This window comes from Mycobacterium sp. NGS19 (assembly GCF_059813155.1).
Genome location: NZ_JCALEB010000001.1, coordinates 222,802 through 1,042,182, shown reverse-complemented (window position 1 = coordinate 1,042,182; position 819,381 = coordinate 222,802). Strand labels below are relative to the sequence as shown.

Here is an 819,381-nt window from a genome sequence, read left to right as displayed (position 1 = left end):
GATGTGACCGGGCATGTAGGTGCACGATCGGGGCGATCACGTGGTCGCAGGTAGCAAGCGTGTTCAAGATGCTTGCGTCAGTGAGTAGGTCACGGAGCGCGATCGTTCGTGACCGTGAATTCGATGTGGGCCCGCACAGGCCATGCCATTTCGGACCTTACGAGGTCGATGACGATCGGTGCGGGCGGTGGGTCGTCCCAACGCTGACGGGGTGCTGCAATTACGGTGCCGAACTTCTGCCAGGGGTCATCGTTGTCCTCCTTCAGGGCGGCCCACCACGTGACCTTGATGGACCGGTCGGCCTGAATCTCGAAGACGCATTCGAGCACGGCCTGGCCCCAGTCGTCGACCGGACGTGACACGTTGACGACCTGCTTGAGCGACGCGTCGCGTTGAGCCTTGAACTGCGGGGTGTCGGGCCAGTAGTCCAAGCCGAGATAAGTTGGGCCGTTGGCGAATCTCGGATGGCCCCACCAGTCCTTGCCGACGGCATAACGATTGACCAAGTCCATGTGTCCCTGCAGTAGCACTTCGCGCCGCCCATCGGAAGGCGCAATGAGTTCGATCGTGAGGTCGGGGAGGCTGCCGCCGTCGGGGATTTCAACCGGCTCGCCGGCGGATTCCATCACCAGGCCGAGAACGGTGTCGGTGTACTTGGCGACGCACCAGTACCGCCCCGACGGGACCGGCACTTCCGGGATAGATCCGTTCGGGCCGGCGACGATTCGGGTGCATCCGATCCGTACCTGCGCGCCCGGCACGCCCACCACGGCGCCTGCGCCGTCGCGGACGACGACCCGCCCATAGACGATGCCGTGACCTTGCGAGATCTGCCAGGTGCTCTTGGGTGGAGGGTTGGAGACGTATTCGGGCGGGCGCATCCTGACGCGGTCGTTCCATCCGTACAACCCATGGATGACTTCGACGTTCTCGCTACTCGGCGGTGCCCAGGAGTTGATGATGTTGTCCGGACTGACGGTCCATCCACGGTCTGGGACCTTCCAGGCGTCGCTGTCCTTGGCGTCCTCAGTGCAGTCGTCACTGGCAAATGCGTTGCACAGTTGGTTGGCAACGTCGTCCGGCATGTCGGATGTGAGGACGATCAGATCGGCCATCACCGCCGGGGTTACCCCGAGCACTGTGGCGACCACCGTGATTGGTAGCGCTGCCATCATCGACAACAGCGCTGAAACACCAAGGCCACCAACAACTCCCAGGTCTCTCCAGACGTTCGGCAGACTATCGTCGACAGTGGCGAGAATCTTGGGGACCATGTAGTCGTCATGCAGCCAGGTTGCGGCAGCCAGCCGCTCGCCTTCGCCGTAGAAGTACAACCCATCGGGCGTAACGGCGTCGATCTTGTCGACGAGCGTCTTGCGTTGCAACCACGCCGATTTGTCGCATTCGGCGCTCGGTTTATGGGGAAGTCCCGGCCGGCCATCGAGGATAATTCTCGGTTGTGGCGGGACTGCCGCCAGCCCGGTTTCATTGGCGAGTTGTACGGCCGCCCAGATGAAGGTCGAGCACACGACCGGAATGGTCTGGCCGATTGGCTGCGGTTCTCCAATGCCGGTACATCCGACCTTGGGTACGGTGGTCTCGAATGTCGGTGGGCCTGCAAACGCAGGATCGTTGCAGATCGCGGCGCGGGTATATCCGAAGAGTCGGTAGTGTCCTCGGATCTGGCTGGCTGCGCGGGCGATTCGTCGCCGAGCCTGTATGACGCCGGTGGTTGTCTGTCCGCTGCATGACGTGACCACCAAGGGCCAGATGAGTTGAGGGCCGTTTTCGGTGTCGATCGGGGCGGGACTGAAGCTCAAGGCATCGATCAGGTAAGAGGATCCCGTCTGCTCGTCTTTGAAGCCGAATCCCGCTGCTGGAATCGCCACCCCGTTCGCGTCTTGCTTGCGGGTCTTATTGTCGTCCTCGAGTTCGTAGGGGTGGTCGCGCCAGGACAGGAATGCTAGTTCAACCGATTGCGAGATCGTGCCGGGCCATTGGTGACGCAAGGCGCCTTCTTCGATTCCGTTGGTCGGCGCGTCCTCGATCCCGAGGATCGAGCCGTCGTAGAACTGTTCTATACGGTCGGAGCTGGAGGTCGCCTGGCGGAGCTCGATCTCGTCGGCGGTCATGATCGCCATATGGCTGTAGTGCTGCGCCGGATCGAGTTTCGATAGCAGTCCGCCGATCATGCCCGACGGTCCTCCTGGCGACATAATTAGGTCGCCCGCGTGTGCGTTGACAATCCGCCATGGGCGAACCAAGTCGCGGTCGTCGGGCGGAGTATTGGTCAGTTGTGCGGTGACTCGCGAATCGGCTTGACAGACAGGCTGTTCCGTGAAGCAAGCGCCTTCAGGTGCCGGGTGATCCAGTATCGCCTGAACCTCAGGTGATAAATCTGTGGGTTTGATGCCGGCCATGAATCTCCTCGTTGTGTTAGGTGTGTTTGCCCTGACGGAGCGGCACAAGCTGAGGACCGACGCCGATTGAATTTGGGGCGGTCGGCGCTAAGTCGACCAGTGCGCGACCGAGGAGATCCGATCGCCCCAGCCCAACGAGTGCAGATTCGGCAGCGCGTTCTGTGGTTGATGGCCCGGCACCGTCAACGTGCTTCCTTGGAAATGGATGTGCTCGAAGTAGGTTACGGGTCCAGCGGTACAGGTGACCGAGCTGATGACATCGTTCCAATTGCCATGAAAGAACAGGAATTTGTTCCGCCATACCCGAGTTAGATCCTTCCACGCCCAACCTTCATCGAGCCAAAACCAGTCCCCGCCCCAATTGACGTCGGAGAACATCTTGAGGCTGCCGTAATTGACCTGCCAGGGCGGAGTGGCAGTTCGCGAGCCGCCCGTGGAACCGCCGACCTGATAGAAGGGCTTGCCGTCGGAGCCGACCGTGAGGTCCATAGGATGCACGATTTGACTGAAGTCCTTGTCGGCGATAGCGGCCTTAATGAGCAGCGGCTCGGTGAACGCGGTAAGCGACTGTCCGTTGGCGACGAAATGTAGGGGCTGCCCGTCGAACCTGACAATGTCAGTCGGATCGTAGGCAATGCCATTGATGGTCAGTTCTACTAACGGTGGCACGTGCGAGATCGGCGAGTCATCCGCGACTGGGAAAGACGCTCGGAGTGCATCGGAGGCGCGGCAATCGCCGCAATTCCTTTGGTCCGGGTCGCCAGGCGCTTCGTAAACATGCTTGTCGCTCATGTCGCTCATCCTCCAAGCCGTCGCTTGACCGGCGAATAGACCATTGGTCAACAGGTCAATCGATCACTATTCAGCGAGGCTAGGCCGCAGGTGCAGAAATGGCGTAAGTAGTGGACTACTTATGTTTTCACGAGATGCTTGCCTGATTCGGATCTATCGCGCGCGGTACACCATTCTGCTGTGACGGAGCCGCGACCGTTACTGCGCGCCGTCCTTCTCTTAGCGACGCTCAGGCGGCTGGGTCCATCCAGAAGATCTGCCAGGAGTGCCCGTCGAGGTCGTCATAGCTGCGGCCGTACATGAAGCCGTGGTCCTCGGTATCGCCGGCCGTGCCGCCGGCCGTGATGGCACGGTCCACTAGCGCGTCCACCGCGTCACGACTGTCGACGCTCAGGCAGACAACGCACTCCTTGGCCTTGGACGCGTCGGTGGTCTCGACTGGGTGCAAGCTGTCGAACAAGTCGATCTGTGTCAGCATGGCGAACTGGTTGTCGCCGAGCACCAGTGCAAGAGCCCTGCTGTCACAGAACCTTTCGTTGAACGTGTATCCCAACTCGCTGAAGAACTTTCGCGAACGTTCGACGTCGGTGATCGGCAGATTCACGAAGATCGTGGTGTGCATCTGTTGCTCCTCTGATCCGCGGCACCCGGTCCTCGACTGCCGTCACCCGGTGTAGACCGGCCGGTGTGCGCCAACTCATCGGCGCGACGCGAATTCCGTAGTTCTACGGATCCGAACAAACGGTGCGCCGTCGCAGGCTGTCTGCATGACAGTTCCCAACACCATGTCCAAGAGCACCTCCGCCTTCTTCGTCCAGGCCGCCGTCGCTTTCGGGGTGAGTCTGCTCACTGCGCTCGGCGGCATTTTCTTCCTTCCACTCGATCCGTGGCAACGGCTGTTTCTCGGGATCACCTTCCTTTTCGTCGTGTCGAGTGCCTTCACGCTCGCCAAGGTGGTCCGCGATCAGCACGAGGCAGCCACTATCCGGGTGCGGCTCGACGAGGCGCGCATGGAAAGGCTGCTGGCCGAACACAATCCGTTCACCACCGCCTGAAAGGACGGACCTCCGACAGCCCCCAACTTCGTTGCAAGGAAAGGCATTTTACTCTATGGCACTTGCTCTCGATTTCCCGAGCGCTGTAGACCTGTCCGCGCGCACCCCGGCCGACCGCGATCGCGTTCTCGATCTCCTCCGGATCAGCGCGCTGATCACCGTGGTCGTCGGTCACACCGTGATGGCGATCAGCACCATCCGTGGCGATGTGCTGATCTGGGACAACCTGCTAACCACCTCGGCGGCATTTCAAGCGTTGACCTGGATCTTCCAAGTGATGCCGCTGTTCTTCTTCGCCGGTGCCGCGGCCTGTGTGTCGTCCTGGTCGCCCGGCACCAATTGGGGCCACTGGCTGATGAAGCGTTGCACCAGACTTTTTCGGCCGGTCTTCTATTACCTCGGATTCTGGGCGGTCACCCTGACTGTGCTTCATCGACTGCTGCCTCGACACGTATACGAGCCGATCGCCGGTGTCAGCATTCAGCTGCTGTGGTTTCTCGGGGCGTATGTGCTTGTGCTCGCGGCAATCCCGCTGTTGTCGCGTATCACCACTACAGCCCACCTCGCGACGGGCGTCGCCGGGGTCTACGGCGCCATCGCAATGATCGACGTGGTTCGACTGCACTGGACCGCCGCGGCGCCACTGGGCTACCTGAACCTGGCGGTCTGGCTGATCCCTGCGATGTTCGGTGTCGGCTACCGCCGTCGGCTGCTCAGCGGCGGTGCCGCGGTCCTCGTGGCGGCAGCCTTGCTCGTCGTCGACGTCGCCTTGGTGCGATGGGGACCCTATGAGATCAGCATGGTCGGCACCGGAGATCATCGGCTGTCCAACACCAGCCCGCCGTCACTGCTGCTGGCGGGTCACGCCATCATCCTGTGTGCGTTGGCGATCGCCGCTGCCCCGGCTATCGCCCGGTGGGTGGCGCGACCGCGGGTGTGGTGGTGGACAGCGGTCGGCAACTCCGGAGCGATGACGCTCTACCTGTGGCACATGCCCGCATTACTGGGTGTCCACTTGCTCTTCGACTACATGGGTTACCCGCGCTATCCGGGCCAGCACGGCTTCCTGGCTGTCAGTGCCGTGCAGCTACTCATTGTGGTTGTCGCGGTGGCGCTGCTGTTTGTGCTGTTGCGGCCGCTTGAGAACGATCCGCTTCCCGGCTGGGACGGCCCTGTCGTAAGCATGTCGGTACGCCGCGGTGCGGCGGTGGGTGTGCTGTTGTGCGTGGCCGGGGTGGCGACGTTGGCGGCGATCAAGTGGGGCCTCAAAGGCGACGGGCTGGTCTGCGTGACGGCGATGCTCGCAGCCCTCGTGAGCGCTCGCGCGCTGAGCGGCAACGCTGCACGATGAATCAGGTTGCAACAGTGGGCGTTTCAGCTATCAATGCCATGCTCGATGGCGTACCGGGCGGCCTCGACCCGGTTCGTGACCTGAAGCTTGCGGAAGGTGGCCTGCACGTGGCTTTCCACGGTGCGGTGACTCAGCGACAGCCGGGCGGCAATCTGTTTGGCGGTCAAACCCTTGGCGATGTGGCGCAAGATCTCGGTCTCGCGCTCAGTCAGACGCGGCTTGTCCGCCCCGGTATCCGGGCTCTGCTCGATGCGCCGGTATTCGCCCAGCACCAGCCCCGCCAGACCAGCGGTGAATACGGCCCGGCCATCGGCGGTGTCGCGGACGGCGGCGACAAGTTGCTCCCGCGAAGCGCTCTTGACCAAATAGCCCTGGGCGCCGGCCTTGACCGCCTGCAGGACGTCGTCGTGCTCTTCGGAGGCCGACAGCACCAGGATCCGCGACACCGGCGACACCGCCAGCACCGCCGCGGTCGCTTGTGCGCCGTCACCGTCGGCAAGGCGCATATCCATCACCACGACATGGGGTTTCACCAGGGCAGCGCGTTTGGCCGCGGCGGCGACGCCGTCGGCGGTGGCGACCACGGTGAATCCGCTCTCGGCGAGGTCGCGGGCAAGAGCGTCACGCCAGATCGGATGGTCGTCGACCACCATCACAGTGGTCGGCTCGCGCTCAGTCACGGTGTGCCGCCTTCTTCGGCACGGTCAGCTCCCACTCCGTGCCGCAACCCGGGGCGGTGGTCAATTCGGCCCGACCGCCCAGCGAATCGAGCCGTCCGACAATCGATTTGGTGACTCCGACGTGGCCCTGCCGTGCCGCTTGTTCGAGCCGTCCCGCTGCAATACCCACGCCGTCGTCGCGGATGCTGACGGCGACGCGGTCGCCGAGGTCCTCGAGCAGCACGTACGCGTGAGCGCCGGGGCCGGCGTGGGCCGTGACGTTGGCGAGCACGTTGGTGACCGCGGCGTCGAGCTCGTCGGCGACCGTGGCGTCCAGCAACACCGGGGTGGCGGGCAGGCTCAGCGACACCGCGTCGGATTCGTGGCGCCGCAGCAGCCCGCTGACGTCCGTCGGCCCGTCGGCCGATGCGGCCGGCCCGGCGGAGGTAGCGCTGATCAGGCGGCGCAGCGCGCGCTCCTGCTCGCTGGCCAGCTGTGCTAATTCTGTTGCGGCACCGCCGATTTCACGACCACGTTTGGATACCATCGCGAGCACTTGGATGACACCGTCGTGTACCTGTCGCGACAGCCGCTCACGTTCCTCGACGGCTGCCGACATTCGCGCCGCACGCTGCAACTGCGTATGGGCGCGCTCTGCAGTACGCGCGGCCATGCCGACGGCCAGTCCGACCGCCACCTCGATGACGATGGTCGCGTTGTGGCCCAGATTGAGGCTGAAGTAGCCCTTCAAAAGTGCGTAGGCGGCCATCACCACCACGGCGGTCAGCATGCCGATCGCCGGACCGCGCAGAATCGCCGCGGAGATGGTCGCGTTGGTCGCCCACAACGTGGTGGGCCAGGACTGATTCTCGGCGACCCACTGCTCAGTTGCGACGAAGTGCGTCGACAGCATCAGCAGCACCACGACGAGGATCTCGGCGACGACCCAGCTGGTGCGACGGCCGAAGCCACGCAGGTAAGCGACACCGCACGCCAGGCTCCAAGTCGCCAACACCGCGAACAACAGCCAGCCGACCGCCGGGTGTTTCAGATCCGAGTTGATCGCGATCTGAAAGCCCAGCGCGTACAGGCAACTGAGCAACCGAAAGACTTGGGCGGCCCGCCACAACGGTGCGGTCGGGTCAGCAGCGCTCACGCCCCGAATCTAAGGCAGTCCGACGTCGCGTGGACGGCGCCACGAAATCGTCTACCCGTGATTCTCCGGCGTTGGCGGTGCTTCGTTAGATCCGGTTGAGCGTAGGTGGCGGACGGTGAACTCCGCCGCTTGGTCCGCCATCCCGTTGAACGGATAGAGTCCGTGCGCGCCGTTATCGCTGCCCTGCGGTGCGCACACCGGATCCTCGGGAACACACAGCTCGATGGTCTTGGCCGTGTAAAGGCGGCCGATGGTAATCGGCGGCGCATCGCGATCGATGGTGTTCAAGAAACCGTTGGACGGCTTCCCGAACAACGCCACCGTCGCGACATGGTCAGCCACCGCTGGAGCCATGGGCCCCTTGATCCCGTCGGGCAAGTCGTAGCCCGTAGGCACCGCATCCGCCGTGATGTAACCGGCCACCGCCGCGCCTTGAGAGTAGCCACCCAGCACCATCTGGGTGTTCGGGCAGCTTGTCGCCGTGTCGCGGACCTTGTTGCTGGCGTCTATCACACCGTCGGCCGCAGTCGCGAAATCCAGCGAGGCCGGATAGTTCACCGCATACACGTCAAGGGATCTGTCGCCGAGCCGTGAGCGCAGCGCATCGACGAACGCCTGACCCGTCACCCCGACACCCGGCGGCTCGAACGTTCCCCGCGCGAAGACGACTTCGACATCCGGGCATGGCGCCGCTGATGCGGAAGGAATCGCGGCCGGCGCGCTCAGCAGCACCGAAAAGGCCACCAGAGCCAGCACACCCAGCAGACGCGCGACCACGTGCGTGTTCATCAAATGAAAAGACCGCTGCGCCTGAACCGATCCCCCAAGAGTCATTGCCCGCCCTCCAAGTCGCTCAACTCAACTGCAGTGCACGGCGCTACATGCCGCGTTCGGCGCCTACTTCGTTGTGGTCTTCGACCGGCCCCTCGGCTTGCATTGCCCCGATCGAAAGATGTCCGTCTCGCCGATACTAAACCTGTCTAACGAATGCGTCGCGGTATGGATGGCCGCGCATCGAGCAGCACCGGCATGGCGCTGTGCGGAGGGTTTGCAGCGATCCCCTGGCCAGGGGCTCAGGTACGGTATTTCTTCAGCACGAAGGCATGTGCCCCAGGCGGGATGTCGTGTTCCAGGTGAGGAGGGTTCTGTGGCGGAAAGCGTTCGCGTCGTCCCAGAAGACCTCGATGCGTCGGCCGCCAAGGTCGATGCCCACACCGAAGAACTGCACGCGCGGCGCACCGCCGCAGCCGCACGGTTCGAGGCGGCTCAGCCGGGTGTGCCTGACCGTGCTGCGTCGGCATTGTCCGCTGCGGTGGCTAAATGGCGGGCCGACACCGAACGCCATGTCGCTGCCTTGACCGACCACGGGAAGAGCTTGGGCCTTTCCGCCGCCGCCTACCGCGCGACCGAGGACACCAACACGCAAAGCGTTGCGTCCGTCGGTCGCGAGGCGTGAGTGGGCACCAGGGCCGACGATGACGGTATCGGTTGCCGATATCGACCGGTGGCAGCCCGGCGATGTGCGCGAGGTGTTCCACGCCGCACGTAGTCAAGCGGAGGCTGACTTCGACGCGTCGAACGGGATTGCGACGTTGCCGGCGTTTCGTGAGTGGGGCGGCGACGCCGCGAGGGCGGCTGCGGATGCCAACGAACGGTTGCGCAAGGACCTCGACGCTAGCGGCAACGAAGCGCTGGCAGTGGCGCGTGCGGCCGATATCGCCGCCGATGACATGGCACGCGTCAAGGCCGATCTCGCGGCGCTGGAAGGGGATGCGGCACGGGCCCACTTCCGAATAGACCGGGCGACGAACCGTGTGATCCCCGGGCCCGGACTGACGGACCCGATGCTGGTCGCTGTTGCCGAGATGGCGAAGTTGCAGGACCGGCTGGACACGATTCTGGCGCACGCGGCCGCCGTGGACGACGAGCTGGCCGAGGCGATCAGGATGGCCACCGGCGAGGAGCCGATACCGCAGCCCCCTAAGTCCAGTGCTGAGCTGGAAGCCATCCTCGCCAGACCGCTTCCGACGGACCCCGACGAGTTCAACCAGCTGTGGCAGCAGCTCAGCCGCGAACAGCGGGATCGACTGTTTGCGCAGAACCCGTGGATCGGCAACACCGACGGGATGCCGGCGGATGACCGCGACTACTACAACCGTCTGCACTTGACGGATCTGCTGGCTCACGACCAGGCCCACCAGGCGGATCTGGCCGCTGTGCATCAGGCCGTCATGCTCGATCCCGACCGCAAGCTGCTCTTGCTCGACACCCGCACGCCTCAGGTCCACGCCGCGGTCGCGATCGGAAATCCCGACGAGGCCGACAACGTTTCGGTGACCACCCCGGGGCTGAACACCACCGTGCGAAGCAGCCTCACAACCATGACCGAGGAGGCTCGGCAGCTGCGGCAAGAGGCCATTCGGCAGCTCCGCAACACGCCCGGTCACACCAACGACACCGTGTCGACGATCGCCTGGATCGGATACGACACGCCGCAAATCCCTGGCCGCAACGACATCGCCGCCTCCATCCAGGGCGGCTGGGACGTCAGCCACGACGACCTCGCGAGGGCAGGAGCGCAGAACCTCGCGAACTTCTACGACGGCCTGCAAGCCGCGCACGACGGCGGCCCTGCGCACTTGACCGCGGTCGGACACTCGTACGGGTCCCTCACCACGGGGCTGGCGTTACAGGAACCCGGCCGCCACGGCGTCGACGACGCTGTCTTCTACGGCTCGCCCGGCATCGAAGCGACCACCCCAAGTCAGTTGCAGTTGCCGGCGGGACACGTCTTCACTATGGAGACGCCCGACGACCAGATACAAGGGGTGTACGACGCCAAACCGTGGGAGCCTGCCCTTGTCGCGGGAAGCCCAGCATTGGGCGGTGTGCTGGTGGGCAGCGGCACCGGCGACTTCGGACCCAACCCGGCAACCAACCCGAACTTCACCCACATGGCGACCGGCCCCACCGTTGTGTCCGACGGTCATGGCGGCACCATGAACCTCGAGGGCGCGCACGGGCACAGCGACTATCCCCGTTGGGGCACAAACAACCTGCCTCGCACCACCGGGTACAACATCGCCGCCGTTATTGCCGGACTGCCGAACAACGTGATCCCACAGAACTGAGAAAGACGAGCCGAATGCACGCCAGCGGGGCGCATTACCTAAGACGACTGCTGTGGGTGGCGGTCGTGGCGGCTGGGCTCGCAGCGACAGGATGTCACATGGAAAGCCATGACCAGCCGACGCCGACGAGTCAGACAGCCCGCGCGCTCGACGAACTTCGAGCGCTGCCGTCCTTCGAAGACACCACGGCACAGCTGCAGGCCGCAATGGACCAGATCACCCACGCCGCCAGCGCTGCGATACCGACGGCCGTGTGGCAAACCGACACCAACGCCGACACCGGCAACTGCAGTCCGCCCTACGATCAGACGTACGGACGAAGCAGCTATCTGGCGAACCGGATCGCACCGAACATCGAAGTGTCAGAACAGAATTGGGCCGACATTCTGAAGGTCGCCAAGGGGTCCGCCGCCAGGGTCGGCGCGACGGATGTCCAGGTGATGCACGACGAACCGCACAACCACGACGTCTGGTTCACCGGCCCGACCGGCCTGTTCATCAAGGTCAGCTATCAGGGCAATATGGTGGTCGCCGGCTACACCGGGTGTCGGCTGCCGGGCCTGGGCCGGTAGCTCGTCAGCTCAGCCGGCGTTACGCAGCCAGTCTTGGATGTCGGGTGTCGCAGGGTCAATGACGTCGCTGTATTCAGCATGCTTGTCGACGTACGCGGCGACGAGCTCGCACACCGGCACGATGCGAAGGCCCGCGTCTTTGGTGGCCTGTAACGCTTCGCCGACGACGATCGTGCCGAGTCCACGGCCTTCGAACTCGTCGTCGACTTCGGTGTGAATGAAGATCCGCTGACGATCGCGGTCCTTGAATTCGGTGAAGCCGACCGGCCGACCCTCGACGCTGATGGTGAACCGGTCGGGTTCTTGGGCCACTGTGGTCTCAGCGCCCGTCTTGTCGGTGGTCATCGATGTCCTTTCTGGCCGGCGCAGGTCGTGGTCGAAGTCGCGTCGTGGGCAGGGGAGGAGCCGGCAATCGAGCGGGCGTGCCGGCGAAGCCCTCCACCACACCGAAGCGTTCGTCCCCGGATTCCCATAATCGGCGGTAAGAAACGACATCCTCGTGGCTGCGGCCGACGAAGTTCCACCACATCACCAGCTCTTCGGTGAACGGCGTACCACCGAGAAGCAGCACGCGTGCGGGTGTGCCTCCGGTGTTCCGGATGCTCAGCATGGTGTGCCCGACGCCTTGGCACGCGAGGTCACCGGTGCCTAGCGGCACGCCGGCCACCGCCACGTCGCCTTGGTCCAGCAGCACGCCGTGCTCGAACGCGGGGTCGACGTCAAGATCGACCGCGGCGCCCGGGCGCAGGTCGAGTTGCGCGCCGAGCAGCGGGCTGAATACCTCAACTGGCGACGCGATGCCGTGCACGGAGCCGACGAACACTCGCGCGGTGAATCCGTCGAACGAAACCGGTTGGGGGACATAGTGGGCGAAGCCCCGAGCGGTGTGTCGGTGCGCCTCGGGCAGCGCGACCCACAGTTGCACGCCATGCAAAACCGTCGTGGCTGCCGTCGACACCTCCGAGTGACAGATCCCCGCCCCTGCGGTCATCAAGTTCAGCTCACCCGGCCGGACGAAAGCGTGCACTCCGCCGCTGTCGCGGTGCTCGATCTCGCCGCTGAAAAGCCAACTGACAGTTTGCAATTCCGTGTGCGGATGAGGTGGAACCACCATGCCGGGCGCATGTCGCACGTCATGAGGGCCGTAGTGGTCGGCGAAGCACCACGCCCCGACGAGCGAACGTTGGCGCTGCGGCAGCGTCCTGCGCACCCGCAATGCCCGAGGGCCGCCCAGCGGAACGTCGCGAGCGTGCAGCACCTCGACTCCGGCCTGCGCAGACGCCGCGCAGGTGGCTTCGACGGGCGCGGCGTCCAGGTTGCTCACGTCCGCGACGGTACGCCCGATTCAGCCCGTCATGGCCGTCCTGATGACCTCGAGATCGTGGTCGTCGATCTTGAAGACGCCGAAGCGAAATTTGTATCCCCACCGCTTCTTGTCCTCGATGAAGTGCAGCTTGTCGATCAGCGGGCGGATCGGTGCCGCGTGGGCGGGAAGGAAGTCGACGTTCCTGCGCCAGGGCCCGTCTGGTGCGGGTTGGTACGGCTCGTCGTCGATGATCTGGCCGATCGCGGTGAACGCTTGCAGCGGCTCGCCGCCGTCGAGGAACGTCTTCGGTGAATAGAAGACAAGGAAGTCGCCCTTGGCCATCCGCCGCAGCATGTGTGGCTTGCCGTGATTGGCTTGCGTGAAGCGCCCGCGCACGCCTAGCTGGACATGATCGCGGCTAACGGTGCTGATCCAGTTCGTCATGCCGCCGACGGTAGGACCGGGGGGCGACACAACGGGCAACCGCGCGTGGAGCCGCGCAACGGCTGTGGATGAAGTCGGCGTTGGGGATAGCCGACGTCGCGCGGCCTACTGTGTCGCCAGCGCGGCCGCGATGGCGCGGCGCATGTCGTCGTCGTTGACGATCAAATCGTCGTTGGAGGCCTGGGCCAGCAGGTGCGGCGGTGTGGTGGACAGCCGACGGGCGCGTTCGTGTTTGCAGTGGATCACGACCTTGCGCGCGAAGCGGCCGTTGCCCGCCGTGTCCAGCGCCGTGCCGTGGTCGATCGGGGTGTTACGCAGCCGCGTCGCCTCGGCCTCGAGCAATGGCCATGCGGTGTCGGCGATCGAGATCTTCTCCTTACGGGCGATGTGCTGCCCGATCTGAACGATCTCCTCGGCGGTGTAGCTATCGAAGCTCAACGTCAAGTGGAAGCGTGATGCCAGGCCGGGATTGGCCTTCATGAACCGGCGCATCTCCTTGGGATATCCGGCGACGATCACCACCAGACGGTCCCGGTAATCCTCCATGTACTTCAACAGCGTGTTGATGGCGTCCTTGCCGAAGGAGTGGCCCTCGTGTTCCGGGGCGAGCCGGTAGGCCTCGTCGATGAAAAGCACTCCGCCCAAAGCAGATTCGCATACTTCCTTCATCCGCGCGGCGGTCTGCGAGATGTACCCGACGACCAGGTCCTCCTCGGTGACCTCGACGACGGTGGGCCGCTCGATCTTGCCGAGGCCGAACAAAAACTCGGCCGCAATCCGCGCGAACGACGTCTTCGCGGTCCCGGGCGGACCCTCCAGCACCATGTGATTTTCGTGCGTGGTCGACGTCTCCTCACCGCGGGCGGCCAGGATCTGGTCGATCTGAATCTCGGTGCGCCACACCGTGATCTGCTCCTTGGGGCCGGCCAGCCCGATGAGCTCGTCGAGCTTGGCCTGTGCGGCGGCCAGCGCGTTCTCCTTCTGGTCGGCCAGCGCGGCAGCCGCACGTTCCTCGCGGCTGGTCTCCGTGTCGGGATCCCAGGGATCGGTACGCGTGGCAATGGTTTCGGCATCAGTGACCACCAGCCGGTAGCCGGGATTCGCCAGCGCCTGCCGAGCCGCGTCCAAGAGCACACCGTTGGCGGTCGCCTGCTCGAAGCTGACTCGCGCGTCGTCTTCCTGCCCCAGCTCCCGCAGGCACCAGCCCTTGGTCAGGGCTGCGTCGGCGGCGATGTACTGATTGCCAGTGCATACTGCGGCGGCGCGGTCGAGCGCGGTCTGGAACTGACCGAGGCTGGCGGCGGCGGAGGCGGCCAGGGTGTCGACCGCGGCCGTCAGATCGGCGATGACGTGCGTGGCGTGCGCCGGCGGCGACTTGGCCGTCGCGACAAGGACATCCGGCCACCGCTTCGCGAGGTGATATGCGGCCGCGGTGACGAACTGACACCACTGGGCCGCCATCGCGTCACCGGTGACCACCGGATCCTGCAGCACCTCCATCGCGGTTGCGAAATCGCGCTCGGCGATCAGCGCGGTCGCATATGCCAGCGCGATCGTCGCGCGCGACCACACCGGCATCGTCACGTATAGCGGCGCGTCGATCCGAGCGTGCAGGTCCCCGTCGACGAGCCCGATTCGGCGCGTCTCGCGGTACAGCGACCGGGAATTCTCGTGCGCGCCCTGCAGCACCGCGATATCGCGGTCGCCGCATGCCAGTCGGCCCAACCAGGCATCCGACATCGCGGGCTGCGCCGCGGTGATCGACCGGAATGCGGTGAGCGCGGCAGCGGTATTGCCTGCCTTGTAACTTTCGATCGCGGCGTCGAACGCGCGGCGCTGATCGTTAGGCGACGTCATAGCGGTCCTCGCAGTGCCATCTCGTCGACGGGCTGGCCCAGGAACGGTTGTTCGGCCTTGAAGGTTGCGATGTGCACGTCGGCGCTGAACGCCGCGGTGGTGATCTGTACCATCGACGGCGACGTCTGGATGAACGAAATATCCGCGGCCGCATCGGTTTCCGAATCGTCCAAACTGATCACGGTTGACGCCAGCCCCGCGGGCGGCGGGCCGGCGGCGCGATCGCTGACGATGATCGACGGCACGAACTCGGGCGGATGGCTGCGGTCGACGACGGCGATCAGCGGCTGCTCGAGCGTGGCCCAGCGAGCGGGGTTGTCGGTGTAGATGGCGACCCGTTCGCCGACTGCGGCAGCGCGCACCAGCAACTGACGGGTGTATGCCGTCGACGTCCGCATGGTGATGCGGGTGGATTGGTCAGGATCCGTCAGCGCCATCAGCAGCAAGTCACCGCGCAACGTGGTGCCCACCAACACGCCCGACGACCCGATCGGAATGTCCAGGCCTTCTTTCTCCAAGGGCCGCGCGGGTAGCCGGTCGAACCCGCGCGCGGCGGGCACGCACCGCACCGCTGCCGGTGCTTGCTCACCCGGCAACGTATTGAGGTAGAGCGTGGGCGGATTCGCCGGCGGCTGTGGGTCGGACAGCCGCACCATCGCCGACACCCAGGCGCGCCCGTCGGTGCGGCTTCGCTTCTTGGTCAATGACACGGTTTGCACCACCGCGTCGGAATGCAGCGCCCACATCTGGTTCAACGCGTTGGTGGTGATGTCCTCGCCCGAGAAGTAGTACGAACTCGAGAACCCCGGATGCTCCCGGATCGTCTTCCAGGCCTCCGTGGGTGTGGCACGCCGCATGCCCGAAATCGCTTCGGTCTGAACAATTTCCGGCATCCGAGCGGGCGTGACCAAGCCAGCGCCGAGTTCGGTCAGCACAGCATCGAGGTCCTTGGCCGTCAGTGCGCTGGCGCGAACCTCGCGCTGCAGCAGCGCGTTGACGATCCGTTCGGTAGCCGCCGCCGCGGCCGCTCCGACCGACGCCCGATACCGCAGCCCATTGCTCGACCGTGCCACGTCCAATCGGACCACTAGCCAGGTGGTGCGCTGTCCGGCAGCGGGGCGGTCCGCCAGAAGCGTGCTGTACAGCGGCGGGTAGCCGATGCCGCGCCGCACCCGCACCCCGCTGGCCACGATGTCGATAGCTGCCAACCGGATGCCGCCGGGCTGGTCGAGCAGCGCGGTGAGCGCATCCAGCGGCAGCAGGTTGGGGGTCAGCGCGGTCGCCGAGCCGGTGAGGATGGTCGGCGAATACGGCTGGCCGGAGACCGCGACCATGGTGATCGCCTCGCCGCCGTCGATCCGCACCCCATACAGCTGCGAGCCGTGCGGGATGTCCACCGCCGCGGGCACCGCCACTGGGCCGCGCCGCCGTCGTCGCCAAAAGCGCAGCAGCGCGACCACCCAGCCCACCGCACTGTGCCGACGCACCGTCACCAGCAGAGCCGCGATGGCGATGACGGCGATCACCGCTGCGGGCCACCACGGACCGCGGGTGGGTGGGAACAGCGCGAGTCCGGCCAATACGACGACCTCAGCGCCGATCACCGCGGGGATGGTGGGGGCCACCCCGATGGTCCGCTCTCTCACGACTTCCTCCTGCGCAGCGCGGCCGCCCCGGCCACCGCGGCCACGATTGCGACGACCACCGCGGCACCGATCAGCGCGGTGTGGCGCGGCCGCAGGTCCGGTGCCGGCGCGGGCGGCGGAACCCGCAGGAACGTGGTGAGCCGTTCAGGCGGCTTCGGGTCGCCGAGGGGGACGTCGAAGGTGAGCGCCGCGACGGGGTCGATCACGCCGTAGCCGACGGTGTTGTCGACGCCGCGGGGCGGGTTGTGCGCGGTCGCGGTGATGCGGCGAATGATCTGGTGCGCTGTGAGTTGCGGATACTTGGCGCGTACCAGTGCGGCCACCCCGCTGGTGTAGGCAGCCGCAAAACTGGTGCCCCAGAACGGATTCGCCTTACCCGGCTCACGGGCGGGCAGCGCGTTGACGGGTGCGCCGTCCACGCTCGAGAGCCCCATGATCTGCAGCCCTGGCGCCGCCACCCCCACCCACGGCCCGGCGATGCTCTTGGGCAGCGGCTGACCGTCGGGCGCCACCGCGCCGACAGCCAGCACGTAGTCGGAAAACCAGGCGGGCGTGACGATCGTCGTCACCTCGTGCCAGTCGCGCGGATCGTCGGGACGCAGCGGATCGAACACCGGGTTCTGCCCGCAGGAGTTTTCTTCTCCCACATTGCCGGCTGCCGCGACGATCACCACGTCCTTCTCGACCGCGGCATATCGCACCGCCGCACCGAGCGCGGCCTGGTCGATCGGCGCGGCCGCGTTGATGCATGCCGTCACCGAGATGTTCATGACGTCCACGCCCAAGTTCGCCAGGTGCACGATCGCGCGCGCCAATGTCGCGATGTCGCCGGCCTTTTCGCGCCGCTCGCCTTCGTCGCCGGCAGACGGCTTGGCGGGACCGAACGCCGCCGACGATTGGCGCACGGAGATCAGCGTCGCATCTGGAGCGACGCCGACGACACCGTCCGGACTGCCTGGCGGTGGCGGGGGCACCGGCTGGTCGCCGCCCTCGTCGCCCGGCCCTGCAGCGGGGGCGTCGGGCGGTGGTGCCTCCTCGCCCGGTGGTGGTGGCGGTGGCGGAGGAGGCGGCGCAGTGACGGTCACCGTCGACGGTTTGGGTGGCGGCGGTGGGGGAATGGTGGGAAACGGTGACGCCGGCGGCGGCGCTGGCGGTGGCGGCGGTGCCACGCCGGCCGGCATCGGCGGTGGTTTGGCCGCGGGATCCGACGGGTGGGCGGCGATGATCGACGCGACGATGGTGCCGTGCGAATCACAGTCCGTCAGACCGCCGTTCGCGAGCCCCATCACGTAGTCACCGCCCGCGGCCAGTGCGGGCAGTCGCGGGTTGGGTGTCACGCCGGTGTCGATGAGGCCGACGGTCACGCCGGCGCCGGTGGAGAACTTCCAGGCTTGCGGAATCGCGAGCATGACGTTGCCGGGCGCGGGCTGGGTGACATCGGGGACGGCGACCGTGAGTGGTGCCGCACAGGTGTTGTCCTGCTTCATCTCCTGGTCGGGGCCCGGGACACCGTCGGGAGGCAGCGCCCCGGGATCGATCATCGGCGGATCGATTGCCACTGCCGCTGCCGGCATCAGCAGGTTGGCGGCCAGCAGCGCGACCGCGGTAGTGGCAGCTGCTGCTGCCCGAACCGATGCGCCGCACATCAGTGGTAGCGGATGTAGTGCAACAGGCCGACGGCCCACGCGGCGAACGGCACGATGAGCGCCAAGAACACGTACTCGGTGTATTCGACGACCTTGCGCACCGGCGGTGAGAACACCCGCGGCGGCACCACGGTGGCAGCCAGCAGACCCGCGAGCGCAATGCCGATCGCCACGCCTCCGGCAACCAGTGCGGCGGTGGAATCGCTTGCGGCGGAATGAAATCCGTAGCGTGCGGCAGCACCGATCATTGCGGCGGTGGCGGCCAGCACCAGGATGATGGCATGCCGGCGGTCGCGAAAAGCCCTGGCGCGCAGGATGAGAATCATGCCGACCGTACCGACGACCACCAGCTGCGCCCACTGCTGGTCGGCGCCCGGTGTCACCGCGACGAGCGCCGACGGCACCGTGAGCGCGGCGATCCCCAGCAGCACGCCGGTGAGCACGGTGTTCGACCGCCGGGCGGCAGCCGCCACCTGTTCACCGGTCAGAGTGACGTCGGCGGGCGGGCCCGATTCGACAGGCGAGACGGTGTCTTCGGGCTGCCCGGCGGCGCGGGCGAAGATGTCTCGTCCGGTGATCGAGCCGAAGGTCTGGCGCGGCACCTTGGCCAGCCACAGTGCGACTGCCGGCGCCGCGGCCGTCGCGACGAGCACCGCGACCAGCATGCCGACCGCCAGCCGCGGTGCAGGGACGGCCCAATACATCCGGATGGCCGAGGCGGCGATCACTCCTGTTCCGCCGGTGATCACCGCGGCGACCGCGGCGAAGTAGCGCCCGGTGAGCCGCGCGAGGAGCCAGGTGGCGGCGACTGCGGTGACCGCGCCCAGGAACGCGTGTGGAGCGCCGGGGTTTCCGCCCGGTGGCACCGTGGCAGCGGCCAGCGTGGCCAATGCGATCGCCGCCCACGCCGCACCGTCGTTGACCACTCGCAGTGCGCCGAGCCGGATGCCCAGCACCGCGACTCCCACCAGCACGAGCGCCGCCCCGGCCAGCAGCGCAGGGACCAGGACGGAGCTTTCGGATGCCCAGCGCAGCCGCCACAACAGCGTGCCGGCGACGGCGAGCGCGCCGCCCATGATCGCGACAGCCACCGCCATCGCGGTCTCGGCGCTGACCCGCACGAAATGCTCGGAGGCGTACTGTGCCAGCGCGGTGGAGACGTTCTCGACCACCGGGCCGAAGCGTTCGGCGGTGCCGGCGGGGGTGAGCACCAGGACGTCGCCGTCGACGATGTTGTGACCAGCCAGCGACACGTCCGACGCCAGGGCCGCCATCCCAGCCACCCGTGCGAATTCGTATGTGGCACTGGGCAACTCGGGGGCGCCGCGGCCGCGCAGCACCTTGTTGATGGCGGCGACGGTGGGATCGATGAGGGTGGACAGCGGAGCCGCCGACGGCAGCACGAGGTCGATCTGATGCGAGTCGCCGGCCAGGATGGACACCCGGCACGACGGCGGAACAGCCGGCGGAGCAGCCGTCGGCGCCACGGCGGTCGCGGGCGACTGGTACGTCGTCACCGCGGTCCCCTCGAAGCGGTCATCGCCTCTCCCGCGGCGCGTCCGTCGTCGCCGGGAAATGTTCTGCGATCGCGGCGGCGATCTCGACCATCTTGCGGCGGGTCTTCGGCGACATCTCCGTCGACACGTCGATGACTCCGCCGGGCCGCAGATGGGAGTCGTACGGCACCTCGATCACCACTTGGCCCCGGCTGGCGAACTGCTGCACCAGGATGTTGCGCGTGCGCTTGTCGGCGTGGCCGTCGGAGTCGTTGAGCACCACCACGGTGCGGTGCAGCAGCCCGGTCAACCCGCGGTTGGCCAGCCACTCCATGGTCTGCCCGGCTGCGGCGGCGCCGTCCACCCACGGCGACGAGACCACGATCAGCGCGTCGAGGTCGCGCAGCACCTCCTGGGTGACGGGACTGTCCATCGTCGAGCCGCAGTCGACGATCGAGATCGTGAAGTGCCGGTCCAGCCGCTGTGCGGCCTCTCGATAGACGGCCGGGTCGAGCACGCGGCGCCGCGCGGTGGACGCCTCGCCGGCGAGCACGAACAATCCGGCGGAGTTGTTGCCGACGCGGCTGCGGACGTCGGCGAACGTGTCGAGGTGGTCGTCGGCGGCGAGTTCCCAGTACGAGCCCGCGGCGTGCGGGTCGACGCGGCTGCCCAGCTTGCCGAATGCGGTGTCGGCGTCGATGGCGACCACCCGGTCATCCTGGCGCAGCTCGGCCAGGATCGAGCCGACGCTGGCGGCGATCGTGGTCTTGCCGACGCCGCCCTTGCCCAGCACGCCGATCTTGTAGTGCCCACGCAGCACCGAGCGAATCTTGGCTTCCAGCTCGGCCTGGCGCAGCTCGTCCGGCGACCGGCCGAGGTTCACCAGCCCGAACGTCGCCTTGTACACCGCCCGGCGCCAGCCCCGACCGGGCGGCGGCTTACGGGTCGGCACGAGTTCGCTGGTGCGAATGCTGTCGACGTAGGACCAGTTGGTCGGCGGGGTCGGCGGTTCCTGCCAGCGGGGCGCGGGCTGCTGCTGCCAGCCAGGGCCTGGCCGCTGACCCGGCGCCGCGGGCTCACGTGCCGGCGGCCATCCCGACGGGCGTTCGGGCCGGCCCGGATTGAACATCCGGCCGGTTTCCGCGGAGGTAGGGCCACCGGCTGCGGCCGGTTGCTGCGGTTGCCGGCTCGGCGGGGGATAGCTTGCCGGTCCGGTGCGGTAGTGCGCGCCTTGCGCCGCAGCGCCGGGCTCCGGGGGCGTCGGCCACTGGTGCGGCGGCGGCGCGCCCTCATACGGACGAACACCCGGCTCCGGGGAGCGGGGCACGACCGGCTCCGGGCGGGTGCTCGGCTGCTCCGCGGTGTCGGGCGGGTCTTGCGCGGCGTGCGCGGGAGCGGGCTCGTCATCCGGCGGCGGCCCGAGATGCTCTTGGAGGAAGTCGTCGCGTTCGGTCACGGCTGGATCGGTCTCCTTGTTCACAATCGTTATCGGGGCTGGCCGAGCGGGGCTGCCTCCGCCGGCGCGGACACGGTGTCGTGCTGCGTCAGCGCGTCCGCTCGGGTAAGCGCCGGGCCAGCGGCGAATACGCGGATCAGCGGCCACGGCGCCTGCCGGGCCATGCCCGGGGTGATGCCCAGAGCTCGCAGCGACGCGTCGTCGAGCGAGATGCCGTACCGCACCCCCTGGTCGCTGATCCACCACAGCGACTCCCGGCTGGTGGCTTCCGGCGCAGCGCTGGTGGTCATCACCAGGTTGGTGGCGCCCGGCGCCATGTATACCTGATCGGCCTCGATGGACGCTGGGCCGCGGGCGTCTTTGACCAGCTGCAGCAGCCGCGAGTCGGCGCCCACCGGGATGGGCAAACCCGTGCCGGACAGCACGGTGGTGACCGCGGAACGGTCCGTCGAGCCCTTCGACCACGCAACACATGTCACCGGATTGGCCGCGGTGTCGACGAACGTCAGCCGGGTGGTGGGGTAGTAGCTCACCGGCAGTGAGTTGACGACGGGCACGTGGGTCAGCTTGTCCGGCGCCACCACCAGCGGCAGCGGGTTGCCGAACGAGTTGGCCGAGCGCAGCAGCGACGCGACGAACGGCGAGATGCGCTGCACTCCGTCGGTCAGCAGCACATAGAAGGTGTCTTCGCCGGTTTGCAGGTCGCGCACCGACAGCACTGACCCGACGACAGCGCCCGGTGCCAGGTTCCACCCGCCCGGTGCGCCGGCGTTGGGAACCGCGGGCGTCGTGATCGGCTCCGTGGCCGGCAGCGCGTCGAACAATGCGTTGGAAATCGAAACTGGCTGTGGCGCAGCGGAATCCGCACCGAGTGCGAGAGCAAGAGCCTTGTTGGCTAGGTCGACTTGGGAACGGTGGCCGCCCCAGATGACATAGGTCGTGTCGTTGTGCGTGACGAGTACCGCCTTGGGGGCGGTCAGCTGCTGCGCCCGCTGTCCGACGGTCAGCGGGCCGCCGATCGCGGTCACGGTGGGCGGCGCAGAGGCCTTACCGGAGGCCGCGGTGTCACAGATCGCCCACTGCGAGGCGTCGGAAGTGCGCAACGGCATCGCCATCGGCGCTCCGGCAATGCCTACCGTCGGACCCTGCGGGTAATTGGAGAGCTCGGTGGCTTTGACGAAGGTCGGATTGGCGGCCTGCCCGGCGATCAACCGCGCGCTGGCCAGATTCAGCGCCGGATGAAGCCGCCCGTCGACAAGCACGAACACCGCTCCGGTGTCGCGGTCGGCCAGGATCGTCGACTTACCCACCTGCCCCGCCGGCTTGAACCACGACAGCAGAAACATCAGCGCCACCCCGAGCAGCGCGAAGACGAAGCCCAGCAGCAGTGACGCGCGCTGGCGCTGCACCGGATCGAACTCCATGCGCACGCCGTGGTGCGACAGCGCGGCAGCGTTGCGGCGCTGCCAGAAGAAGTGCGCCGACACCTGCAGGCCGCTCGCCAGGTTCAACGCCATGTGTCAGTACCTTATCGTCGCTTGCGTCGTGGAAAACCGGAGGTCAAACCGGGTATGCGGCGGGCCGGGGCACTGAAAGCAGCCGAGTCAGGTCCTGCCGTAGCGACCCCGGTGTGGCCGGCCAGATGCTGGTCCAGCTCGACCCGTCCGGCGCGCTGGTGGTGCTCAGGCTGAACCGCCCGCTGGCGGTGTCGTAGACGCCGAGCACATCCGGGTGGATTGTGCGGGCAACGCCATGGTCGATGACCGAGACCACCGCCATCGCGGATTCGTCCAACCGCAAACCGGCCACCAGTGCGGCCACCTGATCGGGTGCCAGACCCAGTCGCGCCAGCGCGTTGGCGACCGCCCAGCGGTCACCTCCGCGGGCCGCTTCCATCGCCGCTTTGAGCGCAGTGGTGGGCAGGTTGACCCCGTCGATTGCGGCCGGCGGGGCGTCGCCGAACGCATGCAGCACCGTGTCGGAGATCAACCCGAGCTGCTCGTCGGGTGACGCGGTCTCGCCGACCGGGGCGAGCACGACCTCGTCGCCGCTGCGGGCGATCATCGCCAGCCAGCGTCCGCGCCGGCACACCGACAGTGTCCGTTCCTGGATCGCTCCGTCGGAGTCCTCGGCTGGGCGGCGGATGGCGACGACGACTTCGCGTTCGGGCCGGCCGACCACCGCCATCCAGTCGCGCACCGCGTCGTCGACACGGCCGTCGGCGCCGATGACGCCGGCTGCCACCAGGCTCGCGTACTCGGCGGTCTGTGTCAGCGGGCGCTCGCCGGCCACGGTCGCGACCGTCGGCCCGGAGTCGACCGACGGAATGTACGGACGCAACCGCAGCGTCACCGGCATGGTCTCGACGCCGAGCAGCGCCTGCAGCACCCAGATGCCGGCGGTGGTGGTGGTCAGATCAGCCATCGGTTCTCTCACATCAGACAGGGGAGGCCCTGCGGTGTCTCCGCGGCAGAGCCTCCCCTGGTCTAGGTTTGCTGAGGTCAGAATCCGAACGACTGCGCCGCCGAGACGTCGGTCGCGACCATGTCCTCATGGGCGTTGCCGACGACCTGCGAGTGCCGCATGATGACCTCTTTGCCGGCGTCGATGCCGGAGTTGATCATCATCTGGGCCTGCTCGAAGGCGCCGCCACCGCGGGAGTCGAACACCGAGCGCACATGCGCCAGCACATTCTGTGCCTGGCTGCGGACGTCCTCGAGTTGAGCGCTGGCCGTGGAGATGGACTGCACATAGTCCGGCAGCATCGCCGGGTTGTAGACGAACATTCCGTCCATGGATGAAACCCCTTCTGGTTAAAGCGAATTCGCGACGCCGGCGATGGTGGACTGAGAGCTCTGTTCCTGATGCTCGTAGTTGTCGGCAGCTTGCCGCAGCGTGTTGATCAGCTCGCCCCATTGCGTGGTGAGCTTCATCTGAGCGTTGTGAATCTCTTCGGTGGTGGTGATGTTCGTGCTTGCCGCCATGCCGTACCAGCCTTGCGATGAATGCACGTCATGGGCGGCGTTGAGGTAGTTCTGCAGGGTGGCGTTGGCCTGGTCGCGCAGCTGCTCGAGCTGCTGGGCAGCGCTGCGCATCTGATCGGGAGTGACGAGTAACTGCGAATCCGCCATCTATGTCTTCTTTCGGTTTGTTTGCTGTCCGTCTGAGTCTAAGCCGCACGAAGCGGTGGTTCGTGCACCAATTTCTTCGGTTATTCCCCCCTCCCCGCAGCGGGCGCGGTCATCAGCTGCACCGTGCGCACCGGTTTGGCGTTGTCTTGGCTGCGGTCATCGCGCATCATGCCCGGCGCACCGTAGAGGCCGCCGGTTCCGCCGGCCATCGCCGGCTGCGCCGAGGAGGCAACCTCCGGGACGGCGGGTGTGGCCGCGGACCATCCGGTCGGCAGCTTCGGCGGCCCCGGAGCGTTGAAGCTGCTGGTGGGCCGCGTGAAGCTGGACATCACCGCGCTACTGCCCGACAGTCCGCTGCTGCCGGTGCGCGCGGCGGCGTCGGTGCCGGCTGCCACGGGAGCCACATCCGCGCCGGCCTTCTCCAGGGCGGCCATGTCTGCGGCGGAGCTAGCGTTCATGCCGCTGGTCAGAGGACCCAGCATGCCCATCGCCATCTGCGGGAACTGGCTGAGCATCTGGGGAAACTGGCCAAGCATCTGCGGCGCCTGGCTCGCCATCTGCGGCAGCTGGCTGAGCTGGCCGAGCATCTGCGGGGCGCTGGACAGCATCGATTGCGCCGCCTCGGCGGGCGCGGCGCCGGCTTGGGTGCCGCTCGCTGCCTCGTTGACGCCTTGCAGGCTGCTGTGCATGCTCGCGTTCACCGCGCCGTTGGCGGCGGCCTCCCCGACGGCGGCGGCCTGGGCGGCGGGTCCGGCCGGGTTTGCGGTCAACGGCGCAGGCGGCGGCGGAGTGGCCAGCGGCGCGAGGATTCCCGTGACGACGCCCTCGTAGGAGCCGGCGAGGCTGGCGTTCTGCACCCAGTACTCCTGATACTGACCCTCGAGGGCGACGGCCTCGGGCCAGCCGAAAATGCCGGCCGCCACGGCGGCGGCGAACTGCGCTCGGTTGGTCTCACAGGCCGGCACTGGGATCAGCGACGCGCGCGTGGTGTGGTACGCGTCCAGGATCGCCGCCGCGGCGGTGCCCGCCTGCTCGATCCAGGCGGTCAGCGCCTCCAGCGCAGCGACGTAGGGCATGGCGGTGGCCACCATCGCGGTGCCGCCCAGGCCTTCCCATCCGCTGGCTGCGGTACCTGCCGCAGTCGCGCCCATGGTGGCGCCTTCGGTGGTGAGCGTTGCCACCAGTTCCTGGTACGCCGCGATGGCTGCTGTCAGGCTGGCGCCGCCGTCCCCGCTGGTCACTTGCGCGGCGATGACCTCAGGCGGCATCGCGCCCCATTCAACCCCAGGCATCTAGCCGGTTAGCCGCCCAACGCAGCGGTGGCTGCGTTGATGCCCTCCACCGTCGAGTAGGTGGCGCCACTGCTGCCGATCGCCCCCGCAAACAGGCCACGCATCGCGATGTAGTCCGCGAGGATCGCCGTGGTCTCCGCGCCGCGGGCGTTGAGCACTGCGGCGGCCCGCACCGACACCGAGTCAGAACCCGGGGGCAGCACGGCCGAGATGGCGGGCGCGGCGGCGGCGCTGGCTGACGCCATGGTGGCGGTTCCGGCGGTTTCCGTCGACGCGGCGGCGCCCAACAGCGCTGGATCGACAAGCATGGATGTGTTTCCTCCCGACCGTCGTAACGTGACGAAATGATCCTAACCGGCCGTGAGACGTGCCACAGCGCCAATATCGGCCCTGTGGAATTCTTCCGCTCCGGTTTGCTGGGTCAAGACGTCGGTTCCGTGGGCAGTGCCGGCGGGTTGGTCCACGCGATCAGCGCGCCGGTGGTGGCTGATCGGGTGAAGTAGATCGCCTTGCCGGGACGCTGCGGCTCGGCGACCAGGTCGCCGACGATCTTGCCGGCGTCGCGGCGGCCGTCGAGGATCAGGGTGGGGGTGAGCGAAGCGCGCATCTTGCCCAGAAGCGAACTTCCGATCGCCACCTGGTTCCAGTTGGCCACCGCCGTGCCGGCCAGGATGTGCAGCCCGGTGTCGCGGGCTTGCTCGACGTGCATGGCCAGCGCAGCCAGCGGATTGTCCATCACCGGCCACAGCCCGGCGTCATCGATCACGACGAAGATCTCCGGACCGGACCAGAATTTCTTCGTCATCATTTCTTCTTGAGTGGTGCCCGGCGGCGGCTGGCGGCTGTCCAACTCGGTGACCACCTTGCGGACCGCCTCGCGGATCGCGGTCTGCGTGTAGGCGTACTCGCCCAGGTGAGCGCCCTGCACGACCCCGAGCAGTGTGCGTCGCGGATCGAGAATCACCAGCCGGGCCTCGTCGGGGGTGTACTGCGAGGTGATGGCGCGGCACACGGTACGCAGGAAATTGGTGCGTCCCGACCGCGGTGCCCCGACCGCAACGGCGTGCGGGTGGTCGTCGAGGTCGAGGTATGCCGGACCGAGGTCGGTCTCTGACAGCCCGAACGCCAGCAGGCCGCGACGGGCGGGGCGGCCCGCCCGTCGTGCGACCTCTTCGTAGGGCACCGACTCCGGCAGCCGGCTCACGGTCGCGGCCTTGCGCACGCCGGAATGCGCGGCGACGACGGCGCCGACGGAGCGTGCGTCGACGCGGCCTTGCGGTTGCTCGGCCAGCTCCGGCACACCGATCAGCAGATGCATCCCGGCTTTGGTCAGGCCGCGGCCGGGGATGTTCTTGGGCACCTTGCGTGCCAGCACCCGGTCCATCTCGGAGTCGCCGGGATCGGTGAGCCGCAGTTCGATGCGCGCGGTGGCCAGCGGCTTGAGCGCCTGCTTGAAGCCCTGCAGGTAGCTGGTGTGCGACACCACGATGTGCACGCCGTAGCTGAGCGCACGGCCCAGGGCCACGATGTGGTCGACATATTGGGGGTATTCGGTGGCGAAGGTCGCCCAGCCGTCGATCACGAGTACGACGTCACCACCGGCTACCGGAACCGGCTGCGGTTGAGGCCCGAACTTGCGCCGCCGCACCTCTTCCATGTCCAAGCCGGTCTTGGCGAAGATGGCTTCGCGCTCGGCGACGATGCCCTGCACGGTCGCCAGGATGCGGCCGACGCCTTCGCGGTCCAGCGCCGGGGCCAAGCCCGCCACGTGCGGCAGGCCGGCGACCGCGGCCAGGCTCGGGCCGCCGGCCGCGACGCAGTAGAACTGCACCCGCTCCGGGCGGTACATCAGCGCGGCCGTCGTCATCATCGTCATCAGCGTGGTGGTGACGCCCGACTGCGGCGCACCGATCACCAGCCCGTTGGCGGTCAGCAGATCCAGGGTGTGCACGTCCTGGCGGTGCTGGCGCGGGCGGTCCTCGATGCCCACCGGGAAGGCGAGGCCGGCGTTGTCGCCGTAGTCGACGTCCCACGGCTTGCCTCGGTACAGCCGTACCAGTTCGTCGGCGGCGGCGGGCTTGTTCAAGGGCGGCAGCCACAGTTGTCGCGGCGGCCGTGCACCGGTGGCACGCAGTGACTCGACGATGGTGTCGACGAGCGTGGGCGGCAGCTCACCCGGGGCGGCGGGGAGCGGGGCCGGCTGGGGCTGTTCGACCTCCTGTCCGTTGAGCGCCGGGGTGGCCAGCAGGCCGTCCTCGTCCTCGGCGACCGTGGCGGTGAACGGCCGCGGCGAGAACCATGTGCCGGCGGCGGCCTGCGGCGCGGGGCACGTCTCAGGAGGCGGCACGAACGGCGGCGAGCTGTAGAACGCGCGGAACTCACGCGGCGGGCGCTGCCCCTCACGCAGGTAACCCGTTCCCTCCCTGCCCTTTTCGGGAAGATGGGCCGCGATCGCCGAGCCGATGGCCTCTCGCGAGTCTTCCTCGGTGCCGGTCCGCAGCGCCATGAAGAAACCGATCAAGCTGCGAATCTTCTGCAGCCGGTGTACGTCGACGGTCTGGCCGGCCAGTTGCAGGAACACGTGCAGCGACCGGCCCTGACGCACGATCCGCCAACAGAGGTCGATGAACTTGCTGCCCAGTTCGCTGCCGAAGAGCTCCTGGTATTCGTCGATGATCACCACGAGCGCCGGCACCGGCTCCAGCGACGGGTCGATGAGTCGCTTCTCGTTGTAGACGTTGAGGTCTTTGCAGTTGGTGGCCGCGCACAACGCGCCGCGGCGGTCCAGCTCGCCCTCGAGTGCCTCGAGCATGCGCTCGACCAGGTGCATCTCGTCGCCGAGGTTGCTGACGCTTGCCACGACGTGCGGAAACCGTTCGAGCACGATGCCCGCCGACTTCATCTTCCAGTCCAGAAACGCGACGTTGACCGTCTCGGGGGAATGAGTCAGCGCAAGCGACGTGACCTCGGTGATGATCGTCTCCGACTTGCCCGAGCCGGAGAACCCGATCAGCACCGAATGCATGCCCATGCCGTATTGCGAGGTCTCCTTGAGATCCAGCTCGACCACCTCGCCGGAGGGGTCCAAGCCGATCGGGAACCGCATCCACAGCCGGTTCTGCGTGCGTCGCGCCGACCACAGCCGGTCCACGTCGAGCTTGCGGGCATCGCGAATTCCCAGCACTTCCAACAAGTCTCGCGCAGGGCCGTCAGACGTGACGACGGACGCCGAGCCCACCGGGCGCCACGCCGACAGCGCGCGGGCGAACCGCTCCGCCTCGGCGATCGTCATCGTGTCGGCGACCGCGTAGAACGCGTCTTCGAGTTCATGAGGTGCGCTCACCGCAGCATCGCCCCTGCCCGCTTGCGCAGCACGCCGTCCGACAGCCGGTAGGTGCTGTCCGGGTCGAAGCCGACGCCCGTCGTCGGCTCCGGAGCCAGCCGCACGAAGCAGACCCGGCCCACGCCGCGCTTGCCGGTGATGGCCGCCCAGTCGTCGGCCGCGCCGCAGTGGTCGTCGACGATCACCCACAGCGGCGGCGCCGACGGATCCGGTCCGCCGTGCAGGCCGGACGGCGGCGGCGTCCATTCCTTGCGGTCGAGCAGCTCGTCGCCGGCGAAGCCCTCGAGTTCGGCAGGCGAAAAGAACAGCAGCCGTCGCTCGCCGCAGCCGTCCCGCGTGGCAGTGTGCTGGCAGTGCGGCAGCCATTTGATCCAGTCCCATCGCGACGGCGCCGACGAGACGACCATGATCTGCAGGTCGGTGGGGCTGTGGAACGCGGCGAGCTGGCAGATCATGGACCGAGCGACGCCGCGCACCGCTTCCATGTCGCCGACCAGTGAGACCCCGGGCTGGCGTTCCAGCCAGACGACGCGGGCCATGTTGCGCACGTGGCGCTGCTCGATCAAGAACTTGCGCAGGGCATGCCCCGTCGCCGGCTCGATCTTGGATGCGGCCGGGATCTGCGGGGTATCGATGGTCATTGCCAGCGCCACGTTGCCGGTGCCGAGGCGGACCACGCCGAACTCCGGGTCGCCGGGGCGGCGTTCCCACATCCGCGGCGAGCCGGCCACGCTGACCAGCTTCGACGGCGGCCAATGGCTGTGCGCCCGGTGCGCCCACTGCTTGCGGGCCGCCTCGGTGACCTCGTCGCGGACCTCGTCGAGCCGGGCGAAGTATTCGCGGCGGTACTGCTCGAGCTGGCTCCAGGGCATGCGCTGGGCAGCACCGCGGCCGCGGAACAGCATGCCGCCCATGCTCATCAGCATGATCAGCGGGAAGATCGCGAACCCGTTGGCCAGCGAGCGCTGACCGGAGACGTACATCGCGACGATGAAGCCCACCACGCCGACGACCAGGCCGATCGGCAACACGATGCCCCAGATGCTGCGCGGCGGCGGCACGGGCGCGGCGATCGGCGCGTCGACGGCGATCTTGCCGCCGCCGGTCTCCGGTGCTGGCTCGCGGGGCGGAGGCACGAAGGGGCGCGTCGTCACCCGGGCCACCCTAATGAGGACATCAGTAACTCTCCCGCCTGGATTTCTCGGCGACCCTGTTGGCCTCGGCCAGCAGATTGTTGATCTTCTCCTCGAGCGCGAGGTGGGTCAGCCGGCTCGGAACCGAATGGTCGATGAAAAGAGTAAGCAACCTGCCGTCGGGGCCGAGGGTGAGCCGGACGTCGCCGTCGGGGTCCGCGGCGTTGGTCCGCAACGCAGCCAGCCGATCCAGCACGGCGCTCAGTTGGGCGAACGTGGCCGCAAGTTCGGCCTGGCTGTACCGGACCTTCGCGGCGTCGTCGAGATCGTCGAAGTCCGTCATCGCGCCTCGTCGTCGATCCTGCGTGCGGCCGCGAGGCGAGCGGCCGTGCCGCGGCCGGTGACGGATTCGGTGTGCGGCGCCGCGGTCACCACGACCTTCTTGTCGGCGGGCACCTGACGCCGTTCCGTGTCGGTGGCCGCTTGCGGCGGCACCATACCCATCGGCATGCCCATCGGAGCCGCGGACGCCCCGGCCGCCGGGGTGGCAGGTGGCGTCGCACCTGGTGGCAGCGTGGGGCGCGACGCCGCCGACGACGACGTGGACGGCGCGACGGGGGTCGTGTCGATGCCGCCTGCGGGTCTGGTCGCCCCGCTGAGGGCAGGACCGCCGGCTTTCGCGGTCGCGGCCGGGGTGGAGCCCGGATGCGTTAGGGGCGTTGTCTTGCCGGTGAGCGGAGAGGCGGCCAGCCCGGACAGGCTTTGCACGGCGGTCTGGGCAAGCTGCTGGGCGGTCTGCATCAGAGTCTGTGGGAGGGCACCGGCTGACGACATCGCCCCACCGAGCAGTCCGCCGATGGCCCCCAGCAGCCCAGGAATCATCTGCGGCAGCTGTGATGCCAACTGCCCGGCCTGTTCGGGCGTCACGCTGTCGTCGGGTCGGGCGGCGGTGTGGGCTTCGGTCTCGCTGTGGTACTGAGCCTGGCTGTTGAGCGCCTTCTGATTCAGCGCCCCCTGCTGGGCGATCAGCGACGACACCAGCGGCGTGTACCGACCGGGGAATCTGGCGTTGGCGTCCAGCGTCGCCTGCAGCTCCTCGCGGTTCGCCTGGAACTCCTGCGGATGCGGAACATTCGCGGCAGCGTTGCGGTAGCTGTCCGCGTGACGTTGCGCCTGCTCGGCTAGTGCTGCGGCCCGGTCCGCGACGGTGGCCAGTCCCTCGGCGTGGGCGGCCAGGCGAGCGGTCGCCGCCGCAGTGCCCGCAGGACTGGTCCACAGCTCCGGCAGTGTGCCGAGGACGTCGCGCACAACGCCTCGCGCGCCATCGGCCGCTGTGGCCCGAGAACGCCAACTCTGCGCGAAAGCCGTTCCCGCAGAAGCGTTTCCGCCGTGAAGCTTACGTGCCACCGCTTCTCCGTCGGCGTCGGTCGGCGGCGGCAGCGCTGTCCGGGTGTCGGCGGGCACGGTCGGCACCGCGGCGAGGAGAGACGGGGTCCCGACCGGCTCAGCGCGTGACGTCACACCGCTCAACGCGGCTGCGTTAACGGTCTCTTGCTCGGTGAAGCCGGCGGCGACGGCCGCCAGGTGGTCGGCGGTGGCGAGCAGGCCGGCGGCTTGGGCGCTGATCGCCGACGCGAGCGCCGCTCCGGCCGCGTTGAGCCTCGCCGCAGCGGCGACCGACGTGTGATCGCCGGCCAGCGGCGGGTGTACGGCGACATCCGGCGCGCTCAGCGACGTCGCGGCATTGCGCAGCCGCTCAGCCGCAGCGACGAGCCCGGTTGGATCCACTTTCATCGTCGGTCTACAGCTCCCTCAGCCGACGTTCGGCCGCGGCTAGATCTTGCTCGGTCGGCATGTCGTCGACCGGGATGGCGGCCCGCTGCAACTCGTCGCGGAGCACCAGCTGACCCTTCAGATATGCGACGTCGTTGCAGGCCATGATCCGCTCGGCGATGCTGTGGGCCGAAAGGCGCATCGCCTCGGGTTCGATCTGGACGCCGAGCGTGTGGCCGGCGACGGCGACCCGGACGAACACGGTGTTGTCGGCCGTCGACGCGGTAAACGATTCGTCGCTCAAAATTGCAGCCTCGCTGCGTTGATTTGTTCTTGTTCAGTGAAGCGGTCGGCGGCTTCGCGAAGTTTGGCCGCGGCCGCTCGGTGGTCTGCCTCGTGCGCCGCGAAGGCTGCGTCGCGGCGGGCCACGACGTCGGCGACGGCGGCTTTGAACGTGTGCATGATCGGCCCGTGGGTCGCGACGGACGCCAGGATGTCCGTGCCGGCCGCACGCGCCGAGGCGATCTCGTCGGCGATGCCCTCATGCTGAGATGCGATCTGCCGCAACGCATCCGGCGTGACGCGGATGCCCTGTTCTGCCATCGTCGTTCTCTCCTAGCTGGCGGCCGGCCGGGTCTGCGCCGGTGCGGGTTCCCCGGGCGGTGCGGCGTCGGGAGCCGGCGGTGTGTCCTGGTCGTCGGTTTCCCGCTCGTCATCGTCTTCCCGCGTTGGCGTGTCGTCGTCCTCGGCCTCTCGCTCCCCGTCTTTCGGGTGCGGCGATTTCTCTTGCTCGTCGGCGGGCTGGTCGTCGGCCCGCCTCGGGGCTGATTCGTCGCGGCCGAGCTCCGACTCGTCGCGGCCGAGCTCCGCGAGCAGTGGCGCCAGCCCGGAAAGCGGCGACGTGGCCGCGCCCAGGCCGGGTGCCGTCGGCGCGGCCGGCGGCGTTGCCTGCGGTAAACCGCCGAGCGAAGCCGGCGCCATGCCGGCTGCGGGCGTGGTCTGCGGCATCGGGGACGGGCGAGCCGCAGATACGGGCCGGGACTCACCGGCCGCCGGCTCAGCCCCCGACGTGTCGTCGCCGAGGTAGCCGTTTCCCAGCGCCCGCGCAAGCTCTGCCTGGTCCTGCGCGGTCAGCGCGCCGTCGTCGACCACGCGCTGGATTTCAGCCACTTTGGCGCGCAAGAACATCAGGAATTGACGTTCGCCGGCCGGGGTGTCCAGCGCGTTGACCGGGTTGGCGATCGCCTCGACCAGCTGAGCTTGGATGTTCTGCAGCCGGGCGCGGCCGGCTTCGCTGGTCGCCTGGGCGGTCAACACCGCCTCGGCCAGTTGCGCCTCGGCGGCGTTGAGTCCGGAGAAGCGGCGGCGCAGCTCGTCGTGCAGGTCAGCAACGGCGTCCGCGGCCCGGCCGCTGAGTTGCTCGTCGGTGCCGAATGCCGGCTGCGTCATGCCGGCCTCACATCCATGGCCGGCCCAGGTCAGCCTCCAGATCTTCGCGCGGCGCGAACGGCCGCGGCGGCTGAGGCGCGCTAGGGCCACCGAAGAGCTGTTGGGCGTGCTGCAGCGCGGTCAGCACCGCGCTCGCTTGCTGCTGCAACCAGACTTCCATCGCGACCCCCTTCGTCGCGCCTCAGCGTAACCCGCTGTTGAGGGCTGTTTCAGCGCGAATTCTGCGCACCTCGCCAGCCGCCGCGCCGCCGGAAATGATCAGTCGTACGACACCAGCCGCAGCTGGTCGGCCAGCTCGGCGGCCCGCTGGTGATGCTCGCTCACCAAAGCCTGTTGGCGGCAGATGTGAGCGTGCAGGGCCGCGAGCAGTGACAGCTGACCGCCCGGCGTGGCCGCGAGTTGTTCGTGACGATCGACGTGTGCTCGCGCGGCGGCGAGTGTCGACCGGGATGCGGCCGCAGCGGTGTTCTCGGCTCGCGCCGCATCGTCGAGCACGCGGTGCAATGCCTTGTCGGCATCGGCGAGCCGCGTCAATTTGGCGGCGCGCTCGTGGGCGAACGCGGTGTAGCCGGCGATCGCGAACCCCACCATGTCCGGCGTCGCGGTGCGCCGCACGAGATCGGCGAGCTCGGACAGCTGCGGTGCCGGCGCCGGCGGTTCGGCGGCCGCCGAACCGAACAGGGAATCGGCGCGGGCGAGCACGTCGCGCGCGTGGTGAACCGAGTCCTCGAGAGGCATGCCATCAGTATCGGCCATGCCGCTGGTGGTTCGGTGCGCAAAGTCGGCACCCCTGCTCGCGTGAGTGCAGCGGCTAAGCCGGTTGCTGAAACTGGGCCAGGAACCGCCGGATCGCCGCGGTGTCGTGCTCGCTGACCGGCTGGCCTGCCTCGAGCGCCTCGACCAGCTGCGCCGACACACCGATCGCATTGCCGACCTCGGCCGCGGACAGGTTGGCCCGCCGCCGTGCCGCGAACAGCCGCTGGCCCAGCGTGGCGTCCGGCGCGGCCGCAGCCCGAAACATCAAGTCCTCGTAGCGTTTTCGCACCGCGCTCAGAGCCATCACGACCGCGGGCATACCGCGGCTCTGGCGCGCGGCCCGGGCGACGACCGCCTCCAACTGCCGCAGATCCGAAAGGATCACCGCGGCCCGCTCCGCGAAGTCCCCGGCGGACTCGTCGGGTAGCGCGTCGATGGCGGCGGCGAACGTCTTCATCGCGACGTCCACCGCGCCGACGATCAGCGGCGCCTGGTCAGCGTCGGCCTCCGGCTCTGACCGCTGGCCCGGCACGGCGCCGCCGTTGCGGATGTTCGCAATGGTGCCGGGCGGCCACTGCAGAATTTCCTCGAGCTTGGCGCGGGTGCGTTCACGTGGCCAGCTGCGGCCCTTCTCGAACGCGATTAGCGCGCCGGCGTTCATGATCCGGTATTTGGCCAGTGTGCGCTGGGTGATGTTCAGCTCTCGCCGACGCGCCGCCACCGCGGCCCCGGCACGGGCGATTCCGCTGTCGACGGGCTCGTCGTCGCCGACTGCAGCGGCGGGGTCGGTGGCGAACCGGAATGTGACGGGCGTGCCGTCGGGATCGCCGAGGTGGATCGTGAGGCCGTCGTGGATGTCGACGACCGTTCGGCGCACGCCGCCGACGAACATGCCGGTGCGGGTGCCAGCGTCGACGGCCCGCCAGCCACCGCGACCGCTTTCGAGGCGGACATGTACCAGCGAGATGCGCGGGTCGGTCGTCGGCACGTCGGCATCGGTCGACCGTCCGATCGTGGCGGGTGAACGCTCGGGACTGAGCCGGTAGACCGCGCCGGAACACTCGACCGTCAGCGTCGGCGGCGCGGCGGTGTCCATCGACGATCACTCTATCCGGCCACGCTGACGGGGCCGAGCAGGCGGACCGTATCTTCGCTACGGTTTCGTGGCCGTATCACGCACGGTTGCGGAGGTGCACTCGTGGGGCCGCGCGAGGAAAGCGTTGCACCGCTACGGAACGACTGCTACGGTTTTGCTGCGTAACCGGCGCACGGAAGGAGTTTCGACATGACCGTGGTGGTGGAACGGCCCGCGACCGAGTTCGAGATCGCCGCCTGCACCCGCGACCCCGACCGCTGGCTCACCGCCACCGACGAGGCCACCAAAGCGGTGTGCCGGGCGTGCCCGCGGCGCTGGCTTTGCGCCAAGGAGGCCTGCGAAATGCCCGCAGCGCAGGGCATGTGGGCCGGCGTGGTCATTCCGGAAGGGGGCCGGGGGCGCGCGTTCGCGCTCAAGCAGCTGCGGTCGTTGGCGGCACACGGCGGCTACGCCGTCCAGTGAGCCGGCCAGTGACCGGCCGGGCTGGGCCCGTCGGGGGAGGTCCGGCCCGGCTGCCGGCCGTGGCAGACGAGGGGTGACCACGGCCGGCAGGGTCCGGCGCCGGCTATCCCAGCAGCTGGCGGATCCGTTCCACGCAGAAGCCGGCCAGGTCGAAGTCTTCGGTGATCAATCCGTCGGCAAGCAGCTTGGCCTGCAGGCGAAGCACCGGTGCCGACAGCGCAACCGCGGCCAGCACCTCGTTGTAGCGCAGGTTGCGTACCGGCCACCCGGTGAGCTGCTCGTAGCGGGCGATCGTCTCCTCGCGGCCAGGCGTGCCGGCCAGCCGGGGAATCTGCTGCTGATCGCTGTACGACCAGTCCAGAAACAACATCCACGCGAGATCGGCTTCGTGGTCACCGATGTAGGCGACCTCCCAGTCGAGCACTGCCGCGACCTCGTAGCTAGGCCCGAACAGCACGTTCGACAGGCGGCTGTCGCCCCAGCACAAACACAGATGCTCCGGCTCGTAGATGTTGTCGGCGAGCCAGTCGACAGCCGCCAGCAGCTCGGGGCGCGGCCGCTCACCCATCGCCCAGCGCAGCGTCGACCGGTAGTAGTCGACCACCTGCCGCAGCGGATGAGCACTGGAGGCCGGGCACAACAGCGAGTCCAGCCGCAATGCGCGCCAGTCCAATTTGTGGATGTCGGCGATCGCCTGCAGACATCCCCACCACATCGTCGAGCGCTGGTCTTCGGTCGCGTCGAAGTACAGGCCCTCGCTGTGATACGACGGGAAGTCGCCGGGGCCGCCGATGTTGGGCACCTGTTCCATCACCAGGTACGGGCTGCCGACGTCGCGGCCGGACCGGTCCAGCCACAGCACCCGCGGCACCGGAATTGCGGTGTGCGCTAACCGATTCATCACCAACGCTTGGCGCAGGATGTCGTAGTCCGGATACAGCGCCACGGCCGGGGGGCGACGAAACACCAATCGCCGCAGCACCGCGCCGTCGGCATCGGCGACGTCGAACAGATATGTCTCGGTGGACAGTCCGCGCTCGGCCGCGCGCCAGTTCACCACCCGCGCCGCCCGCGAAACACGTTGCCTCACAACGTTTTCCACCAGCACAGGTAGCTCGTCGGCGGTGGGCCGCGCCGAGGCGCCCATCAGTAACCCGCGTAGCCGTAGCGGTCGTTGCGGCCCATGAACACCATTTCCACCAGGCCGTGGCCGGTCGCGTCGCCGCACCGCAGCGTGCACAGCGTCTCGCTGAGCATGCTGACTTTGGCGACCTCGCTGAGATCGGTGGTGTCGACGACGAAGTGGTCGAGGTAGCTGGGCCCGCGCCAGTAGCCCGACGCGTAGCCGCGGTATTCGTCGTAACCGGCGAAGCCCGGCCAGAAGTCGGTGATAGGGGTGATCGAAATGGTCTGGCTCGAGCCATCTTCCGCATGAACGGTCACCTCGCCGCCGGCGATCACCCGCGGTTGTTGAGGGCGGAACACGAAATTGTGATCCACATTGGTGATCTTCTGGCCGGGCTTGCCGGTGGAGATCGGGTAGAGCAGTTCACCCTCGTAGTGCCAGATCCGGCCGTCGGCGTCTTCGCGTTGCGCGCAATGCATCAGGCGGTCGTCGAATTGGAAGATGCCCATGAAATACAGGACGCCGTCGGGGATTTCATGCGGCTGCAGGATCTGCGACTCAGGCAGGTTGCCGCCTCCGCCGCCGCGCCGCACGCCCCAGCTGTGATCCCGGCCGAACACCCACGTGTCTGGCCGGATCTCGATTCGGTGGTCGGCGGCAACGATCGACCCGGTGGCGTGGCCGTTCTGGTAGAAGCGGCGGGCGTCCTCGTCGACGCGGCCGCGGTGCCGGAAGAACGCCGGCGCCTGCTCGTAGCACGGGAAGACCCCGGAAAACGTCAGGTCCATGCTCATGGCGTCGGTGTCGAGCGTGGCTTGGACCTGCCGCAGCGGCTCGACGATGCGGTAACCGTACGGGCCGATTTGCCACGACGCGATGCCGTCGACCCCCGCCGAGATTTCGCGCGACGCCCGCACCACATGCGCCTGCCCGTCGATCGTGGCCATCGCATACGCGTCGGTGACATTGCGGTTGGGGTAGCGGGCCATACCGGTCATCAGACTCGTGCCGGTGGCGGGGTCGAACCCGTAGATCACCACCCGTTCGGTCCAGCGCAGGTCGGACTGCTCGACGTGGTCGAACGTCGTCGGCAACTGGTGACACATCAGCTCGTCATGCGCGACCAACATGCGCGAACGGTATATTACGTTACGGCACGTAATCAATAGGGAGGACGTAGTGGCTGCGCCCGACCAGTCCGGCCGCGTGAGACCCGGCCGGCCGCGCGACCCGGCGATCGCTGCGGCCATCATCGCCGCCGCCCGCGACGTCGTCGCCGAACGCGGCTACGAAGACACCACGCTCGCCGAGATCGCCCGGCGGGCCAACGTGAGCATCCCGTCCATCTACCGGCGCTGGACCAGTAAGGCCGAGTTGCTGGAGGAGGCGGTGCTGCACCTCGACACGTTCGACCTGCCCGCACCCACTGGAGATCTGCGCGCCGACCTGTACACCTGGGTGCGGCTGTTCCTCGACGTCGCCAGCGAGCCGGCGGCGCGGGCGGCGGTGCCGGGACTGCTCGCTGGATACAGCCGCGACCCTGACAGCTACCACCGCCTGCTCGCTCGCGGTGAGCTTCCGGTGCGGGCCGCCCTGGACGCGTTGATCGCCCGGGCGATCGCTGAGGGCAAAGCGGCGCCGGGCTGCGACGCCGATGTGGTGTTCGACATCATCCGCGGCGCGACGTTCCTGCGGGCCATGACCCACGCCGACGAGGGGGCAGAAGAGTTCTGCGCCCGGATTGCGGCCGCCGTGCATCGCGTGGTGAGCGTCACAGCAAATGATGAGAATTGACTTAACCAGCGATTTCTTGGCTTAGGGCGATGAGTTGAGAATCACAGCAAATCCGATGTCGCTCGGCGCGTGAGCGTCTGCCGCACGGGCGTAGCATGAATCGACAAGCGGCACAGCCGATTCGGGTCAGGCCCGGACCGCTTGGGGCACTCCCGCCGACGGCGGGGCACGCAGCGGCGAGGGTGGACAAAGTTGGCATGTCAGGGCCTGCTTGTCATATCGTTTTCAGCACTTGTCGCAACCGGGACAAGTGCGCCGTTCAGCGTCGTACGGCTGCATTCCCTCCGCGGGATTCGGCCCCTCTTTTCGGCCGGAGTGAACCGGCCCAGAATTGACAAGTCCGAGGGTGCGACCCACCGCCCAGGGAGCACACCGTCGGCAACCGAGAGAGACTTTCGCGAAAGCGTGCGGAAAAGGTAGGTGGGAATGGCGCCCAGCAGTGTCGGGCTCTACAACCCCGCGTTCGAACACGACGCCTGCGGCGTCGCCATGGTCGTGGACATGTACGGCCGGCGCAGCTGCGACATTGTCGACAAGGCGATCACCGCCCTGTTGAACCTCGAGCACCGCGGCGCCGCCGGGGCCGAGCAGCACACCGGTGACGGCGCGGGCATCCTGATCCAGGTTCCCGACCAGTTCCTGCGGGCGGTCGTCGATTTCGACCTGCCCGAGGCCGGAAGCTATGCGACCGGGATGGCGTTTTTGCCGCAGTCGTCCAAGGAGGCCGCGGAGGCCTGCGCTGCGGTGGAGAAGATCGTCGAAGCCGAGGGACTCGAGGTGCTCGGCTGGCGCAACGTGCCGACCGACGAGTCGTCACTGGGCGCGCTCGCCCGCGACGCGATGCCGACCTTCCGCCAGATCTTCATCGGCGGTGCGTCGGGCATGGACCTCGAGCGCCGGGTCTACGTCATCCGCAAGCGCGCCGAGCACGAGCTGGGCACCAAGGGTCCGGGCCAGGACGGTCCGGGCCGCGAAACCGTATATTTCCCAAGCCTTTCCGGCCAGACCCTGGTCTACAAGGGCATGCTCACCACCCCGCAGCTCAAGGCGTTCTACCTCGACCTGCAAGACGATCGGCTGACCAGCGCGCTGGGCATTGTGCACTCGCGCTTTTCGACCAACACGTTCCCGTCGTGGCCGCTGGCCCACCCGTTCCGGCGGATCGCCCACAACGGCGAGATCAACACCGTCACGGGCAACGAGAACTGGATGCGCGCCCGCGAGGCGCTGATCCGCACCGACGTGTTCGGCACGGACGTCGAGAAGCTGTTCCCCATCTGCACACCGGGCGCGTCGGACACTGCCCGCTTCGACGAAGTGCTGGAGCTGCTGCACCTCGGCGGCCGCAGCCTCGCCCACGCGGTGCTGATGATGATCCCCGAGGCGTGGGAGCGCCACGAGTCGATGGACCCCGCGCGCCGGGCGTTCTACCAGTACCACTCATCGCTGATGGAGCCGTGGGACGGCCCGGCGTCGATGACGTTCACCGACGGCACGGTGGTGGGCGCGGTGCTGGACCGCAACGGGCTCCGGCCGTCGCGGATCTGGGTCACCAGCGACGGACTAGTGGTGATGGCGTCAGAGGCCGGCGTGCTCAACCTCGACCCGTCCACGGTGGTCAAGAGGATGCGTCTGCAGCCCGGCCGGATGTTCTTGGTGGACACGGCTCAGGGCCGCATCGTCTCCGACGAGGAGATCAAAGCAGAGCTGGCCGCCGAGCACCCGTATCAGGAGTGGCTGGACAACGGGCTGATCGCACTGGAGGAATTGCCGCAGGGTCCGTACGTGCGGATGCCGCACCACCGAATCGTGTTGCGGCAGTTGGTGTTCGGTTACACCTACGAAGAGTTGAATTTGCTCGTCGCGCCGATGGCACGCACCGGCGCCGAGCCCATCGGCTCCATGGGCACAGACACCCCCGTCGCAGTCCTGTCGCAGCGGCCGCGGATGCTCTACGACTACTTCCAGCAGTTGTTCGCCCAAGTGACCAACCCGCCGCTGGACGCGATCCGCGAGGAAGTGGTGACCAGCCTGCAGGGCGTGATCGGCCCTGAGGGCGACCTGCTGTCGCCCGACGAGAACTCGTGCCGCCAGATCGTGCTGCAGCAGCCGATCCTGCGTAACCATGAGCTGGCCAAGCTGGTCAACCTCGACCCCGACGCGGAGGTCAACGGTCGCCGACATGGCATGCGCACCACGGTGATTCGCTGCCTCTACCCGGTGGCGAAGGGCGGCGCCGGGTTGCGCGCCGCGCTCGACGACATCCGCAGGCAGGCGTCGGCGGCGATCGCCGATGGCGCCCGCATCATCGTGCTGTCCGACCGCGAGTCCGACGAGAAGATGGCGCCCATCCCGTCGCTGCTGTCGGTCGCCGCGGTGCACCACCATCTGGTGCGGGAGCGCTCGCGCACACTGGTCGGCCTGGTGGTCGAGTCCGGTGACGCCCGCGAGGTGCACCACATGGCCGCGCTGATCGGGTTCGGCGCCGCGGCGATCAACCCGTACATGGCGTTCGAGTCGATCGAAGACATGCTCGACCGCAAGGTGATCACCGGGCTCGATCGCGAGAAGGCGCTGAGCAACTACGTCAAGGCCGCCGGCAAGGGCGTGCTGAAAGTCATGTCCAAGATGGGCATTTCGACGCTGGCGTCCTACACCGGTGCCCAGCTGTTCCAGGCCGTCGGCATCAGTCAGGCCGTGCTCGACGAGTACTTCACCGGGCTGACCTGTCCGACCGGGGGCATCGACCTCGACGACATCGCCGACGACGTCGCGCGTCGGCATGCGTTGGCGTTCCTGCCCCGGCCCGAGGAGCGCGCACACCGCGAACTCGAGGTGGGCGGCGAATACCAGTGGCGCCGCGAGGGTGAGTACCACCTGTTCAACCCCGACACGGTGTTCAAGCTGCAGCACTCCACCCGCACCGGCCAGTACAAGATTTTCAAGGAGTACACGAAGCTGGTCGACGACCAGTCCGAGCGGATCGCCTCGCTGCGCGGGCTGCTGCGGTTCAAGGAGGGTGTGCGGCCGCCGGTGCCGATCGAGGAGGTCGAGCCGGCCAGCGAGATCGTCAAGCGGTTCTCCACGGGCGCGATGAGCTACGGCTCGATTTCCGCCGAGGCTCACGAGACGCTGGCGATCGCGATGAATCGCCTTGGCGGCCGGTCGAACTGCGGTGAGGGCGGCGAGGACGTCCGCCGCTTCGAGAAGGACCCCAACGGCGACTGGCGGCGCAGTGCGATCAAGCAGGTGGCATCCGGCCGGTTCGGTGTCACGTCGCACTACCTGACCAACTGCACCGACATCCAGATCAAGATGGCCCAGGGCGCGAAACCCGGTGAGGGAGGCCAACTTCCGGGTCACAAGGTGTATCCGTGGGTTGCCGAGGTGCGGCACTCCACGCCGGGTGTGGGACTGATCTCGCCGCCGCCGCACCACGACATCTACTCGATCGAAGATTTGGCGCAGCTGATCTACGACCTGAAGAACTCGAACCCGGCCGCGCGTGTGCACGTGAAGCTGGTGTCGGAGAACGGAGTCGGCACGGTAGCTGCAGGCGTGTCCAAGGCGCACGCCGACGTGGTGCTGATCTCCGGGCACGACGGCGGCACCGGCGCGACGCCGCTGACGTCGATGAAGCACGCCGGCGCTCCGTGGGAATTGGGCCTGGCCGAGACGCAGCAGACGTTGCTGCTCAACGGATTGCGTGACCGGATCGTCGTCCAGGTGGACGGCCAGCTCAAGACCGGGCGCGACGTGATGATCGCGACGCTGCTGGGCGCCGAGGAGTACGGCTTCGCCACTGCGCCGCTGGTGGTGTCGGGCTGCGTCATGATGCGGGTCTGTCACCTCGACACCTGTCCGGTGGGGGTGGCCACTCAGAACCCCGAGCTGCGCAAGCGCTACACCGGCAAGCCGGAGTTCGTCGAGAACTTCTTCATGTTCATCGCCGAGGAAGTGCGGGAGTACCTGGCACAGTTGGGTTTCCGCAGCATCAACGAGGCGGTGGGGCAGGTCGGTGCCTTGGACACCACGGTGGCCGCCGAGCACTGGAAGGCCCGCAAGCTGGATCTGGCGCCGGTGCTGTACGAGCCCGAGTCGGCGTTCATGAACCAGGATCTGTACTGCAGTTCGCGTCAGGACCACGGTCTGGACAAGGCGCTGGATCAGCAGCTGATCGTGATGAGCCGCGAGGCGCTCGATTCCCAGACACCGGTGAAGTTCTCCACCACGATCTCCAACGTGAACCGCACCGTCGGCACCATGCTGGGCCATGAACTCACGAAAGCATATGGGGGACAAGGGCTGCCCGACGACACCATCGACATCACGTTCGACGGGTCGGCCGGCAACAGCTTCGGTGCGTTCGTGCCGCGCGGCATCACGCTGCGGGTGTATGGCGACGCCAACGACTATGTGGGCAAAGGGCTCTCGGGTGGTCGTGTCGTCGTGCGGCCGTCGCGCAACGCCCCGGAGGGTTACGTCGCCGAGGACAACATCATTGCCGGCAACGTGGTGCTGTTCGGCGCCACCAGCGGCGAGTGCTTCCTGCGCGGGCAGGTGGGCGAGCGGTTCGCGGTGCGCAACTCCGGCGCGCACGCAGTGGTGGAGGGCGTCGGCGATCACGGCTGCGAGTACATGACCGGCGGCAAAGTGGTCATCCTCGGGCCGACCGGACGCAACTTCGCCGCCGGCATGTCCGGCGGAGTGGCCTACGTGTACGACCCGAATTCGGTGCTGTCCGAACATCTGAACCCGGAGATGGTGGAGTTGGAAGAGCTCGACGACGACGACTTCGAGTGGTTGCACCGGATGTTGACCAAGCATGTCGACGCCACCGACTCGGTCCCGGGCAAGCGCGTCCTGGCGCACTGGGGTGCCGAGCGGCAGCGGTTCGTCAAGGTGATGCCTCGCGACTACAAGCGGGTGCTGGAGGCGATCGCCGAGGCCGAACAGAACGGCACCGACGTCGACGAAGCGATCATGGCGGCGGCCCATGGCTGATCCCGCCGGCTTCCTCAAATACCGTCAGCGCGAACTGCCCAAGCGGCGGCCCATCCCGCTGCGCATCCGCGACTGGAAAGAGGTCTACGAAGACTTCCCGCACGACAAGTTGCGGATTCAGGCGACCCGCTGTATGGATTGCGGAATTCCGTTCTGCCACAACGGTTGTCCGTTGGGCAACTTGATTCCCGAGTGGAACGACCTGGTGCGCACCGACCGCTGGCGCGACGCGATCGACCGGCTGCATGCCACCAACAACTTCCCGGAATTCACCGGCCGGCTCTGCCCGGCGCCGTGCGAGGCGTCATGCGTGTTGGGCATCAACCAGGATCCGGTGACCATCAAGCAGGTCGAGGTCGAGATCATCGACAACGCCTTCGAACAGGGCTGGGTGACCCCGATCCGGCCGTCGGTGCTCACGGGCAAGACCGTCGCGGTGGTGGGATCCGGGCCGGCCGGGCTGGCGGCTGCGCAGCAGCTGACCCGCGCCGGCCACATGGTGACGGTGTTCGAGCGTGACGACCGCATCGGCGGGCTGCTGCGCTACGGGATTCCGGAATTCAAGATGGAAAAGCGCCACATCGACCGTCGGCTCGCGCAAATGGAAGCCGAAGGCACGGTCTTCAAAGCCAGCGTGAACGTCGGCGTCGACATCACTGCTGAGCAGCTGCGGGCCGACTTCGACGCGGTGGTGCTCGCCGGCGGCGCGACGGCATGGCGCGACCTGCCGATCCCCGGACGCGATCTCGACGGCATTCATCAGGCGATGGAGTTCCTGCCGTGGGCCAACCGGGTGCAGCTCGGCGACGACGTCTTGGGGCCGGACGGCGAGCCGCCGATCACCGCGAAAGGCAAGAAGGTGGTGATCATCGGTGGCGGCGACACCGGCGCCGACTGCCTGGGCACGGTGCTGCGACAGGGCGCCACTGAGGTGCACCAGTTCGAGATCATGCCGCGGCCGCCGGACACCCGGGCGGAGTCGACGCCGTGGCCCACCTATCCGCTGATGTTCCGGGTGTCGTCGGCGCACGAAGAAGGCGGCGAGCGGGTGTTCTCGGTCAACACCGAGGAGTTCATCGGCACCGACGGCCACGTGACGGGGCTGCGGGCGCATGAGGTGCGGATGCAAGACGGCAAGTTCGTCAAGGTCGAGGGCACGGACTTCGAGCTGGAGGCCGATCTGGTGCTGTTGGCGATGGGCTTCGTCGGCCCAGAGCGGGAAGGTCTGCTGACCGATCTCGGGGTGGAGTTCACCGAGCGCGGCAACGTCGCCCGCGACGACGACTTCGCCACCAGCGTGCCGGGCGTGTTCGTGGCCGGCGACATGGGACGCGGGCAGTCGCTGATCGTGTGGGCGATCGCCGAGGGCCGGGCGGCCGCGGCGGCGGTGGACGACTACCTGATGGGCGTCACCGCGCTGCCCGCGCCGATCAAACCGACGGCCGCGCCTCAGCGCTAACGCAGATAAGTCTCGACACGCGGTCGAGAGTTTTTGGCGCGCCTCCCAAAGTTTGCCGTAAATCAGGTGTTCAATGATTGGACGTTGGTGGTGCGGTGTACCCTTACCACTGCGCAAATATTTGAAGCTGGTTCACCGCAGGAGTGTTCATCGTGCACCTGAACCCGATACCCCGGTCTCGGGTGGGTCGAATTGCCTGGTCATGGTTTCGACACCCCGTGAAGAGCCGCGAGTTTCCAGCTAAGCACGAGCGCCTGGTCACTGCGGACGAGTTACTGCGTTACGGCGTCTGACCTGCCGAACGCCACGGTCAGCGCATCAAGTGGCGAGGTTGCTGGCCTTTGCTGACCGTTATCTATCCGTTACCTTCTGAAGCAGTCCCGAATCGCTGATCGCTGTCGCCAGCGGCTCGAGCACGTCGGGGGTGTGCGGCACGGGTAGGTAGACGATTGCCAGGTCCAGCCCTTCTTCGCCAAGCGCCGCCGCGTCTGCCACCACCTTGGCGTAGTCGCGGTCGTCGTCGAGGCGCACATGCGCCGACAGCATGATCTCTTTCGGATCCCGTCCGATGTCGGCGCAGTGGGCCGCCAGCACGTCGCGCTTGCGGGCGAACTCCTCAGGTGGCCCACCGACGAAATTCCAGTGCTGGGCGTAGCGCGCGGTGATGCGCAGTGTGCGCTTCTCGCCGCTGCCCCCGATGCAGATCGGCGGATGCGGGCGCTGCGGCCCCTTCGGCTCGTTGCGCGCCGCCTTGAGGTGGTAGTACGTGCCGTCGAAATCCGTGGTGTCCTGCGACAGCAGCCCGACGAGAACCTGGCAGGCCTCTTCGAAGCGGTCGAAGCGCTCTTTGATGGAGCCAAGCTCGATCCCGTACGCGCCGGATTCTTCTTCGTTCCAGCCCGCGCCGATGCCGAGTTCCAGCCGGCCGTTCGAGATGATGTCCAGCGCCGCCGCCATGTTGGCCAGCACCGCCGGATGCCGGTAGTGGACACCGGTGACCAGCGTGCCCAGCCGCAGTCGGCGGGTGGCTTGGGCCAGCGCAGTCAGCGTGGTCCAGCCCTCCAGGCACGGTCCGGCCGGGTCGGAGAAGATCGGGTAGAAGTGGTCGAACGTCCAGCCGGATTCGTAGACGTCGATGTCGTCAGCTGCCCGCCAGACGGCCAGCATGTCCGACCAGGTGGTGTTCTGCGGTGAGGTTTTGAACGCGAATCGCACCGGGCCGAGGGTAGTCGCTGCCGCGGGGCCGTCATGGCTGGGCGCAACGGGCGGCCTTCAGTGGGTGCCGAGATGCGACCCAAAATCGGTTCTCCGTCACGGCGGAGTCTTGAAACCGGTGGTGAGCGCCGCAACAACATTCCGTGCTGCGCTTGCGCCGGTACTCATGGCGCCTTCGATCGCGCCGGCTTCAATTCCTGCGATGTCGCTACCGGCGAAGTGGATTCGCCCGTGCGGCCTCCGCAACAACGGAGCCCCACGGGTGAAGTGACCCGGCCGGTGCATCATCCACCCGCCCTTGGAGAATTCGTCGGCGGCCCAGTCGTGGCTGGCTGTGTCGAGCACTTCGATGTCAGGAACGAACGTTCGCAACGCCGCCTGCACGGAATCCCGGCCGGCGGCGTCGACGGCTGAGGCGTCGGAGCAGAGGCACATGACGAATGTGTCGCCGTCGCCGTGGTATTCGACCCTCGCGGCGTTGATCGGATTCTTGCCAACCGGTGCCAGCGCCTGGAAGGGTTCGAGCTCGCCCTTGGCCCTCACCCAGATCTTCGAGGCCATGATCGGATTCTTTTGGTCGATCATGGCGCGCGCCGACGGCGGGACGTCGGGGGTAATGGTGATGTCGCCTAAGGTGTTGAGGGGCAACGCAATTACCGCCGCCAGTGTTCGGATCTGCTCGCCGCTACGAGTCGTCACCGTGACACCGGAGCCGTCGTCATCGACTGAAGCGACCGGCGTGGACAGGCGCAGCTGCGCGTTCGACCCTGCGATGATGGCGTCGACAAGCCGTTTGGTGCCACCCTCGATCGGCCAAACGCCGGCGGTTTCGAAGAATGCGGCATAGCTTCCGAAATACGTTGCAGCACAGCAGAGGAGCTGCGCAACGCCGTGCTCCTTGGGCGCGGTGACAAGGCTGGCCATCGCGCCGTCCAGCAGGTCACGCTCGTACGCCGACAGGCCCAGCGAGGCCATCCGGTCGGACAGCGTCTCGTTCTCAATGGCACTGGTGTCAACCGCATTGACGTCAAATGCCAGCGGAAAATGAGCCCGGGCGTCGGCGAAGAACTGACCCATCAGGGGATCCAGTGCGGTCGCGTAGACCTCCGGACCGCCGGAATGCACGGCGCCGTCGGCCAGCCAGTACACTGTCTGGGCTTCCAGCGGCACCGCCAGGGGAATGTTGTGACGCTCGAGTTCACACCACATGTTCGGCTGGGTCCAGTGCACGTACGCGCCACCGAATTCCAGCTGGCGACCAAAGGCTTCGCCTGTGTACGTCCGGCCACCGACCCGGTCGCGCGCCTCGAGGAGGAGCACCGAACAGCCGTTTGCGCTGACATCTCGCGCCGCGATGAGTCCGGCGAGACCGGCACCGACCACCACGACGTCATAACCATCGGCCACGTTCTCTCCGTTCCCCGGCCATACTTAGACGCATCCAGATATCGACTCGGATTCGAGTCTATCGGATAATCTGTACGCGGCGACCAAGTCGGGAACCTGATACGATCCCGAATCATGTTCGAAACTCGGCGCCCGGTTCAGATTCCCGCGCGTCCAGCGCCCGTGCAGCGACGGGGTATCGAGCGGGTGCAGGCGATCTTGGACGCTGCTGAGTCACTACTCGAGGAGCAGGGTTACGAGTCGGCGACGCTCAAGGCGATCAGTGAGCGGGCCGGCATTCCGATCGCGTCGGTGTACCACTATTTCGCGGACCGCCATCAGGTCGACGCCGAGCTGGTGCAGCGCCACCTCAGCGAGCTCGACGCTCGCCTTATCGCTGCGCTGAGCAACCGTAAGCTCCGAACTCTGCGCAAGGCCGTGGATGCGGGTATCGACGCGTACCTTGACTACTTCCGCGAGCACCCGGGCTTCGTCCAGCTGTGGTTCGCGGGCCGAAGCGCGATACTCACCGAACTGGCACGCGCGTTCGACGAGACCCAGGCGAAGCGATTCTGGGAGTTCCTCACCGACCGAGACCTCATTCGTGCCGACACCCCGGAACTCGCTGTGCAACTGGCATTCGAGGCAGGCAACCGACTGTTCGACGTCGCTTTCAGGATTGCCCCAACCGGCGACGACGCGACGATCAATGAAGCGCGACGCCTTATCACCGCCTATCTCGAGACGTACGCAAAGCAGCGTCGGCGGAAAACCTCACCGGCGTAATCGATCTCGTCGACACCGTGTCAGGTGACCGACCGTGGAGATCCACGTTTGGTGTGGCTCGTGGCTGCGGACTTGTCGGTGGTGGGTGCGATGGTGTCGTTATGTCCTCGATCGCGTCGTCGGCCGTTGTTGCGGTGAGTCCTGCGCAGCGTCTTGAGGTGTTGTTCGACGAGTTGGCGGAGTTGGCGGGTCAGCGCAACGCGATTGACGGCCGGATCGTGCAGATCGTCGCCGAGATCGATGGTGAGGGGTTGTGGGGTGCGACGGGGGCGCGGTCGGTGCCGGCGTTGGTGGCCTGGAAGCTGGGTGTGTCGTCGGCGACGGCGCACACGATCGCCACGGTGGCGGGCCGGCGTGAGCAGTTTCCGCGCTGTGTGCAGGGGTTGATAGAGGGCCGGTTGTCGCTGGATCAGGTCGGGGTGATCGCCGTGCACGCGGGTGAGGGGTCTGATGAGCATTATGTGCAGCTGGCCGGCGTCGCGACGGTCAACCAGTTGCGCACCGCGGTCAAGCTCGAACCGCGACCCCAACCCGACCCCGAGCCACGGCGCGAGCCGGAGCGCTCGATCACCAAAACCACCAACGACGCGTTCAGCTGTTATCGGATCAGGCTTCCCCATGATGAGGCGGCGACGTTCGATGCGGCGTTGGCGTCGCATCTGGATGGGTTGATCGCCGAGTACAAACGCGACCACGGCGACGACGAGCGCTCGTCGGAGACGGCCCCGCCGCTGCCCAATACCGCGGAGGCGTTCATGCGGCTGGTCGAGGCGGGCTGGGATGTCGAGGTGGCGCGCCGCCCGCACGGCCAGCACACCACCGTGGTCATGCATCTGGATGTCAAAGACCGTGTCGCGGCGCTGCATCTGGGGCCGGTGTTGTCGGATTCCGAGCGCCGCTATTTGTCGTGTGATGCCACCTGTGAGGTGTGGTTCGAACGCGACGGGCAACCCCTCGGGGCCGGGCGTACCACCCGGGTGGTCAACCGGCGGCTGCGCCGCGCGCTCGAGCATCGTGACCGCAGCTGTGTGGTGCCCGGCTGCGGGGCCACCCGCGGGTTGCACGCCCACCACCTCCGGCATTGGGAAGACGGCGGCCCCACCGAGTTGGCCAATCTGGTGTTGGTGTGCCCGCATCATCACCGGCTGCACCATCGCGGCCAGATCACCATCACCGGGCCCGCCGACGCGCTCCTCGTCACCGACCACGCCGGGCGACCATTGAGCGCCGGATCGCTCGCGCGTCCGCCAACCCAACCCCCGCCCGCGGTGCCACCATGCCCCGGGCCCACCGGTGAGCGCGCCCAGTGGGGGTGGTACCAACCCTTCCAACCCCAACCACCACCCACCAACAACTGAGGTGCCCTTGACCCGGTCGCCTGCCGGCACCGCAGAGACGCTCAAACAGGTTGCGACACCAACTAATTCGCTCCGGCCAGCCGCTGCGACCGCTAAGTCAGGACGAAAAGCCTTGCACCGCAATGCATCCCGTCGCAGCCGTGTCAGCTGAAGCCCCTATAGGAGTGTCAACGTCGACCGGCTGATCACCGCGGGGAGTCTGCTGCCGTATGGGCCCGCAAGTGAATGTCGGGTCCGCGCGACGGATCGAGGACGTACGACAGAAACTCGAGCTGGTCAGCCAGCGCCCGCTGCTGCCATGGATCGCCGAAGACGTCCAAGTGGTCGATGGAGTATTCGCGCAACTCGGCCCAATACCCGGCCTTCTCGGCGGCGCGGCGCGCTGCACTGGCCGGTGCGACAGCATCGTCGGTGCCCATCTGCATGAGGATCGGGCAGGCGAGGCGGCTGGCGAAGGTGGTAGGACGATTCGTCCCCACTTCGAGCGCGGTGCGGGCGCAGACCTCGTTGCGCACGGTCGGGCCGGCCATCGCGTTGTCGCCTCCTCGGCCCTAGGGCCGGTGATCATGGCCGTCGATCCGGGTTGACCCACCACCGGCACACGATTCGGCGACCGCTTGGTGAGGGCACGAGTCACGTCACGCAACGCGTGCGCGGTCAGACGCAGCAGCAGACCGCCTTCACCTCGACGCACCATGTGCGCCAGCGTCGCGAGACCATCCACCGCGGCGTTCACCGAAATGATCGCTGCAACAAGACGAGTCGTCGTCATGGGTACGTCCCGGATGTGACCAGCACATTATCCGCTCCCGATTCGGATTCAGAAACTACGCGTTAGAGGCGTGGTGTGTTAACGCTCCGTGACTGCCGCGCTCGCCTGTTCGGCATTGACAGCGCGCCGCGCGCGCGCCTATAGTCAAACACGAATGGAGTTTGAATAAAGCTCGCCCGTGGCCCCGGCTGTGGTGACGCCGACAGATCGGAGAGGGTTATGTCCAGCAGCAACGGCGTTGTGCCGCGCGTGGTGTTCATTGGCGCGGCCGGGGAGATGTGCCGGCTGGCCATCGAGCGCTTCGCGGTCGCCGACGGCGATTGGGAGCTCGCGCTCTACGACATCAGGCCCGAGCTGCTCGAGTCGTTGGTCCGGCGGCTACCGGCAGGCCGTGCAACGGCCCAACGGCTGGACCTGTATGACCGCGAGGCCCTGCGCGAGGCGATCGGCGGCGCTGCGCTCGTCGTCCTGGGCGCCGGACCCTACGTCCGCACGTCCCGGCCCGTCGTCGAGGCGTGCCTCGGGGCCAAGGTGCCGTACCTCGATTTCGACGACGACATCGAAAGCACTCTGCACGCATTGTCCCTCCACGAGCGGGCACAGGAGGCGGGCATACCCCTGTACGTCGGCTGTGGCGCCTCGCCGGGCATGACCAACGTCATGGTGGTCGACGCCGCCAGCGAGCTGGACACGGTGGAGAACATCGAAGTGTTCTGGGTCGTCGGCGACGAGCGACCGGGCATTGGCCGCGCGGTGCTGGAGCACATGCTGCACGTCGCCGCGGGCCCCTGCCTGACGTGGGAGAACGGCGGACCGGTCATGCACGAGTCCTGGGTCGAAACACGCTCGGCCCCAATGGGCGGCGGCCTGGGTCACACCCTCATGCACGAGACCGCTCACCCCGAGCCTGCCACCCTGCCCCGCCGCTACCCCAACGCCAAGAGCATCCGCTGCTTCGGCGGGCTCGACCCGGTCGGCTTCAACGGTGTCGCCCGCGGGGTAGGGCTGGCCGTGCAGCAGGGCAAGATGACCGTCAACGAAGCCGTGGACTTCATGGAGGATCTGCTCAACTTCCGGATGGGCAGCCCCAAGGGCTGGCGCTACGCCGTCGCCGGTTTGATCGACCTGGTCCGTACCGGTGAGGGCGATATCGGCGAGCTGATCACGTTCGTAGCGAGGTCGGCCGCACGCCGCCGGGAAACCTACCGTGGCGGGCTGCTGGTGCGTGTCACGGGTCTGCGAGATGGCCTGCCGGCGGCCGTCATCAAGCGCACCCCGACCGCCGGACGCGACAAATACTTGATGGCCGACATGGCCGCTATCACCGGCACCGCGTGCGCCGCGTTCATGGTGCTGGCGCTCGAGCAGGACGGCGCCCGCACCGGCGCGTTCGCCCCGGAAAGCTGGGCCGAGCCGCAGGCCTTCTACAAGGCACTGGAGCGCGTCGGCGTGCCGCCCGACGAGCTCGTCGAGTCGGTGTAGTCGACCACTCGTAGACCGAGCCCCAGGTCGCGAGCTCGGATGCGACCAACGTGGAAATGTCGATGGTCCGCGACGTTGACGACGACATCCTCAACGGCCGAAAGTGGTTCGCCCTTAACGCGATGCACCGCAATTGCAAGGTCTTGATCGTGATGGGGAGAACGGACCCGGCCGCCCCGGCACACCGTCAGCAATCGATGATGGTCGTGCCGAGAGACGCTCCCGGCTCGAAACCTTGGGCATCGAATTCGCGGCGCCACTTCAATTCCGGCGAATAGGGCTCGGGCAATCGAACTTGACGTACCGCGTCACCGACGCCGCTGGTCGTGCCTGGGTGATCTGCTGGCCTCCGCCCACGACGTGGTTCGCGATGCGAAACTCGTTGCGGCGCTTCGCAATTCCGAGGCGCCTGTCCCGGGAGTCCTCGGCATCACGGTCGATTCTGAGTTCTCCGACGTGCCGTTGGTGTTGATGGAGTTCGTCGACGGTGTGGTCGTCGACACGATGGAGGTCGCACAGGCGTTGACACCGCAACAGCGTCGCCAGGTCGCAGTATCATGCCGCGCACCCTGGCGCGGATCCACGCCGTCGGCTCGCTGCCGCCATGCCCGAGCAACGCGAAATCACGCTGGTGCATGGCGGCTTCCATCTGCGCAACTCATCACCTCCCGGCAGGCGGGCGAGGTGATGGCAACGCTGGACTGGGAGCTGTCCACGCTGGGCGATCATCGCCGAAGGAGTCATGCGCCGAGCGGTGGACGAGCCACACAACATGGCGCCCGCGGGACTTCCACCGTCGCACGGATCGACGCGCTGGTGGACAGGGCCCGGGAACTATCCGACGTCGCGGGAATCTGAAGTCACGGGCCGAAGCGGCACACTGGAGTCATGGATCCGGTAGCCGCGCTGCGAGAGATCGCCTACTACAAAGACCGCGCGCGTGAAGAGCCCCGGCGGGTGATGGCCTACCGGCGTGCCGCTGACGTCATCGAGGCGCTGGACGAGGCCGAGCGCGACCGGCTGGGGCAGACGAACGGCTGGCAGAGCCTGTCCGGGGTGGGCCCGAAGACCGCGAAGGTGATCGCCGAGGCGTGGTCGGGTCAGGTGCCACAGCTTCTCCTCGAATTACGGTCTGGCGCAAGCGATTTAGGTGGCGGCGAGATCCGCGCGGCACTCAAGGGCGATCTGCATCTGCACTCGAACTGGTCCGACGGGTCGGCGCCGATCGAGGAAATGATGCAGGCGGCCAAGGCGCTGGGGCACGAGTACTGCGCGCTGACCGATCACTCCCCGCGGTTGAAGATCGCCAACGGGCTGTCCCCGGAGCGGCTGCGCGCACAGCTCGATGTGATCGACGAGCTGCGCGACGAGCTGGCGCCCATGCGGATTCTCACCGGCATCGAGGTGGACATCCTCGAGGACGGCTCCCTGGACCAGGAGCTCGAATTACTCGACCGGCTCGACGTCGTGGTGGCCAGCGTCCATTCCAAGTTGTCCATGGACGCCCCGTCGATGACGCGTCGGATGCTGCGAGCGGTGTCGAATCCGCTGGTCGACGTGCTGGGACACTGCACCGGCCGGCTTGTCGACGGCAACCGGGGCCTGCGGCCGGAGTCGAAGTTCGACGCCGAAAAGGTATTCACCGCCTGCGCGGAGCACGGCACGGCCGTCGAGATCAATTCACGCCCGGAACGCCGGGATCCGCCGCGGCGCTTGCTGGATCTGGCGTTGCAGGTCGGGTGCGTGTTCTCCATCGACACCGACGCACACGCGCCTGGGCAGCTCGAGTTCTTGGCCTACGGCGCGCAGCGCGCGCTGGACGCGGGCGTGCCGGCCGAACGGATCGTCAACACCTGGCCGGTCGATCAGTTGCTGGCCTGGAGCCGCGGCTGAGCGTCCTGCGGGTATAGCGCGGCGTCGAATTGCTCCGCCAATTCCCGGTCGGACTGCGCTACTGCCTGGGCCAGCACTCGGGCGCCGACGAAGCAGCTCAAACTGGACACGGCGCGCTCGTGGCTGCCGTACCGCTCGGTGAGCATGTCGAGGAACTCACGGATTCCCTTCGCGAAAACGGCGCTGAGGCCGGCCTTGCCCTTCGCGGACTCGCTGAGCATCGCAGCTGACACGCAGGCGCCGAACTCGTCGTCACGCAACCGGTCGAGCGTGCAATCTCCTTCGCGCATGGCGTTCATCGAGCGAGCGAACGACGCGCGGCAGGCCTCGTTGACAAGATCGTCTTTCGACGAGAAGTGGTTGTAGAAGCCTCCGTGAGTGAAACCGGCATCAGCCATCACCTCGGCGACGCCGACCCCGTCGACTCCACGTTCGGAAAACAACCGAATGGCGCTGTCGATGATGCGCTGCCTGTTGAGTTCCGCCTGTTTCCTGGTGACGCGCATGAACCAGTTCCTCCCGTGTTGTTGCTCTGCGGTTACCCGGCCCGTATCGGACTCATGCCTGTTTTGCTGTGGTCAATCCGGCAGGTGCGGCATCTCCAGGCCGGCGTCGCGGCCCAGCAGCGCAGCGCGGGTGACCGCACCGGTGCCGTAGCGCCGGCGCACGAGGTCCAGTGCCCCGTCCAGCGCGACGCCGTCGGGCGCCGAGTCGAAGGGCAACTCGAGTTGGGCAACGCCGTCGCGGTCGATGTTGGCGACGCTGAAGCCGATCAAGGTCAGACCACGCTGGGCGATCAAAGGAGTTGCGGCACAGACTAATTCGCGCGCCGCCGCCAAGAGCGGCGCGGTGGCGGCGGTGGCTTGGGGCAGCGTGTGCGAGCGGGTGGCGCGGCCGAAGTCCTCGAACCGCAGTCGCAGTACCACGGTGCGGCCGGTGCGTCCGGCGGCGCGCATCCTGCGGGCAATGCGTTCGACGAGCGTGACGACCGTCACGTCGATGTCGGCGGCGCTGTGCCGGCCGCGGCCGAGCGCCCGCTGGGCGCCCACTGAACGCCGCCGCACACCCGTCTGTACCCGGCGCGAATCGACGTTGCGTGACAGCGCGAACAGCCGCCGGCCCATCGCCGGCCCCAACAGCGACGCCAGCATCGGCTCGCCCAGCTCGGCGACGTCGGCCACAGTCTCGAGCCCGTGCGCGTGCAGCTTCTCGGCGGTCACCGCGCCGACGCCCCACAGCCGGCGCACCGGCAGCGGCTGCAGGAAGGCAAGCTCCCGGTCCGGAGCAACCAACAGCAAGCCGTCGGGCTTGGCCACTTGGCTGGCCACCTTGGCAAGGAATTTCGTCCGCGCGATACCGACCGTGATCGGCAGGCCCACGCGCTCACGGACGTCGGCCCGCAGCTTTTCGGCGATGTCGACGGGCGCCCCGGCAATGCGGCGCAGTCCGCCGACGTCCAGGAACGCCTCGTCCACCGACAGCGGCTCGACCATGGGTGTGGTGTCGCGGAACACGTCGAACACCGCGTCGGAGGCCGCGCTGTAGGCCGACATCCGGGGCGGCACGACCACCGCATGAGGGCACAGCCGCCGGGCCTGGCCGCCGCTCATCGCGGTGCGCACGCCGTAGGCCTTGGCCTCGTAACTGGCGGCCAGCACCACCCCGCCGCCGACGATCACCGGCCGCCCGCGCAGCGCGGGATCGTCACGCTGCTCGACCGACGCGTAGAACGAGTCGAGGTCGGCGTGCAGGATGCTGGCGTCACGACCCACGACCCCATCGTCGCGCCGGGGTCTGACACCTATGGCGTGCGGCCGTAAATGCTGGTCAGCCAGATGTGGGTGAGAGTGTCGACGAGCCGGTCCTCGGGAATCGACGGCCGTTCGTCGTTGAACGCTGCCGTCATCGCCCGTTCGTTCATCAGGTTCAGCGCCGTCGCGAGGTCCTCGGCAGGGATGGTGTCAGGTGCCGCGCCGCGTTCGCGTTCGGCGCGGATCAGGGCCGCGGTGTTGTCGACGCACTTCTGCATCAGCGTCGACCAGAGTTCCCGGATGGCGCTGTCGAGCACGAGCGCTGGTGCGCCCGCGCGGGCGACGGCCTTGTGCGCGCTGAACGCCTCGAAGAACGCGCTGATCCCGATGCGCCAGCCTTTAGCCGGGTCGTCGGGCAGTCGTTCGGCCAGCCCGTCGAGCGCGGCGTTGGCTTCCTCGACCACCCGATCGAGCAGCGTCAGCATGACCGCGGTCTTGGACGGAAAGTAGAAGTAGAAGGTCGGGCGCGAGATGCCGGCACCACGGGCCAGATCGTCGACGGAGATTTCGGTCATCGCGCGCTCTTCGAGCAGCCGCTCGGCCGTGCGCAGGATCGCCGCCTCCCGGTCGTCGCCCGACGGCCGCGACGAGCGGCGGCCACGGGAAGGTGCGGAAGCGGTCACGGCAGGCACTCTACGCCATGTCGACGTTGTCGACACTGCGTTGACCGATTCGACACAGCGTTGATACCGTGGGCCGCATGTCCGAACATCTCGACGTTGTGATCGTCGGCGCCGGCATCTCCGGCATCAGCGCCGCGTGGCATCTGCAGGAGCGCTGCCCCACCAAGAGCTATGCCATCCTCGAGGCCCGCGACAGCCTCGGTGGCACGTGGGATCTGTTCAAATACCCGGGCATCCGGTCGGACTCCGACATGTACACCCTGGGCTTCCGGTTCAAGCCGTGGACGTCGGAGCGCGCGATCGCTGACGGGCCGTCGATCATGGCCTACCTGAAGGAAACCGCCGAAGAGTTCGGCATCGACAAGCACATCCGCTACCGCCACAAGGTGGTGGCCGCTGACTGGTCCGACGACGACAACGCCTGGCACCTGAAGGTCGACCGAGACGGCGAGACCGTCGAGATCAGCTGCTCGTTCCTGATGGCATGCAGCGGGTACTACGACTACGACCAGGGCTATTCGCCCGAATTCCCGGGCGCCGAGAACTTCCGGGGTGTGATCGTGCATCCCCAGCATTGGCCGGAAGACCTCGACTACCAGGGCAAGCGGATCGTCGTCATCGGAAGTGGCGCCACGGCGGTGACTTTGATTCCGGCCCTTGCCAATTCAGGCGCCGGGCATGTGACGATGCTGCAGCGCTCACCCACCTACATCGGTTCCCTGCCCGCCGTGGATCCGTTCGCGGTGCAGGTGCAGAAGCGGCTGCCGCCCAAGCTCGCGTATCTGGCGATCCGGTGGAAGAGCATCCTCTACCAGGCCGCCGTCTACCAGCTCAGCCGCAAGTTCCCCAACTACATGCGCAAGCAGCTGATGACCATGGCCAAGCGGCGCCTGCCGCAGGGCTACGACGTCGACAAGCATTTCGGGCCGCGGTACAACCCGTGGGACGAGCGGCTGTGCCTGGCGCCCGACGGCGACCTGTTCCGCACGATCCGGCACGGTAAGGCCGACGTGGTCACCGACACCATCGACACGTTCACCGAGACCGGCATCCGGCTCAGCTCAGGCCAGGAGCTGCAGGCCGACATCATCATCACCGCAACGGGTCTGAACCTGCGGCTGTTCGGCGGTGCCGCGATCTTGCGCAACGGCGTCCCCGTGGACCTCCACAATTTGATGGCCTACAAGGGCATGATGCTCACCGAGCTGCCGAACATGGTCTTCACGATCGGCTACACGAACGCGTCGTGGACGCTCAAGGCCGACCTGGTCTCCGAATTCGCTTGTCGCGTCATCAATTACATGGACGCCAACGGTTACGACACCGTGGTTCCGCGGCATCCGGGTGACTCGGTCGAAGAGCGCCCGCTGATGGACTTCACGCCCGGCTATGTGCTGCGGGCGCTGGATCGGCTGCCGAAGGCCGGCCACAAGGTGCCGTGGCGGCTCAAGCAGAACTACCTGTTCGACGTGGGCCTGATTCGGCTCGGCAAGGTCGACGACTCGGCGCTGGAGTTCTCGAAGCGCCCGGCGGCGATCAGCGCGGCATCGGCGTAACCACTATTCCGTCGTCGTCGCTGTAGACGAATTCGCCTGGCGCGAAGGTGACTCCGCCGAACTCGACCTCTACGTCGCGTTCGCCGGAGCCTGCCTTACCGCTCTTGCGGGCATTGGTGCCCAGCGCCTTGATGCCGATGTCGACGGTGCGCAGCGCCGCCGAGTCGCGCACCGCCCCGTTGACGATGATCCCGGACCACCCGTTGTCCTGCCCGAGCCCGGCGATCACGTCGCCAACCAGTGCGCTGTGCAGCGACGCTCCGCCGTCGACCACCAGCACACCGCCGTCGCCTGGCTCCGACAGCACGGATTTGAGCAGAGCGTTGTCTTCGAAGCAGCGCACGGTATGGATTCGTCCGGCGAACATCGGCCGACCGCCGAACTGACGGAACTGAGTGTCACAGCTGCGCACTGCCGGGCCGATCTCGTCGACCAGGTCTGCGGTGGCGCGGGGTTCTACGCGGTTCGTCACGCCCCAGAATCTACGTTGCTGTACGCGGCGACGATCACGTCGTGCACGAACTGCGCCAGCCCGGGTTCGGCGTCGTCGTAATAGCGGGTGAACCGCTCGTCGGTCACGTACATCTCGGCCAGGCAGGTGTGCATCTGCTCGCTGCAGTTGTAGAACCGCTCGATGCTGTCGCGATGTCGCGACGCCAGCTCGTTCGCGCGTTCCGAACCGGGCACCACCCCGTCGCGCTTGGCTGCGGCGAAATCGGACAGCAGCTGCTCGCCTTCGGCCTTGATCTGCAGCCAGTCGGCCTTGGTGTAGCCGGCTGTGCGCCGCTGCGACTGCCGCCACTGCTCGGTGTCACCCCAGCGCTGCTGGGCCTCGGCGGCGTACTCCTCGGAAAACTTTGTGCTGCCGAAGATCTCGACTTGCTCTTCGGCGGTCAAACGAATACCGGAGCGGTGGGCGTCCATGAGTTTCTCCAATGCGGTGATCGTGCTGTCCAGGCGGTCTCTCTGGTCGAGCAGCAGCTGGTGCTGGCGGCGCAGGTGCGCCAGGGTGTCGACCTCCGGGTCGTCGAGCAGCTTGGCGATCTCGTCGAGGGGTAGGCCGGCGGCCCGGTAGACCAGGACCAGATGCAGTCGCTCGATGTCGGCGTCGGTGTAGCCGCGGTATCCGGCCGCGGTGCGGATGCTGGGCACCACCAGACCGATGTGGTGGTAGTGGTGCAGCGTCCGTACCGACACGCCGGTGAGGGCGGCGACGGCGCCGACGGTCTTGCTGTGCATGGCACCACTATCGGCCCTCACGTCGCGTCAGGGTCAAGCCGTCATCAATCGCCGGAGGCGCCCGGCGCCGACATCAGTCGCCAGCGAGCAGCCGCCGGACCACCACGATCGCCAGCAGGGCCAACGCCAGCGCCACCGCGATCTGCACACGCGCCTGCGAGATCTGCATTCGGCTGACGCTGGTAGCCAGGGTGTCACCGGCGGTGTCCACCGCTTGGCGCGCGCGGGCGGCGACGTCGTCGGCAGCGCCGTAGCGGCTCTCGCCGTTGGTGTCGGCGAGCGTGGCGCTGATCGGTTCGGGTGCGGGCTGCGTTGGCTGGGGCGCCTGCTCGGCGGGAGGGGGCGGCGTCGGCGGAGCAGGTGGCGGGGGTGGCGCGGCTTTCTTGGCGGTCTTCTTCGGCGCGGCCTTGTCGGCCTTGCTGGCCTTGGCGCCTTTGGCGGGCGCCTTCTTCGCCGCCTTGGCAGGCGCCTTCTTGGCGGCCTTCGCGGGAGCGCGCTTCGCGGGAGGCTTCTGACCCGGTGCGGGCGGATCGGCAGGCGGCGACGCGGGGTCGCGCGGCTCGTCCGGTCGGTCCGGCTGGTCTGCCATATGGCTGCTCCTTCGCAATTTCTCGCGGGGTACCCCATCATGCCAGCGGCTAGCGCAGGCCTCTATCCCGTCACGGCCAGCGCCGCGGCCATCAGCGCCACCTCGGCGACCGCGCGGCCCTGCGAAGCCGTGACGGCGGCCCGATGGGAGCGCGCCGCCGGCAGCCAGACGGTGCGGTTGTGCCACGCCAACACCACCAGTGCGGCGGCTAGCGCCACCTTGGCCAACAGCACGCGCCCGTACCCGCTGGCGTACCAGTAGACGGGCGATCCAGCTGCCTCAGCCGCTGCCAGCACACCGCTGCCCAACAGCGCAGCCACGCACACCAGAGCCGTGCGCGCGAATCGCGGCAGCACCCTGGCCCACTGACCGCGGTGCCTGACCGTGATCACCAATGCGGCCAGCGCGCCGCACCATACCGCGGCCGCCAGCGCGTGCACCGCGACAGCGACTGCGCCCCAGGCGCTTTCGGACAGATGTCCGCTGACCACCCGCGCTGCGATACCCAGTGCGGACGTGCCCACGGCTGCCGCCGACAGTGCGGCCGACTCCCGGCCCGCCGCTGCAATCACACCGACCGTGACTGCCGCGAGGATGCTGACCAGACCGGCACGGCCCGCGGCAGTATGCATGGTGAACTCGAGCGCAGCCCGCGCCGACAGCACGGTCACCGCGACGTCGGCGGTCTGTGCCGCGGCCAGCAGCTGGCGCAGCAGTTCGCCGGCCAGCCACGCAGCGCTTACCGTGATCAGCGGCGGGGCCGCCAGCCGCGCGAGTTCGGCGCGCCGGCGGCCGTCGTCGAGCGCCGGCAGCACGGTCAGCCCGAGCGTGGTGACCGCCGCGCAGTCGGCCAGCGTCCGCACCGCCGCAGCCGCGGGAGCCGCGTGGGGGAACGCGAGCGCGACTGCGCCGGCCGACGCGACGACGACGGCCGCGAGCACACCGGCCACTGCCGACGCCGCCTTCATGGCCGGCTCAGCTGCGCCCGCGCCGTCGCAGCGCTAATCCCGCACCGATTCCGACGACCGCCACCGCGAACACCACGAACGGCCACACCGGCACGCCCCTGCTTTCCGGCGGCGACACCGCGGGTCCGGGCGTGCCCGTGCCGGGCGCTGTGAGCTCGAACCACCACGAACCCGTCACCGGGTGCCCGTCGGCCGACGTGACCCGATAGTTGACGGTGTATCGGCCGGCGGGCCCCAGCGGTCGCAGACCGACGGTGATCACGGCGCCCTCGACGCGAGGCTCGCCCTGGGTCCATATGGTGCCGTCAGGGCCCACCACCGTCATCGCGGCGAAAGCGGTTTGCAGCGGCTCGTTGAAGGTTGCGCTGACCTGCGCCGGTCCGCTGGACAGCCGGGCCCCGTCGGCGGGATCGTTCGCGATCCGGGCGGCATGGGCGGAAGCCACCGGCGCCGTCGCCAAGCTCAGAGCCGTCAGCAGCCCGGCCAGCAGGACAGCGATCCTCATGACCGGCGCCGCCGCACCAAGGCAAGCGTCGCCGCGGCCGCACTCACCACCAGCGACGCAACGGCTAGCCAGCGCGCGAGGTCGTCGCTGTGCGAGGGTGCGTCCTCGGCATGCATCGTCAGCGTGGGCGCCGGATGCTCGGGTTCACCGCCGCCCGGAAGCGCGCCCTGATCCCAGCGGACCACCGAACCGTCCGAATAGGTCTGTGTCGCAGGGAAACTCGCGCTGTCGGACTGCGGCAGCTTCAACGACACCCGGAACAATGCGAACTGGTCGGGCGGGATGCCGCCGCCCGGTGCGGCGGTCCAGGTGACCGACCGGACGGTTCCAGCGGCCACGTCGCGATCGAGCTTGACGGTCCAGCTCGGCACCAACTCAGCCGAGGCAACGCTGCCGGCCGGCAGCGTCACCGTCAATGCCGTTGTCAGCGAACCGTTTTCGGACTCGTTCGGCACCTCGAAGCTCAGCAGCGCCCACTCGCCGGGCACGGCATCGGCGGCGTCCACGTGGACGTGAGCCGACGCCGGCGCGGTGCCGGCGAGAAGCCCGAGGGTCAGTGCCGTGGCGGTCACCACGGCGAGGATCAGGGCGCGGTGAAGCGCCCGGGAAATTCGTGTCATTCGGTTGTCTGCTTTCTTGTCGTCGGGGTCGGGTCAGCGGAGCGGGCCGACCGGCGGACCACGATGCGACATCGACGCGAAGAGCAGAACCATCCACTGCGGCGGCTGATCCGAAACCGACGCGGGCACAGCAGAGGAGTGATGGGCCGACGCCTGCGGCGACGTGACGGCCCGCACGACCGTCGACAATGCCTGCCACAGCCGCTCGCCGGCGGCGATCAGCGCCGCCCCCACGACGACAGCAGCGGCATGCGCAGCCACCATCGTCGGAGCGGGCACCGGCGCGTGGAGGTGCCCCGCGCTCGCCGCGAGCACGTGACCCAGAATCTGGCCGCCGGCCAAAAGCGCCATCAAGCCGGCCCGACGGGCGGCCCATAGGCTGCCCGCCGCTACCGCGCCGAGCGTCGCGGCCAGCACGACGAGAAGCACGAGCGTTGCGCCGCTCGGGAAGCCGCCACCGGCGACGCCGTGGGCGCCCACCGACAGCGCCACACTCAGCAGCGCCGCCGACGCGCCGCGCCAGCGCGCTGCGGCGTCGAGTCGGCGCATCCGGGTCAGTGCAAGCCCAGCCGGGCCAGCAGATCAGCGTCGATGCCGTCCAACTCAGTGGAGATGGCGGCATGGGCGGCACGACGTCGCGCGGGCGGCATGTTCTCGGCCGCGGTGACGGCCGCGGACAGGTCCTTGAGCCGGCCGGTGATGGCGGCGACGAACTGCTTGGTCTCGGCGTCCTTCGGGTTCTTGTCGGCAACCAGCCGCAGCGAATGCTCGGCCCCGGCGATGCGGGCCGACAGCCGTGCGCCGTGGCCGGAGAACTGGCCGAGCTCGGTCAACGGCACGCCGAGACGGTCGGCGCGTCGTTCGTCGAGCCATCCGCGGGCGCCAACCGCTACCCGGTAGGCGACCGGCACCACGATCGGCGCCAGCAACCGCGTGACCGTCAGCGTCCGGCGAATCCGGGTCGGTGAGAACACCTTGCCTTCGCGTGCCGCCTTCAGGTTGGTTTCGGCCACCTTCAACGCCGCCTTGTCGCTTTCCCGCTGGGCCTTGAGCTGGGCGCGCAGCGCCTTCTGTGCGGCGCGTTGTTCGGCTTTGATGCGGCGCTTCTCGTTACGCGCGGCGTATTTGGCATCGAGCTTGGCTCGCCGTTTCAGCGCCCGGGCCTCGGCGCGGCGGGTCGCTCTGCTCGTGCGCTTGGTGAACAGGCCCATGCGGGCTGGCCTCCCGGTCGTCTGGTCGAGCTTTCCGATGCATTGCGCGCATTGCGAACATGTATGCCCGCGCCGCGGTTGGTGGACCAACACTATCGCCCGCTGTCGGAGGGCACTTTCTCCGTGCCGGTCCGAGGCCGTCAAGGGGTTTCGGAATTTTCCCGTTGGGATATTTCCGGTGGTACGAGTGTGAGACAATGCACTTACTCCGATGCGCCTGATGGCGCTGTCGTCTGGGGGTTGGAGTGAGGACATGGTGGAGCGGTCGCTGATCCGGTACACCGCCGCCGCCTGCGTCGTCGCGGGCGGCATGTTGATGAGTGGTTCCGGCGCACTGGCTTTTGCCGACGAGCCTGGAAGTGACGGGACAGGCGGCGCAAACCCCACCGATCCGGGCACATCCCAGCCCGCCGATACCGGGACCAAGACGGACCCGGCGAAGTCGCCCCGTTTTCCGGGACTGCGGTGGCTGGCACAGCAGATGGCCGACAGCGCCGCCCGGACGGGCCCCATCCCACCGCCGATGATGATGCTGCCCACCCGCATCGGGCCGACTACCGCGCCCGAAACCGCCACCGGAACCGACGCCACCCAGGCCGGCCCGGTGTCGGCTTTCACCATTCCCGGATGGGGCACCGTGCAGCTGCCGTCGGCGAACACCCCGGCACAGCAGCCGAGCGGACGCCAACCTGCCGCTCCTTCGAGCGAGCCGGAAGCCGCGCAGAACGGCACCTCCGACACGTCGACGGCGGCGCGAACACAAGCCGCCAACGCCCCGTCCACAGGCAATCCCTACGGGACCATTTCGCTGGTGCCCAGTGGGGTGCCGGCCGGCCAGCAGACCACGGTCAAGAATCCGCTGGGCCGGATGCTGCCTGAACTGGACCTCAACGCGCCGATCGTGAAGCAGCTGCTGCCCACGCCGCTGGTGGCGCTTCTGACCGTGATCGCGCAGAAGGTGCCGCTGGCCGGACTCCTGATCACGCCGACGATGAACTTCGTGCTGCCGTCGTTCGTCGCCGACGGGGTGACCGCGCTGCTGTCGGACATCGTGGTGCCGACGACGCCGCTGGGTGCACAGAACCCGGCGCCGCCCACGTCGAGGGCTACTTTGGCCGAACCCGCCGCGCAGTCGTTGCTCGGTGCAGGTGCGCCGCCGGCCGAGCTGGCCCCGATGGGCATGGACATGCCGCGGTCGCCGGTGACACAGCCGGTATCCGGGCCGCTTTCCGTCGACAAACCACAGCCCAGCCCGCCGCCGAACCCGGCAGCGAACGAACTCGATCAGAACGTCGCCTATCGGGCCGGCTACAGCGATTACCTGCGCAACGCGGGACTGGCGCAGATCACCGCGATCGCGGTGCCTGGCGCCGCCGCGATACTGCTGTTCACCGTGGGCGGCGGCTTCATCGGATACCGGCAGGCCAGGGCCGGGCACGTGATTCGAGCGGAGGGCATATCCCGTTTCCTGCGCTGATCTGGCAAGCGTCTACGGCAGGGCACCGATGAGCGAAAGGGGGCGGCATGTCTGCCAGCCGACGGGTCGCCCGCGCGGTCTCCAGTGTGCTGAATCTGGCCCCGCGGCAAGGCGAAGTGTCGATGACGCGGCTGGTTCAAGCGGTTGCGGAAAGCCGCAAGAGGCCGATCGAAATCCAGATGGAGGAGCTGCCACCCGGCGTGTGCGGCCAGTGGCGCCAATACGCTGACCACGATGTCTTCCTGATCCAGCAGGGCCTTCCGGCGTGGGACCGAACGCTGGCCCACGAGCTGGGTCACCTGGTTCTCGGGCACGAAGGAATCTCCGTGGTGGACGCGGCTCGTGAAGGCACGGCGCTGGTCAGCGATGACCTGATCCGCTACATGCTCAACCAGCGGACCGGCTGCATGGGGCCTGCCGGAGAAGACGCCGAACAGGAGGCGGAAGACTTCGCCGCGCTACTCGGCTATCGGCTCGGCCGGTTGCGTTCGGATCGTGCCTCGATCGTGCAGGTCCGCCTCGGCGAGGCCTTCGGGTGATCCTCTGGGTCATCGCCGGACTGCTCGGCGTGGCCACGGGACTGCGGGTCGGCTGGGCCCTGGTGAACAAACAGTCGGTGGTGAGCGCCGCCATGATGCTCGCGCTCGGCAGCCTGGGCTTCGTCGCCGCACTCAACTGGCAGCCGCTCACGCTGCTCGTCGACACCGTGCTGCGCTGGCCGAACATCTCGGTAGCGCTGTCGCAGATCGCCTTGACGCTGTGCGCTGCGGCCAGCTGCGTGATGATCACGTCGGCGGCGTCCGCGATGAACCCCGTGGTCACCCGCCGACTGGCGTGGGCCAACTACGGGATCGCGACGGTGATCGCGTCCGTGTCGGTGGTGTTCTTCTTCGCCGACGGGCGTCAACCCGAGATGGCGCCGCAGGAGTATCTGCGGCGCAACCTCAACCAGCACACCTCACTGCCCTGGCTCTTGCCGCTGCTCTACATCATGCTGGCGCTGACCGTGGTGCTGTGGGCGGGCATGCGTTACTCCAACACCACCCGTCGCGGCCGCGCGCTGTTCGTGTTCAGCGTCGGAATCGGTCTTTTGGTGTTGACCACCGGGTTCTTCCTGATGCGTGCGGTGGATTCCACGGAATTCGTCAGCGTCGGGTCGGCGATCACCCTGCTGGCGTGCGCGATGTTGATCGTCGCCACCGGCTCTCTTTTGCCCAGCGTCGAGGACTGGTTCGGCGCCCGTCGGGAGATGCGGATCATCGCGCCGCTGTTGCAGGAGTTGTGCGAACGGCAGCCCGACGTCGGCGTGGGTGTGCGGCCGCGCGGGCCGTTGGCATTCCAGGTCGCCGAACAGATGTCGCTGATCTCCGACGGGCTGTTCTTGGAGGCTACGGAGGCGCATCAGGCGGCTCGCGCGGGCCGGCTGTCGGCGGCCGATCGCAACCCGCCGGCTGTCAGCCCGCAGGAGCAGGCCAGCGCCATCGCCAGGTGGGTCTTCGCCAGCCTGGACGGCGACAAGGCGTCGAACTTTCCCGGCCTGGCTTGGCTGCGTCAACCAGAGGGCTACTCGGACCGGGAATGGATCTTGGAGATCGCGCGCCAATACCGCGATCTCGTCGTCAGCGGTCGCCGCGCCCCTTCGGAGGAGGACACATCGAAATCGGTGGGGCTCCGGACCGACGCCCGATCCGCCTAGCTCTCGAGCTGCTCCTTGCGCCGCAACTCCTCGGCGTGGGCGACGAGGTCTTCCTTGGCTTCCGTCGACAGTCCGACGGTGCGGGCCGCGATCCGCCGCACCCCCTCGTCGCGCATCTCGGCCAGCCAGGTGAGTTCCTGATCGAGCTTCTCGAAGTACTCGTCGTCGGTGAAGTACTCAGGCTTGATCCGGAAGAAGTTGGCGAGCGCTGCCATGGTGGCCGCCGACGGATTGGTGCGATTGCCGGAACGCAGCTGAGACAGATAAGGCGCCGACATGGTGATGCCTTCAGCCTTGAGCGCCGCGATCACCTCTGCCGAGGTGTGGGGGCCCCGGCCCGGCGGATAGACCGTCTCGAACAGACGATTCAGTCGCGCCGCGAACGTCTTGCTCATGGATTTTCCTCCGAAGGTGGCAGTGTGTGGTGACCGCGTTTATTTTGCTGCTCATCGTACCCACAGATGTGCTCAGAGAACAGTGCAAACTAAATTAATATTTGCGCCGGTGTAGAAAACAGCAGGTGGGAGCCGCCTACAGCTACTCTGCGGCGCGCGCGCGGGACCCAGACCGACCGCTCTGACGAGCGACATTCCCCGGCGAACCCGCCGTTGCGGCATACTATAACGCACGTCATCAAAGGCGGTAAGACGCTTGTGAACGCAAGCAGCTGGCAAGCTTCGACTCGCCGGCGCACAGTCATTTGCTGCAGCGGGGTAGAACAACAGCCACATCGGTCACAGAAGTGGCGGGCTGGCGAACCGTCACTCCGCCGCTCGCCGGGTCGCCTTGGCGCGCAACGAGAAAGCGACAGCGCCGGCCACCGCCAACACCGCGACGACGGACGTGACGACGAGGGCGACCCACCGCCAGCCCAGCGCCGCGTCAAACAGCAGCCACAGGCCGAACAGCAGGAACAGCACACTGGCCGCGCCGTGCAGCAGACGCTCCGGCAGCCGCCGGTGCAACAGCGCGCCGACGCCGATGGCCAGCCCGTCGGCCAGGACCATCGCCAGCGTGGCGCCAAGCCACACGCCGGCCCAGTTGTGTTCGCTGGCAAGCGCGACAGTGGCCAGCATCGTCTTGTCGCCGAGTTCGGCCAGCACGTACGACGACACCACCGCAGCCAGCACAAACCGGTGCTCCGGCGCGGGTGGCGGGGAATCGTCGTCGCTGCGTTGACGCCAAGTCCACGCCGCAAAACAGATGAACGCCAGAGCCGCGGCGAATGCGATCGGCCGTTCAGGAAGGGTCAGGCCGAGGAAGTGTCCGATCGTGACCGACAGACCGTGCACAAGAAACGCGGCCACCGCCACGCCTGACAGCACCACCCACCAGCGGTGCCGCAGCGCATAGGTCATCGCGATCAACTGCGACTTGTCGCCGAGCTCGGCCACGAACACCACACCCAAGCTGATCAGTGTCGCGGTGAGCATCTGTAGACCTTTCGACGCGCTGCCCGGGCCGCGCATACGCGGGTCTCGGGCATCCGGTCGAAGGTCTCGCCCACCGCGCAGTGGTCGCTCGGTTCGCCGGCCGGACGCGGTTGCGCCAGTGTGTCGACACGACGATTTGGGGCTACTCCCCTTCGCTTACGTTCTCCGACGATAGCCAGTGGGATCCGAATTCGCCACGCCCGAGCGGATTTTCGGCTGGCCGTATCGAGTGCTTCGAATGCCCTTATGCGGCAAGCAGCATGGCGAGAATCGCAGTGTCGGGATGGCTGATCGGGTCGACGCCCACGCGGCTCACCATGGACGTGACCGTGCCGTCGGCCTCCGCCTCTACCCACGCGGCGCGGTGCTCCAGGCCCAGGTGCGGCAGTCCGGGCAGCAACACACATCCCGACGCGGCTCCGCTGCATTCCGGCAGCGACGGAACGGTTTCCGACGGCGGATGCAGCATGATCAGCGCCGGCGGCGTGTGCTCGGCGAAATGACCTGGCTCCAAGGCGAATTCACCAACTACCGGCCCCTCGGCCAGCACCAGCCCGACGGTGCCGGGCTCCGGTTCGTCGGGCAGCTCCTCGCGGACACCGAAAATCGTTGTGGTGGAGAGCAATCCGGGAAGCGACGCCACCCGCACGGCCACGATGAGCAATTGAGCCCACTCCTTGGTGGAATTCGGCCACCGGCCGGACACCACAAAGCCTTTGAGTGTGCCACGCGAATGGAAGGGGGCCACTTCGATGGCCCGGCCGGATCCCGTACTCATATCCCGCCTCCGCCTCCGGACATCTCGAACCAGATATGACACGCCACTGGGTCGGTGAGGTCAGGATGACGAAATTGCTGTTGGCACGCAATACGACACGAGTGCCAACGCAAAACCGGCGTGACGCCAGAGCCTCGAGGACTCTGGCGTCACGCCGGAAAGGTGGCGGGTCTAGCCGAAGATCAGGCCCTTGGTCTTGCTCGTCGCGGCGGCGAACCGGTCCTGCACGTCGGCCCAGTTCACCACGTTCCAGAACGCCTTGACGTAGTCGGCTTTGACGTTCTTGTACTGCAAGTAGTAGGCGTGCTCCCACATGTCGACCTGCAGCAGCGGAATGATGCCGAGCGGCACGTTGGCCTGCTGGTCGTAGAGCTGGAAGGTGAGCAGCTTGTCGCCGAGGCTGTCGTAGCCCAGCACCGCCCAGCCAGAGCCCTGCAGACCGTTGGCCGCCGCGGTGAACTGCGCCTGGAACTTGTCGAACGAGCCGAACGCGTCGTCGAGCGCGGACGCCAAGTCGCCGGTGGGCTTGTCGCCACCGTCCGGAGACAGGTTCTTCCACCAGATCGAGTGGTTCACGTGGCCACCGAGATGGAACGCAAGGTTCTTCTCGTGCAGAAAGATCGAGGCGTGGTCACCCTTTTCCCGCGCTTCGGCCAGCTGCTCGAGCGCGGTGTTCGCACCCTTCACATACGTTGCGTGGTGTTTGCTGTGGTGCAGCTCGTTGATCTGGCCCGAGATGTGCGGCTCGAGGGCTCCGTAGTCGTAGGGCAGGTCGGGCAAGGTGTACTCAGCCACGAGATTCCTTTCTTGTCTTCAGTTGTGTGCTTCGACCACAACCCTGCTCCATTGCCGCGCGCACCGCAAGGACACCTGCGTCGCAGGCATCGGCCGCACAGCGGCGCCTGTCAGGACCAGTCAGAACAAGACGATGATGGCGAGCACGGCCAGCAACACCAGCGCGATCAGCGCCGCACGCAGGGCCGACGTCATCTGTGCGCGCGTATATGGAGCCGACGAGGAGTTCCACTCCGACGGTGGCACCGCCGAGTTGGGTCCAATGGGATGCGCTGCCATTACAAACCCCCTACCGCCACGCTCGCACCCTCACCCCCAGTGAGATGTGTCACATCGACTCGCTGTGAGCGCGATCTTATCCGCTTCCGGGCCGCAAGAAAAATCTCGCTGATCGGATTGAACTGTGCCGCAGGCGGGTAGGTCCTCCAACAACCCCTGCACGGCAGCTGTTAGACGAAATAGCTAGCTCAGCAAGGCATTTCGCTGAGACCCGCACGCGACTGTTGATCACTTGCGTCCGCGGCTCCCAGGTTATCCACAGCCGCCATCGATCTGAGTGCAGAATGCACGCTCAAGGCCGCACGACGGGCGCCTCCGGATGTGGATAAAGCTGTGGAAATTGTGGATAACCTCGTTCTGCCGAGCGGTAGCTGACAGCGCCGACGCCTCAGTGAGGCCCTGATCCTGGCTTACGCTGGTCGGCGTGATCCAGGTGTGTTCGCGCTGCGGCACGCGGTGGAACGTGCGCGACCGCCAGCGGCAGTGGTGCCCGCGCTGCAACGGCGCGCTGCTGCCCCCGGACGCCTCGCACGATCCGACACACTCATCCGCTGCCGGCGCGGGCTCGTCGCAGCTGGGCGCTTCACCCACAAGTGGTCGCTCGCCGCACCTACCGCCTGGCTATCGCTGGATCGCGCTGCGGCCTGGCTCCGGGCCTCCGCCGCGCCGCCGGCGCCGCCCTCTCGGGCCGACTCCCCGCTACGCCTATATCCCCCAGTGGGGCTTGGTCGATCCGGCCACCCAGCTGCCACCCGCTCCAGCCACGCCACCGCGCCGCGGCCCCTCGGAACGGGCGCTACGGGCGATGCTCTACACGACGATCGGCGTGTACGGCGTGGCCGCGCTGCTGCACATCGTGCGCTACGTCCTGCTGGTTCTGAATCGCGACATGCTGCTCAACGTCGTCGTCGCCGGGATCGGGACGTGGGCGGCAGTAGTGGCCAGTGTGGCGGCGTTGTTCGCGATGGTCGGCACCGCTTTGGTGTTGACGGCGTGGCTGGTGGGCCGGCGGGCGGTGGCCTTCGCGCACCATCACCTGCCCGACCCGCGACCGGTGCGTGCGCTGTGGGTGGGATGCCTTGTGCCCCTGGTGAATTTGGCGTGGGGGCTGACGTACGTGATGGAACTCGCGGTGGCCGAAGACCGCTATCGACGCGTGGGCAAGCTGATCTGGTCGTGGTGGGCGCTGTTCGTGCTCAGCACCCTGGTGTCGATCTTCGCCACGGCGACCAGCTTCCCCGACGACACTCAGGGCATCGCCGACAACACGGTGAGCTTCATCGTCGCCTACCTACTCGCGATGGCCGCCACGATAGCGGCGGCGCGGCTGGTGTTCGCGTTCGAGCGCACACCCGTCGAACGGCCCTCACATCGCTGGCTGGTGGTCGCCGACGGCAAGAAATCCGAACCCGAATCGGGTGGCGAAGTTGAGGCCGATGGTGAAGAACCGGCAGCATAGACGTCTATGACGTCTGGGGGGCACCCGTTCGTGGTTGCGCATCGCGGAGCCTCCGCCGATCGCGCCGAGAACACACTGGCGGCCTACGACGTCGCACTGGCTCAAGGGGCCGACGGGGTCGAATGCGACGTGCGCCTGACCCGCGACGGACAACTGATCTGCCTGCACGACCGCCGCGTCGACCGGACGTCAGACGGCACGGGGCGAATCAGCGAGATGACCTTTGATGAGGTTGGTCAGCTCGACTTCTGCTCATGGCATCCCAACGGCGAGTTGCATGAGGACACCGGCGTTCTTCTGATCGACGACCTCATCGCGCTCGTCTTGGACTGGCGCCGTCCGGTGAAGATCTTCATCGAAACCAAGCACCCTGTCCGCTACGGGGCGCTGGTGGAGAAGACGCTCCTCGAGGTGCTGCGGCGCTTCGGTATTGCGTCACCCGCGTCAGCGGATCTCTCGCGGGCGGTAGTGATGTCGTTCTCGCCCGCCGCGGTGTGGCGAATTCGCCGGGCCGCACCGCTGCTGCCCACGGTGCTACTGGGTGAAGCGTCGCGCATGCTGCGGGGCATTTCCGCCACGACTGTGGGTGCCACGGCAGTCGGCCCGCACATCAGTACCTTGCGGAAGGACCCCGAGCTGGTCGACCGCGCGGCGGCGCGGGGCCGGGCCACCTACTGCTGGACGGTTGACCGCTTCGAAGACGTCGAGCATTGCCGCAGATTGGGCGTCGACTGGATTGCGACGAACCATCCTGCGCAAACCAAGCGCTGGCTCGAGCGGGGGCGTCTCGACGGGAGCACCAACAAAGGGTGATTACATGCCGTGTGGTGGGCGCGATCCGTCATCTTGGCTCGCCGCCGGCCCCGAAGTAGGTGGCTCGACTTCGGCCTGACACTCGCGCGTCATGGCACGGTGGAACCACGAGTCGAAGACCTCCCGAATTGCCTGCGCTGACTGTGAATCGTCCTCACGCGGGACGAATTCGTACGTGAAATTGTCTAACTGCAAGCCATCGTCGCCGTCCTGCCACTGAAGGATCGAATAGAACAGATCTCCATTTCCCAGGCGGAATCCGTGAAGCGCCGGCATAAAATCATATGCGAAAGCTTGCACATCAATTCGGTGAAGTCGTGCAGACGCCGACTTGGCAAATGCACAAACGCTGTTCAAATAATGGCGCGCTTGCTCAATGGCATCTCTTGGCATATACGGTGAATGGTTGTCTTCGCAGCCGAATGCCGTGAATCGCATGGTCCAGCCGTCAACACGGGATTGGTTAATCCAGAATCTGACATTCGGCCAGGCAGTAAACAAAGTAAGACCCAGGACATCGAGCCGCTTCTCCTCGTTGCGAGTAATGGACCGGGCCCGCTCCAGCAAAAACGGGTACATGTCGGTGGGGTCAGAAAAGTGCCGCTGGACCGGGGACTTCTTGCCGCTGAGGGCGCGAACATCGAAGAATATCGAGACGAGGACGACGGTGATGACAAGGTGACTAAAGCTACCTGATGGTCCTAGACCTACCTTTGTCAGCGGATCCTCGAGCCACGGTATGCTCAGTAGCAAAATGGCGAAAAGACCTCCGACGGCGATGGTCACCTGTATATAGGAGATGGCTCGTTCAGAAAATCTCTTGAGCCGGGCTTGGCTGCGGTTCTGCCGCAACGCTGCAAGCCCATGCTCGTGCCGTCGTTCGTCGGAGCTCTTTCTCTCGGGCGCCACTATCGTTGTTCCCAGCCATTTCTCAGACCGCTACGGCCTGAACCGGCAAAGACATTACTATGAGAACGCGTTCCGGGCAATGGAAGAGCACCAGCATGGTGATACCGTATTGTTGAACATCGCAATCATTCCTGATGATTTCGGTGATAGCCGCGGCCATGCAGCTGAGCCAAACGGCGGCGCGGCTCGGCGGTGCTTTTCGTGTCGACAATGCCTGCCGGATTCGTTCATATCACGCTTTTCATGGTGCACTTCGATTACGCGCAACTGGGTGCGGTAAAGGATGCGTTCATCGCCTGGCGTATCAATACGACGGCGAAGCGCTGCAATACATACCGGCTATCTCCGCACACCGGACAATTACTATGAAATTTCCTATGCCAGGACCGATGCGGTTCAGACCAGGTCAACCCGTGCGTGAGCGCTATTTCGGCGCCTATTCACCTGAACAGGTCGACAATGCGAGAAGGTGGGGATACGACTTGGTCGGAGATCTGTACCGACCTCATGTGACCTTGACGCGACTCCGCGCGGAGGCGCCGGCAGCTCGACTTCCGAGGGCACTATCGGATCTGTCGTTCGAGGCAAAAAGAATCGGACTGTTCATTGCGGACGATTTTGGCTGCGCTCGAGAACTCATCGCCGCGATGGACTGCAGGAAATCGCGATCGGAGATGCGGCGGGTTCAGCCCGTCGGCTGCGACCGCACCACGTCCTCAGGCACCGCCGCGTCGTCGGACAAGGCCGAAAACAGCCGCGACGCGGCGTCGCTGTCCCACTCGACGACGTCGCCGAGGTCGGTGTCTTCCGAGCCTGCGATCGGCACGGTGGTGGTCACCGGGGAGCCGTGCAGCGCCCAAGCCAGCCGCGCGAGGTCCCATACGTGCGCGCCGGAATCGACGGTCAGCGCGTTGGTGACCGAGCTCTTCACCGGCAGCCACCGCAAGGGATTCAGCCACACCGCCGGGCTGGCCACGCGGTGCAGCAGCGCCGACAAGAATTCACGCTGGTTGACCATTCGGTCGAGATCGGCGCGTGGGGTGGCCCGCGTGCGCACGTAACCAAGCGCGTTGCGCCCGTCGAGTTTTTGACAGCCGGACGGCAGATCGATGCCCGCCAACGGATCGGAGACGGGCTCGGTCGGGCACATCGTGACGCCGCCGACCGCGTCGACCACATCCGCGAATCCTGCGAAACCGATCTGTGCGTAGTGGTCGATCCGAAGCCCGGTGGCCTGCTCGACGGTGCGCACCAGCAGCTGCGGGCCGCCCAGGGTGAACGCGGCATTGATCTTGCCGTCGCCGTTGCCCGGAATCGTCACCAGCGAGTCGCGGGGGACCGAGACCAGCGTCGGCACCACGCTGGACAACAGCGAAGGGATGTGGACCAGCATGATCGTGTCTGTCCGCCCGTTGCCGATGTCGCCACCGGTGGCCAGCGCGCTCTGCTGCTCGGGGGATAGGTCGCTGCGGCTGTCGGAGCCCACGAGCAGCCACGTGGTGCCGTGGCCGGATGCGGGCCGGCCGGGATAGTCGGCGAAGACTGCGGCGCGGTGCAGCGAAGTGTCCACCCAGACTGCGATCCCGATGAGCGCAACCAGCAGGGCGACGACGAGCAGCACCAGCCAGCGACCCCAGTGCCGTTTGCGACGAGGCTTGGCCGGTTTCGGCGGCTGGACCGGGCGCTGCTGCTGCGGAGGCGCAGGCGGTGGTCGCTGCGGCGGGCGCGGTGGCGGTGGTGGCTGTGGGCGCGGCGGGGGAGCCGGGCGGTATGCCGGGTCGCGACGGATCACTTGCGACGGCTCGCGGCGCGGCGGGGGCATGGGGCGCCGAATCGGCCCGCCGCCGTGCCCTCTTGGCGGCCCGCCGCCGTGCCCTCTTGGCGGCCCGCCGCTGTGCCCCGGCCGGTCGTGCGTCACCGGATCAATCTACGGCGTCACGGCAACCAGCCCAGATGATCGACAAGCAGCGCGTATCCGACGAACGCGACCGTATCGATCAGCCCGTGCGCGACCACCAGCGGCCACAGTCGGCCGGTGCGCCGCCACACCGCCCCGAACACCACGCCCATCGCCAGGTTGCCCAAGCCGGCGCCGAAGCCTTGGTAGAGGTGATACGCGCCGCGCAGCAGGCTGGAGTACAGCAGTGTCCGGGTGCTGCCGACGCCGAGCTGGCGCAACCGCGTCATCAGATAACCGACGACGATCACTTCTTCGGCCCAGCCGTTGGCGAAGGCGGCCAGCACCAGCACCGGGATCCGCCACCAGCTGTCGGTGAGCGTCGTCGGCACCACCGATGCGCTCAGCCCGACGATCCGCGACAACACGTACAAACCCAGCCCCGGAATGCCGATCAGCGCGGCCAGCGCCACCCCGCCGAGTGCGTCGGCACGCCATGTGGGTCGGCCCAAGCCGACGTCACGCGGGCCGGTTCCAGTGCGCCACAACAGGTAAAGCCCCAACGCCCCCCATGCCAGCAGTTGGGCGATCGAGGTCAGGTTCAGCCCCAGGTCGATGAGGTCGAAGTAGGAGCGACGGGGCAGCAGCGGGATCTTCTGCGTGCTGAGGATGCGCAGCACCGAGTCGACGAGTTGCAGCACCGCGGTGACGGCGGACAACCCGAACGTCACGGCCAACACGATGGCGACCTCGAGCCGCAAGGTGCGCGGCGGCAGCGCCGTGTCGGACGCTCGCTCGGACAAGCCCGCGGGCTCGGTCATGCTGACACGGTAGAGCGTGCGGCGCGAGGCCTGACCGGGTGAGCTGCTAGGCGCGACGCGCGCGCAACCCGTTGAGGAACGGGCAACCCATGAGCACGCGGATCGCTCGGCCCAGGCCGGTGAGGTCGTCGACCGGCGCCGCGAACGGCAACCGCACGTCGTGGTCGCTGTCGTCTTTCTCGACCCTCAGCCGCATCCCGTAGCGGTCCAGGCCCAGCGGGCGGACGCGGCCGCTGCGCAGCGCGCCCGGCAACCGGGACGCCAACAGGTCGACGACGTCGCGGTGGTCGGAGTCGATGTGCTGCAGCCAGCGCGACTCCATCGCGCAGAACGGGTCGGGCTGCGCCGCCAGCAGGTTTTCGAGCGGTACCGATTCCGCGCCGGTCGTATCCGCGATCACCACCGACTCCGTCCGCAGCCACATCAGCGCGGTCGGGCGATGGCCCGCATTCACTTGGAGAAGAGCGGGATTGGGATCGTCGGCGGCGATCGCATCGAGCAGTGCGGAGGTCAGCGGCGCGGGCACTCGCCGCAGCCGGCCGCGCATCCACACCAGCGAACGCACTGGCCTGCGCAGCGGCAGAGGCGCGTGGTCGGTGAGCTCCAGCATCGCCTCGACACCCTCGGACTCGCTGATCGCCGCCGCCATCTCGGTGTCGGCCGCCACGGTGACCGCGAGTGCGCCGTCGTCGAGCAGGTGGTGGACGGGAGTTTGCACCGGAGCGAAGCCGTCGACTGCCAGCATCGCCTCAGGCGCACGCACACAGATGCTGCGGACGCTTTCGGCGGTGGACGGAGTCGGCTGAGGCATGAACATCTCCTCCAGTCAAAGTAAGGTGAGCCTAACTTAATTAAGCGGCTGCGGTCGCGCAAGGCCTTCGTCGTCGGTCCGACCGATAGGGTTTGAGAGGTGACCAGAATCGCGTACCTCGGCCCGGAAGGGACCTTCACCGAGGCGGCGCTGGTGAAGATGGCAGATCGAGGCATGGTTCCCCACCCGGGACCGATCTCGCCCGTGGCCGCTGACGGGGCTGTCGCGGCACTGCAGCAGGTACGCGACGGGGCCGCCGACTACGCGTGCGTGCCGATCGAGAATTCGATCGACGGATCGATCGTGCCGATTCTCGACAGCCTGGCCAACGGCACGCCGCTGCAGTTGTTCGCCGAACTGACGCTCGACGTGGCATTCAGCATCGCGGTGCGCCAGCCGAGCACCGCCTCGGACATCCGCACCGTCGCCGCCTTCCCGGTCGCTGCGGCGCAGGTGCGCGACTGGCTGACCCAGAACCTGCCCGACGCGGAGGTGGTGCCCGCCAACTCGAACGCGTCGGCGGCCATCGATGTCGCCGACGGTAAGGCCGACGCCGCCGTGACCACGCCGCTGGCCACGCGACGCTACGGGCTCACCGAGCTGGCCGCCGGCGTCGTCGACGAACCGAATGCCGCCACGCGGTTCGTGCTGGCCGGCCGCCCCGCGCCGCCGCCTGCGCGCACCGGCGCCGACCGCACCTCGGTAGTGCTGCGGCTGGAGAACAAACCCGGCGCGCTGGTCGCTGCGCTGACCGAGTTCGGCATCCGCGATATCGACCTCACACGGGTCGAATCTCGGCCTACCAGAACGCAACTCGGCACGTACGTGTTCTTCCTCGAATGCGTCGGCCACATCGACGACGTCGCCGTCGCAGAGGCACTCAAGGCGCTGCACCGACGTTGTGCAGATGTGCGATACCTGGGTTCGTGGCCTACGGGCTCCGTCACGGAAGCGGTGCCGCCGGAGTTGGACGAGGCCGATCTCTGGCTCGAGGCGCTACGCAGCGGACGAGTGGGCCGATGAGCGGTCGGTTGGTGTTGTTGCGGCACGGGCAGTCCCGGAGCAATGTCAAACGATGCCTGGACACCCGCCCGCCGGGTGCCGAGTTGACGCCCGCCGGCATCGCGCAGGCCCGCGACTTCGCGCGTGGCTTCGATCGCCGCGCCGGCCTGCTGGTGCACTCGGTGGCGCTACGGGCGGCGCAAACCGCGGCGGTGCTCGGCGACGTGTGGTCGACGCGTCCGCGGCAGGTGGAGGGCATCCACGAGGTGCAGGTGGGCGAGCTGGAGATGCGCAACGACGACGAGGCGGTCGAGACGTTCAACCGAATCTACGAGCGCTGGCACCTCGGTGACCTGGACGCCGCACTGCCCGGCGGCGAGACCGGCGCGCAGGTGCTTGACCGCTTCCTTCCCGTCCTGACCGACCTGCGCCTGCGCTACCTCGACAACGACGACTGGACCGACGACATCGTCGTGGTCAGCCACGGCGCGGCGATCCGGCTGGCCGCCGCGACGTTGGCCGGAGTGGACGGCTCATTCGTGGTCGAGCACCACATCGGCAATGCGGAGTCGGTGGTGCTGGCCCCGATCACCGACGGGCGGTGGAGCTGCGTGCACTGGGGTCAGCACAGCCCACCGTTTCTGCCCGATCCACGCGGCATGCCGAGCCCGGAGGACTTGGAGTCCGCCGACCCGATGGGCTGACCGGGTCAGACCGCGACGGCGACGGACTGCGCACAGCTGCAGCCCACTGCGTCGCAGTCGATCCGCAGCGAGTGAGTGATGCTCTCCGGGCTGGTGCAGCCGTCGTCGGTACATTCGGCGCGACGTTGCACGTGGATGATGACCGTGCCGTGGCAGTGCTCCCATCCGTCACGGCAGTAGCGGCACTGCGGGGGACCGCTTGCGCGAAGATCAGAGCGCGGAGTCATGTCCCGTTCCTATCACCGGCCGCCGACAACAACCGGTTGCCGCGCGGACGTCGTCAGGCCCAACCCAATTCGTGCAGCCGCTCGTCGTCGATCCCGAAGTGGTGAGCGATTTCGTGGATGACGGTGATCGCGACCTCGTCGAGAACGTCGTCCTCGGTGTCGCAGATGTCCAGCAGCGCGTCGCGGTAGATCGTGATCGTGTCGGGCAGCGCGCCGGCGTAGGTGGTGTCGCGCTCGGTGAGCGCAATGCCCTCGTAGAGGCCGAGCAATTCTGGCTCGTCGGGATGGCGGCCTTCCACCAGGACGACGACGTTGTCGAACGCCGCCGCGAGATCGGGAGGAATCAGGTCGAGCGCGTCTGACACCAGCTCGTCGAACCGTTGCGGGCTCATCCGCACGGCCATACCGCTACGCCCCGGGCGGTGGCGGCGGTTCGGCGGGCGCCGGCTCGGGCGCCGGAGGTGGGGCGGGCTCGGCGGGGGCGTTGGGTGCCGGAGCTTCAGGCGGCCCGGCCGGACCCTGCTGCGCGCCGCCGGGTGGGGCGGCCGGCGCGGCGGGTGCGGGGTTGGTGTCGTTGATCGGCGTCTGCGGACCCGGCGCATTGGGCAGGTGCTGGTTGCCGATCGTCGGGGCGGTGTTGTTGGCCGGCGCCTGCTGCTGCGACCGCTGCGTCTGCGAGCCGGAAGTGTCGATGGTGGTGGTGGGCATCGGCACCTGGATCGGCGGCAGGTTCAGCCGCTCCGCGGGGATGTCCGGCGGCGGCACGGGCGGCTGGCCGTTGATGAGCAGCGGCCCCTTCGCACTGCCCACGAGCGTCGCCCAGCCGCCGTTGCCCAGCGTGGCCCCGATGCTGCACGACACCTGGTGACTGCCTGCGGCCCAACTGGGCAGCGAGATCGTGCTGTAGACCAGCGTCAGTGTGGTGGCACGCAGCTCCACCGGCGCCAGGTACGCGTCGGTCATTCGCGTGCACGCGTCTTTGATGTAGCCGTCCTGGTCAGGCTCAGACGGCAGGGCACCCGGGAACTTCTCGGCCACGTTCACCGAGCCGGTCACTTCCATCGCGTGCGGGCCGGCGCAGTCGACCGGGACGTCGGTGGGCTGGTTGGTCGCGGTGTCGATGCCCAGGCAGGTGCCGGCTCGCCACACCTTCGACTGGTCCTGGTCGGCGACCCGGCCCTTGAACACCTGCTGCTCTTCGCTGCTGCCGCCCGGCAACTGCAGGCCGCACAGCATCTGGCGGTCACCGGCCTGCGTCCACGCCTTCTCGCCGGACCACAGCATGCCGATGGTGAACTTGCTGTTCGGGTCGTATTTGGTGCCGAGGTACCGCTTGACGGCGGCCTGGCACTGCTCCTGGCTGATCTGCTGGATCCGGGCTACCGACGGCGCCGCGGCGTTCGGGCCGTATTCGCTGCCCGGGAACGTACGCAAGTCCACCGACGAGGCCACCTCGAAGCGGTGGTCGTCTTTGCAGTCGACGATCGTGGCCTGGTCCGGGGCACGGTTCGGCCAATTCAGGCAGTCGCCCGGACGGGCCTTGTCGAACGTCTGGCTGGCGCGGTTGCCGGCGCTGGGGGCTGCGTTGGACAGGCCGACGAGCTTGCTGGGTCCGTCGGCTCCGGCTGGCAGGGCGGTGGTGACACCGCCGATCAGCAAGCCGCCCAGCGCGGTCAGCAGCAGCGCGCGCCGCGTCGCAGTCGCCTGCAGGCTGCGCCACCATGCCGCGCGCCCGCCGGCGCCCGCAGCGTCGGCCGTGGGCTCTGCGTCGGGCGGTTGCTGCTGCTCGGGAACGACGGACATCTCACCCATTGTGACAGGCGCGCCGCGCGGCGTGACAAGTGATGCAGTTGTAACGTTATGGGGTTGTGCTCGGCGTCCGGCGCGGAAAAGTAGGGTTGCGGCCGTGATCGACCTCAGACAACTGCGCGACGATCCCGATGCGGTGCGGCGCTCGCAGCGTGCCCGCGGCGAAGACCCGGGGCTGGTCGACGTGTTGCTCGACGCGGATGCGGCGCGGCGCGCGGCCATCTCGGCCGCCGACAATCTGCGTGCCGAGCAGAAGGTCCTCAGCAAGCAAGTGGGTAAGGCCTCGCCCGACGAGCGGCCCGCGCTGTTGGATCGCGCCAAGCAGCTGGCAGCCGACGTCAAAGCAGCCGAGGCGCAGCAAGCCGCCGCCGAAGAGGCATTCACCGCTGCGCACATGGCGATTTCGAACGTGGTGCTAGACGGTGTGCCCGCCGGCGGAGAAGACGACTACGTGGTGCTCGACACCGTCGGCACTCCGCCCCGTATCGACGAGCCCAAAGACCACCTCGAACTCGGCGAGTCGCTGGGCCTGTTCGACATGGAGCGCGGCGCGAAGGTGTCGGGCTCGCGGTTCTACTTCCTGACCGGTCGTGGCGCTCTGCTGCAACTCGGGCTGCTGCAGCTGGCGGTGCGGCTGGCCGTCGACAACGGGTTCACGCTGATGATCCCGCCGGTGCTGGTGCGGCCCGAAATCATGGGCGGCACAGGGTTTTTGGGCGCACACGCTGACGAGGTGTACCGCGTCGACGCCGACGACCTGTATCTGGTCGGCACCTCGGAGGTGCCGCTGGCCGGGTATCACGCAGGGGAGATCCTCGACCTGTCGGACGGCCCGCTGCGCTACGCCGGGTGGTCGTCGTGCTTTCGGCGGGAGGCCGGAAGTTACGGCAAGGACACCCGCGGCATCATCCGCGTGCACCAGTTCGACAAGGTCGAGGGCTTCATCTACTGCGAGCCCGGCGCCGCCGAAGCCGAACATGAGCGTCTGCTCGGTTGGCAGCGCGAAATGCTCGCGCTGATCGAGGTGCCGTACCGCGTGATCGACGTCGCGGCAGGCGATCTCGGCGCGTCGGCGGCGCGCAAGTTCGACTGCGAGGCGTGGATCCCGTCGCAGCAGGAGTACCGCGAGCTGACCTCGACGTCGAATTGCACGACGTTTCAGGCTCGTCGCCTGCAGATCCGCTACCGCGACGAGAACGGCAAGCCGCAGACCGCCGCGACGCTCAACGGGACCCTGGCCACCACCCGCTGGCTGGTCGCGATCCTGGAGAACCACCAGCAGCCCGACGGCAGCGTCCGCGTGCCGGCCGCACTGGCGCCCTATGTCGGCGCGGAGGTGCTCACGCCGCAGTGACGGGCACCGCGATCTCGTTGCGGCGCCGGAACGGAAGCGTCCACGGCGGGTCGTAGAACCATGCGACCGCCGGCCCGTCGACGTGGTAGCCGGATGCCTCCAAGGCCGCGAGCAACGATCGGGTGCGTCGGTTGATCTCGGCGGGGCTGCGGTCTCCGCTGAACCGCGTTACGGCGACGGTCTCGCCGGGCACCTCGACGAGGCGGACGTTTGCGTCGTCGGGTTCAGGCAGCGTGTCGAGCGTCCACTTGGCCGGCATGAAGAAGCGGATCACCGACTCCTGCGGTTCGGCTGGAGCCTGCGCCACCGGAGCCGTCATTGCGATCTTTGTGCGGCGGTGATTGCCGCCGAAGATGAAGCCGGCCAGCCGGCGAAAGCCAATGTTGCGGGCGGCGTCCTCGTCTGCGCGCACGGTGGTCTCTGCGGCGATCCGCGGGCCGTAGCGGCGAATCTCGACGTCGCCCATGCGGTCCAGCACCACATGGTGTGGCTCTTCGGTTCCCCAGCGCACACCGAAGATCGAGCCGACGGACTCGACGGTTGTGGATGCCAGCGTCGTCAACCGGTTCAGCACCAGAGCACTCCTTCGTCGCATCGTCTGCCGGTTATTCGACGCCGCGCGGGTGTCGGATGGGCGCTCGCGTTTCGGCGCCCCGGGGGCCGGGTATGTGCGCCCACCATGCTGTCGGTCGAGCGAGTGGTCGCTGCACCCGCGCCGGTTGTCTGGGATGTGCTGGTCGACGTGACGAAGTGGCCGGTCTGGGGGCCGACGATCTCCGGCGCCGCACTCGACAGCCCAGGCACCAGGATCTCTCTGGGCGCCACCGGGCGGGTCGTCGCCCCCGGCGGTGTCGCGGTGCCGTTCGTCGTCACGGAGTTCGACGACGGTAGGCACTGGGCGTGGAAGGTGGCCGGCATATCTGCCACGCGGCACCGGGTGGATCCGCTCGACGAGGGCAGCCGGGTCATCTTCGAGGTGCCCTGGTGGGCGGCGGCGTATGCGACCGTATGTGCGCTCGCGCTGCGACGTATCGAGAAGATGGTCGCCGCTTGATCAGGGCGGCAGGTCGCCGAGCCGGCGTTGCTCCGCCACCACCTCATCGAGGTCTGTCAGCCGGTCCATTCCGGCGAGCGGGCGGGCCAGCCGTCGATTCCCCGACAGGCGGTCGCGGTTGCGATGCAGAAACCACCAATAGCCACCGGTGAAGGGGCAGGCGTCGCCGCCGACGCGCCGATTGGGCCGGTATACGCACTGCGGGCAGTAGTCGCTCATCCGGTTGATGTACGCCCCGCCCGCGGCGTACGGCTTCGTCGCCATCAGCCCGCCGTCGGCGTGCTGTGACATGCCGATGACGTTGGCCACCATCACCCACTCGTAGCCGTCGACGAAGCAGCGGTGGAACCAGTCGGCCACCGCGGCAGGATTTCAGCCGCGCTGCAGTGCATAGTTGGACAGCACCATCAGCCGGGGGATGTGATGAACCCATCCGCGCTCACGTACGTCGGCCAGCACGCCGCGTAGGCAGCGCGCCTGCACCGCGTCGGCGTCGAGTTCCGAAAACCACTGCGGCAGCGGCTTTTTCGCATCCAACGCGTTGCGGGTGCGGTACTCCTCGCCGAAATACCAGTAGACGTTGTAGATGTAATCGCGCCAGCCGATCAGCTGCCTGATGTAGCCCTCGACGCTGGCCAGTGGTGCCGCCCCGCTGCGATAGGCATCTTCGGCCGCGTACGCACACTCGAGTGGGTCAAGCAGGCCCAGGTTCATCGTGGCCGAAAGCATGCTGTGTGACATCCATGGGTCGTCGGCCAGCATCGCGTCCTCGTAGGGGCCGAAGTGCGCCAGACGACCTCGCAGGAAGACCTGGAACGCCTGCTGCGCCTCTGCGGCGGTGACGGCGAACTGCCGCGGTCCGTCGTTCCCGACGAACGTCACCGAGCCGTCGCGTTCCCAACGGTCGAGATCCGCGCGCACCTGTTCGTCGATGTCGTCTTCCTCGGGAAACCACGGCTCCGGCACTCCCAAAGTGGCTGTCTTGGGCGGCGGTTCACGGTTTTCGGCGTCGAAGTTCCACCGTCCGCCGACGGGATCGCCACCGTCGACCAAGAGGCCGAAGCGGCGGCGCGCATCGCGATAGAAGTTCTCCAAGATCAGCGCTCGCTGGTTGTCCGCCCACCGCTGAAAGGCCCGCTGATCCGTGGCGAAGCCGCGTGCAGCAAGCACCTCGACCGACGGCTGGGCGCGAACGAACCGATCGGCAGCCCAGGAGGTCGGCTGGCACACCGTGATGCGGCCCGAAACCTGCTTCAGCGCTTGCCTATACGTCGGTGTCTGGATGAAGAGCGCTTGATCACCGAGTTCGGCGGCGCGATGCCGCAGCGCCGACAGCACCAGATGTGCCTTGCGCCGGTGGAATCGGCGCCGTTCGAACACTGCTCGCGATTCGATCAGCAGCACGGGTTGATCCGGCGCGTCGAGGAAGTGCGGGCCGAGTTGATCGGCGAAGCACCACCGCCAGTGTTGCGCCACGGCGCTAGCGGTTGAGCAGCTCGTCGAGCACGCGGATGAAGCGGTCCGGATCGCTCGGTGTGAATGCGGGCTTGGGCCGGATGCCCGGCACGTCGAGCGTCACCAGCGTGGACTTCAGCGGCCGGCTGACGTCCAGCGGCAGCCAGTGCATCATATCGGGACTGCCCCACAGCCAGAACCGCCGATTGGTCAGCAGCCCGAGGGAATTGGCACGGTAGCCACGGATCGACTGCAGCGGAATGATTTTCGACGTGCCGGACGGGAAGTGATAGCGGCGCAGGGTCAGCGCTTCGCTGTCCAGCTGGACCAGCCCGTCGTCGTACGTCAGTGGATTCGTCATGCCCGTGCGCAGCGCAGCTCGTGGCCGCGTGCGGTCAAGCAGCGACCGGTCGCCAAATCCCATTGCCACCCGTGTAGGTTGCAGGTAAGTGTGTTGCCTTCCACCACACCGAACTTCGACAGATCGGCCTTCAGGTGTGGGCACCGGCGCTGCATCTCCCAGCCGTCCAGCACAATCGATGCGGTGTCGTCATGCGCCTCGGCGAACCAGCCGTCGGCGTAGGCGATGCGCTCGTCGCTGAGACATTTGAAGAACGTGTACAGGTACTCGTTGTAGCCGCCGACCCGCCAGGCCCGAAAGCGCGTCGACAAGAAAATGGTGTTCACCCAGTCGGGTTCACCGTCTCGCAGCACCGTGCGCACCAGTTCCGGCGCGATCTCGAACCCGTAGCGGAACTTTTCGTCCGGAACAGGCTCGCGCACGGCCCTTTTCGGGAAGTCCAGCACCACGGTTTCGGGTCCGAGGCGCAGCTCCACCGGATACCCGATTCCGTCGCAGATCTGGTCGCTCTGGCTCATGATCGGCTCGAACAGAGCGCGCAGCGGCTCCAGGAGCGGTTCTCCCTCTGCCGGTGCCCAGCCGGCCTTCTCAGCGGCCAGCACCGGCGCCATCCGCTGCGCGTAGTCCTCGATGTAGGCAGCCTTACCGGTGGTGAAGATGGCCTCCACCTGGTCGTCGGGTAACGGGTGGCGAAGCGAATTGAGTTGCGGCCCAGTGAAACTCGCTTCCGAGCCGGGTATCATCAGCAGCCCGCGGTCGTGGCCGTGCGCGTGCATCTGCTTCAGGAACACCATCTGGTCGGGGAAGATGTTCGCGGGGTCGCCGTGGTCGTCGTTCAGATGGCGAAGTTGGGGGTCCAGGAAGCAGGGCGGACCCGCCGACGGGATCACCCACGTCGCCCCCACCTGTTCGATGTACTGGCGGCAGCGGTCCATCTGGCGCTGGCGCTTCTGCACGCCGAACGCCGTCTTGGCCCGTGCGGGCATGTCGTAGACCATCGGGTACCAGATCGCGCCGGAGTACTGCAGCATGTGTACGTCGACGTGGCCGAAGTCGGCGTGCAGGGCATCGAGGTCGACGGGCCGGGCGTCGTTCATGTTGAAACAGACCGTCTCGCCGTCGTCGACCACCAGACCCGAGTCGCCGATCGGCCCGTCGGCGGGCGCCCGCAACGCGATGATCATCACGTCGAGGTCACCCTTGGGTCCGCTGACGGTGTGCTTGACCGAGTTCGTCGTCTCGAAGAAGCGGTGGAAGCCGAGCTTCTCCAGTTCACGGCGCAAATCGTCGACCGGATAGTCCGGCAGCAGCACGACGGCGTCCTTGTTGACGTGGTCGCGCAGGTTCTTGGGGTCGAAGTGGTCGCGGTGCAGGTGCGACACGTAGAGGTAGTCGCAGTCGCCGAGAGCGTCCCAGTCCAGGGCGCTGTTGTCGGGGAACGGGAACCAGGCGCCGAAGTAGGCCGGGTTCAGCCACGGGTCGCACAGGATGCTGCCTGCGCGGGTGTCCAGCCGGAAACCGGCGTGCCCGATGCTGGTGACCTGCACACAACCCCCTTACGAGCCCCTTACCAGCCAACGATGTGCCGGTTCGAGCTTACTGGCAGCTGGCATCGCGGCCGGTGCGGCGCACGAGGGCACTAGGGTTGGCGGGGTGGAACCGGTTTACGCCACTGTCATTCAGGCGGCGCGCCTGATCTGGAAGATCCAGGGGCTGAAGTTCAAGGTCACCGGCGTCGAGAACCTGCCTGCGACGGGCGGCGCGGTGATCGCGATCAACCACACCAGCTACTTCGACTTCACGTTCGCGGGCCTGCCGGCGTACCGCCAGGGACTGGGCCGCAAGGTGCGGTTCATGGCCAAGCAGGAAGTGTTCGACCACAAGGTCAGCGGGCCGATCATGCGCGCGCTCCGCCATATTCCCGTCGACCGGGAGAGCGGCGCGGAGTCGTTCGCCAAGGCTTGCGAGGCGCTGAAGGCCGGCGAGCTCGTCGGCGTCTACCCCGAAGCCACCATCAGCCGCAGCTTCGAGATCAAAGAACTCAAGTCGGGGGCGGCCCGGATGGCCCTCGAGGCCAACGTGCCGATCATTCCGCACATCGTCTGGGGCGCTCAGCGGATCTGGACCAAAGACCATCCGCGCAAGATGTGGCGGCCGAAGGTGCCCATCAGCGTTGCGGTGGGCGAGCCGATTGCGCCGACGCTGCCGGCTGCGGAGCTGACCAAGCTGCTGCACTCGCGGATGCAACACCTACTGCATCAGGTTCAAGACGACTACGGCCCGCACCCGCCTGGCGAATTCTGGGTTCCGCACCGGCTGGGCGGCGGCGCGCCGTCGCTGGCAGAGGCGGCCCGGCTGGATGCGCAGGAAGCCGCCCAGCGGGCAGCCAACCGCGCTGCAAGAGGACACCGCGCCGCGGAGCGCGAATCCGACCACCGCCCTCAGGAGCAGCCCGGGCCGGCCGGACAGGTGGAGTAACCGCATGGCCGAGCCCGTCTTTCGGCTGCTGGAGCTCATCACCCCGACCACGGTCGCGGCCATCGGTCCCCGCGTCACCTATCACGGCCTGGAGAACATTCCGCAGACCGGCGGTGCGGTGATCGCGATCAACCACACCAGCTACATCGACTGGATGCCCGCGGCGATCGCCGCGTACCGGCGCGGTCGCAGGTTGCGGTTCATGATCAAGAGCGAGATGAACGACGTGAGGCTCGTCGCGTTCTTGATCCGGCACACTCACATGATTCCGGTCGACCGTCATGCCGGTGCCAGCGCCTATGCGCAGGCGGTGCAGATGCTGCGCGACGGCGAACTGGTGGCCGTCTACCCGGAGGCGACGATCAGCCGCAGTTTCGAGCTGAAGGAGTTCAAGACCGGCGCCGCGCGGATGGCGCGCGAGGCGGGAGTGCCGATCATCCCGATGATCGTGTGGGGTGCGCAGCGGGTGTGGACGAAAGACCATCCGCGAAAGGTGCTGCGAAACCGGGTGCCGATCACGGCGATGGTCGGCGGGCCGCTGCGTGCCACCGACAGCGTCGAGCAGACCAACGCCGCGCTGCGTGAGGCGATGACGGAGTTGCTGCAGCGGGCGCAGATCGGCTATCCGGCCCCCGCCGGGGCGTACTGGGTACCCCGGCGGCTCGGCGGCAGCGCGCCGACGCCCGAGGAAGCGAAGTTGCTCGACGAGGCGGAGCTGGTGGAGCGGGCGCGCACGCGGGCCGAACGGGCGCAGAAGCGGGAGAAGCGCGCGCAGAGGCGCGCGCTGAAGCGGGCGGCGAAACGGGAGAATCCGGCGGGTCAGGGCCGATGAACCCGCCCGCGTTGATCGCCAGCGACGTGGACGGCACGCTTTTGGACCAGGACGAGATGGTGTCGCCGCGCACTCGCGACGTCGTGCGGGCCGCGGTGTCGGACGGCGCGACGTTCGTGCTGGCGACGGGCCGGCCGCCGCGCTGGATCGCCCCCGTGGTGGACGCATTGGGGTTCGCTCCGATAGCGGTGTGTGCCAACGGCGCGGTGCTGTACGACCCGAGCCGGGACCGGATCGTCTCGGCGCGGACGTTGTCGACGGATGTGCTGGCGGCGCTGGCGGAGATCGCCACCCGGATTATCCCGGGCGCGGGACTGGCGGTCGAGCGGGTGGGCCGCAGTGCGCACGACGCGGCCACGCCGCAGTTCGTCAGCTCGCCGGGCTACGAGCACGCGTGGCTGAACCCCGACAACACCGAGGTGTCGCTGGACGATCTGCTGAGCGCGCCCGCGGTGAAGCTGTTGATACGCAAGGCCGGCGCGCGAAGTTCGGATATGGCGGCCGTGCTGGCGCAGCACATCGGCGTCGAGGGGGACATCACCTACTCCACTGACAACGGGCTCGTCGAGATCGTGCCGCTGGGCATCAGCAAGGCGTCCGGCATCGAGGAGCTGGCGCATCCGCTGGGCATCACGGCCGAGGACGTGGTCGCGTTCGGCGACATGCCTAATGACGTGCCGATGCTGGCCTGGGCGGGCCACGGCGTCGCGATGGGCAACGCGCATCCCGACGTGCTTGCGGCAGCCAACGAGGTAACGGCCACCAACGCCGACGACGGCGTCGCGCGGGTGCTCGAACGGTGGTGGCCGTAGCTGCTCCGCCTCGAAAAGCGTTGAGTGGCAAGGGCTTTCCCCGACCGGCCTTATCACACACACCTTTGGTGTGGCTCGTGGCCGCGGACTTGTCGGTGGTGGGTGCGATGCTGTCGTTATGTCCTCGATCGCGTCGTCGGCCGTTGTTGCGGTGAGTCCTGCGCAGCGTCTTGAGGTGTTGTTCGACGAGTTGGCGGAGTTGGCGGGTCAGCGTAATGCGATCGATGGCCGCATCGTGCAGATCGTCGCCGAGATCGATCGGGACGGGCTGTGGGGTGCGACCGGCGCGCGGTCGGTACCGGCCTTGGTGGCCTGGAAGCTGGGCACGTCATCGAGAAACGCGCACACCATCGCTGCTGTCGCGCAACGCATTGAAAAGTTTCCGCGCTGCGTGCAGGGATTGCGGGAGGGCCGGCTGTCGCTGGATCAGGTCGGGGTGATCGCCGAGCGCGCCGCCGAGGGGTCTGATGAGCATTATGCGCAGCTGGCCGGCGTCGCGACGGTCAATCAGTTGCGCACCGCGGTCAAGCTCGAACCGCGACCCCAACCGCAGCCCGCGCGACCGCGACCGCAGCGCTCGTTCGTAAAGACCTGCGACGAGCAGGGCAGCCTTTATCGGATCAGGCTTCCGCACGATGAGGCGGCGAAATTCGACGCCGCGTTGGCGTCACATCTGGATGCGCTGATCGCCGACTGGAAATCCGACCACGGCGACGAGGAGCGCTCGTCGGAGACGGCCCCGCCCATGCCGAGCAGCGTCGATGCGTTCATGCGGCTGGTCGAGGCGGGCTGGGATGTCGAGGTGGCGCGCCGCCCGCACGGCCAGCACACCACCGTGGTGATGCATCTGGATGTCGAGGCGCGTGTCGCGGCGCTGCATCTGGGGCCGGTGTTGTCGGATTCCGAGCGCCGCTTTTTGTCGTGTGATGCCACCTGTGAGGTGTGGTTCGAACGCGACGGGCAACCCCTCGGGGCCGGGCGTAGCACCCGGGTGGTCAACCGGCGGCTGCGCCGCGCGCTCGAGCATCGCGACCGCAGCTGTGTGGTGCCCGGCTGCGGGGCCACCCGCGGGTTGCACGCCCACCACCTCCGCCATTGGGAGGACGGCGGCCCCACCGAGTTGGCCAACCTGGTGTTGGTGTGCCCGCATCATCACCGGCTACACCATCGCGGCCTGATCACCATCACCGGGCCCGCCGACGCGCTCCTCGTCACCGACCACGCCGGGCGACCATTGAGCGCCGGATCGCTCGCGCGTCCGCCAACCCAACCCCCGCCCGCGGTGCCACCCTGCCCCGGACCCACCGGTGAGCGCGCCCAGTGGTGGTGGTACCAACCCTTCCAACCCCAACCACCACCCACCAACAACTGAGGTGCCCCCTACCCGGGACCGGTCGCCTGCCGGCACCGCAGAGACGCTCAAACAGGTTGCAGCACCAACCAATTCGCTCCGGCCAGCCGCTGCGACCGCGCCACTGGAAATGCAACGTGCACAACCGCCACTGGCCCGCGCCCCCGGAGCATCCTCATCGCAATCCGCCCTGACGGTGCGCACCATTGTGCGCTGAGCCGAGGACTTACTCATCCGGCGCGGTGAGGTAAGGAATGAGCAAAGGCGTTGCGGCGCTGAGAAAGTCGCCGTCCGGCACCGTCGGCCCTAAGTTGCGGTGAGAACCGTCGGAAGTGAAGACGCCGAGGAACGCCATGTCGTGCGCCGACGGCATGCCCTCGATGCACGCGAGCGCGGCGATGCTGCCGTCGGGCCGGTACCCCGCCGCGATGGCGGAATAGGTAATCACACCGTCGGCCACGATCCCGGTCCACAGCTCAATCCGTGCGCCATCGACCCCGGGCACGTCGGATACTTCTGCGACGCGCCAACTACGGACCCGAATCGGACAACCTGTGCGGGTTTTGAATTCCACCAACGCTAGGTGCTCGTCGGCGCGGACCCGGTCGTACTGGAAGGCGGGATCCCGGCTCGCGTTGCGTCGCATCAACATCCGCACCGCCGTCTCAACCGCCACCTCCAGCCACTCCTCGCGCGTCGACCATCCGGGCCTCGGGCCCACTTGCACCGCGTCGTCTTCGGTCAACACCACGCCGTACCCAACCGTCCCGTTACTGCCGGCCAGCAATAGCGACGTGACGCGCCCGCGAGAGGCGATCAGCAGGCCTTCAGTGAAGCGCGCCGACGGTTCGCGGACATTGGCTAAGACGTGCACTTCTTCCCCAGGGTCGGTCAATCCGTCCATCGAGAAGGTGTGCAACACATCGAAACCGAACTCCTCCGGGACCGGCAATCCGCTGGTCTTCAATGCAGCCAGCAAATCACGGGCTTGTTCTGCCGGACCATCATCACCGCAGTTGAAGCACCTTGAATGACTATCTACCACGTGCCAATTCTACTCACCAGCAAACAGGCAAGCGAGCGGGATGGGCACGAGCCACGCCGAAACGCCCTACCGGTTGATGGAGCTGAACCGCTCCAGCTGCGGCGGTGGCCCGGTCGCCGGAGGCGGCGACACCTCGTAGGCCAGACCGTCGATCACCTGAAGGACCCGCCGCCTCTCCCGGTCGAAGTTCAGCGTGCCGTGCTGGAAGTTCTGCACCACCCATTGCGGCTCGCTGATCTCACCGCTAGTGGGCAAGCCCAGCGGGCTGCGTTCGTACCCGAGTTCGGCCCACGCGTCGTAGATCGCCCCGCCGACCGGATTGGCGCCTGTGCGCGGCGACCAGTACACCGCGCCGTGCGCGAACCGCACATAGCGGGCGCCCCCGTCGGCCGGTGACTCAGGTGAGGTGGGCGGACCCAGCCAGCTGTTCATCCCACCAAGCCCCTGCCAGCGCGCATAGATCGCGCCGCCCTGAAGCGAATCGGCCAGATCCTGCGGCCCAGGGGGGTCGTTGAACCGGGCCGCCATGTCGCGGATGTGGTTCAACTCCGCGTAGGCGGCGTTGCCCGGGCAGTCGGTGGCGCCGACGTCGCGGTGCGAGAAGATCGTCGGCAAGGTCGCAGGTGCACCTGCGGGGAACTTGGTGAATTCGCCGCCCGCCGACGTCAGCGTCACCGTGCCGCGCGGGTCGACCCCGTCGAGCGACATTCGCCAGCCGATCAGCCGCGCGAGTGTGCGCAGCTGAATTGCAGACGGCGGCACCACGTCGAAGGTGCCGAGCATCGCCACGCCAAAGGTGTCGACGTTGAAGCCGCCGGTGTGGGTGCCCTGGACCGCTTTGGTGATGCCGCCGGCGCGGCCCTCGAACACCTGGCCGTACTTGTCCACCAGTGCGTTGTAGGCGATGTCGCACCAGCCCAGCGTCCGGGTGTGGTACGCGTAGATCGCCCGGATGATCTCAGCCGAGTCCTGCGGTGAATAGTCGTTGCTGCCCGCGGTGTGATGCACCACAGCCGCGCGAATTCCCTTGTCGTACACCGTCTGACCACACCGCATCGACTCGTCGGCGCCCCACTGCGCGCGACCGATGATCGCCGGAGGTTGCCCCGGCGGCGTGACGGCGGTCGGGATGGCGAACTGGTCGGACGGTGCCTGCGGCGGCGTGATCAGCACCGCGTTGACGGTCTGGCCGAAAGGCTGCTCGACGTTGGCGGGGATGTAGCCGAGATCGTGCGGCGGTGCCTTCGGCGCGGGCGCCGGGGCGGCCATGCGTTTGATCGCGATTTGCACGGCCGTGGTGCGCCCGACGAACACCGGCTCGGTGCCGCGGGGCGCGGCCGCCCCGTCCGGACCGGCGTACTCGTCTGTGTCGGCGTCGTACCACGGGCCCCAGCTGCCGTCGGGGCGCTTTGCGCGGACCCTCGCCGTGGTGTGTGCGTCTGTGCCCGTCAGCGCCACCAACGAAAACGGCGTCGCCTGGCTGACGTCGTGAATCGTCTCGCCGGCGCCGATGTCGGTCAGCGGCTGCTGGGCTAGCGCGGTGTCGTCGGCTCGCGGTGTCTTGGCCGGCTGCTCGCCCGGCACGCCGCTGATCGCCCACGGCAGCAGCAGGGCCGTCGCCACAACTGCGGTGAACAGCAGCGACGGCGCAGGGCGGCATCCCACGAGCTGATGTTACGTATGTGCCAATTGTTACCAGTGTTACGACACACCGTTACGCGCACGGTAACGGCACCGCAGAGCTCGCCTTCTCTGCGGTGCCGTTTGGCCGGGCGGTCTTAAGGGGTCGGCGCGGGAGCCGGCGCCGGGACAGCGGGAGGCGCTGCCGACTTGATCGCCTGCATGATCGAGGGCACCACCACGCCCTTGAGCAGGTCGATCGCCTGGCTGGCGCCGAGCTGCGACGCGGCGTTGGACAGATCCGACAGCAGCCCTCCGCTGGCCGGCGCTGCGGCCGGCGTCGCGGCGCCCAGCAACGGGTCGCCCAGGATGGGATAGGTGCCGCTCAGCGGGTCCGGGCCCAGCGGTGCGCTGATCGGAACCTCTCCCGGCGGCGCCGTGAGGCCCGGCGTGGTGCCGAGCGGGCTGGTCAGCGCCGGGGCCAAGCCGGTCGACGGAGTGGTCAGACCGGGCGTTGTCACCGTCGCGGTGCCCGCCGGTGTCGCGGCCGTGGCCGCGCCGGGAGTCAGCGTCGGGTTCGCCAGCGCGGCGTCACCGAGCACCGACTGGGGCGACGTGATCGGTGCCGTCGGAGTGGTGAGTCCCGGAGTAGGAGCGGTGAGGCCGGGTGCGGGCGCCGTGAGCCCCGGCGTCGGCGTCGTCAGACCGGGGGTCGGCGCGGTCAGGCCCGGCGTCGTCGCCGTGAGCCCCGGCGCGGTCAAGCTGCCTGGCGTGGCGGTGAGCGCGCCCGGCGACGTCAGAGGCGACGCCGACGGCGTGCTGCTCGAGCCCAGGATGCCGGACATGTTGGGCACCACGATCCCGAACTGCGACAGACTGGACTGCAGCGCGGACATGATCTCCCCGGGCAGATCGGTCACCATCGCCGCCTGCACGAAGTCGTGCTGCTGGGGGGCGGGCGCACTCTGCGCGGTCAATTCAGACACAGCGGTCACTGCGAATGGACTTGCCACGGCCAGGGCGGCGACCGCGCTCATGGCTGTGGAGAGCCTGCGTCGGCGTCTGTTCGGCACGGAAGTCTCCTCAATCTGGACAACAAATCGTCGGCGTAGTAGGTGCAACTACGGGTCAGCACCCGCGGACGACGACTTGCGCCGACCCGCCAATACCAACGTTCCCGATGGTACGGATGTGAATCCTGTGAATAGAGTGACGAGACGGAATCGTAAGGCAATCGCGACCTGCCCGCGTCGACCGCTGCAGCCTGGCGAAATGGTTTGGGAGTGAAGGTCCGATACCCTAGCTGCCGATGACCTCACGTGATGTCGGCCGCGTGGCCTCCGGGCCCTTCGACCTCTTTGTCGTCGGCTCCGGATTCTTCGGCCTGACGATCGCCGAACGGGTGGCTACTCAACTGGGCAAGCGGGTGCTGGTCGTCGAACGGCGGCCGCACATCGGCGGCAACGCCTACTCGGAGCCTGAACCACAGACCGGCATCGAGGTGCACAAGTACGGTGCCCACCTCTTCCATACCTCCAACAAGAGAGTGTGGGATTACGTCAACCAATTCACCGAGTTCACCGGCTATCAGCACCGCGTGTTCGCGATGCACAACGGTCAGGCCTACCAGTTCCCCATGGGCCTGGGTCTGGTGTCGCAGTTCTTCGGCCGCTACTACTCACCCGAGGAAGCCCGCAGGCTGATCGCCGAGCAGGCCTCCGAGATCGACACCGCCGACGCGCAGAACCTCGAAGAGAAGGCGATCTCACTGATCGGCCGCCCGCTCTACGAGGCATTCATCAAGGGCTACACCGCCAAGCAGTGGCAGACCGACCCGAAGGAGCTGCCCGCCGGCAACATCACCCGGCTGCCGGTGCGCTACACCTTCGACAACCGCTACTTCAACGACACCTACGAAGGGCTGCCCGTCAACGGCTACACCGCGTGGCTGCAGAACATGGCCGCCGACGAGCGCATCGAGGTGCGTCTGGACACCGACTGGTTCGACGTGCGCGACGAACTGCGGGCGGCCAGTCCCGACGCGCCGGTGGTCTATACCGGGCCGCTGGACCGCTACTTCGACTACGCCGAGGGCCGATTGGGCTGGCGCACTTTGGATTTCGAGACCGAGGTGCTCGAAATCGGTGATTTCCAGGGGACTCCGGTGATGAACTACAACGACATCGACGTGCCGTTCACCCGGATCCTCGAGTTCCGCCACTTCCATCCGGAGCGCGACTATCCAGCCGACAAGACCGTGATCGTGCGCGAGTATTCGCGGTTCGCCGCGGACGACGACGAGCCCTACTATCCGATCAACGCCGATGGCGACCGTTCGCTGCTGGCCGCTTACCGCGCCCGTGCGAAAGCCGAAACCGCCACGGCCAAGGTGCTTTTCGGCGGTCGGCTGGGCACCTACCAATACCTCGACATGCACATGGCGATCGCCAGCGCGCTGTCCATGTTCGACAACGTACTAGCCCCGCACCTGCGCGATGGCACGCCACTTGCCGAAAGCGCCGGGGAATGACCAAGGCCGTCAGCCTGCTGGCCCGCGTCATCCTGCCCCGCCCCGGCGAGCCTCTGGATGTGCGCAAGCTCTACATCGAAGAGTCGGCCACCAACGCCCGCCGCGCACACGCCGCCAGCCGCACCGCGTTGCAGATCGGCAGCGAGTCGGAAGTGTCGTTCTCCACGTATTTCAACGCTTTTCCGGCCAGCTACTGGCGACGCTGGTCCACGCTGACGTCGGTGGTGCTGCGCGCCGAGCTGAGCGGCACGGGCCGGGTCGACGTGTATCGGAGCAAGGCCACCGGCGCACGGATCTACGTCGAAGGCCGTGAATTCTCCGGCGATCAACGGACCGTCGAATTCGAGATCGATTTGGGCCCGTTCGAGGACGGCGGCTGGATCTGGTTCGACATCACCACCGACAGCGCGGTCACTCTGCACAGCGCGGGCTGGTTCGCGCCCGTGCCCGCGCCCGGCGTCGCGAACATCGCGGTCGGCATTCCCACCTTCAACCGGCCGGCCGATTGCGTGCAGTCGCTGCGGGCACTGACGTCAGACCCGTTGGTGGACAACGTGATAGGTGCAGTGATCGTGCCGGATCAGGGCACCGCAAAGGTGCGTGACCACCCGGGCTTCGCCGAAGCCGCGGCTGCGTTGGGCCAGCGCCTGTCGATCCACGACCAGCCCAACCTGGGTGGCTCCGGCGGCTACAGCCGAGTGATGTATGAGGCGCTGAAAAACACCGACTGCCAACAGATCTTGTTCATGGACGACGACGTGCGCATCGAGCCCGACTCGGTACTGCGTGCGCTGGCGATGAACCGGTTCGCGAAAACGCCGACGCTCGTCGGTGGGCAGATGCTCAATCTTCAAGACCCGTCGCACCTGCACGTGATGGGCGAGGTGGTCGACCGCGGCACGTTCATGTGGACGCACGCACCGCACGCCAAGTATGACCACGACTTCGCCCGGAAACCATTGCGCGGCAATCACCCTGACAGCAAGCTGCTGCACCGTCGCATCGACGTCGACTACAACGGCTGGTGGATGTGCATGATCCCGCGACAGGTGGCCGACGAGTTGGGCCAGCCGCTGCCGCTGTTCATCAAGTGGGACGACGCCGACTACGGACTGCGCGCCGCCGAGCACGGCTACCCCACGGTGACCATGCCGGGCACCGCGATCTGGCACATGGCCTGGAGCGACAAGGACGACGCCATCGACTGGCAGGCGTACTTCCATCTGCGCAACCGCCTGGTGGTCGCGGCTCTGCACTGGGACGGCGACGTGCGCGGGCTGTTACGCAGCATGCTCAAAGCCACGCTGAAACACCTTCTTTGCCTTGAGTATTCGACGGTCGCGATCCAGAACAAGGCGATCGACGACTTCCTCGCGGGCCCTGAGCACATCTTCTCGATCCTGGAATCGGCGTTGCCTGCCGTGCATCAGATCCGCCGCCAGTATCCCGACGCGGTGGTGCTGCCCTCGGCAACCGCGCTGCCGCCGCCGTCGGGCATGGTGGGCCGAGTCGCCGAACCGAAAACCGCCCCCGCGAAAGCAATTCGGCTGGCCCACGGCATCCTGCACCAGCTGACAAAGGCCGACCCCGCACATCACCAGCGGCCCCAGCTGAACGTGCCCACCCAGGACTCGCGATGGTTTCTGCTGTGCAACGTCGACGGCGTGACCGTCACCACCGCCGACAGCCGCGGGGTGGTCTACCGGCAGCGGGACCGGCGAAAGATGTTCTCACTGCTGCGCCAGTCGGTGCGCCGGCAGCGCACGCTGGCCCGTCGGTTCGACGAGATGCGCCGGGTGTACCGGGACGCGCTGCCGATGCTGACCAGCACCCAGAATTGGGAATCGGTCCTTCTGTCCGCGGTGAGCAGCGATGGTTGACCAACCCCGGGGCGAAGTAGCCGCGCTGGTGGCCGTGCAGTCCGCGCTCGCGCGCCCGGGCGTGGTGGCGGTGGCCCGCGCGATGTCGCACTTCGGCGAGCACAGCGTCGGCTGGCTGGTGCTGTCATCTGCCGGCGCTGTCGCGCAACCGCAGCGTCGCCGTGAGTGGCTGCTGGCCGGTGCCGGTGCGTTCGTCGCGCACGCCGCCGCGGTTCTGATCAAGCGGGTGGTGCGTCGGCGTCGTCCCGCGCATCCCGCGGTCGCGGTGAACGTCGGCACTCCCAGCGTGCTGAGCTTTCCGTCGGCGCACGCCACCTCCACCACCGCGGCCGCAGTGTTGATGGCACCGCTGACGGGTCTGCCGCTGCCGGTGCTGCTGGTTCCGCCGATGGCGTTGTCGCGCATGGTGCTCGGGGTGCACTACCCCAGCGACGTGCTGACCGGGGTGGCGGTCGGCGCAGTGGTCGGACAGGTTTTCAAGAAGATCGGGAACAGCGCATGAGCGAGCAAGCGCCAGAGGTGACACGGCCGCCCGACAACCTGATCGCCGGCCTGATCCGCGCGATCCGGCCTCGCCAGTGGGTGAAGAACGTCTTGGTGTTCGCCGCACCGCTGGCGGCGCTGGGCGGCGACGTCAAGTACGACTACCGCGGCGTGCTGGTCGACGTGGCGATCGCATTCGTCGTGTTCTGCATGGCGGCCTCGTCGGTGTACCTGGTCAACGACGTCCGTGACGTCGACGCCGACCGTCAGCACCCCACCAAGCGGTTCCGGCCGATCGCGGCCGGCGTGGTGCCGGAGTGGCTGGCCTACACCCTGGCGGTGGTGCTCGGTGCCGCGTCGCTGGTGATTTCGCTGGTGTTCGTCAACACGGACCTCGCGATCGTGATGGCCGTCTACATCGGGATCCAGCTGGCGTACTGCTTCGGCTTGAAACATCAAGCGGTGCTTGACATCTGCATCGTCTCGTCGGCGTATCTGATCCGCGCGATCGCCGGTGGCGCCGCCGCGAAGATCCCGTTGTCGCAATGGTTCTTGCTCGTGATGGCGTTCGGCTCGCTGTTCATGGTGGCCGGCAAGCGTTATGCCGAGCTGCAGCTGGCCGAACACACCGGCGCCAAGATCCGCAAGTCGCTGGAGAGCTACACCGGAACCTATCTGCGGTTCGTGTGGACGCTTTCGGCGACCGCGGTGGTGTTGTGCTACGGGCTGTTCGCATTCCAGCGCGACGGCGGCTCCGGCTCGTGGTGGGTGATCTCGATGATCCCGTTCACCATCGCGATCCTGCGCTACGCAGTGGATGTCGACGGCGGCATGGCCGGCGAACCGGAAGAGATCGCGTTGCGCGACCGGGTCTTGCAGTTCCTGGCTTTGCTGTGGATCGGGACAGTTGGTGCGGCCGTCTTCGTCCGTTAGCGCGCGTCGGCTGGAGCTGACCGCGCAGGCGAGCCTGTGGGTCAGCGTGGTGGTGGTCGCCGTGTTGTTCGGCTGGGGCGCGTGGCAGCGGCGCTGGATCGCCGACGACGGACTCATCGTGCTGCGCACAGTGCGAAACCTGTTGGCGGGCAACGGCCCTGTGTTCAACGTCGGGGAACGGGTAGAGGCCAACACGTCTACGGTGTGGACGTATCTGGTGTATCTGGGTGCGCTCGTCGGCGGCCCGGTGCGGTTGGAGTACGTCGCGCTGGTGCTGGCGTTGACGCTGTCCGTGCTGGGCATGGTCTTCGTGATGGTCGGTACCGCACGGCTTTACGCGCCGGGACTGCTCGGGCGTCGGGCCTTGCTGCTGCCGGCCGGTGCGCTGGTGTACATCGCGGTGCCGCCGGCGCGCGACTTCGCCACCTCCGGTCTGGAAAACGGTTTGGTGCTGGCGTATCTCGGGCTGCTGTGGTGGATGTTGGTGTGCTGGGGTCAGCAGAAGCAGACCGGCCGCGGGTTCACTGCCGCGCTGGCGTTCGTCGCGGGGCTCTCGGTGCTGGTCCGTCCGGAGCTCGCATTGATCGGCGGTCTGGCGCTGGTGATGATGCTGATCGCCGCGCGCGACTGGGGCGTGCGGGTGCTGATTGTCGGGGCGGGCGGCCTGCTGCCGGTGGCTTACCAGATCTTCCGGATGGGCTACTACGCGCTGCTAGTGCCCGGCACGGCGCTGGCCAAGGACGCCTCAGGAAAGAAGTGGTCGCAGGGCTTCGTCTATCTGGCCAACTTCAACGGGCCGTACGCGCTGTGGATCCCGGCGGTCCTGACGGTCGGGCTGGCGGTGTTGGTGCTCGCGGGCCGCAGCCGCGCCTGGTGGGTGAACGACGGCGACACCGAGCCCCGGAGCCGCGCCGCCCGGTTGGTGCAGAGCCCGGCCGCCGTCGTCGTCCTCATCGTCGTCAGCGGGCTGCTGCAAGCGCTCTATTGGATTCGGCAGGGCGGCGACTTCATGCACGGGCGGGTGTTGCTGACGCCGATGTTCTGTCTGCTGGCCCCTGTCGCGGTGATCCCGCTGGTGCTGCCCGACCGGTTGCGCCTGTCCCGCGAGACCGGCACGGTGCTGGCCGGGGCCACGGCCGCGGTGTGGCTGGCGATTGTGGGCTGGTCGCTGTGGGCAGCCAATTCGCCGGGCATGGGTGCCGACGCCACCCGGGTCACCTACACCGGGATCGTCGACGAGCGGCGGTTCTACGCACAGGCCACCGGCCACGCCCATCCGCTGACGGCCGCCGACTACCTCGACTATCCGCGCATGCGGGCGGTGCTGGAGGCAATCGAGAACACCCCGGACGGCGCGCTGCTGCTGCCGTCCGGCAACTACACGCAGTGGGACGTCGTCCCCGCCGATCCGGTGGCGTTGGGCCCGAATCCGCCCAAGCCCGGCCCGCACACGGTGTTCTTCACCAATCTCGGCATGCTGGGCATGAACGTCGGCCTGGACGTGCGCGTGATCGACCAGATCGGATTGGCGAACCCGCTCGCAGCCCACACCGCGCGGCTGGAGCACGCCCGGATCGGCCACGACAAGAACCTGTTCCCCGACTGGGCGGTGGCCGAGGGGCCGTGGCTCGAGGAGCACCCGTATCTGCCGACGTACCTCGACGAGGACTGGGTCCGGCAAGCCAAAGCGGCCCTGAAATGCCCGAGCACAGACGCGGTGTTGACGTCGATCAGAGGACCGCTGACGCTACGCCGCTTCTTGTCCAACGTCGTGCACGCGTATCAGTTCACGAGCTACCGCATCGACCGCGTGCCGCGCTATGAGCTGTCGCGCTGCGGGTTGAGTGAACCGCCGTTGCGTGGCACCCCTTACACTGGCTTACCGGCGACGGGCCCGTAGCGTCTGAGCTGCGGGTTTCGTTTGGGTCGGGGAAACCGCAACGGCGCGGTGAGCATCGCAATGGATGTCGAGGGAAGGCGTGAACCGGCCTCTGCCTGACATGGGAGACGATTCCCACTTCTGGGTCAGCCCGAGGCTCACGGTTACAGGTCTGCACCGACGGTGTGGTTGACTACCCGGGACACGACGGCGTCCGACGCCGTCGTTGCGCGTTCTAAAGGATGGGATGGACATATTCATGAAGTTCGTTGAGAAGATGCGCGGCCGCTGGGCGCGCCGGCTGACGGTCGCCGCTGTGGCGGCCGCGCTGCTGCCCGGCCTCGTCGGCGTCGTCGGAGGCGCGGCGACTGCGGGTGCGTTCTCCCGGCCCGGTCTGCCGGTCGAGTACCTGGACGTGCCGTCGCCCGCGATGGGCCGCGACATCCGCGTTCAGTTCCAAAGCGGTGGCGCCAACTCGCCGGCGGTCTACCTACTCGACGGCCTGCGGGCGCGAGACGACTACAACGGCTGGGACATCGAGACCAACGCGTTCGAGATGTACTACCAGTCCGGCCTGTCCGTGGTGATGCCGGTCGGCGGCCAGTCCAGCTTCTACAGCGACTGGTACAAGCCGGCATGCGGCAAGAACGGCTGCCTGACCTACAAGTGGGAGACGTTCCTCACCCAGGAGCTGCCGGCGTGGCTGGCGGCCAACCGCCAGGTGAAGCCAACCGGCAGCGCGGCGGTCGGTCTGTCCATGGCCGGTTCGGCGGCGCTGACGCTGGCGATCTACTACCCGCAGCAGTTCCCGTACGCGGCCTCCCTGTCAGGCTTCTTGAACCTGTCCGAGGGCTGGTGGCCGATGCTGGTGGGCCTGTCGATGGGTGACGCGGGCGGCTACAAGTCCGAGGACATGTGGGGCCCGTCCAGCGACCCGGCGTGGAAGCGCAACGACCCGATGGTCAACGTCCAAAAGCTCGTCGACAACAACACCCGCATCTGGGTGTACTGCGGCAACGGCAAGCCCAACGAGCTGGGTGGCGGCGACTTCAACGCCAAGTTCCTCGAAGGGTTCACCCTGCGGACGAACAAGTCGTTCAAGGACGCCTACATCGCCGCCGGCGGCAAGAACGGGGTGTTCAACTTCCCCGAGGCCGGTACGCACAGCTGGGCCTACTGGGGCCAGCAGCTGGCTGCGATGAAGCCCGACATCCAGCGGGTGCTGGGCGCTACGCCCACCGCGTAGAAGCACGCTATCGAGTAGCGGCGGCGACCATCCGGTCGTCGCCGTTACTCGTTTCTGCGCCAGGAGTTATGTGTCGCGGGGTCGGCGTGATGTGGTTCACTACGTTGCGGATTCGGCGACGGCAGGGAGGGTGGCTATGAAGCTTGCAGGGGTGCTGTTCCGCGTGTTGGCCGCAGCCATCCTCGGAATCGGCCTGTTCGCCGCCCCGGTCTCACCGACCGCCGGAGCCGACGCCGTCGAGTATCTGATGGTGCCCTCGGCGGCGATGGGCCGCGACATCCCGGTCGCCTTCCTCGCCGGCGGCCCGCACGCGGTCGTCCTGCTCGACGCGTTCAACGCCGGGGACGCCGTCAGCAACTGGGTCACGGTCGGCAATGCCATGACCACGCTGGCCGGCAAGGGCGTCTCGGTGGCCGCCCCCGCCAGCGGCGCGTTCAGCATGTACACCAACTGGGAGCAGGACGGCAGCCGCCAGTGGGAGACCTTCCTGGCCGACGAGCTGCCCAACTGGCTGGCCGCCAACAAGGGATTGGCGCCCAACGGTCACGCGATCGTCGGCGCCGCGCAGGGCGGCTACGGCGCGGTGGCGATGGCCACCTTCCACCCCGACCGGTACAGCTACGCCGGCTCGATGTCGGGCTTCCTCACGCCGTCTCGGACCACCGAAAACGGCGCGATCACCGACGGGCTGATGCGATTCGGTGGCGTCGACACCCGCAACATGTGGGGCCTGCCCCAGCTCGGCCGCTGGAAGTGGCATGACCCCGACGTGCACATCTCGTTGCTGGTGCAGAACAACACCCGGCTGTGGGTGTTCAGCCCCCAGACGCTGACGTGCAGCGACGAGCCCGCGATGATCGGCTACTGCGACCAGGCCCAAGGCATGAACCGCTTCTTCTACCAGCACTACCGCCAGGTCGGCGGCCACAACGGGCACTTCGACTTCCCGGCCGGCGGCAACCACGACTGGTCTAGCTGGGGGCCGCAGCTCGCCGCGATGACCGGGGATCTGGTGGCCGCGATCAGGTAGCTGACGACGCGGCGGCGAACTGCGAGGTTGCTCACCCGAGCCGCCGCCGCTCAGCCGGTACCGTGGAAACGTGCAACCGACCTCCAGGCGCGTGGCCGGGTCTTCGACAATGGCGACGCTGACGCTTGCGGCCGCCGTGCTGTCGGGTTGCTCGGCCTCCAACAGCCTGATGTCCAGCGTCGCGCTGCCGGCCGACGAGACCACCACGCTGGCGTCGGGAATTCAGCCCGCCGCGCCTGCGCAGCCGTCGGCCGGCGCCAGCGGCAGCGAGCGCAAACTGGCGGTCACCGATCAGCAGCGCGCCTACCTGGACGCGCTGGATGCCGGTGGCGTGCATCCGTCCAGTGAACTGCTGGCGCTGTCCATCGGCTCCTACGTCTGCCAGGCCCGCGCTGCGAGGCAGAGCCCGCAGGCGGTGTGGGATTACGTGCATCCGCTGGTGTCCAGCGACGTGCACGACGCCCACCTCACCTCCATGCCGCCCACCGGGGCGGACGTCGACACCGCGACCGCAACATACATTCGCATCGCGACCGAACGCCTCTGCTAGCAGGAGACCATGGCCAACACCAATCGGCGGAAACGCCACCGCATCCTCGCGCTCGCTGCCGCCGGGGCGGTGGCAGTGGTGGTGGCGCTGGGGCTCGTCCTGATGGTGGTCATGCAGCGGGCCACCAAACCCTCGGCGCCCCAACCGTCCACACCGCCCAACGCGCAACCGCCCACTACCTCGGCCGGGCCGAAGAAGCCGCGCCCGGAGTTCCAGGACGCCAGCTGCCCCGACGTGATGCTGCTGTCGATTCCCGGCACGTGGGAGTCGTCGCCGCAGCAGGATCCGCTGAATCCAGCGCAGTTCCCAAATGCATTGCTGCTCAACGTAACTCGGCCACTCGCCGATCAGTTCGGCGGCGCGCGGGTCCAGACGTACACGGTGCCCTACACCGCGCAGTTCCACAATCCGTTCTCCCGGGACAACCAGATCAGCTACAACGACAGCCGCAAAGAGGGCATGGACAACGCGGTGCGGGCGCTGACCGACATGACCAACCGATGCCCACTGACCAGCTACGTGATCGTCGGCTTCTCGCAGGGCGCGGTGATCGCGGGTGACATTGCCAGTGACATCGGCAACGGCCGCGGACCCGTCGACGAGGACCTCGTGCTCGGGGTGACGCTGATCGCCGACGGGCGCCGCCAGACCGGCGTCGGCCAAGACGTGCCGCCGACGCCGCCGGGGCAGGGCGCCGAGATCACGTTGCACGAGGTGCCGTTGCTGTCGGAGTTCGGGCTCACCATGACCGGCCCGCGACCGGGCGGCTTCGGGGCGCTCAACGACCGTGTCAACGAAATCTGCGCACCGGGGGATTTGATCTGCGCGGCACCCGAAGAAGCGTTCAACATCACGAACCTGCCCTCCACGCTCGACGTGCTGGCCGGCGGCGCGGGCCAGCCGGTGCACGCGCTGTACAACACCACGCAGTTCTGGAGCTCCGACGGCCAGCCGGCCACGGTGTGGACGCGTAACTGGGCGGTGGCCAAGATCGACGCGGCCCCGCATCCCAAGCACGGCTGACGATGGCGGGTACGAATCGGCGGCGCCGCCGCCTGGTGATCGCGCTCGTCGGCGTGCTTGTGCTGGCTGCCGTGGTGGCGGTGGTCGTGTTCGTGCTGCTGCGGCCACGGCCTTCGGTGCAGGGCGCCGGCTGTCCCGACGTGCAGCTGGTGTCCATTCCCGGCACCTGGGAGTCGTCGCCGCAGCAAGACCCCGTCAACCCCACGCAGTTTCCAAATGCGTTGCTGCTGAACGTGACTCGTCCACTGAGCGCGCAGTTCGGCTCCGACCGGCTGCAGGTGTACACGGTTGCCTACATCGCTCAGTTCCACCGGCCGCTGTCCGGTGACAATGAGGTCAGCTACGACGACAGCCGCAAGCAGGGCACCGATGTCACCCGCAAGGCGATCGCCGACATAGCCGACCGGTGTCCGCGGACCAACTTCGTGATCGTCGGCTTCTCGCAAGGAGCGGTGATCGGCGGCGACATCGCCAGCGACATCGGCAACGGCCGCGGTCCGATCGACGCGAGCCGGGTGCTGGGCGTGACGCTGGTTGCCGACGGGCGCCGCCAGCCCGGCGTCGGCCGCGACGTCGGGCCCAACCCGCCGGGCGAGGGCGCGGAGATCACGCTGAAGGGCATGCCGTTCATCCCGTCGGGCATCACGATGACCGGCCCACGCGACGGCGGTTTCGGCGAGCTCAACGACCGCGTCAACGAGATCTGCGCCGAGGGCGATCTGATCTGCGCCGCGCCGGCCGGGGCGTTCAACGTGCTGAACCTGCCCGGCACGCTGCAAACACTGCTCGGCGCGGCGGGAGAGCCGGTCCACGCGAAGTACGCCACGACGGAGTACTGGAACCTCGATGGACATTCGGCGACGGACTGGACGCGCGACTGGGCAGCCGATGTGATCAACAGCGCGCCGAAAACGCGATGAGGCTGAAGGCTTGCGCGAAGACTGCGGATGGGGATGAGCCGCTTGCGCGAAGACTGCGGATGGGGATGAGCCGCTTGCGCGAAGACTGCGGACATAGCACAGATTCGCAACATTCACGACGTGAACGGGCAGGCGATTTGGTCCGCCGACCAGCCGTCCCCTAACATTAAGAAATAACTAAGAGCGGCAACGGCGGTGAACGGCGGGTCACGCGACGGCGGCGGACGCTCCGACCTCTGTACGATCTTTAAGGTTTGGGGTTTCGCGGCGGAGCGCCAGCCGATCCATGGCCGGCCCGCTTGAAGCGACAACAGACCCCGCGTGTGCTTCGACAGGAGAGTGGAACGTGCCGATTTGGGTGAACCCGTTCATCGACAAGAAGACGGGACGACTCAGCTTCCCGCACGGCGCCAGCATCCCCCGGCATGTGGAGCGGTGGGCCGGCATCCGCGCCGACCACCTGGCCTACCGGTTCCTGGACTTTTCCACCGAGCGCGACGGCGTCGAACGCGACATCACGTGGGGCCAGTTCTCCGCGCGCAGCCGTGCGATCGCCGCACGCCTTCAGCAGGTCACCGAACCGAACGACCGCGTGGCGATCCTCTGCCCGCAGAACCTCGACTACCTGACGTCGTTCTACGGCACCATCTACTCGGGCCGCATTGCCGTTCCGCTGTTCGACCCGGCCGAGCCCGGTCACGTCGGGCGCTTGCACGCAGTGCTCGACGACTGCACCCCCTCGACGATTCTGACCACCACCGGCGCCGCGGAAGGCGTCCGCAAGTTCTTCCACAAGCGCCCGGCCAAGGAGCGTCCGCGCATCATCGCCGTGGACGCGGTGCCCGACGAGGTCGCCGAAACCTGGGTGATGCCGGACACTCCCACCGAGGAAACCATCGCCTATCTGCAGTACACGTCGGGCTCGACCCGCAGCCCGGCCGGTGTGCAGATCACCCACCTTGCGGTGGCCACCAACATCGCGCAGGTGATGACCGCGCTGGAGTTCGAAGAGGGCGACCGCGGAGTGTCGTGGCTGCCGTTCTTCCACGACATGGGCTTGATCACGATCATGTTGCCGTCGATTCTGGGTCGGCACATGACGTTCATGACCCCGGCCGCGTTCGTCCGTCGGCCCATCCGCTGGATGCGTGAGCTCGGCGTCAAGGGCGACGACCGCGGCCGCGTGGTGTCGGCCGCGCCCAACTTCGCGTTCGAGCACGCTGCGCGCCGCGGACTGCCCAAGGACGGCGAGGAACTCGACCTGAGCAACGTGCAGACCATTCTCAACGGCAGCGAGCCAGTGTCGCAGGCGTCGATGCGCAAATTCACCGAGGCGTTCGCGCCGTACGGGCTGGAGCCGTCGGCCATCAAGCCGTCGTACGGGATGGCCGAGGCCACGCTGTTCGTGTCGACGACGATTCCGCACCAGGCGCCGAAGATCATCAACGTCGACCGCAACGAGCTGGTCAAAGACCGACTGGTCGAGGTGCCGGAGGGTTCGCCCAACGCGGTGCCACAGGTGTCGTGCGGCAAGATCGGTTTCGACGAGTGGGCGGTGATCGTCGATCCGGACACCGCCAGCGAATTGCCTGACGGCCAGATCGGCGAGATCTGGGTGCACGGCAACAACGTCGGCTCCGGCTACTGGAACCGGGAAGAGGAAACCCGCGAGACGTTCAAGAACATCCTCAAGTCGCGCACCAACCCGTCGCACGCCGAAGGCGCGCCCGACGACGCGATGTGGATGCGCACGGGGGACCTCGGCGCGTTCCTCGACGGCGAGTTCTATGTCACCGGCCGGATCAAGGAGCTGGTGATCATCGACGGCCGCAACCACTATCCGCAGGATCTGGAGTACACCGCGCAGGAGGCCACCCGGGCGATCCGGCCGGGCTTCGCGGCGGCGTTCTCGGTGCCGGCCAACCAGCTGCCGCAGCAGGTGTTCGACAATCCGCACGCTGGGCTGAAGTACGACCCGGAGGACACCTCCGAACAACTGGTGATCGTCGCCGAACGGGCGCCCGGCTCGCACAAGATCGAGGTCGAGCCCGTCGCCGACGACATCCGCGCGGCGATCGCGGTGCGCCACGGCGTGACCGTGCGTGACGTGCTGCTGATGCCGGCGGGCACAATCCCGCGAACCTCCAGCGGCAAGATCGGCCGCCGCGCCTGCCGGGCCGCCTACATCGACGGCAGCCTTCGCGGCGGCACCGCCTCGCCCAACTCGTTCCCCGACGACGCCCCGATTGTCGCGTCCCGCGACGCGGACTAACCCCTCGAATCGCCATGACAGACAACGAGATTCCCGACACGCCCCACGGCGATTCCTCCGCAAGCGGCCGGCCTGAGACCGTCGCAGAGATGCGCACCTGGCTGCGCAACTGGGTGGCCAACGCCACCGGCCAATCCCCGGACGCCATCGACGAAACCACCCCGATGGTGGAACTGGGGCTCTCGTCGCGCGACGCGGTCGCGATGGCCGCCGACATCGAGGACCTCACCGGGGTGACGCTGTCGGCAACGGTCGCGTTCCAGCACCCGACCATCGAGTCGCTGGCGGCGCGGATCATCGAAGGAGAGCCGGAAGCCGAGGACGTCGACGACGACGAGGACTGGTCACGCGAGCGCGACGTGCCCGACATCGCGATCGTCGGGCTGTCCACCCGCTTCCCGGGAGACATGAACACCCCCGAGGAAACGTGGCAGGCGCTCCTGGAGGGGCGCTCCGGGATCAGCGACCTGCCCGAGGGCCGCTGGTCGGAATTCCTCGAAGAGCCGCGCATCGCCGAGCGGGTGGCCAAGGCCCGCACCCGCGGCGGCTACCTCAAAGACATCAAGGGCTTCGACTCGGAGTTCTTCGCGCTGTCGAAGATGGAGGCCGACAACCTCGACCCGCAACAGCGCATGGCGCTCGAATTGACCTGGGAGGCACTGGAACACGCGCGCATCCCGGCTTCGAGCCTGCGCGGTCAGAGCGTCGGCGTCTACATCGGCTCGTCCAACAACGACTACAGCTTCCTGGCGGTGTCCGACCCCACCGTCGCGCACCCGTACGCGATCACCGGCACAGCGAGCAGCATCATCGCCAACCGGGTGTCGTACTTCTACGACTTCCGCGGCCCGTCAGTGGCCGTCGACACCGCGTGCTCGAGTTCGCTTGTGGCAGCGCACCAGGCGGTGCAGGCGCTGCGGGCGGGCGAGTGCGACGTGGCCCTGGCCGGTGGCGTCAACGCGCTGATCACCCCGATGGTGACCATCGGTTTCGACGAGGTCGGCGGCGTGCTGGCGGCCGACGGCAGGATCAAGTCGTTCTCCTCTGACGCCGACGGCTATTCGCGCGCCGAGGGCGGCGGCATGCTCGTGCTCAAGCGCGTCGACGACGCCCGCCGCGACGGCGACCAGATCCTCGCGGTGATCGCCGGCAGCGCGGTCAACCACGACGGCCGGTCAAACGGTCTGCTGGCACCGAACCCCGACGCGCAGGCCGACGTGCTGCGCAAGGCCTACAAGGACGCGGGCATCAACCCACGCACCGTCGACTACATCGAGGCGCACGGCACCGGCACCATCCTCGGCGACCCGATCGAGGCCGAGGCGCTGGGCCGCGTCGTCGGCAAGGGGCGACCGGCCGACAAGCCCGCGCTGCTGGGCGCAGTGAAATCCAATGTGGGGCACCTCGAATCGGCCGCGGGTGCGGCCAGCCTGGCCAAGATCGCGCTGGCGCTGTCGCACGACAAGCTGCCGCCGTCGATCAACTACGCCGGTCCCAACCCGTACATCGACTTCGACGCGGTGCGGCTGAAGGTCGCCGACACCGTCACCGACTGGCCGCGGTATTCCGGCTACGCGATCGCCGGCGTGTCCGGCTTCGGATTCGGCGGCGCCAACGCGCACCTGGTGCTGCGCGAAGTGCTGCCCCGCGACGTGATCGAGAAGGAGCCTGACCCCGAGCCGGTGGTCGAGGAGAAGCCCGCCGAGAAGACGGGTGTCTACGTCGGCGGCGTGCTCATCGAAGACGACGAGGACGAACCGGATTTCTACGGGGTGTCCGCGAGCACGGCCGACGAAGAACGCGAACTGCCCGGGCTCACGGAAGAAGCGTTGCGGCTCAAGGAGATTGCGCTGCAGCAGCTGGAGGAGTCACCGCCGCCGGCTCCCGCGATCCCGCTGGCGGTGTCGGCGTTCCTGACGTCGCGCAAGCGCGCCGCGGCTGCCGAGCTGGCCGACTGGATGGAGTCGGAGGAGGGCCGGGCGTCGTCGCTGGAGTCGATCGGCCGGGCGTTGTCGCGCCGCAACCACGGTCGCGCGCGTGCGGTGGTGCTGGCCCACGATCACGACGAGGCCATCGCCGGCTTGCGCGCGATCGCCGACGGCAAGCAGCGGCCCAACGTGTTCACCGCCGACGGTCCGGTGACCAACGGGCCGGTGTGGGTGCTCGCCGGTTTCGGTGCGCAGCATCGCAAGATGGCCAAGAGCCTGTACCTGCGCAACGAGGTGTTCGCCGAGTGGATCAACAAGGTCGACGCGCTGGTCCAAGAAGAGCGCGGACACTCGATCCTTGAGCTCATCCTCGACGACGCGGTCGATTACAGCGACGAGACCACCGAGCTGCCGATCGAGAAAGTGCAGCTGGTCATCTTCGCCATCCAGGTGGCCCTCGGTGAGCTACTCCGCCACCACGGGGCCAAGCCGGCCGCGGTGGTCGGGCAGTCGCTCGGCGAGGCGGCCGCCGCCTACTTCTCCGGCGGCCTGTCACTGGAGGACGCCACGCGCACCATCTGCTCGCGCGCGCATCTGATGGGCGAGGGCGAGGCGATGCTGTTCGGCGAGTACATCCGGTTGATGGCGCTCGTCGAGTACTCCGCCGACGAGATCAAGACCGTGTTCTCCGACTTCCCGGACCTCGAGGTGTGCGTTTACGCGGCACCGGGCCAGACGGTGATCGGCGGCCCGCCGGATCAGGTGGACGCGATCATCGAGCGCTGCGAGAAGGAAGGCAAGTTCGCGCGCAAGTTCCAGACCAAGGGTGCCAGCCACACCTCGCAGATGGATCCCCTGCTGGGCGAGCTCGCGGCTGAGCTGGTGGGCATTCAGCCCCGGCCGATCACCACCGGCTACTACTCGACCGTGCACGAGGGCAACTTCATCCGCCCCGGCCAGACGATCCACGACGTCGACTACTGGAAGAAGGGCTTGCGGCACTCCGTGTACTTCACGCACGGCATCCGCAACGCCGTCGACAACGGGCACACCACGTTCCTGGAGCTCGCGCCGAACCCGGTGGCGCTCATGCAGGTCGGCCTGACCACCGCTGCGGCGGGCCTGCACGACGCGCAGCTGATTCCGACGCTGGCCCGCAAACAAGACGAAGTCGAGTCGATGATCGCGGCGATGGCGCAGCTGTTCGTCTACGGCCACGACCTCGACATCCGCACACTGTTCACGCGCGCTGCCGGACCGGCCGACTACGCGAACATCCCGCCGACCCGGTTCAAGCGCAAAGAGCACTGGCTCGACGCCCACTTCACGGGCGACAGCTCGGTGATGATGCCCGGCAACCACGTCGCGATGCCCGACGGCCGCCACGTGTGGGAATACCGTCCGCGCGGCGAAACCGATCTGGCTGCGTTGGTGAAAGCTGCTGCAGCGCAAGTGCTTCCGGATGCCCAGTTGACGGTCTCCGAGCAGCGGGCGGTGCCCGGCGACGGCGCGCGGCTGGTGACCACGCTGACCCGGCACCCGGGCGGCGCTTCGGTGCAGGTGCATGCCCGCATCGACGAGTCGTTCACGCTGGTCTATGACGCGATCGTGTCGCGGTCCGGCCAGGTGGCGGCGTTACCGTCGGCCGTCGCCGTGGGAACTGTTGCAGCTCAGCCTGTTACGCAGGAAGCCGCTTCGGAGTCCGAGGACCAACCCGACGCGGAAATCCTGCATGACAACCTGACCCAGGGCGCCAACCTCGGTGCCGGGTTCGCCAAGTGGTCGCCCGACTCCGGTGAGACCGTGCATGATCGGCTGGCCGCAATCGTCGGTGGCGCAATGGGATACGAGCCCGAGGACCTGCCGTGGGAGGTTCCGCTGATCGAGCTCGGCCTCGACTCGCTGATGGCGGTGCGGATCAAGAACCGCGTCGAGTACGACTTCGACCTGCCGCCGATCCAGCTGCAGGCTGTGCGCGACGCGAACCTGTACGCGGTCGAGAAGCTGATCGAGTACGCGATCGAACACCGCGACGAAGTGCAGCAGCTGCACGAGTACCAGAAGACCAAGACCGCCGACGAGATCGCCGAAGAGCAGGCGCGGCTGCTGTCGGGGGCGTCGGTGCAGACCGTCACCGCTCCGGCGCCTGATCCGCAAGCCGAACCACAAACCCAAGCGGAAGCCCCTGAGCCACAAAACATTCCGCCGCCACCGCCGTCGGACAACCCCGCCGGGCCGCCGCGCGAAGGCAAACCCGACCCGGCCGGTGCCGCTGCTTCGTCTGATCTTGCGGCTGCCGCCGCGGTGCTGAATCGGCAGGCGATCACCGAAGCGCTTGGCGCTGACGTGCCGCCGCGCGACGCGTCGGAGCGGGTCACGTTCGCGACGTGGGCGATCGTCACCGGCAAGTCGCCGGGCGGCATCTTCAACGAGCTGCCCGAGGTCGACGACGCGACCGCTGAGAAGATGGCGCAACGGCTTTCGGAGCGCGCGGACGGGCCGATTACTGTCGAGGACGTCAAGACGTCGAGGACCATCGAAGAGCTGGCGGACAAAGTGCGCCAGCACCTCGAAGCGGGTCAGCTCGACGGGTTCGTCCGCGTCATCCGTCCCCGCGAAGAGGGCTCGAACAAGGTGCCGGTGTTCGTCTTCCACGCGGCCGGTGGGTCGACCGTGGTGTACGAGCCGCTGCTGAAGCGGCTTCCGCCCGATACCCCGATGTACGGATTCGAGCGCGTCGAGGGCACCATCGAAGAGCGTGCGGCGCAATACATTCCGAAGCTGCGCGAACTGGGCGGCGACGGGCCGTTCATCCTGGCCGGCTGGTCGCTGGGCGGCGCGCTGGCGTATGCCTGTGCGATCGGGCTCAAGGAGCAGGGCTGCGACGTGCCGTTCGTCGGGCTCATCGATGCCGTGCGGCCAGGCGAGGAGATCCCGCAGACCAAAGAGGAGACCCGCAAGCGCTGGGAGCGTTACGCCCGGTTCGCCGAGCGCACGTTCAACGTGCAGATCCCGGAAATCCCTTACGATGAGCTCGAAAAGCTCGACGACGCAGGGCAAGTGCAGTTCGTGCTGAACGCGGTCAAGGAAAGCGGTGTGCAGATTCCCGGAGGGATCATCGAGCACCAGCGCACGTCGTACCTGGATCAGCGTGCCATCGACACCGCGCAGATCCGCCCCTACGACGGGCACGTCACGCTCTACATGGCCGACCGCTACCACGACGACGCGATCATGTTCGAGCCGCGCTACGCCACCCGCAAGCCCGACGGCGGCTGGGGTGAGTACGTGTCCGATCTCGAGGTGGTGCCGATCGGTGGCGAGCACATCCAGGCCATCGACGAGCCGTACATCGCCAAGGTCGGCGCTCACATGAGTCAGGTGCTCGCCAAAGTTGAAGCGCAGCAGAAGGTTTAATCCCGTCGGTCAAAATGTGCGTCGCGCACGTCGACGTCGAGGCCTTAGCGTCGTTTCCATGTGGAGACGCTGAGTGTTGCGTCAGGAACCTAAAGTAGTGTTGCGGCGACATCGTGGGGGGAGTGACGCAGTGTCGGACCTTCTTCGCGTCGCGCCGGAGGACTTGCACATGTCGGCCGTGAAGGTCGAGCAGCACACCGAAGAGCTGCACGCACGCCATATTGCTGCCAATGGCCGTATTGCCGCTGCCCAAGGTGGCGTCCCGACCTACGCTGCGGTAGCGCTTGCGATCGCGGCCGCCAAATGGGAGGCCGACACGGCGCGTATCCATGAGCGCTTGAGTGGCCACGGGCAGGCTCTCCGTGGGGCCGCGACGGGGTATCGCATTACCGAAGCGCACAACGCCGAGAGGGTGCGATCGGTCGGCTCCGCGGCACCGGACAGCTCGGCAGCGGACCGTGTGAAGTAATGCAATGACGGTCTCGGTCGCCGATATTGATCGGTGGGTGTCCGCCGATGTGCGCGAGGTGTTTCATGCCGCCCGCAGCAGGGCCGAAGCCGCGTTCGAAACCGCCGACGGTATCTCGACCCTGCCTGCGTTCCAAACGTGGGGCGGCGATGCCGCTGTGGCCGCCCGCGGCGCAAATGAGCAGATCCGCAAGGATCTGGACGGCCAGGGAAATGAGGCATTGGTGGTCGCCCGGGCTGCGGAGGCGGCGGCGGAGCAGATGGAAACGGTCATTGCAGACCTGCGGACCCTCGAAAGTGACATCGCCAGCGCTCACTTGGCAATCGATCGCATCGGCAACCGAGTGATCCCCGGTTCGGTCTCAACAGATCCCATGCTCGTCGTCCTGGCCCAGATGCAGCAATTCCAGGAACGACTGGACGCGGTTGTGGCGCGAGCGGTTGCGGTCGACGAGGAACTGGCGCGTGCGATCAAGATGGCGACCGGTGCGGAGCCGATTCCTGACACTGGACACGACAATCGGCCGGAATCCCAAGGGGCCAAGCTGAATCGTCGCCCAACGACCCGAGGCGCGAGCCGCCGGCCGTAGCGGGTAGCGAACCTGGCCGGGATGGCGTCATGTTGGCTCCGAAAGGGCCGGATGTGGCAATTGGAGCCGCCGGTGCGGTGGCCGGTGCCACGGCAGACGGTGTGCGCCAGACAGCGCTCAACATGATCGAATCATCTCCCGGCACGGGCCCTGGTCGGGCTGACCCCGGCCTGCTGAAGTGGTTTGAGGACCCGAAGGTTCCGGGATTTTTTCGTGTCGGCGGTGTGGTTGCTGTGGCCACCGCAGTCCCTGCCGTCATGGCCGACGTGGCCGACGGCAACTCGATTCCCGAGGCTGTCACACGGGAGGGCGTGGGTGTGGCCGCCGGATTAGTGGCTGGCGCGGAAGCTGGTGCGCTGGTCGGTTCGGTGGTTCCTGGGGCCGGGACGGTGGTCGGCTTGGTAGTGGGCGCTGCTGCAGGGGCGGCCGCCAGCTATTTGGCGTCGAAGGGTGTCGAAGCCATCTGGGAACCCGCTGCCGATGCGGTCGGTGACGCCGTGCATGGCCTGGAATCTGTCTTCGGTTTCGGGTAGGGCGCTTGATGCGATTCGACGACTACATGCGGCAGTCGGCGTCGCCGTGTACCCGGTCAACCGGTTCGTCGGGTTCGAGGTGCAGGTAGGCGTGCCGGCGGATTGGGAACCTTACTGCGCAGCTCCCGGCATGAGGGTGTGGATCTCTCGGAGGGATCTGCGTCCAAATGAGTTCTGCGCTAACGCCGTGCTCGAGACGCATCGCGTTGAGGCATTCCTGGATGCCAGCGCGGTATTCGCCATGCTGACCGACCAGCAAGTGGAGTCGGTGCCGGGCAGTCACGAACTGCACCGCTACATCGCGGCTGCTACCGAGGGCGCGGGCATCGTGGGTGAGTTGGCGATGCAGATCGAGCATGAAGTCGGTGCTCTCGACAGTGTGTGCCGAACCCGGATCATTACGTCCGGGAAGGCGACGCTGATCGCCCAACTGACGACGACTGCACTGCACGATTCACCGGTGGAGCCAGCGGATGTGTGGCTGAAAGTCCGCGAGGCGGCCGCGTCCCGATCAACGTCGGGGGGTACCTCGGTGCCGTTCCGGCAGCCGGAATGCCAGAAGGTCAATGATGGCCGTTGACGGGTCGAAAATCTCTTCCAGGCGCTTATGCCGCTATGCCATCGCCTCGGTTCTTTTCCTGCTTGCAAGTCTCAACCTGCTATTCGGATCGGCTTGGTATCTGACTCTCGGTGCCGCTGCAGGCGGAGGGATCATCTTGCTTGGACAGCGCAAGCTTTTCGCTGCCGGGGTCAGCCGGTCGGGCGACGAAATTGTCTGCCGCTACATTCCCTGGTTCGAGGGCAACGCATACGGCGCCATAGTGCTGATACCGCTGTTGGGAATCGCCGCTATTGGCGCCGGTTCTGCTCGTAACGGCCACCCGCCCGCATGGCTTTGGTCGGTCGGCATCATCCTCCTTGGAGTAGGCCCACTGGCGTTGTACAGCGTCGCTCGTATGTGGCGCCGATCCTTCTTGCGGATATCCCCGTCGGCGTTGACCGTGTGTTTGTCCAAGGGAGGCACGACCGAATTCCGCCGTGAGCAAGTCGAGTCCATCGCTTCAAAGGTTGTCCCGATCGGGCTGGGCGGGAGGTCGCAGCAAGTAGAAATTTGCTACCGGATAAATCGTTCGAGCAAGAGCGACGATGCGATGGAGACCGTCTTGCTCGGGTCGCAGCTAAGCGTCGAGCCGGCGAACCTCCTGCACGCTCTGGTCGTGTGGAAGGACGCCGCCCGTGAAGGCGCGGGCGATCTGCTCGCTCGCATCGAGCAGATCCTTCAGGGCCGGGTGAGCAACCTGTCTTGATTCGGGGCGGGACAGGGGCCTGCTTTAGGATTCAGTGTTGTGACTGAGACTCTGTCAACCAGCCGCGCGCACACCACGGCCGAGAAGTTGGCCGAACTCCGCGCAAAGCTGGAGCTGGCGAAGGAGCCGGGCGGGGCGAAGGCGGCCGCCAAGCGCGACAAGAAGGGCATCCCCAGCGCACGCGCCCGCATCCACGCGCTGCTGGATCCCGGTAGCTTCTTGGAGATCGGCGCGCTGTGCCGCACACCGGGCGATCCGAACGCGCTCTACGGCGACGGCGTGGTGACGGGCCACGGCCGCATCAACGGACGGCCGGTCGGGGTGTTCAGCCACGACCAGACTGTGTTCGGCGGGACGGTCGGCGAGATGTTCGGCCGCAAGGTCGCCAAGTTGATGGAGTGGGTGGCCATGGTCGGCTGCCCGATGATCGGCATCAACGATTCGGGCGGCGCGCGCATTCAGGACGCGGTGACGTCGCTGGCGTGGTACGCCGAACTGGGCCGCCGGCACGAGCTGTTGCGCGGCATGGTGCCGGAAATCTCGATCATCCTCGGCAAATGCGCTGGGGGAGCGGTCTATTCGCCGATCCAGACCGACCTCGTCGTCGCGGTGCGCGATCAGGGCTACATGTTCGTCACCGGACCCGACGTGATCAAGGACGTCACCGGCGAAGACGTCACGCTCGACGAACTCGGTGGCGCTGATGCCCAGGCGCGTTACGGCAACATCCACCAGGTCGTCGAATCGGAGGCAGTGGCATTCCAATATGTGCGCGACTACCTGTCGTTCTTGCCGGCCAACACCTTTGACGACCCGCCGATCGTCAACCCGGGTCTGGAGCCGGAGATCACGCCGCACGACCTCGAGCTGGATTCAATCGTGCCCGACTCCGACAATGCGGCCTACGACATGCACGAGATCCTGCTGCGGATCTTCGACGACGGCGACGTTTTCGACGTCGGTGCGCAGCGCGGCCAGGCGATCATTACCGCGTTCGCGCGTGTCGACGGCCGGCCCGTCGGCGTGATCGCGAATCAGCCCATGGTCCTGGCCGGGGCGATCGACAACGAGGCCTCCGACAAGGCGGCCGGATTCGTCCGGTTCTGCGACTCCTTCAATCTGCCTCTGGTGTTCGTCGTCGACACACCGGGGTTCCTGCCGGGTGTCGAGCAGGAGAAGAACGGCATCATCAAGCGCGGCGGCCGCTTCCTCAATGCGGTTGTCGAAGCCGATGTGCCGAAGGTGACGATCACGATCCGCAAGTCCTACGGCGGCGCGTACGCGGTAATGGGGTCCAAGCAGCTCTCCGCCGACTTGAACTTCGCGTGGCCCACCGCGCGGATCGCGGTGATCGGCGCAGAAGGTGCCGCGCAGCTGCTGATGAAGCGCTTCCCAGACCCGAATGCGCCTGAGGCACAAGAGGTCAAGCGTCAGTTCATCGAGGGCTACAACCTCAACATGGCGATCCCGTGGATCGCCGCGGAGCGCGGGTTCATCGACGCGGTGATCCAGCCGCACGAGACCCGGCTGCTGCTGCGCAAATCGCTGCACCTGCTGCGCGACAAGCAGAAATGGGACCGCGTGCAGCGCAAGCACGGCCTGCTCCCGATCTAATTCCCGCGAGGGTGCGTGTCTGGACAGCGGCACGCCGCACAACCTGTGACGCAGCGCACGTTCGCGGCCTCGAACGAGTGCGATGATCTTTCGTGCCCAAGGCGGTCTATCCGGGCATGAGAAAAATCAAAGCGGGACTCTTCATCGCCCTCGACGGCGTCGTAGAGGCACCTAACGAGTGGCATTTCCCCTACTTCAACGAAGAAATGGGTGCCGCCGTCGACGCCACGCTCGGCACGGCTGACACCATCCTGCTCGGCCGCAAGACCTACGACAGCTTTGCAGGCGCGTGGCCAGACCGGGAGAACGGCGATGGCGACGAAGCAGAGTTCGCCAAGAAGCTGGGCGACGCCCGCAAGATCGTCGTCTCCCGCCAAAAGCTCGAGTTCACCTGGCGCAATTCAGAACAACTCAGCGGAGATCTGCTCGAGGCCGTCGCCGCACTGAAGGACGAACCCGGCGGCGACATCGCAATGAGCGGCTCGGTGTCGGTGGTGCGCCAGCTGCTCGACGCGGGGCTGCTCGACGAGCTGCACCTACTCCTGCATCCGATTGCCGTGCGCAAAGGCACGCGGCTGTTTGGGGACGGCGACGCGATACCGCTGAAACTGTTGTCCTCACAGACGTTTCAGACGGGCGTGCTAAACCTCGTATACGCGCCGCAATGAGTTCGCCCGGTGGCACGAGCGTGCGCCGTTGTACGGAGTGCGTGGGCGTGTCGGTGTACCGACACGCACGCTCGCGGACTAGGGCTTGATCCTGATGTGGCCGGGCTTCCACAAGCCACTGCGGGTGGCGGTGCCGACGTCCAATGTGGCCGGCGTGGCGTCGACGATCGTGTCGAACTTGCGCAGCGACCCCCAGTCCCTGCCCCAGTCGTGCGACAGATAGGTCGCCATCACATGGGCGCGCAGCAGCAGATCCGTGATTCCCAAGAGGCCGCCGTTGAGGCCGTCCTCCCAGGTGTCGGTGTCCTGCTTCTTGGCGGTGTAGTCGGGTGTGATGCGGAAGGCGGGGATCTCGGTGACACCGAGGTTGTGGTACATCGGCCGCTGGCATGGGAACGCAAGTCCCACAGCCCAATCCATCAGCACCGGCTTCGTCGAGCCGACGTACTCCTGCACTGAGCGCAGTTCCGGCACCCGCGGCGGTGTCACCGCCACCCAGTCGCCCGGCGTCAGCGACAGGTCCTCAGCCACCACCCGCACCGCCACCGCGTCACGGGGGATGTCGGAGCGCGCGAATCGCAGATTGCGCCACGAGGGCGTCGGCCCGAGGTCGTAGGGCACCAGCCGCCCAGCCGGCACCAATCCGCCATCAGGTCCACGCCGCGCGACCTCCAATTCGACGGCCTGGCCCTTGCTGTACCCGTTGAGCACGCTGTAGCCGCTGATCGTCCCGGCCGCTGTCACCACCACCAACGGATGCCCGTCGTCGGCGGGTGGCAGCTCGTACCAGGCTGACGTCAGCCTGCTCTGCTGCTGCGGCCCTTCCACCCAGCTGCCCGCCACCGGCGTGCGAGCCGGATCCAGCCCGTACGGCAGCGGCACCGTCGACCCGTTCACCCCGGGCTGCGACAGCTTGGTCGCAGCGTCCCAGTCGTAGTCGGTGCCGGGCTGCGGCAGGTTCACGTGGATCGACTCGGCCACAATCTGATCAGGCACGCCGTTTGGCGTGAAGCCCACTGGTTTCGCGCCGCCCAGCGGGCCCAGCGGGCCGTAGTCACCGGGCAATGGGCGCAGGAAGCCGTTGTTCGTGTCGGGTTCGACGAGCACGTCGTCAGCCAAACCGCAGCCCCCGACGAACGCGCGCAGGTTCGCCGCGGCGTTGGAGTACGTCGGGTATTGGCGCACCACACCGGCCAGCATCGAGCCGACGAACACCACCACCATCAGACCCGCCGCCAACGGGATCGGTGCGGCGGTCAGCAGTCGCGCCAGCCGCCCGCTGCCATGCTCCCGTGCCACGAAGTGAAGCCACACCGCATACAGGGCGGTCACCGCGAACAAGACGAAAAACACTGTGCTGACGGTGATTCCGGCGATCTTCGGCATCGTATTGTTGAATGGGATGCCGTAACTGGAGACGTACCACCAGCCGTTGGTGGTGGCGAAGCACAGCGCCAGCGTGAAGAACACCGCCGCCAAGAACGCCATCCGGTTGCGCGACCATCGGAGCACCGACGGTGACACCAGGACCGTGGCCACCGCCGCCATCGCCGCACCGACAGCGGCGAACAAGCCGAAGTGGTGCACCCACTTCGTCGGGGTGAACATCAGGAAGAACATGGTCCCGAATATCACGCCCATCAGCCGCCACACCGGCCCGCGCGCCACTCCGGGAATCCTCTTGCGGCGCAACATGATGAACATCGATGCGAACAACGACAGCGCGGTGAACAGGAATCCGAAGCGCCGCGACAGAGAACCGTCAACCGTCGGCAGGATCAGGTAGTAGTACCGCAGATTCTCGGTGTACCACTCTTGGCTGGGTCCGATCGCGGTGCGAATCCTGGTGGCTTCCAACACCGTTGCGAGTGTCTGGTCGGCGAATACCACCGTCAGGACGACGAAACCAGCGGCCAGCAGCGGTGCCACCAGGGGCCAGGTGCCGATCACCCGGTGGCGGCGCACCAGGATGCGCAGCAGCGGACGGCCTCCGGCCAGCAGCGCGGCGACCGCGATCAGCCCTGTCGGTTGGATGCCGAGCGTGAATGCGGCGGTGATGATCGCCAACGCCGCAGGCGTCAGCCGCCCGGAGATGATCGCGCGTTCGATCAGCACGTAGGTGATCAGCGCGCCGGTGGCGATCTGGCCCTCGGGCCGCAGCCCGTTGTTGAACGGCATCCATGCCGCCAGCAGCACCAGCCCCGCCGCCCACATCGCGGCCCGACTCGACGCGACCGCGGGTCCCAATCGTGGCAGCACCTCCCGCGACAGCAGCAGCCAGCACACCAGCCCGCAGATCAAATCCGGCAGGCGCATCCAAATGCTGGCATCGCTCACGTGGGTCATCAGCGCGAGCACGTTGTAGTACCAGCCGAAGGGATCCTCGGGGCTGCCGAACCAGCGGAAGTAGTTCGACATGTACCCGGCATGCCCTGCGGTGCGGGCCATTTGCAGGATGTAGCCGTCGTCGGAGGAGTTGGCGCCGATGATGTGCCACACCAGGAATCCGCCGACGACCACCACGTCGGCGCCCGTGAAGAACCGCCAGCGGGCCGGGATGAGCCGATGCATCCGGCGGCCGTCGATGCGGTCCAGGCGCCACAACGCCAGCAGTGCGATAACGGTCGCCGCGACCGCGAGGATCATTGCGGCGAGCTTCAAAGTCGTTGGCTTGGTGGAGAATCGGGTGTCGACGACCGCGGAGAAGCTCAGTCCGGGCGGTGCGGGCCCGACCAGGTCGGTGAACACCCCGACGATCGCGGGCCGCAGGTTCGGGTCGGCGAACCCGCTGCGCAGTGGTTTACCTGTGGGGTCGGTCAGCCCGACGAAGGTCGCGAAGGTCCCCGCCTCCGACGACGTGACCTCGAGGCGCTGGCAACCCGGTGAAATCGCTTGCGCGCGAGGCACACTCGCTACCACCACGTTGCGGTCGACGACGTCGACACGCGAGCTGGTGACGTTGACCAGCAGCCCGAAGAGCGCGGCCTGCTTGCCGTTCTTCGGGGCGGTGCCCAGCACCAGGCCACCTTGCGGGGGCATGCTGCGGATCAGGTCGCACGGCACCGTCACGTTCATCGACACCGGCGCCTGCGAGATCAACGGCGCCGTGACGTTGGCCAGCGCCCCATTTTGCGGCCAGTTCAGTGTCGCGGTGCTCTGCACCACCGGCAGCAGAGGGGTCGCGACCGACAACACGAACCCGATCAGCCCGGCGATCGTCGCAACCCAGCGGGCTACGGAGACGTCGCGGCGTACTTCGTCGACGCGGCCGGGCTGGCGGTCGGCGTTGGCGAAGACGTCCGACGGGCCGCTCGCGGTGAGAGCGTCAGAACCCGTCACGGCAGCGCCCTGATCGGTCCGACGCGAGTCCACCCGTGCACGATCTCACTTCCCTGCTCGATCACCGCGTCGGGTGCCTGCTCGGCCGGCACCACCCGCTCGTAGCGCTCGATCGCGCCCCAGTCGCGATACCAGTCGTCGCGCAGATAGCTCGGAATCGTCGACGGGCGCAGCAGCGCCTGGGTGAACAGGAACGGGCCGCCGTCCTCGGCGGACTGCCACTGATTCGACGACACGACCATCTGCTTGTGGCTGGGAATGATCCGGTACTGCGGCAACTCGGCGACGCCGAGATGCTCGGAGAACGGCCGCTGGCACGGGAAGTTCGCGGCGGTGGCGATGTCCATCAGCACCGGCGTCTGTGAGCCGAGCAGCTGCTGGGCGGTTTCCAGGATCGGCACTCGCGGCGGGGTGAACGCGAACCACTGATCCGAGCTGAGGTTCGGGTCGTCGGCGACGATGCGGGCCACATTGGCTTCCGGCGGCGCCCAGGCCAGGGGGAATCGCAGGTTACGCCAAGCCTTTTGTGGCGCCGTCTCGGCTGCGGTGACGTCGATCGGTTGGACGATCGACAGCGGCTGGAAGCTGCCGTCGGGCCGGCGCACGCCCCACTGCAGCCGCAGTGACTGGCCGTAGTTGAATGCGCCGTCCTCGTCGTAGGACCAGATCGCGCCGGCCGCGGCGACGGTCACCAGCGGGCGGTCCGGCGTCCGGGGCGGCAGCTGATACCAGACCGAGGTGGCCTTGGCCGCGACGGTGTTCTCCTTGTAGCTGCCCATCACCGGCGTGCGCGCCGGATCGAGGCCGAACGGCAGAAACACCCGCGACCCATTGACCCCGACGGGGCCGTAGCCGCCCTCCGTGCCGGCCAGGTAGCCGACAGCGACGTTGGGCTTGTTCGGCGAGCCGTCGGAGTTCACGGTGCCCGGGTTGGCCGACACCGGCTCCACTGGCTCGAGCTTGTCGCCGACGCCGTTGGGCGTGAACCCGACGGGGTTCGCGCCGCCCAGCGGCCCGTACTGGCCGAACGGCTGGCCCGGAACGGGTTGCAGCAGACCGGCATTCGTGTCAGGTTCGACGAGCACGTCGTCGGCCATCGCGCAGCTGGTCTTCGACAGCCTGGACGCGAGCGCGTCGATGTTGGCCTTGGCGGTGGTGTAGACGGGATAGCGCTGCGCGGCGGCCTTGGCCATGGACCCCACCTCGAGCACCACCATGATGACCGCCACCACCAGCAGCGGCGTCGACGCGAGGATGCGGTTGCGGCGGTTGTCGGCCACCCGGGTGTGCCCGGCGTAGTCCATCCGGAAGTGCAGCCAGCCCGCCAGCAGCCCGGTGGCGATCGCCAGCGCCAAGAACATCGACGTCACCGGATGCCGCGCGATCACCGGCTGCTTGTCGAACCACGGCACCCCGTAGTTGCCCACGTAGAACCAGCCGTTGATGCCAGATGTCGCCCACGCCAGCACGAACAGCAGCGCCGTGACATAAAGGGCGAGGTTACGGCGGCTGTGCAGGCCCAGCCGTGCCACCGCGAACGCGGTCACCGCTCCCAGCGCGCCCGCCAGGCCGGCGAACGCCCCGAACTGCACCGCCCACTTGGTCGGGGTGAACGTCAGCAGCAGCAGTCCGACCGCGGTCGCGCCGATCAGCCGCCACACCGGCCCGCCGGCCAGCCCCGGTACGCCGCCACGGCGCAGCAACACCGCGAGCATCCCGAACAAGCACAGCAGCAGCACCAGCACCGCGAAGCGGCGGGTGAGCGACGAGTCGACGCTGTCTTCGACCGTCAGGAAGTAGTAGCGCAGGAACTCCTGATACCAGGCGATCGTCGGGCCGACCACGTATTTGATGCGGGCCGACTCCGCGACCGTCGCAAGTGTCTGGTCGCGGAACACGATGACCACGATCAGCGCCAGCGATGCGCCCAGCGCAGCGATCGGCGCCAGAAGGCCGTCGGTGACCCGGCGTCGCGCGACGGTCCGCGCGATCTGGCGCGCACCCACCAGCAGCGGTGCGAGTGCGATCAGACCTTGCGGTGCGACCGTCGCCGCCAGCGTCGCGACCACCACGGCCACCGCCGCCGGCCACAGTCGGCGAGTCGCAATCGAGTTCTCCACCAGCATCCAGGTGAGCAGCGTGCCGAACGCGATGATCGGCTCGGGCCGCAGCCCGTTGTTGAACGGCAGCCACGCGGCCAGGAACACCGCGCCTGCCGTCCACACCGCCACGCGGTTGTCGGCCAGCTTGCGCCCGAGCCGCGGCAGCATGCCGCGCGACACGATCAGCCAGCACCCGATGGCCGCCAGGGTCGCAGGCAGCCGCATCCACACGCTGGCGGTGCTGACCGAGGCGAGCTGGCCGAGCACCGACTGGTACCAGTCGAACGGGGCTTCGGTGGTGCCGAAGAACCGGTAGTAGTTGGCGACGTATCCGGCGCTGTGCGACACCCGCGCCATCGTGAGGTTGTAGCCGTCGTCGGACGACGTCGCGCCGATCAGATGCCAGAGGACAAGCGTGCCGACGACGCCGACGTCGGCCAGCCAGATCGCGACGTTGGCCCGCAGCCATCGTCGGAGGTCACCGCGCGGCCGCCGGCCCGAGTAGCGGTCCAGCACGGCCAGCGCGACGATCGCCGCGACCACGCAGAGCACGCCGAGCACCATCACGGCCTGTTTGAGCAGCGTCGGCGACGTGATGAACCGGGTGTCGATGTCCACGCGTGCGCTCAAGCCGGGCTGTGGCGGCACCTTGAGGTCGGTGAAGATGCCGGCGACTTGCGGCTTCATCTCCACCGCAAGCGTTCCCGTCGCTGCGGGGATGCCGACAAAGTCGGCGCCCACCCCGCCGACGTCGGCCCACACGTGCAGCGCGCTGCAGGCGCCGGAGGCCACCGCGGCGCGAGGCGCGACCGCAGCAACGGAGTCGCGGAAGGCCACGACGACGGCGTCGGCGTTGGCCCGCACGAACAACCCGTACTTGGTGGCGTCGGTGCCGCCCGGTGGGATGGTCGAGAACACCAGCCCGCCCGACGGCGGCAGCGTCGCGATCGCCGGGCAGGGGATCGACACGTCCAGTGCCCTTGGCGCCCCGGACACCAGCGCCGCGGTCACGTCGGAGACGTTGCCGCTGGGGTTCTGCGGCCACAGGATTGTCGCGGTGGTCTGCTTGACCGGCAGCAGCGGGACCACTGCGCACAGCAGGATTCCGGCGATGCCCGCGACCACGGCGACCAGCCGCGCGATGCGATGAGCCATCCCGGGACCCTCGCCGCTCCTGTCAGGCACGAGGCCCGATGGTATGCGACGTTCCTAATGCCGCATCGGCGCCGGGCTCCACAGTCCGCTGCGTGTTGCGGAACCGAGATCAAGCCGGGCCGGCGTGGCGTCGGGGTAGTACAGCGTGAGCCGCTGCAGCGACCCCCAGTCGCGCGACCAGTCGTTGTTCAGATAGGTCGCCACGGTGGTCGCCCGCAGCAGCAGCTCGGTGATGCCCAGCGGGCCGCCGCCGAGGTTGTCCATCACCGGCGAGTTCGCCTCCGCGCCGAACCGGTCCGGCAGAATCCGCCACTTCGGGACTTCGGTGACGCCGACGTTGTGGCCGAACGGCCGCTGGCACGGGAACGCCAGCCCCACCAGCCAGTCGAGCAGCACCGGATCCTGCGAGCCGACCACCTGCTGCAGCGTGCGCAGGTGCGCGATCCGGGGCGGAGTCAGCGCGATCCAGTGCTGGGGTGCCAGGTCGTCGTCGGTGGCGGTGAGCCGAATCTGGGTGGCGCTACGCGGGATTGCCGACATCGGCAGCCGCAGGTTGCGCCATGCCGGCGGCGAGCCGACGTCGGCGAAGCCGGCGCTGCCGGCCACCTTGCCGTCGTCACCCGCCCACTGCACCTGCACCTCGCGGGAGTCGAAGCGGCCCGCCGCCGACACCACCAGAAGTGGCCCCGCCTGGTCGCGCGGTGGCAGCCGGTACCAGGCCGATCGCAGCGTCGCGGGCGACTGGATGCCGGACTGGTAGCTGCCCAGCACCGGGGTGCGGGCGGGGTCGAGGTAAAACGGCAGCTGCGCGCGCGAGCCGTTGATTCCGGTGACGGCGGTGGTGCCGCCCTCGGTGCCGGCCTGGCCGTTGGCAGTGCCGGTGGTCGTGTCGACGAACGCGCCCGCGCCGGGCTGCTGCATGACCGGGTCGGCGGACACGTTCGACGGGACGCCGTTGGGCGTGAAGCCTCTGGAGTTCTCGGCGCCGAGCCCGTCGGCGACGGGCACGCCGGTGGGCGTCAGCATGCCCGCGTTCGGATCCTGTTCCACCATCACGTCGTTGGCGAGCCCGCAGGTCTTGCCGAACAGGGCTTCGATGTTGGACCGCCCGACCGTCCACGCCGGGTACTGGCCGATCATTGCCGCGGTCAGCGAGAACACCTCGAACGCCACCAGCAGCCAGGTCGCAATTGCCAACGGAGACTGGATGATTCGGCTCAGCCGCGGCCAGCGGCCGTCGGGCTGCGCGATGTCGTGACTCGAGAAGTGAAACCATGCAGCCACCAGCAGCACCACGACGGTGACCGCCAGCAGCAGTGTGGTGAAACCGAACCCGGCCTCGGGGAACGCATTCGACCACGGCACACCGAAATTGGAGACGTACCAGTAGCCGTTGACGCTCGCGAACGACAGCGCGGTCACGAACAGCACCAGCGCGGCGAAGACCGCCCGGTTGCGCCGCGACTTCATCACCGCAGCTGTCACCGCGACGGCGGCCAGCGCGCCCAGCGAGCCGGCCAGCCCGGCGAACACCCCGAAGTGGTGCGTCCACTTGGTGGGCGTGAACATCATCGCGATGAACGAGATCACCGTGATGCCGATGATCCGCATGCTCGGTCCGGCGGCGGTGCCCGGGATGCGGCCCTTGCGCAATGCCATCGCGATGGCCACGGCGAGCGCGACCAACAGCGCGAGCACAGCGAATCGGCGCGCGATCGACCCGTCGGGTGTGGCCATGAACAGCCGCTCGTAGCGGATGTGCTCGTCGAACCAGGACAGGCTCGGCCCGACCGCAGACTTCAGCGCGTTGGCCTGCACTTCGCCCATGAATGTCTGGTCGCGGAAGATGAGGATCACCGTCACGGTGCAGGCCGCGACGATCGGCGCCAGCAGCGCGGTGTAGCCGAAGCGGGCCGAACGGCGGTGCAGGATCGTGCGCAGCGGCCCGATGGCCACCAGCAGCGCGCCGATCGACGCGATGCCCGTGGGTCCGGAGAACAGCGTCAGCGCGCCGATGACGCAGGCCACCGCCAGTGGAAGCAGCCGGTTGGTGGCCACCGCCCGCTCCACCGAGCACCAGGTCAGCAGGATGCCCAGCGCGATGATCGGCTCGGGCCGCAGCCCGTTGTTCAGCGGCAGCCAGAACGCCAGGAACATGCCGGCCGCGGTCCACGCCGCCGCCCGGTAGATCTTGACCGCGTGGCCCAGGCGGGGGATCACTTCGCGGCTGATCAGCCACCAGCACGTCAGCGCCATCAGCAGCGTGGGCAGCCGCACCCAGACGCTGGCCGTCGAGACGTTCGACCACAGCGCCAGCAGGTCGTAGTACCAGCCGAACGGCGCCTCCGGCGTGCCGAACCAGCGGTAGTAGTTCGCCATGTAGCCGGCGTTCTCCGACACCCGCGCCATCGTCAGGATGTAGCCGTCGTCGGCGGTGTTGGCGCCGACGAAGTGCCACCACACCAGCACCGCGGCCACCACGCCGTCCAACGGGGTCAGCGACCACCACCGCGACGGCAGGAAGCGGCGGTGCCGCATGCCGTCCGAGGTGTCCAACACGTGCAGCGCGATCAGCGACGCCGCGGTCAACAGGACACCGAGGATCATCGCCAGCAGCTTGACCAGGGTCGGGGCGCTGCTGTAGCGGGTGTCGATCGTCGCGGAAAAACTGAGCCCCGGCGGCGCCGGTCCGGACAGGTCGGTGAACACGCCGACGATCTGCGGGCGGAAGTCGTAGCCGGTGCGCTCGCCTCGCAGGGGGGCGCCGGGGTCGTCGCTGTCGGGGCCGTTGACCAGGCCGACGAACTCGCCGGTGACCTTGTCGGCGTGGGCGGTGAACGTCAACTTCTGGCAGGCCGGGCTGAGCACCTGGCTCAGCGGCGCGGTGACGACGGGCGTGTTGCGGACGATCAGCAGCAGGTTGTCGCCGACCCGCTGGATCAGCAGTCCGCGGTCGACGGCCTTCGGCGCTTGCTTGGGCACCGTGGACAGCAGCACGGTTTTCGTCGGGTCCGTGAGCCCGGCGGCCGCCCGGCAGGGCACCGTGATCTCGAGGTCGGTCGCAACGTAGGAGATCAGCGGCGCGGTCACCGACGAGAAGACGCCGTTCTGCGGCCAGTTCAGCTGCGCGGTGGTTTGCTTGACCGGCAGCAGCGGAGTGGCCAGCGCCAGCAGGGCGCCCAGCAGGCCGGCGACAATGGCAACGGTGCGGGCGGTTCGGTAGTCACCCGCGCCGCCTGCCACGGGGGTAGATGCTAATCCGCGATTTCGGCGCGCAACACGACGGTCACCGCACGTAAGCGCGCCGAAATCACCATCTGCGGATCGCCAGCACGAAGGGGCCGATCGTCGTCACCTCGAAACGAGGGTCTTTGAACAGCGCGGCGTCCAGCGCCACCTGGTAGCGCTTGACATTGGGTTGGTTCGGGTAGACGTCGGCGGCCAGCCGCAGCGTGTACGTCTCGTCGGCGCCGTGGCGCATCAAGAACACGGTGGGCGGCTTCCACGGCAGCGCGTCCAGGGCGGCGACGAACTGCTCAGCGGTCTTGAGGTCGGCCCAGCTTTCGATCGCGGCGGCCCGTTTGTCGAACTGCGCCAACGGGTTTGCGTAGTGCGACGTCAATCCCTGGAATCCCCAGTACGGGTAGAACGACAGGAAGCTGTAGTCGGCGGTCAGCACGACCACCTCGTCGCGCGGCTTGCCGGTCACCTCCCGGATCTTCGCGTCGATCTGTGGGTAGTAGGTCGCGGCACCGGGCGGCCGGCGGTCGGCGCGGTGACCGTCGCCGTCGGTGTCGGTGTAGGCGACGACGAGGTCAGGCTCGAGCACGTTGGGGATGTCCTGGCTGAAACCCAGCGCCCCGACGGCGCCCAGCACACCGGCGGCCGCCACCACCCGGCGGCCGGTGGGCGGTTGGGACCGGCGGGCCAGCGCGAGCGCGCCCTCGACAAACCCGAACGCGCCGGCCGCGGCCAGCAGCACGGCCAGCGTCGGCTGCAGACGGAAGGACAGCAGCGTAGTGCGCAGCAGTGTCGTCAGCATCGACAGCAGCGACCACGCGTACACGGCGAGCACGCCGATCCCCAGCGCCGCCGCCCGCGTCGACGACCCCGCGCGCACCGCCAGCCAGATCGTGCCGATCAGGCACAGCCCGCCCAGCAGCGTGAACTGCAGCATCGGGAACGACAGCTGCGCGCCGTCGGCGGGCAGATAGTGCTGCGCGGTTCCAGAGCCCGCCGGTGAGCCGCCGATCGCCGCCAGCAGGTAGGGCAGCCAGCCGATCAGCGCGATCGCCCCGGCGATCACCGCGATCACCCCCACCCTCAGCAACGGATCCCAGCGCCGGCGGGTGGCGGCCACCGCGGCCATGATCGCGATGGTGAACGCGGTGTAGGCCACCAGCAGCGTGTAGAACAGCGCCGCGACACCGAGGAACGCGCCGACGCCCACCACCGCCGCCCAACCGCCGTTGCGCTCGCCGCCCCGCAGCCCCGACCATGCCAGCACCAGGACCGGCGGCAGCAGCACGGTGATGATCGCGGCGTACGGCTCGGCGGGCGAGTACGCCAGCGTCACCGCCGCGGTAGCCGCCGATACGACCAGCGCCACCTCGAAGCGAATCAACGCAGACCACAACACGAATGCGACGACGATCGCGATCGTGATCGACGTGACGGCCCACGGCTTGAACATCTCCCAGGCCGGCGTCCCGGTGAACGCGGCGGCCCGGCCGCCGAGCCAGAACCACCCCGGCGGGTAGTAGGGCGGCAGCCCGAAGTACGTCATGTCGCGCAGCGCCGCGGTGTCGGTGAGCCGCGTCAGGTATTCGGTGCGGAACTGCTGGTCGACGGAGATGCCGAACAGATACAGCTTGGTGGCGCCGAGCGGCATCCCCAGCGTCACCACGCTGAACGCGGCCAAAGACACCAGCGCCGCGCCGTGGGCGATCAGCCGCCGACCCCGCCGCCACAACCAACCGGCCACCAAAACGCCTGTCAGGCAAGCGAATTGACCGACTGTGGTCAGCGCGTGCAGCTGGTTCGACGAGTTGTAGGCCGGCCACTCGACCTGGGCGATCGCCGTCAGCGCGACCGCGGCCACCACGACAGCGACCGCGGCCGCGATCAGCATCCGGCCGAGAGTGCCGAGCGCTGTGCGCATCTAGATGGGCAGTTTCCGGAAGATCGGCCGGGGAATGTGGCGCAGCACCATCATCACGTAGCGGAACGCCGGCGGCGCCCACACTAGTTCCTTGCCCTTGGCTGCGGCCCGCACCGCCAGCTCGGCGACCTCTTCCTTGTCGACGGTCAGCGGCGCTTCCTTGATGTGCGCGCTCATCCGCGTGCGCACTTGACCCGGACGGATCACCAGGACGCGAACTCCGTACTCGCGCAACGCCTCCCCGAGGCCGAGGTAGAAGCCGTCCAGGCCGGCTTTCGTCGAGCCGTACACGAAGTTGGACCGGCGGACCCGCTCGGCGGCGACCGTGCTCATCGCGATGATCTGCCCGAAGCCCTGCGCGCGCATCTTCTCGCCCAGCAGCACACCCACCGACACCGCCGCCGTGTAGTTGACTTCGGCGATCTGCACGGCCTTGCGCTGGTTCTGCCACAACTCCTCGGCGTCGCCGAGCAATCCGAAGGCGACGATCGCCACGTCGACGTCACCCTTGGCCCACGCCTGCTCGATCACCTTCGGGTGGCTGGCGGTGTCCATCGCGTCGAAGTCGATGACCTCGACCTCGCGGGCGCCCGCGGCCTTCATCTGCGCGACGGCGCCGTCGCGGCCCGGGTCGTCGGGCAGGCAAGCCAGGATTATTCGCGCGGCGGCCGTGCGCAGGTAGCGCTCACAGATCGCCAGCCCGATCTCCGACGTGCCGCCCAACAGCAAGATGGTCTGCGGATTACCCACGGCGTCAAGCATTTACAGCAGCTCCAAGCGTCGAGCCATGTCGGATGCGAACACTCCGTGCGGATCGGCCTTGCGGCGCAGCGCAATCCACTCGTCGATCCGCGGATACATGGCGTGGAAGGTCTCGGCGGTGGTGCGCGAATCCTTGGCCGTGTAGACGCGTCCGCCGAATTCGAGCACACGCTGGTCGAGCTCGTCGAGCAGCTCACCGACCCCGGGCTTGATCGGAAAGTCGACGCACACGTTCCAACCGGCCATCGGAAAGCTCAGCGGCGCTTGGTTTCCCGGGCCGAACAGCTTGAACACGTTGAGAAACGAATAGTGTCCGGACGACTGGATCCGATACAGGATGCTCTTGAACTCTTCCACCGCCTGCGTCGGCACCACGAACTGGTACTGAGCGAAGCCGGCTTTCCCGTAGGCGCGGTTCCATTCCCCGAACATGTCCAGTGGGTGGTAGAACTGCGTCAAGTTCTGGATCTTGCCGCGGTAGGTGCCGGATTTGCGGTACCACAGCTCGCCGATGGGCACGAACGTGTACTTGTTCGCCAAGCCGTTCGGGAAGATGTCGGGAAACGTCAGTAGTTGCGGCGCATCGAATTTCAGCGGGTCGCGTTGCAGCTTGGCAGGCAGCTGCTCCAGCCGGGCCAGCGAGCCCCGCGACACCGCGGCCCGGCCCAGCTTCGGGGGTGGGCTGATCGCGTCGAACCAGGCGCTGGAGTACGTGTAGTTGGCTTCGCTGCCGTCGCTGTGCAGGGCGATGGTCTCGTCCAGGCCGGCGGTCACGTCGCCGTCGGCGATGAAATACGCCGTCTCCGTCGGTGTCATCTCGATCGTGGCGCGCAAGATGATGCCGGTCAGCCCGTTGCCGCCCACGGTCGCCCAGAAAAGTTCCGACTCCGGGGTGAGCCGTTGAACGTCGCCGTCGGCGGTCAGCAGGTCCAGTGAGCGGACGTGGTTGCCGAAGCTGCCGGCGCTGTGGTGGTTCTTGCCGTGGATGTCGCAGGCGATCGCGCCGCCGACCGTGACTTGGCGCGTGCCCGGCAGCACCGGCACCCACAGCCCGAACGGCAGCGCGGCCCGCATCAGCTGGTCGAGGTTCACGCCTGCGTCCACGTCGACCAGCCGGGTGTCGGCGCTGATCGAATGGATCCGGTTCAGCGCGGTCATGTCGATCACCAGGCCGCCGCCGTTCTGTGCGTTGTCGCCGTAGCTGCGGCCCAGCCCGCGGGCGATCACACCGCGCGGGCCGGCCTGCGCCACCGCCTTGGCGATCTCCTCAGGATCCGGCGTGGACAGCACCTGCGCGACCGTCGGCGCGGTGCGGCCCCACCCGGTCAGCCGCTTCGTGGTCAACATCGCCGGTCAGCCTACCGCCGGGCGCTCCCGCCGAGCGCTCAGCGCATCCGGAAGATCACCGCGCGCTGCACGATGAAGTTGATGACCGTTGCGGTGCCCTGCGCGATCACGTAGCCGACGGGCACCGCCCAGGTGCGGTAGTCGAACAGCTCGAGGCACAGGTGGTTGAGCCCCACCTGGACGACGAAGGTGAGCCCGTACAGCACCATCACCGCCACGAAGCGGGCCGTGCTCGGTGGCGCCTGGAACGTCCAGCGCCGGTTGATGAGATAGGCGGTGATGGTGCCCGCGATGAAACCGATCGCCTTCGACAGATCGGGCTGCATCCCGAACCCCTTGTACAGCAGCACGTAAAGACCGAAGTCGACGATCCCGGAGAACCCGCCGGTGATGACGAAACGCAGCACCTGCGTCTTCAGCGGAAGCGTCGACGGCATCAAGGGCTCGGCCACTCGGGCAGCTTAGACGGCTGTCCGACGTATCGTGCACGTGTGCATGCTGGCGATATCGCCGAAGACTTCCCGGTGGTGGGCATCGATTCGCCGGCTCTGGACGCCGCCCAGATGCTGGCACAGCATCGGCTGCCCGGGGTCGTCGTCACCGACCCCTCCGGGCGCCCGTACGCGGTGCTGCCGGCATCGCAAGTGGTGCGATTCGTCGTGCCGAAGTACGTCCAGGACGACCCGTCGCTGGCCGGGGTTCTCGACGAGTCGATGTCCGACCGATGCGCTGAGCGGCTGGCCGGCAAGAAGGTTCGCGACGTGCTGCCCGAACATCTGCTCGATGTGCCGTCGGCCGACGCCGGAGACACCCTGATCGAAGTCGCCGCAGTGATGGCGCGGCACCGCAGCCCGTTACTGGCCGTCGTGAAGGACGGCGAATTGCACGGCGTGATCACCGCATCGCGTCTGCTCGCTGCTGCGCTGGGCTGCTGAACACCCGATTGATAGGGTTTGCCCTGGTGTGCCGGGAAGCCTGGTCGGCGTCTGTCACTCATGGCCAGGAGCAACCCGATGACTGTCGTCGCGATCACGGTGTTCGTGATCGCTTACGCGCTGATCGCCAGCGATCGCGTCAACAAGGCGGTCGTGGCGTTGACGGGCGCGGCGATCGTGGCCGCGTTGGGCGTGGTGCGATCCGACGACGTGTTCTTCTCCCGCCAGACCGGCGTCGACTGGGACGTCATCTTCTTGCTGGTGGGCATGATGGTGATCGTCTCGGTGCTGCGCCAGACCGGCGTGTTCGAATACATCGCGATCTGGGCGACCAAGCGCGCCAAGGGATCTCCGCTGCGCGTCATGATCCTGCTGGTGCTCGCCACCGCATTCGCCTCGGCGCTGTTGGACAACGTGACGACTGTGCTGCTGGTTGCGCCGGTCACGCTGCTCGTGTGCGACCGGCTCGACGTGCCCGCGGGGCCGTTCTTGATGGCCGAGGTGTTCGCGTCCAACATCGGCGGTGCAGCCACCCTCGTCGGCGACCCGCCGAACATCATCATCGCCAGCCGGGCTGGCTTGTCGTTCAACGACTTTCTCGTTCACATGGCGCCCGTGGTGCTGGTCGTGCTGCTCGTGTTCGTCGCCATGTTGCCGTGGCTGTTTCGGGGTTCGTTCGACATCGACCCGGCGCGGGTGGCCGACGTGATGTCACTGCAACAACGCGAAGCGATCCGCGATCCCGCACTGCTGGTCAAGTGCGTGGTGGTGCTGGCGGCGGTGTTCGCGGCGTTCATAGCGCATTCCGCGCTGCACATCGCCCCGTCGATCGTCGCGCTGCTGGGCGCCGGCGTTCTGGTCCTGATCACCCGGTTGGACAAATCCGACTACACCTCGGCCCTCGAGTGGGAGACTCTGCTGTTCTTCGCAGGCCTGTTCATCATGGTCGGCGCGCTGGTGAAGACCGGCGTCGTGGACCAGTTGGCGCGCTGGGCCACGCACGCAACCGGTGGCAACGCTTTGGTGACCGCGATGCTGATTCTCGTTGTGTCGGCGCCGGTTTCGGGAGTCGTCGACAACATTCCTTATGTCGCGACGATGACGCCGATCGTGGCTGAGCTGGCATCTGCCATGGCCGGAGACACGCACCAGAACGCGCTGTGGTGGTCGCTGGCGCTGGGTGCCGACTTCGGCGGCAACCTCACCGCCATCGGAGCGAGCGCCAACGTCGTCATGCTGGGCATCGCCCGGCGCTCCGACAGCCCGATCTCGTTCTGGGAGTTCACCCGCAAGGGCATCGCCGTCACTGCGATGTCGATTTCGATTGCCGCGCTGTATCTTTGGCTGCGTTACTTCGTGCTGACATGACGGCCGCCGACATCCTCTTCGACGGCGACGTGGTCACGAAACTGCACCGGCCCGGCACGGATCCGCACGCGTTGGCGCTACGGCTGCAGATCGCCGCTCGCCTGGACTGCCTGCTGTCACCGCTCACCATCGAGCCCGAGCGGGCGGGCGCCCGCTGGCGCACCCGATGGCCGCGTGTCACCACCGTCGCGGCCGATCCGGCGCAAGCGCCCTGGGCCGACGCTGCACGGCTGCTGGCTCGGCTGCACTCAGCGAGGCTGCGCGGGCCGGAACGTCGGCTGCGGCACGGCGGGACACTCCGGTTGCGTCGGGCACTGGACGCACTGCCCGACACGGCGGCTGCCGCCGCGATCCACCGCGCCGCCGCAGGCCTGCCGGACAGCATCTGGCATCCAGCGGTCAAGACACTCGTGCACGGCGATTGGCACCTTGGCCAGCTAGGACGGCGTAACGCCACGTGGTTGCTGATCGACGTCGACGACCTGGGCGTCGGTGACCCAGCCTGGGACGTGGCCCGGCCCGCCGGGTTCTGGGCCGCCGGGCTGCTGCCCGACGCAGCTTGGCCCGGGTTCCTCGACGCTTACCGGCAGGCCGGGGGTCCGGCGCTGCCCTCGGCACTCGCTGACCCGTGGCCGGTGCTGGATCCGTTCGCCCGAGCAGTAGTGATCATGGCTGCCGCCCAGCTCACAGACGACGAGGCCGGCGCGCTGCTGCTCGAAGCGTGCGCCCGGATGATTCGCTGACGGCCGGCGCCGTGTCCTAGCTGGAGAAGAACAACCGGCCGAAACCGCCCTTGCGGTAGCGATGACCGCCGCGGTAGCCCCAATCAGGCCCGTAGCCATAGGACTGCTGTACGGGAGGCGGGGGAGGCGGTGCCGCCGCGAAGCGGTTCTCCAGCTGCGTCAGCGCCTCGAGCTCACCGAAATCCAGGAAGATGCCGCGGCAGGTGTCGCACTGCTCCAGGTGAATCCCTTTGCGCTCATAAGTCCGCATGGTGCCTTGGCACTTCGGGCAGCGCATGTCGTCGGGCTGGGCGGACGGCGGTTGATACGGCGGAACACTCATGTCTGCTCAACGCTCGGGGACGCGGGGAAGATCCCGGCCTCACACCCAGTACGGCACCCGGCTGCGGTACTGCTTCATCGCCAGCACCGCCAGCACCCAACCGATCGCGGTCAGCGCCAACACCACCAGCCAGTGCCGCACCTGCTGGTCGCCGCCGAGCAGCGGCGTCCGCACGATGTCGAGATAGTGGTACAGCGGATTCAGCTCGACCACCCACCGCCACTGGCCGGCGCCCTGCGCTTGCAGGGTCTGGTCGGTCCAGATGATCGGCGTGAGGAAGAACAGCAGCTGCACGATGCTGTTCAGCAGCGGCCCGATGTCGCGGAACCGCGTGCCCAGGATGCCGAACACCAGACACACCCAAATGCAATTCAGCGCAATGATTCCCAGTGCCGGGATCACCGACAGGTCTGTCCACTTCCACGGCTTCGGATAGATCACCGCGATGATCACGTAGATCACGATGTTGTGGGCGAACAGCAGCGCCTGGCGCCACACCAGCCGGTAGACGTGCACGCTCAGCGACGTCGGCAACTGCTTGATCAACCCCTCGTTGGCGATGAAGACCTCGGCGCCTTCGAGGATCGACGCGCTGATCAGGCCCCAGACGATCAGCCCCAGCGTCACGTACGGCAGATGCTCGGCCAGTTCCAAACCGAACAACTTCGAATACAGCACGCCCATCGCCACGGCGCTGGTGCCGGTGGCGATCGTGATCCAGATCGGGCCCAACACCGAGCGGCGGTAGCGCTGCTTGATGTCCTGCCACCCCAGGTGCAGCCACAACTGCCGATGAGCGAAGCCGTCGGCCAGGTCGGCGAACGCGCGCCGGAACGTCTTGGAGTCGGCAGCGTCGTCGGTGATCGTCACGGCGCCTCCTGCGGTCGGCCGAACTTCTCGGAACGCCCCAACCGGCGCAGCCGCAACCACTCGGCCAGCCCGCGCGGGTCGCGCCGGGACACCAGGAAAAACCAGGCGAACCGCAGCCACTCCTGCGGCAGTAGCCGGCGCAGCCCGGGCTGCCACAGCAGATAGCCGCGGTTGCGGTACGTGAAGAACCGCTTGCGCGGATCGTCGGGGTACTGGGTGTGCATGCGGCCACCGAGGATCGGCTTGAACTCCTCGGCGCCGTTGGGGTGCAGATACACCGCGTCCAGGCAGGTGCCGAACGGCAGACCGCTGCGCACCAGCCGCCGGTGGATCTCCACCTCGTCGCCGCGCATGAAAAAGCGCAGGTCCGGGACACCCACCACCTCCAACGTGGATGCGCGGAACAGCGCGCCGTTGAACAGCGACACGATGCCGGGTAAGAGGTCGTTGCTGCCGTCGCGCAGCTCGCTCACGTGCCGGCGCCACACCAGCCCACGCCGCAGGGGGAACGCCATCCGCGACGGGTCGTCGATGTCGCACACCATCGGCGACACCTCGGCCAGCTGGTGCTTCTGCGCGCAGGCCATCAGCGTGGCCAGCACGTCGGGGCTCTGTGGCCGGCCGTCGTCGTCGGCGCACCAGATCCACTCCGCGCCGAGCGCCAACGCGTGCAGCATGCCCAGCGCGAACCCCCCTGCGCCACCGAGGTTTCGGCGTGATCGCAGATATGTCGACGGGATGGGCTGGCCGGCGACGAGGTCCCGCACGCGCTGGTCGCTGCCATCGGAGAAGTCATTGTCGACGACCACGAGATGGTCCGGACGACGGCTCTGCTGCGCCAGTGCGTCCAGCGACTTCGCCAACTCGTCGGGACGCCGGTGGGTGACGACGACGGCGCAGACGTCGGTCATTCGGTCTCGGCCAGAATCTCGCGCACGTGCCGCGCGGCATCTTCGCCCTCGTACGCGCGTACCACTTCTTCGATGCCGCCCATCATCTTGATCGAGCCATGGTCGATCCAGATCGCGGTCTTGCACAGCCGGGCCAAGAATTCGGTCGAGTGGCTGGCGAACACCAGGATTCCGGAGCGCTCGACGAGGCTCTGCAGCCGCACTTGCGCCTTCTTCAAGAACTCGGCGTCCACGGCGCCGATGCCCTCGTCCAGCAGCAGAATCTCCGGGTCGATGCTGGTCACCACGCCCATTGCCAGGCGCACTCGCATGCCGGTCGAGTAAGTGCGCAGCGGCATCGACAGGTATTCGCCCAACTCGGTGAACTCGGCGATCTCGTCGACTTTCGACTGCATCTTCTTGCGGGTCTCCCCGAGAAACAGCCCGCGGATGATGATGTTCTCGTAGCCGGAGATCTCGGGGTCCATCCCGACTCCGAGGTCGAAAACCGGTGCGACACGGCCCTTTACGACGGCCTTGCCGCGGGTGGGTTCGTAGATGCCGGACAGCAGCCGCAGCAGCGTCGACTTGCCCGCGCCGTTGTGGCCCACCAGGCCGACGCGGTCACCGGTGTTCAGCGACAGGGTGATGTCGCGCAGCGCCTCGACCACCACCACATTGGACGTATTGCGCCCGATCGTGCCGCCGGCCTTACCCAGGAACGTCTTCTTCAGCGACCGCGACTTGGCGTCGAAGATCGGAAATTCGACCCAGGCCCCATCGGTGCGGATGCTGACGTCGTGCGCGGGAGGCGCGGTTGAATCGGTCAGCGACACGCTCTTCCCCACGGCCTCGGCTACAGGTACTGCCCCGTGCCGGAGTGGCCGTGGCCACCGGGCTGCTGATGCCCCGGCACACTGATGCCCGGCGGCAGCGCACCCTGGCGCATGTGCTCCAGCTGCGCGCGGGCGGCCATCTGCTGGGCGAACAGGGCGGTCTGAATGCCGTGGAACAGCCCTTCCAGCCAGCCGACCAGCTGCGCCTGGGCGATCCGCAGTTCGGCGTCTGACGGGGTGGAGTCCTCGCTGAACGGAAGCGACAACCGCTCCAGCTCCTCGCGCAGCTCAGGCGCAAGCCCGTCCTCGAGTTCGCGGATGCTGGTCGCGTGGATCTCGCGCAGCCGGTTGCGGCTGGCGTCGTCCAGCGGCGCGGCGCGGACCTCCTCGAGCAGCTGCTTGATCATCGTGCCGATCCGCATCACCTTCGCGGGCTGCTCCACCAGATCGGTCACCGACCGCCCGTTGGAGTCATCTCGCGAGCCGTTGTCGTCGTCGCGGCGGCCGTTGATGATCTCGATGTTGTCGTCGTCGGTGCTCGTGCTCACCGTCGTCACCTCTTCTCGTCAGCTTGCGGCCGGAGTCACCCGGTTGGGCCCGCACCGCTCGATGGATCCGGCGCGCTCAGCATCTCCCGACAGTAGTCTCCTGGCTCGCGCGCACTCACCAGTGCGTACCCGGCGACCCGTACCCTAACCTTGGCCGCCACGCCACTCGTAGATGCGGGCGCCGCCGTTGTCGTAGATCTTGGCCCACGAGCGCGACTTGTCCAGTGACGCAAGGCCATCGGGGACGACGAACTCGCGGACCACCGGAGTGCTGGTCAGGACGTAGCGGATGTTGAGGGCGCGCACCGCTTCGGCGACCCGCGGATCGGTGTCCGCGTCGTCGGCGAAGGCCCATACGACGAAGCGGTGGTAGCCGGGGCCCTGCTGCACCGGGTAGTCGTAGTGGGTCCACAGGGGATGCAGCCCGGCCACCGCATACATCCACGCCGTGCCGTCGGTGTTGCCGTCGGCGATCAGCGTGTCGCGGGCGCCGGGCAGCGTCGCCAGGTACGCCATCGCCTCGAGGTCCTTGTGGTCGATCATCACCGAGTCGTACTTCTGGCCGAACAGGTACTCGTGGCGGGGCAAGTAGGCACATCCGTACCCCACGCTGACCGCAAGCACCACCGCCGCGGTGACGCCGTACCAGCCGGCGTCGGTCAGCCGGAGCCGGTGCCCGCCCAGCCGCCGAAGCTGCGCGATCGCCGCCACCGCGACGGTCACCAGCGCGATCCCGGCCCACGGCGCGAGCAGCAGGGTGATCACCGCGAACAGCCGCCGCGGGTCGCTGTAGAACAGGTCGCTGAACTTGCCGAGTACTACGCCCAGCGGTGTGCCGAACGGCGCCGACGAGTACACGATTGCGGCCACCAGCAGCAGCCACACCGCCAGCGGCCACCAGATCTTGCGCATCAGCAGCACTGCTGCGCCCACCGCGACCAGCGCCATCAGCGCCCACTGGATCGGGAAGTCGTTGAGATGGCGGGTGTGGCCCACGACTGCGTCGAACAGCGCCCGCTTCTTGCCTAGATGGGTGACGAACGCGTGCCCGACGATGATGTCGGCCTGCTTGAGGATCCCGCTGAACTGCGGCAGCAGCAGCAGCGCCGCGGGCACCGCGACGGCCAGCAGTGTTACCAGGTCGGGCACGCGCCCGCGCACCGGACGCCACAGGCCGTCGACCGCCCACCACGCCGCGACGAACAGCGCCGCCACCACGCCTCCGGTGGTGTGCACTGAGAACACGCCAAGCAGCGCCAGCACCGCGACCGGGATCCGGTCGCGGTGCCGCAGCGTGGACACCACCAACACCATCGTCGGCGCGGCCAGGCCGTAGGCGGTGAGGTTGGGCATCGCCGCGGTGTCGAACTCGATGTAGGGCAGCGCGGTGAAGGAGGCCGACATCACGGCCGCCGCGGCGGCACATCCGGCCGTGCGCCACAGCGCGGTGCGGGAGCGCAGAAGCTGCCAGGTCAACACCGCGGCGCTGACCGGGAACAGCCATACCGCCGCCGCCACGGAGCTGACGGTGTAGGCGGTGGTCGGCGCGGCGCCGGTCAGCTGACTCAGCACCGCGGCCAGCGCATGAAACGCCGAGGGGTAGTACAGCTGGGCGTGGGTCTCGACGTTGCGCAGCTCGCCCATGTGCGTCGGCGACGCCTGGCCGGTGTCGAGGATGTAGCGGATCTCGTTGGCGTGCCACACCGCATCCCAGGTGCTCGGCACCGACTGCCAATGGGGCAACCCCACCGCGGCCGCATAGCAGATCAGAGCCACGCCCACGAGCACGCCGCCCGCCACCAGCAGCACGGGCCGGCCGGATGGGGCCAGCGCCTCCGCGTCGCGGTCGCGATAACGGCCCAGCGCCAGCCGCAAGCCCGCGACGATTGCGGTCACCGCCGCCATAGCAAACAAGGCCGTCCAGGCGTTCCACGGCCACCCGATGGCGCCGAACGGAACGATCGCCAGCCCCACGACACCGTAGGTCAGCGCCGGAGCAGTTGCGACCGCGATCGGTACGGGTAGCCGGGCGGCCAAACCGACCACTGTCCCGGGCACTATCAGCAACAACAGCGCTGGTAGCACTCCGAGGGCCAAGCTCACTGGACTAGTATGGCTGGCCAGGTGACCCGGTCCGTCAGCCCTGGATGTGCCCGGGCGCCGCCGGCGACGGGTCGGCTAGTCGAGATCTTCAGACGCTCTGAGGTGGCTCATATGGTGTACGACGTTGCCCGGGTGCGCGGTTTGCATCCGACCTTGGGCGACGGTTGGGTGCACTTCGACGCGCAGCTCGGCATGTTGGTCCCGGACGCCGTCGCCACCACGGTGTCCACCGCCTTCCGCGGCTCTCGACCGGACCCCCGCGGTCCGCACCCGGCGGCGCGCCGCAGCGCGGCCGTGCTGGAAGCCGCCCGCCAGGCCGTCGGCGATTTGGTGAACGCCGATCCGCGCGGGGTGGTGCTCGGCGCGGACCGCGCCGTCTTGCTGCGGGCGCTCGCCGACGCGTCGGCCTCGCGGGCCGGTCTCGGCTACGAAGTGGTGGTAAGCCGGCTCGACGACGAGGCGAACATCGCCCCATGGCTGCGGGCAGCAAATCGCTACGGCGCCAGGGTCAAGTGGGCCGAGGTCGACATCGAGACCGGCGACCTGCCGTCGTGGCAGTGGGAAAGCCTGATCAACAAGGCAACTCGGCTGGTGGCGATCACGTCGGCGTCGTCGACGCTGGGCACGGTCACCGATCTGCGCGTGGTCACCAAGCTCGCGCACGACGTCGGTGCGCTGGTAGTGGTCGACCACTCCGCGGCCGCGCCGTACCGGTTGATGGACATCAACGACGTCGACGCCGACGTGGTGGCGGTCAACGCGGTCGGCTGGGGCGGTCCACCGATCGGTGCGCTGGCATTCCGCGAGCCGTCGATCATGGAGACGTTCGCCTCGATGTCGCTGACACCCAATGCCACCGGGCCGGCCCGATTCGAAACTGGAGTGCACCAGTTCGGGCTGCTGGCCGGAGTGGTCGCCAGCATCGAATACCTTGCGGCCCTTGACGAGTCGGCCAGCGGCACCCGCAGGCAGCGGCTCGCGATGTCGATGCAGTCGGCGGGCTTGTACATGGACCGGGTGTTCGATTACCTGCTGGTCTCCCTGCGGTCGCTGCCCCGGGTGATGGTGCTCGGGCGTCCGGAGGTGCGCATCCCGGTGCTGAGTTTCGCGGTGATGGACGTGCCGGCGGACCGGGTGGTGCAACGGCTGGCCGACAACGGAATCTGCGCGATCGCCAACGCGCCGTCGCGGGTGCTGGATCTGATCGGCGTCAACGACGTCGGGGGCGCTGTGTCGATCGGGCTGGCGCACTACTCGACGACGGCGGAGGTGGATCAGCTGGTCCGCACGCTGGCGTCGCTCGGCTGATCAGCTCGCGGGGCTAATCGCCTACACGCAGAACGACTTTGCCGATCACCTCGCCCTCGGACAGCATCCGGTGAGCCTGCGCGGCCTTCTCGATCGGCAGCACGGCACCGATCACCGGCCGCACGCGCCCGTCGGCGATCATCGGCCAGACGTTGCGGACGACCTCTTCGACGATCGTCCCCTTGCCGGCGGGCCCGTCGACCGGGCGGCTGCGCAAGGCGGTGGCGATCACGCCGGCGCGTTTGGCCAGCAGCTTGCCCAGGTTCAACTCTGCCGTGGTACCGCCCTGCATGCCGATCACCACCAGACGGCCGTCGTTGGCCAGCGCGTCGATGTTGCGGTCGAGGTACTTGGCTCCGATGATGTCGAGGATCACGTCTGCACCGGCGCCATCGGTGGCCTCACGAATCCGCTCGACGAAGTCCTCGTCGCGGTAGTTGATCGTGATGTCGGCGCCGAGTTCGCGCGCGGCGTCGAGTTTCTCCGGCGACCCGGCCGTCACCGCGACGCGAGCGCCCAGCGCCTTGGCCACCTGGATGCCGTGCGTGCCGATGCCGCTGCCACCGCCGTGCAGCAGCACGGTCTGACCGGAGTGCAGTCCCGCCGTCATCACCAAGTTCGACCACACCGTGCCGGCCACCTCGGGCAGACCCGCGGCGGCAATCAGATCGACACCGTCGGGAACCGGCATCAGTTGACGAGCCGGCACCGCCACGTATTCCGCATAGCCGCCACCTGCCAGCAAAGCGCAAACTTCCTGTCCGGGTTCCCATCCGGACACGCCGTCGCCAATTTCGGTTATTACCCCAGAGGCTTCCATCCCCAAAATGTCGCTCGCGCCCGGCGGAGGTGGGTAATGTCCAGCCGCTTGTAGCAAATCAGCACGATTAACTCCCGCGGCCCGCACCCGCAGGACGACCTCACCTTTCCCAGGGTGCACATCAGGTACTTCTTCCCAGGACATGCGGTCGGACGACCGTGCTACAACGGCGCGCATGAGGCAACGGTACTCCCGCACCATTTCGGTGCGCTGGCAACGTCCTCTGCTTTAGGATGAACGCCCATGGAGGTGTTGATCGGGGGGCGCTCGGCCAGCGAGATGCCGGGTTTGGACATTGCCGAGATGAAATCTTGGCAAAACTTCCTGGAGGCGTCGCTGCGATTGTCGGTGATCCTCAATAGGGGGCTTGTCGACGCGCACAAACTGACGCTCAACGACGTGCGGTTGCTGGACTTGCTGAACAACACGCCGTCGGGGTCGGCGCGAATGGGGGATCTGGCCGAGCAGCTGATGTCGCTGCCGAGCCGGGTCACCCGGCAAATCCGACGGCTCGAGGGCCAGGGCCTGGTGCGGCGGGAAGCCAGTCCCGACGACCGCCGGGGGGTGTTGGCCACGATCACCGACGAGGGCCGCGATTCCGTCAACGAGGCGATGGTCACCTACGCCCAGTGCGTGCGAACGCACTTCCTGGGCCAGCTGTCACGACCGCAGGTGGCCGCGCTGGGGGAAAACTGCCGGCGAATCATCGCCGGCGTGAAGCTGAGCGAGCAGCCGCGGCGGGCCGGCCGCGCCTAGGGCGGCGCGCCTGGGGTGGCTACGCTTGTCCGCGGTGGCGTGGCAGAGCGGCCTAATGCACTCGCCTTGAAAGCGAGAGACGGCTAACACCGTCCGGGGGTTCAAATCCCTCCGCCACCGCCGATTTCGCTATTCGCCCGTGAAGTTCGGCGGCCGCTTGGCGAACGTCGCCGAGATGGCTTCGGTCAGGTCCTTCGAGGGCAGAAACGCCGCGTTCCACGCCGCGACGTAGCGCAGGCTTTCCGACACTCGCGAGGTCCGCTGCTGATCCAGCACGTCCTTGATGCCGCGCACCGTCAGCGGCGGGTTCGCCGCAATTTCGGCTGCGGTCGCGTGCGCAGCCGCCAGGCACGCCTGCGCGTCGTCGTAGACGTCGTTGACCAAGCCGATCTTCTCCGCGCGGACAGCGTCAATGTCCTTGCCTGTCAACGCCAATTCACGCAGATGCCCGTCGTTCAGGATCAACGGCAGCCGGGCCAGGCTGCCCACGTCCGCGACGATCGCGAGCTTCACCTCGCGCACCGAGAACTTGGCGTCGGCGCTCGCGTAGCGGATGTCCACCGCCGAGATCAGGTCGACGCCTCCGCCCACACACCACCCGTGCACCGAGGCGATGGTCGGCGTGCGGCAGTCGGCGACGGCGTTGATCGCCTTCTGCATCCGCAGCACCTCGGCGTGGAACTCGGCCCGCGGCCGCGCCGACGCGCCGTCCGCGATGACCGCGGTCAGGCTTCCACCCATCGCGGGCAGGTCCAGGCCGTAGCTGAAATTGCGGCCCGAGCCGGTGATCACGATCGCGCGCACGTCGCGGTCGGCGTCCAGCTTTTCGAACAGCTCCGGCATCTCGGACCAGAACGCCGGACCCATCGCGTTGCCCTTGCCGGGTCCGATCAGCGTCACCCGCGCCACGTGGTCGTCGACGTCGACGGTCACGGATTCGTATGCGTCTGCCATGCCTGCAGGCTATCGGCGGCCGTCGAGACCCCATGTCGGCAGGGGGATACCGCTCTGGCGATGACGGCTACGGTTGGGACTATGCCCTCGGATTACCCCGCCGGCGCAGAGACGCCGCCGATCGACGAATTGAGCAGTGCCGAAGCCGCATTGACGGAGCTGCAGCGAGTGGTGCACGTCATCTCGGCGGACGACCTGGGCAAGCAAACTCCATGCCGCGAGTACGACGTCGCCGCCCTCACCGATCACCTGATGAGCTCGATCACGACGATCGGGGAAGCGGCCGGGGCGCAGCTGCCGCCCCGAGACAGCACCGATTCCGTCGAGCGGCAGATCATCCTTGCGGCGCGGCCGACGTTGGATGCGTGGCGCAGACGCGGCGTCGACGGCACCGTGAAGCTGGGTTCCAACGAGGCGCCGGCCAAGGTGATGGTCGGGGTGCTGTCGATCGAATTCCTTGTCCACGCTTGGGATTACGCGCAAGCCACGGGTCAGACGGTGCAGCCCACGCCCGAACTGGCGGAGTACGTGTACGGCTTGGCGCGCAACATCATCACCCCGCAGGGGCGCGCCACCGTCGGCTTCGACGAGCCGGTCGAGGTAGGTGAGGACGCGTCGGCGTTCGACCGGCTGATCGCGTTCACGGGTCGGCGCCCGAGCTAGACCCGCTCGGATTGCGCGCCGAGCGTGAGCGCACGGCGAAAACCGGCCGATTTTTTCGCAACCGGCTCACGTTCGGCGACGGGCCGTAACGTCTAGACCCGCTCGAGGTAGAAGTACAGGTGGCGGCCGTCGATCACGGCGCCTTTGCCGTTCATGATGCCCATGACGGCGTTGTCGTCGATCTTCTTGAAGTGATCGTGCACGGGCCGGCCGTCGTAAACCATGCTGGCCGTCACCTCGCCGCGGAACTCCTCCATCCACAGGCTGGCCTCGCCGTTCATCGCCTCGGTGTTGGAGAACTTGTTGCCGTCGGCGTCCAGGCACACCAGCGGCTTGGCGTCGGTGGCGGAGTGAAAGGTCTTGCCGAACCAGTTCAGCCGTTTCATGAAGCCGTTGGCGGGGTGGCCGGTGTCGAACTCCCCGCCCTTCCATTCGCCCAGCATGAACTCGACCGTGGCCGGCTCCAGCGTCGCCCAGAACTCGTCGAGTTCGGCATCAGGGATCTGCCCCGTGCGCTCCTTGAGTTCCGTGAACGTCTTGCGGGCCACGTCATCGGTCACGGTTGTCTCCTATCCAGTGCCGGGCGAAGTCGAGGAAGGCGTCGTTCTCGTGCGGCGCTCCGATGGTGACCCGCACGCCGTCCTGGCCGTAGGGCCGCACGATGAGCCGCGAGTCGGCGGCGGCGGTCACGAACTCGGAGGTGCGCTCGGCCAGCGGCAGCCACACGAAGTTCGCCTGTGACGGCGGCAGCGGGTAGCCCGCCGCAACCAGTGCCGACGCGACCCGCTCCCGTTCGGCCACCACGTCGTCGGTGCGTGCCAGCAACTCGTCGGCGGCGTCCAGCGAGGCGATCGCCGCGGCCTGCGCAATGCTGCTCACGCTGAACGGCACGTACGCCTTGCCCAGCGCAACCACGATGTCCGGGTCTGCGATCGCATAACCCACACGCAGCCCGGCCAGCCCGTAAGCCTTCGAAAAAGTCCGCAGCGCAACGACATTCGGATGGCGGCGCACCAAGTTCAAGGTGTCCGGCTGCATCCCGTCGCGGATGTACTCGACGTAGGCCTCGTCGATCGCGACAAGCACATCGGGCGGCACAGCCTCGACGAACTCGGTCAGCGCAGCAGGCTCGACCACGGTCGAGGTGGGGTTGTTGGGATTGCAGACGAACACCAGCCGCGTCCGGTCGGTAATCGCGTCGGCCATCGCCGTCAAGTCGAAGGTGTCATCGGTCAGCGGCACCTGCACGGGTGTGGCCCCTGCCAGGCGGACTTGCAGCGGGTACACCTCGAAGCTGCGCCAGCCGAACACCACCTCGTCGCCGGCGGCGGCGGTCAGCTGGATCAGCTGCTGGCACAGGCTCACCGAGCCGCAGCCCACCGAGATGTGCTCGGGGGTGAAGCCGACGTGCTCGGCGAGGCGCTCACGCAGTTCGGAATAGCCGTTGTCGGGGTAGCGGTTGATGCTGTCGGTGGCCTTCTCGATCGCCGCGCGGACCGTAGGCAGCGGACCGTGGACTGTCTCGTTACTGGCGATCTTGATGGCGCCCGGCACCGTCTTACCCGGGGTGTAGGCCGGCAGGTCGGCCAGCTCAGGGCGCAGACGGGCGGTCACCCGCCCAGCATAGGTTGCATGGGTTCGGGCGTTGCGGCGCTTTGCCTTGCGTGCTGAGCGCTGTGTACGCTGTGCCTTCGGCGGATGCCGTTTCAAGGAGGCGTGCCAGAGCGGCCGAATGGGGCTCACTGCTAATGAGTTGTCCGCCTTAAAGCGGACCGGAGGTTCAAATCCTCTCGCCTCCGCCACAACTGAATAACGAGCGCCCGTAGCTCAACGGATAGAGCATCTGACTACGGATCAGAAGGTTAGGGGTTCGAATCCCTTCGGGCGCGCCCATTGCTTTCGGGCCGCCGCTAATCGCCGGTTTGGCCTCAGTTCACATTCGAACTTTGGGTGACGCGCCCATGATCACGACTTCGTCGGACCATCCTGCGAGTCGATGGCTCCGATGCGGTATGGGTCTTCGGCGGGAGCGTGCGGCGTCCATTTACCCCGGAAATGTCTGGAAAGACCTTTCATCGGCTCAATCATGGAATTTCGCGGATAAAATACACTTTTCCACTCACGTGCTGATTGTTGTGCCCGTGGTTTGTGACCGCGACAAACATCTCGGTGCCGAACACGGGCACCGAAACGGCCACTCCGCCGAGTAGTGATCCGAACGTGCCTTCTCGACATAGTGCGAAAGCGTTGTTGGTCGTCCGGCCGAAGCGGACCTCCCACGAGACTCCGGCATCCGGACTGATGATGCTCAGCTGGATATGCACTTCCCGGGCTCCGGAGACGTTGAAGACGGCACTTTCCACCCGACCGCCCGGCGGTAGCGGCGTTGCATTGTTGATCAGGGTGTCGAAAACGACCTGCGGCATGTCCGGAGTGTCGCATACCGCATTGCGCAGCGGACCTTATTTCGCGCTATTTGCACGAATCCTTTAGGGAATGTAGACGGTGCGCGAGCGCAGCTGAATGAAAGGCACCCTGCATGTGAGCGAGCCCCAGATTCTGAAGTTCGACAAATTCGGCGGCTCAGGTATGCGACCGCCCGAGGTTGTGGTCAGGGTTGACCAGATGTTGACCCGGGCGACGACACCGAAGAGGTAGCCGCGTCCCTTCTGGACGACGAAGTCGGTTGAAAGCTGAGCACCGGTGAAAGAGTGCTTATCCGTGCGGACGGCGCTGATGCCCATGCCTGATTGAGTGAACCCGTCCGCCACCAGAATGGCTCGATAGTTCATCAAATCCCAGCCGCCTGGAACCTCCTGCCACATGGCGAGAACTAGCTCGGTAGTCGTGTGCGTGTCGCCCGCGATCTGTTCCAACATCTGCCACCAACGGAACTGACTTGTGCAGTCGACGTCGGGGCGCAAACTCACGACTCCATAGGAAAAGGTCGGTCTGTAGAAGAAACCGATCCCGGACTCAGCCTTCGTGAAACGGTCGTTAGGCGACAACAATTGTCTGAACGAGCCCACGTCACCAGTCGCGCTTGATGCAGTGTTGTATGTTTCCGTCTTCCACTGGTAGGCGTACCGATTCTGGCTTGGCGGTTCATCAAATGGCCAGTAGTCCTGATAGTGCGCCGCCGCCGGAATGTACCAGCTGCTCGGCCAACCGAAGTCGATCAGGCGCCAGCGGAACGGAAGCTTCCACAAGTTGTCCCGGACTACACCCGTGTAATCGCGCACCACGGGATCAAGGTGAGCTCGATCCAGTCGACCAGAAGCCAGTATTTCGTCGAACTCGACCGCTTTGTCGTACGCGCGCTGATCGAACGGAGACGGCAATGCAAAGTTCTCGATCGTCGTCCCCGTGATTTTCTCGTCCGCTTCGCTCATGTGGGCCTCTTTCATCTACTCCGGCCGGTGATCAGCCGCCGAAGTGAGTGTGCGCGCTGATATCTGTTGTGGCGCAGGTAGTCGGCTACTCAACTTCTTGATTGCACGTGCCACAACGGCTGCTGCGCGAAGACGGCTGAAACCGTAGGCGCGGTGCCGCCGCGACCCGGCCGTACCATTACCGCGGTGACGACATCGACCTCCTGGCAAGACGCCTTCGAGATCATCAAACGCGGCCACGAGTACCGCGACGTGCCGTTCAAGCTCGCCAGCGGCCAGACCAGCCATCACTACATCGACGGCAAGCACGCCGTCGACACCGGCGCCAGGCTGGCCGTCGTCAGCCGCGCCATCGTCGACCTGGCCCAGCAGCGCGGAATCGAATTCGATGCAGTGGGTGGCCTCACCATGGGTGCCGACGCGCTTGCCGTCGGCGTCGCGATGGTCACCGGCAAGGCGTGGTTCTCGGTCCGCAAGGAACCCAAGTCTCGTGGCCTCGAACAGTTCATCGAGGGCTTCCGGCTGCGCGACCACCCCGGCACGCGGGTGCTGTTGGTGGAAGACGTCGTCAGCACCGGCGGATCGGTTCGCAAGGCCCACGACAAAGTCATCGAGGCCGGCGCCGCGGTCACCGGTGTGATCCCGATGGTCGACCGCGGCGAGGTCGCTGCCCGCCTCTTCGCCGAGCTGAATGTGCCGTACGTTGCCCTTGTCACGTACAAAGACCTCGGAATCGAGCCCATCACATGACGCCGCCGGTGATTCAGCGCTGGATCGACATGATCGACAACCAGCGCACCGACCAGCTGCACGACCTGCTTGCCGACGATGCGGTGTTCTATTCGCCGGCGGTCTTCACGCCGCAACAAGGCCGCGCCAAGACACTCGCATACCTGCATGCCGCCGCAAAGTTGTTCGGCGCCAATGACTTCCGTTACGTCAACCACTGGTATGGCGACCGCTCGGCCGTGTTGGAGTTTGTCGCCGACATCGACGGCATCCACGTCAACGGCATCGACATGATCCACTGGAACGACGAGGGCAAGGTCACCGAAGTCAAGGTGATGCTGCGGCCGCTCAAGGCGCTGCAAGCGGTGATGCCCAAGATGGCCGAGCTGCTGCAGACGTCGTGAGACTGCTGCTGATCTCTGACACTCATGTGCCCAAGCGGGCCCGCGACCTGCCGCGCCCGGTGTGGGACGAAGTCGACGCCGCCGACGTGGTCATCCATGCCGGCGACTGGGTGGACGTAGCACTGCTCGACACGCTCGAGCATCGCGCCACGAACCTGATCGCCTGCTGGGGCAACAACGACGGACCCGAGCTGCGGGCCCGCCTACCCGATGAAGCCATTGCCACGCTGGACGGCGTGCGCTTCACCGTGGTGCATGAAACCGGTGGCGCCAAAGGCCGCGACGTGCGGATGGCACGCCGCTATCCCGGCGTCGACGTGCTGGTGTTCGGTCACAGCCACATCCCCTGGGACAGCACCGCGCCGACGGGACTGCGGCTGCTCAACCCTGGGTCGCCCACCGACCGGCGCCGCCAGCCGTACTGCACCTACATGACTGCGACCGTGCAGGACGGTCTGCTCAGTCAGGTTGTCCTGCACCGGATTTGACTGCCGGTCGGCGCTGCCACGGCCACGCACCCGTCATCTCCAACTGCAGCGAGAAGCTCAGGAACGTCCGAATAAGCACGATGCCGCCGAGCACCGCGACGCTCTGCGGTGTCGGTGTGATGGCCACCGTGCGGATGATGTCGGCAGCCACCAGGAATTCGAGGCCGAGCAGAATCGAGCGCCCGAGTTGGCGGCGAAACGATTCGTAGCGGCTGCCGTCGCCAATACGCCGCGTCAACGTCAGCGCCGCCGCGGCCAGCGCACCACCGACGATCACCGCAACGCCGGTCGCGTCGATCACCTTGCCGACGGTCTCGATGACCTCCACGAACGTCACCGCTGCATGGTAACGCGCTGATAATCAGCCGAATTCGATGTGCAGGGCGAGTCGTGGTGGCACTGTCGGGGCCATGACCACCAAGCCGCCCACCCCGACGATCGAACGCGCGCACAAGGATCACCTCGGCTCACTGCCATTGGACGACACCACCGATTTCGACGACGCAGATCGCGGGCTCATCGCGACGCTGCAACCGTGTGTGATCACGGCGGCCGACGGGAGGGTGGTGTGGGACAACGACGCCTACGCCTTCCTCACCGGCGACGCCCCCACGTCGGTACATCCCAGCTTGTGGCGCCAGTCGAAGCTGACCGCCAAGCAAGGCCTGTACGAAGTGGTCGACGGCATCTATCAAGTGCGCGGCTTCGACATCTCGAACATCACGTTCGTCGAAACCGACAACGGCGTCATTGTCATCGACCCGCTGATTTCGACCGAGGTCGCCGCGGCGGCGACGAGCCTGTACCGCGAACACCGCGGCGGCGACCGGCCGGTCGTGGCGGTCATCTACACCCACAGCCACGGCGACCATTTCGGCGGCGTGCTGGGCGTCACCAACCAACAAGACGTCGACGCCGGGAAAGTCAGTGTCCTTGCGCCCGAAGGGTTTACCGAGCACGCGGTGCAAGAGAACATCTACGCCGGCACCGCCATGACCCGGCGCGCCACCTACATGTACGGCACACTGCTGGCGCGGGGTCCGCAGGGTCAGGTGGGAACGGGTCTTGGGCAGAACACTTCCACCGGTGAGGTCGCGTTGATCGTGCCGACCGTTGTCATCACCGAAACGGGTGAGAAGCACACCATCGACGGTGTCGAAATCGAATTCCAGATGGCGCCGGGCACCGAGGCGCCTGCCGAAATGCACTTCTACTTCCCTCGCTACCGCGCCTTGTGTATCGCCGAGAACGCCACGCACAACTTGCACAATCTGTTGACGCTGCGGGGCGCACTGGTGCGCGACCCGCACGTGTGGTCGGGGTATCTGACCGAAGCGATCGACCGCTACGCCGATGACGCCGAGGTCGTGTTCGCCTCCCATCACTGGCCCACCTGGGGCCGTGGCCGCGTCGTCCAGTTCTTGTCGACGCAGCGCGACATGTACGCCTACCTGCACGACCAGACGCTGCGGCTGCTGAATCAGGGATACACCGGCGCTGAGATCGCCGAACAGTTTCAGTTGCCGCCGGCGCTTGACACCGCGTGGCACGTCCGCGGCTACTACGGCTCGGTGAGCCATAACGTCAAGGCGATCTATCAGCGGTACATGGGCTGGTTCGACGGAAATCCGGCCCGGTTGTGGCCGCACCCACCCGAAGAACTGGCAAGAAGGTACGTCGCGGCCCTCGGCGGCGTCGACCAGGTCGTGGAGATTGCACGAAAGGCGTTCGACGACGGTGACTTCCGCTGGGCCGCAACGTTACTCGACCATGCCGTCTTCACCGAGCCGGACCACCAGAACGCACGCCAGCTCTACGCGGACACCCTCGAGCAACTCGCTTACGGCGCCGAGAACGCGACCTGGCGCAACTTCTTCCTCTCCGGTGCGACAGAACTGCGTCAGGGCAACTTCGGCACGGCAACCCAGCTCGCGTCGCCGACAATGCTTGCCCAACTCACGCCGGAGCAGATGTTCGACATCTTGGCGATCAGCGTCAACGGCCCGCGCGCATGGACGCTCGACCTGACCTTCGACGTGACGTTCGCCGATCTGGATGTCAACTACCGCGTCACGCTGCACAACGGTGTCCTGGTGTACCGCAAGCGACCGGGGGACCGGTCCACCGCCGACGCGACCGTGCGGTTGGATGACAAGATGCGGCTGTTGACCTACGCGGCAGGCGACCGGACGTCGCCCGGCATCGACGTCAGCGGGGACAGTGACGCGCTGGCCTCCCTGGCCGGTGTCCTGGACAAGCCGAATCCCAACTTCGACATCGTCACGCCGTAACGATGCGCCAGACCAAGGAGAGCTTCCGTCATGGATCAGCAGAACGACCCGCCTGCCACGCCGAAGGACGCCCGGAAAGCGACGGAGAGCCAACGGGAGTGGCAGGCGCAGCACGATCAGCAGGGCACAGACCCGGACGCACCGGGACTGCACGAAAGCCGCGATCAGATCGCTGACGAAAACTAGCGACCGGATGCGCCGTCTCGCAACGGCCGCTCATGCTGTGCTTGCCATCGCACTTGTCGTGCTGTTGGTCGCGTGCAGCGAAAGCCCGCAGCCGCCGCGGCAGCCCGGGCGCGGGCCTTGTGCGGTGAGCAAGCAGACCGACGTGCCGGCACGCATGCGCGACGGCACGATCCTGCGCGCCGACGTCTACCGGCCCAGGACCGCAGACTCTGTGCCGGTGATCCTGATGCGCACCCAGTACGGCAAGTCCGGCGCGCAGACCAGCCCGTCACGCTACGAGCCGCCGGACTGGTTCGCGTCGCACTGCTATCTCGTTGCGGTGCAGGACGTTCGCGGGCAAGGCTCCTCAGAGGGCACGTTCAGTGAGTTCGGGCCCGACATGGCCGACGGCTACGACTCTGTGGAATGGGCAGCCGCGCTGCCCGGCGCCGACGGCAAGGTCGCGATGTACGGGTCGTCGTATGTCGGTGCGACGCAGTGGCTCGCAGCCGTCACCGCCCCGCCGCATCTGGTGACGATCGTGCCGGCCAACACCGCAGCGGATTACTACGACGGCTGGATGTACGAAGGTGGCGAATTCCGGCTCGGGTTCGTGCTGCCGTGGGCGATGACGTCGATCGCGACCACCGCGGCGGACAATCGCCATGACTCGGCCACGGCCGCCGAGTTGAGGGCGGCAGCGGGGGAGGTGACGCGGTGGCTGAGCTTCCGGCCGTACAAGGACTTACCCGTGTTGCACCCGGGCGACCCCGCCGTTGCACCGTGGTACTTCGACTGGATCCGGCACTCGACCCGCGACGACTACTGGACGCGCTGGAGCATCCGGGATCGCTATGCGGCAGTCAAGGTTCCCGTGCTCGATGTCGAGGGCTGGTACGACGCATTTCTGTCCGGAGGATTGGACAACTTCACCGGCATGGTCGCCCACGGCGCCACACCTCACGCGCGCAGCAACCAGCGGTTGGTGATCGGCCCGTGGGATCATCTGGATTGGGGGCGCACCGATTCACCGGCGCCGGCGTTGCTGAAAGACATTGGCGCCGTGGGCGACAGCCCTATCAACGAACTGATGTTGGCGTGGTTCGACCACTTCCTCAAGGGCGTCGACAACGGCGTGGCAGTCAGCCCGAGAGTGGACTACTTCCTGATGGGAGCCAACCGCTGGAAGTCGGCGCCAGGATGGCCGCTTCCGCAGACGCGCTGGACACGTTACTACCTGTCCGGCCACGGCGAATTCGCCGAGCGCACAGGCAAATTGGGCACCGAAGTGCCCGCAGCCGCGGAGCAGGCCGACGTTTACACCTACGATCCAGCGGTCCCGGCGCCCAGCCTCGGCGGGCATTCGTGCTGCGATGCCCGCAAGTCTCAGCAAGGTCCGTACGATCAGACTCCGGTCGAGCAGCGGTCCGACGTCCTCGTGTACGACAGCGCACCGTTGACCGCCGACACCGAAGTCACCGGCCCGATCGACGTGCACCTGTGGGCGGTGTCGACGGCAACCGACACCGACTTCACCGCGAAAGTGACCGTCGTCAAGCCCGACGGGCAAGTGATCAACCTCAACAACGGCATCCTGCGCGCCGCATTCCGTGACTCGCTGGCCGCTGCACAGCCGATCACACCCGGCCAGCCGTATGAGTACACGATCGCGGTGTGGCCCACGAGTTATCTGTTCCGTGCCGGCGATCGGATCGGTCTCGAGGTCTCCAGCAGCGATTACCCGCAGTTCGCGCCAAACCCCAACACCGGCAAGCCTTTCGGGCAGGACACCGACATGCGGACGGCAAGGCAGACGATCCTGCATGACGCTGCGCATCCGTCCTATGTGGTCCTGCCCGTCATCCCAGGTAGCGAGCAAGGCGCAGGTTCGTTCCCGATGCCCGCCCCACACTGAACGCAGCGTCGCGGTGTTACGGGATGCCGCCGTCCACCCGCACGATCGAGCCGGTGGTGAAGCTCGACGCGTCGGACATCAAATACAAAGCAGCACCGATGATTTCGTGCGGCTGCCCGGCGCGCTGCAGCGACAGGTGCCCGAACGGGTTCCCGGTCGCCTCATCCAGGTTCCACGCCTTGCTGATGTCGGTCAGAAACGGCCCGGGCATCAACGTGTTCACCCGTACTACGGGCGCAAACGCTTTGGCCAGCGCCTCGGTCACGGCGTTCAGCCCGGCCTTCGACGCCGCATAGGGGACGATGTCTGGGCCCGGCCGCAGCGATCCCACCGTGCTGACGTTGACGATCGAACCACGCCCGGCGGCGACCATGCGTTCGCCGATGAGCGCCGACAAGCGAAATGGCCCTTTGAGATTCAGGTTCATCACCGCGTCGAACAGCTTTTCCGTCACCGATGTCAGCGACTCGTACAGCGGGGACATACCGGCGTTGTTCACCAACACGTCGACCCTGCCGAACCGCTTGTACACCGCGTCGACCAGCCCGTCGAGTTGACCCCACCGCCCCACGTGCACGGCGTAGGGCATCGCTGCCCGGCCGGTCTCCTGGGTGATTTCGGCGGCGGTGGCTTGGCAGCTGTCGAAGTTGCGGCTGGCGACCACTACGTCGGCGCCGCAGCGCGCCGCCGCGAACGCCATCTCGCGGCCCAACCCCCGGCTGCCACCGGTGACCAGCACCACACGGTCGGTGAGGTCGAACAGGTCGTCGGCATACCCGGGCACGCCCTCTATGGTGGCACGCGTGCAATTGCTGTTGATCCGGCATGCGCTGCCCCTTCGCAGCGAGCCGGGTGAGGGCGCGGATCCCGAACTCTCCGATGTCGGTGTGGAACAGGCGCGCCGGCTGCCGAAAGCGCTGAGCCGCCACCCGATCACGCGGGTGCTCAGCAGCCCCCAACGGCGGGCGGTGCAGACCGCCGCGCCCGTCGCCGACGCGCTCGGCCTGGACGTCGAGATCGACGACCGCCTCGCCGAATATGACCGCGACATGGCACATTACGTCCCGATCGAGCAGATCCGCGAAGAGTTCCCCGAGGAGTGGCAGCGGCTGGCCAGCGGGCATCTGCCCAGCGGCGTCGACGAAGAAGCGTTCGTCAAGCGAGTGGTCGCCGCGATAGACCACGTCGTCGCCCACGCCGACCACGACGACACCGTGGCGTTGTTCAGCCATGGCGGGGTGATCAACGTGATCCTGCACCACATCCTCGGCACGCAACCCCTCCTGCTCTTTCCCATCGACTACGCCTCCGTCACGCGGCTGCGCTACTCCCGTCGAGGTGACTTCACCGTCGCCGAAGTCAACTGCACCGAGCACGTGTGGGACCTGCTGCCACGCAACTCTCGCTGACCCGATATACACAGTCGGTGACCACCGACAGCCTCGCTGGACTCGACCTCGCTGCGCTCGACCGCTATCTGCACGGCGTCGGCGTTCCCCGCCACGGAGAGCTGCGTGCGTCGTTGATCTCCGGCGGGCGGTCCAACCTGACGTTCGACGTGCGTGACGATGCATCTGAGTGGGTGCTGCGCCGACCGCCGCTGCATGGTCTGACACCGTCCGCGCATGACATGGCCCGCGAGTACCGGGTGGTGGCGGCGCTGGCCGGCACGGGTGTGCCGGTGGCCAAGGCGGTCGCGTTGTGCGAGGACGAGTCCGTGCTCGGCGCTCCATTTGCGATGGTCGAGTACGTCGACGGTCGCATCGTGCGCACGCGCGACGAGCTGCAAGCCCTCGGTGGCCGTGATGTCATCGACGGCTGCGTGACTGGTCTGGTGCAGGTGCTCGCGAATCTGCATGCCGTCGACCCGGGCGAAGTGGGGCTGGGCGACTTCGGCCGTCCCGAAGGCTATTTGGCTCGTCAGGTCAAGCGCTGGGGCGGTCAGTGGCAGTACGTGCGCGAGCAGGACGACCCGCGGGATGCCGACGTGCAGCGGCTGCATTCTCTGCTGGCGCAAGCGGTTCCGGCGGAGAGCGGGGCGTCGATCGTGCACGGTGACTACCGCATCGACAATACGATTCTCGACAAACAGGACGCGTCGGTGGTACGCGCGGTGGTGGACTGGGAAATGTCCACGCTCGGCGATCCGCTCAGCGACGTCGCGTTGATGTGTATCTACCGCGATCCCGCGATGGATGCGATCGTGAAGATGAACGCGGCGTGGACGTCAGAGTTGTTGCCGTCGGCTGACGCGCTGGCGCAACGCTATTCAATGATCTCCGGCCGCGAGCTCACGCATTGGTCGTTTTATCTGGCGCTGGCGTACTTCAAGTTGGCGATCATCGCCGCGGGAGTGGATTTCCGCGACCGGTTGGCCGCCGGCGGCGGCCCGCCCGACTGGGACAACGACGTCGTCGCGCCGCTGATCACCGCCGGCCTGCGCGAGATCAAGAATTGACTCTGCGCTGAGAGCTTGAGCCGCTTGGCTTTTCACGCTCTCAGCGCAGAGTCGATAGCAGTCACGCAGCCGGCGGCATCAACACCGTGTCGATCATGTAGACGGTTGCGTTCGCCGTCTTCACGCCACCGCAGACCAGGCTGGCATCGTTGACCTTGATGTTGTCGCCGGAGCCGGTGACAGTCACCGTCGCTCCCTGCAGCGTCTTGTGGGTTCCCACGACCTTGTCGGGCGCCGCCTGGCCGGCCACCACGTGGTACGTGAGGATCTTGGTCAGCGTGTCTGAGTCGGTCTTCAGCGAATCGATGGTCGACTGCGGCAGCTTCTTGAACGCGTCATCGGTGGGCGCGAACACGGTGTACTGACCGTTGTTCAGGGTCTCCACCAGGTTCACGTTCGGGTTGAGCTTGCCCGACAGCGCAGCAGTCAGCGTGGTGAGCATGGGATTGTTCGACGCCGCGACCGCCACGGGGTCTTGGGCCATACCCTCGACGGAGCCCGGGCCGGTCGGAACCTGTTGCGCATAACCGGCGCATCCCGGCCCGACCAAGCTGGAGGCCGCCGGCGCAGTGGCCATGCTGGTGCTCGTCGGCGCCGCCGATGTGCTGCTGTCGTTCGAACAGGCCGACAGGCCAACCACCGCGACAACGGAAAATCCTGCCAGCGCAAGGGTTCTGTATTGAGGGTGCCGCATCATCACTCCTTCGTGTGTGACGGCGGGTGCCGTCGGTGACCGTGGTCGCAAAGCCATTCGGAGCGACCGCTCACGCGGATGGGTTCCGTTTCCTTACCGCCGCCACCGTGCGCGTCTGCACGTCGACACGCCGGTCCATGCCAAACGGCAGCGCACGCTCGTGCAGCGGAGGAGTGGTCAACAGCGGTTCAGTGACGCATGCAAACGTCACCCGGGGCGGTCGACGGATCATCCGTCGGTCAACTCGACGTGCAGGTAAGTCAAGCGCTGCAGATGTTTTCGGTCACCTACGCATACCTGGCGGGTGCGGGCAACGGCGCCTTCGGTCAGTCAGCGGCGGCCACCGCGCAGGTTCCGTTTCGCAGCGCGCCGTAGCTGAAACATGCGCGCGGCACCCGTCAGCACGGTGATGCCGGCGCCGCAGACCGCGGACACCAGGATCGCCAGCGCCACCGGTGTGTTCCAACTCCAGCCGAAGAAGTGAATCGTCGTCGAGTCGGTGTTCTGGCCGATGAAGATCAGCAGCAGAACGAGGATGAGCAGCCCCACGATAAGGGACCACCACGCCGCGGCTGTCCTGGTGAACTTCACCGCTGATTGCGGTGGCGTGGCCGAGGGTGAAAGAGCGTCGCTGCTGCCGGCCGTGGTGTGAGCGGGCACGACGGGCGGCGGCTCGGGCGGTTCGGGGGGCACCCGAGGATCGCTGGTCATACTTCATCTTCACCCGTTCCGAGGGAGAATCAAACCTCTGGCGCGTTATGGTTCGGTCCATCAGACGGCGCCTGCCGAGAGGAATGCCATGGTCCGAGCTCGACGGCGTTTGTCGGCACTCGTCGCCGGGGCGGTGTTGATGGCCGGCTGCGGAAGCGCCAACCCGCTCGGGGGCGGTCCGGTGTCGGGCGACCTCAAGTCGATCGCCGTGGGGTCGGCCGATTTCCCCGAGTCCAAGATCGTGGCCGAGATTTACGCGCAGGCCTTACAGGCCAACGATTTCAACGTTCGCCGTCAGTTCGGCATCGGCAGCCGCGAGACGTACATCCCTGCGGTCAAGGACCATTCGATCGACCTGATCCCGGAATACACCGGCAACCTACTGCAGTATTTCGATCCCAAGACGACAGCCACGAGTGCCGACGCCGTGGTCCTCGCGCTGCTGAAGGTGCTGCCCGGCGACCTGTCTGTCCTCACGCCGTCACCGGCGAATGACACCGACACCGTGACCGTCACCCGCGGCACCGGGACCAAGTGGAACCTCAAGACCATCGGCGACCTCGCCGCCCACTCGGCGGAGGTGAAATTCGGGGCGCCGTCGGAATTCCTCAATCGCACCGAAGGATTGCCGGGCCTCAAGGCGAAGTACGGACTGGACATCAGCCCCGGCAACTTCGTGGCGATCAGCGACGGAGGCGGCCCGGCGACCGTCAAGGCGTTGGTCAACGGCACTGTCACCGCCGCCGATCTTTTCAGTACGTCGCCGGCCATCCCCCAAAACGACCTTGTGGTGCTCGAGGATCCGAAGAACAACTTCCTGGCCGCCAACGTCGTTCCGCTGGTGAACTCGCAGAAGATGTCCGATCGGCTCAAGACGGTGCTCGACGCGGTCTCGGCCAAGCTCACCACTGAGGATCTGATCAATCTCAACACCGCCGTATCGGGCAACGCGGGCGTCGACCCGGACGATGCGGCCCGAAAGTGGTTGCAAGACAACGGCTTCGACAAACCGAGATGATCACCTTCGACGCTGTCAGCAAGACCTACCCCGACGGCACCGTCGCGGTGGACAACCTGACCCTCGACGTGCCCGCCGGCACCTTGGCGGTCTTCGTCGGCCCGTCCGGCTGCGGCAAGACGACCTCGATGCGGATGATCAACCGGATGATCGAGCCCACCTCGGGCAGGCTCACCGTCGACGGCGCCGACGTCACCAGCGTGGACCCGGTCAAGCTCCGGCTCGGGATCGGCTATGTGATCCAAAGCGCCGGGCTGATGCCGCATCAGCGGGTGATCGACAACGTGGCGACCGTTCCGGTGCTGCGCGGACAGTCGCGCCGCAGCGCACGCAAGGCCGCGCTGGAGGTGATGGCGCGCGTGGGTCTCGACCCGAAACTGGCCGACCGCTATCCCGCGCAATTGTCCGGTGGTCAGCAGCAGCGCGTGGGGGTGGCGCGTGCGCTGGCCGCCGACCCGCCGATCCTGTTGATGGACGAGCCGTTCTCCGCCGTCGACCCGGTGGTCCGCGAAGAGCTGCAAGCCGAAATGCTGCGGCTGCAAAGCGAATTGCGCAAGACGGTGGTCTTCGTCACCCATGACATCGACGAGGCCGTGAAGATCGGCGACAAGGTCGCGGTGTTCGGCCCGGGCGGCGTGCTTGCGCAGTACGCCGAGCCCGCGCAGCTGCTGGCCAACCCGGCCGACGAGTTCGTCGCGAGTTTCGTCGGCGCCGACCGCGGCTACCGCAGGTTGCAGTTCTTCCACGCCTCCGGTCTGCGGTTGCATGAAATCCGGCGCGTCGGCGATTGGGAGCTGGTGACCGACTCCGACGGGGCGCCGGTCGGATGGCGCAACGCCGACGGGCTGGTCGCAGCCGGCTCGCTGTTTCGTCCCAACGGCACGCTGCGTCAGGCGCTCGACGCGGCGCTGTCATCGCCGGCGGGGGTCGGTGTCGCGGTCGACGACGCCGGCAAGGTGATCGGCGGCGTGCGCGCCGACGACGTGCTCGCCGCGCTCGACGAACAGCGGAACCGCTGATGCGCTACCTACTGAACCACCTCGACGACGGCTGGGCGCTCACACTGGTCCATCTGCGTCTGTCGCTGATCCCCGTGCTGCTGGGGCTTGTGATCGCGGTGCCGCTGGGGGCGTTCGTGCAACGGACACGTCTGCTGCGGCGGCTCACCACGATGAGTGCGAGCATCGTGTTCACGATCCCGTCGCTGGCGCTGTTCGTGGTGCTGCCGCTGATCATCCCGACACGAATTCTCGACGAGGCCAACGTGATCGTCGCGCTGACGCTGTACACGATCGCGCTTCTGGTACGCGCGGTGCCCGAGGCGCTCGACGCGGTGCCCGCTCACGTTGTCGACGCCGCTACGGCCGTCGGCTACCGCCCGCTTCTGCGGATGGTCAAAGTCGAACTGCCGCTGGCCATTCCGGTGCTCGTCGCGAGCCTTCGAGTGGTCGCCGTGACCAACATCTCGATGGTGTCCGTGGGCTCGGTGATCGGCATCGGCGGGCTGGGCACCTGGTTCACCGAGGGATATCAGGCCGACAAGAGCGACCAGATCATCGCCGGCATCATCGCGATTTTCGTGCTCGCGATCGTCGTCGACACAGCGATCCTGGTGGCCGGACGGCTGGCGACGCCGTGGGTGCGCGCGCAACGGATGGGTGCCCGATGAACTTCCTGCAGCAAGCGCTGTCCTACATCTTCACCGCCGCCAATTGGGGCGGCAGCGCCGGGCTGCTGGCCCGCACCGGCGAGCATCTGCAGTACACAGCGGTAGCGGTCGCCGTGTCGGTGGTGATCGCGGTGCCGATCGGCATGGCGGTGGGCCATACCGGCCGCGGCACGTTGGTGGTGGTCACCGCGGTGAACGCGCTGCGTGCGCTGCCGACGCTGGGTGTACTGCTGCTGGGTGTGCTGCTGTGGGGGCTCGGGCTGGTGCCACCGACGGTGGCGTTGATGCTGCTGGGCATTCCGCCGCTACTGGCCGGCACTTACGCCGGGATCGGGAACGTCGACCCGGCGGTGGTCGATGCCGCGCGGGCGATGGGCATGACGGAGTTGCGGGTGCTGCTGCGGGTGGAGCTTCCGAACGCACTGCCGCTGATCCTCGGCGGCCTGCGCACCGCGGTGCTTCAAGTGGTGGCGACGGCCACGGTCGCGGCGTACGCCAGCCTGGGCGGACTGGGCCGCTACTTGATCGACGGCATCAAGGTGCGCCAGTTCTACATCGCGTTGGTGGGGGCGCTCATGGTGACTGCGCTGGCGCTGATTCTCGACGCGCTGCTGGCATTCGCGGTGTGGGTTTCCGTGCCGGGCACGGGTCGGCTCCGACGAATGCCGGCTCGGCTCGTCGACGATGTAGCGTCCGTCACAACGCCGCAAACCACATCAGGGACCGCGGGCGCAGTGAGCACTCCGTCGCTTACCGTAGAGAGGTGAGCGCGAGCCCGTCCGACCCGACATCGAGTCCCTGGCCGACGATCATGACATGGCGCGCCTATGACGTCGCGCGCATGGAGTCGGCGCGAGTTCACCTGTCCGGCAACAGAATCAAGGCATACGGCCGTATCGTGGCCGGCCCCACCGACGCGCATCCCCCGTTCAGCGCGTCCTACGATCTGGTCACCGACGAAGGCGGTGCTACCAAGCGGCTGTCGATGAGTCTGACCCTGCCTGAACGCGACCGCCATCTCTCCATTGCGCGTGACGACGAGAACATGTGGTCGATCACCAACAACCAAGGCCTGTCGCGAGGCGCATTCGACGGCGCTCTCGACGTCGACGTGGTGTTCAGCCCGTTCTTCAACACGCTGCCCATTCGCCGAACTGGGGTGTACAAGCGTCGAGAGTCGGTGACAGTTCCTGTGGTGTACGTGATGCTGCCCGACTTCGAGGTGAAGCCGGCCTCGATTTCCTACAGCAGCGAAGCCGATGGGATCAAGCTGCATTCACCGGTGGCTCAGACCAAGGTCACCGTCGACGACCACGGCTTCATTCTGGACTATCCCGGACTGGCGGCACGGATCTGATCACGCCGCCGGCCCTGCCGAGGGCGGCCAGTTCCTCACGCCAGCGTTCCTCGCCCACGACGATTCCGGCGATCTCGTAGCGGGAGAAGCCGTCGTAGCGCATGCGGGCGGCGTGGCCGTCGTCGACCAGCTCGGCGACCGAACCGTGTTGGGCCAGTACCGTGCGGGCGCGCGTCATCAGCTCGATCGTCCGGTCGAGCACCGGCAGCAGCTGCTCGGCGTTGGTCTCGCACATCGCGCGGACGAGTTCCGGCGTGGTGGCCGCCACCCTGGTCACGTCCCGAAACGACCCGGCCGCCAGCGCGAACGCCAGGGGTACTTCGCCGGCGGTGATCGCAACGGCCTCGGCGACGATGTGGGGAAGATGCGAAATCGCGGCCGCGGCTGCGTCGTGCTCGTCGGACCTGGCAGGCACCACCACCGAGCCGCAATCCAGGGCGAGCTCGGTGACCGTCGTCCAGCAGTGTGGGTCGACGTGGTCGTCGACGGCCACCACCCATGGCGCGCCGACGAACAGGCGGGCGTTTCCCGCCGACCAGCCGGAGTGGGTGGTGCCAGCCATCGGGTGTCCGCCGACGAACCGCGTCTGCAACCCGAATCTCTGAATTTCTTGCAGCACAGCCACTTTGACGCTGGTGACGTCGGTGAGTGGATTGTCGGGGGCCATGTCCCTGACGTATGGGAGCAGGATGGACAGCGCAGGGGCGGGAACGGCCAACACGATTAGGGCGTTGGCATCGGCGGCGCGGTGCAGTGCTTCGTCGAGGTGGTGCGTGGCGTCGAAGCCGTCGAACCGGGCGGCGGTGACAGCCTCGACGGAGCGGTTGTAGCCGAAGACCTCGCGGCCGGCCTTTGCCGCTGCCCGCATGATCGACCCGCCGATCAGGCCCATGCCCAGCACGCAGACGGGTGTCGTGGTCACGTGTTCAAGGTTGGCACATCCGGTTGAGGGCGTCTGCTGCCAATAGTGGTCAAGGCGCGTGGTCGGGGACTACCGTATGCGGCCATGGGACCACAGCGTCGACCGGCGAAGGAGCAGACCCGGGAAATCCCCGAAGGCTTCGCGCTGGCGGTGGTCCGAGAGAACGGCCAGTGGCGGTGCGCGCCGATGCGGTCCAGGGCATTGACCAGCCTCGCCGCCGCTGAGACTGAGTTGCGCGAATTACGCAGTGCCGGTGCGGTTTTCGGTTTGCTCAATATCGACGACGAGTTTTTCGTCATCGTGCGGCCCGCGCCGTCGGGCACGCGGCTGTTCCTGTCCGACGCGACCGCCGCGCTGGACTACGACATTGCCGCGGAGGCGCTGGAGAAGCTCGACGCCGACATCGACTACGACGAACTGGACCCGAACGAGCCGTTCGAGGAGGGCGACCTCGGCGTGCTGTCGGACGTGGGCCTGCCCGAGGCGGTCCTCGGGGTGATCCTGTCCGACACCGACCTGTACGCCGACGAGCAGCTGGGGATGATTGCCGCCCGCATGGGCTTCACCGACGAGTTCTCGGCAGCGCTCGATCGATTGAATCGGTGATTTCGCACCCGAACTGATGGTGCCCAGTGACGAGGACTTGATAGGCGTCGCCCTGCAAGCTGCAGCGAGCGCGGGGCCCCGCGACGTTCCGGTGGGGGCGGCGGTGTTCAGCGCCGACGGCATCGAGCTGGCACGGGCCGCCAATGCGCGCGAGGCTTTGGGCGACCCCACTGCCCACGCGGAGATCTTGGCGCTGCGGGCGGCGGCGCGAGTGCTGGGTGACGGGTGGCGACTCGAAGGCGCGACGCTGGCGGTGACGGTCGAGCCGTGCACCATGTGCGCAGGGGCGCTGGTGATGGCGCGGGTGGCGCGGCTGGTGTTCGGGGCATGGGAGCCCAAGACGGGGGCGGTCGGATCGCTGTGGGACGTGGTGCGGGATCGGCGGCTCACGCACCGCCCGCAGGTCCGCGGCGGGGTGCTGGCGGAGGAGTGTGCGGCGGTGCTGGAGGAGTTCTTCGCTCGGCAGCGGTGACGCGCCCGGCGGCGTGCCGACCGCCTGGCGGCGGCATCCGTTGGCCGATGACGTAACCGATGGCGTACATCACCGGCGGCACGCCATAAAGCGGTATCGAGGCGAGGGAGGCGATCCCCGCCTGCACGTACTGCTGGCGGACGACAGGAAGCCGTCGCCGCGCGTCGTCGGCACCGCATCCCAGAGCGGCGAGCGCCATCAGAAGCGCCAAAAGCCCTGCGGCCGTAGCGAATCCGAGGTTTGCTACGGTGACGCCGAGGAAAACCATCAGTATCGCCACAATCCACCAGAATTTCGCTGCCGAGATGTCGCTGTACGCGTCCGGCGGCGGCGGGCTCGGCGGCGGAGGCTGTTGGTAGCTGGATCGCAGGGAAAACACTCGCTTCCCGAACTTCAGGTAGGGAGTCGACACGTAGGCACGGCCAACCGCGACGGACACCACGAGAGCCAGCACTCCGGCCGCGGCCGCCCAGCCGCGGAAGAACACCGAACCGGCAGCCAGCACACCGCCGCCGAGCCACCCGATCCAGTAGATCCGACGCTGCACGTCGACGCTGTGCACGACGATGTCTGCGACGAACGCGAGTGCCCAGACGGCGAACGCCGCGATCAACAATGTCTTCGACCACGTGGGTTGATGAACGTGGGCCCACGCCGCGGCATCAACCACTGGTCGCCCACTGGTAGACGGCATTCGTGCCTTTCTCGCCGGCGATGCCGCCGACGATCGAGCCGATGATTCCCCCGATGAGTGCCCCTTCGGGTCCTATCCATGTGCCGGCGGCCGCACCCAGTCCGAAGCCGCCTAACAAGCCGCCGCCAATGCTTCCTGCCGTCGTGGCCAACGTTTCGCCGGCTGGCGCGCCGTTGTAGATATCGTCGAGCGCCAACCCGATCGAGATGAGGTCGCCCGCTGTCCCCAGCCGCTTACCCAGCCTTTTCATGACCTCGATATCGGCAGGATAGGAAATTTGGAGATTGTGCCGTCCGAAGCTCTCCGCGGCAGCGGCCCGTTCCAAGCCCTCACCTGCCGGGCCGGCGAGCGTGCCGGCACCGTTCGCCAGTTGCTGCCATGTGATCCCCCGAGATAGTTGACCCACCGCTGATACCGCACCCCTCGGCGACATGCCTTGTCGCTCCAGTTCTTGGAGCACTTTCCGGGTGGCCATGATCTTGGCCTGTTGTTCGGAACTGTCGAGTAACCACGTCGCCTCGTCTGGTGTCTTACCGCGAACATTCATCTCTGGAAAGCCGCGTTCCAGGTTTCGTTGCCAGTCCAGGCGCATCTTCGCCCGAGTGAAGGCGTCTTGACCGAGGATGGGATCCACCGCTGTGGGTTGGCCGCGCCGAACGACGTTGAAGTCCTCGAGACGTTCTCCGGCAAGCAATCGTGACGTCCCATTGGCGTTGGGATCGTTGACGGTCGCATAGTCACGCAGCCGAGCCCCGGCGTGGCGCACGTCCTGGGTATCTGGACCTCCTCTGCTGACCAAAGCCTGATCCGCTGCTCGCTGCGTCTGGTCGTACGTTTGCGCGGCGGCTTGAGCGTCTTCCCAAGGGGTGCGGTTGCCGTCGGCGTCGAGTCCGTCGAGGATCCCGGGATCGTAGCCATCAAGACCGCGCAACTGGTTCATGCCATCGCACAGGGCAGTTGAATAGGTGTCGCGGATGGCCCCAACCTTACGTAATGCGTCGGTCGTCACCCGGATGGCATCGTCACGCTGGATCTCGATGTCACTCGATGACGCGGCGCTGGCCAGAATTGCGGCGATCTGAGCGTCGATTCCTAACAGCAGTCCATTGAGGTTTCCGATAACCGGTTTGGCGGATTGCTGCGCCTCCGCCAATGCCGCAGCGATTCCTTCCAGGTCGACGCCGATGTCCGTCAATTGCTGCAGATGCAGGTCCAACTGCTGAGTGGCGCGCTGAACCTCGGCTGAATCATGGATCTGATACCGACCGGGATCGCGATCCCATGCCGCGTCGAACCGGCGTTTCGCTGCGGCGAAGTCGTTCGATGTCTCTTCGGTGCTCCAGCCGGCCTTGTAGAACGCTTCCGCGAGCGCCGCGATCTGCCCCGGTTCGCCCTTTTGCAGAGATTCGTTTACCCGCCACGGGTCACCACCCGAGCCACTGACCAGTTCATCGACAGATAAGTACCTCAGCGCGGGCGCTCCCTCCGCATGGCCCACGGTCAGCTGATGCCGTGGCGCAGGGCTGCGACGGCTCCGGTATTGCCTCCTTCAGCTCTGGCGAAATCGTGTCCGGCTGCCTGTGCCTTCGCGCCGATGTCCGTCAACAATTGGTTGTGCCGACGCATCAGCGAGACGTGCTTGGAGTGGTGCGCCTGAATTTTGCTGTGGTATGCCAGCGCCGCGTCGAAGTCACCGAACATGCCCCGGGGAACGGACACTGTCGCGAGTTCATCGGCGCCCAAGGCGATCCGATTCGCGGCGGAATGGGTCGCATTGGCGCCGGCGTGCAGGAGCTCAGGCTCAACCTTCATCGTCGCCCCCTTCATGAGCAGTTGTTTTCATGAACGAGCCTAAGGGCCGATGAGGAGTGCCTCGCGCACCAAAAAACACGGTCGCTTGCGCCAAGCGATTGGAACGAGCCCGCGGTCGGCCGGTAAGCTGACCCGCGGTGGCGTGTCCGAGCGGCCTAAGGAGCACGCCTCGAAAGCGTGTGACGGGTAACCCCCGTCCGAGGGTTCAAATCCCTCCGCCACCGCCAAAAAAATTTGCGACATCCGGCGACCCGAAGACCACCGTGTCAGTGCGACGACGGCTTCTTCGTCTGGTGCCTGTTGTTGTGCGGCGCTGTAACGGCTTGGCCCGTGGCCTGATCGTGTTTGCGGACTGAGCCGACGGGCTTGGTGCGATCGGTCGCCGTCCAGTCGGCGTGCTTACCGGCGCTGGCGCTGGAGCGCATCACTGGTCGTGCCGCGACAAGAGACGGTGCCTGTGCAGCGTCGTCGCCCCGGACCACCCTGCTCGGCTGCAGCGTCGTGGCCGAAGTATGGGTGCGAGTCATGCCGGTGAACGGCGTCTGGTTGCTTGCCACCCTGTTGGCGGTCCCACTGCGTGCCGAGACTGTCGCCGGTGTGATCGGGATGGGTTCGGTGAACGCATGCTGGACGAACCCGATCGAGTCACTGACCGTCCTCGACACAGAGGCGCCCACCGCCGACAGCGTCACCCCGATGTCGCCGGTGTCGCCCAGGGTGCTGAAGAACGCGTCTGCTGCTTGAGTGGCCCCGAGTATCAACCGCTCGGGTGCTTGGAACGTCAATGCCGACGCGATCTCGATCACTCGGACCGCTGCGGCTTCCAACGAGTTGTGCACCGGTGGAGGCGGCATCGTCCCTGGCGGCTGGCGCAGTGCATTGAACAGCCCGGTTCGGGCCGCGTTGAGTGCCGGCAGAAGATTCCCCGGGTTCGTGACAGCGGTGGTTCCGATGTCGATGAGGCCGACGACCGCGACCTCGAGCGCGTTCTGTGCGCGAGGCAGCACCTTCTCGAGATCATTCGTGATGATGCCGGTGACCGCGTCATTGAGCGGCCCGCTCACGGTCGCGTCGCTGAGCGCGGCAGTCTGCAGGAACGGCTCACCGGCCGCGAGCAGCCTCGCCAGGGTCAGGGGAAGGACCGCGAAGTTGGCGGGCACTTGCACGAGGCCTTGGACAATGAACGGGCAGATCAGTGAGCAGTTTTCGACCTGGTTGACCAAGAATTGATTGATCAGCGCGCCCGGCGGCAGGACCGGTTGCGCCGTGACGGCAGCGGACAGTTTGACGTCCGACCGCGCCATCGGCGAAGCATGAGTTTCCGCCGGTATCGCCGCGGCGGTCAGGGCGAAAGCGGTTGCGGTTCCGGTGCTGATCCGAACGAGCGCACGGATTGATCTGCGCATGGCCGGCCCCCTAGCTCGACTTGGCCTCCTCTCGTTGCACGACGGCGGCAAGTGATCGGTTCACTTTGGGGCAAAGATCGTCGCCGACGGGGGAGACAGCCGACGCCCAGGCGGCCTACTGCGGTGGCGGCTCGGCAGGCGGCGGGGCGGGCGGCTCGAGCACGGGAAGATTGATCGGCGGCAGGCCCGGGATCTCGACGACCGCCTGATCCGGCGATGGAGGCGGCGGCCCTTCCGGCGCCTCCACCGGTGGGCGTTCAGGCGCCCGCTCCACAGGCGGCGGAGCCGGCGCGACCCCGTTGCTGATGTTGATCGTGACGACGGACCCCGGGATCGTCTGACCGCTCGGTGTGGTGCCGACGACCGCGCCGTACGCGGCGTAGCTGTTCACCTGCGTCGGCTGGTCGGCCACCTGGAAACCCGCATCCTTCAGCCGCTGGCGTGCCGCATCCAGATTCAATCCCGACACCGGCGGCACTCGGCCGCCCGGCGCGCCGTCGACGTAGCGGGGGTCGGTCGGCGGCAGCTTCACCTCGCCGAAATCGTTGGCGATCGGCTTCATCGCCTCGAACCATGTCCGCGCCGGCTCGCTGCCCCCGTACAGGTCGCCGCCATAGCACTTGCGCAGCGGAAAGGAACAGATGCCCGACGGCACGTTGGAGTCGTCGAAGATGTACACGGCCGCCGCGTAGTGGTTGGTGAAGCCGACGAATCCCGACGACCGGTGCGACTCGGTGGTGCCGGTCTTGCCCGACATCGGCAGCGTCCAGCCGACGGACCCGGCCGACCCCGCCGCGGTGCCGCCGGGCTGGTCGTCGCGGCTCAGCGCATTGGCGAGCGTGTTGGCCAATCCCTCGGGCACCACCTGCTCGCACGGCTGAGCGGTCAACGGCACCTCTTTGCCGTGGCGGTCGACGATCTTGTCGATCGGGCTGGGCGGACACCACACCCCACCCGACGCCAGCGTCGCCGCCACATTGGACAGCTCCAGCGCGTTGAGCTGGAACGGACCCAGTGTGAACGAGCCCATGTTGCGTTCCTTGATGAAGTCGGCCAAGCTCTGGTTGCTCTGCGGGTCATAGGCCCGCGCTGTTCCCGGAGTGGCGTAGGACCGCATCCCGAGCCGGACCGCCATGTCGACGGCCCGCGGCACTCCCACCTGCTGGATCAACTTGGCGAACGCGGTGTTCGGTGAGGTGGCCAACGCCTCGGTCACGTTCATCGAACCGCGGTAGCGCCCGGCGTTGCGCACACACCAGGTCTCCCGCGGACATCCCGGCGTATCGCTGCTGCCGAGCCCCTTGGCCTGGAAGAAGCTCGGCACGTCCAGCTGGGTGTTGATCCCCATGCCCATTTCCATCGCGGCCGCAGTGGTGAAGATCTTGTAGATCGACCCAGCGCCGTCGCCGACGAGCGAGAACGGCTGCGGCTGCATGGTCTCGTCCGCGTCGACGTTCAGCCCGTACGTCCGGTTGCTGGCCATCGCCATGACCTGATGCGAATTCTTGCCGGGCCGGATCACGCTCATCACGTTCGCCACCCCGTCGAGCGTCGGGCGTGCGACGTTGTCGACCGCCTGTTTCACCGACGCCTGCACTTTGGGATCCAGCGAGGTGCGGATCAGATAACCGCCGCGCGCCACCTGCTCGCGGCTGATACCGGCCCTGGCCAGGTACTCCAAGACATAGTCACAGAAGAACGCGCGGTCGCCGGCCGCGATGCAGCCACCCGGCAGCTGCTTCGGCCGTGGCAGCACACCCAGTGGCTGCGCCTTCGCCGCGCGCAACGCGTCCGCCTGAGCCGGGAAGTTCTGAATCATGGTGTCCAGCACCAGGTTTCGACGTTGCAGCGCCCCGTCGGGGTTGAGGTAGGGATCAAGCGTGCTCGTCGACTTCACCATGCCGGCCAGCAGCGCGGCTTGCTGCCAGTTCAGCTGCGAAGCGTTGACCCCGAAGTACGTCTGCGCCGCGTCCTGCACGCCGTACGCGCCGTTGCCGAACGACACCAAATTTAGGTAGCGGGTGAGGATCTCAGGCTTGGACAGCGTCTTGTCGAGCGTCAGCGCCATCCTGATCTCGCGCAGCTTCCGGGCCGGGGTGATCTCCACTGCCGCTCGGCGCTCGGCGTCGGTCTGGGCAGTCACCAGCAGCTGATAGTTCTTCACCAACTGCTGCTCGATTGTCGATCCGCCGCGGGCGTCGATGTCGCCCGACAGGTACCCGTGCAGACCGGTCAGCGTGCCCTGCCAGTCCACGCCGCTGTGCTCGGGGAACCGCTTGTCTTCGATCGAGACGATGGCCAGCTTCATCGTGTCGGCGATCTGCTCGGTCGGCACCTCGAAGCGGCGCTGGCTGTAGATCCACGCGATCGTGTTGCCGGCCGTGTCGACCATCGTCGACACCTGCGGAATCTCGCCCTCGATCAGCTGCGCCGACCCGCCGGCCACCACGTCGGACGCCCGGTTGGACAGCAGCCCGATACTGCCGGCCAACGGAAACATCACGCCTGCTGCCAGCACGCCGGCCAGCAGACAGCACCACATCAACTTGACGACCGTCGCGGAGATCGTCGGGCGCTCCCCCATACCCAGACATTATCCGCGCCGTAGGACAGGATTCGATGCACGCCGCGTTTGGCGTGGCCACGAGCCAGCGGCTAGCCCGACGACGGCAGCTGCCGGGCCAGCTCCCAACCCTTCTGCGCGAGCGCGCGGTAGCGATCACGAAACTCCGACGTGCCGGCGCGCGCGTCGGCGGCGTTGCCGTCCAAACCGCGCCGCCACACGCCCGCCACGATCGACGCGAGCCGGAACAGCGAGAACACGATGAACACGTCGAGCGAGGCCGGCACCTCGCGGCCGGCATACCGGCAGTAGCTTTCGACAAACTCCTGCTGAGTCGGAATGCCGGTGCCGGACAGATCCTCACCGGCCACGCCGTTGCGGCCGCCCTGTTCGGCGGGCAGGTGATAGGTCAGGCATGTGTAACCGAGGTCCGCCAGCGGATGGCCGATCGTGGCGAGCTCCCAGTCCAGCACCGCGACCACCCGCGGCTGCGTCGGATCAAGCAGCACGTTGCCCAGCCGGTAGTCGCCGTGGGCAATGCACGCGGGTCCGTCGTCGGAAGGCAGATGCTGCGACAGCCATCGCGCCAAGTTGTCCATCGCCGGCATCTCTTCGACCCGGGCGGCCTCCCACTGTCTGGTCCACAGCGCCACTTGGCGTTGCATGTAGCCCTGCGGCTTGCCAAAACCGTCCAATCCGACGGCGCGCCAGTCGACCCGGTGCAGTGCCGCGAGCACCCGCGCCAGATCGTCGTACACCGCCGCGCGATGTTCGGGTGTGCCTTCACGCAACACCCGATCGGGGAAGATCCGCCCTGCGACGTAGTCCATCACGAAAAACGTTGTGCCAATGACGCTTTCGTCCTCGCACAGCAACCGCATGCGCGGCACCGGCACCTCGGTGTCGGCCAGCGCCGACATGACGCGGTATTCGCGCTCCACCTCATGGGCCCGTGGCAGCAGCTTGCCCGGCGGCTTCTTGCGCAGCACGAAATCGCCCGCAGAGGTGTGCAGGTGATACGTGGGGTTGCTCTGGCCGCCCTGGAACTGCCGAACTTGCACCTCACCGTCGAAACCCGGCAACCGGGAACGCAGGTAGCGTGACAGCGCGGCCTCGTCGAAACGGTGAGCCGGCAGCACAGGAACGAGTTCGGCGGCACCTTCCATTGACAGAAGACCGTAGTCGCACCGTTAAGGTCAAAGGCATGGGCATGCTCGACCGGCTCAAGACCGCGGCTCGGGAGAAGCTGCAACGAGCGGTGGCCGAGGTCGTCAGCGAGAAGCTCGGCGACGAACGTGCGCACACGCAGCAGTCTGCACAAGATCTGACTGCCGACGTCCTCGCCGCGATCGAGCGCGTCGACCGTCATCTCGACGACGTCGATGCCCGCCTCGGTGCCGTCGCGGACCGCATCGACGAGGTGATCCGCCGCCAGAACGAACTGGAATTCCGTGCCCGGCGCGACATCTGGTACGCCGAGGATCTACGGGTGACCGACGAGACCGCCGCGTTCGTGTTCGAGCACATGCCCAAGGCCGCGGTGTTCTGGCATCCCCACGACACACTGCGGTTCGCGCTCAACGAGATCAAGGGCCCCGGCTTGGCGCTCGAGTTCGGCGTGGCTACCGGCACCACGCTCACCATCATCGCCGACACGGTGAGCCGCGACCGTGCGGTGTTCGGCTTCGACAGCTTCGAAGGGCTGCCCGAGACGTGGCGAACCGGTTTCACCGCAGGCGAATTCGCGCAAGAGCCGCCTAAACAGATCCGGGGCGCCACGCTGGTGACCGGGCTGTTCGAAGAGTCGCTGCCGCCGTTTCTCGCCGAGCACGACGAACCCGTCGCATTCCTGCATCTGGACGCCGACCTGTACTCGTCGACCAAGACCGTGCTCGACCTCGTTGGTGACCGGCTTGCCCCCGACGCAGTGCTGCTGTTCGACGAGTACTTCAACTACCCGGGCTGGCAACACCACGAATACCGGGCATTCGACGAGTTCATCGCCCGCACCGGGCGCACATTCGAATACCTCGCCTACACCGGCAACAACGAGCAGGTGGTCGTCCGCCTGCATTAGCGAGCGGTCAGCTGCTGAACAGACGCGACCAGTTCTCGCGACTGATCAACTCCGGCAGCGCTGCCCGGTACTGCTCCTGCACCGTCGGTGCTTGTGTGCGGAATCGCCGCAGCGCCTTGGCTGCCCGCCGGGTGAGCTTCACCAGTTTTCGCTTGTCGCGCCGACGAATTCGCACCCCGGCCTGGGAGGCGTCGGTGACCACGACGTGGTCGAACAGCGATGTGTGCCACCACGTGTTGTCGTCGGACGTGACAGCGACGGGCCCGGGGATGGTGCGCCCCAGCCACTGGTACACCGCACGCTTGGCCAGCACCAGGTTCAGCCTGTCCTTGCGTGGCAGGTAGCCGCGCGGGCGCACCCGAGGCACAGCGCCGGTGAGTTCGGTGATCTTGGCCGCCGGATGCATCACGGTCTCGGGGTACTCCGAACGCTCCTGACGGATTCGCGCCAACGCGGCCGCCCCGCCGTCGCGCAGGATCTCCGGTCCGGCAAGGAAGTCTTCGATCCCTCGAATCACCGTGTGCGCCAACCCATATTGCATGGACACCAGATGTTCGGTGATCTCCCGCGCCAGCCATCGCGCGGTGGTCGGCGCGTCGATGTTGCTGTGCAGCGCATAAGTGATCAACGCGTTGCGCACCTGGAAGTAGCGGGTGAAGTCGTCGCGGTCCTTCCAGTGGAAGTCCGCGTGCCACACGCCGGCGTTGGGCAGTGTCACGGTGGGGAAGCCGTTAGCCAGAGCGCGCAAGCCGTATTCGATGTCGTCCCATTGGAAGAAGAACGGGATCGGAAGGCCGATCGCCGTGATCACCTCCGACGGGATCAGACACGACCACCAGGCGTTGTACTCGGCGTCCACCCGCTTTTCCTGCTGATGTTTGACCATGTCGGAAAAGTGCAGCGAGTTCGGCACCCAGCGGCCCGAGCGGATCTTCACCAGGTCCGTCTCTTCGGCACTGGTGAGCAGCTTTCGCGGATCCTTCAGCAACAGCATCTGCGCACCCACGCAGGTGGGCGTCGGGGTCAGGTTCGCAAAAGCGTTGAGCCGCAACACCGATTCGGGTTCGCACAGGATGTCGTCGTCCATCAAGATGACGTTGGCGTGGTCGGCGATGCTGGACACCTCGTAGAGGCCGCGGGTAAACCCGCCTGCCCCACCAAGATTCGGCTGACGCAGATACACCAGCTTGTCGCCGAGCTGCGCGGCGGCGTCGTTGAACAGCGGCCGGCTCGCGACGGCGTCGGTGCCCTGGTCGGTCACATACACCGCGTCGATCCCGGCCAGCAGCGTCTTGTCCCCGGCGATCGCCGCGACCGTGGCCGCGCATTCGTCGGCCCGGTTGAACGTGCAGATCGCGATCGCGGTCGGTCGGATCGACGGCGGAGCGGGCACGGTCCACTCCAGGTCGGTGATCGTCAGCGGCCCACCGACGGCCGTGCATTCCATCCACAGCGCACCGCCGTCGAGGTACTCGTTGAGGCGAGCAGACAGCACCGCAGTGCCGGTGCCGGCCACCTCGGTGCTCGCGACCGTCCGAGGGTTGCCGTGCGCATCCGAGGCACGCAGCAGCAGCCGCGCCGGGCTGGACGTGTCGAACAGCAGCTTCAGCTGGACCTCGGTGACGGTGGTCCAGCGCTGGAAGTAGGCGGCGGGCAGCCGCCCGAAGTAGGTGTTGGTGTCGACGGTCGCGCCGTGCTCGAGGTGCAGCGCGTGACGTTCGCGACGGGCCTTACCCTTCACCACCTGCGCGTACAGTTCGTCGGGCACCTTTGGGCTCGGGCCGGCGAACAGGCCGCGGGCCACCACCAGCCGCTCGGGTGCGGCGTGTTCGGTCAGCGCCTGTTTGAGCGCGTCGGTGCCGCCATGACCCGGCGCGCCCCGTTCGCGCTCGCTCATGCTGCTCCTACGTCGTGACGAGGGCCTGTTCTCACGCGGAAGATCCACATGGACCCGCAAGGAGACTAACAAGTCGGCGGTGTCGTCACCCTTCGCGAAACGGCCCGGTGGGGGCCTGAACCGTCGCGACCCTGAACCAAACCGTTCTCCGCTTCGTGGCACCGGTAGGGAGTCGGGGTCGGGAGGGGACGGTCATGAACACCGCGTCGAGTGATCCAGAGAACCGCTGCCGAGACGCCGGCACGTACTTAGTCGACCGGGTCGGCCGCCAGAAGTGGCTGGACCGGCCGAGCTACCGGCTCGAGCATGTGCTGACTTTTGCGTTTGCGGCGTTGGGCAGATACCGCGAGCGGGTCAGCAATGCGTTGCACGGAACCTGGCTCGGGCATCCGCTGCATCCGGCCCTGACGTCGCTGCCCACGGGTGCGATCGTTACCACGGTCGCAATGGACGCGGCCGGTGTGTTGCCCGCCCGCAGGGCCGCTTTGCGTGACGCGTCGAAGTTTGCGTTGGGCGTCGGAATTCTCGGCAGCGTCGGCGCGGCGGCAACCGGGCTGACCGACTGGCAGCACACCCACGAGCAGTCCCGCCGCGTCGGCCTGGCGCACGGCGCCGTGAACGTTGTAGCCACCGGCCTGTACGTGCAGTCGTGGCGCGACCGCCGACGCGGCCGGCATGTCAGGGGCATCCTCGGCACGGGGGTGGGCTACGGGCTCACGATTGCCAGCACTTACCTCGGCGCCGCGCTGGTGTACGGCGAGGGTATGGGAGTGGACCGCTCCGGCGCCCGATTGACCGTGGACGAATGGCGGCCCGCGTTGCCGTTGGCGGCGCTCGATGGGCAGCCGCGCCGCGTACTGGTGGACGGGATCGGGGTGGTGCTGTACCGCGACGACGACCGGGTCCTGGCCGTCGGCGAAAGCTGTCCGCACCTCGGGGCGCCGATGGCCGACGGCTGGATCGACCGCGGCGAGATCGTGTGCCCCTGGCACGGCTCGCGATTCGCATGCCAGTCCGGGGAGGTGTTGCGAGGACCGGCGACGGCGGCGCTGCCCCGTTACCCGACCCGCGTCCGTGACGGCCTGGTGGAAGTGCGCGGCAGGGGTCGCCAGGAGACACCGTGAACGCCTACGACGTGCTCTTCGAACACCACGACGTGTTGCGCGCACTGTGCAAGACGATCTCCGCGGCGTCGCCGGGCTCCGCTGACCGGGAGGCCGCCCTGGATGAACTGCTCATGGAACTCGACATCCACATGCGCATCGAAGACGACCTGTTCTATCCGGCAGTGTCGGCGGCCAGCAAGCTCGTCGCGATCGCGCACGCCGAGCATCGCCAAGTCTGGGACCAGCTCGTGGTGCTGTTGCGTACCGCGCCCTCGGCGCCGGAATACGAAGACGAATGGCAGGCATTCGTCACGGTGCTCGACGCCCACGCCAACGAAGAGGAGCGTGACCTCTGCCCGCCGCCCGTGGAGCTGGAACAGGCTTTCTTGGACCGGCTCGGTGACCAGATGGCCGCGCGCATCGGCCAATTGCGCGAGTCGCGCATCGAGAAGTTGCGCGTGAAAGGGCGCTCGGCGCTGTTGCGCGCGTTGTGACCTACCTGGCCCGCAGTTCCACGCAGCACTCCCCGGCACTGGGCGCCAGCACGGCCTCGACGGTGTCCGCCAGCAGCCCGTCGAGCAAGCCGCCGACGAACGCGTGGTTGAGCCCACACACCAAGTCGGGCGCGTCCGCAGCCAGCGGATGGAACGGGCAGTTGCGCAACCGGACACGGCGCGCGTCGTCTCGTCCGGGCTCGAATCCGTAAGCCGCCAAAGCTTTTTCGGCGATGCTCAGTGCCCGCTCGACCCCGAGCCGGCCGGGCCGCAGCTGCTCACGTATCGCGGCGCCGGCCTCCTTGCCGCGCGTGTGCGCGGCGAGGTAAGCGGCGTCCCGCGCTGATCCGTGCGATCCCTCGGTCAGCACCGCCTGGACCAAGATGTCGGCCAGCACCTCGTGGCGTCGGGCGGGAAGGCTGACTTGCAAGGCTTCGCCGGTGGGCTCATACGCTTTCGGCCGCCGTCCGACCCGGGAGCCGTCGGCTAGGAACCGGGAGGTGAGCAGCCCTGCGTGCACCAACTTGTCCAAGTGGAATGCGGCGAGCTTGCGGGAAATCCCGACGGCCGCGGCCGCCTCTTCCCGCGTGACCGGCCTACGGGCGGCGCGGATGAACTCGTAGAGGCGCCGGCGTTGACCGTCGTCCAACGCGGCGACGGCCCGGATCGCCGCCTGGTCCGGGGTGCCCGACGTGCCGGTCACCCGGCCAACAATATCGCTAAGAATCATTAGTCAAACGCCTTCCCAACCCAGTGCAAGCTCGATATCTTGGGAAAAGATTCGATGACCACTGTCTGGACCAGACGTGGAGGCGGCCATGGGCAGTCACGTGGAAGACGCCAAACGGCCCGTCAGCGCGGCTCTGGCCGGACCGTACGGACATCCCTTCCACCCCATCCTTGTCACCGTCCCGATCGGCGCATGGCTGTGCAGCCTGGTGTTCGACGTCGCGTCGCGGATCGTCGACGAGCCGGGGTTTTTGGCGCAGGGCTCCGAATGGCTGATCGGGATCGGCGTGATCGGTGCCCTTGCCGCGGCGGCCGTCGGCTTCCTCGATCTGTTCGCGATCCCGTCCGGCACGCGCGCGTTTCGCACCGCACTGCTGCACATGACGCTGAACCTGCTGGTCGTCGCGGCCTACGTCGTGAACTTCGCGTGGCGCTACGGCCATGAGGCCGGCGGCGGGCGGGTTGCGGTCGGGTTGGTGGCGTTGTCGGCGGTCAGCTTCGCGGTCCTGGGTGTTTCCGGCTTCCTCGGCGGCAAGCTCGCCTACCACTACGGCGTCCGAGTGGTGCGCGAGGCCGACCAAGCCGAGGGGTTCGCGTCGTGAACTCGCCACAGGAGGAGTCACAGGAAGGACAACCACGATGGGCATCGCTGCACTGATTGCCTGGATCCTGACCGCCGGGGGCGGCTTCTTCATGCTGGCCAAATGGATCGGCGGCGGGGGCCATCGTCAGCAAGGCAATTCTCGATTTCCGCCCGCGCTGATCTTCGGGCATTTCCTGCTGGCCGCAGCGGGCCTAGTGCTCTGGATCATCTATCTCGCGGTGGACAACGATCGGATCGGCTGGGCGGCGGTGGTGGTCGTCGCGGTGGCCGCGCTGCTCGGGTTCGTGATGCTCGCGCGGTGGGTGCCGGTTTTCCGCGGCCAGCGCACAGCCGTGGGCGCCGGCGACCGTTCGGTCGACGCGGGGCCGGCCGAGCGGTCGTTCCCGGTTCCCGTCGTCGTGGGCCACGGCGTCCTTGCCGTGGTGACGGTGATCTTGGCGCTGCTGGCCCTGTCCAACAGCTGATTTCGGCGCGCAAACCTTCGCTTGAGCGAACGTTGCGCGCCGAAATCGCAGGGCAGCGGCTGGTCAGCTCTCTTCGAGGTACTCGGGGCAGTATGCCTGCGCCGAGTAGACCATGAACGTCTTGATCTGCTTGGCCGTGAGGTCGCTGTTGGCCGCCAGGGACTTGGCGATCTGCTCCGGTGAGCTGCCCTCGTCGAGCGCGGCGCAGACGTTGTGCGCAACCTTGATGACCTGCGCCGGATTGTCGACGGCGATACCGGCCTGATCGACGGCGTTGACGAACTGGGTGTCCACCGATCCGGCGTTGGCGGTGCCGGCGGCGACGAGCGCGGTCATGCCCAGGGCGGCGGCGCCCATGGTGGCGGCAGTGACGGACTTGGTGATCAGGCGAGAAAACATTGCAGGGACTCCTTTGTGCTGATGTGGGTTGCTCTTGCGGGCAACTTCAGAATCGGCACCGGCCCTTGGCGGATCCTCAACGAATTCTTGACGCCGCACCAAGTACCCTGCGCACTGGCACATTGGAGGAGGAACACACACCCATGAGCGCGACGAACGACCGTCAGGCGCTGGCGGAGATCGCCGAGCAGTCGGGATGGCAGCGCAGGACCGTGGAACGCACCGACTTCTACCGGCGCGGCGTCCGCGAGGTGGAGATCTTGTTCACCGAAGACAACCTCAACGGCGCCTCACTGTACGAAGACCTGCACATGCTGACGCACACCCGCGACCGCGCCACCGTCGAAGGCTGGCTGACACGCGCCCATTAGGGCTCAGACCGCGGCGGCCAGCGCAGCGAGTGTCTCCGCGGAGGTGTACGTCGGCTGCCAACCGAGGTCTTTCTTCGCTTTCGTGGTGTCCATCACCACCGATGTGCGGGCGACGTGCAGCCACTCGAGCGCCGACGGAATGAACGGCAACCGCGAGATCGCGGCCGACGCAGCTGAGGCCGCGGCTGCGGGCACGCGAACTGGCCTGCCGCCCAAGGCTTTTGCGACATCTGACACGGTGATCAGCCCGTCCCCGGCGATGTTGTAGGCCCCCGGTGGCGCGGGAACTGTGGCGGCCAGCGCAATAGCGGCGGCCACGTCGTCGTGGTGGACGAGTTGCAGCGGATATCCGGGGTCGGGGATCACCGGCTTGAGCACCGGCACCGCTTTCGCCAGCGCACGCAACGGTCCGGGCAGGCGCCGCAACGGCATCGCGTCGGCCAGCGCGGGCGCCTTCGGGCCGGCGACGATGCACGGCCGCAGGATGAACACCTCCAGCGACGAGCCGGCGGTGATCTCGGCCAGCGCCGCTTCACACGCGGCCTTCTGTTGCGAGTAGTAGTGCTCCGGGGATCCGCGCGGCGGCACATCCTCGGTGAGCGGCACGGGATTGTCGGCGTGATAGCCGTAGGCCGCAACCGACGACGTGTAGACCAGCCGCCGCGGCCTCTGCGCGGCCACGGTGGCCTCGAAGACGTTGCGGGTGCCCGTCAGATTAATGCGGGCACTCTCTTCGCGCGAACCCATGATGATGAACGCCAGATGGATCACCACGTCGGCGTCGGCCACCAACCGATCGACGGCGTCGCGATCCAGAATGTCGCCCTGCTGGTAGGCGGTCTTGGTCCAGCCCTGAGCGCCGGGGTCGAACGGCCGCCGCGCCATGCCGACGATCTTTTCGACCGCAGGTTCGCGTTCCAGCGCGGTGACAGCGGAGATGCCGATCTCGCCGGTAGGGCCGGTGACGGCCACGGTCAGTCCCACCCGACAAAGCTGCCCGCGAGTCAGCGCGCCGAAACATTGACGAGTCAAACGTCACATCGCCAGGCTTGACCCGGCTACAAAGGGTGGAGAGACCGACGCGTGGAGAGTGTGATGCAGCTGATTTCACCAACCGACAACATCTTCCTGCTGGGCGAGTCGCGCGAGCATCCCATGCATGTGGGCGGTTTGCAGCTGTTCGAGCCGCCGCCCGACGCCGGGCCGGACTTCGTGCGCAAGGCCTACGAGGCGATGCTGACGTGCACCGACGTGCAGCCGACCTTCCGTAAGCATCCGGCCTTTCTGGGCGGCATCACCAACGTCGCGTGGTCCTTCGACGACGACGTCGAGCTGGACTACCACCTGCGCCGCTCGGCGCTGCCCCCGCCCGGTCGCGTCCGTGATCTTCTGGAGCTGACGTCGCGGCTGCATGGCACCTTGCTGGACCGGCACCGGCCGCTGTGGGAGGCGCACCTTGTCGAGGGCCTCAACGACGGCCGCTACGCGCTCTACGTCAAAGTCCATCACTCGCTCATCGACGGGGTGTCCGCGCAGCGGCTGATGCAGCGCACGATGACTCCGGACCCCAACGACGACGAGCTGCGGGTGTCGTGGGAGCTCAAGCCGCGTCGCCGCAAGGGCTCCGGCGGTCCTGCGAACCCGTTGCAGACGCTCGCCAAGACTGTGGGATCTGTTGCGGCCCTTGCTCCTTCGACGTTGAAGCTGGCTCGTGCAGCGTTGCTGGAGCAGCAGCTCACGCTGCCGTTCCAAGCGCCCAAGACCATGTTCAACGTGCGGATCGGCGGTGCGCGCCGCGTCGCCGCGCAGTCGTGGTCACTGGATCGCTTCAAGCGCGTCAAGGCTGCCGCCGGCGGGGTGACCGTCAACGACGTGGTGCTGGCCATGTGCGCAGGGGCGCTGCGTGCCTACCTCCTCGACCAGAACGCGCTGCCGGAGACGCCGCTTGTCGCGATGGTTCCGGTCAGCCTGCGCAGCGAGAACGACGACAGCGGCGGCGGCAACATGGTCGGCACGATCTTGTGCAACCTCGCCACGCACCTCGACGATCCGGCGAAGCGCTTGGAAGCCATCCACTCGTCGATGGCCGAGAACAAGAAGGTGTTCACCCAGCTGCCCAAGCTCGAGCAGCTGGCGCTGTCGGCGTTCATGAGCGGTGGTGTGGCCCTGGCGATTCTGCCGGGCTTCGTCAGCACGGCACCGCCGCCGTTCAACATCGTGATCTCCAACGTGCCGGGCCCGCGAGAGCCGTTGTACTGGAGGGGCGCGCGGCTGGACGGCAACTACCCGCTGTCGATCGCGTTGGACGGGCAGGCGCTCAACATCACGCTCACCAACAACGCCGACAACTTGGACTTCGGTCTGGTGGGCTGCCGCCGCAGCGTGCCGCACCTGCAGCGTCTACTCGGCCATCTGGAGGCCGCGTTGAAGGACCTCGAAGTCGCCGCCGGCGTCTAGGCCCCGGCATCAGATGCCCAAGACCAGTGCCGGATTGCTGCCGTACCGGATCCGCGACGGCGTCGTCGAGGTACTGATCGGCCATCCCGGCGGGCCGTTCTGGGCCAATAAGGACGACGGGGCGTGGTCGATCCTCAAGGGTGAGTACGTCGACGGGGAAGACCCGTGGGAAGTGGCGCAGCGCGAGTTCACCGAGGAGACCGGTCTGGCACCCCCGCCGGGCCCGCGCATCGACTTCGAGCTGATCCGTCAACCCAGCGGAAAAGTGTTGACCGCGTTCGCGATTCAGGGTGACGTCGATGTCACCGACGCGCGCAGCAACACCTTCGAAATCGAATGGCCGAAGGGGTCCGGCCGGATGCGTCAATTCCCGGAGATCGATCGGGTGCAATGGTTTTCGGTAGCCCAGGCGCGAGCCAAGCTGCTGAAGGGCCACCGCCCGATCCTCGATCGGTTGATGGCGCAGCCGGACCTCGCCGGTTGTCGAGAGGCGTGAGGCGACGGGCCGTCGAAGACGTCGACGCAAACGCCGACGAAAAACGGCGGCGCCCCTGACCGGAGCGCCGCCGCTGCAATGTTGGTCCGCTACGGGCAGGTCACTTCCATGGAGAAGTCGTGGTTGGACGGGCCGGCCATCGGATTGGACATGTCAGGCATGCCGACGAGCTTGCCGGAGATCTTGTAGGTCTTGCCGTCCTTGGACGCGCTGGCTTCGCCGCCACCCGGCGTGCCCTTGTTGTATGCGAGTGGCTGACCGTTGAGGACGAGCCCGACCTGCTGCACGTCGGGCTTGTCACCCTTGGAGACGATTGCGCTGGAGCCGCCTTGAGCCGTGTTGCCGACGCTGATCGAATAGTTGTTGCTGCCGGGGACGTCGGCGCACACGATCGAGCCTTCGACGTTCTGGTCCTTGCCGTCGATGGTGATCTTCGCCTTACCCGTGCCGGACGATGCCGTCTGGGTCGCGTTGCTCGACTTGTTGTCCGAACAGCCTGCCAGCCCTGCCACCACGACGGCCGCACCGCCGACTGCGACCACGAACCCACGCTTCACGCTCGTTCTCCTTTTGTCGTCGTGGCCCGTCAAGGGCGGCGGACCATCAGTCAAGCAGTATGGTGTTCGACCTTCCGCCGGTCATGAGATTGGGAAAATAAGCCGCACGCCGTCATCAAAACGACGTGCGCCTGACCGCGCGTTCAGCAGTTGGCTTTGAAGTCGAAGGCGGCGGTGGCGCGTTTGTTCGGGTCGGCGACGGTGGCGCCCTGAGCGGTGCCGTTGACCCGGAACGTGGTGCCGATCACCGAGGCCTGCGCCTTGCCGATGTTGTTCTCCCACACGCTGCCGTTGAAGTCGCCGACGTTGTTGATCGTGACGGACCGTGCGCTGACGTCGTCACCGGTGTCGATCACCACGCGCACGCCGGATTTGTCGTCGCCCGTCTGGATGGTGTGCGTCCAGCCGTCCTGCGTGCACTTCACCGCATGGGTGGTGCCGGCGGATTTGCCGTTGATGGTGATCTGGGCGGTCGACGGCGGCAGCGAACCGGGCGGCTGAGGGGAGTTGGCCGGGGCCGACGAACAGCCAGCGACGCCGGCGACAGCGCAGAACGCGGCTCCGGCTGCGACGACGATTCGGTTCTTCACCGCTCACCTCAATTCCGGTTGACCCACGAACGTCGGACTCGGGCAAATGTATCCGGCGGCCATGCCCGGCAGCGGGCAAAACCCCGGGATTGATTCAATACCAGCGTGACCGAGCAGGGAAGTGGCCTTTTCACGGTCACCGCGTCGCTGCCCGGCCGTCGGGGCCGCTGCGGGGTGATCCACACCCCGCACGGCGACATCCACACCCCGGCGTTCATCGCGGTCGGCACGCAGGCGACGGTCAAGGGTGTGCTGCCGGAAACGATGAAAGAGCTTGGCGCACAAGCCATTCTGGCGAATGCCTATCACCTGTACCTGCAGCCCGGCGCGGACGTGGTCGAAGAGGCCGGCGGCCTGGGCGCATTCATGAACTGGCCGGGGCCCACGTTCACCGATAGCGGTGGATTCCAGGTGCTTTCGTTGGGAGCGGGTTTTCGCAAGGTGTTGGCGATGGACGCCGAGCGCGTGCAGGCCGACGACGTGATCGCCGAGGGCAAGGAGCGGCTCGCGGTCGTCGACGACGACGGCGTGACGTTCCGCTCGCACCTCGACGGGTCGACGCACCGGTTCACCCCCGAGCTGTCGATGCGGATCCAGCACCAGCTCGGCGCCGACATCATCTTCGCGTTCGACGAGCTCACCACGCTGGTCAACACCCGCGGCTACCAGGAGCGGTCGGTGCGTCGCACCCACGATTGGGCGGTGCGGTGCCTGGCCGAGCATCGGCGGCTCGGTGGCCGCCAGGCGTTGTTCGGGGTGGTGCAGGGCGCGCAGTACGAAGATCTGCGACGAGCCGCCGCACGCGGGCTCAGCGAAATCGGTTTCGACGGCTACGGGATCGGCGGGGCGCTGGAGAAGCAGAACTTGGCGACGATCATCGGGTGGGTGATCGACGAACTGCCCGAGCACAAGCCGCGGCATCTGCTGGGCATCAGCGAGCCCGACGACTTGTTCGCGGCCGTGGCCGCCGGCGCGGACACCTTCGACTGTGTGTCGCCGTCCCGGGTGGCCCGCAACGCGGCGGTGTACTCGGTTACCGGGCGATTCAACATCACCAACGCGCGCTACCGCCGGGATTTCACACCGATCGACCCCGAATGCGATTGCTACACCTGCGCGCACTACACGCGGGCATATCTGCACCATCTGCACAAGAGCAAGGAGATCCTCGCCGCGACGCTGAGCACCATCCACAACGAGCGGTTCGTGATCCGGCTCGTCGACCAGATGCGCAATGCGATCTATGACGGCCGGTTCGACGACCTGCGCGAGCACGTCCTCGGCCGCTACTACTCGTCCAGATCTGATTCCGGCGGGTAGATCCACGGCTCGCGAGGCAGTTGCGCCGGATTGAACTGCGCCAGAAGCTGTTCCAGGGTTTTCGACGGCCAGCCGAGCGATGCGGACATCTGGGCGATCGCGCGATCGACGCCGATTTCGGCGAGCGTGACAGCACCGTCACGCTTGGCCAGCCGCTTGCCCTCATGGTTGAGCACCAGCGGTACATGCGCATAGGCGGGTTTCGGGTAGCCCAGCACCGACGCGAGGTAGGCCTGCCGCGGCGACGACGGGAGCAGGTCGTCGCCGCGCACCACCTGGTCGACCTCTTGTGCAGCGTCGTCCACGACCACCGCGAGGTTGTAAGCCGGCACCCCGTCGCCGCGCCGCACCACGAAATCGTCGACCATACCGCGATATTCGCCGTGCAGCAGGTCCACCACGGTGTACTGGCCGACCCCGGCACGCAACCGCAACGCCGGTGGCCGGCCGGTGGCGTCGCGCCTTAAGGCGCGTTGGGCCTCGGTCAACTCACGGCATGTTCCCGGGTAGGCGCCCTGCGGTGCATGCGGTGCGCGGGGAGCTTGCTGGATGTCCCTTCTGCTGCAATAGCATTCGTAGAGCAAGCCACGCTGGGCCAGCCAGGCGATCGCATCGTCGTAGCGCTGCGGGTGCTGGGTCTGCCACTGCGGCGGCTCGTCCCACGTCAGCCCGATCGCGGCGAGGTCGGCAACTTGGCGCCGGCCGATGTCGGCGCGGGTGCGGTCGTCGAGGTCGTCGATTCGGATCAGAAACCGCCGGCCCGTCGACCGGGCGAACAGCCACGCCAGCACGGCGGTGCGCAGATTGCCGATGTGCAGGTCGGCCGACGGGCTGGGCGCGAACCGACCTGCACCGCTCACATGTGCGAATCTAGCGACTACTCAGGGTGCTTCCCACGTGAACCCGTCGGGGTCGGTGAACGGGCCCGCGCCGCTGGCGATGGCGAGGCGGTGCGATCCCGTGCCGTTGGCCGGCACACCGGCGGTCTTGGCCAGATTGCGGCGGCTGTAGAGCGCCAGCGTGATGGGTCCGGTCGCGAACTGGACGTACTTGCGGCCGAAGCTCTTCGCTACGTCGAGCCCGTGCTCGACGTAGAACCGCTTGCTCGCGGCGACGTCGTCGACGCCCAACTGCAGGACGAAATCGTCGATCTGCCCGGTTTCGGCACCGCGGTCCTTCTTCGACGACGACGCCACGGTCCAGATCGTGCCGTCCGGTCCGCACACCACGCCGCCGTAGCCCCACAGACTTCTCTTGGGCGGCTTCACCTCGGACGCGCCGGCTTTGACGGCGGCATCGATCAGCGCGTCGACGGTCGATGGTTGAGGCACGACGAGCGACAGGGTGAACCCACGGAAACCGCTTGTGGGCGCCTGCGATTCGCGGGCACGCACCGGCAGTTCTGGTCCGAATGCGGCCTTCACGAAGGTCTCGGCGGCGGCGGGGTCGGGCGTCTCGAGAGTGACGAATTCGATGCCGGTCATCGCGGGCTCCTCTCCGTAACGTCGTATTCGCTGTCCACGTTGTTGATATTGAGAGTATAACTCTCAATTCGAGAGCGGTAGTCTCAAGTTGTGGCACGCTCGGAGCGACAACAACCATCGCGTGGTCAGCGCGGACAGGCGAGGACCAGGTTGGCGCGAGCCGCCGTGATCGAGGCTGCGCGAACCTTGTTCGTGGAACGTGGCTACGGTGCAACGACGGTCGAGGCCATCAGCGCTCTCTCGGATGTGCCGCAGGCCACCGTGTACCGGCTGTTCTCCTCCAAGCTCGGAATACTCAAGGAGCTTCTCGACGTGTCGATCGCCGGCGACGACGAGCCGGTGTCATTGCCCGAACGCCCCTCGGTGCGAGCACTGCTTTCCGATCCGGATCCGAAGAGCCGGCTAGCGGGCTTGGTTCAGGTCACTTCCGACATCAACTCGAGGATCGCGCCGATCTACCGCATCCTCGTGGGCGCCGCGAGCGCGGATCCGGAAGCCGCGGCCCTGCTCGAGCAGCTCAATCGGCAGCGGCGCGCCGGCCAAGGGCGCATCGCCCGGTCGCTCGCTCAAACCGGCGCGTTGCGGCCAGGCATGCGGGAGCGTGACGCCGTCGACATCGTCTATGCCCTCGTGTCTCCCGAGGTGTACCGGCTGATCGTCGTCGACCGGGGGTGGTCCCGGGAGCGGTACGAGCGGTGGCTCACACAGACTCTGGTCGACGGTTTACTCGTACCGGGCTGAGCCCGAGGCCCGCATGCGCTGAGCAGGTCCGCCGGATTAGTCCGACGCTCTGTGGAGCCCGGGAACGATGTCACCGAGTCTGTATGTGACCGGCCGCTCCAGCTGTGCATAGGTGCACGAGGGGGGGTCCCGGTCGGGCCGCCACCGGCTGAATTGTGCCGTGTGCCTGAATCTCTCACCTTCCATGTAGTCATAGCGCACCTCGACGACGCGTTCGGGGCGCAGCGGCACGAAGGACAAGTCTTTGCCGGCATTCCAGCGGGAGCCCTCGTTGCGGCGCGGGGTTCGGTCCCCGGCCATATGCGCGGCCCAGTTCCACGGGTGATCGTCGAAATCCGTGACCAGTGACTGCAATTCGGCGAACAGCCGTCGACGTTCGGCCATCGGGAACGCGCCGATCACACCGACGGACGCCAATGTGCCGTCGTCTTTGTACAGCCCCAGCAGCAGTGAACCGATAGCGTCGGCACTGGACTTGTGCGGCCGGTACCCGGCGACCACACAGTCCGCGGTCCGCTGGTGCTTCACCTTGAACATCACCCGCTTGTCGGGTTGGTAGGTGATCGTCAGCGGCTTGGCGATGATGCCGTCGAGGCCGGCGCCCTCGAACTCGGCGAACCATCGCTGGGCGGTGGGTAGGTCGGTGGTTGCCGGGGTGACGTGAAACGACGAGCCGGCTGTCGCAAGTGCGGCGACCAGTGCCGCTCGGCGCTCGCTGAACGGTCGCTCGGTGTAGTCCTGATCGCCGAGGGCCAGCAGGTCGAACGCGATAAAGGCAGCCGGAGTGCGCTCGGCGAGCACGCGGACCCGCGACGCGGCGGGATGCAACCGCAGCTGCAGCGCCTCGAAATCCAGCCCGTGGGCTGCCGCGATCACGATCTCGCCGTCGATCACGCAGCGCTGCGGCAGCTCGGTCCGAGCCGCTGCGACCAGCTCTGGGAAGTACCGCGTCATCGGCCGCTCGTTGCGGCTGCCCAATTCCACCTCGTCGCCGTCGCGGAAACAGATCGACCGGAAACCGTCCCATTTCGGCTCATACGAAGCACCTGCGGGGATCGACGGCACCGGTTTGGCCAGCATCGGCGAGATCGGCGGCATGACGGGCAGCTGCACCGCCCTATTGTCGGCGACGCGGTGACCGCGCTACCGCGCCGTGCCCAGAAACGGAACCGGGGCCGACGGTGCGGCGTTCGCGCCGGCGTCGAACAGTCCGCGCTGGCGCAGAATCGGAACCACCCCTTCACCGAACCAGAACAGTTCCTCCAGATGCGGATAACCGGAGAAGATGAACTCGTCGATACCGATCTCGGCGTACTCGGCGATCCGATCGGCGACGTCGGCGTGGCTGCCCACGAGCGCGGTGCCGGCCCCGCCGCGCACCAGTCCCACCCCCGCCCAAAGATTCGGCGCGACCTCCAGCGTCCGGGCGTCGTGCCAGCTGCCGTTGGCCCGGCTTGCTTCGTGCAGTGCCAGCATCCGTCGCTGCCCCTCGGATTCGCTGCGCGCCAGGCCTTCCTGGGCTGCGCGCACGGTGCCTTCGTCCAGCGCCGCCAGCAGCTTGTCGGCCTGCGACCAGGCCTCCTGCGCGGTGTCGCGCGAAATCGTATGCAGCCGAATGCCGAATCGCACCCGGCGTCCCTGCTGGCCCGCAAGCCGGCGGATCCAATTGATCTTGTCCCGTACTGCGGCGGGCGGTTCGCCCCATGTCAGATACACGTCGGCGTGCCGTGCGGCGACCGTGCCGGCAGCCGGCGAACTTCCCCCAAAGTACAAGCGCGGCACGGGATCCGGCAGTGCCGGCAACGTGGCATCCTCGACACGGATGTAGTCGCCGTCGAAGGAGACCGTGTCGCCGGTCCACAACCGGCGGACTACCTCGAGGAATTCGTCGGCGCGCCGGTAGCGGCCATCCTTGTCGAGATGGTCGCCGAAGGCGCGCTGTTCGTGCGCTTCACCGCCCACCACCACGTTGAGCAGGATCCGCCCCGGCGCGTGGCGCGCGAACGTCGCGGCCATCTGCGCTGACAGGGTCGGGCTGACCAGCCCTGGCCGGAACGCCACCAGAAACGCCAGCGACGTGGTCTCGCGTGCCAGAAGGGCGGCAGTGACGAATGCGTCCTCGCACCATGCGCCGGTGGGTATCAGCGCCCCGGTGAATCCGAAGGTCTCGGCGGCGCGGACGATCGACGCCAGATAGTCGATCGACGCGTCGCGGTCACCGTGCGCAAAACCCACCGGTGACCCGTGGCCCCCGCCGATGATCAACCGGCTGTCGCCGTATGTGGGCAGAAACCAGTGCAGCGTCAACGACATTCGCATCGCCTCAACGAAATTCCGGGCACCAAAGTCACCCCAGAATGGTGCCCGCGGCAGTTCCGCCGGTCAGGTGTTGCATTCAGCCGGATCGAAATGCGAGCCAATCCGCGCGGCGTCGATGTGCAATCAGCGGGGCGGCACACTGTCCGCCGCTGTGAAGCATGGGAGTGAATCTCTGATGACCGTCACCGCTGCCGCGGTGCCCGACCGGCACGGCGCCGTCTCACCGGCCGCGCTGCGTACGGTGCTGGTGTCCAGCCTGGTGGGCACCACCATCGAGTGGTACGACTTCTTCCTGTACGCCACCGCGGCCAGCCTGGTGTTCAACCACGCGTTCTTCCCCGACCAGAGCTCGCTCATCGGAACGCTGCTGTCGTTCGCGACGTTCGCGGTCGGGTTCGTCGTGCGCCCGATCGGCGGCGTGGTGTTCGGTCATATCGGTGACCGCATCGGACGCAAGAAGACATTGGCGCTGACGATGTTCTTGATGGGTGCCGCCACGGCGTTGATGGGGCTGCTGCCGACTGCGGCGCAGATCGGCGCGGCTGCTCCGATATTGCTGCTGTTGCTGCGGGTGGTACAGGGTTTCGCACTCGGTGGAGAGTGGGCCGGGGCCATCCTGCTGGCCGTCGAACACAGTCCGGTACGGCGGCGCGGCCTGTTCGGAAGTGTGCCGCAAGTGGGCTTGGCGCTTGGACTAGCGCTCGGCACAGGGGCTTTCGCGCTTCTGCAGGTCGCCCTTCCTGACGATGCCTTCATCTCCTACGGCTGGCGCATCGCGTTCTTGTTCAGCGTGGTGCTGGTTGCCTTCGGCATTGTGGTGCGGCTCAAAGCTGCTGAGACACCGGCTTTCGAGAAGATCCGCGACGAGGAATCCCGCGCCGCCGTTCCAGTCCGCGAAGTCTTCAGGCCTCCGGCGCTCCGCGCGACTGTGCTGGGCATGCTTTCACGCTGGGGCGAGGGTGCGGCGTTCAACACCTGGGGAGTGTTCGCGATCTCCTATGCCACCGCAACCCTGCACTTGCCGAAGGTCTCTGTACTGACCGCGGTGACCGTGGCCGCGTTGGTGATGGCTGCGCTGCTGCCGATCTCGGGTGTGCTCACCGACCGATTCGGCCCCAAGGCGGTGTATTCGACCGGCATCGCCGCGTACGGGCTTGCGGTGTTTCCAGTCTTCGCGCTGTTCTCAGCCAAGAGCCTGACCGCTTTCACGCTGGGCATGGTCGTGGTGTTCGGCGTCATCCACGCATGGTTCTACGGCGCGCAGGGCACGCTGTACGCCTCGCTCTTTCCCACCCGCATCCGCTACACCGGACTGTCGACGGTGTACCAACTCTCGGGTGTCTACTCCTCGGGGCTGACCCCGCTGATCCTGACCGCACTGATCGCGGCGGCCGGCAACACCCCGTGGCTGGCGTGCGGCTACCTGGTGCTCACCGCGGTCATCAGCGTCGCCGCCACCGCCGCGCTGCGACCGCGGTTCTTCACCACCCACGGCTGAGCGGTTCGCGCGGCGGCTGATCTCCGCTCCTCGGTGGCCAGCAACGGCGTGGGACGCACGACCCAGTTGAGTGTGCACTAGCGGCACGGCCTACTCGCACTTTGTCGCCATAGTCGCACAATCAATCGAGGTACCAGCCGGGCACGACCCTCCGGCGGCGCGGCGGTCTAGATCAACGTCAACCCGATGGATGAGGATGGACGCTGTGGACTTACCTGTGCAGCCGCCGCTGGAGCCGATGCTGGCCAAGGCGCAGGCAAGGGTTCCCGACGACCGCGGTGTCTGGTCCTACGAGCCGAAGTGGGACGGGTTCCGGGCGCTGGTGTTCCGCGACGGCGACGAGGTGGTGCTGCAGTCGCGTAACGGTAAGGAGTTGGGCCGGTACTTTCCCGAACTGGTCGACGCACTGCGTGACGAAACCGCGCCGAAATGCGTACTCGACGGCGAAGTCGTCGTGCCGCGGGACATCGGTGGGCGGATCCGGCTGGATTGGGAGTCGCTGAGCCAGCGCATTCACCCCGCGCAGAGTCGCATCACGATGCTCGCCGAGCAGACACCCGCGCACTTCATCGGTTTCGACGCCTTGGCCACGGCTGATCGGTCGCTGATGGGCGAACCGTTTCGCGTCCGTCGTCAAGCGTTGACCGACCTGATCACCGAAAAGCAGTGGTGTCACGTCACCCGCACGACAGAAGACCCCGAACAAGGCGCGCAGTGGCTCGACACCTTCGAGGGCGCCGGGCTGGACGGTGTGATCGCCAAACGACTCGACGGCCCGTATGTGCCGGGCAAGCGGGAGATGGTGAAGGTCAAGCACGCCCGCGATGCGGACTGCGTGGCGATCGGCTACCGCATTCACAAAAGCGGAGAAGGAATCGGCTCCATCCTGCTCGGACTCTACCGTGCCGACGGTGAGCTTCAAATGGTCGGCGGTGCAGCATCTTTCACGACCAAGGACCGGCGCAAGCTGCTGGCCGAACTCGAGCCGCTGCGAATAGGGGACGAGGTCCGTGAAGGTGATCCCAGCCGCTGGAACTCCGCTGCCGACAAACGGTGGATTCCGGTGCGGCCCGAGAAGGTCGCCGAGGTGGCCTACGACCAAATGGAAGGCGAAAGATTCCGCCACGCAGTGCGTTTCGTGCGATGGCGCCCTGACCGTGACCCGCGAAGCTGCACGTTCGAGCAGCTCGAGGTGCCGCTGAACTACGACCTCTACGACGTCTTGGAACCGTGATGGCAACCCGCGCAGAAGAACTCGATGTCGACGGCATCAAGGTGCGGCTGACCAATCCGGACAAGGTGTACTTCCCCAAGCTGGGATCGAACGGAACCAAGCGCACGCTGGTCGAGTACTACCTCGCGGTGTCGAAGGGCCCGATGCTCACGGCGCTACGGGACCGGCCCACGCATCTGCAGCGGTTTCCCGACGGCATCGACGGCGAGGAGATCTATCAGAAGCGAGTGCCGCAGCACCATCCCGACTACCTGCAGACCTGCCGAGTGACGTTCCCGTCCGGAAGAACGGCCGACGCGCTGAAGGTCACGCACCCGTCGTCGATCGTGTGGGCCGCGCAGATGGGCACCATCACGCTGCATCCGTGGCAGGTGCGCTGCCCCGACACCGAGCACCCCGACGAACTGCGCGTGGACCTGGACCCTCAGCCGGGGACCGGGTTCACCGAAGCCCGCACCATCGCGGTGGACGTGTTGAAGCCGTTGCTCGACGAACTGGGCCTGGTCGGCTATCCGAAGACCTCCGGCGGTCGCGGGGTGCATGTGTTCCTGCGGATCAAGACCGACTGGGACTTCATCGAGGTACGCCGGGCCGGCATTGCGCTGGCGCGTGAAATCGAAAGGCGCGCACCTGATTTGGTGACGACGTCGTGGTGGAAGGAAGAGCGGGGCAAGCGGGTCTTCGTGGACTTCAACCAGAACGCTCGCGACCGCACCTTCGCGTCCGCCTACTCTGTGCGGCGTACTCAGATCGCCACCGTGTCGACGCCGTTGACGTGGGACGAGTTGGCCGATGCCGACCCCGACGACTACACCATGGCCACCGTCGCCGATTTTGTTGCGGCACGGGATGACCCGTGGGCCGACATCGACGCGAACAGCCAGTCGCTGGAACCTCTACTGGAGATGGTCAAGGCCGACGAGGAACGCGGTCTTGGCGACCTGCCGTACCCGCCTAATTACCCGAAGATGCCGGGCGAGCCGAAACGCGTTCAGCCGAGCCGCGATACTGACCGAAAAAGGACCGAGACATGAGCCTCCGGCGTGCTGACGGCTCCGAGAACCACGCCTTCCTCGGCGCTGTGCTACAGGCCGGTCTGCGTGCGCTGTTGATCGTCTTCCTCACGGCGACTTTGCTTTTGGAGCCGCCACACAACCATCAGGTGTCGTGCGTCGTCATTTGGGCTGCTTACGTCGTGACCGTCGCAGGCTGGGCGGTCTGGACGCTGCGGCCGCACGCTCGCACCAGGCCCGACGTCGAAAAGCTTGTGACGCTGCTTGTTCTGGGCGCCGACATCCTTGCCATCTCTGCACTGGCGGTACTCACTGGTTTCACGTCCGCGGAGGACTGGACGTCCGACGTTTTGCGCAACGGGCTGTTCCTCGTCCCGTTGATTGCGGCGGCACAGCTGAACCCGGACATCAGCGCCGCGATCGCCGTTCCGACGGTGCTCGGTTTGTTCGCCACCTCGTGGATTACTCAGGAAGCCAACGAGGAGCCGTGGTCGTCGATCCTGTTGAGCACCACGGTGATGTCGGCGTTAGCCGCCGGTTCTGTTGCACTGTCCCGTATTCAGCAGTCCAAAGTGTCGACCATCCGTCAATTGGCGGAGCAGCGCACCCGGTTGCTCGACGAGTTGGTCGGTCTGGAGAAGCGCGAGCGTGAGACGCTCGCAGAGCGAGTGCACGACGGGGCTCTGCAGTACGTTCTCGTGGCCCGGCAAGACCTCGAAGAGGTCCGGACGGGTTCCGGAATTGCTGTCGACCGGGTGGAGACCGCGCTCCTCGAGGCCTCCCAGCTCCTTCGACATGTGGCCAGGGATTTGCATCCGCAGGTGCTCGCGCGGCGGGGGCTGAAGGCGGCGATCTCCGATCTGGCCGCGAGTGTGGGCAGCCGTGCCGATCTCACGGTGAAACTCGACACGACGGCCTGGCCGGACGACCAACCGACCACCGACACGGATTACGTCATCTACAACGCAGCCCGTGAAATCCTGACCAACGCCGTCAAGCACGCTCATGCGGACACGATCAACATCAGCCTGCGCCGTGACGGCGACCATGCTGTGTTGCAGATCGCCGACGACGGTGTCGGCATTTCCGACGCCGCGCTCGCACAGAGCCTTCGTGACGGGCACATCGGTCTCGCGTCCATCCGTACCAAGGTTCTCGCCTCAGGCGGTCAGTTCGAAATCCGCCCAGGTTCGCCGGGGACCGCGATCAACATCTCTGTCCCACTGCGGCAAAACGTCGTGTTGGCGGCCAGCTGAGCTCAGGTCGAGCATTGCGAGATGGCAATGTGACCACCGCCGTTGCGCGCCAACGCTTCCCGCTCGGCATCGGCAATTGTCGGGCCGTACCAGCCGTAGTAGTTGTCGCCATTCACGGCGAGTGCGGCACAGCCATTCTTCGCCCAGGCGATGAACACGCAGTGGTTGCCGCCGTGGTTCTGGCATTCACTCAGTGATCGGATCCGCGCCGAGTCGAGGTTGTTGTAGTTGTTGCCCCACCCGTAGACGTGGCTCTCCGGGGAATACGAGATCGCGACGTACGTGTCGTCGGCCAGCGCGGGCGGCGCACCCGCCAGGCTCACGGCGGCCGCTGCTGCCGCACCACCGGCGAGCAGAGTTGCGAATCGAAAAGGCTTGCGGCGGGAAATGATCATGGCGTTCTCCTGAGACGACGGTGCCCGTGTCGCCTCGTCAGGAGCGCCCCCCCGCCTCAACGACCGCCACTCGGGACACCAACTATCGACTTAACGGATCAAGTGTGAACCCCATGCTCGGACTCTGTACCGGCTTTTCGTCAGCTGGTCAGTCCGAACGCGCCCACGATGAACGGCCGCACAGAATCCGCTAGCCGTCAGGCCCGGGCGCCAGCGTCACCTTGGCGGCACGTTGCTGGCCCGTGCGGTCCTGCCACACCAGGTCCACCACGTCACCGGGATAGTGCCGGTCCAAAACGCCGGTCAACGAGGTCGCGTTGTTCAGCGGTGCGCCGTCCAGCGAGACGAGCACGTCGCCGCGCTGCAACCCGGCCTGCTCTGCCGGGGTGCCGGGGAGCACGTCGCGCACGGCGACGCCGCCCGATCCGCGTTGCTGAGTAGTACCGACTCCGATGCCCAGCATGGCCGGCGGCCCGATGTGAACGGTGCCAGCCGGCGTGCGCGATTGAATCTGTCCTGCGATCGCCATCGCCCGGTTGATCGGAATGGCGAACCCTTTGCCGCCCGGGCTGCCCAGCCGGTAGTTCACCGACGCCGCCACGTTGACGCCGATCACCTGCCCGGAGGCGTTGACCAGCGGACCGCCCGAGTCACCGGGCCGCACCGGCGCCGCGATGCCGATGAGATCGTTCAGCTCTTCGGAGCTGCCGGTCAAATCGTCCTCGGCCTCGATGTCCGCACCGACGGTGATGACGCGGCCTTCCTCGCGGCTGATCGGCTTGCCGCTGCCGTTGGCGTTGCCGAGGCTGACGATCGGCTCGCCGATCCTGACCTGGTTCGAGTCGCCGATCGGCGCCGTCGGCAGACCGTTGGCGCCGAGCAGTTGGATCAGCGCGATGTCCTGGGTGCGGTCGTAGCCCAGCAGGTTGGCCCTGAAGTTCTGGCCGGTGCCGACGCTGAGCACGTTGATGCTGTCGGCTCCGGCGACGACGTGGTTGTTGGTCAAGACGACGCCGTCGGGGCTGATCACGATGCCGGCACCGAAGCCCACGACGCCCTGGTAGTTCACGATCGTGTTGATCTGCACCATGCTTTGCTCCGCGATGGCCGGCGCGGCCTGCACCGGATCGGCGGGCACCGCCGCTGCCGTCGGCAGCGAGGACAAGTGCGCCGGAGTCACCAGCGCGAGAATCGTCGCCAAAGCGGCGACGATCGAAAGCCACCACACCCTGGCGGGTGGATGAGAAGGTCGTTCGGCCATCTGTTGCCTTTCGCGCGGGCGGAACACAGCGTTGACTCCATTTTGCCCGCACACACTGACACGGGCGGAAAACCGCAGGTAAGGGCTCAGTCCTCGACGGCTACCCCGCTGGACTTGCGCCGCAGGCGCGGCCTGCGCAGCTTGCCCGACGGACGCTGGTTGCGGATGCCGCCCCGTGCGGCTTCGACGGCCACCGTGTCCTCGGCCGACGGCGGCTCGTCGTCCCCGACGCCCCCGTCCTTGGCCTCCCCAGCCTCGGCGTCCGCCTCGGGAAGCTCAGCGGTCTCGGACTCCGTCGTCGGCTCCTGGGACAGAGAGACCTTCTGGCCCTCTTTGTCCGCTTTGTCCGCGTCGTCTGCTTCGTCGGCGGTTTTGCCGGCGTCGCCTTCGGCGGCGTCTTCCGTCGGCGCCTCAGTTTCGGTTCCTGCCTCGTCGGCCTGCTCACCCTTGCGGCGCCGCCAGCGGCTCTTGCGTTGCTTCGGCGGTTTCTTCTTGACCGGTCTTGGCGGAGGGGGCGGAAGCTCGGCGATGAACGACAGGTAGAAGGAGAAAATACCCAGCAAGCTGATCGCGGCGGCGGCACCGTAGATGCCGAACAGCCAGCGCCCGACGTCGTCGAGGCTCAGCCAGATCTCGCTGATCGCCGCGCCGATGATCAAGGCCCCACCCAGGACGTGCAACACGATGGACAGCACCCGTAACCGCAGGGCGAGGTAGGGGGTCGCGTACTCAGGGCGCCGGGTGCGCAGCCATGTGAACACCACCGGCAGGGCAGCCAGCGCGATCAACGCACCGGCGACGATGCGCAGCACCGTCCCGAGTGTGTGCGACGTGTCGCCCGACAACTCCCACCAGCGAGGAAGGACGAACAAGAAGTACAGGACCCCGGCAGCGATCGAAAACAACGCGTGCCAGACCACCGCGACAATGCGGCTCATGCCCCTCCTCAAACGCCACGTCTGCTGGCGTCGATCGATGCTTGTCTGGGGCGGGGCGACCGGATCCCGATGCGCCCCGCATCCCGACGGCGGAGGATGCGGGATTTGAACCCGCGAGGGCTATTAACCCAACCCGCGTTCCAGGCGAGCGCCATAGGCCACTAGGCGAATCCTCCGTCGGACATGGTAACCGACCTGTCTGGACGGGCCGGCCGTCACCGCCGACGCAGGTACTAGACTCTGCGTGGACCCCGCGCGGCGTCCATCCTGTGAACTCCCCCAGGGCCGGAAGGCAGCAAGGGTCAACGGGCTCTGGCGGGTGCGCGGGGTCCCCCACTCAGTTTTGCTCAATTCCCACGGCCATGTCTGGAGGTGCCAACGCGCGTGGCCTCGTTCGCTTCCCTCGGCCGTGACGAGTTGATGGCCCAGCACGAGCTACAGCAGGAGAACTACGCCGCGCTGCGGGCCAAGAAGCTGACGCTGGATCTGACTCGCGGCAAGCCGTCGCCGGACCAGCTGAGCCTGTCCAACGCGTTGCTGAGCCTCCCGGGCGACGATTTCCGCGACGGCGAAGGCACCGACACTCGCAACTACGGCGGCCTGCACGGCATCCCGGAACTTCGAGCGATTTTCGGTGAGCTGCTCGGCATCCCGGTGCCTAACCTGATCGCCGGCAACAACTCCAGCCTCGAAATGATGCACGACATCGCGACGTTCTCGATGCTGCACGGCGGCGTCGACTCACCGCGGCCGTGGATTCGGGAACCGAAAGTGAAGTTCCTGTGCCCGTCGCCCGGCTACGACCGCCATTTCGCGATCACCGAAACGCTGGGCGTGGAGATGATTACGATCCCCATCCGCGAGGACGGACCCGACGTCGACCTCATCGAGGAACTCGTCGCCGCCGATCCCGCCATCAAGGGCATGTGGGCGGTGCCGGTGTACTCCAACCCCACCGGCGTGACGTACTCGTGGGAGGTGGTGCGCCGGCTGGTGCAGATGCGCACCGCGGCGCCGGACTTCCGGTTGTTCTGGGACAACGCCTACTGCGTGCACACGCTCACCCACGACTTCGTCCGTCAGGTCGACGTTCTGGGGCTGGCTGCGGCCGCGGGAAACCCGAACCGGCCCTATGTGTTCGCGTCGACTTCAAAGATCACGTTCGCCGGTGCCGGCGTCAGCTTCTTCGGTGGGTCTCTGGCCAACATCGCGTGGTATCTGCAGTACGCGGGCAAGAAAACCATCGGCCCTGACAAGGTGAATCAGCTGCGGCATCTGCGGTTCCTCGGCGATGCCGACGGAGTCCGGCTGCACATGCAGCGCCACCAGCAGCTGTTGGCGCCCAAATTCGCGCTGGCGCTGCACATCCTCGAAGACCGGCTCGGTGCGTCGAAGATCGCGTCGTGGACCGAGCCCAAGGGCGGCTATTTCATCAGCCTCGACGTGCTGCCCGGCACGGCGCGGCGCACCATCGGGCTGGCCAAGGATGCCGGGATCGCGGTCACTGAGGCCGGCGCTGCATTCCCGTACCGAAAAGACCCGGAGGACAAGAACATTCGGCTCGCGCCGACCTTCCCGTCGATGCAGGACCTGTCGCAGGCCGTCGACGGGCTGGCCACCTGCGCATTGCTGGCCGCCACCGAGTCGCTGCTCTTGCGTGGCTAGCGATTTCGGTGCGTTTCCGTGCGCTGAGCGCCGGTTAACGCACCGAAATCGCACGCGTCGGACCGCCTCGGTAGCCTGCTGACCGTGGCTCTGTACCGCAAATACCGTCCGGCGAGCTTCGCCGAAGTGGTGGGGCAAGAGCACGTCACCGAGCCGCTGTCGACCGCGCTGACAGCCGGCCGGATCAACCACGCCTATTTGTTTTCCGGGCCGCGCGGCTGCGGCAAGACGTCGTCGGCGCGTATCCTCGCCCGCTCGCTCAACTGCGCCGAAGGACCGACGGCCACCCCGTGCGGGGTCTGCGAATCGTGTGTGGCGCTGGCGCCCAACGGTCCCGGCAGCATCGACGTCGTCGAGCTCGACGCCGCCAGCCACGGCGGCGTGGACGACACCCGCGAACTGCGCGACCGCGCGTTCTACGCGCCGGCGCAGTCGCGCTACCGGATTTTCATCGTCGACGAAGCGCACATGGTCACCACCGCGGGCTTCAATGCCCTGCTCAAGATCGTCGAGGAACCGCCCGAGCATTTGATCTTCGTGTTCGCCACCACCGAACCGGACAAGGTGCTGCCCACCATCCGCTCGCGGACGCACCACTACCCGTTCCGGCTGTTGGCGCCGAAGACCATGCGCGCGCTGATCGAGCGGATCATCGCCCAGGAGGGCGTCCAGGTCGACGACACCGTCTATCCATTGGTGATCCGCGCGGGAGGCGGCTCACCGCGCGACACACTTTCGGTGCTGGACCAGCTGCTGGCGGGTGCCGAAGAGAACCGAATCGCCTACCCGCGAGCGCTGGCGCTGCTGGGTGCCACCGACGTCGCACTGATCGACGACGCGGTCGACGCACTCGCGGCAGGCGACGCGGCGGCGCTGTTCGGCGCGGTCGAGTCCGTCGTCGACGCGGGCCACGATCCGCGGCGGTTCGCCACCGACCTACTCGAGCGGTTCCGCGACTTGATCGTGCTGCAGGCCGTGCCGGATGCTGCCGCCCGGGGCGTCGTCGATGCGCCCGGCGATGTGTTGGATCGCATGCGTGTGCAGGCGGCGCGCATCGGCACTGCGACGCTCACTCGCTACGCGGAGGTGGTGCACGCCGGGTTGGGGGAGATGCGCGGGGCCACAGCGCCGCGGCTGCTGCTGGAAGTGGTGTGCGCGCGGCTGCTGCTGCCCTCGGCCGGCGACACGGAATCGGCACTGCTGCAACGGGTCGAGCGCATCGAGAAGCGGCTGGACATGTCGGTGCCGGAAGCTGTCTCGCAGCCCGCCTCAGCGGCCGCGCCCAAGCCGGCGCCCGCAGCGGCGCCTGCGCGCATTGCCGCACCGAAGCCCCCGCCGAAGCCGCCCTCGCCGAAGCCGGCTCCGTCGAAGCCGCCCGCGCCCAAGCCGGCCGAGCCGGATCCGACACCCGAACCAGCGCCTGAGGCGGGCCCCCCGCCCCCGGTCGGCGCGCTCGACGCCGCCGCCGTCAGACGGCAGTGGTCCACTGTGATGGACAAGGTCCGCAGCCGCAGCCGAACGCTGGGTGCGATGCTGGCCGACGCCGTGGTATCTGCAGTCGACGGCGACACACTGGTGCTGTCACACCAGTCGGGCAACCTGGCGAAACGCCTTGGCGAGCAACGCAATGCCGACGTCATCCGGGAGGCGTTGAAAGACGCGCTCGGCGTCGACTGGAAGGTCCGGTGCGAAGTCGCCACGGCCGCGCCGACTCCTCCGCCCGCCGAGGACCTGCGCCGCGCGGAGGAGGACATGCTCGCCGAGGCGGGGCAAGACACCGCCGCAGATGTCCCGCGCCGTGACCCGGAGGAAGTGGCGCTGGAACTTCTGCAGAACGAGCTGGGTGCCCGTCCGATCGACGGACCTTAGGGCGTCCACCACGGCCGCAACGGCAGTCCGCCGTCGCCGCCGTGTTCGTCGAGCTTCACCGCCAGTACCTGGTGCAGCTGAATAGCGTTGTGCTCGAAGCCAACTCGTGAACCAGCCATGTACAGGCCCCACACTTTCGCGGTACCCAAGCCGACTTCGTCGACGGCCTCGTCCCAATGCTCGACGAGGTTGCGGCACCAGTCGCGCAGCGTCAGCGCGTAGTGGTGGCGCAGGTTCTCCTCGTGCAAGACCTCCAGTCCGATGTCCTGGATCTCGGTGATGATCCGACCCGATCCGGTGAGCTCGCCGTCAGGGAACACGTAGCGGTCTATGAAGCCGCCAGCCGTTGCCGGGTGCCGGTTGTCGTGGCGGGTGATGCAGTGGTTGAGCAGTAGACCACCGGTGCGCAACTTCGACTGCAGGAAGCGGAAATACGACGGATAGTTCGCCACCCCGATGTGTTCGGTGAGCCCGATCGACGACACCGCGTCGAACTGTGTCTCGGCGATGTCGCGGTAGTCGCCGTGGCGCACCTCGGCGAGCTCCGTCAACCCCTCGTCCGCGATTGCCTTCTGCGCCCACTCGGCCTGCTTCGCCGACAGGGTCACACCAATCGCCTTGACCCCGTTGCGCGCGGCATATCGCACCATGCCGCCCCATCCACAGCCCACATCGAGCAGCCGGTCGCCGGGTTGCAGGCGAAGCTTGTCGAACACCAGCCGGTACTTGTTCTCTTGCGCCTCTTCCAGACTCGCGTCGGGGTGCGGGTAGCACGCGCAGGTGTATGTCATCGACGGGCCAAGCACCCACTCGTAGAAGGCGTTCGACACGTCGTAGTGGTGGTGGATCGCTTCTGCATCACGAGTTTTGCTGTGCCGCAAGCCTTCTGCGATTCGACGCCACCGCGGAAGCGCCTCCTGCGGCGGCGGCGCGATCGGCTTGAGATGTTCCACCCCGATGGAGCGGACGATGTTCGCGAGCAGTCGGGCCGGCGGCCGTTTGAATTCAAGCTTCACAGCCAAGGCCTTCAGCAGCTCGTACGGGTCGCCGGGATGGACGCCGCGCGGTTCGAGATCTCCGGAGACGTACGCCCGTGCCATGCCGAGCTCGCCGGGCGCGGTCGCCAGATAGGTGGTGCCGCGCGGCGTGCGCAGATGAAGTCCCAGCGGGGCGTCCTCGGGGCCGGCGCTGCTGCCGTCGTAAGCGGTGAACCGAAGCGGCAGTTGGCCTTCGGCGAGCACTTCGAGGATCTGCGCCAGTGTCATCTTGCCGGTGGTGGAAGTGTTCGTCGTGCGTTCACGAAACGTCGTCATCGTCTTTGCACCGCCTTCGCATAGAGGTCGAGGAAACGCGAGTCCGGGTCGTAGGTCTTCTTCAGCGTCTTGTATGTCTCGCCACCGTAGAGTTCGTCGAACTCCTCGGGGGAGTAATAGGCGTCCGAGTACAGCGACTTGTGTCCCTCGAGCTCGCTGACCTTCGCCTCGATACGCCGATTGGTCTCTCCTTCCGTCGCCCCGGCCGGCACCGAGGACCAGAACCCGATGTTGACGTAGGTGTGCCCGGGCCGGATCGGGTACAGCGGCCATCCGGCCGGATCGCGAAGGCGCAAGGGGCACAGCCAGATCGGCTCGATGGGCACGTTGGCCAAGAACCAGTCGAGGAATTCTACGCAGCGCTCGATCGGTACCTCGACGTCCTGCACCACGCGCTCGCGCGGCGGCCGGCCGTGCCGCTTCTCGATCCGGTCGGCGATGTTGAAGCGCCGGTCGTAGGAGATGAGTTTCCAGTAGAAGCTGCTGCGCCGCAGTCGCCGCGGCCAGAACCGCCGGATGCGTGGGTTCTGCGCTCCGAATGCCCGCGAGCACCAGAACCAGTCGGTGTCCCAGCGCCACAGGTAGTCGTGGATGGTGAGCCGGTCGTGCTTCTCGCCGTCATCGTGCTGAATGGAGCGGTAGTAGATCTGCTGGCCGGTGTAGTCGCTGACCGGTCCCGGCGTGCCGGTCTGGGTGCCGATGCATAGGTAAGACTCGTCGCCGCTGAAGACGACGCCGTCCAGGTAGTCGACGCGCTCGCCGTCGTAGCCTCCGGTGTCGACTATCCGGTCCATCTCGGCGACCAAATCGGCCAGCGAGTGAAAGCGCAAGTGCCGCAACGCAACGAACGGTTTTACGGGCTCCAGTTCGATTCTCAGGCGCACCGAATAACCAAGCGTGCCATAGGAATTCGGGAATCCGCGGTACAAGTCGGAGTGCTCGTCGGGCGACGCGGTGATCACCTCACCGGTGCCGGTGAAGATGTCCATCTCCAGCACCGACTCGTGCGGCAGCCCGTTGCGGAACGACGCGGACTCGATCCCGAGCCCGGTGACAGCCCCACCCAGCGTGATGGTCTTGAGCTGCGGCACCACCAGCGGCGACAGGCCGTAGGGCAGGGTGGCGGCCACGAGGTCCTCGTACGTGCACATCCCGGCGACGTCGGCGGTGCGGGCCTGCGGGTCGACCGCCAGAACGCCAGTGAGTCCAGAGGTATCCAGGCCGGGAGCGTCACTCTTGGCGCGCGCGCGAAATAAGTTCGACGTGGGTTTGGCGAGCCGGACGGTGGCTGTCGGCGGGATCGCGCGATAGCTTGCGATCAACCGGCGCACGCCCTCGTCATGAGTTGACACACGTATACGCTAATCCGCGGCTACCGCCGATGCGACCGAACCACCGACCACTAGAGGAGTTTCGCCTGATGGGACAGGTCAGTGCAGTCAGCAGCGTTTCGATCAACGCAGCGCCGGATAAGGTGCTCGCCGCGGTTGCCGACTACCAGACCGTCCGCCCGAAGATCCTGTCACCGCAATACAGCGACTACCAGGTGCTGCAGGGCGGCCACGGCCAGGGCACCGTCGTCAAATGGAAGCTGCAAGCGACCAAGTCGCGGGTGCGTGACGTGCAGGCCACCGTCGACGTCGCCGGTCACACGGTCATCGAGAAGGACGCGAACTCATCGATGGTGACCAACTGGACCGTCGCCCCCGCCGGTGCCGGATCAACCGTCACCGTGAAGACCTCGTGGCAGGGAGCGGGCGGCGTCAAGGGGTTTTTCGAGAAGACGTTCGCGCCGCGGGGTCTGCGCAGGATCCAGGACGAGGTGCTGGGCAAGCTCAAGAAGGAGCTCGAGGCGTCCGCCGGGTCCGCCTCCAGCTAGGCGGTCGGGCGGCTCTGCGCCAGGAAGCCGGCGATGCCGTTGACCACCGCGGCCGCGTATTTCTGCCGGCCTTCGACGGTGTTGATCAGCGCCTCGTCGGCCGGGTTCTTCATGTTGCCCAGCTCGACGAGCACGGCCGGATACTGCGCGAGGTTCAGTCCCGCGAGGTCGGCGCGGCCGTAGAGGCCGTCCTGGCCGATGTAGTTGGCCGGCGGTATCCCGGACGCCTGCAGCTGGTCACGCATGATCCTGGCCAACTGCACTGACGGTCCGGCCTGGGCCTGGTTCAGCGGCGGCGACGAGTAGTTGACGTGGAAGCCGCGCCCGGACGGCGGCCCGCCGTCGGCGTGGATCGACACGATCGCGTTCGGGTGTACTGCATTGGCCATTGCGGCGCGCTCGTCGACGCACGGCCCCAGCGCGTTGTCGTTGCCCCGCGACATCGCCGACCGCACGCCCAGCTGGTTGAGCATCGAGCGGATCCGCAGCACCACCTCCCACGTGAACGAATGCTCGGGGTAACCGTTGTCGGCGTTGGTGCCCGACGTCTGGCATTCCTTGGTGCCGCCGCGCCCGTTGCTCACCTGGCGGTTGATCGACCCGTCGTTGGCGCCGTTGTGCCCCGGGTCCAGGAACACGATCATCCCGGCGATACTCGTCGGCTGAGCGCTCGCCGGCGGGGCCGCGACCAGCGAAACAGCGAGCGCCGCGGCCGCCGTGACGGCACCGACACGCAGGCAGAGCAGGTCTGGCACTGCGTCAAAGTAGCCCGCCCGCGGCTACCCTTGGGAGGGTCGATCCCGAGCCGAAACGAACTCGAGACCAATAGGCAAGAGGACTGTGATGCAACCCGGAGGCACGCCGGACATGTCTGCGCTGCTGGCGCAGGCGCAGCAGGTGCAACAGCAACTGATGGAAGCCCAAGAACAGCTCGCGGCCAGCGAGGTGCGCGGAGAGGCCGGCGGCGGGCTGGTGCAGATCACCATGAAGGGCAGCGGCGAGGTCGTCGGGGTGTCGATCGACCCCAAGGTGGTCGATCCGTCCGACGTGGAGACGCTTCAGGATCTGATCGTCGGCGCGTTCGCGGACGCCTCGCAGCAGGTGGCGGAGATGGCGCAGAGCAGGCTCGGCCCGCTGGCCGGCGGGTTGGGGCTCTGATTTGTTCGAGGGCCCGGTCCAGGACCTGATCGACGAGCTGGGCAAGCTGCCGGGAATCGGGCCCAAGAGCGCTCAGCGGATCGCGTTCTACCTGTTGTCCGTCGAGCCGCCTGACATCGACCGGCTGACCGCGGTGTTGGCGAGGGTGCGCGACGGCGTGCGGCACTGCGCGGTGTGCGGCAACGTGTCGGAGGGCGAGCGCTGCCGAATTTGCAGCGATCCACGCCGCGACGCCTCGGTGGTGTGCGTCGTCGAGGAGCCCAAGGACATCCAGGCCGTCGAGCGCACGCGGGAGTTCCGCGGGCTGTACCACGTGCTCGGCGGTGCCCTGGACCCGCTGTCGGGCATCGGGCCGGACCAATTGCGAATCCGCGAGCTGCTGCATCGACTCGGCGAGTCGGACATCGCCGAGGTGATCATCGCGACCGACCCGAACACCGAGGGCGAGGCCACCGCGACGTACCTAGTGCGGATGCTGCGCGACATCCCGGGTCTGACGGTCACGCGTATCGCGTCGGGCTTGCCGATGGGTGGTGACCTCGAGTTCGCTGACGAGCTCACGCTGGGCCGGGCGCTGTCGGGCCGCCGCGCAATGGCCTAGGCGGATGCGCGGCGCCGCGCCTCGGCGCCGCTGCGTCCCTAGCGCCCGCGTCCCCCGTGCCGCGCCCCCGCGCCGAATTCAACGCTATGGCGCCGGCTACTCGAACTTTCGCTGCTTCGCGTTGAATTCGGTGAGCTGTCGGATGCCGGTGCCACAATGCGCGCATGGGGGAGGTACTGATCGGCAGTGAATCGGTATGGCGCGACGAGCTTTCCAGACACGACCTACGGCGCTGGCATCGGCCGGTGTTCCGCGATGTATATATGCCGAAGGGGCATGTACCCACCCTGCGGGACCGAACCGTGGGAGCGTGGCTGTGGTCGCGCCGGCGCGGGGTCATCGCTGGAGTTGCAGCATCCGCTCTCCATGGCGCGAATTGGGTCGACGACGCGACGCCAATCGAGTTGATCTGGCGGCGTTCTCGTCCCCAACCCGGGCTTGTAGTCAGGCAAGAAGCCATTGCCGACGACGAGATCACCCGCGTTGCGCGGATACCTGTGACCACGCCGGCGCGGACCGCCTTCGACCTCGGTCGTCATCTGCGTCGAGGTGAGGCGCTCGAGCGACTCGACGCCTTGATGCGAGCCACCCCGTTTTCCATCGAGGACGTCCAACTGCTGAGCAAGCGCTATCAAGGCGCACGCGGCACGCGTCAACTCCGCACGCTGCTGCCGCTTGTCGACGGCGGAGCGGCGTCGCCAAGGGAGACGTGGCTGCGGCTGCTGTTCATCGACGCCGGCTTCCCGAAGCCCACCACGCAAATTCCTGTCGTCGACGAGAGGGGGCGGCTCGTGCGCTGGCTCGACATGGGCTGGAAGGAGTTCATGGTTGCCGCTGAATACGACGGGCAACAGCACCTCACGAGTCGCGCCCAATACGTCAAGGACATGAAGGTCTTCCCGACATTGCACCGCTTGGGCTGGATCGTGAACCGCGTCATCAAGGAGCATTGCGAGGCGGAGATCATCACCCGGTCGTATGAAGCGATGGTCTCGCGCGGTTGGAAGCCGGACTTCGCGTGCGCTGAGGCCATAGCCTGGCTGCAGGCAGCCCGGTTACCGGGCCGATAACCGCTCGCGGCGCAGCAGCGCCACCTCGTCGAGCTCCAGCGGCGGCAACGAACCGACAACGCGCGCCAGCAGTAGGTCCGCCAGCTCGGGGTTGCGCGCCAGACAGGGACCGTGCATGTAGGTGGCGACGACGCTGCCCTGCACCACGCCGTCGAAGCCGTCACCGGCGCGATTGCCCGCACCGCGGGTCACCGCCGCCAGCGGTTGAGCGGACGAACCCAAAGTTGTTCCGCCCCTATGGTTTTCGAAACCGGTCAACGGCTGGCTGAGCCCGTCGAGCAGAGGGCGGCTCACCACCTCGCCGATCGTGCGCACCGGCTGTGGGGCGGTCACGAGATCGAGCAGACCCACACCGTCGACGCGCTCACCCGCTGAGGTTTCATACCAGTGGCCGAGGACCTGGATCGCCGCGCAGATCGCCAGCACCGGCGCACCGCGCGAAACCGCTTGCTGTAGGCCGGGATACCGCTGCAGATGCTTGGTGGCCAAGCGCTGTGCGTAATCCTCGGCCCCGCCAAGGGTGTAGAGATCCAGCGACGACGGCACCGGGTCGGCCAGGGTGATCTCGACGATCTCGGCGGGTATCCCGCGCAGAAGCAGTCGCTGCCGCAGCACCACCGCGTTGCCGCTGTCGCCATAGGTACCCATCACGTCGGGCAGCACCAGCCCGATCCGAACCGCCTCAGGCACGGCGCCTGCCCAGCGCGCGTTGCAGCTGCAGGAATGCGGTGTAGTTGGCGATCACTTCGACGTGCCCGGGCGGGCACGACTCGATCGCCGCGATCGTGTCGTGCACCAGCGTGTGATCCACACCCGCGTACGTCAGCCGCACCGCCAGATCGGTACCACGCTCACCGGCGGCCACCACGGACGTCCCTTCGAAATGCTCGAACCGGACGTCCCACAGCCACGACAAATCCTCGCCGTCGGGCACTTGACCGTTCACCGCAATGACGACGCCCGCGCCCTGCTTGTCGATCATCGACAGCGCCTCCTGCCAGCCCGCAGGGTTCTTGGCCAGCAGAATGCGGGCAGTGTGACGGCCGAGCGTCACCGTCCGGTACCGGCCGGCGACTTCGGACACCCTCGAGACCGCCGCCACTGCGGAAACCGGGTCCACACCCAGCGACACTGCCGCCGCGACCGCCTGCGCGGCATTACCCCGGTTCACCGCACCGGGCAGCGACAGGGTCATCGGCAGCGCCAACCCGTCTGGTCCGTAGAGAGTTTCGTCGTCGAACCACCACTGCGGAGTAGGGCGTTTGAAGTCGGTGCCCGTGCTGTACCAGTGAGAGTGGTCGCGGACGATCACCTCGCCGGACCGCGGGCAACTCACCGAGTCGTTGGCCCACGCCCCGCCGGCGGACACCCACACCACGTGCGGACAGTCGTAGGCTGCCGACGTCATCAGCACGTCGTCACAATTGGCCACCACTACCGCGTCGGGATGACGCGCCAGCCCGGCCCGTAATGTGCGTTCGATCGTGTTGATCTCGCCGACCCGGTCCAGCTGGTCACGCGACAAATTGAGCAGCACGATCACCCGCGGATCCACGGCGTCGGCGACGTGCGGCAGATGCATCTCGTCTACCTCCAGCGCGGCCAGCGGCGCGTCGCGGGCGACGGCCAGCGCCGCGATCAGCCCGGCGTCCATGTTCGCGCCCTCGGAATTCGTCGCCACCGGTCCCAGCGACTCCAGGGCCGCCGCCGCCATCCGCGTCGTCGTGGACTTGCCGTTGGTGCCGGTCACCAGCACCGTGCGGCGTCCCTCGCCGAGCTGCCGCAGCAGCGAACGATCCAGCGTCATCGCGACGAGGCCGCCGATCATCGCGCCCGCGCCGCGGCCGGTCGCTCGCGACGCCCATCGTGCCGCTGCTCCGGCGGCGAGCGCGAGACGTCCGCGGGTGGTGATCACCGGGGCAGTTTATGACGACGGGCCCACTGACCTGCGACACGAGCGCTGCGATCAGCGGTTTTGTCGGTGCGGCGTGCCATTCTGGGGGCGTGACAGCGCCAACGACGTGCACGACGCCGTGGGGTCGGCCGGTGGCCGAGCACGAGGCCGGCTGGGTGGTCGTGGACGTCGAGACGTCGGGCTTCCGCCCGGGGCAGGCACGCATCATCAGCATCGCCGCGTTGGCGCTGGACGCCGACGGCAGCGTCGAGCGCTCGGTGGTCAGCCTGCTGAACCCCGGCGTCGATCCTGGTCCGACGCACGTGCACGGCCTCACGGCCCAGATGCTGGCGGATCAGGCGTCGTTCGCGCAGATCGCCGCCGAGCTGACCGATCTACTGCAGGACCGCACCTTGGTCGCCCACAACGCCGCGTTCGACTACATGTTCTTGGCCGCCGAAGCGGAGTTGGCCGGGGTCGAACTGCCGGTAGACACCGTGATGTGCACGGTGGAACTGACCCGGCGGCTGGCGCTGGGCACCGAGAACCTGCGGCTGGAGACGCTGGCGGCGCACTGGGGCGTCCCACAGCTTCGCCCGCACGACGCCCTTGACGACGCGCTCGTGTTGTCACGGGTGTTGACGCCTGCGGTGCACCGCGCCCGCGAGCGCGACGTGTGGCTGCCGCTGCGGCCGACTACGCGACGGCGCTGGCCGAACGGCCGTGTCACGCACGACGAGCTGCGGCCGCTCAAGGCCGTGGCGGCCCGAGTTCCGTGCCCATGGCTGAACCCGGGGCGTCACGTCGCCGGCCGGCCATTGGTGCAAGGCATGCGGATGGCGTTGTCGGCGGATGTGCAGCGCACCCATGAGGAACTGATCGAGCGGATCCTGCACGTCGGACTTGCCTACTCCGACGTCGTCGATGCCGAAACGTCACTGGTCATCTGCAACGACCCACATGCCCAGCAGGGCAAGGGATTTCATGCCCGCGAACTGGGTGTGGCCACGATGTCTGACGCGGAGTTCATGGCCGCGCTCGACTCGGTGGTCGGGGGTACGTCGATCGACGAGTTCACCGATCCGACGGTCGCCGGCGACCAGTTCGCGCTGTTCTGATCCGCGGCAAGGTCAAAGCTGGCGCACAGCCTCGACCCACGCGGCACCTAGCCGGTCTGTGAAGACTGCCGTCATGGCCCTTTCGAGAGATTGCATGCATCCAATTGCACTGAGACAGAGCGGTTTTGGGCCGGACCGCAGAACGGAGTTCATGAGATGAAGATCACCAAGTTGATTGCCGGCGCCACTATTGCCGGCGGGTTGGGCGCGGCGGCGCTGGGCGTCGGCGCCGGTCTGGCCAGCGCTGAGCCACCGCCGGGACCGGGCCAGCCGGGACCCGCTCAGCCGTGGCCGGGTGATGCCGGACCCGGCCCGCAGGGCCCCGACCGCGGACAGCAGGGGCCCGACCGCGGGCCGCACGTCGGGGAACCGCCCGCCTGGGCGCCGCCGCGTCCTGCCCCTCCGGGCTACGCGCCGAACGCGCCGGTGGTCTGGGACATCGATCACCAGGGCTGGGGCATCTGGCTCGGCTCCATCTGGATCCCGCTGTAAAGGTGATCTCGGCGCGCAAAACGTCGCGCAGCGTCGTTTTGCGCGCCGAAATCACGCAGCTAGCGCGAGGCCCGGTTCACCGCCGACACCACCGCGCGCAGCGACGCGGTGGTGATCGACGTCGCGATGCCCACGCCCCACACGGTCCGACCGTTCACCGACGCCTCCACATAGGCAGCGGCCTGGGCCTGTTCACCCGACGACATCGCATGCTCGGCGTAGTCGAGCACCTGCACGTCGATGCCGACCGTCGACAGCGCATGGACGAAAGCCGCCAGCGGGCCGTTGCCTTCGCCGCGGATCTCGGTCTCCACTCCGTTGACCAGGACGGTCGCCTCGATCGCATCGGTGCCGCCGTCCGTCTCCGCGGCGATCACCCGCTGGCGTACCCGCTCCAGCGGACGCACGGGCCGCAGGTACTCGTCGGCGAAGACGTCCCACATCTCCTTCGACGACACCTCGCCGCCCTCGCCGTCGGTGATCTTCTGGATCACCTGCGAGAACTCGATCTGCAAGCGGCGCGGCAGCACCAGGCCGTGGTCGGCCTTCATGATGTAGGCGACGCCGCCCTTGCCGGACTGCGAGTTGACGCGGATCACTGCCTCGTAGGTGCGCCCCACGTCCTTCGGGTCGATCGGCAGGTACGGCACCTGCCACAAGATGTCGTCGACGTCGGCGCCGGCTTCGTCCGCGGCGTACTTCATCGCGTCCAGACCCTTGTTGATCGCGTCCTGGTGGCTGCCCGAAAACGCGGTATACACCAAATCGCCGCCGTAGGGATGACGTTCGTTGACCGGCAACTGATTGCAGTACTCCACGGTGCGACGAATCTCGTCGATGTTGGAGAAGTCGATCTGCGGGTCGATGCCGCGGCTGAACAGGTTCAGGCCCAGCGTCACCAGGCAGACGTTGCCGGTGCGCTCGCCGTTGCCGAAAAGGCACCCCTCGATGCGGTCAGCGCCGGCCTGGAAGCCCAATTCTGCTGCGGCAACAGCGGTTCCGCGGTCGTTGTGCGGATGCAGACTCAGGATCACGCTGTCGCGACGGGCCAGGTTGCGGTGCATCCATTCGATCGAGTCGGCGTATACGTTCGGGGTGGCCATCTCGACGGTCGCCGGCAGATTGAAGATGATCGGGTGCTCCGGCGTGGGCTCGATCACGTCGCCGACGGCATTGCACACGTCGAGGGCGTACTCCAACTCGGTCCCGGTGTACGACTCGGGTGAGTACTCGAAACGCCATTGTGTGCCAGGGTATTTCGCGGCTTCCTCGACGCACTTGCGCGCGCCGTCGGTGGCGATCTGCTTCACCGCCTCGCGGTCGGCACGGAACACCACCCGGCGCTGGAGAATCGACGTCGAGTTGTAGAAGTGCACGATCGCTCGCGGCGCACCCGCGCACGCTTCGAAGGTCCGCTCGATCAACTCCGGGCGGCACTGCGTCAGCACCTGGATGGTGACATCGTCGGGAATCACGCCCTGCTCGATGATTTCGCGCACGAAGTCGAAGTCGGTCTGGCTGGCAGACGGGAACCCGACCTCGATTTCCTTGTAGCCCATGCGAATCAACAGGTCGAACATCCGCCGCTTGCGGGCCGGGCTCATCGGGTCGATCAGCGCCTGATTGCCGTCACGCAGGTCCACCGCACACCACATCGGCGCGTGGGTGATGACGCGGTCGGGCCAGGTGCGGTCGGGCAGCGCAATGGGCTCGACCTCGTCGGCGAACGAGCGATACCGATGCACCGGCATCGAGGAACCGCGCTGCGTGTTCCACACCGGTTGGCCGGGGCGTGGCGGTCCGGACGGTGTCTTGATGGTGCGGGCTGACACGAACGCGTCGGCGTTGTCGATTACTTCAACGCGAGGATCGGTGGGGGTCATTTTGCTTTGCTTTCCGGGAGTTGCGAACTACGACCGGCGCATCGCGAACACCCGCGACGGGAAGCCGGTCTGGATCAGACCCCGTCGCGGCTGCCGAGAAGGAGCACCCGCACAGAAAACACAGTACGGCTACTGTACTCCACCGGCCGCCGCGCCATCCAGCCGGGCGTTACGGGCGAAACGGCTGGCCCCAGCGGCCCGCGAACGCGATCTTGTCCAGCGGCAGACGCCGCCGTCCCCGTGCGTCGCGTTCGACGACCGTGGGGTCGACGGACGTGTAGTCGCCCAGCGTGCCGACGGCCACGACCGCCAGCGCGCGCACGTCGTCGGGCAACGCGAACACTTCGTGTGCGCTGACAGCGTCGAAGCCGGCCATCGGGTGTGCGACCAGTCCCCGTGACACAGCTTCGACCGTCAGCTGTGCGATCGCCGCGCCGGCGTCGACCCCGGCATAGCGCGCGGTCTTCTCGTCCGGACCCTCGTCGACGCACACCATGATCAGCGCGCTGGCCAGCTTTGCGTAGCTGTTGCCGCGTTTGAGCAGCTCGCCGATCTTCGTGAACGTCTCGTCGCCGCGCAGGCCGACGATGAACCGCACCGGCTGCCGATCGCCCCACGTTGCCGCCCACCGCGCGGCCTCGAGCAGGGCCGTTATCTGCTCGGCGGTCAGTACCGCCGTCGCGTCGAACGCCCGAGGGCTCCAGCGCGCGGCCAGCACCGGATGGATCGGAACGCTCGTGTCGGCGCTCCGGTCAGTCACCTCGGTCACGCTACGCCAGCCAAAATGACATGCGCCAAACCCTTATTCTTGGTGAAACCGCTTTCCTGAAAGGTCTCAACCGTGGCGCTCGTGGTGCAGAAATACGGCGGATCGTCGGTCGCCGACGCCGACCGTATCCGCCGCGTCGCCGAGCGCATCGTCGAGACGAAGAAACAAGGCAACGAGGTCGTCGTCGTGGTCTCGGCGATGGGCGACACCACCGACGAACTGCTCGACCTGGCCAGGCAGGTCTGCCCGGCGCCGCCACCCCGCGAGATGGACATGCTGCTCACCGCGGGTGAGCGGATCAGCAACGCGCTGGTCGCCATGGCGATCGACTCGCTCGGCGCGAAGGCCCGCTCGTTCACCGGCTCGCAGGCCGGTGTGATCACCACGAGCACCCACGGCAACGCGAAGATCATCGACGTCACGCCGGGCCGACTGCGCGACGCTCTGGACGAAGGGCTGATCGTGCTCGTTGCCGGTTTTCAGGGCGTCAGCCAGGACAGCAAGGACGTCACCACGCTGGGCCGTGGCGGCTCCGACACCACCGCCGTCGCGCTCGCTGCGGCGCTGAACGCCGACGTGTGCGAGATCTACACCGACGTCGACGGAGTTTTCACCGCCGACCCGCGCATCGTGTCCAACGCGCGACGGCTCGACAAGGTCAGCTTCGAGGAGATGCTGGAGATGGCTGCGTCGGGTGCCAAGGTGCTGATGCTGCGCTGTGTGGAGTACGCCCGCCGCTACAACGTTCCGATACACGTCCGGTCGTCATACTCGGACAAGCCCGGCACCTGGGTGGCCGGATCGATGGAGGACATCCCCATGGAAGACGCCATTCTCACCGGAGTCGCGCACGACCGCAGCGAGGCGCGGGTCACCGTGGTAGGGATTCCCGACGTTCCGGGCTACGCCGCCAAGGTTTTTCGCGTCCTCGCCGATGCGGACATCAACATCGACATGGTGCTGCAGAACGCGTCGAAGGTGGAAGACGGCAAGACCGACATCACGTTCACCTGTTCGCGCGAGAGCGGCCCGCGTGCCGTCGAGCAGCTGAAGGCGCAGCAGGTCGAAATCGGTTTCACCCGAGTGCTTTACGACGACCACGTCGGCAAGGTCTCACTCGTCGGCGCCGGCATGCGCAGCCATCCCGGTGTCACGGCGACCTTCTGCGAGACTCTGGCCGAGGTGGGCGTCAACATCGACCTGATATCCACCTCGGAGATCCGAATCTCGGTGCTGGTCAAGGACACTGAGCTCGACAAGGCGGTGGCCGCGCTGCACGAGGCATTCGGACTCGGCGGCGACGAGGTCGCGACGGTGTACGCAGGGACGGGCCGCTAGATGGTCGCGATCGGAGTCGTCGGCGCCACCGGCCAAGTCGGCGAGGTGATGCGCAAGCTGCTCGACGAACGCGACTTTCCCGCCACCTCGGTGCGGTTCTTCGCGTCGGCGCGCTCGGCCGGACGCAAGCTGGCGTTCCGGGGACAGGAGATCGAGGTCGAAGACGCCGCGACCGCCGATCCGAAAGGTTTGGACATCGCGCTGTTCTCAGCGGGCGCGTCGACGTCGCGGGTGCAGGCGCCGCGATTCGCCGACGCCGGCGTCACGGTGATCGACAACTCGTCGGCATGGCGAAAAGACCCTGACGTGCCGCTGGTGGTGTCCGAGGTGAATTTCGCGGCGGCCGCGCACCGGCCGAAGGGGATCATCGCCAACCCGAACTGCACCACGATGGTGGCGATGCCGGTGCTCAAGGTGCTGCACGACGAGGCCGAGCTGGTGCGGATCGTGGCGTCGACGTACCAGGCGGTGTCGGGTAGCGGCGTCGCCGGGGTGTCCGAGCTGGCTGCGCAAGCCCGCGCCGTGATCGACGACGCCGAGCAGCTGGTGCAGGACGGCAGCGCACTGGCTTTCCCGAAGCCCGAAAAGTACGTGGCGCCAATAGCATTCAACGTGGTGGCGCTGGCCGGCTCACTGGTGGACGACGGCTCCGGCGAGACCGACGAAGACCAGAAGCTGCGTCATGAGAGCCGCAAGATCCTCGGCATCCCCGACCTGGCGGTCAGCGGGACATGTGTAAGGGTGCCGGTCTTCACCGGCCACTCGCTGTCGATCAACGCGGAGTTCGCCCGCCCGCTGTCGGTCGAGCGCGCGACAGAGCTGCTGTCAGATGCGCCGGGCGTGAAATTGGTCGACGTGCCGACACCGCTGGCCGCTGCCGGAATCGACGAGTCGCTGGTGGGGCGCATTCGCCAGGATCCCGGTGTTCCCGACGGCCGCGGGCTCGCGCTGTTCGTCTCCGGCGACAACCTGCGCAAGGGGGCCGCGCTGAACACCATCCAGATCGCCGAGCTGCTGACGGCTCAGCTCTAGCCGCCGAAACGGTATTCCACGCGGAAAAGTGCTAGTGAAGGCCACGCGGAATACCGTTTCGGCGCTGGCCGCGGTCGCCGTCCTCACCGCGGCACCCGCGCTCGCGGATCCGCCGGCGCCGCAGCCGCAACCTGTCCTCGGGCCGCTGGCCGAGGGTCAGGTGGTGCGCATCGGTCCGGTGGCCGGTACTGGAACGCCGACCCGCGACTACGGCATCGGTGCGACCGACCTGTGCGAGTTCATGGAATTTCCGAGCGGAATCCTGCAGGTGTGCGGCGACAGCTTCGCCGGCCAGGGCGTCGGCTTCGGTGGCTGGTACGCGCCGATCGCACTGCACGTCGACACCGACTCGATCGACGACCCGGCCGGCGTGCGCTACGACCGCGTCATGGGCATCGACACACCGCTGCTGGCCGATCCCACGCCCGCGGGCGATTCGCAGTTGCCGGCCGGTGTGGTGCAGATCAACCGCGACAATTACCTCCTGGTCACCACGGTGCGAAACTTGGTGCCGCAGAGTTCGCGGCTGGTGAAAGCCCAAGCGGCGCAACCAGGTTGGCGGACAGTGCCGGGTTCGGCACGTGACGCGAGCTTCCAGGGTGGCCGGCAGTCCCAGATCAGCGGGTACTACGACCCCGTGCCCACCGGCGAGTCGCCGACCGGGTGGGTGTACATCGTCGCCAACAACTTCGACCGCACCCAGCCCGTCACGTTGTATCGGGCCAAACCGGAGGCGTTCACCGACCGGTCGAGCTGGCAGGGCTGGTCGGGGTCACCTGGCCCCGACGGGGGGTGGAACAAGGCGCCGACACCGCTGTGGGGTGACAAGGTCGGCGAAATGAGCATCAAGCAGATCGACGGCAAGGTGGTGCTCTCATATCTGAACCTGACGACCGGCGACATCGAGGTCCGGGTGGCCGAGCACCCGACCGGTCTGGGCACCGCGCCGGTCACCACGGTGGTTAGGGCGGCGCCCTGGCCCGACCCGCCGGAGACGCTGCCGCCGCCAGACGACAATCGGCTGTCGCAAGCCTACGGCGGCTACATTTCGCCGGGGTCGACGCTCGACGAGTTGCGGATCTTCGTCAGCCAGTGGCACAACGTCGATCCGCGCTCGCGTGCGCCGTATCGGGTCATCCAATTCGCGGTGAACCCGTTCAAGCCTTAGTCAGACGGCATTTTTGATCTCGCCGCAATGCCGAGCCTGAGCGGTGTCACCGATGTTGATCGAGCCGTCCGGAAGCACGTGGGCGTCGAGGCCGGGCACGGTGATCATCCACCACGTGCCGCCACGGGACGGCGAGTCGACGCCGGGCCTGGCGGCGGTCCTTGGGATGCGACTTCTGATCGATCGCCCGAGCCCGACGGCGCGCCAAGTGCGAAAATGTCGCCGCAAAATGCTTCAATGCGGTCGTGACCGTCCCGTTGCGGCCAGTAGTTCACGCACCAGATGATTCGATGGAGCTCATGACCGTTGCAGTTTGGGTCAAGGTATACGACGGCATCGCGCTCGCAACGGACTCCGCCGGCACAATCTTGCTGTCCAACGGATCGCACCAGGTCTACAACAACGCCGACAAAATCTTCCACCTGCATCGGCAGCTCCCCATCGGAGCGATGACTTGGGGGCTGGGTCAGATTGGGCCAGCGAGCATTTCGACCGTGTCTAAGAGCCTGCGTCTCAGGCTAATGGGTCGCGACCAAGCGCATCAGGACTGGGCGTTGGACGACACCTACACCGTCGAAGAAGTCGCCAATCGGGTCGCCGAGATGTTCTGCGATTCTCTACAGCAAACTGGCCTGACGGCCTGGCCTGGCCAACTCGGTTATGTAGTAGCCGGCTACTCGTCCGGATCGGATCAACCGGAGGTCTGGAAGCTCGAGTTCCATGGAAACTGCACAGAGCCCCCTACGCCCACGCTCGAACAATCAACTGACCAGTACGGCTACCGCGCGTACGCCCAGCCAGACGCCGTCGAAAGGCTCTTTGACGGGTACGACAAGAAACTGAAAGGGGACCTCCTCCAGGCGATTGATCCAGCTAACCACCCCGACCTCATAGCGATGCTTGAGCGTCACCACAAAGCGCCTGTTCATGTTGCGATGCCGTTTCCCGACGCGATCGCTTTGGCAAAGTTCATGGTGGAGACTACATCTGGCTATAGCCACTTCCTCCTGGGGCCAGATACAGTGGGGGGACCGGTCGAAGTAGCCGGAATCAGCCTCCACGAAGGATTCAAGTGGATAGCTCGGAAACACTACTTCTCGACCGACCTGAATAGGGGAGAGATCCAATGAGCAGCAGCCACCAACCATTCACATTCAATGCACGCTCTGGTGGCGCGCAGCAACCGCAGCAGGGCAGAGATACCAACGGAGACGCGTTCCGCTCCGGCGGTCAAACCTACGAAACGCCGCGCCGTCCAACGGTGTCCGTTCCTCGACCCAACCCGTCTGGCCAGCCAAGGGGCGGTTCTCAAAGATCCTCACATTGATGCGCCATGTGGTCTGTAGACCGCAGAAATCCGGCGAATGCTATTGGGGCACTGTGATATCTAGCCGTTCGAATCTTCGCGTTAGTAGCTGTAGCTCGGGAAGCCCGACATACGTCGGGCGGAGGTGTGCGGGACAGTGATCGGGGAGGGTCACTCAAACCGACCGTGTCACCGTGAAACTGCCCGGCGCGCTGCCACTACGGATCAATGCCAGCTCAACGCTGCTTGAACCACCGCGATCCGAAATGCCCAGCGCCGCACACACATCCTCATGGCGAATCTCGCTGTTGCGCAACAGCTTCTACGGCGCCATGACGACCGCGGCCCAACACGACTCAAGCAACGATTCCACACGAGTCCTCAGCGCCGTCTCACCGCTCAGATACTCCCGGTAGTCACGGCAACCTGAGGTGTACAGCACGGCGCACATCTCCCGCTGAGTCGGCCGGTGGCCCGCACGCCACCGCGCCTGTGCCCACGGGCCCCCATACGCGACCTCGACCGCACGCCCACCAGCCCGCATCGTGCCCATTGGCTTCGGGCCTTGCACACCGGTCACCCGGTCGGAAGTCATTATCGCCGAATGGATCACACCACCGAACACCGCCGCTACCTGGTGACCAGCCTCGTGAAAACACAGTTTGATCTGCTCACGCTCACGTGCGCTCAGATTAGAGGCCCTTTCACCGGCTTGGGACGGGCAGCCAGTACAGGCGCCGGCGCAGCCGAGGTAACGACCGGCGCGACTCATCACCGACAGAAGCCAATCCTTGTGAACCAGGCTGCGCATCCACCTTGTTTCGCCTTCTCCGACCTGGCCACCCGCCGAGCCTCCCAGCCCCCAAATATCGGCCCAGACACGCACGACAACGCCAGCCATGCTCAGAACCCTTGAACGTCAAGCACGGCCCGCCACACTCCCAACAAACCCCGGCAGGATTGTCCGCACTTGTACGCACTGGGCTGCGGCCGTCATGGCGTGATCTCCACCGCACCGATCACTGCCTCATAGGCGACCACCACCGACCGCTCGCCGACAACCACGAACTGATTCCACTCAGCCTTGATCGTCTCGCGCACCGCAACCTCATCACGCCAACCAGACGTCGGCGACGTCGCCACCAGCGTGTTACCAAGCGCCTCTACATAGCCGCCGCCGAACACCCACGTATGACCCAACGGAGTCTTCAACACCGGACCTGACCTGACAGCCAGCTGAGCCGCTACAGCAGGCCCAGCCATACCTGCACCAGCATGGATGGACCCGACCGTATTCGTTTGCGCCAGAATCGATTCCAGCGCACCAACCGCCTCCACGATGTCATCAAGACGGTAGGCGCACCAGCATCTAGCAACAGACGCGCACCAACCTCACGCTCCACCGCGATCTGCTCAAGCAACCGTAGATTCTGCTGAGTCCGAACCCTCACCTCCCTGCGCAGGCGCCGTCAAATCGCACTCGTCGTGCGCCCACACCGTGACCGGCTCAAACGGGTCCAAATATCCAGGCCGCTCACCCGCCTTAACGTCCTCAGGCCTCAGATCTTGAGGGCTCGCGCATCACGAAAGCGCCCCACACCCCGAACGCGTCCTCACCGCCATAGTTGTGTGGCCGGACCCGCATCCCCTCACCCAAAAACCTGCTCGGTCCCGTGCTTTCGGTCCAGTTCGTCACCGCATACAGCCCGCCGGGCGCCGGGTTGACAAGAGGTGCCTCAAACTCAACAGCTGGAAGCGCGGCCGGTGCGCTCACGACAACCCCAGCCTCGCCAGCGCACGCGAACGGCGCTCGCGCTCCAAATCCGCCTTGCGTCGCGTCTCACGCGCTGGCAACTCAGCCAGCAGACGCTGCCGCTCAGCGTCTTTCGGAATGCGCACGTCAACTCGAGCGCAGCCCGATCAAACGGACGCAGCGCCTCCGACACCGCAGACACCAGCCGCCGACACCGCAGAACGCCTCAGAAGCGCCGCCAAATCGGCCGCCAGCGGCTCAACATGCGCCGCCGCCACATCCATCCAGGCGCCCGAGCGCAACTGTTCACCGGCCAACAACTCGACCACCTTGGCGCGCAGCCCGTGCACCGCATCGGCGACACCCTCCACCTCCGGCCGCAGAGCCAGCGGCTTGTCCGGATGCGAGGTGTCGCGCAGCGTCGACCGGGAATGCACCCGCGGCGACTTTAACAGCTAACGGCCCCACAACGTCCCGAACCTCGCTGACCAGATCGAAGTCACCGCCGTACTGAAGGTGCAGCCGCCTACGACGCCGCTCCCGCGCGTGGCCCTGGGAGAACTCAACTCGGGATCTCGAACCGCCTCGGCCTCGGGCCGAGACGCTCGGGTGAGTCGCTGGCACTGACGCCTGCGCGTGGCGGGCGGTGGCAACGGCGAGACAGGTTCACCGCGCCACCGCCCGCAGTTCCTCAACGAGCCGCTCCGCGCCGTGGCGCGAAAGCTGGCCCGCCTCAGCATCAATAGCCCGATGCAGCCGTGATACGCCAGCGCCTGGCCGCACTCGACCACCCGCGGATCTTCGTCCGGCACCCCCCGAGACTTCAGCGCTCCCAACCGCCCTGCGCGATCACCGGCGTCATCTGCATCGGATCGAACATAAGTGTTCTTGTCATGACGCGACACGTTTGACTAGTGGGGTGCACAGCTGCCCGCCAGGTGAGCAAATCACCAATTTAGCTGCGCAAACACCAAGGTTCGGTGCATACGTGATCGTCGTTCTCATGGTCAGAAACCTGTGCCGATTTGCACCCCCCGAACGCGACACGCCAAAGATGCGCAGATGTTCGCCGGCTGCAAAAGGGTTGGACCACCCTTGTCCTCGCGCTAGCGTCGACCTAGTGGACGGTGAAAGCAGGGCACCCGGTGATCTGCCGTCCCACGTGGCGAAACTCGTCGAGGATATCCGCGCCAGCAACATCGAGTTCATGGACGACGAAGACGACGACGAGCTGATAAACGAGGACGAGGACTGCGCGTTCTGCATGGGCCGTGAAGCCGCACACAACGGTCAAACCGAGCAAGCCAATCCATTCGAACCGACGGATGCCCGGCCCGGCTCAGTGGAGTGGCACTTGTCCGATCACGGCCTATGGCTTGACGGATACAGCATCGGCTTCAACGAACGCTGAGTCATCGCTGGCCTTTGACCACTCGAAGAGCACAGGTCAGCTGGGCGATGTCCCTTGCTCGTCGGCGACAAACCCAGCAGATGCGCCCGAGCGATCGTCGATACCGGTAGTTCACGCCGCGCCGCGATCGCCTCCAACGCCTCCAGCTCCTCAGGATTCAACCGCACTTCAAGCACTCACCTACGCGCCAGATTCGGCCGGCATCTGCACATGCGGCGGCAACGGCCGCCCGTCGTCTTGAGTGCCGGACAAATGCAGTCATTTACAGCGCCGAGCTCGGGGAGGTCGATGGCGTGGCAAATGCCCTCGGCGTCATGCCCGTTGACGGGACAACCGCACGCGGCGCAGTAGTAACTCTCCCCGGCTTCGCCTTTGCGCTCAGTCATCGCGCACCTTCCAACAACCTGTAGATCGTCGGCCGCGACACCCTGTGCACACGCGCCAGCGCCGCCACCGTTTCCCCGTTTGCGTGGGCACGCCGCACCGCGTCGGCCTGCTCCGGGTCGAACTTCGGGTTCGCCCTACCGAGCGACGCGCCGCGCTGACGAAAAATGGCTAGGCAAGCGTGACCGCTGACAGCACACTTCCGTTCGCCAGCATCCCTCCGCGCGTCCGTTGTACGCTCCACCTCATGAACCGCTGGGGGTTTGCTGTGATAGCACTGGCATTGGTGACCGCTGGATGCGGAGGCGGCGACCACGCCGCCGCGCCCAGCACAGTTACCCACACCCAGACCGTGGTCCAGACATCGGTACCGCCGCACGGCGCAATAACCGACCAAGACCGCGTCTTCCTAGCGCAAATCACCAAGGACCACTACTTCGACAACACCCCGCGCGAAACCCTCTTCGCCTCCGCCCACAGCTTCTGCGACCGCGCCCATGCAGGTGAGAAAGCAGCAGCACTCGAGGAGATACTCAACGGTCCCATGGGTCTCACCCACGGCGCCAACCTCGCGCACGCAGCAGCGTTGGCGTACTGCCCAGACCAGCTGACAGGAGTTCAGTGATCCGCACCGCCTCCGCATGGATTGCCGCCATCGTCGCCTGCGGAGCTGCCGCGCTCGATTTCGCCGCCCCCGCATCGGCGGGCTGCGAGGCTCAGGCGTTCGCGCAGTACTGCGACGGCCCCATTCGCCCCGACGGCAGCTGGGACCGCTGCTTCCAAACCACGCCCCAAGCCAGCTATGGCCAGTTCGGGCAAATCAGCGGCTACGTCCCCCCAGTGGGCCGCTGCTACCCGTACGACCCGGCCGCACCGCCGCCCACGCCTCTCGGGCAGCCGCCGTACCACATCTATCCGTAGTCCGACTGTGTGGCAGCCTGCGGCGTCCGCAGCGCGTCCGGAGGCGTTCCTGAACTGCTCTAATGCCGCCAGCAACGTCAACGCTTTTGAGCTGCGTCCATGGACTGCCTCTAGTCAGGTCCTATTAGCCAAACGTGCAGGAATGGGTTCGCGGTCAACCCGTTCAAGCCCTGACCAAGCAGCGCGCGCTCCGGACGCACCTGGCACATTCATAGCCAATTCATAACGACGATCGCGCCCACGGATGGTTTTGGCTCGCATCATCGAAGCATGACCGAAACAGCTGAACAACCAACTACTCCCGTCCGGACCGAGGAGCCGGCCCGCCCGAGGCCGAGCCGGCTCAACCAAGTGCTGGCCTGGGTCGGCATCGTGGCCGGCGTGGTGTTCATCGTCGCCGTGGTGTTCTTCTCCGGGTTCATCATCGGCAAGCATTCCGGCTCCGGATTAGGCCATTTCCGGGGCCACAGCGGCGTGCACATGTTCCACCGCGGCGGACCGCCCCCGATGGGCCCGGGACCCTGGCAGGGCCCGGGTCAGATGGGCCCGGGTCAGATGGGCCCGGGTGCGCCGGGCGCGCCGGGTGGTCCCGGTAATCCGCCGTCGCCGACGAGCGTTCCCGCGCCACCGCGTCCGTAGCCGACGTGCGCCGAACGTGCGTCGCCGGCGAACTTTTCGCCACTGGCGCACGTTCGGCGCCGTCTGGTCGGTCTATTGGGGTACGTGTAGTGGGTACCTGTAGGGGTGCGACAGCCAGCACCGAGAGAGATGAGACGAAATGGCGGAGAAGTACGCGACAACTGACGGCGGAGCACCGGTACCCAGCTTCGAGCACTCGCTGACGGTCGGTCCGGACGGCCCGATCCTGCTCCATGATCACTACCTCATCGAGCAGATGGCGAACTTCAACCGGGAGCGCATCCCGGAGCGCCAGCCGCACGCCAAGGGGGGCGGGGCGTTCGGCCACTTCGAAGTCACCCAGGACGTCAGCAAGTACACCAAGGCCGCGGTGTTTCAGCCGGGCACCAAGACCGACACGCTGGTCCGCTTCTCCACGGTCGCCGGCGAGCGCGGCAGCCCAGACACATGGCGCGACCCGCGCGGCTTCGCGGTGAAGTTCTACACCAGCGAAGGCAACTTCGACATGGTCGGCAACAACACCCCGGTGTTCTTCGTGCGCGACCCGATGAAATTCCAGAACTTCATCCGCAGCCAGAAGCGCCTGCAGGCAAGCAATCTGCGCGACCACCACATGCAGTGGGACTTTTGGACCCTGTCGCCGGAATCGGCGCATCAGGTGACCTGGCTGATGGGTGACCGCGGCATCCCCAAGACCTGGCGGCACATGAACGGCTACTCCAGCCACACGTACAGCTGGATCAACGCCGACGGCGAATTGTTCTGGGTCAAGTACCACTTCAAGACCGACCAGGGCATCGAATTCCTCACCCAGGAGGAAGGTGACCGGCTGGCCGGCGAGGACGGCGACTACCACCAGCGCGACCTCTACGAGGCGATCGAGGACGGCAACTATCCGAGCTGGACGCTCAACGTGCAGATCATGCCGTTCGAGGAAGCCAAGACGTATCGATTCAACCCGTTCGACCTGACGAAGGTGTGGCCGCACGGTGACTACCCGCTGCACGAAGTCGGTCGGCTCACGCTGAACCGCAACGTCACCGACTACCACGCCGAAATGGAGCAGGCGGCCTTCGAGCCGAACAACATGGTGCCGGGCACCGGGCTGTCACCGGACAAGATGCTGCTGGCGCGCGGCTTCTCATACGCTGACGCCCACCGTGCCCGACTTGGCGTGAACTACAAGCAGATTCCGGTGAACACTCCCAAAGTCGAGGTGCACAGCTACAACAAGGACGGGGCGATGCGCATCCGCAACGTCACCGATCCGGTGTACACACCGAACTCGATGGGCGGCCCCGAGGCCGATCCCCGGCGCGCAGCTGAAGTGCACTGGGCTTCGGACGGCGACATGGTGCGTGCGGCGTACACGTTGCGGCCGGACGACGACGACTGGGGGCAGGCCGGCACGTTGGTGCGTGAAGTGCTCGACGATGCGGCCCGAGAACGCCTGGCGCACAACATCATCGGGCACGTGTCCGATGGCGTGAAGGAGCCGGTGCTGTCACGGGTGTTCGAGTATTGGCGCAACGTCGACGCCGACCTGGGCAAGAAGGTCGAGGAAGGCGTGCGGGCGAAGCTGAACGGCAACGGCGGGTAGTTCGGCGAATCGCGACGGGCGTCTTGCCGTCTCGACCGAGGCTGGCATGATCGAGCCCATGAGCATCGAAGTCGTTTACACCGCAGAGTCCACGGCATCCGGCGGAGGCCGCGACGGCCATGTGAAGTCGACCGACGGCAAGATCGACCTCGACACCCGCCCACCGAAGGAGATGGGTGGCAGCGGAGAGGGCGTCAACCCCGAACTGCTGTTCTCGGCCGGCTATGCGGCGTGCTTCCTGGGTGCGCTGCGGCTCGTCGCTCGCAACGAGAAGATCGACCTGGACGACGCCACGGCAATCACCGCGCGCATCGGCTTCGGCAAGGACTCGGAGGGCGGCTTCGGCCTGACGGGGCAGCTCATCGGTTACCTGCCCGGGCTCGAGCAGACGCAGGCCGATGAGCTGATGGAAAAGGCGCACCAGGTGTGCCCGTACTCCAAAGCCACCCGCGGCAACGTCGACGTTGAGCTCTCGGCGAAGGTTTAGCGCAGCTCGCTGGGCCGCTGCAGCGCTCGGTGTCGGCGTTGCAGCCGGCCTCGCGGCGCCGGCGCACGCCAGGCCCTCCGAGCCCGGCGTCGTGAACTACGCGGTGATGGGCAAGGGGTCGGTCGGCAACATCGTCGGTGCGACGATGCGGTGGGAGAACTTCTTCACCGAGCCGTTCCAGGGCTACTGGGTGGACGTGCCGGCGTGCAACAACTGGGCCGACATCGGGCTGCCCGAGGTGTACCTCGATCCCGACCTCGCCTCGTTCAACGGTGCCGAAACCAAGGAATCGCCGACGGACGAGACGCATTTCGTGAAACAGGCGGTCGGTGTCTTCGCCACCAACGACGCCGCCGATCGCGCTTTTCATCGGGTGGTTGACCGCACCGTCGGTTGCGCCGGCCAGACCACAGCCATGCATTTTGCCGACGGGACCAACCAGGTGTGGTCGTTTTCGAGCGGACTGCAAAACGCCACCGACCAGGAGTGGGTGAAGCAGGAGGCCGGCACCGATCGGCGTTGCTTCACGCAAACCCGTCGCCGCGAGAACGTGCTGCTGCAAGCCAAAGTGTGCCAGTCGGGCAACGGCGGCCCGGCAGTGAACGCGTTGGCCGGCGCGATGCAGAACTCGCTGGGCCAGTAGCGCGACGCTCACCTGTCACCGAGCCGTCACGCCAATCGGCGAGAACTTGTCGGTCCTCTGCAACAAGATGGAGGAATGGCCCAGGCCGACATCGCGGTTGCGTCAGAGGTGCAGGATCAGACCCTCCACTCGGTCAGCGCCGCGGCCGATCACATCGCCGCCACCTGCCTCACCGAGACACCGGTGGGTCTGGTCGGCTTGGAGTTGGAGGCACACTGCTTCGACATCGCCGCGCCCCAGCGTCGACCGGGCTGGATCCAACTGTGCGACGTCATCGCCGCCTTACCCGAACTTCCCGGGGGCAGTCGCGTCACCGTCGAGCCGGGCGGCGCTGTGGAGTTGTCCACCCCGCCGATGTGGGGTGCCGTCGCCGCCATCGACGCGCTGACGGCCGACAGAGCGGTGCTGCGGACGGCATTCGCTCAAGCCGGTCTCGGGCTGGTGCTGCTCGGCACGGATCCGCTGCGGCCGCCGCAGCGAGTGAATCCCGGTGCCCGCTATCAGGCCATGGAGAAGCACTTCGCCGCCGCGAACACCGGCGAGGCGGGCGCAGCGATGATGACGTCGACGGCATCGGTGCAAGTCAACGTGGATGCCGGCCCGGCGCACGGCTGGGCCGACAGAGTTCGCCTGACGCACGCCCTCGGCCCGACGATGATCGCGATCTCGGCCAATTCCCCGCTGCTGGCCGGGTCGTTCACTGGCTGGCGCAGCACCCGGCAGCGTGTGTGGGGCCAACTCGACGTCGCGCGTTGCGGTCCGGTGCTCGGCGCCACCGGCGACGACCCAGCCAGCGATTGGGCCCGCTACGCCCTGCGCGCGCCGGTGATGCTCGTGCACGGCCCAGACGCGGTACCGGTCACCCGCTATGTCGCCTTCGCGGACTGGGTCGACGGACGGGCGAGTCTGGCCGGACGCCGCCCTACCACAGCCGACCTGGACTACCACCTGACCACGTTGTTCCCGCCGGTGCGGCCGCGGCGCTGGCTGGAGGTGCGCTACCTCGACAGCGTGCCCGACGCCCTCTGGCCGGCTGTGGTTTTCACCCTGGTCACGCTGCTGGACGACCCTGCCGCGGCCGACCTGGCGGCAGAGGCCACCGAGCCGGTTGCCACGGCGTGGGATGTCGCCGCCCGGGTTGGGCTGGCCGACCGGCGGCTGCACGCCAGCGCCACCCGCTGCATCGCCGCGGCCGCGGATCGTGCTCCGCCGTCGCTGCACTCTTCGATGCAGCGGCTGGTCCGCATCGTCGAGCAGGCAGGCTGTCCGGGTGAGGAATTCGCCGAGCGGGCGATCTGTTGCGGGGTGGCAGCAGCGGTGACGGAACTGGCGAGGAGCGAAGGGTGATCTCGACACGCGACCGGCTGGCACGTGATCTGATCGCCGCGCGAGAACGGACCTTGGCGCTGGTCGACGTCGACGACGACGAGCTGCGCCGCCAATTCGACCCGCTGATGAGTCCGCTGGTGTGGGATCTGGCCCACATCGGCCAGCAAGAGGAACTGTGGCTGCTGCGCGGCGGCAACCCCGACCGCCCGAGCATGCTCGGCCCGAAGGAATCGCTGTACGACGCGTTCGTCCACTCGCGCGCCAGCCGGGTGGATCTGCCGCTGCTGTCTCCCAGCGAAGCGCGTGCGTTCTGCCGCACGGTGCGCGACAAGGCGCTCGATGCGCTCGACGGGGTGCCAGACGACCAGCCACTGTTTCCCTTCGCACTCGTCCTGAGCCACGAGCATCAGCACGACGAAACGATGCTGCAGGCGCTGAACTTGCGCGTCGGTGAACCGCTTCTGCAGCCGGGTGCGGCACTGCCGCAAGGGCGGCCCGGTGTGGCCGGCACGTCGGTGCTGGTGCCCGGCGGGCCGTTCGTGCTCGGCGTCGACGCGAACACTGAACCGGACTCGCTCGACAACGAACGCCCGGCCCACGTCGTCGACGTGCCGTCGTTTCGCATCGGTCGCGTGCCGGTCACCAATGCCGAGTGGCAGGCATTCGTCGACGACGGCGGCTACCGCACGCCGCAGTGGTGGTCGACGCGGGGCTGGCAGCATCGTCTCCAGGCTGGTTTGGTGATGCCGCAGTTCTGGAACGGCGACGGCACCCGCACCCGGTTCGGCCACGTCGAAGACCTCCCGCCCGACGAGCCCGTGCAGCACGTGACGTACTTCGAAGCGCAGGCGTACGCCGCGTGGGCCGGCGCCCGCCTGCCTACCGAGATCGAGTGGGAGAAGGCGTGCGCGTGGGATCCGCAGATGCAGGGCCGCCGTCGCTTCCCGTGGGGAAATGCCGAGCCGACAACGGAATTGGCAAATCTGGGCGGTGCGGCGCTGCGGCCTGCACCCGTAGGTGCCTACCCGGCGGGTGCGTCCGCATACGGCGCCGAGCAGATGCTGGGCGACGTGTGGGAGTGGACGTCGTCGCCGCTGCGGCCGTGGCCGGGTTTCACACCGATGATCTACCAGCGCTACTCGCAGCCGTTCTTCGACGGCGACTACCGCGTGTTGCGCGGCGGGTCGTGGGCGGTTGGCCGGGAGATCCTGCGGCCCAGCTTCCGCAACTGGGACCACCCGATCCGCCGGCAGATCTTTTCGGGCGTCCGATTGGCGTGGGACGTCTGATGTGCCGGCACCTGGGCTGGCTGGGTGAGCCGCGCTCGTTGGCGTCATTGATGCTCGATCCGCCGTACGGGCTTGTGGTGCAATCGTATTCGCCGCGCCGTCAAAAGCACGGACTGCTGAACGCCGACGGCTGGGGTGTCGGGTTCTTCGACGGCGCCGGGGTGCCCAGGCGCTGGCGCAGTGCGTCGCCGCTGTGGAGCGACGCCTCGTTCGCGTCTATCGCACCGGTGCTGCGAAGCAGCTGTGCGGTCGCGGCGGTCCGCTCGGCGACGGTCGGGATGCCGGTGGAAGCCTCGGCATCGGCCCCGTTCAGCGACGGTCAGTGGTTGCTGTCCCACAACGGCGTGGTGAACCGTGCGGCGTTGCCACCCGCCCCACATGCCGAATCAACGGTCGACAGTGCGCTTTTGGCGGCCCTGATCTTCGATCGCGGCCTCGATGCACTCGAAGACACCATCACCGACATCGCAGCGGCCGATCCCGACGCGCGCCTGAACATTCTTGCCGCCGACGGCAACCAGCTGTTAGCCACGACGTGGGGCGACACTCTGTCGGTCCTAGCAGGCGACGACGGCGTCGTGGTGGCCAGCGAGCCGTTCGACGACAACCCCGCCTGGGACGACGTGCCCGACCGTCACCTCGTGGTTGTCGACGGCCGCGCCGTCACGCTGACTCCGCTGAGAGGGGTGCAATGAGCGTCATGCTGGCCAACCACCTCGAGGCAGACTCCGCCAACCGGGCGTTGCGCCGCGACGTCCTGCAGGGGTTGACGCAGACGCCGAAGACGTTGCCGCCGAAGTGGTTCTACGACCACACCGGAAGCCAGTTGTTCGACCAGATCACCCGGCTGCCGGAGTACTACCCGACCCGCACGGAGGCGACGATCCTGCGGGCGCGGGCGGCAGCGATCGCAGAACTCAGCGGTGCCGACACACTCGTCGAACTCGGCAGCGGGACGTCGGAGAAGACCCGCATGTTGCTCGACGCCCTGCATCGGCAGGGCACGCTGCGGCGGTTCATCCCGTTCGACGTCGACGCGGGCGTGTTGCAGACGGCAGGCACCGCGATCCTGGCCGAATATCCGGGCATCGAGGTGGCAGCGGTATGCGGCGACTTCGAACAGCACCTTACCGAAATACCCTGTGGCGGAACGCGACTGATCGCATTCCTCGGGTCCACCATCGGCAACCTGACGCCGGGTCCGCGCGCGCACTTTCTGGCGACGTTGGCCGGGGTGATGCACCCAGGTGACAGCCTGCTGCTTGGCACCGACCTCGTGAAAGACCCTGACCGGCTGGTGCGGGCTTACGACGACAGTGCGGGAGTCACCGCGGCGTTCAACCGCAACGTGCTGGCGGTGGTGAACCGGGAGCTCGACGCGGACTTCGACCTGGATGCGTTCGAACACGTCGCCCGCTGGAACTCCGCGCAGGAGCGGATCGAAATGTGGCTGAGATCGACGGTGACGCAGACCATTAGGGTCGGGGCGCTGGATCTCACCGTTCGCTTCGCGGCGGCAGAGGAGATGCTGACCGAGGTGTCGTGCAAGTTCAGGCGGGATGGGGTGAGCGCCGAACTTGCTTGCGCTGGACTTCAATTGGCCCATTGGTGGACCGATCCGGCGGGTGACTTCGGCTTGTCGCTCGCGGTGAAATGAGCCTGGCAGAGCGCTGGCGCGAGGCCCGGCCGGCGGTCAGCGGTGTGCATGTGGACAGTGCGGCCTGCTCGCGGCAGAGCTTCGCGGCGATCGACGCGGCGGCGGCGCATGCGCGTCGCGAGGCCGAGGTCGGCGGGTACGTCGCCGCGCAGCAAGCCGAAGACACGTTGACGGCCGGGCGCGCGGCCGTCGGCGCCTTGACGGGCTTTACCGCCGCCGACGTGGTGTTCACCACCGGCGCGGCCCATGCGCTGGACCTTGTGCTCAGCGCCTGGCCCGACGAGCGCCGGGTGATCACCTGCGTCCCAGGCGAATTCGGGCCCAACCTCGCGGTGATGGCCGCGAACGGCTTCGAGGTGACGCTGGCGCCGGTCGACTCGCTGGGCATCGTCGCGGTCGACGAGCTGGCCCGCAGACTGGCGGCCGATGCGCCGTCGCTGATGCATTTGACCGTGGTGCCCAGCCACCGCGGCATCGTGCAGCCGGCACACAAAATCGCCGAGGCGTGCCGGGAATTCGGCGTGCCGCTGGTGATCGACGCAGCGCAAGGGCTCGGCCACGTCGACTGCGCGGTGGATGCCGACGTCATCTACGCGACGTCACGCAAGTGGTTGGCCGGTCCGCGCGGAGTCGGCGTCGTGGCTGTGCACCCTGACCGGGCGGCGACGCTGCGCCCCCGAATACCGCCGCCGCAGTGGGCAACCGACATCTCACCGCTGCGCCGCCTCGAGATGGGCGAGGCCAATATTGCTGCACGCGTGGGCTTTTCGGTCGCCGTGTCCGAACACGTCCAGTACGGTCCTGCCCAGGTACGTGAAGGACTGGCGGCGGCGGGGCATCTGACCCGCACCGTGCTCGGCGACCTAGCGGGCTGGCAGGTGGTCGAACCGGTCGACGCGCCGACGGCGATCACGACCCTGGCGCCGACCGACGGAGTCGACGTGGGGCAGGTGCGTGCCGAGTTGATCGCGCGCCACGGGATCGTGACGACTGTCGCCGGACCGCAGCGGGCACCGCTGGAATTGGCCACTCCGGTTTTGCGGCTGTCGCCGCACGTCGACGTCACAGAACGGGAGTTGACGACCTTCGCGGAGGCGGTCAGTTCGCTTTGTGAGCGGTGAGCAGAAACGCCGGCATCTTCTGCCGGCCCTTCTCGTCGAGGTCGAACTGCGGCGGCGCCGCATCGGGAAGCTGCGGCATATTGGCATGAATGAACGCCGGGCGGATCTCGTCGATCTGCCAGTACCTTGAAATTGCTTCGCGCAGTTCGTCTTCGGTGACCACATTCGGCAACGGCAAATCGGTGCCCTGGGGAAATGCACCGGTGGCGAACACCAAAACGAAGTACGTCGCACCGGGCGCAGCCGCGCGGTGGACGGCGCGCAGGTAATCGTCGCGGCTTTCCACTGGCAGTGAGTGGAACAGCGTGCTGTCGAGGATGGTGTTGAATCGGCCGTCGTAGCCGGTGAACGACGTGATGTCGTCCTGGACGAACGTCGCGGTTCTCAGCCCGCGCTCCTGCGCTGCCTTGGTGGCCGCGGCCACTGCGGTGGGTGTCAAGTCGATGCCGACGACGGTGTGGCCTTGCTCCGCCAGCGCGAGTGACGCTTCGGCCAGACCGCAGCCGGCGTCGAGGACCGGGCTGCGGAACCTGCCCTCGCGGATGAGTGTGGCGATCTCTGGCTGTGGCTCACCGATGTTCCAGGGCGGCGGTCCTTCGAAGAAGCCCTGCTCCCGATAGATCTCGTCCCAATTCATCAGCTGATCCGGCATGAGGTTCAACCTACAGCTCCCACGTGTGTACCGGCTCGTTGCTGTGCATGCGCTCGGTGTAGCGCCGCAGCATCTCGCAGAGCGCTCGCGGACGGGTCAGCCCGTGTTCTTCCTGCAACGCGTTGACCGTCTGCACCTGCCACGCGGCGCCGTTGACGCCGGCTTTGGCGCGGCCCTCGATGACGCCAAGATAGCGATCGCGGACCGTCGCCGCCACGCCCCACCGGCGCAGGCCCTCGTCGGCCAACGGCAGCAGCCGCCGCAGCACGAGTTCGTCGGCGCTGACGGTGCCCATGCCGGGCCAGTACAGTCGCGTGGCCATACCGAACCGGGCCGCGTTGCCGAAATTCTCTTGTGCGGCAGCGAAACTCATCTGCGTCCACAACGGCCGGTCGTCCTCCGACAAAGCTCGCAGCGCGCCGTAGTAGAACGCCGCGTTGGCCATCATGTCGATGACCGTTGGACCCGCCGGCAGCACACGGTTCTCCACCCGCAGATGCGGGCGCCCGTCGACGACGGCGTACACCGGCCGATTCCAGCGGTAGATCGTGCCGTTGTGCAGTGTCAGCTCGTGCAGCTGCGGTGCTCGCCCGGCCGCCAGCTCGGCGACCGGGTCCTCGTCGGAGATTTCAGGCAGCAGCGACGGGAAGTAGCGAACGTTCTCCTCGAACAAGTCGAAGATCGACGTTATCCACCGCTCTCCGAACCAGACTCGCGGCCGGACGCCCTGCGCCTTGAGTTCGTCGGGCCGGGTGTCGATGGCTTGCAGGAACAACTCGACGCGGGTCTCGGCCCAAAGTTGATGGCCCAGGAAGTACGGGGAGTTGGCTCCGAGCGCCAGCTGCGGCGCCGCCAGCACCTGCGCGGCATTCCAGTTGTTGGCGAAGTCGGCGGGTGACACCTGCAAATGCAGTTGCATGCTGGTACACGCGGATTCCGGTGCGATGGAAGTCATTTGGAGGCTCAGCCGTTCGGGACCGGAGATGTCGATGACGATGTCTTCACCGCGGGCCATGAACACCGATTCCTGCAGCGCCCGATACCGCCTCGACTCGCTCATCCACTGTCCGGTCAGATGCTCGGGCATCAGCGTCGGCAGGATGCCGACCATCACGATGTGCGCACCGTGCTGATTGGCCTTGGTCTCGGCGGCATTGAGGCTGGCGCGCACGTCGGACTCGAGCTCCAGCGCCGACGTGCCGGGCAGCGGCCGCGGCGGAACGTTGAATTCGATGTTGTAGGCGCCTAATTCGGTCTGGAACGCCGGATCGGCGATGGCTTCCAACACCTCGCGGTTCGCCATCGCGGGGCGGTACTGCTCGTCGACGAGATTGCACTCGATTTCCATGCCGGTCAGTGGCCGTTCGCATTCGAAGCTCGACTGCGCGAGCATGGTCTCGAACACGTCGAGCGACAGCTGGACCTTGCGCCGGTAGTCCCGGCGTTGGGCACCGCTGAACGTGGTGGCCTTGACTTCCTCGCCCACATCGCCGATGCAACGCGACGCTGCGAGCCGTGTCAACGACCGATCGCCCACCGGACCGCAGGGTTGATCGGCGGCGGCGCGGGTAGCCCGCATGTCATGGACGTCCGCGTCACCTTCGTCGGCAACGCCACCACGCTGATCACGTTCGGTGGTATCACGTTGTTGACCGACCCCAACTTCCTGCACCGCGGCCAGCACGCTTACCTGGGTTACGGGCTGGTGTCCAAACGCCTTCACGACCCGGCGCGCAAGGTCGACGAACTGCCGCCACTCGACGCCGTGGTGCTGTCCCACATGCACGGCGACCACTGGGACCGTGTCGCCGAACGAAGTCTGGATAAACAGCTGCCGGTCGTGACCACCCACCACGCCGCAAAACGGCTGCAGCACCGGGGGTTTCGCGCGGCGACGGGGCTGTCCACCTGGAACACGCACACGCTTACCAAAGGAGATGCGAGCGTCACCGTCACCGCGCTGCCAGGCCGGCACGCGCCGGTGCCGCTGAACCGGATGCTGCCGCCGGTCATGGGGTCGATGCTGGAGTTCGTCGACAACGACGGCGCGACGCGGCGGCTGTACATCTCGGGTGACACGCTGCTGATCGACGAGCTCAGCGAGATTCCGCTGCGGTTCTCGGCGATCGACGCCGGTGTCCTGCATCTGGGCGGCACCCGTCTGCCCGCCGGGCGCAAGCTGCCGTTCGGGCTCACCGTGACGATGGATGGCCGCCAGGGTGCCGGTGCGGTCGAGGCCGTCGGGCTGCCCAAGGTGATCCCGGTGCATTTCGACGACTACGGCGTCTTCGCGTCCGGACTCGACGACTTCAAGGAAGCGATGAGGCAGCGGGGCATGGCCGAGCGGATCGTCGAACTCGAGCGCGGTGCGTCGATCACTATTTGACGGTTCGGATGCGCGGCTAGGGTGAAGCCGCGATGCCGCCGACGATCGAAGTCGACCAAGGCGGCCTGGAGCAGGTTTCGACCGTCGACCGGGTCGCCTCGCTGACCGGTGTGCGCGCGGTTGCCGCATTGCTGGTCATGGGCACGCACGCGGCCTATGCCACCGGCAAGTACAGCCACGGCTACGTGGGGCTGGTAGCCGCGCGCCTGGAGATCGGCGTCGCGATCTTCTTCGTGCTGTCTGGTTATCTGCTGTTCGGGCCGTGGGTGCAAGCCGCTAGGACAGGAGGGGCCGGCCCGGCGCTGCACCGCTATGCCCGCAACCGGGTGCGGCGGATCATGCCGCCCTACCTGGTGACGGTCGTCGTCGCGTACGTCGTCTACCACTTCCGCGCGCCGGGCCCGAATCCCGGGCACACCTGGACGGGCCTATTGCGGCACCTGACGCTCACACAGATCTACAGCGACGACTACCTGACCCGCTATCTGCACCAGGGGCTGACGCAGATGTGGAGCCTGGCCGTGGAGGTCGCGTTCTATATCGCGCTACCGATGCTGGCCTTTGTGGTGTTCACGGTGCTGTGCGGGCGGCGCTGGCGGCCCGGCGTGCTTCTTGCCGCGCTGGCGGTTCTGGCGGCGCTGAGCCCGGCCTGGCTGGTGGTGATGGGCACCACCGACGTGTTGCCGAAGTCGGCCGGGCTGTGGTTGCCGCATTACCTCGTCTGGTTCGTCGGCGGCATGGTGCTAACAGAGTTGAGTGCCATGGGAATTCGCAGCTACGCAGCCGTCGCGCTGCCACTGGCGGCAATCAGCTATCTGATCGTGTCCACGCCCATTGCGGGGGCCGCGACGGCTGAGCCGGACATGTCGGAATCCGTGGCCAAGACGGTGTTGTACGGAATCGTCGCCACGCTTGTGGTGGCGCCGTTGGCGCTCGGGGAACGGGGCTGGTACGCGCGTGTGCTCGGCAGCAGGCCGATGGTGTGGCTCGGCGAAGTCTCCTACGAGATCTTCCTGCTCCATGTGATCGTGATGGAGATCGCGATGGTGTCGGTACTGCGCTGGCACATCTACACCGGCTCGGTGTGGGGGCTGTTCGCGGTCACGCTGGCGTTGACGATTCCGCCGGCCTGGCTGCTGCACCGCCTCACCCGGCCGAAGGTCGACGTGCGTCACTTCCGCACTGCGGCGAACGCGGTGCCTTAGGCTTGAACTTCTCAGATCTCCGCAAGGAAGTGGATATGTGGTCTCCGCGAATGGTCGCCGATTGGCCGGACCGGCATCCGCGCGCTGCGGCGGCGTTCGCGCTGCCCGCGAAGGTCATCGACTGGAGTGATCGACATCCGTGGGCCGCGGTCGCCATCGCGGTGCCGCTGACGATCGGCGGTATCAGCGCCGTGGTCGCCTACCCGTTGCTGTTCCTGCTGGTGCTGGTGCTCGCGGCGGTGGCCGTCATCGTGATGGAGTTGTACACGGACCAGAAGAAACGGGCCGAGGAGCAACCGGCTGAGGCGGGGCGGCACCGCCAGGTGGCAGCGTTCACCGACGGCCTCACGAGCAAGTTCGAAATCAGCAGGGACGACGCGGGCAGGTTCCGGTTTCAGCTCAAGGCGCCCGACGGCGAGGTCATCGTCGACAGCCGCGGGTATGAAACCAAGGCAGGGGTCGGTCGGGCTATTCAGGCGGTGAAGACGACTGCGCGCTACGCGACCGTCGAAGACCTGACCCAAGCCAATTAGGCGCTGAGGTCAGGCGCGGCTGGCGACCAGCACTTGCGGGCCGAACGGCTGCTTGCGCAATTCCACGGTGATCCCCGGGTCGGCGTACTGTGCCAGCGTCCGCAAGGCCGACGGGCTGTAGGCGCGCATCGAGCTGATGAATCCGTCGTGGGCGAATGGGATCGCGAGGAACGGCACCATCGTCGCCAGCTTCCCGATGTGCAGAAGCGACGGTGGGCGTGGCAGGTCGATGATCAACAGCTTGCCGGCGACCCGCGTGCCTTCGGCGATCACCCGAGCGGCCAGCGCAGGCGGCAGGTGATGGAACGTCAACGCCATCACCGCAAGGTCGAAATACCCGTCGGGGGCGTCGATTTCGGTGGCGTCCTCCACCCGGACGACCGCGCGGGGATGGCTGCCGAGTTCGCCCGATGCGATGTCGAGAACCGACGTCGCGTCGAGGTCGGTGACGGTCACCCGGGCGGTGGGATGCTGCTCGAGCAGCTTGCGTGACAACCCGCCGTGCCCTGCGCCGAGTTCCAGGATCTTCGGGTCAGCCACATCGGCGACTTCCTCGAGCGCAAGGTAGGCGAATCGTTCGTGGTTCTTGAACACGTCGCCCACCCACTCCAACGACCGAACGATGCTGCGCTTGATGCGCTCGTCGACGTCGTCGCGGTCGAGGTACTCGGCGCATCCGGTCTCCAACCGGCGATCCAGCCACGACGCGTCGGGTCCACCGCGAGGCATCGCTTCGATGTCGGCTTCGGTGATCTCAACGCTTCCCATAGTTGCCATCATTGACCATTGGACGCGTTCGCTTCGACCCGACAGGAGCATCCGAATTGGCCGACTTCGTCGCCTCGATCGACCAGGGCACCACCAGCACGCGCTGCATGATCTTCGACCAGTCCGGCTCGGAGGTGGGCCGACACCAGCTCGAGCACGAGCAGATTCTGCCGAAGGCCGGCTGGGTGGAGCACAACCCTGTCGAGATCTGGGAGCGCACGCAGTCGGTGCTGATGTCGGCGCTGAACAAGACGAACCTGTCCGACGCGGACCTCGCGGCGCTGGGGGTGACCAACCAGCGTGAGACGACCGTGGTGTGGAATCGCAGGACCGGGCGGCCGTACTACAACGCGATCGTCTGGCAGGACACCCGAACCGACAAGATCGCCTCGGCGCTGGATCGCGACGGCCGCGGTGACGTCATCCGCCGCAAGGCGGGCTTGCCGCCGGCGACGTACTTCTCCGGCGGCAAGCTGCAGTGGATCCTGGAGAACGTCGATGGAGTGCGCGAAGCGGCCGAGAACGGCGACGCGGCATTCGGCACTACCGACAGCTGGGTGGTGTGGAACCTGACCGGCGGTCCGCGCGGCGGCGTGCACGTCACCGACGTCACCAACGCCAGCCGCACGATGCTGATGAACCTGGAGACGCTGGACTGGGACGACGAACTGCTGGCGATCTTCGGAATTCCCCGGGAGATGCTGCCCGAGATCCGCCCGTCGTCGTCGCCCGACCCCTATGGCATGACGAATCCGTCCGGGCCGCTGGACAACGAGGTGCCGATCAGCGGCATCCTGGGCGATCAGCAGGCCGCGATGGTCGGACAGGTCTGCCTGGAGCAGGGTGAAGCGAAAAACACCTACGGCACTGGCAATTTCCTTCTGCTCAACACCGGTGAGTCGATCGTGCGCTCGAACAACGGGTTGCTGACTACGGTGTGCTATCAGTTCGGTGACGCGAAACCCGTTTACGCTCTTGAGGGTTCGATCGCCGTCACCGGTTCAGCCGTGCAGTGGCTGCGCGACCAGCTCGGCATCATCAGCGGAGCCGCGCAGAGCGAGTCGTTGGCGCGACAGGTCGAGGACAACGGCGGCGTGTACTTCGTGCCCGCGTTCTCCGGGTTGTTCGCGCCGTACTGGCGTTCGGACGCGCGCGGCGCGATAGTCGGGCTGTCGCGGTACAACTCGAACGCACATCTGGCTCGCGCCACGCTGGAAGCGATCTGCTATCAGAGCCGCGATGTCGCGGACGCCATGGAGGCCGACTCCGGCGTGCATCTCGAAGAACTGAAGGTGGACGGCGGCATCACGGCCAACGAACTGTGCATGCAGATCCAAGCCGACGTGCTGGGCGTCGACGTGGTGCGGCCGGTGGTCGCCGAGACCACCGCGTTGGGCGCCGCGTATGCCGCGGGGCTGGCCGTTGGCTTCTGGTCGAATCCTGGTGAGCTGAAAGCGAATTGGCGCGAGGACAAGCGATGGACGCCGCAGTGGAGCGAGGACCAGAGGGAAGCAGCCTACGCGGGGTGGCGCAAGGCCGTCGAGCGCACTCTCGACTGGGTCGAGGTCTAGCGATTTCGGTGCGTTTACGTGCGCCCAGCGCCGGTAAGCGCACCGAAATCGCTGGGGTCGAGGTCGATTTCGGCTACCGCCATGTTCTCCTCGAGGTGCTGGATCGACGAAGTGCCTGGAATCAGAAGCACATTCGGCGACACCGCCAGCGTCCAGGCCAGCGCAACCTGTGCCGAGGTGCGACCCAGTTCACCGGCGATGCGCTGAACGACGGGATGACCCAGCACCGGGTTGTTCGCGGCGAAGCTCGAGCCGAGCGGGAAGAACGGCACGAATGCGATTCCTCGCTCGGCACATTCGTCGAGCACCGGTTGTGACGTGCGGTCGACGAGGTTGTAGGCGTTCTGCACGCAGACGATCTCGGTGCGGTCCAATGCGATGCGCAGGTGGTCGACGGTGACGCTGCTGAGCCCGATTCCGCCGATCAGCCCCTCGTCGCGCGCCTGGATCATCGTGGTCAGCTGTCGGTCGAACAGCTCGCGGTCGAGCCGGCCGGGCTGATTGGGATCCGAATCCTCGTCATGGACACGCAGATTCACCGCGGCCAGGCGCTCGACACCGAGGGTGCGCAGGTTTTCTTCGATGCCGGCCCGAAGCTCGTCCGGTTGCTGGGCAGGTAGCCAGTTGCCGTGCTCGTCGCGCCGGCCGCCGACCTTGCTGACCAGCGCCAGGTTGTCCGGGTACGGGTAGAGGGCTTCGCGGATCAATTCATTGGCCACATTCGGGCCGTAGAACTGCGCGGTGTCGATGTGGTCGACGCCCAGCTCGACGGCCCGGCGCAACACTGCGAGCGCCTGCTCGCGGTCGCGGGGCGGTCCGAATACGCCGGGGCCGGGTAGTTGCATCGCGCCGAAGCCGATGCGGCTGACATTGTAGGAACCGAGTGGGAAGCGCTGCACGGCTCCACACTAGAGCCGTGCAGCGCTGTCGCGTTGGCCGCTAGTCGGTTTCGCCCAGCACGCCGTAGATGTCGCGGCGAGCAGCGTTGACGATTTCGATGATGCGCTTCTGCTGCTCGGCCGTGGCGGCGTGGGCGCCTTGGAACACCGCGGCGCCCAGTTGACCGAACGCGGCCCGCAGGTCCATCACGTTCGGGTCGGCGCCTTCGGCGATCTCCTCCCACGGCGGCGTCTGGGTGGCGGTCGCTGCTTCTCGGCCCTCGTCGGTCAGCTCGAAAAGCCGCTTGCTGCCGCCTGATTCGGCCGCGACGATCAGGCCTTCGTCGACGAGCAGTTGCAGCGTGGGGTAGACGGATCCGGGGCTGGGGCGCCACAGCCCGTTGCTGCGCGCGCCGATCTCCTGGATCATCTCGTAGCCGTGCATCGGCCGCTCGGCCAGCAGCGCCAAGATCGCGGCACGGACGTCGCCACGACGTCCGCGCCCACGGCCGCGCTGCCTGCCCCGCGGACCGCCCGTGGCGAATCCGGGGCCGAAGCCAAACGCACCGGGTCCGAATGCGCCGGGCCCGAATCCTCCCTGTCCGAAGCCGGCCGGGCCGCCGTGGCCGAAGCCGGCCGGGCCGCCGTGGCCGAAGCCGAAGCCGCCGGCGCGCGCGAACGCCTGATTTTTCAGAAAGCCCTTGAGTTCGCGGCGGGCGTCGCGCCGGGCCTGGTGCATGGCGCGGCGGTCGTACCGGTCGAAGTGGCCGAAGCCGAATCCTTCGGTGTGGGGGCCGTCATGGCCCTCGAATGGCTGAGTCATTTTGCTCTCGTTTCTCGTGGGGGACGCGCCGAATGCCCATCCGATGCCTCGACGATATATCGAAAACTATCGGGATGCAACGTCTCAGCGTTTGTCGAGTTCCTCGAGCACCCAGCTGGCCCACTCCGATTCCATGCGGGTGGAGCGCAAGCCGTTCTCCAGCGCTGCCCGGGCAAAGAAGGCCTGGTCACTACCCGACCAGTCGTAGGTGTCGCGGATGTGCTCATAGCGCTGGTGCTCACGGTCGGCGTGTTCACGCACCGCCGTCAGATATTTGCGTGCCTGCTCTCGCGGCAGTTCGTCGAGCAGGAAGATCCGAAGAAGTTGCGCGCTGCGGAAGACCGGGTCGTCCTGGGGGGACGCCAGCCAGCGCTGCAATTCGGCGCGTCCGGCGTCGGTGATCGCGTACACCTTGCGTCCGCGCGGCCCGACCGCGGTGACTTCGAGCAGTCCAGCGTCGGCGAGCTTGTTCAGCTCCCCGTAGAGCTGGCTCTGGGTGGCCGGCCACACGTTGGCCATCGACGCTTCGAAGACTTTGAGCAGGTCGTATCCGCTGGCGGGGCCCCGGGCCAGTAGCCCGAGTGCAGCATGTCGCAGACTCACAAGAGCATCCTACCTTCCACTATTGACATGTCAGTAGTGGAATGTCATAGTCGGAAACCATGACGCAAGCAGATGACCTTTCGCTCCTCTCGTCCGCCGCAGAAACCGTCGTCCCGTTCTTCCGCCGCGGTAACTACGCCCCGGTGGCCGACGAACTGACCGCTTTCGACCTGCCCGTCGAGGGTGCGATCCCCGAGGCGCTCAACGGCTGGTATCTGCGCAACGGCCCTAACCCGCGCCAAGCCACGCAGCACTGGTTCACCGGCGACGGCATGATCCACGGCGTGCGATTGGAGAACGGCCGCGCCGCCTGGTACCGCAACCGTTGGGTGCGCACCGAAAGCTTCGACAACCCGTTCCCGGTCTACAACGCCGACGGCACCCGCAACTTGCATTCCAGCGTTGCCAACACCCACGTCGTCAGGCACGCCGGGAGGACGCTCGCGCTCGTCGAGTCGTCGCTGCCGTATGAGATCACCAATGACCTCGAGACGTTGGGCGCCTACGACTTCGGCGGCAAGCTCGCCGACTCGATGACCGCCCACCCCAAGATCTGCCCGACCACAGGTGAGTTGCACTTCTTCGGCTACGGCAACATCTTCGCGCCACACGTCACGTATCACCGCGCCGACGCAAACGGCGAATTGACTGTCAACCGGCCCGTGGAGGTACCCGCGCTGACGATGATGCACGACTTCGCGCTGACGGCCGAGCACGTGATCTTCATGGATCTGCCGATCGTGTTCAACCTCGACATCGCACTCAAGGGCGAGGCCGACATGCCTTACCGCTGGGACGACGACTACGGAGCCCGGCTCGGTGTGCTGCGCCGCGACGACCCGTTCGGCCCGATCCGATGGTTCGAGATCGCGCCGTGCTACGTCTTCCACGTCGCCAATTCCTACGACGACGGCAATTGCGTTGTGCTGCAAGCGGTCCGGTATCCCGAGCTGTGGCGCCACAACGGTGGCTTCGAGGTCGACGGTGTGATGTGGCAGTGGAGGATCGATCTGGACGCGGGCACCGTCGAGGAACGTCAGCTCGACGATCGCGGTGTGGAATTCCCCCGCATCGACGACCGGCTGGCCGGTCTGCCCGCGCGCTACGCGGTCACGGTCGGCGACCGCAACCTGGTTCGCTACGACCTGAGAACCGGTGCGGCCGAAGAGCATCGGTTCGCCGGCGAGCCGGGGGAAGCGGTGTACGTGCCGTCAGGCGCCGGCGAATTGGACGGTTGGTACCTGTCCTACGTATACGACCCCGCTCGGGGCGGCAGCGACCTGGTGATCGTCGACGCGTCGGATTTCGCCGGTGAACCCGTTGCGCGCGTGCGGCTTCCGCAGCGGGTCCCACACGGCTTCCACGGCAACTGGCTGAGCGACTGAAATCACCTCGGGGGCGCGAAGCCTCCGGGTTCGGATGGGAGGTTTGCTGCCGAGGGAGGGGACGTCACCGGCGGCGATGCAGGCGCTGCGGGCGGCTGCGGGGAAGCGGCGGGTGGCGGTTGCCGCAGTCGCATCAACTCCCGGCGATGCCGTTCGGCCAGCACGGCGGCGAGCATGTACTGCGGCGGCACGCCCGGTGGTGGCGGCGGTGACACCTGCGCAGCCACGTCGGCGGCGATCCGGTAGGCCATCTGGTCGCGCATCTGCGGGTCCAATTGCGGTGCGCGAGAAAGGAATTGGCGAGCCAGCTGTGCCGTCTGCGGCCGGAGCCCCGACAACTGCAACGACGCCGCCCACCACGCCAGCGCGGGCGGCATCGCCGGCGGCGGCTCGAGCTTGGGTCCGCGCTCGCTGATCACCACGGTGCCCGCGAACACGTCGCCGATGCGCTTGCCCTTCGACGACAGCAGGCTGCAGATCACCGCAGGACCGCCACCCAGCATCCAGATCTCCACCACTGCCGCGAGTGCGCGAAACAGCGCCTGCCGGAAGCGTTCCGGGCCGCCGTCGTCGGACACCACACGCAGCCCCATCGCCATCTTGCCCAGTGACCGGCCCCGGCTGGCCGTCTCGAAGATCACCGGGTAGCCGACCATCGCCAGCACCATGAAGAAAATCAGCAGCGCGGCCACCAGCGCGTCGTCGAACTGGCTGATCGACATCGCAGCCAGCGTCAATCCGATGGTGTAGAGCACGACGATCACGCTCAGGTCGATCAGCGCGCTGACCGCGCGCACCGGCAGTTGCGCGATCTGTACCTCGACCACCACCGCGTCCCCGGTCACCACATGCGCCATACCGCGGAAGGCTACCGGCCTCCCGAGGGCCCATAGACTCGCCGGCGTGGACGTCGACGCGTTTGTTCTGGCACACCGGCCGACCTGGGACCGGCTGGACCACCTGGTCAAGCGCCGCCGCCAGCTTTCCGGCGCCGAGATCGACGAGCTCGTCGACCTCTACCAACGGGTGTCGACGCACTTGTCGATGGTGCGCTCGGCGTCCGTGGATTCGGTTCTGGTGGGCCGGTTGTCGAGCTTGGTGGCGCGGGCGCGTTCTGCGGTGACGGGCGCCCATGCGCCGGTGTGGAGTGAGTTCGTCCGGTTCTGGACGGTCTCTTTCCCGGTCGTGGCGTACCGCGCATGGCGGTGGTGGTTGGCGACGGCCGTTGCGTTCTTCGTCGTCGCGGTGGTGATGGGCGCCTGGGTGGCCGGCAGTCCGGAGGTCCAGGCGGCCGTCGGCACGCCCGAAGAGATCGACCAGCTGGTCAACCACGACTTCTCCTCGTACTACAGCGAACATCCCGCGGCATCGTTCGCGCTTCAGGTGTGGCTGAACAACTCGTGGGTCGCCGCACAGTGCATCGCCTACTCGATCGTGCTGGGCCTGCCGATCCCGTACGTGCTGTTCCAGAACGCCGCCAACGTCGGCGTGATCGGCGGCTTGATGTTCCACGCCGGCAAGGGCGACATCCTGCTCGGGCTGCTGACGCCCCATGGCTTGCTGGAGCTGACCGCGGTGTTTTTGGCCGGCGCCGTCGGCATGCGGCTGGGCTGGTCGGTGATCGCGCCGGGAAACCGGCCGCGCACCCAGGTACTCGCCGAGCAGGGCCGGGCCGTGGTGGCCGTCGCGGTGGGGTTGGCCGCGGTGCTGCTGGTTTCGGGTCTGATCGAAGCGATGGTGACGCCGTCGCCGCTGCCGACGTTCGTGCGGATCGCGATCGGCGCGCTCGCCGAGGTCGCATTCCTGGCCTATGTCGTGCACTTCGGCCGTAAGGCGGTCGCCGCAGAGGAGTCAGGGGACCTGGCCGACGCGCCCGACGTCGACCTCGTGCGCTAGGCGTGACACCACCTCACACTCGGCGTCAGGTCAGAGCTTGCCGGCGGCCTTCATCGCCAGATAGCGATCCGCCAACGCCGGCGCCAGCTCCTCCGGCGGTGCGTCCACCACGTCGACGCCGCTGCGGCGCAGCCGCGACGCGATCGCGCGTCGGTCGTTGCGCGACCGTTCCGCCGCGGCCGCGTCGTACACCGCGGCAGCGTCCGAACGGCCCGCGGCCAGCAGGTCGACGCGCGGGTCGGCGACCGCGGCGACGATCACCTGATGCTTGGCCGACAACTGGGGCAGCACCGGCATCAGGCCCTCGTCCAGTGCGGAGGGGTTGAGGTCGGTGAGCAGCACCACCAGCGCACGACGCCGAACCCGCCGCTGCACCGCCGCCACCATCGCGGTCGCATCGGATTCGACGAGCGCGGGCTGCAGCGGAGCCATCGCGTTGACCAGCTGCGCCAGCACCTCGGTGCGTGACGCGTTCTGCACGCTGGCCCGCAACACCCGGTCGTGGGCAATGAAGTCGACGTGGTCGCCGGCGCGCGACGCCAGCGCGGCCAGCAGCAACGCGGCGTCCATCGACCAGTCGAGGCGGGGCCAGCCGCGGGGGTCACCGGCGCTGGGGTCGACGCCCACTCGGCCGGCCGACGTGCGCCCGGTGTCGAGCACCAGCACGACGCGGCGGTCGCGTTCGGGCCGCCAGGTCCGCACCACCACATCGGCGCGGCGTGCGGTGGCCCGCCAGTCGATGGACCGGACGTCGTCGCCGATCACATATTCGCGCAGCGAATCGAATTCGGTGCCTTGTCCGCGGATCAGCACCGGCAGCAGCCCGTCGATCTCGCGCAGCTTGGCCAGCCGCGACGGCAGGTGCTTGCGCGACAGAAACGGCGGCAGGATCCGCACCTGCCACGGCACCGCCGCCGAGCCCTGCCGCCCCGCCAACCCGAGCGGCCCGATCGACCGCGCGGTCACCGCCGCGGCGTGCTGGTCGCCGCGGCGTGTGGGCCGCAGCCGGGTGACGAACGACTCCTGTTGTCCCGCAGGGATGTCGACCGTATGTGTGCGCGGCTCAGCTCTGGCACTGGGCGCCCACGCGTCGCGCAGGTGGCCCTTGAAGCGGCGGCGGCCGCCGTTGACCACAACCAGCACCACGTCGGCGGACTGACCCAGGCGCGCGGTGACGTCGCCGTCGCGGCTGAACCGCAACGCCCCAGTGCTGGCCGCCAATAACACGTCGACACCAACAAGCCCGAGCACCACCAGCAGCGCGAGCCAGAAAAGCGTTGCGGGCCAAGGAGATAACGCCACCGGCAGAACGAACAGCAGCGCCAGCAGCGCGGTACGGCCGGTGACGACCACTAGCGCGGCACCGGCACCGACGACAGAATGCCGTCGAGCACCCCGTCCGCGTTGGCGCCCTCGAGCTCGGCTTCGGGCCGCAGCCCGATGCGGTGCCGCAGCACCGGCCGCGCCATCGCCTTGACGTCGTCGGGAGTGACATAGTTGCGGCCGGACAGCCATGCCCACGCCCGGGCGGTCGCCAGCAGCGCCGTCGCTCCGCGCGGTGACACCCCCAGTTGCAGCGCCGGCGACTGGCGGGTGGCCCGCACGACGTCGACGATGTAGCCGAGCACCTCGTCGGCCACCAGCACCCGGCGCACGGCGTCGCGGCCGGCCTTGAGGTCAGCGGCGGTCGCGACCGGCCGCACGGCCGACAGGTCGCGCGGATCGAAACCGCGCGCGTGCCGGTCGAGGATCTGGATCTCCTGCTCGCGCGGCGGCAACGCCACGTTCAACTTGAGCAAGAACCGGTCGAGCTGGGCCTCCGGCAGCTGGTAGGTGCCCTCGTACTCGATCGGGTTCTGGGTGGCGGCGACGATGAACGGGTCGGGCAGCGGCCGGGCCTGCCCTTCGACGCTGACCTGACGCTCCTCCATGGCCTCCAGCAGTGCCGCCTGCGTCTTGGGCGGCGTGCGGTTGATTTCGTCGGCCAGCAACAGGTTGGTGAAGACGGGGCCGGGACGGAACTCGAACACCGCGGTGCGTGCGTCGTACACCAGCGATCCGGTGACGTCGCCGGGCATCAGGTCGGGCGTGAACTGCACCCGCTTGAACTCCAGGTCCAGTGCCGCCGCCGTGGCGCGTACCAGCAGTGTCTTGGCCACGCCGGGCACGCCCTCCAGCAACACGTGGCCGCGGCACAGCAGCGCGATTACCAGCCCGGAGACCACGGAGTCCTGGCCGACGACCGCCTTGGCGATCTCGCCGCGCAGCGCGATCAGTTTGGCGCGCGCCTCCTGCGACGTGTCGTCGGGAGCCTGAGCTTGCTGAGTCACGAGTGCGCGACCTGCCTTTCGATGTCGTCGAGCTGGTGAGCGAGCTGCACCAACTCGTCGTCGGACGCCGGTGGACGTCCGAACAATATGTGATGCAGCGCCTCTGGCGGCTTGTCACATCGCGCAGCCACCGCCGCGACGACGGCAGGTGCGGAAGCATTGACGGCCAGCCCGAGCCTGGGCAGCGTGCGCTGCAGCGTGGCGGTGCGCAGTGCCTCGGCGGCGCGGTCGCGGGCACGCCGCGAGCGGTACAGCCGCCCGCGGCCTTCGACGGTTTCCGACGCGCGTACCACCACCGGAAGTTTCTCCGGCACAAGGGGACCCAGGCGCCGGCCCCGCCACAGTGCCGCCAGCGCCACGACGACCGCCAGCTGCCAGACGAGCCACCTGACGTTGTCGGGAATCAGGTCGACGATGTCTGAGCCGCCGCTGCTGCGGTCACCCTGAAGGCGTTGCGGCGCATACCAAATCAGCCGTGACCGGGTACCAGCCAGGTTCATTGCGAGCGCGGCGTTGCCTTGCTTCAGCAGACCGGCATTGGTCATGAAGTCGGCGCTGCCGACGACCGTGACAGTTCTGCCCCCGTCGCGGTAGCGCGCCACGGCGCCGTCGTAGCACCTGGTCACATCGGCGCCGCCGACGGCCGCATAGGTGTCGCTGACGCCGAATTGGACATCTCCGGCCCGAATAGCTTCTGGCAGAGCGCAATTCGGAGGGCCGCCCATGGTGGACCCCCGCGCGGTGCGGATCTTCGGCGCCAGCGCCTTGCGTATGCTCGACACCGGCTCCACCAGCAGCCGGTCCCCGGGTGTTTTCGCCAGCCGCGCGGTGAGATCGTCGTCGACCAGGAAGTAGGTTTCGGCGACCAGCAGCAGCGAGTCGGGTCGCGCGGCCCGTTCGACGTCGGTCACATCGTTGGCCACGACGACGTCCACTCCCTGCGCACGCAGCAGCGCCACCAGCGCGTGGGCGCCGTCGGGGCTGGTGGACTCGGCATCCATCCGGCCGCCGGGCCGAGGCGCGGTGAGATAGGTGCTGACAGCCGCGACGGCGACGATCACCAGGAGCGCCACCAGCACCCACGCGAATGTGCGCATGTCGCGTGAGCGGACGGGCCGCAACGACGGCGGAGAGGCGCTCACTGCACTGGCGTCCATGACTGAGCGGGTCGAGGCGAAGTGCTGCCCTGAGATGCCGTGAACCTGCGGGAGAGAAGGTGCTCGTCCAGTGTGGCGATCTGGCGGTAGGCGGTTTCGGTTCCGGAGCGCTCGCCGTATGTGACGTCGTTGAAAGACGCTGCCGCCTCGGCTAATTCGGATTGCAGCTCTGGAAACATCCGGGCCGCATCACGAGCCAGCTCGTTGGCGGTGCGCCCAGGCACGGCGTCGAGGACTCCCGTCTCTTCGAGGTGACGGGCGATCGCGCGCAGGCGATGACGAATGGCCGGCGCCCAAAGACCCTCTGCGGCATGGCGTTCCGCGGTCGCGCGATGCTCCGCGGCACTGCGCTCGGCAGCGTTGAACAACGCGAAGTCGCGGCTGCGGTTGGTGTGCATGGTGCGGCGCGCAATACGCACGGCGACGACGATGCCAACCACCAGAGCGGTGAGCACCACCGCGATGGTGAACCAGCCGCCCGGAACCTCGGCCCCTTTGGACATGACGCGGTACATGACGTCGTTGATCCACTCGTTGAGCCGCTCGGTGAAGTTCTCTTTCGGGTAGATCGGCTTGGACAGCTCACGCTGCGCCGCATCATGGGCAGCGTCGCGGTCGATCAGAACAGCGGCCATGGTCAGGTGTGCCGGATCAGCCACAGGTTGTCGGTGGCGTCGGGAGAAGCGGCGACGTCGCCGGCCGCGCCGGTCTGCAACACCAGGTCGAATGCCTCTGCGCGAATTCGCCGATCGGTGTAGAGCAGCACCACGATCCCCGCCGTGAACGGCGCGGTGATGATCTGGCCTACCGCGCTGCCGACCGCGGAGAGCACCGCCGCGATCAGCGCCACGCCCACCGAGTCGGCAGTGAACGCGAGTATTTCTCCGCCGATCGTGAACGGGACCGCCACCGCGGTGGAGACCAGCCCGGCCACCACCACACCCAGCACGCGGATCCCCAGCACTCGCCAAAACGACCTGCGCACCAACGAGAAGGACCTGCTGATCGCCGCGAACACCGACAGCCGCTCGAGCACGATCAGCACCGGTGCGAAAGTCAACATGGTCCAGAGGTAAGCGATCAGCGCGATCCCCGCGACCACGACGACGACCCCGAAGAGGACTCCTATGACGGGGTTGATCGCGGCCGCCGCCACGACGAGCAGCACGGCCGCGACCACCAGCACTCCAGCGCCCAGCCCCTCGAGCGCGGCCAGAGCGAGCAGCGCCAGCAGCCGGCCGCGCACCCGCTGCCAGGTTTCTGCGACGGTGATGTGCGCACCGAACACGGCCCGGCCCACGACCACGGTGAGCATGCCGCTCAACACGATGCTCGACAGTGCGCTGGCGCCGCCGGCGGCGATCACGGCGAGCAGCATGCCGACGATTCCCGACGGCGACTCGCCCTCCAGGCGCGACGTGTCGGTCTGGCCGTAGAAGACCAGGGGAACCAGCACCGTGAGGATCAACACGATGATCTGCGTGACCACCACCACCACCGTCGTCAATCCGAGTGTGGCTTTCGGGTTGACCCGGATGTAGGCGAAGGCGGCGTTGAAGATGTCGCTGAGTCCGAGTGGCCGCAGCGGGATGACGCCTGGTTTCAACGCCGGTGGGGGATATCCGGCATACGGCGCGAACGTCGGCCCATATGCCGGATAGCCAGGCGGGGCATACCCCGGGCCGTACCCGGGCGGCGGTCCGTACCCGGGCGGCGGGTAGGTCGGATAACCCGGATATCCCCGGTATCCCGGCGGCGGTGGCGTCGTGCTCGCACGAAAACCTCCGTCGTCGTTGGTCATGCGGACCATCCTGACCAGAGCGATGACAATCCGCAACGAACGCCCCGGCCCGCTGGCGTAGCGTCTGCGCCTATGGCGGAATTGAAATCCCGGCTTCAGGCCGACCTCACGGCGTCGATGAAGGCGCAGGATCGCCTGCGCACAGCGACGTTGCGGATGCTGCTTTCCGCGATCCGCAACGAGGAGGTGTCCGGGAAGCAATCGCGCGAGCTGACCGACGACGAGGTGCTCAAGATCTTGGCCAGGGAGTCGCGCAAACGCGGAGAGGCCGCGGAGATCTACACCCAGAACGGCCGCGGTGAGCTTGCCGCCAACGAGCACGCCGAAGCCCGAGTGATCGACGAGTACCTCCCGACGCCGCTGACCGAAGCGGAGCTGGCCGACGTCGCCGACACCGCTATCGCGCAAGTGGCCGAAGAGATCGGCGAGCGACCGACGCGCAAGCAGATGGGACAGGTGATGAAAGCGGCGACCGCGATCGCGGCGGGAAAGGCCGACGGCGCCCGGCTGGCTGCCGCCGTCAAGGAGCGGCTGTAGCCGTTTCGCCCGATCGCAGCGGGGTATCCGTCGTCGTATGACGCGCTTCGGCTACACGCTTATGACTGAACAAAGCGGCCCGAAAGACCTTGTGCGCTATGGGATTTCGGCTGAAAGGGTCGGCTTCGACTTCGAGGTGGCCAGCGACCACTATTTCCCGTGGCTGAGTTCTCAGGGCCACGCCCCCTACGCATGGGCAGTCCTCGGTGCGGTGGCACACGCCACCGAGCGAGTCGAATTGGCGACGTACGTGACATGCCCGACGATGCGCTACCACCCGGCCGTCGTCGCACAGAAAGCCGCGACGTTGCAGATCCTCGCCGACGGCCGGTTCACCTTGGGCCTGGGCAGCGGCGAAAACCTCAACGAGCACGTCGTCGGCCGCGGCTGGCCGGAGGTGGAGCGTCGCCAGGAAATGCTCAAGGAAGCGGTCCAGATCATCCGAGAATTGTTCGGCGGTGAACTGGTGAGCTGGAAAGGCGAGTACTACACCGTCGATTCCGCGCGCTTGTGGGACCTGCCGGAGACACCGGTGTCCATCGGGATCGCGGTGTCCGGCGACAAGTCGGTACACACGTTCGCGCCCCTGGGCGACCACCTGATCGCCGTCGAGCCCGGCAAGGAGCTGGTTCAGGTGTGGCACGATGTGCGGCGCGCGACAGGGCTGCCGGGTGGCGGGCGGGTGATCGGTCAGATCCCGGTGAGCTGGGACCCCGACCGCGACACCGCCATCAAGCGCGCGCATGACCAATTCCGTTGGTTCGCCGGCGGTTGGCACGTCAATGCGGATCTGCCGACGACAGCGGGCTTTGCCGCTGCCACGCAATTCGTCAGGCCGGACGACGTCGCGGAGAACATCCCGTGCGGACCCGATCTCGACGCGATCGTCGAGGCGGTGCGCGAGTACTGGGAGGCCGGCTTCACCGACATCGCGCTGGTTCAGATCGGCGGCGAGACGCAGGACCGGTTCCTTTCCGAAGCGGCCGAGCCTTTGCTGGCGAGGTTACGAGAAGCCGCGCCGCAATAGCCAGAAGTAATGCGGCACTTGATCATCTAAAAATATTGTCCGACAATCTGTTTGGCTGATCGGCACCTCGGGAATGCGGCCCTTTACAGCCCCAGCGAATTTCTGAGGAGACCGATTCATGTTCGTTCACAACAAAGACCTTCAATTCGAGGTACGCGTCGACAAGCCGGATCCACGCTTCGCGACGATGCTGCTGGAGCAGTTCGGTGGCGCCAACGGCGAACTGAAGGCCGCCATGCAGTACTTCACGCAGGCGTTCGTGCTGCGCCGGAAAAATCCGAAAATGTACGACCTCTTCATGGACATCGCGACCGAGGAATTCAGCCACCTGGAAATGGTGGGGTCGATGATCACGATGCTTCTGGACGGCCTCAACGACGACCTGAAAATCGCCAACGAGCGCTGCGATTGGATGCCGGCCGTGGCCAGCCGCGACGGGCGTGACGACATCATCCACTCCGTAGCGGTGACGCCGCTGTTCTTCGCGCTCACGGGCGGCGGTCCGGACGTCAAAGACTCCGCCGGCACGCCGTGGCAGGGCACCTTCGTCAACGCCAACGGAGACCCGACCGTCGACTTGCGCAGCAACATCGCCGCCGAGTCCCGGGCCAAGATCGTCTACGAGTACCTCAAGCAGTTCACCGACGACCCGGGTGTGCAAGACACGCTGACGTTCCTGATGACCCGCGAGGTCACCCACTATCAGCAGTTCACCGCGGCGCTCAACGAGTTGCCGGTGAATTTCCCCCCGGGGCAGTTGCCCGGTGACGACCGCTTCCAGAACGTCGCGTTCAACATGTCAAACGGTGACGGCGACGTTCGCGGCCCGTGGAACGAAGGGCAGGGGCCATGGCCGCAGGGCATGGAATGGCGCTACGTGAAGAACCCGGAGTCGGAGTGGTTGGGCACTTCTGAGCGGGAAAACAAAGGGCCGCAACAGAATCCGGAGGGCACACCCGCGGTGCAGGGGCAAAAGCCGTTCACGCACGAGCAGCACACTCCGGCGAGCTGACCGCCATGGATGCACTGACACTGTTGCGCCAGCAGCATGAAAGCGTGCTGGGGATGCTGGAGACGCTCGCCGACGCGCCGCGTGGTGTGGGTGCGTGGGAGAGCGGGCTACAGGAGATGGTCGAGAACCTGATCGTCGCCGAGTCGCGGCACGAGGCGATCGAAGAGCAGTTCTTCTGGCCCGCTGTCCGAAAGGCACTCGACGACGGCGACGAGCTCGCCGACAAGGCGATCGGCCAGGAGGAGGACGGCAAGAAGCTGTTGCAACGCCTGGTCGACGGCAAGCCCGGTGAAGCTGACTACCACGACGCGCTGGACGCGTTCGTCGCCGCGGCGCGCGAGCACATCGACTACGAGCAGACCGCGGTGTGGCCGCGGTTCGAGAGCACGATGAGCGAACAGGAACGGCAGTCGCTGGGCGACAAGTTGGAGCAGGCCTACAAGATTGCGCCAACCCGCCCGCATCCCAACACGCCGTCGGATTCGATGGTGCAGAAGACGATGGGTACCGCGGCTGCGGTTGTCGACCGCGTCGTCGACGCGGCTACGGGTCGCACCGAGAAGTATCCGCCGGAGCCGCCGAAGCCGTGAGGACCGCGCGACGGCCGCCGCCCAGTGTGGGGCGGCGGCCGAAGCGTGCAAGTATGCGACGGGAGGGATCATGGGCGAAGAGCGAAGCGGCGAGAAGAAGGACACCACCCCGCCGGGGCCGGCCGATCATGGCCGCGAGGGCGGCATGGCGACGCGGGAGAACGCGCCCGAACTCACTGAGGACGGCTCGTCTGACAAATGACGGTCAGCCAGCGTCGGGCCGGCCTTCGCGGCTGCGCTCGTAGGCGCGCTGGCGGATGTCGGTCAGCCATTCCGGTGCCAGCTTGACCCCGGGTGCGCTGTGGATGGTCGGGTCGAAGGCGATCTCGTTCGACGGGCCGGCCGAAATCACTTCGTGGAACCGCACCCGCGCCAGCGGCTCGAAGTCGCCGGTGCCGGCGGCCTGGTCGAGTTCGTACTCGATGCCGCCGCCGCGGTCGATGTGGTCGGCGACGTCGTCAAGCGACACCCCGCTGGCGTCGAACTGCGAGGTCATCTTCGCCCGAATCCACCAGTAACGGCCCTCGAAGCGCAACGGCATCAGGCTCGACATCGACGCCGTCCACGACGCCGCCGGACGCAACGCGAACCGGGTGAGACGACCTGAACCCGCGGATGCCAGCAGGATGTCCCACGGCGTGGCGGCGAACGGCTGCGGGGGAATGCGGATCGCAAGGCCGATGACATCGGGCAGCGCGCCAGGCAGCCCGATGCCCTTGGAAATCCGGCCCACCACGTCGCCGGCGTCCACAGGCAATCCTTGCCCCGGTGGCGAAAGCCGCTCCAACGAGCCGTTCGCCATCACTCCGACCGGATGGAACACCCGACGACGCCGGATGGCAGAACCGAGCTGCAATGGCAACGCAACGATGTCTGAAGCCTTCACGCCTCGCGGGATGCCCGAAGCCCGGGACAGGCAAACCCGGGTTTGAGTATGGATTGTCCAGGGCATTAGTAACTCGATCGTTCGCGTATCGCGACAGCTCCGTCGAAAGGCCAGCATGACCGTGTATTTCCGAGCGTGGGATGAGGGCATCCGGTGACGATCACATTTCCCGACCCGTGCGAGACGATCGTCACAGACGTCGGTGTGTACGCGCCCCAACACGATTCGCGGTTGCTCGTCGATGCGCTGCAGCGCGCCTCCCTGGCGCCGGGCCGGCGGGTGCTGGACTTCTGCACGGGCAGCGGTGTGCTGGCGGTCGCGGCGGCACGGCTGGGTGCCGCTGAGGTCACCGCGTTCGACATCTGCCCGCGCGCAGTGCAGTGTTCGCGCGCGAACGCGGTAGCCGCCGGCGTCGCGGTCGACGTAAAGCAGGGCTCGTTGTCGGATGCGTTGCGGCACGGCCCTTTTGACGTCGTCGTGTCGAATCCCCCGTATGTTCCGGTGACACCGGACAGCGACGACGAGATGATCTCGCCGGTAGTCGGACCGGCCTGGGCCTGGGACGCCGGCGATGACGGCCGGCTGGTGCTCGATCCGTTGTGCGCGGCAGCGCCCGAGCTGCTGGCCGACGGTGGCTCGATGCTGCTGGTGCAGTCGGAGTTCGCGGGTGTCGAAGAATCATTGTCGGCGCTGCGGTCCAGCGGCTTGGACGCGGAAGTGGTTCTGTGGCAATGGATTCCGTTCGGTCCGGTGTTGTCGGCACGGGCGGAGTGGCTGGAGAACACCGGGCGGTTGCGCGCGGGACGTCGCGAGGAACTGCTGGCGGTCATCCGGGCGGACAAGACATGAGCTGCCCGCAGCGGCGGCTTGTCCGGATAGTGCCCGCAGGACCGATGCTGGTGGAAGGCCCGGTGCACATCGAGATGCCCGACGGCAGCGTCGTGGATTCCGATCGGTTCATGGTCGCGATATGTATGTGCCGGCGCAGCAAGACGTATCCGCTGTGCGACACCAGCCATCGCAAGCGCCGGCGCGCAGCGGCGTCAGCTCAGCGGCCGGCTTAGCGAACTGCGGCCCGCCGTCCAGCTGGCCATCACGTGATCGGCCAGCCGGTTCTCCACCGCGTCCAGTGCCCGCATGCCGAAGATCACGTCGCGCTCCAGCCGCGGATCGTCGGCGATGAGTTTCCCCACCACATCGGTGCGCACCACTTGCTCGTGCACCGCGTCGGCTTCCACGTGTTCGCGGTAGAACGCGGCGCACGGCTCCGGCGCACCCACCCGCTCCAGTGCTTCGACCAGGCGGCGAGACCCCGGCGACGACGTGATCTCGGTGGCCGCGAAGTGGCCGATGGCCGCGCCCCGCATGGACCGGTGCAGGCCGAAATACGACATCAGGTTCACCACGGCCAGCGCCTGAGCGGGCACGTGCTCGAGGTAGGCGAGGTAGCGGTTGTCCAGCCCTGCGGCCGCCATGAGATCGGCGAACAGCTGCTGGTGGAGCCGCTGCCCGTGGCCGGCGCCGTACTCGTCGAACTCCACCGCCACGAAAGAGGCCTTGGCCTGACCGGTCAGCCGGGGTATGGCGAACGCGTGCGGGTCCGCCTCCTTGAGGTGATACAGCGAACGGTGCACGAAGTATTCGCGCATCTGTTCCCAGGTGCCGTGGTCGCGTAGGTAGTACGACGGGCCGTTGCCGTCCGTCGGCTCCTCCGTCAACGCGTCCATCTCGCTGGCCGCGGTGTCGCCGGGCGCGATCTCGCCCACCTCGTCGCGCACCGCAGCGATGAAGCTCTGTTCGAGCGCAGCCCGCAGCCGCAACAGGTCTGGGTTCCACTCCCATTCCGGATCGACGTCCGCGAACCCGCGGTAGTGCAGCTCGTAGCAGAGGTACAGCGCCAGCTGCAGGTCGATGCCGTAGGGATCGGCGTCGGCAACCGGGAGGGTCGAGGCAGGTGTGCCGCCGGTCAGCATGTCGATGATCGCCGCCGACAACGGCCCTGCCGCAGTGGGCAGCGCAGGCTCGACCGAGGTCGATGCGAGGGTCATGAGGCTTTTCTACCCGTACCGGCGAGTCGTTCAAACTATGCGGCGGCGGCAGCGATCAAGGCCCAGAGGATCTGTCACGCTCAAGCCCAAGCTGCGCAACGTCACCGGCACACCCAACACGTAGATCACGACCTTGCGTTTTACAACGAGGCCGCAATGGCCTGCATCTGCTCGATCTCCTTCTGCTGGGTGTCGACGATCGCCCGCGCCATCGCGACCGCAGGTGCATACTGTCCTGTCTTGATCTCGTTCTGCGCCATAACAATTGCGCCTTGGTGATGCGCGATCATGTGCGTGAGATAGAGCTTGCTGGCTTCGACGCCTCGAGCGCTTTTCAGTGCGGCCATGTCTTGTTCGGAGACCATGCCGCTCATTTCATGACCGGGCATGGGCATCGGCATCGTCGATGGTTGGCCCCAACCGCTCAGCCACGACTGCATCTGCTGGATTTCGGGTCCTTGCGCGGCCTTGATCTGCTTGGCCAACGCCACCACCCGCGGGTCGATGTCTTGCTTGGCCAGCAGCACATCGCTCATCTCGACGGCCTGCTGGTGGTGCGGAATCATGTGCTGCGCAAACATCACGTCGGCTTCGTTGTGTGACTGCGGCGCTGCGGTTGTGGTGGTCGACACTGGGCTACTGGTGCCGCTGGCGTCCGTCCCGGTCTTGCCACATGCAGTCAAGGTGGTCACTGCGGCCAGCACCGCCGCGGTGACAGCCAGCAACTCTCGCTTCATCACCTGATCCTCTCGTCTCGTCCGCCTTACGTCATGTATACCCCATGGGGGTATTGCTAGACGACCGCGGGGTGTCGGCAGGTGTCAAGCACAGTGGAGAAGGTCCGCGAATGTCATTGCAATTCACGTCAATTCGCGGTAGCCGCCGTTACGGCCTGCAATACAGGTAGTCCACTACGCATGCCCTCCGGACGTCGACGACCTACCTTTCATGCGTCGTAGCTGTCACACAGCACCGAGATGAGGGACCTATGACCGCGCCGCAGAAACACAATCAGCCAGTCTCCTTCGACGAGGCGCAAGAAATTCTCGGGTCGAAGCCCGGCCGGCAGCTATCCCCCGAGCCGGCGGAGGAAGTGGCACGGGAAAACCTCGGCAGGCGTGAGACAGCGATAGACCCGACCGAACTCGAAACGGTGCCCGAAGGCGGCCTCGAGGGGTACCGCCCTGCGGGCACTCCGATGGTGGCCTATCCGGCCTACGCCGACTACGAGTCACCGGCCACCGCCGAACACACGTTGGCCGGGCGGCGCTGGAAAGTCACCGACCTCTACTCGTTTCCGCCGGAGGAGCGCCAGCTGTTGACCGACACCAGTTTCCCCTGGCGGTGTGCCGGGCGAGTGACCAACAGCGACGGCAAAGCAGGCTCCGGCACACTCGTCGGTGACCGGGTGCTGCTGACCGCCCGGCACATGCGGCCCGATCGCAGCATCGCCCAGGGCTCGTGGTGGATGAAGTTCGTACCTCACGGATTCGACGACACCGAACCATTCGGGTCGTCGTTCGTCAGCGATCTGCATCGCCCCTCGCCGGACGGGCCGCACTTCGATCAGATGGTGTGCCGCCTCTACGAACCGCTGGGGCAGCGCATCGGCTACTTCGGCGTACAGGAATGGGACGACGACTGGGATGGCGTCGCGCACTTCGCCACCATCGGCTACCCAGGTTCCTTCGGAGGTGTCCGGCCATTCTTCCAAACCTCCTGCGCCGGTGAGGAATTCGATAGCGAAAAGGATGCAGTGCTGGTGACCACGCACGCTGACCTGACGCAGGGAAACTCCGGCGGACCGTTTTGGACGTTCATCCGGGTGGGGTCGGGGCTGGATCCGCGGGTCGTGGGCGTCGTCGCCAAGGAAGCCACCGCGAACGGCGACCGGGTCAACCTGGTCACCAGTGGCGACTTGTTGGAACGCCTGACCAACTGGGCACGCGCCCATTGGCCGGCATGACAGCCGATGAGTCGGGGTGGCGGGATTTGAACCCACGGCCTCTTCGTCCCGAACGAAGCGCGCTACCAAGCTGCGCCACACCCCGCAGAAGCCAGGCCAGAGTATCGCACCGGTGTGCCGGCTGGCCAAACGCGTCTCGGCGCCGGCCGTGTGCCCTCGACGACGAGATCTGCATCACCCCTGGGCGTGGGATGGAGCGGATTGTCGGAGGTGTTGTGCACACTGACCAACAGCGACGAAGGAGTGGTCGACCATGACGAGCTTGGGCGCGGCTGTCTACGGCGGTTTCTTCGGGTTGGCGGCGCTGTGGCTGTTTCTGACGGCCGACCGTGCGGAGTCGCCGCCGGAAAGCGATCAGCCGAACGTGCCGGTCCGTTCGAACTCCCGCAACGCCGACGCCGCATTGGTGGGGTCGAGCCCGTGCTGCGCCAGCCAGTCGTCGCAGAAGTAGGTTTCCGCGTAGCGATCGCCGTTGTCGGCCAGCAGCGTCACCACCGATCCGCTGCGCCCGTCTGCCACCATCTCTGACAGCAGGCAGAACGCGCCCCACAGATTGGTGCCGGTGGACGGACCCACCCGCCTGCCGAGCACATCGCTCGCGTGCCGGGCGGCGGCGATCGACGCATTGTCGGCGACGGCGATCATCCGATCCACGACGTCGGGCAAGAACGACGGCTCCACTCGCGGCCTGCCGATCCCCTCGATGCGCGACGACGTACCGGTGGTGACGTGGCTGTCACCCGTCTCATAGGCGGCAAAAAACGCCGAGTTCTCCGGGTCGACCACGCACAGCCGGGTCGCGTAGCGGCGGTAGCGGATGTACCGGCCGATCGTCGCGCTGGTGCCGCCGGTCCCGGCGCCGACGACCACCCACTCCGGAACCGGATGCTGCTCCAGCGACAGCTGCGTGAAGATCGACTCGGCGATGTTGTTGTTGCCGCGCCAGTCGGTGGCGCGTTCGGCGTTGGTGAACTGGTCGAGATAGTGGCCGCCGGTCTCGCGGGCCAGCCGCTCGGCCTCGGCGTACACCTGGCTTGATTCCTCGACGAAATGGCAACGGCCGCCCTGCGCTTCGATCAGCGCGATCTTCGCCGCGCTCGTCGACGTCGGCATCACCGCGATGAACGGCAGACCGAGCAGCTGCGCGAAATACGCCTCCGACACCGCGGTCGATCCGGACGAGGCCTCCACGACCGTGGTCTGCTCGGTGATCCAGCCGTTGCATAGCGCGTACAGGAACAGCGATCGCGCCAGCCGATGCTTGAGGCTGCCGGTGATGTGGGTGCTCTCGTCTTTGAGGTACAGCGCGACGTCGACGCGCGACGACCACGCCGACGGCAGCGGATACCGCAGCAGGTGCGTGTCCGCGCTGCGCCGAGCGTCGGCTTCGATCAGCCGGACCGCGTTGTCGACCCACTCCCGCGGCCGGGCCCGCGCGGCCGACCTCGTCACCGCAGGGCGGCGGTCGGATCCGAGCGCTGGGACACCGCTGTGGTCTGCGGGCCGCCGGTGGGTGCGGCCACCAAGGTCAGCAAGGTGGCCTCCGGGCGGCAGCAGAACCGCACCGGATGGAACGGCGAAGTGCCGATACCCGCCGACACGTGCAGCTGCATGTTCGCGCCCCATCGCGACGTGCCCTTGGCCCGCGACCGGTCCAAGCCGCAGTTGGTCACCAGCGCTCCATAGAACGGCAGGCACAACTGGCCGCCGTGCGTGTGTCCGGCCAGCACCAGTTGATAGCCGTCGGCCGCGAAGCGGTCCAGCACCCGCGGTTCGGGCGAATGCGTCAGCCCCAGCTTCAGGTTGGCCACAGGGTTGGCCGGCCCAGCGATGGTGTCGTAGCGGTCGCGGTCGATGTGCGGGTCGTCGACGCCGGCGGCGGCGATTTTGAGGCCTGCGACCTCGAGTTCGCGACGGGTGTGCGTCATGTCGAGCCAGCCTCGTTCGGTGAACGCGGCGCGCAGGTCCTGCCACGGCAGCGGCTTGCCGTGGGTGCGGTGGCCGGGCTCGATCACGTAGTTGATCGGGTTCTTCAGCCGCGGCCCGAAGTAGTCGTTGCTGCCGAAGACGAACAACCCAGGCACGCTGAGGAGCTCACCGAGCGTCTGCACCACCGCCGGGACCGCTTTGGGATGGGCCAGGTTGTCGCCCGTATTGACTACCAGATCCGGCTCCCAGCGCGCCAACTCGCGCAGCCATGCCTGCTTGTAGCGCTGACCGGGACGCATGTGGATGTCGCTGATGTGCAGGACCCGAAGCGGGGTCGACCCCGGCGTCAGCACCGGCATGGTCACCTCGCGGACCACGAAAGCGTTGCGCTCGATCACCGAGGCGTAACCCAGCCACGCGAGCGCCGAGCCGCCCGTCACGGCGGCAGCTGTCTTCTGCAAGGGCGAAAAGGCCATACCAGCAGCGTACTGCCCGCTGCAGTGCCCGCACGTCCTGCGCTTCTATGAAACGCCTGCGTCGGGCTCGCACAGCGTTACGGCGGTGGCTCACCCGCCGGAGGAGGTGGCGGCCCCAGCACCGGCACCGTGATCGGCGGAAGGCCCGGAATCTGCACGACGGTCGAGCCGACCACCGGAATCGGCGGCGGTGCGCCGGGCGGCGGCGGAGGCGGGGCCGGTGGAATGCCGTTGCTGATGTTGATCGTGACGATCGCACCCGGAACGGTCTGTCCGCTCGGTGTGGTGCCGACGACCGTGCCGTAGGAGGCCGTGCTGTTGACCGGGGCGGGCTGGTCCGCGACGCCGAAGCCGGCGTCGCGCAGCCGCTGTTTGGCGGTCTCCACCGTCAGGCCGGACACGCTCGGTACCCGAGAGCCCGGGCCGCCGTCGACGTAGCGGGGATCGGTGGGCGGCAGCTTCACCTCGCCGAAGTCGTTGGCGATCGGCTTCATCGCCTGGAACCAGGTGCGCGCAGGTTCGTTGCCGCCGTAGAGGTTTCCCGATCCGCAGCGGCGCAGCGGCGACGAACAGAGGTCGGTGGGCTCTGCCGAGTCGTCGAAGATGTACACCGCACCGGCGTAGTTGTTGGTGAACCCGAGGAACCCTGACGAGCGGTGCGCCTCGGTGGTCCCGGTCTTGCCGGACATCGGCAAGGTCCACCCGGCGGCGGCCGCCGACCCGGCCGCGGTGCCGTTGCCCTGCGAGTCGTGACTCATCGCGTTGGCGAGCGTGTTCGCCAGCCCCTCAGGGACCACCTGTTCGCACGCCTCGGTGGTCAGCGGAACCGGCTTGCCGTGCCGATCGATGATCTCGGCGACCGGGCTGGGCGGGCACCACATGCCGCCCGACGCCAGCGTCGCCGCCACGTTCGACAACTCCAGAGGATTCAGCTCCAGCGGTCCCAGCGTGAACGAGCCGAGGTTCTGGCGCTTGACGAAGTCGGCCAGGCTCTCGTTGCTCTGCGGGTCGTATGCCCGCGCGGTGCCGGGCTGGGCATAGGAGCGCAAGCCGAGCTTGACGGCCATGTCGACCGCACGCGGCACGCCGATCAGCTGGATCAGCCGGGCGAACGCGGTGTTGGGTGACGTGGCGAGCGCCTCGGTGACGTTCATCGACCCCTTGTATGCACCGTCGTTCTGCACGCACCAGGTGTCCTTGGGGCAGCCGCGCGCGCCGCCGGAGCCCATGCCCTTGGCCTCGAACCGGCCGGGCACCTCGAGTTGAGCGTTGATGCCCATGCCCATGTCGAGTGCGGCGGCCGTGGTGAAGATCTTGAAGATCGATCCGGCGCCGTCGCCGACGAGGGAAAACGGTTGCGGCTGCACGGTTTCGCCCGCGTCGGTGTTCAGCCCGTACGTCCGGTTGCTGGCCATCGCCATCACCTGGTGCGAGTCTTTGCCCGGCTTGATCACGCTCATCACGTCGGCTACACCGTCGAGCGTCGGGCTCGCGATGCCGTCGATGGCCTGCTTGACCGAGTCCTGCACCTTCGGGTCCAACGTGGTGCGGATCAGATAACCGCCGCGAGCCACCTGGTCCTTGCTGATACCGGCACGCGCCAGATAGTCGAGCACGTAGTCGCAGAAGAACGCCCTGTTGCCCGCGGCGATGCAGCCGCGGGGCAGGGCCTGAGGCTGCGGCAAGATACCCAGCGGCTCGGCTTTGGCGGCGCGCAGCGCGTCGGCCTGGGCGGGATAGTTTTCGATCATGGTGTCCAGCACCACGTTTCGCCGCTGCAGTGCGCCGTCGGGGTTGGTGTAGGGATCCAGCGAGGTGGTGGACTGCACCAAACCGGCCAGCAGCGCAGCCTGCTGCCAGTTCAACTCCGAGGCGTTGATGCCGAAGTACGTCTGCGCCGCGTCCTGCACGCCGAAAGCGCCGTTGCCGAACGACACCAGGTTCAGGTAGCGGGTCAGGATCTCCGGCTTGGAGAACGTCTTGTCGAGCGTCAGCGCCATCCGGATCTCGCGCAGCTTGCGCGCTGGCGTCGTCGCCACCGCCGCGCGTCGCTCAGCGTCGCTCTGCGCGGTCACCAGCAGCTGGTAATTCTTGACGTACTGCTGCTCGATGGTCGAGCCGCCGCGGGTATCCGAGTCACCGCCGACATAGCCCGCCAGCCCGGTCAGCGTGCCCTGCCAGTCGACGCCGTTGTGCTCGGCGAACCGCTTGTCCTCGATTGAGACGATGGCCAGCTTCATGGTGTCGGCGATCTGGTCGCTGGGCACCTCGAAGCGGCGCTGGCTGTACAGCCAAGCGATCGGGTTGCCCGCGGCGTCGACCATCGTCGACACCTGAGGGACGTCGCCCTCTACCAGCTGTGCGGAACCGTTGGCCACCACGTCGGATGCCCGGTTCGACATCAAGCCGAGGCCACCGGCGAACGGAAACATCAGCGCGGCGCACAAAACGCCGGCGAGAAGGCAGCACCAAGCCAACTTGACGACCGTCTGACCGGTCGAAGGGCGCTGCGGCATGGGTACAGATTACTGTTCGAATTCGGGGGTGCCGCCCGACGGCTGACACCCGTCCATTCTTGGCCCTGCGGTATTTGCGCAGCATAATTGGCATCCGCGTCAAGTTTTTGCTGGCGCGAGGGGGACGCGCAGTAACGGATCTGTCGCGCGGGTGGGGGTTGTCGGCACGGTCGTCCCAAAAAAACCGGTACCAAACTGTTGCGCAAACGACACCTGACCACCTACTTTGTACTCCTAGTGCGATCTAGGTAACAACAAACCACGCAGTGTGGCGTAGATCGCATGACGAGATCACCGCCGTGGCGCCGCCGAGACGACGGCCAGGACGAAGGGGACGCTGGTGTCAGGTAATCGGCCCGTCGCGCGGAGGACCACAGGGGGAAACTCGATGCACAGTTCGTCAGCCGCGGCTGCGGCCGAGGCCCGCATTGCCTGGGTGTCCAAGGCTCGGTGTCGTAATACCGACCCCGACGAACTCTTCGTTCGCGGGGCGGCGCAGCGCAAGGCCGCGGTGATTTGCCGGCATTGCCCCGTCATTGCCGAGTGCGGCGCCGACGCGCTGGACAACCGCGTCGAGTTCGGTGTCTGGGGAGGGATGACCGAACGTCAGCGCCGGGCGCTGCTCAAGCAGCACCCCGAGGTGGTGTCCTGGGCCGACTTCTTCGCCGCCCAGCGCAAGCACCGCACCGCCGGCTGACGTCAGCTGGCGGCCTTCGACGCGGTCAGCTGATCCGCGATCGCGCGCAGTGCGTCGAGGTCGGACACGTCGAACGGCAGTGACGGCACCCCAACGATCGGCACGTGCGGGTTCGCGCCGGTGAACCGTGACAGCAGCCGCACCTCGCGCTTGGCGGTCTGCGCCCGGTCGGCATGGATGCGCAGCACCGCAGCGGCCAGCGACTCGGGATCGTCGGCTTCCAGTTCCTCGGCGGCGTCGACCGCCCGCTCGATGTGCAGGCTGGACAACGTCGGATGGGTGCGGTTGAGGATCAGCCCCGCAAGCGGCATCGCTTCGGCTGAGAGCCGGTCGACGAAGAAGGACGCCTCGCGCAGTGCGTCGGGTTCGGCCGCCGACACCACGACGAACTGCGTGCCGCGGCGCTTCAGCAGCGCATAGGTCCGCTCGGCCTTCTGCCGGAAACCGCCGAACGTGGAATCCAGCGACTGCACGAACGCCGCCGCGTCGGACAGCATCTGCGAACCCAGGATCGTCGATATGGCGCGCATGGCCAGTCCGACTGCGCCGGTGACCAGCCGGCCGATGCCGCGTCCGGGCGCCAGCAGCATCCGCCACAGCCGGCTGTCCATGAAGCTGCCCAACCGTTTTGGCGCGTCGAGGAAATCCAGCGCGTTACGCGATGGCGGGGTGTCCACCACCACCAGGTCCCACTTGTCTTGTGACACAAGCTGTCCCAGCTTCTCCATCGCCATGTATTCCTGCGTGCCGGCCAGCGACGTGGCAACGGTCTGATAGAACTGGTTGTCCAGAATCGCTTGCGCGCGTTCGGATCCGGAGTACTCGACCACCATCTCGTCGAATGTGCGGCGCATGTCGAGCATCATGGCGTGCAGCTCGCCTTGCACCTCCGGGCCCAGCGGCACTCGCTGCGGCGAGTTGCCCAAATCCGCGATGCCCAGTGCCTGTGCGAGCCGGCGGGCCGGGTCGATGGTCAGCACCACGACGGTGCGGCCGTATTCGGCCGCTCGCAACGCCATCGCCGCGGCCGTGGTGGTCTTGCCGACACCGCCGGCCCCGCAGCAGACCACCACACGGTTGGCTCTGTCGGCCAGGATCGAGGCCATGTCCAAAGTGGGTGCGTTACTCAACGGTCGCTCCGCACGCGTCGCTTCGTACTCATCGAACCCCCTGTCGCCCAAGCTCTTCGGCCAATTCGTAGAGGCTGCCCAAATCGATGCCGTCGGCGAGCTGAGGCAACTCCAGACGCGGCATGTGGATCTGGTCGAGTTGCTCGGCGGCTTCGGCACGGGCCTTGAGCCGGGTGGCGTGTTCGATGGTCTCGGTGAGCAGGCCCGCGAAATCCGCGTCGGGCAGGTTCACCCCCACCTTGGCGAGGTCGGCCCGCACCGTGTCGGCGTCGATGTCGCCTTCGGCCGCCTTGGCCAGATCGTCCGGCTGAAGGTAGACCGGCAGTGTCCGGTTCACGATCACGCTGCCCACCGGCAGGTCCATCTTCTGCAGGTCGTCGATCGCCTCGACGGTCTCCTGCATGGGCAACGCCTCCAGCAGCGTGACGATGTGAATCGCGGTCTGCGGTGAATGCAGCAGTTGCACAACACCTTCCGCTTGCGAGTGCACGGGACCGCCCTTGGCCAGATCCGAGACTGCCTTGGTGACGTCGAGGAACCGGGTGATCCGGCCGGTCGGCGGCGAGTCGACGACGACCGCGTCGTAAGCGGGCTGCCGCGCTTTGTCGGACCGCACCACGGTCTCTTTGATCTTGCCGGTGAGCAGCACGTCGCGAAGTCCCGGCGCGATCGTCGTCGCGAATTCGACCGCACCGATCCGGCGCATGGCCCGGCCGGCGAGGCCGAGGTTGTAGAACATGTCGAGGTATTCGAGGAACGCCGCCTCGATGTCGATGGCCAGCGCGTTGACCTGCCCGCCACGTTCCGCGGTGGCGATCTTGACTTCTTGGTAGGGCAGCGGCGGTACGTCGAACAGCTGCGCAATCCCTTGGCGCCCTTCGACTTCCACGAGGAGCACCTTGCGGCCACCGGCTGCCATCGCGAGGGCCAGCGACGCTGCGATGGTCGACTTGCCGGTGCCGCCTTTGCCGGTCACGAAGTGCAGGCGCGCGTCGCGCAGCCGCGCGGGCCAACCGACCTCCGGTCCCGCCTCGCCTATGATTGCCACCTTTGCAGCCTATCCAACGGCCTGGTCGCGACCGCTAGGGTTGGCTTTCATGAGCGAACCGACCCAATGGGAGTACGTCACGGTCCCGCTGCTGATTCATGCGACCAAGCAGATTCTCGACAACTGGGGCGAGCAGGGTTGGGAGTTGGTCACGGTGCTGCCGGGCCCCACCGGGGAGCAGCACGTGGCCTACCTCAAGAAGCCGAAGTGACGGCGTCGGCGCGGCTGGCGGAACTGGGCATCGAGCTGCCGACGGTCGCCCAGCCGCTGGCCGCCTACGTTCCGGCCGTGCGCACCGGAAATCTGGTCTACACCGCGGGTCAGCTGCCGTTGGCCGGCGGCAACCTGGTGCGCAGTGGGAAGGTGGGCGGGGAGGTATCCGCCGAGGACGGTAGGGCGCTGGCGCGCCAGTGCGCGCTCAATGCGCTGGCAGCGGTCGACGCGCTGGTGGGCATCGACGCGGTGACTCGCGTGGTCAAGGTCGTCGGGTACGTCGCATCCACACCGGGGTTCACCGGCCAGCCCGGAGTGATCAACGGCGCATCAGAGCTGTTCGCCGAGGTGTTCGGTGAGGCCGGGGTGCATGCGCGGTCGGCGGTCGGCGTTGCGGAGTTGCCGTTGAACGCGCCGGTGGAAGTGGAAGTGATTGTGGAGGTCGCGTGAGCGACGATCGGGCGTGGGTCGCGTGAGCGACGATCGGGCGTAGGTCGCGTGAGCGACGATCCGGCGTAGGTCGCGTGAGCGACGCGCATCCGGCGTATGGCGTGCTGCGGCCGGTCACCGACACCGCGTCGGTGCTGCTGTGCGACAACCCGGGTGTCATGACGCTCGAGGGCACCAACACCTGGGTGCTGCGCGGCCCGGGTAGCGACGAGGTGGTGGTCGTCGACCCCGGTCCTGACGACGTCGAGCACCTGCACCGGGTGGCCGACCTGGCCAAGGTGGCGCTGGTGTTGATCAGCCACCGCCACGAGGACCACACCGGCGGCATCGACACCATCGTCGAGCTGACCGGTGCCGTGGTGCGTTCGGTTGGCAGCGGGTTTCTGCGCGGTCTCGGCGGACCGCTCAGCGATGGTGAGGTGATCGACGCAGCGGGCGTGCGCATCACGGTGATGGCCACGCCGGGACACACGGCGGATTCGCTGTCGTTTCTTCTCGACGATGCGGTGCTGACCGCCGACACCGTGCTGGGCCGCGGCACCACCGTGATCGACGGCGAAGACGGCAGCCTCGGCGACTACCTGGAGTCGCTGCGCCGGCTGCGCGGTCTTGGCCGGCGGGTCGTGCTACCCGGGCACGGACCGGAGTTGAGCGACCTCGCCGCCGTCGCCGACATGTATTTGGCACACCGCGACGAGCGGCTGAACCAGGTGCGCGACGCGCTGGACGAGCTCGGCGGCGATGCCACCGCGCGCCAGATCGTCGAGCACGTCTACACGGACGTCGACGAAAAGCTCTGGGACGCGGCCGAATCCAGCGTCCAAGCTCAACTCGACTACCTCCGCGGGTGAATTCGGTGCGCAAACATGCGGTCAGCGCACGAAAACGCCCCGAAATCGCTACCTAGCGCGACGGGCGAGTCGTTCGGAGTCCGAGATCAGGACGCTTTTGCCCTCCAGCCGGATCCAGCCGCGGTGGGCGAAGTCGGCCAGCGCCTTGTTGACCGTCTCGCGCGACGCGCCGACCAGCTGCGCGATCTCCTCTTGCGTCAGGTCGTGGGTCACCCGCAGCGCTCCGCCTTCTTGCGTGCCGAACCGCTGAGCCAGCTGCAGCAGCTGTTTGGCCACGCGCCCGGGCACGTCGGTGAAGATCAGGTCGGCGAGGTTGTTGTTGGTGCGGCGTAGTCGGCGGGCCAGCACTCGCAGCAGCTGCTCGGCGATCTCGGGCCGGTCGGCGATCCAGGCGCGCAGCGCGTCGCGGTCCATCGACACCGCTCGCACCTCGGTGATCGTCGTCGCACTGGAGGTACGCGGCCCCGGGTCGAAGATCGACAGCTCCCCGAACATGTCCGACGGACCCATGATCGTCAGCAAGTTCTCACGGCCGTCGGGAGAGCGACGGCCGATCTTCACTTTGCCGGAGATGATGATGTACAGGCGGTCGCCCGGCTCGCCTTCCGCGAACACAGTGTGCCCGCGCGGGAAGTCGACCGGCTGGAGTTGTTTGGTGAGCGCGGCGACGGCGCTGGGCTCGACGCCCTGGAAGATTCCGGCCCTGGCCAGGATCTCGTCCACGTTGCCCCTCTTAAGCTGTCAGGTGTTAAGTCAACAAGCGCCGACCCGTCGGATCGGCACGGTTTCGACACTTCGACGCTACACAGAATCCGCACGTCGAGTCGGTCGAAATTGCGGATTTGCCATCGCATGCACAGGCCGGGCGTGAGCACTCGAATAATGTTCGACGCCGTGGGTGCGCCGGGCCTGGAAGGAATCCAGTGCCTCCGGCATGCCGTCGCGAGCTAGCGTCCGCATGTCCCCGGCCCGGGCTTGCGCTAGGAACTCGGCGACGTCGGCGGCTCCCACACTTCCGCAATCCAGGTGGCTTTCCAGCCGCTGCAGCCCAAAGGTCGCCAACATCAGCAACCCAGGGATGAGAGCAACGAAGAGCCAAGACACAGGCACAAAGTAAACACGTCCAAGGTCTCAGCACGATCACGAAATCTCACCGGTCAGTACGCTTGCCTGGTGACTGCGAGCAGGCGAGCCGCGCCATCGGAGCGGCGGTGGGCCAACGAGACGCGGCTCGGCCTGGTTCGTCGGGCTCGGCGGATGAATCGCAAACTGGCGCAAGCGTTTCCCCACGTCTACTGCGAACTTGACTTCACCAACCCGCTCGAGCTCACCGTCGCGACGATCTTGTCGGCGCAGAGCACCGACAAGCGTGTGAACCTCACCACGCCCGCGCTGTTCGCCCGCTACCGCACCGCCCGCGACTACGCCCAGGCCAACCGCGCCGAACTCGAAGAGCTGATCCGGCCCACGGGCTTCTACCGCAACAAGGCCAGCGCGTTGATCAAGCTCGGCCAAGCGCTCGAGGAACGTTTCGACGGCCAGGTGCCGTCGACCATGGAGGAGCTCGTCACGCTTCCCGGGGTGGGCCGCAAGACGGCCAACGTGATCCTCGGCAACGCGTTCGGCATCCCCGGCATCACTGTGGACACGCACTTCCAGCGGCTGGTGCGGCGGTGGCGGTGGACCGAGGAGACCGACCCGGTGAAGATCGAGAAGGCAGTCGGTGAGCTGATCGAGCGCAGCGAGTGGACGCTGCTGAGCCACCGGGTGATCTTCCACGGCCGGCGGGTGTGTCACGCCCGGCGGCCGGCCTGCGGTGTGTGCGTGCTGGCCAACGATTGCCCGTCGTTCGGGCTGGGCCCCACCGAGCCGCCGATCGCCGCCGCGTTGGTGAAGGGGCCCGAAACCGAGCACCTTCTTGCGCTGGCTGGGTTGTAGCTTGCCGCGATGAGCAGGTCCACCCGCTGGACGATTGCGGTGCTGATTGTGGTGGCGGCAATTGTCACCGCGTTGGCATTGCAGCTGCGCGAGACCGCCGCGCCCCGCACGGCGCCAGGCAGCCCGACGGTCGCGTCGCCCAACTCCGCCGACCTCGCCGCGTTGCGCCGGCGCGCCGCGCTGCCGCCGTGCCCGCCCGACGGCATGGGGGCGGGTCCGCAGGCGCTGCGCGGGGTGACCGTGCAGTGCCTGGCGGACGGCACCGCGGTGGACACGGGACGCGTCGTCGCGGGGCGGGCGGTGTTGCTGAATCTGTGGGCGTATTGGTGCGGACCGTGCGCGCAGGAGATGCCCGCGATGGCCGAGTACCAGCGCCGCGTCGGTGACCGGCTGACCGTGATCACCGTGCACCAGGACGACGACGCCGCGGCGGCCCTGTCTCGGTTGGCCGACTGGGGAGTACGGCTGCCGACGTGGCAGGACGGCCGCCGGCAGGTGGCCGCCGCACTCGGCGTGCCGAATGTGATGCCTACCTCTGTGGTGGTGCGTGCGGACGGTAGCGTTGCCCGCATCCTGCCGCGGGCGTTCGCCAGCGCCGACGAAATCGCCGACGCGGTCGATCAGACGATGGGAGCGCCGCGGTGAGTCTGGAGCCGCAGGGCCGGCGACATGGATCTTCAGCGGGCCAGACGCAGGTGCTGACCCCGGATGCTGCACCACCGTGGCTGCAGCCGCTCGTTGAGAACGTCGGTTGCCTGCCGGCTGCCTACCGGCGCCGCCTGCCGGCCGAGGTGCTCGCGATGGTCACCGCGGCCAACGCGACCGCCAAACTCGCGGGCAAGCCGCGCGACGCTGCGGTGCTCGCGCTGTTCTCCGGACCCGACGACGCGCCGCCGGGCAGCTTCCCGCACGACGCCGACCTGCTGCTGACTGTGCGCGCCTCGTCGCTGCGCCACCACGCCGGCCAAGCCGCGTTCCCTGGCGGAGCCGCCGATCCCGGCGACACCGGGCCGGTTCACACTGCGCTGCGCGAAGCGCAGGAGGAGACGGGCATCGACCCGTCGCGGCTGACACCGCTGGCCACGCTGGAGAAGACGTTCATCCCGCCCTCGGGTTTCCACGTGGTGCCCGTGCTGGCCTACTCCCGCGATCCCGGCCCCGTCGCGGTGATGGACACTGCGGAGACCGCGATCGTCGCGCGAGTTCCCTTGCGCGCGTTCGTGAACCCGGAGAATCGACTGATGGTGTACCGCAAGACGCTGACCCGGCGGTTCGCGGGTCCGGCGTTTCTGCTCAACGAGATGCTGGTCTGGGGGTTCACCGGGCAGGTGATCGCGGCGTTGTTGGACTGCGCAGGGTGGTCGGTGCCGTGGAACACCGACGACGTGCGCGAACTCGACGAGGCGATGGCCTTGGTGGGCGGTAGGGGCGACACCGGGGAGGACTACCTGGAGGCGCGGCGGTGACGGCATCGCAGTGGTTCGACCTCGCGGTGATCGCGGTCGCGTTCATCGCGGCGATCTCGGGCTGGCGGTCGGGCGCGCTCGGGTCGCTGATGTCGTTCGTCGGCGTGGTGCTGGGCGCGGTCGCGGGCGTGTTGCTGGCGCCGCACATCGTCGAGCACATCGCCGGACCGCGCACCAAACTTTTCGTCGCGCTGTTTTTGATCCTCGGGCTCGTGGTGATCGGCGAGGTCGCCGGTGTGGTGCTGGGCCGAGCGGTGCGCGCCGCGATCCGCAGCCGCTCGCTGCGCACGGTCGACTCGATCGTCGGCGTGGCGCTGCAGGTGGTCGCGGTACTGGTGGCGGCGTGGCTGTTGGCCTCGCCGCTGCGGTCGTCGGATCAGCAGATGCTGGCCCAGGCGTTCGACGGGTCGATGATTCGCAAGGAGGTCGACCGGGTCGCGCCGAGTTGGCTGCAGACGGTACCCAACCGGTTGTCGGCGTTGCTGAACACCTCGGGCATCTCCGACGTGTGGCAGCCGTTCGGCCGCACCCCGATCGTGCCGGTGGACGCACCGGATGCCGGCTTGGTCAACAGCGCGGTGGTGACGGCCACCCGGCCGAGCGTCGTCAAGATCCGGGGCCTGGCCAACGGCTGCCAGAAGGTACTGGAGGGCACCGGCTTCGTGGTCAAAGAGGGTCGCGTGATGTCCAATGCACACGTGGTCGCAGGCGCGGACAGCGTCACCGTGGAGTCCGACGGCACCACCTACGACGCCAAAGTGGTCTCCTACGACCCCAACGCCGACATCTCGATCCTCGAGGTGCCCCATCTCCCGGCGCAGCCGCTGTCGTTCGCCGACGGGCAGGCCAAGTCCGGCACCGACGCGGTGGTACTGGGCTACCCAGGCGGCGGCACGTTCGTCGCCACGCCGGCGCGTATCCGCGAGATCATCGAACTCAACGGCCCGGACATCTACCGCACCACGACGGTGGCCCGTGAGGTGTACACCATCAGAGGCACTGTGCGCCAGGGTGATTCGGGGGGACCGCTGATCGATCTGGACGGTCGGGTGCTCGGCGTCGTGTTCGGCGCCGCGGTCGACGACCCCGAGACCGGCTTCGTGTTGACCGCCAAAGAGGTGGCCCGGCAGATGGCCAAAGTGGACAACGCCGACCCGGTGCCCACCGGTGCGTGTATTACGTGAGCCGTCGGCCGTAGACGTGTGCGAGGAACCGCGTCAGCTGTTCGTTGACCACGCCCGGTGCCTCTTCGTGGCTGAAATGCCCTGCGCCCGAGACTGATACGAAGCGACCGTGTGGCGCATAGCGTTCGGTGCGGTGTACCGGGTCGGCGAGCACGTAGGGGTCCGCGTCGCCGCGCAGGTGCAGCAGCGGCACTGCCAGCTGACGATTCATCGACCGCATGAAGCGGTGGCCTTCGGTGCGCAGTTGACTGCGTACCGCCCAGCGTTGGTACTCGAGCGCACAGTGTGCGGCGCCGGGAATCTGGATGGCCTGGCGCAAATGGCGCATGGAAACCGAAAAGTCTTCTGTATCAAGCCATTTCGCGCCACTACGGGAACGTACCAGCGTTTCCAGCGCTGCGCCGTCGCGGCGGGTGAGCCAGCGTTCGGGCCACATCGGGACCTGGTACTTCAGCAGCGACGGCAGCAGCGCACGGCCCTGGTCGCGACGGGTCAGCGCCGACGCGCGCAGCGCCGCGGGGTGAGGTGAGCTGACCACCGCGATGGCGCGCACCAGCCGCGGGTGCAGCGTCGAGGTTGCCCAGCAGACCAGCCCGCCGTCGGCGTGACCGACGAGCGTGGCCGACGAATGACCCAACGCCCGGATCAGCCCGGCGGTGTCGCCGGCCAGTGTCCACCCGTCGTAGCCGCGCGGCGGCTTGTCGCTGGCTCCGTAGCCCCTCAGGTCGACGGCCACCACGCGGGCTCCGCGCAACCCCGTGAGCTGATGGCGCCACGACCACCAGAACGATCCAAACCCGTGCAGCAGCACCACCAGCGGCCGGGCGGACACCGGGGTGTCCGACGGGCCCGGGTCGGCCTCCACGACGTGGAACCGAATCCCGTTGGCGTGCACCTCCATATGCCGCCATGGCCCGTCGATCCTGACGACCGACGGCGCAGGCGCCGGCACTAAGCGCCCGAGGAGTCAGACCGCGAAGGCGAGGCCGGCGGCCTTCCGTTGGCCTGGGCCACGCCGCGGTGGTCGTGCGACGTGAACACCTCACGCGTCTCTTTGACCGACTCGATCGTGTCGCGGGGTCCCCGGATACGTCGCACCTTCAAGTAGCCCAGCAGCGCCAGCACGGCCGTCGTGACCAGCATGACGCCGAACACGATCAAATACGACGCCCAGCGGGTCAGCCATTCGTCGAGCAGGGTCGCGACGAAAAAGAAGAAGAAGAACGTCGAGTAGAAGAGCACCACCAGCGCGGCGATGAAGAACACGCTGCCCGTCAGGCCGCGTTTGACGTCGCGGGTGATCTCCGCACGGGCCAGCTCCACTTCGGCGCGCACCAGGGTGGACACCTGGGCGCTGGCCTCTTTGACCAACTCGCCGAGCGACGGGTTGGGCGGCAGGACATGCGGATCCGTCAACGGGATCGACGTGATGGTGCTCGGGACTGCGTTTCTGCGATCGCCGTTGCTCACGGACTGTCCTCCCGCTGGTTGCTTCTGCCGGACCTGGCCGACACCGTAGCCTCGGTATCCGAAGCGCTCGCTTGTCGATGGGTTATGTTGCCACGCGGGCCGCAAGGCCACGAGGTCGAGGAGCAATTGTTGAAGATCGGGCACCGCTGCGGGCTGGTGCTGGCGGTCGTCTTGCTCTGGATGTCGGCGGCAGGGATCGCGGCGGCCGACGGCAAGGTTCCGCTCGGCGGCGGCGCGGGCATCGTCGTCGACGGCAACACGCTGTGCACACTCACCGCGATCGGCACCGACAACAAAGGCGACTTGGTCGGATTCACGTCCGCGCATTGCGGCGGGCCGGGCGCCCAGGTAGCCGCCGAGGGCCTCGAGGGCGCCGGCACGCTGGGTGTGATGGTCGCCGGCAACGACGCGCTGGACTACGCGGTGATCAAGTTCGACCCCGCCAAGGTGGCGCCGGTGAGCAACTACAAGGGCTTCGTGATCAGCGGTATCGGGCCCGACCCGACGTTCGGGCAGGTCGCGTGCAAGCTGGGCCGCACCACCGGCTACTCATGCGGAGTCACGTGGGGACCGGGCGAGCAGCCCGGCACCATCCTCAGCCAGGTGTGCGGCCGCCCGGGCGATTCCGGAGCGCCGGTGACCGTCGGCAATCAGTTGGTCGGGATGATCCACGGTGCGTTCAGCGAAGAACTGCCCACCTGCGTCGTCAAGTACATCCCGCTGCACACCCCGGCGGTCGCGGAGTCCATCAACGCGGTGCTGGCCGATCTCGCCGCGAAGAACCGTCCCGGCGCGGGGTTCGTCCCGGTCCGCTAGTTCTCCGCCCTACTGTTGCGAATCGCTTCGAACACCCCGGGATCCACCAGCGTCGAGGTGTCGCCGAGTTCGCGGCCTTCGGCGACGTCGCGCAGCAACCGGCGCATGATCTTGCCGCTGCGAGTCTTGGGCAGCTCGGGCACCACGTGGATCTCCTTCGGCCGGGCGATCGGCGAGATCTCCTTGGCCACCTCGGCGCGCAATTCCTCGCACATGTTGTCGCGGGGTTTGTCGGCGGCGCTGGCTTCCAGGATCACGAACGCGATGATCGCCTGGCCGGTCTGCTCGTCGCTGGCGCCGACCACCGCGGCTTCGGCCACGTGTGAATGACCCACCAGCGCCGACTCCACCTCCGCGGTGGAGATGCGGTGCCCCGACACGTTCATCACATCGTCGATACGGCCCAGCACCCAGATGTTGCCGTCCGGGTCGTAGCGGGCGCCGTCGCCGGCGAAATACCAGCCCTGCTTCTCGAAGCGTGACCAGTAGGTCTCCTTGAACCGCTCGGGGTCACCCCAGATGCCGCGCAGCATCGCGGGCCACGGCTGATCGAGCACCAGATATCCGGTCGAGTGCTCGCCCCAGTCCGGACTGGGTTCGATGCGGTTGCCGTCGTCGTCGACGATTTGCGCGCAGATTCCCGGCAGCGGCGCCATGGCGGAGCCCGGCTTGCAGGCGGTCACGCCGGGCAGCGGCGAGATCATGGCCGCCCCCGTTTCGGTCTGCCACCAGGTGTCGACGACCGGGGTTCGGTCGCCGCCGAACACTTTGCGGTACCAGCGCCATGCCTCCGGATTGATCGGTTCGCCGACCGAGCCCAACAGCCGCAGGCTGGACAGGTCGTGTGCGTCCGGGTATTCGCGGCCCCACTTCATGAACATGCGGATCAGCGTCGGCGCGGTGTAATAGATTGTTACGCCGTACTTTTCGATGACCTGGAAGTGCCGGTGCTCGTCGGGCGAGGCGGGCGTGCCCTCGTAGACCACCTGGCTGACGCCGTTGGCCAGCGGACCGTAGGTGATGTAGGTGTGGCCGGTCACCCAGCCGATGTCGGCGGTGCACCAGTACACGTCTTCGTCGGGCTTGACGTCGAACACGTAGTAGTGGGTGTACGCGGCTTGGGTGAGGTAGCCGCCGCTGGTGTGCATGATGCCTTTGGGCTTGCCGGTGGTACCGGACGTGTAGAGCAAGAACAACGGGTGCTCGGAGTCGAACGCCTCCGGTGTGTGTTCGGGTGCAGCGGAGTCGACGGTCTCGTGCCACCACAGGTCGCGGCCCGCCGTCCACGGCACGTCAATCCCGGTGCGCCGCACCACAAGAACGTGCTCGATACTGTCCTGTCCGTCGACGGCCTCGTCCGCCGATTCCTTCAGCGACACCGCCTTACCGCGACGGTATTGGCCGTCGGTGGTGATCAAGAGTTTGGCCTGGGCGTCTTCGATGCGTGCCCGCAGCGCAGACGCGGAGAAGCCCGCGAACACGACACTGTGCATGGCACCGAGGCGGGCGCAGGCCAGCATCGCGACGATCGCCTCAGGCACCATCGGCATGTAAATCGCCACGCGGTCACCGGCTTTGACGCCCAGATCAGTCAGCGCGTTGGCGGCCTTGCACACCTCGTCTTTGAGTTGGGCGTACGTCAGTGTGCGGCTGTCGCCGACGGGCTCGCCCTCCCAGTAGATCGCGACCCGGTCCCCGTTTCCGGCCTCCACGTGGCGGTCGACGCAGTTGTAGGCGACGTTGAGCTTGCCGCCGACGAACCACTTCGCGAACGGCGCATCGGACCAGTCCAGCACGTCGGTGAACGGCGTCTCCCACGCGAGCCGGTTCGCTTGCTCGGCCCAGAACGCCAATCGGTCCGATTCAGCAGCCTTGTACAGCTCGGCAGTGGCGTTGGCGCGCTGGGCGAATTCCTCTGACGGCGGGTAGGTGGCGGGGGCTTCGGCTTGCGTCTCGGTCATAGCTGTGAGCCTAGTCACTCGACGTTGCCTGGTGCAGCGCTGCGGATTGGGTGCGCGCCGCACCGGTTTACCCGAAACGCCCCCGCGCGGTTAGCGTCACGGGCGTGACCGATCCACTGGCTCCGCTCGCCGAGCTGCCCGGTGTTGCCGACGCGAGCGAACACGTTCGCGAGGCCCTCGGCAAGGCGCACCGGCACCGCGTCAATCTGCGCGGCTGGCCGGCGAGTGCGGCGGAGGCCGCCGTGCGGGCGGCTCGGGCGTCGTCGATGCTCGACGGCGGCGCGCCCCGGTTCCCGGCCGACGGGCTGGGCGGCGGTCCGATCCTGGCCGGCGCACTGCGGGTGGCTGAGGCGTTGCAGGGCGGCCAGACCGCGTTGGTGAGCGTTTGGCAGCGCGCACCGCTGCAGGCGCTGGCACGGCTACACGCACTGGCCGCGGCGGATTTGGTGGAGGCCGACGCATTGGGTCGCCCCCGCGAGGGCGCGGCGGGACGGCTGGAACTGCTGGCCAAGCTTATGACCGGCGGCAGCGCAGCGCCGGCCCCGGTGCTCGCGGCGGTCGCGCACGGCGAGATGCTGACGCTGGCCCCGTTCGGCAGCGCCGACGGAGTGGTGGCTCGCGGAGTCTCGCGGCTGGTGACCCAGGCCAGCGGGCTGGATCCGCACGGCCTCGGCGTGCCGGAGGTCTATTGGATGCGCCATGTTGCCGAATACCGGTCGGCTGCCGAACAATTCGCCACCGGCACACCCGAGGGGCTGCGGCAGTGGATTCTGTTGTGCTGCCGGGCATTCGAGAAAGGCGCCAGCGAAGCACTGGCGATCGCCCAGGCGGTCTCGAGACAGACGTGAAGCGGGCGGCGATCCGAATCGCTTCGGCGCGCCGCCCGCTAGCGCGGACCTCCGGTTACCAAGCGTGCAACGTGGGTTGCGTGGGTGGCCTCGGCGTCTTGCGATGCGCTTCAACTGCTGCCCCACCCAAGGGGCTGTCGTGTTGTCCGCTTTCCGCAATCACGCAGGCCCGCAACACTTCTGCCTTTATGCGGCGTGCTCCGCGTGGGTACCGGGATCCGCGCTGGGTAGTCCGGCTCGGGAGATCGGGATCTTCTCTTCCGATCCGATCTTGGCCTCGCCGGGCTGCCGTGGTTCCTTTGTACTACGTGACCATCGTCACATCAAGGGCGTGCGCGTCGTCGTAACGCCGTCGACGCAAAACCACCGGTCTGCGGCAACCAACGCCGCTGCGAGACTCCAGGTCAGAGAACGAAGCGCCGCAGCAGCGAGTACGTCAACGCACCGGCCGCCAGCGCGCTGACGCCCACGGCGGCAGTGGTGGCCACCGCGGCGGTCGACGGTGCCGGAATGCGGTCGCGCAGTGACACCGGCTTGGAGAACGTCAGCACCGGCCAGCCCCGCGCCGCCGCCTCCTTGCGCAGCGCGCGGTCTGGGTTGACGGCCGTCGGATGACCGACCGCCTCCAGCATCGGTAGGTCGGTGATCGAGTCGGAATATGCGTAGCAGTGTTCCAGCAGGTAACCCTCGCGGGCGGCCAGCTCGCGGACGGCCTGTGCCTTGCCCTCGCCGTAGCAGTAGAACGCGACCTCGCCGGTGTATTTGCCGTCCTTGACCACCATCCGCGTCGCCATCGCGTGAGTGGCGCCCAGCGCGCGCGCGATCGGCGCGACGATCTCCTCACCGGACGCCGACACCACCACCACGTCGCGCCCGCACAGCTTGTGGTCGGCGATCAGATCGGCGGCTTCGGCGAACACCAGCGGATCGACGATGTCGTGCAACGTCTCTGCCACAATCGATTTCACCTGCTCGACGTCCCAGCCGGTGCACATGTTCATCAGGTAGGACCGCATCCGGTCCATCTGGTCGTGGTCGGCGCCTGACATCAAGAACAGGAACTGCGCATAGCTGGACTTCAGAACAGCGCGTCGATTGATCAACCCTTGGTCGAAGAACGGTTTGCTGAACGCCAGCGTGCTGGACTTGGCGATGACGGTCTTGTCGAGGTCGAAGAACGCCGCTGTCTTGGTGCGCCCGTTGGGGATAGCGTCGGCCGAAGGGGTGAACTGCGTCGTGGTCAGCGGTGTGGAGGCCTGATCTGAGACGGTCACGGCTTCAGCATAGGGCGGTCGATCGCAGCGCATTTGTTCCTGTCAAATGTCAGTTCGAGTCACGTGGCGGGGGCTGCAATCCCGTGTTGGCTCAGGGTTATCGATGTTTTCGGCTCTTGCGCCATTGTCACGCCACGTGTGTATAGTGAGCATTACTCGGCTTATGCCGGGTGTGCATCAGCCCGACCCCCCGGGGCTGATACACGACGACCCTCGCCTCCTCCCCCCCTGGCGGGGGTCGTCCCTTTTGGCGGGGAAGTCACACGATCCATCTTCTCCGCGGCCCATCTTCTCGGCGTCACCGTCGAAATTCGCTGTAGTGCCCGGGATCACAGCCGTTGTCCACACCTTCGCATTCATCCACAGATTCGGCCAAGGCACTGGAAGCGCGCGTGCTGTGCGGCGCAGGCTGAGCCGATGACATCGACAGCGGGCGTTCTGGGAATCGTCGACGACCCCATGTTGCGCGACGACGTCGACCGCGTGGGCGCAGCAGTCGGCGTTCGGATTGTTTACTACACCGATGCCATCAGCCGCCGCGAGTGGTCTGCGGCGGGTGCGGTCATTGTCGACCAGGCCGCCGTGGTGCGTCGCGCCGTCAGCGGGCTCCCGCGACGGCCGCGGGTGATCTTGGTCGTCAGCGACGAGCCGCAACCGGCAACGTGGCAGACAGCGTTATCGCTTGGGGCACAACATGTTCTGCGATTGCCGCAAGAAGAAGCAGAGCTTGTCGACGTGCTGGCCGACGCGGGCGAAAGCGACCACTCGGCGCGTGGAAACGTGTTCGCTGTCGTCAGCGGCCGAGGCGGTGGGGGAGCCTCGATTTTCAGTGCAGCGTTGGCGATTGCGGCGAACGAGAGTTTGCTAGTCGATGTCGACCCGTGGAGCGGTGGGGCGGACTTGTTGCTCGGCTTGGAAGGCCGGCCGGGGCTGCGGTGGCCCGACATCGCGGTCGAGAACGGGCGGCTCAGTCTCGGCGCGGTGCGTGACGCGTTGCCGTCACGGGATGGCGTCGGTGTGCTGTCGGGTGCGCGCCGCGGAAGCGAGATCACCGCCGCAGCTTTGCTGGCGATCGTCGACGCGGGCCGTCGCGGTGGTGCCACGGTGGTGTGCGACGTCCCCAGACGTCTCACGCAGGCCGCGGAGGCCGCCTTGGACACGGCCGACTTGGTCGCACTCGTGACGGCATGTGATGTGCGGTCGTGCGCGGCGGTGTCGGTGATGGCGTCGGCGCTGCTCGGTATCAATCCGAACGTCGGGCTCGTCGTGCGTGGGCCGGCTCCGGGCGGATTGCGCGCCGCGGACATCGCCCGAGCGGCCGATCTGCCATTGCTGGCGACCATGCGTCCAGAGCCCAACTTGTCCGAGCGCCTGGAACGGGGTGGCTTGCGGGTGCGCCGCCGCTCACCGCTGTTGATGGCCGCGCGCCGTGTGCTGGCGGTGGTGGAGCGTCGTCGGGTAGCGGCGGCGGCATGACCACGTCACTGATCGACCGGGTGCGTGAGCGGCTGGCCGCGGAAGCCGCGCCGCTGCGGCCGAGCGTTGTCGCCGCCGCGATCCGGGCCGAGTCCGGCGGCGTGCTGGGCGACACCGAGGTGCTCACCAACTTGCGCGCGCTGCAGACCGAACTGACCGGCGCCGGAATTCTCGAGCCGCTGCTGTGTGCCGACGGCACCACCGACGTACTGGTCACCGGTCCCGATACGGTGTGGGTTGACGACGGAAAAGGGTTGCGCCGCAGCGATGTTCGGTTTTCGGACGAGGCTGCCGTGCGTCGGCTCGCTCAACGGCTGGCGCTTGCCGCAGGTCGCCGCCTCGACGACGCTCAGCCGTGGATCGACGGCCACCTCACCGGGATCGGCAATCGGGAGTTCGCGGTCCGGCTGCATGCGGTCCTGCCGCCGCTGGCCGCGGGTGGCACCTGCTTGTCGCTGCGTGTGCTGCGCCCCGCCACGCAGGATCTGCCGGCGCTGGTGCGGGCCGGCACCATCACGCACGACGCCGTGGACCTGGTGGAGCGGATCATCGCCGCGCGGCTCGCGTTTTTGGTGACCGGCGGCACCGGCGCCGGCAAGACCACCCTGCTGGCCGCGACGCTCGGCGCGGTGTCGGCCGACGAACGGATTGTGTGCGTGGAGGACGCCGACGAACTGGCGCCTCGTCACCCGCACTTCGTGAAGTTGGTGGCCCGTGCGGCCAACGTGGAGGGCGTCGGCGAGGTGACTGTGCGCGATCTCGTCAAGCAGGCGTTGCGGATGCGGCCGGACCGCATCGTGGTCGGCGAGGTCCGTGGTGCTGAGGTGGTGGATCTGCTTGCCGCCTTGAACACCGGCCACGACGGTGGCGCCGGCACTGTCCACGCCAATCGGCCCGCGGAGGTGCCGGCCCGGCTGGAGGCGCTTGCCGCACTCGGCGGCCTGGATCGCGCTGCCCTCCACAGCCAGCTCGCCGCCGCGGTGCAGGCAGTGCTGCATGTGCGCCGCGACCGCGACGGTGCCCGGCGGCTCGACGAGATCGGGGTGCTGGCACGCAGCGGTAACGACCCGGTCGAGGTGGTGACCGCTTGGCACGCGGACACCGGACCCGGCCCCGGCGCGGGCATGTTGAGTCAGATGCTGGCGGCTAGGTGCGCTCGGTGACCGGCGTCGCTGCAGCGGCGCTGTCCTTAGCCGCTGCACTGATCGCACTGCCCGTCTCGTCACGGCACCGCATCGTCGCGGCAGGTCTGGTGGCACCCCGACGCGCCAACACCGCGCATCTTCGGCCGGTCGGCGTCTGTGCGGCTGGTGTGACGGCCGCGGTGGTGCTGCCGGCGGCCGTGGTGCTGGCGGCAGCGATGCTCGGCGGCACGCTGTTTTTGCGCCGCCGAAGACGAGCGCGGCGGCGGCGCGTCGACGAGGAGTCGCACGCGCTGGAAGCGGCACTCGACGTCCTGGTCGGCGAACTACGCGCCGGCGCCCATCCCGTGGCCGCGGTCCAGGTCGCCGCAGCGGAGTCACACGGCACTGTTGCGACGTCCTTCCGCGCGGTCGGCGCACGGGCGCTGCTGGGCGCCGACGTGTCCGCCGGGCTGCACAGCGTGGCTCAGCATGCCGCAACGCCCGGCTACTGGGAACGGCTCGCGGTGTGCTGGCAGCTCGCCCACGCACACGGCCTCACCATGGCGTCGCTGGTGCGTGCGGCGCAGCGTGACGTCGTCGAACGTTCCCGGTTCAACGCACAGGTGATCGCCGGAATGGCCGGTGCACGGGCCACCGCGACGGTGCTGGCGGCGCTGCCGCTCGCCGGCGTCGCACTCGGTGAATTGCTGCACGCCCATCCGGTGCGGTTTCTGTTGTCCGGCGGGGCCGGCGGCTGGCTGCTGGCGATCGGCGTGGCGCTGGTCTGTTGCGGGCTGCTGTGGTCGGACCGGATCACCGGGCGGGCGCTGTCGTGACATCTGCCGCGCTACTGCTGGCCGCTGCCGTGATCCTGGCGCCGGGTCCGGCGGCCGTGCGCCGCCGCGCCGGGCTGATACCGCCCGCGCCGGCCCGCCGCAGAAGCCAGACCAAGACAGATCCGCTCGCGGTCGCGGCCAGCCTCGACATTTTCGCGGTGTGCCTGACCGCCGGAATGGCCGTACCGGCGGCTGCCGCGGCGGCCGCACCGACGGCGCCGCCGGCATTGGCCGCGACGTTGCGCCGCGCCGCCGACATGCTGGCGTTGGGCGCCGATCCGTCGGCGGCGTGGTCGGCGCCGGCCGGCAAACTCGACCGTCACTGCGAGGCACTGCTGCGGTTGGCCCGCCGCTCGGCCTCGTCAGGTGCCGCACTCGCCGACGGGGTCGCCGAGCTGGCGACAGCTGTGCGCCATCAGGCCGCCGAGGCCGCCAGGGCCGCCGCGGAGCGCGCCGCGGTGCTGATCGCCGGCCCGCTGGGTTTGTGTTTCCTGCCCGCGTTCGTGTGCCTCGGAATCGTGCCGGTGGTCGCCGGCTTGGCCGGTGAGGTGTTGGGGTCAGGGTTGCTGTGACGAAATGCGTTGGAGCAGAACAGTTTTCGATTGGAAGGGGACGAGGGTGACGCGATGGCAGCATCTGAAAGCAAGGATGACGCTGCTCTTGGTAGCCGACGACGGGATGTCGACGGTCGAGTACGCGATCGGCACGATCGCTGCAGCGGCGTTCGGCGCAATCCTGTACACCGTGGTGACGGGCGACTCGATCGTCGGCGCGCTGACCAAGATCATCAGCCGGGCGTTGACCACCAACGTCTGACAGCGGGCGATCGTGGGTCCGTCACGGTGGAGGCCGCTTTCGGTATCGCGGCGCTGGTGGCCGTGCTCGTGCTCTGCGTCGCCGGCGTCACCGCCGTCTCGATGCAGATCCGCTGCATCGACGCGGCCCGCGAAGCGGCGCGGCTGGCGGCCCGCGGCGACGATGCCAACGCGCAGGACGTCGCACGGCGCATCGCTCCATCTGATGCAGCGGTGCAACTGCGTCGCGACGGCGAATTCGCCGTTGCACGCGTCACCGCCTATTCGATCCTGCTGCCGGGGATCACGATCGCGGCTGAAGCGGTGTCGATGGCCGAACCGACGGGCACGTGAGAACGGGTCGGCCAGCATCGTCGCCGCGACCATGATCGCGGTGCTGCTCGCCGTCAGCGTCGGCGCGCTGCAGATCGGTTCGGCAGTGATCGCACGCCATCGCGCGCAGGCCGCAGCTGACATGGCGGCATTGGCGGCTGCCACAGCTATGCCCGCCGGCGCCTCGGCCGCATGCGAGAAGGCTTCTGCGGTCGCGCGGTTCATGGGTACGTCGGTGAGCATGTGCAGCGCCGAGGGGCTCGACGTCCTCGTTGCGGTCGAGGCACGCTCGGCGTTGACCGCGTGGGGCGTCGGCTCGGCACGTGCCATCGCGCGCGCCGGACCTGTCGGCGCGTTACAACTCCTGCGGAATTCGTCGCGCAAACGCTGATTCGCATCAGCAAACGAATCTTCGCTGCGCAACGGAACTTGCGCATATCCTTCGGAGGCGGTACTTTTCGCGTTCATCCGAGCAATCGGATCGTGAAACGGAATGCGCAGTCATTGCGTTCACCGCGTCTGTCGTACGGCATGACGGCTGTCTTCAGCAGCGAGGAGAGCGTCTCACCGGCTGACATGAAGTCAACCCGTGGAGACGACTGTCGAGGGGTCGGTCGTCATCGGCGGGTGGGTCGGGGGGCCCGCGCGGTCAATTCGGTCAGCACCAGCCGAAGCACCCGTACCGCGGCCTTCTTGTCGAGCGGGTCATTTCCGTTGCCGCACTTAGGTGATTGCACGCACGACGGGCAACCTTCCGGGCATTCGCATGCGTCGATGGCGTCGGCCGTGGCCGACAGCCATGTGGCCGCCTGACGGAACCCCCGTTCTGCGAACCCGGCGCCGCCCGGATGTCCGTCGTACACGAACACCGTGGGCAATCCTGTGTCAGGGCCGACGGCGATCGACAACCCGCCGATGTCGCCGCGATCGCAACTGGCAACCAGCGGCAGCAGCCCTATCGCGGCGTGTTCGGCGGCGTGCAGCGCGCCTGGAACCTGCATCCACTCGATGCCATTGCGCTCCAACGCTTCTGGCGTGACGGTGTACATCATGGCCACCGTTTCCAAGGTGCGCGCAGGCATGTCGAGCTCGACGAAGTCGATCACCTCGCCGGCGGCCGTGCGGCGCAGATAACCGATCACCTGGTTGGTGACGGTGACCGGCACGAGCCCGAGCGTGACGTCCCCAAAAGTTGACCGTTCGCCCTCGCCGGTGACGTTGATGTCGGTTACCTCGCGCGCGTACGTCGCGTAGCCGGGGTCTTCGGCGTGGACGAGTGCGATGCCCTCGGTGAAGTCCAGCGTGTCGACGACGTAGGTCTCGCCCTGATGCAGATACACCGCGCCGGGATGCACCGACAACGCCGCGCGGCCCGCCTCGACACCGCCGAGCAGCCGGCCCGTATCGGCCTCCAGGATCGCGATCTGCTCACCGCTGGCACCGCGGATGTTCACTGCCGGGTGCGGGTCGACACCCGGCGCAGCGAAATAGCCGCTGCCGCGCCGACGCAACAGACCCTCGTCGACCAACGTTTCGGCGACGCTCGCCGCGCCCCATGTCCGCACCTCCGCTTCGGTCAGCGGCAATTCGGTTGCAGCGCAGAGTAATTGAGGCCCGACAACATACGGGTTGGATGGGTCGATCACCACCATCTCGATTGGCTTCTCGAGCAATGCCTCCGGGTGGTGTACCAGGTAGGTGTCCAGCGGATCGTCACGCGCGATCAGCACCACCAATGCGCTCTGCCCCCGTCGCCCCGACCGTCCTGCCTGCTGCCAGAACGACGTGACGCTGCCCGGAAAGCCGGCCAGCACCACCGCGTCCAGTCCGGCGATGTCCACACCGAGTTCCAGCGCGTTGGTGGTGGCCAGTCCGACGAGATCCCCTGTCGCGAGCGCACGTTCGAGTGCACGACGGTCTTCGGCCAGATAGCCGGCGCGGTACGACGCGACCCGGTGCACGAGCTGCGGCGCGGTCTCGGCCAGTCGAGCGCGGGCGGCGAGCGCGGTGAGTTCCGTGCCGCGGCGTGACCGCACGAAGGTCAGCGTGCGCGCGCCTTCCGCCACCAGGTCGGCCATCACACGGGCGGCCTCCGCCCCGGCTGAGCGGCGCACCGGCGCTCCATGCTCGCCGGTGACATCGGTGCGAAGCGCCGGCTCCCACAATGCGACTGTCCTTGCGCCGTGCGGAGATTCGTCGTCGGTGACCTCGTCGACGGGCGCACCGATGAGCTGTGCCGCCGTCGCGCCCGGCGACGCGGTGGTGGCGCTGGCGAACACGACGGTCGGTGTCGCGGTGTACCGGCCGCACAGCCGCAGCAGCCGGCGCAGCACCAACGCCACGTTGGACCCGAAAACGCCGCGGTAGTAATGGCATTCGTCGATGACGACGAACTTGAGGTTTCGCAGGAAAACCGCCCAGCGGGCGTGGTTGCGCAGCATCGCCAGATGGATCATGTCCGGATTGGAGAACACCCACCGGGACTGCTCTCGCGCGAACCGGCGCACTTCGGCAGGACTGTCGCCGTCGAACGAGGCCGGCGCGACGTCGGCGAGCCGGCCGACGGCCTCGGTGAGTGACGTCGCGGTTCGCAACTGGTCATGACCCAACGCCTTGGTGGGCGACAGATACAGCGCCCGGGCCCGGCGGTCGTCAGCCAGCGCGCACATGATCGGCAGTTGGTAGGCCAACGATTTGCCCGACGCGGTTCCGGTGCTGATCACCACATGCCGGCCCTGGTGTGCCAGCGTCGCGGCGCGCGCCTGATGCGCCCACGGCGCCGTCACGCCGCGAGCGGCGAACGCGCCGACCACGTCGTCGGCGGCCCAATCCGGCCAAGCCACAGGCGCACCAGCATTGGCGGGCAATTCGGCGACGTGCCGCAGCGGTTGCTCATGTGGGTCGGTGCCGGCGAGCGCACTGCTGAGTAGCTCACGGCCGAAACTGGCCATCGCTTCCTCCGATTCGCTCGTTTGACGCTGCCGTCGAAATGAATTCTTCACGAGTCTCGGCGGCCAAGACTGTCGCATTCGCGGCGAACGTGATTGACTAACCACGGTCGCAGCTTCTGTGTTCGTGTGTTTGCACTCGCAGGATCGACGTTGCGATCGCAGTTCCTGCGAGGATGAGAGGCCGGTTTCACCCCGGTGGCACCACGAAGGATGGCGGTCGTGACAGGCCCGGTGTATCGAAAGACGGTGCACCGCAACCCTGTAACAGAGAAGGAAGTAAGCAGGAAATGCCACAGGGAACTGTGAAGTGGTTCAACGCAGAAAAGGGCTTCGGCTTCATCGCGCCGGAGGACGGCTCTGCTGACGTGTTCGTCCACTACACGGAGATTCAAGGCAGCGGGTTTCGCACCCTGGAAGAGAACCAACGAGTCGAGTTCGAGGTCGGGCAGAGCCCCAAGGGGCCGCAGGCCACAGGTGTGCGTTCCATCTGAGTAACCGAACTTACGGAACCCCCGCAGTCGTTCGCGACGGCGGGGGTTTTCGTTTCTCTCCCCGCGAACGTGCGTGTCTGCGCACCGACACGCCGACGGAACCGCACAAGAGTGCACTCTCGCGCCGTTCCGGGCGGGCTTACTGTCGTGTCGTGAGCCAGCTGTCGTTCTTCTCGGCCGAGTCGGTGCCGCCCGCGGTCACCGACTTGACCGGCGTGCTGGCTGCCCCCGGCCAGGTCGTCGTGGTCGGCACAGGTGCGCGGCTGTCCGTGGTCGTCGATCGGCCGTGGCGGGCGCAGGCACTGGCCGAGATGATCGACGAGGCCGGATTGGACGCCGAAATCACCCGCACCGACGAAGACACGCCTCTGGTGCGCACAGCGGTGGACCCGCGTCTGCGAATCATCGCCGACGAGTGGACCCGCGGGGCGGTCAAGACCGTACCGCGCAACTGGCTGCCAGGCCCCCGTGAACTGCGGGCCTGGGTGCTCGCGGCAGGCAGTCGGGAAGCCGACCGCTACCTGCTCGGCTTGGACCCCCACGCGCCGGATACCCATTCACCGCTGGCGTCGGCCCTGATGAGAGTCGGAATCGCGCCGACTCTGATCGGGACCCGCGGAGCCCGCCCGGCGCTACGGATAAGCGGCCGTCGTCGGCTATCGCGGCTGGTAGAGAACGTGGGGGAACCACCCGCCGACGTGGAGGCGTTGTCGCAATGGCCCCACGTCTGAGGGGAGTCGACGGGGAAGTCGGTTTGCGCAGGTGCGGTCCGGGGTGTCATCTTGTCAATTGCTGACAGGGCCGCAGGGCGCCGATCGGCAGGAAGAAGTGGAGCAAAAGCGCAGTTGGCTGACGACGGTCGCACCGGCGGCAACGGAAACAAAAAAGTGCGGCGGCTCGTCATCGTCGAGTCGCCGACCAAAGCGCGCAAACTAGCGGGCTACCTCGGGTCGAACTACATCGTCGAGTCGTCCCGCGGTCACATCCGCGACCTGCCGAGAAACGCCGCCGACGTGCCGGCCAAGTACAAATCCGAGCCGTGGGCGCGGCTGGGCGTCAACGTCGAACATAATTTCGAGCCGCTGTACATCATCAGCCCGGACAAGAAGAGCACGGTCAGCGAGCTCAAGAGCAAGCTCAAAGACGTCGACGAGCTGTACCTGGCCACTGACGGCGACCGCGAGGGTGAGGCCATCGCCTGGCACCTGCTCGAGACCCTCAAGCCGCGCATCCCCGTGAAGCGGATGGTCTTCCACGAGATCACCGAACCGGCCATCCGCGCGGCCGCCGAGCATCCGCGGGATCTGGACAACGACCTGGTCGACGCCCAGGAGACCCGCCGCATCCTGGACCGGCTGTACGGCTACGAAGTCAGCCCGGTGCTGTGGAAGAAGGTCGCGCCCAAGCTTTCGGCGGGCCGCGTGCAGTCGGTGGCCACCCGGATCATCGTCCAGCGGGAACGCGACCGGATGGCGTTCCGCAGCGCCAGCTACTGGGACGTCGTCGCCGAGCTGGATGCCGGCGCCGAGGCCACCCCGCGCACATTCAGCGCCCGGCTGGTCAACGTCGACGACCGCCGCGTCGCCACCGGCCGTGACTTCGACTCGCTGGGTCAGCTGCGCAACGACGACGTGCTGGTGCTCGATGCCGAGCAGGCACAGTCGCTGGCGCGGGGATTGCGTGGCGCGGAGCTGACGGTCTCGTCGGTCGAGCAGAAGCCCTATACGCGCAGGCCCTACGCGCCGTTCATGACGTCGACGCTGCAGCAGGAGGCCGCCCGCAAGCTGCGATTCAGCTCGGAGCGCACGATGAGCGTCGCCCAGCGGCTGTACGAGAACGGCTACATCACCTATATGCGTACCGACTCGACCACGCTGTCGCAGTCGGCCATCGACGCGGCGCGCCGCCAGGCCCGCGAACTGTACGGCGACGAGTACGTCCACCCCAGCCCGCGCCAATACAACCGCAAGGTCAAGAACGCGCAGGAGGCCCACGAGGCGATCCGGCCCGCCGGTGACTCGTTCGCCACCCCCGGTCAGCTGCACGGTGTGCTCGACAACGACGAGTTCCGGCTCTACGAGCTGATCTGGCAGCGCACGGTGGCCTCGCAGATGGCAGACGCGCGCGGCACCACGCTGAGCCTGCGCATCACCGGCGCGGCTGACGACGGCCGGCGCGTCGTCTTCACGGCCAGCGGCCGCACGATCACCTTCCCGGGCTTCCTGGCCGCCTACGTCGAGAGCATCGACGAACTGGCCGGCGGAGAGGCCGACGACGCGGAGAGCCGCCTGCCGCAGCTTGTGCAGGGCCAGCACGTCACCGCCAACGAGCTCACCGCCGACGGGCACACCACCAACCCGCCGCCGCGCTACACCGAGGCGTCGCTGATCAAGGCGCTCGAAGACCTCGGCATCGGCCGGCCGTCGACGTACTCGTCGATCATCAAGACCATCCAGGACCGCGGCTACGTCCAGAAGAAGGGCAGCGCGTTGGTGCCGTCGTGGGTGGCGTTCGCGGTGACGGGGCTTTTGGAGCAGCACTTCGGCCGGCTCGTCGACTACGACTTTACGGCCGCGATGGAAGACGAGCTCGACGAGATCGCCAACGGCCAAGAGCAGCGCACCACCTGGCTGAGCAACTTCTACTTCGGCGGCGAGCACGGAGTGCCGGAGTCGATTGCCCGCGCCGGCGGTCTGAAGAAGCTGGTCGGTGTCAATCTCGAGGGCATCGACGCACGAGAAGTCAACTCCATCAAGCTTTTTGACGACGAGCAGGGCCGCCCGATCTATGTGCGGGTGGGTAAGAATGGGCCCTATTTGGAGCGCATGGTCGAAGGCCCCGACGGGGAGCCGACACCGCAGCGAGCCAACCTGTCTGATGCGATCACACCCGACGAGCTGACGTTGGAGTTGGCCGAAAAGCTCTTCGCGACACCGCAAGAGGGCCGCTCGCTGGGTGTGGACCCGCAGACCGGGCACGAGATCGTCGCCAAGGACGGCCGATACGGGCCATACGTCACCGAGGTGCTGCCATCCTCCGACGACGAAGACGACGATGGCGACGGCACCAATGCGAAGTCCCGCAAGAAGCCGACCGGCCCCAAGCCGCGTACCGCGTCGCTGCTGCGGTCGATGGATCTGGAGACGGTCACCCTGGAGGATGCGCTGAAGCTGCTGTCGCTGCCGCGGGTGGTGGGCGTCGACCCGTCGACCGGCGAGGAGATCACCGCGCAGAACGGCCGCTATGGGCCATACCTCAAGCGCGGCAACGACTCTCGCTCGCTGGCCTCTGAAGAGCAGCTGTTCACGATCACGCTCGACGAGGCGCTGAAGATCTATGCGGAGCCGAAACGCCGTGGGCGACAAGCAGCTTCGCTGCCGCCACTGCGTGAGCTCGGTAACGATCCCGCGACGGGCAAGCCGATGGTGATCAAGGACGGGCGGTTCGGCCCCTACGTGACCGACGGTGAGACGAACGCCAGCCTGCGCAAGGGCGACGACGTGTTGACGATCACCGACGAGCGCGCCGCCGAGCTGCTTGCCGAACGCCGCGCCCGCGGGCCGGTGAAGCGCAAGGCCACACGCAAGAGCGCCGCCAAGAAGGGCGCCCGCAAGTCGGCTGCCAAGAAGGCCTAGTCGCCTCCGCGCCAGACGCCGAAACGGTACTCCGCGCGGGCCTTTCTCGCACTTTGCCGCGGTAGTTACCGTCTCGGCGGTGAAGACCTACACCTTGGACGGCACGTTGAGCTTGACCGGGCGGGCCAGCTGCGTCGGCGCCGTGCGCCCGCGGAGTTCGACGATCTCACCGACGTCCCAGCACAACGCCTCGGAGTCCAAGGCTCCGCTCACCGCGATCGCAGACGCGAGCACGTGGCCCTCCTCGAGCTTGGCGAGCTCGGTGAGCCGAGCGGCTTCGTTGACCGGGTCGCCGATGACCGTGTACTCGAAGCGGGCCTGCGCGCCGATGTGCCCGGCGATCGCGCGGCCGGCGGACACCCCGATGCCGAATTCGTTGGCGCCCAACACTTTTATCAGTTCGTCGTGCAATGACCGCGCGGCGGCCAGCGCGGCTCCGTAGGCGTCCGGGTGCTCCAGCGGCGCGCCGAAGATCGCCAGCGCCGCGTCGCCCTGGAACTTGTTGACGAAGCCGCCGTGGCGGTTGACCGTTTCGACGACGATGCGGAAGAACTCGTTGAGCAGGCCGACGACCTCGGCGGGCGGACGGGTCGCCGCCAACTGCGTGGAGCCGACCAGATCGACGAACAACACTGCGACGTCACGCTCTTCGCCGCCGAGCTCGGGGCGGCTCTCCAAGGCGCGACGGGCGACGTCCTCGCCGACGTAGCGGCCGAACAGATCGCGCAGTCGCTGCCGCTCCGACAGGTCGCGGACCATGTCGTTGAACCCGGCCTGCAACAGGCCGAGTTCGCTGGCGTCATAGATCTGGACGTGAGCGTTGTAGTTGCCGCGCTGCACCTCTCCGAGCGCCCAGCGCAACTGGCGCAGCGGGTCGGCGATGGACATCGCCGTGAGTACGGTGCCCGCCAGCCCGATCACCAGCGCGGCGACCGCGAGCAGGAGGATCGGCATGAACAGTTCGTCGGCGGACGCGTGCAGGATCGACAGCTTGGTCGCCACAATCGCGGCGATGATCGCGATAATCGGCACCGCGGTGGACAGCACCCACGTCAGCAGCGTCCGCAGGATCACGCCCGGAGCGTGAATCTGCTCCGGCACGCCCTGCCGCAGCGCCGCTACGGCGACCGGCCGCAGTACCCGCTCGGCTTGCAGGTAGCCGATGATCGACGTTGCCGTGGCGCCCAGCGCGGTGGCGACGGCCACCACCGGCGCGGAGTGGCTGGCGACCGGCCAGATCGCGATCATGAAGATCGTGCCGCCCAGGCACCAGTTGATCGCGCTGATGACCGACCGATAGAACGGCATTTTCAGCGCACGGGTACGTGCCTGCTCGGTGGCGACGGGATCGGCTTCGGACAACCGGCCGTCGCGGTCGCGACGTTGCCAGCGGAATACCGGCATGAGCAGCCGGAGGCTGATAAGTGATCCAAATGTGAAGGCCAGGAACAGAACTGCCGCGAACAACGCCAGATTCGCTTGCGGCAGATCTTGAATCACCACGCGGTCTTCGGGAGGCAGCCCGAATCGCAGGAATCCCAAGACAAACAGCGCGCCGATGATGTCGGCTTGAAGCATTCCCAAGGTGAACACCGGCCAGGGGGTACGGATCACCCACCGAGCGAATGCCCTGATCCGCCCGATTGTTCTGGCCGTTTTTCCCACGGAACTACCGTATCGGTCCCAGCAGGCAGGGAGTAGCGCTAGCTCGCCGGTCGTGTCGGCCCGTGTCACTAGGGTTGGCGGGTGATGAGCGGCGTTTTTTCGCGGTTGGTGGGTCAGGGGCCCGTCGAGGCCGAGCTGATCGCCGCCGCGCGCGTGGCACGCGGTGATTCGGCTCACAGCGCGTCGAGCACCGGGACGATGACACACGCGTGGCTGATCACCGGGCCACCGGGTTCGGGCCGGTCAATCGCGGCGCTGTGCTTTGCTGCCGCGCTGCAGTGCACCGCGGACGGTGAACCCGGGTGCGGCCAGTGCAAGGCCTGTGTCACCACCATGGCCGGCACGCACGCCGACGTCCGCCGGATCGTGCCGGAAGGGCTTTCCATCGGCGTCGACGAGATGCGCTCGATCGTGCAGATCGCCTCGCGGCGGCCGAGCACCGGGCGCTGGCAGGTGGTCGTGATCGAAGACGCCGACCGGCTCACCGAAGGAGCGGCCAACGCGCTGCTGAAGGTGGTCGAGGAGCCGCCGCCGTCGACCGTCTTTCTGCTTTGCGCGCCGTCGGTCGATCCGGAGGACATCGCGATCACGCTGCGGTCGCGCTGCCGGCATGTGGCGCTGCTGACCCCGAGCGTCGACGCGATCGCACAGGTGCTCGTCGACACCGACGGGCTGCCCGTCGAAGAGGCGCGGTGGGCGGCTTCGGTGAGCGGCGGTCACGTGGGCCGCGCGCGGCGGTTAGCGACGGATCCGGCGGCACGTGAGCGGCGGGAACGGGCATTGGGGCTGGTGCGCGATGCGGTGAAGCCGTCGCGGGCCTTTGCGGCGGCTGAGGAGCTGGTTGCGACGGCCGAGGCCGAGGCGCGCGCACTGACCGCCGAGCGTGACGAGACCGAGGCCGAAGAGCTTCGAACAGCGCTCGGCGCAGGGGGCACCGGCAAGGGAACGGCCGCGACGCTGCGGGGCGCCACCGGCGCCATCAGAGATTTGGAGCGGCGGCAGAAGTCTCGGCAGACCCGCGCCTCCCGTGACGCCCTGGACCGCGCATTGATCGACCTCGCGAACTACTTCCGCGATGCGCTGTTGGTGGCAAGCGGCGCTGCGCAGGTGCGGGCGAATCACCCCGACATGGCCGGGCGGGTGCGAGCGTTGGCCGACCATGCGGCTCCGGAGCGGCTGCTGGAGTGCATCGAAGCAGTGCTGGCGTGCCGGGAGGCGTTGGCCACCAACGTCAAGCCGAAGTTCGCGGCTGACGGGATGGTCGCTGCGCTGGGGCAGGCGCTGCGCGACTGACTTGGGCCGGTCGCGGCCGCTGCCGTAGACTCGGGCCGCCCGTAAGGCACGCCACCTTAGCTCAGTCGGCAGAGCGGCTCACTCGTAATGAGCAGGTCAGGAGTTCGATTCTCCTAGGTGGCTCCACTTGTTGGGGCTCCACTTGTTGGGGCGAGCGTGCGTGTCTGTGCGGCGACACGCCGGTAACTCCGTACGTCAGCGCCCGCTCAGCCCCTCACGAAGGTGCGACGAATCCCACCGGCCCTGAGGAAATGCACATCGACGTCGCGGCGGTGTTGATACGCACATTGATCGCGTCTCCGGCGCCGGGAAGGCGGACGAACACTCGGTTGAGCCCTGGATGAATCGGCACCTTGATTTGCGGTCCTTCGGACAGCGACATCGTCATCGAGCCTTCAGTGTTGGCGAGGTAGTTGATCTCGACTGTCCAGTTTTCCGGCAGCAGTGGACCGTCGAGAGCCATCCGAACCGGCGCGTCGGTCTGCGCGAAATATCCGCACTGCGGGACTGGGCCGGGGGTGATGATCCGCACCCAGGTCACTCGGGCGCCGACGAGGCGTCCGGTCCGGTCGAGCATCCTCAATTGACTTGTGCTCGAGGAGAATTCAGGGCGCTGCTTCAGGAGTGCGAACATGTGGCTGGCCAGGTTTTCTGGCCATGCCACGCGCTGAAGGATGAACGGGTCGACTTCCTGGTCGAGCAGCGGCGCGTCAGATGCTTGTGCCAGAGTGCTTTTCACGTTCTCGATATAGGGCTGTACGGGGTTGTCGCGCCAGCTGGTCATGAAGGTGGCGGTGGAGTAGAGGCTGGAGCCGACGAACGCAGCACCGATGCCCGCGACTGCTGTTGTGCGCGTGCGGGATACGTCGAGCCAGGTCGACGTCGCGCGGTTGGGCGCACAGAAAGCGACGGCTGCGCAGAGCGCGATCACGACGACGAGATCGGGCAAATACCGTAGTGTTTGGGCGAGTTCGAGAGCGGTGAAACGGGATGACCGCATGAGGTAGATCGGGACTTGGCAGGCAACGGCGTACCCGGCGACGACGATCCAGACGGCGACTATGCGTTGCTTGCGGATCAGCGAGATTGCGAGGACCGCGGCAAGCGCTAGCCAGCCGATCGCCATGACGATTGTCGACGGTGTGGCCCATGGCGAGGCCGGTGCCCACCGTGCCCATGACCAGGGGCCGCCGACCAGGCCCGGCACGATTCCGTGAGTGATGGAGCGGCGCAACAGATCCCACGTCATACGTAGGTCGGAGCTCCAGCGCTGTTGGTCCACGACGACGAGGTAGAGCACTACCCAGACAGCGGTCAGCGCGAGACTGCCTATCCATAAGCGTTTGCCGCTTTGCCACACGGTGCGGACGGGCGTTCGGCCGCCGGTGACGTGCACCAGGAGGGCAGTGACCGTGAAGGCGACGAACGGGATGACAGCCGACTTTTCGAAGAACAGCAAGCCGCCGAGGTAAGCGAGGAGGGCGGTGACGGCGTAGCGCTGATTGCCGGTCCGGACGAGGAGGATGGCGTCTGCGCACGCCCATGCCATGGCCGCAAGCATCGGGAGGGAGTTGAGCGCGGCGGCCCACCACGCGAAGCCCGGGACGGCGAGAGGGCAGAACAGCGCGAACGTGAGCGGAACGAGGAGCACGGGGCGCCACCCGAGGGTGACGTAAAGGGCGCGTAGCAGGGCAAGGGAAGCGAGCAGTTGCAGCACGAAGAGGCTGATCGCCGGGCCGGTCCAGTTAAGTGGGGCCAGGCGAGTGATGACGCCGGCGAGAAGGAACGCCGCGGGCATGACGTGGCCGTCGTGGTCGTCGAACAGGTAGGACGGCGAGAGGATGTTCTGCGTGCCCGCGCGCCCGATGAGGATGAGGTCGTCCCAGTAGAAGTAGCCGCGGAAAGCGAGAACGGCCCGGACGATGAGCTGGCCCGTGATCAGGAGCCCGGCGACAACGGCGACCCAGGGAATGCGGGCCGTGGGGGCTGCCATAAGTCCTTTCATCGCCGGGGCATGCGGACTTCCTCGACTGTACGAGCCTGGTGCCACGGGTCTCGTTTGGTGATACGGGAGGGCAAGGGGGCCGCTTAGGCTGACGAAATGCAGGAGAATCCGCCGGGAGCAGGCTACGGGCCGTATCAGATACCTCCGCAAGCTGGAGGTCACACCGCGCCATCTATTTCGCCACCAGGTCCATACCCGCCGCCTCCGAAACGCACTTCTCGTCTCAGCCTCGTCTTAGCGGTCATCGCCGTACTCCTATCGGGCACAGCGCTAGTGATCTCCCTGGTTCGTAAACCGGAGGCGTCGTCGTCGCCGTCCCCTGCGCCGGCGCCGCCAGCGGTGCCTGCGCAGCAAGTTTTCGTTGACGACGCTGATCATGCGCTGTGTCAGGCGATCGGCCCACTGATGAGAGAAGCTGCCGACCACACTCGCCCGTTTTTTGAGATACCGACCGGATCGCCGGAGCAAATGGCAGCCGTCGAGCCTCTACAAGTCTTTATCATCAGTTGGGCTCCGCGTGCGCAGGATACGCTTAATGGTCATTCTGAACCTCCGAGATACTTGACCCGCACTCTGCAGAGGTTTATTGACGACGCAGTTCTGTTCGTCCAGAATCTTCGACCGACACGACCGCTGAATTCAGAAGACCAAACCACTTGGAACCTTGCACTCGCAGACCTGCGCGGCCCGTTAGAAACGTGTAGAAAGGTGGGTCTAGCTTGGAGTTGAAGCCGGCGAAAGGCGGCGACGAGCGCGGTGATGAGTTAATCGCGAATCACGCCGGGCCGACAATGCCGACCGAGGAGGGTTTGGTTATGTCGGTAGCTGAGGGACGGCGGAAACCACCTGGCGTGGGTGCTGATTGCCGTAGAGGGGCAGCGTGTCACCAGAGATCACAGGCGACCCATACGCCTAGTTTGGCGGTACGGACGCGCAGGATGAGGTTCTAAGCTAGCCAGATGCACGGACATGTACCCGGGCCTGGGTATGAGCAGCAGCGGACGTCACAAGCGCATCCAGGGTATGGAGTGCCTCCGCCCCTCAAGGGGGTAGCGCATCCATACCTAGCACCGCACCTAGCGCCGCGGCGGCGATTAGCGGTGGTGGGCGTGGTACTAGGTGCGGTTGCGCTTCTGTTGGCTGGATCAGCCTTAGTCATCTCATTGGTTCGCACGCGACCAGTCTCAACACCACCGATGACTCCCCCGCCGTCGACGCCGGCAACGCCGCCCACTCAACAACTTTTTGTTGACGACGCGGATCGTGCGCTTTGTCAGGCAATTGCGCCATTGATGCGTGAGATAGGCGATCAGAACAGGGCTTTCGCAAAGCTGGCTCCTGGTTCCCCAGAGCAAGGTTCTGCCATCCCTGGCTACCGATCGTTCATCGAAGACTGGACAAAGCGGACGCAAGCAATTCTTAACGCGCATGCAGATCCGCCGCGTTATCTTACTAGAACACTGCAATCATACATAGATGACAAATTGCTCTACGTGGAATTGGTGCAGCCACAATATGTGGATCCATACGACAGAGAAACGTGGAATCGAGCCGCCATCGACGCCGGAGGGCCATTAGCCACTTGTGGTAAGCTAGGTATCACTTGGTCATGAAAGCGGCGGATGGTGGTGCGCCGACAGGTCCCTACTTCACCGAAGTATTGGGCGGGCTATGGCCGGGAACCGACCCCAATGCATGGTGGGAAAAGGCAGACGCGCAGCATCAGTTCGCGGCCGCGTCAAGCATGGCTGCCGACGATGTAACATCAGCGGTCAACCGTCTACATGGTGTCGATAGTGGCGCGTGGACCGATGCGATGGAGCTTGTATACCGCGGTACCGCATCCCTTCTTGGTGATCAAAGCGAAGACTTCGAGTCAGCTGGCATAGCAACTGAGCACTGCGCTCAAGCGGTGTTCGCGGCGAAGACACGTATGAAAGGGATATTGTTGGATGCGCGATCCGAAATTAAAGCACTACAAGATTTCGTCGCAGCGTTGAAAGTTGCGGCCTCCGCCCGTCCGGACGCCAGTCAGATAATCAAGGATCTTGACGAGGCCATGAAACTTAGGATTAAAGATATTATTAAGGCGCACCGCCGGCGTGCTGAAGGTGCAAGTGCTGACGCGGCAGGCGAGATTTTCTCGTACCAACCATCAGCTGCTGCTTCCGAACATGGGCTGCCCACAAGTCATTTTCAGCGAGTCAGCCTTCCTGAACCGCCTGAGAGACACGGGCCTTCGGTATCTGGCGCCAGTTACTTCACGAGTAACGGAGTTCCCCTAACTCCTGCGGATAGCGGACCGGAAATCGTGAAGTACGAGCGATTTCCAGATAATGCTATGCAAGCTCCAGACGTCACCACCCAATCAGAAGTAAGGAATCCCGAGGCCGGGCCTTTTAGGCGGTCTGAGAACGAACCCATCGTCGTTCCCGACAACACCAATGCTAACGAACCACAGATCCATGCGTCACAAATTCGGCAGAGTAGTGACCCAACCATGCAGGATGATCCGCCGTTAATCGGGACATTCGGACGGCCTTCGTTGAGCTCGACTTCTCCGATTAACCCGCCTTCCAATTCGAACTCGGCACGGGTTGGCAGCTCTTCTGCTGGCATATCGATAGGAAGCCCAGCACCAATTTCTTCACCTCCAGTTCCCCAGACAGCGAGTTCATCCTCGCCCGTTCCCTCAGCGCACCAACCAACCGCCCCCAACACCGACCTTTCCCGTGGCCTAAGCCAGGCCCTTAACAGCAGTGCCACACCGCCAGTCCCACCGGCGCAGCCGATGCTTCACCAACCCACCCCACCGCCCGTCGTTACCGATGCCGCCGCGGCAACCGCACCGCCGTCGAGCTCGGCCGCCCCGGCCGCCGCACCAGCCGCACCTGTGCAACCAGTCGCGCCAGCACCCCCGCAAGCCTCTGCCGCCCAAGCAGCACCTTTCATCGCCCCGCCTCCGATTCCGCCCGCCAGCCTCACCCCCTACGGCTCCGACGTCCCGCGCTCACCCACGCCGCCGCCACCACCGCCTCCGCCACCCCCTGCACCGACGATCACGACTTCCGGCCCCGGCACCCCCTTGCCGCCCGGCACGGCGACCGCGGCCACCTCGAGTTCGTCGAGCGCCGGACCGGTATCGCCCGGTGTGCTCGCCACTTCCGGCGTCGCCGCTACCGGCAGCGGCGCGGCGATCGTCAGCTCCCAGACCAAGGACCCGTTGCTCGACCAAGCCGTCCGCCAGGCCTACGAACTGCTTCACGCTTCACGCCTGTACCCCGGCGTGCACTGGTGCGTCGCCGTCTTCAAGACCGGGTCCGGAACTGAAACATTTGTCACCAGCAACGACGGCGCCGGCTACATCCCGCCTGGCGTGTACCTGCCTCGCAAACTCACGAACATATTCGCAGATCCATTGCTGGACAAAGAGTTTCAAGCCAAGTGGTTCGGCTGGGTCAACCCGTCCGCCACGATGGTCGCCTACGCCGCGCACCGCTTCGCGCAAGACCCTAACTATGACCTCTACGCACTCGCCGCCACCACCGATCCCGGCGGCTCGACCGTTCTACCTGCCCGACGCGCCGGCGTCCCGCACTACCAGGATTGCGACTCCACGCAATCGCCCTTCTCGCCTGACGAGCCGGTTCCGCCACTCGACCAATCCCGTATCCACCGCCTCGCCGTCATCGACCCGAACGCCTACCAGCAACTCGCCAACCACACCAATGAGGCGCGTCGCCAAGCCTGGGACGCCACCGCCGAAGCCGTCGGCGTAGCGATGGCCGGCGCCGAACCGCTGTTCATCCAGGTCGCCCCAGTGATCCGCGAAATCTTCGGCGCCCTCGCCGGCGGCACCGACGTGACCGACGCGCAATGGACCGCCCTGAATCACGTTCAGCGCGACCGCAAGTCGCTGTGGATGCGGCCCGGCTACCTCGATACGGAACCTTCCGCCACATCGGGCGCGACGGAGCTCTACCGCGCCCACCACAACATCGACCGCGCTGTCGAGGCCCTGTCGTTGTGGCGCCAAGAACCGCCTGACTACGCCGACATCGTCTATGCCGCAAGGCAAGTCACCAAGGAGGCTCAGCTGTGGACAACCGCAACATCAAGGTAGATCCCGAAGAAACCCTCAAAGAGATCCGGCACATCGCTGACACAGTGAAGAGTGTCGCGAAACCCGGCCCCGTCCCGGTGGCCTCCGGAGACACGCCGATCGACCTCGCTCTCGCCAAGGTCGCCGAAGCCCAGAAGCGCCAAGCCGACGCTTGGTCCGCGGCGCTCTCGGCCACCGTCCCCGAGCAGCGCGCCAAGTCCGAGACCGCTGTGAACATGCTGAAGGCCACTGAGCAGGAGAATGCCTACTCGATCGCCCGCGTCTACCCCGAGTCCGGTGGCACAGACGTCCGAGATGCCTAACCGGCCATCGGTATGGTGAACCGGTGCGCGCACTGGTCACCGGGGCTGCCGGTTTCATCGGATCGACGCTCGTCGATCGGCTACTTGCCGACGGACACGACGTCGTCGGGTTAGACAATCTGAGCTCGGGTCGCGTCAGCAACCTGGAGTCGGCCAAACAGAACCCCAACTTCACGTTCGTCGAGGACGACATCGTCACCGCTGACCTCGACAGCTTGCTGTCCAGCCACCAACCCGAGGTCGTGTTCCACCTGGCCGCCCAGATCGACGTCCGTCGCTCCGTGGCGGACCCTCAGCACGACGCCGAGGTAAATGTCATCGGCACCATCCGCCTCGCCGAAGCCGCTCGTAAAGCGAAGGCGCGCAAGGTCGTCCACACATCGTCGGGTGGTTCCATCTATGGCACACCCAGCAAGTACCCCACCAACGAGTCGGTCCACACCGACCCGGCCTCTCCGTACGCCGCCGGCAAAGTCGCCGGCGAAATCTACCTCAACACGTTCCGCCACCTGTACGGCCTTGACTGCTCGCACATCGCGCCCGCAAACGTCTACGGGCCGCGTCAAGACCCGCACGGCGAAGCCGGAGTGGTCGCGATTTTCGCCCAGGCCCTGCTCTCCGGTAAGCCGACGAGGGTGTTCGGCGACGGCTCCAACACTCGCGACTACGTGTACGTCGACGACGTCGTGGAAGCGTTCGTCAAGGCGTCCGGCTCCAAGGGCGGTGGCCAGCGCTTCAACATCGGCACCGGCGTGGAAACCTCTGACCGCCAATTGCATTCATTGGTGGCGGCGGCGGTCGGTGCGCCCGACGAACCCGAATTCGCCCCGCCACGGCTCGGCGACCTCAAGCGGTCCTGCCTAGACGTGCGGCTCGCCGAGATGGTGTTGGGCTGGCGTCCCACCGTCAAGATCGACGAGGGTGTCCGCCGTACGGTCGAGTACTTCCGCCACCAGCCGACCGCTTGAACGCGAGCTACGACGCGTCCGGCGGCCGCTGTGCGCTCGACAACGCGATGGCCCGCGCCAGCCGCGTGTAGCGCAGCTCGACGTCACGAAAGTGCAGATAGGTGGTCAACGACGTGAACGCGAAGGCAACGACGAGCGCGTACAGCATCAAGTCGGTGCCGCGGCCGACGCCAAGCCAGTGCGCCAGCACGGTCGTGTCGTTGGGCCGCAGCACCGCATAGATGCCCGCGACGACGAACGCCACGTAGCCCACCTTCACCCACGCCCGCGCTTGCACCGACCCGCGTGCGCGCAGTAAGAACACCAGCAGCGAGATCACCGCCGCGATCACCAGTACCTGAATCCAGTTCATCGGCGCCTCTTTCCGCCAAGAAGTCCGTCGAAGACGATGTTGACGCCGTTCAACAGGGGCTGACCCTTCGACTTCGAATAATCGGTGTACAGAATTTCGACCGGCTCTTCGGTTACGCGCCAATGGTTTTCGTCGATCAGCGCGATGATCTCGCTGGCGTGCCCCATGCCGCTCATGGTGATGTCCAAACCTTCGGCCACCTTCCGGTTGAAGACTCGTAGCCCGTTGTGGGTGTCGGTGAGCTTGAGCCGTCGGCCGCGCGGACTCAGCCGCACCACGGTGCGTAATACGACGCGCTTGAGAAACGGCACGTCACTGCGCACTCCGTGATCAGCGAAGCGGGTGCCGATGACGATGTCGACGTTCTCGGCGGCCAGCTTGTCGATCATCCGCAGCACATCCTTGACGCGGTGCTGGCCGTCGGCGTCGAACGTGACGAACACCTCGGCCCCGGGCTGCCGACGCGCGTACTCGACGCCGGTCTGGATCGCCGCGCCCTGGCCGAGATTCACCGGGTGCCGAACAAGATGGGCCCCGGCCCGCAGCGCCAGCTGGCCGGTGTCGTCGCTGCTGCCGTCGTCCACGCAGACGACATGGTCGAAGACCGCGCGCACATCGGCGATCACTTCGCCGATGACGGCGGCTTCGTTGTACGCGGGGACGATGATCCAAACGTCCGGGTAGCCACTGTCGATGCCCACAAAATACACGTCAGAGCGTTGGCGGCAGCGGTGCCGGGCCGGTGGAGGGCACCATGCGCAGCGCCGCCAGATGCACCACCATCCCGACCACCGGCCCGCACAGCAACGCGACCACCGTGCGCGTCTGCAGCTCCAGCGGCAGCAACAGCAGCAGCGTCGACGCCACCGTCGCGCCGATCCAGCCCAGCGAGTACGCCCGGTGAAGCGCCGCCGCCACCGCCGCCGCGCCCGTCAGCGTCAGCAAGGCAATCGACACCGCACCCGCCGTCAGCCAGGCCAGCAGAGCGCCGTCGGCGTCGTATTCCGCGCCGAACCCCACGCGCAGCAGCCACGGCCCGGCCAGCCCGGCCGCCGCCACACCGACCGATCCGATCGCAAGCACCACCACCGCTGGGCCGGCCAGTGCGCGCAACCGGTCGGTGTGCCTATCGACGAAATGAGCGATGAGATTGCCCTGCATCGCCGTCAGCGGCACCAACAACGGCGCCCGCGTCAGCGTCACCGCAAGGATCACCACGCCGCCGGTCGCGCCCAACTCTCCCGATGTCGCCTTCAGCAGCACGGGAAAACCCATGACCAGGATGGCGCTGGCGCCGGCTGCGGCAATAGCGTGTGCGGCCCCGCGCAGAAAAGTCGCGGTGTCGCCGTAGGCGGCCAGCGCGCCAGCAGCACGAGTCGACGGCGACGCCAACAGCATCACCAGCCACGCCACCGCCCCGCATACTGTCGCCCACAGGTAGCCCACCAGTCCCCAGCTGAGAATAAATGTCAACGCCGCCAGCACAACTCGCATCGATGCGTCGGTCACCATCAGCGCGCCGTACTGGGTCCAGTGACCAGCGCCGGCCAGCATGCCCAGCAGCGTCGCGTGCAGGCAGAACCCCGCCAGACCGACGCTCAACAGCACCACACTGAGCAGCCGCTCCGAGGCGAACACATGGGCGGCCCACAGCGGCGCGGTCATCGCGATCACCAGCCCGGCCACCACACCGAGCACCGCCGCGACGCGCAGCGGATGCGTCTGCGGACCCGGCGACATCACCGTGTAGCGGGCCGACCTGACCTCGCGTGTCGCTTCCTGCAGCAAGCCGTTGGCCGCGCCGGTGACAAGCCCGAAGGCGCCCCAGAACACCCCGAACACTGAAAAGCCGGATGGGTCAAGGTCTCTCGCGGCCAGGTACAGCACCAGATATCCGCACAGCGCCGTCACCGCCGTGGCCACGCCCACCCGCGCGACGCTGCCCCGGGTGATCGGCCCGGTCGGTGTGCCCGCGTCGGTCACGCCGCGGCCCGTCGTCGTCGGACACGCAATGCGACGTAGCCGACGACGGCCACCACGACCGCGCCGATCACGTACCACTTGTAGCGTTCGAAGCCGGCATAGATTTCGCTGATGTTCTCGCCGGCGAAGAAGCCGAGCAGCGCCCACATGCACACCCACAGCACTGCCCCAATGGCGTTGAATCCCAAGAACTTCAACCAGTGCATCCCGGCGGTGCCGGCCAAGATGCCGTTCACCTGGCGCAGCCCTTCGACGAACCGGGCGACGACGACGATCTTTCCGCCGTGCCGGTCGAAGTAGGCTTCGGCGCGGTCCAGCCGCTCAGGGGTAAGGAACACGAAGCGGCCGAACCGCTCGACAAGTGGCCGGCCTCCGAAGTGGCCGAGCGCGAAGCCGATGTTGTCACCGACAATCGCACCGAGCACCGCGACCAAGATCACCAGCGCGATGTTCATGTGGCCGCTGCCGGCGAAGATGGCCGCCGCGATCAGAATGGCCTCGCCCGGCACCGGCACACCGAAGTCCTCGAGCAACACGAACCCGCCGACCGCCAGGTAGCCGTAGTGCTCCAGCAGCGGCTGCACATCACCGAACACCCCCGGCAGCTGGCCCTGGCTCATCTGCGCTCCATCCGCTGGTCAGTCCCTCTCCTCAGCCACAGTGACCATACGGCCCGCGGCCGAGCCTTCTGGGCATGAGAGACTGGATTCGGAGGGGAGTATTCCTTCGCCGCGGTGTCGTCATCACGTCGACCAATGATTGGACGACCGGCCCCGCGGGCCGCGGCAGCGGCGGAAGAGACCTCCGGTGAATTCGCGACGACCGCGACGACCGGAGGATTCCATGAACGTCAGTCAGCTCGAGTGGGCCATCACCTTGGCAGTGACGGTGGCCGTGTTGTTGTTCGACGTCGTCTACGTTGCGCGCCGACCGCACGAGCCCAGCACGCTCGAGTGCAGCATCTATCTGGCCATCTACATCGGGCTGGCTGTCGCGTTCGGCGGCTTCGTCTGGGCGGTGCACGGCGGCCAGTTCGGGGTCGAGTTCTTCGCGGGGTGGCTCACCGAGTACAGCCTGTCCGTCGACAACCTGTTCTTGTTCTTGCTCATCATGGCCAGCTTCAACGTGCCCAAGAAGAACCAGCAGGAAGCGCTGCTGGTCGGCATCGTGCTTGCGCTGGTGTTCCGTGGCGTGTTCATCGCGCTCGGCGCGGTCGCCATCGAAAAGTTCTCGTGGATCTTCTACCTGTTCGGCGCCTTCCTCATCTACACCGGCTTCCACCTTGCCCAGAACAAGGACCGCGACGACGACGCCGACAACTTCGTCGTCCGGTTCGCCAAGACGCACTTCAGCATCACCGACCGCTGGGAAGGCCTGAAGCTCTACGTCAAAGAGGGCGACAAACGCCTGATGACCCCGATGTTCTTGGTCATCGTGGCGCTCGGCACCACCGACATCATGTTCGCGCTGGACTCGATTCCGGCGATCTACGGCCTGACCCGGGAGCCGTATCTGGTGTTCACCGCGAACGTGTTCGCGTTGATGGGCCTGCGACAGCTGTACTTCTTGCTCGGAGACATGCTGAACCGGCTGGTGTACCTGTCGGCGGGGCTTGCGGTGATCCTGACGTTCATCGGCGTGAAGCTGCTGCTGCATGCGTTGCACGAGAACGCCGTTCCGTTCCTCAACAACGGCGAACCCTTCGACGTGCCGGAGATTCCGACGTTGTTCAGCCTCGGGTTCATCGTCGTGACCCTGACGGTCACGACTGTCGCGAGCTTGATGAAAACCCGCCGGGTGAACGCCGAGCAGGGCGACGACGAGGCGGCCGACGAAGTCGCCTAGCCGGGGTCACCAGTTCTGGTAGCCGCCCTCAGGGCCGAGCATGCGCTCCAACCGGGTCCGGTTGATCTTGGCCAACTCGTTGCGCACCACTTTGCGCTCGGTCTCTATCTCGTGGTGCAGCCGCTCGTTGATCACGGCCAGGACGCCCTCTGCGTCGGTGCCGTCGACGAACATCACGAAGCCAAACCCGAACCGGTCCGCGTAACGGTGTGCCGCATCGTCGAGCGCGGCCATCACCTCGGGCCGCGGATCCCAGACCGAACACTGCTCGGCATGCGACTTCGCGCTCCGCGGCCGTCGGCCGATGTGTGGATAGGCCTGCAGAATCATGTCCACCGACTGCTCGGAGAGCGCGAAGAGCAAAGCGTCGGCGCGGCGGAACAATTCGTCGCGGCTGCGGTAGGGGCGACCGTCGGCGAGGTCGCGCGCCAACACCACGCTGCCGCAGCACTCGTACAGCGCGTGCACGGCTTTCTGCGTGGGCAGTTCGTTGAACGCCTCGAGGCCGATTCCCTGATGCAACAACATCTTTGAATCCCTTCACCGGCGGCTGTCACCGCCAATGATCGGCTCCGTCGAAGGCCGCTCGCCACGAGAAACCGCGAGAATTGACTTGCGTGTAACACGCTTTAACGCGGCGGTTGCAGCAGCGCCGGCGAACGGGAAGATCAGTGCCCGTCGGTGCGGAACCGCTCCAGCGACCGCTGCACTTCGGCTTCGGCTTCCTCGCGCCCCACCCAGTCGGCCGCCTTGACGTACTTGCCCGGCTCCAGATCCTTGTAGTGGACGAAGAAGTGCTTGATCGCCTCGAGTTCGTAGGACGGCACGTCGCCGATGTCCTTGATGTGGTCCCAGCGGCCGTCACCGGCCGGCACGCACAACACCTTGTCGTCGCCGCCGGCCTCGTCGGTCATCCGGAACATCCCCACGGGCCTCGCCTCGACGATCACGCCGGGAAACACCGACTGCGGCAGCAACACCAGCGCGTCCAGCGGATCGCCGTCCTCGCCCAGCGTGTCCTCGATGAAGCCGTAGTCCGTCGGATAAGCCATCGACGTGTAGAGGTAGCGGTCGAGGCGCACCCGCCCCGTCTCGTGGTCCACCTCGTATTTGTTGCGCTGACCCTTCGGGATCTCGATGGTCACATCGAATTCCACGCGCGGGGCTCCCTTCGTTTCGGACGTCGGGGGATAACCATAGTCAAGGGCTACTCTGCACTACATGCGTCCGGCGCGGTGGTCCCGTAGTAGAAGGGGCCTCCATCTGCTGATTGCCGCGGCCGTGCTGGTGACGGTGGTGGTGGTGGTCGCCGTGGCTGCGGTCCTGGGCACCGGCGGATCCAGCCGCAGCGCGACGGCGGTGGCGGCCACCCCACCCGCCGTGACCGCCAACCCGGCGGTGCAGCCGGTGTCAGACGTCGCGCCCATGCCCACGCCGGCCGGCTTGGCTGCCGCGTTGAAGCAGCCGCTGGCCAACCCCGACCTCGGTACGTTCACCGGTCGCGTCACCGACGCGCAGACCGGCACCGAGCTGTGGCAGCAGGGTGCGACCACACCGATGATCCCGGCCTCCACGAACAAGGTGCTGACCGCCGGAGCCGCGTTGCTGGCCCTCGACCGCGAGGCGCGCCAAACCACGGCCGTGGTTGCACCCGACCAGACCCGCGAGCCCGGCCTCGTGGTGCTCGTCGGCGGCGGCGACCCGACGCTGTCGTCGGCACCGCCCGGCCAGGAAACCTTGTACCGCAACGCTGCTCGCATCTCCGACTTGGCCGCGCAGGTGCGGGCCAGCGGGATCAAGGTGAGCGCGATCCAGGTAGACACCAGCGCGTTCAGCGGGCCCTCGCTTGCTCCCGGCTGGGACCCCGCCGACATCCTGGGCGGCGACGTCGCTCCCATCGAGGCCGTGATGGTCGACGGCGGGCGCACCCAGCCGCTGACCCCGGAATCCGTGCGGTCCTTCACCCCGGCGCTCGATGCCGGCCGGGCGCTGGCGCTTGCGCTGAACGTCGACCCGCAGGCCGTCACGTTGGCCACGGTTCCGGCGCGCGACGCCCGGCAGATCGCCGCCGTACAGTCGGCTCCTCTGATGGACCGGCTCAACGAGATGATGAACCACTCCGACAACGTGATGGCCGAATGCATCGCCCGGGAGGTCGCGGTCGCGACGGGTCGGCCGGCCAGCTTCGCCGGCGCTGTGGAGGCCGTCACCAGCCGGCTCGCATCGGCCGGTGTCGACCTGACCGGAGCCAGGCTCATGGACGGCAGCGGGCTCTCGGCCGACGACCGTCTCACCGCCAAAACCCTCGACGACGTGATCGGCACTGCCGCCGGCCCCCTGCAGCCCGGCATGCGCCCGCTGCTGGACGTGCTGCCTATCGCCGGCGGCAGCGGCACACTGTCCAACCGCTACATCGACGACCAGACCGCCGACGCAGCCGGCTGGCTGCGCGCCAAGACCGGTTCGCTGACCGGAACCAACACGCTTGCCGGCATCGTCACCGATCTCAGCGGCCGGGTACTGACATTTGCGTTGATGTCCAACAACGCCGGCCCGACCGGGCGCATTGCCATCGATGCGGTGGCGGCGACGCTACGCAGCTGCGGATGCGGATCGTGACGTCCACCCGGCCGGACAACAAGTTGACCGTCGGCCGCGTCGTCGACTGGGACTTCGCGGCCACCACCGGGGCATGGCTGGCTCGGCCTGGCCCGCCCGCGAGCGGCTACACGCAGCGTCAGATCGTCGACGAGCTGGCCGAGTCGTCGCGGCGTGCCGAGGTGCCGGTGCGCGATGTCACCGGCTTGGCACCCGACGGCGACGTGCCCGACGCGCTGATCGTCGACCGGCCGCACTGGGTCCGGCTGGCGGCGGGGTCGATGCGGGTGATGACGGGCGGCACCGACAAGCCCAGCGGGCTGTTGCGTGGGCGGATCACCGGCGCGCAGACCGGCGCGGTGCTGGCGTTCGTCGCCTCAGGGATTCTCGGCCAATACGACCCCTTTGCGGACGGACCTGTTGGAGGAAGCGAAACTGGCGGCGCCCAGAGCGGCAAGCTGCTGCTGATCTACCCGAACATCATCGCCGTCGAGCGCCAATTGCGGGTAGTGCCAAGCGATTTCAGGCTATGGGTGTGCCTGCACGAGGTGACGCATCGGGTGCAGTTCACCGCAAACCCGTGGCTGGCCGACTACATGTCCTCAGCGCTGTCGCTGATCACCGAGGAGGCCGGCGACGACTTGAGCGCCCTACTGGGGCGGCTCGCCGATTACGTGCGTGGCCGTCGCGCCGGCACACCGGCCGAGCCGAACTCCGACGGCATCATCGGGGTGCTACGAGCGTTGCAGTCGGAGCCCCAGCGCCGCGCACTGGACCAACTGCTGGTGCTCGGCACGCTTCTCGAAGGCCACGCCGACCATGTAATGGACGCGGTCGGTCCGGCGGTGGTTCCGTCGGTGGCGACGATCCGGTCCCGCTTCGACGAACGCCGCCGGCGCCGCCAGCCGCCGCTGCAGCGGCTGATCCGGGCGCTTCTGGGCTTCGACGCGAAGATCAGTCAGTACACCCGCGGTAAGGCGTTCGTCGACGCGGTGGTGTCTCGGGTCGGCATGGAACGGTTCAACGCGATCTGGTCGGGACCGGACACCTTGCCGCTGCCCGACGAGATCGACGAGCCACAGCGATGGATCGATCGGGTGCTGTAGCCGCGCTGCGCAACGCGGTAGTGGGTTTCGTGAAACGTTATCCGCTCGATGAAACCCGTTGGTGCGTAGGTCTTTCCGGCGGACCTGACTCGCTGGCGCTGACAGCCGTGGCGGCGAGGCTGCGCCCCACGACGGCCCTGATCGTCGACCACGGTTTGCAGGAGGACTCTGCCGCGGTGGCCGACACGGCCAAGATTCAGGCGCTGGAGTTGGGCTGCGCGCACGCGCAGGTGCTGACGGTTGTGGTGGGACGGCGCGGCGGACCGGAAGGCGCGGCCCGCGCGGCGCGCTACGCGGCTCTGCAGGAAGCCAGCCAGGGGGCGCCGGTATTGCTCGGCCACACATTGGACGACCAGGCCGAGACGGTGTTGTTGGGACTCGGCCGCGGCTCGGGGCCGCGATCGCTGGCCGGCATGCGGCCGTATCAACCGCCGTGGGGCCGGCCGCTGCTGGGCCTGCGTCGGTCTGTCACCCATACCGCGTGCGACGAACTCGGGCTGCGTCCGTGGCACGATCCGCACAACACTGACCGGTCCTACACCCGCACGCGGCTGCGTCTCGACGTATTGCCGCTGCTTGAGCAGGTGCTCGGCGGCGGGGTCGCTGAGGCGCTGGCTCGCACTGCGGCGGCGCTGCGCGAAGACTGCGACCTGCTCGACGACCTGGCCGACGCCGAAGTCGAGGCGCTTTCGACTGAGCAGGGGCTGGTTGTCAGGCGGCTGATCTGTCTTCCGGATGCATTGCGGCGCAGGGTGATTCGCGGATGGCTGTTGGCCGGAGGGGCCACCGACCTCACAGACAGTCAGATCCGGCGGGTCGACGAACTCGTGGTGAATTGGCGGGGGCAGGGTGGCGTGGCCGTCGGTTCAGCACTGCGCGGTCAGCGACTGGTGGCGGCGCGCCGCGACGGCCGGCTGCGGCTACACCGCGAACCCGTGTGACGGACTGCGGTGGTCGCCGCGAGGCGGGCATGGCACCCTGATGGCGTGGCAGCGCAAGCGGCAGCCGACATGTATCCGGGCGACATCAAGTCGGTGTTGCTCACCGAAACTCAGATTCATACCCGCACGGCCGAGTTGGGTGCTGCCATCGCGGAGCGCTATCGGGGCCTGATCGGCGAGGGCGGCGACGATCTGCTGCTGGTGACCGTGCTCAAAGGCGCGGTCATGTTCGTCACCGACCTCGCGCGGGCAATCCCGCTGCCCACGCAGCTGGAATTCATGGCCGTCAGTTCGTACGGCTCGGCGACGTCGTCGTCGGGGGTGGTCCGCATTCTCAAGGACCTCGACCGCGACATCCAGGACCGCGACGTGCTGATCGTCGAGGACATCGTGGACTCCGGGCTGACGCTGTCGTGGCTGCTGCGCAACCTCGCTGCCCGGCATCCGCGCTCCCTGAGTGTGTGCACCCTGCTGCGCAAGCCAGATGCGGTGCGCTCGGACGTGCAGATCGACTTCGTCGGCTTCGACATCCCCAACGAGTTCGTCGTCGGCTACGGGCTGGACTACGCCGAGCGCTACCGCGACCTGCCGTACATCGGGACGCTGGACCCCCGCGTCTACGAGCTCTAGCCGCGCTGGGTCAGATCAGCTGCCAGATCACCGTCACCGAGAAGCTGACGGTCTGCTGGCCCGGTTCTAATGCCACGGGTTCGGCCATGGCGCGCGGCATCGGCGTGGGTGTCGGCGGCGTGGCCCCGCTGGTCTCCGAGATCGAGATCACGTTGCCCAGCTTCACTCCCGACAGCTGCGCGTACTGCTCGGCGCGTGCCTTCGCGTCGTTGAACGCCCGCGCCCGGGCGTCCTTCACCAGCTGGGAGTCGTCGTCGATCGAATAGTTGACCCCGTTGATCCGGGTCGCGTCCCCTCCGGTGCTGACGATCAGCGCCAGCGTTTGCGACGCCGTCGCGGTGTCGCGGATCTTCACCTGGATCGAGTTGCCGGCCCGGTATCCCGTGATCACCGACGGATCAGGCCCGTATTGCGGTTGCAGGTCGACCGACGTGGTGGCGATGTCCTTGCGGTCCACCTTCGCGTTGTTCACCAGCGCGTCGACGACGGCGCGGGTGCGGTCGCTGGTCTGGTTCAAGGCCGCGGTGACGTCGGGTGCGGTGGCCTCGATCGACGCGTTCACGGTCAGCGTGTCCGGCGTCCCTTGCACCTTTCCGGCGCCGACGACGGTGACCTGCCTGCTGTTCGGGCTGGCGCCGGGCGGCGAATCGCCGGCATCGCTGTCGCACGCCGAGATCCCGGCCATCGCGAGCGCGGCGGCCAGCGCCACTATCCCGTTGCGCAGCAGTATCTTTGCGGTCATCGGCATAGCTGGCACCTTACGGTCCGACCCGTTACGGAGTGACCAGAATCTTGCAATGCTCGTTCGGGGATGCCAGCTCGTCGAACGCCGAAGCCACGTCGTCGAGACCCACGAAGCCTGTGATCAGCGGCGCGACGTCGATGTCGCCTTCGGCGATCGCGCGGAGCGTGTCGCCGAATTCGTCGGGCGTCTGTCCGAACACGAACTGCACGCTGAGTTCCTTCATCGACGCGAAGGCCGGCCGGATAGGGTCGGGCTGCATGCACATGCCAATCGACACCACGCGGCTGTTCATCGGCGCCATGCGCAGCACCTCGTCGAGGATGCCCGGCATGCCGACGGCTTCGAAGATCACCGCGGGTGTCACCACGTCGTACGGCGATTCCTGCGCGGGGTCGACGAAGTGCGCGCCCATGGTTTCGGCGAATTCCCGGCGTCTGGGCGAGAAGTCCGCTGCCGTGATGTGCCCAACGCCGCGGTGTTTCAGCGCGGCGATGACGGCCACGCCTACGGGTCCGCAGCCCACCACAAGAGCAGCTTCACCGGGCTGCACGCCGGACTTGTTCACCGCATGCAAACCGACGGACAGTGGCTCGGTGAGCGCGGCGTGGCGGGGATCGAGGCCATTGGGCACCGGCAACAGGAGCGGCGCCGACAGCAGCATGCGTTCGGCGTATCCGCCGATGACGGAGTTGCTGAACACTATCGGCTCGATTCCGATGGGCGACAGCAGAACAGGCAGCGACGTGACGACCGTGCCAACGGGCGGCGCCTGCGTCTGCGGTCCGGCCTCGAGCACTTCGGCCGAGAATTCGTGGCCCATGTAGACGTCGCGGGACAGGTCGACGTTGCCCTCCACCGGCAGGCCACGCACTTGGCCGGCGAGGCCCAGCAGCTCGCGGCCGTGCTTGGCGAAGTGCAAGTCAGACCCGCATATTCCGCACGCCACAACGTCGACCAGCACTTGGCCCGGATCCTGAACCGGATCGGCGACGTCGTCGCGGCACACCATCGTGCCGTCGTGCAGTACAGCGGCGCGCATCAGGTCTTCTGGTTTTCCATTTCGCCGGCGTGTTCGCCGATCGCCTTGGCGATCGCCTCGCCTGCGCGGCCGAACAGCTTGTCGCGCATGCCTTTGGCCCACTCGTGCGATGCGCGCGGCGCTTCGAGCTGACCTTTGAAGTGCGGAATGACCTTGCGTGCGAACAGCTCATAGCAGTGGTGAGTCGCCTGCGGTGACGCCCAGTCGTGGCCGAGCATCAAGAACGTGCCGAATCCCCCCGAGCGGTCCAGCAGATCCTCGATGTAGGCGATCGCGTCGTCGGGTGTGCCGATGCAGCCGCTGCCCTTGGCCGCGTACTCCTCGACGAACTCGCGCGAGCTGCGCGCGCCCTCGACGCTTTCGGCCAGCGGCACGAATCCGGCGGCACCGAAGTAGTTGACGAAGTCTTCGAGTCCGTATGTGCAGTCGTCCAGAGCCTGCTCGCGGGTGTCGGCCAGATGCATGATGCCCAGTACCCGCCAGCCGCGCCGGTCGGGCTCGGCACGGCCGGCCTTCTCGACTTGATCGGCCACCAAGGCCCAGGCGTCCTCGATGGCCGCGTAGCCGCCCGGCACCGACATCGACAGTGACAGCAGTGATGTGCCGAGCTGACCCGCCAGCCGCGGCCCTGAGGGGGAAATCATTGCGGCGGTGGAGATCTCGGGATACGGCCAGGTGTACGGCCGGATGTGCAGCTGGGCGTCGCGCAGGGTGAACCAGTCGGAGTGCCTGTCGACCCGCTCGCCGGGTGCAGCCCGGAACAGGGCGAGGATGGCCTCGAGCGACTCTTGCATCATCCGACGCTGTTCCACCGGGTCGATGCCCATCATGTAGGCATCCGACGGCAGCGCGCCCGGCCCGGTGCCGAAAATCGTTCTGCCGCGGGTCAAATGGTCTAGCAGGACCCACCGGTCGGCCACCATCAGCGGGTGGTGGTAGGGCAGCGAGACCACGCCGGTTCCGAGTTTGATGTGCTTGGTGCGTTCGGCGGCGGCGGCGATGAAAACCTCCGGGCAGGAGATGAGTTCGTATCCGCCCGAATGGTGCTCGCCGAACCAGACCTCGTCGAAGCCCAGCCGATCCAGCGCCACCACCCGTTCCATGTCGTATTCCAGTGCGACGGTTGGTGATTGGCCGATAGGATGGAACGGCGTGATGAACACACCGAAGTTGAGCGGGCCCTGCATCACAACTCCAATCCGGACAAGAACTTCAGCAGCGCGTCGTTGATTTCGGCCGGCCGCTCCTGCTGTATCCAGTGACCCGCGCCGTCGAGCACGATCTCTTGGTAGTCGCCGGTCACGACCTCACGCGCGCGGTCGGACCGGGTGAAGAAGCGGACAGGATCCTTTGCGCCGGTGATGAACAGCGACGGCACGGTGATGGTGCTCGCAGGGGGATCGGCGGTCAAGTGCCAGTTGCGGTCGAAGTTGCGGTACCAGTTGAGTCCGCCGGTGAATCCGGTACGGCGGAATTCCTCGACATAGTGGTCGAATTCATCCTGAGTCATCCAGTCGGCCAGTGCGGTCGGTTTGGGCAGCCGCTCCACCCAGCCTTCAGGACCTGGCGCCAGCATGCGTGCGGCTGCGTCGGTGTCATCGGGGGATCGCGGCCCGCCGAACACCCGCAGCATGGTCTCTTTGACGTCGCGGCTCAGGTTCGCATCAGCGACGCCCGGCTCTTGGAAGTAGAGGATGTAGAAGAAGTTCTCGCCGAACATTTCTCGCCAGGTCTCGACGGGCGGCTTCTTCGAGCGCGGCACCGGCGGCACGCTCAGCCCGACCACGCCGGCCACTCGGTCCGGGTGCAGCAGCGGAAACGTCCACGCCACCATCGCGCCCCAGTCGTGGCCCACGATCACGGCGCGTTCGGCGCCGGCCTCGTCGAGCAGGCCCGCGATGTCTCCGCACAGCGCGACGATGTTGTAGTCCTCGATTGCCTCGGGCCGCGACGAGCCGCCGTAACCCCGTTGATCCGGTGCGAGCACGCGATAGCCGGCGTTGACGAGTGCCGGAATCTGGTGCCGCCAGGAATAGGCGAGTTCGGGAAAGCCGTGAGCCAACACCACCAGCGGGGCATCGGCTTCTCCTGCCTCCACCACCCGCAGCGCTACCCCGTTCGTCTCAACTAACCGCTGGGTTGAGGTGACCACGGGTTCACCCAAGCACAGGAAGCCCGCGCGGTGAAGGGTCCAAGGGTCCGTGGTGCACGCCAGCCGCAGAACCCGTCGGGAACATTCATTCGTTGGTCTAGCGGTAGCCTGAACTAACTCTCGAGACGCTTCGGAAGGACCTGGCCCACGCACCCAATCGCCGGCCGATACAGACGATGAACCGCAAAAACGTGATCCGCACGCTCACGGTGATCGCCGTGGTGCTGCTGCTGGGCTGGTCGTTCTTCTACTTCAGCGACGACACCCGCGGTTACAAGCCCGTCGACACCTCGGTGGCGGTCGCCCAGATCCACTCCGACAACGTCAAGAACGCCCAGATCGACGACCGCGAACAGCAGCTGCGCCTCACGCTGAAGAACGGCAATCAAGCCACCGGCGGCGCCGACAAGATCATCACCAAGTTCCCCACCGGCTACGCCGCGACGCTGTTCGACCAGCTCAACAGCAAGAACGCCAAGGTCAACACCGTGGTGAACCAGGGCAGCATGCTCGGCTCGCTGCTGATCTACCTGCTGCCCTTGCTTCTTCTCGTCGGCCTGTTCGTGATGTTCTCCCGCATGCAGGGCGGCAGCCGGATGGGCTTCGGGTTCGGCAAGTCCAGGGCCAAGCTGCTCACCAAGGACATGCCCAAGACCACGTTTGCCGACGTGGCCGGCGTCGACGAGGCCGTCGAGGAGCTCTACGAGATCAAGGACTTCCTGCAGAACCCCAGCAGGTATCAGGCGCTGGGCGCCAAGATCCCCAAGGGCGTGCTGCTGTACGGGCCGCCCGGCACCGGCAAGACCTTGCTGGCCCGCGCCGTCGCAGGCGAGGCCGGTGTGCCGTTCTTCACGATTTCCGGCTCCGACTTCGTCGAGATGTTCGTCGGCGTCGGCGCCTCCCGGGTTCGCGACCTGTTCGAGCAGGCCAAGCAGAACAGCCCATGCATCATCTTCGTCGACGAAATCGACGCTGTCGGCCGCCAGCGCGGCGCCGGCCTGGGCGGCGGTCACGACGAACGCGAGCAGACGCTCAACCAGCTGCTGGTCGAGATGGACGGGTTCGGGGACCGGACCGGCGTCATCCTGATCGCTGCCACCAACCGGCCGGACATCCTCGATCCGGCGCTGCTGCGGCCCGGCCGCTTCGACCGCCAGATCCCCGTCACCAACCCGGACCTCAACGGTCGCAAGGCGATTCTGCGTGTGCACGCGGCCGGAAAGCCCATGGCACCCGACGCCGACCTGGACGGGCTCGCCAAACGCACCGTCGGCATGTCCGGTGCGGATCTGGCCAACGTGATCAACGAGGCTGCGTTGCTGACCGCCCGCGAGAACGGCACGGTGATCACCGCCGCCGCGCTCGAGGAGGCGGTGGACCGGGTGATCGGCGGGCCGCGTCGCAAGAGCCGGGTGATCAGCGAGCTGGAGAAGAAGATCACGGCCTACCACGAGGGCGGTCACACGCTGGCGGCGTGGGCGATGCCAGACATCGACCCGATTTACAAGGTGACGATCCTGGCCCGCGGCCGCACCGGCGGGCATGCGCTCGCCGTGCCCGAGGACGACAAGGGCTTGATGACGCGCTCGGAGATGATTTCGCGGCTGGTGTTCGCGATGGGCGGACGCGCCGCCGAGGAGCTGGTGTTCCGCGAGCCGACGACGGGCGCGGTGTCCGACATCGAGCAGGCCACCAAGATCGCGCGCGCGATGGTCACCGAATACGGGATGAGCGCCAAGCTGGGCGCAGTGCGATACGGCACCGAGCACGGCGACCCGTTCCTCGGCCGCACCATGGGCACTCAGCCGGACTACTCCCATGAGGTCGCCCGTGACATCGACGACGAGATCCGCAAACTCATCGAGGCCGCACACACCGAGGCGTGGGAGATCCTCACCGAGTACCGCGACGTCCTCGACATCCTGGCCGGCGAGCTGTTGGAGAAAGAGACCCTGCACCGGGCCGACTTGGAGGCCATCTTCGCCGACGTGAAGAAGCGGCCGCGGCTGACCATGTTCGACGACTTCGGCGGCCGCATTCCGTCGGACAAGCCGCCCATCAAGACGCCGGGCGAGCTGGCGATGGAGCGCGGCGAGCCGTGGCCCAAACCCGTTCCTGAGCCGGCTTTCAAGAAGGCCATCGCGCAGGCCAGCCAGCAGGCCGAGGCGGCACGTGACGCGTCGGGGAATGGCAACGGCGGCAACGGATATCCGGCCCAGCCCCAGCCGTCCCCGGCGAGCGCGGGCTACCCGCACTCGGCGGCCACCCAACCCGACTACGGTGCACCCGCCGGCTGGCGTGCGCCAGGCTGGCCGCCGCCGCAGCAGAACTATTGGTATCCGCCGCCGCAGAACTACGGACCCTATTCGCAGCAACAGAATCCGCAGCGCGGCCAGCCACAATCAGAGGGCGGTACACCTGACGGGCAGCATGGCGACGACCCCGGTCGCGCCGGCCCGTCCAGCAACGGCTGACAAGGACGGAGGCGTTGATGGCCCAGCCGAATGCGCGTGTTTCGAGCAGCAACACGCCGGTGTTCGACCGGGAGCGAGCCGAAGCCGCGATCCGCGAGCTGCTTCTCGCGATCGGTGAAGACCCTGACCGCCACGGTCTTCGCGACACTCCGGCCCGGGTGGCACGGGCGTACCACGAAATGTTCGCCGGCCTCTACACCGATCCGGACAGCGTGCTGGAAACAACCTTTGACGAGCAACACGACGAACTGGTTCTGGTCAAAGAGATCCCGATGTACTCCACCTGCGAGCACCACCTGGTGTCGTTTCACGGCGTCGCCCACGTCGGCTACATCCCAGGAGAGGACGGCCGGATCACGGGGCTGTCGAAGATCGCCCGGGTGGTGGACCTGTACGCCAAACGCCCGCAGGTTCAAGAGCGGCTCACCGGGCAGATCGCCGACGCGCTGATGCGCAAGCTCAACCCGCGCGGTGTGATCGTGGTCGTGGAAGCCGAGCACCTTTGCATGGCGATGCGCGGCGTGCGTAAACCCGGTGCGGTGACCACCACTTCCGCGGTGCGCGGACAGTTCAAGTGCAGCGCCGCGTCACGGGCCGAGGCGCTGGACTTGATTCTGCGGAAGTGACCGCGACTCGCGTGCAGGTGATGGGGGTCGTCAACGTCACCGACGACTCGTTCTCCGACGGGGGAGTGTTCCTCGACCGCGATCGCGCCGTCGAGCACGGGCTGACGCTGGCCGCCGAAGGGGCCGCGATCATCGACGTCGGAGGTGAGTCCACCCGGCCCGGCGCGGTGCGGGTGCAACCGCGGGTCGAAACCGAACGTGTCGTCCCCGTCATCGAATCCCTTGCTGCCCACGGCATTACGGTGAGCATCGACACCATGCGGGCAGAGGTGGCCGCGGCGGCACTGCAGCACGGAGCGCGCATCGTCAACGACGTCTCCGGTGGCCGGGCCGACCCGGACATGGGCCCCTTGGTGGCCGAGGCCGGCGTCTTCTGGATCTTGATGCACTGGCGCTCTGTGAGCGCCGAACACCCGCACCGCGTGCCGGACTACGACGACGTCGTCGCCGACGTCAAGGCCGAGCTGCTTGCCAGCGTCGACGCCGCGACGGCCGCGGGCGTCGACCCGGCACGGTTGATCATCGACCCCGGACTCGGTTTCGCCAAGACCGCACAGCACAATTGGGCGCTCCTGCACGCGCTGCCCGAGCTCGTCGCGACCGGCATCCCGGTGCTCGTGGGTGCGTCGCGCAAGCGTTTCCTTGGTTCGCTGCTTGCCGACGACGCCGGCCAGCGGCCGCCGGCCGGGCGTGAGACAGCGACTGCGGTGATCTCCGCATTGGCTGCGCTGCAAGGCGTTTGGGGCGTTCGCGTACACGATGTGCGAGCCACCGTCGACGCGCTCAAGGTGGTCGAAGCATGGGCGGGCGGCGGTGTCTGATCGAATCGAGTTGCGGGGCTTGACCGTTCGCGGGCGGCACGGCGTCTTCGAGCACGAGCGGCGCGACGGGCAGGATTTCGTCGTCGACATCACCGTGTGGCTGGATCTGTCGCAAGCCGGCGCCAGCGACGATCTCAGCGATACCTACGACTATGGCGAGCTGGCCGAGCAGGCGGCGGCGATCGTCGGCGGCCCCGCCAAGAATCTGATCGAAGCCGTCGCCGCGGAGATCGCCGACGGCGTCATCGCCGACGAGCGAGTGCGCGCGGTCGAGGTGACGCTGCACAAACCGCACGCGCCCATTCCGTTGAATTTCAAGGATGTCGCGGTCGTCGTCCATCGCTTCCGGCAGCGCGAGGAGAAGCTGTGACACGGGCGGTGCTGTCCATCGGCTCCAATCTCGGCGACCGGGTGGGCCGGTTGCAGTCGGTGGTCGACGCGCTGGGTGACTCGCTGGTGGCGGTGTCGCCGGTATACGAGACCGTGCCGTGGGGCGGTGTCGAACAGGGGCCGTTCCTCAACGCCGTCGTCATCGCGGACAATCCTGACCTGGACGGGCGCGGATGGCTGCGGCTGGGCCAGCAGCTCGAGCGGTCCGCCGACCGGGTTCGTGGCCGGCGGTGGGGACCGCGCACCTTGGACGTCGACGTGATCAGCTGCCGATCGGACGGCACCGAACTCGTGGTCCGCGAACCCGACCTCACGCTGCCGCATCCGCTGGCGCATCTTCGCGCCTTCGTTCTGGTCCCGTGGCTCGACGTCGAGCCGGATGCGACGCTGACGGTCGCCGAGGTGCCGACACCGGTTTCGCGGCTGCTCGAGGACATCGAGCCCGTCGACAAGGCCGGCGTCATGCCGACGGATCTGACGCTGCGGTCGACGGTGTGACATGGGACCTACCCGCAGGCGTGACCTGACGGTTGCGGTGGCACTCGTCGCCGTTCTCGGCTACCTCGTCACCACGGCCGTCTACCCACGAGGCTTTCCGCCGATCACCGTCTGGACGGGGCTGTCGCTGCTCGGCGTTGCCGGCGTGGAGGCCGCGTGGGGCCGCTACGTGAGAGCCAAGATCAACGACGCCGAGATCGGCGCCGGCCCCGGCAGACTGCATCCGCTGGCCGTCGCGCGCACCGTCTGGATCGCCAAGGCGTCGGCATGGGTGGGCGCCCTCGTGTTCGGTTGGTGGCTGGGCATGCTCGGGTACTTGCTGCCCAACCGCGGCTGGCTTCGTGTGGCCTCGCAAGACACCCCGGGCGCGGTAGTGGCGGCCGCGTGCGCGCTGGCGCTGATCGTCGCGGCGCTGTGGCTGCAGCATTGCTGCGAGAAGCCCGAAGAGCCGCCCGACAACGCCGGCGCAACCGGCGATTAGAATCGCCGGGCTTCCTCGACACGCGACGTGACCTCGGCGGGTACAGTTCCGCCCATGACCGATCTGAGCCGCGGCGCCCGGTCCCGGCGCAGCGGCCGCAGGCCGGGTTGGCTGCTTCTGACGGCGTTGCTTGTCCTGGCCATTGCGGCCAGTTCCGCGCTGGTGTTCACCGACCGCGTCGAACTGCTGAAGCTGGCCGTGATCCTTTCGCTGTGGGCGGCCGCGATCGCGGCGTTCGTGTCGGTGATCTACCGCAGGCAAAGCGATCTGGACCGGGCCAAGGCTCGCGACCTCAAGCTGGTCTACGACCTTCAGCTGGACCGCGAGATCTCCGCCAGGCGTGAGTACGAGCTGGAAGTCGAGTCACAGTTGCGCCGCGAACTCGCCTCCGAACTACGCGCACAGGCCGCCGACGAAGTCGCCGCGCTGCGGGCCGAGCTTGCCGCCCTGCGCGCCAACCTGGAGCTGCTGTTCGACGCGGACCTGTCGCATCGGCCGGCTTTGGAGGAGCCGGAACGCACCACCGTGAAGGCTTACAGCGACTGGCAGCGCGACACAGAGGTCACCGATCCTGGGAAGAACATCCCGAGATTCGTCGCATCGCCGCACCAAGACCCTGAGGACGGTAGCGAGAACGCGATCATCGACGTCCCGGAGGAACCGGCAGAGCCCGAGGAGCAGCAAGTCGCTGCCGAGCCCGGCGCGCCTGCATGGGTGCCGCCCGAACCCGTGGCGCCCACGACGGCGGGCAGGCACGGCACGCGCGCGGACGCCTGGCGACCGGTGGGTGCCGAAGGGCAGTGGCTGCCGCCCGGCACGCCGGGCAGTCGCTGGACGGCCGGCAACGGCGTCTCAGCAGCTCCGGTGCCGCCCTCGACTCCGGCGGAGCCTGCCGTTGGCCGGCACCTTGGGAGCACAGACGGCGGCACGCCGTCGGCGCGGCACGCCACAACGGCGTCGCAGCCAGAACCGCAGCAGCCGTCGGCTCGGCACGGCGGGTCCGACGATGCTCCGCGCAGCGGCGGCCACCACGGCGAGGGCCAGGGCCAGTCCGTCGCAGAACTGCTGGCGCGGCTGCAGGCCGGAGCCAGCCCCACCGGGGGCGGCCGTCGCAGGCGCCGCGACGACTGAGATACCCTGTGGGGGACCGTCCGGTACCCGCCTGGCAGGACCGGAACGACTTTCGGAAACTTTGCGAGGTTCCCTGCGATGGAGCAGCCCCCCGCTGACGGCTGGCCCCACGACCCATTGCGTCCGGCTCGACTTTCGGTAGGCGTCATCTCCGCCGGCCGGGTCGGCAGCGCGCTGGGCGCGGCGCTGGAGCGGGCCGGTCACGTGGTCGTCGCCTGCAGCGCGGTGTCGCACGCGTCGCGGGAGCGGGCCGCCCGTCGGCTGCCCGACAGCGCCGTGCTGCCCGTGCACGAAGTGGCCGGGCGTGGCGAATTGCTGCTGTTGGCGGTGCCCGACGCCGAACTCACCAGTGTGGTGTCCGGGCTGGCGGCCACGCGCGCCGTGCGGCCAGGCACCATCGTCGTGCACACCTCGGGCGCCAACGGAATCGGCGTGCTGGCGCCTCTCACCGAGCAAGGTTGCCTGCCGTTGGCTGTTCATCCCGCTATGACGTTCACCGGGTCCGACGAAGACCTCGCCCGGCTGCCGGACACCTGCTTCGGCATCACCGCGGCCGACGACACCGGCTATGCGATCGGTCAATCGCTGGTCCTCGAGATCGGCGGCGAACCGTTCCGGGTGCGTGAGGACGCCCGCACGCTGTACCACGCCGCGCTGGCGCATGCGAGCAATCACGTCGTCACGGTGGTCGCCGATGCGTTGGAAGCGTTGCGTGCTGCGCTGTGGGGCCAGGAACTGTTGGGTCAGCAACTCGTCGACGACGCACCCGGGGGCATAGCCGAACGCGTGATCGGTCCGCTGACCCGTGCGGCAGTGGAGAACACGCTGCAGCGGGGCCAGGCTGCGCTCACCGGCCCGGTGGCGCGCGGCGACGCCGCCGCCGTCGCCGCGCATCTGCGTGCCCTGGCCGAGGTCGACCCTCTGCTCGCCGAGGCGTACCGCAGCAACTCGCTGCGCACCGCGCAACGCGCGCATGCCCCTGAGGAAGTCTTTGCGGCACTGAGCAATTCAGGCGATCGGGCAGGGTGCGGTGACAACTAACCTGGCGAAGAAGTTCCACCCCGGTCAGCTCAACGTCTACGAGACGCCCAAGGCCGTGGGTGAGGTAACCCGTGCGTTGCGGCAGACCGGACGGCGGGTGATGCTGGTACCCACTATGGGTGCGCTGCACGACGGCCATCTCGCGTTGGTGCGGGCCGCCAAGCGGGTGCCGGGCTCGGTGGTGGTGGTGTCGATCTTCGTCAACCCGTTGCAATTCGGCGTCGGCGAAGACCTCGACCGGTACCCGCGCACTCTGGACGCGGATTTGGAGCTGTTGCGCGGCGAGGGCGTCGAGGTGGTGTTCGCGCCCAGCGTCGAGGCCATGTATCCCGACGGCGCGCGTACGTCGGTGCAGCCCGGCCCGCTGGGTGCTGAGCTCGAGGGTGCTTCGCGGCCAACGCATTTCGCCGGTGTGCTCACCGCGGTGCTCAAGCTGCTGCAGGCGGTCGCGCCAGACCGGGCGTTCTTCGGCGAGAAGGACTACCAGCAGCTGGTGCTGATCCGGCAGATGGTCGCCGACCTTAACATCGACGTGCGGATCGTGGGTGTGCCGATCGTACGCGAGGCCGACGGGCTGGCGCTGTCGTCGCGCAACCGCTATCTGTCCGCGGCGGATCGCGAACTGGCCGGTGCTCTTTCGTCGGCGCTGCTGGCCGGGATGTATGCGGCATCCGGTGGAGTGGAGGCGGCGCTGGACGCGGCCCGCGCGGTGCTGGCCGAGGTGCCTGCCCTCGAGGTCGACTACCTCGAAGTGCGCGGGCCCGCACTGGAACCCGCTCCGTCCCGCGGCCCGGGCCGGCTGCTGGTAGCCGCGCGGCTCGGCGACACCAGACTCATCGACAACATCGCAATCGACATCGGTGGCACCGACGGGCATTCCCCGGATGGTCCGGACGACCACCACGAATTGCCCTGGAGGAACTGATGTTACGGACCATGCTGAAGTCGAAGATCCATCGGGCCACCGTGACCCAGGCCGACCTGCACTACGTCGGATCGGTCACTATCGACGCCGACCTGATGGACGCCGCCGATCTGCTCGAAGGCGAGCAGGTGACGATCGTCGACGTGACCAACGGCGCGCGGCTGGTCACCTATGCGATCACCGGTGAGCGCGGCAGCGGTGTGATCGGGATCAACGGCGCGGCAGCCCATCTGGTGCATCCCGGTGACATCGTGATCCTGATCGCCTACGCGACCATGACCGACGCCGAGGCCCGCGAATACCGGCCGCGGATCGTGTTCGTCGACTCCGCCAACAAGCAGGTGGACCTCGGCAGTGATCCGGCTTTCGTGCCCGAGGACTTCGACTTGGTGTCGCCGCGGTAGCCATGCTCCTCGCCATCGACGTCCGCAACACCCACACCGTGGTCGGCCTGATCACCGGTTCGGGTGGGCACGCAAAGGTGGCGCAGCACTGGCGAATTCGCACCGAATCGGAGGCCACTTCCGACGAGATGGCGTTGACGCTCGACGGGCTGATCGGTGACGATTCGGAACGGCTGACCGGTGCGGTGGGGTTGTCGACGGTGCCGTCGGTGTTGCACGAGCTGCGCGAGATGCTCGACCAATATTGGCCGCAGGTGCCGCACGTGCTGATCGAACCCGGTGTGCGCACGGGCATTCCGCTGCTCGTCGACAACCCCAAGGAAGTCGGCGCCGACCGGATCGTCAACTGCCTTGCCGCCTATCAGAAGTACGGCACCGCCGCGATCGTCGTCGACTTCGGCTCGTCGATCTGCGTCGACGTGGTGTCGGCGAAGGGCGAATTCCTAGGTGGAGCAATCGCTCCCGGCGTGGAGGTGTCGTCGGACGCAGCGGCGTCGCGCTCGGCGGCGTTGCGTCGCGTGGAGCTGACCCGTCCGCGCAGCGTCGTCGGCAAGAACACGGTGGAGTGCATGCAGGCCGGAGCGGTGTTCGGGTTCGCGGGGCTGGTCGACGGGCTCGTGCAGCGGATCCGCGAGGACGTCGACGGCTTCGCGGGCGACGGCGTCGCCGTGGTGGCGACCGGTCACATCGCGCCGCTCCTGCTGCCCGCGATGCACACGGTGCAGCACTACGACCGCCATCTCACGCTCGAGGGGCTGCGGTTGGTCTTCGAGCGCAACCGCGACAGTCAGCGCGGCAAGCTGCGCCAAGCCCGCTGACCCTCACCCCGGTTTTCGCGAGCGTGCGTGTCTGTGCATCGACGCGCCGGTGCTGGGCGTACCACAGTGCACACTCGCGGCACCGAGGTGAGCGTCAGAAGAACGTCCGGATCAACTCGACCACCCGGCCGTCGGCGTCGACCACAGGGATCAGCTGCCACTTGTCGAAAACCGTGCAGGGATGCGATATTCCGAACTCCAGCCAGTCGCCCACCTGCACACGACCGCCGCCCCCGAGCCGCAGATACGCGTGCTGGTCGTTGAGCCGGGTGACGTGGCTGTCGGCAAGCGCGAGCGGCACCGGCAGCTCTTGGTCGAACGACACGTCGCGGCGGCCCATGGCCAGCACTGCCAAGTCGGGCTCCGGCGTCGAAATTACCTGCGCCCAAACGCTTATCGCGGGCACAAAGCCGCACTGACCGCCGCGAGTCAGCGGCGAGGTGCGCCGGTACAGCCCGTGATCGTGCGTCAGGTACGCGCCGCTTCTGATCACCGTGCGTACCGTGAGTCCGCTCGGCCAGTCCGTCAGCGCCTCGGCGACCAAGTCGAAATAGGTGCTGCCGCCGGCGGTTACCAGCACCTCGTCGGTTTCGAAGGTCAGCCGCAGCACCGCGGCGCGCATCTCGGCGAGGAAGTCGCCTACCCGCGCCAGCGCCTGCGGACTGACGTCATGGCCAACCGCCGCTTCGTATCCCGAGACGCCGACCAGCCGCAGCTGCGGGCATGTGATCACCGCGTGGGCGACCTCGTCTACTTCGCCGGCGCTGCGGCATCCGGTGCGTCCGCCCGGCATTCCGATCTCCACGCAGACCTCCACAGGCCGCGTCACGCACGTCGCCAATACGGCCGCCATGGCCCGCACCCCGGGCACCGAATCCACCCAACACACGAAGCCGAATTCCGCGTCACGTGCCAATTCGTCTGCCAGCCAACGTAATCCACCGACATCGACCAATTGGTTCGCCAGGATCACATTGCGGACACCGAACGCACGGCACACCCGCACCTGGCTGATCGTCGCCACTGTGATCGCGCACGCGCCGGCACCGAGCTGACGGGCGAACAGCTGCGGCGCCATATGCGTCTTGCCGTGCGGGGCGATCGCCACCGCCGCGCGGCGGCACCACTCCGCCATCGCCGCAACATTGTGAGCCAACCCGTCCGCGCTGAGCACGCACACCGGCCCCACCGGGCCGTCGTGAAACAGCACCGGGCGGTCGGCGCAGACCTGCCCCACGGTGCGGCCGGCCCACGACGGCGGCAATCCCTTGAACCGCCAATCCACGGACTCACCGGATAGCGCCGACACCGCGGCCGCGTCGATGTCCATGTCGCTTACCGAGACGTCAGGTGGTCGCCCGGCACAGTCGCAGGCTGATGGCTCATGACCACGATTCGACCATGGCCCTGCCTCCTGTGTGACGCTCTCGGACCGACGCCAGCCCGCCCATTCCGTAACGGGTCGATGACCTAAGCTCGCTGGTCGTGAGTCCAGAGCCCCGCGAAGCCGACCTACCGGAGCAGTTCCGGATCCGGCAGGCCAAGCGCGAGCGGCTGCTCGAGGAGGGCCACGATCCGTATCCGGTCAACGTGCCGGTCACGCACACCCTGCGCCAGATCCGCGACAAGTATCCCGATCTGCCCGCAGATGCGACCACCGGCGAGATCGTCGGCGTCGCGGGCCGTGTGGTGTTTGCCCGCAACTCGGGCAAGCTGTGCTTCGCCACGCTGCAGCAAGGCGACGGAACGCAGCTGCAGGCCATGGTCAGCCTGGCCAGCGTCGGGCAAGAAGCTCTGGACCGGTGGAAGTCGGAAGTCGACCTCGGTGACATCGTGTTCGTCCACGGCGAAGTGATCAGTTCACGCCGGGGCGAGCTGTCGGTGCTGGCCGACTCCTGGCAGATGGCGGCCAAGGCGCTGCGGCCCCTGCCGGTGGCGCACAAGGAGATGAGTGAAGAGTCACGTGTGCGGCAGCGCTACGTCGACCTCATCATGCGGCCCGAAGCGCGGGCCGTGGCGCGTCAGCGTGTCGCCGTAGTCCGTGCCCTGCGCAACGCGCTGCACCGGCGCGACTTCCTCGAAGTCGAGACGCCGATGCTGCAGACGCTGGCCGGCGGAGCCGCCGCCCGACCGTTCGTCACCCACTCGAACGCGATGGACGCCGAGTTGTACCTGCGTATTGCCCCGGAGTTGTTTCTCAAGCGCTGCGTGGTCGGCGGCTTCGAGCGGGTCTTCGAGCTGTCCCGGGTCTTTCGAAACGAGGGCGCAGATTCCACACATTCGCCGGAATTCTCGATGCTGGAGACTTACCAGGCTTATGGCACGTACGACGATTCGGCCGTGATGATCCGCGAAGTTATTCAGGAAGTTGCCGACGAAGTGTTCGGCACGCGGCAGTTGACGCTCGCCGACGGCACTCTGTATGACATCGACGGACAATGGGCGTCCGTCGAAATGTACCCGTCGTTGTCTGAAGCGCTGGGTGAGGTCATTACCCCCGAGACGCCCGTACCGGATCTTGTCGGCATCGCGACAAGACTGGGCATCGAGATCCCGACTGATCGGCCGTTTGGGCACGGCAAGCTCGTCGAAGAATTGTGGGAGCATTCCGTCGGAAACAACTTGTATGCGCCGACGTTCGTGCGTGACTACCCGGTGGAAACCACCCCGCTCACCCGGCAGCACCGCAGTGTGGCGGGGGTCACCGAGAAGTGGGATTTGTACGTTCGTGGCGTCGAGTTGGCAACTGGCTATTCGGAATTGGTAGATCCGGTGGTGCAACGTCAGCGGTTCGAGGCGCAGGCTCGCGACGCGGCCGCGGGTGACGACGAGGCGATGGTGCTCGACGAGGATTTCCTGGCGGCGATGGAGTATGCCATGCCTCCGACCACCGGCACCGGAATGGGCATCGACCGGCTCATGATGGCATTGACCGGGCTCGGAATTCGGGAGACGGTATTGTTCCCGATTGTTCGCCGGCATCAGAACTGAACCTCTGCGGTAACGAAGTCGGCGTTGGCTGACGACACCGATTCATGGCAGATTAGTATGCCGGAGTAGACTTCCGCAGCACCGCGAGGCCGCAATGTTCAGTAAGGAGCAATGTAGATAATGGCCAAGAAAGTAACCGTTACGTTGGTTGATGATTTCGACGGCGAAGCACCTGCTGACGAAACCGTAGAATTCGGCCTCGATGGCGTGACCTACGAGATAGATCTGTCATCGAAGAATGCCAAGAAGCTGCGCGACGATCTGAAGGTTTGGGTGGAAAAGGGCCGCCGAGTGGGCGGACGTCGTCGGGGCCGGTCCGGCTCCGGTCGTGGCCGCGCGTCGATCGACCGCGAGCAGAGCGCAGCGATCCGGGAATGGGCCCGCCGCAACGGCCACAACGTGTCGACCCGCGGCCGCATCCCGGCCGACATCATCGACGCGTTCCACGCGGCCACGTAATTTCGGCCGTCACCTGACCCTCTCTTCCGCCGACACCGCGTCGGCTCTTTCGCTAGGGGCGAATAGGGTGGGACGCGGGGAGGAAACGAATCAGCGCGCCGCAGCGTTCTACCTCCTGTAACGAGAGACGCACCGCAATCGGCTGGCTCCCATGGGTGGGGCGGCCCGGGCCACAGGCCATTAGAGTGGACAGCGGGTATTCGGGATCACTCAATCGATCCGCGTACTCACTGGTGAGGGAGAGCAGGTAACCACCGATGTTCGAAAGATTTACGGATCGCGCACGCCGCGTTGTCGTCCTGGCTCAAGAAGAGGCCAGGATGCTCAACCACAACTACATCGGGACCGAGCACATCCTTCTCGGGCTGATCCACGAGGGTGAGGGCGTCGCCGCGAAGTCGCTGGAGTCGCTCGGCATCTCGCTGGAGGGCGTCCGCAGCCAGGTCGAGGAAATCATCGGCCAGGGTCAGCAAGCGCCGTCGGGCCACATCCCGTTCACGCCGCGCGCCAAGAAGGTGCTGGAGCTGTCGCTGCGTGAGGCGCTGCAACTCGGCCACAACTACATCGGCACCGAGCACATCCTGCTCGGGTTGATCCGCGAAGGCGAGGGCGTCGCCGCCCAGGTGCTGGTGAAGCTCGGCGCTGAGCTCACACGGGTGCGTCAGCAGGTCATCCAGCTGCTGAGCGGCTACCAGGGCAAGGAGACCGCGGAAGCCGGCACCGGAGGCCGCGGCGGCGAGTCCGGCAACCCGTCGACATCCCTGGTCCTCGACCAGTTCGGCCGCAATCTGACCGCGGCCGCCATGGAGGGCAAGCTCGACCCGGTCATCGGCCGCGAGAAAGAAATCGAGCGGGTGATGCAGGTGCTTTCCCGGCGCACCAAGAACAACCCGGTGCTGATCGGCGAGCCCGGCGTCGGCAAGACTGCCGTCGTCGAGGGTCTTGCGCAGGCGATCGTGCACGGCGAGGTCCCCGAGACGCTGAAGGACAAGCAGCTCTACACGTTGGATCTGGGCTCTCTGGTGGCCGGCTCGCGCTACCGCGGTGATTTCGAGGAGCGCCTGAAGAAGGTGCTCAAGGAGATCAACACGCGCGGCGACATCATCCTGTTCATCGACGAGCTGCACACGCTCGTCGGGGCCGGTGCCGCCGAGGGTGCAATCGATGCCGCCAGCATTCTGAAGCCGAAGCTGGCCCGCGGTGAGCTGCAGACCATCGGCGCGACCACGCTCGACGAGTACCGCAAGTACATCGAGAAGGACGCCGCCCTGGAGCGCCGCTTCCAGCCGGTGCAGGTGGGCGAGCCGACGGTGGAGCACACCATCGAGATCCTGAAAGGTCTGCGTGACCGCTACGAGGCGCACCACCGCGTCTCGATCACCGACAGCGCGATGGTGGCCGCCGCCACGCTGGCCGACCGCTACATCAACGACCGGTTCCTGCCGGACAAGGCCATCGACTTGATCGACGAGGCCGGTGCCCGGATGCGGATCCGGCGGATGACCGCGCCGCCAGACCTGCGCGAATTCGACGAGAAGATCGCCGAGGCGCGCCGCGAGAAGGAGTCCGCGATCGACGCGCAGGACTTCGAGAAGGCGGCCGCACTGCGCGACCGCGAGAAGCAACTCGTGGCACAGCGCGCTGAGCGTGAAAAGCAGTGGCGCTCAGGCGATTTGGATGTCGTCGCGGAGGTCGACGACGAGCAGATCGCCGAGGTGCTGGGCAATTGGACCGGTATCCCCGTGTACAAGCTGACCGAGGAGGAGACCACTCGGCTGCTGCGCATGGAGGAGGAGCTGCACAAGCGGATCATCGGGCAGGAGGATGCCGTCCGTGCTGTTTCCAAAGCGATCCGCCGCACTCGCGCCGGCTTGAAGGACCCCAAGCGTCCGTCGGGCTCGTTCATCTTCGCCGGCCCGTCCGGTGTCGGTAAGACCGAGCTGTCGAAGGCGCTGGCCGAATTCCTGTTCGGCGACGACGACGCGCTGATCCAGATCGACATGGGCGAGTTCCACGACCGGTTCACCGCGTCGCGGTTGTTCGGCGCCCCTCCGGGCTACGTCGGCTACGAAGAGGGCGGCCAGCTCACCGAGAAGGTGCGGCGCAAGCCGTTCTCGGTGGTGCTCTTCGACGAGATCGAGAAGGCGCACCAGGAGATCTACAACAGCCTGTTGCAGGTCCTCGAAGACGGCCGGCTCACCGACGGCCAGGGTCGCACGGTCGACTTCAAGAACACCGTGCTGATCTTCACGTCGAACCTGGGCACCGCCGACATCAGCAAGGCGGTCAGCCTGGGCTTCAGCCAGGGTGGCGGCGAGAACAACTACGAGCGGATGAAGCAGCGCGTCAACGACGAGCTCAAGAAGCACTTCCGCCCGGAGTTCCTCAACCGCATCGACGACGTCATCGTCTTCCACCAGCTGACTCAAGACGAGATCATCCGGATGGTCGACCTGATGATCGGCCGTGTCGAGAAGCAGCTGAAGAGCAAGGACATGGCGCTGGAGCTCACGCCGAAGGCGAAGGCGCTGCTGGCCAAGCGCGGCTTCGACCCGGTGCTGGGCGCGCGGCCGCTGCGTCGCACGATCCAGCGGGAGATCGAGGACCAGCTGTCGGAGAAGATCCTCTTCGAGGAGGTCGGACCCGGCCAGCTCGTCACGGTCGACGTGGACAACTGGGATGGCGAAGGCTCCGGCGAAGACGCGGTGTTCACCTTCACCGGCACTCGCAAGCCGGCAAAGGACGCCGAGCCGGACCTGGCGCAGGCCGGAGCGGAGTAGCGAATTCGGCGCGCAAACCTACGCTCAGCTACGGTTTGCGCGCCGAAATCGCGTGTCGCGCGATACGCTCCGCGCGTGCTGATTGTCACCACCAACGACCTTCCCGGCTGGGAGATCCAGCGGGTGTGCGGCGAGGTGTTCGGGCTCACCGTCAGGTCGCGTAATGCGTTCTCTCAGATCGGCGCAGGCTTCAAGTCCATGTTCGGCGGCGAGCTGCAAGGCATGACGAAGAACCTGGCGGACAGCCGCAACGAGGCGATGAACCGGCTGATGGCCGAGGCCCGCACTCGCGGCGGCAACGCGATCATCGGCATGCGGTTCGACACCACCGAGCTTGGCGACACCTGGACCGAGATCTGCGCGTACGGCACCGCCGTCCAAGCCGTGCCTGTCACCGACTCTGCGAAGTACACGGCGAGCCAGCTGGGTTACGGCGGCCCACAGTCGCAGCAAGCGCACACTCCGGGACCGCCGGCCGGGCAGCAGCCGCAGCCCTACGGCCCGCGGTAGGCGTCGTTGACCCCTGGCACCCTCGCCCCTAAGCTGCCCTTTGTACTTGATGGGCTGAGGAATCTGGTGAGACTCCAGAACGGTCGCGCCACTGTTTACAGTCAGACCCGACGTCCGTCACCTCGTCCGCTCACGGGACGCTCGATCCCGAAAGGAATGTGACATGGCATCAACCGACGCTCGCCCGGCACCCACCAAGGTGCGGGCCATTGACCTGTCCGCTGCCAGAGCCGCTCTGTGGCTGGCAGGCACGGTGTTTCTGGCTCTGCTGGTGGTCTATTTCGTCGGCTTCGACCAGGGCGCGGTTTCGATCTTCGGCAGCGACAGCCACGTGCACGAATTTTTGCACGACGCACGCCATCTGCTCGGCTTCCCCTGCCATTAAGGCGTGGAAAAGCAGCTCATAGCCCGCGGCCTCGTCGCGGGCGCTATCGCGGGTGTGATGGCTTACCTGTTCGCCCGCGCGTTCGTCGAGCCTTCCATCGGGCGGGCTATTGCCTTCGAAGACGCGCACATGGTCGGCCACGACCAGGGCGGGGAGTTGTTCACCCGTGCGGTGCAACAGAACATCGGAATGGGTTTCGGGGTCGTCGCATTCGCAGTGGCGATGGGCGCGCTGTTTGCCGTCGCGTTCGTGGTGACGTATGGCCGTGTCGGTGACCTGGGCCCGCGCGCGTTGTCAATGACGTTGGCGGCGTGCGCTTTTGGTGTGGCCGGGTTGGTGCCTTGGTTGAAGTATCCGCCGAATCCGCCGGCCACCAGTCTGGAGGAGACCATCCGCGAGCGCTCCGGCTTGTACCTGCTGATGGTGGTGCTGTCGGCGCTGTGCGCGATCGGCGCGGTGTGGCTGGGGCGGCGCCTGCTGCCGCGGTACGGCCAGTGGAGCGCGACGCTGATCGCCGTCTGCGCGTATCTGGCCGTGATGGCCGGCGTGATGACGGTGATGCCCGACATCGCCGAAACGCCAAGCGATTTCCCGGCTGACGCGTTGTACGACTTCCGGCTTCACTCCATGGGCACCCAGCTGGTCATGTGGCTCACCATCGGTGTGGTGTTCGCGTCGCTGAGCGCCCGAATGCTGACCGAACAGCCGAAGATGGAACGGACGCCGAGCCCCGCACGGTGAGCCAAGTCGTTCGGCTGACCTTGGTGTCGCACGCGATGACCGATGCGACGGCAGCCGGGCGATTTCCGGTCGACGAGCCGGTCAACGAGCTCGGCCGCCGGCAGACAGAGCCGTTAGCTCCATGTCTCGCAACGCAATTCGATGTCTGGTCGGGGCCGGAGCGGCGGTGTCGGCAGACCGCGCAATTGCTCGGCTTGGACCCCAGCCTCGATCCGCGGCTCGCCGACCTGGATTACGGCCGCTGGCGCGGCAAGACGCTCACCGACGTGCCGGCCGACCAGCTGGCGCTATGGCAGGCCGATCCGGCCAGTGCGCCGCACGGCGGCGAGTCGGTGACCGATCTGCTGTCGCGGGTAGCCGGTTGGCTGGGCTCGCTGACTCCGTCGCGGGTTGTCGCGGTAACTCATCCCGCCGTGATACGGGCGGCAATCCTGTTGGCTCTCGATGCGCCGCCGAAGTCGTTCTGGCGCATCAATATCGGGCCGGTCAGCCGCACGGAGATCAACTTCCGGGGCCAAGGCTGGACGCTGCGCCTGCTCTAGCGGAAGTCCACCGATTTCACGGCTGTCGCGGCAGCATCGCGAACACCTGCTTGGCGATCGATATCAGCCACGCTCCGGCGCTGGGACCGTGGAACCGTGGCCAGTTCAACTGGAAACTGACCACCCACGCCCGGGCGTGGTCGTCTTCGGCGTACCAGCTGAAAGTCAAGTCTCCAGGCAGATTTCCGGCCTTCGCCGCGATGTAGGGCCACTGCCGCCGATCCAGGTCGATTCCGGGGATCGCCGAGAGGATGTCACGCACCGGTGCGGCGGCCCCGACGGCGTGCGTCTGTAGCGCTGCATGCACCCGGCAGATGTCTTCGGCACTGCCGTACCACTCCGCGCCGTAAGCCGAGGCGGGCGAATGTGTGCGCTCCGGGTCCGGCTGATACGGGCGGGCATTCGTCTGCGCCAGCAGCTGCGCTCGGGCCTGCGGCTGGCCGGTGTCGACAGCGCTGCGCCACTGCTCACGCAGATCGGGCTCACCCCAGCCGACCGAGAACAACTCGTGCATGGTGGGAAACGGGGTCATGCTGCCCGGGTCGTGATGACCCGCCGCGACCAGCGCCCGTTCCACCGCGGCGGTACCCACCTTGTCGATCAGCAGATCGGTTGCCATGTTGTCGCTGTTGGCGATCATCTTCTCCGCCGCGGTGCGCACCGAAACCTGCGCGCCCGGTGCCAGCTTTTCCAGACCCGACGAGCCAACGGCCTTGGCGCGCAACGTAATCGTCAGCGTGTCGTCCCATGACAGCTTGCCGGCGCTCACAGCGTCTGCGACTGCGTGCAGCACATAGAGCTTGAAAATCGATGCCAGCGGCAAAGATTGGCCAGTGTTCGTGCCGGCAACCTTCTCGCAGCGACCATCGACGACCTTGGACACCTGGTAGGAGTAGCGCGCCCGGGACTTGGCCAACTCGGCGTCGACGTCGGCCCAGTCGTTGATCTTGGGCTGCTGCAGTTCGGCGTGGAACTGGTCGACCATTCCGTGCTCGTCGGTGTGGATGTCGATGTCCTGGCCGGCGCCGAACGAGTTGACCAGATGAAGCTTGACGCGCCCGGCTTTGTAGTCCACCCCCGACACGGTGAACGGCCTTTCCCACCAGAGGTTCTCCATGGTGTCGCGCACGCTGTTGACCATGTCCGGGGCGGCCAGCGTTGCCACTCCGACCGGTCCGATCGGCCAGTTGGAGTTGAGCATGTCGACGGTCTGCTTGGCGCGGAACCCCGGCGGGGTGTTCATGTTGATCGGCACGCCGGCAGTACTGCTGGTGACGCCGGACGACGCGGACGGCGTCGAACAGCTGCATACCAGGGCGACGGCCACCGCGGCCAGCGACGCTGCCGCCCGGCTCGCGCTACGACTTGGTGCCAGACCCCGCAACGTCCAACACAACCTCGAACTCCAGCAGAGACGCGCCCGTCGCCACCGGGTTGGCCCGTTCACCGGCGTGGGCATGAACCGCAGGCCCGGTGGCCCAGGCCTGAAACGCCTCTTCAGACTCCCACTGCGTCACCACGAAATAGCGGTTCTCGCCTTTCACCGGCCGCAGCAGCTGAAAGCCGAGAAACCCGGGCTGATTGTCGACGGCGTGCGCCCGATTGGCGAATCGCTTCTCGAGTTCGGGGCCGGCGTCCGGCGGCACCTCGATTGCATTGATCTTCACCACGGCCATGGGCTCAGGCTACCGTGCGGCCATGCTGACCTTCCGCGGCGGCCACGGGCGGCCACTGGTGTTGCTGCACGGCCTGATGGGCCGGGGCAACACGTGGCGGCGCCAGGTCCCGTGGCTCACCGAACTGGGCCGCGTCTACACCTACGACGCGCCGTGGCATCGCGGCCGCGACGTCGTCGACCCGCATCCGATCAGCACCGAGCGGTTCGTCGCCGAGCTCGGAGATGCGGTGGCGTCCGTGGGCGAATCGGTCACGCTGGTGGGCCACTCGATGGGTGGGCTGCACGGCTGGTGCCTGGCCGCCGAGCGCCCCGAGCTGGTGGCTGCGCTGGTGATCGAGGACATGGCTCCGGACTTCCGCGGCCGTACCACCGGGCCGTGGGAGCCGTGGCTGCACGCACTGCCGGTCGAGTTCGGCTCCGCACAAGACGTGCTGGACGAGTTCGGGCCGGTGGCCGGCCAGTACTTCCTCGACGCGTTCGACCGCACATCGACCGGGTGGCGGCTGCACGGCCACGTCGAGCGCTGGATCGAGATCGCCGCGGAGTGGGGAACGCGCGACTACTGGCAGTCGTGGCGGGCCGTACAGGCGCCGGTGCTGCTGATCGAGGCCGGCGACTCCGTGACGCCGCCGGGACAGATGCTGCGGATGCGTGAGATGGCCGAGCGCGCAGACTATCTCCGCGTTCCCCACGCGGGCCACCTGGTGCACGACGAGGCGCCACGGGAGTTCCGCGACGCCGTCACCGCGTTTCTAACGACGCTCGCCGAGCGCCCCTGACGCCGGCCATGACGGCTGCCGTTCGAAGCGAGTGCGGATGGCATCGAGCTCGTGCTGCATGCGGTAAGCGTCGGAGCTGTCGCCCGACAACCGGCCGCGCATCGGCGCCGACACCCGGAACTGCTCCATGCCGACGCGCAACTCGCTCGAGCGGTGCGCCGCCCAGCCCAGTACCACCGCAACGACGAACGGCGCCATCAGGATCGAGAACGTGAGCACAGCGGTCATGGCAGTAACTTTGCGCTACTCAACATTCCGCCAACAGTGGCAGCACTGACGTATTGCGCTAAAATACTGCCATGGCATTGAGATCGGTCGCGGTGTTGATTCTCGAGAAGCTGTCAATCTTCGAGTTCGGGGTCATCTGCGAGGTATTCGGTGTCGACCGCGAATCCGACGGAGTGCCCAACTTCGATTTCCGGGTGTGCGGGCCGCAGCCCGGGCAGCCACTGGAAACGTCAGTCGGCGCGAAAGTCATTCCCGATCACGGCTTGGACGGGCTCATCGGCGTCGACCTCGTTGCGGTGCCCGCGGTGCACCCCGCGGAAGGACCAGAGCCATACCCGCGCGAGGCGCTGGCCGCGTTGCGCGCCGCCGCCAAATCGGGTTCGACGATTCTGACCGTCTGTTCGGGCGCGTTCGTCGCCGGTGCGGCCGGGCTGCTGGACGGGCGCCGATGTACGACGCATTGGATGCACGCCGACGAGCTGGCGCGCACCTATCCGACCGCGCATGTCGACCGCGACGTGCTGTTCGTCGACGACGGCAACTTGATCACCAGTGCCGGCACGGCCGCGGGTATCGACGCGTGTCTGCACCTGGTCCGTCGGGAACTCGGCAGCAAGATCACCAACATCATCGCGCGCCGGATGGTGGTGCCCCCGCAGCGCGACGGCGGTCAGCGCCAGTTCATCTCGCAGCCGGTGCCGACCAGCTGCTCGCCGGGGTTCGCGCCGCAGCTGGACTGGATCCTCGCAAATCTCGACAAGCCGCACTCCGTGGCTTCGATGGCACGCCGCGCCAACATGTCGGCGCGCACGTTCGCGCGAAAGTTCGTGGAGGAGACCGGCACAACGCCGATGCACTGGGTGACCGAACAGCGGGTGCTCTACGCCAGGCAGCTGCTGGAGGAGACCGATCTTGACATCGACCGCATTGCCGAGCGGTGCGGCTTCGGCACCGCGACCCTGCTGCGCCACCATTTCCGCCGGCTGGTCGGGCTCACCCCGTCGGATTACCGGCGCAGGTTCGCCTGTCCGGATGCCTCGTGCGAGAAATCCGCTTGATCAGCAAGGCTTTTGGTGCCCTCGCCGGCAAGCGCGTAACGACCGTCGGCCGTCTGCTCCACCAGCCCGTCGGCCAACAAAGACTCCAGAGCACGATCGCGCTGCGCCGGATCCGTCGGCCACGCGAGGTCCAGCTGTCCGCGTGACACCGGAAAGTCGTTGGCGCGCAAGACATCCAGCAACCTGCCACGCACCTGCCGGTCGGTGCCGGCGTAGGCCTGGGGACGACGCACCGGCGCCTCGGCAGGCGGTCGGCCCGCCGCTCGCCACGCGCAGCCGCTAAGCGGGCACACGCCGCAGCGCGGTGCGCGGGCGGTGCAGATCGTTGCACCAAGCTCCATCAACGCCACGGAAAAGGTCGGCGCACTGGCATTCTCAGGCAGTATCGCGGCAACGTCGGCGAGATCGCGACTGCTCGCGGCAGCGTCGGCGATGCCGTGGACCACACGGGCGAACACCCGGCGGACATTGGTGTCGACCACCGGAACTCGGTGTCCGTAGGCGAAACACGCGACGGCACGGGCGGTGTATTCGCCGATTCCCGGCAGCGTGCGCAGGGTTTCGACGTCGTCGGGCACCACGTCGTCGTGGTCGCGGGCAATCACCGTCGCGCACTCGTGCAGCCGCTTCGCACGGCGCGGATAGCCCAGCTTGCCCCACGCCCGCAGCACATCGGCTGCACTGGCCGCCGCCGTCGCAGACGGCGTCGGCCACCGTCGCACCCACGCTTCCCAGACCGGCTGCACCCGCGCCACCGGGGTCTGCTGCAGCATGACCTCGCTGACCAGAATCTGCCAGGGGCTCACGCCCGGCCGTCGCCACGGCAGATCGCGCTGAGCCACCTCATACCAGCCGATCAACTCGACACTGTCGACGGTCATCTGCCGTTCCGGACGGTCGCAGGGCACAATGTCACGCATGCCGACCACGAATCCCGCGTCCGCCTGGAAGTCACTCAAGGAGGGTAACGAGCGCTTTGTCGCCGGCAAGCCCGCGCACCCCAGCCAAAGCGTCGAGCATCGCGCCAGCCTGGCTGAAGGCCAGCGACCGACTGCGGTGGTGTTCGGCTGCTCCGACAGCCGGGTGGCCGCCGAGATCATCTTCGACCAGGGACTCGGTGACATGTTCGTGGTCCGGACCGCGGGCCACGTCCTGGACTCAGCTGTGTTGGGCTCGATCGAATACGCCGTGTCGGTCCTCGAGGTGCCGCTGATCGTCGTGCTCGGTCACGACAGCTGCGGCGCAGTGAAGGCGACTCTCAATGCCCTCGACGAAGGCGTGATTCCGCGCGGATACGTCCGCGACCTCGTCGAACGGGTCACGCCGTCGGTGCTGACCGGGCGCCGGGAAGGTCTGCAGCAGGTAGACGAGTTCGAGGCACACCACGTGCGCGAGACCGCCGCGCAGCTGCTGAGCCGGTCGACCACGATCCTGGAGCGGATCCCGACCGGCGACCTGGCGATCGTCGGGGTGACGTATCACCTCGCCGATGGTCGGGTGGTGCTGCGCCACAGCGTCGGCGAGATCGGCGAGTACCCCGCGGGAAGTTAGCCGGGCGACACGCCGAGTCACGTCGGACGGCTCGCGGTGACCTGGCCTTACCGTGAGAACGTGCTGGATCTCGAACCGCAGGGCCCGCTGCCGGCGCAGATTTACTGGCGACGCCGCGCTCTCGCTGGCGGCATCGCGGTCGTCGTGATCGGCATCCTCGTCGCCGTCGTGTTCACTGTGCTGAGCAACGGCTCCGGCCCGGACACCAAACCGGCGGCCAAGCCCTCAGACGTGCCCGCCTCCCAAGCGCCCAATCCGCAGCCGGAGGTGAAGTCGCCGATCACGCCGCTGCCTCCGCCGCCGGTCCAAAATCCGACGCCCACAGCGGCTGTCATGCCGCCGCCGGTGCTGAAGGACGGTGACGACTGCCCGGATTCGACGCTGGCCGTCAAGGGCATCACCAGCCAGCCGCAGTACGTCTTCGGCGAGCAGCCGAAGTTCACGATGGTGGTCACCAACATCGGGTTGGTGGCATGCCAGCGTGACGTCGGCGCCGCTGTGCTGGCCGCCTACGTCTACTCGTTGGACAACCAGCGGCTGTGGTCCAACCTGGACTGCGCGCCGTCGAACGAGACTTTGGTCAAGAAATTCAGCCCGGGCGAGCAGGTGACCACCGAAGTGACGTGGACCGGCATGGGTTCGGCGCCGCAGTGCCCGCTGCCGCGTCAGCCGATCGGGCCAGGCACCTACAACCTCGTCGTGCAGCTGGGCAATCTGCGCTCGGCTCCGGTGCCGTTCATCATCGCGCCCGCACCCGCGCAGAACGAACCTCCCGCCCAGGGCCAACCCGTTCCCGGGCAGCCCGGGCCGGTCCAGGCGCCGCCAGCCGGCTGAGCGGGGTTCAGCCGAGCCTGTCGGCGATCGTCGACTCGGCCAGCTGCGAAAGGCCTTCCCGGATGTGCCGCGCCCACATCGCGCCGATGCCCTCGACTTTCTGAAGGTCGCCGGCGCTGGCGGCGAGCAGCCCTTGCAGCGACCCGAACGCGCGCACCAGCAGGTCGATGTGTGCGAACTGCAGCCGCGGGATTCCGGCCATTGCCCGGTATCCGCGTGGGCTCATCGGTGAGTCCTGCGCCTCCGCCGTGGATGGATAGCCGAAAACCTTCGACAGAGCGGTCAAGTCCAGCAGCTCGGTATCAGAAAGCTGGTCGAGCTCGTCGAGCGTGGAGGCCACCTGTTCGGCCGTCGGTGGCTCGGGGTTGGCGTGGTAGTCGCGCACGATCAGCTCGCGGGCCAAGTCGTTGCCGCCGACGAGTTCCTCGAGCTGCAGTTTGAGTTGGCGGCCGTCGGTGCCGAGCTCGACGACGTGCTCGTCGATCTCGAGGCTGATGCGCCGGACCATTTCCAGCCTCTGGACGACGGTCATCACGTCGCGCAGCGTGACGAAATCCTCGATCTCGGCGGTGGACAGTTGGCGGCTCACCTCGTCGAGGCGCGACTTGTAGCGCTCCAGGGTGGCCACCGCTTGGTTGGCCCTCGACAGGATGGTCGCCGAATCGGCCATCACATGCCGCTCACCTGCGACGTACACCGTCACGATGCTCATCGAATGGCTAACGGAGACAACGGGATAGCCTGTCTGAATCGCGGTGCGCTCCGCAGAGCGGTGCCGGGTTCCCGATTCGTCGGTGGGGATCGACGGGTCGGGAACCAGCTGCACATTGGCCCGAACGATGCGGCTGCCGTCGGAGGACAGCACCAACGCGCCGTCCATCTTCGACAGCTCCCGCAGCCGGGTGGGCGCGAAACGCACGTCCAGTGAAAAGCCACCGTCACAGATCGACTCGACCCGCTCGTCGTAGCCCAGCACGATAAGTGCACCGGTGCGGCCCCGCAGGATTCGTTCGAGCCCGTCGCGCAGCGGCGTGCCGGGCGCTAGCCGGCGCAGCGTCTCGCGAAGCGCCGGGTGCACCAACGGCGCCTTGGTGTTGTTGCTGCGGTCCGGCGTGGTCATAGCCAATGCGGCCTGTCGTCCTTCGGTGTCTGTGCTGGTTCCTTGACCGTAATCTCACCCAGCAACGCAAGCGCGCCGTTGATGGTTTTGGCCGGCAGCGCGCACATTCCCTCGGGCGCCGCTGTGACACCGTGCGGCACCAGCGCCGTGGTGAAACCCAGCCGAGCGGCCTCGGCGAGGCGGCGTTCCATTCCGGTGACTCGCCGCAGGTCACCAGCGAGACCGACCTCGCCGATCACCACCACCGAGGACGGCAGCGGGGTGTTGCGGCACGCCGAAGCCATGGCCAGAGCAACGGCCAGGTCGGACGACGGGTCCGTGAGGCGCATGCCGCCGACGGTGGACAGGTAGATGTCGGCGAGCAGCAGCGTCGGCATCTTGCACCGCTTAGCCAGCACGGCGCTGATCATTGCGGCACGCGACGGGTCGATGCCGCTGACCGCCCGCCGGGGCGTGGTGCCGCACGATTGCACGAGCAGCGCCTGCACCTCGCCGATCAGCGGGCGTTTGCCGTCGAGCGTGACTGTGACCGCGGTGCCCGGCACCGGTTCCGGACGCTGGTCGAGGAACAAGCCGGACGGGTCGGCGACGCACTCGATGCCGCCTTCGTGCAACTGGAAGCAGCCCACCTCGTCGGCCCCGCCGAACCGGTTCTTCACACCGCGCACCATCCGCAGCATCGACTGCCGGTCGCCTTCGAAATGCAGCACGACGTCGACCAGGTGCTCCAGCGTTCGAGGACCCGCGATCGCGCCATCTTTCGTGACGTGGCCGACGAGGACGACCGCCACGCCGCTGCGCTTGGCCACCGCCATCAGCGCGGTGGTGACAGCCCGCACCTGGGTCACGCCGCCGGTGACGCCGTCGGCGTCGGTAGTGGACATTGTCTGCACCGAGTCGACCACCACGAGGCTCGGGCGCACAGCGTCGATGTGCGCAAGCACGTTGTCGACGTCCGACTCCGCGGCCAGATACACCTGGTCGTGGCTGCAGCCGGTGCGCTCGGCGCGCATTCTGACCTGCCCGGCCGATTCCTCGCCGGAGACGTACAGCGCTCGCTGGCCGCCGCTGGCCCATTGGTGGACGACTCTCAGCAGCAGTGTCGACTTGCCGACCCCCGGTTCACCGGCGAGCAGCGTCACCGATCCCGGCACCACGCCCCCGCCCAGGACCCGGTCGAGCTCGTCGACCCCGGTGGGACGGTGGCGGGTGATGTCCGCGGCGATCGACGTGATCGGCACCGCGGGTGAGCCGGGGCTCGTCGAGCGCTGCGCGCGCCCACCGGCCAGCGTGGCCACCTCGTCGACCGTGCCCCACGTGCCGCACTCAGGACACCGGCCCACCCACTTGGCGAAGTCGTGCCGGCACTCTGAACAGCGGTATTGGGTGCGCGTCTTGGCCACGCCGAGAAGGTATCGGGCGGGTCCGACAGATCGCTAGTGACCTTCTCCGGCCGGGCCTTGCTGGCGCGGCGTCCTCTCGCCAGCGGTCACTGGCACCGCCACCTTCGCCTCGCCGCTGCGCTGGAACTTGAACACGAATTCGTAAGTGAGGCCATTGCTGACCGGCTTGTCGAGCGTCACGGTCGCGGTCGCGGTGATCGCCTTGGTCGCAGCCTGCAGCTCCTCGGCCTCCGGACCCTCCGGCTTGCCGACGATCAGCGAGCGGCTGGCCGGTACCTCTGGGTCGGACGGGCTGAGCTTCACCGACCCGACATCGGAGGTGATGCTGACCAGTCGGTCGCTCTCGGTAGCCGACTGGTTTCCGGCGACGAACAGCAGATCGACGGTCTCTCCGGGCGGCACCGCAGCACTGTTCTGGTCGGCGCGGATGCGCACGTCGCGCAATGCGATGTCCCCGACGCTCGCGCTGGCGCCGTTGACCGCAGGTTCCTGGGTGGCAGTCTGGGACTGCTGGCCCGCACCGCAGCCGGTCAGCGTCGTGGCGATCAGCGTCGCAGCGGCGAAGCCGAACACGGATCCGCGGGTGGTGGAGAGGTTCACTAATGCCTCCTGGTCGGCATGAACTGGCACGGATTTCGGCCGGGCACCTGGCCGCCACTGTTCGACTATGCACAGTAGTAGGTCGGTTTTCGACTGCGAAGCGGGCGGGCCACAATCGGCGCCGGCGGGTGGTCGGCGCCACTCGAGACGGCTACCTGCGGTGCAGGTCACTGGCTGTCGCGGCAGCCGTCGGCAAGCATGTATTCGCAGGTCTGTCAACCCCCAATGTTCAGCCGAGGTGGCCCTGACCTGCACCGTTGTTCAACCCGTGTCACAGGCCCGTGTTAGCATGGAGTGGCGAAAGGGGCTCGAAACAGATGATTTTCAAGGTCGGAGACACCGTTGTCTATCCACACCACGGTGCTGCGTTGATCGAAGCGATCGAAACCCGGACCATCAAAGGCGAGCAGAAAGAATATCTCGTCTTGAAGGTTGCCCAGGGTGACCTGACAGTTCGAGTACCCGCGGATAATGCCGAGTATGTGGGTGTGCGCGACGTGGTCGGCCAGGAAGGTCTGGACAAGGTCTTCCAGGTGCTGCGGGCACCGCACACCGAAGAGCCGACCAACTGGTCGCGTCGCTACAAGGCCAACCTGGAGAAGCTCGCTTCCGGCGACGTGAACAAGGTCGCCGAGGTCGTACGCGACCTGTGGCGCCGCGACCAGGAGCGCGGCCTGTCGGCGGGTGAGAAGCGGATGCTGGCCAAGGCCCGCCAGATTCTCGTCGGCGAGCTTGCGCTGGCGGAGAACACCGACGACGCGAAGGCCGAAACCATCCTCGACGAGGTTCTGGCCGCCGCCTCCTGACGGCATGTCGCCCACTAGGCGGCGCCGATGACCACGGTTGCGGTCGTCCCGGCCGCAGGCTCTGGCGAGCGGCTTGGAGCGGGCAGACCCAAGGCATTCGTTCACCTCGCGGGGAGGACGCTGCTCGAACGGACCCTCGACGGCCTGCGAAACTCGCAAGTGGTCGACGCGGTCGTCGTCGCAGTGCCCGCCGATCGCACCGACGAGGCGAAGCTGATCCTCGGCGCCGACGCGACGGTGGTCGCCGGTGGGCCGGACCGCACAGAATCGGTGCGACGTGCGCTGGCTGCGGTCGGCGAGCCGGAATTTGTGCTGGTTCACGACGCTGCCCGCGCGCTGACCCCGCCTGCGTTGATCGCACGAGTCGTCGACGCCCTGCGGGACGGCTGTCAGGCAGTGGTTCCCGGCCTTCCCGTGGCCGACACCATCAAGGCCGTCGACGCCAACGGAGACGTGATCGCGACGCCGGCTCGGGCCGGGCTGCGGGCAGTGCAGACGCCGCAGGGCTTTCACACCGCACTGCTGCTGCGCGCGTACGAACGCGCCGAGACGGCCGATTTCACCGACGACGCGTCGATGGCCGAAAACATCGGGACGCGGGTTCACGTCGTCGACGGCGATCCGCTGGCTTTCAAGATCACCACCGCATTGGATCTGCTGTTGGCGGAAGCAGTGGTGGGGAGACAGGCGTGACCGGCTTGCGGGTGGGTCTGGGCACCGATGTGCATCCCGTGCAAGCGGGCCGGCCGTGCTGGCTGCTGGGATTGCTGTTCGACGACGCCGACGGGTGCAGCGGCCATTCCGACGGTGACGTCGCCGTGCATGCGTTGTGCGACGCGCTGCTGTCGGCCGCGGGCCTGGGTGACATCGGCGCTGTCTTCGGTGTCGACGATCCGCGCTGGGCCGAAGTGACAGGCGCCCAGATGCTGGGGCATGTGCGAGGTGAGCTGGCCAGCGCGGGTTTTCGGCCTGTCAACGCCGCGGTGCAGGTGATCGGGAATCGGCCGAAGGTCGGTCCACACCGGCAGCGCGCGCAGGAGCTGCTGTCGGATCTCTTGGGCGCGCCGGTGTCGGTGTCGGCGACGACCACCGACGGGCTCGGCTTGACCGGTCGCGGTGAAGGTTTGGCCGCGATCGCGACAGCGTTGGTCATCGCCGACGAATAGGCCGGTAAGCTGGCACGTCGTGACCGATCGCGCTCAGGCTGTCGGGTCGGCCGCCCCATCGGCTCGACCTCCCGCCATGCGGCTGTACGACACCTACGCCGGTGCCGTCCGCGATTTCGTGCCGCTGCGCGACGGGCACGTGTCGATCTACTTGTGCGGCGCCACGGTGCAAGGCCTTCCCCACATCGGGCACGTCCGCAGCGCCGTGGCGTTCGACGTGCTACGCCGGTGGCTGATGGCACACGGCTATGACGTCGCATTCATCCGCAACGTCACCGACATCGACGACAAGATCCTGATCAAGGCCGCCGATGCCGGCCGGCCCTGGTGGGAGTGGGCGGCCACGCATGAGCGGGCCTTCACCGCCGCCTACGACGCGCTGGGCGTGCTGCCCCCGTCGGCGGAGCCTCGGGCCACCGGCCACATCACGCAGATCGTCGAGTTGATCGAGCGGCTGATCGAACGCGGCCACGCCTACCGCTCAGAACGGGACGCCGACGTGTACTTCGACGTGCTGAGCTTCCCCGACTACGGCAAGCTTTCCGGCCACCGGATCGACGACGTTCACCAGGGCGAGGGCGTCGGCGCCGGTAAACGCGATCAGCGCGACTTCACGCTTTGGAAGGCGGCCAAGCCGGGTGAGCCGTCCTGGCCGACACCGTGGGGCCGTGGGCGTCCCGGATGGCACTCCGAATGCGTCGCCATGGCACACGAATACCTTGGCTCGGATTTCGACATCCACTGCGGCGGAATGGATCTGGTGTTCCCGCACCACGAGAACGAGATCGCGCAGGCGTGCGCGGCCGGCGACGGCTTCGCCCGGTACTGGCTGCACAACGGCTGGGTCACCATGGGCGGCGAGAAGATGAGTAAGTCGCTTGGCAATGTGTTGTCCATTCCGGCTGTGCTGCAACGTGTTCGGCCCGTCGAGTTGCGGTATTACCTGGGCAGCGCGCACTACCGGTCGATGCTCGAGTTCTCCGAGACGGCGCTGCAGGACGCCGTCAAGGCCTACACGGGCATCGAGGATTTCCTGCACCGGGTCCGCACCCGCGTCGGTGCGGTCGTGCCGGGCAAGTGGACAGCGGGTTTCGGGGCGGCACTCGACGACGATTTGTCGGTGCCGATCGCACTGGCCGAGATTCACAATGCTCGTGCCGAAGGCAACCGGGCCCTCGAGTCGGGCGATCACGAGACCGCGCTGGCCCGGGCCGGCGAAATACGCGCGATGATGGCGGTTCTGGGCTGCGACCCGCTCGACGAGCGATGGGAAACCCGCGACGAGACGTCGGCCGCGCTGGCAGCCGTCGACGTCTTGGTGCAGGCCGAACTCGAGCGCCGTGAGGCGGCACGGGCCCAGCGGAACTGGGCACTGGCCGACGAGATCCGTGACCGGCTGAAGCAGGCCGGCATCGAGGTCACCGACACTGCCGACGGGCCGCAGTGGACCCTGACCGACGGTGACAAGAAGTAGATGCCCGGAAACTCCCGGCGCCGCGGCGCGGTACGAAAAGCCGGCACCAAGAAGGGGCCCACCGTCGGCTCCGGCGGTGTGCGCCGCCGCGGTCTCGAGGGGCGGGGCGCCACTCCGCCGGCTCACCTGCGACCGAACCACCCGGCGGCCAAACGTGCTGCCGCCAAAGAAAAGTCGCGTCGCACCGGAAAGAAGACCGACGACACCGAGATTGTCCTCGGCCGCAACCCGGTGCTGGAATGCTTGCGGGCCGGAGTACCGGCGACCGCGTTGTATGTGGCGCTGGGCACCGACGCCGACGAGCGGTTGACCGAATCGGTGCGGCGCGCAGCGGATTCCGGCATTCCGATTCTGGAAGTGCCGCGCACCGATCTGGACCGCCTCAGCGCCAACGGGCTGCATCAGGGCATCGCGTTGCAGGTGCCGCCGTACCAGTACGCTCATCCCGACGACCTACTGACTGCGGTTCGCGACGCGTCATCGCCCGCACTTCTCGTGGCGCTCGACAACATCTCCGATCCCCGCAACCTCGGGGCGATCGTCCGGTCAGTCGCAGCCTTCGGCGGCCACGGTGTGGTGATCCCGCAGCGGCGCAGCGCGGCCGTCACCGCGGTGGCGTGGCGCACCAGCGCCGGCGCGGCGGCGCGCGTGCCGATCGCTCGGGCGTCGAATCTCAATCGGACACTTCGTGATTGGGCTGCCACCGGGCTATTCGTCGTGGGGTTGGATGCTGACGGTGACACGACGATCGACGATTTGGATGCCGCTGGCGACATAGTGATCGTCGTCGGCTCGGAGGGTAAGGGGTTGTCGCGGTTGGTCCGCGAACACTGCGACGCGGTGGTGTCGATTCCGATGGCCGGCCCCACCGAATCGCTGAACGCCGCAGTCGCCGCCGGTGTGGTGCTGGCCGAGGTCGCACGCCAGCGCCGCCGCCGATAGCCTCCCAAGGGTGCAACCGTCACGTCCCGAGGATGTGTAACCCTGCCCACAGCGCCAGCACCGCCAACACCAAAGTGATCGGCACCGTGCACAAACCGAGGCGGACGAAGCGCCCGATGCCGTCTTCGGCGGCGTTGTCGCGCAGTACATTTCTCCACAGCAGGTTGGACAGCGAGCCGATGTAGGTCAGGTTGGAGCCGACATTCGTGCCGATCAGCACCGCGAGCACCGACGCCGCGCCGCCGCCGCCGACAAGAGGCAGCAGCAGCAGGACTGCCGGCAGGTTGTTCACGAGATTGGACAACACCGCGGCGATCGCCGCCAACGCGAGCAGCGCAGGCAGCCCATTGCCGTTGGGCAGCAGATCTCGTGTCGCAGTGTCGAGCCCGTTGACCATCGCGGCCCGCACCACGACCCCGAGCGCCAGCACGAAAGCCAGGAACGGCACATTGGCTGCACGCACCACCTCCGGCAGCGTGCCCGTCCGCCGGATCAGCCCCCGCACTGCCAGCACGGCCGCGCCCCCACACGCCACCCATGCCGGCGACACTCCCACCAGTGACGCCGCCGCGAACCCCGTCAGCGTCACACCCAGCACCGCCAGCGCGAACACCGGCGGTTGCGGGCGGTCGGGAAGCTCGTGGGCGGCCGACGGCGCGGACAGGTCGCCCGCGAAAAACCGCCGAAAGACGAGGTATTCCGCGGCAATCGCTACCAGCCACGGCGCCGTCATCAAAGCGGTGAACCGGGTGAACGACACCCCGGCCGCCGTAAACGCCAACAGGTTGGTCAAGTTCGACACCGGCAACAGCAGCGACGCGGTGTTGGCCAGATGAGCGCTGGCGTAGCTGTGCGGTCGGGCCGGCAGCCGCAGCATGCGGGCAGTGGCCAGCACTACCGGCGTCAGCAGCACGATCGTCGCGTCCAAACTCAGCACGGCGGTGGTCAGCGACGCGATCACGAACACCTGCCGCAGCAGCCGCCGGGGCTGTCCCGCACTGCCGCGTGCCATCACCATGCCGGCCGCCCGGAACACACCCTCGTCGTCGCACAGCCGCGCCAGCACCAGCACCGCGGCAAGGAATCCGACAACGGGAAGAAGCCGGGCCACCTCGTCGACCGCATCGCGCAGCGAAAGTGCCCCGACCGCAATCAACAGCAAAGCCGCGGGCACCGCCACGACGTCCTCGGTCCAGCCCTTCGGGCGCAGCAACGCGAACGTCAGCACCACGGCCAGCAGCGCCAGCGAAAGTAGCAATCGCCAATCCGCCTCAGGCCCAAGGGTCTTCAGGCTGCCACAACACCGGCAGGTGCAATGCCACGTCGTCTGCCGCAGCGAGCCGCGACAGCACCCGGATGGTGGCATCCAGATCGTCGGCCGCATACGGCAGCGCGCGGATCGGCTCGGTGAGCGGGCGGAAGAAGTCGTCCCAGTGGATCATCACCACCCGACGGGCGCCGACGGCACGCACCACTTCGTTCCAGTAGTCGACCAGGTACTGCTCGGGCAGTACCCCGAGCTGTCCCACGCCCAGATAGACCACATCGGCGCGCTGTCCGGCCAGCGCGCCCTCGACGAACCCGGCGCTGCCCTGAACCAGCAGCCGCCGATCCGTTGGCCGGTGACGAATCAGCACGGACCATGCCTCACCACATTTGTAGGCCGACGCCTTGACTGGGGGCACCACAGGCTCGGTGATCACACCCGGAAACCGGTCGGGCGGTGAGTGTTTCGACTCGATCAGCGTCACTTCGTAGGCACCCAGGGTGATCGGCTCACCTGAGATCGCGACGACGATGCGGTCGTCGGGTAAGCCGTAGCCGCGGCCGATGTTGGCTGCCGACTCACCGCCGACGAGCTCGGCGTCGGTGCGTGCGGCCACCACCGCGGAGTCCAGCGCATGGTCGTAGTGGGTGTGCACCGGAATCACCGCATCCAGTTTGCGGACACGGGTCCGTTCCAGGCAGCCGATGATCCGCTCCAGCGACGGTTCCACCCGCCGCAACACCACGGTCGACAGGCTCGGCCGCGAGAAGAACCCGTCGGTCATCAGCGCCGAAGTGCCGTCGCTGACGAGAAGTGTCGCCACGCCCAACCACGTCACCGAAAGAGGAGCGTCGGCCTCGGCGGGCGGCACGTCGAACCGCTTGGTGAAGTCCTCGACGAACGGGCGGCCGAGCTTGAGGCGCATGGCTCAACCCTACGGCGAATCCCGCGACGCTGTTGCGGGCGGCGGATCAGCCGGCCGGGGTGAGCATGTCCTTCCAGGCGTCGTCGGCGACGTTGGCGGAATCCTTCACGCTGTAGCGCGAGCCGTCGGGTGCGACGACCTCGCCGCTCTGCGGGTTGTAGATCGCCGTGGGAAGCTGCCCCGGCGTATAGGTGCACGGGTTCGGCTGCTGACCGCTGCACGCCACACTGCCCTGCCCGGGCCGCGACAACGGATCACTGACCGGCATCGGCGGACGAATCATGTTGGCGGGCAACGGGTTCAAGCCGTTGTTGACGCTGGGCGCCGGGATCACCCGACCGGGCTCCACCGGCTGGTCACAGCGCGCCGCCGGTGCCGGGCAGGTCAGGATCTGGTTCGGATCGCCGTACCACGGGTTGGTGCCCATCGGCACATACGGCTCGTTGCTGCGGCACTCCTGCGGCGATGCGGCCCGTTTACCCGGCACGTCGGCGCACGGATAATTACGCGCGCCGCGAACCGCGAGACCCTGGTAGTCCTTCGGGATCTTGCAGTAGATCCCGGTCGGCAGCGGCGCTGGCGAGGTGTCGGCAGGCGCGCGCCACTGCGACGGCGGCAAAAAGCCAGTCAGGCACGGCGGCGGACTGTTGAGGGCAGCACCGAAACCCGGCGGAACAGCCTGCAGGGTCAACGCAGAGGCACCGATGCCCACGAACAACGGGCCGAGCGCGAAGTTGATGATGCCGTAGCCGGGGAAGACCGTTCCTGCCTCGAGCTGACTCGCGCTCTGTGGGAAGTAGACGAACGCCTGTTCCACGCCCTTGTGGTAGCGCTTGAGCAAGTCGATGACGATCTCGAGGTTGGCCAGTGTCTGCGGCAGCGAGTCACGCACATCGGAGAACACCGCGTTGAGCTGATCGGCGGTGGGGGCGGCCTGCTGCAAACCGCTGCGCAGTGCCGCGTCCTGCTCAGCGGCCTGGGTGCCGATCGAATTCAGGTTGGCCGCCCAGGTTTCGATGTTGTCGCGCGAATTCACCTGCGAATCCAGGATCGGCGACGAGTTGGCGATGATGTCGTTGACCGGAGTCAAGTTGTCACGGAAGTCGCTGGCAATCGCGGTGGTCGAATCCACCAGCCGCTGCAGCGCCGGCCCCAGCCCACCGACCGCTTGTGACGTCTCGTCGAGCAACGTGGCGATCTTGTCCTTGGGCAGGGCCGCGAGCCCGCGATTGGCGGCGTCAAGGGCCGGGCCGACGTCGGACGGAATCGTGGTCTTGGTGATCGTCTGACCGTCCCGGAAGTGTTTACTGGAGTCGCCGCTGGCGGAGACGATGTCGACGTACTGCTCGCCGACAGCCGTCACGGAATGCACGTTCGCGGAGGCGTCCAGCGGCAGCTTGTACCGGTTGTCGATGCTCAGCGTTGCGCGCGCCCCCCGCTCGGTGGGCTGGACGTCGGTCACCCGCCCGATCATCGCGCCCCGGTATGTGACGTTGGCGGTCTCGTAGAGCCCACCGGATCTCGGCAGATCGACGTACAGCGTGTACTGGCCGATGCCTACGCGCTGTGGCAAGTGAAGGTAGTGGAAGCTCAAAGCGCCGAGCGCCAGCAACGTCAGCGCCAGAAAGATCGCGAGCTGAAGGCGAATGAACGGCGTCAGGATCGGGTCGCCTTGGCCCGTCCACCGCATCGGTTCCTCCTCGCCTCACGCCGAGCGACGGGGCGCTTCCCGTGTGCGGGGGACACCGGTGTCTGACCTCGCGATGAGTCGGAACTGTACCCGATGACGGTAACGCGCACGCCGCAACAGACAAACTATCGTGATCGTGGATTCGACGTTCCTTCGGGTTCAGACGAACGGTTGCAGCGTGACGCCGTCACTGATCAGTCGTTCGCGCACCGCGACGGCCAACTGCACTGCATCGGGCGAATCACCATGCACGCAGATGGATTCCACGTTTACCGGGATCACCGAACCGTCGATCGCGGTCACCTCTGCGCGCATCACCATCGTCGACACGCGCTGCGCCACCGTGTCCGGGTCGTGGATCACCGCACCCGGATACCGACGGGATACGAGTTGGCCGTCGGGCCGGTAGGCGCGATCCGCGAACGCCTCAGCGACACAGCGCAATCCGAGCGCAGACGCCGCCTCGAACAGTGCGGACCGCGCCAAGCCCAGCACCGGTAGCGAATCGTCGACCGCATGCACCGCCTCGGCGATCGCCCGGGCCTGGGTCCGGTCGGTGACGGCGGTGTTGTACAGCGCCCCATGGGGTTTGACGTAGGACACTTTTGATCCCACCGCATGAGCGATCGCCTGCAGCGCACCGATCTGGTAGATCACGTCGGCGGTCAAATCCGGTGCGGCGACGTCGATGTAGCGGCGGCCGAAGCCCGCCAGGTCGCGATAGCTGACCTGCGCGCCGATCCGTACACCCTGTTCGGCAGCTGCGCGGCAAGTCCGGACGAGCCCGGCCGGATCGCCGGCATGAAATCCGCAAGCCACGTTCGCGCTTGTGACCACTCGCAGCATCTGCTCGTCATCCCCGAGCCGCCACACTCCGAACCCTTCGCCGAGGTCGGCGTTCAGATCGACCGTTCGCTGGGGGGCCGGCACAAGTGCAAGCCTAGGTGTGCGCCGGTGACTGATGTCGACGTTCGACGAGCCAACACACCACGAAAATCGCGAACGAGATCGTCGTGACGAAGACCGAGATCGGCACACCCGGGGCCAGCGACAGCACGATGCCGCCCACCGCAGCAAGCTCGGCGAACAGCACCGACACCGCAATGGTGGGCATCGGTGCCGAACATACTCGCGCCGCTGCTGCGGCAGGAGTGATCAGTAGGGACATGACCAGCAGGGCGCCGACGATCTGTACGCCCTGCGCAGCGACGACGCCCACCAGCGCCGCGAACACAATGCCCAGCACGCGCACCGGGACACCGCGCGCCGCGGCCACCTCCGGGTCGACGGTCGCGAACAACAGCGGCCGGTATGCGACCACGAGCACGATCGCGAGAACCACGGCGACGACGACCAATTGGGCCAGACCGGAATAGCCGACCCCGACGATCTGGCCCGTCAGCAGTGCGAAACTGGTCCCTGCCCGACCCGGGTAGAGGTGGATGAACAACACCGCAAGGCCCAAGCCGAAGGCCATCACCACGCCGATGGCTGAATCGCGTTCTCGCGCACGCTGTCCCAACACGCCGAACAGCACCGCGGCGATCAAGCTTCCCAGCAGCGCGCCGACTCCGACGTTGAAGCCTGTCAACAGTGCGAACGCCGCTCCCGTCAAAGACAATTCGGATGAACCGTGCACCGCGAACGACATCTGCCGCATGACGATGAACGGCCCGATCAGTCCGGCCGTCAATGCCAGCAGCGCGCCGGCCACGATTGCCTGCTGCACGAAGTCGCGGCTCAGCAGGTCCGCCGTGACGTGGAGGTCGAACAGCTTGTCAAGCACGCGAGCGATGTTGTCACTCATGGCAATAGCTCCGGTTGCCCACCACCACGTATTGCCCGCGTATTCGCAGCACGTCGACATCGGCGCGGTACAGCTTCGACAGGTTCTCGGTAGTCATCACCTCGTCCACGGTGCCGACTCGGAACCTGCCGTCGACCAGATACAGCACCCGGTCGACGAAGGGCAGCACGGGGTTGATGTCGTGGGTGACGAACACCACCGCAGTCGCCGCGTCGCGCCGCCGCTTGTCGATCAATGCCGAGACCTGTTGTGCGCTGGCCGGATCAAGGTTCAGCAGGGGCTCGTCACACAGCAACAGAAGGGGATCTCCGGCCAGCGCCTGAGCGATCCGCAGCCGCTGCAGTTCGCCGCCGGACATCACGGAAAGCGGCGCCTTGGCCAGATGCTCGGCGCCCACCGCGGCAAGCGCGCTGTCGACGGCCGAGTCGTGCTGCCGCCGAATCGTTCGGCGAATGGTCCATCCCCAGCGGTGTCCGTCGACCCCCAGGCGCACTAGATCAGCGCCGCGCATCGTCAGTCCGCGCTCCGCGCCCCGATGTTGCGGAATGTAGCCGACGGTGCTGCGCCCCGACGAAACAGGCTGCCCCGCAATAGAAACCGCGCCGGTCGTCAACGCTAGCTGGCCCGTGAGCACCTTCAGTAGTGATGTCTTTCCCGAGCCGTTGGGCCCCAGCACGGCGACGAATTCGCCGCGGTCGACGGTCAGATTCAGGCTGTCCCAGAGTACGCGGTCGCCGAACGCGAGGCCGGCGTCGCTGAGCTGGACGAGGGGCGTGCTCACTGGCGGTGTGCGTCGATCCGCTGCAGCGCCGCGCTCAACTGCTCGACGGTGTGCCGTTGCCACGACACGTAATCCGTTCCGGCGGGCAGTGTCTCGCGCACCTCCACGACCGGCACGCCTGCCGCGTTCGCAGCATCTACCACCCGGCGCGTCACCGACGTGTCGGTTTGCGGGTTGGACAACACCACCTGCACGCCGTGGGTATTCACCAGATCCAGTACTGCCGCGATGTCGGCGGGCGCAGGATCGGCGTCGGCGGTCACCGCTTTGTAGTAGCCCTCCGGCGTCTTGTCCACCAGCCCCGCCGCCACCTGGAGATAGTGGGCGACGTCCTCGGTCGCAATCACGCCCGCACCGCGGTGTGCGGCGGCGATATCGCGCTCGGTGGCGGAGATGGCGCGCAGCTGGTCGGTGAACGTTTCGGCGTTGGCGCGGAAGTCGGCGGCGTGAGCGGGATCGGCGGCGCCCAGTTGGTCGGCGATCGCGTCAGCCACTCGGTTGACGGTGTCGAGGTCGTAGAAGACATGCGGATTACTTCCCGGCTGATACCCGCCGACCGTGAACGCCTCGATGCGCTTCACCGCGCCGTTCTGCTTCAGCACCGGCGCGACGAACGCGTCGTAGCCGCCTCCGTTGTAGACCACCAGGGCGGCGTCGGCGATCGCGGCGGCGTCGGCGGGGCTGGCGTCATAGGAGTGCGGGTCTTCGGCGGGGTTGTCGATGATCGCCCTGACTTGCACATGCTCGCCGCCCACTGCTGCAGCGACGGACCCCCACACCGTGGTCGACGCGACGACGCTGAGCTTGTGCGACTGCTCGGACGACGGCGTGCACGCGGCGACGGCAAGCACGACCGCAGCCCACACGACCGCGGCCAGCCCCATCACCCGACGCATGCCTCGCCTCACTTAAATGAAAACCGTTTCCATTAATGTAGCGCATCTCAATGCATGGATGCGCTAACGTCGGAGAGCATGGCCAGGACGGGCGGGCACCGGCGGCGGGCCACGCTGGATTCTCTGGCCGCCGAGCTCAACGTCTCGCGCACCACGGTCTCCAACGCGTACAACCGACCGGATCAATTGTCGGCCGGTCTGCGTGAGCGGGTGCTGCAAACCGCGAAGCGACTCGGCTATCCGGGTCCCGATCCGGTGGCGCGCTCGCTGCGGACCCGGAAGGCCGGCGCGGTCGGCCTGGTGCTCACCGAGCCGCTGAACTATGCATTCAGCGATCCCGCGGCGGTGAGTTTCGTCGGCGGGCTGGCGGAGTCCTGTGAACAGGTGGGCCAGGGACTGCTGCTGGTGGCGGTCGGGCCCGCACGCAGCATCGCCGAAGGGTCGCACGCCGTGCTCAGCGCAGGTGTGGACGGCTTCGTCGTCTACTCGGTGGCCGACGACGACCCCTATCTGCAGGTGGCGCTCGAACGCAACCTGCCTGTCGTCATCGTCGACCAGCCCAAGGACGTCGCGGGTGCGTCGGGTGTGTGCATCGACGACCGGGCGGCGATGCGGGAACTCGCGGATTACGTTGTGCGCCTTGGGCATCGGGACATCGGCCTGCTGACCATGCGGCTGGGCCGTGAGCGCAGGACGGCGGCCGCGTCGGTGGCGACGCCAGAGCGGTTGCGGTCAGCGCATTTTCACGTGCAGCGGGAACGCATTCACGGCGTGCGCGACGCGATGGCGGCCGCCGGCCTCGATCCCGACTCGTTGACCGTGGTGGAGAGTTACGAGCACCTGCCGACGTCGGGTGGCGCGGCCGCAGAGGTGGCGCTGGAAGCCAACCCACGCATCACCGCACTGATGTGCACCGCGGACGTGCTGGCGCTGTCGGCGATGGACTACCTGCGAGCGCGCGGCGTCTACGTGCCGGGGCAGATGACGGTCACCGGTTTCGACGGCGTGCCCGACGCATTGCGTCGGGGGTTGTCCACCGTCGCCCAGCCGAACCTCGAAAAAGGCCGTCTGGCAGGCAAACTCCTTCACACACCGCCCCGCAGCGGGCTCCCGGTCAACGAGGTGCTGCCCACGGAACTGGTCCGCGGCCGCACTGCCGGACCTCCGGCCTGACCGCTCGACCGGTCAGATCTTGGGGTGGTCTTCGTCGCCGATCAGTAGACGCACGGCCAGATCCAGCCGCTTGCTCACGTCGGTGGCCGAGGCCCGCCGGGTCAGCCATGCGAGCAGATTGGACAGCCACACGTCCGAGATGACCCGGGCGATGTGGTACTGGTCCTCGGTCGGCTCGCCGTCGCTCATCGCCCGCGCGAACATGCTGTCCATCAGCTTGCCGACGTGGTCCACCTCGCCGGCCGCGGACGCGTCGGCGAATACGAATGCCCGCGTCATCGCCTCGGTCAACAGCGGGTTGCGCTGCATCGCCCGGTTCAGCCGGCTGATCATCTGGTGCAGTCGCTGATACGGCGTGCCGCCGCCCAGCGACATCCGGTCCGTTTTGGCGTCGATCCGCTCGAACTCCCGCCCCAGCGCAGATACCAGCAGATGCACCTTCGACGGGAAGTACCGATACAACGTTCCGACCGCCACGTCGGCTCGTTCGGCCACGGCGCGCATCTGCACCGCCTCGTAACCGCCCTTAGAGGCGATAGCCAACGTGGCATCCAAGATGCGCTTGCGACGCTCCCGCTGAGCCTCCGAGCCGAGTTCGGATTCGGCCAGGGCGGCCACCGTCAGGACCTGGGGCTGACGCGGTTCGCTCGACGAGCCGGAACTGGCGTGTGCTGGCGTCGACATGCGGTAAGCGGCTCCTTGTCTTCGTCTACGAGAAGAAACGATACGCATTCCGGCCGTGGATTTCTCGCCGGGAATCGGCCCGCCTACGCTCGTGTCCTGCTCGGATGCGTGCCGGTTCGCCAACCGGCACCCGTACTATTAGAACACGTTCTAGTAGGCTGCACGTGTCTTTACCTCACGGCTTAGGAGGCTGACCGTGGCAGCAGCGTCTCCAACTCGGGCAAGCAGCTCGCCGGACGACCAGGCCGCCGCCAGAGAGCTGGTGCGTTCATGGGCACCCGGATCCGGGGCTGTCGCAGCCGCGCGGGCCGTCGAGCAAGGCGATCCCGATGCCTGGCAGAAGCCGTTCCGCGGGCTGGCCGAACTCGGCTTCTTCGGGGTCGCGGTGCCCGAGTCACTGTCGGGCGCCGGTGCCGGCGTCGCGGACTTGTGCGCGATGCTCGAGGAGGCCGCCTACGCGCTGGTGCCCGGGCCGGTGGCCACCACCGCGCTGGCCACGCTGCTGCTTGACGACGAACACGTGCTCGCCGAAATGATGTCCGGACAGCGCAGCGCCGGCGTCGCCCTCGACGGCGACCTGAGCGTCGGCGACGGTCGTGTCAGCGGCACCCTGCCGGTTGTGCTGGGCGGCAGGGCCGGCGACTACGTCGTGGCCGCGGCAGGCGAGCAGTGGCTGCTGGTCGACACCAGCGCCGACGGCGCGACGGTCGAGGTGCTGACGGCCACGGACTTCTCGCGCCCGCTGGCGCGCGTCGTGCTGGACTCTGCACCGGCGGTGACGCTGACCGTCCCGGGTCGGCGTGCGCACGACCTCGCCGCCACGGTGCTCGCCGCCGAGGCCGCCGGGGTGGCCCGCTGGGCGCTGGACACCGCCACCGAATACGCGAAGGTCCGCGAACAGTTCGGCAAGCCGATCGGCAGCTTTCAGGCGATCAAGCACATCTGCGCGGAGATGCTGTTGCGGGCCGAGCAGGCGTCGGTGGCAGCGGCCGACGCGGCCCGGGCCGCCGACTCTGACGACCGGCAGCTCTCGGTGGCCGCGGCCGTTGCAGCTGCGGTGGGGATCGACGCCGCCAAGGCCAACGCGAAGGATTGCATACAGGTGCTCGGCGGCATCGGGATCACCTGGGAGCACGACGCGCACTTGTATCTGCGCCGCGCACACGGTATTTCGCAAGTGCTCGGCGGCCGGTCGCGCTGGTTGCGCCGGGTCGCCGCCCTCACCCGCGACGGAGTCCGCCGCGAATTGCACATCGACCTCGCGGCCGTCGAGGACCTTCGGCCGCAGATCAGAGCCGCGGTCGCGGAGGTGGCCGCGCTGCCCAAGGAGAAGCGTCAGGCCGCGCTGGCCGACGCGGGTCTGCTGGCGCCGCACTGGCCCAAGCCGTACGGCAGAGACGCCTCGCCGGCCGAACAGTTGCTGATCGACCAGGAGATGGCCGCGGCCGGGGTCGACCGCCCTGATCTGGTGATCGGCTGGTGGGCCGCTCCGACGATCCTCGAACACGGCAGCCCGGAACAGATCGAGCGCTTCGTGCCCGCGACCCTGCGCGGCGAGCTGACCTGGTGCCAGCTGTTCAGTGAACCCGGCGCCGGCTCGGACCTTGCCGCGCTGCGCACGAAAGCCGTTCGCGCAGAAGGGGGGTGGCGGCTCACCGGGCAAAAGGTGTGGACGTCGGCCGCGCACAAGGCGCACTGGGGGGTGTGCCTCGCGCGCACCGATCCGGACGCCCCGAAACACAAGGGCATCACCTATTTCCTCGTGGACATGAAATCCGAGGGCATCACGATCCGGCCGCTGCGCGAGATCACCGGCGACGAGCTGTTCAACGAGGTGTTCTTCGACGACGTGTTCGTGCCCGACGAGATGGTGGTCGGTGAGGTCAACGACGGCTGGCGGCTGGCACGCACCACGCTGGCCAACGAACGTGTCGCAATGGCACACGGCACCGCGCTCGGCAATCCGATGGAGCAGCTGCTGGCGACGGTGTCGCAGGCCGACCTCGACCCCGCCGAACAGGATCGGCTCGGCGCGTTGATCGTGGCGGCGCAAGTGGGCTCGCTGTTGGATCAGCGGATCGCCCAACTGGCCGTCGGCGGCAAGGATCCCGGCCCGCAAGCCAGCGCCCGCAAGCTCATCGGTGTGCGCTACCGCCAGGAGCTGGCGGAATTCCGGATGGACCTGTCCGAAGGCGCGGGCATCGTGGAGAACCGCGAAGTCCACGACTTCCTCAACACCCGTTGCTTGACCATCGCCGGCGGCACCGAGCAGATCCTGCTGACCATGGCCGCCGAGCGGCTGCTGGGGCTGCCGCGCTGAGCGCGGCGTGAGGTCAGCTGAAGGTGGTCTGCGCGCAGGTGGTCGGCGAGGTGATGTTGACGCCGGAGTACACCACCTGGATCTCCGCGCACACGATGTAGTCGGAATTGAGCAACGGCTGGCCGGTCTGCCAGTCGGTCGGCTGGCTCTGGCCGGAGATCTGGTACTTCTCCGGCGGGCCGCCGCCGAAGTAGATCGTCGTGATCTCGCGCCGGCCCATCTCCTTGTACTGCCGCGTATTTGCCGCTACCACTTGGGTTTCCAAGTTGTTCAGCCGGTTCGACGAGCGCAGCGTGGTGGTCTGGCGCGCCCACAGGTCATCCGGAAATCCTTCGATACCGTCGGCTGACCGGCGGTTGGCCGCAACAGTGAAGTAGCACTGTTTGTCGGCCAGCGGGCAATTCGCGGTGACGTGCACTTCCAACTGCATGCCGTCCGGCAGCGGAAACGACGTGTCCTTGGTGTCGGACGCCGCAGAGGCCAGCCCGGGAACGCCGAGCCCAACACCGAGCAGTCCGCCTGCGATGGCTACCGCAAATCGCTTCATGGTGCTCCTCCCCAGCATGCGAAATGGTAGCCGCGGGCTATTCGTCGTAGGTGACTTCGACGGAATCCGACCGCGGGCGGGCCTGACACCCCAGGATCAGCCCTTCGTCGAGGTCCGATGGCTCGAGCACGTCGTTGACCTCCATCTCGACCTCGCCGCTGCGCTTGAGCACCGCACACGCTCCGCAATGTCCCTCGCGGCAGGAGAACGGCGCGTCGAGGCCCTTGTCCAGCAGCACGTCGAGCAGCTTGGCGTTACGCGGCCAGGAAATCTCATGTCGCTGGCCGTCGAGGTGCACGATCGCGGTGGCAGGCGGCTCGTCGCTGTCGTCCTCGATCACGACGGCTGCGAACGGATCGGTGTCCAAAGAACGGAAAATTTCGATGTGCAGCCGCTCCTTGGGCACGCCGATGCTTCTCAGTGCGGCTTCGGCGGCGGCCATGAACGGGCCGGGTCCGCAGATGAAGGCGTCGTGGGCGGCGTACGGCGCCATGAGCGCAGCCAAGGCGGCTTGGGTGGGCAGCCCCTGCACGGATTCCAGCCAGTGCATCACGGTGAGCCGGTCGGGGTATTTCGCGGCGAGTTCTCGCAGCGTACCGGCGAAGATCACCGAGTTCTCGTCGCGGTTGGCATAGACGAGGACGACCTTGCCGCTGCCCTCGGCCAGCGCCGACTTGCAGATCGCCATCATCGGGGTGATGCCGCTGCCGGCAGCGACGAGCAGGAAGTCCGTGTCGAGCGTGCGCGGGACGAAGGTTCCCGACGGGGCGAGTACGTGCAGCCGCATCCCGGGGTGCGCGTGATCGCACAGCCAGTTGGACGCGTAGCCGTCGGCGGTGCGTTTGACGGTGACGGCCATCGCGTCGTCGGTGAACGGCGAGGTGCACAGCGAATAGCAGCGCGCGACCGAGCCGGTGCGGTCGCTGGGAATCCGCAGAGTCAGGAATTGGCCCGGGGCGTACTGCAGCTTCTGTGGGGAGATGACGGGGTCGTTTGGACCGTCGGGCACCTTGAACACCAGAGAGCGCGCGTCGTCGGTCTCCGCGACGACGTCGGCCACCTGCAGTTCCAACACGTGGCTGCCCAGCGGCTCGTCGGTCACGACTCTCCTTCCGGCAGGAACTAGAACATGTTACAGAAATGTGGTTGTCCGGGTCTACCTGCTGCAGGAATGCGGTGCTCGACTAAAATCGTAACGTGTTCTAATCTTGCGACTGAACCGCGACCTTGGAGGCAGCAGTGACGTCCATTCAACAGCGCCCGGTGACCGAAGGGGCCCAGGCGGTGCTCGACGCCGTCGACGAACTACTGCCCAAGCTGCGGCAGCGCGCCCAGGAAACCGAGGAACTGCGCCGCCTTCCGGACGCTACCGTCAGTGAACTCCAGGAGATCGGATTCTTCAGGTTGCTGCAGCCGCAGCAGTGGGGCGGCCTGCAATGCGACCCCGCGCTGTTCTACGAGGCGGTTCGCCGGCTTGCCAGTGCGTGCGGCTCGACCGGCTGGTGTGCGTCGATCATCGGCGTGCACAACTGGCATCTGGCGCTGTTCGACCAGCAGGCCCAAGAAGAGGTGTGGGGCGACGACAGCAACGTCCGCATCTCGTCGTCGTACGCGCCGATGGGTGCGGGGCAGGTGGTCGACGGCGGCTATCTGGTCAACGGCGCTTGGAACTGGTCGTCAGGTTGCGACCACGCCACATGGACGTTCGTCGGCGGGCCGGTGATCAAGGACGGTAAGCCGGTGGACTTCGGCAGCTTCCTGATTCCGCGCAGCGAGTACCAGATCGACGACGTGTGGCACGTCGTCGGCCTGAAGGGCACCGGCTCCAACACGCTGGTGGTCAAAGACGTGTTCGTGCCGCGCCATCGGTTCCTGTCCTATAAGGCGATGAACGACAAGACCGCCGGCGGCCTGCAGACCAACACTGCCCCCGTCTACAAAATGCCTTGGGGCACAGTGCATCCCACGACAATTTCGGCTCCTATCGTGGGCATGGCCTACGGCGCGTACGAGGCGCATGTGGAGCATCAGGGCAAGCGGGTGCGAGCCGCGTTCGCGGGTGAGAAGGCCAAGGACGACCCGTTTGCGAAGGTGCGCATCGCGGAGGCAGCCAGCGACATCGACGCCGCCTGGCGCCAGTTGATCGGCAACGTCAGCGAGGAGTACGCACTGTTGCAGGCGGACAAAGAGATTCCGTTCGAGCTGCGCGCCCGCGCCCGCCGCGACCAGGTGCGCGCCACCGGCCGCGCGATCGCGTCCATCGACCGGCTGTTCGAGGCGTCCGGCGCCACGGCCCTGGCCAATAGCGCTCCTATCCAACGCTTTTGGCGTGACGCCCACGCCGGCCGGGTGCATGCCGCCAACGATCCAGAACGCGCGTACCTGATCTTCGGCAACCACGAGTTCGGCCTGCCGCCGCAGGACACGATGGTCTGATGACGTCTTTCGCCGCCGAAGCCGCTCAGCAGCAAGAGGTCACGTTCGAGTCCACCTCGCGCTACGCGCAGGTGCGCTCGGGTTCTTTGGATATGCGCCTGCATTACCACGAGGCGGGCGTAGGCCACGAGCAGACCGTCGTGCTGTTGCACGGCGGCGGCCCGGGCGCGTCGAGCTGGTCGAACTTCTCGCGCAACATCGCGGTGCTGGCCAAGCACTTCCACGTGCTGGCGGTCGATCAGCCCGGCTACGGCCTGTCGGACAAGCACACCGAACACGAGCAGTACAACCGTTACAGCGCTAGAGCTTTGATGGGGCTGTTCGACCATCTCGGCTTACAGCGTGCCGCTCTCGTCGGCAACTCGTTGGGCGGGGGCACCGCAGTGCGGTTCGCACTCGACTACCCCGACAGAGCCGGGCGGCTGGTGCTGATGGGCCCCGGTGGGTTGAGCGTCAACCTGTTCTCGCCTGACCCTACCGAAGGCGTCAAGCTGCTCGGGAAGTTCTCTGTCGAGCCCACCCGCGAGAACTTGGAGAAGTTCTTGCGAATCATGGTGTTCGACCAGAAACTGATCACCCCTGAGCTCGTCGACGAACGCTTCGCGCTGGCCAGCACACCCGAATCGCTGGCGGCTACCAAAGCGATGGGGAAGTCGTTCTCGGGCGCGGATTTCGAGCTCGGCATGATGTGGCGCGAGGCCTACAAGTTGCGCCAGCGCGTGTTGCTGATCTGGGGCCGCGAGGACCGCGTCAACCCACTCGACGGTGCGCTGGTGGCGCTGAAGACCATCCCCCGCGCGCAACTGCACGTATTCGGCCAGTGCGGACACTGGGCGCAGTTGGAGAAATTCGACGAATTCAACAAGCTCACCATCGATTTCCTGGGGGAGTGAGGTACGGATGAGCATCCGGTCACTGGCGTATCTGCGCATCGAGGCGACGGACGTCGCGGCCTGGCGGGATTACGGCCTGAAGGTGCTCGGCATGGTCGAGGGCAAGGGCCACACCGACGGCGCGCTGTATCTGCGGATGGACGACTTCCCGGCGCGGCTGGTGATCATCCCGGGGAAGCGCGACCGGCTGCTGGAGTCAGGCTGGGAAACCGCGAACGCCCTTGAGCTGCAAGAGGTTCGCAACCGCCTCGACGTGGAAGGCGTGCCGTACAAGGAGGCGACGGCCGCCGAACTCGCCGACCGCCGGGTCGACGAGATGATCCGATTCCAGGATCCGTCGGGCAACTGCCTCGAGGTGTTCCACGGTGCCGCACTGGAGCATCGGCGTGTCGTCAGCCCGTACGGCCACAAGTTCGTCACCGGAGAGCAGGGCCTGGGCCACGTGGTGCTGACCACCCGTGACGACGCAGAGTCATTGCACTTCTACCGCGACGTGCTCGGGTTCTACCTTCGCGACTCGATGCGGCTGCCCCCGCAACTCGTCGGCAGGCCCGCTGACGGTCCTCCGGCATGGCTGCGCTTCTTCGGCTGCAACCCGCGGCACCACAGCCTGGCGTTCATGCCGGGCGAGACGCCCAGCGGCATCGTGCATTTGATGGTCGAGGTAGAGAACTCCGACGACGTCGGGCTGTGCCTCGACCGCGCGCTTCGCCGCAAAGTGCCGATGTCGGCGACCCTCGGCCGCCACGTCAACGACCTCATGCTGTCGTTCTACATGAAGACCCCCGGCGGCTTCGACATCGAATTCGGTTGCGAGGGACGCCAAGTCGACGACCGCGACTGGATTGCTCGGGAAAGCACGGCCGTCAGCTTGTGGGGCCACGACTTCAGCGTCGGCTTCAAGGCCTGAGCTTGTCCGCGCCGATCGACCCGCGCACATTCCGCAGTGTGCTCGGGCAGTTCTGCACCGGCATCACGGTGATCACCACGGTGTACGAGGACCGTCCGGTCGGGTTCGCGTGCCAGTCGTTCGCTGCGCTGTCGCTGGAGCCGCCACTGGTGTTGTTCTGCCCCACCAAGGTCTCGCGGTCGTGGAAGGCGATCGAGGCCACCGGGCGGTTCTGCGTCAACGTCCTGCACGAGAAGCAGAAGAACGTGTCGGCCCGATTCGGCTCCAAGGAACCCGACAAGTTCGCCGGAATCGACTGGCATCCTTCGCCTTTGGGCTCTCCGATCATCGACGGTTCGCTGGCGCACATCGACTGCACTGTCGCCTCCGTGCACGAGGGTGGCGATCACTTCGTGGTGTTCGGTGCGGTGCAATCACTGTCGGAAGTGCCCAAGAAGAAGCCCAGGCCGCTGCTGTTCTACCGCGGCGAGTACACCGGCATCGAGCCCGACAAGAACACCCCTGCGCAGTGGCGCGACGACCTCGAGGCGTTTTTGACCGCCACCACCCGCGACACCTGGCTGTAGCCGGCTTCGCGCGTCGCGAGCGTGAAGCCACTGCGGCGACACGCCGAGAGGCCTCGCAATGAGTTCACGTTTGCGAGCCGGGCGCTGAGTGTCACAAACCGGTGTCGTCCGGCGTCTAGATAGCGGAAGAAAACATCGGATCAAGGACGACAACATGGCTCGCTGGTATGTGTACACAGTGACCGCGCTGGTAGGAGTGGTCACTTTCGGAATCGGGGTCTGGTGCCTGGTCGACCCCGGCTCGTTCGCCCACTTCGTCGACTTCGAGGAACACGAGCATTTCCTGCACGACGCCGGTGCATTCCAGATCGGCCTTGGCGTCACGCTGCTTCTGGCGCTGATCTGGGGAGACGCGCTTGCCACGGCTGTTGCCGGCTTCTTCGTCGCCAACACCATCCACACCGTCAACCACGTGATGGACCTCGATCTCGGCGGCTCCGTCGCTCAGGTGTGGCTGCTCGCGGCGGTGTCCGTGGCCCTGGCGGTCGCGTTCGTCCTGCGGCTGCGCCAACTCGGCTACGTAGTGGGCGTCGTCAGTTACGCCACCGACCGCACTCTGGCGCCGTTCGTCCGTCAGAAGACGATCAGCCTCACCACTTTCCGCAAGGACGGCACACCCGGCAGCAGCCCGGTCAGCATCGCCGTCGACGGTGACCGCGCATACTTCCGCAGTTTCGATCGCGCGATCAAGGTGCGCCGGATGCGACGCGACCCGAAGGTGGAGTTCGGTCCGTCCACCGGCTCGGGCAAGGCGACCGGCCCTACGCAACCCGCGCGGGTAAGGCTGCTCGATGGCGAAGAATACCGGACAGCGGCACGGCTGCTGCGGCGCAAATATCCGCTCCTGCACGGTGCGATCGTGCCGTTGATGCATCGCCTGATGCGCAAGAAGTTCGGCCGCACAGTGCATGTCGAGCTCATTCCGGTGACCGCGGAGGAAAGCTAGCCCGCCGGGTCCGTGGACGGAGACGCAATGGATCACACGCTGGACACACAAGCCCGAACACGCGCGTTCGCCCGAGTGCTCGGGCCGTTCTTCACGATCGTGCCCGCGATCGTCGCGGCACGCGTGACTCACATGCGGACACTTCTGGCTGCCTACCAGGCAAATCCGATGTGGCCGTGGGTCCTCGGTGCGTTCCTTCTCATGGGCGGCCTGGTGATCATCGCCTTTCATCAATACTGGCGCGGCACCGCCGCCATCCTCGTCTCCGCCCTGGGCTGGTTCCTCGCGATCCGAGGCATGCTCCTGCTGGCGGTTCCCGAACCGGTCAACCAAGCCGCTGATGCGCTCACCAGCCCGACGGCGTACGCAGTGGCGCGGGTGTTCTTCGGCTGCTTGGCACTTGCCGGGCTGTATCTGACATACGTCGGGTGGAGCGCGCCGCGAAAGCACACGTAGTCAATTCGCGGCCGGAATGGTATGTAACGGAATCGGTTGGCAATGCGGCATGGCGGAGGGAGCCCACGCGTGAGTCGAGGGATCAGGGGCGCGGCAGCTGTTTGCGTGGCACTGTTTGCGGCCGGCTGCGCAGGATCCGACGACAGCGCACCGCATGCTGCGTCGAGGCGATCGACGCCCAGCGCAGCGTCGGCGACCAGCGCCGAATCACCGAGCCCAGGTGTGATGACGTTCAGATATGAGGATGCGTCGTCGCCAGAAGCGATCCACGGCCGACAGCTCATGACGGATGCGAAGCTGCTCGAGGACGTCACCCAGAACACCAACGACATCTTGAAGCTGCCTTTCGACGTTCCAGTGGTAGGCAAGCAGTGCGACGACGAGAACGCGTTCTGGAGCTCCGACGACAAGACGATCACCCTGTGCTACGAAGATCTCGAACACAGTTACCGGATCTTCGTCGGCGACGGCGACCAAGATCCGGTGACATCGGCGGTCAACTCCGAAGTGGCCACCTACTATCACGAGCTCGGGCATGCAGTCCTCGACGTATACGACCTGCCCTTCACCGGACGCGAAGAGGATGTGGCTGACCAGCTGTCGGCGTTCATGCTGCTGGCGCCGGGAAGTGACGGAAAGCCAGACCCCAACGGTGTTCGCATCGCGACCGATTTCGCGCGAATGTTCAAGGGCTACAACGACGAATCCGGCGGTGACGCCAACGATTTCCCGTTCTACGACACCCATTCGTTCGACATGACGCGCATGTACAACTTCGAGTGCTGGATCTACGGATCCGACCCGGCGGACAACAAGAACATCGTCACCGACGGTCTGCTCCCGCAGGACCGGGCCGACGGCTGCGAAGACGAGTTCGACAAGATGTCGGCAGCCTGGGACCAGATGCTCGGCCCACATATGAAGTAGGGCAACAAGGTTCGCCCGGCGTCAGCGCTGCGCCGCGAGCCACGGCGCAATCCGGCGCAGCGCTTCGTCGATGTCTTCGGTTGGACCGGCGAAGGACAAGCGCACGAACGAGTTACCGCGCACGGTGTCGAAGTCGATGCCCGGCGCGATCGCAATGCCCGTGTCCGCCAACAGCTGCGAGCAGAACGACAACGAGTCCGTCGTCACGTCCGAGACGTCGGCATACACGTAGAACGCGCCGTCCGTGGGCGCCAGTTTGTCCAGGCCGATCGCCCGCAATCCGTTCAGCAGCCGATCCCGGTTCACGGCGTAGTGGTCCACGCGGGCGTCCGCCTCGGCCACGGATTCCGGCGTGAACGCAGCCGCCGCGCCGAACTGTGACAGCACCGGCGGGCAGATCGTGAAGTTGCCGGTCAGGCAGTCCACCGCCCGCCGCAGCGCCGCAGGCACCAGCAGCCAGCCGATGCGCCAGCCCGTCATCGCGAAGTACTTCGAGAAGCTGTTCACCACAACAGCGTTGCGCGACGTCTGCCATGCGCAGCTGGTTTCGGGCGCGCCCGGATAGACCAAGCCGTGGTACACCTCGTCGCTGATCAACTGCACCCCGGTCTCGTCGCACCACGTTGCAATCGCGGCGAGCTCGCCGGGCGGAATCACTGTGCCGGTCGGATTGGCGGGGCTGGCGACCACCACTCCGCGCACCGGCGGATCCAGCTCGGCGAGCATCTGCGCGGTGGGCTGAAACCGGGTCTCCGGGCCACATGGCACGTCGACGACCTCACAGCCCAACGCGGACAAGATATTCCGGTAACACGGATAGCCTGGGCTGGTGACCACGACGCGGTCACCCACGTCGAAGCAAGCCAGGAACGCCAGCAGAAAGCCTCCCGACGACCCAGTGGTCACCACGACGTCGCCGGCGTCGACGGAGATGCCGTGCCGGGTCTGGTACGCGCCGGCAATCGCGGCGCGCAGCTCGGGGATACCCAATGCGACGGAATAGCCGAGTTGATTGCGTTCCAGTGCATGCGCGGCGGCCGCGCGCACTGGGCCGGGTGCACCGGCGCTGGGCTGGCCGGCGGCCAGGTTCACCAGGTCGCCGTGGGTGCGCTGGCGCTCGTCGGCGGCCAGCCAGACGTCCATCACGTAGAACGGCGGCACACCGGCGCGCAGCGCGACCTGAGTACTCACGCTTGGCTATTCAACACCTCGGACTCCAGCCGCCGCAGGTAGTCCCGCGGCTGCCCGAGCAACTGCCTGCTGCCGTGGGCCCGTTTGAAGTACAGCTGGATGTCATGCTCCCAGGTGATCGCGATACCGCCGTGCATCTGAATAGCTTCTGCCGCAACAGCATCGAATGCCTCGGTGGCGGCCACACGAGCCAGTGCGGTGGCGGTCGGCGTCGGGTCCGCGACCGCGTCGTCCACGACGGCTCGCGCGGCCGACAGGGCGACGTACAGGTCGGCCATCCGGTGCTTGAGAGCCTGAAAACTGCCGATCGGCCGACCGAACTGGATCCGCTGCTTGGTGTAGTCGACCGTCAATTCCAGGCACCGCTCGGCGGCGCCGATCTGCTCGGCCGCCACCAGGATCGCTGCCGTATCCGCGAGACCCGGATCGGTGCCCAACACTGCGGTGTCCTGAGCGGTCAGCCGGGCCAGCCGCCGCGTGGGATCCATCGTGTCGAGCGGGTCCGCGGTGAACGTCGTCCACCGCACCAGCCGCTCGCCGTCCGCGGCCACCACAACGTCGGCGATGTCGCCGTTGATCACGTAGTCCGCGTCGAACACCACCGCGCCGATCGCAGCGCCCTCGGCCAGACGGCCCAAGGTGTCGGCGTCGACCTCGTCAGCGGCCAACAACGCGAGTTCGGCAAGGGTGGTACCGAGCAGCGGCGTCGGCACCAGTCCGCGGGCCAACTCGGACAAAACCGTTGCAGCATCGGCGAGTTCCCCACCAGCGCCGCCGATGTCGTCGGGAATCACCAGAGCCGCGGCGCCCACCTGCTCGCATAACAGCTTCCACAGTGACTCGTCGTATCCGCGTTCGGACGCCATCGCCTCACGCACCGCTTCGGGCGAGGCGTGCTTGCTGACGAGCCCACGCACCGTTTCTCGCAACAGGTCCCGTTCTTCGCTCACAGTCCTATCCGTTCTGCGCGCAAGCGGCTCGTCACAGTGCCTCCAGAACGCGCCGCCGATGGAATGCCGAGTCGCCCCATGCCGACCGCAGCGCCTGCACCCTCAACAACCACAGCGACAGGTCGTGCTCCGCGGTGAAGCCGATCGCGCCGTGGGTCTGCAGCGCGTGGCGCGCCGCCAGCGTTGCCGCATCTGTGGCCGCGACCTTCGCGGCGCTGACGTCGCGGCCGGCTTCGGCTGAGCCGTCGGCCACCGACAGTGCGGCGCCGTACACCAGCGGCCGAGCCATCTCGAGCGCGATGTGCACGTCGGCGAGCTTGTGTTTGATCGCCTGATACGAGCCGATCACCCGGCCGAACTGGCTGCGCTGCTTGGCGTAGTCCACCGCCATCGACAGCATGGCCTGCCCGGCGCCGACCAGCTGGGCGGCGGTGGCCAGCGCACCGAACTCGAACCCCCGGGTGACGTCGGCCGGCCGACGCTGACCGGTTGCCGTCACGTCGTAGAGCCGGCGGCTCGGGTCGACGGAATCGTGCGATTGCTGCGGTGACGCATCGCTGACCTCGCCGTTCGCGGCCAGCAATGTCAGACCGGCCGCCCCGGCGTCGACGGCACGCGGTACCAGCGGCGGCAAGGCGACCGTCGCGATCAGGTCACCGGCAGCCAGCTGTTCGGCGCGGTGGTCGTCGGCCAGCAGAACCGGCGCCACCGCAACGGATTCCGTGACCGGCCCTGGCACGCACCAACGGCCCAGCCTTTCGAGCGCGACGACGAGGTTCACCGGATGTGCCTCGATACCGCCGAACCGCTCCGGCACGGCCAGCGCGGTGACCCCGAGATCGGCGAGCCGGACCCACACCTTCCGGCCGGGCGCGGTGTCGCCGACCGCCCACGCCCGCACCGCCGACGGCATGTCCGCGCTGCCCAAGGCAGCGTCGATGCTTGTGGCGAAGTCCCGCTGTTGTTCGTCGAGAGCGAATCTCACTTGGTCTTCTCCCGCGGCAGGCCGAGCAATCGCTCGGCGATGATGTTGCGCTGAATCTCGTTGGTGCCCGCGTAGATCGGGCCGCCGAGCGCAAACAACAGACCTTCGTTCCACGGATCGGCGAGCTCGCCGTCGGCGCCTCGGATGTCGAGCGCGGTCTGGTGGATCGCGACGTCGAGATCGCTCCAGAACACCTTGGTCACCGAGGATTCGGCACCTAGCTCGCCGCCGTCGGCCAGCCGTGTCACGGTGCCGAACGTGTGCAGTCGGTACGCCTGCGCCTTGATCCACGCGTCGGCAACACGCTCGCCGAACTCGTTGGCGCCACGGGCTTTCCACAGCTGAGCCAGCCGTTCGGTGGCAGCGACGAAGCGGGCCGGGCTTCGCAGTGACATGCCGCGCTCGTTGCTCGACGTGCTCATCGCCGCGCGCCAGCCGTCGTGCGGTGTGCCGATCACATCCTCGTCTGGCACGAACACGTCGTCGAGGAATATCTCGCCGAACCCGGTGTCGCCGTTGAGTTGTGCGATCGGCCGCACGGTCACGCCTTCGGTCCGCAACGAGAACATGAAATAGGTCAATCCTCGATGCCGTTCGGCCTGTGGGTCCGAACGAAACAGCCCGAAGGCCTTGTCGCCGAACACCGCTCGTGAGCTCCAGATCTTCTGGCCGTTCAACAGCCAGCCGCCGTCGGTCTTGGTGGCTGTCGACCGCAGCGACGCGAGGTCGCTGCCCGACTCCGGTTCGGACCACGCCTGAGCCCAGATCTCCTCGCCGCTGGCCATTTTCGGCAGCACACGGTCGAGCTGCTCATCGGTGCCATGCGCGAACAACGTGGGCGCGAGCATGGACGTGCCGTTCGCGCTGGCGCGTCCCGGCGCACCCGCGCGGAAGTACTCCTCCTCGAACACCAACCACTGCAGCAGGCTGGCGTCGCGGCCGCCGTACTTTCGGGGCCATGTGACCACCGACAGCCCGGCATCGAACAGCACCTTGTCCCAATGCCGGTGCTGCTCGAACCCCTCGGCTGTGTCGTACGACTTCGTCGGGAATGACGCCTTGTTGGCCGCCAGGAAGTCGCGGACTTCAGCGCGGAAGTCTTCGGTGGCTTCGTCGAAATCCAGATCCATCACGCCATCTCTCGCAGTTGTGTCTTGAGCACTTTGCCGCCCAGGTTGCGCGGCAGTGAGTCACAGAACACCACCGACCGCGGAGTCTTGAAATTCGCCAACTGCTTTCGGCTGAACGCGATCACGTCCTGTTCGACAAGGTCGGCACCGGGCCGGCGCACCACGAACGCTTTGCCCACCTCGCCGAGGCGTTCGTCGGGCACGCCGATCACCGCCACGTCGGCGACCCCGTCCAGGCGCATCAACGTCTGCTCGACTTCAGCCGGGTACACATTGAACCCGCCGCAGATGTACATGTCCTTGAGCCGGTCGCTGATCCGCAGATTCCCTGCCGCATCCAGGGTTCCGACGTCCCCGGTGTGCAGCCAGCCCTCGGCGTCGATCGCCGCCGCAGTGGCCTCGGGGTCGTCGAGATAGCCGAGCATCACGTTCGGCCCGCGCAGCAGCACCTCACCCGGCGTCGTCTCGTCGGGGGCGTCGATGCGCAGCTCGAAGTCGGCGATCGGGCGACCACACGTCGTCGCGACCGTGACGGCGTCGTCCTCCGGACGGCACATGGTGCCGAATCCGCTTGCCTCCGTGAGCCCGTACGCCGTCAGCACGACGTCGATGTCGAGTTCGGACTGCATGCGCTCGATCAAGACCACCGGCACCGTGGCCGCGCCCGTCACCGCGAACCTCAGAGAGCTCAGGTCGAAGTCCGCGCGGCCCGGATGGTCCAGCAGTGTCTGATAGATCGTCGGCGGCCCGGGCAGCACCGTGACCCGCTGGTCCTGCACCGCCCGCATCGCCTGCACCGGATCGAACGTCAGCTGCGGAATCAGCGTGGCCCCTGTCTGCAGACACGCCAGAATGCCGGCCTTGTAACCGAAGTTGTGGAAGAACGGGTTGATGCACAAATAGCGGTCGTCGCTGGTGACCTTGCCGCACGCCGCCCACGCAGCCGACGCCGACAGCGACTGCCGGTGCGCGCACAGCACGCCCTTGCTCCGGCCGGTGGTGCCGGACGTGAACAAGATGTCGCTGACGTCGTCGCCGCGCACTTTCGCCGCCCGGGCGTCGACGGCGTCGAGGTCGGTGCCGAGCGCGACGAACTCGTCCCACGGAAGGTGATCTGAGACTGGGCCTTCGACCGGAACGCGCACGATGTGGCGCAACGACGGCAGCGCGTCCGTCGGCAATCCGGCGACCCGGTCGGCGCCCAGAAATGGGCCCATTGCCACGAGCAGCGGCGCGCTGGTGCGGGCCAGGATATCGGCCGCCTCGTTCGCGGTGTAGCGGGTGTTCAGCGGCACCATCACCGCACCCGCGTGGTGGACGGCCAGGCACGCGACCACCCAATGCCAGGTGTTGGGCGACCAGATGGCGATCCGGTCACCGGGCTGCACGCCGAGCGCGATCATCGCCGCCGCGGCTCGTCGCACCTCGTCGCGCAGCTGTCGAAACGTGAAGCGGCGGTCGGGTGAGGCCAGCGCCTCGTGATCGGGCAACTGTCGTGCCATCCGCTCCAGCACCGCCGGAACGGTGAGCGGATCGTCCCCTGCCTTCCGGGCGTAGGCCCACGTCATGGACGCTCCTAACAAAGCAAGTGCTTGGTAGGTTAGCCTACAGGGGTGAACGAGGTCCAGGAGTTCAGGGCCGAGGTGCGCGCGTGGCTGGCCGACAACCTCGTCGGGGACTTCGCCCAGCTCAAGGGGCTCGGCGGTCCAGGCCGAGAGCATGAGGCGTTCGAGGAACGACTCGAGTGGAACCGCCGACTGGCTGCCGCCGGGCTCACCTGCCTGGGGTGGCCGAAGGAGCACGGTGGCCGCGGCCTGTCGGTGGCGCATCGGGTCGCGTTCTACGAGGAGTACGCGCTGGCCAACGCGCCCGCCAAGGTCAACCACTTCGGCGAGGAACTGCTGGGGCCGACGCTGATCGAGTTCGGAACCTCCGAACAGCAGCAGCGGTTTCTGCCCAGAATCCTCGATGTCACCGAGTTGTGGTGTCAGGGTTACTCCGAGCCCGGCGCCGGCAGCGACCTGGCCAACGTGTCGACCACCGCGGTGCTCGACGGCGACCAGTGGGTGATCAACGGGCAGAAGATCTGGACGTCGCTGGCGCAGTGGGCGCAGTGGTGCTTCGTGGTCGCGCGTACCGAAAAGGGCTCCAAGCGCCACGCCGGCCTGTCCTATCTACTGGTGCCGCTCGACCAGCCCGGCGTCGACATCCGGCCGATCAACCAGCTCACCGGCGACTCCGAGTTCAACGAGGTCTTCTTCGACGACGCGCGCACCGACGCGAACCTGGTGGTCGGCGAACCTGGCGACGGCTGGCGCATCGCGATGGGCACGCTGACGTTCGAGCGCGGGGTCTCGACATTGGGCCAGCAGATCGTCTACGCCCGAGAGCTGTCCGGGATCGCCGAGCTGGCGCAGCGCAACGGCGCTGCCGACGACCCGCTGATTCGCGAGCGGCTGGCCCGTGCGTGGGCCGGGTTGCGCGCGATGCGGTCCTACGCGTTGGCGACCATGGACGTCGAGAAAGCCGGGAGCCGGATGGCCGGCGACATCTACAAGGGCCAAGACAATGTGTCGAAGTTGTTGTGGGCCAACTGGCATCGCGATCTCGGTGAGCTCGCCATGGACATCGAAGGCAAGGCAGGCATGGTCAAGCCGGACGGCGACTTCGACGAATGGCAGCGGTTGTTCCTGTTCTCGCGCGCAGACACCATCTACGGCGGGTCGAACGAGATCCAGCGCAACATCATCGCCGAGCGGGTGCTCGGGCTGCCCCGGGAGGTGAAGGGCTGAATGACGTTGACGCATGCCCCGAAAGAGATTGACGGACACGGGCTTCTGGCCGGCAAGGTCGTCGTCGTGACGGCCGCCGCGGGCACCGGAATCGGCTCCGCTACCGCCCGTCGGGCCCTGCTGGAAGGCGCCGACGTGGTGGTGTCGGACTACCACGAGCGCCGGCTGGAACAGACCCGGGACGAGTTGATCGCGCTCGGTCTGGGGCGAGTGGAAAGTGTGCTGTGCGATGTGACGTCCAGCGTCCAGGTCGACGCGCTGATCGCGTCGACGACGGCGCGGCTGGGTCGGCTCGACGTGCTGGTGAACAACGCCGGGCTGGGCGGTGAGACACCCGTGGTCGACATGACCGACGAGCAGTGGGACCGCGTGCTCGACGTGACGCTGAACTCGGTGTTCCGTGCCACCCGTGCGGCGCTGGCCTACTTCCGCGAGGCCAAGCACGGCGGTGTGATCGTCAACAATGCCAGCGTGCTCGGCTGGCGTGCACAGCACGGTCAGGCCCACTACGCGGCCGCGAAGGCCGGGGTGATGGCGCTGACCCGCTGCTCGGCGATCGAGGCGGTGGAGTTCGGGGTGCGGATCAACGCGGTGGCGCCCAGCATCGCCCGGCACAAGTTCCTGGACAAGGTCACCTCGCCCGAGTTGCTGGACAGGCTCTCCGCCGGTGAGGCGTACGGCCGCGCCGCAGAGCCGTGGGAGGTGGCGGCCACGATCGCCTTCCTGGCCAGCGACTACTCGAATTACCTTACCGGCGAAGTGATTTCGGTATCGAGCCAGCATCCATGAGTGAGCAGCAGGTCAGCAGACGCGACGAGCTCCTGGAGCTCGCGGCGAGCATGTTCGCCGAGCGGGGGTTGCGCGCCACCACGGTGCGCGACATCGCGGACCGCGCCGGCATCCTCTCGGGCAGCCTGTATCACCACTTCGCGTCGAAAGAGGAAATGGTCGACGAGGTGCTGCGCGACTTCCTCGACTGGCTGTTCGCGCGGTACCAGCACATCATCGACACCGAGCCTAATCCGCTGGAACGGCTCAAGGGCCTGTTCATGGCGTCGTTCGACGCGATCGAGAATCGCCACGCCCAGGTGGTGATCTACCAGGACGAGGCCAAGCGACTGCTGGGGCAGCCGCGGTTTTCCTACCTGGAGGAGTTGAACCGACAGCAGCGGCAGATGTGGGTCGACGTGCTCCAGCAGGGCATCAAGGAGGGCTACTTCCGGCCCGACCTCGACGTCGATTTGGTGTACCGGTTCATCCGGGACACCACGTGGGTCTCGGTGCGCTGGTATCAGCCCGGCGGACCTCTGACGGCCGAACAGGTTGGCCGCCAGTATCTTTCGATCGTCCTCGGCGGAATCGAAGCCGAGCAGTCAGGGTGAGGAGTCTCAACATGCCCGAGGCATACATCGTCGATGCCGTGCGCACCGCCGTCGGCAAGCGCAACGGCGCGCTGGCCAAAGTGCATCCCATCGACTTGGGCGTGCACGCATTTCGCGGAATCTTCGATCGGGTCGACATCGACCCGGCGGCTGTCGACGACGTGATCGTCGGCTGCGTGGACGCGATCGGCGGGCAGGCCGGCAACATCGGCCGCAACGCGTGGCTGGCCGCCGGGTACCCCGAAGAGGTGCCCGGTGTCACCGTCGACCGGCAGTGCGGTTCCAGCCAGCAAGCGATTTCATTTGGCGCGCAAGCGATCATGTCCGGCACAGCAGACGTCATCCTTGCCGGCGGCATGCAGAACATGAGCCAGATCCCGATCGCCTCGGCGATGGTGGTCGGTAAAGAGTTCGGGTTCACCTCGCCGACGGGGGAGTCGGAGAATTGGCGGCATCGCTACGGCGACGAGGAGATCTCGCAGTTCCGCGGTGCAGAGCTGATCGCCGAGAAGTGGAACCTGTCCCGCGAGGAAATGGAGCAGTATGCGCTGACCAGCCACCAGCGTGCGCTGGCCGCGATCCGCGCGGGGCGTTTCGACAACGAGATCATCCCGGTCAACGGGTTCAGCGTCGACGAGGGGCCGCGCGAGACCTCGCTAGAGAAAATGGCCGCGCTGCCAACGCTTTCCGAGGGCGGCCGGTTGACGGCGGCAGTGGCCAGCCAGATCTCCGACGGGGCTAGTGCGGTGCTGCTGGCATCCGAGCAGGCGGTCGCCGATCACAAGCTCAAGCCCCGTGCCCGCATTCATCACATCAGCGCGCGCGGCGCCGACCCGGTGTTCATGCTCACCGGCCCTATCCCGGCCACCCGGTACGCCCTAGAGAAGACGGGGCTGTCGATCGACGACATCGACGTGGTCGAGATCAACGAGGCGTTTGCGCCGGTGGTGATGGCCTGGTTGAAAGAGATCAAGGCCGATCCGGAGCGGGTGAACCCCAACGGCGGCGCGATCGCCCTGGGCCATCCGCTGGGTGCCACTGGCGCGAAGCTGTTCGCGACGATGCTCAACGAGCTCGAACGTGTCGGCGGACGCTACGGTTTGCAGACCATGTGCGAGGGCGGCGGCACCGCCAACGTCACGATCATCGAGCGGCTGTAGCGCCCCCGCAGCACCGCGAGCGTGCGTGTCTGAACGCCGACACGCCGGCCGAATCCGTACATTGGCGCACCCTCGCGGCGAAGGCTACGCACGCTGATGTCATTCCGGTCCGATCACACGGCACGTCATCGAGCACAACAACAACGTCCCGGACGGCGGCGGCGAGTTGGCGGGACGAGCCGGTGGTGCGCTGGGCGCTGGCGTCGAGGCGGTGAGGTGGCCAGCCGCGAAAGTCGCTGCCTGGTCGACCATCCCGGCTTCCTCGTAGTGCATGTGCGCATTGAAGTTGCTGCCGGCAGAGCAGATCGGGTCGTCATCGACACACAGGTCAATGGTCTTGTCCGCATACAGCGGCCCGATCGTGATCGGCGGCTGGTTGATCGCCCGCATGAACCGGTTGTTCGGCTTGCCGAACAGGGCCACTGCGGCGATGTGGTCGGCAACGTCGGCCGGCATCGGGTTGGGCACTCCCTCGGGTGCGCCGTCCGGGATGACGGCGGCGGTGACGAAACCCATCACAGCCGCTCCTTGGGAGAAACCGCCCAGCACCAGTTTCGTCGCGGGGCAGTTCGCCGCCATCGACGTGATATGGGTTCGTGCATCGGTGATTCCGTCCACCGCGGTGGGAAAGTCGGTGGTGGCCGGGTAGTCGACCGGATACACCCTGATGGATTTCGGGCCGACGCGGGCTTGCAGTGCGTCGACGAAGGCCTGACCGGTGTAGCCGACACCAGGTTGCTCGGTGGTGCCCCGCGCGAATACGACCTCGACATCCGGGCACGGTTGAGGGGACGCCGCCGGTCCGATCGGGCTCAGTGCCGCTGCGATCGCGGTGGCACCCCCGAAGAAGATGAGATGGCCTGTGCCCACGGCGGACATGCTGACACACGGTGTTGACGGCCGCGACCGCAAAGGTCAACGGCAAATAAACGCTGGGTGAACTGCGGTCGCCGCTCGAGGGCCGGGCGCATGAGAAGTGGCGAAAGTCATTGCGCCAGAACCAGACACACGCCGCCAAGCGCGACGCTCCAGCTGGCGAAGCTGCCGACCAGAAAGTACTCGGTGACGTCGTCGATGCCGATCGTGCCGTTCTCGCGGGCCTTCTGCGCATTGATCTCCGGGAACCGGATGATGCTCTTGGCGGCCACCACCGCCGAGGCCGCCGCCAGCTGACCGCTCACGCCCAGCCCCAGGATCAGCAGCCGCTCCATCGGCCCGAGGAGCCGCCCACCTTTGAGTCGATCTGACGGCTGCGGGACACCGGCCGGTCGCACGGCGCCAACAGAACCCAGGACCAGCCGCACCAACTGGTTGCCGGTGACAAGCTGCAACAGGACCACACCGACGGTCATCAGCAGCTGGGTCGGCGAAATGTCACCGAGGGGAAGATCAGTCCAGTGCGCCCAGCGCGCCACCACCCCGCGCACCGGAGACGCCCAGCCCGACAACGCGATCAGAAGCAAGCCCGACCCGAAAAATGCCAGCAGCGGCGCGAGCACGTGCGTGCCGCTGCGCTCAGCCCGCCGACACAGCACCTGCCACACCACCGCCGCCACCGCCGCAATGAGCAGCAGCACGACATCGCCGACGTGCCACAGCGCCGATAGCGCCGCGACCGCCACCACCACCAACGGCCCGGCCACAACCGCCACCCGCTGAAAGCCCCTCAGCGCATCCGCGATCCCGATCGCGATGAGCATCACCGCCAACGCGCTCACGGGATGCTCCGCAGATGCTGTGACGCTGCCACGATCAGGTCGAGCCCGTCGCGCCCGGCGCGCTGTGACACCGCGGACGGGCTGATGCCCTCCGCGGCGGCGATGTCCTTCTTCGCTTGGTTGTCCATCAGCGCCCTGAGAATTCGCAGCGATCGGTCGTCGAGTGATCCAAGCAGATGGTCCCGACACATCAGTGCAGCGTTGACCGCATCCACGTCATCGCGGTCAGGGGCGCGAAACGTCGTGCGCACCAGCGCGAGGCCGGGTTGCCGCTGGGCTGCAGCCGTCTGCTCGATCGCGTCGCGTGCCGCCCACCAGCCCGGGCCGTCCTGAATCCGCGCCCGCTCGTCGAGCACCCGCACATCGCCCCATCCGATCCCGAATCGCACATCGATCGAGGGTGCGACGGCCAGCCGCACGCGCAGTGCGGCGTCGATCGCTGCGCCGACGGACGGATAGCTTCCCTGAAATTCGTCGCCGACCGTGAAGGCCGGCGCATCGATCGCGCCCGCGGCAACGGCGCGCAGCGCGGCGGATAGCCGGAGGTGCAGCTCGGCGCGGTCCGTAGCCTGTCGCGATCCGACCACGTCGCCGAGCAGCGCAGCACACGGCTGCGCTGAAGCTGTAGCCTTCATCCGTGCCATATGAAGACTATACCTTCATTCCACGTGACTTCAGCTATTTGCTTAACCGCACGATCACGTGGTCAGCACCACGACCCGCGTGGTGTGTGGTCGTTCGGCCAAGCTACTCCTCGATCAGCGCGGCAGCGGCTTGCAGATGTTTCACCGCATCCGCGACGATCGACTCGATCAGCTCGGCACATGACGGCAGGTCGTCGAGGATTCCGGCCACCTGGCCCGATGCCAGTACTCCCGCCTCGGTGTTGCCCTCGACCAGCCCGGCCCGCAAGAGCATCGGCGTATTGGCGGCCATCAACACTTGAGACCACGTCAGGTCTTTGCCGTGCCGCATCGCCAGCCCGTCACGCACCATCGTGCGCCACGTCATGCCCGACATCTTCTTGAATTTGGCGGCATTTCGCACTGCCGCAGCGAAACCCCTTACGCGCGAACCGGTTTCAAGCCGATCCACCAACGGCGTGCGCAGCACCCGGTGCGGCATCCCGTCGACGCGCGTGGACACCACCGTGCCGTCCAAGCCGGCCTGCAGGTAGCGCTGCTTGACGGCATCGGGCACCGTCGAATCCGACGTCAGCAGGAATCGGGTGCCCATTGCCACGCCCGCGGCGCCGTACGACAGTGCCGCCGCCAAACCGCGTCCGTCGAAGAAACCGCCCGCCGCGACAACGGGAATGTCGACAGCGTCAAGCACCGACGGCAGCAGAAGCGTAGTGGCCACCGGCCCGGTGTGCCCGCCGCCCTCGCCGCCTTGCACGATCACCGCGTCGGCACCCCAGGAGGCCACCTTGCGGGCATGCTTGGCCGCGCCGACCGACGGAATCACCACTGCACCTGTCTCTTTCAGCCGCGCAATGAGCTCCTGGCGGGGCGCCAGCGCGAAGGAGGCCACTTTCACGCCTTCGCGGATCATCAACTCCACACGGTCATCGGCGTCGGACGCATCGGCCCGGATGTTGACACCGAACGGGCGGTCTGTCGCCGACTTCACTTTTCTGATCGCCGAGGCCAATTCGTCCAGCGTCATCGTTGCCGAAGCCAGAATGCCCAGTCCGCCGGCTTTCGCGGTCGCAGACACCAGTCGTGCGCCCGCCACCCATCCCATGCCGGTCTGCACCACGGGATGCGCGATGCCGACCAGCTCAGTGAGCGGGGTACGGATTCTCATACCCGTACTTCCTTGTCCCGCAGAGACTTCGGGTCGATGACGTTTTGGATCAGGTCCAGCTCTTCAGTGGTGGGAAGCCGCGTCACGTCAACCGAGTCCAAGCCGTGTACGTCGAACGAGGTTGCCTGCCGCACGTCGTCCGGCTCGACACCCGGGTGCAGCGACACCGCGCGCATCGTGTGATCGGGGCCGCCGAAGTCGAAGACCCCCAGGTTGGTCACCACCCGACGCACGTCCATGAACCGGAACGCCGGATTGTCGCGGTCCACCTTGTCGTAGCCGATTCCGCAGACGACGTCGACGGCGTCGCAGAAGACGCGCGGGGAGTGGTTTCCCACCCAGTAGCTCGTCGCGTGGTTGATCGTGTTGCCCGGCGCGCCTCGCACGCCGAACATCTGCCGGGTCGGATGCTGCAACGGCCCGAACGCCGACAGGTTCTGATTGCCGTACCGGTCAATCTGGTTGGCGCCCATCACCACATAGCGTCGGCCCCATGCCAGCGTCTCGAAGACCCGGCCGAACGGCATCCACCCCTCGACAGCGCCCGACGCGCCCAGTGCCGGAGTGTCGTCGAGCAGTAGCGCCTCGCCGTCGGTCAGCAGGATGTCGGGAGAGAATGTCAGGCGAGCAAGACGAGCCCCGACGGAAACCACGGTGGTCATCGGGCTCACCATGATCTCCCCGACGCCGCGAAACAAATCCGCGCAGGCCGTCACGCATACTTCGGCACGGCTCACGTGAATCATGATGCCTCCGTTGCGAATCGCCGCACCGCGGCCTGGTAGTCGTCCTCGCCGCCCGACAAATAGGTCCGCACGAAGGCGTCCCACGATTCGGGCGACTTCGCGGCCTCGGCGTAGTGCCGCTGGAACTTCTCGTCGCGACCGTAATCGGCTGCGCCGGTGGTGAAGTGGGCGCCACCGGGCGCCTCCACCACCGCGTCGACCATCATCCGATTGACGATCAGCGCCTGCCGCGGAACGGCCTTCACCAGTTCCTCGGTGGACACCACCCTTTCCACAGACAGGTAGCGCCGATCGGCGGCCATCAGGAACAGGTCGTCGAAGTAGGGGTCGACGCCGGTGTATGCGGCGTTTCCGCGCGCGTCGCCGAGGTTCAGGTGGACGAACGCCGCATCCAACCGCAACGCCGGCATCGCGATCAACGTCTCGAACGACCCGTCCGCCAACGGGTACGGGGACGTGACGGTCTTGAGCTCGTCTTCCCAGAAGTCGGGCACCGAACTGCCCAGGCCCGCGCGAATCGGCAGAAACGGCAATCGCTGTGCGGCCGCCTGTAATCCGCAGCGCAGCATGCCTTCGTCCATTTCCCGTGCTTCGATCGCTCCGCTGGTGCGCGCCGCCGCGAACCACGGGTCGTAGAACGGCGGCGAGTCCAACGACACGAAGCCGTAGTACACCCGCCGTACCTTCCCGGCCGAGCACAGCAGTCCGATGTCCGGCCCGCCGTAGGTGACGACGGTCAAATCCTCGACGTCCGTCCGCAACAGAGCGCGGACGAAGGCCATTGGCTTGCGTCGCGAGCCCCAGCCGCCGATCCCGATCGTCATGCCGCTGCGCACCTGCGCAACGGCGTCGTCGAGGGTGGTGAGCTTGTCCGTCACGCCTTCTTGCCCTTCGCCGTCCCCGCGAACGCGTCGCGGTGCTCGTCGGAGACGCCGGCGAGGTTCAGTTCGAATGTGAAGCCCTGCTCCATCCGGTAGCTGGAGTTGACCCGTTGCACGTCAATGAAATTCAGTGCTTCCTTGGCCGCCCGGATCACGCGGGTGTCTTTGGCGGCGATGTCGCGTGCCACCTTCAGTGCCGCCTCGTCGAGCTGCTCGCGGGGCACCACCTCGTGCACGGATCCGAAGTGGTGCAGTGTCGCGGCGTCGACCGTGGCGGCGGTGTAAAACAACCGTCGCATCATGTGCTGCGGCACCAGCCGCGACAGGTGTGTCGCTGCGCCGAGCGCGCCACGTTCCACCTCAGGCAGCCCGAACGTCGCGTCATCGGAGGCGACGATCACGTCGGCGTTGCCGACGAGGCCGATTCCGCCGCCGACGCAGAATCCGTTGACCGCCGCGATCACCGGTACCGCGCATTCGTACACCGCCCGAAACGCCGCAAAGCAGCCGCGGTTGGCGTCGATCAAGGCCGTGAAGCCCTCGGTGTTCTGCATCTCTTTGATGTCGACACCGGCGTTGAAGCCGCGGCCTTCGGCGCGCAGGATCACGACGTGGGTCTCGAAGTTTTCCCCCGCCCCGGTGAGCGCATCGGCCAGGTCGAACCAGCCGCGGGAAGGGATCGCGTTGACGGGCGGATAGTCGACGGTGACGGCGACGATGCCCGGCTCGACGGTGGCGGACGTGATGGTCATGAGGACTCTTCCTGGGGTCGCTACCTAAGCAAGCACTTGCTTGGTAAGCTAGCACAGTGACTGATCCCGGCCCAGCGGTTCCCCTCGATTTCGGGCTCGCCGGTCGGATCGTCCTCGTGACAGGTGGTGTCCGCGGTGTGGGCGCCGGCATCAGCGCCGTCTTCGCCGATCAGGGCGCAACTGTCGTGACCTGTGCGCGCCGCCCCGTCGAAGGGTCGCCGTATGAATTCCTCGAGTGCGACGTGCGTGACCCCGATTCTGTCGGCCGGCTCGTCGACACGATCGTCGACCGGCACGGGCGCCTCGACATCGTGGTGAACAACGCCGGCGGATCGCCCTACGCGCTGGCCGCCGACGCGTCACCGAAATTCCACGAGAAGATCATTGCGCTGAATCTGCTTGGCATGCTTCACGTTTCGCAACGTGCCAACGCCGTGATGCAGGACCAGGAGACTGGCGGCGCAATCGTGTCGGTGTCGAGCGTGAGCGGGCGTCGGCCATCGCCGGGCACTGCGGCCTACGGCGCGGCCAAGGCGGGTGTGGAAAGCCTGACCGCCACTTTGGCCGTGGAGTGGGCCCCGAAGGTGCGCGTCAACGCGCTTGCGGTGGGCATGGTGGAAACCGAGCAGGTCGAGCTGTTCTACGGCGACGCGGAATCGCAGGCCGCGGTGTCGACCACGGTGCCGCTCGGCCGGCTGGCCAAGCCCACCGAGATTGGCTGGGCAGCAGCGTTTTTGGCGTCGGATGCAGCGTCTTACATCAGTGGTACGACGATGGCGGTGCACGGCGGTGGTGAACCACCGCCGTATCTGGCCGCCACCAGTGCGATCAAGTAAGGGAGTGAGTGAATGGGATTGGTCGACGGGCGCGTAGTCGTGGTGACGGGCGCCGGACGAGGAATCGGGCGGGCCCATGCGCTGGCGTTCGCCGCGGAGGGCGCCCGGGTGGTAGTCAACGACATCGGCGTAGCGCTCGACGGCTCTGCGGGAACCAGTCCCGCCCAGGAAGTGGTCGACGAGATCACCGCCGCGGGCGGAGAAGCCATCGCGAACAGTGACGACGTCGCCGACTGGTCCGGCGCCCAGAATCTGATCCGCACCGCGATCTCGGAGTTCGGCGGCCTCGACGTGCTGGTGAACAACGCGGGATTCATTCGGGACCGCATGCTGGCCAATACCAGTGAAGAAGAGTGGGACGCGGTGATCCGCGTGCACCTCAAGGGCCACTTCGCGCCGCTGCGCCATGCCGCCGAGTACTGGCGCGCGAAGTCAAAAGCCGGAGAGACCGTGGACGCGCGGGTGATCAACACCAGCTCGGGTGCCGGCTTGCAGGGCAGCGTCGGGCAAGGCAATTACTCGGCCGCCAAGGCCGGCATCGCCGCACTCACACTGGTCGCCGCAGCCGAGATGGGCCGCTACGGTGTCACCGTCAACGCGATCGCCCCCGCCGCGCGCACGCGCATGACCGAGAAGGTGTTCGCCGAAACCATGGCCAGGCCCGACGACGGCTTCGACGCGATGGCACCGGAAAACGTTTCGCCGCTTGTGGTATGGCTCGGCAGTGCCGAATCACGCGACGTGACAGGCAAAGTCTTCGAGGTCGAGGGTGGATTGATCCGGGTGGCCGAAGGCTGGGCACACGGGCCACAGGTGGACAAGGGCGCTCGCTGGGAACCGTCGGAACTCGGACCCGTCGTCGCCGACCTGCTGGCCAAGGCCAGGCCACCCGTGCCGGTGTACGGGGCCTGACACAGCCTCAGCGCGCGGGTTCACACACGACGATCGGAATGCGCCGATCGGTCCAGGACTGGTAATCCTCGAAGTCCGGATACATCTCGACGAGCTTGGGCCACAACGTCTCTCGCTCTTCGTCGGTGGCGTCGCGGGCCGTCATGTGCAGCACCTCGTCTTTGATCTGAACCGTCACCTTCGGATTTGCCTTGAGGTTCAGGTACCAGAGTGGATGGCGGTCGGAGCCGCCGCGCGACGCGACGACGATGACGCGGTCGCCGTCGCGCAGGTACAGCAGCGGGCTGACCCTCGGTTGTCCGGACTTGCGGCCGATGGTGGTGAGCAACGCAACCGGGGCCTTCTTGAACGTGCCGCCGAGCTTGCCTCTGCTGAGCTTGTAGACAGCCGCGTTTCCACGGGACATCCACTTGATGACGAAGTCGGTGACCGGGTGGTTCAGGTTGCGTGGCGCTGATTTCGGCATAGGCGTCATCCTATGCTGAGGCGATGGTCGCCGTTTCCGACACCGATCGCATCGCCGCCGCGCAGACGTACCTCGACGCGCTGGTGAGCCACGACGCCACGGCCGTCCCGTTCGCCGACAACTGCACCCGCGTCGAGAACGGTCTCAAGACGGGGTTTTCGGGAAAACACCTGCGCCGCAGCCTGACTCGCGGACTGCAGTACCGCGTCATCGCAGCCGCCACCGATCGTGACTTCACCGTGCGCGGCGACGAGGTGCACGCGACGTTCACGATCGTCACCAAAGCGGCTGTCGCCGGCCGCCGGGTAGTCGCCCACGTCGACGAGACGTTTGTGATCCCGTCTTCCGACGGCAAGATCCACCACATCCGCGCGAGAGTGATGCCGGCTCTCGAAGCTAGGCGTTAGATCCGCTCGATGATCGTGCCGGTGGACAGCGCACCACCGGCGCACATCGTGATCAGCGCGGTCGACTTGTCCGAGCGCTCGAGCTCGTGCAGCGCGGTGGTGATCAAGCGGCTGCCCGTCGATCCCACCGGATGGCCCAACGCGATTGCGCCGCCGTTGACGTTCACCCGGGTCATGTCCGGGTTGTGCACCCGCGCCCACGACAGCACCACCGATGCGAACGCCTCGTTGATCTCGACGATGTCGATGTCGCCGATTTTCATGCCGGCCTTCTCCAGCACCTTGGCCGTCGACTGCACCGGACCGTCGAGGTGGTAGTAGGGCTCTGCGCCGACCAGAGCCTGCGAAACGATGCGGGCACGCGGCGTGAAACCGAGCGCCCGGGCCTTGTCTTCGTCCATCCACAGCACTGCGGCCGCGCCGTCGGAGATCTGCGACGACGTGCCGGCCGTGTGAATACCGCCCTCTAACACGGGATTCAACGACGCAAGGCCCTCCAGGGTGGTGTCGCGCAGACCCTGGTCACGGCTCACCAGGTGCCGCTCGGTCGTCGGCTGCTTGTTCTCGTCGAGCACCGGCGCCTCGATCGGGCTGATCTCCCGGTCGAACCGGCCCTCGGACCACGCCTGCTTGGCTTTGCGCTGCGACTCGAATCCGAACTCGTCGACGTCTTCGCGAGTAATGCCGCGCCGCTTGGCAATCCGCTCCGCCGCCTCGAACTGGTTGGGCATGTCGATGTCCCACGACGCCGCGCGGATCAGCGAACGGTCGGGGCCGGCATTGGCGCCAAGCCCGACGCGGCTCATCGCCTCGATGCCGCACGCGATGCCGACGTCGATGGCGCCGGCGGCGATCAGCCCGGCAATCAGGTGGTTGGCCTGCTGGCCGCTGCCGCACTGACAGTCGACGGTGGTGGCGCCCACCTCCTCGGGCAGGCCGGCGGTCAGCCAGCCCACGCGAGTGATGTTGTTCGACTGCTCGGCGAACTGCGTGACGCAGCCGCCGATGACCTGCTCCACCTCGCCCGCGTCGATGCCGGCCTTCTCGACGAGCGCCTTTTGCACAGCGCCCAGCAGCTCGGTGGCATGGAGTCCAGACAGCCACCCATTTCGCTTTCCGATCGGGCTGCGGGTGGCTTCGACGATGACAGGGTTACCCATTCCGCCAGGCTAGAACACGTTTCATTAGAATGCCAAGCTGCCTTGCAACGGTGCCTTTGATCTGCGTATGAGGCGTGTTTCAATGGCACTAGAACACGTTGCAGTAAGGAGTGCGGATGTCCTGCCCCAACCTGCCCCCCAACTTCGACTTCCTCGACCCGGATGTCAACGTCAAGGGGCTTCCCATCGCTGAGCTGGCCGAACTTCGCAAGGCGGAGCCTGTCCACTGGGTCGAGGTGCCGGGCGGCACCGGCGGCTTCCGGGACGCCGGCTATTGGGCAGTCACCAAGCACAAAGACGTCAAGGAGGTGTCGCTGCGCAGCGACGTCTTCTCGAGCTGGCAGAACGGGGCGATCCCCGTCTGGCCTCAGGAGATGACCCGCGAGGCGATCGACCTGCAGCGCAACGTGCTGCTCAACATGGACGCCCCGCACCACACCCGGCTGCGCAAGATCATCTCTCGCGGCTTCACACCGCGGGCGATCGGCCGGCTGCGCGACGAGCTCGATCGCCGTGCGCAGAACATCGCGAGGGCCGCGGCCGCGCAGGGGTCCGGCGACTTCGTCGAGCAGGTCTCGTGTGAACTGCCGCTGCAGGCGATCGCCGAATTGCTGGGCGTACCGCAGGACGACCGGGACAAGATCTTCCGCTGGTCCAACGAGATGACCGGCAACGAGGATCCCGAGTACGCCCACATCGATCCCGCGCAGTCGTCGGCCGAACTGATCATGTACGCGATGAAGATGGCCGAGGAGCGCAGCAAGAACCCGGGCGACGACATCGTCACCAAGCTGATCGAGGCCGACATCGACGGAGAGAAGCTCTCCGACGACGAGTTCGGCTTCTTCGTCGTGATGCTTGCGGTGGCCGGCAACGAGACCACCCGCAACTCCATCACCCACGGCATGATCGCGTTCTCGCAGAACCCGGACCAATGGGAGCTGTACAAACGCGAGCGCCCCGAAACCGCTGCCGACGAGATCGTGCGCTGGGCAACCCCGGTGACCGCGTTCCAGCGCACCGCGCTCGAGGACACCGAGCTGTCCGGGGTGCAGATCAAGAAGGGGCAGCGGGTGGTGATGTTCTATCGCTCAGCCAATTTCGACGAAGAAGTGTTCGAGAACCCGCACCGATTCGACATCCTGCGCCAGCCCAACCCGCACGTCGGCTTCGGTGGCACCGGCGCGCACTACTGCATCGGCGCGAACCTGGCCAAGATGACGATCAACCTGATCTTCAACGCGGTCGCCGACCACATGCCCGATCTGAAGCCGCTGTCCGCGCCGGACCGGCTGCGGTCCGGCTGGCTCAACGGGATCAAGCACTGGCAGGTCGACTACACGGGTAAGTGCCCGGTGGATCACGCGCCCGCCGGCGCGTCGCCGACGCACACAGGCGCCGTCTGATGGACTTCACGCTCGAACCTGCCCAGCAGGCGGTGGTCGACGTCGTCAGCGCTGTCCTGGACCGCGAAAACAGTTGGGACGCATTGATTTCCGGCGGCGTGACCGCGCTGCCGGTGCCCGAGCGTCTGGGCGGCGACGGGGTGGGCCTGGCTGAGGTGGCGACGGCCCTCACCGAGATCGGGCGCCACGGCACCATCAGTCCCGCACTGGCGACGCTCGGCCTGGCGGTGGTGCCGCTGCTCGACCTCGCCTCCGACGCGCAGCAGGACCGGTACCTGGCCGGTGTTGCGGACGGGGCCGTGCTCACCGCGGCGCTCAACGAGCCGGGCGCAGCACTGCCGGACCGGCCGGCGACCACGTTCGCCAACAACACGTTGAGCGGCACCAAAATCGGTGTGCCGTACGCAGAACAGGCCGACTGGATGATCGTGACGGCCGACAGCAGGGTGGTCGTGGTGTCACCGAAGGCCGAGGGCGTCGAGTTGGTCGAGACGCGGACGTCGAACGGCAGCGACGAGTATGTTGTCACGTTCTGCGACGTCGCGGTGGCATCCGAAGACGTTCTGGAGGGCGCGGCTGTGCAGCGCGTGAACCAATTGGCGCTGGCGATGATCGGCGCGTATGCGGCCGGTCTGGTCGCCGGCGCGTTGCGGCTCACCGCCGACTACGTCGGAACCCGTCAGCAATTCGGCAAGCCGCTGTCGACCTTCCAGACAGTCGCCGCGCAGTTGGCAGAGGTGTACATCGCTTCGCGCACCATCGATTTGGCGTCGACGTCCGTGGCCTGGCGCCTGTCCGAGGGGCGTGACGCCGACGACGACCTCGCTGTGCTCGGTTACTGGCTGACGTCGCAGGCGCCGCGGGTCATGCAGATCTGTCACCACCTGCACGGCGGGATGGGTATGGACATCACCTACCCGATGCCGCGGTACTACTCGACGATCAAGGACCTGACCCGCTTGCTGGGCGGCCCGTCGCATCGTCTCGGTGTCCTTTCGGGTCTGGAAAGCGTGGGAGCGTAATGTTCGTCGACCTGACTCCCGAACAGCGGCAGCTCCAAGCCGACCTGCGGCAATACTTCTCGAATCTCATTTCGCCGGAGGAGCGCGAGGAGATGGAGAACGATCGGCACGGTAAGGCCTACCGCGCCGTGATCCGTCGGATGGGCCAGGACGGCAAGCTCGGCGTGGGGTGGCCGAAAGAGTTCGGCGGCTTGGGTTTTGGGCCCATCGAACAGCAGATTTTCGTCAACGAGGCCCAGCGTGCCGATGTGCCGCTGCCGGCCGTGACGTTGCAGACGGTGGGACCAACCCTGCAGGTATATGGCAGCGAGGCGCAGAAGAAGAAGTTTCTGCCCGCCATCCTCGCCGGCGAGGTTCATTTCGCGATCGGCTACACCGAGCCGGAGGCCGGCACCGACTTGGCGTCGCTGCGCACCACCGCTGTTCGCCACGGCGACGAGTACATCGTCAATGGTCAGAAGATCTTCACCACCGGCGCCCACGATGCCGACTACATCTGGCTGGCGTGCCGAACCGACCCCGATGCGGTGAAACACAAGGGCATCTCGATCCTGATCGTCGACACCAAGGATCCCGGTTACTCCTGGACGCCGATCATCCTGTCCGACGGCGCCCACCACACCAACGCGACCTATTACAACGACGTGCGCGTGCCGGTCGACATGTTGGTGGGCGAGGAGAACGGTGGCTGGCGGCTCATCACCACCCAGCTCAACAACGAGCGGGTGATGCTGGGACCGGCCGGCAAGTTCGCCGGCATCTACGACCGTGTGCATGCCTGGGCGGCTAAGCCCGGCGGTGACGGGGTCACGCCGATCGACCACGACGACGTACGGCGCGCACTCGCCGAGATTCGCGCGACCTGGCGCATCAACGAATTGCTGAACTGGCAGGTGGCTGCGGCGGGTGAGACAATCGACGTGGCCGACGCGGCGGCAACGAAAGTGTTTGCCACAGAACGGATTCAATACATCGGGCGGCTCGCCGAGGAGATCGTCGGTAAGTACGGCAACCCCGCCGAGCCCGACACCGCGGACCTGCTGTATTGGCTGGACCAGCAGACCAAGCGCAACTTGGTGATCACGTTCGGCGGAGGCGTGAACGAAGTGATGAGAGAAATGATCGCGGCGTCGGGCTTGAAAGTGCCGAGGGTGCCGAGGTGAGCGGGCACGAGGACATCGCGGCGGCTGTCGAACAGGTCAAGGCCTCGGGGCGCAGCAAGCCGCGCGTCGCCCGCGATCCGGTGAACCAGCCGATGATCAACAACTGGGTCGAGGCGATCGGCGACCGCAATCCCGTCTACGTCGACGAGCAGGCAGCTCGGGCGGCCGGTCACCCCGGGATCGTGGCTCCGCCGGCCATGATTCAGGTCTGGACGATGTTCGGTCTGGGCGGGCAGCGTCCCGACGACGACCCGCTGGGCCGCATCATCAACGTGTTCGACGAGGCCGGTTACGTCGGTGTGGTGGCCACAAATTGCGAGCAGACCTACCACCGCTACCTGCAGCCCGGCGAACGGGTCAGTGTCACCGCCGAGCTGACCGACGTGATCGGGCCGAAGCAGACCGCGCTGGGCGAGGGCTATTTCATCAACCAGCGCATCACCTGGCAGGTCGGTGACGAGGACGTCGCCGAAATGAATTGGCGCATCCTGAAATTCCGGCCCAAGGACCGCGACCAAGTAAGCGACGTGCCTGATGACCTGGACCCCGATGCGTTGATGCGCCCGGCGGTGTCACGCGACACTCAGTTCTTCTGGGACGGCGTCAAGGAGCACGAGCTGCGCATCCAGCGCAGGCCCGACGGCACTTTGCAGCACCCGCCTCTGCCTGCGGTGTGGCAGGACAAAGAGGCGCCCACCGACTACGTCGTCGCGAGCGGCAAGGGCACCGTGTTCAGCTTCGTGGTGCACCATGCCCCGAAGGTCCCGGGCCGGACGCTTCCGTTCGTCATCGCGCTTGTCGAACTCGAGGAAGGGGTGCGGATGCTCGGCGAGCTGCGCAACGTCGACCCGTCGGCGGTGGAAGTCGGAATGCCGGTCCGCGCAACGTTTCTCGACTTTCCGGCCAGCACTGCCGGACCGGCGTGGACGCTGTACGCATGGGAGCCGGCCGCATGAGTACGCCAACTGTGCAAGTCGGCACCAGGCTGCCGGAGCTCAAGCTCTACGGCGACCCCACCTTCATCATCTCGACCGCACTGGCGACGCGGGATTTCCAGGACGTCCACCACGACCGCGACAAGGCGCAGGCAAAGGGCTCGAAGGACATCTTCGTCAACATCCTCACTGACACGGGACTCGTGGAGCGGTTCGTGACGGACTGGGCCGGACCGTCGGCGTTGGTCAAGTCGATCAGTCTGCGGCTGGGTGTGCCGTGGTACGCCTACGACACAGTGACGTTCTCTGGTGAGGTGACAGCGGTGGAAGACGGGTTGGTCACGGTCAAGGTATTGGGCCGCAACAGCTTAGGCGACCACGTGATCGCGACCGTCAAGTTGGCTCTAGGAGGAGCGTGATGTCCCGCACCGCGGCGATCGTCGGCATCGGTGCCACCGACTTCTCCAAGAACTCGGGACGCAGTGAACTTCGATTGGCGGCAGAGGCGGTGCTCGACGCGCTCGACGACGCGGGGCTCACGCCTGCAGACGTCGACGGGCTGACGACGTTCACCATGGACTCCAACACCGAAGTTGCGGTCGCGCGCGCGACGGGAATGGGTGAGCTGACGTTCTTTTCGAAGATCCACTACGGCGGCGGCGCCGCATGCGCGACCGTGCAGCAGGCGGCGATGGCCGTCGCAACCGGAGTCGCCGACGTCGTCGTGGCTTACCGGGCTTTCAACGAGCGCTCGGGAATGCGATTCGGACAGGTGCAGACCCGGCTGACGGAAAACGCCGACTCCACCGGCGTCGACAATTCCTTTTCGTACCCGCATGGACTGTCGACGCCGGCTGCCCAGGTGGCCATGATCGCCAAGCGCTACATGCACTTGTCGGGGGCCACCAGCCGCGACTTCGGTGCGATCTCGGTGGCCGACCGCAAGCATGCGGCCAAGAACCCCAAGGCCTACTTCTACGAAAAGCCGATCACCATCGAGGATCACCAGAACTCGCGGTGGATCGCCGAACCGCTGCGGTTGCTGGATTGTTGTCAGGAGACCGACGGTGCGGTGGCTATCGTGGTGACTTCTGCGGATCGGGCGAAGGACCTCAAGCATCGGTCCGCAGTCATCGAGGCGGCCGCTCAAGGCTCCAGCCCCGACCAGTACACGATGGTCAGTTACTACCGCGACGAACTCGACGGCTTGCCGGAGATGGGCTTGGTAGGCCGGCAGCTGTGGCAGCAGTCCGGGCTCAAGCCCACCGACATCCAAACGGCGATCCTCTACGACCACTTCACGCCGTTCACGCTGATTCAGCTGGAGGAGTTGGGGTTCTGCGGCTGGGGTGAAGCCAAGGACTTCATCGCCGACGGCGCGATCGAAATCGGCGGCCGACTGCCGATCAACACCCACGGCGGCCAGCTCGGTGAGGCCTACATCCACGGGATGAACGGCATCGCGGAAGGCGTGCGCCAATTGCGCGGCACATCGGTCAACCAGGTACCAGATGTCGAGCACGTCCTCGTCACCGCGGGCACGGGCGTACCCACCTCCGGCCTGATCCTGGGTTAATTCCAGCAACATTTCGCACGGCTTGCGGGCGTGATTCGTGTCCGTTGCCGCGAGCACATCCTCAATTGCTGGGATCCGTAGCGAGCGGACTCCGATGGCGGCGTGCCCGCATTGCGCTCACAGGCAATTTCAAGATCAATCCCCATGTGGGGTTCCTACCTGCGGCTTCACCGGTGTTTGCCAGTGTGCAACGGAATCCGTGCCGCGATGCTGACGACAGTGTCAATAGGTTTGCTAGTGATCATGTCGTGATTCGCTGAACTCGATCGTTTGTGATGCTTGACACAAGACTCAGCAAAGCCATATCGTTTGCTCAGCAGTTACCGGGGGGCTCTCACCGGAGGGCCACAGACCAAGGGTTAGGGGCCGTCGAAATGCTCACAGGCAGGGCCGATACGAGGCGCCGACGGTCACTACCCGGTCGGGCGCCGCCGATGCGTCACTGATTTGCTCGGCGCGCATCACAGAGCAACGCAAATCGATCTGGCATCCGCCATCTGTTTCTCGTCCGTTATCGAAGCCGGCCGAATCCCGGCTCAATCAAGGCTGCTCACAACAAGGCAAAAGGAGCTACCACAATGAGCAAGCACCGCATCGCACGCAAGCACATCACCCTGACCCGCGCCCTCGGCGGCGGCCTGGTCGTCGGTGGTCTGACCCTCGGCGGCGTCGCGCTGTCGACCGCGGCCGCCCCGATCGAAGCCAACGCCGCCTGCGGCAACGGGATCTCGGCGTTCAGCAACACCGGTTCGAACAGCCCGAACACGTTCAACATCGGCTCGGGCAACAACTTCAATTTCCAGGGCAGCGGCCTCGGGGCTAACCTCAACGGCGGTCAGCGTTCACGCACTGGAAACAACAGCAGCACCACCACCGGCAGCGGGACGACCTGCGTCGTCGCCAACCCGAACCCGTTCTCGTTCCCGAGTTTCGGATTCGCCAACAACACGGGGCCGAACAGCCCGAACACGGTGAACTTCCTGTCCGGCAATAACATCAACACTCAGTTCAGTGTGTTCGGTGCGAACGGGAACGTGGGCGGCCAGCGGTCCAACACCGGCAACAACACCAGCACCACAACTGACAGCCCGACCACTGTCGGTTCGGTCGATGCCGGAGCCGTCCGCTGATCGGCTGAAACTCGCTTCCTGACGAGGGGGCAGGAGCGACCCACACTGGGCCGTCGGCACCATGCCGGCGGCCCAGTGCGTTGTGCGACGGCGGCGGCGCAGCGCCGGCACGCCTTAATCCGGGCCGCCGGTGAAAGTGCTTATGCCGGAAGCAGTTCCACACCAGAGAGGACCGGCTCGTCGTCGCGCGTGGGCGCGGTGACGACGGCGACCAGTCGGTCATCGTCCTCCCAGATGCGCGCGCGCAACATCTCGCCGGGAAACACCACGCCGGCGAAGCGGGCGCCGTAGGACCGCACCCGGCTGACGTCGCTGTCCAGGCACGCGTCGACAATCGCCTTGCACGCGATGCCGTAGGTGCACAACCCGTGCAGGATGGGCCGCGGAAAACCCGCTGCCGCAGCAAATTCGGGATCGGAATGCAGTGGATTGCGGTCGCCGCACAGCCGATACAGCAGCGCCTGCTGCGGCAGCGTCGGCAGCGGGATCTCGTGATCAGCTGGCCGGTCCGGCGGCGCGGACGACAGCGACGGACCGCGTTCGCCGCCGAAACCGCCCTCGCCGCGAGCGAAGATTGACCGTGTGGTGCTCCACAGCGGCGTGCCGTCGAGGGTGGTGACCGTCGACTCTGTCAGGATCACCGCGGCTTTGCCCTTGTCCCAGATGTCGACGACGCGGCTGGTGCTGCGGGCGGTGCCGGATGGCGGCAGCGGGCCGGCGACGGTCACCGATTCGGCGCCGTGCAAAATCTTGGCGAGCTCGATGTCGATGCCCGGGAACGGCACGGTCGGCGGCTCGGTGAGATGGAAGCTCTGGGCCACGTTGCCGAACGTCGGCAGCACCTGGGGGGTGTTGTCCACCAGATAACTCAACTCACGTGGGTTCATCGGGTCCGCACCGGCGCCCAGCGCAAGGTGGTACAGCTGCACATCGCTACTTGTCCAGCTGAATTCGGCCGGTGGCAGCTCCGCGCCGATGGCAACAGACGGATCGATCGGCATCTCAGTCCTTTCCGGCGATGTGCCGGGCGGCCAGGTAGCCGAACGTCATCGCCGGACCGATCGTGCCACCCGGTCCCGGATAGGTGTGACCCATCACCGGCGCGCTGACGTTTCCGGCGGCATACAGGCCCGGGATGACGCTGCCGTCGTCGCGCAATGCACGGCCGTGCACGTCGGTGCGGATGCCGCCCTTGGTGCCGAGGTCGCCCGGGACCATCTTGGCCGCGTAGTACGGCGGGTGGCTGATCTCGCCGAGGTTGGGATTGGGCTTGTTGGTCGGGTCGCCGTAGTAGCGGTCGTAGGCGCTTTCCCCCCGGTGATAGTCCTCGTCGACTCCGGACCGCGCGAACCCGTTGAACCGTTCGACCGTCGCCTTCAAGGCGTCGGCCGGCAACCCCGCCTTCTGTGCCAACTCGTCGAGGGTATCGGCAGTCACAATGACACCCGACTCGAGCCACTTCTTCGGGATGCGTTGTCCGGGTTGCAGTCCGGCGAAAATGTAGCGGTCGCGGTAGCGCTGGTCGAACACCAGCCAAGCGGGCACGTTCTCACCGGGGCCGGGCCCTTGCCCGTACTCGCCGCCGTACATGTGGTGGCATGCCTCGACATACGGCATCGACTCGTTCATGAACCGCTTACCGGCCATGTTGACGATGATCGAGCCCGGTGAATTGCGTTCGGACAACGCGAACCACGGCGCACCGACGAGCGGCACCGTCGGCCCCCACCAGGCGTCTTCCATCAATTCCAGTGCCGCACCGAGCTTTTCGGCCGCCAGGATGCCGTCGCCAGTGTTCGCCTTCGCACCCACGGTCCACTCGGTGGAAATCGGTGCGCGCTGGTATTTGACACGCATCTGTTCGTTGTGCTCGAAGCCGCCGCAGCCGAGGATCACCCCGCGGCGCGCCCGAATGAGTTGCGGATCTGCGCTTTCGGGGGCGGTAGTGTCGCGGACATACACGCCGCGCACCACACCGTCCTCGACGTACAACTCGGTCAGCGCCGTGTTGAGCAGTACGGGCACACCGGCGTCGCGCAGCCCGATCCGCAGGGGCGCAATGAGCGCGCGGCCCATTCCCACCAGGTTCTTGCCCGTCGCTTTCGCCCACATGGTCCGGGCGCCGACCTTCAAACTGCGCAGCACACCGCCCGGGTGGCGCTTCAACAGATTGAGCCGCACGTAATCCTGTTGCATCACAACAACATTCATCGGCACTTTGCCGTATGGTGGCTCTAGATAAGGCTCGTCAGGACCCAGCTTGCGCGCGTCGAACGGCTTCGGCTCGATCGAGCGCCCGCCGGGGCGCCCACCGGGAGCCTCCGGGTAGTAGTCCGAATAGCCAGGGACCCAGCACATCTTCAACGGCGTGTGCTTCAGCACGAACGACAACATCTCCGGCGCTCGGTCCAGGTATGCGTCGATGCGTTCGGGCTCGACGACGTCGCCGATGATCGTGTGCAGATAGGTGCGCGCGGCCTCCGGTGTGTCGGTGACACCGTCTCGTTTGAGCACCTCGTTGTTGGGGATCCACACGCCCCCGCCGGATCGAGCGGTCGAGCCGCCGAAGTGTGGCGCCTTCTCGATCACCACGGCCGACAAGCCCTCGTGGGCGGCGGTGAGCGCGGCTACCATGCCGGCAGCACCGCTTCCCACGACGACGACGTCGTACTCCTGAACAGTCATACTAGAACACGTTATAGAATTGGCCCGGCCGGGCGCCACCGACCCCGCCGATCGACCAGAGGGGCGACCAGAAGATGCTCAGCGTTCAACGGCGCGACGAACTGGCTGCCGACCTGGCCGAAGCCGAGCGCAGCCGGGTGCCGATCGCCCCGCTGACAGACCGAAACCCCACGATAGACGTGGTAGACGCGTATGAGATCCAGCTGATCAACATCCGCCAGCGCGTCGCTGAAGGGGCGCGAGTGGTCGGCCACAAGGTGGGCCTGTCGAGCAAAGCGATGCAACAGATGATGGGGGTCGACGAACCCGACTACGGGCATTTGCTTGACGAGATGGAGGTCTTCGAGGACAAGCCGGTCGAGACCAGCCGGTACCTGCACCCGCGGGTCGAGGTGGAAGTCGGATTCATCCTCGGCGCAGACCTGCCCGGCGCGGGCTGCACCGAAGACGACGTACTGGCCGCCACCGAAGCGTTCGCGCCGGCGATCGAGTTGATCGACACCCGCATCACCGACTGGAAGATCAAGCTGTGCGACACGATCGCCGACAACGCGTCATCGGCGGGGTTCGTGCTCGGCAAGGAGCGCGTGAAGCCGAGCGACGTCGACATCAAGAGCATCGACGCGGTGCTCACCCGCAACGGCGAAGTGGTGGCCAAGGGCCGCAGCGACGCCGTGCTGGGCAATCCGGTGACCGCGGTCGCGTGGCTGGCCCGCAAGGTGGAGAGTTTCGGTGTGCGACTGCGCAAGGGCGACATCGTCCTGCCGGGCTCGTGCACCCGCGCGATCGACGCCCGGCCCGGCGACCATTTCGTCGCCGAGTTCGACGGACTCGGGTCCGTGCGGTTGAGTTTCGAATAGAGGAGCATTGCACTATGCCGTCCAAAGCAAGCGTCGCGATCGTCGGCTCCGGCAACATCAGCACCGATCTGATGTACAAGCTGCTGCGCTCCGAATGGCTCGAACCACGCTGGATGGTGGGCATCGACCCGGACAGCGAAGGCCTCAAGCGCGCGCGTGACCTGGGTTTGCAGACCACCCATGAGGGGGTGGACTGGCTGTTGGCCCAAGACGAGAAACCAGATCTGCTGTTCGAGGCAACCTCGGCCTACGTGCACAAGGCGGCCGCCCCCAAGTACGCCGAAGCGGGTATCCGCGCGATCGACTTGACGCCGGCTGCGGTCGGCCCGGCGGTGATCCCGCCGGCGAACCTTCGCGAGCATCTCGATGCGCCCAACGTCAACATGATCACCTGCGGGGGACAGGCGACGATTCCGATCGTCTACGCGGTGTCTCGTGCGGTTACCGAACAAGGTGGAGCTGTGCCGTACGCCGAGATCGTCGCGTCGGTCGCGTCGAAGTCCGCCGGGCCGGGGACGCGCGCGAACATCGACGAGTTCACCAAGACCACCAAGCGTGGTGTCGAGGTGATCGGCGGCGCGCAGCGCGGCAAGGCGATCATCATCCTCAACCCGGCCGAGCCGCCAATGATCATGCGCGACACAATCTTCTGCGCGATTCCCGACGATGCGGACACCGACGCGATCGCCCAGTCGATTCACGACGTGGTCGCCGAGGTGCAGACCTATGTACCCGGTTACCGGCTGCTCAACGAGCCGCAGTTCGACCCGCCGTCGCTGAACTCCGGCGGTCAAGCGCTGGTCACCACCTTCATCGAAGTGGAAGGCGCGGGGGATTACTTGCCGCCGTACGCCGGAAACCTCGACATCATGACCGCGGCGGCCACGAAGGTGGGCGAGGAGATCGCCAAGGAACTACTGTCCGCTCCAGCAGGAGGTCAGGCATGACCACCGACATCTTCTTCAACGAGATCTGGGACGTCCGAATCACGGACACGTCGCTGCGCGACGGCAGCCACCACAAGCGCCACCAGTTCACCAAGGACGAGGTGCACGCGATCGTCGCGGCGCTGGACGCCGCCGGCGTGCCCGTCATCGAAGTCACCCACGGTGACGGACTCGGCGGCTCGTCGTTCAACTACGGGTTTTCCAAGACGCCCGAACAGGAATTGATCAAGCTGGCCGCCGAGACGGCCAAGGACGCCAAGATCGCGTTTCTGATGCTTCCGGGCGTGGGCACCAAGGAAGACATCATCGAGGCGCAGGACAACGGCGGGTCGATCTGCCGCATCGCCACGCATTGCACCGAGGCCGACGTGTCGATCCAGCACTTCGGGCTGGCCCGCGAGCGAGGCCTGGAGACGGTCGGCTTTTTGATGATGGCGCATACGATCCCGCCGGAGGCGCTGGCCAAGCAGGCCCGCATCATGGCCGACGCGGGCTGCCAATGTGTGTACGTCGTCGACTCCGCGGGCGCGCTGGTCCTCGAGGGAGTGCGCGACCGGGTTGCCGCGCTGGTCGCCGAACTGGGCGACGACGCACAGGTGGGCTTTCATGGCCACGAGAACCTCGGCTTGGGCGTGGCGAATTCGGTGGAGGCGGTGCGGGCCGGTGCCAAGCAGATCGACGGCAGCTGCCGCCGATTCGGCGCCGGGGCCGGCAACGCGCCCGTCGAGGCGCTGATCGGGGTGTTCGACAAGATCGGCGTCAAGACCGGTATCGACTTCTTCGAGATCGCCGACGCCGCCGAAGACGTCGTGCGTCCGGCCATGCCCGCCGAATGCCTGCTCGACCGCAACGCCTTGATCATGGGCTACTCGGGGGTGTACTCGAGCTTCCTCAAGCATGCGATCCGCCAGGCCGAGCGCTACGGGGTGCCCGCGCACCAGCTGCTGCACCGGGCCGGGCAGCGCAAACTCATTGGTGGACAAGAAGATCAGTTGATCGACATCGCCCTGGAAATCAAGCGCGAGCAGGCTGTCTAGTCCCTCCGCGAGCGCGCGTGTCTGTACGCCGACACACCGAGACCGGCCGTACCGCAGCGCACCTTCGCGCCTAGTGACCGTGCGGTCCGTCAGCGGCGCGCGGACCCGGTCAAGGGGCGCGGGTTCGCGGGTTCGAGCAAACAGATCACCGTGCTCGGCGCGGGCCCTGCCGTCGGCGCGAACGTCGTGCGGTCCTGATTGGAGTCCACCAGGTAGGTGATCGCAAACCCGCCGACATCGGTTGACTGCCCGGTGTAGGCTCTGAACTCGTTGCGGCACTTAGGGTTTGCCACTTCGGGCACGGCCGCGTCGACCGTCAGCGGTCCGCGAAAGTACACCTCTGCCTGATGTGGTGTGGCACAGTCGACCACTGTCACAGTGACGACGCTCGGGTCGTTCGGCGGCGGATCGGCAAGACAGTCGCCGACGTCGAGGTCAATCCACTTCTTGGACTGCGCCTTTGGCGGAGTGACCACCGTCGACGTGGGCGACGTGGGCGACGTGGGCGACGTGGGCGACGTGGGCGACGTGGGCGACCTGGTCGGGCTGGGCGGCGTCGTGGCGGGTGTCTCGGCGGAGTGTGCGCACGCGGTCAGCACGACGCCCACCGTGATCAGAGTGATCAGGCTGGGTGAACGTCGAAAGGCAGACATCGTGGACACGGACGCAGGGTAACGCCGGGCGATCGCCCGTCGGTATAGCAGCCCGATCGGCGCTCAGAAGGGTTTGACTCCGCCGAGTTGAGCCGTCAGCGCGTCGGCGGCATCGACCAGTCCGCGCGCCCGCTCGGTGATCTCTGTGTCGGTGAGTGCCCGGCCGATGTGCAGGGAGGCAACCATGGCTTGGCGCCGGTGGTGGTCGAACACTGGGGCGGAGATCACGCTGATCTCGTGGCGCTGCCGTCGGCCAGAGTTCTCACTGCGCAAGTAAACCCGCTCACCGATATCGGACACGATCTCGCCGAGCAGCGCGCGCAGTTCGTCGGGCAGGCTGTTCGACACCCCGGCCATCAGCGCATACAGCCGCTGACCGCTGGGCGTCAGGCGCTCGACCAGGTAGCCGTCCGAGCGGCATTCGGCGATCACCCGCTGCAGCCGTTCGGTGTCGGTGCGCAGCGGAATGGTCGGTTCCTTGGCCAGCCAGTCGTGGACGGCTTCGTCGTCCCAGAGCACGAACATCAACCCCACGGGCGGCGCGAACGGATAGCTCTGCCCCACTTCGACGCCCACCCCCGCGCCCGGCGGGCTCACCAGCTCCAGCAGCGTGATCCGGTCGTCGACCACCGCCGACAATGCTGCCGTCGTCCCGAATCGTCTTGACAGGCGGCGCAATTCGTCACGGGCGGCAGGGCTGACCCGCATCGCCTCTTGTGCGCGGTGGCCGAGAGTGATCAGCGCCGGGCCCAGCCGGTATGTCTTGTCGCGTTCGTCTCTGATCAAGTAGCCGGCCTCTGTCAACGTCGCGACCATGCCGAGGCACGTGGGCTTGCTCAGCTGTACCCGCCGGGCTAGTTCCGAGACGCCGAATCGGTCCTGCGGATGGCGCGACAAGAAGTCGAGCATGCGCACCACCCGTTCGGTCGGCGGTGACGCCCGCCGTGTCGCTCCGGGATCATGGTCCATATATGGACCGTACTGGACCAATATGTTGACGCGAAGTTGGAACACGTTCTAGTCTCAGGCCGGTGTACACCGACCCGTTGACCGAAGCGATCGCCGAGGCGGAGAAGCTCGTCGCGGCCGCGCCTCACATCGAGACAGAAGCCGACCTCCTCGAAGGTCTGCAATATCTCGCGCAAGGAATCGCCGCGTGCACGCACGTGTCGTTCCACTACGACCGTGATCACCCGTTCTTCCTCAGCGGCACAGGGCCGTTCACGAAGATGGGCCTGGACAACCCGGACACGCTGTATTTCGGGACGCGTGTGCAGGCCGGTCACCAGTACGTCGTGTCCGGGGTGCGCGGCACGACCACTGATCTGAGTTTCCAGCTGCTCGGCGGTGAATACACCGACGAAGGGGTGCCGGTCAGCGAGGCGGCGTTCGACGACCGCGAGCTCGACATCGCCCCCGACGGCAGCTTCGAGTGGCGGTTCACCCCGAAGGCGCCCGCTCAGCTCGTGGTGCGCGAGGTGTACGGCGACTGGTCGCAGCGGCGCGGCACGATCGCGATCAAGCGTGTCGACACCGCGGGCACCGCGCCGCCGCCGCTGACCCGCGAGACGATCGAAAAGCGCTATGCCACAGCAGGCAAGCAGCTGGTGAACCGAATCAAGACGTGGCTGCAGTTCCCGCAATGGTTTTACCTCAAACTGCCCGTCAACACCCTGACACCACCGCGGCTTACGCCCGGTGGTTTGGCCACCCAGTATTCGTCTGTGGGCCACTTCGACTTGACGCCGGACCAGGCCCTGCTGATCACGATCCCGGTGTCCGACGCGCCCTACCTCGGATTCCAGCTGGGCAGCATGTGGTACATCTCGCTGGACTACATCAACCACCAGACGTCACTGAATGCTACTCAGGCGCAAAAGGATCCGGACGGAAAGATCCGGATCGTCGTCGCCGACCGCAATCCCGGTGTCACCAATTGGGTGGAGACCCTCGGGCACCGCAGAGGCTTTCTGCAGTTCCGATGGCAGCGGGTGTCGCGGGAGCTCACCGAGGCCGACGGGCCCTCTGCCGAAGTGGTGAACGTCGACGACGTGCCGGCGGCATTGCCGTACTACGAACACAACAAGATTTCCGACGAAGACTGGCGCGCGCGCATTGCCGAGCGGCAACACGCAATCGCCACGAGAATGCTGGGGTGAGGCATGCCTGAAGGCTTGCTAGCGGGAAAGGTTGTATGCATCAGCGGCGTCGGTCCGGCGCTGGGCACGACGCTGGCCCGGCGATGCGCGGAGAACGGCGCAGACCTGGTCTTGGCGGCGCGCACCGCGCAGCGGCTCGACAATGTCGCCAAACAAATCAGCGACACCGGCCGCCGCGCCGTGGCCGTCGCCACCGACATCACCGACGACGACCAGGTCAAGAACCTCGTCGACGCGTCACTGGCGGCGTACGGGCGGGTCGACGTGCTGATCAACAACGCGTTTCGGGTGCCCTCGATGAAGCCCTTGGCCGACACCACGTTTCAGCACATCCGCGATGCGATCGAGCTGACTGTGCTGGGCGCACTGCGATTGATCCAGGGCTTCACGCCCACTCTTGCGGAAGCCAACGGCTCGGTGGTGAATGTCAACTCGATGGTGATCCGCCACTCCCAGGCGAAGTACGGCGCCTACAAGATGGCCAAGTCGGCGCTGCTGGCGATGTCGCAGTCGCTGGCGACCGAGCTCGGCGAAAACGGCATCCGAGTGAATTCTGTTGTGCCAGGCTATATTTGGGGTGAGACGTTGAAAGCGTACTTCACCCACCAGGCCGGAAAGTACGGCACCACGGTGGACCAGATCTACGCCGCGACGGCAGCGAACTCGGATCTCAAACGCCTGCCCACCGAGGACGAAGTCACTTCGGCCATCATCTTTTTCGCCAGCGACCTGTCGAGTGGTATCACCGGGCAGACGCTCGATGTGAATTGCGGGGAGTACAAGGCGTGAGCGACCGCACGGACGTCGGCACGGTCGACGATCTGCTGGAATCTGCGTCGCGGCTGGTCGGTCTGGACGACTTCGGTCCCGACGACGACAACTACCTGGAAGGCCTCGCCGTCATCCTCGACTCGTATCGGCGCGAGGCCGGCCTGACACCGTTCGGCAGCAAGATCTGCCGCGTGTATCTGCGTGGCGCGCTTGCCGCGAGGCTGCTGGCCCAGGCAGGTTGGAAACAGTACCCGCACTACGTCGACGTGCCCGTCGAGCGGCCGATCTTCGTCACCGGACTGCCACGCACCGGCACCACCGCACTGCATCGGCTGTTGAGTGCCGACCCCTCGCACCAAGGCATTCAGATGTGGCTGGCTGAATATCCGCAGCCCCGGCCGCCGCGCGAAACGTGGGACAGCAATCCGGTGTTCCAGCGGCTCAACGCGCAGTTCGAACAGCACCACGTCGAGAATCCGGAGTTCATGGGCCTGCACTTCATGAGCGCCGACGAGGTCGAGGAATGCTGGCAGCTGCTGCGGCAGTCGCTGCACGCGGTCGCCTACGAGACGCTCGCGCACTTGCCGACGTATGCGCAGTGGCTGGCGAAGGAGGACTGGACACCGGCGTACCGGCGCTACCGCAAGAATCTGCAATTGATCGGGCTCAACGACGTCGGCAAGCGCTGGGTGCTGAAGAACCCCAGCCATTTACATGCGCTCGACGCGCTGATGGCCACATTCCCGGATGCGCTTGTGGTGCAATGCCATCGACCGGCGGAGACGCTGATGGCATCGATGTGCTCGCTGGCCGAGCACGCCACCGAGGGCTGGTCGACGACGTTCGTCGGCGCCACCATCGGCGCCGACTCCCTGGACACCTGGGCGCGTGGTCTCGAGCGGTTCAACGCGGTGCGGGCCCAACATGATCCGGCACAGTTCTACGACGTCGACTACAAGGACTTCGTCACCGACCCGATCGGCACCGTCGAGGCCATCTACCAATACTTCGGAATCGAGCTCAGCGACGCAGCGCTGGCGGCGATGCAGCACATGCACGCCGAGAGTCAGAAGGGGCCGCGCGCACCGAAACACACGTATTCCCTCGAGGATTACGGGCTGACCGCCGAGCAGGTCAAGGCCCGGTTCGAGGGCCTGACCTAGCCGTCGCCCGGCGGCGGGGCGGTGGGGACCCGCGGCAGCACCCCTTCGGCGATCGCGTGCTCGATGCTGTCCGCCAGCCTCGGGCAGGTCCGGGCGCGCTGCGGCATCCCGCCTGACTCGCGCACTTCGGTGAAGTAAGCGCATCGCTGTGTGGCAGCCGAATCCCATTGCACCGCGGTGTGTCCGGGGCCCAGCTTCTTGACCTGCACGGAGACGTGGCAGAACCGGCAATCCACCGGCTGCAGGCCCCACGTCAGATAACGTTCGCGGTCGCGCTGCGTCGCCTCTCGTAACTGCGCGGCCCGGTGCGGGTCGACGACCGGCTGCGGGCGGGGCCCGCCACCGCCGCCGGACGGGTGCGGATGGTCGTCGTCGTGCGCGCCGTGCACCAGCAGCATCGAGCGAGCGAGCTCGTCGACGTCCGGGGGACGTTGCGCGTCGTCACTCACGTCGAACTCTGCTCCGCCTTCTGCGTCTCCCGGCGCCGCAGGTTTTCCTCGACTTCCTTCTGCCAGTACTCGTTTGCCTTGGTGGTGTCCACCTCGATCTCGAAGCGGTCCGTCATCTCCGGGGTGACGTCGGCGACGTCGACGTAGAACTGCTGATACCAGCGGCGCAGCTGATAGACCGCACCGTCCTCTTCGACCAGCAGTGGGTTGTCGATGCGCGTCTTGTTCTTCCAGATCTCGACGTCCTGCAGGAAGCCCTTGCTGACCCCGACCGTCATTGCCTCGGCGAGTTTTTCGGTCACGTCCTCGCCCATGCCCTTGGGTTTCTGGACGATCACGCCCCACTGGAGCATGAACGATTCCTGGGTCACCGGATAGTGGCAGTTGATCAGAATCGACTCCGCCTTGTAGCCGCCGTAGTTGTTGTGCAGCCAGTTGATCATGAACGACGGGCCGAAATACGAAGCCTCCGAATCCAGATGGGATTCCGTATAGGCGGAACCGCCGAGGTCTACGTCAGGGCGGCCGACGTTGTGCAGATACTGCGACGCGATGTGGCCTTCGAACACATTCTTGAAGTACGTCGGCAGCCCGAAATGGATGTAGAAAAAGTGCGCCATGTCGGTGACGTTGTCGATGATGTCGCGGCAGTTCGACGGAATCAGTTCGCGGTTCCACCGCCAATCCGTCCACTCGTCGCTGGCCCACTCTGGAATCTCGGGGATCCGCACTTCGGGCTGCGGTGGGTTGCCCTCGTGGTCGTGCCAGACGAACAGCAGGCCGCTGCGAATGTCGGTATGCCACGACCGGGTGCGGGCCAGCCGCGGGGTGCGCTTGGCGTATGGCACCAGCTTGCACTTGCCGTCTCCGCCCCAGCGCCAGTCGTGGAACGGGCACGCGATCTCGTCGCCCTTGATGGTGCCCTGGGTCAGGTCACCGCCCATGTGTCGACAGTACCCGTCGAGCACATGCAAGTCCCCGTGCGAGTCTGCGAAAACCACCAGCTTGGTGCCAAACGCCTCGATCGCGTGCGGCTGCCCGTCGGTGAATTCCTTGACCGGGCCAAGGCAGTGCCAGCCCCGCGCATACCTGTCCGGCAGGGTGCCCGAGTCGATTTCGCGGTAACCCGCGGCTTCGGTAGTCACGTCGGCGCCTCCAGTCGTGTTCTCTAACTAGAACACGTTACAGTTTTGCCGGATGCAGATGCAATAAGCGCAGGCCGGCGATGCTCCATATATGACCGAGGGTCCTCTTCGGGTTCGACGGCGCGCCGACCGGCAAGCGCCCGAGCGTTACGGGGCCCGCTACCGCAGCGAACTCACGTTACCGAGTAGCAATCAGGGCGTGCAGCTGGCGGGGCCTCCGCCGGTGCTCACGCAGCAGCGGCCGTTGATGCAGCAGGTGGTGGCGCTGTCATTCGTGCTGGTGTTGTTGCCCACACTGGAGACCTGACTCGGAGTCACATTGTTGGGTCCGGTCTGGATCGAGATGTTGTTGCCGCTGTTGACGTTCACGCCCGGGCCGGTGTAGCCGGGGCCGAACAGGCTGGTCAAGTCAGGCATCCACGGAATGCCGCTCAGGGCGGTGCCGAGCGCACTGGTGCAGGCATCCTCGACGGCCGGCTGCGCGGCGGCGAATCCAGCCGACACGCCACTTCCCACAGTCACCGCGGTGACCATCCCTGCAAACAGAAGCCAACGTCCATGCCGTCCAGATGCCATGATTTCGTCCCCCTGCGGTCGTCGTGCTAGCAAACAGCATGCGCCGCACTAGGGCGCGCTGGCAAGACCCGTCAGCAAAATGATTACGGAACAAATGATGCGTCGCTGAACGCGATGGCAAATCAAGCGCCACAGGTGACGGGGCGATGCGGCAAACCGGCGCGCTAGACCTTGCGGGCGGTCTTGGCGGCCCGGTCCATCTCCCAGTACGCGCGCAGTGCGACGAGCTTGCCGTCGTCGTCGGCCTTGTATGTGAAGACGCCGTCGGCGGTGATCTGGTGACCACCCATCGTGATCACGATGAATCCGACGTTGGCCTCCTCGTTGCCGCACTGGAACGTGTCGACGAAATTGAACTCGATGCGATCCGTGGGAGCGATTGCTTTGTCCCAGAACGCCGCGATGGCTTCCTTGCCCCGGTGTCCCTTGCCTTCAGGGTCGAACGCGGACGGACCGATGGGATCTTCGACGATCGCGTCGTCGGCGAATACGTCCAGCCACGCCTGCTTGTCTCGGGCCGCCACCGCATCTCGTGAGCGCTGGCCGGCGATGTGGGCCTGGTTCACGCGTTCTGCCACCCCGAGTGGATGTAGGTGTCGGCGAACCGTTTCATCGAATCCTGCTTGGCCGACAGCGGCGCGTCGAAGCCCAGCCCCTCGAAAACCCATGGAATGACGATGTTGTCTGTGACGCCGATTTCGGCGAGTTCGCGGTGTCCGTCGACACCGAATTTGTCGATGCAGACAACCTGGATCTCGAATGGCGTGTCGGCGCGGCCGTACTCCTGGCGGTATGCGTGGAGTTTGCCGACGGTTTCGGCGATCTGCTCGGCAGTCATCATCGCGCTGGTCCAGCCGTCACCGACGCGGGCCGCCCGCCTCAGCGCGACGTCGGTGTGGCCGCCGATGTAGAACGGCACCGGCTGCGTGGGCGCGGGGCTCATCTGCAGTCGGCCGAAGTCGAAGAACTCGCCGTGGAATTCCACCATCCCGCCGCCGAGCACCAGCTTGATCACGTCGATCATCTCGTCGACGCGTGCGCCCCGCCTGCGGTACGGAACCCCGCACCACTCGAATTCTTCGGGGGCCCAGCCGATCCCGACACCGAATCCGAAGCGGTTGTTGGTCAGGTTGGCCACCGAGCCGACCTGGCGGGCCAGCAGCAGCGGCTGGCGCGAGCCCAGCTTCATCACGTTGGTGTAGAACCGCAGCGTCGACGTCACCGCACCCATCGCGGCCGCCGCGATCAGCGGGTCCACCCACGGGGTGTTCTCGTCCCACATCCGCGAGCCGTCAGCCGTGTACGGGTAGTCCGCCGACTGCTTTTCCATGTAGAACAGCGAGTCGGGCAGCGCGATGGAGTCGAAGCCGACTTCCTCGGCGGTTCTCGCGATGTCGAGCAACTCGTCGATGGGACCCATCGCGATGCTGCAGGTGTACTTCATCCGGCTCATGCCGCGGCCGTCTCGGCGGCCGGCTTGTCGCTGCCCACCACCCACATCGAGTAGTACTGAGAACCACCGCCATATGCGTGGCCGAGCGCCTTACGGGCGCCGGGCACTTGATGCGCCTCGCCCTTGCCCATCACCTGTATTGCGGCCTCCGCGAACCGGATCAGACCAGAAGCGCCGATCGGGTTCGACGACAGCACGCCGCCGGACGGGTTGACCGGCAGCCGACCGCCGATCGCGGTTTCGCCTGCCTCGGTCAGCTTCCAGCCTTCTCCTTCAGGGGCGAAGCCCAGGTTCTCCAGCCACATCGGCTCGAACCACGAGAACGGCACATAGATCTCGGCCACGTCGATCTCGTCGATCGGGCTCTTGATGCCGGCGGCTTTCCACAGCGCTGCGGCCGCGTCACGGCCCGCCTGCGGGTTGACCTGGTCGCGCCCGGAGTAGGCCAGCGGTTCGGTACGCAGGGCTGTCGCGTGAATCCAGGCGACCGGATGACCCTCGGCCACCCGCGCATCTGAAATCTCCTCGTTGCCGATCACCAACGCGCACGCGCCGTCCGACGACGGGCAGGTCTCGTCGAATCGGATGGGATCCCAGAGCATCTGGGAGCTGAGCACCTTCTCGATCGTGATGTCGGACTGCTGCAGGTGTGCCAGCGGATTCTTGGCGCCGTTCAGCCTGTCCTTGACCGCCACCATCGCGCCGATGTGCGTGGGTGCCCCGGATCGCCGGATGTAGGCGCGCACGTGCGGCGCGAAGTAGCCGCCCGCGCCGGCACCGACCGGCTTGGTGAACGGCACCGGAATGCTCAACGCCCACATCGCATTCGACTCAGACTGCTTCTCCCAGGCCATCGCCAGCACGCGGCGGTACTTCCCCGACTGCACCAGGCTGGCCGCCACCACACCGGTGGACCCGCCGACCGAGCCTGCAGTGTGTACGCGGATCAACGGCTTGTTCGTGGCGCCGACCGCGTCGGCCATGAACAGTTCGGGCATCATGACGCCCTCGAAGAAGTCCGGCGCCTTGCCCACGACCACGGCGTCGATGTCGTCGAACGTCGAACCCGAGTCGGCGAGCGCCCTGTCGATCGCCTCGCGCACCATGCCGTTCATCGACACGTCCTGACGCTTGGCGACGTACTTGGTCTGCCCGGTGCCCAGCACCGCGGCCAGTTGTCCGGCCACTAGTTCTTTCCCTCCAGTACCGCGACCAGATTCTGTTGCAGCGCAGGGCCGCTCGTGGCATGCGCCAGCACCCGCTGCGCCGAGCGATTCCAAATGTGTTGCGCGGCAAAGCCGATACGCTCCAGACCTGCGGAGAACATCGGGTTGGCCGCCAGCGTCCCGCCCGACGGGTTGATTGTCGTCGACGACGGCAGCCCGATCGCCTCCACCAGGATCAGGTGCTGATGGGTGAACGGCGCGTAGATCTCGGCCACGTCGATGGCGCCGGCGTCGCCGCCGGTCGCCGCCTGAGCCGCGGCCGCCGTCGACGGAGACGTGGTCAGGTCGCGAGCACCGAGCACCGGGGTCTCGATGCGGTGCTCGAATCCGGTTATCCACGCGGGGTTTTCGCGGAGCTCGCGGGCGCGGTCCCCGGCGGCCAGCACGATCGCCGATGCCCCGTCGGTGATCGGGGCGATGTCGTGGCGACGCAGCGGGTCAGCGAAGAACGGCCGCGCGAGCAACTCGTCGATCGACTTGGCCGGCTTCTCCGAATCCGTGCGCTGGGCCACCGCGAACGACTCGAGCGCCACCTGCGCCATCGCTTCTTGGGTCCACTTGCCGGCGTCGAGGCCCAGCCGCGCCTGCAGTCCCGCGATCGACACCGAGTCGGGCCACAGCGGAGCGACGGTGTAGGGATCGGTCTGCAGCGCCAGCACTCGGCGCAAGGTGCCGGCCGACGACTTGCCGAACCCGTACACCAGCGCGGTGTCGACCTCGCCGGTGAGCAGCTTGATGTAGGCCTCGTAGAGGGCCCATGCCGCGTCCATCTCCACGTGCGACTCGTTGATCGGCGGCACCGCGCCGATCGAGTCGATTGCCGAGATGAACGAAAAAGCCCGTCCAGCAAGGTAATCCGAAGAGCCGGAGCACCAAAATCCGATGTCGCCCTTGGTGATGCCCAGGTCGTCGTAGAGCTGGTGGAAACACGGCATCAGCATTTCGACGCCGTTGGTGGTGCCGTCGGTGCGGCGCACGTGCGGGGCGTGCGCGAATCCGACGACCGCAATGTCGCGTTCAGTCACGGGCGGTCCTTCTAGAGGTGGTGCTTGTAGGTGTCGTAGTCGGCGTCGGGCTCGCCGGTGGGCCGGAAGTGGTCGATGTTGTCGATGCCGAAATCCCACTCCTCGCGGGGTTTCCACACGGCCTCGACACGCATGCCCATCCGGACCTCCGACGCGTCGATCTCGGTGACCAGGTGCAAAAACGGAATGTCGGCGCCGTCGAGCAGCACGTACGCCGCGACGTACGGCGGCTTGATCCGCTGTCCGGCGAACGGGATGTTGATGACGGCGAATGTGGTCACCGTGCCCTTGTCCGGCAGTTCGACGAACTCGTCGAGCGGCTCCCCGGTGGCCGGATCGGCTTCGCGCGCGGGGAAATACACCTTGCCGTTCTTGCCGGACCGCGCGCCGAGCAGCTTGCCCTCTCGCAGCGCACGCAGATACGCGCTTTCCGGATGCGACGCGCTGTGCTGGACCTCGATGCTGGACGGGATCACGACGGTCTTCACCGGGTCCCGGTCGTCGGTGGTCTGCCCGCCGGGTTCGGCTTCTTCGCCCAGTGCGAAGTACGCGATGTCGGTGATCGCGCCCACCGGCTCGTCGACCCAGTGCGCATGCACTCGAGTGCCGGTGCTGATCGCGTCTGGTGTCTGCGCGTCGACCGCATGCACCAGCGGGACGTCGGCGCCGTCGAGCTTGATCAGCGCCCACGCGAAGGGTCGTTGCAGCGGTTGTCCCTCCAGCGGCTGCGGCTGCCACGTCCACGACACCACGGTGCCGACGCTTTGCACCGGTACGATCTCGCGCAGCGGCTCGTACGTGATGGGGTCGTACTCGGCCGGCGGCACGTACACGCGCCCGTCGGATCCGCGGACCCCCACGATGCGCCGCTCGCGCAGTGCGGTGAAGAACTGGCCAAGGACCGGCCCGACCGAACGGGTGTAGTCAAAGGCCAGTTTCAAAGGCGCCGAAAGGGGCGGTTGGGATGTGTCAATCGAGGCCGGACTACTTTGGCTGACAGTCACGCCAACGAGTAGAACAGGTTCTAAGAACTGTCGCAAGAAGCGGTGGCGGCCAAGAGAGGTGAGTCATGAAGCTCGGCTTGCAATTGGGGTACTGGGGTGCTCAGCCGCCGACGAACGCCCCCGAACTGATCGCGGCGGCGGAGGAGGCTGGGTTCGACGCCATCTTCACCGCCGAAGCGTGGGGTTCCGACGCCTACACGCCACTGGCCTGGTGGGGGTCGTCGACGCAGCGGCTTCGGCTGGGTACCTCGGTGGTGCAGCTGTCCGCGCGCACGCCAACGGCCTGCGCGATGGCCGCACTGACGCTGGACCACCTGTCCGGCGGCCGGCACATCCTCGGGCTCGGCGTGTCCGGGCCGCAGGTGGTCGAGGGCTGGTACGGGCAGAAGTTCCCCAAGCCGCTGGCCCGCACCCGCGAGTACATCGACATCGTGCGCCAAGTCTGGGCTCGCGAAGCTCCCGTGACCAGCGACGGCCCCCACTACCCGCTGCCGCTGCGGGGAGAGGGCACCACCGGACTCGGCAAGGCGCTCAAGCCGATCACCCATCCGCTGCGCGCCGACATCCCGATATTTTTGGGAGCCGAAGGACCGAAGAACATTGCGCTTGCCGCGGAAGTCTGCGACGGCTGGCTGCCGATCTTCTACACCCCGCGGCTAGCGGACATGTACAACGAGTGGCTCGACGAAGGGTTCGCCCGACCGGGCGCGCGTCGCACCCGCGACACCTTCGAGGTGTGCGCCACCGCGAACATCGTGATCACCGACGACCGCGCGGCAACGTTCGAGGCGATGAAGCCCTTCCTCGCCCTGTACATGGGTGGCATGGGTGCAGAGGACACCAACTTCCACGCCGACGTCTACCGCCGCATGGGCTATGGCGAGGTGGTGGACGAGGTCACCAAGCTGTTCCGCGCCAACCGCAAGGACGAAGCCGCCAAGATCATCCCCGACGAGGTGGTCGACGACGCCGCGATCGTCGGCGACGTTGACTACGTGCGTAAGCAGGTTGCCGTCTGGGAAGCCGCGGGGGTCACGATGATGGTGGTGACCGCGCGCAGTGCCGACGAGATCAAGCGCCTCGCCGAGTTGATCTAGCTATTGCTTGTCGGTGATTTAGAACACGTTCTACAGTGAGCGCCATGTCCGATGCTCTTCGCCCGAGTGGCTCATCGCGGGCAGCCTCCCGGCACACGATCGCCGGCCAAGTGCTCACCATGCCAGTCGAGATCCGCAAAGCGCAGCAGCACATGGCGATGTTCTTCGTGGACGCCGACGCCGCGCAACGGCTCATCGACTACAGCGGCCTTAAGGTCTGCCGGGTGCTGCCCGGCCGCGCTGTGGTGATCCTGATGCTGATGCATTACATCGACGGCGACCTGGGCCAGTACTACGAGTTCGGCACCAACGTGATGGTCAACCCACCCGGCTCGACGGCGAGCGGTCCCCGTGCCCTGCAGTCCGCCGGTGCCTTCATCCATCACCTTCCCGTCGACCAGGAGTTCACGCTCGAGGCGGGCACCACCATCTGGGGCTATCCAAAAGTGATGGGCGAGTTCACGATTCGCGAAGGCCGCCAATTCGGTTTCGACCTGAACATCGACGGGCAGTTCGTCGTCGGCATGGAGTTCCGGCGAGGCCTGCCGATTGCGCTGACTCCACGGAGCCAAGCGCAGCGCACGTACTCGTGTCGCGACGGCGTCACGCGCGAAACGGAATTCGAGATGTCGAGTACGGGTGTGCGCAATCGCGTGGGCGGCGTTCGAATGTGGCTGGGGGACCATCCCTATGCCAAGGAACTAGCATCACTGGGCTTACCGAAGCGGGCGATGCTGTCCAGTTCCGTTGAGAACGTCGAGATGTCGTTCGGTGACGCCCGGGAGGTTGTGCGGTGACGGAAGCTGTTTCTTCGGCTCCGCCGAAGGCGACCAGGCCTGACGTAGATCTCACCGACGGTGCCTTCTACGCCGGCGACTCCCGGTCGGTGTACAAGTGGATGCGGGAGCACGAGCCGGTGTTTCGCGATCGCAACGGGCTGGCCGGCGTCGCGTCCTACCAGGCGGTGATCGACGCCGAGCGTCAGCCGGAGCTGTTCTCCAATGCCGGCGGCATCAGGCCGGACCAAGAAGCGCCGCCGATGATGATCGCGATGGACGATCCCGCACATCTATTGCGCCGCAAGCTCGTCAACGCCGGCTTCACGCGAAAACGGGTACGGGACAGGGAGCCGGCCATCGCCGCGCTGTGCGACCGGCTGATCGACGCGGTCTGCGAGCGCGGCGAATGCGACTTCGTCTGGGACATCGCGGCGCCGTTGCCGATGGCGGTGATCGGCGACATGCTCGGGGTGCTGCCGGAGGAACGCGAGATGTTCCTCAAGTGGTCCGACGACATGGTGAGCTTCTTGAGCAGCACGACCGCAGAAGAAGACTTCCAGGTCTCGATGGACGCATTCGCGGCCTACACCGAATACATGACCGGCATGATCGAGGCCCGGAAAAAAGAGCCCACCGACGACCTGGTGAGTGTGCTGGTGCACGCCGAAGTGGACGGCGAGAAGCTGGCTGACCACGAGATCGTCACTGAGGTGCTGCTGCTGCTGATCGGCGGCGACGAGACCACCCGGCACACGTTGTCCGGCGGCACCGCGCAGCTGCTCCGCCACCCTGATCAGCATCAGCGGTTGGTGAACGATTTATCGCTGCTGCCCAATGCAATTGAAGAGATGCTGCGCTGGACCTCACCGGTGAAGAACATGGCGCGCACTATCACTGCAGACGTCGAGTTCCACGGCACGCAGTTGAAGCAGGGGGAAAAGGTCATCCTGCTGTTCGAGTCGGCGAACTTCGACGAGAAGGTGTTCGGTGATCCTGAGAACTTCCGAATCGACCGCTATCCCAACAACCACATGGCGTTCGGCTTCGGGACCCACTTCTGTTTGGGCAATCAGCTTGCGCGCCTTGAGCTTTCGGTGATGCAGACCAAGCTCCTGCAGCGGCTGCCGGACATGGAGCTGGCCTCTGATGATCCGCTGCCGCTGCGGCCGGCGAACTTCGTGAGCGGGCTGGAGAAGATGCCGGTGCGGTTCACGCCCACCAAGCCCGTCGGCGCCTAGCCTTTTCACCGAGCGTGAGCGCACTGCGAAATCTCGGCTGATTTCTCGCAACCAGCTCACGCTCGGCGGGCGCGAGCGTCCCTGACCCGGCGGATGATGTCCGGTGCGCAGTCCTCAACGGTGACGCGCACGTCGATCCAGCCCTGCTGGGCCAAGCCCTCGGCGCGACGGATGTCCTTGTTGGCCCGCCGCCGGTCCAGGTGATAATCGCCTTCGTAGTCCGCGCCGACCTTGATGTCCTCCCACCCCATATCCACGACGGCAATCAGCACCCCGTATTCGTCGTAAACCGGGATCTGGGTCTGGGGGCGCGGAAAGCCTGCCCGAATCAGCAAGAGCCGCAGCCATGTTTCGCGAGGGGATTCGGCGCCCGGGTCGACGAGCTCGAGCACCCTGCGCGCATTCCGAATGCCCCTTCGGCCCGCATACCGTTCAGCCAGCAACTCGACGTCGGCCATCTTCAGCTGGGTAGCACGGGCCAGCGCGTCGACGGCCGCGACTGCGTTGTCGAGCGGATACCGGCACGCAATGTCGAGTGCCGTGCGGGCCGGCGTCGTCAAGCGGATGCCGCTTTTCCACTCCACCTCGTCGTCGGCCCAGCGATCAGACCAGGTGCGTATTCCCTTCGGCGGTCTTCGGTTGTCCGACAACACCTCTGCGGGCAGATGCGCATCGACCCATTTCGCGCCGTGCAGCGCGGCAGCGGACCGGCCGGCGATCACGTCTTCCCGTCTCGACCACAGCCACGCCGCCTTGGCTCGCGAGACAGCGGTCATCTTTGTGTCGCGCGGGAGGTAGATGTCCTTGTGGACCGCGACGAACCTGCTGCGCAATTGATACGGCGTGAGGCGTCCGGATGCGACGGCCTCGCTCCCGATAAATGGCTCGTCCATGGCCGAAGTCTGCTGACAGCGACCGACACGTCGCCGAACGTGAGCCGGCTGCGAAAAATCGGCCGAGATGTCGCAGTGCGCTCACGCTCGGCGAAAGGGTGAGAGCGAAAGAGTGAGAGGGAAAGCGTGAGAGGGAAAGCGTGAGAGGAAAGGAGCTAGCGGCCCTTGAACTCCGGCTTGCGCTTCTCTTTGAAGGCGCGCGGGCCCTCTTTCGCGTCCTCGGACAAGAAGACCTGGATACCCAGCTGCGTGTCGATCTTGAACGCCTCGTTCTCGGGCATACCCTCGGTCTCGCGGATGGAGCGCAGGATCGCCTGCACTGCCAGCGGGCCGTTGTTGTTGATCGTCTCGGCGATCTCCAACGCCTTGTTCAGCGCCTGACCGTCCGGCACCACGTACCCGATCAGTCCGATCTCCTTCGCCTCGGCAGCCGTGAGGTGCCGCCCGGTCAGCAGGATGTCGGCGGCCAGCGTGTACGGGATTTGCCGCGGCAGCCGCACGGCTGAGCCACCCATCGGGTACAAGCTCCACTTCGCTTCGGACACACCGAATTTCGCGCTCTCACCGGCCACCCGGATGTCGGTGGCTTGCAGGATCTCAGTCCCACCCGCGATCGCCGGGCCTTCGACCGCCGCGATCAACGGCTTGGTCAGCCGCCGGCCCTTCAACAACGCGTCGATGCGCGACGGGTCGTAACTGCCGTCTTTGAACGACTCGCCCGGCGGGCGGGCCGTCGCCGCCTTGAGGTCCATGCCCGCGCAGAAGTAGCCACCGGCGCCGGTGAGGATGCAGGAGCGAATGTCCGGATCATTGTCGACGCGGTCCCACGCCTCGACCATTATCGAGAGCATCTCGGTGGACAGCGCGTTGCGCGCCTCCGGCCGGTTCAGCGTCACGATCAGGGTGTGTCCGCGCTGCTCAATGAGGGCGTCGGCGTCTTTGTCGGACTCGCTCACAGTCGCTCACCTTCCTGCAGACTTGTCATGAAATGTAACACGTTCTAATTTGGGCTCCGTGGCCTTGAACATCGCAGACCTTGCCGAGCACGCCATCGACGCCGTGCCTGATCGTGTCGCGCTGATCTGCGGCGACGAGCAGATCACGTACGCAGAGCTGGAGGAGAAGGCCAACCGCCTCGCGCACTACCTTCTGGATCACGGGGTCAAGAAAGACGACAAGGTCGGGCTGTACTGCCGCAACCGCATCGAGATCGTGATTGCGATGCTGGGCATCGTCAAAGCCGGCGCGATCCTGGTGAACGTCAACTTCCGCTACGTCGAAAGCGAGCTTCGCTACCTCTTCGACAACTCCGACATGGTGGCGCTGGTCCACGAACGCCAATACTCCGACCGGGTGGCCAACGTCTTGCCGGAGACTCCGAACATCAAGACCATCCTGGTGGTCGAGGACGGCAGCGACAACGACTACCAGCGCTACGGCGGCGTGGAGTTCTACGACGCGCTCTCGCAAGGCTCACCCGAGCGCGACTTCGGTGAGCGCAGCCCCGACGACATCTACCTGCTCTACACCGGTGGCACCACCGGCTTCCCCAAAGGCGTGATGTGGCGTCACGAAGACATCTACCGCGTGCTGCTGGGCGGAACCGACTTCGCGACCGGCGAGTACGTCAAGGACGAATACGACCTGTCCAAGCAAGCCGCCGCCGGGCCGCCGATGGTCCGCTTCCCGATCCCACCGATGATCCACGGTGCCACCCAGTCGGCCACCTGGATGGCGCTGTTCTCCGGCGGAACCGTCGTTCTCGCACCGGAATTCGACGCCGAAGAGGTCTGGCGGACCGTACACAAGCACAAGGTGAACCTGCTGTTCTTCACCGGCGACGCAATGGCCCGGCCGCTGCTCGACGCGCTGACCAAGGACAACGATTACGACCTGTCGTCGCTGTTCCTGCTCGCCAGCACCGCGGCGTTGTTCTCGCCGAGCATCAAAGAAAAGCTTCTGGAACTGCTGCCCAACCGGGTGATCACCGACTCCATCGGCTCCTCGGAAACCGGCTTCGGCGGCACCAGCCTGGTCGCCAAGGGCCAAGCGCACACCGGCGGACCGCGAGTCACCATCGACAAGTGGACCGTCGTGCTCGACGAGGACGGCAACGAGGTCAAGCCCGGCTCTGGAGTGCGCGGCGTACTGGCCAAGAAAGGCCACGTGCCCGTCGGCTACTACAAGGACGAGAAGAAGTCCGCTGAGACATTCCGGGTGATCAACGGTGTGCGTTACGCGATTCCCGGCGACTACGCGCAGGTCGAGGCCGACGGCACGGTGACCATGCTGGGGCGCGGATCGGTGTCGATCAACAGCGGCGGCGAGAAGATCTACCCCGAAGAGGTCGAGGCCGCGCTCAAAGGCCACCCGGACGTGTTCGACGCGCTCGTGGTCGGCGTTCCCGACGACCGGTACGGGCAGTGCGTGGCGGCCGTGGTGCAGCCGCGAGAAGGAACGCGGCCCACACTGGCCGAGCTCGACGCGTTCGTACGGTCCGAGATCGCGGGATACAAAGTGCCGCGGGCGCTTTGGTACACCGACGAGGTGAAACGCTCACCGGCCGGCAAGCCCGACTACCGCTGGGCCAAAGAGCAGACCGAGGCCCGGCCGGCCGACGAGGTGAGCACCCGACATGTCGGGGCGAAAACCTGATGCGCACCGAACTGTGCGACCGCTTCGGCATCGAATACCCGATCTTCGTCTTCACCCCGTCGGAGCGGGTAGCAGCTGCGGTGAGCAAGGCCGGTGGGCTCGGCGTGCTCGGCTGCGTGCGGTTCAACGACCCCGAGGATCTCGAAGCCGTCCTGCGGTGGATGGACGACAACACCGACGGCAAGCCCTACGGCGTGGACGTGGTGATGCCGGCGAAGGTGCCGACGGAGGGCACCGCCGTCGACATCAACAAGCTGATCCCGCAGGGCCACCGCGACTTCGTCGACAAGACGCTGGCGGACCTTGGTGTGCCACCGCTACCCGATGACGAGAAGCGCTCGGAAGGTGTTCTGGGCTGGCTGCATTCGGTGGCCCGCAGCCACGTCGAGGTGGCATTGAAGCACCCCATCTCGTTGATCGCGAACGCGCTCGGTTCCCCGCCGGTGGACGTGATCGACCAGGCGCATCGGGCCGGTGTGCCGGTTGCGGCGCTGGCCGGCAGCGCAAAGCACGCGCAACGGCACGTCGACAACGGCGTCGACATCGTCGTCGCCCAGGGCCATGAGGCCGGCGGGCACACCGGCGAGATCGGTTCGATGGTGCTGTGGCCGGAAATCGTCGACGCGCTGCAAGGCCGGGCACCGGTGCTTGCGGCCGGCGGCATCGGCACCGGCCGGCAGGTGGCGGCGGCGCTGGCACTCGGCGCTTCCGGGGTGTGGATGGGTTCGGCGTTTCTGACGTCGGCCGAGTACCACTTGGGCGCGCGCGACGAATCCGGGGTGTCGACGATCCAGCGGGCGCTCCTCAACGCCACGTCCAGTGACACGGTGCGGCGCCGCATCTACACCGGCAAGCCGGCCCGGCTGCTGAAGAGCCGCTGGACCGATGCCTGGGACGCGCCTGATGCGCCCGAGCCGCTGCCGATGCCGCTGCAGAACATCTTGGTGTCCGAGGCGCATCAGCGGATGAACGAGTCGAACGACCCCACGGTCGTCGCAATGCCGGTCGGCCAGATCGTCGGCCGGATGAACGAGATCCGCCCGGTCGCCGAGATCATCGCCGAGCTGGTCGACGGCTTCGAGGCGGCCACCCGGCGCCTCGACGAGATCGCCGGCCGGTAGCGGCTGACGACCGTCCCCCGATCAGGGGACGCCGGATTACTCCGGCGCAGGGGCCGGTCGCCTGACAGACACCTCTCTTCTGCTGCGGCACAGTAGGTACATCACCGGAACACACCGGGAGACGGACCGAAATGCCAACGCAGACAGGAGAATTCAATGACCACTCAGACCACCGCCACGTGGATGCGCCGAGTTGCTGCCTGTGCGGTGCTGGCCGCCGCCCCCGCGCTGATCGCGCTCGGCACCGCCACCGCCAGCCACGCCGAAACGCCCTCGACATCTCCGTCGTATGCACCGGCGCCAAGCCACACGACGCAATACCAGCAGGGCGAATTGCAGTCATGGCACCAGCGCCATGCCGCCGACATCCAGTCCTGGTACCGATGAGCTGACAGACCCCAAGCCCGGATGCGAAAGGCATCCGGGTTTGTCTCTCGTGTCGAGCGAACGCCGGAGCTCGCCTAGCGAGGCGACGCGGCGATCTCCGCCTGCGTGTCGCGGATGACGCAACGTGTGCCGGTGTAGACGGTGGGCATGCACTTCTGGCAGTGGATACACAAGCCCTCGGTGGTCTGACCGTCACGAAACTTGTTGACCGTATTGGGATCTCGCAGGAGTGCGCGTGCCATCGCGACGAACTCGAACCCTTCGCCGAGCGCCCTTTCGACGGTGTCGAGCCGGTTGATGCCGCCGAGCAGGATCAGCGGCATGCGCAACACCGCGCGGAACTGACGGGCTTGCGGGAAGAAGAATGCTTCCTCGAACGGATACGTCTGGAACAGACGCTGACCGATCATCCGCAATCCCGCACCGACGGCCGCGGGCTGCACAGCGATGAACTCCTCCATCGGCACGTCGCCACGAAAGTAATACATCGGGTTGAGAAGCGAGCTGCCACCGGTCAGTTGCAAGGCGTCCAAATGGCCGTCGGATTCCAGCATCACGGCGGTGGGCAGGCTGTCGGCCAGCCAGAAGCCCTTTCGCACACCGTCGTCCATGTTGAACTTCGCGGTGACGGCGACTGATCCACCGACCACCGAGCGCACGCGTTCGGCGACCCGGCGTGCCAGCTCCGCGCGCCGTCGGACGTCTCCGCCGAATTCGTCGGTCCGCTTGTTCAGATTCGGGCTGAAGAACGAGCTGAGCAGGTAGCCGTGTCCCATGTGGATTTCGATGGCGTCGAACCCAGCCTCGACCGCAGTGCGAGCCGCACTTCCGAAGTCGTCGACCACGGCTTCGAGCTGTTCGCGCGAGGCGCCTCTGACCCGCGCCATCGCTGGTGCGCTGAAACGCGTGGTGGGTGCCAGGGTTGGCGTGCGATTGGACAAGGTGTTGGCCACCAGGCCGGCGTGTCCGATTTGCGCGCACACCAGCGCGTCTTCGTGGTGAACGGCGTCCGTCAGCCGACGTAGTGCGGGCACGCATTCACGGTTCATGACGATTGTGTCGCGGTGCACCCGGCCACCCGGCGAGATCGCGCAGTAGGCCACTGTGGTCATCGCGGCGCCACCTCGGGCGACGGCGGTGTGGAAGCCGATCAGCTCGTCGGTGACCTGGCCGCGCGGCATCACCCCTTCGAAGGTGGCCGCCTTGATGAACCTGTTCTTCAAGGTCAATGGACCCAGCGTCATCGGGGTGAAGGCCGCGGATCCCGCGTTCGGGCTGCTTTTCGATACCATTGGCACCGTAATATACACGCTGCAGGCAGGGGTGACATGCAGATCGCAGTGACAGGTGGCACCGGCTATCTCGGCGCCCACACCGTCCGTGCGCTAGTCGAGGACGGTCACGCCGTTCGACTGCTCGTCGCACCCGGTGAAGAATGCGGGGGGCTGGTGAACCGCCTGCGAGAGCTGGGTGACGTCACGCCGCTGGACGGTGATGTCCGCGACGCGCAATCCATTGACCGGCTTCTCGACGGCTCCGACGCCGTGCTGCACGCCGCCGGCGTCGTCGGCACAGACAACCGGCGCGCCAAATTGATGTGGGAGATCAATGCCTATGCGACCGAGACGATCCTGACGCGGGCGGTCGAGCGGGGGCTGGACCCGATTGTTTCGGTGAGTAGCTACAGTGCGCTGTTTCCGCCGCCTGACAAGGTGATTGGACCTGACAGCCCTCCTGTGACAGGTCGGACGGCCTATGGGAAGACCAAGGCGTACGCCGACCGGGTTGCCCGGCGCCTGCAGCATGCCGGGGCGCCGGTGGTCATCACCTACCCATCGAGCGTGGTGGGGCCTGCGTTCTGCAGCGGACCCGGCGTGACCGAAAGCGGATGGGCGCCGATCGTAAGAGCCGGGATTGCACCGCGATTGCGCGGCGGAATGGCGATGGTCGACGTTCGCGACGTCGCGGAGGTCCATCGCAGAGTGATGCAGCCGGGTCGAGGGCCTCGGCGCTACCTGTGCGGCGGAAGATGGTCGCGTTCGACGACATGATCACCGCACTGGAAAAGGGGACCGGTCGGCGTGTGAAGCGGATTCCCTTGCGCACGAGTGTGTTTCGCGGCATTGGACGGTGCTGCGACATCGCCAGCCGGTTCGTGCCGGTGGGTGCCGGGTTGAGCTACGAAGCGGCTCTGCTGCTGACCGCGGCCATCCCTACCGACGACTCGGCGACGCTCACCGACCTCGGCATCGAATGGCGTTCGCCCGAGGAGTCAATTGTCGAGTCGCTGCGCAGCGGACGCAGTGATGGCCGTCCTCAATAGTTCAGCGATCCGCTCGTACAGCGCATCGGTGTCGTCGTCGGTGGCTACCGACGTAAGGAACAGCGCCGCGCCCGCAGCCATCGCAAGCACTGCCCGTGCGTCGAGATGCGCCTCGCGGCGCTGGTCGTGCCCCACGGCATCGACGTCGGCGACGAACAGCTCCACCGCAGGCCCGCTGAACGACAACCACAGCGACCGTCGCAACTCCTCGTTGTCTTGCAGCGCCAGAAGCAATCCCGGCACGGCGGCCTTCACGTCCGGGCGGCTGAACAGCTCATGACTGCCGCGGACCACCCAGTCGATCCAGCCCGCCACGTCGGTTCCGTCGAACGGCGTGAGATCCGGTGACTCACCGAGAATTGCATGCAGGACCAGGGCGGCCTTCGACGGCCACCGCCGGTTCAGGCTTGCCCGGCCGACACCCGCCCGCGCCGCGATCAGCCGCACGCTGAGCCGATGCCATCCGACCTCGACCAGCAACTCGCGCGTCGCTGCCAGGACCCGATCGTCGATAGAGGAATCGCGTGGCCTGCCTCTGGTACCGGTGTCCCGTTCCACCAAGCCATTGAACAGCAGAAGCGCGCAGGTTCTACCGCACGATCTCCCACACCGGGTCGTCGCATTGGACGCCTTGCGCCGAAAGCTGCCGTTTGAGCACTTTGAACGTGTGCGTGCGGGGGAGATCTGTGCTGATCCGCACGAACGACGGCCACTGCTTGGGTCCCAGATCGGGCTGGTCCGCGAGGAACTCGCGGAACGCTTGCGGGTCGAATGCCGCGCCGTCGCGCAACACCAGCGCTGCCATCACCTGGTCGCCGACGTCGCGGGCCGGTATCGGATACACCGCGGCCTCGACGACATCCGGGTGGCGCAGCAGCACGCGTTCTATCGGTGCGGCGCCCAGATTTTCGCCGTCCACCCGCATCCAGTCGCCTAGCCGGCCCGCGAAGTACACATAGCCGGCTTCGTCGCGGTACGCCAAATCGCCACTGTGGTACACGCCGCCGGCCATCCGCTCGGCATCGGCATTCGGGTCGTTGTAGTAGCCCTCGAATCGGCCTGCGCCTGAGATGTTGACCAGCTCACCGGTTACCCCGGGCGGGCACGGCTCGCCGGTGTCGACGTCGACGATCTCGACGCCGTCGGGCAGCGGCCCCAACGACCCAGCTGGTGTGTCAGGAGTCCGCGCGATCGCCACCCCGCCTTCGGTCGAGCCGAATCCGTCGACCACCAGCGTGCCGAAGCGGCGGGCGAACCGCTCGATGTCACGAGGTGCACCCTCGTTGCCGTACACCACGCGCAACGGGTTGTCGGCGTCGTCGGGACGTTCGGGGGTGGCGAGCACATACGACAACGGCTTGCCGACGTAGTTTGCGTACGTCGCACCGTATCGGCGGACGTCAGCCAAGAACTGCGACGCAGAAAACTTGCGGCGCAACGCCATTGACCCGCGGCACGCCAACGCGACCGACCATCCGACGAGAACTGCGTTGGAGTGGAACAACGGCATCGACACGTAACACACGTCAGCGGGGCCCAGGCCGAAGCGCTCGGTCATCGTGACACCGGCGATCGCCACCTTTCCGTGACTGCAGATCACCGCCTTCGGGTCACCGCTGGTGCCCGACGTGTAGATCAACATGAACGGATCCGACGGTTTCGCGGTCTGCGCGACCACCGGTGCATCCGCGAACTTCTCGAGTTCGATTGCCCACTCGGCGGAGTCGACGTCGACGTAGTCCGTGTCGCCCAGACCCTCGGCCAATGCGGAATCGGCAAGTACCAGTTGACAGTCCGCATGACGGACATCGCGGTCCAGAGCGGCGCCGCGGCGCACCGGGTTCAGCCCCACCGGAACGATCCCGGTGAGCGCCGCTGCGAGGAGCACCGACGAGAAGAACGGCGTGTTCTGAAGAAGCACACCGACATGCGGCGCGCGGGTCGGATCGAGACGCGCATGCAGTGCCGCGGCTACCGCGGCGCCCTGCTGAATGTGGTTGCGCCAGCTGATGAACTCGTCTTCGAAGAACACTCCACGGTCGTCGACCTCGACGAGCGGAGTCACCAGCTCGGTGACGGTCGGAAGCTCGTCGGTCACGCGGTCACACCGGCGTGTCGGCCAGCTCGCGGCCAATCCGGCGCAGTTGGCCTGTGGCGGAACCGATCCCGAACTCGATCTGCTTGGCCACCAGGAAGTAGCGGTGCACGGGATGGTCGATGTCGATTCCGACGCCGCCGTGCACATGCACGGTGGTGTGCGCGATGCGATGGCCGGCGTCGGCCGCCCAGAACGCGGCCGTCGCCACCTCGACGTCCGCGGGCAGGCCTTCGGACAACCGCCACGCCGCCTGAGTGAGCGTCAGGCGCAGTCCTTTTACGTCGATGTAGCCGTCGGCGAGACGTTGCGCCACCGCCTGGAAACTCCCGATCGGCCGGTTGAATTGCTCGCGCGTGCGCGCGTATTCGGCGGTCAGCTCCAGCGACCGCTCCAAGACCCCCAGCTGATACGCGGCGCGGCCCAGCGTGGCCAGCGTGGTGAGCCAGTCGACGGCGTCCGTGCCGCCGGCTGCCCGGCCCGCGTCGACTTCGACGCCGTGCAGGTCGAGATGTCCGACACTGCCCTGCCCGGTGGTCTGCAGTGCGGTCACCGACACGCCGGGGTCAGACGATGCGACGAGGAAAACCCCTGTGCCGGAATCGGTTTCGGCGGGCACCAGGAATGCGTCGGCCACGGGAGCGTAGTTCACCTGGGTGCGGGTGCCGGTGAGCCGGTAGCCCGCTCCGCTCGGCGTCGCCTGCACTGGCCCCTCACCCATCTCGGCGTCGAGTGCCACGGTGATGATCTTCTCGCCGGAGATGGCAGGCACCGCCCACGCCTGCTGTAGGTCGCTGGTGCCGAATTGCGCCAGGGCACCGGCCCCCAGCACCACCGACTCCAGGTACGGCACGGCCGCCAGCTGCCGGCCCAGCGCTGTCAGCACCGCAGCCTGCTCCAGCACCCCGAAGCCACCGCCGCCCAATGGTTCCGGCGCGGCAGCGCTGAGGACGTCAGCGTCGATCAGTTTCGACCACAGTTCGCGGTCGAGCCGTTGCTCCAAGCCGTCGAGGTCACGCTGATGCTCGGGTGTGCACACCGCCTCGGTGATGGTGCGTACCAGCCCGGCGAGATCGTCGGCGGCTTCGGTTTGCGAGAAATCCATGACGTCCTCTCAGCGATCCACTCGAGGCAGGCCCAGCGCCACCATGCCGATGATGTCGCGCTGTATCTCGTTGGTGCCGCCGCCGAAGGTCAGGATCAGGCAGGCGCGGTGCATCCGCTCGACGCGTCCGCGCAGCAGCGCGCCGGGGGAGTCCTGGCGCAGCGTCGCGGCCGTGCCGAGCACTTCCATCAGCAGCCGGTAGGCCTCGGTGGCCAGTTCGGTGCCGAGCACTTTCGCCGCCGACGCGTCTGCCGGTGACGGCGCAGCCTCCCCCGCGGAGGCCAGTTCCCAGTTGATCAGCTTGAGCACCTCGGCCTTCGCGTGCACTCGGGCGAGGTTCAGCTGCACCCACTCAGAGTCGATCAGCCGCGACCCGTGCACGTCCTTGGTGTTCTGCGCCCATTCGCGAACGGCGTTGAGCGCCAAGAAGATCGGCTGCGCCGATACCAGTGCGACCCGCTCGTGGTTGAGCTGATTGGTCACGAGCTTCCAGCCGCCGTTCTCCTCGCCGACCAAATTGGTCGCAGGCACCCGAACGTCTTGGTAATACGTGGCACTGGTGTCCGGCCCGGCCATCGTGTGCACCGGCGTCCACGAGAAGCCGGGTGCATCGGTCGGCACGATCAGCACCGAGATCCCTCGGTGCTTCTTGGCTTCCCGGTTGGTGCGCACGGCCAGCCACACGTAGTCGGCGTACTGGATCAGGCTGGTCCACATCTTCTGGCCGTTGATCACGTAGTCGTCGCCGTCGCGGACGGCGGTGGTGCGCAGCGCGGCCAAGTCGGTACCGGCACCCGGCTCCGAATAGCCGATCGAGAAGTGGATCTCGCCCGCCGCGATCTTGGGCAGATAAAAACGCTTCTGCTCGTCGGTGCCGTACGCCATGATCGTCGGCGCGACACTGTTGATGGTCAGAAACGGCACCGGTGCGCCGGCGATCGCGGCCTCGTCGGTGAAGATCAGCTGATCCATCGCCGAGCGGGCCTGCCCGCCGTACTCCTTGGGCCAGCCCAGCGCCAGCCAGCCGTCGCGCCCCATCTGCGCGACCGTCTCCCGGTAGACATTGCCGGACCCGTATTCGCCCGACGTCATGGACAGCGCTTCGGTGCGCTCCGGTGTCATGAGCTTGGCGAAGTACGACCGCAGCTCGCGGCGCAACTCCTCCTGCTCAGGGGTGTAGCTGATCCGCATCGCGTCGTCGTCCTTCGTCGTTGACAACCGCCGGGCCGCTACCCCGGCGTATTCCTGGTTGTAACACGTTCTAGTCTTGCGGTCCAGGCATGGTTTCCGCCAGCTGCGCGCCAGCCTGGTCCGTATTGTGGGTGCTGCGCTAAAACGGCAGTGCCCAGGTGATTGCGAGGAGGTTGTCGTGCGGGTTGAAGTGGACCGCGATCGCTGTGAAGGTAACGCGGTGTGCGTGGGAATCGCGCCAGACCTATTCGATCTCGACGACGAGGACTACGCGGTGGTGAAGAAGGATCCGGTGCCGGCCGACGAGGAGAACCTGGCCGAGCAGGCGATCGCCGAATGCCCCCGCGCCGCGTTGTTGCGGAAGGACTAGAGGTATTCATAACTTGAGCGCATCTGAGGGGCATGAGGCTGGCCGTCAGGCCGATCAGTTGACCGATCTGTCCGGTCGCGTCGCGGTGATCACCGGTGCCGCGGCCGGCCTGGGTCGGGCCGAAGCGATCGGGCTGGCCCACGCAGGCGCAACCGTGATCGTCAACGACCTGGCCGCGGCGCTGGACGCATCTGATGTGTTCGACGAAATCAAGGCTGCGGGCAGCAAGGGTGTCGCGGTGGCCGGCGATGTCGCCGAACGGTCGACCGCCGACGAGATGGTGTCCGCCGCTGAGCGTGAAGGCGGCCTCGACATCGTCGTCAACAATGCCGGGATCACTCGCGACCGGATGCTGTTCAACATGACCGACGAGGACTGGGACCTCGTCATCAGGATTCATCTGCGTGGGCATTTCCTGCTGACCCGCAACGCCGCCGCGTATTGGCGGGCGCGCGCCAAAGAGGCGGGCGGGCAGACCTGGGGCCGGCTCATCAACACCTCGTCGGAAGCCGGCCTGTCCGGCCCGGCCGGACAGGCCAATTACGGAGCCGCCAAGGCCGGCATCACCGCGCTGACGCTGTCCGCGGCCAGGGCGCTGCGCCGCTACGGTGTGTGTGCCAACGCGATCTGCCCGCGGGCCCGCACCGCCATGACTGCCGACGTGTTCGGCGAGGCACCCGCGGACGCCGACATCGACCCGCTGTCGCCTGACCATGTGGTCACGCTGGTGCGTTTCTTGGCCTCACCGGCTGCCGAAGCGGTCAACGGGCAACTGTTCATTGTCTACGGGCCGTCGATCACGCTGGTCGCTGCGCCCACCGCCGAGCAGCGGTTCACCGCCGATGGCCCAGCCTGGGCAGCGGACGAACTCAGCGCCACCTTGCAGAAATACTTTGCTGACCGGGATCCTGAGCTGACGTTCGCGGCGACCCAGCTGATGGGAGGCCGATAATGACGCCACCGTCAACCGACGGCACCTTGACACCTAGAACACGTTCTAGAGATCTAGCTCACAGCAAGCTTCGAACAGGAAGAGTATGGAGCTACGGTTACTTTCTCCCATCTTTGACTCCCCGAACTTGTTCTAGTTAGTATGATCCGGCTCACACAGCCTCGCGTCCTGTCGGGGGGTGGGAAAAGCGCCGCGCCAGCCAATTCACCGGCTTCGCCCGTGAGCAGTGATCTTGCCCGCACGCCCGGGAAAGGGGGCCGAGTGAAGGATCAGCTCGCGGTTCCGGCTCGGGCCGTGGGCGGCTTCTTCGAAATGTCTGGCGCCACGCTGCGGGCGGCTTTCCGCCGGCCGTTTCAGTTCCGCGAGTTCCTCGAGCAGATGTGGATGATTGCCCGCGTGTCACTGGTGCCGACGCTGCTGGTGGCGATCCCATTCACGGTGCTGGTCGCCTTTACACTCAACATCCTGCTGCGTGAGATCGGTGCCGCTGACCTGTCCGGGGCCGGCACTGCGTTCGGAACGATCACCCAGCTGGGGCCTGTGGTCACCGTACTGGTGGTCGCCGGGGCCGGCGCCACCGCGATCTGCGCAGACCTGGGCGCCCGCACCATCCGCGAAGAGATCGACGCGATGCGCGTACTCGGCATCGACCCGATCCAGCGGCTAGTGGTGCCACGCGTGCTGGCGTCGACGTTGGTCGCGCTGCTGCTCAACGGGCTGGTGTGCGCAATCGGCCTGTCCGGCGGCTACGTGTTCTCGGTGCTGCTGCAAGGCGTCAATCCCGGCGCCTTCATCGACGGACTCACAGTCTTGACCGGCCTAGGCGAGCTGGTGCTCGCCGAGGTCAAGGCGCTACTGTTCGGCGTCTGCGCGGGCCTGGTGGGCTGTTACCGGGGGCTGACCGTGAAGGGCGGCCCGAAGGGCGTGGGTAATGCGGTCAACGAAACCGTGGTCTACGCGTTCATCTGTCTGTTCGTGATCAACGTCCTGATGACCGCGATCGGCGTCCGAGTGCTGGCCCGGTAACCATGAGCTACGACGTAACCCTGCGGCTGCGGCGCGTATTGACCGGCGTCCCCAATGCCGTGGACACCTTTGGCGAGCAGGCGCTGTTCTACGCAGAGTCGCTTCGGTGGATTCCCAACGCTGTCACGCGCTACCGCAAGGAAACGGTCCGGCTGATCGCCGAGATGACGCTGGGCAGCGGTGCTTTGCTGGTGATCGGAGGCACCGTGGGCGTGGCGACGTTTTTGACCTTGGCCTCTGGCGGGGTCATCGCGGTGCAGGGCTTCTCGTCGCTCGGCAACATCGGCATCGAAGCGCTCACGGGGTTCTTGTCGGCGTTCCTCAATGTCCGCATCGTCGCGCCGGTGATCGCGGGGATTGCGCTGGCCGCCACCATCGGCGCGGGCACCACGGCGCAATTAGGTGCCCAGCGGGTCTCGGAAGAGATCGACGCGTTCGAGGCCATGGCGATTCACTCCGTGTCGTACCTGGTGTCCACCCGGATCGTCGCAGGGTTGATCGCGATCGTTCCGCTCTACTCGCTGTCGGTGCTGGCGGCGTTCTTCGCGGCTCGCTTCACCACTGTCTATATCAATGGGCAGTCAGGCGGCTTGTACGACCACTACTTCAACACGTTTCTGATTCCCACGGATTTGCTGTGGTCGTTCTCGCAGGCGATCGCCATGTCGATCGCGGTGATGCTGGTGCACACCTACTACGGCTACAACGCGTCCGGGGGGCCGGTGGGAGTCGGCATCGCGGTGGGGCAGGCGGTGCGTACGTCGCTCATTGTGGTTGTAGTGATTACTTTGTGCATTTCTCTCGCCGTGTACGGCCCGTCCGGTAATTTCAACCTTTCCGGATAGAGGGGGAAGATGGCGAATTCCGGGTCACGTACGCGCTCCGTCAGGATCGCGGCCGCAGTGTTGGCGACCGTGATCGTGGCTTTCGCCGTGCTGACCTACCTCGCTACCACAGCCGCTTTCACCTCCACCGATACCGTGACCATCACGTCGCCGCGCGCCGGCCTGGTGATGGAGAAGGACGCAAAGGTCAAGTACCGCGGAATCCAGATCGGCAAGGTCAAAGACATCGCGTACTCGGGCGACCAGGCCAAATTGACGGCCGCAATCGACAGCGGTCAGATGCGCTACATCCCGTGGAATGCCGACGTGCGCATTGCCAGCAACACGATCTTCGGCGCCAAGTCGGTGGAATTCATTCCGCCGCCGAAGCCTTCGGGCAAATCGCTGCAGCCCGGCGCCACCGTGCACGTCTCCTCGGTGCAGCTCGAGGTCAACACGTTGTTCCAGACGTTGGTCGAGCTGCTGCACAAGATCAACCCGATCGACTTGAATGCGACTTTGTCGGCGGTCGCGGAGGGGTTACGTGGCCGGGGTGATGACGCCGGCGCCACGCTGTCGGGCCTGAACCAGTTCCTGGCCAAGATCAATCCGAAGATGCCGACGCTGCAGTCGGACTTCCAGCAGGCCGCTGCGGTGGGCAACATCTACGGCGACGCCGCACCCGACCTCGCCACGGTGATCGACAACGTGCCCACCATCAGCAACACCATCGTCGAAGAGCGGGACAACCTCAACGCAACGTTGCTCGCGGCAACGGGATTGGCGGACAACGGAACTGCCACGCTCGAGCCTGCGCAGGAGGACCTGATCGCTGCGCTGCAGCGGTTCCGCGTGCCGCTCAAGGTACTCTCGGACTACTCGCCGGAGTTCGGCTGCATCGTCCAGGGCATCAAGCAGGCGATCGACCAGTTCAACCCGGCCATCGGTGGCACCCGCCCCGGGCTGTTCACGTCGTCGAACTTCCTCCTCGGCGTACCGGCGTACACCTACCCCGAGAGCCTGCCCATCGTGAACGCGACGGGCGGTCCGAACTGCCGAGGCCTGCCGAAGATACCCACCAAGCAGTTCGGTGGGTCCTGGTTCAAGGCACCTTTTTTGGTCACCGACAACGCCTACGTCCCCTATGAGCCGTTCACCGAGGTGCAGGTGGACGCACCTTCGACGCTGCAGTTCTTGTTCAACGGCGCATTCGCAGAGCGGGACGATTTCTAGTGTCGGGGCAACGCGAAGTTCTCCTGAAGGTCAGCATCTTCGCTGTCGTGATGCTGCTGGTGACCGCTGGCCTGGTGGTGGTATTCGGGCAATTCCGGTTTTCGTCGACCAACACCTACCACGCCGTCTTCGAGAACGCGTCTAGGCTCAAGGGCGGCAATGACGTTCGCATCGCCGGCATTCCGGTCGGCAGCGTCAAGGACCTCAAGCTCAATCCGGACAACAAGGTCGAGGTCACCTTCGCCGTCGACAAGCGTTATCAGATGTACACGTCCACCAAGGCCGTGATCCGCTACCAAAACCTCGTCGGTGACCGATACCTCGAAATCACCTCCGGTCCGGGAGAGTTGCGAAAAGTGCCGCCGGGCGGCACAATTCAGCACACCGAGCCGGCGCTCGATCTCGACGCACTGCTCGGCGGGTTGCGCCCGGTGCTGAAAGGGCTCAGCGGCGACAAGGTCAATCAGATCAGCAATGCGATCATCGAGCTGCTGCAGGGCCAGGGCGGCGCGCTGGCAGACCTGCTGTCCAGCACCGGTTCGTTCAGCCGGACCCTGGCGGACCGCTACCAGGTCGTTTCTGATGTGATCCACAATCTCAACACCGTGCTCACCACAGTTGACCAGAAAAGCGCCCAATTCAACGAAAGCATCGACCAGTTGCAGAAATTGGTGACCGGACTGGCCGAAGGCCGTGATCCGATCGCCGGTGCGCTTAACCCGCTGGCCTCGGCTGCGTCAGATCTGACTGACACACTTCGGAATTCGCGCCGCCCGATCCAGGGTGTGCTGGAGAATCTGCGGCCGCTCGCGACGGAAATGGACAACCGCAAGGACGAGATCAACCGAGTGGTCGATCCGCTCGCCGAGAACTACCTGCGGCTGAGCGGCCTTGGCGCCTACGGCGCGTTCTTCAACATCTTCTATTGTTCGACACGTATCAAGATCAACGGGCCGTCGATAGGGCCGCCGGGAACGCCCGGCGCGACGCCTTCGGACAGCGACATGCTGATACCTGTGGGTGCTGCCCCAGACCCGTCGAAGGGCAGGTGCTCGGATAATGGGTGAGGGCCGCAATCCACTTCGCACCGGAGTCATCGGCATCGTGCTGGTGGTCAGCGTCGTGCTGGTCTCCTTCGGCTACAACAAGCTGCCGTTCTGGCCGCAAGGCAAGACGTACGAGGCGTATTTCACCGACGCCGGCGGGATCTCGCCCGGCAACAGTGTCAACATCTCGGGACTTGCGGTGGGGCAGGTGAAAAGCATTGCGCTGGCCGAGGATGTCGCGAAGGTGACTTTCACCGTCGATCGTAAGATCAAAGTGGGCGACCAGTCGTTGGTGTCGATCAAGACCGACACCATCCTCGGCGAGAAGTCGCTGGCGATAACGCCTGCCGGCCGGGGGTCGTCCACCACGATCCCGCTGAACCGCACTACCACGCCGTACACCCTGAACAACGCGCTTCAGGATCTCGGACAAACGGCCAACGATCTGGACAAGCAAAGGTTCACCCACGCCCTCGGGTTACTGACGGAATCGCTGCGCGACGCGACGCCGCAGCTGCGCCAAGCGCTCGACGGCGTTGCGGCGCTGTCGCGCAGCATCAACGCCAACGACGAGGCGCTCGCGCAGATGCTCGAGCGTGCGCGCTCTGTCACCAAGGTGCTGGCCGACCGGGCGGGTCAGGTGAACCAGCTGGTGGTCGACGGCAACCAGCTGTTCGCCGCGCTCGATGAACGCCGCGCCGCCATCAGCACATTGATCTCCAGCATTCAGCCGGTGTCTGAGCAGATTTCGGGATTCGTCGCCGACAATCGCCGCGAGTTCGGTCCGGCGTTGCGCAAGCTCAACGCGGTGCTCGACAACCTGCTGCAGCGGCGTGACCACATCAGTGAGGCGCTGCGGCGACTTCCGCCGTACGCCACCACACTGGGCGAGGTGGTGGCGTCGGGGCCGGGCTTCCACGTCAACCTGTACGGCCTGCCACCGCCTCAGCTCACAGAAGTCTTGCTGGACTCCTACTTCCAGCCCGGCAAGCTGCCCGACAGCCTCGCGGACTACTTGCGCGGCTTCATCTCGGAGCGACTGATCATTAGGCCGAAGTCGCCATGACGGCACAGATTGCATCCCGTCGGCCGAGGTGGGTCCGCTACGTCCTGGTCGCCGTGTTGGTGGTCGTACTGGTCGCGGGCATCTATTTTGTGTGGCCCGGCCGGAAGGGCCACAAGGTCATCGGCTACTTCACGTCGGCCGTCGGACTCTACCCCGGTGACGACGTCCGCATCGTCGGCGTGCCGGTCGGCAGTGTGGAGTCCATTGAGCCGCAACCGCAGTCGGTCAAAGTTACGATGTCGGTGAAGGATGGCGTGAAGGTTCCGGTGGACGCCCACGCCGTGGTCATGGCGCCTAACATCGTGTCTGCTCGCTTCATTCAGCTCGCTCCTGCCTACAAGAGCGGGCCGATGATGGCCGATGGCGCGACGATCGGGCTGGATCGCACTGCGGTGCCGGTGGAATGGGACGAGGTGAAGTCGGAGCTGACCAAGCTCAGCGCTTCCCTTGGGCCACAAGCGGGGTCGATGCGGGGCCCCCTCAGTGAGTTCCTCAACCAGGCCGCCGACACGTTCGACGGCAACGGCGAATCGTTCCGTCAGGCGCTGCGTGAGCTGTCACAGACCGCCGGCCGGCTCGGCGATTCCCGCACGGATCTCTTCGGCACCGTCAAGAACCTAAAGATTTTGATCAATGCGCTGTCGCAGAGCAACCAGCAGATCATGCAATTCAGTGGGCATCTGGCGTCGGTGTCGCAGGTGCTCGCTGACAGTTCGACCAGCCTCGACAACACGCTCGGCACTTTGAACCAGGCACTGGAGGATGTGCGCGGATTCCTGAGCGAGCACAACTCTGTGCTGATCAGCCAGATCGACAAGCTGTCTCAGCTCACCAAGCTGTTCTCGGACCAGTCCGAGGACATCGAGCAGATTCTGCACGTCGCGCCGAACGGTTTGGCCAACTTCTACAACATCTACGATCCCGCGCAGGGCGCCGCAACAGGGCTGCTATCACTGCCGAACTTCGCCAACCCGGTGCAGTTCATCTGTGGTGGTGTGTTCGAGGGCAACTTCTACGTGGACAACATCAAGCGGACCGAGATCTGCCGCGAGAGAATGGCGCCCGTGCTGCGCCGGCTTGCAATGAACTACCCGCCGCTGCTGTTCCATCCAATCAACACGATGACTGCGTACAAGGGTCAGATCCTCTACGACACCCCGGCGACCGAAGCCAAGGCCAAGACGTATCTGCCGTATTTGCAGTGGGTTCCGGCCGAGGGCCGGACTCCGCCGCGCATCGGCGACACCGGTCCGGGCACGCTGATGTTGCCGCCGAATGTTGCGCCGGGGCCGCCGCCGCCGGCACAGCCGCAGTTTCTGCAACCCGGAGGGCCGCCGCCGGGGCCCCAAACGTCACCTCCGCTGCCCGGCCCGTCATCGCCGGATTCCGGTGCGCCCTATCCGGCCGAAGGTGTCGCGCCGATGCAGCCAGTGGCGCCCCCACAGCCGGGGGCCGGCGGATGACGCGAAAAGTTCTGCCGCTCAGCATGTCCCGCACGGTGCTGCCAGGGCTGTCCCGCAAGCTGCGCCGCGGTGGCGTGCGCACTGTCGCCCTCGGTTCGGGGATGGTGCTGCTGGGCGGATGCCAGTTCGGCGGCCTGAATTCGCTGAGCATGCCGGGTACGGCCGGCCACGGTCCCGGGGCCTACAGCATCACCGTCGAAGTTCCCGACGTGGCGACGATGCCGCAGAACTCGCCGGTGATGGTCAACGACGTGACGGTGGGCAGCGTGTCCGGCGTGACGGCCGTACAGAGGCCGGACGGCAGTTTCTATGCGGCAGTCAAGCTTTCGCTGGACCAGAACATCAAGCTGCCGGCCAACGCGGTGGCGCGGGTGGCGCAGACGTCTCTGCTGGGTTCCCAGCACGTCGAGCTGGCTGCGCCGATCGGGCAACGACCGGTTGGTCAGCTCAAGGACGGATCGAAGATCACGTTGGCCAACGGCAGCCGCTACCCGACGACCGAAGAAGTGCTGTCGGCGCTCGGGGTCGTGGTGAACAAAGGCAATCTCGGCGCGCTCGGCGACATCGCCGACGAGGCATACGCGGCCGTCGCCGGTCGCCAGGGGCAGTTCATTGATCTGATCCCGCGGCTCGCCGAGTTCACCGCTGCGCTGAATGCGCAAACTAACGACATCATCGCGACCGCGGATGGGCTCAACAGACTGGCAAGCACGTTGGCCGCCCACAAGGACAGCCTCAGCCGAGCGCTCGACACCCTGCCTGCCGCATTGAAGGTGCTCAACGACAACCGCAAGAACATCGTCGACACGTTCGCGGCATTGCAGAGCTTCGCGACGGTGGCGGCACACGTACTGTCCGAGACAAAGGACGACATCGCGGCGGACTTTAAGGACCTGTACGCGGTGATCAAACCGATCAACGACAACAGGGCCGACGTCATCTCGGATTTGGACCTCTTGCCAACCTTCCCGTTCACCACCCGCTATCTGCGCCGAGCCGTCCGTGGCGACTACCTCAACGTGTTCGTCACCTTCGACCTCACCATCCGCCGGCTCGGCGAGTCCATCTTCACGACGTCGTTCTTCGACCCGAACATGCAGCACATCAACGAGGTGGTCAATCCGCCGGACTGGCTGATCGGGTCGTTTGCGAACCTCAACGGCCAAGCGGCTGATCCGTTCAAGATTCCGCCCGGTACCGCCTCCGGGCAAGAGGTGCCACCGAGTTGATACTTGATCGATTGGCGCGTATCCAGTTGACGATCTTCGCGATCGTCACCGTCATCTGCGTCGGCGCGATCGCCGTGTTCTACCTCCACGTGCCGGCCCGGTTGGGCATTGGTGCCTACAACATCACGGCGGACTTCAAATCCGGTGGCGGGCTTTACAAGAATGCCAACGTGACCTACCGCGGTGTCACGGTCGGACGCGTGGAAGCGGTGTCGCTGACCGATGACAGCGTCGAGGCCCACATGCGGCTCAACACCAAATACAAGATCCCGGACAACGTCACCGCCACCGTCAAGAGTGTGTCGGCGGTCGGTGAACAGTACGTGGATTTGGTGCCGCCGAAGAACCCGTCCAAGAGCGGCCTGCACGACGGATCGCGCATCGAGCAGGACCGCACCTTCATCGGCCAGGACGTCGAAGGACTGCTGAAGGAAGCAGACCGGTTGGTGAGCAGCATCAGCAACACCCGGCTGCAAGACCTGTTACGCGAAACGTTCAAGGCGTTCAACGGCACCGGCCCCGAGCTGGCCCGGCTCATCCAGTCGGCGCGCCTGCTGGTCGACGAGGCCAACGCGAATTGGCCGGATACCGAGCAGCTCATCGACCAGGTCGGACCATTCCTGCAGGCGCAAATCCGCAGCGGCGACGACATCCGGTCGCTGTCTGACGGGCTGGCCCGATTCACCACTGAACTGCGCCAAGCCGATCCGCAGTTTCGTGCAGTGCTCACCACCGCGCCGGGCGCGGCCGGCGAGGCCAGCAACACGTTCGCCGGCATCCGGCCGTCGTTCCCTGTGCTGGCCGCCAGCCTGGCCAACCTCGGTCGCGTCGGCGTCATCTACAACAAGTCGATCGAGCAAGCCTTGGTCATCTTCCCGGCGCTGATAGCGGGGCTGGTGACCAGCGGCGGTGGTGTCCCGTACGACGAAGGCGCCAAGCTGGACTTCAAGATCGACCTCGGCGACCCGCCGCCGTGCTCCGTGGGCTTCCTGCCGCCGCAGTTCATCCGGCCACCGGCGGATCAGACCGTCCGTGACCTTCCGAAGGACATGTACTGCAAAGTGCCGCAAAACGATCCGAGCGCGGTGCGCGGAGCGCGGAACTATCCCTGCCAGGAATTCCCCGGCAAGCGAGCCCCGACGATCCAGCTGTGCCGCGATCCTCGCGGGTACGTTCCCCTCGGGAACAATGCGTGGCGTGGCCCGCCGGTGCCCACCGGGACACCAGTGACCGATCCGCGAAACGTCTTGCCGCCTAATAAGTATCCGTACATCCCGCCCGAAGCCGATCCGGATCCGGGCTACCCCGTGCCGCCGGGTGCGCTGCCGCCCGGCGCGCAGCCCGGGCCTGGCCCGGCGCCACATCAGCCGTGGCCGGTGCCACCGCCGCCAAACGACAACGGGCCGCCACCTCCGCTGACGGCATGGGTGCCGCCTGCGCCGTATCCGGATGCCTGGCCGCCGCCAGCCAACCCGCAGCCACCGCCGCTGTCGCCGGGGCCCTATCCGCCGGTGGTGCCGCAGCCTGGGCCGGCACCGGCGCCGCCGCCGCCGCCGAATCCCGAGGTGCTTCCTCCGGGACAGGTGGCACAGCCCGGGGCCAGCGGTGTTTCATACAGCACCTACGACCAGCACAGCGGCAAGTTCGTCGACGCGCATGGGAACACCGCGATATATGCGCCCGGCGCCGACCGACTGCGCCCCCAAGAGAAGTGGGTAGATCTCATGCTCGATCCGAGGCAGACCTAGTGACGACCCGCGAAACCTCCACCGCGACGCCGGTGCGCCGTCGTGCGGTCCGGCCGGCCGGACCTGCCGCCAGTACGCCGGCGGCGACGACCACCGTCCGGGTTGACAAGCAGGTCGATGAAGCACCCAAGCCGCGCAAGCCGAAACGTACGCCGCGCCGGCCCGCGCATCGGCGGCTTGTGGCGGCGGTGGCGTCCGCGGTCGTCATCGTCGGCATCCTGGCTTTGGGCAGCCTGGTGGGTCTCATGTTGCGGCAACAACACCAGGCGGAACTGGTGCAGGCCCGCTACCAGCGATTCGTCGACACCGCCACCCAGACGCTGGTGAATATGTACACGTTCAAACCGGACAGCGTCGAACAAAGCGTCGACCAGTTCTACGGCCAGATCAGCGGTGGACTGCGCGACGAATGGGCACGCAATGATCACATCGCGAACCTGAAAGCCTTCTTGCGTGGCACTGGCCACAGCTCCGAGGCGGTGGTCAACGGGGCAGCGCTGGAGAGCTTCGACTCCGTGAGCAACGATGCCACCGTGCTGGTTTCGATGAGGATCACCCAAAGCGACAGGGACGGCAACAACATGCCGTCGAAGCCGATGCGCTGGCGGGTTGTGGTCCACCAGGACTTCGATACGGGGAAGATGACCACCACCGACATGAAGTATCCCGACGGGGGCAGTTGATGCGCTGGCTCGTCACCGGATTGGTGAGTATGCTCGCCGCTGCGTTCGTCGCGCTCGCCGGTGCGGGAGGCTGGCTGTACTGGAACCGGGTGGAGCTGCGCGCCGAACAGCAAGCGCGCGAGGAACTTCCGCCGCTGGCGAAGGTCCAGGTACCCAAGATTTTCGGCTACGACTTTCAGACAGTCGAGCGCGCCCTCGACAACGCCTACCTGATGTTCACACCCGAATTCCGGCGGCAGTTCCGAGACGAGGCCAACAAGGACATCATCCCCCAGGCGCGGGACCGTCAGATGGTGAGCCAGGTCAACGTCGTCGGTGTGGGAGTAATGGAGGCGCATCGCAATTCCGGCGCGGTGATGGTGTACCTGAACCAGACCTGGACCGACAAATCACGGCAGCCGCTATACAACGGCAGCCGAATCCGGGTGGATTACCAGCGCGTCGACGGTAAGTGGCTGATCAACTCGATCAAAGTCCTCTAAGACTCCAGCCGCCCGGCCAGGGCGTCCAAAAATGAGCGCGCCCAGCGGTCGACGTCATGGGTCAGCACCTGGCGGCGAAGCGCGCGCATCCGTCGGCGGCCGTCCTCCGGGGACTGGTTCAGCGCCGCCTCGATGGAATCCTTGACTCCCTCCAAGTCGTGCGGGTTGACCAGGTAGGCTTGGCGCAATTCGTTTGCGGCGCCGGTGAATTCGCTGAGCACCAGCGCACCGCCGAGGTCGCTGCGGCAGGCCACGTACTCCTTCGCCACCAGGTTCATGCCGTCTCGCAGCGGCGTCACCAGCATGACGTCGGCGGCCACATAGAACGCGATGAGCTCGTTCCGCGGCACGGGGCGGTGCAGGTAGTGCACCACCGGGTGGCCGACTTCGCCGTATTCACCGTTGATGTGGCCGACTTGCCGTTCGATGTCTTCGCGCAGCACCTTGTAGCTTTCGACGCGTTCGCGGCTGGGCGTGGCCAGCTGAACGAACACGGTGTCGTCGCGCTTGGCGCGGTCCTCAGCGAGAAGTTCCGAAAATGCTTTCAGGCGAACGTCGATGCCCTTGGTGTAATCCAGCCTGTCGACACCGAGCAGCACTTTGCGCGGGTTGCCCAGTTCTGCCCTGATCTGCTTGGCGCGTTGGCGGATGCTGCGTTCGCGGCCCTTGCGGTCGAGTTCAGCGGAGTCGATCGAGATGGGGAATGCGCCCACGCGCACTGTGCGGGAGCCGCATTCGACTTCACCGAATCTCGAACGCACACCGACGGATCCGCGGGAGGTGTTGGCGCCCAGCAGCCGCCGGGCCAGGATCAGGAAGTTCTGTGCGCCCCCGGGCAGATGAAAGCCGACCAGATCGGCGCCCAGCAGCCCGTCGACAATCGCTGTGCGCCAAGGCATTTGCATGAACAACTCGACCGGCGGGAACGGGATGTGCAGGAAGAACCCGATCGTCAGGTCCGGGCGCAGTTCGCGCAGCATCTTGGGCACCAGTTGGAGTTGGTAGTCCTGCACCCACACCGTGGCGTTCCGCGCCGCGGCACGCGACGTGGCCTCGGCGAAGCGCCGGTTCACGTCGACGTAGCGGTCCCACCACTCCCGGTGGTACATCGGTTTGACGATCACGTCGTGATACAGCGGCCACAGTGTCGCGTTCGAGAAGCCTTCGTAGTATTCGGCGACGTCGTTCTCGCTCAGAGAAACCGGATACAGGTGCACGCCGTCTTGATAGATGGGTTCCTCGTCAGTGCTGGGAACGCCGGGCCAGCCGATCCAGGCGCCGCTTCGCCGGCGCAGCAGCGGTTCCAGCGCGGTGACCAGCCCACCGGGGCTGCGTTTCCAAGCGGTGGTGCCGTCGGGCAGGCGCTCCATGTCGACGGGCAGCCGGTTGGCCACCACGACGAACTCTGAGCCCGTTCCGCGTCCGCTGGTCGTGCCGGCATCGTCCGCCGACGGACTCATCTATGACTCGTTCTTCGCGGGTCCAATGCCGAGCATCGAAAGGAAGATCCGGCACTCGTCGGCGTCGGTCGCGTACGCCGCGACCACCCGACGCGCCTGGCGAGCGGTGCTGTCAGCCAACGGTTCCACGTCGCCGATTTCAGCTGGGTCAGATTTTGCGGGCATACGACAACTCTATGCGAAGGCGGCCCTCGGCTAGGCGGCTCCGGGCTGGGCTGCACGATCGCGTCGGGCGTCGGCGCCGGTGTGGTTGGCCGGGACATCCGTGACGTACGCTCCCGATGATGTCTGACTTCGCAAAGCAATTCTCTTTGTCCGACCGGACGTACCTTGTCACCGGCGGCGGCAGCGGAATCGGCAAAGGCGTGGCCGCGGCACTGGTGAGCGCCGGTGCTCGCGTGATGATCGTCGGCCGCAATGCGGACCGGCTCGCCGACGCGGTGGCCGAAATCCAGGCGGGTGCTGACGGCGAAGGCGAGGTCCGCTATGAGCCGACCGATGTCACCAGCGAGGACGAGACGGGCCGAGCGGTCGAGGCGGCGGCTGCGTGGAGCGGGCGGCTGCACGGTGTGGTGCACTGCGCCGGTGGTTCGCAGACCATCGGCCCGATCACCCAGATCGATTCGGAGGCCTGGCAGCGCACCGTCGACCTGAACGTCAACGGGACGATGTACGTGCTGAAGCACTCGGCACGCGAGATGGTGCGCGGTGGCGGCGGCTCGTTCGTCGCGATCTCGTCGATCGCTGCGAGCAACACCCACCGGTGGTTCGGCGCGTACGGACCCACCAAGTCGGCGGTCGACCACCTGATGAAGGTGGCCGCCGACGAACTCGGACCATCGTGGGTGCGCGTCAACGGAATCCGGCCCGGACTGATCCGCACCGATCTGGTCGAGCCGATCATGCAAACCCCTGGTGTCCTGCAGGACTACCGCATCAACACCCCGCTGCCCCGGGTCGGCGAGGTCGAAGACGTCGCCATGCTGTCGCTGTTCTTGCTCAGCGATGCGGCGAGCTGGATCACCGGCCAGATCATCAACGTCGATGGCGGGCAGTCGCTGCGCCGCGGTCCGGACTTCACCGCGATGCTCGAACCGGTGTTCGGCGAAGAAGGGCTGCGCGGCGTCGTCACCTAGACCCGACGCGGCGCTCCACGAATTCCACTGTGACGGAGCAGCTTTCGCGCGCCGAGGCGGTTCGGTCGATCCGCTGCGGTCTGTCAGGTAGGTGCACATGAGCTCAACCCTTTAAGGGTGCGGCGAAGAAGTCGTCGATGCGGCGCCAGCTGTCCACCACCGCCTGCACGCGGTACGCCGGCCGGTCGACGGAGAAGAACGAGCGGATGGCATCTGGGCTGATCGACGTCATTGCGACCCTCCTGGTGTCGTGGTGCACGCCCCCCATATGGACAAGGCCTGTCGATAGGGTTGCCGAATGACCCAGTACGAGGCCATCGCTTTCGAACGCTCAGGTCCCATTTGCCGCATCACGTTGAACCGGCCCGACGCCGCGAACGCGATGAACGACACGATGACCCGTGAGCTCGCCGACGTGGCGCGGCGTTGCGACGACGACCGCACCAAGGTGGTGGTGCTCACTGGCGCAGGCCGGTTTTTCAGCGCCGGCGGAGACCTTCGCGGGATGGCCTCGTCCTCGACCACGCGCGGCCACTACGTCAAGACCATCGCCGACGACCTGCACCGGGCGATCTCGACGCTGGCCCGCACGGATGCGGTCGTCATCAGCGCGGTCAACGGGGCGGCCGCGGGGGCGGGTTTCAGCCTGGCGGTCACCGCTGACCTGGTCCTGGCAGCCGACACCGCATCGTTCACGATGGCCTACACCGCGGCAGGGCTCAGTCCCGACGGCAGTTCTTCGTTCTTTCTGCCGCGGCTGATCGGCATGCGCAAGACCCAGGAGCTTATGTTGACCAACCGCAAGCTGTCTGCTGCGGAGGCGTTGCAGTGGGGCTTGGTCACCGAAGTGGTGGCGGCCACTGAGCTCGCGGCACGCGTGGACGCACTGGCTGACCAAATAGCAAGCGGCGCAAAAGGATCCGCCTCGGCCGTGAAGAAGCTGCTGCTGACGTCGTTCAGGGCCGGGCTCGAGGAGCAAATGGAATTGGAGGGCCGGCTCATCGCGGCGTGCGCGGACTCCGCTGACGGGAACGAGGGCATCACCGCGTTTCTGGAGAAGCGCCGACCCCAGTTCGCGTGAGGCGGTTCGACACACCCCCTATATCGGGACCCAACTCCAGGCGTTGAACCGCGGATCCCAGATCGGCTTCAGCTGCTGTGGCAGCGGCTGCGGGCCGTCGGGCGTCATCTGAAAGGCGAACGGCACGGGGACCGGAGGAGGTGGTGGTGGCGGCGGCGCCCAGGGTGGCGCCCACGGCTGCGCCCACGAGGGCGCGGCTTGATACCAGTCCGGCGCCGGTGGCAATGGATAACACAGCTTGGCGACCGGATCCCACGTGCGGCCGCCGCAGTCGGCCCAGCCGACCGCCGGCGAGGCGATCGCCGCTGCCATCGGCGCTGCCGACATCACGAAGATCGCGGCCATCCGTCGCACTCGCTTGCTCATCGCCACAGCTCCTCGCAAGAAACGCCCAATGACGGCTTCAGCTTATGCGCACCGGCAACGTCATTGCGCGGTTCGGGTGCGCTTCGCGGGTTTAGCTCATCGCACAGGCGGGAAGCATTCTGCTTGAGCGGCGAGCTGTTCGAGAGGGTTGCGCGTAGATGGGCTCGTCGTGGAGGCGATCCGCAGGTGCGGCCCCGACGTTGAGCCACCAGCGTCGACCTGACGATCGCCGACAATTCTGCTCGAGGCCATTCGGCCTTCTCGTGAGCGTCCGGTAACCCCACCGCAACACGAAACATCCCCGAAACACTCTTGCCGCGCGGACGAAACGCGCCGACGACATCCTCGTCGGGACCGTCAGAAGAAGCTCGTCAAAGGAGCCGGCGTGCATTCGATCGATCCCGCGGCGACCGCTTGGCTGTTGGCCAGCACCGCTCTGGTGTTGCTGATGACGCCCGGCTTGGCGATCTTCTACGGCGGAATGGTGCGGACAACGGGTGTCCTCAACATGATCATGATGAGCTTCATCGCGATCCCGCTGGTGACCGTGGCCTGGTTGCTCGTCGGCTACACACTGGCCTTTTCCGGCAACGGCGCAGGCGGGCTGCTCGGCGACCTTTCGCACGTCGCGATGGCGGGCATCGCACCGGACACCGCCCACGGCGCGGTGCCGGAACTGCTGTTCGCCACCTTCCAGCTTGCGTTCGCGATCGTCACCGCCGCTCTGGTGAGCGGCGCTATTGCCGACCGCGCGAAGTTCTCGGCCTGGATGGTGTTCGTTCCCCTCTGGGCCGTCGCGGTCTACGCCGTGGTGGCGCACTGGGTGTGGGCGCCCGGCGGCTGGCTGTTCAAGCTCGGTGTCCTCGACTACGCCGGCGGTCTGGTGGTCGAGATCGTCTCCGGCGCGTCCGCGCTGGCGCTGGCGCTGGTGCTGGGTCCGCGTATCGGGTTCAAGAAGGACGCGATGCGCCCGCACAACCTGCCGTTCGTGTTGCTCGGTGTCGGCCTGCTGTGGTTCGGGTGGTTCGGGTTCAACGCTGGTTCGGCGTTAGCGGCCAACGGAACCGCGGCAGCGATCTTCCTCAACACCCTCGTGGCCGGGTGTCTCGGCATGCTCGGTTGGCTGGCGGTGGAACGGATTCGCGACGGCAAGCCCACGACGTTCGGTGCGGCATCGGGTGTCGTCGCTGGCTTGGTCGCAATCACTCCGTCGTGCGGAACGGTCAACACCCTCGGCGCAGCAGTTGTGGGCGTGGCGGCGGGCATCGTGTGCTCGTTCGCGATCGGGTTGAAGTTTCGATTCGGCTATGACGATTCGCTCGACGTGGTGGGCGTGCACTTCGTGGGTGGCCTCGTGGGCGTGCTGTTGATCGGTCTGCTGGCCACCCAGGTGATGACGGGCGGTCCGCAAGGGCTGTTCTATCACGGCGGATTCGCGCAGCTGGGCAGACAGGCGCTTGCCGCGGCGGTGGTCGGGTTGTACGCGTTCGCGATGTCGTTCGGGCTGGCGAAGGCCATCGACAAGCTGATGGGTTTTCGGGTGAGCGCCGAGGACGAGAAGACTGGCGTCGATTTCACCCAGCACGCCGAGTCTGCATACGCCGAAGGCGTGCATGGGTACCAGCCGTCGCGGCGGCCCGCTATCTTCGGCGACCTCGGTTCACACACTTCGCCGGCTGAGGCGGCAGACGAAAGCTGACCGCAGCGGGCATAGCCTCGGCCGCAGACATGTTGTAGGGGCGGTCAGCGCCTTGACCGGGCACGCGCTGCGATGCCGAAATGGGCCATGTGAATACGAGGAGCAGATGATGACCACTCCGGTTCCGACTGTCAAACTCGGCGACGGACTGACGGTGAGCGCGATCGGCTTCGGTGCGATGGCGTTGACCCCGGTCTACGGCTCGGTCGACGACACCGAATCGCTTGCGACACTTCATCATTGCCTCGACATCGGCGTCACCTTCATCGACACTGCGAACGTATACGGTGGGGGTGACAACGAACGGCTCATCGCCAAGGTCTTACAGGACCGCCGCGACGAGGTAACCCTCGCAACGAAATTCGGCATCCAGGGTAACCCGGCGGACCGGGCGGCGGGCCGCCCGTCGGTTCGCGGAGATGCCGCTTACGTCCGGCAATGCATCGACGAGAGTTTGCGCCGGCTGGGCACCGACGTGGTCGATCTCTACTACATGCATCGCCGCGACCCGAAGGTGCCGATCGAGGAGACGGTGGGCGCGATGGCCGAGCTGGTAGCCGCCGGTAAGGTGCGGCACCTGAGGTTGTCAGAGGTGACGGCCGACGAGCTTCGAGCTGCCGTCGCCGTACACCCGATCGCCGCCGTGCAGAGCGAGTGGTCGATCTGGAGCCGCGACGTGGAGCGCCGGGTCGTGCCGACCGCCGCCGAACTTGGCGTCGGTTTTGTGCCGTACTCACCGCTGGGCCGGGGTTTCCTCACTGGCACCATCCGTTCGGCCGACGATTTGGCGTCGGGCAGTGACTTTCGCCGCAACATGCCGCGATTCCGCGACGGCGCCCTCGATGCCAACTTCGCGGTGGTCGACGTGATCAAGTCGGTCGCCGAGGAATTGGCAGCCACCCCCGCACAGGTGGCGTTGGCGTGGCTGATTCAGCGTGGCGAGACGTTCGGCGTGACAACGGTGCCCATTCCGGGAACCCGACGGTCCGCGAGGGTGGACGAAAACGTGGGTGCGTTGGCGGTGGCGCTTGGTGCGGAGCAGTTGGCCGCGCTGGATGGCGTGGCGTCGAAGGTGGCCGGGGACCGCTTCGAAGACCTCACCTGGGTTTCGGCCGGCCGCGAGTAGCGGTCAGCGCCATCGGCCTCGGTGTCCCGGTTGCGGCCGGGCGGGCGGTGGCGGGCCGCCAATGTCTTTGCGCGGCGGGCGAATTCGTACCGGCCGGGTTGGCTCGTTGCCGGGCACTCGAGGCGCCTGGCTCTGCATCGGGCGGGTGGGTGCGTTGGGAGAAGGCGGTGAGATCCGCATGCGGAACGGGCGTGTGCTGTCGTCGGACCAGTCGCGCTGAACGAGGACGTTTTGGGAGATCCGCTGCAAAGCGGTGTGCACGCGCTGGCGATCGGGTCGTCCCTCGAACTCCGACGAGCGGGCGAGCTGGTCGGTCAGCCAGCCGACGAGGCTCTCGCGGACATACTCGATCTGGTGAGCGCCCGTTGGCGTCAACCAGAAGCGGTCACCGGTGCGCTGTGCGTAACCTCCGGCGACGAGCTGATGGAACGGCGGCTCCACCACCTCGCGAGGTATCCGGTAGTGCTCGGCGATGTCGCCGAGACGTGCTTCACCGGCGGCTTGGGCGAAGCGGTAGATCTGGAGCAGCGCCCACAGTTGAGCCACATCGAGTTGGCTTCCGGGGCGGCTGGCCAGCGTACGCAGCTGGACGCCGGAGGCTTGGCGCAGGAGCCGACCGACCGCATTCTCGAGTACTTGCTGCGAGGTTTCGTTGGTGGGCATCGCGAAGCCCTCGCCTATGTCGGCGCTGTGCCCGGCGGCGGTGTTGCGCAGCGGGACCTGCTTGAGGAAGAGCGCCAACACAAATCCGACGACGGCAACCGGTGCAGCGCAGAGGAATACGAGATCGAGCGCGTCGGCGTAGGCGCCGATGATCGGGGCGGCCGTCCGGTGGGGCAGCTGATGTAGTGCTTCGGGTGATTGGGCCGCGACCGGGGGCGCGCCGCTGACGCTGAGCGCGCCGCCGATCCGATCGGACAGGAAGTTGGCGAACAGCGAGCCGAAGATCGCCGCGCCGAACGAGCTGCCGATGGTCCGGAAGAACGTCACCCCGGAGGTGGCCACGCCGAGGTCGGCGAAGTCGACAGTGTTCTGCACGATCAGGATCAGCACCTGCATGCACATGCCGATGCCGGCACCCAGCACCAGCAGGCTCAATGACTGCTCGAGCGCCGAGGTGTCGGCATCCATTCGGGACAGCAGCAGAAAACCCACGGCCATCACCGCGGTGCCGGCCACGGGAAATACCTTGTAGCGGCCGGTGCGCCCGACGATGACACCACTGGTCATCGAGGTGACTAAGAGGCCGGCGACCATCGGAAGCGTCCGCAGTCCCGACACAGTCGCCGACACCCCGTCGACGAATTGCATGTAGGTCGGCAAGAACGTCAAGGCGCCCAACATCGCGAAGCCGACCACGAACGAGAGCACGCAGCACACCGTGAATACCGGATCAGCGAACAGCCGAATAGGCAGAATCGGTTCGGCCGCTCGCAATTCGACGAACACGAAAACCGCGAGCGCCAGGGCAGAGCCGACGAACAGGCCGATGATCATGGGCGAGGACCACGCGTAGGTGCTGCCACCCCAACTGGTGGCCAGGGTCAAACCGGTCGCGGCCAGCCCGACGAACACGATGCCCGCGTAGTCGATCACCGGTCGCGCCGTTCGGCCCAGCGCCGGGATCGCGGCGACGGCGACGGCGATCACCACTGCGCCCACCGGAACGTTGATCCAAAACGCCCATCGCCAACTCAGGTGGTCGGTGAAGAACCCACCCAGCAGCGGCCCGATGACGGTGGTGACACCGAACACGGCGCCCAGTGCGCCTTGATAGCGGCCGCGTTCACGCAACGGAATTACCTCGCCGATCACGGCGGTGGCGGTCACCATGATCGCGCCGCCGCCGACGCCCTGCAGTGCGCGTGAAACCACCAGCATGGCCATCGACCCCGCGACGCCGCAGAGCACCGACCCCACGAGAAAGAAGAGCACGCCGGTGATGAAGACGGTCTTGCGGCCGAAGAGATCTCCGAGCTTGCCGACGATGGCGGTGACGATCGTCGACGCGAGCAGATAGCTCGTCACCACCCATGACTGGTGGCCGGCGCCGCCCAAGTCGGCCACCACGGTGGGCAGTGCGGTGGCCACGATGGTCTGGTCGAGGGCGGCCAGCAGCATGCCGAGCAAGATCGCGACGAAGATGACGTTGCGCCGCTGAGCAGTCACCTGACCGCCGCGCGGCTGCGGCGCAGGGCGCTCACGCGTGGTCTCAGCGGTCATGGCGGGTTTCTCCTGGTGCTGCGCGGCATGCTCGGCGGCGGCATCGCCGGCGGCGCCGATCCTGCAGCCAAGGTACCCGCCGCATGCATCGCAAAGATTGCCCGGTGCCGTGACCGGTGACCTCGGACACCGACACTTCGCCTTCGGCCCCAGCAATGGCCGCGCAGCACCAGTCGATCATCTGCGTCGTAGAATCGCGCAAGACTCAGCGAGTCGACCCCTGCCGCGTTAGCTCAGTTGGTAGAGCGTCGCCCTTGTAAGGCGAATGGCGAGAGTTCGAGTCTCTCACGCGGCTCCAGTTGTCAGCGCTCGTCGTCGTTTTCGATGATGCGTTCCGACGGCACGATCGGTCGTGCAGGACGCCGGGGCCGTGCCCGCAGGGCGAACCGGTCGGCGATGTTGGTGAGCGGACTCGTCATCGTGCTCAACGATTCGACCGCATCCCTGAGCATGTCCACCGTCGGCGACAACGCCTCCAAGTTCGGCGCCAACCGGTTCATCGTCTCAGCGACAAAGGCGATCTGTTCCAGCGGACCGTTGCGGGCCGTCAGCATGTCCACCAGACCGCCCTTTGCCATCAATCTCTCGAGCAGGCCATCCTCGGACAGCAACCGCTCGACCAGTCCCTCTTCGGCAAGCAACTGATCGACCAACCCGCCGGGCGCCACCGCACGTTCCAGGACGCCGCCTTCCGCCATGAGCCGGTCGATCGGACCACCGGGCCGCATCAGCTGCTCGACGGGGCCACCCGGCGCCAACGCGCGGCCCAGCGGTGCGTTGTCGTCGAGCATGCGGGCGAGGCGGTTGGCTTTGTCGATCGTCGAGTCGATGTTGCGCAGGCCGATCGAGCCCTGCGTCTCACCCGCGTCACCCAGCGCCTTGCGCGCCAGACCCACTCCGAGGCTCGCGGCGGACAAGCTCGCATCAGCGGCGGCCAAGCCGATTTTCGCCGGGGCGATGAAGACCGTCGCCATCCGTTTGCTCAGGTCCATGTTCGTAGTCTAGGCACTTCACACGCGGTTTCCGCGCACGCGCGATCTCGAACTCACAGCAAGCTCCCAGGTATGCTGCAGCTTTCCCTCAACCGGGGGGTGGACATTGTCCGGCATGAGTGCGGCACCGCTAGCAGACCCGCAACCCGAAGCCAAAGTGTTGGTGGTCGACGACGAGACCAACATCGTCGAGTTGCTCTCCGTCAGCCTGAAGTTCCAGGGTTTCGAGGTCCATACCGCATCGAACGGTCCGGCCGCTCTCGATCGTGCCCGCGAGGTGCGGCCCGACGCGGTGATCCTCGACGTGATGATGCCCGGCATGGACGGGTTCGGTGTGCTGCGCCGACTGCGCGCTGACGGCATCGACGCCCCGGCGCTGTTCCTGACGGCTCGAGATACGTTGCAGGACAAGATAACTGGTCTGACCCTCGGCGGCGACGACTACGTCACCAAACCGTTCAGCCTCGAAGAAGTGGTTGCACGGCTGCGGGTGATCCTGCGCCGCGCCGGTAAGGGAAGCGAACAACCTCGCAGCGCGCGGCTGACGTTCGCCGACATCGAACTCGACGAAGAGACCCATGAAGTGTGGAAGGCCGGCGAACCGGTGTCGCTGTCGCCCACCGAGTTCACCCTCTTGCGGTATTTCATGATCAACGCTGGCACCGTGCTGAGCAAGCCGAAGATCCTCGACCACGTCTGGCGCTACGACTTCGGCGGTGACGTCAACGTCGTCGAGTCCTATGTGTCCTATCTGCGCCGCAAGATCGACACCGGCGAGAAGCGCCTGCTGCACACCCTGCGCGGCGTCGGATACGTGCTTCGTGAACCGCGCTAGGAGCGGACAATAAGGGCCATGCCCTTCCAGCGCCCCCAAGGTGTGCCCCTTCGGGTGAGCCTCGTGGCCGCGATGCTGGTACTCGTCGGTTTTGGTTTGCTGGCGTCGGGCATCGCCGTGACCTCGATCCTGCGCCACAGCCTGATCAACCGCGTCGACCAAACCTTGATGGACGCCTCCCGCGGCTGGGCGCAGGCGCCCCGCCGGTTACCCCAGCCGCCCATCGAGGGTCCCAACCCGGCACGGCCGCCGTCGAACTTCTACGTGCGCGGCATCGGTCCCGATGGCCGGACCTGGATGGCCATCAACGACCGCGACGCTGAACCGGCCCTGCCCGACGACAACGACGTGGGCGACCAGCCCGTCACCGTCGGCTCGATCGACGATTCCAACACTCAGTGGCGGGCCGTCACCGTGCACGGCGGCCGCGGTGAACTGATCACCGTGGCCATGGACCTGTCCGACGTCCAGTCGACGGTCCGCGCGCTGACCTGGTCGCAGGTCGGCATCGGGCTCGCAGTGCTGCTGGTGCTCGGCATTGCGGGCTACATCGTGGTGCACCGCAGCCTACGGCCGCTGGCCGAAGTGGAACAGACGGCGGCCGCGATCGCCGCCGGACAGCTCGACCGCCGCATCCCGCAGCGCGACCCGCATACCGAGGTCGGCCGACTTTCCTTGGCGCTCAACGGAATGCTCGCGCAGATCCAGCGCGCGGTGGCCGCTTCCGACCTGTCGGCCGCCCAGGCGCGCACCTCCGAGGAACGGATGCGGCGCTTCATCACTGACGCCAGCCACGAACTGCGAACCCCGTTGACGACGATCCGCGGGTTCGCCGAACTGTACCGGCAAGGCGCTGCCCGTGACGTCGAGATGCTGATGTCGCGCATCGAAAGCGAGTCGCGCAGAATGGGTTTGCTTGTCGAGGACCTGCTTCTGCTGGCGCGCCTCGACGCCCAACGTCCACTCGAACAGCACCGCGTCGACCTTCTCGCGCTTGCCACCGACGCCGTGCACGACGCTCAGTCGATCGCACCGAACCGCCGCATCACCATGGAAGTGTTCGACGGCCCCGGCACACCGGAGGTGATCGGTGACGAGGCCCGTCTGCGCCAGGTGCTGAGCAACTTGGTGTCGAATGCACTGCAGCACACGCCCGACACCGCAGCCATCACAGTGCGCGTCGGGACCGCCGGCGACGACGCGGTGCTCGAGGTCATCGACGAGGGTCCCGGCATGAGCGAGGACGACGCGCAGCGGGTGTTCGAGCGCTTCTACCGCGCGGATTCGTCGCGCGCCCGCGCCAGCGGCGGCACAGGTCTGGGTTTGTCGATCGTCGACTCGCTGGTGTACGCGCACGGCGGCACCGTCAGCGTCGTCACCGCGCCCGGCCAGGGCTGCCGGTTTCAGGTGCATCTGCCCCGGATCGCCGACGTGGCCGCGCCGGATATGCAGGAGCCAGCTCAGGTCAGTTGAGCCAGCGCCTCTTTGATTTTCGCCTGCGCCTCGTCCAGTGATTCCTCCGATGGATTGCGGTCGACGTTCGCGAAGCCGAAATCGGTGAGGTTGTAGGCGGGGAACACATGGACGTGGAGGTGAGGAACCTCCAGCCCGGCGATGATCAGCCCGGCGCGCTCCGCGCCGAACGCCTTGCACACCGCCTTTCCGATCAACTGCGCCACGCCCATCACCTTGTTGAACGCCTGCGGGTCGACGTCTTGCCATTGGTCGATCTCCGCGCGCGGAACCACCAGCGTGTGGCCTTGCGTCATCGGCTGGATCGTCAGGAATGCGACGACCTCGTCGTCCTCGTACACGAAACGTCCCGGCAGTTCGCCGTTGATGATTTTGGTGAACACAGTCGCCATGGGCACGAGCATGCACCGGTGGCCGACGTCAGATCAAGCCGGTCGCGTCGAACAGCCACGAGGTGTCGGCGCCTGCCAGCTGCTCCAGCCAGTCCGGCGGCGCCTGCGCGGTCAGCGTGCCCATGTCCCAATAGTCTTTCCACAGCGCGATTTTCCCGTCGACCACGCGGTGCACGGTGACGAACGGCAGCACTGCTGTCTCACCGCTCGGCCATGTCCATGTCTCCGAGTGCTCGTACATCGCGTCGGTGCCGTTGGTGAGCAGCAGCCCGTCGTGGTTGACGTAGTGGGCCAGCGGCTCCAGACCGATCTTCAGCCGCTTGACAATGTCGACGGGTCCCCGAGCGGCAGCGGTCGGACCGACCGGCATATCGACGTAGATGCAGTCGTCGGCGAGGAGCCGTTGCACCGCATCCCAGTCGCGGCGCGAAAGCGCTTGCCAGAGAGCGAGAATGGCGTCCGCTACGTTCATACTGCGGCCGCCGTCGGCTCGCCGCTGTAGGCCGGCGCGCTGGACGTGGCGCCCGCGCGCAGAAAGCGGCCGGTGCGCTGCTTGCCGACGATCTCGGTGGGCTGCCCGTCGCGGACGACAACGCGTCCGGCCACCAGCACCGCACTCACCGTCGCGTCGTTGCGATTCACCATCCGTGACAGCCCGGCATACTGCTGCACCTTCTCCTCTGCATACGCGTCGAGCGATGCGTCGAGATGGTCGGGATCGACTACCACCACGTCGGCGCGATCGCCAATGCGTAGATGCCCCGCGTCGAGCTGGTACCAGTCGGCGAGTTCGCCGGTGAGCCGATGCACCGCCTGCTCGACCGACATGAACGGTGTCCCAGCGGTTTCGGCGTCGCGCACATGCCTCAGCAGCCGCAGCCCGAAGTTGTAGAACGCCATGTTGCGCAGGTGCGCTCCGGCGTCGGAGAAGCCCATCTGGATAGCCGGGTCTCGCGCCAGCTTTCTCAGCACGGCGGGCCGGTGATTGGAAATCGTCGTGCGCCAACGCAAGGCGGTACCGTACTCGAGGACCAGGTCGAGGAACGCGTCGACTGGGTGCAGCCCTCGCTCCTTGCCCACGTCGCCGAACGACTTGCCGACCAACGAATAATCCGGGCAATTGACGATCTGCGCGTCGAAGAAGTCGCGGTGCCACACCCGCGGCCCGTACTTGCTGTCGTAGTCCTTGCGGAACTGCCTGCGATAATTCTCGTCGCGCAGCAGCTGATTGCGGGCAACCTCCTCTTTGAGGTGCAAAGCCGCTGCGCCCGAACCGAACTCCTCGAAGATCACCAAGTCGATGCCGTCGGCGTACACCTCGAACGGCACCGGAAGGTGCTGCCAACGGAAGTCGGCACCGAGCGCGTTGACCGCCCGCGCCAGCGGGCCCGTCGCGTGGACGACGAACGGGTTGGCCTTGATGTCGGCCGCCGACAACAGGCTGGTCTTCAACGGCTTGCGGATGATGCCCAGCGACTGGGCGATCTGCGAGCCGACGTCGAGCGGGTTCTGGATATCCGGGCCGGACTGCAGGATTCGGCCGCGCCGCCGCAGCAGCGACTTCAGCCGGCGCAATTCGCGGGGTCTGGCGTACGTCGACGGCAGCGTGCGTGACCGGCAGGTGTCGCCGTCGAGCCTGTCGAAAAGCAGCTGCTGGCTTGACATTCCGACGAAGCCCGCGTCCAGCGCGTCGGTGAGCATCCGTTCCATGCATGCCTGCTCGGCGTCGGTGGGCCGCACGTCCTTGCGAGTGGCCCGGTCCAGGCCCATGGTTGCCGCCCGCATGTCGGAATGGCCGATGAACGCGGCCACATTCGGCCCGAGTGGACGCGCTTGTAGCGCGTCGACGTATTCGCGGGAGTTGGCCCAGGTCTTGTTCTTCTCGACAGCTCTGATGACGTGCTCCCGGGGGATCGCCTCGACGCGCCCGAACAGGTCACCGGCGTCCACCGCGTCCACGTGGACGGTCGACAGCGAACAGGACCCGAGCAGCACCGTCGTCACGCCGTGACGCAGCGACTCCGACAGCGACGGCCCTTCGAGCACCTCGATGTCGTAATGGGTGTGAACGTCGACCATGCCCGGAAGCACCCACTTGCCCGAGGCGTCGATCACCTGCGGGGAGCCGGTCTCGTCGAGCGGGTGCGGGCTGATCGCGGCGACTCGTCCATCGCGGATGCCGATGCTGCGGATTGCCGACGGACCGCCTGAGCCGTCGAACCAGCGGCCGTTACGGATGATCGTGTCGAAGCCCATCCCGACATACAAGCGGCTCGATCGACATGCGTCAAGAACCTTTGACGCGCGTCAAAATGCCCGCTAGCGTGACGTCAGTCCGGCGTGGAAAGGGGAACGCGTGCGCACGCCCACCGACCGGCGCCAGCCGCCACGCAGCGATCAGCGGCGCGTCGCGATTCTGGAGTCGCTGCATCACCATCTGCAGGAGTCGAGCTTCGAGTCGATCAACATCGCCGACATCTCTCGCCGCGCGGGCGTCACCCGGTCCGCCTTCTACTTCTACTTCGAAAACAAGGCGGCCGCGGTCGCCGCGCTCATGGAGCAGATGTACGACGACGCGTTCGTCGCCACCGATCTGCTGACCCAGGCGGATACGACGCCGGAGCGCCGGATCCGGGCGATGACGGACGCGCTGTTCGACACCTGGCAACGCCATCAGTACCTGTTCCAAGCAATGCTCGAAGCCCGCGCCAGCAGCGCCGCGGTCCGGGAGATGTGGGACAGCGACCGGCAGTCGTTCGTACCGGCCGTCGCGTCGATGATCGAGACGGAACGCCGGGCCGGTCGCGCCCCCGGCGGACCGGATGCAACAGTGCTTGCCAGCATGCTTTTGGAGTTCAACGACCGGCTGCTCGAGCGGCTGACCGTCGGCGGCCCGCTCTCACATGAACAGCTCAAGGACGGCGCCGTGGCGATCTGGTTGCGCACGATCTACGGGGCAGGCCATGACTGACACTGTGCAGCAACTGCTTCGGGCCCGCATGGACGATGGCGCAGTTGCGGTGAAGCACGAGGACCGGCAGTGGACGTGGCGCGAGCATCTGGGTGAGGCGGCCCGGGCGGCGGCAGCGCTGCTCGCCCTCGCCGACCCCGATCGCCCCATGCATGTCGGTACGCTGCTGGGCAACAGTCCCGACATGCTCACCCAGATGGCGGCCGCCGGGTTGGGCGGATATGTGTTGTGCGGCATCAATACCACGCGCCGGGGTGCGGCTCTGGTTGCTGACATGAGGCGCGCCGACTGCCAGATACTGGTCACCGATGCCGCGCACCGGCCATTGCTCGACGGTCTCGACCTGACCGGGATCCGTCTGCTGGACACGTCGACCGAAGAGTGGCGACGGCTGGTGAAGGACGCCGGCGAACTGCGCCCGCATCGCGAAGTCGGCGCGATGGACACCTACATGATGATCTTCACCTCCGGCACCAGCGGTGACCCCAAGGCGGTACAGGTGTCGCACTTCATGGTGCTGATGTCGGGACAGGCTCTGGCGGAACGTTTTTCGATCACCCGGAACGATACGTGCTATGTGTCGATGCCGCTGTTTCACTCCAACGCCGTGGTCGCAGGCTGGGCTGTGGCGCTGGTGAGCGGCGCGGCGATCGCACCGGCGAAGTTCTCGGCATCGAACTTCCTGCACGACATCCGCCGTTACGGCGCCACCTACATGAACTACGTCGGCAAACCACTGGCCTATGTGCTCGCCACCCCGGAACACTCCGACGACGCAGACAACCCGCTGCGCGTCGCGTTCGGCAACGAGGCCAGCGACCGCGACATCGAGGAGTTCGGGCGGCGCTTCGGCGTCCAAGTATGGGACGGCTTCGGGTCCACCGAGAACGCGGTGATCGTGACCCGCGAGCCGGACACCCCGAAAGGCTCTATCGGAAAAGGCTTTCCAGGTGTCGCGATCTACGACAGCGAGACGCTGCAGGAGTGCCCGGTCGCGCGCTTCGACAAGGACGGCGCACTGGTCAACGCCGACGAAGCCATCGGTGAACTGGTGAACACCCAAGGCACCGGGTTCTTCACGGGCTACTACAACGACGACGCCGCCAATGCCGAACGCACGCGACACGGGATGTACTGGTCGGGCGACTTGGCCTACCGGGACGCTGACGGCTGGATCTACCTCGCCGGCCGGACCGCGGACTGGATGCGGGTGGACGGTGAAAACCTCGCAGCGGCACCCATCGAGCGAATCCTGTTGCGGCTACGGCAGTGTAACCGCGTCGCAGTGTATGCGGTCCCCGACGAGAACGTCGGGGACCAGGTGATGGCCGCCATCGTGCTGCAGGACGGCGCCACATTGACACCGTCGGCGTTCGAGGAGTTCCTCTCTGCGCAGTCCGATCTGTCGCCGAAGGCGTGGCCCCGGTACGTGCGAATCGCCTCGGATCTGCCCAGCACCGCCACGCACAAGGTCCTCAAGCGAGCGCTGATCGCGCAGGGTGCGACCGCCGGCGACGGCGAACTGTGGGTGCGCGACCCACGCGGCACAACCTATCGCCGACGCGACTAGCTCTTGTCCTGGCCGCGCGACGCGAACTCCTGCAGCGCGGCGGCATTGGCTGCGGCCCCCACCAGCTCCACGAAACAGGCCTTCTCTCGTTCGATGGCGGCGTCGATCTGCGGGCGCAGCGGTGCGGCCATGGTGGTCTTGACCGCCATCAGACTCGGAATCGGTTTGGCCGCAAGCACGTCCGCGTGCCGATACGTCTCTGCGAGTAGCTCGTCCGGCTCGCAGACCTTCCACACCAGTCCCATTTCGTATGCTTGCTGAGCGTTGATCCACTCGGACGACAGCAGGATCCAGGCGGCATTCTGCCGACCCACCTGGCGCGGCAACAGGTATGACGACGCAGCCTCGGGTGCGACGCCCAGACTGGTGAACGGGCACTTCAGTCGCGCATTGCTGGACATGAACGCCAGATCGGCGAAGCCGAGGATCGTCGCGCCGATGCCGACGCCGACACCGTTGACCGCGCAGATCAACGGCTTGGGAAACCCGGCGAGCTCGTCGAGCATCGTGAAAAACCCGTGCTGGCCGCCGTCGCCGCGCGGATTGGTGATGTTCTGCTGCATCTCGACGAGGTCGGCGCCCGCGCTGAACGCCCGCCCGGCGCCGGTGATCACGACCACGGCGACGTCTGGTTCGTCGGCGGCATCTGAAAGCGCCTGAGCCGTTTGGATGTACAGCGCCTCGTTGAATGCGTTGAGCGCCTCGGGGCGGTTCAGCGTCAGCGTGCGCACACGGTTGTCGTCGGAGATGAGCAGCATCAGTGCGACCTCTCTGGGTTGACCATGGTGTGAAGTTCGGCGAGTGACCACGGCGGCGAGTCGGCGTGGTCGCGGTAGCCGAGGACGGTGGGTGTGGGCCGGTCGAATTTGCCGACGAAACCGCCTGAGGCGACGAAGATCTGGCCGGTGACGCCAGCGGCCATGTCACTGGCCAGATAGGCGTAGATGGGCGCCGCGTACTCCGGCGGGGGTGCGTCCAAGGCGATTTCGGCCGCCGTGTCGTCGAGCAGACCGCGCCGCTGCAGCCGGACGATCTGGTCTTCGTAGTCGCGGCCGCTGGACAGCCGCGTCTTGGCGCCCGGGCAGACGACGTTGGCGCGCACGCCGTGTTCTTTCAGCTCGGCGGCAATCGCGAGGGTCAGCCCGTTGACGGCGCCTTTGCCGGCCGGATAGCCGGTGCCGCCATAGTCGCCGAGGAACGCGAACGAGCTTGTGTTCACGATCGCGCCGCTGCGTTGGGCGGCCATCTTCGGCGCGGCCGCGCGACACGTGTGGAAGACCGTCCACAGATGTGCGTCGAGAAGCTCGGCGAACTCCGCGGTGGTGACGTTCAGGATCGACGACCCGGGCGGTTCCGGGATGCCGGCGCAGTTGACGAGGACGTCGATCCGGCCGAACTCGCGCTCGCAGGCGGCGACCAACTCGTTTGCCGTCGCTTCGTCCGAAGGCGAGCCGGCGTGGGCGACGGCGCGGCTGCCGCTTTGAACGATCGATGCGGCGGTACTTTCGGCCGCGTCGGGGTCGCGGCCATTGACGACGACGCTCGCGCCGCACCGGCCGAGGAGTGCGCAGACGGCCTTGCCTATCCCACGGCTACCGCCCACCACCACTGCGGCGCGGCCCGCTAGCAGGCGTTCGTCCATGTCTGCCGCTCCCGTCGCGCGTTGCGCCCATGTGGGTGTCGAACTATAGTCCGGACACATGTCCAGCTACCGTCCGAGTTTCGCATGAGCGCGCCGGCCTCGCGCACAGGGCCCGCGCTGGGCGGTGCGGACGCGGCGGCCGGCGACCGTCTGCTCTGATGGTGTCGGCTTGCGACCTGCTGAGATGCCACTGCGCCACCCGCGCCCGGATCGCCGCACGTCATATGGCAGATTCGAGTCTCGAAGATGCGAGAGCGCTGCCGACAGCGCACCGTAGTCGGGCGAGCGAACGGAAAGAGTGAGTATGCGGATTGCCTTGTTGTCGTATCGCAGTAAGACGCACTGCGGTGGGCAGGGAGTCTACGTCCGGCATCTCAGCCATGGGTTGGTGGAGCTCGGCCATGAGGTGGAGGTGTTCTCCGGTCAGCCCTATCCCGAACTGCTCGACCCGCGGGTGCGCTTCACCGAAGTGCCCAGCCTCGACCTCTACCGCGAACCGGACCCGTTCCGAGTGCCCTGGCCCAACGAGATTCGCGATCGGATCGACCTTCTGGAGTTGGTGACGATGTGGTCGGCCGGTTTCCCCGAGCCCCGCACGTTCAGTCTGCGCGCCGCGCGGCTGCTCGCCAAGCGGGCCGGCGACTTCGACGTCGTGCACGACAACCAGAGCCTCGGCACCGGGTTGCTCAAAATCGCCGCCACGGGGCTGCCGGTGGTGGCCACCGTCCATCATCCGATCACCCGCGACCGGATCCTGGATCTGGCCGCGGCATCGTGGTGGCGAAAACCGTTGGTGCACAGATGGTATGGCTTTTTGAAAATGCAGCAGCACGTTGCCCGTCAGATTCCAGAGCTGCTGACGGTGTCGTCGTCGTCGGCCACCGACATCGCCACCGACTTCGGGGTGTCACCAGATCAGCTACACGTCGTCCCCCTGGGCGTCAACACCACGATGTTCAAACCCTCGGCGACACCGCGCCGGCCGGGCCGGATCATCGCGATCGCCAGCGCTGACACCCCGCTCAAAGGTGTGGCGACGCTGCTGCAGGCGGTGGCGAGACTGCGCGTCGAACGTGACCTAGAGCTCCAACTGGTCGCCAAAGTCGAGCCGAACGGCCCCACACACAAGCTCATTGCAGAACTCGGGATCTCCGACATCGTCCACGTCACCAGTGGACTGCCGGACGAGGAACTTGCCGCGTTGTTCGCCTCCGCGGAGGTGGCGTGCATACCCTCGCTCTACGAAGGGTTTTCGCTGCCCGCGGTGGAAGCCATGGCCAGCGGCACGCCGGTCGTGGCCAGCCGGGTGGGCGCACTGCCCGAAGTGCTGGGCACCGACGGCACCTGCGCCGAATTGGTGCCGCCTGCCGACGTCGGCGAATTGACCCGTGCGCTAGGGGCACTGCTGGACTCCCCACACAAGCGGCGCAAGCTCGGTGAAGCCGGCCGCCGCCGTGCGCTCGAAGTGTTCAGCTGGGAATCGGTGGCCGCGCAGACTGTGCGTGTGTACGAACAGGCGATCGCCAGAGTGTCCGGTAGAAGGAATGATGAATGCTGACAGTGGATTTCGACCGGCTTGGCATCGGGCCGTCGACCAAAGTGATCGACGTGGGCTGCGGTGCGGGACGGCACGCCTTCGAGGCGTACCGGCGCGGCGCAGACGTCGTGGCGTTCGACCAGAACGCTGAGGAAGTTCGCGGCGTCCAGGAGATTCTGACCGCGATGGCGCAGGGCGGTGAGGCGCCGCCGAGCGCCAAGGCCGAGGCGGTGGTGGGTGACGCCGCGGCCCTGCCGTATGCCGACGAGACGTTCGACTGCGTGATCGCCTCGGAGATACTCGAGCACATTCCCGACGACGACGCAGTGATCGCCGAGCTGATCCGTGTCTTGAAAGTCGGTGGGACGCTTGCTGTTACAGTCCCACGCTGGTTTCCCGAGCAGGTGTGCTGGTGGCTTTCCGACGAGTATCACAGCAACGAGGGCGGCCACGTGCGCATCTACCGGGCCAGCGCCCTGCGCGACAAGTTCGCGGCGGCCGGTCTGACCCGCACGCGTACGCATCACGCGCACGGTTTGCACTCACCGTTCTGGTGGCTCAAATGTGCAGTAGGGGTGTCGCGTCCGCAGCATCCCGCGGTGGCCGCTTATCACAAGATGCTGGTGTGGGATCTGACCCGCCGACCCGTGCTCACCCGGGCGGCAGAAGCGGTGCTCAATCCGCTGGTGGGAAAGAGTGTGGCCATGTATTTCGTCAAGCCGCTGCAAGCGCGGGTTCTCGCCGGTCGGGCAGACAACCGGGGCACCGCATGAGGCGCAGTCACGAATTGCCTTCTGTGCCGGGCGTTCTCACCGAAGAGCAGTGCAGGCAGACGGCACTGTCGATCGCTGCCGCGCAGGAGTCGTCAGGTGCGATTCCGTGGTTCCCCGGCGGGCACACCGACCCGTGGGATCACGTGGAATGTGCGATGGCGCTGACCGCCGCGGGTCTTTTCGGGCCGGCGCGGGCGGCGTTCGAGTGGTGCCGCCAGATGCAGCGCGCGGATGGCTCGTGGCCCATCCAGCTACGGGGCGGGGCTGTCGAGGACGCGAACAGCGACAGCAACTTCTGCGCGTACATCGCGGCGGGGGTGTGGCACCACGTGCTGGTCACCGGTGACCGGGGTTTCGCCACCGCGATGTGGCCCGTGGTCAGCGCCGCGATGGACTTCGTGCTGGATCTGCAGATCGGGTATGGCGAGATTTGTTGGGCTCGAAGCGAAATCGGCCCAGTACCAGAAGCGTTGCTGACCGGCTGTGCGAGCGTTTTCCACAGCATGAGGTGCGCGTTGGCGCTCGCCGAGTTCCTCGGTGAGCCGCAGCCGGAATGGGAAGTGGCCGTCGGCCGGTTGGGCCACGCGATCGTCGCGCACCCGGATGCGTTCCAGGAGAAGGACCGTCACTCGATGGATTGGTACTACCCGATCCTCGGCGGCGCACTGCGCGGCCCGGCAGCCACCGCCCGAATCGAGCGGCGGTGGAGAGATTTCGTCGTCACCGGTTTGGGAGTGCGGTGCGTCGCCGACCGGCCGTGGGTGACCGGCGCCGAAACCTGCGAGCTGGTGATGGCTCTGGACGCCATCGGCTATCGCGGCGCGGCTATCGAGCAGTTCACGGCGATGCAGCATCTGCGTGAGGAAGACGGATCGTATTGGACCGGGCTGGTGTTCGCCGACGGCAAGCGGTGGCCGGAAGAGCGGACCACGTGGACGGGCGCCGCGATGATCCTTGCCGCCGACGCGTTGTCGGGCGCCACTCCCGCCAGCGGCTTGTTCCGCGGCACCGAGCTGCCGCTGGGCCTGCAAGCCGACTTCGACTGCGTCTGCGTGACTACGTGACGTCGTCGCCGGCCTGGCCGCCCGTCCGCTCCAGGACCCGCAGCGAGCCGGTCGCCGACACTTGCTGGAACTGACCGGAATCGATTGCGCGACAATAGATGTGATATGGCGCCTGACCACCCTCGGTGGGATTGGGAAAGACGTCGTGGATGATCAGCGCGCCGCCGCGGGTGACCCACTTCGCCCAGCCGTCGAAGTCCGCCCTGGCGGCCGCTTCGCTGTGGCCGCCGTCGATGAACACCATCTGCAGCGGGGTGGCCCAGCCCTTGGCGACGGTGGTCGACTTGCCGACGACGGCGACCACATGGTCGTCGAGGTCTGCCGCGTCAAGCGTGCGTCGAAGCGTCGGCAGCGTGTCGAACCGACCGGTGACCGGATCGACCATCGACGCGTCGTGATATTCCCAACCCGGCTGGTGTTCCTCGGAGCCGTGGTGGTGGTCGACGGTGTACAACACGCTGTTTCGCTGTTGTGCGGCGGCACCGAGCAAGAGCGTGGATTTGCCGCAGTAAGTACCGATTTCCACGCCGACACCGTCGCGCAGGTACTGCAGCGCCGCCTCGTAGAGCGCACGGCCCTCGTCAGCCGGCATGAATCCGGTGACTTGCTCCGCGAGGGCGAAAAGCTGCTGGGTGTCGGTCATGTTCTCAACTTAACGCCTGGATTCTGTCGGTCGGGTGGCAGGGCGATTGCTCGCATGGATGTGATCCAGTAGTGTCTGGACACGTGTCCGACTCGGTGTCCAGGGAGTCGACCCGACGCCGGCTCACGGCCAGGCAGGCCGACACGATCCAGCGCTTGAGCAACGCCGCGCTGGCCGTTCTCGCGCGAGAAGGCTTCAGCGGCTTGACCATTCGCCTGGTGGCCGCGGAGGCGGGAGTGGGGGCGGCGACCGCCTACACGTACTTCTCGTCGAAGGAGCACCTTGTCGCGGAGGTGTTCTGGCGCCGGCTGGCGTCGTCGGCGCCTGAGCCGGATGACGGCCAGCTGCCGGTGGAGCGGGTGGTCGCGGTGCTGCGGGACATTGCACTGCTGGTGGCCGACGAGCCGGAGTTCGCCGGCGCGGTGACCAACGCTCTGCTGGGCCGAGATCCCGACGTCGAGCATCTGCGTGACCGCATTGCGCGGGAGATCCGCGGGCGCTTGGTCGACGCCGTGGGCCCCGACGCAGAGCCTGGCTTGGTCGAGGCACTCGAATTGCTCTACACGGGCGCGCTTGTCCACGCCGGGATGGGTTACGTGACGTATTCCGCGATCGCCGACCGGCTGGAGCGATCCGCCCGCAGGCTGTTCCCGGCATCGGGTGGTTAGCGCGTCACGGGTGGGCGCGAGCGTGCGCGGGTGTACGAGACACGCCGGTGCGGAAGTGTGCAGACCCGCACGCTCGCGGGGTTGAGTTCAGTCCTTCGAGACCTGCATCATGTCCATGTTCCAGTAGCCGCGCAGGTTCGTCAGCAGACCGGCGTCGTTGACGCGGTAGGTGAAGACCCCGCGCACGGTGGTGCTGAACCCGTCGAACTTGTTGTGCAGCAATAGGACATGGGCGATCTCGTGGGGCGAGCTGGACGGGAAGGTCTCCTCGCACGTGATGGTGGCCTTGCTGCGGCCGATCGTGTTGTCGAAGAACTCGCTGACGGCAGCTTTACCCCGGACACCTTTTCCGTCCGGATTGGTGACGGCCTCGCCGATCGGGTCTTCGATGAGGACGTCGTCGGCCATCAGCGCCAGCCAGCCTTCGCGGTCACCTGCTTGTACGCAGCGCCACGACGCTTGCGACGCCGTCAGCGCCGGAGAGGCTGCAATCACATTGTCGGACATTGGATCACCTTTCTTTCGACAGTTCAGATGGCACAGGCTGCCCGTGCGCCGTCTTCGGTGGCCTTACGAATCAGGCCGAGTCCCGTGCAGTCGCCGGCAGCGCTGACCGTCAGGTGCGGCAGCGCAGCCGTCAGCGAGTCGTGAAGCGACGTGTCGGGCGTCAGCGATCCGGCCAGCACGACATTGTCCGCCTCGAGCTCGCGCGGCGAGCCGGCCGCGGGCTGAAACACCAACCCGCTGCGGGTAATTCGGGTGACCGGTGAACGCACGTGCACGGTGACGCCGAGTCGATCAAGCCGGTCCATGTGCTCGGTCTTGCGTTTGTTGCCGATCTCCGGCGCGATCGCCGTTCCCCCCTCCAGCACCGTCACCAGCCGTCCGCGGGCCGCAAGGAACTCGGCCAGTTCCAGCGCCACCAGGTCGGCGCCGACGATCGCGACCCGGCGTCCCAGCGGCATCCACGCACGGGTCGCTGCCCGCACGAGATCAGGCCGGACAAGATGTCGCCCCCATCCGGACAGCACCTTCGCACCGAGCTGCTGCCACCGCGGCTGCGCCGGATTGGATTGTCCGGCAAGCAGTTCTCGCAGCATCGGCCCAGTGGTGACATGAGGTAGATCCGCACCGGGGATCGACGGCGTGACCACCTTGCCGCCGGTCGCGACGATCACCGCGTCCGGCGCTGCCCCGACGACGTCAGCAGTTCCCACGGCGTGGCCTAGCTGCACGTCGACTGCGGCGTCGGCGATCTCGCGACGCAGATACCGCAGGAACGGCTCGTTTTCGGGATGCAATATCGACGCCCACAGCAGCGCGCCGCCGAGCTGCCGGTTGCGTTCGAACAGCGTGACGCGGTGGCCGCGTTCGCTGGCGACACGTGCGGCCTCCAGGCCGGCCGGACCGCCGCCGACCACCACGACGCGCTTGCTGCGTGGTGCGCGATCGATGCTGAGCTCCCGCTCCTTGCCGGTGCGTGGATTGACCGCGCAGTCCACCGAAAAGCGTTGCTCCATTGCGTCGATGCAGTTCTCGCATGAGATGCAATACCGGATGCGGTCCGCGCGGCCGGTCTGCAGCTTGGCCGGTAGTTGCTCGTCGGCCAGAAGCGGTCGGCCCATCGCGATGAAGTCGGCGTGACCCTCGGCGAGAATCCGCTCGGCACGGCGCGGATCGTGAATGCGGCCCACGGCGATCACCGGCACGTCCACCACCTGTCGCACGGCTGCAGCGGCGCCGACGTTCAGCGCGTCGCCGTCGTCGGCGCTGTTGACCATTCCGGTGACCAGCCGGTCGATCACGCCGCCGCTGACGTGGAATGCGTCCACGCCGGCCGTCGCCAATTGCGGTGCGATCAACGCGGTGTCGTAGATCGGTCGGCCGCCGGCCACCCGCTCGTAACCGGAAATGCGCAAGGTGATCGGGAAGTCGTTGCCGACCTCGGCGCGGATCGCTGCGAGCGTTTCGAGCACGACCCGAATCCGGCCTCTCACCGAATCACCGCGATACTCGTCGGTGCGCCGATTGCGCTGTGGCGCAAGAAAAGAGCCGAGGAACATGTAACCGTGTGCGGCGTGGAGTTCGATGCCGTCGTAGCCCGCCTCCACGGCGCGCCGCACAGCGGCCTTGAAGAGGTCGATGATTTCGACGATCTGCTTCGGGGTGGCTTCCGCCGAGGGGCGCCCAGTCAAATATGACGGGATCACCGACGGCCCCAGTGACGTCACCCCGTGCATCTCTGGGCCGAGTCCGTCGGGACCGGCGTGCACAATTTGCGGCTGGATCTTTGCACCGTGTTCGTGCACGGCGTCCACCAACGCGCGGTGCGCGGCCACCGCAGCGTCGGTACCCAGATGCAAACCGCCGGGAGTCTCCGGGTGCAGTGGATCAATCCCTGTGGCGCCCACCGTGATCAGGCCGACGCCGCCGCGGGCACGAGCCGCGAAGTAGTCACGCGTGCGTGTCGAGGGCAGCCCGTCGGGAGTCCCGTACATCGTCTCCATCGGCGACATCACCAACCGGTTGCGCACGGTCATCGTGCCGATCCGGCCGGGCGCCAGCAGATGCGGGAACTGGTTCGCCGAGCGTGCGCTCAACGCGAAATCTCGGCCGAATTTTCGCGCTGGAGTCACGTTCGCGGTGCCACCGAGGTCATCTCGCGGCGAATCGGCCGGCGAAGGCGCGCAACGGAAGGTCGGCACTGGTGACGATGCCGGCAGGTGCGTCGACGACGGCGCGGATCGCGTTGAGCGCAGGCATCCCGGTGACGGTCATACCGATGGATGCGAACGCCTCCGGCGAGCTGAAGTCGGTTCCCGGCTTCGGCAGGATCATGTGCTTGCTGTAGATCACGGGGTCGCCGTCGATCTTGGTGATGTAGCAGCCCTGGATGTCCCAGTGCGGTTCGGTGTGCGGAGTCATCTGCCACTCCAGGCGCAGCTCGACGCGCGGCACGCCGGCTGCCTTGCCGACGTACGAAAAGGAGCTGCTGCCAACGGATCCCGTGGGCAGCTGGTACCAGCCAAGATCGACGTCTTTGGTGCAGGCGCCCAGTTCGAATTCGAAGACCACCTCGTCGAGTTCGATGTCGAGGCAGTCCGCCATCATCCGCACGCCGTCCTCGAACACCCGGGTGCCGAGCTCGAGCATGCGAGGCACTTCCGGATCGTCGACCGGGCGGCCGTAGCCGCAGTTCGCCCAGGTCGGCGCCGAGTGGTGGCATGAGACGTCCACCGACTCGATGCACGTCACCTTCTCGATGTCGGCCACGTCGGCCGAGTGCACGATCGTCAGAATCTGGGCCAGACCGGGATTCATGCCGGTGCCGTAGAACGTCGCATCGCCCCGCTCACACGCGGTCTGCAAAACCTGCGCTTCGGTGCGCCCGTCGGCCATCCGGTGATTGGTGTTGCGGTGGTGTCCGGTCACCCAGTCGGCGGTGGTCACCACGTTGATGCCCGCCTCGAGCGCTCTTTCGTACAGCCTGACATCGGGCCAAACCCCGTGAAACGTCACACAATCCGGCTTGGCCGCCACGATGTCGTCGACGGAGCCGGTGGCTGTCACCCCGATCGGCCCGATGCCGGCGATCTCTCCGGCATCGCGGCCGACCTTATCGGCGGAGTAGCAATGCAGCCCCACCAGTTCCAGGTCCGGGTGCTTGGTGATCCGCTTGATCATCTCGGTGCCGACGTTGCCCGACGCCACCTGAAACACACGGACCGGAGCCGGCATGGGTGGCCTACCGGTCGGCCTCGGTGTAGCGGATCACGCCGCGAATGTTGCGGCCGTCCAGCATGTCCTGGTAGCCCTCGTTGATCTGCTCCAGCTTGTACTGCCGGGTGATCATGTCGTCGAGATTGAGCTTGCCGGCCTTGTACATCGACAGCAGCAGGGGAATGTCGTGGTGCGGGTTGCCGCCACCGAAGATGGTGCCCTGCACCCGCTTCTGCATCAGGGTCAGCATTGCCAGGTTCAGCGTGACGTTGGTGTCGAGCAGGCTGCCGATGGCCGTCAGCACACAGGTGCCGCCCTTGGCCGTGATGTTGACGTAGTTGTCGATGTCCTGACCGTGCAGCTCACCGACCGTCACGATCACCTTCTGAGCCATCAGCCCCCAGGTCACCTCGGCGATGCCGCCCAATGCGGATTCGATGTCCGGATACACATGCGTCGCACCGAATTTCAGCGCCTGGTCGCGCTTCCACTCCACCGGGTCGATCACGAAGATGCGGCGTGCACCGGCGTTGACCGCACCCTGCAGCGCGGCCATGCCGACCCCGCCTACACCGACGATCGCGACGTCGTCGCCGGGGCGCACGTCGGCCGAGCGCGTCGCCGACCCGTAACCCGTGGTGACACCGCAGCCGACCAGGCAGGCGACCTCGAATGGAATAGACGGATCGATCTTCACCACCGAGCTCTTGTGCACCACCATGTACGGCGAGAAGGTGCCCAGCAGCGTCATCGGGAAGACGTTCTGGCCGCGGGCCTGGATGCGGAAGGTGCCGTCGGAGACCGCTGCGCCGTTCAGCAGACCGGCGCCCAGGTCGCAGAGATTGCGCATCCCCGCCTGACAGGACGGACACCGGCCGCACGACGGGATGAACGACAGCACGACGTGGTCGCCGGGCGCGATGTCTTCGACGCCGGGGCCGACCTCGGTGACGACGCCGGCACCCTCGTGTCCGCCGAGCACCGGGAAGCCGCCCATCGGGATGCCGCCGGTGACCAGGTGGTGGTCGGAGTGGCACATGCCCGACGCTTCCATCTGGATCTTGACTTCGTCCTTGACCGGGTCGCCGATCTCGATTTCCTCAATCGACCACGGTTGGTTGAACTCCCAGAGGAGAGCGCCTTTGGTCTTCATCCGAGTCCTGCTTTCAGTCAAACGCGGTGTACGTACTTTCCAGCGACAGCGTAGTTAGGTGGCTCACATAGGGGCCAACCGGGTGGTTGGCTCACCAGATGGGTACCGGTGCCTTTCCGAGCGGGAAGTATCCCGGCACTCTCTCACCGGACAGGCCGCGTTCGATGCGCTTCTGCATGCCCGCACTGAGCTTGCCCGCTTTGATCAAATCCATGTACAGGGCCGAGACATGACCGAAGTCGAAGAAGTCGCGCTGCCATTCGATCTTGACGGTTTCGTCGGCGTCGGTGAGCCGGAACCAGCTGCCGCCGATGCCGTAGACCTCCTGGTCGGTTCCGTCCGCACTCGTCGCGACCTGCTTCCAGAAGCCGACGATCTCGCCGATCTTGTCGTCGATGATCACCCGCTGATACGGGTACCTCCAGCCCTCCAGGCCTTCCATTTCCTGGCCGAGCGCGATGTCGCGGATCTCGTCGATCCCGACGCACATCACGTCTTCTTTGGGGCCGATGTTCCAGCCGTACGTGGCGTCTTCAGTGTAGAAGTCGGCGAGGCCGCGCCAGTCACCTTTGCGTTCGGCTTCGCGGTTGGCCTCGAGCCACTTCTCGACGAACTCCTCCAACTGCTCACGGGGCAATGACGGCATCAGTCTTCCTCTTCTCGGATGGACAACGCTTGGGTGGGGCAGGCCCAGACGGCTTGTTCGATTTCGCCTCGATCTTCTTCGGGCGGACGGTCGTTGAGGATTTGCACCTGTCCGCGCTTGGGCACCTTGAAGTAGTTGGGCGCCTCGACTTCACACATCGCATGGCCCTGGCACAGGTCCAGGTCAACCTCGATCCGGTAGCCCATCGAGACCTCTTCACCCTCGCTTGCGGTAGCGGACCTTGGCGGGCTGGGCCAGCTGCACCACCATCTTCGAATGGTCGTTGCGGTAGCTCTCTGACGGCTGTGCCATCTCGAACTCGTACTCGCGCAACAGCACCGAAAAGATTGCTTTGATCTGCATGGTGGCGAATGCTGCGCCCACGCAGCGGTGCCGGCCGGCGCCGAACGGAATCCATGTCCAGCGGTTGATCAGGTCCTCTTGGCGCGGCTTCTCGTAGCGGTCGGGGTCGAACACGTCGGGTTCGGGGAAGTCCTCGGGAATCCGGTTGGAGATCGCTGGCGACGCGGCCACCAGATCGCCCTCGTGAATCGGGAAACCCTGAACTTCGAACTCGCCCTTGGCCACCCGCATCAGAATGATCAGCGGCGGATGCAGCCGCAGCGTTTCCTTGAGCACGTTCTCGAGCTTGGGAATCTGGCGCAGCGCATGAAAGTTCACCGCTTGACCGTCGGCGTAGAGATCGTCGAGCTCCTCGATCACCTGCGCGTACACGTCGGGGTGACGCAGCAATTCGATCAGCGTCCACGACGCGGTGCCCGAACTGGTGTGGTGGCCGGCGAACATCAGGGAGATGAACATGCCTGTGATCTCGTCGGCCGAGAACCGGGCGCTCCCGTCCTCGTTCTTGATCGACACCAGCACGTCGAGCATGTCGCGCTCACTCTTGTCGGCCGGCGGGTTCGCGATGCGGTCGTTCATGATCTGCTGCACCAGATCCACCAAGCCCTTACGGGCCTCGTCGCGGATGCGGAAGCTTTCGATCGGCAGGTACGGATCGACGTAGCACAGCGGATCGGTGCCGCGCTCGAGTTGGTGGTAGTAACGCGCGAACCGAGAGTCGAGCTGATTGCGGAACTTCGGGCCGATCAGGCATGCGGTCGACGTGTAGATGGTGAGCTCGGCGAAGAAGTCGAGCAGGTCGATTTCACCTGTGTCGCCCCAGTTTTCGATCATGCGGCGCACTTCGCGCTCGATCGTGGTGGCGTGGCTCTTCATGTGTTCGCCGCGTAGCGCAGAGTTGTGCAGCATCTCCTTGCGGCGTTCGGGGCTGGCGTCGAAGACCACGCCCTTGCCGAAGATCGGCGTCATGAACGGATAGGCCTCGGCCTGGTCGAGTTCCTCGTCGGACGAGCGGAAGAAGAACTCGTTGGCCTCCGCGCCGGACAGCAGGATCACGTGCTTGCCCGCCAGCTGGAACCAGCCCACGTCGCCGCACTCGTCGCGGACCCGCTGCATCAGCCCGATCGGGTCGGTGCGGAACTCCTCGAGGTGGCCGTGTTCTTCCTCACCACCTGAAACGCGTGGGACTTCTTTCAGCTCTTGGCTTGTCATCACGACTCCGAATCCGGGTATTTGAGCTGCTGGTGTTCTTTCGCATTCGCCAGCGGCGCCTCGGGCTGCACCTCCATGGACACGATGTAGCCGCCGCGCGGCGTTTCGGCGACGAACGCGATCGCCCGCGCCAGATCTGACGCACGCAGGAAATAGTCATGGCGGGCTTGTCCCCACTTGGCCCAGTCCTCGAGCATCGGACCGATTGATTCGGGCGGAAGACTCCATCCCATACCGGTTTTCGTCGGTCCGGGATGCACGATTGATGCCCGCACCCCAGTGCCCTCCAGTTCCATCTGGAAGTTCGTGACCATAGCGATCAATGCCGCCTTGGCCGCGCCGTACGCCCCCATGTGCGGCCGTTGACGCAACGCGACATCGGAGCCGACGAAGATCACGTCGCCGCGCTGGCGTTCGACCATCCCGGGCAACACGGCCGTGGCCAACCGATTGGCGCCGATCAGGTGGATCTGGATTTGGGATTCGAAAGTGTCGGTGCTGATTTCGTGTAGCCGACCGAAGAAGGTGTCACCTGCGCCGGCGACCAGAACTTCGATGTCGCCCAGCTCGTCGGTGGCCCGGTGCACGAACCCCTTGACCGACTCCGGGTCGGTGACGTCGAGCGGAAGAGCGATCGCCTCGCCGCCGTCGGCGCGGATCTGCCGGGCGATCTCGTCGCATTTGTCGACGCGCCGGGCACCGAGCGCCACCGGAAATCCGCGCCGGCCGAGTTCGACGGCGGTCGCGGCACCGATGCCCGACGAGGCACCGGCGACGATGGTGGGGCGCCGTTCGGGATGCGGCTCGAATCTGGGCATCAGTTGGTCTCCACCCTGATCGGCAGGTGCGCGAACCCGCGGACATTACTGGAATGCACTCGCACAGCCCCGTTTTCGTCGACCTCGTAGTGGCTGATGCGCTTGAACAATTCGGTGAGGGCTACCCGGGCCTCCATGCGGGCGAGGTGTGCGCCGAGGCAGAAGTGCGCGCCGCTGCCGAAACTGACCAGCTTGGAACCGATCTCGCGACCGATCCGGTACTCGTCGGGGGCGTCGAACACTCTGTCGTCGCGATTGGCGGAGCCGGGCAACAAAAGCAGCGTGTCGCCGGCCGGAATGGTGGTGTCGTACAGCGTCAGGTCTTCGGCCACGTGGCGGGCGAGAATCTGGCTCGACGTGTCATAGCGGAGGGTTTCCTCGACCCACAGCGGAATACGCGAATGATCCTGGTATACCGGCGCGAGTTGGTCGGGGTTCTTGTGTCCCCAGTAAACGGCGTTGGCCAGCAATTTGGTGGTGGTTTCATTGCCGGCGACCACCATGAGCATCAGAAACGCCATGATCTCTTCGTCGGTGAGCCGGTCCCCGTCGATCTCCGCCTCCAGCAGCGCGGACGTCAGGTCGTCGGTCGGTTTGGCCCGGCGCTGCTTGACCATGTCGGCGTAGTAGGTCATCAGCGTGACGGACGACTCGATCGCCGAGGGCGGCACGTCGGCGATGCCTTCTTCGCGGTGCAGCACACCGTCGGCGAGCGCGCGGATGTCGGCGCGGTCGGATTCCGGCACGCCCATCAGCTCCGAAATCACATCCATTGGCAGCTTGCCGGCGAATTCCGTCACGTAGTCGAAGCTTTCGGCCTGCAGAGCCGAATCGAGATGCTGCACCGCCAGTTCGGTGACCCGTGGCTCGAGTTCGCGGATGCGCCTGGGAGTGAAGCCTTTTGACACCAGTGTGCGCAGCCGCAAGTGTGCCGGGTCGTCGAGTGCGAGAAAGGACATCACCCGGTGGGCGTGCGGCGTGCGGGAGATGGGGTCCAGCGACACGCCGTACACGTTGGAGAGCTCGTTGGTATTGCGGAAGCCCTGCAGTACGTCCTTGTGCCGCGACAGCGCCCAGAAGTCGAGTTCGTCGTTGCGGTACAGCGGCGCCTCGTCGCGCAACCGTCGGTAGGTGGGATACGGGTCCTCGTGGAAGTCGTAGTCGTAGGGATTGAAAACGACTGCGTCTGAGGCGGTTTGCGTCACTCGGCCCCTCCCATGATCAGCCCGATCACACTGTCGAGCCGGTCGGCCATCTGGTAGTAGGTCAGCGACTTGGTGCCGGCCTGCACCAGCGCGCCGTAGAAAATCATCTCCAGCGTGGTCAGCACCTCCGGCCACGCACCCGGACCCAGTGCAGACGCGATGCGCCGGCGCACCTCCGCACCGATCTTGTCGCGCACCACTTTGACTTCGGGTTCGTCGCCCATTAGCGCGGTGGTGGCCGCGGCCGCCAGCTCGGGTTCGTCGGCAACCAACAGCGCGAGCTCGCGCAGCTGGGCGGTCACTCGTTCCTGGGTGGTCTGGTTCACGTCGGTGAACATCGGCACCTCGCGGACCAGGCGCAGATACACCTCGGCGATCAACGCGTTCTTCGACGAGAAGTAGGTGTATGCGGTGGCGGGCGCCACGCCCGCCCGAGCCGCGACGGCGCGCATGGTGAGTTCCGAGTACGACGTCTCGCGCAACATCTGGACCGCGGCGTCGAGCACCTTGCGGATGGTTTCTTCTTGGCGGCGATTGCGTCGGCGAGCGCCCAGATCTGTGACGGCGGTGAGCGCTTGACTGGACATGTGTCCAAGATATAGCACGATCGCTTGCATACACAAGCACGGCCTCTATCGGGCTGTTCAGCTGGATTTTTGTGGTCGCAGCCGCTCCTTCGTAGCTCCCGCCCTTGCCTTTGCCGGGTCAGGCAACTACTGTCCGAACCAGCGTTAGCAGACACCTGTCCAGGGGGAATTCTGACAATGACCACATCGGCGACGAAGGTGACCGAGCTGTTGATCGACGGCGAACTCGTCGGCGCCGGCGGGGGCACCTTCACCACTGTCAACCCGGCCACCGAGGAGCCGCTGGGTGAGGCTGCCGATGCCGATGCGGCTGACATGGACCGTGCAATCGGGGCCGCCCGGGCCGCGTTCGACGAGTCCGACTGGTCGCGCGACGTCGAGTTGCGCGTGCACTGCCTGCGCCAATTGCGTGACGCGCTCAATGACGAAATCGAGTTGCTGCGCGAAATCACGGTCGCGGAGGTCGGCGCTCCGGTGGCCCTCACCCACAGTGCTCAGCTGCAGGGTCCGGTCGACGATCTCGCGTTCGCCATCGAGACGGCTGAAACTTATTCGTGGACACAAGATCTCGGGTTGGCATCGCCGCTGGGAATCAAGACCAAGCGCACCATCGTGCGGGAGCCGTTCGGCGTCGTCGGCGCCATCACGCCATGGAACTTCCCGCACCAGATCAACTTCGCCAAACTGGGACCCGCCCTTGCCGCCGGCAATACCGTGGTGCTCAAGCCGGCGCCGGACACCCCATGGTGTGCGGCTGAGGTCGGTCGAATCATCAAGGAGAAGACCGACATTCCGCCCGGTGTCGTCAACATCGTGACGTCCAGCGATCACCGGCTGGGTGCGCAACTGTCCGAGGATCCCCGCGTAGACCTGGTGTCATTCACCGGCTCCACCGCCACAGGCCGGGCCGTAATGGCCGCCGCCGCGCAGACCATCAAGAAGGTCTTCCTCGAACTCGGCGGCAAGTCGGCGTTCTTGGTGCTCGACGACGCCGACCTCAACAGCGCATGTGCAGTGGCCGCGTTCACGGTTGCCACCCACGCCGGGCAGGGCTGCGCAATCACCACCCGGCTGGTGGTGCCGCGTGATCGCTACGACGAGGCCGTGGCGGTGGCGGCAGGAACGATGGCGGGGCTGGCGCCCGGTGACCCGACGGATCCGTCGACCATCTGCGGGCCGCTGATCTCGGCGAAGCAGCGCGACCGGGTCCAGGGATACCTGGATCTCGCACGCGACGAAGGGGGTTCGTTCGCCTGCGGTGGCGGTCGGCCCGCTGACAAGTCGGCGGGGTTCTTCATCGAGCCCACAGTGATCACTGGCCTGACCAACGACGCCCGGGTGGCCCGCGAAGAGATCTTCGGGCCGGTACTCGTGGTGCTGCCACACGACGGCGACGCCGACGCGGTCCGCATCGCCAACGATTCTCCGTACGGCTTGTCCGGCACGGTGTTCGGCGCCGATCCCGAACGCGTGAATTGGGTGGTGTCGCGATTCCGGACCGGCACCATCAACGTCAACGGCGGAGTGTGGTACTCCGGCGACGCACCGTTCGGCGGCTACAAGCAGTCCGGGATCGGCCGCGAGATGGGACTGGCCGGCTTCGAGGAATACCTGGAGACCAAGCTCGTCGCGGAGGCCGTCTAGCGCCGAGTGTCTTGTTGATCCACGCAACCTCGCAATCGGCGCGGATCAAGTCCACACTCGGCAGGAGAGGAAGTAGATGAGGTTCGACAACAAGGTCGCGATCGTCACCGGATCGGGCGGCGGCATCGGCCAGGCTTACGCCGAGGCGTTGGCGCGTGAAGGCGCCGCCGTGGTGGTGGCCGACATCAACACCGAAGCCGGCGAGCGGGTGGCCAAGCAGATCGTCGCCGACGGCGGCACGTCCATCCACGTGCCCGTCGACGTATCGGACACCGAGTCGGCCAAGGCGATGGCCGACCGCACGCTGGCCGAGTTCGGGGGCATCGACTACCTGGTGAACAACGCCGCCATCTACGGCGGCATGAAGCTCGACTTCCTGATCACCGTCGACTGGGACTACTACAAGAAGTTCATGAGCGTGAACCTGGACGGCGCGTTGGTGTGCACCCGCGCGGTGTACAAGAAGATGGCCAAGCGGGGCGGCGGTGCGATCGTCAACCAGTCGTCGACCGCGGCGTGGCTGTACTCGAACTACTACGGGCTGGCCAAGGTCGGCATCAACGGTCTGACTCAACAGCTTTCGCGTGAGCTGGGCGGCATGAACATCCGGATCAACGCGATTGCACCGGGCCCTATCGACACGGAGGCCACCAGGACCACCACGCCACAAGAGATGGTGGCCGACATCGTCAAGGGAATCCCGTTGAGCCGCATGGGCACTCCTGAGGATCTGGTGGGCATGTGTCTGTTTCTGCTCTCCGATCAAGCGTCGTGGATCACCGGGCAGATCTTCAATGTCGACGGCGGCCAGATCATTCGGTCGTGAGGAGCTCGCAAATGAGTGGCGAGGAGCAGAACAGCACACCGAAACTGGGTTACATCGGTCTGGGCAACATGGGCGCGCCGATGGCTCGGCGACTGGTCGACTGGCCGGGCGGACTGATCGTGTACGACGTTCGCGCCGAGGCGATGACCCCGTTCGTCGAGGCGGGAGCTCAGGCGGCTGACAGCCTTGCCGACGTGGCGGCCGCCGACGTCATCAGCGTGACGGTGCTGAACGACGAACAGGTGCGCGACGTGGTGGGTGAATTGTCCCGGAACGCCAAGCGCGGCAGTGTGATCGCCATCCATTCGACCATCAGCGACGTGACCGCGGTGGAGCTCGCCAGAGAGCTCGAGCCGCAAGGCATCCACATCGTCGACGCCCCGGTGAGCGGTGGCGGGGGAGCGGCCGAGAAGGGTGAGTTGGCCACCATGGTCGGTGCCCAGCGCGATGTCTATGAGCGGATCAAGCCGGTGTTCAAGCAATGGGCATCGCTGGTGATCCACGCCGGCGAGCCGGGTGCCGGAACTCGAATGAAGTTGGCGCGCAACATGTTGACGTTCACCTCCTATGCGGCAGCCTGCGAAGCGATGAAGCTTGCCGAAGCGTCGGGTCTGAGCTTGCAGGCGCTGGGCCGGGTGGTCCGTCACACCGACGCGCTCACCGGTGGACCGGGGGCGATCATGGTGCGCGAGGACATGAAGCCGTTGCCACCGGACCACTGGCTCTACGACGCGTTCACTCACACCCGCGGACTGGGTGAGAAGGATCTCAGTCTGGCGCTGGCGCTGGGTGACGCGGTCGACGTCGATCTGCCGCTGGCGGAAGTTGCTTTGCAACGACTCGCCGAAGGACTTGGTGTGCCGCACACCGCCGAGTCTGGATCGAAGGAGTGACCATGGACGAGTTGCGCCGCAAGGGCCTCGAGAAGATGAACGAGGTCTACGGCTGGGAGATGCCCGACGTGCAGGGCGACGAGTTCTTCGACCTCACCGTCGAGCACCTCTTCGGCAGCATCTGGACGAGGCCGGGGCTGTCGATGCGCGACAAGCGAATAATGACTCTGTCGGTGGTGACCGCGCTCGGCGAACAGAGCCTGGCCGAAATCCAGGTCAATGCGGCGCTGCAGAACGGTGAGCTCACCGAGCACGAGCTGCTGGAAATGTCGATCTTCCTCACGCACTACCTCGGATTCCCGCGCGGCTCGGGGTTCAACGGCGTGGTCAAACGCGTGATCGCCAAGCACAAGAAGGCCGCTGAGAAGGGCGAAGGCGTCGACAAGAAGGCCAACGTGAACGCGGCGGTCAAGATGCACACCGGCAAGACATTCGATGACCAGTAGGTACGCCAGCCTCAGCCGCAACGAGCTCGCCCGCTTGGTACCGGAGCTGTTGCTGATCGGGCAACTGATCGACAGATCCGGAATGGCCTGGTGCATCCAGGCTTTCGGCCGTCCGGAGATGTTGCAGATCGCAATCGAGGAGTGGATGGGGTCCAGCCCGATCTACACCAAGCGAATGCAGAAGGCGCTGCGCTACGAAGGCGACGACGTCATCACGATCTTCAAGGGCCTTCAGCTCGACATCGGTGCCCCTCCGCAGTTCATGGATTTCCGATACACGGTTCACGACCGTTGGCACGGTGAATTCCACCTCGACCACTGCGGGGCGCTGCTGGACGTCGAGCCGATGGGCGAGGAATACGTGCGCGGCATGTGCCACGACATCGAAGACCCCACGTTCGACGCGACCGCGGTGGCGACCAACCGCAAGGCCCAGATCCGCCCGGTGCACCGGCCGCCGCGCGTGCCGGCTGACCGGCACCCGCACTGCCGGTGGACCGTCGTCATCGACGATTCGTATCCACCGGTGCCCGACCATCCGGCTCTGGCGACGATCAGCCAAAAAAGCGCAGCCACAATAGATCTCGACCAGATCGATCCCGACGACGACGGACAGGCCGACTACTCGGGGCCGCTGGTGTCGGATCTCGACTTCGGCGCCTTCTCCCATTCGGCGTTGGTGCGCATCGCCGACGAGGTGTGTCTGCAAATGCATCTGCTGAACCTGTCGTTCGTGCTTGCGGTAGGCAAACGTGCGCGCGACGAACAGCAGGCTCGGGAGATCTGCACCAAGCAGCTGATCGGCATCGCGGGCGTGGCCGCCGAACGCATCCACCGGGCGCTGGACGTGCCGGTGCTGCGTGTCCTCGAACTGCATCCGCTGTTCAACCCCGCCGCTTACGTCGGTGCGGAGTTCAGTGCCGACACCGTGCGGGTTCGTCGGTCACCGGCCCACGACGACGGGGCGTGGATCGCGTTGTGCACGCCGGCGGAAGCTCGACCGCTGCAAGCGATTGTCCGGGCGGTCGACCCGTACCTCGACGTCGAGGTCAACGGGTCCGACACCGAGTGGTCAGCGCGCGTCGTCCGGCGCGACGAGCCGGCACCGGAGTTCGGTGAGGTGTCGGTGGCCAAGGTCAGCCGCGGCGCCACGTTCGAGTTCGAGCCGCGCCGCTCGCTGCCGTTGACCGTCGTGTGACGGCGGCGCACGTTCGGGCGCCGCGAGCGTGCGGTCTTGCACACCACGACACGGCGTGTCGGTGGGCAGACACGCACGCTCGCGGAACGCGACTACAGCGCGTTGGCCAGTGGGGTGAGCTGCTCGGAAAGCCCTGCACCGCGGCGTAATTCGCGGAAGTCGTCGACCATCGCTTCGGTCACCTCATGCGGATCGTCGACAGTGGCGCCATCGGTGAGCACCGAGATGCTGAGCTGATCCGCATAGCTCCACACCGTGATGTTCAGCCCGCTGCCGGCGATGAGTGGACCGACGGAATAGAATTCACGCACCACCGCACCCGCCACCGTGCCACGTTCACGCGGACCGGGAACGTTGGACACCGCGAAATTGAGCAGTTTCGTCGGCTTTTCGCTGCGCGCCAGCCGTTGCGACATCAGCTCGACAGGAGCCGGCGGGAAGTAGGCCGCCCACCGCCCGAACAGTTCAGGCCCCATGAGGTGGTGGGCCTCCTTGGCAGACTGCGCAGCGGCGTGCACCTCGTGGACGCGTTGCACGGGATCGCTGATGTGCGTGGGCGCCGCGACCGACAGCGTGGTGAACTTGTTGCCCCAGATGCGGTTTGGGTCCGGGTCGATGCTCACCGGCACCGACACCAGCAGCGGCCCGGGCGCGTGGCCGTCGTACTTCAGCAGCAGTTTGCGCACTGCTCCGGTCGCGATCGTCAGCACCACGTCGTTGATCGTGACGCCCAGCTCCTTGCGGGTTTCCTTGACGTCGTCGAGCGCAAGCGCGGCGGTGGCGAACCGGCGCTCGGGAGTGAGGGCGTGGTTCAGAAATGTCGGTGGCGGAGTGAACGGCCGGGTGAGCGTGGAGACCTTGCGCGAGCTGCGACGCACCCGGCCGATGCCCTCAGCGGTGTACCTGACGGTGCCCGGGATGCGCCCGATCTGGCGGAGATGATCGCGGAACGCAGCGTTGATGAGCTCGGATCGGCTTGGGGCAGGATCGGTTTCGTACGTGCCGTCGTCGTCGGGGCCGTTCCACATGTCCATCGCGCGGGCAATCAAGTTGCCCGAGGCTACGCCGTCGGCCAGAGCGTGGTGAACCTTGTTGACGACCGCGACGTTGCCGTCGGCGAGTCCGTCGACGAAATACATCACCCACAGTGGCTTGCTGCGGTCCAGCGGCGTGCTGGCGATCTCGCCGACGGCCTCGTCGAACTCGCGACGACCGCCCGGGCTGGGCAGCCGCAGCGGCCGAACGTGGTAGTCGAGGTCGACGTCGACGTGCTCGCGCCACATTGGGTGGTGGAACTTGAACGGGATGTCGACGAGCTGGAATCGCAGCGGGTCGAGCTTGTGCAGGCGGTGACGCAGGATCTCGCGGAACGTGTCGATGTCGGGCGTGCCGTCGAATCCGGACACGTCGATGATGCCGGCCTTGATCGTGTGCATGTGCACGTTGGGCGTCTCGCTGTACAGCAGCATCGCGTCCCAACCGCTGAGTCGCTTCATTGTCGCCCCCGTCCTCGACTGGCCAGTCACCATATAACCGCCATTCCGCGCGCGATGGGGGCAGTTGGCCAACGTTGCTGTCAGGCGTTCAGGGCGTCCTTCGCGGAGAGCGCCGGCGCCACCCAGCGGCGCAGATAGCGGCGCAGCTTCGCGCCCGTGCGCGGCGGCCGTCCGGGGTCGATCACGAACGACTGGATGATGCGCAGCAGATGCTCGGCCAGCTCGTCGAGCTCGGCATCGGTGAATCCGGCGGCGGCCCAATCCACGTCGAACCGGCCGAGCATGGTGCGGGCGAACTCCAAAGCGACGTCGGAGGTGACGTCAGCGCTGAATGCGCTCGCCCGGTCGGGGCCCAGCAGAAGACCGATGTGTTTGTCGTGCGGAAGCCATTCCAGTGTGGTGGCAATACCTTCGACCGCGGCTTCGGCGGGATCGTTGATGCCCGCGATGTGATTGGCCAGCCTGTCGAGATAGCCCATCGCGGCGTTGGTGGCGGCCGCGGCCAGCAGCGCGTCGGTGCTGGGGAAGTAGCGATACACCGTTTGCCTGGTCACGCCGAGCGTGCGGGCCACGTCGGCGATGCTGATGTCGGCGCCGTGAGTGTCGATCGCGTTGCTGGCCGCGGCGAGGATGCGCGCGACGGCCTCCTCGTCGCTGGCGGGCGCGGACCCGGACCAGCCGTGCGTGCGCATCAGGCGCGAGCTTCGCCACGACCGACCATACGTCGAGCATAATGACGTATGGTCGCAAGTCGGCATCGATGGCTCTATGGCGCGACGTCTGACGCTACATTGGGTGCGGGTAGTTCACGTGCCGCAGTAGGCGGCATGCCGTCGGGGACTGGAGGACGCATGAGCGTGGCCGAACGGTACGTCGAAGCCGTCAACAACGCCGATACGTCCGCATTGCTAGCGCTTTTCGCCGAAGACGCCACACTGACGCACCCGGTGGGCGCCGACCACGGGCACACGGAGATCGCCGACTTTCACGCCGACGTGATCTTCGCCGGGCAGGTGCGGATGACGCTGGCGCGCAGTATCGAGCAGGGCAATGTCGAAGTGGCGCAATTGGAAGGGACCAGCCCTCTCAACGACGACACCACCGTGCATACCGTCGACATCTTCACGCTCAACGACAACGGCTTGGTGCAGACGCTCGACATCTACTACCGCTGACGGTCCAACCCCTGGTCTCGGCGGAACCGCTTCATGCCGTCGACCTTCTCGGCGAGCGTGGCGTCAGCCCCGGTGTAGAACATCCACGGCATCGTCAAGATGTGCGTCACCCCGCCCTGCTCAGCGCGAGCGTAGTCGTCGGGTGAGAACGCGTCGACCAGAGGGGCCAGAATCGCGAAATCGTCTACGGGGAGCCCGATTTCGGCACGGTACTGCCGCAGCTGCTGTGCTATCGCGACGGCGCGTTCGGTGGTGACCAGATCGCCCACCCAGCCGTCGTAGCGGGCGGCGCGGCGCAGCGCGATGTCGCTCAGTCCGCCGACCCAGACCGGGATGTGCGGTGGCGCGGGCGACATCTCCAGCCGCGGTAGGTGGTAGAACTCGCCGTCGAACTCGGTCCAGCCCGGCGACCACAACGCCCGCATCAGCGCGAGCATCTCCTCGGTGCGCTTGCCCCGATCGGCGAACGCCGCACCGAGAAGCTCGAATTCCTCGGCGCACCAACCGACTCCGACGCCGAGCTCGACGCGGCCGCCCGACAACAGCGCCGCCGTGCCGATCGCCTTGGCGGCGACGAACGGATCGCGCAGTGCGGGCACGTACACGGTGGTGACGAAGTGCAGGTGCGTCGTGACCTGGGCGAGCGCACCGATCAGCACCCACGGGTCGGGCCAGTCGGTGAACGGCTCCCACCGTCGTCGCCCGTCCTTCGTGTACGGGTACGGCGTGGCCAGAGTTTCCAGATTGACGACGTGCTCGGGGATTCCGAGTCCGTCGTAACCGAGGTCGTCAGCGACCTTGGCGATCTCGACGATCTCGGTGGTGTCGAGATAGCCGGTGCTGATGTAGTACTTCACGCGTGGTTCGTCACGGCCGGTAGGCGACCGCCAATTCCTTGACGCCGTTGATCCACCCGGACCGCAGCCGCTGAGGTTCGCCGATTTTCGCAATGTCGGGCATGATATCGGCGATCTCGTTGAAGATCAGCTTGATCTCCATGCGGGCAAGGTTCGCGCCGATGCAATAGTGGGCGCCGTTGCCGCCAAACGACAAGTGCGGGTTGGGATTTCGCATAATGTCGAACCGGAACGGCGACTCGAACACCGACTCGTCGAAGTTGGCCGAGCTGTAGAACAGCCCGGCGCGCTGGCCCTTGCGAATCGTGACGCCGCCGACTTCGGTGTCTACCAGGGCGGTTCGCTGGAAGCAGTGCACCGGGGTGGCCCAGCGGATGATCTCGTCGACGGCTGTGTCGGGCCGCTCCCGCTTGAACAGTTCCCACTGGTCGGGGTTGTCGAAGAACGCGTTCATGCCGTGCGTCATCGCGTTGCGCGTGGTCTCGTTGCCGGCGACCGCGAGCAGGATCACGAAGAAGGCGAATTCGGTGTCGTCGAGCACGTCGCCGTCGATGTCGGCCTGGATCAGCCGGGTGACGATGTCGTCGGCAGGGCAGCGCCGCCGCTCCTCAGCCATCGTGTAGGCGTAGGCCATCAGCTCCGCGTTGGCTGCCGTCGGGTCGTCGTCGAAATCCGGGTCGTCGGTGTTCATGATCGAGTTGGTCCATTCGAACAACCGCTCGCGGTCGGTCTCCGGCACGCCGATGAGGTCCGCGATCGCCTGCAGCGGAAGTTTCATCGCGATGTCGTCGACGAAGTTGCCGGTCTCTTTCTCTGCGGCGGACCGGACGATCTCGTGAGCCGCCTTCGCGAGCTTGTCCTCGAGCGTCGCGACTGCTCTGGGCGTGAAGAGCCGCGAGACCAGCTTGCGCAGCCGCGTGTGCGCCGGCGCGTCGTGGTTGATCAGCAGCGCCTTGGTGAGCTCGAGCTGTTCGGGCGTCATGCCTTCGGGGAAGCGCATCACCGCGCCTTTGGCATGCGTCGACCATGCGTCGTTGTTCCTGCTGATCGCCTTGATGTCGTCATGACGGCTGATCACCCAGTATCCGCCGTCGTCGAAGACAGTGGAGCCGGGCGGCTGCTCGTTCCACCAGACCGGGGCGGTCTTGCGCAGCTCGGCGAACTGCGCGACGGGCATGCCCTGCAGGAGCACATCCGGGTCGGTGAAGTCGAAACCGGGGCCGAACGGACAGCGGCTCATCGCAGACCTCCTTGTAAGCGGCGTCACGACGACCATACACCATGCCGCTAGGTGTATGGTCCGCGCGCAAGGGGAGAGCGATTAGGGTGGGCTGCTGTGCGCGTTCTTGTGATCGGCTCCGGTGCCCGCGAACATGCACTCGTCATGGCGCTGCGCCGCGATCCCGGCGTCGACGCGCTGATCGCTGCCCCTGGCAACGCGGGTATTGCCGCGGTCGCCGAGCAACACGCCGTCGACGTCAGCTCCGGCGAGGCCGTCGCCAAGCTTGCCGACGCGACGAACGCCGACCTGGTGGTGATCGGCCCCGAGGTGCCGCTGGTGCTCGGCGTCGCCGATGCCGTGCGAGCCGCCGGCATTGCGTGCTTCGGCCCGAGCGCCGCCGCCGCTCAGATCGAAGGGTCCAAGGCCTTCGCCAAAGACGTGATGGCCGCAGCCGGTGTGCGCACTGCGCGCAGCGAAATCGTCGACAACCCCGCGCATCTAGACGCCGCGCTGGACCGGTTCGGCCCCGAGCACACAAAAGACAAAGCCTGGGTGGTCAAGGACGACGGTCTAGCGGCGGGTAAAGGCGTGGTGGTGACCGCCGACCGCGCTGCCGCTCGCGCGCATGCCGCGGGGTTGCTCGACGACGGCCATCCGGTGCTGCTGGAATCCTTCCTCGACGGGCCCGAGGTGTCGATGCTGTGCGTCGTCGACGGCGAGACCGTCGTGCCTTTGTTGCCCGCGCAGGACTTCAAACGGGTGGGCGACAACGATATTGGGCCGAACACCGGCGGCATGGGCGCCTACTCGCCGCTGCCGTGGCTGCCCGACGACCTGACGCGGCAGATCGTCTCCGAGATCGTCACGCCGGTGGCCGCCGAGCTGGTACGACGCGGCTGCCCGTTCAGCGGAGTGCTTTATGCCGGGCTGGCGATCACCTCCGCCGGCCCCGCAGTGGTCGAATTCAATTGCCGCTTCGGGGATCCGGAGACGCAGGCGGTGCTGGCCCTGCTCGAGAGCCCGCTGGGTCAGCTGTTGCATGGGGCCGCAACCGGCCGGCTGGCCGAGCAGCCCGCCCCGCAGTGGCGTCCCGGCGCCGCGGTGACGGTGGTACTGGCCGCGGAGAACTATCCCGGCCGGCCGCGGCTGGGTGACGTGATCGTCGGCGCCGAGCAGGACGGCGTGCTGCACGCCGGGACCGGCCGTCGCGACGACGGCGCGTTGATCTCCACCGGCGGGCGGGTGTTGTCGGTGGTCGGCACCGGCCCGGACTTGGCCGCCGCCCGGGAAGCGGCCTACCGAAAGATCGCGTCAATTCGCTTGCCTGGCGGGCATTTTCGGAGTGATATCGCATTGGCGGCCGCTGAGGGCCGGATCAAGCTCTAGGCCTGCGCTCAAGCGGTGAGCAGGGGAGCCATCCACTGCAGTTCGCCAGGAAGCTGCTGACTCCAAAAGCCCGCGTCGTGCCCGCCGGGCGAGAAGCCACCCGCCGGCGGATTGGGCAGCTGGGCGACGAACTGCTTGGTGGCCGAATAGAACGGATCGCTGGTGCCGCAGTCCACGCGAATGGGAATCGACGCGAGCGCGGGCAGGCCGAACACCGTGTTCGCCGACCAGTCCTCGGCGCTGTCGAACGCACCTGGTGCCGCGGCACCAGGCGTCGTCCATAGCGCCGGGCTGACCGCGCAGATCGCGGCGGTGCGGGCCGCGCCGAGCCGCGCTCCCAGCAGCAATGCGCCGTAACCGCCCATCGACCAGCCCAGAAAACCGACCCGCGAAGTGTCCAGTCCCTGCGTCTGTAGCAATGGCAGCAGCTCGGTGAGCACCATCGCGCCGGAGTCCTCACCTGAAACCCGCTTGTGCCAGTAGCTGCCGCCGCCGTCGACACTGACCACCGCGAACGGCGGCAGACCAGAAGCGACCGCCTGTGCCAGCCCCTGCTCGACGCCGCCTGCCATCACGCTGGCCGCGTCACCGCCTTTGCCGTGCAACGCGACCACGGGCCGCAGCGCTGCGGTTTGCCCGGGCGGGCGGGCTATCGCCCAATTGGTCGAGACGCCGCCGCGGGCCGAAGAGACGAACGACCCGGTGACCATCGTGGGCGCGGCTGTCGGCTGCGGCTCCGACGGCGGCGGGGCAAGCGGCGCGCCGACGCCGGTCATGGCCACGTCCGGCACGGCCGTCGACGGTCTGGACTCGAGCGCGGTGCCGAACGCGACGGCACCCGCCGCGCCCACCGCGGCGCTGGCGCTGAGTCGCAGAACCGCGCGGCGACTCAGGCTAGGCATGGCGCACATCTTGCCATCGCGAGTTCGCGGGTTTTGCTGCCCCCATTACGTATTTCCGAAACCACAGATAAGCGGCTATGCGGCTGGCAGCATCAGGGGCGTGACAGCTGCGGTCACCCCCAAGGGCGAGCGCCGGCGGCACGCGTTGGTGAGCGCAGCCGCCGAGTTGCTGTGCGAGGGCGGCTTCGACGCAGTCCGTCATCGCGCAGTGGCCCGCCGGGCTGGCCTGCCGCTGGCGTCGACGACCTACTATTTCTCGTCTCTCGACGATCTGCTGACTCAGGCCGTCGAGTACGTCGGTGCCCAGGAGATCGCCAAACTACGTGCCCGGGTCACCGACCTGCCGCGGCGCCGGCGCGGTGTGGAAGCCACCGCTGACGTGCTCGTCGACCTGCTTCTCGACGACAACGCGCCTGCCCACATGAGCGAAGAGCTGATTTCGCGCTACGAGCGGTACGTCGCCTGTGCACGGCATCCGTGGCTGCGTGACGTCCAGCGCCGGATCCGCGAGCAGCGCACCACCGGCGTCGTCGAAGCCTTGGAACGCTGCGGACGTACGGTGCGCGGGGACCGGGTGAACGCGCTGATGTACGCCGTCGACGGGGCCGTGGTGGCGGCGCTGGTGGACGACGGCGGCAATCTGCGCACCACCGCCAAGGCCGCCCTGGTCGACGTGATCGACGTGCTTGCTCCGCTGGCTTAAGTGCTTGCGTCCCTTGCGAATTCACCGGCCCGCAGCGCGGGCGTGACGATGTAGCCGGTGTGGACGTCGCCGTACACGGTGACGTCGTCGGGTCGGTGGTGCGCATATCGGGCGACGTAGGCGCACAGCACCGCGTCGACGGGGTGCTCCGCCTTGTCCAGCTGTGACGGCCTGGTGGCCGCGGTGACCGCGTCGCGCAGCGCCTGCCAGGCCGGCTCGTCGGCGACATGCAGTGTGGGTGTGGCGCCGAGGAGTCCTTCGGTGAGCGCCATCAGACGCAACAGCGCTGTTCTGCGGTCGGCCACTGTTCGGCCGCGGCGCCGCTTGTACTTGAGCGTTTTGGCCAGCCCGAACAGCACGATCGTCGCCGGGTGCGGATAGACCTCGAGCGCGCGCCGCGGTGCGCTCGAGTGCGGGTCGATGTCCAGGTCGAGGGCCCCGGCGAGGCGGCCGCCGCGGATACCTGCAGCGAACACCGGCAATGTGGTGTTCGCCGGATGCGCGCCCGCCTCGAACCGCCGGAAGTCGGCGTTCAGCGCGCGCTCCGCCGGCCGCTGCCCGGCGGAGTTGGCCACGACCAGCGGTGCGTCGATGCCGAGCACGCAGTCACCGCGAGCGAACGGGTCAATGGCACTGAGGATCTCAGCGTCATGGACCTTTGTGTCGAGGTGTCTGAGTCGGCCGTTCACGTCGAGAACCGCGATGCCGGATCGGTTGGCTGCCGACCACGCGAGGTCGAGGCCGACGAAGTACATGCCATCACCCTGCCGCACGACCGTAAGCTGTGTCGTTGTGACGATTCCGAACGTGCTGGCCGCACGCTACGCCAGCGACGAGATGGTGGCCATCTGGTCGCCAGAGGCCAAGATCGTCGCCGAGCGGCGGCTGTGGCTCGCGGTGCTGAGCGCCCAGATCGAATTGGGCGCTCAGATCGGCGACGTTGCGCCGTCGTGCTTGTCGGACTACGAAGACGTGGTCGATGCCGTGGATTTGGCGTCGATACGCGAGCGGGAGCGGGTGCTGCGCCACGACGTCAAGGCCCGCATCGAGGAGTTCAATGCGCTGGCCGGCCACGAGCACGTCCACAAGGGGATGACGAGCCGCGACCTCACCGAGAACGTCGAACAACTCCAGGTACGGCGGTCCCTCGAACTCGTCCACGCCCACGGCGTCGCGGTGGCCGCCCGCCTGGCCGAGCGCGCCGTCCAGTACCGCGACCTGGTGATGGCAGGCCGCAGCCACAACGTCGCGGCGCAGGCGACCACGCTGGGCAAGCGTTTCGCGTCGGCTGCCGAAGAAACGCTGATCGCGCTGAGCCGGGTGCGGGAGTTGATCGACCGTTACCCGCTGCGAGGCATCAAAGGCCCGATGGGAACCGGCCAGGACATGCTCGACTTGTTCGGCGGCGACGGCGGCAAGGTTGCCGAGCTGGAGCACCGGGTGGCCCGTTTCCTAGGATTCACAAAGGTTTTCAGCAGTGTCGGCCAGGTGTATCCGCGCTCGTTGGACCACGACGCCGTCTCGGCGCTCGTCCAGCTCGGCGCCGGACCGTCGTCGCTGGCGCACACCATCCGGCTGATGGCCGGCCATGAACTTGTCACGGAGGGATTTGCGCCCGGCCAGGTGGGCTCCTCGGCGATGCCGCACAAGATGAACACCCGCAGCTGCGAACGCGTCAACGGGCTTCAGGTGGTGCTGCGGGGGTATGCGTCGATGGCCGCTGAACTGGCCGGCGCGCAGTGGAACGAGGGCGACGTGTTCTGTTCGGTGGTCCGCCGAGTCGCATTGCCGGATGCGTTTTTCGCGATCGACGGGCAGATCGAGACGTTCCTGACGGTGCTCGAGGAGTTCGGCGCCTACCCCGCGGTGGTCGAACGCGAGCTCAACCGTTATCTGCCGTTCCTGGCGACCACCCGGATATTGATGGCGGCTGTGCGTGCCGGGATGGGCAGGGAAGCCGCACACGAGGTGATCAAGGAGCACGCGGTCGCGGTCGCGCTGGCGATGCGCGAGCGCGGCGCCGAGCCGGATCTGCTGGACCGGTTGGCGGCCGATCCGAGGCTGCCACTGGATCGTGCGGCGCTCGACGCCGCGCTGGCCGACCGGACCGCGTTCGTGGGTTCCGCCGCAGACCAGGTCGACGCCGTGGTGGCCGCCGTCGACGACCTGGTGAGTCACTACCCGGAAGCGGCGAAATACAGTCCCGGCGCAATCCTGTAGCGCCTCATGGGCTTTCGCGTCGCCGACGTCGGATTGTCGCCTGACGTCTTCGCCGCCGTGATGGCCACCGGCATCGTGTCGGTTTCGGCCCACGACCACCGTTACGAGGTGATCAGCGACGTCCTGGCCGGTGTCGCCGTGCTCGCGCTGGTGATCATGGTGTTGCTGATAGCCGCTAAAGACGTTGCCGCCCAGCGCTTTCCGTTCATGCTGTCCGATCCTGACGTGACGGTCCGGCTGTTCACGTTCGTCGCGGCGTGCGCGGTGGTGGGCGCCCGGTTCGAGGATCGTCGCGCGGTGATCTGGACATTGGGTGTGCTCGCGTGGGTGGCATGGATTGTGCTGGCGCCGTTGCTGGTTCGCTCCATGTGGCCGTACCGATGGAGGGGCCTGCGCGACCGCGCCCGCGGCGCATGGGAGTTGTCCAGCGTTGCGACCGCGGGGCTCTCCATCGTGACTGCACACATCGCGGTACTGACCCGCTCACGCATGGCGTTCGAAGTCGCGTTGGCGGCATGGGTGTTGGCCATCGCCATCTACGGGCTGATGACTTGGCTGATTCTGTGGCGCGCCGCAACGGCACCCACTGACGACATCTGGCGGCCGGACAGCTGGATTCTGATGGGCGGTTTGGCGATCGTGACGCTTGCCGGCGATCGATTGAACCGGGCGGCGCTGGTGATCGGCACCGGCGACGCGTTGCTCGGCACGATCCGTTCGGTGACCGTCGTGACGTGGGTTCTGGCCTCGCTCTGGCTGGCGCCGCTGGTTTACCTGACCGTCCGCCATTTTCGCTTCCCAGTCACCGGTGCGTGGTGGGCCACGGTGTTCCCGCTGGGGATGTACTCGGGTGCCACATTCGCGATGTGCGTCGAAACCGGCTGGCGGCCGTTCCTCATGATCTCGTGGGTCGTCTTCTGGATGGCGTTGGCTGCCTGGACGCTGGTGACGTGCGCAGTGGCAGCGGCTGCGGCGCGTGCTTGGCGGCACTGATCATCGGATGGGGTGTCAGTGACCCTTCGTCGCGGGTACCCGACGCCTATGGCTGACCAAGAGGTGCAATCGAACGTCGCAACTGCCGACCCTGTGACCGCCCGCGAGCACCGCAGCGGCCGGGCGAAAGTACTGGTCAACTGGGTGCTCGCGCTGGCGACCGTGCCGGTGGCGATCGTCGCGGTGATCGTCGGCATCGCCGGAGTGATCAGCACGGCTGGTTGCACGGCGCAGACCTGCGAGGGCCCCGGTTCTGCGGTATTCGGCGTGCTGTTCTACGGCGCGCCCGTGGTCGCGGCGGCGACGATCATTGCGTCGTTCTTCACGGCCAAGCGCGCTTGGGGCGTCGTGGTGCCGGTGTTGGCGTTGGTACTGCTCGCGGTCGACGTCGTCGTGCTCGCGGTGTCGTACTGACCGCTTGACCTTGCCGAAAGCGACGTTGTGCGGGTGTCTACTCGAACTTCGTCTGCCACACGTCGCTCCGGATGGTGCCGACGCCGGCCGCTCGTAGCTCCAGCGCAGCCAGGCCGCGGATTGCCCGTGGGTCTTCGCGGCGCCACGCGCCTACCGGGTCCGCGCTGACCGCAGCCAACCGTCGCAGCGGCCGATTGGCCAGCGCGCGCAACGCGAGCAGCTGCTCGCCGGCGGGGGTGGCGGCAAGCTCGATCAGCCGGCGCTTGCGAAGGAAGAACCGCAGACGCAGCAGCAGCCAGGGCGTCACGACCGCCAGGAATGGCGGTGCAGCCACCGCCACGGCCAGCAGCACCGCCAGCCAGCTGGCCGTGGTGTCCAAACTGTGGCCCGCGCCGGCGATGTCATGGGCCGCATCACCCGCGGCGCTGAGCGGCTTGCTGAGCGCTTGGCCGATCCACGGCACCCTGCCTGCACTGTGGCCAGCGGACTCCAGATTGCTGGCCACTCCGGTGGCGCCGGTTTCCACGCGCTGGCCGGCCTCGGCGATCGTCGATATCGCGGCGTGCACGGCCATCGCGATCCACACCCACAGCGCCGTCCATCCCACCGCGACGATGTCGCTGACGATTTGACCGGCCGTGCGAGCGGGTCTGCTGGCGTAAGGCAGATGACGGCTACTCATGGCCACGATCCCAACACAGCGCGTCGGCGTCTAGGCTGACGCGGTGGTGCGTCCCGAACTGAGCGACTACCGTCATCTGGCCAGCGGCAAGGTACGCGAGCTGTACGAGGTCGACGACCAGCACCTGCTGTTCGTCGCCACCGACCGGATCTCCGCCTTCGACTATGTGCTGCAGTCGGCGATCCCGGACAAAGGCCGCATCCTCACTGCGATGAGCGTGTTCTTCTTCAGCTTGGTCGACGCGCCCAACCACCTCGCCGGGCCGCCCGATGATCCCCGCATCCCGGGCGACGTGCTCGGCCGCGCGCTGGTGGTGCGCCGCTTGACCATGCTGCCGGTCGAATGCGTGGCGCGCGGTTACCTGACCGGATCGGGACTGCTGGACTACCAGAACACCGGCGCCTTGTGCGGCATCGAGCTTCCGGCAGGTCTGGTGGAAGCCAGCCGCTTCGACGAGCCGCTGTTCACACCGGCGACGAAAGCTGAACTGGGGCTGCACGACGAGAACATCACGTACGACGACGTCGTCACGCTGGTGGGCGCCGACCGCGCGGCTGCGCTTCGCGACCTGACGTTACGGATCTACCGGCAAGCCGCCGAGCATGCGCTGCAGCGGGGAATCATCATCGCGGACACCAAATTCGAATTCGGCGTCGACGAGCACGACGCGCTGGTGCTCGCCGACGAGGTGTTCACGCCCGACTCGTCGCGGTACTGGCCGGCCGACGAGTACCGGCCCGGCGTACGGCAGCACAGCTTCGACAAGCAGTTCGTCCGCAACTGGCTGACGGGTCCAGAGTCCGGCTGGGACCGTGACAGCGGCGAGCCACCTCCGCCTTTGCCCCCTGAGATCGTCGACGCCACCCGAGACCGTTACATCGAAGCCTACGAACGCATTTCGGGTCTGCGGTTCGACGACTGGATCGGCCCGGCATGACGCATCCGGTGCCCCCGCAGGCCAAGCGCGTCGACCATGTACGCGAGCACCACGGCGATGTGTTCGTCGACCCGTACGAGTGGCTGCGCGACAAGTCCAGCCCTGAGGTCATCGATCATCTGACCGCCGAGAACGACTACACGGAGAAGCTGACCGAGCACCTTGCGCCGCTGCGACAGCACATTTTCGACGAGATCAAGTCGCGCACCAAGGAGACGGATCTGTCGGTACCGACGCGGCGCGGGGCGTGGTGGTACTACGGCCGCAGCTTCGAAGGAAAGCAGTACGCGGTGCAATGCCGCTGTCCCGTCGCCGATTCCGCAGACTGGTCACCGCCGAAATTCGACGAGCACACCGAGGTCCCCGGCGAGCAGGTGCTGCTCGACGAGAACGAGGAAGCCGAGGGACACACGTTCTTTGCGCTCGGTGCGTGCAGCGTCAGCAAAGACGGACACATCCTCGCTTACTCCGTTGACGTGGTCGGTGACGAGCGATACACCCTGCGGTTCAAGGATTTACGTACCACGCAGCGCTACCCGGACGAGATCGCCGGGATAGGCGCGGGGGTCACCTGGGCCGCTGACAGCCGCACCGTGTACTACGTCACCGTCGACGAGGCGTGGCGCCCCGACACCGTGTGGCGCTACGGGCTGGGCTCGGGACAGCCCGCCGAGCAGGTGTACCACGAGCCCGACGAGCGGTTCTGGCTGGCGGTCGGACGCACCCGCAGCGACGCCTACATCTTGATCGCCGCTGGATCTGCCATCACGTCGGAAATCCGCTACGCCGATGCGACGGATCCGCAGGCTGCGTTCACCGTCGTGCTGCCGCGTCGGGAAGGGGTGGAGTACTCGTTGGACCATGCCGTCATCGGCGGCCAGGACAAGTTTCTGATCGTGCACAACGACGGCGCGGTGAACTTCACGTTGGTGGAGGCGCCGGTGTCCGACCCGTCGGCGCAGCGCACGTTGATCGCTCACCGAGACGACGTACGGATCGACGGCGTCGACGCCTTCGCCCGGCACTTCGTGGTCAGCTACCGGCGTGAGGCGCTGCCCCGCATCCAAGTATGGCCGGTGAGCGAGGACGGCAATTACGGCGAACCGGAGGAGATTTCGTTCGATTCCGCGTTGACGTCGGCCGGCCTGGGCGCGAACCCCACCTGGGATTCGCCGATGATGCGCATCGGCGCGACGTCGTTCATCACCCCGGTGCGGGTGTACGACCTCGAGTTGGCCACTGGTGAATTGACACTCCTGCGCGAACAGCCGGTGCTGGGCGACTACCGTCGTGACGACTACGTCGAACGCCGCGACTGGGCCGTGGCCTCCGACGGCGCGCGGGTGCCCCTGTCGATCATCCACCGTCGTGACGTGACGTTGCCGGCGGCTGCACTGATCTACGGTTACGGCGCCTACGAGTTGTGTGAGGACCCCAGGTTCTCGATCGCCCGGCTGTCACTGCTGGACCGCGGCATGGTGTTCGTCGTCGCCCACGTGCGCGGGGGCGGTGAGATGGGCCGGCTGTGGTACGAAAACGGAAAGCTGCTCAAGAAGAAGAACACATTCACCGACTTCGTCAGCTCCGCAACGCACCTCGCCGACACCGGAGTGACCGAGGCGCGGAACCTGGTGGCGATGGGCGGCAGCGCCGGAGGACTCTTGATGGGCGCGGTGGCGAACATGGCCCCCGGGCTGTTCGCGGGAATCCTCGCGCAGGTGCCGTTCGTCGACCCGCTCACCACGATCTTGAACCCGTTGCTGCCGCTGACCGTGACGGAATGGGACGAATGGGGAAACCCGTTGCGGGACAAGGACGTCTACTTCTACATGAAGTCGTATTCGCCGTACGAGAACGTGGCGCCCGTGGACTACCCGCACATCCTCGCGATGACGTCGCTGCACGACACGCGGGTGTATTACGTCGAGCCTGCGAAATGGGTTGCGGCCCTGCGGTATACCAAGACCGACGACCGGCCGGTGCTGCTGAAGACCGAGATGAGCGCCGGGCACGGCGGTATCAGCGGGCGCTATGAGCGGTGGAAAGAAGTCGCATTCCAGTACGCGTGGGTGTTGGCCACGGCAGGAGCCTGGTCACCCGACCGCGACCAGCACCGCGCCGGCAAGGAATAGCCCCTGCATCAGCGTGCGCGGAACCAGCGGGGTGTTGGGAGCGTGCTCTGACCGCTTGGCCCCGGCGGCGTACACGTTGGCCGGGAACATTGCCACCAGCAGCACCGCGAGGCAGACGGCGGCCGCGACCCGGGTCTGTGGAATGAGCAGCCCCACCGCGCCGAGCAGCTCCAGAACACCGGTGACCGTGACGAGCAGGCTTGGCGCCGGAAGCCGCGGCGGCACGATCGCGATCAGCCCGTAACGCAGTGGGTTGACGAAGTGCGCGACCCCGGTCACGGCGAACATCGCCGCCAGGCCGACGGCCGTGGCGGCCGGCCAGCCGTCCGCGTAGCCCCATCCGAGCCAGCCTGCGCAGCGGGCAGTCAGCGTGACGACGAGAAGCGTCAGCAGGGGAGCCATCGAGCGGCCTCCGATCTAGACAGTGACAAGATGCACCTCCGACCGTAAGCGCTTTATCTAGCCAGTGTCAAGTTGGCCGGCTACGATGCACTGATGAGCGCCGCTACCCGCCCGCAGTACCACCACGGCGATCTGCGGGCAGTGATCCTGGCCGAGGCCGCCCGCCTGGTGGCCCAGCAGGGTGCCGACGGTGTCTCGCTACGGCAGCTGGCACGCAAGGCGGGCGTTTCGCACGCCGCGCCGGCCCACCACTTCGCGGATCGTCGCGGTCTGTTCACAGCGCTTGCGGCGGAAGGCTTTTGGCTGTTGTGCGAGGCGCTGAAGGCGGCCCGCGGCGAGTTCGTCAACGCGGCGCTGGCCTATGTGCGCTTCGCGATAGACCATCCAGGGCACTACGCCGTGATGTTCGACCGCTCACTGGTGAACCCCGCCGACGCGGAGCTGTCAGCGGCCCAGGCGGCAGCCGGAGCGGAGCTCTCGCGTGGGGTGGCGACCCTGGTCGACGCCCACGCCAAGGCAGACCCCACCGGCGCCGAGCTCGCCGCGTGGTCGCTGGTGCACGGGTTCGCGATGCTGTGGCTCAACCGCGCGGTGCCCGACGAGGTCGCTGCGACCGATCCGCTGACCACCGCGGAGCGGATCGCGCGAATCCTGTTCGCGGGTTAGCCACTTGTGATCGGCGTGTACGACACCGTGCGGACACCTCGAGACGCCACGCTCACGGCGTGCCTGGAGAGCTCATCGTGTCGATCTCCGGTGTCCGCGACCGCAACGTCGAGGACGTCGGGAAATTCTGCGACCTGCTGGACGTACGCAAGGTGCCGGTGTCGTTCCTGGTCGCGCCGCGGCTGGCCGGCTACCGGCTCTGCGACGACGGCGCGACCGTCGAGTGGCTGAGGTCGCGTCGCGGCCTGGGCGACGCAGTGGTGCTGCACGGCTATGACGCCACCGCAACCAAGCGGCGGCTGCCGGAGTTCGCGGCATTGGCGGCACATGAAGCGAATCTGCGGCTGATTGCCGCCGTTCGGGTCATGGAGCAAATAGGCCTGCGCACAAGGTTATTCGCCCCGCCCGGCTGGTTTGCATCGAAGGGCACCGAACAAGTGCTGCCGCGCAACGGCTTTCGCGTCCTAGCCAGCATGAGTGGTGTCAGCGACCTGGTGCGGCACACGACCGAACGCGCACGCGTCGTCGGGATCGGAGCCGGCTTCCTCACCGAGCCGTGGTGGTGCCGTACGGTCGTGACCGCGGCCGAGCGGACGGCGCGGCGTGGCGGTATCGTCCGGATTACGGTGTCGGCGAAGCAATTGCGTCGTCCGGGACCACGGCAAGCCATGATCGACGCGGTCGACCTGGCGTTGATGCACGGCGCCACGCCAGGCGTCTACCACTGGCGGCCGAACCGTCCGGACCGGCCCTCGCTCGTCGACGCCGCCTAGCGCGTCACCTAGAATTCAGTTGCGTTTTCCGGCTCCAGCACCCGGAAATCTGCGCTGCCCATCTCCGCGAAGCGTTGGTAGTAGATGCCGTAGGCCGCAGGGTTGACGATGCCCTGGTGAATTGGTATGGCGCTGTTGGGATTTACGGCACGCAAGTACTCCACAGCTTCGGAAATCTTCATCCACGGAGCGGCGGCGGGCAGCGCGAGCACGTCGACCGGCTCACGCGGGATGTAGAGCGCGTCACCCGGATGCATGAGCCGCGCCGGATGGTCGGCATCGCCGACGAGAAACGAAATGTTGTCCACCAGTGGGATTTCCGGGTGGATGACCGCGTGCACTCCGCCGACGCCGCGCACCCGCAAGCCGCGCACGGTCAGCTCGTCGCCAGCGTGCACCGGCTGCCAGGGTTCGCCGAGCTGTGCGGCGGTTTGCGGATCGGCGTACAGCGCCGCGTCGGGGTTGGCGTCGATCAGCGCGGGAAGCCGAGACGTGTCGACATGATCCGGATGCTGGTGCGTGATGAGGATCGCCGACAGGCCGGTGATGCCCTCGAACCCGTGCGAGAACACACCGGGGTCGAACAGCAGTGTCGTGTCGGCGCCGTCGCCGGGAAACGTGGCAAGCAGGCAGGAGTGACCGAAATGCGTCAGTTGCATGTTCCCGATTGTGCGCCGTCGCGCCGCCCGCTGGGTATCCTGGCCGGTTAGGGGGTGGTCGGTGACCCGGGTGCTGGCAGCCGTGAGCGTGGCCGCGATGACGGCAGCTTTCAGCTTGTTCGGCCAGCCGTTCGCTCGCGCCGAACCCACCACCTGCCCACCGAACTGCGACCGCATTCCGGCGACGGCCTGGGTGGACCCGGCCGCGATTCCGCTGTTCAACCGTTACTCCTGGCCCCATCCGGCGGGTATTGCGGTGCCGCAACAGCGTCCGCGGTTCTACTTCGAGGAGGTGTGCGCCAGCCCGCCGGTGTTCAACGACCCCAGGGGTTTCGCGGTCGCGGCCAAGGCGACCGTCGCGAATCCGCCTGGGCAGTGGCAACTTCAGGTGCAGGTGCTGCACTGGCGCGGCGAGTCTTGGTACGGCGGCCAGCTTGCCGACGACGTGGTGCGCGCCGCCACCGCGTCGCTGCATGCGTGCCAGGTCACTGCGCCATATGCGTCGCCGTCGATCACGCTCGAGGAGCCGGGCAAGCTGGCCGCGGTGTTCAGCGTCGCGGGCACCGCACCGATGGTGCTGCACCAGTATCTGGTGTCGCACCCGCAGAGCAGTTCGGTGGTCGAGTTGGCGATGTGGGCGTCGTCACCACCGGCGGTCAGCTGGCCGATGGTCCCTGACCAGCAGGTACTGGACGCGCTGGTGGCCCCGCTCTGCGGCGCGTACATCGCCTCATGCCGGTGACCTGGCGCGCTCGTCGGTAGAGTTGTCGCCGAAGGTCGAAACGACAAGCGAGGAGCAGCGCGTGGCGCGGGTGGTGGTCAACGTCATGCCCAAAGCCGAGATCCTCGACCCGCAAGGGCAGGCGATCGTCGGCGCGTTGAACCGGCTGGGTCATGCAGGCATCTCAGATGTGCGGCAAGGCAAGCGGTTTGAATTGGAGGTCGACGACACCGTCGACGATTCCACGGTCGCCGAGATCGCCGAGTCCCTGCTGGCGAACACCGTGATCGAGGACTGGACCGTCACCAGGGAGCCGTCATGACCGCACGCGTGGGGATCATTACGTTCCCCGGCACTCTCGACGACGTCGACGCCGCCCGCGCGGCCCGGCTCGCCGGGGCGCAGGCCGTCAGCCTGTGGCATGCCGACGCCGACCTCAAGGGCGTCGACGCTGTCGTGGTGCCGGGCGGCTTCTCCTACGGCGACTATCTACGCGCCGGCGCGATCGCGCGGTTCGCGCCGGTGATGGGGGCGGTGATCGAAGCCGCCGGCCGCGGCATGCCAGTGTTGGGTATTTGCAACGGTTTTCAGGTGCTGTGCGAAGCCGGTCTGCTGCCGGGGGCGCTGACCCGCAACGCCGGACTGCATTTCGTCTGCCGCGATCTGCGGCTCGAGGTGGTGTCGACGGCGACGACGTGGACGTCGCGCTACGAGCCGGGTGCGGAACTGCTGGTGCCGCTGAAGTCCGGCGAGGGCCGCTACGTGGCCAGCGAGGCGGTGCTCGACAAGCTCGAGGCCGAGGACCGGGTGGTGTTCCGCTACCGCGACAATCCAAACGGTTCGCTGCGTGACATCGCCGGCATCTGCTCGGCCAACCGCCGCGTCGTCGGGCTCATGCCGCATCCCGAGCACGCCACCGAGCCGCTCACCGGCCCGTCCGATCACGGTCTGGGGCTGTTCCACTCGGCGCTGGACGCGGTTCTGGCGGCTTAGCTCCCGGGCGTGAGCGTGCGCTGGTGCACGGCTAGCACCGGCGTGTCGGCGTGCAGACACGCCCGCTCGCGGGGCAGGAGGAGCACGGGGGCTACTGGGGTGTCAGCGCGACCGACGCCTCGGCGGTGTAGACCAAGAACGTCAACGTCTCCTCGAGGTACAACTGCACGGTGTCGGCGTCGTGGCTGGTGTAACCGATCGACACGTCGGTGCCCAGCTGCAGGTCGAAATCGCCGCCGCGGGTGGTCAGCACGAACGCACCGTCGATGGCCGGCGCCCAGATGATGTCGCCGCGCACGATTCTGTTGAGGTGCTCGAGGATCGGATAACCGTGCTCGGTGGTCTCGCTGACCGCGGTGTAGGTGTCGGCCGACAACAGCAGCGCGTACGGGCCGTCGACGCCGGCGAGCCGCAATTCCGACAGCGCTTGGCTGATCACGTCGGGAATCTGGCGGGCGTCCTCAGGCAGCGTCAGCACCTGGTTGGACGTCGTCTGGCGGATCCCGGCGATGCCGGCGGCCTGATAACCCTCGAAGATCGCCCGGTCCTCGACGAACGCCAGCTTCTTCGCGGCGTCTTTGACCGGATCCCAGTCCGAGTCTTGGGAGCCGCGCTCCACGTCGTCGATGTCGGAGCGGCGCAGCGTGAATGGAACCCGCAGGCGCACAAGGGGTTTGCTCTCCCGCAGATGTGCCACCACGCCTTCGCTGGGCGGCGCGACGTCGAGCAGATGGCCGGTGCTGATGGCCGCCCGCACCGGCCCGCCCGGCTCGCTGACGTCGATCACGCGCCGGCCGGCGATGTGCCGCTTGAACGTCCTGCTGGCCTCCAATTCGATTTGCGCCCAAGCGAGTCCGGTGATCGGAGCCAGTTCCCGATACAGGTTGTTCATCCGCTGATTCCTTTCAGGCTGCCGATTACCAGTGACCCGTCACAGCTGGAGGCGGTGGCTGCGGGCAGCGGCGGCGGGTTGTTGAGGAAGTCGAGTACCGGGCTGAAGAACAGGCCGCCGGTGACTGCGGTGGAGAAGTCGAGGATCCGGTCGGTGTTGCCGGGCGGATCGCCGAAGAACATGTTGCGCAGCATCTGCTCGGTGACATCCGGTGTGGCTGCATAGCCGATGAAATACGTTCCGAATTCCGGCTTTCCGATTTCCCCGAACGGCATGTTGTGCCGGACGATCTTACGCTCGCGACCGTCGTCGTCGGTGATCACGTTCAGTGCGACGTGCGAGTCGGCGGGCTTCTCGTCGTCGTCGAGCTCGATGTCGTCGAGCTTGGTCCGACCGATCACGCGCTCTTGCTCGTCGACGGTCAGGGCGTTCCACGCCGCCATGTCGTGCAGGTAGCGCTGCACGATCACGTAGCTGCCGCCGGCGAACTCGGGGTCCTCGTCGCCGACGAACACCGCGGCCTCGGCCAGCGGGCCGTCGGGGTTCTCGGTGCCGTCGACGAAGCCGAGCAGATCACGGTTGTCGAAGAAGCGGAAACCGTGCACCTCGTCGACGACGGTGATCGCCTCACCCATCGCGTCGACGATCTTGGCGGCCAGTTCGAAGCAGAAATCCATGCTCTCCGCGCGAATGTGGAACAGCAGGTCCCCAGGCGTCGCCGGGGCGACGTGGCGTGGCCCGCGCAGTTCGGCGAACGGATGCAGCTCCGCCGGACGCGGACCAGAGAACAACCGGTCCCACGCGTCCGATCCGATCGACGCCACCACCGACAGGTTCTTGGTGGGGTCGCGGAAACCCACCGCGCGTACCAGTCCGGAAATCTCTGGCAGCGCGTCGTGCACGGTGGCCTCGCCGCCTTCGTTGACGGTTGCGACCAGAAAGATCGCCGACGGGGTCAGCGGCGCCAGGACGGGTTGCGGCAGAGCCGGGGGCACGAAACGACCCTAGTCCGATCCCCGCGCACGACGGCAGCGAAGATGGACAACATGTCGCGAGCCAGTGCGATCGGACTGTGCGAGTTCATCGACGCGTCGCCGTCGCCGTACCACGTCTGCGCCACCGTCGCTGAGCGGTTGAGCGCCGTCGGCTACACCGAACTCGCGGAGACCGATCGGTGGCCCGGCGACGGACGCTACTTCACGGTGCGCGCCGGCTCGTTGGTCGCTTGGAATGCGGCCGACGGTGCGGGACTTGGGTTCCGGATCCTCGGCGGCCACACCGACAGCCCCAACCTGCGGGTGAAGCAACACCCCGACCGGTTCGTCAGCGGCTGGCAGGTGGTCGCGCTGCAACCGTACGGGGGTGCGTGGCTGAACTCGTGGCTGGACCGGGACCTGGGGATCAGCGGCCGGTTGGTGGTGCGCGACGGCGGTTCGGTGCGCGAGCTGCTGGTGTGCGTCGACGAGCCGCTACTTCGGGTGCCGCAGTTGGCGATCCACCTCGCAGAGGACCGCAACGGCGTGAAGCTGGACCCGCAGCGGCACGTGAACGCGGTGTGGGGTGTGGGCAGTGGCGGCCGCTCTTTTCTGGCGTATGTGGCCGAGCGGGCCGGCGTGGACGTTGACGACGTGCTCGGCGCCGACCTGATGACCCACGACGTGCAGCCGTCGCAATTGATCGGGGCCGAACGCGATCTGGTCAGCGCGCCGCGGCTGGACAACCAGGCCACCTGCTACGCGGGCGTGGAGGCGTTTGTGGCGGCCGAGCCCGACGGGTACCTGCCGGTGCTGGCGCTGTTCGACCACGAGGAGGTGGGCTCGACCTCCGACCACGGCGCCCAGTCCAACCTGCTGACCACCGTTCTTGAGCGAATCGTGTTGGCGCAGGGCGGGACTCGCGAAGACTACCTGCGGCGCCTGCGGGGTTCGGTGGTGGCCTCGGGGGACATGGCCCACGCCACGCACCCGAACTATCCCGACCGCCACGAGCCCGCGCACCTGATCGAGGTGAACGCGGGCCCGGTGCTCAAGGTGCAACCCAATCTGCGCTATGCCACCGACGGACGATCGGCATCGGTGTTCGCGTTGGCCTGCGAGCAGGCGGGGGTGCCGTTGCAGCGCTACGAGCACCGCGCCGATCTGCCTTGCGGGTCCACGATCGGTCCGATGACCTCGGCGCGCACCGGGATCCCGACCGTCGACGTCGGCGCCCCGCAGCTGGCCATGCACTCCGCCCGGGAGCTGATGGGTGCCGACGACGTGGCGGCGTATTCGGCCGCCCTGCAGGCCTTTCTGTCACCTCAATGAGTCGATAAATTGAGGGGATGGCACTCAACGTCGAGATGGTCACCTTCGACTGCACCGATCCTGCGACGCTCGCGGCGTGGTGGGCCGAGCAGTTCGACGGCAAGACCCAAGAGCTGATTCCCGGCGAGTTCACCGTCGTCATCCGCTCGGAAGGCCCACGGCTCGGCTTCCAGAAGGTCCCCGACCCCACTCCCGGAAAGAACCGCGTGCACCTGGACTTTTCCGCCGCCGACGTCGACGCCGAAGTGCAACGCCTCACAGCGGCGGGTGCCTCCGAGACGGGGCGGCACTCCATCGGGGACAACTTCCGCTGGGTGGTGCTGGCGGACCCGGAGGGCAACGCTTTCTGCGTGGCCGGCAGCAGCTAGCCCGGCGCCCGGCGCGTGGCCGGCAGGTCCCCGTCGGCCCGAGAACTTAAGCTGTCGGGGTGACGGCTGGACATGCTCTTCGCGCAAGCGGGTCATCGCAGACGACGGCCACGCTGGACACTGTGAAGCACGCGGCGGCCACGCCGGACCTGCCCCAGCCGTACCGTGAGCTGGGCCTCAAGGACGACGAGTACGCCCGCATCCGCGACATCCTCGGCCGCCGGCCCACCGACGCCGAGCTGGCAATGTACTCGGTGATGTGGAGCGAGCACTGCTCCTACAAGTCGTCGAAGGTCCACCTGCGCTACTTCGGCGAGACCACCACCGACGAGATGCGCAAGGCGATGCTGGCGGGCATCGGCGAGAACGCCGGCGTGGTCGACATCGGTGACGGTTGGGCGGTGACATTCAAGGTCGAGTCGCACAACCACCCGAGCTACGTGGAGCCGTACCAGGGCGCGGCGACCGGCGTGGGCGGCATCGTGCGCGACATCATGGCGATGGGCGCGCGGCCGGTGGCGGTGATGGACCAGCTGCGCTTCGGCGCCGCCGACGCGCCGGACACCCGCCGCGTGGTCGACGGGGTGGTCCGCGGCATCGGCGGCTACGGAAATTCGCTGGGCCTGCCGAACATCGGCGGCGAGACGGTGTTCGACGCGTCGTATGCCGGCAACCCTCTGGTGAACGCGTTGTGCGTGGGCGCCCTGCGCAAAGAGGACCTGCACCTGGCGTTCGCGTCCGGCACTGGCAACAAGATCATCCTGTTCGGCGCCCGCACGGGACTGGACGGCATCGGCGGGGTGAGCGTGCTGGCGTCCGACACGTTCTCCGGTGACGAGAGCGGGTCGGGCCGCAAGAAGCTGCCCAGCGTGCAGGTGGGCGACCCGTTCATGGAGAAGGTGCTCATCGAGTGCTGCCTGGAGCTGTACGCCGCCGATTTGGTGGTGGGCATCCAAGACCTCGGGGGCGCCGGATTATCCTGCGCCACATCGGAATTGGCGTCTGCCGGCGGACAAGGCATGGCGATCGAGCTGGACAAGGTGCCTCTGCGGACCGCGAACATGACACCCGCCGAGGTGCTGGCCAGCGAATCGCAGGAGCGGATGTGTGCGGTGGTCAAGCCGGACAACGTCGACGCATTTCTGGCGGTGTGCCGCAAGTGGGAGGTGCCCGCCACGGTGATCGGCGAAGTCACCGACGGCGACCGGCTGCACATCACCTGGCACGGCGAGACCGTGGTCGACGTTCCGCCCCGCACGGTCGCTCACGAAGGTCCGGTGTATCAGCGTCCCGTCGCGCGGCCCGACAGCCAGGACGCGCTGAACGCCGACACGTCGGCCCGGCTGCCGCGGCCAGCGACAGCCGAGGAACTGCGCGCGACTTTGCTCGCACTGCTTGGCAGTCCGCATTTGTGCAGCCGCGCGTTCATCACCGAACAGTACGACCGCTACGTGCGCGGCAACACCGTGCTGGCGGTGCGTGCCGACGCCGGTGTGCTGCGCATCGACGAACGGACCGGCCGCGGCATCGCGGTGTCCACCGATGCCAATGGCCGCTACACCCAACTCGACCCGTACGCCGGCGCCCAACTCGCACTCGCGGAGGCTTACCGCAACGTCGCCGTCACGGGGGCCACCCCGGTGGCCGTCACCAACTGTCTGAATTTCGGCTCCCCCGAAGACCCCGGTGTGATGTGGCAGTTCGCGCAGGCGGTTCGCGGCCTGGCCGACGGCTGTGCCGAGCTGGGCATCCCGGTGACCGGCGGCAACGTGAGCTTCTACAACCAGACCGGCGCCACCCCGATCCTTCCGACTCCAGTGGTCGGTGTGCTCGGCGTGCTCGACGACGTATCACGGCGCATTCCTACCGCTTTCGGCACCCGAGCCGATGAGATTCTGTTCCTGCTCGGCGAGACCCGCGACGAGTTCGACGGATCAGTGTGGGCCCAAGTGACGGCCGACCATCTGGGCGGGCGGCCGCCCGTCGTCGACCTGCAGCGTGAGCGCGCGCTGGCCGACGTGCTGTCCGCCGCCTCGCGCGACGGGCTGGTGTCCGCGGCGCACGACCTGTCCGAAGGTGGGCTGATCCAGGCGGTGGTCGAGTCGGCGCTGGGCGGTGAAATCGGTTGCCGCATAGAGCTTTCCGATGAGGCCGATCCCTTCGTCGCGCTGTTCTCCGAATCGGCCGGCCGTGTGCTGGTCGCGGTCCCGCAGACACAGGTGGACCAGGTGCAGGCGCTGTGCCAGGCGCACTGCCTGCCGGCCACCCGCATCGGCGTCGTGGATCGGCACAGCGCTGCGGTGGAGGTGCGGGGTCTGTTCGCGGTGTCGCTCGAGGAACTGCGTACCACCTCCGAGCGGGTGCTGCCAGAGTTGTTCGGGTAGGCGGACTTTCGGTGAAGACCGCCGCCCAGATCGCCGACGCAGAGTCCGGCACCGCAGCACCAGGCACCGACGTCGAGCAGACCCGCCGACGCCATCCGGTGCTGGTGTGGGCGTGGGGGTTGGTCCGGCTCGACTTCGTCGGTGTCGCGGTGGGCGCGCTGTTCTTCTGCCTGTCACTGACGCCGTCGCTGCTGCCGCGGGACTGGTTGTTCCAAGGTTTGATCGGCGGCATCAACGCCGGCATCGGCTACGGCCTCGGCGTGGTGCTGGCAAAACTGTTGCGGCCCTTCATAAGACAGCGGGACTGGTGGCCGCCGAGCCCGCGGGTGCTGTACGGGCTGAAGGCAGCCACGGTGGCGTTGTCCGCGTCGGCCAGCGTGCTGATGATCATTCCCGCGGCGGCCTGGCAACGGCAGGTGTCCGAGCTGATGGGCATCGAGGGCCCGTCCACCGTGGGCTATCTGCGCACGCTGCTGATCGCGCTGGTGGTCGGCGGCGTGCTCGTCGGGGTGTCGCGGGTGCTGCTCGACACCGTCAAAACCCTGGCCCGCTACTTCATTCGGCGGTGGCGCGTCAACGACGAGGTCGCGCTGTTCATCGGCACCGCAATCGTCGTCGCGGTCGTCGTCACCCTGGTCAACGGTGTCCTGTTTCGCGGGTTCATCGCCGGGGCGAGCGCGATCTTTCAGCCCCAGAACCTCAGCACCAAAGAAGGGGTCGTCCAGCCGAACCAACCCGAAAGGTCAGGCAGCGCAAGTTCTTTCGCCGACTGGGATACGCTGGGCTACCAGGGCCGGAACTTCGTGGCCACCGGTCCGCACGCCGACGAGCTGACCGAACTCAACGGCCGCCCTGCCAAAGAACCCATCCGGGTCTACGCCGGACTCGCCACCGCCGACACCGAAGACCAGCGGGTGAACGTGATCCTGTCCGAACTGCGCCGCACCGGTGCGTTCGACCGCAAGCTGCTGGTGATCGTCCCCACCACCGGCACCGGCTGGGTCGATCCGATCGCCGCTCGCGCGATCGAGTCCATGTACAACGGCGATACGGCGATCGTCGCGCTGCAGTATTCGTATCTACCGAGCTGGATCTCGTTTCTGGCCGACCGGCAGACGTCGATGAACTCCGGCAAGCACCTGATCGACGCGGTGCACGGGCTTTGGGCCCAGCATCCGCCAGACCGGCGGCCCAAGTTGGCGCTCTACGGCGAGAGTCTCGGCTCGATGGCGGGTCAAGCCGCGTTCGGGTTCCTGCCCGACATCGAGCAGATGGGGTTCTCGTCGGTGCTGTGGGTCGGCCCGCCCAACGCGAGCCCGCTGTGGCATGCGCTGACCGTGCGTCGCGACCCCGGCACTCCGGAGGTCCAGCCGCGCTACGACAACGGACGCACGGTGAGGTTCTCGCAGGGCTACGACGTGGCCCAGGTCACCGCACCGCCGTGGCGGGGCACGCGGGTGTTGTTCCTGCAGCACGCTTCCGACCCGATCGTGTGGTGGTCGCCCGATCTGCTGTTCGACCGGCCCGACTGGCTGCGTGAACCACCTGGCTACCACCGCACCGCGACGATGCGGTGGTACCCGATCATCACGTTCTGGCAAGTCGGGTTCGACATGACCAATGCGGCCGGCATGCCGGCGGGCCACGGCCACAACTACGGCAACAGCGTGCTGGACGGCTGGGCCGCGGTCGCCCCGCCGGAGGGCTGGACCGCCGCCGACACCGAACGCATCCGGCGCGCACTGGAGAAAGCCGAAGCGGCGGGCGGTCCCGAATTCTGATGCGGCACAACACGTTTCGCGGGATTAAAACCCTCGCACTGGCAGCGGCTCTGCTTGCCTGGCGCGCGGTGCCGCGACGCGATCCGCTGCTGCAGGCCGCACTGGCCGCTGGCCTGGTGGTGGCCGTCAAACCGCCGCTGGGTCTGCGGCCGCCCGCGCTGTGGACGGGGTTGCGCCTCGGTACGGCTGCGGCGGTCGGTATAGCGGGGGCTGTCGCGGCGAGCACCGCGATCCCGCAGGTGCGCAATCACATGGCCGAGCGCGGCACGCCGACCAGGCCGGCTCGTTGGCTTTGTCTGCAGATCCCGGTCGGCACCGTGTGGTCCGAGGAGTCCGCCTACCGGGGAGTGCTGGCGACGCTGGCCGCCGACGCGTTCGGGCGCCGGACCGGGCGGCTGGTGCAGGCGGTCGTGTTCGGGTTGTCGCACATTCCCGACGCGCGTGCGGCAGGTGAACCCGTGATCGGCACCGTCGCCGTCACCGGCGCGGCCGGCTGGGCCTTCGGCTGGCTGGTCGAGCGGTCCGGCAGCCTGGCGGCGCCGATGCTCGCCCATCTCGCGATCAACGAGGCCGGCGCGGTCGCCGTGCTGACGACGCGGCAGCCTGCCCGCCGAACGCCGTAGGATCCCGCGGCGTGCCCTCCCGTCGACCCGTCGATCCCGCGCAGACGCGCGCCGCGGTGCTCGCCGTCGCCGACTGGCTGCGCGACGGCTCGCTTCCGCAACCGGGGCGTGAGCAGCTGGCGGCGGCGGTCCGGCTGACCGCTCGCACCCTGGCCGCGTCGGCTCCCGGCGCCACCGTCGAACTCAGGATTCCGCCCTTCGTCGCCGTGCAGTGCATCACCGGGCCGCAGCATCGCCGCGGCACCCCGCCCAATGTCGTCGAAACCGACGCCAGAACGTGGTTGTTGTTGGTCACCGGCCTGGTGTCGGCGGTCGAGGTTGCCGAGTCGGGTGCGCTGCAGCTGTCCGGCTCGCGCGCCGGTGACATCGCGGCACATCTGCCACTCGTCGCGCTCCCGTGAAATGGATGCGCCGGAAATTGTGTTGAATCGCTCGCGACACCACGCCGCGCTTTTCGTGACTTGACCGTGATGACCGTAGACTCGGCCATGTCACCGACCCCTCTGGGAGCAGCCATACCGTGACCGGCCAGCACACCGACGGCCCTGACAATCCACCCCGCGAGGAATGCGGCGTCTTCGGCGTCTGGGCGCCCGGCGAGGAAGTCGCCAAACTCACGTATTACGGCCTCTACGCCCTGCAGCACCGCGGGCAGGAGGCGGCCGGCATCGCCGTCGCCGACGGCTCCCAGGTGCTGGTGTTCAAGGACCTCGGCCTGGTCAGCCAGGTGTTCGAGGAGCAGACGCTCGCGGCGATGCAGGGTCACGTCGCGATCGGGCACTGCCGTTACTCCACGACCGGGTCTACCACGTGGGAAAACGCCCAGCCGGTGTTCCGCAACACCGCCGCGGGCACGGGCGTGGCGCTCGGGCACAACGGCAATCTGGTGAACACCAGCGAGCTGGTGAAGAAGGCACGCGACCTGGGGCTGGTCGAAACGCGCCGGCACGGGACCGCGACCACCGACTCCGACATCATGGGCGCGCTTTTAGCTCACGGCGCGGCCGACTCCACGTTGGAGCAGGCTGCCCTGGAGCTCCTGCCGACGGTCCGCGGCGCGTTCTGCCTGACCTTCATGGACGAAAACACTCTGTACGCCGCGCGTGACCCGTACGGCGTGCGGCCGCTGTCGCTGGGCCGGCTGGACCGTGGCTGGGTGGTGGCCTCCGAGACCGCCGCGCTGGACATCGTCGGTGCGTCGTTCGTCCGCGACATCGAGCCGGGGGAGCTGCTGGCCATCGACGCCGACGGGGTGCGGTCGTCGCGGTTCGCCAACCCCACCCCCAAGGGCTGCATCTTCGAATACGTCTACCTGGCCCGCCCGGACAGCACGATCGCCGGCCGCTCGGTACACAAGACCCGGGTCGACATCGGCCGACGGCTGGCCCGCGAGCATCCGGTAGACGCCGACCTGGTGATCGGCGTGCCGGAATCCGGCACGCCGGCCGCGGTCGGTTATGCGCAGGAGTCCGGCATCCCGTACGGCCAGGGCCTGACCAAGAACGCGTACGTGGGCCGCACGTTCATCCAGCCCTCGCAGACGATCCGTCAGCTGGGCATCCGGCTGAAGCTCAACCCGCTGCGCGAAGTGATCCGCGGCAAGCGGCTGATTGTGGTCGACGATTCGATCGTGCGGGGCAACACGCAACGCGCGCTGGTGCGGATGCTGCGCGAAGCCGGTGCTGTCGAAGTGCACGTGCGCATCGCCTCCCCACCGGTGAAGTGGCCGTGTTTCTACGGCATCGACTTCGCCACCCCCGCCGAGCTGATCGCCAACGCGCCGAGGAATCAGGCCGACGAAGCCGAGATGGTGGCGGCGGTGCGGCACGCGATCGGCGCCGACACCCTGGGCTACGTGTCGCTGCAGGGCATGATCGCCGCCAGCGAGCAGCCCGCTTCGCGACTGTGCTGTGCTTGCTTCGACGGTGTGTATCCGATCGAGCTGCCCAGTGAAACAGCGTTGGGCAAGAACGTGATCGAGCAGATGCTGGAGAACGCAGCCCGCAGCGGCGCAGCGGTGGTAGCCGAGAACGACAACGCGTCAGCGTTGCGCCGCCCCTAGCGGCCGCGAAGCGGTAGCGCGGTCCAACACCTCGCGGAAGGTCTGCCGGAACTTCCTGCGGTGCCGCCGAAGCCCGCCGTACCAGTATGCGGACCCGGGAGTCCCCCTGGGGTAGAACAGCATTCGTTGGTGATACGTGCTTCCCCTGCCGGCTACCGTCCCGACCCGCAGCTGCAGCCATGCGACACCGACGCGGAGATCTTTGCGCAGTAGCAGCAGCCGGCCCGGTTCCTCCGACGCGACCCGCCAATCAGCTTGAGTCGCAACGCTTTCGATCGCTGCCCAGAGCTGGTCTTCGCCGGCCGATGTCCACCCCGACCGCTTCAAAGTGTGAACCACCGCTCCTGCCCAGTCCGGGTCGCTGGGCAGCGGTTCGAAGGGTGCGTTGGACCATGACGCCGCGACGCGGCCGTCTTCTATCTCCTTGAGCGCCAATGTGACTGACTCGCGGTAGCCGATCAGCCCACTCGACGGGGGCGGGATCACGGCGTCGATGTCGTGGTTGTCCATCACCGCGTCGCAGTGCAGGGATTCCACCAGCGGCCGGGCCAGGCCCGACGGGATCGGCGTCACCAGTCCCACCCACCAGCTGGCGATTGCCGGGGTGAGGAACGGCACCACGACGATTCCGCGCCGATGCAGACCCGCGACGTCGGCGTAGATCTGCATCATCTCGCCGTACTCGAGGACGTCGGGACCGCCGATGTCCCACGCCCGCGATTCTGCAACGGCGGCAGTGGCCGCCTCGACGAGGTAGTGCAGCACGTCGCTGATCGCGATCGGCTGGATTTTGTTGTGCACCCACTTCGGCGTCGTCATCACCGGCAGCCGGTCGGTCAGGTGGCGGATCATCTCGAACGACGCCGAGCCGGACCCGATGATCACGCCGGCCTGCAGCACCACGGTTTCGATGCCCGAGGCCAGCAGCACCTCGCCGACCCTGGTACGCGACGCCAAATGCGGGGAGAGCTGGGCGCCGCGCGGGTGCAACCCGCCCAAGTACACCAGCCGACGGACACCGGTACGGCGCGCTGCCGCGACGACGTTATGGGCCGCACGCTCTTCGGCCCGCGCGAAATCGCGCGACGTGCCCATCGAGTGCACGAGGTAGTAGACGACGTCGGCGCCGTCGAACGCGGCCACCAACGAGTCCGCGTCGGCAAGATCGGCCCTGACCACCTCGGCGTCGTCACGCCACGGCACGTTCGCGAGCTTGCTGGGCGTGCGGGCCAGTGCGCGCACGTCGTAACCCCGCTCGAGCAGGCGCGGGATCAGCCGGCCACCGACGTACCCCGTCGCGCCCGTCACCACGCAGCGCATCCCGGCTCCCCTCGCGTCGACGCTTCCCGCATGCTATTCGGAGCTGCGGCACGGCAGGATTGAACGCATGACCGCCACGATGCCGCCAGCCCTGAGCCGAGCCCTGGAACTGCTCGCCGACCCTCCGACCGACCCCGATATCAGCAAGGGCTACCTTGACCTGCTGGGCAGCTCCGCCGACGTCCCCACGAACACCGGCGCAATCCAGAAGGTCTGGGCGTCGACGCTCGGGTCGCTGTTCTACGACAACGCGCAGGCATTGGCGCGCAAGCTGTTCAGCGCGTGGCAGCACCCCGTCGACTGGCTGGACATTCCGCGCGGGGGAGTCGCGCTGGACGTCGGCAGCGGCCCGGGAAACGTCACCGCCTCGCTGGCAGAGGCCGCGGGCCCCGACGGGCTGGCGCTGGGCATCGACATCTCCGAGCCGATGCTGGCCCGGGCGGTTCGCGCCAACCGGAAGCCGAATGTCGCATTCTTGCGGGCCGACGCCCAGCGGCTGCCGCTGCGCGACAACACCGTCGATGCCGTGGTGTCGATCGCGGTGCTGCAGCTGGTTCCCGAGCCCGCGGCTGCCATCGCACAGATCGCACGCGTGTTGCGGCCCGGCGGGCGGCTGGCCGTCATGGTCCCCACGGTCGGCCAGCCGGGAAGGCTGTGGCAGATGCTCCCGAACGCGGGTGCCCGCTTCTTCGGTGACGACGAACTCGGCGACATCCTCGAAGAACACGGGTTCGTGGGCGTGCGCACGAAGAATGTCGGCTCGCTGCAGTGGGTGCGCGGGAAGCGGCCGAGCTGAGCACCGGATCGCCCGCCGTTCAGACATCGCGGCGGCACATACCGGTAGCCTTGCACGCGATGATCGAAGTGGCCGGGCGGATCGACGCCACGTGAGCGAACGGGCTCGGGATCCCGGCATCTCGTACGCGTCCTCGGGGGTGGATATCGAGGCCGGCGAACGAGCCGTGGAGTTGCTCAAACCGCTGGCGCAGAAGGCCAGCCGGCCCGAGGTGGTCGACGGTCTCGGCGGGTTCGCCGGGCTGTTCGCACTGAAGGGCAACTACCGCGAACCGCTGCTGGCCGCATCGACCGACGGCGTCGGCACCAAGGTCGCGATCGCCCAGGCGATGGACAAGCACGACACCATCGGTCTGGACCTGGTCGCAATGGTCGTCGACGACCTCGTGGTGTGCGGCGCCGAGCCACTGTTGCTGCAGGACTACATCGCCGTCGGCCGCGTCGTCCCCGAGCGGATCGCGGCCCTGGCAGCGGGCATCGCGGAAGGTTGCGTGCAGGCCGGCTGTGCGCTGCTGGGCGGTGAAACCGCCGAACACCCGGGCCTGATGGCGCCAGACGCGTACGACGTGTCGGCCACCGGGATCGGGATCGTGGAGGCCGACGACGTGCTGGGGCCCGACCGCGTGCGTCCCGGTGACGTGGTGATCGCGATGGCGTCGACGGGATTGCACTCCAACGGCTATTCGCTGGCTCGCCACGTGCTGCTGGAAATCGACCGGATGAACCTCGAGGGCCATGTCGAGGAATTCGGGCGCACACTCGGTGAAGAACTGCTCGAGCCCACCCGCATCTACGCCAAAGACTGCCTAGCGCTGGCCGCCGAGACGCAGGTGCGGACGTTCTGCCACGTCACCGGCGGAGGATTGGCGGGCAACCTGGCGCGGGTGATCCCGCACGGCCTGCGGGCCGAACTCGACCGCGGAACCTGGACGCCGGCGCCGGTTTTCCAGATGATCGCCCAGCGCGGCCGCATCGACCGCACCGAGATGGAGAAGACCTTCAACATGGGCGTCGGCATGGTCGCCGTAGTCAGCCCCGACGACACGGACCGTGCGCTGGCCGTCCTGACGGCCCGTCATTTGAACTGCTGGGTGCTGGGCACGGTGAACAAAGCTGGAAAAAGCAGTACCCGGGTGGAACTTGTGGGACGGCATCCGCGCTTCTGAGCCGGATTCAGCGGGAGGGTCAGCGCCGCCAGTCGCCGCCGTCGTCGTCCCAGCGATCGCCGCTGTCGACGTCGACGTCGTCGGCACCGCCCGACAGCTCGCGTTGGAGCCGCTCGAAATCAGTCTGCGGGGAGCTGTATTTCAGCTCCCGGGCAACCTTCGTCTGTTTCGCCTTCGCCCGGCCGCGGCCCATGGGGGAACCCCCTCGCGCAATAACGGAGCGGCCCGATCTGAAGGCGGCTCCGATCTGAGTGTGTGTTTGTTAGTCCTGCCAACACTTTACCGTGCCCGCGCCCCATGCGCTGTCAGGGCTTGCCCGTCTGACGCACTCACCTGCTGACGCCCCGCAGTCGGTCGACCGCGGCGCGGCCGGCGCCCAAGCCGTCGTCAGCGGGGACGGTGTCGGGGTCGATCGCCACCGCCAGCTCGCCGTCCTCGGTGCCGACCGTCAGCGGTGTGTCGGCCGTCACGCCCCGCTTCACCAGTGCGAGCGCCACGGGGCCGAGATCGACGTGGTCGACGACGGTGCCGACCCGCCCGACGGTCCGGCCGCCCGCGGTGAGCGGCGCTCCGGTGACGGGACGCTTCTCGGTACTCTCCAAGTGCGTCAGCACCAGCATGCGAGGCGGCCGGCCGAGATTGTGCACCCGCGCGACGGTCTCCTGTCCGCGGTAGCAGCCCTTGTCGAGGTGGACGGCGGCACCGATCCAGCCCACCTCGTGCGGAATCGTCCGCTCATCGGTGTCCACGCCCAGCCGCGGCCGCAGCGCCGCCACCCGATGTGCTTCGTACGCCCAGATGCCCGCGGGCCTGACTCCATTCGCCTGCAGCCGCTGCTGTACCGCGGCCACCTGCGCGCGTGGGATCACCACGTCCAGCGCCACGGCCGGACCGTCGGCGCTGGTGGGCATGCGGCGCACGAACCCGCCTTCCGGCAGCGGTGTCACCGCGTCTTGCTCCAGGTCGTCGACACCGAGGGCATTGGCCACCTTGGGGTCGGTGAGCGCGGGACCCAGCAGCGACAGCACCCCGTAGTCGGCGGCTTCGGGGGCCACGTCGGCCCAGAACACCATCCGCTGGAGGTAGGCCAGCAGCGGCTGCGCCCGCCACGGCTCAGTGTCGAGGTAGCTGACACCGCCCAGTTCGGTTTGGAGCCAATGGTCCTCGACGCGGCCCTGGCCGTCGAGGCTGAGGTTTTCGACGGTCGCGCGGTCGGGAAGGTCCGCGACGTGCTGAGAGCAGAGTTTGTGCAGCCACGACAGGCGCTCACCACCGGTCAGCGTGATGACCCCGCGGTGTGAGCGGTCGACGACGACCGCGTCCGTGAGCGCGGCACGCTGTTCACCGAACGGGTCGCCGAAGTGCCAGGTGACCCCGCTGTCGGGGGCTGGCGCTGGAACGGCTGTCACGCATTCAACTGTACGGTCAGCCGTTACGGTGTTGCCCATGTCAGTTCTCGTCACCTTGGACGGGCAGTTCCACGATCCGCAGGCGCCGCTGCTGTTCGCCGACGACCTGGCCGCCGTGCGGGGCGACGGCATCTTCGAAACGCTGCTGGTGCGCGACGGAATGCCATGTCTGCTCGACGCGCATCTGCAGCGGCTGAAGCAGTCGGCCTCGTTGATGGGCTTGCCCGCGCCGGATGCCGACGCCTGGCGCCAGACCGCGGCGGCGGCCTCGGCGCGGTGGGCGGCGCACAGTGCAGACGAAGGCGTCATGCGCTGGGTGTACAGCCGCGGCCGCGAAAGCGGCGGGCCGCCGACCGCGTACGTCACCGTCGGCCGGCTGCCGGACCGCGTGGCGTCGGCGCGCCGTGACGGGCTGGCCGCGCTGACATTGGCGCGCGGCATGCCGACGACGGCGGCGGGCGCGCCGTGGTTGTTGGCAGGCGCGAAGACGCTGTCGTACGCGGTGAACATGGCGGCGCTGCGGTACGCGGCCGAGCGCGGCGCGGGCGACGTGATCTTCGTCAGCACCGACGGCTACGTCCTCGAAGGGCCGCGCTCGACGGTGGTGATCGCGACGCCCGACGGATTGCAGACACCGCCGCCGACGATGCCGATTCTGCATGGCACCACGCAGCAGGCGCTGTTCACCGTGGCCGCCGAGAAGGGCTACCGCTGTGAGTACCGGCCCCTTCGGCTTGCCGATCTGCTTGGCGCGCAAGGGGTTTGGCTCGTATCGAGTATCACTCTGGCCGCGCGGGTGCACACCCTCGACGGCCGGGAGCTACCGGAAGCGCCGCAGGCGGCGGAGCTACGCGAGCTCGTCGACCTCGCGATCGTCAGCGACCGCTGAGCGAAACCTCGAGGCGGTAGGCGACGCGGTCCTTCTTTGCGACCAGCACAGGCCGCGTAGTTGGAACCGTCGCAAGGCGGCCGGCGCGGCCCGGAAGAAAATCGCTACCGGCTCTTTCGGCGTCAGTGGTACCTTCGCGCGTACACGGGAAAGGAGGTGGTCCGAGAATTGATTGGCTTATGGACACGTGAGGTGACTGCCGGCTAGCAGCCGCCAGCGGAGAATCCCCCGCCGGCAGGCGCTGGTAATTCCCCGCAGTCACCCGGCCCCCGAGCCCCCGGTCTGTCCAACTGGGAACCACGGCTCGGGGGCCGCCCCATTTCCGGGTCTTTATGTGTCAGCCCGCGTAGCGCGACAGCCGCGCCGACAGGTGCGGCACCAGGCCGCCGTCAGCGTCGACCCGCTCTTCGACGTAGGCCAGATCGCCGCCCTCGACAATCCCGTAGAGCCGCTTGGCGCCGCCGACGAGCACTCCAGATCGACTGCGCGCCAAAGCATCTGTGACCAATTCCCACGACGACCGGTTCAGCGGGCGGCCGTAGAACAGCTCCACGTAACCGGCCGAATGCGCGAGCAGCAGCTCGATCGCCTGAGTTTCGGCCGGGTCGGCGGGATCGTTGACGAACCGCCAGAAGCCCGTCTCGCGTAGAGCGGGCTCGTCGTACTCGCCGGTGTCGGTGAGCCGCCACGACCGCGCCTCCCAGTTCAGGTAGTCGCGCCCGTCGTGGGAGACGATGATCTGCTGGCCGAAGCGGTAGTCGCCGTGCGGTCCGCGGCCCTCGCCCTCGCCGCGCCAGACGCCGACCAGCGGCAGCAGCGCCAGCAACGCGTCGTGCAGATTGGCGCCCTCGCGCAGGTTCGCGGTGTCGGCGGGCAGCGGCAGGTCTTCGAAGACGGGGATGTTGCGCGACGCCGTCGTCTTGGCACGCTCGGCCGCCGCGGCCACCGCCCGGTCACCGGATCCAGGCTCTGGATGAGATGAGCTCACGAGTCGTCGGAAATCAGTCGGTACACCACATACAGCGCGAACCACGCGATCACCACAGTGCACGCCACCAGCAGGATCTCGTAGAAGAGCACCACGGGCACGAGTCTAGTGCCGGCCGGTCTCGACGCACGGCCGCGCCATGACGAGCGTGCGCTGCGGTACACCGAGCACCGGCGTGTCGGTGTACCGACACGCACCCTCGCGGTGAAGGGGTGGTGCGGTCAGGCGACCTTGACGTCGACCTCGTGGATGCCCGCGCCGTTCGGGGCGACGACCGCGTCGCCGCTGCCCACCGACGACAGCGCCCGCACGGTCCACTGGCCGGGCGCTGCGAAGAACCGGAAGTCACCGGTTGCCGACGCGACGACCTCGGCGGTGAACTCGTCGGAGCTGTCCAGCAGGCGCACGAACGCGCCGCCCACCGGCTGTCCGGAGCCGTCGACCACCCGGCCGGTGATCACCGTCTCCTTTTCGACGTCGACACTGGCCGGCAGCGTCTGTCCTTGCTTTGGTGCAGAGCACATATTCAGCTTCCCAACTCGATCGGGGCCCCCACCAGAGAGCCGTATTCCGTCCAACTTCCGTCGTAGTTCTTGACGTTTCGATGCCCGAGCAGCTCGTGCAGCACGAACCAGGTGTGCGACGACCGCTCCCCGATGCGGCAGTACGCGATCGTCTCCTTGGAGTCGTCCAGACCGGCTTCCGCGTACAGCTTCTTCAGATCCTCGTCGGACTTGAAGGTGCCGTCCTCGTTGGCGGCCTTACTCCAGGGGACGTTGATGGCGCTCGGAATATGGCCGGCGCGCTGGCTCTGCTCCTGCGGCAAGTGCGCGGGCGCGAGGATCTTGCCCGAGAACTCGTCGGGGGAGCGCACATCGACGAGGTTCTTCTCACCGATGGCGGCGAGCACCTCGTCGCGGAAAGCGCGGATGCTGTTGTCGGGCTGCTTGGCGGTGTAACTGGTGGGCTCACGCTGCACGGTGTCGGTGGACAGGGGACGCCCGTCGAGCTCCCACTTCTTGCGGCCACCGTCGAGCAGCTTCACCTTCTCGTGCCCGTACAGCTTGAAGTACCAGTAGGCGTACGCCGCGAACCAGTTGTTGTTGCCGCCGTACAGGATCACGGTGTCGTCGTTGGAGATTCCGCGCTCGGACAGCAGCTTCGAGAACTGCTCTGCGTCGACGAAATCGCGCTTCACCGGGTCCTGCAGGTCTTTGCGCCAGTCCAGCTTGATCGCGCCGGGGATGTGGCCGTTGTCGTAGGCGCTGGTGTCCTCGTCGACTTCGACGAAGACGGTGTTGGGAGCGTCGAGATTGCTCTCCGCCCAGTCAGCTGTGACTAGGACGTCGGAGCGAGCCATGAATTTCCTTTCCTTACCTGACGGTGTCGAATGCGGGCGACCAGCGGATACAGCTGGCAGCCCAGGCAGATGCCGAACGCCGCGTTGAGGAACGCGGCCACCAATGCGAACGCTGTGGCGATCTCGCCGAGCAGCACCCACCCCGCAGCGAATCCTGCTACGCCGAGGACCGCGAACACAAAGCCGACGAGCTGGGCGAACTTGAGCGGCGCGACGGGCTCGCGTTCGGTGACCGGCCCGAGCCAGGGAGCGACGAGCTTGGCGAAGATCAGCCCGTACGGGCTGCGCCGCGGCCCACGCAGTGCGCTGACGGCGAACACCGCGGCCTGCAGCGCGAGGATGACCGCGGCAGCCGACGGACTGACGGCTGACACCAGCAGCGTGACCACCAGGACGCCGCTGGTCAGCCACGCGGCGAACCGGGGACCGCGAACATCTACTTCACTGGTGGTGGTCGACATACAGATACTCCTGTGCTGGACGAGCTGGCTGGAATCGCACGGCTCCGTGCCGCGACGAGCGAGACGCGCTCAGCGGCAACAGCGACAGAAACAACCCGCGGTGCGGCACAGATCGACTGCGCGGCGCTTGGTGAGCATCTGCTCGAGGCGGGCGGACACGTCGGCAAGCTTACCTAATCGCGGTGCGATCGAGCCAACAGCGGTACCAGCTTCGACCGCAGGTCAGCGGGCTTGGGGACGCCGGCCGTGCGGTAGCGCTGCCGACCGTCCGCGTCGAAGATGACCGTGGTCGGCAGCGACAACACCGAAAGACGTTGCGCTGCAACAGGATTCGCGTCCATATCGATCTCCACGTGCGCCACGTCGGGCAGGTCGCGGCACACCTGGTTGACCACCCGGCGCACCGCCGCGCACGGCCCGCACCACACCGCGCTGAAGTGCACGATCGTCGGTCCCGTCCGGGACAGCCCCAGATCTGCGGTGTCCGGCACGGCATCGACTTCAGTGCTGTCCCGCAGCGCCCCGGAACGCCGGTTGATCAGCACCCCGACCACGACGGCCACAGCGAGGGCCGCAGCGATCACCCACAGCACGGCGACCAGAGAAGGCGTCATGACACTGTGAACTCGTCCAGCCGCACGGTTAGTCCCTGCGCAATGCCTTCGATGATCACATCCGAGCCCCGAGCACCCTCCCGGTTCGGGGCGATACCGAACGGCAGCTTCTGGCCTGGCAGGTGCTTGCTGAAGGCGGCGAGCACGGCAGGCAGCTTGTCGTCGGGCACCGTCTGGTCAGCGGTACCCGGGCCGGTGACGATGCCCGTCGCCGTGAACACCAGCGTGGTGTGGTCCGGCCCGGTCATCGACAGGTCCACCGACACGCTCACCCGCTTGCCGAGCCCCGCTGACTTCGGGGTGCCGGTGAAGACCAGGCCGATGCTGCTGGAGATGCCCGACTCCGTGGTACCGCCGGTCGCGTCGTTGGTGTCTTTGGGCGGGGCCTCGACGAGCAGGTCGTTGATACCCATGAACCGGCCCAGATGTGTCGAGTCGATGATGATGCGGCTTTCGGTCTTGCCGACCGGTAGCGCTGCGTGCGGCCGGACAAGCCACGATGCCGAAGTCAGGTCGACGCCGTGCAGGGTGGCCTCGAGGCCGGCCCGGCCGATCACGGGCCGGTCGACCCCGGTGGCCTTGATCTCGACCTCGTCGTAGTGGTGGCGCAGAGCCTGCGGGATGAACGGAAATCCGAGAATGCCGACCCACGGGTCAAAGCCCAGCCCCGCCTCGGCGCGCAGCGTGCGCGCGAACCGGTACTCGGCGTAGATCGCGGTGCCGAAGTCCACTCCGACGCCGCCGGCCACTGCGACCAGCATCACCGTCAGCCCGATCAGCAGTGCGCGCACCCGCACATTCTGGCGGTTCGGCCCGACGAGCAGGCATCCCGGAGGGCTAATTCGCAGGTCGCGCGTTATCGTTAGATTGCTTGAGCGGATGCGGCGAACAGTGATGGCGGCGCAGAAGCGGCAAGCGAACAAGGGTGTCAGCCCGCGGTCGTGCTGATATCGCAGGTACGTCGAAGCGTCGTACACCCGCGCGCTGGAGGGTGTGTTGGATCTACTGCTACTCACTGCCGACCCGCATCCGGAGTCAGTGCTGCCGTCGTTGTCGCTGCTGCCGCACCACGTGCGCAGGGCGCCCAGCGAGGTGTCGTCGCTGCTGGAGGCGGGCAGTGCCGATGTGGCGATCGTCGACGCGCGCACCGACCTGGCTGCGGCGCGGGGACTGTGCCGGCTGCTGGGCACCACGGGAAGCTCGGTGCCGGTGGTCGCCGTAGTCAACGAAGGGGGTCTGGTCGCGGTCAATGTCGACTGGGGTCTCGACGACATCCTGCTGCCGGGCACCGGACCCGCCGAGATCGACGCGCGGCTGCGTCTGCTCGTCGGTCGCCGCGGCGGCGCAGCCAACCAGGAAAACGCCGGCAAGATCACGCTGGGCGAGTTGGTCATCGACGAAGGCACCTATACGGCACGGCTGCGCGGTCGGCCGCTCGACCTCACCTACAAGGAATTCGAGCTGCTGAAATACCTCGCGCAGCATGCCGGGCGCGTGTTCACCAGGGCTCAGCTGCTGCAAGAGGTGTGGGGCTACGACTTCTTCGGCGGCACACGCACGGTCGACGTCCACGTGCGGCGGCTACGGGCCAAGCTGGGCAGCGAACACGAGTCGCTGATCGGCACCGTACGCAACGTGGGCTACAAGGCGGTGCGTCCCGCCCGCGGCCGGCCGTCCGCTGAAGCTGACCTCGACGACGACGAGGAGGCCGAGTACGCTCCTGCGCCTGACGAGCTGGCCCGCCCGGTGTCCGACGCGCTGCGCACTCCGTGACCGAGCTCGGCTGGCGGACGAGCCTGTCGCCGGGCGACCAAGACCAGATACGCGACGTGGTTGCGGCGGCCACGCGCGAAGACGGCATCGCGCCGGTGGGCGAGCAGGTGCTGCGTGAATTGCCGCTGAGCCGGACCAAGCACCTGCTGGCCGCCGACGGCGACCGCGTCGTCGGCTACCTCAACCTCGCCCCGCGCACCGACACCGCCGAGCCGGTCGCCGAGTTGGTGGTGGCCCCCGATGCCCGGCGTCGCGGCGTCGGCGCGGCGCTGGTCAAAGCCGCGGTCGACGAGGCCGGTGCCACCACTCGGTTCTGGGCGCACGGCAACCTCGAGCCGGCCCGCGCAGCCGCTGCCGCGCTCGGCTTCACGCCCGTTCGCGAGCTATGGCAGATGAGCCGCCCACTGCGCGACCTGCCGCCGGCCACGGTTCCCGCGGGCGTGCAGGTGCGCACCTATCGCGGTGCCGACGATGACGGCGAGCTGCTGCGGGTCAACAACGCGGCCTTCGCGTGGCATCCCGAGCAGGGCGGCTGGACACCCGACCACCTCGCCGAGCGGCGGTCCGCATCCTGGTTCGACGCGCAGGGGCTGTTCCTGGCGTTCGACGAGCACACTCACAACTTGCTTGGTTTTCACTGGACCAAGGTGCATTCCGACCACCTGGGCGAGGTGTACGTGCTCGGGGTCGACCCCGACGCCCACAATCGCGGGCTGGGCACAGCGCTGACACTGATCGGGCTGCACCACCTCGCGGAGCGGCTGTCCGGTGCGCCTGAGCCGACGGTGATGCTCTACACGGAAGCCGACAACGCGGCCGCCGTGCGCACCTACCGGCGGCTCGGGTTCGAGGTCTCCGGCGTGGACACCGCCTACGCCCAAAGCCGGTAGTCGGCCCTATCCGCGGTGTTCACGGGCCTGTTCACCCTCCGTTCACGTGCCATGAGCCGTTCGTCTACCCCGGCCGCATACGTTGCCGGAGGTATCGGCGGCCGGTTCCGGCTTCGGCTCAGAAAGGGTCAACACACGGTGAAGCTCAACGGGTTCGGGAAGGCGTGTGCTGCGACGGCGTCAGCGGCCGTGATCGCCGCGCTGTCGCTGTCGGCATGCGGCAGCGACAACAACGCGGGCACGGCGTCGCCCGGCAACGGCGCGAAGCCCAATTGCGCCGGCAAGAATTCGCTGACAGCGGAGGGCTCCACCGCGCAGCAGAACGCGATCGGGGTCTTCAACCAGACGTGGGGCCAGGCCTGCCCCGGCAAGAACCTGTCCTACAACCCGACGGGCTCCGGGGCCGGCGTTGCGCAGTTCATCGCCAAGCAAGTCGACTTCGCCGGCTCCGATTCGCCGCTGGCCAAAGACCAGGTGGATTCGGCCGCCAAGCGCTGCGGCGGCAACCCCGCCTGGAACCTTCCGCTGGTCTTCGGCCCGGTCGCGCTGGCCTACAACCTGCCGGGCGTCGACAAGCTCGCTCTCAACGCCGACGTGATCGCGAAGATCTTCTCCGGTGTGGTGACCACGTGGAACGACCCGGCGATCGCCGCGCTCAACAGCGGGGTGTCGCTGCCCGACACCAAAATCACCGCGATCTACCGCTCGGATTCGTCGGGCACCACCGACAATTTCCAGAAGTACTTGACGACGGCCGCGCCCGAATCGTGGACCAAAGGCGCCGGCAAGGAGTTCCAGGGCGGTGCGGGCGAAGGCGCGCAGAAGTCCGCGGGAGTGGTCCAGGCGGTGCAGGCCACACCGGGCGGCATCGGCTACGTCGAGAAAGGCTTCGCCACGCAGGCGAATCTGCCGTACGCGCAGATCGACAGCGGTGGCGGCGCGGTGGCGCTGACCGACGAATCGGCCGGCAAGGCGATCGCCGGGGCCAAGTTTGCCTCCGACGGCAAAGACCTCGTCCTAGACCTGAACTCGCTGTACGGCTCGAAGGAGCCGGGCGCGTACCCGCTGGTGCTGGCCACCTACGAGATCGTCTGCTCCAAGGGCTACGACCCCGACACCGCCGCCGCGGTGAAGTCCTTCCTGACGGTCGCGGCCAACCAGGGTCAGTCAGCGCTGTCGTCGGCCGGCTACATTCCGCTGCCCGACGTGTTCAAGCAGCGATTGCAGCAATCGGTCGACGCGATCCAATAGCCGGTGTGGGCAAGCGGTGGGTCTGCTGTGAGAATGGAAGCCGAGGTCAACAGCGATAGTGTCGGCGTGTCAGAAATCAATCCACTGAATTCGGGTTCGGCTGAGGCCCTGGCCCAGCCGTTCGGTTCCCCGCCGCCGCCGTCGCTGGACCCGTCTCGGCACGCAAAAGTCCGGCTCGGCGATCGCGTGTTCCAGTGGCTGGCGCAGGGCTCCGGAATTCTCATCGTGGTGCTGATCGCCGCGATCGGGTTCTTCCTGCTGTGGCGCGCAATCCCCGCGTTGGCGCGCAACACCGAGAACTTCCTGCTCTACGGCGGTAACTGGGTGACCACCGACACGTCGGCGATGAAGTTCGGCGTGGCCGAACTGCTTCAGGTCACGGTGTTGGTCTCGTTGTTCGCACTGCTGTTGGCGATGCCGGTGGCTTTGGGCATCGCGATCTTCCTCACCCAGTACGCCCCGCGCCGCGTCGCCGGGCCGCTGGCCTACATGGTGGATCTGCTCGCGGCGGTGCCGTCGATCATCTACGGCGTGTGGGGCCTGTACGTGCTGGCGCCGCAGCTGCGGCCGCTGGCAGCGTGGCTGAACGAAAACCTCTCGTGGATAACGCTTTTCGCGACGGGTAATGCCTCGGTGGTCGGCGGCGGGACAATCTTCACCGCCGGCATCGTGCTTGCGGTGATGATTCTGCCGATCATCACCGCGGTTACTCGGGAGGTGTTCGTGCAGACCCCCACCGGGCAGATCGAAGCGGCGTTGGCGCTCGGCGCCACCCGGTGGGAGGTGGTGAAGACGACGGTGCTGCCGTTCGGCCGGTCCGGGTATGTCAGCGGCGCGATGCTCGGCCTCGGCCGGGCGCTCGGCGAGACGATCGCGTTGCTGATCATCCTGCGTGGCACCCAGGCCGCATTCCACTGGTCGCTCTTCGACGGCGGGTACACGTTCGCCAGCAAGATCGCCGCTGCCGCATCGGAATTCAACGACCAATACAAAGCCGGCGCCTACATCGCCGCGGGCCTGGTGCTGTTCGTCCTGACGTTCGTCGTCAATTCCCTTGCGCGAGCGGCTGTTACCGGAAAGAAGTCGACGTGACGACGCTCGACCGGCCGGTGAAGGTGCCGACGTTCCAAAGCGTCAGCCTGCGTCGTAAGGCCGCCAATTACCTTGCCGCCACGTTGGTCGCGCTCTCGATGGTCGTGGCACTGATACCGCTGATCTGGGTGCTCGTCGCTGTGGTGGTCAAGGGATTCGAGACCGTCGCATCCGCCGGCTGGTGGTGGCATTCGCAGGCGGGCATGACGGCGTTCACTCCCGGCGGGGGTGTCTACCACGCGGTCGTCGGCACCCTGCTGCAAGGTTTGGTGTGCGCGGCGATCTCGATCCCGGTCGGAATCTTCGTCGCCATCTATCTCGTCGAGTACGGCGGCGCAACGCGATTGGGCAAGCTGACCACGTTCATGGTCGACATCCTCACCGGCGTGCCGTCGATTGTCGCGGCATTGTTCGTCTACGCGTTGTGGGTGGCCACGCTGGGCTTTCAACGGTCCGGGTTTGCGGTGTCACTTGCATTGGTGCTCTTGATGATTCCGGTGATCGTGCGGGCCACCGAGGAGATGCTGCGGGTGGTGCCGATGGACCTGCGCGAGGCCAGCTACGCATTGGGCGTGCCGAAGTGGAAAACGATTGCCAGGATCGTGGTTCCGACCGCGCTGTCAGGCATCGTCACCGGCGTCATGCTGGCGTTGGCGCGGGTCATGGGCGAGACCGCGCCGCTGCTGATCCTGGTCGGTTACTCGCAGGCGATGAACTTCGACATGTTCCACGGGTTCATGGGCTCGCTGCCCGGGATGATGTACGACCAGACGTCCGCGGGTGCGGGCGCCAATCCGGTGCCCACCGACCGGCTCTGGGGCGCGGCGCTGACACTGATCCTGTTGATTGCCATACTGAATATCGGGGCGCGACTCGTCGCGAAGCTGTTTGCCCCGAAGAAGACCTAGGAGGACGGCACCGGCCATGGCCAAGCGTCTGGACCTCAAGGACGTCAACATCTACTACGGCTCGTTCCACGCCGTCGCTGACGTCTCGCTGTCGGTGCCGCCGCGCAGCGTCACCGCGTTCATCGGTCCGTCGGGCTGCGGCAAGTCGACGGTGTTGCGCACGCTCAACCGCATGCACGAGGTCATCCCCGGCGCCCGCGTCGAGGGCTCGGTGCTTCTCGACGGCGAGGACATCTACGGCCCCGGCGTCGACCCGGTCGGTGTGCGCAAGACCATTGGCATGGTCTTTCAACGCCCAAATCCGTTCCCTACCATGTCGATTCGTGACAACGTGGTGGCCGGGCTGAAGCTCCAGGGCGTGCGCAACCGCAAGACGCTGGACGAGGTCGCCGAACGTTCGCTCAAGGGGGCGAACCTGTGGAACGAGGTGAAGGACCGCCTCGACAAGCCCGGCGGTTCGTTGTCGGGCGGTCAGCAGCAGCGCCTGTGCATTGCGCGGGCGATCGCGGTGCAGCCCGACGTGCTGCTGATGGACGAGCCGTGCTCGGCGCTGGACCCCATCTCCACGCTGGCCATCGAGGACCTGATCGCCGAGTTGAAGCTGGATTTCACGATCGTGATCGTGACGCACAACATGCAGCAGGCGGCACGGGTGAGCGATCAGACGGCGTTTTTCAACCTCGAGGCCGCCGGAAAGCCGGGCCGGCTCATCGAGCTCGACGACACCGAGAAGATCTTCTCCAATCCGAGCCAGAAGGCGACGGAGGACTACATCTCCGGCCGCTTCGGCTGACCGCACGCGTTGAGTGTGCGTTCAGGGCGCTGAAGTGCGAGAGGTCCGCGTCCTCAACGCACACTCAATGTTGGGTCCCGGTGGGCAAGCCGTCCTCTTCCGGCAGCTTGCCGGTGGCCTGGAAGATCACACGCCGGCCGATTTCGACTGCGTGGTCGGCGAACCGCTCGTAGAACCGGCCCAGCAGCGTCACGTCTACCGCGGCGGCCACGCCGTGCTTCCACTCGCGGTCCATCAGCACGCTGAACAGATGACGGTGCAGGTCGTCCATCGCGTCGTCTTCTTCGCGTAGCCGGGCGGCCTTCTCCGGATCGCGCGACGCCACCACCTCTTGTGCGGCGTTACCCAATTCGACTGCGACACGGCCCATTTCGGCGAAGTAGCCGTTGACTTCCTCCGGCAGTGCATGCTGCGGATGGCGACGGCGAGCGATCTTGGCGACGTGCAGCGCGAGCGCGCCCATGCGGTCGACGTCAGCAACCATCTGAATGGAGCTGACGATCGCCCGCAAATCGCCGGCGACCGGGGCCTGCAGCGCTAACAGCACGAAAGCGGCCTCCTCGGCCCGCACGCTCAAGGCGCTGATCTGGTCGTGGTCGTCGATGACTTGTTCGGCCAGCACTAGATCGGCCTGCAGCAGCGCCTGGGTCGCACGTTCCATCGCGACACCGGCCATCCCGCACATCTCACCGAGTTGCGCGGTCAGTGCGTCGAGCTGCTCGTGGTAGGCCGTGCGCATGTTCCCACCCTACGTTCTGACATCTGTCGCGGTCACGAGCCGCGCATGAACACGCGGTGAACGGCCGTTACCGCTCGCAGCGGATATCGGCGGCGTTGGTGACGCTCAGGTCCTCGGGCAGCGGGGTGGGCGTGGTGTGGGCGTTGTGCGTCAGGTGCACCTGTACCGAGGACCCACTGGGCGGCGGCGCATTGACAGCGTTGAAGTCGTTGCCCAGCACCACCTGCACGACGTTGCCCATTCCCGTCTTCCGTTCCATCTGCGGGTGGGGGAACGCCGCGGCGACGGTGGCAGCCGCCTCTTCGTTGCCCGGCGAGAAGAACACCGTGGTGGACTCTAGCGAGCTGGGATAGTCGTCGGGGCTGAGGACTCGAAAACCGTGCTGCTCCAATTCATTTGCCGCGGTCGCGGCGAGCCCGTCTTGACCGGTGGAGTTGGAGACGTGCACGGTGACGCGTTGCGGCTCGGTGGTCACTGCGTCGACGAGCTCGCCGGTGTCGCGTGGGGCGGCTGCGGCCGGTGGGCTGCTGCTGGCGAGAACGGAGCTCGACCCACCGGTGGGGCCGGAGGTGGGGGTGGTGGTCTCGTTCTGGTTGTTCTCGCCCGGCAGCGGGTCGTCGTTGATGATCGCGTCGAACAGCGCGCGGTTGTCCTCGGTGCGCAGCGGTTCGTTGCCCTCGGAGTCGGTCTGGCCCGTCGGCACCGTGAGGAACGTGATCCGGCCGGCGGAGATGCCCTGGATCGACTGGCCGAGGTCGACGAGGTCCTTGGTCTGGACGTTGTCGACGTAGCTGTCGTTGATGAACGTGTTGACGACGTCGTTGAGCTTGTTGAGGTTGAAGAACACGTCGTTGGAGATCAGCGACCGCAGCAGCGACGACAGGAACAGCTGCTGGCGCTTGATGCGGCCGTAGTCGCCGTTGCTCTCGGTGGTGACCTGCCGCGCGCGGACGTAGTTCAGTGCGGTGCGGCCGTCAACGGTCTGCCACCCGGCCTTGGGCAGTACCGTGCCCAGCTCGTAGTCCTCCAGCGGGGTGGTGCTGCACACCTTCACGCCGCCGAGCGCGTCGACCATCTTCGCGAAGCCCGCGAAGTCGATCGCCATGAACCGGTTGATCGACAACCCCGAGAGCTTCTGGATCACCTTCACCAGGCACTTCGGCCCGCCGAACGAGTACGCCGAGTTCAGTTTGGTCTCGGTGTAGACCTGTCGCGGCCCGTATGTGCCGGACTGTTCGTCGTAGACGGGCCCGTACTTGCCGGTCTGCGGATCCCAGGCATCGCACAGCGTCGGCTTGATCGCGAGGTCACGCGGAAACGACACGGCCACAACGCGTTTGCGGCTGGCCGGGATGTTGACCAGCATCACCGTGTCCGAGCGGGCGCCGCCTGCCTCTTCGGTGTCGCCGGCGCCCATGTTGGCGTTCTCGCCGAACCGGCTGTCGACGCCGACGATGAGGAAGTTCTCGTCGCCGTACTGGGCGTTGGGGTCGACGACGTCATGCGAGTTGGGGTCCAGCGCCGAGATCAGGTTGAGCCGGTTGTCCTTGGAGGTGCTCCAGTGCCAGGCCGCTCCCGTCATCGCCAGCGCGGCGACGGACAGGATGGCGGCAGCAGCGCGGCCGGCCGTGGCCGCGGGTCGGCGGCGCCTTTTTCTGCGGTTCGGCTGCTCGGCGACAGCGTCGTCGTCTACTCGCGGCAGGACCACCGTGGCACGGGGTGGCCGCGCGACGGCGAGATCAGGGATCTCGGACGGCGGGACGGCCGGGATGGTCGCGGTGACCGCATCCTGCTCGTCGGGTGGTTGGGATCGGGGCTCGTCGCCGGCGCGGCGCCGCGACGTCCGCCGGCCGTTCGTCGTCGCGCCCACCTTGGCGAGAAGCTCGGCGACGGGCACGCCGTCGGCGTGGTTGCCGCTCGGAGCCTCGGATTTCAGAATTCCCGCGCGTTCCCACGGCGCGGCTAACGTCGCGGGCCGCGGAGTTCGGGTAAGCCAGTGACTGTCGTCGGAGCCGCCGGAACCGGGAGTGGCATCAGGAAAGATCCTGTCGCCATCACTCATGTGTTACCGGCCTCCGACCTACGAAATGGGTACAGCTCGGGCGCTACCGCGTGCTCACGGTGCGCGACGTATCTACACGCAGCACTATGTCTTGTAGCAGGCAAAGCCTTGCATCCGCCACCTGAGCGGGACGCAGCCCGGGCCTTATCGTACTGAGGCATGCTGAGCGCTGCGATTTCGGAACCGTCTCGGTTCAGCCTCCAGAGTGCATAAGCTCCGCGCCGGCCGGCACCGCGCAGTCGTCGGGATCCGACAGCCAGTTGTGCGGCAGCGCCACGGACGCCGGTGAGCCCTGCCGGCCGCGGGGTCCGGTCGCAGCGGCCGGGAACGGGACGTCGGGGTCCAGCTGCGCGAGCAGGCTGTCGAGCTCGGCGAGCGTCTTCACCAGGGCCAGCGCCCGCCTGAGCTCGGCGCCGGCCGGGAATCCGTGCAGGTACCAGGCGATGTGCTTGCGGATGTCGCGCATGCCCTTGTCTTCGCCGAAGTGAGCGGCCAGCAGCTCGCCGTGCCTCCGGATGATCTGCGCGACCTCGCCCAGCGTGGGCGGCGTCGGCGCCGTAGCGCCGGTCAGCGCGGCCGAGAGCTCCGCGAACAGCCATGGCCGGCCCAGGCAGCCGCGGCCGATCACCACGCCGTCGCAGCCCGTGGTGGCCATCATCGCGACGGCGTCGTCGGCGTCGAAGATGTCGCCGTTGCCCAGCACCGGGACCGAGCGGACGTGCTCCTTGAGCGCGGCGATCTGGCTCCAGTCGGCGGTGCCCGAGTACCGCTGGGCGGCCGTGCGGGCGTGCAGTGCCACGGCGGCGGCGCCTTCCTGCTCGGCGATCCGGCCGGCATCGAGATGCGTGGGGTGTGCGTCGTCGATCCCGATCCGGAACTTGACCGTCACGGGGATTCCGGCGTGTTCGGTGGCCCGCACCGCGGCGCCGACGATCCGCCCGAACAGCCGGCGCTTGAACGGCAGCGCGGCGCCGCCGCCGCGTCGGGTGACCTTGGGCACCGGGCAGCCGAAGTTCATGTCGATGTGGTCGGCCAGGCCCTCGTCGGCGATCATTCGCGCCGCCGCGAACGTGGTATCCGGGTCCACGCTGTACAGCTGCAGTGACCGCGGCTGTTCGTCGGGGGCGAACGTGATCATGTGCATGGTCGCCGGATGGCGTTCGACGAGCGCGCGGGCCGTCACCATCTCGCAGACGTAGAGCCCGCTGACGGTGCCCGCGCGGGCGATCTCCTGCTCGCGGCACAGCGTTCGGAAGGCGACATTGGTGACCCCGGCCATCGGCGCCAGCACCACCGGGCTGCGCAACGCGATGGGCCCGATCCGCAACGCCGCCGTGGGCGCTGGATGCTTTACGCCCTGCACTGGGCCATGCACTAGCCCCGAGCCGACGCCAGGACCCGCTTGGCGGTCAGCTTCTCGGCCCGGCGAGCCTCGCGCTCGAGCCGCCGGCGCTTGGACTCCTCGAACTTCTCGCAGGCCTCTTCCAGCTCCTCGACCAGCACACCGAGGTCGTCGCGCAGCTTGGCCGCCTCGCCGGTGAAGTCCTCGCGCTCGAAGATCCGCCACTTCTTGAGCACCGGCATCACGACGTCGTCGAGGTGCACGCGCGGGTCGTACACGCCGCCGACCGCGATGATCACGGCCTTGCGGCGGAACTCCGGCACGGTGTAGCCGGGCATCTTGAAGTTGCGCAGCACCCGGTGCAGCGACTTCATCGCCTGGTTCGGCGCGATCTCCAGACCGGCCTCGGACACGTCGCGGTAGAAGATCATGTGCAGGTTCTCGTCGGCCGAAACCCGTTGCAGCAGTTGGTCGGCGACGGTCTCGTTGCAGGCCTTGCCGGTGTTGCGGTGCGAGATGCGGGTGGCCAGCTCCTGGAACGTCACGTAGATGACGGAGTCGAAGAGGCTCTCGGCGAACAGGTCACCCTGCTGGTTCTGGCCCGGGCTGAACCCGCGGGTCATCTGCTCGACGCGAAGCTTCTCCAGCTCTACCGGGTCGACCGCGCGGGTGACGACGAGGTAGTCGCGCAGCGCGATGCCGTGCCGGTTCTCCTCGGCTGTCCAGCGGTTCACCCAGGTGCCCCAGGCGCCGTCCATGCCGAAGTTCATCGCGATCTCGCGGTGATACGACGGCAGGTTGTCCTCGGTCAGCAGGTTCTGGACCATCGCCACCTGGGCGACGTCTGACAGCTTGGCTTCCTCGGGATCCCAGTCGTGCCCGCCGAGCGCGTAGTAGTTCTTGCCGTCCGACCACGGGATGTAGTCGTGCGGGTTCCACTCTTTCGACATCGCCAGGTGACGGTTGAGAAGCTTCTCGACCACCGGCTCCAGCTCGTGCAGAAGGTGCAAGTCGGTGAGGTCTTGCGGCATGGGCGCTTTGTCCTCCTCGCGTCCGGGAGACCCTCCCAGTTATCTGTACCTATTGGTTGCACGCAATATATCTGTGTACGCCGGTGACATTCAAGCCACCGCGCCGTTCGGGGTAATGCGCGGCAGGGCGGCGGGCGATAATATCCGCGTGGGGCGTCTGCCCTGATGAGGCTGAATAAATCCCGCCGCAAGACGAATACCGGAGGTCGCCAGACGTGAGGAACCTCATTGTTGTCGGTGTAGGCGCCGTGGGGGTCGCCGGTGTGGCGATGGCCTTGCTGGGCCAGGGCCTGGCGAGCGCGGACACACTCAGCGACGTCACGGGTAAGTACTACGGGCAGGCCAAGGAAGTGCTGTCGCAGGCTGGGCTGACGCCGATCGTCGCGACGAGGGTGGGGGACAAAGCCGACGAAGACAAGTGCGTGATCGACCGAATCCAGCACGCCAACTTCGTCAACGGCACCGGCACCGCCGCGGAGAACACGGTGTACGTCTACCTCAACTGCTACGCGAATGTGGCGTCGCCGCAGCAGCCGGGCTACTCGCGGCAGTCGCAGCTCGGCCGGGCCGCGTATGAGGCCCAGCAACAGCAGCAGGCGCAGTCCGAGCAGAACGTCACCGCCGAGAACCAGCGCTAGACGCTCAGGTTGCCGACGAACGCTCCAGATAACTGGCCCGGCTCAGCAGCATCGCGACGCAGTAGTCGATGAACTGTTCGCGCGTGGCGGTCAGCCGGCCGTCCAAGTAAGCGGTGAAAAGAGCGGTCAGCGCGCCGATCAGCCCCGTCGCGACCATGTTCTGCAGCGCCGGATCGCTGATCGTGGTGAGCTTGCGCTGCAGCAGCTCGATGAAGCTGGGCATCCATTCCGCGCCGGAGCGCACGAGAACCGGCTCGACCTCGGGGGCCAGCAGCAGTACCCGGCCGCGGACCGGGTCGTCGACCATCAGCGCGACGAACCGCTCGACCGCTTCACGCGGGGTGGTGGCTGACATCAACGTCGCCATCGCACGCGCGCACACGTCGTCGTAGACGGCCCGCACGAATTGGTCTCTGTCCGAGAAGCTTTCGTAGAAATAGCGTTCGGTGAGCCCGGCTTCGCGGCACACCGCCCGCACGGTGAGTGCGGGTCCGTCGGCGCGGCCGAGCAACGTGACGCCCGCCGCCACGAGCTCGCCGCGGCGCAATGCCTGGCGGTCCTCGATCGGCACACCCGACCAGCGGCCGCGCCTGTCGCTCTTCGCGGGAACACGGGTCCCTCGTTGACCGGTCGGCACGGCTCTCCTAGACTCCACGATTGACAACGCACGTAGTCAGTTTTGGCTCCGGCCCTGATGGGGACTCGTCACCAGTGACTCAACATACGTCTGATGCTCGCGCGCTGACCAGCGAACCGGTTGCCGCCGGCTGTCCGGTGACCTCTGGTGGTTACGACGCGCCACCCGAACCGTTGGGTCCCGACTCGCTGACGTGGAAGTACTTCGGCGACTGGCGCGGCATGCTGCAGGGGCCGTGGGCCGGCTCGATGCAGAACATGCACCCGCAACTCGGCGCGGCCGTCGAGCAGCATTCGACCTTCCCGCGGGAGCCGTGGCCCCGAGTGCTGCGGTCGCTGTACCCGATCGGCGGCGTGGTGTTCGACGGCGACCGCGCGCCGCTCACCGGCGCCCAGGTACGCGACTACCACACCGAGATCAAGGGCGTCGACGCGAAAGGCCGCCGCTATCACGCGCTGAACCCTGACGTCTTCTACTGGGCGCACGCCACGTTCTTCATGGGCACCATCCATGTGGCCGAGCGGTTCTGTGGCGGCATCACCGAAGACGAGAAGCGCCAGCTGTTCGACGAGCACGTCACCTGGTACCGGATGTATGGCATGAGCATGCGTCCGGTGCCGAAGACCTGGGAGGAGTTCCAGGAGTATTGGGACTACATGTGCCGCGAGGTGCTGGAGGACAACAAGGCGACGCGGGACGTGCTCGACCTGGCGCACTATCCCAAACCTTGGTTCGCGAAATGGATTCCGGACTTCTTGTTCACTCCGCTACAGCGCCACATCGTCGCGCCGTTCATGGTGTGGCTGTGCGTGGGGCTGTACGACCAGCCGGTGCGTGACTTGCTGGGCTTCAGCTGGTCAGCCCGCGACGAATGGCTGCACCGGCGGTTCGGCGAACTTGTGCGGGTGGTGTTCTCGTTGCTGCCGCCGCGTCTGCGCAAGCACCCGCGGGCCCGGGCGGGCCTGGACCGCGCGGCGGGGCGGATACCGGCGGACGCACCATTGCCAGAAACGCCGGCGCGCAACCTGCCGCCGCTCGACGAGCGGCACAAGCCCACTCACTACTGCCCAGTCGCCGGGGTTTAGCCGGGCACCGTCCGGTTAACGTAGCCAGGGTGAAGGCCCCCGAGTTGCTCGGTGGCCGCTACGAGCTTCGTGGCGTGCTGGGTCGTGGCGGTATGGCGGAGGTCCGCGACGGCTGGGACACACGATTGGCCCGGCCGGTGGCGATCAAGCTGCTGCACCCCGCGATCGACGCGCAGGCGGACAATCGCCGCCGGTTCGAAGCCGAGGCGCGTGCGGCCGCTGCACTGGATTGCGCACACATCGTCGCGGTGCACGATACGGGCGAGCACAATGGCGTCCCGTTCATCGTCATGGAGCGGCTGACCGGGGAATCGTTGCACGACAAGATCGTGCGCGGCCCGCTGCCGCAGCCGCTGGTGTGCGCTGTGCTCGACGACGTGCTCGCTGCGCTGTCCGCCGCGCACGATGCGGGCATTCTGCATCGCGACATCAAGCCCGCCAACATCTTGTTCACTTCCTCGGGCGAGGCGAAGGTCAGCGACTTCGGGATCGCGAAGACGGCGGGAAGCACCAACTTCACGGCAGCCGGCCAAGTGTTCGGCACGATGGCGTACCTCAGCCCCGACCGGGTGCTCGGCAGGCCGGCCACCGCCGCTGACGACGTCTATGCCGTGGGCGTGGTGGGATACGAGGCGCTGACGGGCCGCCGGCCGTTCATGCAGGAGAACATCGCAGCGCTGGCGCAAGCGATTCTGCATGAGCAGCCGCCACCGCTGTTGATGCTGCGTCCGGACGTGAGCCCGGCGCTAGCCGCGGTGATCGAGCGGGCGATGGCGCGCGATCCGGCTCTGCGCTTCCCGAATGCGCGGGCGATGCGTGCTGCGCTCAACGGCCAGCCGCCGCCCATGCCGGCTGGCCGCCCGGGCACTCGGGTGATGACCACGCCGGTGCCCGTGGCGATACCGCCGCCGATGCCGACAGTCGGACCTCCGAGCCGACGGGGGCTGCTGCTGGTGCTCGGTTTGGTGTTCGCCACTCTGGTACTCGGTGTGATTTTGCTCGCAGTGGACTCGGGCGGAACGCCGCAGCCCCAGCCCGTCACCACCAGCACGACGGTGCCGGCGCCACCGCCACCGAGCACTCCTGCGATGACGTCGCCGCCGTCGTCGATCGTGCTTCCGCCAGTGCCGCCGAAGGTGCCGCCAGGGCACAACAAGCCGGGCAAGAAGGGCAATAGCGAGAGCGACTAGACGGCTGCGCGGACACTAATCGTGAGCTTCAAAAGCGTTGTCGGAGAACCTGATTCGTCGGCTCAGGATCGATGGCGACAACCCGATGCGTTTTACTTCGTGGACGAGGAGGTTCCCGCGGTCGAATTCGCAGACGACCCGGTGCCGGTTGACGGTGTCTTGGCGCCGGTCACGCTGCTCGACGTTGCGGTCTGCGAGCTCGGGGCGATGTCGATTCCGGTGTATTGCTTGATGGTTTGGGCGAACGCGTTCTGATATCCCTGGACCGTGTCGGCCGGGAAATTCGCCCAGTTGTTGATGGTCTTCGGCACGAACTTCGCGTAGTTATTGGGCGTGTCCAGCCAGAAGGGCCCGTCTCCTGTGAAGCACGGCTCGTGGCTGCTGTCGTCGCATGTGGCGGACGCGGGTGCAGCAAGTGCGAAGCCTAGGCTGGCGAACCCGGCCACAGCGGCAGCGGTCAAGGTGACGCGAATCTTCATCGTGTTCCTTCGGGAACTTTCGGCGCCCTCGAGCGACGGCGCCGAGTGTTACGGCCTTGGTGGCTGCCCGCGACCTCATCGTGACGGACATCGAGGAGTTTATCGCGTCTCGGCGGATCCGCCACCGCTTTCAGGAGTTTCCCAGCAAATCGCATTAGCCAGGGACCGTCCGTCGAACCAAGGCCTTCGCAGCGTGCGGCAAACGCCTGGACTCTTCAGTGCCCCCACTAGGACTCGAACCTAGGACCTGCGGATTAAAAGTCCGTAGCTCTACCAACTGAGCTATAGGGGCGCGACCAAAAAGGATACTGCGTCGCGACGGGGAAGCGCGTTTGAGGATTGGCCTTGGCGTGCCCTAAGCTAGCGAGGCTCCAACACGAGCGTTGCGAGTCCCCCGGAGCGATTCGGCAGGCCCCCTTCGTCTAGCGGCCTAGGACGCCGCCCTTTCAAGGCGGTAGCGCGGGTTCGAATCCCGTAGGGGGTACGCGTGGCGACCGTAGGATGGAGTCACACAAGCAAGGCCCTGTGGCGCAGTTGGTTAGCGCGCCGCCCTGTCACGGCGGAGGTCGCGGGTTCAAGTCCCGTCAGGGTCGCCATCACCGCGAGGCACGAGCTCGGTGCCTTCCGGCCAGGTAGCTCAGTCGGTATGAGCGTCCGCCTGAAAAGCGGAAGGTCGCCGGTTCGATCCCGGCCCTGGCCACATCGAACGGGCTACCATCACGCTTTCTTCCGCTCGCTTCCGTTCTCGTCGTCTGCGCCGATCATTACGTGAACTCGAGCGACTTCGATATCTCCTCCCTCCGACTCATGCCAGCACTCGGATCAGCGGGACTCCGCGAAGCAAGTGCGCGCAATTTGTCGGTGGGCATCTGCATCATCGGCTCCCCAGGCACCCACATTGCTGTCGAGCTTTCGTGATTCATGCTGAAGGCCAAGCTGGACCGCACGCCGATCATCCGGTGGGATTACGACCGCGATGTCAGGAGTAAACCAAGGTCACACGTCCAGATCACCGCGCACCGCGCGCGCTCTCACATCTGTTGTCAAGGCTTGAGCACAAGTCGCCGCACAGCATCGAGTCGCTGCACTTCCCGATGGGCGGCGAGCGATTTCGTCCGTGTCTGGAAGACACCATCGAGTTTCTGATCAGAGACTGCGGCTTCCAAGGCACCGACGGCTGGGAAGAGGTCATTCACGCGGGCCGCCCGAGATGGCGGCGCATTCAGACGCGGGCAGTGGTGCGTGATGCACCAGCTGAGGCGATCGCGGAGCTTACCGCCCTCGGCTATTCGGTATCCCTTCCGGCCGACGGCGAAAGGCCTGAAAGAACCGGCCGTTTGATCGCCTGGTGACGCGAACCCAGCAGGACACCTAGGACGAAGGAACCCGATGCGCTGGCGGATTGGCGGATTCATCCTCCTGCAAAGAGCTACACCACGCCGAGGTAACCGATTCCGCCGGCCGCGGCTACCACGATCAGCGGGTTCGTCTTGGTGAACACGAAGATCGCCGTGCACACGCCCGTCAACAGATAAGCGCGCCAGTCGTGGTCGGCGGCGCGGCTCATCACCAACGACGTGGCCAGGATCAGCCCGACCGTGAGCGGCGGGAAACCCTTCTCGACCGCGTATCGCAACCGCGATTTCTCCGCCTTCTGCCAGAACTGGGTGATCACGTAGACGAGGATCGCCGCGGGCAACACCATCGCCACGGTGGCGACCAGCCCGCCAATCACTCCGCCGAGCACCCCAGCCGTGGACAGCCCGGCGGAATAGCCCACAAGCGCGACGATCAGGATGCTGGGGCCCGGCGCCGCCTGCGAGATCGAAAAGATGTCGGCGAACTGAGAGTTAGTGAGCCAATGGTTGCCGTTCACCGCACGGATGTGCATCTCGGGCAAAACCGCGTTGCCGCCGCCGATCGACATCAGCGACAACGAACCAAAGAGCATGACCAGATCAAGGTAGGTCTTCACGCGGCCTGCTTCCTCGGCCACGCCCACAGCAGACTCAGCGGCGCCACGATTGCCAGCGTCTCCAGCAGCGGCCAGCGTAGCACGCCGTTGAGCGCAAAAGCCGTGGCGCACAATAGAATTGGCGCCACGCCGGTCAAGCACTTCTTGCCGGTCTTGATCACCATGGCTACGGTCAGCGCCACCGCTGCCGCCGATGCCCCGTGCAGAACACCCTTGACCGCCGGAATTTCCTTGAATCGGAAGTACACGAACGCCATCACCAAGATGAGCGCTACAGGCATCAGGCACAGGCCCAGCAACGCCGCAATGGCGCCGGACACACCGCCCATCTTGGTGCCGACGAACACCGCCATGTTGACTTGGTTGGCGCCGGGCAGGATGCGGCACATCGTCATGGCACTGAGAAATTCCTCTTCGGCCAGCCAGTGCCTTTCGACCACCAGGACTTCGCGCGACCACGCGGAGAGTCCGCCGCCGAACGAGGCAAGCGCAATGTGGTTGAACGTCAACGCAATTTCGGTCAGTGAAACCTTCTCGCGAGCCGGCTCGACCTCACTCATGAATCAGGTCCTGGTCGTGCGGAAAGTCGTCCTCGGTATGCGGCATTGCGTCGAGGGGATCTGGCGGTTCGTAGTGGTGGGACAGCTCCCAATCCGCATCGAACACATTTTTCAACCGCGCGACGACGGTCGGGTCGCCGATTTCGATGCCCAGTTCGCGCCGCAGGTCGAAGGCGCTGCGGTCGATGTTCATCGAGCCCACCAACGCACGCTCGCCGTCGGCGATCAGTAGCTTGGCGTGCACGCGCAGGTTCTTTTGTTTGTGCACCTTGACCCCGAAGCGCCGCAACGTACGAAGTGACGCGAACGTGTCGAGGATGTCCCACTCGCTGATGCCGTGTTTGCCGCCGCACAGCACATGGACCTTCACGCCACGGTGCGCCGCGGCGGCGAGGTGGTCGAGGATCACCGCGTCGACGTACTTCGGATGCTGCACGTCCAGCCGGTGTCGAGCGGTGTCGATGAATCGGGCCATGTGGTAACGAGAATTCGCGTTACTCCACAGCAGCCCTTCGTAATTCGTCGGCATCCAGTCGCGGTGTTCCCAGTCGGCGTCGAAAACTTCCACGATCTGCGCGACGTGCGCAGGATCGTTGGTGATGATGCCGTAGTCCCGGGTGAGCGTGAAGTACTTGGTCATCAGATTGAACGTGGCGACCAGCGCGGCCGCGTTGTCGACGACGATCGACTTCTCATGTGTCACATAGAATTTCGGATTCGACCACTGGACGGCGACCCCGGTCTCTTGTAACTGTTGGTAGGTCTCGTCGTTGGCGCGGTCGCCACTCGAACGCTTCGGGTTGAGCATGACGCGCACGTCCACGCCGGCGTTGCTACGGTCGATGACTGCCTGTAGCAGGCTCTGCTCGGTGAACGTGAATTGTTTCACCAGAAGCGATGTCGTGGCCGTGGCGATGAACTCGCGGACCGGGTCGATGCCATCGTCGGGCTCCACGATCAAGCGTGGCGGAGACGGCGGCATAAGGTTCGAAGGCTACCACCACATTCGCGCGCAGACGGGTATGAAACGTGGCGCCGCGGGCGCGGCGGCCGGCAGTGCGAGCGCTGGCCGGTGACAGGCGTCGAGAGGTGGCGCCGGGGCTGCCGGGAGCGTGCCGCAAGACCGCGGAAATTAATTTGCTGGACAGCTGAGGATTTGTTAGCTGAGTGTTAGGCTCGGCCCAGTTCGGCGTCCCCGCTGCGACTTGTCAGCGCTTCGCGACGTCACTCGTCTACACAGTCAAGGAGCGGCTCAGATGGCCGGTAAGCATCATCGCAAGTCCCGTCGGATTCGCTGCGCCGCTCGGCGGCGCCTTGCTCCGGGACTTGCGGCCGCCGCGCTCAGCGCCACCAGTCTGACGACCGCGCTGACTACGGGCACGACGGTGACCGTGGCGCCGCAGATCGAACTCACCGCGTTGATCACGCCGGCCAACTCGACAGCGCAGATCTTCGCCAGCGCTGACTACTACAACCGCGACTGGTCGAGCTACGGCACTCAGCAAGTGGTCCCGTTCTTCCTGGGGCCGAACGGCATCGCCACCGCGATCCACGACAACGACAATGATCCCCGCAGGATCGTCGTGCTCTCCTCGGGCTGGGGCGCCGGCCAGACCGGCACGGCGCTGGGCATCCTCAAGCAGCGCAACGATTCCGCCCTCGACGACATCGACCTGGTGGTGCTGGACAACAACACCAACCGCGCCGGCGGTGGATTCTGGACCACGTACTCGGCGTTCGCGCCGCTCCTGCTGACCTCCGGCGCACCAACACCGTCGAACACGGGCATCCCCGTGCTCGACGTGGCCTACGAGTACAACATCAACTCGGACGCACCAACCAACCCGCTGAACCCCTTCGCCGACGCCAACAGCTTGGTCGCCTACGTCTGGGGCTACGGCGGCCAAGCCACCGCGCCGGTGCCGGACGCAATCATCGCCGAGGCGCAGAACCCGACGGGGCCGCACTACCACTACATCCTGAACGAAGACGGTTCGCTGGCACAGGATCCCATTGCGTTGCCGGGAAGCTCGACGACGTTCGTGACGTTCAAGTCCGACCATCTGCCATTGGTCAAGCCGCTGCTGCTCATTCCGGGCGGCAACGTGCTCGCCGCCGCGGTCGAGCCGACGCTGACCGAGCTCGTCAACGCCGGATACAAAGACAACCAACCGATTCCCACCGACCCCACCCAGACCCGGCCGATGAACGTGTTGTCGTTCTCCGAAACCGCTACCGCGGCGCGCAATCTTCCCGGAGCGGTCGTCCAAGGCGTGCAAGGCAGTGTGCAGGCGGCGAAGGATGACATCGACGACTCGAGCAACCTGGTCACGATCCCGCTGGATAATCTGCCGGGACCGGTCGCCTCGGCCGTCGACGGATCGCGGAGCAACTCGCAGACCTCGACGCTCGCCGCGTCCAATCCCAATGCGAACTCGGCCTCGACGGCTCCGTTCTCCATCGACAAGAAGCTCTCGCTGAGCTCCGGCGGCACCAAGCCCGCCGACGGAACGTCGAAGGATGCGAAGAACCCCGTCCGGCAGGTGATCGGCAACGTGAAGTCGGCGCTTGGCGGTCTCGGTGACAGCCTGACCCGCGGCGCCAAGAAGCCCACCAATTCCGGGACCTCTGGGTCGTCGACGGCCACCGGATCCCCCGCGGGCTCGCACTGAGTGGCTGACGGTTAGCCGAAATCACGGCTCGATGTCGGTTGTCTTTCGCTTGTGCGGGCAAACGCCGCGGCGGGCTTCACCACCGGCTCTCGAGGCGCACACTCCCTGTTGGCTGCAACTGCACAGACCACCGGGAGCGACCACATGCACACCGACGCACAACACGCCGGCCGTGAAGAGCGCCGCGCACAGCTCGAACAGCGACGCGCTCAAGTCGCACACCACATGCGCCGTCTCGCAATCGAATTGGCAGACCTAGACCGGCAGATCGACGAGCTCGAACAGTCGCCGCCCTGATCTTGTCACGCTGTGACGGGCTGCGCCTGCGCCGCCGTCAGCGTGATCCGGTGCCGTCCCGGCGGCACCATCACCGTCGTCGGCCCTGCGGGCACGCCGTCAAGCTCCACGCCCGTCGCGGCCGGCAGTGCGGCGAGGGTGAGCTGTGCGCCGGTGTCGGTCACTACCGCAATCGTGGATCTCGGCAGTGTGGCCAGCCCTGCCCGGCCGATGTCGACAGTGAACGCCGCGACGCCGGCCAGCGTCAGGGTCAGGTAGGGCAGCGCGGCAGCCGGTGGCCCTTCGTACCACGTCAATTCGGTGTAAAGGCCGGGCGTGGGGTCGAAATGAGGTAGGAAGCCTCGTCGGCGCCGCGTGGTCCGGGTGCGGTCGGGCCGAGCGTAGGAGCGGGCGTCCACCTCCGCGATCGCACCGGGCGTTGCCGCGACCTCAGGCGCGGCGGTCAAGTCCGAGATCCACCAAACACGGTGGGGCCCAATGCCGAGATCGCGCCGGACCAATTGCGGATACCACGCGAACGTGATGTGTCCTGGATCGGCTTGGCGCAGGCCGGTTGTCATGTGCGCGACAGGGTCGTCGAACTTGTCCTTGAACAAGAACGCGATGTGGTCTTCGAACGGGTAGACGGTGAATCGGTAGCGGTAGCCGAGCCGGTCCAGCTCGAGCACTTGCTCGGCCGCTGAGGGAAACGGCACCAGCTCGTCGACCAGCCCGTGGCAGACGACGAACGGCAGCCAGCGGGCATTGACGAGCAGCCGCCAGGTGTCGCCTTCGCGCGCACAGTGCGAGTGCGGGTCGAAGTCGGCCGGGATATCGGTGCCGGGCCACAGCCGCACACCGCAGGTCGGCGGACCGGCCAGCACCACCGCCTGCGAGAACACCTCCGGATATGACAGCGCGAACTTGTAGGTGCCGTAGCCGCCCATCGAGTAGCCGGCGACGACGGTGCGGTTGGGGTCGGCGCCGAGTTGTTCGGCCACGCGGGCCCACACTTCCCAGACGTCGAGTTCGCCTTCGTCGAAGTACCAGCACGACGGACCGCGTGCCAGCGGCGTCACTACCACCGAACCGCGCCCGTCGCACAGCTCGTGCAGAAGGCGCGGGTCAATCGCGGCGAATTGGCTCTGGCCGAGCGCCAGCGAGTGCAGCAGCAGAGTCAGCGGCAGGACCTGGCCGGGGGCGTAGGTGGCCGGCAGGCACACCGAGTACGGCTGGACGCGGCCCAAGAACAGCGGCTTGGTGCTCAGCGTCAGCAGGTTGGTGTCGGCGACACCCTGCCCGAGCTCAACCGAGGACACGTACCAGCGGGTGGTGGTGCCGGTGATCACCGGTTCCGGCGTGCTGGTGCGGGCCGCCAGCCGATCCCATGGGACGGCCAGCGCAAACTGCGACACGTCGCCGTCGGTGAGCGCGGCCGCCTGCGCTTCGTCGGACCAGAAATTGAGGTGTGTCTTCTCCTGCTCGTGGGTGCGGAATGCGACGTTGTACACGTTGGGCTGGCCCGGCAGCGCGCCATGATCGGCCGTGACGTCGGCGAACTGGTCACCGGCGGCATTGGCCAGTCCGGCCGCCAGCCGCACTGTCCAGGTGCCGCTCGGCATCAGCAGCGAGCGCGGCACCCGAGCCAGAAACGATCGCGACTGCATGTCGACCATGTGCGCGACCGGAGTCGACTCGTGCGTCACCAGGTCGATCAGCAGCGCGCCGGTCCCGGAGATCAGCAGCGCCCGGTCGATGCCGGCCGAGCGGATTCCGGCGCCGGCCGGCCAGGCGTCGTCGGCTACTCGTGTCCGGTCGGTGTCCATGGTGAACAGGGCAATCGGCACGGACGCGTCGACCACCGTGTTCCAGTCCACCCGCCACCACGTGTCGGTGTCCGTGAGCCCGATCGCGGCCCGAAAGATGTCGGCGCCGTTGCGGGCCGCCGGTCCCTCCGGATAGATGTACGTGCCCCGCGGCGGCACGATCAGTCCGCTGGACGGGATGTTCAGCGGCAAGCCGGTGGCGCCATGGTCGTCGTAGATGAAATCGGTCCACAGCAGTGCGCCGCCGGCCAGCCGGCCGGTGCCGCAGGTGCGAGGGAAGTCCTCGCCGAACGGCCATTCTGCGGGAGCGGGAAGCTTCGGCTCGGGCCTCAGCGCCGCCGGCGGCACCCCCTCTGGCATGCCACCGACCACCACGAGGTCGTCGGCCGACGGCGCTGCGGCCGCGACCGCGCCCGCCACCGCGCCGACCACCCGGCGTGCGACCCGCCACGGCAGAAACGCCATGCCCAGCAATCCCATGACCCGACCTTCCCCCGCGCAGGCCCACCGCCGCCGCGTTGGACCAATGGTAGGGAGACCCCCTGACAGTCAGCCGACAATGGAACCTTGGCCAGGCTGGTCGGGCGATTTGCGAGTGTCAGGCTCGGCTGCGGTCGCGCCGTCGGGGCCGTCGGATCTCGATGTCGCTCGACCGGGCTGGCCGCTGGTCAGCATCGGCCGTGACGCACACCCGCACCGGTCGGCCGGTGTCTGCGTCGACGAAGTCAAGCGGCCCCTGGCCGTTCTGCAGGTAGGTGTCCCCCCACTGCACCAGCGACAGGAAGACGGGCAGCAGGTCCTCGCCCGCCTGCGTCAATTTGTATTCGTCGTGGGCGCGCCGCCCCGGTTCGCGGTAGGGGACGCGAGTGATGATGCGTGCGGACTCCAACTGCCGCAACGCACGCGAGACGGCAGGTGCCGACGTGCCGATGCGCTCGACGAAGTCCTCGAAGCGCGTGGTGCCGTAGAAGCATTCGCGAATGACCAAGAAGATCGTCTTCGTGCTGAGAAGGTCTAACGCTTTCGCGGCTGAGCACGCATCGGCCGCCCATCGGGTGCGGTCGCGCAACCGCTCTTCGAACTCCATTGCCACGTGACGATGATAACTAACGGTTGCATTACTCAGGTGCAGGTGCTTCCATCTGACCAATGTTGTCGTTAGTTAGATGGAGGTGGTTGTCGTGGTCGCAGTGGCCGACAAGGTGGTGCTAGTGACCGGAGGCCGGCGTGGACTGGGTTCGGCCCTGGTCGACGAGGTGCTGCGGCGCGGCGCACGGAAGGTGTATTCGACTGCGCGGCAGAATTATTCAGACATCCGCAGCAGGGTCGTGTCGCATGAGTTGGAAGTCCGGTCGGACCGCTCCGTCGCAGCGCTGGCCGACGCCGCCCCAGATGTCGAGGTCTTAGTCAACAACGCCGGAATCCTGCTGCCCGGACCGTTGCTCACCGCACGTATGGACGAAATCACCGCCACGTTCGACGTCAACACGTTCGGCCCGCTGCGCGTCGTGCGCGCATTCGCGCCGATCTTGGCGAGCAACGGCGGTGGAGCGGTGGTGAATGTCCACTCGGTGCTGTCCTGGCTGGGCGGGAGCGGCGCCTACGGTGCGTCGAAGGCCGCGATGTGGTCGATCACGAATTCGCTTCGGGGAGAGTTGAAGTCGCAGAACACCCATGTCCTGGGGGTGCACGCTGGATTCATCGACACGGCCATGGTGTCGGCTATCGATCTGCCCAAGACAACGCCTGACGTGATCGCCCAGCGGATCATCGCCGCGCTCGAGGAGGGCGCGGCTGAGGTGCTCGCCGACGACGTCACGGTATCGGTGAAGGCGGCGCTGTCCGGACCAGTCGAGAACCTGACCTTCCCGCTTGCGCGCTGAGCACGCCGAACATCGAGGAGTGACACCGCCATGCCGTTATGGACGATCTATCACACGCCCGGCGTCTTCACCGACGAAGACAAACAACAGCTGTCCGCTCGGATCACCGACCACTACGCACAGGTTGGGCTGCCACGCTTCTACGTCGTCACGGTCTTCGCCGAACTGCGGCCCGAAGATCTCTACGTGGGCGGTGAAAAACCGGCTGCCGCACTGCGAGTGGTCATCGACCACATCGCCCGGCACAATCCCGATCAGGCCAGCCGGCAACGCACCGCGCGATGGATCGCCGCCATCTTGCAGCCCTACGTCACGTCAGGATTGCACTGGGAATTCCACGTCGACGACACCAGCGAGGACCTTTGGATGATCAACGGCCTGGTTCCGCCGCCTGCGCACTCCGAAGCCGAACGGGCATGGGCGGCAGCGAACGCGACGAGCCCGCACTGATCTGCGTTGCAGCTCAATGCATTTCGACGCGAGTCTGGCCGTCCGAGTAGGTGATGCTGCCGTGTTCGAAGTCGGTTCGCAAGCCTCCCGCGACGGCTTGCTCGTCGGTGGTGGGATATCCGAGCGGGCCCGCGGCGCCGCCGGTGTTCTCCCACTCCTGCCGGATCGCGCCCCGCACGATGTGTGCGCCACTGGCCGGGGTCCAGTAGATCACTCCGCTCTGGAATTTCGCGTATCGGCCGCCGGCCGGCCCCTGCTGCTCGTTGGAGATGGGCAGGCCAAGCTGGCCGCTGGTGCCGCCGGCCTCGATGAACTTCTCCAGGATCGCGCCCTGAAGCACAAGCTGTCCGTTGGGAGTGGCGATTGTGCTCGATGACAGAGAGGGCACCGACACGGGAGCATCGGTTGGCGACGAGCTCGAACAACCTGACACCGGTGCGCATGCCGCGGCTGTCGCGATGACGCCGGCCAACACTCGACGAAGAGCGGTCTCCTGAAGTCGTCGAGGCCAACTGATCACGCGTTGTCCTTCCTCATCGGTCGACGACAAGTCCCGGTGTGGACGTAACCTGCTGTGCGCCAAGGATTTTGACGGGAGACGACCGGCTGGCCGCGCGACATCGCCGCAACGTCACCGTCGGGGCGGCCGGCCGCCGGGCAGCGAGATCGACGTCCATGCGGTTCAACCATAGGCGCCGCGGGTAAGTAGACGGCACGGGTGACACCGTAGACACTTGACACGACCCAACGCCTAGCGATGAGAGCGAGATGACGGAATCCGCGCAACCCAATAGGGACCAAGAGCTGGAGCAGATCGTCGACAAGCTGGACGAGAACGTCATCGGACAGCGCGAGGAGCAGGATGTGGCGGGCAAGCCGAGCGAGCGGGCCAAGGAGCCGCGCGAAGGCTCGCCGGAAGAGCCGACCGCCTAAGTTCTGGAGTCGTCGCTGGGCACAGACGGCCGTTCCGACGTCGCGATGAAGTCCTCGATGAGGTCCACCACCTCCATCGGCGCTTCGACTTGCGGGAAGTGTCCGATGCCCGGCATCACCTCGAGCCTGCTGTCCTGGCGTGCCTGCGCAGCGGCGTAGGCGTGGTCGACCGGGATGATGTTGTCGTGGTCGCCCCAGATCGCCATCACCGGCAGGTCCGCCCGCATCTGCAGGCGGTTCAGTGCACTGACCGCCTGCCCGCGGTAGTCGACCACCGAGCGCAGCGTGCGCAGGAATGACTGGCGAGTCTGCCGGTCGGCCAGCGAGCTGTACGCGCTCCACATCTCGGCGCCGCGAGGCGAATGGATTCCGGCTGAGCGCAACCAGTTGCGCACCTTGTTGCCGACGGTGCGCACCGGACGCGGCGCGATGACGGGCAGCACCAATTCGGCGCCGGGCGCCGACAGCAACCGCAAAAGCAGCCCGACATCCGGGCCCAGCCCGCCGCTGGCGATCAGCACCAGCCGCCGGCAGTAGTCGGGATGCTGGTAGACGAACTGCATCGCCACCCCGCCGCCCAGCGAGTGGCCGACCACCGTGGCCTGTGCGATGCCCAGTTCGTCGAGGAAATCGCGCAGCCACACCGCGAAGGCTCCCAGCGAGTAGTCACCGCGCGGTTTGTCCGACTGTCCATGGCCCAGCAGATCGGGCGCCACCACGCGATGATTCTTCGCCAGTCGCGGCAGCACCGCCCGCCACGTGTCGGAACTGCCGGCCATTCCGTGGATCAGCAGCAGCGCATCGCCGGTGCCTTCGTCGCGGTACGCAATCCGGTCTCCGTGCAGGTCCAGGAATTTCAGCTCTGTCATTTCGACGGGTCCCCCTTTTGGTCACATCCGGAGTCATGGTCGCAGAGATCGGAGCCCGTGCGGCGATGGAGGCCTACATTACGTGCATACAGGAACGCAACCGAGGAGCGAGCCGTGGCGAGCAAGGTGTACGTGATCGGCGTGGGGATGACGAAGTTCGAGAAACCCGGCCGCAGAGAAGGCTGGGACTATCCGGACATGGCCAGGGAGGCCGGCACCAAGGCGCTGGCCGACGCCGGCATCGACTACCGCGAGGTTCAGCAGGGATATGTCGGCTACGTCTACGGCGAATCCACGTCGGGGCAGCGGGCCCTCTACGAACTGGGGATGACGGGCATCCCGATCGTCAACGTGAACAACAACTGTTCGACGGGCTCGACGGCGCTGTATCTGGCTGCCCAAGCGATCCGCGGCGGCCTGGCCGACTGCACGATCGCGCTGGGCTTCGAAAAGATGAAGCCCGGTTCGCTCGGTTAGACCTATGACGACCGCGCACAGCCGATGGAAAAGCACATCAGGGCGATGGCCGGGATTTTCGACCTGGCGTTTCCGCCGGCGCCGTGGATGTTCGGGGCCGCCGGCCGCGAACACATGAAGCAATACGGTTCCACCGCAGAGCATTTCGCGAAGATCGGCTACAAGAACCACAAGCACTCGGTGAACAACCCGTACGCCCAGTTCCAGGAGGCCTACACGCTCGACGACATTCTGGCATCGCGGATGATCTACGACCCCCTGACCAAGCTGCAGTGTTCGCCGACGTCCGACGGCTCCGGTGCCGCAATCCTGGCGTCCGAGGAGTTCGTCGACAAGCACGGGCTGAGCGGCCAGGCCGTCGAGATCGTCGGGCAGGCCATGGTCACCGACTTCACCGACAGCTTCGACGGCACGGCCAAGGGCCTGATCGGGTATCACATGAATGTGGCTGCGGCGCAACAGGTTTACGACCAGTCGGGGCTAAGCCCGCAGGATTTCCAGGTCATCGAGTTGCACGACTGTTTCTCGGCCAACGAGCTACTGCTGTATGAGGCCCTGGGCCTGTGTGGCGAAGGGGAAGCACCCAAGCTCACCGACCACAACGACACCACCTACGGCGGACGGTGGGTGGTCAACCCGTCGGGCGGGCTGATCTCCAAGGGCCACCCGTTGGGCGCGACCGGGCTGGCGCAGTGTGCGGAACTGACATGGCAGCTGCGCGGTCAGGCCGACGCGCGGCAGGTCGAGAACGTCAGCGCCGCACTGCAACACAACATCGGGCTGGGCGGCGCTGTGGTGGTGAGCGCTTATCAGCGCGCCGAGCGGAGCGGTTGACGCAACTCCGCGCGGATTTACTACGGCGTCAAAGCGGTGTCGCACGTTTGATGACGGCGCGTTACGGGCAGCCACTGCTGCATGAATCTCGGCGATCTGGCCAGCCTGGTGGAAAAGCCGTTTTCGGCGGTGTCGAATCTGCTCAACACCCCCAACTCGGCGGGGCGCTACCGGCCGTTCTATCTGCAGAACCTCGTCGACGCGCTCACCGGCCACACTCTCGAGGACGCGGTCCGCGACAAGATCATCCTGATCACCGGCGGTTCGTCGGGCATCGGTGAGGCCACCGCGAAGAAGGTGGCGAAGGCCGGCGGCGAGCTGGTGCTGGTGGCCCGCACCCGCGAGAAACTCGAAGCGGTAGCCGAGGACATCACCGACGCCGGCGGCACCGCGCACGTCTACCCGTGCGACCTGACCGACACGGACGCGATTGCGGACATGGCCGACAAAGTGCTTGCCGACCTGGGCCGCGTCGACATCCTGGTCAACAACGCCGGACGCTCCATCCGGCGCTCGCTGGAGTTGTCCTACGACCGTATCCACGACTACCAGCGCACCATGCAGCTGAACTACCTGGGCGCAGTGCAGCTGATCCTGAAGTTCATCCCCGGCATGCGCGAACGCGGATTCGGCCACATCATCAACCTGTCGTCGGCGGGAGTGCAGACCAGGGCTCCGCGCTTCGGCGCCTACATCGCCAGCAAGGCCGCGCTCGACACGCTCTGCGACTCGCTGCAGGCCGAAACCGTAAGCGACGGCGTGAGATTCACGACCGTCTACATGGCGCTGGTGAAGACGCCGATGATCAGCCCCACCAAGGTCTACGACAAGTTCCCCACGCTCACCCCTGAGCAGGCGGCCGGCGTGATCGCCGATGCGATCGTGCACCGGCCGCGCCGGGTGAGCCCACCGTTCGGCCAATTCGCGTCGTTCGCCGACGCGGTGAACCCGATGCTGATGGACTTCGTGCGCAATCGCGCCTTCGCGATGTTCGACGACTCGGCGGCCGCGCAGGGCGACGAAGCCGCCCAGGAGAAACCGAAGTTCGACAAGCGCAGCGAGGCCTTCGTCAAGGCCACGCGCGGGATCCACTGGTAGGCCGCGGACGTGAGGAGCACAAAGAGCGATGAGTCTTCCGAAGCCAAGCGCTGACACCAACGTCGTCATCACCGGCGCGTCGTCCGGGATCGGCACCGAACTCGCCCGCGGGCTGGCCGGCCGCGGCTATCCGCTGGTGCTGGTGGCGCGCCGGCAGGACCGGCTCGTCGAGCTGGCCGACGAATTGCGCGACGCACACGGGGTGCGCGTCGACGTGCTGCCGCTCGATCTGGCCGACGACGCGGCCCGCGCCCAGCTGGTCGAGCGGGTCCAACGTGACCCAGTTGCCGGGCTGTGCAACAGCGCCGGGTTCGGCACCAGCGGACCGTTCTACACGCTGCCGATCGAACGCGAACGCGAAGAAGTGGTGCTCAATGCGTTGGCGCTGATGGAGCTCACCCACGCCGCGCTGCCCGGCATGGTGGAGCGCGGCGCCGGCGCGGTGCTCAACATCGCGTCGGTCGCGGGCTTCCAGCCGCTGCCTGGCATGGCCGTGTACTCCGGCACCAAGGCGTTCGTGCAGACCTTCTCCGAGGCAGTGCATGAGGAATTGCACGGCACCGGAGTCTCGTGCACGGTGCTGTGTCCGGGACCAGTCCCCACGGAATGGGCCGACATCGCCGACGCCCAGCAGTGGAGCGTCGGGATCGCACAGGTGTCCCCGCATGACGTGGCCGAGGCTGCGATCGCCGGCATGCTCGAAGGCAAACGCAGCGTGGTGCCTGGGTTGGTGCCCAAGATCGTCGGCATCGGCGGCCGGTTCGCGCCGCGCAGTTTCCTGCTGCCGGCGCTGCGGCTGGGCCAGGGTTTGCGGCGCTGACGCTGCGTCCAGATCGCGAATACACGCGAATCGACGATCTGACCGCAGTCTCGACGCTACGGTCCGGGGCATGGCGATCACCGAAACCAAGGAAGTAGTCATCGAGGCGAGCAAGCAAGAGGTGCTCGACGTGATCACGGACGTCGAGTCCGCCCCGGAGTGGTCGTCGGCCCAACAGAAGGTCGAGATCGTCGACACCACCGACGACGGCCGTCCGCACCGAGTCAAGATGAAGGTCAAGTCGGCGGGCATCACCGACGACTGCGAAGTCGAATACACATGGACCGACGACGTCGTCAGCTGGTCGCTGGTCAGCTCGAAACAGCAGAAACGTCAGGACGCCAGCTATACCCTCACCGACGAGGGTGACAAGACGCGCGTGAAATTCGAGCTGACCGTCGAACCCGCGATTCCGATCCCCGGCTTCGTCATGAAGCGGGCCATCAAGGGTGCGATGAACGACGCCACCGACGGACTGCGCAAGCGGGTCCTGTCTCTGAAGAAGGGCGGCCGATAGTCTGCTGGCGTGACGAACAGCGGACCCCTGGCCGGGGTGAGAGTAATCGAGTTGGGCGGTATCGGACCGGGACCCCATGCGGCGATGGTGCTCGCGGACCTGGGTGCCGACGTGGTGCGGGTGCGCCGACCCGGCAGCACCGGGATGCCGCGCGAGGACCGTGATCTGATGCACCGCGGCAAGCGGATCGTGGACCTCGACGTGAAAAGCGAGCCGCAGAAGCTGCTGGATCTCGTCGCGAAGGCCGACGTGCTGCTCGACCCGTTCCGTCCGGGCACCTGCGAGCGCCTGGGCATCGGTCCCGATGACTGCGCCGCGGTCAATCCGCGGCTGATCTTCGCGCGGATGACGGGTTGGGGACAGGACGGTCCGCTGGCGCTGACCGCCGGGCATGACATCAACTATCTGTCGCAGACCGGCGCACTGGGATCGATGGGCTACCGCGATCGCCCGCCTCTGCCGCCGATGAACCTGGTCGCCGACTTCGGCGGCGGCTCGATGCTGGTGCTGCTGGGCATCGTCGCGGCGCTCTACGAGCGGGAGAAGTCGGGCAAGGGCCAGGTGATCGACGCCGCGATGGTCGACGGGGTCAGCATCCTGGCGCAGATGCAGTGGACGATGAAGGCCGTTGGCTCGCTCTCCGACGAGCGCGAGTCCAGCCTGCTCGACGGCGGCGCGCCGTTCTACCGCACCTATGAGACGTCGGACGGCAAGTACATGGCCGTCGGCGCGATCGAGCCGCAGTTCTACGCCCAGTTGCTCGACGGTCTCGGCTTGGCGGGGGAGGACCTGCCGCATCAACTCGACCCTGCGGGCTTCGAGCAGATGCGCAAGGTGTTCACCGAGCGGTTCGCCGGCAAGACGCGCGACGAGTGGACGGAGATCTTCGCCGGCACCGACGCGTGTGTCACGCCGGTGCTGACATGGAGCGAGGCGGCGCAAAACGAACACCTGCGCGCGCGTTCGACGATCGTGCACCGCAACGGTTTCGACCAGGCAGCACCTGCACCGCGCTTCTCGCGAACACCGGCAGCCGACTTCGGACCGCCGCCCGCCCACACCACACCGCTCGACGAGATCGGCTGGTAGCGGGTTAGCTGGATTCCGGCTTGCCAACCGCGGGGAGGTTATTACCCTCGAACTCGTGGCTGTGCGCGCGTCGCGGGAAATCGTGATCGATGCTCCTCCGGAGGCGGTCCTCGATGCGCTCGCCGATGTGGAATCGGTGCCGTCGTGGTCGCCGCTGCACAAGCACGTCGAGGTGCTCGACACCTACGAGGACGGCCGGCCCCACCACGTCAAGGTCCACTACAAATTGATGGGCATCACCGACAAGGAAGTGCTCGAATACCACTGGGGCCGGGACTGGATGGTCTGGGACGCCGAGGAGACGTTCAATCAGCACGCCCAGCACGTGGAGTACACCTTGCGTCCGGAGGGCGGCGGGACGAGGGTGCGGTTCGACATCACGATGGAGCTGCGCGCGCCCATTCCGGAGTTCTTGATGAGGCGGGCCAAAAAGCAGGTGCTCGACGTGGCGACCGAAGGTCTGCGCCGGCGGGTGCTCGGCGGCCGGGGGGCGGTGCCCGCCAATCCCGAAGCGCCGTAAGCGATTACGCCTGCAACGCCGATTCGCGGACGGTGTTGGCGCGACGCTGCCGTTCGACCGTCGCGAGGTAGAACGCCCACGGGAAGGCCGAACTCAGCGTCCACACCAGCAGGAAATACAACCAGGGATGTCGGATGCCGCGGCGTCGGCCGTCGACGATGGTGAACAACGGCAGCAGCACCACGCTCATGATCGTGTAGTCCTGGCTTGCGTTGCTGGCGGCCGGGTTGACGTATCCGAGCCGGATGAAGTCGGCCAAGCTGCCCGGCCCCCAGAACGGATTGTGTACCGAACCCTGCGCGTATTCGTCGGTGAACCGGACGATGAAGTAGTAGCCCAGCACTGTCGCGGTGATGCCGGCGAGGTAGTAGATCGCCTCGAGCGCCGATACCTTCGGGGTGACCGACTGCTTGAAAATCTGCGGATTCACGCCGACGATCAGCGCGACGATGACGACGCCGACGACCGCATGCACCACAACCGGAACCATGGTGCCGCAGTCTGCGCCGGCCCATAGCCCATGTCAATGATGACAAAACTCTCGGGTACGGTGGCCGCCGACCCCGCTGCGGCGCCGGGGGATTCCGCCGACTGTGCGAATTCGCATACCCCCCTCGGCGTTTCGCCCACGAAATCGCACGCTCGAGGGGCTCCGCTAGCTTCGGAGCACCGCCAGCCGGCGAAGCGCCTCGTCGAGGGTGTCGTCACGCTTGCAAAACGTGAAGCGCACCAGATGATTCCACGCCGCGGCGTGTTGCCCGTCGGGGTCGCAGAACGCCGACAGCGGAATCGCCGCCACGCCCGCCCGATGCGGCAGTTCGGCGCAGAATGAGCTGCTGTCGCAGTAGCCGAGCGGACGCGGGTCGGCGCACAAAAAGTACGTGCCGTTGCTGTGGTGCACCTCGAAGCCCAGCTCGGTCAGTCCCGCGGCGAGCCGATCTCGCCTGCCCTGCAACGTTTTTCGCAGTTCAGCCACCCAATCCTGCTGCGTGTCGAGTGCCAGTGCTACCGCGGGCTGAAACGGGGCCCCGCCGACATACGAGAGAAACTGCTTGGCGGCGCGCACCCCGGCGATCAGGTCGGCATGGCCGCACGCCCAGCCGATCTTCCAGCCGGTGCAGTTGAACATCTTCGCGGCGCTGGAAATCGTCACGGTGCGGTCGGCCATCCCGGGAAACGTGGCCAGCGGAACATGACGCGCGTCGTCGAACACCAGATGTTCGTAGACTTCGTCGGTGATCACCATCAGGTCGGCGTCCACCGCGACCGAGGCGATCGCGGCCAGCTCCGCGTCGGTGAGCACGGTCCCGGTCGGGTTGTGCGGAGAGTTGACGATGATCGCCGACGTGCGCGGCGTCACCGCCTTCCGCAGCGCGTCGACGTCGAGCGCGAAACCGCGGCCGTCGGCAACCAGCGGAACAGTCACCCGGTGTGCCTGTGCCATCGCCAGCACTGGTGCGTACGAGTCGTAGTACGGCTCGATCAAGATCACCTCGGAGCCCGGCTCGACGAGGCCTAGCACCGCGGCGGCGATGGCCTCGGTGGCGCCGACGGTGACCAGCACCTCACTGTCGGGGTCGTAGCTGGCGCCGAACTTGCGCTGCCGGTCGGCGCAGATCGCTTCGCGCAGCGGGGCGATCCCCAGGCCGGGCGGGTACTGGTTGACGCCGTCGGTGATCGCCTGCCGGGCGGCCTCCAGCATCGCCGGCGGCCCGTCCTCGTCAGGAAAACCCTGGCCCAGGTTCACCGCGCCGATGCGCGCGGCCAGCGCCGACATCTCCGCGAAAACCGTGGTGGCGAACGGTGCCAACCGCGAGACGGTCATAGCGGTCTATCTTGCGCGCCTACAATGGCGACGGTCTCGCCGGGCGGCCTGCGCCCGGCCACATTTGCCGCCTCATCCACGGGGCACGGTTCAGCCAACGAGCCTGCCCAGCAACGCCGCGCCGCAGCGCGAGCCGACGATGACGACGAAACGGGAATCAATGACCGCCGCACGCCCGCAGCACAACAACGTTGGCATGGCAGACGCAAACCGCGTTGTCAGCGCCTTGACCCGCGCGTTCGACGCGAAGATCGTCGGCCAGCACAATCTGCGGGAGTCGCTGCTGATCGGGCTCCTCGCCGGCGGACACATCTTGCTCGAAAGCGTGCCCGGCCTGGCCAAAACCACCGCCGCGCGAGTGCTCGCCGAGTCGGTGCACGGCGGGTTTCAGCGGGTGCAGTGCACCCCGGACTTGTTGCCCAGCGACATCGTCGGCACCCAGATCTACGAGGCTGAAACCCACACGTTCGCCACCCAGCTCGGGCCCGTGCACACCAACATCCTGCTTCTCGACGAGATCAACCGCTCCAGCGCCAAAACCCAGAGCGCGATGCTCGAAGCGATGGAGGAGCGGCAGACCACGATCGCCGGCACTGTCTATCCCATCCCCGAGCCGTTTCTGGTGATCGCCACCCAGAACCCCGTCGACCAGGAGGGCACGTATCCGCTGTCGGAGGCCCAGACCGACCGCTTCATGCTCAAGGAGGTGCTGCGCTACCCCTCTCCGCAGGAAGAGGTCGAGGTGATGACCCGCATCGACGCCGGCGTGTATGACAAGTCGCGCCGGGCGCAGCCTGTGGTCGAGCTCGACGACGTGCGCCGTTTGCAAGCCGTCGTGCGCAACGTGCACATGGATCCGGTGCTGATGACCTATGCCAGCGAGCTCGTCGCCGTCACCCGGGAGCCGCACGGGGTGTTGCCCGCACAACTGGCGCGACTCATCGAGTACGGAGCCAGCCCTCGGGCGACGATCGCGTTCTGCATGGCCGCGCGCGCACTGGCCGTGCTGTCCGGCCGCAGCCATGTGCTGCCGGAGGACATCCAGCGACTGGCACACCGGGTGCTGCGTCACCGGCTGATCCTCGGCTTCGAGGCGGTCACCGCGAAGGTGACGGCCGACGACGTCGTCGACGCGGTGCTGCGCGCGGTACGAGTGCCGTAGGGGACCGTGGGCAAGTACCTCAACTACGCCCGGCTGCACTTCGGCACCGACACCCGTGGGCTGCTCGAAGGCGGCCGCTATGCGTTGCTGCACACCCGCACTCTCGAATTCGACGAGTTGCGGCCCTACGTGCCCGGTGACGACGTCCGCGACATCGATTGGAAGGCGTCAGCGAGGTCCGGCACGGTATTGACAAAGCGATTCGTCTCGGAAAAACACCACAAGGTGCTGCTGGTGGCCGACGCGGGCCGCAACATGTCCGCACTGGCCCCCAGCGCAGAACCGAAGCGCGACATCGCCCTTGCCGTCATGGGGGCGGTCGGTCAGATCACGCTGGGCCGCCTCGACGAGATCAGCATGGTGTTCGGCGACGCCCGCGGCTACACCACCACCGGAAACGGGCGCGGCGAGACGCACATCGAAAGCCTGCTCGACCGGTTCTACCGGCACGCGTGCGGGCGGCCCGGCCGCAGTGACATCGTCACGCAACTGGCATACGTGGCCGCCGCGCACCGCCGCCGGTTGATGATCGTCGTCGTCTCCGACGAACCCGACGTCGACGATCGGCTATCGGACGTGCTTGCGCGGCTCGTGGGGCGCCACGACCTGATGTGGGTGATGGTGTCGGATATGCCTCCGCTGGCAGAGGCGGTCGACGGCTACGACGTGGCTGACGGCCAATACCTGGTCGGCGCCGCTGCCGCCGATCGTCGGCTGGTTTCGGCGTATCGGCGCACCGAGCAACAGCGCGCGCAGCGCCTCCACGAGCTGATGACCTCATATGCGATCCCGTACACCAAGATTCGCGGCACCGAGCAAATCCGCGCCAAAGTCGTCGACATGACCAGGAGGCTCGGCAATGTCCGGTGATCTGCTGCGCTATCTCGGCGGGCCGGGACCCTACTCGTGGTGGTGGCTGCTGGTGGGGGTGCTGCTGGTGGTTGCCGTCGTCGCCTGGTGCACAGCCGTTGTGATCTGGACGCTGCCTTCGTCGACGCTGCAGCGCATGCCGCTCATCCGCGACGTGCACTCCTACGTCATCCGGCGCCGGTTCAGCCGGACCATCAGCGGCGTGATCGACGCGCACGCGGCCGGAACCGTCGCGACACCAGAGGCCGCCGCCACGATGAGACGCACCCTGCGCAGCTTCCTGGCCCTGCGCACCGGCGACCATGTGCGCTATCTGCATGCGGGGCAGTTGGCGGCCAGTGATCTGGCCCCGGCCGCACCGCTGGTCTCGGCACTCGACGATGCGCAGTTCAACACCGCGAGCACGGTCGACATCCGAGACGTCGGGCGCCGCGCCGAGGAGTTGATCCAGTCGTGGAGCTGAAGTGGTGGGCGATCGCGGTCGTCGGGCTCGTCGGGCTGGGCGCGGTTGTCGCGGTCGCGGTGATGCAGCGGCCGGCCTTGCAGCGCAACGGGTTACGGGCCCTCGCGCATCTCGAGCGGGTCACCCGGCTGCCGGAGTATGCCCGCGTGGTGCGCCGCCAGCTGTGGTCGGTGCTGACCGCGGTGCTCTTGCTGACCGGCGTGTTCGCTGCGGCTGTGCTGGCCGGTTCGCGCCCGCTCGCACCCGAGGAATCCGCGGCGAGCGACGTCATGGTCTGTGTCGGTGCGCCCGTGACGGATCCGGCAACCGCCGGGCTGCTCAACTACTTCGCGCACCGCACATCGCGATTCGATGACGATCGGCTCGGTCTCACCTCGTCGAGCCTGCGGGTCGTACCGCTGACCCGCGACTACCGGTACGCCGCAGACACCTTCTCGCGCTACGCCAGGCTCGCCGCGTTGCAGCGGCAGGGTCAGCTCTCGCCGGCGCAGACTCTCGAAGTACGTTCCCGCGCAGTTGAATTCAGCGCTCCCATGCAGTACGTCGACTACGCGCGCAGCGTCGAGGACGTGCTCGCGTTGTGTCTGGCTGGTTTCCCGGCGTCGGGAGCATCACCACAGCGCTCGCTGATCTTCCTCGGTGACAACGCTATTCGCGACGTCGATGAGCAACGGCCAGCACTCTTTCGCCCCGACCAGATCACACAGATGGCGCGTCAGGCCGGGGTTCGGGTCAGCGTGCTGGCGCCAACCGCTGACGTCGACAATCTGCGATCGTTGGCCGCCGCCACCGGCGGAACGTTCGACACGTACAGCCCAGCCGGCGCCGAGGCCGATCTGGCCGGGGGTACCAATCCGGAGTTGACCCGGGTGCTCGACCGCATCACCGAGCGTCCGGGGATCGTCGCAACGCATATGACTGACAGACCAGACGCGGCCTTGATCGCCGCCGTGGTGTTGGCCGCGCTGCTGTGCGTCTCGCTGGCGGTGTCGCAGAGATGAGATTCGAGCCGGTGCTACCCGCCGTGGTGTTGGTGTTGTGCGCAATCCTGATCGTGGCGGTCCGCCCCATCTCCCTGCGGCATGCGCTACGGCGAAGTGGCCGTGACCATCTCGGCGTTGTGCTGCTGCGCTGGGGCGGGCTGACCGTGGCCATGCTGCTGCTGGTTCTCGCCGCTGCGCGCCCTGTCATTGGAGATAGCGCACCTCACAACTCGTCGGCCGACACTGCACCCAACGTGTTCTTCGTGGTCGACCGATCTGCTGCGTCGAGGGTCGAGGACTACGGTGACGGCGCCGCGCGGATGGCGGGCATCCGCCGGGACATGGGCGAACTCGTCGAGCGGTATCCAGGCGCACGGTTCGCGATTATTTCGTTCGCCACCGACTCAGATCTGGATTGGCCGCTGTCGCAAGATGTTTGGAGCCTCAAGCCTAAGATCGCCGCTTTGTCGTCGTACCCGTCGACTTCACCGGAGGCGCTACAGGACACGAATGCGGCTGCGGCCAGTGGAATTCTGCGCTACGAGCTCGAGCAGTCCGCCCGGCAGTTCCCGGGCGCACCGAACGTCGTGTTCTACTTCGGTTCAGGCGCCGCCGGTTCGCGTGCACCGCAGGGCCGCTTCGACATCGGATCGGCTCCCGTCGCCGGCGGCGCAGTGCTGGGTTACGGCACACCGGACGGCGGGCCGGTGCCCAGTGAAATAGTCGATGGCACAGTGACGTACCTGAGTGAGTCGCCGGGCGGCGCTCCGCTGCGGTCCGGCATCGACGAGACCCGCCTCACGTCGATCGCCCAGCAACTCGGCGTGCCCTACATTCACCGCGACAGCGGTCAGAGCCTCGCGACAGCGCTGTCGTCGGTCCCGCGGGTGAATGTGAGCGCGGCATCCGCCGAGCGCGTCGAGTTGTATTGGGTTCTTTCGCTGATGGCGGCGACTCTGGTTCTGTGCGAAATCTACGTGACAATCCGCCACTACCGCCGCAGTCGCGTCGTGCGCCTGGAGGTCGACCAGTGACCGCAGTGAACGGGCCGTCGCGGTTACGACTGCGCCGTCGGCTGCTGACCTACTCGGCGCCGGTGCTCCTCGTCGCGCTATGCGTTGCGGCCAAGCTGATTTCGGTGGTGCTTGCCGGCCACGCTGCGTCCGCAGACCTGGCCCGCAGTGACGCCGATGGACTACGCCACCACCTCGAGATTGCCCAATTCGTGAACATCGTGGAGCCGGGCCGCGCGGCGTTCTGGGCGGCTGACTCCGCCGCGCTGGACGGCAACGTGCAGGAGGCCGACACGCAATTGAGTGCAATCTTGGCCACCACCCCCGCCGGCCGGTCTTGCCCGGTGCGCGTCGACCTGGAGTTGGTACGCGAAACGCACGGCGACAACGCGGCCCGCGACGGCAACGCTGCGCTGGCCGAGCACCGCTACCGCGACGCGCTCGCGGTGGTGGATGCCGCCCCCGCCGGCTGCTTCGCGGGAAATTCCGACCATGACCCCGCACGCCGCGCGATCCGCGACGCCGCCGCCGCCCGGCTCCTCGGCAAGATCAACGCGCTGCACGCTGCACCGTCGCCGACACCGCCGTCCCCGGTCGACGCGCCACCTGTACCTCCGCCGCCTCCTCCGCCACCCGCGGCTGCGTCAGGCGCTTCGGGCGGCATCGATCCCGACTGGCTTCCGGGGCGTGGTCAGCCACCGGTCTTGCGGCTGGAGCCGGGCCGCGGCGATCCGCTCGATCGCCTGCAGGACGCCTTGCGCGACTCCGACGCCGGCGCGCCAGGCTAGCCGCGCCGGATCGGTTTCGGGCCGCTGAGCGGCCCAACCAACAGGTTGGTTTGCGTCGCTGCTAGGCTCCGGTGTCAGAGGTCTACGCTCTTGGGAGCCGGCCTGCTCGATGTGCCGCCCTCACGACATCTGAAGAGGAATCAGTCATGCCCGAAGAAGCCTTCATCTACGAGGCCATCCGCACCCCGCGCGGCAAGCAGAAGAACGGATCGCTGCACGAGGTCAAGCCGATCAACCTGGTCACCGGCCTGATCGACGAGCTGCGCCGGCGTTATCCCGACCTGGACGAGACGCTGATCAGCGACGTCATCCTCGGCGTCGTCTCCCCGGTGGGCGACCAGGGCGGCGACATCGCCCGCACCGCGGTGCTGGCCGCGGGACTGCCCGACACCACCGGCGGCGTGCAGCTCAACCGGTTCTGCGCCTCGGGTTTGGAAGCAGTCAACACCGCCGCGCAGAAGGTGCGCTCCGGCTGGGACGACCTGGTCCTGGCCGGCGGCGTCGAGTCGATGAGCCGCGTACCCATGGGCTCCGACGGCGGCGCGTGGGCCACCGACCCGGAGACCAACTACCGCATCGGCTTCGTCCCGCAAGGCATCGGCGCCGACCTCATCGCGACAATCGAGGGCTTTTCGCGCGAGGACGTCGACGCGTACGCGCTGCGCTCGCAGCAGAAGGCGGCTGCGGCCTGGTCCGGCGGCTACTTCGAGAAGTCCGTGGTGCCGGTGCGTGACCAGAACGGCCTGGTGATCCTCGATCACGACGAGCACATGCGCCCGGACACCACGATGGAAGGGCTGGCCAAGCTGAAGACCGCATTCGACGGGATCGGCTCGATGGGCGGGTTCGACGACGTGGCGCTGCAGAAGTACCACTGGGTGGAGAAGATCAACCACGTGCACACCGGCGGCAACAGCTCCGGGATCGTCGACGGCGCGGCGCTGGTGCTCGTCGGCAGCGAAAAGGCAGGCACCTCACAGGGATTGACGCCGCGGGCACGTATCGTGGCCACCGCCACCAGCGGCTCAGACCCGGTCATCATGCTCACCGGTCCCACTCCGGCCACCCGCAAGGTGCTCGACCGCGCCGGGCTGACCGTCGACGACATCGACCTGTTCGAGCTCAACGAGGCGTTCGCGTCGGTGGTGCTGAAGTTCCAGAAGGATCTCAACATTCCCGACGAGAAGCTCAACGTCAACGGCGGCGCGATCGCGATGGGGCACCCGCTGGGTGCCACCGGCGCGATGATCACCGGCACCATGGTCGACGAACTGGAGCGCCGCGGTGCACGCCGCGCGCTGATCACACTGTGCGTCGGCGGCGGCATGGGCGTGGCCACCATCATCGAGAGGGTTTGATTCGCATGGCTGAGAACACAATTGCTTGGGACAAGGACGACGACGGGATCGTCACCCTGACCCTCGATGACCCCACCGGCTCGGCCAACGTGATGAACGAGCACTACAAGGAGTCGATGCACAAGGCCGTGGAACGGCTTGTCGCAGAAAAGGATTCGATCACCGGCGTGGTGATCACCAGCGGCAAGAAGACTTTCTTCGCCGGTGGTGACCTCAAGGGCATGATCAACGCCGGTCCGGAGAACGCGGGCGACGTCTTCACCGAGGTCGAAGAGATCAAGCGCGACCTGCGCACGCTGGAGACGCTGGGCAAGCCGGTCGTCGCGGCCATCAACGGAGCTGCGCTCGGTGGCGGTCTGGAGATCGCGCTGGCTTGTCATCACCGCATCGCCGCCGACGTCAAGGGATTGGTGGTCGGCTTCCCGGAGGTGACGCTGGGCTTGTTGCCAGGAGGCGGTGGGGTCACCCGATCGGTGCGGATGTTCGGCATTCAGAAGGCGTTCATGGAGGTGCTGTCGCAGGGCAACCGGTTCAAGCCGGACAAGGCCAAAGAGATCGGGTTGATCGACGAGATCGTCGGCTCCGTCGACGAATTGGTGCCTGCCGCCAAGGCGTGGATCAAGGCCAATCCCGATGCGCACACGCAGCCATGGGACCAGAAGGGCTACAAGATGCCCGGCGGCACACCGTCGTCGCCGGCGCTGGCGTCGATCCTGCCGTCGTTCCCCGCGCTGTTGAAGAAGCAACTCAAGGGCGCGCCGATGCCGGCGCCGCGGGCGATCCTCGATGCTGCAGTCGAGGGCGCCCAGGTGGATTTCGACACCGCCAGCCGCATCGAGAGCCGCTACTTCACGTCTCTGGTGACCGGGCAGATCGCCAAGAACATGATCCAGGCGTTCTTCTTCGATTTGCAGACCATCAACTCGGGCGGCTCGCGGCCCGAGGGCATCCCGCAGAGCAAGCCCAAGAAGATCGGCGTGCTGGGTGCCGGGATGATGGGCGCCGGAATCGCTTATGTGTCAGCCAAAGCCGGCTTCGACGTGGTGCTCAAGGACGTCAGTCTGGAAGCCGCGCAGAAGGGCAAGGCTTACTCCGAGAAGCTGGAAGCCAAGGCGCTGCAACGGGGTAAGACCACCGAGGAGAAGAGCAAGGCGCTGCTGGAGCGGATCACGCCGACCGGCGACGTCGCCGACCTCGCCGGCGTCGACTTCGTGATCGAGGCGGTGTTCGAGAACCAGGAGCTCAAGCACAAGGTGTTCCAGGAAATCGAGGACGTCGTCGAGCCGAACGCGCTGCTGGGGTCCAACACCTCGACGCTGCCGATCACCGGCCTGGCAACCGGTGTCAAGCGCCAAGAGGACTTCATCGGCATCCACTTCTTCTCACCCGTCGACAAAATGCCGCTGGTCGAAATCATCAGGGGCGAGAAGACATCTGACGAGGCACTGGCCCGCGTGTTCGACTACACGCTGGCTATCGGCAAGACCCCGATCGTGGTCAACGACAGCCGCGGTTTCTACACCAGCCGCGTGATCGGCACATTCGTCAACGAGGCGCTGGCGATGCTGGGGGAGGGCGTGGAACCGGCTTCGATCGAGCATGCCGGTTCACAGGCCGGTTATCCGGCGCCGCCACTGCAGCTGTCCGACGAACTGAACCTCGAGCTGATGCAGAAGATCGCGACTGAGACCCGCAAGGGCGTGGAGGCGGCCGGCGGCACCTACGAGCCGCACCCCGCCGAAGCCGTCGTCAACAAGATGATCGAAATCGGCCGGCCGAGTCGGTTGAAGGGCGCCGGGTTCTACGAGTACGCCGACGGCAAGCGGGTCGGGCTGTGGCCGGGCTTGCGCGAGACGTTCAACTCCGGGTCGTCGAAACCGCCGCTGCAGGACATGATCGACCGGATGCTGTTCGCCGAGGCGCTGGAGACGCAGAAGTGCCTCGATGAAGGTGTGATCACCTCGACAGCGGATGCGAACATCGGCTCGATCATGGGCATCGGCTTCCCGCCGTGGACCGGCGGCACCGCGCAGTTCATCGTCGGATACGAAGGCCCGGCCGGCCGGGGCAAGGAGGCGTTTGTCGCACGGGCACGCGAGCTCGCGGCCAAGTACGGCGACCGCTTCAACCCGCCAGCCTCCCTGGGCTGAGCGATTTCGGTGCGATTCGCGGCGCTCAGCGCCTGGAATCGCACCGAAATCGGACGCCGTAGCCGTGGAGGAACGTGCGCACACCGGCGCGCACCGCGCGGTGGCGTGCCCGGGTGGACATCGGGGGTCCGGGGCGGTCGACCACTCCTGCGGTGAGCGCGACAAGCTGGTGTGCGGCAAGGAGTTCCGCATGCTTGCCGGATGGGATGTCGAGCATTCCCGCCCGGGCGATGCGGCGCAGATGCACACCGATCTCGGCGCGCACACGTTCCGGACCGGCACGCTGCCATGCCTTGATGGTGTCGTCGGGAATGTGGGCGATGTCCGCGAGGACTTGCCGCACCAACGCGAAATGTGTTGCGGTCGCGGGGTCGGGCGCTGACCACACCATGCCGAACTCGACGAGGTCCTCCTCGAGATCGACGATGCGTGCGAGATGGCGGCGGACGATCTCGATCTGATGGTCGGCGGTGCGTTCGGCGCTGTCGATGATCACCGCGCGGAACAGGGCGGCCTTGTCGTCGAAGTGGTTGTAGATGGTTCTGGTCGAGACCCGGGCCTCGTCCGCAATAGCCTCGATGCTCGCGCGGCTGTAGCCGTCACGCGCGAACACCCGCAGCGCGCCGTCCAACAGATCGCGCTGTTTGTCGGGTCGTGGCGACGGCATCGGCGCTCAGCGGTCCGGCGTCACCGTGCGCACCGCCTTGAAGGCGGTCACGCGCTCCAGCGACGCACCACCTTGCGCGAGCACGCGAGCCGCTGGTTCGTCGGAACTGCGGCGCTGCAACCAGTTCGGGTCTTCGCCGCGATTCGCCGGCGGTGACTGTTGGTCGGGACTCTGGGTGGCCACGCGCCACTGTTGCTCTGAGGCCCAGCGCGCGACGTTCACCAAGCGCTTGCCGTCGGTGCTGACCAGAAGCGTCGCCGAAATGTATCCGTCACGCTCCGTGAAGGTTTCGGCAATGGTGTCGGCCAGGTCGTCGGCCAGTTTTTCGGCGTTTCGCGGGTCGGCGAGGTCGAACTCCACCAACACGGTCACCTCGCCGTCGGTAGTCGGTGTCGACATGCGTGTCCTCCTCGAAACTCGAACTACAATAGTCATTGTAATTGCTACAACAGATGTTGTAAGGAGGGCGATCCTGATGTCCGCCGAAACAGCCGCTCCGCTGCGCCTGGCGATCGTGGTCGGCAGCACGCGTCCGCGTCGGCGTGCCGCAATGGTCGCGGACTGGGTGGTGCAGTGTGCGCGTCGGCATTTCGAAGGACAGCCGGTCGAGGTCGAGCTGGTCGACATCGCCGACGCCGGGCTGCCGCTGCTCGACGAACCGGTGCCGGCCGCGATCGGCAGCTACAGCGGCGAGCACACACGCCGCTGGGCCGACACCATCGGATCCTTCGACGGGTTCGTGTTCGTGGTCCCCGAATACAACCACTCGATGCCCGCGGCGGTGAAGAACGCCGTCGACTACCTGTTCGCCGAGTGGAACGACAAAGCAGCCGGCTTCGTGAGCTACGGAATCGACGGTGGCACAAGGGCTGTCGAGCACCTGCGGCTCACACTGGCCGAAGTCAAGGTGGCATGTGTGCGCAGCCAGGTGTCGCTGGGGCTCTTCACCGACTTTCAGCTGGACGACGTCACGCAGCCAGGGCGGTTCACCCCTGCAGAGCATCGGGAGTCGGTGTTGCACCGCATGTTCGACGAAGTGGCGGCTTGGGCTCAGGCGTTGCGTGGACTGCGGAAGAACTCAGCGGCGCTGCAGTAGGTAGAAGCGCAGGTTCTTCGCCCATGATTCGTCGCCGCTCCGCACGAGCGTCCAGTCGTCGGCGAAGCGTCGTTCGATTTCGTCCTGTGCGATGCCTGGGACGGCGAAGGAGCCGCCCGGAGTGAACTCGATGAGTAGCAGGCGTGCCTGCGCAGCGGCCACTGTGGTGATTTCACGGACGTAGCTGTCGCGGTCGGCGTCGCTCATGCCGTGCAAGCAGCCGTTGTCGACGATCAAGTCGAACCTGGTGCCCAGGTTTTCGTCCGACAAGCGGGTTGCGTCGGCGTGGCGGAAATCGACGGTCACGTTGCGCTGACGGGCTTTTGCGCGGGCAGTCTCGACGGCCTTCGGAACGAAATCGATTGCGGTGACTTGCCATCCGTGCTCGGCAAGATAAATTGCGGTGTCGCCGGTACCGCAGCCGACATCGAGCGCAGAGCCGGGTGTAAGTTCAGCGACCAGCTGCTGCAGGCTGCTTGCAATCGGGTGGCCGTCCCACGGCGTGAATCCGAGCCGATAGAAGATCCGGAAGAGAGTGTGCCGCGAGCTCACGTCACGCCTCACCCAGATCCGCGGAGAGCCAGTGCTGCGGTTTGAGATAGATCGCCACACTGTCACCGTGCTCGCGGCGGGCGAACTCGAGATAGGGCTCGACCTTCTCGGGGGCCAGATAGCGCTTGGTCATCTCGACGAGCTGCTCGTCGGTGCCGGGCTCGATCCGGCTGACCGGACCGTCGACCGCCACGTACCGGACGGTGGGCTCCAGCCGCTCGACCATCAGCGAGAAGCACCCAGCCGCCTCGATCAGCCGGTGCTTGCGCGACCCCGCGCCCGTCAGCACCCACGGTTCGCCGCCCGGCGTGTACTGGTACCAGATCGGCACCGTGAGCGGTCCGCGATCAGCGCCCGCGCTCACCGACAAGGCCGCGATGTGCGGCTGGGCCAGGAATTCTTCACGTTCTTGCTTCGACAGCGCCATGCACAACAGGCTAGTCGCGGCCACGCGACGGACTCACTCATCAGGTGGCTTGCTGCGCGGCGGCCTGTTCAACCAATCTCGCAGGCGGAAAAGCTCTTCGATTACCAACCCCACCGCGAGCAGGGCCACGATTACGACGATCACGATGGTCAGCATGGGTTTCGCCTTCGACATCTAGGTATACCCGCCTGTGGGCACTTAGAGTCTGCAGGTATGCGTTTTGGGCTGTTCATCCCGCAGGGCTGGCGTCTGGATCTCGTCGGCATTCCGCCGGAGCAACATTGGGAAGTGATGGCAGGCCTCGCGCGCTATGCCGACGAGGGAGCGTGGGACTCGTTGTGGGTGTACGACCACTTCCACACCGTGCCGGTGCCGACGGCCGAGGCCACCCACGAGGCGTGGAGCCTGATGGCCGCGTACGCGGCGTCGACGTCGCGGATCAAGCTCGGCCAGATGTGCACGGCGATGAGTTACCGCAACCCGGTCTACCTGGCGAAGGTGGCCGCAACCGTCGACGTCATCTCCGGCGGCCGCGTGCAGATGGGCATCGGCGCCGGATGGTACGAACACGAGTGGCGCGCTTACGGCTACGGGTTTCCCTCAGCCGGTGTGCGACTGGCCCGGCTCGACGAGGGTGTGCAGATCATGCGCGACGCATGGCGTGACGGCATGGTGACGTTCTCCGGCAAGCACTACCAGGCCGACGGAGCGATAGTGCAGCCGCAACCGTTGCAGCCCAACGGTATTCCGCTGTGGATTGCCGGCGGTGGTGAGCAGAAGACCCTGCGGATCGCGGCCAGGTATGCGCAGTACACCAACTACACGCCCGAGCCGGAGGCGTTCAAGCGCAAGTCGGAGATCCTGGCCCAGCACTGCCGTGATGTCGGCACGGACTTCGACGCGATCGTGCGGTCGGCGAATTTCACTGGCGTACTCGGCGATTCGGAGGCAGACGTCAAAGATCGCATGAATCGGATCCGCGATCGCTTGGTTGCGCACGTCGGTGAGCAAGCGACCGACGCCATGCTTGCCGCGACCGGCACCGATGCCGCGACCGGAACACCCGAGCAGGTCATCGAAAAGCTGCGGTCCATCCGTGATCTCGGATGCGAATATGCGATCGTGTACTTCCCCGAAGCCGCTTACGACCGCTCAGGCATCGAATTGTTCGAGCGCGAGGTGATCCCGGCGCTGAGTTAGGCCGTCGCAGGCTCGCCGACCTTGACCAGCGTCTTGCCGATGTTGGCCCCGGTGAACAGTCCGTTGAGCGCGTCGACGCAGGACTCGATGCCGTCGAAGATGGTCTGGCGGTGGACAAGTCGGCCCTCGTGCTCCCATTGGCGAAGCGCGGCGAACGCTTCGTCGAAGCGACCCCATTCGTCGAGCGCGTTGAACCCTTGCATCAGCGCGGTCTTGGCGAGCAGGTTGACGTAGTTGGCCGGGCCTGGGTGTTCGCCGGTGAGGTAGCTGGAGATGACACCGCAGAGGACCACCCTCGCTTTGTGCGCGAGCCGGCCGAGCACCGCGTCGAGGATCGGGCCGCCCACGTTGTCGAAGTACACGTTCACCCCGCGCGGGCAGTGTTGCTTGAGCGCGGCGGGCACGTCGTCGTGCTTGTAGTCGATGCAGGCGTCGAAGCCGAAGTCGTCAACCACGGCCTGGCACTTGTGCGGTCCGCCGGCGATCCCGACCACCCGGGCGCCGGCGATCTTGGCGATCTGGCCTGCGATCGACCCGGTGGCGCCTGCGGCTGCCGAAACCACGACGGTTTCACCGGATTGCGGCCGGCCGATGTCGGTCATGCCGAAGTAGGCGGTGGCGCCGGTGGGGCCGTACACCGACATGATCGCGAGCTGGTCGGTTTCGCCGGGGATCGGGGTGGTGAAGATGTCGTCGCGGATGAGCACGTACTCCTGGAAGCCGGTGAGCGTGGTGACGATGTCGCCGACCTGGTATGCCGGGCACCGGGACGCGACGACCTCACCGATGCCGGCTGCTCGGATGACCTCGCCCAGCTGCACGGGAGGCAGATAGCCCGGTTGGTCGTTGAGCCACGTTCGGACGGCAGCGTCGATGCCGACGTAGGTGGTGCGGACCAGCGCCTCGCCGTCGGCGGGCTCGGGCGCCGGGACCGTGACGAGTTCGGTGTCGTCGGGCTGCACCAGTCCCGTCGGGCGGCGGCGCAGCACGATCTGGCGGTTCATCAGGTCAGCCACGAGGGTGAACCTACACGGGCTGCGCTAGCACAAAGGCCTGACAAACCGCGGTCATTGAAACTGCTTTATTCACAGACCTTTTCAGCGGTGGATGACCGCGTGATGTGTCGGTCGTCGCGGCTATCATTCGACCATGCGTTCGAAAACCGGGCGAGATGCGGTGTTCGCAGCCGTGGAACGGTACCGCGCCGCGGTGGCCGAGCTGGCGGAGGTGGCGCTGGACGGGCTGGCGCTGCCGACCTGTGTGCGGTGCTCGATGCCGTGGAGTCGGGACGCTGTCGGCTACCGATCATCGAGCATCAGGCCATCAACCGGATCGCGGCGACGGCCGGCGCCGACCAGATCGGCCGGTCGTTGAAGAGGTATCTGGCCGAGCGGCTGCGCATCCGGCCCGCCGAAGCGGCCCGGCGCATCGCCGACGCCGAGATGCTCGGCGAACGGTCGACGCTGACCGGCGAGCGATTGGCGCCGGCGTGGGCGGGCACCGCTGCCGGGCAGCGCGGCGGGGTGCTCAACGCTGACCATGTGAGGGAGATACGCCGCTTCTTCCATCAACTTCCGGATTGGATCGACGAGTCGACCCGGATGCGTGCCGAAGCGGAGCTGGCCGGAGTGGCGGCGAAGTTTCGCCCCGACGAGCTCGCGGTGCTGGCCGACAAGCTCGCCGATTGCCTCAATCCCGACGGCATCTTCACCGACGCCGACCGGGCGCAGCGGCGCGGGCTGATTATCGGGCGCCAAAACACTGACGGAATGAGCAAGATCAGCGGGTGGCTCACGCCTGAAGCCCGCGCCGGCTTGGATGCCGTGCTGGGCAAGTGGGCGGCGCCGGCTATGTGCAATCCGGCGGACGAGTCCCCGACCGTGGACGGCAGCCCATCGGAAGAAGCGATCAAGCAGGATCACCGCAGCACCGCCCAGCGCAACCATGATGCGCTCGTGGCAATGTGTCGCAGCGTGCTGGCCTCTGGTCAGTTGGGGTCACATCATGGGCTGCCGGTCAGCATCGTGGTGTCGACCACCTTGCAGGAACTTGAATCCGCCGCCGGCCTTGCCCACACCGGGGGTGGATCGTGGCTTCCGATGGCCGATGTGATCCGCATGGCCAGCCACGCTCGTCACTACCTACGCATATACGACGAGCACACCAGCCGCGAACTGTATCTCGGCGAGACTAAACGCATCGCGTCCCCGGCACAGCGAATCGTGTTGCACGCCAAGGACCGTGGCTGTAGTCGCCCGGGCTGTACCGCACCCGGCTACCTGTGCGAGGTGCATCATGTCACCGAGTGGGCCAAGAGCCATCGCACCGACATCGACGATTTGACCTTTGCGTGCGGGCCCGACCACAAGCTGCTCGACGAACAGGGCTGGACCACCCACAAGAACGCCGACGGCGTCACCGAATGGCTGCCGCCGCCGCATCTCGACTTCGGCAAACCGCGCACCAACGGGTACTGGCACCCCGAGCGGTACTTTCGACTCGGAGACGACGATGACCCTTAGCGTGCTGCAGTCGCGCGGACCCTCAGATCGCCGGGCCCAGCAGGTCGTCGGCGTCCTTGATCACATATCCGTAGCCTTGCTCGGCCAGGAACCGCTGCCGGTGTGCGGCGTACTCGGCGTCGAGGCTGTCGCGGGCCACCACCGAGTAGAAGTAGGCGCCGCCACCGCCGGCCTTCGGCCGCAGCAGCCGGCCCAGTCGCTGCGCCTCTTCCTGGCGTGACCCGAACGTGCCCGAAACCTGAACGGCTACAGAGGCTTCCGGTAAATCGATGGAGAAGTTCGCCACCTTCGACACCACCAGCGTCGACACCTCGCCGTTGCGGAACGCGTCGAACAGGGCCTCGCGTTCGGCGGTCTTGGTGGAACCCTGGATCACCGGTGCGTCGAGTTCGGCGCCCAGCTCCTCGAGCTGGTCGAGGTATGCCCCGATCACCAGCCGCTGGTCGTCGGGGTGCTTGTCGAGGATCGACTTGACCACCGCGATCTTCGAATGTGCCGTGGAGCACAGCCGGTAGCGTTCCTCGGGTTCTGCGGTGGCGTACAGCATCCGCTCATTGTCGGTGAGCGTCACACGCACCTCGATGCACTCCGCCGGAGCGATCCAGCCTTGCGCCTCAATGTCTTTCCACGGCGCGTCGTAGCGCTTCGGCCCGATGAGAGAGAACACGTCGCCCTCGCGGCCGTCCTCGCGGATCAACGTCGCAGTCAAGCCCAGGCGGCGCCGTGACTGAAGATCCGCCGTCATCCGGAACACCGGCGCGGGCAGCAGATGCACCTCGTCGTAGATGATCAAGCCCCAGTCTCGGCTGTCGAACAGCTCCAGGTGCCGGTAGGCGCCCTTCGACCGGCGCGTCATCACCTGATAGGTCGCGATCGTGACGGGCCGAATCTCTTTGCGCTCGCCCGAATACTCGCCGATCTCCTCTTCGGTCAACGACGTGCGGGCGATCAGCTCGCGCTTCCACTGCCGGCCCGCCACCGTGTTGGTCACCAGGATCAGCGTGGTGGCACCGGCCTTGGCCATCGCGGCCGCGCCGACCAGCGTCTTGCCGGCGCCGCACGGCAGCACGACCACGCCGGAGCCGCCGGCCCAAAATGACTCGGCGGCCACCTCCTGGTAGTCGCGTAAATGCCAGCCCTCCTGGCGCAGGCTGATCGGGTGGGCCTCGCCGTCGACGTAGCCCGCGAGGTCCTCGGCGGGCCAGCCGATCTTGAGCAGCATCTGCTTGATGTGGCCACGTTCGCTGGGGTGGACGATCACCGTGTCGTCGTCGATACGCGCGCCCAGCATTGGCTGAATCTTCTTGTGGCGCAACACCTCTGCCATCACCGCGCGATCCAGGCTGACCAGCGTCAGCCCGTGCGCGGGATGCTTGACCAGCTGCAGCCGCCCGTAGCGCGACATGGTGTCGACGACGTCGACCAACAACGCCTGCGGCACCGCATACCGCGAATAGCTGACCAGCGCGTCGACCACTTGTTCGGCGTCGTGGCCTGCGGCACGGGCATTCCACAGCGCCAGCGGCGTGATTCGGTAGGTGTGCACATGCTCGGGTGCGCGTTCGAGCTCGGCGAACGGGGCGATCGCCGCGCGCGCCTCGTTGGCGAGTTCGTGGTCGACTTCGAGCAGCACCGTCTTGTCGGACTGCACGATCAGGGGTCCGTCGGTCATTTCACCCATTATCCGTCGTCTACCGACTTATCCGTCGTCCACCGACACCACAGAGGTGACGCGGTGCACGGCGAAGTCGCGCACCCGGCCCGACGCCAGGTCGAACGCCACCAGCTGGCCGCCGCGCACGCTGATCGGCGACACCACCCGCTGGGTGGCCACCCCCGCCGGGTCGACGTAGCCCATCACCACCGAGGCCTGGTCACGCACGGCCTGCTGCAACAGCAGCACCGCGGTGCCGGCGTCGACGCGCACCGCGGGCGCAGTGGCCGCGACTTTGCGCAGCATCGCGACGATCGCTTCCAGGGTCTGCGGGGCAAGCGGCGGCGGGCTGCGGTACGGCCGACGCTGCGGGACGTCAGTCACTCTGGCTCCGCGCGGCCGCAGGTCGACGACCGCCCCCGTGGCGTCCTCGGCCGCCGGCGCGAACCCGGCGTCGCGCAACGCTTTGAGCACGTCGGCGATCGGCGCCTGCGCCACGGCGACCGTCGGGGCGAGAAGCCGCAATTGCACCGCCTCGGCCAACGGTGCAGCGGCCACTTGGGCCAGCAGCGCGGTGTCATCGCACCGCACAAACGACGCAGCCACACCCACTCGCAGCTGACCGTGGCGGCGCGCCACGTCGTCGATCAGATAGGTAAGTCCTTGCGGCACAGGGGTTTTGGAGTGCTCGCGAAAGAAGGCATGCAGCCCCGCGGCTGTGCGGCCGACGTCGAGTGCCCGCCGGATCGATGCTTCGGAAATCCGGTAGACCATCGCGGCGCCGGCCGACTCGACGGTCGCGACTTCCGCCAACTGGTCGGACAGCTCGCGGCGCAGCGGACCCGGCACCACCACGGTCAAGTCTGCCTGCACCAGGAAGTGGTCGATCGGCGCGGGCAGGATGCGCTTCATCGCGGCGACGGTCTCGTCCTCGGACGCGCCGGAAATCAGCGCCCGCGCCGGCGACGTCAACGCCCCCCGGCCCACCAGCCCGAGCGCAGTGGCCTCCTCCAGCAGATCGGCGACCGGTCCAGGTTGCAAACGCAGCGCCCACCGCGGCCGCCGCCACAGCAGCAATCGCGACGCCTCCGCGGCATCGAGGCCCGCTCCCTCGGGCAAGTCGGCCAACAGCGACAGCAGCAGCCGACGGTCCAGCGGGGCCGCGGTGGAAAACAGTGCCTGCGACAGCGCGGCGATCGGCTTGTTGTCCGGCCCGCGGCGGCCCGCCAGGCTCGGACGCGACGCCAGCTCCAGCCACGTCGTCGCCAACAGGTGCCAGCGCTGCGCGGGCGGCGACTCGACGAAGCGGTCGGCCTGCACGGTGGGTGCCCAGTACGGTCCGTCGCCGTCGAGCGGTTCTGGGTGCGGCATGCCGGACACGATCAGCCCTGCAGACGCCGCAAGCTCGAGAAGCAGCCCGAGCCGCTGCTCGGAGATGCCGGTCACCTTGGCGAGCCGCTTCACCTCACGCACTCCGAGTCCGCCGCTGCGCAGCTCGGGAACCGGTGCGGCGCCGAGGGTTTCGACCAGCAGCTCGATCTCGCGCAACACATCCAGCACCGCGCCGGCAGCGGCCGCGTCGACGTCGGCCATCGAGGTCGAACGCACCGCGGGCGTCGGCTCCATAAGGCTCACCGGCCCCGGCTCTTCACCGCGCAGTACCTGTCCGACCACTCGCGGCAGGATCACGGTCTCGTCGTCGACCTGCCGCAGCAACCCGGCCGCCAGCAGCCGCTGCACCGGCCGGTCCGGTGGAGTGCCCGGCGCCGCGTCGCGGGTGCGACCCACCGGCGAGCCGGACACCAGCCGGTCCAGCAACTGGCGCTGCGCATCGTCGAGCCCGTCGACCGCGCTGATGATGTCCTGGGCGTCGCGTATGTCCTGCTCCAGCGTCACCTGACCGGGATGCCAGGGCAGCGCCGCGGGCGCCTCGGCAACCACTCGAAGGTTTCCCTCGCCCCACACCAGCGCGCGGTCGGTCAGCTCCTGCAGAGCCTCGGAGAGCGCGTTCAATGGCACGCGGTCACTGAGCAGCGCTGCCACCTTGGCCGCGGACACAGGCGCCGCGTCGGCCTGCAGCACCAGGAGCGCATCGAGCACGGCCAGCGTCAGGAAGTCCAGGTCGTCGCCGGCGGCCCTCACCGACTGGCGCGCCTGGGCCCGCGCTGCCAACGCGGCGATACTGCCCGGAGGCGGTTGGGTGAGGTCGGGGCGCAGTTGCAGCAGTCGGACCAGCCGGTCATCGGGCAGGTCGGCCAGCCAGGCACCCAGCGGCAGGCGCGGGGTGTTGTTGCTCATTGCTGACCAGCCTAAAGCAGCCGGTCAGTGTCGCGACGCGCCGTAACGCCTGTCAGAATGGGGCCGTGGCAGACAACAAATCCGCGAAGAGTCGATACGTCGATCCCGGCTGGCCGACCCTCGACGGCGACAACGACCACGCCGTCAGCGAGCTCGCTGCCGACCGCACCGGCGCGTTGTCGCCGTTCGGGGACGTCACGTTTCCCCTGCCCGCCGACGAGCTCCCGTACACCCATCCGGTGACGGTGGTCAACAAGTAGCTGGGCCCATGAGCGCTTCCGGCGCCGGCCGACTCTCGCACCTCGACGAACGAGGAGCGGCGCACATGGTGGACGTGACCGCCAAGGCCGTCACCAAGCGCACTGCGGTCGCGGCCGGAGTGTTGGTGACGACGCCGGAGGTGGTCGGGTTGATCTCCACCGGCGGCCTGCCGAAGGGTGACGCGCTGGCGACCGCACGGGTAGCCGGCATCCAGGCGGCCAAGCGCACCAGCGAGTTGATCCCGCTGTGCCATCAGCTCGCGCTCACCGGCGTGGACGTCGACTTCGAGATCGGCCCGTCGAGTGTCGAGATCACCGCGACTGTGCACAGCACCGATCGCACGGGCGTCGAGATGGAAGCGCTGACCGCCGTCAGCGTCGCGGCCCTCACCCTCTACGACATGATCAAGGCCGTCGACAGGGCCGCGCGCATCGACAACGTGCGGGTGCTGCACAAAGCAGGCGGACGCAGCGGCAGCTGGACCAGATGACGCGGTCGGCTCGAGTGGTGATTGCGTCCACGCGTGCTGCGGCGGGAAGATACGAAGACCGTAGCGGCCCAATCATTTTCGACTGGCTCACGCAGCGCGGCTTCACCGTGCCGCCGCCGGCGGTGATGCCAGACGGCGACGCCGTGGGTGCGGCTTTGCGCGCCGCGGTCGCCGATACCGTCGACGTGGTCATCACCTCGGGAGGCACCGGGATCTCACCTACCGATGCGACACCCGAGCAGACGGCTGCAGTGCTCGACTACCAGATCCCCGGGCTGGCCGACGCGATCCGGCGCTCGGGGCTGCCGAAGGTGCCGACGTCCGTGCTGTCGCGCGGGTTGTGCGGGGTGGCCGGCCGCACGCTGGTGGTCAATCTGCCGGGCTCACCCGGCGGCGTCCGCGACGGCCTCGCGGTGCTCGCCGACGTGCTGGATCACGCGCTGGACCAGCTGCGCGGAAAGGACCACGGATGACAGAGGTTCTGCGCGCCGAGATCACCGAGCAGCCCGTCGACCTCGCCGAGCACGAAGCGCTGGTGGCGCATGCCGCGGCCGGCGCGGTGGTGGGTTTCGCCGGCGTGATCCGCGACCACGACGCCGGCCGCTCGGTGACACGGCTGGAGTACTCGGCGCATCCGTCCGCTCCGGACGTGCTGGCCGAGGTGCTCGCTGACATCGCCCGCGACAGCCCCGGCGTGCGCGCGCTGGCCGCCAGCCACCGCGTCGGCACGCTGACCATCGGTGACGCGGCGCTGGTAGCTGCGGTTGCCGCCGACCATCGCACCGCCGCATTTCAGACGTGCGCCAAGCTGGTCGACGCCATCAAGGCGCGGCTACCGGTGTGGAAGCACCAGTTCTTCGCCGACGGCAGCGACGAGTGGGTCGGTTCGGCCTGACCTGTCTTAGCCGGCAGCCGGGGTCGGCGCGTCCGCGGGCGCGGCCTGCTGGGCGAGCCCCAGCAGTGCGTCGTTGAGCGCGATGTCCTGGTTGCTGATCGCGCCCCACAGGTCCTTGAGGTAGCCAGAGCCGGCGCCCTGCTGCAGGATGCCTTGCGGCAGCGTGGGCAGCTTGCCGTCCGTCATGAACTGGTTGGCGGCGTCGTAGGCCGGAGCCGGGATATCCGCCGGCAGCGGTGCGGGCGGCGCCGGGTCGGCCGGAGCGAGCGGCACCTCGAGCGAGGTCTGCTCGATGACGGCCGAGTCGGGCGCAGCGACGCCCAGGGCCTCGCCGGCGGGCGGCGTGTCGACCGCAGCCGCGGCGTCGACGATCACGCCGTCGGTAGGCGCGGGCACCTGGTCCACGGCCGGCAGCACGACATCTGCCGGTTCGACGGGTGCGTCGACCGTCTCGATGACCGGCTCGGGAGCCGGGGGCGCTTCGGGGGCCGGCGGAGCTTCGGGCGCGCGCGGCGCCTCAGGAGCCGGCGGTGCCTCGTTGACCGGAGCAGGGGCTTCGGGCGCGGGCCCGGCGTCAGCGGCCGGTGCCTCGGGAGCCGGGGCCTCCGGGGCGGGCAACTGACCCTCCGGCGGCGTGGCTGCGTCCAGCGTTTGCACCTGGTTGGCCGTCCGCGGCGTGACACTGCGCTGGCTGGCGCCGGACAGGCCGGTGCCGCACACGGGCCAGGCGCCGCGGCCCTGACGGGCCAGCACACGCTCCGCGACCGCGATCTGCTGCTCGCGGGTGGCCATGTGCGCCGACGGGGCGAACTCGCTGCCTCCTGCGGAACTCCAGGTGCTCGGCGAGAACTGCAGACCGCCCTGGTAGCCGTTGCCGGTGTTGATCGACCAGTTGCCGCCGGACTCGCAGCGGGCGACCTGGTCCCATTCGCCGTCGGTGGCCGCGGCCGCGTGGGCGCTCAGCGCCAGGCCGCTTCCTCCGATGACTGCGCCCGTGAAGGCGACTTTCGCGACGTTGATGTTGGATTGCGTGGGCTTGCGATGCCGTCCACTCATGCGCGAGTTTCGTCCTCTCTACATGCGCCTGCGGAGTCAGCTGTCGGGTTAGGGCAAGAGAGGTCGCCCGGCCGGAAGAACCGGCTTCACCCCAAGGAGCCGCGTGGGCTCCGGGTCCGTGTCGGTGGACCGATTGGGTCCCCCGCCTCCATCCACGGTGTCGTCGTGTCCTTCCCTCACGGATGGAGCTCGGCGCGAAAGGGAAGGAGGGCCAACCGCATTGGGGTGGGCCGGCCTGCGCAAGACCGTAACGGTTTACGGGAAATTCGTCACCTTCAGGCGCCTACGGCGTTTCGGTCCCCGGCAAACGGGAAAGCCCCAAGACGGGACGGCGTACCTGCAGGTCGCTTGCGGCCGACACCGCCCCGAAGCCAATCCGTGACCATTCCGTGATGTGACGGAAATCACGTCAGCCGCCGGCAAACGGCGGCAGCACATCCACGGTCTGCCCGGCGCGAAGCTGCAGCGACGGGTCGCGCACCGCCACCCCGTCGCACAGATACGAACACCGTGCGAGCACGGCGGCCAGTTGGGGATCGCGCGCTGCGAGGGTGTTCGTCAGACTGGCGACAGTCACCCCGGGATCCACGGCGAGCACTTCGGCTTCCATGCCAGCGGCGGCCTGCGCGGCCCCGAAGTAGCGGACCGTCACCTGGATCGTCGTCGTGACGTCGGTCATCTCAGCCGCCGATCGCGCTCATCGGTCGTGCCGGTTGCACAAAGCTGGGGTCGTTGATCCCGTGGCCGGCCGCCTTCGCCCACATCGCCGCACGCCACGCGGCCTCGATCTCCGCGTCGTCGGCACCGCCGCGCAACAGTCCGCGCAGGTCGGTCTCGTTGCGCGCGAACAGGCAGTTGCGCACCTGTCCGTCGGCGGTCAACCGGGTGCGGTCGCAGGCGGCGCAGAACGCGTGCGACACCGACGCGATCACCCCGACCGTCGCAGGGCCGCCATCGACCAGCCACAACTCCGCCGGCGCCGAGCCGCGCGGCCCAGGGTTGGCTGCAAGCGTGAAATGGCGCCGCAGTGCGGTCAGGATGTCGTCGGCCGTCAGCATCTCGCCGCGGCTCCAGCGGTGATCGGCATCCAGCGGCATCTGCTCGATGATCCGCAGCTGATAGCCGTGCTCCAGGCAGAACCGCAGCAGCGCGACGGCGTCGTCGCGGCCGGTTACCGGATCGAGCACCGCGTTGACCTTCACCGGATCCAGTCCCGCGGCGCGCGCGGCCGCGAGTCCGTCGAGCACGTCAGGTAGCCGGTTGCGCCGGGTGATCGCCGCGAACCGGGCGGCGTCGACGGTGTCCAGCGACACGTTGATTCGGTCCAGCCCCGCGGCGGCCAGCCGCTCGGCGCGCGTCGCGAGGCCGATCCCGTTGGTGGTCAGCGTGATCTCCGGCCGGGGCCGCAGCTCGGCCGTCGCCGCGATGATCTCTTCCAGGTTCTTGGACAGCAGCGGCTCACCGCCGGTGAATCGCACACTGGTGATGCCGAGACGCGTGACCGCGATCTGCAAGAGGCGCAGCAGTTCGTCGGGCCGCAGCAGCCGTTCGGCCGGCATCCAGTCCAGGCCCTCGGCAGGCATGCAATAGGTACACCGCAGATTGCAGCGGTCGGTCAGCGAGACCCGCAGGTCGGTGTGGACGCGGCCGAAGCGGTCGACGAGCGGTCCGTCGGCGGGGGCGTCGCCAGCGGCCGCTCGGTGCGGGTGCACCGACGGCAGACCGAGGGCGGTGACCGTCATATCCACGACCTCGCGTCGTCGGCCGGCACGATCTCTTTGCCCAACGGCACCAGCGAGATAGGGATCAGCTTCAGGTTGGCCAGCGCCAGGGGGATGCCGATGATCGTGATCGCCTGCGCGATCGCGGTCGCGACGTGACCGATCGCCAGCCACACGCCGCACAGCACCAGCCAGATGATGTTGCCCACCAGCGCGCCGGTGCCGGTGCCGGGCTTGTCGACGATCGTGCGGCCGAACGGCCACAAGGCGAACAGCGCAATCCGCAGGGCGGCGAAACCGAACGGGATCGTGATGATCAGGACGAAGCAGATGACGGCCGCGAGCAGATATCCCAGCGCCAGCCACAGGCCGCCGAAGAGCAACCAGATGACGTTCAGTATCAAGCGCATAGTATCGGCTCTTCGCCCAAGCGGCTCATCAGTTCCTCCAGGGGGTTTCCCCAGCCTACCGACCAAACGGGGCTGCTTCGCGCTGGGTGAGCCGAGTAGGATTTGCTCATCGCGTCCTGCGACTGTGCGGGGCGCGATCTTTGCGAGTGACCGTCGAGACAAGCAGGTGAGACAAGTGCCGACCGGCAGGGTGAAGTGGTATGACCCGGAAAAGGGCTTCGGCTTTTTGTCCCAAGAGGACGGCGAGGACGTCTACATCCGCTCGTCTGCGCTGCCCGCCGGCGTCGAGGCGCTCAAGTCCGGCCAACGGGTGGAGTTCGGCGTGGCGACGGGGCGGCGAGGCCCGCAAGCGTTGAGCCTGAAGCTGATCGACCCGCCTCCGTCGCCGCTGCGCACGCGCCGGGAAGCGGCACAGCACGAGCACAAGCACACGCCCGACGAATTGCACGCCTTGGTCGAGGACATGATCAAGCTGCTGGAGGGCAAGGTGCAGCCGGAACTTCGCAGAGGCCGCTATCCGGACCGCAAGACTGGCCACACGGTCGCGGAGGCGCTCAAGCGGGTAGCACGCGAACTGGACGCCTGACCGCGCGCCGAGTGGTGACTCGAGGCACGGCCGCGACGGGGAGGCGTGGATTAAGCCGGCACTCGCCGGGCATCCTGAAGCCATGGCAGCCTATGTCGCCAGTAGCGGCGAGTTCGAACGCGACACCGACTACATCACTACCCGCATCACGGCCGACGGTCGTGACGGCTATCCGGTGGAGCCCGGCCGCTACCGGCTGATCGTCGCGCGGGCGTGCCCGTGGGCCAACCGGGCCATCATCGTGCGCCGGCTGCTTGGTCTGGAACCCGTGCTGTCCATTGGCTTTTGCGGTCCTACGCACGACGAGCGCAGCTGGACCTTCGACCTGGATCCTGGTGGCGTCGACCCGGTGCTGAAGATCCCGCGATTGCAAGACGCCTACTTCAAGCGGTTTCCGGACTACCCGAAAGGCATCACAGTTCCGGCAATCGTCGACGTGCGCACCGGTGAAGTGGTGACCAACGACTTCGCCCAGATCACGCTTGATCTGTCCACCGAATGGCGCCAGTACCACCGCGACGGCGCTCCCGACCTGTACCCCGAGCCGTTGCGCGACGAGATCGACGAGGTTACCCAGCGCATCTACACCGAAATCAACAACGGCGTGTACCGCTGCGGGTTCGCCGGGTCACAAGAAGCCTACGAGCGGGCCTACGAGCGGCTCTTCACCGCGCTGGACTGGGTGTCCGAAAGACTCAGCCGCCAAAGGTTTTTGGTGGGCGACACCATCACAGAGGCCGACGTGCGGCTGTTCACCACGCTGGCCCGGTTCGACCCCGTCTACCATGGCCACTTCAAGTGCAACCGCCAGAAGCTCTCGGAGATGCCGGTGCTGTGGGCCTACGCCCGCGACCTGTTCCAGACCCCCGGCTTCGGTGACACCATCGACTTCGTCCAGATCAAGCAGCACTACTACATCGTCCACAAGGACATCAACCCGACGGGCATCGTGCCCAAGGGGCCGGACCTCGCCAACTGGCTGACGCCGCATGGTCGAGAAGAGCTGGGCGGCAGGCCTTTTGGTGACGGGACACCGCCTGGTCCGCCGGCGGAAGGGGAGCAGGTGCCGCCGGGTCACACACCGCTGAGCTAAGCCCAGGCCGTCCGCACCGACCATTCGGCGTGCGGCATCGGGAACAAATCACCCTTCTCGTCGGACACCAACGTCAGAATCTGCACCACCACCCGATTCAGCCGCCCCCCGGCGGCGCCGACGGTCGGGATCGTCACCGCCAGGCGGGAATTCGGTCGGAAGACCTGCAGCGAGGTGTCGCGCGGATCGTCGTAGAAGGCCCGCAGCAGCCACGGCGTGCGCCCGATCGAGGGCGGCACCGACAGCTGCACCACATTGCGGTCGTCCACGGCCAATTCGCCTTGGGCTCCGGCATTTTCGCAGTCGTTGAGGTCGATCGGACTGCAGTACCGATACGGTCCCACCCGAGCCAGCTGGCCGCGCGAGTAGGCGCTGATCTCCGGTCGCGCCGGCGGATGGCCGCGCACCACAAGCCAAATGCCAACGGCGACAACGCCGCACACCACGATGACGGCGCCTATCGCCGTCAGGGCGCGGGTCACTGCGGTGTTGCCATCGCGCCGGCAGGCGTGCTGCCTTCCTGCTCCGCGACCACCGGCCGGTTGCCGCCGAAGCCCGGGATCAGCGAGTCGCCGCGATAGCTCACGATGGTCTGCGCCAGGCCGAGAATCAGAAACGACGAGATCGCGGTGAACCCGACACGCAGATCGGTGTACACCAACACGCCCGTCGCGCCGCCGGCCACCCAGGCCAGCTGTAGCAGCGACTCCGAACGCCCGAAAGCCGACGCCCGCGACTGCTCCGGCAGATCGTCCTGCAGCGACGCGTCCAGCGACGCCTTGCCCACTGCGCTGCAGCCCGACGTCAACAGCGCCGCGATCGCGGTGAACAGCAGGTTGCCGAAGAACGCCGCCGCCAGTGCGGCGACAGTGACGATGATTGTGCAGCGCACCACCAGAATCGACGGCCGGCCTAACTTCAGCCGCGCGCTCAGCCCGTTGCCCGCGAAGTTGCCGACGGTGGCCGCTGCCCCGATCAGCCCCAGCATGGCCACCTGCTCCAGCCCGGTCGCGTCGTGCGACTTGGCCCAGAACGCCGGATACAAGAACAAGAACCCGACCATCATCTTGATCGTGACGTTGCCCCACAGCGACGTGATGATGTTGCGGCCCAACGGCTGTCGCGGCTTGGCCCGCTTGGCAGGCCGGGGTTCGCGGTCTCGGCGCAACGGCGCGCTGTGGCTGTGGTAGGTCAGCGTGGTCGGCACCTCACCCGCGGTGACCTCCACCCAGCGGGGAATCTGCATCGACAGGTAGGCGCCGATGACCGTGACGACGACGACCACGAACAGCGCCCCGGGCAGCCCGAACAGCTTGGTGAAGACGTACTCGACACCCGCGGCGATGCCGCCGCCGACGATCGTGCCGCCGATCAACCCGAACACCGTGAGCCGGGAGTTCACCCGCACCAGGTCGATGGTCGGCGGCATCACCCTCGGTGTGACCGCGCTGCGCAGCACACTGAACGACTTGGACATCACCATCATCAGCAGCGCGCACGGGTACAGCACCCACGGCGGGAAGCTGCCGCTGGCGCCGTCGTAGTTCGCGATGAGGATCACCGCCAGCGCGGTCCGGAAGGCGAACGACATGGCCAGCGCGACACGGCGCCCGTGCTGCAGCCGGTCCAGCGCCGGACCGATGAGCGGAGTGATCACCGCGAACGGCGCGATCGTGATGAGAAGGTACAGCGCCACCCGGCTTTTGCTTTCGGCCGACGCGGCCGCGAAGAACAATGTGTTGGCCAGTGCGACGGCCATCGCGGCGTCGACTGCGAAGTTGGCCATCACCGGGTAGGTCAACGCGGTCAGGCCGGACTTGTCGGCGCCGTCAGCGGTGGCCGCCCGATGGAACAGCCCGTACATTCGCACACCCATTTCCCGGCTGCGCATCGCAGCTGCCCGGGTCACGGTGACCTTCTGCCCGTCGGATACTCCGGAGCGAGGCGGAGGCGAATACCCCTGGCCTGCCGGCTCGTCCAGCGGCGGCAGATACCGGTTGCCGCTGGGCATCGATGACTGCGAAGCCCGGCGGTACGGCACGCCGTCGGTGGGGTAGTTGGCCATGCCGGGATGTTCGTCGGCGTCGGGAGCCGGCCGGGGTGGGTAATACCGGTGATCACCGCCGCGATCACCGCCGAGGGCGTCTGGCCGCGGTCCGCTCACAGCGTCGATTGTCCACTATCGGGTGGACGCGGTGGCGCAGCTAGCCGGTGTGGCTGCGGGCGGGTGCGTCGGGCACTATTGGGGATGCAATGGACGACGTGACCGTGGCCGACGCGCAGGCCACCGAAGCGCCGGCCGCGGACGTGCTGGCCGGCGCGGTCGAGCAGGCTCGCGCGGCGATCGTCGAGTTCAGCGGTGAGACCGTCGGCGAGTACATCGGCGTGACGTTCGACGACGCCACCGCGGCCACCCATCGCTTCCTGGCGAACCTGCCCGGCTATTGCGGCTGGCAGTGGGCGGTGGTGGTGGCCGCGCATCCGGGCGCCGACCACGCGACCATCAGCGAGGTGGTGTTGGTGCCCGGGCCGACGGCGCTGTTGGCCCCGCAGTGGGTGCCGTGGCAGGACCGGATCCGGCCGGGCGACCTCGGCCCCGGCGACCTGCTCGCCCCGCCGCGCGACGATCCCAGACTCGAACCCGGCTACGTTCTCACTGGCGACCCGGCCGTCGACGACGTCGCGGTGGAAATCGGTCTGGGGCGGCGGCAGGTGCTCAGCGCGTTCGGGCGCGCCGCGGCCGCGCAGCGTTGGCACGACGGCGACTACGGCCCGCAGTCGCCGATGGCGCGGTCCGTTCGGAGGGTCTGCCGTGATTGCGCGTTCTACCTTCCACTCGCGGGCTCGCTCGGCAGGATGTTCGGCGTGTGCGCCAACGAGATGTCCGCCGACGGCCACGTCGTCGACTCCGAATACGGATGCGGCGCGCACTCGGACACTCCGGCACCCCCCGGCAATGGTTCGCCGCGCTATGACCCGTTCGACGACGGCGTGCTGGATCTAGTCGAACCTCAACAGGGCTAAGCCTTTTCGGCCGCCGCTTTGATCTTGGCAAGCGATGCGTTCATCCCGTCGAGCAGCTCCTGCTCGAAACTGGGCACTCCGCCGAACAACATGTTGACCAACATGTTCGACGCCGCCTTCACACCGTTTTCGGCGTGCCGCGACTCCACCACGCGGGTACCGGTGGCGGTCGGTTCGAGCTCGTAGCTCCAGACTGTGTTGTTGGTGTTGACCCGGAACGCGAATTTGCGTTGCGGCACAACCTCGATGACCGTGCTCGTGGTCGGCCAGAACAGCCGGTTGCGGCGGTTGAGATTGACGGTCCGGGTGCCCGGGCGCAACGGTCCGAGCGGCTTCATCATGCGGCACTGCGGACTCCACTCCGGCATCCGGCGGAAGTCGGTGATCAACTGCCAGACCTTCTCGACGGGAGCGTCGATGTCGATCTGGGCTTGCAACAGCGGTGCGGCCATTGGTGCCTCCTGTTCTTCAGTACAGGCCGGTTTGAGCGCCGCGCGACCCGCTGCGGGCCGCGCGACGCTGCCACAAATACAGCAACGTGCCGAATGCCGCGACGCCGAGGCCGGCGACGGTGACCGGCCGCCAAGTCTGCAGCTCAGGCACAGTGAAAGCCGCGATCGCCGCGGCGATCCAGGCCAGCGTGCACACGGCGATCACCGGGCGGGGGTCGAGCAGAGCATCGGGCAGCGGAGGCGGCTTCACGTCGTGGTCCGGGTTCCCGTCGGTGCTCATCGGCACCAAACCTAGCCCACTGTCGTAGTGTTCGGCCGTGGCTGCACAGGTCATCGACGTCGCCGATCCCGCCGACACGCGTCTCGACGACTTCCGCGACCTCAACAGCATCGACCGCCGCCCCGATCTGCCCAGCGGCAAGGGCCTGGTCATCGGTGAGGGCGCGCTCGTGGTGCAGCGGATGCTGGCCTCGCGCTTTCGCCCGTTCGCCTTGCTCGGAACCGACCGGCGCCTCGGCGAGCTTCGCGACGACCTCGCCGGCGTGGACGTCCCGTACTACCGGGTGCACGCCGATGTCATGGCCAAGGTGGTGGGCTTCCACCTCAATCGCGGGGTTCTGGCGGCGGCACGCCGACCGCCGATGCCCCCGCTGCTCGAACTGATCGCCGACGCCCGCACGATCGCGGTGCTCGAGGGTGTCAACGACCATGAAAACCTCGGGTCGATCTTCCGGAACGCGGCCGGACTGGGCGTCGACGCGGTGGTATTCGGTCCTGGTTGTGCCGATCCGCTGTACCGACGCGCGGTGCGAGTCTCGATGGGTCATGTCCTGCTGGTGCCGTTCTCTCGTGCGCAGGCTTGGCCGGGTGATGTGAACACCCTGCGCGACAAGGGCTTTCACGTGCTGGCGATGACACCCGACTCGAGCGCCGTGGCCCTGCCCGACGCGATGGCCGGTCTGCGACAGGGGAAAGTGGCAATCCTGGTCGGCGCCGAAGGCCCCGGCCTCAGCCGAAAAGCCATGTGCGCCAGCGACATTCGGGTGCGGATTCCGATGTCGCGAGGCACCGACTCGCTGAATGTCGCGACAGCGGCGGCGCTGGCGTTCTACGAGCGGGCTAGGCTCGGCCGATGACCGACGACGACCTTGCGCGCACGCCGTGGGGGACAGGGCTGACGGTCGCCGGATTCGTCGCGGCCGTCACTGCGGCTACCGTCGTGGTGCTGAGCCTTGGCGTGTCGCGGGTGCATCCGCTGTTGACTGTTGCGCTGAACCTGATCGCCGTCGGTGGCCTCGCGCCGACGTTGTGGGGGTGGCGGACCGTCCCGGTGCTGAGGTGGTTTGTGCTGGGCGGCGGCGCCGGGGTGCTGATCGCGTGGCTGGCGCTGCTCGCCATCGCCGTCTAGTGGTTGCCGGAGCGAACGTCGAGCAGCACGTCCTCCCACGCCGGCACGGCGGGCCTGCGGCGCCGTGACCGAGGCGGCGCGGGCTGAGCGGGCGGCTCGGGCGTCGGCGCCGGCTCATCGGCGGGTGCCTCCTCGAAGTCCAGCTGGGCCACCGCTGCCACCGGGCGAAGCGGCCGCTCGAAGTTCGGGTCGATCAACTCGGTGGCGGTGTCGTCGAGCGGAGTCGACGTGCCGCCGTGCGCGCCGGGGGTGAACCGGAAGTGCGCGACGTTTCGCGAGCGGCCCGCCTGCCAGGTCAGCTGCACGGTCCAGTGGCCGTCGGCGTTCTTCCAAGCGTCCCACGACGTGGCGTCATGGTCCAGGCCGCGCGCGACGAGGGCGCTGGCCACGGTCTCGAGCAGGGTCTGCACCGCGGGCCCGTCGGCGAGCACTGGGTGCGATGCGGTTGCCAGCTCAGCCGCGCGGGAGCGCTCCAACAGCACCGGGTGCGCAAACCGCTCCACCCGGGACACGTCCACCCCGGCCGACTCGGCGACCTGCTCGACGGACGCACCCGCCCTGATCTTGGCCTGAATCTCCCTGGGACTGAGCACGTTTGTGACCTCGATGTCGACTTCTGGCTGGCGGTTGCGAGCGACCTCGCCCCGCACAGCGGCTTGCAGCCGGTCGTCGGCGCGCAGCCGGAACTTCTCGCCCGAGTGCTTGCTCTCGCAGATGATGTGTTTGCCGTCGACGTCTAGGCCGACCACCGTGAGTTCTCGCATGCCGACCTCCTCCGGGCTGTCACGACATGCCCGTCAGCTGCGCACTTTAGACGAGGACGGGGCGCAAGCGGCGCTGACACGCGCTAAAGCCGCTCGACCACCCAGTCCACGCACGCGGTCAGCGCGCTGACGTCGTCGGGGTCGACGGCGGGGAACATCGCCACCCGCAGCTGGTTGCGGCCGAGCTTGCGGTACGGCTCGGTGTCGACGATGCCGTTGGCCCGCAGCGTCTTCGCCACTGCGTTGGCGTCGACCTCGTCGGCGAAGTCGATGGTGCCCACGACCTGCGAGCGGAGCTCGGGGTCGGCGACGAAGGGCGTGGTGTACGAGGTCGCCTCCGCCCACGAGTACAGCCGCTGCGACGAGTCGGCGGTCCGTTTCACCGCCCACTCGAGTCCACCGTTGTCCAACAGCCAGTCGATCTGCTCGGCCAGCAGCACCAGCGTGCCGATTGCCGGAGTGTTGTAGGTCTGGTCCTTGCGGCTGTTTTCGACCGCGATCGGCAGCGACAAGAAGTCCGGCACCCAGCGGCCGGCCGCGGCGATCGACTCGACGCGTTCCAGCGCCGCCGGGCTGAGCAAGGCCAGCCACAGGCCACCGTCGCTGGCGAAGTTCTTCTGCGGCGCGAAGTAGTAAGCGTCGGCCTGTGACACGTCGACGGGCAGACCGCCGGCGCCAGAAGTGGCGTCGATCAGCACCAGCGCGCCTCCGGAATCCGCGGGCCGACGCACCGGGACGGCGACGCCGGTCGACGTTTCGTTGTGCGCCCAGGCGATGGCGTCCACCGACGGGTCCGACTGTGGCTGCGGCGCGCTGCCCGCCTCGGCCTTGACGATGATCGGCTCGCCCACGAACGGGTTCTTGTCCACCGCGCTTGCGAACTTGGAGCTGAACTCGCCGTACGCCAGGTGCAGCGAACGCTTGTCGATCAGCCCGAAGGCGGCGGCATCCCAGAACGCGGTGGCGCCGCCGTTGCCCAGCACCACCTCGTAACCGTCGGGCAGCGAGAACAGCTCGGCCAGTCCCTTGCGCACGCGTCCCACCAGGTTTTTCACCGGAGCCTGCCGGTGCGAGGTGCCGAACAGCGGCGCCGCGGTGGTGGCCAGCGCCTGCAGTTGCTCCGGTCGCACCTTCGACGGTCCCGATCCGAACCTGCCGTCTTTCGGCTTGATCGAGTCGGGGATCGTGAGTGCTTGCGCCATGGGGTCCAGGTTAGGCAAGCGTTTGTGGCCGTCGGCTATCGGGCACAGCCTCCGTATGAGCACTGTGGCACTGATCGACCTCAACGACGGCAACCGCATTCCACAGCTGGGCTTCGGCACGTACCAGATTGAGCCGCAGCACACCGCCGAGGCGGTGCGCACCGCGCTGGAAATCGGTTACCGCCACATCGACACCGCGCAGATGTACGGCAACGAGGAAGGCGTGGGGCAGGGCATCCGCGACGCCGGCCTGGACCGCGAGGACGTGTTCGTCACCAGCAAGCTCAACAACGGGTTCCATCGGCCCGACGACGCTCGCCGCGCGTTCGACGACACGCTGCGCAAATTGGGCTCGGACTACGTCGACCTGTTCCTGATCCACTGGCCGCTTCCGACGCTCTACGACGGCGACTTCGTCTCGACCTGGAAGACCCTCGAAGAGTTCGCGAAGGACAAGCGCGCCCGCAGCATCGGGGTGTCGAACTTCCAGCCGCATCACGTGCTGCGGCTGCTCAACGAAACCGACACCGTGCCCGCGGTGAACCAGGTGGAGATCCACCCGTATTTCACCAACGACGAGGTCCGCGACTACAACCGCGAGCACGGCATCGCGACCGAGGCGTACTCGCCGATCGCGCAGGGCAAGGTGCTCGACGACCCGGTGATCATGCGGATCGCCGCGTCGGTGGACAAGTCGCCCGCCCAGGTGGTGCTGCGCTGGCATCTTCAGCGCGGCGACATCGTCATTCCGAAGTCGGTGACGCCCGAGCGCATCAGGTCCAATTTCGAGGTGTTCGACTTCGAGCTCAGCGACAACGAGGTGGAGGCGATCTCCGGACTCGACCGCGGTGAAAACGGCAGGACCGGAGCCCACCCGGATACCTTCGACTACATCCCCGACTAGCCATGGCAGTGACCTAGATCACGTGACATGCGTCAAGTGCCCGTCGCCCACACGACGGCGCAAGGTCTAGACAGTTACCCAGTACCCGCGGTACCGTCTCTGGACATAAAGCGCATCGATGTAAACCTCATAGGGGAGGGTACGAATGGCTCGGACGCGCGTGATCAAGCGGTGGAAGCGCAACATGGAGGTCGACCCTGGCAACCCGGCCGACCGCGAATACGTCGACACCCTGGCCGTCCTCTCCGAGGGCTCGGTGCGCCGGAACTTCAACCCGTACACCGACATCGACTGGGATGACCCCGCGTTCGCCGTCACCGAGAACGACCCCCGGTGGGTGCTGCCGGCCACCGACCCGCTCGGGCGGCACCCGTGGTACAAGGCCCAACCGCTGGAGAAGCAGATCGCGATCGGCATGTGGCGTCAGGCCAACGTCGCGAAGGTGGGCCTGCACTTCGAGAGCATCCTGGTCCGCGGCTTGATGCAGTACACGTTCTGGGTGCCGAACGGGTCGCCGGAGTACCGGTACTGCCTGCACGAGTCGGTCGAGGAGTGCAACCACACGATGATGTTCCAGGAAATGGTCAACCGCATCGGCGTCGACGTGCCGGGCATGCCGAGGCTTTTGCGGTGGATCTCGCCGCTGATTCCGCTTGCAGCGGGGCCACTTCCGATCGTGTTCTTCTTCGGCGTGCTGGCGGGGGAGGAGCCGATCGACCACGCGCAGAAGAACATCCTTCGCGAAGGCAAATCACTGCACCCGATCATGGAGAAGGTGATGGCGATCCACGTCGCCGAGGAGGCTCGCCACATCTCGTTCGCGCACGAATACCTGCGCAAGCGCGTCCCGCACATGCGCCGGCGGCCGAAGTTCTGGCTGTCGCTTCACGTGCCGATCATCATGAGGGTGCTGTGCCAAGCGATCACGGTGCCGCCGCGGCAGTTCTTCAAAGAGTTCGACATCCCGCGCTCCGTGCGCAAGGAGCTCTTCTTCGATTCACCCGACTCGCGGCAGTGGCTGCGCGACATGTTCGGTGACGTCCGCATGCTGTGCCACGAGGTCGGCCTGATGAACCGGCCGGCGCGGCTGATGTGGCGGCTCTGCAAGATCGACGGCCGGCCGTCGCGCTACCGCTCAGAGCCGCAGCGCCAGCACCTTCCGGCGGCGTAATCGGATGCCGCACGTCATCACCCAGTCGTGCTGCAGCGACGGGTCCTGCGTCTACGCGTGCCCGGTGAACTGCATTCACCCGACGCCCGACGAACCCGGCTTCGCCACCGCGGAGATGCTGCACATCGATCCGGACGCGTGCGTGGACTGCGGCGCCTGTGTATCGGCCTGCCCGGTCGGTGCGATCGCCCCGGACACTCGGCTCACGGCTGAGCAGTTGCCGTTCGTCGAGCTCAACGCGTCGTTCTATCCGCCTCGGCCGCCAGGCGAAAAGCTGCCTCCCACATCGAAACTCGCGCCCGTCATCGAGGCGCCGGCGATCCGGCGGCGCGGCCCGCTGCGGGTGGCCATCGTGGGATCGGGTCCCGCGGCGATGTACACCGCCGACGAGTTGCTGACCCAACCCGACGTGCGGGTCAACGTGTTCGAGAAGCTGCCCACGCCGTACGGCCTGGTCCGCGCGGGCGTGGCGCCCGACCACCAGACCACCAAGCGTGTGACGCGGCTGTTCGACCGGATCACCAGCCAGCCCGGGTTCGGCTTCTATCTCAATGTCGAAGTGGGAAAGCATCTTTCGCACGAAGAGCTTCTGCGCCACCACCACGCGGTGGTCTATGCAGTCGGCGCATCGGCAGACCGGCGCCTGGACATCGAGGGCTTCGGCATGCCCGGCACCGCCACCGCCACCGAACTGGTCGGCTGGATCAACGCCCACCCCGACTACCGTGACCTCGACGTGCCGCTGGACCACGAGCGCGTGGTTATCGTCGGCAACGGCAACGTCGCGCTCGACGTCGCACGATTGCTCACCGCAGACCCCAAAAAGCTTGCCGCCACTGATATTTCGCGTGCTGCACTGACGGCACTGGCGGGCAGCAAGGTGCGCGAGGTGCTGGTCGCAGCCCGCCGGGGCCCGGCCGCGTCGGCGTTCACCCTGCCGGAAATGATCGGGCTGACGAATGCCGCGCGGGTGGCGTTGAGCGCCGACGACCACGAGCTGGTCCGAGCGGATCTCGCCCACTGCTCCGATCGCCTCACCCGGCACAAGCTCGAACTACTGGCCTCCCTTGACGTTCACGACGATCACGGCGACGCGCCGGTGGTCCGGCTGGCCTACCGCATGACGCCGTCGCGGGTGCGCGGGCGTCAGCGCGCCGAAGGCATCGAGTTCATGGTCACCGGCACCGACACGGTCCGCGACGTCGCCGCTGGGCTTGTGCTGAGCTCGATCGGGTACCGCGGCCGGCCGGTACCGGGTCTGCCGTTCGACGACGACGCGGGCGTGGTGCCAAACCGGGGCGGCCGCGTGCTCGACCCGCAGACCGGTTCTGCGGTGCCGGGTAGCTATGTCACCGGTTGGGTCAAAAGGGGGCCAACAGGTTTCATCGGCACCAACAAGTCGTGCGCCCAAGAGACCGTCAACGCGCTCGTCGACGACTACAACGCCGGCAGGCTCGCCGATCCGGTGGCAGGCCCTCGGGCGTTGGACCGGCTGCTGCGCGCGCGCCAGCCTGAGGTCATCGACCGGACGGGCTGGCAGGCCATCGATCGCGCCGAGATCGAACGCGGTCGCGCGGACGGCCGGCCGCGCGACAAGTTCGCCACCGTCGAGGAGATGCTGCAGGTGGCCGCTAGCGCCCGGCCACGCCGCGGCCTGCTGGCCGGTGTGCTGCAGTAGCGTCGGCCCGGGAAGCGGCTGCGGGAAGAGGCCAGAGCCGTACCAGCGCCGCGGCCGCTGAAGACAGCCGACGGTCCGCCCGCCACGCGACAGCGACTCCTCCGCGCAGCACCGGCCGCACGATGCGCACCAGCCGCACGTCGTCGCGGGTGCGCGCATACGACTCTGGCAGCACTGCCACCCCGAGTCCCTGCGCCGCCAGGTCCGCGACCACCTCCGGATTGCTCACCTCGAGGGTGACCCGGGCGGTGAGCCGGGTGTGCGCGCACCCCTCGTCCAGGCTGGCCCGAATGCCGGCCCCCCGTGGCAGACAGATGAGGTCGTAGTAGACCAGACGGCGCAACGACACAGTGCCGTGCCTGGCCAGCGGGTGAGCCGGGTCGACCGCCGCCACCAGGACGTCGTCGTTGATCACCTCGACGTGCAGGCCGCCCGGCGGAGAGGAGAACCCGATGACGGCCAGATCCAGCGACCCGTCGCGCAGACCGGCGACCAGCTCGGCGGTCGGCGCTTCGATCAGGGTGACCCGTACGTCGGGGTGGCGGTGATGAAACCGCGCCAGTGTTGCGGTGACGACGCCGGGCGGGCACGACGTCATCATTCCCACCGCGACGTGGCCGCGTAGCACTCCACTGAATTCGTTTGCAATGCTACGGATTTCGGCGACGGCCGCCAATGCGGTCCGGGCCAGCGGCAGCATCGCGATGCCAGCGTCGCTGACCCGCACAGAACGGCCGGAGCGGTCGAACAAGGTCTGTCCGAGCTCCTGCTCCAGCCGGCGGATCTGTGTGCTCACCCCGGGCTGCGCGACATGCAGCCTGGCCGCTGCCTTGGTGAAGCTGTTCTCCTCCGCGACCGCGACGAAGTATTCCAACTGGTGAAGTTCCATAACCAATCATTATGGATCGCATAAGGATCATATCTTGGACTTATGGACGGGAACCGACGCACCATGAGGGCATGGAACCTATGACGATTGCCCAGACCTACTTCGACAGCTGGAACGACAAGGACTTCGACCGGTTGCGGTCGATTCTCGCCGATGATGTGACATTCTCCGGGCCGCTGGGGTCGGCGAGCGGAGCCGACGACTACGTCGCGTCGCTCGCCCGGTTCGCGCAAGCCCTCGATGGCGTCTCGGTGGAGAAGATGATCGCCGACGACAGCGACGTGCTGACCTGGTTTCACCTCCACCCCAAAGGAGGCGACCCGGTGCCCGTCGTCAATTGGTGCCACCTGGAAAACGGCCGTGTGCAGCGGGTCCGGGTGACCTTCGATCCGCGGCCGCTGCTGTAACGGACCCCCTCAGCGGTGCAGCAGCCCCGACTGAACCAGGGCCGCCTCGATGAAGTCCTGCACCGGCCGAGAGCGGAAGAATCCGGTATGGCCGCCGCGATACCAGACGATCTCGGGGCGGCCCCAGTGCTCCCAGAGCCGCACCACCTGCTCGCGCGGGTGGACCAGGCGATCGGCGACACCGCCGTAGATGAAGCGGCCACGCATCGGCACTTTCGGTGTCAGCGACAACGGTGACACCATCCGACCGATCGGTCTGGCCATCCGGATCGTCTCGCGGCGCGGGTCGTCACTGCTCAGCCCCGAGTGACGGGCCAGGACGTCGACAAGATCGGCCACCGGGACACCGAGGATCGCGCACGTCAGGCCGTCTTCGAGGCTTGCCACCAGCGCCGCGATGTAACCACCCAGAGAGATGCCGTCCAGCCCGATCGGCGATTCGGGCTCCTGCAACCGGATCCACGACAGCACCCGGCGGATGTCCCACACAGCCTGCGCCGCCGCGTGCACGTCATCCTGCACGTCTTCGCCGGGCAGGACGGCGCCCTTGGGCACCCCGCGCTTGCGTGGGCCGTGCAGCGGCAGCACCGGCAGCACGACGTTGAGGCCCAGGTCCTCGTGCAGGTGCCAGGCGCGGAACAGCCTCAGGTCGATTCCGCCGCGGCCCATCTCTGTGCCGTGCACGCACACCAGCCACGGGCGCGGCTCGTCATGCCGCAGCATCAAGCCGTATTCGCGATTGTTGGCCGTGTAGGACAGCCAGCGTTCGCGGCCGGGCTCGCCGTCGTAGGGTTCGTAGCCGCTATCGAATGCGAACCGGTGGTAGGACCGGTTGCGCCGCTTGACCTCGCGCAGTCCGATGTCGGTGAGTTCCGGCGGCGCGGCGAAGAAGCCCTCGGGCGCGTCCAGCCAGCCCTTGTCGCCATAGAACTGCAACGCGGCGGTCACCTCTCGGGTGATCCGCTCGAAGGCCACCGGTTCGCTCACCGGCCGGCTCATCCGCAGCCCGCTGAGCACGATCTCGTCGCGCAACGCCTGCGCGGCCAGCGACACGGTAGGCCGGGCGATCGGCAGCTCGCTGGGCTTACCGTCGAGGTAGTCGCGCCAGGACTGGGCGTAGTAGCGACCCGTGCGAGCGAACGGGCGAATGACCGCCGACCGCACCGCCTGCACCCGGGAAGGCTTGTCGGCAGACGTTTGTGCGGGCTTGTCCTGCGGCTCGTCGCGATGGGGTGCTGCCATGTAAGGCGATGTTATGCCTAGTGCCAACGGCACCGGACAGTCGCCCACCCCTGCCCGGACTCACCGGCAGGCCGGCCGCCTCGGACGAGGCTCAGCGCGTCGATTCGGCGACGGCAGCAAAGTTACTTCGGATCGCACTGTTTTCGATGAGCATCTTGGCGGCTTGGTGCGGCGCAGCGTGGCGGATGAAGGTACGCCGATCCCACCAGATCAGCTTGGTCTGGTAGCGCTCGTCGGGGTACGGCGCCGCCGGAATGGGGGCGATGACGCCGCCGGACGACCGCCATCGGTTGAGCACATAGGCGGCGGCAGTGGCCATGTGGAACTGCACGCCCAGCAGCGTGGCGATGTGATATCCGCTGCGGGCAATGGCCTCGGTCAGTTGCTGGCTGTGCGCAACTTTCTCGCCGACCCAGGCGGATTTCATCTCCAGGACGCCGTAGGGAATCCGGTCCTCGATCATCTTGCGTACGGCTTCTTGCCCGGGTTGGCCTTGCCATTCGACGACGGCATGCGAGTCGTCAGCGCAGCTCAGCGGACCGATCGCGCGCACCCCGGCAACCACGGTGTCGTCGGCGTCGAGGGCTGCGAAGAACATGATCGTGTCGTCTCCGCTCTCCAGAGCGGCTTGGTCGAGGGCGCATTCGACGCCGTGGCGCCGGTAACTGTGCACGGCACCTTCGCCGTACTGCTCCCACAACTGCGGATCCACGCCGGGCTGAGACACCATGAGGCGGTAGCCCGTTTCGTCGTCATGCCAGCACAGTCGCTCGCTGAGTTGGAAATTCGTGATTTGCTGTTGCGAGAATGCGATCGGCATTACTCATCTCCTTCGCGGGTTGGCTGGGGTGGACGACTTTTGCTCCCTGCATCAACTCGCACCCCGAGGGTCATATGTTTTCATAATGACCAGGAATAAATCCCGGGCTAATTCTAATAGTTCGGTTAATGCAAATCTAGATGCGAAGGGTATGTAATTAGTGCTAGTTTCATACTTTTAGTTTTCCACAGCCCGGTGCCCTTGGCGCGGCTACCACCACAACGTATTGCGGTTATGCTGCGACGGAATTCCGGCAATCGCCATTATTGACGGGTGCTTTTCCGAACGCGGCGGGCGACCATTACGACACCCTTTAGCCGTCGCCATGGCGCAAATTCGACCGGCGACTCGAGGTACTGACGAGCGCGGGCCGCCTCGACACGGCGACGTGCGCATGCCACCCTACATCTGCTGTGACACAGGCGCCTGACCCAGATGAGCACCGCGCGCGCGTCCTCGACGCCGGCGATGCTGACGACCATGCGCTCTTGACGCGGTTGCGCGCCGACGAGCGCATCGACGTGGTCGACACAGTCGCGCAACAGAAGCGCACCCTCGCCGGCATCGTGCCCTCGCCGCCACCCGAGGTGACCACCGAGCCGACGCGCTGGGCGTACTTCCCGTGGCGCCGAACGCTCGCGGCGATTCTGGGTCCGCGTGGGTATCGGCTGGTGCGACTGGACCGCAACCGCAACCTCATCACCGCCGCAGAGCACGAGCGGCTCGCCGCGCTGCGCGTGGGAATCGTGGGGCTCAGCGTCGGTCACGCCATCGCGCACACCGTTGCGCTGCAAGGAGTGTGCGGATCGCTGCGGCTGGCGGACTTCGACGATCTCGAGTTGACCAATCTCAACCGGGTGCCGGCCACCGTCCTCGACCTCGGCCTGAGCAAGGCGGTAGTCGCAGCCCGTCGCATCGCGGAGGTCGACCCGTATCTTTCGGTGGACGTGATGCCCTGCGGCATCACGCCGGAGTCTCTCGACGAATTCGTCGACGGTGTCGACATCGTTGTGGAGGAATGTGATTCGTTCCAGATGAAGGCCGCTGTGCGGTTGGCGGCGCGGGCCCGCCGTCGACCGGTGCTGATGGCGACCAGCGACCGTGGATTGGTCGACGTGGAACGCTTTGACCTCCAACCCGATCGCCCGATTTTTCACGGCCTGATAGGGGATATCGACGGCGAAGGAATCGGCTCGCTTGGAGGCGCGGACAGGGTTGCACAGTTGCTGCGCCTGATCGACGGTGCCGCGCTCTCCTCACGCGGCGCAGCATCGCTGCTCGAAATCGGCCACACGCTGTCCACCTGGCCTCAACTGGCCGGCGACGTCGCGGTCGGCGCCGGGACGATCGCGGAGGCCATCCGCCGGATAGGACTCGGCGAACCCCTTCCGTCGGGACGAATCCGCGTCGACGTCGCAGCCGCGCTGTGCAACCTCGACGATCCGCTGTCACGGCCCACCCCGGCGCCACCTCCGTCGACCTCTCCGCCTGAGACGGCAGAGCCGGAGCGCGTTGCGGAATCCGTTGCTGCGGCAGCCATCCGGGCACCATCGGGCGGGAACGCACAGCCGTGGAAAATCGAATTCAGCGACCACTCGGTCAGTGTGTCGCTCGTGCCGGAGCACACGTCGACCATGGATGTCGGCCTTCGCGCCAGCGCAGTCGCCCTGGGCGCGGCCGTGTTCAATGCGCGTGTCGCCGCGGCCGCGCAAGGCGTTCTCGGTCCGGTGTCGATATCGGAAGGCGGCAACGGCTCACCGCTACATGCGGTGCTGACCCTCGGTGACGAGCAGCCGGATCGGTTGTCCGCGCTGGCCGATGCCATGCGCAACAGGGCGACCAACCGGCACGCGGGAACAACGAAACCGTTGCCCCCCGCCGCAGTTGCGGATTTGACGTCCGCCGCCGCCAGCGAAGGCGGCCGGCTGCGGCTCCTGACCGACGCCGCCGAAATCAACTCTTGCGCAGCAATTCTCGGCGAATCCGACCGAATCCGTTATCTGACACCGAAGCTGCACGCGGAGATGATCTCGGAACTGCGGTGGCCAGGCGACGACGCGGCCGAGTCGGGTATCGACGTTGCGAGCCTGGAACTCGATGCAAACCAGTGGGCGGTGCTCGACATTCTCCGCCGATCCGATGTGATGGCTGAACTCGCCGCGTGGGATGGCGGCGCCGCCTTGGCCGCCGACACCCGTGACCGTGTCGCGGGATCATCCGCCGTTGCGGTTGTCTGTGTGCATGGCCGTACGCTGCTGGACTATGCACGCGGCGGATCATCGCTGGAAGCGGTTTGGGTGGTGGCAGAGCAGCATGGCATTGCGGTGCAGCCCATCTCGCCGGTGTTCCTGTACGCCCACACCGCTGACGAGCTCAGCAGTCTGTCGCCCTCCCATGTCGCCGAATTGACAACGCTGCGAGACGAGTTCGCTGATCTTGTCGGTCTGGAAACGGGGGAGTCGCCGGTGCTGGTGCTGCGGATGTTCTACGCAGCGCGTCCGTCGGTGAAGAGCCGTCGGCGTCCGTTGACTGCCGGTCGGTCCGACGCGCACCTTCGATCTGCGGAGCTGCGGTGACCGTAACCCTCGATGTCCTGGTCACCTCCGTTGCGACGAAGCTGATGTCGGCGACGGCGGCGAATGCCGCTCAGGTGAGTCAGGACGTTCTGGCCACCATGGTCGAGTACTTCGACGTCGACGTGAGCTTTCTGCGGCACAACGACCACAAGATCCGGGCCTCGCGGCTGATCGCAGAATGGCCACCGCGCGAGGACATCCCGGATCCGGACCCACTCGCGGTGGTCTACTTCGAAAATGCCGATCCGGTGTTCGCGGTATCGGAGCACGCCAAAGCGCCGCTGGTGATTCGTCCAGATCCCACGACCGACGACTACCAGCGTCGCATCGAAGAGGGCCGCCACATCGTGGAGACGTCCATGGCCGCGGCGCCGCTCGTCTCGGGTGAGACCACCACCGGGGCACTCGGTTTCGTGAAATACGGCGACCGTGAATGGACCACCGAAGAGCTGAATGCGGTGGAAGCGATCGCGTCGCTGTTCGCCCAGCTTCAAGCGCGGATCAACGCCGAAGAGCAGCTGCGCTACCTCGCCGACCACGACGACCTCACCGGCATGCACAACCGCCGGTCCCTGCTGAGCTATCTCGACGGGCGGTTGCAACCGAGCCAGCCTCCTGCGGTGGCGCTGCTGTTCCTGGACCTCGACCGTCTCAAAGCCATCAACGACTTCCTCGGGCACACCGCGGGAGACCAGTTCATCCGGGCCGTCGCGCAGCGGCTCTCCGACAAAGTCGGTACTACCGCGCTGATCGCCAGACTCGGCGGTGACGAATTCGTGGTGGTGCCGCGTTCGGCTGTCGATATCCACGACGCGGAAGCGCTGGCGCAGGAATTGCACGCCGCATTGTGCGACCGCGTCAATATAGAAGGCGAATTGGTAACGCGGACCGTCAGCATTGGGGTAGCGACCGGTATTCCCGGAGAAGACAGCACAACGGATCTGCTGCGGCGTGCGGATCAGGCGGTGCTGGCCGCGAAGAATGCCGGCGGGAATCAGATCGCGGTGTTCACCCACGAAATGGCGAAGCGCAGTGAATTCCGCAACGACATCGAATTGCACCTGCAAGACGTGATCGACAGTGGGGCGCTGACGCTGCACTACCTTCCCGAGGTGGACATGCGCACCGGCGAGATCCTGGCGCTCGAGGCGTTGGTCCGATGGCAGCATCCGGTGTGGGGCCTGCTGTCGCCGGACGCGTTCATCGGTGTCGCGGAATCGGTCAACCTCGCAGGCGAATTGGGCCGCTGGGTGATCAGGGCAGCATGTTCGCAATTCGCAGCCTGGCGCGAACGTGGTCTGGGACACAATGCGCTTCTGCGGCTCAACGTATCTCCCGTGCAGCTCGTCGCGGCCGGTTTCGTATCGACAGTCGCCAACATCATGGACGAGTATTCGCTCGACGGCAGTTCGTTATGCCTCGAAATCACGGAAAGCGTTGTGGTGCAAGACATTGAGACCACACGCACGACTCTCGCGGGGCTGAGCGCGCTGGGTTTGCAAGTTGCCATCGACGACTTCGGCACCGGCTACAGCGTGCTGTCTTACCTCAAGGACCTGCCTGTCGACACACTCAAGATCGACAGGAGCTTCGTGCGTGAACTCGGCAGTAACGCCGGGGATCTGGCGATCGTGCGTGCCATCATCGGACTTGCCGAGGCGTTCGATCTCACTTTGGTCGCCGAAGGAGTGGAGACCGAACTGGCCGCTCAGACACTGGTGGCCCACGGCTGCTACCGCGCTCAGGGCTTTCTGCTGTCGCGGCCGCTGCCTCACGATGCGACCGAGAGGCTTTTGGCTGCCGGTCGAGTTCCGATGCGATTTCCCGTCACCGAGGTGGCCGGTGGATCCGACGCCGACGGCGGTGAACACGGTCACCATTCGTCTACCGACCGGGTCCATTGACCGAAGTGCAGACCGAAGTGGCACAATACCTCAAAGAAAGTCCGTATTCCGTAAAGGTATTCCGAGCGTCACGTGACCGAACCGAGCGATAAGCGAGCCGACCTCACACGTCGGCAGATTCTTCATGCCGCGGCTCATCAGTTCGCGCATCGGCCTTACAGTCAGGTCAGCCTCGACGACATTCTCGCCAATGCCGCGGTCACCAAGGGCGCGATGTATTTCCATTTCCGGTCCAAGTACGCATTGGCACTGGCGATCATCGAGGAACAACTGGACAGAGGCCGGGTCGCCGCGAAGGCTGCCTTCTCGCGTCGGCTCTCTGGTCTTGAGACGTTGATCGACATGTCGTATCTCGTTGCCACACTTGACCTCAGCGACGAGGTGTGCCGCGCCGCAATGAACCTGGTCGAGAGCGTCGGTCGTGCCGACGGTGTGCAGGCGAAACTGCTCGGCGAATGGATCGACGCATTCGCGATCATCTTCGAGCGCGCGATTTCCGAAGGTGACGTCAAAGCAGACGTGGCGCCCGACGCGGCGGGACGGCTGCTCGTCGCGTTGTACATGGGGCTGCGCCAAGCCAGCGACCTGTCGAATTCCCACACCTTCTTCGCGAACTTCGAGCAGTTGTGGCTGCTGGTCTTGTCCGCCGTGGCGCCGCCCGACCGGGCCGGGTACATGACCCAGTTCATCAAGCGGCGCACCGCGATGGCCGTGAACACGGTGCCCCTGCGCGCCGACACGCCCTGACCGCGCGGCGCTGTTACGCTCACCGGGGCGCCGCGGCGACGGCGGACTTCGGAGGAGTGCAGGCATGGCGCGGCAGGCCCGGTCTGAGTTGACCCGGCAGAAAATCATCGACGCCGCGGTTGGCCTGTTCACCGACGTCGGCTATGAAGCCACCAGCCTGGGCGACATCATCGACCGGGTCGGGGTGACCAAAGGCGCGCTTTACTACCACTTCGACTCCAAAGAGACGCTGGCGCGCGCGATCGTCGAGGATGGGATGGCCGCGATGACGGCCTGTTTCGCCGACATCACATCGGCGCCGGCGCCGGCCTTCGAGAACGTCATCCACGCTGTGTTCGTCGTCGCCGATATGGTGCGGCACGACAAGTTGGCTCGCACGGCCGTGCGGCTGGCTCGTGCACAGGCCGACTTCAGCGAGTGGGCAGCTGAGGTCTACACCGGATGGATTCAAGTGATCACATCACAGATGACGTCGGCGCGGGAGCAAGGCGACCTCAACGAGGCCACGGACCCGGTGACGGCCAGTGAGCTGCTGCTAGCCGCGGTCCTCGGCGTGGAATTGTTGTCCAGCGCCAGTTCCGGATACGACGATCTCGTCGCTCGCCTCACCCGCGCCTGGGATGTGCTGCTTCCGGCGATCGCCAACAACGAGGCGCTGCCGTACTTTCGCGAGTTCGTCTCCCGGGAATCGATACGTCATGCGGGGTCAGCGCTGACGATCGGAACTCAAAGGCCTTGAACCCACAGCTGCTCGGTGAGGTCCTGAAAAGTCACCAGCGCCACGGGATCGTCGTCGCGTCGTAGCACCGACTTGCTCATTCGCGCGTTCACCGGCGACCCGTCGTGATGTTTGAGCTCGACGACGACATCGGCAAAGGCGCGCATGGCGGCCACTGCTGAGGTGTCCGCGGGCAATGCGGTGAACAATTCCCGAAACTGCAACGCGGTGAGTTCCGCATCGGTGTAGCCGAGCATTTCAGCGCAGGCCCTGTTCGCGAATATGATTTCGCCGTCTTCGGCCACGGCCAGCGCGGCGACCGGGAGCCGGTCGAGCAGCACCAGCGCAGGTAGCTGACGCAGGACTTCCAGGGGTGACTGGCCGGCTTGGTGGTTACGTCGACGCTCCATGGTCCCGAAAATCCTTGATACGGACAACTTCTGAATGTGGGTCACGGAAATTCGTACCACATTTCCCAGGCCTTTTTCGGTCTTCGGCAGCCTGAAAAGTGTGATCAGCAGCATGGGGCCTGCGCTGGTCGCTGACACGATTCCGGCGGTAGGAATGGAAAAATGCAATACTGCTGATCATCATTATTGAACTGGCAGGCAAATATTACGAAATGCGGACTGATTTTACGCCGCCGCAAAGCGATCGAGCGTTCCCGCCGGTCGCATGGTTTTCAGCCGTCCCAGGTCACCGTGTCTGCGCGCCGAGACGCCGCGTGACGGTGCCCAGCCCGCTCGGGCATACCCGTGGTTGCTCGGAACGCGCATAATCATCCCGAACGTATGTAAAGATGTCATCGTTCTAGTCGTCGGTTTGATGTTGCGCGTTACGGCGAGGCGGGCTCTTCGAACCCACCTGCCAGCACGTGAGGGAAAGAGGAGTTGAATGAGTGACACATTCGCAGCCCGTTTGAACCGGTTGTTCCAAACGGTCTTCCCGCCAAGCCGCGGACCGCACAGCTCGGCGGAACTGGTGGCGGCGCTCAACGCTCAGGGCGTGCGCACGTCGGCCCCCTACATCGCGCAGCTACGCGCCGGGGTGCGCACAAATCCGTCGAAAGAGCTGGTGGAAGGCATTGCCGCGTTCTTTCGGGTGAGCCCCGCGTACTTCACCGACGAGCAGTACTTCGACAGCATGTCCGAGGGCCCTCTCGACGCGGTGACGCGTGTGCACTCGCTGCCGTGGCGGGAGCAACGGCGAATGGTGAAAAAGACGTTCACCCAGCGGCTCAACCGCCTGTTCGACACGGTGTATCCCCCTGGCCGCGGCCCCCACACCTCGGCGGAGCTGATCAATGCCCTCAACGCTCAGGGCATGCGGATTTCGGCGCCCTACCTGTCCCAGCTGCGTAAAGGCACGCGCGGGAACCCGTCGAAAGAGATGGTGGAGGGCATCGCCGCGTTCTTCCGCGTCAGCCCGGCCTACTTCACCGACGACTGGTATTTCCGGGTCATGGACAAGGAGCTGACGATCCTCGCGGCGATGCGTGACCAAGGGGTGCGACGGGTTGCCAATCGGGTGGTGGGGCTGTCCGCTCACGCCGTCGAGGAGCTCGCTGCAAAGGTTGAAGAGCTGCGTCGGGCTGAACACCTCGACTGACGCCCTCAGCGGTCCATCCGCGGACGCTGGTTAACAGCGCTTTGCCGGCCGGTGTCGACGTCGCGGCCGACAGGCATTGGTCAAACCGGTTCGATGCCCACTCTTTCTGCGTGGGACGACAGCTCTACGTTTGCGATTCGCCTCGGACGACGGCAGCGCTGAGCACGCTGTCGAGCGCGGATCTCAGTGGTGCCAGGTTTTGCTAGATGTTGTGAGGTCAACAACGCCGTGGCTAGACTCGGCGGTGGTTCGGCGAATAGCCGAGCCGACGGCGTACGCCATGGGTTGAGCCGAGGCGCCATCGGTGGTTTCGGCCGGCGGGGTACCCGTGGATGCGCCGACGAGCGCGTTGGCCGCCTCGCCGAACACCCGGACGGGTGCGGCCAACGCGCTCGTGAGTGATCATGTGGGGCAAACTGCGGGCTATCTGCAATGTCGAATCTCGGGGTCGCACTGGCGATTTCGCGCGCGGCCCCAGCGCTGTACCTTTTAAGCGCCCTGGCTCGGCGTTTATTTGCAAACGAAAATACGAAAGTCCGGAAACCGAAGACTTTTTTGATTATCAGTCGGTATTGTCCGGTACATGCCGACTCAAAGCTCTATCAGGCCGGCGCCTCCTGCCAAGATGGACGGTCTTCACGCAGCAGGTAGCGAACCGCGGCGTGGCGCTGACGCGAAGCGAACCCGCTCGCATCCGCACATCGACCTGCTCAAGGGATTGACGAAGCAGGCCGCCGCCGACCTTGCCAACCGATTCGGCTGGACACAGCTCCCCACCGACGAAGTTCCCTACTACCAGAAGTCCGAGGCCACGCACGGTCGGCTCACCCGTTGGGTGCGCATTCTCGACCCCGGTCGCAGTGGCGTGGTCGAGTACATCAGCTTGTACTGGGACGACGACGGGCATTGGACCGGCCTCGCGGGTAGCGAGCGGTACCGGCGCGGCGTCAGTGTCGGCACCGAGTGGGTGCGCACCGTCGCGGCTCTGGAGGAACGCTTCCGTGGCGGCGCCACCGACGAGCAGGGCGAATCCGACCCGGCGATGCTGCGGCTGGTCGGCGAGGCCGACGCTTGATGCCGCGGATGTCGCAGCGCTGAGGCGCTAGGGCTACTGCTGGCTGAAGGCCCGCTGTATTTCTTCAGGGCTCACTTCACGTACCGGCTGGCCCAGCGACCACTGATGACCGAAGGGATCGCGCAACATGCCGTACCGGTCGCCCCAGAACTGGTCCTCGACCGGCATGACTACCGTCGCACCGGCGTCGACCGCCTGCTGAAATTTCGCGTCGACATCGGTGACGACGAGGTGGATGGTCACCGGCGTGCCGCCGAGCGCGGTCGGTGCACTGCGCTTGCCGTCGTTCATCTCGGGGAAGTCGTCGGCGAGCATCACCGTCGAACCGTTGAGCCGCAGCGCCGCGTGGATCAGCTTCTTGCCGTCCGGGCCCGGAACGCGGCCGAGTTCCACCGCTCCGAACGCCTTCACGTAGAAGTCGATGGCGGCGGCCGCGTCGTCGACGGTCAGGTGCGGCAGCACAGCAGGCTCTACCTCGATGGCCATGGTGATCTCCTTCTTCCGGGGGTTGGCTCACTAGATAGACCTGCCAACGGCGCCGAAGTCATCGTGACCATCGCCTGCCCGCGAGGAAGGATCGTGACGCGAGCGACGGCAGTCAGACGCCGACGCGGGCGATCTCCGACCACCCGTCGACCGAATCCAGCGGCCGCGGGCCGGGTCCCACATACACCGCGGACGGCCGCACCAATTTGCCCAGCCGCTTCTGTTCGAGGATGTGCGCGCACCACCCGGCGGTGCGCCCGCACGTGAACATCGCCGGCATCATCCTTGCGGGCACGCCGGCGAAATCGAGGATCACCGCAGCCCAGAACTCGACGTTGGTTTCGATCGCCCGGTCTGGGCGGCGTTCGCGAAGCTCGGTCAGCGCCGCCTGCTCCAGCGCCGCGGCCACCTCGTAGCGTGGCGCGGCGAGTCGCTTGGCCGTTGACCGCAGCACCCGGGCCCGCGGGTCCTCCGCGCGGTACACGCGGTGGCCGAAGCCCATCAGCTTCTCCTTGCGGTCGAGGATGCCCTTCACCACGGCGGTCGCGTCGCCGGTCTTCTCGACCTCTTCGATCATCGGCAGCACGCGTGCCGGTGCGCCGCCGTGCAGCGGTCCGCTCATCGCGCCGATGGCCCCGGACAGCGCGGCGGCCACGTCCGCGCCCGTCGACGCGATCACCCGCGCGGTGAACGTCGACGCGTTCATCCCGTGCTCGGCCGCAGACACCCAGTAGGCGTCGATGGCTTCCACGTGCTTGGGGTCGGGCTCGCCCTTCCAGCGGGTCATGAATCGCTCTGTCACCGTTGAACATTGGTCGATCTCGCGCTGCGGTACCGCCGGGCGCTCGATCCCGCGGGCGGACTGCGCGACGTACGACAGCGCCATCACCGACGCCCGCGCCAGCTGCTCGCGGGCCGTGTCGTCGTCGATGTCCAGAATCGGCTTGTATCCCCAGATCGGCGCCAGCATCGCCAAACCCGCTTGCACGTCGACACGCACATCACCGGTATGGATGGGCAGCGGGAACGGCTCGGCCGGGCGAAGGCTCCGCCCGAATCTGCCGTCCACCAACAGCGACCACACGTCGGCGAACGTCACCCGCTGCTCGACCAGATCCTCGATGTCGACCCCGCGGTAGCGCAGCGCACCGCCGTCCTTGTCCGGCTCGGCAATCTCGGTAGTAAAGGCCACCACGCCTTCAAGTCCGCTGACGAAATTCTCCGGTACCGCAGTCATGGCGCTGATTCTCGCACTCGGCTTGCCGGCGCTGTCTACCGGTCGGTAACCACCGCTGCGCTGCTGCGGCGTAGCGTTGCCGCGTGGCGCGACCGGACAACGAGCACCTGGCACGGATGCGAGCCGAATACGGTTCGGTGGAGAAGGACGGCAGTCCGGACCTGGACGTCGACTGGCTTGCCGACGGATGGGTTGCGTTGCTGTGCAAGTGGATTGACGATGCGGAACGCGCAGGCGTGGCGGAGCCGAACGCGATGGTGCTGGCCACGGTCGACCTTCAGGGAAGGCCGGCGAGCCGGTCGGTGTTGTGCAAAAGCGTGCACCAGACCGGCATCACGTTCTTCACCAATTACGACTCCGCGAAAGGTGTCGAGCTGGCCGCGACACCGTATGCGTCGGCGACGTTCCCGTGGTACGCGCTCGGCCGTCAGGTGCACGTACGCGGGCCTGTGAGCAAGGTCACCGCGCAGGCCACGGCGGAGTACTGGTCGAAACGGCCGCGGGGCTCGCAGCTCGGCGCGTGGGCATCCGCGCAGTCGCAGCCCATCGGTTCGCGCGCCGAGTTGCTGGACCGACTCAAAGAGGTCACGGAGCGCTTCGCCGGCGTCAACGAGATTCCGGTACCGCCCAATTGGGGCGGCTACCTCATCGGCCCGGACGTCGTCGAATTCTGGCAGGGCCGGGAAGACCGGTTGCACAACCGAATTCGGGTACACGACGGCCGTGTCGAACGTCTCCAGCCGTAGCTCGCGCCTGCTGGCGGACACCGCGCCGCTGCGTACGCCCGACTTTCGCCGGCTTTGGCTGGCCGGTGTCGTCACCGTCATCGGCGCCAACCTGACGATCTTCGCGGTGCCGGTGCAGATCTATGCGCTCACCCAGAATTCGGCGTACGTCGGGCTGTCGGGCCTGTTCGCGCTGGTGCCGCTCGTCGTGTTCGGGCTGTGGGGCGGCGCCTGGGCCGATGCGATGGACCGGCGCCTGCTGCTGATCATCGCGTCGTGCGGGCTGGCGCTGGCGTCGGTGCTGCTGTGGGCGCAGGCGGCGCTGTCGCTGAACAACGTCTGGGTGGTGCTGTGCCTGCTGTCGGTGCAGCAGGCGTTTTATGCGATCAATTCGCCCACCCGCGCTGCGGCGATCCCTCGGATGTTGCCGGGCGAGCAGCTGCCCGCCGCGAACTCGTTGAACATGACCGTGACGCAGTTCGGCGCGATCGTCGGGCCGCTGCTGGCCGGGGTGCTGCTGAAGTGGGTGGACATCTCGGCGCTGTATCTGATCGACGCGATCACCTGCTGCGCGCCGATCTGGGCCACGTTCCGGTTGGCCAAGATGCCGCCCACCGGCGAGCGCTCCGTGGGATGGGGGTTCGCCGCCGTCTGGGACGGCTTCCGCTACCTGGCCGGGCACACCGTCGTGCTGATGTCCTTCGTCGTCGACATCATCGCGATGGTGTTCGGCATGCCGCGTGCGCTGTTCCCGCAGATCGCGCACGAGAGTTTCGGCGGCCCGGTCGAGGGCGGCACCACGATGGCGCTGCTGGCGGCGGCGATTTCGGCGGGAGCGGTGGCCGGTGGCGTGTTCTCCGGTTGGCTGCCGCGGATCCGGCGGCAAGGGCTGGTGGTGGTCGCGGCGATCGTGGTCTGGGGGCTGGCCATGGTGGGCTTCGGGCTGTCGTCGGGCGCGGCGAACGGAACCGGCGGCCTCATGCTCGGGACGGCCGTCGTGTTCCTGGCGATCGGCGGTGCGGCGGACATGGTGTCCGCGGCGTTCCGGTCGACGATCCTTCAGCAGGCCGCCTCCGACGAGGTGCGGGGCCGGTTGCAGGGCGTGTTCATCGTCGTCGTCGCGGGCGGACCGCGGCTCGCCGACGCCGTGCACGGTGCCGCTGCCGCTGCCGTCGGCACCACGGTCGCCGCGGCGGGCGGCGGGGCGCTGGTGGTCGTCGGGGTGCTCGTCGCGGCGCTCGCGGTGCCCGCGTTCGTCCGGTACCGCGTGGCCGTCGCCGGTGACGAGCCCACTGAACGCGGCGACTAGCCGGGTTTTGCGCGTTACGATCCTGTTCGTGGTGGAGGTGGACGGGGCGGGGGTGCCTGGCCTGCGCGAACGCAAGAAGCAGCGCACCCGCTCGATGCTGATCGATGCCGCGGTGCAGCTGTGCGACGAGCAGGGCTACGACCGCACGACCGTCGACCAGATCGCCGCCGTCGCCGACGTCTCGCCGCGGACGTTCAGCCGCTACTTCGCCACCAAGGACGCCGTCATCCTTGCGCTGATCGACGACATGACCGCTGAGATCGCCGTGCATCTCGGGCGCCAGCCGCCCGACCTGCGCCCCGTCGACGCGTTGTTCGCCGCCCACATCGCGATGATCCGGGCCACGGCGACGGCGTCGGCCGGCGACTTCACCACCGAACGGCTGAAAACCATTGCGCGCATTGTCAACTCGTCGCCTGCGCTGCGGCTGGCGGCCAGTGATTTCCGCGACCACGCGGTCACGGCGGCGCTCGCCGCACGGATGGGTGTCGGTGTCGACGACAAGAAACTGCAGCTCGCGGTCGCGGTGTTCGCGACGATCCTGTTGCACGCGGTCGCCGAGTTCGGCCCGGACACCGACTGGCCCCGGGTGGACGCAGACGCGCTGGCCGCGGTGTTGACCGAGACCTACGAACAGTTCACGGACGTCTGCACCGGCTCGCGGGCGCGTGTGTGACCTGCTGTCCTAACCCCGCGCGGGCGCGCCGCCGAGAATACGGCTACCGTTTTGTAGGCTCACCCTCACCAGCGAAGAAGGGACTTCCGTGGCCGATAACTCATCCAATGCCGAAGAGTTCGCCACCCTTCAATACCCCGGGGGTGAGCTCCAGTTACAGATAGCGCGCGCCACTGAGGGCGCCGACGGGATCGCGCTGGGCAGCTTGCTGGCGAAATCCGGTTACACCACGTTCGATCCCGGCTTCGTCAACACCGCGTCGACGAAGAGCGCGATCACCTACATCGACGGTGACGCCGGCATTCTGCGCTACCGCGGCTACCCGATCGAGCAGCTCGCCGAGAAGTCGACGTTCATCGAAGTGAGTTATCTGCTGATCTACGGCGAGCTGCCCACCAAGGAGCAGCTGGCGAAGTTCACCACCCAGATTCAGCGGCATACCCTGCTGCACGAGGACCTGAAGCGGTTCTTCGACGGCTTCCCGCGCAACGCGCATCCGATGCCGGTGCTGTCGTCGGCGGTCAACGCGCTTTCGGCCTACTACCAGGACTCGCTGGACCCGTTCGACGACGAGCAGGTGGAGTTGTCGACGATCCGCCTGCTGGCCAAGCTGCCGACGATCGCTGCGTATGCATACAAGAAGTCGGCCGGCCAGCCTTTCCTGTATCCGGACAACAAGCTGACGCTGGTGGAGAACTTCCTCCGGATGACGTTCGGTTTCCCGGCCGAGCCTTACGAGGTGGACCCGGAGGTGGTGCGGGCCCTGGACATGCTGTTCATCCTGCACGCCGACCACGAGCAGAATTGCTCGACGTCGACGGTGCGGCTGGTCGGGTCGTCGCAGGCCAACCTGTTCACGTCGATCTCCGGCGGCATCAATGCACTGTGGGGGCCGCTGCACGGCGGCGCGAACCAGGCGGTGCTGGAGATGTTGGAGAAGATCCGCGCCGCCAAGGGCGACGTCCACGACTTCGTCAAGCGGGTCAAGAACCGCGAAGACAACGTCAAGCTGATGGGCTTCGGCCACCGCGTGTACAAGAACTACGACCCGCGCGCCCGCATCGTCAAAGAGCAGGCCGACAAGATTCTCGGCAAGCTCGGCGGCGACGACGAACTGCTGGACATCGCGAAGGCGCTCGAGGAGGTCGCGCTGACCGACGACTTCTTCATCGAACGCAAGCTGTACCCGAACGTCGACTTCTACACCGGCGTGATCTACCGCGCGATGGGCTTTCCGACGCCGATGTTCACGGTGCTGTTCGCGTTGGGGCGGCTCCCCGGCTGGATTGCGCACTGGCGCGAGATGCACGACGAGCCGGGCGGCAAGATCGGCCGGCCGCGCCAGATCTACACCGGCTACGGCGAGCGCGACTACAAGGCGCTCGACAGCCGCTAGCCCCGCCTCCTTCGCGAGCGTGCGTGTCTGCGCAGCGACACGCCGCGAATGGCGTACCGCCGCGCGCGCTCGCGGGTGTCGAGAGCGACGTTGCTCACCTCGCGCGCCCGACAGTTGTAGTTTTACAATCGTTGGATGAGCACGCTCAGCCCACGCCGCAAGGCGATCATCCTGACGTCCTGTTGCCTGAGCCTGCTGATCGTGTCGATGGATGCGACGATCGTCAACGTCGCCATCCCCGCGATACGCACCGATCTGCACGCATCCGCCTCGCAACTGCAGTGGGTCATCGACATCTACACATTGGCGCTCGCGTCGCTGCTGTTGCTGTCCGGCGCGGCCGCCGACCGGTTCGGACGCAGACGCACGTTCCAACTCGGGCTGAGCGTCTTCGCGCTGGGCTCGCTGCTGTGCAGCCTCGCACCGACCATGGGCGCGCTGATCGGAGCGCGGCTGGTGCAAGCGATCGGCGGGTCGATGATGAATCCCGTTGCGATGTCGATCATTACGCAGGTGTTCACTGGGCGCGTCGAACGAGCTCGCGCGATCGGCATCTGGGGTGGGGTCGTCGGCATCTCGATGGCCTTAGGACCCATCGTCGGTGGCGGGCTCATCCAGTGGATCGACTGGCGCGCGGTGTTCTGGATCAATCTGCCGATCTGTGCGGCAGCGATCCTGTTGACCGCCATCTTCGTCCCTGAATCGAAGTCCGCATCCATGCGTGACGTCGACCCCGTCGGCCAGGCGCTCGGCATGGGCTTTCTCTTCGGGGTCGTGTTCGTGCTCATCGAGGGCCCGTCGATGGGGTGGGGGAACGTGCGCACTATCGCGGTGGCCGCCATCGCTGTCACCGCTTTCGCCGGCTTCCTTCGCTACGAGTCCCGCCGGCCCGATCCGTTCATCGACCTTCGCTTTTTCCGCAGCGTGCCGTTCTCCTCGGCGACGATGATCGCGGTCTGCGCGTTCGCGGCGTATGGCGCGTTCTTGTTCATGATGTCGCTGTACCTGCAAGGCGAGCGGCACTTCTCGGCGCTGCACACCGGCTTGATCTACCTGCCGATCGCGGTTGGCGCACTTGTCTTTTCACCGCTGTCCGGTCGGCTGGTCGGCCGCTTCGGCAGCCGTCCGTCATTATTGGCCGCCGGCACGCTGATCACTACGGCGACGCTGATGTTGACGCAGCTCACCGAGACGGCGCCGGTGTGGCTGATCTTGGTGATATTCGGCATCTTCGGGATCGGCTTCGCGATGGTCAATGCGCCGGTGACCACGGCCGCGGTGAGCGGAATGCCGACGGACCGCGCCGGAGCCGCCTCGGCGGTGGCGTCGACGAGCCGGCAGATCGGCGTCAGCGTCGGTGTGGCACTGTGTGGCTCGCTCGCGGGCGGGGCGCTGGCGGCCCATGCTGATTTCGCCACTGCGGCGCGGCCGCTGTGGTTCGTCTGCGCGGCACTCGGTTTGGCCGTCGTGGTGCTCGGGGTGGTGTCGACGTCGCCGCGGGCGCTCCGCTCGGCGGAGCGGCTGGCCCCGTTGATCGCCGGACCGGATCACCGGGAGCCAGCGCGTGCCGCGTAACCGGTTGGCCGACGAGGTCTGGCGGCAGATGTCGGCTTTGGTCCTCGACAACAAGGACCGCTGGCGGCGCGATGTCGTCGACCGAACCGGTTTGCCGTTCAGCAGGATTCGCATCCTGCGGCGGCTGCGCCGAGGCCCGATGACGGTGAGGCAGATCGCCGATGCTGCGACCATCGATGCACCTGCGGCCACCGTGGCCGTCAACGATCTCGAGGCGCGTGGACTGGTGGCACGCCGCCCCGACCCGGCCAACAGGCGCTGCAAGCTCGTGTCGTTGACGCACGCGGGCCGTGACCTGGTCGCATTGATCGATGCCGTCGACGATCCGGCGCCCGAAGCACTTTCATCGTTGGGCAACGACGATCTTCAGGTGCTGCACGACCTGCTCGGTCGCGCTCTTGCGAACGCGAGGCACGGCTAAGACTCGAGGACCGCCATCGCGGCATTGTGCCCGCCGATTCCAGACACACCGCCGCCACGACGAGCTCCGGCCCCGCACAACAGGATTCGATCATGCGAGGTGGCCACTCCCCAGCGACGGGCAGGGCTGTCCAGAGGTTCGTCGTCCTCGGCGAACGGCCACGCGAGCCCTCCGTGGAAGATGTTGCCGGCCGTCATGCCCAACGTCTGCTCCAGATCGGCGGTGGTCTTCGTTTCGATGCAGTCAGGCATCAGCACCGCCTGAATCGGTTCTGCGAGAACCGAATTGAGCGAATCGAGCACCGCCGAGGTGAGCTGCTCGCGAGAGCCCAGACCGTGCGGGGTGTGCAGGCCGAACACCGTCAGCGTCTGCGCCCCCGACGCGCGCAACGCCGGCGACAGAATGCTGGGATCGGCCAGGGAATGGCAATAAATCTCGCAGGGCACCGGTGTAGGAACCGCATTGGCCGCAGCGGCAGCGTACGCCGATTCCAGTTGACCGAACGTCTCGTTGACGTGGAAGGTGCCGCCGAAAGCTTGCTCGACGGTGACGCTGCGGTCTCGTAGCCGCGGCAGCCGTCGCAGCATCATGTTGACCTTCACCTGGCTGCCGGGAGCCGCCGGCGGCGCGGGTTCACCGAGAAGCGACGCGAGAACCGTCGGCGTCACTCCCGCCAGCACCGATGCGCCGTGCACCGCACGTTCGTCGTCATGCACGCGGTAACGCACGTCGCCACCCGGATCGATCGCGAAAACGTCTGCGCCGGTGACAATTTCGGCACCATACCGGGTGGCCGCGGACGCGAGCGCGTCGGTGAGCGCGCCCATGCCGCCGATCGGCACGTCCCAGTCACCGCCGATCAGGTGGTACAGAAAGCACACGTTCTGCCGCAGCGACTCGTCGTCGAGGCTCGCGAAGGTGCCGATCAGCGCGTCCGTGGCGATCACACCGCGGGTCAGGTCGTCAGGTGCTGCCGTGCGGATCGCCTGACCGATCGGCTGCTCGATCATCGACGTCCACGCCGCGTCGTCACCCACCCGTCGTCGCGCTGCGCTGCGCGACAACAGCGGCGACGTCATGGTCGGCCACAGGGCATCCGTGACCTTGCGGCAGCGGCGGTAGAAGTCGTCGGCGATGCCGCGGTAGGCCCCGACCAGCAATCCGCGCCGTCCGCCCGACGCGGGATCCGGCGTGTACGACGAATACCGTCGCCGGGCCAGCCGCACCGGCAGTTGCAGCTCGTCGACGACCAGTGAGGGCAGCAGACTGACCAGATAGGCATACCGCGAGATGCGCGCGTCGACGCCGGCGAACGGGCGCTGCGACACCGCCGCACCGCCGACATGGTGCAGCCGCTCGAGCACCAGAACGCGCTTGCCGGCGCGCGCCAGGTAGGCGGCGGCGACCAGACCGTTGTGACCACCGCCGACGACGACGGCGTCGTAAGCCGCTGTCAGTTCGACCCTGTCAGTTCAAGTAGCCCTCGACCTGATCGGCGGGGCGTTCCTGCGCATCCTTGGGATCACCGCCGGTCTCGCGCAGCGCGCGACGCTGCCGCAACAGGTCCCAGCACTGGTCCAGCTGTGCTTCCAGCGCGTTGAGCCGCGCCTGCTCTTCGTCGCCGCTGATCTCTCCGCGCTGAAGTTTGGCGCGCAGCTCCTTCTCCTCGGCGACCAGCGCGTTGATCCGGGTCAAGGTGTCGTTGTCCTCTGCCACCACCCCAGTGTGCCCGCTGCCGTCCGCGGGGTGACAGGCAAACCCGAGATCGACTTCCCGATCCGCCCGGCAGCCCTCGGTCGGCCCGAGCGTGCGTCGAGTATCGGCGTCCGCGGCGTGTCGGTGCGCAGACACGCACGCTCGGCGGAAATCAGAACGGCGACTCGGACGGCTTCGGCCCCGGCAACCGCAGCAGCAGCCGGGCGCCACCCAGCGGGCTGGACTCCAAAGACGCTGTGCCACCGTGCAGTTCGGCCTGCTGGGCGACCAGCGCCAAGCCCAGACCGGACCCGGAGTGCGAGGCCGTCGAGCCGCGGGCGAACCGTTCGAACACCACCGCGCGTTCCTCTTCCGGCACCCCGGTGCCGTTGTCGTCGATGGCGATCTCCACGCCGTCGCGAGAACTGACTGCCGACAACTGAATTCGCGTCGCTCCGCCGTGCTTGACCGCGTTGGCGATCGCGTTGTCCACAGCCAGCCGCAGACCGGCCGGCAAGCCCACGATGATCACCGACGGCGACGGCATCAGCGACACGTCCAGGTCGGGATAGATGCGGATCGCGTCATGCGCGGCCCGGTCGAGCAGCTCGGTGATGTCGACGGGCACATGGTCGTCGGAGGTCGACAGCTCGCCTTGAGCCAGCCGTTCCAAAGCCGACAGCGTCGCCTCGATCCGCGACTGCGTGCGGATCACGTCGTTGAGCACTTCCTTGCGCTGCTCGTCGGGAAGGTCAAGCGTGGCCAGCACTTCCAAGTTCGTGCGCATGGCGGTCAGCGGCGTGCGCAGCTCGTGGGCAGACACCGACGCGAAGTCGCGGGCCGAAGCCAGCGCGGCCTTGGTGCGGTCCTGCTCGTTGAAGATGCGCTGCAGCATGCCTTCCACGGCGTCGGCGATCTCCACCGCCTCGGTGGCGCCGCGGATCTCCAGGTCGGGCGCCTCGTCGCCGGCGTCGATCGAGCGGGCTTGCTGCGCAAGGCGTTTCAGCGGGCGCACGGCGAACGCGGCCAGCAGCCATCCGAAGACGCCCGCGGCCACGATCGCGAACATGCAGATGAAGATCACGCGGCGGTGCAGGTTGTTGGTGTCGGCGATGGTGTCGTCGTAGGTGGCGCCCACGGCCAGCGACATCGGCGGCTCCGACCCGCGGATGTCGACCGTGCGGACGCGGTAGCGCACCCCGTCGACGTTGGTGTCGGCGTAGTCGGCGGTCAGCGGCGGCAACACCACGTCGGAGTTGGAGCGGACCTGGTCGCCTTTGCGCACGGTGATGACGACGTCCTGGTCGTTGGGCGACGGCGGGATCTGCTCCAGTCCGCGCGGCACGAACGGCACCGCGAACCCGGCGGCCTCGTCTAGCCGGCGGTCCAGCCGCTCCAGGCGGTCGTTGGTGATGCCGACCCATACCACGGTGCCCACGATCAGCACCGGGATGGCCGCGCCGATGGCCGTCGCGAAGGCGACCCTCGTCCGAAGTGACGGGGTGCGCCGGAAAATGCGTGACAGCCGGTTCATCGGTGACTACTGCGTTCGCAGGACGAAGCCCACTCCACGAACAGTGTGCAGCAGCCGCGGCGCGCCGCCCGCCTCGAGCTTGCGGCGCAGGTAGCCGATGAACACGTCGACCACGTTGGTGTCGGCCGCGAAGTCGTAACCCCAGACCAGCTCCAGCAGCTGGGCCCGCGACAACACCGCGGTCTTGTGTTCGGCGAGCACCGCGAGCAGGTCGAACTCCCGCTTGGTCAGGTCGACGTCCACGCCGTTGACCCGAGCGCGCCGGCCCGGAATGTCCACCTCGAGCGGACCCACCTGAATGGTCTCCGACGACATCGTCGCCGTCGCCCCGCGGCGGCGCAGCAGTGCGCGCACCCGCGCCACCAGCTCCTGCAGCTGGAACGGCTTGACCAGGTAATCGTCGGCGCCGGCCTCCAACCCCATGACCCGGTCGTCGACTGAGCTGCGCGCCGACAGCACGCACACCGGCACGTCGTTGTCCATCGCCCGCAGCGCGGTGACCACGCTGACGCCGTCGAGCACCGGCATGTTGATGTCAAGGACGATGGCGTCGGGCCTGGTCTCGGTCGCGCTGCGCAGGGCCTCGGCGCCGTCGGTGGCTGTCGCCACGTCGAATCCGGACAGCCGCAGTCCGCGCTCCAGCGACGCGAGCACGTCGGCGTCGTCATCCACTACCAGCACACGCGGAGAGGCAGCACTGTCCATGTGCACAATCTTGCCTGATTGGCGACCCGAAGCGGGGGACGTGCAGGGCCCTCCCGGCGGGGAATGTTTGACCTTCACCTTTGTTGAGGTTCTAGCGTGGGCGCGATGAGCATGGAATCGGTGGCCCGGACCACCCTGTACCGGCAGATGAGCGCGCGCGGCGGCGACCTGCGCTCGCTGGCTGACCGCGCACTGATGCGGCGGATCTGGCGGTTCGCCGGTCGGCATCATCGCAGGCTCGCGGTGTTCGTCGCGGTGAGCGTCGGCACCGCGCTGCTGGCGGTGGCCACCCCGATGTTGGCCGGCAAGGTGATCGACGCGATCGTGCGCGGCGGGCCGTCGTCGACGGTGATGGTGCTGGCACTGGTGATCGCCGCCGTGGCGCTGGCCGAGGCCGGTACCGCGCTGGTGACACGCTGGCTGTCGTCGACGATCGGCGAAGGGCTGATCCTGGACCTGCGTACGGCCGTCTTCGACCACGTCCAGCGGATGCCCGTCGCATTCTTCACCCGCACCCGCACCGGCGCGCTGGTGAGCCGCCTCGGCAATGACGTCATCGGTGCGCAGCGGGCGTTCTCCGACACGCTGTCCGGTGTGGTGTCCAACGCGGTGACGCTGACGCTGACGCTGGCGGTGATGATCGGGATCTCGTGGCAGGTGACGCTGCTCGCGCTGCTCCTGGTGCCGTTGTTCGTGGGGCCGGCGCGGCGGATCGGCTCGACGATGGCGCGGCTGAGCCGGGAAGGCGCGATCCACAACGCCGCAATGAATACTCAGATGACAGAACGCTTTTCGGCCCCGGGCGCGACGCTGGTCAAGTTGTTCGGCAGTCCGGAGCGCGAGTCAGCGGAGTTCGCGGTGCGCGCCGGGCGGGTACGCGACATCGGTGTGCGTTCGGCGATGCTGCAGTCGACGTTCATGAACTCGCTGACGCTGATGTCCGCGTTGGCGCTGGCGCTGGTGTACGGGCTGGGCGGGGTGCTGGCCATCGGCGGCCATCTGCAGGCGGGCGCGATCGTCTCACTTGCGCTGCTGCTGACCCGGCTGTACGCGCCGTTGACCGCGCTGGCCAATGCACGCGTCGAAATCGCCAGTGCGCTGGTGAGTTTCGAGCGGGTGTTCGAGGTGCTAGACCTGGTGCCGCTGATCCGGGAGTCAGCGGACGCCGTCGCGGTTCCCGACGGGCCCGTGCGTGTCGAGTTCGACGACGTGCGGTTCAGCTATCCGTCGGCGGACAAGGTGTCGCTGGCCTCGTTGGAGGAGGTAGCCGAGCTGGATGATCGGGGCGGAGTCGAAGTGCTGCACGGCATTTCGTTCACCGCCGAGCCCGGTCAGATGGTGGCCCTGGTCGGATCGTCGGGCGCGGGAAAGTCGACCATCGCGTCGTTGCTGGCCCGGCTCTACGACGTCGACTCCGGCGCGATCAGGCTGAACGGCGTCGACGTGCGTGACGTCACGTTCGCGTCGCTGCGTAACACCGTCGGGATGGTCACCCAAGACGGGCACCTGTTCCACGAGTCGATCCGCTCGAATCTGCAACTGGCTGCGCCTCAGGCCACCGACGACGAACTCTGGGAAGCGCTGCGCCGGGCCCGGCTCGCGGACGTGGTCGCCGACATGCCCGACGGCCTGGACACGGTGGTGGGGGAGCGGGGATACCGGTTGTCGGGCGGGCAGCGGCAGCGCCTGACGATCGCGCGGTTGCTGCTGGGGCAGTCCCGCGTCGTGGTACTCGACGAAGCCACCGCGTCACTGGACTCCGCTTCCGAAGCCGCTGTGCAGCAAGCACTTTCGGAGGCGCTGGCGGGCCGCACGTCGATCGTGATCGCACACCGGCTGTCCACGGTGCGCGCCGCGGACGTCATTCTGGTGATCGAGGACGGCCGCATCGTCGAGCGCGGCACTCACGAGCAGCTGCTGGCCCGCGGCGGCCGCTACGCCGAGTTGTACGTCACCCAGTTCGGCGACGACGCGGCCGCCGCCTGAAATCGCTTGGCGGAGCTAGCGGTACACCAGACCACTGAGCTGCCAGGTCAGCTTGGTGCGAACAGCGGGCATGCGAGAAGCCAACGGCATCAACGTGTTCCGGATCGGCCGCAATGCCGGTGGCAGTGTAGCCAGCCGAGTCAGTCGGTCGGTCAACTGCAGTACCTGCTGGGCCATCGGCCGCCGTAGCGCGCTGTAGCGGTCGAGCAGGACCTCCGGCGCACCGCCGATGACGCGGTCCAGCACCTCGGCCAGCGCGATGGCGTCCTGGATGCCCAGGTTCATGCCCTGTCCACCGGCCGGGCTGTGCACATGCGCGGCGTCGCCGGCCAGCACGAGCCGGTCTGAGCGATAGGTGTCGGCCACGCGGTGGTGGATGCGAAAGTGCGAGCCCCACAGCACGTCTGCGACGGTGAGCCGGCCCGCACCGAAGCCGCGCTCGTCGAGGATCTGCTGCACGAACCCTTGTGACGGCTCTCGCGGCGCATCGGGCACAGGCGCGACGATGCGGAATACGTCGCCCGGCAGCGGTGCGACTACCAGCAGCCCCGCCCGTGCGTAGAACAGCAGGATCTCGCCGACCGGCACATCACCGCGCAACCGCGCGTCGGCCAGCGCGAACTCCTCCGCGTAGGCGTGCCCGCGGAAGCCGATGCCGGCGGCCGCGCGTACCGCGCTGTGCATTCCATCGGCGCCCACCACGTAGCGTGCCGCGATCTGATCGCCGTCGTCGAACGTCGCCACCGCCCCGTGGGCCCGGTGTTGCACACCCACCAGCTTCTTCGGGCGCACGACTTGCCCGCCGAGCTCTTCGAGGCGATCGAGCAGCATACGCTCGGTCTCGGCCTGGGAGATCATCAGCGTGTACGGGTATGGCGTGGGCAAGCCGCTGAAATCCAGCGGCATCAGCACCCGGTCGCGGTCGCGGATGCTGAAGGTGCGCGCCTGGATGCCATGCTTGACCAGCTGATCGGCGACGTCGATCTGCTCCAGCACCTCCAGCGTGCGGGCGGCCACTGCGGCGGCGCGCGACGTGTTGGCGCCTGCGGGCAACGCGTCGACCAACTTGGTGCGCACGCCCCGTCCGACAAGCGCCGCGGTCAGAGTGAGTCCCGTCGGGCCGGCGCCCACGACCAGTACATCCGTCGAATCCATCGTGACCTCCTTTGTCAACGCTTGTTGACTTTCAGCATGCGCTCGAACTGGCCTCGATGTCAACGCTTGTTGGCCTACACTTGTTGACGTGGTAGCGAAGCGCTCCGAACAGACCAAGGCGGCGATCCTGGCCGCGGCCCGGGAACGCTTCGCTGCGGTGGGGTACGAGGCCGCGACCATCCGCGCCATCGCCGCCGACGCCGGGATCGACCCGGCGATGGTGATGCGCTATTTCGGCAGCAAGGACCGCCTGTTCGCGGCCGCGGCGCAATTCGACCTGCGTTTTCCTGACTTGACGACCTCGCCGCGCGACCGACTCGGCGAGGCCTTGGTGCGCCATTTCCTCGACCGCTGGGAGGGCGACGAGGCGCTGGTTCTACTGCTCAAGTCCAGCGCCACCAATGCCGAGGCGGCCGACAGGATGCGACAGATCTTCGTGGGTCAGCTCGAGCCGATGGTCGCGACCCTGGCCGCCGATGCGGCAGCACAGCGGGCCGGGCTGATCGCCACCCAGATTCTGGGCCTGGCGATGTGCCGCTACGTGCTGAAACTCCCGCCGGTAACGGCGATGACGCGCGACGACGTGGTCGGCTGGCTGGGGCCGACGGTGCAGCGTTACCTCGACGCGCCGGCCACCCGCGCAGCCAGGCGATAGGGTCGATGCGCGATCGCCGCGGCGACGATCCGCTGGACCGCGCTGAACCGCGCTGGACAAGGAGCAGGTGATGACGTATTCGACGGGCCCGGGCGGCTACGGCGGCCCGCCGCAAGAACCGCAGGCGCAGGGCTACGGCGCCCCGCCCAGGGAGGAGCGAGGCCTGCCGTTCTATCTGAACATCGGCGTCGTCGCCCTCGGCATCATCAGTTTCTTCCTCGGCTTCGCGCCGTACGCCCAAGGCGGCGCGGTGTCGAGCAGCGGCGGCCCATCCGACGACGACAACACGATGAGCTTCTTCGACAACTTCGGGGTCGGTGTGGGCGTCATCGGGCTGAGCCTGTTGTTGGCCGCCGGGCTGATCGCCGGATTCGCGTTGCTGCCCAAGCAGCGTGCCAACGAGGCAGCCGTCGCCGGCCTGTCGATCGCCGGCTTCCTGTCGCTGCTGTTCTTGCTCATCGGACTGGTGGACAGTCTGGGCGGCCAGGAATTCGGCGCCGGGGTGGGGCTGATCCTGGCTCTGGTGACCGGGTTCCTGCAGTCGGCGCTCGCGGTGGCCGCGCTGCTGATATCGGCCGGCGTGATCAAGCCGCCCGCGCCCAGGCAGCCGCAGTACGGCTACTACGGCAGCGCCGGCTACGGCGCGCAGGGATATCCGCAGGGCCAGCCGCAGCAGCCCTACTACGGTGCGGGCCAGCCCGGTTATCAACAGCCGCCGTCTCAGCCGCAGCAGCAGCAGCCGCCGCAGCAGCAGAACCCGTGGTGAGTCAGCCCAGCATCCGGTAGCGCGCCAACCGGTCGGCGTTGCGCTGCTCGTCGGGCAGGCTGCGCAGCGCGCCCAACTCGGCCGCAACCGCACGCGACAGCCGCTTGGCGAACTCGATCGGCTCGTCGGCGGCGTCCGGATGCTCGGGCACGATCGCGTCGACGATCCCGGCCGCCAGCAAGTCGGCCGACCGGATGCCTTGCGCCGCAGCCAGTTCTGCTGCGTGTGCAGTGTCGCGATACACGATTGCGCTGGCACCCTCCGGCGGCAGCGGCGCCAGCCAGCCGTGCAACGCGGCCAGCACCCGGTCGGCGGGCACCATTGCCAGCGCCGGCCCGCCGCTGCCCTGCCCGAGCAGTACCGAGACCGTCGCCGTAGGCAACGTGACCAGTTCTGCCAGACACTGTGCGATCTCGCCCGCGAGGCCGCCCTGCTCGGCTTCGGCCGACAGCGCCGGCCCGGACGTGTCGATCACCAGCACCAGCGGCAGCCGCAGTCCAGCGGCCAGCGCCATTCCTCGGCGCGCCTCGCGTAGCGCCGCCGGGCCCACGCTGTCGCTGGTGCGCTTCTGCCCCAGCAGCACGGCCGGCTGGCCGCCGAACCTGGCCAGGGCCAGCAACGTCGCGTGTCCTTGCCCGGTGCCGGAGAGCACCACCTTCTCGGTCGCGCCATGCCGCAGCAGAAAGCCGACACCGGGACGGTCGGGACGACGTGACGCCAGCACCGAGTCCCATGCCGGCACGTCGGGCGTGGGCTCCGCCTCGGGCGGCTTCGGCGCCGGCGCCGGCGGGTCGACGATCACTTTCAGCGCCCGTTGCAGCGTGCGCCGCAGCCACTTCAACGGCACCACGCCGTCGATCACGCCGTGCCGCTGCAGGTTCTCCGCGGTCTGGATGCCCGCTGGAAACGGCTCGCCGTACAGCTGCTCGTAGACCCGCGGTCCCAGAAAGCCGATCAGCGCGCCGGGTTCGGCGATGGTCACGTGGCCCAGCGAGCCCCACGACGCGAACACGCCGCCTGTCGTCGGGTGCCGCAGATACACCAGATACGGCAGATGGGCCCTCTTGTGCTGCTCCACCGCCGCGGCGATCTTGACCATCTGCAGAAATGCGACGGTGCCTTCCCCCATCCGGGTTCCGCCGGAGCTCGGAGACGCCAACAGCGGCAGACGCTCACGGGTCGCGCGTTCGACGGCTGCAGTGATCCGCTCCGCCGCCGCGACGCCGATGGATCCCGCCTGATAGTCGAACTCGCTCGCCACCACCGCGACGCGGCGGCCATGCACTCGGCCCTCGCCGCTGCGCACCGACTCCTCGCCACCGGTGTCCCAACTGACTAACGATCCGGCATCGAGCACGGCGTCGCGCAACTGCGCGGGAGAGATCCGGCTCACCGCACCACGGTATCGGCCGCCGAGTTCGACTGGCGCAGAAGGATTCTCGTCGCCATAATTAGCAGTCGTCGACCGAGAGTGCTAACGCAAGGCGGACAGAAGGGAGGAGTTCTTGATGCGTGGCACCGAGTTCGTCCGGGATGCCGAGGTGGTCCAGCCGATGCGGATCGTGCTCGTCGCCCCGCCCTACTTCGACGTGCCGCCGAAGGGCTACGGGGGCACCGAAGCTGTGGTTGCCGACTTGGCCGACGCGCTGGTGGACCGCGGCCACGACGTGACACTCCTGGGTGCCGGCGAACCGGGCACCAAGGCGCGGTTCGTGCCGCTGTGGGACCACACCGTCGGCGACCGGCTGGGTCAGCCGTACCCCGAAGTGATGCACGCGGTCAAGGTGCGCAACGCCATCGCCCGCCTTGCTGTCAACGAAGGGGTCGACCTCGTGCACGACCACACCTTCGCCGGGCCGCTCAACGCGCCGTTCTACAAAGCGCTCGGCATACCGACCGTGGTCACGGTGCACGGGCCGATCGACGACGACCTCTATCCCTACTACCGCGAGCTCGGCGGTGACGTCGCGCTGGTCGCGATCAGCGATCGGCAGCGGGAACTCGCCCCGGACCTCAACTGGGTGGGCCGCGTGCACAACGCGTTGCGGGTCGACGACTTCCCGTTCCAGGCCGAAAAGGGCGACTACGCATTGTTCTTGGGCCGGTTCGCCAGCTACAAGGGTGCGCATCTGGCCTTGGAGGCCGCCCACGCCGCCGGTGTGCCGCTGGTGCTGGCCGGCAAGTGCGACGAACCGCACGAGCAGGTCTACTTCGACGAACAGGTGCGGCCGCTGCTCACCGACACCGACCACGTCTTCGGCCCGGCCGACGCGCACAGCAAGCGCAAGTTGCTGGCGGGAGCGCGCTGTGTGCTGTTCCCGGTGCAGTGGGAGGAGCCGTTCGGGATGGTGATGATCGAGGCGATGGCGTGCGGCACGCCGGTGGTCGCGCTGCGAGCCGGCGCGGTACCTGAAGTCGTCGCCGACGGTGTGACCGGCTTCATCTGCGACGATCCCGCGCAGCTGCCAGCCGCGATGGACAAGCTCGACGCGATCGACCCGGCCGCTTGCCGCCGGCACGTCGCGACCCGGTTCAGCGTCGCTGCGTTCGGCTCGGGCTACGAACGCATCTACCGCCGCATGGTCGGCCAGCGCACCGACAGCCCGCGCCGGATGCCGTGGCGCAGATCCCGGCGCCGCGCGGCCGAGGTGCCGGCCATCAGTGAGAAGGTCAGCGCATGACCGGTCAGCCGACCCCGCTCAACGGCAGCGAACCCGCCGCGATCGGTTCCGGCGGCGACACGGTGACGCTGGTCGAAGGCGCCACGTTCTGCCTGTCTGACCGGCACGGCGACGTGCGGGCGGGCAAATCGCATGGACTTTTTTTCCGCGACGCCCGCGTGCTGTCCCGGTGGGAATTGCGCGTCGACGGCAAGACCGCTGAGGCGCTGGATGTGCAGGCTCCGGAAGCCTTTGCGGCGCAATTCGTTTCGCGGCGCCCGCCGCGGTCGGGCACCGCTGACAGCACGCTGCTGATCGTGCGCGACCGGTTGGTCGCCGACGGCATGCGCGAGACGATCTCGGTGTACAACCTCGACCGCGAGAGCACCGTGGTGTCGCTGGAGTTGCACGCCGACGCCGACTTCACAGACCTGTTCGCGGTGAAGGAGGGCCGCGCGGCCACCGCGAGCGCCGACAAGGCGGTGCTGAACCGCGAGCTGATGCTCTACGACCCGATGGACCGCGTACGCGGGCTGAGCATCAGCGCGTCGGCGGATCCTGTCGTGCTGCCCGGCTCGCTGTCGTGGCGAGTGGTCGTGCCACCCGGTGGATGCTGGCAGACCGAGGTGCTTGCGCAGCCGACGTGGGTCGACCAGAAGGTGGCCAGCCGCTTCGGCCGGACAGACGAGCCGCAGTCCAGCGGGCCGGCCCGCAAGATCGAGGCCTGGCGCGACACGACCACGGCTGTGGCGGCCGACGATCCGGTGCTGTCGCTGGTGCTGCAACGCACCGAGAGCGACCTGGGCGCGTTGCTGGTGACCGACGAGGTGCACGGCCGCCCGTTCGTGGCCGCCGGCGCACCCTGGTTCATGACGCTGTTCGGCCGCGACAGCCTGTTGACCGCATGGATGGCGTTGCCGCTCGACGTGGAATTGGCCGTCGGGACTCTGCAACTGCTGAGCAAGGTGCAGGGCCGGCGGGTGGATCCGATCACCGAGGAAGAACCGGGCCGGATCATGCACGAGGTGCGCCGCGGCCCGGCCAGCGACGCGGTGCTCGGCGGCACGGTGTACTACGGGTCGATCGACGCGACACCGCTGTTCGTGATGCTGCTCGGCGAATGTTGGCGGTGGGGCGCCGACCCGGCGGAGGTGCGGTCGCTGCTGCCCGCGGCCGACGCCGCGCTGGACTGGATGGCGCGCTACGGCGACCGTGACGGCGACGGCTTCATCGAATACCAGCGCGCCACCGATCGCGGCCTGATCAACCAGGGCTGGAAGGACAGCTTCGACGGCATCAACGACGCCGAGGGGCGCCGCGCGGAACCGCCGATCGCGCTGTGCGAAGTGCAGGGGTATGCGTACGCGGCGTTGCTGGCCCGCGCAGAGCTGGCCGAGGAGTTCGGCGAGTCCGGCGACGCCGAGCGCCTGCGGCAGCGCGCCGCCGAGCTGCGCGAGCGGTTCTGCGAGGCGTTCTGGCTGCCGGACCGCGGGTGGTATGCCACTGGCCTGGACCGGTGGAAACGCCCGATCGACGCGCTGACCAGCAACGTGGGCCACTGCCTGTGGACCGGCATCGCCCCCGACGAGCACGCGGCCAAGATCATCGAGCGGCTGTCCGGCGCCGAGATGGACAGCGGGTTCGGGCTGCGAACCCTGGCCACCACCATGGGCTGCTACAACCCGATGAGCTACCACAACGGATCGGTCTGGCCGCACGACACCGCGATCGCGATCGCCGGGCTGCTGCGGTACGCGCATCTGCCGGGTGCGGCGGAGCTGGCCGAGCGGCTGGCCAAGGGGCTGCTGGACGCGGCCGGCGCGTTCGGCGGCCGGCTGCCGGAGCTCTTCTGCGGCTTCCCCCGCGAGCAGTTCGCTTCCCCGGTGCCGTATCCGACGTCGTGTTCTCCGCAGGCGTGGGCCAGTGCGGCGCCGTTGCTGCTGGTGCGCTCGTTTTTGGGCCTGCACCCGCATGTGCCGCACCGACGGCTGGAGGTATCGCCGCGGTTGCCGTCGGCCTGGGGACGGCTCGAGCTGGCCGACCTGCGGCTGGGGCCGGTGACCGTGCACGTCGAAGCCGAGGGTCAGGCGGTCAAAACGTCGGGGCTACCCGAAGACTGGCAGCTGGTGACGCCCGATTCGGCGTCCTCGATATGGTGACGTCATGATCGGTGTCACCCGGGTCGACAAGGTCACCACCATCGAGATGCAGCGGCCGGACCGTCGCAACGCGCTGAATTCCGAGCTCGTCGAGGAGCTGCGCAAGGCGATCGAGCAGGCCGGGGCCGACGACATCCGCGCGATCGTGCTGACCGGGCAGGGCAGTGTGTTCTGCGCCGGGGCCGATCTGTCCGGCGACGCGTTCGCCGCGGACTATCCCGACCGGCTGATCGCCCTGCACAAGTCCATCGACGAGGCGCCGATGCCGGTGATCGGCGCCATCAACGGGCCCGCGATCGGCGCGGGCCTGCAGTTGGCCATGATCTGCGACCTGCGGGTGGTGTCGCCCGACGCGTTCTTCCAATTCCCGACCTCGAAATATGGTCTGGCGCTTGACAATTGGAGCATCCGACGGTTGTCGTCGCTGGCCGGGTACGGTCGTGCGCGGGCGATGTTGCTGACCGCGGAGAAGCTGACCGCCGACGTCGCGCTGCAGACGGGGCTGGCCAACCGGATCGGCTCGCTGGCCGACGCGCAGAAGTGGGCCGAGGAGATCGCCGGGCTCGCGCCGCTGGCGCTGCGCCACGCCAAACGCGTGCTCAACGACGACGGCGCCTACGAAGAACAGCGACCCGTGCACAAGGAACTGTTCGACAAGGCATGGAACAGCTCAGACGTGGTCGAGGCGCAGGTGGCGCGCTTGGAGAAGCGGCCGCCGAACTTCAAGGGCGCCTGAGCGGCCATGTTGTCGGGCGCGCTGCGGGTCGGCGTCGGCACGGCCACGCTGCTGGGCGGCGGGTGGTTGCTGCGCGCGCTGCGGGGCGCACCGGCCGCGCTGGGTGCCAGCCCGCTGGCCATCCGGGAAGTCGCCGCCGGATCGCCGAACTACCGCAACGGCGCGTTCGCGAACCTCGAGCCGACGTCGATGTTCGAGGTCAGCCGCGAAGAGCAGCGGATCATGCTGCGCGAGATGCTCGGCGGTCGCGCCGGCCGCCCACCCAGCGAGATTCCGGTGGAACGGCCGGCGGGCCTGGGCGCACCGACGCCGCTGGCGGTCACCTGGTTCGGCCACGCCAGCGCACTGGTGGAGGTTGACGGCTACCGCGTGCTCACCGACCCGGTGTGGAGTGAGCGCTGCTCGCCGTCGCACGCCGTGGGCCCGCAGCGGCTGCATCCGCCGCCGATCCCGCTGGAGTCGCTGCCGGCCGTCGACGTCGTGGTGATCAGCCACGACCACTACGACCACCTCGACCTCGACACTGTGCTGGCGCTCGCCCGCAGCCAGCGGGCGCCGTTCGTCGTCCCGTTGGGCGTCGGCGCGCACCTGCGCAGCTGGGGCATCCCGAAGCATCGCATCGTCGAATTGGATTGGGGCCAAAGCACTCCCATCGACGATCTGACACTGGTGTGCACACCGGCGCGGCACTTCTCTGGCCGGTTCGTCAGCCGCAACACCACGCTGTGGGCGTCGTGGGTGATCGCCGGCCCGCGCCACCGCGCCTACTTCGGCGGCGACACCGGCTACACCCGCAGCTTCGCCGAGATCGGTGCGCAGCACGGCCCGTTCGACCTCACGCTGCTGCCGGTGGGCGCCTACAACAAGCTGTGGCCGGACATCCACATGAACCCCGAGGAAGCGGTCCGCGCGCACGTCGACCTCAACGGTGCCGCCAAAGGCGTTCTGCTGCCGATTCATTGGGGCACGTTCCGGCTCGCACCGCACCCGTGGGCCGAGCCCGTCGATCGGCTCGTCCCCGCGGCCGCGGATGCCGGCGTCGACGTCGCGGTGCCCAAGCCCGGTCACCGGCTCGAGCTGCCGGACTCGTCCGCGCGGGACGAATGGTGGCACCTGTGAGCCTCGACGGTCGGCCTCGCTTGTAAAGACGACGGGCGCTCGACGACAATGACGGCATGAGTTTCCTCGACAAGGCCAAAGACCTGCTGGGCAAGAACGCCGACAAGGTGGAAACCGCGATCGACAAGGCGGCCGACATCGTCGACTCAAAGACTCAAGGCAAGTACAAAGACACTGTCGACAAGGTTCAGGAAGCGGCCAAAAAGGCCGTCGACAAGGGCAACCCGAAGACCTGACATATGGCGAAACTCTCTGTCTCCGTCGACGTCCCGTTGCCGCCGGAGAAGGCATGGGACTGCGCCTCTGACCTGTCGCGCTACAAGGAGTGGCTGACCATCCACCGGGTGTGGCGCAGCAAGCTGCCCGAGACCCTGGACAAGGGCACCGAGGTCGAGTCCATCGTCGAGGTCAAGGGCATGCCCAACCGGATCAAGTGGACGATCGTGCACTACAAGCCGCCGCAGGCGATGACGCTCAACGGCGACGGCAAGGGCGGCGTCAAGGTCAAGCTGATCGGCAAGGTGAAGCCCAACGACAACGATCCGTCGAGTTCGCAGGTCACGTTCGACGTACACCTGGGTGGGCCCGCGCTGTTCGGCCCGATCGGGATGCTTGTCGCCGGAGCGCTCAAGAGCGACATCCGGGAATCGCTGGACAACTTCAAGGCGGTCTTCGCGGCGTAGCTCCCGTCGAGACTGCGGTGAGATCGCGATTTCTGCGAAAACTGCGATCTGTGCGCAGAATCAGGAGGGCAGATGTACGAGTACGGCATCGATTTCGCCGGCGTTCAGGCGATCGACATCCACACCCACGTGGAGGTCGACAGCCACGGGCACAAGGCCACCGACGACCAGCTCGCCGCGGCCACCCAGCAATACTTCAAGCTCGGCCCCGAGAGCAGCTTCACCGTGGACCAACTGGCCGAGCACTACCGCCAGCGCAACATCGCCGCGGTGGTGTTCACCATCGACGCCGAGTCCGCGTCGGGACATCCGCCGAACTCCATCGACGACATGGTGGACGGCGCCGCGCGCAACAACGACATCCTGATCCCGTTCGGCAGCGTCGACCCGTGGAAAGGTCAGCGGGCGGTGCGCCGCGTGCGTAACTTGGTTCACGACCATGGCGTCAAGGGGTTCAAGTTCCATCCGAGCGCGCAGGCGTTCGACCCGAACGACAGGCGGTTCTACCAGATCTACGAGGCGATCGCCGAGGCCGGCGTCCCGGCGCTGTTTCACACCGGGCAGACGGGGCTGGGCGCCGGCATGCCGGGCGGCTACGGCATCAAGTTGCGCCACTCCGACCCGATGCTGCTCGACGACGTGGCCGCCGACTTCCCGGAGCTGACGATCGTGATGGCCCACCCCGCGGTGCCGTGGGTGGACTCGCAGATCGCGATCGCCACGCACAAGGCGAACGTCTACATCGACTTGTCGGGCTGGTCGCCGAAGTATTTCCCGCCGCAGCTGGTGCATGCGGCCAACCGTCAGCTCAAGCACAAAGTGCTGTTCGGTACCGACTTTCCGTTCATCCAGACCGACCGCTGGCTTCGCGATTTCGACACCCTGGGCATGGATCCCGAGGTGCGGCGGCTGATCTTCAAGGAGAACGCCCTGCGCGTACTGGGCCTCGCCTAGCGTGAACCTCGCCTCGCTTGCGCGACCGTGCGCGTCTGCCCGGCGACACGCCGAGAACCACGCACAACAGCGCACGCTCGCGGGGCGCGAGCGATGAGTTTCTGCGCGAGCGGCAGTCAACACCGGCGAGCTGAAAGGAGACTCACATGACCCTCGCACCGCTTGGCGCACCGATCTGGATCGACCTGTCGTCGTCGAATGTCGACCGCGCCCAGGAATTCTACGGCGCTGTCTTCGGCTGGACGTTCGAGTCGCCCGGTCCCGACTACGGCGGCTACATCAACGCAGCCAAAGACGGCAAGCCCGTCGCAGGGCTGATGCAGAACCAGCCCGAATGGAACGCTCCCGACGCGTGGAACATCTACTTCCACACCGCCGACATCCACAAGACCGCCGAAACCGTAAGCAGCGCAGGCGGATCGGTGTGCGTGGCGCCGATGGAAGTCCCGGAGAAGGGCTGGATGGCGATGGGCATCGACCCGTCCGGCGCGCCCTTCGGCCTATGGCAGCCCACCGGCCATCGCGGCTTCGAGGTGATCGGCGAGGCCGGCGCGCCGGTCTGGCATCAGCTGACCACCCGCGAGTTCACCAAGGCGGTCGACTTCTACCGCACCGTGTTGGGCTGGCAGACCCGCGTCGAGCATGACACCGACGAATTCCGTTATCACGCAGCGGTTTTCGACGGTCAGGACGGACTCGGCCTGATGGACGGGTCTACGATTCTGCCCGACGACGTCCCGTCGCACTGGGTCACGTTCTTCGGTGCCGACGACGTCGACAAGACCCTGCAGCTGATCACCGACCTGGGCGGCAGTGTGCTGCGCCCGGCCGAGGACACCCCGTACGGGCGGCTGGCGTCCGCTGCGGACCCGACCGGCGCGGTGTTCAACCTGTCTTCGCTGCGCTGATCCCGAACTGGCCCTTGCGCAGGGTGTCGAGCAGTTCGCGGTACGGCCCCACCAGATAGGCCGTGTCGCCGGCGGTGAGCCGGGTTTCGCGGCGCGGATGCACCGTGAACGTGCCGTCCTCTCGGCAGATGGCGATGACGCGGGTGTGGGTGGACATCTCGATCATGCGTATTCCGTCGAGCTCGCTACGAGGTTCCACCCGCACCCCGCCCACCATGAACGACCGCTGGCCGACCGAGAACGTGCCGATGACCTGAAGCCCCAGCGCCGCGCCGATGAACCACGGCGTAGCCAGCTCGACCGTGGAGCGCACGTTCGCGAAGCCGAACCGGTGCGCCACCGCGGCACCGAGCGCGCGGTCGTAGACCCGCAGCACCACCGGCACGCCCGGCCGGTTGCCGCGCCGGCGCCACCGCGAGCCGAGAATCTCCTTGAGCACGATGCCGATCTCGATGTTCACCATGTCGTCCTGGGTGAGCACCGCAACCGCACGCGCTTCGGAAACCCGCGCGGCCTCCAGCGTCTGGCGCAGCGTCGCGTCGCCGAAGATCACCGGGACGTCCAGTGCCGCGGCCGCCGACAGATAGCGGTTCTCGTCGTTGTTCTCGATGACGGCGACTTCGTAGCCGGCCGCCCGCAGGTCGCTGACGACGCGGATGCCGAAGGACCCCAGGCCGACGACGATCACGTGGCGGCGCAGGTGCCGCACCCGCCGCCGGCCCGCCGACTGCGCGAACCGCCGCGACAGCAGCAGGTCGGCGATGAACGCCACCAGGATCGCGACGGTGGTGACGCCGGCGAACATCATCACGATGCCCCACAGCCGCAGCCAGGTCGGCTGTTCGATGAAGTTGAAATCGCCGTAGCCGACGGTCGCGATGGTCTCCGTGGAGAAATACAGTGCGTCCACCCACGTCATGCCGGGGTACTGGTAGGCGAACCGCAGCATCATCGTGGAGCCCACCAGCAACGCCAGCGTGACTGCCAGCAGGCGGTAGAACAGCGGGTTGATGTCCTCGCGCAGCATCCGCAGCCCGTCGACCATCCGCACCCACCACCGGCGCCGATAGCGGTGATTGGCTGTCGGCGGCTCCGCCCGGATACCGCGCGCGGCCAGCTCGTCGGCGGTGCCCAACATGGCCGTCCAGTCGCCGGCTTGCACCTCGAGGTCGCGGCCCGGGCAGGCCACCACCTCGCCGGCGTGCGGGGCGGTCTCGCCTTTGATCACTGCGACGGGCGCGAGGTCGCCGAACAGTTCACGTAGCGTGGCGTCGCGCGGCGCCTCGGTGCCGGAGACGACGAACTCGACGCCGGCGATCGTGATCGCGTGCGTGGTGCGCGACAGACACGCTTCGACCACCGACGACGCGGCCAGGTCGGCGACATCGAGGATCGCCCCCGGGCCGTTGCCGCCTGCGACCGCTTCTCGCAGTACGGCATTGACCAAGCGGGCCACCACGCGCACATTCGGGTTGGCTTCGCGTGCCAGCAGTGCGATCTCGAGATTGATCGCGTCGTTGTGTGCCACGCAGATGATGGCGTTCGCGTGGTCGATGCCGGCCTCGGCGAGCTCGGCGGGCGAGGTGAGCATGACCACCGATGTACCGGCGCTGTTGAGCTCCTCGACGATTCGCATCGCCAAGGCGTCGTCGCCGCAGACGATGGTGTGGCCCCGCATTCTGGGTAACGCTACTCCGCGGCCAACGCGAAATCCGCGTAGTCGAAGCCCGGCACCACCACGCAACTGACGAGGCTGGGCTGGTCGTCGCGGGGCCGTGCCCGCTGCCAATATCCCGGCGGCACCAGCACTTGCGGCTCTTCGCCCGCGTCCAGGTCAGAACCGAGCAGATGCGTTGTGGCCGTTGCTTGTTCACGGCCCACATCCAGCAGCAGCGGGCTGCCGCGATGGAACATCCACAACTCCGCGCTGCGTACGGTGTGCCAGGCCGACTGCTGGCCGGGCAGCAGCATAAACAGGATCGCGGTGCCGGCACTGCGCGGGCCGGCGTAATCGGGCGGGAGCGCTGATTCGGCGATCGTCAACTCGCTGCGCCACGTTTCGACGAACCAGCCGCCCTCGGGGTGCGGCGACATGTTGAGCCGTCGAGCCCAATCCGGAATCTCCGCCATGGACGTTCACAGTAGTGCCGCGTCGACGCGCTAGGGTGCCAACCATGATCCGGCTGCGTCCCGGTTGGCTGGTGGTGCTGTTCGCGGCGGTGATCGCGGTCAGCGGATGGCTGCCGTGGCGGACCACGAACGTCAGCGGGGGTGGGCATTCCAGCGCGATCGGCGGCACCGTGGGTGCGTTGTCGCCGCCGACGAAGTTCGACGCCGGGCAGTTGATCATGCTGCTGGCCTCCGTGCTCGTCGTCGCCGGCGCGATGACCGCGCGCGAACTGTCGGCGCGCATGTCCGCCGTTGCCGCCCTTGTGCTTTCGCTGTCGATCGGCGCGATGACGGCGGTGTACTACCACCAGAAGATCCATCCGCCGGTGACCGTCGGCTACGGGTTTTACATCGCAGCGGCGGCGACGGGCGCGGCGGCGCTGTGTTCGCTATGGGCGTTGTTCTCGGCGCTTTCGTCACGCCGGTGAGCCCTGAAACCGCTTGCTAGGCGGCCACTTCCACCGGATAGAGCAGATGCGTGCCTCGGAAGCCCTTGAGTTCCACCTCGCGCGGTTCGCCGACCTCCACCTCGTCGCTGACCGCGTCGAACACCGGCTCGCTGATCAGCACTTCGCCGCCGTCGGCCTGGGCCGCGACCCGCGCCGCCATCGCGACGTTGCGGCCGAACAGGTCGTCGCCGCGTCGCACCGACTTGCCCATGTGGATGCCGATGCGCACACGAATAGCCTTGCCGGACAACCGCTTCGCCTGCTTGCGCAGCGCCTGCTGAATCGCCAGCGCGCAGTGCACCGCCTCGTCGGGGCGCGCGAACGCGACCATGAAACCGTCGCCTTGGCTTTTGACCACGTGCCCGGAGTGCTTGTCCACACACTGCCGCACCAGCTTGTCGTGGCGGGCGAGCAACCGCACCCACGCCCGGTCACCCATGCTTTCGTTGAGCGCCGTCGACTCCTCGATGTCGGAGAACAAGATCACGACGTTGCCGCCGTGCGTCAGCCGCGCAAGGTCAGGCCGCTCGACCTCGGCCCAGTCGGCGAGCTCCTCGATCGAACTGCGCACCGCCGCGCCCAGCCCGCGCTCGCGGATCAGGTTCGCCGTCTGCCACACCGTCTTGACCGCCTCGCGGCCACCGGTGATCAGCTGCTGGCGGGTGTCGACGCGCGACCTCAGTTCGTCGGCCTCACGGCGGGTCCGCAGCAGCAGCACTGCCAGTACCGCAAGCCCGACCGCCTCCGCGACAGCGAGGGCGGCGAGTACCCATAGCAGCGCGTCGGCCATCGCTATCCGCCGAACAACAGGTACAGGCCGGTGAACGTGTAGCCGACCATCACCAGCATCATCGCCAACTGCCCGGTCAGCTGGTGTCCCTGCGGCAGGACGCGCAGCGCTTTGTCGTGGGCGGCGATCACCGCGGCGATGTGCCCGGCCACCACGAATGCGACCTTGATCGTCGCCAACGCCGCCGGATGCGACGACAAGACGTACGACACCTCAGCATTGCTGAGCCACAACACATTCCAGCCGCGTCCCAGCGGATCGCCGAGCCGCACGAACGTCTCCTGTCCGCGCTCCACCAGGTAGCTGAGGTAGTGGGCGAAGATGTAGCCGACGACGATCGGGATCAGCGAGTGGGCCATCTGGCCGGGCAACGCCAGCCGTTGGCGGCGGTCCACGCCGCCGGTAGCGCAGGCCGCCGCCGAGAACGTCAGCGCCACAACCGCTGCGAACACCAGCAGTCCGCATGTCTTGACCAACGTTGCCGTCAGCACCGACCCACCGGACAGGTCGTCGACGAAGTTGCGCCAGCCCGGCGTGGCGGAGAAGCTGTCGAACGCCGTCGACCCGAGCAGCACCGAGAGCACAACGACCACACCGGGACGCACCGGCAGCGACGGCAGGTGGTCGAACGGGTTGCCCACCACGATGCGCCCCGTGTCGCGATTGCGGCGAAACGGCGAAAGTCTCGATGCCACAACGCTGTACACCTCGAACGGATCGGCCCGGGCGAACCAGCGCTCACCCCAGATCTCCGCACCGATGATCATCGCGACGGCGTACACCAGCAGCCACAGCTTGATTCCGTGCAGCGAGCCGGGATCGGGGCTGGCCAGCTCCAGCCAGACGAACGCGAACAAGCCGAACGCGGCCGGGAAGTAGCCGAGCCGATCCGGATAGCGGGCATGGCGGAATCCGAAGAGCTGCACGGTGCGATACACCGTGCGCATCGGCGAGATCACCCGCCACACCGGGCCAAACACCAGCGACACCGCGACGACTCCCACCCACAGCAGCACGTAGAACACTCCGGGTAGAGCGTTGCGGTTGTTCTGCGGGCCGTAGATGCCGCCGATCACTACCCACACCGTGAACACGAATACGACGCCCGCCGCCACCCAACGCGTCAACCGGGCATCAACTACGCGGGTCACCCAATCCGGAAGCGCGCGACCGGGTTTGGCCGGGTCGAACCGCGGCTTGCGCCACGCGAACGCCACGACTGCGAACGTGAACGTCAACGCCCAGGCGGCACCCACCAAGGCGAAGCCGAGCGGTACGGGCAGGTCGGTAGAGCCGCCGAGCCCATGTGCGAGCACGGCCTGATGGTCGGGCGTCACTGCTGAACTTGGATGGTGGCGATGGTGCGGTCCAGCTTGTGCAGCTCCACCTCGACCTGACCCGGGACGTCGACGCTGAACTGGAACGTCTGATTCGGCTTGGCGTCGACGTGGAACGTGTGGTCGGGCACGGAGTGCACGTGCAGCTCGTCAGCCGCATCACTGTTCACCTGCACCCGAATCGGCTGTCCCACTTTGGCTTTGAGCTGGGCGTTGGTGGGCGTGACGGTGCCCTTGTTGATCGTGACGTCGACGACCAGGCTGGGTGCGGCCTGCTGCGGTGACGGCGGTGGCAACGCCGACGAACTCGGCTCACTGCTCTTCGATCCCCCGCACGCGGTGACGAGTGCGAGGGTGGTCATCAGGGCGGCGACGACTCGTGGCGTCATTCCGACTTCTCGTTCCTTTCCGAGGTGTTCTCAGGAGTTCGCCTGTCGCGCACGGCAACCCAGACGATCACCGCGACGACGGCGATCGCCGGCACGAATGCGGGCACAGCGAGGATCAGCGCATGGTGAGCGAGAACCTGCTGCACCGTCACGCCTGCGCTTTGGGTCGGTCCTCGACGTCCTCGGTTGTCTCGAATTCGCTGTTGTTGATCCGGCCGGTACCCCAGGTGAGCGCGGCGATCAGCGTCAGCGTGCAGGCCAGCACCACCAGGCAGCCGGCGAACCACAACCACGTCGGGGTGTCGGGTGTGCGTTCACGCTGCAAAATGGTGATCTCCGGCTGGAACTTCGCCACACCGACGATCGTCGGCGAGTTCAGCTGGTTGGCCGAAATGCCTTCCACCGGTTTGCCGATTCCTGGGTCTGCCGCCAGATAGATCGGCACGCCCGCCATCTTCTTACCGTCCTGGATGCGCAACAGCGTCTTCCATGACCCGTACACCGGAACGGGCTGGTTCGAGCGATAATGGCCCGGCCCCAGGCGTTGCAGGCGATCGATGACGATGCCGCGGTCGTTCTCCATCTTGCCCTGCCACGACAGCAGCGAGACCCACTCGGGGTCGGCGCCGACGAGGTCGGGTGGGCTGATCCGCACGTCCGCGTCCATCATCTTGTGACCGTCGACGTTGCTGGCCTCGGTGAGCTTGATCGTGGCGAGCACGTTCGGGTCGGGGACGTGGTACTGCAGCCCGTTGGCGGTCGCTCCGCCGATGACGACGACGGCGGCGGCGACGAGCCCGATCCCGATGGGCCGCGACGGCAGCCGCTGGCCGGTGAACACCATGCCCAGCATCGCGCCGCAGACACCGACCAAGATGGCCACGGGGACCGCCATCGCGAGCGCCTCCGGCCACATGCTCGTCGGCCAGGGATACGGGTACACCGAGCCGATCCACAGCGACTCCAGCCAGAGGCCGACGGTGGCGATACCCAGACCGCTCACGGCGCCGAACAGCAGCGGGCGCTTGAGCAACGGTGTCAGTGCCAGCAGTTCGACGACGATCGCGGGCCCGAGGTAGAGCGGGAACCAGTTGATCGGCGCGCCGAGGATGGGACCGACCACCAAGGAGACGGCACCGCGCAAACCGATGGCGAACAACGCGGCCAGGATCGCGGCGCCGCGGCCCATCATCATTCGGGCGGCGACCAGACCCAGCGATGCGGCGGCGGCGATGAGCATCGGCTGGAAGACCAACCGGAACTGCGGCACGCCGAAGTCGAACTCGATCTGGTACACCGACATGCCGATGACGATGCCGCCGAAGCCCAGGTACTGAACGGCCTTGAGCCCCAGCCCCTCCTCGGGGGGATTGTCGCGGGTGGCCATCCGGCCCTCGTACTCGAGCAGCAACGCGGCGATGGTGGAGAACCCGGCACCGCCGATCATCATGAGATGGGTTGGGCCCCATAGGGTTACGTCTTGGCCGAAGATGCGGTGCCAGATGTCGTCGAGCGGGAAGCCGAGCAGCGCGTACATGCCGCAGCCGGCCATCAACACGCCGCCGACGGGGGCGTACCAATTGCGCGTGATCCTCACAGCAGCCGGACCGGGTTTGTCGTAGGGCAGCACTACCGCCAGCATCCCGGCCACGAACAGCAAGAAGAGGCCGAAGAGGATGAAGTAGTGCGCTGGGTTGGCCAGCGGCCCGGCGTCGCGGCCGTTGCCGATATGCCAGCTGACGTCCCAGATGAAGCCGAACAGTGCGCAGATGATGGTCGTGATGAACAACGCGATCGGCAACGCGACCCATGGCGGGCGCTTGAACCGACGGCCGAAAGCGTCGGCTAGCCGAGTAAGCCAGGTGATTTTGCGCGTACGGTGCATGTAGCCGATCCACAGCAGAACTGCGAACACGACGGCCGCGCCGACGCTCAAACCGATGACCTGGTCGAGGGCAGCACCGCCGCCCTCGGAGGTTGCAGCAAGTATCGACATGTCCATTGACTCCCCGTTCATTGCCACACCGACGAGTATGGCTTACCAAGTACCGCCGGTAACAGGTCTTGAAACCACTTCACAGCGGACGGATCGTGTGCGAGTGCTGATTAGCGGGCGCGTAAATTAAGTGGAAACGAGGCACGAAGGACAGCAATGATCGAGCAAGATGGGCGGACGTTGGCCACGAAAATGGCCGAGCTGGCCCGCCGGGTCGCGGTGCCCAGCAGCGTCGAAGACGTTCTGTCCGGCGTGACGGCCACGGCGATCGAAACCATTCCGGGAGTCGACGCCGCCGGCGTCCTGATCGTCACCAAGGGCGGCAAGGTGGAATCCCACGCCGGCACCTCGCAGCTGCCGGAGGAACTCGACCGGCTGCAGGGCGAACTCGGCGAAGGGCCATGCCTGGAGGCTGCGATCAACGAGCTGATCGTGCGAACCGACGACTTCAAGGAAGAACACCGGTGGCCGCGGTACTCACAGGCGGTTCTCGAGATGGGCATCCGTAGCAGCCTGTCGTTCAAGCTCTACACGAGCACCGACACCGCGGGCGCGCTGAACCTGTTCGCGTTCGAGCCGAACATGTTCGACGCTGAGGCCGAAGCGATCGGCTCGGTGCTGGCCGCACACGCCGCCGCGGCGATCCTGGCGAGCCGGCGCGGCGAGCAGCTGGAATCAGCGCTGACCAATCGCGATCTGATCGGCCAGGCCAAGGGCATCATCATGGAGCGCTACAAGGTCGACGCGGTGCGCGCCTTCGACATGCTGAGGGAGCTGTCGCAGACCAGCAACACCAAGCTGGTGGACATCGCGCAGCGGGTGGTGGACACGGCGCTGGACTGATAGCCGGGCGCGGCATGTCATCAGCACCGTTGGTTCCCGCCGCGAACGAACTCGTTGAGTCGTTTTCCAGTTATGGGTTCGTCATCACGTGACCGATCGCGTCGGCCAGGCGCACCTCGAGCAAGCGGTCATCAAAACCTTTTCTGGCTCGGCATGGTGGACAAGCTCTTGGATTAAGGCTCCTCCGCGCGCGGCGTGCCGCTCACTGTTCCGGCGACAGGGTTCGACTGGTGTGGAGCGGGCGTCGATTTGCAGTGCGTGCGTGGATGGCAATAAGTCGCCCTATGGGGACTTATATGGGCTGGTATTGGCTTAGGGTTGCTTATCTCATATATTGGGTGGTGCCTGTTGCGGTGAGCTTCAGGAAGTGAACCCGGCAGCCTTCCGGACGGTGGGCGGGCCGGGTTTCGCGCATTTGGCCACGGTTAGACCTGTTTTACGGCGGCGATCACAGGCTCGATTCGCCGTTTCCAGTGGCCGCCGCGCGCCCAGCACCACGCGATCGCATCGGGCACCGCCAGCAGCACCTCGGACCTGGCTCGGTGGTGTTCATAGCGCAAGGTGTCGCGGCGCCCTTCGGCACGTGTCAGCTCGATCAGTCGCTGCCTATCCCAATGGATGATGGAATCGTCTTGCTCAAGCACTAGTAGCGTTTGCTCGCCCGTGATGTCCCTAATCAGGGCTTGCAGGCAGGCATCCCGTGCGCCGAGCGGGTCCTTATAGCGCTGGTCGGCGTCATAGATGGTGGCGGTCACGGCCGCAGCACAAATGGCGTCGCATATTGCGCGTCGGCGCGGATCGCTTTCCTTGGCGATGTGGATTCGGGTCTGTCCGCGCAAGATGAAGCGCCGCATGGTTTTCCGCAGGTCCCCAAGTTCCGTAGCGATGTGGACGCTAGCAACCAGTACGTAGCCACGCTGTTTGGTTTCGTCGACGTAGATGTGGCGAACGGTCACGACATGCTCCGAGCACCCAGGAGCGTCGCCGCCGCGCGGTTTGACTGGCTTATGGTGGTGGGCCGGTCATGGAAATGGTGCGCTTCTACCTTCACATACCTTCACACCGATTCTCGACGTGGAATCGCCCTGTTCACAGGTTCCGGGGAATGACCCGTGTTCGCGCGAGCGATGGGATGTGTCGATGCGCATGCTCGGAGACGTTAACGAGCGGGCATGCAGACACCCCGTGATCAGCGCGCGTTGTTGGGTCAGCTGTAGAGCACCTACATCCGCGGCGCGGGCGCCATTCGACTGGCTACTGATCTATCAGACGCTAGTTGTTGCGGCCGACCGCCGCGGGAAGCTCGGCGACGACATCGCCGAGCTGGGAGACGCCGTGCACCAAGCATTCCTCGCCGATTTGGCTACCGCCGACGATGTTTACAGGTAGCCGACGATGTTTACAGGTATACGACGCGCGCTCCAGAGGACATACCAAGTGGGTAGGCCACCGAAGATTGATCCGTTCAAGCCGATCCATAAAGGCTCTCACTCTGCCAGAGGGCTCGAAGTCGGACTGCCTTCGAGCCGTTCGGGTACGTCTCGTCGGCGTCGATGCCAACGCTGGTCAGGATAAAGTCCCGGAAGGTAGCGTTGGAAAAGTCGAGCACATAACCGCTTCTCATACCAAACAGATGTTCAAGTTTTTGCTTTGTCGAGTTATTCAGGCTGGCCATTGTGACTAAGAGTCCTCTTAACTATTCTCTTCCTGTCTTTCAGCACTCGCGATAGCTGAGCGCCAAGCACCCTTTTCATTCGGTACATCGAACAGGGATAACTATGTTGTCAATAGAGCAACCAAAGTGTGTACCGATCGCCAGGGACCCTACCGAGATTAAACTCGTTTACAGCGGTCAGTACGTGGAAAGTAAGTCTATGCCGTGCCGCAGACATGTACCGATAGACATGCGAGAGGCCGGCACTTCCTGTGCCGACCTCTGTATTTGCAGCTCTGTATCGAACGTGCGTTCGAATCATGGTGCCCCCGGCAAGATTCGAACTTGCGACACCGGCTTTAGGAGAGCCGTGCTCTATCCCCTGAGCTACGAGGGCCGATCGGCTCGCAGCTTACCGGCCCGGCGTCAGCGCAACTCCGCGATCACCTTCGAGAACGCCTCCGCGTGGTGCTCCTGCACGGTGAAGTACGTCAGCGAGTAGGTGTCGCGGTACCGCCGCAGCGTGTCGGCGATGTCGCGCGGCGTCCCCGCCAGCACACCGGGCAGCTTCCGCAGCTCATCGTCGGACAGCTCCGGCGAATACCTGCGGGCCAGCCGCAGGTCCGGTGCCCCGCTCGAGTCGCGCGGTACCGCGATGATCGCCAGATTGCACTCGATGTCGTCGAACCGGTCGCCGGCCACCCCGCGCACGAACTCGACGCGCTCGCCGAGCGGATCCGCCGCCATCCCGCCCGGCCGGCCACCGGCGATGCCGATGACGTGGGCGTGGTGCGCCGCAATCGTCAGCACCCGGTCTCCCGCGCCGGCAATCAGCAACGGCACATCGGGCAGGTGCTCACGCATGTAGGCCGTCATGTGCGCCAGGTAGTCGACCCGCTGCCCGGCAGTCGGAAACGGCAACTCGGCGGCCTCGAACTCTTCGCGGACGTATCCGGTGCCCAGCCCGAGTTCGAATCGGCCGTCGCTGAGCATGTCTACGGCGGCGGCGTCGCGGGCGAGCAGCGCGGGTTTGTAGAACCCGGCGTTCAGCACGAACGTGCCGAGCCGGATCGTCGTCACCTCGGCCGCCGAGACCAGCGCGGGAAACGGAGCCGGCGCACCCAGATGATCTGGCACCTGAAGGATGTCGTAGCCGAGGTCTTCGGCGCGGCGGGCGGTCTCCTGCCACGCCGACCGCGAGCCCTTCGGCAACAACCCGATGCCGAACCGGAAGTCTTTGGCCATCGACAGCGATGCTATGCGAGCACCGGCTGTCAGCCGCGCGGCGACTCCGAAGGCGGCTTGCAGCACAACGCCAGCAGCGCGATGTGGGCGCCCGGGGCGTCCTGCGGATAACCGGACCGCATCCACTGCGCCGCCTTGCCGACCGGCGCCAACGGTCTGGCAATCATCCGTGCGGGTGCCGCCAGATACTCCGCTGTCTTGCTCATCGGTCTGTTCATCCTGCTTGCCCAGCTGCGTCGGTGGTCTCCAGAAGCTGTCCCCATTGTCGGCGCGCGACCGCCATTGCGCCAGGGTGTGACGGCTCGCAGCCTTCGGCGAGCTCGACCAGCGCCTGCGCGACCCGCAGCGCCGGCACCACGTACTGCCGCGACGTCGCGACGATCTCGTCGAAGGCCTCTTCGACCGGGCACCGCCGCAGCGCCAGAAGCACGCCTTCGGCCCGATGCAACATCGGAGCGTCGGCCGCTCGGTCAATGGGTCGTCGATGCGACGTGCTGATCATGACGGTGTATTCCCGCGCGTTGGAGCCGGTAAAACCGATGGGCTCAAGCGTTTTTGGCGCGGCTGGCGGTGAACGCGACCGTCACCTCGTCGGCCACCTTCAGCGTGCTCATGAACAGCGAGTACGGCTTGACGCCGAAGTCGGTTTGGCGCAGCTGCACTTGGGCCGACATCTGCCATGCGTCGCCGAGATCCGCCACGCCGACGTCGACGGTCTGCGGGCGCGCGGTCCCGTGGATCTCCACGGTCCCGGTGAGTCGGTAGCCGTCAGATGTCGTGGCGACGTCCTCGGACCGAAATGTGATCGTCGGGAACCGGTCGCGCTCGAGTGACTTGAACGCGTTCGAGCGGACGACGGCCTTCTCCGGTCCGGACAGCGGCGTCACCCCGCCTTCGCCGCGCAGCACCTCGAGCGAGTCGACGTGGACGTCCAGCTGGACGGCGGTGGGCTGGTCGCCCGTCCACGTGACGGTGCCCCGCCAACTGGTCATCGCGATGGTCAGCCGGTGACCCATTCGCGACGCCCGTCCGGTGACGCCGGTCTTGATCAAAAGCTGGCCGTCGGACGCGTCCAGCTGCCACACGTCAGCGGTCACGGCGCCGCGATGCCCAGCTTCACCTTCGTCGTCTTGGTGGCTCCCGACGGGTCGGTGTAGGTGAGCGTGACGGTGTCGCCGGGCGCCTTCGAACGCACGGCCGCCACCAACGCGTCGGCGCCGTCGATGACCCGGTCGTCGAGCTTGGTGACCACCGCGCCGACGGGAAGGCCCGCCGAGGCTGCGGAGCCGCCGCTGACCACCTCGACGATCCGCGCCCCATGGGTGTCGGCGTTGCTGGTGACCCGCACACCCAGCGACGCGCGCGACGCCTTACCGGTGGTGATGAGCTGGTCGGCGATGCGCTTGGCCTGGTCCACCGGGATTGCGAAGCCCAGCCCGATCGACCCGGCCTTCGCGTCGGCGCTCGACGTGTCGCCGATGGTCGCGATCGCCGAGTTCACGCCGATGAGGTCGCCGTTCATGTTCACCAGCGCCCCGCCCGAATTGCCGGGGTTGATCGCCGCGTCGGTCTGGATCGCGTCGAGCACGGTGTTCTGGTTGTCCGCGTCACCCACCGTCGACACCGGCCGGTTCAGCGCGCTGATGATGCCCGCCGTCACGGTGCTGTTGAGCCCGAGCGGCGACCCGACTGCCACCACGCTCTGGCCCACCCGAAGGTCCGCCGACGAGCCCAGGGTGATCGGGGTCAGTCCGGTCATGTTCTTTGCGCGCACGACCGCGATGTCACTGGTCGGGTCTGCGCCGACGATCGTGAACGGCGCAGTACGGCCGTCGTTGAAGGTGGCGGTGGTGTCGGCGCCGGCGCGTCCGCTCGGTGCTGCACCCGGGACCGACACGACGTGGTTGTTGGTCAGGATCAGGCCGTTGGGGTCGAGGATGATTCCGGACCCCTCGGCGAACGCATTGCCGAGCTTGGTCTCGAGCTTCACCACGCTGGGCACCACCTTGGCCGCCACCTGCTCCACCGACCCGGCCTGCAAGCGGGCCGGCGGCTGGCCGCTGTTGGTGGCGGTGGTCATCGTGCTCAGCCGCGAATGCGGCGACGAGACCGTCAATGCCACACCGCCTCCGATCGCGGCCGAAATGACCGACAGCACAACCGCTCCCGCGAAGATCAGGCCTGCGCGGGACCGCTTCGGAGGGGCCGGCTGGGCCGGTGGCAACACCGCGGTGTACGGATAGGCCGCGCGCTGCGGCGGATACGTCGGATGGCCGTACGGCTGCTGATAACGCGTGCGCGGATCCGGGTATGGCGGGCGCTGCGGGTACCGCGGGTCGTAGGTCATCTCGTGCGTCCTCTTCGTCTGCCTGGCCGCGCGCCGCCGGTCACTTCACACACGGCGCTTGGTCGTTGGTCATGCGGGTGAGGTCGGTGGGTGCGGGAGTTCGGGTCCCGGCCGCCGTGGCCGACACCGTGGCGACGGTACTGGTCGGCGATGTCGTGCTGGTGGCGGTTGTGGTGCTTTCAGTGCTTGCGGTGCTTCCTGATTCACTGTTTATCAGGTAATCGGCGCTGGGGAAGTCCGTGCCCACGGTCAGCTGCACCGTGTCGCGGGCCAGGCTGCTCGACGGGGTTGCGGTCAGGTTGAGCTGACGGGCCAGCGCCTCGGCCGCCGGCCCGGCACCCGGCCCGTAGGTGATGGTGCTCTCGTCGCTGACGCTGTCGGCCGTCGTGACTTCACCCGCGGTGAATCCGCGGTCGCTGAACGTGTTGACCAGTTTCGTGGCCAGCCCCTTGTAGTCCGAGGCGTTGACCACGTTGAGCACCACGCCGCGGGCTGCGGACAGCGCCTCATTGGCGGTCGACAGCGGCGCCGTGGTGGCGCTGCCCGTCGGCGCGGTGTTTGCGGTCGGGGCGCCGACGAGGTCGCGCACGATCGCACGGATCATCGGCACGTCGACGGTGTTGACGTCCTCGCCGGCGGAATCCTGGGTGAAGCTGCTGATCGGCAGCGTGTACAGCGAAACCCCACGGTCGGTGAACGCCGACGCGTGCTGGATGAAGCTGGAGATGTCCAGGCTCGAGTCGACGGCGATGTTTTGCCGTGCCACGTCCAGCAACCGGTGCAGGTCGCTGGGACTCGACAGCGATCCGCCGTGACGCAGTGCGTTGAGCAAGGACACGATGAACGCCTGCTGTCTACGGGTGCGGTCCAGGTCGGTGAACATCTCGTCGTTGACGTCACGGCGCTGCCGCACGAACGCCATCGCCTGCGCGGCGTCGATCTGCTGCACCCCCTTGTGGAAGTCGGCTCCGGAGAAGTTGTCGTAGGTGTCTTCGTTCAGGCACACCGTGATCGGCTGCACCACCTGCGCGATCTGGAAGAACGCGGCCAGCGTGACCTCGATGAAGTGGTCGATCGGGATGCCGAGCAGGTTGCGCACCGTGTTGATCTGCGCCTTACGGCCGGCCTCGCGGGCCTTCTGCTCGTTTGCGGTGGGATCACCGGACGCGTCCAGCTTGTCCATCACCCGCTGATATGCGAACCCGTAGGCCTGCTTGACCTTGCCTTTGCACTGGCAACCGGCGAGGTCGACGTAGTCGTCGCGGGGGATCGAGATCGCGGTGATGGGCGCGGTGCCGGCCGGGATGTGCACCACGATCAGCACGTTGGCGTTGTAGCCACCCGCCGTCTCGTCGCCGGCGTGCAGCGCGTCGTACATCTCCTGCGGCAACGGCCGGCCGTGCTGGTCGAGGCGGCTGTCGAGGCCCATGATCAGGATGTTCTGGTCACCGCCGGTGGAGGCGGGCGCGCCCTCGAGCGCCTGCGAGATCGTGATCCCGCCGAACAGGTTGCGGTTGCCCGCCCAGGCCATCCCGGTGATCACCACGATCACCACCGCCGCCAGCGCGGTGACCAGCTGGGCCACGACCAGCACCGGGCGCCGCGCCGACCGGCCGGGCAACCGGTGGCGTGGCGCCGACGAGCGAGGTCGGGCTTCCCGACCCCGGAAGCGGTGCGCCGGGCTGCTCATGATCACCAGGCATTATCCCTGACCGGGACCAACCCCGCCTGCGCCGCGTGATTCAGCGCACTTCCGTCGTCCGCGCCGCCCGGCACGACGATTCGTCAGCGGTGAGGGTTGAAGCGAAAAGGGTTGTGGCTCAAGACAAGTCGCCGGTGAGGTAATGCTGCAACGCGGGTGCCACCGCGTCGACCAGGGTATTGACGTCCATCGAGTGGATGGGTTCTGAGCGGACCGCGTAGCGCATGATCCCCAGTCCCACCACCTGCGACGCACACAGCGACGCGCGCAATTTGATCCTGTCGACGCCCAGCCGCTTCAGCAGCGGGCTGAAGACCGGTACCGTCAGGCTCTTCTCGACGATGTCCACGGTCTTGGCCAATCCCGTCGTCGCCACAGCACTGGCGGCGAACGGGCCGCCGCCCGCCAGATCCCAGGTGGTGAACAACATGAAAAGCGTTTGCCGCCCCGACTGATTCACGCTTCCGGTGACGACCCGCTCGATGAACTCCTTGGTGGACAGAGGCAGCCGTAGCAACCGTGCCACCGGATCGCCGGGTTTACGTGACGGCTGTTCGGCTCCCATCAGGCCAGAATCGCTTGTCGGAGCGGGCTCGTCAACGACCGGGTCAACGGCGCGCCTGCATGTCGAGTACGACGTTGTCGCCGTTGATGCTCTTGACGGTGACGTCCACCCGGTACGCCTGCCTTTTGACCGTCATTTCGCAGACCACTGTCGCACCGACGCTGGGGCGCAGATTGTCCGGGCACGACACGGATTCCGGCTTGCTGCCCGCCCACTCCTTGTCGCGGATCTGGTTGGCGACGTCCTCTTTGGTGACGGTCTTGGGCTCAGAAGAACAGCCGCCGACCGCGAGCAGCAAACCGGCGAGCACGCAAGAAACAATCGCTGGCGCAACCGATTTCGCCATCCCGCGCCTCCGTCTCCGATCGCCGAGTGCGCCCACTATGACACGAGCGTCCCAGAATTGTGCGCGGAACACCGCGAAAAACCGTTGGCGTCAGGTGCTTCTGCGCATCGGTGAGAGAATGCGGACACCATGGGCGAACATCCTACGATCGGCGTCGAAGAGGAATTCCTGCTCGTCGATCCCGGCACCGGCGAACCTGTGCCGCTCAACCGGGCGGTGGCCGACTACGCCGATGCGCGCGGAGTGAGGCTTCAGCTCGAACTCACCAGCTGCCAGGTCGAGACGACCTCGGGTGTTCTCGCCGGCAGCGACGAACTGCGCACCGAATTGCGCCGATTGCGCCGCACCGCCGCCGAGGCCGCGTCGGCTGCCGGCGCGCAGCTGTTGGCCGTCGCGCTGCCGCCCTCGGTGCCCCACCACTTCCCGGTGACCGACACTCCGCGCTACCGCACCATCGGCGAGCACTTCGGAATGATTGCCCACGAACAAGGCATCTGCGGCTGTCACGTCCACGTCGCGGTGCCCGATCGCGTTGCGGCCGTCGCGGTGAGCAACTGGTTGCGGCCGTGGCTGCCGCTGCTGTTGGCGCTGACCGCCAACTCCGCGATCTACCGCAACGCCCACACCGGTTACGCCAGCTGGCGCAGCGTGCTGTGGGCACGCTGGCCCAGTGCCGGGCCGCCACCGTTCTTCGAGTCGGTGGCCCACTACGAGTCGACGGTCGAGATGCTGTTGGACACCGGCGCGGTGATCGACGACGGAATGATCTATTGGGACGTGCGGCCGTCGTCGAAGTTCCCGACCATCGAGGTGCGGGTGGCCGACGTGCCGTCGACAGTCGCCGAGACGGTGCTGCTGGCGACGCTTATCCGGGCCGCGGTGATGACCGCGCTCGACGAGATCGAGCGGGGCCGCGCAGCACCGCGGGTGCCGGCCGAGACGTTGCGTGCCGCGTACTGGAAGGCTGCCCGGGACGGGCTCGACGGTTGGGCGGTGGACCTCATCGACCGCCCGCGACCCGTGCGCACACGCGAGCTGTTGGCCAGGTTCGTCGACCATCTGCGCCCGGCACTGGAAGAGCTCGGCGAGTATCGGCAGGTGACCGGCGAACTGCAGCGGCTGGCCGCAGACGGCAACGGCGCGACCCGCCAGCTGCGCGCCTGGCAGCGCCGCCACGACGCGGCCGACGTGATCGCCGAGGCCGCGGCCGCGACGCTCAGCTGAGCGGCAGCTTGGCGATCACCGGGCTGGTCGGCTTGTCGGAGCCGCTGCCCGGCTCGACGGTGAAGGCGAGGGCATTCGAATGGCGCAGGTCCGGCAGCACGGCCCGGGTCGAGGGCGCGACGGCCTTTTCGTCCATCGTGCCCGCCGACGTCGGGCCCTGGTCGCCGATCAACCACATCTGATACACCGTGCCCGGCTTGGGCGGTGGCACGTTGTTCATCACCAGCACGCCGGCGTTCTTCTCCCGCGAGAACACGACCGTCGCCGTGCCGCCGCCGGGGATCGCCCCCGAGACCGTGTGCACGTCGGGTGCGGCGAACACCTGCTCGGCTGTGGACGGCTGCGGCGCCGGGCGCAGCGCGAGCCCGGCGGCCAACGCGCCAAGGCCCACCACCAGCGCCGCGGCGGCAGCGAGAAGCGTTGTGCGCCAACGAGTTTGCCTGGGACGCGAAGCGACTGCGGCCAGCACTCGGTCGCGCAGATGCGCGGGCGGCTCAACCGCCGTCGCCGCCGACAGCACGGCCAGCGTCTCCCGCACCCCGCGCACCTCGTCGTGGAATGCATCAGCGACCACGGCCGGCGCCCGGGCGACTCGATGCTCGATCCCGGCGCGTTCGTCGTCGCCGACGGCGTCGAGCGCATACGGCGTCGCCAGCTCGACGAGTTCGAAGTCGGACGGCTCGGTCATGTCACACCCAGGCAATTGCGCAGGCCGCGCAACGCGTCGCGCATCCGTGACTTGACGGTCGCAAGGTTAGTCGAAAGACGCTCGGACACTTGCGAATACGTCAATCCGCCGTAGTACGCCAGTTCGATTGCTTCGCGTTGCGGCTCGGTGAGCGCGGCCAGGCAGTCGACCACCTGACGGCGCTCGTCGCTGGAAATCGCCGCGTCGGCCACGACGTCGGCCGCCGGTTCGGCGGTGGTCGTGCCGTAGCGGACCTCGCGCTGGCTGGCGGCCTGCTCCGCCCGGACCCGGTCGACGGCCCGCCGGTGCGCGATGGTCAGCAGCCATGCCAGTGCCGAACCTGTTGCCGGGTCGAAACTGCCGGCGCTTCGCCACACCTGCAGATACACGTCATGTGTGGTTTCTTCGCTGTAGCCGGGATCCCGCAGCACCCGGCTCACCATCCCGAACACGCGAGCGCGGGTGCGGTCGTAGAACGCGGCGAACGCGTCGGCATCCTGGCGGGCCACCCGGCCCAGCAACGCGTCCAGCTCGCTGTTGCGCTGCGACGATCCGACCATCGAGCGGTAGCCTAGCGGGACCGCGAGCGTCGTCATGACGCAACGCTTTGCTCCGGCGGGTCGGTCACGTCGATGTGCACGGCGCAGGACACCGACGGTCCACTGGCGGCCATCGGCTGCCACGGCACCCGGCGCATCCCGCGCAGCCACAGCATGACGCCCTGCAGCCGCCTGGCGAACCCGGCCAGCAGCGGCGCCGCAGGTGCGACGAACTGCAGCCGCAGCACCTGTGCCACGGTCGCGGGACGGCGGGTTCCGCGCACGGTCGCGACGAACGCCGGCGCGTCGTTGCGGTACAGCGACACCTCGACGTCAAGGCGGTGGCCAGGGCGCGGCGCCCGCAGCACGTAGTGGCCGTCGACCGGGTGGAACGGGGAGCCGTACATCCGTTTGACGGCCAGCACCGGCGCGTCGGCCGACGGCAACAGATACGCGTGCCGTTCGCCGCGGGTGTTCTGCACCTCGGCGATCACGTGTCGCAGCAGCCCGGCGCGGTCGTGACACCAGTAGAGGGTCAGCGGGTTGAACACGTGGCCGAGCACCCGCGGCTGCAGCAGCGCGGTGATCTGCCCGCCGGGCAGCGTCACGCCGTGGCGGGCGAGGACGGCGTCGAGACGCTGGCGCAGTGAATCGGCGTCGGAACCGGTGAAGTGGTCACGGGGGTCGAAGCGGGCGAAGGCGCGCAGCCAGCGGGGCAGGTCCGGCAGGTCGTCGACGTCGACGTACCAGCTGTAGCTGCGGTGTTCGAAGTAGTGGTTCACCGGCGCCTGCCGCAGGTGCGTGATCCTGGTCCGGTAGATGGCGGGCGTCGCTTGGCCAGTGCGCTTCACACCCGGTATTCGGACCAGGCGCCGGGCCGGATGGGCCGGTCAGGCCCAGCTGCGGGCGGCCGCGGCCAGACCGTGCACCAGTGCGGAGGTGACCGGCGCGAGCCCGTCGTCCTCGGGTGGGCGGCTTCGCGGGCTGATGCCTCGCACTCGCGGTGACAGCTCCAGCTGGACACCACCGCCGCGGGTGCGGTTGACGGGGTTGTCCGGATGCATGCCGCGCAGTTCCGGCGGTATCGCGGCGAGGTCGGTCACCAGCTGGTAGCCGGGCAGGTGCAGGTGGCGGGTCAGGTGTGCGGCCAGCACTCGGTTGCGGCCGCCGGCCAGCAGCTGGGTGCTGCGTCCGATGCGCCCGTAGCCGTGCAGCGACACCACCGTGTCGACGTGCCCGAGGAACTCCGCGAGCCGCACCGACTCCTCGGCGCGAAATCGCGCCGACGGCAGATGGTGCGGATAGCGATCCGGGTGGCGCAGCAGGTACACCGACGCACCGGCCGCATCTGCGGCCCGCTCGGCGATCACGTCGGTCATCTGCTCCAAGCCGCCGCCGTGGATGGCCAGAAACCCGAACCGTGACCGCAACCGGCTCTCTTCGTGCACGCCAGGCTGTTGCAGGAGCTTCGAAAGTGTTTGCGGCCCAGTGCTTTTCGACGCGAGCGGACGAGGCCAGTGGGTGGGATCCCAGCGGCGCAGGAACTCGATCCAGCGGTGTGGCAGGCGATGATGGATCGCTCCGTCGATGATCCGTTCCAGATATCCCGGCCGCGGCGCACCGGTTTGCACCCGGTGGTCGATGTACACCCACGCTTCGGCGGGTCCGTCGGCGGTGTGCACGGTCAGCCGGTCACGGCGATAGCGCACGGGCACGCCCTCGGCGCTGTCCAGCGTCGCCAGGTCGCGATCGGACACCTGCCAGACGACCCCGTGCACGTGGATGCCCCGAAACGGCTCGACGGTGGCGACGCCGCGCTGGTTGATCAGCCAGTCGTGGTCGGCCAGCGTCGCGGGAACGGGATCGGCGGCGTCAGGGCAGCGCCGCGCCATCTGCGCGACGCACAGGTTGGAGCCGTAGGCGAAGTACCTGTGCATCAGCTTCGACGGTCAGCCCGCGACAGTCAGATACAGCAGTCCCACATTCAGCACACTAATCAACGCGGCGATTACCCAGCCGAACGCGCTGGTGACCCGATGGTTGGCGTCGGTGCCCATCACCGACGTATCACTGGTCAGCCGGACGAGCGGGATCAGCGCGAACGGTATCCCGAACGACAGCACCACCTGCGACAACACCAGCGCGCGGGTGGGATCCAGCCCGGCCCCCAGAATCACCAGCGCCGGCATCAGCGTGATCAACCGCCGCGCCAGCAGGGGGATTTTGCGGCGCAGCAGCCCGGCCATGATCATCGCGCCCGCATATGCGCCCACCGACGTCGACGCCAAGCCCGAAGCCAGCAGCCCGATCGCGAAGAACAACGCGACCGTCGGCCCCAGGGTGTCGCGTACCGCGGCGTGCGCACCCTCGATCGTGTCGGTGTCGTGGCGGCCCTGCAGGTTGTTGGCCGCCACCAGCAGCATGGCCATGTTGACCGCACCGGCCACCACCATCGCCAGCGCCACGTCCCAGCGGGTGACCCGCATCAGCACCGCCCGGCGGTGGCCCGTGGGGTGGCCGTGACGGTCGCGCGTCAGCCCCGAATGCAGGTACACCGCATGCGGCATCACGGTCGCGCCGAGCATCGCGCTGGCCAGCAGCACGCTCTCGGTGCCCTGAAAGCGTGGCAGCAGGCCCGCGACCACGTCACTGGCCGGCGGTGAGTTGACGAACAGGCTGGTGAGAAAACCGATGGCGATGACCAACAGCAGCCCGGTGATCACCCGCTCGAACATGCGCTGGCCGCGACGGTCCTGGACCATCAGCAGCAGCAACGACACCAGCCCGGTGATCAAACCGCCGACCACGAACGGCAACCCGAACAGCAACCGCAGTGCCAGCGCCCCACCCACCACTTCAGCGAGGTCGGTGGCCATGGCCACCATTTCGGCTTGCGCCCAGTAGGCCAGCCGGGTGGGGCGACGCATCCGGCTGCCGACGGCCTCGGGCAGTGATTGGCCGGTGACCAGGCCCAGCTTGGCCGATAAGTACTGCACCAGCCCCGCCATCGCGTTGGCCAGCAGGATCACCCACACCAGCAGAAAGCCGAACTGTGCTCCGGCGCTGACGTTGGCAGCGACGTTGCCGGGGTCGACGTAGGCGATCGCGGCGACGAACGCGGGGCCGAGCAGATACCAGCTGGGCCGCAGCCGCGCCTCGGTGATCGGCGGCACTACCAAGGTGGGCTCCCGGTTTCCGGTCTAGCGAATCGGAAAGTTAGGTTACCCGAATGCTGCGGCGGTCAATCAGGGCACGGACCAGCCGCCGATGCCGAAGACCGGGCCGCCACGGTACAGCCACGGCTGCTCGAGGTACGGCCCGGGCGCGACGACGACGTTCGGTGAGCTGTTGATCGACGTGTGGGTGCCGCGCTCGCACTGCATGGTCCACGGCGCGACGGTGGCGCAGGTCGGCAGCGCGGTTGCCTCGGGGGCGGTGCCGACCGCGAACCCGGCCGCCGCGAGCACCGCCGCTGCCGACCACCGCATCGTCAGCACGAGCTCGGCCTAGCGGCGCCCTTCGCCGCTGCTCTCGTCGTACGGCACCGGGTACGGGCCGGCGTAGGCCTCGTCCCAGTACGGCAACGTGAATTCGCTGACCGACGGCGAGTCGTTGATCTGCACGTTGCCCGGCGAGCTGCACACGGTGTCGTTGGTGCCCGTGGTGGTGCAGGTCTGGTCGTCAGCGGCGGCGGCCGGCGCGCCGAACAGAGCAGCGACCGCACCGGCGGCCAAGACGTAGCGGATTCGGATGCTCATGGAGGTCCTTTCCAAAACCCTGTAGCTAGGGAGCGTACCGCCCTTTGCCGGTCACGAGCGGCAAGTCGAGCGTGGTGCGGATACCCGGCTCGGCGGCCACGACGGCCGGAATCGCGTTGACGACGCGCATGGCGGTCGCCACCAATCCGGCGTGGTTGTGGTCACCGTTGGGGCTGGACAGGCACAGGTCCAGTGCGTACGACGGCTCGCCGGTGACCTCGACGCGGTAGGAGCCGCCGGGCTGGGCAGGCTGCGGCCAGTCCGGGCAAAGGTCGTCGCGCAGCCTCGTCACGTGCTCCAGCACCACCGCGGGCCGTTCGTCCACCAGCCCCCGCACCTCGAACCGCAGCGCCGCGGCGGTGCCTTTCGCGATGGGCCCGGCTGCGATCCGGAAATCTTCGGGCGCGGGTTCGCGGTAGTACACCTCGACCACCTCGTCGAGCGTGATGCCCAGCCCGGCCGCGATCTGGCGCACCACTGAGCCCCAGGCCATGCTGAGCACCCGCGGCTGCAGCAGGATCGGGATCTCGTCGAGGGGCTTGCCGAAGCCCATGACGTCGAACATCACCGCCGCGCTGTCGTATGTCGCGTAGTCGACGATCTCCATGCAACGAACCTGCTGAATGCTCTGACACGTCCCCGCGAGCGCCAGCGGCAGCAGGTCGTTGGCGAAACCCGGGTCGATGCCGTTGACGAATACGCTCGAATTCCCTTGCTGTGCCGCCTGTTCCAGCGGGCTGATCAGCTCGTCGGGAATCACGTTCCACGGGTATTGCAGAAACACCGGCCCGCTGCCCACCACGTTGATGCCGGCCGCGAGCAGCCGTCGATAGTCCTCTAGTGCGTCCGGCAGCCGGTTGTCGGCCAGTGCCGTGTAGACCGCGCAATCAGGCTGTGTCGCAATCACTTCCGCGAGGTCATTGGTGGCGGTTACCCCGGTCCGCCGGTCCATTCCGGCCAGTTCGGCGGCGTCGCGTCCGGCTTTGTCGGGCGACGACACCCACACGGCGGTGAGCTCGAACGCGGGATCGGTGAGGACGCCGGCGAGTGCATGCTTGCCGACGTTGCCGGTTCCGATCTGGGCGACTCGCAATGTCATCGGCGTCTCCTTACAGGTCAGGGAAGGGCAGTTCGAGGTTCGGCATGTTCAGTCCGCCGTCCACCTCGAGGATCTTGCCGGTCAGGTATGCCCCGGCCGGAGACGCCAAATAGACTGCGGCAGCGGCGATGTCGGCGGGATCGCCCAGCCGGCGCATCGGGGTGGCCTTCTCCAGCTGGGTGCGCATCTCGTCGTTGCTGGCGACCACGTCCAGCGCGGAGGTGAGGATCGATCCGGGGGCGATCGCGTTGACCCGGATGCGGGGGCACAAATCCAGCGCAGCCAGCCGGGTGTAGTGCGCGAGCGCAGCCTTGGCGGTGCCGTACGCCGCGAAGCCGCGGCCGGGCACCCGGCCCATGGTCGACGTGATGTTGATGATGCTGCCGCCGCCGGAGTGCTCGAGCATCAGCGGCGCCGCCGCGACCACCAACGCGTGGGCGGTCGCAACGTTGAACGTGAACGCGCTCTTCAGATCCTTCGTGGTGGTGTTCAACAACAGGTTCGGCATGGTGCCGCCCACGTTGTTCACCACGATGTCGAGCCGGCCGAACTCGTCGACCGCGGCCTGCGCCAGTGCCGCGGTGGCGTCGGTGTCGGAGAGGTCGGCCACCACCACGTGCGCGCGCCGGCCGAGTGCTCTGATCTTGTCGGCGACGTCGTCGAGTTCGCTTCGGGTGCGCGACGAGACGAGGACGTCGGCGCCCACTTCGGCGAAGGCGATGGCCATCGCCGCGCCGAGGCCGCGCCCGCCGCCGGTCACCACTGCTACTTGATCGTCAAGCCGGAATCTGTCGAGGATCACCCCGGCAGACTAACGCGCTGTGGCCGCGCTACCTCTTGCCGGCGGCTTTCTTCGCCGGTGCCTTCTTGGCAGCCGACTTCTTCGCGCTGCCCGATGCCGCGGGCTTTGCGGCTGACGATTTCTTGGCGGCTTTCTTCGCTGGTGCCTTCTTCGCGGCGCTCTTGCTCGCCGAGCCGCCGGACTCCGAGCGGCGCCGTCGCACGCTGGCCTCGAGCTTGGCCAGCAGATCCGACACGTCGTCGGTGACGTCGAGGTCGGCTGGCTTCTCTTCGGTCGGAAACGCTTCGCCGCCTTCGAGTTTCGCCTCGATCAGGTCATGCAGGTGTTCCTGGTAGGTGTCGCGGAACTGGTCGGGGTTGAAGTCGTCGGCCATCGACTCCACCACCTGCTCGGCCATCTTCAATTCGGCCGGCTTGATCTCGACTTCCTTGTCCAGCACCGGGAAATCGGGATCGCGAATCTCGTCGGGCCACAGCAGTGTGTGGATCACCATTACGTCGCGTTTGCTGAAGTCCTTGACCCGCAACGCCGCAAGCCGGGTCTTGTTGCGCAACGCGAAGTGCACGATCGCCACGCGGTCGGTGTTGGCCAGCGTCTTGGCCAGCAGCACATAGGACTTCGTCGATTTCGAGTCGGGCTCGAGGTAATAGCTGCGGTCGTACAACAGCGGATCGATGTCGCTGGCGGGGACGAATTCCAGCACCTCGATCTCGCGGCTGCGCTCTTCTGGAAGGGTGGCCAGGTCCTCGTCGGTGATGATCACGGTCTGTCCGGTGTCGGATTCGTAGGCCCGGGCGATGTCGCGGTAGTCCACTTCTTCGCCGTCTTTCTCACAGACCCGCTTGTAGCGGATCCTGCCGTGGTCTTTGGCGTGGACCTGGTGGAACTTCACGTCGTGGTCCTGGGTCGCGCTGTAGACCTTCACCGGGACATTCACCAGCCCGAAGGAAAGTGAGCCCTTCCAGATTGACCGCATACCTCAGTATGACGGACACGCCGGCGTATACCTTGGTCCGACGTTGGAAGGTGCCGCCGAAAGGGAACACAGGCTCCATGGCTGGGATTCCGCATGTGTGGCCGCCGGAACGCGTGGCTGGTCCGCACGTGCGGCTGACCAACGCGGACAAGGTGTTGTACCCGGCGACGGGCACGACCAAAGAAGAGGTGTTCGGCTACTACATCGGCATCGCCGAATGCATCCTGCCGCACATCGCCGGCCGCCCGGCCACCCGCAAGCGGTGGCCCAACGGCGTGGCGGAGGGGTCGTTCTTCGAAAAGCAGCTCGCCGACTCGGCCCCGGACTGGCTGACCCGCGGCACGGTCGTGCACAAGTCGGGCGTTACCACCTATCCGATCATCGACAGCCCGGCGGGACTCGCGTGGATCGCGCAGCAGGCGGCGCTGGAAGTGCATGTGCCGCAATGGCGGTTCTTGAACGGAAAGCCAGGCCCCGCAACGCGTTTGGTGTTCGACCTGGATCCCGGGCCCGGCGTGCCGATGGCCCAGATCGTCGAAGTGGCCCATGAGATTCGCGACCTGCTGGCCGACATCGGCCTGACGACGTACCCCGTGACCAGCGGCAGCAAGGGCGTGCATCTGTACGCGCCACTGGACAAGCCGATCAGTTCGCAGGGCGCGATCACGCTCGCGAAAAAGGTGGCCCAGCAGCTCGAGCAGGCCGACCCCCAGCGGGTCACATCGACCATGACCAAAAGCCTGCGCACCGGCAAGGTGTTCGTCGACTGGAGCCAGAACAACGCGGCCAAGACCACCATTGCGCCGTATTCGTTGCGGGGGCGCGAAGAGCCGACGGTCGCGGCGCCGCGCACCTGGGAGGAACTCGACGATCCCGAGCTGCGGCAGCTGCGTTTCGACGAGGTGCTGCGCAGAGTCGCCGAACACGGCGATCTGCTGGCGCCGCTAGACGCCGACATGGCCACCAGCGACCGGCTGGCCAAATACCGCAGCATGCGTGATGCGTCGAAAACGCCTGAGCCCGTTGATGTTTCAGCGCCCACGCCGGGCGCGAACAACCGGTTCGTCATCCAGGAACATCATGCCCGCCGGCTGCACTACGACCTGCGGCTGGAACGAGACGGAGTACTGGTCAGCTGGGCGGTGCCGAAGAATCTGCCCGACACTCCATCGGTGAACCATCTCGCGGTGCACACCGAAGACCATCCGCTGGAATACCTGACGTTTCAGGGCACCATCCCCAAAGGGGAATACGGCGCAGGCAAGATGATCGTCTGGGACACCGGCACCTACGAAGCCGAGAAGTTCCGCGACGACGAAGTGATCGTGACGCTGCACGGAAAGCGAATCTCGGGGCGCTATGCGCTGATTCAGACCAAGGGCGACCAATGGCTGGCGCACCGGATGAAAGAGCAGGACTCGCCGACCGTGCGTGACATGGCGCCGATGCTGGCGACCCTGGGCTCCGTCGAGAACCTCACACACGACGAGTGGGCGTTCGAGGGCAAGTTCGACGGCTACCGGCTGCTGATGGAGGCCGACCACGGGCGGATGTGCCTGCAGTCACGCAGCGGTCGCGACGTTACCGGCGAATACCCGGGACTGCAGGCGGTGGTCGACGCGCTGGCTGAGCACCACGCGATCCTCGACGGCGAAGTGGTGGCGCTGGACAGAAACGGCGTGCCCAGCTTCTCCGAGATGCAGAACCGCGCCCGCGCGACGCGGATCGAGTTCTGGGCGTTCGACGTGCTGCAGCTGGACGGGCGCTCGCTGCTGCGGGCGCGCTACCGCGACCGCAGACGGGTGCTGGAGGCGCTGGCCGCTGACCGCGACGAGCTGATCGTGCCTGAGCTGCTCAGCGGTGACGGGCCCGACGCGCTGGCGTATTCCCGTAAGCGCGGCTGGGAAGGCGTGGTGGCCAAACGCTGGGATTCCACCTATCAGCCGGGCCGGCGGTCGAAGGCGTGGATCAAGGACAAGAACTGGAACACCCAGGAGATCGTGATCGGCGGCTGGCGGGAAGGCACCGGCGGCCGCACGAGCCAGATCGGCGCGCTGGTGATGGGCATTCCCGACGGCAACGGTCTGCGGTTCGTGGGCCGCGTCGGCACCGGGTTCACCGAGAAGGAGCTCGACCGGCTCAAGAAGATCCTGACTCCGCTGCAGACCGACGAGTCGCCGTTCACCGAGCCGCTGCCGCGGGCCGACCGCAAAGGGGTGACGTTCGTGCGGCCGGAGCTCGTCGGCGAGGTGCGCTACAGCGAGTGGACCGGCGACGGCCGGCTGCGCCACCCCAGCTGGCGCGGGCTGCGCCCGGACAAGACGCCCGACGAGGTGTCAGTCGAGCTACCCACGTGACCCTCGTTTGGCGCGAGCGTGCGTGTCTGTGCACCGACACGCCGGCACGGGCGTACAGCGGCGCACGCTCGGCCACAGCGACCGCGGCACACTTGACCGGTGAGCAACAACGTCGTCACCTGCCCGCACTGCGGTACGCGCAATCGCGTGCCCGCGTCGACCACCGGCAAGCCGCGCTGCGCTAACTGTCGGCAGTGGCTGCCGTGGATCATCGATGCCGACGACCGCAATTTCGCCGAGGTCGTCGAAAAGTCTTCTGTGCCAGTGCTTGTCGATCTTTGGGCAACCTGGTGCGGGCCCTGCCGCATGGTCAGTCCCGCACTCGAGCAACTCGCGCAGGAGCGGGCCGGCAGCCTGAAGCTGGTCAAGGTCGACGTCGACGCCGCGCCTGCGACCGCGCAGCGCTTCACCGTGCAGGCGGTTCCGACACTTCTGGTGATCGACCACGGCAACGTGCTGGCCCGGCAGTCCGGCGCAGCACCCGTCGCGGCGTTGCGAAGCTGGCTCGACCAGGCGCTGACCCAGTAGCGGTCAGCTGCGCCGGCGGCGCCAGAGCACCAGCCCGACGACGGCGACGACGGCCACGACGGCCGCGATCGGCACCGCCGGCATGGCCTTGGCGCGCACGTCGGCCGCCTTCTGCTGAGCCTGCTTCTTGACGTCGAGCTTCTCGCTCAACGTCCCCACGGTCGCCCCCAGCTGTTGGCGCGTCCGCTCGATGTCGGCCTCGATGTCGCCGACGCTCGCGTCGGGTCCCGGCTCCGGTGGCAGTCCGTCAGGTGTGGTCATGGCGGACAGCGCCTTTCAACTCGTCGATGTCAGTCTTCACGCTCTCGGCGGTCTGCCGCGGTGGCGACACCTCGTCGATCTGCCGCTTGCTCACCAGCGCCGCGATGCCGGCCGCAGCGAACAGCACCGCGGCGACGATCACCGCTGCCGCCCAGACCGGCAGCACCAGCGCCAGCGCGGCGACCCCGGCCGCCACCACAGTCCCGAAACCGAAGAACGCCAGCAGCCCGGCCGCGCTGAACAGTCCGGCCCCGATGCCGGCGTGCTTCGCCGCGTCTTGGAACTCTTTTTGCGCCAGCCGCATCTCGTCGCGCACGAGCCGCGACGTCTGCGTCGACAACTGGCTCATCAATTCGCCGATCGACGGTTCCGCCGCCGGCCTGGATTCGATGCTCATGCGGGTCGATTTCCCGTTGTCAAGAAGCCGAAACATACTGGCTGGCGTGGACACGGACGTGATCGTGGTCGGGGCGGGGCTGACGGGGCTGGTGGCCGCCGCTGAGATTGCCGACGCCGGCAAGCGCGTGATGCTGTTGGACCAGGAAGGCGAGCAGTCCCTGGGCGGGCAGGCGTTCTGGTCGCTGGGCGGGCTGTTTTTGGTCGACACGCCGGAGCAGCGGCGCATGGGTGTCAAAGACTCCTACGAGCTGGCGCGGCAGGACTGGTTCGGCAGTGCGCAGTTCGACCGCGCCGAGGACTACTGGCCGCGCCGCTGGGCGGAGGCGTACCTGGATTTCGCGGCAGGGGAGAAGCGAGAGTGGTTGCGCGCGATGGGCCATCGCATCTTTCCCGTGGTCGGCTGGGCCGAACGCGGTGACGGACGCGCCGACGGGCACGGCAACTCGGTGCCGCGGTTCCACATCACCTGGGGAACCGGTCCAGGAGTGGTCGAGCCGTTCGAACGCCGGGTGCGCGCGCACGCCGATGCCGGCCGGATCGTGTTGCGGTTCCGGCACTGCGTCGACGGACTCGTGACGGACGCAGGCGCGGTGACCGGGGTGACGGGTCGCATCCTCGAGCCGACGACACAGCCGCGCGGCAAGGCGACCTCCCGCGGCTCGGTCGGCGACTTCGAGTACACCGCCCAGGCCGTCGTCGTCACATCGGGCGGCATCGGCGGCGACCACGAGCTGGTGCGCAAGGCATGGCCGCCGCGGCTTGGCACGCCGCCGAAGTCCATGGTCGCGGGCGTGCCCGCGCACGTCGACGGCCGGATGCTCAACATCGCCCGGGCCGCCGGTGCCCGGCTGATCAACCCGGATCGCATGTGGCACTACGTCGAAGGGCTGCGCAATTGGGACCCGATCTGGGAGAACCACGGCATCCGGATCCTGCCGGGCCCGTCGTCACTGTGGCTGGACGCCACCGGTCAGCGGCTGCCCGCGCCGTGCTACCCCGGCTTCGACACGCTGGCCACGCTGCGGCACCTGCGCACCACCGGCTACGACTACTCCTGGTTCGTGCTGACCCAGAAGATCATCGAGAAGGAGTTCGCGCTGTCGGGTTCCGAGCAGAACCCGGATCTCACGGGCAAAGATCTGCGGCTGCTGGCCTCGCGGGTGCGCAGCGGCGCGCCCGCTCCCATCGAAGCGTTCAAACGGCACGGCCCCGATTTCGTCGTCGCCGACACGCTCACCGAGCTGGTCGACGGAATGAACCGCGTCGGCGACGAAGCGCTGATCGACGAATCCTCTTTGCGCGCAGCGCTGCAAGCGCGCGATCGGGAGATCGACAACCCGTACTCCAAGGACACGCAGATCACCTTCATCCGCCAGCATCGCCGCTACCGCGGCGACAAGATCAGCCGCATCGCCACGCCGCACAAGATGCTGGACCCGGCCAACGGTCCGCTGATCGCGGTGCGGCTGAACATCCTCACCCGAAAAACGTTGGGCGGCTTGGAAACCGACCTTGACGGCTGCTGCCTGGGGTCCGACGGGCTGCCGGTGGCAGGGCTGTACGCGGCGGGGGAGGTCAGCGGGTTCGGCGGCGGCGGGATGATGGGCTACAACGCGCTGGAAGGCACCTTTCTGGGCGGCTGCCTGTTCTCCGGCCGCACCGCGGGACGGGCCGCGGCAGCCGCGGTGGGCTGAGTTCTGCCGCGGTGGGTGAGTTCTGCCGCTGCGGGTGAGTTCTGCCGCGAGCAGACGCTAGATCGCATGTTTCGGGCGTTGGGCATGCGATTCAGTGTCTGCTCGCCGGGGAGCTCAGCGCCCGCATCAGGTGGGTATCGATGCGCTGCGCCAGCCGCTGCGGATACCTGCGGACGTCCTCTGCCAGTATCGGGATGACTGTCCATCCGAGTTCTTGCAAACCTGCGAAACGCGACTTGTCTCGACGCATCGCTGCAGGACTCGAATGCCACAGAATGCTCTCGTATTCGGCGGCGACCCGTTCCGCGGGCCATGCGAAGTCAACGCGCCACGCCTCGCCATCCGGGCTGCAGATGGTGTATTGCAATTCAGGAAGTGGCAACCCGTAGTCGATCATGACAAGCCGTGCTTCGCTTTCCATGCCGGATTCCGCTCGCCCGTCGGCGTATTGGAGGAGTTCGCGGACCGCGACGATGCCACGCCTTCCTCGTTGCTCCGCGACGGCGGCTTCGAGCGCAGCCCGGCTGCATCGCATCGAGTGCAACGCCGCGTCCAAGGTTGCGAGTGCACGCGGACGCCGCAGTGTTCGCGCCACCTCGATGGCTGTCCAGGCCGGTGCGGTCGCCAGTCGGCCCGAGATTCGGGCGAGCGGCGCGTCAGTTCGTTGGTGAACAATGAGGCCGATCTTCGAGCGCAGGCGTATTCCAGGGTCGAGTACATGAATGGCCGTGGTGTTCTGGAGATCGAAGCCGTACAGTGCCGCGGCCGTTCCCATGCACGCCACTGCCGGCCTTCCGATGAACAAGTCGAGTGCTTGAAGGCGCCCGAGAAGGCTAGGTTCGGTGGCGGCGTAGACGCCTGTCCAGACGCGAACGAGACGACCCCTTTTCACGTGGACGTCGAGCTGTTGACGAGTCATCACCGTCAGCAATTGCGAAGTGGTGGCGAATTCACCTAGTCCCGGCGGGAAAACAGGCATCTAGTGACAATGCGGGGACAGCCGCAGGCACGACCTGTCCAAATGCCCGATCTGGGGACAGATCGCACACTGTTGATAACCAGTCCACCCGCGAGCAGACAGTAAATCGCACGTCCTGGGCGTCAGGCATGCGATTCAGTGTCTGCTCGCGGGGGAACTCAGCGCACCCGAGCGATCACCTTTTCGGCGTACTTCTCCAAGTGGCGCAGCTTCTTGTCCAGTGGCTCGGTGTCCGGCCCGACGATGTAGGGAATGCGGAAGCCGACGATCACGTCGGTGACGCCCTTGTCCTCGAGCCGCTTGATCCCGTCCACGCTGTAGGCATCGGGCGACATCACGTGCACTTCGAAGGGTCCGCTGTTGCCCGAAGCAGCGCGAAACTCGTTGAGCCGCAGCAACAATCGATCCAACTCTTCCGGGGAGCCGCCGCCGTGCATCCACCCGTCGCAGCGCGCCGCGCGGCGCAGCGCCGCATCCGCGTGCCCTCCGATGAGGATCGGGATCGGCTTGCTGGGCGCCGGCGTCATCTTGGTCTTGGGGATGTCGTAGAACTCGCCGTGGAACTCGAAGTACTCGCCGGACGTCAGACCGCGGATGATCTCGATGCACTCGTCCATCCGCTTGCCGCGCTTGGCGAACGGCACACCCATCAGCTCGTAGTCCTCGGGCCACGGGCTGGTGCCGACGCCCAGGCCCAGCCGGTTGCCGAACAGTGCAGCCAGGGAGCCGGCCTGCTTGGCCACCAGCGCCGGCGGCCTGATCGGCAGCTTGAGCACGAAGAAGTTGAACCGCAAAGACGTCGTGACCGCCGACAGCGCACCGGCCAGTACGAAGGCCTCGACGAACGCCTTGTCCTCCAGGAACTCACGGCTGCCGTCGGCGGTGTACGGGTAGACGGAGTCCGACTCGTAGGGATAGCCGATGCTGTCGGCGATCGTCATCGCGTCGTAGGCCGCCGCCTCGGCGGCCTGTGCCAGCGGCAAATAGAAGGCGGGATCTGTCATCGCCTCGGCGTAGGTGAACCGCACGAGCGCAGATTACTTCACGTATTGTTGCTTTTACCTGCAAGCCTGAGGCCGACGATGTCTATTAGCCGACGAAATGCGCTCCTGATGGAGGTCGCTGACCTTCTCGCCGATGTGCAATACCGCGCCGACGACGACGCCGTGCTGACTGAGCTCACCGCCAGTGCCGCCAAGTTCGTTCCCGGCGCGCAGTTCGCCGGCATCACGGTGGTCGACGCCAAGCGGGGCATCGAAACCGTGGGGGCCACACACGGGTATGTGACTGCCCTCGACGACCTGCAGCGAACCTACAAGGAAGGCCCGTGCCTGGCCGCCGGGTGGGCCAACCACGTCATCCGCATCGACGACCTCGAAGCCGACGAAAGGTGGCCGCGCTTTTGCCCCGACGCGGTCGCACTGACGCCGGTGCGCTCGATCTTGGCCTTCCGTTTGTTCAGCGACGCGAAAACCACCGGAGCGTTGAACTTCTACGCCGAATCAACACAGGCCTTCGACGACGAGTCCGTGGAGCTCGGTCTCGTGATGGCCACCCACATCGCACTGGTGTGGAACATGGTCCGTCGCGGCGAGCAGTACCGCAGCGCACTGGCCTCCCGCGACATCATCGGCCAGGCCAAGGGCATGCTTATGGAGCGCTTCAACATCGACGCGGTGCAGGCATTCGAATTGCTGAAGCGGCTCTCCCAGAACTCGAACACCCCCGTGGCCTCGATTGCGGAACGGCTGGTGTACGCGGATCATCCACCGCGATGACCACGTCGACGCGACCGAGAGATCCCAATCCCTCCGCCAGCGCCCGTGCCGAACTTGCGGGCCGGCGAGCCGACGAGCTGAGGCGCCGTCGCGAAGAGCTGGCCCGCGGTGTGCCGCCGTCATTGCAGTCCGTCGAACAGGCCCATCGTCGCGCCCAAGAGTCGCGCAAGCGCGCAATCGACGCGCACATCGCCGCGGCGGCCCGTCATCGCGAGGCCGGCGCGGTGCACGCCGCCGCCGCGGCCAGCCATGAACAAGCCGCGATGCAGGCCGGGGACGGCGACAGCGAGTGGCACCTCGATGCTGCTGAGCGCCATCGGCGAGAGGCGAGATACCACGAGGCGGCGGCACGACATTGCGAGCAGCTCGGTAGGCTCGATGGACTCGAATGACCTTGTCAGTCCAGGACTTCCATCAATAGCAGCGCGCCGTTGACGGTCCTTTCCGAATTGCGGAAACCCGTGCAGGTGACGCGCACCTTGATCTCTCGGCCCCGTCGGTTGACCGCTTCGACAACCGCCTCGGCGGTACCGTCAGGCTCCAGAAACGCGTGGCCGATAAGGGGTTTGATCGGATCCATCGGCAACCCGATGTCCAATGACGGCAGCGCAACTCCTTCGGCCTCATCCGCACGCATGCCCCATAAGTCCTCGCAGGCGCGGTTCCACAGGCTCACCCGCATCTCGCGGTCCACCACCGCCATGCCCAAATGTATTGAGTTGACCAGTGAATCGATAAAGGCCTTCGATTCGTCCAATTCGATGCTGCGCTCGCGAAGGGTGTCGTTGATGGTGTGCAACTCGTCGTTGGTCGACTGCAGTTCCTCGTTGATGGTTTCGAGTTCTTCGTTGGTGGACTGCAGTTCCTCGTTGGTGGTCTCCAGCTCTTCGACCGTCGACTGCAGCTCTTCGTTGGTGGTCTCCAGTTCTTCGTTGGTGGACTGCAGTTCTTCATACGCCGTCTCGAGTTGTCGATTGGTCTGCACCACTTTGTCCAGCAGAGCCCGGGTGGCACTGACGTCGAAGAACACAATCGACACACCGAGCAGACCGTTCTTGGCGTCGATGAGCGGGTTGACATGTATCTCGTACCACGCAGTTTCGGCGCCGGGACGTTGCCAGCGCACGTCCTGGATCCGTGCGGACCGCCGCTCGACCTTTGCCTGCTCGACGTAGGCGCGCAGTTCGACAGGGCGATATGAGATCTCCAGATCCCGCAGCAAGCGCCCGATGTCGCGGACCGACAATCCGAACGCCGTTTCTGCCTGCTGGTTGATCATTGCGACGGTGTCGTCGGCGGTGACCACGATGTGGGCTACGGGACTGGTCCGAAAAGCGAACTCCCGCAAGGGATCCAAGCCGGGAATCTCGCCGATCCGCTCCATCACAATCGTCGCCGGGTCGACGCGATCGACATGAGCGTGCGACCCACCGAGCTTGCGGAACACGCGATGCTTGAGGTTCAGCGGCGCGAACCGGTCACCGTGGCTGAGCAGCATCTCGGCGTGTCCGAGGAACAGGATGCCCCGCGGTGCAAGCGCAAAATGCAGCCGTCCCACCACGATCCGCTGCGTTTCGGCGTTCAGGTACATCAGCGTGTTGCGGCACACCAGCAGGTCGACCCGCGAGATCGGCGCGTCCTTCACCAGGTCATTACGTCCGAAAATCACCACGCGGCGCAGGTCGGAACGAAAGACGTAGCGGCCGTTCACTTTCTCGAAGTAGCGGCTGAGCAGGTCCTTGGGGATCGCCTCCACATCCTTGCTGTCGTATGTCGCCGCGCGAGCCTGTGCCAGAGCATGCTCGTCGACGTCGGTGGCGTAGATCTTGACGCGCTGGCGAAACTCTTCGGGTCCGAGCGCTTCGGCCAACAGCATCGCCAGCGTGTAAGCCTCCTGGCCCGACGCACATCCGGCGCTCCACACGCGAATGGGGTCGCTGGGTCCGCGTTCGGCGAGCATGGTGGTGATGACTTCGTCGCGAATGAACTCCCACGCCTCCTGATCGCGGAAGAAGTCGGTGACGTTGATCAAGATCGTGTTGAACAGTGCGACGAACTCGTCGGCGCTGGCCTGCAGCACGTCGAGGTACTCCTCGAAGGTCGCGATGCCGGCCTGGTCCATCCGGTGCCGTACGCGTCGCATCAACGACGTGCGCTTGTATCCGGTGAAGTCAAAGCCTCGCGAATCGCGCAGGTACCGCAGTAAGGCCTCGAAGGCCTCGTCTTTCTGCCCTTCCATCTGACCCCGTCCGTCGACTCCGAGCGAACCGAATCTACTCGGTCAAAGCCGATTTTCCGGACCGATCACCGCCCACACGGTCTTTCCCGACGGCGTGGGGGAGTTTCCCCAGGCGCGGCACAGCGCCGCGACGATGGCTAACCCTGAGACGTCGTCGCCACCCCCGCTGGCACGTTCGCGTCGCATCGCCGGCGCGGTGTTGCCGTCGGAAACGGCGATGGTGACGAGCTCACCCCTGGCTTCGACGCGCAGCGCGGGCGAGCTTGCGGTATGGGTGAGCACGTTCTCCACCAGCACTGTCACGACGAGTTTGCCCACCGACACCAGATCGGAGCGCGACCATGAAGTGAGCCAGTCTTCCACCAAGTGACGAGCTCGGCTGAGGCTGGCCACCGTCGACGGCAGCTCGGCCCGTGCCCGCCGCCGCACGGACATGCTGCTCAGATCCGGCAGCGCCTGCTGTGCCTCTTCAACGGTCGAAAAGGTGGGCACGTAGCGATTGATGCCGTTACGCCGCATGGCTTTGCGACCCTGCTGATGCTGACACACCACGATCAGCGGCACGTCCGGCCACTGTCCGATGTGCCAACGCGCGCTGGTGATCACCGCCCACGCCGAATCCGTCGGCACCGCAAGGCATGTGACGTCGACGATCACGGCGGCGGGATCGTCGAGTGAGGCCTTGATGATCGCGTCCCGCAGCGCCAGGTAAGTGGTGCTGTCGAGCACCCCCTCCGGAGTCAGGATGTGAGCGTCCTCGGTCCGCCGTTCGCAGACGACGAGCTGGTGTGCGTTGTCAGCCGGCATCGTGCGCGCCTGCACCGCTGTAGGTCTGCGACAGCCGCTCGCCCAGGACCGCCATCGCGTGTTCGGCTTCGTTGGCCAGCGCGTCATATCTTTCGAACAGCGGGCCGGACCCTTCTTTGTCGGCCATCTTCCGGGCCAGCTTTGCCTTCTCCTGCAGGCTGCGCAACGCCACCCAGAGCGCGCCCTCCACCTCTTCGTCGCGGGCTTGCAACAGCGCTTCACTGGTCCACGCATGGCCGACCCGGCAGCGGAAATTGCCTTCGCTGATGGCCTGCAGCGACCCTTTGCAGTCCGGGCAGACGTAGCCCGACGGCGGGCCCAGCTGCTCGGTATCGAATGACGTGGCGAAGCGTGTTCCCATCGCGATGCGGTTCTCCAGTTCGATATTGGCATCGTCGGTCATGTCGAATCCCTTGATTTCGCGGTGCGCCAGCTTTGCCAGCAGCCGGCCCATCTCCGCGGCGGTCGCCTCCTGCTCGACCACCCCGGCACGCAAGGCGTTGGTGGGCATTGTGGCGTACAGCGCGTCGCGCGGCTCCTGTACCAGCGTCGCTCCGCCGCGCCTACGGATCGCGCCCAAGCCGAGCACCCCGTCGTCGAGCACCCCGGACAGCAGCACCCCGATGGCACGCGGGCCGTACGCGACGGCAGCAGAGCGGAACAGCGCATTGATGGCCGGTCGGTAGCCGTTCTCCGTCGGCCCGTTGGAGAGCACGACATGGTGGTCGTGGACGAGCAGGTGGCGATCGGGCGCGCAGACGTAGACGCGTCCGGCTTCCAGCGGCGCCCCGTCTTGGGCACGAACCGCCGACAGCGGGCCGGCGCGATCAAGGATGCGGGCGAGCACGCTGGGCGCGCCAGGGGGCATGTGCAGGACGACGGCGACGGCCATCGGCAGATCCGCGGGCAGTCCGGCGGCGAACTGGGTCAGCGCTTCGACGCCGCCGGCGGAAGCGCCGACCGCGACCACACCGCGCAATTCGCCGTTGTTGCTCGTTGGAGGCCCCATCCCGAGTCGGATACCCAGCGAGCTGCCCAGAGCAACCTTCGGGTACCGCACACGATACGCCGATTCCGCAGCGCGGGCCCCGCCCGTTTACGCAGGGCGCATACTCGCGAACGTGACGGAGTTTGCACGCTACATCGCCGAAGAGATCGCCACCGACCACGTCGACGGATTGTTGTCACGGCGCGAAGCGTTGCGCCGGCTCGGTCTGCTGGGTCTGGGTGCCGGTGCCGCGAGCGCGTTGATCGCCGCGTGCGGGGCGGGCGGCAAGAAGTCACCGACAGCGGCGACGACGGGCACGCAGGCGGTCACGTCGGCACCACCGGGGATGGATCACGCGCTGCCCACGCAACCGGTGACGTGGGCGGGGCCGTCCGGGTCGCTGCAGGGCGCGTGGGCCGCGGCGACGACACCTCGGGGCGGCGTGCTGGTGATCCACGAGAACAAGGGGCTCAACGATTGGGTGCGGTCGGTGGCGGGGCGGTTCGCGGGCGCCGGGTACTCCGCGCTGGCGATCGACCTGCTGTCCGAGGAAGGCGGCACAGGACGGTTCAGCGACCCGGCGCAGGCGACGGCCACGCTGGGCAACGTGCCGCCGGCGCGGTTCGTGGCTGACCTGAAGTCCGGGGTGGCCGAGCTGCAGCGGCGGGTCGGCGGTTTGAAGGTGGCCACGGTCGGCTTCTGCTTCGGCGGCGGGATGGTGTGGCAGCTGCTGGCGTCAGGCGAGCCCGCGCTGTCGGCCGCGGTGCCGTTCTACGGGCCACTGCCCGACAATCCGGACTTCTCGCGCTCCAAGGCTGCGGTGCTGGCGATCTATGGCGCGCAGGACAACCGGGTGACGGCGTCGAAAGACGCTGCGGTGGCGGCGCTCAATCGCGCCGGGCTGGTCAACGAGGTTGTCGTCGAGCCGGACGCGGACCATGCGTTCTTCAACGACACCGGTCCGCGTTACAACCCGGCGGCCGCCGCCAACGCATGGAGCCGCGTGCTGGACTGGTTCGGGCGTTACGTCAGCTCGTAGGGCGGTGCCCCGACCCCGACGATCGAATAGCCGCCCCACGGCGTCTTCTCGGTGATCCGGGCGTCGGCTTGTCGTGTCGCGGTGGCGATCGTCAGGGGCCGGTGGGGCAGTTCGGCGGTGCCGAAAATCATTCCCTGCCAATGGAATCTGCCGTCGATCGGGTCCAGGCGACCGGCCAGCCTGACGCGCACCCGGTGGGTCTGGTCGTCGACGGTCACGGTGGCGGGGCCGTCGTAGACCTCACGGCTTTCGTGGTTGACGTCGAAAGCTCTGTGCGGCAGCGTTTTTCGCGCACGTTGTGCGTACTGCTGTTGGGCGCTGCGACGTACCTCGATCCGGGTACCGTCGTGGTTCTGCAGGAGCTTCACGCATGCGTCGATGCAGTCCCGCTGCTGCGCGGTGTCCGCAGCGTCGGGTCCGTCGAGCAGGAAGTAGTTGGGGAAGCCGTGTACAGCGACGCCGAGGTACGCGGTGGCGGCGTCATGCCACGCCTGCTGGATGGTCAGCCCGCTGGCGCCCACCAGCGCGTCGTCGGGCACATTCGTCGCGAGGTGACATGCAGTGGCGAAGACGACGGCGTCGACGCTGTGGTGGACGCCGTCGGTGGTGCGGATTCCGGCCGGCGTGACGGCTTCGAGGGGTTGGCTGACGTGGCGCGGCTGCGTGACGTCACGGCGACGGAACAACCGCCGCTTGACGTTTCGCGTCTGCCAGGTGGGTGGGCAGTCGAACAGTGTGACGTCGGCGCCCTGGAGGCGGGGGACGATGTGCGCGGCGCGTGCGCCGATCACCGCGATGCGCCGTCCGATCGGGTCGAAGTCGGCAGGCCACTGCGTCCAATGGAACGACAGCCCACGAAAGCCATTGTCCGGCAGAGTCGTCTGGTGCAGCTTTCGGCGGACGTCGACGACCACGTGCGCTCGTCGCTCGTCGCCGCTGCTGGTGCGCACCAGCCAGCTGTCGGTGGCGTCGTCGAACCGCGCCGCGACAACGTCGTCGGCTTCGAGCACCCCGATCACAGGAACTTCGTGCGCTTCCACAACCGCCGCGCGATCGGACCCATCAGGCCGACCTCGTCGAGAAACGCTGCCAGCGGGGCGAATCCGGCCCGCTGCGCCTCGTGGTAGTGCGGGTTGGCGCGCGCCGTCTTGCGGGCCGCGCGACCGTCGAGTCCGGCGCGGTTGTAGGGGACCGGGTTGGTGAACAGGTAGCGGAAGACCACCCCGCCGAGGCCGTTGATGTTGGCTACCCACAACCTGCGCAGCCTGGGCATCTCCGCGACCCGCTTGCGCACACCGTCGCGCGCGAACTGGATGTGGCGCGCTTCCTCGGTGACGTGAATCCGCATGAGCCGCTGCACCATTGGCTGCAATTCGGGGTCGTCCATCATCTGGCGCTGCAGCGAGTCGAAGATCTCCTCGCCGATCAGCGCGGCAACCCACATGAACGCGCCGCGGAACGCCAGCGGCAGCGAGTTGATGATCCAGCGCTGATAGCGTCGCGGCTGCACCGGGCGGGCGCCCACACGTTCGATCGCCTTGCCGAACATCACCATGTGGCGGGTCTCGTCGCCGAGCTCGGTCAGCGCGTAGTGAGTGGAGTTGGCGGTAGGGTCGCGGTGCAGCACGTGGCGCAGCAGAGACTGGTTGAGCATGTTCTCGAACCAGATGCCCGCCGACAATGTGTTGACGAACTCCTGGCGGGACAGTTCGATCTGCTGCGGGCGGGTCATCGCGTCCCACATCGGGGTGCCGTAGAGCGAGACGACCTTGGGCGGCAGGTAGAACTTGTCAGGGTCCAGGGGCGCGTCCCAGTCGATGTCGACCACCGGCTCGTAGCTTTTCTTCACTGAGCCTTTGAGGAGTCGTTCTGAGAACTCTTCGCGGGTTGTCGACTTGGTCGGGGTAGTCACCGTTGACGTCCCTTCGGTCAGGGTCTGCTCGTTCGACGCTAGGTCGGCGTCCGCGCTTAAGTCAATACCCCGGGTACCGGATACTTGGGGTACTACGTCGGGTCGTAGCAGTTACCCTTGCGGCATGACCCGCCGCATCCACGTCATCGGCATCGGTGCTGGCGATCCGGAATACGTTACGGTGCAAGCGATTTCGGCGCTCAATGACACCGACGTGTTCTTCGTGATGGACAAGGGGGACGCGAAGAGCGACCTGGTGGCGTGGCGGCGCGCGATCTGCGAGCGGTTCATCCACCCGTCGCGGTCCTACCGGTTCGTCGAGCTGCCCGATCCACCCCGCGCCCGCGACGGCGACTACGCGGCCGCGGTGAGCGACTGGCACGCGGCCCGAGCACAGCTGTGGGCCGACGCGATAACCGGTGCGCTGACGCCGTGCGAGGTCGGGGCCTTCTTGGCGTGGGGTGACCCAGCTCTGTACGACAGCACGCTGCGGATCCTCGACGCCGTCGCGGCACGGGTCGACATCAAATACGACGTGATACCTGGTATCACCGCGATCCAGGCCCTCACCGCCCGACACCGCTTGCCGCTCAACGACATTGGCGAACCGGTGCTGCTGACCACCGGCCGCAAGCTCGACCCGGGGTTCTCGGGCACCGCCGTCGTCATGCTCGACGGCGACTGCGCATTCCGGAAATGCCCGGCTGCCACCCGCATTTGGTGGGGTGCGTACCTGGGCACCGAGCACGAGCTGCTGGCATCGGGCACGGTCGGTGACGTCGGCGACCAGATCGTCGCAATGCGCGCCGACGCCAGGGCACGCCGCGGCTGGATCATGGACACGTACCTGTTGCGCTCGGCAACGTGAGACGTTCGTGACAGGATCGGCCGCATGGCAGCATTTTTCCTGCGTGCCGCGCTGACCGGCTTGGCACTGTGGGTGGTCACGCTCATGCTGCGACCAGCACTGGACTTCGTCGGCGGCGACACGACGCTGCAGAAGGCGGGCATCGTCTTCGTCGTCGCGGTGATCTTCGGGGCGGTCAACGCGGTGATCAAGCCCGTCGTGCAGATCCTGTCGATACCGCTCTACATCGTGACGCTGGGGCTGATCCACGTCGTGATCAACGCGCTGATGTTGTGGATCACCGCATGGATCACCAAGAACACCACCGGCTGGGGACTGTTCATCGATCACTTCTGGTGGACCGCGATCTGGGCGGCGATTCTGCTGTCGATCGTCAGCTGGGTGCTGGGACTGGCGACACGCAACGTCGGACGCGCCCGCGACTGACCGGCACACTGGACACATGCCCGAATTGCCCGAGGTGGAAGCACTCGCCGACCACCTGCGTCGCCACGCCGTCGGACTGACCGTCGGGCGCATCGATGTGTCGGCGTTCTCGGTGCTCAAGACCTTCGACCCCCCGCTCACCGCGCTGCACGGCCAGACCGTGACAGGCGCGAACCGGTGGGGCAAATACCTCGGCCTGCAAGCCGGCGGGCTCCACCTGATCACCCATCTGTCGCGTGCCGGGTGGCTGCGGTGGTCCGACAAACTGGCGACCGCGCCGCTGAAACCCGGCAAGGGGCCGATCGCGCTGCGGGTACATCTCGGCCCGCCGGGCTCGCCGGGCTCGGGCTTCGACCTCACCGAGGCCGGCACCCAGAAACGCCTGGCGGTGTGGCTGGTCGCCGACCCCGCCAAGGTGCCCGGCATCGCCACGCTGGGCCCGGATGCGCTGGAGCTCTCGCCCGAGCAGCTAGCTGCTGTGCTGGCCGGCAACAGCGGCCGGCTCAAAACCGTGCTGACCGACCAGAAGGTGATCGCCGGGATCGGTAACGCCTACAGCGACGAAATCCTGCACACGGCCAAGCTCTCGCCGTTCGCGACGGCCGCCAAGCTGACACCCGAGCAGGTGTCGGAACTGCACGACGCGATGATGTCGGTGCTGACCGACGCGGTGCAGCGCTCCGTCGGCCAGCAGGCAGCGACGCTGAAGGGCGAAAAGCGTTCAGGCTTGAGGGTTCATGCCCGCACCGGCTTGCCATGTCCGGTGTGCGGTGACACTGTGCGGGAAGTGTCGTTCGCCGACAAGTCGTTTCAGTACTGCCCCACCTGCCAGACCGGCGGCAAGGTGCTGGCCGACCGGAGACTGTCGCGCCTGCTGAAATAGGCTGTCCGGGTGACCCGCCAGAAGATCCTCATCACCGGAGCCAGCTCGGGGCTGGGCGCCGGCATGGCGCGCGAGTTCGCCGCCAAGGGCCGCGACCTCGCGCTGTGCGCCCGTCGCACCGACCGTCTCGACGAGCTGAAAGCCGAGCTGACCGACCGCCACCCGAACGTCAAGGTGGCCGTCGCCGAGCTCGACGTCAACGACCACGAGCAGGTGCCCAAGGTGTTCGCGGCGCTGTCCGACGAGCTCGGCGGCGTCGACCGGGTGATCGTCAACGCCGGGATCGGCAAGGGCTGGCCGCTGGGTGAAGGCAAGCTCTGGGCCAACAAGGCGACGATCGAGACCAACCTCGTGTCGGCGCTCGTGCAGATCGAAACTGCGCTGGAGATGTTCAAGAACTCCGGCTCCGGTCATCTGGTGCTGATCTCGTCGGTGCTCGCCAACAAGGGCGTGCCCGGCGTCAAAGCGGCGTATGCGGCGAGCAAGGCGGGGCTGTCGTCACTGGGGGAGTCGCTGCGGGCCCAATACGTCGACGGGCCGATCGCGGTGACCGTGATCGAGCCGGGCTACATCGAATCCGAGATGACTGCCAAGTCGGCCTCCACGATGCTGATGGTGGACAACAAGACCGGTGTGCGGGCGATCGTCGACGCGATCGAACGCGAACGTGGCCGGGCTATCGTGCCCAGCTGGCCGTGGCTGCCACTGGTGCAGTTGCTCAAGGTGCTGCCACCGCGGTTCGCGAGGCGATTCGCATGAGCCGCCGCGCCGCCGTCGCATGCGCCGGCGCGCTCACCGCGCTGGGGGTGGCGGCCTGTGGCGCCGGCGACCGGCACGTGGACACCAGCGCCGCACCGGGCGCGGCACCCACGACTGCGGGTACCTCTGCGGCCGCCGCCCCGGCGCCGGCCGGGCCGGCAGCCGGATTCGCCGATGTGGTCGAGCAGGTCAGCCCCAGCGTCGTGACGGTGCAGACCGACGGCGGCGAGGGCAGCGGAGTGGTGTTGCGGCCAGACGTCGTGGTGACCAACGCCCACGTCGTCGGCAACGCCCGCGATGTCACGCTCAGCTTCGCCGACGGCGCGCAGGCCCGCGGCGCCGTGCTGGCCCTCGACGTCGTGACCGACCTGGCGGTGATCCGATCCGAGCGCTCGGGTCTGCCGGTACCGCAGTTTCGGGCGGAGCTGCCGCGGCCTGGCGAATGGGCAGTGGTGATCGGCAGTCCGCTGGGATTCCAGAATTCGGTGACCGCGGGCGTCATCTCGGGCCTGCACCGCGACATTCCGGGCTCCGCGGCGCAGACGTCGTCGCTGGTCGACCTGATCCAGACCGACGCACCGATCTCTCCGGGCAACTCAGGTGGCGCGCTGCTGGATGCCAACGGGCGCGTCGTCGGCATCAACGAGGCTTACATCCCGCCGGCCGTCGGCGCGGTGTCGCTGGGTTTTGCCATCCCGACGTCGACCGCGATGGACATCGCAAATCAGTTGCTGGACAAGGGAAGAGCCAGCCACCCGTTCCTGGGCGTCAGCATCGGCCAGCTGACGCCCGCGATCCAACAGCGCCTGGGTGTGCAGGTGGACCACGGCGCGTTGGTCACCGCGGTCGACCGTGGATCACCGGCCGCTGCCGCCGGCTTGCGGCCCGGCGACGTGATCGTCGAGTTCGACGGCAAGCCGGTCGACACTGTCGAGGATCTGCTGGCCGGACTGCGGCGCACGCAACCTGGTGCCCAAGCCGAGGTCGAGTTCATGCGAGGCAATGACCGCCAGCAGGCGACCGTGACCGTCGGCTCCCGCTAGGACTACGGGACGCGGCCGCGTTCGCCGCGGTAGCGCCGCACCAGCGCGTCGGTGGAGCTGTCGGACTGCCGAGGCGGCGACGCGTCCCCGGTGATCACCGGCAGCAAGGCCTTGGCCTGCGTCTTGCCCAGCTCCACGCCCCACTGGTCGAACGAGTCGATGCCCCAGATGACGCCCTCCGTGAACACGATGTGCTCGTACAGTGCGATCAGCTGCCCCACCACCGACGGGGTCAGCGCAGTCGCCAGGATCGTCGTCGACGGTCGGTTGCCCGGCATCACCTTGTGCGGCACCACATCTGGTGGCGTGCCTTCGGCAGCGATCTCCGATGCGGTCTTGCCGAACGCCAGCACCTGCGTCTGCGCGAAGAAGTTGCTCATCAACAGGTCGTGCATGCTGCCGCGGCCGTCGGCTGTGGCCAAATCGTCTGTGGGCCTGCTGAATCCGATGAAGTCGGCGGGAATCAGCCGCGTACCCTGATGCAGCAGTTGGTAGAACGCGTGCTGGCCGTTGGTTCCCGGCTCGCCCCAGAAGATCTCGCCCGTCGAACATGTCACCGGTGAACCGTCGATGCGCACCGACTTGCCGTTGGACTCCATGGTCAGCTGCTGCAGGTAGGCGGGAAAGCGTGCCAGATCGTTGGAGTAGGGCAGCACCGCACGGGTCTCGGCGCCGAAGAAGTTGTTGTACCAGATGCCCAGAAGACCAAGCAGCACAGGCGCATTCGCGTCCAGCGGTGCCGTCTTGAAATGTGTGTCCACCGCGTGGAACCCGGCGAGGAACTCCGCGAACCGCGACCGCCCGATGACGGCCATCAACGACAGCCCGATCGCCGAGTCCACCGAATACCGGCCGCCGACCCAGTCCCAGAACCCGAACATGTTGTCGGTGTTGATCCCGAAGTCGTCGACGAGCTTGCGGTTCGTCGACACCGCGACGAAGTGCTTGGCGACGGCTGCATCCCCCAGCGCGTCCGTCAGCCACCGCCGCGCTGCTGTCGCGTTGGTCAACGTCTCCAACGTCGAAAACGTCTTGGACGCAACGATGAACAACGTCTTGGCCGGGTCCAGATCGGCCAACACCGCCACCAGATCGGCCGGGTCGACATTGGAGACGAACCGCGCCGAGATCCCCGCGTCGGCGTAATGCCGCAGCGCCTGGGACACCATCACCGGCCCCAGGTCCGACCCGCCGATGCCGATGTTGACGACAGTCGTGATCCGCTCACCCGTCGCACCGGTCCACTCGCCGCTGCGCAGCCGATCGGTGAAATCGCCCATCCGGTCAAGCACCTCGTGCACGTCGGCGACGACGTCGCGTCCGTCGACGGTCAGCGACGCGCCCCGGGGCAGCCGCAGCGCGGTGTGCAGCACCGCGCGGTCCTCGGAGGTGTTGATGTGCACGCCGGCGAACATGTCGTCGCGGCGCCGCTCCAGACCCGCTGCCCGGGCCAGATCGACGAGCAGTGACAGCGTCTGGCGAGTGACCCGGTGCTTGCTGTAGTCGACGTACAGGTCGCCGACGCTGACGGTCAGCTCGCGCCCGCGGTCGGGATCCTCGGCGAAGAATTCCCGAAGGTGCTTGGTGGCGATCTGATCGTGGTGGCGCTGCAGCGCGCTCCACGCGGATGACGCAGTGATGTCGGCAATTTCGGCGGCCATGGATCAGACCCTAGTAGCTTGCGGTAGTGCGCTTCCGACCTCCGACGAGACCGTCGCGAACCCCGCCGCCCGGCGGATCGCCGCAAATTCGGCCCTCATCGCGTCGGTGGCTTCGTGCGTGTCGGTGAACGTCTGGTCGTCGGCGAGCACCGAGATGTTCAGTTGCTCGACGTAGCTCCACACCGTGATGTTCACCGCCGCGCCCGCGGCGATCGGGCCGACGGAGTAGATCTCGGTGACCACCGCGCCCGCAATGCTGCCCCGCTGCCGCGGCCCTCGCACGTTCGAAACCACCAGGTTCAGCAGCGAATTCGGCGCCTCCCGCTTCGAGAGCCAGCGGAACGTCTCGATCACCGCGGCGGGCGGCACGTACTCCAGCCAACGACCCACAGTGCTGGGACCGAGCAGCTGATGGTTCTCTTTGGCGACACCGGCGGCCGCCGCGGTCAGCCGCACCCGTTGCAGCGGATCGTCGACGTGCACCGGCAGCGACACCAGCATCGTGCTCAACGCATTGCCCGTGATGCGGTCCGGCGACGTGTCGATCGCCGCCGGAACCGAAGCCACCAGCGGCGCGTCGGCGTGGCCGTCGTAGCGCAGCAACAATTCGCGCAGTGCGCCCGCGGCCGTCGCCAGCACCAGGTCGTTGAGCGTGATGCCCAGACTCTTGCTCGTCTCCTTGGCCTCCGACAGCGAAAGTGTCGCGCTCGCAAAGGTTCTCACCGGCGAGACCTTGTGATTCATGAATGTCGGCGGTGGGCGTCGAGCCAGCTCGGGATTGCGCCGGCGCTGGCGGGTGCGCCGCCGAAGCCGGTATACGCCCGCCACCCCGTCGCGAGCCACCGACGGCAACTGCCGCAGTTGGCCGACGTGGTCGCGCATCGCCGCGCGAATCAGCTCCGCCGCCGACGGAACCGCGGCCGGGCCGGGCGGCGGCGCGTCGTCCCCGGCGGAATCCGGCCACTCCATTCCCCGCGCCATCAGATTCGCCGACGCCACGCCGTCGGCCAGCGCGTGGTGCACCTTGCCGATCACCGCCACGCGCCGGCCCGCCAACCCGTCGGCGTAGTACATCTCCCACAGCGGGCGGCGACGGTCCAGGGCAGTGCTGGCGATCTCGCCGATCACTTCGTCGAGCTCCCGACGGCCACCCGGCGCCGGCACCCGCACGTGGCGCAGGTGGTAGTCGAGGTCGACAGCAGCGTCCTGTAGCCACATCGGGCGGTGCAGGTGAAACGGGATGTCGACGAGTTGATAGCGCAGCGGTTCCAACGCGCTCAGCCGCTGCCGGAAGACCTCACGGAACGCCTCGAACGTCGGCTCGCCCTCGAAGGAAGCGGTGTCGACCACGGCAACCTTGAGCGTGTGCTGGTGCACGTTGGGTGTCTCGCTGTAGAGCATCAACGCGTCCCAGCCGCTGAGTCGCTTCACGCGCTGAGAGCTGTGGCCCGTCGGTGCACGGATTCGATCGCCGCCCGCAGTCCCGGCCCGAACTTGTGTGGCGCAAGCGTGCAGCGCGCGTGGCCGGCGTCGACGGGCACCATGTGGGCGCCGGGGATCTGCTCGGCCAGCGCCTGCTGGCGCCGCGGCGAGAACACCCGGTCGCGCATCGTGACCACCACCGCGGTGGGCACGTCGATGTCGGCGACCCAGGGCCGCGAGTCGAACCTGACGAGCTCGGCGACCGACCGGGCGATTGCGGCCGGGCTGGTGCTGCGGAACTGGTCCAAGATCCACTGGTGGTCGCCGCGCACCGGCTCGTCAGCGCACACCGCCGAGGTGCACCGCTGCGGCAGCGGGGTGAACGCGTCGATCAGCGCCGCGAAGATCCCCGTCGCCAGCCGCTCATAGCTTGCCCGCGACACCGACGCCGTGGCCGCGCACAGCACCAGCCCGTCCACCCGCTCGCGGTGCCGCTTCCACACCAGCTGCGCGACCATCGAGCCCATCGAGTAGCCGACCGGCACGAAGCTGCGCACGCCCAACGCGTCGGCGATCGCGGCGACGTCGTCGGCGCAGTCCTCGAGCAGAAATCGCGGCGACGAGATGCCTTGGCCGTGGCCGCGCTGGTCGAAGACCACGACCCGGCCGAACGGGCGGATGACGTCGAGCACCGGGCACCACGTCATCAGCCCGGTGCACGCCAGCGAATGCAGCAGCACATAGGTCGGCCCGTCGGATGGGCCCGAGTCCACCACGTAGGTGCTGCCGCGCCCGGGCAGGTCGACCAATCGGCCCGACGGGACCTCGTCGACCGTTGCCAACCCGGGAATGTTGGGTAGCCGGGGCATGTCGCGATTACAGCACGCGCCAGTGCGCCTGGCCGGTCAAAGGAGTAAATGTCTGACTATGGATACCGACAAGCTGCTGTCGTCCGTGCCCACCGGCGTGTGGATCGGCGGTGAGGAACGCAAGGCAGCCAACACCTTCGATGTGAAAGACCCCTCCGACGACCACGTGCTGGTCTCCGTCGCCGACGCCACCGCCGACGACGCCAAAGCCGCCCTCGATGCCGCCGCGGGCGTGCAAGCCGACTGGGCCGCCACGCCGCCGCGCGAGCGCGGCGAGATTCTGCGTGCGGTGTTCGAGGCGATCACCGCCCGCGCCGACGACTTCGCCACGCTGATGACCCTCGAGATGGGCAAGACCCTGCCGGAGAGCAAGAACGAGGTCACCTACGGCGCCGAGTTCTTCCGCTGGTTCGCCGAAGAGGCCGTCCGCTATCACGGCCGCTACGCGCCCAGCCCGGCCGGCACCGGCCGCATCCTGGTGACCAAACAGCCCGTCGGCCCGTGTTACGCGATCACCCCGTGGAACTTCCCGCTCGCGATGGGCACCCGCAAGATCGGGCCGGCAATGGCCGCCGGGTGCACGATGATCGTCAAGCCCGCGCAGGAGACCCCGCTGACCATGCTGCTGCTGGCCAAGCTAATGGACGAGGCGGGACTGCCCAAGGGTGTGCTGTCGGTGCTGCCGACCACCGACGCGAAGTCGGTGACAGGTGCGCTGATCGACGACGGCCGGCTGCGCAAGCTGACGTTCACCGGCTCGACGGGCGTGGGCAAGGCGCTGGTGAAGCAGGGCGCTGACAAGCTGCTGCGGATGTCGATGGAACTCGGCGGCAACGCGCCGTTCGTGGTGTTCGACGACGCCGACGTCGACGCGGCCGTGGAGGGCGCGCTGCTGGCGAAGATGCGCAACGGCGGGGAGGCCTGCACCGCGGCCAACCGGTTCCATGTCGCCAACGCGGTCCGCGAGGAGTTCACCGAGAAGCTCGTCAAACGGATGAGCGAGTTCACGCTGGGCAACGGCCTGGACTCGTCGGCGTCGCTGGGCCCGTTGATCAACGCCGACCAGCGGCAGAAGGTCGAAGAGCTGGTCGACGATGCCGTGAAGCGCGGTGCGACGGTCGCAGTCGGCGGCAAGGCCCCGGACGGGCCCGGCCACTTCTACCCGGCGACGGTGCTCACCGACGTGCCCCCCGACGCGCGCATTCTGCATGAAGAGGTGTTCGGCCCCGTCGCGCCGATCACCGGGTTCGACACCGAGGAAGAGGGCATCGCCGCGGCCAACAACACCGAATACGGCCTCACCGCGTACATCTACACCAAGTCGCTGGACCGGGCGCTGCGCGTGTCGGAGGCCATCGAATCCGGCATGGTGGGGGTGAACCGCGGCGTGATCTCTGATGCGGCCGCGCCGTTCGGCGGCGTCAAGGAATCGGGCTTCGGCCGTGAAGGCGGATTCGAAGGCATCGAGGAGTACCTGGAAACCAAGTACATCGCGCTGACGAAGTAGCCCCGCCGCCGGCCGGCGGCAAGAGGCGGCGTTGCGCAACCGGGCGCGGGGGCCTTGCGGACCTAAGCTCTTCTCGGTGAAACAGCCCCGTCGACGCGCCGGTATCCCCGCGCTGGACGGCGTCCGTGCGATCGCCGTCGCGCTGGTTTTGCTCAGCCACGGTGGCATTCCCGGCGTGGCCGGCGGATTCGTCGGCGTCGACGTGTTCTTCGTGCTGTCCGGCTTTCTGATCACGTCGCTGCTGCTCGACGAACTCGACTTCACCGGCCGCATCGACCTGCCCGCCTTCTGGCGCCGCCGCGCCAAACGCCTGCTGCCTGCGCTGGTGCTGATGGTGCTCGCGGTGGCGGCGGTCGGCGCGATGTTCCCGGCCGACGCCGTCGCGCGGTTGCGTGACGACGCCGTCGCCGCGTTCGTGTGGGTGGCCAACTGGAGCTTCATCGCCCGCCGCACCGACTACTTCACCGAAGGCGGCACACCGTCGCCGCTGCAGCACACGTGGTCGCTGGGCGTCGAGGAGCAGTACTACATCGTCTGGCCGCTGTTGCTGCTGGGCGTGGCGGCCCTGGTGGCCGCGCTGGCCCGCAAACGCCGGCGGCTGGTCATGCAGAACACCGTCCACCTAACGGTGTTCGTGCTCGCCGTCGCGGGTGCGATCGCGTCGGCCGCCGCGTCGGTCGTCATGGCCTCCGACGAGGCGCTCAACCGCGTCTACTTCGGCACCGACACCCGAGCCCAGGCCCTGCTCATCGGCGCCGCCGCGTCGGCGCTGCTGGTGCGAAACTGGCCGGCACTGACGGGCGGTCATTTCGCCATCCGGTCGCGGTCGGCGCGCTGGGTTGCCCGGGTGCTGCCGGTGCTGGGGCTGGCCGGGCTGGCGGTGGCCGTGCACACGGCCACCGGAACCGTCGGCGACTTCCGGCACGGCATGCTGCTGCTGGTCGCCGTCGCGGCTGTGGCCGTGATCGCGCCGGTCGCGCTGGACCAGCAGGGGGCGGTCGCACGGCTGCTTTCGGTCAAGCCCCTGGTGTGGCTCGGCGCGATCTCCTACGGCGTGTACCTGTGGCACTGGCCGGTGTTTCTGCTGCTCAACGGCGAGCGCACTGGCTGGTCGGGCGCAGGGCTGTTCGCGTTGCGGTGCGCGGTCACAGTGGCGTTGGCGTACGTGTCGTGGCGGTTGGTGGAGCAGCCGGTCCGGCGCTGGCGTCCGGTGCGGGTGCCGCTGCTGGCGCTGGCCGGTGCGACGGTCGCGTCGGCGATCGCGCTGACGGTCGTGGTGGTGCCGGCGTCGGTGCTGCCCTCGCAGAACGACGTGTCGACCGCCGCGGCTGTGCAGTCACCGCTGGAGCGGCCGGTGGTGGTGGCGCGTCAGCAGGCCGCTGACCGCGGGCGGGTGGTGTCGGTGTTCGGCGACTCGGTCGGCTGGACGCTGATGCGCTATCTGCCGCCGACTCCGGGGTTCACGTTCGTCAACCACACGCTCGTCGGCTGCGGCATCGTGCGGGGCGGACCGTTCCGTTACTCGGCCGAGTCCGGCAACCCGAAGCCGGAATGCGAATCCTGGCCGAGCAGATGGGGCGGCCAGGTCGCCGTGGACAAGCCCGACGTGGTGCTGCTGGTGGTGGGGCGCTGGGAGACGATCGACCGGATGCACGACGGGCGCTGGACCCACGTCGGCGACCCGGCTTTCGACGCGTACCTGACGGGGGAGTTGCGTCAGGCGTTGACGGTGCTCGGGTCGACGGGCGCGCGGGTGGTGGTCACCACCGAGCCGTACAACCGGCGAGCCGAGAAAGCGGACGGCAGCCTGTATCCCGAGGATCAGCCCAACCGGATCGACAGCTGGAATGCCTTGGTGCGCAACGTAGTTGGGCAGTTCCCGAATGCGCGGGTGCTGGATCTGAACAAGAAGCTGAGTCCGGGCGGCTACTACACCACGAAGGTCGACGGCATCAGGATGCGTAGCGACGGGGTGCACCCGACCGCGGAGGCGGTGAAGTGGCTGACGCCGTGGCTGCTCGACGCTCTGGCGCCGAGGTAGCTCGGTGCTAGCGCCCCAGCCGTCCCCGGCCCAGCCGCAGCAACAGCATCGCCAGCTCACGGCCTTCGGGGCCGAGCTCGCTGTAGCGGGCGATCACCTTCATCTCGCGGCTGTGCACCAGGCGGGTGCCGCCGTGGGCCATCCGGGCTCGGCCGATCTCGCGCGAAACCTCGGTGCGACGTTTCACCGCGGCCAGGATTTCGGCGTCGAGCTGGTCGATTTCATGACGCAGCTCGTCGATCTCCGGCGTCATTTCGATGTCGATCGTCATAGTTACTCCCCTCCCCCTTATTGCTGCCAGTTTGCTCTTGTTTGCGGATCACTTCCTTCTCCGGCCCCCCGCAAGAGCCGAGCCCCGGGACCCGCAAGTGCGACTTCGGGGCTCTGAAGTGCGGTTATGTTCTTGGCACCCCTGAGGTATACCCATAGCAAAACCGCCGCCTGTAGAGCATGTGTCGAGTGTGCCACGAACTCGCCATGCCGCGCACATGAATGTCGGAACTCAGCGGTAAATTGAGGCTGACATGACTGCGCAACTCAGCTCGCAGACCGACGAACTGCTCGACGGCCTGAACCCTCAACAGCGCCAGGCGGTGCTGCACGAGGGCTCGCCACTACTCATTGTTGCAGGCGCCGGCTCGGGCAAAACCGCGGTGCTCACCCGGCGCATCGCGTATCTGCTCGCGGCACGCGACGTCGGCCCCGGCCAGATCCTCGCGATCACGTTCACCAACAAGGCCGCCGCGGAAATGCGCGAGCGGGTGACCGCGCTCGTCGGCCCCCGGGCCCGCGCCATGTGGGTGTCGACGTTCCACTCGATGTGCGTGCGGATCTTGCGCAACCAGGCATCGCTGCTCAAGGGTCTCAACTCCAACTTCTCGATCTACGACGCCGACGACTCGCGGCGGCTTCTGATGATGATCGCCAAGGACATGGGGCTGGACACCAAGCGGTACTCGCCCCGGCTGCTAGCCAACTGCATCTCCAACTTGAAAAACGAGCTCGTCGATCCCGAGCAGGCGGCCGCCGACATCTCGGAAAGCGGTGACGACCTCAACCGCATCGTGGCCGAGGTGTACGCCGAGTATCAGCGCAGGCTGAGGGCCGCCAACGCGCTGGACTTCGACGACCTGATCGGTGAGACGGTGGCTGTGCTGCAACGCTTTCCGCAGATCGCCCAGTACTACCGGCGGCGGTTCCGCCACATCCTCGTCGACGAGTACCAGGACACCAACCACGCACAATACGTGTTGGTGCGCGAGTTGGCCGGCACGGAAAGCGACGACGACGTGCCGCCCGCCGAGCTGTGCGTGGTCGGCGACGCCGACCAGTCGATCTATGCGTTCCGCGGTGCGACGATCCGCAACATCGAGGAGTTCGAGCGCGACTACCCGAACGCGAAAACCATTCTGCTGGAACAGAATTACCGGTCGACGCAGAACATCCTGACCGCCGCCAACTCCGTCATCAAGCACAACAGCGGCCGCCGTGAGAAGCGGCTCTGGACCGACGCCGGTGAGGGAGAGCTGATCGTCGGCTATGTCGCGGACAACGAGCACGACGAAGCTGCGTTCGTCGCAAGCGAGATCGACCGCCTCGCCGATCGTGGTGACATCACCTACAACGACGTGGCGGTGTTCTATCGCACCAACAACTCGTCGCGCTCGCTGGAAGAGGTGTTCATCCGCGCCGGCATTCCGTACAAGGTCGTCGGCGGTGTCAGGTTCTACGAGCGCAAGGAGATTCGCGACGTCGTGGCCTACCTGCGGGTGCTCGACAATCCCGGCGACTCGGTGAGCATGCGCCGGATCCTCAACACGCCGCGCCGCGGCATCGGTGACCGCGCCGAAGCGTGCGTCGCGGTGTACGCGGAGAACACCGGCTGCAGCTTCAACGAGGCGCTGCAGGCCGCGGCCGAGGGTCGGGTGCCGATGCTGAACACCCGGTCGGAGAAGGCGATCGCCGCGTTCGTCGAAATGATGGACGACTTGCGCTCTCGGCTCGACGACGAGCTCGGTGAGTTGGTGGAGGCGGTGCTCAGCCGCACCGGCTACCGCGCCGAGCTGGAGGCGTCCAACGATCCGCAGGACCTGGCCCGGCTGGACAACCTCAATGAATTGGTAAGTGTCGCACACGAATTCAGCATCGATATGGCCAACGCCGCGGCACTTCGCGACGACGACGACGAAGACGTGCCCGACACCGGGGCGCTGGCCGCGTTCCTGGAGCGGGTATCGCTGGTGGCCGACGCCGACGACATCCCCGAACACGGCGCCGGCGTGGTGACGCTGATGACGTTGCACACCGCCAAGGGTTTGGAGTTCCCCGTCGTGTTCGTCACCGGCTGGGAGGACGGCATGTTCCCCCACATGCGTGCGCTCGGCGATCCGGCGGAGCTGTCGGAGGAAAGGCGGCTGGCGTACGTCGGGATCACCCGGGCCCGTCAGCGGCTGTATGTCACGCGTGCGAAGGTGCGGTCGTCGTGGGGACAACCGATGATGAACCCGGAATCGCGGTTCCTGCGCGAGATCCCGCAGCACCTGATCGACTGGCGCAGAACAGATCCGGTGCCGTCGCGCAGCGCACCGGTCACTGGAGGCGCCTGGGCGGGAACGACTGCCTCTGGCGGGGGCCGGTTCGGTGGTGCCGACATGCGCAGGCCCTCGCCGTCACGTGCGGCTGCGGGTAAGCGGCCGCTGCTCGTGCTCGAGCCGGGCGATCGGGTCAGTCACGACAAATACGGCCTCGGCCGCGTCGAGGAAGTCTCAGGGGTGGGCGAATCGGCGATGTCGCTGATCGACTTCGGCAGCGCCGGCCGCGTCAAGCTGATGCACAACCACGCTCCGCTGCACAAGCTGTAGCGGTGTGGGCGCGCGAACGGACGCTGCGCGTCCTTTGCAGCCGAACTCCCGGCGGCGGGGGGCCGCGAGGTGCCGCCGGGAAGTTGGTTCGGTGGGTTTCGCGCCGACGACATCGGGTACGACATGGGCATCTTCGGCTGAGGGGAGCGCACATTGATGACCAAAGATGCGATGACACGGGCGTTGATTGCCGCAGCGGCGACGACGGCAGTTTTCGCGGCCCCGGTGGCGGGGCTGATGTGGACCGAGTCGGCGCCTGCCAGTGCGGCCGGTTATCTGGCCGGCGGCCCATCTGGCTGCATTGACAGCACGGGCACCGCATGCGCGGGGCCGAGCGGCGCGAACGCGAGTGTGCCGGGGGCGAGCGCCAACGCCGGACCCGCGGGCGTGAACGCCAGCGTGCCAGGAGCGAGCGCCAACGCCGGACCTGCAGGCGCGAACGCCAGCGTGCCAGGGGCGAATGCCAATGCCGGACCGGCAGGCGCCAGTGCTGCTGTGCCAGGGGCCGATGCGAGCGCCGGACCCGGCGGTGCGAGCGCGAATGCGCCTGGGGCCAGCGCGAACGCCGGCCCTGCGGGCGCTAACGCCGATGTCCCGGGCGCGAACGTGAACGCCGGTCCTGCGGGCGCGAATGTCGGTGTGCCGGGCGCGAATGCGAACGCCGGCCCGGGTGGGGCCAGCGCATGCGCGAACGGTGTGGGCTGCGTCGGCGCCGGATAGCCAGCTTCAGCGATTTCGGCGCGCAAACGTACGCGGAGCGTCGTCTTGCGCGCCGAAATACGCTGTCCAGCGTCGGGTCGCGGGCGCCACAGCCAACGCGATCGTCGCCACCGGCAGCACCGGTAAGGCTCTGACGATCCCCGCCATGTGCGCTCCCGCGACGAAGATGCCGGCGAAGATCAGTAGCGCCAGCGCCGCAGCCACCACAGACAGGTAGACCCCGACGCGCCGGCGCAGCAGCAACCCGACCACTCCCGTGATGGTCGCGGCGCCGAACACGGCGGTCAAAAACCCGACGCCTACGCAGAACAACCGGTCCGTCCGCCACCAGCCGGTGATCAACGCGGTCGCGACCACCGAGGTTGCCCAGCCGCTCAGAATGCTGACCGTCGAGGCGGCGACGGCGGTGGCGCTGCTCGGCAGATGCGCCCTGCCGGGGATGCGCACGGGTGCTTGCCGCACCACGCCGGTCGCCGGTTCGTCAGATTCCACCGCCGGCAGTGGCTGTCGGCGGATGATGCTGGTGCGGGTGTCGTCGCTCAGCGGCTCGTCGCTGACCCGTCCCACGTCCGGCTGGGGGATAGGCCCGGTCGGATGCCGGCGGATGATCCCGGTGCGCCCCTCGTCGAACGGTTCACTGCGTTCGCGAAAGCTCGACGGTTCCTGTCCCGACGGCTCGTCGGAGGATGTCAACTGATCAGGGGGTCAGCGCGCCGAGGCTGATGCCGCGCGCAGCCAGCCACGGCACCGGGTCGGTGCGCTGGGTGCCGTTGAGCAACACCTCGAAGTGCAGGTGCGGGCCGGTGGAATCGCCGCGGTTGCCGATCGTCGCGATCTGGTCGCCGGCCATCACCCGCTCGCCGATGGTGCAGTTGACCGTGTTCACGTGGCCGTACAGGGTCACGGTGCCGTCTGCGTGGCGCAGCTTCACCCACATCCCGAAGCCGGCGGCTGGACCTGCGTCGATCACGACGCCATCCGAGGCCGCGAAGATCGGCGTGCCGATCGAGTTCGCGATGTCGATGCCGCCGTGCAGCACGCCCCAGCGGTAGCCGAACCCGGACGTGAAGATGCCGTGGGTCGGCATTACGAACAGCGGCCGCGACAGCCGTGCCTCGCGGTCGGCGCGTTCCTGCGCGTAGGCGGCACCGCGCGCCAGTTCCTCGTTGTGGACGAACGAGCTGGCCGCCGGGGTCACCGTCACCAATTGCACGCCGCTGCGGGCGGTTTCGACCGTCGCGCCGGACATCGACGTGCTGTCGGCGGCCAGCACCGTGTCGGTGGACTTGGTGTCGGAGCTCTGCACGGCGGCGTGGGCAGCGGCAGCGGCGGCGCCAGTGGCCATCGCCGCGATCAGCAGCCGTCCCTTGACCACGCTGCCCGGCGCCGGATTCTTGCGATGCTGACCCCGAACCGGTGGGGCAGTCACCCGGGTCGCGGCGGGGTCGGCGCGGAACTCGCTGGGCACCGCGAGACGCAGCGGCGTCAGGTTGTCCGTGTCGTGGAGGTCGTCCAGCTCAGGGGCGCGCAGCACCTGCCAGTCGGCGTCGAAAGCGGAATTCTCGTGAAATTCGACGTCGTCGAGGCTACCGAACTCGTTGAACGGGATGATGTCGGTGACTTCGGTGTCTTGAGGGTCGATCCAGCGGCTGCGAGCGTTCGTCGTGGTACTCAATGACGATCGGGACAAACGGTGCTGGGCCAATCTGGGAAACCTTTACGCCGTGACCGAAACGTTATCTGGCTCCGGCAGACGTTAGCCAACCGCTGACGGTTTGAGCAAACCGGGACCACCAGAACACCGGCTTTTGTGACTTGAATCACGCACTGCGGCGGTGACGTCCACCACATGGATGGCATGCGGTGAGGGGGCCGTCAGCGCATGTCGATAAAGTTCCCACCGAGCGAGACCCGCACAGCTGAGCCCAAACCCGTCCGCCGACAGACAGTGAGCCGATGGATCTTTTCGAGTACCAGGCGAAAGAGCTGTTCGCCAAGCACAACGTCCCGACGACGCCCGGCCGCGTGACCACGACGGCCGAAGAGGCCAAAGCCATCGCTGAGGAAATCGGCAAGCCGGTGATGGTGAAAGCCCAGGTGAAGACCGGTGGCCGGGGCAAGGCAGGCGGTGTCAAGTACGCGGCGACACCTGACGACGCCTACACCCACGCGCAGAACATCCTGGGCCTGGACATCAAGGGTCACGTCGTCAAGAAGCTGCTGGTCTCCGAGGCCAGCGATATCGCCGAGGAGTACTACATCTCCTTCTTGTTGGACCGGGCGAACCGCACCTACCTGGCGATGTGCTCGGTCGAGGGCGGCATGGAGATCGAGGAAGTAGCCGCCACCAAGCCGGAGCGGCTGGCCAAGGTGCCGGTGGACGCCACCAAGGGCGTCGACGAGGCGTTCGCCCGCTCGATCGCCGAGCAAGGTCACCTGCCCGCCGAGGTGCTCGACGCCGCCGCGGTGACGATCTTGAGGTTGTGGGAGATGTTCGTCGCTGAGGATGCCACGCTCGTCGAGGTCAACCCGCTGGTGCGCACGCCCGACGATCAGATCCTGGCTCTCGACGGCAAGGTCACGCTGGACGCCAACGCCAGCTTCCGTCACCCCGACCATGCCGAGTTCGAGGACCGCGACGCCACCGACCCGTTGGAGCTGAAGGCCAAGGAGCACGACCTCAACTACGTCAAGCTCGACGGGCAGGTCGGCATCATCGGCAACGGGGCGGGCCTGGTGATGTCGACGCTCGACGTGGTCGCCTACGCGGGCGAGAAGCACGGCGGCGTCAAGCCGGCCAACTTCCTGGACATCGGCGGCGGCGCGTCGGCCGAGATCATGGCGGCCGGGCTGGATGTGGTGCTGGGTGACGAGCAGGTCAAGAGCGTGTTCGTCAACGTGTTCGGCGGCATCACCGCCTGCGACGAGGTGGCCAACGGGATCGTCAACGCACTGAAGATCCTGGGCGACGCTGCGACCAAGCCGCTGATCGTGCGGCTCGACGGCAACAACGTCGAGGAGGGCCGGCGCATCCTCGCCGAGGCCAATCATCCACTGGTGATCGAAGTCGACACGATGGACGGCGCCGCCGACAAGGCTGCCGAAATGGCCGCGAGCGCCTGAAAGGACTTGGGATGTCGATCTTTTTGAACAAGGACAGCAAGGTCATCGTCCAGGGCATCACCGGCGCTGAGGGGACCCGGCACACCGCGCGGATGCTCAAGGCCGGCACACAGCTGGTCGGCGGCGTGAATGCGCGCAAGGCCGGCACGACGGTCAGCCATAAGGACAAGGACGACAACGACGTCGAGCTCCCGGTGTTCGGCACGGTCGCCGAAGCGATGAAAGAGACGGGCGCCGACGTGTCCGTCGTCTTCGTGCCGCCGAAGTTCGCCAAGGACGCGATCATCGAGGCCATCGACGCCGAGATCCCCCTCCTCGTGGTGATCACCGAGGGAATCCCGGTGCAGGACACCGCTTTTGCGTGGCAGTACAACCTCAACCGCGGCGCGAAGACCCGCATCATCGGGCCGAACTGTCCAGGCATCATCACGCCCGGGGAGGCGCTGGCCGGGATCACCCCGGCCAACATCACCGGGCCCGGCCCGATCGGGCTGGTGTCGAAGTCCGGCACGCTGACCTACCAGATGATGTTCGAGCTCAACGACTTCGGGTTCTCCACGTGCATCGGCATCGGTGGTGACCCGGTGATCGGCACCACGCACATCGACGCGATCGAGGCGTTCGAAAAAGACCCGGACACCAAGCTGATCGTGATGATCGGCGAGATCGGCGGCGACGCCGAGGAACGCGCCGCCGACTACATCAAGGCCAACGTGTCCAAGCCGGTCGTCGGCTACGTCGCGGGGTTCACTGCGCCCGAAGGCAAGACGATGGGCCACGCCGGCGCGATCGTGTCCGGCTCCTCGGGCACCGCGGCAGCCAAGAAGGAAGCGCTGGAGGCTGCGGGCGTCAAGGTAGGCAAGACCCCGTCGGCCACGGCGGAGTTGGCGCGGGAGATCCTGAAGAGCCTCTAGACGGCGGCGGCAAGCTTCCCGGCCAGCCGCTCGACGTACACGGCGATCTCGTCCTCGCTGCGGTCGGGCAGCCCGAACAGCACCTCGGTGACGCCGAGTTCGGCCCAGCGGGCCAGTTTTTCGGGCACTGGCTTGAAGTCGAGTGCGACGATCTGCGGCGCGCCGTCGCGGCCGGCGTCGGCCCACACCTGCTGTAGCAGCCGCACCGGCTCGTCGATCTCGACGTCACGCGGCGTGGTGATCCAGCCGTCGGCGCTGCGGGCGATCCACTTGAAGTTCTTCTCCGTGCCGGCGGCGCCGACCAGCACCGGCACGTGCGACTGCACGGGTTTGGGCCACGCCCAGCTCGGCCCGAACTTCACGAACTCGCCGTCGTAGGAGGCCTCCTCCTGCGTCCACAGTGCCCGCATGGCCTCCAGGTATTCGCGCAGTGCGGTGCGGCGCCGGTTGCCCGGTATGCCGTGGTCCGCGAGTTCGTCTGTGTTCCAGCCGAATCCGACGCCCAGGCTGACGCGGCCGCCAGAGAGGTGGTCGAGCGTCGCGATGGATTTCGCCAGCGTGATCGGATCATGCTCGACGGGCAGCGCCACCGCCGTCGACAAGCGGATCCGTGATGTCACTGCACAGGCCGTGCCCAGGCTCACCCAGGGGTCCAGCGTGCGCATGTAACGGTCGTCGGGCAACGACGCATCGCCGGTGGTCGGGTGCGCGGCCTCTCGCTTGACGGGGATGTGGGTGTGCTCGGGCACGTAGAACGTGTGGAAGCCGTGGTCTTCGGCCAGCTTCGCGGCGGCTGCCGGGGTGATGCCGCGATCACTGGTGAACAGGACGAGACCGTAATCCATGCCGAGAATTAGAACGTGTTCCAGTCAGCGCGCGCAAGGCAGGGTCCTCTTCCGCCCGCGAGCAGACACCAAATCGCATAAACCGCCGCTCGGTAGTGCGACTCTGCGTCTGCTCGGCGATAATCGCGGATCCGCGGCTCGGCACTAACCGGCGTCTCAGGTCGGTGCGCTAGCGTGGGGGCCGGCCGTCGAACGGCCGTCGAACGACCACGGAATGACCACCGAACGGACGCCGCCAACAGCACAGGAGAGGCTATGACCTACTCATCTGGAGCGCCCGGTTACCCGGGTACGCAGCAGCAATCCGGCGGGTACGCCGCGACATCGCAATTCGCCAAGCCCGAGTCAGCCGACTCGGCGGCAAGCAAACTGCCCCTGTATCTCCTGGCCGCGGTTGCGGTCCTGGGGCTCGCCGAATATCTCCTCAGCTTCGGGCCGGTCTGGAAGTCCAGCGACTCGCCGTCCGGTGTGGTGAGCCTCGGCGTGATCGCGGCGCTGTTCGCCGCCCTGTTCGCCGCGATCGCCCTGCTGCCCAAGCAGCGCAACTACACCGCGGTTGTCACCGCGGTCGCCGTCGTCGGCTTCCTGCTGACCATCTGGGAACTCATCAAGAACGCCGACGCGGCCGACTGGGCGCTGATCGTCATCGTGGTGCTCGCGGCGCTGCAGACCCTCGCCGCGATCGGGGCGCTGCTGTTGGACGCCGGCGTGGTGACGCCGCCGGCACCGCGGCCCAAGTACGACCCCTACCAGCAGTACGGCGGCTACTACGGCCAGCCGCAGCTGTCCGGCCCGCCAACCGGACCGCAGGGGGCGCCGCCGAGCTACCCGCAGCAGCACGGCTACCAGCAGCAGTACGGCGGTTACCAGGGCGGCCCGTCGACCGGCGGGTTCGGTGCCCACAGCCAGGGGCAGGGCGGCCAAGGTCCGGGCCAGCACGAGGGTCCGCCCACCCCGCCCACCGGATTTCCCACCTACGCCCAGCCGCCGAGCACGTCCGGGCTCGGTGAGCAGCAGCCGCAGCACGAGGCGCCCACTCAGCAGGTTCAGCAGGTGCGCCCGCAGGACCAGTCGCCGTCCGGTCCGCCGCCGGCATAGAAGGGCCCCGATACCCGGTTGGCCGCTAAGCCGTTAGTGGACCGCAACGGGGCGGCGGATCAGCGCCAGGCGCGCGACCTGCTGACGGTCGCGTTCGGTCCGTCGCTGGTGGCGCTGCTGGTGATCGCCGCCGTCGTGCTGATCCAGCTCGTCGCCGCCAACAGCGACATGACCGGCGCGCTCGGCGCGATCGCGAGCATGTGGCTGGGCGTGCACCAAGTGCCGGTGACCATCGGCGGCCGCGAACTGGCGGTCATGCCGCTGCTCCCGGTTCTTGCGATGGTGTGGGGTGTCGCGCGCACGACAGGGCGCGCGACACCGGCGGCGGGCTCGTGGTTCGTGATCCGCTGGATCGTCGCCTCGGCGCTGGGCGGGCCGCTGCTGATGACCGCGATCGCGCTGGCGGTGATCCACGACGCCGCGTCGGTGATGACTCAGCTGCAGACGCCGAACGCACTGCGCGCGTTCGGCGGCGTCCTGGCGGTGCATGCGATCGGTGCGCTGCTGGGGGTGGGCTCGCGGATCGGCGTGCGGCTGCTGGCCGCGTGGTCGCTGCCGCTGTGGCTGGCCGACTCGGTGCGGGCGGCGCTCACCGGTGTGCTGGCGCTGCTGGGATTGTCCGGCGCCATCACCGCGGCGTCGCTGATCGTGCACTGGGGCGCGATGCACGAGCTGTACTCGATCACCGACTCGCTGTTCGGTCAGCTGAGTCTGACGCTGCTGTCCGTGCTCTACATCCCGAACGTGGTCGTCGGCACGTCGGCGGTCGTCGTCGGGTCGAGCGCACACGTCGGCGTCGCCACCTTCAGTGCGTTCACGGTCTATGGCGGCGACCTACCCGCACTGCCGGTGCTCGCAGCAGCGCCGACGCCTCCGCTGGGCCCGATCTGGGTGATCTGGCTGATCGCGGCCGCCGCGGCCGGGGTGGCAGTGGGCCAGCAGTGTGCACGACGGCCGCTTCCGGCGCTGGCCGCATCGCTGAAGCTGCTGACGGCAGCGGCGCTCGGCGCGGTCGCGATGGCGGTGCTCGGCTACGCCGCGGGCGGGCGGCTGGGCAACTTCGGCGACGTCGGCGTGGACCAGGGCACGTTCGGGCCCGCGGTGTTCTTGTGGTTCGCCGGCATCGGGGGGCTCACCGTCGCGATGGCCGGCGGCATCGCCCGGCCCAGACCGAAGCCGAAACCGAAGACCGACGAGGACGCCGAACCGGAGCCAGACCCGGACGCGGACACCGAGGTATTGGACGCCACACCGCCAGATCCACCCACGCTTTCCGGCGACGATTAGGCTGCCAGCGTGCAACAGCCGCTCCACGTGCCGCCCACCGCGCCGGCCCGGCTCGTGGTGCTGGCGTCGGGCACCGGATCGCTGCTGGATTCCCTGCTGACCGCCGCACGCGGCGAGTATCCGGGCCGGGTCGTGGCCGTCGGCGTCGACCGCGACTGCGCCGCCGTCGACATCGCCAAAGCGGCCGACGTGCCCGTGTTCCGGGTGCGGCTCTCGGACTATCCCGACCGCGCCGCATGGGACGCCGCGATCACCGAAGCCACCGCGGAACACCGCCCGGACCTGATCGTCTCGGCAGGGTTCATGAAAATACTTGGGCCACAGTTTCTTTCACAGTTCTTGGGTCGGATCATCAATACCCACCCCGCGCTTCTGCCGGCATTTCCCGGCGCGCATGCGGTGCCCGAATCGCTCGAATACGGCGTCAAGGTCACCGGCTGCACTGTGCATCTGGTCGACGCCGGAACCGACACCGGACCGATCCTGGCTCAAGAAGTCGTCGAGGTGCGTGACGACGACGACGAGGCAAGCCTGCACGAACGAATCAAGGTCGTCGAAAGACGGCTGCTGGCAGAGGTCATCGCCGACGTGGCCACGCGCGGCGTGACCTGGAGCGGACGAAAGGCAACCATAGGATGACCGCACAGTACGGGCGCAGGCCGATCCGTCGGGCGCTGATCAGCGTCTACGACAAGACCGGTCTGCTACCGCTGGCCCGCGGACTGCACGAGGCCGGGGTGGACATCGTCTCCACCGGCTCGACCGCGAAAACGATTGCCACCACCGGTATTCCGGTGACACCGGTGGAGTTCGTCACCGGGTTCCCCGAGATTCTCGACGGCCGCGTCAAGACCCTGCATCCGATGGTGCATGCCGGACTGCTCGCCGACACCCGCAAGCCCGAGCACCTCACGGCGTTGCGCCGCTTGAACATCGAGCCGTTCGACCTCGTCGTGGTCAACCTCTACCCCTTCACCGAAACCGTCGCCTCGGGCGCCGACGTCGACGAGTGCGTCGAGCAGATCGACATCGGCGGCCCTGCGATGGTGCGGGCCGCGGCCAAGAACCATCCCAGCGTCGCGGTGGTCACCGACCCGCTCGGCTACGACGGGGTGCTGGCCGCCGTTCGCACCGGCGGCTTCACGCTGCAAGAGCGAAAGAAGTTGGCGGCGTTGGCTTTTCGGCACACCGCAGAGTACGACGTCGCGGTGGCGTCGTGGATGGAGTCGACGCTCGCGCCCGGCGCCGAGCCGCTGCCGCCCTGGTTCGCCGGGACGTGGCGGCGCTCGGCGGTGTTGCGCTACGGCGAGAACCCGCACCAGCAGGCGGCCCTGTACGTCGACCCGTCGGCGTGGCCCGGCCTCGCGCAAGCCGAGCAGCTGCACGGAAAAGAGATGTCCTACAACAACTTCACCGACGCCGACGCCGCCTGGCGGGCGGCATTCGACCATGAACAGACCTGCGTCGCGATCGTCAAGCACGCCAACCCGTGCGGCATCGCTATCTCGTCGGTGTCGGTGGCCGACGCCCATCGCAAGGCCCACGAGTGCGACCCGGTCAGCGCGTTCGGCGGGGTGATCGCGGCCAACACCACCGTGTCGGTCGAAATGGCCGAGACCGTCGCCGACATCTTCACCGAGGTGATCGTCGCACCGGCGTACGAAGACGGCGCAGTGGACATTCTGGCCCGCAAGAAGAACATTCGTGTGCTGGTCGCCTCCCAGCCCCAGCGGGGCGGCGTCGAGTTCCGGCAAGTCAGCGGCGGGCTTTTGGTGCAGGAGCGCGACGCATTCGGAGCCGTGGGCGACGACCCGGTCAACTGGCAGCTGGTGGCGGGATCACCGGCGGACCCCGCCACGCTCGCCGACTTGAAATTCGCGTGGCGCAGTTGCCGGGCGGTCAAGTCCAACGCGATCGTGATCGCGAAGGACGGCGCGACCGTCGGCGTCGGGATGGGTCAGGTGAACCGGGTCGACGCGGCGCGGCTGGCCGTCGAGCGCGGCGGCGACCGGGTGGCTGGGGCGGTCGCGGCGTCGGACGCGTTCTTCCCTTTTCCCGACGGGCTCGAGACGCTCGCGACGGCGGGGGTGACGGCGATCGTGCATCCGGGTGGCTCGATCCGCGACGAGTTGGTCACCGAGGCGGCGGCCAAGGCCGGCGTGACGCTGTACGTCACCGGCGCGCGCCACTTCGCCCACTGAATCGACCGCCGAGTCGAGTTCATCCAGCTCGGTTGGTATAGGCACCATGCCGAGGTGGGTATGGGTCTGGGGTGAAAGTGCGCTCGATGGTTGCCGCGGTAGGTGGAAGTCTGGCTGGGGTGGCAGGTTGGGACCTGCTACAGCGTCGGCACACGATCCTCCGGAACTTCCCGGTGGTGGGTCATCTGAGGTTCATCCTCGAAGGCATCGGCCCGGAGCTGCGTCAGTACATCGTCACCGACAACAACGGGGAGAAGCCGTTCAGCCGCGATCAGCGGCGCTGGGTGTATGCGTCCTCGAAGCTGTCCAACCGCTACTTCGGCTTCGGCAGCGACAACGACGTGGAGAACACGCGCAACTACCTGATCCTCAAGCACGCGGCGTTTCCGGTGCTGGCGCCCGACGACGAACCGGTTCATCCCGACCCGGCGATGCCGCTGCCGCCGGCCAAGGTGCTCGGCGGCGCGCGCAAGCGCGCCAAGGCGTTCCGTCCCCAATCGATGGTCAACATCTCGGCGATGAGCTTCGGGTCGCTGAGCGCCGCGGCGATCACCGCGTTGAACAAGGGCGCGGCGATGGCAGGCGCGCTGCACACCACCGGCGAGGGTGGGGTGTCGTCGTACCACCTCAACGGCGGTGACCTGATCTGGCAGATCGGCACCGGCTACTTCGGCTGCCGCAACGAAGACGGGTCGTTCAGCTTGCCGCGGCTGCTGGACCGGGTGGCCGAGACGCCGTCGATCCGGGCGATCGAGATCAAGCTCAGCCAGGGCGCCAAGCCGGGACTGGGCGGCATGCTGCCCGGTGCGAAGGTCAGCCAGGAGATCGCCGACATCCGCGGCATTCCGGTCGGCCGGGACTGCAAGAGCCCGGCCGCCCACACCGCTTTTCGTGACGTCGACGGGCTGCTGGAGCTGGTGGAGAACATCGCCGCCGAGACGGGGCTGCCGGTCGGGATCAAATCAGCGGTCGGGGAGGGCCAGTTCTGGCAGGAGCTGGCGGAGCGGATGGCGCGCACCGGCCGCGGCGTGGACTTCGTCACCGTCGACGGCGGCGAGGGCGGTACCGGCGCGGCGCCGCTGGTGTACAGCGACCACGTCGCGCTGCCGTTCAAGTGGGCCTTCCCCCGCGTGTACCGCGCATTCGCGGAGCACGACCTGCACCACGACGTCGTGTTCATCGGCTCGGCCAAGCTCGGCATCATCGAGAACGCGATGCTGGCGTTGGCCATGGGCTGCGACATGCTCAACGTCGCGCGCACAGCGATGTTCGCGATCGGCTGCATCCAGGCTCAGCGCTGTCACACCGGCCGCTGCCCCACCGGAGTGGCCACTCAATCGCGCTGGCTACAACACGGGCTCGATCCAGAGCTGAAGTCGGTGCGCTGTGCGAACTACCTCGCTACCGTCCGTTTCGAGCTGCTGACCTTGGCCCGCACCTGCGGTTATGTGCACCCTGCGCTGGTGCCGCTGGATGCCGTCGAATTGCTCGACACCGACCTGCAAACCGTCCCGGTGTGCAAGGTGTTCAACTACAAACCCGGCTGGGGCTTGCCGGGCCAACCCGACATCGATGCGATCACCCGCCTCATGGCGGACCGGCAGCCTTGCAAGCCCCGACTGCCTTGAAGCCCTCGAGGCCCTCGCGACCTACGCCTGGACGATCACCGGGTCGCCGATGTGGACGGTGTTGTAGTACCACTTCGCGTTGTCCGGGCTGAGGTTGATGCAGCCGTGGCTGACATTCGCGTAGCCCTGCGAATCCACTGACCACGGCGCCGAGTGGACGTAGACGCCGCCGTTGTTGATCCGCTCGGCGTAGTAGGCGGTGATCTTGTAGCCGTCCGGATCGCTCAGCGGAATACCGATGGTGCGTGAGTCCATGACCACGCTTGCTTCCCTGGACAGCACGCTGAAGTTGCCGATCGGCGTCGGCCGGCTGGGTTTGCCCATCGAAGCCGGCATCGTGCGGGCCAACTGTCCGTCGATGCTCACGGTGAACGTGTGCGCCGAGATGTCGGCGACGCCCTGGACGACCGAGCCGGTGGTGATGTCCGTCTTGAACCCGCCCACCGACAGCGGGATCACGCTGTGCGCCGGCCAGTACGTGTCGGGCTTGAACTCCAGCGTCCTGTCGTCAGGCCAAGAGAACTGACCCGACGGCGCATTGGGCACCCCGACGGAAAACGACCGCTGCGCCGCCGTTCGGTTCGCGACCGGCTGCGCGAAGGTCACAGTCACCGTGGCGGCCACGCCGACGGTTTCCCCGGCTTTCGGCGACACATTGGCCACTGTCAGCGTCGTCGACGTCACCGCGGCCGCGCCGGGCACGGCCGTTGCGACGAGTGCCGTCGTCGCGATCGTCAGCGCCACAAGAGCGCTCTTCACCTTCAGCAAACGCATGCCTCGATTTACCCGAGCGCACGGCAGGCCGAAACATCTGCCACCTGCATGGCTCATCAGCACACCCACCTGTCCCCCCGCACCGAATTGATGACGGACATTAAAAACGATACCGACGCACGGCTCACCGCGAGAGCCGATGAGCAAAGAAGCCACCCGACGCGAGCCGGGAAGCAGCCGCCGTGACGCAGTAGCGTGGAGTGGTGACTCTACCTAACGATCTTCCGCGCACCGTTGCCGAGCTGCGGGCATCAGGTCATCGCGAGCGCAGCGTCAAGCAGGAGATCCGGGAAAACCTGCTCGCCGCACTGGCTGACGGCCGCGATGTGTGGACCGGCATTTTCGGGTTCGACGACACGGTGATTCCGCAGCTCGAGCGCGCGCTGATCGCCGGCCATGACTTCGTGCTGCTCGGCGAGCGGGGACAGGGCAAGACGAGGCTGCTGCGGTCGCTGGAGGGGCTGCTCGACGAGTGGACGCCCGTGATCGCGGGCGCGGAACTGGGCGAGCACCCCTATTCCCCGATCACCCCGGAGTCCATCCGCCGGGCCGCCGAATCGGGCGACGACCTTCCCGTCGCCTGGCGGCACCGCAGCGAGCGCTACACCGAGAAGCTCGCCACGCCCGACACCAGCGTCGCCGACCTCGTCGGCGACATCGACCCGATCAAGGTGGCCGAGGGCCGCAGCCTCGGCGACCCCGAGACCATCGCGTACGGGCTGATTCCGCGCGCGCACCGCGGCATCGTCGCTGTCAACGAACTGCCCGACCTCGCCGAGCGCATCCAGGTGGCGATGCTCAACGTGATGGAGGAGCGCGACATCCAGGTCCGCGGCTACACGCTGCGCCTTCCGCTCGACGTGCTCGTCGTCGCCAGCGCCAACCCGGAGGACTACACCAACCGCGGCCGCATCATCACCCCGCTCAAGGACCGCTTCGGTGCGGAGATCCGCACCCACTACCCGCTGGAGCTCGACGCGGAGGTCGGCGTGATCCGCCAGGAGGCGCACCTGTCGGCTGAGGTTCCCGAATACCTGCTGCAGATCCTGGCCCGCTTCGCGCGCTACCTGCGCGAGTCGCGCTCGATCGACCAGCGCTCCGGGGTGTCGGCGCGGTTCGCGATCGCTGCGGCCGAGACAGTCGCCGCGTCGGCGCGGCACCGCGCCGCCGTTCTGGGCGAGCGCGACGCGGTGGCCCGGGTGATCGATCTGACCACCGTCATCGACGTGTTGCGCGGCAAGCTCGAGTTCGAGTCCGGCGAAGAGGGCCGCGAGCAGGCGGTGCTGGAGCATCTGTTGCGCCGTGCCACCGCCGACACCGCGCAGAAGTTGTTGGGCGGAATCGACGTGGGGCCCATCGTCGCTGCGGTGGAACGCGGTTCGCCCGTGACGACGGGAGAGCGGGTGTCGGCGCGTGAGGTGCTGGCGGCGCTGCCCGAAGTTCCCGCGGTCGCCGCGATCCAGCGCCGGCTGGGTGCGTCGTCAGAGGGTGAGCGCGCCGCCGCGATCGAATTGGCTTTGGAGGCACTGTATTTGGCGAAGCGGATCGACAAGGTCAGCGGCGAAGGGGAGACCGTGTATGGCTAGACGCGGACGCGGCAGGGCGTCTCGCTACTCCGCCTACACCGGCGGTCCAGATCCGCTGGCGCCGCCGGTGGATCTGCGCGACGCGCTGGAGCAGATCGGCCGCGACGTGATGGACGGCACCTCGCCGCGTCGGGCGCTTTCGGAGCTGTTGCGCCGTGGCACCAAAGACTTTCGCGGTACCGACCGGCTGGCCGCCGAGGCCAACCGCCGCCGTCGAGAGTTGTTGCAGCGCAACAACCTTGACGGCACGCTGCAAGAGGTCAAGCGACTGCTCGACGAGGCAGTGCTGGCCGAGCGCAAGGAGCTCGCCCGGGCACTCGACGACGATGCGCGGTTCTCGGAGATGCAGCTGCAGAATCTGCCGCCGTCGCCGGCCAAGGCCGTCCAGGAGCTGGCCGACTACCAGTGGCGCAGCGGCGAGGCGCGGGAAAAGTACGAGCAGATCCGCGACCTGCTGGGCCGGGAGATGTTGGACCAGCGTTTCGCGGGAATGAAGCAGGCCCTTCAGAACGCCACCGACGAAGACCGCCAGCGCGTCAACGAGATGCTCGACGATCTCAACGACCTGTTGGACAAGCACGCCCGCGGCGAGGACACCCAGCAGGACTTCGAGAATTTCATGGCCAAGCACGGCGAGTTCTTCCCGGAGAATCCGCGCAATGTGGACGAGCTGCTCGATTCGCTGGCCAAGCGCGCGGCCGCCGCCCAGCGGTTCCGCAACAGCCTCAGCCCCGAGCAGCGAGCTGAGCTGGATGCGTTGGCGCAGCAGGCGTTTGGTTCGCCGTCGCTGATGCAGGCGCTGAATCGGCTCGACGCGCACCTGCAGGCCGCACGACCCGGCGAGGATTGGACGGGCTCGTCGCGGTTCTCCGGCGACGATCCACTGGGCATGGGCGAGGGCACCCAGGCGTTGCAAGACATCGCCGAGCTCGAGCAGTTGGCCGAGGCGCTGTCGCAGAGCTATGCCGGTGCGACGATGGACGACGTCGACCTCGACATGCTGGCGCGGCAGCTGGGTGACGAGGCGGCGGTCGACGCGCAGACGCTCGCCGAGTTGGAACGGGCGCTGCTGAATCAGGGCTTCCTCGACCGGGGTTCCGACGGTCAGTGGCGGCTGTCGCCGAAAGCGATGCGGCAGTTGGGCCAGACGGCGTTGCGTGACGTCGCTGCGCAGTTGTCAGGCCGGCACGGCGAGCGCGAGACGCAGCGCGCCGGCGCGGCGGGGGAGCTGACCGGTGCAACGCGGCCATGGCAGTTCGGCGACACCGAGCCGTGGAACGTCACCCGCACGCTCACGAATTCCGTTCTGCGCCAAGCAGGTACGGGCGAGGCCGGGCCGCTGCGGATCACGGTTGACGACGTCGAGGTGTCCGAGACCGAGACCCGCACGCAAGCCGCGGTGGCACTGCTCGTCGACACGTCGTTCTCGATGGTGATGGAAAACCGCTGGCTGCCGATGAAGCGCACCGCGCTGGCGCTGAATCACCTTGTCAGCACCAGGTTTCGCTCCGACGCGTTACAGATCATCGCGTTCGGCCGGTATGCGCGCACAATGAGCGCAGCCGAGCTGACCGGCCTCGAAGGCGTCTACGAGCAGGGCACCAACCTGCACCACGCGCTCGCACTGGCGGGGCGTCACCTGCGCCGTCACCCGAGCGCCCAGCCGGTGGTTCTGGTGGTCACCGACGGTGAGCCCACCGCACACCTGGAAGGCGGCTTCGGCAGCAGCGACGAGCCCGCGCAGGTGTTTTTCGACTACCCGCCGCATCCCCGCACGATCGCGCACACCGTGAAGGGCTTCGACGAGGTGGCCAAGCTCGGCGCGCAGGTGACGATCTTCCGGCTCGGCAACGACCCGGGACTGGCCCGGTTCATCGACCAGGTGGCGCGCCGCGTGCAGGGCCGCGTCGTGGTGCCCGACCTCGACGGGTTGGGCGCCGCCGTCGTCGGCGACTATCTGCGCTCCCGCCGCCGCCTCTGATCACCGCGAGCGGGCGTGTCTGCACGTCGACACGCCGCGTCGGCCCGTGCAACAGCGCACCCTCGCGGAGGAGCGAGAGCCGCGGCCTTCAGTGTCTGCGCGGCTTGCGCCTGACGGCGACGCTGCCCCAGAACGAGAAGCCGCGCACCACCACGTGCGGCGCGCCCGGCACGCCGTTCCCCGCCGCGCTGTGGTCGAACGAACCCATCACACCCACGCCTTCGATCTCGACGTTGACCTCCGGCGGCACCAAAATCGTCTGCCCGCCCATGATCGAGTACGCCTTGATCTCGACTTGCGGTGACGTGAAGTCGGCGTAGCGCAGGTCGACGACCCCGCCACCCCACAGCGCGAACGTGGTCAGCCGGCCGGGGACGTTCCAGCGGCCGCGACGCTCGAAGCCGCTCATGATGGCCAGCAGCACGGTCGCCGGCGCCGGGTGGCACGGTCTGCCCGGCTGCCGTGGCCGCAACGCCGCGCCGGGGAGGTCGGCGCTGAGCCGGTCCAGCTCCTCATACGTGCGCGCAGAGTAGACCTTGGCCAACCGGTCCTCGTACTCGTCGATGCCGAGCCTGCCCTGGGCGGCGGCGTCGGTCAGCAACTGCGCGACCTCGATGCGATCGGTGTCGGCGGCCCGCAGCTCGGTGTCTCGCTGAGGCATATTGCTGGTCATCATCGCCGAGCCTACGACGTTGTCCGTGCCGCGCTCTAGAAACCCTCGAGATGGTCTCAGATGGTTCCCGACTGTGACTGCGTCGATGCGATTCTGTGCCGCAGCGGGCGCGCCGCGTCAGTCCAAGTGGGCCGTCAGCAACCACCCGGGCAAGGACTTGCGGCCATTCGGTTCGTCCCTCAGCTCGACGTCGGCCATAGGGGTGAAGCCGTCCGGCACGACGGCGTGGATGCGTGCCGGCCGGATCTCGTCGATCGTCCAGTACTTCGACACCGCGTCGCGAAGCTCGTCGGCAGTGACGGGATTGCCGGGTCCGTTGGGCATCCCCGCGCGGTCGAAGACGAGCACGAAGTACGACGCGCCCGGTGCAGCGGCGCGCACGATCGAACGCTGATAGCCCTCGCGCGCTTCGACCGGTATCGAATGGAACAGTGTGCTGTCGACGATCGTGCCGAACCTGCCGTCGTAGCCCCCGAAGTCGCTGATGTCGGCGACCTCGAACGTCGCGTTGGTCAGGCCGCGCTTGGCCGCTTCGGCGCGAGCCAAGTCGATGGCGGTGGGTGAGAGGTCCAGCCCCACGGTCGTGTGGCCCAGCTCCGCCAGCCGCAACGCAATCGCCGCCTCGCCGCAGCCGACGTCGAGCACGTCGCCGTGGAACATGCCCTTCTCGATCAGAGCGGCCAGCTCGGGTTGGGGCTCCCCGATGCTCCACGGGGGCTTGGCGCCGGAACCGAGCTCTTGAATCTCTCCGCGGTAGAAGGCGTCGAATTCGAAGTCTTGCGGTGCAGTCGTCATGACTCCATGCATATCAATGCGGTTGATATACGTCAATATGGTTGATATGGCAGACGCCGACCAACCGCTGGGCTATCTCATGCATCGGCTCATGGGCGTGCTCCGCCCGGCGGTCGCCGCCGAGCTCAAGCCGCTGGACCTCGGTCTCGCGGAATTCGTCTGCCTGCGCATCTTGGCCATGTCCCCCGGCCGGTCCAACGCGGAGCTGGCCCGCGACACCAACGTCTCGCCACAGGCGATGAACAACGTCTTGCGTTCGCTCGAGGACCGGGGAGCGGTCGCGCGCCCGGCGTCGGTGGCATCGGGGCGTGCCCTGCCCGCCGAGCTGACGGCGCATGGGCGCGCGCTGTTGAAGCGGGCCGAGGCCGCGGTTCAGCGCGCCGACGAGCAGGTGCTGGCCAACCTCAGCCGCGCCGAGCAACGGGAATTGCGAAGGCTCCTGGCGGCCGCCGCGCCGCGGCCTAGCCGCTGACCCAACGCGGCGGGCGCTTCTCGAGAAACGCGAGCATGCCTTCGCGGGCCTCCTCAGAAGCGAACAGTCGCGCCGATTGCGCGCTCAGCTTCTCGGCCCGCTCGTCGAAGCCGTCGAGGATCGCCGCCGTCGCAAGGGCTTTCGACTCGCGCAGCCCCTGCGGCGACCCCTTCGCCAGCTCGGCGGTGATCGCGGCGACGGTAGCGTCCACGTCGTCGGCGGCGAGCGTCACCAGTCCGATGCGTTCGGCCTCCTCGGCGCCGAACTTCTCGCCGGTGAGAAAGTAGCGCCCGACGGACCGCGGCGTCATCTTCGGCAACAGCGTCAGCGAGATGATCGCGGGCGCGACGCCGATGCGTGCCTCGGTGAGCGCGAACGTGCTGTTTCGTCCGGCGACGACGATGTCGCAGGCGCCGACGAGGCCGAACCCGCCGGCGCGCACGTGGCCGTCGATGGCGCCGACGACCGGTAGCGGCAATTCCACGATGGCCCTGAGCAATTCGGCGAGTTGGCGGGTGCGGGTATCCGGTCCGCCTTGGGACGCCTCCGACAAATCGGCACCCGCACAGAACGTGCCGCCGGTGTGGCCGAGCACCACGGCCCGCACGTCCGGATGGGCCGCCGCGTCACGCAGCCCCTGGTGCAACTCCTGAACGAGCCGCGAGGACAGCGCGTTGCGGTTGTGCGGCGAGTTCAAGGTGACCCGCGCCGTCGAGCTTTCGACCGCGTAGTCGACGTACCTGTTGCCCTTCGCGCTATCGCTCATCGGTGACCAGTCAGTACGAACGCGGCAGGCCGAGGGACGTCTGCGCCACGAAGTTCAGCACCATCTCGCGGCTCACCGGTGCGATGCGCGACAGCCGCGACGCGGTGATCGCCGCCCCGATGCCGTATTCCTTGGTCAACCCGTTGCCGCCCAGGGACTGCACCGCCTGGTCGACCGCGCGCGCCGACGCCTCACCGGCGGCGTACTTCGCGATGTTGGCTGCCTCGGCCGCGCCGGCGTCGTCACCGCTGTCGTACAGCGTGGCGGCCTTCTGCATCATCAGCCGGGCCAACTCGATCTCGATGTAGTTCTGCGCCAACGGATGCGACAAACCCTGGTGCGCACCGATCGGCACGTTCCACACCTGGCGGGTCTTGACGTAGTCGACCGCCTTGCGAATCGCGAAGCGGCCCATGCCAACTGCACTTGCCGCCCCCATGATGCGCTCAGGGTTCAGGCCGGCGAACAACTGGGCGATCGCGGCGTCCTCCGATCCCACCAGCGCGTCGGCGGGCAGGCGCACGTTGTCGATGAACACCTGGAATTGCCGCTCGGGGCTGATCAGCTCCATCTCGATCGGCGTATAGGTGAACCCGGGCGTGTCGGTGGGCACGATGAACAGCGCCGGCCGCAACTTGCCGGTTTTGGCTTCCTCGGTGCGGCCCACCACCAGCACCGCCTGCGCTTGGTCGACGCCGGAGATGTACACCTTCTGGCCGTTGAGAATCCAGTCGCCGCCGTCGCGGCGGGCCGTGGTGGTGATGCGGTGTGAGTTCGAGCCGGCGTCCGGTTCGGTGATCGCGAAGGCCATGGTGATCGACCCGTCGGCGATGCCGGGCAGCCACCGCTTCTTCTGCTCCTCGGTGCCGAACTTGCTGATGATCGTGCCGTTGATCGCCGGCGACACCACCATCATCAGCAGCGCGCAGCCTTGGGCGGCCATCTCCTCCATCACGATCGCCAGCTCGTACATGCCGGCGCCGCCGCCGCCGTATTCTTCAGGCAGGTTGACGCCGAGGAACCCGAGTTTGCCTGTCTCGTGCCACAATTCGTCGGTGTGCTGACCGGCACGGGCCTTCTCCAGGTAATAGTCCTGGCCGTAGTTCGCGGCCATCGCCGACACCGCCTCGCGCAGTGCCCGGCGTTCTTCGTTCTCGATGAAGCCGCTGTCGGTCATGATTGCTCCTTGTCTTCGACGTCTTCGACTCGGGCGAGCACCGCGCCGAGCTCGACCTGCTGGCCGACTTCCACTGAAACCTCGGCTACCACACCGTCTTTCGGGGATGCGACGGCATGCTCCATCTTCATCGCCTCCATCCAGACGATCGGCTGTCCGGCGGTGACGATGTCGCCCACCGCGGCGCCGAGCCGGCTCACCGCGCCCGGCATCGGCGCTACGAGGGATCCTGGCTGCAGTGCGGAGCCGGGCTCCGGAAAGCGCGGGACGACGGTGAATTCCACCGCGGCGGCGGGGGCGTCGACGTACACACGGTCGCCGTGGCGCGCCACGCGATGAGGCCGGTCGACACCGCGGACCCGCAGCACCACTTCGTCCGGAGTCGCCGAGACGAGCTGCACATCGTCGTCGGGAACATGGAGAAGCCCGCGGTCGAACCGATACCGCACGACGTGCTCGTCATCGTCGGATGCATAGCGCTTGACCTGGAAGCCGGACGGCAGGTTGCGCCAGCCCGACGGGACGGACGCCATTGCCGGTGCGGTGGCGCGGTTGTGCGCGGCGTCGGCGAGCGCAGCGGCCAGCGCGCAGTGCCGCACGGTGTCGGAGTCGGCCAGGGCGGTGCTCAACGTCGCGAGGCCGTGGGTGTCGAAGAATGCGGTGTCGGTGTCGCCGGCGAGGAACGCCGGGTGCCGCAACACGTTCACCAGCAGGTCGCGGTTGGTGCGCACGCCGTGTACGCGGGCTCGTGCGAGCGCGTCGGCGAGCAGTGCGGCGGCCTGCGTGCGGGTGGAGCCGTAGGAGATGACCTTCGCGAGCATCGGGTCGTAGTGCACCGACACCTCAGAGCCGCTGACGACGCCCGCGTCCACGCGGACACCGGGCCGGGTCAGCGGAGCGAAACTCACTTGCGAGGTCGCGATCTCGAAGGTGTGCAGCGTGCCGGCCTGCGGCTGCCAGCCGCGGGCGGGATCTTCGGCGTAGAGACGCGCCTCGATCGAATACCCCTGTCCCGCAGGCGGTTCGGGGCTCAGGCGGATACCGTCGGCGACCTGCAGCTGCAGCTCGACGAGATCGCACCCGGTGACATTTTCGGTGACCGGGTGCTCGACCTGAAGCCGGGTGTTCATCTCGAGGAAGTAGAACGCCCCGTCATCGTCGGCCAAGAACTCCACCGTTCCCGCCCCGCTGTAGCCGATCGCCGAGGCCGCCTGTCGCGCCGCGTCGAAGAGCTTGTCGCGCATGCCGGGAATGCGCTCGACGAGCGGCGACGGCGCCTCCTCGATCACCTTCTGGTGGCGCCGCTGAATGGAGCACTCCCGCTCGCCGACCGCCCACACGGTGCCATGCTGGTCAGCCAGCACCTGCACCTCGATATGTCGGCCGCGCGGCAGATAACGCTCGCAGAACACGGTGTCGTCGCCGAAGGCAGACGCGGCTTCCCGGCGTGCAGCCGCGACTTCGGTTGGCAACGAAGACAATTCGGTGACGACGCGCATGCCCCGACCGCCACCGCCCGCGGACGCCTTGACCAGCACGGGCAGTTGCGACTCGGTGACGCTGTCGGGGTCGAGTTCCTCGAGCACGGGCACGCCGGCGGCGGCCATCATCTTCTTGGCTTCGATTTTGCTGCCCATTGCTGCCACCGCGGCGACCGGTGGCCCGATCCACGTCAGACCAGCGTCGAGCACGGCGGCCGCGAAATCGGCGTTCTCCGAGAGGAATCCGTAGCCTGGGTGGATGGCGTCGGCACCCGCGGCCTTCGCCGCGGCGATCAATGCGTCTGCCCGAAGATATCCGTCGGTGCCGGGAAGCACGACGCGGGCGTCGGCCTCGGCGACGTGCGGAGAGTGCGCGTCCGGCTCGGTATACACGGCGACCGTGCGCACGCCGAGGCGGCGGCACGTGGCGAACACGCGCCGCGCAATTTCTGAGCGATTGGCAACAAGAACTGTATGCATGTTCACATCCGGAAGACGCCGAAGTTGCTGGTGCCCTCGACCGGTGCATTGGCGATGGCCGACAGGCACATTCCGAGCACTGTGCGGGTGTCGCGGGGATCGATGATGCCGTCGTCGTACAACATCCCGGACAGCACCATCGGAAGCGACTCGGCCTCGATTTGCGCTTCGACAGCGGCCTTCAGGGCCGCGTCGGCCTGCTCGTCGACCTGCTGCCCACGGGCCTCGGCGGCGGCTCGGCTGACGATCGACAGCACACCGGCCAGCTGCGCCCCGCCCATCACCGCGGACTTGGCGCTGGGCCACGCGAACAAGAAGCGCGGGTCATAGGCGCGCCCGCACATCCCGTAGTGGCCGGCGCCGTAGGAGGCGCCGATCAACAGCGAGATGTGCGGAACCGTCGAGTTGGAGACGGCGTTGATCATCATCGAGCCGTGCTTGATCATGCCGCCCTCCTCGTACTGCTTGCCCACCATGTAACCGGTGGTGTTGTGCAAGAACAGAAGCGGCGTGTTCGCCCGGTTGGCCAATTCGATGAACTGGGTGGCCTTCTGCGCCTCCTCGCTGAACAGCACACCGCGCGCATTGGCCAAGATGCCGATGGGATAGCCGTGCACGCGCGCCCAACCCGTCACCAGCGACGAGCCGTAGAGCGCCTTGAACTCGTCGAAATCGGAGCCGTCGACGACCCGGGCGATCACCTCCCGCGGGTCGAACGGGGTGCGAAGGTCGGGCGGCACGATCCCCAGCAGTTCGTCGGTGTCGAACAGCGGCTCGCTCACCGGACCCGGTGCCGGTCCGCGCTTGTGCCAGTTCAGCCGCGCGACGATCCGCCGCCCGATCCGGATCGCGTCGAGTTCGTCGACTGCGAAGTAGTCCGCCAAACCTGATGTGCGCGCGTGCATTTCGGCCCCGCCCAGCGATTCGTCGTCGGACTCCTCGCCGGTGGCCATCTTCACCAGCGGCGGCCCGGCAAGAAACACCTTCGAGCGTTCCTTGATCATCACCACGTGGTCGGACATTCCGGGAATGTAGGCGCCGCCCGCGGTCGAGTTGCCGAACACCAGCGCGATGGTCGGAATGCCCGCGGCCGAGAGCCGGGTCAAGTCGCGGAACATCTGGCCGCCGGGGATGAAGATCTCCTTCTGGGTCGGCAGGTCAGCGCCGCCGGATTCCACCAATGAGATCACCGGTAGCCGGTTCTCGAACGCGATCTTGTTCGCCCGCAGGATTTTCCGGAGCGTCCACGGGTTGCTGGTACCGCCCTTGACGGTCGGGTCGTTGGCAACCAGCAGACACTCGACCCCGCTCACCACACCGATCCCGACAACGGCCGACGCGCCAACGGTGAAGTCGGTGCCGTATGCCGCCAGCGGGCTCAATTCCAGGAACGGCGAATCAGGGTCGATCAGCAGCTCGATACGCTCGCGCGCGGTCATCTTGCCGCGGGCATGATGGCGCTCGACGTACTTGGGTCCGCCTCCGGCGAGCGCCTTTTCGAGTTCAACGCCGATTTCGGCGAGCTTGGCCGTCATGGCAGCGACGGACTCGTCGTAGGCCGGCGCGCGGGTGTCCAGGGTCGAGCGGAGCACCGTCATGACTGATATCCCAGCGTCTTGGCTGCCAGCGCAGTGAGGATCTCCGTTGTGCCGCCGCCGATTCCGAGGATCCGCATGTCGCGGTACTGCCGTTCGACTTCGCTTTCTGCCATGTACCCCAGGCCCCCGAACAGCTGCACGGCTTGGTTCGCCACCCACTCGCCGGCCTCGACGGCGGTGTTCTTCGCGAAGCACACCTGCGGAATGAGATTCGCCTCGCCGGCGTTTGATGTCGCCGCCATCGCGGCTCCGGCAAGCTGCCTCTCCACCACGTTGCGTGTGTACACCCGTGCCACGTCGACCCGGCGCGCCATCTCGGCCAGCGTGTTCTGCACCGACTGGCGCGAAATCAGGGGACGGCCAAAGGTTTCCCGGTTGCGGCACCACTCGGCGGTGATGTCCAGGCAGCGTTGCGCGCTGGAATACGCCTGCGCCGCCAGCCCGACACGTTCTGAGACGAACGCCGCCGCGATCTGCAAGAAGCCGGTGTTCTCCGCGCCGATCAGATTGGCCACCGGTACCCGGACGTCGGTGTAGGACAGCTCCGCGGTGTCCGACGATCGCCAGCCCATCTTGTCGAGCTTGCGGGTGACCTCGAATCCCGGTGTGCCCTTGTCGACCACCAGCAGCGACACTCCGCCCGCCCCCGGCCCGCCGGTGCGTACGGCGGTCACCACGTAGTCCGCGCGCACGCCGGAGGTGATGTAGGTCTTGGCGCCGTTGACGATGTAATCGTCGCCGTCGCGCCGCGCGCTGGTGCGCAAGTGCCCGACGTCGGAGCCCCCTCCGGGTTCGGTGATCGCCAGCGCGCCGATCAGCTCACCGCGCAGCGTGGGCCGGACGTACGTCTCGATCAAGCGTTCGTCGCCCGAGGCGATCATGTGCGGCACCGCGATCCCAGACGTGAACAGCGACGCGAACACCCCACCGGGTGAGCCCGAGTAGTGCATCTCCTCGCAGATGACCAACGAGTCGGCGCCGTCGCCGCCACCGCCGCCGGCCGACTCGGGGAACCCGGCGCCCAGAAGTCCGGCGTCGCCGGCTTTGCGGTGCAGCTCCCGGGGCAGCTCACCGATGCGTTCCCACTCGTCGATGTGCGGCAGTACCTCATGTTCGGCGAAGGCTCGCACGGTTTTTCGCAATTGCTCGCGCTCGGGGGTATGCCAAATGTTCATGTCAACAGTTCTTCCGGGATGTCGATGTAGCGGCTCCGCAGCCATTCGCCGAGGCCCTTGGCTTGCGGGTCGAAGCGGGCTTGGTACGCCACGCCCTCGCCGAGGATGCCGTCGATCACGAAGTTGACCGCACGCAGATTGGGCAGCACGTGACGGGTTACGGGCAGATCGGCCACCTCGGGCAGCAGCTGACGCAGCTTCTCGACCGTCAGCGTGTTGGCCAGCCACCGCCACTGGTCCTCGGTGCGCACCCAAACCCCGACATTTGCGCTGCCGCCCTTGTCGCCGCTGCGGGCGCCGGCGATCACACCGAGCGGCATCCGCCGTGTCTCGCCGAACGGCAGCGGCACGGGCAGTGCGAACGGCGGAACGGCGGCTAACTCCAAAGTCTCGGTGGCCGTGGGTATTTCGACGCGACGCCCGTCGGCGTGCACCGCGACATGGGGAACTTGTTCGGCCGGGACATGTCCGGCGGTGAACACGCCGTACACCTGGCCGTCGGCGGGCGGTGCGGTGGTGGTGAACCCGGGATAGCTGGCCAGCGCGAGTTCGACGGCAGCAGAGGAGAATCGGCGTCCGACATTCGCCGGGTCGCGGTCACGGACCACACAGCGCAGCAGCGCGCTGGCGGTCTCCTCGGTGTCGGCGTCGGGATGGTCGGTGCGGGCCAGCGTCCATTCGAGCTCCGCAGGCTTGACAGTCAGCGCCGCCTCGAGCTGCCGGCGAACCAGCGCGGCCTTCGCGTCGATATCCAGACCGGTCAGCACGAAAGTCATCGAATTGCGGAATCCGCCAACGGTGTTCAGGGACACCTTCAACGTCGGTGGTGGCGGCTCACCGCGCACGCCGCTGATCAGCACTCGGTCGGCGCCGTCCTGGGACAGCTCGATGGCGTCCACCCGCAGTGTCACGTCGGGATTGGCGTAGCGTGCCCCGCTGATCTCGTACAGCAGCTGCGCGGTCACGGTCCCCACGGTCACTGCACCGCCCGTACCGGGGTGCTTGGTGATCACCGACGAACCGTCGGACCGAACCTCGGCCAAGGGAAAACCGGGATGGGTGAGGTCGTCGATCTCACCGAAGAATGCGTAGTTGCCGCCGGTGGCCTGAGCGCCGCATTCGATGACGTGGCCCGCGGCGACGGCACCGGCGAGCTGGTCGTAGTCGGTGCGCGACCAGCCGAAGTGCGCGGCGGCCGGCCCGACGACCACCGACGCGTCGGTGACCCGGCCGGTGACGACGACGTCCGCGCCGCTGTGGAGACACTCGACGATGCCCCAGGCGCCGAGATAGGCGTTTGCGGCCAGCGGTGTGCCGAAGCCGAGTTCGGCGGCGCGCGGCAGCAGGTCGTCGCCTTCGACGTGGGCGACGGTCACCGGTACGCCCAGCCGTTCAGACAGGGCGCGCACGGCGTCTGCGAGCCCGGCGGGGTTCAAACCGCCGGCGTTCGCGACGATCCGCACCCCACGGTCGCGGGCCACGCCGAGGCATTCCTCGAGCTGGGTGAGAAAGGTCTTCGCGTAGCCGCGTTCGGGGGATTTGGCCCGGTCGCGGGCCAGGATCAACATGGTGAGTTCGGCAAGGTAATCGCCGGTCAGGAAGTCGAGCTCACCACCGGTCAGCATCTCACGCATCGCCGAGAGACGGTCGCCGTAGAAGCCCGAGCAGTTGCCGATGCGCACGGCGCCGGGTGTGTCGGCCAACGCGTCCTCCTCCCGGGCGGGTTCTCGACCAACCGGTAGGTTAGTCGATGGTTGCGCCAATGAGCAGCCAGGGCTGCGCACCGTAGGGGGGCAGGCGACGCGCGCTTTTGTTTGCGAGCCCGCTCACCAGCTATTCTGAACGGCAATCCCCCCGATCAGATGGAGAAGCTCGATCATGGCTGTGCCGAAGCGCAGGATGTCGCGTGCGAACACCCGGAGCCGTCGCGCGCAGTGGAAGGCCAAGAGCCCTGAGCTCGTCAACGTGACGGTCGCCGGCCAGCCTCACAAGGTGCCGCGGCGCTACCTCAAGGCCGCGCGGCTGGGTCTGATCGACTTCGACAAGCGCTGACACCCTCTATCCGCCCGTCATTCGGCGCGTCTCTCAGGTGCCTCTCAGGCGGTCCGTAGAGACTGGGGGCCGTGCGGATTCTTGTCGTTGACGACGATCGCGCCGTGCGCGAGTCGCTGCGCCGGTCCCTTTCCTTCAACGGCTACACGGTGTCGCTTGCGCAGGACGGCGTGGAGGCACTCGACGCGATAGCCAACGAACGCCCCGACGCGGTGGTGCTCGACGTGATGATGCCGCGGCTCGACGGCCTGGAAGTGTGCCGGCAGCTGCGCAGCACCGGCGACGACCTACCGATCCTGGTGCTCACCGCCCGTGACTCGGTGTCCGAGCGCGTGGCCGGACTGGACGCCGGTGCCGACGACTACCTGCCCAAGCCGTTCGCGCTGGAAGAGCTGCTGGCGCGGATGCGAGCGCTGTTGCGGCGCACTGTCCCCGACAACGCCGCCGAGTCCGTCGCCATGACGTTCTCCGACCTCAGCCTGGACCCGGTGACTCGCGAGGTGACCCGCGGCGAACGCCGGATCAGCCTCACCCGCACCGAGTTCGCACTGCTCGAGATGCTCATCGCCAATCCGCGCCGTGTGCTCACCCGCAGCCGCATCCTCGAAGAGGTCTGGGGCTTCGACTTTCCGACCTCCGGCAACGCCCTCGAGGTCTACGTCGGCTACTTGCGGCGCAAGACCGAGGCCGAAGGAGAGCCGCGGCTGATCCACACGGTGCGGGGCGTGGGGTATGTGCTGCGAGAAACGCCGCCCTGATGTCACCCCGCATACCGGTGTTGCGGCCGTCACGACGCGCGGCGCTTCCGGCCCGCAGCTCGTTGTCGTTGCGCTGGCGCGTGATGTTGCTCGCGATGTCGATGGTCGCGATGGTGGTGGTGCTGATCGCCGTGGCGGCCTACATCATGGTGTCGGCGGCGCTGTACCGCAACGTCGACAACCAGCTGCAGACGCGCGCGCAGTTGCTGATCGACAGCGGCGCGCTGGATGCCGATCCGGCCAAGGCGATCGAAGGTACCGCGTATTCGGACGTCAACGCGATGCTGGTGATCCCGGGCCGGGCCATCTACACCGCCAACCAGGAAGGGCAGCGGCTGCCGTTCGGGCAGCCGGAGAAGGACGTGGTCGACGGCAATCTGTTGTTGTCGTTGCGTGCCACCGGCGATCAGCGCGTGCTGGCCACGCATCTGCCCAATGGCACCACGCTGCTGATCTCCAAGAGCCTCAAGCCGACGAATTTGGTTCTGCGCCAATTGGGTTGGGTGCTGCTGGTGGTCGGCGGCGTGGGTCTGGTGATCGCCGCGGTGGCCGGCGGCATGGTGGCCCAGGCCGGGCTGCGGCCGGTGCGCAGACTCACCGAGGCGGCCGAGCGGGTGGCGCGCACCGACGACCTTCGGCCCATCCCCGTCGCCGGCAGTGATGAACTAGCAAGGCTCACAGAGAATTTCAACATGATGCTGCGCGCGCTCGCCGAATCGCGGGAGCGCCAAGCGCGATTGGTGACCGATGCCGGCCACGAGCTGCGCACGCCGCTCACGTCGCTGAGGACGAACGTCGAGTTGCTGATCGCGTCGATGGAACCCGGTGCGCCACGGCTACCGGAAAGCGAGATGGCGGGGCTGCGGGCGGATGTGCTGGCCCAGATCGAGGAGTTGTCCACGCTCGTCGGCGATCTCGTGGACCTCACCCGGGACGACGCCGGCGAGGTGGTACACGAGCCCGTCGACATGACCGAGGTGGTGGACCGCAGCCTTGAGCGAGTTCGTCGTCGCCGCAGCGACATTCAGTTCGAGGCGGACGTCGCGCCGTGGCAGGTCTATGGTGACGCCGCGGGTCTGTCGCGCGCGGTGCTCAATCTGCTCGACAACGCAGCGAAGTGGAGCCCACCCGGCGGTGCCGTCAAAGTGAGCCTGCGACAAGTTGATCCGTCACATGCCGAGCTGGTGGTCGCAGACCATGGGCCCGGCATACCGCCGAGCGAGCGGCAGCTGGTGTTCGAACGCTTCTATCGGTCAGCGTCGGCACGCGCGATGCCGGGTTCCGGCTTGGGCTTGGCGATCGTCAAACATGTGGTCATGAAACACGGTGGGCTGCTTAGGATCGAAGACACTGTGCCCGGCGGTCAGCCGCCGGGCACGTCGATCTATGTGGTGTTGCCTGGCAGGCCGATGCCCCCCACGGACGAGCCGGTCGGCCGAAAATCTGTGGATGATTCGAGGCAGCTCTCAGTGGATTCTCAGTCGAGTGTTGCACGGTAGAAGGCAACGATTGCCGCACTGAACCACTCGAGAAAGAGCGACTCAGCGAGATGACGAACCACCCGAGGTACACGCCGTCCCAGCACTCGGGGCGTTATAACGTTACGCCGCAGCAGTTCTCGTCATACGACTGGCGGTACGCAACGCAGCAGCAGTACGGTCGGCAGTCACCCGTGCCGCAGGCTCCCCAAAGCCGTTCCCGCGCAGGATTGTTCACTGCAGGCGCCGTCGCTATTGCGGTGATCTCGGCGGGAATCGGCGGCGGTGTGGCGATGGCGGTCAGGTCAGAGCATCCGAACACCACGGTCGCCACGGCGCCGGCGGCGGCACCGGGCCAGCCAGCGGCGAGCGTCCCCGCGGGATCCGTCGAACAAGTCGCGGCCAAAGTGGTGCCCAGCGTGGTGAAGCTCGAAGTGTCGATGGGTCAGCAATCCGAGGAGGGCTCGGGCGTGATCTTGACCGCGGACGGCTTGATTCTCACCAACAATCACGTCGTCGCGGCGGCTGGCCAAGCCGGGCCGATGGGTGGTTCGCCCAAGACCACCGTGACGTTCAGCGACGGCCGTACCGCGCCGTTCAGCGTGGTCGGCGCGGACCCGTCGACTGACATCGCGGTGGTGCGTGCCCAAGGTGTGTCCGGTCTGACGCCGATCACGATCGGTTCGTCGAGCAATCTGCAAGTGGGTCAGGACGTGGTCGCGGTCGGTTCTCCGCTGGGCCTGCAGGGCACCGTGACCACCGGCATCATCAGCGCCTTGAACCGGCCGGTGGCCACCGGTGGTGACGCCGGTGACCAGAACACCGTGCTGGACGCAATCCAGACCGACGCGGCGATCAACCCCGGCAATTCCGGCGGGGCGCTGGTGAACATGAACGGCGAATTGGTGGGCATCAACTCGGCGATCGCAACGTTGGGAGAGCAGTCGAGTGGGCCGCAGAGCGGAAACATCGGCTTGGGCTTCGCGATTCCCGTCGATCAGGCCAAGCGCATCGCCGACCAGTTGATCCAGACCGGCACCGCAACGCACGCGTCGCTGGGTGTTCAGGTGAGCAACGATGCGACGGAAAGCGGCGCCAAGATCATGGAAGTGATGCCTGGGGGACCGGCGGCTAACGCCGGTCTGCCGAGCGGTGTGGTGGTGACCAAGCTCGACGACCGGGTGATCGACGGCGCCGACGCGTTGGTGGCCGCGGTCCGGTCGAAGGCACCGGGCGACAAGGTGACGCTGACGTACGCCGCGCCGGGTGGGACGAAGACGGTGGATGTGACCCTGGGCGTGGCGCAGCGATGAGCCGCTTGCGCGAAGAGCAGAAAGCAGCGATGAGCCGCGTGCGCGAAGAGCAGAAAGCAGCGATGAGCCGCGTGCGCGTAGAGCAGATAGAAGCGATAAGCCGTTTGGTGATGCGCAATCGAGTGGTGAGGATGGTGACGCCGGTGTCGGCGCGCGGATATACGGTGGCATCCATGGAAAAGCCGGTGGAGTTGGTGGGCCGCGCACTTGTGGTCGTCGTCGACGATCGCACCGCGCACGGCGACGAGGAAGACCACAGTGGGCCGCTGGTCACGGAGCTTCTCACCGAGGCCGGTTTCGTCGTCGACGGTGTCGTGCTGGTGTCCGCCGACGAGGTCGAGATTCGCAACGCGCTGAACACCGCGGTGATCGGCGGGGTGGACCTTGTGGTGTCCGTCGGTGGCACGGGCGTGACGCCGCGCGACGTGACGCCGGAGGCTACGCGCGACATTCTCGACCGCGAGTTGTTGGGTATCGCGGAGGCGTTGCGCGCGTCGGGATTGTCGGCGGGTATCACCGACGCCGGGCTGTCGCGCGGGCTGGCCGGCATCTCCGGCAGCACGCTGGTGGTCAACCTGGCCGGCTCCAGGTACGCGGTGCGCGATGGCATGGCCACACTGAACCCGCTGGCGACCCAGATCATCGGCGAGTTGTCGAGCCTCGAAATCTAGACGCGGCGGCCCGCTTCACAACCGCGGAACAGCGCGTTAACAGCGGCTTTGCAAATCGTTGTGACCTTAATCACACTCGATGCCGCCATCCGTTGTGACGTTGAAGTAAGCCGCGTTCCGCAGCGAACCCCGCTCGACGGCATTTTGAACCCGGGGAAATGGCAGCGACTGCCGCTTGAGATCACCGCCCTTGCGGCCCATAAACCCTGGCAGGGAGGTTCTGGGCGCCGTTGCGCAACGACGGCCGGGCATGCCGCAGACACCCGCCGACTGATAGTCGCGGAGGCCTCCAAACCGGGCGAGCAAAGCGCCGTGAACCCAGTTGGCCGGCAATTGGTCGTGTCCCACGCGTTGCTCAAGCGGTGGAGCCGCCGTTATGTTCCTCCTGTCAACGATGAGCGATAGTTAAGGACAGCCTGAGAGCAAATCTCATTTGAGTCTCATTTGGATGTCCAACGTCGTGGTGTCAGCGGTCTGATACACCACCAAACGACACTCGGTGATCTACTTGGATCACCGGCGACATGGCTAGGGAGAACATGAAAGTTATCGGTCGAGTACTGGTGGCTCTGATCGCTGCCGTGGCGGCGCTGTTCGTGGGCACGGGCACGTCGCATGCGGGGCTGGACAATGAGCTGAGCGTGGTCGACGGCAAAGGCCGCACGCTGGTGATTCAACAGTGGGACACCTTCCTCAACGGCGTCTATCCGTTGGACCGCAACCGGCTGACCCGTGAGTGGTTCCATTCGGGGCGGGCGATCTATCACGTGACCGGCCCGGGCGCGGATGCGTTCAACGGCACCTTGGAGCTCGGTTATCAGATCGGCTTCCCCTGGTCGCTGGGCGTCGGCGTCAACTTCAGCTATACGACGCCGAACCTCAACCTGGACCAGACGGAGATCGCGCCCGTGCCGGCTCTGGTGGTCACCAGCCCGCCGCTGTTCCCCGGTGCGTCGATCAGCGCCGACCTGGGCAACGGCCCCGGCATCCAGGAGGTCGCGACGTTCTCGGTGGATGTCTCCGGTCCGAACGGAGGCGTGGCCGTGAGCAATGCGCACGGCACGGTGACCGGTGCGGCCGGCGGGGTGCTGCTGCGCCCGTTCGCGCGGCTCATCTCCAAGGACGGTGACAGCGTCACCACCTACGGCGAACCGTGGAACATGAACTGACGCCCTAGTCGCAGAGCAAGCAGAGCAATCAGCCCCCGACCGATCGGCCGGGGGCTGATTGCACCCTGGGGTGCTACGACTTGTCGGCGCTGGTCGTCTTCGCGGTGTCCGGGCTCGGGCCGGTACCGGGCCCTGACACCGACTCGTGGCGGCCGGTGCCCTGGCCGTTCGTCGCCAGCAGGTCGCGGATCTCGGTCAGGATCGACAACTCCGTATCCTGGGCCTGCTCCACCTCACCGCGCTTGCGGAAGGTGTTGTACGGCAGGACCACCAGGAAGTACACCACCGCCGCGACGAGCACGAAGTTGATGGCCTGGGTGACCACGGCGCTGAAGTCGACGACCTGTCCGCCGCCGATGTCGATCTGGAGGAACCCATATTGCCGGTTTCCGCCGGCACCCACGCGGTTGATCAGCGGCTGCAGGACCTTGGTGGTGAAGGCGGTGACCAGCGCCGTGAACGCGGTGCCGATGACCACCGCCACCGACAGGTCGACGATGTTGCCCCTGGCGAGAAACTCTTTGAAGCCCTTGAGCATGCGGTTCTCCTGTCGTTCGGTGGGCGGGCGTGCACCGAACAGTAGCCTCAGTGGAACGTCAGCGTGATCGTCTCGGTGAGGGCCACACCGGCGACCTGATGGGCGGTCGCGGCGGGCAGCGCGACCAGCACTACGCGGTCGTTGCCGGGTCCACGCTGTGAAGGTTTCGGCGAGACCAGCACCACCACGGCGTCGGTCGCCACCATGTGCGGCGCAGAAGCGGTGTCCGGTCCGGAGTTCGACGGTCCGGCCGCGAGTACGTCGACGATGTCGCCGGCTCGCAGCACGTCGAGCACTGCCGAGTCGGATAGATGCAGCGGCACGATGCGGGCATCGGGACCCGCGGCAGACGTCGCCAGCCGTGGTCCCAGCAGCCGCACGTCGGTGAGAACCTCGCCACGGCGGGCCGGCCCGGCAAGCGTCGCCCCGACGACGTCGTCGACGCCGGATCGGGCACCGTCGGGAACCGTTGGGGTCAAACGCTTTTCGACGCGCACGTCGTCAGCTGTGAGCGCGAGCCCAGGCGCGAGGTCGCGAACCGCCACCACTGCGTCGACCCGGTCACCGTCGGGGTCGGAGCGAAACGCCGCGACCGCGGCAAGCACCACCAGTGCCGCGGCGGCGACCCGGCGCCCCGCGACGGTGCGCGACCAGTCCGGCCGCAGCATCCGTGAAAGTCGATTCAGCGCAGACGGATTGAGCGATTCCCGCACGCTCTCACGCTAGGCGCGCAGCGGCGACTCCGGGAAAGTAGGTAAGCGTCCTGTGGATAACGGGTCAGCTCGCGACAGCAGCGGGCGCAGGAGAGGATTTGGCCTCGCCGTTTGACTTCGACGATGACGTCTCGCTCGATGTCGAGGACTCCGAGCTGGACTTGCCGTTGGACGAGCCGTTTGACGCCGCCCGGCTGTCGGTGCGGTAGAAGCCGCTGCCTTTGAACACCACGCCGACCTTCCCGAACAACTTGCGCAGCCGGCCTGAGCACTTCGGGCACTCGGTCAGGGCAGGGTCGGTGAACGCCTGCACCGCGTCGAACCTGTTGTCACACTCGGTGCACGCATACGAGTAGGTCGGCACAGGAACCTCCGTTAGATCAGCTTGCTAGCACTCTACCTGTTCAAGTGCCAGCGGGCCACCTGCATTCCCCGAAAACCGATCAGGCCAGCGGAATCAAGCCGAAGCCCGGCGTCAGCGCATGAGTCATCGGGATGTCGTGCGGCTCCACCGGCAGCTGCTCGACCAGCTCCTCGTCACGCACCACGGCGATGAGCCGAGCCGCCGGATCGCGGAACCTCAGCGAGCGGTCGTAGAAGCCGGCGCCGCGACCCAGCCGGGCGCCGTGCCGGTCGACGGCCAGCGCGGGCACCAGCACAGTTCGCGCACTGGCCAGCGCGGCCGGCGGCAGCCAAGGCGGGGGTGGCTCGACCAGGCCATAGGGCGCCGCGACCAGCGGGCCGGCCCGGTACCTGCACCACTGCAGCGGCAGCGGAATGCCATCGTCGGATGCCCGCGCGATCGGCAACAGAACCGAACCGCAGATCGCGACCACGGCGTCGGCCAAATCGGGATAGCCGGGCTCGGTCGACAGTGGGGCGTAGGCGGCAACCACTTCGTCGGCGGCGAGAATGGTCTGTAAGTGCCGAACCAGAGCCGCAGTTTCGGCGGTGCGCACCTGTTCGTCGACCGTTTGCCGCGCGGCAACCCGGTCGGCCCGGATACGGTCCTTTAGCGTGATCGCCACTGCGCAACGATGACAGGGGGTTCCGTCTATATGCCAGAGGAGTCACAGGGCGCGGCGTTAGGGTGTGTGCGATGACGCGACCAGAAGTTTCGATACCGCGCACGGCGGTCGTGCCTGCGGCGGGTCTGGGCACGCGGTTCTTACCCGCGACCAAGACCGTGCCCAAGGAGCTGCTGCCGGTCGTCGACACGCCCGGCATCGAACTGGTCGCGGCAGAGGCGGCGGAGGCCGGCGCCGAGCGGCTCGTCATCGTCACGTCTGAGGGCAAGGACAGCGTCGTCGCCCATTTCGTCCATGACTTGGTGCTGGAAGGCACCCTCGAAGCCCGCGGCAAGACCTCCATGCTGGCGAAGGTGCGGCGGGCGCCGGCCCTGATCAAGGTGGAGTCCGTGGTCCAGCACGAGCCGTTGGGCCTGGGACATGCAGTCAGCTGCGTCGAGCCGGTGCTGTCCGACGACGAGGACGCGATCTCGGTGCTTCTGCCTGACGACCTGGTGCTGCCCACCGGGGTGCTGGAAACCATGTCGAAGGTGCGCGCCGAACACGGCGGCTCGGTGCTGTGCGCAATCGAAGTGCCGGAATCGGAGATCAGCGCCTATGGGGTGTTCGAGGTCGAAAAGCTCTCCGACGAGGACAACCCGAACGTGTTGCGCGTCAAGGGCATGGTCGAAAAGCCCGATCCCGAAGACGCGCCGTCGCCGTACGCGGCTGCCGGCCGGTACCTGTTGGACCGGGCGATCTTCGACGCGCTGCGCCGGGTGCCGCGCGGCGCCGGCGGTGAGATCCAGTTGACCGACGCGATCGCGCTGTTGATCGACGAGGGCCATCCGGTGCACGTCGTGGTGCACCGCGGGTCCCGACACGACCTCGGAAATCCCGGCGGCTACCTCAAGGCTGCGGTTGACTTTGCATTGGATCGTGACGACTATGGCCCGGATTTGCGGCGCTGGTTGGTAGCGCGGTTGGGTTTGGAGCAGTAACTGCCTGCCGGCCGCTCATCGGTCTACAGGAAGGCATGCTGTGCGTTCGGTTGAGGAGCAGCAGGCGCGGGTGATGGCCGCGGCGGTCGCGCCGCGGCCGGTTCGCGTGGCTATCGCCGAAGCGCAGGGCCTGATGTGCGCCGAAGAAGTGGTGACCGAGCGGCCGCTGCCCGGATTCGACCAAGCCGCCATCGATGGGTACGCGGTGCGCAGCGTCGACGTGGCCGAGGCCGACGACTCCGGCGGCATCGAAGTGCGGTTGCCGGTGGTGGGCGAGATCGGCGCGGGTGCCCGCACGCCCAGCCGGTTGCAGCCCCGCCAGGCCGCGCGCGTGCAGACCGGTGCGCCGATGCCTACTCTCGCCGACGCGGTGTTGCCGTTGCGCTGGACCGACGGCGGCGAATCCAAGGTTCGGGTGTTGCGCGGGGTCCGCTCGGGTGCGTATGTGCGGCGCGCAGGTGACGATGTGCAGCCGGGCGATGTCGCCGTGCGCGCAGGCGCGATCATCGGTTCGGCGCAGGTCGGGTTGCTCGCAGCGGTGGGACGCGAGCGGGTGCTGGTGCATCCCCGGCCGCGGCTGTCGGTGATGAGCGTGGGCAGCGAGCTCGTCGACATCGCCCGCACGCCCGGCAACGGCCAGGTGTACGACGTGAATTCGTATGCGTTGGCGGCCGCCGGGCGTGACGCGGGAGCGGAGGTGACTCGCGTCGGGATCATCAGCAGCGACCCGAAAGAACTCCGCGAAGTCGTCGAGGGTCAGCTGAACCGGGCCGAGGTGGTGGTGATCGCCGGAGCCGTCGGCGGATCCGCTGCGGAAGCCGTGCGCTCGGCGCTGGCGCCGCTCGGCGAGATGGACATCACCCGTGTGGCAATGCATCCCGGCTCGGTGCAAGGGTTCGGACAGCTGGGCCCCGAGGGGGTGCCGACGTTTCTGCTGCCGGCCAACCCGGTCAGCGCGCTGGTGGTGTTCGAAGTCATGGTGCGGCCGCTGATCAGGATGTCGCTAGGCAAGCGGCAGCCGATGCGGCGGATCGTGGAAGCCCGTACGCTGTCGCCGATTTCGTCGGTGCGCGGTCGTCGCGGATATCTGCGGGGACAGCTGATGCGCGACCAGGACACCGACGAATACCTCGTGCAGGTGCTCGGCGGTCCGGGCGCGTCGTCGCACTTGCTGGCGACGCTGGCGGAGGCCAACTGCCTGGTGATCGTCCCCGCAGAGACCGAACAAATCCCGACCGGCGAGATGGTCAGCGTTGCGTTCTTGGCGCAGCGCGGCTGAATCCTGTTGGCAGTGAGCATTTTTCGCAGTAGTGGCGTCCATCCCGGGTGGCCGGCAACCGTTGGCCCGATCCGCGTTCCCGGGGGGATGGTGCGGCTGCGTCCGGTCCGGATGCGTGACGCCGCCCAGTGGAGCCGGATCCGGCTGGCCGACCGTGCGCACCTCGAGCCGTGGGAGCCGACGACGGACACGGATTGGGTTCGGCGGCAAACAGTTTCGTCGTGGCCGTCGGTGTGTTCGGGACTGCGGGGCGAAGCGCGCAAAGGCCGCATGCTGCCGTTCGCGATCGAACTCGACGGCGAGTTCTGCGGACAGCTGACGGTGGGCAACGTGACGCATGGTGCATTGCGCTCGGCGTGGATCGGCTATTGGGTGGCCAGCTCCGTCACCGGGCGTGGAGTGGCAACCGGGGCGCTGGCGTTGGGTCTGGACCACTGTTTTTCAGCCGTGCGGCTGCACCGGGTCGAGGCGACGGTGCGGCCGGAGAACGCGGCGAGCCGGCGGGTGCTCGCGAAGGTCGGCTTTCGGGAAGAGGGGCTGCTGCGGCGCTATCTCGACGTCGACGGAGCATGGCGCGACCACCTGCTGGTGGCGATCACGGTCGAAGAAGTACAGGGCTCAGTGGCGTCGACGCTGGTGCGGGCCGGCCAGGCGCGCTGGTCCTAGCCCGCGCTCTGTTACAGATGTGACAAATGTGCCTGTCGGTGCTTGCCTGTGTCGAATTACAGGTGTGTAATTGCGCAGGTCACGTGGCGCGAAAGGAGCAGGCACCATGCCAAGCGTCCCGCAATCACTCCTGTGGATTTCTCTGGTGGTGCTCTGGCTCTTCGTCTTGGTGCCGATGCTGATCAGCAAGCGCGAGGCGGTGCGGCGCACCAGTGACGTGGCGCTGGCCACCCGGGTACTCAACAGCGGCGCGAGCGCCAGGCTCAAGAAGCGAGGCCCGGCCGACGGGCACCGCAGCGACCCGGATTGGCAGCCGGTCGACGAGGACGATGACCTCGACGACGACGAAACCGCGGACAAGGCCGTCGTACTGAAAGCGGCAGACGCGACCGCGGAGCCCGACATCATCGACGTCGACATCGTCGAAGAGGACTCGGGGGCCTTGCCGGCCGGCGCGAGTCAAGCCGAAGCCGAAGACCCTGCGCCGGAGCGCGTGGCGGCCGACGCGGCCGAGGAGTCAGCGGAGGAGGCGGCCGATGACGGCACCTCCGACGAGTACGAATACGTCGAGGACACCTCCGGGCTGGAGTCAGAGGAGGACCCGCCGACCGCAGCGACGTCGGTACCGCCTCGTCGGCGGTTGTACGAGTCGAAGACCGCGGCGGCGGTCAGCGCGCGCAAGTACCGGTTCCGCAAGCGCGTGCTGTCGGCGATGTCGCTGATTTTGGTGGCGACGACGATCGCGGCGGTCACGGTGTGGCCCTCCGGGTGGTGGGCCTGTGGCGCCGCGGGTGTGATCACGATCCTGTACCTGGCGTATCTGCGTCGGCAGACCCGCATCGAGGAGCAAGTGCGTCGGCGCCGGCTGCAGCGGATGGCACGGTCGCGGATCGGAGTGCCGAACACCGCCGACCGTGAGCACGACGTTCCGGCGCGCGTGCGCCAGCCCGGCGCCGCCGTGCTCGAAATCGACGACGAGGACCCGATTTTCGAGCACCTGGACTACGCGCCGGGCCCGATGGAGTACCACCTGCCGAAGGCCGCTGGCCAGTAGGTTTTCTGGCCTGGGCGCCTCGGCTGGTAACCTGCTAGCGACCAGGGGCTATGGCGCAGTTGGTAGCGCGACTCGTTCGCATCGAGTAGGTCAGGGGTTCGAATCCCCTTAGCTCCACTTACTTCTTGTAGGGACGTCAAGCAGGCGATGTACTGCTCGCACAAACTTGTGACCAATGGGCCGCAACTGAGGCTGCCCACCGCTCTACGACACGGAAATCTGGGGCCTCGGCACTCGTCTTCAGTATCCGTCCCGTCCAGCTACCGGAAGCGAAAACTCCCTCGGATACGCCTGATTCAGGTGCCGCCAGGACTGGCAGCTGAGCTGCTACAGCCATCCCTGTCTCGGTATGCAGCCAAGGAGAAGTCAAGGTGCCAGCCACGTTCGCCTCTTCCTTCGTGCCAAGTCGCCAGCCACCCGAGTGGATCGTCAATTGCCGGAATCCCAATACGAGCACGCCGTCACACGAACCGAAGAGTCGCAGTAAGTCTGGCCAGGGATCGTCGCGGTACGACTCTCGACGAAGTTGTTCGACCGAGAAGTCGAGAGTCGACAGATAGTCATGCCACCAGTCGCTGATCTTCTGCTGAAGTGAAGTAAGCCCCGAAGGCTGGCAAAGGAAAATGACAGGACTCATCGGAGCTGCCCTAAGGCACCATTGCTCCCGGTATCCCTACCAGATCGTTGTCCAGCAGGTTCGCCACTTCTTCAGGGATCCCTTGCGCGCCCGCAAAATTGGCTCCCTCGATCTTCGCGCCGCTGAACTTTGAGCCGGTCAACTGTGCCTCACGAAAGTCAGCGTTCTGACAATTTGCTCCCTTGAGTACCGTACCTTCAAGAATGGCCCTATAGAACACGGTGTTTATGGCGGTCACATCTCTGAAAGATGCGCCGGAGCAATTGGATTCGAACAAGTCGGCACCGGAGAGATCGACGGCCCGCTTTTCGTCAGGCTTCCTCCCGATGTAGGCGTTTTCGAGGTGGCAGTTCTGCAGATCCGCTCCCACCAAGTCATTCGCGTAATGCAGGCCGTCCGCTAGCACTTTCCTGATGCGAGGCGATTTCTCGGCTCGCAGCATGCCGGCGATCACCTCTATCGCCTCTTTGATGTATGGCGTTCCCGCCGCTCCTTGTTCGGTATGTTCGTCGAAGAACCGTCGCAGCAAAACCGCTCCGGTCATTCGCACTGTTTCGTTGTCGGATGCGATTCTGTCTACCGTGAGGGCAAATGATGCCCCTACTGCAGCCCGAACGTCTCTCCTGCTTCGGTAATTGAAGTACTTCAGGATTCCGAGGAAAGCGGCAAGGGTAGCTCCGATGACAGCGATTGCTCCCTGAGCGGCTTGCCACATCGAAGCCCCTTTCTGTGGAAGCGCACCACAAGGTGAAAAATAGCGGCTGAATATTGATTTGCGGTGGTGGCGCGCCGTCACAGAAGGCCATGCGACGCCGTAAGCGCTCTGCGTACCTGCAACCGCCAACCGGACAACGGCAAAATGAATGGCTTCGGAGCGCGGTGTTTCCGTAGACCTGCACGCGGGCGGTCTTGCCGTCGCGGATCGCTGACATGCGTCTCGCGGAGCACCACTATGTCGCCCTAGATACTCGCCGAGTTCTGGCTGATCAGCGTTCACATGTCGCCGGCACCGAAGCCTTTGACCAGCTGATCGGCCCGAAGAGCACGGACGTGCGGCCGGCAAACCCCTACGGTGACCACGCCGATCTCACTCGGCCAGGCTCGACTGCAGGGCGACCATCGGTGGCAAACAGCTGTCGGCGCCCACGATCGCGAGTGACCTTGGTCCCTAGGACCTTGAGTACTTGTGCAGTTACGAGCCGGTGGGAGCGAATTTTAGGTTTGGTGTCGGGTAGGCAAACCGCCAAAGCGGTGATCCGTCTACCGCAGCTAACTAAATTTCTGACGCGAGCGTTAATACGCCCCGTCTTGCATTGACAGAGAGCTTCGCATGACGCACTTCATCAGCCCGGCCCCCGCACCGCCCGGCGAGTGGGTGTCGAGGGCACGATGCCGATCGACCGATCCGGACGAACTCTTCGTCCGCGGAGCCGCACAGCGCAAAGCCGCCCAGACGATCTGCCGGCACTGTCCAGTCATCGTCGAATGCGCCGCGGAAGCGCTCGACAACGAGATGGAGTTCGGCGTCTGGGGCGGCATGACCGAGCGCCAGCGCAGGGCGCTGCTCAAGCAGCATCCCGAGGTGGAGTCATGGGCCGATTTCTTTGCCGCGCAGCGCAGGCGCAGCACCGGAAAATTGGCGTAGGCCGGTCGTCAGGTGACCGGAACGTCGAGGATCGGCCGCTCGACGTACGCGCCCGGCCCATCGAAGTGCCACCACTCGCCCGAGTACACCGCCAAGCCTCCGGCCTCCATCGCCGCCCGAAGTCGCGCCCGATTCGCCTGCTGTGCGGTTGTAACGCCTTCCGTCGCCAAAGCCCTTGCACGCGAGGAGAAGTCGTCGAAGTCGGTACCCATGTCGACGCCGTCGATGGTCACATCCACCGATCGCCCGGCTTCGTGGCTGCGAGCATAGCGCCCCGGTCGCGCCACCCACGCCGGATTCGGGACGGCCGCCCACATCCGCACTTGCACGTCATGCGGCCGATAACAGTCCCAGAACCGCAATACTTCTGGACGCAATCGCTCCGCGGCGGCTGCCAAGCCCCGCGCCATCGATTCGTGCACCAGGCAGCGCGCATCGGCGGGATACATTGGCACGCCGACGAAGTTATCGGGCGTGGCATAGCGCAGATCGACGATGGCGTCCGGCACGACGGTGCGCACGTCGACCAATCCCGCCGCGCGGGCCGCGTCGCTGACCGGCGCCACCCCTGCGATGGGCGACGTGGTCGTCGTGGCGACGGGGACGACGTCCGCTACATCCTGCGGCGGCGTCGTGCGGGGTGTGCTGCAGCCAGCGCCGACCGCAACGACGACAACAGCCACGCCCAGGCGCACCGACCGCATAGCTGCATTGTGCCGCCGCGATCCCTCACTCAGCCTCCGCTCGGGCCCTCAACAGATTCTCACCAGATTCTTGGGAGAATGCCGTCTTGCCTCCAAGGCTTTGACAAGGCCCCGCACGCAGGATGACTCTGCCCTGCTCTCTCGCCAACCTCTTGGAGCGCTCATGAGCACCGAACCATGCGGCACCGAGCTGATCGAACGCTATCTGCGGACCCGCAAGCTGCGGTACTTCCGTGGTCGCCACGACGCCGAATACTTCTCCGTCTTGACGGTCCGCCACGAGCGCTTCCATGTCCACTTCGAGATGCCGCCGGGGCGCCCTGAGGTCGTCGAGATTCGAATCGCACCGGCCTACTACTTTCCCGCTGCCGACCGTGACCGGCTGGAGGAGTTCGCGCGCCGTTGGAATGCCGAACAGCGGCGCCCCCAAGCAGTGGTCCACGAATCATCGGACCCCAACCGGCTCGGCGTCGTCGCAGAGGACTCCTGTTCCGCTTCACTTGATGCCGAAGAATTCTTGAGCTTCGCCGACCGCAGCATCCGCTCCGCCATCACGCTGTTCACGGAGTCCGCATCGCCAGTGTTGGTCGACGCCAGTTGATGCTGTTGGCATGGAACGACATTCGCTTGAAGAACGACGCTTCCGTCCAAACATCGCTAAAATAGCGAGACACGCGTCCGCGGGACGGGTGGGCGAGTGAGGGAGCGAATGCGCATCATCGACGCCGACGGACACGTCGCCGAGGGCGCTTCGCTTGCGGTCGAAGTCCTGCAGCGCTGGCCCGACATCGTCAAGCCGCGTCCCGACGGCCGCGGGCTGGTGATCGAAGGCCGCAACTACCCCGAGGACAGCGGGCCAGGAGCAGGTTGTCCGACCGAGCATGGGCTCAGCGCGGCTCCCGGTATCAACTGCAGGTCCGCCGAGGGTGTACTCGGTGACGCGGACCGCGACCAGATCGACACGATGGTGTTGTATCCGAGCCTGGGTCTGTGCACACCTACCCTCGAAAACCCGCAATTCGCAGCAGGATTCGCCCGCCTGTACAACCAGTGGATCGCCGACTACTGCGCATCGTCAGGTGGCCGGCTGCGCGGCGTGGCTGTCACGCCGATCGAACACAGCCACGTCGCCATCGACGTCATGCGAGAGGCCAAAGACCTTGGCCTGGTGGCCACCCATATTCCGCCCGCACTCAAGACACGCAATCTCGACCATCCCGACCTCGACCCGTTCTACGCGGCCGCCGTCGACCTCGGCATGCCGTTGGGCATCCACGGTGCACCCGGCATCCATCTGCCGAAGATCGGCGTGGACCGCTTCACCAATTACATTCAGGTGCACTGCATCAGCTTCCCGTTCGACCAAATGACCGCGATGACGGCACTGGTGTCCGGCGGAGTGTTCGACCGGCATCCGGCGCTGCGCGTGGCGTTTCTGGAAGCCGGCGTCGGCTGGGTGCCGTTCTTCGTCGACCGGCTGCACGAGCACTTCGAGAAGCGCGGCGATTGGATCGAGGGTGGGTGGCAACGCGACCCGCACGACTATCTGGCCGCCGGAAACATCTGGACGACCTGTGAGCCCGAGGAACCGATCCTGCCTGGAGTGGTCGACGTACTCGGCGACGATTTCATCATGTTCGCCAGCGACTATCCGCATTGGGACGGTGAGTGGCCGGAAAGCACCAAGCCGCTGCGAACCCGTGCAGACATCAGCGAGGAGACTCGGGCGAAGATCGCCGCCGGTAACGCGCAGCGGTTCTACGGCTTAAGTAAGCCGACGAAAACGGAGACATGACAAGCTGATTCGCTTCAGGACACTGGGCGAAACGTCACGGGAAGCTTCGTCGGCGAGCGGAACGGCATGCCGGTGATCTTCGTGTCCTCGTCGGGCACCAGTTGGAGGTCGGTGACGCGATCGAAGAGGCTGTTGAGCATCGCGCTAGTTTCCACCCGCGCCAGATGCATGCCCAGGCACATGTGAATGCCACCAGCGAATGCGATGTGCGGCAACCGTTTTCGGTGAATGTCGAAGACGTCCGCGTGTTCCCATCTGGTCTCGTCGCGGTTCGCCGAGCCCGTGCACAGATTGACTGCGGCGCCGGCCGGGATCGTCACACCATGCATCTCGACATCACGGGTAGTGGTGCGCGGCACGCTGATCAGCGGGGTCTCGTATCGCAAACCCTCCTCGATCGCGGCGGGAACCAGCGACCGGTCGGTTTGCACCGCGTGCAACTGCTCGGGGTGCGTCAGCAGGAGATAGAGGAGATTGCCCGACGAGCGGTAGGTGGTTTCCAGCCCGGCCGGTAAAAGAAGCCGCAGGAACGAAATGATCGCCTCGTCGGTGAGCTTTTCTCCGTCGATCTCGGCGGCCACCAAGTCTCCGATGACGTCGTCGGTCATCGTCTTTCGCCGCTGCTCCACCTGTTCGAGGAAGTAGTCGTGCAGCTTGACCGACGCTATGAGGCCCGCTTCGATGTCCTGCGCGATGGAGATCAAGTCGAACGACAGCCGGCGGAACATGTCCAGATCCTCGCGCGGCAAGCCCAGCAGCGCCGCGGTGACGCGCGTCGGGAACTCGAACGTCACGGACGCGACCAGGTCCGCGGTGCCGCGGTTCTTGATCTCGTCGACGAGTTCGTGGCAAATCGGGTCGATGACGGCGGGTTCCCACCGCTCGAGCGCACTGGCCCGGAACGCCTTGGCGACCAGACTGCGATGGTCGTGATGCTGCTTTCCGTGCATGGCCAAGATCGTCGGCCCGATCACCAGCCCGATGGTCTGGTCGTAGCCATGTGAGCTGAAGACCTCGTCGTCACGGAATGCGCGAAAGACGCTGTCGTAGTCGAACAGCGTCCACTCTTCGTCGGGAATCAGTTCGGGGGGCGCCTTGGAATGATCCATCACGGTTCCGCGCCAAACCGGTTCGGTCTTGCGCTTGTGCTCGAAGAACGGATACGGATCGCCCGAGGGGTCCAGCGTGATCGCATCGGTGCTGACCGTCACCGCACCTCCCTGCAGAGCCCGCCGTCGCCCTATCTTTACTATTTTAAGGAAACTAGGTCAAGGAGCTGTGCCGTATGCGCCCAGACGGTATGCGGGAGCGCCCAGACGGTAATAGCTGTCGCGGGACGCAAGACCCGGGGGCAGTCTGTCAGCTGCGGCGGGCGCGGCGCTCCACCTCTAGCGGCACCACCGGCTCGCGAGCCGACGGCCCGCGCGTGACGGCGTGCAGCCTGATCTCCGGCACGTCGACCGACGGGTCCACGGTGTCCAGCCACGCCACCGCCTCGGCCACATCGGCCGCCCGAATCGCATACATCTCGAACGGCACGTCCTGCAGCATGTCGGTCTCCACCGGGCCCGGGGTGACGACGTGGACGTTGATGCCGTCGCGGTCGACCTCCAGCGCGAGCGCGCGTGCGAACGCGTTCACCCCGGCCTTCGACGCGGAGTACGCCGTTCGCGCCCGCATGGGCTCGTGCGCGGCCGACGACGAGACGAACACGAACCTGGACCCGGCCGTCATGTTCTGCAAGGCCGCGGAGGTGACCACGAAGCACGAGTCGAGATTGGCCGCCATCGTCGCACGCCACTGCTCGAAAGTCTGCTTGCGCGCGTACGTTCCGCCGAGTACCCCTGCTGCGTGCACGAGCAGGTCGATGCGCCCGGTCGCCGATACCGCCGGCTCGAAGAGCTCCGGACGTGACGCATCGGCGACCACATACCGCGCGCCCATTTCGTCGGCGGCGGCGCGCAGCGGTTCTTCTCGGCGAGCCGTCAACACCACCTCGTAGCCGAGCATGGCGAGCTTGCGCCCGCACGCCTTGCCGATGCCGCCACTGCCGCCCGTGATCAATGCTGTTCGCACGCCGCGCCTTTCAGCGCCGACGCGGCGTCATGGCCTGCGGCGACAGCGCGACGATCCGCTGGTTGGGATCGGCCGCCAAGAAGTAGGTCCGAGTGTCGGCCAGGTGTCGGGCGGCCAGCCGGCGGGCACGCTCGTCGTCGCCGGCCTCGATCGCGTCGGTCATCTTGTGGTGCACCCGCAACGCGACGCGCCGCTTGCTCATCGACGGGTACTCGCCCCGGGCCGCGGTCTCGTCGGCCCACTGCTGAAGGTGGCTGCTCCACAACGTCTCGAGGCTGCCCACCACCGCGATCATCGTGTGGTTTCCGCAGCCGCGCACCACCTCGTCGTGGAATTGGTTGCCGAACTCGGTGAACCGTGCGCCTTCGCCGATGTGTTGCGCCATCGCGTCGTTGATCTCCCGCAGCCGCGGCACCAGCTTGTCGCCGCGGTCGGGCCGTCGGGCCGCCAACGCCGCGCAGATCGGTTCGAGTTCCTGCAGCGCGGTGCCGAGATCACCCAGCGGCACGTAATCGCTTTGCAGCAGCAGGCCCAGCATGTATGCGGCGCTTGCCTTGGCCGGTGCATGCACCACGGCACCTCCGCGATTGCCCCGGCGCACCGACACCAAACCTTCGGTTTCCAGGATTCGCAAAGCTTCCCGCAGCGACACCAGGCTGACGTTGAACTGCTCGACGAGTACTTCCTGGCGGGGCAGGAGGTCACCGTCGACGAGTTCGCCGTCGATGATCTGTCTGCGCAATTCGTCGGCGACGATCTCGGCGGTCCGCCGCGCCGACAGCCGACGGCGGGCTTCCAGGCCAATTCCGCGCGTAGTCATTGCCTTTCATGCTAACAGCCGGCCATTGCGCAAAAGTAGCTAAGATAGCTCTTCGTGGCTCGCACCCCGCTGACGGATGTGCGCGTGGTCGAGGTCAGCGACCGGATCGCCGGTGACTACTGCGGCAAGATCCTCGTCGACGCCGGCGCCGACGTGGTCAAGGTCGAACCACCGCAGGGCAGTCGATTGCGTCGTTACACGGTCACCGGCGCCACGCCGGCCCCGGACGGAGACGCCCCGCTGTTCTGCTATCTCAACGCCGGAAAGCGAAGCACCGCAACGGCTTGCGACGACCTTGTCACGTGGGCCGACGTCGTCGTCGTCACGGGGACCCGCGCAGCGGCGGCCCGAGCCGGTATCGATCCGCAGCGGCTGCTCGAGTCCACACCGGGATGCATCGTCGTCACGATCTCCGACTTCGGCTGGACCGGTCCGTGGGCGCAACGCACTGCGACCGAGTTCACGCTGCAGGCGTGGTCGGGCTGCACCGGATTCCGCGGCGATCCCGCGGGGCCGCCGATTTCCGTCGGCGGGGAACTGGGGGAGTACATGGCGGGCGCGTTCGCCGCATTCGGTGCGCTCGCGGTGCGTCGGCGCGTGTGCCGCGGCGGGCCGGGCGAGCATCTGGACCTTTCGGTGCTGGAAGCCATGACGCTGATGCAGAGCTGCGAGTGGCTGCACGCGCAGCTCATGGGTGTGCCGCCGATCCGCCGCTCCATCGAGGTGCCGTCGATCGAGCAGGCGAAGGACGGTTACGTCGGCTTCGCCATGGTCACCGGCCAGCAGTGGCTCGACTTCGCGGCGATGGTCGATTGTCCCGAACTCGCCGAAAAACCTGAGCTGCGTTTTCAATTGGGCCGCTGGGCACATCGCGACTGGATCCGCGAGCGCATCGGCGGGTGGCTGCGTGAGCGCACCGTCGCGGAAATTGTCGAACTCGGGCAGCTCTTCCGGTTGCCCGTGGCGCCGCTGGGCAACGGCGCCACGATTCCCGACATGGAGTACATGCGCGCACGGGGAGTGTTCGTTCCCCATCCGGCCGGGTTTCACCAGCCACGCGCCCCATGGTTGATGTCCGGCCTGACACCGGCGCCCGTGCGTGCGGCTCCTGCTCCGGGCGGTGACGAAATCGCCTGGCCGCCAAGGCCGCAACGCACCCGGGAAGCCACAGGCTTGCCGCTCGACGGCGTTCGGATCGTCGACCTGACCGCGTTCTGGGCCGGCCCCTCGGCGACCCATGCGCTCGCCGCGTTCGGAGCCGACGTCATCAAGGTGGAATCGATCCAGCGCCCCGATGGGATCCGGTACTCCGGCGGAATGCGCACCGACGTCGACGACTGGTGGGAATACGGCTGGCTGTTCCAGGGCGTGAACACCAACAAACGGTCGGTGACGCTGAATCTTCAATCGCCGGAAGGTCTTCGGCTGTTCAAGATGCTGGTAGCACAGGCTGATGCGGTGATCGAGAACTTCTCGCCGCGAGTGCTGGATCAGTTCGGCCTGGGCGGCGACACCCTGCTGGAACTGAACCCCCGGCTGGTGCTGGTCCGGATGCCTGCGTTCGGATTGAACGGCCCGTGGCGGGACCGGGTGGGCTTCGCGCCGACCATGGAACAGATCGCGGGTCTGGCGTGGGTCACCGGCATGCCCGACGGGCCGCCCGTCGCGCCCCGCGGTGCTTGCGATCCGCTGGCGGGCGTGCATGCCGCGGTCGCTCTGCTTGCGGCGCTGGAGTACGCCGACGACACGGGCCGCGGCCAGCTTGTCGAGCTGCCGATGATCGAAGCCGTGCTCAACGTCACCGCCGCCCAACCGATCGAGTACGAGGTCTACGGAATTGTGTTGCAGCGCAACGGCAATCGCGGCCATCCCAGTGTGATGCAGAACCTCTACCGCTGCGCAGGCGACGACGACTGGATTGCGGTGACCATCCGCGACGACGCCGAGGAACAGGCGCTGCTGCGAGTGATGGGGCAGGGCACGCCTCCCGACGACGAGGCGCTGGCCGAGTGGTTCTCCACGCAGCATCTCGACGACGTCGTCGAACGCCTGGCGCAAGCGGGGGTGCCCGCGGCGGCCGTGGTGTCGCCGTCGGCGGTCACCGAAAACCCGCAACTTCGCCACCGGGGGTTCTTCGAAGAGCTCGAGCACCCCCGCACCGGACCCGGCTGGTATCCGTGCCCGCCGTTCGCGCGGCTGGCGGGAATGCAGCGGTGGCTGACCCGCCCGGCGCCCACCTTGGGCCAGCACAACCGAGAAGTCCTGACGCACATGTGCGGATTGACCGATGCGGACCTCGACGAGCTGTCCACGAACGCCGTGATTGGCACCCGCCCCAAAGGCCTCTGACCCCGCGAGCAGTCGCAAACTCGCATTACCGGCCCGCCATTTATGCGATTTCGCGTCTGCTCACCGGCGAGGACGTGGGTAACCTGGTCACGCCGATGTCTCGAGCGAACGGGAGGTGTGGCTGTGGCGAGCCGACGGGCCGACCCGCGACCGGCACTGTCGCGCGCGCGCCTGCTCGACGCCGCGACGTCGCTACTGAGCGCCGGCGGCCCCAGCGCCGTGACCGTCGACGCCGTCACTCGCGCCGCCAACGTCGCCCGCGCCACCCTGTACCGCCACTTCCCCAGTGGCAACGACCTGCTCGCCGCAGCGTTTCACTCGTTGATCCCGCCCGCTCCCACGCCCCCAGCGGAGGGATCGCTGTCCGAGCGGCTGACCACACTGGTGCAGGCGTGGGCGGAGTCGATGGCCGAGGCCCCCGCGGCGCTGTCGGCGATCTCCTGGTTGTCCTTGGGCGGCGGCATCGACCAGCTGCCCAGCGAACGCGCCCGCGTCGCCCGCGACAGCGTCGAGATCCGCACATTGCGTGAGCGGATCGCCCAGCAGTACTCGGCGCCGTTCGACGCGATCTTCGACAGCCCGCAAGCCAAGGCGGAGCTGGGCGAAGTGAACCGCGAGCAGGCGATCGCCCTGCTGCTCGGGCCGATTCTGCTGGGCAAGCTCAGCAAGCTCGCCGACTTCGACTACCGAGAATGCGCACGGGCGGCGGTCGCAGGGTTTCTGGCCACCCACGCCAAGACAGCGGGTGGCTCAGCGGCGAGTGAGCGAGATCGGCATCTCGTCGAAGACGTACATGTTGGTGACGAGGCTCGGGTAGGCGACCTTCGCTGACCCCAGCGCGATGTGGTCGGCGCCAAGCAGCAATTCGTCGAACACCGCGCGGATTTCGGCGCGAGCCAGCATCGCACCCAAGCAATGGTGCGGGCCGCCGCCGCCGAACGCGACATGCGGGTTGGGATCGCGACCGATGTCGAACACGAATGGGTCGACGAACACGTCCTCGTCGCGGTTCGCCGACCGCAGCATCGACACCACGCGATCGCCCTTCGGGATGGTGTGCCCGTCCATCTCCACGTCGACCTTGGCGGTGCGCGTCCAGTACGTCACCGGTGTGGCCCACCGCAGCACCTCTTCGACTGCGGAGGCCCGCGCCGCCTCGTCGTCGCGGTACCGCTCGATCTGCTCCGGGTTGGCGACGAATGCTTGCAGCCCCGCCGCCAACGCGTTCTTCGTGGTGTCGCTGCCGGCGAACGCCAGCACGAAAAAGAAGATCTCCAACTCGTCGGCGGGCAAGGACAGCTGCTCGCCGTCCTCACCGGTGATCACCGCTGACGCGAGCGTGCTCCAGATGTCGTCGGCGGGATTGCGCCGCTTTTCGGCCGTCAGCTCCAGCGCATACTCGAAGATCGTCGCGTAAAGACCCGCCTCTTCTTCTTCAGATAGCCGCGCCTGCGGCGAGCGCGCTTTGAGGATCCGGTCGAAGCACTCGAAGATGCGGGGGCGGTCGGCCTCCGGCATGCCGATGATGTCGCCGATCACCGTCATAGGGAGCAGGTCGGCGACGTCGCCTATCCAGTCGCCGCCGCCGTTGGCCAGCAGTGTGCCGACCATCGCCGCGGCCCGCTGCCGGATGCCGCCCTCCAGCTTGGCGATCGCGCGGGGGGTGAACGCGCTGGCAATCACGCGACGCCGCTTCGTCACCTCGGGCGGATCCATGTTGATCAGGGTCGGGTACGACGAGAACGTGTCCATGGCTTGGATCAGCGGCCCGTCGACCGCGGTGAACGAGTCGGCGTCGCGGTGGATGCGCACGGCGTGGTGGTGCCTGGTGGTCATCCAGAAGTCGCGGCCCACCACCTTCGCGACGCCAGGGGTGAGCTCGTGGTGAAAGATCGGCCTGTCCCGGCGCAGCTCAGCGAACACGTCGTCCGGAAAACCGTTGCGCCACATGGCGAAATCCGACAAGTCGGGATTTCGGTGCGATTCCAGGCGCCCAGCGACGGTTTGCGCACCGAAATCGCGAGCTTGACCCATATCCTTAAAATACTAAAGATAGGGCCGTGCCGGAACGGAGGACGCAGTGACCACGATGGATCCGTCGGAACTCGAGTTCGGCCCCAGCGGTATCGGGCTGTCTCCGTATCGGTTTCCGACGGGGTGGTTCGTGGTGGCGTTCGCGTCCGACGTGGCCGCCGGCCAGGTGAAGCGCGCCCACTACTTCGGCGAAGAGCTGGTGATTTTCCGGACCGCCTCGGGGCAGGTCAACGTCCTCGACGCGTACTGCCAGCACCTCGGCGCGAACATGGGCGTCGGCGGCACCGTGGAGGGCGAGCACATCGTCTGCCCGTGGCACGGCTGGCACTGGACCGGCGACGGGGCCAACGCGCTCATCCCGTACAGCAAGATCGGCTGCAAGAACAACGTCCGCATCCGCAGCTACCCGAGCATGGAGTGGTACGGCTTCATCCTGGTCTGGCACGAGCGCCATGGCCGCGCACCATATTGGCAGCCGCCGGTGCTGCCCGAGCTCGAAACCGGCGAGTATTACCCGCTGCATCCGCACAGCCGCATGGTCAACCGGGTCAAAGTGCATCCGCAGATGATCATCGAGAACGCCGCCGATCCCTACCACGTCCAATACGTACACAAGGCGGCCAATCCCGCGAACACTGCCTCCTTCGAGGTGAGCGGCTATCACCTGCACGCGACCGTGAACGCGAATTTCGGGGGGGGACGGGCGAAGACGTGGCTGACGCCCAACGGGCCGGTCGACGCGAAGATCATCTACGACAACTACTCGCTGGGCCTGGGCATCGTCCGGTTCCCGTCGGACCTCGTTGCGACGGTCCAGGTGACCGGCCAGACGCCGGTGGACGAGGACTACACCGACTACTTCTACACCCAGGCCTCGGTGCGAGAGCCCGGCGACGACGGCGACGCGCCCACCGGACGGGCCGCGAAGTTCCTGCAACTGCAGCAGGAAGTGATCAAGCAGGACTTCTTCACGTGGGAGAACATGAAGTACCTGGAGAAGCCGAACCTGGCGCCGGAAGAGGCCCGCGACTATGCCGCGCTGCGCCGATGGGCGCATCGCTTCTATCCCGGACCGCAGCCGTCGCCAGAAGATTTCGGCTACACCGCTGACGGCACCCCCGACCCGGCGGCGGCCGGCGGGTAATGCCAGAGCCCCGTCCTTCGGTGACGTCGCTGCTCGACGCCCGAGCCGACGAGTGCGGCGATCGAGTGATGATGTCGATCGCCGGCACGGCGGTGACGTATGCACAGATGCGCGAAATGTCCTGCGCTGCAGCTAATCTGCTCACTGAGCATGGTGTGCGGCGCGGCGGCACGGTGGCATTGTTCACCGGCACGTGCCCGGAGTGGGTGTACTTCTGGCTGGGTGCCGCACGGATCGGTGCGGTGATCGCGGCCGTCAATGCCGCCAACAAGGGGGATTTCCTGTCACACGCGCTGCGGCTGTCGAAAGCCAACGTGGTACTCACCGACGCCGAGCGGCTCGAGCGGCTGGACGGTATCGACTGCCGAACTCCGGTGCTCCTGCAGGGTGATTCGCTTACCGCGCTCCTGCGCGCCCGGGCGAGCGCCCCTAAGGGCTCGCCCGCCGCACTCGACGACCTGGGTGCTCTGTTCTTCACTTCAGGCACCACCGGCCCGTCGAAGGCGGTGGCCACAACCTGGCAGTATCTGCTGAATGTCGCCGCCACTGTCGCGTCAGCGTGGGAGTTGCGCGAGGGTGAAGTGCTGTGGACGGCGATGCCGCTGTTTCACCTCAGTGCAGCACCGACCGTGCTGGCGCCGCTACTCGTCGGTGGCACAAGTGTAGTCGCGGCCGCCTTCCATCCCGCTCAGGTGTGGGACGACGTACAGGCCTGCGGCGCAGTAGGTTTCGCAGGGGCCGGCGCGATGGTGTCGATGCTGTGGAACCAGCCGCCCGACCCCCGCGACGCCCAGCTCGGCTTGCGGTTTATCTCAGCTGCACCGATAGCGGCCGACCTGTACCGCGCGATCGAAAACCGCTACAACTGCCGCGTGGTGACGATGTACGGTCTCACCGAGGCGTTTCCGCTGGCGGTCAAGGCGGTGTCCGACGAGGGTGTACCCGGGACATCGGGCACGGTGAACCCGGCATTCGATGTGCGCATCGTCGACGACCACGGGACGCCGGTGCCCACTGGCAGCACTGGGGAGATCGTCTGCCGCCCAAAGCATCCGCACGTGATGAGCCAGGGATACGTGTCTTCTGGCCAGACTTTCCGGGTACGCCCGCATCCGGAGTGGTTTCACACCGGCGACCTGGGCCGGCTGGACGACGCCGGCAACTTGACCTATGTCGACCGCGTGAAGGACTGCCTGCGCCGCCGCGGTGAGAACGTGTCGTCGGTGGAGATCGAGACGACGGTCATGCGCCACCCCGCTGTGTCGGAGGCGGCGGTGGTAGGCGTTGCGAGCGAGTTGGGCGAAGACGACATCCTCGTCGTCGTCACGCAGGCGCACGGCGCAAAGCTGAGTCCGGTTGAGCTCCTTGACTTCTGCGCCCAACGAATGCCGTACTTCTGCGTGCCGCGATACGTCGACGTGGTCGACGAGATACCGAAGACCGTGATCGGCCGTGTCCGCAAGGACGTGCTACGCGAGAGAGGTGTGCGAGCCGCGACGTGGGACCGCGAGGCGCACGGCTACACACTCAGTCACCGATAGTGGGAGAAAGATGACGCTGACGTATCAACAGCAGTACGTGCTCGACGGCCTGGCTGCTCGGGCGGCGATCCTCAATCTGAACGCCCGGCACAACCGGCTGTACTCGGCGGGAGACCTCGCCGGCTGGGTGGCGACGTTTCGCCATTCGGGCGCCACGTATGTCCGCTCGGGGCAGACGTTCAGCGATCTGGCGGGAGCATTCGACGGCGGCGATGGGCAACGGTTGACGACCGTCGACCACGACATCGCCGTCGACGGCGTGGACGCGACGCAGCGCTGTGTCGCGTTACTGTTCCGGGGCGCTGCGCTGCGCGCTACCGGAACCTTTTGCGATCGGCTGGTTTACGAGCGCGGAGGATGGTACTTCACGTCCCGTGACCTCGAATGGGACACGGCCTCCACGTGACCACCGAGGTCAGCTACGAGTTCGCGTTCGGTAGCTACGAGGATGCGCTGAGGATGGTGGGCGCTCGCAGCGGCCCGCGATTCGCCGGCATGGCTGTCAGCGCCGACCGGATCCAGCACTTCGCCGCGATGGTCCGCGACGGCAACCCGTCGTTCTGGGACAAGGACTTTGCGGAACCAATGTGGGGTGGGCTGGTGGCACCGCCGGCACTTCTCATGGGTCTGCTGATACCACCGCCGTGGCTGCCGACGGGTGCGCCGCGCGCGGCGTCGATCGCACTTCGCGTGCCGCTACCCGGACCGGCGTTCATCAACGCCGCCAACGATGCCGAGTTCTTGCAGCCCATCCTGGCCGGCGACCGGCTCAGCGTCGTCGAAGAAGTGGTGGCGGTGTCGCCCGAGAAGACCACGCAACTGGGCGCCGGCCACTTCGTCGAGACGTGTGAGGCTTACCACCGCGACGACGGCACGCTGGTGGCCGTCAACCGCAACACTTTGTTCCGGTACTGCCCGGTGGATTCGGCATGACTTACGACGAGATCACGGTGCCCACAGAGCTTCCCGAGGTTGTCGACGAGATCAGCTATCAGCGGGTGGTGATGAACACCGGCGCCACCGGGGACTACCACCCCGGCCACTACGATCCGGTCTATGCCCGAACACACGGGCATCCGACGATTTTCGTGAACACCATGCACATCGCCGGCTTCATCGATCGCATCACCACGAGCTGGGCCGGCCCGTACAGCCGCGTGGTGCGGCGCAGGATGCGGATCACCGGGTCGATCTACGCCGGGGATTCGATGGTGGGCCGTGGCCGCGTGCTGGGGAAGCGTTGTGAAGCAGCGCAAGGCAATACGCGGTACCTCGTGGACCTCGAGGTGACGGTGTGCAACCAGCGCGGTGAGCTGTGCTGCCCCGCCGAAGTGACACTCGAGCTGTACGGGGACGCTACAGGGCAGGCAGCTTGCCGGCGCTGACCGTCGACTGAAGCTCGACGTATTCGGCCATCCCCTCCGCCCCGAACTCGCGTCCGATGCCGGACTGCTTGAACCCGCCGAACGGACAGCTGGTGTCGAGTGTGTACATGTTGATGCCGTAGGTGCCGGTGCGGATCTGCTCGGCGATTTCCAGGCCGTGTGCGGTGTCGTCGGTCCACACCGAACCCGCGAGGCCGTAGTCGCTGTCGTTGGCGATCCGCACTGCCTCGCGCTCGTCGGAGTACGTCAGCACCGTCACCACCGGGCCGAAAATCTCTTCGCGGGCGATCCGCATCTGGTTGGTCGCATCGGTGAACAACGTCGGCCGCACGTACCAGCCGCGGTCGTAGGGTGCGTCAGGGCCGCCGACGACGATTCGCGCCCCTTCGTCGAGGCCCGCCTTGATGTATCCCTGCACTCGTTGCTGCTGGCGTTGCGCCACAAGGGGACCCACGTCAGTCGCCTCGTCGGTGGGGTCACCGACCCGCAGGGCCGACATCATCTCCGCGAGCGCGTCTACCACCTCGTCGTGGCGCCGCCGGCTGACCAGAACGCGGGTCTGCGCCACGCAGGCCTGGCCGTTGTTCATCAGGCTGGCGGTCTTGAGTCCCCGGACGGTGTGGTCCAGGTCGGCGTCGTCGAGGATGATCGCCGCCGACTTGCCGCCGAGCTCCAGACTCACCCGCTTGAGTTGTTCACCGCACAACGCCGCGATCCGCCGGCCTGTGGCCGACGAACCGGTGAACGAGATCTTGTCCACACCGGGATGGCGCACCAGGCTTTCACCCGTTTCGCGCCCGCCGGGCAGGATCGACACCACGCCCTCCGGCAGATCGATCTGCTCGAGCATCTCGGCCAGCCACAGCGCATCCAACGGCGTCTCCGGTGCGGGCTTCACCACGACGGTGCAACCGGCGAGCAGCGCCGGGATGAGCTTCGGCATGATCAGAAACTGCGGCACGTTCCACGGCACGATCGCACCGACGACGCCCACGGGCGCCCGGCGCAGGTGGACCTCACCGAATAGCCCCTGTCTGCGTTCCGCCCACGGGAACTCGCGGGCGGTGGCCATGGCCAGGTGCATCTGTGCCAGCGCACCCGAGGCCTGCCCGAGTCGGCTGAAGCTGCGCGGGGTGCCCATTTCCGCGGTGATGAGGTCGGCCATCTCGTCGACACATCCGGCGTAGACGGCCGTCAGCTTCTCGACGCGCTCCATCCGCTCGGCGACTGACATCCGCGGCCACGGGCCGTTGTCGAACGCGTCGCGGGCCGAGGTGACGGCCCGGTCGACGTCTGCGGCCGACGCCTCCGGACTCTGCCCGATGGGTTGTTCCGTGTGCGGTGAAATCACCGAGATCTTGCGGTCACTGGCCGGCCGCTGCCATCGACCGCCGATGAAAAGCTGTTCGTAGTCAAGGCTTTTCATGTCGGCCACCGCCTTGTCGCCCGTGATGTGCAGTCGCTATTGCTGCTAACATAGCAAAGATGGGTGCTGATCTGGATCGGTGGCGCCGTTATCCCTTCCAGCTTGTCGCCGACGATCCGCAGTTCTGCTTTCCCGCCGCCGAGGCGGAGCATCCCGATTTCGAGTCTGATACCTGGTTTCTGGCCGGTGAACTCACCGGGCAGGGCAGCGGCCGCAAGTTCGCGTTCTTGACGATCGTGAACAAGAACCGGCCCGGCCACGCCGTCACCGCCGACTTCTACACCTTTGCGCTGTTCGATCTCGACAACGGCACCTATGGCACCTACACCGACTACGACATGCCGCCGGCCAACCTGCGACCTGACGCCCGTCCCAAGCTGTCCACCGCGCATAGCCACCTCGACATCCGCTACCGCAGCGACGCAGGTGCAGCGGTGTGGCGCACCTGCCGTGACGAATACGACCAGCTGCTCCCGTACACCTACGACATCGCGCTTGTCGGTACCGACCGGGCCGGCGTCCCGATGGCCCTGCAACTGCACGTGACGCCGACCCGGCCGCCGGTACCACTCGGTGCGTCTACTTACGACGGCAAGATCGCGTGCTTCGGCCAGGACAACACCTACTCGTACTTCCAGACCGGCATGCAGATGACCGGCACGCTGAGGTGGGGATCGGTCGACGAGAAAGTCGACGGCACAAGCGGCCACGTCGACCGGCAGTGGTTCCCGAGGTATGCCGGCGGCGGTGGGACGGGCGGCGATCCGCGGGCCCGCGCCCACGAGTGGCGCACGATCTCCCTTGACAACGGCGTTGACCTGAGCATCTGGCGCCAGTTCGATCGGACAAATCGTAATGCGCTGCAAGCCTTTTCGGGCGCAACCACCAGCCCGGCCCGGGGCTGCCCTCGCTGCGTCGAGGACGTCGAGGTCAGCGTCCAAAGCTATGTGCGCTGGCCCGCGGACGTGCGGCCACTGGTACCGCCGTTGGCCGAAGCCCGCTATCTGCCGGACCGCCATCGCATCTGGTCGCGTCAGCTCGACCTGGATCTGGTCGGCGAGCCGCTGGTACCCGCCCCCGCCCATGCGCTGCCCATCGAATACATGGAGGGTCCCTACCGGTATCGCGGCACAATGGCCGGGAAACCGGTGAGCGGCTTCGCGTTTTACGAACGCTCGATTGCGCTGTACCGGGATTGGGAGCTGGTCGACGTGCTGGGCACCGTGGTCGACGTGGCTGAGTTGCGGTCGCTAATCCGAGACGGGCGCAAATCCGAAGCGCTCGCCTGGTTGGCCGACGTGAACGTGCACCCTCTGGTGGACGATCTCATCGCGGCGCTGGGTCGCACCGATTGCCCTCCGCGCGTTGACAATTCGTGACCAACGACGGGTGGAGCCGCATTGCCGCTCGGTTGTTACAGGTGTGGTTCAGCGATCGCTTCCAGCCATGTCGCATGCCGGTGCTGCAGGCCCGGCTCGTTGCGGCCGAACACCAGATGGGGGCGAACCCCGGACTCGAGATTGGCCTGCAGCGCTTCGACAAGTCGATAGTCCTCGTCGCGCACGGTGGCGTGGGCATAGTCGAACACCGCATGTGCGCCCGCTGCGGCCGATTCGGTCGAGATGTCGAGCGGGGTTGCGTTCTGGTGCACGGTGGTCGACCGGCCAGGCACGTCACCGGGATACACGCGAAACAGCTCACCGTTGGCGACTGTGGCCGACAGCACGATATTCGGGAACAGCGCGTAAATGACGACCATGTGCTGCAGCGGCTCCCACTGCTGCTCATCGACACCGTCGAGTTCGCAGATGCCATTGAGCGGAAAGACGAGCCGGTGATGTGGACCGATCGCGTCGAACACGGTGCAGTTGCTTCTGGCGATGGTCGCGAACGTGGTCTTGTGCACAGTGGCGAAGTGGTAGTTCTCGGCGAACGTGTCGATCGCGAGCTTCCAGTTGATCGGTGAATCCAGCACCTTCTCGCCCAGCGGCGACCACCGGCCGATGCCCCAGGATTCGAGCTCGTCGGCCAGCGGCCCGAGATGTGCAAGGACGTCGAGTGGAACATGCGGGTCAAGTGAGATCCACAGGAAACCCGCGCACTCGGCGGCTGGCAGCTCCGTCAAACGCCTTGGCAGCGAGGCGGATTGGGGGAATCCCTCTCTACCGGGAACACCCATCAGGTTGCCGTCGAGGTCGTAGGTCCACGCGTGGTACGGGCACGACAGCCGACGCGCTGTGCCGCAGCCGGATGCGATCCGCGACTGGCGGTGCAGACACACGTTGTCGAACGCCTTCACCGAACCGTCCGGGCCGCGGGTCAACAGGATCGAGCGTCCCATCACCGTCTTGGTGCAGTACGTGCCAGGCGCGGGCAGCTCAGATGCGTAGCCGACCAACTGCGGGCTGCGCAGCAGCATCTCCGTGTCGCGGGCATGGCGCTCGGCGCACGTGTAGTCAGAGGCCGCGACCGTGTACTCCGAAGGGGCGAGGTCCGTGGTCTTGTCGCGCGCCAACTTCAGCGCTCGGCGGGTGAGGTCGATCAGGTGGTCGCGATCCATCCTGGATTCCTCCCAGCACAACGGTGATCCGCTATTTTTGCAATGATAGCGTTCGCCGCGGTGCCGGCGATCGGTCGTTCGCGAAGCCGCGCACGACGTGTGCGCGCACGAATTCCGCAACGACGTCGTCGTCGTTCATATCCAGTACTGCTGACGGTGTGCTGAACAGTGAGAACAGCATGCGCCCGAACCACTCGCCGGCAGCCGGGACGTCGAGGTCTTTGCGCACCTCGCCGGTCAACTTCGCCGCGCTGAGATAGGGGGCGAAGAATTCACTGCACTCCTGCAGCAGGACTGCCGCGTCCTTGGTCAGCAGCAGGCCGACCGCGTCTGCATCGAAGTACTTTTCCGGCTCGATCGTGCGCCGCGCTCTGGTGACGAACACTGCCGCACGCGTCAGCTTGTCCTCCAGCGACGTGCCTGGCTCCATCGCCCTGGTCATCTCGAGATAGAACTGCTGCGACGTGTGCTCTGCGGTCGCTTCGACCAGCGCCGCCTTGTCGCGGAAGTATTCGTAGACGGTGCTGCGTGATACCTGGGCGGTGCGCGCCACGTCGACGATCGTGGTCTTACGCAGCCCGTGCCTGCGGAAGCATGCGAGCGCCGAGGCAATGATGAGGTCGCGGGTGTCGGATGCGGGCAACGGTGCTGTCACGGCACCAGCGCGCCTCTCGGCACCGTTGCGGCGTCTGCCGATTCAAACGCTGCGTTGATGTCGGCAAGGTGGTAGGGCTTTGGCATCAGGCGGTCGAACGGGTACCGGCTGGATTGCAGGAACCTCAAGCCGATTTCCAGCGTCGCCGGCTCATAGAGCATCACCCCGCGCATTGTCTTGTTGCCGTACACCAGCACGCTGGGATCAAGCTGAAATGTGCGGCCGATGCCCACGTTTCCGACCTCGAGCAGCGTGCCACCGTTGTTGAGGAAGCCGACACCGTCGGGGATCACGCCGGGCGCGCCGACGACTTCGAGCACCCAATCGGCGCCGATGCCGTCGGTTTGCGCCTTGACCTGCTCGGTCACCTCGTGGGCTGTGAGACTGCTGGCGTCGATGCAGCGTGTGGCACCGAAATCGGCTGCGAGGTCGAGCCGCTCGGTGATCATGTCGACGACGACCACCCGAGCTGCACCAGCACTGCGCGCCACCGCCGCGGCGTTGATGCCGAGCCCGCCCGCGCCCTGTATCACGACGGTGTCGCCCAAGCGCACCTCGCGAAGTGCGAACAACACTTGGGCGAGAGCACAATTCAGCGGTGCCACCTGTTCGTCGCTGAGGTCTTCGGGCACCTTGTACAACGGCTGGCGTCGATGGGTGTAGTAGTACTCGGCGTGCGCACCGACGAAATGCGGTGGTTCGTGGTGCATCCGGTATTCGCCGGCCATCAGGTTCTGACATGCGTGTGTTCGTCCGCGCGAACAGGCGTGGCACTGCCCGCAGGTCCAGAAGTACGGGGTGACCACCCGGTCACCGACTGCCAGTGGCGCTCCGGTCGCGTCGGCGCTCACCCCATCGCCGAGTTCCACCACCTCGCCGACCATTTCGTGGCCCATCGGGTACGGGTAGAACAGCGGCAGGTCGCCGCGAAAGATGTGCAGGTCTGATCCGCAGATCCCGGCCATCCGCAGCTTCAGCGCTGCGGTGCCCGGAGCCGGTGCGGTCAGCGGGTATTCGGCCAGTTCGATCGGTCCTCCGACCGCCGTCAGCAGTGCGAGCTTGGGCACGATCCTCCTCAGTCGTCCGGCGCGAGGACGAGCGCGCTGGTGGGAACGCCGGTGCCCGATGTCACCAGGACGTGTTCGACGTCGTCGACTTGGTTGTACGACGTGCCGCGGATCTGGCGGACGCCTTCGGTGACGCCGTTCATGCCATGAATGTATGCCTCACCCAACAACCCGCCGTTCGTGTTGATCGGCAGGGCGCCGCCGATCGAAAGGTTCTCCACCGTCGCGAAATCCTTCGCCTCGCCCCGCCCGCAGAAGCCCAGCTCCTCTAGCTGTGTGAACACGAACGGTGTGAAGTGGTCGTAGAGAAACGCGGTCTGGATGTCGGTGGGCTTGAGTCCCGCGTCGCGCCAGAGCTTTTCAGCCACCACACCCATCTCGGGCAGGCCGGTGATGTCGTCGCGGTAGTAGCTCGTCATGACCTCGCCGTCATGCGCCGCGCCCTGCACCGCGGCGGTGATCACCGCGGGCGGCCGGGCGAGGTCTCGCGCGCGTTCGACGCTGGTGATCACCAGCGCGACTCCGCCGTCGCTCTCCTGACAGCAGTCGAGAAGCCGCAGCACGGGCTCGATCACCCACCGCGAGTTCTGGTGGTCCTCCAGGGTGATCGGCCGCTGGTAGAACCACGCGTCGGGATTGCGGGCCGCGTGAGCGCGGTCGACCACCGAGATGCGCCCGAAATCCTCATTGCTCACCCCGTAGGTCGACATGTAGCGCTGCGCGTGCAACGCCACCCATGATGCGGGCGTCATCAGCCCGAACGGGGCGTAGTTCGCCATGAACAGCGGCGTCTGCCCGGTCGGCCGCGCCGACGAGCCGCCGAATCGGAAACCGGAGCGCTCGTTGAACGCGCGGTAGCAGACGACGGCCGTCGCGGCACCGGTCACCACCGCCATCGCCGCCTGCATGACCGTGCCCGCCGCCGCCCCGCCGCCGTGCGGCACGCGCGTGAAAAACGTCAGGTCGCCGATCCCGACGCTGCGGGCGACGTCGATCTCTTCGTTCTCGTCGGCGGTGAATGTCACCATGCCGTCGATGTCCTTCGGCGACAGTCCGCATTCGTCGATCGCCGCCTTCACTGCTTCGCACGCCAGCTGCAGCGGGCTGCGCCCCGACTCCTTCGAGAACTCGGTTTGCCCGATGCCGGCGATCGCCGTCTTGTCGCCCAGCGTGCTCACGTGCCGGTCCCGTCCAACAGACTCAGCGTCGCGGTGCCCGACACATGCTCGCCGAGGCTGTTGGCGCCCTTGAAGCTCACCTCGACGAACCCTTCGCCGTCGGCCTCTCGGGACTTGCCTGTGACGGCTCCGGTGAACCGCAGCGGGTCGTTGGGAAACGCCGGCACACCCAACCGGATCGCCAGCCTCGTCACCATCGCCTCAGGACCCGCCCAGTCGGTCAGGAAGCGGGTGCAGAGCCCGTTGGTGGTCAGGATGTTCATGAACATGTTCGGCGACCCCTGCTTTCTCGCGAACTCGGGATCGTGGTGGACCGGCATGAAATCACGCGACGCGATCGCACCGGCCACGATCACCGTTGCGGTGACCGGGATCTCGAGTGGCGTGACCTCGTCGCCGACGTTGATGTCGCGCCAGGCCAGCGTGGTCGTGCGGAACGTCGCGGTCATTTGTCTTCTCCTACGTACACAGTGGCCAGCCGGGCCAACTGCGCAGACGCGCAACCGAGCGCCAACTCGTTGTGTTTGGCCCACAGGAAGTAGCGGAACAGGGGATAGCTGATGTCGATGCCGATGCCGCCGTGGACCTGCTGGGCGGTGGCGGCGACGCGAGCGCCGGCTTCCGCGGCCCAGAACTTCGCGATGAGGGCCTCCCGGGCGGCGCTCCTACCCTCGCCGATCAGCCACGCCGCCCGCCAGGTGGTCCACCGGATCGCCTCGACGTCGATGAACGCGTCGGCCATCCGCTGCTGCACGGCCTGAAAACTCCCGATCGGCCTGCCGAACTGCTCGCGTTCGGTGGTGTACTTGGCGGCCATTCGCAACGCACGCTCGGCGACGCCCACTTGGACAGCACACAGTCCGACGAGCGCGCGATCGTAGACGTCACTCATGGGTGCGAGCACCTGATCCTCCTGCGACGCTGCCGCCCCGTCGAGGAACACATCGGCGTGCGGCTCGCGATTGGTCGTCTCGACAGGGCGCACGTCGACGTCGCCGTCATCCGCGTCGACGACGAAGACCCCGACGTCACCCTCCTCGGTGGCCGCCGGGATGAGCATCTTGTGGGCGAGTTGAGCAGCCGGAACCAATTCCTTGACACCGGTGACGCGCCAGCCGGAACCGTCGCGGCGCGCGGTCGTCGACGGTGTTGTCGGGTCGGACCTGCCCGGCTCGTTCAGACCCGTTGTGAGCAGCAGATTTCCGGCCGTGACGTCAGGAAGATACCGCTGGTGTTGAGAATCGCTGCCGTGCCGAGCGATGGTGTCGGCGCCGAGCAGAGTGGCGTAGGCCGGTACCGGGGCGACGCTCCATCCCACTTCGGACAGAAGCAAGGCCAGCTCGAGGAAGCTCTGTCCACTGCCACCGACCTTGTCCGGCAACGCAATTCCGAGCAGGTCGGCCTCCGCCATCTCACGCCACAACCCGGCGTCGAAGCGCACGTCGCCGGCTTCGAGTTCGGTGAGATGCTCTGGTGTGGCGCGGTGTTCGAACAACTGGCGAGCGACCTTGGCGATCGTCTCTTGTTCTTCGGTGAGCGTGAAGTCCATGTCAGCGGGCCGGCCGGAATTGGTGCAACACCAAATCCTGGTTGTCGAGGGTGTCGAACGTCTCGTAGAAGACCTCGACGGGCATGCTGACTTCCACGTCGCCGGGCGCGATCTCGCAGAGGTTGGACACCAACCGAACTCCCTCCTCCAGTTCGATCAACGCGACGATGTATGGATACTCCATCAGGGGCATCCGGGGGTGCTGCGGCATCACGTAGCTGTACACCGCCCCGCGGCCGGTCGATTCGACAGTGTCCCAGCCCAGAGAGTTGCACACCGGACACATCGGCCGCGGCGGACGACGCAGTTGCCGACAGCCCGTGCACCGCTGGATCAGGAGCTTGTGGTCGCGCAGGCCCTTCCAGAAGAACTCAGTGTCCAGGCTGACGGTCGGTGCCAGTCTGGTCGCCACTACTGTGCCGCCTTGAATCGGAACACCCGAAATCGTTGGCGCCCAAGCACTTCACCGTTCTGGTCGGTGTAGGTGGACAGCCACGTGATGAAATGTCCGGTGCCTAACGAAGTTTTCTTCTCGTCGGAGATGTCCTCGAACACCTGGGTCACCGAGATCAGGTCACCGAGACGCGGATAGCGTTCGATCTCGAACTCCGAGTTGGTCGCCACGATGCCGGTGAACCCGGCTTCTTCGATGAATGCCGCCGGGTTCTTGCCCATCTCGATCGGGACGCCCCCGCGTTCGGCGATCCCTTCGATCTTCGGGGCCGGCATGGTCCATGCCTGCAGCATCACCGGAGGGGACACGATTCCGCCGAATCGCGACTTCGCGGCGAAATCGGGGTCGAGGTAGACCGGGTTCATGTCGTTCATTGCGTGGCACCAATGCCGAATCATCGGCTGGTTCACCGGATCCGGAGCGACAGTCGGCTTGGGGGAGCCGCCGGTGGGTTGGCCGATGAGGGCATCGAGCTTCTTGCGGAATTCGGATTTGTCACCGCTCACGTCTGGTCCCCGTTCGTGGTTGCCGCGGTTCGGAGGTCGCGCGGCGCGCGAGGCATGAGAAGCCCCGCCATCGCGATGATGTCGCGCTGAAGTTCGTTGGCGCCACCGCCGAAAGTGTTGATCACCGCGAGCCGGTACGCCGATTCGAGAGCGCCGCGCAACGGTGCGTCGTCGCCCTTGCGTACGCCCGCGCGGTCGAGAACCTCGAGCAGTTCACGCGCGACTTGTTGCGTCAGCTCGGTACCGAAGACCTTCACCGCCGACGCCTCGGCCATACCCAGCGCGCCTTTGCTCATCCCGGCGTTGGCCCGCAAGTTCATGATCTTGTACGCCGCCACCTGCGCCTCGACACGCGCCAGCGCCTGCTGCACCCAGGGCTGGTCGATGACGCGGCCGCCGTCCAGCTCGGTGGTCTGCGCCCAGCGCAACGTCTTGTCGAACAACGGTTCCAATGCGCCCAGGTTGCCCAACGCGGCGCGCTCGAAGTTCAACTGCGTGGTGATCAGCTTCCAGCCGTCGTTCTCGCCGCCAACAAGCGAACTGGCCGGCACCCGCACGTCGTCGTAGAACGTGTAGAAGGTCGACACGCCGGGCATGGTGTGCAGCGGCTTCCAGGAGAATCCCGGAAAGTTCGTCGGCACGATGAAAATCGAAATGCCTTTGTGCTTCTTGGCTTTCGGGTCGGTACGGGCGGCCAACCAGATGTAGTCGGCATATGCCGCACCGCTGGTGAACATCTTCTGTCCGTTGATGACGTAGTCGTCGCCGTCGCGCACGGCCGTGGTGCGCAGCGAGGCGAGGTCGCTTCCCGCGCCCGGCTCGGAATACCCGATGGCGAAATCGACTGTGCCGGAGAGGATCGCGGGCAGGAACTTGCGCTTCTGCTCCTCGGTGCCGTACTCGACCAGCGTGGGCCCGACGGTGTTGAGCGTGACGAGCGGGATCGGTGCGTTGACTCGCCGGGCTTCTTCGAGGAAAATGTACTGCTCCAACGCCGAGAAGCCGCGTCCGCCATACTCTTTGGGCCATCCGACGCCGAGCAAGTGAGCTTCGCCGAGAGCGCGCAGGCATTCCCTCACTGCCGGGCCGCCCTCCATCTGGTCGGCGACGGAGGCGATCCGTTCGGGCGTCATCACCGCTTCAAGTGAGGCGCGGATCTCGGCGCGCAGCTCTTCCTGGTCCTCGGTGAAATCCAGATACATCGCTCACACACCCGTTCCGAGCCGTACCGGCATGCGTTTGACGCCGGGCACCATCGTCGCGCGCATCCGGTCCACATCGCCGGTGAGCTCGAGCGTGGAGTAACGGCCCAACAGCACCTCGAACAACACGCATGCCTCGAGCCGGGCCAATTGGGAACCGACGCACGAATGCTCTCCGCAACCGAATGCGATGTGTGGGTTGGGATGGCGGGTCACCTTGAATTCCTCTGCGTCGCTGCCGAACACGTCTTCGTCTCGGTTGGCCGATCCGTAGAGCATGACGACGGTTTCGCCCGCTGTGATGCGCTGGCCGCGCAGCTGGACGTCGGCGGTCGCGGTGCGGGCCATGTGCGTCACCGGAGTGGTCCACCGCAGCATCTCCTCGACCGCTCCGGGGATCAGCGACGGGTCGTCGACAAGCTTGGCGCATTCGGCTGGGTGGGCGATCAGCGCCAACGTGCCCAGTGCGATGAGATTGCGGGTGGTTTCATTGCCCGCCACCAGCAACAGGAACGCAAAGTTGAGCAGATCCTCATCGGTGAGCTTCGCGCCGTCGATTTCGGCGCAGGACAGTACCGACAGAATGTCGTCTTCAGCGTGCTTGCGTCTGGCCGCGATCAGTTGCGTGAAGTACTCGTAGAGCTCGCCGATAGCCGCGACCGAATCGAGCTCGATCTCGGGATCGGCCACTCCGGTACACGCGTCGGACCATCGCCGGAACTGTTCCCAGTCTTCCGGCGGCGCGCCCAGCAGCTCGGCGATCATCCGGGTAGGCAGCGGTGCGGCGATTCCTTCGGCGAACTCGAGAGCGCCGCCGGGTCTTACCTCGTCCAGCAGCCCGTAGACGATCGCGCGGATCTTGGGCTCCAGCACCTGCACCCGTCGGCGGGTGAACCCGGTGTTGATGAGCTTGCGCAGCTGCCGATGCCGGGGCGGATCGGTGAAGATCAGGTTTCCCTCCTGCACCGGGTTCTCCGGCAGCCCCGGGTCGGGGATCGTGATGCCCTTGGTCGACGTGAACAGCGCCGGATTGCTCGATACCTGGCGAATGTCCTCGTACTTCAGCAGCGCCCAGAACTTGGTGACGTCGTTCCACACGACCGGTGAACTGGCGCGCAACTCTTTGTAGGCCGGATACGGATCACCGATGAAGAAGTCCGGCGAGTGGAGAGGCACGCTCGTCTGCACTGCCTGACCCCTCTCGCGCGGCGGCGACTGTCGGACAGATACAGCACGTCTGTCGGATACGGTTGTGTCTAGTGCAATGGGCTCACCTTGTCAACACACGGGATTGACGAAGTCGATCGGACAGGTGTACACCGAATGTTGACTGCTAGCTCGATGGGGATGCAACGATGGCCAACCTGTGTGCACTCGTCGACAGCTACGGTCTCTACATCGACGGACGATGGGTCGACCCGCGGGAAGGTCGCTACGACGACATCTCACCCGCCACGGAGGCCACGATCGCTTCGGCCCCCGACGCCGGGCTCGCTGATGTCGACGCCGCGATTGCCGCGGCTCGCCGGGCCTTCGACTCGGGATGGTGGCCCACGGCCGCGCCCGAGGAACGCGGTAGGTGCCTCAACCAACTGGGCACGGCGCTGCTCGACCATGCAGACGACTTCTACGCACTGTCACAAATCGAATGGGGCTGTGTAGCCAACGAGCGCTTGATCCAGATCGACGGACCGGCCTTCATGGCCTTGCACGCCGGTGAGCTCGCTGCGCAACTGACCGATCAGCCGATCGATGCCTTTGGCGCCACCGGTTCGACGGTGCTCTGTCACGAGCCGCTGGGCGTTGTATCGATTCTCACGCCGTGGAACTTTCCGCACAGCCTCAACGCGATGAAGGTCAGCAACGCGCTCGCCGCAGGCAACACAGTGGTGCTCAAGCCCTCCCCGCTGACACCGTTGGCGGGCCTCGCGCTTGCCCGAATCATCCACGAACACACCGATATTCCGCCGGGCGTCGTCAATGTGGTGACACCCAGCAGCGTCGAGGCCAGCAAGCTGTTGACCGCCGACCCCCGCATCGACATGGTCAGCTTCACGGGGAGCTCGGCGGTGGGCCGCGAAGTGATGGCCGCGGCGGCCGGAACCATGAAGCGGATCCTGCTCGAATGCGGAGGCAAGTCAGCGGCCATCGTCCTCGACGACCTCGAGCTGAGTGACGAACTGCTGCAACGTTTTCTGTTCGACGGATGCTCACTGCACGCCGGGCAGGCCTGCATTCTGCAGAGCCGGTTGCTGCTGCCGGAATCACGTCACGACGACGTGGTCGACCGGCTGATCGACATGGCGGGGGCGGTGAAGGTTGGCGACCCAACGGATCCCGAGGTGCAGATGGGTCCGCTCATCAGCCGTGCACAGCTGCACCGCGTGGAAGCGCATGTAGCGGCAGCGCTGGCCGACGGTGCGACATTGGCTTTCGGCGGCCACCGCCCCGCGCAGCCGGATAAAGGCTTCTACTTCGAGCCGACGATCCTGACCGATGTCGCTGCTGACTCAGCGATCGCTCAGGAGGAAGTGTTCGGACCGGTCCTGGCGGTCCTTCGCTACCGCGACGACGACGACGCGGTCGCGATCGCCAACAACTCTCAATACGGGCTCTCCGGCGCGGTCTGGGGCGACGACGTCGGCCGCGCGGTCGCGGTGGCACGACGCGTGCGCACCGGGCAGATCGCGGTAAACGGTTGCATCCCAGGCGATGCGCCGTTCGGCGGTTTCAAGCAGAGCGGCTTGGGGCGCGAAGGCGGGGGCCTGCCGGGACTGCATCAGTACACGGAGCCGAAGGCCATGGGAATCCCGGCTTGATGGCATCCCTCGAAGGACTGCGCGTCGTCGAGATCGCGAGTGACATCGCGGGCCCGTACTGCGCCAAACTGCTTGTCGACCTCGGTGCCGAGGTCACCAAAATCGAGCCACCGTCCGGAGATCCGCTGCGGCGCTGGGGACCGTTTCCCGGTGACGTCGCGCACCCCGACCGCTCCGGTCTGTTCGAGTATCTCAACGCTGGAAAGCTTACGGGCACAGTCGATTTGGAAACGGACGCCATGGCCGTGCATCACCTCATCGCTCGGTCGCATGTGCTCGTCGACGGCCTGCGACCCGGATCGCTCGATCGCTTCGGATTCGACGTGGCGACACTCGAGGGCCTGCGACCCGGCCTCGTCGTCGTTCGCATCTCGGACTTCGGTCAGAGTGGACCCCTGAGCGGCCGCGACGCGACACCGCTGACCGTGCAGGCGGCCTCAGGGTGGGTCAACAACCGGGATCCCGACCGTCCACCGGTTCAAGCCGGCGCGAGAATCGCCGAATACGTTGCGGGAGGATACGCCGCGCTCGGCGCCTTGACCGCACTGAGAACCCTGCGCGCCAAGGCAACTCGTGTGGTGGAGGTCGACGTGTCGGGACTCGAGTCGCTGCTGTCGACACTTCCGTATCCGATGCTGATGGCTGAAAAGATGCGTCGCCTCGGGTTGCCGCCCAACACCCGGGCCGCCCCGATGATGGGCATCGTCCGCGCTTTCGACGGCTGGGTCGGAATCAACTGTCTGACCGGGCAGCACTGGCTGGATGTGTGCGCCATGCTCGGTTTGCCGGAATACGGGGAACTACAGGTCGCGATCATGCTGGGCGGCCCCGAGCGAGCGGAGTTCTTCGAAAAGGCCCAGCCATGGCTTTCCGAGCGAACCGTGGCCGAAATCGTCGACTTGGGCCAAGCGATGCGAATTCCGGTCGCGCCCGTCAACGACGGCGCAACCGTCATGGAATGTCCGCAATACCGCGAGCGCGAGTTCTTCGTCGACGGTGGCGGCGAAGGCTGGGCATTCCGCCGGCCCGGTGCTCCGTTTCGACTGTCCCGAACGCCCGCATTGCCCGTCCGGCCAGCCCCTCGACTCGGTGAGCCGCCGAAAGCGTCTGCAAGCGAGGCGAAACCGGCGTTCATCGCGAGTGACGACGCCGATCCGGCGGCACCGTTCAAAGACCTGAAGGTGCTCGACCTTACGACCTTCTGGGCCGGTGCCTATCTGACGTGCTATCTCGGTGCCTTCGGCGCTGACGTCGTAAAGGTGGAGTCGATCCAGCGTCCCGACGGTCACCGCTATTCGGGCGCATGGGCTGACGAGGGAGAGCGTTGGTACGAGCGCAGCGCAATGTGGCAGGGCACGAACCTCAACAAGCGAGACATCACACTGGATCTCACGTCCGCCCCGGGGCGCGATCTCGCCCGCCGACTGGTGCGCGATGCCGATGTGGTGGTCGAGAACTTCTCGCCGCGAGTGATCGAGCAGTTCGGGCTGGACTACGAGTCGCTCACCCGACTGAGACCCGACGTGATACTCGTGCGCATGCCCGGCTTCGGCCTGCAGGGGCCGTGGCGCGACTACGTCGGCTGGGCACTGAACTTCGAGCAGACATCGGGCATGGCGGCCGTCACCGGCTACGCCGAGGGGCCGCCCTGCAACCTGCAAGGACCGGCTGACCCCATCGTCGGAGTCCACGCCGGGATCGCTTTGCTCGCGGCGCTCCAACACCGGCGCCGCACCGGCGAAGGACAACTCGTCGAGATCGCGCAAATCGAGGTGGCGGCGGCTGTTGCCGCCGTACCGGTGATCGAGTACTCGATGAACGGCGTGGTCGCGCCGCGTGACGGCAACCGCCAACGCGGCTATCTGCAAGGCGTCTATCCCACAGCGGTGGCCGGCTCATGGGTGGCGATCTCCGCTCGCGACAACGAGGACTGGCGCCGACTGGCGCGTGCGATGGGCCGCGCAGACCTTCCAGAAGAGATTTCCCACGATACGTTCGACGAGGTGGTCGCCGCTTGGACGCAGACCCAGTCGCCGACAGACATCGTCGATGTCCTTGGCGCGCAGCGGGTTCCGGCCGAGCACGTCCTCACGCCCGATCGGATGTACGACATCCCGCACCTCCACGCACGAGGGTTCTACCAGGAGTTGCGGCACCCCATCACCGGCCCGCACCGGTACCCGGGTTGGCCGTTTCGCATCACCCCGGGACCCGAGCAGCACCACCGCTTCCCGCCGCCGACGCTGGGCCAGCACAACGACGAGATACTCGGCGGCCTAGGGCTCGACAGCGAGGAACTCGCGGCCCTGCGCCACCGAAGGATCATCGGCGACGCTCTGTAGCGCGCTCCACGTCCGCAATGCGTTCATTGTGCGTCGAGGGCGTGGGCTACTCGAACTTTCGCGCCATGGAGGCACAGTCAACGAAGCTCAGGTGGCCGAGGCCGCCGCGATCTCGGCGATCGCCTTGTCCAGCACCGCGTCGAACTCCTCGTCACTTTGCTGCGCGGTCAGGCCCTCGGTCAGCGCGCGGGAGAAGCTTGCGATCACGCCGTTGTTGCGGGCGAGCCGGGCGCAGGCCTCTTCGCGGGAGTAACCGCCCGACAGGGCGAGCACGCGCAACACTTTGGGATGCTCGACGAGCTCGCGGTACAGGTTGTCCTCGTCGGGCAATGTCAGCTTCAGCATGACGGTCTGGTCGTCGGCGAGGCTGTCGACCCCGGCGAGCAGCCCGGCCTGGAGCTGCTGTTCCGCCTCGGCCTTCTTCGGGCTCTTGATGTCGACCTCCGGCTCGATGATCGGGATGAGGCCGGTGGCCAGAATCTGGCGGGCCACCTCGAACTGCTGCTCCACCACCGCGTCGAGGCCTTTGCCCGGAAGCGAGATGAACGAGCGCATCTTGGTGCCGAAGATGCCCTTGTCGACCGCGCGCGCCAGCAGGTCGTCCAAGCCCGGCATCGGCTTCATCACCTTGGCGCCGTCCTGTTCGTCGGCCAGGCCCTTGTCGACCTTGAGGATCGGCACGATGTTCTTGACATCCCACAGGTAGTCGGCGGTGGGGCGGCCCTCGATGTCGCGATCCATGGTGTCCTCGAACAGGATCGCCGCCAGGATGCGGTTCCCGTCGAAGCTGCGGCTGGTGATGATCCGGGTACGCATCTGGTGCACCAGCTCGAACATCTGCTCGTCGGTGGAGTACTGGTCTTCGCCGATGCCGTAGAGCTTCAGCGCCTTGGGCGTGCTGCCGCCGCTCTGATCCAGCGCCGCGACGAAGCCGTCGCCCTTCGCCATCTTCTCGTACTGTTCTGCGTTCATCACTGTCCTCCGCACCTGTGAACCGCCTGCGCTGCTCATGTGCATGTTGGCACAGCGCCTGTGCCTGCAAGACGGCGGATGCGGCGCTAGGGCATCGGCAGCACGCCGGGCGCCGGTTTGCCCACGCGGGTGGCCGTCATCGGCTGCGACAGGGGGCCCGGCTCGTCACCGGCACATGCGTGGCCCACCGTGGCCACTGTGCGGGTGCCCGTCAGCGCGTCGCCTTGAGGCACCAGCGACCAGCTCAGCAGCTGGTTGCGGCTGTCGCCTTCTTCGCACGGAGAGTCGTAGGGCAGCGACAGCTGCCATGTGCCGTCGACGAACTGCAGGGTCAGGTCTGGGTTGTGGGCTGACACGGCCTCGGTGTCGTTGGTGTTCAGCAGCACGGCGCGGGCGATGCAGCCGTCGGCGCCGCACGACGACGTGAACGAGTACGTCGCCGACGTGTCCGCGGTGGGCCTGGGCACGCCGTTGATAGCCCGCTGTGCGCCGTTGAAGTCGACACGGTAGGTGCCATTCAGCGTTGGATCGGCGGCGAAGGCGGGTGCGGTGGAGGCAAGCACGCCCAGGGTGGCGACGACAACGCAACGAAGCAGCATCCGTCGAAGGTACGTCATTCGGCGGCCAGCCGGCGCTTGATCACCTTGCCGGTCGGATTGCGCGGCAGCTCGTCGACCACGACGACATCGCGCGGCACCTTGAACCTGGCGAGCCGGCTCCTGACGTAGTCCTTGACGTCCTGCTCTGCCAACGACGCCCCCGGCCGCACCACGACAAAGCTGCGCAGCCGCTGCCCGTACTCGTCGTCGGGCACGCCTATCACGGCGGCGTCGAGCACGTCGGGGTGGGTGGCCAGCACGTCTTCGACCTCCACGGGGAACACGTTCTCGCCGCCCGAGACGATCATCTCGTCGTCGCGGCCGTCGATGAAAAGCCTTCCCGCAGAGTCGAAGTGGCCGACATCACCGCTGCTCATCAGCCCGTGCATGGTGTCCTTGGTACCTCCGCCGGTGTATCCCTCGAACTGCATGCTGTTGCCGACGAAGATCCGCCCTGTCACACCGGGGGGCACCTGCCGGCCGTCGTCGTCGAAGATCTTGACGACGGCTCCGCGCACCACTCGCCCGACGCAGCCCGGTTCTTCGACGAGGTCTTCCGGCGTGGCGACGCTGCCGTACGCGACTTCGGTTGAGCCGTAGAGGTTGTAGACCACCGGCCCGAACGTCTCCATCGCGCGCGTACACAACTCCGCGCCCAGCTGCGATCCTGCGACGAAGATGATCCGCAGTGACGACACGTCGTACCGCGAAAGGGTCTGCGGGCCGAGATCGAGAATGCGCCGCAGCATGATCGGCACCACGATCAGCGCCGAAGCGCGGTGTCGCGCAATGCTTTCCAGCGTCTGCTGTGGATCGAACCGGCGACGCACCACCAGGGTCGAGTTCATGATCAGTGCGATCAACAGGTGGCCGAAGCCCAGTGAGTGAAAGATCGGCGCGCAGCACTCGGTCACCTCGCCGACGCGAAACGGCGCCTTGTCGAGCAGCCCGGCGAGCGGCAGCAGCGATCGTGGCGCGGGCCGGGTGGCGCCTTTCGGTGTGCCCGTCGTGCCACTGGTCAAGATCACGACCGTGGGCCGCGCGCCCGGTGCCGACGGCGGAAACGGATCGCCGCGGCGGATCAGCTCGTCGAGCGTGTCGTCACCCGGGTCGTCGGCCCAGGCGCGGAATCGGCCATGCGCCACCTCGATGCCCGCCACCGTGTCCGCGTACTCCTGGTCGTACACCAGCAGCTCGGCGCCTTCACGGCGAATCACCTCTCTGATCTGGTCGCCACCGAAGTCGGTGTTGAGCAACACGACTCGTGCGCCCACCTTCATGCCCGCGAACAATGCGTCGAGCAGGCCGCGGTGGTTGCGGGCCAATATCGCGACACCGGATCCCGGCTTCAGACCGCTCCGCCGCCATTCGTTGGCCAGTGCGTTCGACCTCGCTTCCAGCTCGCCGAACGTCAGCTGCCCGCGCTCGTCGACAAGCCCGATTGCATCGGGTCTGCGCACGGCGGCCAGCGTGAGCACCGCGCCCAGCTCACCGTAGTCGCGGACCGCACGCACGATCCTCGCCAGCTGTGCCGGCGATAGCGGACGCAGCAGTCCAGCCCGGCCCAGTTGCACCAGCGACCACGCTTCGTCGCCGGCCCGGGTGAGGAGGCGCCGCAGCATAGTGAGCAGTGTCGTGGATGGCCGCACAAAAATGAACCCGCAGCCGGGTTGCTCAGCTGCGGGTCCGCCTTGTCCGCCGATTACGACGACTCGACCGTGTGAGCCTCGATCGACTTGGCCTTCCCGGCGCTGGTTACTTCGATGCGGCGCGGCTTGGCGGCCTCTGCCATCGGAATGGTGATCGACAGGACGCCGTTCTCGTAGGTCGCCGAAATCCTGCTCGGGTCGATGCCTTCGCCGAGTGAGAGCTGGCGCCGATACGTTCCGTAGAACCGTTCGTTCGCAAGCCACTGGACAGAGTCTTCGGCGGGCTGGGCCGTGCGATGTGCGGTGACCGTCAGCGTGCCGTTGTCGACGTTGACGTCAACCGAACCGGGGTCGACGCCGGGCAGATCGGCGGTGAGCACGTAGTGGTCGTCGACTTTGTAGAGGTCCATCGGCATGAACCGAGGACTGCGGGCCGTTCCAGACTGGCCGGTGAGCCAGCTGCGGGTAAGGGCGTCGATGTCGCTGAACGGATCAAACCGAAGCACAGCAGTCACCTCCTGGTCACCCTCAGAGCCCGCCACCCTGGCGGGCAGCCGATTCAACTGTGCACTGACAAGATTAGCGCTCAAGTGCCGCGACTGCTAATACTCGACAAGAAAATTTTCGGCCAATATCGTCGGCAGCATCCGGATGGCTGCCCGTACCGGACCATCTGACCAGCTGCCGCAAGGGGCCTGCCCGATGACCGTCGTCGCCACGGACCTCGGCTCACTTCCCGTGTTCGCCGGAATTCCGACAGACGAGTTGGCGCCATTGGCCGCAGAGCTCACCCCGGTACATGCGGCCGTCGGTCACGTGCTGATGCGCCAAGGCGACAAGGCGGTGTCGTTTTTCCTCATCGCGTCGGGTGAGGTCGAAATCCGCCACACCGACGACGACGGGCACACTTTGGTGGCGTTCCTTTCCGGGGGGCTGATCGGCGAGATCGCGCTTCTGCGCAATGCCCCGCGCACTGCGACCGTGGTGGCCACCGACGAGGTGCACGGCTACGTCGGCGATGTGACGGCGTTCCATCGACTTCTGGAAATTCCCGGCATCGCGCCGCAACTGATCCGCACGGCCCGGCAACGGCTGGCGGCGTTCATCACGCCGATCCCGTTCGAGGCGCGCGACGGCACCGAGCTGATGCTGCGTCCGGTACTGCCCGGCGATACCCAGCGGGTGGTGCACGGGCATGTGATGTTCTCGCCGGAGACGCTGTACCGGCGCTTCCTGTCCGTGCGGACGCCCACCGCGACCGTGCTGACGTATCTGTTCGAAGTCGATTACGTCGACCATTTCGTCTGGGTGGTCACCGACGGGGACGACGGGCCGGTGATCGCCGATGCCCGGTTCGTGCGCGATCCGCACGACCCGACGCTGGCCGAGATCGCATTCACCGTGGCCGACGAATACCAGGGCCGCGGCATCGGCACGCTGCTGTTCGCGGCGCTGGCGGTCGCCGCGCGTGTCGACGGCGTCACCCGGTTCTATGCCCGCGTGCTGGCCGACAACATGCCCGCACGGGCGCTGCTGGACCGCCTGGACGCGCCCTGGATCAGAGACGAGCCCGGCATCGTGACCGCGACGGTGGAGGTGCCGGATCCGGCCAAGCTGCCCGTAAAGGTCAAGCAGCTCAAGGCAATTCAGGACGTCGCCCGTCAGGTCATCCGCGCGTTCGAGTGACGCGTCAGTTGGCGCAATACAGCGAGATCTGCACGGTGCGACTGACGATCACCGGAACCAGAAACGTCGGCCCGTCCCTGCGGCCGCCCACCCGGACCGGGCGGGTGATGGTGTTCGGGTTGCGGACGCTGGTGACGACGCAGTCCTGCAGCGGCCCGCTGCCCACCCGATCGATGTTGACGGTGTAGCCCTGCTGTTCCCAGTAGTTGATGGTGTCCTGTGCCGACTGGTCGGCTGCCGCCGTCCCGGCCGGTGCCGCCACGACGACGCCTGTCGCCACCACCGCTGCGGCGAGGGACAATGCCGTGCGCACAGCCCCGCCTCCTGTTCCTGAGTACTCATTGAAGTACATCGCGTTTGGGGCGCCGAACGTTCCCGAATGGCGCAGGCAATCTGTGGTATCAACGGGCGTGCGCCTGCGCCGGTTCACCCTACTGGCGGCGTTGGCGCTCGCCGCCTGCTCGGTGCCGGCACACGGCCCGTCGGCGCCGTCGACCACGGCGCCCTCCGCCGGTCAGCCGATTGCCATCGACCCGGCCAACATCCGGCGTCTGCGCGGATCGTTTCCGCCGGGCTACGAGATCTCCGAGGTGCACGGGGCTGTGTCGCCGGCTGCCTACTGGGGCCTGCAACCCGGGTGGTCCGCGGAACCGCCGGCATGTGCAGCGCTCGCGGACCCCGCTGACGGCGGCGCCTCGCCAGGCGATGGCCTGTCCGGATCCGGAAGCGGCGGAATCATCTACGCGGTGGTGGCCGGCGCACCGCCGGCGCGAGGGCCAGACCCCGACATCGTCGGTACCTGCCAGCACTGGTCCATGACTTCCGGGCGCACGACCGCCGCAATTCAATTGTCCGGGGGCCCGGCGATCGCCGGTGTCGCGACAATCGGCATGACCGCGGCGATCCGCACCGTCGTCGAAGGCGGCACCAAGACCGACCTGCACGCCACCACCGCCACCGCCTACCTCGGCGATCACGTCGCATTTGTCACCGTCCTCACCGATCCCGGCTCCGCCGCGTCGTCACTGCCGCCCGATTTCGCGTCGACATTTCTGGCGCGCACCGTGGCGACGCTGCGCGGCTGAGTGTCGGCGTTCGGTACATTGCCCGGGTGCGGCTGAGGCTGGCGAGTGTCGTCGGAGTGGTGCTGATCGCGGCCTGCTCGGCCAACGGGCCCAGCGGAACGGCGACGACGACGTCGGCTGCGCCGGTCGTCGACATCGGCAAGGTGCTGTCGGTCAAGCCGAGCTTCGGCCCGGATTTCCAGGTGGTCACCACAGGCCCAGCTGGAATCGACCCGAAATTGCTTGCGCCGCAGAAGATTCCGGATGGCGTCACATTCGATCCGGCCGCGTGCGCGCAGTACGCCACCAAGCAGACGCTGCCGGCGGGTCTGCAGGGCAACATGGCTGCGGTGATCGCGACGGGCCAAGGCAACCGGTTCATCGCGATTGCGTTGGAGACCTCGCAGCCGGTGCCGTTCCAGCCGCCAACCGACAACTGCCGCCACATCGCGTTTTCCGGGCCGAACATGCGCGGCGCCGTCGACGTGGTCGACGCGCCTCACATCGACGGTACGCAAACCCTGGGTAGCAGGCGCGTGCTGGAAGCCACCGTGGGTAGCACGACGGGTGCCGGGCAGCTGTACACGTTCGCGGCATACCTCGGCAGGTACATGGTGTTGGTGACCGCCGACCCGCTGATCGTGCCGAACCAACCGGTGACTGCGGTGAATGTTCCTCGCGCGCAACGACTTTTCACTGACGCGGTGGCTGCAGTGCGCAGCTGATCACCGCACGCCGCGCGGCCTGAACTGGATGCTGATCCGCGGTCCGCACGGCTTGCTTGTCTTGGGCACGCAGTGCTCCCAGGTGCGCTGGCACGAGCCGCCCATCACAAGCAGATCGCCGTGGGCCTGCGGCAGTCGCAGTGATGCGCCGCCGCCCTTCGGCCGCAATGCCAGCACGCGCGTGGCGCCGAGGCTGACGATGGCCACCATGGTGTCTTCGGTGCGGCTGCGGCCGATCCGGTCGCCGTGCCACGCGACGCTGTCGTGGCCGTCGCGGTACAAGCACAGCCCGGCAGTGGTGAACGGTTCGCCCAGCTCCGCTGCGTAGGAGTGGTTGAGGCGATCGAGCAGCTGCGCGATCCGCGGATGCGGCGGCGCTTCGGTGGTGAGGTCGTGAAAGCTGAGCAGTCGGGGGACGTCGACCACCCGGTCGTACATCGGGCGGCGCTCCGCGCGCCACGGCGTGACGGCCAGCAATTCGTCGAACAAGGCGCCGCCGTCGTGCAGCCATCCGGAGCAGACGTCGATCCACGCGCCGTCGCCCAGCACCCGGCGGTCGGCATGCTCGAACAGCGCGGCTTGCACGGCGATCGCCATTCCGTCACTGTATCGCACGAGTGTTCGACTTCAGAGCCGGACGGCGCCCGGTCCCTGCTGGGCGAGCACGTCACCGGGGTTGGAAAGGGCACAGCTCTTCAGGCTGAGGCAGCCGCAGCCGATGCAGTCGGCCAGGTTGTCGCGCAGCCGCTGCAGATGCAAGATGCGGTCGTCGAGATCCTGCCGCCATCCCGCGGAGAGTCTTGCCCAGTCCTTACTCGTCGGCACTCGATCGACCGGCAGCGTGGCCAGCGCCTGGCGGACCTTGGCCAACGGGATACCCAGGCGCTGCGACATGCGGATGAACGCCACCCGACGCAGCGTCTCGCGCGGGTACCGGCGCTGGTTCCCCGCGGTGCGGCGGCTACTGATCAGCCCCTGGCGCTCGTAGAAGTGCAGAGCAGAGATCGCGACGCCGCTTCGGCGGGCGAGCTCGCCGGGTGTGAGCTCATGGTCGTCCATACCACCTCAACCATAGTTGAGGGGCTACGGTGCTATCTCGTGGCTGGCGTCGCGTTGGGCGTGGATTCAGAGGTGGGCAGGCTGCGCGCGGTGATCCTGCACCGGCCCGGGCCGGAGCTGCAGCGGTTGACGCCGCGCAACAACGATGCACTGCTGTTCGACGGGCTGCCGTGGGTGAGCCGTGCGCAGGAGGAGCACGACGCGTTCGCCGAGCTGTTGCGCTCGCGGGGCGTCGAGGTGATGCTGCTGGCCGACCTGTTGACAGAGGCGCTGTCGAGCGGGGCCGCGCGGATGCACGGAATCGGCGCCGCCGTCGACGCTCGGCGGCTGGGACACCCTCTGGCACAGGAGCTTTCGTCTTATCTACGGAGTCTGTCACCCGAAGCGCTGGCCCGGGTGCTGATGGCCGGGATGACGTTCACGGAGCTGCCGTTCACCGCGTCGGCCGAGGTATCGCTGGTACGCCGGATGCACCACGGCGGCGACTTCGTCATCGACCCGCTGCCCAACCTGATGTTCACCCGCGACTCATCGTTCTGGATCGGGCCGCGGGTGGCGATCACGTCGTTGGCGCTGCCGGCGCGAGTGCGTGAGACATCGTTGACCGACATCATCTACGCCCACCATCCCCGGTTCACCGGTGTGCGGCGGGCCTACGAGTCGCACACCGCGCCCGTGGAAGGTGGCGACGTGCTGCTGTTGGCGCCGGGTGTGGTGGCGGTGGGCGTCGGGGAGCGGACCACGCCCGCCGGCGCAGAAGCGTTGGCGCGCAGCCTGTTCGACGACGGGCTCGCACACACGGTGCTGGCCGTCCCGATTGCGCAGGAGCGCGCGCAGATGCACTTGGACACGGTGTGCACGATGGTGGACGTCGACGCCGTGGTGATGTATCCCAACGTCGTGCACACCCTGTCGGCCTTCACGATCACGCGCACGGAATCCGGCGTGAGGATCGCCGATGCGGAGCCGTTCATGGCGGCCGCGGCCCGTGCGATGGGCATCGATCGGCTGCGGGTGATCGACACCGGCCTGGACCCGGTCACCGCCGAACGCGAACAGTGGGACGACGGCAACAACACGCTGGCGCTGGCACCCGGTGTGGTCGTGGCCTATGAGCGCAACACCGAAACCAATGCCCGCCTTGAGGATTCGGGCATCGAGGTACTACCGATCTCAGCGTCGGAACTGGGTACAGGCCGCGGTGGACCCCGATGCATGTCCTGCCCGGCGGCCCGCGATCCGTTGTAGCCAGAGCGCAAACTTCTGGCGTAGTTTGAAATCGGGTCCGGCTGTGGAGGTGCCCGGTGAACGACAACCCAACTGAACAAGCCAAACGTCGGGCCGAGCAGGTGGCCGCTCGCATGAAGATCACCCGCCAAGATGCCGACGAAGCTCACCGGCGGGCACAACATGCGCACGCCCGCGCCCGGCAGGCGCATGAATCCGCGGCCAAACTCCACGAGCAAGCGGCAAGGCTGCATCGAAGAGCTGCCGAAGCCCACGAAGTACACGCGGCCCACGAACCGCATCGTGCAGACAAGCACCTGCGCACAGCAGCACAAGAGCGCAATGCAGCGCAACGGGAAAGTGACGCCGCGGTCAGCCAACTGCGCAAGGCCGACGAGGAACAACGCGGTTAGCCGTGCTTTGCGCTTCATCGCGGCAACCACTGTGGTGACACATGCCCGGCAAACTCTGTGATCCGTAGCCGACGGCGGCTGTACATCTGTCAACCCTTTTGCGCAAGGGCAATTCGGCATTGTGGTGACATCGATACGTCGGTGGCAAGTGCGTTCAGTGAAACGCATCGGCAGATCGTTGCCATTACCGAGGTGACCCGATCGCTTTGCTAAGCTGCCGCGCAAGCACCAACTTCTCAATGTCGCGGGGTTCAATGTGGCCAGCGGGACGCAGTGGCGCGGTGTCCGCACACCGGCGCACGTCCTCACTCTCCTTGCCGGCATGGCAGCTATCGCCTGGGCGATCTGGCGAGTTGCCGGCTGGGGCGACGCGAGCACCCGCGTAACGCTCACGTTTGCAGGTTTGATCACAGCCGGGACATTGGCCGCGGTGTGCGCGGTGCTGGCCGCTTGGCGCAGACACGGCCGCCAGAGGTTTGCGTGGCTGCTGTGGGCGGTCGCGTTCGCCGGCTGGACTGCCAGCATGGGGTCGTGGGCACACGAGCACGTACCGGAGGCCGCCTCCACGCCGTTGTTCCCGTCGCCCTTGCTGGGCATTGCGATCCTGCCGATCCTCAGCTGCGCCGCGCTGATGGTCTTTCCGTTCGGGCATGCGGGCCGATCACGCTGGCGGATTTTTCTGGACGGAGTACTCGTCGAAAGCTCGCTGTTTCTGGTCAGCTGGGTGTTCGTCCTCAACGATCTGTACACGTCCGGTCGTGTCGATCCGCTTGCGCTCAATGCCGGGTTGTTCGCTTCCATGGCCGGCATCGTGACCGTCACAGTCGCCGTCTTGCTCTTGGTGCGCGCCCGCAGCGGGCAGCGCCTGAGCCTCGGGCTGCTCGTCGCTGCAAGCGTGGCAACGGCCGCGTCGGACAACTGGTTTCTGGGACTGATCGCTGGCGGCAGAGAGGATTTGAACGGGCCCGTAGCTTTGGGCTGGTTCATAGGCATGCTGCTGTTCGCTGGTGCGGCGGTTGTGCGGCCGGCTGTACGGCCTGTGGTCTCGGCGCCGGGACCGGCGCTGCCGCCGGCGCTTTCGTCGTGGCTGCCGTATTTTCCGGCGGTGACGGCCGGGACGGTTGCCACGGTGGCTTACCGCACCGCGGTTGTTCCCAATGCCGCGCTGGTTGCGACAATCGTGATGACGATCAGCCTTTTCGCCAGGCAGTTCATGACCGTTTCGGAGAACCGTCGTCTGCTGCAGCGGGTCGCCGACCAGGCGCTGCACGATCCGCTCACCCGGCTGGCCAACCGAGCGTTGTTCCGCGATCGGCTGGCGCATGCCGTCGCACGGCACAACGTCGAGCGCAATGCGATTTCGGTGATGCTGATCGATCTCGACGACTTCAAGATGGTCAACGACCACATGGGGCATTCGGCCGGTGACGTGGTGCTGGGGCAGACCGCGCATCGGCTCGAGAGCTTTCTTCTTCCCACCGACACCGTGGCCCGTGTCGGCGGCGACGAATTCGCTGTGCTGATCGAAGGTGAGGTTGACCGCGCGCATCTGGTGGCCTATCGAATTGTCGAGGCGTTCGACCGGCCGTTCGTCGTCACCGGTGAAGAGGTGACAGTCAAACCCAGCGTCGGGCTTGCGGTGGCACCTCGCGGGAAGCTCGTCGACTCCCCAGAGGTACTGCTCAACCAGGCCGACATCGCGATGCGTGCCGCCAAGCGTTCGCGACTCGGTAACCTGCAGATCTTCACCAACGAGCTGACCTGCGACACGGACCAAAGCCATGCCCGGAACGGGAGAAACGGCGGCGGTTCCGCGGCGGTGCGCTTGCTGGGTGAACTGCGCAACGCGATCGAAAATCGCACGCTGACAATGGTCTACCAGCCCAAGGTGAACCTGCGGACCGATCAGATCGTCGGCGTGGAAGCGCTCATCCGGTGGCCACACCTCAAGCGGGGCCTGATCGAGCCGGAGAACTTCTTGGCGCTGGTCCGTCAGCACGGGCTGATGCGAGACCTGTCCGATCTCGTCATCGCCACAGCGCTCGACGATGCCGCGCAGTGGCATGGCCTCGGGCAGCACATCCCGGTCGCCGTCAACCTGTTTCCGCCGTTGTTCGCCGACACCCGGCTGCCTCGGCGCATCGCCGACGAACTCAGCAGCCGCAATCTCGGCGCGGACTCACTTGTCCTGGAGATCACCGAAGACCTGCTTATCGACGAAATGACCACGACCGCAAGTATTCTGGCGGACCTGCGCCACGGCGGGGTGCGTATCGTGCTCGACGACTTCGGCAGCGGTTACTCGGCGCTGCGTTACCTTCGCGAACTTCCGATCGACGAGATCAAACTCGAAAAGCGTTTCACCGCAGCCATTTTGGGTGACGAGCGGACAGCGGCGATCGTGCGCGCCGTCATCAACCTCGCGCACACCCTCAACTTGTCGACTGTGGCGGAGGGCGTCGAAGACGCCGAAACGGCCGACCGGCTGAGAGAATTCGGTTGCGAGATGGCCCAGGGTTTCTTCTTCAGTCCGCCGCTCGCCGCCCCGGCGCTCCACGAGCTATTTGTGTCCACCACCTCGCCGGCGGCTTTTTGACAACCGGGCGATCGACCGACCCACGACGTCACGCGTGCTGAGATCGATTGCCGCCGTTTCGTTTTGCGACGTACATCGCGGCATCGGCCGCGGCGATGAGCTGCTCGATGAGCTCCGCATGCGCCAGCCTGGCGGATTTCGGTAACACCACAGAGCTGAGCCCGATGCTGGCGGTGATGCCGAACGACAGCTCCGAGATGGAGTCGCGCAAGCGGTTGGCAAGATCCAGCGCGTTCTGTGACTCGCCGTATAGCGCGATGAGAAACTCTTCGCCACCGGCGCGGCACAGCGCCGCGCCGGGCGGGCTGTGTTCTCGCAGCAGCTCGGCGACCGCGCGCAGGGCGCGGTCGCCGACGGGGTGACCGTGGTTGTCGTTGACGCTCTTGAAGTCGTCGATGTCGATCAGGAGCACCGCCAGGCCGGTGTCGTCCGGTCGCGCGTCGGCCAGCCGGCTGCTGATGGTGTCGACGAAAGCCCGCCGGTTCAACAGCCCGGTGAGCGGATCTTCGTCGGACCGTGCGGCGTAGCGGCTCATCGCACCCGCCAAGCCGCGGATCGCCAAGGGGACAGAAACGTTGAGGAACCAGATCACCCAGAACGCCGCCGAGGCGGTCGCGACGTCGACATCGCGCGCCAGCCGGAACGCCGCGACCGTGGCAGTCAGCACCGCGACCGAGAAGTTGAACAGCAAGACTCTGGGGCTGTGGAAAAAGGCGATGTATCCCCCGGTGATCGCCGTTGCAGTGGCAGCCAGGGCCGCGACGGCGGCGCTGGGCTGCGTGAGACTCCATCCTGCGATGCACACTGTGCCGGCTACCGCGGCGAATTGCGATTGCCGGCGGGTCGGCCACCTCGTGAGCCAGAAAGCGGTCATGCCGACGGTGAAGAGGACGGTGACGATACTCAGGACTGTTGCCGGAGTGCAGGCGTTGCGGTCGGTGGCCAAGGCCGTGACGGGCACCAACGACGACGTGGCCACGACCACCGCCATGATCGACTGTGCAGAGCCCTGCAGCTTGCGCTGACGCAGAAACGCCGTCATGCGTGCGAACTGGTCGGGCCGACTCAACCAGCCTCTCACTCGTGACATTCGACGCCGTCTCCGCTCGGTCACCAGACCGTACAGCTAACTCAACGTCCAATAAGATACGCGATCTGTGGGTTTGCTAATTCACTAATTTGGGACGCTGACACGCGCATTGCCCAAAATCGGGAGAGCAATCCCAGTTCCAGGAAGACCAGTGGTCTCGATAAAGACGGCGATTTCCAGAGCGCATCCTCGACACCAAAGGAGCGCAATTTCTAAGCGATTTGCTGAGAGCCACCTCGCAAGCAGCTGTAGCGAACCGGCGCGAGTGCGTGGTCAGCGCCAGCTGGGCAGCCAGATCTCCATGTTCCACGTCGCCTGCGAGATCGGAATGCCGGTGAGGATGGGGAACAGCCAGGCGAAGTTCGCGATCACCGCAGCGACGTAGAAGCTGGCCACCAGCAGGCCGAGCGTTCGCCGCTCGCGCGACTGACCTGGGGCATACAGCACGTCGCCGAGAACAAGAGCGATCATGATCACCAGAAACGGCGCCATCGGCGCGGCGTAGAAGAAATACATCTGGCGCCCGATGTCGGCAAACCACGGCAGCCAGCCCGCGCAATAGCCGACCAGCGCTGCGCCATACCGCCAATCATGTTTCACCGCAGCTCGCCACAGCGCCCAGAGCAGCACCGGCAGCGCGATCCACCAGATGGCCGGCGTGCCGACCATCATCACCGCCTTGACGCATGACTGGGCACCGCAGCCGGCGATGTTCTGCTGGTCGATCGCGTACAGCACCGGCCGCAGCGACATCGGCCAGGCCCATGGTTTCGACTCCCAGGGGTGATAATTGCCTGCCGCGTTGGTCAAGCCCGCGTGGAAGTTGTAGACGCCGTAGGTGTAGTGCCACAGCGAGCGGATGGCGTCAGGCAAGAGGCCGCCCGGCCCGATCGAGCGGCCCACTTCGTAGCGGTTGATCGCCGTTTCGGACGCGAACCAGGGCGCATACGACGCCATGTACACAGCGAATGGAATGAGCCACATCGCGTACACCGTCGGCGCCGTGTCGCGACGCAACACACCGAGCCACGGCCGCGGCACCTGATACTGCCGGCGCGCGGCCACGTCGAACGCCAGCGACAGCGCCGCGAAGAACACCATGAAATACAGCCCCGACCACTTGGTGGCGAAGGCCAACCCCAGCAGCACGCCTGCCGCGAAGCGCCACCACCTCACGCCAAGCCTTGGCCCCCAAGGTGTTTCGGCGATGCGTCCCTCGGTGAACGCGACGTGCATGCGGGCGCGCATCTGGTCACGGTCGACCATCAGCGCTGCGAACGCCGCGACCACGAACGTCGCCAAGAAACCGTCCAGAAGCGCGGTGCGCGCCGAGACGAAACTGACGCCGTCGGCGATGATCAGCAGTCCTGCGATACCGCCGACCAAGGTCGAGCGGCTCAGCCGACGGGCGATCCGCGCTACCAGCACGACCAGCACCACCCCGGCCAGTGCGCCGCTGAACCGCCAGCCCCAGCCGTTGTAGCCGAAGATCGCCTCCCCGACCGCGATGAGCATCTTGCCCATCGGCGGGTGCACCACGAGCCCGTAGCCGGGGTTGTCCTCGACGCCGCCGTTGTGCAGCATCTGCCAGGCCTGCGGGGCGTAGTGCTTCTCGTCGAAGATCGGCGTCCCGGCGTCGGTGGGATAGCCGAGGCTGACGAACCGCGTGATCGCCGCGAGCGCGGCGACGACGGCCGTCATCGCCCAGCCTTGCAGCCGGTCGGTCGGGCCGAAGTCGGCGACCGGCGCGACCGGACCGGGGCTGATCATGGGTGCCTTGCGCTCGTCGGTGCGCGGTTGGACGTCAGCCACGGTCACATCGGCGATCGTAGGCTGTCGGCATGGGCGGCGGCCGACTGTTGCTGGGCGCGACACCGCTGGGGCAGCCGGCCGACGCGTCTGGCCGCCTGGTGTCCGCGCTCGGTTCCGCCGATGTCGTGGCCGCTGAGGACACCCGCCGCGTGCGCACGCTGGCCACCGCGCTCGGGGTTCGGATCCCGGGGAGGGTGGTCAGCTTGTTCGACCAGAACGAGGCGGCCCGGGTGCCTGCGCTGGTCGCCGACATGAAGGCAGGCGCCACCGTACTGGCCGTCACCGACGCCGGCATGCCGCTGGTGAGCGACCCCGGTTACCGGCTGGTGACGGCGTGCATTGCCGCGGACATTCCGGTCACCTGCTTGCCCGGTCCGTCGGCGGTGACCACCGCGCTGGCGGTATCCGGGCTGCCGTCGGAGCGGTTCTGCTTCGAGGGTTTCGCGCCGCGCAAACCCGCTGCCCGCCGGGCATGGCTGGCGGGGCTGGCGGCCGAGCCACGCACATGTGTCTTCTTCGAATCACCGCGGCGGCTGGCGGCTTGCCTGGCCGACGCGGCCGAAGAGCTCGGCCCGTCGCGGCAGGCGGTCGTCTGCCGCGAGCTGACCAAGGTGCACGAGGAAGTGGTGCGCGGGTCACTCGCGGAGCTTGCCGAGTGGGCGACTCACGGAGTGCTGGGGGAGATCACGGTCGTGCTGGCGGGTTCGCGCCCGCAAGCCGACATCGTCGCGTTGATCGGCGAAGTGGCTGCGCTGGTGGACGCCGGCGCCCGGGTGAAGGATGCGTGTGCCGAGGTGATCGCGGGGAATCCGGGCGCGCCGTCGCGTCGCGAGCTCTACGATGCGTTCCTGCGGGCGAGGGGTTGACCGAGCCCAAGGATCGGAGCGGCCTTGTGCAGGCACTCCTGCCATTCGGCGTCGGGATCAGAGTCGGCGGTGATCCCGCCGCCTACCCCGAGCACGGCGCCGCCGTCGGCGGCGAACTCCACGGTGCGGATCGCGACGTTGAGTTCAGTGCCGGCCAGTGGTGACGCCAAACCGATTGTGCCGCAAAAGATCCCGCGCCGTTGCGGCTCCCATTGCGCCAACAGCTGGCGCGCCCTGGTTTTCGGCGTGCCGGTGACCGACGCCGGCGGGAACGTCGCGTCCAGTACGGCCGCCATCGGGACGTCGGGGTCGACGTCAGCCGTGACCGTCGACACCAAATGCCACACGCCCGGGGCCGGCTGCACCACCAGAAGCTCTGGGACGGTGACTGTTCCGTTGACAGCGACTCGGCTCAGGTCGTTGCGGACGAGATCGACGATCATTATGTTCTCGGCGACATCCTTGACCGACGTGCGCAGCGCCGACGGGTCCGCGTGCCGCGGCAGGGTGCCCTTGATCGGACTCGACGCCAACGCGGTACCGCGCCGCCGCAGAAACAATTCCGGCGACAGCGACGCCACCGCGCCCCACTCGCCAGACACGTAAGCTGCACGGGCCGGACGGGTGCGGGCGGCCGCGTCGACGAAGAAGTCGACGGGCGTGCCGACAAGTCTGCCGGCGAATTGCGTGCACACGCATGCTTGGTAGATCTCACCCGCGGCAATGGCCTCCAGGCATGCGTGCACCCCATGCTGGTGCGCGTCGCGGTCCGCCGCTTGCCATTCGACATGGCCGGGCCCGGGCGCACCAGGCGACCGCAATGCCTCGGTGATCCAGGTGGGAAGTGTTGCGCCCGAAATGCTTTCGTACCACCAGACCTCGTCACGGTCCTGGCGCAGCACACAGTCCGTCCAGTTGCCGGCCGCCTCGGGAATGCGCGGGCCGAGACCGTCCGCACCGGCATCGGGATAGGAGAGGTAGCCGAGCCAGCCGCCGCCGACGGCGTCACCCTGCGACCCCGGCGCCACGGTGAAGACGTCGCGGCGACCGACGGGCACAGCCTGCAGTTGCGGTGCGATGACCGCCCGCGAGCCGAACCAGTCGCCGATCAGTGCGGCCGGACGTCCGCGACGCGCGAGGGCTCGTAGCACCGCCGGCGCGTCGCCCAGTTCGCCGAGCCGCTCGATCCGCATGCCCGCAAGCCTGACGTGCCGGCAGAGCAGACGCAAAGTCAGCGGCTGATCGCGCGCGGCACGTCGATACCGGCCAGCTTGTCGGGATTGCGCATCACGTAGAAGTGCGTGATGCGCCCGTCGACGATCTCGACGGTGACCAGCCCTTCGAAGTTGTCGCCGAGATACAGCTTCAGCGCCGGGGCGTTGTTGTACATCGCCGGCTCCAGTCGCCCGTTCTCGCCGCCCAGGCGCATCAGGCCCATGACCAGTCGGGCGACGCGTTGGGCCCCACTGACCGGCCGCCGTGCAGCGCTGACCTTGCCTGCGCTGTCGGCGGTCCACACCACGTCCGGTGCCAGCAACTCGAGCAAGCCGTCGACGTCGCCGGTGGCTGCGGCGGTGAAGAACCGGGTCGTGATCTCCATCGACAGCTGCGGGTCGACGGGCTCGAACCGCTTGCGCCGCGACTGCACGTGCTCGCGGGCACGATGCGCAATCTGGCGCACCGTCGACGCGGATTTGCCGACGGCGGAACCGATTTCGTCGTAACCGAAGCCGAACACCTCCCGCAAGACGAACACCGCGCGTTCGTCGGGACCCAGGGTCTCCAGCACCACCAGCATCGCCATCGACACCGACTCGGCCAGCACCACATCAGAGGACGGGTCGCTGGTTTCCAGCAGCAGCGGCTCGGGCAGCCACGGGCCGACATAGTCCTCGCGCCTGCGGGACTGGGCCCGCAGCGCGTTGAGGGCTTGCCGGGTGACGAGCTGGGCGAGGTAGGCCTTGGTGTCGTGCACCGTGGACAGGTCTACCTCGGCCCAGCGCAGGTAACTTTCCTGCAGCACGTCGTCGGCTTCCGTTGCGGTGCCGAGGATCTCGTAGGCGATCGTGAACAGCAGCGGCCGCAACAGGGTAAACCGCTCAGCGTGCTCGTCGATCGCGTGCTGGGCACGCGAATCATCGGTGGTCATGGCAGCGAAATCGGTTCTGCCGCAGGCCGTTTGCCGCCGCGCAGCCAGAACGCCGAGCCGGGTTTGCGGGCTTCTCGCGCGATCCCCCGCACGGTGCCCTTGCAGATCATCTCCTTGACAGTCGCAGCTAGCCGGCCTCCGAGATACAAGCGCCGCGGAGTGTCGTCGGCGTGGGTGAGCTGGAACGTCCCCAGCGACCGGCCCAAGCTGAGGCACTGCCCGATGAACGCCTGGTCGATCACCGCGGGCGTCTTGCCGGCGATCCGGCTGAGCACCGTGTTGGCCGCCTGTGCGCCCAGCGGCCCCGCGGCCTGGCAGCTCATTCGCAGCGGCTGACCCGACGGCGCGGCCGCATCACCTGCAGCGACGATCCGCTCGTCGTCGATGCTCGTCAGCGTCTCGTCGGTCAGCAGTCGGCCCACCGCGTCGGTGCTCAGTCCGCTGCGCGCCGCCAGATCCGGCACATCGAAACCGGCGGTCCAGATCGTCACGGCGCTGGGCAACTCGACGCCGTCCTCCAGCAGCACCCGGTGCTCGTCCACCTCGACCACCGCGGTGCCTTGCAGAACCCGAACGCCGAGACGGTCGAGCTGGCGGGCCACCGACCGGCGCGCGGCGTCGCCCAGCGACGGCCCCAGCGTCGGACCACAGATCAGCGTCACGGCGGCCCCGGGGCGCTGATCGGCGAGCTCGGCAGCCATCTCGATGCCGGTGAGGCCACCACCGACCACGCACACCGGCGCGTGGGGATGCAGGTCCTCGAGCCGCTCGCGCAGGCGCTGCGCATGGTCGAAATCGCTTACTTGCCAAGCGAACTCAGCAGCTCCGGCCACACTCGGGTGGGCGCCGGTGCTGCCGACGGCGTAGATCAGGTAGTCGTAGCGCAGTGCACTGCCCGACGCCAGCCTCACCGCTTGGGCGTCGCGGTCGATGTCGGTGGCGGTGTCGACGACGAGATGCACCTTCGGGTTCAGCAGCTCGCCGTAGTCGACGGTCGCCGAGCCCGAGTTGGCCACGAACTGGTGCAACCGGATGCGTTCGACGAAGTGCGGGCGCGGGTTCACCAGGCTGACGGTGACGTCGTCGCGCATGTACAGATGATTCGCCGCAATCGTTCCGGCGTAACCGCCGCCGATCACGACAACTGAGATGGGAGTGTTCGAGTTGGTCATGCCCTCCAGACACCGGCTCGCGCCCGGACGTGACACCTTGTGACCCAGATCTCACTCGGCCTGATAGCGGGGAAACACGCCCGTCGGCGCCGGCAGCGCGGTCCCCGGCGCCAACCGCGTGCCGATCGCGGCGAACGAACGGCCATCGGCAGCCTGGCCGAGCAGGTCCAAGAGCTTGGCGGCCGAGTCCGGCATCACCGGCTGCACCAGCAGTGCAGCGATCCGCACCACCTCCAGCGTCGTGTACAGCACGGTGCCGAACCGCTCGTGGTCTGCCTGCGCCTCTGACTTGCGCAGAACCCACGGCTGCTGCGCCGAGAAATACTTGTTTGCCGCACCCAGCACCAGCCAGATCGCTTCCAGCGCAAGATGCATGGCCGGAACCTCGAAGTGCGCGCGGACCCGCTCGAGCAGCCCGTCGGCCGCCGCCAGCAATTCGCGGTCGTCGTCGGTGAACGCCACCGGCTCCGGCACCACGCCGTCGAGATTTTTGGCCACCATCGACAGCGAGCGTTGCGCGAGGTTGCCCAACTCGTTGGCCAAATCGGCGTTGACGCGGGTGATGATCGCGTCGTCGCTGTAACTGCCGTCCTGACCGAACGGCACCTCGCGCAAGAGGAAATACCGCACCTGGTCCACTCCGAACTCGTCGATCAGCGTGACCGGGTCGACGACGTTGCCCACCGACTTGCTCATCTTCGTGCCACGGTTGAGCAGGTGGCCGTGCGCGAAAACCCTTCGGGGCAGCTCGATTCCGGCCGACATGAGAAACGCCGGCCAGTACACCGCATGGAACCGGATGATGTCCTTGCCGATCATGTGCAGATCGGCCGGCCAGAACGTCTGGAACAACTCGGATGATGTATTTGGAAACCCAACGCCCGTAAGGTAATTCGTCAATGCGTCCACCCACACGTACATGACGTGTTCGGGGTGGTCGGGCACCTGCACGCCCCAATCGAACGAGGTGCGGGAGATCGACAGGTCGCGCAGTCCGCCCGAGACGAAGCTGATCACCTCGTTGCGGCGCACCTCAGGACCGATGAACTCCGGATGCGCTTCGTAATGGGCCAGGAGTTTGTCCGCGTATGCCGACAGCCGGAAGAAATACGTCTGTTCCTCGGTCCAGACCACCGGCGCGCCGCTTTCGACCGCTACGCGGGTGCCGTCCGGCTCCAGCCTCGTCTCGCTCTCGCTGAGGTAGTTCTCGTCGCGCACGGAGTACCAGCCCGCATACGAGCCGAGATAGATGTCGCCGGCGTCCACCATCCGCTGCCAGATCGCCTTCGACGCTTCCAAGTGATCGGGGTCCGTGGTCCGGATGAACCGGTCATACGACAGGTTGAGCTTGTCGTAAAGCCGTTGGAACACATCGGAATTGCGCCGGGCCAGCTGCGCGGTGGGCAGTCCCTCGGCCGCGGCGGCCTCGGCCATCTTCAGCCCGTGCTCGTCGGTGCCGGTGAGGAACCGGACGTGGTAACCGTCGAGCCGTTTGAACCGCGCGATGGCGTCGGTGGCGATCTTCTCGTAGGCATGCCCGATGTGCGGCGCCCCGTTCGGGTAGTCGATCGCGGTGGTCACATAGAAAGGCCTCATTATCTGATCACAATATGGTGTGCCAGTCAGTCGTTCCCGTCCCGCGCCGCCGCCCCCTGAGCCGCTGAGCCCGCTGGTCGACGCCCATACGCACTTGGACGCGTGCGGGGCCAGTGATCCCGACGACGTGCGCCAGATCGTCGACCGTGCCGAGACGGTGGGCGTCGCGGCCGTCGTCACGATCGCCGACGACCTCGCGTCGGCCCGGTGGGTGGTGGACGCCGCCCACGCCGATTCCCGCGTGTACGCCGCGGTCGCGCTGCACCCCACTCGCGCTGATGCGCTCACCGAGGCGGCCCGCGCGCAGATCGAGTCGCTGGCCCGCGACGAGCGGGTGGTGGCGGTCGGGGAGACCGGCCTTGACCTGTATTGGCCAGGCCGGCTGGACGGATGTGCCGAACCGGCTGTGCAGCGGGAGGCCTTCGCTTGGCACATCGACGTGGCCAAGCGACTGGGCAAACCGCTGATGATCCACAACCGCGACGCCGACCGGCAGGTGCTCGACGTGCTGCGGGCCGAGGGCGCCCCGGATACCGTGATCTTCCACTGCTTCTCCTCCGATGCGGCGATGGCGCGCGAATGCGTGGATGCCGGCTGGGTGCTGAGCCTGTCCGGAACCGTGAGTTTCAAGAACGCCGCCGCGCTGCACGAGGCGGCGCAGCTGATCCCCGCCGAGCAGCTGCTCGTCGAAACCGACGCGCCGTTTCTGACTCCGCATCCCTACCGGGGCGCGCCCAACGAGCCGTACTGCCTGCCGTACACCGTCCGGGCGCTCGCCGAGCTGACGGGCCGCCCCGCCGAAGAAATTGCGGCGGCGACGACAGCAAACGCGCGGCGGGTGTACGGGCTGCCCGAAGAAGGTTAGCCAGGCTATTGCCGCGGGCCGCCCTCAACTGCACAAACGCCGGTATTGATGCCAGCAAACACCTAGCGGCGCGCGTCGGTTATCCGCGGCTAGCCCAATCCGCCCGCAACACAACGCATCTGAACTCTCGATGTGACTCATGCCTCAACCGGCGCTTCAGATTTGCCTCTGGTAGGGCTCTTCGTTACCGTCTTGTGATCATGATTCGGCCCGAGCGGCCTAGCAAATGACGCCGACAGTCGGGATAGACGACTCTTGAACGTTCTGACCAAGCTGTACCAAAACAATTCACCTGTGTTGCGCGCCCTCGTCGGCGCGCTTTTGCTGACACTGGCCTTCGGCGGAAGCTACGCCGTGGCCGCCCACAAGACCGTCACGTTGGACGTCGACGGCTCCCCGGTGACTGTGTCGACGATGAAGTCGCGGGTGATCGACGTCGTCCGCGAGAACGGCTTCACCGTGGGTGAGCGCGACGATCTGTATCCAGCAGCGGACCAGCCGGTCAATGACGCCGACCGCATCGTGCTGCACCGCAGCCGCCCGCTGCAGGTGTCGCTCGACGGTGGTGAGAGCCACCAGCTGTGGACCACCGCGGCGACGGTCGACGAGGCGCTGCAGCAGCTGTCGCTGTCCGACGCGGCGCCCGCGGCGGCGTCGCGCTCCAGCCGCCTGCCGCTGGCAGGCATGGCGCTGCCGGTGGTCAGCCCCAAGAACGTGCACCTCGACGACGGCGGGGTGATGACCGATCGTCGGCTGGCCGCGCCGACCGTCGGTGAGCTGCTGACCGCGGCCGGCGCACCGCTGGAGCAGGCCGACAAGGTGGTGCCCCCGCCATCGACCCCGGTCACCGAGGGGATGACCGTGGTCGTCACGCGGATACGGATGCAGAAGGTCACCGAACGGGTGCCGCTGCCGCCGCCGGCGCAGAAGATCCCGGATCCCGAGATGAACATGAGCCGGCAGGTGGTCGACGACCCCGGCCAGCCTGGGGAGCAGGACGTCACGTTCGCGGTCTCACTGGTCAACGGTGTGGAAACCGGGCGGCTTCCGGTGGCCAACGAGGTGATCACGCCGGCGCGGCCGTCGGTGCTGCGGATAGGCGCGAAACCCGGCACCGAGGTACCGCCGGTGACCAACGGCGCCGCCTGGGATGCGCTGGCGTCCTGTGAGGCGGGCGGCAACTGGGCCATCAACACCGGCAACGGCTTCTACGGCGGCGTCCAGTTCGACCAGAACACCTGGGAACGCAACGGCGGCCTGCGCTACGCGCCCCGCGCCGACCTGGCGACCCGCGAGGAGCAGATCGCGATCGCGTCGGTGACCCAGCAGCGTCAGGGCTGGGGCGCTTGGCCAGTGTGTAGCGGACGCATCGGGGCCCGCTGACCATCCGGCTGCTCGGCCGCACCGAAATCCGCAGGCTGGCCAAAGAGCTCGACTTTCGTCCGCGAAAGTCGTTGGGCCAGAACTTCGTTCACGACGCCAACACGGTCCGCCGGATCGTGACCACGGCAGGCGTGGGACAGGGCGACCATGTTGTGGAGGTGGGCCCGGGCATGGGCTCGCTGACGCTGGGCCTGCTTGACAAGGGCGCCACGGTGACGGCGGTGGAGATCGACCCGCTGCTCGCCGGGCGACTGCCGCTGACCGTGGCCGAGCACGGCCCCGCCGAAGCCGAGCGGCTGAGCGTGCGCAACCAAGACATCCTGACGCTGCGCCGTGCCGAGCTCGAGAGCGAACCGTTCGGCCTGCCCAGCGCACTGGTGGCGAACCTTCCCTACAACATCGCGGTGCCGGCGCTGCTGCACCTTCTCGCCGAGTTCCCGTCGATCCGCGTGGTGATGGTCATGGTGCAAGCCGAAGTGGCCGAGCGGTTGGGCGCCGAGCCGGGCAGCAAGGAATACGGAACCCCCAGCGTCAAGGCCCGATTCTTCGGGCGAGTCCGCCGCTGCGGAACGGTGTCGCCCACGGTGTTCTGGCCGATCCCACGCGTCTACTCCGGGTTGGTGCGCATCGACCGCTACGACACCGCACCGTGGCCCACCGACGACGTCTTCCGCCGCGAGGTGTTCAGGTTGGTCGACATCGCGTTCGCGCAGCGCCGCAAGACCGTGCGCAACGCGTTCGCGGAATGGGCCGGCTCGGGCAACGAGTCGGCGCGCCGCCTGCTGGCGGCCAGCATCGACCCCGCCCGTCGCGGTGAGACACTGGGCATCGCCGATTTCGTGCGGCTTCTGCAGCGCTCCGGCCTGCCCGAATCTACGAACGGCTGAGGATCCGCACGACGGCGGCGACGAACTCGGCGCATGTCCGGTAGCGCAGCTCTGGATCCTTGGCCATCGCCTTGCCGATCACACCGTCGAACGCTCGTGGCAGCCACGGGTATGTGCGAGACGGATAGGGCGGCGGTGTGGTCAAGTGGGCCTTCGCAAGCTCTGCCGGCGTCGCAGCCGCGAAAGGCGGTGCGCCGGTCACCAATTCGACGGCCGTGCAGGCCAACGCGTATTCGTCGGTGGCCGCCGACGGCGACCTGCCGCGCAGCATTTCCGGCGCCAGGTAGGGCAGCGACGCCAGCAGTGGCTGCGGCCGTTTGCGGTTGTCCTCGGCGACGGCGTACGCGACACCGAAGTCGATGAGCACTGTGCCGCCATCCGAAAACGGCTGATGCACAAGCAGATTGGACGGCTTGACGTCGCAGTGCACGATCCCGCACCGATGCACGTAGTCCAGCGCGTCGGCGACTTGCGCCATCGCGGTGAGCCGGTCGGCGAGCCGTTGCAGCGCCATCGCGGTGCCGCCGTCCACCAGTTGCATTGCCAGCCAATAGTCCCCGCGCCGATACACCGACACCACGTGCGGATGGCTGAGCCGGCGGGCGAAGTCGAACTCGCGTTGCAGCCGCGTGGTCTCTGCCGGGCCGCGGCGATCGTCGGCAAGCACCTTCAGCGCCACCGTCCGGCCCGCGTCGTCGTGCGCCCGGTACACCGCGGCGGAACCGCCACGGCCCAGGAGGCCCTCGACGCGATAGCCCTCGAACGCCTGCCCAGGGCACAGCACCGCCTCAGCGTAGGCTCGTTTGCCCCCGCCGAGTTGCGGGTAACGACCAGAGTAAGGAGTGGTGCAGACGGTCGAGGGGTACGTCTGGCCACTCTTTTCCATGTGCTCGGCCGTAACGGCATCTTCGGGGAGTCGTGGCGAATCGTCATCGCGCGTTAGTCTCTTGCCGTGTCCGACGGCAGCACCGCGCCCGAATGGGTGGCGACCGGTTCTGTCACAGTGCGAGTGCCGGGCAAGGTCAACCTCTTCCTGTCCGTCGGGGATCGGCGCGACGACGGCTACCACGAACTGACCACTGTGTTCCACGCGGTGTCCCTGCTCGACGAGGTGACGGTGCGCAACGCCGACACACTGACGTTGGAGATCACCGGCGAAGGCGCCGACTCGCTGCCGGCCGACGAGCGCAACCTGGCCTGGCAGGCCGCCGAGCTGATGGCCGAGCACGTCGGCCGCTCACCAGACGTCGAGATCTCGATCGAGAAGTCGATCCCCGTGGCGGGAGGCATGGCCGGCGGCAGCGCCGACGCCGCCGCGGTGCTGGTGGCGATGAACAACCTCTGGGAGGTCGGCGTGCCGCGGCGCGACCTGCACGCGCTGGCCGCCAAGCTGGGCAGTGACGTGCCGTTCGCGCTGCACGGAGGCACCGCGCTGGGCACCGGCCGCGGCGAAGAGCTCGCGACGGTGCTCGCTCGCACCACTTTTCATTGGGTGCTGGCGTTCTCGGCCAACGGGTTGTCGACGGCGAAGGTGTTCTCCGAGATGGACCGGCTGCGCAGCGCCGGCGATCCGCCGCGACTGGGCGAACCGGAGCCGCTGCTGGCGGCCCTGGCCGCCGGCGACCCGAGACGGCTGGCGCCGCTGTTGGGTAACGACCTGCAGGCCGCGGCGATCAGCCTTCAGCCGGGTCTGCGCCGCACCCTGCGGGCCGGCGTCGAGGCGGGTGCGCTGGCGGGAATCGTGTCCGGGTCCGGGCCGACGTGTGCGTTCCTGTGCCCGACGGCCGCGTCCGCGGTGGACGTCGGGACGCAACTGGCCGGGGCGGGAGTCTGCCGGACGGTGCGGGTGGCCAGCGGCCCTGTGCAGGGGGCGCGGGTGGTGCCGGCACCGACGCATGGGGTGTGACGCAGTTCTCAAAACTGCGTCGAGTTTGCCGCTTAGTCTAAGAGGAGTTTAAGATCATCGGCGGTGTACGTCAGCGGTCCGGCTTGCCTCATGTGGTCGCCCATCCAACGCGGGGGTGGGCGATCGTCATACCTTGGGTCCGCAGCCCGGAAAAGATCACGGACTCGCAATCGAACCGCTGCGCAATCGTATGCGCGCGCCTGCTGCCAAGGGCCATCTAGCAGGCGCAACATTGATGCCCGGGCGTTTGCGCCTGAGCCGGCGGGTGCCGAACCCAGGAGGTCGTCGTGAGCAGATTCACCGAGAAGATGTACCGCAACGCCCTGAGCACCACCCGGGGCATGGTGACGGGTGAACCGCATGCTCCGGTCCGCCACACCTGGGGCGAGGTACACGAGAAGGCCCGCCGGATCGCGGGCGGTTTGGCCGCGGCCGGCGTCGGGCACGGTGACGCGGTCGGCGTGCTGGCCGGTGCCCCGGTGGAGATCGCGCCGACTGCACAGGCGCTGTGGATGCGCGGCGCCAGCCTGACCATGCTGCACCAGCCCACCCCGCGCACCGACCTGGCGATGTGGGCGCTGGACACCACCACCGTCATCGACATGATCGAGGCCAAGGCCGTCGTGGTCTCCGAGCCGTTCCTGGCAGCCATCCCGGTGCTGGAGGACCGCGGCGTCAAGGTGCTTACCGTTGACAAGCTGCTGGAAGCCGCACCCATCGATCCGGTCGACACCAGCGAGGACGACGTCGCGCTGATGCAGCTGACCTCGGGGTCCACCGGGTCGCCCAAGGCCGTGGTGATCACCCACCGCAACATCTATTCCAACGCCGAGGCCATGTTCATCGGCGCGAAGTACGACGTCGACAACGACGTGATGGTCAGTTGGCTGCCGTGCTTCCACGACATGGGCATGATCGGATTCCTGACGGTGCCAATGTATTTCGGCGCCGAGCTGGTCAAGGTCACCCCGTTGGACTTCCTGCGCGACACGCTGCTGTGGGCCCGGCTGATCGACAAGTACAAGGGCACCATGACCGCCGCTCCGAACTTCGCGTACGCGCTGTTCGCCAAGCGGCTGCGCCGGCAAGCCAAGCCGGGTGAATTCGACCTTTCGACACTGCGGTTCGCGCTATCTGGTGCCGAGCCGGTCGAACCGGCCGACGTCGAAGACCTCATCGACGCCGGCAAGCCGTTCGGACTGCGGCCTGAGGCGATCCTGCCCGCCTACGGGATGGCCGAGACCACGCTGGCGGTCTCGTTCTCCGAGTGCGGCGCGGGCCTGGTGGTCGACGAGGTCGACGCCGACCTGCTGGCCGCGCTTCGCCGCGCGGTGCCCGCCACCAAGGGCAACACCCGCCGGTTGGCATCGCTGGGCCCGCTGCTGCGCGACCTCGAGGCGCGGATCGTCGACGAGGACGGCAACGTGCTGCCGCCCCGCGGCGTGGGCATCATCGAGCTGCGCGGCGAGGCGCTCACCCCCGGCTACGTCACGATGGGCGGCTTCGTGCCCGCGCAGGACCGGCACGGCTGGTACGACACCGGCGATCTCGGCTACCTGATGGAAAACGGTCACATCGTCGTCTGCGGCCGCGTCAAGGACGTCATCATCATGGCCGGCCGCAACATCTACCCGACCGACATCGAGCGCGCAGCCTGCCGCGTCGAAGGCGTGCGACCCGGGTGCGCGGTCGCCGTGCGCCTTGACGCCGGCCATTCCCGCGAGACGTTCGCGGTGGCTGTCGAGTCGAATGCCTGGGAGGACCCGGCCGAGGTGCGCCGTATCGAGCACGAGGTTGCCCGCGAAGTGGTGCGCGAGGTCGACGTCCGTCCGCGCAACGTCGTGGTTCTCGGCCCCGGCACCATCCCCAAGACGCCGTCGGGCAAGCTGCGCCGGGCCAACTCGGTCGCGCTCGTCAGCTAGCTCCGCGAGCGCGCTCGTCAGCTAGCTCCGCGAGCGCGCTCGTCAGCTAGCTCCGCGAGCGCGCGTGTCAGCTAGCTCCGCGAGCGCGCGTGTTTGCACAGCGACACGCCGCGTCAGCCCGTGCATCGGCGCACGTTCGCGCTCCGGTGAGCGCGCGCCAAGGATTCATTGAGAATCCGTCAAGGGCAGCATCCGAACCTTTTCTCAACAGCCCACGCCGCCGCGGCGGCTACGAGAAAAGGAAAGCCTGTGAGCAACGTCTTCACTGCCCGGATCGCAGCCTCGGCCCGCAGCACTGTGGTTGCCGGCGTCATCAGCGCGGCAGCCGTGTTCGGCACCGCCGGCGTCGCGCTTGCCGGCCCCGCGACGGCCGCGCCGTCGCCGGCCATCGAGCCCACCACTACCGGCATGTACGGCGACCCGGCCGCGGCCGCCCGGTACTGGGCGCCGCAAACCCTCGACGACTGCGCGCTGATGTCCGTGGCCAGTGTGGTCGGCCAGATCACCGGCCACATGCCCACCGAGAAGGAGATGATCGAGCTCGCCGAGCACACGCCGTCCAAGACCCATCCCGGCTCGATTTACATCCGGCCGTCGGACCCAGACGATCCGAACAGCGGCAACGGCACCTCCGGTGAGGACGAGGTGGTGCTGCTGGCGCACTTCGGCATCCACGGTCAGATCACCGATACCGAGCAGGCCGAGCAGACCGGCGTCGACACCGGCATGGCGGCGTTGAAGAAGTATCTGGCCGGCGGCCACAAGGTGATCGTCGGCGTCAACGCCGAAACCGTCTGGAACGAGGACGGACCGCGCGACGAGGCCGACCACGCTGTCGTCGTCACCGGCGTCGATTCGAAGAACGGCATCGTGCATCTCAACGACAGCGGCACCGACACCGGCCGCGACGAGAAGGTTCCCGTGGCCACCTTCATGAAGGCCTGGAAGACCGGCGACTACGGAATGGTGGTCACCGAGGAGACCGGCACGTAACCGCGCACCCCGGCCTGAGCTGCGCCGAATTCTGCACCAGGGCTGTTCATCGGCCCGAGCCGCAGCCCTGCTGCAGAACTCGGTAGCGCGGTGGGTCCAACCGACACGAAAACAAGGTGACTCAGGGCATTTCGTCACCGCGGTGCGGGGGATTAACCTCGAGGACCTGTTCACCTGGCGGCAGAACGAATCCTGACGCACCCGATCGGCCGCCGGAGCGGGCGGCGCCGACGCCGGCCGTCACCACGAACGCGATCCCGGCGACCGCGGCGCCATTGGGCACCTGACCCAGGACCACCAACCCGATGAGCAACGCGAACGCCGGCTCCAGGCTCATCAGCGTGCCGAACGCGGCGGCCGTCAGCCGGCGCAGCGCAAGCAGCTCCAGCACGAACGGAATCACCGGCAGCAGCAGCGCCAAACCCAGCCCGGTCAGCAGCAGGCCAGGGGTCAGCCGTGCCAGAACCGAGGGGCCCGCCACCGCAGTGGCGGTCAACGCAGCCACCGGCATGGACACCGCGAGACCGGCAATCCCGGCCACGTCGTCACCGACGCGCTGCGTCAGCAGAATGTAGGCCGCCCAGCACAGCCCGGCGGCGAGCGCGAATGCCACCCCGACGAAGTCCACCGTGCCCGTCCACGGCTGAGTCAGCAGCACCACCCCGACCGCGGCCAGCAACGGCCAGAGCCGGCTGCGGCCCTTGACCACCGCGACACCCAGCGGACCGAGGAACTCCAGCGCACTGGCCGTGCCCATCGGTATGCGGTCCAGCGCAGCCATGAACAGCGTCGTGATGCCGGCCGTGACCACGCCGAGTACCACGCAGCTGACGAAGGCTCGGCGAGTGAACGCTGCCCGCTGCGGGCGGACCGCGATCAGCAGAAGCGGGCCCGCCCACGCGAGCCGAAGCCAGGCTGCGCCCTCGGCGCCGATCCGGTCGATCAGTGCCACCGAGGCGGCGAGGCCCAGCTGCACGCACGACATCGACACGAGCGCCATCGACGCGCCGACGGCTGCGCTGTTGCGGGCCATGGCTGGCATTCAACGGGATGCCGCGCCGCTGAAAACGATTGGCCACCCGTCGGTGCCAATCGTTACGGTCGAGGTATGTCTGCTTCCGGCCCGGCCATCGAGGCGATCGAACTGGTCAAGAGGTTCGGCGCCGCCGGGCAGCCTCCGGCCGTCGACGGCGTGAGTTTCACCGTGCCGCAGGGCACGGTGCTCGGCCTGCTGGGCCCCAACGGCGCCGGCAAGACCACCACGGTGCGGATGATGACCACACTGACGCTGCCCACCAGCGGCACGGCGCGGGTCGCGGGTTACGACGTGCGCGAGCAGCCGGACATGGTGCGGCGCAACATGGGTCTGACCGGTCAGGTAGCCACCGTCGACGAGCTGCTCACCGGCCGCGAGAACATCAGGATGATCGGCGGCCTCTACGGCATCCGCCGCCGCGAGCTGGCCCGGTTGAGTGACGAACTGCTGCAACAGTTTTCGCTCGCCGATGCGGCTGACCGGCCCGTGAAGTCGTATTCCGGCGGCATGCGCCGGCGTCTGGACCTGGCCGTCAGCTTGCTGGCCGGTCCGCCGGTGCTGTTCCTCGACGAGCCCACCACGGGCCTGGATCCCCGTAGCCGCAACGAGTTGTGGGAGGTGCTGCGCGGGCTGGTGCGCGAGGGCACCACGCTGCTGCTCACCACGCAGTACCTCGAGGAGGCCGATCAGCTGGCCGACAACATCGTGGTGATGGACAAAGGCCGGATCATCGCGGAAGGCACGCCGCTGCAACTCAAGCAGCAGGCGGGCAACGCCAGCCTGGTGGTCACGGTGACACGTTCGGAGGATCTGGCGGCCGCGGCGGCGCTGCTGCGCAAGACCGGTTCGGAGGTGTTCGTCGACGCCGGCGCCCGCGAATTGACCGCCGCGGCCAACGGCCTCGAGGACATGACTCGGGTGGCGGGCTGGTTGCGCGACAGCGAGATCGAGGTCGACGACATCGGGTTGTCACGGCCCAGCCTCGACGATGTGTTCCTGTCGCTGACGGGTCGCCGCACCGAACCCGAACAACAGGAGGAACCGGCATGACCGCTGTGACGCAAAAGCTGCCCACCCAGGCGCGCCGGCCGGAGACGCATCGCACAAACATTGCGCAGCAGTCGTGGATCATGGTGAAACGCAATATGATTCACACCAAACGCATGCCTGAGATGCTCAGCGACGTGACCGCACAACCGATCATGTTCGTGCTGCTGTTCGCCTTTGTGTTCGGCGCGTCGATCACCAACACCGGCGGTCCGTCCTACCGCGAGTTCCTGCTGGCGGGGATTCAGGCGCAGACCATCGTGTTCAGTGCGTTCGTCGTCGCGGCGGGAATCACCAACGACATCGAGAAGGGCATCATGGACCGGTTCCGCTCACTGCCGATCGCGCGGTCGTCGGTGCTGATCGGCCGCAGCGTGGCCAGCCTCCTGCACTCGTCGATCGGCATGGTCGTGATGGCCCTGACCGGCCTGGCCATCGGCTGGCGGATCCGCGGCAGCATCGCGGAGGCAGTGCTGGCGTTCGCGCTTGTCCTGGTGTTCGGGTTCGGCATCATCTGGTTCGGCATCCTCGTCGGCTCGCTGATGCGGACGGTGGAGGCTGTGAACGGCGTCATGTTCACACTGCTGTTCCCAATCACCTTCCTGGCCAATACGTTTGCGCCCACGGAGCCGATGTCGCACTGGCTTCGGGTGATCGCTGAGTGGAACCCGGTGTCATCACTGGCGCAGGCGATGCGCGAACTTTGGCGCAACGGGCCGCCCGCGCCACCGTCGGCTCAGCTGCCGCTGCACCACCCGGTGCTGGCGACCATCATCTGGTCGCTGGTGTTGACGGCGGTTTTCGCGCCGATCGCACTGCGCGCCTACGCTCGCCGCACCTCGGATTGACGCTCGTCAGGCCTGCATCCGGCGAACGTGAGCTCAGCGCGAAAAAATCGCCGTATTCTCGCGCTGAGCTCACGCTCGCGGCGGTGGCCGCGCCTAGTCCCAGGCGTGCACCTGGTTTTGGGCGGCTTCCAGGCCCAGCTTGAGTAACAGCTCGGTGGCGTCGGCGGCCTGCTCGCAGATGACCGGCACCTCCGGCCGCTCGGCCGCGGTGAAGGTTTCCAGCACGAACGTGGCAGGGTCTTTGCGGCCGGGCGGACGGCCGATGCCCACCCGCACCCGGTAGAAGTCGTTGCTGCCCAAAGCAGAACCGACCGAGCGCAAGCCGTTGTGCCCGGCAACCCCGCCGCCGAACTTCAGGCGGATGCGGCCGAAGTCGATGTCGAGTTCGTCGTGAATGACGACGAGCTCGCCGGGCGCCGCCGAGTAGAAGTTCGCCAGCGCCGCGACCTGCCGCCCCGACTCGTTCATGTAACTGCGCGGCTTGCCCAGGATGACCGGCCGCCCGGCCAGCCGGCCGGTGGCCACCTCGGCCCCGGACTTCTTGTGCGCCTTGAAGGTCGAGCCGGCACGAGCGGCGAGAAGATCGGCCACCATGAACCCGAGGTTGTGCCGGGTCTTGGCGTAGACCGGCCCGGGGTTGCCGAGGCCGACCAGCAGTCGGGGTTCGGGCACCAGCTACTCGTTGTCGGGCGCTTCGCCCGGCTCTTCCGCTGACGTCCCGCCAGCGCCTTCCGCGGCGGCCTGCGCGGCCTCGGCCGGCTCGGCTTCCATCTGCTCGGCGGTCGGCGCAGGGACCACGTTGACCACCAGCGTCTCGGGATCGGATACCAGCGTGACACCGCGAGGCAGCTCCACCTGGCTCGCCAGAATTTGGGTGCCTTCCTCGGCCCCTTCGACCGAGACGATCAGCTGCTCGGGAATCGACAGTGCCTCGGCCTCGATCTGAATCGTGGTGGCGTCCTGCGTGACCAAGGTGCCCGGCGCCGGCTCGCCCTCGATGATGACGTTCACGTCCACCGTCACCTTCTCGCCGCGGCGGACCACCAAGAGGTCGGCGTGCTGGATGTTGCGGCGAATGGGGTGGATGTCGAGCGCCTTGGTGAGGGCGAGTTGTTCCTTGCCCTCGATGTCCAATGTCAGGACGGCGTTCGCGCCCGAACTGCGCAGCACGGCGGCGAAGTCGTGTGCGGACAACAGCAGATGGCGCGGCTCAGAGCCGTGGCCGTACAGCACGGCGGGCACCTTGCCGTCGCGACGAGCGCGCCGCGACGCGCCCTTGCCGGTCTCGGTACGGACCTCGGCGGTCAGCTGGTTGGTGGTGGTCTTCGCCATGCGGTTGCTCCTGTAGTCGGTTCAGAGCACGACGCGGGAGAAAGCAACCAAGCAGGTCTCCGTCGATAACGGTGGCTGCCCACCCTCGCCGTGACGTCGTCCGAGGGTAGCCGATGAGCGCGTCAGAGCGGAAATTTGGTGCCCGTGAGCTGCTCGGACAGCTCCCACAGCGCCTTCGCGGTGTCCGCGTTGCGGGCGCGTCGACTGCGGCCCACCGGCTGAGTACGGCCGACATAGCCGAATCGCGGGCCGACGTAAGTGTTGCCGGGCAGGTCCTGCGACACCGCATACAGGGTTGGCCTCGCCCCGAAGTCGGCGTCCGTGGCGATCCGCGCGCCGAGCCGCATCAGCGCGGCGCTGAGCCGACTCGCGGAGTGGCCCTGCAGGTTCGTCGCCGAGTAGCCGGGGTGTGCGGCCAGCGCGCGCACGCCCGAGCCCGCCTCGTCCAGGCGCCGCTGCAGCTCGCTGGTGAACAGCAGGTTCGCGAGCTTGGACTGCGCATAAGCCAACCACGGCCGGTAGCGGCGCGACTGCCAGTTGAGATCGTCGAGGTCGATCCGTCCTAGCTGGTGTGCCTGCGACGACACCGTCACCACGCGGTCGGTGATCTTCGGCAGCAGCAGGTTCGTCAAGGCGAAGTGGCCGAGATGGTTTGTGCCGATCTGGCTTTCGAAGCCGTCCTTGGTCACCGCGTGCGGGACGGCCATGATGCCGGCGTTGTTCACCAGCACGTCGACGGCGGACACTCCTGCGGCGAATTCGTGCACCGACGCCAGATCCTGCAAGTCGAGTCTGCCCACCTCGACGTCGCCACGGATCGTCCGTGCCGCCTCGTCTCCTCTCTCGGTGTTGCGCACGGCCAACACCACATGCGCTCCGACACGGGCCAATTCGCGTGCGGTGACCAGTCCGAGGCCGCTGTTGGCCCCGGTGACGATCACAGTGCGTCCGGTGAAGGAGGGAAGGTCAGCAGCTGTCCAGCCGGTCATGAGAAGTCCCCCTAACGTGTCGCCTCCGGCGGCGAGCAGGCACAGAATCGCATTGCAAAGACCTCGATCGTGCGATTTGGTGTCTGCTCGCGGTACAGCCACCGCCCGCGGGGCCATGCTGGGATCAGCGGACCGCGACGGTGAATCCCTTGATGATCGTCAGCACGTCGGGATCGGATTCCTGCGCCGGATCGGCCAGAGTGGTCACCGAGAATTGAACGAGGTAGCGCTGATTCGCGGGCGGCTTCGCCGTGGCGATCACGATCCTGTTGTAGCGGTGCACCCGCTGGCCGGTCGTGTCGGGGTAGGACGCCTCGATCTTCGCCGAAGGCATGCCGTTGAACGGCTCCTGTATTGCGCCGGGCATCTCGTAGGCGTGCTTGAGCGCCTCGACGGGATCGAAGGGGGCTCCAGTCAGCTTGAACACCAAAAGCATTGCGGTCGGCTGGAACGTTCCCACCGCGGTTTTGCGGATGATCTCGAACGCCGACGGCTGCTTGTCGTCGGTGACCACCGCCCAGCCCGGCGGGTGCGGCATGGACACCGTCAACTCGGTCAGCGTCTGCGGTGTCATTGGCGTGCCGTCGACGCCTTTCTGCTGCAGATACTGCGAAAAGGGAACGGGCGCTTGGCTTGTGGGCGTCGGTGTCGCCGGCGTCGACGACCACACCGCTCGATAGTCCGTCGGCTTGGTGGTACAGCCGGCAACCGCGCAGAGCACCGCCACCGCAAATACGAACTGGCGCAACGTCACAAGATCTCGTACAGCACGTCGACCGGACGGGCCAGCCGGGTGCCCTTCGGGGTGACGACGAACGGCCGCTCGATCAGGATCGGATGCTGGGCCATGGCGTCCAGCAGCTCGTCGTCGCTGGCATCGTCGAGGCCCAGTTCCGAATACTGCGCCTCTTTTTTACGCACCGCTGCGCGCACCGGAATTCCAGCGTCGCGGATCATGTCAGCCAGCTGCCCGCGTGTCGGCGGAGTCTTCAGATACTCGACGATCTGCGGCTCGATCCCGTTGTCCTGCAGCAACTTCAGCGCATTGCGCGACGTCGAGCACCGGGGGTTGTGGTAGATGACACTCGCGGAGCGGTCCGCCATCACGCTTCTCCGTCGAAAAGCCCTGTCACCGAACCGTTTTCGAACACCGCGCGAATGGTACTGGCCAGCAGGGGCGCGATCGACAGCACCGTCAGCTGCGGGAAGCGCTTGTCTTCGCCGATCGGCAGCGTGTTGGTGACGATCACCTCTTTGGCGCCACTGGCCTGCAGCCGCTCGGCCGCGGGTTCGGACAGCACGCCGTGCGTGGCGGCGATGATCACGTCCCGCGCGCCGTCGTCGTGCAGCAGCTTCACCGCCCCGGCGATGGTGCCGCCGGTGTCGATCATGTCGTCGATCAGCACGCAGGTACGCCCCTGCACGTCACCGACCACGCGGTTGGACACGACCTGATTCGGCACGCGCGGATCGCGGGTCTTGTGGATGAACGCCAGCGGAACGCCGCCCAGCGAATCGGCCCACTTCTCGGCGATGCGCACGCGACCGGAGTCGGGGGAGACCACCACCATGTCGTCGGTCGAGTAGTTGTCCTTGATGTAGCCGGTGAGCAGGTTCTGCGCCCGCATGTGGTCCACCGGCCCGTCGAAGAAGCCCTGGATCTGGTCGGTATGCAGGTCGACGGTGACGATGCGGTCAGCGCCGGCCGTCTTGAGCAGGTCGGCGACGAGCCGAGCCGAGATCGGCTCGCGGCCGCGGTGCTTCTTGTCCTGCCGCGCATAGGGGTAGAACGGCACGATCGCCGTGATGCGCTTGGCACTGCCCCGCTTGAGCGCGTCGAGCATCAGCAGCTGCTCCATCAGCCACTTGTTCAGCGGCGCGGGATGGGACTGCAGCACGAACGCGTCGCAGCCGCGGACGGACTCCTCGAAGCGGACGAAGATCTCGCCGTTCGCAAAATCGCGGGCCGTCTGCGCGGTGACCTGGACGTCGAGCTCCTTGGCCACCTCTTCGGCGAGCTCAGGGTGCGCGCGGCCCGCAAAGAGCATCAGGTTCTTGCGGTTATCGGTCCAGTCGGTGCCCACGGTGCCTCGCCGATTCGTCGGGAATGTCGGCCCAATGGTACGTGGTTGCGGGCACGCGAATAACGGGTGACCGGATCAGGTTCTTTCCTCGTCTGCAGTTGCCTTACGCGCCGCCTCGTCCGCCGCCGAACCCGGCCGGTTGCGGGCCACCCAGCCCTCGATGTTGCGCTGCGGACCCGCCGAGACGGCCAGCGCGCCCGGCGGCACATCCTCACGGATAACCGTGCCGGCACCCGTATACGCGCCGTCGCCGATGGTCACCGGTGCGACAAACATCGTGTCCGAGCCGGTGCGCACGTGCGATCCCACTTTGGTGCGATGCTTGGTCTGGCCGTCGTAGTTGACGAACACGCTGGACGCGCCGATGTTGGTGTGCTCGCCGATGTCGGCGTCGCCGACGTACGTCAGGTGCGGCACCTTGCTTCCGGTGCCGATCGTGGCGTTCTTGGTTTCGACGAAAGCGCCCAGCTTGCCGTCGGCGCCCAGCACTGTGCCCGGCCGCAGGTACGTGAACGGCCCGACCTGGGCGTTGTCGCCGATCGTCGACGACACGCCGTGCGTGCGCACCACCGAGGCGCCGGCGCCGACGGTCACGTCGACCAGCGTGGTGTCCGGTCCGATCGCGGCGCGTTCGCCGACGCGCGTCCGACCCAGCAGCTGCGTGCCGGGCTGGATCACGGCGTCGCGGCCGATCGTCACGTCGACGTCGATCCACGTGGTTGCCGGATCGGTGACGGTGACACCCGCGCGCTGATGGTCCGCGACGATGCGGCGGTTGAATTCCGCCGCCAGCATGGACAGCTGAACGCGGTCGTTGACGCCGGCCACCAGCATCGCGTCGTCGACGTGCTGGGCGTGCACGGTCAGGCCGTCTTGGCGGACGATCGACACCACGTCGGTGAGGTAGCGCTCATGTTGGGCGTTGTCGTCACGCAGCCGGCTCAGCGCGGAGCGCAGCGCCGCAAGGTCGAACGCGTAGACGCCGGCGTTGACTTCGCGGATCTCGCGCTGCGAGGCCGTCGCGTCGGCCTGCTCGACGATCGCGATCACCTCGCGGTCCTGGGTGCGCAGGATGCGGCCATAGCCCGTCGGGTCGGGCAGCGTCGTGGTGACCACGGTGACCGCCGCCGGCTCGGCGCGATGGGTTGCGACGAGCTCGGCCAGCGTGTCGGCGTCCAACAGCGGGATGTCCCCCGAGGTGACGACGACGATGCCGTCGAACCCGTCCGGAAGCGCATCAAGGCCGCACGCCGTCGCGTGGCCGGTGCCCAGCTGTTGATCCTGCACCGCGACCTCGATCGGGCGGCCCAGCTCCTGCGCCAGTTCGGCGACGGCCGGGGCGATCCGGTCGCGGTCCTGGCCGAGCACCACGACCAGGTGCTGCGGCGCGAGTTTGCCTACCGAGTGCAGCAGGTGTGCCAACATGCTGCGGCCGGCCAGTGTGTGCAGCACTTTGGGGGTGTCGGACTTCATGCGGGTGCCTGCCCCGGCGGCCAGCACGATCACGGCCGTATCGGAATGTTCAGTCACCAGGACCTCCCGCCTTGCGTTCGCCCCCACATCGCGAGCGTGCGTGTCTGTTCACCGACACGCCGTCAAGCGTGTCATTTTGTGCACGCTCGCGGCAAAAAGTTGACGCCAATCAATTGGGGTCGTCGACCGAGCGCCCGAGATAGGCCATCAGCCGGGCCGTCGGCGTCGCGTCGTCCGGCGCGGGTTTGGCCGGTCCGAAGGCTCCCGGGCGTCGCGTCAACTCCTCGGGGATCGACTCCACGAGCTGGCAGCAGAAGCGCAGCAACTCATCGGGCAGCTCGATCAGCCTGCCCTGCGAGCGGTAGATATCCCAGCTGTGAATTGCCAGGTCCGCGACGGGGAAGGCCAATGCCTGGCGCAGCGGCACCTCACCTGCAGGTGACGGACGCGGCGCCTCGAGGTCGGGATCAGTCGACACGTCCCGCAACCGCGCCGACAGGTCGCGAAGCCGTGCGGCCGGGTTTTCGCTCACCCAATCCGCCGGCTCCGAACGGCCCCACAGATCTGCGCCCTCGAAGAGCGCGACGATCTTCGCCGCGCTGCCCGTGGCGTGGCCGACGAGCTCGCGGATGGTCCAGTTCTCGAGGTTCGACGGCCGGTCCCAGCTATCCGGCAGGATCTGCTCGACGGCTGTGAGCAGGAACCGCAGCGCCTCTGCAGCGAGTACGTCGATGTGCGCGGTCGTCTCGTCCATCATGGCAAGCCTCGCTCCGTGCCGATTGTCGCTCGGGCCAGCCTCGCTCCGTCGCCAGGACTCGAACCTGAACTCTCAGAACCAAAATCTGATGTGCTGCCGATTACACCACGACGGACTGTTCACCAGCGTCAGCGTGACTCTAACCGAACCTCTAGGGCCGGCTCGTGATCAGGGAGTGAGCACGAGCAGCAGCCGAACCAGCTCAGCTTGCCGGTGGGTGTCCGTTTTCTCGAAGATGTGCTGCAGATGAGTGCGACCGTCGTCAGCGAAACACACAGTTCTTCGGATATCTGCTTCAGCTCGTGGCCGTGCAAAAGGCGTAACGAAACATCGGCTTCGGAATTGGTCAGACGATAAAGACGCCGCAGCAACGCCATGGTTGGCTCCGGTTCCTGTTCCGGGTCGATAAGAAAGCATCAAGGCCGACTTGTTCGGAGGACACGGCGAGGAGGGAACGCGTGTACGGCAAGAAGCAGGTTGCCGCGCGCTGAAGCTGAAAGCGTAACCTGGCTCCGTGGCGGCACCAGACAAGGAAGCGCGCGCCCCCCGCGCTCGCATGACCGGGGCAGAGCGCCGCCATCAGCTCATCGACGTCGCCCGGTCGCTGTTCGCCGAGCGCGGCTACGAAGGCACTTCGATCGAGGAGATCGCCCAGCGGGCGAACGTGTCCAAGCCCGTCGTCTACGAACACTTCGGCGGCAAGGAGGGCCTGTACGCCGTCGTCGTCGACCGTGAAATGTCCGCACTGCTCGACGGCATCACCTCGTCGCTGACCAAGTCCACCAACAACCGGTCGCGGCTGCGCATCGAGCGCGTCGCGCTGGCGCTGCTCAGCTACGTCGACGAACGCACGGACGGCTTCCGCATCCTGACCCGCGACTCCCCGGTCGGCATCACCTCGGGAACGTATTCGACGCTGCTCAACGAGGCCGTCAACCAAGTGTCGTCGATCCTGGCCGGCGACTTCTCCCGGCGCGGCCTGGACCCCGAGATGGCGCCGTTGTACGCGCAGGCGCTCGTCGGTTCGGTGTCGATGACGGCCCAGTGGTGGCTGGACGTACGCGAGCCGAAGAAGGAAGTGGTGGCCGCGCATTTGGTGAACCTGTGCTGGAACGGGCTGATGCACCTCGAAGACGACCCGGTCCTGCACGACGAATAGGACGAATAGACAGCCTTCTGCCAGCCACCCCACGGCGTTACCATGGGTGCTTCCGCAGGGAGCTAGCCGTGACTGACACCCCCGAGTTCCACCTTCTCGCCCACGAGCTGCAGGCTGCCGGCCGGCTGGAAGATCTTCAGCAGAGGGTCAAGGTCGCCGCCCGCCGCCTCGCCGACGCCCAAGGCGCGACGTTCGTGCTGCTCGACGGCGACTGCTGCTACTACGCCGACGAAGACTCGATGAGCCCGCTGTGGAAGGGTCAACGCTTTCCGGCGTCGGCATGTATCAGCGGTTGGGCCATGATGCACCGCACGGCCGTGGCGATCGGCGACATCCGCCACGACGAACGCATCCCGCAGGAGGCCTACCGCCCGACGTTCGTCCGCAGCCTCGTGATGGCGCCGATGCTGGCGCCCGAACCGCTGGGCGCCGTCGGGGTGTACTGGTCGCGGCCGGGACGGCCGACGCCAGAGGTGGTGGCAGCCATCGAACGCCTGGCCGACCTGGCGGCACGCGAACTTCGGCGCTTCCCCGACGGGCTGCCCGATCCCAGCTTCAAACCTGCCTGGGCCACCGCGCCGGCCTGACCTCGGCGCCGTCGCCGCGTCGGATTTGGGCGGCACCGCAACGGCTTTGGCGCGTTGCTTACGATGGATGACATCATGACCGACACCCCGATCGCGGGGCTCGTCAACCTGGCGCTGCGCGACCCGTCGCTGCAAGACGTCGCCCGGCGCGCCGCCGCTTCGCCCCCTGAGCTGAACGTGGTCGGCCCGGCCGGCGCCCGTCCGTTCGTCACGGCCGCGCTGGCGCAGGCGGGCCCGCTGCTGGTCGTCACGGCCACCGGCCGGGAAGCCGACGACCTGACCGCTGAACTCAAAGGCGTGTTCGGTGACGCCGCCGCGCTGTTTCCCTCGTGGGAGACGCTTCCGCACGAGCGGCTCTCACCAGGCGTCGAGACCGTCGGTGCCCGCATCGCTGTGCTGCGCCGGCTCGCATTCCCGGGCGACGAGCCGCTGAAAGTCGTTGTCACAACGGTGCGTTCGCTGCTGCAGCCGATGGCGCCCAACCTGGCCGACATCGAACCGGTGACGCTGACGGTCGGCAGCGAAGCCGAGTTCGAAGCCGTCGTGGCGCGGCTGGTCGACTTGGCCTACACCCGCGTCGACATGGTCGGCAAGCGCGGTGAGTTCGCGGTGCGCGGCGGCATCCTCGACATCTTCCCGCCGACCGCCGAGCACCCGGTGCGGGTGGAGTTCTGGGGCGACGAGGTCAGCGAGATGCGGATGTTCGCCGTCGCCGACCAGCGGTCGATCCCCGGGCTGGACGTGCACACCGTCACAGCCGTCGCCTGCCGCGAATTCCTGCTGACCGACGAAGTCCGCGCCAAAGCCGCCGAGCTGGCCGGGACAACCGCCAAGGGCGGCCCGATCGGCAGCGTCGGCGACATGCTGGCCAAGCTCGCCGAAGGCATCCCGGTCGACGGCATGGAAGCACTGATGCCGGTGCTGGGCGCGGGACAGCTCAGCCTGCTGCTCGACCATCTGCCGAAAGGCACGCCGCTTCTGGTGTGCGAGCCCGAGAAGGTGCGGACCCGCGCGGCCGATTTGATCAAGACAGGCCGTGAGTTCCTGGAGGCGTCCTGGTCGACGGCCGCGCTGGGCGCCGAGGCGCCAGTGGACGTGGAGCAGTTGGGTGCGTCGGGCTTTCTGGAGCTCGACGACGTGCACGCCGCGGCGATCGAGGGCGAGCATCCGTGGTGGACGCTGAGCCAGCTACCCGATCCCGACGCCGTGCAACTCGAGATGCGGGCAGCACCGTCGGCGCGCGGCCATCAGCACAGCGTCGAAGAGATCTTCGCGATGCTGCGGGCGCACGTCAGCACGGGCGGCACCGCGGCGATCGTCGCGCCCGGCACCGGCACCGCGCACCGCGTGGTCGAGCAACTCAAAGACGCCGACGTCGCCGCCGTCTGCCTCGAGCCCGGTGACGCCCCGAGCCCCGGTGTCGTCGGCGTGCTCAAGGGCACGCTGCACGACGGCGTCGTACTACCGGGCGCTGCGCTGGTGATAATCACCGAAACCGACCTCACCGGCAGCCGGGTCGCGGTCACCGAGGGCAAGCGGCTCGCCGCCAAGAGGCGCAACGTCGTCGACCCGCTCACACTCACCGCAGGCGATCTCGTCGTTCACGACCAGCACGGGATCGGCCGCTTCGTCGAGATGGTCGAGCGCACGGTCGGCGGCGCCCGCCGCGAGTACCTGGTCCTCGAATACGCATCCGGGCGCCGCGGCGGCCAGGATCGGCTGTACGTGCCGATGGACTCCCTCGACCAGCTGTCGCGCTACGTGGGCGGCGAATCGCCGACGCTGTCGAGGCTCGGCGGCAGCGACTGGGCGAACACAAAAACCAAGGCGCGCAGAGCCGTTCGCGAAATCGCCCAGGAACTCGTCGCGCTGTATGCGAAACGTCAGGCCTCGCCGGGACACGCGTTCAGCCCGGACACCCCGTGGCAAGCCGAGATGGAGGATGCGTTCGGTTTCACCGAGACCATGGACCAGCTGACCGCGATCCAAGAGGTCAAGGCCGACATGGAGAAGCCGATCCCGATGGACCGGGTGATCTGCGGCGACGTCGGCTACGGCAAGACCGAGATCGCGGTGCGGGCGGCGTTCAAGGCGGTGCAGGACGGCAAGCAGGTGGCGGTGCTGGTGCCGACGACGCTGCTGGCCGACCAGCATCTGCAGACGTTCACGGCGCGCATGGCGGGGTTCCCGGTGCGCATCAAGGCGCTGTCGCGGTTCACCAGCACCGCCGAATCCCGCGAAGTGCTCGAGGGCATGGCCGACGGCACCGTCGACATCGTGATCGGCACCCACCGGCTGCTGCAGACCGGCGTGCGCTGGAAAGACCTGGGCCTGGTGATCGTCGACGAGGAGCAGCGGTTCGGCGTCGAGCACAAGGAGCACATCAAGAGCTTGCGCACCCATGTCGACGTGCTGACCATGAGTGCCACCCCGATTCCGCGCACGCTGGAGATGAGCCTGGCCGGGATCCGCGAGATGTCGACCATCCTGACTCCGCCGGAGGAGCGCTATCCGGTGCTGACGTACGTCGGTCCGCACGACGAGAAGCAGATCGCCGCGGCGCTGCGGCGTGAGCTACTGCGCGACGGCCAGGCGTTCTACATCCACAACCGGGTCAGCTCCATCGACGCCGCCGCTGCGCGGGTGGCCGCGTTGGTGCCGGAGGCCCGAGTCGTGGTCGCGCATGGGCAGATGCCGGAGGATCTGTTGGAGCGCACCGTCGAGGGGTTCTGGAACCGCGAATACGACATCTTGGTGTGCACCACGATCGTCGAGACCGGGCTGGACATCTCCAACGCCAACACGCTGATCGTCGAGCGCGCCGACACGTTCGGGCTGTCGCAGTTGCACCAGCTGCGCGGCCGGGTGGGGCGTTCGCGGGAACGTGGCTACGCCTACTTCTTCTATCCGCGCGAGCAGCCGCTGACCGAGACTGCCTATGACCGGCTGGCCACGATCGCCCAGAACAACGAACTCGGCGCGGGCATGGCCGTCGCGATGAAGGACCTCGAGATCCGCGGCGCCGGCAATGTGCTGGGGGTCGAGCAGTCGGGGCATGTTGCCGGCGTGGGTTTCGACCTGTACGTGCGGCTGGTCGGCGAGGCCGTGGAGGCGTATCGCGCCGCGGCCGACGGTCAGATGGTCAGCACGCCCGAGGAGCCCAAGGAGGTGCGCATCGACCTGCCGGTCGACGCACATTTGCCGCCGGACTACATCGGCAGCGATCGGCTGCGGCTGGAGGCCTACCGCCGGCTGGCCGCCGCGGCCGACGACGACGCCGTCGCCTCGGTCGTCGAAGAGCTGGTAGACCGGTACGGGCCGCTGCCCGAGCCGGCGCGGCGGCTGGTGGCGATGGCCAGGCTGCGGCTGCTGGCACGCCACTACGGCGTCACGGAGGTGCTCGCGACGGGCACCACGCTGCGGCTGTCACCGTTGACGCTGCTCGACTCCCAGCAGCTGCGGCTCAAGCGCCTGCATCCGTCGGCCAGCTACCGGGCGACCACGTCGACCGTGCAGCTGCCGATCCCCCGGGCCGGCCAAGGCGTCGGCGCGCCGCGCATCCGTGACCTCGAACTGGTGCAGATGGTCGCCGACCTGCTGTTGGCGCTGGATGACAAGGCGCCGGGAAGTATTGATATAACCGAGGTCACCGACACGCGGGAGGGGGCGAGACCATGACCGTGATTCTGGTCGACCCCCGGCGCCCGGCGATGGTTCCGGTCGAGGCGGTTGGTCTGCTCGCGGGTGATGTCCAGTACACCGAGGAGATGCCGATCCGGGTGCCGTGGTCGCTGCCGGCGGCGCGGCCGGTGTTCGACGGGTCCGATGCCCCGGTGCTGCTGTCGTCGGATTCCGAGCACCCGGCAGTCAAGGCGCGGTTGGCTGCCGGCGACCGGGTGATTGCCGCGCCCGCGCCGCAGCCGGGGGAGCGGTTGGTCGATGCGGTCGCGCTGATGGACAAGCTGCGCACCAACGGGCCGTGGGAGAGCGAGCAGACCCACGACTCGCTGCGTCGCTACCTGCTGGAAGAGACCTACGAGCTGTTCGACGCAGTGCACAGCGGCAACGCCGACGACCTTCGCGAAGAACTCGGCGACGTCCTGCTGCAGGTGCTGTTCCACGCCCGGATCGCCGAGGACGCGCCACAGCATCCGTTCACCATCGACGACGTGGCGGACTCGCTGCTGCGCAAGCTCGGCAACCGCGTGCCCGGAGTGCTTGCCGGAGAAGAGATTTCGCTCGAACGCCAAATCGCCGAGTGGGACGAACGCAAGGCCCTGGAGAAGGCTCGAGGGTCTTGCCTCGACGGCATCCCGACGGGCCAGCCGTCGCTGGCACTTGCGCAGAAGGTGCTCAGTCGGGTGCGAGACGCCGGGCTGCCGGCGGACCTGGTTCCGCACGGCGTGACGACGGTCGCGGTGACCGCTGACGGGGATGCCGAAAACGCTTTGCGTGCAGAGGTTTTGCAGTTCATGGAAATGGTACGGACAGCCGAGAAGAACATCGCGGCGGCGCGTCGCGGTTCCGACGTACCGGAGGAGCTCGACGTGGCGGTGCTAGACGCGATCACCGAAGACGAGTGGCGGGCGGCGTGGCCGGCCACCGAGCCGACGGACACCGAGCCCGGTGAGCCGGCGCCCGCGCCGGAGCCTGGTGAGCCCGCGCCCGACCGCATCCCCGAGCCGGGCCCGGCCGACGTACCCGAACCCGGGCCCGTCGAAGTCCCGGAGCCTTCGCCGGTGGAGACGCCGGAGCAGTCACCCACCCAATCGACTGTGCAGTGAGGGTGCGACCTACTCGCACTTCTGCGCCCTAGGCGCACACTCAAAAGTTCAGCTCAGGCGAACAGGGTCGAACCCCAGAAGCCCGACGAGTCGTGCTCCCGAACACCGGGCGGGCAGGCGAACACCGCGCTGCTGGTGTGAGTGATGTATTCGTTGAGCAGGTCCTTGCGCGACAGCACGGTCTGCATCGGCACGAAGTGCGTCAGCGGATTGCGCACGAACGCGATGAAGAACAGGCCGAAGTCCAGGTGGCCGAATCCGTCGGCGCCGTCGGTGAAGTTGTAGCCGCGGCGCAGAATTTCGATTCCGCCGAGCTGCTCCGCCGAGGCCAGCCGCACATGGGCGTCGCGGTCGATCAGCGGTTCGCCCTTACTGGTCTTGCTGGTCAGATCCAGCTCGTCGAACTCGTCGGCATAGCCGATCGGCGCACCGCTGCCCTTGTGCCTGCCGATCACCCGCTCCTGCTCCAAAAGCGTTGTGCGGTCCCAGTTTTCGATCCGCATCCGGATGCGCCGGGTAATCAGGTAGCTGCCCCCGGTCATCCAGTCCGGCCCGTCACCCGGCGGTACCCAGACGTGCTGGTTCAGCTTCTCGGTGTCCTCGGCCTTGAGGTTGCGCGTTCCGTCCTTGAAGCCGAACAGGTTTCGCGGCGTCGTCTGGTCGCGAGAGGTGGACGACGTGCGTCCGAAGCCCAGCTGCGTCCAGCGCACCGCGGCCGTGCCGAACGCGACGCGGGCCAGATTGCGGATCGCGTGCACCGCCACTTGTGGGTCGTTCGCGCATGCTTGCACGCAGATGTCGCCGCCGCATCGCGCCGGGTCCAGCGTCTCGTTGGGAAATTTCGGCAAGTCCGCCAGTGCGGCCGGCTTGCGATGAGCGATGCCGAAGCGGTCCTTGCCGTCTTTGACGAAGAACGACGGCCCGAACCCGATCGTCAGCGTCAACGCGGAGGCCGGAAGTCCAAGCGCCTCACCGGTATCCGACGGCGGCGCATGGGGGTTGAGTCCTACCGCGCCGCGTGGGACGGTTTCGTCGCCCGCGGTCATCCGCTCCGCCATCTTCGTCCACTGCCGCAGCAGCGCCACGACGTCGTCGCGCGAATCGGTGGTGACGTCGAACGCGCAGAAGTGCAGCCGGTCCTGCTGCGGGGTGACGATGCCGGCCTGGTGCTCGCCGCGGAACGGAATCGGCCGGTGGATGTCCACCGCTTCAGCGGCGGCCGTCGCGCGCCCGGCCAGCGCACCCGCTCCTGCGGCGCCCACCACCGCCGCGGTCACCCCGGCCGCGCCGAACAGCGTGCGCCGAGAGATGCCGCGCCGCTCGCCGGTGGCGACGGCGTCGGGCTCGACCGGATCGTTACTGCGGGGCGATGACACCTTGAACCTGGCTGACTTCCTTGGACAGTGCGTCGATGGCGCGTGAAAGTTCTTGGCGTGCAGGCTCGGTCACGGTCTCATACGAGACGAATGCGTCGCCTTTGCGATACTTGTCCAGCAGTGCGAACACGTCGGTGAACCGCTGGTCCACCCGCTTGCCTAGCTGTGCATCGCGCTGGTCGAGGATCGGGCGCACCGACGCGACCGCGGCCTGGGAGCCCTCCACATTGGCGTGGAAGTCCCATAGGTCGGTATGGCTGAAAATGTCTTCTTCGCCGGTGATCTTGCTGATCGCGATCTCGTCGAGCAGTCCCTGCGCGCCGCCGGCGATCTGGGTGGAGTCGATTCTGTAGTCGGGCGACGCCACCTGCTGGTGAAGTTCGCGGACGTCGTTCATCAGCTGGTCGGCGATCGCGTTCGTATCGGGCTGGGGGCCGGTCACCCACAGATCCTTTTCCAGCCGGTGGAAACCGGTCCACTTCTGGCCCGGCTCGAGGTCGGCCTCGCGCCGGTCGATGCGCGGGTCCAAGTCATTGGGGAACGACTCGGCGACCGGCTCGATCCGCTCGTAATACGTTCGGGCCGTGGGGTATTGGGCCTTGGCCGCAGCGACGTCGCCCTTTTTGACCGCATTGACGAACAACTCCGTGGCGGCGAGAAGCGCGTCGGTCTGCGACAGCACGTAGCGCTTGTAGTTGTCCGAGGCTTCCTCAAACTTGCCCTCGGCGCTGGTGTTCACCGCTTCGCCGGTGACGGTGAAGTCTCCCCGGATGCCGTCGCCCACCATGCCTGGTTTGCAGGCGGTTTGGTACTTGCCGGGTTCGTTGAGATTCACGACGAGCTTGCGCTGCAAGCCGGGGGAGATGTTCTCGACCTCGCCCATCACCCGCTGGCCCTCGCCGTAGACATAGAACTCGGTGACCTTGTTGCCGTTGTTGGTGATGACGAAGGTGGTTGCGCCCGTTGTGGTTTCGGTCTTCGACAGCTGACAGCTGGTGTCGGTTGCGGTGACCGTGACCTCCGTTGCGGCTCCCGCCGCCGAGGAGTTGTTCTTGGCGGAATCCTTGGCGGCACAGCTTGCCAGCGAGGCGCCGGCCAACACGGCAGCGATCGCCGCCAAGCCTCTGCTCGCGGAAGAACGACGGCTCACGTAGTGGACCTTTCCGGGGTGGGTTGGGGCGCCGGCTGCCCGGCGCTCTCGGCGGGACGTGCGGGCTTGTGGGTGGGACGAAGGAACAGCGCCAGTACCACGACCAGGTAGGTGAGGTAGACGACCAACTGCAGCACCGACGGCATCGGGCTGATGTTGAAGATGCCTTGGATCAGTTCGCCGTACCAGGCGGACCAATTGATCCAGTGGCTGATGTCGAAAGCGGTGGCGCCCAGGCCGGGAAGCCAGCCGACCGTCTGCAGCGCGTGCACGCCGTAGCCGAGGATGCCCGCGGCGACAAGGATGAGGAATACCCCGGTGTAGGTGAAGAACTTGCCCAGGTTGATCCGTACCGCACCCAGGTACATGCCCCAGGCGATCGCGGCGGCCACCAGCACCCCGAGCAGCAATCCAACCAGCGGCCATGCGGTTTCGGCTTCGGCGTAGCCGACCATGAACAGCGCGGTCTCGAAGCCCTCCCGGCCGACGGCCAGGAATGCCAGCGCGAACACCGCCAGCGCACCGGTTTCCAGCGCCTTGGCCATGCCGGCGCGCAATTCACCGGAGATACCGGCCGCGGCCTTCTTCATCCACAGCACCATGGTGGTGACGATCGCGACCGCGACCAGGGACGCAATCCCGGCGATCGCCTCAGCGCCGAGGTCGGTGACGGTGTAGGCGCTGTACTGGATGATCAGGAACACGCCGACGGTCATCGCAACCGCTGCGCCCACACCGAGCCACACCCACTTGAGTGCGTCGCGCCGCTGTGCCTTGACCAGAAACGCCACGAGCACCATCACGACGATCCCGGTTTCCAGGCCCTCGCGCAGCCCGATCAGTCCGCTGCCAACCAGCTGGGAAGAAAGCGTCGGGGCGGCCGCGGTCACGCTCACAGAGAGGTCTGGGCCTGCAGTCATGCGCTTCCTTACGTCACTTTGGCACGCCGAGTTAGGTTCCGCTCACCTTACCAATTCACAGAATTTCACGGTATACGTCGTCAACCGCATGGAGGAGAGCCGAGGGTCGCCGTTCTCATGGGACCATGAGGTGAACCGAAGCACGTTGAGGAGATGTGTTGCCGCCGCAGGGCTGGGGGTTGGACCCTCGTGCGAGTGATGCCGGAAAGGGCCGGGCTTTGACCGGGGGGCGCTGGCTGCAGGTTGTCGTCGTATTGGCGGCGACGGCCGTGCTGATGGCCTCGAGCTGCTCGTGGCATCTGGGGACGCCGATTCCCGAGGGTGTGCCGCCCCCGGCAGGCGACCCGGTCCCCGAAATCGACACCCATGCCGCGGGGCGTCCGGCTGATCAGCTGCACGCCTGGGCCGCCGCCCGCGCGCCCGCGCTGCACATGCCGGTGAACGCGCTGGAGGCGTACGCCTACGCCGCCCGGGTCGCCGAGGTGGAAAACCCCGACTGCCACATCTCGTGGACCACGCTGGCCGGCATCGGGATGGTCGAAAGCCACAACGGCACCTACCGCGGCGCCACGATCGCGCCCAACGGCGACGTCACGCCCGCCATTCGCGGCGTGCAGCTCGACGGCAGCAACGGCAACCTCGAGATCATGGACACCGACCACGGTCTGCTCGACGGCGACAACGGCATCGACCGGGCAATGGGGCCGATGCAGTTCATCCCGGAGACGTGGCGGCTCTACGGTGTCGACGCCAACAACGACGGGGTGGTCAGCCCGGACAACTTCGACGATGCCGCGCTGTCGGCGGCCGGCTACCTGTGCTGGCGCGGCCGCGACCTGTCCACCCCCGAAGGCTGGATGAGAGCCCTGCGCGCCTACAACCTGTCCGACCAGTACGCCAGAACCGTGCGCGACTGGGCCACCGCATACGCCGACGGACACCCGCTGTAATAACAGCCCGCTAGGGTGAGTTGTCCTAGCCAGCCGATCCAAGGAGAGACTGTGCCCATCATCGAGCAGGTCGGAGCACGGGAAATTCTCGACTCCCGCGGCAACCCGACCGTCGAGGTCGAACTGGCCCTCACCGACGGGACGTTCGCGCGGGCAGCGGTCCCATCGGGAGCGTCCACCGGCGAGCACGAGGCCGTCGAGTTGCGCGACGGCGCTTCGCGCTACGGCGGCAAGGGCGTCGAGAAGGCAGTCACCGCGGTGCTCGACGAGATCGCGCCAGCGGTCATCGGAATGTCCGCGGACGACCAGCGGCTGGTAGATCAGGCGCTGCTGGACCTCGACGGCACTCCGGACAAGTCGCGGCTGGGCGCGAACGCCATCCTCGGGGTGTCGCTGGCGGTGGCGAAGGCGGCCGCGGAATCGGCCGCGCTGCCGCTGTTCCGCTACCTCGGCGGGCCTAACGCGCACATCTTGCCGGTGCCGATGCTCAACATCCTCAACGGCGGCGCGCACGCCGACACCGGCGTCGACGTCCAAGAGTTCATGATCGCGCCCATTGGTGCGCCCAGCTTCAAGGAGGCGCTGCGCGCCGGCGCGGAGGTGTACCACGCGCTGAAGTCGGTGCTCAAGAAGCAAGGCTTGTCGACGGGCCTCGGCGACGAAGGCGGATTTGCCCCCGACGTCGCGGGCACCAAGGCCGCGCTGGATCTGATCCTGTCGGCGATCGAGGCCGCGGGTTACAAACCCGGTTCGGAGGTGGCGCTGGCGCTGGACGTGGCGGCAACCGAATTCTTCGACGCCGCAAGCGGTTACGCGTTCGAGAAGGAGACCCGCGACTCCGCGCAGATGACGCAGTTCTACGCCGAACTGCTCAACACCTATCCGCTGGTGTCGATCGAAGATCCGCTGGCCGAAGACGACTGGGACGGCTGGGTGGCGCTGACTAAGGAGATCGGCGACCGGGTTCAGCTCGTGGGCGACGATCTGTTCGTCACCAACCCCGAGCGCCTGGAGGAGGGCATCGAAAAGGGCGCCGGCAACGCGCTTTTGGTGAAGGTGAACCAGATCGGCACGCTCACCGAGACGCTGGACGCGGTCGCGCTTGCGCACAACAGCGGATACCGCACGATGATGAGCCACCGCAGCGGCGAGACCGAGGACACCACGATCGCCGACCTGTCCGTGGCCGTCGGCAGCGGTCAGATCAAGACCGGTGCGCCGGCGCGCAGCGAGCGCGTCGCCAAGTACAACCAGTTGCTGCGGATCGAGGAGACCCTCGGCGACGCCGCACGCTACGCCGGAGACCTTGCGTTCCCGCGCTTTTCGTTGGAGGCCGACTGAGCAGTGCCCGACTCCAAGCGGTCCGACCCGAAGCGGCGCTCCCCGGGGTCACGTCCCGGCCGGGGCGACAGCGCGCGGGAGCGTCCGCGGTCGACGGCACAGCGCCGGGAGACACGCGCCGCTGATTCCCGGGCCACGGAAGAGCCTGCGGCAGAGTCGATTACAGCGTCGATCGCGGCGGCCGCGGCTCGCCAGAGCGAACAACGGCTGGGTTTCACCGCGCGCCGTGCGGCGATCCTGGCCGCAGTCATCTGTGTGCTCACGCTGACGATCGCCGGGCCGGTGCGAACATACTTCGCGCAGCGCACCGAGATGAAGCAGCTGGCCGCCAGTGAGGCCACGCTGCGCGCGCAGATCGCCGAACTGGAGCAGCAGAAGGCCAAACTGGCCGATCCGGTGTTCATCGCTGCGCAGGCGCGTGAGCGGCTCGGCTTCGTCATGCCCGGTGACATCCCTTATCAGGTGCAGCTGCCGCCCGGGGCGGTGACGCCGTCGGATCAGCCGGGCGCGTCGGCGGCGAAGCCGTCGTCGAATGGCCCGTGGTACTCCGCACTTTGGCGCACGATCGCCGACACACCGCACAACATTTCGCCCGCCGGCCCTGCCCCGGAACCACCACCGCCGCCGCCCAGTCCGCCTCCGCCGCCCGGTGGTTGACCGCGCCGACCTCGACGCGGTCGCACGCCAACTCGGCCGGGAACCGCGTGGCGTGCTTGCGATCGCGTACCGCTGCCCGAACGGCGAACCGGGGGTGGTCAAGACGGCACCGCGGCTGCCCGACGGTACGCCGTTTCCCACGTTGTACTACCTGACGCACCCCGCGTTGACGGCGGCCGCCAGCCGGCTGGAATCCTCTGGGGTGATGAAGGAGATGACCGCGCGGCTGGCCGCAGACCGGCAACTGGCGGCGGCGTACCGCCGCGCCCACGAGAGCTATCTGGCTGAACGCGACGCCATCGAACCATTGGGCACCACTTTTTCCGGTGGCGGCATGCCGGACCGGGTGAAGTGCCTGCATGTGCTGATCGCGCATTCGCTGGCCAAGGGGCCGGGCGTCAACCCACTGGGAGATGAAGCGCTGGCGATGCTGGCGAACGACCCTGCGATGGAAGGCCTTCTGGTCAAAGAGGATTGGACGTGACGCGGGTCGGGGCCGTCGACTGCGGCACCAACTCGATTCGGTTGTTGATCGCCGACGTGGCCGACGGCCAGCTGCACGAAGTGCACCGCGAAATGCGGATCGTGCGGCTGGGTCAAGGTGTCGACGCCACGGGCGAGTTCGCACCTGAGGCGCTTGCGCGCACTCGCGCCGCGCTGACCGACTACACGCGCCTGCTGCAACGGTTCGAGGTGGCGAAGGTTCGGATGGTGGCGACGTCGGCCGCGCGTGACGTGGCCAACCGCGACGAGTTCTTCGCGATGACCGCCGAGGTGCTGGGTGCCGCGGTGCCGGGTGCCGTCGCGGAAGTGATCACCGGCGAAGAGGAGGCGGCGCTGTCGTTTTCCGGTGCGGTGGCCGAATTGGATTGTGCCCAAGCGCCTTTCCTCGTTGTCGACCTCGGGGGCGGCTCGACGGAACTGGTGCTGGGCTCGGCCGAGGTGGAGGCCAGCTTCTCCGCCGACATCGGATGTGTGCGGCTGACCGAGCGTTGTCTGCACTCCGATCCGCCGACCGCCAATGAGGTGGCCGCAGCGCGTGAGGTGGTACGCGAACGGCTGGGGGAGGCGTTGCAGGTGGTGCCCGTCGAGCGGGCCCGTTCATGGGTGGGTGTGGCCGGCACGATGACGACGCTGTCGGCGTTGGCGCAGAAGATGCCGACGTACGATTCGGCGGCAATTCACTTGTCGCGCGTGGCTTTTCGAGAGTTGCTCGAGGTTTGCGACAGTCTCATCCGCATGACGCGCGCGCAGCGAGCGGCGTTGGGTCCGATGCACGAGGGCCGTGTCGACGTGATCGGCGGCGGTGCGATCGTGGTGGAAGAACTGGCCCACGTGCTAAAGCAGCGTGCGGGCATCGACCAGTTGATCGTCAGCGAGCACGACATCCTCGACGGCATCGCGCTCTCGATCGATCAGTTGCGGCGCTAGACGCCGAAACTGCATTCCACGCGGGCCTTTCTCGCACTTTGCCGCAGTGGCTACCGTCTGGGCGTCAGCCGCTCACGACATGCGGTAAACGGGTTCGGCAGCAGGAAGGTCCGTCGCGTGGCCTGTCGTCGAAGTGGGTGCGGACTGGCCGATGCCTCTGCGGACTTCGCCTGCCACATGTTCCACTCGGGCGTGGTCGCGTCGGGTCGAGGAGCGCAGCTGCCACGGCACGCTGGTGACCATCACCGAGGGCTCGAAAAGCAGCCGGCCCTTGAGCCGAAGCGAGCTCTGGTTGTGCAGCAGGTTCTCCCACCAGCGGCCCACGACGTACTCGGGGATGTAGACGTTGACGATGTCGCGGGGTCCGCTCTTGAGTTGCTTCTTGATGTAGTCGACGACGGGGCGGGTGATCTCCCGGTATGGCGATTCGATGACCTTGAGCGGGACGTCGACGTCGAGTGCCTCCCATTCCTGCATCAGCGCTCGCGTCTCCGCGTCGTCGACGTTCACAGTCAGAGCCGTCAGCGTGTCCGGCCGTGTCGCCTTGGCGAACATCAGCGCTCGCTGAGTTGCCTTGTGCCATCCGGAGACGAGCACGATCGCATGGGTTCTGCTGGGCAACTTCGGCTCGTCTTCGCCCTCGTGCACGGTGCGCAGCTCCTCGCGCACGGCCGCGTAATGCCGGTGAATGGCCTGCATCATCACGCAGAGCACGGGAATCGCGATCACCACCAGATACGCGCCGTGCGAGAACTTGGTGATCATGACGACGATGAGCACCACCCCGGTGAAGCACGCGCCGAAGGCGTTGATCGCGCGGGCACGGTGGATGCGGTACCGCTGCCGCCGTGATTCGGCGTTGCGCAACATCGCATTCCAATGCGACACCATGCCCGTCTGGCAGAGCGTGAACGAGGTGAAGACGCCCAGGATGTAGAGCTGGATCAGCCGGGTCGTCGAGCCGTCGAACGCATAGATCAGGCCCCCTGCGATGACGGCCAGCAGGATGATGCCGTTCGAGTAGGCCAGCCGATCGCCGCGGGTGTGCAGTTGCCGGGGCAGGTACCGCTCCTGGGCCAGGATCGAGCTGAGCAACGGAAAGCCGTTGTATGCGGTGTTGGCGGCCAGGATCAGGATCAGCGCGGTGGCCGCCTGGATGTAGAAGAACATGACGCTGTTGTTGCCGAATACCGCGGCGGCGATTTGGGCGATCACGGTGCGCTGCGCGTCGTTGTGGCAGTCGCCGGGGAAGCCGATCAAGTCGCACGCGTCCTCCACGACCCGGGTGTGCGAGACCAGTGCAAGGGCGGTGACGCCGGCGAACATCGAGATCGCCAGCCCGCCCATCAGCGACATCGTCTGAGCGGCGTTGCGGGCCTTGGGTTTCTGGAACGCGGGCACGCCGTTGGAGATGGCCTCCACTCCGGTCAAGGCGGTGCATCCCGACGAGAAGGCGCGCAGCGCCAGCAGGGCGATCGCCAGGGTGTTCAGGCCGGACTGCTGGGCATGGATGCCGTAGTGGGCGCTCTCGGCCTGGGGCGCGTCGCCGAGTAGCGCACGCACCAAGCCGATGACGATCATCGCCATCACGCCGACAATGAAGGCGTAGGTCGGCACAGCGAACGCTCGGCCGGACTCGCGCACTCCGCGCAGGTTCATCGCGGTGAGCAACACGATGAAGGCGATGTTGATCGCCACGCGGTACGGATTCAGTTCCGGCACAGCTGAAATGATGTTGTCGACACCCGCCGCGACGGAGACAGCAACCGTCATCACGTAGTCGACCAGAAGCGCCGCAGCCACCACCAGTCCGGCGCGTGCGCCGAGATTCGTCGACACCACCTCGTAGGAGCCGCCCCCGCTGGGGTAGGCCTGTACCACTTGCCGGTAGGACAGCACCACCACGCCGAGAAGCAGCACGACGGCGGCAGCGATCCACGGCGTGAGGTAGAGGTACGCGAGTCCGCCCAGGGTGAGGATCAGCAGAATCTCCTGGGTCGCATACGCGACGGACGACAGTGGGTCGCTGGCGAAGATGGGCAGCGCAATCCGTTTCGGCAGCAGGGTGTGGCCTATCCGGTCGCTGCGGTACGGCCGTCCGACGACCAGGCGCTTGAGCAATGACGTCGGTGACGACACAAGATCGGAGCCTAATGTCGTTGCGCCACCGCGACTCGTCCGGAAGCCGTATAGATTCCGTAAAAGTGCACGGGTTCGGCGTGCCCGGTCACTCCTGGAAGCGGTAACCCATCCCGGCCTCGGTCAACAGATGGACGGGGTGCGACGGGTCGTCTTCGAGCTTGCGTCGCAGTTGCGCCAGATAGACACGCAGGTAATGGGTTTCCTTCGCGTAGGCCGGGCCCCAGACCTCTTTGAGCAGCTCCTCGCGGCCCACCAGCCTCCCGCGGTTGCGCACCAGCGTTTCCAACATCCCCCACTCGGTCGGGGTCAGGTGCACCTCTGCGTTGTTCTTGGTGACCTTCTTCGCTGCCAGGTCGACGGTGAACGACGGTGTCTCGACGACGGGCTGGTCGGTGTCTGACGCGGCCGCGCCCCGGCGTACCGCGGCCCGCAGCCGGGCCAGGAACTCGTCCATGCCAAAGGGTTTGGTGACGTAGTCGTCGGCTCCCGCATCGAGTGCTTCCACCTTGTCCGAAGAGTCGGTGCGCGCCGACAGCACGATTACGGGTGCCGTGAGCCAGCCGCGCAGTCTCCGGAGCACCTCGACGCCTGACATGTCGGGCAGCCCTAGGTCCAGCACGATGACGTCGGGCCGATGTTCGGTCGCCGAGCGCAGCGCCTGGGCGCCGGTGGCTGCGGTCGCCACCTCGTAACCGCGCACCGACAAGTCGATGCGTAACGCACGCAGGATCTGCGGTTCGTCGTCGACGATCAGCACCCGGGTCTTGTGCTGAGTCATGGCGAACCGGCCAATACCGATGCTCCCAAATCGAATTCGATGGTCAAGCCGCCGCCGGGAGTATCGCTGGCCGAAATGGTGCCGCCCATCGCCTCGACGAAGCCGCGAGCCACCGACAGGCCGAGGCCGACGCCGATGCTGGTGTCGTGGTCACCGAGCCGCTGAAACGGCGCGAACAACTGCTCCCCGCTGCCGGGAGGGAACCCGGGTCCCTCGTCGACCACGGCGATCAGCACGCGGTCGCCGACGCGGCCGGCGGTGACTCGCACCGGGCTGTCGGGCGCATACCGTAGCGCGTTGTCGATGAGGTTCGCCAATACCCGTTCGAGCAATCCGCTGTCGGCCATCACGACTGCGCCATCGACGTCGACCTTGACGCAGTCGAGGCCACGCCGCCGAAACCCGGTGACTCCCTTGCTGACTGCCAGCAGGGCCTGCTGCACGGTTTCCTCCAGATACACGCGTCGCAGCTCGGGGCGCACCGCGCCGGCGGCGAGGCGCGACGAGTCCAGCAGATTGCCGACGAGCGCGGTGAGCTGGTCGACGGACTCCTCGATGGTGGCGAGCAACTCGGCGGTGTCTTCGGCGGAGAAGTCGACGTCACTGCTGCGCAGGCTCGAGACCGCGGCTTTGGCGGCGGCCAGCGGGCTGCGCAGGTCATGGCTGACTGCGGACAGCAGCGAGCGGCGGAGCGCGTCGGCTTGCGCGATCGCTTGAGCTTTGCCGGCTTCTTCGGCGAGTTCCCGTTGGCGGACGAGTCCCGCCGCTTGTTTCGCGACGGCGGTGAGCACGCGACGGTCGCGGGCTGCCAGCTTTCGGCCCGCCAGGAGTAGCCAGAATGCGTCGTCGCCGGCTTGGACTGCGGTGTCGGCAGTCTCGACGGCGACGCATGGATTCTCGCCCACGCATCCGACGATGCCCGCGCCTTCTCGCAGCAAGCTGACGGCGCGCTGTGAATAGGATTCGCGCACACGCTCCAGCAGCGTATCGAGGTCCGCGCCGTGCAACACCGACCCGGCGAACAGTGCGAGGAGTTCTGCTTCGTGCGATGCGTGGCGGGCTTCGCGGGTGCGGTTGGCGGCATTGTCAACCAGCGCCGCGACAGCGACGGCGACGGCGAGCAGCACAACGATGGTGACGGCGGCGTCGGGCTCGGCGATGGCGAAGGTGTGCCGTGGCTCGGTGAGGAAGTAGTTCAACAGCATTCCCGAGAGCACGGCCGAAAGTACAGCGGGGGCAACGCCGCCCAGTAAGGCGACGATGAGCACACCGATGACGAACAGGGCACTCTCACCGCCGATGCCCATGAAGCGGTCAAGCCATGCGACCGTCACCGCGCAGATCAGCGATGGCACCATGATCGCCGCGAGCCAGGAAATCAGGCGGTGGCGGCGAGGCGATAGCTCTGGGCGGCGGGACGTCTCGTTGGCTCCCGGATGAGTGACCATGTGCACGTCGATGGGGCCCGACTGCTGGACCACGGTTGCGCCGATGCCCTCGTCGAAGATGCGCGCCCATCGCGAACGCCGGGAGGTGCCGAGCACCAATTGGGTGGCGTGCACCTGGCGAGCGAAATCCAATAGCGCCGTGGGCACATCGTCGCCGACAACGGTATGCGTGGTGGCGCCGAGGCTGGCAGCGAGCTCGCGTATCTTGGCGATTCGCGGTGCGGAGTCGGCCGAAAGGCCTTCTCCGCGAAGCACATGCACCACCATGAGTTCAGCGCTGGACTTTGAGGCGATGCGAAAAGCTCTGCGCACCAATGTCTCTGACTCCGGCCCGGCGGTGACGGCGACGACGACGCGTTCGCGCGCCTCCCAGGTGTCGGTGATCTGGTTCTCTTCGCGGTACTTCTCGAGGGCCGCATCGACTTGGTCGGCGAGCCACAGCAAGGCAAGCTCGCGAAGGGCGGTCAGGTTTCCGGGGCGGAAGTAGTTGGACAAGGCGGCGTCGACGCGGTCAGGGGAGTAGATGTTGCCGTGGGCGAGCCTGCGCCGCAACGCTTCTGGCGTGATGTCGACGAGCTCGATCTGGTCGGCGGCACGAACGACCTCGTCGGGAATCGTCTCCTTCTGCGCGATCCCGGTGATCCGCTCGACGACGTCTTTCATGCTTTCCATGTGCTCGATGTCGACGGTGGAGATCACGGTGATTCCGGCATCGAGGAGCTCTTCGACGTCCTGCCAGCGTTTAGGGTTCTTGCTGCCGGGCGCATTGGCGTGGGCGAGGTCGTCGACCAGCACGACGTGCGGTCGACGTTGCAGCACGGCTCTCACGTCGAGTTCGGGTACACGTCTGCCGCGATACTCGACGAACTTGGGCGGCACCATCTCGATGCCCTCGAGCAGTTGCGCGGTCTTCTTGCGGCCGTGCGTCTCGACTGCCGCCGCGACCACGTCGGTGCCGCGCTCCAGGCGGCGGTGGGCCTCGCAGAGCATGGCGTAGGTCTTGCCGACACCGGGAGCGGCGCCGAGGTAGATGCGCAACTCCCCGCGTTTGGCCGACGCGGAGCTCACGTGATCATCATCCCCCTGCGGCAGCGGTTCGCTCGCGATGACGGTGATCAATCCCGCGCGGTACCGTGCTGAGCGGGTTGCGACGCCCCCATAGCCCAATTGGCAGAGGCAGCGGACTTAAAATCCGTCCAGTGTGGGTTCGAGTCCCACTGGGGGCACCGACTTATACGGCCTAGTAGATGACTTTTTGAAGCCATTGGAGCGTCTCGGGGGACTTTCGTCGCGGCGTCGTCGCGGCGGATGGCGGCTTCATCGCGGTGGCGGGCGCGGCTAGCTAACACTCACCTCCACTACCTCCTGGCGCCGTAGACACGGGTTTTTGCGGTTGAATCGCTCCGCGAAGTCCGACGGTTCGAGACATGGGGATGGGGCTTGAGGCCGCCGGTAAAGTTCCAAATTCCCTGATGACGTGCCCGGGCATCGCCTACAGTTTGCTGAGGTCGGGAAAACGAGTTTCAAGATCAGGGGTGGTCATGTCAACTCGGACTCGCTTTGTCGTCGGCTTCGTAGCTGTCGCAGTCGGATTGGGGTTGGCTCCAGCGTTTGTACCGTCTGCGCCCACTGCGGTGCTGGCCTGCGGTAGCGGCTACTACGAGAACAGCGACGGACAGTGCATTCTTGTGCCGCAGCAGCCGTCACCTGGTTCAGCAATGCCACCCGGCGCTACCGCCGTCTGTGGTGACGGGTCATATTCCTATAGCACTCATCGGACGGGTACTTGCTCCCGTCACGGCGGCGTGGCGCAGTGGTTGTAAATCACGATTCGCGTCGCATGGCGATCGCCAGCGCTCTCTGACAGGTGGGCTTCGAGAGGAAGGAAACATGAGCAAGCGGCTGATTACCGCAGTAGCGGTGGTGGCGGCGGGGCTCGCCATTGGGCTCGCGCCGACGGCCCACGCTGACGACATCGACCGGCAAGTCTGCTTGGCAGTGATGGCGATGCACGTAAATCCCAACGACCCGAGTGACAGGTACACCCTCACCATGCTCGAGCTTCATCCGGACATGACTTATAACCAAGCCAAAGCTCTGGTCGAGAGGGCTTATGACTCCGTCCAATACCATGCCAATCCAATGTGCAACGGTGTCACCATTCCTCCTGACTACTGACCTCCCATTGAGCGCGCAAGAATGAAGAGATGACGCAGGCGTGGGTGCTCCGGTCCGGCCGACACGGCGAGCGCGATGCATGGGCGCTGCAATCGGGCTGTTCGGGTGGGGGCTGGCGGAAATTCTCACCTGGCTAAGTACTCGACCGGCGGCTTCGCCGACCATCCCGTCAGTCCACCAGAGGCCTCCTACCGATGGGATCCGGGCGAGTTCGTGCTGCCATACGAAGTTGTGCGGCAAGCGGCCGACCATGACAGGACGCTCCTCGGCTTCTTGCGGGACACCTACGAAGCCGCAGCCGTGAACGCCGAGTGGGACCGTGCCGCCTTGGAAGACGACCCCGATCGCTGGAGCGCATACCGAACAATCGCGTGACATCTCCTCCGGACCACTCAGTCGCGTATCTCGGTGAATCTCACCCTCGGACGTTATAGCGATTTACGTATGATCACACTGGCTGATTCACCGCTCTGACCAAGGTGTTGCCGCTCAGTATTGACCGCTACGGAGCAATGGTCATACATTCATTGTGTATATGTCGGTCTGCAAGCCCATATCTGGGCCCCAACGGAAGTTGAGACGTCGATGTCGATGAACCCGCACAGCGCCGCCCCCACCGTCTTCGACGCTGGCCTCCCCACGATCAACTACAGCCTCACCGCCACACCGAGAGATCTGCTCGATGATCTGCGAAGTGCGCAATCGCGCGCACCCATTGCCATTGGCCCCCTTGGCCCGGAAATCCTGTCCTACCAGTTGGCCCGAGATATCCTGCGCGACAATAGATTCCGTCTCCCGCCGGGTATCACTCTGGCGGCGCAGGGCATCACGTCAGGCCCGTTGTACGACAAGATGGCGAACAGCCTCCTGGGCCTTGACGGCGCACCGCATGTCCGGTTACGCAAATTGGTTTCCAAGGCGTTCACCCCGCGCGCGACGTCCCGCCTGACCGACACGATCCACGAGGTGGTGAATGAGCTGATCGATCGGGTGATCGACGCCGGCCGCTGCGACGTCGTCACCGACATCGCGCGTCGCTACCCGACTCCGATCATGTGCGCGCTGATCGGCGCGCCCCGCGAGGATTGGCAGCTATTCGCAGACTGGACAGAAGAGATCTTCAAAGCACTCAACTTCCAGCCGGATGCCACCTTCGATGAAGCTGCGATCATGCGCGCATGGAGCGAACTCGACGCCTACGTCGACGACATGGTCGCCGCACGCCGAAACAACCTCACCGATGATCTGCTCTCCGAACTCATCCGCGCCGAAAGCCACGGAGATCGACTGAATCTCGATGAACTGCGCATGCTGGTGGCCGGCTTCTTGATGGCGGGAACGGACACCACGCGAAACCAACTGGCGGCGTCGGTGCAGGTGCTCTGCGAGCATCCAGACCAGTGGGCGAAGCTGCGCGACCATCCAGAACTCGCGATGCAGGCGGTCGAGGAGAGCATGCGCCACTCGCCGGCAGCTTGTATCGTGCCGCGGGTCGCCGTTGAGGATGCTGAGTTCGGTGGCTACATGTTCCCGGCAGGTACCCTCGTACTCGCAAACACCTTTGCCGCCAACCGAGATCCGGCGATCTATGACGACGCTGACCGCTTCGACATCGCGCGCAAGGATGTACCCCCAATTCTGACCTTCGGCGGCGGCGCGCACTACTGCCTAGGGGCCAACCTCGCACGCCGGGAATTGGCGGAAGCACTTGTAGTCCTGACACGACGTCTTCCTGCACCTCATCGTGTGGGTCCGGCCCCTTGGAAATCTGTGTTGGGAATGACCGGCCCGACAACACTTCTCATCGAGTTCGACGTCGAAATGCTTGTGACGGCGGATGCGTAGTCGCGGCTGGGCGGGGTCCACACCGGGCTCGGACGAGGAGGCGATCGCCCGCATTCTGGATGCTGTGGACGAAGTGGTCGCCGAACGCGGATCGGCGATGCGCCTTGCCGACGTCGCCCGCAAGCTTGGTGTCACTCGCCAGACGGTGTACCGCTATTTCCCGAATGCTGACGCACTACTGATTGCCAGCTCGATGCGTGCGGTCAACGGTTTCATCGACCAAGTTGTCGACCACGTCAGTGGACTCAACGACCCGGTCACTGCCATCGTCGAAAGTGTGTCGTTCGGAATCGAGAACCTCGCCGGCGATCCACAGCTGGAGAATCTGCTGACGCGGCGCCAGGAGGGTGAAGCCGTCACCTCGCTGACGTCCGACACAGCGATCAGCTTCTGCCTGTCGGTCTTTCACCGCTTCGATGTCGACTGGCGGCTGCACGGTTTCGACACAACCGCGCTGCGTGATCTTGCCGAAATGACCTTGCGCACAGTGCAATCCATGCTGACCGATCCCGGGCAGCCCCCGCGGGAAGGAATCGAACTGCGGCGCTTCCTTGCGCGATGGCTCGGCCCCGCGATCCTCTATCCACGGATAGCGTCGCTATCGATCCACGAACGATCGCATCATCGGACTGGCGCATCCGAGCAGCAATACAGAACCTCGCCGTTGTAACCGTTGTCCGAGGGAGGTCGAGGCTGCGCGTACCCAGCCGGAGATGGGAATCAATCGGTTCGCTTGGTCGCCCGATGCGGCTGGTCCGTTTTTCGCACCCGCCCAGTGTCGGTTCGAGTCCGACTGGAGGCACCACCCGCGCCTGGACACCAATGAACTTTCTCAAAAGCCCGTAGCACCCCGTTAACACCGATGTCGTACCATCCGCCCGGCAGAGTGCCGATGGCGATGGTGGTGCTCCGACGTCCGCGGGCGGGTTGGATCATGAGCAGCTGGGTGGTGCGGTGGTGGCAGCAGAGCGACCACTACGACTGGCTCAGTGGCTATGTCAGTTCGCGCGGCATGGACCGGTTATGGCGAACGATGATGGCGGCGACGATAGCGTCGCTGGCTGTGCTGCCGGCAGCAGCCTGCTACAGCTCCGCGGCACCTGGTGATCTGTGGCCGGCACGCGCCTGCTCGGTCATCATCGTCGCGACATGCGCAGTGCTGGCGCTGTTGTGGTTGTGGCGCTGGCCCACCTGTCGGCAATCCATCTTCTTCGTCCTGGTCGCCGAGGTCGGTATCGCGGTTTCGTGTCTCGTGCAGACCGAGCCTTGGGCCGGTGTGCTGGGGTGTAGCGCGTTCGCCTTACTGGCCGGCTACATCGCGTTCTTCCACACCGCTCCCTACATGGTTTTCAACTTCGTGATCGCGACTCTCACCGCCCTGCTGCTCCTCGAGCAGGTAGCGCACCGCTCCGGGGCCTTATTGGCCGGGTGTGCTTTGGCGCTGATTCTGATGCTGAACACGGTCATACCTTTTGCGGTGCAGTCGATGGTGCATGCGCTCAGCGTCGACCTGCACCGCTCCAGCCGCGACGGATTGACGGGCCTTTTGACGCGTCGGGCCTTCCACGCCGCGGTGCAAACTCTGCTCGCTCAGCACAGCGACTCCGGATTCCTGGCAGTGGCGATGATCGACCTCGACAACTTCAAGCAGCTCAACGACAGCCAAGGCCACGCCGCCGGCGACGCAGCGTTGATCGAAGTCGGCAATGCGTTGCGGGCACACTGTCGGGCGACTGCGGTGATCGGGCGCGTCGGTGGTGAAGAATTTCTCATTGCCGACACCCTCACCGCCGGCGAGTTCCTCGAAGCACTCGAACAGCTCCGGGATGCGATCGCGATCAGTCCGCACCCGGTGACGGCAAGCATCGGCTGTGCCAGCGCATCACTGGAGGAGCGGACTGACGGCGGCAACCGACTGTTCGTCGAGGCGTTGATCGCAGCCGCAGACGCCGCCATGTATGACGCTAAACGCGCCGGTGGAAATCGGACACGAATCGCCAGGACCGCCCAGCCCGCAGTTGATTGAGCCAGGCTGCGCTCGTCGCCAGGCGCGCTCAGGCGAGAGCACAGCCTGTCGCCCGTTGGCGCCCTTTGGCTTTCAGCGCATCAACCCGCCAAGAGACCCCAGCAGCCGGCCCAACCCGAATGGTCCGGCCGAACGTGCGTCGGCCCACCCATGCCGGTTGAGCCCCGTAGCCGCGGCGTCAGACCGGCCGCCCAGGGAGCCGAACGGATTAGCCGTCGTCGTCGGTGCCCCCGAGTTCACGTTCACCGTCGTCCGCTGCACGCGAGCGGCCAGCGGTGTCCCCGGCGACGTGAATCGTTTGGCGATGGTGTTCGGCGCGACCCGATTGCCGTGCGTCATCGTGTCCGCCGCTACGGGAATGTTCGGCGGCGTGGGCACGGACGGGCGCGTGTCTGCGTTTGCCACGCCCATCCCCAGGGCGGCGGCGGGCAGGCCGAGACTCCCGACAACGATTGCTTTAGCGACGAATTTCTTGAACTCCATCGCCATCACCTCCTTGTGCAGCGATTCCTGGGTTTACCCGAGAGCCCGTGACCTGAATCGTCAACCCCGTTGTACGACATTTCTCTGTCCGCTTCTATCAATTTGCGGAGATCCCGAGTGATACGTGATCTTGTTGTCGAAGCCGGACACACTGATGGTCTCGACGCCGTCGACGGAGACGACGTTCTGCGCCCCTGAAACCGTCACTTGCGCGCAGTGGCCTCGAATCACGACGGTGTTCGAAAGTCCGCTGACGCTGACGAGGCTGTCGTTGCACTCGATTGTCTTGGTGACCTGGCTGCCGGCCACGCTCACATTGCCGCCGGGCGGCGGAACGGGCGAAGCCGCGGTCGGCGCGGGGGCGAAGCCGGTCGGCGCCCCCGGCTCACTCGCGCGCGGAGTCGGTGGGCTGGCGGTCGGGCGCCCATCGGACAACACCTGTGCGCCGAAGCCGGCCACACCTGCGGCCAGCGCCACCACACCGATCACCAGCACTGCCGCCACCATCCACCACGCACCCGCACTCACCGCCCGGGGAGCCGACGGCATCGGACCGTAGGTGACGGGCGGACCTGCCTGCCCAAAACTCGCTGCGGCCGACGAAGCGCCCAGTTCAGAAGCGCGCGCCTGCGCCGCTAACGGGCGCTCCAACTCCCGGATGCGCGCCTCGGGATCACCGTCGGACTCCATCGCCCGATGGTCCCACGGTCGGCGTTGGCCGCGGGCAGGTCGCGACAAATAGCCGACACAAAAAGGGGTGCGCCGTCAGCGGCGAGAAAAAGCGGGCGGTGCGGAGGCAACGTTCACTTCCGCACCGCACCCCGACCGGCTACCAGCTAACGCTGGATGCGATTTACGTCGAGCACTTCGAAATCTGAATGGTGCCACCGCCATTTCTGCCGAGCGCATTGCTCTCAGCAGCCGCCAGAGTTCCGCCGAAACCGCCGTACCAACTATTCGCCGAGGTGGCGAGCGCCGCGCAACCGTTCACCGCCCACGCGGCGATGCGGCAGTCGGTGCCGCCGTACTGAATGCAGTAACCCATCGCGACGTCCTCGGCCTGCGCACGGGTAGACGCGTTGTTTCCCCATCCGAAGGCGCCGGTGGCCGGGGAGTAGGCAATTGCGACGTAGGTGTCGGATTGGGCGCTGGCCGGCGCGACGCTGAGGACTCCCAGCACTGCGGCGGTGGCAGCGCCGCCGGCGGCTAGTGCCGTGAGGCGCTTGATCGACATTGTGGCTCCTTCGGGCGGTTCATCAATTCCGGCTTTCCGGGGTGAAGTGACTGTAATCCAGGGCCCGTGAAATCGCTGTGAGAATCATGAAAGTCGTCGACAGTTAACCCCGACCGACTTCAATCGAAGCCGGGATCGGCCGCCGTCAGTAAATGACATCAGGGTCATTTCATTGGCGGCACTTGCCGGAAATTAGTCGACCGGGCAGCGAGCGTGGCGCCTCCCGCGACCACCGGTCGCGCCCGAGGCTTGTTACTGTGTCGGATCGCAGCGGCATGATGACTCGAGCGCCGGGTGGCGCGGTGCCGGGGCGCCAGGAGTTCCAAACACCATGCTGAAGGTCGTCGCGAAGGTCTGCATCGCGCTGTCGCTGCTGCTGTGCGCGGGGGCATACCCGGTTTTCGCTAGCACCGATCCGCCGGAAACCCTTGAGTTGGCGCAGAACTGGAGCCTGTCGCCGGCGGGCGGACTTCCGCCGGGCCCGGCTGTCTCCCGCACCGATTACCGCGACTCCGCGTGGTACCGAATCCGGCACATGCCGGCGACCGTACTGGAAATTCTGCGCGAGAACGGCGTCTATCCCGACCTCTACGTCGGCAAAAACCTTCGGGACAAAGTTCCGCAAGATTTGTACAAGCAAGATTGGTGGTACCGAACCACTTTCACCGCGCCCGCGGGCCGCACAACCTATTTGCTCGATTTCCCGGGAATCAACTATCGCGGCGAAGTGTGGCTGAACGGACATCTCGTCGCCGACAGTAAGCAAATTGTCGGCATGTATGTCGACCACCAGGTGAACGTGACGCCGTGGATTGCGCCAGGACAGCCCAACACGCTCGCGGTGAAGGTCACCCCCGAACGCGCGCTGCAAGACGTCGACGGCGTCGAACTGGCCGATAGCTGGAACGACTGGATCAACTGGGACTACCTCGGCTATCAGGGGCCGGGAAAGAATGCGCTGCACGGCAACTCGTTCGTGTCCGACCGCAACGCCGGCATCTTCAAACCCGTCTACCTCAAGGCGACCGGCGTCGTGGGGCTCGGTCCTGCGCTCGTCAACAGTCAACTTCCGTTGCCCCGCACCGACTCTGCGCAGCTGACCATCCGCGCGAATGTGCACAACTACTCGACGCAGCAGACCCGCGGTGTTCTGCGCGCAATCATCACGCGGGCCGGCAAGCCTGCAATCCGTGTGGACAAGACGGTCATGCTTTCCCCCGGCGAAGATCGCGAAGTGACGTTGTCGCCCGACGAATTCGAGCAGCTGCGTGTCGACAAGCCGGACCTGTGGTGGCCCTACACCATGGGCCAACCCAACCTGTATGACCTCAAGGTGGAATTCCGGGTCAACAACCAGCTCAGCGACACCCGCACGCAGCGGTTCGGCGTCCGCACCGTGACGCAAGACCGCGACACCCGGTTCTCCGACAACGGCGGCGACTTCTATCTCAAAGTCAACGGCAAGAACTTCCTGGTGCGCGGCGCCGCCTACACCCCCGACCTTCTGTACCTGTATGACCCCGCCCGCGAGACCGCGGTGCTGCGCTACGCCAAGGACCTGGGCCTCAACATGCTGCGGCTCGAAGGAAAATTCTCCAGCGAGCACCTGGTCGAGAAGGCCGACGAACTCGGCATTCCGCTGATGTTCGGCTGGATGTGCTGCAACCAGTGGGAGAAATGGGAGCAGTGGGACGCCGAAGATCACCGCGTCGCCATGGACAGCCTGCGCTCGCAGATACTGACGCTGCACAACCACGCTTCTGCGTTCGTGTGGGCCAACGGCAGCGACGGCCTGCCACCACCGCCGATCCTCGCCGACTACCGCAAGATCCTGACGAATCTGCACTGGCAGAACGCGGTCGTCGACACGGTGTCGTCGTTGGCCCGCGACCGCAACGGCGTACCCACCTGGGACGGCATCGACATGGCCGGGCCCTACAGCTGGCGCCCGCCGACGTACTGGTTCAGCGGACGCTACGGCGCCACCTGGGGATCGTCGGCCGAGCAGGGCAACAACGAACACATCCCGCCGTTCGCGAGCCTGAAGAAGTTCATCCCGCCCGACAAGCTGTGGCCGATCAACGACACGTGGTACTTCCACGCCGGAGCCCAGCCGAGCAACGCGACGTTGGCCAACATCCAGCGGGCCGTCAACCGGCGCTACGGCCCGTCGACGAGTGCCGAAATGTTCGCCGGCAAAGCGCAATTGGCGCATTACGAAGCGACCCGCGCGCAGTTCGAGACCTTCGCCGCCGACGGCTGGGCCACCCACAAGATGACGATCTACTGGATGCTCAACAGTCATTGGCCGTCGTTCTACGGCAACCTGTTCGACTACTACCTGCGGCCCGGCGGCGCCTACTACGGAGCCAAGAAGGGCCTGCGGCCGCTGTCGGTGGTGTTCGACTCCTACGCGACCGGCGACCACACTTCAGCGAACGTCACGGTCGTCAACCAGACCCAGACCTACCAGAAGAACCTCGATGTGCGGGTTCGCGTCTACGACCTCCAGGGCCGCGTCCGTACAGATCGCACAGCGAATGACATCAGCGTGATGTCGGGCGAATCGGTCAGGGCGATGACGCTGCCGCGGGGACCGGCCGACTCGCCGGTCTACTTCGTGCGCTGTGAATTGCGGGACAGCACGGGCAAGGTGATCGCCGAGAACGTCTATTGGCAGTCGCAGCAGCGCGACGACCTCGGTGTGCCGGAGAACGATTCCGCGTTCGACCTGGCCCAGGCCAGCTGGGCGGACATGACGGCGCTGAACTACATGACGCGGGTTCCGCTCGAGGTGTCAGCCCGGCACGTGGGCGCCGAGGGCGGTGACGGCGTCGCGATCCGGCTGCACAACCCGACGACGTCGATCGCGTTCTTCGAGCGGGCGGAGATCTTGCCGACGCGCGACGGCGACGAGATCCTGCCCATCGAATACGACGACAACTACGTGACCGTGTTTCCCGGCGAGACGGTCGAGATCCGCGGTGTCGTGCCGACGCCCGGAACCGCCGGGACCTGGGTCAGGGTCACCGGCTACAACACACCTGCCGTCAGCGTGCCGATCCGGTAGAAGTCGTTGGCGCTGAAGCGGGATTGCGCGCGCTGGTTTGAATGCCTGCCCTTCGGGAACTCAGAACCCGACGGCGGGACCTGCATCGTGTGTGCGGGTAGAACCGGCCCCGCCGGTCACCCAAGAACGTACAGCCAAACGAGGAGGATGCATGGCTGAGAACAGTGGACCGGAAGAAGGCATCAAGGGTGTCGTCGAAGGCGTCAAGGGCAAGGCCAAGGAGGCTGTCGGGACCGTGACCGGTCGCGACGACCTCACCGAAGAGGGACAGGCCCAGCAGGACAAGGCCGACGCTCAGCGTGATGCCGCCCGCAAGGAGGCAGAGGCCGAGTCGGCGCGCGGCGGCGCCAAGGCTGCCGAAGAGCGCCAGAAGGAAAACCAGTAAAAGCCCATCCCACACGGGCCCGGTTCATTGCGAACCGGGCCCGTTCCTATTGGCCGAACGGCGTGCGCAGCACATAGCGGCTGGTGGGCACGGTGTCGATGTTCTCGTTCGCGCCGAACGCCGACGTGCTGGCGATCATCCGGCCCATCCGGTCAGCCAAATCGGCGTCGTCGGCAGCCCCGAAGAAGGCGTGCAGATCACCGACCGCCTCGATCGGGAACAGCTCCTCGACGATCCCGTCGACGGCAGGCGCCTCCGGCGTCAACGCGCGCCACACGACGTTCTGCGTGTAGCCGAACGTCGCCTGCGTCTCGATGGCGACGCTCGTGTGGTGAAGCTGCCAGCGCTGCAGCCACGTTTCGCGGTCGAGCTGCGGCGGCCGGCGCAACACCGCGATGTTCGCCAAACCAGTTGTGCGCTGGCCTGATTCGCCACTGGGCGGCGCCAACGGCACGGATTCTGTGACGAGGTACGCAGCCACGCTGTCGCAGTGCTCGGACAGCAGCGCGATCGCGTCGGCCACCTGCGTGCCATACGACTGCTGGACCCACATGCTCACGACGGCCACTACTGGCGGATCCAGCGTCGTGAGCGTCATCAACGAGCCACGCACCGCGTCGTCGCGCACGTTCACGGCAAGTCCGGCAACACCGAGCGCCAGGATTTTCTGGGCCACCGGCCCGCGCAGATGGGAGCACCACGTCTCGTCACGCTCCGCGTCGCGCAAGAGCGCGATCACCTTCTCCACCCGAGTCAACTTAGCCGCTGACGTCGTGTGATTTGCCCCTCATTTACCTTGCCGATACTAAGAATTCGTTACACATCATCGTTGCCCACGCAACGACGACGTGGTTGCCGAACAACGCAGTTTCGCAGGCAGACCCGCCCGAGTCGATAACCGGTGAGCCGCCGACGAGATTCGCTTGACAGTTTCTTAAGCACACTCTGAGAAGGGCACATCGGCCCTCGAGCGCGGGTCGTTCGTTTCTCGTTTAACGCGATTTCAGATGGCTAGACTCAACGAGGATGTGCGCCGCACGGCGCAGTGAGACGAAAAGTCCGGAGCCGGCACCACGATTGCCGGCGGAGGTTTTGATGGTTATGGCCAATTCATTGCTGTTGCATGCTGCCGACATTCGGCCGCTCAGCCGCGCGCGTCTTATCACGGCAATCGCGGTGGGCCGCGGTCCGATCGGCGACCTCGCCGTCGACCGCGACGGCGTCACGATCGTCGCCGCCAACGCGGGCGACAACAGTGTGTCGTTGCTCGACGGCCACGGGCTCCGCGCGCACGCCACTGTGCCGATCGGCGGCGAGCCCCTCGCGGTCGCCGTCACCGGTGGCCGCGCATTCGTCGCGGCGTCCGCGCCCACGTATGACTACGTGTCCGCCATCGACACCCACTCCGCGAGCCGGCTCGCCAGCCTGCCGCTGCCGCTGCAGGTGGCCAAGATCGCGGCACGGCCCAACGGTGGCCACCTCGTGGTCGGCGGTGCCGGTGACGACAACGTCGACCTCGCATTCGTCGACGTCGCGTCCGGCTATGTCGACACGGTCGCGATCGCGGATGCGGACAGCACCATCGATGCGCTCCGGATTTCGCCGAACGGCCGGTTCGTGTACGTCGGCACCTCCGACACGTCGCGGTCCCGCCTCAGCGTGGTGGACGCCACGACGTCGCGTGTGGTGGCCACTGTGCCGACGGTGTCGCCCATCCGGGATGCCGTGGTCCGCGGCGACGGGCGGGTGGCATATGTGCTGGGCTCCGACCCGGAATACGGCGGCCTGGTGGAGGTCATCGACATGACGACCGGCAAGCCGGTGGCCACGGCCTGGCTCGGCGGACATCCCGTGCAGGTGGCGCTCAGCGCCGACGCGGCCCGCGTCTATGTCGTGTACCGAGACGCGGTCGCCGTGGTGTGTGCCAACAACCATGAGGTCGTCGACACCGTCAGTATCGGCGCGCAGCCGTCCTGTGTGGCGACGAGTCCGGACGGCCGACTGTACGTCGCCGACTACACGGGTCGGGTCAGCGTCTTCGACGGGGCTACGCCGGCCCACTTCGACGATGTGCTCGGCGTGCAGACCGTCGCGATGCGCGACGTGCGCGAGCTGCAGCCGGCCGGCGTCTGAGCCGTCGTCAGTAGCGGATCAGGCCGCGCAGGTTCACTCCGCTGAGCATGTCGTCGTAGCCCTGGTTGATGTCTTCGAGCGGGTACTCGCGGGTGACTAGTTCATCGAGCTTGAGCTGGCCGTTGTCGTACAGCGACAGCAGCCGGTAGATGTCGCTGCGCGGGTTCGACGACCCGAACAACGAGCCCCGCACCTGCTTTTCGTAGCTCGTCAGGTCGAACAGCGACATCGTCGCGGTGAACTCCGTCGGATGCCCGATCGCGGTGACCACCACACGACCCCGCTTGCCCACCAAACTGAGCGCCTGCGCCAGGTAGGACCCTTCGGCGACGTCGGTGGTGATGATGCAGACGTCGGCCATCTCCCCCTGGGTGAGACTGTTGACCAGCGGCCAGGCCTCGTCGACCGACGAGGCGACGTGGTTGGCGCCGAACTCCCGCGACCGCTCGCGCTTGTACTCCACGGGATCCAGCGCGACGATGTGCTGCGCCCCGGCGATGCGTGCGCCCTGCACCGCGTTGATGCCGACCCCGCCGACACCCATCACGACGACGGTGTCGCCCGCGCGGACTTCACCGGTGCGCACCGCGCTGCCCCACCCGGTGGTCACGCCGCAGCCCAGCAGCGCGGCCTTGTCCAGCGCGACGTCCTGGTCGAGCTTGATCACCGACGCGGTGGGCACCACGGTGTACTCCGAGAAGGTCCCGAGCACGCAGAACTGGCCGACGTCGTGGCCGCGCGCGTGGAACCGATACGTGCCGTCGAGCTGAGGACCGGAAAGAATCGTCGCCCCCAGCTCGCACATGTTGCTCATGCCGCGGGCGCAGGGCTTACAGCGGCCGCACGCCGGGATGAAGCTGAAGACGACGTGGTCGCCTTCGGCGATGTCCGCGACGCCGGGGCCTACTTCCACGACCTCGCCCGCGCCCTCGTGCCCGCCGATCAGCGGGAACGCCATGGGCAAGTCGCCGGTCACCAGATGATGGTCGGAGTGGCACAACCCGCTGGCGGTCATCTTCACCAGCACCTCGGCCTGTTTGGGCGAATCGAGGTCGATCTCTTCGACCTCCCACTTCTGGTTCCGTCCCCACAACACCGCGGCCTTGGTCTTCATGCATCCGCCCTTCCCTAGTGGTTCGGCTCGATTATTGGCCTGTCACCCCGGTGCGCGGGCCAAGATGGGAACTAAGACGGCGAAGAGCAAGCACAGGGGGTGGCAGTGGAAAGCACCATGCAGGACTTCCCGCTCACGATCACCATGTTGTTGCGGCACGGCACCGGCTGGCATGCCGAGCGCAAGGTGATCACCGCGACCGACGACGGCTACCGCGAGGCAAGCTACGGCACTGTCGGTGAGCGCGTCGCGCAGCTGGCACACGGACTGCGGGAGCTGGGCATCACCGGCGACGAGCGGGTCGCGACGTTCATGTGGAACAACCAGGAACACCTGGAGACCTACTTGGCGGCACCGTGCATGGGTGCGGTGCTGCATACGCTGAACATCCGGCTGCCCGCCGATCAGCTCGCCTACATCGCCGAAGAGGCGCAGGACAGGGTTGTGGTGGCCGACCTGTCGCTGGCGCCGCTACTGGCCGCTGTGCTGCCGAAGATGTCGACTGTGCACACCGTGGTGGCGGTCGGACATGGCGACCTCGACGCGCTCACCGAGTCCGGCAAGACCGTGGTCCGCTACGACGACCTGCTGGCCGACCAGCCCACCACCTACGACTGGCCTGACGTGGACGAAAAGTCCGCTGCCGCAATGTGTTACACCAGCGGCACCACCGGAAACCCGAAAGGCGTGGTCTACAGTCACCGCTCGGCATTCCTGCAGTCGATGGCGATCTGTGCCGGCTTTGCGATCAACGAGGACGACCGCGTCCTGCCGATCGTGCCGATGTTTCACGCCAATGCGTGGGGCAAACCGTACGCGGCGCTGATGGCCGGCGCCGACCTGCTGATGCCGGACCGCTTCCTGCAGGCGGAACGTCTGGTGAAGATGGTGCACGAGCATCGGGCCACGATCGCTGCCGCGGTGCCTACCATCTGGAACGACGTGCTCAAGTACCTGAATTCGCATCCGGAGTACGACATTTCGTCGCTACGGGTGGTGCCGTGCGGAGGCTCGGCGGTGCCGCTGGCGATGATGAAAGAGTTCCAGCACAAGCACGGCGTCGAGATCCGCCAGGCCTGGGGAATGACCGAGACCTCGCCGCTGGCGTCCATTGCCCGGCCGCCCGGCGACGTCAGCGAAGAAGAGCATTGGGCGTTGCGGAACACCGCGGGCCGGCCGATGTGCGGCGTGGAAGCGCGCATCGTCGACGACGACGGCAACGTGCTGCCCAATGACGGAAAAGCCGTCGGCGAGGTCGAAGTTCGCGGACCGTGGGTGACGGGCTCGTACTACCTCAATGCCGACGAGTCGAAGTTCCATGACGGGTGGCTGCGCACCGGCGACGTCGGCCGCATCGACGGCCGGGGCTTCATCACGCTCACCGACCGTTCCAAGGACGTGATCAAGTCCGGCGGCGAGTGGATCTCGTCGGTCGAGTTGGAGAACCACCTGATGGGCCACCCCGGCGTGTTCGAGGCCGCCGTGGTCGCCGTGCCCGACGAGCGCTGGCAGGAACGCCCACTGGCCGCGGTCGTCGTCGACAAGGGCGCCGACGTCACCGCCCACGAACTGCGGAAGTTCCTGAGCGACAAGGTCGCTCGATGGTGGCTGCCCGAGCGGTGGACTTTCGTCGACGAGATTCCCAAGACCAGCGTCGGCAAGTTTGACAAGAAGCTGATCCGCGCCCGGTACGCGGATCAGCAATACGACATCGTCGAGTGTCATCACTGATCGGAGAAGCCGTGTTGTACAGCACGATGCAAGACATTCCGCTGACGCTGACGTCGATGCTGCGGCACGGCACCACCATCCACGGCGACCGGGTAGTGATCACCGCGACCGACGACGGCTACCGCGAGATCAACTACCGCGAATTCGGGTTACGCGTCGCGCAACTGGCGCACGGCTTGCGCGCGTTGGGCGTGCGGCCCGGCGACCGAGTCGCCACGTTCATGTGGAACAACCAGGAGCATCTCGAGGCGTACTTCGCGATCCCGTGCATGGGTGCGGTGTTGCACACGCTGAACATCCGGCTCTCCGACGACCAGATCGAGTTCATCGCCTACGACGCCGAAGACACCGTGGTGCTTGCCGACACGTCGCTGGCGAAGCAACTCGCGGCTGTGCTGCCGAGGATGGAGACCGTGCGGGCGGTGGTGGCTGTCGGTGACGGCGACACCGCGGTGCTGGAGACCGCGGGCAAGGACGTCATCCGCTACGACGAGCTGCTCGCCGCCCAGCCCGGCGACTTCGACTGGCCGGACATTGACGAACGAGCCGCTGCCGCAATGTGTTACACCAGCGGCACCACCGGCCACCCGAAAGGCGTGGTGTACGGGCACCGGTCGACATATTTGCACAGCACGTCGGTGTGCAGCACCAACGGAATGGCTTTGGCCGAGGGGGACCGGGCGCTGCCGGTGGTGCCGATGTTCCACGCTAACGCTTGGGGCATCCCGCATGCCGCGCTGATGGCAGGCGCCGACCTGCTGCTGCCTGACCGCTATGCGCACGCACCCCGCTTGGTCGAGATGATCGAGAAATGTCGCCCGACGGTGGCCGCCGCGGTGCCGACTATCTGGAACGACATTTTGCACTGCTTGGAGCAGAACCCAGCGCATGACATTTCGTCGCTGCGGCTGATCCTCTGTGGTGGCTCGGCGGTGCCGGAATCGCTGATGCGCGCCTATGACGAGAAGTTCGGCATCACCTTGATGCAGTTGTGGGGCATGACCGAGACGTCGCCTGTCGCGTCGATGGCATGGCCGCCGCGCGGGGTGGACGGTGACGCGGCGTGGCAGTTACGGGCGACGCAAGGCCGACCGCTGTTCGGGGTCGAAATGCGCATCGTCGATGACGATGGCAATGTGCTGCCCAACGACGGGAAGTCGGTGGGGGAGTTGGAGGTTCGCGGTCCGTGGATCACCGGCAGCTATCACCGGAACCGGGATGCCGAGAAGTTCGCCGACGGATGGCTGCGCACCGGTGACGTCGGGCGCATCGATGCGCTGGGCTATGTCACGCTGACCGACCGCGCGAAGGACGTGATCAAGTCCGGCGGCGAGTGGATCTCCTCGGTGGAGTTGGAGAACCACTTGATGGGCCATCCCGACGTGCTGGAGGCGGCGGTGGTGGGCGTGCCCGACGAGCGCTGGCAAGAGCGGCCGCTGGCTGCGGTGGTGCTGAAGCAGAACGCAACCGTCACTGCTCCGCAGCTGCGAGACTACCTGCGCGACAAGGTTGTTCGGTGGTGGCTGCCGGAACGCTGGGCCTTCGTCGACGAGGTGCCGCGCACCAGCGTGGGCAAGTTCGACAAGAAGGTGATCCGCGCCCGCTACGCCGACGACGCCTACGACGTCGTCGAATGCGCTGACTGACCTACGGCGAGCAGACACCAAATCGCATCGCGCAGCGCCTTCGCACGCAATTCAGCGTCTGCTCGGCGTAGGTCAGGGCTCGGTAGCCACGGCAATCGCCCGTCAGTCATGATGTTTAGGTGGCCTCACAATTCGGACGGAGGACGCTGTGACTGGGACCGAGCGGCTGGCACTGGTACTCGCAGGCGGCGGCGTCGCTGGGATCGCATGGGAGACCGGGTTTTTGCTCGGCGTGCAGGACGAGGCGCCAGGTGCCGCCCGGCGCCTGCTCGACGCGCAGCTTCTCCTCGGCACGTCGGCGGGTTCGGCAGTCGCAGCGCAGATCTCCAGCGGCACGCCGTTGCCGAGCCTGTATGACCGCCAGCTCGAACCGGCTACGCATGAGATCGCACCCCACATCGACGTCGACGAGCTGATCGAGCTGTTCGAGCATGCCAACGACCCGACAGTCCCGCTCTCTGAACGCTTGAAATGGATCGGCTCGCAGGCCCTTTCGACAAATACGGTCACTGAAGAGGCCCGGCGGGCCGTGATCGAGCATCGGCTGCCGTCCCATGATTGGCCGCAGCGTCGGCTCGAGGTCACGGCAATCGACGTCGGCACCGGCGAGCGTGTGCTGTTCGACCGAGACAGCGGCGTGTCGCTGGTCGACGCCGTCGCGGCCAGCTGCGCCGTACCGATGGTGTGGCCCCCTGTGACGATCGGGCAGCGGCGATTCATGGACGGCGGCATCGGCAGCAGCGCCAACGTGGACGCGGTCACCGGCGCCGACGCGGTGGTGATGCTGTCACCCAGTCCGGAACCGGGGTTTTCGCCGTTCGGGCGGAGTCTGGCCGACGAGCTGGCCGAGTTCCCGGGCCGGGCGCTGGGCATCTTCGCCGACGAGGGGTCGGTCGCGGCGTTCGGGCGCAATCCGCTGGACCCGGACTGTCGCGCGCCCTCAGCGGTCGCGGGCCGCCAGCAAGGACGGCGCGACGCCGCCAAGGTTGCCGCGTTCCTCGACGCCGCTGGTTGACGCGGCTGTCCCGCGTTTGTACCCACCTCCTGGGGGTACCTCTCTATCTTGCTTGTTTGACGAAAGAAGAAGAGAGGTGCAGCGATGGCGACATCTCCTGCCGGCGGCGCCACCGGTCGGGCTGACCGCTGGGCGACGGTTCAAGGCGCCGCGCTCGTCGTCGGCGCGGTGTTTCTGTTAGTGGGCGTCTTGGGCTTCATCCCGGGTGTCACCGACTACGACGGCGGAATGAAAGTCGCCGGTCACCAGTCGGGTGCGATGCTTCTGCATCTCTTCCATGTATCGGTGCTGCACAACATCGTCCATCTGCTGTTCGGCGTGGCGGGGCTGTTGATGGCGCGCACCTTCAACGGAGCACGGACGTTTCTGATCGGCGGCGGCCTCATCTATTTGGTGCTGTGGATCTACGGGCTTCTCATCGATCAGCACAGCGCCGCCAACTTCATCCCCGTGAACACCGCCGACAACTGGCTGCACTTCGCTTTGGGTGTCGGCATGGTCCTGCTCGGGCTGCTCCTGGGCCGCACCACAGGGAACCGGGCGAGCGCTACCGGCCCGACCGGAACGGGAGTCTGATCGCGCGCAAAGGATCAGTCGCGGGACTCAGCGGGTGAGTCGTTGGCTGCGTCGTCGGTCGAATTATCGTGCGCAGCAA

820 protein-coding genes, 16 tRNA genes, 1 other RNA gene, 7 pseudogenes and 1 riboswitch (1 of these 845 only partly in view) are annotated in these 819,381 nt (G+C 66.9%); of the genes and pseudogenes, 433 read left to right on the top strand and 411 right to left on the bottom strand.

What is annotated here, in order from left to right; translation table 11 throughout:
• Window positions 1–89 precede the first annotated feature (89 nt).
• The 3 genes from AC5Y4N_RS05360 to AC5Y4N_RS05350 form a co-directional block, all read right to left on the bottom strand.
• Window positions 90–2,420 (bottom strand): hypothetical protein, encoded by a 2,331-nt coding sequence (locus AC5Y4N_RS05360; RefSeq protein ID WP_499912540.1) that lies wholly within the window; start codon window positions 2,418–2,420, stop codon window positions 90–92.
• A gap of 87 nt (window positions 2,421–2,507) precedes the next feature.
• Window positions 2,508–3,212, bottom strand: coding sequence for a hypothetical protein (locus tag AC5Y4N_RS05355; protein ID WP_499912539.1), 705 nt, complete (start codon window positions 3,210–3,212; stop codon window positions 2,508–2,510).
• A gap of 229 nt (window positions 3,213–3,441) precedes the next feature.
• Window positions 3,442–3,834, bottom strand: coding sequence for a VOC family protein (locus AC5Y4N_RS05350; RefSeq protein ID WP_499912537.1), 393 nt, complete (start codon window positions 3,832–3,834; stop codon window positions 3,442–3,444).
• A gap of 145 nt (window positions 3,835–3,979) precedes the next feature.
• Here AC5Y4N_RS05350 and AC5Y4N_RS05345 point away from each other — a divergent pair, with 145 nt between their 5' ends.
• Window positions 3,980–4,267, top strand: a complete 288-nt coding sequence (locus AC5Y4N_RS05345; RefSeq protein ID WP_499912535.1) for a YiaA/YiaB family inner membrane protein — start codon at window positions 3,980–3,982, stop codon at window positions 4,265–4,267.
• 55 nt (window positions 4,268–4,322) lie between these two features.
• Complete coding sequence (locus AC5Y4N_RS05340) at window positions 4,323–5,618, top strand: acyltransferase family protein (RefSeq protein ID WP_499912534.1); 1,296 nt, start codon at window positions 4,323–4,325, stop codon at window positions 5,616–5,618.
• Window positions 5,619–5,641: 23 nt separating this feature from the next.
• On the opposite strand, the gene AC5Y4N_RS05335 is transcribed toward AC5Y4N_RS05340, so the two are convergent.
• The 3 genes from AC5Y4N_RS05335 to AC5Y4N_RS05325 are packed head-to-tail and all read right to left on the bottom strand — an operon-like array spanning window position 5,642 to window position 8,222.
• Window positions 5,642–6,271 (bottom strand): response regulator, encoded by a 630-nt coding sequence (locus tag AC5Y4N_RS05335; protein ID WP_499912542.1) that lies wholly within the window; start codon window positions 6,269–6,271, stop codon window positions 5,642–5,644.
• A gap of 19 nt (window positions 6,272–6,290) precedes the next feature.
• Window positions 6,291–7,433, bottom strand: coding sequence for a MacS family sensor histidine kinase (macS, locus tag AC5Y4N_RS05330; protein WP_499912532.1), 1,143 nt, complete (start codon window positions 7,431–7,433; stop codon window positions 6,291–6,293).
• A 51-nt stretch (window positions 7,434–7,484) separates the two neighbouring features.
• Window positions 7,485–8,222, bottom strand: coding sequence for a cutinase family protein (locus AC5Y4N_RS05325; protein WP_499912530.1), 738 nt, complete (start codon window positions 8,220–8,222; stop codon window positions 7,485–7,487).
• 358 nt (window positions 8,223–8,580) lie between these two features.
• Here AC5Y4N_RS05325 and AC5Y4N_RS05320 point away from each other — a divergent pair, with 358 nt between their 5' ends.
• The 3 genes from AC5Y4N_RS05320 to AC5Y4N_RS05310 all read left to right on the top strand — a co-directional run bounded on the left by AC5Y4N_RS05320 (window position 8,581) and on the right by AC5Y4N_RS05310 (window position 11,136).
• On the top strand, window positions 8,581–8,889 hold the full coding sequence (locus AC5Y4N_RS05320) for a WXG100 family type VII secretion target (protein WP_499912528.1): 309 nt from the start codon (window positions 8,581–8,583) through the stop codon (window positions 8,887–8,889).
• Between the two features lie 19 nt (window positions 8,890–8,908).
• Complete coding sequence (locus tag AC5Y4N_RS05315; protein ID WP_499912526.1) at window positions 8,909–10,564, top strand: alpha/beta hydrolase; 1,656 nt, start codon at window positions 8,909–8,911, stop codon at window positions 10,562–10,564.
• 98 nt (window positions 10,565–10,662) lie between these two features.
• Window positions 10,663–11,136, top strand: coding sequence for an LppA family lipoprotein (locus AC5Y4N_RS05310; protein WP_499912523.1), 474 nt, complete (start codon window positions 10,663–10,665; stop codon window positions 11,134–11,136).
• 9 nt (window positions 11,137–11,145) lie between these two features.
• Here AC5Y4N_RS05310 and AC5Y4N_RS05305 read toward each other — a convergent pair whose 3' ends face one another.
• The 24 genes from AC5Y4N_RS05305 to AC5Y4N_RS05190 all read right to left on the bottom strand — a co-directional run bounded on the left by AC5Y4N_RS05305 (window position 11,146) and on the right by AC5Y4N_RS05190 (window position 34,960).
• Complete coding sequence (locus tag AC5Y4N_RS05305; protein WP_499912521.1) at window positions 11,146–11,481, bottom strand: GNAT family N-acetyltransferase; 336 nt, start codon at window positions 11,479–11,481, stop codon at window positions 11,146–11,148.
• Window positions 11,456–12,460 (bottom strand): pirin family protein, encoded by a 1,005-nt coding sequence (locus AC5Y4N_RS05300; protein ID WP_499912518.1) that lies wholly within the window; start codon window positions 12,458–12,460, stop codon window positions 11,456–11,458. The genes AC5Y4N_RS05305 and AC5Y4N_RS05300 overlap by 26 nt, the downstream gene beginning before the upstream one ends.
• A gap of 21 nt (window positions 12,461–12,481) precedes the next feature.
• On the bottom strand, window positions 12,482–12,886 hold the full coding sequence (locus AC5Y4N_RS05295) for an EVE domain-containing protein (protein ID WP_499912516.1): 405 nt from the start codon (window positions 12,884–12,886) through the stop codon (window positions 12,482–12,484).
• A gap of 105 nt (window positions 12,887–12,991) precedes the next feature.
• Window positions 12,992–14,743 (bottom strand): type VII secretion AAA-ATPase EccA, encoded by a 1,752-nt coding sequence (gene eccA, locus AC5Y4N_RS05290; RefSeq protein WP_499912513.1) that lies wholly within the window; start codon window positions 14,741–14,743, stop codon window positions 12,992–12,994.
• A complete protein-coding gene (eccE, locus tag AC5Y4N_RS05285) occupies window positions 14,740–16,389 on the bottom strand; it encodes a type VII secretion protein EccE (RefSeq protein WP_499912512.1) in 1,650 nt (549 codons plus the stop codon). Before eccE ends, eccA begins: the two co-directional genes overlap by 4 nt.
• The gene (locus tag AC5Y4N_RS05280; RefSeq protein ID WP_499912509.1) at window positions 16,386–18,035 is read right to left on the bottom strand and encodes a S8 family serine peptidase; all 1,650 of its coding nucleotides are present in this window, start codon (window positions 18,033–18,035) and stop codon (window positions 16,386–16,388) included. Before AC5Y4N_RS05280 ends, eccE begins: the two co-directional genes overlap by 4 nt.
• The gene (gene eccD / locus AC5Y4N_RS05275; RefSeq protein ID WP_499912507.1) at window positions 18,035–19,552 is read right to left on the bottom strand and encodes a type VII secretion integral membrane protein EccD; all 1,518 of its coding nucleotides are present in this window, start codon (window positions 19,550–19,552) and stop codon (window positions 18,035–18,037) included. Before eccD ends, AC5Y4N_RS05280 begins: the two co-directional genes overlap by 1 nt.
• Window positions 19,553–19,571: 19 nt before the next feature.
• Window positions 19,572–20,987 carry a MinD/ParA family ATP-binding protein gene (locus tag AC5Y4N_RS05270; RefSeq protein ID WP_499912505.1) on the bottom strand — a complete coding sequence of 472 codons (1,416 nt, stop codon included), beginning with the start codon at window positions 20,985–20,987 and terminating at the stop codon, window positions 19,572–19,574.
• A 29-nt stretch (window positions 20,988–21,016) separates the two neighbouring features.
• Window positions 21,017–22,504, bottom strand: coding sequence for a type VII secretion protein EccB (eccB, locus tag AC5Y4N_RS05265; protein WP_499912503.1), 1,488 nt, complete (start codon window positions 22,502–22,504; stop codon window positions 21,017–21,019).
• 43 nt (window positions 22,505–22,547) lie between these two features.
• Window positions 22,548–23,411 carry an ESX secretion-associated protein EspG gene (locus AC5Y4N_RS05260; RefSeq protein ID WP_499912501.1) on the bottom strand — a complete coding sequence of 288 codons (864 nt, stop codon included), beginning with the start codon at window positions 23,409–23,411 and terminating at the stop codon, window positions 22,548–22,550.
• Between the two features lie 77 nt (window positions 23,412–23,488).
• Entirely contained in the window at window positions 23,489–23,782 is a 294-nt protein-coding gene (locus tag AC5Y4N_RS05255; protein ID WP_499912499.1) for a WXG100 family type VII secretion target, read from the bottom strand.
• Window positions 23,783–23,800: 18 nt separating this feature from the next.
• Complete coding sequence (locus tag AC5Y4N_RS05250; protein ID WP_499912497.1) at window positions 23,801–24,118, bottom strand: type VII secretion target; 318 nt, start codon at window positions 24,116–24,118, stop codon at window positions 23,801–23,803.
• An 80-nt stretch (window positions 24,119–24,198) separates the two neighbouring features.
• Window positions 24,199–25,410 (bottom strand): PPE domain-containing protein, encoded by a 1,212-nt coding sequence (locus tag AC5Y4N_RS05245; protein ID WP_499912494.1) that lies wholly within the window; start codon window positions 25,408–25,410, stop codon window positions 24,199–24,201.
• Window positions 25,411–25,418: 8 nt separating this feature from the next.
• Window positions 25,419–25,718 carry a PE domain-containing protein gene (locus AC5Y4N_RS05240; RefSeq protein WP_499912492.1) on the bottom strand — a complete coding sequence of 100 codons (300 nt, stop codon included), beginning with the start codon at window positions 25,716–25,718 and terminating at the stop codon, window positions 25,419–25,421.
• A 113-nt stretch (window positions 25,719–25,831) separates the two neighbouring features.
• A complete protein-coding gene (gene eccCb / locus AC5Y4N_RS05235) occupies window positions 25,832–28,753 on the bottom strand; it encodes a type VII secretion protein EccCb (protein WP_499912490.1) in 2,922 nt (973 codons plus the stop codon).
• Window positions 28,750–29,907 carry a hypothetical protein gene (locus tag AC5Y4N_RS05230; RefSeq protein ID WP_499912487.1) on the bottom strand — a complete coding sequence of 386 codons (1,158 nt, stop codon included), beginning with the start codon at window positions 29,905–29,907 and terminating at the stop codon, window positions 28,750–28,752. The genes eccCb and AC5Y4N_RS05230 overlap by 4 nt, the downstream gene beginning before the upstream one ends.
• A 22-nt stretch (window positions 29,908–29,929) precedes the next feature.
• Window positions 29,930–30,229: a hypothetical protein gene (locus AC5Y4N_RS05225; protein WP_499912484.1), complete on the bottom strand. Its 300-nt coding sequence runs from the start codon at window positions 30,227–30,229 to the stop codon at window positions 29,930–29,932.
• A complete protein-coding gene (locus AC5Y4N_RS05220) occupies window positions 30,226–31,680 on the bottom strand; it encodes a PPE domain-containing protein (RefSeq protein WP_499912481.1) in 1,455 nt (484 codons plus the stop codon). Before AC5Y4N_RS05220 ends, AC5Y4N_RS05225 begins: the two co-directional genes overlap by 4 nt.
• A 7-nt stretch (window positions 31,681–31,687) precedes the next feature.
• A complete protein-coding gene (locus AC5Y4N_RS05215; RefSeq protein ID WP_499912478.1) occupies window positions 31,688–31,963 on the bottom strand; it encodes a DUF2694 family protein in 276 nt (91 codons plus the stop codon).
• Window positions 31,960–32,262 carry a type VII secretion target gene (locus AC5Y4N_RS05210; RefSeq protein ID WP_499912475.1) on the bottom strand — a complete coding sequence of 101 codons (303 nt, stop codon included), beginning with the start codon at window positions 32,260–32,262 and terminating at the stop codon, window positions 31,960–31,962. Before AC5Y4N_RS05210 ends, AC5Y4N_RS05215 begins: the two co-directional genes overlap by 4 nt.
• A 12-nt stretch (window positions 32,263–32,274) precedes the next feature.
• Window positions 32,275–33,108, bottom strand: coding sequence for a DUF4226 domain-containing protein (locus tag AC5Y4N_RS05205; RefSeq protein WP_499912472.1), 834 nt, complete (start codon window positions 33,106–33,108; stop codon window positions 32,275–32,277).
• 7 nt (window positions 33,109–33,115) lie between these two features.
• Complete coding sequence (locus AC5Y4N_RS05200) at window positions 33,116–33,268, bottom strand: hypothetical protein (RefSeq protein WP_499912470.1); 153 nt, start codon at window positions 33,266–33,268, stop codon at window positions 33,116–33,118.
• 98 nt (window positions 33,269–33,366) lie between these two features.
• Window positions 33,367–33,846 carry a hypothetical protein gene (locus AC5Y4N_RS05195; protein ID WP_499912468.1) on the bottom strand — a complete coding sequence of 160 codons (480 nt, stop codon included), beginning with the start codon at window positions 33,844–33,846 and terminating at the stop codon, window positions 33,367–33,369.
• A 73-nt stretch (window positions 33,847–33,919) separates the two neighbouring features.
• A complete protein-coding gene (locus AC5Y4N_RS05190; protein WP_499912466.1) occupies window positions 33,920–34,960 on the bottom strand; it encodes an FHA domain-containing protein in 1,041 nt (346 codons plus the stop codon).
• Between the two features lie 189 nt (window positions 34,961–35,149).
• On the opposite strand from AC5Y4N_RS05190, the gene AC5Y4N_RS05185 reads away from it, so the two are divergent.
• Entirely contained in the window at window positions 35,150–35,422 is a 273-nt protein-coding gene (locus AC5Y4N_RS05185) for a WhiB family transcriptional regulator (protein ID WP_499912463.1), read from the top strand.
• A gap of 103 nt (window positions 35,423–35,525) precedes the next feature.
• Here the strand turns inward: AC5Y4N_RS05185 and AC5Y4N_RS05180 are convergent, their stop codons facing one another.
• Both AC5Y4N_RS05180 and AC5Y4N_RS05175 read right to left on the bottom strand, forming a co-directional pair.
• Window positions 35,526–36,569 carry a phosphotransferase family protein gene (locus AC5Y4N_RS05180; protein WP_499912461.1) on the bottom strand — a complete coding sequence of 348 codons (1,044 nt, stop codon included), beginning with the start codon at window positions 36,567–36,569 and terminating at the stop codon, window positions 35,526–35,528.
• Window positions 36,569–37,678: an Rv3169 family protein gene (locus tag AC5Y4N_RS05175; protein WP_499912459.1), complete on the bottom strand. Its 1,110-nt coding sequence runs from the start codon at window positions 37,676–37,678 to the stop codon at window positions 36,569–36,571. Before AC5Y4N_RS05175 ends, AC5Y4N_RS05180 begins: the two co-directional genes overlap by 1 nt.
• 49 nt (window positions 37,679–37,727) lie before the next feature.
• On the opposite strand from AC5Y4N_RS05175, the gene AC5Y4N_RS05170 reads away from it, so the two are divergent.
• The 3 genes from AC5Y4N_RS05170 to AC5Y4N_RS05160 all read left to right on the top strand — a co-directional run bounded on the left by AC5Y4N_RS05170 (window position 37,728) and on the right by AC5Y4N_RS05160 (window position 44,805).
• Window positions 37,728–38,342 (top strand): TetR/AcrR family transcriptional regulator, encoded by a 615-nt coding sequence (locus AC5Y4N_RS05170; RefSeq protein WP_499912457.1) that lies wholly within the window; start codon window positions 37,728–37,730, stop codon window positions 38,340–38,342.
• A 426-nt stretch (window positions 38,343–38,768) separates the two neighbouring features.
• Entirely contained in the window at window positions 38,769–43,346 is a 4,578-nt protein-coding gene (gene gltB, locus AC5Y4N_RS05165; RefSeq protein ID WP_499912454.1) for a glutamate synthase large subunit, read from the top strand.
• The gene (locus AC5Y4N_RS05160; protein WP_499912452.1) at window positions 43,339–44,805 is read left to right on the top strand and encodes a glutamate synthase subunit beta; all 1,467 of its coding nucleotides are present in this window, start codon (window positions 43,339–43,341) and stop codon (window positions 44,803–44,805) included. The genes gltB and AC5Y4N_RS05160 overlap by 8 nt, the downstream gene beginning before the upstream one ends.
• A 351-nt stretch (window positions 44,806–45,156) precedes the next feature.
• Here AC5Y4N_RS05160 and AC5Y4N_RS05155 read toward each other — a convergent pair whose 3' ends face one another.
• Together AC5Y4N_RS05155 and AC5Y4N_RS05150 are read right to left on the bottom strand one after the other, a co-directional pair.
• Window positions 45,157–46,020, bottom strand: coding sequence for an LLM class F420-dependent oxidoreductase (locus tag AC5Y4N_RS05155; RefSeq protein ID WP_499912450.1), 864 nt, complete (start codon window positions 46,018–46,020; stop codon window positions 45,157–45,159).
• Window positions 46,021–46,116: 96 nt separating this feature from the next.
• Window positions 46,117–47,406, bottom strand: coding sequence for a flavin monoamine oxidase family protein (locus AC5Y4N_RS05150; protein ID WP_499912448.1), 1,290 nt, complete (start codon window positions 47,404–47,406; stop codon window positions 46,117–46,119).
• 135 nt (window positions 47,407–47,541) lie between these two features.
• On the opposite strand from AC5Y4N_RS05150, the gene AC5Y4N_RS05145 reads away from it, so the two are divergent.
• Both AC5Y4N_RS05145 and AC5Y4N_RS05140 read left to right on the top strand, forming a co-directional pair.
• On the top strand, window positions 47,542–48,192 hold the full coding sequence (locus AC5Y4N_RS05145; protein WP_499912446.1) for a TetR/AcrR family transcriptional regulator: 651 nt from the start codon (window positions 47,542–47,544) through the stop codon (window positions 48,190–48,192).
• Window positions 48,193–48,293: 101 nt separating this feature from the next.
• Window positions 48,294–49,550 (top strand): HNH endonuclease signature motif containing protein, encoded by a 1,257-nt coding sequence (locus AC5Y4N_RS05140; protein WP_499940461.1) that lies wholly within the window; start codon window positions 48,294–48,296, stop codon window positions 49,548–49,550.
• 185 nt (window positions 49,551–49,735) lie between these two features.
• Here the strand turns inward: AC5Y4N_RS05140 and AC5Y4N_RS05135 are convergent, their stop codons facing one another.
• Window positions 49,736–50,080 (bottom strand): hypothetical protein, encoded by a 345-nt coding sequence (locus AC5Y4N_RS05135; protein WP_499911022.1) that lies wholly within the window; start codon window positions 50,078–50,080, stop codon window positions 49,736–49,738.
• Window positions 50,081–50,541: 461 nt separating this feature from the next.
• Here AC5Y4N_RS05135 and AC5Y4N_RS05130 point away from each other — a divergent pair, with 461 nt between their 5' ends.
• The 4 genes and pseudogenes from AC5Y4N_RS05130 to AC5Y4N_RS05115 all read left to right on the top strand — a co-directional run bounded on the left by AC5Y4N_RS05130 (window position 50,542) and on the right by AC5Y4N_RS05115 (window position 53,697).
• The gene (locus AC5Y4N_RS05130) at window positions 50,542–51,804 is read left to right on the top strand and encodes a saccharopine dehydrogenase family protein (RefSeq protein WP_499911020.1); all 1,263 of its coding nucleotides are present in this window, start codon (window positions 50,542–50,544) and stop codon (window positions 51,802–51,804) included.
• Window positions 51,805–51,818: 14 nt separating this feature from the next.
• A pseudogene (locus tag AC5Y4N_RS05125) lies at window positions 51,819–52,031 on the top strand (acyl-CoA dehydrogenase family protein); the annotation flags it as partial.
• Window positions 51,998–52,530 (top strand): annotated as a pseudogene (locus AC5Y4N_RS05120) (phosphotransferase); the annotation flags it as partial. The pseudogenes AC5Y4N_RS05125 and AC5Y4N_RS05120, both read left to right, overlap by 34 nt.
• A gap of 162 nt (window positions 52,531–52,692) precedes the next feature.
• Entirely contained in the window at window positions 52,693–53,697 is a 1,005-nt protein-coding gene (locus AC5Y4N_RS05115) for a PHP domain-containing protein (protein ID WP_499911017.1), read from the top strand.
• Here AC5Y4N_RS05115 and AC5Y4N_RS05110 read toward each other — a convergent pair.
• The 3 genes from AC5Y4N_RS05110 to AC5Y4N_RS05100 all read right to left on the bottom strand — a co-directional run bounded on the left by AC5Y4N_RS05110 (window position 53,670) and on the right by AC5Y4N_RS05100 (window position 56,140).
• A complete protein-coding gene (locus tag AC5Y4N_RS05110) occupies window positions 53,670–54,203 on the bottom strand; it encodes a TetR family transcriptional regulator (protein ID WP_499911015.1) in 534 nt (177 codons plus the stop codon). The genes AC5Y4N_RS05115 and AC5Y4N_RS05110 overlap by 28 nt on opposite strands.
• 72 nt (window positions 54,204–54,275) lie before the next feature.
• Window positions 54,276–55,469, bottom strand: coding sequence for a DNA polymerase IV (dinB, locus tag AC5Y4N_RS05105; protein WP_499911013.1), 1,194 nt, complete (start codon window positions 55,467–55,469; stop codon window positions 54,276–54,278).
• Window positions 55,470–55,498: 29 nt separating this feature from the next.
• Complete coding sequence (locus tag AC5Y4N_RS05100; protein ID WP_499911011.1) at window positions 55,499–56,140, bottom strand: TetR/AcrR family transcriptional regulator; 642 nt, start codon at window positions 56,138–56,140, stop codon at window positions 55,499–55,501.
• 68 nt (window positions 56,141–56,208) lie between these two features.
• Here AC5Y4N_RS05100 and AC5Y4N_RS05095 point away from each other — a divergent pair, with 68 nt between their 5' ends.
• Window positions 56,209–57,687 carry a flavin-containing monooxygenase gene (locus AC5Y4N_RS05095; RefSeq protein WP_499911009.1) on the top strand — a complete coding sequence of 493 codons (1,479 nt, stop codon included), beginning with the start codon at window positions 56,209–56,211 and terminating at the stop codon, window positions 57,685–57,687.
• Here AC5Y4N_RS05095 and rraA read toward each other — a convergent pair.
• The 8 genes from rraA to AC5Y4N_RS05055 form a co-directional block, all read right to left on the bottom strand.
• Window positions 57,668–58,159 (bottom strand): ribonuclease E activity regulator RraA, encoded by a 492-nt coding sequence (gene rraA / locus AC5Y4N_RS05090; RefSeq protein ID WP_499911007.1) that lies wholly within the window; start codon window positions 58,157–58,159, stop codon window positions 57,668–57,670. The genes AC5Y4N_RS05095 and rraA overlap by 20 nt on opposite strands.
• Complete coding sequence (locus AC5Y4N_RS05085; RefSeq protein WP_499911005.1) at window positions 58,156–58,926, bottom strand: MerR family transcriptional regulator; 771 nt, start codon at window positions 58,924–58,926, stop codon at window positions 58,156–58,158. The genes rraA and AC5Y4N_RS05085 overlap by 4 nt, the downstream gene beginning before the upstream one ends.
• 73 nt (window positions 58,927–58,999) lie before the next feature.
• Complete coding sequence (locus AC5Y4N_RS05080; RefSeq protein ID WP_499911003.1) at window positions 59,000–59,515, bottom strand: hypothetical protein; 516 nt, start codon at window positions 59,513–59,515, stop codon at window positions 59,000–59,002.
• A gap of 62 nt (window positions 59,516–59,577) precedes the next feature.
• The gene (locus AC5Y4N_RS05075) at window positions 59,578–60,483 is read right to left on the bottom strand and encodes a CopD family protein (RefSeq protein WP_499940459.1); all 906 of its coding nucleotides are present in this window, start codon (window positions 60,481–60,483) and stop codon (window positions 59,578–59,580) included.
• 7 nt (window positions 60,484–60,490) lie between these two features.
• Window positions 60,491–60,988: a copper resistance CopC family protein gene (locus AC5Y4N_RS05070; RefSeq protein WP_499910998.1), complete on the bottom strand. Its 498-nt coding sequence runs from the start codon at window positions 60,986–60,988 to the stop codon at window positions 60,491–60,493.
• Entirely contained in the window at window positions 60,985–61,608 is a 624-nt protein-coding gene (locus AC5Y4N_RS05065; protein WP_499910996.1) for a YcnI family copper-binding membrane protein, read from the bottom strand. The genes AC5Y4N_RS05070 and AC5Y4N_RS05065 overlap by 4 nt, the downstream gene beginning before the upstream one ends.
• A 33-nt stretch (window positions 61,609–61,641) precedes the next feature.
• The gene (locus AC5Y4N_RS05060) at window positions 61,642–62,157 is read right to left on the bottom strand and encodes a hypothetical protein (protein ID WP_499910993.1); all 516 of its coding nucleotides are present in this window, start codon (window positions 62,155–62,157) and stop codon (window positions 61,642–61,644) included.
• Window positions 62,158–62,162: 5 nt separating this feature from the next.
• A complete protein-coding gene (locus AC5Y4N_RS05055; protein ID WP_499910991.1) occupies window positions 62,163–62,819 on the bottom strand; it encodes a DUF6474 family protein in 657 nt (218 codons plus the stop codon).
• A gap of 220 nt (window positions 62,820–63,039) precedes the next feature.
• Here AC5Y4N_RS05055 and AC5Y4N_RS05050 point away from each other — a divergent pair, with 220 nt between their 5' ends.
• Genes AC5Y4N_RS05050 through AC5Y4N_RS05040 form a run of 3 tightly spaced genes read left to right on the top strand, consistent with a single transcriptional unit; the run spans window position 63,040 to window position 65,992 of the window.
• Complete coding sequence (locus AC5Y4N_RS05050) at window positions 63,040–64,296, top strand: hypothetical protein (RefSeq protein ID WP_499910986.1); 1,257 nt, start codon at window positions 63,040–63,042, stop codon at window positions 64,294–64,296.
• Between the two features lie 47 nt (window positions 64,297–64,343).
• Window positions 64,344–64,835 carry an ImmA/IrrE family metallo-endopeptidase gene (locus AC5Y4N_RS05045; protein ID WP_499910984.1) on the top strand — a complete coding sequence of 164 codons (492 nt, stop codon included), beginning with the start codon at window positions 64,344–64,346 and terminating at the stop codon, window positions 64,833–64,835.
• The gene (locus AC5Y4N_RS05040) at window positions 64,832–65,992 is read left to right on the top strand and encodes a hypothetical protein (protein WP_499910983.1); all 1,161 of its coding nucleotides are present in this window, start codon (window positions 64,832–64,834) and stop codon (window positions 65,990–65,992) included. The genes AC5Y4N_RS05045 and AC5Y4N_RS05040 overlap by 4 nt, the downstream gene beginning before the upstream one ends.
• Here AC5Y4N_RS05040 and AC5Y4N_RS05035 read toward each other — a convergent pair.
• The 5 genes from AC5Y4N_RS05035 to AC5Y4N_RS05015 form a co-directional block, all read right to left on the bottom strand.
• A complete protein-coding gene (locus tag AC5Y4N_RS05035) occupies window positions 65,989–66,387 on the bottom strand; it encodes a helix-turn-helix domain-containing protein (RefSeq protein ID WP_499910982.1) in 399 nt (132 codons plus the stop codon). The two genes, AC5Y4N_RS05040 and AC5Y4N_RS05035, sit on opposite strands and share 4 nt — an antisense overlap.
• A 366-nt stretch (window positions 66,388–66,753) precedes the next feature.
• Window positions 66,754–67,425, bottom strand: a complete 672-nt coding sequence (locus AC5Y4N_RS05030; protein ID WP_499910978.1) for a TMEM165/GDT1 family protein — start codon at window positions 67,423–67,425, stop codon at window positions 66,754–66,756.
• Window positions 67,426–67,669: 244 nt separating this feature from the next.
• A complete protein-coding gene (locus AC5Y4N_RS05025) occupies window positions 67,670–68,203 on the bottom strand; it encodes a peptidase (protein ID WP_499910975.1) in 534 nt (177 codons plus the stop codon).
• A 171-nt stretch (window positions 68,204–68,374) separates the two neighbouring features.
• Window positions 68,375–68,998: a superoxide dismutase gene (locus AC5Y4N_RS05020; RefSeq protein WP_499910973.1), complete on the bottom strand. Its 624-nt coding sequence runs from the start codon at window positions 68,996–68,998 to the stop codon at window positions 68,375–68,377.
• Between the two features lie 120 nt (window positions 68,999–69,118).
• Entirely contained in the window at window positions 69,119–69,277 is a 159-nt protein-coding gene (locus AC5Y4N_RS05015; RefSeq protein ID WP_499910972.1) for a hypothetical protein, read from the bottom strand.
• Between the two features lie 424 nt (window positions 69,278–69,701).
• On the opposite strand from AC5Y4N_RS05015, the gene AC5Y4N_RS05010 reads away from it, so the two are divergent.
• Together AC5Y4N_RS05010 and AC5Y4N_RS05005 are read left to right on the top strand one after the other, a co-directional pair.
• Window positions 69,702–70,736 (top strand): DUF4328 domain-containing protein, encoded by a 1,035-nt coding sequence (locus tag AC5Y4N_RS05010; RefSeq protein WP_499910970.1) that lies wholly within the window; start codon window positions 69,702–69,704, stop codon window positions 70,734–70,736.
• Between the two features lie 6 nt (window positions 70,737–70,742).
• On the top strand, window positions 70,743–71,549 hold the full coding sequence (locus AC5Y4N_RS05005) for a glycerophosphodiester phosphodiesterase (RefSeq protein WP_499910968.1): 807 nt from the start codon (window positions 70,743–70,745) through the stop codon (window positions 71,547–71,549).
• On the opposite strand, the gene AC5Y4N_RS05000 is transcribed toward AC5Y4N_RS05005, so the two are convergent.
• The 4 genes from AC5Y4N_RS05000 to AC5Y4N_RS04985 form a co-directional block, all read right to left on the bottom strand.
• Complete coding sequence (locus AC5Y4N_RS05000; protein ID WP_499910966.1) at window positions 71,550–72,335, bottom strand: hypothetical protein; 786 nt, start codon at window positions 72,333–72,335, stop codon at window positions 71,550–71,552.
• Between the two features lie 808 nt (window positions 72,336–73,143).
• Window positions 73,144–74,280, bottom strand: coding sequence for an LCP family protein (locus AC5Y4N_RS04995; protein WP_499910962.1), 1,137 nt, complete (start codon window positions 74,278–74,280; stop codon window positions 73,144–73,146).
• A 113-nt stretch (window positions 74,281–74,393) separates the two neighbouring features.
• Entirely contained in the window at window positions 74,394–75,176 is a 783-nt protein-coding gene (locus AC5Y4N_RS04990; protein ID WP_499910960.1) for a CPBP family intramembrane glutamic endopeptidase, read from the bottom strand.
• A 46-nt stretch (window positions 75,177–75,222) separates the two neighbouring features.
• Entirely contained in the window at window positions 75,223–75,993 is a 771-nt protein-coding gene (locus AC5Y4N_RS04985; protein WP_499910958.1) for a DUF2470 domain-containing protein, read from the bottom strand.
• Between the two features lie 93 nt (window positions 75,994–76,086).
• On the opposite strand from AC5Y4N_RS04985, the gene pheA reads away from it, so the two are divergent.
• Complete coding sequence (gene pheA, locus AC5Y4N_RS04980; protein ID WP_499910956.1) at window positions 76,087–77,010, top strand: prephenate dehydratase; 924 nt, start codon at window positions 76,087–76,089, stop codon at window positions 77,008–77,010.
• Complete coding sequence (locus AC5Y4N_RS04975; RefSeq protein ID WP_499910955.1) at window positions 77,007–77,693, top strand: histidine phosphatase family protein; 687 nt, start codon at window positions 77,007–77,009, stop codon at window positions 77,691–77,693. The genes pheA and AC5Y4N_RS04975 overlap by 4 nt, the downstream gene beginning before the upstream one ends.
• Window positions 77,694–77,698: 5 nt before the next feature.
• Here the strand turns inward: AC5Y4N_RS04975 and AC5Y4N_RS04970 are convergent, their stop codons facing one another.
• The 3 genes from AC5Y4N_RS04970 to AC5Y4N_RS04960 are packed head-to-tail and all read right to left on the bottom strand — an operon-like array spanning window position 77,699 to window position 79,732.
• The gene (locus tag AC5Y4N_RS04970) at window positions 77,699–77,920 is read right to left on the bottom strand and encodes a hypothetical protein (RefSeq protein ID WP_499910953.1); all 222 of its coding nucleotides are present in this window, start codon (window positions 77,918–77,920) and stop codon (window positions 77,699–77,701) included.
• Between the two features lie 53 nt (window positions 77,921–77,973).
• Window positions 77,974–78,324, bottom strand: coding sequence for a metallopeptidase family protein (locus AC5Y4N_RS04965; RefSeq protein WP_499910950.1), 351 nt, complete (start codon window positions 78,322–78,324; stop codon window positions 77,974–77,976).
• A 4-nt stretch (window positions 78,325–78,328) separates the two neighbouring features.
• The gene (locus AC5Y4N_RS04960; protein WP_499910948.1) at window positions 78,329–79,732 is read right to left on the bottom strand and encodes a septum formation family protein; all 1,404 of its coding nucleotides are present in this window, start codon (window positions 79,730–79,732) and stop codon (window positions 78,329–78,331) included.
• Between the two features lie 94 nt (window positions 79,733–79,826).
• Here AC5Y4N_RS04960 and serS point away from each other — a divergent pair, with 94 nt between their 5' ends.
• Window positions 79,827–81,083, top strand: a complete 1,257-nt coding sequence (gene serS / locus AC5Y4N_RS04955; protein WP_499910946.1) for a serine--tRNA ligase — start codon at window positions 79,827–79,829, stop codon at window positions 81,081–81,083.
• Here the strand turns inward: serS and AC5Y4N_RS04950 are convergent.
• Window positions 81,070–81,657, bottom strand: coding sequence for an SOUL family heme-binding protein (locus AC5Y4N_RS04950; protein ID WP_499910944.1), 588 nt, complete (start codon window positions 81,655–81,657; stop codon window positions 81,070–81,072). The two genes, serS and AC5Y4N_RS04950, sit on opposite strands and share 14 nt — an antisense overlap.
• A gap of 105 nt (window positions 81,658–81,762) precedes the next feature.
• On the opposite strand from AC5Y4N_RS04950, the gene AC5Y4N_RS04945 reads away from it, so the two are divergent.
• Complete coding sequence (locus AC5Y4N_RS04945; protein ID WP_499910941.1) at window positions 81,763–82,137, top strand: SRPBCC family protein; 375 nt, start codon at window positions 81,763–81,765, stop codon at window positions 82,135–82,137.
• On the opposite strand, the gene AC5Y4N_RS04940 is transcribed toward AC5Y4N_RS04945, so the two are convergent.
• The 4 genes from AC5Y4N_RS04940 to AC5Y4N_RS04925 are packed head-to-tail and all read right to left on the bottom strand — an operon-like array spanning window position 82,138 to window position 85,500.
• On the bottom strand, window positions 82,138–82,497 hold the full coding sequence (locus AC5Y4N_RS04940) for a hypothetical protein (protein ID WP_499910939.1): 360 nt from the start codon (window positions 82,495–82,497) through the stop codon (window positions 82,138–82,140). It abuts the gene before it with no gap.
• A 12-nt stretch (window positions 82,498–82,509) separates the two neighbouring features.
• Complete coding sequence (locus tag AC5Y4N_RS04935) at window positions 82,510–83,613, bottom strand: cryptochrome/photolyase family protein (protein WP_499910937.1); 1,104 nt, start codon at window positions 83,611–83,613, stop codon at window positions 82,510–82,512.
• A 4-nt stretch (window positions 83,614–83,617) separates the two neighbouring features.
• Window positions 83,618–83,953 (bottom strand): hypothetical protein, encoded by a 336-nt coding sequence (locus AC5Y4N_RS04930; RefSeq protein ID WP_499910934.1) that lies wholly within the window; start codon window positions 83,951–83,953, stop codon window positions 83,618–83,620.
• Window positions 83,950–85,500, bottom strand: coding sequence for a Rieske 2Fe-2S domain-containing protein (locus tag AC5Y4N_RS04925; protein WP_499910931.1), 1,551 nt, complete (start codon window positions 85,498–85,500; stop codon window positions 83,950–83,952). Before AC5Y4N_RS04925 ends, AC5Y4N_RS04930 begins: the two co-directional genes overlap by 4 nt.
• Before the next feature lie 106 nt (window positions 85,501–85,606).
• On the opposite strand from AC5Y4N_RS04925, the gene AC5Y4N_RS04920 reads away from it, so the two are divergent.
• From AC5Y4N_RS04920 to AC5Y4N_RS04905, 4 genes are all read left to right on the top strand, one after another.
• Complete coding sequence (locus AC5Y4N_RS04920; protein ID WP_499910929.1) at window positions 85,607–86,431, top strand: lysophospholipid acyltransferase family protein; 825 nt, start codon at window positions 85,607–85,609, stop codon at window positions 86,429–86,431.
• A 4-nt stretch (window positions 86,432–86,435) separates the two neighbouring features.
• Entirely contained in the window at window positions 86,436–87,263 is an 828-nt protein-coding gene (locus tag AC5Y4N_RS04915) for a lysophospholipid acyltransferase family protein (RefSeq protein ID WP_499910926.1), read from the top strand.
• Window positions 87,260–88,075 carry an HAD family hydrolase gene (locus AC5Y4N_RS04910; protein WP_499910923.1) on the top strand — a complete coding sequence of 272 codons (816 nt, stop codon included), beginning with the start codon at window positions 87,260–87,262 and terminating at the stop codon, window positions 88,073–88,075. Before AC5Y4N_RS04915 ends, AC5Y4N_RS04910 begins: the two co-directional genes overlap by 4 nt.
• A gap of 118 nt (window positions 88,076–88,193) precedes the next feature.
• A complete protein-coding gene (locus tag AC5Y4N_RS04905; RefSeq protein ID WP_499910919.1) occupies window positions 88,194–89,447 on the top strand; it encodes an HNH endonuclease signature motif containing protein in 1,254 nt (417 codons plus the stop codon).
• A gap of 205 nt (window positions 89,448–89,652) precedes the next feature.
• On the opposite strand, the gene AC5Y4N_RS04900 is transcribed toward AC5Y4N_RS04905, so the two are convergent.
• The 3 genes from AC5Y4N_RS04900 to AC5Y4N_RS04890 all read right to left on the bottom strand — a co-directional run bounded on the left by AC5Y4N_RS04900 (window position 89,653) and on the right by AC5Y4N_RS04890 (window position 93,164).
• Window positions 89,653–90,405 carry a hypothetical protein gene (locus tag AC5Y4N_RS04900; RefSeq protein WP_499910914.1) on the bottom strand — a complete coding sequence of 251 codons (753 nt, stop codon included), beginning with the start codon at window positions 90,403–90,405 and terminating at the stop codon, window positions 89,653–89,655.
• A 132-nt stretch (window positions 90,406–90,537) separates the two neighbouring features.
• A complete protein-coding gene (locus AC5Y4N_RS04895; RefSeq protein WP_499910911.1) occupies window positions 90,538–92,136 on the bottom strand; it encodes an N-acetylmuramoyl-L-alanine amidase in 1,599 nt (532 codons plus the stop codon).
• A 113-nt stretch (window positions 92,137–92,249) separates the two neighbouring features.
• Window positions 92,250–93,164, bottom strand: coding sequence for a hypothetical protein (locus AC5Y4N_RS04890; RefSeq protein ID WP_499910908.1), 915 nt, complete (start codon window positions 93,162–93,164; stop codon window positions 92,250–92,252).
• A 236-nt stretch (window positions 93,165–93,400) separates the two neighbouring features.
• Here AC5Y4N_RS04890 and glf point away from each other — a divergent pair, with 236 nt between their 5' ends.
• From glf to AC5Y4N_RS04795, 19 genes are all read left to right on the top strand, one after another.
• A complete protein-coding gene (gene glf, locus AC5Y4N_RS04885; RefSeq protein WP_499910906.1) occupies window positions 93,401–94,621 on the top strand; it encodes a UDP-galactopyranose mutase in 1,221 nt (406 codons plus the stop codon).
• Window positions 94,618–96,501 (top strand): glycosyltransferase, encoded by a 1,884-nt coding sequence (locus AC5Y4N_RS04880; RefSeq protein ID WP_499910904.1) that lies wholly within the window; start codon window positions 94,618–94,620, stop codon window positions 96,499–96,501. Before glf ends, AC5Y4N_RS04880 begins: the two co-directional genes overlap by 4 nt.
• The gene (locus tag AC5Y4N_RS04875) at window positions 96,494–97,003 is read left to right on the top strand and encodes a phosphatase PAP2 family protein (RefSeq protein WP_499910903.1); all 510 of its coding nucleotides are present in this window, start codon (window positions 96,494–96,496) and stop codon (window positions 97,001–97,003) included. The genes AC5Y4N_RS04880 and AC5Y4N_RS04875 overlap by 8 nt, the downstream gene beginning before the upstream one ends.
• Window positions 97,000–97,917: a decaprenyl-phosphate phosphoribosyltransferase gene (locus AC5Y4N_RS04870; protein ID WP_499910901.1), complete on the top strand. Its 918-nt coding sequence runs from the start codon at window positions 97,000–97,002 to the stop codon at window positions 97,915–97,917. Before AC5Y4N_RS04875 ends, AC5Y4N_RS04870 begins: the two co-directional genes overlap by 4 nt.
• On the top strand, window positions 97,802–99,817 hold the full coding sequence (gene aftB, locus AC5Y4N_RS04865; protein ID WP_499910899.1) for a terminal beta-(1->2)-arabinofuranosyltransferase: 2,016 nt from the start codon (window positions 97,802–97,804) through the stop codon (window positions 99,815–99,817). Before AC5Y4N_RS04870 ends, aftB begins: the two co-directional genes overlap by 116 nt.
• 238 nt (window positions 99,818–100,055) lie before the next feature.
• On the top strand, window positions 100,056–101,042 hold the full coding sequence (locus AC5Y4N_RS04860; protein ID WP_499910897.1) for an esterase family protein: 987 nt from the start codon (window positions 100,056–100,058) through the stop codon (window positions 101,040–101,042).
• Window positions 101,043–101,178: 136 nt separating this feature from the next.
• Window positions 101,179–102,072, top strand: a complete 894-nt coding sequence (locus AC5Y4N_RS04855; protein ID WP_499910894.1) for an alpha/beta hydrolase-fold protein — start codon at window positions 101,179–101,181, stop codon at window positions 102,070–102,072.
• A 109-nt stretch (window positions 102,073–102,181) separates the two neighbouring features.
• A complete protein-coding gene (locus AC5Y4N_RS04850; RefSeq protein ID WP_499940456.1) occupies window positions 102,182–102,622 on the top strand; it encodes a DUF732 domain-containing protein in 441 nt (146 codons plus the stop codon).
• A gap of 9 nt (window positions 102,623–102,631) precedes the next feature.
• A complete protein-coding gene (culp6, locus tag AC5Y4N_RS04845; protein WP_499910891.1) occupies window positions 102,632–103,645 on the top strand; it encodes a carboxylesterase Culp6 in 1,014 nt (337 codons plus the stop codon).
• 2 nt (window positions 103,646–103,647) lie between these two features.
• The gene (locus AC5Y4N_RS04840; RefSeq protein WP_499910889.1) at window positions 103,648–104,565 is read left to right on the top strand and encodes a cutinase family protein; all 918 of its coding nucleotides are present in this window, start codon (window positions 103,648–103,650) and stop codon (window positions 104,563–104,565) included.
• A 352-nt stretch (window positions 104,566–104,917) separates the two neighbouring features.
• A complete protein-coding gene (fadD32, locus tag AC5Y4N_RS04835; protein ID WP_499911057.1) occupies window positions 104,918–106,837 on the top strand; it encodes a long-chain-fatty-acid--AMP ligase FadD32 in 1,920 nt (639 codons plus the stop codon).
• An 89-nt stretch (window positions 106,838–106,926) separates the two neighbouring features.
• Complete coding sequence (gene pks13, locus AC5Y4N_RS04830; protein WP_499911055.1) at window positions 106,927–112,182, top strand: polyketide synthase Pks13; 5,256 nt, start codon at window positions 106,927–106,929, stop codon at window positions 112,180–112,182.
• 169 nt (window positions 112,183–112,351) lie between these two features.
• On the top strand, window positions 112,352–112,651 hold the full coding sequence (locus AC5Y4N_RS04825; RefSeq protein ID WP_499910886.1) for a hypothetical protein: 300 nt from the start codon (window positions 112,352–112,354) through the stop codon (window positions 112,649–112,651).
• A 4-nt stretch (window positions 112,652–112,655) separates the two neighbouring features.
• Window positions 112,656–113,240: an Rv0964c family protein gene (locus AC5Y4N_RS04820; RefSeq protein WP_499910882.1), complete on the top strand. Its 585-nt coding sequence runs from the start codon at window positions 112,656–112,658 to the stop codon at window positions 113,238–113,240.
• Window positions 113,241–113,269: 29 nt separating this feature from the next.
• Window positions 113,270–113,773, top strand: coding sequence for a hypothetical protein (locus AC5Y4N_RS04815; RefSeq protein ID WP_499910879.1), 504 nt, complete (start codon window positions 113,270–113,272; stop codon window positions 113,771–113,773).
• Window positions 113,742–114,353 (top strand): hypothetical protein, encoded by a 612-nt coding sequence (locus AC5Y4N_RS04810; protein ID WP_499910877.1) that lies wholly within the window; start codon window positions 113,742–113,744, stop codon window positions 114,351–114,353. The genes AC5Y4N_RS04815 and AC5Y4N_RS04810 overlap by 32 nt, the downstream gene beginning before the upstream one ends.
• A complete protein-coding gene (locus AC5Y4N_RS04805) occupies window positions 114,343–115,080 on the top strand; it encodes a hypothetical protein (RefSeq protein ID WP_499910875.1) in 738 nt (245 codons plus the stop codon). Before AC5Y4N_RS04810 ends, AC5Y4N_RS04805 begins: the two co-directional genes overlap by 11 nt.
• A 51-nt stretch (window positions 115,081–115,131) precedes the next feature.
• The gene (locus AC5Y4N_RS04800) at window positions 115,132–116,694 is read left to right on the top strand and encodes an acyl-CoA carboxylase subunit beta (RefSeq protein WP_499911053.1); all 1,563 of its coding nucleotides are present in this window, start codon (window positions 115,132–115,134) and stop codon (window positions 116,692–116,694) included.
• A 92-nt stretch (window positions 116,695–116,786) separates the two neighbouring features.
• Window positions 116,787–117,362: a dihydrofolate reductase family protein gene (locus AC5Y4N_RS04795; RefSeq protein WP_499910873.1), complete on the top strand. Its 576-nt coding sequence runs from the start codon at window positions 116,787–116,789 to the stop codon at window positions 117,360–117,362.
• A 78-nt stretch (window positions 117,363–117,440) separates the two neighbouring features.
• On the opposite strand, the gene AC5Y4N_RS04790 is transcribed toward AC5Y4N_RS04795, so the two are convergent.
• From AC5Y4N_RS04790 to AC5Y4N_RS04760, 7 genes are all read right to left on the bottom strand, one after another.
• Window positions 117,441–120,578, bottom strand: coding sequence for an arabinosyltransferase domain-containing protein (locus AC5Y4N_RS04790; protein WP_499911051.1), 3,138 nt, complete (start codon window positions 120,576–120,578; stop codon window positions 117,441–117,443).
• A gap of 119 nt (window positions 120,579–120,697) precedes the next feature.
• Entirely contained in the window at window positions 120,698–123,958 is a 3,261-nt protein-coding gene (locus AC5Y4N_RS04785; protein WP_499911050.1) for an arabinosyltransferase domain-containing protein, read from the bottom strand.
• Window positions 123,959–124,012: 54 nt separating this feature from the next.
• The gene (locus AC5Y4N_RS04780; RefSeq protein WP_499910871.1) at window positions 124,013–127,201 is read right to left on the bottom strand and encodes an arabinosyltransferase domain-containing protein; all 3,189 of its coding nucleotides are present in this window, start codon (window positions 127,199–127,201) and stop codon (window positions 124,013–124,015) included.
• A 67-nt stretch (window positions 127,202–127,268) separates the two neighbouring features.
• Window positions 127,269–129,119 (bottom strand): galactan 5-O-arabinofuranosyltransferase, encoded by a 1,851-nt coding sequence (locus AC5Y4N_RS04775; protein WP_499910868.1) that lies wholly within the window; start codon window positions 129,117–129,119, stop codon window positions 127,269–127,271.
• Complete coding sequence (gene dprE2, locus AC5Y4N_RS04770; RefSeq protein ID WP_499910864.1) at window positions 129,120–129,881, bottom strand: decaprenylphospho-beta-D-erythro-pentofuranosid-2-ulose 2-reductase; 762 nt, start codon at window positions 129,879–129,881, stop codon at window positions 129,120–129,122.
• Window positions 129,882–131,228 (bottom strand): decaprenylphosphoryl-beta-D-ribose oxidase, encoded by a 1,347-nt coding sequence (gene dprE1, locus AC5Y4N_RS04765; protein ID WP_499910862.1) that lies wholly within the window; start codon window positions 131,226–131,228, stop codon window positions 129,882–129,884.
• Between the two features lie 38 nt (window positions 131,229–131,266).
• Entirely contained in the window at window positions 131,267–131,632 is a 366-nt protein-coding gene (locus AC5Y4N_RS04760) for a GtrA family protein (protein WP_499911048.1), read from the bottom strand.
• Window positions 131,633–131,719: 87 nt separating this feature from the next.
• Between AC5Y4N_RS04760 and AC5Y4N_RS04755 the strand changes: the two genes are divergently transcribed.
• From AC5Y4N_RS04755 to AC5Y4N_RS04745, 3 genes are all read left to right on the top strand, one after another.
• Window positions 131,720–132,163, top strand: a complete 444-nt coding sequence (locus AC5Y4N_RS04755) for a CBS domain-containing protein (protein WP_499910859.1) — start codon at window positions 131,720–131,722, stop codon at window positions 132,161–132,163.
• A gap of 78 nt (window positions 132,164–132,241) precedes the next feature.
• Entirely contained in the window at window positions 132,242–133,531 is a 1,290-nt protein-coding gene (locus AC5Y4N_RS04750) for an ArsB/NhaD family transporter (RefSeq protein WP_499910855.1), read from the top strand.
• A complete protein-coding gene (locus tag AC5Y4N_RS04745; protein WP_499910853.1) occupies window positions 133,528–134,274 on the top strand; it encodes a phosphotransferase in 747 nt (248 codons plus the stop codon). Before AC5Y4N_RS04750 ends, AC5Y4N_RS04745 begins: the two co-directional genes overlap by 4 nt.
• Before the next feature lie 16 nt (window positions 134,275–134,290).
• On the opposite strand, the gene AC5Y4N_RS04740 is transcribed toward AC5Y4N_RS04745, so the two are convergent.
• The 6 genes from AC5Y4N_RS04740 to AC5Y4N_RS04715 all read right to left on the bottom strand — a co-directional run bounded on the left by AC5Y4N_RS04740 (window position 134,291) and on the right by AC5Y4N_RS04715 (window position 139,843).
• Window positions 134,291–134,596: a TFIIB-type zinc ribbon-containing protein gene (locus AC5Y4N_RS04740; RefSeq protein ID WP_499910851.1), complete on the bottom strand. Its 306-nt coding sequence runs from the start codon at window positions 134,594–134,596 to the stop codon at window positions 134,291–134,293.
• A gap of 39 nt (window positions 134,597–134,635) precedes the next feature.
• Window positions 134,636–135,466 carry a galactan export ABC transporter permease subunit Wzm/RfbD gene (gene wzm / locus AC5Y4N_RS04735; RefSeq protein WP_499910849.1) on the bottom strand — a complete coding sequence of 277 codons (831 nt, stop codon included), beginning with the start codon at window positions 135,464–135,466 and terminating at the stop codon, window positions 134,636–134,638.
• Window positions 135,463–136,377: a galactofuranosyltransferase GlfT1 gene (gene glfT1 / locus AC5Y4N_RS04730; protein WP_499910847.1), complete on the bottom strand. Its 915-nt coding sequence runs from the start codon at window positions 136,375–136,377 to the stop codon at window positions 135,463–135,465. The genes wzm and glfT1 overlap by 4 nt, the downstream gene beginning before the upstream one ends.
• The gene (gene wzt / locus AC5Y4N_RS04725) at window positions 136,374–137,147 is read right to left on the bottom strand and encodes a galactan export ABC transporter ATP-binding subunit Wzt/RfbE (RefSeq protein WP_499911045.1); all 774 of its coding nucleotides are present in this window, start codon (window positions 137,145–137,147) and stop codon (window positions 136,374–136,376) included. The genes glfT1 and wzt overlap by 4 nt, the downstream gene beginning before the upstream one ends.
• Before the next feature lie 65 nt (window positions 137,148–137,212).
• Window positions 137,213–137,749, bottom strand: coding sequence for a bacterial proteasome activator family protein (locus AC5Y4N_RS04720; RefSeq protein WP_499910845.1), 537 nt, complete (start codon window positions 137,747–137,749; stop codon window positions 137,213–137,215).
• A 135-nt stretch (window positions 137,750–137,884) separates the two neighbouring features.
• A complete protein-coding gene (locus AC5Y4N_RS04715) occupies window positions 137,885–139,843 on the bottom strand; it encodes a DUF6541 family protein (protein WP_499910843.1) in 1,959 nt (652 codons plus the stop codon).
• Window positions 139,844–139,954: 111 nt separating this feature from the next.
• On the opposite strand from AC5Y4N_RS04715, the gene AC5Y4N_RS04710 reads away from it, so the two are divergent.
• Window positions 139,955–141,151 carry a cysteine desulfurase-like protein gene (locus tag AC5Y4N_RS04710; protein ID WP_499910839.1) on the top strand — a complete coding sequence of 399 codons (1,197 nt, stop codon included), beginning with the start codon at window positions 139,955–139,957 and terminating at the stop codon, window positions 141,149–141,151.
• Window positions 141,152–141,164: 13 nt separating this feature from the next.
• On the opposite strand, the gene AC5Y4N_RS04705 is transcribed toward AC5Y4N_RS04710, so the two are convergent.
• Complete coding sequence (locus AC5Y4N_RS04705) at window positions 141,165–142,148, bottom strand: NAD(P)H-quinone oxidoreductase (protein ID WP_499910836.1); 984 nt, start codon at window positions 142,146–142,148, stop codon at window positions 141,165–141,167.
• Between the two features lie 66 nt (window positions 142,149–142,214).
• Here AC5Y4N_RS04705 and AC5Y4N_RS04700 point away from each other — a divergent pair, with 66 nt between their 5' ends.
• The gene (locus tag AC5Y4N_RS04700) at window positions 142,215–142,727 is read left to right on the top strand and encodes a MarR family winged helix-turn-helix transcriptional regulator (RefSeq protein ID WP_499910834.1); all 513 of its coding nucleotides are present in this window, start codon (window positions 142,215–142,217) and stop codon (window positions 142,725–142,727) included.
• A 33-nt stretch (window positions 142,728–142,760) separates the two neighbouring features.
• Window positions 142,761–142,847: transfer RNA gene (locus AC5Y4N_RS04695), tRNA-Ser, on the top strand.
• Window positions 142,848–142,856: 9 nt separating this feature from the next.
• Here the strand turns inward: AC5Y4N_RS04695 and AC5Y4N_RS04690 are convergent.
• A complete protein-coding gene (locus tag AC5Y4N_RS04690; protein WP_499910832.1) occupies window positions 142,857–143,681 on the bottom strand; it encodes a crotonase/enoyl-CoA hydratase family protein in 825 nt (274 codons plus the stop codon).
• 81 nt (window positions 143,682–143,762) lie between these two features.
• Here AC5Y4N_RS04690 and AC5Y4N_RS04685 point away from each other — a divergent pair, with 81 nt between their 5' ends.
• On the top strand, window positions 143,763–144,344 hold the full coding sequence (locus AC5Y4N_RS04685) for a TIGR03086 family metal-binding protein (protein WP_499910830.1): 582 nt from the start codon (window positions 143,763–143,765) through the stop codon (window positions 144,342–144,344).
• A 92-nt stretch (window positions 144,345–144,436) separates the two neighbouring features.
• Here the strand turns inward: AC5Y4N_RS04685 and AC5Y4N_RS04680 are convergent, their stop codons facing one another.
• Entirely contained in the window at window positions 144,437–144,904 is a 468-nt protein-coding gene (locus AC5Y4N_RS04680) for a DUF4334 domain-containing protein (protein WP_499910828.1), read from the bottom strand.
• A complete protein-coding gene (hisC, locus tag AC5Y4N_RS04675; RefSeq protein WP_499910827.1) occupies window positions 144,894–145,958 on the bottom strand; it encodes a histidinol-phosphate transaminase in 1,065 nt (354 codons plus the stop codon). The genes AC5Y4N_RS04680 and hisC overlap by 11 nt, the downstream gene beginning before the upstream one ends.
• Window positions 145,959–146,054: 96 nt before the next feature.
• Between hisC and AC5Y4N_RS04670 the strand changes: the two genes are divergently transcribed.
• Window positions 146,055–146,146: transfer RNA gene (locus AC5Y4N_RS04670), tRNA-Ser, on the top strand.
• A 14-nt stretch (window positions 146,147–146,160) separates the two neighbouring features.
• A tRNA-Arg gene (locus AC5Y4N_RS04665) sits at window positions 146,161–146,233 on the top strand.
• Between the two features lie 195 nt (window positions 146,234–146,428).
• On the opposite strand, the gene AC5Y4N_RS04660 is transcribed toward AC5Y4N_RS04665, so the two are convergent.
• Window positions 146,429–146,770 carry a hypothetical protein gene (locus tag AC5Y4N_RS04660; protein WP_499910825.1) on the bottom strand — a complete coding sequence of 114 codons (342 nt, stop codon included), beginning with the start codon at window positions 146,768–146,770 and terminating at the stop codon, window positions 146,429–146,431.
• Between the two features lie 63 nt (window positions 146,771–146,833).
• Window positions 146,834–147,736: a hypothetical protein gene (locus AC5Y4N_RS04655; RefSeq protein ID WP_499910823.1), complete on the bottom strand. Its 903-nt coding sequence runs from the start codon at window positions 147,734–147,736 to the stop codon at window positions 146,834–146,836.
• 186 nt (window positions 147,737–147,922) lie between these two features.
• Here AC5Y4N_RS04655 and pyrE point away from each other — a divergent pair, with 186 nt between their 5' ends.
• From pyrE to AC5Y4N_RS04640, 3 genes are read left to right on the top strand one after another with little or no spacing between them, the layout of a single operon-like run.
• Window positions 147,923–148,486 (top strand): orotate phosphoribosyltransferase, encoded by a 564-nt coding sequence (gene pyrE, locus AC5Y4N_RS04650; RefSeq protein ID WP_499910821.1) that lies wholly within the window; start codon window positions 147,923–147,925, stop codon window positions 148,484–148,486.
• The gene (locus AC5Y4N_RS04645; RefSeq protein WP_499910819.1) at window positions 148,483–148,869 is read left to right on the top strand and encodes a nuclear transport factor 2 family protein; all 387 of its coding nucleotides are present in this window, start codon (window positions 148,483–148,485) and stop codon (window positions 148,867–148,869) included. The genes pyrE and AC5Y4N_RS04645 overlap by 4 nt, the downstream gene beginning before the upstream one ends.
• Window positions 148,866–149,357 (top strand): metallophosphoesterase family protein, encoded by a 492-nt coding sequence (locus AC5Y4N_RS04640; RefSeq protein WP_499910817.1) that lies wholly within the window; start codon window positions 148,866–148,868, stop codon window positions 149,355–149,357. The genes AC5Y4N_RS04645 and AC5Y4N_RS04640 overlap by 4 nt, the downstream gene beginning before the upstream one ends.
• On the opposite strand, the gene AC5Y4N_RS04635 is transcribed toward AC5Y4N_RS04640, so the two are convergent.
• A complete protein-coding gene (locus tag AC5Y4N_RS04635; RefSeq protein ID WP_499910815.1) occupies window positions 149,329–149,694 on the bottom strand; it encodes a DUF1622 domain-containing protein in 366 nt (121 codons plus the stop codon). The genes AC5Y4N_RS04640 and AC5Y4N_RS04635 overlap by 29 nt on opposite strands.
• A 73-nt stretch (window positions 149,695–149,767) precedes the next feature.
• Here AC5Y4N_RS04635 and AC5Y4N_RS04630 point away from each other — a divergent pair, with 73 nt between their 5' ends.
• Genes AC5Y4N_RS04630 through AC5Y4N_RS04620 form a run of 3 tightly spaced genes read left to right on the top strand, consistent with a single transcriptional unit; the run spans window position 149,768 to window position 153,728 of the window.
• Entirely contained in the window at window positions 149,768–151,648 is a 1,881-nt protein-coding gene (locus tag AC5Y4N_RS04630; RefSeq protein WP_499910813.1) for an alkyl/aryl-sulfatase, read from the top strand.
• Between the two features lie 30 nt (window positions 151,649–151,678).
• Window positions 151,679–151,834 (top strand): hypothetical protein, encoded by a 156-nt coding sequence (locus AC5Y4N_RS04625; RefSeq protein ID WP_499910811.1) that lies wholly within the window; start codon window positions 151,679–151,681, stop codon window positions 151,832–151,834.
• A gap of 37 nt (window positions 151,835–151,871) precedes the next feature.
• Window positions 151,872–153,728: a CocE/NonD family hydrolase gene (locus tag AC5Y4N_RS04620; protein WP_499911042.1), complete on the top strand. Its 1,857-nt coding sequence runs from the start codon at window positions 151,872–151,874 to the stop codon at window positions 153,726–153,728.
• Between the two features lie 16 nt (window positions 153,729–153,744).
• On the opposite strand, the gene AC5Y4N_RS04615 is transcribed toward AC5Y4N_RS04620, so the two are convergent.
• Window positions 153,745–154,512 (bottom strand): SDR family NAD(P)-dependent oxidoreductase, encoded by a 768-nt coding sequence (locus AC5Y4N_RS04615; RefSeq protein ID WP_499910810.1) that lies wholly within the window; start codon window positions 154,510–154,512, stop codon window positions 153,745–153,747.
• A gap of 19 nt (window positions 154,513–154,531) precedes the next feature.
• Between AC5Y4N_RS04615 and AC5Y4N_RS04610 the strand changes: the two genes are divergently transcribed.
• Both AC5Y4N_RS04610 and AC5Y4N_RS04605 read left to right on the top strand, forming a co-directional pair.
• Window positions 154,532–155,137 carry a histidine phosphatase family protein gene (locus tag AC5Y4N_RS04610; RefSeq protein WP_499910807.1) on the top strand — a complete coding sequence of 202 codons (606 nt, stop codon included), beginning with the start codon at window positions 154,532–154,534 and terminating at the stop codon, window positions 155,135–155,137.
• A gap of 17 nt (window positions 155,138–155,154) precedes the next feature.
• A complete protein-coding gene (locus tag AC5Y4N_RS04605) occupies window positions 155,155–156,186 on the top strand; it encodes a phosphotransferase family protein (protein ID WP_499910803.1) in 1,032 nt (343 codons plus the stop codon).
• Window positions 156,187–156,247: 61 nt separating this feature from the next.
• On the opposite strand, the gene AC5Y4N_RS04600 is transcribed toward AC5Y4N_RS04605, so the two are convergent.
• Both AC5Y4N_RS04600 and AC5Y4N_RS04595 read right to left on the bottom strand, forming a co-directional pair.
• Window positions 156,248–156,880, bottom strand: a complete 633-nt coding sequence (locus AC5Y4N_RS04600) for a fasciclin domain-containing protein (RefSeq protein WP_499910799.1) — start codon at window positions 156,878–156,880, stop codon at window positions 156,248–156,250.
• A 330-nt stretch (window positions 156,881–157,210) separates the two neighbouring features.
• Window positions 157,211–157,591 (bottom strand): LapA family protein, encoded by a 381-nt coding sequence (locus AC5Y4N_RS04595; RefSeq protein ID WP_499910796.1) that lies wholly within the window; start codon window positions 157,589–157,591, stop codon window positions 157,211–157,213.
• 88 nt (window positions 157,592–157,679) lie between these two features.
• Between AC5Y4N_RS04595 and AC5Y4N_RS04590 the strand changes: the two genes are divergently transcribed.
• The 5 genes from AC5Y4N_RS04590 to AC5Y4N_RS04570 are packed head-to-tail and all read left to right on the top strand — an operon-like array spanning window position 157,680 to window position 161,635.
• On the top strand, window positions 157,680–158,609 hold the full coding sequence (locus AC5Y4N_RS04590; RefSeq protein WP_499910794.1) for an ABC transporter substrate-binding protein: 930 nt from the start codon (window positions 157,680–157,682) through the stop codon (window positions 158,607–158,609).
• A complete protein-coding gene (locus AC5Y4N_RS04585; RefSeq protein WP_499910792.1) occupies window positions 158,606–159,628 on the top strand; it encodes an ABC transporter ATP-binding protein in 1,023 nt (340 codons plus the stop codon). Before AC5Y4N_RS04590 ends, AC5Y4N_RS04585 begins: the two co-directional genes overlap by 4 nt.
• On the top strand, window positions 159,628–160,278 hold the full coding sequence (locus AC5Y4N_RS04580; protein WP_499910790.1) for an ABC transporter permease: 651 nt from the start codon (window positions 159,628–159,630) through the stop codon (window positions 160,276–160,278). Before AC5Y4N_RS04585 ends, AC5Y4N_RS04580 begins: the two co-directional genes overlap by 1 nt.
• A complete protein-coding gene (locus tag AC5Y4N_RS04575; RefSeq protein WP_499910788.1) occupies window positions 160,275–161,045 on the top strand; it encodes an ABC transporter permease in 771 nt (256 codons plus the stop codon). The genes AC5Y4N_RS04580 and AC5Y4N_RS04575 overlap by 4 nt, the downstream gene beginning before the upstream one ends.
• 44 nt (window positions 161,046–161,089) lie before the next feature.
• Complete coding sequence (locus AC5Y4N_RS04570; RefSeq protein WP_499911040.1) at window positions 161,090–161,635, top strand: putative glycolipid-binding domain-containing protein; 546 nt, start codon at window positions 161,090–161,092, stop codon at window positions 161,633–161,635.
• On the opposite strand, the gene AC5Y4N_RS04565 is transcribed toward AC5Y4N_RS04570, so the two are convergent.
• Complete coding sequence (locus tag AC5Y4N_RS04565) at window positions 161,598–162,557, bottom strand: prephenate dehydrogenase (protein WP_499910786.1); 960 nt, start codon at window positions 162,555–162,557, stop codon at window positions 161,598–161,600. The genes AC5Y4N_RS04570 and AC5Y4N_RS04565 overlap by 38 nt on opposite strands.
• An 84-nt stretch (window positions 162,558–162,641) precedes the next feature.
• On the opposite strand from AC5Y4N_RS04565, the gene AC5Y4N_RS04560 reads away from it, so the two are divergent.
• Together AC5Y4N_RS04560 and AC5Y4N_RS04555 are read left to right on the top strand one after the other, a co-directional pair.
• On the top strand, window positions 162,642–163,163 hold the full coding sequence (locus AC5Y4N_RS04560; RefSeq protein WP_499910784.1) for a tRNA adenosine deaminase-associated protein: 522 nt from the start codon (window positions 162,642–162,644) through the stop codon (window positions 163,161–163,163).
• 19 nt (window positions 163,164–163,182) lie between these two features.
• Window positions 163,183–163,635: a nucleoside deaminase gene (locus tag AC5Y4N_RS04555; RefSeq protein ID WP_499910781.1), complete on the top strand. Its 453-nt coding sequence runs from the start codon at window positions 163,183–163,185 to the stop codon at window positions 163,633–163,635.
• Here AC5Y4N_RS04555 and AC5Y4N_RS04550 read toward each other — a convergent pair.
• Genes AC5Y4N_RS04550 through AC5Y4N_RS04540 form a run of 3 tightly spaced genes read right to left on the bottom strand, consistent with a single transcriptional unit; the run spans window position 163,550 to window position 166,141 of the window.
• Window positions 163,550–164,305: a hypothetical protein gene (locus tag AC5Y4N_RS04550; protein ID WP_499910779.1), complete on the bottom strand. Its 756-nt coding sequence runs from the start codon at window positions 164,303–164,305 to the stop codon at window positions 163,550–163,552. The genes AC5Y4N_RS04555 and AC5Y4N_RS04550 overlap by 86 nt on opposite strands.
• Window positions 164,298–165,827 carry a putative alpha/beta hydrolase gene (locus tag AC5Y4N_RS04545; RefSeq protein ID WP_499910776.1) on the bottom strand — a complete coding sequence of 510 codons (1,530 nt, stop codon included), beginning with the start codon at window positions 165,825–165,827 and terminating at the stop codon, window positions 164,298–164,300. The genes AC5Y4N_RS04550 and AC5Y4N_RS04545 overlap by 8 nt, the downstream gene beginning before the upstream one ends.
• A gap of 2 nt (window positions 165,828–165,829) precedes the next feature.
• A complete protein-coding gene (locus AC5Y4N_RS04540) occupies window positions 165,830–166,141 on the bottom strand; it encodes a DUF2563 family protein (protein ID WP_499910773.1) in 312 nt (103 codons plus the stop codon).
• A 136-nt stretch (window positions 166,142–166,277) separates the two neighbouring features.
• Between AC5Y4N_RS04540 and AC5Y4N_RS04535 the strand changes: the two genes are divergently transcribed.
• Window positions 166,278–166,368 (top strand) — tRNA-Ser (locus AC5Y4N_RS04535).
• A 39-nt stretch (window positions 166,369–166,407) separates the two neighbouring features.
• On the opposite strand, the gene AC5Y4N_RS04530 is transcribed toward AC5Y4N_RS04535, so the two are convergent.
• The 3 genes from AC5Y4N_RS04530 to AC5Y4N_RS04520 all read right to left on the bottom strand — a co-directional run bounded on the left by AC5Y4N_RS04530 (window position 166,408) and on the right by AC5Y4N_RS04520 (window position 171,276).
• Window positions 166,408–167,445, bottom strand: a complete 1,038-nt coding sequence (locus tag AC5Y4N_RS04530; RefSeq protein ID WP_499910771.1) for a hypothetical protein — start codon at window positions 167,443–167,445, stop codon at window positions 166,408–166,410.
• Window positions 167,446–167,662: 217 nt separating this feature from the next.
• Window positions 167,663–170,131, bottom strand: a complete 2,469-nt coding sequence (gene ponA2, locus AC5Y4N_RS04525; RefSeq protein WP_499910769.1) for a transglycosylase/D,D-transpeptidase PonA2 — start codon at window positions 170,129–170,131, stop codon at window positions 167,663–167,665.
• 71 nt (window positions 170,132–170,202) lie between these two features.
• Window positions 170,203–171,276, bottom strand: a complete 1,074-nt coding sequence (locus AC5Y4N_RS04520) for a phosphotransferase family protein (RefSeq protein WP_499910767.1) — start codon at window positions 171,274–171,276, stop codon at window positions 170,203–170,205.
• Between the two features lie 44 nt (window positions 171,277–171,320).
• Here AC5Y4N_RS04520 and AC5Y4N_RS04515 point away from each other — a divergent pair, with 44 nt between their 5' ends.
• Window positions 171,321–172,187 carry a class I SAM-dependent methyltransferase gene (locus AC5Y4N_RS04515; RefSeq protein WP_499911038.1) on the top strand — a complete coding sequence of 289 codons (867 nt, stop codon included), beginning with the start codon at window positions 171,321–171,323 and terminating at the stop codon, window positions 172,185–172,187.
• Window positions 172,188–172,194: 7 nt separating this feature from the next.
• Here AC5Y4N_RS04515 and AC5Y4N_RS04510 read toward each other — a convergent pair whose 3' ends face one another.
• Window positions 172,195–174,084, bottom strand: a complete 1,890-nt coding sequence (locus tag AC5Y4N_RS04510; protein WP_499910765.1) for a glycosyltransferase — start codon at window positions 174,082–174,084, stop codon at window positions 172,195–172,197.
• 194 nt (window positions 174,085–174,278) lie between these two features.
• Between AC5Y4N_RS04510 and AC5Y4N_RS04505 the strand changes: the two genes are divergently transcribed.
• Window positions 174,279–175,208 (top strand): Rieske (2Fe-2S) protein, encoded by a 930-nt coding sequence (locus tag AC5Y4N_RS04505; protein ID WP_499910762.1) that lies wholly within the window; start codon window positions 174,279–174,281, stop codon window positions 175,206–175,208.
• Window positions 175,205–175,684, top strand: coding sequence for a hemerythrin domain-containing protein (locus tag AC5Y4N_RS04500; RefSeq protein WP_499910759.1), 480 nt, complete (start codon window positions 175,205–175,207; stop codon window positions 175,682–175,684). The genes AC5Y4N_RS04505 and AC5Y4N_RS04500 overlap by 4 nt, the downstream gene beginning before the upstream one ends.
• 1 nt (window position 175,685) lies before the next feature.
• Here AC5Y4N_RS04500 and AC5Y4N_RS04495 read toward each other — a convergent pair whose 3' ends face one another.
• Window positions 175,686–176,387, bottom strand: coding sequence for a helix-turn-helix transcriptional regulator (locus AC5Y4N_RS04495; protein WP_499910756.1), 702 nt, complete (start codon window positions 176,385–176,387; stop codon window positions 175,686–175,688).
• Between the two features lie 115 nt (window positions 176,388–176,502).
• Here AC5Y4N_RS04495 and AC5Y4N_RS04490 point away from each other — a divergent pair, with 115 nt between their 5' ends.
• Together AC5Y4N_RS04490 and AC5Y4N_RS04485 are read left to right on the top strand one after the other, a co-directional pair.
• Window positions 176,503–177,015 carry a DUF2231 domain-containing protein gene (locus AC5Y4N_RS04490; RefSeq protein WP_499910753.1) on the top strand — a complete coding sequence of 171 codons (513 nt, stop codon included), beginning with the start codon at window positions 176,503–176,505 and terminating at the stop codon, window positions 177,013–177,015.
• 37 nt (window positions 177,016–177,052) lie between these two features.
• A complete protein-coding gene (locus AC5Y4N_RS04485) occupies window positions 177,053–177,481 on the top strand; it encodes a hypothetical protein (RefSeq protein ID WP_499910749.1) in 429 nt (142 codons plus the stop codon).
• Between the two features lie 63 nt (window positions 177,482–177,544).
• On the opposite strand, the gene AC5Y4N_RS04480 is transcribed toward AC5Y4N_RS04485, so the two are convergent.
• Window positions 177,545–177,880, bottom strand: a complete 336-nt coding sequence (locus tag AC5Y4N_RS04480; RefSeq protein WP_499910745.1) for a DUF732 domain-containing protein — start codon at window positions 177,878–177,880, stop codon at window positions 177,545–177,547.
• Between the two features lie 143 nt (window positions 177,881–178,023).
• Between AC5Y4N_RS04480 and AC5Y4N_RS04475 the strand changes: the two genes are divergently transcribed.
• Window positions 178,024–178,251 carry a hypothetical protein gene (locus tag AC5Y4N_RS04475; protein ID WP_499910742.1) on the top strand — a complete coding sequence of 76 codons (228 nt, stop codon included), beginning with the start codon at window positions 178,024–178,026 and terminating at the stop codon, window positions 178,249–178,251.
• A 3-nt stretch (window positions 178,252–178,254) separates the two neighbouring features.
• On the opposite strand, the gene AC5Y4N_RS04470 is transcribed toward AC5Y4N_RS04475, so the two are convergent.
• On the bottom strand, window positions 178,255–179,235 hold the full coding sequence (locus AC5Y4N_RS04470; protein ID WP_499910740.1) for an NAD-dependent epimerase/dehydratase family protein: 981 nt from the start codon (window positions 179,233–179,235) through the stop codon (window positions 178,255–178,257).
• Between the two features lie 111 nt (window positions 179,236–179,346).
• Here AC5Y4N_RS04470 and AC5Y4N_RS04465 point away from each other — a divergent pair, with 111 nt between their 5' ends.
• Both AC5Y4N_RS04465 and AC5Y4N_RS04460 read left to right on the top strand, forming a co-directional pair.
• Window positions 179,347–180,708, top strand: coding sequence for a WS/DGAT/MGAT family O-acyltransferase (locus AC5Y4N_RS04465; RefSeq protein WP_499910738.1), 1,362 nt, complete (start codon window positions 179,347–179,349; stop codon window positions 180,706–180,708).
• Between the two features lie 13 nt (window positions 180,709–180,721).
• Complete coding sequence (locus AC5Y4N_RS04460) at window positions 180,722–181,204, top strand: NUDIX hydrolase (RefSeq protein ID WP_499910736.1); 483 nt, start codon at window positions 180,722–180,724, stop codon at window positions 181,202–181,204.
• A gap of 89 nt (window positions 181,205–181,293) precedes the next feature.
• On the opposite strand, the gene AC5Y4N_RS04455 is transcribed toward AC5Y4N_RS04460, so the two are convergent.
• Window positions 181,294–181,761 (bottom strand): lipoprotein LpqH, encoded by a 468-nt coding sequence (locus AC5Y4N_RS04455; RefSeq protein ID WP_499910734.1) that lies wholly within the window; start codon window positions 181,759–181,761, stop codon window positions 181,294–181,296.
• Window positions 181,762–181,904: 143 nt separating this feature from the next.
• Complete coding sequence (locus tag AC5Y4N_RS04450; protein ID WP_499910732.1) at window positions 181,905–182,351, bottom strand: lipoprotein LpqH; 447 nt, start codon at window positions 182,349–182,351, stop codon at window positions 181,905–181,907.
• A gap of 105 nt (window positions 182,352–182,456) precedes the next feature.
• Here AC5Y4N_RS04450 and tgt point away from each other — a divergent pair, with 105 nt between their 5' ends.
• Entirely contained in the window at window positions 182,457–183,671 is a 1,215-nt protein-coding gene (tgt, locus tag AC5Y4N_RS04445; protein WP_499910730.1) for a tRNA guanosine(34) transglycosylase Tgt, read from the top strand.
• Here the strand turns inward: tgt and gluQRS are convergent.
• Entirely contained in the window at window positions 183,641–184,531 is an 891-nt protein-coding gene (gluQRS, locus tag AC5Y4N_RS04440; RefSeq protein WP_499910729.1) for a tRNA glutamyl-Q(34) synthetase GluQRS, read from the bottom strand. The genes tgt and gluQRS overlap by 31 nt on opposite strands.
• A 21-nt stretch (window positions 184,532–184,552) precedes the next feature.
• Window positions 184,553–185,182, bottom strand: coding sequence for a VOC family protein (locus AC5Y4N_RS04435; RefSeq protein ID WP_499911034.1), 630 nt, complete (start codon window positions 185,180–185,182; stop codon window positions 184,553–184,555).
• 123 nt (window positions 185,183–185,305) lie between these two features.
• Here AC5Y4N_RS04435 and AC5Y4N_RS04430 point away from each other — a divergent pair, with 123 nt between their 5' ends.
• Entirely contained in the window at window positions 185,306–185,896 is a 591-nt protein-coding gene (locus AC5Y4N_RS04430; RefSeq protein WP_499910727.1) for a TetR/AcrR family transcriptional regulator, read from the top strand.
• 36 nt (window positions 185,897–185,932) lie between these two features.
• On the opposite strand, the gene AC5Y4N_RS04425 is transcribed toward AC5Y4N_RS04430, so the two are convergent.
• Window positions 185,933–187,009: an ATP-dependent DNA ligase gene (locus AC5Y4N_RS04425; protein WP_499910724.1), complete on the bottom strand. Its 1,077-nt coding sequence runs from the start codon at window positions 187,007–187,009 to the stop codon at window positions 185,933–185,935.
• A 30-nt stretch (window positions 187,010–187,039) separates the two neighbouring features.
• Complete coding sequence (locus AC5Y4N_RS04420) at window positions 187,040–188,209, bottom strand: LLM class flavin-dependent oxidoreductase (RefSeq protein ID WP_499910722.1); 1,170 nt, start codon at window positions 188,207–188,209, stop codon at window positions 187,040–187,042.
• A 181-nt stretch (window positions 188,210–188,390) separates the two neighbouring features.
• Between AC5Y4N_RS04420 and AC5Y4N_RS04415 the strand changes: the two genes are divergently transcribed.
• The 4 genes from AC5Y4N_RS04415 (at window position 188,391) to AC5Y4N_RS04400 (ending at window position 193,216) form a co-directional block, all read left to right on the top strand.
• Window positions 188,391–189,713 (top strand): MFS transporter, encoded by a 1,323-nt coding sequence (locus AC5Y4N_RS04415; protein WP_499910720.1) that lies wholly within the window; start codon window positions 188,391–188,393, stop codon window positions 189,711–189,713.
• A gap of 196 nt (window positions 189,714–189,909) precedes the next feature.
• Complete coding sequence (locus AC5Y4N_RS04410) at window positions 189,910–190,947, top strand: ATP-dependent DNA ligase (protein WP_499910718.1); 1,038 nt, start codon at window positions 189,910–189,912, stop codon at window positions 190,945–190,947.
• A complete protein-coding gene (gene ligD / locus AC5Y4N_RS04405; RefSeq protein ID WP_499910716.1) occupies window positions 190,947–191,981 on the top strand; it encodes a non-homologous end-joining DNA ligase in 1,035 nt (344 codons plus the stop codon). Before AC5Y4N_RS04410 ends, ligD begins: the two co-directional genes overlap by 1 nt.
• Window positions 191,978–193,216, top strand: a complete 1,239-nt coding sequence (locus AC5Y4N_RS04400) for a sensor histidine kinase (RefSeq protein WP_499910713.1) — start codon at window positions 191,978–191,980, stop codon at window positions 193,214–193,216. The genes ligD and AC5Y4N_RS04400 overlap by 4 nt, the downstream gene beginning before the upstream one ends.
• Before the next feature lie 2 nt (window positions 193,217–193,218).
• On the opposite strand, the gene AC5Y4N_RS04395 is transcribed toward AC5Y4N_RS04400, so the two are convergent.
• The 4 genes from AC5Y4N_RS04395 to AC5Y4N_RS04380 form a co-directional block, all read right to left on the bottom strand.
• Window positions 193,219–193,611 (bottom strand): DUF4189 domain-containing protein, encoded by a 393-nt coding sequence (locus tag AC5Y4N_RS04395; protein ID WP_499910710.1) that lies wholly within the window; start codon window positions 193,609–193,611, stop codon window positions 193,219–193,221.
• Between the two features lie 190 nt (window positions 193,612–193,801).
• Window positions 193,802–194,872, bottom strand: coding sequence for a S1C family serine protease (locus tag AC5Y4N_RS04390; RefSeq protein WP_499910706.1), 1,071 nt, complete (start codon window positions 194,870–194,872; stop codon window positions 193,802–193,804).
• An 86-nt stretch (window positions 194,873–194,958) separates the two neighbouring features.
• Window positions 194,959–195,810: a lipid uptake coordinator LucA gene (lucA, locus tag AC5Y4N_RS04385; RefSeq protein WP_499910704.1), complete on the bottom strand. Its 852-nt coding sequence runs from the start codon at window positions 195,808–195,810 to the stop codon at window positions 194,959–194,961.
• Between the two features lie 90 nt (window positions 195,811–195,900).
• A tRNA-Ser gene (locus AC5Y4N_RS04380) sits at window positions 195,901–195,986 on the bottom strand.
• 67 nt (window positions 195,987–196,053) lie between these two features.
• On the opposite strand from AC5Y4N_RS04380, the gene ffs reads away from it, so the two are divergent.
• From ffs to AC5Y4N_RS04365, 3 genes are all read left to right on the top strand, one after another.
• Window positions 196,054–196,148: signal recognition particle sRNA small type (gene ffs, locus AC5Y4N_RS04375), an RNA gene on the top strand.
• An 82-nt stretch (window positions 196,149–196,230) separates the two neighbouring features.
• On the top strand, window positions 196,231–197,475 hold the full coding sequence (locus AC5Y4N_RS04370; RefSeq protein WP_499911032.1) for an aspartate aminotransferase type Ic: 1,245 nt from the start codon (window positions 196,231–196,233) through the stop codon (window positions 197,473–197,475).
• 84 nt (window positions 197,476–197,559) lie between these two features.
• Entirely contained in the window at window positions 197,560–199,344 is a 1,785-nt protein-coding gene (locus AC5Y4N_RS04365) for a DNA polymerase III subunits gamma/tau (protein WP_499910699.1), read from the top strand.
• Here AC5Y4N_RS04365 and AC5Y4N_RS04360 read toward each other — a convergent pair.
• Both AC5Y4N_RS04360 and AC5Y4N_RS04355 read right to left on the bottom strand, forming a co-directional pair.
• Complete coding sequence (locus AC5Y4N_RS04360; protein WP_499910695.1) at window positions 199,341–200,657, bottom strand: class I SAM-dependent methyltransferase; 1,317 nt, start codon at window positions 200,655–200,657, stop codon at window positions 199,341–199,343. The genes AC5Y4N_RS04365 and AC5Y4N_RS04360 overlap by 4 nt on opposite strands.
• Window positions 200,654–202,009 carry an FAD-binding oxidoreductase gene (locus AC5Y4N_RS04355; protein WP_499910693.1) on the bottom strand — a complete coding sequence of 452 codons (1,356 nt, stop codon included), beginning with the start codon at window positions 202,007–202,009 and terminating at the stop codon, window positions 200,654–200,656. The genes AC5Y4N_RS04360 and AC5Y4N_RS04355 overlap by 4 nt, the downstream gene beginning before the upstream one ends.
• 68 nt (window positions 202,010–202,077) lie before the next feature.
• Here AC5Y4N_RS04355 and AC5Y4N_RS04350 point away from each other — a divergent pair, with 68 nt between their 5' ends.
• On the top strand, window positions 202,078–202,536 hold the full coding sequence (locus AC5Y4N_RS04350; protein ID WP_499910691.1) for an SRPBCC family protein: 459 nt from the start codon (window positions 202,078–202,080) through the stop codon (window positions 202,534–202,536).
• Here AC5Y4N_RS04350 and AC5Y4N_RS04345 read toward each other — a convergent pair.
• Complete coding sequence (locus AC5Y4N_RS04345) at window positions 202,533–203,291, bottom strand: Rv3717 family N-acetylmuramoyl-L-alanine amidase (protein WP_499910689.1); 759 nt, start codon at window positions 203,289–203,291, stop codon at window positions 202,533–202,535. The genes AC5Y4N_RS04350 and AC5Y4N_RS04345 overlap by 4 nt on opposite strands.
• A gap of 88 nt (window positions 203,292–203,379) precedes the next feature.
• Between AC5Y4N_RS04345 and AC5Y4N_RS04340 the strand changes: the two genes are divergently transcribed.
• The 3 genes from AC5Y4N_RS04340 (at window position 203,380) to AC5Y4N_RS04330 (ending at window position 205,365) form a co-directional block, all read left to right on the top strand.
• Window positions 203,380–203,694, top strand: a complete 315-nt coding sequence (locus AC5Y4N_RS04340; RefSeq protein ID WP_499910686.1) for a YbaB/EbfC family nucleoid-associated protein — start codon at window positions 203,380–203,382, stop codon at window positions 203,692–203,694.
• A gap of 1 nt (window position 203,695) precedes the next feature.
• Complete coding sequence (gene recR / locus AC5Y4N_RS04335) at window positions 203,696–204,295, top strand: recombination mediator RecR (RefSeq protein ID WP_499910684.1); 600 nt, start codon at window positions 203,696–203,698, stop codon at window positions 204,293–204,295.
• Window positions 204,296–204,459: 164 nt separating this feature from the next.
• The gene (locus AC5Y4N_RS04330) at window positions 204,460–205,365 is read left to right on the top strand and encodes a type IV toxin-antitoxin system AbiEi family antitoxin (RefSeq protein WP_499910682.1); all 906 of its coding nucleotides are present in this window, start codon (window positions 204,460–204,462) and stop codon (window positions 205,363–205,365) included.
• Here the strand turns inward: AC5Y4N_RS04330 and AC5Y4N_RS04325 are convergent.
• Both AC5Y4N_RS04325 and AC5Y4N_RS04320 read right to left on the bottom strand, forming a co-directional pair.
• Complete coding sequence (locus tag AC5Y4N_RS04325) at window positions 205,351–206,055, bottom strand: type 1 glutamine amidotransferase (protein WP_499910680.1); 705 nt, start codon at window positions 206,053–206,055, stop codon at window positions 205,351–205,353. The genes AC5Y4N_RS04330 and AC5Y4N_RS04325 overlap by 15 nt on opposite strands.
• Entirely contained in the window at window positions 206,048–207,280 is a 1,233-nt protein-coding gene (locus tag AC5Y4N_RS04320; protein ID WP_499910678.1) for a MurT ligase domain-containing protein, read from the bottom strand. The genes AC5Y4N_RS04325 and AC5Y4N_RS04320 overlap by 8 nt, the downstream gene beginning before the upstream one ends.
• Before the next feature lie 89 nt (window positions 207,281–207,369).
• Between AC5Y4N_RS04320 and AC5Y4N_RS04315 the strand changes: the two genes are divergently transcribed.
• Both AC5Y4N_RS04315 and AC5Y4N_RS04310 read left to right on the top strand, forming a co-directional pair.
• Window positions 207,370–208,377: a DEDDh family exonuclease gene (locus AC5Y4N_RS04315; RefSeq protein WP_499910676.1), complete on the top strand. Its 1,008-nt coding sequence runs from the start codon at window positions 207,370–207,372 to the stop codon at window positions 208,375–208,377.
• Window positions 208,378–208,533: 156 nt separating this feature from the next.
• Complete coding sequence (locus AC5Y4N_RS04310) at window positions 208,534–208,869, top strand: hypothetical protein (RefSeq protein WP_499910674.1); 336 nt, start codon at window positions 208,534–208,536, stop codon at window positions 208,867–208,869.
• A 59-nt stretch (window positions 208,870–208,928) separates the two neighbouring features.
• On the opposite strand, the gene leuA is transcribed toward AC5Y4N_RS04310, so the two are convergent.
• Window positions 208,929–210,752 carry a 2-isopropylmalate synthase gene (leuA, locus tag AC5Y4N_RS04305; protein ID WP_499910671.1) on the bottom strand — a complete coding sequence of 608 codons (1,824 nt, stop codon included), beginning with the start codon at window positions 210,750–210,752 and terminating at the stop codon, window positions 208,929–208,931.
• A gap of 169 nt (window positions 210,753–210,921) precedes the next feature.
• Complete coding sequence (locus tag AC5Y4N_RS04300; protein ID WP_499910669.1) at window positions 210,922–211,512, bottom strand: nitroreductase family protein; 591 nt, start codon at window positions 211,510–211,512, stop codon at window positions 210,922–210,924.
• An 81-nt stretch (window positions 211,513–211,593) separates the two neighbouring features.
• On the opposite strand from AC5Y4N_RS04300, the gene AC5Y4N_RS04295 reads away from it, so the two are divergent.
• From AC5Y4N_RS04295 to AC5Y4N_RS04280, 4 genes are all read left to right on the top strand, one after another.
• Window positions 211,594–212,859, top strand: a complete 1,266-nt coding sequence (locus AC5Y4N_RS04295) for an aspartate kinase (protein ID WP_499910667.1) — start codon at window positions 211,594–211,596, stop codon at window positions 212,857–212,859.
• The gene (locus tag AC5Y4N_RS04290; RefSeq protein WP_499910665.1) at window positions 212,860–213,891 is read left to right on the top strand and encodes an aspartate-semialdehyde dehydrogenase; all 1,032 of its coding nucleotides are present in this window, start codon (window positions 212,860–212,862) and stop codon (window positions 213,889–213,891) included.
• A gap of 64 nt (window positions 213,892–213,955) precedes the next feature.
• A complete protein-coding gene (locus AC5Y4N_RS04285) occupies window positions 213,956–215,059 on the top strand; it encodes a DUF4185 domain-containing protein (RefSeq protein ID WP_499911029.1) in 1,104 nt (367 codons plus the stop codon).
• A gap of 290 nt (window positions 215,060–215,349) precedes the next feature.
• Complete coding sequence (locus tag AC5Y4N_RS04280; protein WP_499910663.1) at window positions 215,350–216,189, top strand: hypothetical protein; 840 nt, start codon at window positions 215,350–215,352, stop codon at window positions 216,187–216,189.
• 1,169 nt (window positions 216,190–217,358) lie between these two features.
• On the opposite strand, the gene AC5Y4N_RS04275 is transcribed toward AC5Y4N_RS04280, so the two are convergent.
• Window positions 217,359–217,580 (bottom strand): hypothetical protein, encoded by a 222-nt coding sequence (locus AC5Y4N_RS04275; protein WP_499913766.1) that lies wholly within the window; start codon window positions 217,578–217,580, stop codon window positions 217,359–217,361.
• A 705-nt stretch (window positions 217,581–218,285) separates the two neighbouring features.
• Window positions 218,286–218,555 (bottom strand): hypothetical protein, encoded by a 270-nt coding sequence (locus AC5Y4N_RS04270; protein ID WP_499907424.1) that lies wholly within the window; start codon window positions 218,553–218,555, stop codon window positions 218,286–218,288.
• 683 nt (window positions 218,556–219,238) lie between these two features.
• On the opposite strand from AC5Y4N_RS04270, the gene AC5Y4N_RS04265 reads away from it, so the two are divergent.
• The 12 genes from AC5Y4N_RS04265 to egtE all read left to right on the top strand — a co-directional run bounded on the left by AC5Y4N_RS04265 (window position 219,239) and on the right by egtE (window position 229,599).
• Window positions 219,239–219,529, top strand: coding sequence for a hypothetical protein (locus AC5Y4N_RS04265; protein ID WP_499907422.1), 291 nt, complete (start codon window positions 219,239–219,241; stop codon window positions 219,527–219,529).
• Window positions 219,530–220,160: 631 nt separating this feature from the next.
• The gene (locus tag AC5Y4N_RS04260) at window positions 220,161–220,538 is read left to right on the top strand and encodes a DUF732 domain-containing protein (protein WP_499907420.1); all 378 of its coding nucleotides are present in this window, start codon (window positions 220,161–220,163) and stop codon (window positions 220,536–220,538) included.
• Window positions 220,535–220,834, top strand: a complete 300-nt coding sequence (locus AC5Y4N_RS04255) for a CDGP domain-containing protein (RefSeq protein ID WP_499907418.1) — start codon at window positions 220,535–220,537, stop codon at window positions 220,832–220,834. Before AC5Y4N_RS04260 ends, AC5Y4N_RS04255 begins: the two co-directional genes overlap by 4 nt.
• A 270-nt stretch (window positions 220,835–221,104) precedes the next feature.
• Window positions 221,105–221,473 carry a hypothetical protein gene (locus AC5Y4N_RS04250; RefSeq protein WP_499907416.1) on the top strand — a complete coding sequence of 123 codons (369 nt, stop codon included), beginning with the start codon at window positions 221,105–221,107 and terminating at the stop codon, window positions 221,471–221,473.
• A 139-nt stretch (window positions 221,474–221,612) separates the two neighbouring features.
• Entirely contained in the window at window positions 221,613–223,073 is a 1,461-nt protein-coding gene (locus AC5Y4N_RS04245; RefSeq protein WP_499907414.1) for a catalase, read from the top strand.
• A gap of 58 nt (window positions 223,074–223,131) precedes the next feature.
• Window positions 223,132–223,560: an organic hydroperoxide resistance protein gene (locus AC5Y4N_RS04240; RefSeq protein ID WP_499907412.1), complete on the top strand. Its 429-nt coding sequence runs from the start codon at window positions 223,132–223,134 to the stop codon at window positions 223,558–223,560.
• Window positions 223,538–224,203 (top strand): sensor domain-containing protein, encoded by a 666-nt coding sequence (locus AC5Y4N_RS04235; RefSeq protein WP_499907410.1) that lies wholly within the window; start codon window positions 223,538–223,540, stop codon window positions 224,201–224,203. Before AC5Y4N_RS04240 ends, AC5Y4N_RS04235 begins: the two co-directional genes overlap by 23 nt.
• A gap of 75 nt (window positions 224,204–224,278) precedes the next feature.
• Complete coding sequence (egtA, locus tag AC5Y4N_RS04230; protein WP_499907408.1) at window positions 224,279–225,550, top strand: ergothioneine biosynthesis glutamate--cysteine ligase EgtA; 1,272 nt, start codon at window positions 224,279–224,281, stop codon at window positions 225,548–225,550.
• Window positions 225,550–226,821, top strand: coding sequence for an ergothioneine biosynthesis protein EgtB (gene egtB, locus AC5Y4N_RS04225; RefSeq protein ID WP_499907513.1), 1,272 nt, complete (start codon window positions 225,550–225,552; stop codon window positions 226,819–226,821). The genes egtA and egtB overlap by 1 nt, the downstream gene beginning before the upstream one ends.
• Window positions 226,821–227,516 (top strand): ergothioneine biosynthesis protein EgtC, encoded by a 696-nt coding sequence (gene egtC / locus AC5Y4N_RS04220; protein ID WP_499907406.1) that lies wholly within the window; start codon window positions 226,821–226,823, stop codon window positions 227,514–227,516. Before egtB ends, egtC begins: the two co-directional genes overlap by 1 nt.
• A complete protein-coding gene (gene egtD / locus AC5Y4N_RS04215) occupies window positions 227,513–228,478 on the top strand; it encodes an L-histidine N(alpha)-methyltransferase (RefSeq protein WP_499907404.1) in 966 nt (321 codons plus the stop codon). The genes egtC and egtD overlap by 4 nt, the downstream gene beginning before the upstream one ends.
• On the top strand, window positions 228,475–229,599 hold the full coding sequence (gene egtE / locus AC5Y4N_RS04210) for an ergothioneine biosynthesis PLP-dependent enzyme EgtE (protein WP_499907402.1): 1,125 nt from the start codon (window positions 228,475–228,477) through the stop codon (window positions 229,597–229,599). Before egtD ends, egtE begins: the two co-directional genes overlap by 4 nt.
• Here egtE and AC5Y4N_RS04205 read toward each other — a convergent pair.
• Entirely contained in the window at window positions 229,577–230,251 is a 675-nt protein-coding gene (locus AC5Y4N_RS04205) for a methyltransferase domain-containing protein (RefSeq protein WP_499907400.1), read from the bottom strand. The two genes, egtE and AC5Y4N_RS04205, sit on opposite strands and share 23 nt — an antisense overlap.
• A 10-nt stretch (window positions 230,252–230,261) precedes the next feature.
• Window positions 230,262–231,737: a glutamate-cysteine ligase family protein gene (locus tag AC5Y4N_RS04200; RefSeq protein WP_499907398.1), complete on the bottom strand. Its 1,476-nt coding sequence runs from the start codon at window positions 231,735–231,737 to the stop codon at window positions 230,262–230,264.
• Window positions 231,738–231,833: 96 nt separating this feature from the next.
• On the opposite strand from AC5Y4N_RS04200, the gene AC5Y4N_RS04195 reads away from it, so the two are divergent.
• Genes AC5Y4N_RS04195 through AC5Y4N_RS04185 form a run of 3 tightly spaced genes read left to right on the top strand, consistent with a single transcriptional unit; the run spans window position 231,834 to window position 234,375 of the window.
• Window positions 231,834–232,637 (top strand): MBL fold metallo-hydrolase, encoded by an 804-nt coding sequence (locus AC5Y4N_RS04195; RefSeq protein WP_499907396.1) that lies wholly within the window; start codon window positions 231,834–231,836, stop codon window positions 232,635–232,637.
• A 32-nt stretch (window positions 232,638–232,669) separates the two neighbouring features.
• Window positions 232,670–233,842, top strand: a complete 1,173-nt coding sequence (locus AC5Y4N_RS04190; protein WP_499907394.1) for an acyltransferase family protein — start codon at window positions 232,670–232,672, stop codon at window positions 233,840–233,842.
• Between the two features lie 35 nt (window positions 233,843–233,877).
• Window positions 233,878–234,375, top strand: coding sequence for a YegP family protein (locus AC5Y4N_RS04185; RefSeq protein ID WP_499907392.1), 498 nt, complete (start codon window positions 233,878–233,880; stop codon window positions 234,373–234,375).
• A 9-nt stretch (window positions 234,376–234,384) separates the two neighbouring features.
• On the opposite strand, the gene AC5Y4N_RS04180 is transcribed toward AC5Y4N_RS04185, so the two are convergent.
• A complete protein-coding gene (locus AC5Y4N_RS04180; RefSeq protein ID WP_499907390.1) occupies window positions 234,385–235,143 on the bottom strand; it encodes a class I SAM-dependent methyltransferase in 759 nt (252 codons plus the stop codon).
• A 17-nt stretch (window positions 235,144–235,160) separates the two neighbouring features.
• Between AC5Y4N_RS04180 and glpK the strand changes: the two genes are divergently transcribed.
• Entirely contained in the window at window positions 235,161–236,714 is a 1,554-nt protein-coding gene (glpK, locus tag AC5Y4N_RS04175; RefSeq protein ID WP_499907511.1) for a glycerol kinase GlpK, read from the top strand.
• 14 nt (window positions 236,715–236,728) lie between these two features.
• Here glpK and AC5Y4N_RS04170 read toward each other — a convergent pair whose 3' ends face one another.
• From AC5Y4N_RS04170 to AC5Y4N_RS04160, 3 genes are all read right to left on the bottom strand, one after another.
• Window positions 236,729–237,613: an oxidoreductase gene (locus tag AC5Y4N_RS04170; RefSeq protein ID WP_499907388.1), complete on the bottom strand. Its 885-nt coding sequence runs from the start codon at window positions 237,611–237,613 to the stop codon at window positions 236,729–236,731.
• A 40-nt stretch (window positions 237,614–237,653) separates the two neighbouring features.
• Complete coding sequence (locus tag AC5Y4N_RS04165; protein WP_499907386.1) at window positions 237,654–238,415, bottom strand: PadR family transcriptional regulator; 762 nt, start codon at window positions 238,413–238,415, stop codon at window positions 237,654–237,656.
• 84 nt (window positions 238,416–238,499) lie between these two features.
• Entirely contained in the window at window positions 238,500–239,018 is a 519-nt protein-coding gene (locus AC5Y4N_RS04160) for a PadR family transcriptional regulator (RefSeq protein WP_499907384.1), read from the bottom strand.
• A gap of 59 nt (window positions 239,019–239,077) precedes the next feature.
• On the opposite strand from AC5Y4N_RS04160, the gene AC5Y4N_RS04155 reads away from it, so the two are divergent.
• Entirely contained in the window at window positions 239,078–240,403 is a 1,326-nt protein-coding gene (locus tag AC5Y4N_RS04155) for a carotenoid oxygenase family protein (RefSeq protein WP_499907382.1), read from the top strand.
• A 2-nt stretch (window positions 240,404–240,405) separates the two neighbouring features.
• Here the strand turns inward: AC5Y4N_RS04155 and AC5Y4N_RS04150 are convergent, their stop codons facing one another.
• Window positions 240,406–241,260, bottom strand: a complete 855-nt coding sequence (locus tag AC5Y4N_RS04150; protein ID WP_499907380.1) for an RDD family protein — start codon at window positions 241,258–241,260, stop codon at window positions 240,406–240,408.
• 46 nt (window positions 241,261–241,306) lie between these two features.
• Between AC5Y4N_RS04150 and AC5Y4N_RS04145 the strand changes: the two genes are divergently transcribed.
• Window positions 241,307–242,299 (top strand): stage II sporulation protein M, encoded by a 993-nt coding sequence (locus tag AC5Y4N_RS04145; protein ID WP_499907378.1) that lies wholly within the window; start codon window positions 241,307–241,309, stop codon window positions 242,297–242,299.
• Between the two features lie 30 nt (window positions 242,300–242,329).
• On the opposite strand, the gene AC5Y4N_RS04140 is transcribed toward AC5Y4N_RS04145, so the two are convergent.
• Genes AC5Y4N_RS04140 through AC5Y4N_RS04120 form a run of 5 tightly spaced genes read right to left on the bottom strand, consistent with a single transcriptional unit; the run spans window position 242,330 to window position 247,587 of the window.
• Window positions 242,330–243,652 (bottom strand): DUF58 domain-containing protein, encoded by a 1,323-nt coding sequence (locus tag AC5Y4N_RS04140; protein ID WP_499907376.1) that lies wholly within the window; start codon window positions 243,650–243,652, stop codon window positions 242,330–242,332.
• Window positions 243,652–244,629, bottom strand: a complete 978-nt coding sequence (locus AC5Y4N_RS04135; RefSeq protein ID WP_499907374.1) for an AAA family ATPase — start codon at window positions 244,627–244,629, stop codon at window positions 243,652–243,654. Before AC5Y4N_RS04135 ends, AC5Y4N_RS04140 begins: the two co-directional genes overlap by 1 nt.
• Entirely contained in the window at window positions 244,626–245,786 is a 1,161-nt protein-coding gene (locus AC5Y4N_RS04130) for a DUF4350 domain-containing protein (protein WP_499907372.1), read from the bottom strand. Before AC5Y4N_RS04130 ends, AC5Y4N_RS04135 begins: the two co-directional genes overlap by 4 nt.
• Entirely contained in the window at window positions 245,768–246,421 is a 654-nt protein-coding gene (locus AC5Y4N_RS04125) for a DUF4129 domain-containing protein (protein ID WP_499907509.1), read from the bottom strand. Before AC5Y4N_RS04125 ends, AC5Y4N_RS04130 begins: the two co-directional genes overlap by 19 nt.
• A gap of 2 nt (window positions 246,422–246,423) precedes the next feature.
• A complete protein-coding gene (locus tag AC5Y4N_RS04120; RefSeq protein WP_499907370.1) occupies window positions 246,424–247,587 on the bottom strand; it encodes a DUF7847 domain-containing protein in 1,164 nt (387 codons plus the stop codon).
• A gap of 72 nt (window positions 247,588–247,659) precedes the next feature.
• Between AC5Y4N_RS04120 and AC5Y4N_RS04115 the strand changes: the two genes are divergently transcribed.
• The 5 genes from AC5Y4N_RS04115 (at window position 247,660) to AC5Y4N_RS04095 (ending at window position 250,955) form a co-directional block, all read left to right on the top strand.
• On the top strand, window positions 247,660–248,124 hold the full coding sequence (locus AC5Y4N_RS04115) for a GatB/YqeY domain-containing protein (protein WP_499907368.1): 465 nt from the start codon (window positions 247,660–247,662) through the stop codon (window positions 248,122–248,124).
• Between the two features lie 37 nt (window positions 248,125–248,161).
• Window positions 248,162–249,151 (top strand): LLM class F420-dependent oxidoreductase, encoded by a 990-nt coding sequence (locus AC5Y4N_RS04110; protein ID WP_499907366.1) that lies wholly within the window; start codon window positions 248,162–248,164, stop codon window positions 249,149–249,151.
• 118 nt (window positions 249,152–249,269) lie between these two features.
• Entirely contained in the window at window positions 249,270–250,163 is an 894-nt protein-coding gene (locus AC5Y4N_RS04105) for a manganese catalase family protein (RefSeq protein ID WP_499907364.1), read from the top strand.
• A 5-nt stretch (window positions 250,164–250,168) separates the two neighbouring features.
• Window positions 250,169–250,753 (top strand): hemerythrin domain-containing protein, encoded by a 585-nt coding sequence (locus AC5Y4N_RS04100; protein ID WP_499907361.1) that lies wholly within the window; start codon window positions 250,169–250,171, stop codon window positions 250,751–250,753.
• 70 nt (window positions 250,754–250,823) lie between these two features.
• Complete coding sequence (locus tag AC5Y4N_RS04095) at window positions 250,824–250,955, top strand: hypothetical protein (protein ID WP_499907359.1); 132 nt, start codon at window positions 250,824–250,826, stop codon at window positions 250,953–250,955.
• A 3-nt stretch (window positions 250,956–250,958) separates the two neighbouring features.
• Here AC5Y4N_RS04095 and AC5Y4N_RS04090 read toward each other — a convergent pair whose 3' ends face one another.
• Entirely contained in the window at window positions 250,959–251,639 is a 681-nt protein-coding gene (locus tag AC5Y4N_RS04090; RefSeq protein ID WP_499940452.1) for a phosphodiesterase, read from the bottom strand.
• 153 nt (window positions 251,640–251,792) lie between these two features.
• Between AC5Y4N_RS04090 and AC5Y4N_RS04085 the strand changes: the two genes are divergently transcribed.
• A complete protein-coding gene (locus tag AC5Y4N_RS04085; protein ID WP_499907355.1) occupies window positions 251,793–252,488 on the top strand; it encodes a HemK2/MTQ2 family protein methyltransferase in 696 nt (231 codons plus the stop codon).
• Window positions 252,485–252,703 (top strand): CDGSH iron-sulfur domain-containing protein, encoded by a 219-nt coding sequence (locus AC5Y4N_RS04080; RefSeq protein WP_499907353.1) that lies wholly within the window; start codon window positions 252,485–252,487, stop codon window positions 252,701–252,703. Before AC5Y4N_RS04085 ends, AC5Y4N_RS04080 begins: the two co-directional genes overlap by 4 nt.
• On the opposite strand, the gene AC5Y4N_RS04075 is transcribed toward AC5Y4N_RS04080, so the two are convergent.
• Window positions 252,683–253,687 (bottom strand): iron-containing redox enzyme family protein, encoded by a 1,005-nt coding sequence (locus tag AC5Y4N_RS04075; protein WP_499907351.1) that lies wholly within the window; start codon window positions 253,685–253,687, stop codon window positions 252,683–252,685. The two genes, AC5Y4N_RS04080 and AC5Y4N_RS04075, sit on opposite strands and share 21 nt — an antisense overlap.
• Before the next feature lie 140 nt (window positions 253,688–253,827).
• Window positions 253,828–254,424: a DUF305 domain-containing protein gene (locus AC5Y4N_RS04070; RefSeq protein ID WP_499907349.1), complete on the bottom strand. Its 597-nt coding sequence runs from the start codon at window positions 254,422–254,424 to the stop codon at window positions 253,828–253,830.
• A gap of 251 nt (window positions 254,425–254,675) precedes the next feature.
• On the opposite strand from AC5Y4N_RS04070, the gene AC5Y4N_RS04065 reads away from it, so the two are divergent.
• Complete coding sequence (locus tag AC5Y4N_RS04065; protein ID WP_499907347.1) at window positions 254,676–255,653, top strand: trypsin-like serine peptidase; 978 nt, start codon at window positions 254,676–254,678, stop codon at window positions 255,651–255,653.
• 11 nt (window positions 255,654–255,664) lie between these two features.
• Here AC5Y4N_RS04065 and AC5Y4N_RS04060 read toward each other — a convergent pair.
• The 4 genes from AC5Y4N_RS04060 to ponA2 (AC5Y4N_RS04045) form a co-directional block, all read right to left on the bottom strand.
• Window positions 255,665–255,738 (bottom strand) — tRNA-Pro (locus AC5Y4N_RS04060).
• A 269-nt stretch (window positions 255,739–256,007) separates the two neighbouring features.
• Window positions 256,008–257,105: an L-cysteine desulfhydrase Cds1 gene (gene cds1, locus AC5Y4N_RS04055; RefSeq protein ID WP_499907345.1), complete on the bottom strand. Its 1,098-nt coding sequence runs from the start codon at window positions 257,103–257,105 to the stop codon at window positions 256,008–256,010.
• A complete protein-coding gene (locus tag AC5Y4N_RS04050) occupies window positions 257,102–258,058 on the bottom strand; it encodes a metallophosphoesterase (protein WP_499907343.1) in 957 nt (318 codons plus the stop codon). Before AC5Y4N_RS04050 ends, cds1 begins: the two co-directional genes overlap by 4 nt.
• A 77-nt stretch (window positions 258,059–258,135) precedes the next feature.
• Complete coding sequence (gene ponA2 / locus AC5Y4N_RS04045) at window positions 258,136–260,574, bottom strand: transglycosylase/D,D-transpeptidase PonA2 (RefSeq protein ID WP_499907341.1); 2,439 nt, start codon at window positions 260,572–260,574, stop codon at window positions 258,136–258,138.
• Window positions 260,575–260,962: 388 nt separating this feature from the next.
• Here ponA2 (AC5Y4N_RS04045) and AC5Y4N_RS04040 point away from each other — a divergent pair, with 388 nt between their 5' ends.
• A complete protein-coding gene (locus AC5Y4N_RS04040) occupies window positions 260,963–261,271 on the top strand; it encodes a WhiB family transcriptional regulator (RefSeq protein ID WP_499907339.1) in 309 nt (102 codons plus the stop codon).
• 2 nt (window positions 261,272–261,273) lie between these two features.
• Here the strand turns inward: AC5Y4N_RS04040 and bagB are convergent, their stop codons facing one another.
• Together bagB and bagA are read right to left on the bottom strand one after the other, a co-directional pair.
• Window positions 261,274–262,401, bottom strand: coding sequence for an ATPase BagB (bagB, locus tag AC5Y4N_RS04035; protein WP_499907337.1), 1,128 nt, complete (start codon window positions 262,399–262,401; stop codon window positions 261,274–261,276).
• A 28-nt stretch (window positions 262,402–262,429) separates the two neighbouring features.
• Window positions 262,430–263,449 carry an ATPase BagA gene (bagA, locus tag AC5Y4N_RS04030; protein WP_499907335.1) on the bottom strand — a complete coding sequence of 340 codons (1,020 nt, stop codon included), beginning with the start codon at window positions 263,447–263,449 and terminating at the stop codon, window positions 262,430–262,432.
• Window positions 263,450–263,498: 49 nt separating this feature from the next.
• Between bagA and sp36 the strand changes: the two genes are divergently transcribed.
• The 3 genes from sp36 to AC5Y4N_RS04015 all read left to right on the top strand — a co-directional run bounded on the left by sp36 (window position 263,499) and on the right by AC5Y4N_RS04015 (window position 264,963).
• Window positions 263,499–263,660 (top strand): Sp36 family protein, encoded by a 162-nt coding sequence (sp36, locus tag AC5Y4N_RS04025; protein WP_499907332.1) that lies wholly within the window; start codon window positions 263,499–263,501, stop codon window positions 263,658–263,660.
• Entirely contained in the window at window positions 263,657–264,112 is a 456-nt protein-coding gene (locus AC5Y4N_RS04020; RefSeq protein ID WP_499907330.1) for a RidA family protein, read from the top strand. The genes sp36 and AC5Y4N_RS04020 overlap by 4 nt, the downstream gene beginning before the upstream one ends.
• A 74-nt stretch (window positions 264,113–264,186) precedes the next feature.
• On the top strand, window positions 264,187–264,963 hold the full coding sequence (locus tag AC5Y4N_RS04015) for an MBL fold metallo-hydrolase (protein WP_499907328.1): 777 nt from the start codon (window positions 264,187–264,189) through the stop codon (window positions 264,961–264,963).
• 48 nt (window positions 264,964–265,011) lie between these two features.
• On the opposite strand, the gene crp is transcribed toward AC5Y4N_RS04015, so the two are convergent.
• On the bottom strand, window positions 265,012–265,686 hold the full coding sequence (gene crp, locus AC5Y4N_RS04010) for a cAMP-activated global transcriptional regulator CRP (RefSeq protein WP_059101725.1): 675 nt from the start codon (window positions 265,684–265,686) through the stop codon (window positions 265,012–265,014).
• A 78-nt stretch (window positions 265,687–265,764) separates the two neighbouring features.
• Window positions 265,765–266,028: a hypothetical protein gene (locus tag AC5Y4N_RS04005; RefSeq protein WP_499907507.1), complete on the bottom strand. Its 264-nt coding sequence runs from the start codon at window positions 266,026–266,028 to the stop codon at window positions 265,765–265,767.
• A 192-nt stretch (window positions 266,029–266,220) separates the two neighbouring features.
• Between AC5Y4N_RS04005 and nth the strand changes: the two genes are divergently transcribed.
• From nth to marP, 4 genes are read left to right on the top strand one after another with little or no spacing between them, the layout of a single operon-like run.
• Window positions 266,221–266,901 carry an endonuclease III gene (nth, locus tag AC5Y4N_RS04000; protein ID WP_499907505.1) on the top strand — a complete coding sequence of 227 codons (681 nt, stop codon included), beginning with the start codon at window positions 266,221–266,223 and terminating at the stop codon, window positions 266,899–266,901.
• A 9-nt stretch (window positions 266,902–266,910) separates the two neighbouring features.
• Window positions 266,911–267,546 carry a TlpA family protein disulfide reductase gene (locus tag AC5Y4N_RS03995; protein WP_499907325.1) on the top strand — a complete coding sequence of 212 codons (636 nt, stop codon included), beginning with the start codon at window positions 266,911–266,913 and terminating at the stop codon, window positions 267,544–267,546.
• Window positions 267,543–268,367, top strand: coding sequence for an NUDIX hydrolase (locus tag AC5Y4N_RS03990; RefSeq protein WP_499907323.1), 825 nt, complete (start codon window positions 267,543–267,545; stop codon window positions 268,365–268,367). The genes AC5Y4N_RS03995 and AC5Y4N_RS03990 overlap by 4 nt, the downstream gene beginning before the upstream one ends.
• Window positions 268,364–269,551, top strand: coding sequence for an acid resistance serine protease MarP (gene marP / locus AC5Y4N_RS03985; protein WP_499907321.1), 1,188 nt, complete (start codon window positions 268,364–268,366; stop codon window positions 269,549–269,551). The genes AC5Y4N_RS03990 and marP overlap by 4 nt, the downstream gene beginning before the upstream one ends.
• On the opposite strand, the gene AC5Y4N_RS03980 is transcribed toward marP, so the two are convergent.
• Both AC5Y4N_RS03980 and AC5Y4N_RS03975 read right to left on the bottom strand, forming a co-directional pair.
• Window positions 269,544–270,503: an alpha/beta fold hydrolase gene (locus tag AC5Y4N_RS03980; protein WP_499907319.1), complete on the bottom strand. Its 960-nt coding sequence runs from the start codon at window positions 270,501–270,503 to the stop codon at window positions 269,544–269,546. The two genes, marP and AC5Y4N_RS03980, sit on opposite strands and share 8 nt — an antisense overlap.
• Complete coding sequence (locus AC5Y4N_RS03975) at window positions 270,503–271,021, bottom strand: phage holin family protein (RefSeq protein WP_499907317.1); 519 nt, start codon at window positions 271,019–271,021, stop codon at window positions 270,503–270,505. The genes AC5Y4N_RS03980 and AC5Y4N_RS03975 overlap by 1 nt, the downstream gene beginning before the upstream one ends.
• A 180-nt stretch (window positions 271,022–271,201) precedes the next feature.
• Between AC5Y4N_RS03975 and AC5Y4N_RS03970 the strand changes: the two genes are divergently transcribed.
• Window positions 271,202–271,837 carry a S1 family peptidase gene (locus AC5Y4N_RS03970; RefSeq protein ID WP_499907503.1) on the top strand — a complete coding sequence of 212 codons (636 nt, stop codon included), beginning with the start codon at window positions 271,202–271,204 and terminating at the stop codon, window positions 271,835–271,837.
• Here the strand turns inward: AC5Y4N_RS03970 and acs are convergent.
• A complete protein-coding gene (gene acs, locus AC5Y4N_RS03965; RefSeq protein WP_499907315.1) occupies window positions 271,834–273,798 on the bottom strand; it encodes an acetate--CoA ligase in 1,965 nt (654 codons plus the stop codon). The genes AC5Y4N_RS03970 and acs overlap by 4 nt on opposite strands.
• A gap of 104 nt (window positions 273,799–273,902) precedes the next feature.
• Between acs and AC5Y4N_RS03960 the strand changes: the two genes are divergently transcribed.
• Entirely contained in the window at window positions 273,903–274,646 is a 744-nt protein-coding gene (locus AC5Y4N_RS03960; protein WP_499907313.1) for an oxidoreductase, read from the top strand.
• Between the two features lie 404 nt (window positions 274,647–275,050).
• On the opposite strand, the gene AC5Y4N_RS03955 is transcribed toward AC5Y4N_RS03960, so the two are convergent.
• Window positions 275,051–275,920: an HAD-IB family hydrolase gene (locus tag AC5Y4N_RS03955; RefSeq protein ID WP_499907311.1), complete on the bottom strand. Its 870-nt coding sequence runs from the start codon at window positions 275,918–275,920 to the stop codon at window positions 275,051–275,053.
• Window positions 275,921–276,337: 417 nt separating this feature from the next.
• On the opposite strand from AC5Y4N_RS03955, the gene ssd reads away from it, so the two are divergent.
• From ssd to AC5Y4N_RS03920, 7 genes are all read left to right on the top strand, one after another.
• Complete coding sequence (gene ssd, locus AC5Y4N_RS03950; protein WP_499907309.1) at window positions 276,338–277,396, top strand: septum site-determining protein Ssd; 1,059 nt, start codon at window positions 276,338–276,340, stop codon at window positions 277,394–277,396.
• Complete coding sequence (locus tag AC5Y4N_RS03945; protein WP_499907307.1) at window positions 277,393–278,559, top strand: TadA family conjugal transfer-associated ATPase; 1,167 nt, start codon at window positions 277,393–277,395, stop codon at window positions 278,557–278,559. The genes ssd and AC5Y4N_RS03945 overlap by 4 nt, the downstream gene beginning before the upstream one ends.
• On the top strand, window positions 278,556–279,356 hold the full coding sequence (locus tag AC5Y4N_RS03940; RefSeq protein WP_499907305.1) for a type II secretion system F family protein: 801 nt from the start codon (window positions 278,556–278,558) through the stop codon (window positions 279,354–279,356). Before AC5Y4N_RS03945 ends, AC5Y4N_RS03940 begins: the two co-directional genes overlap by 4 nt.
• Window positions 279,353–279,928: a type II secretion system F family protein gene (locus AC5Y4N_RS03935; RefSeq protein WP_499907303.1), complete on the top strand. Its 576-nt coding sequence runs from the start codon at window positions 279,353–279,355 to the stop codon at window positions 279,926–279,928. Before AC5Y4N_RS03940 ends, AC5Y4N_RS03935 begins: the two co-directional genes overlap by 4 nt.
• A 76-nt stretch (window positions 279,929–280,004) precedes the next feature.
• Entirely contained in the window at window positions 280,005–280,172 is a 168-nt protein-coding gene (locus AC5Y4N_RS03930) for a DUF4244 domain-containing protein (protein ID WP_499913844.1), read from the top strand.
• Window positions 280,173–280,198: 26 nt separating this feature from the next.
• The gene (locus tag AC5Y4N_RS03925) at window positions 280,199–280,504 is read left to right on the top strand and encodes a TadE family type IV pilus minor pilin (RefSeq protein ID WP_499907299.1); all 306 of its coding nucleotides are present in this window, start codon (window positions 280,199–280,201) and stop codon (window positions 280,502–280,504) included.
• On the top strand, window positions 280,434–280,874 hold the full coding sequence (locus AC5Y4N_RS03920; protein ID WP_499907501.1) for an Rv3654c family TadE-like protein: 441 nt from the start codon (window positions 280,434–280,436) through the stop codon (window positions 280,872–280,874). Before AC5Y4N_RS03925 ends, AC5Y4N_RS03920 begins: the two co-directional genes overlap by 71 nt.
• A gap of 226 nt (window positions 280,875–281,100) precedes the next feature.
• Here the strand turns inward: AC5Y4N_RS03920 and AC5Y4N_RS03915 are convergent, their stop codons facing one another.
• A complete protein-coding gene (locus AC5Y4N_RS03915) occupies window positions 281,101–283,434 on the bottom strand; it encodes a DEAD/DEAH box helicase (RefSeq protein WP_499907297.1) in 2,334 nt (777 codons plus the stop codon).
• Window positions 283,435–283,721: 287 nt separating this feature from the next.
• On the opposite strand from AC5Y4N_RS03915, the gene AC5Y4N_RS03910 reads away from it, so the two are divergent.
• From AC5Y4N_RS03910 to topA, 3 genes are all read left to right on the top strand, one after another.
• On the top strand, window positions 283,722–283,925 hold the full coding sequence (locus AC5Y4N_RS03910; protein WP_003925183.1) for a cold-shock protein: 204 nt from the start codon (window positions 283,722–283,724) through the stop codon (window positions 283,923–283,925).
• Window positions 283,926–284,077: 152 nt separating this feature from the next.
• A complete protein-coding gene (locus AC5Y4N_RS03905) occupies window positions 284,078–284,656 on the top strand; it encodes a hypothetical protein (RefSeq protein WP_499907295.1) in 579 nt (192 codons plus the stop codon).
• A 114-nt stretch (window positions 284,657–284,770) separates the two neighbouring features.
• Window positions 284,771–287,560: a type I DNA topoisomerase gene (topA, locus tag AC5Y4N_RS03900; RefSeq protein WP_499907293.1), complete on the top strand. Its 2,790-nt coding sequence runs from the start codon at window positions 284,771–284,773 to the stop codon at window positions 287,558–287,560.
• A gap of 87 nt (window positions 287,561–287,647) precedes the next feature.
• Here the strand turns inward: topA and AC5Y4N_RS03895 are convergent, their stop codons facing one another.
• Complete coding sequence (locus AC5Y4N_RS03895; RefSeq protein ID WP_499907291.1) at window positions 287,648–289,294, bottom strand: adenylate/guanylate cyclase domain-containing protein; 1,647 nt, start codon at window positions 289,292–289,294, stop codon at window positions 287,648–287,650.
• Window positions 289,295–289,309: 15 nt separating this feature from the next.
• Between AC5Y4N_RS03895 and AC5Y4N_RS03890 the strand changes: the two genes are divergently transcribed.
• The gene (locus tag AC5Y4N_RS03890) at window positions 289,310–290,518 is read left to right on the top strand and encodes a DNA polymerase III subunit delta' (protein WP_499907289.1); all 1,209 of its coding nucleotides are present in this window, start codon (window positions 289,310–289,312) and stop codon (window positions 290,516–290,518) included.
• A gap of 50 nt (window positions 290,519–290,568) precedes the next feature.
• Window positions 290,569–290,644: transfer RNA gene (locus AC5Y4N_RS03885), tRNA-Thr, on the top strand.
• Window positions 290,645–290,732: 88 nt separating this feature from the next.
• Here AC5Y4N_RS03885 and AC5Y4N_RS03880 read toward each other — a convergent pair.
• Window positions 290,733–292,511, bottom strand: coding sequence for a hypothetical protein (locus AC5Y4N_RS03880; protein ID WP_499907287.1), 1,779 nt, complete (start codon window positions 292,509–292,511; stop codon window positions 290,733–290,735).
• A 3,000-nt stretch (window positions 292,512–295,511) separates the two neighbouring features.
• Window positions 295,512–295,685 carry a hypothetical protein gene (locus tag AC5Y4N_RS03875; protein WP_499907285.1) on the bottom strand — a complete coding sequence of 58 codons (174 nt, stop codon included), beginning with the start codon at window positions 295,683–295,685 and terminating at the stop codon, window positions 295,512–295,514.
• Here AC5Y4N_RS03875 and AC5Y4N_RS03870 point away from each other — a divergent pair.
• The 3 genes from AC5Y4N_RS03870 to AC5Y4N_RS03860 are packed head-to-tail and all read left to right on the top strand — an operon-like array spanning window position 295,675 to window position 297,916.
• Entirely contained in the window at window positions 295,675–296,646 is a 972-nt protein-coding gene (locus tag AC5Y4N_RS03870) for an EspK C-terminal domain-containing protein (RefSeq protein WP_499907283.1), read from the top strand. The two genes, AC5Y4N_RS03875 and AC5Y4N_RS03870, sit on opposite strands and share 11 nt — an antisense overlap.
• Window positions 296,622–296,948 (top strand): hypothetical protein, encoded by a 327-nt coding sequence (locus AC5Y4N_RS03865; protein ID WP_499907281.1) that lies wholly within the window; start codon window positions 296,622–296,624, stop codon window positions 296,946–296,948. Before AC5Y4N_RS03870 ends, AC5Y4N_RS03865 begins: the two co-directional genes overlap by 25 nt.
• Window positions 296,949–296,971: 23 nt before the next feature.
• Entirely contained in the window at window positions 296,972–297,916 is a 945-nt protein-coding gene (locus AC5Y4N_RS03860) for a GDP-mannose 4,6-dehydratase (protein ID WP_499907278.1), read from the top strand.
• 7 nt (window positions 297,917–297,923) lie between these two features.
• Here AC5Y4N_RS03860 and AC5Y4N_RS03855 read toward each other — a convergent pair whose 3' ends face one another.
• The 4 genes from AC5Y4N_RS03855 to AC5Y4N_RS03840 are packed head-to-tail and all read right to left on the bottom strand — an operon-like array spanning window position 297,924 to window position 300,871.
• Window positions 297,924–298,268: a DUF2304 domain-containing protein gene (locus AC5Y4N_RS03855; RefSeq protein ID WP_499907276.1), complete on the bottom strand. Its 345-nt coding sequence runs from the start codon at window positions 298,266–298,268 to the stop codon at window positions 297,924–297,926.
• Complete coding sequence (gene ppgS / locus AC5Y4N_RS03850; RefSeq protein WP_499907274.1) at window positions 298,265–298,969, bottom strand: polyprenyl-phospho-N-acetylgalactosaminyl synthase PpgS; 705 nt, start codon at window positions 298,967–298,969, stop codon at window positions 298,265–298,267. The genes AC5Y4N_RS03855 and ppgS overlap by 4 nt, the downstream gene beginning before the upstream one ends.
• 10 nt (window positions 298,970–298,979) lie before the next feature.
• A complete protein-coding gene (locus tag AC5Y4N_RS03845; RefSeq protein ID WP_499907272.1) occupies window positions 298,980–300,251 on the bottom strand; it encodes a hypothetical protein in 1,272 nt (423 codons plus the stop codon).
• On the bottom strand, window positions 300,248–300,871 hold the full coding sequence (locus tag AC5Y4N_RS03840) for a DedA family protein (RefSeq protein ID WP_499907269.1): 624 nt from the start codon (window positions 300,869–300,871) through the stop codon (window positions 300,248–300,250). The genes AC5Y4N_RS03845 and AC5Y4N_RS03840 overlap by 4 nt, the downstream gene beginning before the upstream one ends.
• Before the next feature lie 223 nt (window positions 300,872–301,094).
• On the opposite strand from AC5Y4N_RS03840, the gene AC5Y4N_RS03835 reads away from it, so the two are divergent.
• Window positions 301,095–302,096, top strand: a complete 1,002-nt coding sequence (locus tag AC5Y4N_RS03835) for a TerC family protein (RefSeq protein ID WP_499907266.1) — start codon at window positions 301,095–301,097, stop codon at window positions 302,094–302,096.
• A 6-nt stretch (window positions 302,097–302,102) separates the two neighbouring features.
• Here AC5Y4N_RS03835 and AC5Y4N_RS03830 read toward each other — a convergent pair whose 3' ends face one another.
• Window positions 302,103–302,624 (bottom strand): 2-oxo-4-hydroxy-4-carboxy-5-ureidoimidazoline decarboxylase, encoded by a 522-nt coding sequence (locus AC5Y4N_RS03830; RefSeq protein ID WP_499907264.1) that lies wholly within the window; start codon window positions 302,622–302,624, stop codon window positions 302,103–302,105.
• Window positions 302,625–302,764: 140 nt separating this feature from the next.
• Complete coding sequence (locus AC5Y4N_RS03825; protein WP_499907262.1) at window positions 302,765–303,253, bottom strand: inorganic diphosphatase; 489 nt, start codon at window positions 303,251–303,253, stop codon at window positions 302,765–302,767.
• 64 nt (window positions 303,254–303,317) lie between these two features.
• On the opposite strand from AC5Y4N_RS03825, the gene dacB reads away from it, so the two are divergent.
• The 4 genes from dacB to hpt all read left to right on the top strand — a co-directional run bounded on the left by dacB (window position 303,318) and on the right by hpt (window position 307,371).
• Window positions 303,318–304,715 (top strand): D-alanyl-D-alanine carboxypeptidase/D-alanyl-D-alanine endopeptidase, encoded by a 1,398-nt coding sequence (gene dacB / locus AC5Y4N_RS03820; RefSeq protein ID WP_499907260.1) that lies wholly within the window; start codon window positions 303,318–303,320, stop codon window positions 304,713–304,715.
• The gene (locus AC5Y4N_RS03815) at window positions 304,703–305,800 is read left to right on the top strand and encodes a zinc-dependent metalloprotease (RefSeq protein WP_499907258.1); all 1,098 of its coding nucleotides are present in this window, start codon (window positions 304,703–304,705) and stop codon (window positions 305,798–305,800) included. Before dacB ends, AC5Y4N_RS03815 begins: the two co-directional genes overlap by 13 nt.
• Window positions 305,779–306,741, top strand: a complete 963-nt coding sequence (gene tilS, locus AC5Y4N_RS03810; RefSeq protein ID WP_499907256.1) for a tRNA lysidine(34) synthetase TilS — start codon at window positions 305,779–305,781, stop codon at window positions 306,739–306,741. The genes AC5Y4N_RS03815 and tilS overlap by 22 nt, the downstream gene beginning before the upstream one ends.
• A 69-nt stretch (window positions 306,742–306,810) precedes the next feature.
• A complete protein-coding gene (gene hpt, locus AC5Y4N_RS03805) occupies window positions 306,811–307,371 on the top strand; it encodes a hypoxanthine phosphoribosyltransferase (RefSeq protein ID WP_499907499.1) in 561 nt (186 codons plus the stop codon).
• A gap of 10 nt (window positions 307,372–307,381) precedes the next feature.
• On the opposite strand, the gene AC5Y4N_RS03800 is transcribed toward hpt, so the two are convergent.
• The 4 genes from AC5Y4N_RS03800 to AC5Y4N_RS03785 are packed head-to-tail and all read right to left on the bottom strand — an operon-like array spanning window position 307,382 to window position 311,307.
• Window positions 307,382–308,119, bottom strand: coding sequence for an SIMPL domain-containing protein (locus AC5Y4N_RS03800; protein WP_499907254.1), 738 nt, complete (start codon window positions 308,117–308,119; stop codon window positions 307,382–307,384).
• A 25-nt stretch (window positions 308,120–308,144) separates the two neighbouring features.
• A complete protein-coding gene (locus AC5Y4N_RS03795) occupies window positions 308,145–309,155 on the bottom strand; it encodes a zinc-binding dehydrogenase (RefSeq protein ID WP_499907252.1) in 1,011 nt (336 codons plus the stop codon).
• Entirely contained in the window at window positions 309,155–310,342 is a 1,188-nt protein-coding gene (locus AC5Y4N_RS03790) for an LLM class flavin-dependent oxidoreductase (RefSeq protein WP_499907250.1), read from the bottom strand. Before AC5Y4N_RS03790 ends, AC5Y4N_RS03795 begins: the two co-directional genes overlap by 1 nt.
• Window positions 310,342–311,307 (bottom strand): alpha/beta fold hydrolase, encoded by a 966-nt coding sequence (locus tag AC5Y4N_RS03785; protein ID WP_499907248.1) that lies wholly within the window; start codon window positions 311,305–311,307, stop codon window positions 310,342–310,344. The genes AC5Y4N_RS03790 and AC5Y4N_RS03785 overlap by 1 nt, the downstream gene beginning before the upstream one ends.
• A gap of 176 nt (window positions 311,308–311,483) precedes the next feature.
• On the opposite strand from AC5Y4N_RS03785, the gene ftsH reads away from it, so the two are divergent.
• From ftsH to AC5Y4N_RS03730, 11 genes are all read left to right on the top strand, one after another.
• Window positions 311,484–313,781, top strand: a complete 2,298-nt coding sequence (gene ftsH / locus AC5Y4N_RS03780; protein ID WP_499907246.1) for an ATP-dependent zinc metalloprotease FtsH — start codon at window positions 311,484–311,486, stop codon at window positions 313,779–313,781.
• Between the two features lie 17 nt (window positions 313,782–313,798).
• On the top strand, window positions 313,799–314,407 hold the full coding sequence (folE, locus tag AC5Y4N_RS03775; protein WP_499907243.1) for a GTP cyclohydrolase I FolE: 609 nt from the start codon (window positions 313,799–313,801) through the stop codon (window positions 314,405–314,407).
• Between the two features lie 20 nt (window positions 314,408–314,427).
• Window positions 314,428–315,228 (top strand): dihydropteroate synthase, encoded by an 801-nt coding sequence (gene folP / locus AC5Y4N_RS03770; protein ID WP_499907497.1) that lies wholly within the window; start codon window positions 314,428–314,430, stop codon window positions 315,226–315,228.
• A complete protein-coding gene (gene folB, locus AC5Y4N_RS03765; RefSeq protein WP_499907242.1) occupies window positions 315,221–315,598 on the top strand; it encodes a dihydroneopterin aldolase in 378 nt (125 codons plus the stop codon). The genes folP and folB overlap by 8 nt, the downstream gene beginning before the upstream one ends.
• On the top strand, window positions 315,595–316,116 hold the full coding sequence (folK, locus tag AC5Y4N_RS03760; protein WP_499907241.1) for a 2-amino-4-hydroxy-6-hydroxymethyldihydropteridine diphosphokinase: 522 nt from the start codon (window positions 315,595–315,597) through the stop codon (window positions 316,114–316,116). The genes folB and folK overlap by 4 nt, the downstream gene beginning before the upstream one ends.
• A 1-nt stretch (window position 316,117) precedes the next feature.
• The gene (locus AC5Y4N_RS03755) at window positions 316,118–316,597 is read left to right on the top strand and encodes a DUF3180 domain-containing protein (RefSeq protein ID WP_499907239.1); all 480 of its coding nucleotides are present in this window, start codon (window positions 316,118–316,120) and stop codon (window positions 316,595–316,597) included.
• Between the two features lie 54 nt (window positions 316,598–316,651).
• The gene (locus AC5Y4N_RS03750; RefSeq protein WP_499907237.1) at window positions 316,652–317,728 is read left to right on the top strand and encodes a DUF6779 domain-containing protein; all 1,077 of its coding nucleotides are present in this window, start codon (window positions 316,652–316,654) and stop codon (window positions 317,726–317,728) included.
• A gap of 78 nt (window positions 317,729–317,806) precedes the next feature.
• Complete coding sequence (locus AC5Y4N_RS03745; protein WP_499907235.1) at window positions 317,807–318,769, top strand: Rossmann-like and DUF2520 domain-containing protein; 963 nt, start codon at window positions 317,807–317,809, stop codon at window positions 318,767–318,769.
• Window positions 318,759–319,694 carry a pantoate--beta-alanine ligase gene (gene panC / locus AC5Y4N_RS03740; RefSeq protein ID WP_499907233.1) on the top strand — a complete coding sequence of 312 codons (936 nt, stop codon included), beginning with the start codon at window positions 318,759–318,761 and terminating at the stop codon, window positions 319,692–319,694. Before AC5Y4N_RS03745 ends, panC begins: the two co-directional genes overlap by 11 nt.
• Complete coding sequence (gene panD / locus AC5Y4N_RS03735) at window positions 319,694–320,098, top strand: aspartate 1-decarboxylase (protein ID WP_499907231.1); 405 nt, start codon at window positions 319,694–319,696, stop codon at window positions 320,096–320,098. The genes panC and panD overlap by 1 nt, the downstream gene beginning before the upstream one ends.
• 2 nt (window positions 320,099–320,100) lie before the next feature.
• Complete coding sequence (locus tag AC5Y4N_RS03730) at window positions 320,101–320,916, top strand: type III pantothenate kinase (protein WP_499907229.1); 816 nt, start codon at window positions 320,101–320,103, stop codon at window positions 320,914–320,916.
• Window positions 320,917–321,010: 94 nt separating this feature from the next.
• Here the strand turns inward: AC5Y4N_RS03730 and AC5Y4N_RS03725 are convergent, their stop codons facing one another.
• Entirely contained in the window at window positions 321,011–322,246 is a 1,236-nt protein-coding gene (locus tag AC5Y4N_RS03725) for an alanine racemase (protein WP_499907227.1), read from the bottom strand.
• A gap of 155 nt (window positions 322,247–322,401) precedes the next feature.
• Here AC5Y4N_RS03725 and lysS point away from each other — a divergent pair, with 155 nt between their 5' ends.
• The 7 genes from lysS (at window position 322,402) to AC5Y4N_RS03690 (ending at window position 329,324) form a co-directional block, all read left to right on the top strand.
• A complete protein-coding gene (gene lysS, locus AC5Y4N_RS03720; protein WP_499907224.1) occupies window positions 322,402–323,907 on the top strand; it encodes a lysine--tRNA ligase in 1,506 nt (501 codons plus the stop codon).
• Window positions 323,908–324,027: 120 nt separating this feature from the next.
• Window positions 324,028–324,366, top strand: coding sequence for a histone-like nucleoid-structuring protein Lsr2 (gene lsr2, locus AC5Y4N_RS03715; protein WP_499907222.1), 339 nt, complete (start codon window positions 324,028–324,030; stop codon window positions 324,364–324,366).
• Between the two features lie 257 nt (window positions 324,367–324,623).
• On the top strand, window positions 324,624–327,146 hold the full coding sequence (gene clpC1, locus AC5Y4N_RS03710) for an ATP-dependent protease ATP-binding subunit ClpC (RefSeq protein ID WP_499907220.1): 2,523 nt from the start codon (window positions 324,624–324,626) through the stop codon (window positions 327,144–327,146).
• Between the two features lie 75 nt (window positions 327,147–327,221).
• On the top strand, window positions 327,222–327,656 hold the full coding sequence (locus AC5Y4N_RS03705) for a YbjQ family protein (RefSeq protein WP_499907218.1): 435 nt from the start codon (window positions 327,222–327,224) through the stop codon (window positions 327,654–327,656).
• Window positions 327,657–327,819: 163 nt separating this feature from the next.
• A complete protein-coding gene (locus AC5Y4N_RS03700; protein WP_499907216.1) occupies window positions 327,820–328,041 on the top strand; it encodes a CbtB domain-containing protein in 222 nt (73 codons plus the stop codon).
• A 3-nt stretch (window positions 328,042–328,044) separates the two neighbouring features.
• A complete protein-coding gene (locus AC5Y4N_RS03695) occupies window positions 328,045–328,782 on the top strand; it encodes a CbtA family protein (RefSeq protein ID WP_499907213.1) in 738 nt (245 codons plus the stop codon).
• On the top strand, window positions 328,779–329,324 hold the full coding sequence (locus tag AC5Y4N_RS03690; RefSeq protein ID WP_499907211.1) for a histidine phosphatase family protein: 546 nt from the start codon (window positions 328,779–328,781) through the stop codon (window positions 329,322–329,324). Before AC5Y4N_RS03695 ends, AC5Y4N_RS03690 begins: the two co-directional genes overlap by 4 nt.
• A gap of 16 nt (window positions 329,325–329,340) precedes the next feature.
• On the opposite strand, the gene AC5Y4N_RS03685 is transcribed toward AC5Y4N_RS03690, so the two are convergent.
• A complete protein-coding gene (locus tag AC5Y4N_RS03685) occupies window positions 329,341–330,699 on the bottom strand; it encodes a serine hydrolase (RefSeq protein ID WP_499907495.1) in 1,359 nt (452 codons plus the stop codon).
• On the bottom strand, window positions 330,683–331,000 hold the full coding sequence (mhuD, locus tag AC5Y4N_RS03680) for a mycobilin-forming heme oxygenase MhuD (RefSeq protein WP_499907209.1): 318 nt from the start codon (window positions 330,998–331,000) through the stop codon (window positions 330,683–330,685). The genes AC5Y4N_RS03685 and mhuD overlap by 17 nt, the downstream gene beginning before the upstream one ends.
• On the opposite strand from mhuD, the gene AC5Y4N_RS03675 reads away from it, so the two are divergent.
• The gene (locus AC5Y4N_RS03675) at window positions 330,999–331,781 is read left to right on the top strand and encodes an alpha/beta fold hydrolase (RefSeq protein ID WP_499907206.1); all 783 of its coding nucleotides are present in this window, start codon (window positions 330,999–331,001) and stop codon (window positions 331,779–331,781) included. The two genes, mhuD and AC5Y4N_RS03675, sit on opposite strands and share 2 nt — an antisense overlap.
• On the opposite strand, the gene AC5Y4N_RS03670 is transcribed toward AC5Y4N_RS03675, so the two are convergent.
• Window positions 331,755–332,009, bottom strand: coding sequence for a hypothetical protein (locus AC5Y4N_RS03670; protein ID WP_499907204.1), 255 nt, complete (start codon window positions 332,007–332,009; stop codon window positions 331,755–331,757). The two genes, AC5Y4N_RS03675 and AC5Y4N_RS03670, sit on opposite strands and share 27 nt — an antisense overlap.
• A 71-nt stretch (window positions 332,010–332,080) precedes the next feature.
• Between AC5Y4N_RS03670 and AC5Y4N_RS03665 the strand changes: the two genes are divergently transcribed.
• A complete protein-coding gene (locus tag AC5Y4N_RS03665) occupies window positions 332,081–333,067 on the top strand; it encodes a GlxA family transcriptional regulator (RefSeq protein WP_499907202.1) in 987 nt (328 codons plus the stop codon).
• On the opposite strand, the gene AC5Y4N_RS03660 is transcribed toward AC5Y4N_RS03665, so the two are convergent.
• Window positions 333,016–333,948 (bottom strand): iron-sulfur binding domain-containing protein, encoded by a 933-nt coding sequence (locus tag AC5Y4N_RS03660; protein WP_499907200.1) that lies wholly within the window; start codon window positions 333,946–333,948, stop codon window positions 333,016–333,018. The genes AC5Y4N_RS03665 and AC5Y4N_RS03660 overlap by 52 nt on opposite strands.
• 37 nt (window positions 333,949–333,985) lie before the next feature.
• Between AC5Y4N_RS03660 and AC5Y4N_RS03655 the strand changes: the two genes are divergently transcribed.
• The gene (locus AC5Y4N_RS03655) at window positions 333,986–334,618 is read left to right on the top strand and encodes a carbonic anhydrase (RefSeq protein WP_499907197.1); all 633 of its coding nucleotides are present in this window, start codon (window positions 333,986–333,988) and stop codon (window positions 334,616–334,618) included.
• 60 nt (window positions 334,619–334,678) lie between these two features.
• Window positions 334,679–335,452, top strand: a complete 774-nt coding sequence (locus AC5Y4N_RS03650) for a hypothetical protein (protein ID WP_499907195.1) — start codon at window positions 334,679–334,681, stop codon at window positions 335,450–335,452.
• Between the two features lie 7 nt (window positions 335,453–335,459).
• Here AC5Y4N_RS03650 and disA read toward each other — a convergent pair whose 3' ends face one another.
• From disA to AC5Y4N_RS03635, 3 genes are read right to left on the bottom strand one after another with little or no spacing between them, the layout of a single operon-like run.
• Window positions 335,460–336,572, bottom strand: coding sequence for a DNA integrity scanning diadenylate cyclase DisA (gene disA, locus AC5Y4N_RS03645; RefSeq protein ID WP_499907193.1), 1,113 nt, complete (start codon window positions 336,570–336,572; stop codon window positions 335,460–335,462).
• Window positions 336,569–337,975, bottom strand: a complete 1,407-nt coding sequence (radA, locus tag AC5Y4N_RS03640; protein ID WP_499907191.1) for a DNA repair protein RadA — start codon at window positions 337,973–337,975, stop codon at window positions 336,569–336,571. Before radA ends, disA begins: the two co-directional genes overlap by 4 nt.
• Window positions 337,976–338,008: 33 nt before the next feature.
• Entirely contained in the window at window positions 338,009–338,575 is a 567-nt protein-coding gene (locus AC5Y4N_RS03635) for a copper chaperone PCu(A)C domain-containing protein (RefSeq protein WP_499907189.1), read from the bottom strand.
• A 317-nt stretch (window positions 338,576–338,892) separates the two neighbouring features.
• Between AC5Y4N_RS03635 and carD the strand changes: the two genes are divergently transcribed.
• From carD to rlmB, 5 genes are all read left to right on the top strand, one after another.
• Entirely contained in the window at window positions 338,893–339,381 is a 489-nt protein-coding gene (carD, locus tag AC5Y4N_RS03630; protein ID WP_011731020.1) for an RNA polymerase-binding transcription factor CarD, read from the top strand.
• A 27-nt stretch (window positions 339,382–339,408) separates the two neighbouring features.
• Complete coding sequence (ispD, locus tag AC5Y4N_RS03625; RefSeq protein ID WP_499907186.1) at window positions 339,409–340,074, top strand: 2-C-methyl-D-erythritol 4-phosphate cytidylyltransferase; 666 nt, start codon at window positions 339,409–339,411, stop codon at window positions 340,072–340,074.
• A complete protein-coding gene (gene ispF / locus AC5Y4N_RS03620; RefSeq protein WP_499907184.1) occupies window positions 340,071–340,547 on the top strand; it encodes a 2-C-methyl-D-erythritol 2,4-cyclodiphosphate synthase in 477 nt (158 codons plus the stop codon). Before ispD ends, ispF begins: the two co-directional genes overlap by 4 nt.
• A gap of 76 nt (window positions 340,548–340,623) precedes the next feature.
• Complete coding sequence (cysS, locus tag AC5Y4N_RS03615; RefSeq protein ID WP_499907493.1) at window positions 340,624–342,021, top strand: cysteine--tRNA ligase; 1,398 nt, start codon at window positions 340,624–340,626, stop codon at window positions 342,019–342,021.
• Window positions 342,022–342,963, top strand: a complete 942-nt coding sequence (gene rlmB / locus AC5Y4N_RS03610) for a 23S rRNA (guanosine(2251)-2'-O)-methyltransferase RlmB (protein ID WP_499907182.1) — start codon at window positions 342,022–342,024, stop codon at window positions 342,961–342,963.
• Between the two features lie 19 nt (window positions 342,964–342,982).
• On the opposite strand, the gene AC5Y4N_RS03605 is transcribed toward rlmB, so the two are convergent.
• The 7 genes from AC5Y4N_RS03605 to AC5Y4N_RS03575 all read right to left on the bottom strand — a co-directional run bounded on the left by AC5Y4N_RS03605 (window position 342,983) and on the right by AC5Y4N_RS03575 (window position 350,329).
• Complete coding sequence (locus AC5Y4N_RS03605; RefSeq protein ID WP_499907180.1) at window positions 342,983–344,221, bottom strand: SLC13 family permease; 1,239 nt, start codon at window positions 344,219–344,221, stop codon at window positions 342,983–342,985.
• Window positions 344,222–344,234: 13 nt separating this feature from the next.
• Window positions 344,235–345,155 carry an MBL fold metallo-hydrolase gene (locus tag AC5Y4N_RS03600; RefSeq protein WP_499907178.1) on the bottom strand — a complete coding sequence of 307 codons (921 nt, stop codon included), beginning with the start codon at window positions 345,153–345,155 and terminating at the stop codon, window positions 344,235–344,237.
• A 46-nt stretch (window positions 345,156–345,201) separates the two neighbouring features.
• Window positions 345,202–346,818: an MCE family protein gene (locus tag AC5Y4N_RS03595; protein WP_499907491.1), complete on the bottom strand. Its 1,617-nt coding sequence runs from the start codon at window positions 346,816–346,818 to the stop codon at window positions 345,202–345,204.
• Window positions 346,819–347,004: 186 nt separating this feature from the next.
• Window positions 347,005–347,775 (bottom strand): LamB/YcsF family protein, encoded by a 771-nt coding sequence (locus AC5Y4N_RS03590; RefSeq protein ID WP_499907176.1) that lies wholly within the window; start codon window positions 347,773–347,775, stop codon window positions 347,005–347,007.
• A 10-nt stretch (window positions 347,776–347,785) separates the two neighbouring features.
• Entirely contained in the window at window positions 347,786–348,652 is an 867-nt protein-coding gene (locus AC5Y4N_RS03585) for a metal ABC transporter permease (protein ID WP_499907174.1), read from the bottom strand.
• The gene (locus AC5Y4N_RS03580) at window positions 348,645–349,433 is read right to left on the bottom strand and encodes a metal ABC transporter ATP-binding protein (RefSeq protein ID WP_499907172.1); all 789 of its coding nucleotides are present in this window, start codon (window positions 349,431–349,433) and stop codon (window positions 348,645–348,647) included. The genes AC5Y4N_RS03585 and AC5Y4N_RS03580 overlap by 8 nt, the downstream gene beginning before the upstream one ends.
• Window positions 349,430–350,329, bottom strand: coding sequence for a metal ABC transporter solute-binding protein, Zn/Mn family (locus AC5Y4N_RS03575; protein WP_499907170.1), 900 nt, complete (start codon window positions 350,327–350,329; stop codon window positions 349,430–349,432). Before AC5Y4N_RS03575 ends, AC5Y4N_RS03580 begins: the two co-directional genes overlap by 4 nt.
• Before the next feature lie 78 nt (window positions 350,330–350,407).
• Here AC5Y4N_RS03575 and AC5Y4N_RS03570 point away from each other — a divergent pair, with 78 nt between their 5' ends.
• Window positions 350,408–351,502, top strand: a complete 1,095-nt coding sequence (locus tag AC5Y4N_RS03570; RefSeq protein WP_499907168.1) for an Rv3575c family transcriptional regulator — start codon at window positions 350,408–350,410, stop codon at window positions 351,500–351,502.
• 12 nt (window positions 351,503–351,514) lie between these two features.
• Here AC5Y4N_RS03570 and kstR read toward each other — a convergent pair whose 3' ends face one another.
• A complete protein-coding gene (gene kstR, locus AC5Y4N_RS03565; protein WP_499907489.1) occupies window positions 351,515–352,120 on the bottom strand; it encodes a cholesterol catabolism transcriptional regulator KstR in 606 nt (201 codons plus the stop codon).
• Between the two features lie 262 nt (window positions 352,121–352,382).
• Here kstR and AC5Y4N_RS03560 point away from each other — a divergent pair, with 262 nt between their 5' ends.
• On the top strand, window positions 352,383–354,506 hold the full coding sequence (locus AC5Y4N_RS03560; RefSeq protein ID WP_499907165.1) for an acyl-CoA dehydrogenase family protein: 2,124 nt from the start codon (window positions 352,383–352,385) through the stop codon (window positions 354,504–354,506).
• 13 nt (window positions 354,507–354,519) lie between these two features.
• Here the strand turns inward: AC5Y4N_RS03560 and AC5Y4N_RS03555 are convergent, their stop codons facing one another.
• The gene (locus tag AC5Y4N_RS03555; protein WP_499907163.1) at window positions 354,520–355,053 is read right to left on the bottom strand and encodes a hypothetical protein; all 534 of its coding nucleotides are present in this window, start codon (window positions 355,051–355,053) and stop codon (window positions 354,520–354,522) included.
• Window positions 355,054–355,090: 37 nt separating this feature from the next.
• Entirely contained in the window at window positions 355,091–356,155 is a 1,065-nt protein-coding gene (locus AC5Y4N_RS03550) for a 2Fe-2S iron-sulfur cluster-binding protein (protein ID WP_499907161.1), read from the bottom strand.
• Window positions 356,156–356,292: 137 nt separating this feature from the next.
• Here AC5Y4N_RS03550 and hsaA point away from each other — a divergent pair, with 137 nt between their 5' ends.
• The 7 genes from hsaA to AC5Y4N_RS03515 all read left to right on the top strand — a co-directional run bounded on the left by hsaA (window position 356,293) and on the right by AC5Y4N_RS03515 (window position 362,187).
• Window positions 356,293–357,489, top strand: a complete 1,197-nt coding sequence (gene hsaA / locus AC5Y4N_RS03545) for a 3-hydroxy-9,10-secoandrosta-1,3,5(10)-triene-9,17-dione monooxygenase oxygenase subunit (protein ID WP_499907159.1) — start codon at window positions 356,293–356,295, stop codon at window positions 357,487–357,489.
• Window positions 357,489–358,382, top strand: coding sequence for a 4,5:9,10-diseco-3-hydroxy-5,9,17-trioxoandrosta-1(10),2-diene-4-oate hydrolase (hsaD, locus tag AC5Y4N_RS03540; RefSeq protein ID WP_499907157.1), 894 nt, complete (start codon window positions 357,489–357,491; stop codon window positions 358,380–358,382). Before hsaA ends, hsaD begins: the two co-directional genes overlap by 1 nt.
• A gap of 7 nt (window positions 358,383–358,389) precedes the next feature.
• On the top strand, window positions 358,390–359,292 hold the full coding sequence (hsaC, locus tag AC5Y4N_RS03535; RefSeq protein WP_499907155.1) for an iron-dependent extradiol dioxygenase HsaC: 903 nt from the start codon (window positions 358,390–358,392) through the stop codon (window positions 359,290–359,292).
• Between the two features lie 2 nt (window positions 359,293–359,294).
• Window positions 359,295–359,858: a 3-hydroxy-9,10-secoandrosta-1,3,5(10)-triene-9,17-dione monooxygenase reductase subunit gene (gene hsaB, locus AC5Y4N_RS03530; protein WP_499907153.1), complete on the top strand. Its 564-nt coding sequence runs from the start codon at window positions 359,295–359,297 to the stop codon at window positions 359,856–359,858.
• Between the two features lie 154 nt (window positions 359,859–360,012).
• Window positions 360,013–360,804 carry a PPOX class F420-dependent oxidoreductase gene (locus AC5Y4N_RS03525; protein ID WP_499907151.1) on the top strand — a complete coding sequence of 264 codons (792 nt, stop codon included), beginning with the start codon at window positions 360,013–360,015 and terminating at the stop codon, window positions 360,802–360,804.
• A gap of 27 nt (window positions 360,805–360,831) precedes the next feature.
• Window positions 360,832–361,260 carry a hypothetical protein gene (locus AC5Y4N_RS03520; protein ID WP_499907149.1) on the top strand — a complete coding sequence of 143 codons (429 nt, stop codon included), beginning with the start codon at window positions 360,832–360,834 and terminating at the stop codon, window positions 361,258–361,260.
• A 69-nt stretch (window positions 361,261–361,329) separates the two neighbouring features.
• The gene (locus tag AC5Y4N_RS03515; RefSeq protein ID WP_499907147.1) at window positions 361,330–362,187 is read left to right on the top strand and encodes a DUF4344 domain-containing metallopeptidase; all 858 of its coding nucleotides are present in this window, start codon (window positions 361,330–361,332) and stop codon (window positions 362,185–362,187) included.
• Window positions 362,188–362,208: 21 nt separating this feature from the next.
• Here the strand turns inward: AC5Y4N_RS03515 and AC5Y4N_RS03510 are convergent, their stop codons facing one another.
• From AC5Y4N_RS03510 to fadD3, 5 genes are read right to left on the bottom strand one after another with little or no spacing between them, the layout of a single operon-like run.
• Window positions 362,209–363,378, bottom strand: coding sequence for a pyridoxal phosphate-dependent aminotransferase (locus AC5Y4N_RS03510; protein WP_499907145.1), 1,170 nt, complete (start codon window positions 363,376–363,378; stop codon window positions 362,209–362,211).
• Window positions 363,375–364,328 (bottom strand): acyl-CoA dehydrogenase IpdE2, encoded by a 954-nt coding sequence (gene ipdE2 / locus AC5Y4N_RS03505; RefSeq protein WP_499907143.1) that lies wholly within the window; start codon window positions 364,326–364,328, stop codon window positions 363,375–363,377. Before ipdE2 ends, AC5Y4N_RS03510 begins: the two co-directional genes overlap by 4 nt.
• Window positions 364,329–364,359: 31 nt before the next feature.
• Window positions 364,360–365,313: an acyl-CoA dehydrogenase family protein gene (locus AC5Y4N_RS03500; RefSeq protein WP_499907141.1), complete on the bottom strand. Its 954-nt coding sequence runs from the start codon at window positions 365,311–365,313 to the stop codon at window positions 364,360–364,362.
• A complete protein-coding gene (locus AC5Y4N_RS03495) occupies window positions 365,310–366,443 on the bottom strand; it encodes an acyl-CoA dehydrogenase family protein (protein WP_499907139.1) in 1,134 nt (377 codons plus the stop codon). Before AC5Y4N_RS03495 ends, AC5Y4N_RS03500 begins: the two co-directional genes overlap by 4 nt.
• Window positions 366,443–368,011: a 3-((3aS,4S,7aS)-7a-methyl-1,5-dioxo-octahydro-1H-inden-4-yl)propanoate--CoA ligase FadD3 gene (gene fadD3 / locus AC5Y4N_RS03490; protein ID WP_499907137.1), complete on the bottom strand. Its 1,569-nt coding sequence runs from the start codon at window positions 368,009–368,011 to the stop codon at window positions 366,443–366,445. The genes AC5Y4N_RS03495 and fadD3 overlap by 1 nt, the downstream gene beginning before the upstream one ends.
• A 45-nt stretch (window positions 368,012–368,056) precedes the next feature.
• On the opposite strand from fadD3, the gene ipdE1 reads away from it, so the two are divergent.
• The 4 genes from ipdE1 to fadA6 are packed head-to-tail and all read left to right on the top strand — an operon-like array spanning window position 368,057 to window position 371,777.
• Entirely contained in the window at window positions 368,057–369,235 is a 1,179-nt protein-coding gene (gene ipdE1, locus AC5Y4N_RS03485) for an acyl-CoA dehydrogenase IpdE1 (RefSeq protein WP_499907135.1), read from the top strand.
• Complete coding sequence (ipdF, locus tag AC5Y4N_RS03480; RefSeq protein ID WP_499907133.1) at window positions 369,236–370,024, top strand: (5R,7aS)-5-hydroxy-7a-methyl-1-oxo-2,3,5,6,7,7a-hexahydro-1H-indene-carboxyl-CoA reductase; 789 nt, start codon at window positions 369,236–369,238, stop codon at window positions 370,022–370,024.
• Complete coding sequence (gene kstR2, locus AC5Y4N_RS03475; RefSeq protein WP_499907131.1) at window positions 370,021–370,617, top strand: TetR family transcriptional regulator KstR2; 597 nt, start codon at window positions 370,021–370,023, stop codon at window positions 370,615–370,617. The genes ipdF and kstR2 overlap by 4 nt, the downstream gene beginning before the upstream one ends.
• An 11-nt stretch (window positions 370,618–370,628) precedes the next feature.
• The gene (fadA6, locus tag AC5Y4N_RS03470; RefSeq protein WP_499907129.1) at window positions 370,629–371,777 is read left to right on the top strand and encodes a steroid 3-ketoacyl-CoA thiolase FadA6; all 1,149 of its coding nucleotides are present in this window, start codon (window positions 370,629–370,631) and stop codon (window positions 371,775–371,777) included.
• A gap of 99 nt (window positions 371,778–371,876) precedes the next feature.
• Here the strand turns inward: fadA6 and AC5Y4N_RS03465 are convergent, their stop codons facing one another.
• The 7 genes from AC5Y4N_RS03465 to echA20 form a co-directional block, all read right to left on the bottom strand.
• On the bottom strand, window positions 371,877–372,656 hold the full coding sequence (locus AC5Y4N_RS03465) for a cutinase family protein (RefSeq protein WP_499907127.1): 780 nt from the start codon (window positions 372,654–372,656) through the stop codon (window positions 371,877–371,879).
• Between the two features lie 107 nt (window positions 372,657–372,763).
• Entirely contained in the window at window positions 372,764–373,495 is a 732-nt protein-coding gene (locus AC5Y4N_RS03460; RefSeq protein WP_499907125.1) for a hypothetical protein, read from the bottom strand.
• Window positions 373,492–374,139, bottom strand: a complete 648-nt coding sequence (locus tag AC5Y4N_RS03455; RefSeq protein WP_499907123.1) for a SatD family protein — start codon at window positions 374,137–374,139, stop codon at window positions 373,492–373,494. Before AC5Y4N_RS03455 ends, AC5Y4N_RS03460 begins: the two co-directional genes overlap by 4 nt.
• Window positions 374,140–374,242: 103 nt before the next feature.
• Window positions 374,243–375,304, bottom strand: coding sequence for a (3aS,4S,5R,7aS)-5-hydroxy-7a-methyl-1-oxo-octahydro-1H-indene-4-carboxyl-CoA dehydrogenase (gene ipdC, locus AC5Y4N_RS03450; protein ID WP_499907121.1), 1,062 nt, complete (start codon window positions 375,302–375,304; stop codon window positions 374,243–374,245).
• The gene (gene ipdB / locus AC5Y4N_RS03445) at window positions 375,301–376,050 is read right to left on the bottom strand and encodes a cholesterol ring-cleaving hydrolase subunit IpdB (RefSeq protein ID WP_499907119.1); all 750 of its coding nucleotides are present in this window, start codon (window positions 376,048–376,050) and stop codon (window positions 375,301–375,303) included. The genes ipdC and ipdB overlap by 4 nt, the downstream gene beginning before the upstream one ends.
• Window positions 376,047–376,928 (bottom strand): cholesterol ring-cleaving hydrolase subunit IpdA, encoded by an 882-nt coding sequence (gene ipdA, locus AC5Y4N_RS03440; protein ID WP_499907117.1) that lies wholly within the window; start codon window positions 376,926–376,928, stop codon window positions 376,047–376,049. The genes ipdB and ipdA overlap by 4 nt, the downstream gene beginning before the upstream one ends.
• Window positions 376,925–377,683, bottom strand: coding sequence for a (7aS)-7a-methyl-1,5-dioxo-2,3,5,6,7,7a-hexahydro-1H-indene-carboxyl-CoA hydrolase (gene echA20, locus AC5Y4N_RS03435; protein ID WP_499907114.1), 759 nt, complete (start codon window positions 377,681–377,683; stop codon window positions 376,925–376,927). The genes ipdA and echA20 overlap by 4 nt, the downstream gene beginning before the upstream one ends.
• A gap of 56 nt (window positions 377,684–377,739) precedes the next feature.
• Here echA20 and AC5Y4N_RS03430 point away from each other — a divergent pair, with 56 nt between their 5' ends.
• Window positions 377,740–378,519: an SDR family oxidoreductase gene (locus AC5Y4N_RS03430; protein WP_499907112.1), complete on the top strand. Its 780-nt coding sequence runs from the start codon at window positions 377,740–377,742 to the stop codon at window positions 378,517–378,519.
• Window positions 378,520–378,531: 12 nt separating this feature from the next.
• Window positions 378,532–379,431: an SDR family oxidoreductase gene (locus tag AC5Y4N_RS03425; RefSeq protein ID WP_499907110.1), complete on the top strand. Its 900-nt coding sequence runs from the start codon at window positions 378,532–378,534 to the stop codon at window positions 379,429–379,431.
• A gap of 7 nt (window positions 379,432–379,438) precedes the next feature.
• On the opposite strand, the gene AC5Y4N_RS03420 is transcribed toward AC5Y4N_RS03425, so the two are convergent.
• Window positions 379,439–379,897: a nitroreductase family deazaflavin-dependent oxidoreductase gene (locus AC5Y4N_RS03420; protein WP_499907108.1), complete on the bottom strand. Its 459-nt coding sequence runs from the start codon at window positions 379,895–379,897 to the stop codon at window positions 379,439–379,441.
• A gap of 23 nt (window positions 379,898–379,920) precedes the next feature.
• On the opposite strand from AC5Y4N_RS03420, the gene AC5Y4N_RS03415 reads away from it, so the two are divergent.
• Window positions 379,921–380,304, top strand: coding sequence for a DUF8021 domain-containing protein (locus AC5Y4N_RS03415; RefSeq protein ID WP_499907106.1), 384 nt, complete (start codon window positions 379,921–379,923; stop codon window positions 380,302–380,304).
• Here AC5Y4N_RS03415 and AC5Y4N_RS03410 read toward each other — a convergent pair.
• The gene (locus tag AC5Y4N_RS03410; RefSeq protein WP_499907104.1) at window positions 380,301–381,464 is read right to left on the bottom strand and encodes a steroid 3-ketoacyl-CoA thiolase; all 1,164 of its coding nucleotides are present in this window, start codon (window positions 381,462–381,464) and stop codon (window positions 380,301–380,303) included. The genes AC5Y4N_RS03415 and AC5Y4N_RS03410 overlap by 4 nt on opposite strands.
• A gap of 116 nt (window positions 381,465–381,580) precedes the next feature.
• On the opposite strand from AC5Y4N_RS03410, the gene AC5Y4N_RS03405 reads away from it, so the two are divergent.
• From AC5Y4N_RS03405 to AC5Y4N_RS03375, 7 genes are all read left to right on the top strand, one after another.
• The gene (locus tag AC5Y4N_RS03405; RefSeq protein ID WP_499907102.1) at window positions 381,581–382,870 is read left to right on the top strand and encodes a cytochrome P450; all 1,290 of its coding nucleotides are present in this window, start codon (window positions 381,581–381,583) and stop codon (window positions 382,868–382,870) included.
• The gene (locus AC5Y4N_RS03400) at window positions 382,870–383,892 is read left to right on the top strand and encodes an acyl-CoA dehydrogenase family protein (RefSeq protein ID WP_499907100.1); all 1,023 of its coding nucleotides are present in this window, start codon (window positions 382,870–382,872) and stop codon (window positions 383,890–383,892) included. Before AC5Y4N_RS03405 ends, AC5Y4N_RS03400 begins: the two co-directional genes overlap by 1 nt.
• A complete protein-coding gene (gene fadE29 / locus AC5Y4N_RS03395) occupies window positions 383,892–385,055 on the top strand; it encodes an acyl-CoA dehydrogenase FadE29 (RefSeq protein ID WP_499907098.1) in 1,164 nt (387 codons plus the stop codon). Before AC5Y4N_RS03400 ends, fadE29 begins: the two co-directional genes overlap by 1 nt.
• Window positions 385,052–386,011: a bifunctional MaoC family dehydratase N-terminal/OB-fold nucleic acid binding domain-containing protein gene (locus AC5Y4N_RS03390; RefSeq protein ID WP_499907096.1), complete on the top strand. Its 960-nt coding sequence runs from the start codon at window positions 385,052–385,054 to the stop codon at window positions 386,009–386,011. The genes fadE29 and AC5Y4N_RS03390 overlap by 4 nt, the downstream gene beginning before the upstream one ends.
• Entirely contained in the window at window positions 386,008–386,409 is a 402-nt protein-coding gene (locus AC5Y4N_RS03385) for a MaoC family dehydratase (RefSeq protein ID WP_499907094.1), read from the top strand. The genes AC5Y4N_RS03390 and AC5Y4N_RS03385 overlap by 4 nt, the downstream gene beginning before the upstream one ends.
• A complete protein-coding gene (ltp2, locus tag AC5Y4N_RS03380) occupies window positions 386,406–387,566 on the top strand; it encodes a 17-hydroxy-3-oxo-4-pregnene-20-carboxyl-CoA lyase (RefSeq protein WP_499907092.1) in 1,161 nt (386 codons plus the stop codon). Before AC5Y4N_RS03385 ends, ltp2 begins: the two co-directional genes overlap by 4 nt.
• A 578-nt stretch (window positions 387,567–388,144) precedes the next feature.
• A complete protein-coding gene (locus tag AC5Y4N_RS03375; protein WP_499907090.1) occupies window positions 388,145–388,696 on the top strand; it encodes a hypothetical protein in 552 nt (183 codons plus the stop codon).
• A 140-nt stretch (window positions 388,697–388,836) separates the two neighbouring features.
• Here AC5Y4N_RS03375 and chsH3 read toward each other — a convergent pair whose 3' ends face one another.
• The gene (gene chsH3, locus AC5Y4N_RS03370) at window positions 388,837–389,697 is read right to left on the bottom strand and encodes an enoyl-CoA hydratase ChsH3 (protein WP_499907088.1); all 861 of its coding nucleotides are present in this window, start codon (window positions 389,695–389,697) and stop codon (window positions 388,837–388,839) included.
• Window position 389,698: 1 nt separating this feature from the next.
• Complete coding sequence (gene kstD, locus AC5Y4N_RS03365; RefSeq protein WP_499907086.1) at window positions 389,699–391,381, bottom strand: 3-oxosteroid 1-dehydrogenase; 1,683 nt, start codon at window positions 391,379–391,381, stop codon at window positions 389,699–389,701.
• A gap of 74 nt (window positions 391,382–391,455) precedes the next feature.
• Here kstD and AC5Y4N_RS03360 point away from each other — a divergent pair, with 74 nt between their 5' ends.
• From AC5Y4N_RS03360 to dmpG, 3 genes are read left to right on the top strand one after another with little or no spacing between them, the layout of a single operon-like run.
• Window positions 391,456–392,241 (top strand): 2-keto-4-pentenoate hydratase, encoded by a 786-nt coding sequence (locus tag AC5Y4N_RS03360; RefSeq protein WP_499907084.1) that lies wholly within the window; start codon window positions 391,456–391,458, stop codon window positions 392,239–392,241.
• Between the two features lie 14 nt (window positions 392,242–392,255).
• Window positions 392,256–393,188, top strand: coding sequence for an acetaldehyde dehydrogenase (acetylating) (locus tag AC5Y4N_RS03355; RefSeq protein ID WP_499907082.1), 933 nt, complete (start codon window positions 392,256–392,258; stop codon window positions 393,186–393,188).
• Window positions 393,185–394,225: a 4-hydroxy-2-oxovalerate aldolase gene (gene dmpG / locus AC5Y4N_RS03350; protein WP_499907080.1), complete on the top strand. Its 1,041-nt coding sequence runs from the start codon at window positions 393,185–393,187 to the stop codon at window positions 394,223–394,225. Before AC5Y4N_RS03355 ends, dmpG begins: the two co-directional genes overlap by 4 nt.
• A gap of 89 nt (window positions 394,226–394,314) precedes the next feature.
• Here dmpG and AC5Y4N_RS03345 read toward each other — a convergent pair whose 3' ends face one another.
• Both AC5Y4N_RS03345 and AC5Y4N_RS03340 read right to left on the bottom strand, forming a co-directional pair.
• Window positions 394,315–394,878 carry a hypothetical protein gene (locus AC5Y4N_RS03345; RefSeq protein WP_499907487.1) on the bottom strand — a complete coding sequence of 188 codons (564 nt, stop codon included), beginning with the start codon at window positions 394,876–394,878 and terminating at the stop codon, window positions 394,315–394,317.
• 63 nt (window positions 394,879–394,941) lie between these two features.
• Window positions 394,942–395,847, bottom strand: coding sequence for an IclR family transcriptional regulator (locus AC5Y4N_RS03340; protein ID WP_499907078.1), 906 nt, complete (start codon window positions 395,845–395,847; stop codon window positions 394,942–394,944).
• A 62-nt stretch (window positions 395,848–395,909) separates the two neighbouring features.
• Between AC5Y4N_RS03340 and AC5Y4N_RS03335 the strand changes: the two genes are divergently transcribed.
• From AC5Y4N_RS03335 to AC5Y4N_RS03325, 3 genes are read left to right on the top strand one after another with little or no spacing between them, the layout of a single operon-like run.
• The gene (locus AC5Y4N_RS03335) at window positions 395,910–397,037 is read left to right on the top strand and encodes a hypothetical protein (RefSeq protein ID WP_499907076.1); all 1,128 of its coding nucleotides are present in this window, start codon (window positions 395,910–395,912) and stop codon (window positions 397,035–397,037) included.
• 3 nt (window positions 397,038–397,040) lie between these two features.
• A complete protein-coding gene (locus tag AC5Y4N_RS03330) occupies window positions 397,041–397,826 on the top strand; it encodes an SDR family oxidoreductase (RefSeq protein WP_499907074.1) in 786 nt (261 codons plus the stop codon).
• Entirely contained in the window at window positions 397,823–398,971 is a 1,149-nt protein-coding gene (locus tag AC5Y4N_RS03325; protein ID WP_499907072.1) for a sulfotransferase family protein, read from the top strand. Before AC5Y4N_RS03330 ends, AC5Y4N_RS03325 begins: the two co-directional genes overlap by 4 nt.
• Here AC5Y4N_RS03325 and AC5Y4N_RS03320 read toward each other — a convergent pair.
• From AC5Y4N_RS03320 to AC5Y4N_RS03285, 8 genes are all read right to left on the bottom strand, one after another.
• Window positions 398,968–399,369, bottom strand: coding sequence for a hypothetical protein (locus tag AC5Y4N_RS03320; RefSeq protein ID WP_499907485.1), 402 nt, complete (start codon window positions 399,367–399,369; stop codon window positions 398,968–398,970). The two genes, AC5Y4N_RS03325 and AC5Y4N_RS03320, sit on opposite strands and share 4 nt — an antisense overlap.
• 47 nt (window positions 399,370–399,416) lie before the next feature.
• Window positions 399,417–400,565, bottom strand: a complete 1,149-nt coding sequence (locus AC5Y4N_RS03315) for a 3-ketosteroid-9-alpha-monooxygenase, oxygenase component (RefSeq protein ID WP_499907070.1) — start codon at window positions 400,563–400,565, stop codon at window positions 399,417–399,419.
• A gap of 192 nt (window positions 400,566–400,757) precedes the next feature.
• Window positions 400,758–401,087, bottom strand: coding sequence for a hypothetical protein (locus AC5Y4N_RS03310; RefSeq protein WP_499907068.1), 330 nt, complete (start codon window positions 401,085–401,087; stop codon window positions 400,758–400,760).
• A 218-nt stretch (window positions 401,088–401,305) separates the two neighbouring features.
• The gene (locus AC5Y4N_RS03305; protein ID WP_499907483.1) at window positions 401,306–401,707 is read right to left on the bottom strand and encodes a nuclear transport factor 2 family protein; all 402 of its coding nucleotides are present in this window, start codon (window positions 401,705–401,707) and stop codon (window positions 401,306–401,308) included.
• Window positions 401,704–402,585 (bottom strand): TIGR03619 family F420-dependent LLM class oxidoreductase, encoded by an 882-nt coding sequence (locus AC5Y4N_RS03300; RefSeq protein WP_499907481.1) that lies wholly within the window; start codon window positions 402,583–402,585, stop codon window positions 401,704–401,706. The genes AC5Y4N_RS03305 and AC5Y4N_RS03300 overlap by 4 nt, the downstream gene beginning before the upstream one ends.
• A 5-nt stretch (window positions 402,586–402,590) precedes the next feature.
• Window positions 402,591–403,781, bottom strand: a complete 1,191-nt coding sequence (locus AC5Y4N_RS03295) for a thiolase family protein (RefSeq protein ID WP_499907066.1) — start codon at window positions 403,779–403,781, stop codon at window positions 402,591–402,593.
• Window positions 403,781–404,845, bottom strand: a complete 1,065-nt coding sequence (locus AC5Y4N_RS03290) for a thiolase family protein (RefSeq protein ID WP_499907064.1) — start codon at window positions 404,843–404,845, stop codon at window positions 403,781–403,783. The genes AC5Y4N_RS03295 and AC5Y4N_RS03290 overlap by 1 nt, the downstream gene beginning before the upstream one ends.
• Before the next feature lie 11 nt (window positions 404,846–404,856).
• The gene (locus tag AC5Y4N_RS03285; protein WP_499907062.1) at window positions 404,857–405,849 is read right to left on the bottom strand and encodes a Zn-ribbon domain-containing OB-fold protein; all 993 of its coding nucleotides are present in this window, start codon (window positions 405,847–405,849) and stop codon (window positions 404,857–404,859) included.
• Between the two features lie 65 nt (window positions 405,850–405,914).
• Here AC5Y4N_RS03285 and AC5Y4N_RS03280 point away from each other — a divergent pair, with 65 nt between their 5' ends.
• Genes AC5Y4N_RS03280 through AC5Y4N_RS03270 form a run of 3 tightly spaced genes read left to right on the top strand, consistent with a single transcriptional unit; the run spans window position 405,915 to window position 408,963 of the window.
• Window positions 405,915–406,946: an LLM class F420-dependent oxidoreductase gene (locus AC5Y4N_RS03280; protein WP_499907060.1), complete on the top strand. Its 1,032-nt coding sequence runs from the start codon at window positions 405,915–405,917 to the stop codon at window positions 406,944–406,946.
• 44 nt (window positions 406,947–406,990) lie between these two features.
• A complete protein-coding gene (locus AC5Y4N_RS03275) occupies window positions 406,991–407,743 on the top strand; it encodes an acetoacetate decarboxylase family protein (protein ID WP_499907058.1) in 753 nt (250 codons plus the stop codon).
• Complete coding sequence (locus AC5Y4N_RS03270) at window positions 407,740–408,963, top strand: cytochrome P450 (RefSeq protein ID WP_499907056.1); 1,224 nt, start codon at window positions 407,740–407,742, stop codon at window positions 408,961–408,963. Before AC5Y4N_RS03275 ends, AC5Y4N_RS03270 begins: the two co-directional genes overlap by 4 nt.
• A 56-nt stretch (window positions 408,964–409,019) precedes the next feature.
• Here AC5Y4N_RS03270 and AC5Y4N_RS03265 read toward each other — a convergent pair whose 3' ends face one another.
• Together AC5Y4N_RS03265 and AC5Y4N_RS03260 are read right to left on the bottom strand one after the other, a co-directional pair.
• Window positions 409,020–409,856 carry a type IV toxin-antitoxin system AbiEi family antitoxin gene (locus AC5Y4N_RS03265; protein ID WP_499907054.1) on the bottom strand — a complete coding sequence of 279 codons (837 nt, stop codon included), beginning with the start codon at window positions 409,854–409,856 and terminating at the stop codon, window positions 409,020–409,022.
• Window positions 409,857–410,011: 155 nt separating this feature from the next.
• Window positions 410,012–410,812: a crotonase/enoyl-CoA hydratase family protein gene (locus AC5Y4N_RS03260; protein ID WP_499907052.1), complete on the bottom strand. Its 801-nt coding sequence runs from the start codon at window positions 410,810–410,812 to the stop codon at window positions 410,012–410,014.
• A gap of 49 nt (window positions 410,813–410,861) precedes the next feature.
• On the opposite strand from AC5Y4N_RS03260, the gene AC5Y4N_RS03255 reads away from it, so the two are divergent.
• The 3 genes from AC5Y4N_RS03255 (at window position 410,862) to AC5Y4N_RS03245 (ending at window position 414,019) form a co-directional block, all read left to right on the top strand.
• A complete protein-coding gene (locus AC5Y4N_RS03255) occupies window positions 410,862–412,511 on the top strand; it encodes an acyl-CoA synthetase (RefSeq protein WP_499907050.1) in 1,650 nt (549 codons plus the stop codon).
• Entirely contained in the window at window positions 412,511–413,632 is a 1,122-nt protein-coding gene (locus AC5Y4N_RS03250; RefSeq protein WP_499907048.1) for an NAD(P)H-dependent flavin oxidoreductase, read from the top strand. The genes AC5Y4N_RS03255 and AC5Y4N_RS03250 overlap by 1 nt, the downstream gene beginning before the upstream one ends.
• Window positions 413,633–413,788: 156 nt before the next feature.
• Window positions 413,789–414,019 (top strand): hypothetical protein, encoded by a 231-nt coding sequence (locus AC5Y4N_RS03245; protein ID WP_499907046.1) that lies wholly within the window; start codon window positions 413,789–413,791, stop codon window positions 414,017–414,019.
• A 74-nt stretch (window positions 414,020–414,093) separates the two neighbouring features.
• Here the strand turns inward: AC5Y4N_RS03245 and AC5Y4N_RS03240 are convergent, their stop codons facing one another.
• The gene (locus AC5Y4N_RS03240; RefSeq protein ID WP_499907044.1) at window positions 414,094–415,311 is read right to left on the bottom strand and encodes an NADH:flavin oxidoreductase; all 1,218 of its coding nucleotides are present in this window, start codon (window positions 415,309–415,311) and stop codon (window positions 414,094–414,096) included.
• 36 nt (window positions 415,312–415,347) lie between these two features.
• Here AC5Y4N_RS03240 and AC5Y4N_RS03235 point away from each other — a divergent pair.
• A pseudogene (locus AC5Y4N_RS03235) lies at window positions 415,348–416,342 on the top strand (NAD-dependent epimerase/dehydratase family protein).
• On the opposite strand, the gene AC5Y4N_RS03230 reads toward AC5Y4N_RS03235, so the two are convergent.
• The 4 genes from AC5Y4N_RS03230 to AC5Y4N_RS03215 are packed head-to-tail and all read right to left on the bottom strand — an operon-like array spanning window position 416,292 to window position 420,733.
• Window positions 416,292–416,900, bottom strand: coding sequence for a helix-turn-helix domain-containing protein (locus AC5Y4N_RS03230; protein ID WP_499907042.1), 609 nt, complete (start codon window positions 416,898–416,900; stop codon window positions 416,292–416,294). The pseudogene AC5Y4N_RS03235 and the gene AC5Y4N_RS03230 sit on opposite strands and share 51 nt — an antisense overlap.
• A 31-nt stretch (window positions 416,901–416,931) precedes the next feature.
• Window positions 416,932–418,440, bottom strand: a complete 1,509-nt coding sequence (gene fadD17 / locus AC5Y4N_RS03225; RefSeq protein WP_499907040.1) for a long-chain-fatty-acid--CoA ligase FadD17 — start codon at window positions 418,438–418,440, stop codon at window positions 416,932–416,934.
• Window positions 418,441–418,444: 4 nt separating this feature from the next.
• Window positions 418,445–419,542 carry an acyl-CoA dehydrogenase family protein gene (locus tag AC5Y4N_RS03220; RefSeq protein WP_499907038.1) on the bottom strand — a complete coding sequence of 366 codons (1,098 nt, stop codon included), beginning with the start codon at window positions 419,540–419,542 and terminating at the stop codon, window positions 418,445–418,447.
• Between the two features lie 9 nt (window positions 419,543–419,551).
• Window positions 419,552–420,733 (bottom strand): acyl-CoA dehydrogenase, encoded by a 1,182-nt coding sequence (locus tag AC5Y4N_RS03215; protein WP_499907479.1) that lies wholly within the window; start codon window positions 420,731–420,733, stop codon window positions 419,552–419,554.
• A 178-nt stretch (window positions 420,734–420,911) separates the two neighbouring features.
• Between AC5Y4N_RS03215 and AC5Y4N_RS03210 the strand changes: the two genes are divergently transcribed.
• The 12 genes from AC5Y4N_RS03210 (at window position 420,912) to AC5Y4N_RS03155 (ending at window position 432,855) form a co-directional block, all read left to right on the top strand.
• The gene (locus AC5Y4N_RS03210; protein ID WP_499907035.1) at window positions 420,912–421,103 is read left to right on the top strand and encodes a ferredoxin; all 192 of its coding nucleotides are present in this window, start codon (window positions 420,912–420,914) and stop codon (window positions 421,101–421,103) included.
• Between the two features lie 58 nt (window positions 421,104–421,161).
• Complete coding sequence (locus AC5Y4N_RS03205) at window positions 421,162–422,055, top strand: 3-oxoacyl-ACP reductase (protein ID WP_499907477.1); 894 nt, start codon at window positions 421,162–421,164, stop codon at window positions 422,053–422,055.
• Window positions 422,056–422,316: 261 nt separating this feature from the next.
• Window positions 422,317–423,081 carry an MlaE family ABC transporter permease gene (locus AC5Y4N_RS03200; RefSeq protein WP_499907033.1) on the top strand — a complete coding sequence of 255 codons (765 nt, stop codon included), beginning with the start codon at window positions 422,317–422,319 and terminating at the stop codon, window positions 423,079–423,081.
• Between the two features lie 2 nt (window positions 423,082–423,083).
• On the top strand, window positions 423,084–423,926 hold the full coding sequence (locus AC5Y4N_RS03195) for an MlaE family ABC transporter permease (RefSeq protein ID WP_499907031.1): 843 nt from the start codon (window positions 423,084–423,086) through the stop codon (window positions 423,924–423,926).
• Window positions 423,927–423,935: 9 nt separating this feature from the next.
• Entirely contained in the window at window positions 423,936–425,138 is a 1,203-nt protein-coding gene (locus AC5Y4N_RS03190) for an MCE family protein (RefSeq protein WP_499907029.1), read from the top strand.
• On the top strand, window positions 425,138–426,205 hold the full coding sequence (locus AC5Y4N_RS03185; RefSeq protein ID WP_499907027.1) for an MCE family protein: 1,068 nt from the start codon (window positions 425,138–425,140) through the stop codon (window positions 426,203–426,205). The genes AC5Y4N_RS03190 and AC5Y4N_RS03185 overlap by 1 nt, the downstream gene beginning before the upstream one ends.
• Window positions 426,198–427,250 (top strand): MCE family protein, encoded by a 1,053-nt coding sequence (locus AC5Y4N_RS03180; RefSeq protein WP_499907025.1) that lies wholly within the window; start codon window positions 426,198–426,200, stop codon window positions 427,248–427,250. The genes AC5Y4N_RS03185 and AC5Y4N_RS03180 overlap by 8 nt, the downstream gene beginning before the upstream one ends.
• Window positions 427,247–428,713: a virulence factor Mce family protein gene (locus AC5Y4N_RS03175; RefSeq protein WP_499907023.1), complete on the top strand. Its 1,467-nt coding sequence runs from the start codon at window positions 427,247–427,249 to the stop codon at window positions 428,711–428,713. Before AC5Y4N_RS03180 ends, AC5Y4N_RS03175 begins: the two co-directional genes overlap by 4 nt.
• The gene (locus AC5Y4N_RS03170) at window positions 428,710–429,942 is read left to right on the top strand and encodes an MCE family protein (protein WP_499907020.1); all 1,233 of its coding nucleotides are present in this window, start codon (window positions 428,710–428,712) and stop codon (window positions 429,940–429,942) included. Before AC5Y4N_RS03175 ends, AC5Y4N_RS03170 begins: the two co-directional genes overlap by 4 nt.
• Complete coding sequence (locus AC5Y4N_RS03165; RefSeq protein WP_499907474.1) at window positions 429,942–431,690, top strand: virulence factor Mce family protein; 1,749 nt, start codon at window positions 429,942–429,944, stop codon at window positions 431,688–431,690. Before AC5Y4N_RS03170 ends, AC5Y4N_RS03165 begins: the two co-directional genes overlap by 1 nt.
• On the top strand, window positions 431,690–432,373 hold the full coding sequence (locus tag AC5Y4N_RS03160; RefSeq protein WP_499907018.1) for an Rv1363c family protein: 684 nt from the start codon (window positions 431,690–431,692) through the stop codon (window positions 432,371–432,373). The genes AC5Y4N_RS03165 and AC5Y4N_RS03160 overlap by 1 nt, the downstream gene beginning before the upstream one ends.
• The gene (locus AC5Y4N_RS03155) at window positions 432,373–432,855 is read left to right on the top strand and encodes a mammalian cell entry protein (protein WP_499907016.1); all 483 of its coding nucleotides are present in this window, start codon (window positions 432,373–432,375) and stop codon (window positions 432,853–432,855) included. The genes AC5Y4N_RS03160 and AC5Y4N_RS03155 overlap by 1 nt, the downstream gene beginning before the upstream one ends.
• On the opposite strand, the gene AC5Y4N_RS03150 is transcribed toward AC5Y4N_RS03155, so the two are convergent.
• Both AC5Y4N_RS03150 and AC5Y4N_RS03145 read right to left on the bottom strand, forming a co-directional pair.
• Window positions 432,852–434,315 carry an alpha,alpha-trehalose-phosphate synthase (UDP-forming) gene (locus AC5Y4N_RS03150; protein ID WP_499907014.1) on the bottom strand — a complete coding sequence of 488 codons (1,464 nt, stop codon included), beginning with the start codon at window positions 434,313–434,315 and terminating at the stop codon, window positions 432,852–432,854. The genes AC5Y4N_RS03155 and AC5Y4N_RS03150 overlap by 4 nt on opposite strands.
• The gene (locus AC5Y4N_RS03145) at window positions 434,316–434,480 is read right to left on the bottom strand and encodes a hypothetical protein (RefSeq protein WP_499907012.1); all 165 of its coding nucleotides are present in this window, start codon (window positions 434,478–434,480) and stop codon (window positions 434,316–434,318) included.
• 119 nt (window positions 434,481–434,599) lie between these two features.
• On the opposite strand from AC5Y4N_RS03145, the gene AC5Y4N_RS03140 reads away from it, so the two are divergent.
• Window positions 434,600–435,451 carry an SDR family oxidoreductase gene (locus tag AC5Y4N_RS03140; RefSeq protein WP_499907010.1) on the top strand — a complete coding sequence of 284 codons (852 nt, stop codon included), beginning with the start codon at window positions 434,600–434,602 and terminating at the stop codon, window positions 435,449–435,451.
• 103 nt (window positions 435,452–435,554) lie between these two features.
• Here the strand turns inward: AC5Y4N_RS03140 and AC5Y4N_RS03135 are convergent, their stop codons facing one another.
• Complete coding sequence (locus AC5Y4N_RS03135; protein WP_499907008.1) at window positions 435,555–435,683, bottom strand: hypothetical protein; 129 nt, start codon at window positions 435,681–435,683, stop codon at window positions 435,555–435,557.
• Between the two features lie 66 nt (window positions 435,684–435,749).
• On the opposite strand from AC5Y4N_RS03135, the gene AC5Y4N_RS03130 reads away from it, so the two are divergent.
• Window positions 435,750–436,532: an enoyl-CoA hydratase/isomerase family protein gene (locus tag AC5Y4N_RS03130; protein WP_499907006.1), complete on the top strand. Its 783-nt coding sequence runs from the start codon at window positions 435,750–435,752 to the stop codon at window positions 436,530–436,532.
• Window positions 436,533–436,550: 18 nt separating this feature from the next.
• On the opposite strand, the gene AC5Y4N_RS03125 is transcribed toward AC5Y4N_RS03130, so the two are convergent.
• Window positions 436,551–436,898 (bottom strand): hypothetical protein, encoded by a 348-nt coding sequence (locus AC5Y4N_RS03125; protein WP_499907004.1) that lies wholly within the window; start codon window positions 436,896–436,898, stop codon window positions 436,551–436,553.
• A 385-nt stretch (window positions 436,899–437,283) separates the two neighbouring features.
• Here AC5Y4N_RS03125 and AC5Y4N_RS03120 point away from each other — a divergent pair, with 385 nt between their 5' ends.
• Both AC5Y4N_RS03120 and AC5Y4N_RS03115 read left to right on the top strand, forming a co-directional pair.
• Window positions 437,284–438,597: an ammonium transporter gene (locus tag AC5Y4N_RS03120; RefSeq protein ID WP_499907002.1), complete on the top strand. Its 1,314-nt coding sequence runs from the start codon at window positions 437,284–437,286 to the stop codon at window positions 438,595–438,597.
• Between the two features lie 109 nt (window positions 438,598–438,706).
• On the top strand, window positions 438,707–439,723 hold the full coding sequence (locus AC5Y4N_RS03115) for an aldo/keto reductase (RefSeq protein WP_499907000.1): 1,017 nt from the start codon (window positions 438,707–438,709) through the stop codon (window positions 439,721–439,723).
• Window positions 439,724–439,726: 3 nt separating this feature from the next.
• Here the strand turns inward: AC5Y4N_RS03115 and AC5Y4N_RS03110 are convergent, their stop codons facing one another.
• Complete coding sequence (locus AC5Y4N_RS03110) at window positions 439,727–441,946, bottom strand: MDR family MFS transporter (protein WP_499906998.1); 2,220 nt, start codon at window positions 441,944–441,946, stop codon at window positions 439,727–439,729.
• A gap of 222 nt (window positions 441,947–442,168) precedes the next feature.
• Between AC5Y4N_RS03110 and AC5Y4N_RS03105 the strand changes: the two genes are divergently transcribed.
• Window positions 442,169–442,244: transfer RNA gene (locus tag AC5Y4N_RS03105), tRNA-Thr, on the top strand.
• A gap of 4 nt (window positions 442,245–442,248) precedes the next feature.
• Here the strand turns inward: AC5Y4N_RS03105 and AC5Y4N_RS03100 are convergent.
• Complete coding sequence (locus AC5Y4N_RS03100; protein WP_499906996.1) at window positions 442,249–442,938, bottom strand: hypothetical protein; 690 nt, start codon at window positions 442,936–442,938, stop codon at window positions 442,249–442,251.
• A 115-nt stretch (window positions 442,939–443,053) separates the two neighbouring features.
• Between AC5Y4N_RS03100 and AC5Y4N_RS03095 the strand changes: the two genes are divergently transcribed.
• Together AC5Y4N_RS03095 and AC5Y4N_RS03090 are read left to right on the top strand one after the other, a co-directional pair.
• Complete coding sequence (locus AC5Y4N_RS03095; protein ID WP_499906994.1) at window positions 443,054–443,773, top strand: response regulator transcription factor; 720 nt, start codon at window positions 443,054–443,056, stop codon at window positions 443,771–443,773.
• Between the two features lie 18 nt (window positions 443,774–443,791).
• Complete coding sequence (locus AC5Y4N_RS03090) at window positions 443,792–445,246, top strand: sensor histidine kinase (RefSeq protein ID WP_499906992.1); 1,455 nt, start codon at window positions 443,792–443,794, stop codon at window positions 445,244–445,246.
• Here AC5Y4N_RS03090 and AC5Y4N_RS03085 read toward each other — a convergent pair.
• Genes AC5Y4N_RS03085 through AC5Y4N_RS03075 form a run of 3 tightly spaced genes read right to left on the bottom strand, consistent with a single transcriptional unit; the run spans window position 445,234 to window position 447,894 of the window.
• Window positions 445,234–445,638 carry an HIT family protein gene (locus AC5Y4N_RS03085; protein ID WP_499906990.1) on the bottom strand — a complete coding sequence of 135 codons (405 nt, stop codon included), beginning with the start codon at window positions 445,636–445,638 and terminating at the stop codon, window positions 445,234–445,236. The genes AC5Y4N_RS03090 and AC5Y4N_RS03085 overlap by 13 nt on opposite strands.
• Before the next feature lie 28 nt (window positions 445,639–445,666).
• Complete coding sequence (locus AC5Y4N_RS03080) at window positions 445,667–446,110, bottom strand: nuclear transport factor 2 family protein (RefSeq protein WP_499906988.1); 444 nt, start codon at window positions 446,108–446,110, stop codon at window positions 445,667–445,669.
• A complete protein-coding gene (locus tag AC5Y4N_RS03075; RefSeq protein ID WP_499906986.1) occupies window positions 446,107–447,894 on the bottom strand; it encodes an N-acyl-D-amino-acid deacylase family protein in 1,788 nt (595 codons plus the stop codon). The genes AC5Y4N_RS03080 and AC5Y4N_RS03075 overlap by 4 nt, the downstream gene beginning before the upstream one ends.
• Window positions 447,895–447,994: 100 nt before the next feature.
• On the opposite strand from AC5Y4N_RS03075, the gene AC5Y4N_RS03070 reads away from it, so the two are divergent.
• Window positions 447,995–448,609, top strand: coding sequence for a TetR/AcrR family transcriptional regulator (locus AC5Y4N_RS03070; RefSeq protein WP_499906984.1), 615 nt, complete (start codon window positions 447,995–447,997; stop codon window positions 448,607–448,609).
• Complete coding sequence (gene fadD1, locus AC5Y4N_RS03065; protein ID WP_499906982.1) at window positions 448,602–450,179, top strand: fatty-acid--CoA ligase FadD1; 1,578 nt, start codon at window positions 448,602–448,604, stop codon at window positions 450,177–450,179. Before AC5Y4N_RS03070 ends, fadD1 begins: the two co-directional genes overlap by 8 nt.
• On the opposite strand, the gene AC5Y4N_RS03060 is transcribed toward fadD1, so the two are convergent.
• A complete protein-coding gene (locus AC5Y4N_RS03060) occupies window positions 450,176–450,940 on the bottom strand; it encodes an enoyl-CoA hydratase/isomerase family protein (RefSeq protein ID WP_499907472.1) in 765 nt (254 codons plus the stop codon). The two genes, fadD1 and AC5Y4N_RS03060, sit on opposite strands and share 4 nt — an antisense overlap.
• The gene (locus AC5Y4N_RS03055; RefSeq protein WP_499906980.1) at window positions 450,937–451,821 is read right to left on the bottom strand and encodes an SDR family NAD(P)-dependent oxidoreductase; all 885 of its coding nucleotides are present in this window, start codon (window positions 451,819–451,821) and stop codon (window positions 450,937–450,939) included. The genes AC5Y4N_RS03060 and AC5Y4N_RS03055 overlap by 4 nt, the downstream gene beginning before the upstream one ends.
• A 304-nt stretch (window positions 451,822–452,125) precedes the next feature.
• Between AC5Y4N_RS03055 and manT the strand changes: the two genes are divergently transcribed.
• From manT to mmpH, 3 genes are read left to right on the top strand one after another with little or no spacing between them, the layout of a single operon-like run.
• Window positions 452,126–453,379 carry an MMP alpha-(1->4)-mannosyltransferase gene (manT, locus tag AC5Y4N_RS03050; protein ID WP_499906978.1) on the top strand — a complete coding sequence of 418 codons (1,254 nt, stop codon included), beginning with the start codon at window positions 452,126–452,128 and terminating at the stop codon, window positions 453,377–453,379.
• On the top strand, window positions 453,373–454,131 hold the full coding sequence (locus AC5Y4N_RS03045; RefSeq protein WP_499906976.1) for a class I SAM-dependent methyltransferase: 759 nt from the start codon (window positions 453,373–453,375) through the stop codon (window positions 454,129–454,131). The genes manT and AC5Y4N_RS03045 overlap by 7 nt, the downstream gene beginning before the upstream one ends.
• Window positions 454,128–455,195 (top strand): MMP endo-(1,4)-3-O-methyl-alpha-D-mannosidase, encoded by a 1,068-nt coding sequence (mmpH, locus tag AC5Y4N_RS03040; protein ID WP_499906974.1) that lies wholly within the window; start codon window positions 454,128–454,130, stop codon window positions 455,193–455,195. Before AC5Y4N_RS03045 ends, mmpH begins: the two co-directional genes overlap by 4 nt.
• On the opposite strand, the gene AC5Y4N_RS03035 is transcribed toward mmpH, so the two are convergent.
• Complete coding sequence (locus AC5Y4N_RS03035; RefSeq protein ID WP_499906972.1) at window positions 455,188–455,838, bottom strand: class I SAM-dependent methyltransferase; 651 nt, start codon at window positions 455,836–455,838, stop codon at window positions 455,188–455,190. The two genes, mmpH and AC5Y4N_RS03035, sit on opposite strands and share 8 nt — an antisense overlap.
• A gap of 95 nt (window positions 455,839–455,933) precedes the next feature.
• On the opposite strand from AC5Y4N_RS03035, the gene AC5Y4N_RS03030 reads away from it, so the two are divergent.
• Window positions 455,934–456,506 (top strand): TetR/AcrR family transcriptional regulator, encoded by a 573-nt coding sequence (locus AC5Y4N_RS03030; protein WP_499907470.1) that lies wholly within the window; start codon window positions 455,934–455,936, stop codon window positions 456,504–456,506.
• A gap of 87 nt (window positions 456,507–456,593) precedes the next feature.
• On the opposite strand, the gene AC5Y4N_RS03025 is transcribed toward AC5Y4N_RS03030, so the two are convergent.
• The 10 genes from AC5Y4N_RS03025 to AC5Y4N_RS02980 form a co-directional block, all read right to left on the bottom strand.
• On the bottom strand, window positions 456,594–457,013 hold the full coding sequence (locus AC5Y4N_RS03025) for a nuclear transport factor 2 family protein (protein ID WP_499906970.1): 420 nt from the start codon (window positions 457,011–457,013) through the stop codon (window positions 456,594–456,596).
• 23 nt (window positions 457,014–457,036) lie between these two features.
• A complete protein-coding gene (locus tag AC5Y4N_RS03020) occupies window positions 457,037–459,106 on the bottom strand; it encodes an FAD-dependent oxidoreductase (RefSeq protein WP_499906968.1) in 2,070 nt (689 codons plus the stop codon).
• Window positions 459,107–459,161: 55 nt separating this feature from the next.
• Window positions 459,162–460,244, bottom strand: a complete 1,083-nt coding sequence (locus AC5Y4N_RS03015) for an NAD(P)H-dependent amine dehydrogenase family protein (protein ID WP_499906966.1) — start codon at window positions 460,242–460,244, stop codon at window positions 459,162–459,164.
• Between the two features lie 7 nt (window positions 460,245–460,251).
• A complete protein-coding gene (locus AC5Y4N_RS03010; protein WP_499906964.1) occupies window positions 460,252–461,379 on the bottom strand; it encodes an NDMA-dependent alcohol dehydrogenase in 1,128 nt (375 codons plus the stop codon).
• A gap of 91 nt (window positions 461,380–461,470) precedes the next feature.
• Complete coding sequence (locus AC5Y4N_RS03005) at window positions 461,471–462,025, bottom strand: nuclear transport factor 2 family protein (protein ID WP_499906962.1); 555 nt, start codon at window positions 462,023–462,025, stop codon at window positions 461,471–461,473.
• Window positions 462,025–462,231: a ferredoxin Fdx gene (gene fdx / locus AC5Y4N_RS03000; RefSeq protein WP_499906960.1), complete on the bottom strand. Its 207-nt coding sequence runs from the start codon at window positions 462,229–462,231 to the stop codon at window positions 462,025–462,027. Before fdx ends, AC5Y4N_RS03005 begins: the two co-directional genes overlap by 1 nt.
• Window positions 462,232–462,241: 10 nt before the next feature.
• Window positions 462,242–463,600 carry a lanosterol 14-alpha demethylase gene (cyp51, locus tag AC5Y4N_RS02995; protein ID WP_499906957.1) on the bottom strand — a complete coding sequence of 453 codons (1,359 nt, stop codon included), beginning with the start codon at window positions 463,598–463,600 and terminating at the stop codon, window positions 462,242–462,244.
• Window positions 463,600–464,418, bottom strand: a complete 819-nt coding sequence (locus tag AC5Y4N_RS02990) for an SDR family oxidoreductase (RefSeq protein WP_499906955.1) — start codon at window positions 464,416–464,418, stop codon at window positions 463,600–463,602. Before AC5Y4N_RS02990 ends, cyp51 begins: the two co-directional genes overlap by 1 nt.
• Window positions 464,418–465,623 (bottom strand): cytochrome P450, encoded by a 1,206-nt coding sequence (locus AC5Y4N_RS02985; protein ID WP_499906953.1) that lies wholly within the window; start codon window positions 465,621–465,623, stop codon window positions 464,418–464,420. The genes AC5Y4N_RS02990 and AC5Y4N_RS02985 overlap by 1 nt, the downstream gene beginning before the upstream one ends.
• Window positions 465,620–466,210, bottom strand: coding sequence for a TetR/AcrR family transcriptional regulator (locus AC5Y4N_RS02980; protein ID WP_499906951.1), 591 nt, complete (start codon window positions 466,208–466,210; stop codon window positions 465,620–465,622). The genes AC5Y4N_RS02985 and AC5Y4N_RS02980 overlap by 4 nt, the downstream gene beginning before the upstream one ends.
• Before the next feature lie 177 nt (window positions 466,211–466,387).
• Between AC5Y4N_RS02980 and AC5Y4N_RS02975 the strand changes: the two genes are divergently transcribed.
• From AC5Y4N_RS02975 to AC5Y4N_RS02955, 5 genes are all read left to right on the top strand, one after another.
• On the top strand, window positions 466,388–467,854 hold the full coding sequence (locus AC5Y4N_RS02975; protein ID WP_499906949.1) for an aldehyde dehydrogenase: 1,467 nt from the start codon (window positions 466,388–466,390) through the stop codon (window positions 467,852–467,854).
• A gap of 76 nt (window positions 467,855–467,930) precedes the next feature.
• On the top strand, window positions 467,931–468,680 hold the full coding sequence (locus AC5Y4N_RS02970; RefSeq protein WP_499906945.1) for an SDR family oxidoreductase: 750 nt from the start codon (window positions 467,931–467,933) through the stop codon (window positions 468,678–468,680).
• A gap of 11 nt (window positions 468,681–468,691) precedes the next feature.
• Window positions 468,692–469,573 carry an NAD(P)-dependent oxidoreductase gene (locus AC5Y4N_RS02965; RefSeq protein ID WP_499906943.1) on the top strand — a complete coding sequence of 294 codons (882 nt, stop codon included), beginning with the start codon at window positions 468,692–468,694 and terminating at the stop codon, window positions 469,571–469,573.
• 2 nt (window positions 469,574–469,575) lie between these two features.
• Window positions 469,576–470,019 carry a carboxymuconolactone decarboxylase family protein gene (locus AC5Y4N_RS02960; RefSeq protein ID WP_499906941.1) on the top strand — a complete coding sequence of 148 codons (444 nt, stop codon included), beginning with the start codon at window positions 469,576–469,578 and terminating at the stop codon, window positions 470,017–470,019.
• Window positions 470,009–471,217, top strand: coding sequence for a hypothetical protein (locus AC5Y4N_RS02955; RefSeq protein ID WP_499906939.1), 1,209 nt, complete (start codon window positions 470,009–470,011; stop codon window positions 471,215–471,217). Before AC5Y4N_RS02960 ends, AC5Y4N_RS02955 begins: the two co-directional genes overlap by 11 nt.
• Window positions 471,218–471,309: 92 nt before the next feature.
• Here the strand turns inward: AC5Y4N_RS02955 and AC5Y4N_RS02950 are convergent, their stop codons facing one another.
• A complete protein-coding gene (locus AC5Y4N_RS02950; protein ID WP_499906937.1) occupies window positions 471,310–472,713 on the bottom strand; it encodes a WS/DGAT/MGAT family O-acyltransferase in 1,404 nt (467 codons plus the stop codon).
• 80 nt (window positions 472,714–472,793) lie between these two features.
• Window positions 472,794–473,405: a TetR/AcrR family transcriptional regulator gene (locus tag AC5Y4N_RS02945; protein WP_499906935.1), complete on the bottom strand. Its 612-nt coding sequence runs from the start codon at window positions 473,403–473,405 to the stop codon at window positions 472,794–472,796.
• A gap of 159 nt (window positions 473,406–473,564) precedes the next feature.
• Between AC5Y4N_RS02945 and AC5Y4N_RS02940 the strand changes: the two genes are divergently transcribed.
• Complete coding sequence (locus tag AC5Y4N_RS02940) at window positions 473,565–473,888, top strand: nuclear transport factor 2 family protein (protein WP_499906933.1); 324 nt, start codon at window positions 473,565–473,567, stop codon at window positions 473,886–473,888.
• Here the strand turns inward: AC5Y4N_RS02940 and AC5Y4N_RS02935 are convergent.
• Window positions 473,879–474,745, bottom strand: a complete 867-nt coding sequence (locus AC5Y4N_RS02935; RefSeq protein ID WP_499906931.1) for a TIGR03619 family F420-dependent LLM class oxidoreductase — start codon at window positions 474,743–474,745, stop codon at window positions 473,879–473,881. The two genes, AC5Y4N_RS02940 and AC5Y4N_RS02935, sit on opposite strands and share 10 nt — an antisense overlap.
• Before the next feature lie 10 nt (window positions 474,746–474,755).
• Complete coding sequence (locus AC5Y4N_RS02930) at window positions 474,756–475,985, bottom strand: cytochrome P450 (RefSeq protein ID WP_499906929.1); 1,230 nt, start codon at window positions 475,983–475,985, stop codon at window positions 474,756–474,758.
• Between the two features lie 96 nt (window positions 475,986–476,081).
• On the opposite strand from AC5Y4N_RS02930, the gene purD reads away from it, so the two are divergent.
• Window positions 476,082–477,353: a phosphoribosylamine--glycine ligase gene (gene purD / locus AC5Y4N_RS02925; protein ID WP_499906927.1), complete on the top strand. Its 1,272-nt coding sequence runs from the start codon at window positions 476,082–476,084 to the stop codon at window positions 477,351–477,353.
• Window positions 477,354–477,361: 8 nt separating this feature from the next.
• Here the strand turns inward: purD and AC5Y4N_RS02920 are convergent, their stop codons facing one another.
• Entirely contained in the window at window positions 477,362–478,264 is a 903-nt protein-coding gene (locus tag AC5Y4N_RS02920) for an alpha/beta hydrolase (protein ID WP_499906924.1), read from the bottom strand.
• A gap of 91 nt (window positions 478,265–478,355) precedes the next feature.
• Here AC5Y4N_RS02920 and AC5Y4N_RS02915 point away from each other — a divergent pair, with 91 nt between their 5' ends.
• Complete coding sequence (locus tag AC5Y4N_RS02915) at window positions 478,356–478,958, top strand: TetR/AcrR family transcriptional regulator (RefSeq protein WP_499906922.1); 603 nt, start codon at window positions 478,356–478,358, stop codon at window positions 478,956–478,958.
• On the opposite strand, the gene AC5Y4N_RS02910 is transcribed toward AC5Y4N_RS02915, so the two are convergent.
• Window positions 478,955–479,731 (bottom strand): DUF429 domain-containing protein, encoded by a 777-nt coding sequence (locus AC5Y4N_RS02910; RefSeq protein ID WP_499906920.1) that lies wholly within the window; start codon window positions 479,729–479,731, stop codon window positions 478,955–478,957. The two genes, AC5Y4N_RS02915 and AC5Y4N_RS02910, sit on opposite strands and share 4 nt — an antisense overlap.
• A gap of 19 nt (window positions 479,732–479,750) precedes the next feature.
• Between AC5Y4N_RS02910 and purB the strand changes: the two genes are divergently transcribed.
• From purB to AC5Y4N_RS02895, 3 genes are read left to right on the top strand one after another with little or no spacing between them, the layout of a single operon-like run.
• A complete protein-coding gene (gene purB, locus AC5Y4N_RS02905) occupies window positions 479,751–481,178 on the top strand; it encodes an adenylosuccinate lyase (RefSeq protein WP_499906918.1) in 1,428 nt (475 codons plus the stop codon).
• A gap of 6 nt (window positions 481,179–481,184) precedes the next feature.
• Window positions 481,185–482,171, top strand: a complete 987-nt coding sequence (locus AC5Y4N_RS02900; protein ID WP_499906916.1) for a tellurite resistance/C4-dicarboxylate transporter family protein — start codon at window positions 481,185–481,187, stop codon at window positions 482,169–482,171.
• A gap of 48 nt (window positions 482,172–482,219) precedes the next feature.
• Window positions 482,220–482,585, top strand: a complete 366-nt coding sequence (locus AC5Y4N_RS02895; protein WP_499906914.1) for a hypothetical protein — start codon at window positions 482,220–482,222, stop codon at window positions 482,583–482,585.
• A 37-nt stretch (window positions 482,586–482,622) separates the two neighbouring features.
• On the opposite strand, the gene AC5Y4N_RS02890 is transcribed toward AC5Y4N_RS02895, so the two are convergent.
• Window positions 482,623–483,267, bottom strand: coding sequence for a hypothetical protein (locus AC5Y4N_RS02890; RefSeq protein WP_499906912.1), 645 nt, complete (start codon window positions 483,265–483,267; stop codon window positions 482,623–482,625).
• Window positions 483,268–483,313: 46 nt separating this feature from the next.
• Here AC5Y4N_RS02890 and AC5Y4N_RS02885 point away from each other — a divergent pair, with 46 nt between their 5' ends.
• Together AC5Y4N_RS02885 and AC5Y4N_RS02880 are read left to right on the top strand one after the other, a co-directional pair.
• Window positions 483,314–484,204: a phosphoribosylaminoimidazolesuccinocarboxamide synthase gene (locus AC5Y4N_RS02885; protein ID WP_499907468.1), complete on the top strand. Its 891-nt coding sequence runs from the start codon at window positions 483,314–483,316 to the stop codon at window positions 484,202–484,204.
• The gene (locus AC5Y4N_RS02880; protein WP_499906910.1) at window positions 484,201–486,336 is read left to right on the top strand and encodes a S9 family peptidase; all 2,136 of its coding nucleotides are present in this window, start codon (window positions 484,201–484,203) and stop codon (window positions 486,334–486,336) included. The genes AC5Y4N_RS02885 and AC5Y4N_RS02880 overlap by 4 nt, the downstream gene beginning before the upstream one ends.
• On the opposite strand, the gene AC5Y4N_RS02875 is transcribed toward AC5Y4N_RS02880, so the two are convergent.
• Window positions 486,298–486,738: a DoxX family protein gene (locus tag AC5Y4N_RS02875; RefSeq protein WP_499906908.1), complete on the bottom strand. Its 441-nt coding sequence runs from the start codon at window positions 486,736–486,738 to the stop codon at window positions 486,298–486,300. The genes AC5Y4N_RS02880 and AC5Y4N_RS02875 overlap by 39 nt on opposite strands.
• Window positions 486,739–486,831: 93 nt before the next feature.
• Here AC5Y4N_RS02875 and AC5Y4N_RS02870 point away from each other — a divergent pair, with 93 nt between their 5' ends.
• Both AC5Y4N_RS02870 and AC5Y4N_RS02865 read left to right on the top strand, forming a co-directional pair.
• Window positions 486,832–487,404, top strand: coding sequence for a TetR/AcrR family transcriptional regulator (locus AC5Y4N_RS02870; RefSeq protein WP_499906906.1), 573 nt, complete (start codon window positions 486,832–486,834; stop codon window positions 487,402–487,404).
• A 59-nt stretch (window positions 487,405–487,463) separates the two neighbouring features.
• Window positions 487,464–488,177, top strand: coding sequence for a DUF2334 domain-containing protein (locus AC5Y4N_RS02865; protein ID WP_499906904.1), 714 nt, complete (start codon window positions 487,464–487,466; stop codon window positions 488,175–488,177).
• Window positions 488,178–488,185: 8 nt separating this feature from the next.
• Here AC5Y4N_RS02865 and AC5Y4N_RS02860 read toward each other — a convergent pair whose 3' ends face one another.
• The gene (locus AC5Y4N_RS02860) at window positions 488,186–488,836 is read right to left on the bottom strand and encodes an MBL fold metallo-hydrolase (RefSeq protein ID WP_499906903.1); all 651 of its coding nucleotides are present in this window, start codon (window positions 488,834–488,836) and stop codon (window positions 488,186–488,188) included.
• Window positions 488,837–488,897: 61 nt separating this feature from the next.
• Here AC5Y4N_RS02860 and AC5Y4N_RS02855 point away from each other — a divergent pair, with 61 nt between their 5' ends.
• The 3 genes from AC5Y4N_RS02855 (at window position 488,898) to purQ (ending at window position 490,550) form a co-directional block, all read left to right on the top strand.
• Window positions 488,898–489,578 carry an ATPase gene (locus AC5Y4N_RS02855; RefSeq protein WP_499906902.1) on the top strand — a complete coding sequence of 227 codons (681 nt, stop codon included), beginning with the start codon at window positions 488,898–488,900 and terminating at the stop codon, window positions 489,576–489,578.
• Window positions 489,579–489,639: 61 nt separating this feature from the next.
• Window positions 489,640–489,879, top strand: a complete 240-nt coding sequence (gene purS, locus AC5Y4N_RS02850) for a phosphoribosylformylglycinamidine synthase subunit PurS (protein WP_499906901.1) — start codon at window positions 489,640–489,642, stop codon at window positions 489,877–489,879.
• Window positions 489,876–490,550: a phosphoribosylformylglycinamidine synthase subunit PurQ gene (purQ, locus tag AC5Y4N_RS02845; RefSeq protein ID WP_499906899.1), complete on the top strand. Its 675-nt coding sequence runs from the start codon at window positions 489,876–489,878 to the stop codon at window positions 490,548–490,550. Before purS ends, purQ begins: the two co-directional genes overlap by 4 nt.
• A 91-nt stretch (window positions 490,551–490,641) precedes the next feature.
• On the opposite strand, the gene AC5Y4N_RS02840 is transcribed toward purQ, so the two are convergent.
• On the bottom strand, window positions 490,642–491,442 hold the full coding sequence (locus tag AC5Y4N_RS02840; RefSeq protein ID WP_499906897.1) for a family 1 encapsulin nanocompartment shell protein: 801 nt from the start codon (window positions 491,440–491,442) through the stop codon (window positions 490,642–490,644).
• Window positions 491,439–492,437, bottom strand: coding sequence for a Dyp-type peroxidase (locus AC5Y4N_RS02835; protein WP_499906895.1), 999 nt, complete (start codon window positions 492,435–492,437; stop codon window positions 491,439–491,441). Before AC5Y4N_RS02835 ends, AC5Y4N_RS02840 begins: the two co-directional genes overlap by 4 nt.
• Before the next feature lie 51 nt (window positions 492,438–492,488).
• On the opposite strand from AC5Y4N_RS02835, the gene AC5Y4N_RS02830 reads away from it, so the two are divergent.
• The 7 genes from AC5Y4N_RS02830 (at window position 492,489) to purF (ending at window position 500,966) form a co-directional block, all read left to right on the top strand.
• A complete protein-coding gene (locus AC5Y4N_RS02830) occupies window positions 492,489–493,748 on the top strand; it encodes a M18 family aminopeptidase (RefSeq protein ID WP_499906893.1) in 1,260 nt (419 codons plus the stop codon).
• A gap of 17 nt (window positions 493,749–493,765) precedes the next feature.
• A complete protein-coding gene (locus AC5Y4N_RS02825) occupies window positions 493,766–494,116 on the top strand; it encodes a VOC family protein (RefSeq protein ID WP_499906891.1) in 351 nt (116 codons plus the stop codon).
• Window positions 494,117–494,229: 113 nt separating this feature from the next.
• Window positions 494,230–496,500: a phosphoribosylformylglycinamidine synthase subunit PurL gene (gene purL, locus AC5Y4N_RS02820; protein WP_499907466.1), complete on the top strand. Its 2,271-nt coding sequence runs from the start codon at window positions 494,230–494,232 to the stop codon at window positions 496,498–496,500.
• 98 nt (window positions 496,501–496,598) lie between these two features.
• A complete protein-coding gene (locus tag AC5Y4N_RS02815) occupies window positions 496,599–498,281 on the top strand; it encodes an alpha/beta hydrolase (protein ID WP_499907464.1) in 1,683 nt (560 codons plus the stop codon).
• A complete protein-coding gene (locus AC5Y4N_RS02810; RefSeq protein WP_499906889.1) occupies window positions 498,281–498,904 on the top strand; it encodes an Rv0804 family intramembrane glutamic endopeptidase in 624 nt (207 codons plus the stop codon). The genes AC5Y4N_RS02815 and AC5Y4N_RS02810 overlap by 1 nt, the downstream gene beginning before the upstream one ends.
• Before the next feature lie 11 nt (window positions 498,905–498,915).
• Complete coding sequence (locus tag AC5Y4N_RS02805; protein WP_499906887.1) at window positions 498,916–499,305, top strand: sterol carrier family protein; 390 nt, start codon at window positions 498,916–498,918, stop codon at window positions 499,303–499,305.
• 119 nt (window positions 499,306–499,424) lie between these two features.
• A complete protein-coding gene (gene purF / locus AC5Y4N_RS02800; RefSeq protein WP_499906885.1) occupies window positions 499,425–500,966 on the top strand; it encodes an amidophosphoribosyltransferase in 1,542 nt (513 codons plus the stop codon).
• Here the strand turns inward: purF and AC5Y4N_RS02795 are convergent.
• Complete coding sequence (locus AC5Y4N_RS02795) at window positions 500,946–502,286, bottom strand: NAD(P)H-binding protein (protein WP_499906882.1); 1,341 nt, start codon at window positions 502,284–502,286, stop codon at window positions 500,946–500,948. The two genes, purF and AC5Y4N_RS02795, sit on opposite strands and share 21 nt — an antisense overlap.
• A gap of 67 nt (window positions 502,287–502,353) precedes the next feature.
• Here AC5Y4N_RS02795 and AC5Y4N_RS02790 point away from each other — a divergent pair, with 67 nt between their 5' ends.
• Together AC5Y4N_RS02790 and purM are read left to right on the top strand one after the other, a co-directional pair.
• Window positions 502,354–503,082, top strand: a complete 729-nt coding sequence (locus tag AC5Y4N_RS02790) for a class I SAM-dependent methyltransferase (protein WP_499906880.1) — start codon at window positions 502,354–502,356, stop codon at window positions 503,080–503,082.
• Window positions 503,083–503,173: 91 nt separating this feature from the next.
• Entirely contained in the window at window positions 503,174–504,247 is a 1,074-nt protein-coding gene (gene purM / locus AC5Y4N_RS02785) for a phosphoribosylformylglycinamidine cyclo-ligase (protein ID WP_499906878.1), read from the top strand.
• Window positions 504,248–504,266: 19 nt separating this feature from the next.
• On the opposite strand, the gene AC5Y4N_RS02780 is transcribed toward purM, so the two are convergent.
• Together AC5Y4N_RS02780 and ygfZ are read right to left on the bottom strand one after the other, a co-directional pair.
• Window positions 504,267–504,440, bottom strand: a complete 174-nt coding sequence (locus AC5Y4N_RS02780) for a DUF3073 domain-containing protein (RefSeq protein ID WP_499906876.1) — start codon at window positions 504,438–504,440, stop codon at window positions 504,267–504,269.
• Window positions 504,441–504,576: 136 nt separating this feature from the next.
• Complete coding sequence (ygfZ, locus tag AC5Y4N_RS02775; protein WP_499906874.1) at window positions 504,577–505,695, bottom strand: CAF17-like 4Fe-4S cluster assembly/insertion protein YgfZ; 1,119 nt, start codon at window positions 505,693–505,695, stop codon at window positions 504,577–504,579.
• Here ygfZ and AC5Y4N_RS02770 point away from each other — a divergent pair.
• Window positions 505,694–506,545 (top strand): aminodeoxychorismate lyase, encoded by an 852-nt coding sequence (locus AC5Y4N_RS02770; RefSeq protein WP_499906872.1) that lies wholly within the window; start codon window positions 505,694–505,696, stop codon window positions 506,543–506,545. The genes ygfZ and AC5Y4N_RS02770 overlap by 2 nt on opposite strands.
• Before the next feature lie 337 nt (window positions 506,546–506,882).
• Here AC5Y4N_RS02770 and AC5Y4N_RS02765 read toward each other — a convergent pair whose 3' ends face one another.
• From AC5Y4N_RS02765 to lmeA, 7 genes are all read right to left on the bottom strand, one after another.
• Complete coding sequence (locus tag AC5Y4N_RS02765; protein WP_499906870.1) at window positions 506,883–507,533, bottom strand: heme-binding beta-barrel domain-containing protein; 651 nt, start codon at window positions 507,531–507,533, stop codon at window positions 506,883–506,885.
• A gap of 221 nt (window positions 507,534–507,754) precedes the next feature.
• Window positions 507,755–508,057: a DUF1416 domain-containing protein gene (locus tag AC5Y4N_RS02760; protein WP_499906868.1), complete on the bottom strand. Its 303-nt coding sequence runs from the start codon at window positions 508,055–508,057 to the stop codon at window positions 507,755–507,757.
• Between the two features lie 2 nt (window positions 508,058–508,059).
• Window positions 508,060–508,893, bottom strand: a complete 834-nt coding sequence (locus tag AC5Y4N_RS02755) for a sulfurtransferase (RefSeq protein ID WP_499906866.1) — start codon at window positions 508,891–508,893, stop codon at window positions 508,060–508,062.
• The gene (locus AC5Y4N_RS02750; RefSeq protein ID WP_499907462.1) at window positions 508,872–509,360 is read right to left on the bottom strand and encodes a DUF4395 domain-containing protein; all 489 of its coding nucleotides are present in this window, start codon (window positions 509,358–509,360) and stop codon (window positions 508,872–508,874) included. The genes AC5Y4N_RS02755 and AC5Y4N_RS02750 overlap by 22 nt, the downstream gene beginning before the upstream one ends.
• Window positions 509,361–509,423: 63 nt before the next feature.
• On the bottom strand, window positions 509,424–509,513 hold the full coding sequence (locus tag AC5Y4N_RS02745) for an Ms5788A family Cys-rich leader peptide (protein WP_499906864.1): 90 nt from the start codon (window positions 509,511–509,513) through the stop codon (window positions 509,424–509,426).
• A gap of 14 nt (window positions 509,514–509,527) precedes the next feature.
• The gene (locus tag AC5Y4N_RS02740; protein ID WP_499906862.1) at window positions 509,528–509,968 is read right to left on the bottom strand and encodes a thioredoxin family protein; all 441 of its coding nucleotides are present in this window, start codon (window positions 509,966–509,968) and stop codon (window positions 509,528–509,530) included.
• A complete protein-coding gene (gene lmeA / locus AC5Y4N_RS02735; RefSeq protein WP_499906858.1) occupies window positions 509,965–510,765 on the bottom strand; it encodes a mannan chain length control protein LmeA in 801 nt (266 codons plus the stop codon). Before lmeA ends, AC5Y4N_RS02740 begins: the two co-directional genes overlap by 4 nt.
• A gap of 196 nt (window positions 510,766–510,961) precedes the next feature.
• Here lmeA and AC5Y4N_RS02730 point away from each other — a divergent pair, with 196 nt between their 5' ends.
• The 6 genes from AC5Y4N_RS02730 to pstB all read left to right on the top strand — a co-directional run bounded on the left by AC5Y4N_RS02730 (window position 510,962) and on the right by pstB (window position 516,675).
• A complete protein-coding gene (locus AC5Y4N_RS02730) occupies window positions 510,962–511,741 on the top strand; it encodes a winged helix-turn-helix transcriptional regulator (RefSeq protein WP_499906854.1) in 780 nt (259 codons plus the stop codon).
• Window positions 511,738–512,631 carry a mycothiol synthase gene (gene mshD, locus AC5Y4N_RS02725; RefSeq protein ID WP_499906852.1) on the top strand — a complete coding sequence of 298 codons (894 nt, stop codon included), beginning with the start codon at window positions 511,738–511,740 and terminating at the stop codon, window positions 512,629–512,631. Before AC5Y4N_RS02730 ends, mshD begins: the two co-directional genes overlap by 4 nt.
• Window positions 512,632–512,769: 138 nt before the next feature.
• Window positions 512,770–513,882: a phosphate ABC transporter substrate-binding protein PstS gene (pstS, locus tag AC5Y4N_RS02720; RefSeq protein WP_499907460.1), complete on the top strand. Its 1,113-nt coding sequence runs from the start codon at window positions 512,770–512,772 to the stop codon at window positions 513,880–513,882.
• Window positions 513,883–513,948: 66 nt separating this feature from the next.
• Window positions 513,949–514,974, top strand: coding sequence for a phosphate ABC transporter permease subunit PstC (gene pstC / locus AC5Y4N_RS02715; RefSeq protein WP_499906850.1), 1,026 nt, complete (start codon window positions 513,949–513,951; stop codon window positions 514,972–514,974).
• Window positions 514,971–515,882, top strand: coding sequence for a phosphate ABC transporter permease PstA (gene pstA / locus AC5Y4N_RS02710; protein ID WP_499906847.1), 912 nt, complete (start codon window positions 514,971–514,973; stop codon window positions 515,880–515,882). The genes pstC and pstA overlap by 4 nt, the downstream gene beginning before the upstream one ends.
• Before the next feature lie 16 nt (window positions 515,883–515,898).
• A complete protein-coding gene (pstB, locus tag AC5Y4N_RS02705; RefSeq protein WP_499906845.1) occupies window positions 515,899–516,675 on the top strand; it encodes a phosphate ABC transporter ATP-binding protein PstB in 777 nt (258 codons plus the stop codon).
• 64 nt (window positions 516,676–516,739) lie between these two features.
• On the opposite strand, the gene phoU is transcribed toward pstB, so the two are convergent.
• The 4 genes from phoU to AC5Y4N_RS02685 all read right to left on the bottom strand — a co-directional run bounded on the left by phoU (window position 516,740) and on the right by AC5Y4N_RS02685 (window position 521,849).
• Window positions 516,740–517,414, bottom strand: coding sequence for a phosphate signaling complex protein PhoU (gene phoU, locus AC5Y4N_RS02700; RefSeq protein WP_499906843.1), 675 nt, complete (start codon window positions 517,412–517,414; stop codon window positions 516,740–516,742).
• A gap of 67 nt (window positions 517,415–517,481) precedes the next feature.
• Window positions 517,482–519,476 (bottom strand): LCP family protein, encoded by a 1,995-nt coding sequence (locus AC5Y4N_RS02695; protein ID WP_499906841.1) that lies wholly within the window; start codon window positions 519,474–519,476, stop codon window positions 517,482–517,484.
• A gap of 193 nt (window positions 519,477–519,669) precedes the next feature.
• Window positions 519,670–520,839 (bottom strand): tRNA dihydrouridine synthase DusB, encoded by a 1,170-nt coding sequence (gene dusB, locus AC5Y4N_RS02690; RefSeq protein WP_499906839.1) that lies wholly within the window; start codon window positions 520,837–520,839, stop codon window positions 519,670–519,672.
• A gap of 11 nt (window positions 520,840–520,850) precedes the next feature.
• Window positions 520,851–521,849 carry an acyl-ACP desaturase gene (locus tag AC5Y4N_RS02685; RefSeq protein WP_499906837.1) on the bottom strand — a complete coding sequence of 333 codons (999 nt, stop codon included), beginning with the start codon at window positions 521,847–521,849 and terminating at the stop codon, window positions 520,851–520,853.
• 215 nt (window positions 521,850–522,064) lie between these two features.
• On the opposite strand from AC5Y4N_RS02685, the gene AC5Y4N_RS02680 reads away from it, so the two are divergent.
• A complete protein-coding gene (locus AC5Y4N_RS02680; protein WP_499906835.1) occupies window positions 522,065–522,487 on the top strand; it encodes a PASTA domain-containing protein in 423 nt (140 codons plus the stop codon).
• 4 nt (window positions 522,488–522,491) lie between these two features.
• Here AC5Y4N_RS02680 and AC5Y4N_RS02675 read toward each other — a convergent pair whose 3' ends face one another.
• A complete protein-coding gene (locus AC5Y4N_RS02675; protein ID WP_499906833.1) occupies window positions 522,492–523,124 on the bottom strand; it encodes a TetR/AcrR family transcriptional regulator in 633 nt (210 codons plus the stop codon).
• 74 nt (window positions 523,125–523,198) lie between these two features.
• Between AC5Y4N_RS02675 and AC5Y4N_RS02670 the strand changes: the two genes are divergently transcribed.
• Window positions 523,199–524,209, top strand: a complete 1,011-nt coding sequence (locus tag AC5Y4N_RS02670) for an oxygenase MpaB family protein (RefSeq protein ID WP_499906831.1) — start codon at window positions 523,199–523,201, stop codon at window positions 524,207–524,209.
• A 29-nt stretch (window positions 524,210–524,238) separates the two neighbouring features.
• Window positions 524,239–525,399, top strand: coding sequence for a serine/threonine-protein kinase (locus AC5Y4N_RS02665; RefSeq protein ID WP_499906829.1), 1,161 nt, complete (start codon window positions 524,239–524,241; stop codon window positions 525,397–525,399).
• A gap of 92 nt (window positions 525,400–525,491) precedes the next feature.
• Here AC5Y4N_RS02665 and AC5Y4N_RS02660 read toward each other — a convergent pair whose 3' ends face one another.
• The gene (locus tag AC5Y4N_RS02660; protein ID WP_499906826.1) at window positions 525,492–525,878 is read right to left on the bottom strand and encodes a hypothetical protein; all 387 of its coding nucleotides are present in this window, start codon (window positions 525,876–525,878) and stop codon (window positions 525,492–525,494) included.
• A 219-nt stretch (window positions 525,879–526,097) separates the two neighbouring features.
• A tRNA-Lys gene (locus AC5Y4N_RS02655) sits at window positions 526,098–526,170 on the bottom strand.
• Between the two features lie 119 nt (window positions 526,171–526,289).
• On the opposite strand from AC5Y4N_RS02655, the gene AC5Y4N_RS02650 reads away from it, so the two are divergent.
• The 4 genes from AC5Y4N_RS02650 (at window position 526,290) to AC5Y4N_RS02635 (ending at window position 527,230) form a co-directional block, all read left to right on the top strand.
• Window positions 526,290–526,362 (top strand) — tRNA-Glu (locus AC5Y4N_RS02650).
• Window positions 526,363–526,397: 35 nt separating this feature from the next.
• A tRNA-Asp gene (locus AC5Y4N_RS02645) sits at window positions 526,398–526,474 on the top strand.
• A 30-nt stretch (window positions 526,475–526,504) separates the two neighbouring features.
• Window positions 526,505–526,578, top strand: a tRNA-Phe gene (locus tag AC5Y4N_RS02640).
• A gap of 394 nt (window positions 526,579–526,972) precedes the next feature.
• Window positions 526,973–527,230, top strand: coding sequence for a hypothetical protein (locus tag AC5Y4N_RS02635; protein WP_499906824.1), 258 nt, complete (start codon window positions 526,973–526,975; stop codon window positions 527,228–527,230).
• Window positions 527,231–527,307: 77 nt separating this feature from the next.
• Here the strand turns inward: AC5Y4N_RS02635 and AC5Y4N_RS02630 are convergent, their stop codons facing one another.
• From AC5Y4N_RS02630 to AC5Y4N_RS02620, 3 genes are read right to left on the bottom strand one after another with little or no spacing between them, the layout of a single operon-like run.
• Window positions 527,308–527,853 (bottom strand): chromate transporter, encoded by a 546-nt coding sequence (locus tag AC5Y4N_RS02630; RefSeq protein ID WP_499906822.1) that lies wholly within the window; start codon window positions 527,851–527,853, stop codon window positions 527,308–527,310.
• Complete coding sequence (locus AC5Y4N_RS02625; RefSeq protein ID WP_499906820.1) at window positions 527,850–528,413, bottom strand: chromate transporter; 564 nt, start codon at window positions 528,411–528,413, stop codon at window positions 527,850–527,852. Before AC5Y4N_RS02625 ends, AC5Y4N_RS02630 begins: the two co-directional genes overlap by 4 nt.
• On the bottom strand, window positions 528,406–529,395 hold the full coding sequence (locus AC5Y4N_RS02620) for a phospholipase D-like domain-containing protein (RefSeq protein ID WP_499906818.1): 990 nt from the start codon (window positions 529,393–529,395) through the stop codon (window positions 528,406–528,408). Before AC5Y4N_RS02620 ends, AC5Y4N_RS02625 begins: the two co-directional genes overlap by 8 nt.
• 274 nt (window positions 529,396–529,669) lie before the next feature.
• Between AC5Y4N_RS02620 and AC5Y4N_RS02615 the strand changes: the two genes are divergently transcribed.
• Window positions 529,670–531,085 carry a PE-PPE domain-containing protein gene (locus AC5Y4N_RS02615; RefSeq protein WP_499906816.1) on the top strand — a complete coding sequence of 472 codons (1,416 nt, stop codon included), beginning with the start codon at window positions 529,670–529,672 and terminating at the stop codon, window positions 531,083–531,085.
• 302 nt (window positions 531,086–531,387) lie between these two features.
• On the opposite strand, the gene AC5Y4N_RS02610 is transcribed toward AC5Y4N_RS02615, so the two are convergent.
• Window positions 531,388–533,667 carry a prolyl oligopeptidase family serine peptidase gene (locus AC5Y4N_RS02610; protein ID WP_499906813.1) on the bottom strand — a complete coding sequence of 760 codons (2,280 nt, stop codon included), beginning with the start codon at window positions 533,665–533,667 and terminating at the stop codon, window positions 531,388–531,390.
• A gap of 118 nt (window positions 533,668–533,785) precedes the next feature.
• The gene (locus AC5Y4N_RS02605; protein ID WP_499907458.1) at window positions 533,786–534,274 is read right to left on the bottom strand and encodes a winged helix-turn-helix transcriptional regulator; all 489 of its coding nucleotides are present in this window, start codon (window positions 534,272–534,274) and stop codon (window positions 533,786–533,788) included.
• 79 nt (window positions 534,275–534,353) lie between these two features.
• Here AC5Y4N_RS02605 and AC5Y4N_RS02600 point away from each other — a divergent pair, with 79 nt between their 5' ends.
• The gene (locus tag AC5Y4N_RS02600) at window positions 534,354–535,070 is read left to right on the top strand and encodes an SDR family oxidoreductase (RefSeq protein WP_499906811.1); all 717 of its coding nucleotides are present in this window, start codon (window positions 534,354–534,356) and stop codon (window positions 535,068–535,070) included.
• 30 nt (window positions 535,071–535,100) lie between these two features.
• Window positions 535,101–535,520 (top strand): tautomerase family protein, encoded by a 420-nt coding sequence (locus AC5Y4N_RS02595; protein ID WP_499906809.1) that lies wholly within the window; start codon window positions 535,101–535,103, stop codon window positions 535,518–535,520.
• A gap of 13 nt (window positions 535,521–535,533) precedes the next feature.
• Here the strand turns inward: AC5Y4N_RS02595 and AC5Y4N_RS02590 are convergent, their stop codons facing one another.
• Window positions 535,534–535,860: an LGFP repeat-containing protein gene (locus AC5Y4N_RS02590; RefSeq protein WP_499940446.1), complete on the bottom strand. Its 327-nt coding sequence runs from the start codon at window positions 535,858–535,860 to the stop codon at window positions 535,534–535,536.
• Between the two features lie 428 nt (window positions 535,861–536,288).
• Between AC5Y4N_RS02590 and AC5Y4N_RS02585 the strand changes: the two genes are divergently transcribed.
• Window positions 536,289–536,453: a hypothetical protein gene (locus AC5Y4N_RS02585; protein WP_499906805.1), complete on the top strand. Its 165-nt coding sequence runs from the start codon at window positions 536,289–536,291 to the stop codon at window positions 536,451–536,453.
• Here AC5Y4N_RS02585 and AC5Y4N_RS02580 read toward each other — a convergent pair.
• Window positions 536,450–537,322 carry an alpha/beta fold hydrolase gene (locus AC5Y4N_RS02580; protein ID WP_499906803.1) on the bottom strand — a complete coding sequence of 291 codons (873 nt, stop codon included), beginning with the start codon at window positions 537,320–537,322 and terminating at the stop codon, window positions 536,450–536,452. The genes AC5Y4N_RS02585 and AC5Y4N_RS02580 overlap by 4 nt on opposite strands.
• 114 nt (window positions 537,323–537,436) lie before the next feature.
• On the opposite strand from AC5Y4N_RS02580, the pseudogene AC5Y4N_RS02575 reads away from it, so the two are divergent.
• From AC5Y4N_RS02575 to AC5Y4N_RS02550, 6 genes and pseudogenes are all read left to right on the top strand, one after another.
• A pseudogene (locus AC5Y4N_RS02575) lies at window positions 537,437–538,633 on the top strand (lipid-transfer protein).
• 81 nt (window positions 538,634–538,714) lie between these two features.
• Window positions 538,715–539,731, top strand: coding sequence for an SDR family NAD(P)-dependent oxidoreductase (locus AC5Y4N_RS02570; RefSeq protein WP_499906800.1), 1,017 nt, complete (start codon window positions 538,715–538,717; stop codon window positions 539,729–539,731).
• A gap of 28 nt (window positions 539,732–539,759) precedes the next feature.
• A complete protein-coding gene (locus AC5Y4N_RS02565; protein ID WP_499906798.1) occupies window positions 539,760–540,551 on the top strand; it encodes an SDR family NAD(P)-dependent oxidoreductase in 792 nt (263 codons plus the stop codon).
• Between the two features lie 70 nt (window positions 540,552–540,621).
• The gene (locus tag AC5Y4N_RS02560) at window positions 540,622–541,068 is read left to right on the top strand and encodes an SRPBCC family protein (protein WP_499906796.1); all 447 of its coding nucleotides are present in this window, start codon (window positions 540,622–540,624) and stop codon (window positions 541,066–541,068) included.
• A 9-nt stretch (window positions 541,069–541,077) separates the two neighbouring features.
• Entirely contained in the window at window positions 541,078–542,157 is a 1,080-nt protein-coding gene (locus tag AC5Y4N_RS02555; RefSeq protein WP_499906794.1) for a CaiB/BaiF CoA transferase family protein, read from the top strand.
• Window positions 542,158–542,212: 55 nt separating this feature from the next.
• Window positions 542,213–542,677 (top strand): SRPBCC family protein, encoded by a 465-nt coding sequence (locus AC5Y4N_RS02550; protein WP_499906792.1) that lies wholly within the window; start codon window positions 542,213–542,215, stop codon window positions 542,675–542,677.
• A 4-nt stretch (window positions 542,678–542,681) separates the two neighbouring features.
• On the opposite strand, the gene AC5Y4N_RS02545 is transcribed toward AC5Y4N_RS02550, so the two are convergent.
• Window positions 542,682–543,167 carry a DUF2834 domain-containing protein gene (locus AC5Y4N_RS02545; RefSeq protein ID WP_499906789.1) on the bottom strand — a complete coding sequence of 162 codons (486 nt, stop codon included), beginning with the start codon at window positions 543,165–543,167 and terminating at the stop codon, window positions 542,682–542,684.
• Window positions 543,168–543,332: 165 nt separating this feature from the next.
• Entirely contained in the window at window positions 543,333–544,502 is a 1,170-nt protein-coding gene (locus AC5Y4N_RS02540) for a pyridoxal phosphate-dependent aminotransferase (RefSeq protein ID WP_499906787.1), read from the bottom strand.
• A 160-nt stretch (window positions 544,503–544,662) separates the two neighbouring features.
• On the opposite strand from AC5Y4N_RS02540, the gene AC5Y4N_RS02535 reads away from it, so the two are divergent.
• The 8 genes from AC5Y4N_RS02535 to AC5Y4N_RS02500 all read left to right on the top strand — a co-directional run bounded on the left by AC5Y4N_RS02535 (window position 544,663) and on the right by AC5Y4N_RS02500 (window position 553,289).
• Entirely contained in the window at window positions 544,663–545,664 is a 1,002-nt protein-coding gene (locus AC5Y4N_RS02535) for an AAA family ATPase (protein ID WP_499906785.1), read from the top strand.
• A gap of 6 nt (window positions 545,665–545,670) precedes the next feature.
• A complete protein-coding gene (locus AC5Y4N_RS02530) occupies window positions 545,671–546,534 on the top strand; it encodes a DUF58 domain-containing protein (RefSeq protein WP_499906783.1) in 864 nt (287 codons plus the stop codon).
• Window positions 546,524–546,997 (top strand): hypothetical protein, encoded by a 474-nt coding sequence (locus tag AC5Y4N_RS02525; RefSeq protein WP_499906781.1) that lies wholly within the window; start codon window positions 546,524–546,526, stop codon window positions 546,995–546,997. Before AC5Y4N_RS02530 ends, AC5Y4N_RS02525 begins: the two co-directional genes overlap by 11 nt.
• The gene (locus AC5Y4N_RS02520; protein ID WP_499906779.1) at window positions 546,988–547,998 is read left to right on the top strand and encodes a hypothetical protein; all 1,011 of its coding nucleotides are present in this window, start codon (window positions 546,988–546,990) and stop codon (window positions 547,996–547,998) included. The genes AC5Y4N_RS02525 and AC5Y4N_RS02520 overlap by 10 nt, the downstream gene beginning before the upstream one ends.
• Entirely contained in the window at window positions 547,995–549,014 is a 1,020-nt protein-coding gene (locus tag AC5Y4N_RS02515; RefSeq protein ID WP_499906777.1) for a vWA domain-containing protein, read from the top strand. Before AC5Y4N_RS02520 ends, AC5Y4N_RS02515 begins: the two co-directional genes overlap by 4 nt.
• Window positions 549,011–549,781 carry a hypothetical protein gene (locus AC5Y4N_RS02510; RefSeq protein WP_499906775.1) on the top strand — a complete coding sequence of 257 codons (771 nt, stop codon included), beginning with the start codon at window positions 549,011–549,013 and terminating at the stop codon, window positions 549,779–549,781. Before AC5Y4N_RS02515 ends, AC5Y4N_RS02510 begins: the two co-directional genes overlap by 4 nt.
• Window positions 549,782–549,927: 146 nt before the next feature.
• Window positions 549,928–551,139 (top strand): acetyl-CoA C-acetyltransferase, encoded by a 1,212-nt coding sequence (locus AC5Y4N_RS02505; protein WP_499906773.1) that lies wholly within the window; start codon window positions 549,928–549,930, stop codon window positions 551,137–551,139.
• A gap of 5 nt (window positions 551,140–551,144) precedes the next feature.
• Complete coding sequence (locus tag AC5Y4N_RS02500) at window positions 551,145–553,289, top strand: 3-hydroxyacyl-CoA dehydrogenase NAD-binding domain-containing protein (RefSeq protein WP_499906771.1); 2,145 nt, start codon at window positions 551,145–551,147, stop codon at window positions 553,287–553,289.
• Between the two features lie 25 nt (window positions 553,290–553,314).
• On the opposite strand, the gene AC5Y4N_RS02495 is transcribed toward AC5Y4N_RS02500, so the two are convergent.
• Complete coding sequence (locus AC5Y4N_RS02495) at window positions 553,315–553,956, bottom strand: TetR/AcrR family transcriptional regulator (RefSeq protein ID WP_499906769.1); 642 nt, start codon at window positions 553,954–553,956, stop codon at window positions 553,315–553,317.
• A 6-nt stretch (window positions 553,957–553,962) separates the two neighbouring features.
• Entirely contained in the window at window positions 553,963–554,355 is a 393-nt protein-coding gene (locus AC5Y4N_RS02490; protein WP_499906767.1) for an antibiotic biosynthesis monooxygenase, read from the bottom strand.
• A gap of 76 nt (window positions 554,356–554,431) precedes the next feature.
• On the opposite strand from AC5Y4N_RS02490, the gene AC5Y4N_RS02485 reads away from it, so the two are divergent.
• Window positions 554,432–555,052 (top strand): NADPH-dependent FMN reductase, encoded by a 621-nt coding sequence (locus tag AC5Y4N_RS02485; RefSeq protein ID WP_499906765.1) that lies wholly within the window; start codon window positions 554,432–554,434, stop codon window positions 555,050–555,052.
• On the opposite strand, the gene AC5Y4N_RS02480 is transcribed toward AC5Y4N_RS02485, so the two are convergent.
• Genes AC5Y4N_RS02480 through AC5Y4N_RS02470 form a run of 3 tightly spaced genes read right to left on the bottom strand, consistent with a single transcriptional unit; the run spans window position 555,035 to window position 556,187 of the window.
• Window positions 555,035–555,604 (bottom strand): class I SAM-dependent methyltransferase, encoded by a 570-nt coding sequence (locus AC5Y4N_RS02480; RefSeq protein ID WP_499906763.1) that lies wholly within the window; start codon window positions 555,602–555,604, stop codon window positions 555,035–555,037. The two genes, AC5Y4N_RS02485 and AC5Y4N_RS02480, sit on opposite strands and share 18 nt — an antisense overlap.
• A 1-nt stretch (window position 555,605) precedes the next feature.
• A complete protein-coding gene (locus AC5Y4N_RS02475; protein ID WP_499906761.1) occupies window positions 555,606–556,031 on the bottom strand; it encodes a pyridoxamine 5'-phosphate oxidase family protein in 426 nt (141 codons plus the stop codon).
• 33 nt (window positions 556,032–556,064) lie between these two features.
• On the bottom strand, window positions 556,065–556,187 hold the full coding sequence (locus AC5Y4N_RS02470; RefSeq protein ID WP_499906759.1) for a hypothetical protein: 123 nt from the start codon (window positions 556,185–556,187) through the stop codon (window positions 556,065–556,067).
• A gap of 57 nt (window positions 556,188–556,244) precedes the next feature.
• Here AC5Y4N_RS02470 and AC5Y4N_RS02465 point away from each other — a divergent pair, with 57 nt between their 5' ends.
• On the top strand, window positions 556,245–557,231 hold the full coding sequence (locus AC5Y4N_RS02465) for an LLM class F420-dependent oxidoreductase (protein WP_499906757.1): 987 nt from the start codon (window positions 556,245–556,247) through the stop codon (window positions 557,229–557,231).
• On the opposite strand, the gene AC5Y4N_RS02460 is transcribed toward AC5Y4N_RS02465, so the two are convergent.
• Complete coding sequence (locus AC5Y4N_RS02460; protein WP_499906755.1) at window positions 557,228–558,247, bottom strand: NADP-dependent oxidoreductase; 1,020 nt, start codon at window positions 558,245–558,247, stop codon at window positions 557,228–557,230. The genes AC5Y4N_RS02465 and AC5Y4N_RS02460 overlap by 4 nt on opposite strands.
• A gap of 133 nt (window positions 558,248–558,380) precedes the next feature.
• On the opposite strand from AC5Y4N_RS02460, the pseudogene AC5Y4N_RS02455 reads away from it, so the two are divergent.
• A pseudogene (locus tag AC5Y4N_RS02455) lies at window positions 558,381–559,753 on the top strand (HNH endonuclease signature motif containing protein).
• Window positions 559,754–559,775: 22 nt separating this feature from the next.
• Here AC5Y4N_RS02455 and AC5Y4N_RS02450 read toward each other — a convergent pair.
• Together AC5Y4N_RS02450 and AC5Y4N_RS02445 are read right to left on the bottom strand one after the other, a co-directional pair.
• A complete protein-coding gene (locus AC5Y4N_RS02450; RefSeq protein ID WP_499906753.1) occupies window positions 559,776–561,425 on the bottom strand; it encodes a DNA repair helicase XPB in 1,650 nt (549 codons plus the stop codon).
• Between the two features lie 27 nt (window positions 561,426–561,452).
• Window positions 561,453–563,705, bottom strand: coding sequence for a helicase-associated domain-containing protein (locus AC5Y4N_RS02445; protein WP_499906751.1), 2,253 nt, complete (start codon window positions 563,703–563,705; stop codon window positions 561,453–561,455).
• A 65-nt stretch (window positions 563,706–563,770) separates the two neighbouring features.
• Between AC5Y4N_RS02445 and AC5Y4N_RS02440 the strand changes: the two genes are divergently transcribed.
• The 4 genes from AC5Y4N_RS02440 to AC5Y4N_RS02425 are packed head-to-tail and all read left to right on the top strand — an operon-like array spanning window position 563,771 to window position 565,351.
• On the top strand, window positions 563,771–563,965 hold the full coding sequence (locus tag AC5Y4N_RS02440; protein ID WP_499906749.1) for a hypothetical protein: 195 nt from the start codon (window positions 563,771–563,773) through the stop codon (window positions 563,963–563,965).
• Window positions 563,966–563,973: 8 nt separating this feature from the next.
• A complete protein-coding gene (gene moaC / locus AC5Y4N_RS02435) occupies window positions 563,974–564,456 on the top strand; it encodes a cyclic pyranopterin monophosphate synthase MoaC (protein ID WP_499906747.1) in 483 nt (160 codons plus the stop codon).
• Complete coding sequence (locus AC5Y4N_RS02430; RefSeq protein ID WP_499906744.1) at window positions 564,453–564,929, top strand: MogA/MoaB family molybdenum cofactor biosynthesis protein; 477 nt, start codon at window positions 564,453–564,455, stop codon at window positions 564,927–564,929. Before moaC ends, AC5Y4N_RS02430 begins: the two co-directional genes overlap by 4 nt.
• The gene (locus tag AC5Y4N_RS02425) at window positions 564,926–565,351 is read left to right on the top strand and encodes a molybdenum cofactor biosynthesis protein MoaE (protein WP_499906742.1); all 426 of its coding nucleotides are present in this window, start codon (window positions 564,926–564,928) and stop codon (window positions 565,349–565,351) included. The genes AC5Y4N_RS02430 and AC5Y4N_RS02425 overlap by 4 nt, the downstream gene beginning before the upstream one ends.
• Window positions 565,352–565,357: 6 nt before the next feature.
• On the opposite strand, the gene AC5Y4N_RS02420 is transcribed toward AC5Y4N_RS02425, so the two are convergent.
• The 4 genes from AC5Y4N_RS02420 to AC5Y4N_RS02405 form a co-directional block, all read right to left on the bottom strand.
• Entirely contained in the window at window positions 565,358–566,407 is a 1,050-nt protein-coding gene (locus AC5Y4N_RS02420) for a transglycosylase family protein (protein WP_499906740.1), read from the bottom strand.
• A gap of 9 nt (window positions 566,408–566,416) precedes the next feature.
• A riboswitch (cyclic di-AMP (ydaO/yuaA leader) is annotated at window positions 566,417–566,583 on the bottom strand.
• 233 nt (window positions 566,584–566,816) lie between these two features.
• Window positions 566,817–567,086 carry a MoaD/ThiS family protein gene (locus AC5Y4N_RS02415; protein ID WP_499906737.1) on the bottom strand — a complete coding sequence of 90 codons (270 nt, stop codon included), beginning with the start codon at window positions 567,084–567,086 and terminating at the stop codon, window positions 566,817–566,819.
• Window position 567,087: 1 nt separating this feature from the next.
• The gene (moaA, locus tag AC5Y4N_RS02410) at window positions 567,088–568,149 is read right to left on the bottom strand and encodes a GTP 3',8-cyclase MoaA (RefSeq protein WP_499906735.1); all 1,062 of its coding nucleotides are present in this window, start codon (window positions 568,147–568,149) and stop codon (window positions 567,088–567,090) included.
• Window positions 568,146–568,538, bottom strand: a complete 393-nt coding sequence (locus AC5Y4N_RS02405; protein WP_499906733.1) for a YccF domain-containing protein — start codon at window positions 568,536–568,538, stop codon at window positions 568,146–568,148. The genes moaA and AC5Y4N_RS02405 overlap by 4 nt, the downstream gene beginning before the upstream one ends.
• A 175-nt stretch (window positions 568,539–568,713) precedes the next feature.
• Between AC5Y4N_RS02405 and AC5Y4N_RS02400 the strand changes: the two genes are divergently transcribed.
• Window positions 568,714–569,124 (top strand): cold-shock protein, encoded by a 411-nt coding sequence (locus tag AC5Y4N_RS02400; protein ID WP_499906731.1) that lies wholly within the window; start codon window positions 568,714–568,716, stop codon window positions 569,122–569,124.
• A gap of 82 nt (window positions 569,125–569,206) precedes the next feature.
• Complete coding sequence (locus AC5Y4N_RS02395) at window positions 569,207–570,217, top strand: glutathione S-transferase family protein (RefSeq protein ID WP_499906729.1); 1,011 nt, start codon at window positions 569,207–569,209, stop codon at window positions 570,215–570,217.
• On the opposite strand, the gene AC5Y4N_RS02390 is transcribed toward AC5Y4N_RS02395, so the two are convergent.
• Complete coding sequence (locus tag AC5Y4N_RS02390; protein WP_499906727.1) at window positions 570,214–570,699, bottom strand: DUF2771 domain-containing protein; 486 nt, start codon at window positions 570,697–570,699, stop codon at window positions 570,214–570,216. The genes AC5Y4N_RS02395 and AC5Y4N_RS02390 overlap by 4 nt on opposite strands.
• Entirely contained in the window at window positions 570,696–572,282 is a 1,587-nt protein-coding gene (locus AC5Y4N_RS02385; protein ID WP_499907456.1) for an MFS transporter, read from the bottom strand. The genes AC5Y4N_RS02390 and AC5Y4N_RS02385 overlap by 4 nt, the downstream gene beginning before the upstream one ends.
• A gap of 188 nt (window positions 572,283–572,470) precedes the next feature.
• On the opposite strand from AC5Y4N_RS02385, the gene AC5Y4N_RS02380 reads away from it, so the two are divergent.
• Window positions 572,471–573,241, top strand: a complete 771-nt coding sequence (locus tag AC5Y4N_RS02380) for a DUF3027 domain-containing protein (protein ID WP_499906725.1) — start codon at window positions 572,471–572,473, stop codon at window positions 573,239–573,241.
• Here the strand turns inward: AC5Y4N_RS02380 and AC5Y4N_RS02375 are convergent.
• Window positions 573,238–573,693: an SRPBCC family protein gene (locus AC5Y4N_RS02375; RefSeq protein WP_499906723.1), complete on the bottom strand. Its 456-nt coding sequence runs from the start codon at window positions 573,691–573,693 to the stop codon at window positions 573,238–573,240. The genes AC5Y4N_RS02380 and AC5Y4N_RS02375 overlap by 4 nt on opposite strands.
• Window positions 573,694–573,709: 16 nt before the next feature.
• Window positions 573,710–573,973, bottom strand: a complete 264-nt coding sequence (locus AC5Y4N_RS02370) for a DUF2530 domain-containing protein (protein WP_499906721.1) — start codon at window positions 573,971–573,973, stop codon at window positions 573,710–573,712.
• A 37-nt stretch (window positions 573,974–574,010) separates the two neighbouring features.
• Between AC5Y4N_RS02370 and AC5Y4N_RS02365 the strand changes: the two genes are divergently transcribed.
• Both AC5Y4N_RS02365 and AC5Y4N_RS02360 read left to right on the top strand, forming a co-directional pair.
• Entirely contained in the window at window positions 574,011–574,829 is an 819-nt protein-coding gene (locus tag AC5Y4N_RS02365) for a TrmH family RNA methyltransferase (protein WP_499906719.1), read from the top strand.
• On the top strand, window positions 574,826–575,101 hold the full coding sequence (locus AC5Y4N_RS02360) for a DUF2537 domain-containing protein (RefSeq protein WP_499906717.1): 276 nt from the start codon (window positions 574,826–574,828) through the stop codon (window positions 575,099–575,101). The genes AC5Y4N_RS02365 and AC5Y4N_RS02360 overlap by 4 nt, the downstream gene beginning before the upstream one ends.
• Here AC5Y4N_RS02360 and sepH read toward each other — a convergent pair.
• Window positions 575,098–575,865: a septation protein SepH gene (gene sepH / locus AC5Y4N_RS02355; protein ID WP_499906715.1), complete on the bottom strand. Its 768-nt coding sequence runs from the start codon at window positions 575,863–575,865 to the stop codon at window positions 575,098–575,100. The genes AC5Y4N_RS02360 and sepH overlap by 4 nt on opposite strands.
• 83 nt (window positions 575,866–575,948) lie before the next feature.
• Entirely contained in the window at window positions 575,949–577,067 is a 1,119-nt protein-coding gene (serC, locus tag AC5Y4N_RS02350) for a phosphoserine transaminase (protein ID WP_499906713.1), read from the bottom strand.
• Window positions 577,068–577,122: 55 nt separating this feature from the next.
• Here serC and AC5Y4N_RS02345 point away from each other — a divergent pair, with 55 nt between their 5' ends.
• The 3 genes from AC5Y4N_RS02345 to AC5Y4N_RS02335 all read left to right on the top strand — a co-directional run bounded on the left by AC5Y4N_RS02345 (window position 577,123) and on the right by AC5Y4N_RS02335 (window position 580,820).
• A complete protein-coding gene (locus AC5Y4N_RS02345) occupies window positions 577,123–577,971 on the top strand; it encodes an aldo/keto reductase (RefSeq protein ID WP_499906710.1) in 849 nt (282 codons plus the stop codon).
• Window positions 577,972–578,116: 145 nt separating this feature from the next.
• Entirely contained in the window at window positions 578,117–579,142 is a 1,026-nt protein-coding gene (locus tag AC5Y4N_RS02340) for an AurF N-oxygenase family protein (RefSeq protein WP_499906707.1), read from the top strand.
• A gap of 4 nt (window positions 579,143–579,146) precedes the next feature.
• A complete protein-coding gene (locus AC5Y4N_RS02335) occupies window positions 579,147–580,820 on the top strand; it encodes an FAD-dependent oxidoreductase (protein WP_499906705.1) in 1,674 nt (557 codons plus the stop codon).
• Here AC5Y4N_RS02335 and AC5Y4N_RS02330 read toward each other — a convergent pair.
• A complete protein-coding gene (locus AC5Y4N_RS02330; RefSeq protein ID WP_499906703.1) occupies window positions 580,774–581,709 on the bottom strand; it encodes a LysR family transcriptional regulator in 936 nt (311 codons plus the stop codon). The genes AC5Y4N_RS02335 and AC5Y4N_RS02330 overlap by 47 nt on opposite strands.
• A gap of 71 nt (window positions 581,710–581,780) precedes the next feature.
• On the opposite strand from AC5Y4N_RS02330, the gene AC5Y4N_RS02325 reads away from it, so the two are divergent.
• A complete protein-coding gene (locus AC5Y4N_RS02325) occupies window positions 581,781–582,116 on the top strand; it encodes a nuclear transport factor 2 family protein (RefSeq protein WP_499906701.1) in 336 nt (111 codons plus the stop codon).
• 9 nt (window positions 582,117–582,125) lie between these two features.
• On the opposite strand, the gene AC5Y4N_RS02320 is transcribed toward AC5Y4N_RS02325, so the two are convergent.
• Together AC5Y4N_RS02320 and AC5Y4N_RS02315 are read right to left on the bottom strand one after the other, a co-directional pair.
• Complete coding sequence (locus AC5Y4N_RS02320) at window positions 582,126–583,358, bottom strand: alpha/beta hydrolase family protein (protein WP_499906699.1); 1,233 nt, start codon at window positions 583,356–583,358, stop codon at window positions 582,126–582,128.
• Between the two features lie 91 nt (window positions 583,359–583,449).
• Window positions 583,450–584,178 (bottom strand): hypothetical protein, encoded by a 729-nt coding sequence (locus AC5Y4N_RS02315; protein WP_499906697.1) that lies wholly within the window; start codon window positions 584,176–584,178, stop codon window positions 583,450–583,452.
• 413 nt (window positions 584,179–584,591) lie between these two features.
• Here AC5Y4N_RS02315 and AC5Y4N_RS02310 point away from each other — a divergent pair, with 413 nt between their 5' ends.
• From AC5Y4N_RS02310 to AC5Y4N_RS02295, 4 genes are all read left to right on the top strand, one after another.
• A complete protein-coding gene (locus AC5Y4N_RS02310) occupies window positions 584,592–586,754 on the top strand; it encodes an Rv1355c family protein (RefSeq protein ID WP_499906695.1) in 2,163 nt (720 codons plus the stop codon).
• A 44-nt stretch (window positions 586,755–586,798) separates the two neighbouring features.
• Window positions 586,799–588,658: a putative bifunctional diguanylate cyclase/phosphodiesterase gene (locus AC5Y4N_RS02305; RefSeq protein WP_499907454.1), complete on the top strand. Its 1,860-nt coding sequence runs from the start codon at window positions 586,799–586,801 to the stop codon at window positions 588,656–588,658.
• Between the two features lie 72 nt (window positions 588,659–588,730).
• Window positions 588,731–589,405, top strand: coding sequence for a TetR family transcriptional regulator (locus AC5Y4N_RS02300; protein WP_499906693.1), 675 nt, complete (start codon window positions 588,731–588,733; stop codon window positions 589,403–589,405).
• 64 nt (window positions 589,406–589,469) lie between these two features.
• A complete protein-coding gene (locus AC5Y4N_RS02295) occupies window positions 589,470–590,144 on the top strand; it encodes a ScbR family autoregulator-binding transcription factor (protein WP_499906691.1) in 675 nt (224 codons plus the stop codon).
• Here AC5Y4N_RS02295 and AC5Y4N_RS02290 read toward each other — a convergent pair.
• Entirely contained in the window at window positions 590,132–590,647 is a 516-nt protein-coding gene (locus AC5Y4N_RS02290; RefSeq protein WP_499906688.1) for a PAS domain-containing protein, read from the bottom strand. The two genes, AC5Y4N_RS02295 and AC5Y4N_RS02290, sit on opposite strands and share 13 nt — an antisense overlap.
• Before the next feature lie 370 nt (window positions 590,648–591,017).
• Between AC5Y4N_RS02290 and AC5Y4N_RS02285 the strand changes: the two are divergent.
• From AC5Y4N_RS02285 to AC5Y4N_RS02275, 3 genes and pseudogenes are all read left to right on the top strand, one after another.
• Window positions 591,018–591,344 (top strand): annotated as a pseudogene (locus tag AC5Y4N_RS02285) (transcriptional regulator); the annotation flags it as partial.
• Window positions 591,336–591,731, top strand: a complete 396-nt coding sequence (locus tag AC5Y4N_RS02280; protein WP_499907452.1) for a helix-turn-helix domain-containing protein — start codon at window positions 591,336–591,338, stop codon at window positions 591,729–591,731. The pseudogene AC5Y4N_RS02285 and the gene AC5Y4N_RS02280, both read left to right, overlap by 9 nt.
• A 625-nt stretch (window positions 591,732–592,356) precedes the next feature.
• Window positions 592,357–592,806, top strand: coding sequence for a hypothetical protein (locus AC5Y4N_RS02275; RefSeq protein WP_499906686.1), 450 nt, complete (start codon window positions 592,357–592,359; stop codon window positions 592,804–592,806).
• Between the two features lie 33 nt (window positions 592,807–592,839).
• Here the strand turns inward: AC5Y4N_RS02275 and AC5Y4N_RS02270 are convergent, their stop codons facing one another.
• Entirely contained in the window at window positions 592,840–593,292 is a 453-nt protein-coding gene (locus tag AC5Y4N_RS02270; protein WP_499906684.1) for a VOC family protein, read from the bottom strand.
• A gap of 112 nt (window positions 593,293–593,404) precedes the next feature.
• Entirely contained in the window at window positions 593,405–594,529 is a 1,125-nt protein-coding gene (locus tag AC5Y4N_RS02265; RefSeq protein ID WP_499906682.1) for a citrate synthase 2, read from the bottom strand.
• An 83-nt stretch (window positions 594,530–594,612) separates the two neighbouring features.
• Between AC5Y4N_RS02265 and pdxH the strand changes: the two genes are divergently transcribed.
• From pdxH to AC5Y4N_RS02235, 6 genes are all read left to right on the top strand, one after another.
• Window positions 594,613–595,275, top strand: a complete 663-nt coding sequence (gene pdxH / locus AC5Y4N_RS02260; RefSeq protein WP_499906680.1) for a pyridoxamine 5'-phosphate oxidase — start codon at window positions 594,613–594,615, stop codon at window positions 595,273–595,275.
• Window positions 595,253–596,563 carry an MFS transporter gene (locus AC5Y4N_RS02255; protein ID WP_499906678.1) on the top strand — a complete coding sequence of 437 codons (1,311 nt, stop codon included), beginning with the start codon at window positions 595,253–595,255 and terminating at the stop codon, window positions 596,561–596,563. The genes pdxH and AC5Y4N_RS02255 overlap by 23 nt, the downstream gene beginning before the upstream one ends.
• A 28-nt stretch (window positions 596,564–596,591) precedes the next feature.
• Window positions 596,592–597,239, top strand: coding sequence for a TetR/AcrR family transcriptional regulator (locus AC5Y4N_RS02250; RefSeq protein ID WP_499906675.1), 648 nt, complete (start codon window positions 596,592–596,594; stop codon window positions 597,237–597,239).
• 88 nt (window positions 597,240–597,327) lie between these two features.
• Window positions 597,328–598,635: a citrate synthase gene (locus tag AC5Y4N_RS02245; protein WP_499906673.1), complete on the top strand. Its 1,308-nt coding sequence runs from the start codon at window positions 597,328–597,330 to the stop codon at window positions 598,633–598,635.
• 135 nt (window positions 598,636–598,770) lie between these two features.
• On the top strand, window positions 598,771–600,210 hold the full coding sequence (locus tag AC5Y4N_RS02240) for an MFS transporter (RefSeq protein WP_499906671.1): 1,440 nt from the start codon (window positions 598,771–598,773) through the stop codon (window positions 600,208–600,210).
• Entirely contained in the window at window positions 600,200–600,631 is a 432-nt protein-coding gene (locus AC5Y4N_RS02235) for a MarR family winged helix-turn-helix transcriptional regulator (protein WP_499906669.1), read from the top strand. Before AC5Y4N_RS02240 ends, AC5Y4N_RS02235 begins: the two co-directional genes overlap by 11 nt.
• On the opposite strand, the gene AC5Y4N_RS02230 is transcribed toward AC5Y4N_RS02235, so the two are convergent.
• From AC5Y4N_RS02230 to prrA, 4 genes are all read right to left on the bottom strand, one after another.
• On the bottom strand, window positions 600,628–602,088 hold the full coding sequence (locus AC5Y4N_RS02230; protein WP_499907450.1) for a phytoene desaturase family protein: 1,461 nt from the start codon (window positions 602,086–602,088) through the stop codon (window positions 600,628–600,630). The genes AC5Y4N_RS02235 and AC5Y4N_RS02230 overlap by 4 nt on opposite strands.
• A 10-nt stretch (window positions 602,089–602,098) precedes the next feature.
• The gene (locus AC5Y4N_RS02225) at window positions 602,099–602,347 is read right to left on the bottom strand and encodes a DUF2630 family protein (protein ID WP_499906667.1); all 249 of its coding nucleotides are present in this window, start codon (window positions 602,345–602,347) and stop codon (window positions 602,099–602,101) included.
• A gap of 151 nt (window positions 602,348–602,498) precedes the next feature.
• Window positions 602,499–603,860, bottom strand: a complete 1,362-nt coding sequence (locus AC5Y4N_RS02220; protein WP_499906664.1) for a sensor histidine kinase — start codon at window positions 603,858–603,860, stop codon at window positions 602,499–602,501.
• A 6-nt stretch (window positions 603,861–603,866) separates the two neighbouring features.
• A complete protein-coding gene (gene prrA / locus AC5Y4N_RS02215) occupies window positions 603,867–604,565 on the bottom strand; it encodes a two-component system response regulator PrrA (RefSeq protein ID WP_499906662.1) in 699 nt (232 codons plus the stop codon).
• Between the two features lie 105 nt (window positions 604,566–604,670).
• Here prrA and AC5Y4N_RS02210 point away from each other — a divergent pair, with 105 nt between their 5' ends.
• Window positions 604,671–606,551, top strand: a complete 1,881-nt coding sequence (locus tag AC5Y4N_RS02210) for an ABC transporter ATP-binding protein (protein ID WP_499940443.1) — start codon at window positions 604,671–604,673, stop codon at window positions 606,549–606,551.
• A gap of 15 nt (window positions 606,552–606,566) precedes the next feature.
• Here the strand turns inward: AC5Y4N_RS02210 and AC5Y4N_RS02205 are convergent, their stop codons facing one another.
• The gene (locus tag AC5Y4N_RS02205; RefSeq protein ID WP_499906658.1) at window positions 606,567–607,706 is read right to left on the bottom strand and encodes an FAD-dependent oxidoreductase; all 1,140 of its coding nucleotides are present in this window, start codon (window positions 607,704–607,706) and stop codon (window positions 606,567–606,569) included.
• Window positions 607,707–607,794: 88 nt separating this feature from the next.
• Here AC5Y4N_RS02205 and AC5Y4N_RS02200 point away from each other — a divergent pair, with 88 nt between their 5' ends.
• Window positions 607,795–608,361 carry a TetR/AcrR family transcriptional regulator gene (locus tag AC5Y4N_RS02200; protein WP_499906656.1) on the top strand — a complete coding sequence of 189 codons (567 nt, stop codon included), beginning with the start codon at window positions 607,795–607,797 and terminating at the stop codon, window positions 608,359–608,361.
• A gap of 70 nt (window positions 608,362–608,431) precedes the next feature.
• Window positions 608,432–609,127 carry a DUF5336 domain-containing protein gene (locus AC5Y4N_RS02195; protein WP_499906653.1) on the top strand — a complete coding sequence of 232 codons (696 nt, stop codon included), beginning with the start codon at window positions 608,432–608,434 and terminating at the stop codon, window positions 609,125–609,127.
• 1 nt (window position 609,128) lies between these two features.
• On the opposite strand, the gene AC5Y4N_RS02190 is transcribed toward AC5Y4N_RS02195, so the two are convergent.
• Window positions 609,129–610,520: a carboxyl transferase domain-containing protein gene (locus tag AC5Y4N_RS02190; RefSeq protein WP_499906651.1), complete on the bottom strand. Its 1,392-nt coding sequence runs from the start codon at window positions 610,518–610,520 to the stop codon at window positions 609,129–609,131.
• Between the two features lie 115 nt (window positions 610,521–610,635).
• Here AC5Y4N_RS02190 and AC5Y4N_RS02185 point away from each other — a divergent pair, with 115 nt between their 5' ends.
• From AC5Y4N_RS02185 to AC5Y4N_RS02150, 8 genes are all read left to right on the top strand, one after another.
• Window positions 610,636–611,808 carry a glycosyltransferase family 4 protein gene (locus AC5Y4N_RS02185; RefSeq protein WP_499906649.1) on the top strand — a complete coding sequence of 391 codons (1,173 nt, stop codon included), beginning with the start codon at window positions 610,636–610,638 and terminating at the stop codon, window positions 611,806–611,808.
• Window positions 611,805–613,946, top strand: a complete 2,142-nt coding sequence (locus AC5Y4N_RS02180; RefSeq protein ID WP_499906647.1) for an amylo-alpha-1,6-glucosidase — start codon at window positions 611,805–611,807, stop codon at window positions 613,944–613,946. The genes AC5Y4N_RS02185 and AC5Y4N_RS02180 overlap by 4 nt, the downstream gene beginning before the upstream one ends.
• Window positions 613,947–613,950: 4 nt before the next feature.
• Window positions 613,951–614,682: an enoyl-CoA hydratase gene (locus AC5Y4N_RS02175; RefSeq protein WP_499906645.1), complete on the top strand. Its 732-nt coding sequence runs from the start codon at window positions 613,951–613,953 to the stop codon at window positions 614,680–614,682.
• A gap of 9 nt (window positions 614,683–614,691) precedes the next feature.
• Entirely contained in the window at window positions 614,692–615,801 is a 1,110-nt protein-coding gene (locus tag AC5Y4N_RS02170) for an MBL fold metallo-hydrolase (RefSeq protein WP_499907448.1), read from the top strand.
• A gap of 56 nt (window positions 615,802–615,857) precedes the next feature.
• Window positions 615,858–616,037, top strand: coding sequence for an antitoxin (locus AC5Y4N_RS02165; protein ID WP_499906643.1), 180 nt, complete (start codon window positions 615,858–615,860; stop codon window positions 616,035–616,037).
• Window positions 616,038–616,040: 3 nt separating this feature from the next.
• The gene (locus tag AC5Y4N_RS02160; protein WP_499906641.1) at window positions 616,041–616,484 is read left to right on the top strand and encodes a type II toxin-antitoxin system Rv0910 family toxin; all 444 of its coding nucleotides are present in this window, start codon (window positions 616,041–616,043) and stop codon (window positions 616,482–616,484) included.
• A 72-nt stretch (window positions 616,485–616,556) separates the two neighbouring features.
• Complete coding sequence (locus tag AC5Y4N_RS02155) at window positions 616,557–617,438, top strand: amidohydrolase family protein (protein WP_499906639.1); 882 nt, start codon at window positions 616,557–616,559, stop codon at window positions 617,436–617,438.
• Between the two features lie 146 nt (window positions 617,439–617,584).
• A complete protein-coding gene (locus AC5Y4N_RS02150) occupies window positions 617,585–618,346 on the top strand; it encodes a VOC family protein (RefSeq protein ID WP_499906637.1) in 762 nt (253 codons plus the stop codon).
• Here AC5Y4N_RS02150 and AC5Y4N_RS02145 read toward each other — a convergent pair.
• Both AC5Y4N_RS02145 and AC5Y4N_RS02140 read right to left on the bottom strand, forming a co-directional pair.
• Entirely contained in the window at window positions 618,324–620,024 is a 1,701-nt protein-coding gene (locus tag AC5Y4N_RS02145; protein WP_499906635.1) for an NAD-binding protein, read from the bottom strand. The two genes, AC5Y4N_RS02150 and AC5Y4N_RS02145, sit on opposite strands and share 23 nt — an antisense overlap.
• Before the next feature lie 11 nt (window positions 620,025–620,035).
• Window positions 620,036–620,476 (bottom strand): cupin domain-containing protein, encoded by a 441-nt coding sequence (locus AC5Y4N_RS02140; protein WP_499906633.1) that lies wholly within the window; start codon window positions 620,474–620,476, stop codon window positions 620,036–620,038.
• A 44-nt stretch (window positions 620,477–620,520) separates the two neighbouring features.
• Here AC5Y4N_RS02140 and AC5Y4N_RS02135 point away from each other — a divergent pair, with 44 nt between their 5' ends.
• Complete coding sequence (locus AC5Y4N_RS02135) at window positions 620,521–620,943, top strand: hypothetical protein (RefSeq protein ID WP_499906631.1); 423 nt, start codon at window positions 620,521–620,523, stop codon at window positions 620,941–620,943.
• Between the two features lie 16 nt (window positions 620,944–620,959).
• Here the strand turns inward: AC5Y4N_RS02135 and AC5Y4N_RS02130 are convergent, their stop codons facing one another.
• Genes AC5Y4N_RS02130 through AC5Y4N_RS02110 form a run of 5 tightly spaced genes read right to left on the bottom strand, consistent with a single transcriptional unit; the run spans window position 620,960 to window position 625,497 of the window.
• Entirely contained in the window at window positions 620,960–621,754 is a 795-nt protein-coding gene (locus tag AC5Y4N_RS02130; protein ID WP_499906629.1) for an adenylate/guanylate cyclase domain-containing protein, read from the bottom strand.
• Between the two features lie 2 nt (window positions 621,755–621,756).
• Entirely contained in the window at window positions 621,757–623,091 is a 1,335-nt protein-coding gene (locus AC5Y4N_RS02125; RefSeq protein WP_499906627.1) for a hypothetical protein, read from the bottom strand.
• The gene (locus AC5Y4N_RS02120) at window positions 623,088–623,480 is read right to left on the bottom strand and encodes a hypothetical protein (protein ID WP_499906625.1); all 393 of its coding nucleotides are present in this window, start codon (window positions 623,478–623,480) and stop codon (window positions 623,088–623,090) included. Before AC5Y4N_RS02120 ends, AC5Y4N_RS02125 begins: the two co-directional genes overlap by 4 nt.
• Window positions 623,477–623,632: a hypothetical protein gene (locus AC5Y4N_RS02115; RefSeq protein WP_499906622.1), complete on the bottom strand. Its 156-nt coding sequence runs from the start codon at window positions 623,630–623,632 to the stop codon at window positions 623,477–623,479. Before AC5Y4N_RS02115 ends, AC5Y4N_RS02120 begins: the two co-directional genes overlap by 4 nt.
• Window positions 623,629–625,497: a hypothetical protein gene (locus tag AC5Y4N_RS02110; RefSeq protein WP_499906620.1), complete on the bottom strand. Its 1,869-nt coding sequence runs from the start codon at window positions 625,495–625,497 to the stop codon at window positions 623,629–623,631. The genes AC5Y4N_RS02115 and AC5Y4N_RS02110 overlap by 4 nt, the downstream gene beginning before the upstream one ends.
• Before the next feature lie 135 nt (window positions 625,498–625,632).
• On the opposite strand from AC5Y4N_RS02110, the gene AC5Y4N_RS02105 reads away from it, so the two are divergent.
• Window positions 625,633–626,319, top strand: coding sequence for a GAF and ANTAR domain-containing protein (locus tag AC5Y4N_RS02105; protein WP_499906617.1), 687 nt, complete (start codon window positions 625,633–625,635; stop codon window positions 626,317–626,319).
• Between the two features lie 425 nt (window positions 626,320–626,744).
• On the opposite strand, the gene AC5Y4N_RS02100 is transcribed toward AC5Y4N_RS02105, so the two are convergent.
• From AC5Y4N_RS02100 to AC5Y4N_RS02050, 11 genes are all read right to left on the bottom strand, one after another.
• The gene (locus tag AC5Y4N_RS02100; protein WP_499906615.1) at window positions 626,745–627,275 is read right to left on the bottom strand and encodes a hypothetical protein; all 531 of its coding nucleotides are present in this window, start codon (window positions 627,273–627,275) and stop codon (window positions 626,745–626,747) included.
• A 509-nt stretch (window positions 627,276–627,784) separates the two neighbouring features.
• Window positions 627,785–627,994 carry a hypothetical protein gene (locus AC5Y4N_RS02095; RefSeq protein ID WP_499906613.1) on the bottom strand — a complete coding sequence of 70 codons (210 nt, stop codon included), beginning with the start codon at window positions 627,992–627,994 and terminating at the stop codon, window positions 627,785–627,787.
• A gap of 300 nt (window positions 627,995–628,294) precedes the next feature.
• A tRNA-Arg gene (locus tag AC5Y4N_RS02090) sits at window positions 628,295–628,370 on the bottom strand.
• Between the two features lie 29 nt (window positions 628,371–628,399).
• Window positions 628,400–629,218 (bottom strand): LLM class F420-dependent oxidoreductase, encoded by an 819-nt coding sequence (locus AC5Y4N_RS02085; RefSeq protein WP_499906611.1) that lies wholly within the window; start codon window positions 629,216–629,218, stop codon window positions 628,400–628,402.
• 29 nt (window positions 629,219–629,247) lie between these two features.
• The gene (locus AC5Y4N_RS02080; RefSeq protein ID WP_499906609.1) at window positions 629,248–629,424 is read right to left on the bottom strand and encodes a hypothetical protein; all 177 of its coding nucleotides are present in this window, start codon (window positions 629,422–629,424) and stop codon (window positions 629,248–629,250) included.
• 8 nt (window positions 629,425–629,432) lie between these two features.
• Complete coding sequence (locus AC5Y4N_RS02075; RefSeq protein ID WP_499906607.1) at window positions 629,433–629,666, bottom strand: ANTAR domain-containing protein; 234 nt, start codon at window positions 629,664–629,666, stop codon at window positions 629,433–629,435.
• A 97-nt stretch (window positions 629,667–629,763) separates the two neighbouring features.
• Entirely contained in the window at window positions 629,764–630,315 is a 552-nt protein-coding gene (locus AC5Y4N_RS02070; RefSeq protein ID WP_499906605.1) for a YceI family protein, read from the bottom strand.
• Window positions 630,312–631,565: a S1C family serine protease gene (locus tag AC5Y4N_RS02065; RefSeq protein ID WP_499906603.1), complete on the bottom strand. Its 1,254-nt coding sequence runs from the start codon at window positions 631,563–631,565 to the stop codon at window positions 630,312–630,314. The genes AC5Y4N_RS02070 and AC5Y4N_RS02065 overlap by 4 nt, the downstream gene beginning before the upstream one ends.
• A 40-nt stretch (window positions 631,566–631,605) precedes the next feature.
• Entirely contained in the window at window positions 631,606–633,255 is a 1,650-nt protein-coding gene (locus AC5Y4N_RS02060) for an LCP family protein (protein ID WP_499906601.1), read from the bottom strand.
• Between the two features lie 130 nt (window positions 633,256–633,385).
• A complete protein-coding gene (locus tag AC5Y4N_RS02055; RefSeq protein WP_499906599.1) occupies window positions 633,386–633,832 on the bottom strand; it encodes a TetR/AcrR family transcriptional regulator in 447 nt (148 codons plus the stop codon).
• Between the two features lie 43 nt (window positions 633,833–633,875).
• A complete protein-coding gene (locus AC5Y4N_RS02050) occupies window positions 633,876–634,142 on the bottom strand; it encodes a DUF4333 domain-containing protein (protein WP_499906597.1) in 267 nt (88 codons plus the stop codon).
• Window positions 634,143–634,307: 165 nt separating this feature from the next.
• Here AC5Y4N_RS02050 and AC5Y4N_RS02045 point away from each other — a divergent pair, with 165 nt between their 5' ends.
• Window positions 634,308–635,402, top strand: a complete 1,095-nt coding sequence (locus AC5Y4N_RS02045) for a glutamate--cysteine ligase (RefSeq protein WP_499906595.1) — start codon at window positions 634,308–634,310, stop codon at window positions 635,400–635,402.
• On the opposite strand, the gene AC5Y4N_RS02040 is transcribed toward AC5Y4N_RS02045, so the two are convergent.
• The 10 genes from AC5Y4N_RS02040 to ku form a co-directional block, all read right to left on the bottom strand.
• The gene (locus AC5Y4N_RS02040) at window positions 635,395–636,090 is read right to left on the bottom strand and encodes an anti-sigma factor (protein WP_499906593.1); all 696 of its coding nucleotides are present in this window, start codon (window positions 636,088–636,090) and stop codon (window positions 635,395–635,397) included. The genes AC5Y4N_RS02045 and AC5Y4N_RS02040 overlap by 8 nt on opposite strands.
• The gene (gene sigK / locus AC5Y4N_RS02035; protein ID WP_499907446.1) at window positions 636,087–636,650 is read right to left on the bottom strand and encodes an ECF RNA polymerase sigma factor SigK; all 564 of its coding nucleotides are present in this window, start codon (window positions 636,648–636,650) and stop codon (window positions 636,087–636,089) included. The genes AC5Y4N_RS02040 and sigK overlap by 4 nt, the downstream gene beginning before the upstream one ends.
• A gap of 32 nt (window positions 636,651–636,682) precedes the next feature.
• Entirely contained in the window at window positions 636,683–637,480 is a 798-nt protein-coding gene (locus AC5Y4N_RS02030; protein WP_499906591.1) for a DUF1365 domain-containing protein, read from the bottom strand.
• A gap of 39 nt (window positions 637,481–637,519) precedes the next feature.
• Complete coding sequence (locus tag AC5Y4N_RS02025; protein WP_499906589.1) at window positions 637,520–638,566, bottom strand: poly-gamma-glutamate hydrolase family protein; 1,047 nt, start codon at window positions 638,564–638,566, stop codon at window positions 637,520–637,522.
• A 12-nt stretch (window positions 638,567–638,578) separates the two neighbouring features.
• Window positions 638,579–639,808: an Nramp family divalent metal transporter gene (locus AC5Y4N_RS02020; protein ID WP_499906587.1), complete on the bottom strand. Its 1,230-nt coding sequence runs from the start codon at window positions 639,806–639,808 to the stop codon at window positions 638,579–638,581.
• A gap of 66 nt (window positions 639,809–639,874) precedes the next feature.
• Window positions 639,875–640,126: a hypothetical protein gene (locus AC5Y4N_RS02015; protein ID WP_499906585.1), complete on the bottom strand. Its 252-nt coding sequence runs from the start codon at window positions 640,124–640,126 to the stop codon at window positions 639,875–639,877.
• A gap of 9 nt (window positions 640,127–640,135) precedes the next feature.
• Window positions 640,136–640,387 carry a hypothetical protein gene (locus AC5Y4N_RS02010; RefSeq protein WP_499906583.1) on the bottom strand — a complete coding sequence of 84 codons (252 nt, stop codon included), beginning with the start codon at window positions 640,385–640,387 and terminating at the stop codon, window positions 640,136–640,138.
• A 25-nt stretch (window positions 640,388–640,412) separates the two neighbouring features.
• The gene (locus tag AC5Y4N_RS02005) at window positions 640,413–641,486 is read right to left on the bottom strand and encodes an NAD(P)H-dependent amine dehydrogenase family protein (protein ID WP_499906581.1); all 1,074 of its coding nucleotides are present in this window, start codon (window positions 641,484–641,486) and stop codon (window positions 640,413–640,415) included.
• Window positions 641,487–641,496: 10 nt separating this feature from the next.
• Window positions 641,497–642,288, bottom strand: coding sequence for an SDR family oxidoreductase (locus AC5Y4N_RS02000; RefSeq protein WP_499906579.1), 792 nt, complete (start codon window positions 642,286–642,288; stop codon window positions 641,497–641,499).
• A 28-nt stretch (window positions 642,289–642,316) separates the two neighbouring features.
• Window positions 642,317–643,264: a non-homologous end joining protein Ku gene (gene ku / locus AC5Y4N_RS01995; protein WP_499906577.1), complete on the bottom strand. Its 948-nt coding sequence runs from the start codon at window positions 643,262–643,264 to the stop codon at window positions 642,317–642,319.
• Between the two features lie 77 nt (window positions 643,265–643,341).
• Between ku and AC5Y4N_RS01990 the strand changes: the two genes are divergently transcribed.
• Window positions 643,342–645,621 carry an ATP-dependent DNA ligase gene (locus AC5Y4N_RS01990; protein ID WP_499906575.1) on the top strand — a complete coding sequence of 760 codons (2,280 nt, stop codon included), beginning with the start codon at window positions 643,342–643,344 and terminating at the stop codon, window positions 645,619–645,621.
• Window positions 645,622–645,720: 99 nt separating this feature from the next.
• Complete coding sequence (gene trxA, locus AC5Y4N_RS01985) at window positions 645,721–646,149, top strand: thioredoxin (RefSeq protein ID WP_499906573.1); 429 nt, start codon at window positions 645,721–645,723, stop codon at window positions 646,147–646,149.
• 3 nt (window positions 646,150–646,152) lie between these two features.
• Here trxA and AC5Y4N_RS01980 read toward each other — a convergent pair whose 3' ends face one another.
• Window positions 646,153–646,410 carry a DUF3618 domain-containing protein gene (locus AC5Y4N_RS01980; protein WP_499906571.1) on the bottom strand — a complete coding sequence of 86 codons (258 nt, stop codon included), beginning with the start codon at window positions 646,408–646,410 and terminating at the stop codon, window positions 646,153–646,155.
• Window positions 646,397–646,807: a phage holin family protein gene (locus AC5Y4N_RS01975; protein ID WP_499906569.1), complete on the bottom strand. Its 411-nt coding sequence runs from the start codon at window positions 646,805–646,807 to the stop codon at window positions 646,397–646,399. Before AC5Y4N_RS01975 ends, AC5Y4N_RS01980 begins: the two co-directional genes overlap by 14 nt.
• A 46-nt stretch (window positions 646,808–646,853) precedes the next feature.
• Between AC5Y4N_RS01975 and AC5Y4N_RS01970 the strand changes: the two genes are divergently transcribed.
• The gene (locus AC5Y4N_RS01970; protein ID WP_499906567.1) at window positions 646,854–648,503 is read left to right on the top strand and encodes an FAD-binding dehydrogenase; all 1,650 of its coding nucleotides are present in this window, start codon (window positions 646,854–646,856) and stop codon (window positions 648,501–648,503) included.
• A 91-nt stretch (window positions 648,504–648,594) separates the two neighbouring features.
• Here the strand turns inward: AC5Y4N_RS01970 and AC5Y4N_RS01965 are convergent, their stop codons facing one another.
• Both AC5Y4N_RS01965 and AC5Y4N_RS01960 read right to left on the bottom strand, forming a co-directional pair.
• Window positions 648,595–649,482, bottom strand: a complete 888-nt coding sequence (locus AC5Y4N_RS01965) for a type IV toxin-antitoxin system AbiEi family antitoxin (RefSeq protein ID WP_499906565.1) — start codon at window positions 649,480–649,482, stop codon at window positions 648,595–648,597.
• Window positions 649,483–649,640: 158 nt separating this feature from the next.
• Window positions 649,641–650,510, bottom strand: a complete 870-nt coding sequence (locus AC5Y4N_RS01960; protein ID WP_499906563.1) for an LLM class flavin-dependent oxidoreductase — start codon at window positions 650,508–650,510, stop codon at window positions 649,641–649,643.
• 84 nt (window positions 650,511–650,594) lie between these two features.
• Between AC5Y4N_RS01960 and AC5Y4N_RS01955 the strand changes: the two genes are divergently transcribed.
• Both AC5Y4N_RS01955 and AC5Y4N_RS01950 read left to right on the top strand, forming a co-directional pair.
• The gene (locus AC5Y4N_RS01955; protein ID WP_499906561.1) at window positions 650,595–651,260 is read left to right on the top strand and encodes a GAF and ANTAR domain-containing protein; all 666 of its coding nucleotides are present in this window, start codon (window positions 650,595–650,597) and stop codon (window positions 651,258–651,260) included.
• The gene (locus AC5Y4N_RS01950) at window positions 651,257–651,652 is read left to right on the top strand and encodes a hypothetical protein (RefSeq protein ID WP_499906559.1); all 396 of its coding nucleotides are present in this window, start codon (window positions 651,257–651,259) and stop codon (window positions 651,650–651,652) included. The genes AC5Y4N_RS01955 and AC5Y4N_RS01950 overlap by 4 nt, the downstream gene beginning before the upstream one ends.
• A gap of 5 nt (window positions 651,653–651,657) precedes the next feature.
• Here the strand turns inward: AC5Y4N_RS01950 and AC5Y4N_RS01945 are convergent, their stop codons facing one another.
• From AC5Y4N_RS01945 to AC5Y4N_RS01935, 3 genes are read right to left on the bottom strand one after another with little or no spacing between them, the layout of a single operon-like run.
• Window positions 651,658–653,499, bottom strand: coding sequence for a CheR family methyltransferase (locus AC5Y4N_RS01945; protein WP_499906557.1), 1,842 nt, complete (start codon window positions 653,497–653,499; stop codon window positions 651,658–651,660).
• 42 nt (window positions 653,500–653,541) lie between these two features.
• Window positions 653,542–654,306 (bottom strand): STAS domain-containing protein, encoded by a 765-nt coding sequence (locus AC5Y4N_RS01940; protein ID WP_499914083.1) that lies wholly within the window; start codon window positions 654,304–654,306, stop codon window positions 653,542–653,544.
• Window positions 654,296–655,315: a chemotaxis protein CheB gene (locus tag AC5Y4N_RS01935; RefSeq protein WP_499906551.1), complete on the bottom strand. Its 1,020-nt coding sequence runs from the start codon at window positions 655,313–655,315 to the stop codon at window positions 654,296–654,298. The genes AC5Y4N_RS01940 and AC5Y4N_RS01935 overlap by 11 nt, the downstream gene beginning before the upstream one ends.
• Window positions 655,316–655,427: 112 nt before the next feature.
• On the opposite strand from AC5Y4N_RS01935, the gene AC5Y4N_RS01930 reads away from it, so the two are divergent.
• Entirely contained in the window at window positions 655,428–656,333 is a 906-nt protein-coding gene (locus AC5Y4N_RS01930) for a dienelactone hydrolase family protein (RefSeq protein ID WP_499906549.1), read from the top strand.
• On the opposite strand, the gene AC5Y4N_RS01925 is transcribed toward AC5Y4N_RS01930, so the two are convergent.
• Window positions 656,318–657,352, bottom strand: coding sequence for a DUF4873 domain-containing protein (locus AC5Y4N_RS01925; RefSeq protein ID WP_499906547.1), 1,035 nt, complete (start codon window positions 657,350–657,352; stop codon window positions 656,318–656,320). The genes AC5Y4N_RS01930 and AC5Y4N_RS01925 overlap by 16 nt on opposite strands.
• The gene (locus AC5Y4N_RS01920) at window positions 657,349–658,245 is read right to left on the bottom strand and encodes an AurF N-oxygenase family protein (protein WP_499906545.1); all 897 of its coding nucleotides are present in this window, start codon (window positions 658,243–658,245) and stop codon (window positions 657,349–657,351) included. Before AC5Y4N_RS01920 ends, AC5Y4N_RS01925 begins: the two co-directional genes overlap by 4 nt.
• 124 nt (window positions 658,246–658,369) lie before the next feature.
• On the opposite strand from AC5Y4N_RS01920, the gene cobF reads away from it, so the two are divergent.
• The 6 genes and pseudogenes from cobF to AC5Y4N_RS01890 all read left to right on the top strand — a co-directional run bounded on the left by cobF (window position 658,370) and on the right by AC5Y4N_RS01890 (window position 662,224).
• A complete protein-coding gene (gene cobF / locus AC5Y4N_RS01915) occupies window positions 658,370–659,113 on the top strand; it encodes a precorrin-6A synthase (deacetylating) (RefSeq protein WP_499906543.1) in 744 nt (247 codons plus the stop codon).
• 24 nt (window positions 659,114–659,137) lie between these two features.
• Entirely contained in the window at window positions 659,138–659,539 is a 402-nt protein-coding gene (locus AC5Y4N_RS01910; protein ID WP_499906540.1) for a phage holin family protein, read from the top strand.
• Between the two features lie 16 nt (window positions 659,540–659,555).
• A pseudogene (locus AC5Y4N_RS01905) lies at window positions 659,556–659,798 on the top strand (DNA-formamidopyrimidine glycosylase family protein); the annotation flags it as partial.
• A 156-nt stretch (window positions 659,799–659,954) separates the two neighbouring features.
• The gene (locus tag AC5Y4N_RS01900; protein WP_499907444.1) at window positions 659,955–660,422 is read left to right on the top strand and encodes a zinc finger domain-containing protein; all 468 of its coding nucleotides are present in this window, start codon (window positions 659,955–659,957) and stop codon (window positions 660,420–660,422) included.
• Between the two features lie 9 nt (window positions 660,423–660,431).
• Window positions 660,432–661,181 carry an SDR family oxidoreductase gene (locus tag AC5Y4N_RS01895; RefSeq protein ID WP_499906538.1) on the top strand — a complete coding sequence of 250 codons (750 nt, stop codon included), beginning with the start codon at window positions 660,432–660,434 and terminating at the stop codon, window positions 661,179–661,181.
• Entirely contained in the window at window positions 661,178–662,224 is a 1,047-nt protein-coding gene (locus AC5Y4N_RS01890; RefSeq protein ID WP_499906536.1) for a S1C family serine protease, read from the top strand. Before AC5Y4N_RS01895 ends, AC5Y4N_RS01890 begins: the two co-directional genes overlap by 4 nt.
• Window positions 662,225–662,226: 2 nt before the next feature.
• Here AC5Y4N_RS01890 and pgi read toward each other — a convergent pair whose 3' ends face one another.
• The 3 genes from pgi to AC5Y4N_RS01875 are packed head-to-tail and all read right to left on the bottom strand — an operon-like array spanning window position 662,227 to window position 666,176.
• Window positions 662,227–663,885 carry a glucose-6-phosphate isomerase gene (gene pgi / locus AC5Y4N_RS01885; RefSeq protein ID WP_499906534.1) on the bottom strand — a complete coding sequence of 553 codons (1,659 nt, stop codon included), beginning with the start codon at window positions 663,883–663,885 and terminating at the stop codon, window positions 662,227–662,229.
• Between the two features lie 3 nt (window positions 663,886–663,888).
• A complete protein-coding gene (locus tag AC5Y4N_RS01880; RefSeq protein ID WP_499906532.1) occupies window positions 663,889–665,316 on the bottom strand; it encodes a WS/DGAT/MGAT family O-acyltransferase in 1,428 nt (475 codons plus the stop codon).
• The gene (locus tag AC5Y4N_RS01875; RefSeq protein WP_499906530.1) at window positions 665,313–666,176 is read right to left on the bottom strand and encodes an alpha/beta fold hydrolase; all 864 of its coding nucleotides are present in this window, start codon (window positions 666,174–666,176) and stop codon (window positions 665,313–665,315) included. The genes AC5Y4N_RS01880 and AC5Y4N_RS01875 overlap by 4 nt, the downstream gene beginning before the upstream one ends.
• Window positions 666,177–666,234: 58 nt before the next feature.
• Between AC5Y4N_RS01875 and AC5Y4N_RS01870 the strand changes: the two genes are divergently transcribed.
• Window positions 666,235–667,683 carry an NAD-dependent succinate-semialdehyde dehydrogenase gene (locus AC5Y4N_RS01870; RefSeq protein ID WP_499906527.1) on the top strand — a complete coding sequence of 483 codons (1,449 nt, stop codon included), beginning with the start codon at window positions 666,235–666,237 and terminating at the stop codon, window positions 667,681–667,683.
• Between the two features lie 76 nt (window positions 667,684–667,759).
• Complete coding sequence (locus AC5Y4N_RS01865; protein ID WP_499906525.1) at window positions 667,760–669,724, top strand: acyltransferase family protein; 1,965 nt, start codon at window positions 667,760–667,762, stop codon at window positions 669,722–669,724.
• A gap of 7 nt (window positions 669,725–669,731) precedes the next feature.
• Here AC5Y4N_RS01865 and AC5Y4N_RS01860 read toward each other — a convergent pair whose 3' ends face one another.
• Window positions 669,732–669,995 carry a chorismate mutase gene (locus tag AC5Y4N_RS01860; protein WP_499906523.1) on the bottom strand — a complete coding sequence of 88 codons (264 nt, stop codon included), beginning with the start codon at window positions 669,993–669,995 and terminating at the stop codon, window positions 669,732–669,734.
• A 253-nt stretch (window positions 669,996–670,248) separates the two neighbouring features.
• On the opposite strand from AC5Y4N_RS01860, the gene pcrA reads away from it, so the two are divergent.
• Window positions 670,249–672,585, top strand: coding sequence for a DNA helicase PcrA (gene pcrA / locus AC5Y4N_RS01855; RefSeq protein ID WP_499906521.1), 2,337 nt, complete (start codon window positions 670,249–670,251; stop codon window positions 672,583–672,585).
• 272 nt (window positions 672,586–672,857) lie between these two features.
• Here pcrA and AC5Y4N_RS01850 read toward each other — a convergent pair whose 3' ends face one another.
• Genes AC5Y4N_RS01850 through AC5Y4N_RS01840 form a run of 3 tightly spaced genes read right to left on the bottom strand, consistent with a single transcriptional unit; the run spans window position 672,858 to window position 675,010 of the window.
• Window positions 672,858–673,331 carry a hypothetical protein gene (locus tag AC5Y4N_RS01850; protein WP_499906519.1) on the bottom strand — a complete coding sequence of 158 codons (474 nt, stop codon included), beginning with the start codon at window positions 673,329–673,331 and terminating at the stop codon, window positions 672,858–672,860.
• Window positions 673,312–673,998: a hypothetical protein gene (locus AC5Y4N_RS01845; protein WP_499906517.1), complete on the bottom strand. Its 687-nt coding sequence runs from the start codon at window positions 673,996–673,998 to the stop codon at window positions 673,312–673,314. The genes AC5Y4N_RS01850 and AC5Y4N_RS01845 overlap by 20 nt, the downstream gene beginning before the upstream one ends.
• A gap of 4 nt (window positions 673,999–674,002) precedes the next feature.
• The gene (locus AC5Y4N_RS01840; protein ID WP_499906515.1) at window positions 674,003–675,010 is read right to left on the bottom strand and encodes a M23 family metallopeptidase; all 1,008 of its coding nucleotides are present in this window, start codon (window positions 675,008–675,010) and stop codon (window positions 674,003–674,005) included.
• A 251-nt stretch (window positions 675,011–675,261) separates the two neighbouring features.
• On the opposite strand from AC5Y4N_RS01840, the gene sucC reads away from it, so the two are divergent.
• Both sucC and sucD read left to right on the top strand, forming a co-directional pair.
• On the top strand, window positions 675,262–676,428 hold the full coding sequence (gene sucC / locus AC5Y4N_RS01835) for an ADP-forming succinate--CoA ligase subunit beta (RefSeq protein WP_499906513.1): 1,167 nt from the start codon (window positions 675,262–675,264) through the stop codon (window positions 676,426–676,428).
• Window positions 676,429–676,439: 11 nt separating this feature from the next.
• On the top strand, window positions 676,440–677,342 hold the full coding sequence (gene sucD, locus AC5Y4N_RS01830) for a succinate--CoA ligase subunit alpha (protein ID WP_499906511.1): 903 nt from the start codon (window positions 676,440–676,442) through the stop codon (window positions 677,340–677,342).
• On the opposite strand, the gene AC5Y4N_RS01825 is transcribed toward sucD, so the two are convergent.
• On the bottom strand, window positions 677,339–678,187 hold the full coding sequence (locus AC5Y4N_RS01825; protein ID WP_499906509.1) for an LLM class F420-dependent oxidoreductase: 849 nt from the start codon (window positions 678,185–678,187) through the stop codon (window positions 677,339–677,341). The two genes, sucD and AC5Y4N_RS01825, sit on opposite strands and share 4 nt — an antisense overlap.
• 255 nt (window positions 678,188–678,442) lie before the next feature.
• Between AC5Y4N_RS01825 and AC5Y4N_RS01820 the strand changes: the two genes are divergently transcribed.
• The 5 genes from AC5Y4N_RS01820 (at window position 678,443) to AC5Y4N_RS01800 (ending at window position 684,401) form a co-directional block, all read left to right on the top strand.
• Window positions 678,443–679,285, top strand: a complete 843-nt coding sequence (locus tag AC5Y4N_RS01820) for a DUF5336 domain-containing protein (RefSeq protein ID WP_499906507.1) — start codon at window positions 678,443–678,445, stop codon at window positions 679,283–679,285.
• An 18-nt stretch (window positions 679,286–679,303) separates the two neighbouring features.
• Window positions 679,304–680,572: a cell division protein PerM gene (locus AC5Y4N_RS01815; RefSeq protein WP_499906504.1), complete on the top strand. Its 1,269-nt coding sequence runs from the start codon at window positions 679,304–679,306 to the stop codon at window positions 680,570–680,572.
• Between the two features lie 9 nt (window positions 680,573–680,581).
• A complete protein-coding gene (gene purN, locus AC5Y4N_RS01810; RefSeq protein WP_499906502.1) occupies window positions 680,582–681,211 on the top strand; it encodes a phosphoribosylglycinamide formyltransferase in 630 nt (209 codons plus the stop codon).
• A complete protein-coding gene (purH, locus tag AC5Y4N_RS01805; protein ID WP_499906500.1) occupies window positions 681,208–682,773 on the top strand; it encodes a bifunctional phosphoribosylaminoimidazolecarboxamide formyltransferase/IMP cyclohydrolase in 1,566 nt (521 codons plus the stop codon). The genes purN and purH overlap by 4 nt, the downstream gene beginning before the upstream one ends.
• Window positions 682,774–682,859: 86 nt before the next feature.
• Window positions 682,860–684,401: a glutamate synthase-related protein gene (locus AC5Y4N_RS01800; protein WP_499906498.1), complete on the top strand. Its 1,542-nt coding sequence runs from the start codon at window positions 682,860–682,862 to the stop codon at window positions 684,399–684,401.
• A gap of 21 nt (window positions 684,402–684,422) precedes the next feature.
• Here the strand turns inward: AC5Y4N_RS01800 and AC5Y4N_RS01795 are convergent, their stop codons facing one another.
• A complete protein-coding gene (locus AC5Y4N_RS01795) occupies window positions 684,423–685,160 on the bottom strand; it encodes a L,D-transpeptidase (protein WP_499907442.1) in 738 nt (245 codons plus the stop codon).
• A 218-nt stretch (window positions 685,161–685,378) separates the two neighbouring features.
• Here AC5Y4N_RS01795 and AC5Y4N_RS01790 point away from each other — a divergent pair, with 218 nt between their 5' ends.
• Complete coding sequence (locus AC5Y4N_RS01790) at window positions 685,379–686,761, top strand: sigma 54-interacting transcriptional regulator (protein ID WP_499906496.1); 1,383 nt, start codon at window positions 685,379–685,381, stop codon at window positions 686,759–686,761.
• Window positions 686,754–688,742: a VWA domain-containing protein gene (locus AC5Y4N_RS01785; RefSeq protein WP_499906494.1), complete on the top strand. Its 1,989-nt coding sequence runs from the start codon at window positions 686,754–686,756 to the stop codon at window positions 688,740–688,742. Before AC5Y4N_RS01790 ends, AC5Y4N_RS01785 begins: the two co-directional genes overlap by 8 nt.
• Before the next feature lie 88 nt (window positions 688,743–688,830).
• Here AC5Y4N_RS01785 and AC5Y4N_RS01780 read toward each other — a convergent pair whose 3' ends face one another.
• A complete protein-coding gene (locus tag AC5Y4N_RS01780; protein WP_499906492.1) occupies window positions 688,831–689,415 on the bottom strand; it encodes a DUF1707 SHOCT-like domain-containing protein in 585 nt (194 codons plus the stop codon).
• 117 nt (window positions 689,416–689,532) lie between these two features.
• Window positions 689,533–690,210, bottom strand: coding sequence for a class I SAM-dependent methyltransferase (locus AC5Y4N_RS01775; RefSeq protein ID WP_499906490.1), 678 nt, complete (start codon window positions 690,208–690,210; stop codon window positions 689,533–689,535).
• 37 nt (window positions 690,211–690,247) lie between these two features.
• On the opposite strand from AC5Y4N_RS01775, the gene AC5Y4N_RS01770 reads away from it, so the two are divergent.
• A complete protein-coding gene (locus AC5Y4N_RS01770) occupies window positions 690,248–690,682 on the top strand; it encodes a MarR family winged helix-turn-helix transcriptional regulator (RefSeq protein ID WP_499906488.1) in 435 nt (144 codons plus the stop codon).
• Here AC5Y4N_RS01770 and AC5Y4N_RS01765 read toward each other — a convergent pair.
• From AC5Y4N_RS01765 to AC5Y4N_RS01740, 6 genes are read right to left on the bottom strand one after another with little or no spacing between them, the layout of a single operon-like run.
• Window positions 690,672–691,448 carry an enoyl-CoA hydratase family protein gene (locus AC5Y4N_RS01765; RefSeq protein WP_499906485.1) on the bottom strand — a complete coding sequence of 259 codons (777 nt, stop codon included), beginning with the start codon at window positions 691,446–691,448 and terminating at the stop codon, window positions 690,672–690,674. The genes AC5Y4N_RS01770 and AC5Y4N_RS01765 overlap by 11 nt on opposite strands.
• A gap of 10 nt (window positions 691,449–691,458) precedes the next feature.
• A complete protein-coding gene (locus tag AC5Y4N_RS01760) occupies window positions 691,459–692,625 on the bottom strand; it encodes an acyl-CoA dehydrogenase family protein (RefSeq protein ID WP_499906483.1) in 1,167 nt (388 codons plus the stop codon).
• Complete coding sequence (locus AC5Y4N_RS01755) at window positions 692,622–694,586, bottom strand: acetyl/propionyl/methylcrotonyl-CoA carboxylase subunit alpha (protein ID WP_499906481.1); 1,965 nt, start codon at window positions 694,584–694,586, stop codon at window positions 692,622–692,624. The genes AC5Y4N_RS01760 and AC5Y4N_RS01755 overlap by 4 nt, the downstream gene beginning before the upstream one ends.
• 2 nt (window positions 694,587–694,588) lie before the next feature.
• Entirely contained in the window at window positions 694,589–696,178 is a 1,590-nt protein-coding gene (locus AC5Y4N_RS01750; RefSeq protein ID WP_499907440.1) for an acyl-CoA carboxylase subunit beta, read from the bottom strand.
• A 2-nt stretch (window positions 696,179–696,180) separates the two neighbouring features.
• Window positions 696,181–697,359, bottom strand: coding sequence for an acyl-CoA dehydrogenase family protein (locus tag AC5Y4N_RS01745; protein WP_499906479.1), 1,179 nt, complete (start codon window positions 697,357–697,359; stop codon window positions 696,181–696,183).
• Window positions 697,356–699,041, bottom strand: a complete 1,686-nt coding sequence (locus AC5Y4N_RS01740; protein ID WP_499907438.1) for an acyclic terpene utilization AtuA family protein — start codon at window positions 699,039–699,041, stop codon at window positions 697,356–697,358. The genes AC5Y4N_RS01745 and AC5Y4N_RS01740 overlap by 4 nt, the downstream gene beginning before the upstream one ends.
• Window positions 699,042–699,237: 196 nt before the next feature.
• Here AC5Y4N_RS01740 and rpmF point away from each other — a divergent pair, with 196 nt between their 5' ends.
• The 6 genes from rpmF to mspA all read left to right on the top strand — a co-directional run bounded on the left by rpmF (window position 699,238) and on the right by mspA (window position 704,800).
• Window positions 699,238–699,411, top strand: coding sequence for a 50S ribosomal protein L32 (gene rpmF, locus AC5Y4N_RS01735; RefSeq protein ID WP_499906477.1), 174 nt, complete (start codon window positions 699,238–699,240; stop codon window positions 699,409–699,411).
• A 71-nt stretch (window positions 699,412–699,482) separates the two neighbouring features.
• Entirely contained in the window at window positions 699,483–700,169 is a 687-nt protein-coding gene (locus AC5Y4N_RS01730) for a response regulator transcription factor (protein WP_499906475.1), read from the top strand.
• On the top strand, window positions 700,169–701,668 hold the full coding sequence (locus tag AC5Y4N_RS01725) for a HAMP domain-containing sensor histidine kinase (RefSeq protein ID WP_499906473.1): 1,500 nt from the start codon (window positions 700,169–700,171) through the stop codon (window positions 701,666–701,668). Before AC5Y4N_RS01730 ends, AC5Y4N_RS01725 begins: the two co-directional genes overlap by 1 nt.
• Before the next feature lie 50 nt (window positions 701,669–701,718).
• Entirely contained in the window at window positions 701,719–702,960 is a 1,242-nt protein-coding gene (locus AC5Y4N_RS01720) for a S1C family serine protease (RefSeq protein WP_499906471.1), read from the top strand.
• Between the two features lie 131 nt (window positions 702,961–703,091).
• Window positions 703,092–703,631 (top strand): MogA/MoaB family molybdenum cofactor biosynthesis protein, encoded by a 540-nt coding sequence (locus AC5Y4N_RS01715; protein ID WP_499907436.1) that lies wholly within the window; start codon window positions 703,092–703,094, stop codon window positions 703,629–703,631.
• A gap of 539 nt (window positions 703,632–704,170) precedes the next feature.
• Window positions 704,171–704,800, top strand: coding sequence for a porin MspA (gene mspA, locus AC5Y4N_RS01710; protein ID WP_499906469.1), 630 nt, complete (start codon window positions 704,171–704,173; stop codon window positions 704,798–704,800).
• Between the two features lie 73 nt (window positions 704,801–704,873).
• On the opposite strand, the gene mscL is transcribed toward mspA, so the two are convergent.
• From mscL to AC5Y4N_RS01690, 4 genes are all read right to left on the bottom strand, one after another.
• The gene (gene mscL, locus AC5Y4N_RS01705) at window positions 704,874–705,338 is read right to left on the bottom strand and encodes a large-conductance mechanosensitive channel protein MscL (protein ID WP_499906466.1); all 465 of its coding nucleotides are present in this window, start codon (window positions 705,336–705,338) and stop codon (window positions 704,874–704,876) included.
• A 47-nt stretch (window positions 705,339–705,385) separates the two neighbouring features.
• Window positions 705,386–706,051 carry an SAF domain-containing protein gene (locus tag AC5Y4N_RS01700; protein WP_499906464.1) on the bottom strand — a complete coding sequence of 222 codons (666 nt, stop codon included), beginning with the start codon at window positions 706,049–706,051 and terminating at the stop codon, window positions 705,386–705,388.
• 64 nt (window positions 706,052–706,115) lie between these two features.
• Complete coding sequence (locus tag AC5Y4N_RS01695; RefSeq protein WP_499906462.1) at window positions 706,116–706,415, bottom strand: FmdB family zinc ribbon protein; 300 nt, start codon at window positions 706,413–706,415, stop codon at window positions 706,116–706,118.
• A gap of 79 nt (window positions 706,416–706,494) precedes the next feature.
• The gene (locus tag AC5Y4N_RS01690) at window positions 706,495–707,079 is read right to left on the bottom strand and encodes a 5-formyltetrahydrofolate cyclo-ligase (RefSeq protein ID WP_499906460.1); all 585 of its coding nucleotides are present in this window, start codon (window positions 707,077–707,079) and stop codon (window positions 706,495–706,497) included.
• Window positions 707,080–707,150: 71 nt separating this feature from the next.
• Between AC5Y4N_RS01690 and AC5Y4N_RS01685 the strand changes: the two genes are divergently transcribed.
• The 5 genes from AC5Y4N_RS01685 (at window position 707,151) to AC5Y4N_RS01665 (ending at window position 711,175) form a co-directional block, all read left to right on the top strand.
• Window positions 707,151–708,059 (top strand): UTP--glucose-1-phosphate uridylyltransferase, encoded by a 909-nt coding sequence (locus AC5Y4N_RS01685; protein ID WP_499906458.1) that lies wholly within the window; start codon window positions 707,151–707,153, stop codon window positions 708,057–708,059.
• A 40-nt stretch (window positions 708,060–708,099) separates the two neighbouring features.
• Window positions 708,100–709,338: a molybdotransferase-like divisome protein Glp gene (gene glp / locus AC5Y4N_RS01680; RefSeq protein ID WP_499906456.1), complete on the top strand. Its 1,239-nt coding sequence runs from the start codon at window positions 708,100–708,102 to the stop codon at window positions 709,336–709,338.
• A 12-nt stretch (window positions 709,339–709,350) separates the two neighbouring features.
• Entirely contained in the window at window positions 709,351–710,004 is a 654-nt protein-coding gene (locus AC5Y4N_RS01675; RefSeq protein ID WP_499906453.1) for a GNAT family N-acetyltransferase, read from the top strand.
• Between the two features lie 106 nt (window positions 710,005–710,110).
• Window positions 710,111–711,058 (top strand): divisome protein SepX/GlpR, encoded by a 948-nt coding sequence (sepX, locus tag AC5Y4N_RS01670; RefSeq protein ID WP_499906451.1) that lies wholly within the window; start codon window positions 710,111–710,113, stop codon window positions 711,056–711,058.
• 44 nt (window positions 711,059–711,102) lie between these two features.
• Window positions 711,103–711,175 (top strand) — tRNA-Ala (locus AC5Y4N_RS01665).
• Window positions 711,176–711,705: 530 nt separating this feature from the next.
• On the opposite strand, the gene AC5Y4N_RS01660 is transcribed toward AC5Y4N_RS01665, so the two are convergent.
• Complete coding sequence (locus tag AC5Y4N_RS01660) at window positions 711,706–712,491, bottom strand: pentapeptide repeat-containing protein (protein WP_499906449.1); 786 nt, start codon at window positions 712,489–712,491, stop codon at window positions 711,706–711,708.
• A gap of 534 nt (window positions 712,492–713,025) precedes the next feature.
• On the opposite strand from AC5Y4N_RS01660, the gene AC5Y4N_RS01655 reads away from it, so the two are divergent.
• The gene (locus AC5Y4N_RS01655) at window positions 713,026–713,340 is read left to right on the top strand and encodes a WhiB family transcriptional regulator (protein WP_499906447.1); all 315 of its coding nucleotides are present in this window, start codon (window positions 713,026–713,028) and stop codon (window positions 713,338–713,340) included.
• Window positions 713,341–713,348: 8 nt separating this feature from the next.
• On the opposite strand, the gene AC5Y4N_RS01650 is transcribed toward AC5Y4N_RS01655, so the two are convergent.
• Complete coding sequence (locus AC5Y4N_RS01650) at window positions 713,349–714,044, bottom strand: M15 family metallopeptidase (RefSeq protein WP_499906446.1); 696 nt, start codon at window positions 714,042–714,044, stop codon at window positions 713,349–713,351.
• Between the two features lie 163 nt (window positions 714,045–714,207).
• On the opposite strand from AC5Y4N_RS01650, the gene AC5Y4N_RS01645 reads away from it, so the two are divergent.
• A complete protein-coding gene (locus tag AC5Y4N_RS01645) occupies window positions 714,208–714,645 on the top strand; it encodes a YbjN domain-containing protein (RefSeq protein WP_499906444.1) in 438 nt (145 codons plus the stop codon).
• Window positions 714,646–714,753: 108 nt separating this feature from the next.
• Window positions 714,754–715,839: an amidohydrolase family protein gene (locus AC5Y4N_RS01640; protein WP_499907434.1), complete on the top strand. Its 1,086-nt coding sequence runs from the start codon at window positions 714,754–714,756 to the stop codon at window positions 715,837–715,839.
• A gap of 14 nt (window positions 715,840–715,853) precedes the next feature.
• Here AC5Y4N_RS01640 and AC5Y4N_RS01635 read toward each other — a convergent pair whose 3' ends face one another.
• The 3 genes from AC5Y4N_RS01635 to AC5Y4N_RS01625 form a co-directional block, all read right to left on the bottom strand.
• Window positions 715,854–717,050 (bottom strand): cytochrome P450, encoded by a 1,197-nt coding sequence (locus tag AC5Y4N_RS01635; RefSeq protein WP_499906442.1) that lies wholly within the window; start codon window positions 717,048–717,050, stop codon window positions 715,854–715,856.
• A gap of 148 nt (window positions 717,051–717,198) precedes the next feature.
• On the bottom strand, window positions 717,199–717,915 hold the full coding sequence (locus AC5Y4N_RS01630) for an SDR family oxidoreductase (RefSeq protein ID WP_499906440.1): 717 nt from the start codon (window positions 717,913–717,915) through the stop codon (window positions 717,199–717,201).
• A 10-nt stretch (window positions 717,916–717,925) separates the two neighbouring features.
• Window positions 717,926–718,735, bottom strand: coding sequence for a FadR/GntR family transcriptional regulator (locus tag AC5Y4N_RS01625; RefSeq protein WP_499906438.1), 810 nt, complete (start codon window positions 718,733–718,735; stop codon window positions 717,926–717,928).
• Between the two features lie 54 nt (window positions 718,736–718,789).
• Between AC5Y4N_RS01625 and AC5Y4N_RS01620 the strand changes: the two genes are divergently transcribed.
• Both AC5Y4N_RS01620 and AC5Y4N_RS01615 read left to right on the top strand, forming a co-directional pair.
• The gene (locus tag AC5Y4N_RS01620) at window positions 718,790–721,084 is read left to right on the top strand and encodes a CaiB/BaiF CoA-transferase family protein (RefSeq protein WP_499906435.1); all 2,295 of its coding nucleotides are present in this window, start codon (window positions 718,790–718,792) and stop codon (window positions 721,082–721,084) included.
• A 123-nt stretch (window positions 721,085–721,207) separates the two neighbouring features.
• Window positions 721,208–721,915 carry a TetR/AcrR family transcriptional regulator gene (locus AC5Y4N_RS01615; RefSeq protein ID WP_499906433.1) on the top strand — a complete coding sequence of 236 codons (708 nt, stop codon included), beginning with the start codon at window positions 721,208–721,210 and terminating at the stop codon, window positions 721,913–721,915.
• On the opposite strand, the gene AC5Y4N_RS01610 is transcribed toward AC5Y4N_RS01615, so the two are convergent.
• On the bottom strand, window positions 721,835–723,034 hold the full coding sequence (locus tag AC5Y4N_RS01610) for a cytochrome P450 (RefSeq protein ID WP_499907432.1): 1,200 nt from the start codon (window positions 723,032–723,034) through the stop codon (window positions 721,835–721,837). The genes AC5Y4N_RS01615 and AC5Y4N_RS01610 overlap by 81 nt on opposite strands.
• A 139-nt stretch (window positions 723,035–723,173) precedes the next feature.
• On the opposite strand from AC5Y4N_RS01610, the gene AC5Y4N_RS01605 reads away from it, so the two are divergent.
• Genes AC5Y4N_RS01605 through AC5Y4N_RS01585 form a run of 5 tightly spaced genes read left to right on the top strand, consistent with a single transcriptional unit; the run spans window position 723,174 to window position 727,188 of the window.
• Entirely contained in the window at window positions 723,174–724,262 is a 1,089-nt protein-coding gene (locus AC5Y4N_RS01605; RefSeq protein ID WP_499907430.1) for an aromatic ring-hydroxylating oxygenase subunit alpha, read from the top strand.
• Window positions 724,262–725,803, top strand: a complete 1,542-nt coding sequence (locus AC5Y4N_RS01600) for an AMP-binding protein (protein WP_499906431.1) — start codon at window positions 724,262–724,264, stop codon at window positions 725,801–725,803. Before AC5Y4N_RS01605 ends, AC5Y4N_RS01600 begins: the two co-directional genes overlap by 1 nt.
• Before the next feature lie 10 nt (window positions 725,804–725,813).
• The gene (locus AC5Y4N_RS01595) at window positions 725,814–726,209 is read left to right on the top strand and encodes a nuclear transport factor 2 family protein (protein ID WP_499906429.1); all 396 of its coding nucleotides are present in this window, start codon (window positions 725,814–725,816) and stop codon (window positions 726,207–726,209) included.
• 53 nt (window positions 726,210–726,262) lie between these two features.
• Complete coding sequence (locus AC5Y4N_RS01590) at window positions 726,263–726,736, top strand: FAS1-like dehydratase domain-containing protein (RefSeq protein ID WP_499907428.1); 474 nt, start codon at window positions 726,263–726,265, stop codon at window positions 726,734–726,736.
• Window positions 726,733–727,188 (top strand): MaoC/PaaZ C-terminal domain-containing protein, encoded by a 456-nt coding sequence (locus AC5Y4N_RS01585; RefSeq protein ID WP_499906427.1) that lies wholly within the window; start codon window positions 726,733–726,735, stop codon window positions 727,186–727,188. Before AC5Y4N_RS01590 ends, AC5Y4N_RS01585 begins: the two co-directional genes overlap by 4 nt.
• Here AC5Y4N_RS01585 and AC5Y4N_RS01580 read toward each other — a convergent pair.
• Complete coding sequence (locus AC5Y4N_RS01580; protein WP_499906425.1) at window positions 727,160–728,614, bottom strand: aldehyde dehydrogenase; 1,455 nt, start codon at window positions 728,612–728,614, stop codon at window positions 727,160–727,162. The two genes, AC5Y4N_RS01585 and AC5Y4N_RS01580, sit on opposite strands and share 29 nt — an antisense overlap.
• 59 nt (window positions 728,615–728,673) lie before the next feature.
• Here AC5Y4N_RS01580 and AC5Y4N_RS01575 point away from each other — a divergent pair, with 59 nt between their 5' ends.
• Entirely contained in the window at window positions 728,674–729,993 is a 1,320-nt protein-coding gene (locus AC5Y4N_RS01575; protein WP_499906424.1) for a lipocalin-like domain-containing protein, read from the top strand.
• 35 nt (window positions 729,994–730,028) lie between these two features.
• Here AC5Y4N_RS01575 and AC5Y4N_RS01570 read toward each other — a convergent pair whose 3' ends face one another.
• From AC5Y4N_RS01570 to AC5Y4N_RS01525, 10 genes are read right to left on the bottom strand one after another with little or no spacing between them, the layout of a single operon-like run.
• Window positions 730,029–731,174, bottom strand: coding sequence for an aromatic ring-hydroxylating oxygenase subunit alpha (locus tag AC5Y4N_RS01570; protein ID WP_499906423.1), 1,146 nt, complete (start codon window positions 731,172–731,174; stop codon window positions 730,029–730,031).
• Window positions 731,175–731,205: 31 nt separating this feature from the next.
• Window positions 731,206–731,829: a TetR/AcrR family transcriptional regulator gene (locus AC5Y4N_RS01565; protein WP_499906422.1), complete on the bottom strand. Its 624-nt coding sequence runs from the start codon at window positions 731,827–731,829 to the stop codon at window positions 731,206–731,208.
• A complete protein-coding gene (locus tag AC5Y4N_RS01560; protein ID WP_499906420.1) occupies window positions 731,826–732,896 on the bottom strand; it encodes a zinc-binding dehydrogenase in 1,071 nt (356 codons plus the stop codon). The genes AC5Y4N_RS01565 and AC5Y4N_RS01560 overlap by 4 nt, the downstream gene beginning before the upstream one ends.
• Window positions 732,897–732,904: 8 nt before the next feature.
• Entirely contained in the window at window positions 732,905–734,074 is a 1,170-nt protein-coding gene (locus AC5Y4N_RS01555; protein WP_499906418.1) for a lipid-transfer protein, read from the bottom strand.
• Window positions 734,071–734,523, bottom strand: coding sequence for a MaoC family dehydratase (locus AC5Y4N_RS01550; RefSeq protein ID WP_499906416.1), 453 nt, complete (start codon window positions 734,521–734,523; stop codon window positions 734,071–734,073). The genes AC5Y4N_RS01555 and AC5Y4N_RS01550 overlap by 4 nt, the downstream gene beginning before the upstream one ends.
• Complete coding sequence (locus AC5Y4N_RS01545) at window positions 734,520–735,623, bottom strand: acyl-CoA dehydrogenase family protein (RefSeq protein WP_499906414.1); 1,104 nt, start codon at window positions 735,621–735,623, stop codon at window positions 734,520–734,522. Before AC5Y4N_RS01545 ends, AC5Y4N_RS01550 begins: the two co-directional genes overlap by 4 nt.
• A gap of 1 nt (window position 735,624) precedes the next feature.
• A complete protein-coding gene (locus tag AC5Y4N_RS01540; protein ID WP_499906412.1) occupies window positions 735,625–736,035 on the bottom strand; it encodes a Zn-ribbon domain-containing OB-fold protein in 411 nt (136 codons plus the stop codon).
• Complete coding sequence (locus AC5Y4N_RS01535) at window positions 736,035–736,583, bottom strand: FAS1-like dehydratase domain-containing protein (protein WP_499906410.1); 549 nt, start codon at window positions 736,581–736,583, stop codon at window positions 736,035–736,037. Before AC5Y4N_RS01535 ends, AC5Y4N_RS01540 begins: the two co-directional genes overlap by 1 nt.
• Entirely contained in the window at window positions 736,580–737,785 is a 1,206-nt protein-coding gene (locus AC5Y4N_RS01530; RefSeq protein ID WP_499906408.1) for an acyl-CoA dehydrogenase family protein, read from the bottom strand. The genes AC5Y4N_RS01535 and AC5Y4N_RS01530 overlap by 4 nt, the downstream gene beginning before the upstream one ends.
• 3 nt (window positions 737,786–737,788) lie before the next feature.
• Complete coding sequence (locus AC5Y4N_RS01525) at window positions 737,789–738,973, bottom strand: cytochrome P450 (protein ID WP_499906406.1); 1,185 nt, start codon at window positions 738,971–738,973, stop codon at window positions 737,789–737,791.
• A 167-nt stretch (window positions 738,974–739,140) separates the two neighbouring features.
• Here AC5Y4N_RS01525 and AC5Y4N_RS01520 point away from each other — a divergent pair, with 167 nt between their 5' ends.
• Window positions 739,141–740,604, top strand: a complete 1,464-nt coding sequence (locus AC5Y4N_RS01520) for an aldehyde dehydrogenase family protein (RefSeq protein ID WP_499906404.1) — start codon at window positions 739,141–739,143, stop codon at window positions 740,602–740,604.
• A complete protein-coding gene (locus AC5Y4N_RS01515) occupies window positions 740,601–742,946 on the top strand; it encodes a CaiB/BaiF CoA transferase family protein (RefSeq protein ID WP_499906402.1) in 2,346 nt (781 codons plus the stop codon). Before AC5Y4N_RS01520 ends, AC5Y4N_RS01515 begins: the two co-directional genes overlap by 4 nt.
• Before the next feature lie 87 nt (window positions 742,947–743,033).
• Here AC5Y4N_RS01515 and AC5Y4N_RS01510 read toward each other — a convergent pair whose 3' ends face one another.
• The 4 genes from AC5Y4N_RS01510 to AC5Y4N_RS01495 all read right to left on the bottom strand — a co-directional run bounded on the left by AC5Y4N_RS01510 (window position 743,034) and on the right by AC5Y4N_RS01495 (window position 746,672).
• Window positions 743,034–743,918 (bottom strand): fructose bisphosphate aldolase, encoded by an 885-nt coding sequence (locus tag AC5Y4N_RS01510; protein ID WP_499906400.1) that lies wholly within the window; start codon window positions 743,916–743,918, stop codon window positions 743,034–743,036.
• An 86-nt stretch (window positions 743,919–744,004) separates the two neighbouring features.
• On the bottom strand, window positions 744,005–744,517 hold the full coding sequence (locus tag AC5Y4N_RS01505) for an Rv2253/PknI dimerization domain-containing protein (protein ID WP_499906398.1): 513 nt from the start codon (window positions 744,515–744,517) through the stop codon (window positions 744,005–744,007).
• A 14-nt stretch (window positions 744,518–744,531) separates the two neighbouring features.
• Window positions 744,532–746,139 carry an acyl-CoA synthetase gene (locus AC5Y4N_RS01500; protein ID WP_499906396.1) on the bottom strand — a complete coding sequence of 536 codons (1,608 nt, stop codon included), beginning with the start codon at window positions 746,137–746,139 and terminating at the stop codon, window positions 744,532–744,534.
• An 80-nt stretch (window positions 746,140–746,219) separates the two neighbouring features.
• Window positions 746,220–746,672 (bottom strand): Hsp20/alpha crystallin family protein, encoded by a 453-nt coding sequence (locus AC5Y4N_RS01495; protein ID WP_499907426.1) that lies wholly within the window; start codon window positions 746,670–746,672, stop codon window positions 746,220–746,222.
• A gap of 196 nt (window positions 746,673–746,868) precedes the next feature.
• Between AC5Y4N_RS01495 and pat the strand changes: the two genes are divergently transcribed.
• A complete protein-coding gene (pat, locus tag AC5Y4N_RS01490) occupies window positions 746,869–747,852 on the top strand; it encodes an acetyltransferase Pat (protein WP_499906394.1) in 984 nt (327 codons plus the stop codon).
• A 4-nt stretch (window positions 747,853–747,856) separates the two neighbouring features.
• Here pat and AC5Y4N_RS01485 read toward each other — a convergent pair whose 3' ends face one another.
• Entirely contained in the window at window positions 747,857–748,165 is a 309-nt protein-coding gene (locus AC5Y4N_RS01485) for a hypothetical protein (RefSeq protein ID WP_499906392.1), read from the bottom strand.
• A gap of 82 nt (window positions 748,166–748,247) precedes the next feature.
• On the opposite strand from AC5Y4N_RS01485, the gene AC5Y4N_RS01480 reads away from it, so the two are divergent.
• Together AC5Y4N_RS01480 and AC5Y4N_RS01475 are read left to right on the top strand one after the other, a co-directional pair.
• Complete coding sequence (locus AC5Y4N_RS01480) at window positions 748,248–748,937, top strand: DUF5642 family protein (RefSeq protein WP_499906390.1); 690 nt, start codon at window positions 748,248–748,250, stop codon at window positions 748,935–748,937.
• A 26-nt stretch (window positions 748,938–748,963) separates the two neighbouring features.
• Window positions 748,964–749,641: a DUF5642 family protein gene (locus tag AC5Y4N_RS01475; protein WP_499906388.1), complete on the top strand. Its 678-nt coding sequence runs from the start codon at window positions 748,964–748,966 to the stop codon at window positions 749,639–749,641.
• Here AC5Y4N_RS01475 and AC5Y4N_RS01470 read toward each other — a convergent pair whose 3' ends face one another.
• Window positions 749,642–750,238, bottom strand: a complete 597-nt coding sequence (locus AC5Y4N_RS01470) for an alpha-ketoglutarate-dependent dioxygenase AlkB (protein ID WP_499906386.1) — start codon at window positions 750,236–750,238, stop codon at window positions 749,642–749,644. It abuts the gene before it with no gap.
• Between the two features lie 30 nt (window positions 750,239–750,268).
• A complete protein-coding gene (soxR, locus tag AC5Y4N_RS01465) occupies window positions 750,269–750,700 on the bottom strand; it encodes a redox-sensitive transcriptional activator SoxR (RefSeq protein WP_499906384.1) in 432 nt (143 codons plus the stop codon).
• A gap of 39 nt (window positions 750,701–750,739) precedes the next feature.
• Between soxR and arcA the strand changes: the two genes are divergently transcribed.
• The 3 genes from arcA (at window position 750,740) to AC5Y4N_RS01450 (ending at window position 754,936) form a co-directional block, all read left to right on the top strand.
• Window positions 750,740–751,948, top strand: coding sequence for an arginine deiminase (gene arcA, locus AC5Y4N_RS01460; protein WP_499906382.1), 1,209 nt, complete (start codon window positions 750,740–750,742; stop codon window positions 751,946–751,948).
• A gap of 56 nt (window positions 751,949–752,004) precedes the next feature.
• Window positions 752,005–752,340, top strand: coding sequence for a hypothetical protein (locus AC5Y4N_RS01455; RefSeq protein WP_499906380.1), 336 nt, complete (start codon window positions 752,005–752,007; stop codon window positions 752,338–752,340).
• Between the two features lie 322 nt (window positions 752,341–752,662).
• Complete coding sequence (locus AC5Y4N_RS01450) at window positions 752,663–754,936, top strand: putative bifunctional diguanylate cyclase/phosphodiesterase (RefSeq protein ID WP_499906378.1); 2,274 nt, start codon at window positions 752,663–752,665, stop codon at window positions 754,934–754,936.
• 28 nt (window positions 754,937–754,964) lie between these two features.
• Here the strand turns inward: AC5Y4N_RS01450 and AC5Y4N_RS01445 are convergent, their stop codons facing one another.
• Complete coding sequence (locus tag AC5Y4N_RS01445; RefSeq protein ID WP_499940438.1) at window positions 754,965–756,017, bottom strand: GGDEF domain-containing protein; 1,053 nt, start codon at window positions 756,015–756,017, stop codon at window positions 754,965–754,967.
• A 282-nt stretch (window positions 756,018–756,299) separates the two neighbouring features.
• Window positions 756,300–757,796, bottom strand: a complete 1,497-nt coding sequence (locus tag AC5Y4N_RS01440; RefSeq protein WP_499909828.1) for a dolichyl-phosphate-mannose--protein mannosyltransferase — start codon at window positions 757,794–757,796, stop codon at window positions 756,300–756,302.
• A 71-nt stretch (window positions 757,797–757,867) separates the two neighbouring features.
• Between AC5Y4N_RS01440 and rsmI the strand changes: the two genes are divergently transcribed.
• The gene (gene rsmI, locus AC5Y4N_RS01435) at window positions 757,868–758,704 is read left to right on the top strand and encodes a 16S rRNA (cytidine(1402)-2'-O)-methyltransferase (protein WP_499909350.1); all 837 of its coding nucleotides are present in this window, start codon (window positions 757,868–757,870) and stop codon (window positions 758,702–758,704) included.
• Here rsmI and AC5Y4N_RS01430 read toward each other — a convergent pair.
• The 4 genes from AC5Y4N_RS01430 to metG are packed head-to-tail and all read right to left on the bottom strand — an operon-like array spanning window position 758,674 to window position 763,621.
• The gene (locus AC5Y4N_RS01430; RefSeq protein ID WP_499909352.1) at window positions 758,674–759,897 is read right to left on the bottom strand and encodes an aminodeoxychorismate synthase component I; all 1,224 of its coding nucleotides are present in this window, start codon (window positions 759,895–759,897) and stop codon (window positions 758,674–758,676) included. The genes rsmI and AC5Y4N_RS01430 overlap by 31 nt on opposite strands.
• A gap of 38 nt (window positions 759,898–759,935) precedes the next feature.
• On the bottom strand, window positions 759,936–760,853 hold the full coding sequence (locus tag AC5Y4N_RS01425; protein WP_499909354.1) for an RNA polymerase sigma-70 factor: 918 nt from the start codon (window positions 760,851–760,853) through the stop codon (window positions 759,936–759,938).
• The gene (locus tag AC5Y4N_RS01420) at window positions 760,850–762,025 is read right to left on the bottom strand and encodes an NAD(P)/FAD-dependent oxidoreductase (RefSeq protein WP_499909357.1); all 1,176 of its coding nucleotides are present in this window, start codon (window positions 762,023–762,025) and stop codon (window positions 760,850–760,852) included. The genes AC5Y4N_RS01425 and AC5Y4N_RS01420 overlap by 4 nt, the downstream gene beginning before the upstream one ends.
• Window positions 762,026–762,076: 51 nt before the next feature.
• Window positions 762,077–763,621 (bottom strand): methionine--tRNA ligase, encoded by a 1,545-nt coding sequence (gene metG, locus AC5Y4N_RS01415; RefSeq protein WP_499909359.1) that lies wholly within the window; start codon window positions 763,619–763,621, stop codon window positions 762,077–762,079.
• A 19-nt stretch (window positions 763,622–763,640) separates the two neighbouring features.
• Between metG and AC5Y4N_RS01410 the strand changes: the two genes are divergently transcribed.
• The 3 genes from AC5Y4N_RS01410 (at window position 763,641) to rsmA (ending at window position 766,756) form a co-directional block, all read left to right on the top strand.
• A complete protein-coding gene (locus AC5Y4N_RS01410; RefSeq protein WP_499909361.1) occupies window positions 763,641–764,486 on the top strand; it encodes a TatD family hydrolase in 846 nt (281 codons plus the stop codon).
• Window positions 764,487–764,741: 255 nt separating this feature from the next.
• A complete protein-coding gene (locus tag AC5Y4N_RS01405) occupies window positions 764,742–765,869 on the top strand; it encodes a resuscitation-promoting factor (protein ID WP_499909363.1) in 1,128 nt (375 codons plus the stop codon).
• Window positions 765,866–766,756, top strand: coding sequence for a 16S rRNA (adenine(1518)-N(6)/adenine(1519)-N(6))-dimethyltransferase RsmA (gene rsmA, locus AC5Y4N_RS01400; RefSeq protein WP_499909830.1), 891 nt, complete (start codon window positions 765,866–765,868; stop codon window positions 766,754–766,756). The genes AC5Y4N_RS01405 and rsmA overlap by 4 nt, the downstream gene beginning before the upstream one ends.
• On the opposite strand, the gene AC5Y4N_RS01395 is transcribed toward rsmA, so the two are convergent.
• Complete coding sequence (locus AC5Y4N_RS01395) at window positions 766,743–767,540, bottom strand: serine/threonine-protein kinase (RefSeq protein WP_499909365.1); 798 nt, start codon at window positions 767,538–767,540, stop codon at window positions 766,743–766,745. The genes rsmA and AC5Y4N_RS01395 overlap by 14 nt on opposite strands.
• A 168-nt stretch (window positions 767,541–767,708) precedes the next feature.
• On the opposite strand from AC5Y4N_RS01395, the gene AC5Y4N_RS01390 reads away from it, so the two are divergent.
• The 3 genes from AC5Y4N_RS01390 to AC5Y4N_RS01380 all read left to right on the top strand — a co-directional run bounded on the left by AC5Y4N_RS01390 (window position 767,709) and on the right by AC5Y4N_RS01380 (window position 771,577).
• Window positions 767,709–768,662, top strand: a complete 954-nt coding sequence (locus AC5Y4N_RS01390; RefSeq protein WP_499909367.1) for a 4-(cytidine 5'-diphospho)-2-C-methyl-D-erythritol kinase — start codon at window positions 767,709–767,711, stop codon at window positions 768,660–768,662.
• A 287-nt stretch (window positions 768,663–768,949) separates the two neighbouring features.
• Complete coding sequence (locus tag AC5Y4N_RS01385) at window positions 768,950–770,584, top strand: fatty acyl-AMP ligase (RefSeq protein WP_499909369.1); 1,635 nt, start codon at window positions 768,950–768,952, stop codon at window positions 770,582–770,584.
• 297 nt (window positions 770,585–770,881) lie between these two features.
• The gene (locus AC5Y4N_RS01380; protein WP_499909832.1) at window positions 770,882–771,577 is read left to right on the top strand and encodes a C39 family peptidase; all 696 of its coding nucleotides are present in this window, start codon (window positions 770,882–770,884) and stop codon (window positions 771,575–771,577) included.
• A 121-nt stretch (window positions 771,578–771,698) separates the two neighbouring features.
• On the opposite strand, the gene AC5Y4N_RS01375 is transcribed toward AC5Y4N_RS01380, so the two are convergent.
• Window positions 771,699–772,610 carry an EamA family transporter gene (locus tag AC5Y4N_RS01375; RefSeq protein WP_499909371.1) on the bottom strand — a complete coding sequence of 304 codons (912 nt, stop codon included), beginning with the start codon at window positions 772,608–772,610 and terminating at the stop codon, window positions 771,699–771,701.
• Between the two features lie 75 nt (window positions 772,611–772,685).
• Between AC5Y4N_RS01375 and AC5Y4N_RS01370 the strand changes: the two genes are divergently transcribed.
• A complete protein-coding gene (locus AC5Y4N_RS01370; protein WP_499909373.1) occupies window positions 772,686–773,663 on the top strand; it encodes an ATP-binding cassette domain-containing protein in 978 nt (325 codons plus the stop codon).
• The gene (locus tag AC5Y4N_RS01365) at window positions 773,660–774,508 is read left to right on the top strand and encodes an ABC transporter permease (RefSeq protein WP_499909375.1); all 849 of its coding nucleotides are present in this window, start codon (window positions 773,660–773,662) and stop codon (window positions 774,506–774,508) included. The genes AC5Y4N_RS01370 and AC5Y4N_RS01365 overlap by 4 nt, the downstream gene beginning before the upstream one ends.
• A gap of 93 nt (window positions 774,509–774,601) precedes the next feature.
• Here AC5Y4N_RS01365 and pth read toward each other — a convergent pair whose 3' ends face one another.
• The 9 genes from pth to AC5Y4N_RS01320 all read right to left on the bottom strand — a co-directional run bounded on the left by pth (window position 774,602) and on the right by AC5Y4N_RS01320 (window position 781,258).
• Complete coding sequence (gene pth / locus AC5Y4N_RS01360) at window positions 774,602–775,180, bottom strand: aminoacyl-tRNA hydrolase (RefSeq protein ID WP_499909377.1); 579 nt, start codon at window positions 775,178–775,180, stop codon at window positions 774,602–774,604.
• Between the two features lie 3 nt (window positions 775,181–775,183).
• Window positions 775,184–775,840, bottom strand: coding sequence for a 50S ribosomal protein L25/general stress protein Ctc (locus tag AC5Y4N_RS01355; protein WP_499909379.1), 657 nt, complete (start codon window positions 775,838–775,840; stop codon window positions 775,184–775,186).
• 122 nt (window positions 775,841–775,962) lie between these two features.
• On the bottom strand, window positions 775,963–776,829 hold the full coding sequence (locus tag AC5Y4N_RS01350) for an oxidoreductase (protein WP_499909381.1): 867 nt from the start codon (window positions 776,827–776,829) through the stop codon (window positions 775,963–775,965).
• Between the two features lie 124 nt (window positions 776,830–776,953).
• The gene (locus tag AC5Y4N_RS01345) at window positions 776,954–777,583 is read right to left on the bottom strand and encodes an LpqN/LpqT family lipoprotein (protein ID WP_499909383.1); all 630 of its coding nucleotides are present in this window, start codon (window positions 777,581–777,583) and stop codon (window positions 776,954–776,956) included.
• A complete protein-coding gene (arsC, locus tag AC5Y4N_RS01340) occupies window positions 777,580–777,933 on the bottom strand; it encodes an arsenate reductase (glutaredoxin) (RefSeq protein ID WP_499909385.1) in 354 nt (117 codons plus the stop codon). The genes AC5Y4N_RS01345 and arsC overlap by 4 nt, the downstream gene beginning before the upstream one ends.
• Entirely contained in the window at window positions 777,933–778,913 is a 981-nt protein-coding gene (locus AC5Y4N_RS01335) for a ribose-phosphate diphosphokinase (protein WP_499909387.1), read from the bottom strand. Before AC5Y4N_RS01335 ends, arsC begins: the two co-directional genes overlap by 1 nt.
• A 75-nt stretch (window positions 778,914–778,988) precedes the next feature.
• Window positions 778,989–780,443: a bifunctional UDP-N-acetylglucosamine diphosphorylase/glucosamine-1-phosphate N-acetyltransferase GlmU gene (glmU, locus tag AC5Y4N_RS01330; RefSeq protein WP_499909389.1), complete on the bottom strand. Its 1,455-nt coding sequence runs from the start codon at window positions 780,441–780,443 to the stop codon at window positions 778,989–778,991.
• A 112-nt stretch (window positions 780,444–780,555) separates the two neighbouring features.
• Window positions 780,556–781,140: a TIGR03086 family metal-binding protein gene (locus AC5Y4N_RS01325; protein WP_499909391.1), complete on the bottom strand. Its 585-nt coding sequence runs from the start codon at window positions 781,138–781,140 to the stop codon at window positions 780,556–780,558.
• 46 nt (window positions 781,141–781,186) lie between these two features.
• Window positions 781,187–781,258, bottom strand: a tRNA-Gln gene (locus tag AC5Y4N_RS01320).
• A gap of 441 nt (window positions 781,259–781,699) precedes the next feature.
• Between AC5Y4N_RS01320 and AC5Y4N_RS01315 the strand changes: the two genes are divergently transcribed.
• The 4 genes from AC5Y4N_RS01315 to AC5Y4N_RS01300 all read left to right on the top strand — a co-directional run bounded on the left by AC5Y4N_RS01315 (window position 781,700) and on the right by AC5Y4N_RS01300 (window position 787,673).
• Window positions 781,700–782,302, top strand: coding sequence for a TetR/AcrR family transcriptional regulator (locus AC5Y4N_RS01315; RefSeq protein ID WP_499909834.1), 603 nt, complete (start codon window positions 781,700–781,702; stop codon window positions 782,300–782,302).
• A gap of 68 nt (window positions 782,303–782,370) precedes the next feature.
• Entirely contained in the window at window positions 782,371–782,889 is a 519-nt protein-coding gene (locus AC5Y4N_RS01310) for a GAF domain-containing protein (RefSeq protein ID WP_499909393.1), read from the top strand.
• Between the two features lie 75 nt (window positions 782,890–782,964).
• The gene (gene mfd / locus AC5Y4N_RS01305) at window positions 782,965–786,567 is read left to right on the top strand and encodes a transcription-repair coupling factor (protein ID WP_499909395.1); all 3,603 of its coding nucleotides are present in this window, start codon (window positions 782,965–782,967) and stop codon (window positions 786,565–786,567) included.
• Window positions 786,564–787,673, top strand: coding sequence for a nucleoside triphosphate pyrophosphohydrolase (locus AC5Y4N_RS01300; RefSeq protein ID WP_499909397.1), 1,110 nt, complete (start codon window positions 786,564–786,566; stop codon window positions 787,671–787,673). The genes mfd and AC5Y4N_RS01300 overlap by 4 nt, the downstream gene beginning before the upstream one ends.
• A 53-nt stretch (window positions 787,674–787,726) precedes the next feature.
• On the opposite strand, the gene efeB is transcribed toward AC5Y4N_RS01300, so the two are convergent.
• The 3 genes from efeB to efeU are packed head-to-tail and all read right to left on the bottom strand — an operon-like array spanning window position 787,727 to window position 791,119.
• Window positions 787,727–789,049, bottom strand: a complete 1,323-nt coding sequence (efeB, locus tag AC5Y4N_RS01295; RefSeq protein ID WP_499909399.1) for an iron uptake transporter deferrochelatase/peroxidase subunit — start codon at window positions 789,047–789,049, stop codon at window positions 787,727–787,729.
• Window positions 789,030–790,199: an iron uptake system protein EfeO gene (gene efeO, locus AC5Y4N_RS01290; RefSeq protein ID WP_499909401.1), complete on the bottom strand. Its 1,170-nt coding sequence runs from the start codon at window positions 790,197–790,199 to the stop codon at window positions 789,030–789,032. The genes efeB and efeO overlap by 20 nt, the downstream gene beginning before the upstream one ends.
• The gene (gene efeU, locus AC5Y4N_RS01285) at window positions 790,196–791,119 is read right to left on the bottom strand and encodes an iron uptake transporter permease EfeU (RefSeq protein ID WP_499909403.1); all 924 of its coding nucleotides are present in this window, start codon (window positions 791,117–791,119) and stop codon (window positions 790,196–790,198) included. Before efeU ends, efeO begins: the two co-directional genes overlap by 4 nt.
• 218 nt (window positions 791,120–791,337) lie before the next feature.
• Here efeU and AC5Y4N_RS01280 point away from each other — a divergent pair, with 218 nt between their 5' ends.
• From AC5Y4N_RS01280 to AC5Y4N_RS01260, 5 genes are read left to right on the top strand one after another with little or no spacing between them, the layout of a single operon-like run.
• Complete coding sequence (locus tag AC5Y4N_RS01280) at window positions 791,338–792,069, top strand: lytic transglycosylase domain-containing protein (protein WP_499909405.1); 732 nt, start codon at window positions 791,338–791,340, stop codon at window positions 792,067–792,069.
• 51 nt (window positions 792,070–792,120) lie between these two features.
• Window positions 792,121–793,410, top strand: coding sequence for a phosphopyruvate hydratase (eno, locus tag AC5Y4N_RS01275; protein ID WP_499909407.1), 1,290 nt, complete (start codon window positions 792,121–792,123; stop codon window positions 793,408–793,410).
• Window positions 793,411–793,413: 3 nt separating this feature from the next.
• Entirely contained in the window at window positions 793,414–794,067 is a 654-nt protein-coding gene (locus AC5Y4N_RS01270) for an FtsB family cell division protein (protein WP_499909409.1), read from the top strand.
• Window positions 794,060–794,551, top strand: coding sequence for a DUF501 domain-containing protein (locus AC5Y4N_RS01265; RefSeq protein WP_499909411.1), 492 nt, complete (start codon window positions 794,060–794,062; stop codon window positions 794,549–794,551). Before AC5Y4N_RS01270 ends, AC5Y4N_RS01265 begins: the two co-directional genes overlap by 8 nt.
• Complete coding sequence (locus AC5Y4N_RS01260) at window positions 794,542–795,498, top strand: Ppx/GppA phosphatase family protein (protein ID WP_499909413.1); 957 nt, start codon at window positions 794,542–794,544, stop codon at window positions 795,496–795,498. Before AC5Y4N_RS01265 ends, AC5Y4N_RS01260 begins: the two co-directional genes overlap by 10 nt.
• Window positions 795,499–795,570: 72 nt before the next feature.
• On the opposite strand, the gene AC5Y4N_RS01255 is transcribed toward AC5Y4N_RS01260, so the two are convergent.
• The 3 genes from AC5Y4N_RS01255 to AC5Y4N_RS01245 all read right to left on the bottom strand — a co-directional run bounded on the left by AC5Y4N_RS01255 (window position 795,571) and on the right by AC5Y4N_RS01245 (window position 800,934).
• Entirely contained in the window at window positions 795,571–797,637 is a 2,067-nt protein-coding gene (locus AC5Y4N_RS01255) for an APC family permease (protein ID WP_499909415.1), read from the bottom strand.
• A gap of 88 nt (window positions 797,638–797,725) precedes the next feature.
• Window positions 797,726–798,418, bottom strand: coding sequence for a response regulator (locus AC5Y4N_RS01250; protein ID WP_499909417.1), 693 nt, complete (start codon window positions 798,416–798,418; stop codon window positions 797,726–797,728).
• Window positions 798,415–800,934, bottom strand: coding sequence for a DUF4118 domain-containing protein (locus AC5Y4N_RS01245; protein ID WP_499909419.1), 2,520 nt, complete (start codon window positions 800,932–800,934; stop codon window positions 798,415–798,417). The genes AC5Y4N_RS01250 and AC5Y4N_RS01245 overlap by 4 nt, the downstream gene beginning before the upstream one ends.
• Before the next feature lie 84 nt (window positions 800,935–801,018).
• On the opposite strand from AC5Y4N_RS01245, the gene AC5Y4N_RS01240 reads away from it, so the two are divergent.
• The 7 genes from AC5Y4N_RS01240 (at window position 801,019) to AC5Y4N_RS01210 (ending at window position 805,915) form a co-directional block, all read left to right on the top strand.
• A tRNA-Leu gene (locus AC5Y4N_RS01240) sits at window positions 801,019–801,092 on the top strand.
• A gap of 201 nt (window positions 801,093–801,293) precedes the next feature.
• Window positions 801,294–801,689, top strand: a complete 396-nt coding sequence (locus tag AC5Y4N_RS01235) for a DUF3761 domain-containing protein (protein ID WP_499940436.1) — start codon at window positions 801,294–801,296, stop codon at window positions 801,687–801,689.
• A gap of 67 nt (window positions 801,690–801,756) precedes the next feature.
• On the top strand, window positions 801,757–802,044 hold the full coding sequence (locus AC5Y4N_RS01230; RefSeq protein ID WP_499909423.1) for a hypothetical protein: 288 nt from the start codon (window positions 801,757–801,759) through the stop codon (window positions 802,042–802,044).
• A 105-nt stretch (window positions 802,045–802,149) separates the two neighbouring features.
• Window positions 802,150–802,419: a DUF5996 family protein gene (locus tag AC5Y4N_RS01225; RefSeq protein WP_499909425.1), complete on the top strand. Its 270-nt coding sequence runs from the start codon at window positions 802,150–802,152 to the stop codon at window positions 802,417–802,419.
• A gap of 216 nt (window positions 802,420–802,635) precedes the next feature.
• On the top strand, window positions 802,636–803,889 hold the full coding sequence (locus AC5Y4N_RS01220) for a cytochrome P450 (protein ID WP_499909836.1): 1,254 nt from the start codon (window positions 802,636–802,638) through the stop codon (window positions 803,887–803,889).
• Window positions 803,882–804,559 (top strand): TetR/AcrR family transcriptional regulator, encoded by a 678-nt coding sequence (locus tag AC5Y4N_RS01215; protein ID WP_499909427.1) that lies wholly within the window; start codon window positions 803,882–803,884, stop codon window positions 804,557–804,559. Before AC5Y4N_RS01220 ends, AC5Y4N_RS01215 begins: the two co-directional genes overlap by 8 nt.
• A 264-nt stretch (window positions 804,560–804,823) precedes the next feature.
• The gene (locus AC5Y4N_RS01210; RefSeq protein ID WP_499909429.1) at window positions 804,824–805,915 is read left to right on the top strand and encodes a GGDEF domain-containing protein; all 1,092 of its coding nucleotides are present in this window, start codon (window positions 804,824–804,826) and stop codon (window positions 805,913–805,915) included.
• A gap of 72 nt (window positions 805,916–805,987) precedes the next feature.
• On the opposite strand, the gene AC5Y4N_RS01205 is transcribed toward AC5Y4N_RS01210, so the two are convergent.
• From AC5Y4N_RS01205 to AC5Y4N_RS01195, 3 genes are all read right to left on the bottom strand, one after another.
• Window positions 805,988–806,398: a hypothetical protein gene (locus AC5Y4N_RS01205; RefSeq protein WP_499909431.1), complete on the bottom strand. Its 411-nt coding sequence runs from the start codon at window positions 806,396–806,398 to the stop codon at window positions 805,988–805,990.
• A gap of 60 nt (window positions 806,399–806,458) precedes the next feature.
• Entirely contained in the window at window positions 806,459–807,088 is a 630-nt protein-coding gene (locus tag AC5Y4N_RS01200) for a DUF3060 domain-containing protein (protein WP_499909433.1), read from the bottom strand.
• Window positions 807,089–807,251: 163 nt separating this feature from the next.
• Window positions 807,252–807,632 carry a DUF4189 domain-containing protein gene (locus tag AC5Y4N_RS01195; protein WP_499909435.1) on the bottom strand — a complete coding sequence of 127 codons (381 nt, stop codon included), beginning with the start codon at window positions 807,630–807,632 and terminating at the stop codon, window positions 807,252–807,254.
• Window positions 807,633–807,963: 331 nt separating this feature from the next.
• On the opposite strand from AC5Y4N_RS01195, the gene AC5Y4N_RS01190 reads away from it, so the two are divergent.
• Complete coding sequence (locus tag AC5Y4N_RS01190) at window positions 807,964–810,702, top strand: glycoside hydrolase family 2 protein (RefSeq protein ID WP_499909437.1); 2,739 nt, start codon at window positions 807,964–807,966, stop codon at window positions 810,700–810,702.
• A 151-nt stretch (window positions 810,703–810,853) separates the two neighbouring features.
• The gene (gene mbp1 / locus AC5Y4N_RS01185) at window positions 810,854–811,087 is read left to right on the top strand and encodes a microaggregate-binding protein 1 (RefSeq protein WP_499909439.1); all 234 of its coding nucleotides are present in this window, start codon (window positions 810,854–810,856) and stop codon (window positions 811,085–811,087) included.
• 46 nt (window positions 811,088–811,133) lie between these two features.
• Here the strand turns inward: mbp1 and AC5Y4N_RS01180 are convergent, their stop codons facing one another.
• On the bottom strand, window positions 811,134–811,835 hold the full coding sequence (locus AC5Y4N_RS01180) for an EthD domain-containing protein (RefSeq protein WP_499909441.1): 702 nt from the start codon (window positions 811,833–811,835) through the stop codon (window positions 811,134–811,136).
• 353 nt (window positions 811,836–812,188) lie between these two features.
• Between AC5Y4N_RS01180 and AC5Y4N_RS01175 the strand changes: the two genes are divergently transcribed.
• Window positions 812,189–813,220 (top strand): MmpL3/TtfA transport complex stabilizer, encoded by a 1,032-nt coding sequence (locus AC5Y4N_RS01175; RefSeq protein ID WP_499909443.1) that lies wholly within the window; start codon window positions 812,189–812,191, stop codon window positions 813,218–813,220.
• Between the two features lie 7 nt (window positions 813,221–813,227).
• Here the strand turns inward: AC5Y4N_RS01175 and AC5Y4N_RS01170 are convergent, their stop codons facing one another.
• A complete protein-coding gene (locus AC5Y4N_RS01170; RefSeq protein ID WP_499909445.1) occupies window positions 813,228–814,334 on the bottom strand; it encodes an NDMA-dependent alcohol dehydrogenase in 1,107 nt (368 codons plus the stop codon).
• A 105-nt stretch (window positions 814,335–814,439) separates the two neighbouring features.
• On the opposite strand from AC5Y4N_RS01170, the gene AC5Y4N_RS01165 reads away from it, so the two are divergent.
• From AC5Y4N_RS01165 to AC5Y4N_RS01150, 4 genes are all read left to right on the top strand, one after another.
• A complete protein-coding gene (locus tag AC5Y4N_RS01165) occupies window positions 814,440–816,065 on the top strand; it encodes a fatty acid--CoA ligase (RefSeq protein WP_499909838.1) in 1,626 nt (541 codons plus the stop codon).
• A 14-nt stretch (window positions 816,066–816,079) separates the two neighbouring features.
• A complete protein-coding gene (locus AC5Y4N_RS01160; protein WP_499909840.1) occupies window positions 816,080–817,711 on the top strand; it encodes a fatty acid--CoA ligase in 1,632 nt (543 codons plus the stop codon).
• Between the two features lie 148 nt (window positions 817,712–817,859).
• Complete coding sequence (locus tag AC5Y4N_RS01155; RefSeq protein WP_499909447.1) at window positions 817,860–818,726, top strand: patatin-like phospholipase family protein; 867 nt, start codon at window positions 817,860–817,862, stop codon at window positions 818,724–818,726.
• A gap of 84 nt (window positions 818,727–818,810) precedes the next feature.
• Complete coding sequence (locus AC5Y4N_RS01150) at window positions 818,811–819,302, top strand: DUF4383 domain-containing protein (protein WP_499909449.1); 492 nt, start codon at window positions 818,811–818,813, stop codon at window positions 819,300–819,302.
• Between the two features lie 14 nt (window positions 819,303–819,316).
• Here AC5Y4N_RS01150 and AC5Y4N_RS01145 read toward each other — a convergent pair whose 3' ends face one another.
• Window positions 819,317–819,381, bottom strand: the end of a protein-coding gene (locus AC5Y4N_RS01145) for a patatin-like phospholipase family protein (protein WP_499909451.1). It continues 964 nt past the right edge of the window; only the last 65 of its 1,029 coding nucleotides appear in the window; its start codon lies beyond the right edge, outside the window; it ends in the stop codon at window positions 819,317–819,319.

What these genes read in the sequence shown, in the direction of transcription:
- AC5Y4N_RS01505 (WP_499906398.1), bottom strand. Translation starts at nt 744,517, where the DNA reads ATGCTGCTTCGTTGCGTTGTCGTCGCCACCCTGGGCGTGCTTGCCTCC.
- AC5Y4N_RS02420 (WP_499906740.1), bottom strand. Translation starts at nt 566,407, where the DNA reads ATGAGTGGACGGCATCGCAAGCCCACGCAATCCAACATCAACGTCGCG.
- AC5Y4N_RS02370 (WP_499906721.1), bottom strand. Translation starts at nt 573,973, where the DNA reads ATGAGCACCGACGGGAACCCGGACCACGACGTGAAGCCGCCTCCGCTG.
- AC5Y4N_RS01545 (WP_499906414.1), bottom strand. Translation starts at nt 735,623, where the DNA reads ATGGACTTCACGCTCACCGAAGAACAAGAGACGATCGCCAAGGTCGCT.
- ipdB (WP_499907119.1), bottom strand. Translation starts at nt 376,050, where the DNA reads ATGATTCACGTGAGCCGTGCCGAAGTATGCGTGACGGCCTGCGCGGAT.
- AC5Y4N_RS05130 (WP_499911020.1), top strand. Translation starts at nt 50,542, where the DNA reads ATGTCCAGCAGCAACGGCGTTGTGCCGCGCGTGGTGTTCATTGGCGCG.
- cysS (WP_499907493.1), top strand. Translation starts at nt 340,624, where the DNA reads ATGCGGCTGTACGACACCTACGCCGGTGCCGTCCGCGATTTCGTGCCG.
- mscL (WP_499906466.1), bottom strand. Translation starts at nt 705,338, where the DNA reads ATGCTCAAGGGCTTCAAAGAGTTTCTCGCCAGGGGCAACATCGTCGAC.
- AC5Y4N_RS05250 (WP_499912497.1), bottom strand. Translation starts at nt 24,118, where the DNA reads ATGGCGGATTCGCAGTTACTCGTCACTCCCGATCAGATGCGCAGCGCT.
- AC5Y4N_RS02960 (WP_499906941.1), top strand. Translation starts at nt 469,576, where the DNA reads ATGGACGAGTTGCGCCGCAAGGGCCTCGAGAAGATGAACGAGGTCTAC.
- AC5Y4N_RS03170 (WP_499907020.1), top strand. Translation starts at nt 428,710, where the DNA reads ATGACGCGAAAAGTTCTGCCGCTCAGCATGTCCCGCACGGTGCTGCCA.
- AC5Y4N_RS04515 (WP_499911038.1), top strand. Translation starts at nt 171,321, where the DNA reads ATGCTCGACCGGCTCAAGACCGCGGCTCGGGAGAAGCTGCAACGAGCG.
- AC5Y4N_RS02490 (WP_499906767.1), bottom strand. Translation starts at nt 554,355, where the DNA reads ATGTCGACACCGACTACCGACGGCGAGGTGACCGTGTTGGTGGAGTTC.
- AC5Y4N_RS01315 (WP_499909834.1), top strand. Translation starts at nt 781,700, where the DNA reads ATGACCGGGGCAGAGCGCCGCCATCAGCTCATCGACGTCGCCCGGTCG.
- AC5Y4N_RS01425 (WP_499909354.1), bottom strand. Translation starts at nt 760,853, where the DNA reads ATGACCACCGATGATTCGCGTGCCCAGCACGCGATCGACGAGCACGCT.
- AC5Y4N_RS01760 (WP_499906483.1), bottom strand. Translation starts at nt 692,625, where the DNA reads ATGACCGACAGCGGCTTCATCGAGAACGAAGAACGCCGGGCACTGCGC.
- AC5Y4N_RS01220 (WP_499909836.1), top strand. Translation starts at nt 802,636, where the DNA reads ATGAACCCGCACAGCGCCGCCCCCACCGTCTTCGACGCTGGCCTCCCC.
- AC5Y4N_RS02405 (WP_499906733.1), bottom strand. Translation starts at nt 568,538, where the DNA reads ATGCGCTTGATACTGAACGTCATCTGGTTGCTCTTCGGCGGCCTGTGG.
- AC5Y4N_RS01775 (WP_499906490.1), bottom strand. Translation starts at nt 690,210, where the DNA reads ATGACGACTGCACCGCAAGACTTCGAATTCGACGCCTTCTACCGCGGA.
- AC5Y4N_RS01980 (WP_499906571.1), bottom strand. Translation starts at nt 646,410, where the DNA reads ATGACCACACCTGACGGACTGCCACCGGAGCCGGGACCCGACGCGAGC.
- AC5Y4N_RS02560 (WP_499906796.1), top strand. Translation starts at nt 540,622, where the DNA reads ATGGCGATCACCGAAACCAAGGAAGTAGTCATCGAGGCGAGCAAGCAA.
- AC5Y4N_RS03245 (WP_499907046.1), top strand. Translation starts at nt 413,789, where the DNA reads ATGACCACTCAGACCACCGCCACGTGGATGCGCCGAGTTGCTGCCTGT.
- AC5Y4N_RS05195 (WP_499912468.1), bottom strand. Translation starts at nt 33,846, where the DNA reads ATGCCTCTCGAGGACTCGGTTCACCACGCGCGCGACGTGCTCGCCCGC.
- AC5Y4N_RS01785 (WP_499906494.1), top strand. Translation starts at nt 686,754, where the DNA reads ATGGCTAGACGCGGACGCGGCAGGGCGTCTCGCTACTCCGCCTACACC.
- AC5Y4N_RS04965 (WP_499910950.1), bottom strand. Translation starts at nt 78,324, where the DNA reads ATGGCCGTGCGGATGAGCCCGCAACGGTTCGACGAGCTGGTGTCAGAC.
- AC5Y4N_RS02340 (WP_499906707.1), top strand. Translation starts at nt 578,117, where the DNA reads ATGGCTCGGACGCGCGTGATCAAGCGGTGGAAGCGCAACATGGAGGTC.
- AC5Y4N_RS04710 (WP_499910839.1), top strand. Translation starts at nt 139,955, where the DNA reads ATGGTGTACGACGTTGCCCGGGTGCGCGGTTTGCATCCGACCTTGGGC.
- AC5Y4N_RS04420 (WP_499910722.1), bottom strand. Translation starts at nt 188,209, where the DNA reads ATGTCGTTGACGCTGCACTGGTTTCTGCCCACATACGGCGACAGCCGG.
- AC5Y4N_RS03600 (WP_499907178.1), bottom strand. Translation starts at nt 345,155, where the DNA reads ATGCGCCTCAAGCTCGGCCGCCCGTTCGTCGAGGACTTCACCAAGCGG.
- AC5Y4N_RS04410 (WP_499910718.1), top strand. Translation starts at nt 189,910, where the DNA reads ATGGACGCTGTGGACTTACCTGTGCAGCCGCCGCTGGAGCCGATGCTG.
- AC5Y4N_RS03010 (WP_499906964.1), bottom strand. Translation starts at nt 461,379, where the DNA reads ATGAAGACCAAAGGCGCTCTCCTCTGGGAGTTCAACCAACCGTGGTCG.
- pstB (WP_499906845.1), top strand. Translation starts at nt 515,899, where the DNA reads ATGGCCAAGCGTCTGGACCTCAAGGACGTCAACATCTACTACGGCTCG.
- AC5Y4N_RS03405 (WP_499907102.1), top strand. Translation starts at nt 381,581, where the DNA reads ATGTCCTGCCCCAACCTGCCCCCCAACTTCGACTTCCTCGACCCGGAT.
- AC5Y4N_RS03320 (WP_499907485.1), bottom strand. Translation starts at nt 399,369, where the DNA reads ATGCTGCTGGTGCACGGCGCGCACGACGACGACCATCCGCACCCGTCC.
- AC5Y4N_RS05335 (WP_499912542.1), bottom strand. Translation starts at nt 6,271, where the DNA reads ATGGTGGTCGACGACCATCCGATCTGGCGTGACGCTCTTGCCCGCGAC.
- AC5Y4N_RS05225 (WP_499912484.1), bottom strand. Translation starts at nt 30,229, where the DNA reads ATGACGGACTTCGACGATCTCGACGACGCCGCGAAGGTCCGGTACAGC.
- AC5Y4N_RS03220 (WP_499907038.1), bottom strand. Translation starts at nt 419,542, where the DNA reads ATGGATTTCTCGCAAACCGAAGCCGCCGACGATCTCGCCGGGCTGGTA.
- pgi (WP_499906534.1), bottom strand. Translation starts at nt 663,885, where the DNA reads ATGGCCGCCGAAATTGCCGACATCACTGCGTCATCCGCGTGGAGCGCG.
- AC5Y4N_RS01370 (WP_499909373.1), top strand. Translation starts at nt 772,686, where the DNA reads ATGTCTGCTTCCGGCCCGGCCATCGAGGCGATCGAACTGGTCAAGAGG.
- AC5Y4N_RS03135 (WP_499907008.1), bottom strand. Translation starts at nt 435,683, where the DNA reads ATGACGTCGATCAGCCCAGATGCCATCCGCTCGTTCTTCTCCGTCGAC.
- AC5Y4N_RS03045 (WP_499906976.1), top strand. Translation starts at nt 453,373, where the DNA reads ATGCTGACAGTGGATTTCGACCGGCTTGGCATCGGGCCGTCGACCAAA.
- sepX (WP_499906451.1), top strand. Translation starts at nt 710,111, where the DNA reads ATGCCAAGCGTCCCGCAATCACTCCTGTGGATTTCTCTGGTGGTGCTC.
- AC5Y4N_RS02990 (WP_499906955.1), bottom strand. Translation starts at nt 464,418, where the DNA reads ATGCCCAGATTCGAGCCGCATCCCGAACGGCGCCCCACCATCGTCGCC.
- AC5Y4N_RS02740 (WP_499906862.1), bottom strand. Translation starts at nt 509,968, where the DNA reads ATGACGCCTTCTCTGGTCGCCGTGCTGTGGGTGATCGCTGCGGCCCTC.
- AC5Y4N_RS01440 (WP_499909828.1), bottom strand. Translation starts at nt 757,796, where the DNA reads ATGATCAGCCCCGGTCCGGTCGCGCCGGTCGCCGACTTCGGCCCGACC.
- AC5Y4N_RS05260 (WP_499912501.1), bottom strand. Translation starts at nt 23,411, where the DNA reads ATGGCTGATCTGACCACCACCACCGCCGGCATCTGGGTGCTGCAGGCG.
- AC5Y4N_RS02570 (WP_499906800.1), top strand. Translation starts at nt 538,715, where the DNA reads ATGAATCTCGGCGATCTGGCCAGCCTGGTGGAAAAGCCGTTTTCGGCG.
- AC5Y4N_RS04785 (WP_499911050.1), bottom strand. Translation starts at nt 123,958, where the DNA reads ATGGCTCATCGCATCGCGCGGCTGGTCGCCGTGGTCGCGGGCATCGCC.
- AC5Y4N_RS02970 (WP_499906945.1), top strand. Translation starts at nt 467,931, where the DNA reads ATGAGGTTCGACAACAAGGTCGCGATCGTCACCGGATCGGGCGGCGGC.
- AC5Y4N_RS02860 (WP_499906903.1), bottom strand. Translation starts at nt 488,836, where the DNA reads ATGCAACTGACGCATTTCGGTCACTCCTGCCTGCTTGCCACGTTTCCC.
- AC5Y4N_RS03055 (WP_499906980.1), bottom strand. Translation starts at nt 451,821, where the DNA reads ATGGACGAACGCCTGCTAGCGGGCCGCGCCGCAGTGGTGGTGGGCGGT.
- AC5Y4N_RS04560 (WP_499910784.1), top strand. Translation starts at nt 162,642, where the DNA reads ATGGGACCACAGCGTCGACCGGCGAAGGAGCAGACCCGGGAAATCCCC.
- AC5Y4N_RS05200 (WP_499912470.1), bottom strand. Translation starts at nt 33,268, where the DNA reads ATGGAAGTCTGGTTGCAGCAGCAAGCGAGCGCGGTGCTGACCGCGCTG.
- AC5Y4N_RS02295 (WP_499906691.1), top strand. Translation starts at nt 589,470, where the DNA reads ATGGCGCGGCAGGCCCGGTCTGAGTTGACCCGGCAGAAAATCATCGAC.
- AC5Y4N_RS02950 (WP_499906937.1), bottom strand. Translation starts at nt 472,713, where the DNA reads ATGAAGCGACTCAGCGGTTGGGACGCGATGCTGCTGTACAGCGAGACG.
- AC5Y4N_RS03840 (WP_499907269.1), bottom strand. Translation starts at nt 300,871, where the DNA reads ATGAGCCAGGGCCAGCTGCCGGGGGTGTTCGGTGATGTGCAGCCGCTG.
- AC5Y4N_RS01595 (WP_499906429.1), top strand. Translation starts at nt 725,814, where the DNA reads ATGACGCTGACGTATCAACAGCAGTACGTGCTCGACGGCCTGGCTGCT.
- AC5Y4N_RS02185 (WP_499906649.1), top strand. Translation starts at nt 610,636, where the DNA reads ATGCGTGGCACCGAGTTCGTCCGGGATGCCGAGGTGGTCCAGCCGATG.
- AC5Y4N_RS03300 (WP_499907481.1), bottom strand. Translation starts at nt 402,585, where the DNA reads ATGAAGTACACCTGCAGCATCGCGATGGGTCCCATCGACGAGTTGCTC.
- AC5Y4N_RS03145 (WP_499907012.1), bottom strand. Translation starts at nt 434,480, where the DNA reads ATGCCCGCAAAATCTGACCCAGCTGAAATCGGCGACGTGGAACCGTTG.
- AC5Y4N_RS05015 (WP_499910972.1), bottom strand. Translation starts at nt 69,277, where the DNA reads ATGGCAGCGCATCCCATTGGACCCAACTCGGCGGTGCCACCGTCGGAG.
- AC5Y4N_RS03730 (WP_499907229.1), top strand. Translation starts at nt 320,101, where the DNA reads ATGCTCCTCGCCATCGACGTCCGCAACACCCACACCGTGGTCGGCCTG.
- AC5Y4N_RS01655 (WP_499906447.1), top strand. Translation starts at nt 713,026, where the DNA reads ATGACGCACTTCATCAGCCCGGCCCCCGCACCGCCCGGCGAGTGGGTG.
- AC5Y4N_RS02395 (WP_499906729.1), top strand. Translation starts at nt 569,207, where the DNA reads ATGGCAGCCTATGTCGCCAGTAGCGGCGAGTTCGAACGCGACACCGAC.
- AC5Y4N_RS03155 (WP_499907016.1), top strand. Translation starts at nt 432,373, where the DNA reads ATGCGCTGGCTCGTCACCGGATTGGTGAGTATGCTCGCCGCTGCGTTC.
- AC5Y4N_RS04165 (WP_499907386.1), bottom strand. Translation starts at nt 238,415, where the DNA reads ATGACTCAGCCATTCGAGGGCCATGACGGCCCCCACACCGAAGGATTC.
- AC5Y4N_RS04340 (WP_499910686.1), top strand. Translation starts at nt 203,380, where the DNA reads ATGCAACCCGGAGGCACGCCGGACATGTCTGCGCTGCTGGCGCAGGCG.
- AC5Y4N_RS01950 (WP_499906559.1), top strand. Translation starts at nt 651,257, where the DNA reads ATGACCACGTCGACGCGACCGAGAGATCCCAATCCCTCCGCCAGCGCC.
- AC5Y4N_RS02290 (WP_499906688.1), bottom strand. Translation starts at nt 590,647, where the DNA reads ATGCTGCTGATCACACTTTTCAGGCTGCCGAAGACCGAAAAAGGCCTG.
- AC5Y4N_RS01190 (WP_499909437.1), top strand. Translation starts at nt 807,964, where the DNA reads ATGCTGAAGGTCGTCGCGAAGGTCTGCATCGCGCTGTCGCTGCTGCTG.
- AC5Y4N_RS03005 (WP_499906962.1), bottom strand. Translation starts at nt 462,025, where the DNA reads ATGCCGTCATTGCCCCGTGAGCAGTTGGAGGAGTTCGTCGAGAAGTGG.
- AC5Y4N_RS02275 (WP_499906686.1), top strand. Translation starts at nt 592,357, where the DNA reads ATGGACGGTCTTCACGCAGCAGGTAGCGAACCGCGGCGTGGCGCTGAC.
- AC5Y4N_RS02620 (WP_499906818.1), bottom strand. Translation starts at nt 529,395, where the DNA reads ATGCCGCCGTCTCCGCCACGCTTGATCGTGGAGCCCGACGATGGCATC.
- AC5Y4N_RS01520 (WP_499906404.1), top strand. Translation starts at nt 739,141, where the DNA reads ATGGCCAACCTGTGTGCACTCGTCGACAGCTACGGTCTCTACATCGAC.
- AC5Y4N_RS03265 (WP_499907054.1), bottom strand. Translation starts at nt 409,856, where the DNA reads ATGGACGAGCCATTTATCGGGAGCGAGGCCGTCGCATCCGGACGCCTC.
- purH (WP_499906500.1), top strand. Translation starts at nt 681,208, where the DNA reads ATGACCGCACAGTACGGGCGCAGGCCGATCCGTCGGGCGCTGATCAGC.
- egtC (WP_499907406.1), top strand. Translation starts at nt 226,821, where the DNA reads ATGTGCCGGCACCTGGGCTGGCTGGGTGAGCCGCGCTCGTTGGCGTCA.
- AC5Y4N_RS01325 (WP_499909391.1), bottom strand. Translation starts at nt 781,140, where the DNA reads ATGGACGAGACGACCGCGCACATCGACGTACTCGCTGCAGAGGCGCTG.
- AC5Y4N_RS01725 (WP_499906473.1), top strand. Translation starts at nt 700,169, where the DNA reads ATGTCACCCCGCATACCGGTGTTGCGGCCGTCACGACGCGCGGCGCTT.
- AC5Y4N_RS05095 (WP_499911009.1), top strand. Translation starts at nt 56,209, where the DNA reads ATGTCCGAACATCTCGACGTTGTGATCGTCGGCGCCGGCATCTCCGGC.
- AC5Y4N_RS01150 (WP_499909449.1), top strand. Translation starts at nt 818,811, where the DNA reads ATGGCGACATCTCCTGCCGGCGGCGCCACCGGTCGGGCTGACCGCTGG.
- egtA (WP_499907408.1), top strand. Translation starts at nt 224,279, where the DNA reads ATGGCCCAGGCCGACATCGCGGTTGCGTCAGAGGTGCAGGATCAGACC.
- AC5Y4N_RS02470 (WP_499906759.1), bottom strand. Translation starts at nt 556,187, where the DNA reads ATGCTGACCATCGTGATCGTCGTAATCGTGGCCCTGCTCGCGGTGGGG.
- AC5Y4N_RS01650 (WP_499906446.1), bottom strand. Translation starts at nt 714,044, where the DNA reads ATGCGGTCGGTGCGCCTGGGCGTGGCTGTTGTCGTCGTTGCGGTCGGC.
- purQ (WP_499906899.1), top strand. Translation starts at nt 489,876, where the DNA reads ATGACCGCACGCGTGGGGATCATTACGTTCCCCGGCACTCTCGACGAC.
- AC5Y4N_RS05360 (WP_499912540.1), bottom strand. Translation starts at nt 2,420, where the DNA reads ATGGCCGGCATCAAACCCACAGATTTATCACCTGAGGTTCAGGCGATA.
- AC5Y4N_RS04585 (WP_499910792.1), top strand. Translation starts at nt 158,606, where the DNA reads ATGATCACCTTCGACGCTGTCAGCAAGACCTACCCCGACGGCACCGTC.
- AC5Y4N_RS01500 (WP_499906396.1), bottom strand. Translation starts at nt 746,139, where the DNA reads ATGCTGCGGCGCCTCCTCACCCGGGCCGGCGACGAAGCGTGGTCGCTG.
- AC5Y4N_RS03190 (WP_499907029.1), top strand. Translation starts at nt 423,936, where the DNA reads ATGGCGAATTCCGGGTCACGTACGCGCTCCGTCAGGATCGCGGCCGCA.
- AC5Y4N_RS04040 (WP_499907339.1), top strand. Translation starts at nt 260,963, where the DNA reads ATGCACAGTTCGTCAGCCGCGGCTGCGGCCGAGGCCCGCATTGCCTGG.
- AC5Y4N_RS05255 (WP_499912499.1), bottom strand. Translation starts at nt 23,782, where the DNA reads ATGGACGGAATGTTCGTCTACAACCCGGCGATGCTGCCGGACTATGTG.
- AC5Y4N_RS02145 (WP_499906635.1), bottom strand. Translation starts at nt 620,024, where the DNA reads ATGCGGGGCCACACCATCGTCTGCGGCGACGACGCCTTGGCGATGCGA.
- AC5Y4N_RS03250 (WP_499907048.1), top strand. Translation starts at nt 412,511, where the DNA reads ATGCGCACCGAACTGTGCGACCGCTTCGGCATCGAATACCCGATCTTC.
- AC5Y4N_RS03670 (WP_499907204.1), bottom strand. Translation starts at nt 332,009, where the DNA reads ATGACCGCTGTGCTCACGTTCTCGATCCTGATGGCGCCGTTCGTCGTT.
- AC5Y4N_RS04600 (WP_499910799.1), bottom strand. Translation starts at nt 156,880, where the DNA reads ATGCGGCACCCTCAATACAGAACCCTTGCGCTGGCAGGATTTTCCGTT.
- sucD (WP_499906511.1), top strand. Translation starts at nt 676,440, where the DNA reads ATGTCGATCTTTTTGAACAAGGACAGCAAGGTCATCGTCCAGGGCATC.
- AC5Y4N_RS04350 (WP_499910691.1), top strand. Translation starts at nt 202,078, where the DNA reads ATGGGACAGGTCAGTGCAGTCAGCAGCGTTTCGATCAACGCAGCGCCG.
- AC5Y4N_RS04880 (WP_499910904.1), top strand. Translation starts at nt 94,618, where the DNA reads ATGACCAAGGCCGTCAGCCTGCTGGCCCGCGTCATCCTGCCCCGCCCC.
- AC5Y4N_RS03125 (WP_499907004.1), bottom strand. Translation starts at nt 436,898, where the DNA reads ATGAGCAAGCGAGTGCGACGGATGGCCGCGATCTTCGTGATGTCGGCA.
- AC5Y4N_RS04180 (WP_499907390.1), bottom strand. Translation starts at nt 235,143, where the DNA reads ATGGGAAGCGTTGAGATCACCGAAGCCGACATCGAAGCGATGCCTCGC.
- AC5Y4N_RS03420 (WP_499907108.1), bottom strand. Translation starts at nt 379,897, where the DNA reads ATGCCGAAATCAGCGCCACGCAACCTGAACCACCCGGTCACCGACTTC.
- AC5Y4N_RS03455 (WP_499907123.1), bottom strand. Translation starts at nt 374,139, where the DNA reads ATGGCACGGATGAAGGCTACAGCTTCAGCGCAGCCGTGTGCTGCGCTG.
- AC5Y4N_RS01870 (WP_499906527.1), top strand. Translation starts at nt 666,235, where the DNA reads ATGGATACCGACAAGCTGCTGTCGTCCGTGCCCACCGGCGTGTGGATC.
- pat (WP_499906394.1), top strand. Translation starts at nt 746,869, where the DNA reads ATGACCGTCGTCGCCACGGACCTCGGCTCACTTCCCGTGTTCGCCGGA.
- AC5Y4N_RS04005 (WP_499907507.1), bottom strand. Translation starts at nt 266,028, where the DNA reads ATGTTGGCGACCTTTGGGCTGCAGCGGCTGGAAAGCCACCTGGATTGC.
- AC5Y4N_RS03890 (WP_499907289.1), top strand. Translation starts at nt 289,310, where the DNA reads ATGAGCGGCGTTTTTTCGCGGTTGGTGGGTCAGGGGCCCGTCGAGGCC.
- AC5Y4N_RS04820 (WP_499910882.1), top strand. Translation starts at nt 112,656, where the DNA reads ATGACGGTCTCGGTCGCCGATATTGATCGGTGGGTGTCCGCCGATGTG.
- AC5Y4N_RS02980 (WP_499906951.1), bottom strand. Translation starts at nt 466,210, where the DNA reads ATGTCCAGTCAAGCGCTCACCGCCGTCACAGATCTGGGCGCTCGCCGA.
- moaC (WP_499906747.1), top strand. Translation starts at nt 563,974, where the DNA reads ATGAGCGCTTCCGGCGCCGGCCGACTCTCGCACCTCGACGAACGAGGA.
- AC5Y4N_RS02580 (WP_499906803.1), bottom strand. Translation starts at nt 537,322, where the DNA reads ATGACAGAGCTGAAATTCCTGGACCTGCACGGAGACCGGATTGCGTAC.
- AC5Y4N_RS05065 (WP_499910996.1), bottom strand. Translation starts at nt 61,608, where the DNA reads ATGACACGAATTTCCCGGGCGCTTCACCGCGCCCTGATCCTCGCCGTG.
- AC5Y4N_RS04985 (WP_499910958.1), bottom strand. Translation starts at nt 75,993, where the DNA reads ATGTTCATGCCTCAGCCGACTCCGTCCACCGCCGAAAGCGTCCGCAGC.
- AC5Y4N_RS04870 (WP_499910901.1), top strand. Translation starts at nt 97,000, where the DNA reads ATGAGCGAGCAAGCGCCAGAGGTGACACGGCCGCCCGACAACCTGATC.
- AC5Y4N_RS01610 (WP_499907432.1), bottom strand. Translation starts at nt 723,034, where the DNA reads ATGTGGCGCAACGGTTTTCCGGACGACGTGTTCGCTGAGCTGCGCCGG.
- AC5Y4N_RS02695 (WP_499906841.1), bottom strand. Translation starts at nt 519,476, where the DNA reads ATGAGTGATGGCGACAGGATCTTTCCTGATGCCACTCCCGGTTCCGGC.
- AC5Y4N_RS02635 (WP_499906824.1), top strand. Translation starts at nt 526,973, where the DNA reads ATGGGCGGCGAGCGATTTCGTCCGTGTCTGGAAGACACCATCGAGTTT.
- AC5Y4N_RS04240 (WP_499907412.1), top strand. Translation starts at nt 223,132, where the DNA reads ATGAGCATCGAAGTCGTTTACACCGCAGAGTCCACGGCATCCGGCGGA.
- AC5Y4N_RS01470 (WP_499906386.1), bottom strand. Translation starts at nt 750,238, where the DNA reads ATGGCGATCGCCGTGCAAGCCGCGCTGTTCGAGCATGCCGACCGCCGG.
- AC5Y4N_RS04850 (WP_499940456.1), top strand. Translation starts at nt 102,182, where the DNA reads ATGGCGACGCTGACGCTTGCGGCCGCCGTGCTGTCGGGTTGCTCGGCC.
- AC5Y4N_RS02585 (WP_499906805.1), top strand. Translation starts at nt 536,289, where the DNA reads ATGACGGAATCCGCGCAACCCAATAGGGACCAAGAGCTGGAGCAGATC.
- AC5Y4N_RS04070 (WP_499907349.1), bottom strand. Translation starts at nt 254,424, where the DNA reads ATGAAGCGAGAGTTGCTGGCTGTCACCGCGGCGGTGCTGGCCGCAGTG.
- AC5Y4N_RS04775 (WP_499910868.1), bottom strand. Translation starts at nt 129,119, where the DNA reads ATGCGCACAGCGCTCGGCACTCTCGGCCGGATGCTGATCGCGGCCGCG.
- AC5Y4N_RS01720 (WP_499906471.1), top strand. Translation starts at nt 701,719, where the DNA reads ATGACGAACCACCCGAGGTACACGCCGTCCCAGCACTCGGGGCGTTAT.
- AC5Y4N_RS04705 (WP_499910836.1), bottom strand. Translation starts at nt 142,148, where the DNA reads ATGCGCGCCGTTGTAGCACGGTCGTCCGACCGCATGTCCTGGGAAGAA.
- AC5Y4N_RS01780 (WP_499906492.1), bottom strand. Translation starts at nt 689,415, where the DNA reads ATGACCAGCAATATGCCTCAGCGAGACACCGAGCTGCGGGCCGCCGAC.
- pcrA (WP_499906521.1), top strand. Translation starts at nt 670,249, where the DNA reads ATGACTGCGCAACTCAGCTCGCAGACCGACGAACTGCTCGACGGCCTG.
- AC5Y4N_RS02500 (WP_499906771.1), top strand. Translation starts at nt 551,145, where the DNA reads ATGGCTGAGAACACAATTGCTTGGGACAAGGACGACGACGGGATCGTC.
- fadD3 (WP_499907137.1), bottom strand. Translation starts at nt 368,011, where the DNA reads ATGACGTGGGCCTACGCCCGGAAGGCAGGGGACGATCCGCTCACCGTT.
- AC5Y4N_RS04370 (WP_499911032.1), top strand. Translation starts at nt 196,231, where the DNA reads ATGGCCCAGCACGAGCTACAGCAGGAGAACTACGCCGCGCTGCGGGCC.
- AC5Y4N_RS03855 (WP_499907276.1), bottom strand. Translation starts at nt 298,268, where the DNA reads ATGAACTGGATTCAGGTACTGGTGATCGCGGCGGTGATCTCGCTGCTG.
- AC5Y4N_RS04520 (WP_499910767.1), bottom strand. Translation starts at nt 171,276, where the DNA reads ATGGAAGGTGCCGCCGAACTCGTTCCTGTGCTGCCGGCTCACCGTTTC.
- AC5Y4N_RS02385 (WP_499907456.1), bottom strand. Translation starts at nt 572,282, where the DNA reads ATGGCCAACTACCCCACCGACGGCGTGCCGTACCGCCGGGCTTCGCAG.
- AC5Y4N_RS05110 (WP_499911015.1), bottom strand. Translation starts at nt 54,203, where the DNA reads ATGCGCGTCACCAGGAAACAGGCGGAACTCAACAGGCAGCGCATCATC.
- AC5Y4N_RS03660 (WP_499907200.1), bottom strand. Translation starts at nt 333,948, where the DNA reads ATGACCGTCGACAGTGTCGAGTTGATCGGCTGGTATGAGGTGGCTCAG.
- AC5Y4N_RS05345 (WP_499912535.1), top strand. Translation starts at nt 3,980, where the DNA reads ATGACAGTTCCCAACACCATGTCCAAGAGCACCTCCGCCTTCTTCGTC.
- sepH (WP_499906715.1), bottom strand. Translation starts at nt 575,865, where the DNA reads ATGCGAGAACTCACGGTGGTCGGCCTAGACGTCGACGGCAAACACATC.
- AC5Y4N_RS04510 (WP_499910765.1), bottom strand. Translation starts at nt 174,084, where the DNA reads ATGAGCGAGCGCGAACGGGGCGCGCCGGGTCATGGCGGCACCGACGCG.
- AC5Y4N_RS02150 (WP_499906637.1), top strand. Translation starts at nt 617,585, where the DNA reads ATGACCCTCGCACCGCTTGGCGCACCGATCTGGATCGACCTGTCGTCG.
- mmpH (WP_499906974.1), top strand. Translation starts at nt 454,128, where the DNA reads ATGAGGCGCAGTCACGAATTGCCTTCTGTGCCGGGCGTTCTCACCGAA.
- AC5Y4N_RS03945 (WP_499907307.1), top strand. Translation starts at nt 277,393, where the DNA reads ATGACCACGTCACTGATCGACCGGGTGCGTGAGCGGCTGGCCGCGGAA.
- AC5Y4N_RS02495 (WP_499906769.1), bottom strand. Translation starts at nt 553,956, where the DNA reads ATGCCGTCGCCACGACCCGACAAACAGCGCGATCTGTTGGACGGCGCG.
- AC5Y4N_RS04860 (WP_499910897.1), top strand. Translation starts at nt 100,056, where the DNA reads ATGAAGTTCGTTGAGAAGATGCGCGGCCGCTGGGCGCGCCGGCTGACG.
- fadE29 (WP_499907098.1), top strand. Translation starts at nt 383,892, where the DNA reads ATGTTCGTCGACCTGACTCCCGAACAGCGGCAGCTCCAAGCCGACCTG.
- AC5Y4N_RS01755 (WP_499906481.1), bottom strand. Translation starts at nt 694,586, where the DNA reads ATGCATACAGTTCTTGTTGCCAATCGCTCAGAAATTGCGCGGCGCGTG.
- AC5Y4N_RS03240 (WP_499907044.1), bottom strand. Translation starts at nt 415,311, where the DNA reads ATGGTATCGAAAAGCAGCCCGAACGCGGGATCCGCGGCCTTCACCCCG.
- AC5Y4N_RS04625 (WP_499910811.1), top strand. Translation starts at nt 151,679, where the DNA reads ATGGATCAGCAGAACGACCCGCCTGCCACGCCGAAGGACGCCCGGAAA.
- AC5Y4N_RS05355 (WP_499912539.1), bottom strand. Translation starts at nt 3,212, where the DNA reads ATGAGCGACAAGCATGTTTACGAAGCGCCTGGCGACCCGGACCAAAGG.
- AC5Y4N_RS01605 (WP_499907430.1), top strand. Translation starts at nt 723,174, where the DNA reads ATGGATCCGTCGGAACTCGAGTTCGGCCCCAGCGGTATCGGGCTGTCT.
- AC5Y4N_RS05295 (WP_499912516.1), bottom strand. Translation starts at nt 12,886, where the DNA reads ATGACGAACTGGATCAGCACCGTTAGCCGCGATCATGTCCAGCTAGGC.
- AC5Y4N_RS05025 (WP_499910975.1), bottom strand. Translation starts at nt 68,203, where the DNA reads ATGAGTACGGGATCCGGCCGGGCCATCGAAGTGGCCCCCTTCCATTCG.
- AC5Y4N_RS02900 (WP_499906916.1), top strand. Translation starts at nt 481,185, where the DNA reads ATGGGCTTTCGCGTCGCCGACGTCGGATTGTCGCCTGACGTCTTCGCC.
- AC5Y4N_RS02920 (WP_499906924.1), bottom strand. Translation starts at nt 478,264, where the DNA reads ATGTGCGCCATGCCTAGCCTGAGTCGCCGCGCGGTTCTGCGACTCAGC.
- AC5Y4N_RS05315 (WP_499912526.1), top strand. Translation starts at nt 8,909, where the DNA reads ATGACGGTATCGGTTGCCGATATCGACCGGTGGCAGCCCGGCGATGTG.
- AC5Y4N_RS04995 (WP_499910962.1), bottom strand. Translation starts at nt 74,280, where the DNA reads ATGCCCCCGCCGCGCCGCGAGCCGTCGCAAGTGATCCGTCGCGACCCG.
- sucC (WP_499906513.1), top strand. Translation starts at nt 675,262, where the DNA reads ATGGATCTTTTCGAGTACCAGGCGAAAGAGCTGTTCGCCAAGCACAAC.
- AC5Y4N_RS05080 (WP_499911003.1), bottom strand. Translation starts at nt 59,515, where the DNA reads ATGGCAGACCAGCCGGACCGACCGGACGAGCCGCGCGACCCCGCGTCG.
- AC5Y4N_RS02180 (WP_499906647.1), top strand. Translation starts at nt 611,805, where the DNA reads ATGACCGGTCAGCCGACCCCGCTCAACGGCAGCGAACCCGCCGCGATC.
- ligD (WP_499910716.1), top strand. Translation starts at nt 190,947, where the DNA reads ATGGCAACCCGCGCAGAAGAACTCGATGTCGACGGCATCAAGGTGCGG.
- AC5Y4N_RS02210 (WP_499940443.1), top strand. Translation starts at nt 604,671, where the DNA reads ATGAGCATGGAATCGGTGGCCCGGACCACCCTGTACCGGCAGATGAGC.
- AC5Y4N_RS04115 (WP_499907368.1), top strand. Translation starts at nt 247,660, where the DNA reads ATGGCGGAATTGAAATCCCGGCTTCAGGCCGACCTCACGGCGTCGATG.
- AC5Y4N_RS04570 (WP_499911040.1), top strand. Translation starts at nt 161,090, where the DNA reads ATGACATGGCGCGCCTATGACGTCGCGCGCATGGAGTCGGCGCGAGTT.
- AC5Y4N_RS01955 (WP_499906561.1), top strand. Translation starts at nt 650,595, where the DNA reads ATGGAGGTCGCTGACCTTCTCGCCGATGTGCAATACCGCGCCGACGAC.
- AC5Y4N_RS02605 (WP_499907458.1), bottom strand. Translation starts at nt 534,274, where the DNA reads ATGGAGTTCGAAGAGCGGTTGCGCGACCGCACCCGATGGGCGGCCGAT.
- AC5Y4N_RS04655 (WP_499910823.1), bottom strand. Translation starts at nt 147,736, where the DNA reads ATGAGCGAAGCGGACGAGAAAATCACGGGGACGACGATCGAGAACTTT.
- AC5Y4N_RS04050 (WP_499907343.1), bottom strand. Translation starts at nt 258,058, where the DNA reads ATGGCCTTTTCGCCCTTGCAGAAGACAGCTGCCGCCGTGACGGGCGGC.
- AC5Y4N_RS03655 (WP_499907197.1), top strand. Translation starts at nt 333,986, where the DNA reads ATGCCGACCACGAATCCCGCGTCCGCCTGGAAGTCACTCAAGGAGGGT.
- AC5Y4N_RS04595 (WP_499910796.1), bottom strand. Translation starts at nt 157,591, where the DNA reads ATGACCAGCGATCCTCGGGTGCCCCCCGAACCGCCCGAGCCGCCGCCC.
- AC5Y4N_RS02220 (WP_499906664.1), bottom strand. Translation starts at nt 603,860, where the DNA reads ATGAACCGGCTGTCACGCATTTTCCGGCGCACCCCGTCACTTCGGACG.
- AC5Y4N_RS03340 (WP_499907078.1), bottom strand. Translation starts at nt 395,847, where the DNA reads ATGGACCATGATCCCGGAGCGACACGGCGGGCGTCACCGCCGACCGAA.
- AC5Y4N_RS03830 (WP_499907264.1), bottom strand. Translation starts at nt 302,624, where the DNA reads ATGTTGTTGCATCAGGGAATCGGCCTCGAGGCGTTCAACGAACTGCCC.
- AC5Y4N_RS04825 (WP_499910886.1), top strand. Translation starts at nt 112,352, where the DNA reads ATGTCGGCCGTGAAGGTCGAGCAGCACACCGAAGAGCTGCACGCACGC.
- AC5Y4N_RS03910 (WP_003925183.1), top strand. Translation starts at nt 283,722, where the DNA reads ATGCCACAGGGAACTGTGAAGTGGTTCAACGCAGAAAAGGGCTTCGGC.
- AC5Y4N_RS05350 (WP_499912537.1), bottom strand. Translation starts at nt 3,834, where the DNA reads ATGCACACCACGATCTTCGTGAATCTGCCGATCACCGACGTCGAACGT.
- AC5Y4N_RS01300 (WP_499909397.1), top strand. Translation starts at nt 786,564, where the DNA reads ATGACCGTGATTCTGGTCGACCCCCGGCGCCCGGCGATGGTTCCGGTC.
- AC5Y4N_RS05175 (WP_499912459.1), bottom strand. Translation starts at nt 37,678, where the DNA reads ATGTTGGTCGCGCATGACGAGCTGATGTGTCACCAGTTGCCGACGACG.
- AC5Y4N_RS02525 (WP_499906781.1), top strand. Translation starts at nt 546,524, where the DNA reads ATGTCCGGTGATCTGCTGCGCTATCTCGGCGGGCCGGGACCCTACTCG.
- AC5Y4N_RS01800 (WP_499906498.1), top strand. Translation starts at nt 682,860, where the DNA reads ATGGTTGCCGCGGTAGGTGGAAGTCTGGCTGGGGTGGCAGGTTGGGAC.
- AC5Y4N_RS04970 (WP_499910953.1), bottom strand. Translation starts at nt 77,920, where the DNA reads ATGACTCCGCGCTCTGATCTTCGCGCAAGCGGTCCCCCGCAGTGCCGC.
- AC5Y4N_RS04415 (WP_499910720.1), top strand. Translation starts at nt 188,391, where the DNA reads ATGACCGTCACCGCTGCCGCGGTGCCCGACCGGCACGGCGCCGTCTCA.
- rpmF (WP_499906477.1), top strand. Translation starts at nt 699,238, where the DNA reads ATGGCTGTGCCGAAGCGCAGGATGTCGCGTGCGAACACCCGGAGCCGT.
- AC5Y4N_RS02320 (WP_499906699.1), bottom strand. Translation starts at nt 583,358, where the DNA reads ATGGCAGCACCCCATCGCGACGAGCCGCAGGACAAGCCCGCACAAACG.
- AC5Y4N_RS04815 (WP_499910879.1), top strand. Translation starts at nt 113,270, where the DNA reads ATGTTGGCTCCGAAAGGGCCGGATGTGGCAATTGGAGCCGCCGGTGCG.
- AC5Y4N_RS02155 (WP_499906639.1), top strand. Translation starts at nt 616,557, where the DNA reads ATGTACGAGTACGGCATCGATTTCGCCGGCGTTCAGGCGATCGACATC.
- AC5Y4N_RS02685 (WP_499906837.1), bottom strand. Translation starts at nt 521,849, where the DNA reads ATGCCGCAAGACCTCACCGACTTGCACCTTCTGCACGAGCTGGAGCCG.
- AC5Y4N_RS02475 (WP_499906761.1), bottom strand. Translation starts at nt 556,031, where the DNA reads ATGGCGCTGTCGAAGCAAGAACGTGAAGAATTCCTGGCCCAGCCGCAC.
- panD (WP_499907231.1), top strand. Translation starts at nt 319,694, where the DNA reads ATGTTACGGACCATGCTGAAGTCGAAGATCCATCGGGCCACCGTGACC.
- ssd (WP_499907309.1), top strand. Translation starts at nt 276,338, where the DNA reads ATGACATCGACAGCGGGCGTTCTGGGAATCGTCGACGACCCCATGTTG.
- AC5Y4N_RS03755 (WP_499907239.1), top strand. Translation starts at nt 316,118, where the DNA reads ATGGGACCTACCCGCAGGCGTGACCTGACGGTTGCGGTGGCACTCGTC.
- AC5Y4N_RS03465 (WP_499907127.1), bottom strand. Translation starts at nt 372,656, where the DNA reads ATGTCCGCCGTGGGCACAGGCCATCTCATCTTCTTCGGGGGTGCCACC.
- lucA (WP_499910704.1), bottom strand. Translation starts at nt 195,810, where the DNA reads ATGAGCCGCATTGTCGCGGTGGTCTGGCACGCGTTGTTTTCGATCGCT.
- AC5Y4N_RS03700 (WP_499907216.1), top strand. Translation starts at nt 327,820, where the DNA reads ATGGCATCAACCGACGCTCGCCCGGCACCCACCAAGGTGCGGGCCATT.
- AC5Y4N_RS01215 (WP_499909427.1), top strand. Translation starts at nt 803,882, where the DNA reads ATGCGTAGTCGCGGCTGGGCGGGGTCCACACCGGGCTCGGACGAGGAG.
- AC5Y4N_RS02760 (WP_499906868.1), bottom strand. Translation starts at nt 508,057, where the DNA reads ATGTGCTCTGCACCAAAGCAAGGACAGACGCTGCCGGCCAGTGTCGAC.
- AC5Y4N_RS03175 (WP_499907023.1), top strand. Translation starts at nt 427,247, where the DNA reads ATGACGGCACAGATTGCATCCCGTCGGCCGAGGTGGGTCCGCTACGTC.
- AC5Y4N_RS03110 (WP_499906998.1), bottom strand. Translation starts at nt 441,946, where the DNA reads ATGACCGCTGAGACCACGCGTGAGCGCCCTGCGCCGCAGCCGCGCGGC.
- AC5Y4N_RS03280 (WP_499907060.1), top strand. Translation starts at nt 405,915, where the DNA reads ATGAAGCTCGGCTTGCAATTGGGGTACTGGGGTGCTCAGCCGCCGACG.
- AC5Y4N_RS02130 (WP_499906629.1), bottom strand. Translation starts at nt 621,754, where the DNA reads ATGGCCGACGCGCTGCTATGGGTACTCGCCGCCCTCGCTGTCGCGGAG.
- AC5Y4N_RS04910 (WP_499910923.1), top strand. Translation starts at nt 87,260, where the DNA reads ATGAACCCGCCCGCGTTGATCGCCAGCGACGTGGACGGCACGCTTTTG.
- AC5Y4N_RS01875 (WP_499906530.1), bottom strand. Translation starts at nt 666,176, where the DNA reads ATGCCCCGGCTACCCAACATTCCCGGGTTGGCAACGGTCGACGAGGTC.
- AC5Y4N_RS01450 (WP_499906378.1), top strand. Translation starts at nt 752,663, where the DNA reads ATGGCAGCTATCGCCTGGGCGATCTGGCGAGTTGCCGGCTGGGGCGAC.
- cobF (WP_499906543.1), top strand. Translation starts at nt 658,370, where the DNA reads ATGACCCGCCGCATCCACGTCATCGGCATCGGTGCTGGCGATCCGGAA.
- AC5Y4N_RS02315 (WP_499906697.1), bottom strand. Translation starts at nt 584,178, where the DNA reads ATGCCGATCGCATTCTCGCAACAGCAAATCACGAATTTCCAACTCAGC.
- AC5Y4N_RS01820 (WP_499906507.1), top strand. Translation starts at nt 678,443, where the DNA reads ATGACCTACTCATCTGGAGCGCCCGGTTACCCGGGTACGCAGCAGCAA.
- AC5Y4N_RS03275 (WP_499907058.1), top strand. Translation starts at nt 406,991, where the DNA reads ATGTCCGATGCTCTTCGCCCGAGTGGCTCATCGCGGGCAGCCTCCCGG.
- AC5Y4N_RS05340 (WP_499912534.1), top strand. Translation starts at nt 4,323, where the DNA reads ATGGCACTTGCTCTCGATTTCCCGAGCGCTGTAGACCTGTCCGCGCGC.
- AC5Y4N_RS04930 (WP_499910934.1), bottom strand. Translation starts at nt 83,953, where the DNA reads ATGACGAATCCACTGACGTACGACGACGGGCTGGTCCAGCTGGACAGC.
- ispD (WP_499907186.1), top strand. Translation starts at nt 339,409, where the DNA reads ATGACCACGGTTGCGGTCGTCCCGGCCGCAGGCTCTGGCGAGCGGCTT.
- AC5Y4N_RS05305 (WP_499912521.1), bottom strand. Translation starts at nt 11,481, where the DNA reads ATGACCACCGACAAGACGGGCGCTGAGACCACAGTGGCCCAAGAACCC.
- AC5Y4N_RS03815 (WP_499907258.1), top strand. Translation starts at nt 304,703, where the DNA reads ATGCGGATCGTGACGTCCACCCGGCCGGACAACAAGTTGACCGTCGGC.
- AC5Y4N_RS02325 (WP_499906701.1), top strand. Translation starts at nt 581,781, where the DNA reads ATGGAACCTATGACGATTGCCCAGACCTACTTCGACAGCTGGAACGAC.
- AC5Y4N_RS04245 (WP_499907414.1), top strand. Translation starts at nt 221,613, where the DNA reads ATGGCGGAGAAGTACGCGACAACTGACGGCGGAGCACCGGTACCCAGC.
- AC5Y4N_RS03355 (WP_499907082.1), top strand. Translation starts at nt 392,256, where the DNA reads ATGCCGTCCAAAGCAAGCGTCGCGATCGTCGGCTCCGGCAACATCAGC.
- tilS (WP_499907256.1), top strand. Translation starts at nt 305,779, where the DNA reads ATGGATCGATCGGGTGCTGTAGCCGCGCTGCGCAACGCGGTAGTGGGT.
- ponA2 (WP_499907341.1), bottom strand. Translation starts at nt 260,574, where the DNA reads ATGCCGCAGCGCCCTTCGACCGGTCAGACGGTCGTCAAGTTGGCTTGG.
- AC5Y4N_RS01170 (WP_499909445.1), bottom strand. Translation starts at nt 814,334, where the DNA reads ATGAAGACCAAGGCCGCGGTGTTGTGGGGACGGAACCAGAAGTGGGAG.
- AC5Y4N_RS01645 (WP_499906444.1), top strand. Translation starts at nt 714,208, where the DNA reads ATGAGCACCGAACCATGCGGCACCGAGCTGATCGAACGCTATCTGCGG.
- AC5Y4N_RS04750 (WP_499910855.1), top strand. Translation starts at nt 132,242, where the DNA reads ATGACTGTCGTCGCGATCACGGTGTTCGTGATCGCTTACGCGCTGATC.
- AC5Y4N_RS01350 (WP_499909381.1), bottom strand. Translation starts at nt 776,829, where the DNA reads ATGACCGGCTGGACAGCTGCTGACCTTCCCTCCTTCACCGGACGCACT.
- AC5Y4N_RS03410 (WP_499907104.1), bottom strand. Translation starts at nt 381,464, where the DNA reads ATGGGTAACCCTGTCATCGTCGAAGCCACCCGCAGCCCGATCGGAAAG.
- AC5Y4N_RS01600 (WP_499906431.1), top strand. Translation starts at nt 724,262, where the DNA reads ATGCCAGAGCCCCGTCCTTCGGTGACGTCGCTGCTCGACGCCCGAGCC.
- nth (WP_499907505.1), top strand. Translation starts at nt 266,221, where the DNA reads ATGAATCGCAAACTGGCGCAAGCGTTTCCCCACGTCTACTGCGAACTT.
- AC5Y4N_RS02305 (WP_499907454.1), top strand. Translation starts at nt 586,799, where the DNA reads ATGTCGGCGACGGCGGCGAATGCCGCTCAGGTGAGTCAGGACGTTCTG.
- AC5Y4N_RS01420 (WP_499909357.1), bottom strand. Translation starts at nt 762,025, where the DNA reads ATGACCAACTCGAACACTCCCATCTCAGTTGTCGTGATCGGCGGCGGT.
- echA20 (WP_499907114.1), bottom strand. Translation starts at nt 377,683, where the DNA reads ATGACCATCACGTCCGCCACCGTCGAGCCGGGCATCGTCGCCGTCACC.
- AC5Y4N_RS02890 (WP_499906912.1), bottom strand. Translation starts at nt 483,267, where the DNA reads ATGAGTAGCCGTCATCTGCCTTACGCCAGCAGACCCGCTCGCACGGCC.
- AC5Y4N_RS02940 (WP_499906933.1), top strand. Translation starts at nt 473,565, where the DNA reads ATGAGCGTGGCCGAACGGTACGTCGAAGCCGTCAACAACGCCGATACG.
- AC5Y4N_RS04810 (WP_499910877.1), top strand. Translation starts at nt 113,742, where the DNA reads ATGGCCTGGAATCTGTCTTCGGTTTCGGGTAGGGCGCTTGATGCGATT.
- AC5Y4N_RS04960 (WP_499910948.1), bottom strand. Translation starts at nt 79,732, where the DNA reads ATGGGTGAGATGTCCGTCGTTCCCGAGCAGCAGCAACCGCCCGACGCA.
- sp36 (WP_499907332.1), top strand. Translation starts at nt 263,499, where the DNA reads ATGAGCGAACCGACCCAATGGGAGTACGTCACGGTCCCGCTGCTGATT.
- AC5Y4N_RS03150 (WP_499907014.1), bottom strand. Translation starts at nt 434,315, where the DNA reads ATGAGTCCGTCGGCGGACGATGCCGGCACGACCAGCGGACGCGGAACG.
- AC5Y4N_RS05280 (WP_499912509.1), bottom strand. Translation starts at nt 18,035, where the DNA reads ATGTGCGGCGCATCGGTTCGGGCAGCAGCAGCTGCCACTACCGCGGTC.
- AC5Y4N_RS03360 (WP_499907084.1), top strand. Translation starts at nt 391,456, where the DNA reads ATGCTCAGCGTTCAACGGCGCGACGAACTGGCTGCCGACCTGGCCGAA.
- AC5Y4N_RS02450 (WP_499906753.1), bottom strand. Translation starts at nt 561,425, where the DNA reads ATGACCGACGGACCCCTGATCGTGCAGTCCGACAAGACGGTGCTGCTC.
- AC5Y4N_RS03795 (WP_499907252.1), bottom strand. Translation starts at nt 309,155, where the DNA reads ATGCGCGCCGCTGTACTGCACGACGGCACGATGGTGTGCCGCGACGAC.
- AC5Y4N_RS04685 (WP_499910830.1), top strand. Translation starts at nt 143,763, where the DNA reads ATGCCCTCGGATTACCCCGCCGGCGCAGAGACGCCGCCGATCGACGAA.
- metG (WP_499909359.1), bottom strand. Translation starts at nt 763,621, where the DNA reads ATGAGGCCTTTCTATGTGACCACCGCGATCGACTACCCGAACGGGGCG.
- lsr2 (WP_499907222.1), top strand. Translation starts at nt 324,028, where the DNA reads ATGGCCAAGAAAGTAACCGTTACGTTGGTTGATGATTTCGACGGCGAA.
- AC5Y4N_RS04530 (WP_499910771.1), bottom strand. Translation starts at nt 167,445, where the DNA reads ATGGCGCGGTCGGACGTCAAACTGTCCGCTGCCGTCACGGCGCAACCG.
- AC5Y4N_RS04485 (WP_499910749.1), top strand. Translation starts at nt 177,053, where the DNA reads ATGGGCATCGCTGCACTGATTGCCTGGATCCTGACCGCCGGGGGCGGC.
- AC5Y4N_RS04645 (WP_499910819.1), top strand. Translation starts at nt 148,483, where the DNA reads ATGACGCCGCCGGTGATTCAGCGCTGGATCGACATGATCGACAACCAG.
- AC5Y4N_RS05140 (WP_499940461.1), top strand. Translation starts at nt 48,294, where the DNA reads ATGTCCTCGATCGCGTCGTCGGCCGTTGTTGCGGTGAGTCCTGCGCAG.
- AC5Y4N_RS03790 (WP_499907250.1), bottom strand. Translation starts at nt 310,342, where the DNA reads ATGCAGGGCCCGCTCAACTTCGGTGTGTTCATCACGCCGTTCCATCCT.
- AC5Y4N_RS01990 (WP_499906575.1), top strand. Translation starts at nt 643,342, where the DNA reads ATGGCTGGGATTCCGCATGTGTGGCCGCCGGAACGCGTGGCTGGTCCG.
- AC5Y4N_RS01375 (WP_499909371.1), bottom strand. Translation starts at nt 772,610, where the DNA reads ATGGCCCGCAACAGCGCAGCCGTCGGCGCGTCGATGGCGCTCGTGTCG.
- AC5Y4N_RS02770 (WP_499906872.1), top strand. Translation starts at nt 505,694, where the DNA reads ATGTCAGTTCTCGTCACCTTGGACGGGCAGTTCCACGATCCGCAGGCG.
- AC5Y4N_RS05245 (WP_499912494.1), bottom strand. Translation starts at nt 25,410, where the DNA reads ATGCCTGGGGTTGAATGGGGCGCGATGCCGCCTGAGGTCATCGCCGCG.
- AC5Y4N_RS02380 (WP_499906725.1), top strand. Translation starts at nt 572,471, where the DNA reads ATGGACGACGTGACCGTGGCCGACGCGCAGGCCACCGAAGCGCCGGCC.
- AC5Y4N_RS04580 (WP_499910790.1), top strand. Translation starts at nt 159,628, where the DNA reads ATGCGCTACCTACTGAACCACCTCGACGACGGCTGGGCGCTCACACTG.
- AC5Y4N_RS04065 (WP_499907347.1), top strand. Translation starts at nt 254,676, where the DNA reads ATGACCGCGCCGCAGAAACACAATCAGCCAGTCTCCTTCGACGAGGCG.
- AC5Y4N_RS05115 (WP_499911017.1), top strand. Translation starts at nt 52,693, where the DNA reads ATGGATCCGGTAGCCGCGCTGCGAGAGATCGCCTACTACAAAGACCGC.
- AC5Y4N_RS01510 (WP_499906400.1), bottom strand. Translation starts at nt 743,918, where the DNA reads ATGAACGCAGAACAGTACGAGAAGATGGCGAAGGGCGACGGCTTCGTC.
- AC5Y4N_RS05055 (WP_499910991.1), bottom strand. Translation starts at nt 62,819, where the DNA reads ATGGGCCTGTTCACCAAGCGCACGAGCAGAGCGACCCGCCGCGCCGAG.
- AC5Y4N_RS04150 (WP_499907380.1), bottom strand. Translation starts at nt 241,260, where the DNA reads ATGGCGCATGTGGTGACCGGGGACGCGGTGGTGGTCGAGGTACAGATC.
- AC5Y4N_RS05240 (WP_499912492.1), bottom strand. Translation starts at nt 25,718, where the DNA reads ATGCTTGTCGATCCAGCGCTGTTGGGCGCCGCCGCGTCGACGGAAACC.
- AC5Y4N_RS01365 (WP_499909375.1), top strand. Translation starts at nt 773,660, where the DNA reads ATGACCGCTGTGACGCAAAAGCTGCCCACCCAGGCGCGCCGGCCGGAG.
- AC5Y4N_RS02610 (WP_499906813.1), bottom strand. Translation starts at nt 533,667, where the DNA reads ATGGGATTGCTGGGCATGGCGTTTCTGCCGTGGCGGGTCGCACGCCGG.
- AC5Y4N_RS04110 (WP_499907366.1), top strand. Translation starts at nt 248,162, where the DNA reads ATGACGCGCTTCGGCTACACGCTTATGACTGAACAAAGCGGCCCGAAA.
- AC5Y4N_RS02055 (WP_499906599.1), bottom strand. Translation starts at nt 633,832, where the DNA reads ATGGGAGCCGAACAGCCGTCACGTAAACCCGGCGATCCGGTGGCACGG.
- AC5Y4N_RS02955 (WP_499906939.1), top strand. Translation starts at nt 470,009, where the DNA reads ATGACCAGTAGGTACGCCAGCCTCAGCCGCAACGAGCTCGCCCGCTTG.
- AC5Y4N_RS01210 (WP_499909429.1), top strand. Translation starts at nt 804,824, where the DNA reads ATGAGCAGCTGGGTGGTGCGGTGGTGGCAGCAGAGCGACCACTACGAC.
- AC5Y4N_RS01765 (WP_499906485.1), bottom strand. Translation starts at nt 691,448, where the DNA reads ATGAGCGATAGCGCGAAGGGCAACAGGTACGTCGACTACGCGGTCGAA.
- AC5Y4N_RS01530 (WP_499906408.1), bottom strand. Translation starts at nt 737,785, where the DNA reads ATGTATCTGGATTTCACCGAGGACCAGGAAGAGCTGCGCGCCGAGATC.
- AC5Y4N_RS04740 (WP_499910851.1), bottom strand. Translation starts at nt 134,596, where the DNA reads ATGAGTGTTCCGCCGTATCAACCGCCGTCCGCCCAGCCCGACGACATG.
- AC5Y4N_RS04080 (WP_499907353.1), top strand. Translation starts at nt 252,485, where the DNA reads ATGAGCTGCCCGCAGCGGCGGCTTGTCCGGATAGTGCCCGCAGGACCG.
- AC5Y4N_RS04075 (WP_499907351.1), bottom strand. Translation starts at nt 253,687, where the DNA reads ATGACCCTCGCATCGACCTCGGTCGAGCCTGCGCTGCCCACTGCGGCA.
- AC5Y4N_RS03130 (WP_499907006.1), top strand. Translation starts at nt 435,750, where the DNA reads ATGACCCAGTACGAGGCCATCGCTTTCGAACGCTCAGGTCCCATTTGC.
- AC5Y4N_RS03555 (WP_499907163.1), bottom strand. Translation starts at nt 355,053, where the DNA reads ATGAAGCGATTTGCGGTAGCCATCGCAGGCGGACTGCTCGGTGTTGGG.
- AC5Y4N_RS03725 (WP_499907227.1), bottom strand. Translation starts at nt 322,246, where the DNA reads ATGGACATCGACGCGGCCGCGGTGTCGGCGCTATCCGGTGAGTCCGTG.
- AC5Y4N_RS04360 (WP_499910695.1), bottom strand. Translation starts at nt 200,657, where the DNA reads ATGACGACGTTTCGTGAACGCACGACGAACACTTCCACCACCGGCAAG.
- ftsH (WP_499907246.1), top strand. Translation starts at nt 311,484, where the DNA reads ATGAACCGCAAAAACGTGATCCGCACGCTCACGGTGATCGCCGTGGTG.
- clpC1 (WP_499907220.1), top strand. Translation starts at nt 324,624, where the DNA reads ATGTTCGAAAGATTTACGGATCGCGCACGCCGCGTTGTCGTCCTGGCT.
- glfT1 (WP_499910847.1), bottom strand. Translation starts at nt 136,377, where the DNA reads ATGACCGACGTCTGCGCCGTCGTCGTCACCCACCGGCGTCCCGACGAG.
- AC5Y4N_RS01745 (WP_499906479.1), bottom strand. Translation starts at nt 697,359, where the DNA reads ATGAACATTTGGCATACCCCCGAGCGCGAGCAATTGCGAAAAACCGTG.
- ku (WP_499906577.1), bottom strand. Translation starts at nt 643,264, where the DNA reads ATGCGGTCAATCTGGAAGGGCTCACTTTCCTTCGGGCTGGTGAATGTC.
- AC5Y4N_RS03345 (WP_499907487.1), bottom strand. Translation starts at nt 394,878, where the DNA reads ATGTCTGCCTTTCGACGTTCACCCAGCCTGATCACTCTGATCACGGTG.
- AC5Y4N_RS03375 (WP_499907090.1), top strand. Translation starts at nt 388,145, where the DNA reads ATGAGCAAGCACCGCATCGCACGCAAGCACATCACCCTGACCCGCGCC.
- AC5Y4N_RS05220 (WP_499912481.1), bottom strand. Translation starts at nt 31,680, where the DNA reads ATGAAAGTGGATCCAACCGGGCTCGTCGCTGCGGCTGAGCGGCTGCGC.
- AC5Y4N_RS02025 (WP_499906589.1), bottom strand. Translation starts at nt 638,566, where the DNA reads ATGCACAGGTACTTCGCCTACGGCTCCAACCTGTGCGTCGCGCAGATG.
- AC5Y4N_RS04975 (WP_499910955.1), top strand. Translation starts at nt 77,007, where the DNA reads ATGAGCGGTCGGTTGGTGTTGTTGCGGCACGGGCAGTCCCGGAGCAAT.
- AC5Y4N_RS02375 (WP_499906723.1), bottom strand. Translation starts at nt 573,693, where the DNA reads ATGGCCGCACCGCTGTTGCAAGCCCAGATCGACATCGACGCTCCCGTC.
- sigK (WP_499907446.1), bottom strand. Translation starts at nt 636,650, where the DNA reads ATGGTCGGATCGTCGCAGCGCAACAGCGAGCTGGACGCGTTGCTGGGC.
- AC5Y4N_RS03800 (WP_499907254.1), bottom strand. Translation starts at nt 308,119, where the DNA reads ATGCCGATGACCGCAAAGATACTGCTGCGCAACGGGATAGTGGCGCTG.
- disA (WP_499907193.1), bottom strand. Translation starts at nt 336,572, where the DNA reads ATGACCACGCCGGACCGCAGCAACAACACCAAGGCGCCGTTGGTGCAC.
- AC5Y4N_RS02135 (WP_499906631.1), top strand. Translation starts at nt 620,521, where the DNA reads ATGATCCGGCTGCGTCCCGGTTGGCTGGTGGTGCTGTTCGCGGCGGTG.
- AC5Y4N_RS03415 (WP_499907106.1), top strand. Translation starts at nt 379,921, where the DNA reads ATGGTCGCCGTTTCCGACACCGATCGCATCGCCGCCGCGCAGACGTAC.
- AC5Y4N_RS01940 (WP_499914083.1), bottom strand. Translation starts at nt 654,306, where the DNA reads ATGCCGGCTGACAACGCACACCAGCTCGTCGTCTGCGAACGGCGGACC.
- AC5Y4N_RS02065 (WP_499906603.1), bottom strand. Translation starts at nt 631,565, where the DNA reads ATGACCTACGACCCGCGGTACCCGCAGCGCCCGCCATACCCGGATCCG.
- dprE2 (WP_499910864.1), bottom strand. Translation starts at nt 129,881, where the DNA reads ATGCTTGACGCCGTGGGTAATCCGCAGACCATCTTGCTGTTGGGCGGC.
- egtE (WP_499907402.1), top strand. Translation starts at nt 228,475, where the DNA reads ATGAGCCTGGCAGAGCGCTGGCGCGAGGCCCGGCCGGCGGTCAGCGGT.
- AC5Y4N_RS03745 (WP_499907235.1), top strand. Translation starts at nt 317,807, where the DNA reads ATGGAGCAGCCCCCCGCTGACGGCTGGCCCCACGACCCATTGCGTCCG.
- AC5Y4N_RS02005 (WP_499906581.1), bottom strand. Translation starts at nt 641,486, where the DNA reads ATGACATTGCGAGTCGCCCAGATCGGAACCGGCAACGTCGGCAAGCAT.
- AC5Y4N_RS04185 (WP_499907392.1), top strand. Translation starts at nt 233,878, where the DNA reads ATGTGGTCTCCGCGAATGGTCGCCGATTGGCCGGACCGGCATCCGCGC.
- AC5Y4N_RS04475 (WP_499910742.1), top strand. Translation starts at nt 178,024, where the DNA reads ATGAGCGCGACGAACGACCGTCAGGCGCTGGCGGAGATCGCCGAGCAG.
- AC5Y4N_RS02485 (WP_499906765.1), top strand. Translation starts at nt 554,432, where the DNA reads ATGTCCGCCGAAACAGCCGCTCCGCTGCGCCTGGCGATCGTGGTCGGC.
- AC5Y4N_RS01355 (WP_499909379.1), bottom strand. Translation starts at nt 775,840, where the DNA reads ATGGCGAAGACCACCACCAACCAGCTGACCGCCGAGGTCCGTACCGAG.
- AC5Y4N_RS05310 (WP_499912523.1), top strand. Translation starts at nt 10,663, where the DNA reads ATGGAAAGCCATGACCAGCCGACGCCGACGAGTCAGACAGCCCGCGCG.
- AC5Y4N_RS04540 (WP_499910773.1), bottom strand. Translation starts at nt 166,141, where the DNA reads ATGAAGGTTGAGCCTGAGCTCCTGCACGCCGGCGCCAATGCGACCCAT.
- AC5Y4N_RS03385 (WP_499907094.1), top strand. Translation starts at nt 386,008, where the DNA reads ATGAGTACGCCAACTGTGCAAGTCGGCACCAGGCTGCCGGAGCTCAAG.
- AC5Y4N_RS03970 (WP_499907503.1), top strand. Translation starts at nt 271,202, where the DNA reads ATGTCGGCGGCAGGGATCGCGGCGGCCGACGGCAAGGTTCCGCTCGGC.
- AC5Y4N_RS01580 (WP_499906425.1), bottom strand. Translation starts at nt 728,614, where the DNA reads ATGAAAAGCCTTGACTACGAACAGCTTTTCATCGGCGGTCGATGGCAG.
- AC5Y4N_RS01945 (WP_499906557.1), bottom strand. Translation starts at nt 653,499, where the DNA reads ATGGAAGGGCAGAAAGACGAGGCCTTCGAGGCCTTACTGCGGTACCTG.
- serC (WP_499906713.1), bottom strand. Translation starts at nt 577,067, where the DNA reads ATGGCGCAAGCACTCACGATCCCCGACTCGATCAAGCCGAAAGACGGC.
- AC5Y4N_RS03115 (WP_499907000.1), top strand. Translation starts at nt 438,707, where the DNA reads ATGACCACTCCGGTTCCGACTGTCAAACTCGGCGACGGACTGACGGTG.
- AC5Y4N_RS03880 (WP_499907287.1), bottom strand. Translation starts at nt 292,511, where the DNA reads ATGGCAGCCCCCACGGCCCGCATTCCCTGGGTCGCCGTTGTCGCCGGG.
- AC5Y4N_RS04155 (WP_499907382.1), top strand. Translation starts at nt 239,078, where the DNA reads ATGACGCAAGCAGATGACCTTTCGCTCCTCTCGTCCGCCGCAGAAACC.
- AC5Y4N_RS04690 (WP_499910832.1), bottom strand. Translation starts at nt 143,681, where the DNA reads ATGGCAGACGCATACGAATCCGTGACCGTCGACGTCGACGACCACGTG.
- AC5Y4N_RS04745 (WP_499910853.1), top strand. Translation starts at nt 133,528, where the DNA reads ATGACGGCCGCCGACATCCTCTTCGACGGCGACGTGGTCACGAAACTG.
- AC5Y4N_RS02505 (WP_499906773.1), top strand. Translation starts at nt 549,928, where the DNA reads ATGCCCGAAGAAGCCTTCATCTACGAGGCCATCCGCACCCCGCGCGGC.
- AC5Y4N_RS02120 (WP_499906625.1), bottom strand. Translation starts at nt 623,480, where the DNA reads ATGACGCCACGAGTCGTCGCCGCCCTGATGACCACCCTCGCACTCGTC.
- AC5Y4N_RS01570 (WP_499906423.1), bottom strand. Translation starts at nt 731,174, where the DNA reads ATGGATCGCGACCACCTGATCGACCTCACCCGCCGAGCGCTGAAGTTG.
- rsmI (WP_499909350.1), top strand. Translation starts at nt 757,868, where the DNA reads ATGGGCGGCGGCCGACTGTTGCTGGGCGCGACACCGCTGGGGCAGCCG.
- AC5Y4N_RS02880 (WP_499906910.1), top strand. Translation starts at nt 484,201, where the DNA reads ATGACGCATCCGGTGCCCCCGCAGGCCAAGCGCGTCGACCATGTACGC.
- AC5Y4N_RS01825 (WP_499906509.1), bottom strand. Translation starts at nt 678,187, where the DNA reads ATGGATTACGGTCTCGTCCTGTTCACCAGTGATCGCGGCATCACCCCG.
- AC5Y4N_RS03570 (WP_499907168.1), top strand. Translation starts at nt 350,408, where the DNA reads ATGGCCAGGACGGGCGGGCACCGGCGGCGGGCCACGCTGGATTCTCTG.
- AC5Y4N_RS04100 (WP_499907361.1), top strand. Translation starts at nt 250,169, where the DNA reads ATGGATGCACTGACACTGTTGCGCCAGCAGCATGAAAGCGTGCTGGGG.
- egtD (WP_499907404.1), top strand. Translation starts at nt 227,513, where the DNA reads ATGAGCGTCATGCTGGCCAACCACCTCGAGGCAGACTCCGCCAACCGG.
- ipdC (WP_499907121.1), bottom strand. Translation starts at nt 375,304, where the DNA reads ATGAGAATCCGTACCCCGCTCACTGAGCTGGTCGGCATCGCGCATCCC.
- AC5Y4N_RS03080 (WP_499906988.1), bottom strand. Translation starts at nt 446,110, where the DNA reads ATGAACGTAGCGGACGCCATTCTCGCTCTCTGGCAAGCGCTTTCGCGC.
- carD (WP_011731020.1), top strand. Translation starts at nt 338,893, where the DNA reads ATGATTTTCAAGGTCGGAGACACCGTTGTCTATCCACACCACGGTGCT.
- leuA (WP_499910671.1), bottom strand. Translation starts at nt 210,752, where the DNA reads ATGACCCCCACCGATCCTCGCGTTGAAGTAATCGACAACGCCGACGCG.
- glf (WP_499910906.1), top strand. Translation starts at nt 93,401, where the DNA reads ATGACCTCACGTGATGTCGGCCGCGTGGCCTCCGGGCCCTTCGACCTC.
- AC5Y4N_RS05035 (WP_499910982.1), bottom strand. Translation starts at nt 66,387, where the DNA reads ATGAGCAAGACGTTCGCGGCGCGACTGAATCGTCTGTTCGAGACGGTC.
- AC5Y4N_RS03750 (WP_499907237.1), top strand. Translation starts at nt 316,652, where the DNA reads ATGACCGATCTGAGCCGCGGCGCCCGGTCCCGGCGCAGCGGCCGCAGG.
- AC5Y4N_RS03195 (WP_499907031.1), top strand. Translation starts at nt 423,084, where the DNA reads ATGAGCTACGACGTAACCCTGCGGCTGCGGCGCGTATTGACCGGCGTC.
- AC5Y4N_RS04840 (WP_499910889.1), top strand. Translation starts at nt 103,648, where the DNA reads ATGGCGGGTACGAATCGGCGGCGCCGCCGCCTGGTGATCGCGCTCGTC.
- AC5Y4N_RS01685 (WP_499906458.1), top strand. Translation starts at nt 707,151, where the DNA reads ATGACGCGACCAGAAGTTTCGATACCGCGCACGGCGGTCGTGCCTGCG.
- AC5Y4N_RS01575 (WP_499906424.1), top strand. Translation starts at nt 728,674, where the DNA reads ATGGGTGCTGATCTGGATCGGTGGCGCCGTTATCCCTTCCAGCTTGTC.
- AC5Y4N_RS02265 (WP_499906682.1), bottom strand. Translation starts at nt 594,529, where the DNA reads ATGACTGCGGTACCGGAGAATTTCGTCAGCGGACTTGAAGGCGTGGTG.
- AC5Y4N_RS02870 (WP_499906906.1), top strand. Translation starts at nt 486,832, where the DNA reads ATGAGCGCCGCTACCCGCCCGCAGTACCACCACGGCGATCTGCGGGCA.
- AC5Y4N_RS02330 (WP_499906703.1), bottom strand. Translation starts at nt 581,709, where the DNA reads ATGGAACTTCACCAGTTGGAATACTTCGTCGCGGTCGCGGAGGAGAAC.
- AC5Y4N_RS03520 (WP_499907149.1), top strand. Translation starts at nt 360,832, where the DNA reads ATGGATCACACGCTGGACACACAAGCCCGAACACGCGCGTTCGCCCGA.
- manT (WP_499906978.1), top strand. Translation starts at nt 452,126, where the DNA reads ATGCGGATTGCCTTGTTGTCGTATCGCAGTAAGACGCACTGCGGTGGG.
- AC5Y4N_RS02425 (WP_499906742.1), top strand. Translation starts at nt 564,926, where the DNA reads ATGACAGAGGTTCTGCGCGCCGAGATCACCGAGCAGCCCGTCGACCTC.
- AC5Y4N_RS04280 (WP_499910663.1), top strand. Translation starts at nt 215,350, where the DNA reads ATGGAGCTCATGACCGTTGCAGTTTGGGTCAAGGTATACGACGGCATC.
- AC5Y4N_RS02160 (WP_499906641.1), top strand. Translation starts at nt 616,041, where the DNA reads ATGGCGAAACTCTCTGTCTCCGTCGACGTCCCGTTGCCGCCGGAGAAG.
- AC5Y4N_RS03180 (WP_499907025.1), top strand. Translation starts at nt 426,198, where the DNA reads ATGGGTGAGGGCCGCAATCCACTTCGCACCGGAGTCATCGGCATCGTG.
- AC5Y4N_RS03075 (WP_499906986.1), bottom strand. Translation starts at nt 447,894, where the DNA reads ATGGGCTTCGACACGATCATCCGTAACGGCCGCTGGTTCGACGGCTCA.
- AC5Y4N_RS03215 (WP_499907479.1), bottom strand. Translation starts at nt 420,733, where the DNA reads ATGCGGATCAGCTACACCCCTGAGCAGGAGGAGTTGCGCCGCGAGCTG.
- AC5Y4N_RS02110 (WP_499906620.1), bottom strand. Translation starts at nt 625,497, where the DNA reads ATGAACGGGGAGTCAATGGACATGTCGATACTTGCTGCAACCTCCGAG.
- AC5Y4N_RS04195 (WP_499907396.1), top strand. Translation starts at nt 231,834, where the DNA reads ATGGACGTCCGCGTCACCTTCGTCGGCAACGCCACCACGCTGATCACG.
- AC5Y4N_RS03675 (WP_499907206.1), top strand. Translation starts at nt 330,999, where the DNA reads ATGGGCTCAGGCTACCGTGCGGCCATGCTGACCTTCCGCGGCGGCCAC.
- AC5Y4N_RS02565 (WP_499906798.1), top strand. Translation starts at nt 539,760, where the DNA reads ATGAGTCTTCCGAAGCCAAGCGCTGACACCAACGTCGTCATCACCGGC.
- AC5Y4N_RS02105 (WP_499906617.1), top strand. Translation starts at nt 625,633, where the DNA reads ATGATCGAGCAAGATGGGCGGACGTTGGCCACGAAAATGGCCGAGCTG.
- AC5Y4N_RS03015 (WP_499906966.1), bottom strand. Translation starts at nt 460,244, where the DNA reads ATGCCGGCTCCGGTCCGTGTGTTTCAGGTGGCGTCGGGCAACGTCGGC.
- AC5Y4N_RS03665 (WP_499907202.1), top strand. Translation starts at nt 332,081, where the DNA reads ATGGCATTGAGATCGGTCGCGGTGTTGATTCTCGAGAAGCTGTCAATC.
- AC5Y4N_RS04120 (WP_499907370.1), bottom strand. Translation starts at nt 247,587, where the DNA reads ATGACCAACGACGACGGAGGTTTTCGTGCGAGCACGACGCCACCGCCG.
- AC5Y4N_RS02660 (WP_499906826.1), bottom strand. Translation starts at nt 525,878, where the DNA reads ATGAAGATTCGCGTCACCTTGACCGCTGCCGCTGTGGCCGGGTTCGCC.
- AC5Y4N_RS03930 (WP_499913844.1), top strand. Translation starts at nt 280,005, where the DNA reads ATGACGCTGCTCTTGGTAGCCGACGACGGGATGTCGACGGTCGAGTAC.
- AC5Y4N_RS04855 (WP_499910894.1), top strand. Translation starts at nt 101,179, where the DNA reads ATGAAGCTTGCAGGGGTGCTGTTCCGCGTGTTGGCCGCAGCCATCCTC.
- mbp1 (WP_499909439.1), top strand. Translation starts at nt 810,854, where the DNA reads ATGGCTGAGAACAGTGGACCGGAAGAAGGCATCAAGGGTGTCGTCGAA.
- AC5Y4N_RS01585 (WP_499906427.1), top strand. Translation starts at nt 726,733, where the DNA reads ATGACTTACGACGAGATCACGGTGCCCACAGAGCTTCCCGAGGTTGTC.
- AC5Y4N_RS01175 (WP_499909443.1), top strand. Translation starts at nt 812,189, where the DNA reads ATGGCCAATTCATTGCTGTTGCATGCTGCCGACATTCGGCCGCTCAGC.
- AC5Y4N_RS02465 (WP_499906757.1), top strand. Translation starts at nt 556,245, where the DNA reads ATGCGTTTTGGGCTGTTCATCCCGCAGGGCTGGCGTCTGGATCTCGTC.
- AC5Y4N_RS04875 (WP_499910903.1), top strand. Translation starts at nt 96,494, where the DNA reads ATGGTTGACCAACCCCGGGGCGAAGTAGCCGCGCTGGTGGCCGTGCAG.
- AC5Y4N_RS02415 (WP_499906737.1), bottom strand. Translation starts at nt 567,086, where the DNA reads ATGACCGACGTCACGACGACGATCCAGGTGACGGTCCGCTACTTCGGG.
- arsC (WP_499909385.1), bottom strand. Translation starts at nt 777,933, where the DNA reads ATGGCGGACCGCTCCGCGAGTGTCATCTACCACAACCCCCGGTGCTCG.
- cyp51 (WP_499906957.1), bottom strand. Translation starts at nt 463,600, where the DNA reads ATGACAAGCCAAGAGCTGAAAGAAGTCCCACGCGTTTCAGGTGGTGAG.
- AC5Y4N_RS02195 (WP_499906653.1), top strand. Translation starts at nt 608,432, where the DNA reads ATGACGTATTCGACGGGCCCGGGCGGCTACGGCGGCCCGCCGCAAGAA.
- AC5Y4N_RS04945 (WP_499910941.1), top strand. Translation starts at nt 81,763, where the DNA reads ATGCTGTCGGTCGAGCGAGTGGTCGCTGCACCCGCGCCGGTTGTCTGG.
- AC5Y4N_RS03525 (WP_499907151.1), top strand. Translation starts at nt 360,013, where the DNA reads ATGGCTCGCTGGTATGTGTACACAGTGACCGCGCTGGTAGGAGTGGTC.
- AC5Y4N_RS05005 (WP_499910968.1), top strand. Translation starts at nt 70,743, where the DNA reads ATGACGTCTGGGGGGCACCCGTTCGTGGTTGCGCATCGCGGAGCCTCC.
- AC5Y4N_RS05160 (WP_499912452.1), top strand. Translation starts at nt 43,339, where the DNA reads ATGGCTGATCCCGCCGGCTTCCTCAAATACCGTCAGCGCGAACTGCCC.
- ygfZ (WP_499906874.1), bottom strand. Translation starts at nt 505,695, where the DNA reads ATGGGCAACACCGTAACGGCTGACCGTACAGTTGAATGCGTGACAGCC.
- AC5Y4N_RS02830 (WP_499906893.1), top strand. Translation starts at nt 492,489, where the DNA reads ATGTCGCGAGCCAGTGCGATCGGACTGTGCGAGTTCATCGACGCGTCG.
- AC5Y4N_RS01890 (WP_499906536.1), top strand. Translation starts at nt 661,178, where the DNA reads ATGAGCCGCCGCGCCGCCGTCGCATGCGCCGGCGCGCTCACCGCGCTG.
- AC5Y4N_RS04310 (WP_499910674.1), top strand. Translation starts at nt 208,534, where the DNA reads ATGAAGATCACCAAGTTGATTGCCGGCGCCACTATTGCCGGCGGGTTG.
- AC5Y4N_RS04460 (WP_499910736.1), top strand. Translation starts at nt 180,722, where the DNA reads ATGCCCAAGACCAGTGCCGGATTGCTGCCGTACCGGATCCGCGACGGC.
- fadD1 (WP_499906982.1), top strand. Translation starts at nt 448,602, where the DNA reads ATGACTGACACTGTGCAGCAACTGCTTCGGGCCCGCATGGACGATGGC.
- AC5Y4N_RS02840 (WP_499906897.1), bottom strand. Translation starts at nt 491,442, where the DNA reads ATGAACAACCTGTATCGGGAACTGGCTCCGATCACCGGACTCGCTTGG.
- fdx (WP_499906960.1), bottom strand. Translation starts at nt 462,231, where the DNA reads ATGGGCTACCGGATCGAGGTTGACCTGGACCTGTGCCAGGGCCATGCG.
- rlmB (WP_499907182.1), top strand. Translation starts at nt 342,022, where the DNA reads ATGCCCGGAAACTCCCGGCGCCGCGGCGCGGTACGAAAAGCCGGCACC.
- AC5Y4N_RS05085 (WP_499911005.1), bottom strand. Translation starts at nt 58,926, where the DNA reads ATGCACAGCAAGACCGTCGGCGCCGTCGCCGCCCTCACCGGCGTGTCG.
- AC5Y4N_RS04130 (WP_499907372.1), bottom strand. Translation starts at nt 245,786, where the DNA reads ATGGACGCCAGTGCAGTGAGCGCCTCTCCGCCGTCGTTGCGGCCCGTC.
- AC5Y4N_RS02540 (WP_499906787.1), bottom strand. Translation starts at nt 544,502, where the DNA reads ATGACCGTCTCGCGGTTGGCACCGTTCGCCACCACGGTTTTCGCGGAG.
- AC5Y4N_RS02945 (WP_499906935.1), bottom strand. Translation starts at nt 473,405, where the DNA reads ATGCGCACGCACGGCTGGTCCGGGTCCGCGCCCGCCAGCGACGAGGAG.
- dmpG (WP_499907080.1), top strand. Translation starts at nt 393,185, where the DNA reads ATGACCACCGACATCTTCTTCAACGAGATCTGGGACGTCCGAATCACG.
- AC5Y4N_RS04205 (WP_499907400.1), bottom strand. Translation starts at nt 230,251, where the DNA reads ATGCCGGATCAGCTGATGAATTGGGACGAGATCTATCGGGAGCAGGGC.
- kstD (WP_499907086.1), bottom strand. Translation starts at nt 391,381, where the DNA reads ATGACTGTTCAGGAGTACGACGTCGTCGTCGTGGGAAGCGGTGCTGCC.
- AC5Y4N_RS01975 (WP_499906569.1), bottom strand. Translation starts at nt 646,807, where the DNA reads ATGAGCATCGAATCCAGGCCGGCGGCGGAACCGTCGATCGGCGAATTG.
- AC5Y4N_RS02595 (WP_499906809.1), top strand. Translation starts at nt 535,101, where the DNA reads ATGCCGTTATGGACGATCTATCACACGCCCGGCGTCTTCACCGACGAA.
- fadA6 (WP_499907129.1), top strand. Translation starts at nt 370,629, where the DNA reads ATGCCCGAGGCATACATCGTCGATGCCGTGCGCACCGCCGTCGGCAAG.
- dacB (WP_499907260.1), top strand. Translation starts at nt 303,318, where the DNA reads ATGCGTCCGGCGCGGTGGTCCCGTAGTAGAAGGGGCCTCCATCTGCTG.
- AC5Y4N_RS02165 (WP_499906643.1), top strand. Translation starts at nt 615,858, where the DNA reads ATGAGTTTCCTCGACAAGGCCAAAGACCTGCTGGGCAAGAACGCCGAC.
- folE (WP_499907243.1), top strand. Translation starts at nt 313,799, where the DNA reads ATGGCCCAGCCGAATGCGCGTGTTTCGAGCAGCAACACGCCGGTGTTC.
- AC5Y4N_RS05185 (WP_499912463.1), top strand. Translation starts at nt 35,150, where the DNA reads ATGACCGTGGTGGTGGAACGGCCCGCGACCGAGTTCGAGATCGCCGCC.
- AC5Y4N_RS03835 (WP_499907266.1), top strand. Translation starts at nt 301,095, where the DNA reads ATGAACGTCAGTCAGCTCGAGTGGGCCATCACCTTGGCAGTGACGGTG.
- ipdF (WP_499907133.1), top strand. Translation starts at nt 369,236, where the DNA reads ATGACGTTGACGCATGCCCCGAAAGAGATTGACGGACACGGGCTTCTG.
- AC5Y4N_RS01965 (WP_499906565.1), bottom strand. Translation starts at nt 649,482, where the DNA reads ATGCCTGTTTTCCCGCCGGGACTAGGTGAATTCGCCACCACTTCGCAA.
- AC5Y4N_RS03575 (WP_499907170.1), bottom strand. Translation starts at nt 350,329, where the DNA reads ATGCGTCGGGTGATGGGGCTGGCCGCGGTCGTGTGGGCTGCGGTCGTG.
- AC5Y4N_RS02240 (WP_499906671.1), top strand. Translation starts at nt 598,771, where the DNA reads ATGAGCACGCTCAGCCCACGCCGCAAGGCGATCATCCTGACGTCCTGT.
- AC5Y4N_RS04390 (WP_499910706.1), bottom strand. Translation starts at nt 194,872, where the DNA reads ATGGCCGAACGACCTTCTCATCCACCCGCCAGGGTGTGGTGGCTTTCG.
- AC5Y4N_RS04905 (WP_499910919.1), top strand. Translation starts at nt 88,194, where the DNA reads ATGTCCTCGATCGCGTCGTCGGCCGTTGTTGCGGTGAGTCCTGCGCAG.
- pks13 (WP_499911055.1), top strand. Translation starts at nt 106,927, where the DNA reads ATGCGCACCTGGCTGCGCAACTGGGTGGCCAACGCCACCGGCCAATCC.
- AC5Y4N_RS03095 (WP_499906994.1), top strand. Translation starts at nt 443,054, where the DNA reads ATGAGTGCGGCACCGCTAGCAGACCCGCAACCCGAAGCCAAAGTGTTG.
- AC5Y4N_RS05050 (WP_499910986.1), top strand. Translation starts at nt 63,040, where the DNA reads ATGGCGCTGTCGTCTGGGGGTTGGAGTGAGGACATGGTGGAGCGGTCG.
- moaA (WP_499906735.1), bottom strand. Translation starts at nt 568,149, where the DNA reads ATGACGGTCACCGCCCTCGGTCTGCCGTCGGTGCACCCGCACCGAGCG.
- AC5Y4N_RS01770 (WP_499906488.1), top strand. Translation starts at nt 690,248, where the DNA reads ATGGTTGATATGGCAGACGCCGACCAACCGCTGGGCTATCTCATGCAT.
- AC5Y4N_RS01430 (WP_499909352.1), bottom strand. Translation starts at nt 759,897, where the DNA reads ATGCGGATCGAGCGGCTCGGCGAACTGGGCGACGCGCCGGCGGTGCTA.
- kstR2 (WP_499907131.1), top strand. Translation starts at nt 370,021, where the DNA reads ATGAGTGAGCAGCAGGTCAGCAGACGCGACGAGCTCCTGGAGCTCGCG.
- AC5Y4N_RS02140 (WP_499906633.1), bottom strand. Translation starts at nt 620,476, where the DNA reads ATGGCGGAGATTCCGGATTGGGCTCGACGGCTCAACATGTCGCCGCAC.
- chsH3 (WP_499907088.1), bottom strand. Translation starts at nt 389,697, where the DNA reads ATGCCGATCGATCCGTCTGTTGCCATCGGCGCGGAGCTGCCACCGGCC.
- AC5Y4N_RS02600 (WP_499906811.1), top strand. Translation starts at nt 534,354, where the DNA reads ATGGAGGTGGTTGTCGTGGTCGCAGTGGCCGACAAGGTGGTGCTAGTG.
- AC5Y4N_RS02085 (WP_499906611.1), bottom strand. Translation starts at nt 629,218, where the DNA reads ATGGCCAAAGACTTCCGGTTCGGCATCGGGTTGTTGCCGAAGGGCTCG.
- hpt (WP_499907499.1), top strand. Translation starts at nt 306,811, where the DNA reads ATGTATCCGGGCGACATCAAGTCGGTGTTGCTCACCGAAACTCAGATT.
- AC5Y4N_RS03330 (WP_499907074.1), top strand. Translation starts at nt 397,041, where the DNA reads ATGCCTGAAGGCTTGCTAGCGGGAAAGGTTGTATGCATCAGCGGCGTC.
- aftB (WP_499910899.1), top strand. Translation starts at nt 97,802, where the DNA reads ATGTCGACGGCGGCATGGCCGGCGAACCGGAAGAGATCGCGTTGCGCG.
- AC5Y4N_RS03585 (WP_499907174.1), bottom strand. Translation starts at nt 348,652, where the DNA reads ATGAGTGACAACATCGCTCGCGTGCTTGACAAGCTGTTCGACCTCCAC.
- AC5Y4N_RS01200 (WP_499909433.1), bottom strand. Translation starts at nt 807,088, where the DNA reads ATGGAGTCCGACGGTGATCCCGAGGCGCGCATCCGGGAGTTGGAGCGC.
- AC5Y4N_RS02965 (WP_499906943.1), top strand. Translation starts at nt 468,692, where the DNA reads ATGAGTGGCGAGGAGCAGAACAGCACACCGAAACTGGGTTACATCGGT.
- AC5Y4N_RS04490 (WP_499910753.1), top strand. Translation starts at nt 176,503, where the DNA reads ATGGGCAGTCACGTGGAAGACGCCAAACGGCCCGTCAGCGCGGCTCTG.
- AC5Y4N_RS04395 (WP_499910710.1), bottom strand. Translation starts at nt 193,611, where the DNA reads ATGATCATTTCCCGCCGCAAGCCTTTTCGATTCGCAACTCTGCTCGCC.
- AC5Y4N_RS02975 (WP_499906949.1), top strand. Translation starts at nt 466,388, where the DNA reads ATGACCACATCGGCGACGAAGGTGACCGAGCTGTTGATCGACGGCGAA.
- AC5Y4N_RS01640 (WP_499907434.1), top strand. Translation starts at nt 714,754, where the DNA reads ATGCGCATCATCGACGCCGACGGACACGTCGCCGAGGGCGCTTCGCTT.
- AC5Y4N_RS03035 (WP_499906972.1), bottom strand. Translation starts at nt 455,838, where the DNA reads ATGACCGACACCCAGCAGCTTTTCGCCCTCGCGGAGCAAGTCACCGGA.
- eccA (WP_499912513.1), bottom strand. Translation starts at nt 14,743, where the DNA reads ATGACGTCGCCTAACGATCAGCGCCGCGCGTTCGACGCCGCGATCGAA.
- AC5Y4N_RS02010 (WP_499906583.1), bottom strand. Translation starts at nt 640,387, where the DNA reads ATGAGCATCCGAATCCGCTACGTCTTGGCCGCCGGTGCGGTCGCTGCT.
- AC5Y4N_RS04575 (WP_499910788.1), top strand. Translation starts at nt 160,275, where the DNA reads ATGAACTTCCTGCAGCAAGCGCTGTCCTACATCTTCACCGCCGCCAAT.
- AC5Y4N_RS05075 (WP_499940459.1), bottom strand. Translation starts at nt 60,483, where the DNA reads ATGAAGGCGGCGTCGGCAGTGGCCGGTGTGCTCGCGGCCGTCGTCGTC.
- ponA2 (WP_499910769.1), bottom strand. Translation starts at nt 170,131, where the DNA reads ATGGGGGAGCGCCCGACGATCTCCGCGACGGTCGTCAAGTTGATGTGG.
- AC5Y4N_RS04095 (WP_499907359.1), top strand. Translation starts at nt 250,824, where the DNA reads ATGGGCGAAGAGCGAAGCGGCGAGAAGAAGGACACCACCCCGCCGGGG.
- AC5Y4N_RS02095 (WP_499906613.1), bottom strand. Translation starts at nt 627,994, where the DNA reads ATGGCCAGCCTGAATAACTCGACAAAGCAAAAACTTGAACATCTGTTT.
- AC5Y4N_RS02795 (WP_499906882.1), bottom strand. Translation starts at nt 502,286, where the DNA reads ATGCGCTGCGTGGTGACGGGCGCGACGGGGTACGTCGGTGGCCGGCTG.
- AC5Y4N_RS04260 (WP_499907420.1), top strand. Translation starts at nt 220,161, where the DNA reads ATGAACCGCTGGGGGTTTGCTGTGATAGCACTGGCATTGGTGACCGCT.
- AC5Y4N_RS05030 (WP_499910978.1), bottom strand. Translation starts at nt 67,425, where the DNA reads ATGCTCACCGCGACACTGATCAGCTTGGGTGTGGTGTTCGTGGCCGAG.
- prrA (WP_499906662.1), bottom strand. Translation starts at nt 604,565, where the DNA reads ATGGACAGTGCTGCCTCTCCGCGTGTGCTGGTAGTGGATGACGACGCC.
- AC5Y4N_RS04330 (WP_499910682.1), top strand. Translation starts at nt 204,460, where the DNA reads ATGGGGGAGGTACTGATCGGCAGTGAATCGGTATGGCGCGACGAGCTT.
- AC5Y4N_RS02625 (WP_499906820.1), bottom strand. Translation starts at nt 528,413, where the DNA reads ATGAGTGAGGTCGAGCCGGCTCGCGAGAAGGTTTCACTGACCGAAATT.
- AC5Y4N_RS02545 (WP_499906789.1), bottom strand. Translation starts at nt 543,167, where the DNA reads ATGGTTCCGGTTGTGGTGCATGCGGTCGTCGGCGTCGTCATCGTCGCG.
- AC5Y4N_RS02270 (WP_499906684.1), bottom strand. Translation starts at nt 593,292, where the DNA reads ATGGCCATCGAGGTAGAGCCTGCTGTGCTGCCGCACCTGACCGTCGAC.
- AC5Y4N_RS04480 (WP_499910745.1), bottom strand. Translation starts at nt 177,880, where the DNA reads ATGTTTTCTCGCCTGATCACCAAGTCCGTCACTGCCGCCACCATGGGC.
- AC5Y4N_RS03995 (WP_499907325.1), top strand. Translation starts at nt 266,911, where the DNA reads ATGAGCAGGTCCACCCGCTGGACGATTGCGGTGCTGATTGTGGTGGCG.
- AC5Y4N_RS02790 (WP_499906880.1), top strand. Translation starts at nt 502,354, where the DNA reads ATGACCGCCACGATGCCGCCAGCCCTGAGCCGAGCCCTGGAACTGCTC.
- AC5Y4N_RS05135 (WP_499911022.1), bottom strand. Translation starts at nt 50,080, where the DNA reads ATGGCCGGCCCGACCGTGCGCAACGAGGTCTGCGCCCGCACCGCGCTC.
- AC5Y4N_RS03495 (WP_499907139.1), bottom strand. Translation starts at nt 366,443, where the DNA reads ATGGATCTGGATTTCGACGAAGCCACCGAAGACTTCCGCGCTGAAGTC.
- AC5Y4N_RS03090 (WP_499906992.1), top strand. Translation starts at nt 443,792, where the DNA reads ATGCCCTTCCAGCGCCCCCAAGGTGTGCCCCTTCGGGTGAGCCTCGTG.
- AC5Y4N_RS04250 (WP_499907416.1), top strand. Translation starts at nt 221,105, where the DNA reads ATGACCGAAACAGCTGAACAACCAACTACTCCCGTCCGGACCGAGGAG.
- AC5Y4N_RS03140 (WP_499907010.1), top strand. Translation starts at nt 434,600, where the DNA reads ATGTCTGACTTCGCAAAGCAATTCTCTTTGTCCGACCGGACGTACCTT.
- AC5Y4N_RS04105 (WP_499907364.1), top strand. Translation starts at nt 249,270, where the DNA reads ATGTTCGTTCACAACAAAGACCTTCAATTCGAGGTACGCGTCGACAAG.
- hsaC (WP_499907155.1), top strand. Translation starts at nt 358,390, where the DNA reads ATGAGCATCCGGTCACTGGCGTATCTGCGCATCGAGGCGACGGACGTC.
- AC5Y4N_RS01860 (WP_499906523.1), bottom strand. Translation starts at nt 669,995, where the DNA reads ATGACGATCGACATCGAAATGACGCCGGAGATCGACGAGCTGCGTCAT.
- AC5Y4N_RS04915 (WP_499910926.1), top strand. Translation starts at nt 86,436, where the DNA reads ATGGCCGAGCCCGTCTTTCGGCTGCTGGAGCTCATCACCCCGACCACG.
- AC5Y4N_RS04660 (WP_499910825.1), bottom strand. Translation starts at nt 146,770, where the DNA reads ATGCCGCAGGTCGTTTTCGACACCCTGATCAACAATGCAACGCCGCTA.
- AC5Y4N_RS05060 (WP_499910993.1), bottom strand. Translation starts at nt 62,157, where the DNA reads ATGCGCCGACTCGACGCCGCAGCGCGCTGGCGCGGCGCGTCGGCGGCG.
- AC5Y4N_RS04400 (WP_499910713.1), top strand. Translation starts at nt 191,978, where the DNA reads ATGAGCCTCCGGCGTGCTGACGGCTCCGAGAACCACGCCTTCCTCGGC.
- AC5Y4N_RS02825 (WP_499906891.1), top strand. Translation starts at nt 493,766, where the DNA reads ATGGCACTCAACGTCGAGATGGTCACCTTCGACTGCACCGATCCTGCG.
- AC5Y4N_RS04990 (WP_499910960.1), bottom strand. Translation starts at nt 75,176, where the DNA reads ATGACCGAGCCCGCGGGCTTGTCCGAGCGAGCGTCCGACACGGCGCTG.
- AC5Y4N_RS01230 (WP_499909423.1), top strand. Translation starts at nt 801,757, where the DNA reads ATGAGCAAGCGGCTGATTACCGCAGTAGCGGTGGTGGCGGCGGGGCTC.
- AC5Y4N_RS04290 (WP_499910665.1), top strand. Translation starts at nt 212,860, where the DNA reads ATGGTCGCGATCGGAGTCGTCGGCGCCACCGGCCAAGTCGGCGAGGTG.
- AC5Y4N_RS01625 (WP_499906438.1), bottom strand. Translation starts at nt 718,735, where the DNA reads ATGACTACGCGCGGAATTGGCCTGGAAGCCCGCCGTCGGCTGTCGGCG.
- AC5Y4N_RS01195 (WP_499909435.1), bottom strand. Translation starts at nt 807,632, where the DNA reads ATGTCGATCAAGCGCCTCACGGCACTAGCCGCCGGCGGCGCTGCCACC.
- AC5Y4N_RS02040 (WP_499906593.1), bottom strand. Translation starts at nt 636,090, where the DNA reads ATGACCGAGCCGTCCGACTTCGAACTCGTCGAGCTGGCGACGCCGTAT.
- mfd (WP_499909395.1), top strand. Translation starts at nt 782,965, where the DNA reads ATGACCGACACCCCGATCGCGGGGCTCGTCAACCTGGCGCTGCGCGAC.
- AC5Y4N_RS01910 (WP_499906540.1), top strand. Translation starts at nt 659,138, where the DNA reads ATGGCAGCATTTTTCCTGCGTGCCGCGCTGACCGGCTTGGCACTGTGG.
- AC5Y4N_RS02875 (WP_499906908.1), bottom strand. Translation starts at nt 486,738, where the DNA reads ATGGCTCCCCTGCTGACGCTTCTCGTCGTCACGCTGACTGCCCGCTGC.
- AC5Y4N_RS04465 (WP_499910738.1), top strand. Translation starts at nt 179,347, where the DNA reads ATGCAGCTGATTTCACCAACCGACAACATCTTCCTGCTGGGCGAGTCG.
- AC5Y4N_RS04125 (WP_499907509.1), bottom strand. Translation starts at nt 246,421, where the DNA reads ATGGCCGCTGTTCTGATCGACCGCGACGCTGCCCATGATGCGGCGCAG.
- acs (WP_499907315.1), bottom strand. Translation starts at nt 273,798, where the DNA reads ATGACCGAGACGCAAGCCGAAGCCCCCGCCACCTACCCGCCGTCAGAG.
- folP (WP_499907497.1), top strand. Translation starts at nt 314,428, where the DNA reads ATGGGGGTCGTCAACGTCACCGACGACTCGTTCTCCGACGGGGGAGTG.
- AC5Y4N_RS04190 (WP_499907394.1), top strand. Translation starts at nt 232,670, where the DNA reads ATGCCGCCGACGATCGAAGTCGACCAAGGCGGCCTGGAGCAGGTTTCG.
- AC5Y4N_RS03425 (WP_499907110.1), top strand. Translation starts at nt 378,532, where the DNA reads ATGGGATTGGTCGACGGGCGCGTAGTCGTGGTGACGGGCGCCGGACGA.
- AC5Y4N_RS02895 (WP_499906914.1), top strand. Translation starts at nt 482,220, where the DNA reads ATGGCTGACCAAGAGGTGCAATCGAACGTCGCAACTGCCGACCCTGTG.
- AC5Y4N_RS05210 (WP_499912475.1), bottom strand. Translation starts at nt 32,262, where the DNA reads ATGGCAGAACAGGGCATCCGCGTCACGCCGGATGCGTTGCGGCAGATC.
- AC5Y4N_RS03085 (WP_499906990.1), bottom strand. Translation starts at nt 445,638, where the DNA reads ATGGCGACTGTGTTCACCAAAATCATCAACGGCGAACTGCCGGGACGT.
- AC5Y4N_RS03025 (WP_499906970.1), bottom strand. Translation starts at nt 457,013, where the DNA reads ATGTCCGACAATGTGATTGCAGCCTCTCCGGCGCTGACGGCGTCGCAA.
- AC5Y4N_RS05045 (WP_499910984.1), top strand. Translation starts at nt 64,344, where the DNA reads ATGTCTGCCAGCCGACGGGTCGCCCGCGCGGTCTCCAGTGTGCTGAAT.
- AC5Y4N_RS02515 (WP_499906777.1), top strand. Translation starts at nt 547,995, where the DNA reads ATGAGATTCGAGCCGGTGCTACCCGCCGTGGTGTTGGTGTTGTGCGCA.
- hsaD (WP_499907157.1), top strand. Translation starts at nt 357,489, where the DNA reads ATGACGTCTTTCGCCGCCGAAGCCGCTCAGCAGCAAGAGGTCACGTTC.
- AC5Y4N_RS05070 (WP_499910998.1), bottom strand. Translation starts at nt 60,988, where the DNA reads ATGAGGATCGCTGTCCTGCTGGCCGGGCTGCTGACGGCTCTGAGCTTG.
- AC5Y4N_RS03400 (WP_499907100.1), top strand. Translation starts at nt 382,870, where the DNA reads ATGGACTTCACGCTCGAACCTGCCCAGCAGGCGGTGGTCGACGTCGTC.
- AC5Y4N_RS05180 (WP_499912461.1), bottom strand. Translation starts at nt 36,569, where the DNA reads ATGGGCGCCTCGGCGCGGCCCACCGCCGACGAGCTACCTGTGCTGGTG.
- AC5Y4N_RS02205 (WP_499906658.1), bottom strand. Translation starts at nt 607,706, where the DNA reads ATGGATTCGACGGATGTACTGGTCGTGGGCGCCGGCCCGACGGGACTC.
- AC5Y4N_RS02445 (WP_499906751.1), bottom strand. Translation starts at nt 563,705, where the DNA reads ATGAGCAACAACACCCCGCGCCTGCCGCTGGGTGCCTGGCTGGCCGAC.
- mspA (WP_499906469.1), top strand. Translation starts at nt 704,171, where the DNA reads ATGAAAGTTATCGGTCGAGTACTGGTGGCTCTGATCGCTGCCGTGGCG.
- soxR (WP_499906384.1), bottom strand. Translation starts at nt 750,700, where the DNA reads ATGGACGACCATGAGCTCACACCCGGCGAGCTCGCCCGCCGAAGCGGC.
- AC5Y4N_RS01935 (WP_499906551.1), bottom strand. Translation starts at nt 655,315, where the DNA reads ATGGGGCCTCCAACGAGCAACAACGGCGAATTGCGCGGTGTGGTCGCG.
- AC5Y4N_RS02045 (WP_499906595.1), top strand. Translation starts at nt 634,308, where the DNA reads ATGGGCGAACATCCTACGATCGGCGTCGAAGAGGAATTCCTGCTCGTC.
- AC5Y4N_RS02175 (WP_499906645.1), top strand. Translation starts at nt 613,951, where the DNA reads ATGATCGGTGTCACCCGGGTCGACAAGGTCACCACCATCGAGATGCAG.
- dprE1 (WP_499910862.1), bottom strand. Translation starts at nt 131,228, where the DNA reads ATGTTGACCACGAAGCGGCTGACCGGGTGGGGCCGCACCGCGCCGACG.
- culp6 (WP_499910891.1), top strand. Translation starts at nt 102,632, where the DNA reads ATGGCCAACACCAATCGGCGGAAACGCCACCGCATCCTCGCGCTCGCT.
- AC5Y4N_RS01715 (WP_499907436.1), top strand. Translation starts at nt 703,092, where the DNA reads ATGGTGACGCCGGTGTCGGCGCGCGGATATACGGTGGCATCCATGGAA.
- AC5Y4N_RS04505 (WP_499910762.1), top strand. Translation starts at nt 174,279, where the DNA reads ATGAACACCGCGTCGAGTGATCCAGAGAACCGCTGCCGAGACGCCGGC.
- AC5Y4N_RS04590 (WP_499910794.1), top strand. Translation starts at nt 157,680, where the DNA reads ATGGTCCGAGCTCGACGGCGTTTGTCGGCACTCGTCGCCGGGGCGGTG.
- AC5Y4N_RS02930 (WP_499906929.1), bottom strand. Translation starts at nt 475,985, where the DNA reads ATGAGCCGCTGTCCGTTCGGCCCCGGTTTCGACTTCACCGACCCGGAT.
- AC5Y4N_RS02615 (WP_499906816.1), top strand. Translation starts at nt 529,670, where the DNA reads ATGGCCGGTAAGCATCATCGCAAGTCCCGTCGGATTCGCTGCGCCGCT.
- AC5Y4N_RS01590 (WP_499907428.1), top strand. Translation starts at nt 726,263, where the DNA reads ATGGTGGGCGCTCGCAGCGGCCCGCGATTCGCCGGCATGGCTGTCAGC.
- AC5Y4N_RS05190 (WP_499912466.1), bottom strand. Translation starts at nt 34,960, where the DNA reads ATGGACACCGCCGCGCCGCCGACGCTGACGGTCGAGTGTTCCGGCGCG.
- AC5Y4N_RS01250 (WP_499909417.1), bottom strand. Translation starts at nt 798,418, where the DNA reads ATGACTCAGCACAAGACCCGGGTGCTGATCGTCGACGACGAACCGCAG.
- AC5Y4N_RS01205 (WP_499909431.1), bottom strand. Translation starts at nt 806,398, where the DNA reads ATGGAGTTCAAGAAATTCGTCGCTAAAGCAATCGTTGTCGGGAGTCTC.
- AC5Y4N_RS02810 (WP_499906889.1), top strand. Translation starts at nt 498,281, where the DNA reads ATGCGGCACAACACGTTTCGCGGGATTAAAACCCTCGCACTGGCAGCG.
- AC5Y4N_RS03915 (WP_499907297.1), bottom strand. Translation starts at nt 283,434, where the DNA reads ATGGCCAGTTTCGGCCGTGAGCTACTCAGCAGTGCGCTCGCCGGCACC.
- gltB (WP_499912454.1), top strand. Translation starts at nt 38,769, where the DNA reads ATGGCGCCCAGCAGTGTCGGGCTCTACAACCCCGCGTTCGAACACGAC.
- AC5Y4N_RS02755 (WP_499906866.1), bottom strand. Translation starts at nt 508,893, where the DNA reads ATGGCTCGCTCCGACGTCCTAGTCACAGCTGACTGGGCGGAGAGCAAT.
- AC5Y4N_RS04630 (WP_499910813.1), top strand. Translation starts at nt 149,768, where the DNA reads ATGACCACCAAGCCGCCCACCCCGACGATCGAACGCGCGCACAAGGAT.
- AC5Y4N_RS02430 (WP_499906744.1), top strand. Translation starts at nt 564,453, where the DNA reads ATGACGCGGTCGGCTCGAGTGGTGATTGCGTCCACGCGTGCTGCGGCG.
- AC5Y4N_RS05145 (WP_499912446.1), top strand. Translation starts at nt 47,542, where the DNA reads ATGTTCGAAACTCGGCGCCCGGTTCAGATTCCCGCGCGTCCAGCGCCC.
- efeU (WP_499909403.1), bottom strand. Translation starts at nt 791,119, where the DNA reads ATGACTGCAGGCCCAGACCTCTCTGTGAGCGTGACCGCGGCCGCCCCG.
- AC5Y4N_RS05325 (WP_499912530.1), bottom strand. Translation starts at nt 8,222, where the DNA reads ATGAACACGCACGTGGTCGCGCGTCTGCTGGGTGTGCTGGCTCTGGTG.
- AC5Y4N_RS01550 (WP_499906416.1), bottom strand. Translation starts at nt 734,523, where the DNA reads ATGACCGCGACGTTCCGCACGACCACGCTGGCCTGGCGCGACATCAAC.
- AC5Y4N_RS02780 (WP_499906876.1), bottom strand. Translation starts at nt 504,440, where the DNA reads ATGGGCCGCGGCCGGGCGAAGGCGAAACAGACGAAGGTTGCCCGGGAG.
- AC5Y4N_RS02080 (WP_499906609.1), bottom strand. Translation starts at nt 629,424, where the DNA reads ATGAGCAAGACAGCGGAGTATCTGGCGGCACCCGCACGGATGATTGCC.
- AC5Y4N_RS02345 (WP_499906710.1), top strand. Translation starts at nt 577,123, where the DNA reads ATGAGCACTGTGGCACTGATCGACCTCAACGACGGCAACCGCATTCCA.
- AC5Y4N_RS04805 (WP_499910875.1), top strand. Translation starts at nt 114,343, where the DNA reads ATGGCCGTTGACGGGTCGAAAATCTCTTCCAGGCGCTTATGCCGCTAT.
- AC5Y4N_RS02060 (WP_499906601.1), bottom strand. Translation starts at nt 633,255, where the DNA reads ATGAGCAGCCCGGCGCACCGCTTCCGGGGTCGGGAAGCCCGACCTCGC.
- AC5Y4N_RS02335 (WP_499906705.1), top strand. Translation starts at nt 579,147, where the DNA reads ATGCCGCACGTCATCACCCAGTCGTGCTGCAGCGACGGGTCCTGCGTC.
- AC5Y4N_RS01235 (WP_499940436.1), top strand. Translation starts at nt 801,294, where the DNA reads ATGGGGATGGGGCTTGAGGCCGCCGGTAAAGTTCCAAATTCCCTGATG.
- mhuD (WP_499907209.1), bottom strand. Translation starts at nt 331,000, where the DNA reads ATGGCCGTGGTGAAGATCAATGCAATCGAGGTGCCGCCGGACGCCGGC.
- AC5Y4N_RS05205 (WP_499912472.1), bottom strand. Translation starts at nt 33,108, where the DNA reads ATGACGCAGCCGGCATTCGGCACCGACGAGCAACTCAGCGGCCGGGCC.
- phoU (WP_499906843.1), bottom strand. Translation starts at nt 517,414, where the DNA reads ATGCGCACGGCCTACCACGAGCAGCTCGACGCACTGACCGCGCAACTC.
- AC5Y4N_RS04700 (WP_499910834.1), top strand. Translation starts at nt 142,215, where the DNA reads ATGGAGGTGTTGATCGGGGGGCGCTCGGCCAGCGAGATGCCGGGTTTG.
- AC5Y4N_RS02535 (WP_499906785.1), top strand. Translation starts at nt 544,663, where the DNA reads ATGACCGCCGCACGCCCGCAGCACAACAACGTTGGCATGGCAGACGCA.
- AC5Y4N_RS02360 (WP_499906717.1), top strand. Translation starts at nt 574,826, where the DNA reads ATGACCGACGACGACCTTGCGCGCACGCCGTGGGGGACAGGGCTGACG.
- AC5Y4N_RS03100 (WP_499906996.1), bottom strand. Translation starts at nt 442,938, where the DNA reads ATGGACCTGAGCAAACGGATGGCGACGGTCTTCATCGCCCCGGCGAAA.
- eccB (WP_499912503.1), bottom strand. Translation starts at nt 22,504, where the DNA reads ATGGCGTTGAACCTGGCGAGCGGCCTGCAGGTGTCGGCGCACTTCTTC.